This is a genomic window from Pseudarthrobacter sp. O4 (genome assembly GCF_050157025.1).
Classification (GTDB): Bacteria; Actinomycetota; Actinomycetes; order Actinomycetales; family Micrococcaceae; genus Arthrobacter.
In genome coordinates, this window is sequence record NZ_CP189591.1 from 971,618 (window position 1) to 1,874,995 (window position 903,378).

The 903,378-nt window shown below is 66.8% G+C and carries 818 protein-coding genes, 13 tRNA genes, 1 other RNA gene, 17 pseudogenes and 1 riboswitch; of the genes and pseudogenes, 327 read left to right on the forward strand and 522 right to left on the reverse strand.

The window, feature by feature from the left end:
* Positions 1-48: 48 nt before the first annotated feature.
* Together ACQCSU_RS04375 and ACQCSU_RS04380 are read left to right on the forward strand one after the other, a co-directional pair.
* The gene (locus ACQCSU_RS04375) at positions 49-360 is read left to right on the forward strand and encodes a nuclear transport factor 2 family protein (RefSeq protein ID WP_426978471.1); all 312 of its coding nucleotides are present in this window, start codon (positions 49-51) and stop codon (positions 358-360) included.
* A 496-nt stretch (positions 361-856) separates the two neighbouring features.
* Positions 857-1,066, forward strand: coding sequence for a hypothetical protein (locus ACQCSU_RS04380; RefSeq protein WP_426978472.1), 210 nt, complete (start codon positions 857-859; stop codon positions 1,064-1,066).
* A 271-nt stretch (positions 1,067-1,337) separates the two neighbouring features.
* Here the strand turns inward: ACQCSU_RS04380 and ACQCSU_RS04385 are convergent.
* Positions 1,338-2,545, reverse strand: a protein-coding gene (locus tag ACQCSU_RS04385) for an IS3 family transposase (protein ID WP_426978473.1) whose coding sequence is annotated in 2 segments (ribosomal slippage) — positions 1,338-2,290 and positions 2,290-2,545 — 1,209 coding nt in all. Because the reading frame shifts where the segments join, the coding sequence is not laid out codon by codon here.
* A gap of 160 nt (positions 2,546-2,705) precedes the next feature.
* On the opposite strand from ACQCSU_RS04385, the gene ACQCSU_RS04390 reads away from it, so the two are divergent.
* Positions 2,706-4,259: a DUF222 domain-containing protein gene (locus ACQCSU_RS04390; RefSeq protein WP_426978474.1), complete on the forward strand. Its 1,554-nt coding sequence runs from the start codon at positions 2,706-2,708 to the stop codon at positions 4,257-4,259.
* 185 nt (positions 4,260-4,444) lie between these two features.
* On the opposite strand, the gene leuD is transcribed toward ACQCSU_RS04390, so the two are convergent.
* Positions 4,445-5,047, reverse strand: coding sequence for a 3-isopropylmalate dehydratase small subunit (leuD, locus tag ACQCSU_RS04395; RefSeq protein WP_426978475.1), 603 nt, complete (start codon positions 5,045-5,047; stop codon positions 4,445-4,447).
* A gap of 43 nt (positions 5,048-5,090) precedes the next feature.
* Positions 5,091-6,545, reverse strand: coding sequence for a 3-isopropylmalate dehydratase large subunit (leuC, locus tag ACQCSU_RS04400; protein ID WP_426978476.1), 1,455 nt, complete (start codon positions 6,543-6,545; stop codon positions 5,091-5,093).
* A gap of 138 nt (positions 6,546-6,683) precedes the next feature.
* On the opposite strand from leuC, the gene ACQCSU_RS04405 reads away from it, so the two are divergent.
* Positions 6,684-7,403, forward strand: a complete 720-nt coding sequence (locus tag ACQCSU_RS04405) for an IclR family transcriptional regulator (RefSeq protein ID WP_426978477.1) — start codon at positions 6,684-6,686, stop codon at positions 7,401-7,403.
* Positions 7,404-7,483: 80 nt separating this feature from the next.
* Positions 7,484-8,029, forward strand: a complete 546-nt coding sequence (locus ACQCSU_RS04410) for a DUF1697 domain-containing protein (protein WP_426978478.1) — start codon at positions 7,484-7,486, stop codon at positions 8,027-8,029.
* A gap of 26 nt (positions 8,030-8,055) precedes the next feature.
* Here ACQCSU_RS04410 and ACQCSU_RS04415 read toward each other — a convergent pair whose 3' ends face one another.
* From ACQCSU_RS04415 to ACQCSU_RS04445, 7 genes are all read right to left on the reverse strand, one after another.
* Positions 8,056-9,672, reverse strand: coding sequence for a GTPase (locus tag ACQCSU_RS04415; RefSeq protein WP_426978479.1), 1,617 nt, complete (start codon positions 9,670-9,672; stop codon positions 8,056-8,058).
* Positions 9,669-11,435: a dynamin family protein gene (locus ACQCSU_RS04420; RefSeq protein WP_426979709.1), complete on the reverse strand. Its 1,767-nt coding sequence runs from the start codon at positions 11,433-11,435 to the stop codon at positions 9,669-9,671. The genes ACQCSU_RS04415 and ACQCSU_RS04420 overlap by 4 nt, the downstream gene beginning before the upstream one ends.
* 109 nt (positions 11,436-11,544) lie before the next feature.
* Positions 11,545-11,617 (reverse strand) — tRNA-Glu (locus ACQCSU_RS04425).
* Positions 11,618-11,681: 64 nt separating this feature from the next.
* Positions 11,682-11,753 (reverse strand) — tRNA-Gln (locus ACQCSU_RS04430).
* 138 nt (positions 11,754-11,891) lie between these two features.
* Positions 11,892-12,644, reverse strand: a complete 753-nt coding sequence (locus tag ACQCSU_RS04435; protein ID WP_426979710.1) for an HAD family hydrolase — start codon at positions 12,642-12,644, stop codon at positions 11,892-11,894.
* A 2-nt stretch (positions 12,645-12,646) separates the two neighbouring features.
* Entirely contained in the window at positions 12,647-14,206 is a 1,560-nt protein-coding gene (gltX, locus tag ACQCSU_RS04440) for a glutamate--tRNA ligase (protein WP_426978480.1), read from the reverse strand.
* Positions 14,207-14,294: 88 nt separating this feature from the next.
* Positions 14,295-15,071: a fumarylacetoacetate hydrolase family protein gene (locus tag ACQCSU_RS04445; protein ID WP_426978481.1), complete on the reverse strand. Its 777-nt coding sequence runs from the start codon at positions 15,069-15,071 to the stop codon at positions 14,295-14,297.
* Positions 15,072-15,547: 476 nt separating this feature from the next.
* On the opposite strand from ACQCSU_RS04445, the gene ACQCSU_RS04450 reads away from it, so the two are divergent.
* Positions 15,548-16,750, forward strand: a complete 1,203-nt coding sequence (locus tag ACQCSU_RS04450; protein ID WP_426976622.1) for an IS30 family transposase — start codon at positions 15,548-15,550, stop codon at positions 16,748-16,750.
* 539 nt (positions 16,751-17,289) lie between these two features.
* Here the strand turns inward: ACQCSU_RS04450 and ACQCSU_RS04455 are convergent.
* From ACQCSU_RS04455 to ACQCSU_RS04510, 12 genes are all read right to left on the reverse strand, one after another.
* Positions 17,290-18,087: an MBL fold metallo-hydrolase gene (locus ACQCSU_RS04455; protein ID WP_426978483.1), complete on the reverse strand. Its 798-nt coding sequence runs from the start codon at positions 18,085-18,087 to the stop codon at positions 17,290-17,292.
* A gap of 80 nt (positions 18,088-18,167) precedes the next feature.
* A complete protein-coding gene (locus ACQCSU_RS04460; RefSeq protein ID WP_426978484.1) occupies positions 18,168-19,280 on the reverse strand; it encodes a branched-chain amino acid aminotransferase in 1,113 nt (370 codons plus the stop codon).
* Positions 19,281-19,395: 115 nt separating this feature from the next.
* Positions 19,396-20,448, reverse strand: coding sequence for a 3-isopropylmalate dehydrogenase (locus ACQCSU_RS04465; protein WP_426978485.1), 1,053 nt, complete (start codon positions 20,446-20,448; stop codon positions 19,396-19,398).
* A 174-nt stretch (positions 20,449-20,622) separates the two neighbouring features.
* The gene (gene metG / locus ACQCSU_RS04470; protein ID WP_426978486.1) at positions 20,623-22,182 is read right to left on the reverse strand and encodes a methionine--tRNA ligase; all 1,560 of its coding nucleotides are present in this window, start codon (positions 22,180-22,182) and stop codon (positions 20,623-20,625) included.
* 9 nt (positions 22,183-22,191) lie between these two features.
* Positions 22,192-22,959 (reverse strand): ABC transporter ATP-binding protein, encoded by a 768-nt coding sequence (locus tag ACQCSU_RS04475; protein WP_426978488.1) that lies wholly within the window; start codon positions 22,957-22,959, stop codon positions 22,192-22,194.
* On the reverse strand, positions 22,956-25,745 hold the full coding sequence (locus ACQCSU_RS04480) for an FtsX-like permease family protein (protein ID WP_426978489.1): 2,790 nt from the start codon (positions 25,743-25,745) through the stop codon (positions 22,956-22,958). Before ACQCSU_RS04480 ends, ACQCSU_RS04475 begins: the two co-directional genes overlap by 4 nt.
* A gap of 215 nt (positions 25,746-25,960) precedes the next feature.
* Positions 25,961-27,556 (reverse strand): phosphoglycerate dehydrogenase, encoded by a 1,596-nt coding sequence (gene serA, locus ACQCSU_RS04485; protein ID WP_426978491.1) that lies wholly within the window; start codon positions 27,554-27,556, stop codon positions 25,961-25,963.
* Positions 27,557-27,686: 130 nt separating this feature from the next.
* Positions 27,687-28,712: a ketol-acid reductoisomerase gene (gene ilvC, locus ACQCSU_RS04490; protein WP_426978492.1), complete on the reverse strand. Its 1,026-nt coding sequence runs from the start codon at positions 28,710-28,712 to the stop codon at positions 27,687-27,689.
* A gap of 106 nt (positions 28,713-28,818) precedes the next feature.
* Entirely contained in the window at positions 28,819-29,331 is a 513-nt protein-coding gene (gene ilvN, locus ACQCSU_RS04495; RefSeq protein WP_354239756.1) for an acetolactate synthase small subunit, read from the reverse strand.
* Between the two features lie 2 nt (positions 29,332-29,333).
* The gene (locus ACQCSU_RS04500) at positions 29,334-31,235 is read right to left on the reverse strand and encodes an acetolactate synthase large subunit (protein ID WP_426978493.1); all 1,902 of its coding nucleotides are present in this window, start codon (positions 31,233-31,235) and stop codon (positions 29,334-29,336) included.
* Between the two features lie 422 nt (positions 31,236-31,657).
* Positions 31,658-33,379 (reverse strand): dihydroxy-acid dehydratase, encoded by a 1,722-nt coding sequence (gene ilvD / locus ACQCSU_RS04505; protein ID WP_426978494.1) that lies wholly within the window; start codon positions 33,377-33,379, stop codon positions 31,658-31,660.
* 148 nt (positions 33,380-33,527) lie between these two features.
* Entirely contained in the window at positions 33,528-34,466 is a 939-nt protein-coding gene (locus ACQCSU_RS04510; RefSeq protein ID WP_426978495.1) for a LysR family transcriptional regulator, read from the reverse strand.
* Positions 34,467-34,569: 103 nt separating this feature from the next.
* On the opposite strand from ACQCSU_RS04510, the gene ACQCSU_RS04515 reads away from it, so the two are divergent.
* The 3 genes from ACQCSU_RS04515 to ACQCSU_RS04525 all read left to right on the forward strand — a co-directional run bounded on the left by ACQCSU_RS04515 (position 34,570) and on the right by ACQCSU_RS04525 (position 37,011).
* Positions 34,570-35,532, forward strand: coding sequence for a hypothetical protein (locus ACQCSU_RS04515; protein ID WP_426978496.1), 963 nt, complete (start codon positions 34,570-34,572; stop codon positions 35,530-35,532).
* 160 nt (positions 35,533-35,692) lie between these two features.
* Positions 35,693-36,817, forward strand: a complete 1,125-nt coding sequence (locus ACQCSU_RS04520) for a PQQ-dependent sugar dehydrogenase (RefSeq protein WP_426978497.1) — start codon at positions 35,693-35,695, stop codon at positions 36,815-36,817.
* A 118-nt stretch (positions 36,818-36,935) separates the two neighbouring features.
* Positions 36,936-37,011 (forward strand) — tRNA-Lys (locus tag ACQCSU_RS04525).
* A 116-nt stretch (positions 37,012-37,127) separates the two neighbouring features.
* On the opposite strand, the gene ACQCSU_RS04530 is transcribed toward ACQCSU_RS04525, so the two are convergent.
* Together ACQCSU_RS04530 and ACQCSU_RS04535 are read right to left on the reverse strand one after the other, a co-directional pair.
* The gene (locus ACQCSU_RS04530) at positions 37,128-37,268 is read right to left on the reverse strand and encodes a hypothetical protein (protein ID WP_426978498.1); all 141 of its coding nucleotides are present in this window, start codon (positions 37,266-37,268) and stop codon (positions 37,128-37,130) included.
* Positions 37,269-37,434: 166 nt separating this feature from the next.
* Positions 37,435-37,917: a MarR family winged helix-turn-helix transcriptional regulator gene (locus ACQCSU_RS04535; RefSeq protein ID WP_426979711.1), complete on the reverse strand. Its 483-nt coding sequence runs from the start codon at positions 37,915-37,917 to the stop codon at positions 37,435-37,437.
* A 95-nt stretch (positions 37,918-38,012) separates the two neighbouring features.
* On the opposite strand from ACQCSU_RS04535, the gene bcp reads away from it, so the two are divergent.
* The 8 genes from bcp to ACQCSU_RS04575 all read left to right on the forward strand — a co-directional run bounded on the left by bcp (position 38,013) and on the right by ACQCSU_RS04575 (position 48,603).
* A complete protein-coding gene (bcp, locus tag ACQCSU_RS04540) occupies positions 38,013-38,486 on the forward strand; it encodes a thioredoxin-dependent thiol peroxidase (protein ID WP_426978499.1) in 474 nt (157 codons plus the stop codon).
* Between the two features lie 124 nt (positions 38,487-38,610).
* Positions 38,611-38,692 (forward strand) — tRNA-Leu (locus ACQCSU_RS04545).
* A gap of 236 nt (positions 38,693-38,928) precedes the next feature.
* Positions 38,929-39,606 carry a fasciclin domain-containing protein gene (locus ACQCSU_RS04550; RefSeq protein ID WP_426978500.1) on the forward strand — a complete coding sequence of 226 codons (678 nt, stop codon included), beginning with the start codon at positions 38,929-38,931 and terminating at the stop codon, positions 39,604-39,606.
* A gap of 251 nt (positions 39,607-39,857) precedes the next feature.
* Positions 39,858-41,477, forward strand: coding sequence for an ABC transporter substrate-binding protein (locus ACQCSU_RS04555; protein WP_426979712.1), 1,620 nt, complete (start codon positions 39,858-39,860; stop codon positions 41,475-41,477).
* Between the two features lie 79 nt (positions 41,478-41,556).
* The gene (locus ACQCSU_RS04560; protein ID WP_426978501.1) at positions 41,557-43,062 is read left to right on the forward strand and encodes a malate:quinone oxidoreductase; all 1,506 of its coding nucleotides are present in this window, start codon (positions 41,557-41,559) and stop codon (positions 43,060-43,062) included.
* Positions 43,063-43,151: 89 nt separating this feature from the next.
* Positions 43,152-46,397 (forward strand): efflux RND transporter permease subunit, encoded by a 3,246-nt coding sequence (locus ACQCSU_RS04565; RefSeq protein WP_426978502.1) that lies wholly within the window; start codon positions 43,152-43,154, stop codon positions 46,395-46,397.
* Between the two features lie 596 nt (positions 46,398-46,993).
* Entirely contained in the window at positions 46,994-48,142 is a 1,149-nt protein-coding gene (locus ACQCSU_RS04570) for an LLM class flavin-dependent oxidoreductase (RefSeq protein WP_426978503.1), read from the forward strand.
* Entirely contained in the window at positions 48,142-48,603 is a 462-nt protein-coding gene (locus tag ACQCSU_RS04575; protein ID WP_426978504.1) for a MarR family winged helix-turn-helix transcriptional regulator, read from the forward strand. Before ACQCSU_RS04570 ends, ACQCSU_RS04575 begins: the two co-directional genes overlap by 1 nt.
* A 42-nt stretch (positions 48,604-48,645) precedes the next feature.
* Here the strand turns inward: ACQCSU_RS04575 and ACQCSU_RS04580 are convergent, their stop codons facing one another.
* Positions 48,646-49,452, reverse strand: a complete 807-nt coding sequence (locus ACQCSU_RS04580) for a transglutaminase-like domain-containing protein (RefSeq protein WP_426978505.1) — start codon at positions 49,450-49,452, stop codon at positions 48,646-48,648.
* 94 nt (positions 49,453-49,546) lie between these two features.
* Positions 49,547-50,371, reverse strand: coding sequence for a hypothetical protein (locus ACQCSU_RS04585; protein ID WP_426978506.1), 825 nt, complete (start codon positions 50,369-50,371; stop codon positions 49,547-49,549).
* A 259-nt stretch (positions 50,372-50,630) separates the two neighbouring features.
* Between ACQCSU_RS04585 and ACQCSU_RS04590 the strand changes: the two genes are divergently transcribed.
* Complete coding sequence (locus ACQCSU_RS04590) at positions 50,631-51,305, forward strand: DUF1684 domain-containing protein (protein ID WP_426978507.1); 675 nt, start codon at positions 50,631-50,633, stop codon at positions 51,303-51,305.
* Between the two features lie 108 nt (positions 51,306-51,413).
* Positions 51,414-51,926 (forward strand): GtrA family protein, encoded by a 513-nt coding sequence (locus tag ACQCSU_RS04595; RefSeq protein WP_426978508.1) that lies wholly within the window; start codon positions 51,414-51,416, stop codon positions 51,924-51,926.
* Between the two features lie 80 nt (positions 51,927-52,006).
* Here the strand turns inward: ACQCSU_RS04595 and ACQCSU_RS04600 are convergent, their stop codons facing one another.
* Genes ACQCSU_RS04600 through ACQCSU_RS04620 form a run of 5 tightly spaced genes read right to left on the reverse strand, consistent with a single transcriptional unit; the run spans position 52,007 to position 57,915 of the window.
* Positions 52,007-53,173: a cysteine desulfurase family protein gene (locus ACQCSU_RS04600; protein WP_426978509.1), complete on the reverse strand. Its 1,167-nt coding sequence runs from the start codon at positions 53,171-53,173 to the stop codon at positions 52,007-52,009.
* A gap of 8 nt (positions 53,174-53,181) precedes the next feature.
* Complete coding sequence (gene nadC / locus ACQCSU_RS04605) at positions 53,182-54,138, reverse strand: carboxylating nicotinate-nucleotide diphosphorylase (RefSeq protein ID WP_426978510.1); 957 nt, start codon at positions 54,136-54,138, stop codon at positions 53,182-53,184.
* Positions 54,135-55,880, reverse strand: a complete 1,746-nt coding sequence (gene nadB / locus ACQCSU_RS04610) for an L-aspartate oxidase (RefSeq protein ID WP_426978511.1) — start codon at positions 55,878-55,880, stop codon at positions 54,135-54,137. Before nadB ends, nadC begins: the two co-directional genes overlap by 4 nt.
* Positions 55,877-57,202, reverse strand: coding sequence for a quinolinate synthase NadA (gene nadA / locus ACQCSU_RS04615; protein ID WP_426978513.1), 1,326 nt, complete (start codon positions 57,200-57,202; stop codon positions 55,877-55,879). The genes nadB and nadA overlap by 4 nt, the downstream gene beginning before the upstream one ends.
* On the reverse strand, positions 57,199-57,915 hold the full coding sequence (locus ACQCSU_RS04620; RefSeq protein WP_426979713.1) for an NUDIX hydrolase: 717 nt from the start codon (positions 57,913-57,915) through the stop codon (positions 57,199-57,201). The genes nadA and ACQCSU_RS04620 overlap by 4 nt, the downstream gene beginning before the upstream one ends.
* A gap of 208 nt (positions 57,916-58,123) precedes the next feature.
* Here ACQCSU_RS04620 and ACQCSU_RS04625 point away from each other — a divergent pair, with 208 nt between their 5' ends.
* Positions 58,124-58,738 (forward strand): maleylpyruvate isomerase N-terminal domain-containing protein, encoded by a 615-nt coding sequence (locus ACQCSU_RS04625; RefSeq protein WP_426978514.1) that lies wholly within the window; start codon positions 58,124-58,126, stop codon positions 58,736-58,738.
* 21 nt (positions 58,739-58,759) lie between these two features.
* Here the strand turns inward: ACQCSU_RS04625 and ACQCSU_RS04630 are convergent, their stop codons facing one another.
* The gene (locus ACQCSU_RS04630) at positions 58,760-59,233 is read right to left on the reverse strand and encodes an Lrp/AsnC family transcriptional regulator (RefSeq protein WP_426978516.1); all 474 of its coding nucleotides are present in this window, start codon (positions 59,231-59,233) and stop codon (positions 58,760-58,762) included.
* A gap of 187 nt (positions 59,234-59,420) precedes the next feature.
* Here ACQCSU_RS04630 and ACQCSU_RS04635 point away from each other — a divergent pair, with 187 nt between their 5' ends.
* The 6 genes from ACQCSU_RS04635 to ACQCSU_RS04660 all read left to right on the forward strand — a co-directional run bounded on the left by ACQCSU_RS04635 (position 59,421) and on the right by ACQCSU_RS04660 (position 64,880).
* Positions 59,421-60,884 carry an amino acid permease gene (locus tag ACQCSU_RS04635; protein WP_426978517.1) on the forward strand — a complete coding sequence of 488 codons (1,464 nt, stop codon included), beginning with the start codon at positions 59,421-59,423 and terminating at the stop codon, positions 60,882-60,884.
* Between the two features lie 121 nt (positions 60,885-61,005).
* Complete coding sequence (locus ACQCSU_RS04640) at positions 61,006-62,055, forward strand: thiamine pyrophosphate-dependent enzyme (protein WP_426978519.1); 1,050 nt, start codon at positions 61,006-61,008, stop codon at positions 62,053-62,055.
* Complete coding sequence (locus ACQCSU_RS04645) at positions 62,048-63,100, forward strand: alpha-ketoacid dehydrogenase subunit beta (RefSeq protein WP_426978520.1); 1,053 nt, start codon at positions 62,048-62,050, stop codon at positions 63,098-63,100. The genes ACQCSU_RS04640 and ACQCSU_RS04645 overlap by 8 nt, the downstream gene beginning before the upstream one ends.
* Positions 63,093-63,422 carry a biotin/lipoyl-containing protein gene (locus ACQCSU_RS04650; RefSeq protein WP_018775751.1) on the forward strand — a complete coding sequence of 110 codons (330 nt, stop codon included), beginning with the start codon at positions 63,093-63,095 and terminating at the stop codon, positions 63,420-63,422. The genes ACQCSU_RS04645 and ACQCSU_RS04650 overlap by 8 nt, the downstream gene beginning before the upstream one ends.
* Positions 63,423-63,426: 4 nt before the next feature.
* Positions 63,427-64,254, forward strand: a complete 828-nt coding sequence (locus tag ACQCSU_RS04655) for an alpha/beta fold hydrolase (protein ID WP_426978521.1) — start codon at positions 63,427-63,429, stop codon at positions 64,252-64,254.
* A gap of 53 nt (positions 64,255-64,307) precedes the next feature.
* A complete protein-coding gene (locus tag ACQCSU_RS04660) occupies positions 64,308-64,880 on the forward strand; it encodes a phosphoribosyltransferase family protein (protein ID WP_426979714.1) in 573 nt (190 codons plus the stop codon).
* 130 nt (positions 64,881-65,010) lie between these two features.
* Here the strand turns inward: ACQCSU_RS04660 and ACQCSU_RS04665 are convergent, their stop codons facing one another.
* From ACQCSU_RS04665 to ACQCSU_RS04675, 3 genes are all read right to left on the reverse strand, one after another.
* A complete protein-coding gene (locus ACQCSU_RS04665; RefSeq protein WP_426978522.1) occupies positions 65,011-66,342 on the reverse strand; it encodes an MFS transporter in 1,332 nt (443 codons plus the stop codon).
* Between the two features lie 261 nt (positions 66,343-66,603).
* Positions 66,604-68,058, reverse strand: coding sequence for a 4-hydroxyphenylacetate 3-monooxygenase, oxygenase component (gene hpaB, locus ACQCSU_RS04670; RefSeq protein WP_426978523.1), 1,455 nt, complete (start codon positions 68,056-68,058; stop codon positions 66,604-66,606).
* 48 nt (positions 68,059-68,106) lie between these two features.
* A complete protein-coding gene (locus ACQCSU_RS04675; protein ID WP_426978524.1) occupies positions 68,107-68,646 on the reverse strand; it encodes a flavin reductase family protein in 540 nt (179 codons plus the stop codon).
* Positions 68,647-68,848: 202 nt separating this feature from the next.
* Between ACQCSU_RS04675 and ACQCSU_RS04680 the strand changes: the two genes are divergently transcribed.
* From ACQCSU_RS04680 to hpaD, 6 genes are all read left to right on the forward strand, one after another.
* Positions 68,849-69,565, forward strand: coding sequence for an IclR family transcriptional regulator (locus ACQCSU_RS04680; protein WP_426978525.1), 717 nt, complete (start codon positions 68,849-68,851; stop codon positions 69,563-69,565).
* A gap of 94 nt (positions 69,566-69,659) precedes the next feature.
* Positions 69,660-71,126: a fumarylacetoacetate hydrolase family protein gene (locus tag ACQCSU_RS04685; protein ID WP_426978526.1), complete on the forward strand. Its 1,467-nt coding sequence runs from the start codon at positions 69,660-69,662 to the stop codon at positions 71,124-71,126.
* An 8-nt stretch (positions 71,127-71,134) separates the two neighbouring features.
* Positions 71,135-71,812 carry a GntR family transcriptional regulator gene (locus ACQCSU_RS04690; RefSeq protein WP_426978528.1) on the forward strand — a complete coding sequence of 226 codons (678 nt, stop codon included), beginning with the start codon at positions 71,135-71,137 and terminating at the stop codon, positions 71,810-71,812.
* Positions 71,813-71,877: 65 nt separating this feature from the next.
* Positions 71,878-72,822, forward strand: a complete 945-nt coding sequence (gene dapA, locus ACQCSU_RS04695) for a 4-hydroxy-tetrahydrodipicolinate synthase (RefSeq protein ID WP_426978530.1) — start codon at positions 71,878-71,880, stop codon at positions 72,820-72,822.
* 56 nt (positions 72,823-72,878) lie between these two features.
* A complete protein-coding gene (gene hpaE / locus ACQCSU_RS04700) occupies positions 72,879-74,384 on the forward strand; it encodes a 5-carboxymethyl-2-hydroxymuconate semialdehyde dehydrogenase (protein WP_426978532.1) in 1,506 nt (501 codons plus the stop codon).
* A 72-nt stretch (positions 74,385-74,456) separates the two neighbouring features.
* Positions 74,457-75,530, forward strand: a complete 1,074-nt coding sequence (gene hpaD, locus ACQCSU_RS04705) for a 3,4-dihydroxyphenylacetate 2,3-dioxygenase (protein WP_426978533.1) — start codon at positions 74,457-74,459, stop codon at positions 75,528-75,530.
* 88 nt (positions 75,531-75,618) lie between these two features.
* On the opposite strand, the gene ACQCSU_RS04710 is transcribed toward hpaD, so the two are convergent.
* The 4 genes from ACQCSU_RS04710 to ACQCSU_RS04725 form a co-directional block, all read right to left on the reverse strand.
* Positions 75,619-77,007, reverse strand: coding sequence for an MFS transporter (locus tag ACQCSU_RS04710; RefSeq protein ID WP_426978534.1), 1,389 nt, complete (start codon positions 77,005-77,007; stop codon positions 75,619-75,621).
* A gap of 105 nt (positions 77,008-77,112) precedes the next feature.
* Positions 77,113-80,229: an AAA family ATPase gene (locus tag ACQCSU_RS04715; RefSeq protein ID WP_426978536.1), complete on the reverse strand. Its 3,117-nt coding sequence runs from the start codon at positions 80,227-80,229 to the stop codon at positions 77,113-77,115.
* A complete protein-coding gene (locus ACQCSU_RS04720; RefSeq protein WP_426978538.1) occupies positions 80,226-81,404 on the reverse strand; it encodes an exonuclease SbcCD subunit D in 1,179 nt (392 codons plus the stop codon). The genes ACQCSU_RS04715 and ACQCSU_RS04720 overlap by 4 nt, the downstream gene beginning before the upstream one ends.
* A gap of 55 nt (positions 81,405-81,459) precedes the next feature.
* Positions 81,460-82,467: an MIP/aquaporin family protein gene (locus ACQCSU_RS04725; RefSeq protein WP_426978539.1), complete on the reverse strand. Its 1,008-nt coding sequence runs from the start codon at positions 82,465-82,467 to the stop codon at positions 81,460-81,462.
* Between the two features lie 270 nt (positions 82,468-82,737).
* Between ACQCSU_RS04725 and ACQCSU_RS04730 the strand changes: the two genes are divergently transcribed.
* Positions 82,738-83,913 carry an ADP-ribosylglycohydrolase family protein gene (locus tag ACQCSU_RS04730; RefSeq protein WP_426978541.1) on the forward strand — a complete coding sequence of 392 codons (1,176 nt, stop codon included), beginning with the start codon at positions 82,738-82,740 and terminating at the stop codon, positions 83,911-83,913.
* A 92-nt stretch (positions 83,914-84,005) separates the two neighbouring features.
* On the opposite strand, the gene ACQCSU_RS04735 is transcribed toward ACQCSU_RS04730, so the two are convergent.
* The gene (locus ACQCSU_RS04735) at positions 84,006-84,569 is read right to left on the reverse strand and encodes a DUF4395 domain-containing protein (protein WP_426978542.1); all 564 of its coding nucleotides are present in this window, start codon (positions 84,567-84,569) and stop codon (positions 84,006-84,008) included.
* Between the two features lie 82 nt (positions 84,570-84,651).
* On the reverse strand, positions 84,652-85,671 hold the full coding sequence (locus ACQCSU_RS04740; RefSeq protein ID WP_426978544.1) for an exonuclease domain-containing protein: 1,020 nt from the start codon (positions 85,669-85,671) through the stop codon (positions 84,652-84,654).
* Positions 85,672-85,809: 138 nt separating this feature from the next.
* Between ACQCSU_RS04740 and ACQCSU_RS04745 the strand changes: the two genes are divergently transcribed.
* Positions 85,810-86,577, forward strand: coding sequence for a VTT domain-containing protein (locus ACQCSU_RS04745; protein WP_426979715.1), 768 nt, complete (start codon positions 85,810-85,812; stop codon positions 86,575-86,577).
* An 18-nt stretch (positions 86,578-86,595) separates the two neighbouring features.
* Here ACQCSU_RS04745 and rdgB read toward each other — a convergent pair whose 3' ends face one another.
* From rdgB to clpS, 6 genes are all read right to left on the reverse strand, one after another.
* On the reverse strand, positions 86,596-87,258 hold the full coding sequence (rdgB, locus tag ACQCSU_RS04750) for an RdgB/HAM1 family non-canonical purine NTP pyrophosphatase (RefSeq protein ID WP_426978545.1): 663 nt from the start codon (positions 87,256-87,258) through the stop codon (positions 86,596-86,598).
* Positions 87,255-88,013, reverse strand: a complete 759-nt coding sequence (gene rph / locus ACQCSU_RS04755; RefSeq protein WP_426978547.1) for a ribonuclease PH — start codon at positions 88,011-88,013, stop codon at positions 87,255-87,257. Before rph ends, rdgB begins: the two co-directional genes overlap by 4 nt.
* A 63-nt stretch (positions 88,014-88,076) precedes the next feature.
* On the reverse strand, positions 88,077-88,874 hold the full coding sequence (locus ACQCSU_RS04760; RefSeq protein ID WP_426978548.1) for an MBL fold metallo-hydrolase: 798 nt from the start codon (positions 88,872-88,874) through the stop codon (positions 88,077-88,079).
* Positions 88,871-89,911: a glutamate racemase gene (gene murI / locus ACQCSU_RS04765; RefSeq protein ID WP_426978549.1), complete on the reverse strand. Its 1,041-nt coding sequence runs from the start codon at positions 89,909-89,911 to the stop codon at positions 88,871-88,873. Before murI ends, ACQCSU_RS04760 begins: the two co-directional genes overlap by 4 nt.
* 59 nt (positions 89,912-89,970) lie before the next feature.
* The gene (locus ACQCSU_RS04770) at positions 89,971-90,537 is read right to left on the reverse strand and encodes a DUF2017 domain-containing protein (RefSeq protein ID WP_354239677.1); all 567 of its coding nucleotides are present in this window, start codon (positions 90,535-90,537) and stop codon (positions 89,971-89,973) included.
* Positions 90,530-90,898 carry an ATP-dependent Clp protease adapter ClpS gene (gene clpS, locus ACQCSU_RS04775; RefSeq protein ID WP_426978550.1) on the reverse strand — a complete coding sequence of 123 codons (369 nt, stop codon included), beginning with the start codon at positions 90,896-90,898 and terminating at the stop codon, positions 90,530-90,532. The genes ACQCSU_RS04770 and clpS overlap by 8 nt, the downstream gene beginning before the upstream one ends.
* A 37-nt stretch (positions 90,899-90,935) precedes the next feature.
* Here clpS and ACQCSU_RS04780 point away from each other — a divergent pair, with 37 nt between their 5' ends.
* The 13 genes and pseudogenes from ACQCSU_RS04780 to ACQCSU_RS04840 all read left to right on the forward strand — a co-directional run.
* Positions 90,936-92,264 carry a nicotinate phosphoribosyltransferase gene (locus tag ACQCSU_RS04780; protein ID WP_426978551.1) on the forward strand — a complete coding sequence of 443 codons (1,329 nt, stop codon included), beginning with the start codon at positions 90,936-90,938 and terminating at the stop codon, positions 92,262-92,264.
* Positions 92,265-92,945, forward strand: a complete 681-nt coding sequence (locus tag ACQCSU_RS04785) for an isochorismatase family protein (protein WP_426978552.1) — start codon at positions 92,265-92,267, stop codon at positions 92,943-92,945.
* 119 nt (positions 92,946-93,064) lie between these two features.
* Complete coding sequence (locus ACQCSU_RS04790) at positions 93,065-93,412, forward strand: hypothetical protein (protein WP_426978553.1); 348 nt, start codon at positions 93,065-93,067, stop codon at positions 93,410-93,412.
* A gap of 161 nt (positions 93,413-93,573) precedes the next feature.
* Positions 93,574-93,891: a hypothetical protein gene (locus ACQCSU_RS04795; protein ID WP_426978554.1), complete on the forward strand. Its 318-nt coding sequence runs from the start codon at positions 93,574-93,576 to the stop codon at positions 93,889-93,891.
* An 819-nt stretch (positions 93,892-94,710) separates the two neighbouring features.
* Positions 94,711-95,250, forward strand: a pseudogene (locus ACQCSU_RS04800) (transposase family protein); the annotation flags it as partial.
* A gap of 113 nt (positions 95,251-95,363) precedes the next feature.
* Complete coding sequence (locus tag ACQCSU_RS04805) at positions 95,364-96,236, forward strand: transposase (protein ID WP_426978555.1); 873 nt, start codon at positions 95,364-95,366, stop codon at positions 96,234-96,236.
* A gap of 254 nt (positions 96,237-96,490) precedes the next feature.
* A complete protein-coding gene (locus ACQCSU_RS04810) occupies positions 96,491-97,645 on the forward strand; it encodes a tyrosine-type recombinase/integrase (RefSeq protein WP_426978556.1) in 1,155 nt (384 codons plus the stop codon).
* Between the two features lie 47 nt (positions 97,646-97,692).
* The gene (locus ACQCSU_RS04815; RefSeq protein WP_426978557.1) at positions 97,693-98,109 is read left to right on the forward strand and encodes a hypothetical protein; all 417 of its coding nucleotides are present in this window, start codon (positions 97,693-97,695) and stop codon (positions 98,107-98,109) included.
* Complete coding sequence (locus tag ACQCSU_RS04820; RefSeq protein WP_426978558.1) at positions 98,081-99,289, forward strand: tyrosine-type recombinase/integrase; 1,209 nt, start codon at positions 98,081-98,083, stop codon at positions 99,287-99,289. The genes ACQCSU_RS04815 and ACQCSU_RS04820 overlap by 29 nt, the downstream gene beginning before the upstream one ends.
* Positions 99,286-99,534 (forward strand): annotated as a pseudogene (locus ACQCSU_RS04825) (DUF6262 family protein); the annotation flags it as partial. The gene ACQCSU_RS04820 and the pseudogene ACQCSU_RS04825, both read left to right, overlap by 4 nt.
* A 100-nt stretch (positions 99,535-99,634) precedes the next feature.
* Entirely contained in the window at positions 99,635-99,832 is a 198-nt protein-coding gene (locus ACQCSU_RS04830) for a hypothetical protein (RefSeq protein ID WP_426979935.1), read from the forward strand.
* A 758-nt stretch (positions 99,833-100,590) separates the two neighbouring features.
* Positions 100,591-100,785 carry a hypothetical protein gene (locus ACQCSU_RS04835; protein ID WP_426976924.1) on the forward strand — a complete coding sequence of 65 codons (195 nt, stop codon included), beginning with the start codon at positions 100,591-100,593 and terminating at the stop codon, positions 100,783-100,785.
* A gap of 223 nt (positions 100,786-101,008) precedes the next feature.
* A pseudogene (locus ACQCSU_RS04840) lies at positions 101,009-101,313 on the forward strand (transposase); the annotation flags it as partial.
* A 35-nt stretch (positions 101,314-101,348) separates the two neighbouring features.
* On the opposite strand, the gene ACQCSU_RS04845 reads toward ACQCSU_RS04840, so the two are convergent.
* Positions 101,349-102,074 (reverse strand): HAD hydrolase-like protein, encoded by a 726-nt coding sequence (locus ACQCSU_RS04845; RefSeq protein ID WP_426978559.1) that lies wholly within the window; start codon positions 102,072-102,074, stop codon positions 101,349-101,351.
* Positions 102,075-102,149: 75 nt separating this feature from the next.
* Here ACQCSU_RS04845 and ACQCSU_RS04850 point away from each other — a divergent pair, with 75 nt between their 5' ends.
* Positions 102,150-102,617, forward strand: coding sequence for an Lrp/AsnC family transcriptional regulator (locus tag ACQCSU_RS04850; RefSeq protein ID WP_426978560.1), 468 nt, complete (start codon positions 102,150-102,152; stop codon positions 102,615-102,617).
* A gap of 4 nt (positions 102,618-102,621) precedes the next feature.
* Here the strand turns inward: ACQCSU_RS04850 and ACQCSU_RS04855 are convergent, their stop codons facing one another.
* The 3 genes from ACQCSU_RS04855 to ACQCSU_RS04865 form a co-directional block, all read right to left on the reverse strand.
* Entirely contained in the window at positions 102,622-104,031 is a 1,410-nt protein-coding gene (locus ACQCSU_RS04855; protein WP_426978561.1) for an aspartate ammonia-lyase, read from the reverse strand.
* 105 nt (positions 104,032-104,136) lie between these two features.
* Positions 104,137-105,549 (reverse strand): aldehyde dehydrogenase family protein, encoded by a 1,413-nt coding sequence (locus ACQCSU_RS04860; RefSeq protein WP_426978562.1) that lies wholly within the window; start codon positions 105,547-105,549, stop codon positions 104,137-104,139.
* Positions 105,542-106,594: a homoserine dehydrogenase gene (locus ACQCSU_RS04865; RefSeq protein ID WP_426978563.1), complete on the reverse strand. Its 1,053-nt coding sequence runs from the start codon at positions 106,592-106,594 to the stop codon at positions 105,542-105,544. Before ACQCSU_RS04865 ends, ACQCSU_RS04860 begins: the two co-directional genes overlap by 8 nt.
* Positions 106,595-106,897: 303 nt before the next feature.
* Between ACQCSU_RS04865 and ACQCSU_RS04870 the strand changes: the two genes are divergently transcribed.
* From ACQCSU_RS04870 to ACQCSU_RS04880, 3 genes are all read left to right on the forward strand, one after another.
* Positions 106,898-108,337, forward strand: coding sequence for an amino acid permease (locus ACQCSU_RS04870; protein WP_426978564.1), 1,440 nt, complete (start codon positions 106,898-106,900; stop codon positions 108,335-108,337).
* Between the two features lie 85 nt (positions 108,338-108,422).
* Positions 108,423-109,586, forward strand: coding sequence for an alanine racemase (gene alr, locus ACQCSU_RS04875; protein WP_426978565.1), 1,164 nt, complete (start codon positions 108,423-108,425; stop codon positions 109,584-109,586).
* Between the two features lie 37 nt (positions 109,587-109,623).
* Positions 109,624-110,424: an IclR family transcriptional regulator gene (locus tag ACQCSU_RS04880; protein ID WP_426978566.1), complete on the forward strand. Its 801-nt coding sequence runs from the start codon at positions 109,624-109,626 to the stop codon at positions 110,422-110,424.
* Here the strand turns inward: ACQCSU_RS04880 and ACQCSU_RS04885 are convergent.
* Genes ACQCSU_RS04885 through ACQCSU_RS04895 form a run of 3 tightly spaced genes read right to left on the reverse strand, consistent with a single transcriptional unit; the run spans position 110,421 to position 112,419 of the window.
* Positions 110,421-111,200, reverse strand: a complete 780-nt coding sequence (locus tag ACQCSU_RS04885; protein ID WP_426978567.1) for an IclR family transcriptional regulator — start codon at positions 111,198-111,200, stop codon at positions 110,421-110,423. The genes ACQCSU_RS04880 and ACQCSU_RS04885 overlap by 4 nt on opposite strands.
* A gap of 32 nt (positions 111,201-111,232) precedes the next feature.
* On the reverse strand, positions 111,233-111,985 hold the full coding sequence (locus tag ACQCSU_RS04890; RefSeq protein ID WP_426978568.1) for a cyclase family protein: 753 nt from the start codon (positions 111,983-111,985) through the stop codon (positions 111,233-111,235).
* The gene (locus ACQCSU_RS04895) at positions 111,982-112,419 is read right to left on the reverse strand and encodes a hypothetical protein (RefSeq protein ID WP_426978569.1); all 438 of its coding nucleotides are present in this window, start codon (positions 112,417-112,419) and stop codon (positions 111,982-111,984) included. Before ACQCSU_RS04895 ends, ACQCSU_RS04890 begins: the two co-directional genes overlap by 4 nt.
* A gap of 128 nt (positions 112,420-112,547) precedes the next feature.
* Here ACQCSU_RS04895 and mmuM point away from each other — a divergent pair, with 128 nt between their 5' ends.
* Complete coding sequence (mmuM, locus tag ACQCSU_RS04900) at positions 112,548-113,516, forward strand: homocysteine S-methyltransferase (RefSeq protein WP_426978570.1); 969 nt, start codon at positions 112,548-112,550, stop codon at positions 113,514-113,516.
* Between the two features lie 67 nt (positions 113,517-113,583).
* Complete coding sequence (locus tag ACQCSU_RS04905) at positions 113,584-113,868, forward strand: hypothetical protein (protein ID WP_426978571.1); 285 nt, start codon at positions 113,584-113,586, stop codon at positions 113,866-113,868.
* 840 nt (positions 113,869-114,708) lie between these two features.
* On the opposite strand, the gene ACQCSU_RS04910 is transcribed toward ACQCSU_RS04905, so the two are convergent.
* Both ACQCSU_RS04910 and ACQCSU_RS04915 read right to left on the reverse strand, forming a co-directional pair.
* The gene (locus ACQCSU_RS04910) at positions 114,709-115,281 is read right to left on the reverse strand and encodes a hypothetical protein (protein ID WP_426978572.1); all 573 of its coding nucleotides are present in this window, start codon (positions 115,279-115,281) and stop codon (positions 114,709-114,711) included.
* 873 nt (positions 115,282-116,154) lie between these two features.
* A complete protein-coding gene (locus ACQCSU_RS04915; RefSeq protein WP_426978573.1) occupies positions 116,155-117,105 on the reverse strand; it encodes an AraC family transcriptional regulator in 951 nt (316 codons plus the stop codon).
* A 119-nt stretch (positions 117,106-117,224) separates the two neighbouring features.
* On the opposite strand from ACQCSU_RS04915, the gene ACQCSU_RS04920 reads away from it, so the two are divergent.
* The gene (locus tag ACQCSU_RS04920) at positions 117,225-117,923 is read left to right on the forward strand and encodes an alpha/beta hydrolase (RefSeq protein WP_426978574.1); all 699 of its coding nucleotides are present in this window, start codon (positions 117,225-117,227) and stop codon (positions 117,921-117,923) included.
* 486 nt (positions 117,924-118,409) lie between these two features.
* Positions 118,410-118,993, forward strand: a pseudogene (locus tag ACQCSU_RS04925) (recombinase family protein).
* A 75-nt stretch (positions 118,994-119,068) separates the two neighbouring features.
* Here ACQCSU_RS04925 and ACQCSU_RS04930 read toward each other — a convergent pair.
* Positions 119,069-119,431: pseudogene (locus ACQCSU_RS04930) on the reverse strand (STAS domain-containing protein); the annotation flags it as partial.
* 26 nt (positions 119,432-119,457) lie between these two features.
* On the opposite strand from ACQCSU_RS04930, the gene ACQCSU_RS04935 reads away from it, so the two are divergent.
* A complete protein-coding gene (locus ACQCSU_RS04935) occupies positions 119,458-119,856 on the forward strand; it encodes a MerR family transcriptional regulator (protein ID WP_426978575.1) in 399 nt (132 codons plus the stop codon).
* 49 nt (positions 119,857-119,905) lie between these two features.
* On the opposite strand, the gene ACQCSU_RS04940 is transcribed toward ACQCSU_RS04935, so the two are convergent.
* The 9 genes from ACQCSU_RS04940 to ACQCSU_RS04980 all read right to left on the reverse strand — a co-directional run bounded on the left by ACQCSU_RS04940 (position 119,906) and on the right by ACQCSU_RS04980 (position 130,624).
* Positions 119,906-120,508: a thymidylate kinase gene (locus tag ACQCSU_RS04940; protein WP_426978576.1), complete on the reverse strand. Its 603-nt coding sequence runs from the start codon at positions 120,506-120,508 to the stop codon at positions 119,906-119,908.
* 115 nt (positions 120,509-120,623) lie between these two features.
* A complete protein-coding gene (locus ACQCSU_RS04945) occupies positions 120,624-122,420 on the reverse strand; it encodes a DEAD/DEAH box helicase (RefSeq protein ID WP_426978577.1) in 1,797 nt (598 codons plus the stop codon).
* A gap of 266 nt (positions 122,421-122,686) precedes the next feature.
* Positions 122,687-123,004: a DUF3039 domain-containing protein gene (locus ACQCSU_RS04950; protein ID WP_426978578.1), complete on the reverse strand. Its 318-nt coding sequence runs from the start codon at positions 123,002-123,004 to the stop codon at positions 122,687-122,689.
* 70 nt (positions 123,005-123,074) lie between these two features.
* Positions 123,075-123,857, reverse strand: coding sequence for a glucosamine-6-phosphate deaminase (gene nagB, locus ACQCSU_RS04955; protein WP_426979716.1), 783 nt, complete (start codon positions 123,855-123,857; stop codon positions 123,075-123,077).
* Between the two features lie 120 nt (positions 123,858-123,977).
* The gene (locus ACQCSU_RS04960; protein WP_426978579.1) at positions 123,978-125,549 is read right to left on the reverse strand and encodes a transporter; all 1,572 of its coding nucleotides are present in this window, start codon (positions 125,547-125,549) and stop codon (positions 123,978-123,980) included.
* Complete coding sequence (locus ACQCSU_RS04965) at positions 125,531-126,352, reverse strand: ABC transporter ATP-binding protein (protein ID WP_426978580.1); 822 nt, start codon at positions 126,350-126,352, stop codon at positions 125,531-125,533. The genes ACQCSU_RS04960 and ACQCSU_RS04965 overlap by 19 nt, the downstream gene beginning before the upstream one ends.
* Positions 126,353-126,476: 124 nt before the next feature.
* Complete coding sequence (locus ACQCSU_RS04970; protein ID WP_426978581.1) at positions 126,477-127,577, reverse strand: NADH:flavin oxidoreductase/NADH oxidase; 1,101 nt, start codon at positions 127,575-127,577, stop codon at positions 126,477-126,479.
* Positions 127,577-128,623: a co-chaperone YbbN gene (locus tag ACQCSU_RS04975; protein ID WP_426978582.1), complete on the reverse strand. Its 1,047-nt coding sequence runs from the start codon at positions 128,621-128,623 to the stop codon at positions 127,577-127,579. The genes ACQCSU_RS04970 and ACQCSU_RS04975 overlap by 1 nt, the downstream gene beginning before the upstream one ends.
* A 156-nt stretch (positions 128,624-128,779) precedes the next feature.
* A complete protein-coding gene (locus ACQCSU_RS04980) occupies positions 128,780-130,624 on the reverse strand; it encodes a hypothetical protein (protein WP_426978583.1) in 1,845 nt (614 codons plus the stop codon).
* Positions 130,625-130,963: 339 nt separating this feature from the next.
* On the opposite strand from ACQCSU_RS04980, the gene ACQCSU_RS04985 reads away from it, so the two are divergent.
* Entirely contained in the window at positions 130,964-132,157 is a 1,194-nt protein-coding gene (locus ACQCSU_RS04985) for an AI-2E family transporter (protein WP_426978584.1), read from the forward strand.
* A gap of 12 nt (positions 132,158-132,169) precedes the next feature.
* On the opposite strand, the gene ACQCSU_RS04990 is transcribed toward ACQCSU_RS04985, so the two are convergent.
* Positions 132,170-132,985, reverse strand: a complete 816-nt coding sequence (locus ACQCSU_RS04990; protein ID WP_426978585.1) for an alpha/beta hydrolase — start codon at positions 132,983-132,985, stop codon at positions 132,170-132,172.
* Between the two features lie 23 nt (positions 132,986-133,008).
* Complete coding sequence (locus ACQCSU_RS04995; RefSeq protein WP_426978586.1) at positions 133,009-133,377, reverse strand: ATP/GTP-binding protein; 369 nt, start codon at positions 133,375-133,377, stop codon at positions 133,009-133,011.
* 60 nt (positions 133,378-133,437) lie between these two features.
* Here ACQCSU_RS04995 and nucS point away from each other — a divergent pair, with 60 nt between their 5' ends.
* A complete protein-coding gene (gene nucS / locus ACQCSU_RS05000; RefSeq protein ID WP_426978587.1) occupies positions 133,438-134,133 on the forward strand; it encodes an endonuclease NucS in 696 nt (231 codons plus the stop codon).
* A gap of 183 nt (positions 134,134-134,316) precedes the next feature.
* On the opposite strand, the gene ACQCSU_RS05005 is transcribed toward nucS, so the two are convergent.
* Positions 134,317-135,366, reverse strand: a complete 1,050-nt coding sequence (locus tag ACQCSU_RS05005) for a Fic family protein (RefSeq protein WP_426978588.1) — start codon at positions 135,364-135,366, stop codon at positions 134,317-134,319.
* A gap of 745 nt (positions 135,367-136,111) precedes the next feature.
* Between ACQCSU_RS05005 and ACQCSU_RS05010 the strand changes: the two genes are divergently transcribed.
* On the forward strand, positions 136,112-136,315 hold the full coding sequence (locus ACQCSU_RS05010) for a cold-shock protein (protein WP_024365900.1): 204 nt from the start codon (positions 136,112-136,114) through the stop codon (positions 136,313-136,315).
* Positions 136,316-136,510: 195 nt separating this feature from the next.
* Here the strand turns inward: ACQCSU_RS05010 and ACQCSU_RS05015 are convergent, their stop codons facing one another.
* The 14 genes from ACQCSU_RS05015 to ACQCSU_RS05080 form a co-directional block, all read right to left on the reverse strand.
* Complete coding sequence (locus tag ACQCSU_RS05015; RefSeq protein ID WP_426978589.1) at positions 136,511-139,054, reverse strand: bifunctional lysylphosphatidylglycerol flippase/synthetase MprF; 2,544 nt, start codon at positions 139,052-139,054, stop codon at positions 136,511-136,513.
* Positions 139,051-140,397 (reverse strand): alpha/beta hydrolase, encoded by a 1,347-nt coding sequence (locus ACQCSU_RS05020; protein WP_426978590.1) that lies wholly within the window; start codon positions 140,395-140,397, stop codon positions 139,051-139,053. The genes ACQCSU_RS05015 and ACQCSU_RS05020 overlap by 4 nt, the downstream gene beginning before the upstream one ends.
* A gap of 5 nt (positions 140,398-140,402) precedes the next feature.
* Entirely contained in the window at positions 140,403-140,834 is a 432-nt protein-coding gene (locus tag ACQCSU_RS05025) for a DUF2550 domain-containing protein (RefSeq protein ID WP_426978591.1), read from the reverse strand.
* A gap of 9 nt (positions 140,835-140,843) precedes the next feature.
* Positions 140,844-141,128, reverse strand: a complete 285-nt coding sequence (locus ACQCSU_RS05030; protein WP_069952229.1) for a F0F1 ATP synthase subunit epsilon — start codon at positions 141,126-141,128, stop codon at positions 140,844-140,846.
* Between the two features lies 1 nt (position 141,129).
* Positions 141,130-142,584, reverse strand: a complete 1,455-nt coding sequence (gene atpD, locus ACQCSU_RS05035; protein WP_426978592.1) for a F0F1 ATP synthase subunit beta — start codon at positions 142,582-142,584, stop codon at positions 141,130-141,132.
* Positions 142,585-142,665: 81 nt separating this feature from the next.
* Positions 142,666-143,556 carry a F0F1 ATP synthase subunit gamma gene (locus ACQCSU_RS05040; RefSeq protein ID WP_426978593.1) on the reverse strand — a complete coding sequence of 297 codons (891 nt, stop codon included), beginning with the start codon at positions 143,554-143,556 and terminating at the stop codon, positions 142,666-142,668.
* A 76-nt stretch (positions 143,557-143,632) separates the two neighbouring features.
* Positions 143,633-145,270, reverse strand: a complete 1,638-nt coding sequence (gene atpA, locus ACQCSU_RS05045) for a F0F1 ATP synthase subunit alpha (protein ID WP_426979717.1) — start codon at positions 145,268-145,270, stop codon at positions 143,633-143,635.
* A gap of 87 nt (positions 145,271-145,357) precedes the next feature.
* The gene (locus ACQCSU_RS05050; RefSeq protein WP_426978594.1) at positions 145,358-146,182 is read right to left on the reverse strand and encodes a F0F1 ATP synthase subunit delta; all 825 of its coding nucleotides are present in this window, start codon (positions 146,180-146,182) and stop codon (positions 145,358-145,360) included.
* Positions 146,182-146,739 carry a F0F1 ATP synthase subunit B gene (locus tag ACQCSU_RS05055; RefSeq protein WP_426978596.1) on the reverse strand — a complete coding sequence of 186 codons (558 nt, stop codon included), beginning with the start codon at positions 146,737-146,739 and terminating at the stop codon, positions 146,182-146,184. Before ACQCSU_RS05055 ends, ACQCSU_RS05050 begins: the two co-directional genes overlap by 1 nt.
* A 53-nt stretch (positions 146,740-146,792) precedes the next feature.
* The gene (gene atpE, locus ACQCSU_RS05060) at positions 146,793-147,011 is read right to left on the reverse strand and encodes an ATP synthase F0 subunit C (RefSeq protein WP_003804776.1); all 219 of its coding nucleotides are present in this window, start codon (positions 147,009-147,011) and stop codon (positions 146,793-146,795) included.
* A gap of 77 nt (positions 147,012-147,088) precedes the next feature.
* Positions 147,089-147,889, reverse strand: a complete 801-nt coding sequence (gene atpB / locus ACQCSU_RS05065) for a F0F1 ATP synthase subunit A (RefSeq protein WP_426978597.1) — start codon at positions 147,887-147,889, stop codon at positions 147,089-147,091.
* A 91-nt stretch (positions 147,890-147,980) separates the two neighbouring features.
* On the reverse strand, positions 147,981-148,322 hold the full coding sequence (locus ACQCSU_RS05070; RefSeq protein WP_426978598.1) for a hypothetical protein: 342 nt from the start codon (positions 148,320-148,322) through the stop codon (positions 147,981-147,983).
* The gene (locus tag ACQCSU_RS05075; protein WP_426978599.1) at positions 148,315-148,800 is read right to left on the reverse strand and encodes a hypothetical protein; all 486 of its coding nucleotides are present in this window, start codon (positions 148,798-148,800) and stop codon (positions 148,315-148,317) included. Before ACQCSU_RS05075 ends, ACQCSU_RS05070 begins: the two co-directional genes overlap by 8 nt.
* A 130-nt stretch (positions 148,801-148,930) precedes the next feature.
* Positions 148,931-150,055, reverse strand: coding sequence for an MraY family glycosyltransferase (locus tag ACQCSU_RS05080; protein ID WP_426978600.1), 1,125 nt, complete (start codon positions 150,053-150,055; stop codon positions 148,931-148,933).
* A gap of 296 nt (positions 150,056-150,351) precedes the next feature.
* On the opposite strand from ACQCSU_RS05080, the gene ACQCSU_RS05085 reads away from it, so the two are divergent.
* Positions 150,352-151,248, forward strand: a complete 897-nt coding sequence (locus ACQCSU_RS05085) for a glycosyltransferase (RefSeq protein WP_426978601.1) — start codon at positions 150,352-150,354, stop codon at positions 151,246-151,248.
* Here the strand turns inward: ACQCSU_RS05085 and ACQCSU_RS05090 are convergent.
* The 10 genes from ACQCSU_RS05090 to argS (ACQCSU_RS05135) form a co-directional block, all read right to left on the reverse strand.
* The gene (locus ACQCSU_RS05090) at positions 151,245-152,018 is read right to left on the reverse strand and encodes a WecB/TagA/CpsF family glycosyltransferase (RefSeq protein WP_426978602.1); all 774 of its coding nucleotides are present in this window, start codon (positions 152,016-152,018) and stop codon (positions 151,245-151,247) included. The genes ACQCSU_RS05085 and ACQCSU_RS05090 overlap by 4 nt on opposite strands.
* A complete protein-coding gene (locus ACQCSU_RS05095) occupies positions 152,015-152,764 on the reverse strand; it encodes an L-threonylcarbamoyladenylate synthase (RefSeq protein WP_426978604.1) in 750 nt (249 codons plus the stop codon). Before ACQCSU_RS05095 ends, ACQCSU_RS05090 begins: the two co-directional genes overlap by 4 nt.
* 15 nt (positions 152,765-152,779) lie before the next feature.
* Positions 152,780-153,676, reverse strand: coding sequence for a peptide chain release factor N(5)-glutamine methyltransferase (gene prmC, locus ACQCSU_RS05100; protein ID WP_426978605.1), 897 nt, complete (start codon positions 153,674-153,676; stop codon positions 152,780-152,782).
* A 19-nt stretch (positions 153,677-153,695) separates the two neighbouring features.
* Positions 153,696-154,769, reverse strand: a complete 1,074-nt coding sequence (prfA, locus tag ACQCSU_RS05105) for a peptide chain release factor 1 (RefSeq protein ID WP_354239597.1) — start codon at positions 154,767-154,769, stop codon at positions 153,696-153,698.
* Positions 154,770-155,017: 248 nt separating this feature from the next.
* On the reverse strand, positions 155,018-157,177 hold the full coding sequence (gene rho / locus ACQCSU_RS05110; RefSeq protein WP_426978607.1) for a transcription termination factor Rho: 2,160 nt from the start codon (positions 157,175-157,177) through the stop codon (positions 155,018-155,020).
* A gap of 325 nt (positions 157,178-157,502) precedes the next feature.
* Positions 157,503-158,489, reverse strand: a complete 987-nt coding sequence (thrB, locus tag ACQCSU_RS05115) for a homoserine kinase (RefSeq protein WP_426978609.1) — start codon at positions 158,487-158,489, stop codon at positions 157,503-157,505.
* Positions 158,490-158,491: 2 nt separating this feature from the next.
* Entirely contained in the window at positions 158,492-159,598 is a 1,107-nt protein-coding gene (thrC, locus tag ACQCSU_RS05120; protein ID WP_426978611.1) for a threonine synthase, read from the reverse strand.
* Positions 159,599-160,915, reverse strand: a complete 1,317-nt coding sequence (locus ACQCSU_RS05125; RefSeq protein WP_426978612.1) for a homoserine dehydrogenase — start codon at positions 160,913-160,915, stop codon at positions 159,599-159,601. It abuts the gene before it with no gap.
* Complete coding sequence (gene lysA, locus ACQCSU_RS05130; protein WP_426978613.1) at positions 160,916-162,427, reverse strand: diaminopimelate decarboxylase; 1,512 nt, start codon at positions 162,425-162,427, stop codon at positions 160,916-160,918.
* Between the two features lie 5 nt (positions 162,428-162,432).
* On the reverse strand, positions 162,433-164,082 hold the full coding sequence (argS, locus tag ACQCSU_RS05135) for an arginine--tRNA ligase (RefSeq protein ID WP_426978614.1): 1,650 nt from the start codon (positions 164,080-164,082) through the stop codon (positions 162,433-162,435).
* 199 nt (positions 164,083-164,281) lie between these two features.
* On the opposite strand from argS (ACQCSU_RS05135), the gene ACQCSU_RS05140 reads away from it, so the two are divergent.
* From ACQCSU_RS05140 to ACQCSU_RS05155, 4 genes are all read left to right on the forward strand, one after another.
* A complete protein-coding gene (locus tag ACQCSU_RS05140) occupies positions 164,282-164,725 on the forward strand; it encodes an FMN-binding protein (RefSeq protein WP_426978615.1) in 444 nt (147 codons plus the stop codon).
* 32 nt (positions 164,726-164,757) lie between these two features.
* Positions 164,758-165,642, forward strand: a complete 885-nt coding sequence (locus ACQCSU_RS05145; RefSeq protein ID WP_426978616.1) for an FAD:protein FMN transferase — start codon at positions 164,758-164,760, stop codon at positions 165,640-165,642.
* Complete coding sequence (locus ACQCSU_RS05150) at positions 165,639-167,174, forward strand: FAD-dependent oxidoreductase (RefSeq protein WP_426978617.1); 1,536 nt, start codon at positions 165,639-165,641, stop codon at positions 167,172-167,174. The genes ACQCSU_RS05145 and ACQCSU_RS05150 overlap by 4 nt, the downstream gene beginning before the upstream one ends.
* A 151-nt stretch (positions 167,175-167,325) precedes the next feature.
* A tRNA-Arg gene (locus ACQCSU_RS05155) sits at positions 167,326-167,398 on the forward strand.
* Between the two features lie 69 nt (positions 167,399-167,467).
* Here the strand turns inward: ACQCSU_RS05155 and ACQCSU_RS05160 are convergent.
* A complete protein-coding gene (locus ACQCSU_RS05160) occupies positions 167,468-168,445 on the reverse strand; it encodes a cation diffusion facilitator family transporter (protein WP_426979718.1) in 978 nt (325 codons plus the stop codon).
* Positions 168,446-168,650: 205 nt separating this feature from the next.
* On the opposite strand from ACQCSU_RS05160, the gene ACQCSU_RS05165 reads away from it, so the two are divergent.
* Together ACQCSU_RS05165 and ACQCSU_RS05170 are read left to right on the forward strand one after the other, a co-directional pair.
* Complete coding sequence (locus ACQCSU_RS05165; RefSeq protein ID WP_426978618.1) at positions 168,651-169,709, forward strand: M4 family metallopeptidase; 1,059 nt, start codon at positions 168,651-168,653, stop codon at positions 169,707-169,709.
* A gap of 27 nt (positions 169,710-169,736) precedes the next feature.
* Positions 169,737-170,108, forward strand: coding sequence for a protealysin inhibitor emfourin (locus ACQCSU_RS05170; protein WP_426978619.1), 372 nt, complete (start codon positions 169,737-169,739; stop codon positions 170,106-170,108).
* A gap of 22 nt (positions 170,109-170,130) precedes the next feature.
* On the opposite strand, the gene ACQCSU_RS05175 is transcribed toward ACQCSU_RS05170, so the two are convergent.
* Positions 170,131-171,099, reverse strand: a complete 969-nt coding sequence (locus tag ACQCSU_RS05175; RefSeq protein ID WP_426978620.1) for a GlxA family transcriptional regulator — start codon at positions 171,097-171,099, stop codon at positions 170,131-170,133.
* Positions 171,100-171,180: 81 nt separating this feature from the next.
* Between ACQCSU_RS05175 and ACQCSU_RS05180 the strand changes: the two genes are divergently transcribed.
* Both ACQCSU_RS05180 and hrpA read left to right on the forward strand, forming a co-directional pair.
* A complete protein-coding gene (locus ACQCSU_RS05180; protein ID WP_426978621.1) occupies positions 171,181-171,348 on the forward strand; it encodes a hypothetical protein in 168 nt (55 codons plus the stop codon).
* 170 nt (positions 171,349-171,518) lie between these two features.
* Complete coding sequence (gene hrpA / locus ACQCSU_RS05185) at positions 171,519-175,571, forward strand: ATP-dependent RNA helicase HrpA (RefSeq protein ID WP_426978622.1); 4,053 nt, start codon at positions 171,519-171,521, stop codon at positions 175,569-175,571.
* Between the two features lie 4 nt (positions 175,572-175,575).
* On the opposite strand, the gene ACQCSU_RS05190 is transcribed toward hrpA, so the two are convergent.
* A complete protein-coding gene (locus tag ACQCSU_RS05190; RefSeq protein WP_426978623.1) occupies positions 175,576-176,004 on the reverse strand; it encodes an HIT family protein in 429 nt (142 codons plus the stop codon).
* Positions 176,001-177,158 (reverse strand): NAD(P)-dependent alcohol dehydrogenase, encoded by a 1,158-nt coding sequence (locus ACQCSU_RS05195; RefSeq protein WP_426978624.1) that lies wholly within the window; start codon positions 177,156-177,158, stop codon positions 176,001-176,003. The genes ACQCSU_RS05190 and ACQCSU_RS05195 overlap by 4 nt, the downstream gene beginning before the upstream one ends.
* 207 nt (positions 177,159-177,365) lie before the next feature.
* Between ACQCSU_RS05195 and ACQCSU_RS05200 the strand changes: the two genes are divergently transcribed.
* On the forward strand, positions 177,366-178,970 hold the full coding sequence (locus ACQCSU_RS05200) for a DUF222 domain-containing protein (protein WP_426978625.1): 1,605 nt from the start codon (positions 177,366-177,368) through the stop codon (positions 178,968-178,970).
* A 17-nt stretch (positions 178,971-178,987) separates the two neighbouring features.
* On the opposite strand, the gene ACQCSU_RS05205 is transcribed toward ACQCSU_RS05200, so the two are convergent.
* The gene (locus ACQCSU_RS05205) at positions 178,988-179,854 is read right to left on the reverse strand and encodes a sulfurtransferase (protein ID WP_426978626.1); all 867 of its coding nucleotides are present in this window, start codon (positions 179,852-179,854) and stop codon (positions 178,988-178,990) included.
* A 64-nt stretch (positions 179,855-179,918) separates the two neighbouring features.
* Between ACQCSU_RS05205 and ACQCSU_RS05210 the strand changes: the two genes are divergently transcribed.
* Entirely contained in the window at positions 179,919-181,013 is a 1,095-nt protein-coding gene (locus tag ACQCSU_RS05210; RefSeq protein WP_426978627.1) for a PLP-dependent cysteine synthase family protein, read from the forward strand.
* A gap of 27 nt (positions 181,014-181,040) precedes the next feature.
* On the opposite strand, the gene ACQCSU_RS05215 is transcribed toward ACQCSU_RS05210, so the two are convergent.
* A complete protein-coding gene (locus ACQCSU_RS05215; protein ID WP_426978628.1) occupies positions 181,041-181,697 on the reverse strand; it encodes an MBL fold metallo-hydrolase in 657 nt (218 codons plus the stop codon).
* A gap of 104 nt (positions 181,698-181,801) precedes the next feature.
* Here ACQCSU_RS05215 and ACQCSU_RS05220 point away from each other — a divergent pair, with 104 nt between their 5' ends.
* The gene (locus ACQCSU_RS05220; RefSeq protein ID WP_426978629.1) at positions 181,802-182,263 is read left to right on the forward strand and encodes a Fur family transcriptional regulator; all 462 of its coding nucleotides are present in this window, start codon (positions 181,802-181,804) and stop codon (positions 182,261-182,263) included.
* Between the two features lie 181 nt (positions 182,264-182,444).
* Positions 182,445-182,849: a VOC family protein gene (locus tag ACQCSU_RS05225; RefSeq protein WP_426978630.1), complete on the forward strand. Its 405-nt coding sequence runs from the start codon at positions 182,445-182,447 to the stop codon at positions 182,847-182,849.
* A gap of 31 nt (positions 182,850-182,880) precedes the next feature.
* On the opposite strand, the gene ACQCSU_RS05230 is transcribed toward ACQCSU_RS05225, so the two are convergent.
* The 6 genes from ACQCSU_RS05230 to ACQCSU_RS05255 all read right to left on the reverse strand — a co-directional run bounded on the left by ACQCSU_RS05230 (position 182,881) and on the right by ACQCSU_RS05255 (position 190,001).
* A complete protein-coding gene (locus ACQCSU_RS05230) occupies positions 182,881-183,771 on the reverse strand; it encodes a metal ABC transporter permease (protein WP_426978632.1) in 891 nt (296 codons plus the stop codon).
* The gene (locus ACQCSU_RS05235; RefSeq protein WP_426978633.1) at positions 183,771-184,586 is read right to left on the reverse strand and encodes a metal ABC transporter ATP-binding protein; all 816 of its coding nucleotides are present in this window, start codon (positions 184,584-184,586) and stop codon (positions 183,771-183,773) included. The genes ACQCSU_RS05230 and ACQCSU_RS05235 overlap by 1 nt, the downstream gene beginning before the upstream one ends.
* 114 nt (positions 184,587-184,700) lie before the next feature.
* The gene (locus tag ACQCSU_RS05240; RefSeq protein WP_426978634.1) at positions 184,701-185,657 is read right to left on the reverse strand and encodes a metal ABC transporter solute-binding protein, Zn/Mn family; all 957 of its coding nucleotides are present in this window, start codon (positions 185,655-185,657) and stop codon (positions 184,701-184,703) included.
* A 104-nt stretch (positions 185,658-185,761) separates the two neighbouring features.
* Complete coding sequence (locus tag ACQCSU_RS05245; RefSeq protein WP_426978635.1) at positions 185,762-186,823, reverse strand: hemolysin family protein; 1,062 nt, start codon at positions 186,821-186,823, stop codon at positions 185,762-185,764.
* On the reverse strand, positions 186,820-188,217 hold the full coding sequence (locus tag ACQCSU_RS05250) for a hemolysin family protein (RefSeq protein ID WP_426978636.1): 1,398 nt from the start codon (positions 188,215-188,217) through the stop codon (positions 186,820-186,822). Before ACQCSU_RS05250 ends, ACQCSU_RS05245 begins: the two co-directional genes overlap by 4 nt.
* A 308-nt stretch (positions 188,218-188,525) precedes the next feature.
* The gene (locus tag ACQCSU_RS05255; RefSeq protein ID WP_426978637.1) at positions 188,526-190,001 is read right to left on the reverse strand and encodes a GuaB1 family IMP dehydrogenase-related protein; all 1,476 of its coding nucleotides are present in this window, start codon (positions 189,999-190,001) and stop codon (positions 188,526-188,528) included.
* A gap of 282 nt (positions 190,002-190,283) precedes the next feature.
* Here ACQCSU_RS05255 and ACQCSU_RS05260 point away from each other — a divergent pair, with 282 nt between their 5' ends.
* The 5 genes from ACQCSU_RS05260 (at position 190,284) to ACQCSU_RS05280 (ending at position 196,568) form a co-directional block, all read left to right on the forward strand.
* Entirely contained in the window at positions 190,284-194,090 is a 3,807-nt protein-coding gene (locus ACQCSU_RS05260; RefSeq protein ID WP_426978638.1) for a multifunctional oxoglutarate decarboxylase/oxoglutarate dehydrogenase thiamine pyrophosphate-binding subunit/dihydrolipoyllysine-residue succinyltransferase subunit, read from the forward strand.
* A 130-nt stretch (positions 194,091-194,220) separates the two neighbouring features.
* Positions 194,221-194,820: a GDSL-type esterase/lipase family protein gene (locus ACQCSU_RS05265; protein ID WP_426978639.1), complete on the forward strand. Its 600-nt coding sequence runs from the start codon at positions 194,221-194,223 to the stop codon at positions 194,818-194,820.
* Between the two features lie 132 nt (positions 194,821-194,952).
* Positions 194,953-195,780, forward strand: a complete 828-nt coding sequence (locus ACQCSU_RS05270; RefSeq protein ID WP_426978640.1) for a DUF4097 family beta strand repeat-containing protein — start codon at positions 194,953-194,955, stop codon at positions 195,778-195,780.
* On the forward strand, positions 195,780-196,403 hold the full coding sequence (locus tag ACQCSU_RS05275; protein WP_426978641.1) for a PadR family transcriptional regulator: 624 nt from the start codon (positions 195,780-195,782) through the stop codon (positions 196,401-196,403). Before ACQCSU_RS05270 ends, ACQCSU_RS05275 begins: the two co-directional genes overlap by 1 nt.
* 90 nt (positions 196,404-196,493) lie before the next feature.
* Positions 196,494-196,568 (forward strand): 50S ribosomal protein bL37, encoded by a 75-nt coding sequence (locus tag ACQCSU_RS05280; RefSeq protein ID WP_104061284.1) that lies wholly within the window; start codon positions 196,494-196,496, stop codon positions 196,566-196,568.
* Between the two features lie 120 nt (positions 196,569-196,688).
* Here the strand turns inward: ACQCSU_RS05280 and rsrA are convergent, their stop codons facing one another.
* Both rsrA and ACQCSU_RS05290 read right to left on the reverse strand, forming a co-directional pair.
* The gene (rsrA, locus tag ACQCSU_RS05285) at positions 196,689-196,949 is read right to left on the reverse strand and encodes a mycothiol system anti-sigma-R factor (protein WP_426978642.1); all 261 of its coding nucleotides are present in this window, start codon (positions 196,947-196,949) and stop codon (positions 196,689-196,691) included.
* Entirely contained in the window at positions 196,946-197,731 is a 786-nt protein-coding gene (locus ACQCSU_RS05290; RefSeq protein WP_426978643.1) for a sigma-70 family RNA polymerase sigma factor, read from the reverse strand. Before ACQCSU_RS05290 ends, rsrA begins: the two co-directional genes overlap by 4 nt.
* A 430-nt stretch (positions 197,732-198,161) precedes the next feature.
* Here ACQCSU_RS05290 and ACQCSU_RS05295 point away from each other — a divergent pair, with 430 nt between their 5' ends.
* The 11 genes from ACQCSU_RS05295 (at position 198,162) to ACQCSU_RS05345 (ending at position 209,226) form a co-directional block, all read left to right on the forward strand.
* Positions 198,162-198,710: a DoxX family protein gene (locus ACQCSU_RS05295; protein WP_426978644.1), complete on the forward strand. Its 549-nt coding sequence runs from the start codon at positions 198,162-198,164 to the stop codon at positions 198,708-198,710.
* A gap of 7 nt (positions 198,711-198,717) precedes the next feature.
* Positions 198,718-200,145 (forward strand): 3-phosphoshikimate 1-carboxyvinyltransferase, encoded by a 1,428-nt coding sequence (gene aroA, locus ACQCSU_RS05300; protein WP_426978646.1) that lies wholly within the window; start codon positions 198,718-198,720, stop codon positions 200,143-200,145.
* The gene (gene rsgA, locus ACQCSU_RS05305; RefSeq protein ID WP_426978648.1) at positions 200,129-201,244 is read left to right on the forward strand and encodes a ribosome small subunit-dependent GTPase A; all 1,116 of its coding nucleotides are present in this window, start codon (positions 200,129-200,131) and stop codon (positions 201,242-201,244) included. Before aroA ends, rsgA (ACQCSU_RS05305) begins: the two co-directional genes overlap by 17 nt.
* Positions 201,245-201,331: 87 nt before the next feature.
* Positions 201,332-202,144 (forward strand): histidinol-phosphatase, encoded by an 813-nt coding sequence (gene hisN / locus ACQCSU_RS05310; RefSeq protein ID WP_354187453.1) that lies wholly within the window; start codon positions 201,332-201,334, stop codon positions 202,142-202,144.
* 186 nt (positions 202,145-202,330) lie between these two features.
* Complete coding sequence (locus tag ACQCSU_RS05315; protein WP_426978649.1) at positions 202,331-203,665, forward strand: glutamyl-tRNA reductase; 1,335 nt, start codon at positions 202,331-202,333, stop codon at positions 203,663-203,665.
* A gap of 104 nt (positions 203,666-203,769) precedes the next feature.
* A riboswitch (SAM riboswitch) is annotated at positions 203,770-203,883 on the forward strand.
* Positions 203,884-203,918: 35 nt separating this feature from the next.
* On the forward strand, positions 203,919-205,385 hold the full coding sequence (locus ACQCSU_RS05320; protein ID WP_426978651.1) for an aminotransferase class V-fold PLP-dependent enzyme: 1,467 nt from the start codon (positions 203,919-203,921) through the stop codon (positions 205,383-205,385).
* 70 nt (positions 205,386-205,455) lie between these two features.
* Positions 205,456-206,232: a class I SAM-dependent methyltransferase gene (locus tag ACQCSU_RS05325; protein ID WP_426978653.1), complete on the forward strand. Its 777-nt coding sequence runs from the start codon at positions 205,456-205,458 to the stop codon at positions 206,230-206,232.
* Between the two features lie 159 nt (positions 206,233-206,391).
* Positions 206,392-207,678: an Nramp family divalent metal transporter gene (locus ACQCSU_RS05330; protein WP_426978655.1), complete on the forward strand. Its 1,287-nt coding sequence runs from the start codon at positions 206,392-206,394 to the stop codon at positions 207,676-207,678.
* A gap of 16 nt (positions 207,679-207,694) precedes the next feature.
* Positions 207,695-208,408, forward strand: a complete 714-nt coding sequence (locus tag ACQCSU_RS05335) for a metal-dependent transcriptional regulator (protein WP_426978657.1) — start codon at positions 207,695-207,697, stop codon at positions 208,406-208,408.
* Positions 208,409-208,858 (forward strand): fluoride efflux transporter FluC, encoded by a 450-nt coding sequence (locus ACQCSU_RS05340; protein WP_426978659.1) that lies wholly within the window; start codon positions 208,409-208,411, stop codon positions 208,856-208,858.
* Positions 208,855-209,226, forward strand: a complete 372-nt coding sequence (locus ACQCSU_RS05345; protein ID WP_426978661.1) for a fluoride efflux transporter FluC — start codon at positions 208,855-208,857, stop codon at positions 209,224-209,226. Before ACQCSU_RS05340 ends, ACQCSU_RS05345 begins: the two co-directional genes overlap by 4 nt.
* Here ACQCSU_RS05345 and ACQCSU_RS05350 read toward each other — a convergent pair.
* Positions 209,210-210,621: pseudogene (locus ACQCSU_RS05350) on the reverse strand (MFS transporter). The gene ACQCSU_RS05345 and the pseudogene ACQCSU_RS05350 sit on opposite strands and share 17 nt — an antisense overlap.
* Positions 210,622-210,745: 124 nt before the next feature.
* Here ACQCSU_RS05350 and ACQCSU_RS05355 point away from each other — a divergent pair.
* Positions 210,746-211,117 carry a hypothetical protein gene (locus ACQCSU_RS05355; RefSeq protein ID WP_426978663.1) on the forward strand — a complete coding sequence of 124 codons (372 nt, stop codon included), beginning with the start codon at positions 210,746-210,748 and terminating at the stop codon, positions 211,115-211,117.
* Between the two features lie 49 nt (positions 211,118-211,166).
* A complete protein-coding gene (locus ACQCSU_RS05360) occupies positions 211,167-211,301 on the forward strand; it encodes a hypothetical protein (protein WP_354239496.1) in 135 nt (44 codons plus the stop codon).
* Positions 211,302-211,408: 107 nt separating this feature from the next.
* Here the strand turns inward: ACQCSU_RS05360 and ssrA are convergent.
* The 14 genes from ssrA to ACQCSU_RS05430 all read right to left on the reverse strand — a co-directional run bounded on the left by ssrA (position 211,409) and on the right by ACQCSU_RS05430 (position 222,629).
* Positions 211,409-211,777: a transfer-messenger RNA gene (gene ssrA / locus ACQCSU_RS05365) on the reverse strand.
* A 110-nt stretch (positions 211,778-211,887) separates the two neighbouring features.
* Positions 211,888-212,358 carry an SsrA-binding protein SmpB gene (gene smpB, locus ACQCSU_RS05370; RefSeq protein ID WP_024367797.1) on the reverse strand — a complete coding sequence of 157 codons (471 nt, stop codon included), beginning with the start codon at positions 212,356-212,358 and terminating at the stop codon, positions 211,888-211,890.
* A gap of 132 nt (positions 212,359-212,490) precedes the next feature.
* Positions 212,491-213,891 (reverse strand): peptidoglycan DD-metalloendopeptidase family protein, encoded by a 1,401-nt coding sequence (locus ACQCSU_RS05375; RefSeq protein WP_426978664.1) that lies wholly within the window; start codon positions 213,889-213,891, stop codon positions 212,491-212,493.
* Between the two features lie 25 nt (positions 213,892-213,916).
* Positions 213,917-214,831: a permease-like cell division protein FtsX gene (gene ftsX, locus ACQCSU_RS05380; RefSeq protein ID WP_426978665.1), complete on the reverse strand. Its 915-nt coding sequence runs from the start codon at positions 214,829-214,831 to the stop codon at positions 213,917-213,919.
* A complete protein-coding gene (gene ftsE / locus ACQCSU_RS05385; RefSeq protein WP_426978667.1) occupies positions 214,828-215,658 on the reverse strand; it encodes a cell division ATP-binding protein FtsE in 831 nt (276 codons plus the stop codon). The genes ftsX and ftsE overlap by 4 nt, the downstream gene beginning before the upstream one ends.
* Before the next feature lie 208 nt (positions 215,659-215,866).
* Positions 215,867-216,982, reverse strand: coding sequence for a peptide chain release factor 2 (gene prfB / locus ACQCSU_RS05390; protein ID WP_426978669.1), 1,116 nt, complete (start codon positions 216,980-216,982; stop codon positions 215,867-215,869).
* A gap of 80 nt (positions 216,983-217,062) precedes the next feature.
* A complete protein-coding gene (locus ACQCSU_RS05395) occupies positions 217,063-217,497 on the reverse strand; it encodes a pilus assembly protein TadG-related protein (protein ID WP_426978671.1) in 435 nt (144 codons plus the stop codon).
* A 77-nt stretch (positions 217,498-217,574) separates the two neighbouring features.
* The gene (locus ACQCSU_RS05400; RefSeq protein WP_426978673.1) at positions 217,575-217,967 is read right to left on the reverse strand and encodes a hypothetical protein; all 393 of its coding nucleotides are present in this window, start codon (positions 217,965-217,967) and stop codon (positions 217,575-217,577) included.
* Between the two features lie 46 nt (positions 217,968-218,013).
* Positions 218,014-218,409 (reverse strand): TadE family protein, encoded by a 396-nt coding sequence (locus ACQCSU_RS05405; protein ID WP_426979719.1) that lies wholly within the window; start codon positions 218,407-218,409, stop codon positions 218,014-218,016.
* 36 nt (positions 218,410-218,445) lie between these two features.
* The gene (locus ACQCSU_RS05410) at positions 218,446-218,688 is read right to left on the reverse strand and encodes a hypothetical protein (protein WP_426978675.1); all 243 of its coding nucleotides are present in this window, start codon (positions 218,686-218,688) and stop codon (positions 218,446-218,448) included.
* A gap of 145 nt (positions 218,689-218,833) precedes the next feature.
* A complete protein-coding gene (locus ACQCSU_RS05415) occupies positions 218,834-219,775 on the reverse strand; it encodes a type II secretion system F family protein (protein WP_426979720.1) in 942 nt (313 codons plus the stop codon).
* Positions 219,772-220,626 carry a type II secretion system F family protein gene (locus ACQCSU_RS05420; protein ID WP_426978677.1) on the reverse strand — a complete coding sequence of 285 codons (855 nt, stop codon included), beginning with the start codon at positions 220,624-220,626 and terminating at the stop codon, positions 219,772-219,774. The genes ACQCSU_RS05415 and ACQCSU_RS05420 overlap by 4 nt, the downstream gene beginning before the upstream one ends.
* On the reverse strand, positions 220,626-221,849 hold the full coding sequence (locus ACQCSU_RS05425) for a CpaF family protein (protein WP_426978679.1): 1,224 nt from the start codon (positions 221,847-221,849) through the stop codon (positions 220,626-220,628). The genes ACQCSU_RS05420 and ACQCSU_RS05425 overlap by 1 nt, the downstream gene beginning before the upstream one ends.
* Before the next feature lie 327 nt (positions 221,850-222,176).
* Positions 222,177-222,629, reverse strand: coding sequence for a hypothetical protein (locus tag ACQCSU_RS05430; protein ID WP_426978680.1), 453 nt, complete (start codon positions 222,627-222,629; stop codon positions 222,177-222,179).
* A gap of 10 nt (positions 222,630-222,639) precedes the next feature.
* Here ACQCSU_RS05430 and ACQCSU_RS05435 point away from each other — a divergent pair, with 10 nt between their 5' ends.
* Positions 222,640-224,829, forward strand: a complete 2,190-nt coding sequence (locus ACQCSU_RS05435) for a GH25 family lysozyme (RefSeq protein WP_426978682.1) — start codon at positions 222,640-222,642, stop codon at positions 224,827-224,829.
* Positions 224,830-224,912: 83 nt separating this feature from the next.
* On the opposite strand, the gene ACQCSU_RS05440 is transcribed toward ACQCSU_RS05435, so the two are convergent.
* A complete protein-coding gene (locus ACQCSU_RS05440; RefSeq protein ID WP_426978684.1) occupies positions 224,913-225,323 on the reverse strand; it encodes a GtrA family protein in 411 nt (136 codons plus the stop codon).
* 356 nt (positions 225,324-225,679) lie between these two features.
* Between ACQCSU_RS05440 and ACQCSU_RS05445 the strand changes: the two genes are divergently transcribed.
* The 3 genes from ACQCSU_RS05445 (at position 225,680) to ACQCSU_RS05455 (ending at position 230,557) form a co-directional block, all read left to right on the forward strand.
* Positions 225,680-227,641, forward strand: coding sequence for a DUF7657 domain-containing protein (locus ACQCSU_RS05445; protein ID WP_426978686.1), 1,962 nt, complete (start codon positions 225,680-225,682; stop codon positions 227,639-227,641).
* Positions 227,642-227,954: 313 nt separating this feature from the next.
* Positions 227,955-228,890 (forward strand): substrate-binding domain-containing protein, encoded by a 936-nt coding sequence (locus ACQCSU_RS05450; protein WP_426978688.1) that lies wholly within the window; start codon positions 227,955-227,957, stop codon positions 228,888-228,890.
* A complete protein-coding gene (locus ACQCSU_RS05455) occupies positions 228,890-230,557 on the forward strand; it encodes a DUF2142 domain-containing protein (RefSeq protein WP_426978690.1) in 1,668 nt (555 codons plus the stop codon). Before ACQCSU_RS05450 ends, ACQCSU_RS05455 begins: the two co-directional genes overlap by 1 nt.
* A 7-nt stretch (positions 230,558-230,564) precedes the next feature.
* Here the strand turns inward: ACQCSU_RS05455 and ACQCSU_RS05460 are convergent, their stop codons facing one another.
* From ACQCSU_RS05460 to ACQCSU_RS05470, 3 genes are read right to left on the reverse strand one after another with little or no spacing between them, the layout of a single operon-like run.
* Positions 230,565-231,989: a sugar nucleotide-binding protein gene (locus ACQCSU_RS05460; protein ID WP_426978692.1), complete on the reverse strand. Its 1,425-nt coding sequence runs from the start codon at positions 231,987-231,989 to the stop codon at positions 230,565-230,567.
* A 3-nt stretch (positions 231,990-231,992) separates the two neighbouring features.
* Positions 231,993-232,991: a dTDP-glucose 4,6-dehydratase gene (gene rfbB, locus ACQCSU_RS05465; RefSeq protein ID WP_426978694.1), complete on the reverse strand. Its 999-nt coding sequence runs from the start codon at positions 232,989-232,991 to the stop codon at positions 231,993-231,995.
* A 31-nt stretch (positions 232,992-233,022) separates the two neighbouring features.
* Positions 233,023-233,778 carry a glycosyltransferase gene (locus ACQCSU_RS05470; protein ID WP_426978695.1) on the reverse strand — a complete coding sequence of 252 codons (756 nt, stop codon included), beginning with the start codon at positions 233,776-233,778 and terminating at the stop codon, positions 233,023-233,025.
* A gap of 98 nt (positions 233,779-233,876) precedes the next feature.
* On the opposite strand from ACQCSU_RS05470, the gene ACQCSU_RS05475 reads away from it, so the two are divergent.
* The 8 genes from ACQCSU_RS05475 to ACQCSU_RS05510 all read left to right on the forward strand — a co-directional run bounded on the left by ACQCSU_RS05475 (position 233,877) and on the right by ACQCSU_RS05510 (position 241,987).
* Entirely contained in the window at positions 233,877-235,118 is a 1,242-nt protein-coding gene (locus tag ACQCSU_RS05475; RefSeq protein ID WP_426978697.1) for a polysaccharide biosynthesis protein, read from the forward strand.
* Positions 235,119-235,128: 10 nt separating this feature from the next.
* Positions 235,129-236,061 (forward strand): glycosyltransferase, encoded by a 933-nt coding sequence (locus ACQCSU_RS05480; RefSeq protein ID WP_426978698.1) that lies wholly within the window; start codon positions 235,129-235,131, stop codon positions 236,059-236,061.
* Positions 236,062-236,075: 14 nt separating this feature from the next.
* Positions 236,076-236,831, forward strand: a complete 756-nt coding sequence (locus ACQCSU_RS05485) for a glycosyltransferase family 2 protein (RefSeq protein ID WP_426978700.1) — start codon at positions 236,076-236,078, stop codon at positions 236,829-236,831.
* A complete protein-coding gene (locus ACQCSU_RS05490) occupies positions 236,828-237,205 on the forward strand; it encodes a DUF2304 domain-containing protein (protein ID WP_426978702.1) in 378 nt (125 codons plus the stop codon). The genes ACQCSU_RS05485 and ACQCSU_RS05490 overlap by 4 nt, the downstream gene beginning before the upstream one ends.
* 19 nt (positions 237,206-237,224) lie before the next feature.
* Positions 237,225-238,112: a glycosyltransferase gene (locus ACQCSU_RS05495; protein WP_426978704.1), complete on the forward strand. Its 888-nt coding sequence runs from the start codon at positions 237,225-237,227 to the stop codon at positions 238,110-238,112.
* 11 nt (positions 238,113-238,123) lie between these two features.
* On the forward strand, positions 238,124-239,035 hold the full coding sequence (locus tag ACQCSU_RS05500) for a glycosyltransferase (RefSeq protein WP_426978706.1): 912 nt from the start codon (positions 238,124-238,126) through the stop codon (positions 239,033-239,035).
* A 77-nt stretch (positions 239,036-239,112) separates the two neighbouring features.
* Positions 239,113-239,976 carry a glucose-1-phosphate thymidylyltransferase RfbA gene (rfbA, locus tag ACQCSU_RS05505; RefSeq protein WP_426978708.1) on the forward strand — a complete coding sequence of 288 codons (864 nt, stop codon included), beginning with the start codon at positions 239,113-239,115 and terminating at the stop codon, positions 239,974-239,976.
* A gap of 7 nt (positions 239,977-239,983) precedes the next feature.
* Positions 239,984-241,987 carry a DUF6541 family protein gene (locus ACQCSU_RS05510; RefSeq protein WP_426978710.1) on the forward strand — a complete coding sequence of 668 codons (2,004 nt, stop codon included), beginning with the start codon at positions 239,984-239,986 and terminating at the stop codon, positions 241,985-241,987.
* Positions 241,988-242,038: 51 nt separating this feature from the next.
* Here ACQCSU_RS05510 and ACQCSU_RS05515 read toward each other — a convergent pair whose 3' ends face one another.
* Genes ACQCSU_RS05515 through glf form a run of 4 tightly spaced genes read right to left on the reverse strand, consistent with a single transcriptional unit; the run spans position 242,039 to position 246,838 of the window.
* Positions 242,039-242,791 (reverse strand): ABC transporter ATP-binding protein, encoded by a 753-nt coding sequence (locus tag ACQCSU_RS05515; RefSeq protein WP_426978711.1) that lies wholly within the window; start codon positions 242,789-242,791, stop codon positions 242,039-242,041.
* 1 nt (position 242,792) lies between these two features.
* Positions 242,793-243,662 carry an ABC transporter permease gene (locus ACQCSU_RS05520; protein WP_426978713.1) on the reverse strand — a complete coding sequence of 290 codons (870 nt, stop codon included), beginning with the start codon at positions 243,660-243,662 and terminating at the stop codon, positions 242,793-242,795.
* On the reverse strand, positions 243,663-245,654 hold the full coding sequence (locus ACQCSU_RS05525) for a glycosyltransferase (RefSeq protein ID WP_426978715.1): 1,992 nt from the start codon (positions 245,652-245,654) through the stop codon (positions 243,663-243,665). It lies immediately after the preceding gene.
* Positions 245,651-246,838, reverse strand: coding sequence for a UDP-galactopyranose mutase (gene glf, locus ACQCSU_RS05530; RefSeq protein ID WP_426978717.1), 1,188 nt, complete (start codon positions 246,836-246,838; stop codon positions 245,651-245,653). The genes ACQCSU_RS05525 and glf overlap by 4 nt, the downstream gene beginning before the upstream one ends.
* Positions 246,839-247,128: 290 nt before the next feature.
* Here glf and ACQCSU_RS05535 point away from each other — a divergent pair, with 290 nt between their 5' ends.
* Positions 247,129-251,253 carry an FtsK/SpoIIIE domain-containing protein gene (locus ACQCSU_RS05535; RefSeq protein WP_426979721.1) on the forward strand — a complete coding sequence of 1,375 codons (4,125 nt, stop codon included), beginning with the start codon at positions 247,129-247,131 and terminating at the stop codon, positions 251,251-251,253.
* A 10-nt stretch (positions 251,254-251,263) separates the two neighbouring features.
* On the opposite strand, the gene ACQCSU_RS05540 is transcribed toward ACQCSU_RS05535, so the two are convergent.
* On the reverse strand, positions 251,264-251,659 hold the full coding sequence (locus tag ACQCSU_RS05540) for a hypothetical protein (RefSeq protein WP_426978719.1): 396 nt from the start codon (positions 251,657-251,659) through the stop codon (positions 251,264-251,266).
* A 308-nt stretch (positions 251,660-251,967) separates the two neighbouring features.
* Between ACQCSU_RS05540 and ACQCSU_RS05545 the strand changes: the two genes are divergently transcribed.
* A complete protein-coding gene (locus ACQCSU_RS05545; RefSeq protein ID WP_015937605.1) occupies positions 251,968-252,216 on the forward strand; it encodes a WhiB family transcriptional regulator in 249 nt (82 codons plus the stop codon).
* Positions 252,217-252,317: 101 nt separating this feature from the next.
* On the opposite strand, the gene ACQCSU_RS05550 is transcribed toward ACQCSU_RS05545, so the two are convergent.
* The 4 genes from ACQCSU_RS05550 to ACQCSU_RS05565 are packed head-to-tail and all read right to left on the reverse strand — an operon-like array spanning position 252,318 to position 260,735.
* Positions 252,318-253,787 carry a sensor histidine kinase gene (locus ACQCSU_RS05550; protein WP_426978721.1) on the reverse strand — a complete coding sequence of 490 codons (1,470 nt, stop codon included), beginning with the start codon at positions 253,785-253,787 and terminating at the stop codon, positions 252,318-252,320.
* 39 nt (positions 253,788-253,826) lie between these two features.
* Complete coding sequence (locus ACQCSU_RS05555; protein ID WP_426978723.1) at positions 253,827-258,722, reverse strand: NAD-glutamate dehydrogenase; 4,896 nt, start codon at positions 258,720-258,722, stop codon at positions 253,827-253,829.
* Positions 258,723-258,780: 58 nt separating this feature from the next.
* Positions 258,781-260,094 carry an AAA family ATPase gene (locus ACQCSU_RS05560; protein ID WP_426978725.1) on the reverse strand — a complete coding sequence of 438 codons (1,314 nt, stop codon included), beginning with the start codon at positions 260,092-260,094 and terminating at the stop codon, positions 258,781-258,783.
* Entirely contained in the window at positions 260,091-260,735 is a 645-nt protein-coding gene (locus tag ACQCSU_RS05565) for a hypothetical protein (RefSeq protein ID WP_426978727.1), read from the reverse strand. Before ACQCSU_RS05565 ends, ACQCSU_RS05560 begins: the two co-directional genes overlap by 4 nt.
* A 149-nt stretch (positions 260,736-260,884) precedes the next feature.
* Here ACQCSU_RS05565 and ACQCSU_RS05570 point away from each other — a divergent pair, with 149 nt between their 5' ends.
* Entirely contained in the window at positions 260,885-261,100 is a 216-nt protein-coding gene (locus ACQCSU_RS05570) for a helix-turn-helix domain-containing protein (protein ID WP_306916140.1), read from the forward strand.
* A gap of 73 nt (positions 261,101-261,173) precedes the next feature.
* Here the strand turns inward: ACQCSU_RS05570 and ACQCSU_RS05575 are convergent, their stop codons facing one another.
* A complete protein-coding gene (locus tag ACQCSU_RS05575; RefSeq protein ID WP_426978729.1) occupies positions 261,174-261,746 on the reverse strand; it encodes a hypothetical protein in 573 nt (190 codons plus the stop codon).
* Between the two features lie 133 nt (positions 261,747-261,879).
* On the opposite strand from ACQCSU_RS05575, the gene ACQCSU_RS05580 reads away from it, so the two are divergent.
* Both ACQCSU_RS05580 and ACQCSU_RS05585 read left to right on the forward strand, forming a co-directional pair.
* On the forward strand, positions 261,880-262,773 hold the full coding sequence (locus ACQCSU_RS05580; RefSeq protein WP_426978731.1) for a LysM peptidoglycan-binding domain-containing protein: 894 nt from the start codon (positions 261,880-261,882) through the stop codon (positions 262,771-262,773).
* A 131-nt stretch (positions 262,774-262,904) separates the two neighbouring features.
* Positions 262,905-263,411 (forward strand): Rv3235 family protein, encoded by a 507-nt coding sequence (locus ACQCSU_RS05585; RefSeq protein WP_426978733.1) that lies wholly within the window; start codon positions 262,905-262,907, stop codon positions 263,409-263,411.
* A 159-nt stretch (positions 263,412-263,570) separates the two neighbouring features.
* Here ACQCSU_RS05585 and secA read toward each other — a convergent pair whose 3' ends face one another.
* The 7 genes from secA to mtrA form a co-directional block, all read right to left on the reverse strand.
* Positions 263,571-266,309 carry a preprotein translocase subunit SecA gene (secA, locus tag ACQCSU_RS05590; RefSeq protein WP_426978735.1) on the reverse strand — a complete coding sequence of 913 codons (2,739 nt, stop codon included), beginning with the start codon at positions 266,307-266,309 and terminating at the stop codon, positions 263,571-263,573.
* A gap of 84 nt (positions 266,310-266,393) precedes the next feature.
* The gene (locus ACQCSU_RS05595; RefSeq protein ID WP_426978737.1) at positions 266,394-267,629 is read right to left on the reverse strand and encodes a winged helix-turn-helix domain-containing protein; all 1,236 of its coding nucleotides are present in this window, start codon (positions 267,627-267,629) and stop codon (positions 266,394-266,396) included.
* Between the two features lie 32 nt (positions 267,630-267,661).
* A complete protein-coding gene (gene hpf / locus ACQCSU_RS05600) occupies positions 267,662-268,387 on the reverse strand; it encodes a ribosome hibernation-promoting factor, HPF/YfiA family (protein ID WP_426978738.1) in 726 nt (241 codons plus the stop codon).
* 143 nt (positions 268,388-268,530) lie between these two features.
* Complete coding sequence (locus ACQCSU_RS05605; RefSeq protein WP_426978739.1) at positions 268,531-269,565, reverse strand: ComF family protein; 1,035 nt, start codon at positions 269,563-269,565, stop codon at positions 268,531-268,533.
* A gap of 77 nt (positions 269,566-269,642) precedes the next feature.
* Positions 269,643-271,364, reverse strand: a complete 1,722-nt coding sequence (locus ACQCSU_RS05610) for an LpqB family beta-propeller domain-containing protein (RefSeq protein WP_426978741.1) — start codon at positions 271,362-271,364, stop codon at positions 269,643-269,645.
* On the reverse strand, positions 271,361-273,160 hold the full coding sequence (gene mtrB / locus ACQCSU_RS05615) for an MtrAB system histidine kinase MtrB (protein ID WP_426979722.1): 1,800 nt from the start codon (positions 273,158-273,160) through the stop codon (positions 271,361-271,363). The genes ACQCSU_RS05610 and mtrB overlap by 4 nt, the downstream gene beginning before the upstream one ends.
* 130 nt (positions 273,161-273,290) lie before the next feature.
* Positions 273,291-273,965 carry an MtrAB system response regulator MtrA gene (mtrA, locus tag ACQCSU_RS05620; RefSeq protein WP_354239413.1) on the reverse strand — a complete coding sequence of 225 codons (675 nt, stop codon included), beginning with the start codon at positions 273,963-273,965 and terminating at the stop codon, positions 273,291-273,293.
* Between the two features lie 202 nt (positions 273,966-274,167).
* Between mtrA and ACQCSU_RS05625 the strand changes: the two genes are divergently transcribed.
* Positions 274,168-274,881, forward strand: coding sequence for a DUF4166 domain-containing protein (locus tag ACQCSU_RS05625; RefSeq protein ID WP_426978743.1), 714 nt, complete (start codon positions 274,168-274,170; stop codon positions 274,879-274,881).
* Positions 274,882-274,919: 38 nt separating this feature from the next.
* Here the strand turns inward: ACQCSU_RS05625 and ACQCSU_RS05630 are convergent, their stop codons facing one another.
* The 7 genes from ACQCSU_RS05630 to mnmA all read right to left on the reverse strand — a co-directional run bounded on the left by ACQCSU_RS05630 (position 274,920) and on the right by mnmA (position 283,647).
* Entirely contained in the window at positions 274,920-275,987 is a 1,068-nt protein-coding gene (locus ACQCSU_RS05630; RefSeq protein ID WP_426978744.1) for a hypothetical protein, read from the reverse strand.
* A 1-nt stretch (position 275,988) separates the two neighbouring features.
* Complete coding sequence (locus ACQCSU_RS05635) at positions 275,989-276,423, reverse strand: chorismate mutase (RefSeq protein WP_426978745.1); 435 nt, start codon at positions 276,421-276,423, stop codon at positions 275,989-275,991.
* A gap of 151 nt (positions 276,424-276,574) precedes the next feature.
* Positions 276,575-278,278, reverse strand: a complete 1,704-nt coding sequence (locus tag ACQCSU_RS05640) for an ABC transporter ATP-binding protein (protein WP_426978746.1) — start codon at positions 278,276-278,278, stop codon at positions 276,575-276,577.
* Positions 278,275-279,300 (reverse strand): ABC transporter permease, encoded by a 1,026-nt coding sequence (locus ACQCSU_RS05645; protein ID WP_426978747.1) that lies wholly within the window; start codon positions 279,298-279,300, stop codon positions 278,275-278,277. The genes ACQCSU_RS05640 and ACQCSU_RS05645 overlap by 4 nt, the downstream gene beginning before the upstream one ends.
* Before the next feature lies 1 nt (position 279,301).
* Positions 279,302-280,393, reverse strand: a complete 1,092-nt coding sequence (locus tag ACQCSU_RS05650; RefSeq protein WP_426978748.1) for an ABC transporter permease — start codon at positions 280,391-280,393, stop codon at positions 279,302-279,304.
* 131 nt (positions 280,394-280,524) lie between these two features.
* On the reverse strand, positions 280,525-282,159 hold the full coding sequence (locus ACQCSU_RS05655; RefSeq protein ID WP_426978749.1) for an ABC transporter substrate-binding protein: 1,635 nt from the start codon (positions 282,157-282,159) through the stop codon (positions 280,525-280,527).
* 312 nt (positions 282,160-282,471) lie between these two features.
* Positions 282,472-283,647, reverse strand: a complete 1,176-nt coding sequence (gene mnmA / locus ACQCSU_RS05660) for a tRNA 2-thiouridine(34) synthase MnmA (protein WP_426978750.1) — start codon at positions 283,645-283,647, stop codon at positions 282,472-282,474.
* Positions 283,648-283,908: 261 nt separating this feature from the next.
* Between mnmA and ACQCSU_RS05665 the strand changes: the two genes are divergently transcribed.
* On the forward strand, positions 283,909-285,168 hold the full coding sequence (locus ACQCSU_RS05665) for an NAD(P)/FAD-dependent oxidoreductase (RefSeq protein WP_426978751.1): 1,260 nt from the start codon (positions 283,909-283,911) through the stop codon (positions 285,166-285,168).
* Here ACQCSU_RS05665 and ACQCSU_RS05670 read toward each other — a convergent pair.
* Together ACQCSU_RS05670 and ACQCSU_RS05675 are read right to left on the reverse strand one after the other, a co-directional pair.
* Positions 285,147-286,388, reverse strand: coding sequence for a cysteine desulfurase family protein (locus ACQCSU_RS05670; protein ID WP_426978752.1), 1,242 nt, complete (start codon positions 286,386-286,388; stop codon positions 285,147-285,149). The genes ACQCSU_RS05665 and ACQCSU_RS05670 overlap by 22 nt on opposite strands.
* Positions 286,389-286,730: 342 nt before the next feature.
* The gene (locus ACQCSU_RS05675; RefSeq protein ID WP_426978753.1) at positions 286,731-287,435 is read right to left on the reverse strand and encodes a helix-turn-helix transcriptional regulator; all 705 of its coding nucleotides are present in this window, start codon (positions 287,433-287,435) and stop codon (positions 286,731-286,733) included.
* Between the two features lie 99 nt (positions 287,436-287,534).
* On the opposite strand from ACQCSU_RS05675, the gene ACQCSU_RS05680 reads away from it, so the two are divergent.
* A complete protein-coding gene (locus tag ACQCSU_RS05680) occupies positions 287,535-287,948 on the forward strand; it encodes a hypothetical protein (protein WP_426978754.1) in 414 nt (137 codons plus the stop codon).
* Between the two features lie 427 nt (positions 287,949-288,375).
* Here the strand turns inward: ACQCSU_RS05680 and ACQCSU_RS05685 are convergent, their stop codons facing one another.
* Positions 288,376-288,639 (reverse strand): hypothetical protein, encoded by a 264-nt coding sequence (locus ACQCSU_RS05685; RefSeq protein WP_426978755.1) that lies wholly within the window; start codon positions 288,637-288,639, stop codon positions 288,376-288,378.
* A gap of 145 nt (positions 288,640-288,784) precedes the next feature.
* On the opposite strand from ACQCSU_RS05685, the gene ACQCSU_RS05690 reads away from it, so the two are divergent.
* The 4 genes from ACQCSU_RS05690 to ACQCSU_RS05705 all read left to right on the forward strand — a co-directional run bounded on the left by ACQCSU_RS05690 (position 288,785) and on the right by ACQCSU_RS05705 (position 292,002).
* Complete coding sequence (locus ACQCSU_RS05690; RefSeq protein WP_426978756.1) at positions 288,785-289,771, forward strand: J domain-containing protein; 987 nt, start codon at positions 288,785-288,787, stop codon at positions 289,769-289,771.
* A 23-nt stretch (positions 289,772-289,794) separates the two neighbouring features.
* Positions 289,795-290,262, forward strand: coding sequence for a tRNA (cytidine(34)-2'-O)-methyltransferase (locus ACQCSU_RS05695; RefSeq protein ID WP_426978757.1), 468 nt, complete (start codon positions 289,795-289,797; stop codon positions 290,260-290,262).
* 245 nt (positions 290,263-290,507) lie between these two features.
* The gene (sigK, locus tag ACQCSU_RS05700) at positions 290,508-291,113 is read left to right on the forward strand and encodes an ECF RNA polymerase sigma factor SigK (protein ID WP_426978758.1); all 606 of its coding nucleotides are present in this window, start codon (positions 290,508-290,510) and stop codon (positions 291,111-291,113) included.
* Between the two features lies 1 nt (position 291,114).
* Positions 291,115-292,002, forward strand: a complete 888-nt coding sequence (locus ACQCSU_RS05705) for an anti-sigma factor (protein WP_426978759.1) — start codon at positions 291,115-291,117, stop codon at positions 292,000-292,002.
* Here ACQCSU_RS05705 and ACQCSU_RS05710 read toward each other — a convergent pair.
* Positions 291,992-292,186 carry a hypothetical protein gene (locus tag ACQCSU_RS05710; protein ID WP_426978760.1) on the reverse strand — a complete coding sequence of 65 codons (195 nt, stop codon included), beginning with the start codon at positions 292,184-292,186 and terminating at the stop codon, positions 291,992-291,994. The genes ACQCSU_RS05705 and ACQCSU_RS05710 overlap by 11 nt on opposite strands.
* Before the next feature lie 73 nt (positions 292,187-292,259).
* On the reverse strand, positions 292,260-293,285 hold the full coding sequence (locus ACQCSU_RS05715; RefSeq protein ID WP_426979724.1) for a CaiB/BaiF CoA transferase family protein: 1,026 nt from the start codon (positions 293,283-293,285) through the stop codon (positions 292,260-292,262).
* A 102-nt stretch (positions 293,286-293,387) separates the two neighbouring features.
* Here ACQCSU_RS05715 and ACQCSU_RS05720 point away from each other — a divergent pair.
* Positions 293,388-294,576 (forward strand): annotated as a pseudogene (locus tag ACQCSU_RS05720) (acyl-CoA dehydrogenase family protein).
* Positions 294,577-294,602: 26 nt separating this feature from the next.
* Here the strand turns inward: ACQCSU_RS05720 and ACQCSU_RS05725 are convergent.
* The 5 genes from ACQCSU_RS05725 to ACQCSU_RS05745 form a co-directional block, all read right to left on the reverse strand.
* Positions 294,603-295,136, reverse strand: coding sequence for a gluconokinase (locus ACQCSU_RS05725; RefSeq protein WP_426978761.1), 534 nt, complete (start codon positions 295,134-295,136; stop codon positions 294,603-294,605).
* A gap of 74 nt (positions 295,137-295,210) precedes the next feature.
* Positions 295,211-295,990, reverse strand: a complete 780-nt coding sequence (locus tag ACQCSU_RS05730; RefSeq protein WP_426978762.1) for a PIG-L deacetylase family protein — start codon at positions 295,988-295,990, stop codon at positions 295,211-295,213.
* Between the two features lie 4 nt (positions 295,991-295,994).
* On the reverse strand, positions 295,995-296,948 hold the full coding sequence (locus ACQCSU_RS05735; protein WP_426978763.1) for an electron transfer flavoprotein subunit alpha/FixB family protein: 954 nt from the start codon (positions 296,946-296,948) through the stop codon (positions 295,995-295,997).
* Positions 296,949-296,962: 14 nt separating this feature from the next.
* Positions 296,963-297,763 carry an electron transfer flavoprotein subunit beta/FixA family protein gene (locus ACQCSU_RS05740; RefSeq protein ID WP_426979726.1) on the reverse strand — a complete coding sequence of 267 codons (801 nt, stop codon included), beginning with the start codon at positions 297,761-297,763 and terminating at the stop codon, positions 296,963-296,965.
* A 214-nt stretch (positions 297,764-297,977) separates the two neighbouring features.
* Positions 297,978-299,621 carry a trypsin-like peptidase domain-containing protein gene (locus tag ACQCSU_RS05745; RefSeq protein WP_426978764.1) on the reverse strand — a complete coding sequence of 548 codons (1,644 nt, stop codon included), beginning with the start codon at positions 299,619-299,621 and terminating at the stop codon, positions 297,978-297,980.
* Positions 299,622-299,917: 296 nt separating this feature from the next.
* On the opposite strand from ACQCSU_RS05745, the gene ACQCSU_RS05750 reads away from it, so the two are divergent.
* The 3 genes from ACQCSU_RS05750 (at position 299,918) to ACQCSU_RS05760 (ending at position 303,303) form a co-directional block, all read left to right on the forward strand.
* On the forward strand, positions 299,918-301,954 hold the full coding sequence (locus tag ACQCSU_RS05750; RefSeq protein ID WP_426978765.1) for a TPM domain-containing protein: 2,037 nt from the start codon (positions 299,918-299,920) through the stop codon (positions 301,952-301,954).
* Between the two features lie 108 nt (positions 301,955-302,062).
* Entirely contained in the window at positions 302,063-302,848 is a 786-nt protein-coding gene (locus ACQCSU_RS05755; RefSeq protein ID WP_426978766.1) for a PspA/IM30 family protein, read from the forward strand.
* Positions 302,849-303,000: 152 nt separating this feature from the next.
* The gene (locus ACQCSU_RS05760) at positions 303,001-303,303 is read left to right on the forward strand and encodes a deoxyribodipyrimidine photo-lyase (protein ID WP_426978767.1); all 303 of its coding nucleotides are present in this window, start codon (positions 303,001-303,003) and stop codon (positions 303,301-303,303) included.
* Positions 303,304-303,580: 277 nt separating this feature from the next.
* Here ACQCSU_RS05760 and ACQCSU_RS05765 read toward each other — a convergent pair.
* From ACQCSU_RS05765 to ACQCSU_RS05780, 4 genes are all read right to left on the reverse strand, one after another.
* Positions 303,581-303,654, reverse strand: a tRNA-Met gene (locus tag ACQCSU_RS05765).
* 159 nt (positions 303,655-303,813) lie between these two features.
* Positions 303,814-303,887 (reverse strand) — tRNA-Met (locus ACQCSU_RS05770).
* Between the two features lie 223 nt (positions 303,888-304,110).
* Entirely contained in the window at positions 304,111-307,107 is a 2,997-nt protein-coding gene (locus ACQCSU_RS05775) for a UPF0182 family protein (protein ID WP_426978768.1), read from the reverse strand.
* Between the two features lie 163 nt (positions 307,108-307,270).
* A complete protein-coding gene (locus ACQCSU_RS05780) occupies positions 307,271-308,419 on the reverse strand; it encodes a YlbL family protein (RefSeq protein WP_426978770.1) in 1,149 nt (382 codons plus the stop codon).
* Between the two features lie 249 nt (positions 308,420-308,668).
* On the opposite strand from ACQCSU_RS05780, the gene ACQCSU_RS05785 reads away from it, so the two are divergent.
* Entirely contained in the window at positions 308,669-310,114 is a 1,446-nt protein-coding gene (locus tag ACQCSU_RS05785) for a zinc-dependent metalloprotease (protein WP_426978772.1), read from the forward strand.
* Positions 310,115-310,249: 135 nt separating this feature from the next.
* Here ACQCSU_RS05785 and ACQCSU_RS05790 read toward each other — a convergent pair whose 3' ends face one another.
* The 3 genes from ACQCSU_RS05790 to nudC all read right to left on the reverse strand — a co-directional run bounded on the left by ACQCSU_RS05790 (position 310,250) and on the right by nudC (position 314,306).
* The gene (locus tag ACQCSU_RS05790; protein ID WP_426978773.1) at positions 310,250-310,939 is read right to left on the reverse strand and encodes a M48 family metallopeptidase; all 690 of its coding nucleotides are present in this window, start codon (positions 310,937-310,939) and stop codon (positions 310,250-310,252) included.
* The gene (locus ACQCSU_RS05795) at positions 310,939-313,029 is read right to left on the reverse strand and encodes an ATP-dependent DNA helicase UvrD2 (protein WP_426979727.1); all 2,091 of its coding nucleotides are present in this window, start codon (positions 313,027-313,029) and stop codon (positions 310,939-310,941) included. Before ACQCSU_RS05795 ends, ACQCSU_RS05790 begins: the two co-directional genes overlap by 1 nt.
* A 179-nt stretch (positions 313,030-313,208) precedes the next feature.
* The gene (gene nudC / locus ACQCSU_RS05800; RefSeq protein ID WP_426978775.1) at positions 313,209-314,306 is read right to left on the reverse strand and encodes an NAD(+) diphosphatase; all 1,098 of its coding nucleotides are present in this window, start codon (positions 314,304-314,306) and stop codon (positions 313,209-313,211) included.
* Positions 314,307-314,508: 202 nt separating this feature from the next.
* Between nudC and ACQCSU_RS05805 the strand changes: the two are divergent.
* Positions 314,509-315,460, forward strand: a pseudogene (locus ACQCSU_RS05805) (macrolide 2'-phosphotransferase); the annotation flags it as partial.
* Between the two features lie 1,118 nt (positions 315,461-316,578).
* Here ACQCSU_RS05805 and ACQCSU_RS05810 read toward each other — a convergent pair.
* The 3 genes from ACQCSU_RS05810 to ACQCSU_RS05820 all read right to left on the reverse strand — a co-directional run bounded on the left by ACQCSU_RS05810 (position 316,579) and on the right by ACQCSU_RS05820 (position 324,013).
* Positions 316,579-320,112 (reverse strand): ATP-dependent helicase, encoded by a 3,534-nt coding sequence (locus ACQCSU_RS05810; RefSeq protein WP_426979728.1) that lies wholly within the window; start codon positions 320,110-320,112, stop codon positions 316,579-316,581.
* 110 nt (positions 320,113-320,222) lie between these two features.
* Positions 320,223-323,600 (reverse strand): ATP-dependent helicase, encoded by a 3,378-nt coding sequence (locus tag ACQCSU_RS05815; protein ID WP_426978776.1) that lies wholly within the window; start codon positions 323,598-323,600, stop codon positions 320,223-320,225.
* The gene (locus ACQCSU_RS05820; RefSeq protein ID WP_426978777.1) at positions 323,597-324,013 is read right to left on the reverse strand and encodes an MGMT family protein; all 417 of its coding nucleotides are present in this window, start codon (positions 324,011-324,013) and stop codon (positions 323,597-323,599) included. The genes ACQCSU_RS05815 and ACQCSU_RS05820 overlap by 4 nt, the downstream gene beginning before the upstream one ends.
* A 72-nt stretch (positions 324,014-324,085) precedes the next feature.
* Here ACQCSU_RS05820 and ACQCSU_RS05825 point away from each other — a divergent pair, with 72 nt between their 5' ends.
* From ACQCSU_RS05825 to ACQCSU_RS05840, 4 genes are all read left to right on the forward strand, one after another.
* The gene (locus ACQCSU_RS05825) at positions 324,086-324,796 is read left to right on the forward strand and encodes a 3'-5' exonuclease (protein WP_426978779.1); all 711 of its coding nucleotides are present in this window, start codon (positions 324,086-324,088) and stop codon (positions 324,794-324,796) included.
* Between the two features lie 316 nt (positions 324,797-325,112).
* Positions 325,113-326,216 (forward strand): methionine ABC transporter ATP-binding protein, encoded by a 1,104-nt coding sequence (locus ACQCSU_RS05830; RefSeq protein ID WP_426978780.1) that lies wholly within the window; start codon positions 325,113-325,115, stop codon positions 326,214-326,216.
* Positions 326,216-326,887, forward strand: a complete 672-nt coding sequence (locus ACQCSU_RS05835; protein ID WP_426978782.1) for a methionine ABC transporter permease — start codon at positions 326,216-326,218, stop codon at positions 326,885-326,887. Before ACQCSU_RS05830 ends, ACQCSU_RS05835 begins: the two co-directional genes overlap by 1 nt.
* A 111-nt stretch (positions 326,888-326,998) precedes the next feature.
* Positions 326,999-327,841 (forward strand): MetQ/NlpA family ABC transporter substrate-binding protein, encoded by an 843-nt coding sequence (locus ACQCSU_RS05840; protein WP_426978783.1) that lies wholly within the window; start codon positions 326,999-327,001, stop codon positions 327,839-327,841.
* A gap of 109 nt (positions 327,842-327,950) precedes the next feature.
* On the opposite strand, the gene hemL is transcribed toward ACQCSU_RS05840, so the two are convergent.
* The 10 genes from hemL to hemE all read right to left on the reverse strand — a co-directional run bounded on the left by hemL (position 327,951) and on the right by hemE (position 339,107).
* Complete coding sequence (gene hemL, locus ACQCSU_RS05845; RefSeq protein WP_426978784.1) at positions 327,951-329,282, reverse strand: glutamate-1-semialdehyde 2,1-aminomutase; 1,332 nt, start codon at positions 329,280-329,282, stop codon at positions 327,951-327,953.
* A gap of 37 nt (positions 329,283-329,319) precedes the next feature.
* Positions 329,320-330,423, reverse strand: a complete 1,104-nt coding sequence (locus ACQCSU_RS05850) for an LLM class flavin-dependent oxidoreductase (RefSeq protein ID WP_426978786.1) — start codon at positions 330,421-330,423, stop codon at positions 329,320-329,322.
* Entirely contained in the window at positions 330,423-331,403 is a 981-nt protein-coding gene (hemB, locus tag ACQCSU_RS05855) for a porphobilinogen synthase (protein WP_426978788.1), read from the reverse strand. Before hemB ends, ACQCSU_RS05850 begins: the two co-directional genes overlap by 1 nt.
* Positions 331,400-332,374: a uroporphyrinogen-III synthase gene (locus ACQCSU_RS05860; RefSeq protein ID WP_426978789.1), complete on the reverse strand. Its 975-nt coding sequence runs from the start codon at positions 332,372-332,374 to the stop codon at positions 331,400-331,402. The genes hemB and ACQCSU_RS05860 overlap by 4 nt, the downstream gene beginning before the upstream one ends.
* 20 nt (positions 332,375-332,394) lie before the next feature.
* Positions 332,395-333,393, reverse strand: a complete 999-nt coding sequence (gene hemC, locus ACQCSU_RS05865) for a hydroxymethylbilane synthase (RefSeq protein ID WP_426978791.1) — start codon at positions 333,391-333,393, stop codon at positions 332,395-332,397.
* The gene (locus ACQCSU_RS05870) at positions 333,390-334,676 is read right to left on the reverse strand and encodes a ferrochelatase (protein ID WP_426978792.1); all 1,287 of its coding nucleotides are present in this window, start codon (positions 334,674-334,676) and stop codon (positions 333,390-333,392) included. Before ACQCSU_RS05870 ends, hemC begins: the two co-directional genes overlap by 4 nt.
* Positions 334,673-335,398, reverse strand: a complete 726-nt coding sequence (gene hemQ / locus ACQCSU_RS05875) for a hydrogen peroxide-dependent heme synthase (protein ID WP_426978794.1) — start codon at positions 335,396-335,398, stop codon at positions 334,673-334,675. Before hemQ ends, ACQCSU_RS05870 begins: the two co-directional genes overlap by 4 nt.
* Before the next feature lie 112 nt (positions 335,399-335,510).
* Complete coding sequence (locus ACQCSU_RS05880; RefSeq protein ID WP_426978795.1) at positions 335,511-336,395, reverse strand: hypothetical protein; 885 nt, start codon at positions 336,393-336,395, stop codon at positions 335,511-335,513.
* A gap of 85 nt (positions 336,396-336,480) precedes the next feature.
* The gene (gene hemG / locus ACQCSU_RS05885; RefSeq protein WP_426978796.1) at positions 336,481-337,965 is read right to left on the reverse strand and encodes a protoporphyrinogen oxidase; all 1,485 of its coding nucleotides are present in this window, start codon (positions 337,963-337,965) and stop codon (positions 336,481-336,483) included.
* A 5-nt stretch (positions 337,966-337,970) separates the two neighbouring features.
* Complete coding sequence (hemE, locus tag ACQCSU_RS05890) at positions 337,971-339,107, reverse strand: uroporphyrinogen decarboxylase (protein WP_426978798.1); 1,137 nt, start codon at positions 339,105-339,107, stop codon at positions 337,971-337,973.
* 158 nt (positions 339,108-339,265) lie between these two features.
* Here hemE and ACQCSU_RS05895 point away from each other — a divergent pair, with 158 nt between their 5' ends.
* Positions 339,266-340,603 carry a glutamyl-tRNA reductase gene (locus tag ACQCSU_RS05895; protein WP_426978799.1) on the forward strand — a complete coding sequence of 446 codons (1,338 nt, stop codon included), beginning with the start codon at positions 339,266-339,268 and terminating at the stop codon, positions 340,601-340,603.
* A gap of 6 nt (positions 340,604-340,609) precedes the next feature.
* Here the strand turns inward: ACQCSU_RS05895 and ACQCSU_RS05900 are convergent, their stop codons facing one another.
* Positions 340,610-341,638, reverse strand: a complete 1,029-nt coding sequence (locus ACQCSU_RS05900) for an SDR family NAD(P)-dependent oxidoreductase (RefSeq protein ID WP_426978800.1) — start codon at positions 341,636-341,638, stop codon at positions 340,610-340,612.
* Between the two features lie 42 nt (positions 341,639-341,680).
* Positions 341,681-342,916: a molybdopterin-synthase adenylyltransferase MoeB gene (gene moeB, locus ACQCSU_RS05905; RefSeq protein ID WP_426978801.1), complete on the reverse strand. Its 1,236-nt coding sequence runs from the start codon at positions 342,914-342,916 to the stop codon at positions 341,681-341,683.
* Between the two features lie 84 nt (positions 342,917-343,000).
* On the opposite strand from moeB, the gene ACQCSU_RS05910 reads away from it, so the two are divergent.
* From ACQCSU_RS05910 to ACQCSU_RS05920, 3 genes are all read left to right on the forward strand, one after another.
* Positions 343,001-343,669 carry a TetR/AcrR family transcriptional regulator gene (locus ACQCSU_RS05910; RefSeq protein ID WP_426978802.1) on the forward strand — a complete coding sequence of 223 codons (669 nt, stop codon included), beginning with the start codon at positions 343,001-343,003 and terminating at the stop codon, positions 343,667-343,669.
* 61 nt (positions 343,670-343,730) lie between these two features.
* A complete protein-coding gene (locus tag ACQCSU_RS05915) occupies positions 343,731-343,955 on the forward strand; it encodes a DUF3107 domain-containing protein (RefSeq protein ID WP_426978803.1) in 225 nt (74 codons plus the stop codon).
* Between the two features lie 64 nt (positions 343,956-344,019).
* Positions 344,020-344,322, forward strand: coding sequence for a hypothetical protein (locus tag ACQCSU_RS05920; RefSeq protein WP_426978804.1), 303 nt, complete (start codon positions 344,020-344,022; stop codon positions 344,320-344,322).
* A gap of 64 nt (positions 344,323-344,386) precedes the next feature.
* Here the strand turns inward: ACQCSU_RS05920 and ACQCSU_RS05925 are convergent, their stop codons facing one another.
* Genes ACQCSU_RS05925 through ACQCSU_RS05940 form a run of 4 tightly spaced genes read right to left on the reverse strand, consistent with a single transcriptional unit; the run spans position 344,387 to position 347,651 of the window.
* On the reverse strand, positions 344,387-345,061 hold the full coding sequence (locus ACQCSU_RS05925; protein ID WP_426978805.1) for a 4a-hydroxytetrahydrobiopterin dehydratase: 675 nt from the start codon (positions 345,059-345,061) through the stop codon (positions 344,387-344,389).
* Between the two features lie 48 nt (positions 345,062-345,109).
* The gene (locus ACQCSU_RS05930; protein WP_426978806.1) at positions 345,110-345,928 is read right to left on the reverse strand and encodes a thiazole synthase; all 819 of its coding nucleotides are present in this window, start codon (positions 345,926-345,928) and stop codon (positions 345,110-345,112) included.
* 5 nt (positions 345,929-345,933) lie between these two features.
* Positions 345,934-346,170: a sulfur carrier protein ThiS gene (gene thiS, locus ACQCSU_RS05935; protein WP_426978807.1), complete on the reverse strand. Its 237-nt coding sequence runs from the start codon at positions 346,168-346,170 to the stop codon at positions 345,934-345,936.
* Positions 346,167-347,651, reverse strand: coding sequence for an FAD-dependent oxidoreductase (locus tag ACQCSU_RS05940; RefSeq protein WP_426978808.1), 1,485 nt, complete (start codon positions 347,649-347,651; stop codon positions 346,167-346,169). Before ACQCSU_RS05940 ends, thiS begins: the two co-directional genes overlap by 4 nt.
* A gap of 152 nt (positions 347,652-347,803) precedes the next feature.
* Between ACQCSU_RS05940 and thiE the strand changes: the two genes are divergently transcribed.
* Positions 347,804-348,523 (forward strand): thiamine phosphate synthase, encoded by a 720-nt coding sequence (thiE, locus tag ACQCSU_RS05945; RefSeq protein WP_426978809.1) that lies wholly within the window; start codon positions 347,804-347,806, stop codon positions 348,521-348,523.
* 20 nt (positions 348,524-348,543) lie between these two features.
* Here thiE and ACQCSU_RS05950 read toward each other — a convergent pair whose 3' ends face one another.
* Complete coding sequence (locus ACQCSU_RS05950) at positions 348,544-349,215, reverse strand: ferritin-like fold-containing protein (protein ID WP_426978810.1); 672 nt, start codon at positions 349,213-349,215, stop codon at positions 348,544-348,546.
* A gap of 41 nt (positions 349,216-349,256) precedes the next feature.
* Here ACQCSU_RS05950 and ACQCSU_RS05955 point away from each other — a divergent pair, with 41 nt between their 5' ends.
* The 3 genes from ACQCSU_RS05955 (at position 349,257) to ACQCSU_RS05965 (ending at position 353,769) form a co-directional block, all read left to right on the forward strand.
* A complete protein-coding gene (locus ACQCSU_RS05955; RefSeq protein ID WP_426978811.1) occupies positions 349,257-350,750 on the forward strand; it encodes an RNB domain-containing ribonuclease in 1,494 nt (497 codons plus the stop codon).
* 341 nt (positions 350,751-351,091) lie between these two features.
* Complete coding sequence (locus ACQCSU_RS05960) at positions 351,092-352,888, forward strand: DEAD/DEAH box helicase (RefSeq protein ID WP_426978812.1); 1,797 nt, start codon at positions 351,092-351,094, stop codon at positions 352,886-352,888.
* A gap of 8 nt (positions 352,889-352,896) precedes the next feature.
* Complete coding sequence (locus ACQCSU_RS05965) at positions 352,897-353,769, forward strand: DNA-methyltransferase (protein ID WP_426978813.1); 873 nt, start codon at positions 352,897-352,899, stop codon at positions 353,767-353,769.
* Positions 353,770-353,899: 130 nt separating this feature from the next.
* Here the strand turns inward: ACQCSU_RS05965 and ACQCSU_RS05970 are convergent, their stop codons facing one another.
* Complete coding sequence (locus tag ACQCSU_RS05970; protein ID WP_426978814.1) at positions 353,900-354,745, reverse strand: PHP domain-containing protein; 846 nt, start codon at positions 354,743-354,745, stop codon at positions 353,900-353,902.
* Between the two features lie 71 nt (positions 354,746-354,816).
* Here ACQCSU_RS05970 and ACQCSU_RS05975 point away from each other — a divergent pair, with 71 nt between their 5' ends.
* The gene (locus ACQCSU_RS05975; protein WP_426978815.1) at positions 354,817-356,400 is read left to right on the forward strand and encodes an aminopeptidase P family protein; all 1,584 of its coding nucleotides are present in this window, start codon (positions 354,817-354,819) and stop codon (positions 356,398-356,400) included.
* Positions 356,401-356,581: 181 nt separating this feature from the next.
* Here the strand turns inward: ACQCSU_RS05975 and ACQCSU_RS05980 are convergent, their stop codons facing one another.
* Positions 356,582-357,496, reverse strand: coding sequence for a general stress protein (locus ACQCSU_RS05980; RefSeq protein ID WP_426978816.1), 915 nt, complete (start codon positions 357,494-357,496; stop codon positions 356,582-356,584).
* 77 nt (positions 357,497-357,573) lie between these two features.
* On the opposite strand from ACQCSU_RS05980, the gene ACQCSU_RS05985 reads away from it, so the two are divergent.
* Genes ACQCSU_RS05985 through ACQCSU_RS05995 form a run of 3 tightly spaced genes read left to right on the forward strand, consistent with a single transcriptional unit; the run spans position 357,574 to position 360,795 of the window.
* Positions 357,574-358,857: a magnesium transporter MgtE N-terminal domain-containing protein gene (locus ACQCSU_RS05985; RefSeq protein ID WP_426978817.1), complete on the forward strand. Its 1,284-nt coding sequence runs from the start codon at positions 357,574-357,576 to the stop codon at positions 358,855-358,857.
* Entirely contained in the window at positions 358,850-359,617 is a 768-nt protein-coding gene (locus ACQCSU_RS05990; protein ID WP_426978819.1) for a DUF1003 domain-containing protein, read from the forward strand. Before ACQCSU_RS05985 ends, ACQCSU_RS05990 begins: the two co-directional genes overlap by 8 nt.
* An 11-nt stretch (positions 359,618-359,628) precedes the next feature.
* Complete coding sequence (locus ACQCSU_RS05995; RefSeq protein WP_426978821.1) at positions 359,629-360,795, forward strand: Mrp/NBP35 family ATP-binding protein; 1,167 nt, start codon at positions 359,629-359,631, stop codon at positions 360,793-360,795.
* Here the strand turns inward: ACQCSU_RS05995 and ACQCSU_RS06000 are convergent, their stop codons facing one another.
* The 3 genes from ACQCSU_RS06000 to sigE form a co-directional block, all read right to left on the reverse strand.
* Entirely contained in the window at positions 360,796-361,194 is a 399-nt protein-coding gene (locus tag ACQCSU_RS06000; protein ID WP_426978823.1) for a Sec-independent protein translocase TatB, read from the reverse strand.
* A gap of 80 nt (positions 361,195-361,274) precedes the next feature.
* Entirely contained in the window at positions 361,275-362,492 is a 1,218-nt protein-coding gene (locus ACQCSU_RS06005) for a hypothetical protein (protein WP_426978824.1), read from the reverse strand.
* A gap of 8 nt (positions 362,493-362,500) precedes the next feature.
* Positions 362,501-363,124: an RNA polymerase sigma factor SigE gene (gene sigE, locus ACQCSU_RS06010; RefSeq protein WP_426978825.1), complete on the reverse strand. Its 624-nt coding sequence runs from the start codon at positions 363,122-363,124 to the stop codon at positions 362,501-362,503.
* Positions 363,125-363,402: 278 nt separating this feature from the next.
* Here sigE and ACQCSU_RS06015 point away from each other — a divergent pair, with 278 nt between their 5' ends.
* Complete coding sequence (locus tag ACQCSU_RS06015; protein ID WP_354245479.1) at positions 363,403-364,035, forward strand: O-methyltransferase; 633 nt, start codon at positions 363,403-363,405, stop codon at positions 364,033-364,035.
* Between the two features lie 138 nt (positions 364,036-364,173).
* Here the strand turns inward: ACQCSU_RS06015 and ACQCSU_RS06020 are convergent, their stop codons facing one another.
* From ACQCSU_RS06020 to ACQCSU_RS06035, 4 genes are all read right to left on the reverse strand, one after another.
* The gene (locus tag ACQCSU_RS06020) at positions 364,174-364,341 is read right to left on the reverse strand and encodes a DUF3117 domain-containing protein (protein ID WP_354245265.1); all 168 of its coding nucleotides are present in this window, start codon (positions 364,339-364,341) and stop codon (positions 364,174-364,176) included.
* Between the two features lie 232 nt (positions 364,342-364,573).
* Positions 364,574-365,836, reverse strand: coding sequence for a hypothetical protein (locus tag ACQCSU_RS06025; protein WP_426978827.1), 1,263 nt, complete (start codon positions 365,834-365,836; stop codon positions 364,574-364,576).
* A gap of 113 nt (positions 365,837-365,949) precedes the next feature.
* The gene (locus ACQCSU_RS06030) at positions 365,950-366,306 is read right to left on the reverse strand and encodes a DivIVA domain-containing protein (RefSeq protein ID WP_426978829.1); all 357 of its coding nucleotides are present in this window, start codon (positions 366,304-366,306) and stop codon (positions 365,950-365,952) included.
* 61 nt (positions 366,307-366,367) lie between these two features.
* Positions 366,368-367,096, reverse strand: coding sequence for a TIGR00730 family Rossman fold protein (locus tag ACQCSU_RS06035; protein WP_426979729.1), 729 nt, complete (start codon positions 367,094-367,096; stop codon positions 366,368-366,370).
* A gap of 321 nt (positions 367,097-367,417) precedes the next feature.
* Here ACQCSU_RS06035 and ACQCSU_RS06040 point away from each other — a divergent pair, with 321 nt between their 5' ends.
* The 5 genes from ACQCSU_RS06040 to ACQCSU_RS06060 all read left to right on the forward strand — a co-directional run bounded on the left by ACQCSU_RS06040 (position 367,418) and on the right by ACQCSU_RS06060 (position 372,394).
* Positions 367,418-368,173 carry an amino acid ABC transporter ATP-binding protein gene (locus ACQCSU_RS06040; protein WP_426978830.1) on the forward strand — a complete coding sequence of 252 codons (756 nt, stop codon included), beginning with the start codon at positions 367,418-367,420 and terminating at the stop codon, positions 368,171-368,173.
* 58 nt (positions 368,174-368,231) lie between these two features.
* On the forward strand, positions 368,232-369,119 hold the full coding sequence (locus ACQCSU_RS06045; protein ID WP_426978832.1) for a glutamate ABC transporter substrate-binding protein: 888 nt from the start codon (positions 368,232-368,234) through the stop codon (positions 369,117-369,119).
* A gap of 95 nt (positions 369,120-369,214) precedes the next feature.
* Positions 369,215-369,865, forward strand: a complete 651-nt coding sequence (locus ACQCSU_RS06050; protein WP_426978834.1) for an amino acid ABC transporter permease — start codon at positions 369,215-369,217, stop codon at positions 369,863-369,865.
* Positions 369,862-370,701: an amino acid ABC transporter permease gene (locus ACQCSU_RS06055; protein WP_426978835.1), complete on the forward strand. Its 840-nt coding sequence runs from the start codon at positions 369,862-369,864 to the stop codon at positions 370,699-370,701. Before ACQCSU_RS06050 ends, ACQCSU_RS06055 begins: the two co-directional genes overlap by 4 nt.
* Before the next feature lie 490 nt (positions 370,702-371,191).
* Complete coding sequence (locus ACQCSU_RS06060; protein ID WP_426976513.1) at positions 371,192-372,394, forward strand: IS30 family transposase; 1,203 nt, start codon at positions 371,192-371,194, stop codon at positions 372,392-372,394.
* Positions 372,395-372,457: 63 nt separating this feature from the next.
* On the opposite strand, the gene dapE is transcribed toward ACQCSU_RS06060, so the two are convergent.
* The gene (dapE, locus tag ACQCSU_RS06065) at positions 372,458-373,609 is read right to left on the reverse strand and encodes a succinyl-diaminopimelate desuccinylase (protein WP_426978837.1); all 1,152 of its coding nucleotides are present in this window, start codon (positions 373,607-373,609) and stop codon (positions 372,458-372,460) included.
* Between the two features lie 136 nt (positions 373,610-373,745).
* Here dapE and dapD point away from each other — a divergent pair, with 136 nt between their 5' ends.
* Positions 373,746-374,780 carry a 2,3,4,5-tetrahydropyridine-2,6-dicarboxylate N-succinyltransferase gene (dapD, locus tag ACQCSU_RS06070; RefSeq protein WP_426978839.1) on the forward strand — a complete coding sequence of 345 codons (1,035 nt, stop codon included), beginning with the start codon at positions 373,746-373,748 and terminating at the stop codon, positions 374,778-374,780.
* 62 nt (positions 374,781-374,842) lie between these two features.
* The gene (locus tag ACQCSU_RS06075; RefSeq protein WP_426978840.1) at positions 374,843-375,694 is read left to right on the forward strand and encodes a hypothetical protein; all 852 of its coding nucleotides are present in this window, start codon (positions 374,843-374,845) and stop codon (positions 375,692-375,694) included.
* A 15-nt stretch (positions 375,695-375,709) separates the two neighbouring features.
* Here ACQCSU_RS06075 and ACQCSU_RS06080 read toward each other — a convergent pair whose 3' ends face one another.
* Together ACQCSU_RS06080 and ACQCSU_RS06085 are read right to left on the reverse strand one after the other, a co-directional pair.
* On the reverse strand, positions 375,710-376,321 hold the full coding sequence (locus ACQCSU_RS06080) for a hypothetical protein (protein ID WP_426978841.1): 612 nt from the start codon (positions 376,319-376,321) through the stop codon (positions 375,710-375,712).
* Positions 376,322-376,369: 48 nt separating this feature from the next.
* Positions 376,370-377,038, reverse strand: coding sequence for a TetR/AcrR family transcriptional regulator (locus tag ACQCSU_RS06085; protein ID WP_426978843.1), 669 nt, complete (start codon positions 377,036-377,038; stop codon positions 376,370-376,372).
* Positions 377,039-377,155: 117 nt separating this feature from the next.
* Between ACQCSU_RS06085 and galE (ACQCSU_RS06090) the strand changes: the two genes are divergently transcribed.
* Positions 377,156-378,169 (forward strand): UDP-glucose 4-epimerase GalE, encoded by a 1,014-nt coding sequence (gene galE, locus ACQCSU_RS06090; protein ID WP_426978844.1) that lies wholly within the window; start codon positions 377,156-377,158, stop codon positions 378,167-378,169.
* Between the two features lie 92 nt (positions 378,170-378,261).
* Here galE (ACQCSU_RS06090) and ACQCSU_RS06095 read toward each other — a convergent pair whose 3' ends face one another.
* The 3 genes from ACQCSU_RS06095 to fdxA all read right to left on the reverse strand — a co-directional run bounded on the left by ACQCSU_RS06095 (position 378,262) and on the right by fdxA (position 381,261).
* The gene (locus ACQCSU_RS06095; protein ID WP_426978845.1) at positions 378,262-379,545 is read right to left on the reverse strand and encodes a citrate synthase; all 1,284 of its coding nucleotides are present in this window, start codon (positions 379,543-379,545) and stop codon (positions 378,262-378,264) included.
* Positions 379,546-379,736: 191 nt separating this feature from the next.
* Complete coding sequence (gene dapC / locus ACQCSU_RS06100; protein ID WP_426978847.1) at positions 379,737-380,921, reverse strand: succinyldiaminopimelate transaminase; 1,185 nt, start codon at positions 380,919-380,921, stop codon at positions 379,737-379,739.
* Positions 380,922-380,934: 13 nt separating this feature from the next.
* On the reverse strand, positions 380,935-381,261 hold the full coding sequence (gene fdxA, locus ACQCSU_RS06105) for a ferredoxin (RefSeq protein ID WP_354184727.1): 327 nt from the start codon (positions 381,259-381,261) through the stop codon (positions 380,935-380,937).
* Between the two features lie 166 nt (positions 381,262-381,427).
* Here fdxA and ACQCSU_RS06110 point away from each other — a divergent pair, with 166 nt between their 5' ends.
* Positions 381,428-381,688 carry a hypothetical protein gene (locus tag ACQCSU_RS06110; RefSeq protein WP_426978848.1) on the forward strand — a complete coding sequence of 87 codons (261 nt, stop codon included), beginning with the start codon at positions 381,428-381,430 and terminating at the stop codon, positions 381,686-381,688.
* A gap of 314 nt (positions 381,689-382,002) precedes the next feature.
* Here the strand turns inward: ACQCSU_RS06110 and ACQCSU_RS06115 are convergent, their stop codons facing one another.
* From ACQCSU_RS06115 to typA, 3 genes are all read right to left on the reverse strand, one after another.
* Positions 382,003-382,812, reverse strand: a complete 810-nt coding sequence (locus ACQCSU_RS06115; protein ID WP_426978849.1) for a type IV toxin-antitoxin system AbiEi family antitoxin domain-containing protein — start codon at positions 382,810-382,812, stop codon at positions 382,003-382,005.
* Positions 382,813-383,056: 244 nt separating this feature from the next.
* A complete protein-coding gene (locus ACQCSU_RS06120) occupies positions 383,057-383,434 on the reverse strand; it encodes a hypothetical protein (RefSeq protein ID WP_426978850.1) in 378 nt (125 codons plus the stop codon).
* 33 nt (positions 383,435-383,467) lie between these two features.
* Positions 383,468-385,396 (reverse strand): translational GTPase TypA, encoded by a 1,929-nt coding sequence (typA, locus tag ACQCSU_RS06125; protein WP_426978851.1) that lies wholly within the window; start codon positions 385,394-385,396, stop codon positions 383,468-383,470.
* Between the two features lie 283 nt (positions 385,397-385,679).
* Here typA and ACQCSU_RS06130 point away from each other — a divergent pair, with 283 nt between their 5' ends.
* The gene (locus tag ACQCSU_RS06130) at positions 385,680-386,504 is read left to right on the forward strand and encodes an SGNH/GDSL hydrolase family protein (RefSeq protein ID WP_426978852.1); all 825 of its coding nucleotides are present in this window, start codon (positions 385,680-385,682) and stop codon (positions 386,502-386,504) included.
* Positions 386,505-386,612: 108 nt separating this feature from the next.
* On the opposite strand, the gene ACQCSU_RS06135 is transcribed toward ACQCSU_RS06130, so the two are convergent.
* From ACQCSU_RS06135 to ychF, 6 genes are all read right to left on the reverse strand, one after another.
* Positions 386,613-388,328, reverse strand: a complete 1,716-nt coding sequence (locus ACQCSU_RS06135; protein WP_426978853.1) for a dipeptide ABC transporter ATP-binding protein — start codon at positions 388,326-388,328, stop codon at positions 386,613-386,615.
* 11 nt (positions 388,329-388,339) lie between these two features.
* Entirely contained in the window at positions 388,340-389,332 is a 993-nt protein-coding gene (locus tag ACQCSU_RS06140) for an ABC transporter permease (RefSeq protein ID WP_426978854.1), read from the reverse strand.
* Positions 389,322-390,251 carry an ABC transporter permease gene (locus ACQCSU_RS06145; protein ID WP_426978855.1) on the reverse strand — a complete coding sequence of 310 codons (930 nt, stop codon included), beginning with the start codon at positions 390,249-390,251 and terminating at the stop codon, positions 389,322-389,324. The genes ACQCSU_RS06140 and ACQCSU_RS06145 overlap by 11 nt, the downstream gene beginning before the upstream one ends.
* A gap of 217 nt (positions 390,252-390,468) precedes the next feature.
* Positions 390,469-392,112, reverse strand: a complete 1,644-nt coding sequence (locus tag ACQCSU_RS06150; RefSeq protein ID WP_426978856.1) for a peptide ABC transporter substrate-binding protein — start codon at positions 392,110-392,112, stop codon at positions 390,469-390,471.
* Between the two features lie 393 nt (positions 392,113-392,505).
* Positions 392,506-394,266 (reverse strand): ABC transporter family substrate-binding protein, encoded by a 1,761-nt coding sequence (locus ACQCSU_RS06155; protein ID WP_426978857.1) that lies wholly within the window; start codon positions 394,264-394,266, stop codon positions 392,506-392,508.
* A gap of 340 nt (positions 394,267-394,606) precedes the next feature.
* Positions 394,607-395,692: a redox-regulated ATPase YchF gene (gene ychF / locus ACQCSU_RS06160; RefSeq protein ID WP_426978858.1), complete on the reverse strand. Its 1,086-nt coding sequence runs from the start codon at positions 395,690-395,692 to the stop codon at positions 394,607-394,609.
* 109 nt (positions 395,693-395,801) lie between these two features.
* Between ychF and ACQCSU_RS06165 the strand changes: the two genes are divergently transcribed.
* A complete protein-coding gene (locus ACQCSU_RS06165; RefSeq protein WP_426978859.1) occupies positions 395,802-396,461 on the forward strand; it encodes a cyclodeaminase/cyclohydrolase family protein in 660 nt (219 codons plus the stop codon).
* 409 nt (positions 396,462-396,870) lie between these two features.
* Here the strand turns inward: ACQCSU_RS06165 and ACQCSU_RS06170 are convergent, their stop codons facing one another.
* Positions 396,871-398,373, reverse strand: coding sequence for an FAD-dependent monooxygenase (locus ACQCSU_RS06170; protein WP_426978860.1), 1,503 nt, complete (start codon positions 398,371-398,373; stop codon positions 396,871-396,873).
* A gap of 1,524 nt (positions 398,374-399,897) precedes the next feature.
* Between ACQCSU_RS06170 and ACQCSU_RS06175 the strand changes: the two genes are divergently transcribed.
* The gene (locus ACQCSU_RS06175; RefSeq protein ID WP_426978861.1) at positions 399,898-400,248 is read left to right on the forward strand and encodes a hypothetical protein; all 351 of its coding nucleotides are present in this window, start codon (positions 399,898-399,900) and stop codon (positions 400,246-400,248) included.
* Positions 400,249-400,376: 128 nt separating this feature from the next.
* Positions 400,377-401,432, forward strand: a complete 1,056-nt coding sequence (locus tag ACQCSU_RS06180) for a DNA polymerase IV (protein ID WP_426979730.1) — start codon at positions 400,377-400,379, stop codon at positions 401,430-401,432.
* Between the two features lie 17 nt (positions 401,433-401,449).
* Here ACQCSU_RS06180 and ACQCSU_RS06185 read toward each other — a convergent pair.
* The 4 genes and pseudogenes from ACQCSU_RS06185 to ACQCSU_RS06200 form a co-directional block, all read right to left on the reverse strand.
* Positions 401,450-401,781: pseudogene (locus ACQCSU_RS06185) on the reverse strand (aldo/keto reductase); the annotation flags it as partial.
* 45 nt (positions 401,782-401,826) lie between these two features.
* Positions 401,827-402,579: a lytic transglycosylase domain-containing protein gene (locus ACQCSU_RS06190; RefSeq protein ID WP_426978862.1), complete on the reverse strand. Its 753-nt coding sequence runs from the start codon at positions 402,577-402,579 to the stop codon at positions 401,827-401,829.
* 94 nt (positions 402,580-402,673) lie between these two features.
* Positions 402,674-402,976 (reverse strand): DUF4193 domain-containing protein, encoded by a 303-nt coding sequence (locus ACQCSU_RS06195; protein WP_426978863.1) that lies wholly within the window; start codon positions 402,974-402,976, stop codon positions 402,674-402,676.
* A gap of 140 nt (positions 402,977-403,116) precedes the next feature.
* A pseudogene (locus tag ACQCSU_RS06200) lies at positions 403,117-403,613 on the reverse strand (histidine phosphatase family protein).
* Positions 403,614-403,743: 130 nt separating this feature from the next.
* Between ACQCSU_RS06200 and ACQCSU_RS06205 the strand changes: the two are divergent.
* Entirely contained in the window at positions 403,744-404,967 is a 1,224-nt protein-coding gene (locus ACQCSU_RS06205) for a DNA recombination protein RmuC (protein WP_426978864.1), read from the forward strand.
* On the opposite strand, the gene ACQCSU_RS06210 is transcribed toward ACQCSU_RS06205, so the two are convergent.
* The gene (locus tag ACQCSU_RS06210; RefSeq protein WP_426978865.1) at positions 404,964-406,055 is read right to left on the reverse strand and encodes a 4-hydroxy-3-methylbut-2-enyl diphosphate reductase; all 1,092 of its coding nucleotides are present in this window, start codon (positions 406,053-406,055) and stop codon (positions 404,964-404,966) included. The two genes, ACQCSU_RS06205 and ACQCSU_RS06210, sit on opposite strands and share 4 nt — an antisense overlap.
* Before the next feature lie 81 nt (positions 406,056-406,136).
* Positions 406,137-406,979 (reverse strand): hypothetical protein, encoded by an 843-nt coding sequence (locus ACQCSU_RS06215; RefSeq protein WP_426978866.1) that lies wholly within the window; start codon positions 406,977-406,979, stop codon positions 406,137-406,139.
* 233 nt (positions 406,980-407,212) lie between these two features.
* On the opposite strand from ACQCSU_RS06215, the gene xseA reads away from it, so the two are divergent.
* Both xseA and ACQCSU_RS06225 read left to right on the forward strand, forming a co-directional pair.
* Positions 407,213-408,499 carry an exodeoxyribonuclease VII large subunit gene (gene xseA, locus ACQCSU_RS06220; RefSeq protein ID WP_426978867.1) on the forward strand — a complete coding sequence of 429 codons (1,287 nt, stop codon included), beginning with the start codon at positions 407,213-407,215 and terminating at the stop codon, positions 408,497-408,499.
* A gap of 102 nt (positions 408,500-408,601) precedes the next feature.
* Positions 408,602-408,847, forward strand: coding sequence for an exodeoxyribonuclease VII small subunit (locus tag ACQCSU_RS06225; protein ID WP_426978868.1), 246 nt, complete (start codon positions 408,602-408,604; stop codon positions 408,845-408,847).
* Between the two features lie 15 nt (positions 408,848-408,862).
* Here ACQCSU_RS06225 and ACQCSU_RS06230 read toward each other — a convergent pair whose 3' ends face one another.
* The 8 genes from ACQCSU_RS06230 to ACQCSU_RS06265 all read right to left on the reverse strand — a co-directional run bounded on the left by ACQCSU_RS06230 (position 408,863) and on the right by ACQCSU_RS06265 (position 416,745).
* The gene (locus ACQCSU_RS06230; protein ID WP_426978869.1) at positions 408,863-409,717 is read right to left on the reverse strand and encodes a polyphosphate kinase 2 family protein; all 855 of its coding nucleotides are present in this window, start codon (positions 409,715-409,717) and stop codon (positions 408,863-408,865) included.
* A gap of 70 nt (positions 409,718-409,787) precedes the next feature.
* Entirely contained in the window at positions 409,788-411,008 is a 1,221-nt protein-coding gene (locus tag ACQCSU_RS06235) for a pyridoxal phosphate-dependent aminotransferase (protein WP_426978870.1), read from the reverse strand.
* 188 nt (positions 411,009-411,196) lie between these two features.
* Complete coding sequence (locus tag ACQCSU_RS06240) at positions 411,197-412,174, reverse strand: glycine betaine ABC transporter substrate-binding protein (protein ID WP_426978871.1); 978 nt, start codon at positions 412,172-412,174, stop codon at positions 411,197-411,199.
* The gene (locus ACQCSU_RS06245; RefSeq protein WP_426978872.1) at positions 412,171-412,917 is read right to left on the reverse strand and encodes an ABC transporter permease; all 747 of its coding nucleotides are present in this window, start codon (positions 412,915-412,917) and stop codon (positions 412,171-412,173) included. The genes ACQCSU_RS06240 and ACQCSU_RS06245 overlap by 4 nt, the downstream gene beginning before the upstream one ends.
* The gene (locus ACQCSU_RS06250; RefSeq protein WP_426978873.1) at positions 412,914-413,678 is read right to left on the reverse strand and encodes an ABC transporter permease; all 765 of its coding nucleotides are present in this window, start codon (positions 413,676-413,678) and stop codon (positions 412,914-412,916) included. The genes ACQCSU_RS06245 and ACQCSU_RS06250 overlap by 4 nt, the downstream gene beginning before the upstream one ends.
* Positions 413,678-414,772, reverse strand: a complete 1,095-nt coding sequence (locus ACQCSU_RS06255) for an ABC transporter ATP-binding protein (RefSeq protein ID WP_426978874.1) — start codon at positions 414,770-414,772, stop codon at positions 413,678-413,680. Before ACQCSU_RS06255 ends, ACQCSU_RS06250 begins: the two co-directional genes overlap by 1 nt.
* A gap of 238 nt (positions 414,773-415,010) precedes the next feature.
* The gene (gene rsgA, locus ACQCSU_RS06260; RefSeq protein WP_426978875.1) at positions 415,011-416,045 is read right to left on the reverse strand and encodes a ribosome small subunit-dependent GTPase A; all 1,035 of its coding nucleotides are present in this window, start codon (positions 416,043-416,045) and stop codon (positions 415,011-415,013) included.
* 247 nt (positions 416,046-416,292) lie between these two features.
* A complete protein-coding gene (locus ACQCSU_RS06265) occupies positions 416,293-416,745 on the reverse strand; it encodes an NUDIX hydrolase (RefSeq protein ID WP_426978876.1) in 453 nt (150 codons plus the stop codon).
* A 65-nt stretch (positions 416,746-416,810) separates the two neighbouring features.
* On the opposite strand from ACQCSU_RS06265, the gene ACQCSU_RS06270 reads away from it, so the two are divergent.
* Positions 416,811-417,860, forward strand: coding sequence for a pirin family protein (locus tag ACQCSU_RS06270; RefSeq protein WP_426978877.1), 1,050 nt, complete (start codon positions 416,811-416,813; stop codon positions 417,858-417,860).
* A 65-nt stretch (positions 417,861-417,925) separates the two neighbouring features.
* Here ACQCSU_RS06270 and ACQCSU_RS06275 read toward each other — a convergent pair whose 3' ends face one another.
* Positions 417,926-418,888, reverse strand: coding sequence for an N-acetylglucosamine kinase (locus tag ACQCSU_RS06275; RefSeq protein WP_426978878.1), 963 nt, complete (start codon positions 418,886-418,888; stop codon positions 417,926-417,928).
* A 36-nt stretch (positions 418,889-418,924) separates the two neighbouring features.
* Here ACQCSU_RS06275 and ACQCSU_RS06280 point away from each other — a divergent pair, with 36 nt between their 5' ends.
* On the forward strand, positions 418,925-419,974 hold the full coding sequence (locus ACQCSU_RS06280; protein WP_426978879.1) for a nitronate monooxygenase: 1,050 nt from the start codon (positions 418,925-418,927) through the stop codon (positions 419,972-419,974).
* Positions 419,975-420,099: 125 nt separating this feature from the next.
* Here the strand turns inward: ACQCSU_RS06280 and ACQCSU_RS06285 are convergent, their stop codons facing one another.
* On the reverse strand, positions 420,100-421,083 hold the full coding sequence (locus ACQCSU_RS06285; protein WP_426978880.1) for a LysR family transcriptional regulator: 984 nt from the start codon (positions 421,081-421,083) through the stop codon (positions 420,100-420,102).
* 91 nt (positions 421,084-421,174) lie between these two features.
* Here ACQCSU_RS06285 and ACQCSU_RS06290 point away from each other — a divergent pair, with 91 nt between their 5' ends.
* Positions 421,175-422,539, forward strand: a complete 1,365-nt coding sequence (locus ACQCSU_RS06290; RefSeq protein ID WP_426978881.1) for an MFS transporter — start codon at positions 421,175-421,177, stop codon at positions 422,537-422,539.
* On the opposite strand, the gene ACQCSU_RS06295 is transcribed toward ACQCSU_RS06290, so the two are convergent.
* Positions 422,529-423,692, reverse strand: coding sequence for a trans-sulfuration enzyme family protein (locus tag ACQCSU_RS06295; protein ID WP_426978882.1), 1,164 nt, complete (start codon positions 423,690-423,692; stop codon positions 422,529-422,531). The genes ACQCSU_RS06290 and ACQCSU_RS06295 overlap by 11 nt on opposite strands.
* 132 nt (positions 423,693-423,824) lie before the next feature.
* Between ACQCSU_RS06295 and ACQCSU_RS06300 the strand changes: the two genes are divergently transcribed.
* Entirely contained in the window at positions 423,825-424,331 is a 507-nt protein-coding gene (locus tag ACQCSU_RS06300) for an Lrp/AsnC family transcriptional regulator (protein WP_426978883.1), read from the forward strand.
* An 18-nt stretch (positions 424,332-424,349) separates the two neighbouring features.
* On the opposite strand, the gene ACQCSU_RS06305 is transcribed toward ACQCSU_RS06300, so the two are convergent.
* Complete coding sequence (locus tag ACQCSU_RS06305; protein WP_426978884.1) at positions 424,350-425,588, reverse strand: MFS transporter; 1,239 nt, start codon at positions 425,586-425,588, stop codon at positions 424,350-424,352.
* Between the two features lie 176 nt (positions 425,589-425,764).
* Between ACQCSU_RS06305 and ACQCSU_RS06310 the strand changes: the two genes are divergently transcribed.
* Both ACQCSU_RS06310 and corA read left to right on the forward strand, forming a co-directional pair.
* Positions 425,765-426,262 carry an Lrp/AsnC family transcriptional regulator gene (locus ACQCSU_RS06310; protein WP_426978885.1) on the forward strand — a complete coding sequence of 166 codons (498 nt, stop codon included), beginning with the start codon at positions 425,765-425,767 and terminating at the stop codon, positions 426,260-426,262.
* Between the two features lie 81 nt (positions 426,263-426,343).
* Complete coding sequence (gene corA, locus ACQCSU_RS06315) at positions 426,344-427,339, forward strand: magnesium/cobalt transporter CorA (protein ID WP_426978886.1); 996 nt, start codon at positions 426,344-426,346, stop codon at positions 427,337-427,339.
* Positions 427,340-427,371: 32 nt separating this feature from the next.
* Here the strand turns inward: corA and ACQCSU_RS06320 are convergent, their stop codons facing one another.
* Together ACQCSU_RS06320 and ACQCSU_RS06325 are read right to left on the reverse strand one after the other, a co-directional pair.
* Positions 427,372-427,695 carry a hypothetical protein gene (locus ACQCSU_RS06320; RefSeq protein ID WP_426978887.1) on the reverse strand — a complete coding sequence of 108 codons (324 nt, stop codon included), beginning with the start codon at positions 427,693-427,695 and terminating at the stop codon, positions 427,372-427,374.
* Between the two features lie 127 nt (positions 427,696-427,822).
* Entirely contained in the window at positions 427,823-429,415 is a 1,593-nt protein-coding gene (locus tag ACQCSU_RS06325) for an ABC-F family ATP-binding cassette domain-containing protein (protein ID WP_426978888.1), read from the reverse strand.
* Between the two features lie 350 nt (positions 429,416-429,765).
* On the opposite strand from ACQCSU_RS06325, the gene ACQCSU_RS06330 reads away from it, so the two are divergent.
* Positions 429,766-430,662, forward strand: coding sequence for a neutral zinc metallopeptidase (locus ACQCSU_RS06330; RefSeq protein WP_426978889.1), 897 nt, complete (start codon positions 429,766-429,768; stop codon positions 430,660-430,662).
* 12 nt (positions 430,663-430,674) lie between these two features.
* Here ACQCSU_RS06330 and ACQCSU_RS06335 read toward each other — a convergent pair whose 3' ends face one another.
* A complete protein-coding gene (locus ACQCSU_RS06335; protein ID WP_426978890.1) occupies positions 430,675-431,541 on the reverse strand; it encodes a hypothetical protein in 867 nt (288 codons plus the stop codon).
* Positions 431,542-431,785: 244 nt separating this feature from the next.
* Here ACQCSU_RS06335 and ACQCSU_RS06340 point away from each other — a divergent pair, with 244 nt between their 5' ends.
* Positions 431,786-432,223 (forward strand): hypothetical protein, encoded by a 438-nt coding sequence (locus ACQCSU_RS06340; RefSeq protein WP_426978891.1) that lies wholly within the window; start codon positions 431,786-431,788, stop codon positions 432,221-432,223.
* Positions 432,224-432,731: 508 nt separating this feature from the next.
* Positions 432,732-433,859, forward strand: coding sequence for an EAL domain-containing protein (locus ACQCSU_RS06345; protein ID WP_426978892.1), 1,128 nt, complete (start codon positions 432,732-432,734; stop codon positions 433,857-433,859).
* Positions 433,860-434,235: 376 nt separating this feature from the next.
* Here ACQCSU_RS06345 and ACQCSU_RS06350 read toward each other — a convergent pair.
* From ACQCSU_RS06350 to galU (ACQCSU_RS06370), 5 genes are all read right to left on the reverse strand, one after another.
* Positions 434,236-434,308 (reverse strand) — tRNA-Ala (locus ACQCSU_RS06350).
* A 46-nt stretch (positions 434,309-434,354) separates the two neighbouring features.
* Positions 434,355-435,155, reverse strand: coding sequence for an SDR family oxidoreductase (locus ACQCSU_RS06355; protein ID WP_426978893.1), 801 nt, complete (start codon positions 435,153-435,155; stop codon positions 434,355-434,357).
* A 103-nt stretch (positions 435,156-435,258) separates the two neighbouring features.
* The gene (locus ACQCSU_RS06360; protein WP_426978895.1) at positions 435,259-436,224 is read right to left on the reverse strand and encodes a hypothetical protein; all 966 of its coding nucleotides are present in this window, start codon (positions 436,222-436,224) and stop codon (positions 435,259-435,261) included.
* A 143-nt stretch (positions 436,225-436,367) separates the two neighbouring features.
* Positions 436,368-436,988, reverse strand: coding sequence for a GNAT family N-acetyltransferase (locus ACQCSU_RS06365; protein ID WP_426978896.1), 621 nt, complete (start codon positions 436,986-436,988; stop codon positions 436,368-436,370).
* Between the two features lie 5 nt (positions 436,989-436,993).
* Positions 436,994-437,911: a UTP--glucose-1-phosphate uridylyltransferase GalU gene (gene galU, locus ACQCSU_RS06370; RefSeq protein ID WP_354240878.1), complete on the reverse strand. Its 918-nt coding sequence runs from the start codon at positions 437,909-437,911 to the stop codon at positions 436,994-436,996.
* Between the two features lie 51 nt (positions 437,912-437,962).
* Between galU (ACQCSU_RS06370) and ACQCSU_RS06375 the strand changes: the two genes are divergently transcribed.
* From ACQCSU_RS06375 to ACQCSU_RS06385, 3 genes are all read left to right on the forward strand, one after another.
* Positions 437,963-438,661 carry a 5-formyltetrahydrofolate cyclo-ligase gene (locus tag ACQCSU_RS06375; protein ID WP_426978897.1) on the forward strand — a complete coding sequence of 233 codons (699 nt, stop codon included), beginning with the start codon at positions 437,963-437,965 and terminating at the stop codon, positions 438,659-438,661.
* Positions 438,662-438,800: 139 nt separating this feature from the next.
* On the forward strand, positions 438,801-439,055 hold the full coding sequence (locus ACQCSU_RS06380) for an FmdB family zinc ribbon protein (protein WP_426978898.1): 255 nt from the start codon (positions 438,801-438,803) through the stop codon (positions 439,053-439,055).
* Positions 439,056-439,372: 317 nt separating this feature from the next.
* The gene (locus tag ACQCSU_RS06385; protein WP_426979731.1) at positions 439,373-439,963 is read left to right on the forward strand and encodes an RcpC/CpaB family pilus assembly protein; all 591 of its coding nucleotides are present in this window, start codon (positions 439,373-439,375) and stop codon (positions 439,961-439,963) included.
* A gap of 41 nt (positions 439,964-440,004) precedes the next feature.
* Here the strand turns inward: ACQCSU_RS06385 and ACQCSU_RS06390 are convergent, their stop codons facing one another.
* The 7 genes from ACQCSU_RS06390 to ACQCSU_RS06420 form a co-directional block, all read right to left on the reverse strand.
* Complete coding sequence (locus tag ACQCSU_RS06390) at positions 440,005-444,261, reverse strand: AAA family ATPase (protein WP_426978899.1); 4,257 nt, start codon at positions 444,259-444,261, stop codon at positions 440,005-440,007.
* A 294-nt stretch (positions 444,262-444,555) separates the two neighbouring features.
* Positions 444,556-446,145 (reverse strand): glutamine-hydrolyzing GMP synthase, encoded by a 1,590-nt coding sequence (gene guaA / locus ACQCSU_RS06395; RefSeq protein ID WP_426978900.1) that lies wholly within the window; start codon positions 446,143-446,145, stop codon positions 444,556-444,558.
* A gap of 250 nt (positions 446,146-446,395) precedes the next feature.
* Positions 446,396-446,908, reverse strand: a complete 513-nt coding sequence (locus tag ACQCSU_RS06400; protein WP_426978902.1) for a DUF3817 domain-containing protein — start codon at positions 446,906-446,908, stop codon at positions 446,396-446,398.
* Positions 446,905-447,783, reverse strand: coding sequence for an SURF1 family protein (locus tag ACQCSU_RS06405; RefSeq protein WP_426978903.1), 879 nt, complete (start codon positions 447,781-447,783; stop codon positions 446,905-446,907). The genes ACQCSU_RS06400 and ACQCSU_RS06405 overlap by 4 nt, the downstream gene beginning before the upstream one ends.
* Before the next feature lie 122 nt (positions 447,784-447,905).
* Positions 447,906-448,394: a PTS sugar transporter subunit IIA gene (locus ACQCSU_RS06410; protein ID WP_426978904.1), complete on the reverse strand. Its 489-nt coding sequence runs from the start codon at positions 448,392-448,394 to the stop codon at positions 447,906-447,908.
* Between the two features lie 77 nt (positions 448,395-448,471).
* Entirely contained in the window at positions 448,472-450,223 is a 1,752-nt protein-coding gene (locus ACQCSU_RS06415; RefSeq protein ID WP_426978905.1) for a glycerol-3-phosphate dehydrogenase/oxidase, read from the reverse strand.
* 74 nt (positions 450,224-450,297) lie between these two features.
* Positions 450,298-451,434: a GuaB3 family IMP dehydrogenase-related protein gene (locus ACQCSU_RS06420; protein ID WP_426978906.1), complete on the reverse strand. Its 1,137-nt coding sequence runs from the start codon at positions 451,432-451,434 to the stop codon at positions 450,298-450,300.
* Positions 451,435-451,702: 268 nt separating this feature from the next.
* Between ACQCSU_RS06420 and ACQCSU_RS06425 the strand changes: the two genes are divergently transcribed.
* Together ACQCSU_RS06425 and ACQCSU_RS06430 are read left to right on the forward strand one after the other, a co-directional pair.
* Positions 451,703-452,347, forward strand: a complete 645-nt coding sequence (locus tag ACQCSU_RS06425) for a DUF3105 domain-containing protein (protein ID WP_426978907.1) — start codon at positions 451,703-451,705, stop codon at positions 452,345-452,347.
* Positions 452,344-453,039, forward strand: a complete 696-nt coding sequence (locus ACQCSU_RS06430; protein WP_426978909.1) for a DUF305 domain-containing protein — start codon at positions 452,344-452,346, stop codon at positions 453,037-453,039. Before ACQCSU_RS06425 ends, ACQCSU_RS06430 begins: the two co-directional genes overlap by 4 nt.
* A gap of 104 nt (positions 453,040-453,143) precedes the next feature.
* Here the strand turns inward: ACQCSU_RS06430 and ACQCSU_RS06435 are convergent, their stop codons facing one another.
* The 3 genes from ACQCSU_RS06435 to ACQCSU_RS06445 all read right to left on the reverse strand — a co-directional run bounded on the left by ACQCSU_RS06435 (position 453,144) and on the right by ACQCSU_RS06445 (position 458,916).
* Positions 453,144-454,994: an ABC transporter ATP-binding protein gene (locus tag ACQCSU_RS06435; protein ID WP_426978910.1), complete on the reverse strand. Its 1,851-nt coding sequence runs from the start codon at positions 454,992-454,994 to the stop codon at positions 453,144-453,146.
* 115 nt (positions 454,995-455,109) lie between these two features.
* Complete coding sequence (gene guaB, locus ACQCSU_RS06440; RefSeq protein ID WP_426978911.1) at positions 455,110-456,621, reverse strand: IMP dehydrogenase; 1,512 nt, start codon at positions 456,619-456,621, stop codon at positions 455,110-455,112.
* 201 nt (positions 456,622-456,822) lie between these two features.
* Positions 456,823-458,916, reverse strand: a complete 2,094-nt coding sequence (locus tag ACQCSU_RS06445) for an acyltransferase family protein (RefSeq protein ID WP_426978912.1) — start codon at positions 458,914-458,916, stop codon at positions 456,823-456,825.
* A 173-nt stretch (positions 458,917-459,089) separates the two neighbouring features.
* Between ACQCSU_RS06445 and ACQCSU_RS06450 the strand changes: the two genes are divergently transcribed.
* Entirely contained in the window at positions 459,090-460,058 is a 969-nt protein-coding gene (locus ACQCSU_RS06450; RefSeq protein WP_426978913.1) for a DUF389 domain-containing protein, read from the forward strand.
* Between the two features lie 79 nt (positions 460,059-460,137).
* Here ACQCSU_RS06450 and groL read toward each other — a convergent pair whose 3' ends face one another.
* The 3 genes from groL to ACQCSU_RS06465 form a co-directional block, all read right to left on the reverse strand.
* On the reverse strand, positions 460,138-461,748 hold the full coding sequence (groL, locus tag ACQCSU_RS06455; RefSeq protein ID WP_426978914.1) for a chaperonin GroEL: 1,611 nt from the start codon (positions 461,746-461,748) through the stop codon (positions 460,138-460,140).
* 77 nt (positions 461,749-461,825) lie between these two features.
* A complete protein-coding gene (groES, locus tag ACQCSU_RS06460; RefSeq protein WP_123255329.1) occupies positions 461,826-462,122 on the reverse strand; it encodes a co-chaperone GroES in 297 nt (98 codons plus the stop codon).
* Positions 462,123-462,384: 262 nt separating this feature from the next.
* Complete coding sequence (locus ACQCSU_RS06465; protein ID WP_426978915.1) at positions 462,385-462,834, reverse strand: hypothetical protein; 450 nt, start codon at positions 462,832-462,834, stop codon at positions 462,385-462,387.
* A 56-nt stretch (positions 462,835-462,890) separates the two neighbouring features.
* Here ACQCSU_RS06465 and ACQCSU_RS06470 point away from each other — a divergent pair, with 56 nt between their 5' ends.
* Positions 462,891-464,129, forward strand: coding sequence for a THUMP-like domain-containing protein (locus ACQCSU_RS06470; RefSeq protein ID WP_426978916.1), 1,239 nt, complete (start codon positions 462,891-462,893; stop codon positions 464,127-464,129).
* Positions 464,130-464,148: 19 nt separating this feature from the next.
* On the opposite strand, the gene ACQCSU_RS06475 is transcribed toward ACQCSU_RS06470, so the two are convergent.
* Positions 464,149-464,976: a shikimate 5-dehydrogenase gene (locus tag ACQCSU_RS06475; protein ID WP_426978917.1), complete on the reverse strand. Its 828-nt coding sequence runs from the start codon at positions 464,974-464,976 to the stop codon at positions 464,149-464,151.
* A gap of 245 nt (positions 464,977-465,221) precedes the next feature.
* Between ACQCSU_RS06475 and ACQCSU_RS06480 the strand changes: the two genes are divergently transcribed.
* Complete coding sequence (locus ACQCSU_RS06480; protein ID WP_426978918.1) at positions 465,222-466,373, forward strand: glutamate--cysteine ligase; 1,152 nt, start codon at positions 465,222-465,224, stop codon at positions 466,371-466,373.
* 53 nt (positions 466,374-466,426) lie between these two features.
* Here the strand turns inward: ACQCSU_RS06480 and tsaD are convergent, their stop codons facing one another.
* The 6 genes from tsaD to ACQCSU_RS06510 form a co-directional block, all read right to left on the reverse strand.
* Positions 466,427-467,542, reverse strand: coding sequence for a tRNA (adenosine(37)-N6)-threonylcarbamoyltransferase complex transferase subunit TsaD (tsaD, locus tag ACQCSU_RS06485; RefSeq protein ID WP_426978919.1), 1,116 nt, complete (start codon positions 467,540-467,542; stop codon positions 466,427-466,429).
* Positions 467,539-468,033 (reverse strand): ribosomal protein S18-alanine N-acetyltransferase, encoded by a 495-nt coding sequence (gene rimI / locus ACQCSU_RS06490; RefSeq protein ID WP_426979732.1) that lies wholly within the window; start codon positions 468,031-468,033, stop codon positions 467,539-467,541. Before rimI ends, tsaD begins: the two co-directional genes overlap by 4 nt.
* 53 nt (positions 468,034-468,086) lie before the next feature.
* Complete coding sequence (tsaB, locus tag ACQCSU_RS06495) at positions 468,087-468,758, reverse strand: tRNA (adenosine(37)-N6)-threonylcarbamoyltransferase complex dimerization subunit type 1 TsaB (RefSeq protein ID WP_426978921.1); 672 nt, start codon at positions 468,756-468,758, stop codon at positions 468,087-468,089.
* Positions 468,758-469,420: a tRNA (adenosine(37)-N6)-threonylcarbamoyltransferase complex ATPase subunit type 1 TsaE gene (tsaE, locus tag ACQCSU_RS06500; RefSeq protein ID WP_426978922.1), complete on the reverse strand. Its 663-nt coding sequence runs from the start codon at positions 469,418-469,420 to the stop codon at positions 468,758-468,760. Before tsaE ends, tsaB begins: the two co-directional genes overlap by 1 nt.
* On the reverse strand, positions 469,417-470,685 hold the full coding sequence (alr, locus tag ACQCSU_RS06505) for an alanine racemase (protein WP_426978923.1): 1,269 nt from the start codon (positions 470,683-470,685) through the stop codon (positions 469,417-469,419). Before alr (ACQCSU_RS06505) ends, tsaE begins: the two co-directional genes overlap by 4 nt.
* Positions 470,686-471,221: 536 nt before the next feature.
* Positions 471,222-472,313: a carbohydrate kinase family protein gene (locus ACQCSU_RS06510; RefSeq protein WP_426978924.1), complete on the reverse strand. Its 1,092-nt coding sequence runs from the start codon at positions 472,311-472,313 to the stop codon at positions 471,222-471,224.
* Positions 472,314-472,435: 122 nt separating this feature from the next.
* Here ACQCSU_RS06510 and ACQCSU_RS06515 point away from each other — a divergent pair, with 122 nt between their 5' ends.
* Positions 472,436-473,839, forward strand: coding sequence for a 6-phospho-beta-glucosidase (locus tag ACQCSU_RS06515; RefSeq protein WP_426978925.1), 1,404 nt, complete (start codon positions 472,436-472,438; stop codon positions 473,837-473,839).
* 60 nt (positions 473,840-473,899) lie between these two features.
* Here ACQCSU_RS06515 and ACQCSU_RS06520 read toward each other — a convergent pair whose 3' ends face one another.
* Positions 473,900-474,436: an N-acetyltransferase family protein gene (locus ACQCSU_RS06520; protein WP_426978926.1), complete on the reverse strand. Its 537-nt coding sequence runs from the start codon at positions 474,434-474,436 to the stop codon at positions 473,900-473,902.
* Positions 474,437-474,621: 185 nt separating this feature from the next.
* Here ACQCSU_RS06520 and mshA point away from each other — a divergent pair, with 185 nt between their 5' ends.
* The 3 genes from mshA to ACQCSU_RS06535 all read left to right on the forward strand — a co-directional run bounded on the left by mshA (position 474,622) and on the right by ACQCSU_RS06535 (position 478,798).
* Complete coding sequence (gene mshA / locus ACQCSU_RS06525) at positions 474,622-475,908, forward strand: D-inositol-3-phosphate glycosyltransferase (protein ID WP_426978927.1); 1,287 nt, start codon at positions 474,622-474,624, stop codon at positions 475,906-475,908.
* A 59-nt stretch (positions 475,909-475,967) separates the two neighbouring features.
* On the forward strand, positions 475,968-477,701 hold the full coding sequence (locus tag ACQCSU_RS06530; protein WP_426978928.1) for a formate--tetrahydrofolate ligase: 1,734 nt from the start codon (positions 475,968-475,970) through the stop codon (positions 477,699-477,701).
* Between the two features lie 179 nt (positions 477,702-477,880).
* Positions 477,881-478,798 carry a DUF559 domain-containing protein gene (locus ACQCSU_RS06535; protein WP_426978929.1) on the forward strand — a complete coding sequence of 306 codons (918 nt, stop codon included), beginning with the start codon at positions 477,881-477,883 and terminating at the stop codon, positions 478,796-478,798.
* Between the two features lie 84 nt (positions 478,799-478,882).
* On the opposite strand, the gene ACQCSU_RS06540 is transcribed toward ACQCSU_RS06535, so the two are convergent.
* The 8 genes from ACQCSU_RS06540 to glmS all read right to left on the reverse strand — a co-directional run bounded on the left by ACQCSU_RS06540 (position 478,883) and on the right by glmS (position 491,653).
* A complete protein-coding gene (locus ACQCSU_RS06540; protein WP_426978930.1) occupies positions 478,883-479,968 on the reverse strand; it encodes an inositol-3-phosphate synthase in 1,086 nt (361 codons plus the stop codon).
* Between the two features lie 170 nt (positions 479,969-480,138).
* Positions 480,139-481,176: an L-glyceraldehyde 3-phosphate reductase gene (mgrA, locus tag ACQCSU_RS06545; RefSeq protein ID WP_426978931.1), complete on the reverse strand. Its 1,038-nt coding sequence runs from the start codon at positions 481,174-481,176 to the stop codon at positions 480,139-480,141.
* 40 nt (positions 481,177-481,216) lie between these two features.
* The gene (treZ, locus tag ACQCSU_RS06550; RefSeq protein ID WP_426978932.1) at positions 481,217-482,989 is read right to left on the reverse strand and encodes a malto-oligosyltrehalose trehalohydrolase; all 1,773 of its coding nucleotides are present in this window, start codon (positions 482,987-482,989) and stop codon (positions 481,217-481,219) included.
* 39 nt (positions 482,990-483,028) lie between these two features.
* The gene (treY, locus tag ACQCSU_RS06555; RefSeq protein WP_426978933.1) at positions 483,029-485,353 is read right to left on the reverse strand and encodes a malto-oligosyltrehalose synthase; all 2,325 of its coding nucleotides are present in this window, start codon (positions 485,351-485,353) and stop codon (positions 483,029-483,031) included.
* On the reverse strand, positions 485,350-487,734 hold the full coding sequence (gene glgX, locus ACQCSU_RS06560) for a glycogen debranching protein GlgX (RefSeq protein WP_426978934.1): 2,385 nt from the start codon (positions 487,732-487,734) through the stop codon (positions 485,350-485,352). The genes treY and glgX overlap by 4 nt, the downstream gene beginning before the upstream one ends.
* Positions 487,735-487,837: 103 nt before the next feature.
* Complete coding sequence (locus tag ACQCSU_RS06565) at positions 487,838-489,352, reverse strand: NAD(P)H-hydrate epimerase (protein ID WP_426978936.1); 1,515 nt, start codon at positions 489,350-489,352, stop codon at positions 487,838-487,840.
* A gap of 56 nt (positions 489,353-489,408) precedes the next feature.
* Positions 489,409-489,756: a holo-ACP synthase gene (locus ACQCSU_RS06570; protein ID WP_043482943.1), complete on the reverse strand. Its 348-nt coding sequence runs from the start codon at positions 489,754-489,756 to the stop codon at positions 489,409-489,411.
* Between the two features lie 4 nt (positions 489,757-489,760).
* A complete protein-coding gene (gene glmS / locus ACQCSU_RS06575) occupies positions 489,761-491,653 on the reverse strand; it encodes a glutamine--fructose-6-phosphate transaminase (isomerizing) (RefSeq protein WP_426978937.1) in 1,893 nt (630 codons plus the stop codon).
* Between the two features lie 135 nt (positions 491,654-491,788).
* On the opposite strand from glmS, the gene coaA reads away from it, so the two are divergent.
* Together coaA and ACQCSU_RS06585 are read left to right on the forward strand one after the other, a co-directional pair.
* The gene (gene coaA, locus ACQCSU_RS06580) at positions 491,789-492,754 is read left to right on the forward strand and encodes a type I pantothenate kinase (protein WP_426978939.1); all 966 of its coding nucleotides are present in this window, start codon (positions 491,789-491,791) and stop codon (positions 492,752-492,754) included.
* 5 nt (positions 492,755-492,759) lie between these two features.
* Positions 492,760-493,707, forward strand: a complete 948-nt coding sequence (locus tag ACQCSU_RS06585) for a M15 family metallopeptidase (protein WP_426978941.1) — start codon at positions 492,760-492,762, stop codon at positions 493,705-493,707.
* A gap of 8 nt (positions 493,708-493,715) precedes the next feature.
* Here ACQCSU_RS06585 and glmM read toward each other — a convergent pair whose 3' ends face one another.
* From glmM to rplM, 3 genes are all read right to left on the reverse strand, one after another.
* A complete protein-coding gene (glmM, locus tag ACQCSU_RS06590; protein ID WP_426978943.1) occupies positions 493,716-495,077 on the reverse strand; it encodes a phosphoglucosamine mutase in 1,362 nt (453 codons plus the stop codon).
* 160 nt (positions 495,078-495,237) lie between these two features.
* A complete protein-coding gene (gene rpsI, locus ACQCSU_RS06595) occupies positions 495,238-495,744 on the reverse strand; it encodes a 30S ribosomal protein S9 (protein ID WP_282379850.1) in 507 nt (168 codons plus the stop codon).
* Between the two features lie 36 nt (positions 495,745-495,780).
* Positions 495,781-496,224: a 50S ribosomal protein L13 gene (rplM, locus tag ACQCSU_RS06600; protein WP_015937805.1), complete on the reverse strand. Its 444-nt coding sequence runs from the start codon at positions 496,222-496,224 to the stop codon at positions 495,781-495,783.
* Positions 496,225-496,519: 295 nt separating this feature from the next.
* Between rplM and ACQCSU_RS06605 the strand changes: the two genes are divergently transcribed.
* Complete coding sequence (locus ACQCSU_RS06605) at positions 496,520-497,185, forward strand: prepilin peptidase (RefSeq protein WP_426978944.1); 666 nt, start codon at positions 496,520-496,522, stop codon at positions 497,183-497,185.
* Between the two features lie 91 nt (positions 497,186-497,276).
* Here the strand turns inward: ACQCSU_RS06605 and ACQCSU_RS06610 are convergent, their stop codons facing one another.
* From ACQCSU_RS06610 to ACQCSU_RS06630, 5 genes are all read right to left on the reverse strand, one after another.
* A complete protein-coding gene (locus ACQCSU_RS06610) occupies positions 497,277-498,473 on the reverse strand; it encodes a glycoside hydrolase family 53 protein (RefSeq protein ID WP_426978945.1) in 1,197 nt (398 codons plus the stop codon).
* A 21-nt stretch (positions 498,474-498,494) separates the two neighbouring features.
* Complete coding sequence (locus ACQCSU_RS06615; protein ID WP_426978946.1) at positions 498,495-500,270, reverse strand: glycosyltransferase family 2 protein; 1,776 nt, start codon at positions 500,268-500,270, stop codon at positions 498,495-498,497.
* Positions 500,267-501,313 (reverse strand): UDP-glucose 4-epimerase GalE, encoded by a 1,047-nt coding sequence (galE, locus tag ACQCSU_RS06620; protein WP_426978948.1) that lies wholly within the window; start codon positions 501,311-501,313, stop codon positions 500,267-500,269. The genes ACQCSU_RS06615 and galE (ACQCSU_RS06620) overlap by 4 nt, the downstream gene beginning before the upstream one ends.
* A gap of 28 nt (positions 501,314-501,341) precedes the next feature.
* Positions 501,342-502,661: a UDP-glucose dehydrogenase family protein gene (locus ACQCSU_RS06625; RefSeq protein ID WP_426978950.1), complete on the reverse strand. Its 1,320-nt coding sequence runs from the start codon at positions 502,659-502,661 to the stop codon at positions 501,342-501,344.
* A gap of 67 nt (positions 502,662-502,728) precedes the next feature.
* Positions 502,729-503,700, reverse strand: a complete 972-nt coding sequence (locus ACQCSU_RS06630; protein WP_426978951.1) for an NAD-dependent epimerase/dehydratase family protein — start codon at positions 503,698-503,700, stop codon at positions 502,729-502,731.
* Between the two features lie 995 nt (positions 503,701-504,695).
* Here ACQCSU_RS06630 and ACQCSU_RS06635 point away from each other — a divergent pair.
* The 12 genes and pseudogenes from ACQCSU_RS06635 to ACQCSU_RS06690 all read left to right on the forward strand — a co-directional run bounded on the left by ACQCSU_RS06635 (position 504,696) and on the right by ACQCSU_RS06690 (position 513,732).
* Positions 504,696-504,992, forward strand: coding sequence for a hypothetical protein (locus tag ACQCSU_RS06635; RefSeq protein ID WP_426978952.1), 297 nt, complete (start codon positions 504,696-504,698; stop codon positions 504,990-504,992).
* 71 nt (positions 504,993-505,063) lie between these two features.
* Positions 505,064-505,528 (forward strand): annotated as a pseudogene (locus ACQCSU_RS06640) (ATPase, T2SS/T4P/T4SS family); the annotation flags it as partial.
* Between the two features lie 190 nt (positions 505,529-505,718).
* Positions 505,719-505,958 (forward strand): Flp family type IVb pilin, encoded by a 240-nt coding sequence (locus ACQCSU_RS06645; protein ID WP_426978953.1) that lies wholly within the window; start codon positions 505,719-505,721, stop codon positions 505,956-505,958.
* Between the two features lie 65 nt (positions 505,959-506,023).
* Entirely contained in the window at positions 506,024-506,251 is a 228-nt protein-coding gene (locus ACQCSU_RS06650; protein WP_426978955.1) for a Flp family type IVb pilin, read from the forward strand.
* A gap of 102 nt (positions 506,252-506,353) precedes the next feature.
* Positions 506,354-506,728: a TadE/TadG family type IV pilus assembly protein gene (locus ACQCSU_RS06655; protein ID WP_426978956.1), complete on the forward strand. Its 375-nt coding sequence runs from the start codon at positions 506,354-506,356 to the stop codon at positions 506,726-506,728.
* The gene (locus ACQCSU_RS06660) at positions 506,716-507,756 is read left to right on the forward strand and encodes a pilus assembly protein TadG-related protein (RefSeq protein WP_426978957.1); all 1,041 of its coding nucleotides are present in this window, start codon (positions 506,716-506,718) and stop codon (positions 507,754-507,756) included. Before ACQCSU_RS06655 ends, ACQCSU_RS06660 begins: the two co-directional genes overlap by 13 nt.
* Before the next feature lie 40 nt (positions 507,757-507,796).
* The gene (gene cpaB / locus ACQCSU_RS06665) at positions 507,797-508,564 is read left to right on the forward strand and encodes a Flp pilus assembly protein CpaB (protein ID WP_426978958.1); all 768 of its coding nucleotides are present in this window, start codon (positions 507,797-507,799) and stop codon (positions 508,562-508,564) included.
* Positions 508,561-509,763: an AAA family ATPase gene (locus tag ACQCSU_RS06670; protein WP_426978959.1), complete on the forward strand. Its 1,203-nt coding sequence runs from the start codon at positions 508,561-508,563 to the stop codon at positions 509,761-509,763. The genes cpaB and ACQCSU_RS06670 overlap by 4 nt, the downstream gene beginning before the upstream one ends.
* A 132-nt stretch (positions 509,764-509,895) precedes the next feature.
* Positions 509,896-511,245 carry a CpaF family protein gene (locus ACQCSU_RS06675; RefSeq protein WP_426979733.1) on the forward strand — a complete coding sequence of 450 codons (1,350 nt, stop codon included), beginning with the start codon at positions 509,896-509,898 and terminating at the stop codon, positions 511,243-511,245.
* A gap of 7 nt (positions 511,246-511,252) precedes the next feature.
* Positions 511,253-512,188, forward strand: coding sequence for a type II secretion system F family protein (locus tag ACQCSU_RS06680; protein WP_426978960.1), 936 nt, complete (start codon positions 511,253-511,255; stop codon positions 512,186-512,188).
* A 7-nt stretch (positions 512,189-512,195) separates the two neighbouring features.
* Positions 512,196-513,080 (forward strand): type II secretion system F family protein, encoded by an 885-nt coding sequence (locus ACQCSU_RS06685; RefSeq protein WP_426979734.1) that lies wholly within the window; start codon positions 512,196-512,198, stop codon positions 513,078-513,080.
* 118 nt (positions 513,081-513,198) lie between these two features.
* Positions 513,199-513,732 carry an Hpt domain-containing protein gene (locus ACQCSU_RS06690; RefSeq protein ID WP_426978961.1) on the forward strand — a complete coding sequence of 178 codons (534 nt, stop codon included), beginning with the start codon at positions 513,199-513,201 and terminating at the stop codon, positions 513,730-513,732.
* Here ACQCSU_RS06690 and ACQCSU_RS06695 read toward each other — a convergent pair.
* Positions 513,729-514,508 carry a response regulator transcription factor gene (locus ACQCSU_RS06695; RefSeq protein ID WP_426978962.1) on the reverse strand — a complete coding sequence of 260 codons (780 nt, stop codon included), beginning with the start codon at positions 514,506-514,508 and terminating at the stop codon, positions 513,729-513,731. The genes ACQCSU_RS06690 and ACQCSU_RS06695 overlap by 4 nt on opposite strands.
* A gap of 244 nt (positions 514,509-514,752) precedes the next feature.
* Here ACQCSU_RS06695 and ACQCSU_RS06700 point away from each other — a divergent pair, with 244 nt between their 5' ends.
* A complete protein-coding gene (locus tag ACQCSU_RS06700) occupies positions 514,753-515,976 on the forward strand; it encodes an ATP-binding protein (RefSeq protein ID WP_426978963.1) in 1,224 nt (407 codons plus the stop codon).
* Positions 515,977-516,003: 27 nt separating this feature from the next.
* Here the strand turns inward: ACQCSU_RS06700 and truA are convergent, their stop codons facing one another.
* From truA to rpsJ, 31 genes are all read right to left on the reverse strand, one after another.
* On the reverse strand, positions 516,004-516,894 hold the full coding sequence (gene truA, locus ACQCSU_RS06705; RefSeq protein WP_426978964.1) for a tRNA pseudouridine(38-40) synthase TruA: 891 nt from the start codon (positions 516,892-516,894) through the stop codon (positions 516,004-516,006).
* Between the two features lie 33 nt (positions 516,895-516,927).
* Positions 516,928-517,602 carry a 50S ribosomal protein L17 gene (gene rplQ / locus ACQCSU_RS06710; RefSeq protein ID WP_426978965.1) on the reverse strand — a complete coding sequence of 225 codons (675 nt, stop codon included), beginning with the start codon at positions 517,600-517,602 and terminating at the stop codon, positions 516,928-516,930.
* Positions 517,603-517,679: 77 nt separating this feature from the next.
* Positions 517,680-518,690, reverse strand: a complete 1,011-nt coding sequence (locus ACQCSU_RS06715; RefSeq protein WP_024366109.1) for a DNA-directed RNA polymerase subunit alpha — start codon at positions 518,688-518,690, stop codon at positions 517,680-517,682.
* A 133-nt stretch (positions 518,691-518,823) separates the two neighbouring features.
* Positions 518,824-519,225, reverse strand: a complete 402-nt coding sequence (gene rpsK, locus ACQCSU_RS06720; protein ID WP_018773682.1) for a 30S ribosomal protein S11 — start codon at positions 519,223-519,225, stop codon at positions 518,824-518,826.
* A 49-nt stretch (positions 519,226-519,274) separates the two neighbouring features.
* Positions 519,275-519,649 (reverse strand): 30S ribosomal protein S13, encoded by a 375-nt coding sequence (gene rpsM, locus ACQCSU_RS06725; RefSeq protein WP_426978967.1) that lies wholly within the window; start codon positions 519,647-519,649, stop codon positions 519,275-519,277.
* Positions 519,650-519,823: 174 nt separating this feature from the next.
* The gene (gene rpmJ / locus ACQCSU_RS06730; RefSeq protein WP_009358722.1) at positions 519,824-519,937 is read right to left on the reverse strand and encodes a 50S ribosomal protein L36; all 114 of its coding nucleotides are present in this window, start codon (positions 519,935-519,937) and stop codon (positions 519,824-519,826) included.
* A gap of 70 nt (positions 519,938-520,007) precedes the next feature.
* Positions 520,008-520,229, reverse strand: a complete 222-nt coding sequence (infA, locus tag ACQCSU_RS06735; protein WP_011775571.1) for a translation initiation factor IF-1 — start codon at positions 520,227-520,229, stop codon at positions 520,008-520,010.
* Positions 520,230-520,398: 169 nt separating this feature from the next.
* Complete coding sequence (locus ACQCSU_RS06740) at positions 520,399-521,424, reverse strand: P1 family peptidase (protein WP_426978968.1); 1,026 nt, start codon at positions 521,422-521,424, stop codon at positions 520,399-520,401.
* Between the two features lie 115 nt (positions 521,425-521,539).
* Complete coding sequence (gene map, locus ACQCSU_RS06745) at positions 521,540-522,367, reverse strand: type I methionyl aminopeptidase (protein WP_426978969.1); 828 nt, start codon at positions 522,365-522,367, stop codon at positions 521,540-521,542.
* 114 nt (positions 522,368-522,481) lie between these two features.
* A complete protein-coding gene (locus tag ACQCSU_RS06750) occupies positions 522,482-523,051 on the reverse strand; it encodes an adenylate kinase (RefSeq protein WP_426979735.1) in 570 nt (189 codons plus the stop codon).
* Between the two features lie 5 nt (positions 523,052-523,056).
* A complete protein-coding gene (secY, locus tag ACQCSU_RS06755) occupies positions 523,057-524,367 on the reverse strand; it encodes a preprotein translocase subunit SecY (RefSeq protein WP_426978970.1) in 1,311 nt (436 codons plus the stop codon).
* 185 nt (positions 524,368-524,552) lie between these two features.
* Entirely contained in the window at positions 524,553-525,047 is a 495-nt protein-coding gene (gene rplO / locus ACQCSU_RS06760; protein ID WP_011692793.1) for a 50S ribosomal protein L15, read from the reverse strand.
* On the reverse strand, positions 525,048-525,254 hold the full coding sequence (rpmD, locus tag ACQCSU_RS06765; protein WP_160664304.1) for a 50S ribosomal protein L30: 207 nt from the start codon (positions 525,252-525,254) through the stop codon (positions 525,048-525,050).
* 3 nt (positions 525,255-525,257) lie between these two features.
* Positions 525,258-525,941, reverse strand: coding sequence for a 30S ribosomal protein S5 (gene rpsE / locus ACQCSU_RS06770; RefSeq protein ID WP_426978972.1), 684 nt, complete (start codon positions 525,939-525,941; stop codon positions 525,258-525,260).
* 26 nt (positions 525,942-525,967) lie between these two features.
* Entirely contained in the window at positions 525,968-526,351 is a 384-nt protein-coding gene (rplR, locus tag ACQCSU_RS06775; protein WP_136321881.1) for a 50S ribosomal protein L18, read from the reverse strand.
* A 2-nt stretch (positions 526,352-526,353) separates the two neighbouring features.
* Positions 526,354-526,890 carry a 50S ribosomal protein L6 gene (gene rplF / locus ACQCSU_RS06780; RefSeq protein ID WP_120951143.1) on the reverse strand — a complete coding sequence of 179 codons (537 nt, stop codon included), beginning with the start codon at positions 526,888-526,890 and terminating at the stop codon, positions 526,354-526,356.
* Positions 526,891-526,908: 18 nt separating this feature from the next.
* Positions 526,909-527,307, reverse strand: coding sequence for a 30S ribosomal protein S8 (gene rpsH, locus ACQCSU_RS06785; RefSeq protein ID WP_056425243.1), 399 nt, complete (start codon positions 527,305-527,307; stop codon positions 526,909-526,911).
* A 96-nt stretch (positions 527,308-527,403) separates the two neighbouring features.
* Entirely contained in the window at positions 527,404-527,985 is a 582-nt protein-coding gene (gene rplE / locus ACQCSU_RS06790) for a 50S ribosomal protein L5 (RefSeq protein WP_018773672.1), read from the reverse strand.
* The gene (gene rplX / locus ACQCSU_RS06795) at positions 527,985-528,344 is read right to left on the reverse strand and encodes a 50S ribosomal protein L24 (protein ID WP_056425237.1); all 360 of its coding nucleotides are present in this window, start codon (positions 528,342-528,344) and stop codon (positions 527,985-527,987) included. Before rplX ends, rplE begins: the two co-directional genes overlap by 1 nt.
* A 3-nt stretch (positions 528,345-528,347) precedes the next feature.
* Positions 528,348-528,716 carry a 50S ribosomal protein L14 gene (gene rplN, locus ACQCSU_RS06800; RefSeq protein WP_123257074.1) on the reverse strand — a complete coding sequence of 123 codons (369 nt, stop codon included), beginning with the start codon at positions 528,714-528,716 and terminating at the stop codon, positions 528,348-528,350.
* A gap of 539 nt (positions 528,717-529,255) precedes the next feature.
* Positions 529,256-529,564: a 30S ribosomal protein S17 gene (rpsQ, locus tag ACQCSU_RS06805; protein ID WP_426978974.1), complete on the reverse strand. Its 309-nt coding sequence runs from the start codon at positions 529,562-529,564 to the stop codon at positions 529,256-529,258.
* Complete coding sequence (gene rpmC, locus ACQCSU_RS06810) at positions 529,561-529,896, reverse strand: 50S ribosomal protein L29 (protein ID WP_024366128.1); 336 nt, start codon at positions 529,894-529,896, stop codon at positions 529,561-529,563. The genes rpsQ and rpmC overlap by 4 nt, the downstream gene beginning before the upstream one ends.
* Positions 529,897-529,898: 2 nt before the next feature.
* Positions 529,899-530,315, reverse strand: a complete 417-nt coding sequence (gene rplP, locus ACQCSU_RS06815; RefSeq protein ID WP_123257072.1) for a 50S ribosomal protein L16 — start codon at positions 530,313-530,315, stop codon at positions 529,899-529,901.
* Entirely contained in the window at positions 530,316-531,161 is an 846-nt protein-coding gene (gene rpsC, locus ACQCSU_RS06820) for a 30S ribosomal protein S3 (RefSeq protein WP_426978976.1), read from the reverse strand. It lies immediately after the preceding gene.
* A complete protein-coding gene (rplV, locus tag ACQCSU_RS06825) occupies positions 531,162-531,527 on the reverse strand; it encodes a 50S ribosomal protein L22 (protein ID WP_069949298.1) in 366 nt (121 codons plus the stop codon). It abuts the gene before it with no gap.
* A 38-nt stretch (positions 531,528-531,565) separates the two neighbouring features.
* Positions 531,566-531,847, reverse strand: coding sequence for a 30S ribosomal protein S19 (gene rpsS / locus ACQCSU_RS06830; RefSeq protein ID WP_120951155.1), 282 nt, complete (start codon positions 531,845-531,847; stop codon positions 531,566-531,568).
* 12 nt (positions 531,848-531,859) lie between these two features.
* On the reverse strand, positions 531,860-532,699 hold the full coding sequence (gene rplB, locus ACQCSU_RS06835; RefSeq protein ID WP_211876677.1) for a 50S ribosomal protein L2: 840 nt from the start codon (positions 532,697-532,699) through the stop codon (positions 531,860-531,862).
* Positions 532,700-532,728: 29 nt separating this feature from the next.
* Positions 532,729-533,034, reverse strand: coding sequence for a 50S ribosomal protein L23 (gene rplW, locus ACQCSU_RS06840; protein WP_024366132.1), 306 nt, complete (start codon positions 533,032-533,034; stop codon positions 532,729-532,731).
* Positions 533,031-533,654 carry a 50S ribosomal protein L4 gene (gene rplD, locus ACQCSU_RS06845; RefSeq protein ID WP_354240725.1) on the reverse strand — a complete coding sequence of 208 codons (624 nt, stop codon included), beginning with the start codon at positions 533,652-533,654 and terminating at the stop codon, positions 533,031-533,033. Before rplD ends, rplW begins: the two co-directional genes overlap by 4 nt.
* Positions 533,655-533,658: 4 nt before the next feature.
* Positions 533,659-534,309, reverse strand: coding sequence for a 50S ribosomal protein L3 (rplC, locus tag ACQCSU_RS06850; protein WP_003803812.1), 651 nt, complete (start codon positions 534,307-534,309; stop codon positions 533,659-533,661).
* A 17-nt stretch (positions 534,310-534,326) separates the two neighbouring features.
* On the reverse strand, positions 534,327-534,635 hold the full coding sequence (gene rpsJ, locus ACQCSU_RS06855) for a 30S ribosomal protein S10 (protein WP_024366135.1): 309 nt from the start codon (positions 534,633-534,635) through the stop codon (positions 534,327-534,329).
* A 440-nt stretch (positions 534,636-535,075) separates the two neighbouring features.
* Here rpsJ and ACQCSU_RS06860 point away from each other — a divergent pair, with 440 nt between their 5' ends.
* The gene (locus tag ACQCSU_RS06860; protein ID WP_426978978.1) at positions 535,076-536,503 is read left to right on the forward strand and encodes a GH1 family beta-glucosidase; all 1,428 of its coding nucleotides are present in this window, start codon (positions 535,076-535,078) and stop codon (positions 536,501-536,503) included.
* A 32-nt stretch (positions 536,504-536,535) separates the two neighbouring features.
* On the opposite strand, the gene ACQCSU_RS06865 is transcribed toward ACQCSU_RS06860, so the two are convergent.
* The 7 genes from ACQCSU_RS06865 to rpoB form a co-directional block, all read right to left on the reverse strand.
* A complete protein-coding gene (locus tag ACQCSU_RS06865) occupies positions 536,536-536,661 on the reverse strand; it encodes a hypothetical protein (RefSeq protein WP_426978980.1) in 126 nt (41 codons plus the stop codon).
* A 186-nt stretch (positions 536,662-536,847) separates the two neighbouring features.
* Positions 536,848-538,038: an elongation factor Tu gene (gene tuf / locus ACQCSU_RS06870; RefSeq protein WP_426978982.1), complete on the reverse strand. Its 1,191-nt coding sequence runs from the start codon at positions 538,036-538,038 to the stop codon at positions 536,848-536,850.
* A gap of 246 nt (positions 538,039-538,284) precedes the next feature.
* Positions 538,285-540,399 (reverse strand): elongation factor G, encoded by a 2,115-nt coding sequence (gene fusA / locus ACQCSU_RS06875; protein WP_426978984.1) that lies wholly within the window; start codon positions 540,397-540,399, stop codon positions 538,285-538,287.
* A 69-nt stretch (positions 540,400-540,468) separates the two neighbouring features.
* Positions 540,469-540,939 carry a 30S ribosomal protein S7 gene (rpsG, locus tag ACQCSU_RS06880; protein WP_011692813.1) on the reverse strand — a complete coding sequence of 157 codons (471 nt, stop codon included), beginning with the start codon at positions 540,937-540,939 and terminating at the stop codon, positions 540,469-540,471.
* Position 540,940: 1 nt separating this feature from the next.
* The gene (gene rpsL / locus ACQCSU_RS06885; protein WP_011692814.1) at positions 540,941-541,315 is read right to left on the reverse strand and encodes a 30S ribosomal protein S12; all 375 of its coding nucleotides are present in this window, start codon (positions 541,313-541,315) and stop codon (positions 540,941-540,943) included.
* A gap of 455 nt (positions 541,316-541,770) precedes the next feature.
* Positions 541,771-545,670, reverse strand: a complete 3,900-nt coding sequence (locus ACQCSU_RS06890) for a DNA-directed RNA polymerase subunit beta' (protein ID WP_426978986.1) — start codon at positions 545,668-545,670, stop codon at positions 541,771-541,773.
* Positions 545,671-545,781: 111 nt separating this feature from the next.
* Complete coding sequence (gene rpoB, locus ACQCSU_RS06895; protein WP_426978988.1) at positions 545,782-549,300, reverse strand: DNA-directed RNA polymerase subunit beta; 3,519 nt, start codon at positions 549,298-549,300, stop codon at positions 545,782-545,784.
* A 448-nt stretch (positions 549,301-549,748) separates the two neighbouring features.
* Here rpoB and ACQCSU_RS06900 point away from each other — a divergent pair, with 448 nt between their 5' ends.
* Entirely contained in the window at positions 549,749-550,948 is a 1,200-nt protein-coding gene (locus ACQCSU_RS06900; RefSeq protein ID WP_426978990.1) for an acetyl-CoA C-acetyltransferase, read from the forward strand.
* A gap of 91 nt (positions 550,949-551,039) precedes the next feature.
* Positions 551,040-551,486: an aminoacyl-tRNA deacylase gene (locus ACQCSU_RS06905; RefSeq protein WP_426979736.1), complete on the forward strand. Its 447-nt coding sequence runs from the start codon at positions 551,040-551,042 to the stop codon at positions 551,484-551,486.
* A gap of 707 nt (positions 551,487-552,193) precedes the next feature.
* Here ACQCSU_RS06905 and rplL read toward each other — a convergent pair.
* The 9 genes from rplL to ACQCSU_RS06950 all read right to left on the reverse strand — a co-directional run bounded on the left by rplL (position 552,194) and on the right by ACQCSU_RS06950 (position 558,945).
* Entirely contained in the window at positions 552,194-552,568 is a 375-nt protein-coding gene (gene rplL / locus ACQCSU_RS06910) for a 50S ribosomal protein L7/L12 (RefSeq protein WP_426978992.1), read from the reverse strand.
* Between the two features lie 77 nt (positions 552,569-552,645).
* Positions 552,646-553,251: a 50S ribosomal protein L10 gene (rplJ, locus tag ACQCSU_RS06915; RefSeq protein ID WP_426978994.1), complete on the reverse strand. Its 606-nt coding sequence runs from the start codon at positions 553,249-553,251 to the stop codon at positions 552,646-552,648.
* A 322-nt stretch (positions 553,252-553,573) separates the two neighbouring features.
* The gene (locus ACQCSU_RS06920; protein WP_426978995.1) at positions 553,574-554,683 is read right to left on the reverse strand and encodes a GNAT family N-acetyltransferase; all 1,110 of its coding nucleotides are present in this window, start codon (positions 554,681-554,683) and stop codon (positions 553,574-553,576) included.
* Positions 554,684-554,816: 133 nt separating this feature from the next.
* On the reverse strand, positions 554,817-555,944 hold the full coding sequence (locus tag ACQCSU_RS06925; RefSeq protein WP_426978997.1) for a GNAT family N-acetyltransferase: 1,128 nt from the start codon (positions 555,942-555,944) through the stop codon (positions 554,817-554,819).
* A 93-nt stretch (positions 555,945-556,037) separates the two neighbouring features.
* Complete coding sequence (gene rplA, locus ACQCSU_RS06930) at positions 556,038-556,745, reverse strand: 50S ribosomal protein L1 (RefSeq protein WP_354240704.1); 708 nt, start codon at positions 556,743-556,745, stop codon at positions 556,038-556,040.
* Positions 556,746-556,934: 189 nt separating this feature from the next.
* Complete coding sequence (gene rplK, locus ACQCSU_RS06935; protein ID WP_024365990.1) at positions 556,935-557,366, reverse strand: 50S ribosomal protein L11; 432 nt, start codon at positions 557,364-557,366, stop codon at positions 556,935-556,937.
* A gap of 129 nt (positions 557,367-557,495) precedes the next feature.
* The gene (gene nusG, locus ACQCSU_RS06940) at positions 557,496-558,395 is read right to left on the reverse strand and encodes a transcription termination/antitermination protein NusG (RefSeq protein WP_426978998.1); all 900 of its coding nucleotides are present in this window, start codon (positions 558,393-558,395) and stop codon (positions 557,496-557,498) included.
* A 114-nt stretch (positions 558,396-558,509) separates the two neighbouring features.
* Entirely contained in the window at positions 558,510-558,794 is a 285-nt protein-coding gene (gene secE, locus ACQCSU_RS06945; protein WP_426979000.1) for a preprotein translocase subunit SecE, read from the reverse strand.
* A 78-nt stretch (positions 558,795-558,872) separates the two neighbouring features.
* Positions 558,873-558,945 (reverse strand) — tRNA-Trp (locus tag ACQCSU_RS06950).
* A gap of 276 nt (positions 558,946-559,221) precedes the next feature.
* Between ACQCSU_RS06950 and ACQCSU_RS06955 the strand changes: the two genes are divergently transcribed.
* A complete protein-coding gene (locus ACQCSU_RS06955) occupies positions 559,222-560,439 on the forward strand; it encodes a pyridoxal phosphate-dependent aminotransferase (RefSeq protein WP_426979001.1) in 1,218 nt (405 codons plus the stop codon).
* An 11-nt stretch (positions 560,440-560,450) separates the two neighbouring features.
* Here the strand turns inward: ACQCSU_RS06955 and ACQCSU_RS06960 are convergent, their stop codons facing one another.
* Both ACQCSU_RS06960 and ACQCSU_RS06965 read right to left on the reverse strand, forming a co-directional pair.
* On the reverse strand, positions 560,451-561,125 hold the full coding sequence (locus tag ACQCSU_RS06960) for a LuxR C-terminal-related transcriptional regulator (RefSeq protein WP_426979003.1): 675 nt from the start codon (positions 561,123-561,125) through the stop codon (positions 560,451-560,453).
* Entirely contained in the window at positions 561,122-562,585 is a 1,464-nt protein-coding gene (locus ACQCSU_RS06965; RefSeq protein WP_426979005.1) for a PspC domain-containing protein, read from the reverse strand. The genes ACQCSU_RS06960 and ACQCSU_RS06965 overlap by 4 nt, the downstream gene beginning before the upstream one ends.
* A gap of 124 nt (positions 562,586-562,709) precedes the next feature.
* Here ACQCSU_RS06965 and ACQCSU_RS06970 point away from each other — a divergent pair, with 124 nt between their 5' ends.
* The 5 genes from ACQCSU_RS06970 (at position 562,710) to ACQCSU_RS06990 (ending at position 566,847) form a co-directional block, all read left to right on the forward strand.
* Positions 562,710-564,269, forward strand: coding sequence for a PspC domain-containing protein (locus ACQCSU_RS06970; protein ID WP_426979007.1), 1,560 nt, complete (start codon positions 562,710-562,712; stop codon positions 564,267-564,269).
* A gap of 1 nt (position 564,270) precedes the next feature.
* A complete protein-coding gene (locus tag ACQCSU_RS06975; RefSeq protein WP_426979008.1) occupies positions 564,271-564,579 on the forward strand; it encodes a hypothetical protein in 309 nt (102 codons plus the stop codon).
* Positions 564,580-564,582: 3 nt separating this feature from the next.
* The gene (locus tag ACQCSU_RS06980; RefSeq protein ID WP_426979009.1) at positions 564,583-564,837 is read left to right on the forward strand and encodes a PspC domain-containing protein; all 255 of its coding nucleotides are present in this window, start codon (positions 564,583-564,585) and stop codon (positions 564,835-564,837) included.
* A gap of 191 nt (positions 564,838-565,028) precedes the next feature.
* Complete coding sequence (locus tag ACQCSU_RS06985; RefSeq protein WP_426979010.1) at positions 565,029-566,054, forward strand: 6-phosphofructokinase; 1,026 nt, start codon at positions 565,029-565,031, stop codon at positions 566,052-566,054.
* Positions 566,055-566,136: 82 nt separating this feature from the next.
* Positions 566,137-566,847, forward strand: a complete 711-nt coding sequence (locus ACQCSU_RS06990; RefSeq protein ID WP_426979011.1) for a GNAT family N-acetyltransferase — start codon at positions 566,137-566,139, stop codon at positions 566,845-566,847.
* A gap of 18 nt (positions 566,848-566,865) precedes the next feature.
* Here the strand turns inward: ACQCSU_RS06990 and ACQCSU_RS06995 are convergent, their stop codons facing one another.
* The 7 genes from ACQCSU_RS06995 to ACQCSU_RS07025 form a co-directional block, all read right to left on the reverse strand.
* Positions 566,866-568,395, reverse strand: a complete 1,530-nt coding sequence (locus ACQCSU_RS06995) for a DHA2 family efflux MFS transporter permease subunit (RefSeq protein WP_426979012.1) — start codon at positions 568,393-568,395, stop codon at positions 566,866-566,868.
* A 69-nt stretch (positions 568,396-568,464) separates the two neighbouring features.
* Positions 568,465-569,028, reverse strand: a complete 564-nt coding sequence (locus tag ACQCSU_RS07000; protein WP_426979014.1) for a PadR family transcriptional regulator — start codon at positions 569,026-569,028, stop codon at positions 568,465-568,467.
* 138 nt (positions 569,029-569,166) lie between these two features.
* On the reverse strand, positions 569,167-569,562 hold the full coding sequence (locus ACQCSU_RS07005; RefSeq protein WP_426979016.1) for an ankyrin repeat domain-containing protein: 396 nt from the start codon (positions 569,560-569,562) through the stop codon (positions 569,167-569,169).
* A complete protein-coding gene (locus tag ACQCSU_RS07010) occupies positions 569,559-570,641 on the reverse strand; it encodes a YgfZ/GcvT domain-containing protein (RefSeq protein WP_426979018.1) in 1,083 nt (360 codons plus the stop codon). Before ACQCSU_RS07010 ends, ACQCSU_RS07005 begins: the two co-directional genes overlap by 4 nt.
* A gap of 22 nt (positions 570,642-570,663) precedes the next feature.
* Complete coding sequence (locus ACQCSU_RS07015) at positions 570,664-571,398, reverse strand: flavodoxin family protein (RefSeq protein WP_426979020.1); 735 nt, start codon at positions 571,396-571,398, stop codon at positions 570,664-570,666.
* 70 nt (positions 571,399-571,468) lie between these two features.
* Positions 571,469-572,083: an FABP family protein gene (locus tag ACQCSU_RS07020; RefSeq protein ID WP_426979022.1), complete on the reverse strand. Its 615-nt coding sequence runs from the start codon at positions 572,081-572,083 to the stop codon at positions 571,469-571,471.
* Positions 572,084-572,267: 184 nt separating this feature from the next.
* Positions 572,268-573,002: a permease gene (locus ACQCSU_RS07025; protein WP_426979024.1), complete on the reverse strand. Its 735-nt coding sequence runs from the start codon at positions 573,000-573,002 to the stop codon at positions 572,268-572,270.
* A gap of 227 nt (positions 573,003-573,229) precedes the next feature.
* Between ACQCSU_RS07025 and ACQCSU_RS07030 the strand changes: the two genes are divergently transcribed.
* From ACQCSU_RS07030 to asd, 8 genes are all read left to right on the forward strand, one after another.
* Positions 573,230-573,928 (forward strand): winged helix-turn-helix transcriptional regulator, encoded by a 699-nt coding sequence (locus ACQCSU_RS07030; protein ID WP_426979025.1) that lies wholly within the window; start codon positions 573,230-573,232, stop codon positions 573,926-573,928.
* Positions 573,929-574,184: 256 nt separating this feature from the next.
* On the forward strand, positions 574,185-575,180 hold the full coding sequence (gene mshD, locus ACQCSU_RS07035; protein ID WP_426979027.1) for a mycothiol synthase: 996 nt from the start codon (positions 574,185-574,187) through the stop codon (positions 575,178-575,180).
* 140 nt (positions 575,181-575,320) lie between these two features.
* Positions 575,321-577,570: an RNA degradosome polyphosphate kinase gene (locus ACQCSU_RS07040; protein WP_426979028.1), complete on the forward strand. Its 2,250-nt coding sequence runs from the start codon at positions 575,321-575,323 to the stop codon at positions 577,568-577,570.
* A gap of 10 nt (positions 577,571-577,580) precedes the next feature.
* Complete coding sequence (locus ACQCSU_RS07045) at positions 577,581-578,558, forward strand: NUDIX hydrolase (RefSeq protein ID WP_426979029.1); 978 nt, start codon at positions 577,581-577,583, stop codon at positions 578,556-578,558.
* 78 nt (positions 578,559-578,636) lie between these two features.
* The gene (locus ACQCSU_RS07050) at positions 578,637-579,440 is read left to right on the forward strand and encodes a thymidylate synthase (RefSeq protein ID WP_426979030.1); all 804 of its coding nucleotides are present in this window, start codon (positions 578,637-578,639) and stop codon (positions 579,438-579,440) included.
* Positions 579,437-580,027 carry a dihydrofolate reductase gene (locus tag ACQCSU_RS07055; protein ID WP_426979031.1) on the forward strand — a complete coding sequence of 197 codons (591 nt, stop codon included), beginning with the start codon at positions 579,437-579,439 and terminating at the stop codon, positions 580,025-580,027. Before ACQCSU_RS07050 ends, ACQCSU_RS07055 begins: the two co-directional genes overlap by 4 nt.
* A 2-nt stretch (positions 580,028-580,029) precedes the next feature.
* Entirely contained in the window at positions 580,030-580,248 is a 219-nt protein-coding gene (locus ACQCSU_RS07060; RefSeq protein WP_426979032.1) for an NF038396 family protein, read from the forward strand.
* A 90-nt stretch (positions 580,249-580,338) separates the two neighbouring features.
* Positions 580,339-581,481 carry an aspartate-semialdehyde dehydrogenase gene (gene asd / locus ACQCSU_RS07065; RefSeq protein ID WP_426979033.1) on the forward strand — a complete coding sequence of 381 codons (1,143 nt, stop codon included), beginning with the start codon at positions 580,339-580,341 and terminating at the stop codon, positions 581,479-581,481.
* On the opposite strand, the gene ACQCSU_RS07070 is transcribed toward asd, so the two are convergent.
* Positions 581,478-582,593 (reverse strand): winged helix DNA-binding domain-containing protein, encoded by a 1,116-nt coding sequence (locus tag ACQCSU_RS07070; RefSeq protein WP_426979034.1) that lies wholly within the window; start codon positions 582,591-582,593, stop codon positions 581,478-581,480. The two genes, asd and ACQCSU_RS07070, sit on opposite strands and share 4 nt — an antisense overlap.
* Before the next feature lie 81 nt (positions 582,594-582,674).
* Here ACQCSU_RS07070 and ACQCSU_RS07075 point away from each other — a divergent pair, with 81 nt between their 5' ends.
* The gene (locus tag ACQCSU_RS07075; protein ID WP_426979035.1) at positions 582,675-583,178 is read left to right on the forward strand and encodes a hypothetical protein; all 504 of its coding nucleotides are present in this window, start codon (positions 582,675-582,677) and stop codon (positions 583,176-583,178) included.
* 32 nt (positions 583,179-583,210) lie between these two features.
* On the opposite strand, the gene ACQCSU_RS07080 is transcribed toward ACQCSU_RS07075, so the two are convergent.
* Genes ACQCSU_RS07080 through ACQCSU_RS07095 form a run of 4 tightly spaced genes read right to left on the reverse strand, consistent with a single transcriptional unit; the run spans position 583,211 to position 586,612 of the window.
* Positions 583,211-584,278: a UDP-N-acetylmuramate dehydrogenase gene (locus ACQCSU_RS07080; protein ID WP_426979036.1), complete on the reverse strand. Its 1,068-nt coding sequence runs from the start codon at positions 584,276-584,278 to the stop codon at positions 583,211-583,213.
* Between the two features lie 60 nt (positions 584,279-584,338).
* Positions 584,339-585,619 carry an MFS transporter gene (locus ACQCSU_RS07085; RefSeq protein WP_426979037.1) on the reverse strand — a complete coding sequence of 427 codons (1,281 nt, stop codon included), beginning with the start codon at positions 585,617-585,619 and terminating at the stop codon, positions 584,339-584,341.
* 25 nt (positions 585,620-585,644) lie between these two features.
* Positions 585,645-586,094, reverse strand: coding sequence for a MaoC family dehydratase (locus ACQCSU_RS07090; protein WP_426979038.1), 450 nt, complete (start codon positions 586,092-586,094; stop codon positions 585,645-585,647).
* A gap of 32 nt (positions 586,095-586,126) precedes the next feature.
* Complete coding sequence (locus tag ACQCSU_RS07095; protein WP_426979039.1) at positions 586,127-586,612, reverse strand: FAS1-like dehydratase domain-containing protein; 486 nt, start codon at positions 586,610-586,612, stop codon at positions 586,127-586,129.
* A 147-nt stretch (positions 586,613-586,759) separates the two neighbouring features.
* Between ACQCSU_RS07095 and ACQCSU_RS07100 the strand changes: the two genes are divergently transcribed.
* A complete protein-coding gene (locus tag ACQCSU_RS07100; RefSeq protein ID WP_426979040.1) occupies positions 586,760-587,137 on the forward strand; it encodes an ArsR/SmtB family transcription factor in 378 nt (125 codons plus the stop codon).
* Positions 587,134-588,795, forward strand: a complete 1,662-nt coding sequence (locus ACQCSU_RS07105) for a SulP family inorganic anion transporter (RefSeq protein WP_426979041.1) — start codon at positions 587,134-587,136, stop codon at positions 588,793-588,795. The genes ACQCSU_RS07100 and ACQCSU_RS07105 overlap by 4 nt, the downstream gene beginning before the upstream one ends.
* On the opposite strand, the gene ACQCSU_RS07110 is transcribed toward ACQCSU_RS07105, so the two are convergent.
* From ACQCSU_RS07110 to ACQCSU_RS07130, 5 genes are all read right to left on the reverse strand, one after another.
* Positions 588,785-589,009: a DUF3188 domain-containing protein gene (locus ACQCSU_RS07110; RefSeq protein ID WP_426979042.1), complete on the reverse strand. Its 225-nt coding sequence runs from the start codon at positions 589,007-589,009 to the stop codon at positions 588,785-588,787. The genes ACQCSU_RS07105 and ACQCSU_RS07110 overlap by 11 nt on opposite strands.
* A gap of 46 nt (positions 589,010-589,055) precedes the next feature.
* Positions 589,056-590,009 (reverse strand): DUF2797 domain-containing protein, encoded by a 954-nt coding sequence (locus ACQCSU_RS07115; RefSeq protein ID WP_426979043.1) that lies wholly within the window; start codon positions 590,007-590,009, stop codon positions 589,056-589,058.
* A gap of 28 nt (positions 590,010-590,037) precedes the next feature.
* The gene (locus ACQCSU_RS07120) at positions 590,038-590,901 is read right to left on the reverse strand and encodes an HpcH/HpaI aldolase/citrate lyase family protein (RefSeq protein ID WP_426979044.1); all 864 of its coding nucleotides are present in this window, start codon (positions 590,899-590,901) and stop codon (positions 590,038-590,040) included.
* A 181-nt stretch (positions 590,902-591,082) separates the two neighbouring features.
* Positions 591,083-592,000 carry an aldo/keto reductase gene (locus ACQCSU_RS07125; RefSeq protein WP_426979737.1) on the reverse strand — a complete coding sequence of 306 codons (918 nt, stop codon included), beginning with the start codon at positions 591,998-592,000 and terminating at the stop codon, positions 591,083-591,085.
* A 116-nt stretch (positions 592,001-592,116) separates the two neighbouring features.
* Complete coding sequence (locus ACQCSU_RS07130) at positions 592,117-593,823, reverse strand: glycoside hydrolase family 13 protein (RefSeq protein WP_426979045.1); 1,707 nt, start codon at positions 593,821-593,823, stop codon at positions 592,117-592,119.
* Positions 593,824-593,930: 107 nt separating this feature from the next.
* Between ACQCSU_RS07130 and ACQCSU_RS07135 the strand changes: the two genes are divergently transcribed.
* Complete coding sequence (locus ACQCSU_RS07135) at positions 593,931-595,133, forward strand: ROK family protein (protein WP_426979046.1); 1,203 nt, start codon at positions 593,931-593,933, stop codon at positions 595,131-595,133.
* A 50-nt stretch (positions 595,134-595,183) separates the two neighbouring features.
* Here ACQCSU_RS07135 and ACQCSU_RS07140 read toward each other — a convergent pair.
* From ACQCSU_RS07140 to ACQCSU_RS07165, 6 genes and pseudogenes are all read right to left on the reverse strand, one after another.
* Positions 595,184-596,753, reverse strand: a pseudogene (locus ACQCSU_RS07140) (Na+/H+ antiporter).
* Positions 596,754-596,870: 117 nt separating this feature from the next.
* Positions 596,871-597,530 (reverse strand): NAD(P)H-binding protein, encoded by a 660-nt coding sequence (locus tag ACQCSU_RS07145; protein WP_426979047.1) that lies wholly within the window; start codon positions 597,528-597,530, stop codon positions 596,871-596,873.
* Positions 597,531-597,630: 100 nt separating this feature from the next.
* Positions 597,631-598,116, reverse strand: a complete 486-nt coding sequence (locus ACQCSU_RS07150; RefSeq protein ID WP_426979048.1) for a hypothetical protein — start codon at positions 598,114-598,116, stop codon at positions 597,631-597,633.
* A 668-nt stretch (positions 598,117-598,784) separates the two neighbouring features.
* Complete coding sequence (yidC, locus tag ACQCSU_RS07155) at positions 598,785-599,606, reverse strand: membrane protein insertase YidC (protein ID WP_426979049.1); 822 nt, start codon at positions 599,604-599,606, stop codon at positions 598,785-598,787.
* Positions 599,607-599,705: 99 nt separating this feature from the next.
* The gene (locus tag ACQCSU_RS07160; protein ID WP_426979050.1) at positions 599,706-600,365 is read right to left on the reverse strand and encodes a response regulator; all 660 of its coding nucleotides are present in this window, start codon (positions 600,363-600,365) and stop codon (positions 599,706-599,708) included.
* Positions 600,362-601,468, reverse strand: a complete 1,107-nt coding sequence (locus ACQCSU_RS07165; protein ID WP_426979051.1) for a sensor histidine kinase — start codon at positions 601,466-601,468, stop codon at positions 600,362-600,364. Before ACQCSU_RS07165 ends, ACQCSU_RS07160 begins: the two co-directional genes overlap by 4 nt.
* Before the next feature lie 177 nt (positions 601,469-601,645).
* Between ACQCSU_RS07165 and ACQCSU_RS07170 the strand changes: the two genes are divergently transcribed.
* The 4 genes from ACQCSU_RS07170 (at position 601,646) to ACQCSU_RS07185 (ending at position 604,644) form a co-directional block, all read left to right on the forward strand.
* Positions 601,646-602,779: an ABC transporter permease gene (locus ACQCSU_RS07170; RefSeq protein ID WP_426979053.1), complete on the forward strand. Its 1,134-nt coding sequence runs from the start codon at positions 601,646-601,648 to the stop codon at positions 602,777-602,779.
* An 80-nt stretch (positions 602,780-602,859) separates the two neighbouring features.
* Entirely contained in the window at positions 602,860-603,561 is a 702-nt protein-coding gene (locus tag ACQCSU_RS07175; RefSeq protein WP_426979055.1) for an ABC transporter ATP-binding protein, read from the forward strand.
* A 173-nt stretch (positions 603,562-603,734) separates the two neighbouring features.
* On the forward strand, positions 603,735-604,106 hold the full coding sequence (locus ACQCSU_RS07180) for a DUF2871 family protein (protein ID WP_426979057.1): 372 nt from the start codon (positions 603,735-603,737) through the stop codon (positions 604,104-604,106).
* A gap of 25 nt (positions 604,107-604,131) precedes the next feature.
* Entirely contained in the window at positions 604,132-604,644 is a 513-nt protein-coding gene (locus ACQCSU_RS07185) for an MFS transporter (RefSeq protein WP_426979058.1), read from the forward strand.
* Positions 604,645-604,717: 73 nt separating this feature from the next.
* On the opposite strand, the gene ACQCSU_RS07190 is transcribed toward ACQCSU_RS07185, so the two are convergent.
* The 6 genes from ACQCSU_RS07190 to ACQCSU_RS07215 form a co-directional block, all read right to left on the reverse strand.
* Positions 604,718-605,260 carry a hypothetical protein gene (locus tag ACQCSU_RS07190; protein ID WP_426979060.1) on the reverse strand — a complete coding sequence of 181 codons (543 nt, stop codon included), beginning with the start codon at positions 605,258-605,260 and terminating at the stop codon, positions 604,718-604,720.
* A gap of 1,002 nt (positions 605,261-606,262) precedes the next feature.
* Complete coding sequence (locus ACQCSU_RS07195) at positions 606,263-609,736, reverse strand: discoidin domain-containing protein (protein ID WP_426979061.1); 3,474 nt, start codon at positions 609,734-609,736, stop codon at positions 606,263-606,265.
* A 209-nt stretch (positions 609,737-609,945) separates the two neighbouring features.
* Positions 609,946-610,019 (reverse strand) — tRNA-Met (locus tag ACQCSU_RS07200).
* Between the two features lie 61 nt (positions 610,020-610,080).
* Positions 610,081-610,152 (reverse strand) — tRNA-Thr (locus ACQCSU_RS07205).
* A 234-nt stretch (positions 610,153-610,386) separates the two neighbouring features.
* On the reverse strand, positions 610,387-612,546 hold the full coding sequence (locus ACQCSU_RS07210; protein ID WP_426979062.1) for a DEAD/DEAH box helicase: 2,160 nt from the start codon (positions 612,544-612,546) through the stop codon (positions 610,387-610,389).
* Positions 612,547-612,958: 412 nt separating this feature from the next.
* Positions 612,959-613,612 carry an MOSC domain-containing protein gene (locus ACQCSU_RS07215; RefSeq protein WP_426979063.1) on the reverse strand — a complete coding sequence of 218 codons (654 nt, stop codon included), beginning with the start codon at positions 613,610-613,612 and terminating at the stop codon, positions 612,959-612,961.
* A 151-nt stretch (positions 613,613-613,763) separates the two neighbouring features.
* Here ACQCSU_RS07215 and ACQCSU_RS07220 point away from each other — a divergent pair, with 151 nt between their 5' ends.
* From ACQCSU_RS07220 to ACQCSU_RS07235, 4 genes and pseudogenes are all read left to right on the forward strand, one after another.
* Positions 613,764-614,366 (forward strand): Tat pathway signal protein, encoded by a 603-nt coding sequence (locus tag ACQCSU_RS07220; protein ID WP_426979064.1) that lies wholly within the window; start codon positions 613,764-613,766, stop codon positions 614,364-614,366.
* Positions 614,367-614,368: 2 nt separating this feature from the next.
* A pseudogene (locus tag ACQCSU_RS07225) lies at positions 614,369-615,588 on the forward strand (glutathionylspermidine synthase family protein).
* A 13-nt stretch (positions 615,589-615,601) separates the two neighbouring features.
* Positions 615,602-617,122, forward strand: coding sequence for an APC family permease (locus tag ACQCSU_RS07230; RefSeq protein ID WP_426979065.1), 1,521 nt, complete (start codon positions 615,602-615,604; stop codon positions 617,120-617,122).
* A 34-nt stretch (positions 617,123-617,156) separates the two neighbouring features.
* Positions 617,157-618,347: an acyl-CoA dehydrogenase family protein gene (locus tag ACQCSU_RS07235; RefSeq protein ID WP_426979066.1), complete on the forward strand. Its 1,191-nt coding sequence runs from the start codon at positions 617,157-617,159 to the stop codon at positions 618,345-618,347.
* A 25-nt stretch (positions 618,348-618,372) separates the two neighbouring features.
* Here ACQCSU_RS07235 and ACQCSU_RS07240 read toward each other — a convergent pair whose 3' ends face one another.
* The 5 genes from ACQCSU_RS07240 to ACQCSU_RS07260 all read right to left on the reverse strand — a co-directional run bounded on the left by ACQCSU_RS07240 (position 618,373) and on the right by ACQCSU_RS07260 (position 624,396).
* Positions 618,373-619,734, reverse strand: coding sequence for an MFS transporter (locus tag ACQCSU_RS07240; RefSeq protein ID WP_426979068.1), 1,362 nt, complete (start codon positions 619,732-619,734; stop codon positions 618,373-618,375).
* Positions 619,731-620,264, reverse strand: a complete 534-nt coding sequence (locus ACQCSU_RS07245; RefSeq protein ID WP_426979069.1) for a winged helix-turn-helix transcriptional regulator — start codon at positions 620,262-620,264, stop codon at positions 619,731-619,733. Before ACQCSU_RS07245 ends, ACQCSU_RS07240 begins: the two co-directional genes overlap by 4 nt.
* Positions 620,265-620,424: 160 nt before the next feature.
* Positions 620,425-621,702, reverse strand: coding sequence for a glycosyltransferase family 87 protein (locus tag ACQCSU_RS07250; RefSeq protein WP_426979070.1), 1,278 nt, complete (start codon positions 621,700-621,702; stop codon positions 620,425-620,427).
* Positions 621,703-621,708: 6 nt separating this feature from the next.
* Positions 621,709-622,926 carry a cystathionine gamma-synthase gene (locus tag ACQCSU_RS07255; RefSeq protein ID WP_426979071.1) on the reverse strand — a complete coding sequence of 406 codons (1,218 nt, stop codon included), beginning with the start codon at positions 622,924-622,926 and terminating at the stop codon, positions 621,709-621,711.
* An 84-nt stretch (positions 622,927-623,010) separates the two neighbouring features.
* Positions 623,011-624,396: a cystathionine beta-synthase gene (locus tag ACQCSU_RS07260; RefSeq protein WP_426979072.1), complete on the reverse strand. Its 1,386-nt coding sequence runs from the start codon at positions 624,394-624,396 to the stop codon at positions 623,011-623,013.
* Positions 624,397-624,538: 142 nt separating this feature from the next.
* Here ACQCSU_RS07260 and ACQCSU_RS07265 point away from each other — a divergent pair, with 142 nt between their 5' ends.
* Entirely contained in the window at positions 624,539-625,672 is a 1,134-nt protein-coding gene (locus ACQCSU_RS07265; protein ID WP_426979738.1) for an SLC13 family permease, read from the forward strand.
* Positions 625,673-625,715: 43 nt separating this feature from the next.
* On the opposite strand, the gene ACQCSU_RS07270 is transcribed toward ACQCSU_RS07265, so the two are convergent.
* Complete coding sequence (locus ACQCSU_RS07270) at positions 625,716-626,156, reverse strand: VOC family protein (RefSeq protein ID WP_426979073.1); 441 nt, start codon at positions 626,154-626,156, stop codon at positions 625,716-625,718.
* A gap of 164 nt (positions 626,157-626,320) precedes the next feature.
* On the opposite strand from ACQCSU_RS07270, the gene ACQCSU_RS07275 reads away from it, so the two are divergent.
* A complete protein-coding gene (locus ACQCSU_RS07275; RefSeq protein ID WP_426979074.1) occupies positions 626,321-627,301 on the forward strand; it encodes a DNA-3-methyladenine glycosylase family protein in 981 nt (326 codons plus the stop codon).
* 30 nt (positions 627,302-627,331) lie between these two features.
* On the opposite strand, the gene ACQCSU_RS07280 is transcribed toward ACQCSU_RS07275, so the two are convergent.
* The gene (locus ACQCSU_RS07280) at positions 627,332-629,008 is read right to left on the reverse strand and encodes an AMP-binding protein (protein ID WP_426979075.1); all 1,677 of its coding nucleotides are present in this window, start codon (positions 629,006-629,008) and stop codon (positions 627,332-627,334) included.
* A 101-nt stretch (positions 629,009-629,109) separates the two neighbouring features.
* On the opposite strand from ACQCSU_RS07280, the gene ACQCSU_RS07285 reads away from it, so the two are divergent.
* Together ACQCSU_RS07285 and ACQCSU_RS07290 are read left to right on the forward strand one after the other, a co-directional pair.
* The gene (locus tag ACQCSU_RS07285) at positions 629,110-629,388 is read left to right on the forward strand and encodes a putative quinol monooxygenase (RefSeq protein ID WP_426979076.1); all 279 of its coding nucleotides are present in this window, start codon (positions 629,110-629,112) and stop codon (positions 629,386-629,388) included.
* A gap of 226 nt (positions 629,389-629,614) precedes the next feature.
* A pseudogene (locus tag ACQCSU_RS07290) lies at positions 629,615-630,603 on the forward strand (HNH endonuclease signature motif containing protein); the annotation flags it as partial.
* Positions 630,604-631,087: 484 nt separating this feature from the next.
* Here ACQCSU_RS07290 and ACQCSU_RS07295 read toward each other — a convergent pair.
* Together ACQCSU_RS07295 and ACQCSU_RS07300 are read right to left on the reverse strand one after the other, a co-directional pair.
* Positions 631,088-631,501: a thioredoxin family protein gene (locus ACQCSU_RS07295; RefSeq protein WP_426979077.1), complete on the reverse strand. Its 414-nt coding sequence runs from the start codon at positions 631,499-631,501 to the stop codon at positions 631,088-631,090.
* A gap of 86 nt (positions 631,502-631,587) precedes the next feature.
* Positions 631,588-632,133: an acyl-CoA thioesterase gene (locus ACQCSU_RS07300; protein ID WP_426979739.1), complete on the reverse strand. Its 546-nt coding sequence runs from the start codon at positions 632,131-632,133 to the stop codon at positions 631,588-631,590.
* Positions 632,134-632,296: 163 nt separating this feature from the next.
* Between ACQCSU_RS07300 and ACQCSU_RS07305 the strand changes: the two genes are divergently transcribed.
* Positions 632,297-632,785: an N-acetyltransferase family protein gene (locus ACQCSU_RS07305; RefSeq protein ID WP_426979078.1), complete on the forward strand. Its 489-nt coding sequence runs from the start codon at positions 632,297-632,299 to the stop codon at positions 632,783-632,785.
* A 58-nt stretch (positions 632,786-632,843) separates the two neighbouring features.
* Here ACQCSU_RS07305 and ACQCSU_RS07310 read toward each other — a convergent pair whose 3' ends face one another.
* Positions 632,844-633,392 (reverse strand): GNAT family N-acetyltransferase, encoded by a 549-nt coding sequence (locus ACQCSU_RS07310; protein WP_426979079.1) that lies wholly within the window; start codon positions 633,390-633,392, stop codon positions 632,844-632,846.
* A gap of 84 nt (positions 633,393-633,476) precedes the next feature.
* On the opposite strand from ACQCSU_RS07310, the gene ACQCSU_RS07315 reads away from it, so the two are divergent.
* Positions 633,477-633,929, forward strand: a complete 453-nt coding sequence (locus tag ACQCSU_RS07315) for an SRPBCC family protein (protein WP_426979080.1) — start codon at positions 633,477-633,479, stop codon at positions 633,927-633,929.
* Positions 633,930-633,947: 18 nt separating this feature from the next.
* On the opposite strand, the gene ACQCSU_RS07320 is transcribed toward ACQCSU_RS07315, so the two are convergent.
* The 4 genes from ACQCSU_RS07320 to ACQCSU_RS07335 all read right to left on the reverse strand — a co-directional run bounded on the left by ACQCSU_RS07320 (position 633,948) and on the right by ACQCSU_RS07335 (position 636,442).
* Positions 633,948-634,505 (reverse strand): GNAT family N-acetyltransferase, encoded by a 558-nt coding sequence (locus ACQCSU_RS07320; protein ID WP_426979081.1) that lies wholly within the window; start codon positions 634,503-634,505, stop codon positions 633,948-633,950.
* A gap of 40 nt (positions 634,506-634,545) precedes the next feature.
* Positions 634,546-634,953, reverse strand: a complete 408-nt coding sequence (locus tag ACQCSU_RS07325) for a DUF1801 domain-containing protein (RefSeq protein ID WP_426979082.1) — start codon at positions 634,951-634,953, stop codon at positions 634,546-634,548.
* A complete protein-coding gene (locus tag ACQCSU_RS07330; protein ID WP_426979083.1) occupies positions 634,943-635,671 on the reverse strand; it encodes an MgtC/SapB family protein in 729 nt (242 codons plus the stop codon). The genes ACQCSU_RS07325 and ACQCSU_RS07330 overlap by 11 nt, the downstream gene beginning before the upstream one ends.
* Positions 635,672-635,803: 132 nt before the next feature.
* Positions 635,804-636,442, reverse strand: coding sequence for a MerR family transcriptional regulator (locus ACQCSU_RS07335; protein WP_426979084.1), 639 nt, complete (start codon positions 636,440-636,442; stop codon positions 635,804-635,806).
* 72 nt (positions 636,443-636,514) lie between these two features.
* Between ACQCSU_RS07335 and ACQCSU_RS07340 the strand changes: the two genes are divergently transcribed.
* The 4 genes from ACQCSU_RS07340 to ACQCSU_RS07355 all read left to right on the forward strand — a co-directional run bounded on the left by ACQCSU_RS07340 (position 636,515) and on the right by ACQCSU_RS07355 (position 638,500).
* The gene (locus tag ACQCSU_RS07340; RefSeq protein WP_426979085.1) at positions 636,515-636,991 is read left to right on the forward strand and encodes a DUF4188 domain-containing protein; all 477 of its coding nucleotides are present in this window, start codon (positions 636,515-636,517) and stop codon (positions 636,989-636,991) included.
* 65 nt (positions 636,992-637,056) lie between these two features.
* Entirely contained in the window at positions 637,057-637,494 is a 438-nt protein-coding gene (locus ACQCSU_RS07345; RefSeq protein WP_426979086.1) for a DUF1810 domain-containing protein, read from the forward strand.
* A 416-nt stretch (positions 637,495-637,910) separates the two neighbouring features.
* Positions 637,911-638,096, forward strand: coding sequence for a hypothetical protein (locus ACQCSU_RS07350; RefSeq protein WP_426979087.1), 186 nt, complete (start codon positions 637,911-637,913; stop codon positions 638,094-638,096).
* A gap of 119 nt (positions 638,097-638,215) precedes the next feature.
* A complete protein-coding gene (locus ACQCSU_RS07355) occupies positions 638,216-638,500 on the forward strand; it encodes a hypothetical protein (protein ID WP_426979088.1) in 285 nt (94 codons plus the stop codon).
* A gap of 281 nt (positions 638,501-638,781) precedes the next feature.
* Here ACQCSU_RS07355 and ACQCSU_RS07360 read toward each other — a convergent pair whose 3' ends face one another.
* From ACQCSU_RS07360 to ACQCSU_RS07385, 6 genes are all read right to left on the reverse strand, one after another.
* Positions 638,782-639,102 carry a GYD domain-containing protein gene (locus ACQCSU_RS07360; protein ID WP_426979089.1) on the reverse strand — a complete coding sequence of 107 codons (321 nt, stop codon included), beginning with the start codon at positions 639,100-639,102 and terminating at the stop codon, positions 638,782-638,784.
* 284 nt (positions 639,103-639,386) lie between these two features.
* Positions 639,387-640,268, reverse strand: coding sequence for a hypothetical protein (locus ACQCSU_RS07365; protein ID WP_426979090.1), 882 nt, complete (start codon positions 640,266-640,268; stop codon positions 639,387-639,389).
* Between the two features lie 84 nt (positions 640,269-640,352).
* Positions 640,353-641,009, reverse strand: a complete 657-nt coding sequence (locus ACQCSU_RS07370) for a response regulator (protein ID WP_426979091.1) — start codon at positions 641,007-641,009, stop codon at positions 640,353-640,355.
* Entirely contained in the window at positions 641,006-642,289 is a 1,284-nt protein-coding gene (locus tag ACQCSU_RS07375) for a sensor histidine kinase (RefSeq protein ID WP_426979092.1), read from the reverse strand. Before ACQCSU_RS07375 ends, ACQCSU_RS07370 begins: the two co-directional genes overlap by 4 nt.
* A 267-nt stretch (positions 642,290-642,556) precedes the next feature.
* Positions 642,557-642,638: transfer RNA gene (locus ACQCSU_RS07380), tRNA-Tyr, on the reverse strand.
* Positions 642,639-642,788: 150 nt separating this feature from the next.
* Positions 642,789-643,043, reverse strand: a complete 255-nt coding sequence (locus ACQCSU_RS07385) for a hypothetical protein (RefSeq protein WP_426979093.1) — start codon at positions 643,041-643,043, stop codon at positions 642,789-642,791.
* Between the two features lie 200 nt (positions 643,044-643,243).
* Here ACQCSU_RS07385 and ACQCSU_RS07390 point away from each other — a divergent pair, with 200 nt between their 5' ends.
* On the forward strand, positions 643,244-643,735 hold the full coding sequence (locus ACQCSU_RS07390) for a YajQ family cyclic di-GMP-binding protein (protein WP_426979094.1): 492 nt from the start codon (positions 643,244-643,246) through the stop codon (positions 643,733-643,735).
* A 141-nt stretch (positions 643,736-643,876) separates the two neighbouring features.
* On the opposite strand, the gene htpX is transcribed toward ACQCSU_RS07390, so the two are convergent.
* Together htpX and ACQCSU_RS07400 are read right to left on the reverse strand one after the other, a co-directional pair.
* Positions 643,877-644,746 (reverse strand): zinc metalloprotease HtpX, encoded by an 870-nt coding sequence (gene htpX / locus ACQCSU_RS07395; protein ID WP_426979095.1) that lies wholly within the window; start codon positions 644,744-644,746, stop codon positions 643,877-643,879.
* 66 nt (positions 644,747-644,812) lie between these two features.
* On the reverse strand, positions 644,813-646,084 hold the full coding sequence (locus ACQCSU_RS07400; protein WP_426979097.1) for an MFS transporter: 1,272 nt from the start codon (positions 646,082-646,084) through the stop codon (positions 644,813-644,815).
* A gap of 139 nt (positions 646,085-646,223) precedes the next feature.
* Between ACQCSU_RS07400 and ACQCSU_RS07405 the strand changes: the two genes are divergently transcribed.
* The 3 genes from ACQCSU_RS07405 to ACQCSU_RS07415 all read left to right on the forward strand — a co-directional run bounded on the left by ACQCSU_RS07405 (position 646,224) and on the right by ACQCSU_RS07415 (position 649,010).
* Positions 646,224-646,691, forward strand: a complete 468-nt coding sequence (locus ACQCSU_RS07405) for a Fur family transcriptional regulator (RefSeq protein ID WP_426979099.1) — start codon at positions 646,224-646,226, stop codon at positions 646,689-646,691.
* Between the two features lie 24 nt (positions 646,692-646,715).
* Positions 646,716-648,248 carry a catalase gene (locus ACQCSU_RS07410; protein ID WP_426979100.1) on the forward strand — a complete coding sequence of 511 codons (1,533 nt, stop codon included), beginning with the start codon at positions 646,716-646,718 and terminating at the stop codon, positions 648,246-648,248.
* Positions 648,249-648,374: 126 nt separating this feature from the next.
* The gene (locus tag ACQCSU_RS07415) at positions 648,375-649,010 is read left to right on the forward strand and encodes a DUF2461 domain-containing protein (RefSeq protein WP_426979101.1); all 636 of its coding nucleotides are present in this window, start codon (positions 648,375-648,377) and stop codon (positions 649,008-649,010) included.
* Positions 649,011-649,181: 171 nt separating this feature from the next.
* Here ACQCSU_RS07415 and ACQCSU_RS07420 read toward each other — a convergent pair whose 3' ends face one another.
* The 6 genes from ACQCSU_RS07420 to ACQCSU_RS07445 form a co-directional block, all read right to left on the reverse strand.
* Positions 649,182-650,753, reverse strand: coding sequence for an APC family permease (locus ACQCSU_RS07420; protein WP_426979102.1), 1,572 nt, complete (start codon positions 650,751-650,753; stop codon positions 649,182-649,184).
* A 151-nt stretch (positions 650,754-650,904) separates the two neighbouring features.
* Complete coding sequence (locus ACQCSU_RS07425) at positions 650,905-651,312, reverse strand: DUF779 domain-containing protein (RefSeq protein WP_426979103.1); 408 nt, start codon at positions 651,310-651,312, stop codon at positions 650,905-650,907.
* A gap of 16 nt (positions 651,313-651,328) precedes the next feature.
* Positions 651,329-652,339 (reverse strand): alcohol dehydrogenase AdhP, encoded by a 1,011-nt coding sequence (gene adhP / locus ACQCSU_RS07430; protein ID WP_426979740.1) that lies wholly within the window; start codon positions 652,337-652,339, stop codon positions 651,329-651,331.
* 164 nt (positions 652,340-652,503) lie between these two features.
* A complete protein-coding gene (exaC, locus tag ACQCSU_RS07435; protein WP_426979104.1) occupies positions 652,504-654,027 on the reverse strand; it encodes an acetaldehyde dehydrogenase ExaC in 1,524 nt (507 codons plus the stop codon).
* Positions 654,028-654,151: 124 nt separating this feature from the next.
* Positions 654,152-655,540, reverse strand: coding sequence for a GAF domain-containing protein (locus ACQCSU_RS07440; RefSeq protein ID WP_426979105.1), 1,389 nt, complete (start codon positions 655,538-655,540; stop codon positions 654,152-654,154).
* 186 nt (positions 655,541-655,726) lie between these two features.
* Positions 655,727-657,163, reverse strand: coding sequence for an FAD-dependent oxidoreductase (locus ACQCSU_RS07445; RefSeq protein WP_426979106.1), 1,437 nt, complete (start codon positions 657,161-657,163; stop codon positions 655,727-655,729).
* Between the two features lie 164 nt (positions 657,164-657,327).
* Between ACQCSU_RS07445 and rarD the strand changes: the two genes are divergently transcribed.
* Positions 657,328-658,365, forward strand: a complete 1,038-nt coding sequence (gene rarD, locus ACQCSU_RS07450) for an EamA family transporter RarD (RefSeq protein ID WP_426979741.1) — start codon at positions 657,328-657,330, stop codon at positions 658,363-658,365.
* A gap of 143 nt (positions 658,366-658,508) precedes the next feature.
* Here rarD and ACQCSU_RS07455 read toward each other — a convergent pair whose 3' ends face one another.
* The gene (locus ACQCSU_RS07455; protein WP_426979107.1) at positions 658,509-659,381 is read right to left on the reverse strand and encodes a universal stress protein; all 873 of its coding nucleotides are present in this window, start codon (positions 659,379-659,381) and stop codon (positions 658,509-658,511) included.
* Positions 659,382-659,581: 200 nt separating this feature from the next.
* Here ACQCSU_RS07455 and ACQCSU_RS07460 point away from each other — a divergent pair, with 200 nt between their 5' ends.
* Complete coding sequence (locus ACQCSU_RS07460; protein ID WP_426979108.1) at positions 659,582-660,376, forward strand: AMIN-like domain-containing (lipo)protein; 795 nt, start codon at positions 659,582-659,584, stop codon at positions 660,374-660,376.
* A gap of 125 nt (positions 660,377-660,501) precedes the next feature.
* On the opposite strand, the gene gabT is transcribed toward ACQCSU_RS07460, so the two are convergent.
* Both gabT and ACQCSU_RS07470 read right to left on the reverse strand, forming a co-directional pair.
* On the reverse strand, positions 660,502-661,857 hold the full coding sequence (gene gabT / locus ACQCSU_RS07465) for a 4-aminobutyrate--2-oxoglutarate transaminase (protein ID WP_426979109.1): 1,356 nt from the start codon (positions 661,855-661,857) through the stop codon (positions 660,502-660,504).
* Positions 661,858-661,947: 90 nt separating this feature from the next.
* Positions 661,948-663,378: a gamma-aminobutyraldehyde dehydrogenase gene (locus tag ACQCSU_RS07470; RefSeq protein WP_426979110.1), complete on the reverse strand. Its 1,431-nt coding sequence runs from the start codon at positions 663,376-663,378 to the stop codon at positions 661,948-661,950.
* A 143-nt stretch (positions 663,379-663,521) separates the two neighbouring features.
* On the opposite strand from ACQCSU_RS07470, the gene ACQCSU_RS07475 reads away from it, so the two are divergent.
* The 4 genes from ACQCSU_RS07475 (at position 663,522) to ACQCSU_RS07490 (ending at position 668,185) form a co-directional block, all read left to right on the forward strand.
* Entirely contained in the window at positions 663,522-664,964 is a 1,443-nt protein-coding gene (locus ACQCSU_RS07475; protein ID WP_426979111.1) for a PucR family transcriptional regulator, read from the forward strand.
* A 110-nt stretch (positions 664,965-665,074) separates the two neighbouring features.
* Positions 665,075-666,331 (forward strand): MFS transporter, encoded by a 1,257-nt coding sequence (locus ACQCSU_RS07480; protein WP_426979112.1) that lies wholly within the window; start codon positions 665,075-665,077, stop codon positions 666,329-666,331.
* Positions 666,328-667,008, forward strand: coding sequence for a FadR/GntR family transcriptional regulator (locus tag ACQCSU_RS07485; protein WP_426979113.1), 681 nt, complete (start codon positions 666,328-666,330; stop codon positions 667,006-667,008). Before ACQCSU_RS07480 ends, ACQCSU_RS07485 begins: the two co-directional genes overlap by 4 nt.
* Before the next feature lie 349 nt (positions 667,009-667,357).
* Entirely contained in the window at positions 667,358-668,185 is an 828-nt protein-coding gene (locus ACQCSU_RS07490) for a DUF1206 domain-containing protein (protein WP_426979114.1), read from the forward strand.
* Between the two features lie 27 nt (positions 668,186-668,212).
* Here the strand turns inward: ACQCSU_RS07490 and ACQCSU_RS07495 are convergent, their stop codons facing one another.
* From ACQCSU_RS07495 to ACQCSU_RS07555, 13 genes are all read right to left on the reverse strand, one after another.
* Positions 668,213-669,208, reverse strand: a complete 996-nt coding sequence (locus ACQCSU_RS07495; RefSeq protein ID WP_426979115.1) for a DNA topoisomerase IB — start codon at positions 669,206-669,208, stop codon at positions 668,213-668,215.
* Between the two features lie 47 nt (positions 669,209-669,255).
* Positions 669,256-670,719 carry an FAD-dependent oxidoreductase gene (locus tag ACQCSU_RS07500; RefSeq protein ID WP_426979116.1) on the reverse strand — a complete coding sequence of 488 codons (1,464 nt, stop codon included), beginning with the start codon at positions 670,717-670,719 and terminating at the stop codon, positions 669,256-669,258.
* 116 nt (positions 670,720-670,835) lie between these two features.
* A complete protein-coding gene (cobA, locus tag ACQCSU_RS07505; RefSeq protein ID WP_426979117.1) occupies positions 670,836-672,107 on the reverse strand; it encodes a uroporphyrinogen-III C-methyltransferase in 1,272 nt (423 codons plus the stop codon).
* A 213-nt stretch (positions 672,108-672,320) separates the two neighbouring features.
* Positions 672,321-672,617 (reverse strand): putative quinol monooxygenase, encoded by a 297-nt coding sequence (locus ACQCSU_RS07510; RefSeq protein WP_426979119.1) that lies wholly within the window; start codon positions 672,615-672,617, stop codon positions 672,321-672,323.
* A 170-nt stretch (positions 672,618-672,787) separates the two neighbouring features.
* Complete coding sequence (locus ACQCSU_RS07515; RefSeq protein ID WP_426979120.1) at positions 672,788-673,765, reverse strand: ABC transporter permease; 978 nt, start codon at positions 673,763-673,765, stop codon at positions 672,788-672,790.
* On the reverse strand, positions 673,755-674,480 hold the full coding sequence (locus ACQCSU_RS07520) for an ABC transporter ATP-binding protein (RefSeq protein ID WP_426979121.1): 726 nt from the start codon (positions 674,478-674,480) through the stop codon (positions 673,755-673,757). The genes ACQCSU_RS07515 and ACQCSU_RS07520 overlap by 11 nt, the downstream gene beginning before the upstream one ends.
* 43 nt (positions 674,481-674,523) lie before the next feature.
* Positions 674,524-675,720, reverse strand: a complete 1,197-nt coding sequence (locus ACQCSU_RS07525) for an ABC transporter substrate-binding protein (protein WP_426979122.1) — start codon at positions 675,718-675,720, stop codon at positions 674,524-674,526.
* A gap of 238 nt (positions 675,721-675,958) precedes the next feature.
* Positions 675,959-677,125 (reverse strand): RtcB family protein, encoded by a 1,167-nt coding sequence (locus tag ACQCSU_RS07530; RefSeq protein WP_426979123.1) that lies wholly within the window; start codon positions 677,123-677,125, stop codon positions 675,959-675,961.
* 92 nt (positions 677,126-677,217) lie between these two features.
* The gene (locus tag ACQCSU_RS07535) at positions 677,218-678,666 is read right to left on the reverse strand and encodes a sulfate adenylyltransferase subunit 1 (RefSeq protein WP_426979124.1); all 1,449 of its coding nucleotides are present in this window, start codon (positions 678,664-678,666) and stop codon (positions 677,218-677,220) included.
* Positions 678,666-679,721 carry a sulfate adenylyltransferase subunit CysD gene (gene cysD / locus ACQCSU_RS07540; protein ID WP_426979125.1) on the reverse strand — a complete coding sequence of 352 codons (1,056 nt, stop codon included), beginning with the start codon at positions 679,719-679,721 and terminating at the stop codon, positions 678,666-678,668. The genes ACQCSU_RS07535 and cysD overlap by 1 nt, the downstream gene beginning before the upstream one ends.
* Complete coding sequence (locus tag ACQCSU_RS07545; protein WP_426979126.1) at positions 679,718-680,482, reverse strand: phosphoadenylyl-sulfate reductase; 765 nt, start codon at positions 680,480-680,482, stop codon at positions 679,718-679,720. Before ACQCSU_RS07545 ends, cysD begins: the two co-directional genes overlap by 4 nt.
* The gene (locus ACQCSU_RS07550) at positions 680,446-682,194 is read right to left on the reverse strand and encodes a nitrite/sulfite reductase (RefSeq protein WP_426979128.1); all 1,749 of its coding nucleotides are present in this window, start codon (positions 682,192-682,194) and stop codon (positions 680,446-680,448) included. The genes ACQCSU_RS07545 and ACQCSU_RS07550 overlap by 37 nt, the downstream gene beginning before the upstream one ends.
* 153 nt (positions 682,195-682,347) lie before the next feature.
* On the reverse strand, positions 682,348-683,082 hold the full coding sequence (locus tag ACQCSU_RS07555; protein WP_426979129.1) for a sirohydrochlorin chelatase: 735 nt from the start codon (positions 683,080-683,082) through the stop codon (positions 682,348-682,350).
* Between the two features lie 61 nt (positions 683,083-683,143).
* On the opposite strand from ACQCSU_RS07555, the gene ACQCSU_RS07560 reads away from it, so the two are divergent.
* Together ACQCSU_RS07560 and ACQCSU_RS07565 are read left to right on the forward strand one after the other, a co-directional pair.
* Positions 683,144-683,809 carry a trimeric intracellular cation channel family protein gene (locus ACQCSU_RS07560; RefSeq protein WP_426979130.1) on the forward strand — a complete coding sequence of 222 codons (666 nt, stop codon included), beginning with the start codon at positions 683,144-683,146 and terminating at the stop codon, positions 683,807-683,809.
* Between the two features lie 20 nt (positions 683,810-683,829).
* Positions 683,830-684,258, forward strand: coding sequence for a hypothetical protein (locus tag ACQCSU_RS07565; RefSeq protein WP_426979131.1), 429 nt, complete (start codon positions 683,830-683,832; stop codon positions 684,256-684,258).
* A gap of 114 nt (positions 684,259-684,372) precedes the next feature.
* Here ACQCSU_RS07565 and ACQCSU_RS07570 read toward each other — a convergent pair whose 3' ends face one another.
* The 6 genes from ACQCSU_RS07570 to ACQCSU_RS07595 all read right to left on the reverse strand — a co-directional run bounded on the left by ACQCSU_RS07570 (position 684,373) and on the right by ACQCSU_RS07595 (position 690,960).
* Entirely contained in the window at positions 684,373-684,951 is a 579-nt protein-coding gene (locus tag ACQCSU_RS07570; RefSeq protein ID WP_426979132.1) for a DUF559 domain-containing protein, read from the reverse strand.
* Between the two features lie 376 nt (positions 684,952-685,327).
* Positions 685,328-686,428 carry a polyprenyl synthetase family protein gene (locus tag ACQCSU_RS07575; RefSeq protein WP_426979133.1) on the reverse strand — a complete coding sequence of 367 codons (1,101 nt, stop codon included), beginning with the start codon at positions 686,426-686,428 and terminating at the stop codon, positions 685,328-685,330.
* Positions 686,429-686,437: 9 nt separating this feature from the next.
* Positions 686,438-687,772 (reverse strand): geranylgeranyl reductase family protein, encoded by a 1,335-nt coding sequence (locus ACQCSU_RS07580; RefSeq protein WP_426979134.1) that lies wholly within the window; start codon positions 687,770-687,772, stop codon positions 686,438-686,440.
* Positions 687,773-687,784: 12 nt separating this feature from the next.
* Positions 687,785-688,576, reverse strand: a complete 792-nt coding sequence (locus ACQCSU_RS07585) for a demethylmenaquinone methyltransferase (protein ID WP_426979742.1) — start codon at positions 688,574-688,576, stop codon at positions 687,785-687,787.
* Between the two features lie 12 nt (positions 688,577-688,588).
* Positions 688,589-689,602, reverse strand: coding sequence for an L-idonate 5-dehydrogenase (locus ACQCSU_RS07590; protein ID WP_426979136.1), 1,014 nt, complete (start codon positions 689,600-689,602; stop codon positions 688,589-688,591).
* Complete coding sequence (locus ACQCSU_RS07595; protein ID WP_426979138.1) at positions 689,599-690,960, reverse strand: MFS transporter; 1,362 nt, start codon at positions 690,958-690,960, stop codon at positions 689,599-689,601. The genes ACQCSU_RS07590 and ACQCSU_RS07595 overlap by 4 nt, the downstream gene beginning before the upstream one ends.
* A gap of 156 nt (positions 690,961-691,116) precedes the next feature.
* Between ACQCSU_RS07595 and ACQCSU_RS07600 the strand changes: the two genes are divergently transcribed.
* The 5 genes from ACQCSU_RS07600 to ACQCSU_RS07620 all read left to right on the forward strand — a co-directional run bounded on the left by ACQCSU_RS07600 (position 691,117) and on the right by ACQCSU_RS07620 (position 696,147).
* The gene (locus tag ACQCSU_RS07600; RefSeq protein ID WP_426979139.1) at positions 691,117-691,830 is read left to right on the forward strand and encodes a GntR family transcriptional regulator; all 714 of its coding nucleotides are present in this window, start codon (positions 691,117-691,119) and stop codon (positions 691,828-691,830) included.
* 68 nt (positions 691,831-691,898) lie between these two features.
* Entirely contained in the window at positions 691,899-693,251 is a 1,353-nt protein-coding gene (locus ACQCSU_RS07605) for an isochorismate synthase (protein WP_426979140.1), read from the forward strand.
* 162 nt (positions 693,252-693,413) lie between these two features.
* A complete protein-coding gene (locus ACQCSU_RS07610; RefSeq protein WP_426979141.1) occupies positions 693,414-694,367 on the forward strand; it encodes an ABC transporter substrate-binding protein in 954 nt (317 codons plus the stop codon).
* 35 nt (positions 694,368-694,402) lie between these two features.
* Entirely contained in the window at positions 694,403-695,374 is a 972-nt protein-coding gene (locus ACQCSU_RS07615) for an amino acid ABC transporter permease (protein ID WP_426979142.1), read from the forward strand.
* Positions 695,371-696,147: an amino acid ABC transporter ATP-binding protein gene (locus tag ACQCSU_RS07620; RefSeq protein WP_426979143.1), complete on the forward strand. Its 777-nt coding sequence runs from the start codon at positions 695,371-695,373 to the stop codon at positions 696,145-696,147. The genes ACQCSU_RS07615 and ACQCSU_RS07620 overlap by 4 nt, the downstream gene beginning before the upstream one ends.
* A 332-nt stretch (positions 696,148-696,479) precedes the next feature.
* Here ACQCSU_RS07620 and ACQCSU_RS07625 read toward each other — a convergent pair whose 3' ends face one another.
* The 8 genes from ACQCSU_RS07625 to ACQCSU_RS07660 form a co-directional block, all read right to left on the reverse strand.
* Positions 696,480-697,538 (reverse strand): beta-propeller fold lactonase family protein, encoded by a 1,059-nt coding sequence (locus ACQCSU_RS07625; protein WP_426979144.1) that lies wholly within the window; start codon positions 697,536-697,538, stop codon positions 696,480-696,482.
* A gap of 633 nt (positions 697,539-698,171) precedes the next feature.
* Positions 698,172-698,864: a hypothetical protein gene (locus ACQCSU_RS07630; protein WP_426979145.1), complete on the reverse strand. Its 693-nt coding sequence runs from the start codon at positions 698,862-698,864 to the stop codon at positions 698,172-698,174.
* A 99-nt stretch (positions 698,865-698,963) separates the two neighbouring features.
* Entirely contained in the window at positions 698,964-699,326 is a 363-nt protein-coding gene (locus ACQCSU_RS07635; protein WP_426979146.1) for a hypothetical protein, read from the reverse strand.
* A 142-nt stretch (positions 699,327-699,468) separates the two neighbouring features.
* Complete coding sequence (gene menD, locus ACQCSU_RS07640; protein WP_426979147.1) at positions 699,469-701,199, reverse strand: 2-succinyl-5-enolpyruvyl-6-hydroxy-3-cyclohexene-1-carboxylic-acid synthase; 1,731 nt, start codon at positions 701,197-701,199, stop codon at positions 699,469-699,471.
* Positions 701,196-703,025 carry an arginine--tRNA ligase gene (gene argS / locus ACQCSU_RS07645; RefSeq protein WP_426979148.1) on the reverse strand — a complete coding sequence of 610 codons (1,830 nt, stop codon included), beginning with the start codon at positions 703,023-703,025 and terminating at the stop codon, positions 701,196-701,198. The genes menD and argS (ACQCSU_RS07645) overlap by 4 nt, the downstream gene beginning before the upstream one ends.
* 105 nt (positions 703,026-703,130) lie before the next feature.
* Positions 703,131-705,227 (reverse strand): PhoX family protein, encoded by a 2,097-nt coding sequence (locus tag ACQCSU_RS07650; protein WP_426979149.1) that lies wholly within the window; start codon positions 705,225-705,227, stop codon positions 703,131-703,133.
* 161 nt (positions 705,228-705,388) lie between these two features.
* On the reverse strand, positions 705,389-706,408 hold the full coding sequence (locus tag ACQCSU_RS07655; RefSeq protein WP_426979743.1) for an o-succinylbenzoate synthase: 1,020 nt from the start codon (positions 706,406-706,408) through the stop codon (positions 705,389-705,391).
* A gap of 304 nt (positions 706,409-706,712) precedes the next feature.
* On the reverse strand, positions 706,713-708,053 hold the full coding sequence (locus tag ACQCSU_RS07660; RefSeq protein ID WP_426979150.1) for a glycoside hydrolase family 32 protein: 1,341 nt from the start codon (positions 708,051-708,053) through the stop codon (positions 706,713-706,715).
* 138 nt (positions 708,054-708,191) lie between these two features.
* On the opposite strand from ACQCSU_RS07660, the gene ACQCSU_RS07665 reads away from it, so the two are divergent.
* Positions 708,192-709,151 carry a phosphatase PAP2 family protein gene (locus ACQCSU_RS07665; RefSeq protein WP_426979151.1) on the forward strand — a complete coding sequence of 320 codons (960 nt, stop codon included), beginning with the start codon at positions 708,192-708,194 and terminating at the stop codon, positions 709,149-709,151.
* A gap of 131 nt (positions 709,152-709,282) precedes the next feature.
* On the opposite strand, the gene ACQCSU_RS07670 is transcribed toward ACQCSU_RS07665, so the two are convergent.
* From ACQCSU_RS07670 to ACQCSU_RS07685, 4 genes are all read right to left on the reverse strand, one after another.
* The gene (locus ACQCSU_RS07670) at positions 709,283-709,783 is read right to left on the reverse strand and encodes a hypothetical protein (RefSeq protein ID WP_426979152.1); all 501 of its coding nucleotides are present in this window, start codon (positions 709,781-709,783) and stop codon (positions 709,283-709,285) included.
* A 349-nt stretch (positions 709,784-710,132) separates the two neighbouring features.
* Positions 710,133-711,347 carry an MFS transporter gene (locus ACQCSU_RS07675; RefSeq protein ID WP_426979153.1) on the reverse strand — a complete coding sequence of 405 codons (1,215 nt, stop codon included), beginning with the start codon at positions 711,345-711,347 and terminating at the stop codon, positions 710,133-710,135.
* A 65-nt stretch (positions 711,348-711,412) separates the two neighbouring features.
* Positions 711,413-712,807, reverse strand: coding sequence for a MinD/ParA family ATP-binding protein (locus ACQCSU_RS07680; protein ID WP_426979154.1), 1,395 nt, complete (start codon positions 712,805-712,807; stop codon positions 711,413-711,415).
* Between the two features lie 116 nt (positions 712,808-712,923).
* A complete protein-coding gene (locus ACQCSU_RS07685) occupies positions 712,924-713,739 on the reverse strand; it encodes an MBL fold metallo-hydrolase (RefSeq protein WP_426979155.1) in 816 nt (271 codons plus the stop codon).
* Between the two features lie 221 nt (positions 713,740-713,960).
* Here ACQCSU_RS07685 and ACQCSU_RS07690 point away from each other — a divergent pair, with 221 nt between their 5' ends.
* Complete coding sequence (locus ACQCSU_RS07690; RefSeq protein WP_426979156.1) at positions 713,961-714,584, forward strand: TMEM175 family protein; 624 nt, start codon at positions 713,961-713,963, stop codon at positions 714,582-714,584.
* A gap of 116 nt (positions 714,585-714,700) precedes the next feature.
* Here ACQCSU_RS07690 and ACQCSU_RS07695 read toward each other — a convergent pair whose 3' ends face one another.
* The 4 genes from ACQCSU_RS07695 to ACQCSU_RS07710 all read right to left on the reverse strand — a co-directional run bounded on the left by ACQCSU_RS07695 (position 714,701) and on the right by ACQCSU_RS07710 (position 719,176).
* Positions 714,701-715,237 (reverse strand): acyltransferase, encoded by a 537-nt coding sequence (locus ACQCSU_RS07695; protein WP_426979157.1) that lies wholly within the window; start codon positions 715,235-715,237, stop codon positions 714,701-714,703.
* A 62-nt stretch (positions 715,238-715,299) separates the two neighbouring features.
* A complete protein-coding gene (locus tag ACQCSU_RS07700; RefSeq protein ID WP_426979158.1) occupies positions 715,300-716,859 on the reverse strand; it encodes a dihydrolipoamide acetyltransferase family protein in 1,560 nt (519 codons plus the stop codon).
* A 2-nt stretch (positions 716,860-716,861) separates the two neighbouring features.
* Complete coding sequence (locus tag ACQCSU_RS07705; protein WP_426979159.1) at positions 716,862-717,986, reverse strand: alpha-ketoacid dehydrogenase subunit beta; 1,125 nt, start codon at positions 717,984-717,986, stop codon at positions 716,862-716,864.
* The gene (locus tag ACQCSU_RS07710) at positions 717,983-719,176 is read right to left on the reverse strand and encodes a thiamine pyrophosphate-dependent dehydrogenase E1 component subunit alpha (protein ID WP_426979160.1); all 1,194 of its coding nucleotides are present in this window, start codon (positions 719,174-719,176) and stop codon (positions 717,983-717,985) included. The genes ACQCSU_RS07705 and ACQCSU_RS07710 overlap by 4 nt, the downstream gene beginning before the upstream one ends.
* A 159-nt stretch (positions 719,177-719,335) precedes the next feature.
* Between ACQCSU_RS07710 and ACQCSU_RS07715 the strand changes: the two genes are divergently transcribed.
* Positions 719,336-719,800 carry an Lrp/AsnC family transcriptional regulator gene (locus tag ACQCSU_RS07715; protein ID WP_426979161.1) on the forward strand — a complete coding sequence of 155 codons (465 nt, stop codon included), beginning with the start codon at positions 719,336-719,338 and terminating at the stop codon, positions 719,798-719,800.
* Positions 719,801-719,842: 42 nt separating this feature from the next.
* Here ACQCSU_RS07715 and galU (ACQCSU_RS07720) read toward each other — a convergent pair whose 3' ends face one another.
* From galU (ACQCSU_RS07720) to paaA, 7 genes are all read right to left on the reverse strand, one after another.
* Positions 719,843-720,733, reverse strand: coding sequence for a UTP--glucose-1-phosphate uridylyltransferase GalU (galU, locus tag ACQCSU_RS07720; RefSeq protein WP_426979162.1), 891 nt, complete (start codon positions 720,731-720,733; stop codon positions 719,843-719,845).
* A gap of 98 nt (positions 720,734-720,831) precedes the next feature.
* Positions 720,832-721,611 carry an enoyl-CoA hydratase/isomerase family protein gene (locus ACQCSU_RS07725; RefSeq protein WP_426979163.1) on the reverse strand — a complete coding sequence of 260 codons (780 nt, stop codon included), beginning with the start codon at positions 721,609-721,611 and terminating at the stop codon, positions 720,832-720,834.
* 40 nt (positions 721,612-721,651) lie between these two features.
* Positions 721,652-722,878 carry a 1,2-phenylacetyl-CoA epoxidase subunit PaaE gene (paaE, locus tag ACQCSU_RS07730; RefSeq protein WP_426979164.1) on the reverse strand — a complete coding sequence of 409 codons (1,227 nt, stop codon included), beginning with the start codon at positions 722,876-722,878 and terminating at the stop codon, positions 721,652-721,654.
* A 15-nt stretch (positions 722,879-722,893) separates the two neighbouring features.
* A complete protein-coding gene (gene paaD / locus ACQCSU_RS07735; RefSeq protein WP_426979165.1) occupies positions 722,894-723,466 on the reverse strand; it encodes a 1,2-phenylacetyl-CoA epoxidase subunit PaaD in 573 nt (190 codons plus the stop codon).
* Positions 723,467-723,468: 2 nt separating this feature from the next.
* Positions 723,469-724,383, reverse strand: coding sequence for a 1,2-phenylacetyl-CoA epoxidase subunit PaaC (paaC, locus tag ACQCSU_RS07740; RefSeq protein WP_426979166.1), 915 nt, complete (start codon positions 724,381-724,383; stop codon positions 723,469-723,471).
* Entirely contained in the window at positions 724,380-724,694 is a 315-nt protein-coding gene (paaB, locus tag ACQCSU_RS07745; protein ID WP_426979167.1) for a 1,2-phenylacetyl-CoA epoxidase subunit PaaB, read from the reverse strand. Before paaB ends, paaC begins: the two co-directional genes overlap by 4 nt.
* A complete protein-coding gene (gene paaA / locus ACQCSU_RS07750; RefSeq protein WP_426979168.1) occupies positions 724,691-725,722 on the reverse strand; it encodes a 1,2-phenylacetyl-CoA epoxidase subunit PaaA in 1,032 nt (343 codons plus the stop codon). Before paaA ends, paaB begins: the two co-directional genes overlap by 4 nt.
* A gap of 221 nt (positions 725,723-725,943) precedes the next feature.
* Between paaA and ACQCSU_RS07755 the strand changes: the two genes are divergently transcribed.
* Both ACQCSU_RS07755 and ACQCSU_RS07760 read left to right on the forward strand, forming a co-directional pair.
* The gene (locus ACQCSU_RS07755; RefSeq protein ID WP_426979169.1) at positions 725,944-727,029 is read left to right on the forward strand and encodes an LCP family protein; all 1,086 of its coding nucleotides are present in this window, start codon (positions 725,944-725,946) and stop codon (positions 727,027-727,029) included.
* A 25-nt stretch (positions 727,030-727,054) separates the two neighbouring features.
* Complete coding sequence (locus ACQCSU_RS07760) at positions 727,055-729,271, forward strand: S9 family peptidase (RefSeq protein ID WP_426979170.1); 2,217 nt, start codon at positions 727,055-727,057, stop codon at positions 729,269-729,271.
* 72 nt (positions 729,272-729,343) lie between these two features.
* Here ACQCSU_RS07760 and ACQCSU_RS07765 read toward each other — a convergent pair whose 3' ends face one another.
* Both ACQCSU_RS07765 and ACQCSU_RS07770 read right to left on the reverse strand, forming a co-directional pair.
* Positions 729,344-729,922, reverse strand: coding sequence for a GNAT family N-acetyltransferase (locus ACQCSU_RS07765; RefSeq protein WP_426979171.1), 579 nt, complete (start codon positions 729,920-729,922; stop codon positions 729,344-729,346).
* An 87-nt stretch (positions 729,923-730,009) separates the two neighbouring features.
* Positions 730,010-730,154, reverse strand: a pseudogene (locus ACQCSU_RS07770) (AAA family ATPase); the annotation flags it as partial.
* Between the two features lie 186 nt (positions 730,155-730,340).
* On the opposite strand from ACQCSU_RS07770, the gene ACQCSU_RS07775 reads away from it, so the two are divergent.
* The 4 genes from ACQCSU_RS07775 to ACQCSU_RS07790 are packed head-to-tail and all read left to right on the forward strand — an operon-like array spanning position 730,341 to position 733,795.
* Entirely contained in the window at positions 730,341-730,886 is a 546-nt protein-coding gene (locus ACQCSU_RS07775) for a hotdog fold thioesterase (RefSeq protein WP_426979172.1), read from the forward strand.
* Positions 730,887-730,902: 16 nt separating this feature from the next.
* Complete coding sequence (gene paaK / locus ACQCSU_RS07780; protein WP_426979173.1) at positions 730,903-732,243, forward strand: phenylacetate--CoA ligase PaaK; 1,341 nt, start codon at positions 730,903-730,905, stop codon at positions 732,241-732,243.
* 30 nt (positions 732,244-732,273) lie between these two features.
* Entirely contained in the window at positions 732,274-732,879 is a 606-nt protein-coding gene (locus tag ACQCSU_RS07785; protein WP_426979174.1) for a TetR/AcrR family transcriptional regulator, read from the forward strand.
* Between the two features lie 58 nt (positions 732,880-732,937).
* The gene (locus ACQCSU_RS07790) at positions 732,938-733,795 is read left to right on the forward strand and encodes a DUF427 domain-containing protein (protein WP_426979175.1); all 858 of its coding nucleotides are present in this window, start codon (positions 732,938-732,940) and stop codon (positions 733,793-733,795) included.
* A 136-nt stretch (positions 733,796-733,931) separates the two neighbouring features.
* Here the strand turns inward: ACQCSU_RS07790 and ACQCSU_RS07795 are convergent, their stop codons facing one another.
* The gene (locus tag ACQCSU_RS07795) at positions 733,932-734,339 is read right to left on the reverse strand and encodes a VOC family protein (RefSeq protein ID WP_426979176.1); all 408 of its coding nucleotides are present in this window, start codon (positions 734,337-734,339) and stop codon (positions 733,932-733,934) included.
* Positions 734,340-734,487: 148 nt separating this feature from the next.
* Positions 734,488-736,599 carry a phenylacetic acid degradation bifunctional protein PaaZ gene (gene paaZ / locus ACQCSU_RS07800; protein WP_426979177.1) on the reverse strand — a complete coding sequence of 704 codons (2,112 nt, stop codon included), beginning with the start codon at positions 736,597-736,599 and terminating at the stop codon, positions 734,488-734,490.
* A gap of 158 nt (positions 736,600-736,757) precedes the next feature.
* Here paaZ and ACQCSU_RS07805 point away from each other — a divergent pair, with 158 nt between their 5' ends.
* Positions 736,758-737,174: a PaaI family thioesterase gene (locus ACQCSU_RS07805; protein ID WP_426979178.1), complete on the forward strand. Its 417-nt coding sequence runs from the start codon at positions 736,758-736,760 to the stop codon at positions 737,172-737,174.
* A gap of 76 nt (positions 737,175-737,250) precedes the next feature.
* On the opposite strand, the gene ACQCSU_RS07810 is transcribed toward ACQCSU_RS07805, so the two are convergent.
* Both ACQCSU_RS07810 and ACQCSU_RS07815 read right to left on the reverse strand, forming a co-directional pair.
* Complete coding sequence (locus ACQCSU_RS07810; protein ID WP_426979179.1) at positions 737,251-739,815, reverse strand: S1 family peptidase; 2,565 nt, start codon at positions 739,813-739,815, stop codon at positions 737,251-737,253.
* Positions 739,816-739,819: 4 nt separating this feature from the next.
* Entirely contained in the window at positions 739,820-740,515 is a 696-nt protein-coding gene (locus ACQCSU_RS07815) for a tyrosine-protein phosphatase (RefSeq protein ID WP_426979180.1), read from the reverse strand.
* A gap of 327 nt (positions 740,516-740,842) precedes the next feature.
* Here ACQCSU_RS07815 and ACQCSU_RS07820 point away from each other — a divergent pair, with 327 nt between their 5' ends.
* The gene (locus ACQCSU_RS07820) at positions 740,843-741,679 is read left to right on the forward strand and encodes an SGNH/GDSL hydrolase family protein (protein WP_426979181.1); all 837 of its coding nucleotides are present in this window, start codon (positions 740,843-740,845) and stop codon (positions 741,677-741,679) included.
* Here the strand turns inward: ACQCSU_RS07820 and ACQCSU_RS07825 are convergent.
* The 6 genes from ACQCSU_RS07825 to ACQCSU_RS07850 all read right to left on the reverse strand — a co-directional run bounded on the left by ACQCSU_RS07825 (position 741,676) and on the right by ACQCSU_RS07850 (position 746,657).
* Positions 741,676-742,266, reverse strand: coding sequence for a GNAT family N-acetyltransferase (locus tag ACQCSU_RS07825; RefSeq protein WP_426979744.1), 591 nt, complete (start codon positions 742,264-742,266; stop codon positions 741,676-741,678). The genes ACQCSU_RS07820 and ACQCSU_RS07825 overlap by 4 nt on opposite strands.
* Before the next feature lie 66 nt (positions 742,267-742,332).
* On the reverse strand, positions 742,333-743,232 hold the full coding sequence (locus ACQCSU_RS07830) for a 3-hydroxyacyl-CoA dehydrogenase family protein (protein WP_426979182.1): 900 nt from the start codon (positions 743,230-743,232) through the stop codon (positions 742,333-742,335).
* Positions 743,233-743,234: 2 nt separating this feature from the next.
* Entirely contained in the window at positions 743,235-744,074 is an 840-nt protein-coding gene (locus tag ACQCSU_RS07835; protein WP_426979183.1) for an enoyl-CoA hydratase/isomerase family protein, read from the reverse strand.
* The gene (locus ACQCSU_RS07840; protein ID WP_426979184.1) at positions 744,074-745,303 is read right to left on the reverse strand and encodes a thiolase family protein; all 1,230 of its coding nucleotides are present in this window, start codon (positions 745,301-745,303) and stop codon (positions 744,074-744,076) included. Before ACQCSU_RS07840 ends, ACQCSU_RS07835 begins: the two co-directional genes overlap by 1 nt.
* 179 nt (positions 745,304-745,482) lie before the next feature.
* Positions 745,483-746,172 carry a pentapeptide repeat-containing protein gene (locus tag ACQCSU_RS07845; protein WP_426979185.1) on the reverse strand — a complete coding sequence of 230 codons (690 nt, stop codon included), beginning with the start codon at positions 746,170-746,172 and terminating at the stop codon, positions 745,483-745,485.
* On the reverse strand, positions 746,172-746,657 hold the full coding sequence (locus ACQCSU_RS07850; RefSeq protein WP_426979186.1) for an SRPBCC family protein: 486 nt from the start codon (positions 746,655-746,657) through the stop codon (positions 746,172-746,174). The genes ACQCSU_RS07845 and ACQCSU_RS07850 overlap by 1 nt, the downstream gene beginning before the upstream one ends.
* A 115-nt stretch (positions 746,658-746,772) precedes the next feature.
* Here ACQCSU_RS07850 and ACQCSU_RS07855 point away from each other — a divergent pair, with 115 nt between their 5' ends.
* Positions 746,773-746,949: a CsbD family protein gene (locus ACQCSU_RS07855; RefSeq protein WP_354185878.1), complete on the forward strand. Its 177-nt coding sequence runs from the start codon at positions 746,773-746,775 to the stop codon at positions 746,947-746,949.
* 394 nt (positions 746,950-747,343) lie between these two features.
* On the opposite strand, the gene ACQCSU_RS07860 is transcribed toward ACQCSU_RS07855, so the two are convergent.
* Complete coding sequence (locus tag ACQCSU_RS07860) at positions 747,344-748,807, reverse strand: amino acid permease (RefSeq protein WP_426979187.1); 1,464 nt, start codon at positions 748,805-748,807, stop codon at positions 747,344-747,346.
* Positions 748,808-749,070: 263 nt separating this feature from the next.
* Positions 749,071-750,759, reverse strand: a complete 1,689-nt coding sequence (abc-f, locus tag ACQCSU_RS07865; RefSeq protein ID WP_426979188.1) for a ribosomal protection-like ABC-F family protein — start codon at positions 750,757-750,759, stop codon at positions 749,071-749,073.
* 236 nt (positions 750,760-750,995) lie between these two features.
* Between abc-f and ACQCSU_RS07870 the strand changes: the two genes are divergently transcribed.
* The 5 genes from ACQCSU_RS07870 to ACQCSU_RS07890 all read left to right on the forward strand — a co-directional run bounded on the left by ACQCSU_RS07870 (position 750,996) and on the right by ACQCSU_RS07890 (position 755,337).
* Positions 750,996-751,757, forward strand: coding sequence for a CPBP family intramembrane glutamic endopeptidase (locus ACQCSU_RS07870; RefSeq protein WP_426979189.1), 762 nt, complete (start codon positions 750,996-750,998; stop codon positions 751,755-751,757).
* Positions 751,758-751,828: 71 nt separating this feature from the next.
* Entirely contained in the window at positions 751,829-752,269 is a 441-nt protein-coding gene (locus ACQCSU_RS07875; protein WP_426979190.1) for a VOC family protein, read from the forward strand.
* Positions 752,270-752,290: 21 nt separating this feature from the next.
* A complete protein-coding gene (locus ACQCSU_RS07880; RefSeq protein WP_426979191.1) occupies positions 752,291-753,244 on the forward strand; it encodes a 1,4-dihydroxy-2-naphthoyl-CoA synthase in 954 nt (317 codons plus the stop codon).
* Between the two features lie 8 nt (positions 753,245-753,252).
* Positions 753,253-754,407: an AMP-binding protein gene (locus tag ACQCSU_RS07885; protein ID WP_426979192.1), complete on the forward strand. Its 1,155-nt coding sequence runs from the start codon at positions 753,253-753,255 to the stop codon at positions 754,405-754,407.
* 48 nt (positions 754,408-754,455) lie between these two features.
* Positions 754,456-755,337: a 1,4-dihydroxy-2-naphthoate polyprenyltransferase gene (locus ACQCSU_RS07890; RefSeq protein ID WP_426979193.1), complete on the forward strand. Its 882-nt coding sequence runs from the start codon at positions 754,456-754,458 to the stop codon at positions 755,335-755,337.
* A 62-nt stretch (positions 755,338-755,399) separates the two neighbouring features.
* On the opposite strand, the gene ACQCSU_RS07895 is transcribed toward ACQCSU_RS07890, so the two are convergent.
* The gene (locus ACQCSU_RS07895; RefSeq protein ID WP_426979194.1) at positions 755,400-755,717 is read right to left on the reverse strand and encodes a DUF4229 domain-containing protein; all 318 of its coding nucleotides are present in this window, start codon (positions 755,715-755,717) and stop codon (positions 755,400-755,402) included.
* Between the two features lie 118 nt (positions 755,718-755,835).
* On the opposite strand from ACQCSU_RS07895, the gene ACQCSU_RS07900 reads away from it, so the two are divergent.
* The 3 genes and pseudogenes from ACQCSU_RS07900 (at position 755,836) to ACQCSU_RS07910 (ending at position 759,011) form a co-directional block, all read left to right on the forward strand.
* Positions 755,836-756,270 (forward strand): PLD nuclease N-terminal domain-containing protein, encoded by a 435-nt coding sequence (locus ACQCSU_RS07900; RefSeq protein ID WP_426979195.1) that lies wholly within the window; start codon positions 755,836-755,838, stop codon positions 756,268-756,270.
* Between the two features lie 967 nt (positions 756,271-757,237).
* Positions 757,238-758,446: pseudogene (locus tag ACQCSU_RS07905) on the forward strand (IS3 family transposase).
* Between the two features lie 31 nt (positions 758,447-758,477).
* Positions 758,478-759,011 carry a hypothetical protein gene (locus ACQCSU_RS07910; protein ID WP_426979196.1) on the forward strand — a complete coding sequence of 178 codons (534 nt, stop codon included), beginning with the start codon at positions 758,478-758,480 and terminating at the stop codon, positions 759,009-759,011.
* Between the two features lie 399 nt (positions 759,012-759,410).
* Here ACQCSU_RS07910 and ccsB read toward each other — a convergent pair whose 3' ends face one another.
* From ccsB to ACQCSU_RS07935, 5 genes are read right to left on the reverse strand one after another with little or no spacing between them, the layout of a single operon-like run.
* Positions 759,411-760,529, reverse strand: a complete 1,119-nt coding sequence (ccsB, locus tag ACQCSU_RS07915) for a c-type cytochrome biogenesis protein CcsB (RefSeq protein WP_426979197.1) — start codon at positions 760,527-760,529, stop codon at positions 759,411-759,413.
* The gene (resB, locus tag ACQCSU_RS07920) at positions 760,529-762,397 is read right to left on the reverse strand and encodes a cytochrome c biogenesis protein ResB (RefSeq protein ID WP_426979198.1); all 1,869 of its coding nucleotides are present in this window, start codon (positions 762,395-762,397) and stop codon (positions 760,529-760,531) included. The genes ccsB and resB overlap by 1 nt, the downstream gene beginning before the upstream one ends.
* Positions 762,397-763,152 (reverse strand): cytochrome c biogenesis CcdA family protein, encoded by a 756-nt coding sequence (locus ACQCSU_RS07925; RefSeq protein ID WP_426979199.1) that lies wholly within the window; start codon positions 763,150-763,152, stop codon positions 762,397-762,399. Before ACQCSU_RS07925 ends, resB begins: the two co-directional genes overlap by 1 nt.
* Before the next feature lie 14 nt (positions 763,153-763,166).
* Positions 763,167-763,778: a TlpA family protein disulfide reductase gene (locus tag ACQCSU_RS07930; protein ID WP_426979200.1), complete on the reverse strand. Its 612-nt coding sequence runs from the start codon at positions 763,776-763,778 to the stop codon at positions 763,167-763,169.
* Positions 763,779-763,780: 2 nt separating this feature from the next.
* Positions 763,781-764,446, reverse strand: coding sequence for a histidine phosphatase family protein (locus tag ACQCSU_RS07935; protein WP_426979201.1), 666 nt, complete (start codon positions 764,444-764,446; stop codon positions 763,781-763,783).
* Between the two features lie 209 nt (positions 764,447-764,655).
* On the opposite strand from ACQCSU_RS07935, the gene ACQCSU_RS07940 reads away from it, so the two are divergent.
* From ACQCSU_RS07940 to ACQCSU_RS07950, 3 genes are all read left to right on the forward strand, one after another.
* Complete coding sequence (locus tag ACQCSU_RS07940; RefSeq protein WP_426979202.1) at positions 764,656-765,204, forward strand: YceI family protein; 549 nt, start codon at positions 764,656-764,658, stop codon at positions 765,202-765,204.
* A gap of 210 nt (positions 765,205-765,414) precedes the next feature.
* The gene (locus ACQCSU_RS07945; RefSeq protein WP_426979203.1) at positions 765,415-766,098 is read left to right on the forward strand and encodes a hypothetical protein; all 684 of its coding nucleotides are present in this window, start codon (positions 765,415-765,417) and stop codon (positions 766,096-766,098) included.
* A 225-nt stretch (positions 766,099-766,323) separates the two neighbouring features.
* Positions 766,324-767,085, forward strand: a complete 762-nt coding sequence (locus ACQCSU_RS07950) for a hypothetical protein (RefSeq protein WP_426979204.1) — start codon at positions 766,324-766,326, stop codon at positions 767,083-767,085.
* 51 nt (positions 767,086-767,136) lie between these two features.
* Here ACQCSU_RS07950 and ACQCSU_RS07955 read toward each other — a convergent pair whose 3' ends face one another.
* Together ACQCSU_RS07955 and ACQCSU_RS07960 are read right to left on the reverse strand one after the other, a co-directional pair.
* The gene (locus ACQCSU_RS07955; protein WP_426979205.1) at positions 767,137-767,832 is read right to left on the reverse strand and encodes a redox-sensing transcriptional repressor Rex; all 696 of its coding nucleotides are present in this window, start codon (positions 767,830-767,832) and stop codon (positions 767,137-767,139) included.
* Positions 767,833-767,906: 74 nt separating this feature from the next.
* Positions 767,907-768,179, reverse strand: coding sequence for a glutaredoxin family protein (locus tag ACQCSU_RS07960; protein WP_426979206.1), 273 nt, complete (start codon positions 768,177-768,179; stop codon positions 767,907-767,909).
* 108 nt (positions 768,180-768,287) lie between these two features.
* Between ACQCSU_RS07960 and ACQCSU_RS07965 the strand changes: the two genes are divergently transcribed.
* A complete protein-coding gene (locus tag ACQCSU_RS07965) occupies positions 768,288-769,106 on the forward strand; it encodes an HAD family hydrolase (protein ID WP_426979207.1) in 819 nt (272 codons plus the stop codon).
* 206 nt (positions 769,107-769,312) lie between these two features.
* Here the strand turns inward: ACQCSU_RS07965 and ACQCSU_RS07970 are convergent, their stop codons facing one another.
* From ACQCSU_RS07970 to ACQCSU_RS07985, 4 genes are all read right to left on the reverse strand, one after another.
* Positions 769,313-769,411, reverse strand: a complete 99-nt coding sequence (locus ACQCSU_RS07970; protein WP_003792170.1) for a 30S ribosomal protein bS22 — start codon at positions 769,409-769,411, stop codon at positions 769,313-769,315.
* 191 nt (positions 769,412-769,602) lie between these two features.
* Entirely contained in the window at positions 769,603-769,815 is a 213-nt protein-coding gene (locus tag ACQCSU_RS07975; protein WP_354244270.1) for a helix-turn-helix domain-containing protein, read from the reverse strand.
* Between the two features lie 177 nt (positions 769,816-769,992).
* Complete coding sequence (locus ACQCSU_RS07980) at positions 769,993-771,105, reverse strand: 3-deoxy-7-phosphoheptulonate synthase (protein ID WP_426979208.1); 1,113 nt, start codon at positions 771,103-771,105, stop codon at positions 769,993-769,995.
* Positions 771,106-771,350: 245 nt separating this feature from the next.
* A complete protein-coding gene (locus ACQCSU_RS07985) occupies positions 771,351-772,040 on the reverse strand; it encodes a FadR/GntR family transcriptional regulator (RefSeq protein WP_426979209.1) in 690 nt (229 codons plus the stop codon).
* A 120-nt stretch (positions 772,041-772,160) separates the two neighbouring features.
* On the opposite strand from ACQCSU_RS07985, the gene ACQCSU_RS07990 reads away from it, so the two are divergent.
* On the forward strand, positions 772,161-773,486 hold the full coding sequence (locus ACQCSU_RS07990) for an alpha-hydroxy acid oxidase (protein ID WP_426979210.1): 1,326 nt from the start codon (positions 772,161-772,163) through the stop codon (positions 773,484-773,486).
* Between the two features lie 35 nt (positions 773,487-773,521).
* Here ACQCSU_RS07990 and ACQCSU_RS07995 read toward each other — a convergent pair whose 3' ends face one another.
* The gene (locus ACQCSU_RS07995; protein WP_426979211.1) at positions 773,522-774,082 is read right to left on the reverse strand and encodes an ArsR/SmtB family transcription factor; all 561 of its coding nucleotides are present in this window, start codon (positions 774,080-774,082) and stop codon (positions 773,522-773,524) included.
* Positions 774,083-774,160: 78 nt separating this feature from the next.
* Positions 774,161-775,384: an acetoin utilization protein AcuC gene (locus tag ACQCSU_RS08000; RefSeq protein ID WP_426979212.1), complete on the reverse strand. Its 1,224-nt coding sequence runs from the start codon at positions 775,382-775,384 to the stop codon at positions 774,161-774,163.
* 103 nt (positions 775,385-775,487) lie between these two features.
* On the opposite strand from ACQCSU_RS08000, the gene ACQCSU_RS08005 reads away from it, so the two are divergent.
* Both ACQCSU_RS08005 and ACQCSU_RS08010 read left to right on the forward strand, forming a co-directional pair.
* Positions 775,488-776,918, forward strand: a complete 1,431-nt coding sequence (locus ACQCSU_RS08005) for a TrkH family potassium uptake protein (protein WP_426979213.1) — start codon at positions 775,488-775,490, stop codon at positions 776,916-776,918.
* A 40-nt stretch (positions 776,919-776,958) separates the two neighbouring features.
* Positions 776,959-777,597 carry a potassium channel family protein gene (locus ACQCSU_RS08010; RefSeq protein ID WP_426979745.1) on the forward strand — a complete coding sequence of 213 codons (639 nt, stop codon included), beginning with the start codon at positions 776,959-776,961 and terminating at the stop codon, positions 777,595-777,597.
* 15 nt (positions 777,598-777,612) lie between these two features.
* Here ACQCSU_RS08010 and proC read toward each other — a convergent pair whose 3' ends face one another.
* From proC to ACQCSU_RS08055, 9 genes are all read right to left on the reverse strand, one after another.
* A complete protein-coding gene (gene proC, locus ACQCSU_RS08015) occupies positions 777,613-778,446 on the reverse strand; it encodes a pyrroline-5-carboxylate reductase (protein WP_426979214.1) in 834 nt (277 codons plus the stop codon).
* Positions 778,447-778,877: 431 nt separating this feature from the next.
* On the reverse strand, positions 778,878-780,218 hold the full coding sequence (locus tag ACQCSU_RS08020) for an RNA polymerase sigma factor (RefSeq protein WP_426979215.1): 1,341 nt from the start codon (positions 780,216-780,218) through the stop codon (positions 778,878-778,880).
* A 12-nt stretch (positions 780,219-780,230) separates the two neighbouring features.
* Entirely contained in the window at positions 780,231-780,572 is a 342-nt protein-coding gene (locus tag ACQCSU_RS08025; protein ID WP_426979216.1) for a YciI family protein, read from the reverse strand.
* Positions 780,573-780,683: 111 nt separating this feature from the next.
* Positions 780,684-781,730 carry a Ppx/GppA phosphatase family protein gene (locus tag ACQCSU_RS08030; RefSeq protein WP_426979217.1) on the reverse strand — a complete coding sequence of 349 codons (1,047 nt, stop codon included), beginning with the start codon at positions 781,728-781,730 and terminating at the stop codon, positions 780,684-780,686.
* A 42-nt stretch (positions 781,731-781,772) separates the two neighbouring features.
* Entirely contained in the window at positions 781,773-782,225 is a 453-nt protein-coding gene (locus ACQCSU_RS08035; RefSeq protein ID WP_426979218.1) for an SseB family protein, read from the reverse strand.
* A 123-nt stretch (positions 782,226-782,348) separates the two neighbouring features.
* Positions 782,349-785,096 carry a type I DNA topoisomerase gene (gene topA, locus ACQCSU_RS08040; RefSeq protein WP_426979219.1) on the reverse strand — a complete coding sequence of 916 codons (2,748 nt, stop codon included), beginning with the start codon at positions 785,094-785,096 and terminating at the stop codon, positions 782,349-782,351.
* Between the two features lie 212 nt (positions 785,097-785,308).
* On the reverse strand, positions 785,309-785,899 hold the full coding sequence (locus ACQCSU_RS08045; RefSeq protein WP_426979220.1) for an ArsR/SmtB family transcription factor: 591 nt from the start codon (positions 785,897-785,899) through the stop codon (positions 785,309-785,311).
* A 212-nt stretch (positions 785,900-786,111) separates the two neighbouring features.
* Complete coding sequence (locus ACQCSU_RS08050) at positions 786,112-787,749, reverse strand: DUF7059 domain-containing protein (RefSeq protein WP_426979221.1); 1,638 nt, start codon at positions 787,747-787,749, stop codon at positions 786,112-786,114.
* A 35-nt stretch (positions 787,750-787,784) separates the two neighbouring features.
* Positions 787,785-788,552, reverse strand: coding sequence for a MerR family transcriptional regulator (locus tag ACQCSU_RS08055; protein WP_426979222.1), 768 nt, complete (start codon positions 788,550-788,552; stop codon positions 787,785-787,787).
* 367 nt (positions 788,553-788,919) lie between these two features.
* On the opposite strand from ACQCSU_RS08055, the gene ACQCSU_RS08060 reads away from it, so the two are divergent.
* The 3 genes from ACQCSU_RS08060 to ACQCSU_RS08070 all read left to right on the forward strand — a co-directional run bounded on the left by ACQCSU_RS08060 (position 788,920) and on the right by ACQCSU_RS08070 (position 791,297).
* Positions 788,920-790,077, forward strand: coding sequence for a hypothetical protein (locus ACQCSU_RS08060; protein ID WP_426979223.1), 1,158 nt, complete (start codon positions 788,920-788,922; stop codon positions 790,075-790,077).
* 84 nt (positions 790,078-790,161) lie between these two features.
* Positions 790,162-790,623 (forward strand): hypothetical protein, encoded by a 462-nt coding sequence (locus ACQCSU_RS08065; RefSeq protein ID WP_426979224.1) that lies wholly within the window; start codon positions 790,162-790,164, stop codon positions 790,621-790,623.
* A gap of 155 nt (positions 790,624-790,778) precedes the next feature.
* Complete coding sequence (locus tag ACQCSU_RS08070; RefSeq protein ID WP_426979225.1) at positions 790,779-791,297, forward strand: DUF6023 family protein; 519 nt, start codon at positions 790,779-790,781, stop codon at positions 791,295-791,297.
* Positions 791,298-791,335: 38 nt separating this feature from the next.
* On the opposite strand, the gene ACQCSU_RS08075 is transcribed toward ACQCSU_RS08070, so the two are convergent.
* Positions 791,336-792,229 carry a rhodanese-related sulfurtransferase gene (locus ACQCSU_RS08075; protein ID WP_426979226.1) on the reverse strand — a complete coding sequence of 298 codons (894 nt, stop codon included), beginning with the start codon at positions 792,227-792,229 and terminating at the stop codon, positions 791,336-791,338.
* A 187-nt stretch (positions 792,230-792,416) separates the two neighbouring features.
* Between ACQCSU_RS08075 and ACQCSU_RS08080 the strand changes: the two genes are divergently transcribed.
* Complete coding sequence (locus ACQCSU_RS08080; RefSeq protein WP_426979227.1) at positions 792,417-793,109, forward strand: GNAT family N-acetyltransferase; 693 nt, start codon at positions 792,417-792,419, stop codon at positions 793,107-793,109.
* Between the two features lie 55 nt (positions 793,110-793,164).
* Positions 793,165-795,627 (forward strand): DEAD/DEAH box helicase, encoded by a 2,463-nt coding sequence (locus tag ACQCSU_RS08085; protein WP_426979228.1) that lies wholly within the window; start codon positions 793,165-793,167, stop codon positions 795,625-795,627.
* Between the two features lie 148 nt (positions 795,628-795,775).
* On the opposite strand, the gene ACQCSU_RS08090 is transcribed toward ACQCSU_RS08085, so the two are convergent.
* The 3 genes and pseudogenes from ACQCSU_RS08090 to ACQCSU_RS08100 all read right to left on the reverse strand — a co-directional run.
* Positions 795,776-796,174: an Rv3654c family TadE-like protein gene (locus ACQCSU_RS08090; protein WP_426979229.1), complete on the reverse strand. Its 399-nt coding sequence runs from the start codon at positions 796,172-796,174 to the stop codon at positions 795,776-795,778.
* Entirely contained in the window at positions 796,171-796,554 is a 384-nt protein-coding gene (locus tag ACQCSU_RS08095) for a TadE family type IV pilus minor pilin (RefSeq protein WP_426979230.1), read from the reverse strand. Before ACQCSU_RS08095 ends, ACQCSU_RS08090 begins: the two co-directional genes overlap by 4 nt.
* A 143-nt stretch (positions 796,555-796,697) precedes the next feature.
* Positions 796,698-796,817, reverse strand: a pseudogene (locus ACQCSU_RS08100) (DUF4244 domain-containing protein); the annotation flags it as partial.
* Between the two features lie 42 nt (positions 796,818-796,859).
* On the opposite strand from ACQCSU_RS08100, the gene ACQCSU_RS08105 reads away from it, so the two are divergent.
* The 7 genes from ACQCSU_RS08105 to ACQCSU_RS08135 all read left to right on the forward strand — a co-directional run bounded on the left by ACQCSU_RS08105 (position 796,860) and on the right by ACQCSU_RS08135 (position 804,283).
* Positions 796,860-798,302 (forward strand): recombinase family protein, encoded by a 1,443-nt coding sequence (locus ACQCSU_RS08105; RefSeq protein ID WP_426979231.1) that lies wholly within the window; start codon positions 796,860-796,862, stop codon positions 798,300-798,302.
* Between the two features lie 313 nt (positions 798,303-798,615).
* Positions 798,616-798,834, forward strand: coding sequence for a hypothetical protein (locus ACQCSU_RS08110; protein ID WP_426979232.1), 219 nt, complete (start codon positions 798,616-798,618; stop codon positions 798,832-798,834).
* 657 nt (positions 798,835-799,491) lie between these two features.
* Complete coding sequence (locus tag ACQCSU_RS08115) at positions 799,492-800,271, forward strand: hypothetical protein (RefSeq protein ID WP_426979233.1); 780 nt, start codon at positions 799,492-799,494, stop codon at positions 800,269-800,271.
* A gap of 379 nt (positions 800,272-800,650) precedes the next feature.
* A protein-coding gene (locus ACQCSU_RS08120) for an IS3 family transposase (protein ID WP_426978473.1) occupies positions 800,651-801,858 on the forward strand; the annotation gives its coding sequence in 2 pieces (ribosomal slippage) (positions 800,651-800,906 and positions 800,906-801,858; 1,209 coding nt in all).
* Between the two features lie 401 nt (positions 801,859-802,259).
* Entirely contained in the window at positions 802,260-802,931 is a 672-nt protein-coding gene (locus ACQCSU_RS08125) for a hypothetical protein (protein WP_426979234.1), read from the forward strand.
* Between the two features lie 197 nt (positions 802,932-803,128).
* Positions 803,129-803,827, forward strand: a complete 699-nt coding sequence (locus ACQCSU_RS08130; protein ID WP_426979235.1) for a hypothetical protein — start codon at positions 803,129-803,131, stop codon at positions 803,825-803,827.
* A gap of 51 nt (positions 803,828-803,878) precedes the next feature.
* On the forward strand, positions 803,879-804,283 hold the full coding sequence (locus tag ACQCSU_RS08135) for a hypothetical protein (protein WP_426979236.1): 405 nt from the start codon (positions 803,879-803,881) through the stop codon (positions 804,281-804,283).
* Positions 804,284-804,864: 581 nt separating this feature from the next.
* Here the strand turns inward: ACQCSU_RS08135 and ACQCSU_RS08140 are convergent.
* Positions 804,865-805,329 carry a helix-turn-helix domain-containing protein gene (locus ACQCSU_RS08140; RefSeq protein ID WP_426979237.1) on the reverse strand — a complete coding sequence of 155 codons (465 nt, stop codon included), beginning with the start codon at positions 805,327-805,329 and terminating at the stop codon, positions 804,865-804,867.
* 188 nt (positions 805,330-805,517) lie between these two features.
* On the opposite strand from ACQCSU_RS08140, the gene ACQCSU_RS08145 reads away from it, so the two are divergent.
* Positions 805,518-805,865, forward strand: coding sequence for a helix-turn-helix domain-containing protein (locus ACQCSU_RS08145; RefSeq protein ID WP_426979238.1), 348 nt, complete (start codon positions 805,518-805,520; stop codon positions 805,863-805,865).
* A 341-nt stretch (positions 805,866-806,206) separates the two neighbouring features.
* Here the strand turns inward: ACQCSU_RS08145 and ACQCSU_RS08150 are convergent, their stop codons facing one another.
* The 9 genes from ACQCSU_RS08150 to ssd form a co-directional block, all read right to left on the reverse strand.
* A complete protein-coding gene (locus ACQCSU_RS08150) occupies positions 806,207-806,515 on the reverse strand; it encodes a hypothetical protein (protein WP_426979239.1) in 309 nt (102 codons plus the stop codon).
* Between the two features lie 1,017 nt (positions 806,516-807,532).
* Positions 807,533-807,982, reverse strand: a complete 450-nt coding sequence (locus ACQCSU_RS08155; protein WP_426979240.1) for a DUF732 domain-containing protein — start codon at positions 807,980-807,982, stop codon at positions 807,533-807,535.
* A gap of 281 nt (positions 807,983-808,263) precedes the next feature.
* Positions 808,264-808,470 (reverse strand): hypothetical protein, encoded by a 207-nt coding sequence (locus ACQCSU_RS08160; RefSeq protein ID WP_426979241.1) that lies wholly within the window; start codon positions 808,468-808,470, stop codon positions 808,264-808,266.
* A 396-nt stretch (positions 808,471-808,866) separates the two neighbouring features.
* Positions 808,867-809,034, reverse strand: a complete 168-nt coding sequence (locus tag ACQCSU_RS08165) for a hypothetical protein (RefSeq protein ID WP_426979242.1) — start codon at positions 809,032-809,034, stop codon at positions 808,867-808,869.
* A gap of 288 nt (positions 809,035-809,322) precedes the next feature.
* Positions 809,323-811,128, reverse strand: coding sequence for a hypothetical protein (locus ACQCSU_RS08170; protein WP_426979243.1), 1,806 nt, complete (start codon positions 811,126-811,128; stop codon positions 809,323-809,325).
* A gap of 290 nt (positions 811,129-811,418) precedes the next feature.
* Positions 811,419-812,009 (reverse strand): type II secretion system F family protein, encoded by a 591-nt coding sequence (locus ACQCSU_RS08175; protein WP_426979746.1) that lies wholly within the window; start codon positions 812,007-812,009, stop codon positions 811,419-811,421.
* Between the two features lie 17 nt (positions 812,010-812,026).
* A complete protein-coding gene (locus ACQCSU_RS08180) occupies positions 812,027-812,872 on the reverse strand; it encodes a hypothetical protein (protein WP_426979244.1) in 846 nt (281 codons plus the stop codon).
* Complete coding sequence (locus tag ACQCSU_RS08185) at positions 812,869-814,116, reverse strand: TadA family conjugal transfer-associated ATPase (RefSeq protein ID WP_426979245.1); 1,248 nt, start codon at positions 814,114-814,116, stop codon at positions 812,869-812,871. Before ACQCSU_RS08185 ends, ACQCSU_RS08180 begins: the two co-directional genes overlap by 4 nt.
* Positions 814,113-815,222 carry a septum site-determining protein Ssd gene (gene ssd / locus ACQCSU_RS08190; protein WP_426979246.1) on the reverse strand — a complete coding sequence of 370 codons (1,110 nt, stop codon included), beginning with the start codon at positions 815,220-815,222 and terminating at the stop codon, positions 814,113-814,115. The genes ACQCSU_RS08185 and ssd overlap by 4 nt, the downstream gene beginning before the upstream one ends.
* A 92-nt stretch (positions 815,223-815,314) precedes the next feature.
* Here ssd and ACQCSU_RS08195 point away from each other — a divergent pair, with 92 nt between their 5' ends.
* Both ACQCSU_RS08195 and ACQCSU_RS08200 read left to right on the forward strand, forming a co-directional pair.
* Positions 815,315-817,030 carry a bifunctional 3'-5' exonuclease/DNA polymerase gene (locus ACQCSU_RS08195; protein WP_426979247.1) on the forward strand — a complete coding sequence of 572 codons (1,716 nt, stop codon included), beginning with the start codon at positions 815,315-815,317 and terminating at the stop codon, positions 817,028-817,030.
* Positions 817,031-817,173: 143 nt separating this feature from the next.
* Positions 817,174-817,410 carry a YegP family protein gene (locus ACQCSU_RS08200; protein ID WP_354244196.1) on the forward strand — a complete coding sequence of 79 codons (237 nt, stop codon included), beginning with the start codon at positions 817,174-817,176 and terminating at the stop codon, positions 817,408-817,410.
* A gap of 36 nt (positions 817,411-817,446) precedes the next feature.
* Here the strand turns inward: ACQCSU_RS08200 and ACQCSU_RS08205 are convergent, their stop codons facing one another.
* The 3 genes from ACQCSU_RS08205 to ACQCSU_RS08215 are packed head-to-tail and all read right to left on the reverse strand — an operon-like array spanning position 817,447 to position 820,425.
* A complete protein-coding gene (locus ACQCSU_RS08205) occupies positions 817,447-818,127 on the reverse strand; it encodes an NUDIX hydrolase (protein WP_426979248.1) in 681 nt (226 codons plus the stop codon).
* Entirely contained in the window at positions 818,124-819,071 is a 948-nt protein-coding gene (gene nth / locus ACQCSU_RS08210; protein ID WP_426979249.1) for an endonuclease III, read from the reverse strand. The genes ACQCSU_RS08205 and nth overlap by 4 nt, the downstream gene beginning before the upstream one ends.
* Positions 819,022-820,425, reverse strand: a complete 1,404-nt coding sequence (locus ACQCSU_RS08215) for a hypothetical protein (protein ID WP_426979250.1) — start codon at positions 820,423-820,425, stop codon at positions 819,022-819,024. Before ACQCSU_RS08215 ends, nth begins: the two co-directional genes overlap by 50 nt.
* A 540-nt stretch (positions 820,426-820,965) precedes the next feature.
* Here ACQCSU_RS08215 and acs point away from each other — a divergent pair.
* A complete protein-coding gene (gene acs, locus ACQCSU_RS08220; protein ID WP_426979251.1) occupies positions 820,966-823,026 on the forward strand; it encodes an acetate--CoA ligase in 2,061 nt (686 codons plus the stop codon).
* A gap of 57 nt (positions 823,027-823,083) precedes the next feature.
* On the opposite strand, the gene ACQCSU_RS08225 is transcribed toward acs, so the two are convergent.
* Positions 823,084-824,031: a hypothetical protein gene (locus ACQCSU_RS08225; protein WP_426979252.1), complete on the reverse strand. Its 948-nt coding sequence runs from the start codon at positions 824,029-824,031 to the stop codon at positions 823,084-823,086.
* 141 nt (positions 824,032-824,172) lie between these two features.
* Here ACQCSU_RS08225 and aroQ point away from each other — a divergent pair, with 141 nt between their 5' ends.
* Both aroQ and ACQCSU_RS08235 read left to right on the forward strand, forming a co-directional pair.
* Complete coding sequence (gene aroQ / locus ACQCSU_RS08230) at positions 824,173-824,646, forward strand: type II 3-dehydroquinate dehydratase (protein WP_426979253.1); 474 nt, start codon at positions 824,173-824,175, stop codon at positions 824,644-824,646.
* Between the two features lie 2 nt (positions 824,647-824,648).
* A complete protein-coding gene (locus tag ACQCSU_RS08235; protein WP_426979254.1) occupies positions 824,649-825,746 on the forward strand; it encodes a DUF2332 domain-containing protein in 1,098 nt (365 codons plus the stop codon).
* On the opposite strand, the gene ACQCSU_RS08240 is transcribed toward ACQCSU_RS08235, so the two are convergent.
* On the reverse strand, positions 825,736-826,920 hold the full coding sequence (locus ACQCSU_RS08240; protein ID WP_426979255.1) for a MarP family serine protease: 1,185 nt from the start codon (positions 826,918-826,920) through the stop codon (positions 825,736-825,738). The two genes, ACQCSU_RS08235 and ACQCSU_RS08240, sit on opposite strands and share 11 nt — an antisense overlap.
* A 189-nt stretch (positions 826,921-827,109) precedes the next feature.
* On the opposite strand from ACQCSU_RS08240, the gene ACQCSU_RS08245 reads away from it, so the two are divergent.
* Positions 827,110-827,787, forward strand: a complete 678-nt coding sequence (locus ACQCSU_RS08245; RefSeq protein WP_011693220.1) for a Crp/Fnr family transcriptional regulator — start codon at positions 827,110-827,112, stop codon at positions 827,785-827,787.
* A 303-nt stretch (positions 827,788-828,090) separates the two neighbouring features.
* On the opposite strand, the gene ACQCSU_RS08250 is transcribed toward ACQCSU_RS08245, so the two are convergent.
* The 3 genes from ACQCSU_RS08250 to ACQCSU_RS08260 are packed head-to-tail and all read right to left on the reverse strand — an operon-like array spanning position 828,091 to position 829,750.
* Positions 828,091-829,005 carry an NUDIX hydrolase gene (locus tag ACQCSU_RS08250; protein WP_426979256.1) on the reverse strand — a complete coding sequence of 305 codons (915 nt, stop codon included), beginning with the start codon at positions 829,003-829,005 and terminating at the stop codon, positions 828,091-828,093.
* A gap of 17 nt (positions 829,006-829,022) precedes the next feature.
* A complete protein-coding gene (locus ACQCSU_RS08255) occupies positions 829,023-829,592 on the reverse strand; it encodes a RidA family protein (RefSeq protein WP_426979257.1) in 570 nt (189 codons plus the stop codon).
* 2 nt (positions 829,593-829,594) lie between these two features.
* On the reverse strand, positions 829,595-829,750 hold the full coding sequence (locus ACQCSU_RS08260; RefSeq protein ID WP_009359196.1) for a DUF4177 domain-containing protein: 156 nt from the start codon (positions 829,748-829,750) through the stop codon (positions 829,595-829,597).
* A 37-nt stretch (positions 829,751-829,787) separates the two neighbouring features.
* Between ACQCSU_RS08260 and ACQCSU_RS08265 the strand changes: the two genes are divergently transcribed.
* The 5 genes from ACQCSU_RS08265 (at position 829,788) to ACQCSU_RS08285 (ending at position 837,124) form a co-directional block, all read left to right on the forward strand.
* Positions 829,788-832,046: a transglycosylase domain-containing protein gene (locus ACQCSU_RS08265; protein WP_426979258.1), complete on the forward strand. Its 2,259-nt coding sequence runs from the start codon at positions 829,788-829,790 to the stop codon at positions 832,044-832,046.
* Between the two features lie 3 nt (positions 832,047-832,049).
* Positions 832,050-832,997, forward strand: coding sequence for a metallophosphoesterase (locus tag ACQCSU_RS08270; RefSeq protein ID WP_426979259.1), 948 nt, complete (start codon positions 832,050-832,052; stop codon positions 832,995-832,997).
* 270 nt (positions 832,998-833,267) lie between these two features.
* Positions 833,268-835,100, forward strand: coding sequence for an ABC transporter ATP-binding protein (locus ACQCSU_RS08275; RefSeq protein WP_426979260.1), 1,833 nt, complete (start codon positions 833,268-833,270; stop codon positions 835,098-835,100).
* Positions 835,097-836,926, forward strand: coding sequence for an ABC transporter ATP-binding protein (locus ACQCSU_RS08280; protein ID WP_426979261.1), 1,830 nt, complete (start codon positions 835,097-835,099; stop codon positions 836,924-836,926). The genes ACQCSU_RS08275 and ACQCSU_RS08280 overlap by 4 nt, the downstream gene beginning before the upstream one ends.
* Positions 836,927-837,047: 121 nt before the next feature.
* Positions 837,048-837,124: transfer RNA gene (locus ACQCSU_RS08285), tRNA-Pro, on the forward strand.
* 158 nt (positions 837,125-837,282) lie between these two features.
* On the opposite strand, the gene ACQCSU_RS08290 is transcribed toward ACQCSU_RS08285, so the two are convergent.
* A complete protein-coding gene (locus tag ACQCSU_RS08290) occupies positions 837,283-837,501 on the reverse strand; it encodes a hypothetical protein (RefSeq protein WP_426979262.1) in 219 nt (72 codons plus the stop codon).
* Between the two features lie 130 nt (positions 837,502-837,631).
* Here ACQCSU_RS08290 and ACQCSU_RS08295 point away from each other — a divergent pair, with 130 nt between their 5' ends.
* The gene (locus ACQCSU_RS08295) at positions 837,632-838,900 is read left to right on the forward strand and encodes a helix-turn-helix domain-containing protein (protein WP_426979263.1); all 1,269 of its coding nucleotides are present in this window, start codon (positions 837,632-837,634) and stop codon (positions 838,898-838,900) included.
* Positions 838,901-838,959: 59 nt separating this feature from the next.
* On the opposite strand, the gene ACQCSU_RS08300 is transcribed toward ACQCSU_RS08295, so the two are convergent.
* Positions 838,960-839,943, reverse strand: a complete 984-nt coding sequence (locus tag ACQCSU_RS08300) for a phosphoribosylaminoimidazolesuccinocarboxamide synthase (protein WP_426979264.1) — start codon at positions 839,941-839,943, stop codon at positions 838,960-838,962.
* Entirely contained in the window at positions 839,940-841,250 is a 1,311-nt protein-coding gene (gene purD, locus ACQCSU_RS08305; protein WP_426979265.1) for a phosphoribosylamine--glycine ligase, read from the reverse strand. Before purD ends, ACQCSU_RS08300 begins: the two co-directional genes overlap by 4 nt.
* 213 nt (positions 841,251-841,463) lie before the next feature.
* Between purD and ACQCSU_RS08310 the strand changes: the two genes are divergently transcribed.
* Genes ACQCSU_RS08310 through ACQCSU_RS08320 form a run of 3 tightly spaced genes read left to right on the forward strand, consistent with a single transcriptional unit; the run spans position 841,464 to position 844,542 of the window.
* Positions 841,464-843,068 (forward strand): molybdopterin-dependent oxidoreductase, encoded by a 1,605-nt coding sequence (locus ACQCSU_RS08310; protein WP_426979266.1) that lies wholly within the window; start codon positions 841,464-841,466, stop codon positions 843,066-843,068.
* 36 nt (positions 843,069-843,104) lie between these two features.
* Positions 843,105-844,121 carry an asparaginase gene (locus tag ACQCSU_RS08315; protein ID WP_426979267.1) on the forward strand — a complete coding sequence of 339 codons (1,017 nt, stop codon included), beginning with the start codon at positions 843,105-843,107 and terminating at the stop codon, positions 844,119-844,121.
* Positions 844,122-844,128: 7 nt separating this feature from the next.
* Positions 844,129-844,542 carry a sterol carrier family protein gene (locus ACQCSU_RS08320; protein WP_426979268.1) on the forward strand — a complete coding sequence of 138 codons (414 nt, stop codon included), beginning with the start codon at positions 844,129-844,131 and terminating at the stop codon, positions 844,540-844,542.
* Between the two features lie 76 nt (positions 844,543-844,618).
* Here the strand turns inward: ACQCSU_RS08320 and ACQCSU_RS08325 are convergent, their stop codons facing one another.
* Entirely contained in the window at positions 844,619-845,380 is a 762-nt protein-coding gene (locus ACQCSU_RS08325) for an SDR family oxidoreductase (RefSeq protein WP_426979269.1), read from the reverse strand.
* A 132-nt stretch (positions 845,381-845,512) separates the two neighbouring features.
* Here ACQCSU_RS08325 and nboR point away from each other — a divergent pair, with 132 nt between their 5' ends.
* The gene (nboR, locus tag ACQCSU_RS08330; protein ID WP_426979270.1) at positions 845,513-846,118 is read left to right on the forward strand and encodes a nicotine blue oxidoreductase; all 606 of its coding nucleotides are present in this window, start codon (positions 845,513-845,515) and stop codon (positions 846,116-846,118) included.
* A 6-nt stretch (positions 846,119-846,124) separates the two neighbouring features.
* Here nboR and ACQCSU_RS08335 read toward each other — a convergent pair whose 3' ends face one another.
* Entirely contained in the window at positions 846,125-846,412 is a 288-nt protein-coding gene (locus tag ACQCSU_RS08335) for a hypothetical protein (RefSeq protein ID WP_426979271.1), read from the reverse strand.
* An 86-nt stretch (positions 846,413-846,498) separates the two neighbouring features.
* Between ACQCSU_RS08335 and ACQCSU_RS08340 the strand changes: the two genes are divergently transcribed.
* Positions 846,499-847,374: a CHAD domain-containing protein gene (locus tag ACQCSU_RS08340; RefSeq protein ID WP_426979272.1), complete on the forward strand. Its 876-nt coding sequence runs from the start codon at positions 846,499-846,501 to the stop codon at positions 847,372-847,374.
* Positions 847,375-847,404: 30 nt separating this feature from the next.
* Here the strand turns inward: ACQCSU_RS08340 and ACQCSU_RS08345 are convergent, their stop codons facing one another.
* Entirely contained in the window at positions 847,405-849,198 is a 1,794-nt protein-coding gene (locus tag ACQCSU_RS08345) for a glycoside hydrolase family 15 protein (RefSeq protein ID WP_426979273.1), read from the reverse strand.
* 113 nt (positions 849,199-849,311) lie between these two features.
* Here ACQCSU_RS08345 and ACQCSU_RS08350 point away from each other — a divergent pair, with 113 nt between their 5' ends.
* Together ACQCSU_RS08350 and ACQCSU_RS08355 are read left to right on the forward strand one after the other, a co-directional pair.
* Entirely contained in the window at positions 849,312-850,058 is a 747-nt protein-coding gene (locus ACQCSU_RS08350) for a DUF72 domain-containing protein (RefSeq protein ID WP_426979274.1), read from the forward strand.
* A gap of 56 nt (positions 850,059-850,114) precedes the next feature.
* Positions 850,115-851,185: an App1 family protein gene (locus ACQCSU_RS08355; RefSeq protein WP_426979275.1), complete on the forward strand. Its 1,071-nt coding sequence runs from the start codon at positions 850,115-850,117 to the stop codon at positions 851,183-851,185.
* Here the strand turns inward: ACQCSU_RS08355 and ACQCSU_RS08360 are convergent.
* The 3 genes from ACQCSU_RS08360 to ACQCSU_RS08370 form a co-directional block, all read right to left on the reverse strand.
* Complete coding sequence (locus ACQCSU_RS08360) at positions 851,182-852,711, reverse strand: glycoside hydrolase family 1 protein (protein WP_426979276.1); 1,530 nt, start codon at positions 852,709-852,711, stop codon at positions 851,182-851,184. The genes ACQCSU_RS08355 and ACQCSU_RS08360 overlap by 4 nt on opposite strands.
* A 131-nt stretch (positions 852,712-852,842) precedes the next feature.
* Positions 852,843-853,151 carry an MmcQ/YjbR family DNA-binding protein gene (locus tag ACQCSU_RS08365; protein WP_426979277.1) on the reverse strand — a complete coding sequence of 103 codons (309 nt, stop codon included), beginning with the start codon at positions 853,149-853,151 and terminating at the stop codon, positions 852,843-852,845.
* Between the two features lie 41 nt (positions 853,152-853,192).
* Positions 853,193-853,975, reverse strand: a complete 783-nt coding sequence (locus tag ACQCSU_RS08370; protein WP_426979278.1) for a phosphatase PAP2 family protein — start codon at positions 853,973-853,975, stop codon at positions 853,193-853,195.
* A 112-nt stretch (positions 853,976-854,087) separates the two neighbouring features.
* Between ACQCSU_RS08370 and ACQCSU_RS08375 the strand changes: the two genes are divergently transcribed.
* A complete protein-coding gene (locus ACQCSU_RS08375; RefSeq protein WP_426979279.1) occupies positions 854,088-855,185 on the forward strand; it encodes a DNA alkylation repair protein in 1,098 nt (365 codons plus the stop codon).
* A gap of 290 nt (positions 855,186-855,475) precedes the next feature.
* Positions 855,476-855,685 (forward strand): hypothetical protein, encoded by a 210-nt coding sequence (locus tag ACQCSU_RS08380; RefSeq protein ID WP_426979280.1) that lies wholly within the window; start codon positions 855,476-855,478, stop codon positions 855,683-855,685.
* 104 nt (positions 855,686-855,789) lie between these two features.
* On the opposite strand, the gene manD is transcribed toward ACQCSU_RS08380, so the two are convergent.
* The 7 genes from manD to ACQCSU_RS08415 form a co-directional block, all read right to left on the reverse strand.
* Positions 855,790-857,019 (reverse strand): D-mannonate dehydratase ManD, encoded by a 1,230-nt coding sequence (gene manD, locus ACQCSU_RS08385; protein WP_426977073.1) that lies wholly within the window; start codon positions 857,017-857,019, stop codon positions 855,790-855,792.
* A gap of 70 nt (positions 857,020-857,089) precedes the next feature.
* Positions 857,090-858,091 carry a sugar kinase gene (locus tag ACQCSU_RS08390; RefSeq protein WP_426979281.1) on the reverse strand — a complete coding sequence of 334 codons (1,002 nt, stop codon included), beginning with the start codon at positions 858,089-858,091 and terminating at the stop codon, positions 857,090-857,092.
* The gene (locus ACQCSU_RS08395; protein WP_426979282.1) at positions 858,088-858,762 is read right to left on the reverse strand and encodes a bifunctional 4-hydroxy-2-oxoglutarate aldolase/2-dehydro-3-deoxy-phosphogluconate aldolase; all 675 of its coding nucleotides are present in this window, start codon (positions 858,760-858,762) and stop codon (positions 858,088-858,090) included. Before ACQCSU_RS08395 ends, ACQCSU_RS08390 begins: the two co-directional genes overlap by 4 nt.
* 53 nt (positions 858,763-858,815) lie before the next feature.
* Entirely contained in the window at positions 858,816-859,964 is a 1,149-nt protein-coding gene (dgoD, locus tag ACQCSU_RS08400) for a galactonate dehydratase (RefSeq protein WP_426979283.1), read from the reverse strand.
* Positions 859,965-859,973: 9 nt separating this feature from the next.
* Positions 859,974-860,858, reverse strand: a complete 885-nt coding sequence (locus ACQCSU_RS08405) for a carbohydrate ABC transporter permease (protein WP_426979284.1) — start codon at positions 860,856-860,858, stop codon at positions 859,974-859,976.
* Positions 860,855-861,808: a carbohydrate ABC transporter permease gene (locus tag ACQCSU_RS08410; RefSeq protein ID WP_426979285.1), complete on the reverse strand. Its 954-nt coding sequence runs from the start codon at positions 861,806-861,808 to the stop codon at positions 860,855-860,857. The genes ACQCSU_RS08405 and ACQCSU_RS08410 overlap by 4 nt, the downstream gene beginning before the upstream one ends.
* A gap of 125 nt (positions 861,809-861,933) precedes the next feature.
* Positions 861,934-863,229: an ABC transporter substrate-binding protein gene (locus tag ACQCSU_RS08415; protein WP_426979286.1), complete on the reverse strand. Its 1,296-nt coding sequence runs from the start codon at positions 863,227-863,229 to the stop codon at positions 861,934-861,936.
* A gap of 139 nt (positions 863,230-863,368) precedes the next feature.
* Here ACQCSU_RS08415 and ACQCSU_RS08420 point away from each other — a divergent pair, with 139 nt between their 5' ends.
* Positions 863,369-864,163: a FadR/GntR family transcriptional regulator gene (locus ACQCSU_RS08420; protein WP_426979287.1), complete on the forward strand. Its 795-nt coding sequence runs from the start codon at positions 863,369-863,371 to the stop codon at positions 864,161-864,163.
* Between the two features lie 26 nt (positions 864,164-864,189).
* On the opposite strand, the gene ACQCSU_RS08425 is transcribed toward ACQCSU_RS08420, so the two are convergent.
* The 7 genes from ACQCSU_RS08425 to ACQCSU_RS08455 all read right to left on the reverse strand — a co-directional run bounded on the left by ACQCSU_RS08425 (position 864,190) and on the right by ACQCSU_RS08455 (position 869,958).
* Positions 864,190-865,221: an aldo/keto reductase gene (locus ACQCSU_RS08425; RefSeq protein WP_426979288.1), complete on the reverse strand. Its 1,032-nt coding sequence runs from the start codon at positions 865,219-865,221 to the stop codon at positions 864,190-864,192.
* A gap of 22 nt (positions 865,222-865,243) precedes the next feature.
* Complete coding sequence (locus tag ACQCSU_RS08430; protein WP_426979289.1) at positions 865,244-866,116, reverse strand: NAD-dependent epimerase/dehydratase family protein; 873 nt, start codon at positions 866,114-866,116, stop codon at positions 865,244-865,246.
* Between the two features lie 74 nt (positions 866,117-866,190).
* Positions 866,191-867,537, reverse strand: a complete 1,347-nt coding sequence (locus ACQCSU_RS08435; RefSeq protein ID WP_426979290.1) for a phosphoribosyltransferase family protein — start codon at positions 867,535-867,537, stop codon at positions 866,191-866,193.
* A 199-nt stretch (positions 867,538-867,736) separates the two neighbouring features.
* Positions 867,737-868,408: an esterase/lipase family protein gene (locus tag ACQCSU_RS08440; protein ID WP_426979291.1), complete on the reverse strand. Its 672-nt coding sequence runs from the start codon at positions 868,406-868,408 to the stop codon at positions 867,737-867,739.
* Positions 868,405-869,229 carry an alpha/beta fold hydrolase gene (locus tag ACQCSU_RS08445; RefSeq protein WP_426979292.1) on the reverse strand — a complete coding sequence of 275 codons (825 nt, stop codon included), beginning with the start codon at positions 869,227-869,229 and terminating at the stop codon, positions 868,405-868,407. Before ACQCSU_RS08445 ends, ACQCSU_RS08440 begins: the two co-directional genes overlap by 4 nt.
* 81 nt (positions 869,230-869,310) lie before the next feature.
* Positions 869,311-869,520 (reverse strand): hypothetical protein, encoded by a 210-nt coding sequence (locus tag ACQCSU_RS08450; RefSeq protein WP_426979293.1) that lies wholly within the window; start codon positions 869,518-869,520, stop codon positions 869,311-869,313.
* 117 nt (positions 869,521-869,637) lie between these two features.
* Positions 869,638-869,958, reverse strand: a complete 321-nt coding sequence (locus ACQCSU_RS08455; protein ID WP_426979294.1) for a hypothetical protein — start codon at positions 869,956-869,958, stop codon at positions 869,638-869,640.
* Here ACQCSU_RS08455 and ACQCSU_RS08460 point away from each other — a divergent pair.
* Positions 869,958-870,665: a MarR family winged helix-turn-helix transcriptional regulator gene (locus ACQCSU_RS08460; RefSeq protein WP_426979295.1), complete on the forward strand. Its 708-nt coding sequence runs from the start codon at positions 869,958-869,960 to the stop codon at positions 870,663-870,665. The two genes, ACQCSU_RS08455 and ACQCSU_RS08460, sit on opposite strands and share 1 nt — an antisense overlap.
* A gap of 35 nt (positions 870,666-870,700) precedes the next feature.
* Here ACQCSU_RS08460 and ACQCSU_RS08465 read toward each other — a convergent pair whose 3' ends face one another.
* Together ACQCSU_RS08465 and ACQCSU_RS08470 are read right to left on the reverse strand one after the other, a co-directional pair.
* Positions 870,701-871,132: a VOC family protein gene (locus ACQCSU_RS08465; RefSeq protein WP_426979296.1), complete on the reverse strand. Its 432-nt coding sequence runs from the start codon at positions 871,130-871,132 to the stop codon at positions 870,701-870,703.
* A gap of 235 nt (positions 871,133-871,367) precedes the next feature.
* Positions 871,368-871,934, reverse strand: a complete 567-nt coding sequence (locus tag ACQCSU_RS08470) for a type 1 glutamine amidotransferase domain-containing protein (protein ID WP_426979297.1) — start codon at positions 871,932-871,934, stop codon at positions 871,368-871,370.
* A gap of 203 nt (positions 871,935-872,137) precedes the next feature.
* Between ACQCSU_RS08470 and ACQCSU_RS08475 the strand changes: the two genes are divergently transcribed.
* From ACQCSU_RS08475 to ACQCSU_RS08505, 7 genes are all read left to right on the forward strand, one after another.
* A complete protein-coding gene (locus ACQCSU_RS08475; protein ID WP_426979298.1) occupies positions 872,138-872,389 on the forward strand; it encodes a DUF2630 family protein in 252 nt (83 codons plus the stop codon).
* A 44-nt stretch (positions 872,390-872,433) separates the two neighbouring features.
* Positions 872,434-873,465 carry a CapA family protein gene (locus ACQCSU_RS08480; protein ID WP_426979299.1) on the forward strand — a complete coding sequence of 344 codons (1,032 nt, stop codon included), beginning with the start codon at positions 872,434-872,436 and terminating at the stop codon, positions 873,463-873,465.
* Between the two features lie 191 nt (positions 873,466-873,656).
* Complete coding sequence (locus ACQCSU_RS08485; RefSeq protein WP_426979300.1) at positions 873,657-873,974, forward strand: DUF6221 family protein; 318 nt, start codon at positions 873,657-873,659, stop codon at positions 873,972-873,974.
* Positions 873,975-874,113: 139 nt separating this feature from the next.
* Positions 874,114-874,338 carry a hypothetical protein gene (locus tag ACQCSU_RS08490; protein WP_426979301.1) on the forward strand — a complete coding sequence of 75 codons (225 nt, stop codon included), beginning with the start codon at positions 874,114-874,116 and terminating at the stop codon, positions 874,336-874,338.
* 285 nt (positions 874,339-874,623) lie between these two features.
* On the forward strand, positions 874,624-875,916 hold the full coding sequence (locus tag ACQCSU_RS08495; RefSeq protein ID WP_426979302.1) for a S8 family peptidase: 1,293 nt from the start codon (positions 874,624-874,626) through the stop codon (positions 875,914-875,916).
* 197 nt (positions 875,917-876,113) lie between these two features.
* Complete coding sequence (locus ACQCSU_RS08500; protein ID WP_426979303.1) at positions 876,114-877,451, forward strand: ammonium transporter; 1,338 nt, start codon at positions 876,114-876,116, stop codon at positions 877,449-877,451.
* 46 nt (positions 877,452-877,497) lie between these two features.
* The gene (locus ACQCSU_RS08505) at positions 877,498-879,372 is read left to right on the forward strand and encodes a Na+/H+ antiporter (RefSeq protein ID WP_426979304.1); all 1,875 of its coding nucleotides are present in this window, start codon (positions 877,498-877,500) and stop codon (positions 879,370-879,372) included.
* A gap of 80 nt (positions 879,373-879,452) precedes the next feature.
* On the opposite strand, the gene ACQCSU_RS08510 is transcribed toward ACQCSU_RS08505, so the two are convergent.
* Positions 879,453-880,142, reverse strand: a complete 690-nt coding sequence (locus ACQCSU_RS08510) for a GntR family transcriptional regulator (RefSeq protein WP_426979305.1) — start codon at positions 880,140-880,142, stop codon at positions 879,453-879,455.
* A 303-nt stretch (positions 880,143-880,445) separates the two neighbouring features.
* On the opposite strand from ACQCSU_RS08510, the gene ACQCSU_RS08515 reads away from it, so the two are divergent.
* The 6 genes from ACQCSU_RS08515 to ACQCSU_RS08540 are packed head-to-tail and all read left to right on the forward strand — an operon-like array spanning position 880,446 to position 887,709.
* Positions 880,446-881,516: an ABC transporter permease gene (locus ACQCSU_RS08515; RefSeq protein WP_426979306.1), complete on the forward strand. Its 1,071-nt coding sequence runs from the start codon at positions 880,446-880,448 to the stop codon at positions 881,514-881,516.
* Positions 881,517-881,553: 37 nt separating this feature from the next.
* Positions 881,554-883,278 carry an ABC transporter substrate-binding protein gene (locus ACQCSU_RS08520; protein WP_426979307.1) on the forward strand — a complete coding sequence of 575 codons (1,725 nt, stop codon included), beginning with the start codon at positions 881,554-881,556 and terminating at the stop codon, positions 883,276-883,278.
* A gap of 60 nt (positions 883,279-883,338) precedes the next feature.
* Positions 883,339-884,340, forward strand: coding sequence for an ABC transporter permease (locus ACQCSU_RS08525; RefSeq protein ID WP_426979308.1), 1,002 nt, complete (start codon positions 883,339-883,341; stop codon positions 884,338-884,340).
* Positions 884,337-885,413, forward strand: a complete 1,077-nt coding sequence (locus ACQCSU_RS08530) for an ABC transporter ATP-binding protein (protein ID WP_426979309.1) — start codon at positions 884,337-884,339, stop codon at positions 885,411-885,413. The genes ACQCSU_RS08525 and ACQCSU_RS08530 overlap by 4 nt, the downstream gene beginning before the upstream one ends.
* Positions 885,414-885,421: 8 nt before the next feature.
* The gene (locus ACQCSU_RS08535; protein ID WP_426979310.1) at positions 885,422-886,444 is read left to right on the forward strand and encodes an ABC transporter ATP-binding protein; all 1,023 of its coding nucleotides are present in this window, start codon (positions 885,422-885,424) and stop codon (positions 886,442-886,444) included.
* 23 nt (positions 886,445-886,467) lie between these two features.
* A complete protein-coding gene (locus ACQCSU_RS08540; protein ID WP_426979311.1) occupies positions 886,468-887,709 on the forward strand; it encodes an amidohydrolase family protein in 1,242 nt (413 codons plus the stop codon).
* Positions 887,710-887,783: 74 nt separating this feature from the next.
* Here the strand turns inward: ACQCSU_RS08540 and ACQCSU_RS08545 are convergent, their stop codons facing one another.
* Together ACQCSU_RS08545 and ACQCSU_RS08550 are read right to left on the reverse strand one after the other, a co-directional pair.
* Positions 887,784-889,031, reverse strand: a complete 1,248-nt coding sequence (locus tag ACQCSU_RS08545; RefSeq protein WP_426979312.1) for an MFS transporter — start codon at positions 889,029-889,031, stop codon at positions 887,784-887,786.
* Positions 889,032-889,265: 234 nt separating this feature from the next.
* Positions 889,266-890,639: a DUF3100 domain-containing protein gene (locus ACQCSU_RS08550; RefSeq protein WP_426979313.1), complete on the reverse strand. Its 1,374-nt coding sequence runs from the start codon at positions 890,637-890,639 to the stop codon at positions 889,266-889,268.
* Positions 890,640-890,924: 285 nt separating this feature from the next.
* On the opposite strand from ACQCSU_RS08550, the gene ACQCSU_RS08555 reads away from it, so the two are divergent.
* Entirely contained in the window at positions 890,925-892,436 is a 1,512-nt protein-coding gene (locus tag ACQCSU_RS08555) for a chlorohydrolase family protein (RefSeq protein WP_426979314.1), read from the forward strand.
* A 114-nt stretch (positions 892,437-892,550) separates the two neighbouring features.
* On the forward strand, positions 892,551-893,903 hold the full coding sequence (locus ACQCSU_RS08560; protein WP_426979315.1) for an LssY C-terminal domain-containing protein: 1,353 nt from the start codon (positions 892,551-892,553) through the stop codon (positions 893,901-893,903).
* 116 nt (positions 893,904-894,019) lie between these two features.
* On the opposite strand, the gene ACQCSU_RS08565 is transcribed toward ACQCSU_RS08560, so the two are convergent.
* The 6 genes from ACQCSU_RS08565 to ACQCSU_RS08590 all read right to left on the reverse strand — a co-directional run bounded on the left by ACQCSU_RS08565 (position 894,020) and on the right by ACQCSU_RS08590 (position 900,002).
* Positions 894,020-894,880 carry a phosphogluconate dehydrogenase C-terminal domain-containing protein gene (locus tag ACQCSU_RS08565; protein ID WP_426979316.1) on the reverse strand — a complete coding sequence of 287 codons (861 nt, stop codon included), beginning with the start codon at positions 894,878-894,880 and terminating at the stop codon, positions 894,020-894,022.
* 1 nt (position 894,881) lies between these two features.
* Positions 894,882-895,685: a sugar phosphate isomerase/epimerase family protein gene (locus ACQCSU_RS08570; protein WP_426979317.1), complete on the reverse strand. Its 804-nt coding sequence runs from the start codon at positions 895,683-895,685 to the stop codon at positions 894,882-894,884.
* On the reverse strand, positions 895,682-896,266 hold the full coding sequence (locus tag ACQCSU_RS08575; RefSeq protein WP_426979318.1) for a triose-phosphate isomerase: 585 nt from the start codon (positions 896,264-896,266) through the stop codon (positions 895,682-895,684). Before ACQCSU_RS08575 ends, ACQCSU_RS08570 begins: the two co-directional genes overlap by 4 nt.
* Entirely contained in the window at positions 896,250-896,720 is a 471-nt protein-coding gene (locus ACQCSU_RS08580; RefSeq protein ID WP_426979319.1) for a ribose-5-phosphate isomerase, read from the reverse strand. The genes ACQCSU_RS08575 and ACQCSU_RS08580 overlap by 17 nt, the downstream gene beginning before the upstream one ends.
* Entirely contained in the window at positions 896,717-898,510 is a 1,794-nt protein-coding gene (locus tag ACQCSU_RS08585) for a dihydroxyacetone kinase family protein (protein WP_426979320.1), read from the reverse strand. The genes ACQCSU_RS08580 and ACQCSU_RS08585 overlap by 4 nt, the downstream gene beginning before the upstream one ends.
* Before the next feature lie 127 nt (positions 898,511-898,637).
* Entirely contained in the window at positions 898,638-900,002 is a 1,365-nt protein-coding gene (locus ACQCSU_RS08590; protein ID WP_426979321.1) for an MFS transporter, read from the reverse strand.
* Between the two features lie 213 nt (positions 900,003-900,215).
* Here ACQCSU_RS08590 and ACQCSU_RS08595 point away from each other — a divergent pair, with 213 nt between their 5' ends.
* The 3 genes from ACQCSU_RS08595 to ACQCSU_RS08605 are packed head-to-tail and all read left to right on the forward strand — an operon-like array spanning position 900,216 to position 902,136.
* Positions 900,216-900,974 (forward strand): FadR/GntR family transcriptional regulator, encoded by a 759-nt coding sequence (locus ACQCSU_RS08595; RefSeq protein ID WP_426979322.1) that lies wholly within the window; start codon positions 900,216-900,218, stop codon positions 900,972-900,974.
* A gap of 6 nt (positions 900,975-900,980) precedes the next feature.
* Positions 900,981-901,313: a hypothetical protein gene (locus tag ACQCSU_RS08600; protein ID WP_426979323.1), complete on the forward strand. Its 333-nt coding sequence runs from the start codon at positions 900,981-900,983 to the stop codon at positions 901,311-901,313.
* A gap of 28 nt (positions 901,314-901,341) precedes the next feature.
* Positions 901,342-902,136: an HpcH/HpaI aldolase family protein gene (locus ACQCSU_RS08605; protein WP_426979324.1), complete on the forward strand. Its 795-nt coding sequence runs from the start codon at positions 901,342-901,344 to the stop codon at positions 902,134-902,136.
* A gap of 74 nt (positions 902,137-902,210) precedes the next feature.
* Here ACQCSU_RS08605 and ACQCSU_RS08610 read toward each other — a convergent pair whose 3' ends face one another.
* Together ACQCSU_RS08610 and ACQCSU_RS08615 are read right to left on the reverse strand one after the other, a co-directional pair.
* Entirely contained in the window at positions 902,211-902,798 is a 588-nt protein-coding gene (locus ACQCSU_RS08610) for a DUF1992 domain-containing protein (RefSeq protein ID WP_426979325.1), read from the reverse strand.
* A gap of 49 nt (positions 902,799-902,847) precedes the next feature.
* Positions 902,848-902,970, reverse strand: coding sequence for a hypothetical protein (locus tag ACQCSU_RS08615; protein ID WP_426979326.1), 123 nt, complete (start codon positions 902,968-902,970; stop codon positions 902,848-902,850).
* Positions 902,971-903,378 lie beyond the last annotated feature (408 nt).

Sequence of the window (903,378 nt, forward strand, 5' to 3'; positions counted from 1 at the left end):
TTTGGGGGCCATAATCATCTTGGGCCCTGCTGATGGAAGGGATCGGTCATGCAACGTTCTCCGGAATTGGAAGCTCTGGTGGCGAGCTGGTTCGAGGCGGCCACTCGTGGCGACGCGGCGGTGGTGGACACATTGATCTCGACGAACCCTGGTACGTGCCTGATTGGCAGTGACCCTGGCGAATGGCTTAGTGGTGGTGAGGCCGTGGCGAAGTTCCTGCGTGGTGAGCTGACCAACGCCGGGGGCCAGGCGCGGTTCTCCCCGGAAGGCACCGAAGCTTATGAGGAGGGCACTGTGGGGTGGGCGACCACTCGGCTCACGATCACCCTGCCCGACGGCGGGCATGTTTCGCCCCGATGAAGTTCCGTTTTCCACCGCGAAGGTGACACTTGGCGCTTCGTTCAAACACACGCCTCGATCGGGGTCGGCAACGATGACGTTGGGTGGATCTACTCCGGCTGAGGCCGATCATGAACGACACAGCGGATCCAAGGTCCGCGACTGCGGGGAGCTCTCGCTCAAGGACGAAGTTGGTGCAACGGCAGGTCTACCATCACGGGGCGCGATGCAGACGTTCCCGGGCATGGGCCTGTTCTGGATCATGGACGCCCGGACCGGCGCCCGCAGACTACTGGACGTGGAAGCCCTGGACATCGTCCGTCAGCTCCCTGTGACGTTGGACTCACCGCGGCCCAGACTCTCCAGCCCGGTACCGGTCAGCCGCCAGCCGGAGATCCGTCATTCTCACTTGCCTGCTCCTCCGACATCCTCCGCCACAGGACCGTGAGGACGAAACCGCCGCACGTCCGCCGGGCGGGTGGACATGGCCGGGCTGATCGGCGGAAAGCGTTCCCTAATGAAGACGATGCTTTCGGATAAGTACGTGGACCTGATCGCGGACCACGGCTGGGAGCTGTGCTCGGGCTATGCCGCGTTCGCCGGCACCCAGGAGGATCCAGTCCTGGAATCACCGGTCCGGGAATCCGTCAATGCCGCGCTCTGTCTGGTGGCCACCGGGTCCGCTCCAGGAACTCCATGGCGGCGAGGCGTGCATCGGTTTCGCTGATGATGGCCACCTAATGTGTGTCCGGTGGGTGTCGTTCCCGGCGATGACTTTCAGATGTTCGTTTGCCATGATGAAACTGTCCTGACCGCTCCATTGCGTGAGGTGGAACACGAAGGGGCGCGCCGGCCGGGTGGGCAGTCAAGACGGTAATGGGACTCTTCGAGCAGGCTCCCAATGAGGTCATGTCCGCCTGGCCGCCGCGTCCACTGCAGTTGTGGCGGAGGACAGTGCGTTCGTCAAGTTTTTGAGACAGTTTCGTAGTTGATTCGGGTTACGCGGCCACGGGTTCGTGGTCGGCGGTCTGATGATTTGCGAGAGCTCTGGCCGGTGGTATGCCGCCGGCCCGGCGGTTGGGCCTGCGGCGGTTGTACCAGCCTTCGATGTAGTCCATGACTGCGGTCCTGGCCGCGAGCCTGCTGGCGAAGGTGTGGAGGTGGTACATCTCCGTCTTCAGGTGCGAGAAGAAATTTTCGGCCACGGCATTGTCCCAGCACACGCCGACCTCGCCCATGGACTGGGTGACGCCGTTCCCGCCACACCATTTTTGGAATTCGGACGAGGTGTACTGCGAGCCTCTGTCGGAGTGAAAGACTGCTCCGTCGGCAGCGAGGCGGCCGTGATCGCGGGCCATGGCCAGGGCATCCGTGCACAGGCTGGCGCGCATGTGTCCGGCCATCGACCAGCCAATGACCATGCCGGTGCACAGATCGATCACGGTGGCCAGGTACAGCCATCCCTCGCCGGTGCGCAGGTACGTGATGTCCCCGCACAAGCGGGTCCCGGGCACCGTGGACGTGAAATCGCGTTGACCGTTTTCGTCGAGCATGTGGTTGCGGATGTGCGCGGTCTTCGCCTGCGGATCCTGCTCGGTGGTCTTCTTCCAGGCCCGGGTCCGGGCGGCCCGCAGACCGTGCTCACGCATGATGGCCCCGACCGTGGGCGCGGATACTGCCACGCCCTTCGCGTTGAGCATCAGGGCCAGTTGGTCCCTGCCGGCCCGGCCTTCTTCCTTCTTGAACAGGTCAGTGACCTCGGTGACCAGCTTCTGGTGACGCACCGCCCGAGGGGACGGGCCCTTGGGGTTGCGCCACCGGTAGAACGAGGCCCGGGAAACCTTCAGGGCACGGCACAACCAGGCAATCGGATGGTTCGCCTTCTGAGCTTCGATGAACTCGTAGAAATCCTCTACCGTTGCTTCGCTGCAAAGAAGGCGCTGACTTTTCCCAGGAAATCGTTCTCCTGCTTCAGCTTGGCGATCTCGGCCAACGCCTTCTGGTGCTCATCCCAGGACACCGGCGCCTTTTCCTCCCCGCTGAACCGCTCCGGATGATCCGCCCGGTACGTCCGCACCCAGTTCCCCAGCGTTCCCTCGTTGACGCCGATATCGACGCATACCTGAGCGATCGGCCGGCCCGAGGAGATCACCAGCTCGACGGCATCATCCTTGTACTGCTGCGTGTACTTCTTACGTTCGGTCATGCGAGAAAGGACTCCTAACAAGCTGTCTCACAAAACCATACGGCCGCACAGATCACAATGGCAGACAAACCAACTCCCGGGGCGTCAGTCGCATCCACAAGCACGCAGCAACACAACCACTTCCATCATTATTGTCGGTGGTGCCTGAAAGACTCTTCTTATGGACGGCAATCGGGAGCCCGAAGTGGTTCCGGGAGGACACGGTGGCGCTGTAAGCGGCGCGACGGTCCCGGATGTCGCCCGCCTGCTCGCTACCGTCCGCCTCTGCCACGCCACGGACGACGGCGACGGCGGCGACGGCGGCGCCGGGCTGATCGACCAGCTCCGGCAGCTGGAGGATCTGAAGTCCGCCGCGGCCGCGCTGCAGGCCCGGATCACGGTCGCCTTCGATGCCGCCCAGCGGCGCGTCCAGTGTGCGCAGGGGTTGCCGGCGGCAGAGCTCGGCGCCGGGGTCGCGGCGCAGCTCGCCCTGGCCCGGCGCGAATCCCCCGCCCGCGGCGGACGGCTCCTGGGCCTGGCGAAAGCCCTCGTCACCGAAATGCCGCACACCCTCGCCGCCCTGCACACCGGCCAGCTCAACGAATGGCGCGCCACCCTCCTCGTGAAGGAAACCGCCTGCCTGAGTGCCGCGGACCGCTGCGCCGTCGACGCCCGGCTCGCCGCCGACACCGGCACCTTCGCCGGCGCCGGCGACCGGGAGATCATCGCCGCGGCCAAGGCATGCGCATACCGGCTGGACCCCCGCTCCGTCACCCAACGCGCCAGCCACGCCGCCACCGAACGGCACGTCAGCCTCCGCCCCGCACCGGACACCATGGCCTACCTCACCGCCCTGCTCCCCGTCGCCGAAGGCGTCGCCGCGTACGCGGCGCTGAGCCGCCATGCCGATTCGTTGCGCGCCGCCGGGGATCCGAGGGGCCGGGGCCAGCTCATGGCCGACGGCCTCGTCGAACGCCTCACCGGCACCCCCGGCGGGTTCACCGGGATCGAGATCCAGCTCATCATGACCGACCGGACCCTGTTCCAGGGCGACAGTGAACCCGCCCGGCTCCCCGGCTACGGCATCGTCCCCGCCGGCTGGGCCCGGAACCTGATCAACGACACACGTGCCCAAAACGCCCACGCCGGGGACGCCGGCACGCGGGACGGCCGCCGCCGCGGGGACGGCACAGGCGGCGACACAGAAGCAGGCGGAGACAAAGAAATGGAGATCTGGCTCCGCCGGCTCTACACCGCCCCGGCAACCGGCGGCCTCATCGCGATGGACTCCCGCGCCCGGCTCTTCCCCGCCGGACTCCGCCGCTACATCCAGGCCCGCGACGACACCTGCCGCACCCCCTACTGCGACGCCCCGATACGCCACCTGGACCACATCATCCCCTGGCATCAAGGCGGCCCCACCACCAACATCAACGGCGCCGGAACCTGCGAAGCCTGCAACCACACCAAGGAAAAGCCCGGCTGGAAAGCCCAGCCACGACCCGGGCCCGCCGGCACGAACGAACTCAGACACAGACACGGCCTCGAACTCACCACCCCCACCGGCCACAGCTACCACTCCACCGCACCACCTCTGCCGGGCACGGCCATGACCCGGGACCCGGGCGGACCTCCGGACACGGCGGACCCCGCCGATGGACGCCACAGGAGGGAACTCAGACACAGCGCGAAAGCACAAAAACGGCCGCGCCCCGTGAGGCAGCCAGCCGCCTGATCCGGCCTTGCGCAGTGAGTGGCTCTTCAAATCGAGGGCCTCGTTTACGCACAGAAGTGCCGCCGTCGAACTCGACGGCGGCACTTCGACAATCGAGGCGGACCGGGGACAAGGGTGCAGGACGGGCGGAACCGTGACAGTGTCCTGGACAGCCGTGTCAGGACAGCCGTGTCAGGACAGCCGTGTCAGGACAGCTTGGCAGGCAACGTCTTGGGCATAAAGGCGGGCCGGGTGGCCTCGAAGGCGGTGATGTCTTCCTCGTGCTTAAGGGTCAGCCCGATGTCGTCCAGGCCTTCAAGCAGGCGCCAGCGCGTGTAGTCGTCGATCTCGAACGGCGCCACGATGTTGCCGCACTGAACTGTCTTGGACACGAGGTCCACGGTGACCGCCGTGCCGGGGGCGTTCTCCAGCTCTTTCCAGATGAGTTCGATGTCGTCCTGGGCCAATTCGGCCGCCAGGAGTCCTTGTTTCCCGGAGTTACCCCGGAAGATGTCCGCAAAGCGCGAGGAGAGGACAGCCTTGAAGCCGTAGTCCTTGAGCGCCCAGACGGCGTGTTCCCGGGACGAACCGGTGCCGAAGTCAGGGCCGGCAACCAGGACGGAACCTGCGTCGAAGGGCGCCTGGTTCAGGATGAAGGCCGGGTCCTTGCGCCACGCGGCGAAGAGGGCGTCCTCGAAGCCGGTGCGGGTGATGCGCTTGAGGTAGACGGCGGGGATGATCTGGTCCGTGTCGACGTTGCTCTGGCGCAGCGGTACACCGATTCCGGTGTGGGTGGTGAACTTTTCCATGGCGGATCCTTCTTCGGCTGTGTGGATCGGGGGCTGCCGGCAGCTATGCTGCGTCGACACGGACGGCGGCGGACTCCGGAGCGGGCTCCAGGTCCGACGGCGAGCTCAGGGTGCCGCGCACCGCCGTCGCCGCAGCCACCACCGGGGAGACGAGGTGGGTCCGGCCGCCCTTGCCCTGGCGACCCTCGAAGTTGCGGTTGGATGTGGAGGCGCAGCGCTCCCCCACCTCCAGCTGGTCCGGGTTCATGCCCAGGCACATGGAGCAGCCGGCGAAGCGCCATTCGGCACCGAAGTCCTTGAAGACCTTGTCCAGCCCTTCGGCCTCGGCCTCGAGGCGCACGCGGGCGGAGCCGGGAACCACGAGCATCCGGATATTGGGGTCCTTGGTACGGCCACGGATGATGTCCGCGGCCGCGCGGAGGTCCTCCATCCGGGAGTTGGTGCAGGAGCCCAGGAAGACGGTGTCCACCCGGATGTCCTTCATCGGGGTGCCGGCTTCCAGGCCCATGTACTGCAGCGCGCGTTCCGCCGCGGCCTTCGCGTTCTCGTCACCGAAGTCCTCGGGCGAGGGCACCTTCGCGGAGAGCGACACGCCCTGGCCGGGGTTGGTTCCCCAGGTCACAAACGGCTCCAGGGTATCGGCGTCGAGGTCCACCTCGACGTCGAACGTGGCGTCGTCGTCCGTGCGCAAGGTGTTCCAGTACTCGACGGCGGCGTCCCACTCGGCGCCCTGCGGCGCGTGCGGGCGGCCTTCCATGTAGTCGTACGTCGTCTGGTCCGGGGCAACGAGCCCGGCGCGGGCGCCGGCCTCGATGGACATGTTGCAGACCGTCATCCGGGCTTCCATGGACAGCGCCCGGATCGCGGAGCCGCGGTATTCAAGCACGTAGCCCTGCCCGCCGCCCGTGCCGATCTTGGCGATGACGGCCAGGATGATGTCCTTGGCGGAAACTCCCGGCCGCAGGGTGCCCTCGACGTTGATGGCCATGGTCTTGAACGGCTTCAGGGACAGCGTCTGGGTGGCCATGACGTGCTCCACTTCGGAGGTGCCGATGCCCATGGCCAGCGCGCCGAACGCCCCGTGCGTGGAGGTGTGCGAGTCGCCGCAGACCACGGTCATGCCCGGCTGGGTGAGGCCCAGCTGCGGGCCGACCACATGGACGATTCCCTGCTCGGCGTCACCGAGGGAGTGCAGGCGGACGCCGAACTCCTGGCAGTTGTTGCGCAGCGTCTGGATCTGGGTGCGGCTGGTCAGGTCGGCGATCGGCTTGTCGATGTCCAGCGTCGGCGTGTTGTGGTCCTCGGTGGCGATGGTGAGGTCCGGCCGGCGCAGCTTGCGCCCGGCCAGGCGCAGCCCTTCGAAAGCCTGCGGGGAGGTCACCTCGTGCACCAGGTGGAGGTCGATGAAGAGAAGATCGGGCTGGGCGTTGGCTCCTTCGCCGTCCCCCTTGCGCACCACATGGGCGTCCCAGACTTTCTCGGCCAGTGTCTTTGCCACGGCCTTCTCCCTTCAAAGCAATGTTTTCTGATGAATGTTCATTGATGCCTGCTGATTGTGTCCACTGAATCAGCAGTCCCCCGTAATACGCCAGCGCACTGACTTGCATCTCAGATAATGAGACGGCAATATCATTACATGGACAATTCTAGTGGAGTCGGCGTCATCGATAAAGCGGCCCATGTGCTTGACGCACTTGAGGCCGGCCCCACCACCCTGGCGCAGCTTGTTGCCGCTACGGGACTGGCGCGGCCCACCGTGCACCGGCTTGCGCTGGCGCTGGTCCACCACCGGCTGGTCAGCCGCGATATCCAGGGCCGGTTCGTCCTCGGCAGCCGGCTCGTGGAACTCGCCTCCGCCGCCGGCGAGGACCGCCTGATCGCCTCCGCCGGACCGGTGCTGATGCAGTTGCGCGATGCCACCGGGGAGAGCGCCCAGATCTTCCGCAGGCAAGGCGAATGGCGCGTGTGTGTCGCCTCCGCCGAACGTCCCATCGGCCTGCGCGACACTATTCCCGTCGGCACGCAGCTTTCCATGAAGGCCGGTTCCGCCGCCCAGGTGCTGCTCGCCTGGGAAGACCACGACCGCCTGTTGGAGGGGCTCCAGTCAGCCCGCTTCACGCCCACCGTCCTGGCCGGAGTCCGACGCCGGGGCTGGGGACAGAGCCTCGGTGAACGCGAGCCTGGGGTCGCCTCCGTGTCCGCCCCCGTCCGCGGACCGTCCGGCCGGGTGATCGCCGCCGTCTCGATTTCCGGGCCCATCGAGCGCCTGACGCGCCAGCCCGGCCGGCTGCACGCCGAAGTCGTGTGCACCGCCGCCCGCGTCCTGACCGAAGCGCTGCGCAAGACGAACGACTGACCGCCGCGCTTCGGCTGAGGCTTAGGCTGGCGCCGATAGCTGTGCTGACCGCAGCCCGGCGGAGAGCATAGGCTGTGCGCATGAACAGCTATGCGGTGTTCCTGCGCGGCATCAACGTGGGCGGGATCAGCATCAAGATGGCCGAGCTCAAGGAAGCCTTGAATGCCCGGCCTTTTTCCGGAGTGAAGACGCTCCTCGCCAGCGGCAACGTGGTGCTTGCCAGCGAACTGCCACCGGCTGGGGTCAAGCAGGAGTTCGAAGCCTGCCTCCGCGAGACGTTCGGCTACGACGCGTGGGTGGTGGTGCTGGACGCGGACCGGGTCGCGGAGCTCGTGACGGCGTGCCCCTACCCCGCCGACGATTCCTCCACCCACGCGTACCTCACCCTTGCCTCGGACCCGGACGTACTCACGGACCTCCACGACGCCGGAACAGCCTTGGACGGGGTGGAGCTGACCCGGCTGGGGCCGGAGGCCATGGCTTGGCTGGCTCCCGCAGGCGGTACGCTGGACAGCCCTTTCAGCAAGCTATCCGCAAAGCCGAAGTACAAAGCCGCCACCACCACCCGGAACCTGCGGACCATGATCAAAGTCCGCGACGCCGCCTGGGCCCTGTCCGGGTCCTAAAGCGCCGGGTCCTAAAGCGCAACGGCCTAACGCGCCGCGGCCTGCAGGGCCTTCCGGAAGGACCGCAGCCGGCCGGCCTCGGCCTCCACCGGCTCCACCACCAGATCCTGCGCCACAGCTGCGACGGCGGCCTTGAGCCGCTTCCGGGCCGCCGCCCCGCGGGCCCGCGCGGCGGCGCCCGCAATGAACTTCGCCGCGATCGCCAGGACGATGCCCAACAGCGCTCCCCCGGCGATCATCACCGTGGGAACCGGCCACCCCTGCACCAGCGGAACGTCCGGGACGGGCAGCTGCAGATACCCCAGTGCAGCCAGGACACCGAGCCAGGCAAACCCGCCCAGCGCCGTCAGCAGAGCCAGCCACTGGATGACGTTGAAGACCGTCCACCACCATGATTTCCTGCCCGCTTTGAGATCCGTGGCCGCGATCGCCTGGTCAAGGGCATCCGGCAGCTGTTCCCTGCCGTCGCGGGCCGCACCGCGGATGACCGCCCGCCACGGTCCCGGCGCGCCGTCGGATGCCGCGTCAGCGAATTCGCGGACCGCGGCATCGGTGCGGGCCCGCTCCGGAGCGCCGGCCGGCGGCAGTGAGGTCCGGTTCAGCTCCGGTTTGGCACCGTCCCGGCGGAGGTTCAGGCGTCTCAGTGGATCGGGGCGGAACCGGACCAGCCAGCGCGTCACCGGCCAGCCGGTGCGGCGGGTGGCTTCCTGCCGGTAGGAGCGGACCACGGCGTCGACCACGAGCGGGACGTTGGCGGCAACCGACAGTTCCTCCGCCAGCCGCGCCTTCGAGGCGCCGTTCACGCCTGCCGTTTCCCCCTCGCCCGAGGCTTCGGCGAGCCGGGCCGAGACGCGCGTGACATCCGCGGCCAGACGCCGGGAGAGGGCCTGGCGCTCCGTGGCCGCCTGGCGGATGGCGGCGCGGACCTTGTCCACCCCGGTGCCCACCACGGCCGAGGCGCAAAGGACCTGGACCTTGCCCAGGCCGTCGCGCACCAAGATGCCCTGCAGGGATTCCAGCACGGGCCGCACCTCGTGATCGGGCAGCCGGTCCACCTGGTTGAGCACCACGAGGGTGACTGCCCCGTGGGATGCCAGGGGCGCCAGGAAGTCATTGTGCACGGCGGCATCGGCGTACTTCTGCGGATCGAGGACCCAGACGAGGACATCCACGAGCCCCACCATCCGTTGCACGATCTCCCGGTTGGCTGCCCGTGTCGAGTCGAAGTCCGGCAGGTCCAGCAGGATGAGGCCCGTGCTCTCGTCGGCGAAGCCCGGCACCGCGGCTGCGAGGTGCCTGTTGCGGACCTCAAGCCAGTCCAGCAGGGGCTCGCTGCCGTCGGCGCCCCAGATGCCGGCGAGCGGTTCCGAGGTGGTGGGCCTCCGGGCCGCCGCCGTCGCAATCTCTTCGCCGCTGACGGCGTTGAAGAGGGAGGATTTTCCGCTGCCGGTCGCGCCGAAGAAACCCACCACGGTGTGCTCCGCCGAGAGCGAGCGCCGCGAGCTGGCACGCTCGATCACCTCCAGGGCTTCCTGCAGGATTTCCTCCGGGAGGGCGCCCGCTGCCAGCCCGCGTGCCTCGTCCAGGGCTTGGAGCCTGCGGTGCAGTTGGGAGGCCTCGCGGGCGGCACCGTGGCGGCTCATGCGGCGGCCGCCAGGCGGCGGAGCGCGGCGGCGCGGCCGGCGAGGACGTCCGGGGGAACCCCTTGTGGGACGTCCAGCCGGGAGAGGAAGCGCTGCTGTTCGGTGCGGAGCAGCTTCTGGCAGCGGGTGTGCAGGTCCTCGCGTGCCGTCCGGGCGAGCCGGCGGACCGCGTCCTCGCCGAACACTGCTTCCAGCAGCCGCTGCCCGACGACGGCGGTGCCGCCGGCGACGCCGATCTCAAGTCCGGTCAGGCCGGCGGTCATCGAAAACACCACGATCATGAGGGCCGCACCGAGGCCGTTGATGCCGAAGGACAGCCAGCGGGCCTGGGTGCGTTTGCCCTGGCCTTCGGTCCGGATGAGCTCCATGAGGCTCCCCTGCCATGCCCGGATCTCGGCAGCCACTGTCTCGGAAAAGCCCTCCGACGTCCCGGAGAGGTCGTCGCTGCCCAGCAGCTGGCGGCCGGCCGGGTCGGAACGCCAGCGCTGGTCCGCATCCTCCGCGGCGTTGGCGGCTTCATCGATGATGACGGCCTGCAGCCCGGTTTCGATGGCTGTCTCCACCCTGACCGCCGGGGTCGGCGCGCCGCGGAAGAAGGCACCCATCCGGTCCCGGAGCCTGCCGATGTTCTGCTCCATGGCCCGGAAGAACTCGCCGGTGCCGACGAAGTCCTGCCAGCGGGCCAGGACCTCACCGCGCAGCAGCGCTCCGTCCCGGGTGGCCTCGAGGATTCGCGCCACGGCATCCTGGTAGGCGCCGCGGGCATCTGCAGCGAGGATCCCGGCCGCACGCTGCTGGGCCCCGGCCGCCAGCGCCACCGCCTCCACGCGTCCGCCGAGCGCCTTGACGGTTCCGTTCAGGGTCCGCCGGGCGATGTCGGACCGCCCGGCGGCGTCCGCGGCGAGTTCCCGGAGCCAGGTCCGCAGCGGTTCCACGGCGTCGGCGGGCAGCATGCCCATCGGGTCCAACACCACCTCGGGCACCACGAACAGCCGGGCTTCGCCCAGTCCCTCCCTGCTGAGCATGGCCCGGAGGTCGGCCCGGACCTCCGCCTCGGCGGCCGGCGGCACCCGGTCCAGCACCACGGCCACCATGATGTCCCGCGACGCGGCATCGAGCAGCAGCCGCCAGGGGACGGCGTCGGCGTAGCGGTTGGCGGTGGTGACGAACACCCACAAATCGGCCGCGGCGAGCAGCTGGCCGGCCAGCTTGCGGTTGTCATCCGAGATGGAGTCGACGTCGGGGGCGTCCAGCAGCGCGATCCCCGGCGGCACAGCGCCGTCGGAGACGAGCACGAGGGAGGAGATCGCGGCGGCGTCGGGAGTTGGCCCGGCCTGGGTGGCGGGCAGGGGTCTGCTCACGAGGGTGCCTCGGATCCGGTGGAGGCTCGGCAGGACCCGCTGGTCCTCGAACCAGGCGGCGTCGGAGGGGTGGTGCAGCAGGATCGGCTGGCGGGTGGTGGGCCGGATGGCGCCGGCGCGGGTGACGGCGTGCCCCACCAGCCCGTTCACCAGCGTGGACTTCCCGGCACCGGTGGAGCCGCCCACCACGGCGAGCAGAGGCGCGTCGAGGCTGCGGTAGCGGGGCAGGATGTAGTCATCCAGCTGGGCCAAGGCGTTGCGGATGTCCTGCCGGGCCTGCTCGGCGTCCGGCAGAGCCAAGGGCAGGGCTACGGCGGCCAGCTCGGCGCGGACCGCCTCCAGCAGTTCGACGGCGGCGCCTGGCAGACCTGCCGGTACCTGGCTCCCGGTGTGACCGGGGATCTCTTCGGACGTCACTGCATCATCATGCCAGTTCTGCTCCGGTACCCGGGCTCCGGTCTCAGGGGAATGAAAAACGGCCCCGGGCTGATGCCCGGGACCGTTTGATCTGTGACCCCAGCGGGATTCGAACCCGCGTTACCGCCGTGAGAGGGCAGCGTACTAGGCCGCTATACGATGGGGCCGCGTACTCTCCAGAACAGCTTCGCAGCCGTTCGTGCTCAGTGATTATTTCATACACTCAGCAAGCTGGGATACCAGGACTCGAACCTAGAATGACGGTACCAGAAACCGTAGTGTTGCCAATTACACCATATCCCAATGGAACTTTCGGGCCGGTTTCACGGGTTCAAACCCGCGCTCCCGGCGCCTCAGCACGAGTAATTACTTTACCCGAGAGTTTTCCATCGCACAAATCGGCCTCGCCCGGCCGCCCGTCGGCCGCCCGTTTGGGGACTGTCAGGCCAGCAGTTCCAGCAGGTCCAGGAGTTCCAGCAGGGAGCCGACCTCGTGGCCGGTATAGCCCGGGGCAGGCTCCCCGCCGCGGTTCAGCCAGACTCCCAGCAGTCCCGCCGCCGTCGAACCTTCCGCGTCGAGCAGGCGGTTGTCCCCGACGTACAGGGTTTCGCCCGCCCCGGTACCGAGGCGCCGGACTCCCTCAAGGTAGATGGCAGGGTCCGGCTTCGGCACGCCGAGGGTGTCCGTCCCGACCAGCACGCCGATTCGTTCCAGCCCGGCGGCGTCGAGCTTGACGCGCTGGTAGTCGTGCACGTTGTTGCTCACGGCGCCGTACGGGATGCCGGCCGCGTCCAGGGCGTCCAGCAGCGGAGTGACGTCGTCGAAGGCCCGGATGTAGCCGTGCTGCTGGCTCGCGTAAGAGCTGACCCAGTGGTGGGACTGCTCGCCCTCCTCCAGCTCGACGCCGAAGTGCCCCAGGGCCGCCCGGCCGCGCAGCAGCCGCTGCTCGTTGAAACTCAGCTCGCCGGACAGGTAGCGGTCGTAGTAATGCGTGGTCTCGCGGGTGAAGATCCGTCCGAACTTCTCCCACCCGGCCTGGTCCAGACCGGGCAGGAGATGCTCGCTGGCGTCACGCACGGCGGCCGTCATCGCGAATTCCAGGTCCACCAGGGTGTCGTCGATGTCGAACAGGACCCCGCGGATGACGCCCAGTCCGCTCGCCAGGACGCCGTTCCTGGTCTCGGGCGCGGGCATCATCAGCCGCGGAAGGCCCGGAGGCGGGCCAGGGAGGAATCCCTGCCGAGGATCACCATGGATTCGAACAGCGGCGGGGAAATGCGGCGGCCGGAGATGGCCGTGCGGACCGGCCCGAAGGCCAGGCGCGGCTTGACCCCGAGCCCCTCCACGAGTGCCTCCTTCAGGGCAGTCTGGATGTTCTCCGCGGTCCAGTCGGCAACCGGCTCCAGGGCGGCGAGGGCGGCGTCGAGGACCTCTGCCAGGTTCTCCGGAAGCCCCTTGCGGGCGTCGTCCGCGACGTCGATCGCGTCGTCGTTCTTGAACAGGAAGGCGAGCATCTCGGGGGCTTCGCCCAGCAAGGAGATCCGCTCCTGGATCAGCGGCGCCGCTTCGGCGAGGATCCCTTCCTGGCGCGCGGTGAGGCTCTCGCCGACGAAACCGGCGGTGCGCAGGTACGGAACCAGCCGGGCACGGAAATCCTCCGGATCAAGCATCCGGATGTGGGTGCCGTTGATCGCCTCGGCCTTCTTGATGTCGAAGCGGGCCGGGTTGGCCAGCACGTCCTTGACGTCGAAGTGCTCGATCAGCTGCTCGACGGTGAAGATGTCCTCATCCGCGGAGAGGCTCCAGCCCAGCAGCGAGAGGTAGTTCAGCAGCCCCTCGGGGATGAAGCCGCGGTCGCGGAGCAGGAACAGGTTGGACTGCGGGTCTCGCTTGGAGAGCTTCTTGTTGCCCTCGCCCATGACATACGGCAGGTGGCCGAAGACGGGCATGTAGCTGGCGAAGCCGATGGCCATCAGCGCGCTGATGAGGACCACCTGGCGCGGGGTCGAGGAGAGCAGATCCTCGCCGCGGAGCACGTGGGTGATGCCCATCAAGGCGTCGTCCACCGGGTTGACGAGGGTGTACAGCGGGGAACCGTCCGCGCGGACAATCACGTAGTCCGGGATGCTGCCGGCCTTGAAGGTGATCTCGCCGCGGACGAGGTCGGTGAAGGTGACGTCCTCGTCCGGCATCCGCACGCGGAGCACGGGCTTGCGGCCCTCGGCCCGGAACGCGGCGAGCTGCTCCTCGGAGAGCTCGCGGTCGAAGTTGTCGTAGCCCAGCTTGGGGTCGCGGCCGGCGGCGCGGTGGCGGGCCTCGACTTCCTCCGGCGAGGAGTAGCACTCGTAGGCGTAGCCGGCATCCATCAGCTGGGAAACGACGTCCTTGTAGAGGTCCAGGCGCTGCGACTGGCGGTACGGTTCGTGCGGGCCGCCGACTTCCACGCCCTCTTCCCAGGTGATGCCGAGCCATTTGAGGGCCTCGAGCAGCTGCTGGTAGCTCTCCTCCGAGTCGCGCGCCGCGTCCGTGTCCTCGATGCGGAACACGAAGGTGCCCTTGGTGTGGCGGGCGTGGGCCCAGTTGAAAAGGGCCGTGCGGATCAGGCCGACGTGCGGGGTGCCGGTCGGCGAGGGGCAGAACCGGACACGGACCGGGGTGTCGGCGGTGACTTCACTGGTAACTTCACTGGTGACTTCACTGGTGACTTCACTGGGGGCGGAGCTGGAGACGGCGTCGGGCGCAGTAGGAGTAGTCATAGTGCCACCAACTTTACCGCCTGCCCGGCACGCATTACCGGCGGCCGGCGGGGTGTCCCCTCCGCGGCCCGCTCCCCCTGCGCTCTGGCTAGCGGCGGACGACGGGGTTGGAGAGGCGGCCGATGCCCTCGATCTCCACCTCGAAGCGGTCACCGGCCTGGACCAGGCCGACGCCGGCCGGGGTGCCGGTCATGATGACGTCGCCGGGCAGCAGGGTGAAGGCCTGCGAGACGATGGAGACGAGTTCGCGGACGCCGCGGATCATCTGGCTCGTGCTGCCGTCCTGGCGCAGCTCGCCGTTGAGCCGGCCCTGGATCTGGAGGTCTTCGGTGTCGAGTTCGGTCTCGATCCACGGCCCCAGCGGTGCGGAAGTGTCGAAGCCCTTGGCCCGGGCCCACTGCAGGTCCGTCTTCTGGACGTCGCGGGCGGTGAGGTCGTTGCCGCAGGTGTAGCCGAAAATGACGTCGTCGACGCGTTCTTCGGGCACGTCCTTGCAGATCCGGCCGATCACGACGCACAGCTCGGCTTCAAAGGACACGTCCTCGGAGAACTCCGGCAGGATGATCGGATCATTCGGGCCGATCACCGAGGTGTTCGGTTTCAGGAAGAGCAGCGGCTGCTTGGGGACCTCGTTGCCGAGTTCGTGGGCGTGCTCGGCGAAGTTCCGCCCCACGCCGACCACTTTGCTGCGCGGAATGATCGGGGCCAGGAGGCGCACGTCTTCCAGCTTGTGCCGGGCGGCGGTGCGTTCCACGCCGTGGAAGAAGGGGTCGCCGACGATCACAGTGACTTCCTCACTGCCGGGCTCACCTTCAACGATGCCGTAGAGGGGATCAGAATCGACTACAAACCGGGCGATACGCATGGGTCCAAGCGTACCTTGGCGGGTTCTAGCGGTCGTTGCAACACCCAGAATTTTTGGGAGTTGCAACGACCGTGTCGTCTTTAACGAAGGAAGCTGCCAGCCGGAGGAAATACACGCCGGAGCAGAAGGCTCAGTTCTTTTCGGTGTTGGACCGGTGTGGGAGTGTGAGCGCGGCCGCGGCGGAGCTCGGCTTCAATCAGATGACGTGCTACCAATGGGTCCATAAATCTCGGCTCCCTGAGCGGGTCCCACGGAATCGGGAAGCTGGGCAGAGGAAATACACGCCTGCGCAGAAGGCTGAGTTCTTCGTCGTGTTCGACCGCGTCAAGAGCACGACGCAGGCCGCACGGGAGTTGGGACTGAATCCCGCAACTTGCGCCGGTTGGGTCCGTAAAGCCGGGCTGAAAAGCCATGGCAAAACGGGGACGGGTCCTCACCCAGGCCGGGATGAGTACTTCCGGCTGCGCAAGACCGGCGTGAGTCGGCGCAAAGCTGCCGCAGCGGTCGGGATACATCTCCGGACCGCCGAAGAGTGGGACCAGGGAATCCGTAAGTCCGGCGGCCGACGCATTTACCCGGATGGCCGAATCGTCGACTACAAACGTGGTGTGACCACCATGACCCCTCCCGCCGGCACGACCGGAACGACCCTGGTCCCCGTACCGGTATCAGCGTTGGAGAAATCTATCGATCCGCGGTTCCTGACCGTGCAGGAACGGGAGCTGATCCGGGACCTGCAGGCCGCCGGCACTTCGATCAGGGCGATCGCCCACGCCCTGGGACGATCGCCTTCAACGATCAGCCGCGAGCTGGCCAGGAATACCGATTCCCGGATGGGCTACCTGCCGCACGGGGCGCATCGGAAGGCCGCTGCCCGGCGGGCCCGGCCCAAGACGGCCAAGCTCGCTGGCGACTCGGACCTGCGCGACTACGTGAAGGACAAGCTGCTCCTACGCTGGTCTCCGGAGCAGATCAGCCACACGCTGGTCGAAGAGTTCCCCGACAACCCGGAGATGCGTGTGAGCCCAGAGACGATCTATCAAGCCCTCTACGTCCAGGCCAGAGGCGGCCTCAAACGCGAGATACAGGCAGCGCTGCGCACCGGCCGGACCCGCCGCAAACCCCACCGCACCGGCGAGCAACGCACCCCCAGGTTCGTGGACCCGATGGTCATGATTTCCGAGCGTCCACCCGAGATCGAGGACCGCGCCGTGCCAGGCCATTGGGAAGGGGACCTCATTACCGGCGCCTATAACCAGTCAGCGATCGCGACCCTGGTCGAACGGACCACCCGCTACGTGATGCTCGTCCACCTGCCACATGACCACACCGCCGAAACCGTCCGCGACGGCCTCGTCAAGACCATGGCCACCCTGCCCGCGCACCTGCGAGGATCCCTGACCTGGGACCAGGGCGCGGAAATGGCCACCCACAAATCCTTCACCCTTGCCACCGACATGCCCGTCTATTTCTGCGATCCCGCCAGCCCCTGGCAACGCGGCTCGAACGAGAACACCAACGGGCTGCTGCGCCAGTACTTCCCGAAGGGCACCGACCTGTCCGTCTACGGGCCTGAAGACCTCGAACACGTCGCGCAGGAACTCAACGGACGCCCACGCAAAACGCTCGGCTGGAATACTCCAGCCGAGCGTTTACGTGATTTACTACTAACCACCTAACCAACAGGTGTTGCAACGATCCCTAGAATCCAAGCCTTCTCGCTAGCGGGCATTTTCGTTGGTTCGTCGGGGGTCAGGTCCAGGCGGTGGGGTCGTTGAGGTAGAGGCCGCAGGCGGTGTCGCGCCCGGCCATCACCGGCGGCGGTTTCAAGGTCCTCGACCAGCCGGCCGGGTCGACCAGAATACACCACCGGCCCAACGACCAGCTGCTACGCCTGGGCAGCCACGGGCACGCACCGGCAGCCCCGACGGCCTCAGCGAAAATGACCACCGGCGAGGACATGCCCCGCGCCGGGGCCGGCCGATGGACATATTCCGGTTATGCCCGGTCCCCGGGGCGAAGACTGGACACGTCCTCCCGGGGAAATGGCCCGACGCCCCCAGCGGAGCCACTGCACGTGCCCCCGGATCAGGACATGCCCCGCGCCGGGGCCGGCGGATGGACATATTCCGGTCATGCCCTGTCCCGGGGGCGAAGACTGGGCATGTCCTCCCGGGCGCGAAGACCGGGCCCCCCGACGAATTAACGAAAATGACCGCTAGCCCGTGATTCCGCCGGACCGGAGGTAGTGCAGCTGGGCCGCCACGGAGAGTTCCGCCGCCGGACGCACGGCAGGGTCGACGGCGGCGTAGACGGCGTCGGCCACGTCCGTCACCTCGGCACCTGCGCCCAGGTCCGCGAGGGCGGACCGGATCTGGGCGAGGCGGTCCTCGCGGTGGTCCCGGTAGGCGCGGACGATCTTGTCCAGGGCGGGCAGCATCGGCCCGTGGGCCGGCAGGACGGTCGCCGGGCCCAGCTGTTCCAGCCGGTCCAGCGAGGTCAGGTAGTCGCCCAGCGTACCGTCGGGGTAGTCCAGGACCGTGGTGCCCAGGCCCAGGATGGTGTCGCCGGTCAGGACCGAGCCTTGGGCGCCGTCGTGCGGAAGGTGGAAGCAGACCGAGTCCGAGGTGTGCCCCGGCGTCGCCAGTACCCTGATTTCAACCCCCGCGGCGTGCAGGACTTCGCCGTCCTGCAGAGGGCTGCCGCCGAGGCAGTGGGCGGGGTCGGCTGCACGCACCGGCGCGCCCGTCAGTTCGGCGAACCTCGCGGCGGCCGCGCTGTGGTCGGCATGGCGGTGCGTGATGAGGATGAGTTCCACCGCTCCGGCGTCCGCGAGCTCCTGCAGGTGCTGCTCGTCCAGGGGGCCGGGGTCGACGACCACCGTGGCCGCGGATCCGGGGGCACCGATGACGTAGGAATTGGTGCCGTGCAGGCTCATCGGCCCCGGATTGGGGGCGAGCCGGAACCGCGTCAGTGCTGTGCTGCGGACAACGTCGCGGGAGTCTTCGGGAATCACAGTTCCATCTTCCCAGAACGACGGCGGCCCCGCACCAAAGGTGGGAGGCCGCCGTCGAACGCTGATGGAACCGGACGCTGCTAGGCGAGGCGGGTCAGCCAGCCGTGGGTGTCCTCGACGGTGCCGGTCTGGATGCCCAGGAGCTGCTCGCGGATGGCCATGGTGGCCTCCCCCGCCGTCGCGTCCTCGGAGCCGATGAACTCCGTGGTGTCCTTGAGCACGCCGATGGGCGTGATGACGGCGGCGGTGCCGCAGGCGAAGACTTCGGCGATCTCGCCGGATGCCACGCCGTCGCGCCATTCATCGAGGGTGATCTTGCGTTCCGTGACTTCGCGGCCCATATCCCTGGCCACCTGCATCACGGACATCCGGGTGACGCCCTCAAGGATGGTTCCGCTCAGCGCCGGGGTGACGAGCGAGCCGTCCTTCATCACGAAGAAGACGTTCATCCCGCCGAGTTCCTCGACGGCGTTGTCGTTGAACTGGTCCAGGAAGAGGACCTGCTTGCAGCCGTGCGCTTCAGCTTCCTGCTGGGCGATGAGTGACGCGGCGTAGTTGCCCCCGCACTTGGCGGCACCGGTTCCGCCGCGGCCGGCGCGGGCGTACTCGCGGGAGATCCAGATGGAGACGGGCTTGAGCTCGCCGCCGAAGTAGTTGCCGGCCGGGGAAGCGATGACGCGGAAGGACACCTCACGGGCGGCCCGGACGCCGAGGAACGCCTCGGTGGCGATCATGAACGGCCGCAGGTACAGGGACTCGCCGTCGCCGGAGGGCACCCATTCCTTGTCCGCCGAGACGAGCTCGCGGATGGCGGCCAGGAAGTACTCCTCGGGGAGTTCGGGGAGGGCCAGCCGGCGGGCGGACCTGTTCAGCCGGGCGGCGTTCGCTTCGGGGCGGAAGGTCCAGATGGAACCGTCGGCGTGGCGGTAGGCCTTGAGGCCTTCGAAGATTTCCTGGCCGTAGTGCAGCACCGCGGCGGAGGGGTCCAGCGAGATCGGACCGTAGGGCTCAACCCGAGCACCGTGCCAGCCGCCCTTGCCCTCGGGGTCGACGCTGTAGTCGACGATCGCGGTGTGGTCAGTGAAATAGTTGCCGAAACCCGGGTTCGCCAGGATGGCTGCACGCTCTTCAGCGGACTTCGGGGTTGCCGAAAGCTGCTGGGTGAATTCGACGCCATGGGCAGTCTGAGTCATGGTTCCTCCACGGTCGGCTGCCTGGCGTGTGAACGTGGTTCATCCTCGGACCACGGCAGCAATGTTGGTGATTCGAAATAAGCTTACGCCCGAACGCGGGCCCCGAAGGGCGTCCCTACAGGGCTGCGGCGATGGCGTCGCCGACGGCGCTGGTGCTGCGGAAGCCGCCGTCGCGGTTGGCGACGTCGGCGGCCACTGCTGCCTCGATCTTCCGGGCCGCACCGGCATGGCCGAGGTGGTCCAGCAGCAGCGCGGCGGAGAGGATGGCTGCGGTGGGGTCGGCCTTCTGCTGCCCCGCGATGTCCGGTGCGGAACCGTGCACGGGTTCGAACATGGACGGCGCGGTGCGCTCCATGTTGATGTTGCCGGAGGCGGCCAGCCCGATCCCGCCGGTCACCGCGGCGGCGAGGTCGGTGAGGATGTCGCCGAAGAGGTTGTCGGTGACGATCACGTCGAAGCGTGCCGGGTCCGTCACCATGAAGATCGTGGCGGCGTCGACGTGCAGGTAGTCGTGGGTGACCTCGGGGAATTCCTGCGCCACGGCTTCCACGGTGCGCTTCCAGAGGTGGCCGGCGAACACCAGGACGTTGTGCTTGTGCACGAGGGTCAGGTGCTTGCGGGGGCGGTCGTTGGCGCGGCGGAAGGCGTCCCGGACCACGCGCTCCACACCGTGGGCGGTGTTCAGCGAGACCTCGGTGGCGACCTCGTGCGGGGTGCCGGCGCGCAGCGTGCCGCCGTTGCCCACGTAGGGTCCTTCGGTGCCTTCGCGGACCACGATGAAGTCGATGTCCCCAGGGTTGGCGAGCGGGCTGGCGACGCCGGGGTAGAGGCGCGAAGGCCGCAGATTGACGAAGTGGTCGAGGCTGAAACGCAGCTTGAGCAGCAGCTCACGCTCGATGATGCCGGAGGGGATCCGGGTGTCGCCCGGGGCCGCCCCGACGGCGCCGAAGAGGATGGCGTCGCGGGTGCGGAGGTCTGCGAGGGTCTCCTCCGGCAGCGTCTCCCCCGTCTCGAGCCAGTGCTGGGCACCGAGCTTGTAGTGGGTCTGCCGCAGCACGATCCCGTCGGCGGCGGCCGCCTTCGCCAGGACCTTCAACGCTTCGGCCGTGACTTCGGGCCCAATGCCGTCGCCGGGGATAACGGCCAGATCAATCGTGGATGCGCTCATGTTTTCAGCGTAGCCAAGACATCCACATGCTGGTCAAGTCGTCTCACTATTCGAACCTCAGCGTTCCCGCGTTAAAGCGTTCCCGCGTTAAGACGACGTCGAGGTGAGACTTCGCGCCCATGTTTGCCCGAAAATCATGGGCGCGAAGTCTCACCTCGGCGGGTTGCAAGGCAGTCAGGCCTTGGCGGGTTCCTCGTACTTGGGGAAGACCGGGGCGGGTGCGGGCAGCACGGTGCCCGCCACGATCGGTTCCGTCAGGGCCGCGAACTCGCGCGCCTCCCCCTCGGGCTGGCCGAGCGTGTCGAGGATGGCCGCGGCGGCAGTCGGCATCACCGGCTGGGCGAGGATCGCGACGATCCGGAGCACCTCGAGGGTGACGTAGAGGACCGTGTTCATGCGTTCGACGTCGGTCTTCCGCAGCACCCAGGGCGCCTGCTCGGCGAAGTAGGCGTTGGTGTCGCCCAGGACGCCCCAGATCGCTTCCAGCGCCCGGCTGAACTCCTGCTTCTCGAACGCGGCACGCGAGATGTCCAGCAGCCCGTTGGCCTGGCCCAGCAGCGCGGCGTCCTCGGCCGTGAACCCGGCCGGAACGGGGACGCGCCCGTCGCAGTTCTTGGCCACCATGGACAGCGAACGCTGCGCCAGGTTGCCGAAGTTGTTGGCCAGGTCCGCGTTCATCCGGCCCACGATTCCATCGTGGCTGTAGGAGCCGTCCGCGCCGAAGGGGACCTCGCGGAGCAGGAAGAAGCGGACCTGGTCCAGGCCGTACTGCGCAACCCAGTCAGCGGGCGCCACCACGTTGCCCAGCGATTTGGACATCTTGACGCCCTGGTTGTGCAGGAAGCCGTGGATCATGACGCGCTTGGGCAGTTCCAGCCCGGCGGACATCAGGAAGGCCGGCCAGTAGACCGCGTGGAAGCGCGAGATGTCCTTGCCGATCACATGGACGTCGGCCGGCCAGTACTTCTTAAAGGCCTCGGACTCGGTGGCGGGGAAGCCGACGCCGGTCAGGTAGTTGGTCAGCGCGTCCACCCAGACATACATGACGTGGTCCGGGTTGCCCGGGACCGGGACGCCCCACTTAAGGGAGGTGCGGCTGATGGACAGGTCCTCCAGGCCGCCCTTGACGAAGCTGACCACCTCGTTGAAGCGGTTGTGGGGCGCGCCGAAGCCGGGGTGGTCCGCATAGAGCGCCAGCAGCCTGTCCTGGAAGGAAGAGAGCTTGAAGAAATAGCTTTCCTCTTCGGTCCAGGTGACTTCGGTGCCGGTTTCGCGCGCGTAGCGCAGGCCGTCGGCCTGCACCTCGGTCTCGTCCTCCACGAAGTACCGCTCGTCCCGGACGGAGTACCAGCCGGTGTACTTGGACAGGTAGATGTCCCCGTTGGCTTCCATCCGCTGCCAGAGAGCCTTGGCCGCCTCGTAGTGGTCCGGATCGGTGGTGCGGATGAAGCGGCTCAGGGAGATGCCCAGGTCATCGCTCATCTGGCGGAACGCGGCCGAGTTGCGGTCGGCAAGCTCCTTGACCGGGATGCCTTCCTTCTCCGCTGTCTGCTGCATCTTGAGGCCGTGCTCGTCCGTGCCCGTCATGAAGAAGACGTCATAGCCGTCCAGCCGCTTGAAGCGCGCCATCGCGTCCGTGGCGATGACCTCATAGGCGTGGCCGATGTGCGGCACGCCGTTGGGGTAACAGATGGCCGTTGTGATGTAGAACGGGGTCTTTTCAGAAGTTGTCACGGGCTTAACCTAGATCAGTTCGGTCAGGGTATCGCTCTGGCGGACCAGTTCGTGGTCATGTGAAGCGACCAGGACGGCGATGCCGTCCGAGGTGGTGTCCTTGAGGATGCTGATGATGCGGTTGGCCGCGGAGCGGTCCAGGCTGGCCGTCGGTTCGTCCACCACGAGCACCCGGGTGCCGAGGATCAGGGCCCGGGCGATCGCCACGCGCTGGCGCTCACCGCCGGACAGCTGGGCCGGGCGGTGGCGCATGCGCCGTCCCAGTCCCACGAGGTCCAAAAGGTCCTTGGCCATGTCGCGGCGCTTGTCCACCTCGCCGTCAGGAACGGCCGGGAGCAGGACGTTCTCCAGGGCGCTCATCCCGTCGATGAGGGCACCGCCCTGGTCGACGTAGCCGATCAGGGCCCGGCGGCGGTCGGCGATTTCGTCGTCGCCCATGCTTTCGAGCGAGTCGCCTTCCCAGAACACCCGGCCCGACGTCGGCAGGGTCAGGCCCGCGCCGACCGTCAGGATGCTGGTCTTGCCGGAGCCGCTGCGGCCGGCGATGCAGTGCATCTCGCCGGCATGCAGCGTCATGTTGAAGTCGTCCACCACGTTGACCGCTTCCGCGCCGCCCTTGCCGCCGCCGTAGTGGATGGTGATGTTGCTCAGCTCCAGCGGCGTGGCGTGGTCCGTCGCCTTCACGATGGTGTTGGCGCGGGTCTTGTGGGCCCCGCGACGGGTGCTCGCCGTCATTCGGTCATGAGCCGCCCGGTCAAGGTTCAGGTCGTTATTCATCGGACCACTTTCGTTGCAATGGGAATCCAGCAGAGTACAGCCACGAGCCCGGCGATGGCGGCCCAGAGCGCGGCATAGGGAGCGAGGAGCAGGCCGATGCCCAGGGCGCCGACAACACCCAGCGGCAGTGCAACCGCACCCACCATGGCGTTTTCGAAGAACCGGACCTGGCCGAGCATGTCGGGGTTCCAGCCCATCGCCTGCAGCGTGCCGAGGTACTGGCGCTTGGCCTGCAGCTCGAACCGGCCAGTGACCATCGTCAACAGCAGACCCACGGCCACGCCCGAGAGTCCCAGGATGATGCTCGGCAGCGCGATGCTGGCCGCGGCCAGCCCGCCGAGCGCACTCGCGCCGGCCGCCCGGGGGATGTCGATCAGCAGCGCGATCAGCCCGCCCACCGCCGCCCCGAAGACGCCGACGGCGACGGCCAGGGAGATGGTGTTGAACTTGTTGGTGCTCAGCTGCCGGTTGGCAAAGGTGAGCGGCGAGTCAACGGCGATGAGGCGTTCGTCGTGCTGCGGTTCCTGGTCGATGACCTCACGGTGCCGCAGCTGCTGCGCCGCGAAGAAGGCAGCGCCCACGTAGAGCGCCACGACCGAGGCGGAGACAATCGCTGTTGCAAGGTTCCAGCTGATCAGGCTGAGGACAGTTCCGGCGATGGCCAGCAGGCCCGCTCCGACGCCGAATTCTGCCAGCACCCAGGAGCGGATCTTGCGCTGGGTCCAGCCCATGGCACGCAAGGTTCCGGCCTCGCTGCGGCGTTTGCGCACGTAGCTTACCGTGGAGGCACCGGTCAGCAGCGCGGCGCCGCAGAGTGTGATGAACAGCAACGTCAGGTTTGTCCCGGTCAGCGATCCGGACACGGCGTCAGCGGCGTTCTGCCGGACCCATGACTGTTGCACCGTGCCGAGCGGGGATTCCTTGCCGGCGTCGTCCTTGGAGTAGCCGGGAACGAAGATGCCGGCGTCCTCGCGGGCGGAACCGGCAACGACTGTCGCCTGCAGGCCCATGTCGCGGATCTCGTTGGCGAGCTTTTCAACCTCGGGTTGCGCCTGCTTCCAGCTGCCGGGCACCTTGGCGCGGACGCGCACGGCATCGATCACGCTGGCGTTCTGTTCGAAGCCGCGGGCTGCGGCCAGGCCGTAGTAGTCGGTGATGGCACCGGCGGACTGGCTTGCCAGGCCGGTCGCGCTCAGCGAGGGCTTGAGTTCGGTGTTCTGGACGTCCTTGCCGGACGCGTCCTTCGTCACGGTGAAGGGAGTCGGATCGTAGCCGCCGAGCGGGAGGCGGTTGACGTCGCCGGCAGCATCCTTGACCTGGCCGGCGTCGAAGGTCCCGTAGACCATGGCGAGCGGCGTGGCCAGCTTCTTGCCGGTTTCAAGGTTGTCCCGGTAGGAGCGCTCGTCAACAGGTTCGCGCTGCGTCTGGTCGACGGCGTCGCCGTTGGCGGCCTTCTCCGGCAGGCGGTTCACGGTGACCCACTCGCCGGGGGTGGCGCTCTTGTCCACGGCACCGTTGCCGGCGGTCTCGCCGTCCTTGTATTTGGGGGCGGAAGCGAAGTTGGTGCTCCAGGTGGCCGGATTGTAGAGGCCCTGACTGAAGGTACCGGTGTCGCCCATGAGCTGCGACAGGTCCTTGGAACCAGGCCATGCCAGGGAGAACGGGGACTTGGAGACGAACGGGAGGTAGTCCTTGTCCAGCGAGCGGGTGACCGTGCCGACGTCCTTGGTGACCTTCCCGGACGCGTCGATCTCCTCGATCTTGACCGTGTACTTCAGATCAAGCGAGGTGCCCGAGCGGACGATCAGCGGGATGGCCTGCGAATCGGCGGTCAGTTGTCCGCTGCGCTTCGCCTGCTGGTACTGGCTCATCAGCGGGGCCCAGTACTTGAGCTTGACGCCGAGGAAGTCCGGGCCTTCCTTCAGTTCGTCCATGCCGATGCCGCTGGTGAAAAGGCTTTCGAAGTGGCGCCCGATCGCGCCGGCGTTGCGGGCGTCTGCGGGCGGCGCCTTCTCCAGCGGGGCCAGGAAGTCACCTGCCGTGCCGAGCAGGGCGCGTTCCGAGACGGGGTCGACGGCGACGACGGATTCGCTCACCTGGGGCGCCTGCGGCAGCGCGACGGAGAGGTTGAAGAGGTTGTGCTCCGAGCCTCCGGCGGGGGCGGGGAACTTGATGCCGGTCTCCCCCGCCGGGCCGGCGATGCGGACGTTCTTGCCGCCGGCTACCTGCTCTTCGATGAGCTTGGCCTTGCCGAGTGAGCCCTCGGCCATCGTCTTGAACAGGGTCTGGTCGGAGTGTCCGTCCGAGCTGACGGCGCTGGCCGTGAGGCGGTACTTCTTGGGCGTATCGGACAGGACGGACTCGGCGGCCGGCCACTTGCTCGGGTCGGTGGCGCTCGGATCTCCGGCGGTGCCGGCCAGTCCGGCGTTGAAGCCCAGGTAGTCGGTGGCTTCCAGCCGCGGGGCTTCCAGGTTCTGGGTGACCCGGGAGACGAGGCTGATCGGGGCAGCCACGGAGGTGCCGGAGAGTTTCCGGATGGAATCCAGCTGCTCGAAGCTGACGCCGCCCTGGCCGGTGGCGATCTCCGGCTGCATCAGGCCGCCGTTGTCGTCGGCCTTCGCCTGGACGAGCACGTCGTAGAGCCCCCGGGAGTTCTGGTCAACGGTCCGGTTCAGCGCAGCCTGCGACTGCCCCTGGACGAGGACCGAAAGGCACATGGCCACGATCAAAATGGACGCGGTCAGCAGAAGCACTCTGCTTCTGATGAACCTTTGGACGGCGTTCATTGGGCTCCTGAAAGCTGGATTGCGTGCGCACACCGTAATTCATTCCGTGCGGAAGTGAAGGCGTCCCCTGCCGGGTGTGCAAAAGTAAAGGCCGGGCTGCCGGCCGGATCCGAAATTCGGACCTAGCCATTGTACGCAGACCGGCCGCTCCTTCGCGGACGCCGGAAGCGATCTGCCCGCCGCCGGCGCCCGCTGAGGGGGTGTCAGAGGGGGTGTCAGTCCTCGAGGTCGACCTCGCGGACCATGTCCGCGCCGATTCCGGCCTTGATCGCGTCAAGGACCTGCTGCGGAACGGCGGTGTCAATGGTCAGCAGGGCCAGCACCTGGCCGCCCTCCGCCTGGCGCGCCACCTGCATGCCGGCGATGTTGATGTTGTTCATGCCCAGGATGTGCCCGATGGTGCCGATCACGCCGGGGCGGTCCGAGTACGCGACCACCACGAGGTGCTCGCTGATCGGGATCTCCACCTCATAGCCGTTGACGCCCACGAGCTTCTGCACCTGCTTGGGCCCCGTCAGCGTCCCGGCTACCGAGATCTGGCTGCCGTCACTGAGCGCTCCGCGCAGGGTCAGGACGTTGCGGTAGGACTCCGTGTCCGGCGTCGTGATGAGGCGGACGTTGATGCCGCGCTGCTCGGCGATCACGGGGGCGTTGACGTAGGAGACGTGCTCGGTCACGACGTCGGCGAAGATGCCCTTGAGGGCCGCCAGCTCCAGCACCTTGACGTCGAGGGAGGAGATTTCGCCGGCCACCTCGACGTCGAACTGCGTGAGCGAGGCGTGGGTCAGCGCTGTGAAGATGCGGCCCAGCTTCTCGATCAGCGCGATGCCGGGGCGGACGTCCTCGTCGATGACGCCGCCGGCGACGTTGACGGCGTCGGGCACCAGCTCGCCGGCGAGGGCCAGGCGGACGGATTTCGCGACGGACACGCCGGCCTTCTCCTGGGCCTCGTCGGTGGAGGCGCCCAGGTGCGGGGTCACCACCACGTTGTCGAGCTTGAAGAACGGCAGGTCCGTGCTGGGCTCCTTGACGAAGACGTCGACGGCGGCCCCGGCGATCTCGCCCGACTCCAGCGCCGCGTAGAGGGCTTCTTCGTCCACCAGGCCGCCGCGGGCGACGTTGACGACGTAGGCGGTGCTCTTCATTTTCTTGAAGGCGTCGGCGCCGAGCATGCCGACGGTTTCCGGGGTCTTGGGCATGTGGATGGTGATGAAGTCGGACTGCGCGAGGAGCTCGTCCAGGGTCACCAGCTGCACGCCGAGCTGGGCGGCCCGGGCGGAGGTGATGTAGGGGTCATACGCGAGGATCTTGGTGTCGAAGCCCTTCAGGCGGGCCGCGACGAGGGCGCCGATCCGGCCGAGGCCGATGATGCCGATCTTCTTCTCGAACAGTTCGATGCCGGTGTACTTGGAGCGCTTCCACTCACCGTCCTTGAGCGCGGCGCTGGCCTGCGGAATGTGGCGGGCCAGGCTCAGGATGTGGCCGACGGTGAGTTCGGCGGCGGAGACGATGTTCGAGGTGGGCGCGTTGACCACCATGACCCCGGCCAGGGTGGCGGCTTTGATGTCCACGTTGTCCAGGCCCACGCCGGCGCGGGCGATGACCTTCAGGTTCTTCGCGGCGGCGATCGCCTCGGCGTCGAGCTGGGTGGCGGAGCGGACGAGGATCGCGTCGACGTCGGCGATCGCAGAGAGCAGCTGGGAACGGTCGGCGCCGTCGGTCTGCCGGATTTCGAAGTCCGGGCCGAGGGCCTCGATCGTGGCGGGCGAAAGTTCCTCAGCGAGGAGTACTACAGGTTTGGTGCTTGTCACCGGTGACCTCTTTAGCTCTCTTGTATTTCAGGTGGGGATTTTGGTGAAACGTCTGGTGCAAAAGGTGCTGCTGGACCGCAGGAAAGCCGGACCCCAGTCAATGGTGTCCGGCTCCCCTGCCGGTCGGTGCCTAGCGGGCTACCGAGCCTTCGGTGTAGTCGTCTTCATTCTTGATCCAGGAGAACAGCTTGCGCAGTTCGCGGCCGGTGGCCTCGATCGGGTGGTCTTCGCCCTTCTTGCGCAGGGCCTTGAACTCGGGGGCCCCGGCGTCCTGGTCGTCGATGAAGCGCTTGGCGAAGGTGCCGTCCTGGATGTCCTTGAGGACAGCCTTCATGTTTTCCTTCACCTCCGGGGTGATGACGCGCGGGCCGGAGACGTAGTCACCGTACTCGGCGGTGTCCGAGACGCTCCAGCGCTGCTTGGCGATGCCGCCTTCAACCATGAGGTCCACAATGAGCTTGAGCTCGTGCAGCACCTCGAAGTAGGCGACCTCGGGCTTGTAGCCGGCCTCGGTGAGGGTCTCGAAGCCGTACTGGATCAACTGCGAGGCGCCGCCGCACAGGACTGCCTGCTCGCCGAAGAGGTCGGTTTCGGTCTCTTCGGTGAAGGTGGTCTCGATGACACCCGCGCGGGTGCCGCCGATCGCCTTGGCGTAGGACAGGGCCAGTTCCTTGGCCTTGCCGGATGGGTTCTGCTCGACGGCGATCAGGTCCGGCACACCGCGGCCGGCTTCAAACTCGCGGCGTACGATGTGGCCCGGGCCCTTGGGGGCAACGAGGGCGACGTCCACGTCGGCCGGGGGCTTGATGTAGCCGTAGCGGATGTTGAAGCCGTGTCCGAAGAACAGCGCGTCGCCGGGCTGCAGGTTCGGGGCGATGTCCTCGGCGTAGACGTGGCGCTGGACCTGGTCCGGGGTGAGGACCATGATGAGGTCGGCTTCGGCAACGGCGTCGGCGACGTTCAGGACGCGCAGGCCCTCGGCCTCGGCCTTGGCGCGGGACTTGGAGCCGTCCTTGAGGCCGACGCGGACGTCAACACCGGAATCGCGCAGGCTGAGGGCGTGGGCGTGGCCCTGGGAGCCGTAACCGATAACGGCGACGGTGCGGCCCTGGATGATCGACAGGTCGGCGTCGTCGTCGTAAAACATTTCAGTCACTGGGGTGTCTCCTTTTAAGTGGATTCTTGTGTTGGCTTGTGTTGGCTTGTCTGTGGTGCTCGTGTGTGGTGAATATGTGTGGTGTTCGTGTGGTGCTTACGCGGCCCTACGCGCTGCGCAGGGCCCTGTCACTCATGGAGCGGGATCCCCGCCCGACGGCCAGGGTGCCGGACTGCACGATTTCGCGGATGCCGAACGGCTCGAGCACTGAAAGGAGTGCCCTGAGCTTGTCGGGGTGGCCCGTTGCCTCAATGACTACCGACTCTGTGGAGACGTCGACCACTGAAGCGCGGAACAGGTCTGCAGCCTGGGTGACCTGCAGACGTGTTGCGGCATCCGCACGTACCTTGACCAGGATGTGGTCGCGCTGTACGGAAGTTTCTGGGGTGAGCTCAACGATCTTGAGCACGTTGACCAGCTTGTTCAGCTGCTTGGTGACTTGTTCGATCAGCTCGCCGTCGGCGTCGACGACGACGGTCATCCGGGACATGCCGGGGACCTCCGTCGGGCCGACGGCCAGGGAATTGATGTTGAAGGCACGGCGGGCGAAGAGGCTGGCGACGCGGGTCAGTACACCGGGCTTGTCTTCGACCAGAACGGACAGTGTGTGGCGGGTCATGTTCAGTCCTCCTCTTCCCATTCCGGGGTCATGTTGCGGGCAACCTGGATCTGGTCATTGCTGACTCCGGCGGGGACCATCGGCCACACCATGGAGTTGGGGCTCACGACGAAATCGATGACCACGGGGCGGTCGTTGATCGCCAGGGCCTGCTGGATCGTGGCGTCGATGTCCTCGTCGCGTTCGCAGCGGAACGCGGCGCAGCCGTAGGCGTCTGCGAGCTTGACGAAGTCCGGGATCCGGACGGTGTCGTGGCCGGTGTTGAGGTCGGTGTTGGAATAGCGGCCCTCATAGAAGAGGGTCTGCCACTGCCGCACCATGCCCAGCGAGGAGTTGTTGATGATGGCCACCTTGATCGGGATCTTGTTGATCGCGCAGGTGGCCAGTTCCTGGTTGGTCATCTGGAAGCAGCCGTCGCCGTCGATCGCCCAGACCACACGGTCCGGTTCGCCCACCTTGGCGCCCATGGCGGCCGGCACGGCGTAGCCCATGGTGCCGGCCCCGCCGGAGTTCAGCCAGGCGTGCGGGCGCTCGTATTTGATGAACTGGGCGGCCCACATCTGGTGCTGGCCGACGCCGGCGACGTACACGCCCTCGGGGCCGGTGAGGGCACCGATGCGTTCGATCACGCGCTGCGGGGCGCTGAGGCCGTCCTCCGGTTCGGTCCAGCCGAGCGGGTAGGTCTCCTTAAGGTTGTTCAGGAAGGCCCACCAGTTGGTGAGGTCCGGCGTACCGGAAATCTCGAACTGGGCGCGGACCGCCTCGGTGAGCTCCGGAATGATCTCCTTGACCGAGCCGACGATCGGAACGTCGGCCGTGCGGTTCTTGGAGATTTCCGCCGGATCGATGTCCGCGTGGATGACCTTGGCGTTCGGCGCGAAGGATTTCAGGATGCCCGTCACCCGGTCATCGAAGCGTGCTCCCAGGGTGATGAGCAGATCGGACTGCTGCAGCGCCGTCACCGCGGACACCGTGCCGTGCATGCCCGGCATGCCGACGTGCTGGTGATGCGAATCCGGGAATGCGCCACGTGCTGTCAGAGTGGTGACCACAGGTGCACCTGTCAGTTCGGCCAGCTCGCGGAGCTCGGCAGAGGCGTGCGCCTTGACCACACCGCCGCCGACGTACAGGACCGGCTTGCTGGCTGCGGCAATGAGCTTGGCGGCTTCGCGGACCTGCTTGTTGTGGCCGCGGGTGACCGGCCGGTATCCCGGCAGATCGATTTTTGGCGGCCAGGAGAACGTCATCTGTCCCTGCTGGGCATCCTTGGCGATGTCCACCAGCACCGGGCCGGGGCGGCCCGAGGACGCGAGGTGGAAGGCCTCGGCCATGACATGCGGAATATCCTGGGCGTTGGTGACCAGGAAGGAGTGCTTCGTGATCGGCATGGTGATGCCCACGATGTCCGCTTCCTGGAAGGCATCCGTGCCGATCACGGCGCTGGACACCTGGCCGGTGATGGCAACGAGCGGCACGGAGTCCATGTGGGCATCCATGATGGCGGTAACGAGGTTTGTGGCACCCGGGCCCGAGGTGGCGATGCAGACGCCGACCCGTCCGGTGACCATGGCGTAGCCTTGCGCGGCGTGGCCGGCTCCCTGTTCATGACGGACCAGAATGTGGTTCATTCGGGAAGCCATCAAGGGGTCATAGGTGGGCAGGATCGCGCCACCGGGCAAACCAAAAATATCGTCGACGCCGAGTTCTTCGAGCGAGCGGACAATTGCTTGTGAGCCGGTCATCACCGTCGGGGGTACGACGTTGTTCGGCCCGAGGACAGGAGAGACGGCAGCAGCAGTGTCGACGCCGGCATCAGCCGGACGTTCGACGCGGTCCGGAGCCTTGGGGGCTCCAGCGGACTTCGTGGCCATCAGCGAGGGGCTGATCGGCGATCCTTTGCTCATCGGACTCTTCCTTTGGGGATCTGCTGTGGTGATCATCTCTGATCGTGGAACTGCGGGAAATCTCTGGTGCGGGTGATGCAGGTGGTGCGGAAATAAAAAAACCCCTCAGCCTGACGGCTCTTCGAGGGGTTGCGCGTGACGGTTCGTTACCAGTTGCGGCTATTGAGCCACGCGCTTGGCAAGGACGACGACTAGGCCGGCGGTAACGATCTCGATCATGCCCCCAGTTTTCCCTCTTAGTGAGACGGGTGTCAACGAGCCCCGCTCCCGTCTCACTATCTGGACAACACTGTCCACGTACTGGCCCTCTTTCGTTTCCTCTGGTCACCCTGCCGCACTGGCGGCAGGGCTTAATAAGGGAGATTCCGAGGGCCCCTGGCGATGCGGCGGCCGCGCCGCATCGCCAGGGTAGGAATCACCCGCTACCCGCAGTACGCGCCGGTGGAGGCGCTGTGGACGAGCTTGGCGTACTTGGCGAGGACACCCTTGGTGAACTTGGCCGGGAGCGGCTCCCAGCCGATCTTGCGGCCTTCGAGCTCCGCCTCGTCGACCAGGAGGTCGAAGGTGCGGGCAGCGATGTCCACGCGGATCTTGTCGCCGTCCTTGACGAAGGCGATGGGGCCGCCGTCGGCCGCTTCCGGTGCCACGTGGCCGATGCACAGGCCGGTTGTGCCGCCGGAGAAGCGGCCGTCGGTCAGCAGCAGGACGTCCTTGCCGAGGCCGGCGCCCTTGATGGCGCCGGTGATGGCGAGCATCTCGCGCATGCCGGGGCCGCCCTTGGGGCCTTCGTAGCGGATGACGACGACGTCGCCCGCCTTGATCCCGCCCTTGTCCAGGGCATCCAGGGCGCCCTGTTCGCGTTCGAACACGCGCGCGGTGCCCTCAAAGACGTCGGCGTCGAAGCCGGCGCTCTTGACCACGGCACCCTCGGGGGCCATGGACCCGTGCAGGATAGTGATGCCACCGGTCTTGTGGATCGGGTTGTCCAGGGCGCGCAGGATCTTGCCGTCCAGGTCCGGCGGGTTGATCGCGGCGAGGTTCTCGGCAACGGTCTTGCCGGTGACGGTGAGGCAGTCGCCGTGCAGCAGCCCGGCGTCGAGCAGTGCTCGCATGATGACCGGCACGCCGCCGATCTTGTCCACGTCCGTCATGACGTAGCGGCCGAAGGGCTTGAGGTCGCCGAGGTGCGGGATCTTGTCGCCGATGCGGTTGAAGTCCTCGAGGTTGAGCTCGACTTCGGCTTCGCGGGCGATGGCCAGCAGGTGCAGCACGGCGTTGGTGGAGCCGCCGAAGGCCATGGTGACGGCGATCGCGTTCTCGAAGGCCTTCTTGGTCATGATGTCGCGCGCGGTGATGCCCAGGCGCAGGAGGTTGACCACGGCTTCGCCGGACTTGTGCGCAAAGGCATCGCGGCGGCGGTCCGCGGAGGGCGGAGCTGCGGAGCCGGGCAGGGACATGCCCAGTGCCTCGCCGATGCAGGCCATAGTGTTGGCCGTGTACATACCGCCGCAGGCGCCTTCGCCGGGACAGATGGCCTTTTCGATGCGTTCCAGGTCCCCGAGGCTCATCTTGCCGGCGGCGCAGGCACCCACGGCCTCGAAAGCGTCAATGAGGGTGACTTCCTTTTCGGAGCCGTCCTCAAGCTTGACCCAGCCCGGCATGATGGACCCGGCGTAGAGGAAAACGCTGGCCAGGTCCAGGCGGGCGGCGGCCATGAGCATGCCGGGCAGGGACTTGTCACAGCCGGCCAGCAGGACCGAGCCGTCGATGCGCTCGGCCTGCATGACGGTTTCCACGGAGTCGGCGATCACTTCGCGGGACACGAGGGAGAAGTGCATGCCTTCGTGGCCCATGGAGATGCCGTCGGAGACGGAGATGGTGCCGAACTGCATCGGGAACCCGCCGCCTGCGTGGACGCCTTCCTTGGCGCCCTGGGCCAGCCGGTTCAGGGACAGGTTGCAGGGAGTGATTTCATTCCAGGAACTGGCGACGCCGATCTGCGGCTTTGCGAAGTCGTCGTCGCCCATGCCGACCGCCCGTAACATGCCACGCGAGGGCGCGGCGTGGATACCGTCGGTGACCACCCGGCTACGGGGTTTGATGTCAGGTTTGGCGTCTGTTGCTGTTTGGGTGTCCTCACTCATGGCTCAAAGTCTAGGGCTCCCCCGAGGACGGCAACGACCTGAACAGGCGGATTAAGCGGAAAACCGGGAATATTTCGATCAAATAGTGGACTCTCGTCTCACCTGATGGAATCAGTACTTTGCTCCGCGTCAGTTGAGGTGGGCAAGGTCAGTTGAGGTGGGCAGCGTCACGCAGTTCCGGGGCCTCGGCAACGGCCTGTGCCTCGGCTTTGAGCAGGGACAGCACCTGCTGGATGGTGGTCCGGGCCGCGACGTCGGGGCGCGCCAGGGCGACGATGCTGCGGCTGGCCTTGACCCCGGCCAGCGGCCGCAGGACGAAGCCCTTGCCCTGGTTCTTCAACGCCGTGTAGCGCGGCAGCAGGCTCAATCCGTGCCCCGCGCTGACGAGGGCCTCCAGCACGCGGAGATCGGGGTAGAGCTGGGCGCGGACGGCCGGTGAATCCGCCTGCACCTCGATCTGCCGCAGCACGGTATCGAACGGGAAGCCGTTGGGCACTCCCATCCAGGGATGTCCGATGACATCCTGCGCGCACAGCGTGTCCTTGCCGGCGAGGACATGGCCTGCCGGCATGGCGACGTCCAGCGGCTCGTCCAGCAAAGGCTCCACAACAAGTCCCAGCCGGGCAAAGACGTCCGGGCCGTCGACGCTGTGGGCCAGGACGATGTCGTAGTCCGCCGTCAGCCCCGCGAATCCGGCGACGTTCGGGTCCTCGAAGTGGGCCTCGAAGCGGAGCCCGTCGATCGCCTTGACCCGGTGCAACAGCCCCGGCAGGAACATCTCCGCGGCACTCGGGAAGAAGGCGGCCTTGACGTGCGTCTGCCAGCCCAGCCGGTAGGTGTCGATGGTGGCTTCCGCGCGCGCCATCGCAGTGGACACCTCTGCCGCTGCCGAGGCCATGGCCAGCCCCGCCTCGGTCAGGCGCACTCCCCTGCCGGACTTCTCCACGAGGACCACCCCCAGTTCCTCCTGCAGGGTCTTGAGCTGCTGGGAGACGGCCGAGGGCGTCACGTTCATCGCCTCGGCAGTGGCGCCAACCGTGCCGCGGTCGGCGAGCTCCCGGAGAATCCGCAGTCTCTTGAAATCCATGAACAGAGGCTACAGGCCGGGTGCCGGGAGGGTGGACAGCCGCCTAAGGCAGACGTACGGTCAAGCAACGGCAACCTTGCCTCCTGGACAGAAGGGTTCTGCTATGGATTGGATTATCTGGCTCATCGTCATCGTGGTGATTGTCGCCATCGTCTGGTGGCTGTTGAACCGCAATTCCCGTAGCGGCACGGGCACCTCGGATGCAGGGACAGGCGCGAATGCGGGGGCGGGAACGGCCGGCCGCCCAGGCGCCGACGCGTCACCGCAGGCTCCCCAGGGCAACGGCACGCACGACGGCGCCCTGTCCGGCGGAAGCGCCGCGGCGTCGGCCGTTGCGGCCGCCACCACCGGCATACCGACAGCTGCAGGATTCAGCAACGCCGAGCCCGCGGCGCCTACCACCGCACAGGACTCCGCGGCGGCCAGGCCGTCCGCCCAAGAGCCTGCCATGGAGACTTCCGACGGCGGCCGCGGAGCCGCCGGGACCGCGCCGGCCGAGTGGGAGACCCAGTGGTCGGAGACCCCGCCGGCCGAACCGCACGCCCCCGTCCATCACGAGCCCTTGTCCGGAGCGCACGCCGGCCAGGGAGAGCGTATGACGCCGACAGGAGCGGATGCCGCCGCGGCGGAAAACGCACCCGTGCATCACCCCGAATACACCCAAACGCATGCTCCTACCCTTCCCGGTGCGGAATCGGCCGCGGCCGAGGCTGGTCTCCTGGAGGAAGGAGACACATCCGCGCCCGCCCCATCCCGGGAACCGCAGGCGCAGGCTGAAACGCAGCAGACGGCGTCGTCGGCAGCCGCCTCTGAGGGATTCGCCAGCCACTCCGCGGAGCCGTCGGGGCACCTCGCCCTGGATCAGCCCTACGGGGAGGGATCGGCGGCACCCGCGGCGGACGGCAGCGGTCCGGCTGGCTTCACCGTCAAGGGCAATGCTTCCTCGATGATCTACCACGACGAGACCAGCCCCTTCTTCGAAGAAACCCGGGCGGAGGTGTGGTTCCTGTCCGCAGCCCATGCCGAAGCCGCCGGCTTCCGCCCGCCCCGCCGGTCACGGCAGTAGGGTCCGGCGGGCGGGCCGCGGTCACCGGCGCACAGGACTGGGAGAGCTGATGAACGGCACGGGGGCGGGACGCGGGCAAACACCCGTGTCCCGCCTTTTCTCGTACCCCGGGCACCTCCGGGGCAGTCGCCGTCCGGGCAGGCACGCCAGGGCGGCATTGGTGGCTGCGGCGACGATCCTGCTGGCTGCATGCACCCCGGGCGGCAGCGGAACGCCGGGCACCGCGTCCGCGGGCTCCCCGCAGCCGGCAAGCGGCAGCCCCGCCGCCGCGAGCAGTTCCGCAGCAGCTCCGGCCGGCCAGCCGACGGTCGCTGGCAGAATAAATGCTGGGCTCCAGGTGCCGTGGTCCACGGTTTTCCTGCCCGACGGCACGGCCATCATTTCCGAACGTGACAGTGCCCTGCTCAGAACGGTCAGTGCTGGTTCCGGGACCGCCGGCGCCGCCGGCGACAGCCCGGCCGGAACGCTGGGCAAGGTGCCCGGCGTCGTGCCCGGCGGCGAAGGCGGGCTGCTGGGACTGGCTCTCTCCCCGGACTTCGCTGCCGATCGCTACCTGTACGCCTACTTCACAGCCGCGGGGGACAACAGAATCGCCCGCCTCCGCGTCGACGAAGGCAACGGCCAACTGCAGCTCGGCGCCCCCGAGATCATCTTCACCGGGATCCCGAAGGCGTCGACGCACAACGGCGGAAGGATCCGGTTCGGACCCGACGGGTACCTCTACGTCGGGACGGGCGATTCGCAACGGCGCGAACAGCCCCAGGATCCGAAGGCACTGGGCGGGAAGATCCTGCGGATCACTCCCGAAGGCCGTCCCGCCCCGGGGAACCCGTTCGGCGACAACCCGGTCTACAGCTTCGGCCACCGCAACGTCCAAGGCCTGGCCTGGGACAGTGCGGGCAGGCTGTGGGCCAGCGAGTTCGGTCCCGACGTGGATGACGAGCTCAACCTGATTGTGCCCGGCGGCAACTACGGCTGGCCGGAGGTGACCGGGGCCCCGCACCGCGCCGGCTTCCTGGACGCCAAGGTCGTGTGGCCGTCGACGGCGGACTCCTCCCCCAGCGGACTCGAAATCGTCGGGGATACGGCGTATATGGGTGCCCTTCGCGGCCAGCGCGTCTGGACCGTGCCTCTCCGCGGCGAGTTCGCCGCCGACCCTGTGGGCTATTTCACGCGGACGTACGGGCGGATCCGGGACGTTTCACTGGCTCCGGACGGCCGTCTGTGGGTGCTCAGCAACAACCAAAACCCTGATTTTGTACTGATTTTGGAGCTCCCCGGCTAGGGCCACCCGTGGCACCCCTCGCCGATTTCACAGTGTGTCCAAACTCGTGTAGAGTTTCATGTCGTTGCGGAGAACAACGAGGGAAACAAAAAGCCCCCGATGAACGAAAACAACAGCTGCACCTCTAGCTCAACTGGCAGAGCAATTGACTCTTAATCAATGGGTTCCGGGTTCGAGTCCCGGGGGGTGCACCAAAGAAAACCCCGTCCTGACAGGCTGAAAAGCTCGTCGGGACGGGGTTTTTGTTGTGTCCTTGGTTCGTCAGGAGTGACTGGTTGCTGGCGTCACGGATTCCTGGCTGCCCAGGCTTTTAGGACACGCGGCGGCCTGCCACTTCCCAGGCGAAATGGATCGGCAGCGGCAGCTGGACCGGGACGGTGCCGATGGGATCGTCGAGCAGCTCGTTTATCGAGGTCTGCCCTTCCAGCTCCACAGGAGGGTTCGCGTCCATGACATGAGCCTAGGTGCCGCCGGCGGGCGGGCGGGTGAGGGACACGCCTAACGCCAAGGCGACGAACCGGCGCGGTGCGCGTCTTCGGCGTCGTAGGTCCATGTGGTGGTATTCGTTGAAGAAGGCGAGGCCGGTTCCGGGATAGACGCATCCGCGGATCGGGAACTCAGTTGAGCCGGGTCGCCTCGACGGCTATGCCGGGCTCCGTGACGGTGACGATGGCCTTGGCTTCTGGAGAGGAAATATGCGTGGCCAGCTCTCTGACGACGGCTTGGAGTTCCTGCCGCAGTACGTCTGGGTCAATCGAGGCGGCGGCCAGCACGGCGCGCTCCATGTCCGCGGCTTCGGCGACAGCCTCGCGGCCCCGGTCCGTCAGGGACACGACGTGACTGCGTCGGTCGGAAGTGCTGCGTTGCCGGGAAATGTGGCCGTGCGTTTCCAATCGGCTCAGCGTCTTCCCCATGGTCTGAGCTTGAACCCGAACCAGTTGGGCCAGTTGGGCCTGCGTCATGGGTCCGTTGACGGAGAGCACTTCAATGGCGATGACCCCGGCGTGCGTCAGGCCGATGGCCCCCAACTTTTCGTTCCAGGAGTGCTCAACAAGGCGTGCCGCCGTGGACAATAGGCGCCCAGTGGGCCAGCGATCCATATCAGGCATATCAATGAGTATAGCGAGCGGCGGATTCGCCGCCCGCACGAACGCTCATTAGGCTGGTGTACCCGCACCCTGCGAAGGAGAATAACTTGCCTCAACGACTCATTCCCGGAACCCCGGCACCGGACTTCACGCTGAAAAATTCGGACGGGGAGGATGTCAGCCTGCGCGACTTCCGGGGCCGCAGCACGGTGATCTACTTCTACCCGGCCGCTTCCACTCCCGGGTGCACCAAGCAGGCCTGCGATTTCCGGGACTCCCTGGCGTCCCTGCAGCAGGCCGGTTATGACGTGGTGGGGATCTCCCCCGACGCGGTCGGCAAGCTCGCCACGTTCGCCGCAACGGAGGGACTGACGTTTCCCTTGCTCTCCGACGAGGACCACGCCGTGGCCGAGGCCTACGCGGCCTGGGGTGAGAAAAAGAACTACGGCCGCACCTACGACGGGCTCATCCGGTCCACCGTCGTCGTCGATCCGGAGGGCAGGGTCGTCGTGGCGCAGTACAACGTGCGCGCCACCGGCCACGTAGCGAAGCTCCGCCGGGACTTGAAGGTGGACGCCTAAGCCGGCACTGGCCCGGGACGTCCGCTGCAGGTGAAGGCAACCGGCGAACTGTGCCGGTCAACGGTATGATGGAGCCTTGGCATCCGCCGTCGAGGGTCAACTGACCCGCAACGGCCGGCGCCGCGCGCGAGTGGTGAAATTGGCAGACACGCAGGATTTAGGTTCCTGTGCCTTCGGGCGTGGGGGTTCAAATCCCCCCTTGCGCACAGATCACAGAGAGAACCCCGGTCTTCGGACCGGGGTTCTCTCTGTTAAAAGCGGATATCAGGCTGCCGTCCGCCGTCCGAAAAAGAATTTCAACACTGCACCCATCCGTTTCCTCCGACCCCGCGAATACCCATTGAGACACCAACCACGGGTCGGTGCCCAACCAGTCGGAAAAGGGCCAGAGCGGCAAAGTACGCCGCAGGCAACGATCGGCACAACAAAGGAGAAACCAAAAATGCAGACCATCAAGCGCACGACTTTCGCCGTTGCAGGTATCGCTGCTTCGGCCATGCTCAGCCTCACTGCCTGTGGCGGTTCCAGCAGCACGGCGCCCAGCTCGTCGGCTCCGGCTTCCACGCCGTCGGCCTCCAGCATGGCGCCGTCGCCGTCCAAGAGCTCCTCCGCCGCCGCCATGGATCCGGCCGCCGACCTCGTCGGTGCCGGCTGTGCCGGCTACGCCGCCCAGGTTCCCAGCGGCGCCGGCTCGGTATCCGGGATGGCCCTCGATCCGGTAGCCACCGCCGCTTCCAACAACCCGATCCTGACCACCCTGACCGCCGCCGTCTCCGGCAAGCTCAACCCCAAGGTGGACCTGGTAGACACCCTGAACGGCAGCGAATTCACGGTCTTCGCCCCGACGGATGACGCGTTCAAGAAGATCGACGCCGCCACCATCGAGACTCTCAAGACCGACGACGCCCTCCTGAGCAAGATCCTGACCTACCACGTGGTTCCCGGCAAGATCAGCCCGGACAAGATCGTGGGCACGCACAAGACTGTTGAGGGCGGTTCCGTGACGGTCACCGGCACCAAGGACGCACTCAAGGTTGACGACGCCAACGTGGTCTGCGGCGGCGTCAAGACCGCCAACGCCACGGTCTACATGATCGACTCCGTCCTGATGCCCAAGTAGGCAACACGAAGCGCTCCTGCTGCGGTTCCAGCCTGACTCCCTGGACCAACTAGGAGAAACGAAGGCCCGCGCCGATGGTGCGGGCCTTCGCCTTTGCCCGGGGCTGACGGACCCGGCCGTCAATTAGACTGGGGCTGTTCCGCAGCCGGCGGGCCATCCAGACTCCCAGAGGTGATTCACGAGTGCCCAGCAGTTCAGTGGCCAGCAATACTTTGCGCCGCGTTGCAGCCGGTATCGGTGCCGTCCTACTCATGCTGCCGCTGGCATCCTGCACCGGAGCCCCTACGCCCGGCCCGGCTCCGTCGACTGCCGCGACAAGCACCGCCAGCCCCGACCCCAGTGCCGTGTTCACGTTCGGCACGGCCTCGCGGCCACTCGGCCTCGACCCGGCCCTCGTCTCGGACGTGGAGTCCTACAGGATCACCCGCCAGGTGCTGGAAGGACTCGTCGGAGTGGACCAGACCACGGGCCAGCCCACGCCGCTGCTCGCCACCGAATGGCAGAACGGCGATGAGGGCCGGAGCTACACCTTCAAGCTCCGCGACAAGGTGACCTTCCAGGACGGTTCCCCGTTCGACGCGGCCTCCGTCTGCAGCAACTTCAACCGCTGGTTCAACTTCCCGGAGGCCCTCCGGCAGCAGTCCACCGGGAGCACCTTCAAGGGCGTCTTCAAGGCGCACTCGGACCAGGCCGCGCTCTCCATCTACAAGGGCTGCACCGCACTGGCCCCGGACAACGTCCGGATCGAGCTCACCCAGCCCTTCACCGGGTTCATGCAGGCCCTGACACTCCCCGCCTTCGCCATGTCCTCGCCCCAGGCACTCGCCGCGCAAAATGCGGACGTCCTGAACCAGAGCCGCGACGGCCAGGCCGTCTCCTCCTACGCGCTGCACCCGGTGGGCACCGGACCCTACGTCTTCAGCTCCTGGGACGAGGGCAGCATCACGCTCTCCAGCAACACGGACTACTGGGGAGACAAGGGCCAGATCGGAACCATTAAGTTCGTCACGTACGATCACCCGCAAACGCGGATGCAGGCCCTGCTGGACGGCAAGATCGATGGCTATGACACCGTGACGGTGGGAAACTTCGACCCGTTGGTCAAGCGGGGCAAACAGATCATCCAGCGCGACCCCTTCTCCGTGATGTACCTGGGCATGAATCAGGAAGTACCCATCCTGCAGAACCTCAAGGTCCGGCAGGCCATCGAAATGGCGCTGGACAAGGACACCCTGATCCGGCGGTTCTTCATCGACAACACCGCCCAGGCCACCCAGTTCGTCCCGCCCAAGCTCAGCGGCTTCAACAACAACGCCCCGTCCCTGGGCCACAACCCGGCCAAGGCCAAGGAGCTGCTCGCCGAAGCCGGCTATCAGGGCGAGGAACTGAAGTTCTACTACCCGCTGAACGTCACCCGCCCCTACCTCCCGACGCCGGAAAAGGTGTACGCGGAGATCAGCAGTCAGCTGACCGCCGTCGGGCTGAACATCAAGCCGGTGCCGGTGGACTGGTCCGAGGGGTACCTGCAGAAGGTCACGTCCCCCGGCGACCATGCCCTCCATCTGCTGGGCTGGAACGGCTCCTACGCGGACCCGGACAACTTCGTGGGTCCGCTGTTCGGCGAGAAGACCGGTGAATTCGGCTACCAGGATCCCCAGGTCTTCTCCAAGATCGCCCGGGCCCGCGGCCTGCCTGACGGCAAGGAGCGGACCGAGCAGTACCAGACCATCAATGCGCAGATCGCGGCGACGGTTCCGGCCGTTCCGATTGCCTTCCCGATCTCGGCGCTGGCCCTGTCCGACCGAGTCCTGAAGTACCCGGCATCGCCGGTCCTGAACGAAGTTTTCACCAAGATCGAGCTAAAGCCTTGACGGACAGCCCCAATTTCAGTTAGTAGGCCACGCGGGGATATTCTGTGACAGCCAGACCCGCTGCTATCGGAGACTGATTGTGACCTTCATTTCCAAGACCCAACATGCCGACGTCGTCCTGATTGGCGGCGGCATCATGAGCGCCACGCTGGGCGCCTTCCTCAAGCAGCTCGAGCCGGACTGGACCATTTCCCTCTTCGAAAAGCTGGACGAACCGGGCCTGGAAAGCTCCGGACCGTGGAACAACGCAGGCACCGGGCACGCCGCACTGTGTGAGCTTAATTACTCACCCGCCGCCAAAGACGGCTCAGTGGATCCTTCCAAGGCCCTGCTCATCAACGAGCAGTTCCAGCTCTCCCGGCAGTTCTGGTCCCACCTGGTCACCAACGGGCTGATCGGCTCACCCAAGGGCTTCATCAACACGGTTCCGCACATGAGCTTCGTGATCGGCGAAGCCAACGCCAAGTTCCTGCGCACCCGCTACGAGGCGCTCAAGCCGAACCCGCTGTTCCGGTCCATGGAGTACTCCGATGACCACGCCCAGATCGCCAAGTGGGCCCCCCTCATCGTCAAGGGCCGCGACCCGAAGCAGCGCATCGCGGCAACCCGCGCGGCGGAGGGAACCGACGTCGACTTCGGTGCCCTGACCCGCGAGCTGACCGGCTACCTCGGCAACAACGGCGTGGAGGTCAACTACGGCCACGACGTCTCCGGCATCAAGCGCGCGTCCGACGGCGGCTGGGACCTCGCGCTCAAGCACCCGCAGTCCGGTGAGCACGGCTCGATCCACGCGAAGTTCGTCTTCGTGGGGGCCGGCGGCGGCGCACTGCACCTGCTGCAGGCCTCGGGCATCCCGGAAAGCAAGGGCTACGGCGGATTCCCCGTCTCCGGCCAGTTCTTCCGCTGCACCGACGAGACGCTCGCGGCGCAGCACAGCGCCAAGGTCTACGGCCAGGCCTCCGTCGGCGCCCCGCCGATGTCCGTGCCGCACCTGGACACCCGCTACGTCAACGGCAAGCGTTCGCTGCTGTTCGGCCCGTACGCCGGTTTCTCGACGAACTTCCTGAAGAACGGCTCGTACCTGGACCTGCCGCTGTCCATCCGGCCCTCCAACATCATTCCGATGCTGGCCGTGGGCAGGGACAACATGGACCTCACCGCATACCTGGTTAGGGAAGTTGCCAAGCGGCACGGCGCCAAGGTGGAGGCCCTGCGCGAGTATTACCCGGAAGCCCAGGACGGCGACTGGGAACTCATCACGGCCGGCCAGCGTGTCCAGATCATCAAGAAGGATCCGAAGAAGGGCGGCGTGCTGCAGTTCGGCACCGAGGTCATCGCCGGACGCGACGGCTCCATCGGCGCCCTGCTCGGGGCGTCCCCGGGCGCATCCACCGCAGTGCCGATCATGATCGAGCTGCTGCAGAAGTCCTTCCCGAAGAATTTCAAGGGCTGGCAGTCCAAGTTCAAGGAGATGATGCCCGGCTACGGCGTCAAGCTCAACGAGAACCCGGAACTCGCCGCCCGGCTGGAAGCCGGGACGGCCAAGGCCCTGCAGCTCGAACCGGTCGGCGCCGCACGGAGCTGATGCCCCCCCTCCGGGTTGCGGCAGGTTTGATCCCTTTTCAGGTTTAACCCCGTTGAAGTACCTCCGTCGACCCATCAGGAGACCATAAGATGTTCCGGCTGGCAAAGCTGTCCCTGGCAAACCGGGCACTGATCGCGCTGATCACCGTGTTCGCGTCGGTCTTCGGCGTGATCACGATGTCCTCGCTCAAGCAGGAGCTCATCCCGTCCATCGAGTTCCCGCAGATCACGGTCATCACCTCGATGCCGGGGGCCTCGCCGGAAGTCGTGGACAAGCAGATCAGCGGACCGCTGGAGACAGCGCTGAAGGGCGTCGAGGGCCTGGAGTCGACGTCGTCGACCTCGCGCAACGGCGTGTCCCAGATCAGCATGGTGTTCACCTACGGCTCCAATCTGGACCGTGCCCGGAACCAGATCGACCGCTCCATCTCCAACGCCAAGCGGTCCCTGCCGGAGGACGTCCAGCCGCAGGCCATCGCCGGCAGCATCAGCGATTTCCCGATCGTCTTCCTCGCCGTGTCCTCGGACAAACCGCTCAGCGAGCTGAACGCCGATCTCGCCCGGCTCAGCGTGCCGCGGCTGCAGAAGCTCGACGGCGTCCGCGGCGCCGAGGTGACCGGCGGCGCCACCCAGCACATCGGCATCCTCCCCCGCGCCGACGCCATGGCGGCGTCCGGGGCGAGCATCCAATCGATCAGCAATGCTCTGAAGAACAACGGCGCCCTCGTTCCGGCCGGCACCATCGAGGAACAGGGCAAGACGCTTTCGCTGCAGATCGGCAGCCCGGTGGACTCGCTCGACGCGATCAAGGCCCTCCCCTTGTCCGGCGCCAGGAACGCCGCCACGATCGGCAGCGTTGCTGACGTCAGCATCACCGAGGACGCCCGCACCTCGATCACCCGGACCAACGGCAAAGAAACCCTGGCCCTGTCCGTCACCAAAAAGCCCGAGGGCGACACGGTGGGCATTTCCCACGCGGTGAAGGACTCCATCCCCCAGCTGGAGGCCGAGCTGGGCTCCAACGCGAAGTTCACCCCGATCTTCGATCAGGCGCCGTTCATCGAGAAGTCCATCAAGGACCTCACCACCGAGGGCCTGCTGGGCCTGGGCTTCGCCGTCGCGGTGATCCTCGTGTTCCTGATGTCCGTCCGCTCCACCCTGGTGACCGCCGTGTCCATCCCGCTGTCCCTGCTGATCACGTTCATCGGGCTTTCGGCCACCGGCTACTCGCTGAACATCCTGACCCTGGGGGCACTCACCATCGCGATCGGCCGGGTGGTGGACGACTCGATCGTGGTCATTGAGAACATCAAACGCCACCTCAGTTACGGCGAGCAGAAGATCACCGCCATCCTGACCTCCATTCGCGAGGTCGCCGGCGCCATCACGGCGTCGACACTGACCACCGTGGCCGTGTTCCTGCCGATCGCCTTCGTCGCAGGCCTCGCCGGGGAGCTCTTCCGCCCCTTCGCGCTCACCGTGACCATCGCGCTGCTGTCCTCGCTGCTCGTCTCGCTGACGATCGTCCCGGTGCTGGCGTACTGGTTCCTGCGGACGCCCGCCGTGTCCGGCGCCTCGGAAACCGGCGGCGGGGGCGCCCCGGAAGCCTCCGCCCGGGAGATCGCGGCCAAGGCCCACGAGGCCGAGCAGCGCACCCTCCTGCAGCGCGGCTACCTGCCTGTCCTGACCAAGACCCAGAAACATCCGGTGGTCACCCTCGTCGCGGCCGTCCTGGTGCTGGGCGGCACCGCCGCCATGACCCCGCTGCTCGCCACCGATCTGCTGGGCCGCTCCGGCGAAAACAGCATGACCGTCCGGCAGGTCCTGCCGGCCGGCACCAGCCTGGCCGAGGCCAGTGCCGCCGCCGTCAAGCTCGAAGACGTGCTCCGTGACATCGACGGCATCAAGGACGTCCAGGTCACCACCGGAAACGCCCAGACCGGCTTCTCCGCGCTGCTTTCCGCCGGCGCCTCCTATTCCAGCTTTACCGTGGTGACCGACGGGAAGGCCAACCAGGGCAAGCTTCAGGACACCGTCCGCAACGAGCTCGCCAGGGTCCCCGACGCCGGCAAGATCACCGTCGGTTCCCAGCAGGGCGGCTTCGGCACGAGCTCGACGGTCGACATCACGCTCAAGGCCGCGACCACGGCCGATCTCCGCACCGCCAGCGATGCGCTGGTCAAGGCCCTGGACGGGGTGCCCGGCAGCAGCGAGGTCGCCACCAACCTGGCCGCCAGCCAGCCCGTGGTCCAGGTGAAGGTGGACCGTGTCAAGGCCGTTGCCGCAGGCCTCAACGAGGAACAGGTCGCCGGCGTGCTGGCTTCCACCATCAGCCCGATCCCGGCCGGAACCGTCCGCATCGACACCAACGACTTCCCGGTGCGGATCGGCGAAGGCACCCGCTTCACGAGCATCGATGCCGTCCGGGCCATCCCGCTGCCCGCGGCGGCAGGAACGGTTCCCTTGGGCAGCATCGCCTCCGTACAGCAGGTGGACGTGCCTGTCTCCATCACCGCCAGCAACGGCCAGCGGACCGCACGGGTGTCCGTCACGCCGTCGGGCTCCAACCTCGGCGCGGTGAGCACAGAAGTGCAGGCCCGGCTCAAGACCGTCGGGCTGCCGCCCGGCGTCACCGCCACGATCGGCGGCGCGACGACGCAGCAGGCCGAGTCCTTCGGACAGCTTGGACTGGCGCTGCTGGCAGCCATCGCCATTGTCTACGTGATCATGGTGGCAGCGTTCAAGTCCCTCGTGCAGCCGCTGATCCTGCTGGTCTCCGTCCCGTTCGCCGCCACCGGGGCCATCGCCCTGCTGCTCGTGACCGGTGTGCCGCTGGGCCTGCCGTCACTGATCGGGATGCTGATGCTCGTGGGCATCGTGGTGACGAACGCGATCGTGCTGATCGACCTCATCAACCAGTACCGCCAGCCGCGCAACGGCGCGCCAGGAATGAACGTGGCCGAGGCCATCACCCATGGCGCCCGCCAGCGGCTCCGGCCGATCCTGATGACGGCCCTGGCCACCGTGTTCGCGCTGACGCCGATGGCGCTGGGCCTGACCGGGGGCGGCGGTTTCATCTCGCAGCCGCTCGCGATCGTGGTGATCGGCGGACTCATCTCCTCCACCGCCCTGACGCTGGTTTTGGTGCCGGTGCTCTACCGGCTGGTGGAAGGACGGCGCGAGAAGCGGGCGCTGCAGAAGGCCGATGCTGCCCCGCCGGTCCCCGCCACCCGAGGCCGCCGGGCAAAGCCCACGCCGCCGGATGCGGAGGCCGGTTCTCACACCGACTTCGACCCTGATTCCGAAGAGCTTCCCCTCCCGACCGGCTCGCACTAGCCCCTCCGGCCCACCCAGCCCTGGCCCCTCCGTTGAGCTGGCACTTAACGTCGCCAAGATCGGCTCAGCACGACGTTTACTGCCAGCTCAACCGGCCCGGGCAGGGACGACGACGACGGGAGCCGGGTCGGAGTATGCCAGCCGCGGCACCAGGACCAGCGCCGCGGCTGCGGCCGCCGGGGGCAGTGTCGCGACCAGCGCTCCGGAGCCACCGCCATGTTCGCCAGCGCTTCGGCCAGGCTGCCGTGGTAAGGGCAGGAACAACAAGTAGCCCAGGCCCACAAGGGTCCAACGCGGTGGCGCCCACAAGGGTCCAGCGCGGCATGAGCCGCCGGGTCACGAGCGGGTAGAGCAGGGCACCCACCGGCAGGGCCGGCGCATAGACGCCGATGATGATCGAGACCTAGCCGGTGCGCAAGCCCAGGCCGTAGCCGTGCAGCGCCGGGCCGGGTTTCCCCGCGCCTGCCCACACGGTGGAACGGCGGCGGGAATATCCGGCCGTTGCGGGCGTTGTACAGGAGGATACATGCAAATGCATGTAAATCGGCTACACTGGAAACAGCTTCCGGATCAGACCGGCCACGGAAAGGCACATCATGCAGATCGGCGTATTCAGCGTCAGCGACATCACCACCGACCCCACCACGGGCCGCACCCCCACGGAGCACGAGCGCATCAAGGCGTCCGTGGCGATCGCCAAGAAGGTCGAAGAAATCGGCATGGATGTCTACGCCATCGGCGAGCACCACAACCGGCCGTTCTTCTCTTCCTCCCCCACCACCACCCTGGCCTACATCGCGGCCCAGACAGAGCGCATCATCCTGTCCACGGCCACCACGCTCATCACCACGAATGACCCGGTGAAGATCGCCGAGGACTTCGCGATGCTCCAGCACCTCTCCGACGGCCGCGTGGACCTGGTCCTGGGCCGCGGTAACACCGCCCCCGTCTACCCCTGGTTCGGCAAGAACATCCAGGACGGGATCGAACTCGCGATCGAGAACTACAGCCTGCTGCGCCGCCTCTGGGACGAGGACACCGTCAACTGGTCAGGCAAGTTCCGTACCCCGCTGCAGAACTTCACCTCGACACCGCGCCCGCTCGACGGCGTCGCCCCCTTCGTGTGGCACGGCTCCATCCGCACGCCGCAGATCGCCGAAGTGGCCGCCTACTACGGCGACGGCTTCTTCGCGAACAACATCTTCTGGCCCAAGGAGCACTACCAGCAGCTGATCAGCCTCTACCGCGAACGCTACGAGCACTACGGGCACGGCAAGGCAGACCAGGCGATCGTGGGCCTCGGCGGCCAGTTCTTCATGCGGAAAAACTCCCAGGACGCCGTCAAGGAGTTCCGCCCGTACTTCGACAACGCCCCGGTCTACGGCCACGGCCCGTCGCTCGAGGACTTCACCTCGCAGACCCCGCTGACCGTCGGCAGCCCGCAGGAGGTCATCGAGAAGACCCTCGCCTTCCGTGAGTACTTCGGCGACTACCAGCGCCAACTGTTCCTGGTGGACCACGCGGGCCTGCCGCTGAAGACAGTGCTGGAGCAGCTTGACCTGTTCGGCGAAGACGTGCTGCCGGTGCTGCGGAAGGAATACGCCGCCCTCACCCCGGCCCGTGTTCCGGAACCGCCCACCCATGCCGGACGCGTTGCAGCGTCGCTGCCCGCAGCATCCCTGCCCGCAGCCTCCCTGACCGGAGCCGGCCAGCCTTCCAGCGAAACCGCCAGCCAGGAAGCGTGATGTCCGCCAAGACCACAGAATCGCCGGTGCGCCTGGCCGCGGAGACCTGGGAATCCCTGTTCCGCGCCCAGGTGGCCGTGATGCGCAGGCTGCAGGCGGGCCCGGCGTTCAAGAACCTCGCCCTCAACGAGTACGACGTGCTGTTCACCCTCTCCCGCTGCCCGTCCGGGTGGCTCCGCCTGAACGAGCTCAACGACCACGTCCTGCTGAGCCAGTCCAGCCTGAGCCGGCTCGTGGAACGGCTCGAAAAGCGCGGATTCGTGGAGCGGATGCCGGCCCCCAACGACGGCCGCGGAGTCCTGATCAAGCTCACTGAAGCCGGCTGGGAGCTCCAGAAGCAGATCGGCCGGGAACATGTCCGCGACATCGCCGCGCTCGTGGTCCCGGCCCTCACGGCCGCCGAACAGCAGGAGCTGCTGCGGCTGACGGAGAAGCTGCGGGCCTCGGTGGCCACCCGCTGAGGACCGGAGATGGGACCGCGACGGCGCCTCCCGGCGCCGTCGCTAGTGGATGGCGACGAGCTCCGCCGGATCCTCCTCCGGCAGTTCGCCGTGGACGATCGCCGTGACCTTGAGTTCCTTGAGTACCAGGCTGCCGCCCACCGTGGACAGGAAGGCCGTGTCGGAGGAATCGCGGCCGGCCGTGATCCGGAGCATGCTCGCGCGCGGCGCCAGACCTGTGGGGTCAATGACGTGCCACGCCCCGTTAATGTGCGCCTCGGCGACGGCGTGGAAGTCCATCGGGCTCAGCCCGGGCGCATAAACCGCGGCCAGCCGGGCCGGGACGTTCTTGGACCGGAGCAGCGAAATCGCCAGGTGGGCGAAGTCCCGGCAGACCCCGCGGCGGTGCAGCAGGGTCTCGACGGCGCCGTCGGTCCCCCTCGAGGAACCGCTCACGTAGCGCAGCTCGCTGAAGACCCAGTTGCGAACGGCGTGCAGCAGCTCTACGCCCAGCAGCCCGCCGAATTCCGCGTAGGCGGTCGGCAGCAGCCTGTCCGACTCGGCGTAACGGCTGGGCCGCACGTAGCGGATGAGTTCCATCAGCCCCGGTTCTTCCGGCAGCGCAAAACCGGCGACCGTGGCGGAGTAGTCCACCAGCACCTCGGCGGGCCCAGCGAATTCCATGTAGTGGAACCGCCCGCCGTGGTGGTCCGAGAGCTCCGTCAGGGCGACATCCACGCCGCCGGCCGTCACGGATAGCGATTCCTCGAAGCCGCTGTAGCCGGCGTTGCGCGCCACCGACACCGCCAGGGCGACCTTGGTGTCGGCCACGGTCTTGAAGGCCAGACGTGCGGCGACAGAGCGTTCCATGGATCTCCGGGGTGTGAGGAAGCAACAGATTGGCAGAAGATTGGCAGAAGGTCGGCCGCGGTCGCCTGCCCGTCGGTGTGCGGGGCGTGCGGTACTAGTTTTTGACCTTCAGAGACATTAGCATCCGCTGGACATTGGCGAATTCAGAGCCCTGGTTGACGTATTTGTCTGCCTGGTCGAGGGTGTCGAAGGCCTTTGCCGGGGCCACCTTTTGGTCCGGGGCGAGGACCTTCAACACTGTCAGGTCGCCGAAGGAATAGTCGCCCTTGCCCTCGGGGCCCCGGACCACGTTCTGCAGCCCGCAGGACTTTTCCCCGGCGCCGCCCACCACGTTGGTGATGCCGTAGGAGCCGAAGAACTTGTAGCCCTGGATCACCCGGAACACGACGTGGGGGTCGATGGTCCCTTCGCCGCCGCGGTGCGGCAGTTCCACCGGCACGCTGCTCACGACGACGTACGGTTTGGCCGCGTCATCGGGGCAGGCCGGGACCGGCTGCGGCTGGAGTCCGGTCTGCAGCGTGGCGACGTAGCCTCCCTTGGCGTCCTTGACCTCGATCTTGAGCGCGCCAGGCATGCTTCCCTGCTCCGGTGTCACGGACTGGGCAACCCATTCCTGCGGGAGCTCGAAGCTCACGCTCCTTGCCGGATCCGTGAAGACTTTCCAGGCCGACGCCGTCGAGCCGGGCGCCGCCGTGCCGGACGCCGTCGAGCCGGTCCCGGAGGCCGTGGCCTCCGGCGACGCGCCGGGCGAGGCGGTGCCCGCGGACGGATCCGCCGACGCCGTGCTTGCGCCCGGGCTGCCGCCTGCCGTCCAGGCCGGCGTGCCCTTGCCGTCGCTGCTGCAGCCGGAAAGTGCGGCCGCGGCGACCGCCAGCACCGCAGCGATCCGGATCCCGAGGGAGATAGCCATCCCAGTCATGCTGCCAGCGTAGCCCGGTCCGGGACGGCTCAAAGTTTCCGGATCCGCGTTTCGTAGAATCTGACCCCACGGCCAGCGTCTCCAGCGAAATCCTCTCGTCCACGGCGTGGAGGCGCGGGCTTCGATGTCCGGCGGCGGTGGCACGGGTGGCGGTTTCTTGCATGCGCGAAAGTCCATGTCCCGGCGGCGTCCTTGCCAGGCCGTAGCCGGGCATTCGGCCCTAGAGAATGCCGCGGAGAAAGAGGGATACGCTGGGGGCATGGCGGAACAGCATTTTGACGGAACGCATTTTGGGGATCAGGACAGCGTGGCGGATATCTCCGCCGTCGACATCGCGGACTGGCGGCTCCGGACCTTTGCGCTCTATGCCAGCGTGCGGAAGCTCGCCGCGGAGGACCCGGCCGAGGCCCATACCTACTGGCGTCACGAGCGGGACCGGATGTTCGGCACGCACCCCGCTTCGCCGCTCACCGCCGAGGCCAGGTCAAGCTTCGGTGGGCTCAACACCGCCCACTACGATCCGATCTACCGGTTCCACATCCCGCTGACGAGCGAGGGCGCCGGGCGCGAAATGAACGTCGAGACGGGGACTGACGGCCTGGTCCGGTTCGTCCGGCTGGGTACCTTCGACCTTCCCGAGATGGGCCAGCTCGCCGTCTGGAAGCTGAACGGCTACGGCGGTGGCATCTTCGTGCCGTTCCGTGACGCCACGGCCGGGCAGCCCGGCGGCAGTTACGGCGCAGGGCGCTACCTGCTGGACACTATTAAGGGTGCCTTCCACGGCGTCCGCGGGTCCGGCCCGGAGGCCGAATTCGTGGTGGACTTCAACTTCGCCTACAACCCGTCCTGTGCCTACAACGAGGCGTGGGCATGCCCCCTCGCCGGCCCCTCCAACCGGCTTGCCGTGGAGATCCCGGTCGGCGAACTGTACTGACGAGCCTGCACCGACGGTTCCTGCACCGACGCCGTTCCGGGGGCCCGGTGTGATCCATTCGCGGCGGCGTCATTCGGGAACCGCGCCGTCGTGTGACAGGCTGGACGGATGGAATCCCCTGCTGCGCCCGCCACCGAGCTTGAGCAGCAGCCCCCTCCCGCTGGCACAGTCCGCGTCCGGCCCGACCGGCACCACCACCGACACCGCGGGATCCTCCGCTATCCGCTGGTCCGGCAACTGATCCGGTTCACCGGCGTCGGCATGGTCTGCACCGTCACGTCCCTGGCCCTGTATGCCTTCCTCCGGCCGTGGATCGGCGCCCAGCCGGCCAACGCGGCGGCCCTCATCCTCACCTCGCTGATGAACACCGCGCTGAACCGTCGCCTGACGTTCAAGATCACGGAGCGCCGGCGGATGAAACGCGACCATCTCAACGGGCTGATCGTGATCCTTGTGGCGCTGCTGATCACCGGCGGCAGCCTGGCCGTCCTGCACTGGTTCAACCCGGACGCCACCGTGGCCGATGAGCTGTGGACCACGACGCTTTCCGGTTTCGTGGCCACGGCCGTGCGCTTCACTATGCTGCGGCACTGGATCTTCCGGCGGGCCCGGCACCGTTGAGCCCGGCTCGAGCTACAACCCCGGCGTGAGCTATCAGTTGATGTCGCTATTCATGCCCGATAACGACCTCTGGTGATAGCTCAACCGCAAGAGGGGCTGCCCAGCGCCCGGACGCTGCCGACGGCGGTGCGGACCGCGGCCGCCGCTTCGTGCAGCTCGGCTGCCGTGATCGTTGAATCGAAGCTGAAGCGCACCGCTGTCTGCGCCACTGCGGCCTCGATGCCGAGAGCGAGCAGCACCGGGGACGGCTCGTCCGAACCCGCCGCGCAGGCGGAGCCGCTCGAGCAGATGACCCCCTGGCGCTCGAGTTCCAGCAGCACGGACTCGCCGCTGGTCCCGGGGAAGCAGAACGACGCCACTGAGGGAAGCCGTCCGGTGCGGTGCCCGGTGAGGACGGCGCCCGGGACCCCCGCCAGCACGCTGTCGATGAAGTCATCCCGCAGGGCGGCAACCCGGGCAGCCAGCTCAGGCTGGGACCCCCGGGCCAGAGTAAGGGCCGTGGCGAGGGCCATGGCTCCGGCGACGTTTTCGGTGCCCGAGCGGCGCCCGCGCTCCTGCCCGCCACCGTGGATTACCGGTTCCAGCCGGGTCCGGCTCCGGACAAACAGGGCGCCGTTTCCCTTCGGTGCGCCGAGCTTGTGGCCGGAAATACTCAGCGCGTCCACGCCGAGCGCAGCGGTATCCAGCGGCAGCCAGCCGGCGGCCTGGACGGCGTCGGTATGGAACGGGATGCCCTGCGCGCGGGCCAGTCCGGCAAGCCGGGCGATGGGCTGCACCGTGCCCACCTCGTTGTTGGCGTACATGATGCTGACCAGGGCGGTCTCCGGCCGGAGCACCGCGGCGAGGGCTTCCTCGGTGACGCGGCCGTAGCGGTCCACCGGGACCACGTCGACGGCGAAGCCGTGGACCCGCTCCAGATACCGGGCCGATTCCACCACCGCAGGGTGCTCGACGGCGCTGATCACCACCCGGTCCAGCCGCGGGTCCGCGGCGCGGCGTGCCAGGGCAAGGCCCTTGACCGCCAGGTTGTCCGCCTCCGTGCCGCCGGAAGTGAAGACCACCTCGCCCGGGCGGCATCCCAGGGCCTTGGCCGTGGCTGCCCGCGCCCCGGCGAGCGCCGTGGCGGCCGCATCACCGAGGGAATGGTGGCTTGAGGGGTTGCCGAACTCGCCGGTGAGGTACGGCCACATGGCCTCAAGTACCTCACGGCGGACCGGGGTGGTGGCGGCGGCGTCCAGGAAGATCATGACGACCCTCAGCCGGCCGTCTGTTCCGTGGCATAGCCGGGCTCGAGCTCGATGTCGAGCCCGAGGTCCAGGGCGGCGACGCTGTGCGTGAGCCCGCCGATCGAGATGACGTCCACCCCGGTGGCGGCGATGCCGGCCACGGTGGCCAGGTTGACGTTGCCGCTGGCTTCCACGCGCGCACGCCCGCCGACCAGCGCGACCCCTGCGGCGAGCTCCTCCAGGCTGAAGTTGTCCAGCATGATCGTGTCCACTCCGGCGGCCAGCACCGGTTCGATCTGCTCCATGTTGTCCACCTCCACCTCGAAGTGCGTGGTGTGGCCCAGGCGGGCCCTGGCATCCCGCAGCACCGCCGTGAGCTTCGAGGGGTCTCCCCCGGTGAGGACGGCCAGGTGGTTGTCCTTGGCGAGCACGGCGTCCGAGAGGCTGAAGCGGTGGTTTGCGCCGCCGCCGCAGCGGACGGCGTAGCGTTCCAGCACGCGCAGCCCGGGCGTCGTCTTCCGCGTGTCGGTGATCCGCGCGCCGGTGCCATCCACGAGGGCGACGAACTCCGCCGTCCTGGTGGCGATGGCGCTCATCCGCTGCACCAGGTTCAGGGCCACGCGTTCGGCCAGCAGCACGGCGCGGGCGTTCCCGCGGACCCTCGCCAGCGGCGTTCCGGCGGCAAAGGCCGCACCGTCCGCGACCAGGAGTTCGACGGCGGCGTCGGCGTCCGTGAGCTTCATGGCGGCGGCAAACACCTCGCCGCCGCTGAACACGCCGGGCACCCGGGCGGCCAGCACCGCCGTCGCGCGCGCGTCGGCGGGGATGAGCGTCTGGGAGGTGATGTCCCCGTACGGTGCGTCTTCCTGCAGGGCGGCGCGCAGCACGGCGTCGACGGCGGAGGCCGGCAGGGTGCCGGCGAGCGCCTGCACGGACAGCGCGTCCGGACGGGCAGCGGTGCTTGCAGCGGCAGCGGGTGCGCTCATGAGGAGATCCTTTGCTTGGAACGGGAGCCGGCGGCGTACCGGTGGCCGGACCTGCCTGCCGCCGACGTTGAGCGGGCAGGGGCAGCGAGCACGGCCGGGAGGGTGCCGTTGACGTTGGCGTCGGCACGGTAGTGGGCACCGACGGAGCCGCTCCGGTTCCGCGCCGCGTCCACGAGCAGTTGCGCGGCCAGCAGCAGGTTGCGGTCCTCGTGGGCGGACTGATTGAGGCTGGCCCCCTGATCCGCGGTGCGGGCGGCTGCCGCCCACTCCGCGAGCCGGGCCGCGGCGGCGTCGAGTTCGGCGCCGCTGCGCATCACCCCGGCGGCGCCGGTCATGAGGCGTCCCAGGGCTCCGCGGCTGAAGGGAACTGTTGCCTGCGCCGGCTCCGCGGCCGGAAGTACATTCCGGCTGCCGGAGCCGGATCTGCCGGAGCCGGATGCCGCCGGGGCCGGCTCCATGCCCGGTCCGCGCAGGAAGTCCTCCACCGCGCGGCGCCCGAAGACGAGGCCCTCCAGGAGTGAATTGCTCGCCAGCCGGTTGGCGCCCTGGACGCCGGTGCACGCCGCTTCACCGGCGGCGTACAGCCCCGGGACGGAGGTGCGTCCCCAGAGATCCGTGGCCACGCCGCCCATCCAGTAGTGGGCCGCAGGGGAGACCGGCAGCGGTTCCGTGGCCCAGTCGTAGCCGGCCGCGCGGGTGGCCGCGTTGATGGTGGGGAAGCGCCGGGCGAGGAAGCCCGGTCCTCGGGCCGCCTCGACGCCCCGGGCGTCCAGATAGACCGGGCTGTCCGCCGCCGCGCCTGTGGCGGCCAGATGCAGGGCGATGCTGCGGGAGACGACGTCGCGCGGGGCCAGTTCCGCGTCCGGGTGGTAGTCCGGCATGAAGCGGTACCCGGCCGCGTCCAGCAGCACGGCCCCCTCGCCGCGGACCGCCTCGGAGATCAGCAGCGCCGGGGGCCCGCCCGGGACCTCGGCCGCGGCCAGGGTGGTGGGGTGGAACTGGAAGAACTCAAGGTCCCGCACGGCCGCGCCCGCACGCCAGGCCAGGGCCAGGCCGTCGGCGGTGGCAACGGAGGGATTGCTGGTCCGGGCATACAGCCGTCCGGCGCCGCCGGTGGCGAGCAGCACCGCGTCCGCGGCGAGCCGCCTGGGCTGCGTGTTGGCGAGGTAGGCGACGCCGGTGACGCCCCCTGTCTCGCTCCCGGTCAGGAGGTCGGTGACGAAGGCGCCGGTCTCGACACGCAGCCTTCCCTCGGCTGCCCGCTTCAGGACGGCGGCAACGAGTCCGCGGGCGATGCAGGCACCGGTCGCGTCGCCGCCGGCGTGCAGGATGCGGGGGGCCGAGTGGGCGGCCTCGAGCCCCAGTGCGGGGCCGCTGCCGGGACCGGCGTCGAAGTGCACGCCGAAACGCCGGAGTCCCGCGATGTCCCGGACTGCTTCGGTGCACAGTATCCGCACGGCCTCCGGGTCATTCAGTCCGGCCCCTGCCGCAAGGGTGTCGGCGATGTGGGCAGCCACCGAATCGCCCGGGAAGGCGTTCCCGGGCTCCAGCACGGCCGAGACGCCGCCCTGGGCGTAGAAGGTGTTGCTCTGCTCGAGCGTGCCCTTGCTCAGGAGCACCACCTCGACGGCGGGGCTGCCGCCCGGGGCGCTCCCGGCGTCGGAGGCTACCGCGTCGGAGGCGAGCAACGCGGCGTAGAGCCCGGCGATCCCGCTGCCGACGACCACAAGCCGTCTGGTCATGGCCGTGCCGCCAGCATGCGCTCCAGGGCGACCTTTGCCGGGGCCGCGACGGCTTCTTCCACGGTGATGCGGTTGATGACCTCGCCCCGGACGAGTGCCTCCAGGACCCAGGCGAGGTAGCCGGGGTGGATGCGGTACATCGTGGAGCAGGGGCAGATCACCGGGTCCAGGCAGAAGATGGTGTGCTGCGGGTACTCGGCGGCGAGGCGGTTGACGAGGTTGATTTCCGTTCCGACGGCGAAGGTGGTCGGTTCGGTCGCGGCGGCGATGGCCTTGCGGATGAAGTCGGTGGAACCGGCGGCGTCTGCCGCGTCCACCACTTCCATGGGGCATTCGGGGTGGACGATCACCTGGACGCCCGGGAAATCGGCGCGGGCCTTTTCGATCTGGCCCACGTTGAAGCGCTTGTGCACCGAGCAGAAGCCGTGCCAGAGGATCACCCGGGACTCGAGCAGGGTCTGTTCCTCGTTGCCGCCGAGGTCCTTGCGCGGGTTCCACATCGGCATCTGCCCCAGCGGCACGCCCATGGCCTTGGCGGTGTTGCGGCCCAGGTGCTGGTCCGGGAAGAACAGCACACGCTGGCCGCGCTCGAAGGCCCACTCCAGCACGGTCGCGGCGTTGGAGGACGTGCAGACGATCCCGCCGCGCTCGCCGCAGAAGCCCTTGAGGGCGGCCGAGGAGTTCATGTAGGTGACCGGGATGACCGGGACCCGGCCGTCGGCGTCGGGCTCGGTGCCGAACAGTTCCTCGAGCTGTTCCCAGCACTCGGTCACGGAGTCGATGTCCGCCATGTCCGCCATCGAGCAGCCCGCGGCGAGGTTCGGCAGGATCACGGCCTGGTCCGGCCGGGACAGGATGTCCGCGGTCTCGGCCATGAAGTGCACGCCGCAGAAAATGATGGCCTCGGCGTCGGGCCGGGTCAGGGCGGCGTTTGCCAGCTGGAAGGAGTCGCCTACGAAGTCGGCGTATTCCACCACCTCGTCGCGCTGGTAGAAGTGGCCCAGGACAACGGCGCGGTCCCCGAGCGTCGCCTTGGCGGCCCGGATCCGGACGTCAAGTTCGGCGTCGCTGGCGAGCTTGTACTCCTCCGGGAGCTGGCCCTGCCGCGGAGTCGAGGCCGGGGCGACGTCGGCGACGGAGGCACCCGGTCCGTAGGCGGGCACGCCGGCGAGGGCCTCGGCGAGGTCGTAGTCCCAGGGACCGCGGGCCAGTGCCGGGCTGCAGGTGGAGGCGGCTGTTGCAATGCCCTTGGCGCTGCTGGCGGCCAGCGCGGCGGCCTGTTCGCGCGTGATCAGCTGGATGGCCGTGTTGACGCTGCTCATGGTGTGCTCCTGTTGTCTGGGTCAAGGCCTGGGCGGCCGGAAAAGCGGTAGAGGCGGGGCGGCCGGTGTTTACCGCCCTGCAGGTACTGGTCGGTCTCTTCGATCTCCGGTGTGGCTTTGACCTGGCGGCGGAAGTTTGCCGGGTCCAGTTCGCGGTCCAGGACGGCCTCGTAGACCTCCCGGACCTGGGCCAGGGTGAAGTATTCGCCCAGCAGGTGATACGCGATGGACCCGTAGGCCATCTTGTTGCGCAGCCGCCAGAGGGCGTAGTCGATGATCGCGTTGTGGTCGAAGGCCAGCCCGCCCAGCCGGTCCGCCCGGAACCACCGGACGTTTTCGGATTCGTCCGCGAGCGCGGCCTCGGTGGGCTGGACCAGCGCCCAATACACAATCGACACGACGCGCTGGGTGGGCGAGCGGTGCAGGCCGCCGAAGGCGTAGAGCTGTTCGAGGTAGCTCGGCGCCAGCCCGGTGGTCTCGCGCAGGTTCCGGGATGCGGCGTCCTGCAGCGACTCGGAGTGGGTCAGCGGGCCGCCGGGGAGCGCCCACAGGCCCTTGAACGGCTCGCGGATCCGGCGTACCAGCGGGATCCAGAGGGTGGGGCGTCCGGAGCGCTCGCTCGGGCGAAGCGCGAAGATCACGGTGGAGATGGCCAACGACGGCGGTGCAAGCTGACGCTCGGCGACATTGGCTGCTGCTGTGTAAACGGTGATTCACCCCGCATTCTTAGGTTCCGGGCGGATCCCCGGGGACTGCCCGGACGGTTCGGGCCCGACGCCGGAGTAGTTATAGTCAAATTGACTAGAACTAATTCTACGACCTGATGGCCCGGGCGCAAAATGTTTCAGCGCACACTTCGCGGGCATTGCCGTGAGCACGGGGGTTGAACGCACCCGCCGGCATCCGTATAACTCTTGGGTTATGGACACTGAAGCAATCAAATCCTGCTACCTCGCTGCGGCCTCTGCATTCCTGGAGCTCGTTGAGGCGGTACCGGAAACCGCCTGGACCGAACCCGCGCTGGGCGAATGGGACGTCCGCGGACTGACCGGCCACACGAGCCGTGCCCTGAGCACCGTCGAGAGTTACCTTTCGACGCCGGCGGCCGGGGAACGCGTGGACGGCCCGGTGGCGTATTTTCTCACTGTCCGAGGCGCCACATCGCCGGCGGCGATCGCGCAGCGCGGCCGCGAAACCGGGGGCACCCTGGGCGAGGACCCGGCCGCAGCCGTCAGGGAGCTCGTCCAGCGGGTCAGTGCACTTGTCAGGAACACTCCCGACGATGCGCCCGTCGCCACCCCGGCGGGAGCCATGACGTTGATCGACTACCTGCCGACCCGCACCTTCGAGCTGGCCGTACACGGCCTGGACCTCGCCCGGGCCCTGAAGCTCGAGGCGCCCGCTGCTTTGAACCCGGCTATCGCCGCGTCCCTGGAGCTTGCCGCAGCCATCGGCGCGCACCTGCCCTCGGCGCCGGATCTGCTGCTGCTGCTCACCGGCCGGACCGGACTGCCCGGAAACCTCAGCGTGCTCTAGCCCACCGGCCTTGGGCGGAGCTCACCGGCCTTGGGCGGCGGCTTCCAGCAGCGGCAGGGTGCGCCCCTGGAAATGGGTGTTGAGCACAATCACCGAGGAGGAGCGCAGCACCGTCCTCGTCGCGATCATGGCATCCAGCACCCGCTGCAGATCCGGGTTGGAGCGCGCTGCAATGCGCGCCATCAGGTCCGAGCTGCCGGAGACGGTGTGGATCTCGATCAGTTCCGGGATCTCCGCGAGGGCCTCGACGACGGCGTCGTGCCCCAGGTCCTGGTTGATCGTCAGGGAACAGAACGCCACGACGGGAAAGCCGAAGTGCGCCGGGTCCGGCTGCGGCACCCACGAGCCGATGACACCGCCGTGCTGCATCCGGTCCAGCCTGGACTGCACGGTGGCGCGGGCAACTTTCAGCACGCGCGAGGCTTCCAGGACAGAGGCCCGCGGCGAGTCCGTGAAGAATCGGACAATCTTCGCGTCCAGAGGATCAACGTCCATCGGATATCCCTCCCAAGGCGGCATCCGCCGCGCAAACCGCTGCCGATACTCCGTTTTCAGCTAACAAACTGCCACCATATTCTCACGCCGATGGTCTCCGGGCAGCCCACTGCTGCGGTTCAAAGGCGGTAAATTCAATACGTCCCACAAGGACTCACAAATCCAAACCACACGAAGGTTCGCCAGCATGACAATGAAGTCCGCCGCGCAGCACACCGCAGAGCCGGCCCAGAAACTGGGCCACAGCATGAAGCCACGCCAGCTCACCATGATGGGACTCGGCAGCGCCATAGGCGCCGGCCTGTTCCTCGGCTCGGGGGCAGGAATCCAGGCCGCCGGGCCGGCCGTCCTCATCTCCTACCTTGTCGCCGGAACACTCATCATCCTCGTCATGTGGGCCCTCGGTGAGATGGCCGCCGCCAACCCCAACAGCGGGGCCTTCTCGGTCTACGCGCAAAAGGCGATGGGCCCGACGGCAGGCGCCACCGTCGGCTGGCTCTGGTGGCTGCAGCTCGTCGTCGTGATTGCGGCCGAGGCGCTCGGTGCCGCCGGACTGCTGTTCACGGTGTGGCCGGTGATCCCGGTCTGGGCGCTGTCGCTGGTCTTCATGGTGCTGTTCACGGCCATCAACCTCGCCGGCGTGAAGAACTTCGGCGAGTTCGAGTTCTGGTTCGCCATCCTCAAGGTTGCGGCGATCGTGGTCTTCCTGGCCATCGGCGCGGCCCTGCTGCTGGGCTGGCTGCCGGACGTCCCCTCTCCCGGCCTGAGCAACATCACCTCCGATTTCGCCCCCGCAGGCCTCGGCGGCATCGCCCCCGCCCTGTTCGTCGTGATCTTTGCCTTCGGCGGCACCGAGATTGTCAGCGTGGCGGCCGCCGAGACCGAGAACCCGGAGCGCAGCGTCGCCCAGGCCATCCGCACCGTCGTCTGGCGGATCCTGGTCTTCTACATCGGCTCCGTATTCGTCATCGCCGCCGTCCTTCCCTACACCTCCGAGGCGCTGAAGTCCCCGTTCGCGGGCGTCCTCGACGTGGCCCGCATCCCCGGCGCCGGCGCCGCCATCACCCTCGTGGCCGTCGTCGCGCTGCTCTCGGCCCTCAACGCGAACCTGTACGGCGCGTCCCGCATGGTGTTCTCGCTCTCCGAACGCGGCGAGGCCCCGCGGATCCTGTCAAGGATCAACAATGCCCGGGTTCCCGTGGTGGCCGTCGGCGTCTCGGTGGCCTTCGGCTTCATCGCCACCGTGCTCGAACTGCTGTTCCCGGCGCAGATCCTGCCCGCGCTGTTCCAGCTGGTCGGCTCCACGTGCCTCGTGGTCTGGGGTACTGCCCTCGTGTCCCAGCTGATCCTCCGGCGCCGCGCGGACCGCGACGGCACCGCGCTGCCGCTGCGGATGAAGGGGTTCCCCGGACTGACGATCTTCGGGCTCGTGCTCCTGGCGCTGATCTTCGCGGTCGGCCTCAGCGGCCCGGACAGCAGCAAGCAGCTCTTCAGCACCATGGGCCTCGTCGCGGGGATCGCCGCAGCCTGCTGGATCGGCGCCCGGCTCACCCGCAATCGCGGCACCGAGCTATCCGATGCCGGCAGGGATGGCACCGGCGGCACCGAGCCGGCCGAGGTCGGCAGGGACGGCGCGGAGCTGCCCAAGTAGTCCCGGACGGACTGCACAAACTGTAATGCCCGACGGCGGTCCGACCGGCAGCATTGTGCAGTCTGGTCAGCGTCTACCGCGCTGATTGCCCAGCCGTGCGGGGGTGACTAGGGTCACAGGCATGGATACATTCCCTCCCGTGGCTTCCGGCGACGCTGCCGGGCCGCTCACCCCCTCCCAGCTCCGCGAGCTCTACTCGCTGATGGTGGCCGTCCGATACCTCGACATCTCCGCCGTTGCCTGGCAGCGGCAGGGCATCATCCCCGGCTACGCGCCCGAGCTCGGCCAGGAAGCGGCCCAGGTGGGCAGCGGCTATGCCGTGGACACCACCCGTGACTTCGTTTTCCCCACCTACCGCGAGATGGGCGTCGCCCGGACCATGGGCGTGGACATGGTGGCGTACATGTCGACCCACAAGGCCACGTGGCACGGCGGCCTCTACGACCCGATGGCATCGCGGCTCGCCCCGATCCAGGCCGTCGTGGCCGGTTCGGTACTGCACGCCGTCGGCTGGGCCCACGGCCAGAGGCTCGCCGGCACCGCTGACGGCAAGCTCGGCGTGGCCCTGACCTACTTCGGCGACGGCGCCTCCTCGCAGGGCGACGTCCACGAGGCCATGAACTTCGCCGCCGTGATGAAGGCCCCCGTGGTCTTCTTCGTCCAGAACAACGGCTGGGCCATCTCCGTCCCCACCGAACGCCAGGTGGCCGGCGGCTCCGTCGCCGCCCGCGCCGCCGGCTACGGGATCCCGGCGCTGCAGATCGACGGCGACGACGTCGCCGTCGTCGTCGAGGCCACCCGCCGGGCCTTCGCGCACGCCCGGGCCGGAAACGGCCCCGTGCTCATCGAGGCCATGACCTACCGCCGCGGCCCGCACTCCACCTCCGATGACCCGGGCCGCTACCGTTCCCTCGACGAGGAGCGCGACGGCGCCGGTGCGGACCCGCTGGAACGCTTCCGGACGCGGCTGCTCGCCGCCGGGATTGCGGACGAGGCGTTCTTCGCCGAAGCCCTCGCCGCGGCCAAGGCCGAAGAGGAGCAGATCCGCACCGGCATCCAGGCGCTCGGCCCGCGCCCCGGCACTGAAATGTTTGACCTGGTCTTCCAGGAAACCACCCCGGCCCTGCAGGCCCAGGCCGCCAACTGGCGCGAGGAGTCCGAACATGTCTAACTCGATTCTCGAAGGCGCAAGCTCCACCGGCGAGAGCACTGCCCTGGGCACTGCCCCCGCAGACACCACCGTGATGTCGATGCAGCAGGCGCTGAACCGGGCCCTCGACGAGGTCCTCGCAGACAACCCCAAGGCCGTCATCTTCGGCGAGGACTGCGGCCGGCTCGGCGGCGTCTTCCGCATCACCGACGGCCTGCAGGCCAAGCACGGCGAGCAGCGGGTCTTCGACACCCCGCTGGCGGAATCGGGCATCCTGGGCATGTCCGTGGGCCTGGCGATGGCCGGCTTCCACCCCATCCCCGAGGTCCAGTTCGACGGCTTCGCCTACCCCGCCATCAACCAGATCGTCTGCCAGATCGCCCGGATGAACTACCGCAGCCGCGGCACCATGCCGATGCCCATCACCCTGCGGGTGCCCAGCTTCGGCGGAATCCGCGCCCCCGAACACCACGGCGAAAGCCTGGAGGCGCTCTTCGCGCACGTCCCGGGCCTGAAGGTGGTCTCGCCGTCGAACCCGCATGAGGCCTACCACCTGCTCAAGTACGCCGCCACGCGGCCGGACCCGGTGATTTTCATGGAGCCGAAGTCGCGCTACTGGCAGAAAGGCGAGGTAGACGTAAACCACGCCGGCTCCCCCACCGGCGCCAAGGTGATGCGCGAGGGACGCCACCTCACGCTCGTCGCCTGGGGCGCCATGGTGGCGCGCTGCCTGCAGGTGGCCGAGCTCGCGGCCGAGGACGGGATCGACATCGAGGTCCTGGACCTGCGCTGGCTCAAGCCGATCGACGCCGAGGCGCTGGCCGCCTCCGTGCGCAAGACGCGCCGCGCCGTCGTCGTCCACGAAGCGCCGCTGACCTCCGGCCTCGGCGCCGAAGTGGCGCAGTTGATCACGCAGGGCTGCTTCGACACCCTCAAGGCGCCCGTGGAGCGCGTCACCGGCTTCGACGTCCCGTACCCCTCGGGCGATCTGGAAGACGAATACATCCCGAACATTGACCGGATCCTCTTTGGCATCCAGCGAGTATTGGAGTACAAACGTGGCTGAAATTTCCTTCCCGCTCCCCGATCTCGGCGAGGGCCTGATCGAGGCCACCGTGCTGGAATGGCTGGTTTCCCCGGGCGAGCAGGTGGAGCGCAACCAGCCGCTGGTGGAGGTCGAAACCACCAAGTCGGCCGTTGAATTGCCCAGCCCGCAGGCAGGTAAGGTAGTGCGTATCTACGGCGGGCCCGGCGACAAGATCAATGTCGGCGAGCCCCTGATTGTGTTTGAGGTGCCGGACAACACCGCCGGCATCGTGGGCACGGTCCCGAAGGAAGAGGCACCTAAGCGCCGGGTCCGCCTGAGCGCCGTACTTGATGAGGACTGAGAGCATGAGCGGCAGACACACCGGCGAACAGCATTCCCACACCGTGGAGGGCACCGACCCCCAGCTGTACGTGGGGGTGCACGATCCCAAGGACGACGCCGGGCTGCGTCCGGTGCTGCTGCTGCACGGCTTTTCCTCCTCCTCGAAGCTCAACTGGGAAGACTCCGGCTGGATCGCGGCCCTGCTTGAGGCCGGCCGCCGGGTCATCACCGTGGACCTCCCTGGCCACGGCCGCAGCGGCGCGCCCGAGGACATGGACTCCTACGCCCCCGGCCGGATCCGGGCGGACCTGCTCCAGATCGCGTTCGACGCCGGAGCCCGGCCCCTGCGCGACGGCGACCCGAGCAGCGGCCTGGATGTGATCGGGTACTCCCTGGGCTCCCGGCTGGCCTGGGAATTCGGTGCCACCCAGCATGAGCTGGTGCACCGCCTGGTCCTGGGCGGGCCGAACGTCGCCGATCCCCTGGCCGACTTCGATCTGGTGGCGGCGCAGCGCTACCTGGCCGACGGTACCCCGATCGCCGACGAATCGACCGCCGGGCTACTGAAGATGGCCATGCTGCTGCCCAGCAACAACATCTTCGCGCTGCTCTCCCTGGTCGAGGCGATCAAGAGCGAGCCGTTCGACCCCGCCGAAGCCGTGCCGCACATGCCGATGCTCCTGGTGGCGGGCGAAAACGACGAGCGCGCCGCCTCCATGCCGGAACTCGCCGCTCTCGGCGCCAAGGCCGGGGCCATGGTCGAACAGCTCGTCCTGCCGGGCCGGAACCACACCAACGCCGTCACCAGCCGCGCCTTCAAGCAGGGGGCGATCGGCTTCCTGGGCGTCTAGCAGCCGCCGTCCTGCCCCAGTTCCGCGGCCGGCCGGACACCCTGGTCCTGGGCCTGGCCCGCGGCGGCGTTCCCGCGCCGGCGGCCCTCGCCCAGGAGCTCGGGCTGCCGTTCGGCGCGCTGCCGGTCCGGAAGCTGGGGATCCCGGGCCACGAGGAAACAGCCTTCGGCGCCCTGGCCTGGTCCAGCGGACGGGTGGTGCGCATCCTCAACCGGTCCCTTGTGGCTCGGCTGCTGGAGATAGGCATCCGCCAGTCGTCCCTGGACGAGGTGGAACGCCGCGAGCGGGCGGAGCTGGAGCGCCGCGCGGAGAGCTATCCGGATTCCGGGCATGATCTCCGCGGCAAGACGGTCATCCTGGCCGACGACGGCGTGGCCACCGGCGCGAGCATGCGGGCCGCCGTCGAAGCGGTGCACGAAGCAGCCGCCGCGATGGTCGTCGTCGCGGTGCCGGTCGCCTCGCTGGAGGCGCAGACGTCGCTGCAGCAACCCGCCGATGCCGTCTTCGGCCTCCATACCCCCGGACAGTTCCGCGCCGTCGGAAGCTACTACCGGACGTTTGAGCAACTGATGGACGACGACGTCGTGCAGCTGCTCGGTGCCCGGCCGCCTGGGCCGCGCACTTAGCAGCGCGGGCCGCGCACGACTGGCCCGGGCGCGCCATGCGGGGGCACTTTGACACGGACGCGCCGGTGAATCCCGGTGCGGCCGCCGAAAAATCCCTCAAAGTGCCCCGGCACGGAGCCATAACAGCGGGTTAGTGCTTGCTGACTCCGAGCGGACGGCCCTTGGTTTCCTTGGCCAGGAGGACGCCGACGGCGGAAATGACGCACAGGATCATGATGTAGATCCCGATGGAACCGGTCCACTTGGTGCTCTGCAGCAGGGCCTCCGCGATGGTCGCCGCAAACGCGCCGCCGAGGATGGCGCCGAAGGCGTAGCCGATCGAGATGCCCGAGTAACGCACGTTCGCCGGGAACATCTCGGCGTACATCGCGGACATCGGGCCGTAAGACAAGCCCAGGCCGATCGTGAGGACGAACAGCGCGACGCCGTACAGCACGATGTCCTTGGTGTCGATCAGGGCGAACATCGGGATCATCCAGGCGAAGACGATGCCGTAGCCGATCAGGAAGGTCTTGACCCGGCCGATCTTGTCCGAGAGCCAGCCGCCGACCAGCGTGAAGATGAGCCAGCCGAAGGACGCCAGCGTGGTGGCCAGCAGGATCTGCGGGGTAGGCATCTTCAGGGCCCTGGTGGCGTAGGAGATGAAGAAGGCGATCAGCAGGTAGCCGGCAGCGTTGTTGCCGATGAAGATCATCGTCGAGTAGAGGACGGCCTTCTTGTGCTTCCGGATCAGCTCACCGAGGGGCGCCTTGCTTTCTTCCTTGCGGGCAGCCATCTCCTTGAAGACGGGGCTCTCGGCAACAGCGCGGCGGATCAGGTAGCCGACCACGATCAGGACGATAGAGAGCAGGAACGGCACACGCCAGCCCCAGGAAGCGAAGTCTTCCTTGGACATGCTGGTGTTGAGGAAATACAGCAGGCCGGTGGCGAGGATCATGCCGACCGGAACACCGATCTGCGGGTAGGCGCCGAACAGGCCGCGTTTGCTCTTGGGCGCGTGCTCGACGGCCATCAGGGCGGCGCCGCCCCATTCGCCGCCGGCGGAGAAGCCTTGGATGATGCGGAGGATGATCAGCAGGATCGGGGCCAGGACGCCGATCTGGGCGTACGTCGGCAGCATGCCGATCAGCGCCGTGGCGGCGCCCATCATGATGAGGGTGAAGACCAGCATGGCCTTGCGGCCGAGGCGGTCGCCCAGATGGCCGGCAATGATGGCGCCGAGCGGGCGGAACAGGAAGCTGATGCCGATGAGGGCGAACGACAGGATTTGCGCCAGGCCCGGGTTGGACGCGTTCAGCGGCGCCAGGAACAGCGGTGACAGCAGCGTTCCGGTCAACTGGGCGAAGATGAAGAAGTCGTACCACTCGATGGTGGTCCCGACCAGCGTCCCGGCCAGGACTTTGCGTTCCTCATGCTTGCTGCTGGGGCCCGTCTCGGAATCGACGGTTGAAGCTGCGGTCATTGAAACTCCGTTGCTGGGGGCAGAGGTACTGCCCAGGGTGGGTGCGAAGTGAATAACTGAATGACTCTGGATTTACTGATCGAACGGTCAGTTAGTATCCAAGATACTACTACGGATCGTGTGATGGAGCACACAACTTTCGAATAAACCTTCGCCGCCCCCAATAAATGAGGGCGAAGTGGGCCGGGGCCCAGCCTTCGCTGCGCCCCGACTCCGCGCCCTGACCCCTGCCCCGCGGCCGGCGGTGGAAGGGCGGCTGTGTCAGTCCTCGCGGTTGAGCAGTTCGCGGACCCTGGCCCGGACGGGTTCGCGGTCGTAGCTGTTCACCAGGGCACCGGCCATCCGGACCGGGTCACCGAAGAAGAAGTACTCGTACAGCGACTGGCGGCCGGAGAACCCGGAAATCGAGGCGTCGAAGGCCAGCTTGAACAGCCGGACACGCTCGGGTCCGGTGAGGGTCTTGCCCTGCAGGTACAGCTCGATGTCCGCCCGGGCCTCGCTGTTGACGTCCGCCTCGCCGGGCAGCGCCATGAGGCCCGAGGCGGAGAACTTCCGGATGATCTGCGGGAAGCGCTGGGCGATCTTCGGGTACCAGTTGCGGGCCGCGTTCAGCGTTGACCACTTCGGCAGCATGACACCCGCCTCGTTCAGCTCGGCGTCGGCCTCCGAGGCGCGGACCAGCGCCTTGCCGATTTCGACGTCGACGATTAGCTCCGCGATATCCTCCTGGATGTGCTGGAAGCCGTCGATGCCGATCGAATCGGCCAGCTCGGAGGCCAGGCCCAGGAAGAACTCGCTCTTGGCGATGGTGCGGGTGACCACCTGGTGCGTCATGAGCGCGCCGGCGCCGGTTTCGGCGTAGAAGCCGTTGCACAGCTGCGGGTTGCCGAGCATGAAGATTCGCTCGCTGGGCACGAACACGTTGTCGAAGATCGCGACGGCGTCCATCTCCTCGTAGCGCGAGGCCAGCGGCTCGTCGTGGGTGCTGCCGCCGTTGTACAGCGAGGTGCGGCAGAGGTAGCGCAGGCCCGGCGCGTCGTTCGGGATGGCGAACGCATACGAGTACGGGGCATCCTCCGGGGTTCCGCGGAGCACGGTGGAAGGGAAGACCAGCAGCTCGTCCGCGATCGGGGCGATGGTGGCGAGCATGCGGGCACCGCGGATGACAATACCGTCCTCGCGCTCCTCAACAATCCGGGCCGAGAGCTGGCCGCCGAGCTGTTCGGAGCCGGACACCGATCGGTTGACCTGCGGCGGGATCAGGGTGTGCGTGGCGAGGACGTCGTTTTCGCGGGCCCACTCGTAGTACTTGCGGATGTTCTCGGCGAACTTGGGGTCGGCCTGGGAGAACCACTTCTCGGCCGTGCTGAGTGCGGTGAGAGAGGAGTTCATGTAGTCGCCCGAGCGGCCCAGGAAGCCGTTGGAGGACTCGGCCCAGGTGGAGATGGCGCGGCGCCGGTGCTTGAGATCCTCGATGGTCTTCGGCACCAGGAACGAGGCATTCACCAGATCGCCGGTGGTGGGCGAGGTGTAGGTCAGCGCCTCCTGGTACTGCGGATCATGCTGCATGTCGAAGAGCTTCGCGTAGGAGCGCGCCACATTGCGGAATGCCGGGTGCTCGGCGATCTTTTCGCTGACCACCTCGCCGTCGATCACCACGTGCGGCGTCATTGAGTTGAGCTTGTCCAGGTACTGCTGTCCGGTACGGATACCCATTTTTGTTTCTCCAGTCGTCTTTGAGCGGTGTCTTTGAGCGGTGAGGTCTTAGAGCAGATCTTCCATGCCCAGCTGGCTTTCCGGGATGGTGGTGAAGGTGCTGTTGGCGAAGGCCAGGGCATCGCCGTTGCGGTAGTTGAAATCCACCACCTCGCCGATGTAGAGGGTGTGGTCGCCGCCGTCGTACGCCGCCCAGGGCTTGCATTCGAAATGCGCGAGGACATTGGAGAGCCGAGGCGCCGTTTCGCCTTCCACCCAAAGAGGTTCGGGGCCGGGACGCCCAGCGAAGTGCATGGCCAGCTGACGCTGTTCGGCGCCGAGGATGTTCACGGTGAAGGGCCGGCCGGCGAGTTCGTCGTGCGCCTTGGTGGTCCGGGCGATGCTCACCAGCACCAGCGGCGGGTCCATGGAGACCGAAGTGAAGGAGTTCACCGTGATGCCGTGGCGCTTCGTGACGCCGTCGAACGTGACGATCGCGACGCCGGTAGCGAACCGCCCCAGGCTGCCGCGGAAATGATGGAGACGGGGCGCGGAGATCCGGCCCGGAAGATCCGGAGCGGCTTCGGCCCGAGGCTTGGCAATCATCATTGATCCCTTTAATTCTTGGTGATGGTGGTTTCGGTGGACTGTTCCCGAAGGGGCTGTTCCAGAATCAGATTTGTTTCTATACTTTGTTCTATAATCGAACTCATAGTTCCCATATAGAACGCTAGCGCACTGTGACCGGGAACACAAGGGTCTGCTCACGGCGTCCCCGGCACCGCGACAGCCCGCCCCTAGGATGGACACCATGACCCCGAACGCCGGCAGCGCCCAGGCCTCCCCCTCCCAGACGCTGTCCCGCGGCATCCGGGCGCTTGAGATCCTCGCCGAGGCCCAGCGGCCGCTGACCATCGCCGAACTCGCCGACGCCATGGGCGTCCACCGCTCCGTGGCCTACCGCATCCTGCGCACCCTGGAGGACCACTCCCTGCTGGTGCGCGACGACGGCGGCCGGGTCCAGCCCGGTCCCGGGCTTGCCGTGCTGGCCAGGGGGGTATCGCGCAGCCTGCAGACGGCGGCCCTGCCGGAGCTGACCCAGCTTGCCAACGCACTGACCATGAGTGCCTTCGTGGCGGTCTGGGACCACGAGGACTGCGTCACGCTCGTCACGGTCGATCCGCGGCATACGGGGGCCACCGTGGTCCAGCACCCCGGCTCCCGGCATCCGATCAGCGCCGGCGCCCCCGGCATCGCCATACAGTCGGCACACTCCGAGCAGGAATGGAACGCCGCCGCGCCCGGGGTCCCCTACCGCGCCGAAGCCGCCGAGGCCCGCCGCCGGGGCTACGCCACCAGCCATGACGAGGTGATAGCCGGGGTATCGTCGCTCGCCGTGCCGATCCGGGTGCCGGGCGGACGGCCGGCAGCCCTCGCCGTCGTCTACATCCGCTCATCCCAGAACCCGGAGGAGGTTGCCGCGGCTCTGACCGCGAGCGCCGGGCGCATCGAGGGCCAGCTGGGCTGACGCCTCCGGGCGCCGTAACAGAAGATGCTTGACAAGCCGCCCGCTCTCGGGCAGTTTGTATCGTATACGATTTCATACTCAATGAGGAGATGCGATGGAGCAGCTTTCGCAGGACACCCTTGATGCCGCGGGCAAGGTCATCGCCGTCCACATCAACTACCCCAGCCGCGCCGCCCAGCGCGGCCGGACGCCGGAGCAGCCCTCCTACTTCCTGAAGCCCTCCTCCTCGCTGAGCTTCAGCGGCGGCACCGTCGAACGGCCCGAGGGCTGCGAACTCCTGGCGTTCGAAGGGGAGGTGGCGCTGGTGATCGGCACCCGGGCCCGCCGGGTCTCCCCCGGGGACGCCTGGAACCATGTCGGCGCCGTCACGGCCTCCAACGATCTCGGCGTCTACGATCTCCGCTACGCGGACAAGGGCTCGAACCTGCGGTCCAAGGGCGGCGACGGTTTCACCCCCGTGGGCCCGGCACTGCTCTCCGCCCGCGACGTGGACCCGGCCGGGCTGCGGATCCGTACCTGGCTGAACGGCACGCTGGTCCAGGAGGACACCACCGGCACCCTGCTCTTTCCGTTCGCCCGGCTGGTCGCGGACCTGTCCCAGCTGCTCACCCTCGAACCCGGTGACATCATCCTCACCGGGACTCCTGCCGGGGCCTCGGTGGCCCAGCCGGGAGACGTGATGGAGGTCGAAGTCGATGCCCCGGAGTCCGCCCTCAGCACCGGGCGGCTCGCCACCAGGGTGGTCCAGGGCACGGTTCCGCTCGCCGGCTTCGGCGCCCGGCCCCGCAGCGATGACACCCAGCGCGCCGAGGCCTACGGAACCCCTGCCCCCGCAACGGCCGCGCAGCCCGCGCTCAGCCCGGAGCTCAGGGCCAAACTGGAATCCGTCGGAACCGCCACCCTGAGTTCCCAGCTGCGCAAGCGCGGACTCAACAATGTCAGCATCGACGGCCTGCACTCCACCCGCCCGGACCGGAAGGTCGTCGGCGTCGCCCGCACGCTGCGGTACGTCCCCAACCGCGAGGACCTGTTCAAGTCCCACGGCGGCGGCTTCAACGCCCAGAAGCGCGCCATCGACTCCCTGCGGGACGGCGAGATCCTGGTGATGGAGGCCCGGGGCGAGAAGGGCACGGGTACGGTCGGGGACATCCTCGCCCTCCGCGCCGAGGTCAACGGGGCCGTGGCCATCATCACCGACGGCGGCGTCCGTGACGTCACCGCCGTCGGCGCCCTGGAGATGCCCACCTACTTCGCCAACGCGCACCCCGCCGTCCTTGGCAGGCGCCATATCCCCTGGGACATTGACCTGACGATTTCCTGCGGCGGTGCCACGGTGCAGCCCGGCGACATCATCGTGGGTGACGCCGATGGCATCCTCGTGATCCCGCCGGCCCTCGCCGAGGAGGTGGCCAGCGACTCTCTGGTCCAGGAGGCCGAGGAGGCCTACATCGCGGGGATGGTCGCGGCCGGACACAGCGTGGACGGGCTGTACCCGATGAATGCGCAGTGGCAGGAAAAATACCGCGAATGGTCCGCCGCCCGGGAGCGTGACGGGCGGTGACCAGCGCGGTGACCATCCCTGCAGCGGCCAGCAAATCGGAACAGGCCTACGCCGCGATCAAGGCCAGCATCCTCAGCGGCGAGTACTCCCCCGGTTACCGCCTCGTGCTGGCCAAGATCGCCGAGGACCTCGGCGTCAGCGTGGTGCCGGTCCGCGAAGCCATCCGCCGGCTGGAGGCGGAAAGCTTCGTCGTGTTTGAGCGGAACGTCGGCGCCACGGTGGCCGGGATCGAGCCCACGGAGTACCTCTACACCATGCAGACGTTGAGCATCGTGGAGGGTGCTGCCACGGCGCTCTCCGCCCCGCTGATCTCCGCCGAGGACATCGCCCGGGCCCGCACCGTCAACGCCCTGATGCGCGATTGCCTCGAGAACTTTGACCCGGTCCGGTTCACGAGCCTGAACCGGGACTTCCACAGCGTCCTCTTCGAGCACTGCCCGAACCCGCACATCCTGGACCTTGTGCACCGTGGCTGGAACCGGCTCCAGGCCCTGAGATCCTCCACCTTCAGCTACGTTCCGGGCCGTGCCAAGGAATCCGTGGCGGAACACGAGGCCCTGCTGGTGCTGCTCGAGACCGGCGCTCCGGCGGACGACGTCGAACGCGCCGCCCGCGCCCACCGCGCCGCCACCCTGGACGCCTACCTTGCCCACAGCCGCACGGACTCGGCACCTGCCCTGTCCTGACTGCATTCCCGAATGACACCACTCCCGGCCCGCCGCCGGACACACCGAACGATAAGGAAGAAACGATGAAGTTCCGTTCCGATCCCCAACTGCACCTCAAGGGCTCCCTCGCCGCGATGTTCACCCCGTTCACCGAGGCCGGGGACGTGGACTATGCCAGCCTGCGCAACATGGTCGAATGGCAGATCGCCAGCGGTTCCTCCGGGATCACGATCGGCGGCTCCACGGGCGAACCCAGCGCCCAGTCGGTCGAGGAGCGCGCCGAAGCCATCCGCGTCACCGCCGCCGCGATCGGCGACCGCGTCCCGTTCATGGCGGGCACCGGCACCGCGAAACTGGCCGAAACGCTGGAACTGACGCAGGCCGCCGTCGACGCCGGTGCTGACGCGTCGATGATCATCACGCCGTACTACTCCCGTCCCACGCAGGAGGCGCTGTACCGCTGGTACGCCACGATCGCCACCGAGTTCCCGCAGATGCCGTTCGTGATCTACAACGTGCCCTCCCGCACGGCAGTGGACATGGCCCCGGAGACGGTGGCGCGGCTGTTCCGGGATTTCGAGAACATCGTCGGGATCAAGGAGACCACCAAGGACTTCGAGCACTTCTCCCGTGTGATGCACCTCGCCGGCAGGGACCTGCTGGTGTGGTCAGGGATCGAGCTGCTCTGCCTGCCGCTGATGGCGATCGGCGGGGTCGGCTTCATCTCCGCGCTGGCCAACATCGCGCCGAAGGCATCCGCGGACATGTACAAGGCCTGGATCGAGGGCGACTTCGAGACCGCCCGCAGGATCCACTACGGCGTGCACCCGCTGGTGGATCTGCTCTTCGTCGAGACCAACCCGGCCCCCAGCAAGTGGCTGATGGCCGAGGCCGGCCTGATCACCTCCGGCTATGTGCGGCCGCCGCTCATCACGCCCACCGAAGCCGGGCTGAAGAAGATCAACGAACTGATGGAAGCGGGCCGGGACTACCTCACCCCCGTCGACGCCTTCCGGATCACTCAGTAACACCCTCCCACCCGAATTCCACGCAGAATTCCACGCAGAAACAAAGGATGATTCCCATGGCCGAGCACTACGTTCCGGACGATCTGCCCACGCGGATCCGCCACTACATCGACGGCGAGTTCGTCGACTCCGTCAGCGGCAAGACCTTCGACGTCCTGGACCCGGTGTCCAACGAAACGTACGCCACCGCCGCAGCCGGGCAGAAGGAGGACATCGATCTCGCCGTCGCCGCCGCCCGCAAGGCCTTCACCACCGGGCCGTGGCCGAAGATGAAGCCGCGCGAACGCGCCCGCGTGCTGAACCGGATCGCGGACGCCGTCGAGGCGCAGGAGACGCGGCTGGCCCAGCTGGAAACCTTTGACACCGGGCTGCCCATCACCCAGGCCAAGGGCCAGGCGCTGCGGGCGGCGGAAAACTTCCGGTTCTTCGCCGACCTCATCGTGGCCCAGTTCGACGACGCCATGAAGGTTCCGGGCGCGCAGATCAACTACGCCAACCGCAAGCCGATCGGCGTCGCGGGCCTGATCACGCCGTGGAACACCCCGTTCATGCTGGAGTCCTGGAAGCTGGCCCCGGCGCTGGCCACGGGCAACTGCGTGGTGCTCAAGCCGGCCGAGTTCACGCCGCTCTCGGCATCCCTGTGGGCGAAGATCTTCAAGGATGCCGGGCTGCCGGACGGCGTCTTCAACCTGGTCAACGGCCTCGGCGAGGAAGCCGGCGACGCGCTCGTGAAGCACCCCGATGTGCCGCTGATCTCCTTCACCGGCGAAACCACCACCGGAAAAACGATCTTCCGCAACGCCGCGGAGAACCTCAAGGGACTCTCCATGGAACTCGGCGGCAAGAGCCCGGCCATTATTTTCGCCGACGCCGATCTGGACGCCGCGATCGATTCCACCCTGTTCGGGGTGTTCTCGCTCAACGGCGAGCGCTGCACGGCCGGCTCCCGGATCCTGGTGCACCGGGACATCTACGAGGAGTTCTGCGAGAAGTACGCGGCGCGGGCCCGGAACATCGTGGTGGGCGACCCGCACGATCCTGCCACCGAGGTCGGCGCGCTGGTGCATCCCGAGCACTACGAGAAGGTCGCCAAGTACGTGGAGATCGGGAAGACCGAAGGCCGCCTGCTGGCCGGCGGCGGACGGCCCGAAGGCCTGCCCGAAGGCAACTACATCGCCCCGACGGTCTTCGCCGACGTCAAGCCGGACGCCCGGATCTTCCAGGAGGAGATCTTCGGGCCCGTCGTCGCGATCACGCCGTTCGAGGACGACGCCGAGGCGCTGGCGCTGGCGAACAACACCAGGTACGGTCTGGCCGCCTATGTCTGGACCAACGACCTGACCCGGGCGCACAACTTCTCCCACAGCCTGGAGGCCGGCATGGTCTGGCTCAACAGCCACAACGTCCGGGACCTCCGCACCCCGTTCGGCGGCGTCAAGGCCTCGGGCCTCGGCCACGAGGGCGGCTACCGCTCGATCGATTTCTACACCGACCAGCAGGCGGTCCACATCACCCTGGGCAGCGTCCACACGCCGAAATTCGGGGCTTCGGCCCCGCGCTAGCGCAACCGCCTGCCTGCTGGCTGCCACCTGCCCGCCACCTGCTTCGCCACCACTCAATGAGGAGTCCCGGCCATGGCCAATGACATCATCACCCCCACCGTCCCGGCACCGGACATCGTCCGCTGCGCCTACATGGACCTCGTGGTCACCGACCTGGAAAAGTCGCGCGCGTTTTACGTGGACCTGCTCGGCCTGCACGTCACCTACGAGGACGCGGACGCCATCTACCTGCGTTCCTTCGAGGAGTTCATCCACCACAACCTGGTCCTGCGCAAGGGGCCGGTACCGGCTGCCGCCGCGTTCGCCTACCGGGTGAAGTCCCCTGCCGAGGTGGACGCCGCGGAGGCCTACTACAAGGAACTGGGCTGCCGCACCGAGCGCCGCAAGGACGGCTTCACGAAGGGCATCGGCGACTCCGTGCGGGTCGAGGACCCGCTGGGGTTCCCCTACGAGTTCTTCTACGAGGTGGAGCACGTGGAACGCCTCACCCAGCGCTACGACATCTACAGCGCCGGCGAGCTCGTCCGGCTGGACCACTTCAACCAGGTCACCCCCGACGTCCCGCGCGGCCGCAAGTACCTGGAGGACCTCGGCTTCCGCGTCTCCGAGGACATCAAGGACTCCGACGGCGTGACCTACGCGGCCTGGCTGCACCGCAAGCAGACCGTCCACGACACTGCGCTGACCGGCGGCGACGGCCCGCGGCTTCACCACATCGCCTTCTCTACCCACGAGAAGCACAACATCATCCAGATCTGCGACAAGATGGGCGCCCTGCGCATCTCGGACCGGATCGAGCGCGGCCCCGGGCGGCACGGCGTGTCCAACGCCTTCTACCTGTACATCCTGGATCCGGACGGCCACCGGATCGAGATCTACACGCAGGACTACTACACCGGCGACCCGGACAACCCGACCATCACCTGGGACGTGCACGACAACCAGCGCCGCGACTGGTGGGGCAACCCCGTGGTCCCGAGCTGGTACACCGAGGCCTCGCTGGTCCTGGACCTCGACGGCAATCCGCAGCCGCTCGTGATCCGGACCGAGAGCAGCGAGATGGCCGTGACCGTCGGCGCCGACGGCTTCGCCTACACCCGCGAGCCGGGCGAGGAGCGCGGCTTCAAGCTCGGCGCCCAGCTCTAGCGCCGTCCCCCCGATGCGCTATCGCTCCACGTCGCTCTGAGGGCCCCGGAGCGACCACAGGTGATAGCGCAACCCGGGGTCGGGGATGCTAGGCCGGGACCGCCGTCGTCCTCTTGCTGTGCAGGACGACGGCGGCTGCCGCTCCCAGCAGGAACAGCGCCGAGGCGGCGCAGACTGGCACGAGGAAGGCCGTGGAGTAGCCGTAATTTTGAGCCAGCGGCCCGGCAATGGAGGATCCCAGCGCGGTGCCGGCGACGATGCCGCTGGCCAGCGCCGTCATGACCGTGCCGAGCTTGCCGGCCGGGGCGACGATTCCGCCAATCGCGAAGACGGTGACCATGAGCGGGCCCACGGGCAGCCCCAGGACCAGCAGCACGAGGATCATGGGCAGCGCCGTCGAGGGCAGCAGCAACAGCAAGGCGATGCCGGCCATGAGCGCCGCGCAGGCCAGCCAGCGGGCATTGGCCGTGAACCGCTGGGGCCAGTAGGCGACCGAGAGCGCGGTCACGGCCGAGCTCAGGCCCATCACCGCGTACAGCAGCCCGGCCAGTTCGGAGGTGGCAAAACTGGCGGAGAAGGAACTCAGCGAGGACTGCGTCGAGCCAAAGAAAGTGCCCATGCAGACCATCGCCAGCACGGGAAGGGCGACGGCGGCGAAGGCCCCCACCCGCTGGCGGACCGGCATGGCGCTGCGGCGCTGTTTCTCAAGTGCCGAAGCGGCCGGGGTGCGCGCCGGCGTCCGGATGACCGCGTGGTGGGTGGGGTGCACGGCGAACGCGGGGACCAGGGTGATCGTGAGCGCGGCGGCGAGGGCCAGCGGCAGCCAGGGCGCGATCAGGCTGGCCAGGATCCCGACCAGCGCCGGGCCCAACACGAAGGTCAGTTCGTCGGCGGTGCCTTCGTAGGAGAGGGCCGTGTCCAGGTCCGCGGTGTTGGCTTCGCGTCCGCCCCGGGAGGTCAGGGCCATCCAACGGACCCGGGCCAGCGGGCCGACCTGCGGGCAGCTCGCGCCGGCCACGAACGCGGCCGCAAGCACGGGGACGGCCGTGGCCATCTCCTGTCCGTCGGGGATCAGGTACGCGGCAAGGATCAGCGCGATGACGGCGACGGTGTTGAAGACCGCGGCAAACACCAGCACCGGGCGCTGGCCCAGCCGGTCTGCCAGCGCGCCGAGAACGGGAGCGCCCAGCGCGGAGCCGATGCCGACCGCGCCGGCCGATACACCGCCGACTGCATAGGAACCGGTCACGGCCGTGACCAGGGTGAGGGCGCCGACGGTCAGCATGGCGAGGGGAAGCCGGGCAAAGAGTCCCAGCGGGATGAAGCTGCGGCCTGCCAGCAGCGGGAGCCGGGCGAAGCGGCCGGTGCGGGGCGCGGACACAGGCGCGGGCTCAGAGTAAAGGGCGGCTTCGGGAGCTGGCGCTGTGGACTTTGGCGCTGTGGACATAGGCCTCGTGGAAAACGTTGAAGGGTTCATGATTCCGGGTTCGTTCAATGGTGCGCATCGTCCCTCCTCCCGATGCGCGCAACCCGGTAACCCTCCGATTATAGCCGAGCCGGAGGTCCTAGAGCTGGGAGGTCCTTAGAGCTGGGCGTCGTCGGAGATGTGGAGGGTGGAGCCGTTGCGTTGCTTGACCACCTGCAGCTGGGTGCTGATGCGCTGCTTCATCTCCGCCACGTGACTCACGAGCCCGACCACCCGGCCGCCGTCCCGGAGCCCTTCGAGGGCGTCCATCACCTGTTCCAGGGCCTGTTCGTCGAGGCTGCCGAAGCCCTCGTCCACGAAGAGGGTCTCGATGTCCACGCCGCCGGACTCCTGCTGGACCACGTCCGCCAGCCCGAGCGCCAGCGCGAGCGAGGCCATGAACGACTCGCCTCCGGAGAGCGTCGCAGTGTCGCGGCGCTGCCCGGTCCACTGGTCCACGACCTCCAGGCCAAGCCCAGATTTGGCCCCCCGGGCTGCCTTGGCGTCTGTGTGCTGCAGGGTGTAGCGGCCATCGCTCATGCCGATCAGCCGTTCCGAGGCGGTGACAGCCACCTGTTCGAGCCGGGCCGCGAGCACATAGCTGTTCAGGCTCATCCGGTAGTTGTTGTCCCCCGCACCGCGGGCCGCGTCGGCGACGGCGTTCAGCAGTGCCGCCCGCTCGCGCGGCTCCCGGCCTGCGGCGGCAAGCTCCGCATAGGCGGCGGCAATCCGCCCCACCGTCTGCAGAGACTTCTCCGCGAGACCCGAGGCGAGAACTGCCTGCCGTGTAGCGAATTCCGCGGTGGCTGCGCCGGAGCGGAGCTCTGCCAGGGCCTCTTCCCCGACGGGGCCGCCGGATTCCAGCTCACGGACGGCGAGCGCCAGTTCCTCGCCGGCGAAGAGTTCCTCGATCCGGGCAGCCTCGTCCTGGGTCGCCCGGATGGAGGCTTCGAGGCCTGCCGCATCGCCCGCAGGGAGCATGACGGCCCGGGCCGCCTCCGCGGACTCGAAACCGGACGCCGGCAGTGCCTGCTCCAGCTGCGTCCGGGCCTCCCCGGTGCGGGTCTCGGCCTGTTCCAGCCTACTCCGTGCCTCCTCCGCCCGCTCAAGGATGGCCGCGGTCCCTTTGAGCGCGGTGATGCGCTCCGCCAGGGTGGCATGCCCGGCACGCCGTTTATCGAGCGCGAGTTCGAGGGCGTCCGCCTGTTCTTGGACTTCGGCGATCATGGATTCTGTCTGGGCCGTCCCGGAGGCGGCGGCCACCAGTGCCGCTTCGGCGGCGGTGATTTCTTCTTCGAGCTCCGTCTGCCGGGCCCGGCTTGTTGAAAGCTCCTGTGCCGCGCGTCCTGCCGCGGCCGCGCGTTCCGTGGCCAGCGCGGCCTCGAACCGGGCGTCTTCGGGCGCCGTGTTGCCACCCTGGGCCGCCAGTACGGCAACTTCCTGCTGGGCGTCGGCCAGTTCGCGTTCGAGCGCGGCCAGGGTTGTTTCGGCGGCCTCGCACGCGTCCTGCGCCGCCTGTTCCGCTTCGGCGACGGCCAGGGCGGAGGCTGCGGCCGGGGCGGGGGCCGGGTGTTCGGGGCTGCCGCAGACTGCGCAGGGGATGCCGGGCTGCAGCTGGGACGCGAGCTCGGCGGCGGCGTTGGCGAGCCGTTCCTCGCGGAGATCAAGCCAGCGCTGGCGCCGGTCCTGGTGCTCGTCCCGCGCGAGGCGGTGGCGTTCCGTGACCGCGCCGCAGGCAGCCATGGCGGCGGCGTAGCGCCCGACCATAAGGACAAGTTCCTCGGCGGCGTCGGCTTCCTTGCTGCGCAGTTGGAGTTCTGCCGCGAGCTCTTCGAGCGGGCGCAGTCCGGCGAGCAAGGCGTCGGATTCAGCCCGGAGCGCCTGCAGAGCCAAAGCGCCGGCGCGGCGTCCTGCTTCCAGTTGCTGCAGCGTCGTGCGCAGCTGGGTGGTACGGGTCTCCAGCCCGGAAAGCCTGCCCTCGTCGGGCAGCCGTTCCTCCAGCACCGCCCGGACAGACCGGAGACCCGCAAGGGAGGTCCGCAGGCCTGCACTGTCGATGAGCCCGTCGATGAGCCCGCCGGCGAGACTGCCGCTGAGACCGCGGCCGGGGGTACGGCCGGCACCCTCGGGATTGTCCGTGGCTCCGCCCCGGAGGGAGGACAACTCGGGGTCGGTGAGGGCCGCGGTGCGCAGTTCTGCGGCCGCACCGGTCATGGCCGCGGCTGCGAGCTTCTCGGCCGCTTCGGCACTTTCCACGGCCTGCAGCTGTCCGCCGAGCACTTCCGCCTTGCGGTGCAGGCCGAGCTTCTCGATCTTGACCGTCAGCAGCGGGGCGGCGGACTCTGCTTCGGCCCGGCGGCGTTCTGCGGCGGTGAGTTTCGTGTGGCGGGCGGCGCGGGCGGTGGCTGCGTCCAGTTGGGCCGTGTGTTCGGCGCGCAGCCGTTCGGCCAGGGCTGCGGCCGCCTGGCGCTCTGCCGCCGCTGAGGCGGCATTGGCCTCGAGCCAGGCCAGGAGCGAGTCGGGATCGGCCCGGTCCGGCGCTTCCGCGGTGCAGAGCTCGAGGGCCGCCGTCTCCGCCTCGGCCTGGGCAAGGAGCAGGTCAAGCCGGCTGTTGAGGCTGGCGACCTCGGTGCCGGCGTCCTTCGCCTGCCGGGTGAGTTCCTGCTCCACGGACTCGAAGCGTTGGGTGCCGAACAGGCTCTGGAGCAGCTCGAGGCGGTCCGTCGGCTTGGACCGGAGAAAGGCCGCGAAGTCGCCCTGCGGGAGCATGACCACCCGGGTGAACTGTTCCCGCTTCATCCCCAGAATGTCCGCGATCTCGGCGCCGGCCTCGTCGTTGCGGCCCGATTTTTCGATCCATTCGCCGTTGACACGCTCGCGGAGCAGCGTGTTGGCCTGCTGCACGGTGAAACCGTTTCTGCCGCGGGCGCTGGGCTTGTCCCAGGCGGGAGAGCGCGAGACTTCGAAGTGCCGGCCCCGGGCGGAGAACTCACAGGTGACGCGGGGCTCGGCGGCGGCCTCGGCGTGGTCGCTGCGCAGCCGTTTGCCGTCTTGGCGGGCGCCGGGCACCGAGCCGTAGAGCGCGAAGCAGATGGCGTCCAGGACGCTGGTCTTTCCGGCGCCGGTAGGGCCGTTCAGGAGGAACAGCCCGTGCGTGCTGAGGCGGTCGAAATCGATGTGTTCGGTTCCGGCGAACGGGCCGAAGGCGGAGATTTCGAGTCGGTGGATCCTCACAGGGATGTTCCTTCCAGGCGCACGTTTTCCAGGGCTTCGGCGAGGACGGCGGATTCGGCGTCGTCGGCCCCACGGCCGCGGACGTGCTCGAGGAAGCCGCAGCAGATGGAGAGGTCGTCCTCGGCGTCGGCAAGCCTGCTGCTGTAGCTGGTCCTGGCGGCGGCGCCGGCGCCCTCCGGGTCGAACCCCAGCACCAGGGTGTCGGGGAAGCGGGCACGCAGCCGCTCCATGGCCTGAGCCGGGCGCTGCGCGTCGGTCAGGGTGGTCTGGCAGTAGGCGGTTTCGGCCCAGGCGAGGCCTTCGGCGGAGAGAAGTTCGTCCAGTTTGCCGCGCAGCACCGCCAGGGCCCGCGGCGGCTCCCAGAGCACTTCGCGGATTTCGCCGATTCCGGCGGCCTCCACCTCGACGAGCCAGCTGCCCTTCCTGTCCTTTGCCTCGGAGAAGGAGTAGGCGAGCGGCGACCCGGAGTAGCGCACGGCGGAGGACAGTTCCTGCCGGCCGTGCAGGTGGCCCAGCGCCGTGTAGCCGAAGCCGTCGAAGAGGTCCAGCGGGACGGCGCCCACGCCGCCGATGCTCAGGTCCCGTTCGCTGTCCGAGCTAATGCCGCCGCTCGCGAAGGTGTGCGCCAGGACCACCGAATGCACGGTCCGGGTCCCGGCCCGGGCGGCGAGATCGGTCCGGATGCGGGCGGTGGCGGCCCGCGTCACCTCGAAGTGGCTGGCGGTCTCGACCCCCAATTGCCCGGCCACGAGCCGCGGCTCCAGCCAGGGAATGCCGTAGACAGCCAGCACGGGCCCCGTGGCGTCGTCGGCGCCGTCGAGCGGGAACAGCACGGGTTTGTCCAGCTCGGCCAGGCGCGTGCGAAGGTGCACTCCGCCGCGTTCCAGCAGCCGGGAAGCGAAGCCTAGCCGGATGGCGGAATCGTGGTTGCCGCTGGTCAGCACCACCTGGGCGCCGGCACCGGTCAGGCGCACGAGGGCGTCGTCGAGGAGGCCGACCACGTCCACCCCGGGCAGGGCGCGGTCGTACACGTCGCCGGCGATGAGGACGACGTCGACCGATTCATCCTGCACGAAATTGACGAGCTGGTCGATGAACGCGCGCTGGCCGTCAAGCATCCCGACGCCATGGAACGACCGGCCCAAATGCCAGTCCGAGGTGTGCAATAACCGCATGTTCCTACGGTATCGGCTGCCACCGACAGTATTGCGCCACCGCTCCGGATGGGGACTACTCGCCGCGCTCGCCGCGATTTCCGCGCTTGCCGTCGAAGAAGTCACGCGCGTCGTCGCCGCCCTCCACATCCGCGGTCCCCACCCCGGCGGTGCGGCCAGTGGTACGGGCCTTGGCCGTGCGCGGCCGGGCAGCCGTGCCGCCCGGCTCAGTGATGTCGGCGTCCCCGGTGTCCAGCTCGTCGTCGTCGTCGCTTTCCGGCTCCGGCGCCGTGTCCGGCTCCGGTGCCGTGTCCGGCACCGACGCCATGGCGGGCCGCGTGGCCTGCGCGAAGCCGCGGAAGACCAGTCCCGCGAGGGCCGCGCCCACCAGCGGAGCCACCCAGAACAGCCACAGCTGGCCGAGTGCGTCCGCGTTGCTGAAGATCGCCGAGGCGGTGGCGCGGGCCGGATTGAAGGGGGTGTTGCCGATTGCCTGGCCGAGCTGCAGCAGCACGGCCATGGTCAGGCCGACTGCGAACGATGCCGCTGCCCGGGACGGGTTCCGCCCCGAGGCGGTGCCGAGGTAGACCGCCACCAGCAGGGCGGCGCCGAGGACCTCCACCAGCAGGGCGCCGGCCATCGGGGCCTGGATGATGGAGTGCCCACCGAACCCTGCGGTGACGGTGTCAAACGCGGCCCGGGTGTCGCTGATCTTGGGGATGGTGCGCAGGATGCCGAACAGCGTGACAACACCGAGCAGCGCGCCGAGCAGCTGGCCGCCCAGATAGGCCGCGGCGTCCGTGAGGCGGATGCGGCCGGCGACGGCGTTGCCCACGGTGACGGCGGGGTTGAAGTGGCCGCCGGAGAGGTAGCCGAAGGCCAGCATCGACGCGGTGACGGCCAGGCCCGCCGCCAGGGAGGCGGAGAGCGGGTTCGACTGCGGAATGGTGAACAGCGGAACGCCCAGGCCGGCAACCACCACGAACAAGGTCCCGAGGGCCTCGGCGGACACCCTGGCCAGCAGCCGGGGCCGCCGCGGATCCTCAGGGGTGGCGGCCGGCTCGGGGGCTGACGGCGTGCTCATGTTCAGGAAGTCCTTCGCTTGGGGTCTGCGGTGCGGTCTGCGGGCCTGCAGCCCGCACGCTGCCCGGCGCGCGGCAAGCCGGCGTCCGGGAGTATGGTCTGCGAGCAGTCTGCCAGCGGAGTCTGGACGTTGCCTGGACCTGGGCTTAACGTCCTCGGCCTAACGTCCCAGCGCAATCGCGGCGGGGGTCCGCCTCCGCCGGCCCGGCGGCGGAGGGCCTGTCCCCTGTTGCCTGATTGCAATACCTCCGGGCGGGTAAAATTGGAAGTCATGAGCAACGAGCCCCGCACCACCCCCGCAGCGGCCCCCGCCCCGCCACCCGCCCCGACCCAGGAATCCCGCATCCACGGCTGCCTGCTGGGCGGCGCCCTCGGTGATTCACTCGGCTACGCCGTCGAGTTCGACGACATCTCCACCATCCGTGCGAAGTTCGGCCCCGAAGGGCTGCAGGACTTTTCAGCGCTCGACGGCGGCAGCCACTTCTCCGACGACACCCAGCTCACGCTCTACACCGTGGACGGGCTGCTGGAGTCGCTGGAATGGGCGAACTCGGGCGTGGGCGCGGACACCAATGCCTGCCTGTGGCTCGCGTACCTGCGTTGGCTCGGCACCCAGGGCGTCCCGGTTCCGGAAGCGGCCCCGTTCCAGCCTCCCCGCTGGATCGATTCGCACGAGGTCCTCAAGCACCGCCGCGCCCCCGGAAACGCGTGCCTGAGCGGTCTGGCCACCGGTGAGATGGGAACGTTCTACCGGCCGGTCAATCCGGAGTCCAAGGGCTGCGGCACGGTGATGCGCTCGGCGCCGTTCGGCCTGGTCCCCTACATCGGCGCCGAGGCCGTCTACAAGCTCAGTGCCGATGCCGCCTCATTGACCCATGGGCACCCCGCGGCGCGGCAGAGCGCCGGCGTTTTCAGCCTGGTCATCCATGCCCTGACCGCCGGCCAGGGCCTCCGTGAAGCCGCCGACTTCGCGCTGGGACAGCTGGACGCAGGTCACCTGCGCAAGGGTGAAAAACCTGATCCGGACCTCATCGCCCGGCTCGAAGCGGCCGTGCGCCTGGCCGGGGCCGGGAAACTCCTGGACCCCGAGGAGCTGGTCCGGGAACTCGGCGCAGGCTGGGTGGCCGAGGAGGCACTCGCCGTCGCACTCTACGCTGTGCTCGCCACCGCACCTGATCCCACCGAGCCTTATCAAAGCGAGCCTTATCAAAGCGAGCCGGACCCGACGGCGGCGGCCGCCGGCCGCCCGGAGGCCCACTTCCGCGCGGCGATCGCCCTCGCGGTGAACCACAGCGGGGACAGCGATTCCACGGCGTCGATTGCCGGGAACATCCTGGGCGCGTTCTACGGCGAGGAGTGTCTGCCGGAAGCGTGGCTTGAGGCATTGGAAGCCCCGGACGTCATCCGGGGCATGGCCTCGCGGCTGGCAGCAGCCACCGGCCCCTGACCCGGCGCCGGTCGCACCGACGCACGGACGCACGGACGCACGGACGCGGCATGCTACCCGGCTGATGCCTGCGGCGTCTATGGTGAATGTGTCTAGGCGCGCCGGAGCGGGATGTTGTTGCAGGCCTCGCACACGTCGTCGGGGATCAGGCCGCGGCGCTGCAGGATGCCAAAGATGGCGCAGCCGAGGCAGAAGCCGACGAAGGATTCCAGCGAAGCGGCCACAATCAGGAGGCCCAGCAGGATCCAGGCGGCCGGCGCCAGGCCGGCGGCCAGCAGGATGGCGGCCGCGGTGGACAGGGCGGCACCGATCCCCTGCGCGAAGCGCTTCGGCGGCCCGGGAACCAGCCGGGTCTTCCCCAGCAACGGCGTCAGGACCTTGACCGAGAGGATCCCGAACGGCGAGATCCGCGGGCCGAACCCCAGGCGCAGCCAGAAGCCGACGGCGATCACTGCCAGTCCCCAGCCGAAGCCGGTCAGCAAGGTCACCACGGAGAGCAGCACCACGAGTCCGGCCGTGATGCGGGCGGAGTACTCATTCACCGGGTTGGGGAACGCGAAGACTTGTCCCCAGTCGATCCCGGTCTGTGCGGCAACGGCGGTCGCGGAAGCTGCAGTCGTCGGTGTAGCAGCCGGGGTCCCGGTCGGTTTGCTCATCACCCAAGGCTAGATATAGCCGCAGCCCGGGCGAAATGATTGTTGCGCCGCATGACGCTTCCCGCCATCCCCGACGGCGGCGTCAGCCGATCGTCGCTGGGGCCACGTGGCCTCCGACCATCTGCAGGAATTCGCCTTCGGAGAGGACTTCGATCCGCTGGCCCCGCTCGTGCAGTTCCAGGACCCGCCGGGCCTTGCCGGTGATCCGTCCGGAGCGCAGGTCGGCGGCCACGAAGCCGTCCCCCACCACCAGGACGGTGGTGCGGGCAGTGACCCGGCTCTCGGGCCTGGCTCCCAGCTCGGCGGAGCGGTTCTTCGCTTCCGGCCGGGGTATCGCCAGTTCGCCGGTGAACACCACGGTCTGGCCGAACAGCGGGTGGCCAGGTTCTGCCGCGGCGTTCGGGAGCGGGTTGGCGCCTTCTTCGGGCCAGCCGGCCTGGAAGGGCCGAATCACGGGAACCAGGCCCTGTCCGGCGGCAAGCGCCTCGAGGGCCGACTGGCTGGGCTTTGACAGCGGGTCCCGCAACGGGTCGAAGGCCGGCTGGCGGGACACGGTCAGGCCCAGGGACAGGTAGAGTTCCGCGATGCTGCCGGCGCCGTTCCGGGCGGCGATGTCAATCAGGATGCCGGCGCAGGCGCGGGCATCCTCGGCGGCGTCGTGGTGGTTGACCAGCGGGACGCCGGCTTCCTCGGCCGCGTAGGGCAGGGAGTTGGACACCAGCGAGTAGCAACGCCGGGACAGCATCACGGTGCAGACGTAGTCGTAGGCGGGGCCCGGCAGCCCGGAGACTTCCAGTCCGGAGCGGATCACGCCGAGATCGAAGGCGGCGTTGTGGGCCGCGAGCACGTCGCCGCCGATGAAGGCGCCGATCTCCGGGAACAACTCGCCGAAGCGCGGAAGCCCGGCCACCTGCTCCGGACGGATGCCGTGGATCCGGACGTTGTGGTGGTCGAAGCGGTCGTGGTTTTCCGGCGGCCGCATCAGCCAGGAAGCTTCCTCGACCACGACGCCGCCGCGGACTTTGCTCAGGCCAACGGCGCACGGTGAACCGCGGAAGCCGTTCGCGGTCTCAAAGTCGATCGCCGTAAAGTCCAAACCCACGCCCCGACTTTACCGCCCGCCGGCCCTCCCGCCCGCATCGACCGCTGGCCCGTCGCCCCGGCCGCCGGCGCCTGCAGAACGCCGGCGCAACGCCCGACGGCGGCCGTCCAGTAGGCTTGACGGGTGAACCTTTTAGCTATCAGCGACTTTGCCGTGTCCACGATCGGCGGGGCCGGTCCGGTACAGCCACACCTTTCCTCGCTCCTTCCCGACTGGCTCAACCCGCAGGTCTTCCTGGCCGATCCGGCCCTCGCGCCCTGGGTTGTGCTGCTGGTCTGCGGCATCATCTTCGCCGAAACGGGCCTGCTCGTCGGCTTTTTCCTGCCGGGCGACTCGATGCTGTTCACTGCCGGACTCCTCGTCGCGACAGACACGATCAAATTCAACATCTGGGCCTTCGCGGCCCTGATCATCGTGTCCGCCATCATCGGCAACCAGGCCGGCTACCTGATCGGTTCAAAGGCCGGCCCGGCCATCTTCAACAAGCCCGATTCCAAGCTCTTCAAGCGCGAGAACGTCGAGAGCGCCCACGCCTTTTTTGAGAAGCACGGCGGCAAGGCCCTGATCCTGGCCCGCTTTGTGCCGATCATCCGGACCTTCGTCCCGGTGATCGTGGGCGTCGCCCAGATGAGCAAGCGCAAGTTCCTCCTGTTCAACGTCATCGGCGCCGTGCTCTGGGGCGGCGGCGTCACCCTGCTGGGCTACCTGCTCGGCGACAAGGTGCCGTGGGTCCGCGAGAACCTGGACATCATTTTCATAGCCATTGTGCTGGTGTCCGTCATCCCGATCGGCATCGAAGTGATCCGCGGCTTCATCGCCAAGCGCCAGGCCGAAAAGTACGGCACGGATCCCGTGGAAGGGTTCATCGAAGAGCACGAGCCCGAAGAAGAACGCAAGACCCCGTAGCGCACTGCCGTGGCCAGGCTACTTCCCGGCCAGCGCCTCCACGATTGCCGGGAGCAGCGCCCGGAAGGCCTGGCCGCGGTGGCTGATGGCGTTCTTCTCCTCGGGGCTCAGTTCCGCGCAGCTGCGGTCCAGGCCGCTCGGCTGGAGCACCGGATCGTACCCGAACCCGCCGGCACCCCGGGGCGCGCGCAGCAGCGTCCCTTCCAGCTGCCCGTACTCCACGACCTCGCGGACCTCCTCGGGGGAGGATCCGGGCACGGCCAGCGCCGCCGCGCAGACGAACGCGGCGCCCCGGTACTCGTCCGGCACATCGGCCAGCTGGGCGAGCAGCAGCCGCAGGTTGGCGGCGTCGTCCCCGTGCCGGCCGGACCAGCGGGCCGAGAAGATGCCCGGCGCGCCGCCGAGCACGTCCACGGCGAGCCCGGAGTCGTCGGCGATCGCCACGAGTCCGGTGGCCTGCGCCACGGCACGCGCCTTCAGCAGCGAGTTTTCGGCGAAGGTCACGCCGGTCTCGGCGACGTCGGGGGCTCCGACGGCGCCGGCATCCACCACCTGGGTGTCGACGTCGAGCCCGGGCACCTGGCCGCGCAGCAGTTCGCGGAGCTCGCGCAGCTTGCCCTTGTTGTGCGTGGCCAGCACCAGAACCGGCGCCTGCCCCGGTTGGTCAGGACTTGCTGTCACGGGGCTTCCGCCAGCGTTTCGCGCTGGATGGCGGCGAGCTGTTCGGTGCCCAGCAGTGCCAGGTCCAGCAGCTTGTTCAGCTCGTCGCGGTCGAACGGGGCACCCTCGGCCGTGCCCTGGACCTCCACGAACTTGCCGGAGCCCGTGACCACGACGTTCATGTCGGTCTCGGCCCGGACGTCCTCGACGTACGGCAGGTCCAGCATCGGGATGCCGTCGATGATGCCGACGGAGACGGCGGCGATGGTGTCGATCAGGGGCTCGGCGTTGCGGGCGAGCATCTTGTTCTCGCGGGCAAAGCGGATGGCCTCCGCGAGGGCCACGTACGCGCCGGTGATGGCGGCGGTGCGCGTGCCGCCGTCGGCCTGCAGGACATCACAGTCCAGCACGATCGTGATCTCGCCCAGGGCCTTGGTGTCGATGATGGAGCGCAGCGAGCGTCCGATCAGCCGGGAGATCTCGTGGGTGCGGCCACCGATCTTGCCCTTGACGGACTCGCGGTCCGAGCGGGTGTTGGTGGCGCGGGGCAGCATGGCGTACTCGGCCGTGACCCAGCCCCGGCCCTCGCCCTTGAGCCAGCGAGGGACGCCTTGGGTCAGGGAAGCCGTGCACAGCACCCGGGTGTTGCCGAATTCGATCAGGGCCGAGCCTTCGGCCTGCTTGGACCAGCCGCGGGTGATGCTAATCGGCCGGAGTTGGTCGGGGGTGCGGCCATCGGCGCGGATGACGGGGGCAATAAGGGCTTCGGAAGTCATGCCTTTAGCTTATCGACTTGGCGAGACGCCGCCGTGCGGCTGCCTGTCCCGCAGCGATGCGGCTCAAATCGTGTAGTGCACGCCCGCGACGGCTACGGCCACGTCTTCGCCGAACACCGGCCTGGCCTCCGCCATGACAGTGCTCGGGGACGTCCAGACCGGAATGTGGGTCAGGAGCAGGCGGCGGGCACCGGCGGCCTTGGCGGCTTCCCCTGCGCGTTTGCCGGTCAGGTGGACGTCCTTGATGCCGTCGTCACGGCCCTCCTCGAAGGCTGCTTCGCACAGGAACAGGTCGGCGTCCCGCGCTGCGTCCTCAAGCCCGCTGCAGGAGTCCGTATCCCCGGAGTAGCTCAACACACGGCTGACCGGGGTGCCGTCCTTGCCGGGCTCGGTGACCTCGACACGGAGCGCATACGCCTCCTCGACGGGGTGGTTCACCGCGAAGGGTGTCACTGTGAACGGCCCCATCGTAACGGGCTTGCGCTCGGCCCAGTTGCTGAAATCGAACTCCTCGTGCATGCCCGGGTCCAGCTCCAGGCCATAGGCGGTGGCCATCCGGTCCGCTGTCGCTGCGGGTCCCCAGACCGGGATCCGGCCCCGGCCCCAGCCGCCCGGCTTCCAGCGCACCGCAACGTGCAGCCCGCACAGGTCCATGCAGTGGTCCGGGTGCAGGTGGGTGAGGAAGATCGCGTCGATGTCCTCGAGGTCCGTGTACCGCTGGATGGCGCCGAGCGCGCCGCTGCCGAGGTCCAGGACGATCTTCCAGTTCCGCTCGCCGTCGCTGGCGGTGAGCAGGTAGCACGACGCCGGCGAGCCGGGGCCCGGAAACGATCCGGTACAGCCAACGATGGTCAGCTTCACAGGCCCGGACCCCCAACGAAGTTGGAGATCCGCGGCCGGCCCGCGCCGGCCTGCGCGGCGGCGATCATTTCCGGGGTGATCCGGGCCAGGCTTCCGGTGGGGTACTGCGCCGCGACATGGTCCACGTGGCGGACGCTGAGGACTTCCGGGCCCAGGAAGCGGCGGGCGAGGTGCTCAAACTGCGCGGCGTCCCCGGTGGCGATGAAGGTGTGCCCGGGAGGGGTGGTGTCCTGCCGTTCGAGGCCGCGGGACGCCAGGGCCCGGTAGACGTCCTTGGCAGTTTCCTCGGCACTTGAGACCAGGGTGACGTCCTCGCCCAAGACGAAAGAGATGACGCCGGTGAGCAGCGGATAGTGGGTGCAGCCGAGGACCACGGTGTCCACTCCGGCGGCCCTGAGCGGTGCGAGGTATTCGCGGGCGACGGCGAGCAGCTCCGGACCGGTGGTGATGCCTGCCTCCACGTAGGGCACGAACGCCGGGCAGGCCACGGAAGTGATCTGCAGGTCCGGGGCGGCCGCGAAGGTGTCCTCGTAGGCGCGGGATCCGACCGTGGCCGAGGTGCCGATCACGCCGACGCGGCCGCTGCGGGTGGCCGCGACGGCGCGCCTTACAGCCGGCTGGATCACCTCGATCACGGGGATCCCGTACCGGGCGGTGTAGCGTTCGCGGGCGTCCCGCAACACGGCGGCGGAGGCGGAGTTGCAGGCGATCGTCAGCAGCTTGACGCCGGAGTCCACCAGTTCGTCCATCACGCCCAGGGCGTTGGCCCGCACCTCGGCGATGGGGAGCGGTCCGTAGGGGCCATGGGCTGTGTCGCCGACGTACAGGATGGATTCGTTCGGCAGCTGGTCGATGATGGAGCGGGCAACCGTGAGTCCGCCGACGCCTGAATCGAATACACCGATGGGCCGCGACCCCAGCTGGCTGGTTGCGGTGCTGCTCACCCGGGAGTCCGCAACAGCTTCCGCTGCCGGATCAATGTTCGATGCTGAAGTCATGATTATTCGAGGATAGGGCTTAGCCGGGGGTGCGGCCATCACATTGTGGCGTGCGACTCATGTCTAGTGAGTCACACGACGTGCGCAAACGCGCCCGTTCAGCCGCGCGGTTCGATCGACTGCAGCATGGCCTGGACCAGGGACTCCTGCAGCCACGTCGTGAAGTTGTAGACGAGGGCCAGGTAGCTTTCCACGTCCTCGGCCTGCGACCAGTCCTGCATGAGGTGGACATGCTCCGCGTCCGCGTCGTCGCGGATGTCGAGGCGTTCGGCCAGCACCAGCCGGACGTCGTTGAGCGCCGTGGACCAGTGCCGGGCATCGGCCGGGGTGAGGAGCAGTTCGTCCTTGTCCAGGCCCAGGGCCGCGGCCTTCAGGGCGCCGATCTTGTTCTCCCGCAGCGAGCGCTCGGTGTACCGGCGGAACTCGAGGGAGGCGTCGTCGTCGTTCTTCATGACGTTGGGAAGCAGCCGCTTCAGGGCGCGGTCCGAGGGTTCGCGGGCCTCGGTGTCCAGCCCCACCAGCGCGGCGAGGGGATCCTGGTTGGCGCGCTCTTCCGGCTCCAGCATGGAGATGACGTCGTCGAAGAGGCTGCGCAGCAGTTCCCGTTCGGCCGGCTCTAGGTAGCCGGTGATGCCCTTGAGTCCGTAGGTGAATGCCTTAGCCACGTTTTCCCTTGCCCTTGCCTGCTCCTGTGCCGTCGCCGCCGCCGGTCGCCTTTTCCACCGTGGCCCAGAGCCCGTAGCCGTGCATGGCGACCGCGTGCTGCTCCACCTGCTCCTTGCTGCCGTGCGCCACGATGGAGCGGCCCTTCTTATGGACCTCCATCATGAGCTTGTTGGCCTTGGACTCCGAATAGCCGAAATAGCTGCGGAAGACGTAGCTCACATAGCTCATCAGATTTACCGGATCGTTCCAGATCACGAGGTTCCAGGGGATGTCTGGGGCGGTCAGGACGTCGGTGGACGTCGCTGTTCCGGTCTGGGTGCCCGCCTGTGTATCAGGGCCGAGCGCAACGCTGAGGGTCATCTGTCCATTCTATGGGGATGCGCACTAGAGTGAATTTGTGAGTACCTCAGCTGGCCGGGACCGTCCCCGCACGTCCCTGTACACCGACCATTACGAGCTGACCATGCTGCAGGCCGCGCTGCATTCCGGCGCCGCCCACCGCAAGTCAGTGTTCGAGGCCTTCGCCCGGCGCCTGCCGGACGGCCGCCGCTACGGGATCGTCGCCGGCACCGGCCGCCTGCTGGAGGGCATCGCGGACTTCCGTTTCGGCGACGCCGAGATCGACTTCCTGCGCCGTACCAAGGTGGTCAACGAACAGACCCTGGACTTTCTGGCAGGCTTCTCCTTCTCGGGCGATATCTGGGGCTACGCGGAGGGCGAAGCGTACTTCCCCAACTCCCCCATCCTCATTGTCGAATCCACCTTCGCCGAGGCCTGCATCCTTGAGACATACATCCTCTCGATCCTCAACCACGACAGCGCTATCGCCTCCGCGGCCTCGCGCATGATCACCGCGGCCGGCGGCCGGCCCTGCGTGGAAATGGGCTCGCGCCGGACCCAGGAAGAGTCCGCCGTCTCGGCCGCCCGTGCCGCCATCATCGCGGGCTTCGACAGCACCTCCAACCTTGAGGCCGGCCTGCGCTTCGGGCTCAAGACGGTGGGCACGGCCGCGCACTCCTTCACCCTCCTGCACGACACCGAACGCGAGGCCTTCGAGGCACAGATCGCCTCGCTGGGAGCCGGCACCGCGCTGCTCGTGGACACCTACGACGTCGAGGCGGCCGTCCGCACCGCCGTCGAACTCGCCGGGGACAAACTCGGCGCGGTGCGCCTGGACTCCGGGGACCTCGTGACGCAGGCGCAATGGGTCCGCCAGCTCCTCGACGAACTCGGCAATGAACGCACCCGGATCATCGTCACCTCGGACCTGGACGAGTTTGCCATCGCGGCGCTGCAGTCCGCCCCGGTGGACTCCTACGGCGTCGGCACCTCGCTCGTGACCGGCTCCGGCGCCCCGACGGCGAGCATGGTCTACAAGCTGGTCAGCCGCACGGACGATGCCGGCGAGTTCGTCCCGGTGGCGAAGGCCGCCAAGAACAAAACCAGCAAGGGCGGACGCAAATACGCCCTGCGCAAACTCAACGAACGCGGCACAGCGACGCAGGAGATCGTGGGCGTCGGCCGCCGCCCGGAAGACGACGGCAACGACCGTCCGCTGCTCCAGCAGTTCATCAAGAACGGTGAGCTCCTGCCCGGCTGGACCGGCCCGGACGGCGTAGTGCGCGCCCGCCGCCGCCACGCGGACACCATGAAGGAGCTTCCAGCCGTAGTCAACCGGCTGCAGCGCGGCGAGCCAGCCATTCCCACCATCTACGAGGAGTACTGAATGTCCCGCGCCCTGATCATCGTTGACGTGCAGAATGATTTCTGCGAAGGAGGCTCGCTGCCGGTCGAGGGCGGGTCGGAGCTTGCCGCCGAGATCAGCGAATACGTCGACTCGCACCACGGCCAGTTCGACCACATTGTCGCGACCCAGGACTGGCATATCGATCCGGGTGCGCATTTCTCCGAGGAGCCGGACTTCGCGGACAGCTGGCCGCGGCACTGCGTGGCAGGAACCCGCGGGGCCGAGCTGCATCCGGATCTCGACACCGAATACATCCAGGCCTACTTCCGCAAGGGCCAGTACACGGCGGCCTACTCCGGCTTTGAGGGGCTGCTGGCCCCGGACGATGCCGTCCCCACCGGCGACCGTAAGCCCGGAGCCATGCCCGTCTCCGGAATCGGGGCCGGCACGGCCGACGCCGGGGACGCAGCGGCCTTCGCCGCCAATGACTTCGCCGCTGGCGAGGACGCGATCGGACTCGATGACTGGCTGCAGAGCCACGACGTCGAGGACGTCGTGGTGGTGGGGATCGCCACCGACCACTGCGTGAGGGCCACCGCGCTGGACGGCGTCCAGGCCGGATACTCGGTGACGGTGCTGCGCGGCCTGACCGTGGGGGTGGCCGAGGACCTTGACGATGCCGTCGCCGAAATGGAACTCGGCGGCGTCGACATCGCCTGAGGCCACCAGCAGTCCTTAGCGTGCAGCATTGTTGCGACGCCGGGCCGGAAGAAGCTGTCCCCCACAGTAGACTCGACAAACTGCCACTATCGTCTGACCCGTGAAACCCGGAGTACACCATGAAAAAGATCCTCACCGTCCTGATCGCTGCCGCGGCCCTGCTCGGCGCCGCCGGCTGCTCGGCCGCCCCGGCAACGAGCAACGAGGAGACCTGCACCCGGATCCAGTCCGTCGGCTCGGGCCCGACGTCCAACTCGGACAAGGCAGGCATGATCCGTCTCGCCAACCGGCTCAGGCCCGTCCATGCGACCGCCTCGGATGAGCTGAAGGCTCCGCTTAAGTCCATCATCGAGTACCTGGATGAGTCAGCGAAGGCCAACCCGGACTCCGCGAAGGTCCAGGATCTCCAGGCCCAGTACACCGCTGGCGGCCAGACCCTCGGCAAGGTCTGCGGCGGTGGCCAGTAGCAGCCGGAAAGCTGCCCTGACAAGCGCTGTTTATACTGACCGGGCCGCCGGTGAATTCCACGGTGGCTGCAACACCCTTGGTTAGGACACTCGGCGCGTTCCGTCAAAAGACCTATCATTCGACGGGCAGACGGTCGAACGAGGAACAGAAGGAGATACGAATGGGCGCCGACCAGTACCACGAGCCACCCGAGGAACTATCTGCAGAAACCCGCACCTTTGCGCGGATGTGTGCGTCGCTGAGTGAAGAAGCCGAAGCGATCGGCTGGTACGTGCAGCGAATCTCGGTTGAGCCTGATGCCGAAGCGCGCGCCATCATGGAGGACTCCATGGGAGAGGAGTTCAAGCACTTCAGCATGGAGCTCGAGTTCCTGCTGCGACGCACGCCGAAGTGGCGAGAAACAGCCAAGGGCATCTTGTTTAAGACTGGTGACATCGTGGAACGGGGCGAAGCCGCGGAAGAAGCTGCTTCGGACTGAATCGCTAGCGGCGACGCGGCTGGTCCTCCGAGGGATCTCCGTACAGCGATCCCCTCTGTGGGCTGATCAAAGGCTAGCCAGACGTATAACGGGTGTCCCGATCCGCGGATGCATTTCAACGCTAAGTAATGCCTTCCAAGCCGTGAGTTCCTGCCGGACACCACCTCAAGGAGGACGGGTCCTCGAGGTGAGCGAATTACCTTTGTCGCATGGTGAACCCCGCGCGGATCACGCAAAAGTGCGAACGTGGATGACGAGCTTCGCGATGAGATCGCCGAGCAACAGCCGCAGGTCGGGGTGAGTTGAGAACCGGATCTCTCGCCCCGCCCAACTGAACCAGCGTGCTGCAACCACGGAAATTCAGGAACAAGCGCCGATTCCGGGGAGCACGTTCGGAGGAATCCGGTCATTCCCGCCTGCGATGAACTCCGCCCGGCCGACTCCTCCTGAAATTCCGTGGTCGGGTTCGAGCTCATCCAGCTCAGGTAACGCATCGCCTGTGGACTGTGAAGGGCGCCTCCAGAGAGCGGCCAACCATCTGTTTCCGAAGCGATCCTGCCGTTCGCCGAGCATCGACGGGCAATCAACCCGCTTCGCAAGCCGGTCGCCCAAGGGCGCAAATTTCGTTGAAAGTTTCTGGATCTCGAACGCCGGGTTTCTGTAACTGTTGGTTGAGAATGGTTCTGGCATGAATTTCGTGAATGGTGCCGGATTGTCGCTGCGGTGGCATCGTTGCGACAGTGTGAGGATTTGCTGCGGGTGGTGTTCCCGCATTTAGACAGGGTGCTGGTGGAGCGGGTCCGCCGGGTGGGCGGGACGGTGCGGGTATCGGCCCGGACCCGTCCGGACAGTGCGTTCCCGTGCCCGGACTGCGGGGCGCTGTCGCGGCGGGCGCATAGCCGCTACTTGCGCCTGATCGCGGACACCGCTGTGGGCGGGCAACCGGTAGCCATCGAGGTGTCGGTGCGGCGCCTGTTCTGCGACGAGGCGGGCTGCCCCCGGTGTACCTTCTCCGAGCAGGTCAACGGCATGACTACCCGCTATGGGCGGCGCACCCCGGCGCTGGTGACGATGCTCCAGGCTGTCGGCCTGGCCCTGGCCGGGCGGGCCGGGTCCAGGCTCACCGCCGTCCTGGGTGCCACGGTGAGCAGGACAACCCTGCTCCGCCTGGTGATGCTGCTGGCCGCCCCCACTCCGGCCGGCGCGCCAAACGTGCTGGGGGTGGACGACTTCGCACTGCGCAAACGCGAGGTTTACGGAACGGTCCTGGTGGACTGCGGCTCCCGCCGTCCCATTGACCTGTTGCCGGACCGGCAGTCCAGCACCTTCGCCGGATGGCTGCGTGAGCACCCGGGCGCGCAGGTCATCTGCCGCGACCGGGCCGGGGCCTACGCGGAAGGCGCCCGCACCGGAGCGCCGGAAGGGTGCAGGTCGCCGACCGCTGGCACCTGTGGCACAACTTGGGCGAGCATGTGGAAAAGGAGGTCGCCCGGCACCGGTTGTGCCTGCCCGGGCCCGCCGCGCAGCACGTCCCCGATGACCGTCAAAGGCCTTCCGGGGAGGTCGGCAAGGCGGCCGCCGACGCCCACGCCGCCAGCCATGTCCTTTCCGGGCGGACGCACGAGCGCTACCGGCGCGTGCACGAGCTCCTCGGGCAGGGCGCCAGCATGCAGGCAGCCGCCCGGGAGCTTGGCCTGGCCTACAACACGGTGCGCAAGTATGCGCGCGCCGACAGTGCGGACACGCTGACCGCCACGTCCTGGGCCCACCGGAGGACCATCCTCGATGCCTACAAGCCCTACCTGCACCAGCGGCTGAGCGAGGGCCCGGCCAGCACCGCCGAGCTGCACCGGCAGATCACCGCGAGGGGTTACCGGGGCAGCCATGGCACGGTATTGGTCTACCTGCGCGCGCTCCGCGCCACCGGAATCGTCCCCTCGCCGGGTCCTGCGCCGCCGACAGCACGGCAAGTGGCTGGCTGGATCATGTCCGATCCCGACACTCTGGGCGAAGAAGAGCGGGCCAGGCTCAAGGCCGTGCTGGCAAACTGCCCGGAGCTGGAGTCCACCACCGCGCACGTACGCGGCTTCGCCGCCATGCTCACCGAGCTGCACGGTGACCGGCTCCGGGACTGGCTGGGCAAGGTCTACATCGACACCTTGCCGAATCTGCATTCCTTCGCCAACGGCATCGACCGTGACCGGGACGCGGTCATCGCCGGACTGACCCTGCCCTACAGCTCCGGCGTCGTTGAAGGACACATCAACCGGATCAAGATGATCAAACGCCAGATGTTCGGCCGGGCCGGCTTCCAGCTCCTCCGACAAAGAGTCCTTCTCTCATGACCGCAACCACAACCAATTCACGAAATTTATGCCAGAACCAACTCTGGCTAACAATCACAGAAAATCAAAGGCGTGTCGTGTTTCTTTCGAAGACGCCGACCGGCCGTCTCAGTTCCTAGGTTCTATAGGGGTCCGACCACCTGTGGTGGACTGTGGCACAAGTTGGATCGCTTGCTTGGTGGACGACGGGTTCTCTCCGTGTGTCGGTCAGGTGTTCGTCGTGATGGCGTTCATGATTGGCGTAGGAGATGACTATGCGAACTTTTCCGGTCCAGATGCCTTCTGGAATGCGCTACTGGACAGTGATCGGCGAGGACCTGCTGGTCATTTCTGTGGCGGATGCATATCTGCGGTATTTACGGTTCGGGCGTGATGCTGCCGAGTCGACGACTAAGACCTATGCGGGCGCGGTCGCACTTTATCTATCGTGGTGCGCGGCCACCGGGCAAGACTGGCGGGCCGCTGCGGGGAAGATGCCGGCGTTCGTGTTGTGGCTCCGCCACTCCCCGTCGCAGCCGGGGACAACAACCGGCGGCGCGGTCGAGACTGCGGTCCGAGGACCGCGGCGGATCAACTGCGTGCTCGCAGGGGTGCGGGGCTTCCTGGCCTTCGCGGTGGATCACGGCGACGCTCCGAGAGGAGTGCTGGGTCATCTTTATGAGCTTGCCAATAGCCAGGATCTGCCGGCTGAGGCGCGCGGCGAGGACGGCGTCTGGAGGCTGCGGATGAAGGCCCGGCACAGGGTTCCTGCTATCAGGCAACGGCCTGACCGGGCCCGCGATGAAGATGTCCTCGCGCTGCTGAGGGCATGCCTCTCGGCGCGTGACCGGCTGCTGGTGATGCTGCTCGCGCGGGCTGGATTGCGTCGCGGCGAGCTGGTTGGACTGCGGCGTGAGGACGTCCATTTCCTGGTCGACTCATCGTCCTTGGGCTGTCGCTTCCCCGGATCTCACCTGCACGTGGTGCGGAGGCAGAACACTAACGGCGCGTGGGCAAAATCGCGGCACTCCAGGATCGTCCCGGTGGATTCGCTGGTCGTGTATGCCCACGACCAGTACTTCACCGAGAGAGCCATGAATACCGCGGCAGGTGAGAGCGATTTCTTGTTCGTGAACCTGTTCCGGGCGCCCATCGGCGCGCCGATGACTCCCGCTGCGGTAAACGAATTGCTGGCCGCGGCCTCCCGCCGGGCGGGTCTGGATCCGGCCGTGCACCCGCATGCGCTGCGTCATGGGTTTGCCAGCAACGTCCTGGACGCCGGCGGGAGCATCGACGAGGTCCAAGAGCTCCTCGGCCATGCCTCGATCAGCTCGAGCCAGGTGTATGTCCATCCGGCACCGGAGCGGTTGCGCGCGGCGGTGGAGCGGGTAGCCCCGGGCCGCCACGTCACCGGGAACGTGACGAGGTGACCGCCGTGCCAGCCCGTGCTCTGGTCACGCCGACGCACGAGGACCCGTTGGAGGCAGAACAGGCCAAGGACATTTGGGCGATGTCCTTGTTTGGCCACAGCGGACGGTTGGACTTCACGGCGATAAGCCAACCGTGGTTACGCGAGGGTGCGAAACGGTGGGCGATACACGACCTGATACATCGTCGGGGCGAGGGCGCCACCACGGTGCTGAGAGCCCACGTGGCGGCATTGGCGGGGCTCTCAGAGAGCTTGCGCGCCCATCGAAGCGACCGCGGCCTGATCATCCGTGACCTCGGCCGCCCTGACATTGAGTTGTTTCTGCAGCGACTCACCTACCTGGAGCATTGCGAGAAGATCACCGCGTTGTCCCGATCCCTGAGCTGTCGAAAGGCTCATCATGCGCTGCGTCAGATGCGGCTGCTCGGCCTGACCCGTGCCGGTGACCCGCAGCGGGCTGCCTGACGACTTCGCGTTCCGGCGCGAGGACATTCCCCGGCGCCCCGACCGGCAAACTCCAAACCGGTCGCTGCCTCCCGAGATCCTCGCCCAGCTCTGCGATGCCCTGCCGCTGCTGCGCACGCGCATGCCCAAAGGGTTGGCTGTTGCGATCGAGTTGCTCATCGACACAGGCCGCCGTCCCGGCGAGATCCTGAACCTGCCTTGGGACTGCATAGACCGCGACCACGACGAGAACTATGTCCTGGTCTACGACGACCTCAAGAACAACAGGCCGGGCCGACGGCTTCCGATCACCCAGGCGACCGCCGAGCTAATCACCACCCAACAGAAAGCAATCCGGGAGCGGTTCCCCGACAGCAACCCGGCGTCCTTGGTTCTGCTGCCCTCTGACGAAGACCCGGACGGCCGGCGTCCGATGGCCCGGCATCGCATCGGCCGGGCCCACCGCGGCTGGATCGCTTCGCTGCCCTCTCCTCTCCGGCGCTCCGACGGCAGCAGCTACGACCTGACCACGATCACGCCCTACTCCTATCGGCACACCTACGCGCAACGGCACGCCGACGCCGGCGTCGCGCTCGATGTACTCGCCGAGCTGATGGGCCACGAGCTGTTGAGCTCGACTCAGACCTATTACCAGGTCGGCGAGAAACGCCGCCGTGCCGCGGTCGACCGGCTGGCCGACCACCGGTTTGACCGGCACGGCAACCACCTCTGGCGAGACGCCCAGGCTTTACTCGAAGACGAGCACGCGCGCCACACGCTCGGCCAGGTATCGGTGCCCTACGGCAACTGTCACGAACCCTCCAACGTCCAGGCAGGGGGTGGGTCCTGTCCATTCCGGTTTCGCTGCGTCGGCTGCGATCACTTCCACACCGATCCCTCGCACCTGCCCGAGTTGAAGGCATACCTGCATGACCTGCTCCGTGACCGCGAACGCGTGCTGGCCACCACCGATCTCGAAAACTGGGCCAGAACAGAAGCTTTACCCTCAGAGGAAGAAATCCGCCGGGTGAAAGAACTCGTGCACCGGGTCGGGGAACATCTTGAACAGCTCGCCCCCGCCGAACAAGCCGACATCGCCGCCGCCATTTCGGCCGTTCGGCGTACCCGCCAGGTCACCAGTCTGGGTATGCCTGCCATCAGGGGCAAGCCCGATACCAGCGCGGGACTGGAGAGACCGTGAACAATAACACCAACGGCATCGCCGCGGCCCGGCAAGCCCACAGCACACGATGCCGGCAACGTGTTCTCGCCGCGCTTGAGCAAGCTGTCCATCTGGGCACCGAAATAAGCATCTCCGCGATCGCCCGCCGCGCCGGGGTGGACCGCAGCTTCCTCTATCGCCACCGCGATCTTCACGCCGCGGTACTCCTCAAGGCCGCCGAACCAACCACCGCCAGCACCAGAGGCCCTTGCGTCAGCAGGCCATCCCTCGTAGCCGACCTGGCCAACGCTCATGACCGCATCACGCGCCTGACCCGCGAAAACCCAACTCCGCCAGCGCCTGTCCGAGCATCTCGGCGAACAGGTGTGGCGAGAGTCCGGCCTCGGAGCCCCCGACGATGTCGACCGTCTGCACCGCCGCGTCACCGAGCTGGAACAACACACCGCAGAACAACACCGGCAACTCTCAGAACGCGACGACGAGCTCGACGCGGCACGGGCAGCCAACCGCGAGCTCATGACCCGGCTTAACCGGCCACACCCCGACGGGTGCAATCACTAGGACCACACTCTTGTGGCCCCCGCCAGAGTGGCGCTCGACGACGCCTAACTTGCACAATCGAGGTCTCTTCCCTTGCCGGAGTCCCGTCGGACCCCGAGGTGACCTGGGATGTGGATAGGCCGTGGGACGTTGCCGGAGTCCCACAAGCCCTTGGCAATGTCCTACGGGTGGAGACGAACGCATGACTTCGTCTGTCTGGTGAAGGCGCGGCCGGGACCGGTATGGGGCGTTCGCGAAGACCAAGCCACACTCGTGTCAGCCGAGCGCGGCTGTGGCTACAACAGTCAGCGGATCCACCTCTGGTGACACGGCCTCTGGGCCAGCTTCAAGACAAAGCCGCTGCGTGCGTATAGGCTCCCAGCAGCGTCCACCTTCAAGGGAGCACAATGAAGCGCACTGGGGCCTGGAACTATGGTGTTCCTCTCGTCTTGATCGGCACACTAATGACATCTTGCGGAGCCCAGACTTCGGACGGACAAGGTCCTTCCGTATCGTCTCCTTCCTCGACCAGCCTCAGTCCCGCCCCGACCATCCCTGTGATTTCCGCTGCCTCCCCGACCAGCTCCACCCCGCCCCAGGAAACATGTGCGGCGTTCCTGCCATCGGCCCCGTGTGCCATCTATACGAGCACTTCCGGAACAGCGGGTGGAAGGAATCTGCCGTGGGTGGCGTCGGGCAGCCTCAGGGTCCAGCTGAACTCCGTAACTGGGGACCTTTACCTGAGCGTGAGGACCAACTGCGCGCCCATTAGCGGGCCAGTGGAAATCGCCGGGAACGCCATGACCGCCGGTGACCTTGCCATCGGCGCTATAGGGTGCCCGGAGGAGCTCGGCCGGCAAGACCAGTGGGTCCTGGAATTCCTGAAACGTCCGGTAGAAATGACCTTCAGCCAGGACACCCTTCAGTGGAAGAGCGGAGCAGACACACTCAGCTTCAAAAGCGCAGATTCCTGAACAGCCGGAGGTGCCGTTGTGGGACTGGCCGGCGGGACTGCCCCAGCGCGAGCTGATGACCCGGCTCAACCGGCCACACTCCGACGGGTGTGAACACTAGGACCACACCTGTGGCCCACGCCAGAGTGGCGCCCGACGACGCCTGACCTGCACAAACGAGGTATGTTCCCTGCCGCAGTCACGCAGGACCCCGAGAGAACCTAGGAATTGAGACACCCCCGAGCTCGTGGGCCCGGGCGGGCTGTTGAACCGGTTGACGAAGAACGTCCTGGAGACCGCTTTGGAAGCGGAGATGGACGAGCATCTGGGATACGGCACACACACGACGTGTCCGGGCGCGGGAGCGGGAACTCCTGCAACGGCACCCGCACGAAGACCGTACTGACCGAGATCGGGCCGGTGGAGATCGACGTGCCGCGGGACACGGGCTCGACGTTCGATCCGCAGATCGTCAGGAAACGGCAGCGCCGGCTGACGGGCATGGAGGAGATCGTTCTGGTGGGCCATGTCAGTGCTCCTTTCAAGCAGTGGGCTGTGAATGACCACTGGTCGGGTTCGTGGAATCATCGCAGGGTGGAATTTTCGTGGTGAGCGGGGCGCCGGCTGTTGTTCAGGATCATTGGCAGCAGAGCTGCAGGTGAGGAGGCAATGGCGGCCGCATGCGACGCTTCCTTTGCCTCTCCGTACCCCCAGGGCGCGAAGATAGTGGAGATTCCGTGTTCGGCTGCTCCCGCGACATCATGACTTCGGTCTCCGACCATTGCCGGATTGGAGGTGTCGATGCCTTGGGATTCGAGGCGGAGCAGCAGTTCGGCAATGACTTCCGCCTTGGTGGCTCGTCCCTCGCTGTCGGATGCCCCGCATACGTTGATGAAGTGGCCTTCTATTCCAAACCGTCGCGCGAGTCGTACTGCTTGATCTTCCACTTTGGAGGTGGCCACAGCCATGGGAATACCGGCTGACTGTAGCTGCTCCAGCAGTTCGATGATTCCGTCGTAAAGGCTGGACTGCTCAGCGCCATGATCCGCGTACGCTTTGCGATAGTGTTGGAGGGCTCTTTGGGCGGTTGGTTCATCCAGCCCTGAGACTGTTCTGAAGGACTCGATCATCGGCGGCCCGACGAACCGGCGCAGTTCATCCTGCGACGGGACTGGGGCGCCTACAGCTGCCAGGGCTTGGGCAGCACTTGATGTAACACCGGGTGCTGAGTCGAGGAGCGTTCCGTCCATGTCGAACAGGACGCAGGTGATGTCGATGAGCGTCGGGCGGGTTTGATGCGGAAGTATCATTTTTCTGGAGCTTTCGGTCTCGGGGTTGGTTCAGCTCGGGTTGTGCCCGGGGGTTGATTGCTGTGAAGGGTGGGCATGGATCGAGTGAGTCTTGATCAGATAGACCAGAGGATCTTTGCGGAGCTCACGAAGAACGCACGCATTAGTCACGCTGAGCTGGCCACGAAGGTTTTGCTTTCGCGGAATGCCGTGCGCCAGCGGATCGACCGGATGGAACGGCGAGGGTATATCCAGGGGTACACAGTTGTCTCCGGTGCACCCGGCCAGGGTCTCGTATCGGCCTTCCTGATGGTTTACAGGAAGGACCGTGTGCGGGGTTCGGACGTCATCACCGTTTTGCGGTCGATTCCGGAAGTGGTTTTGTGTGATGTCGTAAGCGGTGACTTTGATCTTTTGGTGAGGGTTGAAGCCCGGTCGTTGGAGAGAATTCAGGAGATCTGGGAGCAGATCGCCGCGCTTCCGGGCGTCACGGACACTGTGACGGCCATGACGCTTTCCAGTGTCATCCGGCGTGGTGCAGGAGGAGTCGGCGTGACGGAGTGACTGATCAGACCGCGGACATGTCCGTGTCTTTGACGGGCAGTACGGCGGATTCAAGGAGCGACTGAGCTGCGGCCCGGTCCAGGAGGTTCCTGCTGGTGACGATGTCGAGAATGGTTGATCCGTTTTGGAGGGCCTCCTTGGCAACCGCTGCTGCGGCTGTGTAACCGATGGCCGGAATCAACGCTGTTGCAAGGCCTACGGAGGCTGCCGTCTGGCGGGCGAGGCGTTCGGTGTTCGCTTCGATGCCTTCCATGCAGTGTGTACGGAGAATGCGTGTTCCTTGTTCGAGCCATGAAATGCTCTGAAGAAGTACGTGGGCAATAACAGGTTCAAAGGCATTGAGCTGGAGCTGGCCGTTGTCCGCCGCCATCGTTACTGTCGTGTCTGCTCCGGCGACCGCGAAGGCGATCTGGTTCATCGTCTCCGGAATCACTGGGTTGACCTTTCCCGGCATGATTGACGACCCGGCCTGACGGGGAGGCAGGATGATCTCACCAAATCCGTTCTGCGGTCCGCTGGACAGCAACCGGAGGTCACTGCTGATCTTGGACAGCTTTATCGCCGTCCGTTTCAGCATTCCCGACATGTGCATGAAAACGCCGACGTCGGACGTCGCCTCGACGAGGTCAGCGGCAGGAACGACCGGGACGCCGGAGACCTCGGACAGTGCCCGCAGTACAAGCTGCTGATATCCCGGTTCGGCGGTGATACCGGTGCCGATGGCGGTGGCGCCCAGACTGCACTCGAGCATTAGCCCTGTGGACTCCAGGAGCCTGGAGCGGTCTTCCTCCAATGTTGCGGCGAAGGCATTGAATTCCTGCCCGAGGGTCATCGGGACAGCGTCCTGAAGCTGGGTCCTGCCCATCTTCACGACGGCGGCGAATTCGGCGCCTTTGCTTCTGGCGGCTTCGGCAAGTTTGCCCAGTTCGTAGTTGAGTTCTGCGGTGGCGAAAATCAGGGCCAGCTTGATCGCGGTTGGATACGTATCGTTGGTGGATTGGCACCGGTTAACATGATCAATGGGATGCAGGTGCTCGTATTCTCCGCGGCGGTAGCCCAGTTTTTCCAGCGCAAGGTTCGCGATCACTTCGTTGGCATTCATGTTCGTGCTCGTGCCCGCTCCACCCTGAATGACGTCCACACAAAACTGCTCGTGGTGCTGTCCTTCCTGGATTTCCTGGCACGACTCGCGGATTGCTTGGGCTTGCGGAGGCGTGAGGACTCCGAGTTCGCAGTTGGCCTGGGCCGCGGCGTTCTTGATCATTGCCAAGGCGCGTACCAGGTGCGGGTGGCGGGAGACGGGAATGCCGCTGATGGTGAAGTTTTCCAACGCCCGGGCAGTGTGTGCTCCCCAGTAGGCAGCGGCCGGCACGGGAATGCTCCCGAGCGAATCAGTCTCGATGCGGGTGGTCATGGTTTTCCATTCTTTGTGTGGAATCGCTGCAGGGGCGAGGCCGATATTGCTGCTCCGAGAGGAATTGGGAGGGGCCCGGCATCCGGCCGGGCTGCTCCCAATCCATTAGTTCCTGATGCAGATGACCTTCGGCTGAGTCATCTCTTCATAGGCGAAATGGACGCCTTCCCTGCCCATGCTTCCGTATTTGGAACCTCCGAACGGCATGCCGTCGAAGCGGTAGTCCGAGGAATCATTGATCATGACGCCCCCTGCTTCGAGCCGACGGGCAGCGTCCATGGCGTTGCTCAGCGAGTCCGTGAAAATGCCTGCGTGGAGGCTGAACTCGATGGCATTCGCTACTTCGATGGCTTCTTCAAAGTTGTTGAAGGCCTGAAGCATGACAACGGGTCCGAATACTTCTTCCTTCCACAACCTGCTGTCCGCCGGGACGGCTTCCAGAACGGTCGGCTGAAGCACATTGCCAGCCGTGACGTTCCCAGCAAGAAGGACAGCACCGGCGCCGAGGGCCTCATCCAGCTTGGCCCGGAGTTCGTTCAACGCGGCGGGGCTGATCATCGGCCCCACATCCGTCCGCTCGTCCGACGGATCGCCGGCAAGCAAACGCGCCGTCGCTTCCAGGAAACGCTGGCGGAACTCGGCGTACAACGGTGTGGCTACGAGAATCCGCTGCACCCCCACGCAGTTCTGGCCGGCGGCCCAGAACGCCCCGGAGACGCAGGATTCCACGGCGTCGTCAAGGTCGGCGTCGTCCAGGACGATGACCGGCGCGTTCCCCCCGAGGTCCATGGAGAGCTTCTTCAGGCCGGCCGTGCGGGCGATGCTCTCCCCGGTGGAGAACCCGCCGGTGAAGGACACCATGCGTACGTTCCGGGACCTGATGATGGTTTCGGCCACCTCCCGGTCGCCGTGGACAACGGTGAGGACCTCTGGCGGGAGCCCGGCGTCCACGAGTGCGTCCGTGAGCAGCTGGGCTGACAGGGGAGTCAGGGCAGAGGGCTTGAGGATTACGGCGTTTCCGCCGGCGATGGCCGGGCCGATTTTGTGCGCCACCAGGTTGAGGGGGTCGTTGAAGGGCGTGATCGCTGCAATTATGCCCAGCGGTTCCCGCGAGTACCAACCGGTCCGGTCTTCGGAGCCCTCATAGGAGTCAAAGGGGATGACTTCGCCGGCGTTCCTTCGTGCTTCGGCTGCGGACAGGCGAAGTGTGTTGACCGCGCGCAGCACTTCCTTCCGTGCCTGGCGGATGGTCTTCCCGGACTCGGCCACAATTGTCTGAGCGAACTCTTCGTTTCGTTGTTCGATGTCCGCCGCGGCGGCATCAAGGATTTTCCCGCGTGCGTTGCGGGACAAAGCCTGTGCTTTCCGTGCACCGGAGCGGGCCACTTCGAGCACGGCGTCGACGGCGGTGTTTTTGGTCAGCGGAACCGCGCCGACGATCCTGCCGTCGTAGGGGCTTGTCACTTCACGGAACTGCGGCAGCGCCGTCTCCGTCGGGCACAGGGTGGACTCAGACATGTGCGGCTGCCCCTGTCTTGGCTGCGTGCATGGCGATGATGTCAGAGAGCAGAGCGTAGGCGGTCTCCACGCGGCCGGCTCCCGGTCCCGAGACGGTGACGGGGCCCAGGAGGTCGGTGTCGAAGGAGACGGCGTTGGTCGCGCCTGAAACCCCGGCGAGGCCGTGGTCGAGAGGGAGGGCGACCGGAGCTACGCCCGCTGTGACGGTCCCATCAGGATTCCGCTGTGCCGAACCAACGAGCTTCCAGCGGCGTCCCGCCCGGGACGCCTTCTGGATATCTTCCGGCGTCACCGTCGAGATCCCCTGCCGCTGAACGTCCTTGAGTTCGATGCCGGCGTCGAGCAGTTCGTTGGCCAGGATCAGGACCTTGAGCTGGACGTCGTAGCCCTCGATGTCTGCTGCGGGGTTTGCCTCGGCGTAGCCGAGTTCCTGTGCCTCCCTAATGGCCGCTTCGAAGTCAAGGCCGGCTTCCATCCGCCCGAGCACGTAGTTGCTGGTGCCGTTGAGGATGCCTTCGAAACCGTTCAGCTTGAGGCCCGCGAACATCTTCTTGGCCAAACGGATCACGGGCGTGCCGCTCATGACGGCGCCTTCGAATTCGAAGTAGACGCCGTTCTGCTCGGCCAGTGAAGTCAGCTCGGCCCCGCGGAGAGCAACCGGGCCCTTGTTCGTGGTGCAGACGCTCTTGCCGGATTCGAGTGCCCACCGTACGTGGGACACGGCGGGCTCGCCGTCTTCGGGGTTCGTGTAGGTGGCCTCGCAGATGATGTCTGCTGTACAGGTGCGGATGACCGATTCGTTATTGGTGTCCGCGGATCCGCCGTATTCGACAAAGGTTTCGCTACCGCCGCCCAGGTTCAGGGCCATGGGGAGGTCAATACCTTCGGGCTGGACCAGGGATCCGAGGCGAAGGTCGGTGATGGCCACGACCCGCAGGCCAAAGCCCAGTTCGGAACGAAGTGCCTCGCCGCGTGTTGCGATCAGTTCGGCCAGGGTCCTGTTGACGCCGCCGAAGCCGATCAGCGCAATGTCATAGGTGGTCATGGTGCTCCTTCAATCAGTTACATCGGTCCTCCAATGTTGATGGCATTCCATGTCAGTTGCGGCATGTGATTGTGACCGAAGAACAGGGCGATTTGACCATCCGCATGCCGATTCGACATGCACCACCCCAAGTAACATGCGTGCAACATGTGCATGCTTAAATGTTTTTAATGACCAAATAGGCCTTTTCGTGTTATCTTCATCACTATCCCGTTGCGCGGCTGCCCCACCCTGTGGCCCCTCGACCCGGGGCATCACGCGCACCCTTTCGCTTCTGACCTGACCATCCACCTGGGAGAAACCATGGAACCCTCAACACCCGTCACGCTAGACCCCCAGCCCACAGCGCCGCCGTCGGCTGAAACCGGACTTCGCCGGTCCATGGGGGCACGGCATCTGGTCATGATCGCGATGGGTGGGGTGATCGGGTCCGGACTCTTCTTGAGCTCGGGCTACACGATTTCCCAGGCCGGGCCGCTCGGAGCTGTCATCGCCTATCTGATCGGCTCCTTCGTGGTGTACCTGGTGATGGCGTGCCTCGGCGAGCTCGCCATCGCTTATCCGGTCTCGGGTGCCTTCCACATTTACGCCGCACGCTCGATAGGCCCCGCAACTGGTTTCACGACCGCCTGGCTTTACTGGCTCACCTGGGCTGTGGCGATCGGATCGGAGTTCACGGCCTCAGGTCTCCTGATGCAGCGCTGGTTCCCGGGTGTTGACGTCTGGGTCTGGTGCGTCATCTTCGCCGCAGTGCTTTTTGGCCTCAACGCTGTTTCGTCGAGGTTCTTCGGGGAATCGGAATTTTGGTTTGCCATCGTCAAGGTCGGCGCCATCATTGTCCTGATCGTGCTCGGCGGAGCTGCCCTCATTGGTTTCCATCCACTGAGCGGGACCGGCACGCACCCGTTCCTGTTTGAGAACTTCAACACCACCGGCGGCCTCTTCCCGAACGGCTTCACGGGTGTGCTCGTCACGGCACTGGCAGTGTTCTACGCCTTCTCCGGATCGGAGCTCATCGGCGTGGCAGCGGGCGAAACCGCTGACCCCGCCACCAGCATCCCGAAAGCGATGCGCAGCACCGTCGTGCGTCTGCTGATCTTCTTCGTCGGGGCGATCGCTGTCATCGCCGCTACCGTGCCGTTTGACCAGGTCGGACTGGACGAAAGCCCGTTTGTGACGGTCTTCTCATCCATCGGAATTCCTTTTGCTGCCGACATCATGAACTTCGTCATCATCACCGCACTTCTGTCAGCCGGAAACAGCGGGCTCTTCTCCTGCGCCCGGATGCTGTACTCCCTTGCCGACGAGGGGCACGCCCCCCGGGCACTGAAGAAGCTGACCCGTCGGGGCATCCCCATGGTCGCACTCTCCGTGAGCATGCTCGGTGGCCTGGCATCACTCATTAGCAGCGTGGTTGCACCGGAAACGGTGTACCTGGCCCTTGTCTCGGTGTCGGGCTTCGCCGTCGTCGGCGTCTGGATGTCCATCACCGCCTCACACTTCTTCCACAGGAGGGCCTTCGTCAAGAACGGCGGCAACGTCGCTGCCCTTCCCTACCGGGCCCCATTGTTCCCGCTGGTGCCGATCCTGGCCTTCTCGCTCTGCCTCATTTCGCTCATCGGTATCGCCTTTGACCCGAACCAGGTAGCAGCCCTCTATTTCGGAGTCTCGTTTGTTGGCGCTTGCTACGCCTTCTTTTACTTCAAATACGGACCCAAGGCGCGCACAAACCAACTGTCCTAACGCCATCATCATCAACCGTCGTATATTCAGCTTCGCGGCCGGGACCTTCCTACCCCCGGCCGCGAAGCTGCCCAGCGGATAAGACATGAAATCACAGCACCTGATGCAACATGTGGGCAGCTCGATCCAGAACGTCGGCAACTGGCTGGAGATTGACGCCGTCGCCTTCGAATCAAATGTCCGCGATGTCCTGTCGATGATCGAGGACCGGGCTCTTCTGTGCGCAGTGGTCAAGTCCGACGCCTACGGCCATGGAGCTGACCTGTTGCTCCCATCCCTCGTGCGACTGGACGTTCCGTTTGTCGGCGTCGGAAGCAACGAGGAAGCGGCCACCGCGCGCCACTGCGGCTTTAAGGGCCGAATCCTGCGCGTCCGTGCCGCCGCGCCACAGGAGATAAAGGCCGGGCTGGAGCATGACATCGAAGAACTTGTCGCCGACCCGCAGAGCGCATGGGAGATGCGCAACATCGCTGCCAAAGCGGGAAAAACGATCCGGATCCATCTCGACATCAATTCTTCCGGGATGAGCAGGCACAGCCTCGATGTCTCATCCACCCTCGGCCGGGCCTGCGCGGTAGGAATCGTCAGCCACCCGGGGCTTGAACTGGCCGGGATCATGACCCACTTCCCCAACGACAACAACCGGCATATCGAACAGGCCCTTCTGCGCTTTCAAAGCCAGGCGATGACCCTGCTCCACATCACCGGTACTCCCCGGGAAGATGTCCTGCTTCATTGCGCGGATTCCTATGCCGCACTGCACGTGCGCGGCTCCTGGCTGGACATGGTCCGTGCCGGGGCGGTCCTCTACGGTGATTCGGATCCGACAGCGGGGCAGTTTCAACGGTGCCTGACCTTCAAGTCCAGGATCGCCTCCGTCAACAGCTATGCCGCCGGCAGCAGGGTCGGCTACGGGCTCACGCGCACCCTGGCGCGGGACTCCAGACTGGCCTCGGTGACCGCAGGCTACGGCGACGGCTACCGGCGGGCGCTGGCACGCCAGGGCAACGTGCTTGTCCGCGGCCGCCGTGCCGCCATCGTCGACGTTGTCTCAATGAATTCCATGGTCGTCGACGTCACCGACATAGCGGACCTCTCTCCCGGGGACGAAGTCGTGCTTTTCGGGCGGCAGGGAAGCGCAGAAATCACCCCCGCAGGGCTGGAAACAGCGAACTCGGCAATCCTTGCGGATCTCTACACCGTGTGGGCGGGAGGACACCGCGTCCTGGCCACCAATGAAGGCATGTGAGAATAGGCGTGGCTATCGGACGGAAGGGGCATTGAGAGTGGATTCTTCCTCGGAATCGTCGTCCATGACACAAGGACTTCGGATTGTGCGGCTGGTCGCGGACCGGGAAAAGTGGGGCAGGCGGCTTCTGGGCGTTTCGCAGCTGGCCTCCGAGCTGGACATGGAACAAAGCCGGGTATCCCGGTTGACACGGGAATTGTGTGATCTGGGACTGCTGGAACGTGTCGAGCGGGGTCCGTTTCGAACGGGCCCGCGATTCTTCACTCTGGCGGCCTCGCTTAACACCGGCTGGGTCCGCGAAGCACGAACCGAGCTTGAGGCTTTGGTGGCCGCGCTCGGCCTCAGATGCAGGGTCTCCGTCCGTGACGGCTTCCGCGTCATTCTCCTGCGGTCGTCCACCAACGATGTACTCCCCGGCAGCTTCGTGAAGCCCGGCATGGTGACACCCGTATGGTGCACCGGATCGGGCCGGGCACTGCTGTGGGACCACGGGCAGGCAACCATTGAAGACCTGCTCAGCGATGTCAACTTCATCGGCGTCGGCGGCCCGGGCGCGGCCCATTCGCCGGCTGAAGTCTGCGAACTGATGGAGAGGGACAGGCCCCGCGGCTTCGTCGTGGCAGCCGAAGAATTCGAGCACGGCATCTACGAACTGGCCGTTCCCGTCCGCAACCTGGAGGGAACCATTCTTGCCTCGCTCAGCGTCCTGGGTGCCAGGGCCGAGATCGAACCCAGGGCCAAGGACATCGCCAAGGCCCTGACGGAAGCCGCCGAACGGCTCGGGTCCTGCGACTCCAGTACGCGGGACAATGCCGCTAAGAAGGGCCTTCCCAACTAGACCTGCTCCTGCGGCAACGAATGACCAAGCGCCGACTCAAGCCACTTTCCCCACGACACAAGAGCCGCGGCGCAGGGCTCACGCCGCGGCTCCAGACGCGTTTTGGGCCCTACGACCTGCAGCGCAGCCACCACGTCGCCCTTGAAATCCCGGATCGGAACGGCCAGGGAATACAGGCCGGGCTCGGCTTCCTCATCGACGATGGAGTACCCCCGCGCCCGCGCGTCACGCAGCCGGGTCAGGAAGTCCCCGACGTCCACAGGAGTGTTGGGGCCATGGCGAATGAATGCAGCAGCAGCAGCGAAAACGGTTCGGACCTCGGCGTCCGACGCCTCCCACAGCAGTGCCTGGCCGGCATCACTACAGTAGGCAGGGTAGGGCCGGCCCAGCCAGGAACCGACCATATTGCTGCTTGCCGGAACGCGTTCGCCGATGGTCACCGTACTGTCCCCGCTTAGCACTCCCAGGAAGCATCCTTCGTCCGTCTCGCCGGCAAGGCCTTCCAGGGCAGTCGCACCGTCGGTCTGCAGCCGTTGCTCTGTCAACAGTTGGGCATCCGTGAACAGCGACCAGTTCAGCGTGTAGGACCGCTGTTCTCTGCGTTCCAGAAAGCCTTCCTGTTGCGCTCCTCGCAGGCTCCGCGAAACCTGGCTGCGGTCTTTGCCCAGATCGGCTGCTATGTCGGCGACTGTTCCGCCGGGAAGGCCTTCTGCGTTGCGGGAGCCAACCGCAAGGACGGCCATGATGCCGCGCCCCATGCTGGATGTCTTAGACATGAATCCGATTCTAGCCGCCGGACGGACCCTTCCTAGTGGATGGCAAAGGCCCGGGCAGGAAAGCCGCTGCCCTGCAGAGGCTTCGGCCATGTCGCGACGAGGGCCGCACCATTTTCGGGAAGTCCATCCAGGTTCGCCAATAGCTCGATCTGCCAGCGGTTCTTCGCCAGAACGTAGGTCTCCAGGCTGAAATCCTGACGGGACGTAGCCAGTCCCGGATCGGTGTCCGTCTGTTCATGACCGACAGCCGCAACCGACCGCTGTTCAATCAGGAAGGTGAGAACTCCCTGCGACCAGCCCGGCGTGTGGCTGACGCCCTCGCCGTCCCTGTTCGCCATGGCGTCCGCGTCAGGCCAGCGACGGCTCCACCCGGTCCGCAAGGCCACAAAGGAGCCCGCCGGGACGGCGCCATTGCGGCTCTCCCACGCTTGAACGTCTTCCATCGTGGGGCTGGCATCGGCATCAGAGCTGACCCGATCGGTGATGTCCAGTACCACCAGCGGAAGGACCATGTCCTCGACCGGTATCTGGTCCAAGGTCCGCCCCCCGCGGATGAAGTGCGAGGGGGGATCAACATGCGTTCCCCACTGCCCGATGATCGAATAACGGTGGGCGGTGAAGCCATCGCCCTTCGCCAGGTCGAACACAGCCTCCCTGGTCTCGTCCGGGAAGGCCGGGAAATGCGGCTGGCCAGGGTGGAAAGCATGCGTCAGGTCGGTAAATGAACGACCGGCAAGCAGGGGTTTGAGACCGTCCCAAAGTCCGGTCGTGGTGGTTTCACTCATGATGCGGCCTCGCTCGCGTAGGCTGCCGCCGGCGCAGTGCTGGAGACGCTGACAGGGCCGGACAGCTCGATGACCGGCACCTCCCACGGGTGGATATCCACGATGTGCTGCAGGAAGCGTTCCACGGCAGTGTCAGGGAGCGCCGCATCGAAATACGTCGTGAAGACAAACGTTGGTGAAAGGGTCCGCTGGCCCACGTGCCCCAACGTTGGGTTGGCACCTTCAGTGCAGGTGAACCCTTCGAAGCCCAAACCGGATTCGAAGACATGCCTGTAGTTGCCAAAATCCCCTAGGTCAGGGGATTCTGCCAACGCCTCGAGCAGGGCCGCGATGCCCGCTTCATCCTCGAATGCTTCTACGTCGCCCGTGGCGAGCCGGGCGAAGGACTCCGACGCTATGGGCCAATGCACGCGCAGCTTACGTACTGACTTCATCTGAATGTTCAAGGGGATGCCTCTTCCTTGCGGTTCTCGCAGATTGCCTGACTGCCATCGTGACATATAGTAATGATCATTACAAGCATCTAAAAATGCGTATTAAGAACAACCTGGAGATCTGAACAATGCCCCGTAACACAACGCTGTCCCGCATGCTGAACGCCGGTGCAAACCTGGTGGCCGACGGTGCGCTCGCCACTGAGCTTGAAGCGCGTGGCTGCGATCTGGAAGACCCCCTGTGGTCGGCCAAAGTCCTTTTGGAACAGCCCAACTTGATCAGGCAGGTGCATCGCGATTACTTCGGCGCCGGCGCCACAGTCGCCATCACGGCGAGCTATCAGGCCACCCCCCAAGGATTTGTGCAGCGCGGTATTGGCGAGGCAAAAGCTTTGGAGTTGGTGGCGTTGAGTGTGCGCCTGGCCGACGAGGCGCGGCGCGAGCACTTGGCCGAAAAGCCGGATGCTGGCCCGTTGCTGATTGCCGGGTCTGTGGGCCCCTATGGCGCCTACCTCGCGGACGGATCGGAATACCGGGGCGACTACATCCTCGGAAGGAGCGAGTTCATGGAGTTCCACCGGCCCCGGATTGCGGCGTTGGTGGAGGCCGGAGTCGATTTTCTGGCGTGTGAGACGCTGCCTTCATTTTCGGAGGCCGAGGCCCTATTGGCCCTAGTGGAAGAGTTCGACGTCGAATCCTGGTTCTCCTTCACGCTCCGGGATGGTGGGCATATCAGTGACGGTACGCCCCTGGCCGACGTCGCCGGGCTCTGTGGAGCGCACCCGTACGTGGCAGCCATCGGTGTGAATTGTGTGCCGTTGGAGTTGGTCTCTCCATCCCTTGAGGCCCTGCGTAAAGCCACCCGCACGCCACTGATCGCGTATCCGAATTCGGGCGAATGTTATGACCCGGTTAGTAAGACGTGGGGGCCGGTCGTGGCGGTGGACGGCGCCGCGGAATCCGGTGGCAAACAGCCTCCAAGCCTTGCGGAAGGGACCGCCACCTGGCGTGAACTTGGTGCCCAGCTTGTTGGAGGGTGCTGCCGGACGACACCGCGGGATATTGCTGCCGTGGCCAGGCTGTCAGCGAATCGCTAGGGGGGCCGTCTCCCGGCCGGGCCGCGGTCAAACACTGGGGGTTTCCCGCGGCTGACGGGTGCGCTAAATGGGCAGTTCAGGAGAAGCAGCGATTTTCCCCATGTGCTACGGATGCGTAGCATTTCCGGCCGGTTCGGCCTTCGTTGCTTTAGGCGGCTTTGACGAGGGGAAGTTCGACCGGGGTGATGATGCGGAGGCGGAACGGCTGTTCCGTGAAGCCGCCGACGCCGGAGACGCGGCCGCCAAAAACAACCTAGGTCGTCTGCTAAGGGACCGTGATGATGCGGAGGCAGAACGGTTACTCCGTGAAGCTGGCGACGCCGACGGGGAAGAACAATGGCGCCCGCTTTAATCGTAATGACGGTTTACAAGCAGGCAACGACTTTGAGTCCCGTAAGGGCAAGTCCCCATCGACAACCCGAAATAGGGTGACACGCCATGCACCGGGCGCTGATCCCGGACCATAGTCCGCGCATATCGTTGGAAGGAGAATTCAAGGACAAATGATGGACGTTTCAACGGTCGCCCTCAACATGACCTTCCTCATGACCCTCGGCATCGGTTTCCTGATTTTCCTTGCCCACGTTCTCATGTTCACCACCATGCTGATGCTGGCCGGCGCCGCCCACTTGGCTGCCCTGACTTTCACAGAACTTTGGAACCGGCTCCGGATGGCAGAAATGACAAACCACCGATCCAGACCTGCTCGTGATCGGGAAACGCGGCCGGCCAGCGCTTTTCCTAAGTCTGGGTTACGACGCCTATCCGACACCGCAACCGCGGTCCCGGGGCTTGAGACCAATGCTCGGGAAAGTCACGCTAAGGCACCAAAGCCCGGCGCCCCGAGCGCGGGAGAACTAGGCGGAACGAGGGAGTTTGCCTAGCTGCAAGCACTTCCGCTCGTCAGCGAAAGGGCTGTCAGGGTGGGTGGACAGCCCAATCTGGGACATCCAGTGGTCGCCATCCACGCTCACCCTCTGGCGAGGGAAGCATCCAGGGTCAGGGGCCCGCATTCTCCCACCGCAATTGAACAGTCTCTGTCGCTTGGAACTGGAACAGGCCCGGTGGGACACTCTCTCGCTAAAGAAATCTGTAAGTTTCCGAAGTCATCTGCGCCGAATTTCGGAAGTCATTTGCGCGAGTAGGGGCTGCGGCTCGGGGCTCCGATTGGGGAACCTTGAACGGGGCGTTGTTACGGTGTGCTCTCTCGCAAGGCCCTGCTGTAGGTCGTCGGCTCATTCCGGGTTGCGGCGGATACTGCGAGGCGGCGAGCGGTGATGCGTTGGGCAAAGTACCCGGCGTACGGCAGCACTATCACGGTGTCGAGGCCGGTTTCCCACGCAGGGATCAGGTCTGGCAGGCTCTGACGTTCCGCGTCATTAGGAATGCTCGGGCTCAGATCCCGGTGCCAGCTATTGAAAGCGTCGCGATCCAGTCCGTCCCAATCGTATTCCGTGGTCCAGAACGGAGGGATGAGTGGATGCAGTTCCTGGCCCGGCTGTAAAACTTGCCGCATGATCTCCTGGGTCGGGTGCTTCGTCCCGTCCGGATCCTCAATTTTGTACCAGCCCCATGCCCGATTCCACGCGATCCGCCAGCGGTCAGTCCATTCGGCGATGCTGGCTGACTCTGGCATTTTGGAGGCCCCCGGGTCTGGGGGCGGGGTGAGTGCCGGTATATCGGCATCGGCCGCAATCGACCAGGCGTGCCGGATGAATAGGAGTAAATTCAGGGACAGGGGATGTTCATCTACGGTGATGACCATGTCATGTGGCCAGGGATCATCCCTGATGGGACTGCTCGCACGCATTTCACTACCCCCTGTTCGACCACAGCCCAAGCGACCATGGTGCGTTCAGCATCGCACCGACCCCATCCCCTGTAAACGGAGGATGTTCCATTTGAGGAACCCTAAACGCGTGCCAGATCAACCACCGAGAGGGGTAATGTCCCCGAATTCCACTTTGACGGGGCAGCCAACTGCCTCTGAGTACTTGCGCTCCAGGCTGGCAACGTCCGATGTAGCGTTGACTGATTCATCCAGGGTAAGCCTCAGGTGTGACCCATCTGGCGATACCGCAGCGATGTTTACTGCCGGGTCTGTGGTCAGCAGTTCGCTCGCATACTCGCTAAGCCTTCCAGGCGAACAAGAGGTTGCCGCGACTGAAATCTGAACGCCTGGGAACCGGTCCAGCAGGTCACGTAGCCTCGAGTCCACGGGGCCGTGCCAATGAACGACAATTCGGTTCCCCTCAAGAACTTCGACTGAGGCGAAGCGATCATCCCCTGCCAGCTCCCGGCTCAATTCGCTGGCCGCATGGGAGATGGCTCCATCCGCTGGGGAAGCTTCGGGAATGACTGAGAAGCTAGACGGCGGCGGCCCTGGCGTCGACTCTCGCGGGGACGGCTGGGCATCACCACCTCCCGGGGCCGCAGGCCCCACTGCAGCACAGTACGTAGCGAAAAGACCGAGACTCATCAGAACAACGCTTAGGCGCCTCATCAACTTTGAACCTCTATTTGCCGCGGCCATGCCTCATACTATTGATCCGTCCGGGATAGGGCTACGCTGGCCGCTCTGAGTGTGCCGTGTGGGGAACGGTCAGCGGGACATATTCAGCTGTATCTCGATCATTCTTCACAGTCCGCCATCCGATTTCGCTCCGTCATCAATCAACCCGGTCGTATGGAGGACCACGGATGACGTGGCGCCCCAGCGCCGAGGTGGGGCTCCGAAGCGGCGGCGGAAAGCACGACTGAATGCCGCTTCGGAGGTGTACCCAACCTGGGCGGCAATCTGCCCAACCGGCACGGCCGTCGATCTGAGCAGATACGCGGCCCTGCCCAGGCGACGTTCAGCGATGTAGGCGGCGGGTGAGATGCCGAGCAGACGGGTGAACCGGCCTGCGAAGGCTGACCGGGAGAGGTTTGCTCGCCGGGCAAGCTCATCGACGGTCCAAAGGTGCCCAGGAGTTCTGTGGATCGCGCTCAACACTGGGCCGAGCGAACTGTCCATGGCTGCGGTGAGCCAACCGGGGGATGCAACACCGTCGGCAGCCCATGCCCTGAGCGCATGGATGAAGAGGAGGTCCAGGATGCGGGAGACCATCACCTGGGCGCCCGGGCGCCCGTATGTGACCTCGACCAGGAGAAGGTCAAGGCTGAGGCGCAGCCAGCCGCTGCCGTTCTCGCCGCCCCGGATCAGGATGGCCGGGGGGAGCACTGATAGCAGGGGGTCGGCAACGGCGTCGTCCACAATGAAGGCCCCTGTCACCCAGGATGCCCTGCCACGGGGAAGCAGCACGTGGGCTTCGCCGTGCGGAACGAGAGCCAGATCGCCAGCATGGAGAGTATGCTCCGAAGCCTCCTTTTCCAGTCGCAACCCGACTGAACCGTGCTCAATGATGTGGATTAGACGGGCTCCGGCAGGGTGGGGGATTTCGAGGGGCTGCCCGCCGCTGTGGTGCACGACTGTGCCGCCACGGAGATGGATGACGTCCAGGATCTCCGACAAGGCATCAAGCTCATCGGGCATCTTCACCGCATGGGCAGCCATGAGCGGCGTTTCGGCAAAGTCTGGAGGTTCCACAGTCATAGTGTTTGACCCATCGTCCTCATAAGCTCATGGCGTGCCGCAATTTGACATCACCTGTAAAGGCGAACAGCAAAAACCGGCACGATCGAAACCCTAGCTGAATGGAGACTGAAATGAGTGAGAAACCGACAATCGTTCTGGTGCATGGCTTCTGGGGCGGAGCCGCGCATTGGGCAAAGGTCATCGTCGAACTGCGCAACCGTGGCTATGAATCGCTGTTTGCTGTCGAGAATCCACTGACGTCGCTGGCCGACGACGCGGAGCGCACGCGGAAGATGGTCAAGCAGGTCGACGGTCCGGTGTTGCTGGTTGGCCACTCATACGGCGGAGCCGTCATCACCGAGGCCGGTGACCTGCCGAACGTCGTCGGACTGGTCTACATCGCGGCATTTGCACCCGACGCCGGCGAGAGCCCCGGACAGATCAGCCAGGAACTGCCCCCTGCAGCCATCGCGAACCTCGCCCCCGATTCCGACGGGTACCTCTGGGCCAAGCAGGACAAGTTCCACGAGAGCTTCTGCCAGGATCTGACCGCGGACGAGGCGCTGGTCATGGCCGTCACGCAGAAGGCCCCACTCGCATCGACATTTGGGGACAATGTGACAGCGCCCGCCTGGAAGAACAAGCCCACCTGGTACCAGGTCTCCGCCCAGGACCGCATGATCCACCCGGACAACGAGCGCCGCATGGCCGCACGGATGGCACCCCGCAAGATCATCGAACTCGACGCCAGCCACGCATCACTGGCATCACAGCCCGGACCCGTGTGCGACCTCATCGACGAGGCTGTACAAGACCTCGCTGCTTCGTAGTCCATCTGACACTGCAGATGGCCAGTCACCGTACGACGGGCGCGCGTATGAAGAAGATCCGTGCGCCCGAGGGCCAGACGTTCAACCCGCAACCGCACACCATCATGTCGTGTGCGGTTGCGGCTGAGACTGAAGAGTAGCTGCTCGTCAGTCGGCTTGAATTCTAATTGCCAACAATTCGGCGGTTTCCTCAGTCGCGCTGGATATTCGCCGTAGAGCGCCAATCACGCTGATGCTGGCGAACAGCACGACGAGAATCAAGATAGCGAACGCTAGGTAGGATCAATCCGCACAATCTGTCAGCATCCCGAAAGGGGTGTCCCATATAGACCACCAAAATCGTCCCGTAAGAGGGTCGCTCAAGGGCGAGAATTTCGTTGAAGTTTCTGGATCTCGAACGCCGTGTTTCCACGGCCACTCAATTCCCATAGGACCGGCCCGAGAAAATGCCCGGTGATGCGGGGGATAAACGGTGCATTCAGAACCATGACCGGACTCATGATCGGATACGCCCGATATCCACCAACGACCCAGACCTCACCGCCCAGAAAAACGCCCTGGTGACTCCTGGGGTGACGCCGGAGAAGACGTTTACCGACCAGGGCCTGACCGGCGCCAACCGGGCACGACCGGGAATCAGGGAAGCACTGGCCGCCTGCCGGGCCGGGGACACCCTGGTCGCGACCGAACTAGACCGCCTGGCCCGGTCGCTCCGCGACGCGAAGGACCTTGTCGACGAACTCACCCGCCGCGAGGTCAAGCTCAGCATCGGGGCTCCGTCCACGACCCCACCGTTCCCGTAGGCCGGCTTCTCTTTGACGTACTGGCCATGGTCGCCGAATTCGAAGCAGACCTGATCCGCACACGAACCCTGGAGGGCATGGCGGTCGCCAAGGCGAAGGGCCGTCTCCGGGGGGACGCAGCCCAAGCTCTCCAAGACACAGGAAGCGCGCCTGGTCTCCGTTCACCGGGCGGGGGCACACACAACGGTGGAGATTGCCGAACTCTTCGCGGTAGCGCGCTCAACCGCCTACCGCGCCATCAAGCGCGCCAGCGACACCTCCGTCTAGAACCGAGAGATTCCGCCATCAGAAGCCGGAATTCGCACTGCCGCCCCTAAACGTGAATGTCCGTACCGATCCTCCTCAGACTCCGAGTTTGCCGCCGAGGCGTTCGCGCATGAGGATGCTGGCCTCGTTGAGGCCGATGATCAACACGACCCTGCCGTTGTGGTGGTACTTCTCGGTGATTGCGTCCAGTGCGGCGATGGTGGAGGCGTCCCAGAGGTGGGAGGCGTGCATGTCGATGACGACGTGCTCGGGGTCCTGTGCGTATTCGAACTGGGTGTAGAGGTCGTTGGAGGATGCGAAGAACAATTCGCCGTCCACCACGTAGGTCGCCGTTTCCTGGCCGTCGATCGTCTTGACGGAGCGTTCCACAGTGACGAAGTGGGCGACGCGGCGGGCGAACATGACCATGGCCACGAGCACGCCGACGCCGATGGCGAGGTTTCGGAACAGGATTGGAGACCCGAATGGCGGCAAAGACCAGCAGCAACACCATGCACATCGGTGAACTCGCTGACAGGACGGGGCTCTCGCTGCGGACTATCCGTCACTACGACGACGTCGGGCTGCTCCCTGCCACCGCCCGCACCGATGGCGGCTTCCGCGTGTACTCAGGGGACGACGTCGAACGTCTCATGGTCATCAAGCAGATGAAGCCCCTGGGATTCTCGCTGGAGGAAATGGCAGAGATCCTCAGCATCCTTGCCTCTCAGCACACAGAGGAACCGAACACAGCGGAACCGACGAGCGATGGGACGGACAGAATCGCCGAATTTCTCGAGAAGGCCGTTCACCAGCGGACCAAGATGGCCCGCAACCTGGCCCAGGCTGACGAATTCATCGAGAGGCTCAGCGTGCGGAGCTAAAGGACTGTGCGTGCGCTGCAAGGCCGCTCCTGGCCCTGGTGTGGCGGTTTTATCCGGTCAGGACCAGATCTTCGCCTTGGTTGCTGCCGGCGTTGGTGATGGCGAGCCTCAGCTCGGAGAGCACTTCGGCCGGTGTACCACCGGCAGCTAGTTCGGTGAATTGCGTGTATTCGGGAATCGATTGGTAGGCGGCACGGAATGAGTTGAGATCATCGAGGGTTTCCGCGTCCGTGCCGCGTGCCGACACTCTTCGGTGTGCCTGCTCAGGGTCAAGGACGAGGTGGAGGACCAGGTCAGGCTTTGGAAGCTTCCGGAGGAGGAAAGGAAGAAAACGTCCCCGGGGAAGGCCCCGGGCCTTGCGCAACGCCAGCTGGCAGTGCAGGTGCCGGTCCATGATGACCAGGCCCGGATACCTGTGGGCCCTGGCATGGGAAATCAGCACATTCGCAGTGCGGATAATTGTCTCCCAGGCATCCGCCAGGCGTGGATGGAACTGTACGCCGCACCTCGCGCTCAGCAGGGACATCCTGCGCCGGCCGGCATAGTTGCTGAGCAGGAGCGCGTCCCTGCCTGCCCGGCGGGAGGCAGCGACCGTCGCCCGTGCTGCCGTTGTTTTTCCTGAGCCATCAATTCCTGTCAAAACAATCAGCAAACAAACTCCTTCTCATGACGGGGCGTTCGAGCCCATCCGCCTACTACTTCAACGGTAGATGCCGCCGAATCGTCCCTAGAGCGTATTTATTCGGACAGCAGGCCCAGGACTTGGGCTACTTCCGGCCGATAAACCAGTCCTGGAGCTTCCGCAGCCGGGTCTGCAGCTGCTCCTCGTCGGCCTGCGCCACGGCCGGGCCGCCGCAGACCGTCCGGAGCTTGGTGTGGATGACCCCATGCGGCGTGCCGGTCCGGGCGGACCAGGCCGCCACGTTCTTGGCCAGCTCCGTGCGCAGGTCCATCAGTATCCGGTGGTCCGGGACGGCCGGCGCCGCGGCGGCAGCAGCACCAGCTGAAGCTGCCTGCGGGGCGCGGGCGTTCTTGCGGTTCAGCTGCTCGTGCTGGCGCTGGCGCAGCAGTGTGCCGACCTGTTCGGCGTCGAGCAGGCCGGGGATTCCGAGGAAGTCCAGCTCGTCCTCCGAGCCGACCTCGCCGCCGGTGCCGAACTCGCCGCCGTCGAACAGCACGCGGTCAAAGGAGGCCTGCGAGTCCAGGGCCTCAAACTTGCCCTTCGTGAGGCTGTCGGAGGCCTTCTCCTCCCGGTTCGCCTCGTCCATGAGCGAGTCTTCGGGATTGAACAGACCATCGCCGTCTTCCTTTTCCGGGCGGTCCAGGGCATGGTCCCGCTCGGCTTCCATTGAGTTCGCCAGCGCCATCAGTTGCGGCACCGAGGGCAGGAAGACCGACGCCGTCTCACCGCGCTTGCGGGCACGCACAAATCGTCCCACGGCCTGGGCGAAGAACAGCGGAGTGGACGTGGAGGTCGCATAGACCCCGACGGACAGCCGCGGGACGTCCACGCCTTCCGACACCATCCGGACGGCCACCATCCAGCGCTTCTCGCTGGCGGTGAATTCCTCGATCTTGCTGGAGGCCTTGGCGTCGTCGGAGAGGATGACGGTGGGCGATTCGCCGGTGATTTTCTTCAGCTGGCCGGCGTAGGCGCGCGCGTCGTCGTGGTCGGTCGCGATGACCAGACCGCCGGCGTCGGGAACGGTCCTGCGGACCTCACTGAGGCGTTTGTCGGCCCCGGCGAGCACCGCAGGGATCCATTCTCCCGTGGGATTCAGAGCAGTGCGCCAGGCCTGCGAGGTGACGTCCTTGGTGACCGCCGCTTCGCCGAGCGAGGCCGCCATTTCCTCGCCGCCGCTCGTGCGCCAGCGCATCTGGCCGGAGTAGGCCATGAACATGACCGGCCGGACCACATGGTCGCGGAGCGCCTTGCCGTAGCCGTAGGTGTAGTCGGCCTTGGAACGCCGGATGCCGTCGCGGTCCTCGGCATACTCCACGAACGGGATCGGCGAGGTGTCGGAGCGGAACGGCGTTCCTGTCAGGGAGAGCCGGCGGGCGGCGGGCTCGAAGGCCTCGCGGAGCCCGTCGCCCCAGGACAGGGCCTCGCCGCCGTGGTGGATTTCATCCAGGATGACCAGGGTGCGGGCCGCCTCGGTCTTGGCCCGGTGCAGCATCGGTTTGCTGGCCACCTGCGCGTAGGTGACCGCGACGCCGATGAAGCCGCGGCCATGCTGGCCGTCGGCGTTCTTGAAGTTCGGATCGATGGCGATGCCCACCTTGGCGGCGGCGTCGGCCCACTGGCGCTTCAGGTGGTCGGTCGGCGCCACGATGGTGATGCGGTTGACGACGCCGGCCTCGATCAGCATCGATGCCACCCGCAGCGCGAAAGTGGTCTTGCCGGCGCCCGGCGTAGCGACCGCGAGGAAGTCTTTCGGGTGGGTGCCGAAGTAGCTGTCGAGCGCTTCCTGCTGCCAGGCACGGAGCTTCGGCGCGGTGCCCCAGGCGGCCCGCTCCGGATACGCGGGAGGCAGTGTGGGGCCGCCAAAGAGTGTCTCTGTCACCTAGGTGCCCTCCATCCCGCGAATGTCTGCCGCTGCCGGAGAGACCCAATTAAGCACAAAAACACCAATCTTTTTCGGATGAACCGTAAGCATGTGCCGGGAGCGTGCCCCGGACACCGTGAACCACGCAGCACTTCACAACGCCGTGCGCAACTGCGCACGGAAGAATTAATGGCCCGCCGTGGGAGATCCCTCAGCCGGGGGCGGTCATGATGGTCACGCGCGGAAGCAGGGCGGCGGGCTGCGCCGCCCTGGGCGTGGTCCGCCTATTTGTCGCCGGAGCCCTTGCCGCCGTCGCTGCCCGGGCGGAGTCCGTCATAGACCTCTTTGCATTCCGGACAGACGGGGAACTTCTTCGGGTCACGGCCGGGGGTCCACACCTTGCCGCAGAGAGCGATGACAGGCTCCCCCGACAGTGCGGATTCCATGATCTTTTCCTTGCGCACGTAGTGCGAGAAGCGGTCCCGGTCACCCGGTTCCACCTCCTGGCGCAGTTCCTCGCGCTCGATCGTGGCCGTCGACGTTCCGGCTCCGGAGAGCTCGCGCATCGGGTCGTTTTCGAGAGGATCGGTCATGCTAGTCATGACACCCATCCTAGCCGCTGGAACGGACAGAATTGCGACGGTATTCCGACAACATCCCAACAACGGGGCCCTACAGGCCCTGCCAGGAGGGCTTGTTGTCATAGCTGTGCCGGTAATAATCGGCGAGCCGGAGCGAGGATGCGGCAGCCTCGTCCACCAGGATCGTGGCATGCGGATGAAGCTGCAGCACCGAGGCCGCGCAGATGGCAGCGACGGGGCCTTCGACCAGGTCGCGGACGGCCTGCGCCTTTTGCGCCCCGGTCGCAATGAGAATCACATGCCGGGCGTCCAGGATGGTGCCCAGCCCCTGCGTGACGACGTGGTGGGGCACCTCGGCGAGGCTTCCGAAGAACCGCGCGTTGTCCCGGCGCGTCTGCTCAACCAGCGTCTTGATCCTGGTCCGGGAAGCGAGTGAGGAACCCGGCTCATTGAAGCCGATGTGGCCGTCCGTGCCCACGCCGAGGAGCTGCAGATCCACTCCCCCGGCCTCCCGGATGGCATCCTCATAGGCCTGGCAGGCGGCGGGGATGTCCGCCGCCGCGCCGTCCGGCCCGTGCACGTTGGCCTCGCCGATGTTCACCCGCTCTGTGAATTCGCGCCTGATGACCTCGCGGTAGGACTCGGGATGCCCCGGAGGCAGGCCCACATATTCATCGAGGGCAAAGCCCCGTGCCTGGCTGAAGTCCAGGCCGTCCCGCTCATGCCGCAGCGCGAGCTCAGTGTAGACCGGAAGCGGGGAGGAACCGGTGGCCAGGCCCAGGACGGCACCTGGCTTGCGCCGGAGCAGCGCCTCGATCGCGTCCGCCGCGAGCATGGCGATCGCCTTGCTGCCGGGAAGGATGACGACTTCCATGGTCCGGGCCCCTCTCCTGGTGTAACGCTGCCGTGCAGCCATGGTTCGCTGCATCTCGGGTGCCTTGCGTTACTGGCAGGCTATCCCACAGCGGTTCGACGGCACAGCCGTCCAATATCGTCAACGGTTGACGGCCAGCTGTGCCAGCAGCTCCGGCCCCCGTGCGTCGAGCCACTTGCCGCCCAGCCGGACGCCGCCCGCAAACAGCGCCAGGCCCAGGACCGGCCCGAGGACCAGGTTGATCCAGCCAGGCACCGCGCTTCCCGTGACGAGCTGTGCAGCCACGAGTGCCGCTTCCGGTGCCACCAGGAGCAGGAGCGCCGCCATGCCGCCGAACTGCACCGCCATGGTCTGCGCCACGTTGCCCGGCGGCTTCTTGAAGGGGCTGTCGCCCGGGAGCGGAACGGTGACGGTGTAGCGCGCCGAGACCACCGAGGACAGGCCCATGCCGCTGAACAGGACGCCGAGGGAGAGCCCCAGCACTCCCGGCAGCAGGACCCAGTCCCCGCTGAACAGGAACGGCAGGATGCTGAACGCCAGCGCCACGGGCAGCGAGAAGACCAGGCACGCCACGGCCCGGCCGAGCCTGTCGTGGACTCCGCGCACGCCGGTGGACAGGTGCAGGGCAAAGGCCGTGCTGTCGTAGGACACGTCAGAGGAGATGGACCAGGCCAGCAGGAACGCGGTCAGCGGGCCGATGAAGACCAGCATCCCGTAGGACCCCGTCTGGCTGGCCTGGAACATCAGCAGCACCGGCAACAGCGGGACGACGACGAGGGCTCCGGCGTAGCGGGGGTCGCGCAGCCAGTAGCTCAGCGAGCGGGCAGCGACCGCTCCGGTCGGCGTCGCCGGGAACCGGGCGAAGAGTCCCAGCCCGCCCGCCCGTTTCTTGGCGCTGCCGGCGAAGGGCGGGGTAACGAGGGCGCGCTGCAGCAGGAGCTTCCAGCACAGGGCCAGCCCGGCGACGGTGGCCAGCGAGATGACGAACTTGCATGCCGCGGCCCCGTAACTGCCCGCGGCCAGCTCGCCGCCGAGCGACCAGGCAGCCCCAGCGGGAGTCCAGGACAGCGAGCCGGCCAGTTCTGCCAGGAAATCGCCGGAGCCCGCGATACCTTCGGCGACGCTGGCCACGATCGGCCCCGTCAGCACCAGCGGGATCAGGAAAACGATGGCGCTGACGTCCTTGAAGCGGCGGGAAGCGGCCAGTCCTGCCGTCGCCGTCGTGACCACCTTGGACAGCAGAACACAGCTCAGCACGCCGAGGACGGCCCCCGCGAGGGCGCCTCCCGCGGCCGGGATGCTCCGGGACCAGGTGCCCACGGTGGCCAACGCCACGAGCGAGGTGGCCACGCCCGGGATCCCGACCAGGCCGCCCAGTGCCAGACCGGCCAGCAGCTGCGGCATCGGCACGGCGGAGGTGGTGAACCGTGCCGGGTCCAGGGTCATGTCCGCGGCGGAAGCCGCCACCGGGATGATGGCCCAGCCCAGCAGTGCCGCCGCACCGCCGAGCACCACGACAGTCTGGGCCAGCGCGATGTCCGCCTGGCGAAGGAACAGCAGCACGGTGATGCCCAGCCCTACAATTCCCAGCGCATACAGGGCCCCGATGCCGAGGCCCACGAGCTGCCAGGGACTGCGCCGGACGCTGTTGCGCAGCAGGGTGAGCTTGAGCCTCAGAAGGTGCGCAACCATTCCAGCCCCTCTGTGTGGCTGCGGCCGCCGACCAGCTGGACGAATCGGTCCTCCAAGGACTCGCCGGCCCGGACCTCGTCCACCGTGCCGGCCGCGAGCAGCCGGCCCGCGGCCACGACGGCGACGTGGTCGCACATCCGCTGGACCAGGTCCATGACATGGCTCGAGACAATGACGGTGCCGCCGGACGCCACGTAACGGTCCAGGATGTCGCGGATGTTTGCTGCGGAGACGGGGTCCACGGATTCGAAAGGCTCATCGAGCACCAGCAGCCGCGGCGCGTGGATCAGGGCCGAGGCGAGGGCAATCTTCTTGGTCATGCCGGCGGAGTAGTCCACCACCAGCGTGGCGGCGTCCTGGCCCAGGTCCAGGGCGGAGAGCAACTCCTTGACCCGGGACGCCACCACGTTCTTGTCCATGCCGCGCAGCAGCCCGGCGTAGCTCACCAGCTGCTCGCCGGTCAGCCGGTCAAAGAGCCGGACGCCGTCCGGCAGGATGCCCATCAGCTTCTTGGCGTCCAGGGGCCGCTGCCAGACGTTCACTCCGTGCACGAGCGCCGTGCCGAACTCGGGCCGCAGCAGACCCGTGGCCATGGACAGCGTCGTGGTCTTGCCTGCCCCGTTGGGGCCTACGATTCCGTAGAACGAGCCGGCCGGAACGTCCAGGCTGATGCCGTCGACGGCGATCTTCTCGCCGAAGCGCTTGGCGAGCCCGCGCAGCGACAGGGCGGGAACCGGCGGGGCCGACAGATTCGACGCCGGCAGGTTCTCAGGGGCATGAGGATCCGGTTGCTGATAAGTCATGTCGTTAGACTAACTGCCGCCGGGCGGGAAAAGGATCGTCCGAAAGGCGTACTCCGGGCGGTCCTTACCGGGGCGTGCTCCCCTGCGGACGCAGACTCCGGAACCGGTCTCCCGGTCCCGGCCCTTAGAACGAGTGGCGCGGCCTGGCCCGCTCGTACTGCGGGGGCCAGGCCAGCTCGTGGCCCAGCTCAAACGCCGCCCGCAGCCACCAGTGCGGGTCCCGGAGCGCTGCCCGGGCGATGAAGACGCCGTCCGCCTGGCCGGTGGCCACGGCGTGCTCGGCCTGGCCGGCCGAGGTCAGCAGGCCGACGGTGCCGGTCCGGACACCGGTTTCGCGCCGGATCCGGGCGGCGAAGCCGGTCTGGTAGCCCGGGCCCACCGGAATCTGCTGGTGCGCCACGGCGCCGCCGCTGGAGACGTCAACGAGGTCCACGCCGTGTTCCGAGGCGGCCCTGGCCATCCGGACCGAGGCCTCGGCGTCGATCCCGCCCTCGGCCCAGTCGGAAGCGGAGATCCGCAGCAGCAGCGGCATGGAATCGGGAATGACCTTGCGCACGGCATCCACAACGGCGAGGGTGAGCCGGTTCCGGCGTTCCTCGTCGCCGCCCCAGGCGTCGGTCCTGTCGTTGACGAGCGGGCTCTGGAACTGGTGCAGCAGGTAGCCGTGCGCGCCGTGGATTTCGATGGTGTCGAAGCCCGCGTCGACGGCCCGGACGGCACTGGCGGCGAAATCGGCGATCACGCCGTCGATCTCCTCCGCCGTCATGGCCGAGGGCGCCGCATAGCCGTCAAAGGCACCGGTGCTGGGGGCCACGGTGTCCCAGCCGCCCTCGGCGGCGGGGACTGAGCCCTGCTTCCCGGAAAACGGCCAGTAGGAGGACGACTTCCGGCCGGCGTGCGCCAGCTGCGTGCCGATCTTGGTGTCCCCGGTTCCGTGGCGGTGCACGAAGGAAGTGATCCGCTCCCAGCCTGCAGCCTGCTCGTCGTTGTAGAGGCCGGCGTCCCGGGGACTGATCCGGCCTGCGGCGTTCACCGCTGCCGCTTCGGTGAGGATGAGGGCCGCGCCGCCGGTCGCGAAGGAGCCCAGATGCATGAGGTGCCAGTCGTTGGGGACGCCTTCCCCGGTCTCCGGCCCGCAGCTGTACTGGCACATCGGCGAGACCCAGCCGCGGTGCTGCAGCCGCAGGGAGCGCAGTTCCAGCGGCGTGAACAGGGCCGACGCCATCAGAAGAGCACGCGGGCAAGGTTCTGGCGGGCCTTTGCGACGCGGTCATCATGGATGCCCACGACGTCGAACAGCTCCAGCAGGCGGACCCGGGCGGTCTCGCGCTCGGGGCCGAAATTCCTGCCGATGAAGGAGACGATCCGGCCGAGGCCGTCCTCGACGTGGCCGCCGGCGACGTCCAGATCCGCCACGCCGAGCTGGGCGTCCAGGTTGTCCGGCTCGTCGGCGGCCAGGGCGCGCAGGGCGTCGGTGTCCGCGGCGGAGAGCGGCTGGAGGCGGCCCATCAGCTCCACCTGAGCCAGTCCGGCCTTGGCCTCTGCGTCCGCCGGCATCTCCAGCAGGGCCTGCCGGTAGGCAGCGGCCGCCGTTGCGTAGTCCCGGGCTTCGATGGCGTCGAACGCCTCCTGGTGCAGGGGCGGCAGGGGCGGAGCCTCGGCCTCGTCCGCCCCCGGGCCGCCGGCACCGATCCGCCCGGACACACCGTTGGCGGCGGCAACCTTGAGCAGTTCATCGAGCAGGCTGCGGATCTGCTGTTCCTCTGCGCCGCCCTGGAACAGGGGAACCGGCTGGCCCTTGACCACCGCGACGGCGGTCGGGACGGCCTGGACCTGGAAGGCCTGGGCGAGCTGCGGGAAGGCCTCAATGTCGGCGGCGCCCAGCACGAGCTGGCCGTCGTAGCTGTCCACGATCTGGGCCAGGTCGTCCACGAGCTGGCCGGAGCCCGGTGAATAGGGGGCCCATAGCGCGATCACCACGGGGACCTGGGCGGAGAGCTCCACGAGTTCCTGGAAGTTGGCCTCGGTGACGTCCACCCGCAGGGGGCGCACTGAGTTTTCCGTTCCGTCGGCCCCCGTGCCGTCGGCCCCCGTCGCGCCGGCTCCCGGGGCCGGGGAACCCGTCCCGCCTGGGGCGGCAGGACCGGCGGCGGGACCCCCGGCAGGGGGCGCTGGCGGCCGCTGCTTCAGCGAGGAGAGGTCGACGGCGCCCCGCAGGTTGAGCGGGTTGGCGGCAGCTGGCGGGACCGGGCGGGAAGCTGGCGAAGTCATAGCTCCACTCTAACCACTGCGGCCCCGCCCGTTAGCACCCCGACGCCCGTCACCACCCGAAAACGCAGCGGCACGGCGGCAGCGGCCCGGCCGCTGACGCTGTTACGGCTACTGCTACTGCTACTGCTACTGCTACTACTGCTACTGGCGCAGGGGCTACTTGAAGCTTGCCCCGACCAGGCCACGGGTGGCGGCAATGAGCTTCATCGGATCCGTGGACCCAGCCGGCGGAACGTAGACCGCCATGGACTCGGCAAAGTTCAGCACCATGCCGGTGCTCGTTTCCTTGCCGCCCGCGAGGGCAGCCGCGTCATCGCCGATCGTCAGCTTGTCACCGGAAGCCTTGGGAGTGCCGTCGAACCCAAAGTTCAGCCTCCCCAGCACAAGAGCGCCGCCGTCGGCGGTGCGGAACACGACGGTGCTCTCCGGGACCACCTTGTGCGTGAAGGCGAAGGTGCCGTTGACACCGGAGTTGACCGCGTCCGTCTGGTAGGCGAGCGTGTCCGCGATGTACGGGGAGGACTCTCCCTCCACGAGCTTGTCCTTGAACGCGGAATCGGCGCTGGTCAGGCGGTCGCCCAGCCCGGCCAGCGCTTCCTCACCGCTGTACAGAAGCCCCGACTTGTCGGACGGTGCAAGCGTCTCGGTGCCGTCCCTCGCGATGGCCGGGAACGTGGTGCCCGGCTGCAGCGGCGTGGTGGCAACGAGTTTGTAGTTCTCCCGCGGTGAAGGCTGGGTGAGCGTGAGCAACTGCGGGACGACATTGCCTTCGCCTTGTGTCACCGCCAGGACCGAGCGCGGCCAGCTTCGCTTGCTGGTGACGACCGTGGTCAGGAGCTTGGTCGCCCGGACCGGCATCCTCGCCTCGTAGGAGCCGACCTGGGAACGGATCTTGTAGTTCGCCGTGCGGACTTCGAGCTCTGTCTGCGCCACTCGCGGCTCGAGTTTGGAGGCGTCCTTCGCTGCATCGCCGGCGTCGACCGCCCCGGCAGCCTGCTCGAGGATCCGGCGGAACTGCACATCGATCAGCACCGGAGCGTCCGGAGCCGTGTCGGCAGCGGCGGACGACGGCGGCGCGGGAGCGGCGCTGGTCGAGGTGCCCGGGGCCTGCGCGGGGGTCTGGCTGGCCTGCGCGGCCACGCCGGTGCCGGCGACGGCGGAAGCCGTCAGTACGGCCAGGACCGCGCCGGACCGGCGTAGGCGCCGCCGCGCGGTGCGCGGACCGGCAGCGCTGTTTTCGGCCGGATCCTTGGGTTCCACCGTCGGGATGGCGGATGTTGTACCGGCTGCTGTATCCCCGGCCGGGGCGGCTGGCGTGCGTCCGGCGGCCTTTGCCCCCGGACGGTGACGGAACCGGTTGCCGCGAGAACCGCCCTTGCCGTTTCCGGCACCGGGCTTGGGCTTCGGGACCAGCAGCGCGGCACCGGCGACGATCAGCAGGCCGCCGAGCACCATGAACGGTATGGCCCATGGAGTGGAGGTGTCATTCGGGAACGTCATGGTGATCGACGTCGGGGCCGGTTTGGTGCCGTCCGTCGCGAGCAGGAGGGACCAGTCGCCATCGGCCGGGGGCGTCCACGAGTAGTTCATGTCGCCGCTGGCGTTCTCGGTGGTGACCCACAGGTCGGAACCGGCGGGCGACGGCGCGGTTGCTTCGCCGTCGGTATGCGTCAACTGCAGCGCCTTGCCGTCGTCGGAGACCCCCGAAACGGTGTTGTGAGCGGTCGGGCCGACCCACGCATCGACGTCGTCCGGCCGGCCGGCGGCCAGCATGAAGCTGCCCTCCCCCTTGACCTTGATCTTGACCGTGCCGCCGTGGAGTGTGCGCAGCTTCTCGTCGAAAACGGTCAGCGGCGCCGCGGCGGCGTCGGCAGGGGCGGTAGCCGTGACGGTCTCGGCCGGAGCCCAGAATGTCTTCTGGCCGATTCCCGCCAGCAGTGTCAGGAGGCCCAGCAGCACTAATGCAACTGCAGTCTTGAAACGCAAAATATTACCTATCATCAGCGGACACTTAACTTCAATAGTAACCATTTTGTTACCCGGGAGTCAGATCGGCAGATTTGTCAAGCCCTCCGGCTGCGAGCCCGCAAGCAACAGACCCGCGCGCTAGCAAGCCTGCTGATAGTCTTTGCGGTGATCATCACATCCGGCCCGCGACCGCGGCTCCGCAGGGGACAAACAGAGATAAAGGGCTTCAACGCAGTGAGTGAACACACGGATTCGTCCCCCGCAGGACAAGAACAAAGCCAAGAATCCGAATCCGACCGACGCGAACACGAACGCGGACCCAGGGAACACGGACGCGGACCCCAACAGCAGGTTTCGAACCGCCGGGCCGCTGTGGCTGGAGTGCTCATCACGCTGGCGCGCCGCCTGCGCCAACCCCTCCCGGGGGCCCAGCCGCGGCTCCGTTTCGAAATGCCGCCGGAGCATGAAGCGGAAGCCCCGACGCCGGAGATGGAGAGCAGCGCCCGCTTCGGCGACCCCGGACCGCGCATGTCCTCCCAGCACCCCCTCTACGTCGGGTTCATGGGGACCGTCGGCGTCGGCGTTGCCCTGCTGGTGTACTGGATCGGATCCAACACCACCCAGTTGCTGCTGTGGATCGTGGCCGCGCTGTTCATCGCCCTCGGCCTGGACCCCGTGGTGCGCTGGCTGGAGGGCAGGAAGGTCCCCCGGGCCGCCGGCATCGTGGTGGCCGTCTCTGCCCTGACCCTGGCCGTGGGCGGCTTCTTCGCCACCCTCATCCCGACGATCGTCCAGCAGGTGACCCAGATCGTGCAGCAGGCGCCGCGCTGGATCCAGGACTTCATCGACTCGGACTTCTTCCGAAGCGTCGACAACCAATTCGGCGTGCGGGAACGCATCACCCAGGAACTCGAAAAGTTCGTCAATAACCCGGAGGCGATGGGCGGCATCTTCGGCGGCGTCGTCGGCTTCGGCTCCACCGTGGCAAACGGCCTGTTCGGGGCGCTGATCGTCCTGGTCCTGAGCCTCTACTTCCTGGCCGCCCTGCCTGCCATGAAAAAATGGGGCTACCGGCTGGCGCCACGGTCCCGGCGGGCCCGGGTCGAGGCCCTCTCGGAGGAAATCACCGGCTCGGTCGGCAACTACGTGATCGGCCAGGCCGTCGTCGCCCTGCTGAACGCCACCTTCGCGTTCATCGTGATGTCGATCGTCGGCGTCCCGTTTGCCGTGCTGCTCGCGTTTGTCGTGGCCTTGCTGGCCTTCATCCCGCTGGTCGGCGGCATGATTGCCGGTGTGCTCGTGACGCTGATCGCCCTGACCGCGGGCTGGCAGACGGCCGTCGTGTACGCGATCTGCTACTTCGCCTACCTGCAGTTCGAGGCCTACTTCATCTCGCCGCGCGTCATGCAGAAGGCCGTCGCGGTGCCGGGCGCCGTGGCCGTCATCTCGGTGATCGCCGGCGGCAGCATTCTCGGCGTCCTTGGTGCGCTGATCGCCATCCCTACTGCCGCGGCGATCATGCTGCTGGTGAAGGAGCTCTTCATTGTGCGCCAGGACAATCACTGACGGGAAGTTGCCTCAGGCGTGCGCCGTGGCCACCGGGCCGTCCCATTCCTGCGGCAGCGCAGTACCCGATCCGCCGGCCCCGCCGGATCCACCGGGAAGGACCTCGTCCACGATCTCGTTCAGGACGCGGCCCGCGTACTTCTCGCCCACCCACAGGTGCTTGGCGCCGTCGACGCCTACCACACGGGCCTGCGGCACCAGGCTGAAGCGCTCCGCCGCGGCGGCCGGCTGCAGGTAGTCGTCGTGTTCCGGAACCAGGACCTTCAGCGGCTTGCCTGAGCCGGCCCATTCCTTGAGGTCCGCATCGGTGGCGCGGTGCAGCGGGGGCGAAAGCAGGATGGCGCCCTCGATCTTGGAAGCCACCGGCCCGGACGCCCCGTACATCAGGGCGAGCTCCGTCCCGAACGACCAGCCCACCAGCCAGCGGTTCGGCAGCCCGCGGTCCACGGCGAACTGTACGGCGGCCTCGACGTCGAGGCGTTCGCCGATGCCCTCTTCAAATGCCCCTGAGCTGGTGCCGCGGGGCGAGGCCGTGCCCCGGGTGTTGAACCGGAGCACGGCGATTCCGGCCAGGGCGGGCAGGCGGTAGGAGGCCTTCCGGTAGACGTGGGAGTCCATGAACCCGCCGTGCGTCGGCAGGGGGTGCAGGGTGATCAGGGTCGCCTTAATCTCGCCGGATTCGGGCACCGCCAGCTCGCCGACCAGCCGGTGGCCGTCCCCGGTGCGGAGCTCCACGTTTTCCCGATGCGCCGGGAGCACGGTGGAGGCGCGGATCGCGGTGGGTTCGGAAGGCTGGCTGAAAACGTACGACGCCGGGTCAAAAGTCATGCTGTCCAGCTTAGCGAAACCGGTTAGCGATACCGGTAGCTGCGCGAGGTCCAGCAGTTCGAGTGCCAGTGCCGGCGCTCGGCCAGACCGGCGGCCGCACCGAAGATATGGTCTTCGGACCAGACCACAAGATGCGCCACCCCCGGCAAAACAGCGGTGAAGCAGCCCGGGCAGATATAGCTCTTCTCGGCCCGCGCCGCCGTGATGGCGCGGACCATCCATTCCCCGTCCGGCGCACTCTCCCGGCGGGCAAATCCCGAGCGTGCGCGCTCCAGGTCCAGCTCCGGCACCGGCCCGCCCTTGGCCCCGGGCCTCGCGGTTTTTCCGGCGGCCGTTCTTCCGGCGGCTGTTCTTCCGGAGACGGCTCGGCGGGGTCGGTTGGAACGGGGCATGCTTCCATTCTGCCCCAGCCCGGATGCCTCCCGCTCCCTCCAGACGGTAGTGTTGACCGGGTGCGTTTAGTCATAGCCCGATGCTCTGTCGATTATGTCGGCCGGCTCAAAGCCCATCTTCCGCTGGCCACCCGCCTCCTGCTGGTCAAGGCCGACGGCTCCGTCCTTGTCCACTCGGACGGCGGATCCTATAAACCGCTGAACTGGATGAGCCCGCCGGCGTCCCTGCGCGTCTCCACCCCGGACGAGGTGGACGTCGAGGTCGGTGTGATCGAGCAGTGGACCGTCCAGTCCGCCAAGACCGACGACCGGCTGATCATCAACATCCATGAGCAGCTGCATGAGACTTCCCACGAACTGGGCCAGGACCCGGGCCTGATCAAGGACGGGGTCGAGGCAGACCTGCAGCGTCTCTTGGCCGACCAGATCGAGCTTCTCGGCACCGGCTTCTCCCTGATCCGCCGCGAGTACTTCACCGCGATCGGACCCGTGGACATCCTGGCCCGGGACGCCGACGGTGCCACCGTGGCCATCGAGCTAAAACGCCGAGGCGACATCGACGGCGTCGAGCAGCTCACGCGGTACCTGGAACTGCTGAACCGCGACCCGCTGCTGGCCCCGGTGCGCGGGATCTTCGCCGCCCAGCAGATCAAGCCGCAGGCCAAGGTCCTCGCGAAGGACCGCGGCATCGACTGCATCACCCTCGACTACGACGCCATGCGCGGTGTCGACGACGTCGAGTCCCGGCTCTTCTGAGGCCACGCCGCCAGCCCGTTCCCAGTAACCCAGCGGCCTTGACGTGGTCCCCGGGCATGGCGGAGCCGCAATTCTTACCAACGTTTTGTCATGCCGTCAGAAGGAAAAAATCTTGCGCACCCAGCGCGGAAAACTCCCATGCGCGCCAAGACAGGCAGTCCCATATTTCGAGTAGAGCAGGCCTTAGGTGTGCGTCGCGGCGTCGGCTTTGACCTGTTGGTGGACGATGTAGGAGCGCGCGGCAGGACTAAGGAGGTCTGCGCTGGACTCGTTGATCCGCTCGACGAGGTTCTCCGTCTCATCCAGCACGTCGCCGGCCGCCCAGGCTTGGGCGCGGGGGCCCTTGCCGATGTTGCGGAGCACGCCGGCCTCCTCCAGCTTCGCGATGGCGTTGTACGCCGCCTGTGGGGTGCAGTCCGCGCGTTCAGCGGCGAGCCCGGCGGTGAGGAGCGGCTGGCCGAGCAACGAGTCGATCAGCTTCAGGGCTGCGGAGCCAGAGCGGGGATTTACGGCGTCCCTCCACTGCTGGGGTAGCCCGGCCAGGGTGGTGGCCGATTCGGAGGCAGCCCGGCAGGCAGAGAGCGCGCAGCGGGCGATGTAGTCCACGAACAGGTCTGCCTCCCCGTCCCTGTAAGCGCCGAGGAGCGCGAAGTAGGTGTCGCGGCTGGCCATGAAGGCCGATGCGATGGGTACGATTGCGGCGGTCGTGACCCGCCGGTAGCGGAGAACCGCGTTCAAAAGGGCCCGCCCTAGGCGACCGTTGCCGTCGCTATAGGGGTGGATCGTCTCGAACTGGGCGTGCGCTATCGCGGCCTGTGCGAGAGCGGGCAGGTCCTTCCTGTCGCAAAAGTCATGGAGATCGGCCATCAGGGTCACGACGCGGCCCGGCTCCGGAGGAACGAACAAGGCACCACGAGGGGTATGGTCTGAGCCGCCGATCCAGTTCTGCTGATCGCGCAACCCCCCTGCGAACTTCTGGTTCAGCGCGTCCGGCCGCATCAGGATGGCGTGAGCGTGGTTGAGGTTCGCGGGATCAGCCGGATTGGTCCTCTCCCCGACGGAAATCAGGTCCTCGATGGCCGCGGCCGCCGCGAGGGTCGATATGGCGGCGTCCGAGCTCCTGATGCCAAGCGTCGCGCGTGCCAGGGCCAGCGGCGTGGACTGCACAAGCTCGATCTTCGAGGAAGACTCGGCCTCGTTGCGCAGCAGGAACCCGGATAGAGGGGCGAGCACCTGGCCAGCCGTCGCATCAAGCCGGACGATCTCCGCGATCGCCTCCTCGGCCACCGTGGCCGTCTTGGCCGAAGAGCGCCATTCCAGATCGGAAAGGAACGCAGGGATACTAGCGTCATATCGGCGGAAGTTTCGGTCAGCTTTCGGCCCTTGGTCGGAGGGCTCCCATGGCAGCGTTTCGTACGTTAGTGCGGGCCAGGTATCCATAGGAGTGCCTCCTGAGTGAAGTCGGCCAAACTTGAAAGTCTGTGACACAGTTCAAGTGTAGCTGTCAAAACTTTACGAAAGTGCCGGTAATTCCAGTTGACGGCTGCGCGGATTCGATGGCTGCCACCGGTCTGCCCGACGGCCCGTTCAGGCCTGGCCCCGCCGCTGTCCCTGTCAAAGACGGAGTCGCTTTCGAAGGTAATGCGCCGGGCAATGGCTGGCGCCGCTTTCCTGGCACCGCTTTCCTGACACCGGCACCGTTCCGGGAATTCGTTCCCGCTCGGGTTCGTCCGTTCTTTGTACAAAATTTATGGAATTCTCTGCCGCGCCCGTTGACCTGACGCAACTGGCATGAAATTCTTATACGAGTCTTTGTGTAGGTGTTTTTTCATGCTCGCAAGACATGTTGCGAGCGTGAAGCTCCTGCCGCCGAAGCCCGGTTGTCCCGGTCCGAAAGCCAAGGTTCTTCTCGCAGAGTGACCAAGTCCGGCGCGAAGTGTGCCGGACTTAAACAAGATCCACAATGAGGAGAAATACAATGGCACAGGGAACCGTCAAGTGGTTCAACGCTGAAAAGGGCTTCGGCTTCATCACCCCGGATGACTCCGATGGCGATGTCTTCGTTCACTACTCCGAGATCCAGACCGGTGGCTTCAAGACCCTCGACGAGAACGCTCGCGTTCAGTTCGAAATCGGCCAGGGCGCCAAGGGCCCCCAGGCTACCGGCGTTACGCTCGTCTAGTCACGCACTTCTAGTCGCGCACGGGGAACTGCCTGAGGCAGGCTCCGAGCGGAAATGATCCCCGGCATTAGTGCCGGGGATCATTTTTTGGCCTCTTTGAACACCTCGTTGAACGCCTGTTGAACGAAGTCTCAATTCGCATTCCCGCCGGACAGCGCGGAATGACCCGGCCCGCAATGGGGCCCGGTCGCGCAATTAGCGCACGAGGGTCCGGAGCAGCCGCGCGCTCTGCCGCACCGACAGGCCGGGAAGGTAGGCCCGGCTCAGGGCCCGTCCGATGGCAGGCAACTGCAGCGGGTCCTGGTAATAGAGGTAAAGGGTACGGTAGTCGGGTTTAAACCTTGATTTGAACGTGGCGAGGGAACGGAATCCATAGACCGGTTCCAGCGCCAAGCCCACCACGTCCAGGATCCCCGCCAGGCCTTCGGGTTTGCTGGCGGCCGCCTCCTTGGCGAGCGGCGATCCGGACAGCGAAATTACCTCCACCGAGCTCCGCAGCTCCTGCACGGCGGAGGCGATCAGGAACTCCATCACGCCGGGGAACGCCTCGCCGCGCCTGCGCATGAAGTCCAGGGTCCAGCTCACGAGGTTTCCGTCCTCATACACCGGCAACCAGCTGGTGACGCCCTGCACCTGCCCGTCGGCATCCACCGCAAGGCAGCAAAGCACATCGTCGTCGTCGAGTTCGTCAATTCCCCCCAGGGTGAAGCCCATCTCGGGGACTGACTTCTGCGCAGCCCATTCTTCGGAGACCTCGCTCAGCTGGGCGCGCAGCGGCACCGGGAAGTCGCTGTAGCGGCCCCAGACCGCCTGAACGCCCGTCTTTGCGGCCCGGTTCAGGGCGGTCCGGACGTTTTGCCATTCCTTGCCCTTGAACTCGAGTTCGCGCACGGCCAGCCTGGTTTCCTGGGCCACGGCCACCCGGCGGAAGCCGCGCGACTCAAGGGTCGGCCACAGCCCGTCCGTGCAGGAGTAGAAGCACGGAATGAGGGCGTGCTCCGCGCAATAGCGCATGAACCCGGTTGCCGTGTCCTGGTGCAGCGCGGCCGGGCCGAACGGGCCGGCAAGGGTCAGCGCGACATTGCCGTGTTGCTGGTAGGCGACCCCGCTGCGCCGGTCCGGAGCGAACCAGTACTTGTTCGGTTCCCAGAGAGCCATCCAGGACAGCGCGTCGCCACCCTGCCGGATCAGGCCGCGGGCCACGTCCCGGTCCCCCGAGCCTGCATCGGTGCGGTGCAGCCGGCGCAGCAGGACCAGCCACACCGCGGCCAGGGCAACAACCCAGAACATGATGCCGGAGTATGCGAAGAGGAAGGCCTCGAGGGCGTTGCGGTTCTGGAAGATGCGGTTGTAGGCACCGGGGATCGGAAGCGGCAGGTACTGCCGGGCCAGCTCGGCGGCCAGTCCCTGCAGGCCGCCGTCGCGGTCCATGCCTCCCGCGGCGAGCCAGGCCGCGGTGTAGCCGGCCGCCAGCAGCAGCCAGGTGCCGCCCACCACCACGCCGAGGGTGCGACGGGCCCGGGGGGTGGTCTCGACGCGGAACTGCCGGCGGTTGGCCCAGAGCAGCACAACCAGCAGCAGCGGGACCGCTACGAGTGGCAGCACGTGGACAAACCCGGACCCCATCACGGCGGTATGGGGCCGGCTGTTCGGGTAGTGCGGAATCCGGGCAAACAGGGCGAGGTACACCGCCGCCATCGCCGTCACCGCGAGCTGGACGATCACGGCGATCCGGAGGGCGACCCGGCGGCCGTGCCGCATGCCGTCCGCGCAGATGAGCAAAAGCACCACGGGCACTACCGCCAGCGCGAGGCCCAGCGGGCCGGCGAAGCCCGCCCGGCCGACCTCGAGGCATCCGACGTCGATGGTGCCGCCGCAGTTCTGCTCCAGCTGGCTCAGCGTGGGCAGGGGGTTCAGGACAACATCCCGCAACAGGGCCAGGGGCCCGGTGGGGCTCCTCACCGCGGCGGTGAGGATGGGTCCGACGGCGAAGATCGCCACGGTGAGGGCCAGCAGGTTGCGGGTCTCGCGCCCGGTCGAGCGGTGGCGGTGGAGAGTGCCCTTGTCGCCCTGGATCCACCAGCCCGCCGCCATCCCTGCCAGCGCACCCGCGAGCCCGACGATTGTTTCCGGGTGACCCACGTACAGCACCAGCAGGAGCGAGGCCGAGACCACGGCGGTCCGCAGCCGGCGCTGCCAGAGCGTGGGCAGCAGACCGCTGGAGGCCAGTGAGACGGCGAGGACCGCGGCATAGGGGCCGATCAGCCCGGCGTCGACCATGAGGCCCAGCCAGCCGTCGCCGGCATAGCGGGCGAGCTGGGTCAACAGCAGGAACAGGGTCACGGCGGCAAACTGGCCGGCAAAGAAAAACGCGGCCGTGCGCCTCGAACCGAGCCGCCGTTCGGCGAGGCCCAGCAGCAGCAGGATCATGAGCGCGGCCGAGAGATAGGCCAGCAGGTTGGTCGCGAAGAACAGCGAGGTGAACAAGGACCACCAATGGCCCGCCTTCAGGCCCGGGGCGCTGACGGAGGCCACGTTAAGCAGCGGCTCCGGCGGCCCGGAGAGGAAACTGCCCGTGACCGCCCCGGTGACGAGGAAGACGCCGAGGACCGCGAGCGTGAACGGTACGGCCCGGAAGTGCGCCAGGACCCCGCGCAGCCACTGCCGCGAAACTCCCCCGAGCGACGCCCCGCCCTGCCCCGCCCCCAGTTGCCCTCCGGTGGCAGCTACCGGCCTCATGGCTGGATTCCCCAACGCGCCGCCAGGAAATCGAGGCCGCCGGGCAGCCCGCTGGAGGCCGTCTGCCACGAATGCCCCGCGTTGGCGATCCTGCGGGTTTCCACGGTGAAGCCGGCTGTCCGCGCCGCATCTGAGAGCACGTCCATATAGCCGATGAACTCGGAATCGCGGGCACCGGCCGCAAAGTAGATGGCGTCCCCCTCGAAGCGGCGCTCCGCCATCAGGCGCAACGGCGTCAGGCGGTCGAAGGCTTCGGCATCGCCGCCGAAAGAGGCGCCGATTGTCTTGTCGCGCTCCTTGGCAATGGCCGGTTCCTTTTCGCTCGAGAAGGCCAGCGCGGCGCTGTAGATCTCCGGATGGCGGGTCACCATCTGCATGGCGCAGGTGCCTCCGAAGGAGAATCCGCCGACGGCCCACTGCCGGTGGTCCTGATCGACGTCGAGCGTCTGGCTGATCCAGGCCGGGACATCCTGGGACAGAAAGGTGTCAGCCTGGGCGATCCTGCTGTCCATGCACATCGTGTTGCCCGAGGCGGAGCCGTTCGGATCGACCACCACCACCACCGGCGACACGCCCTGGTGCGCAGCCGCGAAGCGGTCCATCCGGCTGCGGAGCGCGCCCCCGGTAAGCCAGTCGCCCGGAGCCCCCGGTTGCCCGGAAAAAAGCACCAGCACGGGCAATGCCGGCCGCGGGGACGCCTGATAGGCCGGCGGAAGATAGATGTACGCCGCGCGGCTCTGGAAGCCAGAGTCCGTACCGGGGATCGAGGCCCGCCAGAACCCGCCGCCGTCAGGAAGGCCTGCCGGCGCTTGCCAGCGGGACAGGCTCACGCCGGAGGGTGCCGCGGGGGCGCGCTTCAGGCTGTCCTCCAGCGGCTGGATCCGGGCCACGGCCGTGCCGGTCAGATCGCTGACGGTGTGGTTCAGCCCGAAATAGTCGTTGATCTGAACTGCGGAAAGCGACACGACGCCCAGGACGGCAGCCGTCGCGGCGGCGGTTTTCCGCCAGGGCCGCGCGGCGCGCTCCGCTCCCCAGGTCCTCCGGAGATGAAGGAGCAATAACAGCGCGGCAGCGACGGCGGGAACTGACCAGGCGAGGACATCCAGCGGAAGTACGTCGGGAAAGACCGAGAAAACGTAGATCAGCAGCCAGTGCACGCCGGCCACGAGGGCGGCAGCGAGCAGGGCGGAGACGAGGGCGGCGGCGCCTGCCCCGAGCGCGCGTCGAGTCCAGGACGCCTCTGAACGCCACCAGAGCAGATAGAGCAGGCCGGCAGCGCCGGCGGCCCAGGCAGACCACAGCACCGGGCCGTCAACAAGCCTGAGGTCTTCAATGAAGTCCACCGGGGCTAGCGCCAGGTGCCGACGCCAATGACCGGTCCCGCCTCGAGCCAGGAGGACAGGCCGGTGTAGGCGTCGAACTTCATCGCGAGCAGGACGTCCTGGCCTTCATGACGGAGTTCAACGATCACCGCGTCCGGCTGGACCTTCACGAGTTCGGACTCCGTGGGCCTGCGCCGTCCCAGCAGTTCAAGCGAGCTGCGGCGGAAGGTGTGCTTGGGCCGCGTGCTGAGCGAGGCCAGCCGGAACCACTCCAGCTCGTTGTCCTGATAACGACAAACCCCCATCTGCCAACTGTTTCCAGCCGTGCAAATGGAGGCGTCCACCGTGCCGAGGGCACGCCGCAGATTGAAGCGGCGCACCCCCGAAAGGCACAGTGCAAGTACCAGCAACGCAAAGATCGTTGCCAGGACGATGAACGGAAAACCAGGAACGTTCATCAGGTCGTGCTAGCGGATCCCCGCAGTAGCCGCGTCACCCATTTGGGCGTTGTCGGCAACAATGACGACCCGGTTGTTATCGACCGAGAAGAACCCGCCGTCGACAACTACGGCAATGCGGTCACCGGACACCGGCTGGATTGCCAGTTCACCTTCGGCCAGAATCGCCAGCAGGGGCGAGTGGCCGGGCAGGATTCCGATTTCACCATCGCTGGTGCGGGCCTTGACCATCTTGGCCGCTCCGGACCACACGAAGTGGTCCGCTGCGACAATCTCAACCTCAAGCTCAGCCATATTACTTGGTCTGTTCCTGGATCTTGGCCCACTGGCGCTCGACATCGTCCAGGCCGCCGATGTTGAAGAACGCCTGCTCTGCAACGTGGTCGAGGTCGCCGTCGCAGATCGCGGTGAAGCCTTCGACCGTGTCCTTGATGGAAACGGTGGAGCCCTCGACGCCGGTGAACTGCTTGGCGGTGTAGGTGTTCTGTGAGAGGAACTGCTGGATGCGGCGTGCACGCGACACGACGATCTTGTCCTCTTCGGAGAGTTCGTCAACGCCGAGGATGGCGATGATGTCCTGGAGTTCCTTGTTCTTCTGCAGGATCTGCTTCACGCGGACGGCCGTGTTGTAGTGGTCGTTGCCGATGTACTGCGGATCCAGGATGCGGGAGGTCGACGCCAGCGGGTCAACGGCCGGGTACAGACCACGGGAGGCGATTTCACGGGAAAGTTCCGTGGTCGCGTCGAGGTGTGCGAAGGTCGTGGCCGGAGCCGGGTCGGTGTAGTCATCTGCGGGGACGTAGATGGCCTGCATCGAAGTGATGGAGTGGCCCTTGGTGGACGTGATGCGCTCCTGGAGGAGACCCATCTCGTCTGCCAGGTTGGGCTGGTAGCCCACGGCCGACGGCATGCGGCCGAGGAGGGTGGAAACCTCGGAACCTGCCTGGGTGAAGCGGAAGATGTTGTCGATGAAGAGCAGCACGTCCTGGTTCTGCACATCGCGGAAGTACTCCGCCATGGTCAGTGCGGACAGTGCCACACGCAGACGCGTTCCCGGCGGCTCATCCATCTGGCCGAATACAAGGGCGGTGTCCTTGAGGACGCCTGCCTCTTCCATTTCAACCCAGAGGTCGTTGCCTTCACGGGTACGCTCGCCGACACCGGCGAACACCGAGGTGCCACCGAAGTTGCGGGCAACACGGGTGATCATTTCCTGGATCAGCACGGTCTTGCCGACACCGGCACCACCGAACAGACCGATCTTGCCACCCTTGATGTACGGGGTAAGAAGGTCGATCACCTTGATGCCGGTTTCCATCATCTCGGTGGAACCCTCGAGCGTCGCGAAGGCGGGAGCCTTGCGGTGGATCGGCCAGCGTTCGGTGATCTCGAGTTCGGACGCGGGCACGTCAAGCGGCTGTCCCAGGACGTTGAAGATGTGACCCTTGACGACGTCGCCGACGGGCACGGAGATGGGGGCTCCCGTGTCCACCACAGCGGTGCCGCGGACCAGGCCGTCGGTTGCCTGCAGGGCGATGGCGCGGATGACGTTGTCACCGAGGTGCAGGGCGACCTCGAACGTGATGGTCTTGGTCTCACCGTAGAGAGTAATCTCGGTGGTGAGGGCGTGGTAAATCGAGGGGATTGCGTCAGCCGGGAATTCGACGTCGACAACCGGGCCAATAACACGTGCAATACGGCCGGTAGCACCGGTCGTTGCGGCTACGTGTTCGGTAGCAGTGGCAGTCATCTCTCTCACTTCACTCAGTAGATGGCGTGGGGGTTAAATTCATTCTTTGGTGCAGGTACAGCTGGATCCGAACCGTGCTGGCTAGGACGCGTTCAAGGCGTCGGCGCCGGCCACGATTTCGGAAAGCTCCTGCGTAATTTCAGCCTGGCGGGCAGTGTTGCGCAGACGCGTGTACTTCTTGATGAGGTCCGTGGCGTTGTCGCCGGCGGACTTCATCGCCCGCTGGCGGGAAGCGAGCTCCGAAGCTGCTGCCTGCAACATGGCGGCGAAGATCCGTGATTCGATGTAGCGCGGCAACAGAGCATCGAGAACCTGCTCCGTTTCCGGCTCGAATTCGTAGAGCGGAAGGAGGTCCGATTCGGACGCCTTCTCTTCAACCACCTCGAGCGGGAGGAGACGGACAACCGTCGGCTCCTGGACAACCATCGACTTGAAGCGGGTGTACACGACATGGATCTCGTCGACGCCGCCCTCTTCATAGGCAGCCGCAAAATCAGCCAGCAGTGCCTCGCCGACTTCCTGCGCGGTAATGAACTCCGGGGAGTCCGTGCCGCCGGTCCATACCCGCTCGTAAGGACGGTTCCGGAAGTCGAAGTACGCCTGTGCCTTGCGGCCCACCAGGTACGTCTTGACTTCCTTGCCTTCCCCGTGAAGCAGCTCGTTGAGGCCTTCCGCCTGCTTGAGCACGCTCGCCGAGTAAGAACCTGCGAGGCCACGGTCCGAGGTGATTACCAGGACGGCGGCCCGGCGGATCTGCTCCGGCTCGGTGGTCAGCGGGTGGTCGATTTCGCTCTGGCTTGCGACAGCAGAAACGGCACGCGTGATCGCGTTTGCGTAAGGCAGTGAAGCTGCTACGCGTGCGCGGGCCTTGCCGATGCGCGAGGTAGCGATCAGTTCCATCGCCTTGAAGATCTTGCGCATCGACGTCGTCGAGCTGATCTTCTGGCGGTAGACCCGGATCTGGGCTCCCATACTTATCCTTTCCTAAGATCCCGATGGCCGGGACTGCCGGAACCCGGTGGGGCCCCGGCAGTCCCTGCCAGCGAAACTAGCGCTTCTGCTTGACGATTTTTTCCTGGTCGACCTGCGCCTCGTCGATGGGGGCGTGCTCCTCGTGCCCCGCACCTACCAGGTAGCTGTCCCCCTCGCCGAAGAAGCCCTTCTTGAAGTCCACGATCGCGGTCTTCAGTGCTTCCGCAGTGTCATCGTCCATGACGTTGGTCTGGGCCAGCGTCGTCAGGATGGAGGACTTGTGCTTGAGGTGCTCCAGGAACTCGGTCTCGAAGCGGTTGATGTCCTCAACCGGAACCTCGTCGAGGTGGCCGTTGGTGCCGGCCCAGATGGAGACGACCTGGTTCTCAACCGGGAACGGCGAGTACTGGCCCTGCTTGAGCAGTTCCATCAGGCGTGCTCCGCGGGTCAGCTGCTGGCGCGATGCGGCGTCGAGGTCCGACGCGAACATGGCGAACGCCTGCATGTCCCGGTACTGGGCCAGTTCCAGCTTCAAGGTACCGGAGACCTTCTTCATGGACTTGACCTGGGCGGCGCCACCAACACGGGAGACGGACACGCCCACGTCAACAGCGGGACGCTGGTTGGCGTTGAAGAGGTCCGACTGCAGGAAGATCTGGCCATCGGTAATGGAGATCACATTGGTCGGGATGTAGGCGGAAACGTCGTTTGCCTTGGTCTCGATGAGCGGCAGGCCGGTCATCGAACCTGCACCGAGTTCGTCGGAGAGCTTGGCACAACGCTCCAGCAGGCGGGAGTGCAAGTAGAAGACGTCACCCGGGTAGGCTTCGCGTCCCGGCGGGCGGCGGAGCAGCAGCGACACAGCGCGGTAGGCTTCGGCCTGCTTGGAGAGATCATCGAAGACGATGAGGACGTGCTTGCCGCCGTACATCCAGTGCTGGCCGATTGCCGAGCCGGCGTACGGTGCCAGGTACTTGAAGCCCGCGGGGTCGGACGCGGGGGAAGCCACGATGGTCGTGTACTCCAGTGCGCCGTTGTCCTCGAGGGTCTGCCGGACAGCTGCGATCGTGGATGCCTTCTGGCCGATGGCCACGTAGATGCAGCGCACCTGCTTCTTGACGTCTCCCGAAGCCCAGTTGGCCTTCTGGTTGATGATCGTGTCGATGGCAATTGCCGACTTGCCGGTCTGGCGGTCACCGATGATCAGCTGACGCTGGCCGCGGCCGATCGGGATCATGGCGTCGATAGCCTTGAGGCCGGTCTGCATCGGCTCGTGGACCGACTTGCGCTGGGTCACGCCGGGCGCCTGGAGTTCCAGTGCACGGGTTTCGGTGGTCTTGATTTCGCCGAGGTCGTCAATGGGCTCGCCCAGCGGGTCAACAACACGGCCGAGGAAGGCGTCGCCCACCGGCACAGACAGAACCTGTCCGGTGCGGTGAACTTCCTGGCCTTCTTCGATTCCGGTGAAGTCACCGAGGATGATGACGCCGATCTCGCGGACGTCGAGGTTCTGGGCCAGGCCCAGCGTGCCGTCTTCGAAGCGAAGCAGCTCGTTCGCCATGACCGAGGGAAGGCCCTCAACACGGGCGATGCCGTCACCTGCGGTTGTTACACGGCCGACCTCTACGCGCTCTGCGTTTCCGGGTTCGTAGGACGCCGCGAACTCGTTCAACGCAATACGGACGTCGTCGGCGTTGATGGTCAATTCGGCCATCTGCAGTCCCTGCTCTCCTGTTTTCGTGATCATCGTTGCTCACGATGACCGGGGTTTCGTTTCGTTAAGTTGTGCTTGTCCGGCTAGCTAAGCAAGCTGACGGTGAAGCTGGCCCAGGCGGGCAACAACCGAAGCGTCAACCACTTCGTCACCAACCTGGATCCGGATGCCACCGATCAGCTCCGGGTCAACGTTCATGTTGATCTTAAGCTCTCGCCCGTAAAGGGCGTTCAGAGCCGCGTGCAAGCGACTGGCCTGTGTCTCCGTCAGCGGACGGGTGACGCCGACCGTAGCAATCCAGCGCTGCTGGCGCTTTGCTGCAAGCTCAGCGAAACGACGCACGAGCTTGGTGACCTTGAGGCCGCGGGGCTGCGAGACTGCCTGTCCGATAAGGACTTTCGCTTCCTCGCTTGCACCGGGAACAAGCTTTTCGGCGAGGGAAATCTTGGCAGCCGGGCTCGCCTGCGGCTCTGACAGGGCACGCTGTACCTCGTGGTTTGACTCGACGGCCTGGCTGAAGGCGAACAGATCGTTCTCCAGCGCTTCCAGGCCGCTGATTCCCGAGGCAGAGATGGCCGACTTGTTTTCAGCAACGGCGATTACCACCGAAGCGGCAAGAGTCTCGAGTGCATCGCCGATATCCCGTGCCGCTGCCCAGCGTGAGCTGGCCAGTCCGCTCGCAATTTCCGCAGCATCCGCGGAGACTTTTCCGCCGAAGAGCTGCTTGACCAGCGCCGACTTTTCGTCACCGCTACGGGACGGGTCAGTCAGGGCGCGGCGCAAGCCAGCCGAGCTGTCCACCGTTCCCAGGATTCCGAAGAGGTCCTTAGCCAACTGCAGCGATGTGCCAGGAAGCTTGGCTTCCAGCGACACCAGGGCTGCGGCCAGCGATTCGCTCGATACACCTGCCATTACTTGGCTGCACCTGCGTTCTGGGTCTCCAGATCTGCCAGGAAGCGGTCAACCACACGGGCCGAACGCGCGTCATCGCTGAGCGCCTCGCCGACGATGCGACCTGCCAGGGTGGTGGCCAGCGTGCCTACCTCCGCGCGGAGGGACACTACGGCCGCCTGACGCTCGGACTGGATCGCCGCGTGTGCCTGCGCCGTGATACGGGCAGACTCTGCAGCTGCCTTCTCCTTCAGATCCGCCAGGATCTGAGCGCCTTCGGCACGGGCTTCCTCGCGGATGCGGTTGGCCTCGGCACGGGCATCAGTGAGCTGCTGCTTGTACTCTTCGAGGGCGGCGGATGCCTCTGCCTGGGCCTTTTCAGCCTTGGCAATGCCGCCTTCAATGGCCTCGGCACGCTCTGCGAAGGTCTTCTCGAACATCGGGACAACAAACTTGACCACGATGTAAAAGAGGACAACAAAGCCGGCGAGGACGACGCCCATTTCCCAGGGATTGGGAACGAGCGGGTTGGCCGCCTCGGCGCCTTCTGTGGCGGCTGAGATGATCATTTGATGCATAATTCACCCGTCCTTATCTACTCGGTTCTGGATGTTCGCTTGGTTCTGAAGGTTTACTTGAGAACGAAGGCGAAGACCAGGCCGAGGATGGCGAGGGCTTCAGTCAGCGCGAGGCCAAGGAATGCAATCGGCTGCAGTACGCGCTGCGCTTCCGGCTGGCGTGCCACACCGTTGATGTAGGCAGCGAATACGAGACCAACACCGATACCACCGCCGATGGCGGAGAGGCCGTAGCCGATGAGGTTGAGGGAGCCGTTGATGGAGCCTTCCATTTTTTTCCTTTCAAGATGCCATCTATGTGGCAGGTTGTTTGGTTGCTTCGTCCCCGCGAGGGGAAGTTTGTGGGTGCCTAGTGGCTGTCCGCGTGCAGGGCGCCTTCGATGTAGATGGCGGTCAGCAGCGTGAAGACGTAGGCCTGCAGCGCCATGATCAGCGCTTCCAGCATGTACATGGCGATCGAGCCGGCCAGTACGAGTACGGAGGCGCCCTTCAGGAGCACGCTCTCCTGCATGACGAGGAATTCGATTCCGGATCCCGCGATCATGACGATGAGGTGGCCGGCCAGCATGGTGGCGAACAGACGGAGGCTGTGCGTGACGGGACGGACCAGGAAGTTGGAGATGATCTCGATCGGGATCACAATCGGCAGGATGTACCACGGAACGCCGGAAGGAACGGTGGCCAGCTTGAAATACCTGAGGCCGTTCTTCTTGATGCCGATGCCGATCCAGGTGACATACACGATCGCTGCGAGCACATAGGCTCCGCCGACGTGCGAGAAGCTCGGCAGCTGGATCAAGGGGATCGCGCCGTAGATGTTGTTCACCAGGATGAAGAAGAAGAGGCTGAACAGCAGCGGGACGAACTTCATGAAGTCTTTGCCGCCGATGATGTCCTTGGCAATGCTGTTGCGGACGAAGCCATAGGCCATCTCGCCTGCGAACTGCAGTTTGCCGGGAACCAGCTGCTGCTTCCGCGCAGCTAGCAGAAAGAATGTGGCGATAATAACGACCGACAGGATTACCAGCAGCATCTGCTTGGAGAATCCGTCTGCCGCGCCCCACGGCAGGATTGCCGGCAGGTGCAGTTCTTCAATTCCAGGAGGAGTGAACTCTCCTGAATTTTGGGCCGGGAGCGCAAGCGCGATCAACGCGTTTCCTCTCTGCAGTGTCCATCATTGGGCGTTGGTCGGGGACCGGCGACATTCCTGTCAGCCATTCCCCCTGTGAAATTGTTTGGCATTACTGTTCCTCGTCCTTGGACGGGCCACGTGCAGCATTGTCCCCGCCAGCCGAATTAGCCGAACTGGTGAGGCCGTGCATATGAGAAAGATAGAACCCTCCCGCGGCTCCAAGCAGAGCGCCTGCGAGCACAATCCAGCGGGTTCCCCACAGATTATCCAGACCCCACCCTATCAAACTCCAGACGACGATTCCGCCAACAATGTAGCTGAAGACGGCTATCCCGGCGTTGTATCCGCCGTCCCTGCCGTTCTCGGATACACCGGGGGCGCCGGCCGTGGTTTTGGGGGCATCGGGCTTGGTTCCGGGCTTGGTTTTGCGTCCGGCTTTGCGGCTAAACATCGGTGCCGCCTTCTGTGTTTTCGGGGTCGTTATAGATCTGAAGCCGCGCCTTGCTGAAGCCATAGATCTCTGCCGCCTGCCAGAACACCACGGTCACGACGGCGCCGATCAGGAACCAGCGGCCGTGCAGCCACGCCGGCGCCCCAATGGCGAAAAGAACGACGGCAAACCCGACGACCTTGACGAAGTAGGTCGCGACGAAGAGGCCGATGGCTCCGGAGGGGTTGTTGCGCCCCGCTATGTGGCCGATCAGCAGACTGATGGCGAAAAACGCCATCACCAGGGCTCCCCCGAAAACGCACGACAACATGCCGGACGCGCCGTTGAACAGGAAGGCGGCATTTCCTGCCAGCACCAAGGCGCCGCCTGCAACGGCTGAACTCATGGCCAGCAACCGTAACCACAGGGACTTTGTGGGGCCGGAGACACCAACAGGTCCGGTGCCGGACGCGGGTCCGGGATCGGCGTCGGAGGTCATAAGATCCCAATCGTCGGGGGTGGGTGCTGGTCAGGATGGCGCGGCGACTGGCCGCTCCTGAATTCTACAGCAGATAGAAATTATTCGGAAAAGGGTGTCAGCATCCCGGTCCGCTGTACATTTCCGCGGTTCACTCCTGCGTCCCTGTCACCTGTCCGGGGGCGCGCTGGCGGAGGTAGGGCCAGGCCGTCACCACGGCCATGATGGCGGTGGCTGCCGCGTCGACGGCCACCACGATCTGCCAGGGGAAGATGGCAAAGGCCAGTCCCCCGAAGGCCAGGATGCAGGTCCACAGGTACATCAGTACCACCGCACCCCGGTGCGAGTACCCGATGTCCAGGAGTTTATGGTGCAGGTGTCCGCGGTCGGCAGACCACGGCGAACGGCCCAGGGCCGTGCGCCGCACCACCGCCAAGCTCAAGTCCAGCAGCGGCAGGAACAGCACGGCGAAGGGCAGGAGAATCGGGATGATGGTGGGGATACCGTTGGCACGGTCGTAGAGCCCGGAGCCGATCTGCCCGGTGGACACGACACCGGCCGAGGCCATCAGCAGGCCGATCAGCATGGCCCCGGAATCGCCCATGAAGATCTTCGACGGAAACCAGTTGTGCGGCAGGAAGCCGACGCAGCTGCCGACCAGCACGGCGGTCAGCAGTGTCGCAAGATCGGACTTGTCCAGCACGTCCGAGTTGCGGTGCACCCAGTAGGCCGTGAGGAAAAATGCCGCACCCCCGATGATCGCGACCCCTGCGGCCAGGCCGTCCAGGCCGTCGATGAAGTTGAAAGCGTTCATGGTGGTCACGATCAGCCCGGCTGTCAGGATGATGACCAGCGTCGGGTTCTCGACCACGATTGGCTCGGGGATGAAAGGGATGATTGTCATCCGGACACCCCAGATCGCCACGACGAGCGCTGCGGCGCTTTGGCCGATCAGCTTCACCCACCAGCGCAGGTCCAGCAGGTCATCTGCCACTCCCACCAGCACAATCACGGCCGCACCCGCCAGGATCCCCCAGGGCGCGTCGTTGTTCCGGAAGATGTCCTTGACGAAGAAGGACTTGCTGGCGATGAGCAGCGCGACGAGGAATCCGGCAAAGATGCCCAGGCCGCCGAGCCTGGAGATCGGGGTGGAATGCATGTCGCGGCTGCGGATGGGCGAGAACAGTTCCAGCTTGTTGCCGACCAGGCGGGCCCCCCACGTCGCCGCATAGCTCACGACCGCGGCTGTCAGGGCCATGAGCAGGTACATAATCACGGCAAAGCCACCTGCCCGGAGACGTCAGCGCACGCGGCACCCGGCTGCACATTTCGCAGCCACGGTGTCCGTAGCGGGTTTGGGGAGGGGGGTGACGCGAATGGCCGTGGGACTGTCTTTCGGTAAATGAAACTTCTCCGTCGCCGGGCTCAGGGCAGGCAGTGCGTAGTGCCTGACAGGGCTGTATTACAGTGGACTCTAGTCAAGATACTAATGCCAACGGCCACCTGTCTTCGCGTCACACGGCCCCTCGCCGGCGGGAAAAACACTGCCGGCCTGCTGAAAGGACCCCCGCGATGACCCTGTCGGTTGCAGTTGCCGCCGTGACGTTTGACCGTCCCCGGGAGCTGGCGGTTCTGCTGAACGCCATCAACAACCAGACGGCTCCGGTGCACTCCATTTGCCTCGTCGACAGCGGCACGGTGCCCGCCCGGGACGTCGCAGAAGCACACGGCAACGTGGATTATGTGCGGTCCGAAGCCAACCTCGGAGGGGCCGGCGGCTTCTCCCTCGCGGTTCTCAAGGCGGTTGCCAGCGGGGCGGACTGGATTTGGATGATGGACGACGACGCCGAACCGGCCGATGCCCAGTGCCTCGCCACCCTGCTACGGGAGGCTGAGGCCCGGAATCTCGACGCCGTGGTCCCGCTCGTGGTTGCCCCCGGGCACCCGGACCGGCTGTCTTTCTTCTTCCGTCTGGACGGCAAGGTCACCCATGAGCGGGCCGAACTGGAAAAGGTCGGGTTCCTCCCGGATGACGGACACTTCTTCAACGGCGCCCTCATCCGTTCCGACGTGTTCTTCAAGGTGGGGCTGCCTGATATGCGCCTCTTCATCCGCGGCGACGAAGTGGACTTCACGATCCGGTTGCGGAAGGCAGGCATCCGCTTTGGCACCGTGACGACGGCGGCGATCATGCACCCCCACGCGTTAGCTGAGACCAAGCATGTCTTCGGTGCCCGCTGGCACGTGATCGTTCCGGAAACCGCCTTCAAGCGCTACTACTACTACCGCAACCGCGGCTACCTCATCCGCCGCTATTTCCGCGTCAAGTCCCTTGTCGCGGATGTCGGCGGTTACCTCGGGTACTTCCTGCGCCGCGGTGATTTCCGCGGTCTGGCAGACTGGTTCCGGGCGTTTTCCACTGGCCTCCGCGGCAAGGGCTTCGGGCCCCTGGAGGACCAGAAGTTCTAGCGTTTGCCGCGTAGCCGCCGGCGACGCCGGATCAGCAGTCCCAGCAACACCCAGGGTTCGCCGAAAACGCGATACGCCACGCGCTTCGGGTGCAGCAGTAGCCGCCAGGCCCATTCCAGTCCGAGGCGTCCGATCCAGCGCGGTGCCAGTTTCTGGATCCCCGCAATCTGCTCGATGGCTCCGCCCACGGTGCAGTACACCGCCGGGGGCAGGGACGGGAGGCTGCGGTGGAGTACCTGCTCCTGCAGGGGCATTCCGAGTCCCAGCAGCACCAACTGTGGGCGGATGCCCTCCAGCCACGCGATGGCCTTCTCCTCCAGCTCTTCGTCCCAGCCCTCGCCGGGCATTCCGTCCACCTGCGCATGCGGGACGACGTCCTTGAGCCGCGCCACGGCCTGGGCGTTGGCCACGCTGCCGGCCCCGATGATGGCGATGCGTTCGAGTCCCTCGACGTGCGCCAGCGCAGGGATCCAGTCGGTAGAGCCCAGCCGGTAGTCCATGGCACGATCCTTGGCGCCGTCGCCTTCCAGGCTCTTGGCCCAGAGCCACAGCACGGGGGCGCCATCGATGAGCACCACGTCGCTCTGCTCGTAGAAGGAACGGAATATTGGATCGGAATGCAGCAACGTGACGCTGTGGAGGTTGTGGCCCACTACGGTCCTGGTGCTGCCCTCGGCGATGAACCGGTCGAGGACGTCCGTCAGTTCGACGACAGTCAAGGGTGTCGCGTCCACCTCGAGAACGGGGACGTGCTGCCGGTGCAGGGTCATGCGGTGCCGGGACCTTCGACGGATCGGGACGGGTCATTCTCCGGCCCGGCGGTGGCTCCGGTGTCGGGAGTCTCTTCAGGGGCGTTGCCGTCCACGTCCAGCAATCCGGGGACCACTTCGCGCAGGCGTTCCAGGCTGATCGCGCCCTGGCGGACCACCCGCAACGGCAGTGCGGTGGCGTCAACGATCGTGGAAGGCAGGGCATCGGCACCTTTGACAGGCCGGTGTCCGTCTTCAAGGTAGACCTCGACGGACTCCGCGAGCTGTTCCTCGGCCTCCGCGGCGGTCTGCGCTGCCGCGTGTCCCGTGCGGTTCGCGGAAGACACCGCCAGGGGTCCGGTGATCGTGAGGAGGTCCTGTGCGATGTCGTCGGCCGGGATCCGGAGCGCCACGGTACCCTTGGTCTCCCCGAGATCCCAGTCCAGCGAGGGCTGGGCATGCAGGATCAGGGTCAGCCCGCCGGGCCAGAAGGCCTCGGCGAGGCGCCGGGCCTCGGCCGGGACGTCGGTGGCGAGGCCGTCGAGGGCATTGAGCCTGGGGATGAGCACGGGCGGCGGCATCTTCCGGCTCCGGCCTTTGGACGCCAGCAAAAGGGTCACGGCCAGGGGCGAAAAAGCATCGGCGGCGATCCCGTACACGGTGTCCGTGGGAAAAACCACGCACTTGTGTTCCCGGATGGCCCGCTGCGCGTGCTCAAGTCCTGCGGCGCGCTGCTCAGCTGCCGTGCAATCGTAGCTAGTCGTCACTGCCCTATTCTTTCATCACTGCCGGGCCGCTCTGACCGCTGCGCCCCGGGCCGTCAGGACCGCGCTCGTTGCGCGTTCCTTGCCGTTGAGGTCCAGGTGCGTGGTCACCTCGGACCACACGCCGGAACTGTTCATCATCCCAGCTATCCAACGCGCCTGGACCTCCGCGTGTTCCATCACGAAGTAGCCGCCGACTTTCAGCAGCCGCGCGGCGGAGGCCGCCGCCGCCGTCGGAAGTTCCATGCCGTCCGCTCCCCCGCCGTAGAGCGCCTCGGGGGGGTCGTGCAGCGCCACTTCCGGCTCGTTCGGGATGGCTTCGGCGGGGATGTACGGAGGGTTGGAGACGACGACGTCGAAGCTGCCGTTGTGCTCGGGAAGGGCATCGCGCAAATCGCCACGCACCAGTGTGACCCCGAGCGGCAGCAGGTTCTTCGCCGCCCACGCGTGCGCGAACTCGCTGAATTCCACCGCGTGGACGTCGGCGCCGGGCACCTCGTGGGCGATCGAACCGGCAATGGCGCCGGATCCGGTGCCCAGGTCCACCACTTTGGGGTGCGCCAACCCGTCCCTGCCTTTGAGCCAGTCCAGCACCAGCTGCACCACGGATTCGGTTTCCGGCCGCGGGATAAACACGCCGGGACCGACGGCAAGTTCGAGGTAGCGGAAGTGCGCCACGCCCGTGATGTGTTGCAGCGGGATCCGCTGCGCCCGCTCGGCAACGAGATCGGCATAGCCCTCCGGCGCCGGGGAGTCGCCGAGCATCAGCGCGCGCAACCGGCCGAGCCCGACGCCGAGGAGGTGCTCGGCGAGGAGTTCGGCGTCGACCCGCGGGCTGGGCACCCCGGCGGCAGCCAACACGGCTGTCGCCTCGCGGACTGCTTCCGCAAGGCTCAGCCCCGGGCCATCTGTCATCAGCAACGGTACCTGGGGCTTATTCGCCGATGGCGTCGAGCCGGGACTGCTCGTCCAGCTCGATGGCCGACTGGATCACCGGTTCCAGATCGCCGTTCATGACCTGGTCCAGGTTGTAGGCCTTGTAGCCGGTGCGGTGGTCCGCAATCCGGTTTTCCGGATAGTTGTAGGTGCGGATGCGCTCGGAGCGGTCCATGGTGCGGATCTGGGACTTGCGCTGGGCCGAGTTCTCAGCGTCGATCTGTTCCTGCTGGTGCGCCAGGATGCGGGCGCGCAGCACGCGCATGCCGGCTTCGCGGTTCTGCAGCTGCGACTTCTCGTTCTGCATGGCCACCACGATTCCGGTGGGAAGGTGGGTGATGCGGACGGCCGAGTCGGTGGTGTTGACCGACTGCCCGCCCGGGCCGGACGAACGGTAGACGTCGATCTTGAGATCGTTCTGGTTGATCTCGAGTTCCTCGGGCTCATCCACTTCGGGGAGCACCAGCACGCCGGCAGCCGAGGTGTGGATACGGCCCTGGGATTCCGTCACGGGGACGCGCTGCACGCGGTGCACGCCGCCTTCAAACTTGAGCCGCGCGTAGACGCCCTCGGCGGGGTCGTTCGAGTTGCCCTTGATGGCCACCTGCACGTCCTTGTACCCGCCGAGGTCCGATTCGTTGGCCGAAATCATTTCAGTCTTCCAGCCGCGGGATTCCGCGTAACGGGTGTACATCCGCAGCAGGTCAGCGGCGAACAGGGCAGCCTCGTCACCGCCTTCACCGCCCTTGACCTCGAGGATGACGTTGCGGGCATCGTCCGGATCCCGCGGGATCAGCAGCCGCCGCAGTTTCGCGGCCGCCGTCTCCAGCGCAGCCTCCAGCTCGGGCACCTCCGCGGCAAACTCCGGGTCCTCGCCCGCCATTTCCTGAGCGGCCGCCAGGTCGTCCTGGATCCCGTGCCAGGCATGGTACGCCTCGACTATGCCGTTCAGCTGTGCAGAACGCCGCCCCAGTTTCCGGGCCAGCCGCTGGTCCGCATAAACAGCCGGATCCCCAAGCTGCGCCTGGATAGCATCATGCTCATCCAACAGCCCCTGTACGGACTCAAACATTTTCAAAACCTCTTTCGACTCTCTCAAGTCTAGTAACGCGACAGCGAAGGTGGGCAAACAGCGAAGCCGTTCGGTTTTCTGCCGCCCCGGGAGTGGCATCGGGCCTGCCGGAGCTGGGAGGCCTGCGATCGAAGATCGCAAGCCTCCCAGCGTAGGGGCGGGGGCGGCAAAAACCGAACGGCGAAGGCGGGGGCGGAATCCCGCACGGCTAACCGCGCGAGATTTCCGGCACCCCGCCTTGGACTCAGCTACTTGTCGTTATCGGACTTCGCACCAAGCGTCGTCTTCTGCACCTGCATGAGGAACTCGACGTTGCTCTGGGTCTCCCGGATCTTGTTGGTCAGCAGTTCAAGGCTCTGCTGCGTTTCGAGTCCGGACAGGACACGGCGCAGCTTCCACATGATCTTGACTTCCTCGGGGGAAAGCAGGTTTTCCTCACGGCGGGTACCGGACGCGTTGACGTCCACGGCCGGGAAGATGCGCTTGTCCGCGAGCTGGCGGGACAGTCGCAGTTCCATGTTGCCGGTGCCCTTGAACTCTTCGAAGATGACCTCGTCCATCTTGGAGCCGGTCTCGACGAGAGCGGTTGCCAGGATGGTCAGCGAGCCGCCGTTTTCGATGTTGCGGGCTGCACCGAAGAAGCGCTTCGGCGGGTACAGCGCTGCGGAGTCCACCCCACCGGACAGGATGCGGCCGGAGGCCGGCGCTGCCAGGTTGTAGGCGCGGCCCAGGCGGGTCATGGAGTCGAGGAGCACCACGACGTCCATGCCCATTTCCACGAGGCGCTTGGCACGCTCGATGGAGAGCTCGGCCACGGTGGTGTGGTCGTCGGCGGGACGGTCGAAGGTGGAGGCAATGACCTCGCCCTTGACGGTGCGCTGCATGTCCGTGACTTCTTCGGGACGTTCGTCAACGAGCACCATCATGAGGTGGACCTCAGGATTGTTGATGGTAATGGCGTTGGCGATGGACTGCAGGATGAGCGTCTTGCCGGCCTTCGGCGGCGAAACGATCAGGCCGCGCTGGCCCTTGCCGATCGGGGCAACCAGGTCGATGACGCGGGGGCCGATCTTCTTGGGGTCCGTCTCGAGGCGCAGGCGCTCGGACGGGTACAGCGGGACGAGCTTCGCGAATTCGACGCGGTCCTTGAGTTCCTCGGGCGTCTTGCCGTTGACCGAGGTGATACGGACCAGCGCGTTGAACTTCTGGCGGGCGGACTGCTGGCTGCGGTCTTCCCCTTCACGCGGTGCACGGATCGCACCGACGACGGCGTCGCCCTTGCGCAGGTTGTACTTCTTGACCTGGGCGAGGGACACGTAGACGTCGTTCGGGCCCGGCAGGTAACCGGAGGTGCGGATGAACGCGTAGTTCTCCAGCACGTCAAGGATGCCGGCGACGGGCAGCAGGACATCATCCTCGGTGACCTCGACGTCGTCGACGTCCGGTCCCTGGACGCGTCCCCGCCGGCGGTCGTTGCGGTCGCGGAAGCGGTCGTTGCGCGAGGTGTTGTCGCGGCTGTCCCGGCTGTCCTGGCCACTGGAGCGGTCATTACGGTCGTTGCGGTCCCGACGGTTACGGCGGTTACGGCGGCTTCCGCCGTCGCTGTCATCGTTGTCGCGGAGGTTTTCACGGCTGCCGGCGGTGTCGTCGCGGCCGCCACGGGTGCGGGTGTCGCGGCGCTGGCCGTCTTCGCTGGGCTCGCCCTGGCGCTGTTCACGCTGTTCGCGCTGCTCAGTGCGCTGTTCACGCTGCTCTGTGCGCTGTTCACGCTGTTCAGTGCGCTGTTCAGTGCGCTGTTCACGCTGTTCAGTGCGCTGCTCGGCGGCGGGCTGTTCGGCCTGGGCCTCGACGGCAACCTGGCCAGCGGCCTCGGTGGCCTGGCCTGCGGCTTCGCCACGGCGGCGATTGCGGGTGCGCGGCTGGCGGGTGCGGTCGGCGCCTTCGGTGGCCTGCCCGGCAGGGGCAGACTCGGCAGGGGCAGTCTGGGTCTCCGCCGGGGCTGCAGCGGCCGGAGCCGTGATGACGCCGTCGCTGCCGGCGCGGCGGCTGCGACCACGTCCGCGGGCACGGGTGATTTCCTGGGCAGTCGCTTCCGGTTCGGCGGCGACTGCAGGCGCAGCGGCCGGAGCCGCGGCGCGGGCAACGGTGCCGTTGTCGCTCGCCTTTTCAGAAGCACGGGCCGGAGCCTTGCTCACCGGAGTGCCCGCACGGTGGGCCGAAATGGCTGAGACCAGATCGCCCTTGCGCATGCGGGATCCGCCTGAAATACCAAGCTGGCTGGCAAGCGCCTGCAGCTGGGCGAGCTTGAGGCCTGCAAGGCCGCTGCTCTTGGCGGGTGCGGCCGTTGACGATCCGGCAGCAGAAGATGATGTTTCCACAGCTGAAGACAGCTCAGTGGTTTCGGTCACGAAGGATCCTTCCCCCTCGACGGCGTCCAGACTGGGAGCTGGACGCGATGATTTGATCTGGGCTGCAGTTCAGATCTGCAGCCGGGATTTCGGCCCTGCCGGATGGATATCGGCCAGCAAGGCCGGATACTGCGTTACACCTAGCGCGTTCCGAAATTAAGGAACGGCGGGCTGACATTTCAGGGGTGCAGAGAAAGTTTCCGCTGATTCCTGCGTCAGACCAAAAGCAGGTGGCACCGGAGAGCATTGCGCAGTAAAAGATGAGAGAGGCAACTTGGCCAACATCGCGGTCATATGCACAGTTGCTAATTTACCGCCTGCGTGATTACCGCCGGTGCACTTCCACTTTAGCACCTTCGACGTCCACGGCCAGCTTCATCACTCGCCAAGCGACCTCCGGCGTGTTGTCTGCGGCATGGGAGCCGATGAAGTCGACGATCGTCCCGGCTTCCGCTTCCCCGTCGGCAAGGACCAGCACCGTGGGTCCCGCTCCGGAGACGACGGCGGCGTGGCCGGCGTGGCGCAGGGCTGCGATCAGCTCTGCGCTGGGCCGCATCGCCTGGGCACGGTAGCTCTGGTGCAGGTAATCCTTCGTGCCGGGCAGCAGGAATTCGGGCTTTTGCGTCAGCGCATGGATCAGCAGGGCCGCCCGGCCCGAATTCATGGCCGCGGCGTGGTGGCCCACCGAGGCCGGCAACAACGCACGCGCCGCTTCCGTGGAGAGCTCAAAATCCGGAACGGCGACGACCGGAATCACCGAATCCGCGACGGTGGCACAAGTGCTGCTGTACTGGTCACTGTCCTGCCACGACAGCGCCAATCCGCCGAATATGGCAGGTGCGACGTTGTCCGGATGGCCTTCCATTTCACTCGTCAGCTGCAGGATCCAGTCCTTGCCGCGCCGGGACGCCCCGGGGACCAGCGCATTCGCAGCCGTCACCGCCGCGACCACGGCGGAAGCAGAAGAGCCCAGCCCGCGGCCGTGCGGATTGACATTGTCGGCTGTGATCCGCAGTCCGTCGTGCCGGTAGCCCAGGCGGTGCAGGGCCTCGGTGATGGCCTTGACCACGAGGTGGCTCGCGTCCCGCGGCAACGTTTCCGCGCCCTCGCCGCTGAGTTCGAACTCAAGCTCACCGCTGGCCAGGGTTTCCACCGTCAGCGTGTCGTGCAACGACAGCGCTAGTCCCAGGCTGTCGTAGCCGGGTCCCAGGTTCGCGCTGGTGGCCGGCACCCTCACGGTGACCAGTTGACCGGCCGGTACGGCCGGCGCGTCGGCGGGAGACTCGGCCGGGATCGTGAGCGTGGTTTCCAAGGCTATTTTTCTTCCAGTCCCAGTGCGGAGGCTACCGTGACGACGTCGTTGGAGACCTTTACGGGCTCAACGTCGCTGCCGTCCTCGGTCCGGAGGGCCCACTGCGGGTCCTTCAGGCCGTGCCCGGTGACGGTGATGACGATCGTCTTCCCGGCGGGAACTTCCCCGGCGGCGTGCTTCTTGATCAGTCCCGCAACCCCGGCAGCGGAGCCGGGCTCCACGAAGACGCCTTCGCGGGCGGACAGCCAGCGGTGCGCTGACAGGATTTCCTCGTCGGTCACGGCCTCGATCACGCCACCGGACTCGTCCCGTGCTGCAATAGCGGTATCCCAGGACGCGGGGTTGCCGATCCGGATCGCCGTCGCGATGGTGTCGGGTTCGGTGATGGGATGGCCGGCGACGAACGGTGCCGCGCCGGCGGCCTGGAAGCCCCACATCACCGGGGTCTTCGTGGCCACGGGGGCCAGGGTGCCGGCCGTAGCCGACTCGAACGGTGCCGAGTACTCCTTGTAACCCTTCCAGTACGCGCTGATGTTGCCAGCGTTGCCCACCGGGAGGATGTGGTAGTCGGGGGCGTCGCCGAGGCAGTCGACAACCTCGAAAGCGCCGGTCTTCTGCCCCTCGATCCGCGCTGGGTTGACGGAGTTGACCAGGAACACCGGGTAGGACTCCCCCAGCTTGCGGGCGATGTCCAGGCAGACGTCGAAGTTGCCGTCGACCTGCAGCAGCGTGGCTCCGTGCGCGATCGCCTGGCTCAGCTTGCCCATGGAGATCTTGCCTTCGGGCACGAGCACTGCGCACTGGAGTCCGGCCGCCGTCGCATAGGCCGCGGCGGACGCGGAGGTGTTTCCGGTCGAGGCGCACACGACGGCCTTGGCGCCGGCGGCGACGGCGGCCGTCATGGCCATGGTCATGCCGCGGTCCTTGAAGGAACCGGTCGGGTTCATGCCCTCGACCTTGAGGTAGACGTCGCTGCCGGTCAGCTCGGAGAGGTGCCGGGCGTGCACGAGCGGGGTGCCGCCCTCGCCCAGGGTGATGACCTTCGTTGCCTCGGTGACAGGCAGACGTTCAGCGTATTCGCGGATGACACCGCGCCATTGGTGAGCCACTTAGACTCCTTCTACCCGCAGTACGGATGTAACGGAATTGATAACGTCCAGGCCCTTCACGGCCTCGACGGTGGCTGCCAGTGCAGCCTCGCTTGCACGGTGCGTGACGATCCGCAGCTCCGCTGATTCGACCTTGGAATCGGCATCGCGGTGGATGGTCTGCCGCATGATTTCAATGGAGACGCCGTGCTCCGCGAAGAGCTGGGCGATTCTGGCCAGCACGCCGGGCTGGTCCGCGACGTCGAGGCCGATGTAGTAGCTCGTGACGGCGGCATCGATGGGCAGGGCGGGGACGTGGCCGGTGGTGGTTTCGGTGCGGCCGGGGCCGCCGAGGACCAGCCGTCGGGCGGCGGACACGAGGTCGCCCATCACCGCTGACGCCGTCGGGGTGCCGCCGGCGCCCTGGCCGTAGAACATCAGTTCACCGGCATTTTCGGCTTCGATGAAGACGGCGTTGAACGCGCCGCGGACGGCGGCGAGGGGGTGTTCGCGCGGCAGCAGGGTGGGATGCACGCGCACGGAGACGCCGGTGGCACCGCCTGCGGCAGTCAGTTTCTCGGCGATCGCGAGCAGCTTGATCACAAACCCGGCGTCCTTCGCGGCGGCAATGTCCGCCGCGCTGACCGAGCTGATGCCCTCGCAGTACACGTCCTCCAGGGCGAAGCGGGTGTGGAAGGACAGCGAGGCGAGGATGGCGGCCTTCGCGGCGGCGTCGTGGCCTTCGACGTCGGCCGTAGGATCCGCTTCCGCGTAGCCCAGGCGCTGGGCCTCGGCCAGGGCATCGGCGAACTGCGCGCCGGTGGAGTCCATCTGGTCCAGGATGAAGTTGGTGGTGCCGTTGACGATTCCGAGCACCCGGGTGATCCGGTCACCGGACAGGCTGTCCCGGATGGGGCGCAGGATGGGGATGGCCCCGGCCACGGCGGCCTCGTAGGACAGCTGGACGCCGGCCTTGTCCGCTTCCTCGTAGAGGGTCGGGCCGTCCTGTGCCAGCAGGGCCTTGTTGCCGGTGACCACGCTGGCTCCGTGGCGGATCGCGGTGAGGATCAGGGTGCGGGCGGGCTCGATGCCGCCCATCAGCTCGATCACCAGGTCGGCGTCCTTGACCAGGGTCTCGGCGTCGGTGGTGAACAGCTCGTGCGGCAGTTCGACGTCGCGGGGCGCATCGACATTCCGGACGGCGATGCCGCCCAGTTCCAGGCGGGCCCCGGTGCGGGAGGCCAGCGACTCGGCGTCGTCAATGAGAATCCGCGCAACCTGGGCCCCAACGTTGCCACAGCCCAGCAGGGCTACTTTCAGGGTTCGCAATTCGGTCATTCAGACTCCCATGTCGCGGTTCAGCAGATCTTGTTCGGTTTCCCCGCGGACAATGAGCCGGGCAGATCCATCGCGCACAGCGACAACGCCCGGCCGGGCCAGATAGTTGTAGTTGCTTGACAGGGCCCAGCAGTAGGCGCCGGTCCCCGGTACAGCGAGCAGATCACCGGCTGCCACGTCCTCGGGCAGATATACATCTCTAACAACTATGTCGCCGCTCTCGCAATGTTTGCCCACCACTCGGGACAGCTGTGGCGCCGCGCCGGAGGTCCGGGAGGCCAGAATTGCCGAGTAATCCGCGTCGTACAGCACCGGACGGGCGTTGTCGCTCATGCCGCCGTCCACTGACACATACCGGCGCGGGTACGTAACGTTTTCCGGTTGGGTTTCGAGCGTTTCTGCTGTTCCGGCGGACGGCGCGTCGACCCGCACGGTCTTGAGGGTGCCGACTTCGTACAGTGTGAAGGTGCTGCTGCCCACGATCGCGCGGCCCGGTTCGATCGAGATCCGCGGGGCGGTGATGCTGAGCTCGGCACATTTGGAGCGGACGACGGCGGCCATCGCCTGGGCGATCTCGGCGGCCGGTCGAGGCGTGTCCACGGGGGTGTAGGCGATGCCGTAGCCGCCGCCCAGGTCCAGTTCCGGGAGCACGATGGAGTACTTGGCCTGCATCGCGGCAAGGAAGTCCAGCAGCTTCTCCGCCGCGAGGGCGAAGCCGTCCGGCTCGAAGATCTGCGAGCCGATGTGGCAGTGCAGGCCCAGGAGTTCAACGCTCCCGTAGCCCGACGCCGCGGCCACGGCCTCCTCGGCCGCGGACAGGCCGGCCTGCTCCGTGGAGTCCCCGGCCATGGAAAGGCCGAATTTCTGGTCCTCATGCGCCGTGGCGATGAACTCGTGCGTATGGGCGTGCACGCCGGGGGTGAGCCGCAGCAGGACCTTGGCGGTTTCGCCCCGTGCTGCGGCGATCGTGGCAACGCGGTCGAGCTCCACGAGGCTGTCCACGACAATCCGGCCCAGTTTCATGTCCAGGGCACGGTGGATCTCGGCGTCGGACTTGTTGTTGCCGTGCAGCGCGACGTCGGCGCCGGGAATACCGGCACGTGCCGCGACGGCGAGTTCCCCGCCGGACGCGGTGTCCAGGCGCAGACCCTCTTCCTCCACCCAGCGGACCACTGCGGTGCACAGGAAGGATTTCCCGGCGTAGTAGACGTCCACTCCCCCGCAGATGTCGGCGAAGGCGTCGTTGAACGCGTCGGAGAAGGCGCGGGCCCGGGCCCGGAAGTCGTTCTCACTCATGACGAACAGCGGCGTCCCGAACTGGCGCTGGAGCTCGCTGACCGCAACGCCGTCGAGGGCGAGTTCGCCGTCGTCGTTCCGGGCAGCGCCGGCAGCCCACAGGGGCTCATGCAGGGCGTTGAGGTCCGTAGGGACCTGCAGCCAATCCGGCGCAAGCGGCGAGCCTGCAGTACCGGTGTTGCGTGAGCTGGCAGATTTTCCTGAAGCAGCGGCCATGGCAGTTACATCCGTTCCGGCGCCGAGACGCCCAGCAGTTCCAGTCCGTTGGCCAGCACCTGGCTCGTGGCGTCGTTGAGCCACAGCCGGGTACGGTTCACATCGGTGATGGGCTCGTCACCCTGCGGCGCCACGCGGCAGGCGTCGTACCAGCGGTGGTAGGCGCCGGCAATGACCTCGAGGTGGCGGGCGATCCGGTGCGGCTCGCGCAGCTCGGCAGCCCTGGCCACGATCGAGGGGTAGCTGCCCAGGTAGGAGAGCAGCTCGTTTTCCGTCGCGTGGTCCAGCAGCGAGGCGTCGAAGGCGCTCCGGTCAACCCCGGCCGCCACCGCGTTGCGGGCCGTGCCGCGGGACCGGGCGTGGGCGTACTGGACGTAGAACACCGGGTTCTCATTGCTGTGCTTCTTGAGCAGCTCGGGGTCCAGGGTCAGCGGCGAGTCGGCCGGGAAGCGTGCCAGCGAGTAGCGGACGGCGTCCTTGCCAAGCCAGGAGATGAGGTCCTTGAGCTCGATGATGTTGCCGGCCCGCTTGGACAGCTTGGCGCCGTTGACGGAGACCAGCTGGCCGATCAGGACCTCGATGTTGACCTCGGGATCGTCGCCGGCGGCGGCGGCGATGGCCTTGAGCCGGTTGATGTAGCCGTGGTGGTCGGCGCCGAGCAGATAGATCTTCTCGGTGTAGCCGCGGTCCTTCTTGGACAGGTAGTACGCGGCGTCGGCGGCAAAGTACGTCGGCTCACCGTTCGCGCGGATCATGACGCGGTCCTTGTCGTCGCCGAAGTCCGTGGTGCGCAGCCAGACCGCGCCGCCGTCGTCGTAGACGTGGCCTTGCTCGCGGAGCCGCGCCACGGCGTCCTCGATCGCGCCGGCATCGTGGAGTTCCTGCTCGGAGAAGTACACGTCGAAGTCGACGCCGAACTCGGCGAGCGTCCGCTTGATGTCGTGCAGCTGCGCCTTGTAGGCGGCGCCCCGGATGACCGGCAGCGCCGCCACGTCGGTCAGTTCGCGGATGTCCGGGTGCTGCGTCAGCACTTCATGGCCGAGGTCCGCGATGTACTCGCCCGGGTAGCCACCCTCCGGCACGCCGCGGCCGTGCAGCCTGGACAGCACGGAGTGGGCAAAGACGTCCATCTGCGAGCCGGCGTCGTTGACGTAGTACTCGGCCGTGACATCGGCGCCGGAGGCCCGGAGCACGCGGGCGATCGAGTCGCCCAGGGCCGCCCAGCGGGTGTGCCCGATGTGCAGCGGGCCCGTGGGGTTGGCGGAGACAAACTCCATGTTGACGGTGTGGCCTGCGAGCGCCGTGTTGGTGCCGTAGCCCGCTCCTGCTTCGACGATCGCCCTGGCGAGGGCGCCGGCGGCCCCGGCGTCCACCGTGATGTTCAGGAAGCCGGGGCCGGCGATGTCGACGGCGGACACGCCGTCGATGGACTTCAGCCGGGCGCTGAGAACGGCAGCGAACTCGCGCGGGCTGGTGCCGGCGGCCTTGGCCAGCTGCAGGGCGATGTTGGTGGCCCAGTCGCCGTGGTCCCGGTTCTTCGGCCGCTCCACGCGCACCTCATCCGGGATCTCGGATGCGGACAGCCCGATTTCGCCGGCGGCGACGGCGTCCTTCAGGCAGGCGGAAATGGCGAGGGAGAGTTCTTCTGGGGTCACAGTTCCAGCCTACCCGTGGCCCGCGGTGTGGCGGAATTTGGCGTGACAGCGGGGAGACGGCCCGGGGGCGGCCGGAAGAAGGCCAAGGTTTTCCCAGTGATGCCCCGCACTGAACGATTACGCTGGGGAGAACGTTGTCATCGGTGTCACCGCCTTGAGTCACCGCCCCATCCGATCAACACCTGAAACGAGCCGCGGCATGAATGTCCCTCTCCGTAAAAGCGTCCTTGTCGGCATTGCCGGCCTGTCCCTGGCCGGGACCGCAGCCGGCTGCGCACCGGGCGGCCAGGGCACGGCCGCCCAGGGCGCTGCCCCGGCCGCGACGTCCGCGCCCGCTGCCGGGACCGCCGGCTATAAGGACGGGATCTACTCCGCCGACGGCAACTACGTGTCGCCGAACGGCACCGAGACGGTGGGTGTGAAACTGACGCTGGCCGGCGGGACTGTGTCCGATGTCACGATCACCCCGCATCCCTCCAACTCCAACACCAAGAAGTTCCAGGGCGAGTTCGCCGGCGGCATCAAGTCCCAGATCGTCGGTAAGAAGCTCGATGAGATCAAGGTCTCCAAGGTGGCCGGTTCCTCGCTGACAAGCGGCGGCTTCAACCAGGCCGTGGAAAAGATCAAGGCCGATGCCAAGTAGAGGCCCGGCAGCCGGGCGGTAAGGGAGGCCATGTGCCGCATCCGGGCTGGACGGATTTCAGCTTCGACGGGATCGGTACCCGTTGGGAGATTTCCACGCCCTCCCCGCTCCCCGGCAGGCACCGCCGTCGCTTGCTTGAGGTCGTAGCGGACTACGACGCCGCCTGGTCCCGTTTCCGGCCGGACTCGCTCGTCGCCGGGGCAGCCCGGCAGCCGGGGAGCTATCGGCTGCCCGCGGGGGCCGCTGCCCTCGGCCCGCTCTACGGGACGCTGTACCGGCTCAGCAATGGCGCCATGACCCCACTGATCGGCGGCAGCCTCGAACAACTCGGCTACGACGCCGCGTACTCCCTCCGCCCCGCCGGACCTCCGGTCCCCGCCCCGCGCTGGGAAGACGTGCTGGACTGGGACGGGACGGTGCTGACCACCCGGGCGCCTGTGGTGATTGACGTCGGAGCGGCAGGCAAAGGGCAGCTGGCTGATCTGCTCTCTGCCGAGCTCCTCGCGGGCGGGATCGGTGACCATTTCATCGATGCCAGCGGGGACCTGTTGAACTCCGCTCCGGACCCCGGTACGGCCCCGGTCGAGGTGGCCCTGGAACATCCCTACGACTCGTCCCGGGCGATCGGCACCGTCAGCCTCGGTGCCGGCGCCCTGTGCGCGTCCGCCGCCAACCGGCGGGCCTGGGGCGACGGGCTGCACCACGTTCTGGACGGCAGCACCGGGGTCCCGGTGCGGACCGTCGTGGCCAGCTGGGCAATGGCCGGGACCGCAATGGTGGCTGACGCGCTGGCCACGGCCCTGTTTTTCGTCGAAGGAGCCCGGTTGCGGGAGGAGTTCGATTTTTCCTGGCTGACCGTCTACACGGACGGCCACGCCGAGTATTCGACCGATTTTGAAGGGGTGCTTTTCTCATGACTGCCGTTATCTCCACTCCCATCGGCTCGCGGCTGGACTCTGCGCTGGGCCGGTTCACGATGTATCGGCTGATGCTCTGGGTCCTGGCCGTGCTCGCGGTCTACAGCATGCTGCTGAACGTGCTCGGCTGGCTGAGCTTCGGGCTGCCGGAGATGCTGGCGCACCTCGCACTGTGCCTCGGACTGACGTACGGCTCCAACCGCGTGCTGGCCGCCCTCTTCCATGTGCAGCTGCATAGCGAGTCGTCCCTGATCACGGGCCTGCTGCTGTACTTCCTGTTCTGGCCGACGCAGTTCTCAGCCGGCTTGCAGCTGACGGATCTGGCCGGGGTGGCGCTGGCCTGTGTACTGGCCTCCGTGTCCAAGTACGCGCTGGCCTGGCGCGGCCGCCATATCTTCAATCCGGCGGCGGCCGGCGCCTTCATCAGCGGGCTGACCGGGCTCAACATCGCCACCTGGTGGGCCGCCACGCCTGCCATGCTCTGGCTCCTGCTGCCGGGCGTGCTCCTGGTGCTGTACCGGGTGCGGAAGCTGCTGATGGCCGCCGTGTTTACGGTGGTCGTCGTGTCCATCGTCTCGGCCGAACTGCTCCGGGCCGGTTCGGATATCGGCGAGGCGCTGTGGCAGCCGCTCGCCCAGCGCCCGGTGCTCTTCTTCGTCGGGTTCATGCTCAGCGAGCCGCTCACGCTGCCGCCGCGCCGCTGGCAGCAGCTGGCGCTGGCCACCGTCGTCGGGCTGCTGTTCGCTATCCCCTACAACCTCGGCTTCGTCGCCAACTCCCCCGAGCTGGCGCTGCTGGTGGGGAACGCACTCGCCTTCGCGGCAGGCCAGCGCGGCCGGGTCCGCCTCCACTTCCAGGGCTCCCGGCCGCTGACGCCGACGACGACGGAATTCCGCTTCCAGCCGGAGCGTCCCGTCCGCTACAGCCCCGGCCAGTACATGGAACTGCACCTGCCGCACGAAAAGTCCGACGGAAAAGGGCTGCGGCGCGTCTTTAGCCTCACCAGCCCCCCGGAGTCCCGTGTCCTGACGATCGGGGTGGGGACGGCCGAACCGCTGTCTTCGGCGAAGCGCACGCTGCTGGCCCTGGAACCCGGCGACGAACTGACCGGCACCGCCGTGGGCGGCGATTTTGTCCTGCCCCGGAAGTCAGGCGCGCCCGTCCTGCTGATAGCGGCCGGGATCGGCATCACGCCGTATCTGGCCCAGCTGGCCGCGGGCTCCGCCACGGACCGGGATGTCATCCTGCTGTATCTGGCAAGGAATGCAGCCGAGCTCGCCTACGCGCAGGAGCTCGAAGGCTCCGGCGCCCGCGTCGTGGCCAGGCTCGCGGACGGCTCCCCGCCCCCGGCCTTTATGCAGGATGCGGGCAGGGCCCGGATCGACAGCGCCATCCTGAAGGAACTGGTCCCGGACATCGCCGGCCGGGACGTTTTCGTGTCCGGTTCGCCGGCCAGCGTCCGCTCGCTCCGCGCCGCCGCGCGGGGTGCCGGGGCGCGGAGGATCCACGTGGACTCCTTTGCCGGCTACTGAGCCCGGCGCCCGCCACGGCGCCCGGCAGCGCGCGGGGCAACGCCGGGCAGGGCGGCGCATCAGGGATCGTGCGGCGCGTCGATTTTCCCTTGGAGCCCACCTTCCTGCTAAGCTCTAGGACGTCCCGCCGGTAACGGCAGGATCCCTGATTGCCCTCGTAGCTCAGGGGATAGAGCGTCTGCCTCCGGAGCAGAAGGTCGTTGGTTCGATTCCAATCGAGGGCACAGAATCCAGGCAACACAGCAAGAACCCCGTCGTTTCAGTGAAGCGGCGGGGTTCTTTGCATCCGGACATCAGGACCGGACCGTGCTTCCTTCCGTCCGGAAGCCGAGGGCCGGCTCATCAGGAGTGGCCAGGGTCAGCAGCGCTTCCTCGACCGTTTCATGATCTTCAAGTTCGCGTTCAATGCGGCGCAGGGCTACGGCAACTTCATGCTCGGGCCGGTCGCCCCGCAGGTCCACCGCCGCAACAAGGTACAGCTTGCGGGGCCCGACAAACTCCAGATGCAAGTACGTGATCCGTTCAATCCCGGGGTGTTCCAGCAGCCGCCGCCCCATCGACTGCTCGATGTCCGCAGTCACGCCCTGCCCCACCAGGAAGCGGCGGTTGCGGTCGATCAGCACGACGGCGACCACCGCCAGCAGGAAGCCGACGGCGATCGATCCCACCGCGTCCGGGACGGCCGAGCCGGTGAGCTGATGCAGCAGCACTCCCAGGAAGGCCAGGACGAGGCCTATCAACGCCGCCGCGTCCTCGGCAAAAACGGCGCGCAGGGTGGGGTCTGAGCTGATGAGCACCTGTTCGAGCGTGTGACGTTCCAGCTCGCGCGCGGTACGGCGCGTCTGCCGGAAGGCCTGCGCGAAGGAAATGCCTTCCAGCACGAAGGCAACGGCCAGGACAATGTAGGCGACGAGGAACTCCCCGGCCGGCTCCGGGGTGACGAGTTGTTGGATTCCGTGCATGATCGACACCACCGCGCCGGCCGTAAAAAGCCCGAAGGCGGCAAACATGGACCAGACGTAGGCCTCCCTGCCGTAGCCCAGGGGATGGCTCTTGTCCCGTTTCTTGGCCGATTTCCGTTCGGCCAGAAACAGGAAGACCTGGTTTCCGGTGTCCGCCCACGAGTGCGCCGCCTCAGCGGTCATGGACGCGGAGCCGGTGATCAGGGCGGCCACGGTCTTCGAACCGGCCACCAGAAAATTCGCCACAAAGGCGATGACGACCGTCAGCAGCGTCGAGCCGCTTTTCTTTTCCTCGCCTAATGGGTCCATGGAAGCCACGGTATAGGAAGCCACGGTATGGAAGTCTCGGTTCGATAGCCCGCTTTGGCCGGCAGAGAGTTGGTCCTGCCAAATGTCGGTGCCCCCTCGTAGGCTGTCAGCATCGGCAGCGGGGTTCCGGCGGCCGGCGGGCGGCGGGACTCCGTGCCGGTTGCCTTCCGCGTCAGGACTCCGCCGAAGCACAAAGGGGTCTCACATGTACTGTTCCATCGTCCCTCCCTACCTGCTCCGCCGCCTGGCGGCGCAGCGTGAACCACGGCTCTCCGAGGCTGCGCGTGCGGCCCGGGAAGCACTGCTGCACGTCCAGAGCTTCCAGGCGTCCAGGGCAGCCCCCTCCCCCGCAGCTCCCCCGGGCATGCGGGACCTCAAGCCCTCCCCGCCTGAGCGGACGGTCTACGACGCCAAGTTCGCCGAACAGCTGCCCGGCAGCGTGGTGCGCAAGGAGGGGGAACCACCCACCGGCGATCCGGCTGCCGATGAGGCCTATGACGGGCTGGGCCATACCCACCGGCTCTACGCCGAGGCGTTCGGCCGCAATTCCATTGACGGCAAGGGCCTCCACCTTGATGCCACGGTCCACTACGGCAACCTGTACGACAACGCATTCTGGGACGGCAGGCAGATGGTTTTCGGCGACGGTGACGGCCAGGTCTTCCAGCGGTTCACGAAGTCGCTGAGCGTGATCGGCCACGAACTCGCCCACGGCGTGACCCAGTATTCGGCCGGGCTGGCTTACCGGAACCAGGCGGGCGCCCTGAACGAATCGATGTCCGATGTCTTCGGAGCACTCGTTGAGCAGTATGTGAAGAAGCAGTCGACGGCTGAGGCCAGCTGGCTGATCGGTGAGGGTCTGTTCACGGACCAGGTCCAGGGCGCGGCCTTGCGTTCCATGAAGGCTCCGGGTACGGCGTACGACGACGATGTGCTCGGCAAGGACCCGCAGCCGGACTCGATGGACGGCTACGTTCAGGCGAGGGCCGACAACGGCGGCGTGCACATCAATTCGGGCATCCCCAACCGCGCGTTCTGCCTGACGGCCACGGAGCTGGGCGGCAACGCCTGGGACGCGCCCGCCCAGATCTGGTACGAGACGCTGACGGGAGGGACGCTGGCCGCGAATGCAACGTTTGGCGCCTTCGCGAGGGCCACCGCGGCGTCCGCCAGGGAACTCTTTGGAGCAGAATCCGCAGAGCATGACGCCGTGCTGTCTGCGTGGGAAACTGTGAAGGTAAAGCTCTCCGGAATCAGACGATGAAGCCAGTCTCAAGAAGATCCGAGTCGCATGAAAATCACCGTCCAGCGCAGCGGCGGCATTGCCGGAATGAAGCGGACCTGGTCGGTGCTGGCCACGCCCCCGGATGACAAGGACTTCTGGCAGCCGCTCGTTGAGGCCTGCCCCTGGGACGAAGCCCCGAAGGCCGCCGGGGCAGCCGCCGGCGCTCAGCCGGACCGTTTCCTGTACAGCATCCGTGCGGGCCAGCGACAGGCCACTTTGCCGGAGCAGGCCGTCACGGGTCCGTGGCGGGAACTCGTGGACCACGCCCGGGCGGCGGCGGAGTCAATACCCGACGAGTCAATACCCGAAGATCCGGGCGGCAGGACGCCGCCGGGCGGCCTCCCGCCGTCGGAGGGCTTGTCGGGACCGCTCCGCTAGACGGCTTGCCTAGACGGCTTGCCTAGACCGCTGCAGCCAGTTGGCCCCGGAAAGTTCGCCGGTACGACTGCGGACTCGTGTCAAGCACCTTGGTGAAATGGTGGCGAAGCAGCACCGAGTGGCCGAACCCGGCTTCCCGTGCGACCTCGTCGATGTTGAGTTCCGTGGTCTCGAGCAGTTCCTGGGCGCGCAGAACCCGCTGCGAGTTGAGCCAGGCAGCAGGGGTCGCACCGGTCTCGGAACGGAAGCGCCGGGCAAACGTGCGGGGCGACATATGGACCCGGGCTGCCAGTTCATTGACGGAATGCTCCTCCTCCAGGTGGCGCACCATCCACTGCAGCAGTTCCTCCATCGGTTCGGAGCCGCAGGCCGGGATCGGCCGGTCGATGAACTGGGCCTGGCCGCCGTCGCGGTGCGGCGGAACCACCATGTCGCGGGCGATACCCGCCGCCACGTTAGCCCCGAATTCAACCCGGATCAGATGCAGGCAGGCGTCGATGCCCGCTGCCGTGCCGGCGCTCGTGATGATCCGCCCGTCCTCGACGTAGAGGACGTTTTCGTCCACCAGCGCGGCGGGATACCGGCTGGCGAGTTCCTGGGAATAGTGCCAGTGCGTCGTGCAGCGCCGGCCGTCCAGCAGGCCTGCCCGGGCCAGGGCAAAAGCACCGGAGCAGATGGACATGACCCACGCACCGCGGGCGTGCGCCGCCCGCAGTGTGTCCAGGACGGATTCGGGAAGGTCCTCGTCCCGGCCGTAGGGACTCATGATGACGAGGTCGGCATCCGCCGCCGCCTCCAGCCCGAGCCCGACGTGCATCGACAGCCCGGACTTCATCGGGACATCGCCCGGATCCGGGGCGCAGACCCGGAAGTCGAAGGCAGGAACACCGTTTCCGCGCGCTGAACGGTCTATGCCGAAGACCTCGAACGCGGTCCCGAACTCGAAGACCGAGAAGTTGGGGACCACTATCATTGCCACTGATTTGATCATGCTTCCATTGTGGCAGAAATTATATCTTTTTGGGCATTTCTGCCACTTCTTTTGCTCCCCCGGCCGGAGAACCATAGACGTATGGAACTCATCGGAATTGCCCTCATCATCCTGATCATCGTCGGCCTTGCCGCCACCGCCTCGGTCCTGCGCAACGACGGCCGGGGCCACACCCCACACGTCCGCTCGGAGGACGCCTGGTCCGCCCTGGACCTCCCCAGCACCAGCTACACGCTGCGGATCTTCTGAGGCCCGCGTCCCGGAGTCGGATCCGGCCAAATCCCGTAGTCGCCAACAGTTGCCCGGCCCCCAGGGACCGGGCAACGTCACGTTCCCGGCAGTGGCCGAAGGGGCAGTGGGCAGCAGGACCCCCCGCAGGAGCCGTCCCGGGCAGCAAGCCCAGTAGACTGTCTCCAGCCATGACACTGCATATTTCCTACCCCGCCGAGCTGCCGGTTTCCGAGCGCCGCGATGACCTGATGGCCGCCATCGCGGCCAACCAGGTGACCATCATTGCCGGCGAGACCGGTTCCGGTAAGACCACGCAGATTCCCAAGATGTGCCTGGAGCTGGGCCTCGGCGAGGACGGCCTGATCGGCCACACCCAGCCGCGGCGGCTTGCCGCCCGGACCGTGGCCGAGCGCATCGCAGAGGAACTCGGCGTCGAGATCGGCCAGGAAGTCGGCTTCCAGGTCCGCTTTACCGGCGAGGTCAGCCGTAACACCAAGGTCAAGCTGATGACGGACGGCATCCTGCTGGCCGAGATCCGGCGCGACAAGCTGCTGCGCAAGTACAACGCCATCATCATCGATGAAGCCCACGAGCGCAGCCTCAACATCGACTTCATCATGGGCTACCTCAAGCGGATCCTGCCGCAGCGTCCGGACCTGAAGATCATCATCACCTCCGCCACCATCGATCCGCAGCGGTTCGCCAGGCACTTCGGCAGCGAGGAAGAACCGTCGCCGATCCTCGAGGTCACCGGACGCACCTACCCCGTCGAGATCCGCTACCGCCCGCTCTCCCAGCCGCCTGGCGGCTCCGCGGCCGGCGATGAGGGAATCCCCGCTTCCGACGACGAGCTCGAGGAGGACCGCGACCCGCTGGACGCGGTGTGCGACGCCGTCGACGAACTCGCGCTGGAAGCCCCCGGCGACATCCTCATCTTCTTCTCCGGCGAACGGGAGATCCGCGACGCCGCCGAGGCGCTCAACGCACGGATCCAGACGAACCGCCGGCTGGCCGGTGCGGAGATACTGCCCCTTTTTGCGCGGCTGAGCCTGCAGGAACAGCACAAGGTCTTCCATCCCGGGAGCAAGCGTCGGATCGTGCTGGCCACCAACGTCGCCGAAACCTCGCTGACCGTCCCGGGCATCAAATACGTCATCGACACCGGCACCGCCCGCATCTCGCGCTACTCGCACCGCACCAAGGTCCAGCGCCTGCCGATCGAGCGGGTCTCCCAGGCCTCGGCCAACCAGCGGTCCGGCCGCTGCGGCCGCGTGTCCGACGGCATCGCCATCCGGCTCTACTCGCAGGACGACTTCGAGTCCCGGCCGCCGTTTACAGACCCCGAGATCCTGCGCACCAACCTCGCCGCCGTCATCCTGCAAATGACCGCCATGGGCGTGGCCCGCGGACCCAAGGATGTGGAAAACTTCCCGTTTGTGGAACCGCCGGATTCGCGGGCCATCAACGACGGCGTCACCCTGCTGCGTGAACTCGGCGCCCTGAGCGCGGCGCGCCCACAGGAGCAGACCGGCGACGGCGACGGCCGCCCCGACGGCGGCAGACCGGGCCGCCGCCCGTCCGGCGCTGCTGCCGGAAGCAACGGCGGGCTGACCGCCGTCGGGCAGCAGCTTGCCCAGCTGCCGGTGGACCCGAGGCTGGGCCGGATGATCGTGGAATCCGGCAAGCGCGGCTGCGTCCGCGAGGTCATGATCCTGGCGGCGGCGCTGACGATCCAGGACCCGAGGGAACGACCGTCAGATAAGCAGCAGCTCGCCGCGGAAAAGCACGCGCGCTTCCGGGACGAGAACTCGGACTTCACCGGCTTCCTGAACCTCTGGAACTACATTCAGGAGAAGCAGCAGGAGCTCTCCTCCACCGCGTTCCGCCGGCTGTGCCGCAACGAGTTCATCAACTACCTCCGCGTCCGGGAATGGCAGGACCTGTTCGCCCAGCTGCGCCAGCTCGCCCGGCCGCTCGGCATCAGCCTGGACAACAAGCGGCTGGCGGACCCGGTGGGCAACCACGAGAGCATCCACATCAGCATGCTCTCGGGCCTCCTGAGCCACATCGGCATCCTCGACGAACGCAAGCGCGAGTACACCGGCGCCCGGGGCAGCCGCTTCGCGATCTTCCCCGGTTCGGCGCTGTTCAAGAAGAACCCGACCTTCGTCATGGCGGCCGAACTCGTGGAGACGAGCAGGCTGTGGGCCCGGGTGGTGGCGAAGTTTGATCCTCTGTGGGTAGAGCAGGTGGCGCCGGACCTGGTCAAGCGCAGCTACAGCGAACCGCACTGGTCCAAGAAGATGGGCTCGGTGATGGCCCACGAGAAGGTCACGCTGTATGGCGTGCCGATCATCCCGAGCCGGCGCATCAACTATGGAAAGGTGGATCCGGAGCTCAGCCGTGAGCTCTTCATCCGGCACGCCCTCGTCGAAGGCGACTGGCAGACCCACCACAAGTTCTTCCACCGCAACCGGGCCCTCCTCCACGAGGTGGAGGAGCTCGAGTCACGCATGCGGCGCCGGGACATCCTGGTAGACGACGAAACCCTGTTCGAGTTCTACGACGCCCGGATCGGCAAGGAGGTCGTCTCCGAACGGCACTTCGACAAGTGGTGGAAGGAAGCGCGGCAGCAGGATCCCGCACTGCTCGATTTCGACCAGGCGCTGCTGATCAGCGAGGACGCCGATGCGCTCGACGATTCCGCCTACCCGAAAACCTTGCTGCACAAGGGCTTCGACCTTCCACTGAGTTATGAGTTCCACCCTGTGGCCCCCGGCTCGCCGCCTCATCCGTCCGACGGCGTCACCGCCGAGATCCCCGTGCTCTTCCTCAATCAGCTAGACGACGCCGCCTTCCGCTGGCTCATTCCAGGCCAGCGGGTGGAAATGGTCACGGCCCTGATCAAGTCATTGCCCAAGCAGGTACGCAAGAACTTCGTTCCGGCACCCGACGTCGCACGCCAGGCCGTGGCGGCTCTGGAAGCCGACTTCGATCCGGCCACGGACGAGCTGGAGGCCTCGCTGGAACTGGTCCTGCGCCGGATCCGCGGTCAGGTCGTCCCGCCTAATTCCTGGAACTGGGACGCCGTGCCGCCGCACCTGCGGGTCAGCTTCCGCGTCGTCGACTCGCAGGGCAAGGTGCTGGACGAGGCCAAGGACCTCCCCGCGCTGCAGGAACGCCTGGCCCCGGCAACCCGCCGGGCGATCGCCGAGTCCCTGGGCGCCACGCCGCGCACGACGGCGCCGAAATCAGGTGGCAGGGCCGGCGGGCAGGGTGCCGGCCAGGGTGCCGGGATGGGCACCGCACCTGCCGCGGGCGCGGCCTCGACTTCCGCGGCCTCGACCGGTTTCACTCAGCAGTCCGGCTTCACTGAGGAGTCCGGCCTTACCGAGTGGTCCGTCGGGACGGTGCAGCGCCAGGTCCAGGGCACCGTGAAGGGGCATACCGTCACCGGCTATCCGGCGCTCGTGGACGAAGGCCGTTCCGTGGCCGTGCGGCTCTTCCAGACCAGTTCCGAACAGGAACAGGCCATGCGCGGCGGCGTCATCCGCCTGCTCGCACTCAAGGTGCCGCCGCCGGACCGCTACGTCCTGGAGCATCTGAACAACACCGAGAAGCTGACCTTCAGCCAGAACCCGCACGGTTCCGTATCGGCCCTGATCGCGGACTGCGCGCTTGCCGCCGTCGACAAGCTCACCCCCGCCGAGCTGCCCTGGGACGAGGCCTCGTTCAAAGCCCTGTACGAAAAGGTCCGCGCCGAGCTGATCGACACCGTCTTCACTGTCACCGCCGTCGTCGAACGCATCCTGGCGAGCACCCGGCGGATTGAAAAGCAGCTCAAGGGCACCACCAGCCTCGCCCTGATCAGCGCCCTCAATGACATCAAGAGCCAACTGGAGCAGCTGGTGTACCCCGGCTTTGTGGCACGCACGGGCTACGCCCGGCTGAGCCAGTTGCCGCGGTACCTCGCTGCGATCGAGAAGCGCCTCGAGAAGCTCCCCACTAATGTCCAGCGGGATGCGCAGCACATGGCGGCGATCCAGGCTTTGGAGGACGACTACGACGACGCCGTGTCGGCGCTGCTCCCCGGCCGCCGGGCCGGGGCCGAGTTAACCCAGGTCCGCTGGATGATCGAGGAGCTCAGGGTGAGCCTGTTCGCCGTCGAACTCGGCACGGCGTATTCGGTCTCGGAAAAGCGGATCCGGACGGTGCTTAACAAGGTGCTGGCGCCGGCCTAGCCTCTCAGGCGGCCGGGACGTGCTCCGCGTAGCCCGCCTTCCGCAGGCCTTCGCGGAGTTTCTCCGCGTTGGCGTCCAGTTTCACGGGTTCGGGGTGCTGGTCCGCCGAGCCGAAGTCGAAGTCAGCCATCGAGTTGGACGGCCAGACGTGCACGTGCAGGTGGTTGATTTCGTAGCCTGCCACAATCAGCCCGGCCCGGGCCGCATCAAAGATGTCGACCTGGACGGCGCCGATCTTGCGGGCCACCTCCATTACCCGCCCGAGCAGTTCCGGGGAAGCGTCCGTCCAGCGGTCCACTTCCTCGGTGGGTACTACGAGCGTGTGGCCATCGGCGAGCGGGCCCGCCGTCAGGAAGGCCACCACATCGTCCTCGCGCCAGACGAAGCGGCCGGGGATCTCGCCGTTGATGATCCTGGTGAAGAGAGTGCTCATACATCCGCCCTTTCCGAAGGTGACCCCAGGGTGCTGGCGTCCAAAACAAAACGGTACTTCACGTCGCCGGCCACCATGCGGTCATAGGCCTCGTTGAGCTGGTCCGCCCGGACCACTTCAACCTCGGACACCACGCCGTGTTCGGCGCAGAAGTCCAGCATCTCCTGGGTCTCGGCGATGCCGCCGATCAGCGAGCCGGCGTAGGCGATCCGGCGCGCGATCAGGGCCCCGGGGTTGACCGGCGGCATGTCCTCCGAGGGGAGTCCGAGCTGGAACAGGGCCCCGTCCAGGCGCAGGGTGCGGAAGTACGGGTTGAGGTCGTGGGGCGCGGCGACGGTGTCGATGATGACGTCGATGCTCCGGTTCGCGGCTTCCATCGCGGCCTCGTCGCGGGAGAGGATGACGTCATCCGCACCGAGTTCACGGGCGGCGGCGAATTTGGACTCCGAGGTGGTGAACACCTTCACTTCTGCGCCCATCGCCTTGGCGAGCTTCACGGCCATGTGTCCCAGGCCGCCCAGGCCGACGACGCCGACGACGTCGCCCTCCTCGACCTCGAAGTGGCGCAGCGGCGAGAAGGTGGTGATGCCCGCGCAGAGCAGCGGCGCCGCGGCGGCGGGGTCGAGGCTTTCCGGGACCCGCAACACGTAGCGGCGGTCCACCACGATGGAGCTGGCGTATCCGCCCTGCGTGACGGTGTCCCCGTTGCGGTGGTCCTTCGCGCCGTAGGTCCCCACCATGCCGTTCTGGCAATATTGCTCCAGGCCGTCCAGGCAGCTGCCGCATTCGCGGCAGGAATCGACCATGCAGCCGACGCCCACGCGCTCACCGGGGGTGAAGTCGTCGACGGCGGAGCCCACCCGGGCGACCCGGCCCACGATTTCGTGGCCAGGCACGAGCGGGTAGTTCTGGGCGCCCCATTCGCCGCGGGTGGCGTGGACGTCAGAGTGGCACAATCCGCAGAAATCGATGGCAATCTCGACGTCGTCTTCCTTCGGCGCGCGCCGGGCAACGGTCAAGGGGACGAGTCCGCTGTCGCTGGCGGTGGCGCCGTAAGCGGCTGCCCGGCGGGGCGCGTCAATGGCCTCGGACGGCGTGTCGAGAGTCGGGAGCGGCTGGGCAAAGGGCGGCGGTACGGGGCGTCCGGGAGTCATGTCTCGACGCTACCCCCGCGCGCCGGAACATGGCCAATCCCGAGCGCCCTTGGCGGACCGCGTTACCCACTCTTGGGCCGCTCCGTGGCCGATCCGATCCTTCCGGAATCCATACTCCGCCGCGACCACTCGTGTCAGGTGCTTCGGCGGTCCACATCGAAGGGCGTGAGGCCTGTTAATGTCACAGGTCACTGGAAGACTAATCCCATGGACGGCAATCGGGAGCCCGAAGTGGCTCGCAGCGCGGCAGCAGGAGGTGGAACTGTCACCGACGTGCTCCGTTCCCTGGGAGCCGTCCGCCTCTGCCACGCCGACGACGACGGCGGGGCCGGGCTGATCGACCAGCTCCGGCAGCTGGAGGATCTGAAGTCCGCCGCGGCCGCGCTGCAGGCCCGGATCACGGTCGCCTTCGCTGCCGCCCAGCGCCGCACCCGGCGCGCGCAGGGCGTTCCGGCGGCGGAGCTCGGCGCCGGGGTCGCGGCGCAGATCGCCCTGGCCCGGCGCGAATCCCCCGCCCGCGGCGGACGGCTCCTGGGCCTGGCGAAAGCCCTCGTCACCGAAATGCCGCACACCCTCACCGCCCTGCACACCGGCCAGCTCAACGAATGGCGCGCCACCCTCCTCGTGAAGGAAACCGCCTGCCTGTCCGCCGCGGACCGCTGCGCCGTCGACGCCCGGCTCGCCGCCGACACCGGCGCCTTCGCCGGCGCCGGCGACCGGGAGATCATCGCCGCCGCCCGGACCGCCGCCTACCGGCTGGACCCCCGCTCCGTCACCCAACGCGCCAGCCACGCCGCCACTGAACGGTACGTCAGCCTCCGCCCCGCACCGGACACCATGTGTTACCTCACCGCCCTGCTCCCCGTCGCTGAAGGCGTGGCCGCGTACGCGGCGCTGAGCCGGCATGCCGATTCGTTGCGCGCCGCCGGGGATCCGAGGGGCCGGGGCCAGCTCATGGCCGACGGCCTCGTCGAACGCCTCACCGGCACCCCCGGCGGGATCACCGGGATCGAGATCCAGCTCATCATGACCGACCGCACCCTCCTCCAGTCCGACAGCGAACCCGCCCGGCTCCCCGGCTACGGCATCGTCCCCGCCGGCTGGGCCCGGAACCTGATCAACGACACACGTGCCCAAAACGCCCACGCCGGGGACGCCGGCACGCGGGACGGCGCAGGCGGAGGCCCGGCCGGTGACGGCGCAGGCGGAGGCCCGGCCGGTGACGGCGCAGGCGGAGGTCCGGCCGGTGACGGCACGAGGTCCGGCCGTCGCCGCGGGGACGGCACAGGCGGCGACAAAGAAATGGACATCTGGCTCCGCCGGCTCTACACCGCACCGGCAACCGGCGGCCTCATCGCGATGGACTCCCGCGCCCGGCTCTTCCCCGCCGGACTCCGCCGCTACATCCAGGCCCGCGACGACACCTGCCGCACCCCCTACTGCGACGCCCCGATACGCCACCTGGACCACATCATCCCCTGGCATCAAGGCGGCCCCACCACCAACATCAACGGCGCCGGAACCTGCGAAGCGTGCAACCACACCAAGGAAAAGCCCGGCTGGAAAGCCCAGCCACGACCCGGGCCCGCCGGCACGAACGAACTCAGACACAGGCACACCCTCGAACTCACCACCCCCACCGGCCACAGCTACCACTCCACCGCACCACCTCTGCCGGGCACGGCCATGACCCGGGACCCGGGCGGACCTCCGGACACGGCGGACCCCGCCGATGGACGCCACAGGAGGGAACTCAGACACCGCGCGAAAGCACAAAAACGGCCGCGCCCCGTGAGGCAGCCAGCCGCATAGACGTTATCGCTTAGCCGTTATACCGAGTCCGCGGCGGTGCCGTCGGCGTAGGGCGCAGCGCCGGTCACGACGTCGTTCGAGGGATTGTTGGACCATTCGGAGAAGGAGCCCGGGTACAGGGCGGCCGGGAAACCGGCAATTTCCAGCGCCGCGATTTCGTGGGCCGCCGTCACCCCCGAACCGCAGTAGACCGCGGTGGAGACGTCCCGTGTCACACCGAGGCTGGTAAAGCGTTCGCGCAACCATTCGGCCGGCAGGAACCGGCCGTCCGCGCCGAGGTTGCCGGTGGTGGGCGCGCTCACGGCTCCCGGGATGTGGCCTGCGCGCGGGTCCACGGGTTCGATTTCCCCGCGGTACCGTTCCCCCGCCCGGGCGTCGAGCAGCAAGCCCTGCTGGCCCCAACTGGCCGCCCGCCCCGCGTCGATCGCGGGCATGGCACCGGCGGCCAGGACGACGTCGCCGGGCTCCGCTTGCCATTCGCCGCGTTCGACGTCGAATCCGGCGGCACGCCAGGCGGCCAGTCCGCCGTCGAGCAGGTAAACGTCCGCGAAACCCGCGTTCCGGAGCATCCACCAGAGCCTGGCGGCAGCCATGTTTCCGCTGTCGTCGTAGGCAACGACGACATCTCCACTGCGGACGCCCCAGGAGCGGACGGATGCCTGGAATTGCTCCAGGGAAGGGAGCGGGTGGCGGCCGCGGCTTGGATCCGCGGGGCCGGCCAGTTCGGTGGCGAGGTCCACGAAGACGGCGCCGGGGAGGTGCTCCGCCAGGTAATGTTCCCGGCCGTGCGGGTCACCGAGCGCCCAGCGCACATCCAGCAATACAGTGCGTCGGCCGGCATCCAGCCGGCCCTTCAGCGAATCTACATCCATGAGGGTCTGCATCCGCCAACTCTATCCGTGCGCGTCATCGTTGGCGCGCGGCCGCCGCGGGTAGGCTGGTGCGGTGATGAGAGAGCGCGCAAACGACCGGGCCTGGGCCGATGAAGCCATCCGCAGAATCAATGCCGAGAACAACCGCTCCGCCGACACCCACCTCTATTCCGTCCCGCTCCCGGAACATTGGGGAGTGCAGCTGTATCTCAAGGACGAGTCCACGCACCGTACCGGCAGCCTCAAGCACCGGCTGGCGCGCTCCCTGTTCCTTTTCGGCCTGGTCAACGGCTGGATCGCGGAAGGAACCACGATCGTGGAAGCGTCCAGCGGCAGTACGGCCGTCTCGGAAGCGTATTTTGCCCAGCTGCTGGGGCTGCCGTTCATCGCCGTGATGACCCGGACCACCAGCCGGGAAAAGATTGCCCTGATCGAGCAGTTCGGCGGGTCCTGCCTGCTGGTGGATCACGCGTCGGAGGTCTACGAGGCGGCCGCCGAACTGGCCAGGAGCAGCAACGGCCACTACATGGACCAGTTCACCTACGCCGAGCGGGCCACGGACTGGCGGGGGAACAACAACATCGCCGAGTCGATCTTCGGCCAGCTCGCCCTGGAAGAGCACCCGATCCCGCGCTGGATTGTCGTGGGCGCCGGGACCGGAGGAACGAGCGCCACGATCGGCCGGTACCTCCGCTATCACCGCCACGATACGGAGCTGGCGGTCGTGGACCCGGAGAACTCGGCGTTCCATCCCGCGTGGCTGGCCGGCGGCGATGTCGGCACCGGTGCAGCCGGCGTCGCCGGGCTCCCGTCGCGGATCGAGGGCATCGGCCGGCCCCGGATGGAACCAAGCTTTGTCCCCACAGTGATCGACCACATGATCCAGGTCCCGGACGCAGCGTCGGTGGCGGCGATGCGTCACCTTCGGCATTTCGCCGGGTTGCACGCGGGCCCGTCCACCGGCACGAACCTCTGGGGCGTGTGGCAGCTCATCGCCGGGATGATCGCCGAAGGACGGCGCGGCAGCGTTGTGTCCTTGATGTGCGACGGCGGTGACCGCTATGCCGGCAACTATTACAACCCGGACTGGCTGCAGGCCCAGGGGCTGGACCCCGAACCGTACGAGGCCGCCGTCCGCGAGTTCTTCGCGAGCGGGGTCTGGCCGGCCTAGACTTCCCCAGGGGGGCCTCCGTGCGGGTTAGACCTCCACCGTGTCCCCGCTGGAGAGGTGGCGATATTCGGTGCCGTACTTGGCGCCGATCCGCGTCACGTGTCCCTCAACGAGGCCCAGCCCGCTCTGGTTGAGCAGGGCGTCGTGGATCGGGAACGCCTTGGGTGCCCGGACGCCGATCACGAAGTCCACCACCTCGCCCACCTTGTTCCACGGCGCGTGGATCGGCACGAGCAGGGTCCGGACGTCCACGCCGTCGGGTATCGCGAAGGAGTCCCCCGGGTGATAGACGTTGGAATCCACCAGATAGCCCACATTCGCCACCACCGGAATCTGGGGATGGATCAGGGCGTGCTGGCCGCCGAAACTCCGGATGGCGAAGCCTGCGGCGTCAAACTCCTCGCCGGGGGCCACGGCATGGATCCGATCCGCAGCGCTGTCCGCTTTGCCGCGCAACTGCCCCGCGACCCCCGCCGGCGCGAAGAGCTGCAGCGAGTCGCTGCCCACCAGGGCGGCAACGACGGCGTCGACGTCGACGTGGTCCGCGTGCTCGTGCGTGATCAGCACGGCGTCCGCACCGGCCAGCGCCTGCTCCGTCTCCGAGAACGTCCCCGGGTCGAGCACCAGCACCTTGCCGTCCTTCTCGAGGCGGACACATGCGTGCGTGAATTTCGTCAGCTTCATCGGGCCAGCCTAGGGATCGGTCGTCGCGGTGTCCACGCCCCCGGCTGGTAATCTTGGACATTGCCAGCACCCCAAACGAAACCGACAGTGAAACGAGTTCCACAATGTCCCAGGGCGCCACAGCCGACGGCAACCGGACACCGGCCCCCGCTCCCGCCGCGGGTAAGGAACAGCGTGTCACCAAGCAGCGCCTCGCGGTCAGCGCCGCCCTGGACGAACTGGCAGACTTTGTCAGCACCCAGGAGCTGTACCGCATCCTGCAGGAGCGGGGCACCTCGGTTTCCCTTGCCACGTCGTACCGGATCCTGCAGTCCCTTGCCGATGACGGTCTGGTAGACGTCCTTCGGAGCGCCGATGGCGAGGCGGTCTACCGGCGCTGCGCTGTCACCGGCCACCACCACCACCTGCTCTGCCGCAATTGCGGGAAGGCCGTCGAGGTCGAGGCACCCGCGGTGGAAGCCTGGGCCGCGCGGATCGCCAAAGAGCACGGCTTCACCGCTGTGGAACACACCGTGGAGATCTTCGGGCTATGCCCGGAGTGCACGGCCCGGCAGTCCGGGATATAGCCAAGGTCTTACCGGCGGCGCGGCAACTCAGTCCCTGCTGAACCGGATGTGGCCAGCACCGACGCGGTCAACGGCGGGACAGGTCCGGCGGGACAGGTCCGTCGGGACAGAACACAGCAGCGAAACGTGCGCACCGCTCACCATGCCTTGACATGGCGCCCTAGAGTGGTGCCATCACGCAGTGGTTTCCCGTACCGGGATTGGAGATTTCATGACAGCAATAGCCCGCCTGGCCGCAGTTTCCGTCGATTGTGCAGACCCCGCCGTGCTGTCGGACTTCTACCGACGGCTGCTCGATGCGGAAGTGTTCTTCGAGTCTGACGATTTCGTTGCACTCAAAGGTGCGGGGGTGATGCTGACATTGCAGCGCGTGCAGAACTACCGTCCGCCTGAATGGCCCGGGGACGTTTCACCCAAGCAGCTCCATCTTGAGTTTGCTGTTGACGATCTTGACGCTGCTGAACAGCAGGTTATTTCGCTCGGCGCCCGTCGCGCTGGCGTCCAGCCCTCGCCGGACCGCTGGAGGGTCCTGCTTGATCCGGCTGGGCACCCTTTCTGCCTGATGCACCCGATTCCCGGCGCCTGACCCCGTTCGGCGCCTGACCCCGTTCACTGTCTCAGGCCGTCGGGACCGGGGCGCCCCGCAGCACCCGCCCGTTCATTCCACGCTTGGCCCGGATGCCGCCGATGGCACGGCAGACCACGTAGATCAGGAACGACAGCGTGGTGACATAGGGGCTGATGGGGAGCCGGCCGCCGAGGGCCAGCATGATGCCGCCCACCGTCGCCGTCACGGCGAACACCACGCTGAGGAGCACCACCAGCCGGGGCGATGACGTCACCCGCAAGGCCGCAGCCGCAGGCGTGATCAGCAGCGCCAGGACCAGCAGCGCGCCGACAATCTGGATGGAAAGCGCCACGCTGAAGCCCAACAGCAGCATGAATCCGAGGGCGAGGGCCCGGACCGGCACGCCCCGGGCCGCGGCGACGTCGGGATCGACACTTGCAAAGGTCAGCGGCCGCCAGATGGTGATCAGGGCCAGCATCACGACGACGGCGGCGACGGCCAGCACCTGCAGCTGGACGGTCCCGACAGACACGATCTGCCCGGTGAGCAGGCCGAACTTGTTGGCGGCGCGGCCTTCATACAGCGAAAGGAACAGGATGCCCAGGCCCAGGCCGAAGGGCATGAGCACGCCGATGGTCGAATTCTTGTCCCGGGCGCGGACCCCCATCAGGCCCAGCAGCAGGGCCGCCACCACCGACCCCAGCAAGGAACCGAGCACGACGTCCATGCCGATCAGCAGGGCGAAGGCCGCACCGGCAAAGGAGAGCTCGGAGATGCCGTGTACCGCGAACGCCAGGTCCCGCTTCATCACGAAGGTCCCGACCAGGCCTCCCAACAGTCCCAGGACAGCCCCGGCCCAGATCGAATTCTGGACCAGCGCGAGCAGTTCGCCGTAGTTCTCGAAATTGAAGATGGAATTGAGTATGTTCTCGAGGTCCATTAGCCGACCTCCCCTGCAACCGCGTGCGCATCCTCGTGGTGGTGCGTGGTGGCATCCGGAACGCCCATCACGACCATCCGGCCGTTGGCGAGGATGACTTCGACATGGCTGCCGTAAAGATCGGACAGGACCTCGGTGGTCATCACTTCCTCCGGCCTGCCCACGCGGAAGCGTCCGCCGGCCAGGTAAAGCACCGTGTCGACGTAGTCCACGATGGGGTTGATCTCATGCGTTACGAACACCACGGCGCTTTTCTGCTCGCGGCACTGGTTGTTGATCAGGCCGCTGACCGCCTGCTGGTGCTGCAGGTCGAGGGACAGCAAGGGCTCATCGCAGAGCAGTACTTTCGGGTCCGTGGCGAGGGCCTGGGCCACCCGCAGCCGCTGCTGCTCGCCGCCGGAGAGCTGCCCCACCGGCACCTTGGCATAGTCTTCGGCACCCACGAGCTCGAGCAGCCGGTCGATCTTCCGGTCCGCCCGGGCAGCACCGAGGCGCACTCCCCAGCGGTGGCCGTCGACGCCGAGGCCGACGAGGTCGCGGGCACGCAACGGGGTGTCCGCATCAAACGATTTCTGCTGCGGGATGTAGCCGATCCGCCGGCTGCCGCGTTCGACGGGGCGGCCGTCGAGTATGGCCGTTCCGGAGCTGAGCTCCTGCATTCCGAGGAGCACCTTGAGGAAGGTCGTTTTGCCGCTCCCATTGGGGCCGAGGACGGCGAAGAATTCACCCTGGTTGATGTCCAGGTCCAGGTTCTCCCAGAGGGTCCGTTTGCCGAACGTGAGGGACGCACCGCGGAGGCTCACTACGGGTGTCAACTTGGATTTCCTCGATTTCTGCGTGACTCGTTCTGCTCACGCTGTCCCGATAATCTTAGGCCCCGGCTTTCCGGGGCCCGGTCATTCCGACGGCGATGGTGGCCCGGGCTGTCCTCAGGACAGCGGCTTGCCGATGGCGTCCACGTTGTCCGCCATCCACTGCAGGTACGTCTTGCCGTCCGGCAGCGTCTCACTGAAGTTCAGCACCGGAACGCCCGACGCCGCAGCGGCATCCTTCAGCGCCACCGTCTGCGGGCCCTCGGTCTGCAGGTTGTAGGCCAGCAGCCTGATGCCGCCGGAGCGGACAAGGTCGACGGCGGACTTCAGCACGGCGGGCGGAACGTCCGAACCGGATTCAATGGCCGACATGTACTCGGCGGGGGTCTTGTTTTCCAGTCCGGCCGCCTCCAGCAGATACAACGGCACGGGCTCAGTGACGGCAACCGCCCCCGGGCCCGACGCCGCCTTGATCGTGGCCAGCTTGGCTTCAAGGCCGGCGAGCGAGTCCTTGAAGGCGGCCGCGTTGGTACGGAAGGTCCCGGCAGAGGACGGTTCCAGCTCGCCGAGCTTGGCGGCGACGGCGTCGGCGAGCCGTGCCATGGCCGGCAGGCTGTACCAGACGTGCTCGTTGAAGCCGGCGTGGTCGTGGCCGTCCGCGCTGGCGGTGCCTCCGCTGCCGGCGTCGGCGCTCTCCAGCCCGGAAAGCTCGACGGCGTTCAGCACGTTGGCCTGGTCCAGCCCGGTATCGTCCGCCAGCTTATGGATGAAATCGTCGTAGCCGCCGCCGTTCTCCACGACCAGTTCGGCCTTGGAAACCGCCAGCTTGTCCTGGGTGGTCGCCTCGTAGGAGTGCGGGTCCTGGCTGGTGCGGGTGATGACGGAGTTGACGCGCACCTTGTCGCCGCCGATGGTGCTGACGATGTCGCCGTACACGCTCGTGGACGCGACGACCTCAACGACCCCCTCCCCGGCGGTCCCCCGGGTGCTCCCCGCCGTCGGACTGCAGGCCGTCAGCATCACGCTGAGGCCGGCAACGGCGGTAACTATGGCACGGGCAGCAGGACGACGCACGGGGAACCTCGGATCTGTTATTGAGAATCAGGAGCATTAGCAACAGCCACGAGTCTATCCCTAAATGGGAATCATTCCCATTTAGGGTAATAGCACGCCGCTGCCTAGTCCTGGCCGAGCCGCCGGTAACCGGTGGCCTGGGTGGCGTCCCGGATCTCGCCGACGAGCTGCTCAATGACGTCCTCGAGGAACAGGACGCCCTGAGTGTGCCCGTCCGGCCCGATCACACGGGCGAGGTGCGAGCCCGTCCGCTGCATGACGGACATGGCCTTCTCGATCTCATCGTCCATTGAGAGGTTCGCCAGGGAACGGATGCGGCTTTCGGCGATCGGCTGGTGATAGGCCGCGTCGGGGATGGACAGCACGTCCTTGATGTGGAGGTAGCCCGAAAGCATGCCGTCGTCATCGAGCATCGGAAATCGGGAGAAACCCGTCCGGCTCACAGCCTTCTCGAACTCCACCGGCGTGGTGTTTGCCTTCAGCATCACGAGCTTGTCGAGTGGGACCATCACGCGGGACGCGGTGTGTTCCGAGAACTCCAGCGCGCCGGTGATCAGCCCGGCGTCGTCATCCACCAGGCCATGACGGGTGGATTCCTGCACAATCGACTGGACTTCCTCCAGCGTGAAGGAGGAGGTGACCTCGTCCTTCGGCTCGATCCGCATGAGCTTGAGGATGTGGTTCGCGGCCCAGTTCAGGGACACGATCACAGGCCTCACCGCCCGGGCGATGAACATCAGCGGCGGCGCGAGAAGCAGGGCCGCCTTGTCCGCGACGGAAACCGAGATGTTCTTCGGGACCATTTCGCCGAAGGTGACGTGCAGGAAAGTGACGGCCAGCAGCGCGATGGCAAAGGCCACGACGTCGGCGATTTCCACCGGGATGCCCACCGCCCCGAGCGGCACGGCCATCAGGTGGTGGATTGCCGGTTCCGCAACCTGCAGGATCAGCAGGGAGCAGACCGTGATGCCCAGCTGGGCGCAGGCCAGCATCAGGGAGACGTTTTCCATCGCCCGCAGGGTAGTCTGTGCGCGCTTGGACCCGGCCTCGGCCAGCGGCTCGATCTGGCTCCGCCGGGCGGACATGACCGCAAATTCCGCCGCCACGAAGAAGGCGTTGCCGACCAGCAGGACGACGAGCCAGAGAATTCCTACCCAGTCGCTCATGCGGCACCGACCTGGCCGGACTTCTGGTTCTCGCCATGATCCTCGCCATGGCCCTCGCCGTGGTCCTCGCCGTGGTCTTCGCCATGCTCCTGGCCGTGGGCGCGGGCGGGCTTGAAGCAGATCCGGTCGATCCTGCGCCCGTCCATGCGGGTCACGCTCAGCGTCCCGCCGCCGACCTCGACGGCGTCCCCCACGGACGCGATGCGGCCCAGCTGGGTCATGACGTACCCTCCCACCGTTTCGTAGGCAGCCTCGTCGGGCACGGTCAGGCCCGGGATCTGTTCGGAGAGTTCATCGGGACGCAGCAGTCCCGGGAAGTACCAGTCCCCCGAGGCGCTCTGCAACAGCCCCGGACGGACCTTGTCATGTTCATCGGCCACTTCCCCGACGATTTCCTCCACGAGATCCTCGAGCGTGGCAATGCCGGCGGTTCCGCCGTATTCGTCGAGGACCACGGCCAGCTGGAGGTTGCCTTCGCGCAGTTCCGCCAGCAGGGCATCCAGGTGGATGGTTTCCGGCACCCGGAGCACATCGGTCATGATGGCGCCGGCCTCCAGGTTGGCGCGCCGGTCAGACGGCACGGCGATGGCCTTCTTGATATGCACAACGCCACGGATGTCATCGGAGGAGTCCCCGATAACAGGGAAGCGCGAGTAGCCCGTGCGCCGGGCGGCTTCCACGATGTCCGAGACCGGCTGGTCGGCGTCGATCGTTTCGACGCGGATGCGGGGCGTCATCACGTCCGCCGCCGTCCGGCCCGAAAACTTCAGCGTCCTCGCGATGAAGTTGGCGGTCCCTGCGTCAAGGGTTCCCATCGCCGCCGAGCGGCGGACAAGGGATGCCAGTTCGGCCGGAGTGCGGGCGCCGGAGATTTCCTCCTTGGCCTCAAGTCCGAAGACGTTGAGGACCTTGTTGGAGAAGCCGTTGAGCACCACGATGGCGGGTTTGAAGATGGCTGTGAAGACCAACTGGGGTCGGGCGAGGGCCTTGCCGATCGGAAATGACAGCGCAATGGCCATGTTCTTCGGCACCAGTTCGCCGATCAGCATGGAGAGCAGGGTGGTCAGAGTCATCGCGACCACCAGCGAGATGGAAATGGCCGCGGCTTCGGGGACCCCGACGGCGGCCAGCGGCACTTCGAGCAGCTTGCCGACGGATGGCTGCATGACGAATCCGGTCAGCAGCGTGGTCATGGTGATGCCCAGCTGGCAGCTGGAGAGCTGTGTGGACAGGGACTTGAGGCATTTGAGCAGCGGTGCGGCAGCAGGATCCCCGTTTTCCACGGCCCGCTGGACGGTGGACTGATCGAGGGCGACCAGGGAGAATTCAACGGCAACGAAAAAGCCCGTGCCGAGGATGAGCAGCAGGCCTACTGCCAGAAGGAACCATTCCATTTAGCGGCCTGCTTCCGGAGCAGCGGCACAGTGTGGGTGCTCGTGGAATCGGCCCGGCGGAGGATGGTCGGCATGAGCCGACCCTGTTTCCTGGAAGGCTCCGGATGGGTGTGGGGCCGGAGAATGATGGGCACGTGTTCGGGGTTTGCCGGCTCTACGGGTGGACTGCGCGGTAACGTTTTCCGTTCTCCGCTGACAGCCCCCAGGCCGGCACCTAGATTTACTGTCCATGAGAAGTTCAGTCTACAGGAGCGGCTGCCGCCGGCCGTCACGTGACGGCCGGCGGCAGCTTCAGCCGGCAGTGCACATCACCAGCTTTGCGGAACCGGGCGGCCCTCCTCGTAGCCCGCAGCGGACTGGATCCCCGCGACGGCGCGTTCCCGGAACGCGGCCAGGTCTGCGGCACCGGCGTAGCTCATGGAGCTGCGGAGCCCGGCGGTGATCATGTCGAGCAGGTCTTCGACGCCGGGCCGGGCCGGGTCCACGTACATGCGCGAGGTGGAGATGCCCTCCTCGAACAGGGCCTTGCGGTCCTTTTCGAAGGCACCCTCGCGCTGGTTGCGGTTCTGTACAGCCCGGGCCGAGGCCATGCCGAAGCTTTCCTTGAACTGCCTGCCGCCGGCATCCAGCTGCAGGTCCCCCGGGCTCTCGTGCGTGCCGGCGAACCAGGAGCCGATCATGACCTGGCTGGCCCCAGCCGCCAGGGCCAGGGCGACGTCGCGCGGGTAGCGGACGCCGCCGTCGGCCCAGACCCGGCCGCCGGCCGCGCGGGCGGCGGCGGAACATTCCAGCACGGCGGAGAACTGCGGGCGGCCCACCGCCGTCATCATCCGGGTGGTGCACATGGCGCCGGGTCCGACGCCGACCTTGACGATGTCTGCCCCGGCCTCGATGAGCTCCCGGGTCGCGTCGGCGGTGACCACGTTGCCCGCCACCACCGGAACGCCGGGATTGAGGCCCTTGACCGCGGCCAGAGCGTCGAACATTTTCTGCTGGTGGCCGTGCGCGGTGTCGAGCACCAGGACGTTGACTCCGGCGGCGAGGAGCTCCGCCGCCCGTCCGGCGACGTCACCGTTGATCCCGACGGCGGCGGCCACCTTAAGCCTCCCGGAGTCATCCAGCGAGGGCCGGTACAGGGTGGAGCGCAGGGCTCCCTGCCGGGTCAGCACTCCGCTCAGGACACCGCCCTGCTGCACCGGCGCGTAGTCGGTGCCGGCGGCGTCCATCGCGTCAAAAGCGCGGCGGAGTGCCGTTTCCGGTCCGGAGCCACTCCCGCCGTCGAAGGCGCCTTCGAACAGCGCCGCGTCCAGCACGAGCGGCTGGTGCCGGACCACAGAGGCCAGCGACGCGAAACGGTCCTGGCCCTCGCAGTCGGCCGCGCGGATCACGCCGGCCACGGCGCCGGCCTCGTCCACTACGGTCACGGCGCCGTGCGGCCGCTTGCCCATCAGGTGCAGCGCGTCGATGACCGTGTCAGCGGGCGAGAGCGTGACGGGCGTCTCGAGGACCGGATGACGGGTCTTGATCCAGGCGGTGACGTCCCGGATCACATCAAGCGGCACGTCCTGCGGCAGGACGGCGAGTCCGCCGCGGCGGGCCATGGTTTCCGCCATCCGTTTGCCGGTCACCGCCGTCATATTCGCGGCCACGAGGGGAATCGCCGAACCTGTTCCGTCATCTGCGGCCAGGTCCACGTCCAGCCGCGAGGTGATATCGGAACGGGAGGGCACCAGGAAGATGTCCGAATACGTCAGGTCGGTGGTGGGCTCAGTCAGAAATCGCACGCTGCTCCTTGGTAGGCACTCTCAGTGCTTAGGGTTCTTCTTGCGATTCTAGGCGAGCATCCGCCTGCCTGCGGAACGGCTCCGGATGCTGCCCTGGGAGGCGACTTCGCGAACGTTCCCGATGACTTCATGATTTGAGTCGACCTTATTGGCGGTTTGGGAAGGATCGTCACTAGACTGGCAGGGGTCTGGGTTCACTGGACGCGGAGACTGGTTCAATCGTCGTGCTGATGCACCGTGGAAGCCAGTGGGAATCAAACTCATGGAAGAGGCGTATTTCAAGTGCCAGAGCAGCCTAGCCACCGTCTACCAGAGGAATTTGGCGGAAACGAGTGGCTCGTTGACGAACTGTACGAGCGTTACCAGCAGGACAAGAACACGGTTGATGCCAAGTGGTGGCCGCTGTTCGAATCCTTCGACGCCGGCGACGGTTCCTCCACCAACGGGACCTCGGGTGCAGCGCCTGTTGCGCACCCGGCCACTCGCGAACTTCCTGTTGTAGCTCCTGCTGCCGCATCGCCGGCGGTACCTGCGCCGGCGGCCCCGGTAGTACCTGCAACGGCGGCCCCGGCTCCCGCCGCCGCCCAGAGGTCCCCGGCCACTGTCGCCCGGGACGGCGCCAAGACCACTAAGACCACTGAGGCCGGACCCGGCACCCAGCCGATCCCGGCCCAGCTGCCCAAGAACATCAAGGCCCCGACCGCACCGGAAGAGGACGTCGTCTCCGTCCTCCGCGGCCCGGCCAAGGCCATCGCCACCAACATGATCACCAGCCTGGAAGTTCCGACCGCCACGAGCGTCCGGGCGATTCCGGCGAAGCTGCTGATCGACAACCGCGTGGTCATTAACTCCAACCTCGCCCGCGCCCGTGGCGGCAAGGTCTCCTTCACGCACCTGATCGGCTACGCCGTCATCCGTGCCCTGTCCCAGTTCCCCTCGATGAACGTCTATTACGACGAGATCGACGGCAAGCCGGTCGCGGTACAGCCCGCCCACGTGAACTTCGGCATCGCCATCGACATGCCGAAGCCGGACGGCACCCGCCTGCTCATGGTGCCCAACATCAAGAAGGCGGAGACGCTCAACTTCTCCGAGTTCTGGCACACCTACGAGGACCTGATCAAGCGTGCCCGTGCCGGCAAGCTGACTGCGGACGACCACTCCGGCACCACGGTCTCACTGACCAACCCGGGTGGAATCGGCACCGTGCACTCTGTGCCGCGACTGTCCAAGGGCCAGGCCGCCATCATCGGCGTCGGTGCACTGGATTACCCGGCGGAGTTCCAGGGCGCCAGCGAGAAGATCATCGCGCAGAACGCCATCAGCAAGGTCCTCACGCTGACCTCCACCTATGACCACCGCGTCATCCAGGGTGCCGGCAGCGGCGAGTTCCTCAAGCTCGTGCACCAGCTCCTGCTGGGTGCCCAGAACTTCTACGACGACATCTTCGAATCCCTGCGCATCCCGTACGAGCCCGTGCGCTGGAGCCCGGACCTGCAGGTGGACCCGGCGGACGAAATCAACAAGGTCGCCCGGATCCAGCAGCTGATCCACGCCTACCGCGTCCGCGGCCACCTCATGGCGGACACCGATCCGCTCGAGTACGTCCAGCGCAAGCACCCGGACCTCGACGTCCTGACCTACGGCCTGACCCTGTGGGACCTGGACCGCGAATGGCCCACCGGCGGCTTTGGCGGCAAGCCGATGCTCAAGTTCCGTGACATCCTCGGCGTCCTCCGCGACGCCTACTGCCGCACTGCGGGCATCGAGTACATGCACATCCAGGAACCGGCCGAGCGCAAGTGGTTCCAGGACCAGATCGAGCACAAGTACTCCAAGCCGAGCCGCGACGAGCAGCTGCGCATCGTCTCCAAGCTCAACGCCGCCGAGGCCTTCGAGACCTTCCTGCAGACGAAGTTCGTCGGCCAGAAGCGATTCTCCCTGGAGGGCGGCGAATCCCTGATTCCGCTGCTGGACGCCATCATCTCCGATGCGGCCGACGACCAACTCGACGAAGTGGCGATCGGCATGGCCCACCGCGGCCGGCTCAACGTGCTCACCAACATCGCCGGCAAGACCTACGCCCAGGTCTTCCGCGAATTCGAAGGCACCCAGGATCCGCGCTCCGTGCAGGGCTCCGGTGACGTGAAGTACCACCTCGGCACCGAGGGCACCTTCAGCTCGGACAACGGCAAGGAGACGAAGGTCTACCTCGCCGCCAACCCGTCCCACCTCGAAGCTGTGGACCCCGTCCTCGAAGGCATTGTCCGCGCCAAGCAGGACCGCCTGGACCAGGGCGAGGCCTTCCCTGTGCTGCCGATCATGGTGCACGGCGACGCCGCCTTCGCAGGCCAGGGCGTGGTGGCGGAAACGCTCAACCTCTCCCAGCTGCGCGGCTACCGCACCGGCGGCACCATCCACATCGTGGTCAACAACCAGGTCGGCTTCACCACCGCCCCGTCGTCGTCGCGCTCCTCCACCTACTCCACGGACGTCGCCAAGATGATCCAGGCACCGGTGTTCCACGTGAACGGCGATGACCCGGAGGCCGTGGTCCGGATCGGCCAACTCGCCTACGAGTTCCGCCAGCGCTTCCACAAGGACGTTGTCATCGACATGGTCTGCTACCGGCGCCGCGGGCACAACGAGGGCGACGACCCCTCGATGACGCAGCCGCTGATGTACAACCTGATCGAAGCCAAGCGTTCGGTGCGCAAGCTCTACACCGAATCCCTGATCGGCCGCGGTGACATCACCGAGGAAGAAGCCGAGCAGCTGCTGCGCGACTACCAGGAACGCCTGGAGCGCGTCTTCGCGGAAACCCACGCTGCCCAGACCTCCCCGATTCCGATCATCACGGCCGATTCCGCTGCGGTCTCGGACCTCGAGCGACCGATGGCCCAGCAGGCGGACACCGGGACCAACGCCCCGGCCTCAACCGCGATTTCCGCCGAGACGCTGGCCCGCATCGGCAAAGCCCACACCGAGATTCCCGGGGGCTTCACCGTCCACGCCAAACTCAAGCAGCTGCTGGAGAAGCGTGAGCAGATGTCCCGCGAGGGCGGCATTGACTGGGGCTTCGGCGAGATCGCGGCCTTCGGCTCGCTCATCATGGAAGGCGTCCCCGTCCGGCTCGCCGGCCAGGACTCGCGCCGCGGCACCTTCGTCCAGCGGCACGCAGTCTTCCATGACCGTGCCAACGGTGACGAGTGGCTGCCCCTGGCCCACCTGTCGGACAGCCAGGCCAAGCTCTGGATCTACGACTCGCTGCTTTCGGAATACGCCGCGATGGGCTTCGAATACGGGTACTCGGTGGAACGACCGGACGCCCTCGTGCTCTGGGAGGCTCAGTTTGGCGACTTCGTCAATGGTGCGCAGACCATCATCGACGAGTTCATCTCCTCGGCCGAACAGAAGTGGGGCCAGCGCTCCTCTCTCGTACTGATGCTGCCGCACGGCTACGAAGGCCAGGGGCCTGACCACTCCTCCGCCCGGATCGAACGCTTCCTGCTGATGTGCGCCGAAGAGAACATGATCGTGGCCAACCCCACGACGTCGGCCTCGCACTTCCACCTGTTGCGCCGCCAGGCGTACAGCCGGCCGCGCAAGCCGCTCATCATCTTCACCCCGAAGCAGCTGCTCCGCCTCAAGGCCGCAGCGTCTTCGGTGGAGGACTTCACCACGGGTTCCTTCCGGACGGTCATCCCCGAACACGAGCAGCTGCAGGCGGACGCCGTCGAGCGGGTGCTGCTCGTCTCCGGCCGCCTGTACTACGATCTGCTGTCCACCCGGCAGAAGACCGAGGACACGACGACGGCGATCGTCCGCGTCGAGCAGCTCTACCCGCTGCCCGCCGCCGAGATCGCCGCGGAGCTGGCCAAGTACCCGAACGCCGAAGTTGTCTGGGCACAGGACGAGCCGGCCAACCAGGGTCCGTGGCCGTTCATCGGGCTCAACCTGCCGGACGCCCTCGACCGCCAGGTGCGCCTCGTGTCCCGTCCTTCCTCGGCTTCCACCGCGGCGGGGTCGATGAAGCGTCACTCGGCCGAGCAGGACGCCCTGCTCAAGCAGGCATTCGCACGTAAGTAGGGTCATTGCTTGCCCGGCCGGAGATGGAAACACGCAACTCCGGCCGGGCAGCTTTGTTTAACCGTCTGTGTTTAATTGACGCCGTCTAAATGACGCTGATCAGTTGACGCTTTGGACTGAAGAGGTAGTCGTGGAAGATCGAAAGCTGCGGATCGCAGCCGTTGGCGATGAACTGCTGGCCGGGCTCGGTGATCCCCGCGCGCTGGGCTGGCTGGGCCGTGTGCTGGCCCGCACGCCGCAGGACGGCCTGGTCATGGAAAGCTACTCCCTGCCGTGCCCGCAGGAAGGCACCGAAGGGCTGGCCGCGCGCTGGCTCGAGGAGGCCGGCCGCCGCTTCAGCGCCCACCACGAGAACCGCCTGGTGATCGGGCTCTCCGGCCGCGACATTGAATTCGGGCTCTCCACGGCCCGCAGCCGGCTGAACCTGGCGAACATCCTGGACTCAGCCTCGCAGAACAAAATCGAGGTCTTCGTCGTCGGGCCGCCGCCCACGCTCGATCCGACGCAGAACCGCCGGCTGGGCGATCTGAACACCGCGTTCGCCGATGTCACCACGCGCCGCAAACACCTGTATGTGGACACCTTCTCGCCGCTCTTGAACCACGAACAGTGGCGCCAGGACCTTGCCGCCAACGGCGGCACCCCCGGCCAGGCCGGCTACGGGCTGATGGCGTGGCTCGTGCTGCACCGCGGCTGGTTCCAATGGCTGGGCATGGACGCGCCGGAGTAGACCAGCGCCGCCCCTCCTCCCCTCCAGGCAATCTTGCGATATATCTTGACCGTGACGAAGAGGCGATATAGCGTGGCATCCATAGACACGATATATCGTAAACGCCTCGCACGGCCCATTCCCGGAGGAACCATGGAAGAGAACACCTGGACCGTCACCGGCCCGCAGACCATCGACGTCGACGGCGTCAGCTCGCTCAAGCTCGGCATCGTCCGGGGGCGCTTCGACATCGTGACGCACGACGAGGACGTCGCCCGGCTCGAGGTATCCGAAATCTCCGGGGATCCGCTCTCCGTCACCCTGGTCAACGGCCGGCTGGAGGTTCGGCACCAGCTGCACGGCCCGCAAGGCTGGTTCAAGAACCTCATGGGCACCGTCAACAACAACAGCAGCAATTCCGTGGTCATCAGCATCGCCCTGCCGGCCGGCGTCGAGGTCGAGGCGGGCACCGTCAGCGGCGACGGCATGGTGTCCGGGATCAGCGGCCATACCCGTCTGAACACCGTCTCCGGCTCCGTCCTCGCCGACGGCACCTCCGGGAACCTGTCCGTCAATACGGTCAGCGGCGAGGTCATCGCGCGCAACCACCACGGTGTGCTGACCGCCAAGAGCGTCTCCGGCGAAGTCACGGCCTCCGGCGAGTTCAGCAACATCCGCGCCAACACCGTCAGCGGCGATCTCAGCTTCGATCTGCACGGTTTCACCCAGGACTTCGGCGCCAACTCCGTCTCGGGCGACGTCACCATCCGGCTCCCCCACGACGTCGGCGTGGACATCGTCGCGAAGTCCGCCAGCGGTGCCGTCATCATTGACGAGCAGAAGTACACGCAACCCGGCGGCACCGTGCAGACCATCGCCGGCCCCGACACCCACCTCATGCTGGTCCGGACCAACTCCGTCTCCGGAAAGACCTCGATCTTCCACGGCCAGCCGACCACGGATCCCGAAACGGGCCTCTGATGCCTCCCGTCTTCGCCCACGGCGCGTTGCGGCTGTATCTGCTGGCGCTGCTTGAGTCGGGCCCCAAACACGGCTACGAACTCATCAAGGCCCTCAGCGAACGCTTCGGCGGGACCTACTCCCCCAGCGCCGGGACCATCTACCCCCGGCTCGGCAAACTCGAGGAGGAAGGGCTCGTGGCCACTCAGCCTGAGGGCCGCAGGACCAACTACTCCATCACCCCCGCCGGGCTCGTGGAACTCAACAGCCGCCGGGGCGAACTCGCCGGCGTCGAGAACGACATCTCTGCCTCGGTCCGCCGGCTCGCCGACAATCTGCGGCAGGACATCCGCGTCAACATGCGGGGGCTCAGGGCGGACCTGGCCGCGACGGCAGAAGCCGCACGTTCCACCGCCCGCTCTGCGGGACCGGCATCCGGGGCCGCGGCAGGCCCGCGCTACTCCCAGGAGGGCGATCGCCGGCTGAGGGAAGCGGAGATGCTGGTCCAGGCCTTCCGCGACGACATCCGGGTAGAGCTGCGCCGCCACGGCAGCCGCAACCCCGTCTCTCCTGTCACCCTGGAGACAGTCAGGACCGTGCTGGACCAGGCACGGATCTCCATCCGCAATTCGCTGGACAGTTGAGCGGCAGTCTGCGGCCGGTTCGCAGCTCGTGTCCCGATGTGGGAGACTTGAGGGCAGCTCTTTTGAGTACCAATATTAAGGAGGCCAGCTATGAGCAAGCGTGCACGTAAACGTCGTGACCGTAAGCGTGGCGGCGCGAACCACGGCAAGCGCCCCAACGCCTAAGCAAAGCTTGGAATGACAGCTTTAGACAAATGACCCCGGAAACCTGACGGTTTCCGGGGTCATTTGTCTGTGGGCCATTCCTGGCCCCTCCGGTGGATCCGGTCTGGCGGCGACGAGGGCTCAGGCTTCGACCGGGCGGATCGAATGGATCCGGTCGAGAATCGAGTTCTTGAGGTTCTCGGGGGCAGCTTCGGTGCATGAACGCTTCACCATCACGCGGATGACACATTCGAGGTCGTACTGCTCAAAGCATTCCGGACACCCGTCCAGATGGTCCTTGATCTCAGCGATGTCATCGTGCGTGAGCGCCCCATCCAGATACTCGTAGATACGTTGCATCCGGGCGTCGTCGCAATCGCCCAGTCCCTGGCAGTCGCTCATTTCCTGTTCTCCTGTTTGTTGCTTCCGGCCGCTGTGGTGGGTTGTGCGGCCTTGAATCCCCGCTCGGAGGCGTAGTCGGCGAGCATATCCCGCAGCATCTTCCGGCCGCGGTGCAGCCGGGACATGACCGTCCCGATCGGGGTGTTCATGATGTCTGAAATTTCCTTGTACGCGAAGCCCTCCACATCGGCAAAGTAGACGGCCAGCCGAAACTCCTCCGGGATAGCCTGCAGGGCGCGCTTGACGTCCGAATCCGGCAGGTGGTCCAGGGCCTCTGCCTCAGCCGAACGCAACCCCGACGACGTGTGCGACTCGGCACGTGCCAGCTGCCAGTCCTCGATGGTGTCCGAATTCGACTGCAACGGCTCACGCTGCCGTTTGCGGTACAGGTTGATGTACGTGTTGGTGAGGATGCGGTACAGCCACGCCTTGAGGTTGGTTCCCGGCTTGTACTGGTGGAAGGCCGAGAACGCCTTCGTGTAGGCCTCCTGGACCAGGTCCTCGGCGTCCGCGGGGTTCCGCGCCATCCTCATGGCCGCGGAATACAGCTGGTCCACGTATTGCATCGCGTCGCGTTCAAAACGGACCCGGCGCTGTTCCACTGTTTCGGTCGAGGTATCCAGCGGCTGCCCGTCCACCAGCGTCTCCTGGGCAGGATCGGGAGATGCGCCAGCCGGGCTGGCTACAGGGGACTTGTTGGGCGTGGCGTCGTTTCCGGCAACCTCGTGCATGGCCGCAACGGCCGGATCCATGGTGCTCATTGCCTTCAAGTCTACTGTCACCTTCCTGAGGGCGCCTGTTACCGTGCCCGGGGCCTCAACCCTGCGGACCGGCCGGGCCCTGGTCCAAGGATTCCCCGGGCCCGCCTCCAGCTCTACGCTCTCCTTCACCAGCAACAAATTTCCGCCTCCTTTACCTTCCCGGCCCGCGGCCGATGCGCCAGTGTCATAGCACCGCCGTTACGGCGTTGCCGCCATGGCACCGCGACCACGCTTCTGCAGTGCACTACTTCTGCAGTGCACTACTGTCTTCGAGCCCGCAAATGTCTTCGAGCCGCAAACCGGGCCGATGTGGGTCTTAATCCGGCCACAGCAAGCGGCTGGAACCTGCAATTGACAACCACGCGCAACAGGCAAATATTCCGCAAAAGTGCAAGACTAGAACCGGTTCTCCCGCTTCATATCCGCGGTTCGTCCATCCAGGAGGAAATTCATGTCCCTTGTCCGTTTTCTCGCCCGGCCCATGCTCGCCTCCAGTTTCGTCCTCGCAGGCATGGACAAGCTGAAGAATGCGGATGACACTGCGACACAGCTCTCTCCCCTCTTGCGCCGCGCGGCTGAATCGCTGCCGTTCCAGACCAATGAGAAAGTCCTTGCCCGCGTCATCGGCGGCACTCAGGTCGGCGCCGGGGTTTGCCTCGCCCTGGGCAAATCGTCTCGTCTCGCAGCCACGGTGCTGGCCGTCATCTCGGCGCTCAACGGCTATGTTGAATGGCGCAGCGCGGACATCACCTCCAAGGCGGGCCGCGACGCACGCCGCAAGCAGCTGCTCAAGAACGTCTCGCTGACCGGAGGCGTCCTGCTGGCCTCCGTCGACACGAACGGAAAGCCCAGCCTGGCCTGGCGCGCCGAGCACCTCGCTGCGGACGCCAGGAAGAACGCCGGACACCTCGCCACCGACGTCAAGAAGACCACGGGCAAGCAGCTCAAGAAGGCCGACAAGGCCGTACGCAAAGCCATTGACCACACCGTCGGAGCATAAGAAGGCAATGACAGGCGCCACCCCCACAGCAGCCGCCACCCCCGTTCCGGCAGACTGCGCTCCGCACTGGCGGGCGCCGTTTGCCGAGCGGCCCGTCGACGCGACGGTTACCGTTCCGGGGTCCAAGTCCCTGACGAACAGATACCTCGTGCTGGCCGCCCTCGCCGACGGACCCTCGCGCTTGCGCGCCCCGCTGCACTCGCGGGACTCGGCGCTGATGATCGGGGCGCTCCGCCAGCTCGGCGCCACGATCACGGAGGTCCCGGGCGACGGCACCTTCGGCCCCGACCTGGAAATCCTGCCGATCGGCCTGGACGCCGCTGCGGAACGGACCGGGATCGACTGCGGCCTGGCGGGCACTGTCATGCGCTTCGTCCCGCCGGTGGCAGCGTTGCGCCGCGGAGCCACCCTGTTCGACGGCGACCCGCACGCCCGCAAGCGGCCGATGGGAACCATCATCGAGGCGCTGGCCGGCCTTGGCGTCGAGGTCCGCTCGCCCGACGGCGGTCCGGCGTCCGCGCTGCCGTTCACCGTCCAGGGTACCGGCGAGGTGCGCGGCGGCCACCTCGCCATCGACGCCAGCGCCTCTTCACAGTTCGTTTCCGCCCTGCTGCTCGCCGGCGCCAGGTTCAGCGAGGGGCTGCATCTGGAACACGCGAGCGTGGACCACCCCGGCGCCCCCGTCCCGAGCCTGGACCACATCAACATGACCGTCGCCGTCCTCCGCGGAGTCGGTGTGGCTGTCGACGATTCCCGTCCCAACCACTGGATCGTGTCCCCCGGGGCCATCAGCGCCTTTGATCTCAGGATCGAACAGGACCTGTCCAACGCCGGGCCCTTCCTCGCTGCCGCCCTGGCCACCCGCGGGACGGTCCGGATCCCCAACTGGCCCGCCGAGACCACCCAGGTGGGTGACCTCTGGCGCAGCATCCTTTCCACGATGGGCGCGACCGTCACGCTGGAGGAAGGCACCCTGACCGTGACCGGCGGCGAGGAGATCAAGGGCGGCGATTTCGACGAAACCAGCGAACTCGCCCCCACCGTGGCAGCACTCTGTGCCCTGGCCACCGGCCCTTCGCGGCTGAGCGGCATCGCCCACCTCCGGGGGCACGAAACGGACCGGCTGGCCGCGCTCATGGCCGAGATCAACCGCCTGGGCGGCGACGCCGAGGAGACCAGCGACGGCCTCATCATCCGGCCCGCTGCCCTGCACGGCGGCGTGGTCCGCAGCTATGCGGACCACCGCATGGCCACTGCGGGCGCCATCCTGGGCCTGGCCGTGCCGGGCATCGAGGTCGAGGACATCGCGACCACGGCCAAGACCATGCCGGACTTCCCGCAGCTGTGGACAGCCATGCTGGCACAGGGCCCTGGGGCAGAAGCCGCGGTTGGCCCGGCCGCAGAAAAGGACGCCCCCCATGGCCCGCAGCACTGATTCCTGGGACGAATCGGACGTCCGGATCCGTCCCAACAAGAAGGGCACGCGACCGCGCACCAAGGACCGGCCCAGCCATGACGAAGCCGTCACAGGCCGGATCATCACCGTCGACCGCGGACGCTACACTGCCGTCGTCGGCGAAGGCACCGGGCACGAACGCAAGATCATCGCCGCCCGCGCCCGGGAACTGCGCCGCAACCCCGTGGTGGCCGGCGACTTCGTCTCGCTCGTGGGGGATGTCACCGGCGAACCGGACACCCTGGCCCGGCTGGTCAGGATCCAGGACCGCAAGACCCTGCTGCGGCGCAGCGCCGACGACACGGACCCGATCGAGCGTGCCGTCGTCGCCAACGCAGACCAGCTCGTGATCGTGGTGGCCGCCGCCAACCCGGAGCCGCGGACCGGGTTCATCGACCGCGCCCTGGTGGCCGCGTACGACGCCGGCATTGAGCCGCTGCTGCTCGTCACCAAAGCCGACGTCAAGGATCCTGCCGAGCTCCTCTCCAACTACCAGCACCTGGATTTCCCGGTCATCATCAGCAAGACGGCGGATTCGGCCGCCTCCGGCATCGATGCCCGCTCGGATGACGGACTGTCCGCCCGGCTGGACAAGGACGCGGTGTCACAGCTGCGCGCGTACCTCGACGGGAAGGTCACGGTCATGCTGGGCCATTCCGGCGTCGGGAAGTCCACCATGGTCAACGCCCTGACCGGTGCCGAGCGCGCCACCGGCGGTGTCAACGCCGTCACCGGGCGCGGCCGCCACACCTCCTCCTCCGCGCTGGCGCTCAAGGTCAACGATGCCCCGGCGGGCAGCTGGATCATCGACACGCCGGGCATCCGGTCCTTCGGCCTGGCCCATGTGGATCCGGACCGGATCCTGCGTTCCTTCCCGGACCTCGAACCCGGCACCGACAACTGTGAGCGGGGCTGCAAGCATGACTCCAGCGCCGTCAACTGCGGCGTGGATGCGTGGGTGGCTGCGGGCCATGCGGGGCCATCCGGCCCGGCGAGGCTGTCCTCGCTGCGCCGGCTGCTGGGCACGGACCCACGGATGGAAGCGCAGGACGTCAAGGAACTCGGCACCGTTTCGTAGTTTTGTGCAGGCACGCCCGGTCCACCTCCTGTGGCCCGGCAACGTGGCCTCCCGGCGGGCCGCCCCCTTTGGCGGTAGTTTGGAACCATGAGTCAACCCGCTTCGAGCTATAACGATGACCTGCGCCTTGCCCATGTACTGGCAGACTCCGTAGATTCCCAGACCATGAGCCGCTTCAAGGCGCTGGACCTTCGGATCGAAACGAAGCCTGACCTGACGCCGGTGACGGATGCGGACAAGTCCGCAGAGGAAGCGATCCGCGGCCAACTGTCCCGCTCCCGCCCGCGCGATGCCGTCCTGGGCGAGGAATTCGGCAGCTCCGGCCACGGGTCCCGGCGCTGGATCATCGACCCGATCGACGGGACCAAGAACTTCGTCCGCGGTGTCCCCGTCTGGGCCACCCTGATCGCCCTCGTTGACGAGGGCGAGCCCGTCGTCGGCGTCGTCAGTGCACCGGCACTGGGCAAGCGCTGGTGGGCGGCCAAGGGTGCCGGCGCCTACATGGGCCGCTCGCTCGCCGCAGCCACCCGGCTGCGGGTCTCCAACGTCTCCCAGCTCTCGGACGCCTCGCTGTCCTACTCAAGCCTGGGCGGCTGGAAGGAACGCGGAAACCTCGACGAGTTCCTGGGCCTCACCGAGGAAGTATGGCGGACCCGCGCCTACGGTGACTTCTGGTCCTATTGCCTGGTGGCCGAGGGCGCCGTCGACATCGCCTGCGAGCCCGAACTGAACCTGTACGATATGGCGGCCCTGGTCCCGATCGTCACGGAAGCCGGCGGCCGCTTCACCTCCCTCGAGGGTGAGGACGGGCCGTTCGGTGGCAACGCCCTGGCCACGAACTCGATCCTGCACTCGGAGGTCCTCAAGCGCCTCAACCCGGGCCTCGACGACCTGCTGTAAGGTCCCGCTTGCGGACGACGGCGGACTCCCGTGCGGGGGCGTCCGCCGTCGTTCTGCTGTGCCGCGGGGCTCCCCGGGCGGCGGCGCTCAAGATATCCCGAAGGTCGATGCATCACTCTGGCCACGGCAGCGGGCCTGAGTGCCTGTCGCGACGCGGCCTGGACCTTTTCTGGGAGGAGAACAGCCATGTCCGGAACACATCCAACGGCGGATCCCGCATCCGGGGACTCCGGATCGGGGCCGGTGCTACTGGCGCTCATTGCGAGGTACCGGGATCTGGACCACGATTCGGCTGCGCGGCTGCATGCTGTCTCCACCGAGCTAGCCCCGGACCTCCTCGCCAGCAGTCCCGCCGTTTCCGGATCGCTGGTCTTGTCCACCTGCAACCGCTTCGAAATCTATTGCGAAGTCCCCTCGGCCCGGGACGTTGAGTCCGCGCGGTCCGATGCGCTGGCCGCCCTCTGCCGCTGCTCCGGCCTGCCGGCCGCCCTGCTCACGTCGCATTTCGAGTACGTCCAGGGCGCGTCGGTCCCCGCGCACCTCTTCGCGGTGGCGGCCGGACTGGATTCCGTTGTGGTCGGTGAGCGCCAGGTGTCCGGCCAGGTCCGCCGCGCCCTCGCCGACGCCCAGCTGGCGGGTACGGCCGGCGGACGGTTGAGTCGGCTGTTTCAAGCGGCCTCCCGCGTTTCCAAGGCGGTAGGGGCGCGGACAGCCCTCAGCGCCGCCGGACGATCCATCGCCACCGTCGCCCTGGATCTGGCAGCCATAGGATCCAGCCAGGGAAGCCTGGCCGGGGCATCCGTGGTCCTGGTAGGCACGGGTGCCTACGCCGCGCACGTGGCGGAACTCCTGAGAAGCAGGCAATGCATCAGTGTTGCCGTCTACTCCCACTCCGGGCGGGCCGCTGCATTTGCGGCCGCCCGGGGCGGAACGCCGCTGACAGAGCGGGAGCTGCCCGCCGCCGCCGCCGCGGCAGATGTCATCATCGGCAGCAGCGGCACCGGGGCTCGCATTGGCGCCGCCAGCTTGGCGCGCTGGAGGCAGGACGCAGCCCGTCCGCTTACCGTCATTGACTTGGCTCCCAGCCACGATTTCGACCCGCACGTGGCGGACCTGCCGGGCGTCGAACTGATCACGCTGGGATCCGTGCAGCTTGCCGCTCCCCCAGCGGACGCCGAAGCACTTCGCCTCGCCCATGCCCTGGTCAGGCAGGCTGCCCGGCAATTCGAGGAGCAGGAAGCGATCCGCGCCGTCGACGCCGCCGTCGTTGCCCTGCGCCGGTACATCCAGGACGTCCTCGACGCCGAAATGGAGCGGGTCAGACGGCAACACGGCGGTGGCGCCCCGGCTGAGGACGTGAACATCGCCCTGCGCCGCATCGTCCGGCGGCTGCTCCATACCCCGACCGTCCGGGCCAGGGAGCTGGCCACCGCCGGCCGCCAGGCCGACTACACGGCAGCCCTGGAGGCCTTGTTCGGCCTTGATGTCCAGCTCAGCAGCGCAGCCAGCGCCGCGCCGTAGGCCGCGACGCACCAAAGGCACCAGCCACTGCGGTGCGTAACAAAGCGCTTCACATTCCTGCCCTGCCTTTTCCGCGGCGGCCGGGATGTCCTAGGCTCGAAGCAGGTCACGAGTGCCAGCGCTAAACCCCGGTTTGCTGGCCGGCAACCCTCCATTCGCGGTGGGGTGCCCCGGGTGACGACCTGGCCGGTCCGGAACGGACGCGGCAAGCGCGGATCCCCGGTGCTTGGGGTCCTTTTTCGAGCGAGGTCCCATGACGACTGCCACTTTTCCCGCCACCTTTCCTGCCACTTTTCCTGCCTCCGGCGGGGTCCGCCCCGCCTCCGCAGCGGCGCTCCCCGACCGCTTCGCCGTCGCCGGCAGGCCGCTCGCCGCGGTCACCGGGGCGGAGATCCAGGCCCCGCTGATCCAGGGCGGACACGTCCGCTACGCCAACCTGGACTACGGAGCCTCCGCCCCCGCACTGTCCGTGGTGTCGGCCTACTTGAACGAGATCCTGCCGTTCTACGCCAGCGTCCACCGCGGCGCCGGCTACGCCTCCCAGATCAGCACCTCCGTGTACGAAAACGCCCGCACCATCGTTCGCGAGTTTGTTGGCGGCCGCCCGGGCGACTCCGTGATCTTCACCCGCAACACCACCGACTCGCTGAACCTGCTGGCCGGCTGCCTGCCGGTCAGCGACGGCAGGCACACCGGGGAGGTTCTCTACCTCGATATCGAGCACCACGCCAACCTGCTGCCCTGGCAGACCGTGCCGCACCGCAGCGTCGTGGCCGCCCCCACCCTTGCCGCGACCCTGGACAAGCTGCGCGAACAGCTGGCGCAAGGCGGCATCAGCCTGCTCGCCGTCACCGGCGCCTCCAACGTCACCGGCGAGATCCTGCCCATCCGCACCCTGGCCTCCCTTGCCCACGAGTACGGCGCCCGGATCGTCGTCGATGCCGCCCAGCTCGCCCCGCACCGGCGCATCGACATCACCGCGGACGACGTCGACTACCTCGCCTTCTCCGGCCACAAGCTCTACGCGCCGTTCGGTTCCGGCGTGCTGGTGGGGCGCCCGGACTGGCTCGACGCCGGCACCCCGCACCTGGCCGGCGGCGGAGCCGTCAGCGACGCCAGGCTGGACACGGTCAGCTGGACCACAGGCCCGGCCCGGCACGAGGGCGGCTCCCCCAATGTGTTGGGCGCGGCAACACTGGCCCGGGCCACCCAGGTGATTGCCGCCCTGGACCAGACGCAGTGGTACGCCCACGAGGACACCATCCGCTCCTTCGTCGTCGAGGGTCTCCAGCAGATCGACGGCGTGACGGTCCACCGGATCTTCGCGGACACGGACCCTGAAGGCGACGGGCAGGGCGCCGGCATGATCGGCGTCGTCAATTTTTCCGTCGAAGGCTACGACGCCGGCCTCGTTGCCGCCTACCTTTCCGCCGAACACGGCATCGGACTGCGTGACGGCCGGTTCTGCGCCCACCCGCTGCTCAAGCGGCTCGGCCTGCCCTCGGGCTCGCTGCGGGCCAGCTTCGGCCTCGGCTCGCGGCTCGAGGATGCGCAGCGGCTGCTCGCCGGTATCCAGGAGCTGCGGCGGACCGGCCTCGGCTGGGACTACGTGGTGGATGCCGGCCGCTGGGTGCCGTCCAACGACGCCCGCAGCTACCCTCACTGGGCACCGAACACGCCGGGGACCGCCGGCGCCGCGCCGTGCGCGGTGGCGGAGTAGGCCTCCGCGGTAACCCCACGTGCGGTAAATTCGAAGGGTACCAACCGGACCTGCCCGAAGGAGATCGCACGTGGCACGCGGCGGCCCCACCCTACACAGCGGCCCCAAACTGCAGGAGGACCGCCGCCAGGAACTCGGGCAGAGCTTCCGGGACGGCGGAGCCCACTATGAGCGGGTCCGGCCGGGATATCCCGGCGAGTCGGCCGACTGGCTGATCCCGGCCGGCGCGAGGGACGCCGCGGACATCGGCGCCGGAACCGGTAAGTTCACGGCCCTCCTGGCTGAACGCGGGCTGCACACCGTAGCGGTCGATCCTTCCGCCGATATGCTCGAACAGCTCCGGCGGACACTGCCCGGCGTGGCCGCCATCGAGGGCACCGCCGAAGACACCGGGCTGGCTCCGGCAGCCTACGATCTTGTCACGATCGCCCAAGCCTGGCACTGGTGCGATCCGTTCCGAGCCAGCACCGAGATCGCCAGGATCCTGCGCCCGCACGGCGTCCTGGGGCTGATCTGGAACCAGTTGGACACCTCCGTTCCCTGGGTCCACCGGCTCACGCGGATCATGCATGCCGGCGATGTGCACAAGCCCCACTTCAAACCGCTCCTCGGGCCCGAGTTCACCGGACTCGAGAGCCACCTGACCCGCTGGGAGGATCCGGTGACCACAGCGGACATTATAGAACTGGCAAAATCCCGGAGCTACTACCTTGCCGCGGGCGAGGCCACCAGGGCCAAGGTGCTCGCCAACCTGGACTGGTACCTGCACGAGCATCTGGGCCATGCCCCCGGCGAGGTGCTTCCGCTCCCCTACCTGACCCAGAGCTGGTGGGCCGTCCGGGCCTGAGGATGTCCGGCCGCGTTGCAGGCAGTGACCGCGGGGGTTTATGGTTTCGGTATGCCTAACAATCAGTTGTAGGCAGTCACAACTTTGGAACCGGCCCGCACCATCCGCCGGAACCGACCGTCGCGTCAATGTTGACGCCCCGAGCAATGGGAGCCCGCAGTGCTGGAAGTAACTGGACACCAACCGCCGGCGGCGGGAGCGCCCAACCGGCGGACACCGGGAGCGCGCAGGGCACTGATCGGATTGCTGGGTCCTGCCTTCGTGGCCTCCATCGCCTACGTGGACCCGGGCAACGTCGCCGCCAATCTCACGGCCGGGGCGCAGTACGGCTACCTCCTGGTCTGGGTCCTCGTCGCAGCCAACGTCATGGCCGTGCTGGTCCAGTACCAGTCCGCAAAACTCGGCATCGTGACCGGCAAGAGCCTCCCGGAGATCCTCGGCGAACGACTCAAGCCGTTCTGGCGGCGTGCCTTCTGGGTCCAGGCCGAAATCGTGGCCGCAGCCACCGACCTCGCGGAGGTCGTGGGCGGAGCGATCGCCCTGTACCTGCTCTTCGGGCTGCCCCTGCCCCTCGGCGCCGTGATCGTCGGCGGCGTGTCGATGCTCCTGCTCGCGGTACAGGCCAAGAACAAACAACGGCCATTTGAATTCGTCATCATCTTCCTGTTGGGCATCATCACCATCGGATTCCTGGCCGGCCTGTTCATCAGCCCGCCCAGCCCCGGCGGCGTCCTGGCCGGGCTCGTGCCGGGCTTCCAGGGCCCGGACACGGTCCTGCTGGCCGCCAGCATGCTTGGCGCGACAGTGATGCCGCACGCCATCTACGTCCACTCCGCCCTCTCCCGGGACCGGCACCGTCCGAATCCGCACCTGCATGTTCCGTTGCCCGCGATGGCCAGGCTCGTCAAGGCCACCCGGTGGGACGTCGTGGCGGCGCTCGCCATCGCCGGCATCGTGAACATCGGCATGCTGCTGCTGGCGGCGTCAACGCTGGGCGGAGAGGACGGGACGGACACCATTGAGGGGGCGCACGCCGCGATCACCGCCAACCTGGGCCCCGTCGTCGGCGTCATCTTCGCCGTGGGCCTGCTCGCCTCGGGCCTGGCCTCCACCTCGGTGGGCTGCTACGCCGGCGGAACCATCATGCAGGGCCTGCTCAAGATCCGCATCCCGCTGATGACCCGCCGCGTCATTACGCTGATCCCGGCCGTCGTGCTTCTGTCCGTGGGCTTCGACCCCACGTGGGGCCTCGTCCTCAGCCAGGTTGTGCTGAGTTTCGGCATTCCCTTCGTCCTGGTCCCGCTGGTGGTCCTGACCAGCAACAAGGCGCTCATGGGCCGCTTCGCGGACGGTATCCCGCTCCGGATTGCCGCCATCATCAGCGTGGTCCTCGTCGTTGCCCTGAACCTGGTCCTGCTGTGGCTTACGTTCTCCGGGGCTGCCTGACGGTAGGCTTGTGGCTGTGAAGACCAGCCCGCCATCCTCCTCCATTGAGGACTACGTCAAGGTCATCTACTCCTTCACGGAGTGGCAGGACAAGCCCATCACCTCCACACAGCTGGCCCAGCGGCTCGGGGTCGCCAACTCCTCGGTCTCCGAAATGGTCCGCAAGCTCAAGGACCAGGGCCTGGTGGATCACCAGCCGTACAGCGCGATCACGCTGACGGCCGACGGCGTCCGGCTGGCACTTTTGATGGTCCGGCGTCACCGGCTGATCGAAACCTTTCTCGTCCAGGAGCTCGACTACCGTTGGGACGAGGTACACGACGAAGCCGAGCTGCTGGAGCACGCGGTCTCGGACACCTTCATCGAGAGGATGGCGGCCAAGCTGGGCAACCCGGTCCGGGACCCGCACGGCGATCCGATCCCGGCCGTCGACGGCTCCGTGCTGATGCCCCCGGCCCACCGGATGAGCGATCTCGACGACGGCCACAGCGGCCGGATCATCCGGATCAGCGATGAAAACCCCGAGTTGCTCCGCTACCTTGCCGCCGAGGAAATCGACCTTGACGCCGCCGTCGAAGTCATCGGCCGGAGGCCTTTCGGCGGCGCTCTCGTCGTCCGCGTCGGCTCCGGCGCCAGCGGGCGCGAGGTCGACCTCGCCGAGGAAGTAGCCTCGGCGCTGTGGGTTCACAGCGAGGCGGCCCACGCAGGCTGCCGTATCGCAGGACGCTGAATGCCGGGCACGCTGAAGCAGGCCAGGGCAGGGAAACGCCCGGGCCTGCCGGGCTGGCGGGCGTGGGCGGCCGTGGCGGCCGGCGGGTTGCTTGGAACGGAGCTGCGCTACGCGGCTGGCATTGCCTTTCCGGAGGCGGCAGACGCGGTGCCGTGGACCACCCTGGCGATCAACGTCGTCGGCAGTTTTGTTCTCGCCACCCTCACCACCATCTGGATCGCTCGGCCGAAGACGGCCTTCTGGCTCCGGGCCGGTCTCGGCCCCGGGCTGCTGGGTTCCTTCACCACCTTCTCAGCGGTCGTCTTCTCGGTGGACCAGCAGCTCCGCAGTGGCTTCCACGGAACCTGGCTGGCCTATCTGGGGCTTTCCCTGGTGCTCGGGCTCGGGGCCGCCGCCGCCGGCTGGAAGTCCGGCAAGGCGTTGTCCGACCTGAGGGGAAGGGTCTCATGATCGCCGCGCTGCTCGTGGGCGTCTTCGGGGTGGCCGGCGCCCTGCTGCGGTTCGCCGTTGACTCCTGGTTTGCGCACCGCCCGGGGCCCCACCCGCACTGGCCCTGGGCGACCTTGACGGTGAACATCGTCGGATCTTTCATCATCGGCCTGTCCATCGGCGTGACGGACCGGCTTGGCCTGGGACCCGAGTGGCATGCCGGGCTCGCGACGGGCTTGGCCGGGGGCCTCACCACCTTCAGCTCCTGGACCACCGCCACGGTGCGGCTTGTCAGCGAGACGCGCTACCGCGCCGCCGCCTTCAATGTGGCCGCCAATCTGCTGGCCGGCCTGGCTGCCGCGGCGCTCGGCCTCAGCCTGGCTGGCTAGACGCGTCCGGCGCCTGCTTAGCCCCCGGCGGCCGGTTCCGGATGCCGACGGCGGAGGACACCGCCCCCACGACGAACAGCGCCGCGGTGACCGCCGCGGTGTTGCGCAGGCCCGACGTCGTGACGGCCGGTCCCGTGATCACCCCCGCGAAGGCGATTGCGACAAGGCCTGCGATACGGGCGACGGCGTTATTAACGGCCGAGCCGATGCCGGCTTCTTCGGGATCCACCGCTCCGAGGATGGCCGAGGTGAGCGGTGCGACGGTGACGGCCAGGCCCAGACCGAAGACCAGCAACCCCGGCAGGACCTGGCCGACGTAGTTCAGCGGCAGGCCGATGGTGAGCAGCAGCAGGAATCCGGAGGCGCACAGCAAGGGTCCCCCGGTCATGAACCAGCGCGGACCGAAGCGGCCGGCGAGGGCTCCGGCCCGGGAGGAGAGCAGCAACAGGATGAGCGTGGAGGGCAGCAGGGCGAAGCCGGCCGCGGTGGCACCCAGCCCGGCCACCTGCTGCAGGAACAGGCCCAGCACGAAGAAGCCAAGCGACAGGGCGCCGTAGATCGCCGTCGTCGCGATGTTGCCCCAGCCGAAGTTGCGGATGGCGAAAAGCCGCAGCGGCATCATCGGGGCCGGAGTCCGCGCCTCATGGATCAGGAATGCGGTCAGGCCCGCGGCTCCGGCGGCCAGCGGCAACCAGACCTGGGGAGAGCCCCAGCCCATGCTGCCGCGGGCAATGAGGGCATAGACGGTACCACCAAGCCCTACGACCGCCAGGATGGTCCCGATGACGTCGATCCGGCCGCCGGGAGTGCGCGCGAGGTCCAGTTCCCGCAGTTTGAGCAGGACCGGCCAGACGGCAATTGCCGGAACCACGTTGAGGAAGAAAATGATCCGCCACGTCCACAGGTCGACGGAGAGGCCGCCGAGCAGGGGCGCCGCGACGATCGCCCCGGACGTCCACGCCGACCATCGGCCGATCGCCAGGGACTGCGCCGGGCCGCTGAAAACGCTCACGATCAGCGCGAGCGAACTCGGCACGAGCAGTGCCCCGGCGACACCCTGCAGACCGCGGGTAAGGATCAGCGACTCCCCGCTCCAGGCGAGGCCGCAGAGCACGGAGGTGGCGGTGAAACCGGCGAGGCCCCATTGCAGGACCCGGACCCGGCCGAACAGGTCCGAGAGGGATCCGCCACCAGGATCAGCGCGCCGAGGGTCAGGAGGTACGCGTCCACCACCCATTGCTGGACCACGAGGCCGCCGCCCAGCTCCCGCCCGATCGCCGGGAGGGCAAGATTGACCACCGAGCCGTCCAAGAAGGCGATGAAGGAGGCGATGATCGCGACGAACAGTACGCGTTTTTCCAGGACGGACATGGCTGCGGCGGGCGTTCCGGACATGGCTGCTGCCTTCCTCACTGCCTCCCGCGGCAAGGCGGCACCGGGTTTGTGATGAGCCTAACATCGCGGCGCCCGGGCCGCCTGCAGGGCCTGCTGCCGCCCTGCCATCACGTATCGTTGATGGATGGTTACCCGTCGTGAAGCAGCCCAGATCCTCGATATTCCGCTGGAAATGGCTCACCGTCACGGTATCCCCCCACGTCTCTCCGATGCGGAGCTCGGCGAGCTCCTCGACAACCCCCCGGCATGGCTGGTCCAGTCCAGGGCGAACCGGACGGGCAAGCGCCCGGTCTGGGTCCAGTTGACATGTGCGGTCTGCGGGTTCTCCGAAGCGGCCCGGCCGAAGAAGTGGTGGCCTGAGTTCACCTATGTCATCTGCGCCGATCACGCGTCGTATGAGATCCCGCCGCTCGGTGAGGGGCTGGTCCGCAGCGAGTATGAGGGAGTCGGCAGCCGGTTCGTCGGCATCGTGGACGTCGCGGTGCCGGAGGCGTAACTTAAGAAGCACGGGGCCACGCGGGCCCCTCCGCCTCAGGGAGGGCGCAATGCCTGACAAAACGCCGCACCAGCACCAGGCCAAGAAGCCGGTGAAAACCATCAAGGAAAAACGGGCCGAGAAGAAGACCAAGAACATCGCGGAAACCCACGCGGACCCGGTAGCGCACATCAAGAAACGCTGAGCGGGAACGCTCGGGAACACGGAGCGAAAGCTCGGGACATCAAAAAGGCCGGAAGCATGAGCTTCCGGCCTTTTTATACGGGGTGGAGCACCGTTTCCGGCGCTCCCATGTGGAGATGGGGGGAATTGAACCCCCGTCCGATGTCGTGTTGTCAGGGCTTCTCCGGGCGCAGTTTGCGTCGGACTTTCTCGGCCCCGGCCACGCTGCAAACAGCTGGCTGATCCGGGCCCAGTCATCTAAGAGTCCCGTTCACCCCGATGACGGAGGTAAACAGCAGTGGCTATCTAAATGACGCCAGGATCCGGGGCAATAGCAACCTCGGGCTGACGGACTGTCTTACTGCTTAGGCAGCAAGAGCGAAGTCAGTGCGTTTTGATTCGGCACTTATTGGTTTGCAGACAGCGTTTACGAGATAATTCTGCATCCTCGGCCCGCTTCACCTGTCGCGACTAACATCGTCGAAACCGATCATCCCCGTATTTTTTTATCAAACCGGTCAGATCTGCAGCTGAACCGCTTCGCGGATTCCGCTCGATTCCTTCCCGGACTATCTAGCATAACGCACGCCCCCGCAGAATGATTCCCGCTAGCGGCGGTTCCGTTCGCGCATCACCCGCAGGGCCTCGCGCTTGTCCTGCTGCTCGCGCAGCGTCTGGCGCTTGTCGTATTCCTTCTTGCCGCGGGCCACGCCGATTTCCACCTTCGCGCGTCCGTCCAGGAAGTACAGCTGGAGCGGCACGATCGTGAAGCCTGACTCACGGATCTTGTGCGAGATCTTGGTGAGCTCGTCGCGGTGCAGCAGCAGCTTCCGCCGCCGGCGGGCCGCATGGTTGGTCCAGCTCCCCTGGTGGTACTCCGGGATGTGGATACCCTCCATCCACAACTCGTCGTTATAGAAGGTGCAGAAGCCGTCAACCATGGACGCGTGGCCCTCGCGAAGGGACTTCACCTCCGTGCCCATGAGCGCGATCCCGGCCTCGTAGGTGTCGAGGATGTGGTAGTCGTGCCGGGCCTTGCGGTTGGTGGCCACTACCTTACGGCCACTTTCTTTCGGCACGGTAGAACTCCTTGAATCGTGTGTTGGCTGGCTGCGCGCCAGGGGTCCGGGGGTCCGCAGCCACTCCGGCGCGGATTTCTTCCAGTTTACGGCAGAGCCGCTGCTCGGCCGCGAGGCTTCGCTCCGGGCGGATCAGAGCAGGTTCGTCGGATCAACGGCCCGGCCGTTGAGCCAGGTCTCGAAGTGCGAATGGCAGCCGGTGGAGTTTCCGGTGGTTCCGGAATAGGCGATCAGCTGCCCCTGGCTGACCTGCTGCCCGCGGGACACAACGACACTGGTGTTGTGATAAAAAATCGTGGTCAGCGAGTTGCCCTGGACAACACCGTGCGAGATTTTCACATTGTTGCCGCCGCCGTCGTTGGCCCAGCCGGCGGAGAAAACGGTACCCGCCGCCGGTGCGTAGACCGGGGTGCCGCAAGCGGCGCCGAAGTCGATGCCGGTGTGCATATAGCCACCCTGGCCGTAGAAGTCGATAGTGCCCGGCGGCGTCGCACGCCAGCCGAAGCCGGAGGTGATCGGGACGCCGTTGAAGGGACTCCGCAGGCCGAACGCCGACGGCGACCCCTGCGCCGGAGGGACGTACGGCTGGACTGCCTGGCCCCGGGCGCGGGCGGCTGCCGCGGCAGCTTCGGCAATGCGCCGCTGCTCGGCTTCCCAGGCCTCGCGCAGCTTCCGGTCGCGCTCGGCGATTTCCGCGGCGACGGCGTCCTGCTGGGCCTTGACCTGAGCCAGCTGGGTCTGGATGCCCGGCTTAGCCGCCTGCAGTTCGGCGTCGAGCCGGGTGGTGTCCGCGATGAGCTTGTCCACCTGGGCCTTCTTGGCCTCGGCCTCGTCGCGGGCCGCCTTTTCCCGCGCCAACGCTGCGTCTGCCTTGGCCTTGAGGTCCTTGATTTCAGCTTCCACCGCTTCGAGGCGGGCCTGGGCGTTGGTGTTCGTGGCGCTCTGCTGGGTGAGCTTGTCCATCGCCGCGTTCTGGCTGCGCATCGCCTGGTCGGCGAGGTCGATCGTGTCCGTCAGGCTGCCGTTGTTCGAGCCGAAGAACAGCGAGAGGTTGGAGGGGACGCCGCCGGACTTGTAAGCCTGGGTTGCGATCTGCCCGATCAGCTTCTTGGTGTCAGCGATCTTTTGCTTGTCGGTCTCCAGCTGCTGCGTGATCTTGGCTTTGTTCTGCTGCGCGAGATCCACCCGGGCCGCCAGGGCCTCGACCTCCTTGACGGCGCCGGCCACCCGGCCCTGGGCCTCGAGCAGTGCCTGCTGCGCCCCGGGAAGCTGACCCTGGTAGAGGACCAGGTCCCCCGCGGCCTGGGCAATGCGGGCATCCACGAATTCGAGGGAGTGCTGGACCCGGGCCGCCTCGTCCCGGAGCGCGGCCTGCTGGTCCTCAAGCTCGTCTGCGAACGCAACCGGGGTCGAGGTGCCCAGGCTGGCCGCCAGCACCAGCGCCAGTGCGGCGCTGATCACGCGGCTGCGGCGTCCGGCCAGGCGCTGTCCGGCCTGGCTGAACGGCCGTGCCCGTCGATCCGTCGGTGTCATGTGCCATCCCTTTTCGTTGCGCAAACTAGACCCTCAGATATCGGCGGAGGGTCAGCAGTGAGGAAATTCCGGCCAGGAGAACGCCCATCCCGATCAGGGCCGGGGCCAGGATCAGGGTCTGCCCGGGTGAGATGAAGGCCGTGTCCGGGTATTGCCGGGACAGATAGTCGCCGAGGAAGAAGTGGGCCACCGCCCAGAGCGTGCCCGAGGCCAGGGCGGCGCCGATCACGGCCGCAATCACGCCCTCCAGGATGAACGGCAGCTGGATGACCATCTTGGAGGCGCCGACGAGGCGCATGATCCCGGTTTCGCGGCGGCGGCTGAACGCGGACAGCCGGATGGTGGTCGCGATCAGCAGGATCGCGCAGACAATCATCACGCCGGCGATGCCGACCGCGACGAGCGAGGCGGCGTTCATCGCGGAGAACAGCCGCTCGAGCAGCTGGCGCTGGTCGATCACGGTCTCCACGCCGGCCTGCGAGGAAAAGGTCTCGCTGATGATCTGGTACTTCTCCGGGTCCTTCATGTTGATCCGGAACGACGCCGGCAGCTGGTCCGGCGTCACGGAGTCAACGATCGGGGAATTCGAGAACTGTTCCTTGAAGTGTCTGTAGGCGTCGTCCTTGGACTCGAACTGGAAGTCGTTGACGTACTGGGCCACCGCGGGTGACTGCAGGAGCGCGCGCAGGTTCTCCTGCTGCTCGGCGGTGGCGGGGCCGGTGGCGCAGCCGGCCGCCGTCGAACCGTCACTGCACAGGAAGATGGCCACCTGGACTTTGTCGTACCAGTACCCCTTCATCTGGTTGATCTGCAGCTGCAGCATGCCGGCGGCACCGACGAAGGTCAGGGACACAAAGGTCACCAGGATGACAGAGACCACCATGGACAGGTTGCGGCGCAGGCCGCTGCCGATCTCGGCGAGAACGAAAGCAAGCCTCACAGCTGGCCCTCCCCTGCGGCACGGGCGGCAGCGCGTGAGTCGGCGCGTACCTCGCTGCGGGTGGAGGAGGCTGATCCGGCAGCGGGCTCGGGGTCCCTGCCGCTGGCGTCCCTGAGCCGGCGCGACTGTCCCACGACCGGGATCATCGAGGTGTACAGGGCCCTGGCCTCATCGCGGATCACGACGCCGTTCTTCAGCTCGACGACGCGCTTGCGCATCTCGTTGACGATGTCGTCGTCGTGCGTGGCCATCACGACGGTGGTCCCGTTCTGGTTGATCTTGTCCAGCACGCCCATGATGCCCATGGAGGTTGTGGGGTCGAGGTTTCCGGTCGGCTCGTCGGCCAGCAGGATCCCGGGGCGGTTGACAACGGCGCGCGCGATCGCCACGCGTTGCTGCTCGCCGCCGGAAAGTTCGTGCGGCAGGCGGTTCTCCTTGCCCTCCAGACCGACGGTCTTCAGGACCTCGGGCACGGTGTCCCGGATGACGCTGCGGCTCTTGCCGATGACCTGCATCGCGAAAGCGACGTTGGCGAACACCGTCTTCTGCGGCAGCAGCCGGAAGTCCTGGAACACGACGCCGATCCCGCGGCGCAGCCGGGGAACCCGCCAGCTGGAAATCTTCGCCACGTTCTGGCCCGCGACATAGACGGCGCCGGAGGAGGCGTGGTCCTCCTTGAGGACCAGCCGGAGGAAGGTCGACTTGCCGGAGCCCGAGGCGCCGACCAGGAAGGCAAATTCGCCACGGTCGACCTCAAGGTTGATCGAATCCAGCGCGGGGCGCGCCTTCTGGTCATAGACCTTGGTGACATTTTCGAATCGGATCATGGCCCTAAGTACCCTGCAGGGCGTGGCTCATGGCCAGTCCTGCTGCCGGTGCGCGGGCTTTCGTTGGGGGAAGGTAAAGCTCCGGCTTCTCGACTATACGCACGGGTAACTGCCGTTGATCTGGAGCTGCTGGGTGTGTCGCGCGATTGCGGCCGTCAGCGCGCCGTGCGGGCAGGCTCGGTCCGCCAGGCCTGGCGCCGGCGCTGGCCTACTTCTCGGCGTTCCGGTTGTCGGTCCGCCAGCGGATACCCGCGTCGATGAAGTCGTCGATCTCGCCGTCGAACACCGCGGAGGTGTTGCCCACCTCGTGTTCGGTGCGGAGGTCCTTGACCATCTGGTACGGGTTGAGCACGTAGGAGCGCATCTGGTCACCCCAGGAGGCCTTCACATCGCCGGCGAAGGCCTTCTTTTCGGCGTCCTCCTGCTCCTTCTTGAGCAGCAGCAGGCGGGACTGCAGCACCCGGAGGGCAGCGGCACGGTTCTGCAGCTGGGATTTCTCGTTCTGCATGGACACCACGGTGCCGGTGGGGATGTGGGTCAGGCGCACGGCCGAGTCGGTGGTGTTGACCGACTGGCCGCCGGGGCCGGAGGAGCGGAACACGTCGACGCGGATTTCGTTGTCCGGGATGTCGATGGAGTCCGTCTGTTCAATCAGCGGGATCACTTCGACGGCGGCGAAGGAGGTCTGGCGGCGGCCCTGGTTGTCGAATGGGCTGATCCGGACCAGGCGGTGGGTGCCGGCCTCGACGCTCAGTGTGCCGTAGGCGTAGGGTGCTTTGACTTCGAAGGTGGCGGATTTCAGCCCGGCCTCTTCGGCGTAGGAGGTGTCCATGATGGTCGTCGGGTAGCCGTGGCGTTCGGCCCAGCGCAAGTACATCCGCATCAGCATCTCGGCGAAGTCGGCGGCGTCCACGCCGCCGGCGCCGGCGCGGATGGTGACCACGGCTTCGCGTTCATCGAATTCGCCGGACAGCAGCGTCACGACCTCGAGTTCCTTCAGCGCCTTCCGGATCGACTCCAGCTCCGTGGCGGCTTCCCCCATGGAGGCGGCGTCATCCTCGTCCTGGCCAAGCTCCACGAGGACTTCGAGGTCGTCGATCCGCGAGGTGAGCGAATCCAGGCGTGCCAGTTCGGACTGGCGGTGCGAGAGCCGGGAGGTGATCACCTGGGCGGCGGCGGGATCGTCCCACAGATTGGGTTCACCGGCCCGTTCGCTCAGTTCGGCGATGTCTTCCTTCAGCGCCTCGACATTCGAAACGTTTTCGATGGAGGCGTAGGTGGCGCGCAGCGCGCGGATTTCTGCGGGAAAATCAATGTTAGCCATGGTTTTTTAACCCTACGCTATCCGTGCTGGCCGGTCCGCCCGTTCTCCCGGCGGTGCACTCCGGCAGACTTGCCTGGTTATCAGCGGGTGAGCCGCGAGCGCGCCGTCGAACTCGCCTCGACTCTGATGCCGTCCGGGACCAGGAAATTGACCACCGGAGGGTGCACAGCGACGCTCAGGGTCACGACGGCGGTGGAACCGTCCGGGCTGCCGGTTTCGGGAGCCACGGCGAGGCCGCTGAACCGGGAGAAGGCACCGTTGCGCTCCAGGTAGTCGACGGCGGCGCCCCTGACCCTTCCGCCGTCCAGCACGGCGGTGGGCGTTCCGGTGAAATTCTCGAGCTGCCCCAGAGTGAAGCTGTCGGCCGCCGCCACCGAGGCGCCGTCGGCCAGCGAGAGCAGCTTCTTGTGCTCGATGTAGACGCTGGACACGGCCACCACGACGGTCGCGACGAGCAGGGCGAGCAGGACGTAGCCGATGATCAGCACCGTCATCTGGCCGCCTTCCCCGTGCATTGCACGCAGCCTTCTGCGCCGACCGCTGTGCCGCCTGTCGTGTCTCCAGTCGCTGGGGCCCGGCACGATCATGCGGCTCACCGGAAGCGTCCGACCAGCTGGGTCGCCGAGGCGCTGAGCCGGCTCGCGTTGAGGTGGAGGGCATCACTGAACGGAACAAACGGCAGCGGCACGGTGAGATTGACGGTGACGGTCACGGCGGAGCCGGCAGCCATACAGTCAGCCGGCTGGCAGCTCGTGTCCAGGCTCGCGTTTCCGGCCTCCTGCCCGTGGTCGGCGAGCGCCAGCAGGACGGCCTGCTCCGCGGCGGCCCTCCCGCTCACCGCATCCGGCTGGGAAACGAAGACCTTGGCGGCCTGGTCCGCGGCCCCGACGACGGCGAAAGAGCCTCCCTGGATCTGCCCTACGGTGATGACGAAGTAAACGAGCGGGACCATCAGCAGCAGGGACAGGAAGATGAATTCCACCACCGCGCTCCCCTGTTCGGAGCCATCAGCTCCGCTGGACTCCTGGCAGTCAGGACTGGATAGCCGCATGCCCCCGCACCTCCAGGAGTTCCCGCGGCCCGATCAGACCGATCACCGGCAGCGGGGCACGGACGATCACCTCCAGCGTACGGATGCCCTGATAGGTGGTTTCACTCGTGGTCACGTCTCTGGCAAAGTCAGGGTTGAGGGCCACGCCGATCAGCTGGGCCGTCCGGTCCCGGGCATCGCCGGAATTGCGGTCCGCGAGCGTGCCGTATCTCGCACCGGAGGCGGCCGCGTCGATCAAGGTGTTCCGGACGTGGAGGACCAGGGTGAGCTGGATGATGGCCAGAAAGAACAGCGTCAGCAGGCCGCCGACCAGGACGAAGTCCACCACGGCCGCGCCCCGGTCCGCTTCCTTGTCCGTTTCCCGGTCCGCGTGCAGACCTCGGCCCCAGCATTCGCCGGGTGCACCCACCGGTTACTGCCCGACCTTGTCCATCGCCTGGTTGAACAGTCCCTCGAGCGCCGGCCCCGCGATCGCCAGCAGGGCAGCGACAAGAACGGCCGACATCAGGGTGATCATCACCCACCCCGGCACGTCCCCGCGTTCAGGGTGGTCCTGGGCCGGCCGCCGTTCCAGCGCGGCCCGTGCCGATGGCCGCCGAAGCAGCGTATTCAAGGCGAAGATCGACATCGCTATGCGGATACCAATGAGTTTCAATGTGTCCCCTTTGTACTGGTGGTTGGAGCCTTGTCTACGCTATGGTCCTGTTCTTTTCCTGTTGGACCAGTTCTTTCCTGTTGGCTTGGTTGTCGTCCTGCTGGCCTGGTTGTCTTCCTGTTGGCCTGGCTGTCTTCCTGTTGGCCTAGAGTCCGAGACTGATGGCAGCCAGACCCGGGAAAACCGCAAATACGACAGTGAGCGGCAACACCCCAAAAACGAGCGGCACCATCATCCCGATTTCCTTCTTTCCGGCTGATTCCATCAGTTCGCGTTTCGCCGTGTCCCTGACATCCTGCGCCTGGGCCCTCAGCACGTCGGCCAGTGGCGTCCCGCGTTCGACGGCCACGATCATTCCGTCCACGAACCGGATCAGCGGGCCCAGGTCCGTCCTTGACGAGAACCCCTTCAGCGCGTCGACCAGGGGCGTCCCTGCCCTGGTCTCGGCGAGAACGCGGGTGAATTCCTTCGACAATTCGCCGCGAGCGCTTCGGCAGACCCGGTCCAGGGCGCCCGTGGCACTCTCGCCCGCACTGACAGCGAGCGCCATGAGTTCCGCAATGCTGGGGAATTCCGCCATCATGCGGGACTCCCGCCTCTTGATGTGCGCCGACAGCACGTAGTCCCGAAGCAGGTAACCGCCGCCGGCGCCGGCCAGTACGACCACCGCGGCAATCGTGGGACTGAACCGTCCGGAGGCGCCTAAGAGCATCACCGCGCCGACAGCCAGTACCAGGCCCCCGGCGCCCCATAGGAGTTGCTCGGCCCGGAAATCGACCGGCGACTTGGAGCTCCCCGACCGGGCCAACCGGCGCGTCAAGGCCGAGGTACCGGGGCTGATTTTGCCCAGAGTGGCGATTGCGTCCCGGAGCACCGGCCGGAGAATGCGTTCCAGCGGACCAAACGGGGTCACGTCCCCGGCTGCTGTGCGCAGCAGTCGCGATTCAAGGTTGTGGGACTTCAGTTGCGGCCCGATTCGCTCGGCAAAGCTGATGGGTCTCATGAACGGCAGCCCCACGAGCAGGAGCCAGAGTCCGCCGCCAAGGACCACACCGCACACGGTGGCGCTGGCCATGAGCCCGCTCAGCGGAGGACCCTTTCATCTTCCGGGAGGGCTCCGATGCGCAACATGATGGCGTAAGAGATCAGGGAGGTCGCGAGGCCGCCCAGCAGGACGCCCGCTCCGATCGGCGTGTTGTAGGCCGCTACAGCTTCGGGTCTGCTTGCCAGCAGGACGAGGACGATCCACGGTGCGGCGACCGCGAGGCGTGCTGCGTTGACGGTCCAGGATTGCCGGGCCTCCAGTTCGCTGCGGGTGCGGGCGCTCTCCCTCAGGAACTCGGCAAGGGTGCCCAGGAGGCGGCCCAAGTCCGACCCGCCCACTTCCCGGGTCAGCCGGAGCGCCTCGACAATTCTGTCGGCCACAGGGTCGGCCAGACGATCCTTCAACCTGGTCAGGGACGGATCGAACCGGCCTCCCGAACGGTAATCGGAACCGAAGTCGCGGAACACGTGACGGAGCTCCGGCGGACCGTTGTCCCCGAGCTGGATGAGAGCCTCGGGCAGCGAGAGGCCAGCCCGAATGGCGGATCGCAGGTGGTCGACGACGTCGGGCCAGAGCTGGCGGAGGACGGCGGCGCGTTTCCGGGCGCGCCACCTCACGACGGCCATCGGCAACCAGGCGCCGAACAATCCGAAGCAGCCCGAGATCGGCCAGGACGTGGTCAGTGCGAAGAACACGACGGTCGTAAAGGCCCCGACGCCGAGGCAGCTTGCCAACAAACCCGGTCCGCTGACCTTCTCTATGCCCGCAGTCCGCAGCAGGTCCTCCAGTCTGCGGCTTCGCGGCGCGCGCTGGGCAGCTTGCGGCTGCTCCCAGGCGGACCACCAGATCAGCAGAAGTCCGGCCCCTGCGAGCACCCCGAGCAGCGGGGCCATCAGCGTGGCTCCAGCAGCGCAGCGACGTCATACCCGGAGCGGGCGAATTTCTCCGCAGCGGGCATTGAATTGGCCTTTGGCTGAAGCTGTCCGTCGATCATGGCAAAGACCATGGAAGATTCGATGATGCCGTTTTCGACTCTGCGTCCGAGCGAAAGGATTTCCGTGACCTGCCGGCGCCCGTTGGCGTACCGGCTGCAGTGGACCACCAAGTCGATGCAGGAGGCGACAGTGGGAACGACGAAGGCGCTGGAGATATTCTCCCCGGCCAGCAACGGGAGGGTACACAGCTTCGTCACGGCGTCATGGGCCGAATTCGAGTGAATCGAGCACATTCCCGGCAGCCCGGAATTCAAGGCGATCAGCATGTCGAGGCTTTCGGCCTCCCTGACTTCGCCGACGACCAGCCGGTCCGGCCGCATTCGCAGTGCTTCCTTGACGAGCCGGCGCAGAGGGATCTCGCCCTCTCCTTCCAGATTCGCTTGCCGGCACTGGAGGCCCACCACGTCACGCAGCGGAAACTGCAGTTCGAAGATTTCCTCCACGGTGATGACACGCTCCCGGGTGCCGATGCCGGCTGCGAGGCAGTTGAGCATTGTGGTCTTGCCTGCCTGGGTCGCGCCGGACACCAGGATGTTGAGGCCGCTGGCCACAGCTGCCCCCAGGAACCGCGCAGCCTGCGGGGTGAGTGTTCCCAGCTCCACAAGGTGTTCGAGCCTGCTGGCCTTAACGACGAACTTCCGGATGTTGATGGCCCAATGCCGCCGGGTGATGTCCGGAATCACAACATGGAGCCGCGATCCATCGGGAAGGGCGGCATCAACGAACGGAGAGGACATGTCGAGGCGCCGCCCCGAGCTCTTCAGCATCCGCTCGACCAGATCCCGGACCTGCTGGTCGGAAAGTGAGATGGAGGTGAGCTCCGATTCGCCGTTGCGGGCCACATAGACCTCATGCGGCGCGTTGATCCAGATCTCCTCGATCCCGGGGTCGTCCAGCAGCGGCTGCAATGCGCCGAAGCCGGCCACGGCGTCGAAGACGAATCGTCTGGCCGGCTCCAAGGGTCCGATCGGAGGCAACGGCGCCAGGAGGGCCCGCTCGTCGTAGTCAGTGACGGCTGCCTCGACGAGTCGCCGGACTTCTCCGGCCTGCCGCAGCGGGTCCAGCCCGCGGCGTCGGATCAGCTCGCGGACTTCATCCTCAACAATGCGCACAGCCTCCACTTGGCCCCCGATATATGACTGCCGCCCTTCCGCCGAGGCAGGGCAATTGGGTTAAAGCTATGGGAGGGTGATCGGCGCGACAATAGCGCGCGAGGCGGTTTGTGGATAACTGCCAAGATTTCGACATGACAACTTTCCCGTGGGCAACACCAGAAACACTGGTTTCACAAATCCACCGATGTTAGGGTGGGCGCGATAACAAACCATCTCTGGCCCCGGACAGCCTTTTCGCAGTTCAACCGGGCACGAGACCTACGTGACGCGGCTCGGACAGCGTGTCATTGCTCCGGAGCGGAATATGAAGCGGACCCTACTTGCCCCAGCCAGTCAGTGCGGCCGCCGAATCGGGGCCACCATCCTCGCCGTCGCACTCCTGGCCGGTCCAGGTTTGGCCCAGCCGGCGGGCGCCGTCGAGCCGTCGCCCACCGTGTCGCCGGCTCCCGCCGCCACCATGGCTGCTACTGCCCCGCCTGCTCCGACGGCCACCGCCGGGCCCACGGCCGCCAAGACAGCGGCTCCGGCTCCATCCGCTTCCCGGGGCACAACCCAGGCGGCGGCGCCAGCCTCGCCCGGGCCCTCCACCGCCAGCCCTGCTCCGGCTCCCGGTGCACTCAAGGACCGGGCGGCGATGGCCGCGGCAATCGGTCCCGGCGGCGCAGAGATGGGCCAGCGCTCTGCCCGGGTCACCTCGTCCTCCCCGGCCCTCAAGAGGTCCACCCAGTCCGCGGCGATCGGAACGCTGACGACGCAGGGCACGTGGTCGCCGTCGTTTGGGGTCAAGGGTCTGGACGTGAGCGGCCACCAGCCCAGCGTCAACTGGCAGGACCAGTGGAACACGGGCGCCCGGTTCGCCTACGTCAAGGCCAGCGAAGGCAACTACTACGCCAGCGAGACCTTCGGCTCCCAATATCAGGGCTCCCGGAGCGTGGGGATGATCCGGGGCGCCTACCATTTCGCGATCCCGAACTGGTCGTCCGGGGCGGACCAGGCCCGGTACTTCGTCCAGAACGGCGGCGGATGGAGTGCGGATGGCTACACGCTCCCGCCAGTGCTTGACTTTGAGTTCAATCCTTATGCCGGCAGAACGATCAACGGCTTCTACTTCGGCAATACGTGCTACGGCATGTCACCCGCGCAGCTGACGTCCTGGGTGCGCGACTTCGGGAACACCATGTTGTCGCTGACCGGGCGACTTCCCGTTATCTACACCAACACCTCCTGGTGGAACCAGTGCACCGGCAACGCTTCCGGTTTCGGGAACTACCCCTTGTGGGTTGCCGCCTACCCGAGCGCCCCCACGAACAATGCGGGTGCCATTCCCTCGAGCTGGAGCAACTACAGCATCTGGCAGTACAGCAGCACGGGGCCGTTCGCGGGTGACTCGAACGTCTGGAACGGCACGTACTCCCAACTTTCCACGTTTGCCGCCAAGGGAAGTGCCGACACCCCTGCGCCGCCACTGCAGCTTTCGTCCACGTACAAGGCCTCGTGGGTCGGGGATTCCGACGGTGACGGCGAACCGGACCTGGTCACGCAGCATTCGGACGGTTCTCTGTGGTTCTATGCCGGCACAGGCGGCGGCGGATACCGGACCGGCCGCGTCATCGGCACCGGATGGAACATCTACGACAGGCTCGTGGGCGTCGGCGACTCCAACCGTGACGGCAAACCCGACATGGTGGCCCGGCGGCCCGACGGCAGCCTCTGGTTCTACGCCGGCGACGGAAAGGGAAACTACCAGTCCGCCCGCCAGATCGGCACCGGCTGGAACGTCTTTGACCAGCTGGTCGGGGCCCGCGATTCCAACGGCGACGGAATCCCCGACCTGGTGGCACGAGATTCGGTCGGCGGACTCTGGACCTACGCCGGCGACGGCAGCGGCGGCTACCGAACCGGATCGAAAATCGGTACGGGCTGGGGCATCTACAACCTGATCGTCGGTTCCGGCGATTTCGATTCCGACAGCATCCCCGACGTCCTGGCCCGACACCCCAACGGCACCCTCTGGTTCTACCCGGGTAACGGCAACGGCGGCTACCGGTCCGGCCGCCAAATCGGTACCGGCTGGTCCATCTACGACCAGATCCTCGGGGCCGGAGACAACAACGGCGACGGAAAGGCTGACCTCCTTGGGCGCCGCTCCGACGGCAGCCTGTGGTTCTACGCCGGCGACGGCATGCGCACCGACGGATACAACCTCGCTCAAAAGATCGGCACTGGCTGGAACATCTTCACCCGCGTCACCGGGGTGGGGGATTCCGACGGTGACGGCGAACCGGACCTGGTCACGCAGCATTCGGACGGTTCTCTGTGGTTCTATGCCGGCACAGGCGGCGGCGGATACCGGACCGGCCGCGTCATCGGCAGCGGATGGAACATCTACGACAGGCTCGTGGGCGTCGGCGACTCCAACCGTGACGGCAAACCCGACATGGTGGCCCGGCGGCCCGACGGCAGCCTCTGGTTCTACGCCGGCGACGGAAAGGGAAACTACCAATCCGCCCGCCAGATCGGCACCGGCTGGAACGTCTTTGACCAGCTGGTCGGGGCCCGCGATGCCAACGGCGACGGAATCCCGGACCTGGTGGCACGAGATTCGGTCGGCGGACTCTGGAGCTACGCCGGCGATGGCAGCGGCGGCTACCGAACCGGCTCGAAAATCGGTACGGGCTGGGGCATCTACAACCTGATCGTCGGTTCCGGCGATTTCGATTCCGACGGCATCCCCGACGTCCTGGCCCGACACTCCAACGGCAGCCTCTGGTTCTACCCGGGTGACGGCAACGGCGGCTACCGGTCCGGCCGCCAAATCGGTACCGGCTGGTCCATCTACGACCAGATCCTCGGGGCCGGAGACAACAACGGCGACGGAAAGGCTGACCTCCTTGGGCGCCGCTCCGACGGCAGCCTGTGGTTCTACGCCGGCGACGGCATGCGCACCGACGGATACAAGGGCAGCAAAGCCGCGGGGGGCCTGTAACCCCTCGAAGTCCTGCGGAGGCAACACGCGGCCACGCCAGGCTGCGACTGACAACACGGTCCAGGCCGGGGAAATAGGAGCTGTCAGGCGGAAATTTCTTCGGAGTCACTCGGCGCACTGCTGCCGGACCGGAAAATCCAGTGCTTATAGAGGAGAAAGTTCCACGCCGTGATCAGAGCAGTGGAAGCAATCTTCCCGATCTGATAGCCGAGCCCCATCCACTCAGCAAAATTGACGATGAAGTCAACGGCCGCGGTGTTAAAGGCAACGAGCAAGCAATACTTGAGCAAACTGACGCTTCGACCATTTTGCGCGCGGAAAGTAAAGACTCGTTGAAGGACGAAGTTGAAGACGAGACTCGTCAGGAACGCGATCGGAGTGGCCAACCACAGCTCAACACCGAAGACCTCGTGAAGCAGCGTGAGAAGGCCGAAATCTATGGCGAAGGATAAACCGCCGACGATCAAGAACCTGGCCACCTCATTGTTTAGCACGACTTTTGAATGCCTTCTGAGCACTTATCCTCTTAGCTTTCAGTGGATCCTGCGTTATCCACGCTAGTAATAACGCCGCCGAAACAATCAAACCGGATCAGGCTATTTTCAGCTCTAGAGAGGCCGCGCGCCGATCCAGCGTAGGCGCCGCCTGCATCGCCCGAGGGGCCGCATCACCCGAGGGTCCGCTGTCAGCGAGGTGCCCTGCTTTCGGTGGGTCCGCATGGAACCCTCCGCTATACGGTAGCATACTGAGGTCGCCGCGTCAGGCTGATGGCAACCACCAAACGTCCTCCATCTGCCTGCATGTTAGATTCGAAAGCGATTCCACGACGAGCCTTTTTAGGACTAATAGTTTGCCAACGACAGCGACATTTTCTTCACGTGTTTCACGATCTAAAGAGAAAATTCTTACGTGGATATGCCTCAATGACAATGCGTTAAAGGTTGCGGTTGTCCTTGCGTATTTGGTTGTTGTGGCCAGCGGAGCTACCACTTCATCCATTGGGATTTCCGTACTCAGGGAGGACTCAAGTCATCCCTTGGGTCTTCAACTCGGAGAGTCATCCCCGATTCGGGCGGACGAATACAATGCGTTCTCCCCCATTGTCCTTTCGATCATGGCGACCGGCGGCGCACCGACGACGAGCGTGCTTGCTGCCCCGGCGGATCTGGTTCACCGCTACTCTTCCGGTGGTTTTTTTGAATCCATTGTGTTCTTCGATTCCACCCTCCTGCACAGTGCATCGTTCTTGCCGGACGCCATGGTGTTCGCTGCCCACTGGTGGCTGCCGGCACTGCTGCTTTTCCTCTTCCTCCCCAAGTGGTTTGTCCAGGTAGGTGCCGGCGGCCGCTGGGGTTGGCTGGCAGCGATGCTGATAGTGCTGTCCCCGGCCGCATCGTGGTGGACGATGATGCCGATCCAGCTCATCGCTTACACAGTGGCAGGTTCGACTCTTCTGTTGTCCGCGTTCCAGCGGTTCACGCGTCAAGAGCGCCTCATTCCCACACTGCAAAGCATTGCGTCAGGAATTCTGATCGCCGGAATGCCCAGTTTTTACATCCCGTGGTCCCTTGTTCTTGGCCTGCCCATCCTTCTTGCGACCGTCGCCTGGATTTTCGCCGTCCGGGCGAACTGGAAGCCGAAAATCCTGGCTTTGGGCAGCGCGGGCCTGGTTGCCATGGTGTTTGCCGGGGGTGTCCTCTGGGAAAACCGTGCTGGAATAGCGGCGCTGCTGGAATCCGTGTACCCGGGTTCACGCAGGTCCGCGGGCGCAGCGCAGAGCTTCGGCATGCTCTTCGGCGCTCCGGCCCTGGGCGCGCTGCAGGAGATGACTCCGGTGGGAAGCAACGAAAGTGAGCTGTCTACAGCGTTCACCATCACGTTCGTCTGGGCAGCTTTCCTGCTCGTCGGTCTCAGAAAGTTTGGGCGCCCGCGGGACAACGTCGTCGTCCTGGTTCTGCTGGGATTCGGGCTGACGTGGCTCGCCTGGTGCACGATAAACCTCGGAGACCAGAGCGCAGCCATCCCCCTGCTGAACTACATTCAGCCCGCGCGGGCGGCCCAGGTCTGCGGGATAACTGGAGCCGTCCTGGTCTGCCTGCTGCTTTCCCGTCTGCCGGCCAGGCCCGGCTGGCGGCTGCCTGTTGTCTCGGCGGTCGTCTGCGGCCTGATTACTGCCTACGCCGCTTCGCTGCTTCAGCAGTCACAGCTTCCCGTGATCACGAACACGTTCATCGCTCTTGTGGCTATCGCCGTTGCCGTCGCGGTCTTTTGCGTGACGCGGTTTCCCCACAAGATCTGGCCGATGCTGCTCGTCTCTGCGTTGGCCGCGGTGCCTGTCATCAATGCAAACCCGCTGCTCTTCGGCATGGGCGATCTGCGCGTATCCGCAACGGCAGGCTACCTGCGCGATCAAGGAAAGACTGCACGGGCGACGGACGGGGTGTGGGTGTCCGACTCACCGGCATTTGACACCGTCATGCTGGCCAACGGTGTCCCGTCGCTGAGCGGGCTGCAGCGATCCGGGCCCGACAAGACGCAATGGGCCAAGTTGGATCCGGATCAGGCCCACGCCAACGAATGGAACCGCGGTGGCGGATTCATCTACTTCCAGTGGTTGCCTGGCCAACCCATCTCGTTCGGCAACAATGGCTCGGACTCTGCAATGGTCGGAGCGGACCCCTGCGACCTCAAGCTGCGCATCCCGAATCTGCAGGGAATCGCTTCCACCCACCCGCTGAATGATCCATGTCTCCGAGCGGACCGGGTCCTTAAGTGGTCCGATCAGGACATATTCACCTACAAGTTCTCCTAAGTGCCAGGCGGACGTTCCAGCAGCATCGAAGGTAGGCAGCGGCGCCGCCGTGCGGCGCCTGATTGCTGTTCCGTGCGGAGCATCGGAGGCCGCCGCAACCCGCCGAAATGGCAAGCCGCAAGGGCGGAGAGGCTAGGGTTGTAGGGATTAAGAACTCGGCACACTCCAGATTGGGAAAGGATTTTCGTTGCGCAATCGGTCCATAGGCGGGGCTGTCGCCTGCATTCTGCTCGCTGGCATAGGAGTGGCCGGTTGCTCCGGCGGGACGTCCGCAAACGGCGTCATAGGTTCTCTCACCGCGATCGGGACCCCCGTGCAAAAAGACCCGATCGGGGCATGGAGCAGCGCCTGGACCAAGAAGAACAACGCCACGTCCCTGAACTACTCCCCCGATGGTCACGACGTCGGGTTGTCTGCCCTGGCAACGGGGCAGGCCTACTTTGCGGCACTGGATGCGCCCCTTACGGTTGAGCAGCAGGATCGGACCAAGGCGGCCTGCGGGCCCTCGGGGGCTTTTTCCGTCCCGGTTTCCATCACGTCCATCGGCGTTGCGTTCAACATGCCCAGTATCCGGAGCCTGAAGCTGACGCCGGCTGTGCTGGCCGGCATCTTCTCCGGGGAAATCACCCGCTGGGACGCGAGTGAGATCGCCGGGCTGAATCCCGGCCTCACGCTTCCATCCACGAAGATCGTTCCGGTCACGGCGACGGCACCAAGTGCCGAAACGACAGCGTCCACCAAATATCTCAGCGGCGCCCCGGAGTGGACCGCCGGCGTTTCCGCCGTCTGGCCGAAATCTGAAGACGGGATCGAGGTCAAGAAACTCTCCGATGTCGGATCCAAGGTCGACGAGACGGAGGGGGCCATAGCGTTTATGGATCTCGGCTCGATCGGCGGCCGCTTCGACACGGCACTCCTTAGCTTCGGTGACGGTTTCATCCGCATCTCCAAGGACTCAGCGGCCGTCGCTGCCCAGGAAGGCGCCACCCGGACCGTCCCCACAGGCGTCGAGTTCACGCTTCCGGAAACAAGCGCCCAAGGCTACGCCCTGGGCGTTCTCAGCTACCAGGCATTCTGCCGTTCATACAAGAACGCGCAGCTGACCACGCTCGTGAAATCCTGGGGGAAATTCGTGCTCAGCCCCGATGGCCAGGTCGCCTCGACCTACTTCGCAAACGTGGCCTCGCCAAGCGAAGCCGCCCTGCGCGAGTCCAACAAACTGATTGAAACTATCGGGGAGGCGAGTTGATGCACGCAACCGAGACCGGCACCCAGCCGTCGTCCGTCACTACTGGCACAAAGAGCACACTCCGCGGCCGCTCCCGCAGGCGCGAGTTGTCCCCGGCCACCCGCAGCGGGCTGAGGTTCTTCCTGCCCGTCTTCGCTCTTCTGTCCCTCCTCACCACCCTGTGGATCCTGGCGACGCCGCTCATGGCGTATCCGGATGAACCCTCGCACGCCATCAAGGCGGCCGCAGTGGCCCGGGGCCAGTTCTTCCCCGCACCGGGAGAGTCCTACGGCCACGGCATCCATGTTCAGGTTCCGTCCTACATCGCCAACGTCGAATCCCAGATGTGCTTTTCGTTCCAGATGCAAAAACCCGCGGGTTGCGCTCCGGCCATACCGCCGGATGACAACTACCAAACCATCGGCGTAACCTCGGCAGGCTTGTACAACCCGTTCTATTACTGGCTGGTCGGGCTGCCCAGCCTCTTCATGTCAGGTGCCCCCGCACTGTTTGCCATGCGGATCGTCAGCGGCCTGATGTCGGCGGCGTTTTACGCGGCCGGCTTCACCGCACTGTCACGTCTCCGCCACCCGAAGTGGCCGCTGATCGCGGCCAGCATTTCGACGACACCGATGGTGCTGTTCCTGGCGAGCGGCATCAATCCCAACTCCCTGGAAGTGGCGGCCTCGATGGCCGCATTCTGTGGACTGGTTTCGGTGCTGGAGAACTCCCGGCACCTGGACCGTGCGGCCCCCGGCATCGTGACCGTCGGCGTCGCCGCCGCAACCCTGGCCAACACCCGAAACGTGTCGCTGCTGTGGCTGCTGTGCGGCGCGATCGTTGCATGCCTGGTCTTCAGGCGGGCCGACGTTGCAGCCATCTTCAGGAACCGGATCGTGCTGGCGGCCACAGCCCTGGCGAGCGTCGGAATTGTCCTGGGCGTGGCCTGGAACTTCATCATGCTGAAGGCGCCCGCTTCCGCAGGGGAAGCCCCGGCAGGCATTTCGAATCTCGGCGGAGAAGTGCGCCCTTACAACGCCTTCCTGACCATGATGGACAGATCGTTCGACTTTGTACACCAGTACGTCGGCGTAGCAGGGTGGCTCGATGCGCCGGTGCCCCAGGGAGTCCTCGCCTTCTGGAGCCTGCTGCTCGTCGGGCTGGTACTTATGGTGTTCCTCGTCCGGCCCTACCGGCTGCAAGGAGCCTTCTGGGTGGCGCTGGCATTCCTCGCGGTGGTGCCGGCAGCGCTCCAGGCAGCGCTGATCAACACCACCGGCTTCATCTGGCAGGGACGCTACAGCCTCCCGCTGTTCGCGATCGCGCTGATCTCAGCGGGCTTGGCCATGAGGTTCCGCCCGTTCCACCAGCGCCCCCAGAGCCGGACCATCACCAGGATTCTGCTGCTGGCAGCCTGGGTTGCACACATCTACGCCTTCCTGAACGTGCTGCGGCGCTACGTCGTCGGCCTGCAGGAGTGGGGCAATTGGCAGACCATGGTCACGGTTCCCGGCTGGCAGCCTCCCCTCTCCTGGGAGGTCCTCACCGTGGCATTCGCAGCAGTGCTGCTGGTCGCCGCTTCGAAACTGTTTTCCTACCTGCATCCAGGCTTCGAGCTGTTGCCGAGGCTGTCCCGCCGGGTCAGAAAACTGCGTTCCGCCCTGAACCGGCCATCCGGCAACCGCTAGGGCTGCCTCAGCCCTGTGAAAGTTCTGCGCCGAGGTACTCCTTGAGCCGTTGGGACACCTGCGGAGGCTGAAACCCGGTCGCCCGGATCTTGTCCAGCGCCAGGACGCTGTTCAGGGGCCGCGGCGCCGCCGGCTTGCCCTTGAAGTACTCCTCCGTGCTGACGCCCGAGACATGTGATGCCTGCCCGCCCGCCAGGCCAAAAACATCGGCTGCAATTGCGGCCCAGGACTGTGGTTCGCCGTCGTTGCTGAGGTTGTAGACGCCGTAGTCCGAGCCCGTCTCCAGCAGGTGCCTGATGCCGGCGGCGATGTCCTGCGTGAATGTCAGCCGTCCGATCTGGTCATCGACGACGGACGGCTCGATCCCCCGCTGCGCGAGCGAGGCCATGGTCCGGACAAAGTTGTTCCCCTCGCCGATCACCCAGCTCGTGCGGACGATGTAGTGGCGGGGAACAACGCTGACGACGGCGTCCCCCGCGGCTTTCGTCTGGCCGTAGACGCCCAGCGGCGCTACCGGTTCGGACTCCGCATGCGTCGTGCGGGCGCCGTCGAAGACGTAGTCCGACGAGACATGGACGAGGGTCAGGTCATGCTCGACGGCGGTGCGGGCCAGCCGCGCCACGGCCGTGACATTGATCGCCCAGGCGGCGGTCCGGCCTTCGGGCGACTCCGCCGCATCCACGGCCGTGTAGGCGGCCGCGTTGATAATCGTCGAGTAGTTCTTCCAGTTCCGGGACGCGAAGGAATCCTCGCTGGCCAGGTCGAACTCATTCCGGCCGGCGAACTCAACGCCGGTCTCGCCGTCGTACAGCTCCCGCAGGGCCTTGCCGAGCTGGCCGTCCGCGCCAACCACCAGGATCTTCTTCGCCGGCATCGGCGCCACATCCGCCAGGCGCGGGTGCGCCTTGTCCTTGTCGGAGAGTTCGGCCTGCTCCAGCGGGATCGGCCACGCGATGGCGGCAGTCTCGTCGGCCAGGTTCAGGAAGGTGTACTGGCCCTGGGCGTCCGCGGACCAGTGGTCGTTGACCAGGTAGGTGTAGGCGGTGTTGTCCGCCAGGGTCTGGAACGCGTTGCCCACGCCCCGGGGGATGAAGATGGCCTGGCTCGGGTCCAGCTCCGCCGTGAAGACCGCGCCGAACGACGGACCCTCGCGAAGGTCCACCCACGCGCCGAAAATCCGTCCGGTGGCGACCGAAATGAACTTATCCCAGGGTTCGGCGTGGATTCCGCGGGTGGTCCCGGCCTTTTCGTTGAACGAGATGTTGTTCTGCGCCGGGCGGAAGTCCGGCAGGCCGAGGGCCACCATCTTTTCGCGCTGCCAGTTCTCCTTGAACCAGCCGCGGTTGTCTCCGTGGACCGGGAGGTCGTAGAGGACGACGCCGGGGATGGGGGTTTCGTGCGCTGTGAGCTTCTTCGAGAACTCGATCGACATCGTCTACTGGCCCTGTTCCTTGTACTTGGCTTCCGTGGCCGCCTTCTGCGGGCGCCACCACTGCTCGTTGTCCCGGTACCAGGCGATGGTGTCCTCGATGCCGGCGTCGAAGTTGGAGAAGCGGGGCTCCCAGCCGAGCTCCCTGCGGAGCTTCGAGGAATCAATCGCGTACCGCATGTCGTGGCCCGGACGGTCAATCACGTGGTCGTAAGCGTCCGGGGCCTGGCCCATGTGCTTCAGGATCAGTTCGACGACGTCCTTGTTGTTCTTCTCGCCGTCGGCGCCGATCAGGTAGGTCTCGCCGATCCGGCCCTTGTCGATGATGGCCAGGACAGCCGAGGAGTGGTCGTTGGCGTGGATCCAATCACGGACGTTCTCGCCCTTGCCGTACAGCTTGGGGCGGATCCCGTCGATCACGTTGGTGATCTGGCGCGGGATGAACTTTTCCACGTGCTGGTAGGGCCCGTAGTTGTTCGAGCAGTTGCTGATGGTCGCCTGCAGGCCGAAGGACCGCACCCAGGCGCGCACCAGCAGGTCCGAGCCTGCTTTGGTGGACGAATAGGGGCTCGACGGGTTGTACGGGGTGTCCTCCGTGAAGCGTTCCGGATCGTCCAGTTCGAGGTCGCCGTAGACCTCGTCGGTGGAGATGTGGTGGAAGCGCTTGTTGTGCTTCCGCGCAGCCTCGATGAGGGTGTAGGTGCCGATGATGTTCGTGTCCAGGAACGGGCGCGGATCGTGCAGCGAGTTGTCGTTATGGGATTCCGCGGCGTAATGGACCACCACGTCCGCTTCGGCGACGAGCCCGTCAACGATGCCGGCATCGCAGATGTCGCCCTGGACCAGCCGGAAGCGGTCCCCGGGAAGGCCTTTCACGGACTCCACATTGCCGGCGTAAGTGAGCTTGTCGAGGACCGTGACGTGATGGCCCGTGTTCTCCAGTACGTAGTGGACAAAATTGGAACCGATGAAACCGGCGCCGCCGGTGACGAGGAGTTTCTGCATCCTGCCAGCTTACCGAATGCCCGCGGCCGGCTCAGAACCGATTGCGCCGCCTGCGGAGTGCTTCGACCATGAGCCGAAGCAGCATCATGCGTGCCGCCAGTATTTTGGGGAGCGACCGCCAGCCGGCAGGAGTCTGGTTTTCCTCGTGGAGGCGCCGGCAGATGGTCGACTCGTCCAGATGTGAAATAGACCCGGCAACGTTGCCGCATACGGCGAGCCAGAGGTCGTGGGATTCGCGCACGTACGGGGGAATCGGCAAGAAGTATTTGGCCGCGTCCCGGCGGAACGCCATTCCGCAACCATAGTAGGCACGGTATCCGACCAGGATGCCGGCCAGGTTGGCGAGGTGCCGGCGGGAGTCGGCGGAACGCAGCCGGGGTATCCACGGCCGGGGGCCGCCCCCCAGCATGTCAAAGTTGCTGGCAACCACCTGGGATTCCGCGAGGGCCTCGAGCATCAATTCGATCCGTCCGGGAATCCACACGTCGTCCTGATCTGACAGGAAGATGAAGTTCCCGCGGCTGAGCCGGACGGCCTCTTCGAAAGTGCGCACGTAGCCCCGGTTGCTGGCGGCCCGGACCAGGCGGATGCGGGGGTCCATGATCGCGGCGATGATGGTGGCCGTCTGGTCCGGGGACGCGTCGTCCACGATGACGAGCTCGTCGTCGGCGCCCAGCTCGGCGAGGATGGAGGCTACCTGCTCCTGGACGAACGCCGCTCCCTTGTAGGTCGCCATGCACACGCTCACCCGGATCTTCCGCCCGTCCGGCGTCGTCAAATCGTTCATGCAGACCACTCTAGGTGAACTCTTGCGGCGGAAGCCCGGACGGGGTGATCGCGTATCATCGTTAGGTCAAGCCCTCGAGCACTAGGACCGTACACCGCATGAGACCCGTATTGCTCCGGCTTGCGGGCTTTACCCTGCTGCCGCTGCTGGCACTGGTTCTGCCCTTCCTCCTGTTGCCGATCATTGCCCGCGTCGTGGGCGCGGCGGGCTGGTCCAGCATCACCTCAGGCCAGGCCATCGGTGTCTTTGGGGCGACGATCATTCTCTGGAGCTGGAACATCTCGGGTCCCGTGGAGATCGCCCGGGCCGGGGCCGCCCCCACCCGGGCCGCCCTGTACTCCAGCAGCATCCGCTCCAGGATCGTGATCGCGGCAGTGGTCCTGCCCCTCATGACTGCCTTGGTGACGTTCGTGGCACGTGACGGGTACCGGCTCGATGCCGTCACCATGGCCTGGGCGACTGTCCTCACCGGGTTTTCCCCCGCCTGGTACGGGATCGGGACAGGGCAACCCCGGATCCTGGCCGTCTACGACACGCTCCCCCGCTTCTTCGCGGCGCTCATCAGTGCGCCCCTGATCGTGGCCACCGGCCAGGTCTGGACCTACGGTGTCGTGTCAGTCGTTGCGACCCTGGCGGCGCTTGCGGCGTTCCACAAGCGCTTCGGCGAGGCTGGAACCTGGTTCCCGAAGAGTCCGCGGAGCGTGCTCCGGGAGATGATCGTCCCCCACGCCGGTACCGCGGGCATCAACCTCACGGGGAGCGCCTACGCTTCCTCGCCCGTGCCGATCGCCACCGCTACGGTGCCGTCCGCGACGGCCACCGCCGGGTTCGCCTCCGCCGACGCCATCTACCGGCTGGGACTCTTCAGTGTTGTTGCCCTCGGCAACACCTTCCAGGGATGGACGCTTGAGCGCGACGCCGCCGACCCCCGCCAGCGGCACCTCGTTGCCCTGGGCACGCACGCCGGGCTCGGCATTGCGGGCGGACTATTCCTCGCCTTCTTCGGTCCCTGGGTGTCCGGCCTCATGTTCGGTGACGACAAGCGCGCCGATACCCTGACGTGCATTTACTACGGGCTGTCCTTCTTCTTCCTCTCGGCGTCAACCCCCCTCATCAGGAATATCCTGATTCCGGCCCGGCGCCAGAAGTCGGTCCTGAAGTGGACCGGGGTCTCTGCCGTGGCCGGGGTTCTCCTCATGGTGGTTGCCGGCCTGACGTCGAACGTTCCGGGTGTCGCCCTGGGAATGGCGGTGAGTGAGGCCATTCTCTTCCTGGGCCTGCTGGCCCCCGCCCTGCGGGTCCTGCCCGCCGTTGCCCGCCCGTCAACAGTCGAAAGGTAGTATCAACAGCGTGACTGAAAGAGGCCAGCGGCGGATTGCCGCCGTAATTGCAGCGTTCAATCCCGACGACGACCTCCTGGCCAACGCTGCCGCCATCCGGGCACAGGTCGACGAGCTCGTCGTCGTGGACGACTGCAGCGCGGATCCTGCCGCGGCCGGCATCTTCGCCCGATTGCAGCAGCAGGGCGTGAAGGTCCTGGCGATGCCCCGCAACTCCGGCATCGCAGCCGCCCTCAACCGCGGCGTCGAGGAGCTGGAGGCAACAACAGCGCCGGAATTCATCCTCACCTTCGACCAGGACTCGCTGCCCGTTGCCGGCTACGTCGACAACGCCCTCGCGAGCTACGACCTGGCCACAGCCGCCGGCAGGAGGGTCGGCTTCGTGTCGGCGGAATCCTTCAGCGGACACCGCGTCCCCGCGCTCGGGAAGTCAGACGGCTTGGCTGAGGCCTTCGACCCGATGCAGTCCGGCTTCTTCATCCCGGTCTCCACCTTCGCCGCGATCGGCAGGTTTGAAAGCGGCTTTTTCATCGACTGCGTGGATTCCGAATTCACGGCCCGCGCCCGGGCCGCCGGGTACAGCGTGCTGATCGGTGCCGGCTGCGCTGTCGACCACCGGCTCGGGGCGCGCCTTCCGGCCACTTTGTTCGGCAGGCCGCTGCGGCTCAAGGGCAGCGCCCTGTCCTTTAACTACTACTCCCCGTTCAGGATGTACTACATCGTGCGCAACGGGACGACCCTCATTCGGCGGTACTGGCGGCGGAACCCTTCCTGGCTCCTCCGCCGTCTGGTGGAGGAATCCAAGGCGCAGCTCCTGCGGTTCGCGTTCAGCCCCGACCGCGGCAGCCTGGCGATCGCCGCCTGGCACGGATTTCTTGACTCCAGCCGCGGACGAGAGGGCCAGATCAGCAATGAACTCGTCAACCGCTTCCGGGCCCGTTGATATATTGGAGAACTATGAAAATTCATGACTCGACCCGTGTCCTGGTCATCATGCCGGCGTGGAACGAAGCCGAGTCGGTGGGCAATACCGTTCGCGAGGTGCTTGGCGTCGGACGCCCCTACGATGTTCTCGTCGTCAACGACGGATCGACTGATTCCACGGCGGACATCGCCAAGGAAGCCGGCGCGACCGTCCTGACCCTGCCGTTCAACCTGGGTGTCGGCGGCGCCATGCGGGCCGGATTCAAGTACGCGCAGCGTCTCGGCTACCGCCGGGTGATACAGGTGGACGCGGACGGCCAGCACGATCCCCGTAACATCGACGAGGTCCTGGCCGGCCTCGAATACGCCGATATCTCCATCGGTGCCCGTTTTGCCGACCGGGGCGACTACGAGGTCAGCGGACCGCGCAAGTGGGCCATGCAGTTTCTGGCCAAAGTGATTTCCGGACTTGCCAAGACCCGGCTCACCGACGTGACCTCCGGCTTCCGGGCGGCCAACGAACGGGCCATCAGCCAGTATCTGGACCACTACCCGGCAGAGTACCTGGGTGACACCATCGATTCCCTCGTGGTCGCTGTCCGGTCAGGCTGCAAAGTGACGCAGATCCCTGTCGCGATGCGCCCGCGCCAGGGCGGCACCCCCAGCCACAATCCGTTCAAGGCGGCCATCTACCTCGGACGCTCGATTTTCGCCCTGCTGCTCGCGCTGACCCGCAAGCCGTCACGGATTCCCGCGGCACCAGTCAACGCTCAGGGGAGGGCACAGTGACGAACCTGGCAGCATTCATTCTCTCGCTGGCGATCGTAGGGGTCGTCTTTGAAATGCTTCGGCGGAAGAAACTCCGTGAAAAGTACGCCGCGCTCTGGCTGATCGTCGGCGTCGGAACCCTCATCCTGGCCGCATTTCCCCGTCTTCTGACCATCGTCGCGGAAGCCGTGGGCGTGCAGCTGCCGTCGAACCTGCTGTTTATCATCAGCATCCTGCTGCTGTTGGGCGTCTGCCTGCACCTGTCGTGGGAAATCTCGGTCGTCGAGGACGAAACCCGCACGCTCGCCGAGGAAGTGGCTATTCTGCGCACCATGGTCGAGGCGATGCCCCAGGACTCCGGCGGCGACACGCCGGCGTCGCCGGTGTCGAAGTAGCGGGTACCGAAAACTTCCTATGGCACTCGATATCTTCATCCCCTACTGGGGCGACGCTAATTTCATGAAGCAGGCCGTCGACAGCGTCCTGGCTCAGAGCAACGGCGACTGGCGCCTGACGGTGGTGGACGACGCCTATCCCGGTGATGAGATCCGCCGGTACGTCGAGGCGATGGAGGACCCGCGGATCACCTACATCCGCAAGGAGACGAACCAGGGCATTACCGAGAACTTCCGGACCTGCGTCTCGCTGGCAACTCAGGACGTTCTGGTGGTCATGGGCTGCGACGACTTGTTGTTGCCCAACTATGTCGACGTGGTGCTCCGCGCCCAGGCGGCGTTCCCCCAGGCCTGGATCATCCAGCCCGGGGTCCAGGTCATCGACGAAACCGGTGAGGCCGCGGCCCCGCTGGCGGATATCGTCAAGCAGCGCCTCGTTAAGCCGCGCGGATCGGGCGCCCGCCTCGTGTCCGGCGAAGCGCTCGCGGTCAGCCTGCTCCACGGCGACTGGCTGTACTGGCCCTCCCTCGCCTTCCGCACGGACCGGATCCGGAACTACGAGTTCCGCGACGGCTTCCCGGTCATCCAGGACCTCGCCCTGGTCATGGACATGGTTCTGGGCGGCGCCGAGCTTCTGATCGAGCCGGAAACGTGTTTTGAGTACCGGCGGCACACGAACAGCGCTTCCTCGGCCAAGCTCGTGGACGGGTCCCGCTTCACCGGTGAGCGCGACTACTTCGAGGTTGCGGAGCGTCTCTGCGCGGCGAAGGGGTGGCACAAGGCCACCCGCGCGGCACGTTTGCGGCTGACGTCACGGGCCCACGCGGTCCTGTACGTTCCCAACGCCCTCCGGCAGGGCGGTACCGGGCCGCTGGGCACGCTCCTCCGGCATGCCTTCGGAAGGTGAGTGGCCGCACGATGCATGAAAATCCGAACGGGCACGTCAGCGGCGTCGCCGGCGTCGTGACGGCCTACCGGCCGGACGCCGGGCTGGTCAGCAACGTTGCATCCCTCCTGCGGCAAGTGCATGCCGTGGTGGTGGTGGACGACGGCGGCGGGCCCGGCTTTGAAGACATCTTCGCGGCCCTCGCCGGCGCCGGCGCCGTGGTGGTCCGGCTCGAGGAAAACTCGGGCATTGGCGCAGCCCTGAATGCGGGCATCAGCCGGGCACGGGAAGCCGGTAGGCCCGACTACATTCTCACCGTGGACCAGGACTCGTGCTTGCCCCAGGGCTACGTCCGTGCGCTTCACGATGCGGCTGTTGCCGCGCGGGCTGCCGGCATCGAGCCCGGCCTGGTGTCCCCCGCCCGGATTCAGGGAAACCCGGTCAAGCGCGCCGGGTCCCGCAACGGCATCGCCCTGGGCAGGGAACCCATCCAGTCCGGCCTCATGATTCCGGTGGCAACCCTCGATTCGATCGGCGGTTTTTGGGAAGAGCTGTTCATCGATCTTGTGGATACCGAATACTACTTCCGCGCCCTCGACGCCGGCCTGCCGACCGTCCTCGCCGATACGGAATTCAACCACTCCCTGGGGACCATGGTTGAATCCAGCGTTTTCGGACGGACCGTCAACGTGGGCGGGCGGCCGCTGAAGGTCCGCATCGCAGCCACGTGGCGGTACTACTACATCTTCAGGAACAGGGTCCTGGTGGGTCGTCGGTACGCCACCCGCAATCCGGCCTGGGTGGCCGCAGGGATCTGGACCGATCTCCGCCACCTGCTGGTCGTCACGCTGCTGGCGCCCGGGCGCTCCGTCAGGCTCAGTTGCGCTCTTAAAGGCATCACGGACGGCTTCCGGGGCCGCAGCGGCCGGGGACACGAGAACTGAATCCGGTGCGAAGGCGGCGTCCATCCGGCAGGGCGCGGGTTTGGTTCACCGCTGACCGGTAAGGGAGGATATAGTCCATGCGCGGAATTATTCTTGCCGGTGGGACCGGCTCTCGTCTTCATCCCATCACCCACGGCATCAGCAAACAGCTCGTCCCTGTCTACGACAAGCCGATGATCTATTACCCGCTCTCGACGCTGATCCTGGCCGGAATCCGCGACATCCTGATCATCACCACCCCGCATGACGCCGAGCAGTTCCACCGGCTCCTCGGAGACGGCTCACAGTTCGGCATCAACCTCAGCTACGTCCAGCAGGCTGCTCCGGACGGCCTGGCGCAGGCCTTCATCCTCGGGGAAGAGCATATCGGCAACGAGACCGTGGCCCTTGTCCTGGGCGACAACATCTTTTACGGCCAAGGCATGGGCACCCAGCTGCGCAAACATGCCGACATCGACGGCGGCGCCGTCTTCGGCTACTGGGTCAAGGACCCCAAAGCGTACGGCGTGGTTGAATTCGACGACGCGGGCCAGGCCATCTCGCTGGAGGAAAAGCCGGCGAAGCCCAGGTCCCACTATGCGGTTCCCGGGCTGTACTTCTACGACAACGACGTCGTGGAGATCGCCAAGAACCTCAAGCCCTCGCCACGCGGCGAACTGGAAATCACGGATGTCAACCGTACCTACCTTGAGAATGGCAAGCTCCGCGTGGAGATTCTGCCCCGCGGCACGGCCTGGCTCGACACCGGAACCTTCGATGACCTCAATGACGCCTCCAACTTCATCCGCACGGTGGAAAACCGTCAGGGACTTAAAATCGGGGCCCCCGAGGAGATCGCCTGGCGCCAAGGATTCCTGACGGATGACGAGCTGCGTCAACGTGCCGAACCGCTGACCAAGAGCGGTTATGGTGCCTACCTGCTCAGCCTCCTAGAGCCGTAACGGCCGGATGTGGTGGTCGGTTTTACCGCAGATCATCGGCGCTGCCGTCCTCCTGATCGCACCAGGACTACTGGTTGCCCTGGCGGCGCGGTTCAAGGGATTCGATGCCTGGGCGCTTGCTCCCCTGCTGTCGGTGGGCATCATCGTCGTCACATCGACGCTGGCCCCGCTGGTGAACGTCAGGTTCGGCCTCGTGCCAGTCGCCGTCGTCTCGCTGCTGGTGGCCGCCGTGGGGCTGTTCGCTGTACGTTTTCGCGCCGCCCGGCTGCCGGCCACCCCGCGGCCGCGGAGGCGGCCCTGGCCAGCGCCGTGGACGCCGGGCGGGATCGTGCCGTTTGCCGCCTTCGGTGGCGCTGCACTGCTGGTCGCTGCCAGCGTGGTCCGGGCCATCGGCTCCCCGGAGGCCTTCTCGCAGACGTATGACGCCGTCTTCCACCTGAACTCTGTAAAGTTTGCCCTCGAGACCGGCCAGGCGTCGTCGCTGACAATCGGCGGGATGACCGGGGGCGGGTTCTACCCGGCCGGCTGGAACGCCGTGGCCACGCTCGTGGCGTCGACCACGGGCGCGGAGGTGCCGGTCGCGGTCAACATCACCAGCATTGTCATTGCCGCCGTGTTCTGGCCCCTTGGCTGTCTCCTTCTGACCCGGTGGATCGTCGGCCCGCGGGCGTCGGCGACGGTGGCGGCGGCAATCGCCTGTGCGTCCCTGGGTGCCTTCCCGCTCCTGATGATGGATTTCGGTGTCCTGTACCCGAATCTGCTCGCCATCAGCCTCCTGCCGGCGGCCATTGCGCTGGCGGCCGCGCTGGCCGGCCTCGCACCGGGATCGGACCGGCGGGATCTGGCCACGGCGCTGGCCCTTCTGCTGGGACTCGCCGGGCTCGTCGTCGCGCACCCCACCACCTTCACGGCCTGGCTGACCTGGACGTTGCCCATGGCGGGTACCCTCGCGTGGCGGTGGTTCGGGACGGCCTGGCGGAACCGACGGACCGCGCGCGGCCGTTTCACAAAATACGTTTTGTCGGTGTGCGGGTACAGCGCCGCGTTCGTGGCTTTGTGGATCGTGTTGCGGCCGCCGGCGGATGCTTCCTTCTGGGGTCCGCGCGGCACCGTACCGCAGGCCTTTGGTGAAGCCCTGATGACGTCCCCCGTGGATCTATCCCCGGCCTGGCTGGTGGCGCCCCTGACGCTTTTTGGCCTCTGGGCATGTTTCAAGGTGCCGAAACGGTTCGCCTGGCCGGGGCTGGTCTTCATCCTGTTCGCGGGCCTCTACATCGTCGCCGCCGGCTTTCCGAAGTCTCCGACGCGGGACTTTCTGACCGGGGTCTGGTACAACGACAGCTTCCGCGTTGCTGCGCTCCTCCCGGTGGCCGCCGTGGTGCTCGTCGCCGTCGGCATCGATTGGGCGGCCGGGGCGCTCCCGGCAGCCCGGAAGCGGTATCGCCACGTCGACCGGGCCGTGGCGGGTCCTGCCGGCTGGAGCGCACCGGCGCGGCTGGCCTACCGCACCGCGGGAGGAATGGTCCTGGTCCTCGCAGGCGTTGTCCTGGGCCAGCAGGGCGGGCTCAAGGAGGAGGTGCGGCTGGCCGCGTCCCACTACCGGCTGGACGCCTCCTCGCTGCTGGTGTCCCCGGACGAACTGGCAGTCTTGAAGCGCCTCCCGCAGTCAGTGCCAGAGGACGCCGTTCTGATCGACAATCCGTATACGGGCGCCGCGTTGTCCTACGCCCTTGGCGACCGCAAATCCGCGCAGCTGCACATCCTCAGCTATGTCTCTCCGGAGCTCCAGACAATCTATGACGGCTTGGGGCAGGTTTCAACGGATCCGAGCGTCTGCCGGGCCGTGCGGGAAGAACACGGCTTCTACGTCCTGGACTTCGGCACGAAGGAAGTGCACCGTGAATACCACACGGCTCCCGGCCTGACCCGATTGGATCAGAACCCCGGCCTGCAGCTGATCGACAGCCAGGGCAAGGCGAAGCTTTACAAGATCACGGCCTGCGGCGCCTGACGGACCGCAGACCGGATCCGGAACCAGGCCGTTGCGGCGGCGTCCATGCCGTTACAGCGAGACGGACCTCCGCCGGAGTTCGCCGACGACGTCGTGCACTTCCCCGTCCATGATGACCTCGCCGTGCTCCAGCAGCACGCCGCGTTCACAGACCGTGGCGACCAGGTCCAGGTCGTGGCTGACCACGAACAGGGTCTTGCCTTTGTCCGAGAGTTCCTTGATCTTGGCAATGCACTTCCGCTGGAACGGCTCGTCGCCCACGGCAAGGATCTCGTCGATGAGGAAGACTTCGGGGTCGGTGTGCACCGCGATGGAGAATGCCAGCCGCAGGTACATGCCTGATGAGTAGAACTTCACTTCCGTGTCGATGAACTCGCCGATCTCGGAGAATTCCACGATGGAGTCGAACTTCTCGTCGATCTGCTTCTCGGTCATGCCGAGGATCGCGCCGTTGAGGTAGACGTTGTCCCGGCCGCTGAGGTCGTGGTGGAAGCCGGCCCCGACCTCAATCAGGCCTGCCACCCGGCCCCTCGTGCGCACGGTCCCGCCGTCGGGCTGCAGCACCCCCGAGATCAGCTTCAGGAGGGTGGACTTGCCGGAGCCGTTGAGCCCCAGCAGGGCAACGGTCTCCCCCTGCTTGACCTCAAGGGAGACGTCCTTGAGGGCCAGGAATTTCTTGGACAGATCCCCCTTGCGGCCCTTCACCAGCCACACGAGGGCTTCCTTCAGGGACCGGGTGTGGCGCAGGACGAACTGCTTCCTGAGGCCCTCACAGCTGATGGCGACATGGCCGTGCGAAGTCATCTCAGAGCTCCTGTGCGAAATGGATGGCGAGCCGGCGGAACGTGAGCTGTCCGAGGAACAGCACCACGAGCGTCACCAGCATGGCGACGGGGAGCCAGACGGTCAGCAGGTCAGGCGGCATGGTTCCGCCCACCAGCTGGTCGGCTTTGAGCGTCGGCTCCCAGAAGGCCCAGTGGAAGATTTCGACGGCGACCGTCATCGGGTTCAGCTGGTAGATCCAGAACCACGGTCCCATCACGCCTTCGACCATCGACCAGACGTACAGGACGGGGGACGCCCAGGTGACGATCATGACGATCATGTCCACGATGTTCTCGGAGTCGCGGAAGTAGACGTTGACTGCCCCGAACATCAGGCCCAGGCCGGTGGCGAGAACCGCGACCATCAGGAAGATCAGGACCACGGCGGCCAGCTGAAGGATCGACGGCGTCCATCCCACCACCAGGCAGGCGCCGATCAGCACCAGGAGCTGCGGCAGGAAATGGGCAGCCGAGACCCAGACCGTGGCGACCGGGAACAGTTCCCGCGGCAGGTAGATCTTCCGGATCAGATCGCGGTTGTCCACGACGGAGCGGGTGGCGTTCGACAGCGACTCCGTGAAGAAATTCACCAGCACGATGCCCGCGAAGAGATAGATGGCATAGTTCGGCGTGCCCCGCTGGAGATTCAGGAAGATGCCCAGCGCCACGAAATAGATCAGGAACTGCACCAGCGGTTTGACGTACGACCAGAGCAGGCCGAGCACCGAGCCGCGGTAGCGCACCTTGATTTCCTTGCGCACCAGCAGCTTCAGGAGGAACCGGTCCCCATAGACGTCGAGGAGGCCCCGACCGCTGCCGGGCCTGACGAGCTGGTCGGCCTGACCCGCCACCTAGCTGCCGTCCTTGGAGTGCGCCTCGAACGTCTTCTTCCAGGACTCGATCGAGCTGATGTCGGCCACGGCGCTCCGGTACTGCTCTGCAAGGCTGTCCCACTCGCGGAACAGCCGCAGGTGCAGCCGGGTCGCTTCGGTCAGCATCGACTTGAGCTTCTTGGGGTCCCGCTGGTACCAGGACGCGCCCGTACCCTCGGCGTTGGAAACCACCACGCTGTCGTAGTGCGCGACCCTGAACCAGCGGTTGTCCCGGTGCGCCAGGTAGCCCTGCGGCCTCTCGGCGCTTTCCGGACCGGGCGCCTTGATCAGCTGCCGCGCGACAGTCTTGATGCCCCAGGGAATCAGGTCCTTCTTGTTGGGCATCCCGACCACGGTGCCGCCCATGGGTCCACGTCCCAGCTTCGGGGCCGGGAAGTCGTCAACGTCGTCCTTCAACTGGGCGTCCGGATACTCGGACTTCAGGGCGTTGATCTCGGGCAGCTTCGAGGCCAGGATCTTGTGCAGCTCGTGGGGCCCCTCGAAGATGTCCTTCAGGGCTTCGATCCGGCCGTGTTCGGTGAAGTACTGCATCGAGACGAGGTGCTTGACGTCCGCCTGCACTGATTCGCGCAGCACGCGCCCGCCCTTCGGGTAGGGGCTGTGAATCAGCGTGGTGATCAGCCTGTTGCGCTCGTGGAAATAGGCCTGCCAGCCCACGAGGTCGTCCTTGTCGATCCAGGACACATGCCACACGGCAGCTCCCGGAAGCGACACCGTGGCGAAACCGGCCTCGCGGGCGCGCAGCCCGTACTCGGCGTCGTCCCACTTGATGAACAGCGGCAGCGACAAGCCGATTTCCTTGATCACCTTCGTGGGGATCAGGCACATCCACCAGCCGTTGTAGTCCACGTCCACCCGGCGGTGCAGCCAGGCGGTCTGGCGCAGGTTGGCGACGCTGAAGTCGTGACGGACCTCCATGTCGGCGTGCGGCGGGGCCGGCACGATCCGGTAGGGATCCACGACTTCGCCGAAAGTGTGCAGGACGCTGCGGTTGTAGAGATCGAACATGTGGCCGCCGACAATAGTGGGCCGGCGGCAATGGTCGGCGAAGGTGAGCAGCCGGACGATGCTTTCGGGCTCCACAACGATGTCGTCGTCGAGCAGCAGTACATAGTCGCTGCCGTTCTCCACGGCCTCGTACATGCCGCGGGCGAAGCCGCCGGATCCGCCGAGGTTGGCCTGGTTGATGATCCGGAGCTTGCCGCCAAGGGCGTCCCGGACAGCTGCGAAGCCCTCCTGGTCCTCGACCTTCTGCGTGCCCTGGTCCACGATCAGGATTTCCTTGACGTTCTCAAGGACATCCGGGTTTTCGGACAGGATGCGGGCGTTGTTGAGGCAGAAGTCGGGCTTGTTCATGGTCGTGATTTCGAGCGTGACCTGGCCGCTGTCGGCAAGCCCGCCGGTGGTCTCCCACTGGCCGCTCTCGAGCACGAGTCCGTCTGAACTCGCCGCCAGATCGAACCAGTACCAGCCGCCGTCGCCAAACGGCTTCAGGGTCAGCTCGAACACCGAGGTGGTGCCGCCGTCGACGTGTTTGCCGTCGACGCGCTGGACTGACCCGCGGGCGTTCGACTTGTAAACTGTGACCGTGCCGGTTCCGCTGGTCCTGACGACGAGCCGGATGTCCCGGACGGAGGTCCAGCGCCGCCAGTAGCTCGCCGGGAAGGCGTTGAAGTACGTCCCGAATGAAATCTGTTCACCGGAACGGACCCGCATGGAATGCCTCGTGAGGAGGTCTTCGAAGTGCGCCTCCCGGCCGCCCGAGCTGAACATCTGCAGCTTCTCTTCGGGAAGCTTCGGGGTGCGCGCCAGCTCGTCGTTCTCGCGCAGCCGGATGCCGCTGGCGCTGCCGGCGTCGGCGTACAGGGAAATCGTGTCCGGCTGGTCTGCCGAGGGAAGGATGACCCGCTGGATCGTCTTCCAGGGGTTTGTCACGTCTGCGGAGCTCATGCGTCCACTCCTCCGCTTTCCAGTGTGGCGCCGCCTTCGAAATGCGGGCGGATCTGATTGTCGAACATGGTCAGGGCCGAGCCGATGGCCATATGCATGTCCAGGTATTTGTACGTGCCGAGCCGTCCGCCGAAGAGGACATCCTTCTCGGCGGCCGCCAGGTCGCGGTACTTGAGCAGGCGTTCCCGGTCCGTGGCCGTGTTGATCGGATAGTAGGGTTCATCGCCTTTTTCCGCGGCGCGCGAGAATTCACGCATGATGACGGTCTTCTCCGTCTGGTAGTCGCGCTCCGGGTGGAAGTGGCGCGGCTCGATGATGCGCGTGTAGGCCACGTCGGCGTCGTTGTAGTTGACCACCGACGTTCCCTGGAAATCTTCGACGTCGAGCACTTCTTCCTCGAAGTCGATCGTGCGCCAGGAGAGGTCGCCCTCGGCGTAGTCGAAGTAGCGGTCGACGGGACCGGTGTAGATCACCGGGATGTTGCCGACAACCTTGTTCTTGCTGTAATCGTGTGATTCGTCGAAGAAATCGGTGTTCAGCCGGACTTCGATGTTCGGGTGTTCGGCCATCTTCTCGATCCAGGCGGTGTAGCCGTGGGTCGGCAGGCCTTCATACGTATCGTTGAAGTACCGGTTGTCGTAGTTGTAGCGCACGGGCAGCCGGGAGATGATGCCCGCCGGCAGGTCCTTGGGATCCGTCTGCCACTGTTTGCCCGTGTAGTGCTTGATGAACGCCTCGTAGAGCGGCCGCCCGATGAGCTGGATTCCCTTGTCGTTCAGGTTCTGGGGATCGGTGCCGGCAAGTTCCCCGGACTGTTCCTTGATCAGCTCGCGCGCCTGGCCAGGAGTGAGGTTGGCCCGGAAGAACTGGTTGATCGTCGCCAGGTTGATCGGCAGCGAATAGACCTCACCCTTGTGCACCCCGTACACCTTGTGCACGTAGTTCGTGAAGGTGGTGAAACGGTTCACGTACTCCCACACGCGCTCGTTGGACGTGTGGAAAAGGTGGGCACCGTAGCGGTGCACCTCGATGCCGGTCTGTCCTTCTTTTTCGCTGTAGGCGTTGCCGCCGATGTGGTGGCGCCGGTCGATGACGACCACCTTCAAGCCCAGCTCGGTGGCGGCCTGTTCTGCGATTGTCAGGCCAAAGAAGCCCGACCCTACGATGACGAGGTCAGCGGTCACAAACTCTCCTGATTCGAATGCGGGCAGCCCAATGTTGCGCATTGTCTGCTGCTCTAGCCTACCCGAGGCGGGATCGGAACCACGGACCAGCCTCCGGCGCCCGGGGGTTCCTGCGGCCGCAGCCCGGTGGTCATGGCGCCTCCGCAGCCGCTGCCGCGGCGTTCCCGCAGGGTCCCTTATCCACATGGCTGGACTTCCCCGGGACGCCATCCTGCCGCCGCTTCTAGCGTGGGCTACAGTCCGCTCCGGCAGAAAGGATCCTGCGGTGATGTTGCAGTGATTTTCCAGTGATGTTGCAGTGCACCCTGGTGCCGGCACCAGGTTCGGCGCTCGCGGGAGGCCCGGTCGAGCTGGCCGTCGAGGTGCCCGCGGAGTGCTCGGGCACGGACCTGGAGGAGGCCATCTCGCGGCGCTACGGAACGGGCGGGCTGACGGTGGACGGGGCTCCGGTCCGGGCCACGCGGGTTGGTGATCCGCCGCTGCGTGACGGAGCGGTCCTGGTGGACTGCGCCTCGCAGGCTCTGCCCGGCATCAGCCATCCGGCGGTTCCGCCGCTGCTCCTCGCCGTGCACAGCGGTCCCGGCGCGGGGACCATCGTCCCGCTTCGGCGGGCGCGGTTCCGGATCGGACGGAGCGGGACGGAGATCGTCCTTCCGGACGCCGAGCTGTCCCGTGAACACGCGCGGCTGGACGTCACGGACTCGGCTGTGACCATCGCCGATCTGCACAGCGCCAACGGGACCGCCGTCGACGGCAAGCGGGTGAGCGAAGCGGTGGTGACCACCGGCTCGGTGATCCGTTGCGGTAATTCCACGATGTCCCTCATCTTCGGCGGCGGTTCCGCGGATTCCGGCTTGTCGGAATCCGCGGGCTGCAGCGTTGCGGAGCCGCTGACCGTGGGCGGCCCCGCGAACAGCGCTCCGTTTAACAGCAGCCGCGCAACGGTGCTGCTCACGGCAGTGTTGCCGCTGGTCATCGGAGTTGGCCTGGCGCTCTTGACCGGGCTGTGGATGTTCCTGGCGTTCAGCCTGGTCTCTGCCGCGTCCATGCTGATCCCGGCGGTGTCCGGCCGGAGGCAGCGTCGCGGGCTGAAGGCAGCCCTCGCGGCAGCTGTGCGCGAGGATATGGAACGGCGACGGCGGTCCGCCCCGTCCGCGGCGGAACTGTGCGCCCACAACGCCTATGGCGATGCCGACGGCAAGGAACCGCGCGCCGGAACCGGCGCCCTCTGGCTGCGGCTTGGGCTCGCTGAGCAGCGGGCAAACATCAGGCTGGAACCGGCGGATCCCGGCTTCCTCCCACCCCCACTCGGCCTGACGCCGCTGACGCTCGACCCGGCCGCCGTCACCGCCGTCTCCGGCCCGCAGGCTGCTGTGGCCGGGCTGGTCCGCTCCTTCATCCTGCAGCTCGCCGGCTATCCTGCCGCCCGGCGGACCCGGGTCCTGATTCACGGCTCCCCGGCGTGCATCCCGCTCGCCGCGCGGTTCCTCCCCCGGGTGACGCTGTCCGGCCACGACGGCGCAACGGCCAGCCACCTGCGCGCCGGCCCGGGTCCGGGCTGCGACCGCGGAGTACTGATCATTGTCGATGACCCCGGCGGCGGGCTCATCCCCGCGACGACGCCGGGCACTGCCCGGGCCGCCGCACTCAGCGCCCTGGCCGCCGGCAAGGGCTGGCAGGTGATCGATTGCTCGCGTCCCGCGGACCCGCCCGAGGGCCCCGTCATTGCCCTCGGAGGGCGCACGGCCCGGCTGACACGGGGCCCCGATGCGATCCCGTTCCTGCCTGACCTCGTCCCTCCCCCGGTGTTTGACAGCTATTGCCGCCGGCTAGGGTCCGCCGGACGTCAGTGCCTGGATCGGCCGGCGACTATGGCGGCCGGCCGCGCCCTGGCCGGGATCCTTCCCCTCGAAGCCACTGATGTTGCCCGCCGCTGGGCACATTCCGGTCACACGGCCGGGCTGCCGGTTCCGGTCGGCACAGGCCGGAAGGGAACCCTCCACCTGGACCTGCAGCGCGACGGCCCCCATGTCCTGGTGGCGGGCACCACAGGCTCGGGCAAGTCGGAGTTCCTCCGGACGCTGGCTGCGGCCTTGGCTGCCACCTACCCGCCGGACCGCATCAACCTGCTCTTCGTGGACTTCAAAGGCGGCTCGGGGCTCGGCCCGCTGACCGGGCTTCCACACTGCGTGGGAATGCTGACCGATCTCGGGTTACAGGAAGTTGACCGTACCTTGGTCTCGCTCCGGGCTGAGGTGCGCCGCAGGGAACAACTGCTGGCGTCCGCCCAGGCCCGCGATCTCATCATGTACCGCTCGCTGGACCGGACTCTGCCCGTCCTCCCCCACCTCGTCATCGTCGTTGACGAATTCAGGATGCTGGTCGACGAGGCCCCGGGAGCGTTGACCGAGCTGATGAGGATTGCGGCCATCGGCCGGTCACTGGGAATCCACCTCGTCATGGCCACCCAGCGCCCGCAGGGCTCGATCACGGCCGACATCCGGGCGAACGTCACAAGCTGCGTGGCCCTGCGGGTCCAGTCCGGGATGGAATCGATCGACATCATGAACTCTGCGCTGGCGGCAGACATCCCCATCGCCAGTCCGGGGCGCGCCTTTCTGGCCAGGGGGACCGAAGCGCCGGAGGAGTTCCAGACGGCCACCCTCACTCCGGACCGGCCCCCGCCCGCCGCGCGAACCGTGACCGTGCTGACAGCGGGCGAGTGGCTCGGCCAGCCGCCCGCGGATGCGCGCAGCGGCGAAGCGGAGGAAGCCGGGAGGACGCGGGTGCAGGAGGCGGCAGCGCTTGCAGCGGAAAGCAGCGGGCTGTGGGCGGCCATGGGCGGCAGCCCTGTGCGCCGCCCGGTCGCCGCGCCGCTCCCGAGGCTGCTGCCGTTCCCGCGCGCCGTCTCCCCCGGCGGCCCGCCTCCCATCCAGGCAACGCCCACGGTCTCCGGGGACGGCGGCACGGTCCGGCTGGGTTGGCTGGATTTACCGGAAGAGCAACGCCTCGCGGAGCTGTGCTGGCGCCCGGACGATCACGGCCATCTGGGGCTGGTCGGCGGGGCGGCGGGCGGCGGGGACGCAGCCCTCGCCCTGGCGGTGGACCAGTTGTTGGCCGCGGAGCGGGAATCGCATCTCTACATCCTTGATGCTGCCGGTTCATTCAGCCGGACTGCCGCGTCGGCCAGGGTCGGGGCCGTGGCGGGTCTGCACGAACCCCGCCGCGCGGTCAGGGTACTGGAACGCCTGGCCGCAGACATGACGCGGAGGCTCAGCGCGCCGGCTGTTCCTGACCCGCCCCGGTTGGTCCTCGCCCTCTGCGGCTGGGGCTCCTGGGTTTCGGCATTCCGGTCAGGCCCGCTTGCCCGGGGCGAAGACCTGGTCCAGGACATCATCCGGGACGGTGCCAAGGCCGGAATCACCGTCATCGTCTCCGGCGAACGCGAGCTGGCCACCGCACGGTTTTTCGGCGGTATCGCCAACCGCATCTTCATGCCGGCCGGCTCAACGGAGGAAGGCCGGCTTGCCTGGCCTCGCCTGCCCGCGCTGGAGGCTCTTCCCGACCGGGTCGCCGTTTTCGGCGCTTTCACCGGAAACGCTTCGGCGGCGGGCCACGCCGGCCAGCTTTATGAGGCGCCGCCTCCCGGGCTGCTGACGAGTCCCGAGTTGTCCTTGCGGCAGGTGCCGTTCAGGGTCGAAGCCCTGCCGCAGCGGGTCAGCGTCTCCGAAGTGCTCGCCCGGCTCGGCGCCCCCGCACCGGCGGGACGTCGGTCCGCAGACCCGCCGGCGGACGAATCCGTTGAGGACCGCACCCGGGCGGGGTCCCGGGCGCCCGTCTCCCTCTGCCTCGGGGTGGGTGGAGACGATCTCAGGCCCGTCAGCCTCACGCTCCCGGCCGGCAGCGTCCTGGCTGTCCTGGGCGGTCCCGGCTCGGGGAAGACATCCTTGCTGGCTGCCCTCCCGGGCCTCAATCCGTCGGGTGGCGGCTGGCTGCACCCCCGGGCCGGCCAGGATCCGGCGGAATTTTGGGCCGGGACTCATGCCCAGGCCCGTGCCGGCACCCTGAATCGCGCGGCAGTGCTGGTGGCCGACGATCTCGACCTGCAGTCCGAGGAAACCAACCGTGAACTGCTCGGCCTCAACAGCCTCGGCTGGACGGTGATCCTTGCTGCCGGTTTCAGTCCGGCTCTTCAGCAGCGCGTCCCCCTCGCGCATTGCGCGCGCAGCCACGGAAAAGGAGTACTGATCTGCCCCGGAAGCCTCATGGATGGAGACCTTTTCGGGGTCCGGTTTGAGCTGGAGGCCAGCCCGCCGGCCGGACGCGCCGTCGTGATCTCCGACGGGCAGGCCATGGCAGTACAGTTGGCCGCGGATCCTGCCGCCGGCAGGGCCACGCCGGAAGCTGTGCCGTGACGGAAAGTGGCTACAGGGCCGGAGGGGCGCCGCCGGTCCGGGACGCGAAGGCGATGACTCTCTTGTCGAACAGCAGCACGATCGCGGCGGCGGCCGGCACGAGCATGGCCAGTCCCGCCAGAGGGTATCCGCCAGTCAGGGTGGGGAAGCCGATGGTGAGGGCGAAAAGCTGGGCCACCAGGGCTCCCGCCCTCGGCCAGCGGTATCCGCCGAACAGGAATCGGGCCACGGCAAAGAGCCAGATGGAAGACCCAAGGAGCAATCCCAGCGTGAATACCGCGCCCCAGAACGAGAGCACCGGGGCTCCCGTCAGCAGTTGGCTTCCGTACCAGCCGGCAGCAATCAGCAGGGCGGCCGCCTCGAGCGCCACAATTGCTGCGATGACCGTTATTCCGGCCGGCCGCACACCCCGCCCGGGAGGACCGCCCGCGCCGGGTCCGGCAGGTTCGGAAGGGTTCTCAGACGGTCTTGACACACTGGCACAGTACCGGACATAGTCGTCTGAATGTGAGGGCGCCGCCAGCCCATGTGATGCATCGCTCACGATCCGGTGGCATGTCGAACCCAATTACCCCTTGTTTACACAGCGTTAACGTGACACGCTTAATCCAGATGACCGAGGGGGCCCCAGAGGGCCCCTTTCTTATGAAGCCTCTAGTGAATAATTTCACAAAGGCATTTAACGAGTTCCCAGGAATGGAGTGACTGATCAGCATGGATTGGCGTAACCGCGCAGCGTGCCTTGAAAAGGACCCGGAGCTGTTCTTCCCGGTAGGAAACACCGGCCCTGCCCTCCTGCAGATCGAGGAAGCCAAAAGCGTCTGCCGGCGCTGCCCGGTAGTGGATACCTGCCTGCAGTGGGCGCTTGAATCCGGCCAGGATGCCGGCGTCTGGGGCGGCATGAGCGAGGACGAACGCCGCGCCTTGAAGCGCCGCGCAGCACGCGCCCGCCGCGCCTCCTGATTTTTCCGCCTTCGGGCGGCACGTTTCCGCCTGCGGGCGGGACTGCAGCAAGGGCCGCAGACCCCAGGGTCTGCGGCCCTTGCGCGGTTAACAGCGCCGGCTCAGCGGGTGGCCAGGCTCAGCACGATCTGCACCGCGGTGCCGCCGCCCTCCCGCGCTGACCACCGGATGCTGCCGCCCAGCTCACTGGTGACGAGGGTGCGCACGATCTGCAGTCCGAGGCCTTCCGCATAAGGCGTCTCGGGAATGCCGACGCCGTCATCCGCCACGGTCACCGTCAGCAGTTCCTCACCGTCCTCGCCTTCCGAGCGGTTGGCGATCAGCCAGACCGTGCCGGCCCGCCCCTCCAGCCCATGCTCGACGGCGTTGGTCACCAGCTCGTTGATGACCAGGGCCAGCGGGGTGGCGAAGTCGCTGGGCAGCTCGCCGAACAGCCCGGAGCGCTGCGTCTTCACCTGCTGCGACGGCGAGGCCACCTCCGCGGAGAGACGGAACTGGCGCCCGATCAGCTCATCGAAGTCGACGCTCTGGGTGAGGCCCTGGGACAGCGTTTCGTGCACGAGGGCGATTGTCGCGACCCGGCGCATGGCCTGTTCGAGCCCCTGCTTGGCCTCGTCACTGACCATGCGCCGGGACTGCATCCGCAGCAGCGCGGCCACGGTCTGCAGGTTGTTCTTGACCCGGTGGTGGATCTCGCGGATCGTGGCGTCCTTCGTGACGAGTTCCATCTCCCGCCGCCGCAGCTCCGAGACGTCGCGGCACAGGACGAGCGCCCCGAACCGTTGCTCTTCGTCGCGCAAAGGAATGGCCCGCAGCGACAGGCTGACACCCCGCGATTCGATTTCACTGCGCCACGGCATCCGTCCGGTGACAACCAGCGGCAGCGTTTCATCGACCAGGCGCCGGTCCTTCAGGAGCCCTGCAGTCACCTCGGCAAGGCTCCGGCCTTCGAGTGATTCGCCGTCGCCGAGGCGCCGGAAGGCAGACACCCCGTTGGGGCTCGCATACTGGACGATCCCCTCGGCGTCGAGCCGGATCAGGCCGTCCCCCACCCGGGGTGCGCCGCGGCGCGAGCCGGTGGGGGAGGCAAAGTCCGGCCACAGTCCCAGGGTGCCCATCCGGAGCAGGTCGTAGGCGCACTGCCGGTAGGTCAGCTCCAGCCGGGACGGCATGCGCGAGCTGGAAAGGTCCATGTGCGTCGTGACGATGGCCAGCGTCCGGCCGTTGCGGACCATCGGCACAGCCTCGACCCGCAGGGCCATGTCGCTGCTCCAGTTGGTCTCATTTGAGCGCTCGATGGTGCGGCTCTCCCAGGCCTTGTCGACCAGCGGCCTCAGGTCCGATCTGATCCCCTCCCCCACGAAGTCGGCGTGGAACACCGTATGCGTGGTGGAGGGGCGGACATGGGCCAGCGCCACATAGCCGAACTCGGGATGCGGAAACCACAGCGCCAGGTCTGCGAACGCCAGGTCGGCGACCATCTGCCAGTCGCCGACCAGGAGGTGAAGCCACTCGGCATCCCCCGGGCCGAAATCAGCATGCTCCCTGATAGGGTCCGTAAAGATTGCCACAGCACCTCCATTTGCGACGCGGCGAGCAGCAAGGCGCTCCTAGCGTCGAACGATTGACCTCAAGAGCCTCAATGCTACCGACAGGGAGGCCATGTCATCGGCCTCGAGGGCGTTGACCTCGTCGAACATGCGCCCCGCACGGTCCAGCTGTTCGACATTCTGGCTTTCCCACAGCTGCAGCCGTTCCTCCGCGGGGGTTCCGGGAGGCGTCGACTCCAGCACCGCGGTCGTCATGTCCGACACGGTCGAGTAGAGGTCATCGCGCAGGGCCGCGCGTGCCAGCGCCTGCCAACGGTCCTTCCTGGGCAGCTTGGTGATGCGTTCCAGCAGGGAATCCGCGTGGAAGCGGTCAAACACCGTGTAGTAGACATGCGCGATGCTCTCCACAGGCTCCGGGCTGACGTGGACGATCTTGGCGATGTCCAGCAGCACGAAACTCTCGAACAGCTCCGCCCAGCGGTGGGCCAGGTCTTCCGGCAGTTCCCAGCTGCGCGCCTTCTCCAGCCATGCAGACACCCGGGCACGGTCGTCGCCCCGCAGATAGTCGAGCAGCCGAGCACGCATCGGGTCCATCAGCGGCTTGAACTCTCCGACGATCTCGGCGATCGGCCGGGACGCGTTGCTCTGGCTCAGAACCCAGCGGACGGCCCGGTCCAGGAGCCGGCGGATGTCCAGGTGGACGGTACTCCAGTGCTCGGTCGGGAAGGAAGCCGGAAGCTCATTGAGCTCCCCGACCATGATGTCCAGCTCATAGACCTCGCGGAGCGCCACAAACGCCTTGGCGACGGCGGCCTCGGTGGCCGAGGTCTCCTCCATCGCCCGGAACACGAAGGTGATACCGCCCATGTTGATCATGTCGTTGGCCACCACCGTCGCGATGATTTCCCGGCGCAGCGGGTGGGTGTCCAGTTCGGCGTCGAACCTCTCCCGCAGCTGCTTCGGGAAGTATGCCCGGAGCGTTTCACGGAACCACGGATCCTCGGACAGCGAACTGTCCCGCAGCGCCGTCGCAAGTTCGATCTTGGCGTAGGCCGCCAGCACGGAAAGCTCCGGCGCCGTCAGCCCCTGGCCCTGTTCGAGGCGCTCCTGCAGCGTCTCCGTGGTGGGCAGTGCCTCCAGATCGCGCTTCAGGTCCGCCGACTTCTCCAGCCAGTCCATCAGGCGTTCGTAGCTGGGACTCCATTCGGAGACCCGCATGCGGTCGTTGAGCAGCAGGATGTTCTGGTCGATGTTGTCCTGGAGCACCAGCCGGCCGACTTCGTCCGTCATCGAGGCCAGGAATCCGGCTCGTTCGGCGGGGTCAAGCTTTCCCGCCGCCGCCATCCGATCGACGAAGATCTTGATGTTGACCTCGTGGTCCGAGCAGTCCACGCCGGCCGAGTTGTCGATCGCGTCGGTGTTCAGGATGACGCCCTGGAGCGCGGCCTCGATGCGTCCGCGTTGCGTCATGCCCAGGTTGCCGCCTTCGCCGACGACCTTCACCCGCAGATCGCGGCCGTCGACCCGGATGGAGTCGTTGGCCTTGTCGCCGACCTCGGCATTCGTTTCGGTGCTCGCCTTGACGTAGGTGCCGATTCCGCCGTTGTAGAGCAGATCGGCCGGGGCCAGCAGGATCGTGCGGAGCAGTTCGGGCGGGCTCAGCTGGGTCGTGCCGTCCGGCAGCCCCAGCGCCGCCCTCACCTGTGCCGAGACGGGAATCGTCTTGGCCTGGCGTGCGAACACGCCGCCGCCTGCGCTGATCAGTGACTTGTCGTAGTCGTCCCAGGAGGAGCGGGGCAGTTCGAAGAGCCGCTGACGCTCCGTGAACGACACGGCCTCGTCCGGGGTCGGATCCAGGAAGATGTGCCGGTGGTCGAAGGCCGCCAGCAGACGGATGTGCTTCGAGAGCAGCATGCCGTTGCCGAAAACGTCGCCGGACATGTCGCCGACGCCGACGACCGTGAACGCTTCGGACTGCGTGTCCAGGTCCAGCTCGCTGAAGTGGCGCTTGACGGACTCCCAGGCGCCGCGGGCGGTGATGCCCATGGCCTTGTGGTCGTAGCCGACCGAGCCGCCGGACGCGAAGGCGTCGCCGAGCCAGAAGCCGTATTCGGCGGCGAGGCCGTTGGCAATGTCTGAGAACGACGCCGTGCCCTTGTCGGCCGCCACCACGAGGTAGGAGTCGTCGTCGTCGTGGCGCACGACGCCGGCCGGCGGCACAAGCGCCTCGCCGTGCGGCGTCGTGATGAGGTTGTCCGTGATGTCCAGCAGGCCGCGGATGAAGGTCTTGTAGCAATCGATGCCTTCGGCCAGCCAGGCGCTCCGGTCCGACGCCGGGTCCGGGAGTTGCTTGGCGTAGAAGCCGCCCTTGGCTCCGGTGGGAACGATCACGGCGTTCTTGACGGTCTGCGCCTTGACGAGGCCGAGGATCTCCGTGCGGAAGTCCTCGCGGCGGTCCGACCAGCGCAGGCCGCCGCGGGCCACCTTGCCGAAGCGCAGGTGCACGCCTTCGACGCGGGGCGAGTAGACCCAGATCTCGAACATGGGCCGCGGGAACGGCAGCCCGTCGATGGCGGCGGGATTCAGTTTGAAGCTGACGTGGGTCTTGTTCTGGTAGTAGTTCGTCCGCAACGTGGCCTGGATCAGGTTCGCGAAGGTGCGCAGGACCCGGTCGGCGTCGAGAGTCGCCACCTGTTCGATGGCTGCGTCCAGTTCGGCCCGGACCTCGCCCTGCCTGATCCGGCGTTCGTCCTCACCCAGCGAAGGATCGAAACGGGCCTCGAACAGGGCGCTGAGCCCGCGGGTGACATCCGCGTTGGCCAGCAGCGTGTCCGACATGAACTCGAAGGAGTTGGTGTTGCCCATCTGCCGCATGTACTTCGCATAGGCACGCAACACGATGACCTGCCGCCAGTGCATCCGTTCACGCAGCACCAGACGGTCGAAGGTGTCCGATTCCACGGCACTCGACACGGCGGCGCCGAAAGACGCCGCGAGCAGCTGGCCCGTCGTCAGGGGGTCCACCCCGGCCGGGTATTTCAGGCCGAGGTCATAGAGGAAGAAGTCGCGGTGATCCGACGTCTCGATCTCGAAGGGTCGCTCGTCCAGCACCTCCAGGCCAAGGTTGTGGAAGTACGGCAGGATCTGGCTGAGGCTCTTGGGCTCCAGCATGTAGAGCTTGACCCGGGCGTCTTCCTCCAGCGTGGCGCCGGCACCTTCCGGCATGTACACGTGGACGCCGGGCTCTTCCTTGACGCCCTCGCCGGCCCGCTCGGCAGCAGCACCGTACTTCTCGAACCGGGCGATGTCCTCCAGGGCATCTTCCACTTCGTAGTCGACCCGGTAGCTGGCCGGGAAGGCCTCGGCCCAGATCGAAGCCAGTTCCTTGGTGGTGTTGTCCCCGGCGGTGGTTGCCCCCGCGGTTGCTGCCCTGCCGCCGTCGGCGGTGGCGCGGAGGACCTCGGAGATGCCTTCGCCCCAGGACCGTGCCGCCCGGACGAGGCGCTTCTCCAGCTCGTCGCTGCTGATGTTGCTGACATCAGCGCCCTTGGGGAGCCTGATACGGAAGAAGAGCCGCGCCAGCGCGGATTCGGTCATCCGGGCCTCGTAGTCGATGGACACCGCGTTGAATGTCTCCCGCAGTTCCTCCTCAATGCGCAGGCGCACGTTCGTGGTGTACCGGTCACGCGGAAGGTAGACGACGGCGGACATGAACCTGCCGTAGATGTCCGGCCGGAGGAACAGCCGGGTCCGGCGTCGTTCCTGCAGCCGCTGGATACCCGTGGCGATGGCGGCGAGGTCGGGGATTTCAATCTGGAAGAGCTCGTCGCGCGGGTAGGTTTCAAGGATGCCCAGCAGGTCTTTGCCGGAATGGGAGTCCGGCGGGAAGCCGGCGTCGCGCAGCACGGCGGCCACTTTTTCGCGGACCACCGGGATGTCGCGGACGGATCCGGCGTACGCCGTCGTGGCGAAGAGTCCGATGAAGCGGCGTTCACCGTTGACGCTGCCGGCCGCGTCGAAGCTCTTGACCCCGATGTAGTCCAAGTAGGCCGGGCGGTGCACGGTGGAGCGGGAGTTGGCCTTCGTGATCACGAGCGCGCGTTTTTCGCGGGCTTTCTTCCGGCCGGCTTCGGTGAGGTGCTGGATCTGGTGCGGGGTGTCGGCTGCGCCGCGCAGCAGGCCAAGGCCGCTCTCATCCCGCGGTTCCAGGACGTCCTCGCCCGATTCGTTCCTGAGGTCATATTCGCGGTAGCCAAGGAACGTGAAGTTCCCGTCGTCCAGCCAGCGGAGCAGCGCCTGCGCCTGGCGGAGTTCAGCGATCTGAGCCGGGTTGGCCACTTTGTCCAGGTCCCGGGCGATCTCCTGAGCCTTATTCCGCATCTTCGGCCAGTCCTCGACGGCGGCGCGGACATCACCCAGTACCCGGCCGAGACCTTCCACCAGTTCCCCGTGCTTGGTGTCGCCTGCGCGGTCGATTTCGACGGCGATCCACGATTCCATGTGGGATGCGTTGTCGCCCTCAGCGATCAGGTGGGACAGGTTGGGCATCGCGGCCGTATCACCGCTGGAGATGCCCAGGTGGGAAGGAACGCGCGCAATCTTGACGAGCTCGCCGGTGCCGCGGTTGCGAGTGACGACGAACAGCGGGTGCATCACCAGGTGGATCGGGGCCTTCTGGCGGACCAGTTCCGCGTTGACGGAGTCCACGAGGAAGGGCATGTCATCCGTGACGATGTAGACGACGCTGCAGTCCGGCTCGTCAACGACGGAGATGTTGGCAATGCCGGGGAGCCGCTGGGCCGCGACCTGGCGGTGCGTCTCGGCCCTGGCCGTCAGTACTTCGTGCGCATACCCGCGGGAGTCGTCCTCGGCAAGGTGCTCGTAATAGTCCCCGAGATACCCTTCCCCGGCACCGATCGAAACGGGTTGATCCTCCACGCTGGACCCAGACGACATCGACAAACGCCTCCATCAAAAAGTTCATGGCCGCCTCTTTGCGGCCCTTACGGCGAGCCTAGCCTTTTGACAGGAGCTTTGCTGTGGAAGAAAACACAGAGGATTTGCGATTTCGCTGGGCAGGTGCACAAACGAGATTGGCAATGGCCCTTCGGAGCATGGAGTCCGGCGCAGTTTCGAGCAGCAGCGAGCCAGCCAGCAGCGCCGCATCGGCGGCTGCGGTGTCCGCCGGAACGAAGCCGGAGAGCGCCAGCCCCGGTCCGTACCGCTCCCACGCCTCGCGCAATTGCCGCTCAGGGGACCGTCCCACAGCGGCGGCGCGGACCTTGTTCATCACGATCCGCGGTGACGCCTGCGGAACGGCGGCTTCCAGCTGGGCCAGCCCCCGGACCAGCCGAGGCACGCCGATAGAGTCCGCAGCGCCGACGGCAAAGACCGTGTCCGCCACTTCAAGGCTTCGCAGTGTCGCCGCGTTCCGGCGTGGAGCCATGGTGTCGAAGCTCAGCTCCTCATCGGCCTCCAGACAGAAACCGGTGTCAATGACCGTCACGTCGGCCACCTCCCGTGCCCGGTCCAGCACCAGGGAGAGCGCGGCGGCGCGGAGCTCCGTCCACCGGTCCGCGCGGGTGATCCCGGTGAGCACCCGGAAGGTCCCGGACTTGATGGCCACCGGGGTGGCGATCCTGCGCAGCGCGTCTCCATCCAACAGGCCCTGGTCTGCAAGCCTGCAGGCTTGCGCCAGCCCGGCCGCTTCATCCAGCAGCCCGAGCATGGCCGCGACGCTGGCGCCGTAACTATCGGCGTCAACCAGCAGCACTGATTTGCCTTCCGCGGCGATTTCCCCGGCGATGTTGGCAGCTATGAGGGTCCTGCCCGGCGAGCCTGCGGGGCCCCAGACGGCGATGATCTGCCCGTTCCCTGAACCATGCGGGGAACGGCCCGCACCGCCGTCGGACGGGCGGAGTGCGGTCCCGGCCCCGGTGAAGGCGAGGTCGGCTCCCAACGCCGGTCGGGGCCCCGCTCCGCTCAGCTGCGCCACTGCCCCGGTGATCAGGCTGGCAAGGGCGGCGGCGTCGACGCCAGGCAACTCGGCGACCACCCCTATCCCCCGCAGCCGGGTCATTTCCGCCGGATTGTCAGTCAGAGCCAGGACAGCTACCCCGACGGCTGACAGCCGGTCCACCAGCGACGCCGACAACTCCTCGCTGCCCTCCGCCACGACGGCAGCCCGGGCCAGTCCGCTCTGGCAGGCAGCCAGCAGTTCCGCGAGTTCACTGCATCGCCTGACGACGGACACCGGCCCATGGAGGCGCTCCAGCCCGCCCACCAGGTCTTCGCTCGAACGCCCGACGGTCACGACCGGAATGCTCATTGGGAGGTACCGCCCGGATTCCAGACGACCGATATTTTTGCCTTGTTGGCCTGCGCCCCCAGCAATTCCGGCATTTGGCTGTCCTTGACCAAAACCATCACAACAGTTGACCGCGCAGAACCGAGAGCGGTGCTGCCCGGAGTGATCTGGGCGATTTCCGCCCCCGGGAGCAGCAGGACGGGTTGGCTGAAGCCGTTGCGGGTATCCGGAAGGGCCACCCAGACATCCACCCTGGAGCCGGCCACAGCCTGTCCAGGAAGGACTTCGTCGATGGTGACGGAAACCGGCTTGCGGTCCAGGAGGTCGAGCCGCCCCATGCTGTCACGCGGCACCAGCTGATCCTTGCCGATCCTTTGAACTGCGACGAGCCCTTCGCCCAGGCCCGCCTCCGGAGTCAGGTAGTGCGGCTCGACGTCGCCGAGGCGGACCTTTACCCGGTTCAGCTTGTCCGCAGTTACTTTCTCACCGACGGCGATCGGTTCCCGTGCGGCGTACGCCTCCGTGGTTTGGTCGGCTGCCCCCACCAGCGAGATGACTCCTGTCATCGAGGCGAGCACGAGCAGGATTCCGACGACGAGACGGGGATCCTTCCATGAAGGCTTCTTCAGCCGCGCACCGCCGGCCACCGTGCTCACGCCCATGCGCCCGCTCCCTGTCTGTCACCCCGGCTGGTGGTGCCGGGAACCCTCATTGTGACGTCTTGCAGGCCCGGACGGGAAGATGCGGCGCCAAACAACTTCAATGTGTGGATAACGGCACCAGATGAACCCATCGGTGGCAAAATGGAGTTATGCCCCGATTCCTCACCCTGGCAGATGTTGCCGAGCAGCTCCAGATCAATGCTCCGGCCGCCTATGCGCTGGTGCGCAGCGGCGAGCTCAAAGCAATCCAGGTGGGCGGCCGCGGCCAGTGGCGTGTGGAGGAAAAGATGCTCGAGCAATACATCGAGGAGCGCTACGCCGAGGCTAGCCGCATGATCGCCGAGGCCAAGTCCAAGACCGTGTGAGCCTGCGGCCCTGCGGCGCCGCGCCGCTCTGGCGAGAGTTCCCGCTCGGGGCTTTTCCGCTGACACCAGCCCGCTATGCCTCCGCGGTCCGGGCCGATCTGAGTGCCGCCAACGCGGAAAATGGGATGGTCACCATCTGTCGCACGTTGGCCGCACGCCGGTCCTCCCCCTCCTCCGTCGCGGCGAGGTCCAGGTGGTCGCGCCCCACTCTGTCGATCACGCCATGGAGCGGGGTTTCTCCGGCCGCGCTCCGCACTGCCAGGACTGCCAGGCGCGTCCGGTCCCTCGCCAGCCCCCGTAACGCGCTGGCCAGGCCGAGCCGCTGACGGACTCTGGATGGTTCGCCAACCGCCAGGCTGGACAACCCGAGGTACTGGCCCACGGCCGCGTACGGGATCAAGACCTGGTGCAGTGGCTCATTGAGGACCAGCGCCTCACTGCCGGCGTGGCTCAGGGTGCCCCCGAACACCGTTCCGGAGGAGAGCTGGACGCTGACCGGCAGGCCGAGTGATCCGCGGAGCCTGTCTGCCAACTCCACGGCCGCCGCTTCCGCGCGCATCCGCTCCGCGATTTCAGCATCCAGATCAAGCCGCTCGCTGGCGGCCAGTTGTGCCTCCAGATCTGTGAACAGGGTGTCCCAACGCATGACGCCAGCGTAGGCGCGCGCTCATTCGGGGTCAATCCACACAATTCCGGCAGGTCCTAGACAAATCACCACGACGTGGATCACACTCTTATAAATGCATCAAAACGGATCAAACTGCATCAAACGACATTCAATGAAAACGAAAGTGGACGTCATGGACAGTGAAGAGTCTTCGCCTCGGAGATCGGGGCCCCGGCACCTCCCGGCGACCGACGCCGCACTGGCCGTTGTGATTCTGCTGCTGGGTTTCTTCCTGGCAGGAACCGGAAGCAGCCTCGTGCAGCGTTGGCGTTCCTCCTCGGCGCGTCAGCAGTCGCTGGCGTTCGAGGACCAGCTCGGCATCATCGCCAACACCACCGGCCTGATCGTGATCACGTGGTGGGTCATGTCGCTTACGGCCGCGGTGGCTGCGGCGCTGCTTGAGCGCAGCGGCAGGACCCGCGCCGCGACGGCCACAAGCAAATTCAGCCCCGCGTTCATGCGACGCCTCGCTCTGGCCGCCGTCGGATTCCAGCTCCTCGCGGCACCGTTGGCCACCGCGGCCACGGCGCCCCCGCGCCCCGACCCCGGTTCCTTCCCCCGGCCGGCCGTCTCCGCGCAGTGGACTCCGACCGCAGCGGCTGCCAAAGGCCTGGTTCTCCCCCGCCGCATGCTCGACCTTGCCGCCCCGGCTTCCCAGGCTGAAACAACCGCCCCTGCTCCCGCGACCGGTCCCGCGACGAGTCCCGCCGCTCCCGGGCCTGACGTCACCGCGCGATGGACGCCCCGCGCCCCCGCCGTGGAGCCCGGCCCACTGGCGGCGCGTCAGCTCCGCACGCAAGATCCCGCGGGATCACGCGCCGAGGTAACTGTCCGTTCCGGGGATTCACTCTGGAGCCTGGCCGCGGCCGGGCTCGGGCCGTTCGCGTCGGACGTCGACATTGCCCGGGAGTGGCCCCGGCTGTATCAGGCCAACCGGGCGATCATCGGAGAGAGCCCCCACCTCCTGCGTCCGGGCCAGGTCCTCAGACTTCCCCCTGGAGACTAAGGCCGACGCCGGGAACACGGCCACGACGCACCAGGCACCGCTCGGCGGGGCCTCGGCGCCAAAGACCTTCAGCAAAGAGAGAAACGCAGCAACACAGGAATCCAGCAACAGCCAACAGCAAAGGAACCACCATGAGCGCCAACACCGGGATCCGCGCACTCGCGGCAACCCCAGCATCACCCCGCACCCCTCTCCGCGTGGTCCCCGCTGGTGCTGCCCCGGCGCCGGGCCGCGCGGCAGCTCCGCACACTGCAACGGCGGAACATCGTGCACCCTTGCAAGTCGTGGATGAGGGTCGCGAAATCTGCACAATCTGCCGCGGCACGGTCCAGGCCGCGATCGAGGTCCTTGCCGGTACACGGCCGGTCCAGCAGCTGGCCCGGCGGCTCGACGAACGCTGCCTTGCGGCCCTGCAACACCGGGCGGCCCTGACGCGGCGGGTGGCGTCCGGGAACTCTCCGACCGCCGGACGGTTGCACCGAAACCCCTCCGTGCGCTCGGTCCGGGCCTGCAAGGTCTCCGAGGACGTCTATGAGGCCAGTGCCGTGGTGGTCGACGAGCTCCGCGTCCGCGCCGTCGCTCTCCGGCTGGAACGTAGCAGGCTTGTCTGGCGGGTCACGGCTCTGGAAATCGGCTGACACCGCAGGCCGCACAGTAAGGCCGCACAGTCAGGCCCAGAGACGGCCGGGGCTCCCGGAAGGACAGGGCTCACGGAAGGAGGAGAGAGAAGCCGAAGGGGACCGGAACAAGTGTTCCGGTCCCCTTCCATGGCCGTCGATGGTGCGTCAGCGGCTGGCTTAGCGCCGCTTCTTCTTGCTGGCGCGGCGCGGGGCGTCCTGGGCTGCGGCCTTGGCCGGGTTTCCGGAGCGGCCGGAGGCCTTGGCCTCGACCCGCGTCTGGGCCGCGCCGTCCTCGCCGGGAGCGGTGTACTGCAGCTGGGCAGGCTTCTCAGGGGCTTCGAGTCCGGCAGCGTGGATCTGCGGCTCGTGGTGCTCCGTGTGCTGGCCCGCGGCGTCGGCGATCACCACGTCCTCAGCGGGGGTCACCTCGACCTCAAGGTTGAACAGGAAGCCGACGCTTTCCTCGCGGATGGCCTCCATCATGGCCTGGAACATGATGAAGCCCTCGCGCTGGTACTCCACCAGGGGATCGCGCTGGGCCATCGCGCGCAGGCCGATGCCTTCCTTCAGGTAGTCCATCTCATAGAGGTGTTCCTGCCATTTGCGTCCGATCACCGACAGGACAACCCGGCGCTCGAGCTCGCGCATGCTCTCGGAGCCGATCGCCTCTTCGCGTGCCTGGTAGACCAGGCGGGCGTCGGAGAGGATCTCCTCCCTGAGGAAGTCCACCGTAATCCGCGACTTGCCGCCGGCCTCATCGATCAGGTCGCGCGGCGTGACGCTCACTGGGTACAGGGTCTTGAGGTTGGACCACAGCAGGTTGAAATCCCAGTCGTCGCCGGTGCCCTCGGCCGTGGCTTCCTCGATGAAGGCGTTGATGGTGTCTTCCAGGAAAAACTGGACCTTCTCATGGAGGTCATCGCCTTCCAGGATGCGCCGGCGGTCGCCGTAGATGGCTTCGCGCTGGCGGTTCAGGACGTCGTCGTACTTCAGGACGTTCTTGCGCTGTTCGGCGTTCCGGCCCTCCACCTGGCCCTGGGCCGAGGCGATGGCGCGGGAGACGAGCTTGGATTCCAGCGCGACGTCGTCCGGCACCGAGCTGTTCATCAGCCGCTCAGCCGCGCCGGAGTTGAACAGGCGCATCAGGTCATCGGTCAGGGAGAGGTAGAACCGGGACTCGCCGGGGTCGCCCTGGCGGCCGGAGCGTCCGCGCAGCTGGTTGTCGATGCGGCGTGACTCGTGACGCTCGGTCCCGAGCACGTACAGGCCGCCGAGGTCGAGGACTTCTTCATGCTCTTCCTTGACCGACTGCTTGGCGGCTTCAAAGGCGGCCGGCCAGGCGGCCTCGTATTCTTCGGAGTTCTCCTCCGGATCCAGCCCGCGCTTGGCGAGTTCGGCAACGGCGGTGAACTCGGCATTGCCGCCGAGCATGATGTCGGTACCGCGGCCGGCCATGTTCGTGGCCACGGTGACGGCGGCCTTGCGGCCTGCCTGCGCCACGATCGCGGCTTCCCGCGCGTGGTTCTTGGCATTCAGCACCTCGTGCCGGACACCTTCCTTGGCCAGCAGCCGGGACAGGTATTCGCTCTTCTCGACGCTAGTGGTGCCGACCAGGATCGGCTGTCCCTTTTCATGCCGTTCGGCGATGTCCTGGACCACGGCGTCGAACTTGACTGCCTCATTCTTGTAGACCAGGTCCGCCTGATCGATCCGCGTCATGTCGCGGTTGGTGGGGATGGCGACGACGCCGAGCTTGTACGTGCTCATGAACTCGGCGGCCTCGGTCTCGGCCGTGCCCGTCATGCCGGCGAGCTTTTCATACATGCGGAAGTAGTTCTGCAGCGTCACCGTGGCGAGGGTCTGGTTCTCGGCCTTGATCTCGACGCCTTCTTTGGCTTCGATGGCCTGGTGCATGCCCTCGTTGTACCGCCGGCCGGCAAGGATGCGTCCGGTGTGCTCGTCCACGATCAGCACTTCGCCGTCGAGGATGACGTAGTCCTTGTCCCGCTTGAACAGTTCCTTGGCCTTGATGGCGTTGTTCAGGAAGCCGATGAGCGGGGTGTTGGCGGACTCGTACAGGTTGTGGATGCCGAGGTAGTCCTCCACCTTTTCGATCCCGGCCTCGAGGACGCCGACGGTGCGCTTCTTCTCGTCGACCTCATAGTCGGCCTCGGGCTTCAGCCGCGTGACCACCTTGGCGAATTCGCTGTACCAGCGGTTGGTGTCGCCCTGGGCGGGTCCGGAGATGATGAGCGGAGTGCGGGCCTCGTCGATGAGGATGGAGTCCACTTCATCAACGATGGCGAAGTGGTGGCCACGCTGGACGAGTTCCGACTTGTCCCATGCCATGTTGTCACGCAGGTAGTCGAAGCCGAATTCGTTGTTGGTGCCATAGGTGATGTCCGCGGCGTACTGCTCGCGGCGCACGGCGGGGTCCTGGTTGGACAGGATGCAGCCGCTGCTCAGGCCCAGGAAGCGGTAGACGCGGCCCATGAGGTCGGACTGGTATTCGGCGAGGTAGTCGTTCACGGTGATGACGTGCACGCCGTTGCCGGCGAGGGCGTTGAGGTAGGCCGGAGCGGTGGCCACCAGGGTCTTGCCTTCACCGGTCTTCATCTCGGCGATGTTGCCCAGATGGAGGGCGGCGCCGCCCATCAGCTGGACATCGAAGTGGCGCATGCCGAGGGTGCGGGAGGACGCTTCACGGACGGCGGCGAACGCCTCGGGCAGCAGCTCGTCCAGCTTTTCGCCGTCGACGTGCCGGGCACGGAGGCGGTCAGTCTCTTCACGCAATTCGGCGTCGCTGAAGGTCTTGAAGGAGCTTTCCAGGGCGTTAATGGAATCGGCATAGTTCCGCAGTTGCCTCAGGGTTTTTTTGTCACCGGTGCGGAGAAGTTTTTCGATAAGTGATGCCACGTGAAGTTGCTCCCAGTCTCAAGCTGCCGAATTCTGGCGTGTTTAGTCTACGGGAGAGACGCAGGGCCGGTTACGCCTGTTCCCTCAGAGCGGATACACCGTTTTCCGGCCGGTGACGGCGTCCGCGAGCGCCGGTGCCAGATCCCCCGTGGGGGAAACAACAACCCGGTCCAGTTCCAGCCACTCTGCCATGAGCCGCAGCTCCGCGGCGAGTTCGACGGCGGTGTCCGCCGGCGCGTCCGGCTCGGCGTGCGCGGCCCTCGCCAGGAGGAGTCCGTTGGCACGGTCGGCTTTGAGGTCCACCCGGGCCACAATCCCGTCGCGCAGCAGGAACGGGAGCACGTAGTACCCGAAGCGCCGCTTCGCCTCCGGGGTGTAGATCTCGATCCGGTAGTGGAAGCCGAACAGTGCCTCGAGCCGGCGGCGCTCAAAGACAAGGGAGTCGAAGGGGCTCAGCAGCGCCCGGCCGGTGGCCGCACGCGGCAGCTTCGCCAGCACGTGCCGGTAGAGCGGCTTGTCCCAGCCGGCGACGGTGACCGGCTGCAGCCGCCCGGCCCCGACGAGGTGCTCCACGGACACGGCTGCCGCCCGCAGCGGGGTCCGGAAGTAATCCGCGAAGCAGCGGACCGTACCGATCCCGTGCGCCTGGGCGGCGGCTTCGATCAGCCGGTCCATCGAGGCAGCCCGATCCGGCTCGGACCCGCCAGGACCATCGGGCCCCGCAGGCAGGATTTTGGCGGTCAGGGTGTAGCGGCGTTCGAAGGATTCGGTGCGGGAAGCGGCGGAGACCAGGCCTTCCTCGAAGAGGTGTTCCAGGACCCTCTTGACGGCGTTCCAGTTCCAGCCCCAGTTTTCCTGTTGCTTGTCCTCGACGTGCCCAAGGCGGGCTGTGAGTTCCGCAGCGGTCATGGGCTTCCCGGTGGCGAGCGCCTCCAGCACCCGGGACGCGACGCCGTTCCGCAGTTCCGGGTCCATGGCGTGTGCTCCCACCCATTTCCGGCTCTGCCACTGGACGAGGTCCCGGAAATGGTCGGGGTGGATGAAGCTGGCCTCGTGGGCCCAATACTCCATCATGCGCCGCGGGTGGGTGCCGGCCATCCGGTTCAGGATCCCGCGGTCGTAGTTGCCCAGCCGGGAGAAGAACGGGAGGTAGTGGCTCCGGGACAGCACGTTGACGGAGTCGATCTGGACCAGGTGCAGGCGGGCAAAGGTGCGGCCCACCGCCCGTGCAGTCACGGGTCCGGCGGGCCGCATCTTGTCCAACCCCTGGGCTGCCAGTGCGATCCGCCGGGCCTGCTTAAGGCTCAGCGATTCGTGCATGCCAGTCCCTCCGTCGAAAAGTCAGCGCCAGCTTATGTGCTGGCCGGCTCCTCCTCGGAACGGTAGGCGAGGATCTTCTCTTCGGGCGGCGTCTCGCCCGGTTCGCAGGTCTGGTCGAGGGAAATCACACCGTAGGTCCAGCCGTCGCGGCGGTACACGACGGACGGCGCCTTGGTTTCCTTGTCCACGAACAGGTAGAAGGCGTGCCCGACGAGCTCCATATTGTCGACCGCATCGTCAAGTGTCAGGGAGGCCGCCGGGAAGACCTTGCGGCGGATCAGCACGGGCGAGTCGCCGGCGGGGATGTCGTTCTCGACCTCATAGGGAGACTTCTCCGCGGGAGCCTGCTTCGGTTCGTCCCAGTGGCTCGCTTCCTCGTAGAGGGGCTCAGTGGTGCTGGCCGGTTCCAGCGAGGCTGTCGCCTCGCGGACGGCCACGGGGGTGTGCCTGCCGTGATGGACCTTCTTGCGGTCCTTGGCCCTGCGCAGGCGTTCAAGAAGTTTGTTGTAGGCGAGATCGAACGCGGCGAACTTGTCTGCGGCGCTGGCTTCGGCCCGGATGACGGGGCCCCGGCCCAGGACTGTCAGCTCAACGGTGAGCATTTCATCGGCCTGACGGGCCTTGGTCTCTTTGGAGACCTTCGCGTCCACCCTCTGGACCCTGTCGCCAAGCGAGGTGATCTTCGAGATCTTCTCGTCGGCGTACTCGCGGAACCGGTCTGAGACCGTTAGATTTCGTCCGCTGATCATGAACTCCATGGTGCCCTCCAAATAACTTCGGTGACACGACGGCGGCACTTCCCGGGGCCGATCTGACTGACAGTCGAGCCCCTTTCCGAGCCGCTATCGACAGGTACATCTGTTCTTGGTACCCATCTTCGACGTTAGTTCATAGCCACCTCTTATTCATCCTTTCTTGGTTTATTTTTTTCCATGTCCGCCACCATCCCTTCCGGCTTGCCTGCCACCATGCCGTCAGCGGCTCCGATGTCGGACGCGACCGGCGGGCGTGTCGCAGCGAGCACGACAGCACCCCGGACAACGGCTCCTGCCAGCTGCAAGGCACGGGCAGCCTCTGCAAGGGTGGCGCCCGTAGTGAGCACGTCATCAACGATGATGCAGGGCCGTCCGCGCAGCTCCGGAGGCCACAGGCCGCCCTTGGCGCGCATGGATCCCCGCACCCGCTGCGCCCGGGCACCGCGCCCCAGCCCTTTCTGGCCGCCGGCCAGTCCCTGCAGAGCGTCACAGCCTTTTCCAGTCCCAAACTTCGGAGCGGCCCCCGGCCCCAGCAGACCGGACGCCGAAGCACGCGACTTCCGGGCCCACGCCAGGGGTCCCGCCTTCCGCAGGGCATCCACGACCACGGGACCGGCCCCCGTTGCGGCCTCCGAAAGCGCGTACCGGATGAACCTCCTGAGCAGCAGATGGACCGGGCTGAAGCCCCGCTTCCGGTAGGCGCTGTTGCTCGTGGGCACCGGCACCAGCCAAAGCGCCGCAGAATCCCCCGCTGCGGAGCTCACGGCCCCGGCGAGGGCCTTGGCCAGCACGTCACCGAGCTGCGTCTGGCCGTACCGCTTGAAAGACAGCACGGCCTGCGCCAGCTCACCGCGGTAGGCGCCGGCCGCCACAACCGGAAGCAGCACGGAGCCGTCCATGTCCATCAGCGCCGGCGCCTGCGCCTCGGCCCGGAACGGGTTCCGGGTCAGCAGCCGGACCTGCCGCGCGCAATCGCCGCAGAGAGCCAGGTCCTCCGCCCCGCAGCAGACGCAGTCCACCGGAGCGGCGAGTGACAGCAGTTCAGCCGCTGCGGCGCCTGTCCGGTCCGCCAGCCGCACCAGTCCGCGCGGGTAGTCGCCACGATGTCTTGCCGGCTGGACTTCCCGCAGGGCCAGGTCCGGGTCCGCCGGCCGCCTGCCGTACCACATGTACTTCGTCATCTTTCAAGGCTCGCGCGGCCCCGCTGGCGGCGACAGTTGCCGGCGCCGCTATGTGGACAGCCTGCGGAGACCGCAGGTCAGCCGGGGAAGGACGGATCGATCAATCCCTTGAGCTGGGGCGACCAGCCGTTGCCCAGCCGCTGGAAGATGCTTTCGGCGGACTGGGCGAAGATTTCCTCCGGGCCGTTGCCGGCGCTGAGAGCCGTGAGCCCCGGCCATGGCGCGAGCTGCTCCGGCAGTGCGGACGTCAGGGACAGCAGTTCAGGAGTCACGGCGCCGCTCGCGGAACCCTTCATGACGGCGACCGTAGTGTCGTCTACCCAGACCCCCTGGTCCGGGTCAGCGGCGGTCAGGAGGGTCATCGGTGCGGTGAGGTCCCGCGGAGTGCCGTCGGCCGCCCTGATGATGCCCGTCACCTGGACCTTGGTCTTGCCGTTCTGCTCCGAGACAACGAGCGCCCTCGCGCCTTCACGGGACACCCTGAACTCCTTGACGGTCCGTCCGGCAAGCCAGCCCGGCGCCAGTGACACCGTGGGCACGGCCGCACCTTCGACCACGCCGACGGGCCGGTAGGCAACGACTTCGCTGGCGCCGCCGGCTCCCGGACCGGCCGTCCACACCCAGTCATAGCGTCCGAAGGAGGGCCTGGACAGGCTGGCGCGCGTGGTCAGTGCCCTGGCTGGCTGGCCCGGCACGATGGAGTACAGGGTCGTGCGGCCGGCGTTGAGGAATGCCGCCGATTGCGAGACCGGAGACTCCGCCGGGGCCCGGGGCACGAGAGCGGCGACGGACTGGATGTCCGGAAGCGGCGAGATCCTGTTGTTCTCGTACCGGACCAGATCGTTGTTGCTGACGGCGATCTGCCGGGCCGGGACGTTCTTGTCGCGTATCGGCGGAAGCACCGATCCGTTGTCTTCGACACGCACCAGGTCCTGATTGGCCCGGAGTTCCACATTGATGACGTCCGGCTGGCTGCGGAACGTCAACGCGAGCTGCGTCTGCATCCGCAGCCTGTCCTCATTGGAGGCCTCCACCAGGTCCTTCGCCGTGAGATCCACCTGGGCTGCCCCGGAGACGACCGGAACAGATTCCCGGGCCAGCTTGATGCCCGAGGGAAAGGCGCTGACGACGGCGCCCTTGAGATAGGCGGCGGGTCCGCCCAGGAGCGCGCTGGTCATGGCCTTGACGGTCTTCTTCTTGATGAACCAGCGGACATCGGGGACTGCGTAGGTGAAGGTGGGGTCGTAGAAGTAGATCGGATAGGCGCCGTAGATCACCTTGAAGGTTTCTTCCGGGATAGCCGTCCCGTCCGGAAGCTCCGCTATCCTCCATTCGCCGTCCACCTGGGTCAGCGTGGCAGGAATGCTCTCCATCGTGCCTGCGGGAAGCTGGGTGGCGATGCCGTCGGCATCGACTGAGTAGGCCACATCCAGTTCGTAGTTGAACACGTTTTCGACGTCCGTGCGCACCACCCGGGCGGACCGGAAGACGAGTACCCGCTGGTCCGGTTTCCACGAAACTGAGGAGGCCTGGGTGAGGTACTGGCGGGCGACGGCGTAGTCGTCCTCGTAGCCGCTGCCGGCGAGGTAGAAATCCTCGATCACCGCTTCGGGTCCTGCGCCCGGGCGGGGCGCGGACGGGAAGAAAACGGGGGCATTCTTGGGGTTTCCGGCGCTCTCGTCCGTGCTCTTGCCGACCGGCCCCGAGCGTGGGATCTGGGCGCACGACGTCAGCACGAGAAGGACCGCTGCCAGCAGGGCGGCGCAGAAAACCGTGAGCTTCCTCGAGGAACCCCTCATGACTCCTCCTTCATTCCCGCGGCGGTGCCCGCGGTTGCGGTCCCGGTTCCGGTCCCGGTCCCGGTCCCGGTTCCGGTCCCGGTTCCGGTTCCGGCATCCCCGGTGCCGCCGGCCTGGCCCTCCTGGACCGGCGCCGGGTCGAGGAGCAGCATAGTCCGAAGAGGCCCGGAACCTGGGAGTCCGACGTCGGCCGGTTCCAGCTGGAGTGGCGACCTCGTGATGGTCGCGCCCTGGCGCAGCGGAAGGGTCAGCCGGAAGTTGGCCCCGTTGCCCTTCTTACCCCAGGCCTGCAGCCAGCCGTTGTGGAGCTTGGTGTCCTCCGCGGCAATGGAGAGCCCCAGGCCGCTGCCTCCCGTTGTCCGGGCCCTGGCCGGATCGGCGCGCCAGAACCGGTCGAAGACGCGGGCCGCTTCCGCCGCACTCATGCCGATTCCGTGGTCGCGGACCGCCACGGCCACGGCGGTGCCGTTGGCCGCCACGGATACGTTCACCGGCCGGCCCTCGCCGTGCTCCAGGGCGTTAAGGATGAGGTTGCGCAGGATCCTGTCGATCCTGCGGTCGTCCGTCTCGACGATGACGCTGCCCGCGGGGGCATTGAGGGTGACCTCGGACCCGTACTCGGCCGCGACGGGGGCGACTCCCTCGATCACGTGGGTGATGAGCTGGACGATGTCGGTGGGTTCGGCGTCGAGCGTGGCCACACCGGCGTCGAAGCGCGAGATCTCCAGCAGGTCCGCCAGCAGGGACTGGAACCGCTCCACCTGGTTGTACAGCAGTTCGGCCGAGCGCTTGTTGATGGGGTCGAAATCGTCGCGAGCATCGTAGAGCACCTCCGCGGCCATGCGCACGGTGGTGAGCGGGGTGCGCAGCTCATGGGAGACGTCGGAGACGAAGCGCTGCTGCATCTGGGACAAGGTGGCGAGCTGCGTGATCTGTTCCTGCAGGCTCGCGGCCATGTGGTTGAACGAGGCGCCCAGCCGGGCCACCTCGTCCTCGCCCTTGACCACCATGCGCTCCTGCAACTGCCCGGCGGCCAGCTTTTCTGACACGACGGCGGCATGGCTCACGGGGCTCACGACGTTGCGGGTCACGTACCAGGCGACGGCACCGATCATGAGCACAAGCACAGCACCGCCGGCAAGCAGGACGTTCTGGATCTCGTCGAGGGTCTTCTGCGCCGTGTTGAGGTCATAGATGAGGTAGAGCTCGTAGACGGTGCCGTTGAAGGTGACCTTGTTGCCGACGGCGATGCCGGGGCGGTCCTCTGTACCCACCGGGAATTCCGTGGACGCCCAGAACTGGTCCTTGCCGGAGTCCTGGACGGCCTTGCGCAGCTCGGGCGGGATGACGCTGATGGTCAGCTGGTCCGAGGCACGCGATTCCACCCAGCGGTTGCGGGGCTTGGTCTGTTCCGGCATCGCTTCAAAGACATAGCGGCGCTGGATCACCGAGCCGCGGCCCTCGACGGCGTTCAGGGTGTCGTAGACGAGCGTGATGACGCTGGACTGGTCGGTGACCTGGGCGCCATCGAACGTGTCCTGGACCTGCTTGACGTTGTACCGCGTCTCGGACTCCGCTTGGGCAAGGCGTTCCTGAAAAAGGTTGTTGGCAATCTGGTTGGAGAGGTAGGCGCCCACTATGGCAAAGGAACTGACAGCGAGCATCAGCGTCGTCAGCACCGTGCGGAACTGCAGCGAGCGGCGCCATTTCCGGTGGACGGAGCGCAGCAGAAAGCGGGTGCCGGGCAGTAGTCCGGAAACTCCGATCCGGACCAGTCGGGCGACCCGTACACCCATGATCAGTGCGCGCCGGAGCCAGATTCTGGTGCGGAAGCGTACGAGGGGCCAGCCGTCGGCCGGACCGTGTTGCTGCCCGCCAGGGGCGGGGGCCGGTTCCGTCGCGCCGGCGGGCCGGCCGTCCGAGGGCTCAGGAACCTGCTTTGTAGCCGACACCACGGACCGTCAATACAACTTCGGGGGCTTCCGGGTCACGTTCGATCTTTGACCTCAGCCGCTGGACGTGGACGTTGACCAGCCGCGTGTCCGCGGCGTGGCGGTAGCCCCAGACCTGCTCCAGCAGGAGCTCCCGGGTGAAGACCTGCCACGGTTTGCGGGCCAGGGCAACCAGCAGGTCGAATTCAAGCGGCGTGAGTGAGATCCGCTCGGTGCCGCGGCTGACGAGGTGGCCGGCGACGTCGATGGTGACGTCCGCGATGCGCAGGGTTTCCGGCGCCTTCTGGTCACCGGGTCGGAGCCGGGCCCGGACGCGGGCCACGAGCTCGGCAGGCTTGAACGGCTTCGGCACATAGTCATCGGCGCCGGACTCCAGCCCCCGGACCACGTCCGAAGTGTCTGATTTAGCCGTCAGCATGACGATCGGGACATCCGACTCGGCACGGACCTGGCGGCAGACTTCGATGCCGTCCATGCCCGGAAGCATCAGGTCGAGCAGCACGAGATCGGGCTTCGACGAACGGAACACTTCGAGCGCCTGCCCGCCGTCGGCGCAGAAGACGGGCTCAAAGCCGTCATTGCGCAGCACAATGCCGATCATCTCGGCGAGCGCCTCGTCATCGTCCACTACCAGAATGCGTGCCTTCATAGTTATATATTCCCTTATTGAAATGGCTTTGTCGTATTCAGCGTTTTCGCGGCATGGCGCGGGCACTCCCCGGGGGCCGAAACTTCCGCGCACGGGCAATGCGGTGGTGACAAGAGACTGCTCGTCCTGCATGCTGTGGACAGGCACCCCTCCGGCCAGGCGACCGGAATGACCAGGCGACCGGAATGACCAGGAGGCTCCCGTGAACACCCCGATCTATCAGCTCGCCCTCGGCCGCGACTTTGCCCGGCTGCAGCCGGAACTGCAGGACTACTTCTCGCTTGTCCCCGGCTCGGGCCACTACGGCGTCGGCGAGGGTGTGTTTGAAGTGGTGGGCTGCCGGCAGCCCTGGCTGCGTCCGCTGCTGCGCCTGACGAGCGGCGAGCAAGCCTTCTTCCCGGAGTACGGCGAGGGCATCCCGTTCCGGATCGAGAACCATGCCCATCTGGACCCGTTCGGACGCTCCAGCCTGACGGCCCGCCGCGAGCTCTACTTCCCCGGCACCACCCGGCTGTTCCACGACACCACGAGCTTCGAGGACTCCGGCAGCAGGAAGGGGCTCGTCGATTACGTCGGCCGGTACCGGCGGCTCGTCACCGACCTCCATCTCAGCGTCACCGCCGAGGGGCGGCTGCGCGGCGTCTCGGAAGCGTCGCGGCTGTTCCTGGGGCCGCTGCGGATTCCGTTGCCCCGCGCCTTCGATGCCACAGCCTACGCCGAGCAGTGGTGGGAGCCGCGGGAAGGCAGCCAGGGCAAACACCGGATCCAGGTCAAGGTGATCCAGCCGCAGATCGGCCTGGTGCTGGTCTACGCCGGGCACTTCGACTACCGGCTGGAGCCCTACTCCGGGGGCATCACCGCCCCCGGCTACCTGCCCGACGCCGCCAGGCCGGACCGCTGGGAGAGCCGGGTCTGAGCACTTCGGCCTGGCTGCAGTCTGTGCCGTTTGGCGGTTCAGCCGAGGGCCAGCTGGTTGAGTCCGTCCGCCACCTGGGTCAGCCGGGTCAACACGGCCGTCGCGGACGACGGCGAGTGCCGCGCCAGCCCTTCCGAGGGAGTGACGCGCAGCGCGCTCAGCGTGGACGCCGGCAGCCCGAGCTGGCGCCACGGGCGCCAGACCGTTTCGACGACGTCGGCGACGCGCGGCAACACCGCCGACGGCGCGGCCACGTCCAGCGCGCCGGCCCAGAGCCGCTTGCCGGCCTCCACGGCGCCGGCCAGCTGCTCCCATTGGCGGGAGGTCAGGGCCCGCAGCGGGACGGCGATCCCGTCCGCCCCGGAGGAAATGATCCGGTCAAAGGGTGCCTCGACTTCCGGGACCGCGACGACGATTTCAACAGCGCCCGCTGCCCGCAGCGCGTCAATCACCAACCGCCAGGAGTCGGCAGCCTCCTCGCCGGGGACGGAGCGCAGGGTCCGGTAACCGCTGGACGTCGGAATGGTACCCGCCAGCACGGAGGCGACCTCCGGCTCGTCGATCTGCACGATGATGCGGGCACCGGGCGCCGACGCAGCAACCCGGCTGAGGTAACCGCCGACTCCCGCCGCCAGCGAGGAGGCGATATCGCGCCTGGCGCCGTAATCGATGAGCGCCCGCTCACCATTGTGAAGATGCAGGCCGGCGGCGAGGCTGAGCGGGCCGCGCAGCTGGACCTTAAGGTCCGTGGCGGGCGTGTCCTCGGCGCCGATCACGTCGGCCAGGATGTTGACGTCTGTGGAAAGGGCAGAGCGTGCCCGTTTCAGGTCCTTGCCGGGACGGTCCACGATCCGCCAGCCATAGGGCTGCACATCCACGGACAGCTCCACCAGCAGGGAGGCGGTCCGGCCGAGGGCGTCGGAGCCGACGCCGCGGTCCGGGAGCTCGGCGAGGAAGGGCAGGTGCGGGCTGCCGAGTTCGCCCCGGATGATCCGTGCGGCCTCGGCCGGGTCTTCGCCGGGCCACGGGCCGAGCGCTGTGGCGGTGACCTGGCCCGGATCCGGAGCCTGAGTCGGAGCCTGAGTCTGAGTCTGAGGGGTACCCATCTCAGGCGTCTGCGGAGACGGCAGGGCCCGCGGGACCGGGACAGCCGGAGCCGTTTGCCTGGGCGGCGGCCTCATGGTCTTCGGCGATCGCTTCGTGGTGGCGGATGACCTCGCCGATGATGAAGTTCAGGAATTTTTCGGCGAATCCGGGGTCCAAATGCGCCTCGGCGGCGAGCCGGCGCAGGCGCGCGATCTGGGCCGTCTCCCGGCCGGGGTCCCCGGCGGGAAGCCTATGGGCGGCCTTGAGGAAGCCGACCTTCTGCGTCGCCTTGAAGCGTTCGGCCAGAAGGTACACGAGGGTCGCATCGATGTTGTCGATGCTGGAGCGGATCGACAACAGTTCAGCCATCACCGCGGGATCCACCTGGCCGGCCAGTGAACTGGCGCCAGGATCATAGGAATCGGCATCGGGATGAGTGTGGTTCTGCTCGGTCATTGACCCAGTCTAGGGGCACTGCTGCCAATCGTTCCTGCTGTTAAGCGGCGCCCTGCCGTACCTCACGCTGACCGCGTCCGGTCCCGGCAAAGGACATGCCCACCGTTCAATCTGAACGGTGGGCATGTCCTTCCGCTGACGCCGAAGGCTCTCAGCCGTGCAGGACGGCGCGGAATTCCTCCCGGCGCCGGGCCTGCTCATCCGGGTCCGGAACGGGCAGGGACGCGATGAGCTTCCGCGTATAGTCGTGCTGCGGATTGCCCATCACCTGGTTCCCGAGCCCCTGCTCCACCATCTTGCCCTTGTAGAGCACCCCGACCCAGTGGGACAGGATGTCCACCACGGCGAGGTCGTGGCTGATGAACAGGGCGGCGAACCCGAATTCGGCCTGGATCTCCTTGAACAGCTCCAGCACCTTCGCCTGGACCGAAACGTCGAGCGCCGACGTCGGCTCGTCGGCGATCAGCAGCTTCGGGTTCAGGATCAGCGCGCGCGCCAATGAGGCGCGCTGCCGCTGCCCGCCGGAGAGCTCGTGCGGGAACCGTTCCGCGTACGACGCCGGCAGCTGCACCGATTCCAGCAGCTCACGCGTCCGCTGGCGTGCCTGCGCCGGCGTCGGGTTGCTGTGGATGATGAGCGGTTCGGCGACGCAGTCGCCGATGGTCAGCTGCGGGTTGAAGGATGCGGCCGGATCCTGGAACACGAATCCGATGTCTTTCCGCAGTGGCTTGAAGGTGCGCTCCTTCAGATTGAGCATCTCGTAGTCGAGCACCTTCAGGCTGCCGCCCGTGGTCCGGTTCAACCCGGCGATGGCCCGGCCGATGGTGGTCTTACCCGAACCCGACTCGCCGACGAGCCCGAAGACCTCGCCCTCGGACAAGGTGAAGCTGACACCGTCCACCGCCTTGAACGCGGGGCTGCCCAGCCGGCCGGGGTACTCGATGGTCAGGTCCCTCGCCTCGACCAGCACCTTGCCGCCCTGGTGGGCGCGCTCGGTCAGGCCTTCCGAGGCCGAATTCCTGCCAAGGTGCGGGACCGCGGCCAGGAGCTTCTTGGTGTAGTCCTGCTTCGGCTCCGCAAAGAGGACCCGGGAGCTTGCCTCTTCGACGACGTCGCCCTCGTACATCACGACGACGCGGTCGGCGAGGTCCGCCACCACGCCCATGTTGTGGGTGATGAGCACGATCGAGGTGCCGTACTGGTCCCGGAGATCCCGCAGCAGTTCCAGGATCTCCGCCTGCACGGTGACGTCGAGGGCCGTGGTGGGCTCGTCGGCCACGATCAGTCCCGGGTTCAGCGCCAGCGCCGCGGCAATGACCACGCGCTGTTTCTGGCCGCCGGAGAACTGGTGCGGATAGTGGTTGACCCGGGTTTCCGGGTCCGGGATGCCCACCTTGCGGAGTGCCTCGATGGCACGCGACTTGGCTTCCTTGGCACTGATGCGTCCGGTTCCGCTGTGGCCGGCGTGGGCCCGGATGCCTTCGGCGATCTGCCAGCCCACGGTGAAGACAGGATTGAGCGCAGTCGACGGCTCCTGGAACACCATGGCCACGTCGCGGCCGCGGATCTGCCGGAGCGTGGCCGGGCTGACGCTGATCACGTTGTTGCCGTTGATCAGTACAGCTCCGGAGCTGATGGCGGTTTCCGGCAGCAGTCCGAGGATGGTCTTCGCGGTGACGGTCTTGCCCGAGCCGGATTCGCCGACGATTGCCACGACCTCGCCGGGGTTGACCTCGAGGCTGACGTCCTTGACGGCGTACACGTCCCCGGCGTCGGTCGCGAAGGTGACCTTGAGGTGGTCGATGTCGAGGACAGGCCCGGCGCCGCGGCCGTGCGGGTCGATGTTGGTGGTCATGGAAGTCTCGCTTCTGGTTCGAGTGCAGCCTGCGCGCCGGCAGTGGAATCGGGTCCGCCCTTGCCGGAGGCTGCCTTCTTGCGCCCGCGCAACCGGGGATCATTGAGGTCGTTGATGCTCTCGCCGACCAGCGTCAGTCCCAGGACGGTGAGTACCATCGCCAGGCCTGGGAACACACCCGTCCACCAGATGCCGGAGGTGGTGTCCGCGAGAGCTTTGTTGAGGTCGAAGCCCCATTCTGCGGCCGATGTGGGTTCAATGCCGAAGCCGAGGAAGCCCAGGCCTGCAAGGGTCAGGATGGCCTCGGAGGCATTGAGCGTGAAGATCAGCGGCAGGGTCCGGGTGGCGTTCTTGAAGATGTGGCGGCTCATGATACGGATGCTTGAGGCGCCTACGACCTTCGCCGATTCAACGAATGGTTCTGCCTTGAGCCGGATGGTCTCAGACCGGATGACGCGGAAGTACTGCGGGATGAAGACGACGGTGATGGAGATTGCCGCCGCCAGGATGCCGCCCCAGAGGTTGGATCTTCCGCCGCTGATGACGATCGCCATGACGATGGCGACGAGCAGGGACGGGAAGGCGTAGATGGCGTCGGCGATCACGACGAGGATGCGGTCCAGCCAACCGCCGAGGTAGCCGCTGACCAGGCCCAGGATCACACCGACGAAGATCGACATGACCACCGCCACAACGATCACCATGACGGCGGTCTGAGCCCCCCAGACGACCCGGGAGAAGACATCGTAGCCGCCGACCGTGGTGCCCATGAGGTGCTTGCCCCCGGGCGCCTGCTGCGCCGGGAAGCTGCCGTCGGCGTCGGAAATCTGGGAGAAGCCGTAGGGGGCGATCAGGGGCGCGAAGATCGCGGTCAGCAGGAAGATGCTGGTCAGCACGAGCCCGGCGACGAGCATGCCCCGCTGCAGGCCGACGCTCTTGTTGAAGTGTGAAACGACCGGCAGGCGCCGGAACCAAGGGGCACGCGGGTCCTTCACGGTGACAGAAATGTCAGGGGTGCTCATATCAGTACCTCACGCGGGGGTCGATCAGCGCGGCGACGATGTCCACGATGAAGTTAGTCACGGCCACGATCACGGCCAGAAGGACCACGATCCCCTGGACGGCCACGAAGTCGCGGGCCGTCAGGTAGGTGGCCAGCTGGAAGCCGAGGCCCTTCCATTCGAAGGTGGTCTCGGTCAGCACTGCGCCGCCGAGCAGGACGGCGATTTGCAGCCCCATCACGGTGATGATCGGGATCAGCGCCGGCTTGTAGGCGTGCTTCGTGACCAGGCGGAATTCGCTGACGCCGCGTGAACGGCCGGCTTCCACATAGTCCTTGCCCAGCGTGCCGATCACGTTGGTCCGCACGAGCCGCAGGAAGACCCCCGCCGTGAGCAGGCCCAGTGCGGTGGCGGGAAGCACGGCGTGCGCCACCACGTCACCCAAGGCGGCCATGTTGCCGCTGCGGATCGCATCCACCCAGTAGACGCCGGTCGGCGCTTCGAGCGCCGTGAGGGCCAGTTCGCTGGAGGTCTTGGCCCGTCCGGCCACGGGCAGCCAGCCCAGCCAGACGGAAAAAACCAGCTTGTACAGCAGCCCCGAGAAGAAGACCGGTGTGGCGTAGAAGAGGATGGCGAGGATCCTCAGCACGGCGTCCGGGGCCTTGTCGCGCCGGTGCGCGGCAAGCATGCCCAGCGGGATGCCGATGAGCAGCGCCACGAGCACGGCGTTAATGGCGAGTTCGAGGGTGGCCGAGCCGTAGGTCGTCAGCATCTCGGAGACCTTGCGGTTGTCCGAGAGCGTGGTGCCGAAGTTGCCGGTGAGGAGCTGTCCGAGATACTCGAAGTACTGCACGAAGATGGGCCGGTCGTAGCCGGCGTTATGGATGCGCTCCTGCAGCTGCTCCGGCGGAAGCCGGCCGCCCAGGGCTGCCGTAATCGGGTCGCCGGTGATCCGCATCAGGAAGAACACCAGGGTGACCAGGATGAGGATGGTCGGAAAAATCAGGAGGAACCTGATCAGGATGTATTGGCCCAGTCCCCCGCCGGACGACTTCTTCTTTGACGGCAGCAGGCCGTCGGCGTCGGTTGGCGGCGCCTCGATAAGTGTTGTCATTGGTACCTAAAAGTGTGTTTCCGTCTGCCTCGTGGGCTTCGGGAATCGGTTGTCCTCTACCGGCAGGAAAGGCGGGACGCCGTGCAGGCGCCCCGCCTCCTCGGCTGGAAAGAACCGGATGGGGATTGGACCTACTTGGAAATCACTCCAAGGCGGGTCTTGAAGGACGGATCCAGGGTCTTTTCAACACCCTTGATGTCCTTGCCGGCGACCATCAGCTGAGCGCCCTGCAACAGCGGCAGCGTGGAGAGGTCCTTGGCGACGGCCGTCTGGGCGTCGCTGAGCAACTTTTCACGCTCGGCTTTGTCACTGGCGACCAGTTGCTTGCTGATCTGGTCTGTGACGTCCGGGTTCTCATAGTGGTTCTTGAGGAAGTTGCCCGGGATGAAGAACGGCGTGAGGTAATTGTCCGCGTCCGAGTAGTCCGGGAACCAGCCGAGCTGGTAGACCGGGTAGACGTCTTTGGTGCGGTCCTTGGAGTAGGTAACCCACTCCGTGGACTGCAGCTCGACCTTGAACAGGCCCGATTTCTCCAGCTGTTCCTTGATCATGGCGTACTCATCGCCGGAGGACTTGCCGTAGTGGTCCGGGTTGTACTGCAGCTTCAGGGTGACCGGAGCGGTGACACCGGCATCACTGAAGGCCTTCGTGGCCTTGTCCAGGCTGGGCTTGCCGCTGCCGTCCCCGTACATGTCTTTGAGTGGCTTGGCTGCCCCGGGCAGTCCATCCGGGACAACGGAATAGGCCGGCAGGTAGGTGCCTTTGTAGACCTGGCTGGCGATCGCGTCGCGGTCGACGACGTTGGCCATCGCCTGGCGGACGGCAAGTGCCTTGGCGGAATCGGCGTCGGCAGTCTTGGCACCGAACGGCATGGTGTCGAAGTTGAAGACGATGTAGCGCAGTTCGCCACCCGGGCCCTTGTGGACGGTGACCTTGGAATCTTTCTCGAGGTCGGCGGCGTCCGTGGCTGTCAGCGTGCGCCCGGCGACGTCGATGTTGCCTTGCTGCACATCGAGCTTGAGGTTGTTGGAGTCCGCGTAGTACTTGATCGTGGCGCCGTCATTGGCTGGCTTTCCCAGCAGGCCCTGGTAGTCCGGGTTGACCTTGAGGCTGACGAGCTCGTTCTTCTTGTAGCTCTCGATCGTGTACTGGCCCGCGAACGGCTTGCCCTTGACGATTTCGTCGTCGCTCATCAGCGTGTCGGCCGGAAAGACCTCTTCGTCGATGATCGGCCCGGTGTTAGTCCCGAGCACGCTGGGGAAGACCTGGTCGTTGCCGGCCTTGAGCGTGAAGACCACCGTGGTGTCATCCTGGGCCTCCACCGAAGCGAGGTTGCTGAGGAGTGACGCCGGACCGTTGTCGTCGTTGATCTTGACTACGCGGTCAATCGAGTACTTCACGTCGGAGGACGTCAGAGCGTGGCCGTTGGCGAACTTCAGCCCGGACTTGAGCTTGACCGTGTACTCGGTCGGCGAAGTGAACGATGCGGATTCGGCAATGTCGGGGACGGCTTCTGCCGTGCCGGGCTTCGAGTTCATGAGGAACGGGTAGATCTGGTTCATCACCATGAAGGAGCCGGCGTCGTAGGAACCGGCCGGGTCGAGGGTGACGACCTTGTCCGTCGTGCCGTACGTAATGGCGCCCCCGCCGGCGGCGCTGCCGGATGCCGTGCCGCCACCGGAAGGGCCGGTGCAGGCAGTCAGTGCGAAGGCGGATACCCCGGCGAGCGCGATGGCGCTCTGCAGGGCCTTTTTGTTCATTGCCATCTGTGAACTTTCTGTTCGATGAGTACTAGTGCGCAGCCCCGAAGTGAAACGAACGACTCGGTGGGCGGCGCGCTGTCCTGATGCCTAGATTCAACCAGAGAACCATTTGGTGAATCGTTACATCATGTGAGATGAGACACAAAATTTACACGAACGGCAGGAAGTCATCACTTTCTTCAGGAATCCAGCCGGATTTTCGGCAGGCCCGCGGGCCTGGGCCGTCTGGAGTGGCAGCGCAGCGCGGAAGGAGCACCGCACATCGAATATGTGCGGTGCTCCTTCGAAGCCACCGGGGCCCGGTGCGCGGCTGTGTTAGAGGGCGGTGCGCTGCAGCGAACGCGCGGCGTCGATGGTGGCCTGCCCCAGCACGCGGCTGCCCTGGTACAGGACCACGGTCTGGCCGGGGGCGACGCCGCGCAGCGGCTCGGTGAGGGTGACCACAAGGTTGCCGTGCTCGACGGCGCCGGTGCCGTCGCCGGTGGCGTCGCCGCCGTCGGACGCCCCGGGGCCAGTGCGTTCCATGCGGGCCGTGGCGGGCACGGGGTCTCCATGGGCGCGGACCTGGGCGTAGCAGTCGAACTCCGCGCCGGCGTGCACCTCGGCGATCGGCAGCCCGGCCCAGGAGACCTTGATGCCGCGGATTTCGTCGATGGCCAGCAGGGCCTCGGGCCCGACGACCACCTTGTTCTCCTTCGGCCGGATTTCCAGGACGAACCGCGGCTTGCCGTCGGCCGCCGGGGTGCCCAGCTTCAGGCCGCGGCGCTGGCCAACCGTGAACGCGTTGGCGCCCGGGTGCTCGCCGACCTTCGCGCCGGATTCGTCGACGATGTCGCCCGTCGTCATTTCGATCTTCTCGGCGAGCCATCCGGCGGTGTCGCCGTCCGGGATGAAACAGATGTCGTGGCTGTCCGGCTTGTTCGCCACGGAAAGACCGCGGCGTTCGGCTTCGGCGCGGACCTCCGCCTTGGACGGCGTCTCCGCCAGCGGGAACATCGAGTGCTTGAGCTGCTCGTGCGTCAGCACGCCCAGCACGTAGCTCTGGTCCTTCGCCCAGTCGGCGGCGCGGTGCAGTTCGGGATTGCCCTCGGCGTCAGTGGTCACCTTGGCGTAGTGCCCGGTGCAGACGGCGTCGAAACCCAGCGCGATCGCCTTCTCCAGCAGCGCGGCGAACTTGATCCGTTCGTTGCAGCGCATGCAGGGGTTGGGCGTGCGCCCGGCGGCATATTCGTCAATGAAGTCCTGGACCACGTCCTCCTTGAAACGCTCGGAGAAGTCCCAGACGTAGTAGGGGATGCCGAGCACGTCGCAGGCGCGCCAGGCGTCTCGGGAGTCCTCGATGGTGCAGCAGCCGCGGCTGCCGGTGCGCAAGGTTCCCGGCATCCGGGACAGCGCCAGGTGGACACCGACGACGTCGTGTCCCGCCTCGACGGCGCGGGCTGCGGCAACGGCGGAATCAACGCCGCCGCTCATGGCTGCAAGAACTCGCATACTGGCTTTCTTTAGGGTTCGGGTGTCGCAGGCGGCAGCTTTCACTGCTGCACTGTTGATCACGGCTGCGTTGTTCACGGCTGCGTTGTTCACTGCTGGGTTGTTCCTGCTGGGGCCGCAGGACTAACACAACACCTGCCGCCCTATTCTATCGCCACGCCGAATCCTCACCCAAAAGCCTTGACTGAACCACACCGCGCTTCTAACGTCAGGATAGACGGTTTTAGAAACTGACTACGCACCAGCGGGAATCGAGCGGACATGGCTGTTGAGCGCATCGTCATCGTGGGCGGCGGGCTGGCCGGCGCCACCGCAGCCAAGACATTGCGGGCGGAGGGCTTCAGCGGCCCGGTCGTGGTGGTGGCCGAAGAGGCCCACCACCCGTACCTGCGTCCACCGCTGTCCAAGGAGTACTTGCTGGGCAAGGCCGGCGATGACGCGCTTCCCGTGGTTCCGGAGGGCTGGTACGCGGAGAACGGCGTCGAGCTGCGGCTGGGTGAGCCGGTCACGCACCTTGACCCCGGCGCCCGCACCCTGAGCCTCGGTGACGGCAGCCGGCTGGAGTACGCCTCGCTGCTGCTCGCCACCGGGGCACGTCCCCGGAGCATTCCCCTGCCGGGCAGCGGCCTGGACGGGGTCAGCACCTTCCGGACGGTGGAGAACAGCCTGCGTCTGCGCGCCGGCCTCGTCGATGGGGGCCGGAATGTTGTGATGATCGGCTCCGGCTGGATCGGGATGGAACTGGCCGCCGCCGCCAGCACCTATGGCAACACCGTCACCCTGCTGGGGCCGGCGAAGGTTCCGCTGGCCGCCGCGATCGGCTCCGAGCTGGGCGGCTTCTTCCGCTCGCTGCATGAGGCCAACGGCGTGCGATTCAGGCTTCCCGCCTCGGCGGCCGAGATAACCGGCCAGTCGGGACGCGTGACAGGGGTGGTCACCGACGCCGGCGACGTCCTACCCGCCGACCTGGTGATCATTGCGGTCGGCGTAGTACCGGAAGTCGCCCTGGCCGAATCCGCCGGCATCGGACTGCGGAACGGCGGCATCCTCACCGATGCCTCGCTGCGGACCGGAACCCCCGGGATCTACGCGGCCGGCGACGTCGCCAACGCCCTGCACCCCTTCACCGGGGAGCACCACCGCAGCGAACACTGGTCCAATGCGCTCAACGGCGGCAAGGTGGCGGCCAAGGCCATGCTCGGCCAGGACGCCGTGCTGGACACGATCCCGTATTTCTATACCGACCAGTTCGACGTCAGCATGGAGTATTCGGGCTTCCCGACGCTCATCTCCGGGCGGCCAACGATCCGTGGCTCGCTGGAGGGGAAGGAATTTCTCGCCTTCTGGCAGCGCGACGGCCAGGTGGTCGCGGGAATGAGCGTGAACTGGCCGCGGTCCGACAAGCCCCAAAAGACGATCAAGGCACTCATCACAGCGAAGGCCGCGCTGGCACCCGAGGTGCTGGCCGACCCCGCCGTCCCGCTGGATCAGCTCCTGGATCAGCTCCTTCCAGGGGATTGACGTGCAGACTCACGGGCGACTGTTCCCGCGGTCTGGATGCTGGACTCGTGGCCGGCCATGCCCGCCTGCCGGGCACGGGCGACGGCGCCCGGCAGCGCGGCCAGCAGCGCGTCGACGTCGGCCTCGGTGGAGGAATGCCCCAGGCTGAACCGCTGGGCGCCCCTGGCCGTGTCCTCATCCAGGCCCATCGCCAGCAGCACATGGGAGGGCCGCGGCACTCCTGCTGTACAGGCCGAACCGGTGGAGGATTCCACCCCGGCCAGGTCCAGCAGGAACAACAGGGAGTCCCCCTCGCAGCCGGCGAAGGTGAAGTGTGCGTTTCCCGGCAGCCGCCCGGCCCCGGGAGCCCCGCGCAGCACCGCCTCAGGCACCGCCGCAAGGACTCCGCCGATCAACCGGTCCCGAAGCCCCGCGATCCGCGCGGCCTCCTCCGGGAGCTTGGCGGTGGCGGCTGCGGCGGCTGCGGCGAAAGCGGCGATCGACGCAGTGTCCAGGGTCCCGGAGCGGACGTCGCGTTCCTGTCCCCCGCCGTGCTGGACCGGGGTCAGCTTCACCGCGCGGCCAAGAATGAGCGCCCCGACGCCGACCGGACCGCCGATCTTGTGGCCCGAGATGGACATGGCGTCCAGGCCGGTGCCGCGGAAGTCCACCGGCACGGAGCCGAAGGCCTGGACGGCGTCGGAGTGCACCGGAACGCCGGCGGCGTGCGCCAGCTCAACAATCCTGGCGACGGGCTGGATAGTGCCGACTTCGTTGTTGGCCCACATGACCGTGACGAGGGCGATCGAGGCCGGATCACGGGACAGTTCGGCCTCCAGCACGCCGAGGTCCAACGCGCCCTCGGCATCAACCGGCAGCCAGCACACTTCGGCGCCCTCGTGCCGTTCGAGCCACTCCACCGAGTCCAGCACCGCGTGGTGTTCGACGGCGGAGCACAGGATGCGCGTGCGCGCAGGGTCCTCGGCGCCACGGGCCCAATACAGTCCCTTGACCGCGAGGTTGTCAGCCTCGGTGCCGCCGGACGTAAAGATGACTTCCGAGGGATGCGCCCCGGCGGCGGCGGCCAGCACTTCCCTCGCATCCTCGACGGAGCGCCGGGCGCGGCGGCCGGACCCATGCAGCGAGGAAGGGTTGCCGGTCCGGGCCAGTTCGCGTGTCAGCGCGGCCAGCGCCTCCGGGGCGAGGGTGGTGGTGGCGGCATGATCGAGGTAAACAGGCACACGGCAATTCTACCCGCGGCGGCGCAAGGAGAAGCCGCCGGCGGCGCAGGGAGAGGTCTCCGGTCCGGACCCGACGCTGGTATAAATTCAAGCCGTGAAAGCGTCCCTGTACCTTGCCCCGGCAACCTGTTCTGGGTCGGGAAAAATCGTGGTCGGCCAGGCCGCCGTCGCCTCGATGACCCCTCTGGACCTGACCTTCTGGCGCTGGACCCTTGCCGCCGGGCCGCTGCTGCTCCTGGCCCGGTTCATAGAGAAGCCGGACTGGCGCTCGGTGCTGCGACGTTGGCCGGGGTGGACGGGCAGGCCAAGCTCAAAGTGGCCTGAGCCCGTGGAACTGCAGGCTCAGAGAGGCCTGATACGGGCGCAGCATTGCGCCGGCTGGGCGGCGCCCTGCGCCCTGAGGTCTGTGATGTCGAGCGCCTCCACCCGGTCCGGGTCGACGCCGCAGCCTGCGGCGGCCCCGCCCAGGAAAGCTCCGTTCATGGCGCAGACCACCTCCGTATGGCCTTCGGCGATCCGGTGGAAGGGGCAGTTCAGCAGCACAAAGCCGCCCGCGCCGTCAGCCTCCGGCCGATAACCTTCCGCCGCAAGCAGCCCCGCAAAGTCGGCTCCCTTGTCGCCGCTCGCCTGAGCCGTAGCCTGCCCCCGGGCGTAGGCAGCACGGACCAGCGCCTCCCGGGCGGAGACGCCCGCCGCCGTCGACTCCTCGATCGCGGAGACCAGCAGCTCGGCGGCCAGATCGTAGTTGCGGTCCGGCACCGAGGCGGCCACCTCCTGCACGGCGGCCTTGTACAACTTGGCGGGACGGCCCGATCCGGGACCTTCCCGCCCGCCGAGTTTCCGGAATTCCGTGCCGAGGAGCCCGTCATGCACGAGCCGGTCCAGATGGAAGGACGCTGTGCTCCGGGAAAGGCCAAGGGCTCCGGCGGCATCGTCACGGCTAACAGCGGCCTCCGCCGACGCGACAAAATCAAACAGCTTCCTGCGGTTCGCATCCCCAAGGGAGGCTACGGCCGCCATCCTGCGCTGCCACGGGAGTCTGCTCATGACGACATTCTATCTCTAAAAACAAGATCCATTGTTTAATATCTCCGAGAGTTCTAAAATCGAGCTATCCACTTTTAGAAGCTGCAGAAGGAGCCCCAGATGCAATCCCCCTCAACCCTTACGGCAGGACCCCGTCCGCTCGCAGCGGAACCGGCTCGGCAGGCCTTCCTGCTGCTACGGACGGTATTCACCATTGCGCCCGTGCTCTTCGGCCTGGACAAGTTTACGAACCTGCTGACCGACTGGACGGCCTACCTGGCCCCGGTTGCCACTACCGTGGTCCCGCTCCCGGCCCAGACCATCATGTATATCGTCGGCGTCGTCGAAATCATCGCCGGCCTCGCCGTGGCATTTAGGCCTCGGTTCGGATCGCTGCTGGTTGCCGTGTGGCTGCTCGGCATCATCATCAACCTCATCGTGCTGGGCAACTTCTACGACGTCGCGCTCCGCGACTTCGGCCTGCTGGTCGGAGCTCTTGCACTGAACCGGCTGTCGCCGAAGAAGGCCCGGTAGCGGTTCACCACGGGGGGCGGCTCAGCCTGGCGGAACGACGGCGAGCCGCCCTGCGGTGTCGGCCCTGCCGAGGCCAGGGCAGCAGGCCGCGGCGTCCGGGCAGGGTACGGAGCCGTACACCGAGGAACCCGGCCTTGCCGGACAGGCCGGCGTATACCGCGGTTGCCCCGGAGCCCACGGGAGGGCGGCGCCTTGCGGCCGCCTGTGGGGAGCATCGCCGCGCCAGGGCGTCAGGGCGTCAGGCGCCAGATGCGCGTGGCCGAGGCACTGTGCGGAGGGCGGGCTCCCCCGAGCCCAGCCGGCCGCCATTATCCAAGAACGGCCGGAATGAGAGCCCCAAGGCGGCCATATGTGCCAAATCGACGAGACCCGCCGCGCCGACTCGGGTCCGCGGAACCTGGGAGAGGGTCTGCCACGGCCGCGGCGACTACGCCAGGACCCGGACGGCTCCCGGGACCACCTCGATGGTGAGCGGCAGTGGTCCGATCCGCTCGCCGTCGGCGTACGCCACCACATTGTCTGCCGCCACCTCGATCCGGCGGACCCGCCGGATCTGCACCGCCGGGTGCCCGGTATGGCCGCCGGAAAAGACCCTCGGGAAGACCGCCAGAAGGCCCAGCCGGGACAGCGGCCCGGCGATGAAGAGGTTCAGATAGCCGTCGTCGAGGAAGGCATCGGGGCTTACTTTCATGCCTCCGCCGATCGATTGCCGTTCGCGAATTGTGCCAGCCGCCGGGAACCTTCCGGGCTTACGCGGTCGTTGTTCGTTCAGCCGGTTAAACTGGCCAGGCCGGACGTCCAGGATGGGCTGGCACCATCAACGTAAGGATTCTTGCTTGACGCAGGGCAACAGCTCGCATTACCAGGTCCTCCGCATCCCGGTGACGGCGACGGCGACGGAAATCAAGGTGGCCTACCGCAAGGCCGCCCGCAAGGCACACCCTGACCACGGCGGTGACCCCGCAGCGTTCCGGCGGGTGACCCTTGCCTACGAGACCCTCATTGACGCCAAGCGGCGCGCCGACTACGACCGCTCGTACGGGAGCCGCTCCCGCGGCTTCTCCGGAACCCCGGACCGCGAGGAAGGGGCGCACTTTGACGCGCCGGCCGCAGGCAGCCGCGCCTCGGCCCATGTACGCCGTCCCAACACACCGCGAAATACCGCGGCCGATGCCCCCCTTTATGTTCCGTCCTTTGAGGACGTGGCCCAGGCCGGCGAGGTGCCGCTGATCCCGGAGGATCTGGCACGGCAGCAGGTCCACGGGATGCCGCGCAAGCGCGGGATCTTCGGGGCCGAAGCGAGGATCCAGCGGGAAATGCGGACCGTCCAGCTGATCAGCCGCCAGATCCTCCCCGCCATTCCGGCCGCGCGCCTCATCAACGGCCTGCAGTCACCCGCGGACAACAGCCATATCGATCACGTGCTTTTCTCCGGCTACCGGATGGCTGTTATCGGCTCCATGCTGCTGCCCCCCGGCGCCTACGCCTGGAACGGCAGCACCCTGACCCATGGCGGGCGGTCGATCACTCCTCCGCAGCTGGCGCATGTGGTGCGCCGGATGCAGGACATTTTCCCGGAGCTGAACGTGACCGGCTGGACCGTGGTGCACAGCAGCGACGGCAATTTGCACGAGCCGGTCATTGACCAGCACCGCCGCGCAGCTGCCGGCCTGGGCAGCGACCGCGGCGACAGCCACGACACCGTCCGGGTGGTCAACGCTGCCGGCCTGGCGCGCGGCCTGAAGCAGTTCCTGAGCTCCGGCCCGGCACCGAACACAGTCAACGTCCCGGTGCTTGGCCGCCTGCTGCGCGGGATGCACTAGCCGCGGCTCGCTAGGATGGGAGCGTGTTCCGCATCCTCTTCCACGCCCCCGAGATTCCCGGCAATACGGGCAACGCCATTCGCCTGGCCGCGATCACCGGCGCCCAACTGCACCTCGTGGAACCCCTGGGCTTTGACTTTTCCGACGCCAAACTGCGGCGGGCCGGCCTGGATTACCACGACCTCGCCGTCGTGACTATCCACCCGGATATCGACGCGGCCTGGCAGGCGCTGAACCCGGAGCGCGTTTTTGCCTTCACGTCCGACGGCGAGGCCTCCTATGCGGACATCAAGTACCTCCCCGGGGATGTACTGCTGTTCGGCCGGGAATCGGTGGGACTACCCGAGGAGCTGAAGCACGACCCGCATGTGACGTCCCGCGTACGTCTGCCGATGCTGCCCGCCCTGCGCTCCCTGAACCTTGCCAACGCAGCCTCGATCGCCGTCTACGAGGCCTGGCGCCAGAACGGCTTCGCCGGCGCCCAGCTGTAGCCCGGGCGGCGGTTCCGCCGTGAATTTCCGGCTGTATCCGCCCATCCGGCTGCACTGCCGCGCCGAATCACAAGTGAAGCCCGGTTCAGGGCAACCGCAAGGAGCACGGGGAAGGGAGCGAGGAACGGCAGGTGACAACAGCGCAGGTGGACAGACACCCGGCCCGCCGGGTGGCGGGCGGCCACGCCTGTGGAGCGGCTCATCCTCACCCGGGATCGGCGCCACGCGCCTTATGCTTGAAGGTGATGGAAACTCCCAACGCCCCGAATCCCGAGGCCGCCGCTCCCCCGGACACCTCAGCCGATGTAAATCGTCGGCTGGGAATGTTGCTGGAACAGATCGCCCAGGGTAACCAAGCCGCCTTTGCCGAGTTCTATCAGCTCACGTCCCGGCGTGTTTTCGGCATGGCCCGGCGGGTCCTGATCGACACGGAACTCAGCGAGGACACCACGCAGGAAGTCTTCCTCCAGGTCTGGCAGAACGCGTCGAAGTTCAATCCCGAGGCGGGAAGCCCCCTCGCATGGCTTATGACCATCGCGCACCGCCGGGCCGTCGACAAGGTCCGGTCTTCCCAGTCGTCCACCGACAGGGAAGCGAAGTACGGCGCAAGCAGCCAGGAGATTGACCACGATTCCGTCTCCGATGAGGTCGGCAACCGGCTTGAGGCCGAAGCCGTGGTCCGTTGCCTCGAGACCCTGACCGATACGCAGCAGGAATCTGTGCGACTGGCCTACTACGGCGGCCTCACGTACCGGGAAGTCGCAGAAAAGCTCAACGCTGCGGTTCCCACCATCAAGTCCCGCATCCGCGACGGCCTGATCCGACTGAAGACCTGTCTGGGGGTGAGTTGAGATGACCGACATGAACGCGCAGAACAACGCTCGTGTTCCCGGCGCCTTTGCGGCCGACATCGCCACCGACCTCACTTCGGGCCGGGCCGTTGAACTGGCCGAGGTGTACGCGCTGAACGCCGTCGACGACGCCGAGCGCGCCGCCATTGAGCACTACTTCGCCGCGGCTACGCCCGCCGAGCGCAACGCGTTCAACGAACGGGTGCGCCAGGCGCAGGAAGCGCTCGCCGCAAGTTTCACCGCGGAAGCACAACCCCCGGCCGGGCTCCTTGACCGCATCATGGCCTCCCTGCCGGCACAGGACGCCGGAGGGGTGCAGCAGCATGCAGGCCACGCGCCGCCGTCGGTTCCGGCCGTCGTCGCCACACCGGTCCGGGAAACCGACGAGCGGCCAGTCACCGATGAACTCGGCGCAGCCCGCCGGCGCCGCGAAGAACGACGCCGGCCGCGGGGTATGCGTAGCTGGCTCGTGGGCGTCGCGGCCGCCGCCGCCATCGCCCTCGGCGGCGTCGGCGTCGGCGCCTATGTGGCGAACCAGAACGATCCGCTGAACCAGGTGCTCCAGGCCGGCGATGTCCGCCAGGCCACCGTCAAGGTGACGGGCGGCGGCACGGTCACCGTGTCCGTCTCCTCGTCGAAGGACGCCGTCGTGGTCAAGATGAACGGGGTCCCGGCGCCGCCTGCCGGCAAGGTCTACCAGATGTGGCTGATCCCGAAGGACGGCTCGGCCCCGGTGTCACAGGGCCTTATGGACGCGGAAGCGCTGTCCAAGCCCGCCGTCGTCAAAGGCATCCACACCGCCGCGGCACTTGGCATCACGGTGGAACCGGTCGGCGGCTCGCAGTCACCGACCCTGCCGACGGTGGCCGCCGCGCCGCTCAACGCCTGACCCTTTGCTTGGGGCCGGCCCCGCACCGGCCCCCAGCAAAAGCGGGAACAACAAACGGTGCTTTCGACTTTTGCCAGAAGCCCGCGTCGTTCACATGCGAGAGGAACAACGGGCCTGCGCCGATCGCGAGGGCCAGCAGGGCACCGACCAGGGTCTGTTTGAAGCCGCCGCCGGTGCCCGCCATCAGACAAGCGCCTGAGACCCTCGGCTGGCCTCGCTGTCACCAATGGCAGTCAGCGTGAGGCGTGCGGCCAGGGTCAGTTTTCGTTGGCGGTTGCGGTTGACGCGAGCCACTCGCCGATTCGTTCGTTGTGCTCGCCCAGCTTGGGTGCCGGGCGGGGCAGCACGGAACCGGTCAGCCTTATTGGCGATGCCAGGGTGGCGAACCCGTCGGGTTCGATGGCGACGAGTCCCCGTGCGCGGGCGTAGTCATTGGTGAGGGCATCTGTAACGGAGTAGACCTCCGACACGGGTACCTGGTGCTCCTGAAGCAGTGCCACTGCCTCCTCGGTGGTGCGGGTGCTGAGGGCGTCTTCCAAGGCTGCCCGGAATTCGGCGGGGTGCGTGTTCCGGCGTGTCTGTTCGCTGAACCTTTTATCGGTCAGCCAGTCTTCTCGTCCGAGGGCTTGGGTGAGCCGGGGGAACAGCCGGTCCCCTGCTATGGCGATAGCTACTGTCCTGTCCTTGGTCCGGTAGGTGCTGAATGGTGTGGACATGGCGTGGTCGTTGCCGCAGGCAGTGGGGTCTTCCCCGTGCAAGGCGCGCATTCCTACCGATTCCAGGATGGAGACCAGGCTGTCAAGCATGGCGATGTCGATGTGCTGGCCTTTTCCGGTCAGATGACGCTCCTGGAGGGCAGCCAGGGCGGCGGTTGCGCCGTAGAGCCCTGGGATGAGGTCGCCGAGGCTCACACCGACACGTGTGGGCTGGCCTCCAGGCCAACCTGTCACGGACATCAGGCCGCTCATTGCCTGGGCGATCAGGTCGTAGGCAGGGGCGTTGCGCAGGGGGCCGTCCTGCCCGAATCCGCTGATGCTGACCACTACGAGGCGGGGATTGACGTCAAGAAGGGTGCTGGCGGCGAGGCCAAGACGATCCATGACTCCTGGCCGGAAGTTCTCGATGACGACGTCGGAATTCCTGACGAGGTCCAGGAGCCTGGTCCGGTCCTCGGCGTCTTTGAAGTTCAGTGTGATGCCGTACTTGCTGCGATTGAAGAGCCGGTAATAGCCTGACTCTCCGTTCACGGTGGGGCCGAAGTGACGTGAGTTTCCGACCCGGATCTTCGGCTAGCTTCGAATCATGCCCCCGCGCCACAGACGGAAGAGTCCGCAGCCGGGGGCGTGGACAGGAACTCCCCTTCTCTGACAGCCCAGGAGGCCACCATGAGCCAGCACAAGACCCAGACAAACGATCTGCCGTATCCGACAGGTGACTTCTTCAACTTCGAAGGCCTGCTGCCCACTCACGAACGCGAACGGCTTCACGAAGTCAGAAGCTGGCTTGACGCCGAAGTGCGTCCCATCGCCACCGATTACTGGAACCGCAGCGAATTCCCGATGGAGCTGATTCCCAAGATTGCCGCACTGGACATCATCAGCCCTGTCCGCAGACAGGGCCACTCGCATCTTTTTGCCGGCCTTCTGACAGCTGAAATTCACAGGGCCGACGCCTCAGTGGGAACCTTCATGAGCGGACAGGATGGATTATTCACCGGCTCGATAGAGTTGCTGGCATCGGAAGAGCAGAAGGCCGCGTGGCTGCCGGACATCTACGCCCTCAGGAAGACAGGCGTCTTCGCGATCACTGAACCGCTGGCCGGTTCAGATGTGGCCGGCGGCACCCGCACGACCGCGGTCAGGGACGGCGACACATGGGTCCTCAATGGCGAAAAACGCTGGATCGGCAACTCCACGTTCTCCGACTACGTGATCATCTGGGCCAAGGACGTCGATGACGAGCAGGTCAAAGGCTTCCTGGTTGACACCAAGACACCGGGATTCTCCGACGCTCATCCAAAACAGGATCTCCCTGCGCAGCGTCCAGAACGCTGACATCAAACTCACGGACCTACGGATTTCAGACGAGTTCCACCTCGCCGGGGCCAACAGTTTCCGTGACACCAACAAGGTGCTCAAATCCACCAGGGCCACCGTGGGCTGGCAGGCCGTCGGACTCCAAATGGCCGCCTTCGACGTCGCCAGGAAGTACGCCGTCGAGCGCCACCAGTTTGGCAAACCCCTGGCCTCGTTCCAACTGATCCAGGAACAGCTCGTCACCATGCTCAGCAACTCCATGAGCTCCATGGGGATGATGGTCCGGCTCGCGCAGCTCGAGGACGCCGGAGAATCCAAAAACGAACACTCCGCAATGGCCAAGGCTTTCGCCACCAAGCGCATGCGCGAAACCGTCGCGCTGGGCCGTAGCATCCTTGGCGGCAACGGCATCGTCACCGAGTACGAGATGGCAAAAATCTTCTGCGACGCCGAAGCAATCTACACCTACGAAGGCACCTACGAGATCAACACACTTGTAGCCGGCCGAGCCATCACCGGCGTCGCAGCATTCGTCTAGGAAATGTGTGCTGGCTGGAGCGTTGACTACGGCCTGGCGGCGTCACCGGCGTCAAGACCCAGTCGGCCGATGATTTCCTGGGCTTCTTCCGCAGGCGTCGCGGAAACGCACAGGCTGATGAAGGTTTCGTCTTCCGTGGGCGCCTCGAGCGCGTCGAACTGGGACTCGAGCAGGGCCGGGGGCATGAAGTGCCCGTGCCGGGAGGCCAGCCGGTCCGAGATCCGGTCCTTGCTTCCCTCCAGGAAGACAAACACCACGCCCTCGCCCCGCAGGACGTCCCGGTAGCGCTTCTTCAGGGCCGAGCACGTGATGACGCCGGGAATCCCGGCCTCAGTGTGGGCCCGGATCCACTCGGCGATGATTTCGAGCCACGGCCACCGGTCCTCGTCAGTCAGCGGCTCGCCCGCCTGCATCTTGGCCACATTGGCCTGCGGGTGCAGGTCGTCGCCTTCCGCGAGATCCCAGCCGAGCCGGCCGGCCAGGAGACCGGCAACAGTTGACTTGCCCGATCCCGAGACCCCCATGATCACGAGAACGGGTTGCTGCGCAGTCTTCGCCATCAAAGTCTGCCTTTCATGAATAAATATGATTTAAACAGAGGCCAGCTTATGGCAGAGGTCAGCTCGGGGCAACTCTAGAAACCGGCGATGGTCCCCGGGCCATTGACTGTGACGACGTGGAACGCCTCGGCACTGCGGCCGGCGGGCAGCCCGCCGCGCTGGGCGGTCCGGAGCATCAATCCACGCACGGTGCGTTCCATCGCCCCGGCGTCGGGATGCTGGCTGACGTGGATGTGGACGGCGGCGAGCTTGCTGTCCACCTGCTCCGTGACGTCCACGAAATGGTTTTCGCGTTCCTCGGGTCCGGCGAAGAGCCACAGCCACGGCAGCTTGTAGGCCTCAAGGCCGGCCCCGGCGAGCTCCGGGTAGGCGAAGGGATTCTCCAGCGCGGGATACACCGCACGGGTCACGGCCTCCCCCACGGCCAGGTGGTCGGGGTGGCTCTTCTGGAGCCGGCTCCAGTTGCGCTCGGGGTGCATGGAAAGCACGACGTCGGGCCGGAGCTGACGGATCAGCCGCACCACCTCCCGCATGACGTCATGGGTGGGCTCGAGGTAGCCGTCGCGCTGGTGCAGGTAATGGATGTCCGTCACACCGACCAGAGCGGCGGCGCGGCGCTGCTCCTCATTCCGCAGCCGGACGATTTCTTCGCGCTGCTCCGGGTCGAAGCCGCCGGCGTCGCCGTCGGTCATGATGCAGTAGCTGACCTCCACCCCGGCGGCGGTCCAGGCGGCAATCGTGCCGGCGGCGCCGAAATCGATGTCGTCGGGGTGGGCGGTGAAACAAAGGACCCGCCCGATCCGGGGGCTTCCCGGGTCGAACGGGCTCTGCGCCGCGCTGGCATTGGTGCTCAAAGTATCAGCCTCTGCGCTTTTTGATTTCTTCGGTGGCCTGCGGCAGGACCTTGAAGAGGTCCCCGACAATGCCGAAGTCGGCGATTTCGAAGACCGGCGATTCGGCGTCCTTGTTCACCGCCACGATCACCTTGGCGGTCTGCATCCCGGCCTTCTGCTGGATGGCGCCGGAGATGCCGGCGGAGATGTAGAGCTGGGGCGAGACGGTCTTCCCGGTCTGGCCCACCTGGGCGTCGTGGCCGATCCAGCCGGCGTCCGTCGCGGCGCGGGAGGCGCCGACGGCGGCACCCAGTGCGTCCGCGAGGTCTTCCACGGGTCCGAAGTTCCCGTCGACGCCGCGGCCGCCTGCCACCACGATCCGCGCCTCGGCCAGGTCCGGGCGCCCGCTGGCGGCCTTTTCGTTGCGCGCCGTGATGCGGGCGGACGCGGCTGTGGCAGTCTCCGGAACCTCAACCGTGACGCTCTCCGGTGCCGTGCCGGTGACGGCGGGCTCCGGTGTGATGCTGTTGGACTTGACGGTGAGCACGGCCACCGGCGTCGTGGCTTTCGCCGTCGTGGTGTAGGAACCGGCAAGCACGGACTTGTGGGCCGTTCCGTCCGGCTCCACGGCGACGACGTCGGTGATCACGCCGGCTCCGAGCTTGATGCCCAGCCGGGCTGCGACTTCCTTGCCGTCGGCCGAGTTTTCCGTCAGGACGACGGCGGCCCCGGAGGCCTGCACCGCGGCGGCCAGGTAGGACGCCTTGGGGCCCACAAGATAGGCGTCGAGGTCCTCGGCGGAAGGTCGGTAGACCACCTGCGCCCCGTAGGCCGCGAGGGCCGCCGCGACCTCGTCGTGCAGTTCACCGTTGAACGCGACGGCCGGCTCGCCGAGGGATCGGGCGATGGTGAGCAGCTCCAGGCTGGACTTCTTCAGCGCCTTGCCGGGATTGTCAATGAATACGATTACTTTTGCCATGTCTGATGATCCCCTTAGAGCAGCTTCTGGGCAGCCAGGAACTCGACCAGCTTGATGCCGGCGTCGCCTTCGTCGGTGATGATGGTGCCGGCGGTGCGCGGCGGCCGGGCTTCGGCCGTTTCGACGGCGGTCCAGGAACCGGACGGCCCCACCTGTGCAGGGTCGACACCGATGTCGGCCAGGGCCAGCGTGGTGATGGTCTTCTTCTTGGCCGCCATGATGCCCTTGAAGTTGGGGTAACGGGGATCGTTGATCTGGTCCGTGACGGAGACGAGGGCAGGCAGGGTGGCCTCGATGGTGTCCGCATGGGAGTCGCCGTCACGGCGGGCGGTGAGCTTGCCGCCGTCGAGCTCCAGCGAGGAGGCGAAGGTCACCTGGGGAAGGCCCAGGCGCTCGGCGAGCTGGGCCGGGACCAGGGAGGTCTCGCCGTCGGTGGAGGCCATCCCGGTGAGGATGAGATCGGCCGGGGCATCCGCTTCGAGGTGCCGGATGGCCGCGGCCAGCGCCAGCGAGGTTGCGGCCGCGTCGGAGCCGGCGAGCGCCTCGTCGCTGAGGTGCACCCCTTCCGTCGCGCCGATCTGGAGCGATTTCTTCACCGCGTTGACGGCACCGGCAGGGCCCATGCTCAGGGCGATCACCTTGTTGCCGGCCGCCTCGCCGCCGCGGGCCTCGATCAGCTGCAGGGCCGCTTCAAGGGCATATTCGTCCAGCTCGGAGAGGATGCTCTCGGAACGGTCAGTCGTGTAGCCGGTGCCGGTCAGATGCCGGTCGAACTGGGCGTCAGGGACGTGCTTGACCAGCACGATGATCTTCAAAGTCTCTTCCACTGTGTGTACAGCAGCCTTCCATGCGGGTGGACAGCCAGCCGGGTGGGGTCGTGGCCACGGAACGCCCGGGATGCCGGGTTGCTCCTAGCTAACCATATAGCGGGACCCCGGCGCGGCCTGGGTTAACGTCCATGTCAGTGCGGTGGAGGAACCGAAAAGGCCGGGCGGCACCTGCTGGTGCCGCCCGGCCTCCGGGGCTGTCCTACTGCTCGGCTGCCGCCCCGAGCGTCACGTCGAGTTGCTGCTCCTGGCCGTTGCGGAGCACCGTTACCTTTACCGTGGCACCGGCGGGCTGTTCCCGGACCGCGGCGGTCAGTTGGTTCGGATCGCTGACGGAGAGGTCCTGGAACTTCGTCACGACGTCGCCGACCCTGATGCCGGCCTTGTCCGCGGCGGATCCGGACTCAACGGTGGCGACTTCCGCTCCGACCGAGAAAGCGGAGGCCGAGGAGCTTGCGGTCTTGGGCTTCACGCTGACGCCGAACTGCCCGTGGGTGGCCTTGCCGCTGCTGATGATCTCCTGTGCGACCCGCTTGGCATGGTTGATCGGGATGCTGAAGCCGACGCCGATATTGCCGCTGCTGGTGGCGTCGCCGCCGGCCGAGGCGATCGCGACATTGACGCCGATGATCTCGCCCTTGGTGTTGACCAGGGCGCCGCCGGAGTTGCCCGGGTTGATGGCCGCGTCGGTCTGGATCACGTTGATGGAGATGGATCCCTGGTTTGCCGTGCTCTGGTTCTGCCCGCCGCCGGGAGGGGCGAACTGGAAGCCCTGGTCGCCGCCCTCTGAACTGTCGGCGCCGTCCTTGGGTGCTGCGGAGGAGGCGACGCTGATGGTGCGGTTGAGGGTGGAGACGATGCCGTCGGTGACGGTTCCCGTGAGTCCCAGGGGCGAGCCGATCGCGACGGCGGTGTCGCCTACATTGAGCTTGCCGGAGTCACCCAGCGTTGCCGGGACGAGTCCGGAGCCGTTCTGGATCTGGACGACAGCCAGGTCCGACAGCGGATCGGTCCCGACGATCTTGGCGTTGTAGACCTTGCCGTTGCTCGTGCGGACCTCGATCGTGGCATTGGCGGCCTTGCCGTCGAGGGTGACGACGTGGGTGTTGGTGAGGACATGGCCTTCGCCGTCGAGGATGATGCCGGAGCCGGTGCCGCCGTCACTGCCACTGGTTGCCTTGATGGTCACCACACTGGGTGAGGCCTTCACAGCCGCGGCGGTGATGGTGTTGACATCGTCCTTGTTGTTCACGATGACCGGGCCCGCCTGGGTGCTGCTGCCACTGCTCGAGGACGTCAAGGCGCGATCACCCAGCAGCTGCGTTGTCCCGGCGACGACGCCGCCGCCGACCAGCCCGGCGGCCAGGATGCTGGCAACGAGGGTGGGTACGCCGAAGGCTGCCTTGCGCTTTGGCGCGTTGGACGGTGCAGCGTACGGGGACTGCCCGTAGGGGGCCGGGTTGTGCTGCGTCTGGCTGTGAGGGGGCTGGCCGTGCTGGGGCTGGCCGTGCTGGGGCTGGCCGTGCTGGGGCTGGCCGTTTTGGGCCTGGCCATACTGGTGGCCGTGCTGGGCCTGGCCGTGCTGGGAAGGATACTGCGGCTGGCCGTGCTGGGGCGGCCCGTAATGCTGGATCGGGGTGGGCGCAGCCTGTTCGCCGTAGAACGGCTGGCGCTGCGGATAGACCGGCGTTGGGGAGCCGTCTTCCGTCCGGTCGAGCGGGAGGGTCGGGTTCTCGTGCTCTGAGTCCGGCACCGGAGTGGCCGCCGGCTGCCCCGAAGAGCCCTCAGGCGGGGTCTCCGGTTCCCGGTTCTCTGGTGTTGCACCATGCGCTGGGTTCTCAGTCATAAGACTTCCTTTCATCCTCGTCTGCATTAACTATGGACGCTCTGACTGATACTAGAGCGGACATTTGCTGGGAGGTTCCTGAACGGTCGCAGGACAGACCGTGGTGGGCACGTTACAACCATTCAGCGCGTTTCGCTGGTGGCATATTCCCATCGGTGGACGGCCAATTGGGTGGACCATAGAATCAAATGGAATTGCCACAGCGACCTGCGGCTTTACTTCTGCGTGGGGGCGCTGCTGCATTCTATGACGACTGGTTCGGCCGAACCGGTCGCAGAAGTGCTGAAGGGTTGCACATGCGGTCTAAGTTGAAACGTTACCTCGCCGTTCTGGGCGTGGCCGGATTGCTGGCGCTTCCCGCCGCGCCGGCCCTCGCCGAAGATCCGGTGACCCTTGATCCGGTCACGAAGGTAGTTGACTCCGCGGGAGTCCTTGGCGGCAAGAAGGCGGACGTCGAAGCCGCCATCAAGAGACTCGGCACTGACCACGCGATGACCTTCCACGTCGTTTACGTCAAGAAGTTTGAGAACCCGAGCGACCGGGTCGCCTGGGCGAATGCGGTGGCCGACAAGGCAGGCCTGGGTGCGAACGCCATGCTGCTGACAGTTGCCACGGACACGCGCCAGTACCAGCTGAGCAAGCCGTCCAATAGCAAGATCACCAACGCGCAGCGCGACAACATCCGGGACAAAGCAGTGGACCCGCAACTCCGGAAGGGTGACTACGCGCAGGCCGCGATCGATGCCGCCGCGGCCATCGGCGATGCGGCCGGCGGCGGTGCCGGGAACGTTCCCTCGGATGGCGCAGGCAGCGCCGTATTTGTCGGCGTTGGCGTCGTTGCCGCAGGCGGCGCGGGCGCTTACCTCTACTTCCGCAACCGCCGCAAGAAGGCTGCCGCGGGAGCTGGGGCCGGCTACGGTCCGCAGGGCGCCGAGTTGGACCCGCTCGCCGGTCTCACTGTCGAGGACCTGCGCCGCAAGAGCGGTTCTCTCCTGATTGAAGCGGACGACGCCATCAAGTCCAGCGAACAGGAACTCGGCTTCGCGCAGGCACAGTACGGCGACGCGGCCGTCGGCAACTTCACCAAGGCGCTGCAGGATGCCAAGGGCCACATGTCGGAATCCTTCAAACTGCAGCAGCAGCTCGACGACCACATCCCCGACACCGAGGAGCAGCAGCGCACCTGGCTCGGCGAGATCATCCGCCGTTCCGAGGCTGCCCTGGCATCCCTGCAGGAGCAAAAGGCCGACTTCGATTCGCTCCGCGAACTGGAGAAAAACGCCCCGCAGGCGCTGGCCGCGGTCAGCGCAGGGGCGGAGCAAGCCGAAACCAAGATCGCCAGCGCGGAACAGTCGCTGACGGAGCTGCGTGCCAAGTATGCCGAGAGCGCGCTGGTTCAGGTAGCCGACAACATCAGCCAGGCCAAGGAGCGGCTGGAGTTCGTGAAGAACGCCTCGGCCACGGCCCGGGAGAAGCTCGGCGCCAGTGAGGGCAGCCTCGCGGCCGTGGCTGTCCGGGCGGCCGAAGAGAGCCTGCACCAGACCAATGTGTTGATTGACGCTATCAACAAGGTCGCCGGGAATCTGGACGAGGCCCGCACCGGACTGGAGTCCGCGGTCGTTGACACCTCGCAGGACCTGGCGCAGGCCCGCGCCATGATCCAGTCCGGGGCTCACGCGGAGCTCGCGGGCCCGGTCGCCGCGGTGGAAGCCGCACTGGCGAGGGTCAAGGCGGAGATCCAGGGCGGCAAGATCGATCCGATCGCCACCCTGGAGCGGGTGGAAGCGGCGCACCAGTCGCTGGATGCATCCCTTACAGGGATCCGCGACCAGCAGGAGCAGGCCCGCCGTGCGCAGTCCTCGCTGCAGCAGAGCATCATGTCCGCGCAGGCCCAAATCAGCGCGACCTCCGACTACATCACCGCCCGTCGTGGCGGTGTAGGCACCGAGGCGCGCACGCGCCTCGCGGAGGCCCAGCGGAATCTGGACTATGCCCTGTCCATCTCCCGTAACGACCCGGTCACGGCCCTGCAGTACGCGCAGCAGGCCCATTCCCTGGCGGCGCAGGCAGCCCAACAAGCACAGTCCGATGTCGACCAGTTCGGCGGCTACGCCAACCAAGGCCAGGGCTACGGCCGCGGGGGGATGTTCGGCGGCGGCGGAGGTGGCGGCCTGGGCGGCGCCATCCTCGGCGGCATCCTGATCAATTCCATTCTGCACGGCGGTGGCGGAGGCGGCGGCTGGGGCGGAGGCGGCGGCTCCGGCGGAGACTTCGGTGGCGGCGACTCCGGTGGAGGCTGGGGCGGCGACTTCGGCGGCGGCGGCGACTTTTAACGCTTAGACTACGCGCCGGCAGGGACGCTCTGGCCGGCGGATAGAAGCAGTACATTCACTGTTCACTGAATTCAGTGGGAACCACTGAGCAGGACGAAAGGTAACACCATGAAGCAGTCCATTTTCGGCCGCATGGCGCAGCTGGCGAAGGCCAACATCAACTCCTTGCTGGACCAGGCTGAGGACCCGCAGAAGATGCTGGATCAGATGGTCCGGGACTACACGAACAACATCGCTGAGGCCGAGTCCGCGGTGGCCCAGACCATCGGCAACCTGCGTATGCTCCAGGATGACTACCACGAGGACATCAAGAACGCCCAGGATTGGGGCAACAAGGCCCTCGCCGCGTCACGCAAGGCCGACGAGTACCGCGGCAAGGGTGACGCGACCGACGCCGAGAAGTTCGACAACCTCGCCAAGGTGGCACTGCAGCGCCAGATGTCCGCGGAAAACGAGGCAAAGTCCGCCGAGCCCAGCATCGCTTCCCAGACCGAGGTCGTGGACAAGCTCAAGCACGGCCTGGACCAGATGAAGGGCAAACTCAACGAGCTCACCAGCAAGCGCAACGAGCTGGTGGCCCGCTCGAAGACCGCTGCCGCCCAGACCCAGGTGCACGATGCCCTCAAGAGCGTCGACTTCATGGATCCCACCTCAGAGGTGGGCCGCTTCGAAGATAAGATCCGCCGCGAAGAAGCCAAGGTCCGTGGCCAGCAGGAACTCTCCGCCTCCAGCCTCGATGCGCAGTTTAATTCGCTCGAGGACCTCGGCGAGCAGACCGAAATCGAGGCGCGGCTCGCCGCCCTGAAGTCCGGCGGCTCCCCCGCAGCCATTGGCGCAGGCGAGCGCAAGGCGGCTGGCTCCACGGTCGACGAAGCCGACTTCGACAAGCTCTAGGCAGCTCGCCGGCGGACTTCCGCCGGCCGCTCCCGCCGGCCCCGAGGCCGGGTCCTCGCGTATCGTCAGCAGTTGTGGACGACTCGGGGGGCCCGGCCTCTGCTGTGCCATGTGCCGTGCCATGCCGGCGGCGGCGCGCGTACTGTCGATTCATGTCTGAGGGATCCACGTCTTCGACCCCTGTCTGGCTCCGCGATGACCTCCACCTGGATGACAATCCGGCCCGCTCCGAAGCGGCCTCGCTCGAAGGCCCCCTCACCGTTGTCTACGTGCTGGACGAAGCTTCCCCCGCCGCGCGCCCCTCGGCGGAGCACGGCATCAACGCGGTGAGCCTCCAGGCCAACCTCCTGTTCGAGCCGGGGACGGTGACGCCCTGCGCGGGCGGACCCTACAGGCTCTTTAGGACCCTACAGGCTCTTCACCCGGTTCTGGAGGGCGTGCCTGGCCACCATTGAGCCTAGGGTCCCACCGGACGCCCCGGCGGCTCCCCTCGCCCGCCCGGGGCACCACGGGGCAGCTGCCGGTCGGCGAGCGGCTGGAGAGCTGGGGGACTGCTCCCCCGAAGGCCGGACTGGAGCGCCGGATTGCCGCGACCTGGACCAGCGCGAGGCTGGCGCCCATAGGAGGCTCGAGGTTTTCATCGACGGACCGGCACCTCGCTGTACCGGGCAGCGAGAGCGGAGCGCAAGAAAGGCCCGGATCTCAGATCCGGGCCTTTCTCTTCTTCCTCAGTTGCGGGGACAGGATTTGAACCTGTGACCTCTGGGTTATGAGCCCAGCGAGCTACCGAACTGCTCCACCCCGCGTCGCTTGATCAACACTACCCTACTTTGCCGGGCCCCCGGACCACAGACCCGGACCTTCACGCTCCGGGCACACCATCCGGCGGGGGGCTGGAACCACGGCAAGGCGTTAAAGCAGAGGGTCCGGAGCACTGTTTCCAGCGTTCCGGACCTTCTCCTCAGTTGCGGGGACAGGATTTGAACCTGTGACCTCTGGGTTATGAGCCCAGCGAGCTACCGAACTGCTCCACCCCGCGTCGCAAGATCAACTCTACCTGCCGGTGAACTTGAGGCCAAATCGAGGCGACGTGATGTGCCTCTCGCGCGCCAGGGACGGTGCCCGGATCCCTGGCGCCGGCACGCGCCGGCAGGTTCGCGCGCCTGGCCCGGCTGCCATTGGCAGAACCAAAGAAGGCCGGGCCCGCGCCCCCGATGGAGCGCGAACCCGGCCGTCAAGCGTTAGCTGTCAGATCCTCGGCGTCAGCTGCTCGGCGTCGGCGCCGGCGTGGCCGAGGGAGCGACGGACGGCGCCGGAGCCGGCGTGGCGGCGAGCTTGCCCTCGGCGTCGAGCGCCTTCTGCAAGGCCGCCGCGAGCCGCTTCTGCTGGTCGCCGTAGGCGGCAAAGTCGCCCTTGGCGAGGGCATCCTGGCCGGCCTTGATGGCCGCGTTGGCGTCGTCCAGGGCAGCCTTCAGCTCCGCTTTCGCGTCCACCGTTCCCGTGGCCGGCGGCGTGGAACCGTCCGGAGCGGGAGTGGCCGGAGTCTGCCCCTTGTTGGCCGAGTCACCGGCCGTTGCCCCCGAGTTCCCGCCGAACAACTGGTTCAGCGCCTCATCCAGGGTGGGGGCGAACCCGATCTTGTCGCCGAACGCCACCAGGACGCGCTGCAGGGTGGGGTACGAGGTCTCACCCGTTGACCTCAGGTAGACGGGCTGGACGTAGAGCAGACCGCCACCGACCGGCAGCGTCAGCAGGTTGCCGTTGAGCACCGCCGACGCTCCCTGGCGCAGCAGGTTCAGCGCCTGCGAGACAGTGGGGTCGGAGTTGAACTTGTTCTGCGCCTGGCCGGGGCCAGGCACCTGGGCTTCCGGCGGAATCTGCAGGAGCCTGAGCTGGCCGTAACTGTCGGCCTTCACGCCCTTCTGGTTGCCGGCGTCGGAATCCGCAGCGAGGAAGCCGTACATCACGTTGCGGGCGGTGTTGTTGACCACCTGCGGAATGAACGAGGACGTCAGCTGGAAGGCCGGCTTGTCCTGGTCCGGCATCTTCAGCGACATGTAGAACGGCGGCTGCTTGACCTCCTCCTTGACCGTGGGGTCGTTCGGGACGGACCAGGCGTCAATATTGGTGTAGAAGCTGTCCGCCTGGGTGACGTGGTAGCGGCCCAGCAGCTCACGCTGGACCTTGAACAGGTCCTCCGGGTAGCGCACGTGGCTCATGAGCGCGCCGGACATTTCCGAGAACGGCTTCAGCGAGGTCGGGAAGATGTTCTGCCAGGCCTTCAGTACCGGATCCTGATCGTCCCAGGCGTAGAGCGTCACCGAGCCGTCATAGGCATCCACGGTGGCCTTGACCGAGTTGCGGATGTAGTTGACGGAGCTGTTCGGCAGGGCAACCGTGCGGTTCGCGGCGGTCTGCGAGTCGGCGGTAGCGGCGGAGAGCTGCTCCTGCTGCGAGTACGGGTAATACTGGCTGGTGGTGTACCCGTCCACGATCCACTTCACGCGGCCATCGACCACAGCCGGGTAGGCGTTGCCGTCAACCGTCAGGTAGGGGGCGACTTTCTCGACGCGGTCCCGCGGGTTGCGGTCGTAGAGGATCTGCGACTCGGCGTTCACCCCGTCGGAGAGCAAGAGGTCGGAGGACTGGAACTTGATCGCGTAGAGGATCTTGTTGAAGAAGCTGCCCACGTTCGGGCCGCCGTTGCCGGTGAAGGTGTACTGCGTTTCGCCGCCGCCTTCCTTGGCGGCCGGGCGGTCCTGTTCGCGGTGCGGGGCGCCGTCGGGAGCACCGACGATCGAGTACTCGGGCGAGTTTTCGCCGAAGTAGACCCGCGGCTGGTACGTCGAATCGTTGCCGAGCACACCCGTGGAGGGGATGCCGGCCTGCAGGAAGTCCGGCTTGCCGTCCACGGTGAACTTGTTGCCTTTGGCGGCGACGACACCGTAGCCGTGGGTGTAGACAACGTGGCGGTTCAGCCACGACTGCTGGTTGGTGGCGAGGCCCTCCGGGTTCAGCTCACGGACAGCGATCACCGTATCCTGGATCTTGCCGTCGACTTCGTAGCGGTCCACGTTCAGGGCACTCGGGAACTGGTAGTACGGCCGGAACTGCTCCAGCTGGGAGAACGCATCCGAAATCAGGTTCGGATCCAGCAGGCGGATGTTGGCCGTGGTCTGTGCGTCCGGGGCCAGGGCGCCCGTGGTGGCGGTGGTGGTGGCGTTGTACCGCTTCTCCTGGACCTTGTCCAGGCCGTAGGCGGCACGGGTCATGCTGATGTTCCGCTTGATGTATTCGTTTTCCAGCGTCTGCTCCGAGGGACGGACCTGGAACTGCTGAATCACCCAGGGGTAGACGCCGCCGGCGAGGATCGACGTGATGACGAGCATGGCGGTGCCGATCACGGGCAGCCGCCACTTGCCGATCACAGCGGCGACGATGAAGAGCACGGCGACGAGCACCGCGGCCACGGCCAGGATGGACTTGGTGGGGATGACTGCGTTGACGTCCGTGTACAGGGCGCCGGCCCAGCGTCCGCCGCTGTTCTGCACGGAGGAGTAACGGTCCAGCCAGAAGTTAACGCCGAGCAGCAGCAGGAAGGCCGCGCCGGTGACCGCCAGGTGGATCTGGGCGGCCCGGCTCGTGAAGATGCCGCGCTCCATGATCCGGATGCTGCCATAGAGGTAGTGCGTGAGGATGCCGGCGATACCGGCGACGATCGTGACGCTGATCAGGAAGCCGGTGACGAAGCCGAAGAACGGCAGGGTCATCAGGTAGAAGCTGATGTCCAGCCCGAACAGCGGATCGTTCTGGCCGAAGGGCTCCTGGTTCAGGAACAGCAGCACCTTCTGCCACTGGCTTGCGGCGGCGCTTCCGGCGAACAGGCCGAACAGGATGGGCAGCCCGATCATGACCACGCGGCGGACCGGTTCCAGCTGGACCTGGTAGCGGTTGAGGTTGTCCCGGATGTCCGAATCCGGGGCGTAGACGGGACGCGCGTGGTAGGCGATCCGGATGGCGAAAAATACCGCGGCGAACATGACGGCGAAGCCGGCCAGGAAGAGAATAATGCGCGCCAGATTCTCGGTCAGGAAGACTTCAAAGAAGCCGAGCTGCTGGTACCACAGGACGTCCGTCCAGACATTGGCGAAGAAGATGAACCCGACCACGATCAAGGCGACGACGATCAACGTCGGCGTCAGTGCGCCTCGTCGAGTCTGCGGTCTTTCGGGCGGGACGGTGCTGGCGGGACGGGACAAACTCGGTACCTCATAGCTGGTCGTGAGTTGCTGGTTTTAGTTATCAGTCGGTGCGGGTGATGGAGCGTTGCTGCATTGTATCGGCAGCGGGCACCGCCGGGGAGGGCGGAGACGGCCGTCATAGGTGCCACGAGTGGCGGCGGAGCTTAGTTCCGCGGCCAGTCTAGTTGCTGGAGCAGGCGGGAAGCGCGGATGTGTCGGTGCCCGACGCCGCCAGCTCGACGGCCTTCCGCGCCTCGGCCAGATTCTCCACCTTGACCACCTGCAGACCGGCCGGAATGTGCCCGAGGACCTCATCGCAGTTCGCGGAGGGCGCCAGGAACAAGGTGGCCCCGCCGGACCTGGCCCCTTGCATCTTCTGCCCGATGCCGCCGATCGGTCCCACGGCGCCGTCGGGGGTGATGGTTCCGGTTCCGGCGATGTGTTTGCCTCCGGTCAGATCCCCGGGGGTTACCGTGTCGACGATCCCGAGGGCGAACATCATTCCCGCACTGGGACCGCCCACCTTATCGAGCGAAATTTTGACCTCGAAGGGGAACGTGAACTTGTACTGCAGCAACACGCCCAGGATGAATTTACCCGTCGGGGCCTTGGTCGGCGTGATGGTGACCGGAACGCTGTTGCCGCCACGGTCGACGGCGACCGTCACCGGAGCCCCGTTGCCTGCAGCCAGTTCCGCCTGGACGACGCTCAGCGCAGTGATCGGCTTGTTGTTGATGGAAACCAGCACGTCGCCTTCCTGCAGGTTTCCGCTTGAGGCGGAGTCCTCCGGGATCCCGGCGATCTGCAGTTTCTGTTCGAACGGGATGTTGAGTTCCTTGAGGGCCGAAGCGACGGCGTTTTCCTGCGAGGTGGTCATCGCGACGGCACTCTCCTGCTGGGACTGCTCCTTGGTCACGCCGCGCGGGAAGATCAGTTCCTCGGGGTACACGGCCTTGGCACCGTCGAGCCAGGCGGAGAACGCCTCGAAGACGCTGACGGGCCCGTTCGGGCCGCCGTCGACGTAGACGGTGGTGAGGTCCAGGTTGCCCTTCGCGGGAAAGCTCTCGTGCCCGGTGACGCTGATGACGGGTTTGCCGTTCTCATCGCCGAGGGTATTGAACGTCGGTCCGGGAGATTCGACCACGTACGGGACGGGCAGGCTCACCGCAGTAATGCCCAGCGCCAGCGCCAGCAGGCCTGAGACCAGCATGGCCGAGGACCGCTTGTCCTTGTTCCGGGGTGGACGCGGCCCGCTGAGGAGGGCCCTGCGGCCCCGGGTGTTGCCGGCCGTTGGTTCGCTGGCGGGCTGCTCACCCTGGGTAATCGTCAATGAAGGACCTCTCCGTGCCGGCGCCCGGGACCTTGCGGCACCCGTGAACAGCGCGCCGCCGCCGCCGCCTCGGCCGCGGCTGCCGCCTGCAAATATTCCAGCCTCTAACACTACGCGCTCACCCGCCGGGACGGCTCTGCGACAGGAGTCTTTGCCTAGAGCGAACGGGGCACACTTTCGGCAGACAGCCCCTCTTGCCGCGGGGTACCGTGAAGTGGAGAAGCAGCCACACCGACGATCGGCGGGATCATGACCTCCAACCCACTCAATCCGTCCAATGGTGACGAGGAACCCAAGGATCCGCTGGCAGAGATGCTGAAGAACCTGATGGGCGGCCAGGGCATGGGGAATATCGACCCCGCGGAACTCGCCAAGGCCGCCGGGCTACCCGACGACCCGAACCTCCTCGCCCAGATGTTCTCGCAGGTCCAGGCGATGATGAGCGCCTCCTCGGACGGCCCGGTCAACTGGCAGCTCGCGCATGAGAATGCCCGGCGGGTGGCCGCGAGCGGCTCGGACCCCTCCGTCACCGCCCAGCAGACCCGCGAAGTGGATGAGGCCCTGCGCCTCGCCGAACTGTGGCTCGACCAGGTCACCGGGCTGCCGGCCACCGGACTGATCGGCCGGGCGTGGTCCCGCGCCGAGTGGGTCGAGGAGACCCTGGGGACCTGGAAACGGCTGACCGAGCCGGTCGCGAACAGCGTCGCGAACGCGCTCTCCTCCGCGATGACCGAACAGATGCCCGAAGAGATGAAGTCTATGATGGGCGGCGCCTCGTCGATGCTGCAAAACATGGGCGGCGCGATTTTCGGCATGCAGCTGGGCCAGGCCATCGGCGCCCTGTCCGCCGAAGTGGTCAGCTCCACGGACATCGGTGTGCCGCTGGCCGACCTGGAAATGGCGTTGCTGCCTTCCAACGTGGCAAAGTTCGGCGAAGGCCTCAGCCTGCCGGAGAACGACATCCGGCTGTTCCTCGCCGTCCGCGAAGCCGCCCATGCCCGGCTCTTCGTCCAGGTCCCCTGGCTGCGGGGACACCTGCTCGGCGCGATCGAGGCGTACGCCCGCGGCATCCACATCGACACGTCCAAAATCGAGGAACTCGCCCGGGAGCTGGACCCCAGCAATCCCGAGGGCATCCAGGAGGCCCTGTCCCAGGGCGTCTTCATGCCCCAGCGCACCCCCGCGCAGGATCAGGCACTGGAGAAGCTGGAGACGGCCCTCGCCCTCGTGGAGGGCTGGGTTGATGAACTGACCTGGGCCGCCACCCAGAAGCTGCTGCCCTCTGCCGGGGCACTCCGCGAGACCGTCCGGCGGCGCCGCGCCACCGGCGGCCCGGCCGAACATGCGTTCTCCTCCCTCGTGGGCCTGGAACTGCGTCCGCGCCGGCTGCGGGAAGCCGCCACACTGTGGGCCTCGCTCAAGGACGAACGCGGCATCGATGGCCGCGACGCGATCTGGCAGCACCCCGACCTGCTTCCCACCGCGGAAGACCTGGACGACCCGCAGGGCTTCAGCGGCCGCCGCAAGCTTGCCGAGGCGAGCGACACCGAGGTTGACGACGCACTGCAGAAACTGCTCAGCGGCGGCTTCGACGAGCCCGGGGAGAAACCGGCCGACGGTGATGACGGCGAACCTGGGACTCAGGAACACGGCCCGGGCGAATCCCCTGAAGACGGCCCAAGCCCCAAGTCCTAATATGTAGGACTGTTTGTCCGTCGCCCGTGGAGAAGCTGGCCCCGGCCGGAACTTCGGTTCCCGCCGGGGCTTTCTCATGCCCGCCGCTGTGCCGGTCAGGTCGGTGGACTCGCCGGTGTCCGCCAGTGTCCGGCGTCAATCGACGTCGTCGGTGTCGTCTGTGTCGTCTGTGTCGTCTGTGTCGTTTGTGTCGTCTGTTTCATCGGCGCCGCCGGGCGTCAGGCCGCGCGAGGTCGCGAAAGAGACGCCTTCCAGGAAGGCCTTGGCGCGCTGCGTTTCCGGGTACGCCTCCAGCAGCCGCCAGAACGCGGCATTGTGGCCAGCGACGAGCAGGTGCGCCAGTTCGTGGAGCAGCACGTAGTCAATGACCCACGGCGGCATGGCCTGGAGCTTGTCCGAGAGCCGGATGGACCCGTCCGACGGCGTCGCGGATCCCCAACGTGAGTTCTGGTTGCTGACCCAGCGGACCGAGGACGGGACGGCGCGGCCGCCGAAGTACTTCGCGGACAGCTCGGCGGCATGCGCGGCCAGGGCAGCATCACTGCGGGGGCGGCGCTTGCCCGCGCCGCGGTTCCCCCGCTCTCCCTGGAGCCGGAGCTTTTCGAGCATCCGGTGCACCCACTCCCGCTCCTGGGTACGGGTGAAGGAGGCCGGAATCGCGACCACGGCGGTGCCGTTCTCCCAGAAGGCGGCGACCGTCCGGCGCCGGCGGGCGGACCGGCGCACTTCCACCGGGGCGCCGTCGGCCGTGGTCAGCGGGACAGCCGCCGGGGTTGCGGGTGACGGCGCACGGTTACCGGACCGGCGGGCAGCATCGCCCGCCATCAGAGGCTGGTGCTTTCGACGAGCACTGCCAGCACGGCTTCGCCGTATTTCTCCAGCTTCGACGGGCCGATGCCGGCGAGCTTGGCCAGCTGTTCGAGGGATTCCGGCCGGGCCTCGGCGATCGCGGTCAGCGTGGCGTCGGTGAAGACCACGAAGGCGGGGACGTCCGCCTCGAGGGCCACGTCCTTGCGCCACTGCCGGAGCGCATCGAAGGTCTGCTCCTCGTACGTGGGAGGGCACTGGTTGCAGCGGCCCACCTTGCGTTCCGCACCGGAGGAGAGCATGGTCCCGCAGACCCGGCACGACGCCGGAACGGCGGCCTTCCGGCGCGGCGCCGCGCCCTTGCCACGGACGGAGGAGCTCGCCACGGAGTCCGGGCGCAGCCCGTCCAGGAAGCGCGAGGGCTTGCGGTTCGCCCGTCCGCCCGGCGTCCTCGCGGTGGACCAGGACAGGAACAGGTGCTCCCGGGCGCGGGTGATCCCGACGTACAGCAGGCGGCGTTCCTCGTCCACGGACTCCGGGCTGTCGGCGAAGGAGATCGGCATGAGCCCCTCGCTGAGCCCCACGAGGAAGACGGCATCCCACTCGAGGCCCTTGGCGGAGTGCAGCGAGGCCAGGGTCACGCCCTGGACGGTCGGGGCATGCTGGGCGAGGGAGCGTTCCTGGAGCTCGTTGACGAAGTCTGAGAGGCTGAACTGCTCCCCGCGGGTAACGACGAGCTCGTCGGCGAGCGCCACGAGGGCCGCGAGCGATTCCCAGCGTTCCCGGAGGGCGCCGCCGCTGTGCGGTGCGGCGTCCGTGTAGCCCAGCGAGGCGACGATGTCGCGGACCAGCTGGCCGAGCGGCTCGGGCGTGGCGGTCTCGGCGACGGCGCGGGTGGCTGCCCGGAGCTGGAGGATGGCGTCGCGGACTTCCTTGCGGGCGAAGAAGCGTTCCCCGCCGCGCAGCTGGTAGCCGATTCCCGCCGAGGCCAGGGCCTGTTCGTAGGCTTCGGACTGCCCGTTGGTGCGGAACAGCACGGCGACCTGGCTCGCCGGGGTACCGGCGTCGAGCAGCTCGCGGACCTTGAAGGCGACCGTGGCGGCCTCGGCCTCGTCGTCGGAGCATTCAGTGAACTGCGGGACGGGCCCGGCGGGGCGCTGCGCCACGAGCTGCAGGGGCGTGGCCCAGGCGGCATCCGCGGCGGGGCCGCCGCTGCGCCGGCCGGCCAGCAGATCGTTGGCCAGCTTCACCACCTGCGGGGTGGACCGGTAGTCGCGGATGAGCTTGACAACATTGGCTTCCGGGTACATCGCCTTGAAGCCGAGCAGGTGCTTCGGCGAGGCGCCGGTGAACGAGTAGATCGTCTGGCTGGCGTCGCCGACCACACACAGCTCGTCGCGGCCGCCCAGCCACAGTTCCAGCAGCCGCTGCTGCAGCGGCGAGACGTCCTGGTACTCGTCGACAACGAAATGCCGATACTGCTCACGGACGGTGGCCGCCACCTTGGGATCCTCCTGCAGGATGCCCACGGTGATCAGCAGCACGTCCTCGAAGTCGATCACGTTGCGGTCTGTCTTGACGTCCTCATAGGACTGGAATACGCGGGCGACGGCGGTCAGGTCGAAGCCGCCCGGATTCCCGCGGCCCTGGGCTTTTTCCAGGTAGTTGGCCGGTGTCAGCATGGACACCTTGGCCCACTCGATCTCGGAGGCCAGATCACGGATGGACGCGCGGTCGGTACTGAGCCGGAGCCGGCGGGCCGCCTCGGCGATCATCTGGGCCTTGTGGTCCAGCAGGTTGGGCAGCGCCCCGCCGATGGCCTGCGGCCAGAAGAACTGGAGCTGACGCAGTGCCGCGGCGTGGAAGGTGCGGGCCTGGACGTTTCCGACGCCGAGGTCCCGGAGCCTGCTGCGCATTTCGGCCGCGGCCCGTGAGGTGAAGGTGACGGCCAGGAGCCGCTGCGGGCTGTAGACGCCCGAGTGCACGCCGTAGGCGATGCGGTGGGTGATGGCGCGGGTCTTGCCGGTACCGGCTCCCGCCAGTACGCACATCGGCCCCTGCAGGGTGCTCGCCACCTCGCGCTGCTCGGCGTCGAGGCCGCCCAGGATGCGCTCCTCGAGGGAGCGGTTGTCCGGTGCGTGTGGTTCCGGAACGGGGCCGTCGCCGGGGTTCCCGGCGTCGGCCTGGAGGCCGGGGAAGGTGCTGGTGTTCACGTTCTCTGTCGTCACTTCTTTAGTAGATCGAGGGCGGGCGGTGCGGGGCAGCGCGCCCGCGGAGGGCGTTCGCCTCATTCGGGTTCCGGGCGGTCCCGGATGACGCCGCCGTACCAGTGCTCGATCAGGGCCCGGGCAATGGAGAGCCTGCTGGAAATGACGATTTCGCCACTGAGCACCGCGGCCTGCAGTTCGCTCCGGCTGAACCAGCGGGCCCTGGTGACCTCAACGCCGTCGGGCGTGGCCTCGGTGTCCTGGGTCATGGCGGTGAACCCGAGCATCAGCGAGGCCGGAAAGGGCCACGGCTGGGATCCGAGGTACTGGGACGCGGTGACCCGGACGCCGACCTCCTCGCCGATCTCCCGGACCACGGCCTGCTCCAGCGACTCCCCGGGTTCGACGAAGCCCGCGAGTGTGGAGTAGTTCCGGGCCTCGGGGGGACCGCCGCCGCCGAGCAGGAGGCGGCCGTCGGCGCCGACCACCGTCACGATGATGGCGGGATCGGTGCGCGGGTAGTGCTCGGAACTGTCCACGGGGCAGCGGCGCACCCAGCCGCCGGCTTCCGGCTGGGTAGCGGCGCCGCAGCGCGGGCAGTGGGCGTGGCTGGCATGCCAGTTGGCGATGGCACTGGCTTCGATGAAGAGGGCGGTGTCCGTCGGGTTCAGCCGGGCAGCAACGTCCCGGAAACCGGCCCACTGCGCGCCGCCGGGGATACCGGCGATGTGCGCTTCAAACTCCTCGGCCTGGACCTCGAACTGCCGTGGAAGGATAAAGAGGACCAGCTGGGTGCCCGCCTCGAGATCCGAACCGGACAGGGCCGAGCCAAGGTAGATCAGCTGCTCCGGGGCGTAGACGGTGTCCCGCAGGTGGTCCGCCAGCTCGGCCGCATCGAGGAGGACCAGGCTGTCGCCGTCGATGAGGGCCTGCCGGCCGGAGAGCACCACGGCCCGCGCGGTTCCGGCGGCGAGGAGGTCTTCGACCATTCCCGGCTTCATCCGGGCCGCGGATCCGCGGTCGATCAGCGCGGGTCGCACCGGCAGGACGGTGTCCTGCAAGTGGTTCGCGGGGATACCCGGTGCCGGCGCGGTTGGCGCGTCCACCTGTGGTTGGCTCCCGGACGGTTGGTTCCCGGACGGTTTGTTTCCGGACACCGGTGACTCCGCAAGACTCATGTACCCACCGTACTGACTCCCGCCGACAATTGACATTTTCCCGTGGCGTTTGCGGGCGCGGTCACGCCCCTCGGTGACCGCGGGCACGGAGTGGTTCGCCGGCTGAATTCCGGGCGCTGTTTTATTCCCGAATTTGTTCCCGATCTGGAGACTCGCCGTGGTGCATCGCCGTCTTGGGCGCTGCTCAATCTACCGTGGAAGCGTGAGAAGAAAACCAATCGAACTGGCAGCTGTGGCAACCGCGGCAGTCCCCGGGCTGACCCCGACCGCCGTTAGCTCTGCGCCCGACGATCCGGCAGACTTCGATTCGGCTCTCCTCCTGGACTCCGAAGGCAAACGCTGGCGCGTCCGCTCCCCCCGGCACGCCGAAGCCAGTGCACGGCTCGAAACGGAATTCATGGTGCTGCGGGCCTTTGTTCCCGCGATCCGGGCCGAACTCCCGTTCCTGATGCCCACCGTGGCGGGCACCGTCCGGCAGGGCCCTCTCAGCACCTTCGTGTACTCCCATTTGGGCGGGTCCACCCGGTCCGTCGAGGAACTCAGCGAGGGTTCCGCGGCCCTGGCAGGGGAAATCGGGGCGGCCATGGCTGCCATCCATGATCTGCCTCACTCCCTCGTCAGCAACGCCGATCTGCCGAGCTACACCCCCAACGAGTTCCGCCAGCGCCGCCTCAACGAACTCGACCAGGCCGCGACCACGGGCAAGATCCCGCCGCTTCTGCTGCGGCGTTGGGAACACGCGCTGGAGGACGTGTCGCTGTGGCGGTTCAACCCCTGCGTCGTCCATGGCGATCTGCACGAGGACAATCTGCTGGTCGACGGCGAGCGAGTGACCGCAGTGACGGGCTGGACGGACTTGCGCATCGGCGACCCTGCCGACGATATGGCCTGGCTGGTGGCCTCGAACGAGCAGGACTTTGTGGATGCGGTGCTGGAGCACTACACCTCCAGCCGGCGGGACGCGCCCGATGCCCACCTGCTCCGCCGCGCGGCGCTGTCCGCGGAATTTGCCCTGGCCCAGTACCTCGTCAAGGGACTCTCCGCCGGGAACCAGGACATGATTGACGAGGCTGATTCGATGCTCATGTCGCTGGCCGACGACGTCGCGGAACACGGCGGACAGCCGATCAGCGTGGAGCCGTTGCCCCAGCCGGCAGCCCCGCCCGGCCCCGGCCAGCCGGCGGATAAGGAGCCGGAGCGCATTCCGGGGCCGCAGAGCATTCCGGGGCCGGCCGTGAGCAAGGTGACGCTGCTCGCCCCGGATTCGGTGTCCGGCCTGGCTGCTGTTCCGACGGGCAGTGCGATGCCTGCCGTCCAGGTGACACCGATCCCTCTTGACGAGATCAACAACGACGAGATCAACAACGACGAGGACGGGAACAGCGGCGGCGAAGCGGCGGCAGGGATCAAGGTGGAGCCTGCCGGCACCAGCGAGGAGCCTGCCGACGCTAACGGCGAGACGGCCGACGAAGACGAGACGGCCCACGAAGACGAGGCCGCCAGCGACGACGACCCTGACCTGACGGCCACTGAAGCGGGCCAGGCCGAAGGCCAGACCAACGATGCGGGCGACGGGGCTCAGGATGGGGCTCCGAAGGGCCTGGCCGGCGCCGACTCCCCCGGGACGGCATCTGGCGGGGTCGAGTCCCCGCAGGCGGCCGTGGTCGCTGCAGCCGGCGACACCTCAACGCAGTCGATCGGCGTCGTCGGGTCGCCCGCGCCCGACGAGGACGTCTCGGCCACCGCGCTGACGGTCGTTGAGGCGAAGTCGCACTAGTGGGCATTTTCGTTGGTTCGTCGGGGGTTAGGTCCAGGCGCTGGGGTCGTTGAGGTAGAGGCCGCAGGCGGTGTCGCGCCAGGCCATCACCGGCGGCGGTTTCAAGGACCTCGACCAGCCGGCCGGTCGACCGGAATACACCACCGGCCTCAACCACTAGCTGCTACGCCTGAGCAGCCACGAGCACGCACCGGCAGCCTGACCCCGACGACCTCAGCGAAAATGACCACCGGACAGGACATGCCCCGCGCCGGGGCCGGCGTATGGACATATTCCGGTCATGCCCTGTCCCCGGGGCGAAGACTGGACATGTCCTCCCGGGGAAGTGGCCCGACGCCCCCAGTGGAGCCACCGCACGTGCCCCCGGGTCAGGACATGCCCCGCGCCGGGCCGGCGCATGGACATATTCCGGTCATGCCCTGTCCCCGGGGCGAAGACTGGACATGTCCTCCCGGGGAAGTGGCCCGACGCCCGACGAACTAACGAAAATGCGCACTAGCCGTGGCGGTCCGGACCCGCTGGGGCGCCTCCTGACGTGGAGCTCTGTCTCCGCTTGCCCTGCCCCAGGGCTGCGGCCACGATCTCCTCAAGCCGTTCCGCTGACCCCAGATCGTGCGGCCGGACCACTTGGTTGTCTGCCACGTAGTAGAACGCGGCGCGCACTTCGTCCAGCGGAACACCCTTGAGCCGGGACCAGGCCAGCCGGTAGACGGCGAGCTGGACGGCCTTGACTTTCAGCTGGGCCGCGGAGGGCCGGCGGCCGGTTTTCCAGTCCACGAGGTCCCAGCCGCCGTCGGCGTCCCGGAAAACGGCGTCGATCCGGCCACGCACCACGACGTCCCCGATGCGTGTCTCGACGGGAACCTCGACATAGGCCGGGGCACGGTGGGCCCACTCCGACTGGCGGAACGTCTCCACCATGGTGTCCAGCCCGTAGGCCTCGTCGATATGGTCATCCGAGCCGGCTGCCTCGCCGAGGTCGAGCATGCCGGCGGCGCCGAAGTATTCCTCAACCCAGGCGTGGAAGGCCGTGCCTTTGCGCGCGGACATCCCCGGCTCCCGGGGAACCGGCCGCCGCAGGCGTGCGACGACGGAGCCGGCGTCGTCCTCCAGATCCACCAGGGTCGACGCGGAGATGTGACCCGGAAGGTGGACATCCTGCACGGCGGTGCGCCGGGAGCGGCGTTCCAGCAACGTCGCGGCCTCGCGGGCCCAGCCGGCAGCAGGGCCGCGCAGCGGACGCCGGTGTTCCCCGCCGGCTGGGAGGGCCGGGCGTGGGGCATGCAAGGCCAAGTCAGCAGCGGCATTCAGGATCTCGGAGTCCAGCGACTGCAGCACCCGCGCCGCAGCTGATTCCATCGACGCCCGGCGCCCGGCGACGAGCCGCAGCCGGGAGCCGGTACGCGGGTCGATCGGACCCTCGAGGGGGTCGTAGGGCCACGCCGCCAACTCCAGCTCCGAGGTCAGCGGGCTCTCCTCCGGCAGCGATTCCTCGCCGACGGACAGGGGATGGATCTCGGCGCCCCCTCCGGCGGAGAGAACCTCGAGTTCCGCCAGGAAGGGGGACATCTCCGCCATGCCCGCCCGGGAGCCTACCCAGGCGGCACTGGAGACCCAGAGGACGTGTTTCGCCCGGGTGTATGCCACGTAGGCCAGGCGCCGTTCCTCGGCCTCGCCGTGCACCTGGACAGCAGACTTGAACTCTTTTTCGGCGTCGAGCCAGCCCTTCTGGTCCGGTTGCTCCAGATCCCATTGCGGCAGGTCCGCACGGTCCCCGCGCAGCGGCCAGGGCAGGGCGGCGCTGCCGCTGCTCCAGCGCGAGTCCCGGCTGCTGGGGAAGGCGCCCGCATTGAGTCCGGGCACGAACACGACATCCCATTCCAGGCCCTTGGACGCATGCACGGTCAGCAGCTGCACGGCCTCGTGATTCACTTCCGGTGCGGCGGCGTCGAGGCCGTTTTCCTCGGCGGCTGCGGCCTCCAGCCAGGCGAGGAAGGCCAGCACGCCGACCCGCTGGGAGGTGTGCAGGAATCCGGCCGCGGCGTCCTGGAAGGCGTCCAGGTTCCTCCGGGCCTGATGGATACTGATCCCCGGCCGGGCAGCCACCTCGATATCCAGGAGCGTCGCCCGCTCCACCTCGCCGAGCAGCGTGGTGAGGTCGTCGCCCATGAACCCGCGCAGCTGGCGGAGTTCCAGAGAGAGCCGGTGGAGCCGTTCCCGGGCCGCGGTGCTGAGCGCGCGGCCGTGCCGGGAAACCCAGCCGTCGCGCGGCAGCCAGTCCAGCGCTTCGACCAGGCTGGCGGCGTCCGTGAGGTCGCCCTCGATCACCGCTCCCTCGGAACCGGCATCGGCGTCCGTGTCGGCGTCCGCGTCGGCGTCGCCGGCCTCTGAGCCGCCCGGGCGTCCCCGGCGCCGGGCGAGGAAGCTGGACCAGTCCCGGAAGGCCATCAGGTCGGCCGGCCCGATCCGCCAGCGCGCTCCGGCCAACAAACGCATCAGGGAGTCGGAGCGGCCGGGATCGGCGAGGACCCGGAGCGTCGCGACCAGGTCCACAATTTCGGGGGTATCCAGCAGCCCGCCGAGGCCGACGATCTCGTACGGAATGCCGCGCAGCTCGAATTCGCGGCGGATGCATTCCATCTGGGCCCGTCGCCGGCACAGCACCGCCATCGCGGGAGGCTCGGGGTCCGTCGACGGGGTCGGGTTGAAGTCCGTCACCCGGAACTTCAGCACGTCGCCGGCGATGGCCGCGGCCTCGTCCTCGTCGGTGGCAAAGCGGCCCATCACGACCCGGCCCTGGACCGCGGCCGGGCTCGGCTGAAGGGGCGGCACTTCCACGGTTTCGGCCGTTTCCCGTGCACCGGCGGCACCGCTGTTGGCCGCGGCCTTGCTGAGCGGGGCGGAGATGACGTTGGCGGCGGAGAGGATGTTCCGGCCGTTGCGCCACGCGGTGGTCAGGTACGACGTCGGGGCGACGGCAAAGCGGGGAGCGGCGGCAGCCGCTGCGGCCCCTTCGTCGGCAGCGCCGTCATCGGAGGCGAGCCGCGCCGGGAATTCGCGGACGAAGTGGAAGAGCTGGCCGGCGGAGGCACCGCGGAAGCCGTAGATGGACTGGTTCGGGTCCCCCACCGCGGTGACGGCGTGGCCCTCGCCGAAGAGCCGGGAGAAGAGCACCAGCTGGGCGTGGGATGTGTCCTGGAACTCGTCCAGGAGCACCACCTTGTAGCGCTGGCGTTCGGTTTCCGCGGCGACCGGGATTTCGTTGGCCACCCGCGCCGCGAGGGCCACGAGGTCGCCGAAGTCCAGGGCGCCCCGGGCGCGCTTGGCGTCCGTGTAGCGGCCAACCATGTCCGCGACGCTGGCCCGGGTGCGGAGCAGGGCGCTGAGCTCACCCGCAGCCTGGCTGGGGTTCTTCCTGGCAGTGGCCAGGTAGGGCAGGGCCTCGAACTCGGCGACCCGCTCAAGCAGCCAGCCACGGACCCCGGCCGGGTCCTGGAGGTGCTCCGCGCATTCCCCGGCGAGCTGGATGACCGCCTTGACCAGGGTGGACTTGGCGGAGCGGAAGTGCTCGTAATCGCCGTCGAACGCTTCCACGACCTCGCTGGCGAGCTGGAAGGACTGGGCACCGCCGAGCAGCACAACATCGCGTTCCACGCCGAGCCGGAGGCCGTAGTCGGACACGATCCCGCTCGCGTAGGAGTGATAGGTGGAGACCTTGGGCTCGAGTGCATCCGTGCTCAGCAGCCCGGCCGGAAAGACCTGGTTCCCTGCGTCCGCCGCGGCGATGCGCGCCAGCGCGGCCAGCTTGGCGCGGATGCGGGTGGCGAGCTCCCCGGCGGCCTTCCGGGTGAAGGTCACGCCGAGCACTTCCTCGGGCCGGACCCAGCCGTTGGCGACGAGCCACACCACCCGGTCGGCCATGGTTGCCGTTTTTCCGGAGCCGGCTCCGGCGATCACGAGCCGGGGCGATAAGGGCGAAGAAACGATCAGGGACTGTTCCTGGGTGGGGCTGTTCTTCTCCCCCAGCATTGCGGACAGTTCCTCGGGGCTGAACCTGGGGACGGGCAGAGGGACGGGAAGAGGGACGGGAAGGGCCCCGGGAGGCGCCGCCGGGCGCGGTGCCGGTGTTGCTTGGGCGGTCATTCGGTAACCTGCTTTCCTCGCGCGCACAGTGGACAGACCTCGGGCAGCCGGCAGCCGTGGCCGCCGTGGCCGCCCTTGGCGGGGTCGTGGCGGGCCTCGAAGGTGTTGCCGGACATCACCCGGGCGGCGCCGCTGACCATGTCCAGCGCCCAGTTCTCGGCCGGGTCCAGCGCCTTCTGGGCCTGGACCCCGGGGCTCTTGGTGGCGGTCCCGAGCTGGGCCAGGACGGCGCCGCCCGGCAGCGGCGGCGGACCGTCGTCGGGGCCGGCAAAACCTCCGGCGAGTACGGCCGCCTGGTAGGCGCCGAGCTGCGGGTGGCGGTCGAGCTCGGCTTTCCCCGGCTGCCGCTTGCCGGTCTTGAGGTCCACGATCACCAGCCGCCCCTCGGCGTCGATCTCCAGCCGGTCGACCTGCCCGCGCAACACGGCCGGACGGGCCGGCCACGGCTCGCCGTTGGGGTCGCTGGCGGCGCCAGCGCCAGCGCCAGCGCCCCCGCTTCCGGCGACGCCGGGCGGGGCCTGTGGCGCAACGTCGGGGAGCTTCACCTCGAAGTCCTGCTCGACGCCGACCAGGCTGCGGCCCTCGCTGCGCATGAGCAACACGTATTGTGCCAGCTTCCGGACCATGGACTCGGCGCGCTGGAAGTCCAGCTTGCCTTCCCAGTTATCCTTCATCCCCAGTGCCGGCCAGCGGCGCACGAGTTCGGCCACGTATTCGCTGCCGGAGGCGTCCGGAAAGTCCTGGGCGATGGCGTGCACCAGGGTTCCCAGGCTGCGGGCAAAATCGGTGGCTGCCTCTCCGCCCGCGGCCTGGACGAACCAGTCCAGGGGCGATTTCTGCACGGTTTCAACCTTCGAGGGTGAGACGTAGACGGTGCCTCCCGGCGGAACCACAGGCTCATCCGAGGACAGCGGCGCCAGGCCCCACCAGGTTCCGGGATGCGCCCCGGGCACGGGAGGTTCTGCGGCGGCCAGGGCGCCCAGCACCGAACTCGCCTCGGCTGCCTCGGGCGCATCCAGCTGGGCATACTGGCGCAGTTCGGCCACGAGGGCGCGCAGGGTCAGGGGCCGTTCCACCGGGGTGAAGCCGCGCCGGTCCTGGTCCGGGTGCAGGGGTACGACGTAGTCCAGGAATGAGGAGGGCTGCTCGTCCTCGGAGGAGACGGCGGTGCAGATCAGCACCTGCCGGGCCCGCGACACGGCGGTGGAGAAGCTCCGGAGCTCGTCGTAGCGGATTTCCCGCAGCCGGCTGAGCGGGTCCAGCTGCAGGGCGTACTCCACTCCGTGTTCGACGGCGTCCGCGAACAGGGTGCTTCCGAGCAGTTCGCCACGGAGCCGCGTGTTTGGCCACACGCCCTCCTGCAGTCCCGGGACGATCACGACCGGCCATTCCCGTCCGGCGGCGCTGGCGGGGGTCATGAGTTCCACGGCGTCCTCCAGCTGCGCCCGCGCGGCCAGGGTGTCCATGGGCAGTTCCTGGCTGAGCAGGTACTCCAGGAACTGCTCGGGGCCGGATCCCGGAAGCTGGTCCACGAAGCGCTCGGCCGTGTGGAACAAGGCCATCATGGCATCGAGGTCGCGGTCCGCGCGGGCTCCGGCGGCGCCGCCGGCCAGGGCCGCCTCGGTCCAGCGCGAAGCGAGCCCGGTGGAGTTCCAGAGGGCCCAGAGCACGGTTTCGGCGTTGCCGCCGGGCGCCCGGGAGGCTTCCCGTCCGGCCAGGATCATCCGCGCGATCCGGCGCGCGGAGTGCCCCTCGATGCCGAGCGTGGCCAGCGCCCCCGGCTCCAGCAGGGCCTCGACCAGGAGCGCGTCACTGGTGCGCCCGCCACCGCCGAGGATTTCCTCGCGCCGCAACGATTGGCGCAGCCTGCGCAGCTCGATCGAGGTGGCGCCGCCGATCCGCGACGTCAGGAGCGATACCGCCGCCTCGGGCGTCAGCGTGGCGGGGTCCAGCACGACGGCGTAGGCATCGAGCAGGGGCCGGACCGCGACTTCGTCGCGCACGGCGGATTCGGCCACCGGAATCCGGACCGGGATGCCCTGGCCGGCGAGGTAGCGCTGCAGGTGGCTGAGCTGGCCGCCGTTGCGGACGATCACGGCGATCTCGCCCAGTTCCCGGCCGTCGTTAAGCTGCGCTTCGAGGATCCGCTGCGCCACGTAGCGCAGTTCGTGCACCGGGGACGGCAGCAGGTGCGCCTCGACGCTGCCGGCACTGCTATTTTCCGGGCTGCCGGCGGCCGCGCCGTCGGCAGCGATACCGTCCGCACCTGCGGGGGCTTCCCGGCGCGGCTGTTCGAGCCGGCGCGCCGTCTGACCGCCGGCGCGGCGGGAGATGCGCCCGGCCACCGAAAGCCAGGCTTCCGCCACGGCCGAAGTGTGACGGTGCGCCGTCCAGAGCGGGCGCTCGAGGACCGTGCCGCCGGCGGGGGCGAGCAGGTGTGGCAGTTCGGCCACGAGGTCCGGGCGGGCGCCGCGGAAGCCCTGGACCACCGTGTCCGGGGATGAGGTGACGAGGGCGTCCTTGCCCGCGGCGATGTCCGCGAGCAGTTCGAACACGGCAGGGTTCGCTTCCTGGATATCGTCCACCAGGACCAGCTGGAGCCGGTCGCGTTCGGCGGCCAGGAAGTCCGGGGCGTCCTGGAAGATCTGGCGGGCGGCCGTGATGATGCCGGCAGGGTCGAAGGCTTCGGGCATGCGCAGGTCCAGGACGTCGCGGTACTCGGCGTACAGTCCGGCCGCGGCGATCCAGTCGGGCCGATGGCAGCGGCGGGCCAGGACCACGAGGTCCTCGGGCGTCCGGCCGGATTCGATGATCCGGTCAAAAAGCTGGCGGACTTCCTGCCGGAACCCCCGGGTCTGCAGGGCGGCCCCAAGGTCCTCCGGCCAGGGCAGCTCGAGCCCCGGCTGCGCGTGGCCTTCGAGCAGTTCCTTGATGATCAGGTCCTGTTCCGGGCCGGAGAGCAGCTTCGGCGGCCGCGGCAGCGGCAGGATGCCCTCGGCCTTGGCGCGCCGGATCAGGTCGAAAGCGTACGACGCCCAGGTGCGGGCCGGCGTCGTACTCAGGCTCCGGTCCAGCCGTGCGGTGAACTGGTCCCGGAGCGAATCGGCGGCGAGCCGTCCGGGTGCCAGGATGAGCATCCGTTCCGGGTCCAAGCCGTCGCGCTGTGCCCGGCGGACGGCGGCCTCCACCAGCACCGTGGATTTGCCCGTCCCCGGCGCGCCCGGGACGAGGACGGGCCCGGAACCGTGCGGGACCTCGACGGCGGCGAGCTGGTCCGGCGAGAGCACCGGGACGGCGCTGTGCTGCTTGCGCGGCGGGAGGAGACGGAGGCCGGTTGTTTGGCTGGTTGTTTGATGGGGGCTGGGAGTGCTCACGCAGTCATTTCATCATCGGGGGCCGACAGTTTGTGCAAGGAGCGTTCCAGCCGCTCGGCGATGGCGTCGATCCGGTCGAACTCGGCGTCGGACGGCGTCCAGCGGGCGGACTGGAGGTCCACCCGCCAGCGTCCCCCACCGGTGCGAAGATATTCCGCGTAGTTTCCCAGCAGCGGAGTTCCTTCCAGCAGGTACAGCGTCAAGGCCTCGCGCTCATGTCCCGGCGGGGCGTCACCGCTGGCCTTCAGGACGCGCCACCAGGGGACCGAACTGCCGTGGTGGCTCATGACGGCGCCGATCTGCCGGGCGCCGCCGGATCCCAGGAGCTCGGCGACGTCGCCATAGGCCACCGCCGCACCTGCAGGAATCAATGCCACCACGTCCAGCACCGCCTCCGCATACTCCATCCGCATGACTCAAGGCTACCGTCGCGGCCCGGCCGGGGTTGGCGCATTACTGTCGGGGGCAGCAGGTAGCGTTATGGCATGAGCACCTGGAACACCCTCCCCCGCGCAGCCTTTGATCTGGAAACCACCGGCAGGGACTCCCGCGCTGCCCGGATCGTGACGGCGTCGGTCACCGTCGTGGATTCCGACGGCGGGATCATCGAGGAGCATGAGTGGCTCGCGGATCCCGGCGTGGAGATTCCGGCCGAGGCCAGCGACATCCACGGCGTCACCACCGAAAAAGCCCGCAGCGAAGGCCGTCCCGCCGCGGACGTGACACGGGAGCTCGCCGCCGTGCTTCAGGAGCTGTTCGACACCGGGGTGCCGGTCATCGCATTCAACGCCAGCTACGACTTCACCGTGCTCGCCGCGGAATCTGCCCGCTACGGCGTCCCGCAGCTGAGCCGCTTCCCGGTGCTGGACCCGTACATCATGAACAAGCAGGTGGACCGGTACCGCAAGGGCAAGCGCACGCTGACCGCACTGTGCGAGGAGTACGGCGTCAGCCTGGAAAACGCACACACTTCCGCGGCGGACGCGTTCGCGACCCTGCGCATGCTCGACGCCATGGCCGGAAAGTTCCCCAAGCTCAGGATGCCGGCCAGCCACCTGCACCAGCTCCAGGTCGAGTGGGCCTCCGCCCAGGCCGCGGACTTCCAGACGTACCTGCGCAAGACCAAGCCTGCCGCCGTGATCGAGGGCGACTGGCCGGTGCTGCCGCCCGAAGACGCCAGCCGCGGCGACTTCTGACCGGGACTCCCACCCGTCAGCGGCCTTCCAGCGCCGGCACGCTGCGCACGCTGGGACGGAGATCACAGGCCCAATACGGCGCTGCCCGGCAAAGATAGCCGGGCGGGGATTCCTCCGGCCCCGGCCCGGAGGGTGCTACGGCCGCAAGCAAGCCTGGAAGGCCGCACATTCCACATTGATCTGGGCCTTGCAGTGAACTTCCTGCGAAAGTGGATGCGAAATGGCACCGCTGACATAATTTAGTTCAGAACCGAGCTGTGTTATGCCGCGCCCAATCCCCAATCCCCGAACGCCAATCCCCAACGCCAGAGGATCAATGATCACAGTTACCGACCTTCGAAAGGTCTACCGGCAGGGCAAGAAGGAAGTGGTGGCCCTCGACGGCGTCACGCTTTCGGTGCCGAAGGGGTCCATCCACGGCATCATCGGGCATTCCGGTGCCGGCAAGTCCACCCTAGTGCGCTGCCTGACCCTGCTGGACCGTCCGACGTCCGGCTCCGTCAGTATCGACGGGACCGAACTCAGCTCTGTCAGGGACTCGGAAATCCGTGCTGCCCGCCGCCGCATCGGCATGGTGTTCCAGCACGCCAACCTGATGGACTCCAGGACCGCGGCCGGTAACGTGGCCCATCCGCTCGAACTCGTGAAGACCCCGAAGGACAAGGTCCGGAGCCGGGTCGCGGAACTCCTGAAGCTCGTGGGCCTGGAGGGCTTCGAGGACGCCTATCCCTCGCAGCTTTCCGGCGGCCAGCGCCAGCGCGTCGGCATCGCCCGCGCCTTGGCCTCGGACCCCGATGTACTGCTGTGTGACGAGCCCACCTCCGCCCTGGACCCCGCGACGACGAATGAGATCCTGGATCTGATCCAGGAGCTCACCAGCCGCCTGCAGTTGACCGTGCTGATCATCACGCACGAGATGAACGTCGTAAAGCGCGTCTGCGAATCGGTGTCACTGCTCTCGCACGGCCGGATCATCGAACACGGCCCGCTGCGGGACGTGGCCGGCGACCTGGACAGCAAGCTGGCACGGGCGCTGCTTCCGCTGCCTCCCTCGGAGCCACTCCCGGGCGCCCTGCAGGGCGGGCCGGTGCTGGAGATCCTGTTCTCCGGCGACAGTGCCAAGGAACCCGTGCTCACGGGCGTCGCACGGCACTTCGACATGGACATCAATGTCCTGGCCGGCAGTGTCGAGACGCTGGGCGGTCAGCAGTTCGGCCACCTGCGTGTGCAGCTGGCAGCGAACGCCGACTTCGACGCCGTGCTGCGCTACCTGCACGACCGCGGCATCGCCGCGAAGCGCTCGGCCCCCGCCCCGGCTGCAGACCCTGACTTTGTGGATTCTGCGCCACTGGACGCTGAGAAGCCGGACGCTGCGAACCCGGACGCTATTCTCCTCCGCGGGGAAGAGGGAGGTAACTAGTGAACGATATTTTCAGCAACCCCGTCCTGGTCAAGGCCCTGCCCGAAGCGATCGTGGAGACCCTCCAGATGGTCGGCATCTCCGCCTTCTTCACCGTGCTGATCGGCTTGCCGCTGGGCGTCTTCCTGCATGTCTCCGCTCCGGGCGGACTCCGGCCGATGCCCGTGACCAACAGGATCCTGAGCGACGTGATCGTCAACATCACCCGGTCCATCCCGTTCGCCATTCTGATGGTGGCCCTCATTCCGCTGGCCCGGGCCCTGACCGGCACCAGCCTCGGCCCGGTCGCCGCTTCGGTGTCCCTCTCGATCGGCACCATCCCCTTCTTCGCCCGGCTCGTGGAGACCTGCCTGCGCGATGTGCACCATGGCAAGATCGACGCGGCCCAGGTGATGGGCTCCACGAACATGCAGGTCATCAGCAAGGTGATGCTGCGTGAATCCCTGCCGGCCCTCGTCGCAGCGGCCACCACCACGGTGGTCACCCTCGTCGGCTATTCCGCCATGGCCGGGCTTGTGGGCGGCGGCGGCCTCGGCAAGCTGGCCTACAACTACGGCTTCCAGCGTTTCGACGTCACGGTCATGCTCGTCACCATCGTGCTGATCGTCGTCCTGGTCCAGATCATCCAGCTGGTGGGCGAGCGGATCTCCCGCAGCCTCGACCACCGCTGACCCGCCCTCTCCCATAGACCAACACCCCTGCAGCGGGTAGCCGCCCGCTGCATCTGCGCGGATCACGGCGCCGACGTCGTGATTCCGGCTATTTCGAAAGGAACGCATCCGATGCGTAAGTCACTCACCCTTCTGGCCACCGGCATTGTCACTGCCCTGGCGCTGACGGCTTGCGGTGGTTCGTCCACCCCCAGCGCCGAGGTCAAGACCCTGGACCCCGCCAACCCCGTCACCCTCAAGGTCGGAGCCAGCCCGGTCCCGCACGCGAAGATCCTGGAGTTCGTCAACCAGGAACTCGCTCCCAAGGCCGGCCTCAAGCTGGATATCAAGGAGATCGAGGATTACCAGACGCCCAACACCGCGCTGAGCGACGGCTCCCTGGACGCCAACTACTACCAGCACCTCCCGTGGTTCGAGGACCAGGTGAAGACCAAGGGCTACAAGTTCGGCCACGGCGAGGGCGTCCACATCGAGCCGTACGCCGCCTTCTCGGAAAAGGTCAAGGACATCAAGGACATTCAGGATGGCGCCAAGGTTGCCATCACGAACGACCCGTCCAACCAGGTCCGGGCCCTCAAGGTCCTCCAGGTCTCAGGCCTCGTGAAGGACATTAAAGAGGACTCCTCCGTGCTGACGCTCACGGACGAGCAGAACCCCAAGAAGCTGAAGTTCTCCGAGAACCAGCCGGAACTGCTGATCAACGATCTCAAGGATCCCTCCGTGGACCTGGCCATGATCAACGGCAACTTCATCCTCAAGGCCGGGCTCAGCACCGACAACGCCCTGGCCGTGGAATCCGTGGACAACAACCCCTACGCCAACTTCCTGGCCTGGCGCGAGGACTCCAAGGACGACGTCCGGGTCAAGAAGCTCGACGAGCTCCTGCACTCCCCCGAGGTCAAGGCCTTCATTGAGAAGGAATGGCCTAACGGAGACGTGACCGCGGCCTTCTAGGCAAGTCGGCCCCGAAGCGTTAACCACCTATGGCACCCGCCGCGGCGGGTGCCATAGGTAGTTAATAACGACGCCGGATCCGGCAGCGGTGTCTTTGCACCCTTCGGGACTAGGCCTTTGCTGAGGCCGCGGCCTTCGCGGCGGCGGGCAGGGCGTCGAAGATCCGGTTCATGGCGGCGTCGTCGTGCGCCGCGGAGAGGAACCAGGCCTCAAAGACCGACGGGGGCAGGTAGACGCCGGAGTCCAGCATGGAGTGGAAGAACGGCGCGTACCGGAAGACCTCCTGCCCCTGCGCATCGGCGTAGTTGTGGACCCCGTGGGCGGACGTGCCGAAGGCCACCGAGAACAGGTTCCCGGCGCGCTGGATCGAGTGGTCCACGCCGGCCGCGTCCAGCGCCGAGGACAGCGCCGCGGACAGCTCCAGTGAGCGGGCGTCCACGAAGGAGTAGACCTCCGGGGTTGCATGGGTCAGGGTTGCGACCCCTGCGGCCATGGCCACCGGGTTACCGGAGAGGGTGCCCGCCTGGTAGACGGGGCCCAGCGGGGCGAGGTAGTCCATCACGTCCGCGCGTCCGCCGAGTGCCGCCGTCGGCATGCCGCCGCCGATCACCTTGCCGAAGGTCAGCAGGTCCGGGGTCCACGGCTGGTCCGCGCCGGCCGCGCCGCCGGTGAGGCCCCAGTAGCCGGAGTAGCCGGTCCGGAAACCGGTCAGGACCTCGTCGAGGATCAGCAGGGCCCCGTGTTCGCTGGTGATGCGGGACAGGCCGGCGTTGAAGCCCTCGGCCGGGGTGACGACGCCCATGTTCGCAGGCGCGGCCTCGGTGATCACGGCGGCAATGTTCCCGCCGTGCTTGGCGAAGGCGGCCTCGACGGCGTCGAGGTCGTTGTAGGGCAGCACGAGGGTCTCCGCGGCGGTCGCGGCCGTGACACCGGCGGAACCCGGGAGCGCCAGGGTGGCGACGCCGGAGCCGGCCGCCGCGAGGAGCCCGTCAAGGTGGCCGTGGTAGCAGCCGGCGAACTTGATGATGAGGTCGCGGCCGGTGAAGCCGCGGGCCAGCCGGACGGCGGTCATGGTCGCCTCGGTGCCGGTGGACACCATCCGGACCCGCTCGGCGGCGGGGACGCGTTCCTTGACGATCGCGGCGAGGTTCGCCTCGTCCGGCGTCGAGGCGCCGAAGGACAGTCCGCGGTCGACGGCGGCGTGCACCGCCGCCAGTACGGCCGGGTGGGCGTGCCCCAGCAGCGCCGGGCCCCAGGAGCAGACGAGGTCCACATACTCGGCGCCGTCGGCGTCGGTCAGGTACGGACCCTTGGCGGAGACCATGAACCGCGGCGTCCCGCCGACGGAGCCGAAGGCGCGCACGGGCGAGTTGACGCCGCCCGGCATCAGCTGGCGGGCGCGGTCGAAGAGTTCCTCATTGCGAGGGTGGCTGGAAGTCATGGTTCCTATTCTTTCAGTTGCTGTCACTGGGCTGTTCTTACCGGGCCGGGGAAGCCGCGGCGAGCAGGGCAGCCACGCGGGGCGCCACCTCGGTGCCGAACAGTTCGATGGACCGCATCATGGCGGCGTGCGGCAGCGTGCCGTTGCTGTACTTGAGGTCGAAGCGGTCCACGCCCAGGTTCTTCTTGAGCAGGGCGATCTTCGCGGCGACGGTTTCCGGCGACCCGACGTACAGGGCGCCCTCCGGCGTGCACATCGCATCGAATTCGCCCCGGTTGCCCGGGCCCCAGCCGCGCTCGGAGCCGATCCGGTTCCGCTGCTGGAGCCAGTGCGGGAAGAACTCCTCCCGCGCTTCCTCGTCGGTGGCGGCAACGTGGCCCGGTGAATGGGTGGCCATCTGCTGCATCGGGTGGCCGTACTTGGCCATCGCCTCGCGGTAGAGGTTGGCAAGGGGCGCGAAGGACCGCGGTTGGCCGCCGATGATGGCGAAGATGATCGGGTAGCCGTACTCGGCGCAGCGCAGCACCGACTCCGGGGTCCCGCCGACGCCGATCCAGGCCGGCAGCAGATGGTGTTCCAGCGGCGGGTAGACACTCAGCCCGTTGATGGCGGGCCGGGTGCGGCCCTCCCACTGCACGGGTTCCTGCGCCCGGACCTTGTCGAAGAGCTCAAGCTTTTCCTCGAACAGGACCTCGTAGTCCGCCAGGTCGAGGCCGAACAGCGGGAAGGACTCGATGAAGGAGCCGCGGCCCAGCATGACCTCGGCCCGGCCGCTGGAGATGGCGTCCACGGTGGCGAAGCGCTGGAAGACCCGGATCGGGTCATCGGAGCTGAGCACGGTCACGGCCGAGCCGAGCCTGATGTTCTTGGTCCGGGCGGCCGCGGCGGCGAGGAAGACCTCGGGCGCGGAGACCGCGAAGTCGCGGCGGTGGTGCTCGCCCACGCCGAAGGCATGCAGCCCGGTCTCGTCCGCAAGCTCGGCCTGTTCCAGCAGCTGGCGCAGCACCTGGGCGTGCGGGACGGGGTGCCCGTCGGGAAAGACCCCGACGTCGCCGAAGCTGTTCAGTCCCAGCAGGATGCGCCCCGGACCTACGGGGGCGGTGGGGTTCGCCCCGGACGCCGTGTCAGTCGGAGTGCTCATCAGGACTCCTTAAGCCAGCCGGCGAGTTCGCTCGCCCAGTAGGTCAGCACCATGTTGGCCCCGGCGCGCTTGATGCCCAGCACGGATTCGGTGATCGCGGCCCGGCGGTCGATCCAGCCGTTGGCAGCGGCGGCCTCGATCATCGAGTACTCGCCGGAGATCTGGTACGCCGCGACCGGAACGGGGCTCATGGCGGCGACGTCGGCGAGGATGTCCAGGTAGCTCATGGCGGGCTTCACCATCACGATGTCGGCGCCTTCGGCGAGGTCCAGCTCGACCTCGAGGAGCGCTTCGCGGCGGTTGGCGGCGTCCATCTGGTAGGTGCGGCGGTCGCCCTTGAGCTGCGAGTCGACGGCCTCCCGGAAGGGACCGTAGAACGCGGAGGCGTACTTCGCGGCGTACGCGACGACGGCGGTGTTGGCGTGCCCGGCTTCCTCCAGCGCCTGCCGGATCACGGCGACCTGGCCGTCCATCATGCCGGAGGGGCCCAGGACGTGGGCGCCGGCCTCCGCCTGCGCCATCGCCATCCGGCCGTAGATCTCCAGGGTTGCATCGTTGTCCACGTAGCCGTTGGCATCGAGCACGCCGCAGTGGCCGTGGTCGGTGAATTCGTCGAGGCAGACATCGCTCATGATGACGAGCTCGTCGCCGACTTCGGCCCGGACGTCGCGGATGGCCTTGTTCAGCACGCCGTCGGGGTCCAGCGAGGCCGTGCCGGTGGCGTCCCGGACTGCGGGGATCCCGAACAGCATGATGCCGCCGACGCCCAGCTGAACGGCCTCGGCCGCGGCACGCTTGAGCGAATCGGTGGTGTGCTGCTGCACGCCGGGCATCGAGGCGATGGGGTTCGGCTCGGTGAGCCCTTCGCGGATGAAGGCGGGCAGGATGAGCTCCGCGGCTGAGAGGCGGTGTTCAGCCGTCAGCCGGCGCATGGCCGGGGTGGTGCGGAGCCGGCGTGGGCGGTGGGTCGGGAAGCTCATATGGTGTCCTTTGCTGAGGGCTCTGCGACTGACTGATGAGGTGGTGATGGCTGGGGGTCCAGGGACCGGACGACGGCGGCGACCAGGCCGGAGGCGGTCGGCTCCTCGGCGACGGCGGCGACGGCGAGCCCAAGGGACTCTGCCTCGGCCGCCGTCGAGCGTCCGATGGCGACGAAGCGGCAGCTGCCCAGCGGGGCGAGGTCCGTGTGGATGCGGCGGGCGGCGCTGGGCGAGGCGGCAACGACGGCGTGCAGGTGGCCGGCGGCTATTTCGGCTTTCGCTTCGGCGGCGGTGAGCACGGCGGCCGCCGGTGCGTCCGGCCCTGGTGGATCAGCCGGCTGCTGCAGTGCCGGCTCGTAGGAGGGCAGGCCGCGGCGCGGGTCGGCCGGGTAGTCGACGGTGTTGTAGGCGGTGACGGCCTGGACGGAGGCGCCGCGGGCTTCGAGGCCCCTGCGGAGCCGCGGGTCGGCAATGTCCGTCTGGGGCAGGAGCACGCTGCCCTGGTTCTCGGGCCAGATGTCGAGCAGGCCCGTTCCGGACTGCTGGCCCGTGGGCGCAAGGTCGACGCTGATGCCGCGGGATTCAAGCACACGGCGTGTCGCCGGGCCGATTGTGGCCACCAGGACGCTGCCGGGCAGCCAGCTGGCCAAATCCACACCCCGTTCGGCCGCCTTGGCTTCGAGGGCCTGGACGGCGGTCACGCTGCTGACCACGAGCCAGCTGTAGGCGCCGGCCCCCAGGGCATCGAAGGCGACATCGAGGGAATGCTGGTCGCGGGCCTGTTCGAAGTCGATCAGGGGCAGCAGCAACGGATCGGCGCCGACCTTGCGCAGGGCCGCGACAAGTTCCCCGGCACGGTCAGGGCTGCGGGCGACGAGAACCCTGGCGCCCTCGGGCACCCTCATGTGTTGTGGCACGTCCGGCATGTCTTGTGGCATGTCCGGGTGGTTGCGGTCGCTGTGCCGTCCCATGAATTGATGGATTCCGCGGTTCAGGAAGCGGTCAGGTCCGCGATGCCGGCGGCCCCGCGGGCCAGCAGGACCTCCGCCAGTTCGATCCCGAGCAGGGTTGCCCCGACCTCGGTGAGACCGTCGGTGGCCCTCTTGTCGCGGATGCTTGCCGTGCCGTCAACCGCGCAGACCACCGCTTCGAGATGCAGCATGCTGCCCTTGCGGTAGGCGCAGGCGCCCACCGGGGCGGCACACCCGGCCTCCAGCCGGGCCAGCAGCGCGCGTTCGGCCGTGACGGCGAGGCGGGTGTCCGGATCGTCGAGGGCTGCGAGGGCCTGCGCCAGCGCGCCCTGGGACCCTTCGGTGGACCCGGCCCGGCGGGGCGCATCGGCGGTGCGGCATTCGATCGCCAGCGCCCCCTGCCCCGCGGCAGGCAGCATGACATCGGTCTCGAGGTACTCGCTGACCGTGTCCAGCCGGCCGATCCGGTGCAGCCCGGCGGCGGCGAGCACGACGGCGTCGAGGTCGCAGGACTTGCCGTCCACGACGGCGTCGTTCGTGTTGCCCGGCAGACCGGGAACGCGGCCCAGGCGGGTGTCCACGTTGCCCCGGATGTCCCGGATGTCCAGGTCCGGCCGCACGGCGCGCAGCTGGGCTGCCCGGCGCGGGGAGCCGGTGCCCACAGTGGCCCCGGCGGGCAGGTCGGCGAGCGTGAGTCCGTCGCGGGCGCAGAGCACGTCCCGGACGTCGGCGCGTTTCGGCGTGGCCGCGAGGCTCAGTCCGAGGGCGGGACCGGTGGGGAGGTCCTTGAGCGAATGCACCGCAATGTCGCATTTGTCCTGCAGCAGGGCATCGCGCAGCGCGGCGACAAAGACGCCGGTGCCGCCCAGCTGGGACAGCGAGCCTTTGAGCACGTCGCCCTCGGTCCGGATGTGGACCAGCTCCACCGGGAACCCGCCGACGGCGGCCAGCTGGTCCGCGGTCTGCTGGGTCTGGGTGAGGGCCAGTTTGCTGGCGCGGGTGCCGATCCGGACGGTCACGGGGTGCCCTGGCCCGCTGCCGAAGCGGAGCTGCCGGCGGCGGCGGAGGATACGGCCGGGTAGGGGTCGTGGCCGGTGCCGACGGTGGTGTCGGCTCCGGCGATCGTCGGTTTCTCGCCGCGGAAGTTGGCGCAGCAGCCCGGGCGGCAGACGTCGTACCAGGGGCCGAGATTGGTCAGGTGCGGCCGTTCGGCGATGTTGTTCGCGGCGGTCCGCTCGCAGATCAGGTCGACGATCCCGGCGACAAACTTGCGGTGCGTCCCGGGGGTGGCGACGCGGGTGGCGGCGAGTCCGAGCTTGGCACAGGTCTCCAGCGCCTCCGTGTCCAGGTCCCAGACGACCTCCATGTGGTCGCTGACGAAGCCCAGCGGCACGATCACGATCCCCTTGACTCCCTGGCCCGCGAGTTCTTCGATGGCGTCGTTGATGTCGGGTTCGAGCCACGGCATGTGCGGGGCGCCGGAGCGGGACTGGTAGACGAGGGACCACGGCGCGGTGAGGCCCGTCTCGGCCTCCACCCGGCGGATGACCTCGCTGCCGGAGGCCAGGTGCTGCGCGATGTAGGCGGAGTCCTCGTCGAAGTGGCGGGGCTCGCCCTCGGAGCGCCCGGCGGCCTCGGCATCCCGGGTGGGGATGGAGTGCGTCGCGAACAGGATGTGCACCGGTGCGTCGGGGGTGCCGGCCGCGGCGAGCTGGGTGCGGACGTCGGCGAGGCCGGAAGCGGTGCCCTCGATGAAGGGCTCCACGAAACCGGGGTGGTCGAAGTACTGGCGCACCTTGTCGACCTCGAGTTGTCCGTCGAGTCCGGTTTCGGTCAATGCGATGCCGATGTCCTCACGGTACTGGCGGCAGCTGGAGTAGCAGGAGTAGGCACTCGTGGTGACCATGAGGATCTTGCGGTGCCCGGCGTCGAACATGTCCTGGAGGGTCTGCGGGAGGTAGGGATCCCAGTTGCGGTTGCCCCAGGACACCGGCAGTTTGATCCCGCGGGCGGCAAGTTCGGCTTCGATGCCGGTCTTGAGTTCGCGGTTCTGCTGGTTGATCGGGCTGATGCCGCCGTTGGCCCGGTAGTGGTGCGAGACCTCTTCGAGCCGCTCGTCCGGGATCCCGCGGCCGCGGGTGACATTGCGGAGGAACGGGATGACGTCCTCCTGGCCTTCGGGTCCGCCGAAGGAGGCGAGGAGCACGGCGTCGTACTCCTTGGGGGCCATCCGGCCGGCCTCGGTGACGGTGTTCACGGCGGTAACCCCGAGGACGGATTCCAAGGGATCCAGCGGGCTCATGCAAGGACCTCGGCAATCTCGGCGGCGGTGACCCGGCGGCCGGTGTAGAAGGGGATTTCTTCCCGGACATGGTGGCGGGCTTCGGTGGCCCGAAGGTGGCGCATCAGATCCACGAGGTCCACCAGCTCGGGCGCTTCCAGTCCGAGGATCCATTCCCAGTCACCCAGGGCGAAGGACGAGACCGTATTGGAGATGACCTGCGGGAAGTCGCGGCCCAGCATGCCGTGGTCGCGGAGCATGGCGCCCCGTTCGGCGTCCGGCAGCGTGTACCACTCGTAGGAGCGGACGAAGGGGTAGACGCAGAGCCACTCCGCCGGTTCGACGCCGCGGGAGAAGGCGGGGGTGTGGCTCTTGGCGAACTCAGCCTCGCGGTGCACGCCCATGGCGGACCAGACGATGTCGGTGCCGGCGAACAGCTTGCTGCGCCGGATGTCCCGGACTGCCCGCTGGAGGGCCTCCGGCTGGGGACCGTGCAGCCAGACCATGACGTCGGCGTCCGCCCGCATCGCGGAGACGTCGTAGCTGCCGCGGTGGACCACGCCGGCCTCGGAGAGGTGCCCGATGAGGGCCTCGAAATCCTCGGCAGCATCGCCGCTGCGCAGGACGTCGGCGGAGCGCTTGAACACCGTCCAGAGCGTAAAGAACTGCTCGGCTGATTCTTCGGTTGCTGTTTCGGTGACTGATCCGGTTTTAGTGACAGATTCGGCAGAAGTGTGGCTCATGGATACCAGTCTGCCCCTTCGCCGCAATGAAGTCGAAAAAGAGAACTTCTACAACGCGTAGAAGTGCTCGAATTCACAGTTTTTCGAATTTCGGCCGGCGGTGGCGCACGGCTCAGACCCTGCGCATCCTCACGACGACGACGCCGGCGATCACGGACAGCGCGACGAGGCAGATCCCCCAGCCGAGCAGCGGGGACGGCCCGGCTTCCTCCACGGCGGAGGTTGCCTGCATCGAGGTGCTGCCGGAGTGGCCCTTGGCCCCGGGCCGCGAAGCTGCCGGCGAAGAGCCTGGCTCCGCCGCCGGCGACGAGCCCGCACCCGCGGGCGCCGGCTCCGCGGCCGTTCCGGGGGTGGTGGACGCGGCGGGTGCCCCCGGAGCCTCAGCCCCGGCTGCGGCTTGGTCGGCACCGGCTGCGGCTTGGTCGGCACCGGAGGACGGCCCCTGCCCTGCCGCCGTGCCGTTGCCCGGCTGGGCGGCGGGCGTGCCGTCGGCGGCCGGGGCAGCGGGCGTGCCGTCGGCGGCCGGGGCAGCGGGCTGCGGGGCGGCCGGCTGGGTCCCGGCCGGAGGGTCCTGGGGGGCTGCCGGCTGCGCCGGGGACTGCCGCGGCGCGGCCGGCGACTGGCTCGGCGTCTCGGCGTCGTCAGGGTCGTCGCTGCGCTCAGGCTGCGGCGAGGGTGACGCGTGCTTCGTCGGCGTCGGCTGTGGTGAAGACGTGGGCTGTTCTGACGATGTCGGCTGCTGCGACGGCGTCGGCTGCGGGGACCCGAGCAGGCCGTCGAGGAGGTCGTCGAGACCGAGGGTAAGGGAGCGCCCCGCCGGCGTCACGGACGGCGCTGAAACCGGGACAGAAATTGAGGCTCCGGCGGCGGCGTGCGCGGCAGGAACTCCTGCGGATAGAGCCAGCACCGTTCCGAGCGCGGCAGTTGCCATGACGCGTCGAAGTCCCCCATGGTGACCGGCCTGCGTCTTGGAAACGTTGGACCTGAGTATAACCATGGTCATCGACCCTAACCGGTATCAGCTTCCGGGGGAATTTTGACGGACGTGCGGTGAACGTGCTCAACGCCGCCGGAAGCGCCGCTTAAGGCAGTAGACTGCGCAGCTGTTTCGGCGTGTCGGCGACTATCGCGGCAAGCCCGTTGCCGGACAGCCAGCCGCCCACCACGGCCAGGGTGCCGTCCGCCGCGCAGATCTCCCGGACTTCAGCCACGCGCCGTTTGTGCCCCAGGGATGCGAAGGGCAGGGCACCGGACCAGCGCACCACGTCCCAGCCCACGACGTCGCCGGCCGTGACGGGCACAGTGAGCAGGGCCGAGGCGTCTTTCAGGGCCGCTTCGAACAGCTCGTCGTCGGTTTCCGGCTCCGGGGCGCTCGCCGCGCCGTGCCGCGTGCCGCGTCGGCCGTAGGAGAGCCGGAGGACGTGGGTGCCGGGGCCGGTCCGCTCGGCGAGCCAGCCCCACTTCGCGGTGGCATGCGTGAGGGCCTTGGCCTGGATGCCGGGGCTCTGCGGCGCCACGAGGACGCCGGTGCCGCGCGGCGCGGCGTCGAGTTCCGGCAGGTCCACCACGAGGGTGACCAGGCTGACGTCCGGTCCGGCGGCGGGGCGTCGGGCGGCGAGCTCGGGCAGGGTGTCCGCGAGCAGTCCGACGGCGGCCGGGCCCTCCACGGCGACGACCAGCAGCCCGGCGTCGTACGCCGTGTCCCCTGAGGTGACGTGCCAGCCGTGCGGCGTGCGCGCCACGGCGTCTGCCGGGGTGGCGCTGAGCAGCGTGACGCCGCGACGGCGCAGATCGGCCACGAGCGCGGCAACCAGCGTGTTCATCCCGCCCCGCAGCCCGGCGACGGCGGAGCCCGCCTTCTGCAGCCCCGGTTGCTGGGGTCCTGTTTTCTGGGGAGCAGCCCCTCCCCTGCGCTGGGCCGCCACGGCGGCAGCGAGGGAGCCGTGCCGGCGGATTCCGGCGCGCAGGCCCGGCGCCACCATGTCGACGTCCAACAGCGCGGGATCGGCCGAGTGGACGCCGCCGACGACCGGCGCCACGAGGCGGTCCAGGACGCGCCTGCCCATCCGTGCCCGGACCAGCGCCGATACGCTGGTGACATCGGCGGTTGTGCCCAGCGAAGCGGGCAGCAGCGCATCCATTGAGGCCCGCAGTGAACCGAGCAGGCCCAGCGACCGCCGGACCTCCGGATCCCAGGGGTTGGCCGGAATGCCCAGCACTCCGGTCTTCGGCAGTTCCCGTGGCCCGTCAGGCAGCTGGACCCAGGCGCCGCCGGGATTCGGCGGAACAATGTCGGCCGCGAGGCCCAGCTCGGCGGCGAGGTCCGCCACGGCGGAGGATCGGGTGGCGAAGGACTCGGCGCCGCTGTCCAGGGTCAGGCCGGCCACGACGTGGCTGCCCACGCAGCCGCCCCAGTCCCCGGAGGCCTCCAGGACGGTGGTGTCCACGCCGGCCCGGGCCAGTTCACGGGCGGCGAGCAGGCCGGAGATCCCGCCGCCCACCACCACGGCGGTGGTGCCCGGTGCAGCCGCGCCTGCGTCTGTGCCTGCGCCTGCGCCTGCGCCCATGGCGTCTACTCCGGGGAAATCGAGTGGATCAGTTCGACGACGCGCGTCAGCACCGTCGGATCCGTGTCCGGCGGCACGCCGTGGCCGAGGTTCATGACGTGGCCCGGGGCCGCGGCGCCGGCCGCGATCACCTCGCGGACGTGGGCTTCAAGGACGTCCCAGGGCGCGGAGAGCAGCGCCGGGTCGATGTTGCCCTGCAGCGGCACCGTCCCGCCGAGGCGGCGGTTGGCTTCGTCCAGCGGCAGCCGGTAGTCCACCCCCACGACGTCGACGCCGACGTCGCGCATGGCCACGAGCAGTTCCGAGGTGCCGGTGCCGAAGTGGATCAGCGGTGCCCCAAGGTGCCGCACATGGTCCAGGGCGCGGGACGACGCCGGCGCAACAAAGCGTTGATAGTCGGCCAGGCCCAGCGATCCGGCCCAGGAGTCGAAGAGCTGCGCGGCGGAGGCGCCGGCTTCCAGCTGCGCCCGGAGGAACATGCCGGAGGCGTCCGCGGCCCAGTTGGCCAGGGCGGTCCAGGTTTCAGGGTCGGCGTGCATCATGGTGCGCGGGCCGAGGTGGTCGCGGGAGGGCTTGCCTTCCACCATGTAGGCCGCCAGGGTGAACGGAGCGCCCGCAAAGCCGATCAGCGGGGTGCTGCCCAGCCGGGCCACGGTCAGCCGGACGGCTTCCCGGATGGGCTCAAGGGCTTCCCACGTCAGCTGCGGGAGCGCGGCGACGTCCGCAGCGGTCCGCACCGGCTTGTCCAGGACCGGGCCCACGCCGGGAACGATGTCCACGCCGACGCCGGCCAGTTTGAGCGGAATCACGATGTCGGAGAAGAAGATGGCAGCATCGACGTCGTGGCGGCGGACCGGCTGCAGGGTGATCTCGGCGGCGAGCTCGGGGCGCAGGCAGGAGTCCAGCATGCCAACGCCCTCGCGCACCTTGAGATATTCGGGCAGCGAGCGGCCGGCCTGGCGCATGAACCAGACGGGGCGGCGGGAGGGCTTGCCGCCGCGGTAGGCGGTGATCAGCGGGGAGTCGGCGGTGCGGCCGTCCATCAGCGGGTGCCCGGCATCGAGGCCGCCGGTCTCGTGGGTGGACGTGCCGATTTCAGACGTGCTGGTGGTGCCGTCGGTTGCCGCAGCGCTAGGAGTCATGACTTCGATTGTGCCCAAATTCGGCCCCAAAAGATAACGACAGCCTGTCACCAGGGCCGGCGCGGGCGCCGCCGTGGCGGGAATCACAGGCCAGCATACGCGGTCCCACGCGTGATTGTTGTTCTACGCGGACGCGAAAAAGCTATGATTGACCTGCTGTGGTTCTTTTTTCATTGGTGGCGACTCACGCCGATATCGACCTCGAGACCGTTGCTCAACTGAGCACCGGCGCTTCAGAGCTCGCCACATCCGCCCTCGCCGGATCGCCGGCCGTGGCGGGTGCCATTGTCCTTGCCACGTGCAACCGCTTCGAAATCTACGGTGAGGCGCCCCGTCCCGACGACGTCGATGCAGCCCGCGCGGCCCTCATCTCCCAGATCAGCGGCTCCACCGGACTCAACGAACAGCTCGTCTCCCGCTCCTTCAACACCCGGACCGGCTCCGAAGTCAGCCAGCACCTGTTCTCCGTCAGCTCCGGCCTTGACTCCGCCGTCGTGGGCGAGCGCGAGATCGCAGGCCAGGTCCGCCGGGCCCTGATCACCGCCCAGCACGAGGGCACGGCAAGCTCCGGCCTCGTCCGGCTCTTCCAGGCTGCCTCCAAGACCGCCAAGGACGTCGGCGCGCAGACCGCGCTTGGCTCCCGGGGACTCTCGATTGTGTCCGTGGCCCTGGACCTCGCCACCGAGCTGTCCGAAAACCCGGACTGGGCCACCAAGAAGGCCGTGGTCTTCGGCACCGGCGCCTACGCCGGTGCCACCATGTCGCTGCTGCGCGAACGCGGCTGCACGGACGTTTCCGTCTTTTCGTCCTCGGGCCGCGCGGCAGGCTTCGTCGCCACCCGCGGGGGCACGGCCCTGGACAGCGCAAGCCTCCCCGCCGCCGTCGCGGCCGCGGACGTCATGATCGGCTGCAGCGGCTCGGACACCCGGGTTGAAGCGCCGGATCTTGCCCGGGTCCGGGCTGACTCGCAGCAGCCGCTGATCGCCATCGACCTCGCCCTCACCCACGACTTCGATCCTGCCGTGGGCGAGCTCGACGGCGTCGAGCTCCTCACCCTGGAGTCCGTGCGCCTCGCCGCCCCGCAGGAACAGTCCGAGTCGCTGGAGCAGGCGAGCAGCATAGTCGCCGGCGCTGCCAGCGCCTTCGAGCAGGAGCGTGAGGCACGCTCTGTGGACTCCGCGATCGTCGCGCTGCGCCGGCACACCATGAACGTCCTGGAGGCGGAAATGGAAAAGGTCCGTGCCCGCCACGGCTGCACTGCCGCGGCGGAGGAAGTCGAGTTCGCCCTGCGCCGGATGGTCAAGCAGCTGCTGCACGTGCCCACCGTCCGTGCCCGGGAGCTTGCCGCCAACGGCCAGCAGGAACATTACGTCGCGGGCCTCGAAGCGCTTTATGGCATCACGGTCGAGCAGCCCGCCGCCCGGGCGGCCGAAGCAGAGTGCCCGGTCGACCACAGCCAGCTGCCCGGGGCAGCAGGCAAGCGGGAAACGGCGTAGCTCGCGCTAACGGCCCCGGCCGAAGGCGTTGATTCCGGTCAGCTCCGCCGACAACGTCCACAGCCGGGCCGCATCCGCCCGGTCCACGGCGTGCGCGTCCACCCCCCTGATCCGTGCCTCCGGGGAGCCGGACTCCGTGGGTTCCGCGACGTCGCAGTCCTCGCAGTACACACCGCCCTTGCCTTCGAGCGCCGGGGAGGTTGCTGCCCACACGGACGTCGCGGCGCCCTGCTCCGGTGATTTGAACCGCGCGTCGACGTTTCCCTCTTCGTCCATCCAGCCGGAGGCGATCATTTCCTCGCGCGGGAGGTGACGCTGCAGCTCCGTCATGATGCCGCCCGGATGCACCGCGAAGGCCCGCACGCCGGAGTCCTGCCCGAGCTCGTCAAGCTGCACGGCGAAGAGCGAGTTGGCCGTCTTGGCCTGCCCGTACGCCTTCCACTTGTGATAGCCGGTGTCGAAGTTGATGTCATCGAAGCGGATCGGGGAGATCTTGTGCCCCGTCGAGGACAGCGAAACCACCCGGGCGCCGGGGCCTGCGGCCAGCGCGGGCCACAGCAGGTTCGCGAGGGCAAAATGGCCCAGGTGGTTGGTGGCGAACTGCGACTCCCAGCCGGGCCCCACCCGGCGTTCCGGGCTGGCCATGATGGCGGCGTTGTTGATCAGGATGTCCAGCCCGCGTCCGGCCGCCAGGAAGCCGGACGCCAGGAAGGTTCCAACAAATTCCTTGACGCTGGACTGGTCCGCGAGATCCAGCTCCGCCACGCCTACTTCCCCTTCAGCCGTTCCGGCAGCCAACCCGGCCGCGTCCAGGACCTCGCGGGCATGCTCCGGGCGCCGTGCCGGCACCATCACCCTGGCACCGGCGGAGCTCAGCGCCCGGACGGTCTCCAGGCCCAGCCCGGAGTACCCGCCGGTGACGATGGCGGTCTTCCCGGAGAGATCGATGCCCGCAATGACCTCGGCCGCCGTCGAGTCCCGGCCGAAGCCGGAGCCGATCTTGCGCTGACGGGTCCGGGTGCTTTCTTCGCTCATGTCATGCCTTTCCGGGAACGGCTCAGGCTCAATCGAGGCTTTTCAGTACACCGGCTTCCCGGGTTCCACGTCCCGCACCCAGGCCAGGATTCCGCCGTCGAGATGGCTGACCCGTTCGTAGCCGGCGGCGCGTGCCGCCGCGAGGACGGCGGCCGAACGGGTTCCGCCCTTGCAGTGGAACACGATGTCCATGTCCTGCGGCAGCTCGTTCCAGGCCTCCCCGGCCAGGATGCGGCCCTGCGGGATCAGCACGGCCCCGTCGATCCGGACGATCTCGTACTCCCCGCTCTCGCGCACATCCACGAGGTGGAAGTCCTTGAGCCCGGCCTTGCGGGCGGCCAGCATGGTGGCGAGCTGGGTGGCTGTGACGGTGTGTTCGGTACCGGCGTCGGCGGAGGGGGTGATGCCGCAGAAGGCCTCATAATCGGTGAGTTCCGTAATGCGATCCGCCTCCGGGTCCCGGGACACCTTGATTTCGCGCCAGGTTCCGCCCAGGGCGTCGAAGAGCGCCACCCGCCCCAGCAGGGACCGCCCGACGCCGGTGATGAGCTTGACGGCCTCCGTCACCATGAGCGATCCGACGGCGGCGCACAGCATGCCGAACACCCCGCCTTCCCCGCACGACGGCACGGAGCCGGCCGGCGGCGCCTCCGGGTACAGGTCCCGGTACGTCGGCCCGTGCTTCTCCCAGAAGACGCTGACCTGCCCGTCGAAGCGGAAGATCGACCCCCAGACGTAGGGCTTGCCGAGGATCGCGGCAGCATCGTTGACGAGGTAGCGGGTGGCGAAGTTGTCGGCGCCGTCGAGAATCAGGTCGTAGCCGGCGAACAGCTCCAGGGCGTTGGAAGCGTCGAGCCGGACGTTATGCAGCCGGACGTCGACGAGCGGGTTCAGCGCTGCAATGGAGTCGCGGGCGGACTCGATCTTGGGCCGCCCGACATCCGCGACGCCGTGGATCACCTGCCGCTGGAGGTTGCTCAGGTCCACGACGTCGTCGTCGATGATGCCCAGGGTCCCCACTCCGGCGGCGGCCAGGTATAACAGCGCTGGTGAACCGAGGCCGCCGGCGCCGATGACGAGCACCTTGGCGTTCTTCAGCCGGCGCTGACCGATGGACCCGATCTCCGGAATTATCAGGTGCCGGGAGTAGCGTTCCACCTCTCCCGGGCTGAGGTCTCCCGCCGGTTCCACGAGTGGACCGGGCACTCGATCAAGCAGCGGATCAGGCAGCGGTTCCGTGGTTGCGGGCGCGGGGTGTGCAGTGAACTTGGAAGCCATACTTCAATCTATGCCCGAAGATACCGCCAGGTCATATTACCCGCGCGTAAAGTGAACGTAACAGCAAGCGAAAGAAGGCCGACAGTGGTTCATCAGGCACCGGTTGAACATGGTCCTGCCGGGAAGCCGGCGTCCGGGCAGGCCCGGAGCGGCGGACACCGGTCGGCGCGTCTCCCCCGCGACGAACGCCGGGCGCAGTTGCTGGCTGCCGCCCAGGAAGTCTTCGTTGCCAACGGTTACCACGGTGCCGCGATGGATGAAATTGCCGAGACCGCGCATGTGAGCAAACCGGTGCTCTACCAGCACTTCCCCTCCAAGCGTGAGCTCTACCTGGCGCTGCTGGACAGCCATCTGAGCAAGCTCATCGATCTGCTGCTGGGGGCGCTGAACTCCACCACGGACAACGATGAGCGCGTCCAGGCCGTCATGCGGGCCTATTTCCGGTTCATCGCCAGCGACGACCAGGCCCACCGTCTCGTCTTCGAATCGGATCTGATCAACGATCCCGACGTGAGCGCCCGGCTGGAGGCGTTTAACAAGACTTTCGCCGACGCCGTCGCGGGGGTCATCGCCGAGGACACCAAGCTGCCCGAGCTGGAAGCCCAGCTGCTGGGCCGCGGACTCGCCGGAATGGCCCAGGTCAGCGCACGGTACTGGCTGGAAACTGACGGGAATCTCGATCTCGATGTGGCCAGCGACCTGATCTACCGTTTAGCTTGGCGCGGAATCTCCCGCTTCCCCAAGGAGTCCTAGGCTACAAATAGAGATGACCCTTTGATATTTATTGGACTTTGATTGGCTGGGAGGCCTTGCTGTGGAAGTAAAGATCGGCATTCAGAACATCGGCCGCGAAATTGTGCTGGAATCGGCGCAGGATGCTGACGCCGTGGCCAAGGTGGTTGCAGAGTCCCTCGCCAAGGGCACCGAGCTCCGCCTCACGGATGAGAAGGGCCGCCAGATCATCATCCCGGCGAATGTCCTGGGCTACGTTGAAATCGGCGCTGAAGAGCAACGCCGCGTCGGTTTCGGCGCCCTCTAGCCACCGCGGAGCGCGGCTGCCGTTCGCGGAACTGCCGTTTCCCACCAGAAGTAGGAGTCCGAATATGCTGTCCCTGATTGTGGTTGCCATGGTGACCGTGGCCGCGGGCTTCGTGGTCTGGGCCAACGACAAGCGGCACGCCAAGTACGGCATCAGCGTCCCGGCGGGTGTTGCCCTCGCCGCCGGGATGCTGAGCTGGATCATTTTTATGGCGGCCGGGCTCGGCTACCAGCCGGGCCTGACCTGGATTCCGTGGGTCCTGCCCATGGTCATCGGCACGGCGGCCGCCGCCGCAGCGGTGCTGTACCTCGGCCGGCACCGCACCCGCCAGGACACATCCCGGCTCACCGCCATCCTGCGTCTCTAGCGCGCCGCCGGCCGGGCTATCAGGCGGGCCGGCCGGGCTATCAGGCGGGCCCTCCGGCCTGCTATCAGGACCCCGGCTCGTGCGGCCCGTGGCCTTCCTCGGTGCAGAGGCACAGCCTGTTTCCCTGCGCATCCGTGACCACCACCCAGGCGGGTGCGTGGTCATGGTTCATTAGCGCCCCCGTGGCCGCTGTCTTCTCCAGCGCCGGCGCGGACTCGGCCTTACTGCGGTGGATATCGAGGTGAAGGCGGTTGGCGTTGGGCGTGGACGTCTCCTGGAACCAGAGTGCCGGGCCGCGCCCGTAGGGGTCCAGGAGGTCAGCGGAGCTGACCCTGCGGTAGCCCAGGGCCACCCGCCAGACCTCGGAAATCGCCGCCGGGTCCTCGGTATCGATGGCCACCTCGACGGTCCGGTGCAGGCCCGGCTCCGCGGTGGCGCCGAGCCGGGCTGCCGCCTCGCTGGCCGCCGCCGCGGCCGCGGTGTCCCGTGGCGTGACCTGGCTGCCGGCGTCGTGGGAGCTGTACCGAAGAAATACCCGGTTGTACCGCCAGTCCAAGTCCGGGTGGTGGTCTTGTTCTTCGGCCAGGCGGCCGAGCGCGGCCATCAGCTCAAGCGCCGCGGCCGATGTCGGCGCCTTGTAGACCGTCACCAGCCCGCCGAGCCGGTATCTCCAGTCCGGCAGTCCGGCCAGGGCGGCATCGACCTGGCTCTGGCTGAGGACGTCGTCGGTGGTTCCCATATCGGCTCCCTTGCTGGCTGAGTTGCGGGTCCGGGCCCGAAGCTGGGCCTAGAGGAATTCGGCCCGTCCTTCCAAGGCGGAGGATGCGAGCGCGTGCTCCCGGCGCGGGATTCGGCCCGCCTTTTTCGCCAGCCTACCCGCCATGACCGCATGCTTGAAGGCCTCCCCCATCAGCGCCGGATTCTGGGCCCGGGTCACCGCGGTGGCCAGCAGCACGGCATCGCAGCCGAGCTCCATGGCCAGGGCCGCGTCCGAGGCGGTGCCGATACCGGCGTCCAGGACCACGGGCACCGAAGCCCGGGAGACAATCAGCTCGATGTTGTGCGGGTTGAGAATGCCGAGCCCGGTCCCGATCGGTGAGCCCAGCGGCATCACGGCGGTGGCGCCAAGGTTCTCCAGCCGGAGGGCCAGGACCGGGTCGTCGTTGGTGTAGGCAAAGACCTTGAAGCCGCGTCCCACGAGCTGCTCGGTGGCGTCGACGAGTTCCACGGCGTCCGGCAGCAGGGTGTGCTCGTCGGCGATGACTTCCAGCTTCACCCAGTCGGTTTCGAGGGCCTCGCGGGCCAGTTCGGCGGTCAGCACGGCGTCCCTGGCGGTAAAGCAGCCGGCGGTGTTGGGCAGCACGCGGATGCCGTGGTCCACGAGAAGCTGGAACAAGGAGCCTGCCTCGGCGGGCGAGTAGCGGCGCATGGCGACGGTGGTCAGTTCCGTGCCCGACGCCACGAGGGCCGTCCCGAGGCCGTCCAGGCTCGGCGCTCCGCCGGTCCCCATGATCAGCCGCGAACCGAGCCGCACGCCGTCGACAACGAACGGATCGTGGGTGCCCGGCGATGCTTCCGGGGCTGCTGAACGTGTGGTTGCTTCCATGGCCGTCATCCTCCCTGTACTGCCGTGACCAGCTCGACGTCGTCGCCGTCGGCGAGCGCGGTGCCGTGCCATTGGCTGCGGGGCACCACCTCGGCGTTGCGGGCCACAGCGACGCCGAGCTTCTTTCCATCCGCGGACTGGCCGTTCGGGGCCAGCGTCCGCCCGGTGACCTGGCTGACCAGGGTGCTGACGGAGGCACCGTCGGGGACGGTGTGCTCCGAGCCGTTGAGGCTGATGTTCATAGCGTTTCCTTGCTGTGTTCTGGATTGCTGTGTTCTGGATTGCTGTGTTCTGGATTGCTGTGTTCTGGAGGGCTGTGTTCTGGATTGCTGTGTTCTGGAGGGGGGCGCGTGCCTGGGAGCCTGGGGTCTGGGGGCTGGGAACCGGCGGAGAATCTGTCCGGCCGGAAGTTCGCCCAGCGCGGGTCTGCCGTGCTGTCCAGCAGCTGCCGGCAGATCCGCGCGGCCGCCGGGGTCAGCAGGATGCCGTGCCGGAAGAAGCCGGTGGCGATGATCAGTCCCCCGACGTCCCCGTCGCGGCCCGGCGACCGGTCCGCGACGCGGCCCAGCAGCGGGGCGTTGTCCGGTGTTCCGGGCCGCGCCCTGGCGGTGGCCTCCAGCAGTTCCAGCTCGGCGACGGCGGGGAGCAGCTGCTGGGCGTCCCGCAGCAGCTGGTAGACGCCACCTGCGGAGACCGCGCCGGCCGAGACAGCACCGGTGCCGGGCGCATCGGGCTCCGAGAGCGTGTCCTCGCGCTGGGTCGCCCCGATCACCACGGTGCCGTCCTGCCGGGGGACGATGTACACCGGCACGCCGCGGACCAGGCCGCGCACCGTGGAGACCAGCAGCGGCCGCAGATGCGCGGGGACCCGGAGCCGGAGGATGTCGCCGTGGACCGGCCGCAGCGGCAGGTCCAGCCCCGCGGGCAGGCCCGCCAATCCCGCGGCGCCCAGCCCGTTGGCCACGATGGTCTCCCGGGCCCGGACCTTCCCGCCGCCGGCCAGGCTGACCCCGCTGACTCGTCCGTCCTCCCACCGCAGTCCGGCGGCGCGCCGGGGAACCAGGCAATACTGGCTGTCAGCCGCCAGCAGGGCTGCGATCCGGGCGAGCAGGCGGCGCGGATCCACCTGGTGGTCGGCGGGAATGTCGAAGGCGCAGGAGATGCCCGGACTCAGCAGTGGTTCACGTCCGCGTGCCTCGCGGACGGTCAGGGGCTGCACCGCGAGTCCGCAGGCCTGCTGCACGGTCCGGAGATCGGCGAGCGCCCGGCGGTCGGCCGCGTCGGCGCCGACCACGAGGGTCGGCGTCGTGAGGTATCCGGTCCCGGCGGCTGTTCCGCGGTCCGTCCCGCTATCTGTCCCGGCGGCTGTTCCGCGGTCCGTCCCGCTGTCCGCGGGGACGCCGTCGTCTCGCTCCAGATCGGCCGCAAAGTCAGGCCACAGCCGTGAGGATTCGAGCATGAGCTCCAGCAGGCCCTCCTCCTGGTAGTGGAGTTCACTCACGGGGGCGAGCATGCCGGCGGCTGCCCAGCTCGCGCCACTGCCGGGGGCGTCATCGATCAGGGCAACGGAACGGCCGGACTGCCTGGCGGCCCAGGCGATGCCATGGCCGACCACCCCGCCGCCGATCACGGCAACGTCGTAACATTCCCCGGCTGTGACGTCATCAGGTGCGTCGTCAGCGGCGTAACAGTTTGTAAGGTCAAAACTGGCTGGGGTGCCCATGGAGGTTTCCTTCCCTACGCCGGTACTAGCCGGATCAGGTCAAGCGGTCGGCTCTGACGCCCTCTCAGCCCTCCGGCGTCGAACGCCAGTGGCGAACGGCTGCAGCGGGCTCCCGCGGTATGGCCCCAGTTTAGAGGAACTAGGCTGGGGGCATGAGCCAGGATGACGTCCACACCACCGCCCGCCTGTACCTGTGCACCGACGCCCGCAAGGACCGCGGCGACTTCGAGGCCTTCGTGGACGCCGCCTTCGCCGGCGGCGTCGACATCATCCAGCTGCGCGACAAGTCCCTGGAGGCGGCCGAGGAACTCGAACTACTCACGGTCCTGCATCAGTCAGCCCACCGGCACGGTCGCCTGTGGGCGGTTAATGACCGCGCGGACCTCGCCTCACTGTCCGGCGCGCCGGTCTTCCACATCGGACAGAAGGACATCCCGCTCGATGCCGCCCGGGGCTTCCTCGGCAAGGACACCGTGATCGGGCTGTCCACCCACAGCCCGGAGCAGGTGGATGCCGCCATTGCGTCCTCCCCCGGCCGCAGCGGTCTGGACTACTTCTGTGTGGGGCCGGTGTGGGCCACACCCACCAAGCCCGGCCGCGCCGCCGTCGGTCTTGAACTGGTGCGTTACGCCGCTGAGGCGATCCGCCGCGCAGAGGCGGCAGCCCCCGGCAAGGTCGACGGCGCGGTTAACAGTAGGGTCAAAGGCGTGGTGCCCTGGTTCGCCATCGGCGGCATCGACTTGGGGAACGTGGAGCAGGTGGTGGAGGCCGGTGCACGCCGGATCGTGGTGGTCCGGGCCATCACCGAGGCTGATGATCCCGCCGACGCCGCCCGCGCCCTGCTCGCCTCCCTCGACGCCGCGGAGTCCTGAGACCGGAGGCTACCCGGCGCCTACCCGGCGAGCCCCAGCTGCAGCATCCGGTTTGAGTGATTGGCCGCGAGTTCGGCGGTCAGTTCGCGGACCAGCTCCCGGGACCGCTCCTCGTCCGCCGCGATCAGGCCGCCGAGGAACGCGTGCTCGAAGCTGACACGCCGGGCCTGGGTCAGGGTCTCCCCGAGCAGACGCCTCGCCCATAGCGCCAGCCGCGACGCCAGCCGCGGGTCGTCGGCCAGGGCCGTCTTGAGCCGCTCCCGGAGCACCGCGGTCGTCTCCTCATCGGCCTGGATCCGCTCCACCAGTTCGCGGGTCGAGGCGTCGACATGGCGGGCCACGGCCCGGTAGAAATCGGCGGAGACGGTGTCGATCACGTAGGCCTTCATGAGCGATTCGAACCAGTCGGCGGGGCGCGTGCGTTCGTGGAAGTGGTCCACGGAGGGCTGGAAGGGCAGCATGGCGGCCTCCGGGTCCAGGCCCATGTCCTCAAGCCTGGCACTGACCAGTTCATAGTGCTGGAACTCGATCACGGCAATCCTGCCCAGCACCGCACGGTCGTGCAGGGTGGGCGAGTAGCGGGCGTCGGAGGACAGTCGTTCGAAAGCCGAAAGCTCTCCATAGGCCATCACGCCCAGCAGATCCCTGAGAAAGCTGTTGTAGCGGGCAGGATCGGCCGGGGATGTGCTCATGATCCAAGACTAATCGCGGGAATCGGGCTAATCTGATTTTCGTGTCCCATCATCGCCTGACCCCCAGCGTCCACCGGCAAGAGAGCCAGCTTGCCCTGGCGCTGAACTCGCTGCGCACCACGCTGGAACTGCCGGGCGCCTTCCCCGAGGACGTCCTCCGGGAGGCCAAGGAGGCCGTGGGCGGGCACGAACTGCCGGAGCTGGATTTCACCCACATCGAGTTCGTGACCATCGATCCGGAATCCTCCACCGACCTGGACCAGGCCGTCCATATCGGCCGCACCGGTGCGGGCTACAAGGTGTACTACGCCATCGCCGACGTCCCCTCCTTCGTGACCCCCGGCGGGGCGCTGGACGCCGAGACCCGCCGCCGCGGCCAGACCTTCTACACCCCGGACGGCCGGATCCCGCTGCATCCGGAGGTCATCAGCGAGGAAGCCGGCAGCCTGCTCGCCGGCCAGCTGTGCGCCGCCTTCGTCTGGGAATTCGAGCTGGATGCCGCCGCCGAGGTCTCCTCGGTGCTGGTGCGCCGGGCCCAGGTCCGCAGCCGGGCCAAGCTCAATTACCAGGGGGTCCAGGCGGAGCTCGACGCCGGCACCGCGGCGCCCGTGCTGCAGCTGCTGAAGGAAGTCGGGATCAAGCGGGTGGAGCTCGAACGGCTCCGCGGCGGCGCCAGCCTGAACATGCCGGAACAGGAAATCGAGCAGCTGCCCGACGGCGGCTACCGGATCGTCGCGGCCCCGCCCCTGCCGGTGGAGGACTGGAACGCCCAGATTTCGCTCATGACAGGCATGGCGGCGGCCGGGATCATGCTCGAAGGCAAGGTCGGGATCCTGCGCACCATGCCCGCACCGGACGAGAACTCGCTGGCGCACTTCCACCGCCAGACCCGCGCCCTGGGCAAGCCCTGGGACGGCGAAATGAGCTACGGCGAATACCTGCGCACCCTTGACCCGACGGACCCGCAGCAGCTGGCGATCGTGCACTCGGCCGGCATGCTGTTCCGCGGGGCCGGCTACACGCCCTTCGACGGAACCGTTCCGGACGCCGCCATCCAGTCCGCCATCGGCGCCGCCTATGCGCATTCCACCGCGCCGCTGCGCCGGCTGATCGACCGCTTCGTGCTGGTCATCTGCGAGGCGCTCAGCAACGGCGCGGACGTTCCCGCCTGGGCCCGCGAGGCGCTGCCTTCGCTGCCCTCGATCATGGCGGCCTCGGACCAGCTCGCCGCCAAACTGGAGCGCTTGTCCCTGGACACGGTGGAGGCGGCCTTGCTGAGCAACCACATCGGCCAGGAGTTCGACGCCGTCGTCATCTCCGGTTCCAAGCCGGCCAAAAACGGGAACGGCAACGGAAACGGCAAGCACGGCAACGGGAACGGGAACGGCAACGGGCCGTCCGGGATCGTCCAGATCGCCGAGCCGGCCGTGACCGCACGGTGCCCCGGCGAGCTGGAATCAGGCACCCAGGTCCGGGTCAGGGTCCTGTCGGCCGACATCGCCAGCCGGGAGGTCCGGCTGGAACTGGTGGGCTGATCCCACGTTGTTCCGGCAGGCTTTCCGCGCTCCCTGCCAGCCACCGGCACGGTCAACGGCACGGTCAATTGCGCGGCCAGTCGAGGTTCCGGGCTGCGTACAGCTAGACTGAAAGGGTAGATATGGATGCCCGGTCGTTGATTTCCATGATTTTCGAATTCAACAAGCCCGCCCCTACGCGATCTTGAGATAGACCCGCTGGTCCCCAGTGCCAGCATTTAGATAGCCCGCGATCGGCTTCCACTGGATTTGCTTGCGCGCCTGAGCGTGCTCCGGAACGGCCTCCCGGCCGGCCCCGTTGAGCAAGCAGCGCAGCCCAAAATGAATAAGGAAACTCCCCTGTGAGTGAATTGCACACGCACCAGCTTCTGACCGACGAATCCGGAACGGAAACGCTCGAGCCGGAAGAGACCATCATCTCGGACGAAAAGCCGCACGAGATTGCCGAGAAAACCTTCGCCGACTTCAACGTCCGCGCCGACATCGTGGAGTCCCTTGCCGACGCCGGCATCACCCACCCCTTCCCGATCCAGGCCATGACCCTGCCGGTCGCCCTCAGCGGCCACGACATTATCGGACAGGCCAAGACCGGCACCGGCAAGACCCTCGGCTTCGGCATCCCGGCGCTGCAGCGCGTCGTCGGACCGGACGATGCCGGGTTCGACAAGCTCGCCGCCCCGGGTGCTCCGCAGGCCCTCGTGATCGTGCCCACCCGCGAGCTGGCCGTCCAGGTCGCCAATGACCTGCAGAACGCCGCCCGCAAGCGCAACGCCCGCATCACCACGATCTACGGCGGCCGAGCCTACGAGCCGCAGGTCGAAGCGCTGCAGAAGGGCGTCGAGGTCGTCGTCGGCACCCCGGGGCGCCTCATCGACCTTTACAAGCAGAAGCACCTCGTCCTGAAGAACGTCAAGATGGTCATCCTTGACGAGGCCGACGAAATGCTGGACCTCGGCTTCCTCCCGGACGTCGAAACCCTCATCGCCGGCACCCCGCCCGTGCGCCAGACGCTGCTGTTCTCGGCCACCATGCCCGGTCCGGTCGTCGCCATGGCCCGCCGCTACATGACCAAGCCGACGCACATCCGCGCCGCCGACCCGGACGACGAGGGCCTGACCAAGCGCGACATCCGCCAGCTGATCTACCGTGCGCACAGCATGGACAAGATCGAGGTCGTCGCCCGCATCCTGCAGGCCCGCGGCCGTGGCCGCACCATCATCTTCACCAAGACCAAGCGCACGGCCGCCAAGGTTGCCGAGGAACTGGTGGACCGCGGCTTCGCTGCCGCCGCCATCCACGGCGACCTCGGCCAGGGCGCCCGCGAGCAGGCGCTGCGCGCCTTCCGGAACAACAAGGTGGATGTCCTGGTGGCCACCGACGTCGCCGCCCGCGGCATCGACGTCGACGACGTCACGCACGTCATCAACTACCAGTGCGTCGAAGACGAAAAGATCTACCTGCACCGCGTCGGCCGCACCGGCCGTGCCGGCAACAAGGGCACGGCCGTGACCTTCGTCGACTGGGATGACATGCCCCGCTGGGGCCTGATCAACAAGGCCCTGGGCCTGAGCGTCCCGGAACCGGTGGAAACGTACTCCTCTTCCCCGCACCTCTTTGAGGAGCTGGACATCCCCGCGGGCACCAAGGGCCGCCTGCCCCGCGACAAACGCGTGCTGGCCGGCGTCGACGCCGAAGTCCTCGAGGACCTCGGCGAGACAGGCAAGAAGAACGCCCGCCCCAGCGGACGCGACAGCGGACGTGACAGTACCCGCAGCGGCGGACGGGACAGCGGGTCAACCGGCAGCGGCCGCGGAGCCGGTCGTGAGTCCGGCCGCGGTGCGGAACGTGACACCACCGCTGGCGGCGGCCGCAGCAGCAGCCGCCGCAGCGGCGGCGGCGAGTCGGCCGGGCGCTCCGGGGACCGCCGTCGTCGTCCGGCCGCCGAGGCCGAGGCAGCAACCGGCCAGGCTCCGGAGGCGGCAGCAACCGCGACGGCACCCGCCAGGGCCGCCGCGGCAACGACCGAGGTGGACCGCGCCACCCGTGCCCGCCGCCGCACCCGCACGCGCCGCCGCAACGGCGAAGTTGTCGGCGAGGCACAGCAGGGCAGCTCCCAGCCAAGCAACGCCGAGGCCTAAACCCCTTCATGACTGACACCGTCTGGGCGCCTGAAGGCAGCAACCTGGTGGTACACGCGGACAACGCGGAGTACCTCCCCACGCTGCCGGACGGCGCCTTCACCCTGATCTATGTGGACCCGCCGTTCAACACCGGCCGGGTCCAGAAGCGCCAGGAAACCAGGATGGTGCTCAACGCCGGCGGCGAGGGCGACCGGGTCGGTTTCAAGGGCAGATCCTACGACACGATCAAGGGCGCGCTGCACAAATACGACGACGCGTTCAGCGACTACTGGTCCTTCCTGGAGCCACGGCTCGTGGAGGCCTGGCGGCTGCTCGCGGACGACGGGACCCTGTACCTGCACCTGGACTACCGCGAGGTGCATTACGCCAAGGTCATGCTGGATGCCATCTTCGGCCGGGAGTGCTTCCTGAACGAGATCATCTGGGCCTACGACTACGGCGCCCGGGCCAAGTACCGCTGGCCCACCAAGCACGACAACATCCTCGTGTACGTCAAGAATCCGGCCAGGTACCACTTCGACAGCGCCGAGGTGGACCGGGAGCCATACATGGCGCCGGGCCTGGTCACACCGGCCAAACGCGAACTCGGCAAGCTGCCCACCGACGTCTGGTGGCACACCATCGTCTCCCCCACCGGCAAGGAGAAGACCGGCTACCCCACGCAGAAGCCCGAGGGCCTGATCCGCCGCGTCGTCGCGGCCTCCAGCAGGCCCGGCGACTGGTGCCTGGACTTCTTCGCCGGCTCCGGAACGCTCGGAGCCGTCGCCGCGAAGCTGGACCGCAGGTTTATCTGCGTGGACCAGAACCAGCCGGCCATCGACGTCATGGCCAAGCGCCTGGCGGCCCACGCCGAGTTCACCGCGTTCCCGGCCAACTGACGCGCAGCCCTCGTTGCGCTATCAGCTCCGGTGCTTATCCGGCCCTCACGGGGACGCTGACTGATAGCGCAACGTGCGGGGCGTCGGGGCGGCGGGGCGGCGGGGCGGGGCGTCGGGGCAAGGGCGCCAGTCAGCGCACCACGGCGGATCCGGTGCCCAGTTCCTCGATCCGGGCGAAGACTTCGGGCGAGGTCAGGTTCTCACCGAGCAGGTTCGGTTTCCCGGCGCCGTGGTAGTCCGAGGAACCCGTCACCAGCAGTCCGTGCCGCTCCGCGAGCCGGCGCAGGAACGTCCGGCCCTCCTCGGGATTGTCCCGGTGGTAGATCTCCAGCCCGGCCAGGCCGGCGTCGATCATTTCGCGGTAGGTGCGCTCCCCCACGATCCGTCCGCGGGCGGAGGCCACCGGGTGCGCGAAGACCGGGACCCCGCCGGCGTCGCGGACCAGTTCGACAGCAAGCGCAGGATCCGGCGCGTAGTGCTGCACGAAGTAGCGCGAGCGCGAGGTCAGGATCGAGCTGAACGCCTCGGACCTGTCTCCCACAACCCCCGCGGCCACGAGCGCGTCGGCGATGTGCGGCCGGCCCAGGGTTGCCCCGGGCGCTACGTGGTGGATGACGTCGTCCCACGTCAGGGGGTAGTCCTCGGCGAGCAGGCTGACCATCCGTTCGGCCCTCGTGTACCGCGCATCCTTGGCCTTGGTGATTTCCTCCAGCAGACCCGGATGGGCCGGGTCGTGAAGGTAGCTGAGCAGGTGGACGCTGATGCCCTCCGAAGTCCGGCAGGAGATCTCCATCCCGGGGACCAGGGCGATGCCGTGCTCGCGGGCCGCCTGCCCGGCCTCGGCCCAGCCGGCGGTGGAGTCGTGGTCGGTCAGGGCGACGACGTCGATTCCCGCCTCCGCGGCGGACGCCATCACGTCGGCCGGTGCCTGGGTACCGTCGGAAACATTCGAGTGGGCATGCAGATCAATCCTCACCCCACCAGCCTAGTAGATGGGCCACGGCAGCCTGTTGGCCTAAGCCGCGCCGCTGGTGAGACGATGGGACGGTGAACGATGCAGATAACACCCCAGTCTCCGCTTCCCAGCCCCTCGAAGAGCGCGCCAACAACCGCTCGCAGCGGCCCAGTTCCGACGCTTTCAAAGCGTTCATGGCCAGCAACTGGGCACCGTCCCAGCAGCAGCTCCCCGAACGGGACGTCGTCGCCGACCACGCCGCGGGCCGCCGCCGCGCCATCTCAGAGCAGTTCAAAGGTGAACGCCTGGTCATCCCGGCCGGCCCGCTGAAGGTCCGGTCTAACGACTGCGACTACCGCTTCCGCCCGCACTCGGCCTTCGCGCACCTCACCGGCCTGGGCCTGGACCATGAGCCGGACGCCGTCCTCATCCTGGAGCCCGCGGAAGAAGGAAAGGGCGACGACGGCGGCCACCACCACGCGACGCTCTACTTCCGCCCGCTGGCCGGCCGGGACACCGAACAGTTCTACGCGGACTCCCGTTCCGGCGAGTTCTGGATCGGCGCCCGCCCGACCCTCGCCGAGTTCAGGGCCCAGCTCGGCCTGGCGACCGCCGACCTCGGCGAATTCGAACTCGCCATCACCAAGAATGTCGGAGCCCCGGAAATCGGCGGCATCTCGATCCGGCTCGTGCGCAAAGTGGACGAAAACATCGACGCGCTCGTGGACACCGCCCGCTACAACACGGCCAAGGATCCGGAAAACCTGGACCTGGGAATCCTCGATGCCCTGGACGAGAAGCTCACCGAGGCCCTCTCGGAGCTGCGCCTGCTCAAGGACGAGTGGGAAGTCGAGCAGATGAAGCTCGCCGTGGCCGCCACCGTGGAGGGCTTCACCGAGGTGGTCAAGGCCATTCCGCGGGCCCTCACCCACCAGCGCGGCGAACGCGTCGTGGAAGGCGCGTTCTTCGCCCGGGCCCGGGAGGAAGGCAACGAGCTCGGCTATGACACCATCGCCGCCGCCGGCAACAATGCCACCGTCCTGCACTGGACCCGCAACACGGGCAAGGTCAACGCCGGGGAACTGCTGCTGCTCGACGCCGGGGTCGAAGCCGACTCGCTCTACACCGCGGACATCACCCGCACCCTGCCGGCCAACGGCACCTTCTCGGAGATCCAGCGCAAGGTCTATGAGGCAGTGCTCGACGCCGCCGACGCCGGTTTTGCCGCCGCGCAGCCCGGCACGAAGTTCCGCGACATCCACACGGCCGCCACCACCGTGCTGGCGGAGCGGCTGGCCGGGTGGGGTCTGCTGCCGGTGTCCGTGGAGGAAGCGATCAGCCCCGAGGGCCAGCAGCACCGCCGCTGGATGCCGCACGGCACCAGCCACCACCTGGGGCTGGACGTGCACGACTGCGCCCAGGCGAAGCGTGAGTTGTACCTGGACGGCGTCCTCACTCCCGGCATGGTGTTCACGATCGAACCCGGCCTGTACTTCAAGAACGAGGACCTCGGCATTCCCGAGGAATACCGAGGCATCGGCGTCCGCATCGAGGACGACATCCTGATGACCGCCGAGGGTCCCGTCAACCTCAGCGCCGCCCTGCCGCGCAAGGCGGACGACGTCGAGTCCTGGATGGCGGGCATCTACCAGGAAGCCGACGGCCAGCAGCCGTAGCCCACACCGCGCCCCACGACAGGGGGATGGCCCCGGCCCGGGGACGAGCCGGGCCGGGGCTCTCTGCTGTTGAAGCTCTCTGCTGTTGAAGCTCTGCTGTTGAAGCTCTCTGCTGTTGAAGCGCAGCTGGATGTGGGCAGGCCTCCGCCCTGACGGAATAGCCGCGACGGATCAGCAGCAGCTACGGCTTGGAGCCGTCGTGCCGGGGTTCATGCTTGGGAGAAACCCGCACACCGTACTGCGGCCGGCCGTCGGGCAGGTCGGGATACCGGACGGCCGCCGGCTTGGCCGGTTCCTGCTGGCCCTGGGGAGCCGCTTCGGCGGGCTGTCCGCCCGGGGCGCCTGGCTGCTGGGAGGGTTCGGCCGGCTGCTCTGCGTCCGGCCCGTGGCCGGCTTCCGTGCTGCGCTGGCCGTAAGGGTCGTTCCAGCCCGCGGGACGCTGCGGCGCATGGCCCTGCTGGCCGGGCTGCTGGCCGGGCTGCTGGGGGGCCTGCTGGCCCGGCTGCTGGCCGGGCTGCTGCGGGGCCTGCTGGTACGGCTGCTGCTGGTAGTCGTGCTGCGTGTAACCGGCCGGCGCGGAGGCGTCATGCTGGGTCATCGGCAGCTGGTGGAGCAGCCGCCGTGCCTCGTTGGCGGCCTCGAAGGACACCACGACGTCGTAGTTGGTCGCCACAACCTGGCTGGTCGACGTGAAGTCACGCTTTCCACGCTGCATCGCGTAGGTGACGATGCCAAAGAGCATGAAGAACGCTGCACCCATCAGCACTGACGTGATGATCGAGAAGTAACCGCCGGTCGGCGAGAAGAAGGACAGCATGACGCCGACGAAGAGGCCGAACCACATGCCGCTCAGGGCGCCGGACAGGGCCACGCGGGGGTAGCTGAGCCTGCCCGTGACCCGCTCCACCATCTTCAGGTCATTGCCCACGATCGAGACCATCTGCACCGGGAACTGCTGGTCGGCCAGGTAGTCCACCGCCTTCTGGGCATCCAGGTAGGAAGTGTAGGAACCGACAGTGTCGCCCTTGGGGACAGTGCGGGCCTCGTCCGGGCCGGTGGGGGCGCCAGCCCTGGGGGCACCAAAAATGTTTGACATATTCCCATTCTTACCTATCCGGCTGGGGTGCGCCTGTAAATTCAGCTAAAAGAGAGCAGACTCGGTAGCCTGTACAGGTGAGCACAAATCTTTCGCGGGTGTTTGTTGCGCGCCTCCTCGGACTGGATGTCTTCGACCCACTGGGCGACCGTCTGGGACGGCTGCGCGACGTCGTTGTGCTCTCCCGCGGCAACCGCGGCACCCCGCACGTGGTGGGCATCGTCGTCGAGGTCCCCGGGAAGAAGCGCGTCTTCGTACCGATGACCCGGATCACCTCGATCGACCCCACCCAGATCATCTGCACGGGGCTCGTGAACCTCCGCCGCTTCGAACAGCGCGGCGCGGAGACCCTGGTGGTGGCCGAGATGTTCGACCGCCGGGTGACCCTCGCCGACGGCAGCGGGGACGCGACCATCGAGGACATCGCGATGGACAAGCACCGCTCCGGCGACTGGTTCGTCAGCAAACTCTTTGTCCGCCGCGGCCACTCCCTCTCGCCGCTGAGCAGGCTGCGCCGCAACGAGACCATGATCATCGACTGGGCCGACGCGCAGCAGGGTGCCCGGACCGAGCCCCAGGCCGCCACCCAGTTCGTCGCCACGCATGAGGACCTGAAACCTGCCGACTTCGCCGAAGCCCTCCAGGAGATGAGCGACAAGCGCCGCTTCGAGGTCGCCAGCGAACTCCAGGACGAGCGGCTCGCCGATGTCCTCCAGGAAATGCGCGAAGGCGATCAGGTGGAGATCCTCTCCGCCCTGGACGTCAACCGCGCCGCCGATGTGCTGGAGGAAATGGATCCGGACGACGCCGCCGACCTCCTCGCCGAGCTCCCCAGCGCCCAGGCCGAGGAGCTGCTCCAGCTGATGGAGCCCGAGGGCGCCGAAGACGTCCGCCGCCTGCTCGAATACGACGAGGACACCGCCGGCGGCCTGATGACCCCGGTCCCGGTCATCCTGCCCCCGGAAGCGACCGTCGCCGAGGCCCTCGCCCATGTCCGCCGCGAGGAACTCTCCCCTGCGTTGGCGTCCTCGATTTTCATTGCCCGGCCCCCGCTGGAGACGCCCACCGGCCGTTTCCTCGGCGTCGTCCACATCCAGCAGCTGCTGCGCTTCCCGCCGCCCGAACCGCTGGGCAACCTCGTGGACAAGACCCTGGAGCCGGTCTCCGACCTGGCGCACATCAGTGAGGTGGCCCGGACCCTGGCCACCTACAACCTTAACTCGCTCCCCGTGGTCAACAGCGACGGACGGCTTGTGGGGGCGGTGACTGTTGACGACGTGCTGGATCACCTGTTGCCGGATGACTGGCGCGCCCACGAGGACGACGTCCCGATAAGGAAGCTCGGAGGCCGCATTGGCTGATAACGGCACCCCCAGAACCTCCACCGTCCGCCCGGGCAGCAAATCCACCGGCAAAGGCAGCCTCGACACACCCCTGAGCGGCCGTGCGCGGATCCTGCCCAAGTTCTCCCCCAACCCGGACGCCTTCGGCCACGCCACCGAGGGCTTCGCCCGGTTCATGGGCACGCCCCAGTTCCTGGTCTACATGACCGTGTTCTGCCTCTTCTGGCTGGTCTGGAACACCTTTGCCCCGGGGGAGTGGCAGTTCGACTCCCGGGATCTCGGCTACACCCTGCTGACCCTGATGCTCTCGCTGCAGGCCTCCTACGCCGCGCCGCTGCTGCTGCTTGCCCAGAACCGCCAGGACGACCGGGACCGCGTCTCGCTCCAGCAGGACCGGCAGCGCGCCGAACGCAATCTCTCGGACACGGAGTACCTGACCCGGGAACTGGCCTCGCTGCGCATTGCCCTGCGTGAAGTAGCGACCCGCGACTATGTCCGGGCCGAGCTGCGCAGCCTGCTGGAGGACATGCTGGAGGCGCAGGAGGAACTGCGCGCCCATGACCCGTCGGCCGGCGCCCACGAGACCCCGCGGGAGAAGGTCAAGGAGAAACTGAAGGATCGTCGCGACAAGCAGCGCAGCCCGCGGACCCAGCAGATCCCACGGGTCAAGGCCGAAGGCAAGCGGGACGGCAAGCGGGACGGCCCGCCGGAAAGCCCCGCCGACACCAAGCCGGAGAACACCGCTTCACCTGCACACCGCATCTTCCCCGAGAGCTGAGCATTCACCCCATGAGCACCACGCCGGACAGCGCCCCCCTGGACTCACCTCTGGACTCGCCTCTGGGCAGGGACGTGCACGCGGCCCTCGCCACTGTGATCGACCCGGAACTGCGCCGCCCCATCACCGAACTGGGCATGGTCGACGGAGTCGAGATCTCCGCCGCCGGCGGGGTACGGATCACCGTGCTGCTGACGATTGCGGGCTGCCCGCTGCGCGGCACCATCACGGCCGACTGCGAGGCGGCGCTGAGCGCCGTGCCCGGCGTCACCGCCGTCGACGTCGACCTGAAGGTGATGACCCAGGCGCAGCGCGACGCGCTCAAGGAGCAGCTGCGCGGCCCCGGCGGACAGCGCGGGATCCCCTTCAACCAGCCCGGCTCGCTGACCAAGGTCTACGCGGTCGCGAGCGGCAAGGGCGGGGTGGGGAAGTCCTCCGTGACGGTCAACCTGGCCTGCGCCCTGGCCGCCCAGGGGCTGCGGGTGGGCATCGTGGACGCGGATGTGTACGGTTTCTCCGTCCCGGCCCTGATGGGCATCACCCAGTCCCCCACCCGGGTGGATGACATGATCCTGCCGCCGGTTTCCTACGGGGTCAAAGTCATTTCCATCGGCATGTTCGTCACCGGGAACCAGCCGGTCGCATGGCGTGGACCGATGCTGCACCGCGCGCTTGAGCAGTTCCTGACGGACGTCTACTTCGGTGACCTCGACGTGTTGTTCCTGGACCTGCCGCCGGGCACCGGCGACATTGCGATTTCGGTGGCCCAGCTGCTGCCGAAGGCGCAGATCCTCGTCGTGACCACCCCGCAGGCCGCAGCCGCGGACGTGGCCGAACGGGCCGGCGCCATCGCCACCCAGACCGGCCAGTCCGTGGCCGGCGTGGTGGAGAACATGTCCTATCTGGAGCTGCCCGACGGCGGCCGGATGGAGCTGTTCGGCAGCGGCGGCGGCGCCGTCCTCGCCGAACGGCTGTCCGCCACGGTGGGCACGGACGTTCCGCTGCTGGGGCAGATTCCGCTGGACATCCTGCTGCGTGAGGGCGGGGACGCCGGGGTTCCGCTGGTGCTGGGAGGTCCGGAGACGCCCGCAGCCGTGGCCCTGTTGGAGATCGCGGGCAAGCTCGCCGCCGTCCCGCGCGGGCTGCCGGGGATGTCCCTGGGGCTGCAGCCGCGCTAGCTAGGTTGCTTCTGAGTCGAAGGGCGCAGGCTCGCCTTCGGACAGGCGCTCGATGACGCGGGCCGGCCGCTGCTCCGCGGCGGACACCGCGGCGGCCGCGACAGCCGAAACCGCGGCCGGCGCCCCGGCGCTCACGGGTTTGCTGTCGTCCTCCAGCAGGGCTTCCTTGATGATCCTGCGCGGATCGTACTGCCGCGGGTCGTACTTCTTCCAGTCGACGTCATCGATGTCGATGCCGACTTCTTCCTTGATCTGTTCCCGCGCGCCGGAGGCCATCCGGCGGACTTCCTTGACGATATTGGCAAGTTTCTGGGTGTATTCGGGCAGCCGGCTGGGACCGATCACGAGAAGTCCGATGATCAGCAGAAGTAAAAACTCCGGTCCGTTGATTCCAAGCACTTTAGGAAGATTACCCTCTCAATCGGAGCTGCGACGATTCCGCGGTGCCGAACGACGGCGGCTGCCGGCCGCGCCGCCGCTCACGTGGCCAGGAGCTCCAGAATCCTGCCCAGTCCGCGCTCGATCCGGGCCGTGATCCCGTCCGGGGTGGTTTCCTCCGCCGCCGGCGTTTCCGGCTGCGGCACGGCGGGCATCCGCACCAGGGCGGCCACTCCTTCGCCGGCCTGCTCGGCGGGCTGGTCTGACACATAGGTGAAGGTACCGGCAGAGCCCTGGTAGATGGCGCTGAAGGGTGCCGCCGGGTTGATCCAGAGCGTGCCGTTTCCGGCCGGAGAGGGCCGTTCGGGCGGCGTGCCTGCCGGCAGGCCCGTGCCCTGCCCGCCGGCCGCCGTGAAGCCGTCCGCCGTCGGGGTGTGGCCGGTGAGCACGTTGACCGGAGGGGAGGTAGCGGGCTGTTGCAGTCCGGACGCGCCTCGCTGCGATGGCAGTGCGACGTGCTGCTCCAGCACCGTGGCGAAATGGCGGCCGTCGGTGAGACGCAGTTCCACAACGTCCTCACCGGCCACCACGCCGCCCCGGGCCCAGACCAGGTGGAAGCCCAGCTCACGGAGTTCCGGACAGGCCCAGCCCTGGGTCCGCAGGGCAGTGAGCTGCTCCGCGGTGAGCGCGCCGGAAGGCGTCATGTCCGGTTCGCCGGTCATGCTCCAGCCTGGGGCCGTCCCGGCGCCAGGCGTCCCGGCGGCCGCCGCGGAGAGGCGCATGTCCTCCTGCAGGATGGCGGACGCGGTTTCCGCGGCCGCCACGGGGACCGGATGTCCGCCCAGCAGGTAGGCGGATCCTGCCATCAGGGCAACGGCAGCCGCTGCACCGCCGGCGGTCAGGGCCGCAAGCCGGATTGCCGGGCGCGATCCGCCATGCAGCGCTCCGCCGTGCGCCGCGCCGCCGTACAGGGCGCCGCCATGCAGCGCTCCGCCGTGCACCGGCCCGTGCACCGCTGACCGCACCTCAGTGTCCCGCAGCGTGGCCGGCGGGAGGTCGCGAGCCAGTTCCTCGGTGCGGGCGAGCAGGCGCGCGGTCAGCTCGTCGCTGGCAGCGGGGACGGCGGCGCCGCGCAGCCGCTCCAGGTACTGCCGTTCCCTGCGCTCCCGCAGCCGGCATTCCTCGCATGTCTCGCTATGTTTCCGGCGCCAGTTCCGGGCCCCGGCCGCCCGCGGCGCGCCGGAGCTGTTGCCCCGGCGGCCGGACCGGCCGGAGTAGCTGCACGGCAGGCCGCGCAGCAGTCGATTCAGCAGTCTCATCAACCTGTTCAGAGGAGACCGGCGATGCGCGGCATCTTGAGCCTCGGCTTGCGGGACTGCTGGGGGCGGGGGTCACGGTGCGCGAGTTTTTCCCGGAGCATGGTCCGGCCGCGGTGGATCCGGGACCGTACGGTTCCGAGCTTGACGCCGAGGGCGACGGCCACCTCGTCGTAGGACAGCCCTTCCAGGTCGCATAACACGACCGCCGCCCGGAAAGCCGGAGGCAGTTCCTCAAGGGCTGCTTGCACGTCGAGGTCAAGGTTGTTGAATTCGAAGCTTTGTTCCGGGCCTGGCTCGCGGCCGGGAAGCCGGGACTCAGCGTCCTCGGCCAGCGCGTCGAAGCGGATGCGGCTCTTGCGCCGCGCCTGGTCAAGGAAGAGGTTGGTGGTGATCCGGTGCAACCAGCCGTCCAGGGTGCCGGGCTTGAAATTTTCGAGCGAGCGGAAGACCCGGACGAACACTTCCTGGGTGAGGTCCTCGGCGTCGTACTTGTTACCGGTGAGCCGGTACGCGAGCCGGTAGACCTTGGCGGAGTGGTTGGTCACCACTTCTTCCCACGTCGGCCGGACCCACTCGGTTTCCGTGGCGGGCTGGGACTCTTCAGTTTCAGGGACAGCTGCCAGAACCGACATCGTCCGCTCCCCTCGTGATGGCACTTACGCCGTGGGTGGTGCTTGCCGGTGCAAGCTCCTGCACCCTTGATTCGGCGCCGATCACCACGCGGATGAGCGGATACCCATCATTTCAAATCAAGCTGGGAATTTCCTGACGCGGGCCGTCCTTCCGCCCAAGGCGGAAACGGCGGCTTTGGCCGCCGTCGCGGCCACGGCAGAGGTGCCTCCCGGCCCCGCCCGGCCCGACACAGTAGGCTGTAATGAACACCCCCCCTGCCGCCCAGAAAGCGATACCCATGAGCGCCGATAAGTCCACGAGCTGGTCCTACGCAGAAGATCTGCCTGCCGAGGATGAGGTCTTGATTCACGCGCGCGAACGGTCCTTCGAGCTGGGCGTCACCCCGATCGGCCCCGGCGTCGGCGCAGTCCTGACGGTGCTGGCCGCTGCCTCGAAGGCGCAGACTGCGGTGGAGATCGGAACCGGAGCGGGCGTCTCGGGCGTGTGCATCCTGCGCGGCCTGGGGCCGCACGCCGTGCTGACCACCATCGACGTCGACGTCGAACACCTCAAGGCAGCGCGGGAAGCATTCCAGGAGGCCGGCAGCCCGGCCAACCGGACCCGTACTATTTCCGGCCGGGCCGGCGATGTCCTCCCCCGGCTGACCGACAGCGCCTACGACCTGGTGTTCATTGACGCCGACAAGCCGAACTACCCGGGCTACGTCGAGCAGGCCATCCGGTTGCTCAAACGCGGCGGCCTGCTGGTCGTCAACGACGCTCTGGACAAGGACCGCGTCGCCAACCCCGCCGCCCGCGAGGCCACCACAGCGGTGCTCCGGCAGGTGGGCAAGTCCATCCGCGACGACGACCGCCTCGCGTCGGCCATGCTTCCCACCGGCGACGGCCTTTTGATCGCCGTCAAGAAATAGCCCGGGCGAGGCTGGCCCCGGCGCCGGGCCCCTGGAGTGGCGGGCCGGCCAAAAAGCGGTACAGAAAAAGGGCGGGACCTGCAGTCAACCGACTGCCGGCCCGCCCTCTCGAATTCTGGTGTGAAGCCGTCCGCGAAGCTACTCGGTAGCGCCGACGAGGCATTCCTTCAGGTTTGTTGCTTCGACCGAATTCAGCTCGACGACGAGCCGTCCCCCGCCTTCGAGCGGAACCCGCATGATCAGGCTTCGTCCCTCTTTGGTAACTTCCATCGGGCCGTCGCCGGTGCGTGGTTTCATAGCCGCCATAAGGAAAATCCCCTCCATTAGTCCAGTGACTTACCAGCCCGGCCGGGCTGCGTCCGCTTAGTCAATCAAGCTGCCCGGCGGCCGTGATGGGAGCCATCATGGCCATAAACTCAGTTTGCTTCTTGTCCTTGCTTATCATCTATTATCGCGTAACTACACGCCTGTAGCTAATCGTTGGACTTTCCTGTGCGCCGTGCGGAACCGGGCCGGCGCCGCGGAAAGGTGCGTTGTGTCACGGCGGATAGTCTCCTCCGCCGGGCAACGGCGCCCAGGCCCACAGCCAGACAACCCAGACGATTTGAAGCAGCAGGAACATCAGGACCACGGCGCCGCGGTAGGCCCGGGACCGTGAGATCAGCGCAACGCTGAGGGCCAGCGGGAAGAGCGGGAGCAACATCCGGAAGGTGCTGGTCTGGGGGTGCAGGAAGACCAGCAGATAGCCCATGTAGCAGCTGCACCACAACCGCAACTCGGTACCCAGCGCGGCTACGGGCCGGGACATCATGAACAGGGTGAAGAGCCCGCCAACGACGAAGGGCGCCAGGATCCCCAGCGCGGGGCCGAAGAGCAGGATGCCCGTGTCGAACCAGGGCTTGAAGGGCACGAGGTCATGGCCCCGCCAGACAGTTTCGGTCTTGGTGTAGGCCTGGATGTCTCCGGTGGCAACCCAGGCGATGACGGGCCACAGCAGGGCCCCGATCCCGCTGACTGCCGTCAGGCCGGCCAAGGACCACAGCTGGGAATGGCCGTGAGGGGTGGTGCCGTGCGGGGTGGTGCCGTGCGGGGTGGTGCCGTGCCCGGCCGCCGCCGCCGCCGCATATTCCGCCTGCCGTCCTGCCGCGCGCCGCTGCCAGAGGCGGTAGACGAAAAGAAGCCCCGCCATTGCCGCGAACGGCACCCCGGTGGGGCGCGAGAGACACATCAGCACGACGACGGGCATCGCCCACAGATAGCGGCGCCGCACCACCAGCAGCAGCGCCGTGGCGAGCAGAAGGAGGTTCAGCGACTCGGCATACGGCACCTGCAGCACGGGCGACACGGGAAACGTGGAGAAGAGCACAGTCCCCCACAGCGCCGTGGTGTGCGTGGCCTTCTGCCTGAAGAGGCTGTAGACCACAAGCGCCGCGCCGAGGCCGCACAGCACCGCGATGAGCGTCAGGGCAAAGGCGGGGTGCATCCCGGTCACGCCGGCAAGGATCCTGCCCAGCATCGGAAACAATGCGTAGAAGGCCCAGGCGTTTTCCTGGACGTTGCCGGCCGCATCCGTCGGCAGGACCTCCGGGTAGCCGTTCTGCAGGACCTCGCCGTACCAGCGGGCGTCCCAGATGTTGATGAAGGACCAGTAGTCGGGCCTGGGTGGAAACCAGGGATTGACGCCCTGATGCAGGGCAGCGGCCGTGAATATCCACGCACTGACCAGCCGGGCAGCCAGGTACAGCCCGCCCACCTGGACCCACCACGGCCACCCGGATACGCGGGCGCCGGCGGAAGTCATCCGAGCCCGCACGGCAGCGTTCAGGCCCGGCGGTGCAGCGGAATAAGCCGGTGCTACCGCCGTGTCCGCCCTGCCCGGTGACTCCGGGTTCAGCGGCCCGTCCGCCGGCTTGTTCACCGGCCCGGCCCCGAAGCCTGGCGCAGGCGTCCCAGTTCCTCCCCGAGCTCCGCAATCTTCCTGTCCTTGGCGGCAAGCTGATCCCGCAGTTCGTCCAGCACCTGGTCCACCTGGTCCATCCGGTAGCCGCGCAGTCCGACGGCGAAGCGGAGGTGGTCGACGTCGGACGGGACGGCATCCTCCGGCAGGAGCACGGGAGGCAGGGATGCCACCGGCTCGTCGAAGCCGTCGTCGTAGGGCTGCGCTTCTCCCTGGCCCCGGCCGCGGCGGGAGAGCCTCGACGCGGCACCGGTGCCCAGCAGGACGGCGACGCCGGTCAGCACGATCGCCAGGAAAATCAGGAAGAAGCTCACCACCCCATCGTGCCAGAAGCCGGCTGGGTAGGCCGCAGGCCGGCTTACCCAGCCGGCTTGCTTACGCCCGCGTGCCGCCTTTGTCGCTGCTGTTGGTGACCGGCGCGCCGCCGTTCGGGTTCCGGTGCCGGGCCGCCCCCTCCACTACGAGTTCCACGGCGTGCGCCGGATCGTCCACCACCTGAATCAGGTCAAGATCCTCCTCCGACACCATGCCCTCGGACACCAGCGTGTTCTCGATCCATCCGACCAGCGGGCTCCAGAATGCGGTTCCGACGAGCACGATCGGGAAGGATGTCACCTTCCGGGTCTGGACCAGGACCATCGCCTCGAAGAGCTCGTCAAGGGTTCCGAGCCCGCCCGGCAGCACGATGAAGCCTTGGGCGTATTTCACGAACATGGTTTTGCGGGCGAAGAAATAGCGGAAGTTGATGCCCAGGTCCACCCACTGGTTCATGCCCTGTTCGAAGGGCAGCTCGATGCCGAGCCCCACGGACACCCCGTTTCCCTGGACGGCGCCCTTGTTCGCGGCTTCCATGGACCCCGGGCCGCCGCCGGTGATCACGGCCAGGCCCGCTTCCGCGAGCTTCCGGCCCACCTCGACGCCGAGTTCGTAGTTGGGGCTGCCCGGCACGGTCCGGGCCGAGCCGAAGACACTGACCGCCGGCCCCAGGTCGGCGAGTGCGCCGAAACCTTCCACGAACTCGCTCTGGATCCTCAGGACGCGCCACGGGTCGGTGTGCACGAACTGCCCGGGACCTTTGGTGTCCAGCAGGGTCTGGTCGGACATCGTGACCTTGGCCTGCTTTCGCCGCAGCTCCAGCGGGCCTTTGTGGCGTATCCCGTTGACAGGCGGCGCGTCGCGCCTTTCGGATGCCGGCTTTCCACTGGGGTCCTGGCCTGGGTTGTGCTTCGGATCGGTACTCATGCCCACAGGGTAGCGCGGAATTCCGTGGGTTCCCCCGCGGCGCGTGGCGGGTCGCCGGACGCCGCTGCCGCGCGCTGGAGCCCGCCGCAGGGACTCTGACCTGCAGGTATCTCTTGAATCACGATCTGCAGGAACTGGGAGTGATTGCGGTCATGAGCCGCTAATGTTCGCTAGATTCTTCTTATGACTACTCAAGTGCCCGGCGATGCTCTCGTCTCCCTGAACGCCGTGAACAAGCATTACGGCCAGTTGCACGTATTGAAGGACATCAACCTGAACGTCCGCAAGGGCGAGGTAGTCGTGGTCATCGGGCCGTCGGGCTCGGGTAAATCGACGCTCTGCCGCGCCATCAACCGTCTCGAGACCATCGACGACGGCGTCATCAAGATCGACGGCAGAGAGCTGCCCGAAGAAGGCAAGGAACTTGCGAAGCTCCGGGCCGACGTCGGGATGGTGTTCCAGTCGTTCAACCTCTTCGCCCACAAAACGATCCTTGAGAACGTCACGCTCGGACCCATCAAGGTCAAGGGCGCCTCCAAGACCGAGGCGGACAAGGACGCCATGGCTCTCCTGGAGCGCGTCGGCGTCGGACATCAGGCCCCCAAGTTGCCGGCCCAGCTCTCCGGCGGCCAGCAGCAGCGCGTGGCCATTGCCCGCGCCCTGGCCATGAAGCCGAAGGTCATGCTCTTCGATGAGCCCACTTCCGCCCTGGACCCGGAAATGATCAACGAAGTCCTCGACGTCATGATCCAGCTGGCCAAGGAAGGCATGACCATGATCGTGGTCACCCATGAGATGGGCTTTGCCCGGAAGGCCGCCGACCGCGTCGTGTTCATGGCCGACGGCAAGATCGTGGAGGACGCAAAGCCTGAGGAGTTCTTCACCAATCCCAAGAGCAGCCGGGCGAAGGACTTCCTGTCCAAGTTGTTGACCCAGTGAGTCCCTTCGAGTTCGCACCCTGGCCGCCGCGAGGTGGCCATCCAATGAAAGGAATGTCATGAAGGCATTTTTGACCCGAAGGAAATCCCTTCTGGTTGCCGCATCCGCAGCTCTGGCCCTCAGCCTGAGCGCCTGCGGCGGCAGCGGTACCGGCACCACCAGCAACCCCCCCGTTGCCGAGAAGCCGTCGTTCGCTGCTGGCAGCACCATGGCTAAACTCTCCTCCGCCGGAACCATCAAGATCGGCACCAAGTACGACCAGCCGCTGTTCGGCCAAGTGGGCCTGGATGGCAAGCCTGTTGGCTTTGACGTCGAGATGGGCAAGCTCATCGCCGCCAAGCTCGGAATTGCCGCCGACAAGATCGAATGGTCTGAAACTGTTTCGGCCAACCGCGAACCGTTCATTGAGCAGGGCAAGGTGGACCTTGTCATCGCCACGTACACCATCAACGACAAGCGCAAGCAGGTTGTCAGCTTTGCCGGCCCGTACTACGAGGCTGGCCAGGCTCTGATGGTCAACAAGGACAACACTTCCATCACCAAGCCGGAAGACGTCAAGGGCAAGAAGGTCTGCTCAGTGACCGGCTCCACACCGGCAGCCACCATCGTGGAGAAGTACGGAGCAGAACTCGTTCCGGCGGCGACCTACTCCGCCTGCCTTGAGCCGCTCCGCAACAAGCAGGTTGAGGCGGTCACCACGGACAACGTGATCCTCGCCGGATTTGTGGACAAGGAGCCGGATGCCTTCAAGCTGGCATCCGACCAGACCTTCACCAAGGAGCCGTACGGCATCGGCCTGAAGAAGGACGACACCGCGTTCCGTAACTGGATCAATGACCAGCTGGAAGCGTTCAGCAAGGACGGGTCCTACAAGAAGGCCTGGGAAGCCACCGCCGGTGTCGTCATCAAGACAGCCCCGGATCTCCCTGCCATCAACCGTTACTGAGTAACGCCAGGCGGTTGCCGGACCCCGCTCACCGCGGCTCCGGCAACCGCCGCCCCCTCTTCGCTCCAGTCCACGACACCCAGCCGAAGGATCCTATGGACGCCGTCATCGAAAGCCTGCCACTCTACTGGAACGGCTTTCTCCGAACCCTTTTCCTGTCTGCCGTGTCCGGAGTGATCGCCCTCCTGCTGGGGACGCTGCTCGCCGCCGCCAGGGTCTCCCCCGTTGCAGCTCTCCGCGGCTTCAGCACGGCCTACGTGGAAATTCTGAGGAACACCCCCCTCACCATTGCCTTCTTTTTTGCCGCAATCGTGCTGCCGCGCATCGGAGTGAAGTTCGAGCAGTTCGAGGTGGCAGCCATCATCGCGTTGAGCGCCTACACCGCGGCCTTCATCGCTGAAGCTGTCCGCTCCGGTGTCAACAGCGTCCCTGTGGGCCAGGCCGAAGCCGCCCGAAGCATAGGGATGACGTTCAGCCAGGTACTGTCCCTGATCATTCTCCCGCAGGCACTCCGAACAGTCATTCCACCCCTTATCAACATCCTGATAGCACTCGTAAAGAACTCCTCAGTGGCCGGCGCGTTCTTCGTCCTTGAGCTTTTCGGCTACGGCAGGCAGCTCGCCAATGCCAACGGTGACCAGGTCATGGCAGTCCTGCTGGGTGTTGCCTTCTTCTACTTGCTCATCACCGTTCCCCTCGGCATCCTGGCCAGCACGGTCGAACGAAAGGTGGCGATCGCACGATGAGCTCAGTTCTCTATGACGTTCCAGGCCCCAAGGCCCGCCGGGTTTCCCTGATCGGATCCGTGGTCGGCTCCCTGCTGATCGCAGGCTTGCTGGCGTGGATCGTCAGCACACTGGCGCAGCAAGGCATCTTCGAAGGACGCCGCTGGGCCATCTTCACCCGCGCGGATGTCTGGTCCCTCATCGGCAACGGAGTCGGCGCCACCCTCAGTGCGGCCGCCGTCGCGGCAGTCATCGCCTTTCCGCTGGGCCTGCTGCTTTGCCTCCTGCGGATCTCTGATGTAGCCGCCATCCGGATTCCCATACGCATCGTGCTGGAATTCCTCCGCGGCATGCCTGTAGTCCTGATGATGCTCTTTGTTCTGCTGGTTTTCGGTACCAACCAGTTCATCGCCGTCGTGGCAGGCCTCGTCCTGTACAACGCTGCGGTGTTCGCGGAAATCATCCGCGCCGGCATCCAGTCGCTGCCCAAGGGCCAGCGCGAAGCCGGCCTGACCGTGGGACTGACGAGCTTCCAGTCCCGCATGATCATCGAACTTCCCCAGGCCATCCGCCGGATGATGCCATCCTTGGTGGCCCAGCTCGTGGTGCTCCTGAAGGACACCTCGCTTGGCTACATCGTCGCCTACGGTGAGCTGCTCCGGGCAGTGCAGGTCATGGCCGACTTCCTGGGAACCCAGTACCTGTTCCCGATCTTCTTCGTGGCGGCCGCAATCTACATCGCGATCAACCTCTGCGTTTCCCGCATTGCCATCTGGATCGAGCGCCGCGGGTCCAAGAAAGCCGCTGGCGGCGTGGCAAAGGCTGAAGCTGCAGCCGTGGAGGCCTCCGCGAAGTAGCCCTGGATATACAAAGGCCCGGATCCGCCAGGGCGGGTTCTAGCGGTCGTTGCAACACCCAGAATTTTTGGGAGTTGCAACGACCGTGTCGTCTTTAACGAAGGAAGCTGCCAGCCGGAGGAAATACACGCCGGAGCAGAAGGCTCAGTTCTTTTCGGTGTTGGACCGGTGTGGGAGTGTGAGCGCGGCCGCGGCGGAGCTCGGCTTCAATCAGATGACGTGCTACCAATGGGTCCATAAATCTCGGCTCCCTGAGCGGGTCCCACGGAATCGGGAAGCTGGGCAGAGGAAATACACGCCTGCGCAGAAGGCTGAGTTCTTCGTCGTGTTCGACCGCGTCAGGAGCACGACGCAGGCCGCACGGGAGTTGGGACTGAATCCCGCAACTTGCGCCGGTTGGGTCCGTAAAGCCGGGCTGAAAAGCCATGGCAAAACGGGGACGGGTCCTCACCCAGGCCGGGATGAGTACTTCCGGCTGCGCAAGACCGGCGTGAGTCGGCGCAAAGCTGCCGCAGCGGTCGGGATACATCTCCGGACCGCCGAAGAGTGGGACCAGGGAATCCGTAAGTCCGGCGGCCGACGCATTTACCCGGATGGCCGAATCGTCGACTACAAACGTGGTGTGACCACCATGACCCCTCCCGCCGGCACGACCGGAACGACCCTGGTCCCCGTACCGGTATCAGCGTTGGAGAAATCTATCGATCCGCGGTTCCTGACCGTGCAGGAACGGGAGCTGATCCGGGACCTGCAGGCCGCCGGCACTTCGATCAGGGCGATCGCCCACGCCCTGGGACGATCGCCTTCAACGATCAGCCGCGAGCTGGCCAGGAATACCGATTCCCGGATGGGCTACCTGCCGCACGGGGCGCATCGGAAGGCCGCTGCCCGGCGGGCCCGGCCCAAGACGGCCAAGCTCGCTGGCGACTCGGACCTGCGCGACTACGTGAAGGACAAGCTGCTCCTACGCTGGTCTCCGGAGCAGATCAGCCACACGCTGGTCGAAGAGTTCCCCGACAACCCGGAGATGCGTGTGAGCCCAGAGACGATCTATCAAGCCCTCTACGTCCAGGCCAGAGGCGGCCTCAAACGCGAGATACAGGCAGCGCTGCGCACCGGCCGGACCCGCCGCAAACCCCACCGCACCGGCGAGCAACGCACCCCCAGGTTCCTGGACCCGATGGTCATGATTTCCGAGCGCCCGCCCGAGATCGAGGACCGCGCCGTGCCCGGCCATTGGGAAGGGGACCTCATTACCGGCGCCTATAACCAGTCAGCGATCGCGACCCTGGTCGAACGGACCACCCGCTACGTGATGCTCGTCCACCTGCCACATGACCACACCGCCGAAACCGTCCGCGACGGCCTCGTCAAGACCATGGCCACCCTGCCCGCGCACCTGCGAGGATCCCTGACCTGGGACCAGGGCGCGGAAATGGCCACCCACAAATCCTTCACCCTTGCCACCGACATGCCCGTCTATTTCTGCGACCCCGCCAGCCCCTGGCAACGCGGCTCCAACGAGAACACCAACGGGCTGCTCCGCCAATACTTCCCCAAAGGCACCGACCTGTCCGTCTATGGGCCTGAAGACCTCGAACACGTCGCCCAGGAACTCAACGGACGCCCACGCAAAACGCTCGGCTGGAATACTCCAGCCGAGCGTTTACGTGATTTACTACTAACCACCTAACCAACAGGTGTTGCAACGATCCCTAGAATCCAAGCAGGATCCGGGCCTTTCGTTTTGGACAGCTTAAGCCGCGAGCCAGCTCCGCAGCGCCCGCAGGCACTCACGGACCGCATCGGCCTCGACATGCTCGTTGTCCTTGTGCGCCAGCAACGCATCTCCCGGTCCGAAGTTCACCGCCGGGATGCCCAGTTCGCTGAAGCGCGCGACGTCGGTCCAGCCGTATTTCGGTTTCGGCTCGGCCCCCACGGCGGCCACAAAGGACGCGGCGGCCGGGTGGTTCAGTCCCGGACGTGCGCCGGCGGCGCTGTCGGTACGGACGACGTCGAACCCTGCCAGTAGCTCCCGCACGTGGTTTTCTGCCTCATCCGGCGTCTTGTCCGGGGCGAAGCGGTAGTTGATTTCGACGACGCAGCGGTCCGGAATGACGTTGCCGGCGGTGCCGCCGTTGATCTTCACCGCATTGAGGCTTTCCCGGTAGTCCAGCCCGTCCACGTTGATGGTGCGCGGGACGTACGCGGCCAGCTTGGCCAGGATCGGTGCCGCGGCGTGGATCGCGTTGCTGCCCATCCAGGCGCGGGCGGAGTGGGCAGCTTCGCCGAGCGTGGTCGCCTCGAAACGGATGGTGCCGTTGCAGCCGCCCTCCACCGTTCCGTCCGTGGGCTCCAGCAGGATCGCGAAATCCCCGCCCAGCAGACCGCCGTGATTGCGGACCAGCCGGCCGAGCCCGCTCTTGACGGCCTCGACTTCCTCGTGGTCGTAGAAGACGAAGGTGACGTCCCTGGCCGGCTCCGCGCCGCCGTCGAACAGGCTGGCGGCCAGCGCCAGCTGCACCGCAACGCCGCCCTTCATGTCGGTGGCGCCCCGGCCGTAGAGGATGCCCTCGCCGGGCGCGCCGGAGGGCCAGTAGGAGGGAACGGTGCCAAGGGATCCTTCCGTGGTGGGCAACGGCACGGTGTCCAGATGTCCGGCCAGGATCACACGTTCGCGGCGGCCGAGGTTGGTGCGGGCGATGATCGAGTCGCCGTCACGGACCAGCTCCAGCAGCGGGACCGAGCGCAGGGCATGCTCCACGGCGTCAGCCAGCTCCGTTTCGTTGCCGGACACGCTGTTGATATCGATCAGTGCGGCGGTCAGCAGCGCAACATCCTGGCGGAGGTCAAGGCGGGCGGCAGCACGGGGACGGGGGTTCTGGGCGGTGGATTCCGGGGCAGTCACGGTTCCACTTTATCCGCTGCCCTCCCCAACTAGATCGCAGTTGTTGTCGTTTGGCGCCCTCCAAACGACAACAACTGCCGGTCACTTGGGCGTCTTGAGTTTCAGCCACTGCGGACGCCTTCTATAGACTTGGTGCATGACTGAGACCGCTTCTTCTGCTGTGCCCGCCGACTCCCGCTCCGACGCCCGTTCCGACGCCCGTTCCGCCTACGGATTCGGAGTTGCCACCGTTTCCACCCGCAACGGTGCGGCCACCGTACTTGACGTGTGGTTCCCGGCGCCGGCCCTCGGCATTGCGGCGGAGAATCTCCGCGACGTCGCCCACGCGGACCAGAGCCTCAGCGACATTGCGGCCAACGGCAGTGACGCGGACCGCGGCACGGAGCAGAAGGTCGTCTTCGTCCAGATCCACCTCGACGAGGCACCGGCTGATACGGCCGACGCCTATCTGCGCCTCCACCTGCTCTCCCACCGGCTCGTCCAGCCGAACAGCATCAACCTCGACGGCATCTTCGGCAAGCTCCCCAACGTGGTGTGGACCAACTTCGGCCCGGCCGCCGTCGAGGACTTCGAGCTGACCCGCGCGCGGCTGCGCAAGCGCGGCGCCGTGACGGTCTACGGGGTGGACAAGTTCCCGCGGATGGTCGACTACGTCATCCCCTCCGGCGTGCGGATTGCCGACGCCGACAGGGTCCGGCTCGGCGCGCACCTGGCCGAAGGCACCACGGTCATGCATGAGGGCTTCGTTAACTTCAATGCCGGGACGCTCGGCGCCTCCATGGTCGAAGGCCGTATCTCCGCCGGTGTCGTAGCCGGTGACGGGTCCGACGTCGGCGGCGGCGCCTCGATCATGGGCACCCTGTCTGGCGGCGGCAAGGAAAAAATCGCCCTCGGCGAGCGGGTGCTGCTGGGCGCCAACTCCGGCGTGGGCATCAGCATCGGCGACGACTCCGTCGTCGAAGCCGGCCTGTACGTCACGGCCGGCACCCGGGTCCGCGTCGTCGGGCCCAAGGACGCCGACGGTGAGGACACCAGCCGGATCGTCAAGGCCGTCGAGCTTTCCGCCGTCCCCAATCTGCTGTTCCGCCGCAACTCGTCCACCGGCGAGGTTGAGGTCCTGCCCCGCAAAGGACAGACTGTCGAACTCAATGAGGCCCTGCACGCCAACTAGGTGGTGACGGCAAGCCGAACGGCTCACGAATGGACTGGCCTGCGGGCCTGAGGGGAAGTTACGTGGCACGCAGAGGCAGTTGGCGGCGGCGGATAGTGCTGCTGCTGGCCCTTGCGATGGCCGCCGGCGGAGTCTACACGGCGGTGGCGTTCATCGACCGCTCGGAAACGCTGATCACCGAACGCTGCACCGCGGTGGGCGGCGGGGACACCGAACTTGCCACCGACCAGGCAGCCAACGCCGCCCTCATCACCGCGGTTGCCGTCCGGCGGGGGCTGCCCGCCCGGGCCGCCAGCATCGCGCTGGCCACGGCCATGCAGGAATCCAAGCTGCGGAACATCGGCCACGGCGACCAGGCCGGCCCCGACTCCCGTGGGCTGTTCCAGCAGCGGCCGTCGCAGGGCTGGGGCACCGCAGAGCAGGTCATCGACCCGTACCACGCGAGCAACGCTTTCTATGATGCGCTGGTGAAAGTCTCCGGCTACCAGTCGCTGGAGATCACCGATGCCGCACAGAAGGTCCAGCGCTCTGCCTACCCGGCCGCCTACGCCCAGCACGAGGTGATGGCCCGTGCCTTCGCCTCCGTGCTGAGCGGCCAGACCGCCGCCGGCCTGGACTGCACGCTGCGCGCTCCGGACGCGGCCGGAGACCCCGCTGCCGTGCAGGAGCGGCTGTCCGCGGCCTTCGGCAATCTCCCGGTATCCGTGGAGGGCGGCACATTGCTGGTCGAGGCCGGGGGCGCGCAGGCCTGGGCGGTGGCGCAGTGGGCCGTTGCCAACGCGAAAGGGTTGTCCATCGCCGAGGTCCGGGCAGACGGCCGCGGCTGGACCCGGGACGCCCGCAACGGCTGGCGGTCAGCCGATGTTCCGGCCGGACAGGTCAGGATCACGCTCGCCGGGGCTCCGCCGCCCTAGCCAGCCCAGACCCGCTCACACCAGCAGGTCCACCACGGGCTGCACGTAACTGCGGAACAGTTCAGGCTCGGACAGCAGCTCGCGGCTCATGATGATCTTGTCCGGCTCCAGGTACCACGCCCGCGGCTCGGCCAGCGGCAGCTCGATGATGGTCAGGCTGAAATCACGGGCGGCGCGGCCAACCTCCAGCAGCCTGTCCTCCACCATGTCGGCCAGTAACTGCACGCCGCCGCCGACTTCCCGTTCCGCCTCGAGGGCAACGTACTCGCCGCGCCGTTCCCTGGCCCAGGACAATGCCGCGCCGAAGTGCGCCTGCAGCACGCGCCGGAGTGCTGGGGAATTGCTGAAGGCACGGAAGCCGGGCGGCCCCAGTTCGGGCGACATCTCCGGATGCGCTTTGAGGAGCTGCTCCCACCATGCCTCCCACTCTGTCTTGAGTGCACTGAGACCGCCCGCTTCCGCGATGAGGTGGGTGTGGTCCGAAGGCCGGATTTTGGGTGCCACGTGGCAAAGTGCCGGCTGCCCAGCGCTGTTCAGGCCGGCGGCGTCGCGCACGTAAAGCGCAATGAGCATGGGTCCCGAAGTGTCCATGGTGATCCGCCAGCCAGGTCCGCCTGTGTGGTGCATCCGATTGCCTCCCTTGGCAAGACGTACTATTCCAGTGTATTCCTCAAGCTAACGCAGGTTAATGGCGGGCAACTTGCTTGCCAGGCCCGCCAGATGGGCCTCCAGAACGTCCCGGCACATCTGGGCAGTCATCCATTCGGGCTGCAACAGTGCGTGCATGGTAAGCCCGTCCAGCGTGGCGAGCAACCTTTCGGCCTCGATGACCAGCCTCTGCTGCACCGCTTCCGCCTCGCTTGGATTCTGCGGACCGTGCCCGCCAGCGGCGGTGGACAACTCCATCACGAGCCTGCCCACGACCGCGGCCACGGCACGGTGGCTGCGGTCTGCTTCCGGCGCCAGGAACGGCCTCGTCCTGGCTGCATTCTTGAAGGCCATCCAGACACACGCGTCGACGGCCCGCTCCTCGTCCAGCGGCAGGAATTCACCCAGAAGGGTTAATACGCCCTGGTGGTGGTCCGCCGTTCCCGGCATCAGCCCGCCAAGCCGTTCGTCGGCTGCCGTGAGCCGGCCGACGATCCGGTCCACGACGACGCCGAAGGAATGGGCGAGAAGGTCATCGCTGCTGGCGAAGTAGTGCCGGACCGATCCGACTGCGAGGTCCGCCGCGTCGGCAACTTCCCGCAGCGACGCCCGTTCGAGTCCGTCTGATGCAACGATCCGGAAAACCGCTTCGACCACTTCCTGGCGCCGTAATGCGGCGTCGACAAATTTGGGCATTAGTCCTTTTTAGCACCTATGTGCCCGCACGACGGCGGGGCACACCGGCCGCGGCAAGGCCTGCCTGCCTGCCTGCCTGCGCAAGAGGGCTACGGGACGTGGGATAGCCTAAGACACATGAGAATTCTGGTTACTGGCGGCACCGGTTACATCGGTTCGCACACTGTGCTGTCCCTGCAGGAAGCCGGCCACGAGGTGGTGGTGATCGACAACCTGGTGAACTCCAGCGAGGAAGCCCTGCGCCGGGTCGCGGAACTCAGCGGCACCGCCGCGGTCTTCCACCACGTGGACCTGGTGGACGAGGCCGCCGTCGACGCCGTCTTCACCGGGCACCCCATCGACGCCGTCATCCACTTCGCCGGGCTGAAGGCCGTCGGCGAGTCCGTCCGCGAACCCCTGCGCTACTACCACAACAACCTCACCGGCACGCTGAACCTGCTCCGCGTGATGGACCGGCACGAGGTCCGCTCGATCGTCTTCAGCTCCTCCGCCACCGTCTACGGCGAGCACAACCCCAGCCCGTACCTGGAGAAGATGGAGATCGGCGCGAACAACCCCTACGGCCGGACCAAGGAACAGATCGAGGACATCCTCGCGGACCTCGGCGCCGCCGACCCCCGCTGGCACATCGCGCTGCTGCGCTACTTCAACCCGGTCGGCGCGCACCCCTCGGGCCGGATCGGCGAGGACCCGCAGGGCATCCCGAACAACCTCGTCCCGTTCATCGCCCAGGTCGCCGTGGGCCGGCGCGAGAAGCTGATGGTCTTCGGCGGCGACTACGACACCCCGGACGGGACCTGCCAGCGCGACTACATCCACGTCGTCGACCTCGCCGAAGGCCACGTCGCCGCGCTGGGGCACATCGCCGGCCGGGCCGGGGTGTACCGCTGGAACCTCGGCTCCGGCACGGGCTCCTCCGTGCTGGAAGTGCTCCGCGCCTTCGAAAAAGCCGCCGGCAAGACCATCCCGTACGAGATCACCGCCCGCCGCCCCGGGGACCTGCCCGCCTTCTGGGCCGACGCCTCCTCGGCCCTGGCGGACCTCAGCTGGTCCGCCACCCGCACCGTCGACGAAATGTGCGAAGACCACTGGCGCTGGCAAAAAAACAACCCCCAGGGCTACAACGCCTGACCGGTACAACTGAGAAGAACGACGCCGGCCGCGCCCCTCTGCTGAGGTGCGCGGCCGGCGTCGTACTGCTGCTGTCGCTGGGGATTCCCGGGCTACAGCGCGGGGTAGTTGCGTTCCGGTTCCCCCACGTACAGCTGGCGCGGGCGGCCGATCTTGGTGTTGGGATCGCTGATCATTTCGCGCCACTGGGCAATCCAACCCGGCAGGCGGCCGATCGCGAAGAGCACGGTGAACATCTTCTCGGGGAAGCCCATGGCCTTGTAGATCAGGCCCGTGTAGAAGTCCACGTTCGGGTAGAGCTTGCGCTGGATGAAGTAGTCGTCGTTCAGGGCCTTCTCTTCGAGGCGCATGGCAATGTCCAACAGCTCGTCGTTGCCTCCGAGCTTGCTGAGGATCTCGTGGGCCGTGGCCTTGACGATCTTGGCGCGCGGGTCGTAGTTCTTGTAGACGCGGTGCCCGAAGCCCATAAGGCGCACGCCGTCTTCCTTGTTCTTGACCTTCTCCATGTAGTCCTCGGGCTTGGTGCCGTCGGCCTGGATCTGGCGCAGCATCTTGAGCACGGCCTCGTTGGCGCCGCCGTGGGCGGGGCCGAAGAGGGCGTTGATGCCGGCGGACACGGAGGCGAAAAGGTTGGCGTTGGAGGAACCGACCAGCCGGACCGTGGAGGTCGAACAGTTCTGCTCGTGGTCCGCGTGCAGGATGAGGAGGAGATCCAGGGCCTTGGCGATGACCGGGTCCACCTCGTACTGCTCGGCCGGCAGGCCGAAGCTCAGGCGCAGGAAGTTTTCCACAAGATTCATGGAGTTGTCCGGGTACAGCATGGGCTGGCCGATGCTCTTCTTCAGGGCATAGGCGGCGATGACCGGCATTTTGGCCAGCAGGCGGTACGTGGAGACTTCCACCTGCTCGGCGTTGAACGGGTCCAGCGAGTCCTGGTAGAACGTGGAGAGCGCGGACACGGCCGAGGACAGCACCGGCATCGGGTGGGCGTCGCGCGGGAAGCCGCTGAAGAAGCCCTTGAGCTCTTCGTGCAGCAGGGTGTGGTGGCGGATCCGCTGGTCAAAGGCGTCCAGCTCCGTGGGGGTCGGCAGGTTGCCGTAGATCAGCAGGTAGGAAACTTCCAGGAAGCTTGAGTGCTGGGCGAGCTGCTCGATCGGGTAGCCGCGGTAACGCAGGATGCCGGCGTCGCCGTCGATGTAGGTGATGGCCGATGTGGTGGCGGCGGTGTTCATGAACCCGGGGTCAAACGCAACCGCGCCGGTCTGCTTCAGCAGCTTGGAAACGTCGTAGCCTTCGTTTCCTTCTACAACCTTGATGCGCGGGAGTTCGAGCTCTCCGCCGGCATGGCGCAGGGTAGCGCTGGTGGTCTCAGTCATGGAGTCTCCTCATGAGGCGTCGGGGCCTCTGTAGAAAGCTGGTCCAACATCTGGTGAAGCCGCTTACGGAACCTGTACGGAGACGGATTCCAACGGCTGCGCTGCCTTCTTGTGGAAAGCCACCATTGATAGTCAGTTAAAAACTACCTTCAGATTCCGGGCGGCACCAATCCAAGGGCGCCCGGACCTGCCTAAAACGCGCCAGTTGTGGCACGTGTCACAGCATTGTTACGGCCGGTAGCCAGCCGTGCCACTGCGGCGTCGATCCGCTCATCCGTGGCGGTCAGCGCGACCCGGACGAACCCGTTGCCGGCGTCCCCGTAGAAGACTCCGGGCCCGACGACGATTCCCCGGTCCGCTAGCCGGCCCAAAGTGTGCCACGTGTCCTCGCCGGCGGTGGCCCACAGATACAGCCCGGCCCGGGACTCATGAATCGTCAGTCCGAAGCCTTCCAGCGCCGGTATGATCCGTTCGCGGCGCCCGCGGTAGAGGTCCTTCTGTGTCTGGACGTGCGCGTCGTCGCCGAGGGCCACCCGCATGGCCTCCTGCACCGGGTAGGGGACGATCATGCCGGCGTGTTTGCGACTGTTGACGAGGTTCGCCATGATGGCCGGATCTCCGGCGACAAAGGCGGCGCGGTAGCCTGCGACGTTGGACTGCTTGCTCAGTGAGTAAACCGCCAGCAGGCCTTCGTGCGAGCCGTCGGCGACTTCGGGATGGAGGATGCTGGGCACCGGGGTGCCGCCGCGCTGTACGTCCCATTCGCCCCAGCCGAGTTCGGCGTAGCATTCGTCCGAGGCCACCACGGCCCCGAGGTCACGGGCCTGGGCCACGATGCGCTTGAGTGATGCTTTGTCCCGCACACTTCCGGTGGGGTTGGCCGGCGAATTGACCCAGACCAGGCGCACACGTGCCCGGGTTGCGGCGTCGAGCTCGTCGAGGTCGTCCGCGGCCATCTGTTCGGCGCCGGCAAAGGTGGCGCCGATGTCGTAGGTGGGGTACGCGACAGTGGGCCGCACCACGACGTCGCCCGGTTTGAGACCGAGCAGAAACGGCAGCCAGGCGACGAGTTCCTTGGAGCCCACCGTGGGCATGACGTTCTGCGGATCCAGGCCGGGCACGCCGCGGCGGCGGTCAAACCACGCCGCGATGGCGTCGCGGAGGGCCGGGGTGCCGTGGACCGTGGGATAACCGGGGGCGTTGGCCGCGGCCCGGAGCGCGTCCTGCACGACCTCCGGCGTCGGATCCACCGGGGTCCCGATAGAGAGGTTGGCGAGTCCCCCGGGGTGTTCGGCTGCCCTGGCAAGGTACGGCGCCAGAGCCTCCCACGGGTAGTCGGGCAGGCTGAGCCCGAAGCTGCGCAACGCGGATGTCACCGGAGCGTCCGCCCTAGCTTTCTTGGTTCTGCGGCGGCAGGGCGGCAATCATGGGGTGGTCCGTGTGGGTGTTGCCGATCTTCGCGGCACCGCCCGGAGAACCCAGAACGTCAAAGAACTCGACGTTGGCCTTGTAGTAGTCCGCCCATTCCTCCGGCGTGTCGTCCTCGTAGTAGATTGCCTCCACGGGGCAGACCGGCTCACACGCACCGCAGTCCACGCACTCGTCCGGGTGGATGTACAGGGAACGCTCACCTTCGTAGATGCAATCGACGGGGCACTCTTCAATACATGCCTTGTCCTTGACATCTACACACGGCTGCGCGATTACGTACGTCACGTCCCTGGCCTCTCCACGTTGGTTCCGGCGACCGGCCGGAGGTTGCTCCGGCCTGAGCGCCGGACTGCTGACTTCTGAGCCTATTATCTCCCAGCCCGTTCCCGCGAACCTAGCCCGACGTCACACTGGACCGGGTCGTTGCGTGAACTGGTCCTAGTATGAACTGGTGAGTTCGCCAATGCCCGTACCGCAAAAGTTCCTTACGGGTGCCCGGCTGGGCACCCGCGTCGTGGTCCGGTACCGGATCGAGGGCGGCCTGACGGATGCGCTCGGCGAGCTGGTGGGACAGGCCGACGGCGAGTGCACCGTCCGCACCCGGCACGCCGACGTTGTGATTCAGCTGGCGCTGGTGGTGGCCGCGAAGGAAGTCCCGCCCGCCCCGCCGCGCCGCGCCCCGCGGAAGCCCGGCTCTGACCCTGCCCGCTGAGGCCCGACCGGCGGACATGCTCTCCCCTGGCCACACCCGGAGGCCCGACCGGCGGACATGCCCTCCCCTGGCCGCACCCGGAGGCCCGACCGGCGGACATGCCCTCCCCTGGCCGCACCCGGAGGCCCGACCGGCGGACATGCTCTCCCCTGGCCACAGGCGATGGACACTTCACCAATTTGTCCATCCCTGGCCACAAGAGTGGGACATGTCCAGTGGTCCTGGCCGCAAGAGTGGGACATGTCCATGGTGGGACTTGAGAACTGGAAGTGCACGGCGGGTTGGCACAGGGCTGCGGGAGGACATGTCCAGTACTACGCTGCGGCGGAGAGCCTGTTCAGCGTGTCCCGGACCAGGGCGATGAACTCCTGCGGATGATTCTTGAGCAGGGGATAGCTCACGACCAGGGTCGGGATTCCCAGCCTGGTGGTCACGTTCCATCGCCGGCGGTCTTCCTCGAAGCTTTCCTTGTCCATATGGAAGCCTGCACCGTCGGTCTCGATGCCGAGGCGCCCGTCGACCATGAGGTCAAGATGCCCCATGCCCGGGATATTGACCTGCGATTCGACGTGGAATCCAGCGCGCCGCAGCTGGAATCTTGCCAGGCACTCGATGATGGACTGCGACTGCGGGACAATCCCTGCCACGATCCGGCGCTCCCGCGCGTCGTTCCGCCCTCCCAGACGGCGGCGCAACGCCGCGAGAGGGAGCCCCTTGAGCACGACGGCGGATTCGGCGATGACCAGTCCGTCGAGTTCCGGCAGGCACCTCAGGCTCTGCACAACCGAGTCCAACAGGGTCGGCGGTGCGGGCGATCTGTGGCAGACGAAGCCCGGATAGCTACGGCTGTGCGGCAGCGCGACATGCGGCTGCGCCGGTGGCTCCAAGACCCACAGCCCCTGCAACTGGGCCGCGCTGATGCAGCCAGGCTCCGCCGGCAGGGAACGGATAGAGACCAGCCGGGCATCCGCGGCGGGAAGCGCGTACACTCCGCGGGCCACCCGGGAAACGGCACCGCTGGCCATGGCGGCCTTGACCTGGAAATCCGATACCCCCGCGGCAGCGAGGTGTTTGGCGCGGGCCACGCCGTCGTAATTCGAGAGCACCTCAACAATGTTGACCATACGCTATCGTGCGTGTGGAAGAGGCCGCGAAAACAGCGCACTCCCCCGCTATGTGCATAAACGCATGTGTCATTTGCCAAGCCTGCGGGAGCATGTCCAGCGGTCAGCGGAGCATGTCCAGCGGTCACGGGTGGACATGTCCCCTGGTCCCGGGCGAAGGCCGGACATATGGCCATCATGTCCATCCGCGCGGCCGGGGAATGGGCATGTCCCACCGGGGCGGCGGGAAAGCAGGCTCCGGACGCTACCCCTTCGCGGCGCGGTAACGCCGGCACCAGACGAGCACCGCGAGGGTGACCACGGCGGAGCCGAAGATCCAGAGATTCCCGGCTGTGTCGGCGACTACGAGGCGTTTTCCGTTCTCCAGGGTGGACCACCAACCGGTAAGGGCGTAGCAGAGAACCCCGCAGACCGCAGTCGGGACGCCCGAACGGTACGCGGCCCCGAGCCACAGCTGGACGGACCCCAGCAGCACCAGCGCGGCGGCGGCGCCCCAGGGAACGTCGATGCCGAAGATCAGGACGCCGTGCCCGTGCAGGGCGGTACCCGCCAGGGCAACAAAAAGAGCTGCCGGCACGGCGGCGGCAACACCGCCTGCCATGCCGGCAGCTCCCTTATTCACAGATTCTCCGTACCGAGGCCAGGAACGCCGCAGCTAGGACTTGGCGCGGGCCCGGTTGGACTTGGCACGCTGGTTGACGTCCAGGATGAGCTTCCGGATCCGGATGGATTCCGGGGTGACCTCGACGCACTCGTCTTCGCGGGCGAATTCGAGGGACTCTTCGAGGGTCAGGTCGCGCGGGGGCGTCAGGTTCTCGAAGGTGTCGGAGGAAGCGGCACGCATGTTGGTGAGCTTCTTTTCCTTGGTGATGTTCACGTCCATGTCGTCGGCGCGTGAGTTCTCGCCGACGATCTGGCCTTCGTAGACCTCGGAGGTGGGCCGGACGAAGAAGGAGCCACGTTCCTGCAGGTTGATCATGGCGAACGGCGTCACAACACCGGCCCGGTCGGCGATCATCGAACCGTTGGTGCGGTACTCGATCGGGCCGGCCCAGGGCTCGTAGCCCTCGGAAATGGAAGCTGCGATGCCGGCGCCGCGGGTGTCTGTGAGGAACTTGGTGCGGAAACCGATCAGGCCACGGGCCGGAACGATGAACTCCATGCGGCACCAGCCGGTGCCGTGGTTGGCCATGTTGGTCATGCGGCCCTTGCGGGCGGCCATGAGCTGGGTGACCGCGCCGAGGTATTCTTCGGGCACGTCGATGGTCATGTGTTCCATCGGCTCGTGGATCTTGCCGTCGATGGTCCTGGTGACAACCTGCGGCTTGCCGACGGTCAGCTCGAAGCCTTCGCGGCGCATCTGCTCAACCAGGATGGCCAGCGCGAGCTCGCCACGGCCCTGGACTTCCCAGGCATCCGGGCGCTCCGTGGGGAGCACCTTGATGGAGACGTTGCCGATCAGTTCCTTGTCCAGGCGGTCCTTGACCTGGCGGGCCGTGACCTTGGCGCCCTTGACCCGGCCGGCCAGCGGCGAGGTATTGATACCGATGGTCATGGAGATGGCCGGATCGTCAACAGTGATCAGCGGCAGCGGCTGCGGGTTGTCGACGTCGGTCAGGGTCTCACCGATGGTGATTTCATCAATGCCGGCGACGGCGACGATCTCGCCCGGTCCTGCGGAATCGGTCGGAACACGGTCCAGTGCCTTGGTGGCCAGCAGTTCGGTGATCTTGACGTTCTTCAGTTCGCCGTTGGCACGTGCCCAGGCGACGGTCTGGCCCTTGCGCAGGGTGCCGTTGTAGATACGCAGCAGCGCGAGGCGGCCGAGGAACGGGGAGGCGTCCAGGTTGGTGACGTGGGCCTGCAGGACGCCGTCCGGGTTGTAGGTCGGCGCCGGGATGTGCTCGATGATGGCCTGGAAGAGCGGCTCGAGGTCCTCGTTCTCCGGAGCCGAGCCGTCGGCCGGCTGCTCGAGGGACGCGCGGCCAACCTTGGCGGCGGCGTAGACGACGGGAACGTTGAGGATCTTGTCCAGGTCGAGGTCCGGAACTTCGTCCGCGAGGTCCGAAGCCAGGCCGAGGAGCAGGTCCATGGACTCGTGGACAACTTCTTCGATCCGCGCATCGGGACGGTCGGTCTTGTTGACCAGGAGGATCACCGGCAGGTGCGCGGCGAGGGCCTTGCGCAGCACGAAGCGGGTCTGGGGCAGCGGGCCCTCAGAAGCGTCGACGAGGAGGACGACGCCGTCGACCATGGACAGGCCGCGCTCGACCTCGCCACCGAAGTCGGCGTGGCCGGGGGTGTCGATGACATTGATGGTGATGGTCTCGCCCTTGGAGGACGGACCGTTGTAGGCCACGGTGGTGTTCTTGGCCAGAATGGTGATGCCCTTTTCGCGTTCCAGGTCACCGGAGTCCATGACACGGTCTTCGAGGTGGTTGTGCGCGGCAAAAGAGTTGGTCTGCTTGAGCATGGCGTCGACCAGCGTAGTCTTGCCGTGGTCAACGTGGGCCACAATCGCGACGTTGCGCAGATCACTGCGCGATGCAGTGGCTACCGCGGTGTTGGTGGTGGTTTCAGACATGCGTTATTGCTCGATTCAGTGGTGAAGTCAGCTGTTGTATCGCGACATTTCCAACCGGAACGCACGACGTATGAGTCCCTTTGACACAGGGCACCTTCTACAAGTCTAAACGCTAGGTCATTTATTGGCCTAAAATGCCCAGCCCAACCCCCAAACGGCGGGCGCCGGCAGGGGTGGTCGGCGCGAGGGCGTGAGCCGCCGGCTGTGAGCAAAATCACTGGATTTTCGGGCGTCCATGCCCCATGATGGCTGTGATAGCAGCAAGCCAGCCCGGAGATCTTTCATGCGGAACGCCACGGCTCTGTTCCGTTTCCTCGCACCGATGATCGCCGCAGGCGTACTTCTGGGCGGCTGCGGGCAGACACCATCCCAGCCCTACAACCCTGATGTGTGCGCCGCATCGACGCTCACCTCTCCCACCGCGGGACAGGATCCGGCCACCATGCCGCCGTGTTCGGTCTACCGGAATCCCGCCACTGGCCGGGAAGAAGTCGTCGTGAAGGACATCGGACACACCGCCCTGCTGATTGGCGACTCCCAGTCCGCCCCTGCGGTCGGGTGGCCACGGCAGGGGCTCACCGCGCTGGGCTACCACGTCTATTACTGCGGCGCGGGCGGCACCGGGTTCGTGGCGAATAACGGCAAGACCGGCAACTACATCAATGCGCTGGAACGCGGTGACTGGAGACTGCCCTATGGCTCGCCGCCGCTGGTGGTGATCCAGGGCGGCGGGAACGACGCCGGTACCGGAGCCAGTGACGACAAGATCACGGCCAACGCTGAGAAGCTGATCAGCGCGCTTCGGCAGCGCTACCCCGGGGCAACCCTCGCCATGATCGGCACTCTGGCCCTCGGCTCCGACCATGGCGGCGGGCGCCGCACCGAGGTGGACACCCTCTTGGGAACAGTTGCAGCGAAGCAGGGCATACCTTTTGTCAGCGTCGGCGACTGGATGACGAAATACGACCTGTTGAAGTTCGCGACGGACCGCGTGCACCTGGGCACCGAGGGCCACCACAAGCTGGGCGCCATCCTGGGCACGAAGCTCCGGGATCTGGGCCTGCAGGCCAAGAACGTTCAGACCCAGGCCCAGGCCAAGAACGGTTAGACACCGGGTGCCCGTTAGACACTGGGAGCCGGCGCCCGCCCCGCAGGGTAGGCGCCGGCTCCCGGTCCTACGGGCAGCCCGCAGGCTGCCGTTCCGGAACGGGCCGGATCAGGCAACTTCCGGGGGCAGCATGAGGCGCGCACCCGGGATGGCGTTGAGCAGCGCCTTCGTGTAGTCCTGCTGCGGCGAATCGAAGACCTCGTCCGTGGAGCCGGTCTCGACCAGTTTGCCCTGCTCCATCACACACACGTGGTCCGCGATCTGCCGGACCACGGCGAGGTCGTGGGTGATGAACAGATAGGTCAGGCCCAGGCGGGACTGCAGTTCGGCGAGCAGGTTCAGCACCTGCGCCTGCACCAGGACGTCCAGCGCGGAGACTGCCTCGTCACAGATGATCACCTCGGGATCCAGTGCCAGTGCCCGCGCAATGGCCACACGCTGGCGCTGGCCGCCCGAGAGCTCGTTCGGGTACCGCTGCATGGTCGACTGCGGCAGAGCCACCTGGTCCAGCAGCTCGCGGACCTTCTTCTCGCGGCTGGTCTTGTCCCCGATCTTGTGGGTCCGCAGCGGCTCCTCGATGGTCCGGAAGATGTTGTACATCGGGTCCAGGGAGCCGTAGGGGTCCTGGAAGATCGGCTGTACCCGCCGGCGGAAGGCGAAGATTTCCTTGCTGTTCAGCGTGGACGTGTCCACCCCGTCGAACACGATCCTGCCGGCGGTGGGCGTCAGGAGGTTCAGCACCATCTGTGCAACGGTGGACTTGCCGGAACCCGACTCGCCCACGATCGCCGTCGTCGTTCCCCGCCTGACGCTGAAGGAGACGTTGTCCACCGCGGTAAAGTCCGTGGACCGGCCGAATCCGGAGCGCAGCTTGAAGACCTTGCTCAGGTTCTCAATGTGCAGCACCTCTTCTGGCAGGGACGGCGCCACCACGACATCATCAGTGGGTGCGAGGAGATCCTCGCTTTCCACACCGAGTTCCTTGGCGACCTGGATACGCCGTGACGCCAGCGACGGCGCCGAGGAGACCAAGCGCCGGGTGTACGGGTGCTGCGGGTTCTGCAGCAGTTCAAGCGACGGTCCGGATTCGACAACCTGGCCGCGGTACATGACCACCACCTTGTCGGCGCGCTCGGCTGCCAGGCCCAGGTCGTGGGTGATGAGCAGCACGGCGGTTCCGAGTTCGGTGGTCATCGTGTCCAGATGATCGAGGATCTGCCGCTGGACCGTGACGTCCAGGGCGGACGTCGGCTCGTCGGCGATCAGCAGGCGGGGCTGGCAGGACAGCCCGATCGCGATCAGCGCACGCTGGCGCATGCCGCCGGAGAACTCATGCGGGTACTGCTTGGCCCGCCTCGCGGCGTCGGGCAGTCCCGCCTCGGACAGGACCTTTGCGACGTCGTCCGTTCCGCTCGGCAGTCCGTTGGCCTTCAATGTCTCGCGGACCTGGTAGCCGATCTTCCACACGGGGTTCAGGTTGGACATCGGGTCCTGCGGGACCATGCCGATGCTGTTGCCGCGGAGTTCGATCATCCGCTTCTCGCTGGCCTGGGAGATGTCCTCGCCGTCGAACAGGATCTGCCCCGCAGAGACGCGGCCGTTGCCCGGAAGCAGCCCGATGGCGGCCAAGGCCGTCGTCGACTTGCCGGAACCGGACTCGCCCACGATGGCCACCGTCTCGCCGGGCATGATGGTCAGGTGCGCGTTCCGCACGGCCTGGACCTCGCCGTTGCTGGTCGCGAAGCCGATCGCCAGGTCCTTGATTTCAAGCAGCGGGCGCTCAGTAAAGTCGTCCACTTCCAGGATTTCAACAGAGGCGTTCATGGCGTCCCCTTTCATCGCTTGCGCGCTTTGGGATCGAGAGCATCACGCAGGGCGTCGCCCAGCATGATAAAGCTCAGGACGGTGATGGACAGCGCGATAGCCGGGTAGAGCAGCGGCATCGGGTTGGACCGCAGCGAGGCCTGCGCCGCCTGGATGTCGTTGCCCCAGGACATGACGCTGGGCGGGAGCCCGATGCCGAGGAAGGACAGCGTGGATTCTGCCACGATGAACGTGCCCAGGGAGATCGTGGCGACGACGATGATTGGAGCCAGCGAGTTCGGCATGACGTGGCGCATGAGCGCACCGAACTTGGAGACGCCCAGGGACCGGGCCGCAGTGACGAAGTCGGCGTTGCGGACCTCGATCACGGCTCCGCGGGTGATGCGGGCGATCTGCGGCCAGCCGAAGGTGACCAGGATCAGCACCAGCGTCCACGCCGTCCGGTTGGTGCGGAACATCGGAAGCTGCATGAGCACAATGGCGCCCAGGATCAGCGGCAGGGCGAAGAAGATGTCATTGATGCGCGCCAGAATGGCATCCACCCAGCCGCCGTAGTAACCCGCCAGGGCACCCATAATGCCGCCGATCAGGAGCACTCCGATGGTGGTGAACAGGCCCACGGTCACCGAGGAACGCGTGCCGAAGATAACGCGCGCATAGACGTCGCAGCCCTGCTGGGTGAATCCGAGCGGGTGGCCGGCGGCCGGCCCCGCATCCGAGTTCGCCAGCTGGCAGGCCTCGGAGGTGGGATCGATCTGGGAGAACAGTCCCGGGAACAGCGACACCGCCACGACGACGAGGATCAGGAACGCCGAAACCAGGAACAGCGGCTGCTTGCGCAGGTTCCGCCAGGCCTCGCCCCAGAGGCTCAGGGGCGCCTTGTCCTCCTTGACCCGGTCGGTCGCCTGGAGGGGCGTCTCTGAGACGTCTGCAACGAAATGATCTTTGTGGCGCTGCACAGGAGCGGCGGCTCCGTGCTCTGAGGTGTTGTAATCAGGAGTCATAGCGGATCCTCGGGTCAAGCCAGGCGTACAGCAGGTCAACGAACAGGTTGGAGAGGCAGTAGATCAGCACCAACACGGTGACGATCGAGACCACCGTCGGGCCTTCCCCTGACAGGACGGCCCGGTAGAGCCGGTTGCCGACACCCGGCACATTGAAGATGCCTTCGGTGACGATCGCGCCGCCCATCAGGGCGCCGAGGTCCGCCCCGAGGAACGTGATGACGGGGATCAGGGAGTTGCGCAGGATGTGCACGCGGACCACCCGGAAGCGGGACAGGCCCTTGGCCGTGGCCGTGCGCACGTAGTCGGCGCTCATGTTCTCGATCACGCTTGTCCGGGTCAGCCGGAGAACATAGGCGAAGGAGCCCAGGCCCAGGACGATGGCCGGCAGGATCAGGTCCTGAACGGTCGCGGCCGAGCTGACCGTGGGTTTGGCCCAGCCGAGCTGGACGCCGATGGTGAACTGCAGCAGGAAGCCGAGGACGAAGATCGGAATACCGATGACGATCAGCGATGCCACCAGCACGGTCGAGTCGAAGAACTTGCCCTTGCGCAGACCCGCAATGAGGCCAAAGACGATGCCGAAGACAGCCTCGAAAATGAGGGCCATCACGGCCAACCGTGCCGTGACCGGGAAGACTTCGCCAAGCACCGCGGCGATGGGGCGCCCGGAGAAGTCCTGACCGAGGTCAAAGGTGAAGATGCTCTTAAGGTAAAGCAGGTATTGGATCCAGAAGGGCTGGTCCAGGTGGTACTGGGCCCGGAGCTTTGCCGCCACGGCCTCATTGACCGGCTTGTCGCCGAAGAGAGCCACGATGGGGTCGCCGGGGAGACTGAAGACCAGGAAATAGACCAGCAGCGTCGCGCCCAGGAAGACGGGAATCAGTTGGAGGAAACGCTTGAGGATATAAGTCGCCATCAGCGAAGCACACCCCCGTCAGCAGGCATCCTGTCCGGGGATGCGGTGGAGTTGTTCATCAAAGAACCTTTTCACTATTGATGCAGGGCGACGCCGGTACACTCACGGCGGGCGGCCTGCGAAAAGTTCGCCCGAAGACCCGGGCCATTAGAAATGTGTGGAGGCAAAACGACGGCGGAGGCCCCAATTCTGGGCAGCCCCCGCCGTCATTGTGTTGTTACTTGCCGGAGATGTTGTAGTACAGCGGAACGCCGTCCCAGCCGTAGTCAACGTTGGTTACCTTGTCGCTCCAGCCGCCCTGGGCGACCTGGTACCACAGGGGGATGGCAGGAAGGTCCTGAAGCAGGATTTCCTGGGCCTTGTTCATGGCCTTATTGCCGTCGCTGACTGACGAGGCGTTCAGGCCATCGGAGACGGCCTTGTCGAACGTCGGGTTCGCGTAGTCGGCGTCGTTGGAACCGGCACCGGTCTTGTAGATCGGGCCGAGGAAGTTGTACAGCGACGGGTAGTCCGCCTGCCAGCCGGCGCGGATGGCACCGGTCAGGGTCTTGGCGGTTGCGTCGTTGCGGACTTCCTTGAAGGTCGCGTACGGCTTGCCTTCAACCTTGATGCCGAGCGTGTTCTTGAGCTGGTTTACGACAGCCTCAACCCATGCCTTGTGTCCGCCCTTGTCGGCGTTGTAGGCAATGGTGAAGGTCTTCTCGGCATCCCATTTCTGGATACCGTCGGCCTTGGTCCAGGCTTCCTTGGCCTTGGCGGCATCGAACTTCAGGTTCTCCGAACCCGGGATCGAGTCGCTGTAGCCGTCAAGCACGGGGGCCGTGAAATCCTTGGCCGGCTGGCGGGCACCGCTGAAGATCACCTTGGTGATTTCGTCACGGTTGATTGCCATGGAGATTGCCTGGCGGCGGAGCTTGCCGGCCTCACCGCTCCATTCCGGCAGGTATTCCGGGATGGCAATGGTCTGGTTGCCGGCATACGGCTTGTTGATCGTGCGGTCGCCGAGGTCAGACTTGAAGTTCTTCAGTGCGCTGGTCGGGATGGTCTGCAGGATGTCCAGGTTGTTGGACAGCAGATCCTGGTACGCCGCGTCGTCGTTCTGGAAGATCTTGAACGTCACGCCGGCGTTCTTGGCCTTGCGGGGACCGTTGTAGTCCGGGTTCGGGACAAGCTGGATCTGCACATTGTGCTGCCAGCCGCCGTCGGCCATCTTGTACGGACCGTTGCCAACCGGCTTTTCGCCGAATCCCTTCGGGTCCGCGAGTGCACCGGACGGGACCGGAACGAAGGCGGTGTAACCGAGGCGCAGCGGCCAGTCGGACTCCGGCTGCTTCAGCTCGACCGTGAACGTCTGGTCGTCAACGACCTTCAGGCCGGACATGGTGTCAACGGTCGAGCCTTCTGCGCTGGCCTCGTCGTAGCCCTTGATGCTTTCGAAGAAGCCACCGCTGAGCTGCGCGTTCTTGGCTGCCGCGCCGAAGTTCCAGGAGTCAACGAAGGACTTGGCCGTGATGGCCTCGCCGTTCGTGAACTTCTGGTCCTTCTTGATCTTGATGGTGAAGTGCTGGCCATCCTTGCCTTCAATGGACTCAGCGAGTTCGTTGACGGGCTTGCCGCTGGGGTCGTAGCTGACGAGGCCCGCGAAGATCATGTCGATGACCTTGCCGCCGCCGACCTCGTTGGTGTCGGCCGGCATCAGGGGACGCTGGGGCTCGGAACCGTCGGCCAGAATGACTTTGCTGGTGTCGCCACCGGTGCTGCCGCTACCGGTCGCGGTGCCGCCACCGGCACCGCAGCCGGTCAGGGCGAGAGCGGCGATGGCCACCATGCCCAGTGCTTTGGAAGTGCGCGAAAAACGCATTCCGCCTCCTATGAGTTGTGGGAGTTCGTGAGGGAAAAACTTATGCTTCCCCGCAGGCAGGCACAGAGGTATCCCTGTGACGTGGCCTACATATGGAAGTAGCCTAGCCCCAAAACGTCCGAATGGTGGAACCCTGTTGCCAAACCGTGACCCGACAATAGTTTGACAGTTACAGTCAACCGCGATGTATTACAGGTCACACGTTACTGGCTGGTACTATTCGCCGCAATGGCGATCCCGGTTATTCCAGATTAACTCCGGTCAGCTGCATCTGCCGTGCACGCATTCACGGCGTTCCCGCTGCGCGAATCGAATGTCCGCTGTCGTAGCCGCCCCGGCATTCCCATGCCCATGCCCATGCAGGCCATGGCTCTCCGGCCTACTTGATCCGGCCTACTTGACCTGCCAGTCCCAGACGTTCCACCAGATGCCGCGCTCGCCGGGACTGGACTTCACGCCGGTGACGCGGTCGCTGAAGGAGGCCAGCCCTACGGCCTGGAACAACGGCAGGCCGTAGGCCGAGTCCCAAACCCTTTTGTCGACCTGGGCGATCAGGTCGTCCTGCTTGGCCTTGTCGGTGGTGACAATGAGTTCGTCCATCAGCCTGTCGGCCTCCGGATCGGTGAAGAGGTTATAGTTGCTGCCGGCAGTGGACTTGAAGACCTGCGGCACGCCGGTGACGCCGACGCCCGAATTGATCCAGCCGAAGATCGTGGCGTCGTAGCTGCCGTCACCCAGGGCGCTGCCCCAGTCCGCCTGGCCCAGACCGCCGTCGACAATCTTGAATCCGGCTTTGGCGGCTGATTCCCGGATCAGCGAGAAGGCGTCAACCCGGTTGGGGTTGTCCTTGTTGTACATGATCCGAACTTCCGGGGTGGCCCCGGCAAGGAGCTTCCTGGCGCCCTCGATGTCCGCTGTCTGGTACTTGGAGGAGCCGTTGGCCTTGGCCGCATCCCCATACTTGGCCTGGGAGGGGAGGAAGAGCTGCGAATCGAGCGGCATGGCGCCCGGGTCGAGCTTCTTGACGATCTTCTCGACGATGTCCTGCCGCGGAACGGTCATCATGAACGCCTCCCGGACGTTCTTGTCCGCAAACGGCCCGGTGTAGTTGAGATCCAGGTGGTCGTACGCTAGCTCACCGTACCTCTCGGTGGTGACCCCGTCGCTCTCCAAGGCCTTCAGCTGCTCGAGGGTGTCAGCGGACGGCTGCGGCGCGATGATGTCGGCTTCGCGGTTCTTGAGGGCCTGGACCTGGGCTGATGCGGAGCCGATGTAGCGGATGGTGATTTCATCCAGCTTCGCCTCGGGGCCCCAGTTGTAGTCCTTGTTCTTGACCAGGGTCATGGAAGCGTCCTGGACGATGTTCTTGACGATGTAGGGGCCGCTGGAGAGGTACAGTGACGGGTCGTTTGGCAGGGTCTTGGTGTCGAAGCCGGTGTTCCAGAAGTCGGCGACCTTCTTCAGCGCGTCGTTGACGGGCCCGGGTGCCCTGGAATCGCCCCGGGGCGTGCTCTTGAGCAGTTCGATGAGCGCCTTCTCGTCGGCGAGACCGGCCTTCGTGGCCACGACGTGTGCAGGCATGTCGACGTCGAAGGCTATTTCCCATTCAGCGTAGGGCTGGGCGTACTTCAGCGTGATGGACCGGCCGTCCGCGCCGACTTCAGGGAATTCCGTCGTGTTCAGACCGCTGGTGTCCGCGGCAGGGGTGAAATAAGTGGTGCCGGTTGACGCTCCGGCGTCGTCGTAGTGGGCGGAGTTCACGGCCCATGAAAGGAGCAGGTCGCCGGCGTCTATGGCCTCGCCGTCTGACCACTTGACCCCCTCGTTGACCGTGTACCGAACGGTCAATGGGTTGTCGGCGATCTTCTCATACTTGCCGAACTTGTCGTTGTGAATCACTTTGAGCTTGTCATCCACATAGTAGAAACCGGAGTGGGTGATGTAACCGACGTTGCCGTTGACATCAACGTTTCCTTCAGCGGTGAACTGGTTGAACGAGCTGAAGGCATTCACTTCGGCCACAGTGGCCTTGCCACCCGTCTTGCCTGCAGCATTCGTCGGGGTTGAACCGCCGTTGCCGCTTGCGCATGCGCTCAGAGCAAGAACAGCCGCTGCTGCCACGCCCATCGCTTTGGGAATACGGCCCAAGCGCATTGCGCCTCCTTGTTTCTGCGGTGGATGAGACCGAGGCCGTAGGCGCCCGACAGACGTCCACACTCGCCGGCGGCAGTCTGGCGCCCCCACATGGCATGAAGCGTAAACCCGAAAGCGAACCCCGAGTGGGGAAACATAACTCCCTTGTAAAGTTCGTTACCGAGCTGCAACATTTGACCGGCACGCCGGTCCTGATTCTCTACGGAATCCCCAAGAACTCCCGAAAACTTTGACAGCCGCTTCGCCCCGCGGTAAAGGCGGCGGACACGCGAGGAGCCCTGATTCAGAAAATGGTGGCTTCTCGCGTTAATCTTTAATTACTGGGATAATTCCAAGTCGCTCACACGTTGAAGCGGAACTCCACGACGTCGCCGTCGGCCATGACATATTCCTTGCCTTCGATCCGGACCTTGCCCCGGGCCTTCGCCTCGGACATCGAGCCGGCTTCGATCAGGTCGTCGAAGGACACGACTTCGGCCTTGATGAAGCCGCGCTGGAAGTCGGAGTGGATCACGCCGGCGGCCTGCGGGGCAGTATCGCCCTGATGGATGGTCCAGGCCCGGGTTTCCTTGGGCCCGGCCGTGAGGTACGTCTGGAGCCCGAGGGTGTGGAAGCCGACGCGGGCCAGCTGGTCGAGGCCGGATTCGTCCTGGCCGTTCATTTCCAGCATTTCGCGGGCCTCCTCCTCGTCCAGCTCGACGAGGTCGGATTCCAGCTTGGCATCGAGGAAGATGGCGTCCGCCGGGGCAACCATGGCCCGCAGTTCTTCCTGCTTCTCCGGACTGCCCAGAATGCCCTCGTCCGCGTTGAAGACGTAGATGAAGGGCTTGGCGGTCAGGAGGCTGAGCTCCTTGAGGTGCTCCATCTCCAGCTTGTCGCTCTTGACCGAGGCGAAAATGGTGTCGCCACGTTCCAGCACGGCCTGGGCCGCCTTGATGGCAGCGAGCTCGGCGGCTTCCCGCTTCTTGATCTTGACTTCTTTTTCGATCCGGGGAATCGCATTTTCGATCGTCTGGAGGTCAGCCAGGATCAGCTCGGTGTTGATGGTCTCCATATCCGAGCGGGGATCCACCTTGCCGTCAACGTGGATGACATCCGGGTCGTCGAAAACGCGGACAACCTGGACGATGGCCTCGGCCTCGCGGATGTTGGCAAGGAACTTGTTGCCGAGGCCTTCGCCCTCCGACGCACCTTTCACAATCCCGGCGATGTCCACGAAGGACACCGGAGCGGGCAGCAGTCGCTGGGATCCGAAGACGGCGGCCAGCTTCGCAAGCCGCGGATCCGGCAGGTTCACGACGCCGACGTTGGGCTCGATCGTGGCGAACGGGTAGTTCGCTGCGAGCACCTGGTTGCGGGTCAGTGCGTTGAAAAGAGTTGATTTGCCGACGTTGGGCAGTCCGACGATGCCAATAGTAAGAGCCACGAGCATATATTCTACCCGCTGCGGCCGGGGATCTCTCCGGGGCCGGATTTTCCGGGCCCGCGCCGGGCCCGATCGGGCGGCGGGCCAACTAAGGGGCACACTTGGTGTCATGGCTGATTCAGACGCGGTTACAACTCAAAGCTCGACGGTTGAGGATTGGACGCGAGCTTTGGCAGAGTCCATCGGTTCCCCAGGCGGCGGGGCTGGGACGGGAGTGGTGCTTGCCATCGCCGCGTCATTGACATCAATGGTTGCTGGATATACGGAAGCTGAGGACGGCCGGCGCGGGGAGCTCACTAATGTTCACGCGCGGGCGCGTTCTCTCCGAGAAGCCGCACTCCGACTGGCCGATGACGACGCGTCAGCATCTAAAGCTTTCGGGACAGCGTTTCGGCTGGAACCGGGGCCGGAACGCGAGGACGCCATACACCGAGCATCCGTCGACGCAGCCAGGGCATCCGCCGTGCTCGGCGAGCGAGCAATCGATGCCATTGAGGATCTGGAGTGGCTTGCTTCCAACGGTAACCCGGAGCTTATTGCCGATATCGTCGTCGCGTTCGGTGCCCTAAGGGCAGCGGTCACAGGGGCGCGCACAAACGTAAGTTTCGATCTCGCTTCGCTCACCTCAGCGGGAACCACCCTCGAACATATCCGGGAACAGCATCCAGCCCTGTGGGCGACGGTCGAGCATCTCAACGCCGCACTTGACCGGATCGACGACCTAACAACCGAGATAGATCACCGTGCCGCCCCAACGGACGTCCTCTGACACGGCGCACCAAACAGCGACGGAACTTGTTCCCACCCATAGCCTGGGAAATCGAGATCGTCACCACGGAGCCGAGTGTGTGGTGGACGTTCTGGTCGCCGGCACGCCCCGAACCGATCCTCCTCTCGATGGAAGAATGCGGCTACCCCGTGGATTGGACTCCGCACAATTGGGCAGGGATCCCTGTCGAGTGAGTGCCGGCTTCACCGGCACGACGGCAGTCGCCATGACCAGCAAGCCACAGCTGACACGCGGTCCAGCTCGAACCAGCCCGGCCTGCTCCTGCTAAAAACGCCCGAACTTGATACGCAGAGGTGCCAGTCAGCGCTCAGAAGGGGCTGGCTGGCGGCGCTATCGGACGTCTGCCCAAGGACGTGTCTCCTAACAGAATGACCTTGAAAGCGGTGCGCTACGGCGCGGTAGGCGGTCCGAACCAGGTGGTGAGCGCGTCAGCGAGCCCCAGCTGGGCCCGGTCTCCCACCCAGGCCACATATCCGTCGGGTCGAATCAGCACGGCCGTGGGAGCCGCCACCTCCCCGATTGCCGGAAGCTCCCAGGTACCACCGTATTGGGCGTCGATCAGCTGGACCCGGTCCGGCCGCGGAGCGGTGTCGAAGCCGCCGGGCTCACCGAGGTTGAGCAGGACGGGCCGGGCCTCGTGCAGCAGGGTGAAGACCCGCAGCGGGCCGTCCGCGGTGACCAGGTCGAGGTCGGGCATGCGTCGGCCGAGCAATGGATGTCCCTCGCCGACGTCGTAGTGGATGTCCAGACCGGACATCATCCCGGCGAACCGCTTGCGCGGCTCGTCCATGCTCAGCAGCTCGGCCACGGTCTCGCGCAAGGCCTCGAGGCGCGCATCGGCGGGACGCATGAGCGCGGTTTGCGCCATCGTGTTACGCAGCACGCGCGCAGCGATGGGGTGGCGTTCAGCTTGGTAGGTATCCAGCAGGCTGGCCGGGGATGTCTCGTTGACAACCTGGGCCAGCTTCCATCCCAGATTCACGGCATCCTGGACACCGATGTTGAGGCCCTGTCCACCCGCCGGGTAATGCACGTGTGCGGCGTCGCCGGCCAGCAGCACCCGTCCCTCCCGGTAGGACGCGGCCTGTCGGGTCATGTCTGTGAACCTCGTGATCCAAGTGGGACTGTGGATCCCGTAATCGGTTCCGTAGATGGTGATGAGCGCTTTGCTGAGATCGGCCAGGGTCGGTTCGCTGATGGCTCCGGGGTCCCGTTCGGTCACCACGACCCCCACCGGCCCCTCATCTGCGTAAACGATCTCGCCGTCGCGGATCTCGTACTCCACCCTGCCGAAGGAATGGGTGCCGAGGTCGTCTTGGCGGATGCCCAACTCCGGCTCCTCTGTCACCTCGACCTCGGCGAGCAGCGCGCTGGTCGTCGGATCCCACCCGGGGAAATCGATGCCGGCTGCTTTGCGGACGACGCTGCGCCCTCCGTCGCACCCGACGAGATATCCCGCCCGCAGAGACTCGCCGTCGGACAGCGCGACGTCGACGCCGGTGTCGTCCTGCGCGAAGCCCGTCACCTCGCGTCCGCGATAGACCGTCACGGGCAGCTCGTCGACCCAGCCGGCGAGGATGCGCTCGATGTACTTCTGCCACAGCCCGAGCCCGTATGGGTGCCGGGTGGGAAAGTCGCTGATGTCCAAGCGGTTGAAGGCGAAACCGGCGACCTGAGCCACCTGTCCCTGCGAGAGGAACCGATCGGCGATCCCGCGCTGATCGAGGACCTCGATGGTGCGTGAGTGCAGACCGCCTGCGCGCGCGCCGGCGAGGTCCTGGCTGGCGCGCCGCTCGACAATGGCGACGTCGACGCCCGCCAACGCCAACTCGCCCGCCAACATCAGCCCTGTCGGGCCTCCTCCGGCGATCACCACCGCATGCCCAGTCATCGCCACACTCCGGTCGGCGTCACGCCGGTCGCAACCAGCGCATCACATTCCTCGGCCCCCGCGCCGAGTGCCCGCGGCTGCACCGCGGGTCCCACCATGGGTTCGACGTCCCCGTGCGACCCATACGTCGAGAACAACACACGCATTTCGCTACTCCCGTTCTCCAGTCTCTGGCCTTCGGCGATTATGCGGCACGACCCGGGGCTTGCCGCAAGCCCCCTTGCGGGCGATAAATTGGAAATGGACAGGAGTGGGTTAGCCTCCTATCCATTGTCGTTCGCTGTTGTCGGGCAACGTCCTCGCGAGGAGGTTGCCCGCCACTCCATCCTCCACTCCGGCGACGACACGCTGTCGCTAGGACTGCCCCCGACCTACGCGCAACGGCCACGGAGTGGCTGAACAGGGGCCGCTGCGCCGCGTAGGGCCGAAGGGTCACTTGCGAGGCAGGGATGCAAGGCAACCGGGCCCAGAATTCCGAGCGCAGATGTCATTTTCCGAAGACGAGTGCACACGTCGCCGTTCTGTGTCCTGGAAAATCGTTGATTTCCTGCCGGCACGGGAGAAACATCCGCTATGGCCCGGCGTTCGGAGTCTTCCATGCCGCCGAATTAAGTCCGCCGATCGCCTTGTGTCCGATGGACAGGAATGGCAGTTAAACGCTGCCAGGGTTGGCAGTTTCTTAGTCCCGTTTGAGGAACCCTGACCGGGACGGTTCTGCTGGCCGTCGAACGCGGGACCCAAAAGTCCTTTCACGGCCCACCGAGGCACAGGTGTCGGCACAGCGCTCATATCAGCCTCATCGCCCTCGGACGCCTGCGCTCAATCCGGGCAATAAGCCTAAGCGTGGAAGACGGCAACAGGGCCAGAGTCCTGTACGAGCGGATCGGCTTCGCCAAAGTTGGGCGCAACGGCGGATCAGACACACTGCTACTGCAGTTCGAGACTTTCCTATAGGGCAGGGCCCAGAGACACCAGGGGATCAGAGCAGGACGTACCGATCCCGGTGGATGGCGTCCAAGGCCGGCTCCTGAACCACCCTTCTCGTAGTATCCGGAGGACAGATTCCGACTGACCATCACTGGACAGTTCAGCGGCAATACGGCTGTCTCCCCTCCTTGGGGCTGGGACGGCCTGCTGGATCAAGTTGCCGCTTCGTCGATCCCGTTTGAGGAACCTTTACCGGCCCGAAAACTGGCCGTCCCACACATCTCGCCCAAAGTGGCCAAGAACGAGCGGTCCACGGGAATGCAACCCTGACCGGGCGGAGAACTCGCCCGCTGGCGCCGGGGACTCGAGATCCGTCTGCCCATCGGTCCTGAAGGATTGCAACCTTTACCGGGCATGGATCGGCTTTCCTGCAAGTCAGAACCGAACCGATCAGAGCGAGGAGATGAGGCCCCAGAAGAGCCACGGAACCCGACCGCGTAGTCAACCTGGGGCAGTTGCCCCGAAACGTCAGCATGTAAGAATCGACCAGCCACCACATCAAAACGGGGTGGAAAACCGCGGGGGGGGACAAACAAGATGGACAATGACGAATACCGGACCGTCAGAGTGCCGGCAAACCCAAAGAAGCAAAGCCGCGAACTTAGCAAACTGGGCAAAGACGGGTGGGAGTTGGTCCAGGTGAAGCACGTTCTTGGTGCTGGGAGCGATCGAGCTACGCTCAGGCGCCCCGCATCCGCCATGGCCGCAAACCCGTTGGCAACGGGCACGCTCGGGCTGCTCGGCAAGCTGGGGAACAAACTAGAAGAAGGCAACCAGAAAATGCGCGCCGACAACATCCGAGCCAGCTACGAGCGTCGGAAAGCAAAGGAGCAGCGCCTGCAGGCCAAAGCAGAGGCTAAGGAAGCTCGCGTCCAAGCCAAACCCTAAAGAGCAGCCCAGCTCCAGTGAGGATCTGAAGGTCAGGAGGCCGCAGGCTCAGCGGCCAAGCTCGGTGGAGAGCCGATGCTTGCCAGGGATGTTTAGGGCAGACTGGTGGCGTGAGCGGAATCCGGTGGGTGCTGCACGTCGATCTCGACCAGTTCATTGCGGCGGTCGAAGTGCTCCGGCGGCCGGAGCTTGCGGGCAAGCCGATCATTGTCGGCGGTCGGGGCGACCCCACGGAACGAGCTGTGGTGTCGACCGCATCCTACGAAGCCAGGGCGTTCGGCGTGGGTTCCGGAATGCCCTTACGCATTGCGGCCCGGAAAGTGCCCGACGCTGTGATCCTGCCCGTCGATCAGGAGGCTTACCTCGCGGCGTCTGAAACGGTGATGGCTACCCTGCGCGCGCAGCCCGGCGCCACCGTGCAGGTGCTGGGTTGGGATGAAGCCTTTGTAGGCACTGAGACAGAGAATCCGGAAGCCTACGCCCGGCAGGTGCAGGCCGCTGTCCTGGAGCGAACGCAGCTGCATTGCAGCGTGGGCATCGGCGACACCTTGGTCCGAGCCAAGGTCGCCACCGGTTTCGGCAAGCCGGCCGGCGTCTTCCGTCTCACTGCCGGGAACTGGTTAGACGTCATGGGCAGTCGGCCCACCAAGGACCTGTGGGGCGTCGGAACCAAAGTGTCGGGCAGGCTGGCCAAACTCGGCATCAACACAGTCGCCGAGCTCGCCGCGTCCGACCCCCAAGACCTGGTCCCGGAGTTCGGTCCCAAGATGGGTCCTTGGTACGTGGAGCTCGGACGCGGGGACGGCGCCAGCGTTGTGGACGACACCCCGTGGGTTGCCCGCGGGCATAGCCGGGAGACCACCTTCCAGCGGGACCTGACCGAGCCCGCCCAGGTGGACGACGCCGTGAGGGAGCTGGCAGCGCGTGTCCTTGAGGATGTTGTGGCCGAAGGACGGCCCGTGGTTGGGCTGACCCTCAAGGTTCGGTACGCGCCGTTCTTCACCAAGACCCACGCGAGGAAGATTCCCGAGACATTCGACCGGAACGAAATCCTCGCGCGGGCCTTGGACCTCGCAGCCGGAATCGAAGCGGGCCGTCCGATCCGACTCCTAGGCCTGCGGGCCGAAATGGCAATGCCCGACGATGCCCGAAAGGGACATACGCCGACGCGCGGCGGTTGGTGACGGCGTCGCTCCCTTCCTTACCAGCGCGGATGAATCGCTTCGCGGAAGTAACGGTCGTAGATGTCCAGTGCGCCGGTGGCAAGCTCGGTGCCGACGTCGTACATCGCTCCCGCCGCAGCGTTTGCCCTAGCCTGCGCCGCGGAATGGGCACCGGGGATGGCCGTGGTGACGCCGTCCTGCGCGATCACCCACGCGAGGGCTGCCTGCGCAGTGGTGACGCCGTCGGGCACCGGGCCGCTGAACTCCTGGGCAGCTTTGACGCCGGTGGAAAAGTCGACACCGAGAAGGTTTCACCGACGTCGAACGCGGCCCCGTCGCGGTTGTAGTTCCGGTGATCGTCCTCGGGGAACTCGGCTATCCGGCGAGGACCCGGGAAGGCATGGCCAACACGGCGTTATCCGGTTGGGCCCGACTGTGCGGCGTAGGCACGGGCCCGGTCGTGTACCTGGGCCACGTAGAAATCCGACTGGTTGTAGGAGTAGATAGCGTCTGTCCAGCCCCTTGCGGTCGTGAGGTCACGGCCGTGGGCGCACAGGTACGAGGCGGCGCTTAGCGCGGCGTCGTCGATGCTAAACGGGTCGGCTGCTCCGTCTCCGTTCCCGTCCCGCCCTGCGAGCTGCCAGGTGGAGGGTATGAACTGCATCGGCCCGACGGCGTGGTCCCAAAGGGCGTCGCCGTCCAGGGCGCCGGCGTCAGTATCAGGGATTGCGGCGAAACCGTCCCCGTCGAGGCTCGGGCCAATAATTGGCCCGCTCGCCTGACCGGTGGCCGTCAGTCGTCCGCCACCGTACGATCCGTGGGCGGATTCGATGAAGCCGACGGCCGCCACCGTATTCCAGCCGATCCCGCACGCCGGAGCGGATTCGTTGGCCGCACCGGCCGCAGCCACGTAGGCCTGGAGCGCGCGGGCCGGGATGCCGGTCTGCGCGGCAGCCCGGATGAGCCACTCGGCGTCCGCGCTCCGGGTTATGTTCACGGCGGGGGTGATGCCGGTGGACAGCATTTCGAGTTTCGCCCCCGCTCGCGGCGGTGGCGGCAGGGTCCCGCGGGTCTCCGCGCCGGATTCTCGGAGTGCCCAAAATAGAAACCCGGTGATGACGCAAATCGCGAACAGGCCAAAAACCGCAAGTCGTTTCAGACGGAGCATGGACTACTCGGGCCTGCCGTGGACGTTAGCGATCCGCTGATCCCGACGCGTGCGGAACATCGCGCCGGTGCCGGGCACACGGGAGGCCATTGTCCTAGCCTTCACATTCGACGCAGTAGCCTTGGCCGTTCTTTTCACGTGCGACTTGGGACCGGTGCCGGACCAGGAAGCAGGAGTGGCAGGTGAATTCGTCCTGCGCCTGCGGGATGACCTGAACGACCAGTTCCTCGGCGACGAATTCCCCGCCGGGGGTCATGGCCCCATCCAGCGCGTCGGATTCGTCCAGCTCGCGGACGACGCTGCGGGCATCCGGGGCGTTGGCGGATTGCAGCGCCTGCAGGGAATTGTCCTGCGACTCCTTGACGTCGGGTCGGACTTCGTCGTAATCGGTTGCCACTGAGGTGACTCTCATTTCTAGGTTTTGTTCTAACGGGAAGCCAACGTACACCATTGCGCGCGCTTCCCTGCGTCAGGTGAGCTGAGGGTGCGTCGCCAGCGCGTCGTTGCCCGTCGTTCCGCTTTGCCGCGGAGCCGTGGCTAGTTGAGTGCCGGCACGGTTACCCGCTCGCCGTTGAAGTACTCGAGCTGCCAGCCGTCTACGGCATGGTGGTGGGCCAGGTTGAGCACTGCGTTGTCGATGCGTTGCAGGGTGCGGCCGATGGCGCGACTGAGGCTCTCGCGGATGAGCGTGCCGTGGGCGACGGCTAGGACGCGTCGGCCGCGGAATTCCTCGGTTAGGGCTGCCAGCGCGGCCAGCCCGCGACGCGCTGCCTCATCCTCACTTTCTGCGCCGCGGAAACCACCGGGGATGCGCAGTGCGTCTAGTTCAGGGCCGGCCTGCAGGCCTTCCGCGGCTCCGAAGCTACGCTCGCGTCCCACTCGTAGCCGGACAGGACGGCGACGGCGTCGCCCGCCTGGCCACGGCCGGCGTCGTTCAGCGGAATGTCGGTGGATCCCTGCAGCCGGCCCTGCGCATTCCAGTCCGTCTGGCCATGGCGGACAAGCGCGATCGTCGTAAAAGTCATGCATTCCATTCTGCCTTGACAGGGGGGCAAGGTGTTGGGCGTGGACAAGCGGCGGATCACGGCCCTGGGATACTCGCGGGCCGAGTAGCCTCCGTGCGTCGGGACCTAAAGTGTCAGAGGGGCATGCCAAAGTGAAGCTATGGATGCTTTCGCACTGATTCTCGCCCTGCTCATGTTGCTCGTGGGCGCCGTTGCCGGCGCCGGCGCCGCCTATGTGTTCCTCCGCCGCCGCTACCGGGCCGTGGAACAGGACTTCGACGGCGTTTCGGCCCGGCTCTCCGACGTCAGCGCCCAGTTTGCCGCGGCCGACGCCGAGAGGCGCCTTCTCGCGGCACAGAACCGGGAGCTGGGCGAATCGAGGACCCAGGACGGCAGCGTGCTGCGCGCCCTGGCCCCCGTGGCCGAAAAGCTCACGGCGGTGCAGCAGCAGGTTTCGCTGCTGGAACGGGACCGGCTCGAGCAGTACGGACAGCTCGCCCAGCAGCTGCAGGAGGCGCGGCTCTCCGACGAGCAGTTGCTGCGCTCGACGCATGCCCTCGAGTCGGCGCTGCGCTCCAACAGCGCCCGCGGACAGTGGGGTGAGGTCCAGCTGCGCCGCGTCGTGGAAGCGGCCGGGATGCTGCGGCATGTCGATTTCCATGAACAGCTGCACAGCGCCGCCACCGAAAACAGCGTCCGCCCCGACCTCGTCGTACAGCTTCCGGGGGCGAAGCAGCTGGTGGTTGACGCCAAGGTGCCGCTGGCGTCCTACCTTGAGGCACAGGAGCTCGGTTCCGCCCCGGGACAGCGAAGCCAGCAGCACGCACTGAACGGGCAGCAGGCGCTGCTCGTGGCCCATGCGAAGGCCCTGAAGGCGCACGTCGATGCGCTCAGCAACAAGAAGTATTGGGACATCCCGGGCAACTCCCCGGAGCTTGTGGTGTGCTTCCTGCCGGCGGAATCCATACTGGCGGCTGCTCTCTCGGCGGACCCGGCCCTGCTGGACTACGCGCTGTCCAAGAACGTGGTGCTGGCCTCGCCCGGAACCCTGCTGGCTGTCCTGAAGTCTGTCGCCTTCACCTGGCGCCAGGACGTGCTGACGGACAGCGCCCGCGAGCTCTTCGAACTCGCCCACCAGCTCTACGAGCGGATGGGAACGCTGGGCGAGAACGTCACCAAGCTGGGCACTTCGCTGAAAACTTCCGTGGACCGCTACAACTCAATGGTCGGCACGCTGGAAGCGAGGGTCCTGCCCACCGCGAGGAAGCTCAATGCCCTCGATGTCGCCGGGCTGACCACTCCGGTGTCCGTGGAAGCCACGCCCCGCGCGGTGGCGGCCCCGGAGCTACAGTCGGAAAACGACTCGGCGGAGTCCGCCGCCTAGGAGTGCCCGGCCGGGCGCGAGCCGCGGCCACCAAGGGCCCGGGAAACGTCCCCGGCCTGCTTGAGGGTTGCCCGGAGCTCCTTCGGCAGGGAGAAGAGCAGGTCTTCCTCGGCCGTGACGACTTCCTCCACCGAGCCGTAGCCGTAGTCGGCCAGAAGCCGCAGCACGTCCTTGACGAGGACTTCCGGGACGGATGCCCCCGAGGTCACGCCGACAGTGCCGACGCCCTCGAACCAGGCCTCGTCCACCTCGTTGGCGAAGTCCACACGGTAGGATGCCTTCGCACCGTATTCCAGCGCGACCTCCACGAGGCGGACGGAATTCGAGGAGTTGGCGGATCCGACCACAATCACCAGATCGGCCTGGGGCGAGATCTTCTTGATCGCCACCTGGCGGTTCGTGGTGGCATAGCAGATGTCATCGCTGGGCGGGTCCTGCAGAGTGGGGAACCGCTCCTTCAGGAGCCTGACGGTCTCCATCGTCTCGTCCACGCTAAGGGTGGTCTGCGAGAGCCAGATGACCTTTTCCGGGTCCCGGACCGTCACCTTGTCCACCTCGTGCGGGCCGTTGATGATCTGGATGTGTTCGGGCGCCTCACCGGCCGTTCCTTCGACCTCCTCATGGCCGTCGTGGCCGATCAGCAGGATGTCGAAGTCGTCTTTGGCGAAGCGGACCGCCTCTTTGTGCACCTTGGTCACGAGCGGGCAGGTCGCATCGATGGTCCGCAGGCCGCGGTCCTCGGCGGACTGGACCACGGCGGGTGAGACGCCGTGCGCGGAGAAGATGACCAGGGCGCCCTCGGGCACCTCATCGGTCTCGTCCACGAAGATTGCGCCCTTTTCCTCGAGCGAGCTGACCACGTGCACGTTGTGCACGATCTGCTTGCGCACGTAGACGGGCGGCCCGTAGTGCTCGAGGGCTTTTTCCACTGCGATGACTGCCCGGTCCACTCCGGCACAATAGCCGCGCGGTGCTGCGAGCAGCACCTTCTTCGGCCCGGAGACGGCGGCCGCCGCGAGCACGTCTTCCGGTGTGCGCCGCCGGCGCGGAACGGTTGGCATCGGAATGGAAACAGCGGTGGAGGTCATCCCTCAATGCTACCGGTGTTGGGTGCCCCCTGTTTTGGCCGGGATCGTGCCGCGCACACACCCGCCCGGGACCGGCCGGCCTCAGGCCCGGCGGCGTCCGCGGACGGTCCGGAGCACGAGCCCGAGTACCAGCAGAACAGCACCGGCCACCGCGGCGGACAGGATCCACTGGCCGAAGTTGGCGGCCGATGCCGCGACGAATTCCCGCTTGAAGATCTCGGCCACCGCGTTCCCGCTCGAAGTATCCTCCGCTGCCCGCCCGACGGCGTCGGAAGCGAGCTTCCAGACGCCGGCCAGAACAAGGGCACCGGCTCCCGTCCCGGCCAGGACCGTCCACCGCCGCCGGGCGGCAACGAATGCCAGGGCGAGTGCGATGGCTGCTCCGACCGCTACGGCGTAGCCCATCGGCGCATAGGCGGACACTTGTTCAATGACCTGGCGCTGGTTGGACTGACCGATGTTGATCAGCACCTGCTCCGGTGCTTCCAGGGGCAGGCCGGTGGCATCGGCGACGTGCGTCGCCACCAGTCCTACGAGCGGCGCAACATCCAGGGTCAGGGAACTGACACCGTCCACCTCCGCCGGGAGGGTGTTGGGATCGGCGAAACTCAGCCGGTGGCTCTTGCGGAGGGTTTCAGTCCAGGCCTCGGAGTAGCCGGGCAGCGTCGTCAGCGACTGGGCGGCGTTGTCGAGGACCGGACGGGCCAGTTCGGTGAGGGCTTCCGGGATCTGGTCCGCGCTGAGGCTGTTCACCGCGGCGGCGGCCAGCCGCTGCTGGAACGCGGGATCCTTCCCGAGCGGTCCGGTCAGGGCGACGAAGCCGTCTTCCTGGACGATGTTGCGGTCCACCCACATCGCCGGAACGGCAACAGCCGCCATCAATAGCCCGATGAGTACTGCCATGGCCGAGACAAAAGTGCGCAAGAGAGAGTCCTAGGAAGTTGTTGGGGGTAGTGCCATCCTACGGGGGCCGCCGTCGGGATGGACAAGCGGGCAATAACGTCAGGGCCCCGTGGTAGAGCTATGGATAGAGTTGAACCCGACCATGACAGGTTGCCGGGCGGTCACGCGCCCCGGCAAACGCCTGCCGACAGCACCGCGCCTGCAAAGGACCACCACGCACATGTACAAGGCCAGCCCCGCCACGGAGTCCAGGCATGTCTGAAGACCTCACGGCGGCCACGACGGTCCCGGCCACGGCCGCGGAAACCAGCCCGGACAACCCCTGGCCGCTGCAGCTGCTGTCCCAGAAACTGAAGCTGCACATCGACCGGGCCCCGTCCGCCTGGGTCGAGGGCCAGGTCATCGAGTTGAACCGGCGCGGCACCAACGCGTACCTGACCTTGCGGGACATCGATGCCGAGATATCGCTCCCGGCGTCGGTCTGGACCAATGTGCTCGACCGCCAGGACATCCCGCTGGAACGCGGTTCCCGAGTGGTGGCCCTGCTCAAGGCCGAGTTCTGGCTGAAGACAGGCCGGCTGAGCATGTCCGTCAAGGACATCCGGCCGGTGGGTCTCGGTGACCTGCTGGCCCGGATCGAGCGGCTGCGGCATGCCCTTGCCGTGGAGGGCCTGTTCTCCGACGCGCGCAAGAAGAGACTGCCTCTGCTCCCCCACCGGATCGGGCTGATCACCGGCCGGGACTCGGACGCCAAAAAAGACGTGCTGCGCAACGCGGCGCTGCGCTGGCCGGCGGTCGAATTCGAGATCCGCGAGGTGGCGGTCCAGGGCAATACCGCCGTCGCTCAGGTGATCGGCGCGCTGCGGGAACTGGACGCCCGCCCGGACGTGGACGTGATCGTCATCGCCCGCGGGGGCGGCGCCTTGGAGGACTTGCTGCCGTTCAGCAACGAGGAACTCATCCGCGCCGTAGCCGCTGCGGTCACCCCGGTGGTGAGCGCGATCGGCCACGAGGCGGACCGGCCGATCCTTGACGACGTTGCCGACCTCCGCGCCTCGACTCCCACCGACGCCGCCAAGCGGATCGTTCCGGACGTCGTCGAGGAACTCGCACGGGTCCGACAGGCACGGGACCATCTCCGGCGCGGAGTAACCCGGCTGGTGGAGCGGGAAACCGACCGGATGGCCTCGCTGCGCTCCCGCCCGGTGCTGGCGTCCCCCGAGGTCATGGTCGCCGCACGGCACGACGACGTCGAACGGCTCAAGGGCCGGGCACACGCCGCCATCACCACCGCCGTGGTCCGGGCGGCCGACCAGCTGGTCCACCTCAAGGCCCAGGTGCGCGCACTGTCGCCGCAGAAGACCCTGGACCGCGGCTACGCCGTCGTGCAGCTCGCCGGCGGCGGCTCCGCTCCCGGCACCCGGCGGGAGGTTGTACGTCATCCCTCCCAGGCACCTGCCGGCGCCGATCTGACGGTGCGCGTGGCCGGAGGCAGGTTCACCGCACAGTCCACCGGGCACGAGGAGCCCGCCGAGGGCTGATCCGGCGCCACCCCCGCCCGGCCACTTCCGCCCGGCCACTTCCGCCCGGGTACCCGTTTATCAGAGCAACGCGTCCCCCGCGGACCAAGCAAGGAGCATCACATGGCAGCAGAGACCAACGGATCACAGACCACTCCGAACGCCGACATCGAGGGCCTGAGCTACGAGGACGCCCGCGAGCAGCTGCTCGGCATCGTGGGCAGGCTGGAGGCCGGCGGCGCGAGCCTTGAGGAATCCCTGGCGCTGTGGGAACGGGGCGAAGCCCTGGCCAAACGTTGCGAGGAATGGCTCGAAGGGGCCCGCAAACGCCTGGCCGCCGCCAAGGACCGGGCCGGCCAGGAAAGCTGACCCGGTGCTCCGGCGTCAGGACCGCTCGACGAGGTCCCGTTCCAGCGAGACATCGAGGTCCGGAACCGGCCACTCCAGTTTCAGCCCTTCCAACGCTTCCAGCAGCAGCCGCTGGACAGCAATCCGGGCGTACCATTTCTTGTTGGCCGGCACGACGTACCAGGGAGCGATGTCAGTGGCCGTCTTCTCAAACGCCTTTTGGTAGGCGTCCATGTAGTCGCTCCAGAAGGCGCGTTCCTTGAGGTCGGTGCTGCTGTACTTCCACAGCTTTGCCGGGTCATCCAGACGGGCGAGGAGCCGTTCCTTCTGCTCGTCCCGGCTGATGTTCAGCATGACCTTGACGATCTTGGTGCCGGCGGCCGTCTGCCGGGACTCGAATTCGTTGATGGCCTTGTAGCGTCGCTCCAGTTCTTCCGGGCTTGCCCAGCGGTGGACCCGGTGGATCAGGACGTCCTCATAGTGTGACCGGTCAAAGACACCCACCATGCCGGCTGCCGGGACCGCCTTCTCAATCCGCCAGAGGAAGTCATAGGACTTCTCCGCCGGTGTGGGGGCCTTGAAAGACTTCAGCTGTACTCCCTGCGGGTTCATCGTCCCCATGACGTGGTTGACGATTCCGCCCTTGCCGGCGGTGTCCATCGCCTGCAGGATCAGCAGGATGCGTTTGGTCCCGCCGAAGCGCGACTCGGCGAAGAGCTGCTCCTGGAGCTGGGTGAGCTTTCCGTCCAGTTCGGCGAGCAGCGTCTCGCCGTCGGCCTTGTCCCCCGGATAGCCGGGAGTGGAGTCCGGATCCGAGTCCCGGAGCTTGAATCCTTTGCCGACCAGCAGGGTCTCGGACGGGTGACGTTCGAAGTTCACAGCCTCTGTCATGGAAAGCCTCTTTCCCGTTCGTGCAGCCTGTGCGCGGGAAAGTCGCCCGGGCTGCGCTGCTGCCCTCAGGCTAGTTCCCCTTGTACCTGCTCAGGAAGTCCGCCATGCGTCCGATCGCCTCTTCGATGTCCTTGACGAGCGGGAGCGTGACCATGCGGAAGTGGTCCGGACGGACCCAGTTGAAGGCGCGGCCATGGGATACCAGGATCTTCTGCTCGCGCAGCAGGTCCAGGACGAACTTCTCGTCGTCCCGGATGTGGTAGACCTCGGGGTCCAGCCGCGGGAAGAGGTACAGCGCGCCGCGTGCCTGCTGGGTGCTGACACCGGGGATCGCGTTCAGCAGGTCGTAGGCCTTGTTCCGCTGCTCGAGAAGCCTGCCCCCGGGCAGGATCAGGTCGTTGATGCTCTGGTAGCCGCCGAGCGCGGTCTGGATGGCGTGCTGGGCCGGAACGTTGGCGCACAGGCGCATGTTGGCCAGCAGGCTGATGCCTTCGAGATAGTCGGCGGCGTCGTGCTTGGGTCCCGAAATGGCCATCCAGCCGGCCCGGTATCCGCAGACCCGGTAGGCCTTGGACAGGCCGCTGAAAGTCAGGCACAGGACGTCGTCACCGGTAAGGCTCGCCATATTCACGTGGACGGCGTCCTCGTAGAGGATCTTTTCGTAGATCTCGTCGGCGAAGAGGACCAGGCCGTGCTTCTCGGCCAGGGCAACAATCTTCCGGAGCGTGCTTTCCGGATAGACCGCCCCGGTGGGATTGTTGGGGTTGATCACCACGATGCCCTTGGTCCGCGGGGTGATCTTGGCTTCGAGGTCTTCGAGATCGGGCTGCCAGCCGGACTCCTCGTCGCAGAGGTAATGCACCGGCCGGCCGCCGGCCAGGGCCACTGAAGCGGTCCATAGCGGGTAGTCAGGGGTGGGGATGAGCACCTCGTCGCCGTCATCGAGCAGCGCCATGAGCGACATGGTGATCAGTTCGCTGACGCCGTTGCCAAGGTAGATGTCATCGACGTGGATGTTCTGGATCCCGCGCGTCTGGTAGTACTGCGAGACGGCGGTTCGGGCGGAAAAGATGCCCCGGGAGTCGCTGTACCCCTGGGCATGCGGAAGGTGGCGGATCATGTCCACCAGGATCGCGTCCGGCGCTTCAAACCCGAAAGGGGCCGGGTTTCCGATGTTCAGTTTGAGGATCCGGTGACCCTCCGCCTCCATCTGCTGGGCGGCCTGAAGAATCGGTCCACGGATGTCGTAAAGGACATTATGAAGCTTGGTGGACTGCTTGAATTCTGCCATCCATCAAATATGCCATACGGGGGATGTACTTCCCGTGAGACGTGCCTCACAGGCGATTCACGCCGCCACAGGCACGGGACCCGGCACCGAACCCGGCACGGCAAGCGCGACGGCGGCCGCCGGCCCCCTGCGTGCCAAGGTGGGTCCGGCAGCCGCCGTCGTACGTCAGGAAGTCACGGCAGCGCGCCTTACTTGACCAGCCCCTTGTCCTTGAGCCACGCGGCCGCAGCGTCCTTGGGGTTCTGCTTCTGGCTGCCGCTGACGGCACGGTTGAGGTTGATCAGGTCCTCGGTGGTGAGGATCTTGGACACCGCGTTGAGGGCTTCTTTCGCCTTGTCCGTCATCTTGGACTTGTTGTAGAGGGGAAGCACCTGCTGGGCGATGAAGTTGTCCTTGGGGTCCTCCAGCACCACGAGGTCGTTGTCCGCGATAGACGGGGTGGTCGTGTAGATGTCAGCGACCTGGACCTGGTCCGAGAGCAGGGCCTTGAGCGTGACAGCCCCGCCGCCGTCGCTGAACGGCTCAAGCTTCTTGGGCTCGCAGCTGTAGTTCTTCTTCAGGCCCGGCAGACCGTAGGCGCGCTCGGCGAAGGTCGCCGGGGCGCCCACCACGATCTCGCTGCAGACTTTCGCCAGGTCAGCGATGGACTTCAGCTGGTACTTCTCCGCCGTGGCCTTGGTGACCACCATCGCGTCCTTGTCCTCGGCCTTGGAGGGTTCCAGCACGGCCAGTCCGTCCGGCAGCTTGCCCGGCAATGCCTTGTAGATGTCCTCGGCGGACACCTCCGTGGCGTCCTTGCTGACATGCAGGAGCAGGTTGCCGCTGTAGTCCGGGATGACGTCCACCGACCCGTCTTGCACGGCCTTGAAGTAGACCTCGCGCGAACCGATGTTCGGCTTGGTGCTCGCCGTGACGCCGGCACCGTTCAGCGCTCCGGCGTACACCTCGGCAATGATCTGGCTCTCCGGGAAATCTGCGGAACCGATGACCAGGGCCGCGCCCGAGCCGGACGTGGCTCCGCCCGTGGCGGGGGACGATGACAGCGGATTGGATGAGCCTCCGCAGGCGGACAGTGCCATGGCCAGGCCTACACCGGCGGCCAGGCCGCCGAATGCGCGCCTACCGAGTGCGCGCCTGCCGAGTGCTCGTTGGCGGGTTTCCTTCATGACGTACCTCCTTGAACAACAGTCTCCGCGGTTACGGGGTCTGTGAGATCAACCGCAGCCTGCTGGCTCCGGTTTGGCTGGGCAGAGGCGCCCCGTGACAGGAAGAGCCTCTGGAAAAGAGCAAGGACAAGGTCGACGGCGATCGCCAGCCCCGCGATGAGGAGGGAGCCGCCGAGCATCTGGGGGAAGTCGGAGAGGACGAGCCCGTCGAACAGGTAGCGGCCGAGGCCGCCAAGGTTGATGTAGGCCACCACCGAGACGGTGGCGATCACCTGCAGCACACCGGTCCGGAACCCGCCGAACATCACCGGCAGTGCGTTGGGGAATTCGGCCCGGAAGAGCACCTGGAGTTCCGTCATGCCCATGGCCCGGGCGGCGTCCACGACGTTCCGGTCGACGCTGGAGATCCCGGCATAGGTGCCGGCCAGCAGTGGCGGCACCGTCAGGATCACGAGCGCCCAGATCGGCGGCATGAGCCCGATGCCTGCGAGCAGGACAAAGAGCGTCAGCAGGCCGAGGGTGGGGAGGGCGCGGAGGGCGCCGGCGAGGGCCACCACGGCGACCCGCCCGCGTCCGGTGTGCCCCACGTAGAGGCCGATCGGGACCGCAATGGCGGTGGCGATCAGCATGACGAGGCCGGTGTACTGGAGGTGCTCAACCAGCCGTGCCGGGATTCCGGCGCTGCCGGACCAGTGTTCAGGATCCGCAATCCAGGCGAAGGTATCCGTGACGACGTTGCTCATGCGGGACCGCTCCCCGTGGGTGCCGCGGCGCCTGCCGGTGCTGCAGTCCCGGCCGGCGCTGCAGTCCCGGACGCGCGGCGGGCCGTGGCAGCCCGGCCGGCTTTGTCCGGGCCTGCCCCCGTTCCGCTTGCGGCCCGCGTCCACGGGGTCAGCAGCCGCTCCAGCACTACGAGCACGGCATCCATCAGCAACGCCAGGACGAGGATGGCGATAATGCCCACGATGACCTCGGTGACGAAGTCGCGCTGCAGGCCGGAGGTGAAGAGCATCCCGAGGTTCCCGATGCCCAGCAGCGCGGCGACGCTCACGAGCGAGATGTTGCTGACCGAGACCACCCGCAGCCCGGCAAAGAGCACGGGCAGGGAGAGCGGCAGATCGATCTGGAGGAAACGGGCGGCGGGCCTGAAGCCCATGGCCACGGCCGCCTGGCGGAGGTCTTCGTCCACGGAATCGAAGGCATCCAGCGCGGCGCGGACCAGCAGCGCGACGGCGTAGATGGTCAGGGCCACCACGACGTTGACCGGGTCCAGGATCCTGGTCTGGAGGATGGAGGGCAGGATGATGAAGAGTGCCAGCGACGGGATCGTGTAGAGCAGCGATGAGGCTGTCACCACTACGGAGCGCCGGGCTCGGTTCTGCCGCGCAAACTGGGCCAGCGGAATCGAGATCAGCAGCCCGAAGATCATCGGCAGCACGGCGAGGACGAGGTGCTGGCCGGCGAGGCTGTACACCTGCTCACTGTTGGCCAGGAACCATTCCATCAGAGCGCGCCCTGCCGGACCCGGCGGTCCGATTCAATCACGGCGAGTACCTCGTCGGCCTTGATGACGCCAGCCACCCGGCCGTCCGTGTCCACGGCTACGCCGAGACCGGAGGGCGAGGACAGTGCGGCGTCCAGCGCCCGCCGGAGGGTGTCGCCCTTGTGGAACAGGGACCCGCCGGGGACCATTTCGGCGCCCTTGCCGGGTCCGGCCCAGCCCAAGGGGCGGAGGCCGTCGTCGACCACGAGCCGCCATTCGTCCGAGGAGCTTCCGTCGTGCCGGAGCTCGTCGGGCGTCAGCGTGCTGGCCGGGTGGACCGTGACGCCGTCGGACGGGCTGAACCCGAGGTGCCGGAAGCCGCGGTCCCGGCCAACAAACGACGCAACGAAGTCGTTCGCCGGGGCCCGCAGGATTTCCTCGGGCGTGGCGTACTGCGCCAGTCTGCCGCCGATGCCGAACACCGCCACCTTGTCGCCGAGGACGGTGGCCTCGTCGATGTCATGCGTGACGAAGACGATGGTCTTCGCCAGGTCGCGCTGGAGCCGGAGGAGCTCCTGCTGGAGTTCTTCGCGGACCACCGGGTCCACGGCGCTGAAGGGCTCGTCCATGAGGAGCACGGGAGGGTCGGCGGCCAGCGCCCGGGCCACCCCGACGCGCTGCTGCTGGCCGCCGGAAAGCTGGGAGGGATAGCGCTTGCCCAGCGCGGAGTCCAGCCCGACGACGTCGAGAAGTTCCTGGGCGCGTTTCCGCGCGTCGGCCTTGGACACCCCGTTGAGCCGGGGGACGGTGGCGATGTTGTCCAGGACGGAACGGTGCGGCATCAGCCCGGAGGACTGCATGACGTAGCCCATGGACCGCCGAAGCCTCGCCGCCGGCACGGACGTGACGTCCTCCCCGCCCACCGTGATGATCCCCGACGTCGGCTCGACCATGCGGTTGATCATCCGCAGCGAGGTGGTCTTCCCGCAGCCGGAGGGTCCGACAAGGACCGTGATGGCGCCCTTGTCAATGGACATGGTCAGCCTTTCCACGGCGGCCTGACCGCTCTGGTACTGCTTGGTGACGCTCTGGAACACGATCATGGCTTCGGCCATTTCCGGGCTTACCTAACTGTTGGCGGCAATATCGGACGGTCCAGCGAACTGATCATATGCACGCTGATTTTTGGCTGTAAAGCGGTAAGACCCAGCGTAGCCAGCGGTACTGACAATTCCATAGAAATAGTCGGCGGCACCGAGGCTACCGTAAGGCTTCGGATCCGCGGCGGTTTCGGATGGGTGCCGCGCCGGAACGCCCTTCCGGCGCGGCCCTGGCCCTTCTCCGCGCGCCCGGTCAGCGCCCCCGCGGGCGGCCTCCGCCGCCCTTGTTCCCGCCCTTCGCGCCCTTGCCGCCCTTTCCGTCCTGTACTTCGGCTCTTTCATGGTGGTACCGCTCGGCGGCGCGCTGGCTCTGGCCGGCCGCCACAATCTTCTGGTGCCACTCGCGCGCGTAGGCGCGGCGCGCGGCCGCGTCGTGCCGCCGGGCCAGGGCCCAGAGTTCGCGCTGGAGTTTCAGGTAGCTGGCCCACCGCCGGTCATCGAGGGAGCCGTCCGCGAGCGCGGCCTGTACAGCGCATCCGGGTTCGCTGTTGTGGGCACAGTCGGAAAAGCGGCACTGGCCAAAGAGCTCCTCCAGGTCCCCGAAGATTTCCTCCATCCCGTCGTCGGCGTCGAACAGCCCGAAGCCGCGCACCCCCGGCGTGTCCATCAGCACCGCGCCGCCCGGCAGCGGCACGAGTTCCCGGGATGTGGTGGTGTGCTTGCCCTTGCCGTCGCCGGCCCGGACTTCCCCGGTTTCCTGCGCGTCGAAGCCGGCGAGGGCATTGATGAGCGTGGACTTCCCGGCCCCCGACGGCCCCAGCAGGACCAGTGTCCCGCCGGGCGGCAGGTGGGCCAGGAGTTCGTCGAGTCCGTCGCCGTGTTCGGCCGAGGTGGTCACGACGTCGACGCCGGCGGCCTGCAGCATCACCTGCCCGACGACGTCGTCCGCCACCTCCGAGAGGTCCGCTTTGGTGATGATCACAAGGGGTGTGGCGCCGGAGTCCCAGGCCGCGACGAGGGTGCGTTCCAGCCGGTTGTGCGTGAGCGGCCGGTCCACCGGAACGACGACGCCCACGATGTCCAGGTGGGCCGCGCCTTGCCCGACGGCGATGAGGATCCGGTTGCGGTCCACGCGGATGACCCGGCCCGGGCCGGCTCCGCCCGGAACGGGGTTGGCCGCGAAGCGGTCCGCGACGGCAGGGGTGTAGCCGTAGCGGAATGGACCTGCCGAAAGGATGCCGGTTTGGCTGGCGCCCGCGGCGCCTGGACGTGCAGAAGAAGTAGTCAACGAAAACCCTTTGATGGGGCCCCGGTGCACGTGCCGCGCTGCGGGTTGTTGAGAAACCGGGCAGCTGTTGAGGGCTAGGAGGTGCGAAAAGCCGGGGCAGGAATAATGACGTGGCCGTTGGCGCGCGTTGCGCGCAGGTCAATTGCAGTCATCGTCTCCACCTCCCCGCTCTTGCTACCGGTTCGCCGGTGCGCCCGGCGGCGTTCCCAGAATAACCGTGCCCGCCCGTGCCTGGCTAGGGAAAACGTCAGGAAAGTCTGCCGTCCAGCGGCCGTTCCCGGTAGAGCCGGAGCGCAACGTCCACGAGCGAGACCGTGTTCAGGTCCTCCAGCTCCGCCAGCGGGATCCAGGCCGCATGGGTGGTGCTGCCGTCCACCTCGTGCCGAAGCTCCCCGCCGGTGATCGTCGCCTCGTAGACGAGCCGCAGCGACTGGAAGTCCCGTTCGCCGCCGTCGATCCGGATCTCGGCGGGCCAGTGCCCGACGTCGACCCCCAGCATGGTGCCGATCTCCGCGCGGTAGCCGGTTTCCTCATAGACCTCCCGGCGGCACCCGTCCACCGGATGCTCGGCCAGGTCCAGACCGCCGCCCGGCAGGGTCCAGCCTTCCTTGCCGCCCTGTTTCCAGTACGCCAGCAGGATCGCGTCGTCACGCACAATGACGGCGTAGGCGGCGGGGCGTGTATCGAAATTCAGGCTCATCCCTCCAGCGTAGTGTCCGGCGCCGTGCCCTGCCGGATCGCGGGTTTCCGTCCTAGAGTTTGACTGTGACCAATCTTGAAGTGCGCCCGATGGAAGAAATCTGCCCGCCAGCCCACGGAGGCTTCGCTGTCGGTCCGTGCCTCCAGTTGTGGCCGGCCCGCGAGGTCCCGCTGGGTGGCGTCCGGGCCATGAATGTGTCCCGGACGCTGCCTCAGCGGGGGCTGCCCACCGTGGGGGCGTGGTGTTTCCTGGACAGTTTTGGGCCGGACCGGGTGGCGATGTCCGTGCTCCCGCACCCGCACACCGGGCTGCAGACGGTCACGTGGCCGCTTCTGGGGACCATCAGGCACCGCGACAGCGTGGGCAGCGACGTGATCGTCCGGCCGGGCGAACTCAACATCATGACCGCCGGTCGGGGCGTCTCGCACTCCGAATTTGCGGTCCTTACCGCGCCGCAGCCCGAACCGGCAGGCGGTGTCCCCGGGCAAGCCGCCGGGCAGCTCCCGCTGCAGCGCGGACTCCAGCTCTGGGTGGCCCTGCCGGACAGCGAACGGCACCGGGCCCCGGCTTTTGAACAGCACCGCGAGTTGCCTCAGGTCAGCGGCGACGGCTACACGGCCACCGTGATGGTGGGCAGTTTCGCCGGCACCACGTCCCCGGCGACGATGTATTCCCCCATCGTCGGGGCGGATATCAGTTGCAGCGGCCGGCTCAGCCTGCCGCTGGACCCGGACTTTGAACACGCCGTGCTGGTGCTCGACGGCGGCCTTACCCTCGACGGCCAGGAGGTCCCTCCCGGCCCCCTGGGCTACCTGGGTTCCGGCCGGGACACGCTTGATCTTGAGTCCCTCCCCGGCACCCGCTTTGTCCTGCTCGGCGGGGAGCCGTTCGAGGAAGAACTGCTGATGTGGTGGAACTTCGTCGGCCGCACCCACGCCGAAGTCGAGCAGTCCCGGCTGGACTGGGAGGATCAGGCCGGCCTTCCCGACGGCGCCGCCGCCGCCGCACGGTTCGGGCTGGTGCGTGGCCATGGCCCGGACGCCGGCCCCGAGGCGGGCCGCATTCCGGCGCCGCCGCTGCCCGGCGTGCAGCTGCGGCCCCGCCGCCGGTACTGACGGGTACTGGGCGGCTGCCGGCCGGTTCCGGAAGCGTTGGTTCAGCGCCCGGCACCGGGACGGATTCAGCCGTTTTCGGCCACGAGCCGGAGCACACCGAAGACAGGTTCCTGGTCCAGGACGCGGACATCGCTGATCCCCGCCGCGGCGAGCGCCGAGCGGAACGATTCCTGCAGCCGCGGCACATTCATGCCCAGTCCGCTGCCCAGGATCACGGGCCCGTCAAGGCCGAGCTGCCGGAGGGCCTGCTCGGCAAGCCCTGCCAGATCACGTCCTGCCTGGTCCACGAGTTCCTGGCTTGTGGCGTGGCCGGCATTGGCGGCATCGACCACGAGCCGTGCCTGCTGCGCCCAATACCGGCGACCCGTTTCCGCGGAGTGGAAGAGTGCGATCAGCTTGTTCGGGTGATCCACCCCGCACGATGCCAGCAGGGCGGTGGTCAGTTCGTCGGGCTCCAGCCCCTGGTTCATCCGGCGCAGGCTGTGGCGGACAGCCTCGCGGCCCAGCCAGTAGCCGCTGCCCTCATCACCCAGCAGATAGCCCCAGCCGCCGGCGCGGGCCTCCTCGCCCGCGCCGTTCCGGCCCCAGGCCGCCGAGCCCGTCCCGGCGATGACGGCAACACCGGTGCTGGCGCCGCCGGCGGCCAATAAAAGGCGGGAATCGTGGACCACGGTGATTCTGGCGCCGGGCACGAGCGGCGCAATCAGGGCGGCGAGCGCCGCGGCGTCGTCGTCGGTGTCGATGCCTCCGGCCCCGGCGTACACCTGGGCCACGGCGCCTCCGCCGATCCTGGCGAAGAGTTCCGCCAGATGGCGTGCCGCTTCCTCGCGGCTGACGTTCTGGACGTTCGAACTGCCCACCGACTCGTCCGCCACGGCGCGGCCGGCTTCGAACCGGACCCCGCGGGTCTTCGTGCCGCCGATGTCGAGACCGATCACGGCGCCGCCCGCCCCGTCCCCGGCTGCGGCGATGGAGTTTGAGGACGAAGGAGCAGAATCCGCCGCCGGCGGGATGTCAGTATTAGTCACGAGAACAGCCTACTGAATCGTCTCCAGGAGTGAGCCATGCCGCATCCCCTCTTCGGTACCCGCGTCATTGCCGCCCCCATGGCCGGCGGCACCTCCACCCCGGCCTTCGTGCAGGCTGTCCACGAGGCCGGCGGGCTTGGCTTCCTTGCCGCCGGATACAAGAGCGTGGCGGCAATGCAGGCGGACATCCGCACCGCCCGGGCGTCCGGGGCCAGATTCGGGATGAACGTCTTCGTCCCCGACCCCGGCCAGTTGCGGCCGTCCCCGGCGCTGGTGGCGCAACTTGAGGAGTACCGCTCCCGGCTCGAGGCGGACGTCCGCCGGTACGGGGCCGAGCTCCCGCCACTGCGGCTCGATGACGACGACGCCTGGCAGGGAAAGATCGACGTGCTGCTGGCGGATCCGGTGGAGCTGGTCAGTTTCGCGTTCGGGCTCCCGGGTCCCGCTGTGGTGCGCGCGCTCCGGCGGGCCGGCTCCGCGGTCCTCGCCACCGTCACCACGCCGGCCGAGGCGCTGGCCGCCGCCGAGCAGTGCGTGGATGCACTGGTGGTCCAGCATGCGGGAGCCGGCGGCCACAGCGCCGCCTTCCAGGACGCCGGCGGAGGCAGCGGCGCCCGGAAGTCTAGTCAGCCGCGCACGACGGCGGAGCTGGTTGCCCTGGTGCGGTCCGCCGTCGGGCTCCCCCTGGTCGCCGCCGGGAGCGTGATGGACCGGGACGGGCTGGCGGCCGTGCTGGCCGCCGGCGCAGAGGCTGCCCAGCTGGGCACCGCGTTGCTCCGCTCGGACGAAAGCGGCGCCCGGCAACTGCACAAGGATGCCCTCGCCAGCCCACATTTCACGCAGACCCGGCTCACGTCCGCTTTCACCGGGAAGCAGGCCCGGGCGCTGGTGAATGAGTTTGTCCGCGACCACACCGATGCCCCCGAGGTCTATCCGGCCGTCCATCACCTCACAGCCCCGCTGCGTGCGGCCGCGGCTGCCGCCGGGGACCCGGAGCGCCTGAACCTCTGGGCCGGCACCGGGTGGCAGCAGGCGAGGCCGGGACCGGTCGCGGACATCCTGGCCGGTCTGCTCGACGGCGACTGACCGGACCGGGCCGCGCTGACGGCTGCGACGCCGACGTCGCCGGAAACTTGCCGGATCGCCGTAATTTTTTCGGCGATTTCGCGGGCTTCCGGCGAACTCGCGGCAGAAGGGCGGCACCCGGCGCCTCAGCTGCCCGAGCGTTCCCGCACAAATCCTGCCAGGAGTGCCGGTCCCTCACTGAGCACGAGCTCGCGAAACAGCCGCACCGGGTCCGGCTCCGCGTCCGTTCCGCCGCGGCGCTGCCGCCAGGCCAGTCCGATCTCGCGGAACGCAAGGCGGGAACCCAAGGCAATCTCCACCCAGCCGAGGTCGCCGGATTCCGCAGCCGGGTGGCGGCCGGGGGCCCGGCCGCCGGGCGGGAGGATACTCACGCCCAGACCGGCCGAGACGAGTCCCCGGGCGGTGTGCGAGTCCTGGCTCTCGAAGGCGATCCGGGGCCGGAAGCCGGCTTCCCGGAACAGCGCGTCGGTCAGCGAGCGCATGCCGTAGCCCGGCCCCATGGCCACAAAGGGCTCCCGCCGGATCTCGTCGAGCCGGGCGCGCCGGCGCTTCGCCAGCCGGTGCCGGTGGTGCACCACGAGGCGCAGCGGCTCCCGGTACAGCGCGGCAGAGGCAATAGTCCGGCTTTGCGCCGCGAGAGGCGCGGTCAGGGCCACGTCGGCGTCACCCGCGGCGAGTTCGGCCAGGCAGCCGTGCCTCGAGCCCTGGCTCAGGTCGAACGCCGTCTGCGGATGCCGGGCCCGGAAAGCGCTGATGAGCAGCGGCAGCATTGCCTCGCCAAAGGTGTGCTGGAAAGTCACCGAGATCCGGCCGCGCACCACTTCGGACTCGTGGCGGACCAGGTCCAGCCCCGCCTGGAACTCGCCCAGCGCCGCCTCGATGTGCGGCATGAGCGCCTTGGCGGCTGGGGTGAGCCGCACCCCGCGGCCGTCGCGGATCAACAGTTCGGCGCCGACGATGGCGCTGGCCCGCGCGATCCCCCGGCTGACCGTCGACTGCGGCAGTCCCAGCACTTCAGCCGCCGCAGTGACGTGCTGGGTGCGCCCGAGCTCTGCCAGCAGCGGCAGCAGCGGCAGCAGCTGCACGAGTTGTTTGTGCTCCACGTCCATGGTCCCAACCTCCGGATTGTTCCACCCATGACATTGATTCTATGTAAATCATGCATTGGAAGCATGTCTTTATGAGGCCTATTCTGGGCAGATGCCACGATTTCGCCCGCGCCGCAGTTCCACCGCCGCCGCCCGGTCAGGGATGCCGGTCCCCGCCGCCATCGACGGGGCCGCCATCGACGGCGCCGGATCCGCCGGCGGCGGGACTGCGGCCGGCGCCGGGAACCCGCCCTGGCCGGGACACTCCAAGGGGTCCCGGGCCTACGGAAAAATCCTCGCCGGACTGGCCTTCGCCGGCGTCGCAACCTTCGCCCAGCTGTACTCCACCCAGGCCGTCCTGCCCATCCTCGCGGCGGACCTCCAGGTGACGGCGGCCGAGGCCGCGCTGACCATCTCGCTCGCCACCGTGGGGCTCGCGGTGACCGTGCTCCCGTGGTCCTTCCTCGCCGACCGCATCGGCCGGGTCCGCGCCATGACCTGGGGCATCCTGGCCGCCACAGTGCTGGGGCTCCTGGTGCCGCTGGCCTCAAGTTTCCCGATGCTCCTAGGCCTGCGGATGCTCGAGGGGATGGCGCTCGGCGGGATCCCGGCCATCGCGATCGCCTACCTCAACGAGGAGGTCAACAAGGCCCATGCCGCCCTCGCTGCCGGAAGCTATGTCGCCGGCACCACCCTGGGCGGACTCGCCGGGCGCCTCGTGGCCGGACCCGTGGGTGAACTGTGGGGCTGGCGGGCCGCCGCCCTGGCCGTGTCCGTGCTTGCCACGGCGGCCGCGGTCCTGTTCCTGGCCCTCGTGCCGAAGGCGCGGGGATTCACGGCCGCGGCGGCCAGCGGCTTCCGCGGTGCGGCCCGGACCCTGGCCGGCCACGGGCGTAACCCCCGGCTGCTGGCCCTCTACATCCAGGCGTTCCTGCTGATGGGCGGCTTCGTGGCCGTCTACAACTACCTCGGCTTCCGGCTTTCGGGCGAACCGTTCAGCCTGCCGGCCACGGCCATCAGCCTTATCTTCCTGGCCTACCTCTCCGGGACGGTCTCCGCCCGCTGGTCCGCGGGCCTGACCCTCCGCTTCGGCCGGCGCAACGTCCTGCTCGCGGGCACGGCCCTCATGGTGAGCGGGCTGGCACTGACCCTCACACAGCTGCTGCCGCTCATCCTGCTGGGACTTCTGGTCTTCACCGGCGGGTTCTTCGCGGCGCACAGCATCGGCGCAGGCTGGACCGGAGTGATCGCCACGACCGGCCGCGCCCAGGCCGCCTCGCTCTACAACCTCGCGTACTATCTCGGCTCCAGCATCATCGGCTGGGCCGGCGGACTGGTCTTCCAGTCCCTCGGCTGGGCCGCACTGGCCCTGACCGTCATCGGACTGGCAGGCACGACGGCGGTGATCACCGCCGTCGTGCACCCCGCACCGGTGAACCCGGCAGCCGGGGCGGCGCCGGCAACTGTCAGCGGGTAGCCTCGATGGCCTGCACGAGGTCGGCCACCACGTCCGAGGGATCTTCCAGCCCCACCGAGATGCGCAGCAGGCCCGCGTGCGGCTTGGCGTCGGCGGCCACCGGACGGTGCGTGAGCCCCGCCGGGTGCTGGATGAGCGTGTCGATGCCGCCCAGGGAGACGGCGTGCGTGATCATCCTGACGGCGGACGGAATCCGCTCGGCGTGCCCGGCCGTTGCCACCTCGAAGGCCAGGAGCGAACCGGGGCCGGCCATCTGCGTCCCCACCAGGCCCTGCGGATCGCATTCGGGCAGTCCCGGGTAGAAGACCCGCCCCACCAGCCCGTGCTCCATCAGCGCGACAGCGACCTTTTGGGCACTGGCCTGCTGGGCACGCACGCGCACCGGCAGCGTCGCCAGCCCGCGGTGGAGCAGGTAGGCCGGCCAGGGCGTCAGGATGCCGCCCGTCACGGCCCGGATCTGGCGCAGCCTCGTGGTCCACTCCGGAGCCGCGGCAACCACGCCGCCCATCGCGTCGCCGTGCCCGCCGAGGAACTTGGTGGCGCTGTGCAGCACCATGGCGGCGCCGTGCTTGAAGGGCCGCTGGAGGACCGGGCTGGCAAAGGTGTTGTCGACCAGGAGCGGCACACCGTCCGCCGCAGCGGCCACCCGGGCGATGTCCACGAGTTCCAGGCTGGGATTGGCCGGCGTCTCCAGGATCACCAGGCCGGTGTCCGGCCGGAGCGCGGCATGGACGCCCGCCGGGGTGGTAAACGTGACCTCGTTGCCCAGCACTCCCGAGGCCAGCAGGTAGTCGCTTCCGCCGTACAGCGGCCGAACTGCCACCACATGTTTCTTGCCGGTGGCCACTATGGCGAGCAGGACGGCGCTCAGCGCCGCCATGCCGGTGGCGAAGGCCACCGCCTCCGGGGTGTCCTCCAGCAGGGCGACACCTTCCTCGAACCGGGCCACGGTGGGATTCCAGAGGCGCTGGTAGACGGTGCTCTGGCCCTCCACATGGGTGCCGCCGGTGGCCATGTGCTCATAGGCCAGGCCGCCGTCGTGCACCGAGGGAAGGGGTGCCGTGGTGGACAGATCGATGGGCACTGCGTGGACGCCCAGTTCGGTGAGGCCGTTGCGGCCGGCGTGGACAGCCAGCGAGTCTTGAGAAAGCACCTTGCTCCTTATGAATATTCACCATTGAATGCGGCAAGTATCTGGCAATAATTCGGGCTTTTATAGGGCCTGCGAATGGAAGTGCCGGAATGTGCCGTTTATGATGAACTGACAACACTTCAAGGAGGATCCGTGAGTAGCAGCGCGAAGAATATTCGGCCGGGAGTGGGTGCCGGCGAGCCGCTGGACGCGATCGACGAGCGCCTGCTTGCGGCCCTGGTGGCGGATGCCCGCATTTCCAACAAGCAGCTGGCTGAACTCGTGGGCATCGCACCGTCGACGGCCTTGATGCGCACGCGGGCCCTCTCGGAGCGCGGGATAGTCCTCGGTTTCGAAGCCCAGTTGAGCCTGTCCGCCATCGGGCGCTCGGTGCAGGCGCTCATTGCCGTCCGGCTCAGGGCCCACGACCGCGAGCAGATCGACCGGTTCACCGCCAGGGTGCCCAAGCTCCCGGCAGTGCTTTCAACCTTCCACACCTCGGGCTCGGTGGACTACCTGCTGCACATCGCCGTGGCCACCACCGAGGATCTGCGCGACTGGGTGCTGGACAACCTGGCCACCGATCCGGTGGTGGGCCACACCGAGACCACCCTGGTGTTTGACCACATCCAGGGCAATCACGGACCGCTGCCGGATTAGCTCCGGAAGCCGCGACCGTCAGGCGCGGCGGAGCGCCGCGCGGAGGGTGATCAGCGCGAGGGCACCTGCCGCGATCGAGCACAGCACCACGAAGCCGGCCACGGCCGCCTGCAGGCCGACCACTCCCGCCGCGAGCCCCAGCCCGATGACCGGGATGGCGCTGCCCAGATAGGTGATGACATAGAGGGTGCTGATGACCTGGGCGTGGCGTGGCGCCTCCACTTTTCCGGCGACGTCGTTGAAGACCGTCCGGAAGGACACGCCCTGGCCGACGCCGGCGGCAATGCTCGCCAGGATCAGCAGCCAGGGGCTGCTCCAGGCGGCGGCCGCGGCGATCAGCAGCACGGACACCGCCAGCATGCCGAGCCCCACCGGAACCACAAAGCGTCCGCGCACGGCCAGCAGCTGGCTCAGCGCCGACGAGCCCAGCGTCAGTCCCGCCAGCAGGCCGATCAGCGGCCGCGAGTCGGCGTGGACGATCTGGGCAAAGTAGCCGGGCGCAAGGGAGAGGCAGAAGCCGAAGACCGTGAAGCTCAGGAAACCCACCGAAGAGGCCAGCCAGAAGGCGCCGCGGGCCTCGCTGGACACGGACGGCCGGCGCGGCGCCAGGACGCTCAGCGGCTGCGGGCCGGTGGCCGAACTGATGGCCGGCCGGGCCTTGAGCAGGTACAGCGGCACCAGCAGCGCGACCAGGGCCAGGGAATGCAGGTAGTACGGGGTGGACGTGGGGCCGGGCAGGAGCGAGAGCACCCCGCCGATCACCGGGCCGGCAGCGACTCCTCCGGCGGATGCCAGGAGTGTGAACCGCGAGGCCCAATCGGGACGGCTGGGCAGCAGCTCGCGCAGGGCGGCGGAACTGGCGCCGGTGGCGAGCGCCACCGCGACGCCCTGCAGCGCCCGGCCGGCGGAGAGCATGAACAGGCTGTCCGCCGTGGCGAAAACGGCACCCCCGGCGAGACCGACGAGCACCGCCAGGACGAGGGCGGCCCGGCGCCCGATGTGGTCCGACCAGTGCCCGGCGAGTACAAGAGTGGCCACCAGCGCCAGGACGTAGGCGGAGAAGGCAACCGTGACGTCCAGGGCGGTGATGCCGAGCTTGGCCTGCAGCAACGGATACAGCGGCGTTGCGAGATTTGCGCCGACCAGCAGCGTGAAGATCACGACGCCGGCCATCACCAGCCGTGCCGTGACGGAAGCATCCCAACCCCAGCGATCAGCTGTGGCCGGGCGCATGCGAAGTTCGCTGAAGACAGTCATGTCCGTGCCCTTGCGTGAAACCGGACCGCACAGCGCCCGTGGTGTGGGGTGCTGCCCGTCCGGAAAAAGTTTGATACCTAAAGAATGAGGCATTCATGATCTAACCGGCCAATTTCTGTGCCAAAATTGATCAAAACCGTCAATCACAGGCCACCGAAGTGAACCGGAGTGATGATTTGAACAGTCTGGACCCTACCGACCTGAAAATCCTGCTGGAACTGATCCGGGATCCCCGGATCCAGATCGGCGAGCTCAGTGAAACCCTGGGCATCGCTCGGAACACCGCGCAGTCGCGGGTGCGGCGGATGCAGCGTTCCGGTTTGCTGCACGACGGCGGCCGGGAGATCGACCTCGAGGCGGTGGGCTACGACGTCGTCGCGTTCGTGACGATCGAGGTGAACCACCGGGAACTCGACGGCGTCGTGGGCGCCTTGCGCCTGATCGCGCAGGTCCTTGAAGTGCACGAGATCTCCGGGCGGGGCGATGTCTGGTGCCGGGTGGTGGCGACCGACACGCACAACCTCCAGGCCGCACTGCGGTCCATCCTCAGGATCAAGGGCGTCATCCGGACAGAAACCGTGCTGGCCCTCCACACCCACATCCAGTACCGGACAGAGCCGCTCATCAGCCGCCTTGCCCAGGGCAGCTCGCTGGCCCCCGGCCGCGCCACGTGACACGCCGCGCGGGGCGGGGCGGGGCAGCGCGTTCGGCAGCCCTTGCCGCCCATCCGCGCCGCGAGACAGGATAATTGGCCCGTGACTATTATCGATAACGCCGTCTATGTTGACGGCGTCCGCAGTGCCGAGCCGCAGAGCCTCGAGCAGACCTTCGAGACCCTGACCCGGCACGGCGGCATGGCCTGGATCGGCCTGTACCGGCCGACCGCAGCGGAGATGGCTGCCGTCGCCGCGGAATTCGGCCTGCACGGGCTGGCCGTGGAGGACGCGATCTCGGCCCACCAGCGCCCCAAGCTGGAGCGCTACGAGGACAACCTCTTCACCGTGCTCCGCCCGGCCCGGTACCTCGACGAGACCGAAACCGTGGAGTTCGGCGAGCTGCATGTGTTTACCGGCAAGAACTTCGTGGTGACCATCCGGCACGCGGAGACCGGAAGCGTGGCGCAGGTGCGCCGCCGCCTGGAGCATCGTCCGGAGCTCCTGGCCCACGGCCCCGAGGCGGTGCTGTACGCGCTTATGGATCAGGTGGTGGATGACTACGTCCCCGTGGTTGCCGGCCTGGAAAACGACATCGACGAAATCGAGGATCAGCTCTTCAGCGGTGACCCCAGGGTGTCCCGCCGGATCTACGAGCTGGCCCGGGAGGTCATCCAGTTCCAGCGCGCCATCCATCCGCTTCCCGCCATGATGCAGCTGCTGCGTCGCGGCTTCGAGAAGTACGAGGTCGACACCGAGCTGCAGCACAACCTCCGCGATGTGGAGGACCATGTGGAGCGGCTGATCTCCCGCGCCGATTCCTTCCGGGACCTGCTGCAGAACGCGCTCACGCTGGACGGGACGCTGACCGCCAACCGGCAGAACGAGGCCAGCGCGGAACAAAACGAGCAGGTCAAGAAGATCTCCTCGTGGGCCGCCATTTTCTTCGCCCCCTCTTTTGTGGCCGGCGTCTACGGGATGAACTTTGACCACATGCCGGAACTGCACTGGACGTTCGGCTACCCGATGGCGATCGGGCTCATGGCCGGCACCGCGGGACTGATGTACGGCATCTTCAAGCGCAAGGGCTGGCTCTAGGCGCGCTGCTGGGTCAGCCGGCGGAGCCTGGATCAGCCGGCGGCGCGCCGGTTCCGCGCCTGGGCCAGCAAGCGGGTAAACGCCAGGACAAACAGTGCCTCGAACAGGACCATGAGTCCGAGCCACCACCACTGTCCCTGCTCGACGAAGACGACGGCCCCGATCACCACCAGCACGGTCCCGAGGCACAGGGCATAGACGGCAAAGCCGATGGCCACCTTCGCGCTCCGCACGCCCGTCCGGAAGCCGAAGCCCTGGGGCTCGCCGCCGGGGTAGCCCGCGACGCGGTCGGGACCCGCGGGCTTGAGTCGGTCGAACTCTTCCCAGGGGTCGCGGTCCTGATCCTGCTCGGTCATGTTCCCATTATCCCGCGGATCCGTCCGTCCGGGGCTGGCACCGGCGGCCTGCCGTCACATCCGCCCTCCGGGGCACGCCATTCCGGTACCGGCCGGATCGGACCCCGTTTGAGACCGGCCAGCGGCCCTACGCGGCGCGCACATCGATTTCACCGGGGACGGCGCCATCGCTGCCGAAGACGAGTTGCCGGTTGGCGATTTTCTCGCTGAAGAAGCGGTCGTGGCTGACCACCACCACTGCCCCTGGGAAGTGAACCAACGCCCGTTCCATGACCTGGGTGCTGGACATGTCCAGGTGGTTGGTCGGCTCGTCCAGCAGCAGCACCGAAGCGCCGGACAGCAGGCACTGCGCCATGGCCACGCGCGCTTTCTGGCCCCCGGAGAGGTTCCCGATCTTCTGCTTGAGGTCGGACTCGGAGAACTGGAACATCGCGAGGAACCTGTTGACGGACTTCTTCGTGGCGCTGAAGGCCAGGCTGTCCGGCAGCGCGTTGACCGCATGGGAGACGGTGTCGGCGTCGTCGAGGTCCTCAAGCATCTGGTTGTACGAGACAAAACCCGGCCCCTTGGCCCAGGCCACCTCGCCGGAGTCGGCCTGCTCCTCGCCCGTGAGCACCTTCAGCAGCGTGGACTTGCCGCTGCCGTTGGAGCCGAGGACCACGATCCGGTTGCCCCGGCGGATCTCAAAGCTCAGGTCCTCGAACAGCACCTTCCCGCCGTAGGACTTGCCCAGCCCCTCCACCCGGCAGAGCACATCCTTCACGTGCAGGCCGCCGTAGATCTCCGTGACGATCTGGTCCACGGGCCGCGGCGTGCGGGACTTCTTGATCTTGGCCAACTGGTTCCCCAGCCCGCGGCTGGCGGCCTTGGCAGCTTCGCGGCGGTCGGCTATGCCCTCGGCCTCAAAGGCCAGCAGCTCGGACTCGTGCACGAACTGCGACTCGAGCGTCTTGAGGCGGAACTGCTTCTGCACCACATACTCGGCAAAGTTGCCCGGGTACTCATGCAGATGGAAGTTCTCCACCTCGATGATTCGGGTGACCACCGAGTCGAGGAACTTCCGGTCGTGCGAGACGATGATCGCCGCGCCCTTGAAGTCCCGGAACCAGCTTTCTAGCCATTCGACGCCGGCCACGTCCAGAAAGTTGGTCGGCTCGTCGAGCAGCAGCACATCCGGGCCTTCGAGCAGGATCTTGGCCAGGGCGGCCCGGTTCCGCCAGCCGCCGGACAGCTCGTCGATCGCGCAGCCCCGGTGGGCCTCGTCGAAGCCGAGGGTGGTGAGCACGGTGTCGATGCGCCGCGGGTAGTCCCAGCCGTCGAGGCGGTCCATGTCCTCGAACAGCGCCGCCTGGCGCTGGATCAGCCGGTCCAGCTCCGCGCCGGCCGGGTCTGCGGCGATGGACGCGTCGATGGACGCCAGTTCCGCTTCGACGGCCTTGATCTCGACGAACAGTCCGTCGAGCACTTCCAGAATGGTGGCTTCGCCGTTGAGTTCGGAGAACTGGGAGAAGTAACCCACCTTGGTGCCCAGCTCCAGCGTGACTGTGCCGGTGTCCGGTGTCACCTGGTCGAGGACCAGCTTGAGGATGGTGGTCTTGCCCGAGCCGTTCTTGCCGATCAGGCCGACCCTGTCCCCGGCCTCGAGGCGGAAGAACGCCTCGCGCAGGATCTGGGTGTTGTCAAAGCGGACGCTGACGTCTTGCAGCCGGATCAGGCTCATTGGCTGTCCTCTCGAGGGGTGTTCCTGGGGCGCCAAAGGGAAAGCCCTCCAGGCCGGCGGGTACGCCGGTCAGAGAGCCGCGCTTGTGGAGCATGTGACGGATTCCTCCGATATTCACTCCATTTTAGTTCACGCTATGGCCCCGGCTGTCCGCGCCGCCGTCACCGGCGGAGACCCCCGCGAGGAGCCCCTCCCGAGGCCCGGGCGTCGATTGCGGGTTCATAACGCATCCCCGGAGTCATGGACACATTGAAGGCCCGCTCATATCCTTATGCCTTGGGGAACAGCTCTCACGAGTCACGTCGGACACGGCAATCACTTTGGTCTCATTGATAACCAAGGAGTGCCCCATGGCCCGCCAACTATCCGCCACCGTACCTCTGCTCCTGGCCGTGATGATGCTGTTGACATCGTGCGGCCCGCAGGGCGGCACCCCGCCGCCGGCGGCAGAAACCACCTCCAGCGCACCCGGGACCGCGTCCCCCAGCGACACAGCCAGCGCAACTTCAACCCCGACGGCGACGCCGGGCACCCTGGCCCCGGAGCCTCCCCCGACAACCTTGAAGGCGGCCGCCCCCGCGACCGCCGAGGAACTGGCGGCCTACCGGGATGCGCTCTACTGCCCGACAGGAACACCGGAAGGCTGCCACAGTTATGAGAGCATGGCGGGCTACTTCGGCCATTTGCTCGGGATAGTCGCCCCGATGTTCGACGAGCGGTACGGCACGGTCAGCCGCCCGGCCGCCTTTTACTATGTGGCAGCGGGCGTCACAGGCCCCACGGCCTGCCTCAAGGACGACGGCACCCCTGACCCGTACAGCAGCGCGGACTACTCGTATTGCCTGACGGACCGGGCGATCTACACCGGCCAGGACGCGCTGTGGGCCCTGTACAAGGGCGTCGGCTACGCGGCGCCCGCCGTGGCGTATGCCCACGAATGGGGACACCATATTCAGAACATCATGAAGGTGCCCGAGCCGGAGACGCCCGAGGAAAATGCCCTGCTCGAGAAGCAGGCTGATTGCATCGCCGGCGCCTGGGTGCAGCACGCTGCACAGTCCGGGAACCTGTTGTACCCCGCGGATCTGGGCGATCTGAATGCCCTGATGGCCGCCGTCGCTCCCCCGGATCCGGGCGAGGAGCCAACCCCGGTGCAGGAACGGATCGATGCGCTCCAGCTCGGGTACAACAGCGGCCTTCCGGGCTGCAACTCGTTCTTCCCGGAGACTCCGGTCTACGCGGGATAGCCGGCTACCTGGTTAGTACGACTCGAATGTCAGGTCCGGGCTGCCGGCCAGCACGTCAGTCTCGGCGCCGGTGAGCTTGTTATTGATCGAGTCGATGAGGAAGTCCGGGCCGCCGGCGGCCAGGTTCGGGTTCGGCACGTAGGTCATCTCGACCTTCAGCACACCCTTCATCACCCCTTCAGCGTTCCCCTTCTCGGTCAGGGACACTGGGACGACAACGTCGTAGTCAAAGGCGACCCGATTGGGAACCGACTGGTCCATGGTGGCTTCCTGGGCGCCCCCGGCCTGCTGCATGGCTCCGGTGTCGCCGTCGATCTCCTGGATGAACAGGCAGTGGGTCTCCGGGGCTGCGGCACAGGCGGGCGAGGCCTTGACGGCATCCTTGCTGTCCGGTCCGGGCAGGGCAAACACGGCCCAGTTGCCGAACGTGGAAACGTCGCCGTCCTTGCCAGCGGCAATCAGCTTGGCTTTGAGGTTGTCGCTGAAGCGGTTGTCCCAGAGCTTGGCTGTGATGGCGTGTGAGCCACCGTCCTCGACCCACTGACCGGAGAGGCTGTATTTGTTGGTCACCAGCTCGGTAATGAAGTTTTGCGCCAGGGCACTTTGGATGGCTGCGGGGTCGTCCACGTCGATGCCGCCCTGGGGCTGGGCGTAGGGAACCGGCTCGGGCCCGGCCGCCGTCGGCGGCGGTGTCGGCGCGGGAGCGGACGTTGCTGCTTCTGCTTCTGATGTTGCTGTTGCTTCTGTTGCTTCTGTTGAAGCTGCAGCGGTGGCTCCCGCTGGCTCCGGTGCAGCGGCCGGAGCCACGCAGGCCGAGAGCGAGAGCGCTCCGGCGATGGCTGCTGCCGCGATGAGGCGGCGCGTGGTGAATTCCACCATGAAGGGCATTCCTGACTGTAGATGAGACCTGTCGTGCGGGCCCACCACTTCGGCCGCACGAAGCGGCGCAGAGGCTCCCCGTCCGCACTCTAACATCCTGCCGGTCCCGGTATTCACGTTCTTTGCGGACGATGTGCCTGCATCCGTCTGGCCGCGGCCAGACGCAACGACTAGGCTCCTGGCATGGGCTACGGGGGGGAACAACCAGCAGGGGCGTGCCGTCCGGGTAGCGAGCGCAGGGCTCATGATCATTACGGCCTACGCTCTCACCGGCACACTCCAGATCCTGGTGTGGAATCCGCTGGCTGCCGTGCCTGGCGCAACACTGGACGAAATCCATGCCGGTCTCAACGAAGCTAACGAGTCCCTGGCCGCACCCGTAGTGATTGCATGGGCAATCAGCGGAGTGGTTCTGGCGGGTCTCGTGCTAATCCGTGCGCTGACGCAATCTGGTTCCCGGGTGAAGGATGTTCTCGTTCTCGATCTCCTGCTTCTTGTGCTTGCAGCGCCGTCACATTGGTACGCCGCGTTCCCGGCAGGAATGGGCATTGCCGATGCGTTCGCAACGAGCGGGGGCGATCACACGCCGTGGGGCATGGTGCTCTACGGCATTAGCGCGGTTGCACTTTCGGCGCTTGTGGCGATGGCGACGATAAAGTCAGGCAAAGCCCCCCGAGGGTAGATGGCCGTATCTATGCCCGCGAAACGGTCGGCTCGCTACAGTTGCCCAGGACCACAATCGGGAACCCAGCTCTGGCGCCAACGTATTGCTCCTGCCGCAGAAGTGCAGATCGGGGCTCAGCGGGAAAATGACGCTCAGAAGGCTCAGGCTGCGCCGGTCTACCGGGGCCCGGGGGCGGACCGGTGGAGTGCCCCGGCGCGGGTGCGGAGGTCACCTGCAGCTATGCGCTGGTCTTCACGGGCCTGCGGAACGGAACCTGCACAGGCCACCGCGGCCGAATGGTTCGGTCGGCTTGTCGGGGAACGGTCGACGATCAGCCCAGTGCCATTTCGCAGCGATATGTTTTACCGCGTTGGTTGTTCCACATCCAAGGGTCACACGTGGTCGGTACCGTGGTACAGTCCGTTCACGGCCTTCCGCCCTCCGGGATCCGGGATCCGGGATTCTGGATTCTGGAAGACGCGGGCCGGTTCCGGGCTCAGCCGGAACGGGAACAAAGGAGTAGCCCATGTCGATGGACCCGTCGTCCTTGCCAGCATCCTCCGAAAGCCAAGCTCCCGCAGACCCGGCACCCGGCGGCCTTTGCCGCAATGACACTTCGGGGATACGCCGCCAGGCCTCGGCCATTATCGACACAGTGCTCTCAGACCCCGCGCCGGAGCAAGGCCGTGTCAGGGATCAGCTTCGCGAACACTTTGCCGCCCATCCCGGGCACCCGGAAACGGCGCTGACCGAACACCTGATTTCCCTCAGGTCCCTGACCTGGCTCCCCGCCGGCACCTCGAAGGTGCGGCCCCCGGCCGCCTGGTCCGCCATTCAGCCGCAGACCGGAACCCCTGCTCCGTCAGCGGCGGAGCGCGCCTCGCGGATCGAGGCGGTCCTGAAAGGCGGGATGCTGCTGACCGCTTTTCAGCCGATCTACGAATTCTCCACCGGCTCCGTTGTCGGCGTCGAAGCGTTCACACGGTTCGTCTCCGACGGGAGCGACAACGCGGACTACTGGTTCGCGGAAGCCGCCGAGGCGCGGCTGGGAAGCGAGCTGGAATTCACGGCCTTGGAGTCTGCCCTCGCCGCCGCGCAGCACCTGCCGACCCACCTGTACGTGGCGCTGAAACTGTCCCCGGCCACCTGCTTGGACCCCCTGCTGCCGGGCTTGCTTGAGGAATCCATGCTGGCCCCTGACCGCATGGTCCTCCAGCTCACCGACGCCCTGACCGCGGAGCAGCCCGCCGCCCTGGGCGCCGCGCTGGCACCCCTGCGGCAACGCGGAGTCCGGCTCGCAATCGACCATGCCGGCTCGTACTTCGACTCGATCCGCCATATCAGGCATCTCCAACCCGACATCATCAAACTGGACCGCAACCTCATCGCCGGAATCGATACGGACACCCTCCGCCATGCCTTCGGCGAGGCCATGGTCGGCTTCGCCGAGCAGCTCGGAGCTGCGCTCATCGCCGAAGGGATCGAAACCAATGACGAACTGGCAGCTGTCGCCGGTCTCGGCGTGACAGCCGTGCAAGGCTACTTCCTCGGCCGGCCCACCACCCGCCCCCAGGACTGGGCCCACTGGAACCTCCCGGCTCCTTCAAAGACGGGATCGGACATTTCTCCCCCAATAGCTTCGATTTGGTTTTGACCACGGTCATACAGCGACGAACCGCCCTCGGACGACCTGGCAGGCCTTGTCCCGGGTTTTGGCTCGTAGGCGCCCTGGAAAGGGCTGACGCCCTCCAGGGTGGCCCGCGGCAGTCCTCGGCGCCGTCTCAATAGTGACGGTTGCCGGGTTTTTCGCCTTGGCATCGGCCATGGCCTCACTGCGATCGATTTCCAGCCGGCTGTAGTCGCCTCGGTACGGCATGGACGGCGGCCCGGCGCGTCTCCACGGTCCGCAGGCCTGGGTACGATGAGCCGATGACACACAGCTATGTCCCCTTCGGCTGCAATTTCCGGCCCAAAGTGTTACCAAAGTGTTTATTGCAAGCACTCAAGGGTTCAAAAACCCTTGCAACCGGTGGAGCTAAGGAGATTCGAACTCCTGACCTCTTCGATGCGAACGAAGCGCTCTACCAACTGAGCTATAGCCCCGAAGCAACGCCGGTCCAGGAGGAACGGCGTTGCCGGTGTCCCTAGGCTACAAAGTATCTGCGTTCTTTGCCAGCCAGCGCGCGAATGTCTCGCTGCCGTGTCGCTCCTCGGGGACCAGGTTCAGGCCCTCCCGCAGGTATTTTCCCATCGGACCGGGCAGCGGCAGCCGCACCAGGTGTCCCCGGGATCCACTCGCCTGCTGCCATTCCCGCGCCAGTTCTGCCATCGCCGCGATCTCCGGGCCCCCGATGGTCCGGACGCGGTGCCGCACGCCCGCCAGCGGCACCAGCGCGGCGTCGAGCAGGGCCGTGGCTACTTCGGAGGGCGAGATCGGCTGGAACCGGGCGCCCTGCACCACCGGGATCATCCGGACCCCTGAGCCCGCCGCAAACACCCTCGCCAGCAGCGAATGGAACTGCGTCGCCCGCAGCGCGACCGTCTCCAGACCGGACCGCTCGTAAACCTGCTCCTTGACCGCCTTCGAACGGTAGTACCCCAAACCGCTCTTGTCACAATTGATGATGGACAGCACCACAGCCTTGGGTACCCCGGCGTCCTGGGCAGCGGCCAGAAGCCGCGCCCCGCCGTCGGCGAAGTTCTTCAGCGCCTTGCCCGACCGGCCCTCAAGACAGTCAATGACGACGTCGGCTCCGGCGAGTGCCGCTGCCAGGCCCTCCCCCGTGGTGACGTCGCCGCGGAAATACGTCGCTCCGTCGGGCCGGGCGGACGCGCCGGACGACGGCGGATTGCGGCTGAGGACGGCCACCGCAAGTCCGCGGGCAACAGCCTGGCGCACTACCTGGCGGCCCACCTGGCCGGTTCCGCCGGCCACACAGATTCGAGTCATGCCCCGAGGCTACCGCCAGGTACGCTCCCTGGGGCAGTCCCCGGCCACGAGAAAGCCCCGGGCGGCCGTGACGGGCTGCCCCGGGGCTCGGAAGAAGAAGGATTCAGGCGCGGCGGCGCTGGAGGACGTCGTCCAGGTTGCTCAAGGCGCGTTGGCCCTTCCCGACGGGCTTCGAGTCGGTGTCGGCGCTGAGAGCCGCGGACGATGCTGCCTGCTCGAGGCCCTGCTTGAGCGACGGTTTGCCGACAGCTTTGGGGGCTTCCGGCAGGTCGAGCGGCTCGGGAGCTGCACGCTCCGCTTTGGCCGCTTCCACGTAGGTGGGCTTGGGAACTTCTACCGGCTCCCAGCTGACGGGTGCAGATGCCGGCAACGCGGGACCCTGGCCTGCGCGGACCGATTCGTCACCGGACGCTGCCGCCTCGGCCAGGGCGGCCTGCCGGAGTTCCAGGGCGGTCAGCGGTTTCGGGGCCGGCTCGGCCGACGCAGCGACGGCCTGGGCATCGAAGAGAGGACTCTCCGCCCGCTCCGCTGACTCGCGGTAAACTGCCCGCTGCTGGGCGGACGGCGCCGGGGCCGTTCTCGCAGGCTCGCTCATGGCGGACCGGAAGGCCGCTTTCACTTTACGTCGGCGGTCACGCACGGCGAGCCGCCGGAGCAATACGACGGCGCCGATGGCGCCCAGCAGAGTCACGGCGGGCAGCCAGGCGGAACCCAGGCCGAAGAGTCGCAGCGCTGCCGAGATGACACCTGTGAGCAGGGAGAGCAACCCTGCCAGCGCGAGGGCCAGGCGCCCGTAGCGGATCCTGAAGACCGGTCCCGGCGCCGCCGGCTGCCGGGCGCCGTGGAACTCCGTGGGGCCCGTGGCAGGGCCGGTGCGCTGTGTACTGGTCATGGGTTTCTCCTGCTGGGGCGTCATCATCATGACCTTCCCGGCTTGGGGGTCTGCTGCTGCTATGTCGACGACATCCGCCAGGAGCTCGCCCGCAGGCTGCAACTGGTGGCGTCCGTTCCGGAGCACGTAGGGGGCCACCCACACGATCCAGAGCGCAACAGCAATGACAAGGATCACAGAGCTGCTAAGAGGGAAGTCCACAATCAAAACGGTATGAGCAACACGGCTGGCGGGCCCGCATTGTCCCCGGTGTGTCGCGAGGCAACCGGCAAATGACTTGATTTATGACGTTCCGGCTGGTCAGCACGGGGGCCGTCCGTTCACGACGGGCGGCTCTTGAGCCATCTGGCAACAAGGCCCTCGGGCACTTCCTCGGAGGTCAGCGCGAAGGTGCGGTGATCAGCCCATTCGCCGTTGATGTGCAGGAAACGCGGCCTGTAGCCCTCGTCCCGGAACCCGAGTTTCTCGACTACTCGCAGGCTGGGCGCGTTCTCGGGCCTGATGTTGATTTCCATCCGGTGCAGCCCGAGGGTGCGGAAGCAGTAGTCCGTGGCCAGCGCCACTGCGGTGGGGGCAATGCCCTGGCCGGCCCGCTCCTGGTCCACCCAGTAGCCTAGGGTGGCCATCATCGCCGACCCCCAGACTATGGAGGACACCGTCAGCTGGCCCACCATCAGCGGCTCCCGGAAACCGGGCGTCCAGGCCGTGATGACGAACGGCAGTGCGGAGGCCTGGGCGGCCTGGGCCTTGAGGGAGCGCACCATCTGCCGGTAGTCTGGCAGACCGCCGCCCGGAATCGGATTCGACGCCTCCCAGGGGGCGAGCCACTCGCTGTTGCGGGAGCGGACTTCCGTCCACTCCTTGCGGTCCCGGTACCGGATCGGGCGCAGCACGATGTCGCCGCACTCCAGCGTCACCGGCCAGTTGAAGCTGCCCCCCACGGGAGTTACTTGGTCAGGCTGGAAGTGAGGCTGGAGGCGAACTCGGGCAGCCATTCACGCAGGCCGGGGCCCAGGTCCTCGCTGTCACAGGCGAGCTGAACGCAGGCCTTGAGGTAGCTCAGCTTGTCGCCGGTGTCGTAGCGGCGGCCGCGGAAGACGACGCCGTACACGCCATAGCCTTCGCCGTCACCGGCAGCGAGCTCCTGAAGTGCGTCGGTAAGCTGGATTTCCCCGCCACGGCCGGGCGCAGTGCGTTCCAGGACCTCAAACACCGCCGGGTGGAGGACGTAGCGGCCGATCACGGCGAGGTTGGACGGAGCGTCCTGAACGTCGGGCTTCTCCACGAGGTGGTTGATCCGGACGTACTCTTCACCCTGGATCGCATGGACGTCGGCACAGCCGTAGGCGCTGATCTGGGAGGGGTCCACCTCGATCAGCGCCACCACCGATCCGCCGGTCTTGGCCTGGACCTCGATCATGGTGCTGAGCAGCTCGTCTCGGGCGTCGATCAGGTCATCGCCCAGCAGGACAGCAAACGGTTCGTAGCCCACGTGCTGCTTCGCACGCAGGACGGCGTGGCCCAGGCCCAGCGGATCGCCCTGGCGCACGTAGTGGATGTCGCCGAGGTTGCTGGCGGCCTGGATGGACTCCAGCTTCGCGGTGTCCCCCTTGGCTTCGAGGGTGGCTTCCAGCGTGGGGACGCGGTCGAAGTGGTCTTCGAGCGCACGCTTGTTTCGGCCCGTGATCATCAGGATGTCGCTCAAACCGACGTTGACGGCTTCCTCGACGACGTACTGGATGGCCGGCTTGTCAACCACGGGAAGCATTTCCTTCGGCATGGCCTTGGTGGCCGGAAGGAACCTGGTGCCGAGGCCCGCAGCGGGGATGACGGCCTTGCGGACGGAAGCGATTGGTGTAGTCACTCGACTAATCTAACGGAGGTACTAAACATTCGGTAATTAGCTACAGCCGCAATGAGCCCGGACGACGCGCCGCGGCTCGGCACGGGACTGCAACAGGTGGAGGGCCGGGCATTGAAGGCATCAAAGGAAGAGATCCGCGCCAGCCACCGGACGCGGCGCGCCGGGCTTTCACCGACAGTGCTCGACGCCGCAGGCGCAGCCATTGCCAGGCACGGCCTGACGTGGGCAAACAAACTCGCCGGCGGCGGGACGGGAACTTTCGCGGCCTACCTGGGGGTGGGCAGCGAACCGCCAACCCTGCCGCTGCTGTCGGCCATGCACGACGCCGGACACGATATATTGCTGCCGGTCTGCGAGCCGGGCCTCGAACTGAGCTGGGTGTACTGGACTCCGGCGTCCGGTTTTGTCCGCAGCCGCTACGCACCGATCCCGGAACCCGTCGGGGAACGCCACGGGCCGGAGATCATGCAATCCGCCCTTGGCATCGTCCTGCCGGCCACCGCCGTGGACTTCTCCGGCAACCGCATCGGCCAGGGCGGCGGCTACTACGACAAGTTCCTCGCGCGGCTGGCGTCGATCCGGCCCGGCCACAAACAGCCGGACGACGGCGGAGGGCCTCCCCTTGCGCTGCCCACCGCTGCGGTCGTCTACGACGCCGAGGTGCTGCCCGCCGGGAGCATTCCGGCGGAGTCGTTCGACCGAAAGGTGTCCGCCGCGCTGACCCCGGGCGGGCTGATCCGCCTGCTCTGAAGCCACATTCCCGGGATGATAGAATTGGCACTCAGGCCCTGCGACTGCTAAGGGAAGGAACCCGTCGATAGACATATCGGCTGTGTTCCGGACCTCGGCGGCACGGGACCTGCTCGTTTGTCCCTGAGGAGGATTTCCAGTGCCCACGTATGCATACGCCTGCAAGGACTGCAGCCACGCCTTCGAGATCGTGCAGTCGTTCACCGACAACTCCCTGACGTCCTGTCCCGAGTGCCAGGGGAGCCTGCGCAAGAAGTTCAACAGCGTCGGCGTCGTCTTCAAGGGCTCCGGCTTCTACCGGAACGACTCCCGCGACACCAAGGGCAGCTCCGTGCCCCCGGCAGCGGCCCCTGTGACCCCGGCGGCAGCTCCTGCCCCCGCTGCCGCGGGCTAGGCAACCGCCGCCCGCTCCGGACGCCGCTTGTCCACATAGGACTGCACGCCCCGGACCTGCGTTACGCCTACGGCTAGCGTGGCAGTATGGTCACCGCCGGAACCTTCGTTTCCCCGTCCAGGATTCTGCTCCCTGCGCCATTCCTTAGTGCAGTCTTCCGTGCTCGCTCCGTGCTCGCGGGCGGCCGTTCCCCCCGCCCGCGCGTCTATCGGCCGCACTCCGGAAGCCCGCCGGGATCCAGGCCCCGGGGCGGACCGCTGAGGCGCCGCCGACTGACCGGCTGGCTGAACCGCAACCGGCGGCTTGCAGTGGCGCTCCTGCTCTGCGTCGCCGCCGGCATCGCCGTCCAACAACTCACGCCGCCGCCGGCCGACACCGTCGTCGCCCTCGCCGCTGCCCGGGATCTGCCGGCCGGCAAAGCCCTCGAGGCTGACGATCTGCGGGTTCTCAACATCCCTCACAACCTGCTGCCCAGCGGCAGTTTCAGCAACACCGCGGCGCTCCAAGGGAAGCAGTTGGCCGTAGCGCTGCGGCAGGGCCAGCTGATTTCCGATGCACAGCTCCTGGGTCCTGGCCTGCTCGCCGGCAGCCCGCCGGGCTCGGCTGCCGTGCCGCTCCGGATGGCGGACCCGGCCTCCATCCAACTGGTCTCCCCAGGACAACTGATCAACGTGGTGATGTCCACCGGCAACGGCTTTGACCAGCCGGCAACATCCGAGGTCCTGGCGGCCGCCGTGCCCGTACTGTGGACCTCCGCACAGGGCGGCAAGGCAGGCCCGTGGCTCGCGGCCGGAGAGACGGATGGCCTCATGGTCGTCGCGGCAGATGCCGATCAGGCGCGGCGGCTGGCCGGCGCCTCGACCCAAGGAAAGCTGTTCTTCGTCCTCGTAGCCGCTGCCCCCGGCTAGGCAACTTCAGGCTAGAGGCGGCGCAGCCGGCCCACCTGTTGCTAGCCCCAGTGCGGGGGCTTCTGTTCCTGCAGCCAGGAGTCGTGATCGTAGCCGTCGGGCTGGTCGCCCCAGCGGCGAGGGTCGTCCTCAGCCGCCTTGTTCGGCAAGACACCGTCCGGTAAGACACTGTCGGCAGTCGCGGAGTCGGGCACACCGTTCTGCAAACCGCCGACGGGCAAACCGCTGTCGGGCAAGAAACTGTTGGCGGTCGCGGCGGAATCGCCCGCGGCGCGCGGCGCGCCAGTCCCGGCTGCGTCCGGCTCAGCGGCAGAGTTGCCGCGGTGCTCGGCCGGGGAACTGCCGCCCTTGCCGGTGTCCGGGATGCTGTTGTTCTGGATTTCGCCGTCTGCACTCATGCCGTCGGCCTCCTTACTGCCCATTGTTGCTGCTGCTTGCTGTTGCGCGTTGTCCGACCAGCCGGACGTGGCCCGCTCGGACGTGGCCCGCTCGGATGTGGCCCGCTCTTCGGCGGCCTGTGCGTCGTTGACGGCCAGGTTCTCCACGTCATCGTCGAAGAAGCCTGGCGAGGTCCTGTTTCGGCTGGACACCGCCGGCTTCTCCAGCCCAAGGTATCCGCCGATCCGGTCGGCACAGGCGGAAGGGTCGGTGAAAACCTCTATGGTCCACAGCGGCATGTAGCGCCAGCCGAGCCGCTCCAGCTGCTGCGGCCGGAGCCTGCTGCGTTCGCGCACGGTCATCCGCCGGTACTGCTCGGTTCCGTCGGATTCGATGGCCACGGGGCGTGGGATCTCGGCGTCGTCCTGGCCGATGGTGTTCAGCGGGTCCGCTGCGGCCACCATGTTCAGGACTCCGTCGTACTGGTGCCAGACCCGTGCGCCGCGGGCCCGGAGCCGGTCGCCCAGGTCGGCCACCAACGGGTCGGCGCCAAGGGCCTGCTCGCTGGCGGCGGCCCGCGATGCGGGGCTGCCCAGATCGGAGTTGCCTGCAATCTCACGGTCCAGCAGCTCGTAGAAGTCCACCGCTCCGTGGCTGAGCCGCGTCACGTCCAGATCTTCGGGACGAAAGCAGCTGAGCACGTGCAGGGAGCGGCGGGCGCGTGTCATGGCGAGGGCAAACTTGGCCCGGCCGCCCTCCGCCGAGAGCGGGCCGAGGTTGTGCAGGGCACGCCCGTGCGGGGTCCGCCCATAGCCCGGGGAGAAGATCACGTGGTCGCGGACCAGGCCCTGGGCGCGGTCCAGGTCCACCACCCGGAAGGATTCGTCCCCTGCGGTGAAGAAGCTTGCCAGCAGCGGATAGTTGGGTAGCTGCAGCCGGATGGACTCACCGATTCGGGCGGCGTGGCGGAGGCTGCCGGTGACAACTGCCAAGGAGGTCCGGGGCCGGAGGCGGGCGTGCTCGAAGACGAGCTCGACGGCGCGGTTCACTTCGGCGACAACAGATTCGACGCCGTCCTGGTCCGCACTGGGCAGCCCGGTACCGTCCGGCAGGTATTCCAGGGTCAGGGCACGGTCCAGCCCGGTCGCGGACTGGCCCTCCGGAAGCCGGCGGAGCCCGCCGTCGTAGAAGCCCTTGCTCAACTGCCGGACGAGGTCTTCATCGACCGCGCGGTACACAGTCCGCAGCTTCCAGACCGGCAGCACAGCGGCGAGGGCCCGGTAGGCGCTTTCAACGCCCTGGTGGGAGCTTTCACCGGCGGCGAGCCGCTCCACGCTGACGGTAAACGTCCTGGGGCTGGCGATCCGGTCGTCACCAAAGGCAATGACCTGCTGGGCCCGGGCGATGGCAGGGAGGACGGCCTGCAGTGAGGTCGTCTCGGCGTCGAGGATGACCACGGCGTCGAACTTCTGCTCGATCGGCAGCAGGCCGGACATCAGGTACGGGCTGACCGACCACACCGGCACCAGCATGGGCAGCAGTTCCGGGGCCTGTCCGGTCAGGGCGGCGAGGGTTACGCGGCCGTCCTTGAGCAGGCTGCGCAAGAGGTCCGCCTGCCGCGGGTTCTCCGCGATGGCCGCCCGCCAACGTTCGGCAAGCTTCCAGCGCAGGCGGGCAGCGCCGCTGGCGATGTGGGCGTTGTCTGCGAGGCGGTACTCCGCCTCGAGCTGGCGCAGCGCGTCGCCGTCGGACATGGCGAGGTAGTCGTCGCCGCTGATCATGGCCTCCAGCGCGGACTGCCACCACGCCAGCTCGAGTTCCGCCGCCACCGATTCCGCCGGCACCTCGCGTTCGGCCAGGTCGGCAAGCAGTTCGCCCAGGCCGTGTTCGCGCATGTTTTCCACCAGCAGCGTGCGCTCCGGCAGCGTTTCCAGGGTGCCCGTGTCGGCGACCAGCCGTTCCAGGCGTGCCACGAGCTCGTCATAGGGCGTGGACAGCAGCTCGCCGCCGGCGTCTGTGTGCTTGACGGCCAGGCCCAGTTCGAACAGCTCCGCCCCGAGCTCACGGTAGAGCGCCGTGATCTCGGCGAGGCCCGAGGGGACCGCGGGGTGGCGCTGCGTCGTGGCGTAGCCGGACCAGGCGGCCCGCTGATCCTGGACGAGGACGAGCGAACTGTGGAGATCGGCGATGTGGACGCCCGGGCGGACGTATTCCTTGGCGACGCGGCGCAGCCGGGAGCGCTGCATGGACGGCATCTCGATGTTCCGTTCACGCCGCCAGGAGGAGGAGGCGGTCGCGGAAATGAGGTCGTGGACCGGCCGGTCGAAAATGTCCGGGGTGAACTTGTCGAGGCTTTCGCGCACAGCGACGAGGAGTTCGATCTGCTCGCCCCATTCGGCAAACGTGCTGCCGAGGCGGATCTCGGCGTGTTCGGCGACGCCGTTCATGCGCTCGCGCAGCAGCGGCAGCTTCTCTGCCACGGACCCGGCCACCTGCTGGGCTTCCTGGGTTTCCTTGCGGGTCAGGAGCCGGGCCCCGTGCCAGGGACTGGTGGTGGAGGCGCGGTTGAAACTGCCCAGTTCGGCAGCCCGGCGGAGCCGCCCGGCCAGCTCCTCGCGGTCCCGGATGCTGTCCAGCACGCTGCGCTTGAGCCGCACCGTGGTGGCCGGCGCCGGCTGGATCGACGTCAGCTCGGCCAGCGACTGCATCGCCTCGTACGGCGAGCACCCCCAGCGCTGGCGGACGTTGTGGAGCGACGCGACGTGGTCCATGAGGGCGTGGCGGTGCTCGGTCAGGGTGGTGTGAAGGTTGCTCAGCTGCGGCTCGAGGGACTTCTCGTTGCGCACAATCGCCCGGACCAGCTGGCCTTTGAGATGCAGCGGCGTCGCGTTGCCGGAAACCTGGAAGAGCACCGAATCGAGTCCGAGCGTCTCCAGCTGGGAGGAGAGCTCGCCCAGGCTGGCGCGCCGGTCCCCCACCACCAGGACGGTCTTGCCTTCATCAACGAGGGCGCCGACGGTGTTGATGGCGGTCTGGGTCTGGCCGGTCCCCGGCGGACTGCTCACGACGAGCGAGTCCCCCGCCCGGACCGCGTCCACGACGTACTGCTGCTCCGCGTCGGCGTCGAGCAGCAGCAGTTCCTCGGCGGGATTGCGTGCATCGGTGCTCGGGAAGCGGCCGGTCTTGAGTTCGGGCATCTTCAGTGGCACCCCCGCGGCGGCACGCGCCAGGGCCGAGACGAGCGCATTGTTCTCGTTGATCCAGGGATCCTCCAGGTTGCCGGACAGGTCCGAGAACGTGGAGACGAGGAGGTTGTGTTCAATGTCGGCACCATGGATGGGCTGGACGAGCGTGCCGAGGCGGTCCAGGACCGGCTGTGGATCGAAACGGGCGGTGCTGTAGGCCATCCGGGTCACGGCATTGACGTCGAAGACGATCCCGTGAATGGTCTTCAGATGGCGGATCAGGGCCGGGTTGATCCGGGCCTGTTCGGTCAGCTGCAGTTCGTAATCGTCCTCACCCGGCCGGACGGTGAGGGAAATGGCGATGAGCATGACGGGGGCTGAGACGCGCTGCGGCTTGCCCCCGACGGCGGAAGTCCAGACGACCGTACCGGCGGAGAAATAGCCCGCATCGATGCCGCGGTCGTTGGCCAGTTCGAAGATCTTCGAGCGCAGGTTCCGTGAGGCGCGGGCGGCGATGACATACTGCTGGCGGTCGCGGATCAGGGTGGAAAGCCGGGTACGCCGTCCCGCCATGAGCTGGGCCAGACCGGACGGGTGCGCGTTGGTCAGGTCGATGGAGCCTTCGGGCGTCTTGGTGAAGCGCAGCATCGTATCTGCTCCGGTGACGGGCTTGAGCCCCGACAGCCATTTCCTGAGCTCCTCGGAGCCGCCGGGGTGGCCTTGACCAACTGACACTGCTGCCTTCTTTTCTGTGCTCGCTTTTTCTGGGCTCGCGTTTACCGCGCTCGAGTTTTCGGTACTCGCGTTTTCGGTGCTCGCGTTTACCGTGCTCGCGCGCGGCGCCTTGGACCATACCGGCATGCCTTCGAGCGTAGCCCGAATCGGCCGCGAGGAAGAGCCCGCAACACTGGCGCCGGTCAAATTGGACCGGAAATGGCCCTATGAGACTACCCGGCTAAAAATACCCCACACACAAAATGACCGGCCCCGTCAGGAGGCCGGCCATTTCATACGCCTGTGTTCAGCAGGCTATTCCCACTCGATGGTTCCCGGCGGCTTGCTGGTCACGTCCAGCACTACACGGTTGACCCCGTCCACTTCGTTGGTGATCCGGTTGGAGATCCGGGCCAGCAGATCGTAGGGAAGCCGTGACCAGTCGGCCGTCATGGCGTCTTCGGAGGACACGGGGCGCAGCACGATCGGGTGGCCGTAGGTGCGGCCGTCGCCCATGACGCCGACGCTGCGGACATCTGCCAGCAGCACCACCGGCATCTGCCATACCTCGTTGTCCAGGCCGGCGGCGGTCAGTTCGGCGCGGGCAATGGCATCCGCCTTGCGCAGGAGGTCCAGGCGATCCTTGGTGACCTCGCCGACAATCCGGATGCCAAGGCCCGGGCCCGGGAACGGCTGGCGCCCGACGATCTCCTGCGGCAGGCCGAGCTGCGCGCCGACGGCACGGACTTCATCCTTGAACAGGGCCCGCAGCGGCTCCACGAGTTCGAACTGCAGATCCTCCGGCAGGCCGCCCACGTTGTGGTGGCTCTTGATGTTCGCCGAGCCTTCGCCGCCGCCGGATTCGACGACGTCGGGGTACAGGGTGCCCTGGACGAGGAACCTGATCTTCTCTCCGTGCGCGGCCGCCTCGGAGATGATCGCCAGCTCGGCTTCCTCGAAGGCGCGGATGAATTCGCGGCCGATGATCTTACGTTTGGCTTCCGGGTCGCTGACGCCGGCCAGGGCGGCCAGGAAGCGCTCCTGCTCGTTGGCAACGTAGAGCTTGACGCCCGTGGCGGCCACGAAGTCGCGTTCGACCTGTTCGGCTTCGCCCTCGCGCAGCAGTCCATGGTCCACGAAGACACAGGTCAGCTGGTCGCCTACGGCACGCTGGACCAAGGCTGCCGCGACAGCGGAATCGACGCCGCCGGACAGGCCGCAGATGACGCGGGCGTCGCCGATCTGTTTGCGGATCCGCTCGATCTGCTCCTCGAGGATGTTTCCCGTGGTCCAGTTCGGCTCCAGCTTTGCGCCCTTGAACAGGAAGTTCTCCAGGACCTCCTGGCCGTAGGCGGAGTGCTTCACCTCGGGGTGCCACTGAACGCCGTAGAGGCCCTTTTCTTCGTTGGCGAAGGCGGCAACGTCGGCGCCGGCCGTCGTCGCGAGGACCTCGAAGCCCTCCGGGGCCTCGTGGACGGAGTCGCCGTGGCTCATCCAGGTGCTCTGGTGCTGGGGCATGCCCTCCAGGATGGAGCGGGCCTCGCCGACGGTGGTGGTCTCGGTGGCGCCGTACTCGCGGAGCCCGGTCTGGGCCACCTTGCCGCCGAGCGCATTGGCCATGGCCTGGAAGCCGTAGCAGATGCCGAAGACCGGGATTCCGGCCTCAAAAAGGTCCGCGCCGACGCTGGGGGCGCCTTCGGCGTAGACGCTTGCGGGGCCGCCGGAGAGGATGATGGCGGCCGGATTCTTGGCCAGCAGCTGCTCGGTGCTGTAGGTATGCGGAACCACTTCCGAATACACATTCGCTTCCCGGACGCGGCGGGCGATCAGCTGCGCGTACTGGGCACCGTAGTCAACAACCAGCACGGGCTTGTGGGACGTCTGGGATGCAGGGGGAGTAGTCACCGTACTAGCGTACTTTGCACCGCCGCCCGGCCGCACCTTGAGAAGACGGTCCGGGCCCCGCAATGAGCCGCCGGGTGAGCGAACTCACACGGGGCCACGCTCCGGAAAGACAGGACCCGCCGCGGGGGCAGATCAGGGCGGATCGGACACTCGAAGCGCCCTGGTCTGCACCTCAGCGTCCCACGGCGTCCGGCGGGCGCCGGCGGGCTGCCGCGTCCGGCCCTGGGCAGCTCCCGTTCAGTAGCGCTGCTCAGTAGCGCTGCGGCGCCTGCGGGTTCGCGGCGAGCTCCGCGTCAACGTCGGCGTGGAATTTCTTCTCGACGAAGAAGGACAGGAACGGGACGACGCCGCCGAGCGCCAGGATGATGAGCTTGGCGAACGGCCAGCGCATGAGGGACCACAGGCGGAAGTTGGAGATGAGGTAGACGACGTACATCCAGCCGTGCACGATCAGGACCGCGACGGAGAGGTTCAGCCCGCCAATAACACCGGCCGGCTCGGCATCGGCAAACCCGAAGCCGTGGGGCTGGCCGGTCACGGCGTTGGTGCCGCCGGCGAACAGGTACTGGCCGAACGCGTACCGGGCGATCAGTTCGGCGCAGAGCAGCAGCAGCATGGATCCGGTGAGGTAGGCAAGCACCTTGTAGAACTTCAGGGCGGAGCGGATCTGTGCCTCGGTTCCGCCGAAGCGGCGCTTCTTGCCGTTGGCGCTTCCCGTTAAGTTGGACTGCTGCGGCTGGATGGCCGGCTGGGGCTCGATCATGATTGCACTTTCGGTTCTGTGGGACGTGCTTCGGTGGGGTGTGGTCCGGCGGGGTGCTCCTCGTCGGCGGCGGACGCCTGCGCGGCCTGCTCCTCGTCGAGTGCGTCTTCCAGCCCGCGGCGGTAGTCGTCCTTGACCAGGCGCCACCAGATGAAGAGCGCGAAGCCGGCGAAGACTACCCATTCGGCGGCGTAGAAGAGGTTCAGCCAGTTGACTTTCTGGGCAGGGGGCTGCGGCCCGATGTTCAGCGGCTTCAGATCGCCCCCGACGTCGGCCGCACCGACATCCGTGGTGCCGGCCAGCTCGGTGTCTGCGGCGATGAACCCGGGGTAGCTGCTGACCTCCCAGATGTTGATGAGCTCGGCGACGGAGACGGCGGTGGCCCGTCCGGGACCGGCATCGGTGTTGGGAAGCGGGGCCTCGGACGGGATGAGCCGGCCGGTGAGTTTAATGGTGCCCGACGGCGGCGCCACGACATCCGCAGGATCTGCCACCCAGCCGCGGGCAACCGGGATCCAGGTCTGCGGCGAGGCGCCCGCGCCGGCCAGGACTGGAGCATCCGTGACGGCGAACGCAGACACGATCCAGTAGCCCTTCGCGCCGTCGTGCAGGCGGCCCGGAACCAGGACCTGCTTCTGCCGGTCATAGCTGCCCGTGGCCGTCGTTTTCTGGTCCGCGACGGATCCCGGGAAGAAATTGCCCGGCTGCAGCGCCGAGGTCAGCGGCTTGGGTTCCTCGGTCGTCGTCGCGACCGGGACCTCCGCCTGCGTGGAGCGGCCGAACTGCCACTGGCTCAGCAGCACAAAAACCCCGGAAATGACGATCGCAAACAAGAGGCCTGCAATCCATCGGGGTCTAAGGGCAGTTTTCAGCACCCCTTAACCGTACTTCGTCCTCGTGTAGAACAACGAAACGGGCCGGTGGGACAGATCCTAGAGTGGGGCAGCCGGGTCCCTGCGTGGCGACGGAGTCGACACGAAAGGGCCTGCCCCAATCTCTAATGGTCGAAGAAGACCAGGCTGGAGTTGATGAGCTCCGCGATCACTTCGGGATCGTAGGCCCGGCGGAGCGACTCGCGGAACGATTCCTTGGACAGCGAGCGCGCCAGCGTGGCAAGTACTTCCAGGTGGTCTGAGAAGGAGCTGGCCGGCGTCGCGATCAGCAGGACCACCGTTGCCGGGCCGTCAGCGGCGCCGAAGTCGAGGGACCTGCCGTACTTCGTGATGCCGACGGCAATCGAGGTCCGGGAGACGAACTCGCTGCGGGCATGGGGCAGGCCGATGCCGCCCGGAAGCCCGGTGGCGAGCTGATGCTCGCGCGCGTTGACGTGCTTGAGGAAACCCTCCAGATCGGAGATCCGTCCGGCGGCATGCATCCTTTCGGCGAGCTGCGACGTGGCGTCGAGCTTGTCCGTGGCATCCATCTCGAGGACCACCATTTCGGGGGTGGTGAGTCCGGCGTCATACCTGTCCAGTGGTTCCGCCAAGAGGTGTCCCTTCGAAGTGGCGTGAGTGCGCGCCGTCCGGCAGCCTGGGGATCCGGGCTCCCGTCCGGCGTTGCCGGTCAGCGCAGCGGAACGATGTCCTCGACGCCCATTCGTGCGGCGTCGGCGGACTCATCATCCGGTTGCTCCTGGCTCAGCCGTTCGGCGTCAACCCGGGCCAGGTAATGCTTGATTTCACTCTCGCGCTGCGCATCGCTCCAGCCGAGAACATCCCCCATCAGTTTAGCGACTACCGGAGCGGCGGACACACCGCGGTCCCAGGCCTCGATGGAAATGCGGGTACGCCGGGTCAGCACGTCCTGAACGTGGCGGGCACCTTCGTGGGTGGCGGCATAGACGGCCTCGGCGGCGAGGTAGTCGTCCGCGCCCGGCAGCGGTTCGGCCAGTTCGGCGTGAGCGGCGATGAGGGCCAGCACTTCGGGGGCCATGGCACCGTAGCGGTTGAGCAGGTGCTCGATCCGTGCCACGTGCACGCCGGTCTCTTCCGCCATCCGGTTCCGTTTGTTCCAGGCGGCCTTGAAGCCGCTGGCGCCCAGCAGCGGTATGGATTCCGTGCAGCTTGGCGGGACGCGTTCGTCCATGCTGCGGGTCGCCTCGTCGACGGCGTCCTTGGCCATCACCCGGTAGGTGGTCCATTTGCCGCCGGCCACCACCACAAGTCCGGGCACGGGGTGCGCCACGACGTGCTCGCGGGAGAGCTTGGCGGTGGAATCGTTCTCCCCCGCCAGCAGCGGGCGCAGCCCGGCATAGACACCCTCGACGTCTTCGCGGGTGAGTGGCCGCTTCAGGACCTTGTTCACGTGCTCCAGGAGGTAGTCAATGTCCTTGCTGGAGGCCGCAGGGTGGGCCTTGTCCAGATGCCAGTCGGTATCGGTGGTCCCGATGATCCAGTGCCGGCCCCACGGGATGACGAAGAGCACGGACTTCTCGGTCCGCAGGATCAGCCCCACGGTGGACTGGACGCGGTCCCGGGGCACCACCAGGTGGATCCCCTTGGAGGCGCGGACCTTGAGCTGGCCGCGGTCGGTCACCATGGCCTGGGTCTCATCCGTCCAGACACCGGTGGCGTTGATGACCTGTTTGGCGTGGATGTTGAAGGTGGAGCCGTCCTCGTGGTTGATCACCTTGGCCCCGACCACGCGTTCGCCCTCGCGCAGGAAGTCCACGACCGACATCTGGGTCACCGCGTGGGCGCCGTAGTAGGCGGCGGTGCGGATGAGGTTGGCGACGTACTTGGCGTCGTCGACCTGGCCGTCGTAGTAGCGGATGGACCCGACGAAGGCGTCATCCTTGAGGCTCGGGGCGGCTCGCAGGGTCCCGCGGCGGCTCAGGTGTTTGTGGAAGGGGACACCGCGGCTATGCCCGCCGGTGATGGACATCACGTCATACAGGGCGATCCCGGCGCCGACATAGGGCCGCTCAAGGAACGGCTTGGTGAGCGGGTACAGGAAGGGGACCGGCCGGGCAAGGTGCGGCGCCAGCACGGAGAGAATGAGTCCGCGTTCGTGCAATGCCTCTTTGACCAGTGCAAAGTCGAGCATTTCGAGGTAGCGGAGGCCGCCGTGTATGAGCTTCGAGGACCGCGAGGAGGTCCCCGCGGCCCAGTCGTTGGCCTCCACGATCCCGACGCTCAGTCCGCGCGTGACGGCGTCCAGGGCGGCGCCGGTGCCGACGATGCCTCCGCCGACGATCAGGATGTCGAGTTCCTTGCCGGGGTCCGTGGTTCCCCTGAGCACCGCGAGTGAAGCTTCGCGTTCCGCGGGCCCAAGGGCGCCGCCGGCCACGGGAGAACCGCCGGGAAAACTGTTCATGTCACGCCTCCATCGGGATCAAACCTCGTAGGGCACCAGACTACGTCCAAGTTCTCCGGATGGGCAGGGGCACCTCAGTTGCCGGCGTAGGGCGAGACGACGACGTCGACGCGCTGGAATTCTTTGAGGTCCGAATAGCCTGTGGTTGCCATCGAACGGCGCAGCGCACCGATCAGGTTGGACGTTCCGTTGGTGTGGTGGCCCGGTCCGAACAGGACCTCTTCGAGGGGTCCGACCGTGCCGACGTTGACCCTGTCGCCACGGGGAAGCTCAAGGTGGTGGGCCTCCTGGCCCCAGTGCCAGCCCTTGCCGGGGGCTTCGTCGGCGCGGGCCAGGGCGCTGCCCAGCATCACGGCGTCGGCGCCCATGGCGATGGCCTTGACGATGTCGCCGGACGCGCCGACGCCTCCGTCGGCGATGACGTGGACGTAGCGGCCGCCGGACTCGTCCATGTAGTCCCGGCGCGCCGCGGCGACGTCGGAGATGGCGGAGGCCATCGGCGAGTGGATCCCCAGGGCGCGGCGGGTGGTGGAGGTCGCTCCCCCGCCGAAGCCGACCAGGACTCCGGCGGCGCCGGTGCGCATGAGGTGCAGCGCCGGGGTGTAGCCGGCGGCGCCGCCGACGATCACGGGGACGTCCAGTTCGTAGATGAACTGCTTGAGGTTCAGCGGCTTGTGGTCCTTGGAGACATGCTCGGCCGAGACGGTGGTTCCGCGGATCACGAAGATGTCGACGCCGGCGGCCACCACGGTCTTGTAGTGTTCCTGGGTCCTCTGCGGGGTCAGCGATCCTGCCACCGTCACGCCCGCGGCCCGGATCTCGGCGAGCCGGGACGTGATCAGCTCAGGCTGGATGGGCGCCCGGTAGAGCTCCTGCATGCGGCGTGTGACGGCCGGGCTGTTGGTCTCGTCCTGGAGCGCCGCGATCTGGTCCAGCACGGACTGCGGGTCCTCGTACCGGGTCCAGAGGCCTTCGAGGTCGAGGACGCCGAGTCCGCCGAGGCGGCCAAGGGCGATCACGGTTTCCGGGGACATGGCCGAATCCATCGGCGCCGCGATGACCGGCATGTCGAACTTGTAGGCATCGATCTGCCAGGAGACGGAGACGTCCTTGGGGTCACGCGTACGTCGGTTGGGGACAATCGCAATGTCGTCCAGGGAGTAGGCACGACGCCCACGCTTGCCACGGCCAATCTCAATCTCGTAAGTCACTGCTCTAGGTTATCCCAGCGGGCGGGCCTGGTACCGATGGCCCGCCCGGCTGCGCCGCAATGCCCTTGTCCCGGGGCCGGCTGCATCCTCTGCCGCGCCCCATTGCCACATCTGGCCGGAATGGGACGCGGCATAGCGGCCATCTCTGGCGAATCGCCGCTCACTCCCCTGGCCTGCGGGGCTGGGGACTTTCTCCGCACCCGCCCGGACGATAGGATGCACAGTTGAACGTTCAAATAATACGCAGCACGTAAGGGAGACCATCTTCATGAGCGGCAGCAAGGCGAAACAGGCGCGGGAGGACACGGCAGCCCGGCTTCAGGCCGTCAAAGCGGCCCAGGCCCGGCAATCACGGAAGCGTAAGCTGCTCTGGGCCGGCGGCGGTACCGTCGCCGTGGCGCTGGTGGGATCCCTGGTCACGGTCGCGCTGATCAAAGATCCGCCCCCGCCCTCGGCAGCGAGCATCCAGATCGCCGGCCTTCAGACGTTCGAGAACCTGACCTCCAAGCATGTGGCCACCCCGGTGTCGTACCCGCAGGCCCCGGCCGTCGGCGGGGACCATGCCAGCGCCTGGCTTAACTGCGGCGTCTACTCCCAGCCGGTTCCGGCCGAGAACGCGGTCCACGCGCTGGAGCACGGCGCCGTCTGGGCGAGCTATGACCCGGCCGCTGTCTCCGAGGCCGACGTTGAGACCCTGCGGAAGGCGTTGCCCGGCACCTACACCGTCCTCTCACCGCTGACAGGGACCGCCTCACCGATCATGCTGTCCGCCTGGGGCGCCCAGGTCGGCGTGGACTCCCCCGCCGACGAGCGGATCAAGGACTTCGTCGCCAAGTTCTGGCAGTCGTCGAATGCCCCCGAACCCGGTGCCGCCTGCACCGGAGGCATTAACGCGCCCGGCCGCATCGCGTGAACGCAGAGGCTGCCGGCAGTAGGGCCGGGAGCCGGGTGCGGCGGCCGCTGGCCGTCCTCGCCGCCGTCGTGCTCACCGTCCTCGCCGGCTGGGCCCTGGGCCGCCTAACCGCACCAGCCCCTGCTTTCCCCCCTGCTTTTCCCTCTGGGGGCACCGCCGAGGCCGGCTTCGCCCGGGACATGCAGGTCCATCACCTGCAGGCAGTGGAGATGAGCACGCTCGTCCGGGACCGCACGGACGACCCGGACATCCGCCGGCTCGCGTATGACATCGCCCGGTCGCAGCAGCAGCAGGCCGGACAAATGTTCGGCTGGCTCTCCGTCTGGGGGCTGCCGCAGGCGTCCACCGCGCCCGCCATGGCGTGGATGACCGACGGCGGCGGCCTCTCCGCGGACGACGGCGGCCACGCTGCGCACGGCAGCGGCGCGGACGCCTCCACCCCCAAAACGGAAACCCTGATGCCCGGCATGGCCACCCCTGCGGAGCTGGCGGCACTCGAAGCCTCCACCGGCGCGGCGGCCGAACGCCTCTATCTGGAGCTCATGATCCGGCACCACCAGGCCGGAGTGGCCATGGCCCGGGCGGTCGTGGACCGCAGCGACAACGTGGCCGTGACCTCTCTGGCGCGGTCAGTCGTGACCGCCCAGCAGTCCGAGGCCGACTACATGTTCCAGCTCCTCACGGCCCGGTAGTCGGGAAAGCGGGAAGATCCCTTCGCATAGACGGCGGTGGCTGCCGATTTGAGGGCTGCTGGAGGTGTTCCCCCATCCCCGCGTTACAAGCCGCCGCGCTCGCGTCACTCCCCGCTGACGTTTTCGGTATCCGGAACGGTCAGCTGGGACTCGAACATCCGGAAGTACCGGCCCCGCAGCGCCACGAGTTCCTTGTGGGTGCCCTGTTCCACCACGCGGCCGTCCTCGAGCATGTACACGATGTCCGCCTTCTCGATGGTCGCGAGCCGGTGGCTGATGGCAATGATCGTGCTGCTGCGGTCGGCGAAAAGCCGCGTGAAGATCCGGTGTTCGGCCAGCGCGTCGATGGCGGAGGTGGGCTCGTCCATCACCATGAAGGAGGCGTTCCGGTAGAAGTTCCGGGCCATCGCGAGACGCTGCCACTGGCCGCCGGACAGGCCGCTGCCCTTGCGCCCGCGGGGGTCCTCCATCCAGTTGCTGACGTGGTTGTCCAGTCCGTTGGGCAGCTTGTTGAGAAAGTCCAGCGCCTCGGCATCCGCGGCGGCCCGGCGGATCCGCCCGCCGTCCCGGGGCGAGTCGACGTCACCGAAGAAGATGTTCTCCGCGGCGGTGGCGAACTCGTACTTGAGGAATTCCTGGCTCAGCACCGCCAGATGGCGGTGCCAGGACGTGACGTCGACGGCGGCGAGGTCGACGCCGTCGAGCAGCACCTGCCCGGAATCGGGGCGGTAGAGCCCGGCGAGGATCCGGATCAGGGTGGACTTGCCGGCACCGTTCTCCCCCACGATGGCGATGTGCTGGCCTTCCCTGATGGTCAGAGAGATGCCCTTGATGACCTCCAGTTCGCTGCCGGTATAGGTGAAGCGGATGTCCCGCAGTTCCACGGTCTTCGGTGCCTGCAGCAGGGGCGGGGCATGGCTGGAGTGCACCGGCATCGCCATGAACAGCTCGTAGTCCTTGAGGTTGGCGAGGTCCTCGTCGATGGAGCTGAGCGAGGACACGAGGTTGTTGGCCGTGGACAGGGCGCGGCTGACAATCTGCTGCACATAGAGGAACTGCCCCACCGGCTGCGCCCGGGCGATGATCTGCCCCACCACCCAGATCAGGGACACCACCTCGGCGCCGTATTGCAGGGCGTCGGCGGCGAGCTGCCTCGGGATGTAGCGTTTCTGGAAATCCAGCCGCCGCTTCTCGTCCGCGTCCCGCAGCCGGGAGCGCAGGTCCATCAGGTAGCCGACGATCCCGTAGAGGCGCATCTCGGCAATGTGCTGCGGGCGAAGCAGGTTGGTCTCGATCATCCGGCGCCGCCGGCGCGAGTCGACCTGGGTGTTCCAGTGCGCGATCTGTTCGCGGGAGAGCTTGAACTGCAGGTAGACGCTGGGGACGATCGCGACCAGGACGATCACCGCTATCCACCAGCTGACCAGCAGCAGCGCGCCGATCGCCAGGACCACAGAGACGAGCTGGGTGAAGATCGCGGCGATCCGGTCCAGCACCCGGCCGTAGGAATCGGAAAAGCGCTTGGCGCGGTCGTAGAGGTCGATCGTTTCCTTGTCGTCGTAGCGCCAGAACTCAAGCGCCAGGAACCGCTCATACATGAGGTCGCCCACGATCGCTCCGACCCGGAAGCTCATGAGCTGCTGGATGTACCGGTCCACGCTGCTGAAGGAACCCCAGAACAGCCCCAGCGCGGCGGTGATAATGACGTAGACGATGGCCTGCTGGCCAGCCGCGGCGTTGCCCGAGTAGGCGGCCGCGAGCGCTGTGGTGGTCAGCGCGGCGAAGTAGGTGGTGACCAGCGGCAGCAGGGCCGAGATCAGCGAGCCCACGACCTTCATCAACACTGCGGCCGGCGAGGCCCGGAAACTGACCCGGAGCACCTGCGCGACGGCCCGCGCATAGGGCCTCAGCGCAAGCTTGCGCTTCGGCTCACGCGCGGGAAGGAGTTCGGACATGCCTTCAGCCTAGTTGCGGGCTCCGCCACAGGCACGGACCGCAGACACTGGCCGCTGACGAGAACAGGTCATGGGGAGCGTTCCCATGGCCCGTGTCCGGTGATCTCCGGCCGGCTTAGCGCGAACCGTAGTTCGGTGCCTCCACCGTCATCTGGATGTCGTGCGGGTGGGATTCCTTCAGCCCTGCCGGCGTGATCCGGACGAACTTCCCGCGGGCCTTGAGCTCGGGGATGGTCGGGGCGCCGGTGTAGAACATCGTCTGGCGGAGGCCGCCCACCAGCTGGTAGGCCACGGAGGCGAGCGGGCCACGGTAGGCCACGCGGCCTTCGATGCCTTCCGGGATGAGCTTGTCATCGCCGGAGACGTCGGCCTGGAAGTACCGGTCCTTGGAGTAGGAGGTGTTCTTGCCGCGGGTCTGCATCGCACCGAGCGAACCCATGCCGCGGTAGAGCTTGAACTGCTTGCCGTTGACGAAGATCAGGTCACCCGGGGACTCGTCGCAGCCCGCCAGCAGCGAGCCGAGCATGACGGTGTCCGCGCCGGCGACCAGCGCCTTGCCGATGTCGCCCGAGTACTGCAGGCCGCCGTCGGCGATCAGCGGCACGCCGGCGGGGATGGCTGCCTTGGCGGACTCGTAGATGGCGGTGATCTGCGGGACACCGACGCCGGCAACCACCCGGGTGGTGCAGATCGAGCCGGGGCCCACGCCGACCTTAATGCCGTCGGCACCGGCGTCGATCAGAGCCTGGGCTCCTTCGCGGGTGGCCGCCTGGCCGCCGATGATGTCCACGTGGGCGGCGACGGGATCCGATTTCAACCGGCGGATCATGTCCAGCACGCCCTGCGAGTGGCCGTTGGCGGTGTCGACAAAGAGGGCGTCGACGCCGGCGTCGATCAGGGTCATGGCGCGCTCCCAGCCGTCGCCGAAGAAGCCGATGGCGGCGCCGACGCGCAGCCTGCCCTCCTCGTCCTTGGTGGCCAGCGGGTACTGCTCGGCCTTGGTGAAGTCCTTGGTGGTGATGAGGCCCTTGAGCCGGCCCTGCTCGTCAACGAGCGGGAGCTTCTCGATCTTGTTGGTCGCGAGCTTGTGCGACGCCTCCTCGCGGCTGATGCCGACGTGCCCGGTGACGAGGGGCATCTTGGTCATGACGTCGCTGACGAGGCGGAGCGGGAAATCCGCTTCCGGCACGAACCGGGTGTCGCGGTTGGTGACGATGCCGAGCAGCCTCATGCCCTCGTCCACGACCGGCAGGCCGGAGACCCGGTAATGCGAGCAGATCTCGTCCAGTTCGGCCAGCGTGGCCTCGGGGCCGATGGTGAGCGGGTTGGTGATCATGCCGGACTCGCTGCGCTTGACCCGGTCAATCTGGTCGGCCTGGTCCGCGATCGAGAGGTTGCGGTGCACGACGCCGAGACCGCCCTGGCGGGCCATGGCGATGGCCATCCGGGACTCGGTGACGGTGTCCATGGCGGCGGACAGCAGCGGCGTCTGGACCGAGATGCGCTTGGAGATCCGCGAGGAGGTGTCCGCCTCGGAGGGGATGACGTCCGTGTGGCCGGGCAGGAGCAGGACGTCATCGTAGGTCAGGCCGATGAAGCCGAAGGGGTTGTGTTCGGGCTGGGTCATGAGTGCGCCTCTTACCTTGGTTACCGGGTTTCACGGGTAGGGGTTGCAGCAGATGACCAGCCAGTCATTACGGGCGTGGCCTGTGCAGAAGTGTTGAATAAATAATAGAACCTTGGCGGCGTCCGCCATATTCCGGAGCGGAAATGTGAGCAACGGCATCCGCTCCCGCCACGCCTTTTACCGTGTGGGACAGCCGGGCCGTCACGTCCAGCCGGTGGATGCCAACAGCCGCTGTTCGAACATGGGGATCATGCTCTGGACATAGGTCTTGGTCAGGTGGTTGTCGTCCTTGTAGACGTAGACATTGCCGACGACGGCGGGGCAGATGCCGCCGGCGCAGATGAAGTCGCTCAGGTCCATGAGGTGCAGCCCGGGGACTTTGCCCCGGTACGCGTCCAGCGGCGAGGACTCGGCCAGGGATTCCTGCAAGGGAACGTTGCACTCCGGTGCGCCCGGGCCGTTCTTCTGCACGCATTCGGGCATGTTCATGCTGAAGCGCGGGTTGTCGCGGACGCCCACCACTTCCATGCCCGCATCGGTGAAGGGCTTGATGCCCTCCAGATACTGGGGCACTTCGGTTTCGAACGGGGCGTCCTTGTACGTCTGCGAGGCGACGGTGAAGACTGCGTCCGGGCGGTGTTCCAGGACGTACTCGGCACTGGCCTTGTTGAAGGCGTTGCACTCTGCGTCACGGTCCGCGGATTCCCCGCCGAAGCGGCAGTTGCCTTTCAGGAGGGTGACGACTTCCCAGCCGTGGCTCCGGGCGATCGGTCCGAGGGCCGCCATGTACTGCTGGGCATGTGAGTCGCCCAGCACCACGATCCGCTTGGTGACGGTGTCCGGACGGCTGTTCTGCAGGCAACCGGCGAGCAGGGGGTCGCTCGGGACGTTCTCGTCCGTGCACAGCCCGTCGATGTCCGCCCACTCGTTTTTCATCGCGACGGGGGCAGGGATGATCTTGGCATCCGGCGTCGATTTGCCCGCATACCCGGGCGACAAGGCGGCGGCTCCCGGCGTCAGTTCCCTTGGCTGCGACGCCGCGGCGGCCTCCTCGGCCATCAGCTTGCTCTGCCACACGGACACGGGTCCCGCGAGCAGGGCGCCGCACGCCACGATCACGACGGCGTTCCGCCAGGCGCGGCGCTGCGGCCAGTGCCATTCACGCAAGGGCTTCTCCACGAACCGGGTGGTGAGCACGGCCAGCACCACGGACGTGGCCACGATGGCCAGGCCCTGCACGAGGTTCGGCGAGCTGATCCCCATCCCGGCGAGGGCCAGCACCAGGAGCGGCCAGTGCCACAGGTAGAGGGCGTAGGAGTTGTCGCCGAGGGCAACGAGCGGCTTCCAGGTGAGGAAGCGGTCCACACCGAAACGGCTGCCGCTCTGCCCTGCCACAATGATGGCGGCCGCGGCGAGGGTGGGCCACAGGGCAATGAAGCCGGGGAAGGAACGGTCCACGGTCAGCAGCAGCCCGCAGGACAGCATGGCGGCAAGGCCGGTCCAGCCCAGCGCCACCCGCAGGATCCTGCCGGGCTTGAGGTAGGGCACGGCGAGCGCCAGCAGGGAGCCGAGGGCGAATTCCCAGAGCCGGGCGCGAGTGTCGAAGTAGGCGTAGGCCTGGTTCGTGGCGGTCTGCTGAATCGAGTACAGCAGCGAGGCAACGAAGATTGCGCCGAAGACCACGGCCAGCAAAACCCGATAGTTCAGCCGGTCCTTCAAAGGAGTCCAGCGGCCGAGGCCGCGGCAGAGCAGCTTGCGGAGCAGCGCGGCACCGGCAAACACGAGCGGCCACAGCAGGAAGACCTGGCCCTGGATGGACAATGACCAGAAGTGCTGCAAGGGGCTGGCACCGGAATGGTCCTGCGCGTAGTAGTCGACGGCGGTGTCCGCCAGGAGCCAGTTCTGCCGGTACAGCAGGGAGGCCCAGGCCTGGTCCAGCACATCCGGCCACCGGCTTTCCGGGAGGATGGCCCAGGTGCCGGCCAGGACGCCGAGGATGACCACGACGACGGCGGGCAGCAGCCGCTTGAGCAGGTGGAGCCAGTGGCTCAGGAGCCGCAGCGGCTTCCCGCTTTCCACCTTCCCGGCGAAGCTGAGCGTCATCAGGAAGGCAGAGATCAGCAGGAAGATGTCCACCCCGCCGGAGACCCGGCCGAGCCACACGTGGTACGTGACCACCATGAGGACGGCGAGGGCCCGCAAGCCCTGGACTTCGGGGCGGTAGCTGGATTTTCGGCGCGCCGGAGAACCCGCGTCCGCGGTGTGCGGGCCGGCAATGGTTCGCTCGTTCGACACAAAGACCCTTCAAACCGGTTTCCCAAAGCATCAATGTTACCGAACCGTAATTTATCTGGCCAATCGTGGCGGGGGGCGCGGGGGTCGGGGGGATAACGGGGGCAGTGCGGGGTTTTCCGCGGCCCGAGGCCGCGCCGGCGGCTAGTCTGTTACGAGTCAGAGGAGGCGGCATTGTGATCGCGGAACTGCGAATTTGTGTGCCGGAAAAGCTGTCCGGCGTCGTGGTGGAGTGTTGCTCCGGCGAGCTCGGCGTGGCGGAAGTCGCCCGCCACCCCGGGGCGTCCGTGCTCCCTCCGGGGGACGTCATCCACGTCCTGCTGGCGAGGGAGTCGGTCGAGCGGCTGGTGGAGAAACTCCATGCGCTGAACGTCCGGGAACTCGGCTCCATTTCGGTCACGATGCCGGACCTCGTGCTCTCCGACCGCGCTGACCAGGCGGTGGCGGCAGCCCCGGGTGAGGGGGCCGACGCCGTGATCTGGGACGAGGTCTCCAGGCAGACGGGCGAAGACTCGCGGCTCACATGGAGCTATCTGGCCTTCCTGGTCCTGGCGACCCAACTGGCGGCCATCGGCATCGTGACCGACTCGACCATCGCCATCGTCGGCGCCATGGCGGTCGGGCCGGAGTTCGGCCCGCTGGCTGCCCTGGCAGTGGCTCTTGTGCGCCGGCAAGGGCCGCTGGGACGCGGCGCGGCGCTGGCTCTCGGCGTCGGCTTCCCGGTAGCGATGCTGGCGGCTGCCCTGACCGCGTGGCTGTCGGTGCCCCTCGGACTCTTCCCCGCCGATGCACTGGACCATGGCTCCGCCGTCGAATTCATCTACCACCCGGGCCCCTACTCGCTGATCGTCGCCGTCCTGGCCGGGACCGCAGGCATGCTCTCCGTGATCAGCCAGAGATCCTCGGCGCTGATCGGGGTGTTCATTTCGGTGACGACCGTTCCGGCCGCCGGCTTCGTCGCCGTCGCCCTGGTGCTGGGCGAATACGAGAAAGCCGCCGGCTCGGCGCTGCAGCTGTTCCTGAATCTGGTGGGCATTGTGGTTTCGGCGGCGGCCGTGCTGGTCTTCTACCGGCTCATCACCAAGCGGCTCCCCCGGGACGCCGCACTGCGCCTGCGGCGCAAGGCCCTGCGGTCCCAGCGCTAAGCCTCGTTTCCGGGCCGGACGGCATAGAAAAGGCCGGCCCGGGCGATGCCGGACCGGCCTTGACTACAGCGACTTGGAGCTAGTGCTGGTGGCCCGCGTGCTGGTCTTCATCGGCAGGCTTCTCGACCACGAGGGTTTCCGTGGTGAGAACCAGTGCCGCGATGGAGGCCGCGTTGCGGAGGGCCGCCCGCGTCACCTTCACGGGGTCGATCACGCCGGCCGCGATCAGGTCTTCGTATTCGCCGGTCTTGGCGTTGAAGCCCTGGTTGTCGGCGGATTCGGCCACCTTGGCGACGACGACGTAGCCGTCGAAGCCGGCGTTCTGGGCGATCCAGCGCAGCGGCTGGGTCAGTGCCCGGCGGACGATGCCGACAGCTGCTGCCGCGTCACCTTCGAGAGCCTGGACGGCCGGGTCCTCGTCGAGCGCCTTGAGGGCGTGGATGAGGGCGGCGCCGCCGCCGGCCACGATGCCTTCTTCGAGGGCAGCGCGGGTCGAGGACACGGCGTCTTCGATGCGGTGCTTCTTTTCCTTCAGCTCGACCTCGGTGGCAGCGCCGACCTTGATCACGCCGATGCCGCCGGCCAGCTTGGCCAGGCGTTCCTGGAGCTTTTCCTTGTCCCAGTCCGAATCCGTGCGGGTCAGCTCGGCGCGCAGCTGGGAAACACGGGCTGCGACATCCTCGGCCGAACCGGCGCCGTCGACGATGGTGGTGTTGTCCTTCGTGACGGTGATGCGCCGGGCGGTACCCAGCACCTCGAGGCCTACAGTGTCCAGGCTGAGGCCCAGTTCCGGCGAGACAACCTGTGCACCCGTGAGGGTGGCGATGTCCTGCAGCATGGCCTTGCGGCGGTCACCGAAGCCCGGAGCCTTGACGGCAACGACGTTCAGGGTGCCGCGGATGCGGTTGACGATCAGCGTGGAGAGGGCCTCGCCGTCGACGTCTTCGGCAATGATGAAGAGCGGCTTGGAGCTCTGCAGCGCCTTTTCCAGCAGCGGCAGGAAATCCTGCACGGAGGAGATCTTGCCCTGGTTGATCAGGATCAGGGCGTCTTCGAGGACGGCTTCCTGGCGTTCCGCGTCGGTGACGAAGTACGGGGACAGGTAGCCCTTGTCGAACTGCATGCCCTCGGTGAGGACCAGTTCGGTCTGCGTGGTGGAGGATTCCTCGATGGTGATCACACCATCCTTGCCGACCTTGCCGAATGCCTCGGCCAGGAGCTCGCCGACCTCGTCGCTCTGGGCGGAGATGGAGGCGACGTTGGCGACCTGGGTGCCTTCGACCGGGCGGGCGTTCTCGAGCAGGCGGGCGGCGACAGCCTCAACAGAGACCTCGATGCCGCGCTTGATCTGGCCCGGTGCGGCGCCTGCCGCAACGTTGCGGAGGCCTTCCTTGACGAGGGCCTGTGCCAGCACCGTGGCGGTGGTGGTGCCGTCACCGGCAACGTCGTTGGTCTTGGTGGCGACCTCCTTGGCGAGCTGCGCGCCAAGGTTCTCGAACGGGTCGTCCAGCTCGACTTCACGGGCGATGGTGACGCCATCGTTGGTGATCGTGGGGGCGCCCCACTTCTTGTCCAGCACGACGTTGCGGCCGCGCGGGCCAAGCGTCACCTTGACCGTGTTGGCGAGCTTATCGATGCCGGCTTCAAGCGACCGGCGGGCAGCGTCGTTAAACGCAAGCTGCTTTGCCATGGTTTTGTCCTTTCAAGACAGAACCCCGCGCAACTGACCCGTCTGAGAAGGATCGGCGGCGCGGGGGTCCAAGAGAGTTACTTTACGACGATCGCCAGAACGTCGCGGGCGGACAGCACGAGGTACTCGGTGCCGCCGGTCTTGACTTCAGTTCCGCCGTACTTGGAGTAGATGACAACATCGCCGGTGGCGACGTCGATCGGAACGCGGTTGCCGTTGTCGTCGAAGCGGCCGGGGCCTACTGCAACAACTTCGCCTTCCTGCGGCTTTTCCTGCGCGGAGTCCGGGATAACCAGGCCGGAGGCCGTGGTCTGCTCGGCTTCGAGCGGGCGGACAACAATACGATCCTCAAGAGGCTTAATAGAGACCGACAAGGACCTCTCCTATTCGTCAGCAAATTCATGGACTTTAAAGCTGTGGTGCCAAGGCGTGCAAACCGTCGTCGCGGTGCCGGCAGCAGCCTGGCTGTGAAGCTTCAGTTGTTAGCACCCTCCTAGGGAGAGTGCTAACAACGACTCTATGTAAATGGTTAGCACTCGGTCAAGGCGAGTGCCAGAAGTTCATCCGGGGTGAACGCCCGGGGCGGCCGGGATGCAGGCTGTCGGCTGCCGGTGCGAACGCCGGCGGGCGGCAGGATTACTGTCCCCCGAGGTCCTCGAAGTCCACTTCCTCGCCGTCGTCCGCCTCGTCGTTCCGGCCCGGTTCATTCCGCTGGCGGTACAGCAGGAATCCGCCCGCGGCGGCGAGTGCGAGGCCGATAACCAGGAAGATGGTGCCGCCGACCTTGGCGGCAGCGTAGCTCTCACGGATTGACCGGGCTTCGTCGGTGGCGTCCGTGACGTCCTTGCCGCCGACTGAATAGACGGTCGCGTTGAAGGAGTCCAGGAAGAAGATGATGACCAGGAGGGCCACGCAGACGACGGCGATGACGCCGCCGGCAATCAGCGCCGGCCTGGCGTACCGGGCAACGCCGTGTCCGGCAAGATGCTGACGGCCCGGGCGGCCCTCTTCGGCGTCCCGCCGGGCGGCGTCCGGGTCCGTGTAGGCGTCTTGGGTCCCGTTGTCTTCCGTACCGCTGTCGTCCATGCCGTCCAGCCTAGCGGGCGCATCGGGGCACCGGCGCCTGAACTAGGCTTGATTCCATGGCTGACGCACCGCAGGACCAGATCGCCCCGCTCCTCAACCCCGAGGGCTGGGAGCTGCTGGCATCGCTGGGGCCGTACGAGGAGGATGAGGCTTTCCGGCTCAACGCCTCGCTCCGGAAGTCCGGCCACTCCCCCGAACTCGTTTCGGCGGTGCTCACCCAGTCCCGGCTCCGGACCAGGGCCGAGGCCAAGTTCGGCGAATTTGCCCGGCAGATGATCTTCACGCAGGCGGGGCTGGAGCAGGCAACCCGACTCACCGTGGCGGCCCGGCACGCGCAGCGCTTCGCGGAGGCCGGCATCCGGCACGTAGCGGACCTGGGCTGCGGCCTGGGCGCCGACTCGATGGCACTGGCGTCCCTGGACATCCAGGTCACCGCGGTGGAGATGGATGAGACCACGGCCGCATGCGCCACCATGAACCTGATCCCCTTCCGGAACGCCACCGTGGTCCACTCCGATGCCATGGCGGTGCCGCTCGAGGGAATCGACGGCGTCTGGCTGGATCCCGCCCGCCGCACCACCTCCACCTCGGGGACCAAGCGGCTCTGGGACCCGGAGGACTTCTCCCCGCCGCTGTCCTTCGCCGAGTCCCTGGCCGACTCCGGGCGCGCCGTCGGTGTGAAGATGGGCCCCGGCATGCCGCACGACTCGGTCCCAGCAGCTTGTGAGGCGCAATGGGTCTCGGCCGGCGGCGACGTCACCGAGGTGGCGCTGTGGTTCAACGCCGTGCGGCGTCCCGGGGTACGGCGTGCCGCCCTCCTGCTCGGCCCGCAGGGTGCCGCGGAACTCACCAGCTCCGAGGAGTTCGACGGCGGCCCGGTTGCCCCGGTGGGACCCGTCGAGGGATATCTGTACGAGCCCGACGGCGCAGTCATCCGTGCCGGTCTGGTGGCCGACGTCGCGTTCCAGCTGGGCGGGCATCTGGTGGACGAGCATATCGCCTACATCTGCGCCCCGGAGCTGAAGGACACGCCGTTCGCACGGGCGTACCGGGTCCTGGAGGTGATGCCCTACAACGTCAAGGCGCTCAAGGCCTGGGTCAAGGACCGGGGCATCGGAGTGCTGGACATCAAGAAGCGCGGCACCTCGGTGACGCCGGAGGAGCTGCGGAAGCAGCTGCTCCCTGCTGGGAAGAACACTGCCGGGAAAAATAGGGGCAAGAAAACGGCCACCCTGGTCCTCACCAGGATTGGCGAGGAGCGGGTGGCCATTTCGGTGGAGCCGGTCCAGCACTAGCTCTACCGGCACCGCAGGGCTACTGTGCCCGCATGAACTCCTCGGCGGCCCGGACCTGCTCGTCGCTCGGCCGGACGCCGGTGTACAGCACGAACTGCTCCAGGGCCTGGATGGTGGCCACCTCGGCCCCGGTGATCACGGTCTTGCCGGCGGCGCGGCCGGCCCTGATGAGCGGCGTCTCGGCCGGCAGGGCGACGACGTCGAAGACCACCGTCGCGGCCTCCACCGCCTCCTGCGGGAAGGACAGCGAATCGGCGTCCGGGCCGCCGGCCATACTCCCTGCCATACCGATAGGTGTGACGTTGATGAGCATCTGCGCAGCTCCGGCCCCGTCAGCCAAGGGAACGGGGACCTCGGACAGCCACGCGAAGCCATAGAGTTTGGCGAGCGCCCGTCCCGGGGCCTCGTTGCGGGCTATCACGGTCACGTCCCGGAAACCGGCGTCGCGCAGCGCCGCCGCGGTGGCCTTGGCCATGCCGCCGGAGCCGCGGAGCCACACCGAGGAGCCAGTGGGGACGGCATTGCGTTGCAGCAGCTGCTCGATCGCCGTGTAGTCGGTGTTGTACGCGGTGAGCCGTCCGGCGTCGTTGACGATGGTGTTGACCGAATCGATCGCCTTGGCGGACGGGTCCATCACGTCCACGAGGGCAATGACATCCTCTTTGTACGGCATGGAGACGGCGCAGCCGCGGATTCCCAGGCCCCGCACGCCGGCGATCGCCTGGGCCAGGTCGGTGGGTGCGAAGGCCTTGTAGATCCAGTTCAGGCCAAGCTGTTCATACAGATGGTTGTGGAAGCGCGTCCCGTTGTTGCTCGGACGGGCCGAGAGGGAGATACACAGCGTCATGTCTTTGTTCAGTATGGGCACCCCTCCATTAAACGCCAGCGGCGCCGGCATCCCCGGAACTGCCGTCACTTCCGCTGCGGTCAGAGTCCTTTTGTGAACACTTTCACGTTCCCGCTGCAACTTGGCCACCGACCCGGCGCCACCCCTGCACTAGACTTGGACCACCGTTGCCCCCGCCAACTTCCCTGCCAGTACCGCTGCCAGATGGGTCACGGCAACGGACAGCAGAACAGTGAAGGGACCACATGAAGATTGATTTCGCTTCATCCAGGCAATCATCTCTTGGTGTGGAATGGGAGCTCGCCCTCGTCGATGCAGAAACCGGCGAACTGGCCTCCGTCGCCAACGAGGTGCTCCGCGGAGTTGCCGCCGCGCATCCCGAGCTGAACGAGGACGACGAACACCCACACATCAAGCAGGAGTTGCTGCTGAACACGGTGGAACTGGTCACCGGAATCTGCACCACGGTGGCGCAAGCGAAAGCCGACCTGGACAGTTCGCTCGCCGCGGTCCGCGACGTGACCGACCCCATGGGCGTCGAGATCTTCTGCGCCGGCAGCCACCCCTTCAGCCCGCCCCAGCTCCAACCCGTGACGGACAAGGCCCGCTACGCCAAGCTCATTGACCGCACCCAGTGGTGGGGCCGCCAGATGGTCATCTACGGCGTCCATGTGCACGTCGGACTCGACAGCCGGGACAAGGTCCTTCCCGTGCTGGACGGCCTGGTGAACTACTTCCCGCATTTCCAGGCCCTCTCCGCCTCCAGCCCGTTCTGGGGCGGCGAAGATACCGGCTACGCCTCGCACCGCGCCCTGATGTTCCAGCAGCTGCCCACCGCTGGCCTGCCCTTCCAGTTCTCCAGCTGGGAGGACTACGAGACCTACGTCCAGGACATGTTCACCACCGGCGTGATCGACACGCTGTCCGAGATCCGCTGGGACATCCGTCCCGTCCCCAACCTCGGCACCATCGAGATGCGGATCTGCGACGGCCTGGCCACCCTCGAGGAGGTCGGCGCCATCGCCGCCCTGACGCAGTGCCTCGTCGACGAGTTCTCCACCACCCTGGACAACGGCGGCACCATCCCGACCATGCCGCCGTGGCATGTGCAGGAAAACAAGTGGCGCGCCGCCCGCTACGGCCTGGACGCGATCATCATCCTCGACGCCGAAGGCAAAGAACAGCTCGTCACCGAACACCTCCGCGAGACGGTCAAGCGGCTCGAACCCGTCGCCGCGAAACTCGGCTGCACCGCCGAGCTGGCTGATGTCTTGAAGGTCATCGAGCGCGGCGCCGGCTACCAGCGGCAGCGCCGTGTCGCCGCCGAGCACGGCGGCGACCTGCGCGCCGTCGTCCTGGACCTCGTCAAGCAGATGCGCAAGGGCCCCGAAGCCTGACTCCGCTTCCCTGCCAGGGCGGCCGGGAAGGGCGGCCGGAGCGGCCGTCCTGTTCAGGCGGAAACGCTGGTGACCGGCATGGACGAATCCGGTGCGAAGCCGATGCCGCTCGGTGCAATCCCTGCCATTACCAGCTGGGCGCCGAGTGCTGCGACCATGGCGCCGTTGTCCGTGCACAGCGATAGCGGCGGGACCGTCAGCCGGATCCCGGCCGCGCTGCAGCGCTGCTCGGTGAGCTGGCGCAACCGGGAATTTGCGGCCACGCCGCCGCCCAGCAGGAGCTCGGTGATGCCGTTCTCCCGGCAGGCCAGCACTGCCTTGGCCGTGATCACGTCCACCACGGCCTCCTGGAAGGCTGCGGCGATATCCGCCACCGGCACCGTCTCGCCGCGAGCTTCGAACTGCTCGACGCAGCGGGCGACCGCGGTCTTGAGTCCGCTGAAGGACCAGTCGTAGCGGTGCGGGCCGGGTTCCTCCGCAGTTCCCATGTACTTGGGCTGGCTGAGCCCGCGCGGGAAACGGATGGCCTTGGCGTTGCCGGTGCGCGCCAGCGCGTCGATGGCCGGTCCGCCTGGGTAGCCCAGGCCGAGCAGCCGCGCCACCTTGTCGTACGCTTCTCCGGCGGCGTCATCGATCGTGGAACCGAGCAGTTCGACGTCGTCGGTGATGCTCCGGATCCGCAGGATTTCGGTGTGGCCGCCGGAAACCAGCAGCGCGCCCAGGTTTTCCGGCGGGGTCCCCGGCAGCGATCCCGGAGACGGCTCCGCTCCGCCGTCGGGCTGGAGCAGTCCGACGCCGACGTGCGCCACGAGATGGTTGATCGCGTACAGCGGCTTGCCGGTGGCGACGGCAAGCGCCTTCGCGGCACAGACTCCGACCATGAGGGCCCCCGCGAGTCCGGGCCCCGAGGTGACGGCGATGGCGTCGATCTCCTCCAGCGTCACACCCGCTTCCGCGAGCGACTCACGGAGAGTCGGCACGAAGGCGTCCAGATGGGCCCTGGAAGCGATCTCCGGGATGACGCCGCCGAACCGGACATGTTCCTCCATCGAGGACGCAACGGTGTTGGTCAGCAGCCGGGTTCCGCGGACAATCCCGACGCCGGTCTCGTCGCAGGAGGACTCGATGCCAAGGACCAGCGGCTGGTCGATGTGCTGGGTGCGGTTCATGGGCGGCCTGCTTCCCGGGGCTCAGGGGTGTCGGGGGTGTTGGCTGCGCCTGGCGCGTTCGCTGCGGCGTCCAGCCGGAGGCGCATGATCAGGGCGTCGACGCCGTCGCGGTAGTACCGGGGGCGGACGTGGATCTGTTCAAAACCGAAGCGGCGGTACAGCTGCTGGGCCCGGGGGTTGTCCGCGCGGACTTCCAGCAGCACGTCTTCGGCGTGCCGCAGCCGGCTTTCCCGGATGAGTTCGGTGAGGAGGGCAGAGCCGATGCCCTTGCCTTCCTGCTCCGGGACCACGGCGATGGTCTGGACATCCGCGATCGGCTCGATGCACATCAGTCCGGCGTAGCCCACAATGCGCCCGGCATGTTCGGCGACCAGGTAACGTCGCGTTTCCGCCTGCGCCAGCTCATCAAGGAACATCGGCAACGGCCAGGCGTCCACCGGAAACAGCCGCCGCTCGAGTTTGTGCACTGCCGGGATGTCAGCGGCGGTCATGTCCCGCAGCGCTATTCCGCCGGGCAACGACGCCGGCACAGCGTCCGACCCGCTCACAGCGCCCGCTTCCGGGGGCCGGGAACCTGGGCGTCGGACTCGCGCAGGTAGAGCGGGGTCGAGTCGAGCAGCTGCTCCCCGGCGGCGAGCCGGGCGAGCGCAAACTGGCCCAGCGAGAGCGCCTCCGGCTGGCGCGAGCTGAATTCGGGGACTGCCTTGACGGCGTCGGCGTAAATCCCGGCACCGGCACCGTAGACGGGGAGATCCGGAAGATCGGCGGCGAACCCCACATGCGGCCCGTCGAGCAGTGCGGGGAGCTGCCCTCCGGCCAAGGCGTAGCGGGCCCAGTAGACCTCCTTGCGCCGCGCGTCCGTGGCCACGATGAACTCCGGCGCGGCGTCGACGGACTCGGCGACCTCGAGGGCGACGGCGTCCAGGCTCATCAGCCCGTACAGGGGCTTGCCCCAGACGAAGGCGAGCGTACGGGCCGTGACAATGCCGGAGCGCAGTCCGGTGAAGGGGCCGGGGCCCACCCCCGTGACAATTGCGTCGACGTCGTCCCCGCTCAGTCCTGCCTCGGCGAGGAGCCTTTCGATTCCCGGGGCAAGGACCTCAGCGTGGCTCCGGGTGTCCTCGGTGGCAAAGCTGCCCACCACTGACTCCGGGGCATCATCGGAGACGAGTGCGGCACTCGCCACGGCCGAGGTGTCGATTGCGAGGATCAGCATCAGGAGTTCCGTTCCGTTGGCTCAGGCAGGGGTCCGGCCGCGGTCCCGGGCAGGGCCCCGGGCTCGGTCCCGGGCAGGGCCGGCGGGTTGACCCAGCGCGGACCGTAGCCGCGGATAACCACGGTGCGGGGCTCGTCGTCGTCCTCGGTGTCGAAATCAAGAGTCTCCGCGTGCGAGGCATCAGCGTGTCGGGTGGGGGCAGCCGGAGTGGGGCCGCCGAGGGCATCCCTGCTGGCGCAGCCGAGGGTGCGGACCAGGTCCACCTCGAGCCGGCTGTCGCTCAGGTGCTCCACCCGTCCGCGGCCCCACTCCACCACGGTCACGGCGCTGTCCATGGTGTTTTCCAGGTCGATGTCGTCGATCTCGGCGGCGGACCCGAGCCGGTAGGCGTCCACATGCACCAGGTCCGGGCCGCCCGGCCGAGGCCCGTCGGGCAGGTTCGGGTGGATGCGGACCAGCACGAAGGTGGGTGAAATGATCCCGGCGCGGACGCCCAGACCTTCCCCGAGCCCCTGCGCGAACGTGGTTTTCCCCGCTCCCAGTTCGCCGGTGAGAATCAGCAGATCCCCGGCCTCCAGCGTGGTGCCGAGGCCCGCGGCGAGGGCGTGCGTCTGGTCCGCGGTCCGGACTTCCAGCGTCCGCTCCCACTCCGGGGCGCTCACTGCCGCTGCTCCCCGCTGCGGCGGGGCGCCTCGTTCCGGGGCTCCTCGCTCACGGGCTCCTCGTTCACGGGCTCCTCGTTGATGTAGCGGCGCGGTACCCGTGGACTGATCCGGGTGACGATTTCGTAGTTGTTGGTGCCGGCGGCCCTGGCCCAGTCCTCTGCCGTCGGCCCGCCGTCGGCGCCGTTGCCGAACAGCACAGCCTCGGCGCCGAGCACGCTGCGGCCGCCGGCGGAGACTTTCAGGGGTCCCAGGTCGATCACCATCTGGTCCATCGCGATCCGGCCCACCACCGGGTAGGTCACGCCCTCCACCCGGACGGGCCCGCCGGTGGCGATGCGTGGAACGCCGTCGGCATAGCCCAGCGGAATGAGCGCGAGAGTGCTGGGGCCACCGGTGCGGTAGTTCAGTCCGTAGGAGACGCCCTGGCCGGCGGGCACGTCCTTGCAGTGCGAGACGACCGTGCGGAGCGTCATGGCGGGGCGCAGGCCCAGCTCTGCGGCGCTCTGCTCCTCGAAGGGTGACAGGCCGTACAGGCCCAGGCCCACCCGGACCAGGTCGAAATGCGTGTCGGGACGGGAAAGGGTGGCCGGAGTGTTTGCCAGGTGCCGCACCTCGGGGTCGACGCCCGCGTCCCGGGCGATCGCGAGAACCTCCCGGAAGGCCGCAAGCTGCTCATCGGTTTCGGGCCGCTCGGGTTCGTCTGCGACGGCGAGGTGGGAGAAGATGCCCACCACCCGCAGCAGGCCCTGGTCCTGGTACTCCATGGCTTCGCCGACGAGGCTGTCCCAGGCATCCAGGGTCGCGCCATTGCGGCCGAGTCCGGTGTCCACCTTCAAGTGGATCCGGGCCGGCCGCTCCTGCTCGCGGGCCGCCGTCACAATCCGCTGGAGCTCCCAGCCGGAGCAGCCGATGTCGATCCCGGCGGCCACGGCGGCGGCGAAGTTGCTCTCGGGGGTGTGCAGCCACGCCAGCAGCGGGGCCTCGATACCGGCCGCCCGCAGGGCCAGGGCCTCGGAGATGTGGGCCACGCCCAGCCAGCTGGCGCCGGCGCTGAGGGCTGCGCGGGCAACGGGGACGGCGCCATGGCCGTAGGCATCAGCCTTGACCACCGCCATGACCTGCGCGGGCGAGGCCACGGCGGCGAGGTGCCGTACATTGTGCCGGATGGCTTCGAGGTCTATTACTGCCGAGCGTTCCTCGGCGAAGGCCGGCGCGGCGTGTGAAACGGACCGGAAATCGCCTGTAGCTGCTGGGTAAGTCACTTAACGATTCTAGGGGCGGCAACGCATCCGGCTTAATTCGGGCGGTTGCACCTCGCCCGCGTCCCCCGCCGACAAGAGTGGACATGCCCTCCCCGCACTAAGGACATGCCCATTGTTCCCGCCAGGGACTGGGCACAATGGAATCATGTCCACGCCACGGCCCGGGCGGAGGGCATGTCCAGCGCTCGCGCGCCGAGTCCAGGTTCACGCACCGCGTCCCCCGCCGACAGTGGACATGCCCTCCCCGCGCTAAGGACATGCCAATTGTTCCCGCCAGGGACTGGGCACAACGGAATCATGTCCACGCCACGGCCCCTGGCGGAGAGCATGTCCAGCGCTCGCGCACCGAGTCCAGGTTCACGCACCGCGTCCCCCGCCGACAGTGGACATGCCCTCCCCGCGCTAAGGACATGCCCATTGTTCCCGCCAAGGACTGGGCACAACGGAACCATGTCCACGCCACGGCCCGGGCGGAGCGCATGTCCACCGGCACGGTGCGCGGCTGTGCGCGGCCGCAGCCGGCCGGTGGATTCAGGCTAAGCGTCGGAGAGGTGCGCGATGGTCGCCGTCGCCCGCCGCTGCGCCTCCGCCGGCACGTCGCGGACGATTTCGTCCAGGAAGCAGTAGCGGCGCAGCCATTGGCTGCTCTGGCGTTCCTTCCGGGCGTTGGCGCGTTGCCACCAGTCGGCGATGTCGCCCCAGCCGGGCGCGGCGAGCGAACCGCCGACTTCCTGCACGGCCAGCGCGGCGCACAGGTTGGCGAAGCGCAGCCTGTCGCCGAGGGGCCAGCCCGCGAGGCAGCCGACGATGAAGGCGGCGCCGAAGCAGTCCCCGGCACCAGTCGGATCGTAAGCGGAGACCGGCAGGGACGGCACCCATTCCTCTTCGCCCGTTTCGGAGTCGACGGCCATGGCACCCTGAGGGCCCAGTGTCACCACGGCCACCGGCACCTTGTCCGCCAGCGAGTACAACGCCGACCACGGATTGTCCCGCCCGGTGAACGCCATCGCCTCGTGCTGGTTGGGCATGAAAGCGTGGAAGTACTGCAGGTTGTCCAGCCGAGTCGATGACCAGGCCCCGGTGGGATCCCAGCCGACGTCTCCGAACATGCGGACTCCGGCCTTGTGGGCGTCGAGGGCCCAGGGCTCCATCTCCTCGTCGAGCTCCGCGACGGCGGCGAGCGCGGGCGGCGGGCAGCCGATCAGCTGGGTGGAGGTTACCGGGGCCGGATGGCCGTGCGTGACCATGGACCGGTCCTGCTCCACGCTCAGCGACACCGTCACGGGAGAGTGCCAGCCCGGTACCCGCCGGGAAAGGGACAGGTCCACGTGCTCCTGCGCGGCCAGAATCTTCCAGTTGTAGTCACCGTAGCCGTCGTCACCGAAGGCGGCCGCAAGGCCGGTCCGCAACCCCAGCCGGGCCGCGGCGATGGCCTGATTGGCGACCCCGCCGGGGCAGCTGCCCATCCCGTCACTCCAGATTTCGGTGCCGGCAACCGGTGCGTGCGGCAGCCCGGTGAAGATGATGTCCTGGAACACGGTACCGGTCAGGAGCAGGTCGAAACCCTCCGCCGCCGGGGTACGGACGGAGGAAAGCGGGTCGAAGCGCCGCGTCGGAGTCGCGTCCATGTATGGCACACTACGCCGTCCCGGTACGGGTGGAAAGGCGCCCCGACGCCGGCGGAGCAGACATGAATAAGCAGGCACTAAAAAGGCAGGCATGAACAGGCAGGTGTGAATAGACTGTCCGCATGCGGCTCATGATTGCCGGCGGCGGCGGATTCCGGGTACCGCTGGTCTACCGGGCGCTTTGCTCCGGGCCTTTCGCCGGGCTGGTCCGGGAACTCGTGCTGTACGACGTCGACCCCGGCCGGCTGGCCGCGATCGACGCAGTGCTGGCCTCGCTGGCGGCGCGGCAGGCATCCGCCGGCTTCTTCCCCGGGAGCTTCCCGGCCGTCCGCGCCACTACCTCGCTGCCGGAGGCCCTCGACGGCACGGACATGGTGTTTGCCGCCATCCGCCCCGGCGGCACTGCCGGCCGGACCGCCGACGAGCGGATCGCCCTGGACCTGGGGCTGCTCGGCCAGGAGACAACGGGCGCCGGCGGCATCTCCTACGCACTGCGGTCCATTCCCAAAATGCTGGGGCTCGCCACGGAAATGCGGGACCGCTGCCCGGAGGCCTGGCTGCTGAACTTCACGAACCCGGCCGGCATAGTCACCGAGGCCCTGGTCCCGGTGCTTGGCCGCAAAGTGGTCGGCATCTGCGATTCCGCCAGCGGGCTCGCGCACCGCGCGGCTCGGGCGGCCGGCGTCGCGCTGCCCGAAGGCCGGCTCGACGGCGTCGGCTACTACGGACTCAACCACCTCGGCTGGCTCTACCGGCTGGAATCCGGCGGCCGGGACGCCCTGCCCGGGCTGCTGGCGGACGCCGCCGCCCTCTCCGGCTTCGAGGAAGGCAGGCTGTTCCGGCAGCCGTTTCTCGCCGAGCTGGGGTGTCTGCCGAACGAATACCTCTATTACTACTATGAGACCGGGCGCGCCCTGGCCGGCGTCCGCTCAGCCGCCCAGACCCGGGGTGAGTCCATCGACCGGCAGCAGTCCGAGCTCTACCCGAGGCTTGCCGCCGCCGGGGCCGAGGCGTATCCGCTCTGGGAGGCCGCGCGCCGGTCCCGCGAGGAGGGGTACCTGGCCGAGGCCCGCCCGGCCGGCGAGCGCCGGGACGAGTCGGACCTCGCCGGCGGTGGCTACGAACGGGTGGCCCTGGCAGCGATGCGAGCCCTGTCCGGCGGCGGCGCGACGGACTTGATCCTGAACGCGCCCAACGCCGGGCCCGGCCCGGGCGATCTGGTCACTGCGATTCCGGGGCTGCCCGTGGACGCCGTCGTCGAGGTTCCCTGCAGGGTGACGCCCGACGGCGTGGTGCCGCTCCCGCAGCAGCCTCCGGCGCCCGCGCAGCTCGCTCTCATGCAACGGGTCAAGGACGTTGAACGGCACGTCGTGGAGGCCGTTTCGGACGGGCGACGGGAGGCCGCACTGGCAGCCTTCGCCCGGCATCCCCTCGTTGATTCGGACGCCCTCGGCGGCAAACTGCTCGCCGGCTATGAGGCCGCGTTCCCGGAGCTGCAGCAGCTCTGGCGCGGCGGCGGCAGTTGAAGCACCTGGCCGTTGCAGCGCCCGGCTGCCAAATCACCCGGCAGCTGATTCACCCGGCCGTCAGAGCCTGCGGTACATCACGTGCAGGCCAACGTAGCCAAGCCGCGGATGGTGGAAAGCTTCCGGAATCGTCGCGAGAACCTCGAAGCCCATGGACGTCCAGGCGGCGACGGCGCGGACGTTGCTTTCCACCACGGCGTTGAACTGCATGGCCCGGAAACCGGCGGCGCGGGCGGCGTCCAGCGAGTAGGCGCACAGGGCCCGGGCCACGCCTTTGCCCCCGTGGGCCGGGTGGACCATGTAGCCGGCGTTGGCGACGTGGCTTCCGCCGCCGCCCTGGTTGGCGTGCAGTTCGCCGGTGCCGAGGACCACGCCGTCGAGCCGGCCGCGGCCGACCGCCACAAAAGTCTGCCCCGGGGCCTGCTTGAACCACCGTTCATGGGCCTGGTCCTGAGTGGTGTCCAGGTCCCAGGTAAACGTCTCCCCCGCCCTGACGACGGGCTCCAGGATCTCCCAGATCGCCGGCCAGTCCTGGTCGGAGGCCTCCCGGATGTCCCACGCGGCCACGGTTGGTTCAGCTTCTGCGTTCGTACTCACAGCCGCCACGTTAGCAGCAGGCGGGGACCGGTGACCGGCGCCGCGAAAACGCCGGTGAATCCGCGGGAACTTCAGGAGTAGTGTTTTATCGAAACGCAGTTCCGGCAGCGCCGTTCAGGCTCTGGCCAAAGGCCCTGGTCAAAGACCCTGGCCAAAGGCACTGGGCGACAGAGGAGGGAAGAGGGATGTCACTGGTCCGCCGTGTCGCCTTCCTGTCCCTCCATACTTCACCCATGGAGCAGCCCGGTTCCGGCGACGCCGGGGGCATGAATGTGTACATCCGGGCGCTGGCCGCAGCCCTCGCGGAGACCGGCGTCGAGGTGGAGATCTTCACAAGGTCCACCGCCGCCGGGCAGGCCGCCGTCGAGCACCCGACCCCGGGAGTCTGCGTCCACAACGTCCTGGCCGGCCCGCCGCGGAAGCTGCCCAAGGAAGAGCTGCCCGAACTGCTGCACAGCATGGTGGCCGAGATCGACAGGATCCGCCAGCTCCAGCCGCACGGCCGCTACGACGTGATCCATTCGCACTACTGGGTCTCCGGCGTGGCCGGTCTCGAGCTCGCCCGGTTGTGGGGGGTGCCGCTGGTGCACACCATGCACACCATGGCCAAGGTGAAGAACCTGCTGCTGGAATCCGGTGAGCAGCCGGAACCGCGCCGGCGCGAGGACGGCGAGCACCGGATCGTCGACGGCGCCACCCGGCTCATCGCCAACACCGGCACCGAGGCCGCGGAGCTCGTCTCCCACTACAACGCGGACAACGACCACATCGATGTGGCCCCGCCGGGCGTGGACCTGGGCGTGTTCACCCCCGCCTTCCGGAGCCGGGCCCGGGCGGACCACGGTGTGCCGCCGGGCCGCTTCCATCTGTTGTTCGCCGGACGGATCCAGCGGCTCAAGGGGCCCCAGATCCTGATCAAGGCAGCCGCCGTGCTCCGGGCCCGCCGCCCGGACATCGAGCTGCAGCTGACCATCGTGGGCGCGGTGAGCGGGGCCAAGGATTTTGACCTGAAATCCTTGATCAGCTCCGCCGGGATGGACGACGCCGTCACCCACCATCCGCCGGTCAGCGCACCGGAGCTCGCCGGCTGGTACCGTTCGGCCGACGTCGTGGTGATGCCCTCCTACAGCGAATCCTTCGGCCTCGTGGCCCTCGAGGCCCAGGCCTGCGGGACGCCGGTGGCCGCCACCAAGGTGGGCGGACTCTCCCGGGCGATCTTCGACGGACGCACGGGCCTACTGGTGGAGGGCCACAAACCCGGTGACTGGGCGGACGCGCTCGAGTCGCTGTACGACGACCCTGCCACGCGCGAGGATATGGGCCGGGCCGCGGCCCTGCACGCCCAGGGCTTCGGCTGGCAGCGCACCGCCGCCATCACGCTGGAGAGCTATCACACCGCGTTGAGCCAGTATTTTGGAAACCTGACCATCCCGGTGGGCCACCCGCCCGCAGCCGGGGCAACCGGCCGGTAACTCCCGGCCCGCCACCACTGGCCGGAACACCCACCGATGCCACGAGCCGAAGGACAACGATGTCTGAAAACACCCTGCCGGAAGACCTCGCCGCCGCAGCCCCTGCCGTCCTGAGCGATCTGGAGATCGCCCGGCGGGCCACGATGCGGCCGATCGAGGAGATCGCAGCCGCGGCCGGCATCAACGCCGACGCACTGGAGTTCTACGGCCGCTACAAGGCCAAGATCGATCCGGCAAAGCTCCATGCGTCCCAGGGCGGCGGCCCGGCCCATGCTGCCGGCAAGGTGGTGCTGGTCTCCGCCATGTCCCCCACTCCTGCCGGCGAGGGCAAGTCCACCACCACCGTGGGGCTGGCGGACTCCCTGGCCAGGGCCGGCCACAAGGTCATGATCGCCCTGCGCGAGCCCTCTCTGGGGCCCATCCTGGGCATGAAGGGCGGCGCCGCGGGCGGCGGCTACTCCCAGGTGCTGCCGATGGATGAGATCAACCTGCACTTCACCGGCGACTTCCACGCGATCACCTCCGCGAACAACGCCCTGATGGCGCTCGTGGACAACCACATCTTCCAGGGCAACGAGCTGAACATCGACCCACGCCGGATGACCTTCAAGCGGGTGCTGGACATGAACGACCGGTCCCTCCGCGAGGTCGTGATCGGCCTCGGCGGCCCGGCGCAGGGCATACCGCGGCAGGACGGCTTCGACATCACCGTGGCGTCCGAAATCATGGCCGTGTTCTGCCTCGCCACGGACCTCGCCGACCTCCGGGAGCGGCTGGGCCGGATCACCTTCGGCTACACCTACGACCGGCAGCCGGTCACCGTGGCGGACCTCGGCGTCCAGGGCGCCCTGACCATGCTGCTCAAGGACGCGATCAAGCCCAACCTCGTGCAGACCATCGCCGGCACGCCCGCGCTGGTGCACGGCGGCCCGTTCGCCAACATCGCGCACGGGTGCAACTCCCTGATCGCCACGCAGACAGCGCGCAGCCTGGCGGACATCGTCGTCACCGAGGCCGGCTTCGGCGCGGACCTGGGTGCCGAGAAGTATATGGACATCAAGGCGAGGGTGGCCGACGTCGCGCCGTCCGCCGTCGTGGTGGTGGCGACCATCCGGGCGCTCAAGCTGCACGGGGGCATCGCCAGGGACCAGCTCAAGGAACCGAACGTCGAGGCGCTGGCCGCCGGCGTCGCCAACCTCCAGCGGCATGTCCGCAACGTGGAGAAGTTCGGTATCACGCCGGTGGTGGCGATCAACAAGTTTGCCACCGACACCCAGCAGGAGCTCGACTGGCTGCTCGACTGGTGCGCCGCGGAGGGCGTGCAGGCGGCCGTGGCCGATGTCTGGGGCCACGGCGGGGGCGGCGACGGCGGCGACGAACTCGCAGCCAAGGTGGCCGCAGCCATCGACGCGCCGCACACGTTCCGGCACCTGTACCCGCTGGGAATGTCGGTGGAGGACAAGATCCGGACCATCGTGCAGGAAGTCTACGGGGCCGACGGCGTGGACTTCTCCGTGCCGGCGCTCAAGCGGCTCGCCGAGATCGAGAAAAACGGCTGGTCCGGATTCCCCGTCTGCATGGCGAAGACCCAGTATTCCTTCAGCGACGATGCGAGCAGGCTCGGCGCCCCGAAGGGCTTCACCGTGCACGTCCGCGACCTCATCCCCAAGACTGGGGCCGGCTTCATCGTCGCGCTCACCGGCGCCGTCATGACCATGCCCGGGCTGCCCAAGGTCCCCGCGGCGATGCGGATGGACGTCGACGCCGACGGCAACCCCGTCGGCCTCTTCTAGCCCCGCCCGTCCCGCCCTGCCCCCGCCCCCTTTGCCCTATCACTTTGGGTTGCCATTCGGGGCGTTTGGCGACCACAACTGATAGCGCAACGGGTGAGGGAGCGGCCGGGGAGGACAGGTCGAGGGGCCGCTGTGGATAACGTCAGCGGTGCTGACGCAGTCGGACAAGAATGGGCCGCATGCACCCATCATCGACCCTGCCGCCCCACCTTTCCGCAGCCCCGTTCACTGTCTATGAGGCGAGGGCTTCGAGTCTAAGCAGTGCCCGGCTCCGTTCCTCCGACCTCACCTCGGCCGGCCGGTTGCTGTATCTGCCCACCGGTTGGGACTATGAGCTGCGGAGTCTGGCGAGAGCACTCTCGGCTGCGACGCCCGGCGCGTGGATTTCGCACCTGACCGCTGCGGCACTGCTTGGGCTATGGCTGCCCTCCCGGTACCGCGGCTGCCGGGAACTGCATCTCAGCAAGCCCAAAGCGTTGCCACCGGTCCGGCGTCAAGGCGTCGTGGGTCATACCGTCCTTGCCTTCGACGACGAGCTTATGGTCCTGGACGGCATCCGGATTTCAACTCCGGCCCGGACCTGGCTGGACCTTGCCCGCATCCTCCCTCTTGAGGATCTCGTGGCGGCGGGAGACCAACTGGTGCGTAGACCCCGCCCCGAGTTGGAGGGCCGCATGGAGCCGTGGGCAACGGTTCCCCGGCTGAAGGCGATGCTGACGCGGCACCCGAAGCTCAAGGGAATCGTGAAGGCACGCGAGGCGACGGCGCTGATCCGTGCCGGTGCCGACTCGGCGCCGGAGACGTTTCTGCGCCTGGCGTTGGCCACCGCCGGGCTGCCTGAGCCGGAGTTGCAGGTCCGGGTTGTGCCGGGTGATCCCTATTCCCCTGCTGCGGACCTCGGCTACCGCCAGCAGCGGGTTGCCATCCAGTACGACGGCGGCCACCACCTGACGCGCGAACAGCAGTCCCGGGACAACCGCCGCGACGAATCGTTCAACTCTGCCGGCTGGCGCTGCTTCAAGTTCAACGCCGACGATCTGGCCGATGACTTCCGCGGCGCGGCCCGAAGAGTCCGCCATGCCCTCCGTCCCCGTTAAACACCGGTTGCCCTATCACTTGCAGCGGCCAAGCCGAGGCTTTGGGGACCGCAAGTGATAGGGCAACCGGGGGGGAGGTGAGGTTTAGCGCTCCACGTCGCCGCGGATGAAGGCCTCGACCTTTTCGCGGGCGAGGTCGTCGTTGAACTGCTCCGGCGGGGATTTCATGAAGTAGCTCGAGGCCGAGAGCAGCGGGCCGCCGACGCCTCGGTCCAGGCCGATCTTGGCGGCGCGGATGGCGTCGATGATCACGCCGGCGGAGTTGGGTGAGTCCCAGACTTCCAGCTTGTACTCCAGCGAGACGGGGGCATCGCCGAAGTTGCGGCCCTCGAGGCGGACGAAGGCCCACTTGCGGTCGTCGAGCCACTGCACATAGTCCGACGGGCCGATGTGCACGTCGCGCGGCGCAATGTCGGCTTCCACGTTGGAGGTCACGGCCTGCGTCTTGGAGATCTTCTTGGACTCGAGGCGGTCGCGCTCCAGCATGTTCTTGAAGTCCATGTTGCCGCCGACGTTCAGCTGGTAGGTGCGGTCCAGCGTGACGCCGCGGTCTTCGAAGAGCTTGGCCATGACGCGGTGCGTAATGGTGGCACCGATCTGGCTCTTGATGTCGTCGCCCACGATCGGGACGCCGGCGGCGGTGAACTTGTCCGCCCATTCCTTGGTGCCGGCGATGAAGACCGGCAGGGCGTTGACGAAGCCCACACCGGCGTCGATCGCGGCCTGGGCGTAGAACTCGGCGGCTTCCTGGGATCCGACGGGCAGGTAGCAAACCATGACGTCGACCTTGGCGTCCTTGAGGACCTGGACGACGTCGACCGGTTCCTCGGCGGACTGCTCGATGGTTTCGAGGTAGTACTTGCCGAGCCCGTCGAGGGTCGGGCCGCGCTGGACGGTGACGCCGGTCGCGGGGACATCGGCGATCTTGATGGTGTTGTTTTCGCTGGCCCCGATGGCGTCGGCGAGGTCGAGGCCCACCTTCTTGCCGTCGACGTCGAAAGCGGCCACAAACTGCACATCGTTGACGTGGTACTTGCCGAACTCCACGTGCATCAGACCCGGGATCGTGGCCTGGGGATCAGCGTCCTGGTAGTACTGGACGCCCTGGACCAGCGAAGCGGCACAGTTACCTACGCCGACGATTGCAACACGAATCGGATTTGAAGACACGGAACTCCTTTGAGAACAAACTTCACGTGCCCCGGCGCGGACGCACTCTGATGTACGACGGCGGCAGGCGGGCACGGCGCCATACGGCGCCCTTAGCATTCTAAGTCAACGGCGCCGGGGCCGAAGTTGTTCCCGGCGGCCCCGGCGCCTCTGTTACGAGGGTCAGCCCGCTACTTCTGGGCCCAGAGGTTGATGTCTGACTCTACGGCGAACTCGTCGATCGACGTGAGTTCCTCGGCCGTGAAGCCGAGCGTGTTGATGGCGGACAGCGTGTCCTCGAGCTGCCGGACACTGGAGGCTCCGACGAGCGCGGACGTGACGGACGTGCCCTTGCTTTGTTCCCGCAGGATCCACGCGATGGCCATCTGCGCCAGTGACTGCCCCCGGCTCTCCGCGATCCGCTGCAGCCCGCGCACGCGGTTCAGTTTGTCCTCGGTGATCATCGCTTCGTCCAGGGACTTGTCCTGGGCGGCGCGGGAATCGGCCGGGATGCCGTTGAGGTACCGGTCGGTGAGCATGCCCTGCGCCAGCGGGGAGAACGCGATGGAGCCGGCGCCCACCTGCTCCAGTACCTCGTACAGGTTGGGGCTGCCGTTTTCGGTCCAGCGGTTCAGCATGGAGTAGCTGGGCTGGTGGATCAGCAGCGGGGTGCCGAGTTCCTTCAGGATCCGGGCCGCCTCCAGGGTCTGCTCCGGGGTGTAGGAGGAGATGCCGGCGTAGAGGGCCTTGCCGGAGCGGACGGCCTGGTCCAGGGCACCCATGGTCTCTTCCATCGGCGTCTCCGGGTCCGGGCGGTGGCTGTAGAAGATGTCCACGTAGTCCAGGCCCATCCGGTTCAGCGACTGGTCCAGGCTGGCGAGCAGGTATTTGCGGGAACCCCACTCTCCGAACGGGCCCGGCCACATGTTGTAGCCGGCCTTGGTCGAGATGATGAGCTCGTCCCGGTACGGGGCGAAGTCGTCGCGCAGGTGGCGGCCGAAATTGGTCTCGGCCGAGCCGGCCGCAGGGCCGTAGTTGTTGGCCAGGTCGAAGTGGTTGACGCCGAGGTCGAACGCGCGGCGCAGGATGGCCCGCTGCGTCCCGAAGGGCTTGTCATCGCCGAAGTTGTGCCACAGGCCCAGCGAGATGGCCGGGAGCTTCAGGCCGCTGCGTCCCACGCGGCGGTAGGGCATGGAGTCATATCGGCTATCAGCCGCAACATAAGTCATACGTACTATCCTGTCTTATTCGAACACTTATTCGGAACACTTAGTCGGAGACAACAGCGGCACTGTGGCCTGGAAGAACGAGCTGGCCGGCGGAGACGGCGTCGAGCACGGCGCCGTCGTCCGTGGCCAGCAGCAGGGAGGTCCCGCGGACGGCGACCCGGCGCGGCTCGGCGGAGAAGTTCATCGCCACCTGGACCCGGCCGCGCCGCAACAGGAGCCAGCCTTCGGTTTCACTGAAGTCCACCGCGGTGTCCCCGAAGCCGGGACCGGCGAGCTCCGGTGTCGAGCGGCGCAGCGCGATCAGGGCCCGGTAGAGCTCCAGCAGCCGGGCGTGGTCCCCGTCCGCGGCCTCGGACCAGTCGAGCTTGGAACGCTTGAACGTCTCAGGATCCTGGGGATCAGGCACGACGGCGGGGTCCCAGCCCATGCGCTCGAATTCCTTGATGCGGCCTTCGGCGGTGGCCTTGCCGAGTTCCGGCTCCGGGTGCGAGGTGAAGAACTGCCACGGTGTGCTGGCCCCGTATTCCTCGCCCATGAACAGCATCGGGGTGAAGGGCGAGGTCAGGGTGGCGACGGCGGCGAGCGCCAGCTGCCCGTAGCCCAGCGACTGGGACAGCCTGTCACCGGTGGCCCGGTTGCCGATCTGGTCGTGGTTCTGGCTGCACACCACGAGGGCCGCGGGATGGACCAGGGCCGTATCGATGGGCCGGCCGTGATGCCGCTCCCGGAAGCTGGAGTAGCTGCCGTCGTGGAAGAACCCCGAGCGCAGGACCTTGGCCAGCGCCCCGAGCGATTCGAAGTCTGCGTAGTAGCCCGTGGCCTCACCGCTGACGTTGACGTGGACGGCATGGTGGAAGTCATCGCTCCACTGCCCGGCCAGTCCGTAGCCGTTGACGTCCCTCGGGTAGAGCAGCCGCGGATTGTTCAGGTCGGATTCGGCGATCATGGTGGCCGGGCGCCCGGTCTCCGCGGACACTTTGTCCGCGAGGGTGCCGAACTCCTCCAGCAGGTGGACCGCCCGCTCGTCCTTGAAGGCGTGCACGGCATCGAGGCGCAGCCCGTCCACGTGGTAGTCCCGGAGCCACATGGCCGCGTTGTCCAGAATGTACTCACGCACGACGTCGGAGCCGGGGCCGTCCAGGTTGACGGAGTCGCCCCAGGTGTTGCCCTCCCCCGATTTGAGGTACGGCCCGAACCTCGGGAGGTAGTTCCCGCTGGGGCCGAGGTGGTTGTAGACCACGTCCTGGATGACGCCGAGGCCGGCAGCATGGGCCGCGTCGACGAAGCGCTGATACGCGGCGGGTCCGCCGTAGCCCTCGTGCACGGCATACCAGAGCACACCGTCGTAGCCCCAGTTGTGGGTGCCGTTGAAGCCGTTGACCGGCAGCAGTTCCACGAAGTCGACGCCGAGCCCGGCCAGGTAGCCCAGCTTCCCGGCGGCCGCGTCCAGGGTGCCCTCGGGGGTGAAGGTGCCCAGGTGCAGCTCGTAGATCACGGCGCCTTGCAGCCCGCGTCCCTGCCACTGACCGTCTGCCCACTGGTGGCCGGCGGCGTCGAAGGTCCGCGAGAGGGAGTGGACGCCTTCGGGCTGGCGCCGCGACCGCGGGTCCGGCAGCGGCGTGGTGTCCCCGTCGAGGAGGTAGCCGTAGTCCACCTCGCCGGCGGCGGGAGCGCCGGCGGCTGTCCACCAGCCGCCGCGCGCCCCGCCGCTGCGGTCCATGGGGTACTTCCGGCCGTCAGCGAGCAGCGTGACCGCCTGCGCTTCCGGCGCCCAGAGATCGAAGCGTACGCTTCCGTGTGCAGGCAAGGTCATGGCATTCTTCCGTTCCCCATGTCGGTGTTCAAGGAGTGCTTAGGCGCCGGGCACCAGCAGGGCGACCGGGTAGCTCGCCAGGATCTGTCCCACGTTCACCTGACCCGGACCGAAGGAACGGCCCGTCAGCTCGTCGGTCATGGCGGCGGCCAGGCTGATGGCGGTGTCCTGCCAGCCGCCCTTGTGCCCCAGCCCGCGGGGCAGCCGGGTCGCGAGCGTGAGCGCCCCTACAGTGCCGGCGCCCCGGTTGAAGGCCAGCAGGTGCTCTGCCGCCGCCCCGGTGGCCGTGACCGGCGCGTAGCCGGCGAACAGTTCCGGCCGGTCCCGGCGCAGGCGCAGCGCCCGCGAGGTCACCAGCAGCTTCGCCGTTTCGTCGAGGAACGACGCCGGCCGCTCGCCGGCGTCGAGCGCGGCAAGGGCGCGCTTCCGGGCGTCGAAGCTGAACGGCCTGCGGTTGTCCGGATCGGTCAGCGATCGGTCCCAGAATTCCGTGCCCTGGTAGACGTCCGGGACCCCGGGCATGGTCAGCTGCACCACCTTGGCGCCCAGGGAATTGGCGGCGCCGAAGGGTTCCAGCAGCGCCACCAGCGCCTCCAGTTCAGCGCGGACCCCGGCGTTGTCGAAGGCCGCGTCGACGGCGGCGGAGAGCTTTTCCTCGAAGTCCGTGTCCGGGTCCGTCCAGTTGGTCGAGTTGCCGGCCTCGCGGGCGGCCTTCCGCGCGTAGGACTGCAGCCGGTCCCGGTCCGCGGGCCATGCTCCGGCGATGGCCTGCCACAGCAGATTCGCGAGCGGGCCGTCCGGCAGCGGAGCGAGTTCCTGCAGCCGGGCCAGGGACGCTTTCCATTCCGGGGCCAGTTCCGCGAGCACCGAAATCCGGGCGCGGGTGTCCTCGCTGCGTTTCGTGTCGTGCGTGCTGAGGGTGGTCATGGACAGCGGCAGCTCCGCCTGGCGGCGGGCCATCCGGTTGTGGAACTCCTCCGGAGTCACGGCGAACTCCGTGGGATCCGCCCCGACTTCGGTCAGGGTGCCCAGCCGGGTGTAGCGGAAGAACGCGGTGTCTTCGACCCCCTTGGCCATCACCATCCCGGAGGTCTGCTGGAAGCGGCACCCCAGCTCCGCGCCGGCTTCAGGACCAGCATCCAGCAGCAGCGGCAGGAGGACACCGACGGCGCCTTCCAGGTCAGGGCGGCGGCGGACCGCGAGTTCGCAGGATTCCTTGAGGACGTCTGCACCCTCCGGCAGGTAGCTGCGGTAAACGGGGAACGCCGCGATGATTTCGGACAGCGCGTCGGCGGCCGCCTCGACCGTGAGGCCCGCATCGGCCGGCACCAGGCGCGCCAGCCGGAGCATCTCGGAGTGCAAGATCCCGTCCGTGATCCTTCGCTTGGTGCCGTGGATCATGGCCTCGTAGTCCGCGGCATGGCCGCCGCGCAGCTCGGTGTCCAGCGCATCGAGGGCGCCCTGGCCGGCGGGGTCGATGAAGACCCGGTCCACGTCCGCCAGGGCGTCGTAGCCGGTGGTGCCCTCGCACTCGAAGCCGGCCGGGAGCACCTCCCCGGGCTCGAGGATCTTCTCGACCAGCAGGTAGCTTCCGCCGGTGACGTCCCGGAGCCGGCGCAGGTACCCCGCCGGATCGGCCAGGCCGTCCGGGTGGTCGATCCGCAGCCCGTCCACCAGCCCCTCGCGGAACCAGCGCACAATCTCCTCGTGGGCCTCGTCGAAGACCTCCGGGACCTCGACCCGGATGCCGGCCAGGCTGCTGACCGCAAAGAACCGGCGGTAGTTCAGCTCGTTGTCCGCCCGGCGCCAGCCGATCAGCTCATAGTGCTGCCGGTCGTGGACCTCGCGGGGGTTGTCGCCCTCGGCGTGGCTGCCCTCGGCGAGCGGGAAACGGTGGTCGTAATACCGCAGCTCCCCGTCCCGTACCTCCAACGCGTCAAGGTCGGAGTCCTCGCCCAGCACGGGGATCCGGATGCGGCCGCCGCCAAAGTCCCAGTCGACGTCGAACGCCGGGGCGTAGCGGGACTGCTGTCCCTCCTTGAGGAGGGACCACCACCACGGGTTCTGGGCGGGCGTGGCCACCCCGACGTGGTTGGGCACGATGTCCACGAGCACGCCCATACCGGCCTCCCGGGCGGCCCGGGAGGCTGCGATGAGCCCCCCGGCGCCGCCACGGTCGGGGTCGACGGCGGAAGTGTCGGTGACGTCGTAGCCGTGGTCCGAGCCCTTCTCCGCCGTCAGGATCGGTGAGAGGTAGATCCAGTCCACGCCCAGCGATTTCAGGTAGGGCACTGTCTCGGCGGCATCCTGAAGCGTGAAGCCGGACCGTATCTGCAGCCTGTACGTCGAGACGGGCGTCCTCATGAAGCGGATCCCTTCCGGGCTTTCGGTCCCTTCGCGGTCGGCTTCTTGGCCGAGGTGCCTTTCGATGCGGAGTCCTTCGGGGCTGTCGATTTCTTAGCCGGGGCGCCCTCCAACGCGGATTCCGCTGCGGGTTCCTTCGCGGAACCTTCCTTCGCTGGCGGGGCCTCGGCGGGACCTCCGCTTGCGGGAACAGTCTCTGCGGGAACCTCGTCCTCCGAAGCCTCGGCCCTGGCGGCCAGGGACGCGGCTGCGGAGTAGTCCACCTCCACCTCGGGGCCCGAGTGGGCGCGAAGAACCACCAGGGACTTGGCCGCCAGCTTCAGCACGGATCCGGCCTTGAGCGGTTCATCGGTGTCGGCCTGGTCCGAGGTGTCCACCAGGACGTCCCAGAACCGCGAGTACTCGTCGGCCGGGAGCAGGAAGTCCACGTTGTCGTCGTGGGCGTTGAAGGTCAACAGGAAGCTGTCGTCCGTGATCCGGCGGCCGCGGGAGTCCTGTTCCTGGATGCCGTGGCCGTTGTAGAAGACTCCGATGGTCCGGCCAAAGCCGCCGTCCCAGTCCTCGGGGAGCATTTCCTTGCCGTCGGTGTTCAGCCAGACGATGTCCGGAAGTTTCTCGCCCTCGCCACGGCGGACCGGCCGGCCGTCAAAGAAGCGGCTGCGACGGAACGTGGGGTGGTCGTGGCGGATCTTATTGACCACAGCAGTGAACTCCACCAGGGGCTGGTCCACGGCGTCCCAGTGCACCCAGCTCAGTTCTGAGTCCTGGCAGTAGGTGTTGTTGTTGCCCTGCTGGGTGCGGCCCAGCTCGTCGCCGTGCAGGAGCATCGGGACGCCCTGCGAGAGCAGCAGCGTGGCGATGAAGTTGCGCTGCTGCCGGGCACGGAGGGTTAGCACCTTGTCGTCTTCGGTGTCGCCTTCAGCGCCGCAGTTCCAGGACCGGTTGTGTGACTCGCCGTCGTTGTTGCCTTCGCCATTGGCGTCGTTGTGCTTCTCGTGATAGGACACGAGGTCGCGCATGGTGAAGCCGTCGTGGGCGGTCACGAAGTTGATGGAGGCCACCGGGCGGCGGGCGGAGCTCTCGTACAGGTCCGCGGAGCCGGTGAGGCGGGAGGCGAACTCGCCCAGGGTCGAGGGTTCGCCGCGCCAGAAGTCGCGGACCGTGTCGCGGTATTTGCCGTTCCACTCGGTCCACTGCGGCGGGAAGTTGCCCACCTGGTAGCCGCCGGGGCCGACGTCCCAGGGCTCGGCGATGAGTTTGACCTGGGACACGATCGGGTCCTGCTGAATGAGTTCGAAGAAGGTGGACAGCTTGTCCACGTCGTAGAACTCGCGGGCCAGCGTGGACGCGAGGTCGAAGCGGAAACCATCGACGTGCATTTCCGTCACCCAGTAGCGCAGGGAGTCCATGAGCAGCTGCAGGGAGTGGGGGTGCCGGACGTTGAGCGAGTTTCCCGTCCCGGTGTAGTCCATGTAGTGCTTCAGGTCGTCGTCGACCAGCCGGTAATAGGCCGCGTTGTCGATGCCTTTGAAGGACAAGGTGGGGCCCAGGTGGTTTCCCTCGGCGGTGTGGTTGTAGACCACGTCCAGGATCACCTCGATGCCGGCCTTGTGCAGATCGCGGACCATGGCCTTGAATTCCTGGACCTGGTGCCCGACGTCGCCGGTGGAGCTGTAGGTGTTCTGCGGCGCGAAGAAGCCGATGGTGTTGTAGCCCCAGTAGTTGTTGAGGCCCTTCTCCACCAGGGTGCCGTCGTTGATGAACTGGTGGACGGGCATGAGCTCGATCGCGGTGATCCCGAGCTTCTTGAGGTGCTCGATCACGGCGGGGTGCGACACGCCGGCGTACGTGCCGCGCTGGTCTTCCGGGATCTCCGGGTGCAGCTCGGTGAGGCCCTTGACGTGGGCCTCATAAATGACCGACTCGTGGTACGGGATGCGCAACTGGCGGTCACCGTCCCAGTCGAAGAACGGGTTGATGACCACACCGTGCATGGCGTGCGGGGCAGAGTCGCTGTCATTGCGCGACGCGGGATCTCCGAAGTTGTAGGAGTAGAGCGCCGGGTCCCAGTCGATCTGTCCCTGGATTGCCTTGGCGTAGGGGTCCAGCAGCAGCTTGGTGGGGTTGAAGCGGTTGCCGTTCTCCGGCTCGTACGGGCCGTGGACGCGGTAGCCGTACTTCTGGCCGGGCTGGATCTGCGGCAGGTAGCAGTGCCAGACGTAGCCGTCGACCTCGGTCAGCTCGATCCGGGTCTCGCTCAGGTCGTCAGCCAGGAGACAGAGCTCCACCTTTTCAGCGCGTTCGCTGAACAGGGCAAAGTTCGTGCCTGTGCCGTCAAAAGTGGCTCCCAGCGGATAAGCCGTTCCGGGCCATACTTCCATGTGTTCTCCTCGTGCGGTGCGGACAATCTCTAGACAACACTACTGGTAAGTAGGGTTACCATCCCCGTCGGGGTGCTTGTCGGGGCGCTTCATGTGCCCCTGATTACCACTCCCGCAGCACCCCCGGGAGGGCCTGGGCGATGGCACTGGCGGTCACGGGTCCCCCGCAGGAGGCCCGGACTCCGGCGCGGCCGTGGAGGCTGGCGGCCATTGCGGCGATCGCCGCCCATCTTGCGTCGGGATCGATGCCACGTTCTCCGAAGTGCCCGACGTCGGCACCCAGTTGGGCAAGCAGCGCACCGATAACTCCTGCCATTACGTCGCCGCTGCCTGCCGTGGCGATCCAGGGCGTGCCCTCGGCCTGGCTGTAGAAGTCCTGGAAGGGGGAAGCAACGAGGGTGGTGGCTCCCTTGAGCAGCACCGTGGCTTCGGTCAGACCCGCAGCCCGCCGCACCGCGCTTAGCGTGGATGCTTCTACCGCCGAGCGGTCCAGGGCAACCCCGAGGCGCTGGAGCAGGGACGCCAGTTCGCCAGCGTGCGGTGTCAGGATCACTTGCGGGGCCAGCACATCAGGCAGGGCCGGCAATGCTCCGGCGTCGGCAATCGTCGGCAGGCCCGAGTCTGCGGCGTCGCGGGCGCGCTGAAACTGCTGCTCATCGGAGTCATCCAGCCCGGAGCCCACAAGCCAGGCCTGGACGTGCGTATCGGCCACGGTTCCGGCGCTGCACACAACCTCAGGGCACGCCTGGCGGACGAGATCTGCGACGTCCGGCGGCCCAAGGTAACGCACCATGCCGACGCCGGCTGCCAGGGCGCCCTTGCAGGCCAGCACAGCGGCGCCGGGATAAGCACCGGAGCCTGCGACCACCCCAAGCACTCCCCTGGAGTACTTGTGCGCCCGCCGTTCCGGGCGTGGCAGCAGGGCGGAAAGATCCTCGGCCTCAAGCCGTCGCAGGGCCGGCCACGGTAGCCCTGCTTCGATGCCGATGGGAATGACCTGTACGCGGCCGGCGAAGTCCGCTCCGGGGTCTGCCAGCAGACCGGCCTTGGCGGCGCCAAAGGTCACCGTGACATCGGCGGTGAGGACCGGGGCGTGCGCCTCTCCGGTGTCGGCGTCGACGCCGCTGGGAATGTCGCAGGCCACCACCAGCCCGGGACGGAACCGCTCCAGCTCTTCGATGAGGGCAGCCGCGGGTCCCGTGAGCCCGCCTTGGGCGCCCGTTCCGAGGACCGCGTCAATCACGACGCCGGTACGCGCGGCCGCCGCTGCAACTTCCGCGACGTTTGCGGGTGCCAGGCGAAGCACCCGCCCGCCGGCTCTTTCGAAGGCCGCGAGGCCTTCCGCGTGGGCGTCGCCCGCGGTGAGCACCGCCGTCGTCCGCATTCCACGGCCGGCCAGCAGCGCGGCGGCGAACAGTCCGTCGCCTCCGTTGTTGCCCTTGCCCGCGAGCACCGTCACGCCGGCGCCGTAAAGGCGCTCCCCGCGATGCCGCAGCTCACGGACCACGGCGTTGGCCAGCCCGTAGGCCGCCCGCTGCATCAGAACAGCGCCCGCACCTTTATCCAGGAAAGGCTGTTCAGCCTCGCGTATCTGGGTTCCGGTGTAGGCGCTGATCATGATTTCAATCCATTCACTGTCGCTGGGAAGTGCCTGGTTCTTCAGCCGGTTCTATGTCAACCTTCGGCGAGAACCGTCGCGGTGGCGATCCCGCCGTCGTGGCTCATCGAGAGGTGCCAGCGCTTGACGCCCTTCGACTCGGCCACGGCCAGCACGGTGCCCTTGACCTGGACCGTGGGGCCGTTCTGGTCCAGCCCGATCCAGCAGTCCTGCCAGTTCATGCCGGCAGGAGCCCCCAGGACCTTGGCCACGGCTTCCTTGGCGGCGAACCGGGCGGCCAGGGACCGCGTGTTCAGTTCGCGCTCGGCCGGCACGAACAGCCTGTCGCGCAGCCCGGGGGTGCGCTCCAGCTGCCGGCCGAACCGTTCAATGTCTACGACGTCTACGCCAATGCCAACAATCATGCGGCTATTCTACGGTCACGCTCTTGGCCAGGTTGCGCGGCTGGTCCACGTCGTAGCCCTTGGCGGAGGCGAGAGCGAGCGCGAAGATCTGCAGCGGGACGGTGCTGAGCAGCGGCGCCAGCAGCGTCGGCGTCTCCGGAATGTAGAAGACGTGCTCGGCGTAGGCCTTGACCGCCTCGTCGCCCTCTTCCGCGATCACGATGGTCTTGGCGCCGCGTGCCCGGACCTCCTGGATGTTGGAGACCACCTTCGCGTGCAGAGAATCCCGGCCACGCGGTGACGGGACCACCACAAAGACCGGCTGGCCCTCTTCGATCAAAGCGATGGGACCGTGCTTGAGTTCGCCGGCGGCGAAGCCTTCGGCGTGGATGTAGGCGAGCTCCTTGAGCTTGAGTGCACCTTCCATCGCGACAGGGAAGCCGACGTGGCGGCCCAGGAACAGTACGGACTTGGCGTCGGCCATGGAGCGGCCGAGTTCCTTGATCTGGCCCTCGTTGTCCAGGATCTGCTGGATCTTGGCCGGGATCTTTCGGAGGTCGGCCAGGATGTCCTTGATCTCGCCCTGGAACTTGTTGCCGCGCAACTGTGCCAGATACAGGCCCAGCAGGTAGGCGGCGGTGATCTGTGCAAGGAACGACTTGGTGGAGGCGACGGCGATTTCCGGTCCGGCGTGCGTGTAGAGGACGGCATCCGATTCACGCGGGATGGTGGACCCGTTGGTGTTGCAGATGGAGACCGTCTTGGCGCCTTGTTCCTTGGCGTAGCGGACGGCCATGAGCGTGTCCATGGTCTCGCCGGACTGGGAGATGGAGACGATCAGGGTGTTCTCGTCGACGATCGGATCCCGGTAACGGAATTCGTGCGAGAGCTCCACCTCGGTGGGGATCCGGCACCAGTGCTCGATCGCGTACTTCGCGACCTGCCCGGCGTAGGCGGAAGTGCCGCAGGCCAGGACGATGATCTTGTCTACGCTCTTGAGCAGCTGCGGGTCGATCCGGACTTCGTCCAGCGTCAGCTTGCCGTGGAGGTCGGAGCGGCCCAGCAGGGTCTGCAGCACGGCGTCCGGCTGGTCGTGGATTTCCTTTTCCATAAAGGACGGGAAGCCGCCCTTTTCCGCCGAGGCCGGGTCCCAGTCGACCTTGTATTCCTTGCCTTCGGCCGGTGCACCGTAGAAGTCGGTGATCTCCACGGAGTCGGCGGTGATGGTGACGATCTGGTCCTGGCCCAGCTCGACGGCGCGGCGCGTGTAGTCAATGAAACCGGAGACGTCGGAGCCCAGGAAGTTCTCCCCCTCGCCGAGGCCCACCACGAGCGGTGAGTTGCGGCGTGCCGCCACGACGACGTCGGGCTGGTCGGCGTGAACGGCGAGCAGGGTGAAGGCGCCGTCGAGGCGCTGGCAGGCAAGCTGCATGGCCTTGGTCAGGCCGCCCTTGGAGAGGTCGCCGTTCAGCTGGTTCCGGTAGATGTCGGCCAGCAGGGCGGCGGCAACCTCGGTGTCCGTCTCGGAGAGGAACTTCGCTCCCTTGCCCACGAGCTCCAGCTTGAGTTCGGCGAAGTTTTCGATGATGCCGTTGTGGATCAGCGCCAGCTTCCCGCCGTCGGCCAGGTGCGGGTGCGCGTTCTGGTCCGTCGGTCCGCCGTGGGTGGCCCAGCGGGTGTGACCGATGCCGGTCAAGGATTCAGGCAGCGGGTTGGCCTCGAGCTCTGCGATCAGGTTGCTCAGTTTGCCCGACTTCTTGCGCGAGGAAATGGTCCCGTCCGCCACGACGGCGATGCCCGCCGAGTCGTAGCCCCGGTACTCAAGGCGCCGCAAGCCCTCGAGGACAACGTCCAGGGCATTGTGTCCAGTATTTGTCCGGCCAGCGGAGTGGCCCACATATCCAACGATTCCACACATGGACTCAAGCCTAGCCGGTTTCCCGGACCGCCGACGTAGGATGAACCGGTTTGACAGCCATCCCGCTTCGGTCCGGCCGGGTGGTACGGACCCGTCCATTTCGCTCTCAGGCCGGTGAAGGGCAGAATCTCTAGGGTGACTTTGCAACGCAATGAAGCGAACGGCGACGGCGTCTCCCCGTTCGTGGAGCTGGACCGGCAGACCTGGTCCCGGCTCGCCGCCCAGATGGAGCAGCCCCTCAATGAAGAGGATGTGCTGCGCCTGCGGGGCCTCGGCGATCCGCTCGACATGAAGGAAGTCCGCGAGGTCTACCTCCCCCTGTCCCGGCTCCTGCACCTGTATGTGGAGGCGGCCGGCCAGCTGCACTCGGCAACCACCACATTCCTTGGCGAGCAGACCCAGCGCACGCCGTTCGTGATCGGCGTCGCCGGCTCGGTTGCTGTGGGCAAGTCCACCATCGCCCGGGTGCTCCGGGAAATGCTCCGGCGCTGGCCCGGCACGCCCAACGTGGAACTCATCACCACGGACGGTTTCCTCTACCCGCTGGCCGAACTGAAGCGCCGCCAGCTGCTGGAACGCAAGGGCTTTCCTGAGTCCTATGACCGCCGGGCGCTGCTCCGCTTTGTGAGCGAAATCAAAGGCGGCGCCGAGGAAGTCCGGGCGCCGTGGTACTCCCACGTGACGTATGACATTGTGCCGGGCAGGGAAGTCGTGGTCCGGCGCCCCGACGTGCTGATCGTGGAGGGACTCAATGTCCTGGCACCGGCCCGGCCCAGGCACGATGGCCGGCAGGGCCTGGCGCTGAGTGACTTCTTCGACTTTTCCATCTATGTTGATGCCAAAACGAGCTACATCGAGGAGTGGTACGTGGACCGTTTCCGCAAGTTGCGCACCACGGCCTTCGCGCAGCCGGAATCCTACTTCCACCGCTACGCCACGCTCTCGGACGCCGAGGCCGAGCAGACTGCCCGGGATATCTGGAAGCGCATCAATGAGCCGAACCTGGAGGAGAACGTCCTCCCCACCCGGGGTCGGGCACAGCTGGTCCTCACCAAGGACGCCGACCATTCCATCCGCCGCATGCTTCTGAGGAAGGTGTAGCACAGGTGTGCCACGACGGCGCCGTCGTCCCGGCAGCCGTGCCGGACTCCGGCCAGGCAATCCCCAGCCGGCGAGCCTTCAGCCGCTTGTTCCTGGCCGGTTCCGGCCTGACGGCCCTCGCCGCGTGCGCCCCCGGAGCGCCCCAGCCGCCGTCGTCCGCCCCGGCCTCCGGCCTGGTGTCCAGCACGGCAGGCACGACGGCGACGCCGGCCCCCGGTGCCAGCGTGCCCCCGCCCGCCTCGGCCTCCGCAGCGGCCACCGCCGGCGAGCCGGTCCCGGGCAGTACGCCGACCACGGAGACGGCCCCGGCGGTCCGGGTGCCCACCGCACCGGTGGCCGCGGCAGCGCCGCAGCACTCGCTCAGTGATCCGGCGAGTCCGTGGGTGGTCGTCAACAAGCACCGCCCGCTGTCACCCTCCACCTACAAGCCGGCAGACCTCGTCCGGCCCGCCGTTCGCCTCGCGGTCTCCGGCGAAGCCGCACAGCTGAACAGCACGACGGCGGCAGCTGCGGAGAAGATGTTTGCGGCTGCGGCCGGGGCTGGCGTCACCATGACGCTCGCCAGCGGATACCGTTCCTATGCCACGCAAGCGGCCACCTACAACGGCTATGTGAAATCGCAGGGACAGGCCGCGGCGGACACCGCCTCCGCCCGTCCGGGCCATTCCGAGCATCAGACAGGCTGGTCTTTCGATATCGGCGACGGCAGCGGGGCGTGCAGTTTCCAGCCGTGCTTCGCCGATCAGCCGGCAGCAGCCTGGGCCAAGGCCAATGCCCACCTGTTCGGATTCGTGGTGCGCTACCCCTGGATGCTCCAAGGCATCACCGGCTACTACTACGAGCCCTGGCATCTGCGTTATATCGGATCCGCGGAAGCCACCGAGATGAAGAACCGGGGCATCGAAACGCTGGAGGAGTACTTCGGCCTCGAGGCTGCGCCAGCCTACCTGTAGCGCCCCGCTCAGTCTGAAACGAGCGTCAGGGCCAGTTCGGTGCGGACCACCTGCGCCAGACGTTCAGCCACGGCCTGGGCGGTCTCCTGGTTCGCGGCCTCCACCATCACGCGCACCACCGGTTCGGTTCCGGAGGGACGCAACAGGACCCGCCCGGTGTCACCAAGTTCGGCTTCTGCGAGGGCCACAGCCTCAGCGACGGCTGCGTCGCCTTTCACCCGGGTGCGGTCGACGCCGTTGACGTTGATGAGGACCTGCGGGAGCTTGGTCATCACCGTGGCCAGCTCCTTCAGGGGACGTCCGGTGAGGGCCACCTGGGCGGCAAGCTGCAGACCTGTGAGGACACCGTCGCCCGTCGTCGCGTAGTCGGCAAAGATGACATGACCGGACTGTTCGCCGCCGAGGTTGAACCCGCCTGCGCGCATTTCCTCGAGTACGTAGCGGTCACCCACGCCGGTTTCGCGCAGGCTGATGCCGGCCTCGCGGAGCGCGATCTTGAGTCCGAGGTTGCTCATGACGGTGGCCACCAGGACATCGTCCGTGAGCTTCCCGGAAGCCTTCAGAGCGACGGCAAGGATGGCCATGATCTCGTCGCCATCAACCTCGTTGCCTTCGTGGTCCACGGCGAGGCAGCGGTCCGCGTCGCCGTCGTGCGCGATGCCCAGGTCTGCCCCGTATTCCAGGACGGCGCGCTTCAGCGGTCCCAAATGGGTTGAGCCGACGCCCTCATTGATATTGAGGCCGTCCGGTTCGGCGCCGATCACAATCACATCAGCGCCTGCGTACTTGAAGACGTGCGGGGAACAGCCGCTGGCTGCTCCGTGGGCGCAATCCAGGACGACCTTGAGCCCATCCAGGCGGTGCGGTAGGGTGCCCAACAGGTGCACGATATACCGGTCCTCGGCGTCCGAGAAGCGCTGGATGCGGCCCACTTCGCCGCCGACGGGCCGCATGGGCTCCCTGCCCAACTGCTCCTCGATGGCGTTCTCGACGTCGTCGGGAAGCTTCTGGCCACCGCGGGCGAAGAACTTAATGCCGTTGTCGGGGGCGGGGTTGTGGGAGGCGGAGATCATCACGCCGAAGTCTGCGTCCAGGTCGGCCACCAGGTAGGCCGCTGCCGGAGTGGGAAGCACGCCCGCGTCATAAACGTCGATCCCGGAGCTGGAAAGCCCCGCTTCCACGGCAGCCGCGAGGAACTCACCGCTCGCGCGGGGGTCACGGGCAACCACGGCGCGGGGGCGTGTTCCGGTGGTATTGCGGTCATGGCCCAGCACGACGGCGGCCGCCTGAGCCAGCTGCAACGCCAGCTCGGCGGTCAGCAGGCCGTTCGCCAAGCCTCGGACACCATCTGTTCCAAATAATCTAGACATCGGGTCAAGTTTAGACGATGGGACGGAAATTCCGGCCCCGGGGTCCGTCCGGGGGACCAAGTGGGCGGCTTAAAAGGCGAAAGCCCGCCCCGCCACAAGGGGCGGAACGGGCTTTCGTGCAAGCGGTCGCGTCAGCGGCCACCTGCTGGGCAGGCGTTTTTTAGCGCTTGGAGTACTGCTGGGCCTTGCGGGCCTTCTTGAGACCAGCCTTCTTACGCTCGATGACGCGTGCGTCGCGGCGGAGGTAGCCGGCCTTCTTCAGGGTGGCGCGGTTGTTCTCGGTGTCGATCTCGTTCAGTGAACGGGCGATGCCGAGGCGCAGGGCACCGGCCTGGCCGGAAATGCCGCCACCGTGGATGCGGGCAATGACGTCGTAGGCGCCATCAAGATCGAGGATCTTGAAGGGTTCGTTGACATCCTGCTGGTGCAGCTTGTTCGGGAAGTAGTTGGCCAGTTCGCGGCCGTTGATGATCCACTTGCCGGTACCGGGCACGATGCGGACGCGTGCGACGGCTTCCTTGCGACGGCCAACTGCCGCGCCGGCGACGGTCAGTGCCGGGCGTTCCTTCTTGGGCGCTTCTGCTTCCGCAGGACCGCTTTCCGAGGTGTAGCTGGTCAGGTTTTCCTCAGCCACGACGGCCTCGGTGGTCTCTTCGTTCTGAGCCACGATTCTCCTTGATTAAAAGTTGGTTGGTGGCCAGGACTACTGGGCGACCTGGGTGATTTCGAAAGTCTTGGGCTGCTGAGCGGCGTGCGGGTGCTCTGCACCGCGGTAGACCTTCAGCTTGCCCAGCTGCTGTGCAGCGAGGGAGTTCTTGGGGAGCATGCCCTTGATGGCCTTCTCCACAGCGCGGACCGGATTGGATTCCAGCAGCTCTGCGTAGTTGACTGAGGTCAGGCCGCCCGGGTAGCCGGAGTGGCGGTATGCGCGCTTCTGCTCCAGCTTGGCGCCGGTGAGGGCAACCTTTTCAGCGTTGATGATGATGACGAAGTCGCCCATGTCCATGTGGGACGCAAAGGTGGCCTTGTGCTTGCCGCGCAGCAGGATTGCGGTCTGGCTCGCGAGACGACCAAGGACAACGTCTGTGGCGTCAATGACGTGCCACTGGCGGTTGATATCGCCGGGCTTCGGGGTGTACGTACGCACGGTGTTTGCCTCGTTCTTGTTCTGGCGTTCTTGTTTTAGGCGTCACGCGGAGGTGAACCTACTATCTATGCGCTACCGGAACAGAGGTGAGGGCTCTATGTAACCAGTCATCCTGAGGTCTCGAATGTGTACGTTGAGTAGCTATCCTGCAACCGGATTCTCAAGCGGACACGCATCATCGAGAAAGGACACGCACAACGACTACCAAGAATAGCGGAAGTCGGGCGGCTGGGTCAAAATGGGGTGTCCGGATGCATCCCGCCCGCCGCCGGCCCGCCGCATCCCTGGAGGTACTGTGTCCGATCCCGTAGTAACAGGTTCCGCGACCACGCTGCTCCTGATAGCAGTCGGAGCCGCCGGACTGTGCCTGGGGCTGCTGGCCGAACTCCTCATCCGCCGCATCCTGCCCCAGCTGGCGGGCACACCGTCCACCCCGCTGAGAATCACGACGGCGGCCGTCACCTTTGTACTGTCCGCATTGCTCGCGTGGCGTTTTGGCGCCTCTCCGGAGCTGGCGGCTTATCTGGTCCTGGTAGTCACCGGCGTGCAGTTGTCCCGGATCGATGTTGTCCACCATCTGCTGCCCGACCGGCTCGTCCTGCCGCTGCTGGGGGCGGGATTGGTCCTGCTGACGGTCTCCGCCGGTGCACACGGAGCTTCGGAAAACCTGCTGCGGGGCGTGGCCGGCGCCGTAATATTGTTCGCTTTGTACCTCTTCATGGCCCTGACCAGCCGAAACGGTCTCGGAATGGGCGATGTGAAGCTCGCAGCACCCCTCGGGCTGTACTTAGGCTACCTAGGCTGGTCACAGCTGTTCTACGGAGCGGCCCTGGGCTTCGTGGCGGGCGGCATCGCCGCGCTGGTGCTCGTGCTGAAAAACCGCGGAAACAAGCCACAGGAAGTCGCCTACGGCCCGTCCATGCTGGCGGCCGGCCTCGCCGCGATTCTGCTGCTTCCATAGCTCGGGCTGCGCCCTGCGCGGCGGCACCAATTGCAAGCTGGCCGGCCCTGGAGGCACTCCGGCCGTAGTTGATTCGGCGTGCGACGACGGATCATCCGCCGGCCTTTCCCGTGGGCCTGAAGGCGTCGAGGGCCGGGAGGCCATGGCCCCGCCAGTCGAACAGGGTGAGGTTGCTGTGGGCGTTGCCGGTCCGGGCATCCGCGCCTACACCGGGCAGCCAGCCCGGCTCCCAGATGAAGTACCCCGCGCCGTGCCCGTTCGGCACTCCGCGAAGGACGCTGTTGAGCGCCGCGAAGAACTTCGCTTGTCCCTGCGGGGTCGGCGGGTAGGCCGTGGCGTCAGGCAGCGCCTCGTTTGTCGAGACAACGCTTGGGACGTTCCCGCTGCTGGAGAGCGTCCATGGGTATGCCGTCTCCGCCAAAATGATGTCTTTGCCGTATCGATAGGCGAGAGCGCGGAGGTTGCGGTCCAGGTCAGCGAGGGAACCGTTCCAGAACGGATAGTACGTCAGGCCGATCAGATCGAAGCTGACGCCGTGCTGCTGGAGCTGGTCGTAGAAGTGGACGGAGGCGTCTTGGTCGCCCCCGGTGTCGCTGTGGATCATGATCAGGGGCGTCTGGGCAGGATTTCCGTCCCTGGCACCCTTGGCCCCGGCGTTTATCAACTGGCTGGCCCCCGCCCAGTTTTCACCGGCCGGCGAGTAGATCTGACCGTATGGCCAGAGCAACCCGCGGGTGATCTCGTTGCCGATCTGGACGATGTCGGCAGGGGTGCCTTGCCGGGCGAAGTCACCCACCGCCCCGCGCGTGTAGCGCTCCACGGTGGAGGCCAGCTCTTCCTGGCTGAGTCCCTGCCATGCTGCGGGGGGTTGTTGGGTGGTCCGGTCCGCCCAGGAATCCGAATAGTGAAAATCCAGGAGTAACTTGAGCCCGGCGGCATGCGCCCGGCGGGCGAGTGCCAGGGCGGATTTCAAGTCGCTCGTACCGGGCGCAGGGTTCACCCACAGCCTGAGCCGGACGAAGTTCGATCCGTGGCTCGCCAGGATCTGCTCCATGGGAGCTTCCCGGCCGTTGTCGCTGACAAACTGCCGGATAGCTTCTTCCTGCAGCGTGAAGGAGATGTCTGCGCCGCGGATCCTGAGCGTTGGCGAAGGGATGGGGTGGTTTATGGCCGCCCCGACCAGCGCCACCGCAAGCACTCCGGAGAGGGCCAGGAGCAGCTTTACTCGCCAGCGCGAAGAGCGGAACGAGGATGCGCGCCCGCGGATAGTCAACTCTGTACCTGTCATGAGCCCCCGGCTAGGTTCCGTTCATGCGCTGGTCACAGCCTGCCAGATAGGGCCGGCCGCCGCGATAGCCGTGACGAGGAACAGCAGAATGAGCGAGCCGGATGCGGCCAGGGGCGCGACCCGTGCCCGGACCGTGCGGCTCCAGGCGACGCCCGCGTTGCTCAGGGTGCGGAGGTCCTGGGCCACGACGACGACGATGAGGAGGCAGAACAGCAGGGCACCCTGTAGGGCGAAGAACATCATGCCTTGGTTCGGGCTGTGCCCCACCCGGGCGATGAAGAACCAGCAGGCTGCAAGCGAGGCAAGGACCAGGAGGAAGTACGGTGCCAGCTGGGCAAACCGGAAACGGGGAATCCCGGCCTCGGTCATGCCCTTGACCGTGATCATGTAAGGCTTCTTGACGCGCAGGATGACCTGAATGAACGCGTTGAGGACTGTAACCCACCGCGATACGTGTAGCACCACCCCCCGCCAGCTGAGCCAGAGACCTCTGGGGTGTTGCCAGCGGAGGCTCCACAGCCAGATGCCCGTTGCGGTGCTGGCAACCGGCACGCTGTGGAGGAAGAAATCGATGAATCCCACCCGTGAGATGGGGGCGTCCACGGCCAGCGAGATCAGCGGAGCGAAGAACAGCAGGAGCGTCGTCAGCGACCATGCGGCGTACCAGGTCTGGACGAACAGGAACTGCAGCGCCTGGCGTGGCGAATACTTCCGGATGAGCCGCGGAGTGAAGGTGAAGAGGACCTGGATCATTGAATAGGCCCAGGCGAACTGCTGGGCGCAGTACGAGCTGAAGTTCTCCGGCCCGTCCCCGACGGCGATGACCTCCGGCAGGAAGACCCCTTCGTAGCCTTTGGAAGCGAGGACGACCGTGTCGAGGTGGTCTTCGGCCCTCGTCGGCTGGAATCCGCCGATGCCCCGGATGGCCTGCATGTCGTACGTGCAGTGGCTGCCGATGATGAAGGGGGTCCGGCAGAACCCGAAGAATCCCATCTGGAGCGGTCCCTGGAGCACCAGTTCCTGTTCCGCGGAGCCCCTCGCCGTCCAGTGCTCGTGGTTCCCGTAGACGCTGGGGGCCTGGACCCAGGCCACACGCCTGTTTCGGAAGTAGCCAAGGACCCGGTCCAGATAGTTGGGGGCGGGAACGTGGTCGATGTCCAGCTGCGTGAAGTGCGTGTAGCCGGCGCCGTATCTGTCGAGCCACGCGTTCACGTTGCCGGCTTTGGTTTTGGTCTGGAAGGGCGGCGCGGCCTGGTTCCAGGCTTCAACGCCGTCCGCACCCCAGGCCCGCTCGTCATGCCGGGAAAAGTAGGAGACACCGAGCTCGCGGGCCATCTTTTCGATGGCCGGCGAGGGTTCCTTGTCCACCAGGATCCAGCTGTCGTGCGGATAGGTGATGCCGCGCATCGCCAGCATCTGCCTGCGGACGATGCTGAGGGATTCAGATCCTGGCACCGTCAGGGTCACCACCGCCACCTTGCCAATCTGACCGGCGGGAACCTCATCGACGCCGACCGGGACGGGCCTGCGCATGTACCCCAGATAGAAGAGGTAGATCGAGGGGAGCAGTGTCAGCCCGTAGAAGAGCGCCCCGGAGACGAGCGTGAAGAGCAGCGGGTTTCCAAAGTGCCCCGGGTGCAGCCACCAGAGCCAGAAGTAGCCACTCAGGAGGACCCAGGCAACCACCAGTCCCGCGTACTGGAGCTGCTGTCCGGGCGTGAATACCTTCGCCGTTTCTGTGGAGGTCAGGAACCGTTGCGTGGTCCGGTCACGGCTGCCAATCAGATTGCTGGTCATCGCGAGCTCCCCATGGTGGTTATCAGGCCCTCGTAGCCGAGGGGATGCATTTGCTGGAACCGCCAGGCGTCCTGGCACATATCGGTGAGATTCCGGCGAGCGGTCCAACCGAGTTCGGCGTGGGCGAGGTCCGGCGAGGCGATCAGCGCGGGGACGTCGCCCGGCCTCCGATCGGCCAGCCGGTAGGGAATCGGACGCCCGATGACAGCGGCGAATTCCCGGACAAGTTCCAGCACGGACGTGCCCACGCCCGTGCCCAGGTTGTAGCGGCGGAACCCGGGGACCGGGCCGGTTTCGAGCGCCAGTCGGTGCCCTTCGACGACGTCCATCACGTGGATGTAGTCCCGGACAGCTGTTCCGTCCGGCGTGGGGTAGTCGGAACCAAAAATCTTGAGTTCTTCATGCCGTCCGGCTGCGAGCTGGGTGAGGTAGGGGACGACGTTGCCCGGCATCCCGCTGGGATCCTCGCCGATCTCCCCGCTCTCATGGGCGCCCGCAGGGTTGAAGTAGCGCAGCGCTGTCACGGACCAGTCCGGGTAGCGGGCGCAGATATCGGCCAGGATTTGCTCCGACATCCATTTGCTCTGGGCATAGGGATTGGTCGGACGCGGGGGCGAACCTTCCGTGATGGGACGTTCGGTGGCGTCCCCATAGATGGAACAGGAGGAGGAGAAGATCAGGTGCTTTACCTCCGCATTCCGCATGGCGTTCAGCAGGCTCAGCAAGCCCGTGAGGTTGTTGCCGTAGTACTCCAGTGGCCGGTTCATGGAATCGCCGACCGCTTTGTACGCGGCGAAATGGACCACCACGTCGACGTCGTGATTCTCGAAGACAGTGCCTAGGGCGGCTTGGTCGGCAATGTCGATTTCGTAGAAGGCCACGTCGCTGCCGCTTATCCGCTCAACACGGTCGACGGCGGCTGCAGAGCTGTTGACGAGGTTGTCGACCACAACGACGTCGTAGCCGTTGAGGAGAAGGTCCAGGCAGCAGTGACTTCCGATGAATCCGGCACCGCCGGTCACCAAAGCAATGGGTTTTGTCATGATGGTTCGCCTCCTCCGTGGGCGTCATTCACCGCGTGGGCCGGCCCATGGCGCGGACGGTCCAGCCGGCAGCACGCCAGTGGTCGATGTCCAGTGTGTTCCGGGCATCGAGGATGCAGGGACTCGTTACCAGGGTGGACAGGTGCGCGAGGTCAAGCTGACGGTACTCCTGCCATTCCGTGAGATGCACGGTGAGTTGGGCCCCTTCGAAGGCCTTGTCCACTTCGGTGGTGTAGTTCAGGCCCGGATAGCTGGCACGTGCGTTCTCTACGGCCTCGGGGTCGTGGACCCGGACGTTTGCCCCCTGGCTCTGCAGCGCATTTGCCACGCACAGCGCCGGTGAGTCCCGCACGTCGTCGCTGTTTGGTTTGAAGGCTGCGCCCAGCACGGCAATTCTCTTGTTCTCCAAAGAGCCGCCGAGCATGTCCCGGGCAAGGTTGACGGCGCGTTGGCGGCGGTTGACGTTGATGGAGTCTACATTCCTGAGGAAGGTGAGCGACTCCTCGATGCCGAGTTCTTCCGCCCGGGCAAGGAAGGCCCGGATGTCCTTGGGCAGGCATCCGCCGCCGAAGCCCAGGCCGGGTGACAGAAAGCGGTTTCCGATCCGGGCATCATGGCCGAGCGCGGCGGCCAGCGGCATGATGTCAGCCCCGACGGCCTCGCAGATTTCGGAGATGGCGTTGATGAACGAGATCTTCGTGGCGAGGAAGGCGTTGGCAGAGACCTTGACAAGCTCGGCGGTGGCCACATCCGTGGATATGTAGGGCGTCCCGGCCTCGAGAATGGTCCTGTACACCTCACGAAGCGTGTCATCGGCCTCGGCAGAAGTGACTCCGACCACCAGCCGGTCCGGATGCAGGGTGTCATTAACGGCGAAGCCTTCGCGGAGGAATTCGGGGTTCCAGGCGACCTCGACCTTGGCACCAACCGGCGCAAGTCCGGCAACCATGGTGGAAAGCCGTGCCGCCGTCCCCACCGGAACGGTTGATTTGCCGACGATCAGGGACGCGCGGTTGAGGTTGGGCACCAAACCCTCGATGACGGCGTCGACGTATTTCATGTCTGCTGCGGTCGATCCGGGACGTTGCGGCGTGCCGACGCAGATGAAGTGGACGTCGCCGAATTCAGCGGCCTCCTTCAAAGAGGTGGAGAACTTCAACCGGCCGGCCGCAATGTTATTGCGGAGAAGCTCGGGGAATCCTGGTTCGAAAAACGGGGCGTGGCCGCGGGACAGACTTTCGATCTTGTCGGCGTCGACGTCCACTCCGAGGACGTCGTGTCCCAGCTCAGCCATGCCTGCGGCGTGGACTGCCCCGAGATACCCTGTTCCAATAACGGTGATGCGCATGCTGGCCTCCTTCAGATGGCGACTGCTGGCCTGATGGTCCAGGCAGCCTGGAGAACTGTGGGTGTGGTCAGGCCAACCGGGCCATGGCCGGGGTGTTCTGCCGCGATACGTTCGAGCGGTTGCCCTCGAACTGGGCGCCGGCGATGCTGCCGGCGGCTGCCGAGACTTCCCCCTGATGGGACCGGAAGTAGTCGACGGTGCGATGCAGTCCCTCTTCGGTTGAGACCCTGGGGCGCCATCCCAGCAGGTCCTGGGCAAGGCTGATATCCGGCCGCCGCCGGGTCGGATCATCCGCGGGCAACTGATGGAACTCGATCTTGGACCGCGAGCCGGTGAACTCCAGGACGAGCTCCGCCAGTTCGAGCATGGTGCGTTCCACCGGATTGCCCAGATTGATCGGTCCGGTTTCGCGGCTGTCGATCATCGCCACGATTCCGCGCACGAGGTCGTCGACGAAGCAGAAGCTTCGTGTCTGCAGGCCGTCGCCGTAGATCGTCAGCGGATCATCGTTCAGCGCCTGGGCTACGAAGCTCGAGACCACCCGGCCGTCCTCGGCGCGCATCCGGGGGCCGAAGGTATTGAAAATCCGGACAATCCCGACATTTACGCCAAGGCTGCGGGCATAGGCCATGGAAATGGCTTCGGCAAAGCGTTTGGCTTCGTCGTAGACGCTGCGCGGCCCCACTGAACTGACGTTGCCCCAGTAGCTCTCCGTCTGGGGATGGACAATCGGATCGCCGTACACCTCGCTGGTGGAGGCAAGGACAAAGCGTGCGCCCTTTAATGCGGCAAGTTTCAGGGCATTCTCGGTGCCCCTGCTGCCCACGGCGAGGGTCTCGAGCGGCAGGCGATGGTAGTCAGGCGGCGAAGCGGGGCTGGCCAGGTGGGCAACCACATCCACCGGTCCCCGCACCCGCAGCGACGTGCTGACGTCGGTGCGCATAAACGTGAACCGCGGATGATTCGAAAAGGCGGCGATATTGTTGCGGCGACCGGTCGACAGGTTGTCGGCGCAAACTACCGAATCCCCGCGTTCCAATAACGCTTCGCATAAATGGGAGCCAAGAAACCCGGCCCCGCCCGTTACTAAAGCACGCATGGTACCCCTTACAACAGTCTGGAATAAGTCATTTAGACGTGTTGCAGCATCCGGCGTAGACAATACGCAGGACGTCCCGGAAATGAATCGAGACCGAATTGTAGGAGGGAAGCTGCAGGTCTTTGTACTGCCCCAACGACTTTGGCCGGCTGCCTACCGTCAAGCTACGTTGCAGTGGCAGAGGGGCACACGGGTGGTGAATACCTGCTTTTTTGGCACCGCGCGCGGGAAACTACTCGGACGTTTCTCGTCCGGTGGACGCTTCCCGAACCTTGCGAGGCCGAAATGAGAGCAGCAAAAAAGGCCATTCCGGCCGAATCGTACGGCGGTAATTTGGGGTACGGGATAACTCCCTGAGGGTCATCATGCCGCCCAAGCGACTCGCAATTGTTGCCGGTTTGGGTGCCCGAACCGCCCGCGCCAAACTTCAACTATTGTCAGCTGGTTGGGGGCTTAGTGGGCGCTTCGGATGCGCTGCGGTCAGTGCGCTTCCAAGCGGGTGGCTCGCAGCACGGCATCAGCGTCGAGTGCAGGAACTGGGCGGTGACCAGCTCGTACAGCCGTTCCGGCACCCACGTGGCAAGATCCTGCCACACCCACTCGATCTTTCCGGCCTGATCCCTCCCCCGGGCATGGGCCGCGGCCCGGCGGCAGCTCGGACGCCTCGACCAGCAGTTGCGGATCCGGCCGTCCGCTCCACACCTTCGCGCGGCTGCTGTACCTCTCATCCCACAGCTGCGCCGCTGTGCTTTCGTCCCTGCCTCCGTCGTAATGGTGCTCCGTCATGGTTCTCCTCCAGGTCGCTTCACACATCATGGCAGTCCGGCCCGGGCTGGCGACACAAGGAAATCACCGCGCGGAAATGCCGCCGAAATGTTCCGGATGCAGGCTGGAGGCGGATAACGGAACAGCTGGAACGCGGGGAAGGAGCAGCCATGGCTGCAGAGGAGGCCCGGCAGGTCCATTCGAGCTCAGAGCTGTCAGTCGGGGACGAGATCGAGGCATGGCACAACGGCAAGCTCTTCCACCGGGGACGAGTCTCCCAGACGGTGGCGTCCATCGATTTGTTCTGGATCGTGGACTCGAGGACCGGCGCCCGAAGGCTGATCGACGTCGAGGCGCTGGTCATCCTGCGCGCGGCGGCGCCCGCAGACACGTGTTCGCGCGGAACCCCTACGGGCGGAACCGCTTCGGCGAAGGCCGGCTCCAGGGCTCCTGACAAGGTGAGGTAATCCGTGTGGGGTGTCACGTGAGGTATTTGATTTCGTAGCGCAGGATGAGTCCGATGCCGGGGTAGCGGGTTTCATTCATCCCGGCCACGGACGGTATCGTCACGATCGAGGAATGCAGTCGAACTACAGCTCCCCCAGGACCATGTCGTGCGGCTCGAGACCCGCCGCAGAACATCGAGGGCAAGGGCGAGGTCTCCATCAGGGACCTCGTGCGGAACTCGCTGCGAATGCGATCGGACAGGATCGTGGTGGGCGAAGTCCGCGGCGGCGAGTGCCTGGACATGCTGCAGGCCATGATTACCCGCCACGACCGCTCCATCTCTACGGTGCACGCCAACTCGCCCCGGGACGCCATCGCCCGGCCCGATACCCTCGGAGTCGACGCGAGCGGGCGGTTCCTCGGGAAACCGGTGCCTAGTGGCGTCCGGCCGCGCTTCACGGATCGCTTTGCCGAACTCGGTATCCCGATTTCGGCAACTGTATTCGGCGCACAACCCGCCAGGGGGCGGTCGCCGTGCTTCCGGAGTCTTCGCTAATAAATGGCCTTGGCAGTCGCCGTGCAAAAGGGTGATGCGCAGGATCCACGCAGGGAACGCACAGGAAATGTGCAGTTTGGAAAGCCTTAGCACAAGATGCGTCAAAGTCGAATCGTCGGCGTGTCGGTGATTGCTAAGTTCCATTCAGTGCTGGTGCAGGGCCAGCCGCCGAACTCGCTCAGGAGTCCCAATGCGTTCGTTTTTCTCCAGTCTCGCAGCCCGTCTTCGCCGTGACCAGCGCGGTGCCACCGCCGTCGAATACGGCATCATGGTTTCGCTCATCGCCGTCGTAATCATCATCGCAGTCACCGCACTTGGCGGGGGTTTGAACGAGACCTTCGTCAAAGCACAGTGCTCGGTCACGGGCAAAACCTTTGCTGCAGGCACGGCCGCGGGAGTCACTCCCGTCCTCCAGCCGAGGTGCACGTAGCAGGCCAGCCCACGTTCATCTCACCGTTGTCGTAGAGCAGCTGCCCACCACACTCAGGAGTCCCCATGCGTTCCTTTTTCAGCCGCCTTTCAGTCCGTCTTCGCCGCGACCAGCGCGGCGCCACCGCCGTCGAATACGGAATCATGGTCTCCCTCATCGCCGTCGTGATCATCATCGCCGTGACGGCACTCGGTGGAGGACTGAACGAGACATTCAAGAACGTGTCCTGCAGCGTAAAGGGCGGCGTGTACACGGCAGGCGCGAGCCCTGCAGACGGCAGCTGCTCGCAGTAACACCATCCGAGATCGATAGGACTGGGTTGGGGAAGGCTTCGACCTTTCCCAACCCAGACTTTTCAGGCGCCGTCGAAGAGCTAACCAGGAAGGCGGTACCCTATGTCCTCGACCTCTGAACGGGGCGCCGTCGCGGTGGAGTTCGCTCTCCTCGCGCCCGTCCTGGTGATGCTGCTGCTGGGCATCACGGAATTCGGCCGGGCATACAACGTGCAGATCTCCCTTTCCAGCGCCGCCCGCGAAGGCGTCCGTGTCATGGCGATCGGGAACAACCCAACCGCCGCCCGAACTGCGGCCAAGAACGCAGCCGTTTCGCTGCAACCCGCGCTAAGCGACGCCAACATCACGTTCAGCCCCTCAACATGCGCCCCCGGCGCCCAGATGACACTCAAGATCGCCTACAACCTGTCCACCCTGACAGGCATCGCAGGTCCGTTTGCCATGGAAGGCAAGGGGGTGATGCTGTGCAACGGTTGAAAAGGTCGCCCCGGGAGGGGCCCGGCGAGCGCGGAGCCATCAGTGTCCTGGTGGCGATCCTGATGGTGACCCTACTGGGTTTCACGGCACTGGCCGTCGACGTCGGCATGCTGTACGCCGAGCGGACCCAGCTCCGCAATGGGGCTGACTCAGCAGCCTTCGCCATCGCCCAGAAGTGTGCGCGCAACCTCAACGACGCGGACTGCTCCACAACGTCGGCGCTAGCCCGCGACCTGGCCAGTAGCAATGCCGGCGACGGGAAAAGCAATATCTCCTCGCTGGTCCTGGACAAGGCTGCCGGCACCGTCACGGTCACGGCCGGCGCCCAGGAGGCAGGCAAGGAACCCAACAGGGTCTCGCTGTTTTTCGCGCGAGTGTTTGGCCTCAATGATGCGGAGGTCACCGCCGGCGCCAGCGTGCACTGGGGCCGGCCGGTGGCGGGCCCATTGCCGTTTCCCCTCGCCTTCTCCATTTGCCAGGTCAAGTACCACGTCGACGGCGACCTGCAGCAGCTGCAGAGCCACGGCGACGACGCAAATCCCGATTGTATGTATGGACCCTCTGGGGCCGCCGTTCCAGGCGGATTCGGCTGGCTCGCGAGCAATCCAGGTGTATGCGGAGGCCTGATCAACATCAACGCCGGGGACGCCAGCAATGCCCCTGGCAACAGCTACCCCGGAGTATGCGACAGTACCCTGCTCAAGTGGGCGGCCGACATCACGGCCGGCAAGGATGTTACTGCCCTGTTGCCGGTCTTCAACAAGGTGACCGGAACCGGGGCCGGCGCCAGCTACAAGCTCGTGTCCTTCGCCGCGTTCAAAGTCAAGGGCTGGAAATTCAGTGGCAACGACGAACTTCCGACATCGTTCCAGAACACGAATGCCTTTGTGCCGAGTTCCGTTGCTTGCACCAACAACTGCCGTGGGATCATCGGCAGCTTCATCGAGTACGTGTCGCTGGCAGATGGCTACACCTTCGGAGTGACCACCGAGGACTTCGGCACCGACATAGTGCGCCTCGTCCAATAGTTTTCAGCATGTCGTTCACTCATACGTTCAGGAGCAGTCTTTGAAGTCACGCTTATTGGCAGGGATAGCCGCCCTCGTATTGGCTATCCTCGGGGCGGTCCTGGTAGTCAGCTACGCGCAAGGAGCCGACACCCGGGCGGTGCAGAGCCTCGACCCGGTGGACGTCCTGGTGGTGGCCAAGGCCGTGCCTGCTGGAACCTCCGTGGAGAGCCTCCAGCCGTTCCTCGCCACCGAGAAGCTCCCCGGCACCGCGGCCGCAAAGTCCGCGGTCAAAAGCCTCGACGGCCTGGCCGGCAAAGTCACCGCCGTCGAACTGCTGCCGGGCGAACAGCTGCTGACGGAACGGCTGATCGCGCCGGAGGAACTCAAGGCGAGCGGATCCGTGGAGCTGCCCAAGGGGCTGCAGGAAATCTCCTTCCAGCTGGAGCCCCAGCGCGTTGTTGGTGGCCGGCTGGTAGCAGGTGACCACATCGGCATCTTCATTTCCTTGAAGGGCGGCGGGCTCGAAGCCAAGCCGGAGAAGGAAACGACGCAGCTGACCATCCACAAGGTCTTGGTGACCGCGGTGCAGCGCGCCCCCGTGGCTACCCCGGCTTCCCAGCCCTCAACGGACGGCACCACTGCACCCGCCGAAGACACCTCGCTTCCCACCGGATCCTTGCTGCTAACGGTCGCAGTCAACGATGTTGACGCCACAAAAATTGTCTACGCGTCGGAATACGCCAGCATCTGGCTGAGCAAGGAGCCGCTCGACGCGACGGACGCCGGGCGCCCTGGAATCATGACGAAACCGGAGGTCTACAAGTGAGCCGCTTCGTACTCATCACCCCCAACACCGACTTCGATTCCCGGGTCCGCCAAGCCCTGGCCGGCGGGCTCCCGGGCGGTCTGCAGACATTCGCGTTCGTCAATCCCGCCGATCCCGGCGAGCTGTTCACAAACCTGAACCAGGAACGTCCCGAGGTGCTGATCCTGGGCCCTGACATTCCGATGGAGGACGCCCTGCGGCTCGCCACAGTCTTCGACGTGCAACTGCCCGAGCTGAGCGTCATCCTCGTCGGCGAGGCGGATCCGGCCTTCGTCCTGCTCGCCATGCGTGCCGGCATCCGGGACATCCTCAGCCCGGCCGCTGACCCGGCGCAGATCCGGGTGCTCCTGGAACGCGCCTGCCAGTCCTTTGCCAGCCGCAACCGCAACACCAACACCAGCAGCGCGGACAAGAACCCGGAGGGCCGCAAAGGCCTGGTCATCGGCGTCTTCTCCCCCAAGGGCGGCGTCGGTAAGACCACGATTGCCACCAACATCGCCATCGGACTGGGCAAAGTGGCGCCGATGAGTGTGGTCATTGTGGACCTGGACCTCCAGTTCGGGGACGTGGCGTCCGGGCTCTACCTCGACCCGGAGCACACCGTGACGGATGCCGTATCCGCCTCGGCGAGCCAGGACTCCTTGGTCCTCAAGGCGTTCCTGACCGTCCACCCGGGGAGCATCTACGCCCTGTGCGCTCCAAGGACCCCGGAGGAAGCAGATAACATCACTCCGCACCAGGTCAGCCGGCTACTCGAGCAGCTAGCGGAACAGTTCCAGTACGTCATCGTGGACACCGCACCCGGGCTGCCGGAGATCGGGCTGGCAGCGCTGGAGCAATGCACGGACGTGGTCTGGGTGACCGCCATGGACGTTCCCAGCATCCGGGGGCTCCGGTCCGGGCTCAATATCCTGCGCAGGCTGGATCTGCTGCCGGAGACCCGGCACGTCGTGCTGAACATGGCCGACTCCAAATCCGGGCTGAGCGTCCAGGACGTTGAAGCGACCATCGGCGCGCCGGTGGATATCAGCATCCCCCGGTCCAAAGCCGTGGCGTTCTCGACCAACCGCGGGATCCCGGTGCTCCAGGACGGACGCAGGGACCCCGCCGTCAAAGGACTCCGGCAGCTCGTGGCACGGTTCGACCCCGCCTGGCGCGCCACGGCCCAGAAGAAGCTCCACCGCCGGGTGGTGGTCTAAGTGAAGCTTTCCGAACGTCTCCGTACTGCCGAAGGAGCTCCCGCCGACTCCCCACCGGCCGTTTCCACGTCCCGTAGCAGCGGGCCGACGGCGGCACCGCCGGCCGCCGTCGTCGTCGAACCGACCGTTCCAGTGCCCCACGCCGGCTTCGCGGACCCCCAGGATGTGCAGCGGTCAAAGACGCAGCATCCGGTCGATGCCTTCGCCGCCCTGAAGCAACGAGCGGCGACTGCCCTGTTTGAACGCATGGGCGCCCGCTTCAACGATTCAGCCGTCAAGGAAGACGAACTTCGCTCCTCGGCCCGGGAGGAACTCACCCGGATTATCGACGCCGAGCAGGTCCCGCTCTCCGCCGAGGAGCGTTCCCGCCTCGTCCGCGACGTGGCCGACGACGTGCTAGGCTACGGCCCGTTGCAGCGGCTGCTGGACGATCCTGCGGTCACCGAGATCATGGTCAACCGGATGGACCAGATCTATGTGGAACGGCAAGGCAAACTGACGCTGACCGGTTCACGTTTCAGCTCCGAAGACCACCTGCGCAAGGTGATCGAGCGCATTGTCTCCAAGGTGGGACGCCGGATCGATGAGTCATCCCCGCTGGTGGACGCGCGGCTCGAGGACGGTTCCCGCGTCAATGCCGTCATTCCCCCGCTCGCCGTGGGGGGTTCCTCACTGACCATCCGAAAGTTCAGCAAGGTGCCGCTGACGGTCCGGAACCTGATCGAGTTCGGCACGCTGACCCCGGAAATGGCCGAATTGCTGAACGCCTGCGTCCGGGCGAAGTTGAACATCATCGTGTCCGGCGGTACCGGGACCGGAAAGACGACGTTGCTGAACGTGCTCTCGTCCTTCCTGCCGGACACGGAGCGGATCGTGACGATCGAGGACGCCGTGGAACTCCAGATCCAGCAGCAGCACGTTGTCCGGCTGGAAAGCCGTCCCCCGAACACCGAGGGCAAGGGCGAGGTCACCATCCGCGAGCTGCTGCGGAACTCGCTCCGCATGCGGCCGGACCGGATTGTGGTGGGTGAGGTCCGCGGCGGAGAGTCCCTGGACATGCTGCAGGCTATGAATACCGGCCACGACGGCTCGCTGTCGACGGTGCACTCGAACTCGCCCCGCGACGCCGTCGCCCGCCTGGAGACCCTGGTCCTGATGGCGGGTATGGACTTGCCCTTGCGAGCCATCAGGGAGCAGATCGCCTCGGCGGTGAACCTGATTATCCAGATCTCCCGGCTCCGTGATGGAACCCGCCGGATCACCCACGTCACCGAAGTCCAGGGCATGGAGGGTGACATCGTCACGCTCCAGGACGCCTTCGTCTTCGACTACTCCGCAGGCGTTGACGCCCATGGACGTTTCCTCGGCAAGCCGGTCCCCACCGGGATCCGCCCCCGGTTCATCGACCGCTTCGAGGACCTCGGAATCCACGTCTCCCCCAGCGTGTTCGCGGCTCCCCTCACCGCGGCCGGAAAGCTGTGAGCCGGCCGTGACGCTCCTGCAGATTGGAGCAGGCCTGCTCTTCGCCGCGGTGCTGCTGCTCGGGATCGTTCTGATCGTCCCGGGCGGGGCCAGTGTGCCGCTGGACCGGCGAAGGCCCGTCCAGAACCAGCCCGACTCGCAGCTCACCCGGTTCGCCGGTTCTGCCGTGCATCTGGTGGACGGACTCTTCTCGCAACGGAAGGTCCGGCTCTTCAACCGGGACGCCCTCGAGAATGCAGGGCTGCGTCTGAGCCAGGCCGACTTCTTCGTGCTGGTGGCTGCCGGGGCGTTCGTAGGGGCGCTGGCAGGCCTGGTTGTCGCCGGACCCTTGCTGTCCCTCCTCCTCGTTCTGCTGGCACCGCTTGCCGGCCACCTCGTGCTCGGCTTTCTGGCGGGCAAACGGCGGAGCAAGTTCGATGAGCAGCTCGGCGACACGCTCCAGCTGCTCGCCGGCGGCCTGCGGGCAGGCCACAGCATCCTGCGCGCCATTGACGCGGCCGCCACCGAATCGCAAAGCCCGACGTCGGAAGAAATGCGCCGGGTGGTCACCGAAACCAGCCTGGGCCGCGATCTGCTGGCCTCGCTGACGGACACGGCCGAGCGGATGCGGAATGAGGACTTCACCTGGATAGCGCAGGCCATCCAGATCAATCGGGAGGTGGGCGGCAACCTCGCCGAGGTCCTGGACCAGGTCAACGAGACCATCCGCGAGCGCAGTGAGATCAAGGGGCACATCAAGTCGCTCGCGGCCGAGGGCAAGTTCTCCGCCTACATCCTGATGGCCATGCCGATCGGCATCGTCGCCATGCTCATGCTGGTCAATCCCGGCTACATGAACGTCATGTTCACCCATCCCCTGGGCTGGGGCATGATTGCGGCGTCGGTCGTCCTCATGACGATCGGCGGTCTGTGGATGCGCAAGATCATCGACCTGAAGTTCTGAGGCAGTGATGGGTCCTGTGGTGCTTCTTGCCCTCCTGCTGGTGTCCCTGCCGCTGGGCTATCTCGGATGGTCCCTGCTGTCCGTGGACCGGAAATCGCAGCGGGCCATCCGGGGGATGCTCGCGCTCGGCGCGGACACTGCCGGGCTCGGGGAGCGGAAACGCAGCAACCTGCTGGAGCGGATCGGCTACCGGCTGACGCCCGCCGGGTATGTCCGCAAACTCGACAAGCTGCTGTCCCTCGCCGGACGCCCCGCGTCGCTGCCGCTGGGACGGGTGCTCGCGGCCAAGCCGCTTCTTGGCCTGAGCGGCGCATTGCTGGGCTTTTACATCAGCGCCAACTCTCCGACGCCGATGCTCAAGCTGGTGGGGGTCTTTGTAGTACTGCTGGGCTACTTCATCCCTGACCTCCTGCTCTACAGCAAAGGCCAGGAGCGCCAAAAGATCATGCAGCTGGAGCTGGCCAACACCCTGGACCAGATGCTGATCTCGGTGGAGGCCGGCCTGGGCTTCGAAGGCGCGATGGCGAGGGCGGGCGAAAACGGCAAGGGCCCCCTCGCGGAGGAACTGGTCCGGACCCTGCAGGACATGCAGGTGGGCAGGAGCCGCCGCGAATCTTACCTGGCGCTGTCCGAGCGGACGAGCATCCCGGAGCTGCGCAGCTTCGTCCAGGCGGTGATCCAGGCGGACACCTACGGCATCGCCATCAGCCGGGTCCTCCGGATCCAGGCCAAAGTCATGCGGGTCAAGCGCCGGCAACGGGCCGAGGAAAAGGCGATGAAGCTGCCCGTCACCATCTTGTTCCCGCTGCTCTTCTTCATCTTCCCGGTGCTCTTCATCGCCATCCTTGGCCCTGCCGTGATCAACGCAATCGCCACCTTCAGTGGCCAGTAGGCCGGGACGCCCGGCGGCCGGGCGGCCGGGCGCGGATTGCCACAAGGAAAGCCGAAAGGTTTCCGCAGGAAAGCCCGGGGCGCGAAGCATCGTCCGGGGCAGGCAGTAGCGTGGTCGCATGTCCTTCTTAGGTGCCCCAGACGACGGAGACGCGAGCGCTGCCCTCTCCCCCGAGGCCTCTCCCGGCGGCGCGGGCCTTACTGCTCCGCCGGGTCCCACGACGGTGCCGGGTCCCACGACGGTGCCGGGTCCCACGACGGTGCCGGGTCCCACGACGGTGCCGGGGCCCGCGGCGGCGCCACTGCTCGTGGATCCGTCGGCGCTCCAGGAACTGGGTGTCCAGCTGGACAGCCCCGCCGTCGCCAAGGGCTTCGCCCGGGACTACGCGAAGATGTGGCAGCAGCGCTACGGTTCCCTGTCCTCGGCCCTGGCCCGCGGTGACCAGGCGGCAGCCCTTGACGCGGTGCTGAGCCTGAAGACGTCCTCCGTGATGGTGGGCGGTGTCCGCCTGGCCCAGCTCGCCGGGGAGCTTGAGGAAGCCGTCCGGGGAGACGACATGGACCGGGCACGGTCCCTCCTGGGGGACGTGGCGGAACGCGGCAGCGAGACCGTGGACGAACTGCAGTTCAGCTACGTGCTCTGGGAAAGCTAAACTCGCTCCGGCGCCAGCCGGTAACCCACACCGCGGACGGTCTGCAGCCAACGCGGGTCCAGCGGGTCCTCCCCCAGCTTCCGCCGGAGGTTTCCGATGTGGACCTCCACCGCCCGTTCATCGGATTCGCTGATGTACGCGTCCGCACGGTAGTAGTCACCCCGCACCACCCGGACCAGCTCGGTCTTGGACCGGACGGCACCGGCACCCTTCAACAAGGCGTGCAGAAGGTCGAATTCGCTTCGGGTCAGAGTCGCGGCCGAGCCGTCCACCGTTACCGAACGGGTGTCCGGATTCAAGGCCAGCCCGTTGTGCCGGAGCACTGAATCGTTCACCGCCGCGGCGCTGACGGCGGCTTCCAGGCCCGGAACGAGCGCGTCGCCGGGCGCAACGCCGGTGGCGTCCTGGCGTGGCCGCCGCATCATCGCCGCCACCCGGGCGCGCAGTTCGCGGGGCCGGAACGGTTTGCTGAGGAAATCATCCGCGCCGGTATGCAGCGCGGTCAGGGTATCGAGCTCATCGGTCCGGGCGGTCAGCATGACGACGTAGGCGTCGCTGAACTGCCGGATCTGGCGCAGCACTTCGTAGCCGTCGATGTCGGGCAGACCCACATCCAACGTCACGACGCTGGCGTCCCGGCTCCGAACGACGTCCACCCCTTCCCGCCCGCCGGCTGCAGAATGGACTTCGAATCCCGCCTGGCTCAGCACGGCTTCGACAAGATTGCGTACGTCTTCGTCGTCCTCGACTACGACGGCGACTCCCAGGTCAGTCATGGCCCCCCTCATGTCTGGTGCTCTTCGCTACCCAATGCCGGTGCACCAACTTCTCGGCCAGCCCGCATCGGTATCGTCAGAATACCCACCCCGGCGCACAAATATGGCTCTGGCGCAGAAACAGGAGCCACATTACTTAGTTTTATGTCAAGTTTGTGTGACACCGGGTGTAAAAATGAAGCAGCGAGGAAGGGGCGCTGCTTCATTGGGTGAACAACAACTGGTTCAGGGCGCAGGCAATGTGATGGCGGTTTTTCCCGTCGTCTTGATTTCGACCGCGGTTCTGCTGATCGCGCTGACACTGGCAGCGCTGTTCCTGCGGTGGCGGCTGCGCAGCCAGCGGAGACGGAGCCAGGCCCGGGAAGCCGGGCTGGAGTCGCTTCTCGCGGAAAGCCGGGAACGCGAACGCCTGCTCAGCATGATCCTGGACACGATCGACGTCGGCATCGTAGCCCTCGACGCAACCGGCCGCCGCATCCTGACGAACAGCTGGCAGTCTGAGCTGGAGGCCTCCGCGGCACCCGCAGGCTGTCCTTCCCCGGCGCCGGAAGCGGAACTGCTCCTCGCCGGTCACGCTCAGGCGGCACCACTCCCCCTCGACCGGCGTCCCATCCGGCGCGCGGCAGCCGGGGAGTCCTTTGCGGACTACCTCGTGTGCTTTGGCGAGGCGCCTGGGGGGAGGGTGGTCTCCACCGGGGCCCGGCCGCTGACGGACGGCCACGGCGGTCCCGGCGGCGCCGTGGTCCTGTTCAACGAGGTGACGGGGCTGATGGAGGCGCTGGCCGCCAAGGACGATGTTGTCTCCACCGTCTCGCACGAGTTCCGTACCCCGCTGACCTCGATCATTGGCAACCTGGACCTGGCCCTCAGTGACTCGGAGGAGCTGTCCGGGGCTGCCGTCCGCCGCATCGAGGTGGCGCAACGGAACGCTGAGCGGCTGCTGGCGCTCGTCTCCGATCTGCTGATGTCCGCCAACACTGCTGTCCACGTCCACCCCCGGCGGACGGATTTGGCCGGCCTCGTGGAAGCCAGCCTCGGCTCGGCCCACGCCCACGCCCAGTCCTCGCAGGTCTCGCTGTCTATGGACGTTCCGGAACCTCTGTGGGCACACGTGGATCCGCTGCGGATCAGCCAGGCGCTGGACAACCTCGTATCCAACGCCATCAAGTACTCGCCGGGCGGCGGCACCGTGAGGGTCTCCGCCAGCACCGAGGGGGGCAGGGTGCGCCTTCAGGTTCAAGATGACGGAATGGGCATGACCGTTACCGACGCCGAGAGGGTCTTCACCCGCTTCTACCGGAGCCCGGCGGTGCGGGAAGGATCCATTCCCGGGGCCGGACTCGGGCTCTCGATCACCAAGGCAATCGTCGAGCGTCACGGCGGAACCATTTCGTGCAGCACCTGCCCCGGCCGCGGGAGCACGTTCACGCTGGAGCTTCCCGCGCAGGCTGGCCCGCCCGCCTCCTAGCAGGAGCCAGTACCACCCAGCAGGACCCTACTGGCGCAATGCCCGGGTCAGCTCGGCCCGTGCCAGCAGCCCGGCGTCGGAGGGGTAGGCCACTTCCTCCAGCACCAGCGGGTGCGGGGCGGCCAGCACGGACTTGGCGTCCCGCTGGCGCGCCAGCAGCCTCTGCAGCAGCCATCCCGGGGCTTCCACGCCCTCGCCCACGAACAACGCCGAGCCCACCAGGGAGCGCACCATGTTGTGGCAGAACGCGTCGGCCTGGACGGTGGCAACGATGACCCCGTCGGAACCGCGGGCAAACTCAAAGCGCTGCAACTCCCGGATGGTGGTGGCGCCCTCCCGGGGCTTGCAATAGGATCGGAAATCCTGCAGCCCGAGCAGCTCGGAGGCTCCCTCATTCATCGGCTCGACGTCGAGCCGCTCCTTGTGCCACAGGGTCGAGGTGCGGCCCAGCGGATCCCACAGGGCCGGTCCGTCCGCGATCCGGTAGCTGTAGCGGCGCCAGAGTGCGGAGAACCGGGCGTCGAAGCCTTCCGGAGCCATACTCACGTTGTGGACCTCGATCGCCCCGGTAAGCTCCCCCAGCACCCGGCTGAGGGAGCCGCGCAGGCGGCGCAGCAGCGCAACAGCGGGATCCAGTTCAACGCCGCGGTTCAGGCCCATCCACTCGGTTTCGCTGAGCCCCAGATGGACCACCTGGCCGCGTGCGTGGACACCGGCGTCCGTCCGCCCCGCGACCGTGACCCGGATCGGGCGGCGGATCAGCATCGCCAGGGCCTCTTCCAGCGTGCCCTGGACGGTGCGCCGTCCGGGCTGGACGGCCCAGCCGCTGAACGGGCCGCCGTCGTACGCAAGATCAAGCCGGATACGCAAAAACCCGCCGCCCCCTCTAACGGGGGCAGCGGGTTTTCGGTCACTCATAGACACAAGTCTACTGCGACGAAACAGCCAGACCTATTCAGCTTCAACTTCCTGCGCAGCGTCGCCGCCGGCAGGTGCGAAGCCGGCAGCCTGTGCAGACTCAGCAGAGTCGAACCAGACTTCGGCGATCGTCGAGTCGTACCAGCGCGAGCCGGGAACGTGGAACTTCATGGAGTCCTCGTTGCCCTTGACCTCGAAGCCCTCAGGAGCAGCGTTGTCAGCAGTAGCAGGCTTGGAACCGGCGTACTTGGACTCTGCAACCTCAGCTTCGGCGGGAGCTTCCTCGGCAACCGGGGCAGCCTTTGCGGCAGCCTTCGTGGCCTCGGCTACAACGGCCTGCTTAGCGGAAACCGGCTCAAGAACCAGTTCGATGACAGCCATGGGAGCGTTGTCGCCCTTGCGGTTGCCGATCTTGGTGATGCGGGTGTAGCCGCCGTCGCGGTTCTCCACTGCCTGTGCAATGTCGGTGAACAGCTCGTGGACGATGCCCTTGTTGCTGATCAGGCCGAGTACACGGCGGCGGGAAGCCAGGTCGCCACGCTTGGCGAAAGTCACCAGGCGCTCGGCGTACGGCTTCAGTCGCTTGGCCTTGGTCACCGTGGTGGTGATCCGCTTGTGCTCGAACAGTGCGGCGGACAGGTTCGCGAGCATAAGACGCTCGTGAGCCGCTCCGCCTCCGAGGCGCGGACCCTTAGCGGGGGTAGGCATAATAGTTTCTCCTCATATGGAAGCCAGTGGGCTGCGCACACCGTGGTGCGTCCAGCCAGCCGGCCAAGATCTGTTTGTTAGAGTTCGTCGTCGCTGAACGCGGCGTCGTCCTCTTCAATTGCGGCGGCGCGTGCTGCGAGGTCAAAACCGGGAGGTGAGTCCTTGAGGGACAGGCCCAGTTCAACCAGCTTTGCCTTGACCTCATCAATGGACTTCGCACCGAAGTTACGGATGTCCATGAGGTCAGCCTCGGAGCGAGCCACGAGTTCACCCACGGTGTGGATGCCCTCACGCTTGAGGCAGTTGTAGGAACGGACGGTGAGGTCCAGATCCTCGATCGGCAGGGCCATGTCCGCTGCCAGGGCAGCATCCGTCGGCGACGGGCCAATCTCGATACCTTCAGCTGCGGTGTTCAGCTCGCGGGCCAGACCGAACAGTTCCACCAGGGTGGTACCTGCCGAAGCAACGGCATCGCGCGGGGCGATGGCCTGCTTGGTCTCGACGTCGACAATGAGCTTGTCGAAGTCAGTGCGCTGCTCAACACGGGTGGCTTCCACGCGGAAGGTGACCTTCAGGACCGGCGAGTAGATCGAGTCGACCGGAATGCGGCCGATCTCGGAATCGCCGGACTTGTTCTGGGCTGCCGAAACGTAGCCGCGGCCGCGCTCGATGGTCAGTTCGAGCTCGAACTTGCCCTTCGAGTTCAGCGTGGCAATGTGCAGATCCGGGTTGTGGAATTCGACGCCGGCCGGCGGAGCGATGTCCGCGGCGGTGACGACTCCCGGGCCCTGCTTGCGCAGGTACGCAACAACCGGCTCATCGTGCTCGGAGGAGACCGACAGGTTCTTGATGTTCAGGATGATCTCAGTGACATCTTCCTTGACACCCGGAACCGTGGTGAACTCGTGCAGCACGCCATCGATCCGGATGCTCGTGACAGAGGCACCGGGGATGGAGGAGAGCAGGGTACGGCGGAGGGAGTTTCCGAGGGTGTAACCAAAGCCCGGCTCCAGCGGTTCAATGATGAAACGGGAGCGGTTATCGGAGACGACCTCTTCGGAGAGGGTGGGGCGCTGTGCAATGAGCACTTAGGTTTCCTTTCGGCGAGCATCCGCTATATGACGCAACACAGGTGGTGGAAAGATCGGTCTGACGACTTAACGCGGCTGGGCCTGCCCGGACCGGTGAGGGTCCGGGCAAGCTCCTGAGCGCTGGAAAGCCTTAGACGCGGCGGCGCTTGGGCGGACGGCAGCCGTTGTGGGCGCTGGGGGTTACATCCTGGATGGATCCAACCTCGAGGCCAGCGGCCTGCAGTGAACGGATGGCGGTTTCGCGTCCGGAACCCGGTCCCTTGACGAATACGTCGACCTTGCGCATACCGTGCTCCTGTGCACGCTTTGCGGCGGCTTCGGCGGCCATCTGGGCAGCGAACGGGGTGGACTTACGCGAGCCCTTGAAGCCAACCTCGCCGGACGAAGCCCAGGAGATGACAGCACCGTTCGGATCCGTGATGGACACGATGGTGTTGTTAAAGGTGCTCTTGATGTGCGCCTGGCCCAGCGCGATATTCTTCTTGTCCTTCTTACGCGGCTTGCGAACCGCGCCACGAGTCTTCGGGGGCATTTTTTCTCCTACAGAAAGTTATCGGGGAAGACGAGCTAATCCCGGGGGATTAACGGGTCTTCTTCTTGCCGGCGACGGTACGCTTCGGGCCCTTGCGGGTACGTGCGTTGGTCTTCGTACGCTGTCCGCGTACGGGCAGGCCCTTGCGGTGGCGCAGGCCTTCGTAGCTGCCGATCTCAACCTTGCGGCGGATGTCGGCGGCTACCTCGCGGCGAAGGTCACCCTCAACCTTGTAGTTGCCTTCAATGTAGTCACGCAGCTGGACCAGCTCGGTGTCGGACAGGTCCTTGACCCGAACGTCGGCGCTGATGCCGGTGGCAGCCAGGGTTTCGTGTGCACGGGTCTTGCCCACGCCGTAGATGTAAGTAAGCGCAATTTCCAACCGCTTTTCGCGGGGAATGTCTACGCCAGCGAGACGAGCCATAGTGGCAGTGCTCCTTGAATAAACCGGAGGTCGTAGGCAGTACACCCGCACATTCCGTGCGGCCCCAGCCTCCGACCGGGGGTTAGCTGTACGGGCCCATATGTCCCAGATCAGCTTGTGCTGCCTTTATTTACTTGCGTGGGTTAGCAACCCAGGGTTTTCCCGAAAGGGAAATTAGCCCTGGCGCTGCTTGTGGCGCGGGTTCTCGCAGATCACCATGACCCGGCCATTACGGCGGATCACTTTGCACTTTTCGCAGATCTGCTTGACGCTCGGCTTGACCTTCATGGCATTCCTTTGCGTGTTGCAGTTGGTCAACTGGACCGGCCTTCGGCTGAATGCTCTGGCCGCCCAGTGTTTACTTGTAGCGGTAGACGATACGACCACGTGTCAGGTCGTACGGGCTCAGCTCCACCACTACCCGGTCCTCAGGGAGAATCCTGATGTAGTGCTGGCGCATCTTTCCAGAGATGTGTGCCAGAACGACGTGCTTGTTGGTGAGCTCAACGCGAAACATCGCGTTAGGCAGCGCCTCAGTCACAACGCCCTCGATCTCAATGACCCCGTCCTTCTTGGCCATACCCTCCGCTAACTGTTGTTTGCCACAGCCCTCCGGTTTGCACCGAAAATGACCGCGGACGTTTTTGATTGATTGGCTGATGCCTCCCGGCCCACAAAAGGGCACAACAGGGCAGACAACCAACAGACAACACTACGCCATTTCGGGACGGATGTTAAATCCAGCAATGTTAGCGCACAACGTCGCCGTATGCACGAAAATCGCCGTCCGGAGTGCTCACAGGCTCGGCGCTGGCGATCCCGTCGAGGATGGCCAGGCGTACGACGTCGGCTGCCGCACTCTGCAGGGTGATGAGACTCACCTGCCGGGCGGCTTCGCTGCTGCGGTCGAGCGCGATCGCGCCGGTGGCGAGGCAGAAGACCGTGTCCCCGTCCGCCAGGGTGTGGCTCGGGTCCAGGGCCCGGGCCAGCCCGGCATGCGCGGCCGACGCCGTCCGCTTGCACTCGGCCTTGTCCAAGACGGCGCTGGTGGCGACGACGACGAGGGTTGTGTTGAGGGGCGGCTGCTCCGAAACCCTCTGCGCACCGGTGGCGGCTTCCGCCGCAGCGGCCGAAACCCTCGGCGTGCTCGCTCGTTCCTCGCTTAGACGCACGCTGCCGGGTTCCACCCGTTGCGGCGATGTGCCATACGGGAGTCCCAGCGCGTTCACCACAGCGATCGCCCCCACTACAACCCCGTTCTCGAGGGTGATGGAGGCGGTGCCGACTCCCCCCTTGTACGTCCCCCGGCCGATTGCCGCTCCGGTGCCGGCACCGACGTTGCCGCGTTCGACGTCGTGCCCGTTCTCGCGAGAGGCGGCATCTGCGGTGGCGGCGTAGCCCATGGCGGCATCCGGCCGGGCAGTGAAGTCCCCTCCGCGGCCGAGATCGAAGATCGCGGCCGCCGGCACGATCGGGACCACGCCGCCCTTCACGGGGAAGCCACGGCCGTCCTCCTCGCACCAGCGCTGGGCGCCATGGGCCGCCACCAGTCCGTAAGCACTGCCGCCGGTGAGCACCACGGCATCGACCAGGGACGTCAACGTGGTGGGGTCCAGCGCGTCGGTCTCATGTGTTCCCGGGCCGCCGCCGCGCACATCCACGGAACCGACTGTCCCGGGCGGGGGCAGCACCACGGTCACTCCGCTCTGCCAGCCGCCCCCGGTTTTCGTGGCATGCCCCACCCGTACTCCCGGCACATCGGTAATCGCAGTCATGCTCCATTGTGCTCCCCCATCTGACCGTCGGAGCCCCCAACTGACCCGCAGTTGTTGTCGTTATGGGCGCTCATAACGACAACAAATGCGGGCTACTTAGGCGGATGGCGCGCCGTCAGGGAAGCGGGACCGGCACGACGCCGAGGGGTGCCAGCTGCGCGGCTCCCCCGTCCGGAGCCGAGAGTACCCAGATGCCCTTCTCGTGGACCGCCACGGAGTGCTCCCACTGGCAGGATCGTGTGCCGTCGGTGGTGACCACGGTCCAGTCATCATCCAGGACGGCCGTGTCGATGCTTCCGCGCACCAGCATGGGTTCGATCGCGAGGCACAAGCCGGGCCGGATCTTCGGTCCGCGGTGGCCGGTCCGGTAGTTCGGCACGTCCGGGGCCATGTGCATCTCCGAGCCGATCCCGTGGCCCACATAGTCCTCCAGGATCCCCAGCGGCTTCCCCGGGACGGAGGAGACGTAGTCATCCACGGCACAGCCGATGTCCCCGACAAACTTGCCGGTGGCGAGGGCGGCAATGCCGTGCCACATCGCCGCTTCCGTAACGTCGGAGAGCCGCTGGTCTTCCGGATCGGCGGTCCCGACGATCACAGTCCGGGCCGAGTCGGAGTGCCAGCCGTCCAGGATCGCCCCGCCGTCAATCGAGATGATGTCGCCGTCGTGCAGCACCCGGTCCCCCGGTATGCCGTGCACCACTTCCTCGTTGACCGAGGTGCAGATGGTGGCCGGAAAGCCGTGGTAGCCGAGGAAGTTGGACGTGGCCCCGGCATCCTGGAGGACGGCAGCGAACACGGAGTCGAGGTCCCGGGTGGTCTTTCCGGGCACGGCTGCCGCCACCGCAGCATCGAGGGCGCGGCTGAGCACCAGCCCGGACTCGTGCATGGTGCGCATCTGGGCGTTGGTCTTGTATTCGATGCGGGGCTGGCCGAAGGCCATCTGCTGCTTCCTTTCAGTGGAGCCGCGCTGCTTGCCGGCTGGGGCTGCGTGCGGCCAAATGGCTGAGGCCCCTCCCGGTGGTCCGGGAGGGGCCTCAAAGGTCGAATGCCTGGCTCAGGCCGACTGGGCCTCTTTGATGGCCTGCATGACGCGGTCGGTGACCTCATCCATGCCGCCGATGCCGTCGACCTGGGTGAGGATGCCGCGGTCGGCGTACTTGGCGACCACCGCTTCCGTCTGGCCGTGGTACAGGTCAAGGCGGTGGCGGATGACGGCCTCGTTGTCATCGCTGCGGCCGGTTTCCTTGGCACGGCCCAGGAGGCGGGCGACGAGTTCCTCGTCATCGGCCGTGAGCTGCAGGACGACGTCGAGCTTCTCGTCGCCGTCGGCAAGGATGTTGTCGAGGTAGTCCACCTGCGCGGTGGTGCGGGGGTAGCCGTCCAGCAGGAAGCCGTTTTCGACGTCGTCCTCGCTGAGGCGGTCGCGGACCATCTTGTTCGTCACGCTGTCCGGAACGAAGTCGCCCGCGTCCATGTACTTCTTGGCTTCGAGGCCCAACGGCGTCTCACCCTTGACGTTGGCACGGAAGATGTCGCCGGTGGAGATCGCAACGACGCCGAGGCGCTCCGAAATGCGTTCCGCCTGCGTTCCCTTGCCGGATCCGGGAGGTCCGATAATCAACATTCTCGTCATCGCAAAAGCCCTTCGTAGTGACGCTGCTGTAGCTGCGCGTCAATCTGCTTGACGGTCTCCAAACCTACGCCGACCATGATCAGGATCGAGGTGCCACCGAACGGGAAGTTCTGGTTGGCATTGATCAGCACCAGTGCGACCAGCGGGATCAGTGCCACAAAGCCCAGGTACATGGCACCGGGCAGGGTGATCCTGGAAAGCACATACTGCAGGTAGTCCGCGGTCGGCTTACCGGCACGGATACCCGGAATGAAGCCGCCGTACTTCTTCATGTTGTCAGAAACTTCTTCAGGGTTGAAAGTGATCGCAACATAGAAGTAAGTGAAGAACACAATCATGGCGAAGTAGAGCGCCATGTAGATCGGGTGGTCGCCGCGGGTCAGGTTGTTGTTGATCCACTCAACCCAGGGCGCGATCGGCTCGCCGGGCTTCGGCTGGTTGAACTGGGAGATCAGGCCCGGCAGGTACAGCATGGAGGAAGCGAAGATGACGGGCACGACGCCGGCCATGTTCACCTTGATCGGGATGTACGTGCTGGTGCCGCCCACGGTGCGGCGGCCGATCATCCGCTTGGCGTACTGCACCGGGATGCGGCGCTGGGACTGCTCCACGAAGACCACGAGGGCCACGGTAATCAGGCCGATAACAAGGACCATGAAGAAGGTGCCCGGGCCCTGCGAGGTCCAGATCGCGCCGAGCGATCCCGGGAACCCTGCGGCAATGGACGTGAAGATGAGCAGCGACATGCCGTTGCCCACGCCCTTTTCGGTGACGAGTTCGCCCATCCACATGATCAGGCCGGTGCCGGCCGTCAGCGTGATGATGATCAGGATCGTGGTGACGATGCTCGTGTCCGGGATGATCGGCAACTGGCAGTTCGGCAGCAACTGGCCGGAACGGGCCAGGGACACCAGTGTCGTCGCGTTCAGCAGGCCAAGGGCGATCGTGAGGTAGCGCGTGTACTGCGTCAGCTTCGACTGACCGGAGGCGCCTTCCTCATAGAGGATCTGGAACCGGGGAATGACCACCCGGAGCAGCTGCACGATGATGCTCGCCGTGATGTACGGCATGATCCCGAGGGCGAAGATCGAGACCTGCAGCAACGCACCGCCGCTGAACAGGTTGACGAGCTGGTAGATACCGCCTGTGGTCTGACCGTTCTGCAAGCATTGCTGGACATTCTGGTAGTTCACACCAGGCGAGGGGATGAAGGCACCCAAGCGGAAGATTGTGATGATTCCCAGCGTGAACAACAACTTGCGTCGCAGATCAGGCGTGCGAAAGGCCCGGCCAAATGCGCTAAGCAAGCGTCCTCCTGATGAATAAGTAAAGTCGTGTGAGACAGGTCAAATGAAGCCAACAACCGAGTCTAACGGGTGGATGCGCCCTGCGGGCAATCGGCAGGGCCCGAAAATCAAAAAAACTCCCGGCACCGGGGCCTGAGCCCCGGGTACCGGGAGTTTCAACAACGGGCTGTTGCCCCGCCGCCTCGTTAGAGGGCGGTGGTGCTTCCGCCTGCTGCGGCAATCTTTTCTGCGGCGCTGGCCGAGAATGCGTGGACGGTGACGTCAACCTTGACGGTGATGTCGCCGGTGCCCAGCACCTTGACGGGCTGGTTCTTACGAACGGCACCCTTTTCGACCAGGTTCTCCACGGTGACTGCGCCACCTTCCGGGAACAGCTCGTTGAGCTTGTCCAGGTTTACGACCTGGTACTCAACCCGGAACGGGTTCTTGAAGCCGCGCAGCTTCGGCAGGCGCATGTGCAGCGGCAGCTGGCCGCCGGCAAAGCCAGCCTTGATCTGGTAACGGGCCTTCGTACCCTTGGTACCGCGACCGGCGGTCTTACCCTTGGAACCTTCACCACGACCAACACGGGTCTTGGCGGTCTTGGCACCCGGGGCGGGACGCAGGTGGTGAACCTTCAGCGCGTTCTGCTTCTCAGCAGCGGCGCCCTGTGCCTTTTCGGCGGTGTTCTTCTCTGCCATTTACTTCGCCTCCTCTACCTTTACCAGGTGCGGAACCGTGTTGAGCATTCCGACGGTCACGGCGTCGGCGGTGCGGACAACGGTGTGCCCGATCCGCTTCAGGCCGAGGGACCGCAGGGTGTCGCGCTGGTTCTGCTTGCCGCCAATGGCGGACTTGATCTGAGTGATCTCCAACTGTGCGTCGGAGACAAGCACGTTCTTAGCCATAACTCAGACACCTGCCTTCTGGTTCAAAAGCGCTTTCACCATTGCCGGCGGAGCGATCTCGTCGAGCGGGAGGCCGCGGCGTGCTGCCACTGCTGCCGGCTCTTCGAGGCGCTTCAGCGCGTCAACGGTCGCGTGAACGATGTTGATGGCGTTGGAGGAACCGAGCGACTTGGAGAGGATGTCGTGGATGCCCACGCACTCCAGGACTGCACGGACCGGACCGCCGGCAATAACACCGGTACCGGCGGAAGCCGGACGCAGCATGACGACGCCTGCGGCGGCTTCACCCTGAACACGGTGCGGGATGGTGCTGCCGATGCGGGGAACGCGGAAGAAGGACTTCTTGGCCTCTTCGACGCCCTTCGCGATGGCGGCAGGAACTTCCTTGGCCTTGCCGTAGCCGACGCCGACCATACCGTTGCCGTCACCGACGACGACGAGGGCGGTGAAGCTGAAGCGACGACCACCCTTGACGACCTTGGAAACACGGTTGATGGTTACGACGCGCTCTACGAACTGGCTCTTTTCGGCTTCGCGGCCACCATCGCGGCCACCACGGCCACCACGGTCGCCACGGCCCTGGCCGCGGTCGCCACGCTCGCCACGACGAGCAGCGCCACCACGGCGGTCGTCAGTGGTAGCAGGCGCAGCGGTCTCAGTTGCCGGAGCAGCTACAGCTTCAGTCACCTGAATGTCCTTTTCGTTATTTTCGGTCACAGTGACAGCCCACCTTCACGTGCGCCGTCAGCGACGGCGGCGATCCGGCCGTGGTACTTGTTACCACCGCGGTCGAAGACAACTGCTTCGATACCAGCAGCCTTGGCACGCCCGGCAACCAGTTCGCCAACGCGCTTGGCCTTGGCGGTCTTGTCACCGTCGAAGGCACGAAGGTCGGCTTCCAAGGTGGAGGCGCTCGCTACAGTCAGGCCCTTGGTGTCATCGACAACCTGGACGAAGATGTGGCGTGCGGAACGGTTGACGACCAGACGAGGACGTACAGCCGTTCCGGAGATGCGCTTGCGGATACGAAGCTGGCGGCGGCTGCGCTGGGCAGACTTGCTCTTGTTCGTACGCTTCTTGTTAATTGCGATCGCCATGGTTACTTACCAGCCTTTCCGACCTTGCGGCGGATGACTTCGCCTGCGTAGCGGATGCCCTTGCCCTTGTAGGGGTCCGGCTTCCGCAGCTTGCGAATGTTGGCAGCAACCTCGCCGACCTGCTGCTTGGAGATACCTGAAACAGAGAGCTTGGTCGGGGTCTCAACTGCAAAGGTGATGCCGTTCGGTGCCGAGACGTTGACCGGGTGGCTGTAGCCCAGAGCGAACTCCAGGTCAGAACCCTTAGCCTGAACGCGGTAACCGGTACCGACGATTTCAAGCTTCTTCTCGTAGCCTGCGGTGACACCCTGGATCATGTTCGCGATCAGGGTGCGGGTCAGGCCGTGCAACGAACGTGAGGCGCGCTCGTCGTTCGGGCGGGCGACAGTCAGGGTGCCTTCTTCCAGGGATACCTCGATCGGGCTGGGCACAGTGTGGCTCAGCTCGCCTTTGGAACCCTTGACGCTGACGACAGAGCCGTCAACCTTGACCTCAACGCCGGCAGGAACGGTGATGGGGAGACGTCCAATACGTGACATTATTCTCTTCCTTTCCCGTTACCAGACGTAAGCGAGGACTTCGCCGCCCACGCCCTTCTTGCCGGCCTGCTTGTCAGTCAAGAGGCCGGAAGAGGTGGACAGGATTGCGACACCCAGGCCACCGAGCACGTGCGGCAGGTTGGTGGACTTTGCGTAAACGCGCAGTCCCGGCTTGGAAATACGACGAACACCAGCGATTGAACGCTCGCGGTTCGGACCGAACTTGAGCTCGAGAGTCAGCTTCTTGCCGACTTCAGCGTCTTCTTCTTTCCAGGAGGCGATGTAACCTTCAGCCTTCAGGATGTCGGCAACGCGTGCCTTGAGCTTGCTGTACGGCATAGACACGGAATCGTGGTATGCCGAGTTTGCGTTGCGCAGACGCGTAAGCATGTCTGCGACGGGATCTGTCATTGTCATGGTGGGCTCTTGCCCTTCCTCATAACGGTTTCCGCCGTGCTGCTTGTCCCGAAAATAATTCGGGCTCAGCGCGGACGGACCTTTTACGTAGCTAGATTAATCTTCGGTCTTGAACGGGAAGCCAAGCGCCTTGAGCAGCGCGCGGCCTTCGTCGTCGGTCTTGGCAGTGGTCACGACAGTGATGTCCATGCCGCGTACGCGGTCGATGGAATCCTGGTCGATCTCGTGGAACATAACCTGCTCGGTCAGACCGAAGGTGTAGTTGCCGTTGCCGTCGAACTGCTTGCCGCTGAGGCCACGGAAGTCACGGATACGCGGCAGAGCCAGCGTGACCAGACGGTCCAGGAATTCCCACATGCGGTCCCCACGCAGAGTTGCGTGTGCACCGATCGGCATGCCTTCGCGCAGCTTGAACTGTGCGATCGACTTGCGGGCCTTGGTTACCTGCGGCTTCTGGCCGGTGATCAGGGTCAGATCACGGACAGCGCCGTCGATCAGCTTGGAGTCCTTGGCGGCATCTCCAACACCCATGTTCACAACGACCTTCACCAGGCGGGGAACCTGGTTGACGTTCTGGTACTTGAATTCCTCAGTCAGCGTGTTCTTGATTGAATCCGCGTACTTGGTCTTCAGACGAGGAACGATCTTGCTTGCCGGAGTCTCGAGAGTCTCAGTCATTAGATGTCCTTCCCGGAGCTCTTGGCCACGCGGACACGCACTTCACGCTTCACGCCATCGCGCTCAACGGTCTCGGTGCGGAAACCGACGCGGGTGGGCTTCTTGGTGGACGGGTCAACCAGAGCCACGTTGGAGATGTGGATCGTAGCCTCGACGACCTCGATGCCACCGGTCTTGGTGCCGCGCTGCGACTGACCGACCTTGGTGTGCTTGGTTACGCGGTTAATGCCTTCAACCAACACGCGGTTGGTCTCCGGGAATACACGCAGAACCTTGCCCTGCTTGCCCTTGTCGCCGCCGCGCTCAGCCTTGGCGCCAGTGATGACCTGTACCAGGTCACCCTTTTTGATTTTAGCCATGGACTAGAGCACCTCCGGAGCCAGAGAAACGATCTTCATAAACTTCTTGTCACGAAGTTCACGACCAACCGGTCCGAAGATACGGGTACCGCGGGGGTCACCGTCAGCCTTCAGGATCACAGCTGCGTTCTCGTCAAACTTGATATAGGAACCATCCGCACGGCGGCGTTCCTTCTTGGTACGGACGATGACAGCCTTGACGACATCGCCCTTCTTTACGTTGCCGCCCGGAATTGCGTCCTTGACGGTAGCGACGATAACGTCGCCAATGCCTGCGTAGCGACGGCCAGATCCACCGAGAACGCGAATGGTAAGAATTTCCTTAGCACCCGTGTTGTCGGCGATCTTGAGTCGCGACTCCTGCTGAATCACTATTTACTCCTTGCGTCGCGCTGGTTCTCAGACCGAAAATCTTCCTACGGAATGAGCCTTGCGGAACGGTTGATCGGGGTGTCTCTTGACCTGCCTGGATTTTGCCAGACCAGGCCTAAACGCCCGTGCCAAAAACATTTGCTTCCCAGGCCAGTCCCGACAGGTCGGGACGCAAGGGGGCACTATGCCGTGGCACGATTGTTTACGAGGTATATGACGGCGCACGAAGGGCGCCATACAAACTCAATATCCTAGCATGGTTTGGGCGCAGTCCCATATCACAGCCCGGGGCGACTGCGGTGCCGGCCGGCCGCCGTCGTGCGTCACCCCGCTCCCCCGTCACCCGTCCCCCGCGTACGCCGATGGCGCGAACGGACACTTGGCGCCCGGAAAGTCGCTTTTTTGGGGCCCGAAGTGCCCGCTCGGGCGTGGGCTTGCGGCCAGCCCGCCGGCACATCCCTGGAAGACGCAGAAACCCCCGCTCCCAGAAGGGAACGGGGGTATCTGGACAGCATCCGCCGACAGCGGGGCTGCAGGTGTTACTTGGCCTTCTCGAGGATCTCCACCAGGCGCCACCGCTTGGTAGCGGAAAGCGGGCGGGTCTCGGCGAGGAGAACGAGGTCGCCGATGCCGGCGCTGTTCTCTTCGTCGTGAGCCTTGATCTTCGTGTTGCGGCGAAGGACCTTGCCGTAGAGGGCGTGCTTCACACGGTCCTCGACCTGGACAACGATGGTCTTTTCCATCTTGTCCGAGACCACATAGCCGCGCTTCGTCTTACGGTCACCGCGCTCGGCAGCCGTAGCTGCGCCGGAAACAGTTTCCGTCACGTTCTCGTCCTTTTCACTCACTTGGCGTCCTCCTCGGTCTCAGCCTCGGCCGGCTTTTCAGCCTTCTCAGCCTTGGCTGCGGACTTCTTGGACTTCTTTTCTTCCTTGGCTTCCACAACCGGTGCGGCAACCTCGGCACGAATGCCCAGCTCGCGCTCACGGAGAACGGTGTAGATGCGGGCGATGTCCTTCTTTACCGCGCGCAGCCGACCGTGGTTCTCCAGCTGACCGGTGGCGGACTGGAAACGCAGGTTGAACAGCTCTTCCTTGGCCTTGCGGAGTTCTTCAACGAGTCGCTCGTTGTCGAAACCGTCCAGCTGTGCGGATGCAAGTTCCTTGGATCCTACTGACATTTCTATTCACCACCTTCGCGACGCAGAATGCGTGCCTTCAACGGGAGCTTGTGGATTGCCAGGCGCAGGGCCTCGCGAGCTACCGATTCCTCGACACCGGAGATCTCAAAGAGAACCCGGCCCGGCTTGACGTTGGATACCCACCATTCCGGAGAACCCTTACCGGAACCCATGCGGGTTTCAGCAGGCTTCTTCGTCAGCGGACGGTCCGGGTAGATGTTGATCCAGACCTTGCCGCCACGCTTGATGTGGCGGGTCATCGCAATACGGGCAGATTCGATCTGACGGTTCGTGACGTATGCCGGGCTCAGAGCCTGGATGCCCCACTCACCGAAGGAGACCTTGGTGCCGCCCGTAGCAGCGCCGGAACGACCCGGGTGGTGCTGCTTACGGTGCTTGACTCGACGTGGGATAAGCATTTAAGCCTGTCCTCCTTCTACTGACTGCGCCGTGCCTGCGGCACCGGCTTCGACAGCCGGAGCTTCGGCAGCAACAGGTGCTGCTTCGGCCGGGCGGTCGTTACGACGACGGCGGTCACCACGGTCAGCGCCACCCGGGCGGCCCGGGCGGTCGCTGGCACCACGGCCGCGGGACGGAGCAGCAGCTGCCTGCTGAGCCAGTTCCTTGGCGGTGACGTCACCCTTGTAGATCCAGACCTTCACGCCGATGCGGCCGAAGGTGGTCTTGGCCTCGTAGAAGCCGTAGTCGATGTTCGCGCGGAGGGTGTGCAGGGGCACACGGCCTTCGCGGTAGAACTCCGAGCGGGACATTTCTGCGCCGCCCAGTCGACCCGAGCAAGCGATCCGGATGCCCTTGGCACCGGCACGCTGTGCGGACTGCATGGCCTTCTTCATCGCACGGCGGAAAGCCACGCGGGAAGTCAGCTGCTCAGCAACGCCCTGGGCAACAAGCTGAGCTTCCATCTCGGGGTTCTTGACCTCGAGGATGTTCAGCTGAACCTGCTTGCCGGTGAGCTTTTCGAGCTCGCCGCGGATGCGGTCTGCTTCTGCACCGCGGCGGCCGATGACGATGCCCGGACGTGCCGTGTGGATATCCACCCGGACACGGTCGCGGGTGCGCTCGATTTCAACCTTGGCGATACCGGCGCGCTCCATGCCCGTGGACATGAGCTGGCGGATACGGATGTCTTCGCGGACGAAGTCCTTGTACCGCTGGCCGGGCTTGGTGCTGTCAGCAAACCAGTGCGATACGTGATCGGTGGTGATGCCGAGTCGGAACCCGTGCGGGTTAACTTTCTGTCCCACTTAGCGAGCCTCCTCTTTCTCCGGGGTAGCAACTACCACGGTGATGTGGCTCGTGCGCTTCTTGATCTGAAATGCACGACCCTGGGCTCGCGGCTGGAACCGCTTCATGGTCGGGCCTTCATCAACATACATTTCGCTGATGATGAGGTCACCTTCGTCAAACGCCACACCGTCGCGGTCCGCGAGGACCCGGGCGTTGGAGATTGCTGACTGTACTACCTTGAATACCGGCTCCGAAGCTGCCTGGGGGGCAAACTTCAGAATTGCCAGAGCCTCATTCGCTTGCTTACCACGAACAAGGTTGACGACGCGCCGGGCCTTCATAGGCGTTACGCGGATATGACGCGCAATTGCCTTGGCTTCCATTGCTTTCCTTCTCTCGTCTATGACGTAAGTGCAGGCGCCTAGCGGCGCTTGCCCTTACGGTCGTCCTTGACATGGCCGCGGAATGTCCGCGTTTGAGCGAATTCGCCGAGCTTGTGCCCGACCATCGACTCGGTGACAAACACCGGGATGTGCTTGCGTCCGTCGTGCACGGCGATCGTGTGGCCGAGCATGTCGGGGACGATCATCGAGCGGCGGGACCAGGTCTTGATGACGTTCTTGGTGCCCTTTTCGTTTTCCCTTGCTACCTTCACAAAGAGGTGCTGGTCAACGAAAGGACCTTTTTTCAGGCTGCGTGGCATGTGTCCAGGCTCCTATCGCTTGTTCTTGCCAGTACGACGGCGACGAACAATAAGCTTGTCGCTCTCTTTGTTGGGACGGCGGGTGCGGCCTTCGCGCTTACCGTTCGGGTTGACGGGGTGACGTCCACCGGACGTCTTACCCTCGCCACCACCGTGGGGGTGGTCGACCGGGTTCATCGCGACACCACGGACGGTCGGGCGGACGCCCTTCCAGCGCATGCGGCCGGCCTTACCCCAGTTGATGTTCGACTGCTCGGCGTTGCCGACCTCGCCGACGGTTGCGCGGCAGCGCACGTCAACGTTGCGGATTTCGCCGGAAGGCAGACGCAGCTGGGCGAAACGGCCTTCCTTTGCCACGAGCTGGATCGATGCGCCGGCGGAGCGGCCCATCTTGGCGCCGCCACCCGGACGCAGTTCGACTGCGTGGATTACGGTACCGACCGGGATGTTGCGCAGCGGAAGGTTGTTGCCGGGCTTGATGTCAGCGTCGGCACCTGCCTCTACCGTGTCACCCTGGGCCAGCTTGTTCGGGGCAATGATGTAACGCTTGGTGCCATCAATGTAGTGCAGGAGGGCGATGCGAGCCGTGCGGTTCGGATCGTACTCGATTTCGGCAACGCGGGCGTTGACGCCGTCTTTGTCGTGGCGACGGAAGTCGATCAGACGGTACTGGCGCTTGTGGCCACCACCCTTGTGACGGGTCGTGATCTTGCCGGTGTTGTTACGTCCACCCTTTTTCGGGAGGGGACGAACCAACGACTTTTCCGGCGTCGACCGCGTGATTTCAGTGAAGTCCGCTACGCTCGAGCCGCGACGGCCCGGGGTAGTCGGCTTATATTTACGGATTCCCATAATTTATTTCCTCGTTAAAGTGGTCTCCGCTACGAGAGCGGACCGCCGAAGATGTCGATAGTGCCTTCTTTGAGGCTCACAATTGCACGCTTGGTGTTCTTGCGGGTACCCCATCCGAATTTGGTGCGCTTGCGCTTACCGGCACGGTTGATGGTGTTGATCGAGTCGACCTTGACGGAGAAAATCTTCTCCACAGCCAGCTTGATCTCGGTCTTGTTCGAGCGGGGGTCCACCAGGAAGGTGTACTTGCCCTCATCGATCAGGCCGTAGCTCTTTTCCGAGACGACAGGTGCAAGCACGACGTCGCGCGGGTCTTTGATGGTGGCTGCACTCACTTGGCATCCTCCTCGTTCTTTGCCACTGCCCGGTCAGCAACGAATGCTTCGTAGGCAGCCTTGGTGAAGACGACGTCATCGGAAACGAGTACGTCGTAGGTGTTCAGCTGGTCTGCGTACAGAACGTGAACATCCGTGAGGTTGCGCACGGAGAGTGCAGCAACATCGTTGGCGCGCTCGATGACGACGAGCAGGTTCTTACGCTCGGAGACACCTCGCAGAGTTGCCAGTGCGGCGCTGGAGGACGGCTTGGTGCCGGCCACCAGTTCAGCAATAACGTGGATGCGGCCGTTGCGTGCGCGGTCAGAGAGAGCGCCGCGCAGTGCAGCAGCAATCATCTTCTTGGGGGTGCGCTGGCTGTAGTCACGCGGCGTGGGGCCGTGGACAACGCCACCACCGGTCATGTGAGGAGCACGGATAGAACCCTGACGGGCGCGGCCGGTGCCCTTCTGCTTGAACGGCTTGCGACCTGCACCGGAAACCTCGGCGCGGGTCTTGGTCTTGTGGGTACCCTGGCGAGCAGCAGCGAGCTGGGCAACGACGACCTGGTGCAGCAGCGGCACGTTGGTCTGTACGTCGAAGATCTCTGCAGGCAGGTCAACCTTGACAGTGCTAGTCATTGAACTAGGCTCCCTTCACGGCGGTGCGTACGAGTACGACCTGGCCGCGGGCGCCGGGAACGGCGCCCTTGATCAGGAGCAGCGACTTCTCGACGTCAACCGCGTGGACCGTGAGGTTCAGCGTGGTGTGACGAACGGCGCCCATGCGGCCGGCCATTTTCATGCCCTTGAAGACGCGGCTCGGGGTGGATGCGCCACCGATAGAACCGGGCTTACGGTGGTTCTTGTGGGCACCGTGGGAAGCTCCAACGCCGTGGAAGCCGTGACGCTTCATAACACCGGCGAAGCCCTTACCCTTGGTGGTGCCAACGACGTCGATCTTCTGGCCGGCTTCGAAGAGCTCAACAGAGAGCTCCTGGCCCAGCTCGTAAGAGTCAGCATCTGCAGTGCGCAGTTCTACGACGTGGCGGCGAGGCGTGACGCCTGCCTTTTCAAAGTGACCAGCCAGCGGCTTGGTGACCTTGCGGGGATCGATCTGGCCGTAGCCGATCTGAACGGCGACATAGCCATCAGTCTCTGCATTGCGCAGCTGCGTGATGACGTTCGAGTCAGCCTGGACCACAGTGACGGGGATGAGCTTGTTGTTCTCGTCCCAGACCTGGGTCATGCCGAGCTTCGTGCCCAGCAGGCCCTTTACGTTACGGGTTGCGGTCATAGTCTCTCAGCACCTCCCTACAGCTTGATTTCGATGTTCACGTCGGCCGGCAGGTCGAGACGCATCAGCGAATCAACAGCCTTGGGCGTGGGGTCGATGATGTCGATCAGACGCTTGTGAGTACGCATTTCGAAGTGCTCACGGCTGTCCTTGTACTTGTGCGGAGAGCGGATAACGCAGTAGATGTTCTTCTCCGTCGGCAGCGGCACAGGGCCGACTACCGTGGCGCCTGCGCGCGTGACCGTCTCAACGATCTTCCGTGCTGAAGAGTCAATGACCTCGTGGTCGTATGACTTCAGCCGGATGCGGATTTTTTGTCCCGCCATGTCGCCTGACTCTCTTTCAGTTAGTGCTGCTCCAGTTCGGGCTGCTCTGTTTACTTGCGTGTTGCATGTGGCTGCCGAAGCAATTGAAGTCGTAACTACCACCCGCCGCACAAGCTGAATCCGGAAGAATCCGGGTTCCTCAACCTGCCGGCGTAACCGACCCCCGCGGTCGGGCGTGTCGCGGTTTGCACGCGTACTCGTCCGCAGTTCCATGGGGAGTGGGTTATGTTTGGTCTCCTACCTGGACCCTGACACCCGGCATTATCCGGATCGGGACGCGAAGGAGCGCTTGAACAACTCATCTAGTATGCCGGAATTATCGGACAGAAGCGAATCAGGCAGGGCTAGTCAAAGTCGGCGGCCCCCGGACCGCTGCGGAAATCGCGCGGCGAAAGTGCCCGCTCATTGCCTTCAGCAACTATCGAATGGATGATAGAGGCATGGCTGTGCAGGACTCTGTTGCAGTTCAGGCCCTTGCCGCGCGCCTGAGCCCCGATTTCAAACTCGGAGTGGCCTCCGCCGCCTTCCAGATCGAAGGCGCCCTCTCGGCAGGCGGCCGCGGCCCCTCCGGCTGGGACGCCTTTGCCGAGAAGCCCGGCAGCATCGTGGACGGGCACTCCCCCGCGGTGGCCTGTGACCACTACAACCGGTCGCCGGAAGACGTCAAGCTGATGCGTGACCTCGGCATCGACTCCTACCGCTTCTCCATCTCCTGGCCGCGGATCCAGCCGGATGGTACCGGTCCGTTCAACCAGGAGGGGCTCGATTTCTACGACCGGCTGATTGACCAGCTGCTCGAGGCGGGCATCTCCCCCATGGCTACCCTCTACCATTGGGACACGCCGCTCCCCCTGGAGCACCGCGGCGGCTGGCTGAACCGCACGACGGCGGAACGCTTCGCAGAGTACAGCGCCGCCGCCGGCCAACGCTACGGTGACCGCGTGGCGCAATGGGTTACGCTCAACGAACCTGTCTCCGTGACCCTCAACGGCTATGCCTTGGGGACCCACGCGCCGGGGAAGACCCTGATGTTCGACGCCGTCCCTTCAATCCACCATCAGCTTCTGGCCCACGGTCTGGCCGTACAGGCGCTGCGTGCTGCAGGAGTCAAGGGCGCCGTGGGGGTCACGAATCTGCACTCCCCCGTCCGCCCGGCCAGCCGAAAGCCCCGGGACAGGATCGTGGCAAAGCTTTATGACCTGCTCATGAACAGGATCTACGCGGATCCGGTGTTACTCGGGCGCTATCCCTCCTTGCCCGTAGTGGCCCGTCCGTGGCTCCGTTCACTCGGCAGGATTTCCGACGATGACCTGAGGACCATCCACCAGCCCCTGGACTTCTACGGCCTCAACTACTACTTCCCGGTCAAGGTCGCTTGGGGGCACGGAGCGATAGCCATCCCGGCGAATACCCACAAGGAAGTTGCGCGGTTGCCCTTCCACGAGGTGGGCTACCCTGAAAATGGAACCACCGGATTCGGTTGGCCGGTGGCCCCCGATCACTTGGGGATTCTGCTGCGGGAACTCAAAGACCGGTACCAGGAGGCCCTGCCTCCGGTGTACATCACGGAAAGCGGCGCCAGTTTCCCCGAACCGGACCATGTCACGGGGCCCATCCAGGACAACCAGCGGATCAGCTACATTGCGTCGCACCTCAGCCAGGCCCTCGAAGCGACAAGCCCCGGCGGCATCGCCGAGGACGTTGAACTGCTGGGCTACTACGTCTGGACCCTGATGGACAACTTCGAATGGGCAGCAGGCTACTCGCAGCGCTTCGGCCTGGTCCACGTGGACTTCGACACCCAGGAGCGCACGCCCAAGGATTCCTACTACTGGTATCAGGCGCTCAGCCGCGCCCGGAAGAGCTGAGCGGCAGCGCAGGGCCCTCCCGGGGGCGGGTGCTACTGGTTCTTATTCGCGCGGTTGATGCGCTTGGCACGCTCGATTTCCTGGCGGAAATGCTTTCTTGCCCAGAAGACACCTGCGACGACGGCCACCGCCAGCACGAGGAAAATTAGCCATTCCATGCCGGACTCCCTTCTTTCTCTAACACGGCTGATCCTGCAACCGTAACAAGAAAGCCAAGAATGAACCGGCAAGGGCACAACGAAAAAAGAACAGCCCCGCTGCAATGCAGCGGGGCTGTTCCACACTTCACGGCGACCGTCAGGCGGCCAAACCGATCGGAGATCTAAAAACAGATCAGCAAGTTGTTACTTGAGGATCTTGGTAACGCGTCCCGAACCAACGGTGCGGCCGCCTTCGCGGATAGCGAAGCCGAGGCCCTCTTCCATGGCGATGGGCTGGATGAGCGCAACGGTCATCTCAGTGTTGTCGCCAGGCATAACCATTTCCGTGCCTTCCGGCAGGGTGATAACGCCGGTTACGTCCGTGGTGCGGAAGTAGAACTGCGGGCGGTAGTTGGAGTAGAACGGGTTGTGACGCCCGCCTTCGTCCTTGGACAGGATGTAGACGTTGGCCTCGAAGTCGGTGTGCGGGGTAATGGAACCCGGCTTGACGACAACCTGGCCACGCTCTACGTCATCGCGCTTCAGACCGCGGAGCAGGAGGCCACAGTTCTCGCCGGCCCATGCTTCGTCGAGCTGCTTGTGAAACATCTCGATACCGGTAACCGTGGTCTTCTGGACCGGGCGGATGCCGACGATCTCGACCTCGGAGTTGATGGCGAGGGTTCCACGCTCGGCGCGGCCCGTTACAACGGTGCCGCGGCCGGTGATCGTGAAGACATCTTCGATCGGCATCAGGAACGGCTTGTCACGGTCACGCACGGGGTCCGGCACGGAGTTGTCGACAGCTTCCATGAGGTCCTCGACGGACTTGACCCACACCGGGTCGCCTTCGAGAGCCTTCAGACCGGAAACGCGTACAACGGGAGCCTCATCGCCATCGAAGCCCTGAGCCGTAAGCAGCTCGCGAACTTCCATTTCGACGAGGTCGAGGAGCTCTTCGTCATCGACCATGTCCGACTTGTTCAGCGCGACCAGCAGGTAGGGAACGCCAACCTGGCGGGCGAGCAGAACGTGCTCGCGGGTCTGAGCCATCGGGCCGTCAGTGGCGGCAACCACGAGGATTGCACCGTCCATCTGTGCAGCACCGGTGATCATGTTCTTGATGTAGTCAGCGTGACCCGGAGCGTCTACGTGTGCGTAGTGGCGCTTCTCGGTCTGGTACTCAACGTGGGAGATGTTGATGGTGATGCCGCGCTGACGCTCTTCGGGAGCAGAGTCAATAGACGCGAAGTCGCGCTGCTCGTTGAGAGTCGGGTACTTGTCGTACAGCACCTTGGAAATGGCGGCCGTCAACGTCGTCTTACCGTGGTCAACGTGACCAATGGTACCGATGTTAACGTGCGGCTTAGTCCGCTCGAACTTTGCCTTTGCCACAGGTTCCTCCTAGAACGTTTTCAAATGACTTACCCTTCGACCGCGCTTGTCGCGGCAGAAACTCCGGTAAGTCTACTTGGGGGGCTTTGGATTGGTGAAATTGCAGATTCAGGAACTAATACTAGTCCCTCGAGCCTGTCGGTGCAGGTGGCCGGCTCCGGTCGGGCCGGGGACCGGCCATCTGCACCAGGTGAATCTCCGGAATCTGAGACGCACCCGAGTTTGTCGCTGCGAGCGTCCTGGGGACTATTCGCCGCGGTTCTTCTGGATGATCTCGTCGGCAACTGCCTTCGGGACCTCGGCGTAGCTGTTGAACGTCATGGAGTACACAGCGCGGCCCTGGGTCTTCGAGCGCAGGTCACCGATGTAGCCGAACATGCCGGACAACGGGACGTGCGCGCGGATGACCTTGACGCCCTGGGCATCCTCCATGGACTGCATCTGGCCACGGCGGGAGTTGAGGTCACCGATAACTTCACCCATGTATTCCTCAGGGGTGCGGACCTCGACATCCATCAGCGGTTCCAGCAGGACAGGGTTCGCCTTGCGTGCGGCTTCCTTGAAAGCCATACGGCCGGCGATCTTGAACGCCATTTCCGAGGAGTCAACATCGTGGTACGCGCCGTCAATCAGCGTGGCCTTGATGCCGACAACCGGGTAACCGGCCAGGACGCCGTCGTTCAGCGCATCCTGGATGCCGGCGTCGACGGACGGGATGTATTCGCGCGGAATGCGGCCACCGGTGACCTTATTCTCGAACTCGTACATCTCGCCTTCGGACGTATCCAACGGCGCGATCGCAATCTGGATCTTTGCGAACTGGCCCGAACCACCGGTCTGCTTCTTGTGCGTGTAGTCGTGACGCTCTACAGCACGCTTGATGGTTTCGCGGTACGCAACCTGGGGCTTGCCCACGTTTGCCTCGACCTTGAATTCGCGGCGCATGCGGTCCACCAGGATGTCCAGGTGGAGCTCGCCCATGCCGGCGATGATGGTCTGACCGGTGTCCACGTTGAGGGAGACCTGGAAGGTCGGGTCCTCAGCGGAGAGCTTCTGGATGGCCGTGGAGAGCTTCTCCTGGTCACCCTTGGTGTTCGGCTCGATCGCAACCGAGATCACGGGCTCCGGGAAGCTCATGGACTCGAGGACGATCTGGTTGCTGGAATCACACAGGGTGTCGCCCGTGGTGGTGTCCTTCAGCCCGATCGCTGCGTAGATGTGGCCGGCGGTAGCGCCTTCGACAGGCATTTCCTTGTTGGCGTGCATCTGGAACAGCTTGCCGATGCGCTCCTTCTTGCCCTTGGTGGAGTTGACCACCTGAGCACCGGCTTCCACGTGACCGGAGTACACGCGGATGAAGGTGAGCTGACCGAAGAACGGGTGGGTCGCAATCTTGAACGCCAGGGCCGAGAACGGCTCCTCGGAGGAAGGCTTGCGCGTCAGTTCCTTCTCTTCGTCGCGGGGATCGTGACCGATCATCGGCGGGACGTCGAGCGGGTTCGGCAGGTAGTCGACAACAGCATCGAGCATCGGCTGGACACCACGGTTCTTGAAGGCGGAGCCACAGAAGACCGGGTAGAGCTCGGAGTTGATCGTCATCTTGCGGATGCCGGCCTTGAGCTCGTCTTCGGTGATTTCTTCACCCTCGAGGTACTTCTCCATGAGTTCCTCGGAGGACTCCGCAACGGTCTCAACGAGAGTTGCGCGGTACTCCTCGGCCTTGGCCTGGAGGTCAGCCGGGATCGCCTGGATCTCGTACTTGGCGCCCATGGTGACGTCACCCTTGGAGTCGCCGGGCCAGACCAGTGCGCGCATGTAGAGCAGGTCGACGACGCCGACGAAGTCGTTCTCGGCGCCGATCGGCAGCTGCATGACCAGCGGCTTGGCACCGAGGCGGCCGATGATGGTGTCGACGGTGAAGTAGAAGTCAGCGCCGAGCTTGTCCATCTTGTTGACGAAGCAGATGCGCGGAACGTTGTACTTGTCAGCCTGGCGCCAGACAGTCTCGGACTGCGGCTCCACGCCTTCCTTGCCGTCGAACACGGCAACCGCACCGTCGAGGACGCGCAGGGAGCGCTCAACCTCGACCGTGAAGTCGACGTGTCCGGGGGTGTCAATGATGTTGATCTGGTTGTTTTCCCAGAAGCAGGTCACGGCGGCAGACGTGATGGTGATGCCGCGTTCCTTTTCCTGTTCCATCCAGTCAGTCGTCGAAGCGCCGTCGTGCGTTTCGCCGATCTTGTGGTTCACACCCGTGTAGAACAGGATGCGCTCGGTAGTGGTGGTCTTGCCGGCATCGATGTGGGCCATGATGCCGATGTTGCGGACCTTGCTAAGGTCGGTAAGCACGTCCTGTGCCACGGTGTCTCCCTTTCGGATGGACTGCACGTTCGCCGCCGGCTCTGTTGAGCCGGCGGCGTCCGGGAAGTATTACCAGCGGTAGTGTGCGAAGGCCTTGTTGGACTCGGCCATCTTGTGGGTGTCTTCGCGACGCTTCACAGCGGCACCGAGACCGTTGGAGGCATCCAGGATCTCGTTCTGGAGGCGCTCGGTCATCGTCTTCTCGCGGCGGGCCTTGGAGTAGCCAACGAGCCAGCGGAGGGCGAGGGCGGTGGAGCGGCCCGGCTTTACTTCAACCGGAACCTGGTAGGTTGCGCCACCGACACGGCGGGAGCGGACCTCGAGGGAAGGCTTGACGTTCTCCATGGCCTTCTTGAGGGCTGCAACCGGGTCGCCGCCGGACTTGGCACGGGCGCCTTCGAGGGCACCGTAAACGATGCGCTCTGCGGTGGACTTCTTGCCGTCAACCAGCACCTTGTTGATGAGCTGGGTGACCAGCGGGGAGCCGTAAACGGGATCTAGAACTAGCGGCCGCTTGGGGGCCGGACCCTTGCGAGGCATATTACTTCTTCTCCATCTTTGCGCCGTAGCGGCTACGAGCCTGCTTACGGTTCTTGACACCCTGGGTATCGAGGGCACCACGGACGATCTTGTAGCGGACACCCGGAAGGTCCTTAACCCGGCCGCCACGTACGAGCACAATGGAGTGCTCCTGGAGGTTGTGGCCTACACCGGGGATGTAAGCGGTGACTTCAACGCCACCGTTGAGGCGCACACGTGCAACCTTACGAAGGGCCGAGTTCGGCTTCTTCGGGGTGGTGGTGTAGACGCGGGTGCAAACACCGCGGCGCATCGGGCTGCCGTTAAGCGCGGGGGCCTTGGTCTTCTTGACCTTAGGCGTGCGGCCCTTGCGGACCAGCTGGTTAATCGTAGGCACTCTCGTGTTCTCCGTTTTATCCGGAGCGGCCGTTGGCGGCCGCTCTCTTGTCGCTGCGCCCCGCCGCTCGAGCCTTGAAATTCTGTCCAGAGCAGCAGAGGCGAAGCCTTAATAGTCGGACCGCACGCCGGGACCAACGGACTTCCATCCTGGACTGCCCCTAGGCATGCGAAAATGTGGCATACGTTGCACAAGAACCCTGCAAACCGGAAACGGCGTCCTGGTCCAGCCTCTCGGCTGCAACCGGCGCACTCATCCACTGCCACAATAACAATTAGTCTCTACTCTAACACGGACGGGTCCCAGCCCTTAATCGGCGGGGTTTACAGCGGGAAGGGCCCCGCCTTAAACAGCCCGCCTTAAGCAGCCCCGCCTTAAACAACAACGGGGTCACCTTGAGCCCAATCCATCAGGTGGATTGGGCCGTAGGTGACCCCGCGTTGCTTCACGAAGGGTTAGCGGAAGTCGCTGCCCAGGTCGTAGTCATCCAGCGGGATGGCGTGGAACTCAGGAGCTCCGTCGCCGCCCAGGGAATCGTAGGAGAAGTCGCTGAAGGCGCTGGGGCCGGTGAAGAGATTGGCCTTTGCTTCCTCAGTCGGCTCCACCGTGATCTCGGTGTAGCGCGGGAGACCCGTGCCGGCCGGGATGAGCTTGCCGATGATGACGTTCTCCTTGAGGCCGAGCAGCGGATCGCTCTTGCCTTCCATGGCCGCCTGCGTCAGGACGCGGGTGGTCTCCTGGAAGGAAGCTGCGGACAGCCAGGACTCGGTCGCCAGGGACGCCTTCGTGATGCCCATGAGCTCGGGACGGCCGGAGGCCGGCGTCTTGCCCTCGGAGACAACGCGGCGGTTGGCATCCTCGAAGCGGCTGCGCTCGGCGAGCTCGCCGGGCAGCAGATCCGAATCGCCGGACTCGATGACCGTGACGCGGCGCAGCATCTGGCGGACGATAACCTCGACGTGCTTGTCGTGGATACCGATGCCCTGGCTGCGGTACACGCCCTGGACCTCGTCCACCAGGAACTTCTGCGCGGCGCGGGGGCCCATGATGCGCAGAACCTGCTTGGGGTCGACCGGGCCGTTGATGAGCTTCTGTCCGACGCTGACGTGCTCGCCGTCTTCGATCAGAAGACGTGAACGGCGCAGCACCGGGTAGGCGATCTCTTCGGATCCGTCATCCGGGGTGATGACCAGGCGCATCTGGCGCTCGGACTCTTCGATGGTGATGCGGCCGGCTGCTTCAGCAATCGGTGCGACACCCTTCGGAGTACGGGCTTCGAAGAGCTCCTGGATGCGGGGCAGACCCTGGGTGATGTCGTCGCCACCACTGGAGGAAACAGCACCACCGGTGTGGAACGTACGCATGGTCAGCTGGGTGCCCGGCTCACCGATGGACTGTGCGGCGATGATGCCCACTGCCTCACCGATGTCGACGGTCTTGCCGGTGGCCAGCGAACGGCCGTAGCACAGGGCGCAGGTGCCGACGCTGGACTCACAGGTGAGTACGGAGCGGACCTTGACCTCGGTGATGCCGGCTGCGAACAGTTCGGCAATGACGACGTCGCCGCAGTCGGTGCCGCCGGCAGCCAGGATCTTGCCCTTGGAGTCAACGACATCCACGGCCAGGGTACGGGCGTACGCGCTGTTCTCGACGTTCTCGTCCAGGACCAGTTCACCGTTGGCGTCAGCCACGGCGATGGCCGTGACCAGGCCGCGCTCGGTGCCGCAGTCCTCTTCACGGACAATGACGTCCTGCGAGACGTCCACCAGGCGACGGGTCAGGTAACCCGAGTTGGCGGTACGCAGCGCGGTGTCAGCCAGACCCTTACGGGCACCGTGCGTGGCGATGAAGTATTCCAGCACCGACAGGCCCTCACGGTAGGAGGACTTGATCGGACGCGGGATGATCTCACCCTTAGGGTTGGCCACCAGGCCACGGATACCCGCGATCTGCCGGACCTGCATCCAGTTACCACGGGCACCGGAGGACACCATGCGGTTGATGGTGTTCATCGGGGACAGGCTGTCACGCATCGCCTGGGCGATCTCGTTCGTTGCCTTGTTCCAGATCTCGATCAGTTCCTGGCGACGCTCGTCGTCGTCGATCAGGCCCTTGTCGTACTGGCCCTGGATCTTGGCAGCCATGGTCTCATAGCCGGCGAGGATCCGCGGCTTGTCCTTGGGCACCTCGATGTCGGAGATGGCGACGGTGACGCCGGACCGGGTGGCCCAGTAGAAACCGGCGTCCTTCAGGTTGTCCAGCGTTGCCGCTGTGATCACCTTCGGGTAGCGCTCGGCGAGGTCGTTGACGATCGTGGACAGCTCGCCCTTGTCCGCAACGTTCTCAACCCACGGGTAGTCTGCGGGCAGGGTCTCGTTGAACAGGACCTGGCCCAGGGAGGTCTGGACGAGCACGGTCTGACCCGGCTCGTAGCCTTCCGGGGCTTCCCAGCCGGGGTAAGGGACGAAGCCCTCAAGCCGGATCTTGACCTGGGAGTTCAGGTGCAGTTCGTGCAGGTCGTACGCCATGATGGCTTCCGCGACGGAGGAGAAGATCCGGCCCTCGCCAGCTGAACCGACACGCTTGGTGGTCAGGTGGTAGAGGCCGATGATCATATCCTGCGAAGGCAGCGTCACCGGGCGGCCGTCGGACGGCTTCAGGATGTTGTTCGAGGACAGCATCAGGATGCGGGCCTCAGCCTGGGCTTCGGGGCTCAGCGGCAGGTGGACTGCCATCTGGTCGCCGTCGAAGTCAGCGTTGAAGGCGCCACAGACCAGCGGGTGAAGCTGGATTGCCTTACCTTCAACAAGCTGGGGTTCGAACGCCTGGATGCCGAGACGGTGCAGGGTAGGTGCACGGTTCAGCAGCACGGGGTGCTCGGTGATGATCTCTTCGAGGACATCCCAGACCTGCGGGCGGTAACGCTCGACCATACGCTTGGCCGACTTGATGTTCTGTGCGTGGTTGAGGTCAACCAGGCGCTTCATCACGAACGGCTTGAAGAGCTCCAGGGCCATCTGCTTCGGCAGACCGCACTGGTGCAGCTTCAGCTGCGGGCCGACGACGATCACCGAACGGCCGGAGTAGTCAACGCGCTTACCCAGGAGGTTCTGGCGGAAACGTCCCTGCTTGCCCTTGAGCATGTCGCTCAGGGACTTCAGCGGACGGTTGCCCGGTCCGGTGACCGGACGGCCGCGGCGGCCGTTGTCGAAGAGGCTGTCAACAGCTTCCTGAAGCATGCGCTTCTCGTTGTTGACGATGATCTCCGGAGCACCCAGGTCAAGCAGGCGCTTGAGCCGGTTGTTGCGGTTGATCACGCGGCGGTAGAGGTCGTTGAGGTCGGAGGTCGCGAAGCGGCCACCGTCCAGCTGGACCATCGGGCGCAGTTCCGGCGGGATCACCGGGACGGCGTCCAGCACCATGCCGAGCGGGCTGTTGGTGGTCGTCAGGAAAGCGTTGACAACCTTGAGCCGCTTCAGGGCGCGGGTCTTGCGCTGGCCCTTGCCGTTGGCGATGATGTCGCGCAGCATGTCCGACTCGGCCTGCATGTCGAAGTTCTCAAGACGCTTCTTGATGGCCTCGGCACCCATGGAGCCTTCGAAGTACATGCCGTAGCGGTCGCGCAGTTCCCGGTACAGGCCTTCGTCACCTTCGAGGTCGGCGACCTTCAGGTTCTTGAAGCGGTCCCAGACCTGCTCGAGGCGCTCGATTTCCGCATCCGCGCGCTTGCGGACGTTGGCCATCTGGCGGTCAGCGGAGTCGCGGGCCTTCTTCTTGTCGGCAGCCTTGGCGCCTTCGCCTTCGAGACGGGCGAGCTCGTTCTCCAGGTCGCGGGCGATCGTGGCGATGTCCGAGTCGCGGTTGTCGATCAGCTGCTTCTTCTCGATGTCGTGCTCAACCTGGAGGTTGGGCAGTTCTTCGTGGCGGCTGTCGGCGTCGACGCTCGTGATCATGTAGGCGGCGAAGTAGATGACCTTTTCGAGGTCCTTCGGTGCCAGGTCAAGGAGGTAGCCCAGGCGGGACGGAACACCCTTGAAGTACCAGATGTGCGTGACCGGGGCGGCCAGCTCGATGTGGCCCATGCGCTCACGGCGGACCTTTGCACGGGTGACCTCAACGCCACACCGCTCGCAGATGATGCCCTTGAAGCGCACGCGCTTGTACTTACCGCAGTAGCATTCCCAGTCGCGGGACGGGCCGAAGATCTTCTCGCAGAAGAGGCCGTCCTTCTCAGGCTTGAGCGTGCGGTAGTTGATGGTTTCCGGCTTCTTAACCTCGCCGTAAGACCAGCCACGGATGTCTTCCGCGGTGGCGAGGCCGATCTGCATGAGGCCGAAGGAGGATTCGCTGGACATATGGTCCCTGTTCTCTCTTGTTCTCTAAATTCTGAAGTCTTGGGTTACGGGAAGAGGGAGGAATCCGGGAAAGGCAGCGCGGCGGCGCCGTCTGCCTTTCCCGGGCCCCTGCTAAACCTCTTCTACGGAACTGGGCTCTGCACGAGACAGATCGATGCCCAGTTCTTCCGCAGCCGTGAAGACTGCGTCATCAGAGTCACGCATTTCAATTGTGGTTCCGTCCGTGGAAAGCACTTCCACGTTCAGGCACAGCGACTGCATTTCCTTGATCAAGACCTTGAAGGACTCAGGAACGCCCGGCTCCGGGATGTTCTCGCCCTTGACTATGGCTTCGTAGACCTTCACACGACCATGGATGTCATCCGACTTGATCGTGAGGAGTTCCTGGAGCGTGTAGGCGGCGCCGTAAGCCTCTAGCGCCCACACTTCCATTTCACCGAAGCGCTGGCCACCGAACTGTGCCTTACCACCCAGCGGCTGCTGCGTGATCATGGAGTACGGGCCGGTGGAGCGTGCGTGGATCTTGTCGTCCACCAGGTGGTGGAGCTTCAGGATGTACATGTAGCCGACCGAGATCGGATCCGGGAACGGCTCGCCGGAGCGGCCGTCAAACAGGCGGGTCTTGCCTGAGGAGTTGATCAGGCGGACGCCGTCGCGGGTGACGTTGGTGGAATCGAGGAGACCAGTGATTTCCTCTTCACGCGCACCGTCGAAGACCGGCGTTGCAACAGTGGTCGAGCCACTCTCGCGCGGCAGGTTCGGCAGCTGCTTGACCCATTCGGGCTCGCCCTCGATCTTCCAGCCGGTCTTGGCAACCCAGCCGAGGTGCGTTTCCAGCACCTGGCCGACGTTCATACGGCCCGGAACACCCAGCGGGTTCAGGACGATATCAACGGGGGTACCGTCGGCAAGGAAGGGCATGTCCTCGATCGGAAGGATCTTGGAGATAACACCCTTGTTGCCGTGACGGCCGGCGAGCTTGTCGCCGTCGGTGATCTTGCGCTTGGCAGCGACGTACACGCGGACCAGCTGGTTGACGCCCGGGGGCAGCTCGTCGTCGTTGTCGCGGTCGAAGACGCGGACACCGATCACGGTGCCGGACTCGCCGTGCGGAACCTTCAGGGAGGTGTCGCGCACTTCGCGGGACTTCTCACCGAAGATGGCGCGCAGCAGGCGCTCTTCCGGGGTCAGCTCGGTCTCGCCCTTGGGAGTGACCTTGCCGACCAGGATGTCGCCGGCTTCAACCTCGGCGCCGATGTGGATGATGCCACGCTCGTCCAGGCCTGCCAGGACTTCCTCGGACACGTTCGGGATGTCACGGGTGATTTCCTCGGCACCAAGCTTGGTGTCGCGGGCATCGATCTCGTGCTCCTCGATGTGGATGGAGGAAAGAACGTCCTCAGCCACGATCCGCTGGGACAGGATGATGGCATCCTCGAAGTTGTGGCCTTCCCATGACATGAATGCCACGAGCAGGTTTTTACCGAGGGCAAGTTCGCCCTGGTCCGTTGCCGGGCCGTCAGCGATGATACCGCCGACCTCAAGGCGCTGGCCTTCGCTCACCAGAACGCGGTGGTTGTAGCAGTTGCCCTGGTTGGAACGGGCGAACTTGTTGATCCGGTAGTTGGTTTCCGTACCGTCGTCGTTGAGCATGATGACCAGCTCAGCGGAGACCTCGGTGACCACGCCTGCCTTCTTCGCGATGACAACGTCACCGGCGTCGACTGCAGCTGCGCGCTCCATGCCGGTACCGACGAACGGTGCCTCGGAGCGGACAAGCGGCACGGCCTGGCGCTGCATGTTGGCACCCATGAGGGCGCGGTTAGCATCGTCATGCTCGAGGAACGGGATCAGGGCGGTGGCCACGGACACCATCTGGCGCGGGGAAACGTCCATGAACTCGACCTCGGCGGCGGGAACCAGCACGGGCTCGCCTCCACCACCACGGGCACGGACGAGGACGGTCTCTTCGGCGAACTTCTTGTTCCCGTCCAGCGGAGCGTTGGCCTGCGCGATCAGGACCTCGGCCTCGTCGTCGGCCGTGAGGTACTGGACCTCATCGGACACGACGCCCTCGGACACGAGACGGTAAGGCGTCTCGATGAACCCGAACGGGTTGATGCGTCCGTAGGAAGCCAACGAACCGATCAGGCCAATGTTCGGGCCTTCAGGAGTTTCGATGGGGCACATACGTCCGTAGTGGGACGGGTGAACGTCCCGGACTTCCATGCCTGCACGGTCACGGGACAGACCACCCGGGCCCAGGGCAGACAGACGGCGCTTGTGGGTCAGACCCGAGAGCGGGTTGTTCTGGTCCATGAACTGTGACAGCTGGGACGTTCCGAAGAACTCCTTGATGGCTGCCACAACGGGACGGATGTTGATCAGCGTCTGCGGCGTGATGGCCTCGACGTCCTGGGTCGTCATACGCTCGCGGACGACGCGCTCCATGCGGGACAGGCCGGTGCGGACCTGGTTCTCGATGAGCTCGCCGACGGCGCGGATGCGGCGGTTGCCGAAGTGGTCGATGTCATCGATCTCAACGCGCAGCTCGTGATCCTGGCCGTCGCGCTTGCCCGTGAGGGTCTTCTCGCCGGCGTGCAGTGCAACCAGGAACTTGATCATGGCGACGATGTCTTCAACGTGCAGGACAGACGCTTCCTTGTCACCAAGGGAGCGGTCGATGCCGAGCTTGCGGTTGATCTTGTAACGGCCGACCTTGGCCAGATCGTAGCGCTTGGAGTTGAAGTACAGGTTGTCCAGCAGGGACTGGGCAGCCTCGACGGTGGGCGGCTCGCCCGGTCGCAGCTTCCGGTAGATGTCCAGCAAGGCGTCTTCGCGGGTTTCGGTGGCGTCCTTCTCCAGCGTTGCGCGCATGGAGTCGTACTGGCCGAACTCTTCGAGGATCTGGCCTTCGGTCCAGCCGAGGGCCTTCAGCAGTACCGTGACGGACTGCTTGCGCTTGCGGTCGAGGCGAACGCCGACCTGGTCGCGCTTGTCGATCTCAAGTTCGAACCAGGCGCCGCGGGACGGGATGATCTTCGCGGTGAAGATGTCCTTGTCACTGGTCTTGTCCGCGGTGCGCTCGAAATAAGCGCCCGGGGAACGGACCAGCTGGGAGACAACAACACGCTCGGTGCCGTTGACGACGAAGGTACCCTTTTCGGTCATCAGCGGGAAGTCACCCATGAACACGGTCTGCTGCTTGATTTCGCCCGTGTTGTTGTTCATGAATTCGGCCTTGACGTACAGCGGCGCCGAGTATGTAGCGTCCCGGTCCTTGCACTCAGCCATGGTGTACTTCGGATCAGCGAACTCCGGCTCGGAGAAGCTCAGGGACATGGTGCCCTGGAAGTCCTCGATCGGGGAGATCTCTTCAAAGATGTCAGAAAGACCGGAGGAGGTGGCGACGCTGAGGTCGCCTTCTTCGGTGGCCTTCGCTACGCGGGCCTGCCAGCGTTCATTTCCGACCAGCCAGTCGAAGCTGTCCGTTTGCAGGGCAAGCAGATTCGGAACATCAAGAGGTTCGTGAATCTTAGCGAATGAGAGCCGCCGGGTTGCACCGTCGGTGCTTTCGGCATTGATAGCGGTTGCAGCGTTGTTTACATTAGAGGTGCTCGAGGCGACCAAGAGGGATCCTTCCACAGACCTTCAGGCGTTTTCAGATCTCCCCCGCTATGCACGCTGCGGAATGACTCCGCAGTGCTACCAGTCCGGTTCCGCTATATGACCCGGGACCCGCGCTGTCCATATTGGTGCACGTGGTAGACGGCACATTGATGGCGCAGCTGCCAGGCTAAGCCCACCGCTATATGAAGGCTGAAGGTAAACAGGGAAGACGCAAATATCTACGATACGGCAAAGCAACCTACTTGTCTACCCCACTTCCGTTCCGATTGCAAGCACTGCCGTGCGGCTTCCTTGAGCTTGCTCGAGTTCGCCGGCTTTCGACGCCGCGCACGCCGGCGCCTGCCCGCGCCTGCCCGGCCAATGGCGGCAGGCTCAAGGCCGGGAATGGATCAGTGACGGGGCTCACGATAACCTAGGCATACATCGTTAATGATCGGAAGAGAAAACAATGAGCAACTCCGCGGACAACAATGATGTTGTCATCCTTGCCGCCGCCCGCACGCCCCAGGGCCGTCTCAACGGCCAGCTGGCGAGCTTCACGGCCGTAGAGCTCGGCGCCCACGCCATCCGGTCAGCCCTGGCGGCCAGCGGGGTGAAGGCCGACCAGGTGGACGCCGTGGTCATGGGCCAAGTGCTCCAGGCCGGAGCAGGCCAGAATCCTGCCCGCCAGAGCGCCATCGCGGCCGGCATCGGCTGGAACGTCCCCACCGTCACCATCAACAAGGTCTGCCTCTCGGGCCTCACCGCAGTGATTGACGCAGCCCGGATGATCCGCAGCGGCGACGCCACCGTCGTCGTCGCCGGCGGCCAGGAGTCCATGACCCGGGCCCCGCACATCCTGCCGGGTTCCCGGCAGGGCTGGACCTACGGCACTGTCCAGGCGCTGGACGTCGCCGCCCACGACGGCCTGACGGATGCCTTTGACGGCCAATCCATGGGTTTGTCGACGGAGAGCAAGAATCTCACCCTCGGCATCGACCGTGCCTCCCAGGACGAGGTCGCGGCCAGCTCGCACCAGCGCGCCGCCAGGGCAGCGAAGGACGGGCTGTTTGACGGCGAGATTGCGCCGATCAGCATCAAGCAGCGCAAGGGCGATCCGGTGGTCGTGGCCAAGGACGAGGGCATCCGCCCTGACACCACCGCCGAGTCCCTCGCGGGCCTGCGCGCCGCGTTCGTCACGGACGGAACGATCACCGCGGGCAACTCTTCTCCCCTCTCCGACGGTGCCGCTGCCCTCGTGCTCTCGTCGCGGAGATTCGCCGAGGACAACGGGCTGGAGTACCTTGCCGTGGTCGGCAAGCCCGGACAGGTGGCCGGGCCCGATAACTCGTTGCACTCCCAGCCCTCCACTGCGATCAGGAGCGCACTGGACAAGGCCGGCTGGTCCACCGCGGACCTGGACTTCATCGAGATCAACGAGGCGTTCGGCTCCGTGGCGGTCCAGTCACTCAAGGACCTGGACTACCCGTTGGAGAAGTGCAACATCCACGGCGGCGCCATCGCGCTGGGACACCCGATCGGCGCCTCCGGTGCCCGGCTCGCCCTGCACGCAGCGCACGAACTGAAGCGCCGGGGCAGCGGCAAGGCTGCCGTTTCGCTGTGCGGCGGAGGCGGCCAGGGCGAAGCCCTCCTGCTCTACCGCGACTGAGCCGGCCGTGACGGACAAAGAGCCGGCCGGCGCCGTCGAACTCCGGTCCGACGGCGGTGCTGGCGCGTCCGGTGTCGGCCGGGAGCGCTTCCTGGCCGACGCCGCGGCGCGCGGGCTTGAGGTCCGGGTGGTCGAGCGCCTCGCCGCAAACAGCCTCGAGGAGGCGGCGCAGATTCTGGGGATCCAGCCGGCGGACATCGTAAAATCGCTCGTCGTCAAACACAAGGACGGCAGCTTCCTGTTCGCCCTGATTCCCGGCGACCGGCAGATTTCCTGGCCCAAGCTCCGGGCCTTGGTGGGCGTCAACAAGTTGTCGCTGCCGACGGCGGACGTCGCCCTGGCGGCCACGGGCTACGCGCGCGGAACCATCACGCCGCTCGGCAGCACTGCAGCGTGGCCGGTATACGCCGACCGGACCATCACGGGCCGGCGCATTTCGATGGGTGCCGGGGAGCACGGCTACAGCGCCTTCGTCGACGCCGACGCCCTGACGGCGGCCCTGGGCGCCGTCGTCGCGGACATCTCCGAGCCTAACTAGTCCTCATTTTCGTTACTTCGTCGGGGGTTGAGGCCTAGTCTTCGCGCCCGGGAGGACATGTCCAGTCTTCGCCCCGGGGACAGGGCATGACCGGAATATGTCCATCCGCCGGCCCCGGCGCGGGGCATGTCCTGATCCGGGGGCACGTGCAGTGGCTCAGCTGGGGGCGTCGGGCCACTTCCCCGGGAGGACATGTCCAGTGTTCGCCCCGGGGACAGGGCATGACCGGAATATGTCCATCCGCCGGCCCCGGCGCGGGGCATGTCCTGATCCGGTGGTCATTTTCGCTTAGGCCGTCGGGGTCAGGCTGCCGGTGCGTGCTCGTGGCTGCTCAGGCGTAGCAGCTGGCCGCTTACAGTTGAGGCCGGTGGTGTATTCCGGTCGACCCGGCCGGCTGGTCGAGGACCTTGAAACCGCCGCCGGTGATGGCCTGGCGCGACACCGCCTGCGGCCTCTACCTCAACGACCCCACCGCCTGGACCTGACCCCCGATGAACTAACGAATAAGCCCACTGGCGCTGGCGGGCTAACTCCTCCGGCCCAACGGACAACGCGGGGTCACTTTGCGCCCATCCCGGTGCCGGGATGGGCGCAAAGTGACCCCGCGTTGCTGCCCGGAACGCAGGAAACCCCGCCCACCGGAGTGGACGGGGTTTCCCTGAACAGACTGGGAACGGGACGTTTCCGCCCACTCCCGGAGCAGCGTGTTACTTGAGGGTAACGCGGGCGCCAGCTTCTTCGAGCTGTGCAACAGCCTTCTCGGCAGCTTCCTTGGTGACGCCTTCGACAATAGCCTTGGGAGCGCTGTCAACCAGGTCCTTGGCTTCCTTGAGGCCCAGGGAAGTGATTGCGCGAACTTCCTTGATGACTGCAATCTTCTTGTCGCCCGGGTGTTCCAGGATGACGTCGAATGCCGTCTGCTCTTCTTCTTCTGCAGCACCACCGGCAGCGGGGCCAGCAACGGCAACGGCAGCGGCGGTAACTTCGAAGGTCTCTTCGAAGAGCTTTACGAACTCAGAGAGCTCGATGATGGTCAGTTCCTTGAAAGCTTCAATGAGCTCTTCGTTGGTGAGCTTCGCCATGGTGTGGCGTCCTTCCTATAGTGGTGTTCGGCGGCCCTGGGGCATGCCATCACACCGGAGTCTGATGTGAAAGAGAGTTAGTTCTCTTCGGGGGCTGCGGCTTCGGCCGGAGCCTCAGCTGCTGCATCTGCTGCCGGAGCGTCAGCGTCGGCCGGGGCTTCTTCAGCGGCAGGCGCCTCGGCTTCTGCCGGCGCGCCGTTCTCTTCTTCAAGCTTGAGGCGCAGGGCGTCGATGATGCGGACAGCGGCGGCAGCAGGAGCCTTGAGGATGCCTGCAACCTTGGCGAGCTGCAGCTCGCGGGACTCGAGTGCTGCCAGGGCAGCGACTTCGCTGGCGTTCAGTGCCTTGCCCTCGAAGTAACCGGTCTTGATAACCAGCTGCTTGTTGGTCTTGGCAAAATCCGTCAGGCTCTTGGCAGCGGCAACTGCGTCACCCTTGATGAACGCGATTGCAGTGGGGCCGGCGAGCTGACCGTCGAATGCTTCGACACCAGCTTCCTTGGCTGCAATGGCGGTCAGGGTGTTCTTGACGACCGAGAACTTGGTGTCCTGGCCGAGAGAGACACGCAGCTGCTTGAGCTGTGCAACGGTGAGCCCGCGGTATTCGGTCAGGACAGCGGCGTTCGATTCCTTGAAATCGTTAGTGATCTCAGCTACTGCTGAAACCTTGCTAGGCGTTGCCATAACCCTCCTTCCGGGGATAGTGCCGGTGATTCCCGGTCCCCGCTCAACAGAGCTAAAACTAAAAAACGCCCCGCGCAGATGCACGGGGCTTGTCTCGACGCGGTCAATGACTGCGGAGCTTTGCTTCGTTCACCTGCGCCGGCCGCCCTATGTTCAGGGTCCTTCGTCTGGAGATCCACTGGCTCTCCCCGGCGCGACTGCAGAAGTGAGTCTTGCTTGGGAGAGTGGATTTCCAACAACCGACGGTCTTTGGTCCTCCAAGCGTACGGGACGCGGTGCGTGTGCTGCAAATCGGGGCGCAACAGGTTCAGCCGCCCGGTGTTCAGCTGATGCTTGGCCCGAAGTCCGGCAGTTCTTTTTGCCAGATCCCCGTCACGCCCGCAGTGGTGAAGCCGAGCTGCTGGTTGACCTTGAGCAGGTACCGGTTTTCCGGGGCGTTCCAGGTGTAGAGGACCCTGGCGTCCGGGAATTGTTCGGTGAGCCGTTCCATGTTGGCAACCTTGATCAGCAGGCCGAGCTTATTGCCGCGGTGCTCCTGCAGGACCACCGTGTCATCCTGGAACACGACGTCGGGGCGCAGCCCGAGGACGCTGATGGTGGTCAGGCCAACGAGCTCACCGCTGGCGATGTGTTCGACGGCGGTGACTACCGTCCGGCGGCCCTGCGCGATGGCGACTTCTTCGGCCTCGCGGAGGATGCCGCCGTCGAACACCATGTCTTCAGCTTCGGCGCCCGGCACCCCGTCCTCGCCCGCCCGGTTTTCCAGCGCCGCCACGGCTTCGAGCCACTGGTCCGGGCACCGGTCCGTCCAGTGGTGCAGGCAGTAGCGGCCCCCGTTGGCTTCCTCGGCCTCGGCCTCCAGCTCGGCGACGAGCATGCTGTCCAGCGGAAGGGCGCAGGAACTGAACTGTTCGATGTGCTGCAGGGTGTAGCCGGTGTGCCGGGCGAACTCCACCTCGCGGCTGCCCAGCGGAACGAAGCCGAGGCCGCTGCCGGGCACGAGCTGCCCGGCCTCGCTGTCGCCCAGCGACGCACCCGGATGGTTGGTGTCGATCAGGATGGTGTGCCGGCCCTCGTCGCGGGCGAAGTGTTCCGCGGCCTCGAGCAGTTGCCGGCCCACGCCCTGGCCCTGGAACTCCGGCAGGATGTCGAGAGTGAATTCGGCGAGGTCGAGGTTGTCCGCAAGCGGCAGCGCGATGTCGACGGTCCCGACGATCTCGCCGCCGATCCTGGCCACGAGGATCACCTGGCGTTCATAGGGGTCCGCCATTTCGAGCAACTTTTCCTGCGGGGCGTACGCGAGGTCGTCGCTCCCCCAGGTCTGCATGCGCACCTTGCGGCCCACTTCGATGGCGGCCAGGAAGTCGGCCGCGTCCGGCCCGTCCACGGAGTCCGGGATCCACAGCTGCTCAATCCGCACATCGTTTGCCATAGAGGACATCATCTCAGCCGTTCTGCCATCCACTACGGGTGCCGGAAACCCGGCTTAGCCCGGGCTTCAACCGCCAGCATATGCCGGTTTGGTCCGCCGTTCCATGGGTTGCTTCCTGCGCCTCTGACCGGCGTCACTCGCGGGGCCCGCGGCCGTCCGGGCCGGCGGCCGCGACGACCCGCTGCCATTCGCCGTCGTACCCCGCGGGCCGGAAGCCGAGCGCGATGTTGATCGCCAGCATGTGGTCGTTTTCCTCGGCGTTGAACGTGATCACGCGTTCCACTCCCGGGTACTCGGACCGGAGCCGGCGCAGGTTACGGATCTTGACCAGCAGGCCCAGCCGGTGCCCGCGGTGGCTGGCTGCCACCAGGGTGTCGTCCTGATCGGCCAGCCACGGTTTCATCGGCGAGAGCTGCAGTACCGAGTACGCGGCCAGTTCCCCGCTGCCGCGGTGCCTCGCGGCCGCCACGAGGGTGGTCAGGCCGGCCCGCTTCCAGGTGTCTTCGACGTGACGGACCCGTGCCACGTCCCACCGCTCCGGGTCATAGCTGAGCTCTCCGGTGGGCGCGTCCGTGCTCATCTTGGACATCAGCACGGCCAGCTGCTCGGCACGACCGTCCGGGCAGCGGTCTGTCCAGGACTCCAGCTCATACTCGTCCCCCGCCCTGGTTAGCGCCTCCCGCTCCAGGCCATCCCAGGTGGCGGCGTGTTGCGGCACGTCCAAGGCACTGAAGCGCTCCACCTGCTCCAGGCGGTAGCCGGCCTTCACCGCAAAGCGGACGCCCCGCGCCTCAGCGGGCAGCGCTCCGGATCCGGTGGCGGGCCTCAGCACGGCCGGCCCGTCGACGTCGAAATCGGCGGGGTGCTCCGTGAAGCTCTGCAGGATAGTGCGTCCCTCCGCGAGGGCCAGTTCCTCTGCGTGCCGGAGTAAGGTCCTGCCGATCCCCCGGCCGCAAAACTCCTTGAGTACTTCGACGTGGATCAGGGCGCTGCCGAGGTTTTCCTGCTGTTCACACCGGACCCACGACCGGCCCACCATCCGGTCGTCCTGCCGCACGAAAAAGAGCCGGATCTGCCGGTAGGAGTGGTCCCGCCAGAAGTGGAGCCGGGCCGCGGGCGGTGTTGCGCGGTCCAGGTTGCCCCACGCGGCGAGCGTCATGGCGTCGCACAGTTCCCCGAGTTCCAGGAAATCGCCGGCGTCGGCGGAATCCACGGCGGCCGGGAGGACGAGGGGTTCGATGAGGTACGGCGCAGTCGTCACCGGGCCAGCCTAACCGGCTCACTGAATGCAAGAAAGACCGCCCCGCGGATGCGGGACGGTCTTTTCTGCTGCTTACTGTAAGACAGGTGAGGCTTAGACCTCGGTCAGGACCTTGGTGACGTTGGGGTCAACCGAGATGCCCGGGCCAAACGTGGTGGCGACGGTAGCCTTCTGGATGTAGCGTCCCTTGGAAGCGGACGGCTTGAGGCGAAGGACCTCTTCCAGAGCGGCTGCGTAGTTCTCGGCCAGCTTCATGGCGTCGAACGAAACCTTGCCGATGATGAAGTGCAGGTTCGAGTGCTTGTCGACGCGGAAGTCGATCTTGCCGCCCTTGATGTCGTTGACGGCCTTGGCGACGTCAGCGGTCACGGTGCCAGTCTTCGGGTTCGGCATCAGGTTACGAGGACCCAGGACCTTACCGAGGCGGCCAACCTTGCCCATGAGGTCAGGGGTGGCGACGGCAGCGTCGAAGTCGGTCCAGCCGGCTGCGATCTTTTCGATCAGGTCATCGGAACCAACGAAGTCGGCGCCGGCAGCGATTGCTGCCTCGGCCTTGTCGCCCGTCGCGAAGACGAGGACGCGGGCGACCTTACCCGTGCCGTGCGGCAGGATAACGGTGCCGCGGACCATCTGGTCGGCCTTGCGAGGGTCAACGCCCAGGCGGAAAGCAACCTCAACGGTGGCGTCGAACTTGGACGGGTTGGTGTCCTTGGCCAGCGTCACTGCCTCGAACGGCGCGTAGAACTTCTCCGCGTCGATCTTGGCGGCGGCTGCCTCATATGCTTTGCTGCGCTTTGCCATGCTGCTTATTCTCCTTGTGCAGTTGTGGTCTGCGGACCGCGCTGGGCCCTGCCACAGTCGGATTTCCGGCTGTTTTATCCGGACCGGATTTCCGACATTTCAATGTTTAGGTGGTGCCGGTTGCCCGGCGGTGCTGGACGGCGTCGACGCCGGTTGCCCGGTTCCGGTGCCGCATCAGCGGAAAGGCAATCAGCCTTCGACGGTGATACCCATGGAGCGGGCGGTGCCGGCGATGATCTTCGCGGCGCCTTCCAGGCTGGTGGCGTTGAGGTCTTCCATCTTGGTGGTGGCGATCTCGTTGACCTGGGCCTGGGTCAGCTTGGCAACCTTGACGGTGTGCGGGGTGGGTGAACCCTTGGCAACGCCTGCAGCCTTCTTGATGAGTTCCGCGGCTGGCGGGGTCTTGGTGATGAACGTGAATGAACGGTCCTCGTAGACCGTGATTTCAACCGGAATAACGTTGCCGCGCTGGGCTTCCGTCGCAGCGTTGTACGCCTTGCAGAATTCCATGATGTTGACACCGTGCTGGCCAAGCGCAGGACCGATCGGCGGGGCCGGGTTAGCGGCACCTGCCTGGATCTGCAGCTTGATGAGGCCGGTGACCTTCTTCTTGGGAGCCAATGTAGGGTCCTTCTCTCAATTACGTCCTGGGACACAGGAGCGTGCCTCAGGTTGGTGGCCGCCATGGCGAGGCGGCCGGCCGCCTCGGGCTGCTAAGCGGGCAGTCCGGTGCGAATTCTGTGCGGAAAGCTAGATCTTGCTGACCTGGTTGAACGCCAGGGTGACCGGGGTCTCGCGCTCGAAGATGGAGACCAGCACCACGAGGGTCTGGGAATCCACCTTGATCTCGGAGATCGTGGCAGGAAGGGTCTCGAAGGGGCCCTCCTTGACGATGACCGACTCGCCGACCTCGAAGTCGACGTCGACGTGCGCGGCGGCGTGCTTGACGGGTTTGCCCTTCTCGGCCTGCTCTTCTTCGAAGACCGGGGCGAGCATGGAGAAGACCTCGTCGAGGCGCAGCGGAACCGGGTTGTGGGCGTTCCCCACGAAGCCGGTAACACCGGGCGTGTGGCGGACGGCGCCCCAGGAGGCATCTGTCAGATCCATGCGGACCAGGACGTAGCCGGGGATGCGGACACGGTTGATAACCTTGCGCTGGGCGTTCTTGATCTCAACGACTTCCTCCATCGGAACCTGGATTTCGAAGATGTAATCTTCCATGTCCAGGGTCTGGATGCGGGTCTCAAGGTTTGCCTTGACGCGGTTTTCGTAACCTGCGTAGGAGTGGATGACGTACCAGTCACCCTCCTGGCGGCGCAGCTTGGCCTTGAACTCATCGGCCGGGTCCACCTCGGCGGCAGCAGCGGCGGCAACCAGAACGTCGCCGGACTCGTCTGCTTCTTCGTCGGTTGCTTCCGCGCCGGACTCGCCTGCTTCGTCGTCGGTCTCTGCGTCGCCGGACTCGTCTGCTTCTTCGTCGCCGGTTGCTTCCTCGCCGGACTCGCCGGCTTCTTCATCGGCTACAGCCTCGTCGGCGACGTCGGATTCGGGCGCAGCAGACACAGCCTCGGACTCTTCCCCGGCTTCCACCGCGGCGTCCTGGCTCTTATCCAGCTCAGTCTCGGTTACCTCGAGCTCCTGCTCAGACACTTGGTCTCCTGCTTCCTCATTGCCTAACATGCCTATTTAAATGACTCAATTCCGCACACTCCGCGGACGCTCCCGTTACCCGGGAAATTCCACGCAGTCTGCGGACCGGTCGCGTCAGCGGTCCGTGGCGCCCTTACCGCCGAAGACCCAGCTCACTCCGGTCCCGAAGGCCAGGTCCAGCAGGGTGACGATGAGCATCATGATGACCACGAACACCAGCACCACGAGCGTGTAGTTGATCAGTTCCTTGCGGGTCGGTGCGACGACCTTCTTCAGTTCGCCGATTACCTGGCGGACGAAGAGCGCAATGCGAGCGAAGAAGCCAGCCCTGGCGGCATTCTTGGCGGGGCGGCCCTTGGAGCTGCTGGCAGCTGTTTCGGTCACCTGGTCCTCACTCATCCTCGCAATGTCGGATACCCGGCTCTAAACTGAACCATGGTTGCTGCGCCTGCTCCGGTTCACCCGGAACAGCTTGCGCAGGGCAGACAGGACTCGAACCTGCAACCTGCGGTTTTGGAGACCGCTGCGCTACCAATTGCGCCACTACCCTATGGATCGAAAACCCATCCGACTGCGCTTACCCCAGACTTTCCTGAGGCGCAGACCATCATCGTGTTTTCAACACCGGAGAACCAGTCTACGCAACAACTGCGCCTACGTCGAACCGGGCTCTTCCGGACACCCTGGCGTGTCTGCGAAAAGCGCCTGACTCACCTGCAGTCACACTTCCACGCCGTCACCCCGGGCGATCCGCTGAACAGCATAGAGTAGATTTCGTCGAATCCCACAAGCAGCCCTCCAGCTCCAAGCGAAGAATGGACCCGCCATGCCTGCCGCCCGCATTTCACAGCGCATTTCCGCCATTGCCGAATCCGCCACACTGGCCGTCGATGCCAAGGCGAAGGCGCTGAAGGCGGCCGGCCGGCCGGTCATCGGCTTCGGCGCCGGGGAACCCGATTTCCCGACCCCCGGCTACATTGTGCAGGCCGCGATCGACGCCGCCAGCCAGCCGAAGTACCACCGCTACTCCCCTGCCGCCGGGTTGCCCGAGCTGAAGCAGGCCATCGCGGACAAGACCTTCCGGGATTCCGGCTACAAGGCCGAGGCTTCCCAGGTGCTGGTCACAAACGGCGGCAAACAGGCGGTCTACAACACCTTCGCTACCCTGCTGGATCCGGGCGACGAGGTCATTGTCCCGACGCCGTTCTGGACCACTTATCCGGAGGCGATCCGTCTTGCCGGCGGCGTGCCCGTCGAGGTGTTCGCCGGGCCGGAACAGGACTATCTGGTCACCGTGGAGCAGCTGGACGCCGCCCTCACGGACCGCACCAAGATCCTCCTCTTCGTCTCCCCGTCCAACCCCACCGGTGCCGTGTACTCGCCCGAGCAGGTCAGGGCAATCGGCCAGTGGGCTGCCTCCAAGGGACTGTGGGTGGTCACCGACGAGATCTACGAGCACCTGACCTACGACGGCGTGCCCTTCACCTCGATCGCCACTGCCGTCCCGGAACTGGGCGACAAGGTGGTCATCCTCAACGGCGTGGCCAAGACCTACGCCATGACCGGCTGGCGGGTGGGCTGGATGATCGGCCCGGCCGACGTCATCAAGGCCGCCACGAACCTGCAGTCGCACGCCACGTCCAACGTCTCGAACATCCCGCAGGTTGCGGCCCTCGCGGCGGTCTCCGGCCCGCTGACCGCCGTCGACGAGATGAAACTCGCTTTCGACCGCCGCCGCAAGGCTATTGTCGCGGGCCTGAACGCCATCGAGGGCGTTGAGTGTCCGACGCCGAAGGGTGCGTTCTACGTCTACGCGGACGTCCGCGCCCTGCTGGGCAAGGAATTCCCGTCCGCCAACGGACCGGTCCGGCCCGCGACGTCCGCCGAGCTGGCCGCGCTGATCCTGGACGAGGTCGAGGTTGCAGTGGTTCCGGGCGAGGCGTTCGGCCCCTCCGGCTACCTCCGCCTGTCCTACGCCCTGGGTGACGAGGACCTGGCCACCGGCGTCGCCCGTCTGCAGGACTTCCTCGGCAAGGCCAAATAGGATCCTCCGGGTCAGAGGAGGCGGCGTTCGGCCGCCCAGCGGGTCAGTTCGTGCCGGCTGGAGAGCTGGAGTTTGCGCAGCACCGCCGAGACGTGGGTTTCGACCGTCTTGATCGAGATGAACAGCTCCTTGGCGACTTCCTTGTAGCTGTAGCCGCGGGCAATCAGCCGCATCACCTCGAGTTCCCGGCCGGAGAGCCGGTCCAATTCGTCGTCGGCGATGTCCGCGGGTGCGGTGCCGAAGGCGTCCAGGACGAAGCCCGCGAGCCGGGGCGAAAAGACGGCGTCGCCCCCGGCGACCCGGCGGACGGCGTCGGAAATTTCCGCGCCGGAAATGGTCTTGGTGACATAGCCGCGCGCGCCCGCCCGGATGACCGAGACGACGTCTTCCGCCGCGTCGGAAACACTCAGGGCCAGGAACCGCGTGCTGCCCAGCAGCGGGACGGAGCCGGCAATCACCTCCCGGCCGCCGCCGCCGAGACCGCCGGGCAGGTGGACGTCCAGCAGCACGACGTCGGGGCGCACCGCGGCGATGACCGCAATGGCTTCGTCGACCGTTCCGGCTTCCCCCGCGACGACGATGGCGGTGTCCAGGTCGGCCTTGAGACCGGACCGGAAGATGGCGTGGTCATCCACGATGACGACACGGATTGCCCGGGGCGCCCCTCCTGTATCTGCGTTGCTCACAGTTTTACCTCTCCGTTGTCGGCGGTGGCCGTGCTGGCGGCCGTGGCGGCGGGCAGTGGCAGCCGGAGCCGGACCTCGGTGCCGTCCGGGTTGCTGCTGATGGCGGCGGTGCCGCCGTGCCTGATCATCCGGCCGATGATCGATTCGCGGACGCCGAGCCGGTCGGCGGGGACCGAATCCGGATCGAACCCGGGCCCGCGGTCCTTCACAAAGACTTCCGCGGCGCCGTCGGTCACTTCCAGGTAGACGGACACGGCGCCTCCGCCGTGGCGGGCAGCGTTGAGCATGGCCTCGCGGGCTGCCTGCACCAGGGCCTCGTGCCGTTCAGTCATGGCGCAGTCCCCCACACTCACGACTTCGACGGCGTGGCCCAGCGCATCTTCCACGTCCGCCGCGGCCACCTTGATGCCTTCCGACAGTTGCCCGGCTTCCTTGCCCGGGTCCCGGTACAGCCAGCCCCTCAGCTCGCGTTCCTGGGCGCGGGCGAGCCGCACGACGTCGTGCTCGTTGCCGGCGCGCCGCTGGATCAGCGCCAAAGTCTGGAGCACCGAGTCGTGCAGGTGGGCGGCGATCTCGGCCCGTTCCGTGGCTCGGACGCGGCCGGCGCGTTCCGCCTCGAGGTCGCGCCAGAACTTCAGCCCCCAGGGCAGTAGCACCAGGGCCACACCGCCGAGCACCGCGACGGAGGCCAGCAAAGCCAGCCAGGTCTGCTCCCACGAACCCGAGCCGGAGACCATCACCAGGACACCGGCCACTACCAGCGCGAGTCCGGCCGCGAGCCGGGCCCAGCCGCCGGCCTGGTCGGCCTTGGTCTTGTCCACGAGTCCCGCCCGGCGGGTCTCGTCCAATTGCATCCAGGCGATGGCGGCGCCGCCCAGAATGGCGGCCACCGGGATAAGGGTCCCCAGCGGAACATCCAGTCCGAGCAGCCGGGCGATCAGGATTCCCGCGGCCAGCAGCAGGCCGGATCCAAGCAGGATCTCCTTTCCGTACGGCATGCTCCGGACCCGGTTCGGCCAACGCCCCATAGCCGCAGTGGACGCAGCGGCCGCAGCGGCCGGGCCCCGGGTCGGTGCCGGAGCGTCCTGCGCCCCAGGGTCCCCCGCGAAGAAGGGGCCCGTGGACTGCGACGGCAAATCCGGGGGTGCCCCGTAGCCTGCAGGCGCGGGGCCCTGGTAAGCACCCGGGTAAGGGTCGACAAACGGCGCGCTCACCGCCGGGGCAATGGGCGACGCCGGAAGGCGGGCATTGCGCTTGGCGCTTTCGTCCGCCGTGGGGACCATGATCCAGAGCCAGGCGTAGAACGCGACGCCGGCGCCGCCGGCGAGCGCCGCGACCACCATGCCGATCCGGACCATCCGCACCGGCCAGCCCAAGTGATTGGCGAGGCCCGCGCACACGCCGGCAATCACACGGTCGCCGCCGCGGACCAGCGGCGGGCGGGGAACGGCGGTTGTCATGCATCAATCCAAGCACGGATCAGGGTTCCCCGGACCGGTTTTCGCCCCCGACCAGGGATGACTCAGGGACAGTTCAGGGTATCCCCCAGTAGAGCGGAAACGCCGCGAACGGGAGGATCGAAGTATGAATCCGCACACTCCGCACCCCGATGAAAGCCAGGACCCGTCCAGCCCCGCGGCGGGCAGTGGACCCTCCGAAGCCTCTTCCGCCGCCTCGGAGACTCCGGCCTCCCCTCCGGCCGGCACTTCCCCGACCATCCCGTTGGATTTTCCGGCGGACGCCGGCGCCCAGAGCGCACCGGACGTTCCGCGCAGCGGTCCCACTCCGGAGGCCCCGCCCTTGTATCCGCCCGGCGAGCCGGCCGGATCCGGCACCCTGCCCCCGCCCTACTACGGCGCCACACCTCCGCCGGCCGGTGCCCAGTCGCAGTCTTTTTTCGACTGGGTCCGGAGCCAGGGAATCCACCGCGGACGTGACCGCTGGGTAGGTGGCGTTGCCAGCGGCATCGCGCAGCGGCTCGGCGTCGACCCGCTGATCGTCCGCGGCATCTTCATTGTCCTGGCCATTTTCGCGGGCGTCGGCGTGCTCCTTTACGGTCTCGCCTGGGCGCTGCTGCCCGAGCCCGACGGACGGATCCACGTGCAGGAGGCCGCCGCGGGCCGGTGGAACGGCGGGATGACCGGCGCGTTGATCACCACCCTCATCGGCCTGCCCGGTCTGGGCAGCGGCGTCTGGGGCTGGGACCGCCACGGCTTCGGCGGTTTCATCTGGACCGTCGTCTGGCTGGGCGGCATCGGCTACCTCATCTACTACGTGGCCCGACGCCATAAGACCCGGAACGGAACAGACGGAATATCCTCGCGCGCCCATCCCGGCGGCCCGGCAAGCCATGCAGCCCCGGCCGGCCAGCCCAGCTACGGCCAGTCCGGGTATGACCAGTCATCGGTGCCCGGCCCGGCCTGGGACGCACCCCCGCCGTCCGGCCCGACGCCCCCACCCGGCGGCGGTTACCGCCCTGGCCCCGGCGGGGGTCCTGTCCTCCCGGCCAAGCCCCACAACCTTGGCCCCGGCGCCCCGGCCGTGGCAGTAACGGCCGGGCTCGCCCTCCTCGTCGGCGGCGGTCTCAAGGCGCTCGACGCCGCCCACGCGATCGGCCTCGGCGACTCAAGCAACGCCGTCGTGTGGGCAAGCGGGGCGGCTGTCCTGGGCCTCGGGATCCTCTTCGCCGGGCTCCGCGGACGCACCTCTGGCATCCTCGGGTTCTTCGCCGTGGTGGCCTTGATCATCGGCGGCATCTTCAACGTGGTCCCGAACGGCGACAGGTTCCGCTTCCAGAACGCCGACTGGTCCCCGGCCAGCATCGAGCAGGCGCGGGGCGGGTTTGAGATCACCGGCGGCAGGGGCACCGTTGACCTCACCAGGCTGGCACTCAACCCGCCGCTGGGCTCCGACGTCGTCGTCCCCGTCGACGTCACGGCGAGCAATGTGACCGTGATCATCCCGCAGACCGTGCCCGTGCAGATCCAGGCCGACATGACTATGGGCAACCTCAACGAGGGCGGCCGGAGCCACGGCGGCATGACCACCCAGCAGAACGACTACAACACGGGCCAGCCCGGGGCGCGGCTGATCCTCAGGATCTCCGGCACCGTGAGTAACGTGACGATCCAGGAAGGAAACTGACATGAGCAGCTATGAATCAGCGGCAGGCAAGTCGACAAGCAGCGCCGCGGGCAGCGTGCCGACCACTGCGCTGCAGCCGGCAGAGTCGGAACCGCGGAACGGTTCCCCGGCCCGCGTCGGGACCATCGTCTGGGGGCTGATCGTGCTGGCCCTCGCCGCGCTGATCATCGTCTCCAGGCTTGGTTTGGTGGCCCTGAACGGCACCTATGTCCTGATCGGCCTGATGATCGGAGCCGGGGCCGCACTCGTGATAGGCGGGCTGCTCTCAGCCCGCGGACGTGACAAAGATTCATCGACAGGGAAGTCTTGAACCATGGATAAATTCTTCAGCACCGTCAGGGGCCTTGGCCTGAAACGTGGTCCGCAGCGCTGGCTGGGCGGGGTCTGCGGCGGGATCGCCGCAAAGCTGAACGTCGACGTGGCGTTCGTCCGGATCGCGTTCCTGCTCTTCGCCCTGCTTCCCGGCCCCGCCTTCGTCTTCTATCTCGCGGCGTGGCTGATCCTTCCGGACCAGCGGAACGCAATCGTGCTCGAGTCCTTCCTCGAGAAGCGCTCGACCCGGCCCTGAGGCCGTCCGCTGAGCCGCCCTGGTAGCCGGACCCATCCCGAAGTGCCCCAGCCAGTGCCCCCGCCTTAACGGCGGGGGCACTTCGCCGTAGTAACCGTTTGTGTCCTGCCCCACATCCGCCATTAGACTCTAGGGTGAGCTCAGCGTGGCGCTCTGCCTGTACACCTTCGAACCAGGATTTGAGCCGAGACATGAAAATTGGAATCCTCACCAGCGGCGGAGACTGCCCCGGACTGAACGCCGTCATCCGTGGCGCCGTCCTGAAGGGCATCGCCGTCCACGGCCACGAATTCGTGGGATTCCTGGACGGCTGGCGCGGCGTCGTCGAGGGTGACATCATCGACATCCCCCGGACCTTGGTCCGCGGCATCGCCAAGCAGGGCGGGACCATCCTTGGCACCTCCCGCACCAACCCCTTCGAAAACAACGGCGGCCCCGAGGTCATCAAGGCCAACATGGACCGCCTCGGTATCGACGCCATCATCGCCATCGGCGGCGAAGGAACCCTTGCAGCGGCCAAGCGGCTCACGGATGCCGGGCTGAAGATCGTGGGAGTCCCCAAGACGGTCGACAACGACCTCGACGCCACGGACTACACCTTCGGCTTCGACACTGCCGTGGAGATCGCCACCGAGGCGATCGACCGCTTGCGCACCACGGGAGAATCCCACCACCGCTGCATGATCGCCGAGGTCATGGGCCGCCACGTGGGCTGGATCGCGCTGCACGCCGGCATGGCCTCCGGTGCCCACGCCATCCTGATCCCGGAGCAGAAAGCCTCGATGCAGCAGATCGCGGACTGGGTCCAATCTGCCCACGACCGTGGCCGCGCTCCCCTCGTGGTGGTGGCGGAGGGCTTCGTCCCGGACGGCCAGGAGACGCCGCACTCCGAACGCGGCATGGACACCTTCGGCCGGCCCCGCCTGGGCGGCATCGCCGAACGCCTCGCCCCCGAACTCGAGGCCCTGACGGGCATCGAGACCCGCGCCACCGTCCTCGGCCACATCCAGCGCGGCGGTGTCCCGACGGCGTTCGACCGCGTGCTGGCCACCCGCCTGGGCATGGCTGCCATCGACTCGGTAGTGGAAGGGCGCTGGGGAACCATGGTGTCCCTCAACGGCACCGACATCGTCCACGTGGCCTTCGATGCCGCCCTCGGCAACCTGAAGACCGTCCCGCAGGACCGTTATGACGAGGCTGCTGTCCTCTTCGGCTGAGCCGTGTCCGGCTGCGAGGGATTCGTGACGGCCTCCCGGCGGCCGCGCCGCCGGTGCTGCCGCCGGTAGGTAGGGTTGAGTCATGAGTCTTGAGCCCGGTTCCGCTGACATTATCCACCTCGCATGGGCGCGCCACCTGGGATTCGACGACGCCGACCTCGCCGCTTCCGCCGGCGAACGCCTCACCCGGGCGGACGAGTCCCGCCGCACGGTCGACTTCGTCCGCCTGTTCGGCACCTCCGCCCTGGTGGGGCCGCAATGGGTACTGGATGCCGCCGTCGGGATTTCCGATGAGGAACTCGCCCAGCACGTCACCCTCCTCACCCTTACCCGGCCGCATGGCGGCCACGGCCTGGGCGCGGCAGCACTCTTTTTCGCGGACGAATTGCCCCTGCTGCAGCCCGCCGAGGAGCTCACCGTCTCGCACGGGAACCCGGACGCCGTGGAGCTGGAAGGCCGCTGCCCGCCGGACGACGTCAACGAGGTGCGGTTGTCCGAGCTGCCGCACCGCTACACGATCATGCGCGACGACGACGGCCGGTCCGTTCCCGTGGCGTGCGGGGCGTACGCGGAGTGGGAGGGGATCCTCGCCGACGTCCGCGTCCTGGTGGATCCGGAGTGGCGCCGCCGGGGCCTGGGCTCGCTGGCGGCCTCGATCGCCGCCCACGAGGCGCTCGCCTCCGGCCTGACGCTCCAATGGCGCTCCGACGTCAGCAACAAGGGCTCCCTCGCCATCGCCCGGAGCGTGGGCTTTGCCGCCGGCGGCATCCAGACCAGCGTGCTGCTGGGCTGATCCGGATGCCGGCTGACGTCAGCGCCGCCTGGCCGCGGACTGCTCACCGGCTGAGGCCTGCGCCGGCGAGGAACCGGGGGCGCCGCCCCAGCCGTGCGTCGGCTGGGGTTTGGCAAAGAACAGCGCCACCGCGGCACCGAGCAGGATGACCGCCGCGGGCAGCAGGATGGACTGGCCCATCGCCGTCGAGAAGCCCTCGTGCAAAGCCGCCGGCAGGGTGCCGCCAAACGACATCGGGCTGGCCTCCCCGGACCCTCCCGGAGCTGCCGGGAGCTCCGCCGCGAGCCGGGCCTGGATCAGCACCGCGATGGCGGCGCTGCCAAGGACCGCGCCGATCTGGCGCGTGGTGTTGTAGACGCCGGCGCCGGCTCCCGCCTGCCGGGGCGGCAGGTTCCGGGTGGCGGTGGTGCTCAGCGGCGCCCAGATCCCGGCGTTGGCGAAGCCGAGCACTGCGCTGGGCAGCAGGAACAGCCAGATCGGCGTATACGGGTGCATCAGGGAGGCGTTCCAGAACAGCGCCACGGACATCAGCAGCAGGCCGGACGCGGTGATGTATTTCGGGTTGACCCGGTCGATGATCTTGCCGACGACGGGGGCGAGGCCGCCCGAGATCAGCGCCATCGGGACCATCATGAGCGCGGACTGGGTCGGGGTCAGGCCGCGGACGATCTGGTAGTAGAAGATCAGCGGCAGGGTGAAGGCCGTCACCGTGAAACCGACCGTGGTGATGCCGATGTTCGCCAGGGAGAAGTTGCGGTCCTTGAAGAGTGAGAGCGGCAGCAGCGGCTCACCCTTGTTGTACCGCTGCCACACCACGAAGGCCGCCAGGACCACCAGGCCGGCGATGATGAGCCCCCCGACCGTGATGGGTCCGGTGATGGTCCCCCAGTTGTAGGTCTCGCCCTCCTGGATCCCGAAAACCAGCAGGAAGAGCCCGACGGCGCTGAGCAGCACGCCGGGGATGTCGAACTTGTGCGGGTGGGTGCTGAGGGCCGGAACGTAGCGCAGGGCCAGGATGAAGCCGACGATGCCCACGGGGATGTTGATGAAGAAGATCCATTCCCAGCCGAGGCCGTCCACGAGGACACCGCCGAGGATCGGTCCCACCAGGGTGGCGACGCCGGCTGTGGCGCCCCAGATGCCCATCGCGGCCCCGCGGCGGTCCGGCGGGAAGATCCGGGTGATGACAGCCATGGTCTGCGGTGTCATCAGCGCTGCGCCGAAGCCCTGGAGCACCCGGGCCTCGATGAGGGTCTGGACGTCGCCGGACAGACCGCACCAGAGCGAGGCCAGCGTGAAGACCACGAGCCCCGTCAGGTAGAGCTTTTTCGGGCCGAAGCGGTCACCCAGCCGGCCGGTGATGAGCAGCGGCACGGCGTAGGCGAGCAGGTAGGCGCTGGTCACCCAGATCACCGCGTTGATGTCAGCGTTCAGGCCTTCCATGATCTTGGGGTTGGCCACCGAGACGATGGTCGTGTCGATCAGGATCATGAAGAAGCCGATCACCAGGGACCAGAGTGCCGGCCACGGCCTGGCTACGTTTTCCATGGAATTCCTTAAGTGCTGATGGGTGGGTTGATAAGAATGCGGAAGGGGCGGACCCGCTTCCGGAAGGGGCTACCAGGGCAACTGTCCGCCACCGAGCTGGTCCTGGAGGTTCCGGATCCAGCCGATCTCGGCGCGCAGCATGGTCTGCTGGTACGCCAGGTCGATCCAGTACTTGCGCTCGACGCCTTTCGCCTGGACCCGTTCCTCCGCGGCGACGAGGAAGTTCAACTGCCCCTGCAGGTCCGCCAGACGCAGGCCGAGCAGTTCAACCACGACGCCGGCCGGCAGGTTGTACGCCTCCGAGATGGCCAGCGGGAACGAAGGGTACTCGTTGACAGGCTTGGCGAGCATGTCCTGGAGCCTTTGGATCAGGGCTTCCCGGCCCGCCTCGGAGATCTCATAGGTGGTGCGTTCGGGACGGTTGCCCTCACGGTCGGTGCCCGTGGCCTCGACCAGCCCCTGCTCTTCCAGCCGTCCGACAGCATGGTAGAGCGTTCCCGGGCGGACCTTGACGAGCCGGTCTTCGTGCCGGGCCATCAGGAGCTGGTACATCTCGTAGGGATGCATCGGCTCCTCCACCAGCAGGGAGAGTGCGGCGACGCCCAGGGCCGTCAGAGGCGTGGCTCGGGCCATGGTGCAGGGTCCTTCAGTGCAGGGTCCATCAGCGCAGGGTCCATCAGCGCAGTCCTTCAAAGCAGCGGCTATTCCACAAGAACTATTCCACAGGGAGTATTAGGACGCAAGATGCCCCGGAAGCCGCCCGGCGCGTGCTCAGCCGAGCAGCGCGATAATGTCCGTGCGCGCGAACATCTGCGCGGCGGCCCGCGCGGAGGGCGTGCCCGCATCGGGATCGGCTCCCGCCTCCACGAGCGCCTCCACGACATCGGAGTAGCCCTTGAACACGGCTCCGGCGAGGGGCGTCTGGCCACGGTCGTTGGCGGCATTGGCGTCACCGCCGTGCTGCAGGATCAGCCGGACGGTGCCGGCATGGCCGTGGTAGGCCGCCAGCATCAGCAGGGAGTCCCCGCCGGAGTTGGTCAGTGTTGCGGGCGCCCCCGCGGCGAAGTAGCTGCCGAGGAGCGCATTGTCCCCGTCCCGGGCCGCATCGAAGAGCTTATGGGCCAGGGCGAGCGTCTCGTCATCCGGCGCGGCGGTCCCGCCTGTCACCGGGTCCCCCTCAGGAATCCGGTCTGCCGTCCGACGACCTGGCCGGCGTCCGGAGCCACTATGACTTCCTGCGCCGCGGTGTAGGGCTCATCGCCGTCGAGGACGGTCAGGACTTCCTCCGGTGCCACGGAGCGCTTGATGACGGCGAGGGCCACCGGCCCCATTTCGTAGTGCTGCGCCACGGAGGTCACGGTGCCGATCCTGCGGTCACCCACGCGGACCTCGCTGCCGGCGGCGGGCAGGGTGTGCTGCGAGCCGTCGAGTTGCAGGAAGACCAGCCGGCGCGGCGGGTGTCCCAGGTTGTGGACGCGGGCCACGGTTTCCTGGCCCTTGTAGCAGCCCTTGTTCAGGTGCACGGCGGTGCGGAGCAGGTCGAGTTCGTGCGGGATGGTCTTGTCATCGGTTTCGGCACCCCAGCGGGGCCGCCACGCGGCGATGCGCAGCGCCTCGGCTGCCCAGACGCCGGCAAGCGGCCGTTCTCCCACTGTGGCTCCGAGCTCCGTTGCGGGGACGAGGTATTCGAACCAGGGACGTTCCAGCCCGGGATGGGCGTCCTCGCCCACGACGGCGTAGGAGTAGCCGCCGGTGCCGACGTGCGGCCAGGGATCCTCCCAGACCTGCAGCCCGGACCACTCCGGGACCGGGCGGGTGGCGCCCAGCACGGCCCAGTCCGCCGAAACGTCCGTGATCTCGACCCGGAGCATGAACTTCATCCGGTTGAGCCATTCGGCCAGCGGCGCGGCCTCGGCCGCCTCCACGATCAGCCAGGTGGTCGCGCCGTCGTCCACCACGTGCGCGTCGAATTCAATCCTGCCCTGCACGCTGAGAAGCAGCAGTTCGGTGGACTGGCCGGCCGGCAGGCTGGTCACCTGTTGGGAGGACAGGGTGTTGAGCCAGCTCAGCCGGTCCGGCCCGCTCACCGTGACCACCCCGCGCTGGGAGAGATCGACGACGGCGGTGCCGGCGGCCAGCGCCCGCTGCTCGCGCAGCGGCTCACCGTAGTGGGAGGCGACGCCCGCGTCAGCGCCGCCGGCTTCGACCGCGCCCGGGCGCGACAACAATGGGCTCGTGTAAGTCATATCTAGTAGAAGTCCTCAGGGTCTAGCGGTATTCCGGATTTTCGAAGTCGTAACGGGTACCGGCCTTCCAGGCCTCGGGCAGGTTCCCGTAGGCCGGGATGCCGCCGGCGTCCTTGAGCATCCGGGCCAGGTGCAGCAGGTTCCACGTCATGAAGGTGGTGTTGCGGTTAGTGAAGTCGCTTTCCGGGCCGCCGGAGCCTTCGTCGAGGTAGCTCGGCCCGGGCCCGACGGCGCCGATCCAGCCGGCGTCGGCCTGCGGGGGAATGGTGAAGCCGATGTGCTGGAGGCTGTAGAGGACGTTCATGGCGCAGTGCTTGATGCCGTCCTCGTTGCCGGTGATGAGGCAGCCTCCCGCCTTGGGGTAGAAGGCCCACTGGCCCTTCTCGTTCAGCTGGCCCGAGTGCGCGTAGAGGCGTTCGATCAGCTTCTTGGTCTGCGAGGAGTTGTCGCCCAGCCAGATGGGTCCGGCTATGACGACGATGTCTGCTTCCCGGACGGCGGGGTAGAGCTCGGGCCATTCATCGCTCTGCCAGCCGTGCTCGCGCATGTCCGGATACACGCCGCTGGCGATGTCGTGATCCACCGTGCGGATCACCCGGGTGGTGACGCCCTGCTTCTCCATGATCCGGCGGCTGATGTCGATCAGGCCCTGGGTGTTGGAGGTCTCCGGCGACTTCTTGAGCGTGCCGTTGAAGTACACGGCTTTGAGATCGCCGTAGCTCTTCTTGCCCACGGGGGTGGCTACTTCTTCAGTCACTGCCTTGCTCCCTGCGTTCGTTGCGGACAACTGAAAATCAGTGAGACCTCAAACGCTCCCGGCAGAGCCGTCAGCTGAGTTTGTCGAGGATGGCGGAGGCGTGTGCCTCCAGCCCGCCACCCGGCGTCGAACCCTTGCCGGTCGCCACGTCCCAGCGCCACAGCAGCTTGCCGTCCACGAGTCCGAAGATCCGGGTGGCGGCAGTGTATTCCTTCGAATGGCTTCCGCGCATCACCATGTCGGTGCTCAGCTGGATCTGGGGGCCCTTGATCTGGCCGTAGTACAGCTCGGAGATCCCGCCGGGGTGGGCGACGGAGACTGAAATGTCGAAGCCTCCGTCGCTGTTGCGCAGGGCCTCGACCTCGTCGGCGCTCTTGAGGACCGGGACAATGTCACCCGGAGTCAGGCCTGGCCCGCTGTCCTCTTCGCGCTGCTTGCGCTCGAGGGCCCAAAAGCCGGTTTCCACAGCCAGCGGACGCAACCTGGTGCCCTCGTCGTCGGTCAGCCAGCTCTCGGCCCGGTACTGGAGGTACGGCAGGCCGTTGTGGGTGAAGGAGACGTGCTGCAGGAAGTGCTCGGAGTCCTCGTCCCCGGCGCCAAGGCGGCCGGGGCCCTCCCACTCACCAATGAGCCAGGACAGGGGAACGATTTCGGGTGTCAGATCTGTAGGTATTTCAATAGGCACGGTGGCTACCTCTGGAAACTACGGCTTCTGGACGGGTCTTAGCTTCTGGCTGTCTACTTCTGGCCTGTGAAGAGGCGGTACACCACAAAGCCGGCGAACCAAGCCATGGAAAGGCTGGCGATGCCAAGCAGAACAAGGAAAAAGATCTCAAATGCAAGTACGGACATGATGTCATCCTAACGCGTTAGTAGATGAGTAGTTTGTCTATGAAGTATGCCAGCGAGCCGACGGCGGAGACCGGCCCCAGACCCATCCCCAGGGCCGCCGGGAGGTTGAGCGCTTCGCCGCGGAGGACCACCAGGCGGCGGAAACTCACCAGCACGGACCCCACGACGACGCCGACGAGGGCAGCCGGCAGGACGGCGATATCGGAAAACACCAGCCCGGCGAGCGGGCCGGCCAGTCCCGCTCCGATGATACCCAGCGGCGCGACGATCCTGTCCGGCCAGCGGATCAGGCCCGCCATCAAGGCAATTGCGGCGCTGATGGCCGCGACGAGGAGCATTTCCCGGACCCCGTTGAAGCGGGAGCACGCGATCCAGCCCGCTCCGAGACAGGACAACAGGACGCCGGCACAGGAACCGAGCGTGGATTCAAGCCGCTGGGCCTGGCCGGTGCCGCGGAGCAGCTGCATCACGAAGATGGCCATGACGCCGGCGGCCAGGAAGGACGGGGTCCAGTTCAGGAAGCCCGGGGCGGGAAGGTAGGTGGCTGCGACGGCGGACCCCACGCCCGGCAGTCCTATCAGGGCGGCCAGGGTTTTCTTGGCGGGGATGCCCAGGAAGTGGGGCCAGCCGATGCCGACGCCGGCCGCGGTGAGCGATGCGACGGCGAGCAGGGCAACCGGTGAGGAGTAGGCGCCGCCGATGATGGCTGCGAGACCGGCCAGGCCGATGATTCCTATGCTCCATGTCTTCACTGACTACCCGCCAATGCCGTACCTTCGCTCACTGCGGACCCCAATTCGAGCTGATCGCCATCTTCAAGGCTGCGCGCCCTGACGGATCAATCCTGCCTTATGTGAACGTTTTATGTCGCAAAAGGACCCGCGCCAGGTGACGGGACCGTGTGTGGAAAGAGGCCGTTGGGTATACTCGATTTCAGCTACAGACGCCCAACGATGCGCGGACACCCCTTGGAGGAACCATGTCGCACATCCTGCTCCTGACGAACAGCACCGGCTCATCGGTGGACGTCCTGCCTGCGCTGGAACTACTGAACCACCGCGTCCACATCCTTCCGGCCGAACCCACCGCACTGCTGGATACCGACCCCTGTGACATCGTCCTGCTGGACGCCCGCAAGGACCTGGTCGGCGCCCGCTCCCTCACCCAGCTCCTCAAGGCCACCGGCTTGAGCGCGCCGCTGGTGTTGATTCTCACGGAGGGCGGCATGGCCGCTGTGTCCTCGGCCTGGGCCGTGGACGACATCCTGCTGGAGTCCGCCGGACCGGCCGAGGTGGAAGCCCGCATCCGGCTGGGCGTCGCACGCGCCGTGCCGGATCAGGACGACACCCCGACGGAGATCCGCGCCGCCGGCGTCGTGATTGATGAGGCCAGCTACACCGCCCGCGTCAACGGGGCGGCACTGAACCTGACGTTCAAGGAATTTGAGCTGCTCAAGTACCTCGCGCAGCACCCGGGCCGGGTCTTCACCCGGGCGCAGCTGCTGACCGAAGTGTGGGGCTACGACTACTACGGTGGCACCCGCACGGTGGACGTCCATGTCCGGCGGCTGAGGGCCAAGCTCGGCGCCGACCATGAGAACCTCATCAGCACCGTCCGCAACGTCGGCTACCGCCTGACCCTGGTCCGTCATCCGGAAGAGGAACTAAGCGAGGCCTGAGCACCGGCCGCGCAGTTCCACCGGACCTGACACGAGACAAATGGAAAGCCCCGGACTCTGTGGAGTCCGGGGCTTTCTGCTATGTGAGTGGAGGACATACGGGTCGAACGTATCGAGGCCACCCCAGTGGTGGATCCCCCTCGCAACCGGACTGGCTCTTTGTGCTGCGGACCGCCGGATGAGTTAACGACTATACGTAACAGGTCCGGAAACAACAAAATCGGCCCCGCCGAGGCCCAGCGTATAGCCTTGCACCATGAGTCCTGCGCATCCGGAAAACTGGCCCGTCTTCGTCGCCAAGGGAGCTGCGGAGGAGCAGCTTCTGAGGGACGTCAAAGCCCTCGCGGCTGCCGCAGAGGAATCCGACGGCAATCCGCCGCTGTCCGAACAAACGCTTGTGACGCTCAGTGCCGCGGACACCGGCAAGACCGCAGGTACAAATACAGTGCTGACGCTCGCCCTGTACGCCCCCGATGATTCGGGCGATGAAAAGCCCGACCCCGCAACAGCGCAGGACCTGGCGGGCTTCGCCGTCGTCGTCGAGGAGCCGGACGGCACCGGGGTGCTGGAAGTCGCCGTCCACCCGAGCTACCGCAATCAGGGCGTGGCGGACCGGCTCGTGCGCGAGCTCAGGAACACCCGCGGTTTTGCCGGCCTCAAGGCCTGGTCGCATGGAAACCATGAGGCGGCGGCGGAACTGGCGGCGCGCTATGGCTACGGGCCGTTCCGCGAACTGTGGAAGATGCGACTGACCACGGCGGCGGCGGAGCTGCCCGACGTCGCCCTGCCGGAAGGCGTCACGGTGCGGGCGTTCGTTCCGGGCCGGGACGAGGACGCCTGGCTGGCGGCGAACCGGGCCGCGTTCGCGCACCACCCGGAGCAGGGGAACATGACGCGCGCCGACCTGGACGCGCGGATGGCCGAAGCGTGGTTTGACCCCGCCGGCTTCCTGCTTGCCGAGGACTCCGGGGGGCGGCTGCTCGGCTTCCACTGGACCAAGGTGCACCCCCGGCACGGCGGGCATCCTGCGATCGGCGAGGTGTACGTCGTCGGCGTCACGCCGGCCGCGCAGGGCACCGGACTCGGCAAGGCTCTGACCGTCGCCGGCATCAGGCACCTGCAGCAGCAGGGCCTGCACGCGGTGATGCTCTATGTCGACGCCGACAACATCCCTGCCGTCTCGCTGTACCGGCGGCTGGGCTTCACCCGCTGGGACGTCGACGTCATGTATGCCCCGCTTGACGGGCGCTAGTTGCGCCGTTCCTCCAGCCGTTCCTCCCGCCCATAATCCAGTCGGCGGACATGCGGCCGGCCGGGGCCGAAATCTGGGCTCGGCGGAATCTGATTGCTTGTAAGGTTGAAGCTAAATCGCGCCAGTATTTAGGAGAGACCATGCAACGGGATTCTGCCCGGACCGCCACGTCTGAAGAAAAGGTGCGTCCCGTACGTGCCCGTTTCGGCTCCTCCGAAGTGCCGGCCTCCCGCGCCACCCAGGACCGGATCGATATTCCCGAGTTCGCACCGAACCTGGAACCGGAGGGCGACATCAGCCCCGACCGCTTCCTGGACCGCGAATTGAGCTGGCTCGCCTTCAACTCCCGTGTCCTGGAACTGGCCGAAGACCCGAATCTGTACCTGCTGGAGCGGGTCGGCTTCCTGTCCATCTTCGCGTCGAACCTGGACGAGTTCTTCATGGTCCGCGTCGCCGGCTTGAAGCGCCGGATCGCCACCGGACTCGCCGTGACCTCCCCCGCAGGGCTGAGCCCCATGCAGGTCCTGGAGCAGATCGGTGAAGCCGCCCACCGGCTGCAGCAGCGCCACGCCCGGGTCTACGCGGAACAGATCCGCCCCGCCCTGGCCTACGAACACATCCACCTCATGCACTGGGAGGAACTGGATTCCCAGGCCCAGGACCAGCTCAGCGCCATGTTCGCCGAGAAGGTCTTCCCGATCCTGACGCCGCTGGCTGTGGACCCGGCCCACCCCTTCCCCTACATTTCCGGACTCTCGCTCAACCTGGCCGTGGTGGTCCGCAACCCGGTCAGCGACAAGGAGCTCTTCGCCCGCGTCAAGGTCCCGGACCAGCTGCCCCGGCTGATCTCCATTGACGGTCCGCGCGCGGGTTCCATTCCCGGGCGGGTGGCCCGCTTCATCGCCCTCGAGGAAGTCATCGCCGTCCACCTGGACCAGCTGTTCGCCGGCATGGAGGTACTCGAGCACCACACCTTCCGCGTCACGCGCAACGAAGACGTCGAAGTGGAAGAGGACGACGCCGAGAACCTGCTACAGGCGCTGGAGAAGGAACTCCTGCGCCGCCGTTTCGGGCCTCCCGTCCGGCTCGAGGTCACCAACGACATCAACCCGAACATCCGGGCCCTGTTGATCCGCGAGCTGGGCGTCGAGGAATCCGAGGTCTACTCTGTTCCGGCCCCGCTGGACCTGCGCGGCCTCTCCGTCATTGCCGGAATCGACCGTGCGGACCTGCATTACCCGAAGCACGTCCCGCACACCTCGCGGTACCTCAACGAATCGGAGACCTCCAAGGCGGCCAATGTCTTCGCGGCCATGCGGCGCCGGGACATCCTCCTGCACCACCCGTACGATTCCTTCTCCACCTCCGTCCAGGCGTTCCTGGAGCAGGCCGCCTCGGACCCGAAGGTCCAGGCCATCAAGCAGACGCTGTACCGCACCTCGGGCGACTCCCCCATCGTCGATGCGCTGATCGACGCCGCCGAAGCCGGCAAGCAGGTCCTGGCCCTCGTGGAAATCAAGGCCCGTTTCGACGAACAGGCCAACATCTCCTGGGCCCGGAAACTGGAACAGGCCGGCGTCCATGTGGTCTACGGCATCGTGGGACTCAAGACGCACTGCAAGCTGTCCCTGGTGGTGCGCCAGGAAGTGGACGGCCTGCGCCGCTACTGCCACATCGGCACCGGCAACTACCACCCGCGCACTGCCCGCTACTACGAGGATCTGGGGCTGCTGACGGCAAACGAGCAGGTGGGCGAAGACCTTTCCAAGCTCTTCAACCAGCTCTCCGGCTACGCGCCCAAGTCCACCTTCAAGCGGCTCCTGGTGGCACCGCGTTCGGTGCGGTCCGGGCTCATTGACCGGATCGAAACCGAAATCCGCAATGCCAGGGCAGGCCTCCCTGCCCGCGTCCAGATCAAGGTCAACTCGATGGTGGACGAGGCCATCATCGATTCCCTGTACCGGGCGTCCCAGGCCGGTGTCCCGGTGGACGTCATTGTCCGCGGTATATGCTCGCTGCGCCCGGGCGTCCCCGGTCTCAGCGAGAACATCACGGTCCGCTCCATCCTCGGCCGGTTCCTCGAACACTCCCGCGTCTTTGCGTTCGCCAACGCCGGCGCCCCGGTGGTCTACATCGGTTCGGCCGACATGATGCACCGCAACCTGGACCGCCGCGTGGAGGCCCTCGTGCAGCTCACCAGCGGGGACGACACGACGTATGTCCTGGACATGCTCCGCCGCTACATGGATCCCGGGACGGCCGGCTGGCATCTGGACAGCCGGGGAGAGTGGGAGCGCCACCATCTCAGCGAGGACGGCCAAAATCTGGAGGACGTCCAGTCCTGGCTGCTCGCATCCCGCTCGCGGCAGCGCTCGGCAGGCCTTCGGTAGGGCTGTGGCGTTGAGTAGCGATTCACTGGTTGCGGACCAGACGGACCACCCGGGCGAAGCGATTGCGGTCACCGCCGCCGGCGCCATCCCCTGGCGCCTTAATTCGGCGACGAAGGACCAGCTCGAAGTCCTGCTGATCCACCGTCCACGGTATGACGACTGGTCCTGGCCCAAGGGCAAGATCGATCCCGGCGAGACGGTGCCGGAGTGCGCCAGCCGCGAGGTGCAGGAGGAAATCGGGCTCAGCGCCCCGCTGGGGATCCCGCTGCCTCCCATCCACTACCACGTGCCCGCCGGGCTGAAGGTGGTCCACTACTGGGCCGTCGACGTCGACGGCGCGAGGATCGTGCCCGACGGCAAGGAAGTGGACAGCGTGATGTGGTGCTCCCCGGAGAGGGCCGCGCGCCTGCTGAGCAATCCCAGCGACGTCACCCCGCTCGAACATCTGGTGGCGGCCCATGACCGCGGCGAACTGGCGACGTGGCCGCTGCTGGTGGTGCGCCATGCCAAGGCCAAACCGCGTTCCTCCTGGACCAAGGCCGAGGGAGAGCGCCCGCTGGCCGCCACCGGCTTGCGGCAGGCCCAGGCGGTGGGGCGGCTCCTGCAGGCGTGGAAACCCTCACGGATCGTCTCGAGCCCCTGGCTTCGGTGTGTGGCCACCATCGCGCCGTACGCCAAGGCCGCGGATGCCAAGGTGAAGCTCAACGAGTCGCTCACCGAACACCGGCACGGCCGCAGCCCGCACAAGACGGCCGCCGTCGTGGCAGCCCTGTTCGACAAACAGCGGCCCGTGGCCCTGTGCACCCACCGCCCGGCGCTGCCGACCGTCTTCAAGCAGCTCGAAAAACACATGAACTCGCGCCTCCGGGACAAGCTGCCGTCCGCGGACCCCTTTCTGGCCCCGGGCGAGATCATCGTGTGCCACGTGGCGCACGGCAGCAAGAACAAGATCGTGGCCGTGGAACGGTTCCGGCCCTTCGACGACTGAGGCCCCGATCCGTCGTGCGGACGAGACTTGGCGGGCAACACGAATGAGCGGAGCCCGGCGGATCAGTAGACTGGGACGGTGAGCATTCCAACGCCCTATGAAGACCTGCTGCGCGATGTCCTGGAACACGGCACGCACAAATCGGACCGTACCGGGACCGGCACGCTCAGCGTGTTCGGCCGCCAGCTCCGCTTCGATCTGAGCAAGAGCTTCCCCCTGATCACCACCAAACGTGTGCATTTCAAGTCCGTCGCCGTGGAACTGCTCTGGTTCCTGCGCGGGGACACGAACGTGAAATGGATGCAGGACCAGGGCGTCACCATCTGGAACGAATGGGCCGACGCCGACGGTGAACTCGGCCCGGTCTACGGCGTCCAGTGGCGGAGCTGGCCCACCCCCGACGGCGGCCACATCGACCAGATCGCCGCACTCATCGAGAACCTCAAGTCCAACCCGGACTCACGCCGGCACATCGTCTCGGCCTGGAATGTGGCCGAGCTCAAGGACATGGCCCTGCCGCCATGCCACGCCTTCTTCCAGTTCTACGTCGCCGACGGGAAACTCTCCTGCCAGCTGTACCAGCGCTCGGCGGACACCTTCCTGGGGGTGCCGTTCAACATCGCATCCTACGCCCTGCTGACCTGCATGATCGCCCAGCAGACCGGGCTGGAACCGGGCGAGTTCGTCTGGACCGGCGGCGATGTCCACATTTACGACAACCACATGGACCAGGTCCTCAAGCAGCTCGCCCGGGAACCCTACGACTCCCCGCAGCTCAAGATCACCCGTAAACCGGACTCCATCTTCGACTACACCCTCGATGACTTCGAAGTGGTCGGATACCAGCACCACCCGACGATTAAGGCCCCGATAGCCGTATGAGCAACGAAGCCAGCCCCGAGGCGCAGCCCACCAACTTCACCGAGGAACTCGCCGCCTCCCTCACCGGCCTCGGCGTGGTGTGGGCCCAGACCAGCACCGGAGCCATCGGCAGGGACGGCGGCATGCCGTGGCACCTGCCGGAGGATCTGAAGCACTTCAGCCGGCTCACCGCGGGCCACCCGGTCATCATGGGCCGCAAGACCTGGGAATCCTTCCCGGACAAGTACCGCCCGCTGCCCGGCAGGACCAACATCGTCATCACCCGGCAGGAAGGCTGGGGCGGCACAGCCGCGGCCGAGGGCGCCATCGCCGTCAAATCCCTCGACGACGCGCTGCTGGAATCGCAGTTCGCACCCGGCCACGAGATGGTCTGGATCATCGGCGGCGGGGAGATCTTCGCGCAGTCTGCGGACCTTGCGGACGTCGCCGTCGTGACCACGATCGACTCCGCCACCGAGGGAGATACTTTCGCCCCCGAGCTCGGCTACGACTGGACGGCCGGCGCGTCCTTGCCCGCCGACGGCTGGCTGACCGCGGACAACGGGACCCGCTACCGCGTCACCCTCTGGCGCCGGACGGAGGCCTAGGAATGCCGAAGAAACCCGAAACCCTCTTTGTCCTCGGCTACATGCTGCTGCCCCTGCTGGCGCTGCTCTCCGCCATCGTGGGACTGACCATGATCCTGGGCGGCAACAAGATCACAGGGGCGATCGTGCTCGTCGTGGTCACCCAGCTCTTCGCCTTCGGCGCGGTCTATGCCCTGCGGAAGCGAAAATCGGCTCTGCTGGCCGAGCCCGACGGCGAATAGCGGCCTCCGCGTCGATCGCGACGGCGTCCACGGCTTACCGGGTGACGTAACCGACTGCGCCCTGCCGGCCGCAAAGTCTAAACTGGGCCAATGACTACAGCAGCTACTCCGTCCGTTGGACTGGTCGGTTGGCGTGGCATGGTCGGTTCCGTCCTGATGCAGCGTATGCAGGACGAGGGCGACTTCGCCAACATCAACCCGGTATTTTTCTCCACCTCGAACGCCGGAGGTGCCGCCCCGGCTGTTGCCGGTGCTGCCGCGGGCGCGGCCGGCAAGCTCGAGGATGCGTTCGACGTCGAGACGCTGGCTAAGCTGCCGATTATCGTCACCGCCCAGGGCGGCGATTACACCAAGCAGGTCCACGGCGAGCTCCGCAGCCGCGGCTGGGACGGCCTCTGGATCGACGCCGCCTCCACCCTGCGGATGAACGACGACTCCATCATCGTGCTGGACCCGATCAACCGCGACGTGATCGACGCCGGCCTCTCCGGCGGCGTGAAGGACTACATCGGCGGCAACTGCACCGTCTCCTGCATGCTCATGGGCCTGGGCGGGCTGTTCAAGAACGGCCTCGTCGAATGGGGCACCTCGATGACCTACCAGGCGGCGTCCGGCGGCGGCGCCCGGCACATGCGCGAACTCCTCAGCCAGTTCGGCACGCTCAACGCCGAGGTCAGCAGCGAACTGGACGACCCGGCGTCGGCCATCCTGGAGATCGACCGCAAGGTCCTGGCACACCAGCGCACCGACATCGACGCCAGCCAGTTCGGCGTGCCGCTGGCCGGCTCGCTGATCCCGTGGATCGACGCGGACCTCGGCAACGGCCAGTCCAAGGAGGAGTGGAAGGCGGGGGTGGAGACCAACAAGATCCTCGGCACGTCCGGCGAGAACCACATCATCATGGACGGGCTGTGCATCCGGATCGGCGCCATGCGCTCACACTCGCAGGCCCTGACGCTCAAGCTCCGCGAGGACCTCTCCGTCGCCGAGATCGAGAAGCTCCTGGACGCTGACAATGAGTGGGCCACCGTGGTGCCGAACACCAAGGAAGCCTCGATGGCCGATCTCACTCCGGTGGCGGCGTCCGGCACCCTGGACATCCCGGTGGGCCGCATCCGCAAGCTCGAGATGGGTCCGCAGTACATCAGCGCCTTCACGGTCGGCGACCAGCTGCTGTGGGGCGCCGCCGAACCGCTGCGCCGCATGCTCAACATCGCCACCGGCACGCTCTAGCTCCGGTCAACTCCGAGAAATTTCCGGTACTTCGCGGCCTGCAGCTCAAAGGACTTTTGGACCGCAGGCCGCAGTCCGTTAATCCCGTCAAAGGGCTCAGGCACGACGCCGGCCCCCGCGCCGTTCCGTGCCGCCGCCCACGTGCCGACCACCTCGCCGCCTGCCACGATGGTCCGCTTGAACATCCCGTTGCCGCCGGGCACGATCTTGTTCGAATGCTCCGCCGGGAGCACCAGCGACCGGTCCGCGTAACCCAGCAGGAACTCATCAAAGCCCGGCAGCGCCAGCACCGAGCGTGCCCCGGGGACGGCGCCGTCGAGCAGCGCCGCCGTCTCCGGCGACAGCCAGTAGCTCTTCGCTTCAAACTCCAGCTCCACCAGCTCGTCCTTCACGGCGGCGAGGGCGGCGCGGACCTCGGTCAGCGGGACGCCCGCCCACCAGGAAAAATCACGTTCCGTGGCGGGTCCGTGGCTGCGCAGGTAACGCAGCAGCAGCTCGGCGATGCCCTCTTGGCGGCCCAGTGAACGCGACTCCTTGATCCACTCGTCGAAGGCGACCACCCGCTGCTGGTTGCCGGCCGGCGGCCCCTGCACCAGCCATCCCCGCTGGCAGAGGATCCCCAGCAGATGGATGCCCCGCTGGCCCGCCGCCGACTGGCCGGCATCTTCAAAGGCCTGGAACAGCTCGGCCCGGGTCGCGGAGCCGCCGCCGGACACGAGCCCAAGCGCGGCCTCACGCACCACCTCCGCGTCCGCTGCCGTGATCTCCAGCTCCCTGTGCCGTCCCGCCATCCCCCGGATGAGCCGCTCGGATGTGATCGCCAGCATCCACTTCAGGTCTTCGGGAGCCAGCAGGTGCAGGGTGCCGCGCATCGGCCAGGAGCGGACAATCTCACCCCGATCCAGCGCGCCGCGGACCTCGCCCAGGCGGGCACCGGGGACCCGCTGCCCGACGGCCCAGAGCGCGGCCGGCAGGTCCTGCGCCTGCATCGCGGTCATCCACCGGACGGCGTCCGGGACAGTTCCAAGCCCCGGGCCGGTCAGCCCCTGTGAGGCCAGGCGGAGCCGGCCCATGGTCCCCCGGCTCAGCCGGGCGCGCACCACTGCTGTCATGGACCCATCGTAGGCCGTTGCCTCCGCACCGGCCGTTCCCAGCCGCCTTCCAGCAGGACTGCCTACGCTTGGTACATGACCATGAGTGAGATGTGGCCGCTGTTGCGGCCCCTGTGCAGGAAGCTTGCCCTGCTGGGCTGGGCCTCTAGCGCGGCCGGAATGGCTGCCGGCCTGGCCGTCGCGATCGCCAGCGGCACCCGCCTCTCCCCCATGATGAGCACCATGCAGCTTGTCGCCAGCGTGTGTATGGCCGTCTCCGTGGCCGCCTTCGTCACGGCCGCCGCGCTGCAGCGGCGCGCCGAAGCCCGGCGCACCGCCGAGCCGCGGGACGCGGAACTCCGGCTCGAGACCGGGGCGGAGCTACCAGCCACGGTGCAGAGCTTCCTGCTGGGCTCCCTGGCCCTGCTCGCCGGGGCCGTCGTCTTCGCCTGCGCCGGTCTGCTGCTCCGGAGCGGACCCAGCGCGCAGTCCGTGGCGTTCTGCCAGGTTTTCCTGCTGGGCGCCGCGGCGTCGGGCTTCACCTTCATGCTGTTCAGCAAGGTTTCCCGGCTCAGCAAGGTTTCCCCGCGCGGCCGCCGGAGCTAAGCGGCAACTGTGCCGGCGGCAGACGCCGTTTCCTAGAGCTCCACGCCGATCAGCAGCGGTTCCGGGTGCAGTTCAATGCCGAAGCGTTCGACGACGCCGCGCCGCACCTCCCGCGCGATTGCCAGCATGTCCTCGGTCCGCGCGCCGCCCCGGTTGGTGATGGCCAGGGTGTGCTTCGTGGACAGCGAAGCACGGCCGCCCGAGACGCTGCCGGCGTCGAGCCCGAAGCCTTTGCCGTACCCGGCCTGGTCGATCAGCCAGGCAGCCGAGAGCTTCGTCAGCCCGTCCGTTCCGCCCGGATACCGGGGAGCGTCTGCCGGCAATTGCGCAGCCGACTCCGCCGGCACGATCGGGTTCGTGAAGAACGAACCGGTGGAATAGGTATCCCGGTCCGAAGGATCCGAGACCATGCCCTTGGAGGCCCTTAGCCGGAGCACCTCGCGCCGGACGTCATTCGAGTACGCCCGGCGGCCCGCCTCGACGCCGAGGGTCCGGGCGAGTTCGGCGTACCGGACCGGGGCGCTCATCCGGCCCAGCGGAAGCTGGAACTCCACCGTGAGAACCACGAAGCGCGGGGAGCCGTTGACGGTGGTCTGCTTGAGGACGGAATCGCGGTAGCCGAACTTCAGCTCCGAATTCGTGAAGGTCCGGACGGCGTTGCGTTCCCGGTCCCAGGTGCGCACGGCGGCGATCGTCTGGGAGACGTCGGAACCGTAGGCCCCGACATTCTGCACGGGCGTGGCGCCGGTGGCGCCCGGAATACCGGCCAGCGCCTCGATGCCGGACCAGGCGTGCAGCACGGCGTGCTCCACGAGCGCGTCCCAGTTGTGGCCGGCCTGGACCACGACGGCCACCCCGCCACAGGAATCCTCGGCGTTGACGGTGAACCCGTCCGAAGCGATCTTCAGGACGGTCCCGGGGAACCCGTCGTCGGACACGAGCAGGTTGGAACCCCCGCCGATGATCAGCAGCGGCTCGCCGGCGGCGTCGGCCGAGCGGACGGCGTCGATGATTTCGGCCTCAGTGCGGGCCTCGATGAAGTTGCCGGCGGGGCCGCCGACGGCAGCCGTGGTCAGGGCGGAAAGCAGTGTCTGGGTCACCTCACCAGCCTAGCCGGGAACGGCGGCTCCCCGGCAAGCGGGCCGGCGGTGCCCGGCAGGCTAACTGAGCTTTCGCGCCACCGGGGAGAGCAGGAAGCTGACCACGAGCATCACCATCACGGCCAGCAGCGAGTGAAGGATGCCGACGTGTTCCGCCAGCAGGCCCAGCAGCGGGGGCCCGCAGAGGAATGCTCCGTAGCCGATCGTGGACACGACCGAGACACGGGCGGCGGCCTTGACGGGATCGTCGGCTGCGGCGGACATGCCCACCGGGAATCCCAGCGAGGCGCCAAGTCCCCAGATCGCCAGGGCCACGTAGGCCAGCCACGGAACCGGGGCGAAGACGAACAGACCCAGGCCCAGCACGGCCAGGGCGGCGCACCAGCGCATCACCGGGACGCGGCCGAAGCGGTCCAGGACCAGCGTGCCGGCGAAGCGGCCCACGGTCATGAAGGTGACGAACAGCCCGTACCCGGCGGCGCCGGCGGCATCCGACTGGCCATGGCCGTCTGCGAGCGCCAGGGCCACCCAGTCGCCCGCCGCCCCTTCGGCAAGGGCCAGCCCCAGCACCAGCACGCCCAGCAGGAGGGTCCGGCGGTCCCGCCAGGCCTGGCCGATCTGGCGTCTGTTGTCCAGCGGCTGCTCGGGGGCCGCGTCCGTCTGCCGGACGATGGGGATGGGCCCGGTGGAGGGATCCTCGAACGTATCTGTCCCGGATGCCTTGAAGGGGCGTTCCGGCTCGACCGGAGTGATGTCTGCACGGAACCAGGCAGCGGCAGTTGCCACCGAGCCGGCCACCACGAGCCCGCCCGCTGCCAGATGCCAGAACACCGGGATGCCGGCACCGGCAGCCCAGGCACCCAGCCCGGCTCCTGCCACTGTTCCCAGGCTGAAGGAACCGTGCAGCCGGGGCATGATGTGCCGCCGGACAGCGCGTTCCACCGCGGCGCCTTCGACATTGGACGCGGTGTTCCAGCTGGCGGTGCCCAGCCCGATGATCGCCAGTCCCGCGGCGACCACCACCGGGCTGGCGAGCACGGAGGTGCCGAAGCCTGCCAGTATCAGCCCGAACCCGACCATGATGCTGCCGATCCGGATGGTGCGCTTGGAGCCGAGCCGAAGGACAATCAGGCCCGAGGCGGACACGGACAGGAAAGACCCCGCCGTCATGCAGAGCAGGAGCAGCCCAATAGTGCCTGGAGTCAGGTCCAGGCCGTCACGGATGGCCGGCAGCCGGGACACCCAGGTGGAAAACGCGATTCCGCTGGCCCCGTAGGCCACCACCACAGCGTTCCGCCAGTGCGTGATCTCGGCAGCCGGGACCAAGACATCCTTGGTCACGGCAGTATCTTGGTCACGATCTTGGTCACGCCAGCCTGACGACGGCCTGGGCCTTCACCAGCACCTTCTGGCCGCCCGAGACGACGGTGAGGTCCACGCGGGCGGTGCCCGCGCCGGCGTCGAGCGCTCCGATGGCGCCGCTGACCTCGATCACGGCACCGGGCTCCGGGGTCCCCGTGGTGTCGGCCACCGGGACGGGCTTGGTGAAGCGGGTCTGGAAATCGACGACGGCGGCGGGGTCGCCGGCCCAGTCGGTGACCAGCTGGACGGCCGCACCCATGGTGAACATGCCGTGCGCAATCACGCCGGGCAGCCCGACGCCGGTGGCGAAGGCCTCGTTCCAGTGGATCGGATTGAAGTCACCGGAGGCGCCGGCATACTTCACCAGGTCAGTGCGGGTGACCTCGATGCTGCGGCTGCCGATGCCCTGGCCGACCGTGAGGCTTGCAAGGGTGGGGGTGGTTGCCGTGCTCATGCCCTGTTTCTTGTTCGCTGGATTCTTGTTCACTATTGTCCCTCTCCGCGGACCAGGATGGACGAGGTGGCGGTGGCGACGGCCTCGCGGGAGTCATCGCCGGTCGCGACTGCGTCTGCACCTGCGGCAAGTGCGAAGATTTCCGAGCGGGTGGTGATCATGGCGCCGCCGCCCATGGCGCGGACGCCGTCGACGTGCAGTTCCGCGATCAGCCGGTCCCCGGCCACGATCGGACGGTGGTGGATGAAGCGCTGGTCCGCGTGGACCACACGGGAGAAGTCGATGCCGGAGTCGGGATCCTCGATCAGCTGGGCGTCGGCGCGCTGGGCGACGATGATCGCGAAGGTCGGCGGCGCCACGAGGTCGCTGTGGCCCAGCGCCGTGGCCGCGTCCACATCGAAGTGGGCGGGGTGGGTGGCTTTTACCGCACGCGCGAACTCGCGGATCTTCTCGCGGCCTACCTCGTACACCTCTGCGGCAGGGTAGCTGCGGCCCTGCAGATCCGGATTGATAGTCATGGATCCAGCCTAGCGCCACGCAGCCAGCCGGCCTCCCGTGTGACACCGGGCGGGCCGGGCCTCACCGTGCGGTATGATGAAAACATCAATTCATCAATCCGCGTACTGGCGCATGCCGGGCCGCGGTGCCGAGAGCGCAGGCCAGCCATGATTTCCGCAGCGCAGACCCCCTTGTACGAGATCAAGGCGAACCTGTTCAAAGCCCTCGCCCATCCGGCCCGGATCCGGGTGCTTGAACTGCTGGCGGCCGCCCCGGACACCGCGGCGCCGGTCAGCTACCTGCTCGCCGAGACCGGGCTGGAGGCCTCGCACCTCTCGCAGCATCTGGCCACGCTCCGCCGGCACGGCGTGGTGACCTCGGCCCGGTCCGCCAATGCGGTGACCTACCGGCTCGCCCATCCGAAGATCTCGGAACTGCTGGCCATTGCCCGGATCTTCCTGCTGGACAGCCTGGCCGATTCGAACGAACAGCTACGGCTGGCGCAGGAGCTTCCGGGCGGCCATCTCCAGGGTTCCGCGTCGTGAGCGCCGCCCGAGCGCTGCTCAGCAGGTTACTGCCCTCCCGCCGCGACTACGACGGGCTGCGTTCGACCTGGAAGACGGACCTGCTCGCCGGCAGCACGGTGGGCATCGTGGCGCTGCCGCTGGCGCTGGCCTTCGGCGTGAACTCCGGCGTGGGCGCCGAGGCCGGCCTGATCACCGCGGTGGTGGCCGGCCTCGTGGCCGCCGTCATGGGCGGTTCGAACGTCCAGGTCTCCGGGCCTACGGGCGCCATGGTGGTGGTGCTGGCCCCGGTGGTGGCCTCCCACGGCGCCAGCAGCATCGCCCTCGTATCGCTGATGGCCGGGCTGCTGGTGATCATGCTGGGGATCAGCGGGCTGGGCCGGGCCGTGGCCTTCATCCCGTGGCCGGTAGTTGAGGGCTTCACCCTTGGCATCGCCGCGATCATTTTCCTCCAGCAGGTCCCTCTGGCTACCGGAACCGAGGCGACGCCAGGCCGTAACACCCTGCTCGCGGCCATCGAGAGCGCGTCCCGGGCCACCGGGCCCACCGTCATCCAGACGCTGGCCGTGGTGGCGGGTGTCGCTGCCGTGATGTTCCTGCTGCCGAAGCTGAGCAAGTCCCTTCCTGCGAGCTTGATCGCCGTGCTGCTGGCCACCGTGGCCGCTGAAGTGCTGCAACTGGACATCCCGCGGATCGGCGCCCTACCGCATTCGCTGCCCGCGCCGTCGCCGCCCTCCTTCGATCCGGCGGCGCTTGGCGGACTGCTGATGCCCGCGGTCTCGATTGCGGCGCTGGCCGCGATCGAATCCCTGCTCTCGGCCCGGGTGGCCGCCGGCATGGTCGGCCCGGACGGCAGGCCTACCGGGGCGTACAGCCCGGACCGGGAGCTTACGGGACAGGGCCTTGCCTCCGTGGCGGCAGGATTCTTCGGTGGCATGCCCGCCACCGGCGCCATCGCGCGCACCGCCGTCAACGTCCGCTCCGGCGCCAAGACCCGGCTGTCCGCGATAGTGCACGCGTTGGTGCTGCTGGCCATCATCTATCTGGCGGCCGGGCTGGTCGGCCGGATCCCGCTGGCGGTCCTTGCCGGCATCCTGATGGTCACGGCGACACGCATGGTCTCACGGCACACCGTGACCGCCATCCTGCGCTCCACGCGCGCCGACGCCGCCGTCTTCGTCATCACCGCCCTCATCACCGTGGCCTTCGACCTGATCATCGCCATCCAGATCGGGCTCGCCGCCGCGGCAGTATTCACGCTGCGGAAATTCGCCTCGCTCAGCGGAGTGAAGCGCGAGGAGATTCCCGGGGCAGCCGAGGAAGGCGACGGGCACATCGCCATCTTCCGGCTGGACGGAGCCATGTTCTTCGGCGCCGCGGAACGGGTGCTGCAGGAGATCAGCCAGGTCAAGGACATCCAGGTGGCCATCATCCGGCTCTCCCAGGTGCGGATGCTGGACGCCACCGGCGCCCACACGCTCGTGGAGGTGATTTCGGCGCTGGAGCTGCGGGGCGTCACGGTGCTCCTGAAGGGCGTCCAGCCGGAGCACCTGGAGCTCGTGACCAACGTCGGCGTGATCCGCTCGCTGCGGCACCACAAGCACCTGTTCACGAGCCTGCCGGCGGCCGTGGACCACGCGCGCAGCCACGTCCGGCGGAACGCAGCCGTCAGCGCTTGAGGTTCTTCCGGATGGTCTGGCCGCGGACCACAATCCCCGCGATGTGCAGGATCAGGCCGAGGCCGATGACGGGCAGCGAGGCCACGGCCAGGCCCTGGTTATCGGAACTGTTGCCCACAATATTCAGGATGATGCCGAGGGCAATCAGGCCCATGGCGCTGAAAACGAGCATCTTGTAGGTGGTTGTCGCGGAGGCCCAGAATTCGTTCAGCACCGCCCCAGTCTACCGGGCAGGGGGCCCGGCGTTTCGAGCCGCAACCTCAGAACAAGGACTCCTGCACCGCCGGGACGTCCGAGCCGTGGTCACCGAGTTCGATCACCCGTGCCTTGAGCTGCCCCAGGTTCACCACGAATTCCAGCTCGCTGCCGTCCAGTGCCGCGACCGCAATACTGCCGCTCAGCGAGTCGATCCGGAACCCGTGGGCGTCCGCGCTGAGCTCATGCGGATAAGCGTGCCGGGCAGCCGGCGCGCATGCGGCGTCCGACAGCACCGGCCGCACCCACGTCTCGTCCACCACCTCGAAGCCGTCAATGCCGGCGCCGGTCAGCAGGAGGCGGGTTTCCGCGGCCAGCCGGTTGTTGAGCGCCTCGAGCTCGACGGCGGCTGCCGGCGCCACGAGCGCGGCGGCCTTGGCGGCCGAGCGGACCTGCTGCGGCAGTCCGGCGTCGCGGGTGACCAGATCCTCGAGGATCCGGACCACCCTTCCGTCCTCGGCGCGGGCCACATAGCGGGCGACGACGGCGCCCTGCTCGGCGAGCCGGTTCCATTTCCGCAGGTGCGAGGCGGTGCCGACCTTGCTGGCCCCGTTCGCGAAGGTGGCGACGTAGAGCCAGTGCTGCTGCATCAGGTACGCGCGCAGCCCCGGCGGGACCCGCCCGCCGCGGTGGAAGTCGTGGATGAGCCGCGAATCGTCCAGGACGAAGCAGCGCCCGCACTGGCTGCCTTTGACGGCGGCGGCGCGGGCGGGGCACAGGATGTGGTCCCGCTCCGCGGGACCGTGCACCAAGTGGTGCCCAAGGCAGGACTTCCCTGCGGCGGCGAGCCGGAAACCGAGGCGGGTGCCGGCGTCGAGCGCCAGCGCGGTGAAGGTGCCGGAGGGGTCCTGCAGCCGCAGCACCGGCTGTCCGCCGTCGGACTGTTCAGATCCCGGCCCGGGAACGGGCGGCGGACCATCCCAAAAGACCCCGTGGACCAGATAACGGGTATCGGTCACGGGGTCTCCCAGCTTGGTACGGGTGCGGCTACAGCGCCGGCTGCACCCCAAAGGCTACCGCGAGCTTCATGATCTTCTCGGCGCGGCCCAGGCGCGGCAGGTCGGAACCGTCGCGGATGACCCGGCCGCTGGCCTCGAAGTCGGCCATGAAGTCCGTGGCCCAGGCGACGTCGGACGGCGTCGGGCTGATGACCTCGTTGATGACGTTGGTCTGGTCGATGGCGAGGCAGAGCTTGCCGGTCATGCCCATCATCACGGTGATCCCGGTCTGTTCGCGCAGGATCGGGTGGTTTGTTCCCACCGTGGGGCCGTCGATGGGACCCGGCAGGTTGCCGACACGGCTGGCCACCACGAGCTTGGCGCGCGGGTAGGCCATGGCCTCGGGGGTGGCTGCCATGCCCGTGTCGCGGCGGAAGTCGCCGGAACCGAAGGCCAGCCGGAACGCGCCCTGGGCCTTGGCGATGCGGTTGGCTTCCTCGATCCCGACGGCGGACTCGACGAGCGGAATCACCGGGGTCTTGCCGTCCATGCGGTGAAAGCTTTCGGTGACCTGGTCCGCGGACTCGGTCTTCGCCAGCATGACCCCGAGCAGGCCGGGCGTGCCGCGGAGGCCGGCGAGGTCATCGGCCCAGAAAGCGCTCGTGGCGTCGTTGATCCGGACCCAGGCGTTGCCGCCGCCGGCGAGCCAGTCCACCACGTGCGCGCGGGCGGCGTCCTTCTGCGAAGGGTCCACGGCATCCTCGATATCAAGGATGATGGCGTCCGCACGGGAGACGGCGGACTGGTCGAAGAGCTCGGGTTTCATCGCGTTGACCAGGAGCCACGAGCGGGCGATTTCTGCTGGAACGTTGCGTTGAGGCCGGACGGTCCCGGCTGCGGTGGTAGAGGTCATGTCTCTACGCTATCCGCATCCGGGCCCCTCCAGCCAAGTATTCCGGCCCCGCGGGGTATCCATTACGACCAAAATCACAAACCTTACCCAAGTAGCTTGCAGTTGTTGTCGTTCTGGGCGCCCAAAACAACAACTGCGAGCTAGTCGGGAGGGCCGGATGGACCAGCCCGACGGCGTCCATTTAGGGGATGTTGCTGCCCCGCGCCGTGACCCACAGCCGGTACCACTCGGCCCGGCTCATGCCTGCGGCCACCTCCGCGGCGTCGGCGCAGGCCCGGATGCGGTCCGGCTTGGCGGTGCCGATCACCGGCGATATCCCCGCCGGGTGTTTCATCAGCCAGCCCAGCAGGATCGACTCCCCCGTAGTGTTCTTTTCCCCGGCCAGCTGCGCCACCAGGGCGGTGGTGGCGACCTCCGCTGCGGTCGGCATGGCGGCCGGCGCCCCGGTGTACAGGCCGCGGGCCAGCGCGCCGTAGGCCTGCAGGGTGACCCCCTGCCGGACGCAGTGCTCCACGGTGCCGTGCGGGAAGCTGTAGTCGGTGCCCTCCGCGTGGTTGACCAACACGGTGCTTTCCAGCCAGGCCCGTTTCAGCAGGCTCATTTCCAGCTGGTTGGCCACCACCGGGGCCTCCAGCCGGTCCTGCAGCACCTCGATCTGCGGCCCGGACATGTTGGACACGCCCACGGCGCGCACCTTGCCCTCGGCCATCAGCTGCCCGACGGCGGAGGCCACCTCGGCCGGGTCCATCAGCGGATCGGGGCGGTGCAGCATCAGTATGTCCACGTAGTCCGTGCGGAGCCGGGCCAGGCTTTCGTTGACCCGGGCCAGGATGCCGTCCCGGCTGAGGTCGTAGTGCGTCTCCAGGCCCCGTTCGTTGAGCCGGATCCCGCACTTGGTCTGCAGCCGGATGCGTTCCCGCAGCCCGGGCGTCCGGGCCAGCACCTCACCGAACACTGCCTCGGCCTTGCCGTTGCGGTAGATGTCGGCGTGGTCGAACAGTGTGATGCCGGCATTCAGGGCGGCGTCCACGGCGGCAGCAGCCTCGTCCACGTCCGCAGACGAGTACGGCTCCGCCGACCAGCTGCCGCCGAGGCCCATGCAGCCGTAGATCAGTTCCTGGAAAGGGACCGGCTCCTGGGCAGGGACCGGCTCCTGGGCGGGGACCGGCTCCTGGGCGGGCAACATGCTGTTTTCGGGGCCTCCGGACGCGTGGCTCACCGCAGCCAGACGGTGGTGCTGGCCGGCAGCAGGCCACCGTCGAGCGGTCCGCTGCTGAGCAGCACCTGGCCGGCCGGCAGTTCCACCGGTTCGTCGCCGAAGTTGGTCACCGTCTGCCAGCCGCCCGGGCGGCTGAAGTGCAGGACGTCGGCGTTGCCGGTTTCGAGCCATTCCAGTTCTTCCGAGGTATGCAGTTCGCGGCGCAGCTTGAGGGCCTTGCGGTAGAACTCCAGGGTGGATCCTTCCACGCCGTCCTCGGCAGCGACGGCGTAGCGGCCGAACCAGGCCGGCTGCGGCAGGTGCGCCCCGCCGTCGCCGAAGCCGAAGGAGCTGCCCTCCGCGGCCCAGGGCAGCGGCACGCGGCAGCCGTCACGGCCGATCTCGACTCCCTTGTTGCGGAAGAAGGTGGGGTCCTGGCGCTCGGAGTCGGGGATCTCGCCGACTTCCTGCAGGCCCAGTTCCTCGCCCTGGTACAGGTAGGCGGAGCCGGGCAGGGCGAGCATCAGCTGGGTCGCCGCGCGGGCGCGGCGGAGGCCGAGTTCGACGTCGAGCTCCTCGGCCGGGGCGCCGGCCAGCAGCCAGCCCTTGCCGTCCTGACCCTTGGCGTGCTTGCCGCCGGCCTTGGGCAGGCCGTAGCGGGTGGCGTGCCGGACGACGTCGTGGTTGGAGAAGACCCACGTGGATGATGCCCCGGACTCGGTGGCTTCGGCGAGGTTCCGGGTGATGATTTCGCGGAAGTCGTCGGGGTCGAAATCGGCCTGCAGGAGGTCGAAGTTGAAGGCCTGGCCCAGGCCCTGCGGGCTGGCGTAGCGGGCACGGCGGCTGGCGTGGACCCAGGCCTCGGCGACGGCGGTGCGCGGCGGGTTGTACTCGTTGAAGACCTCGCGCCATTCAACGTAGATCTCGTGGACTTCGTCGCGGTCCCAGAACGGGTGCGAGCCGTCGTCGAACCCGTCGGCGGCGCCACTCTCCGGGCCCAGCTCAATCCTGGACAGCAGCGGCTCGGTGAGGTCCTTGGTGAGGGCGTGCGCCACGTCCACGCGGAAGCCGTCCACGCCACGGTCGGACCAGAAGCGCAGGGTCTTGAGGAAGTCATCGCGGATCTCGCGGTTGGACCAGTTCAGGTCCGGCTGTTCCGTGGCGAAGATGTGCATGTACCACTGGCCGGGGGTGCCGTCCGGTTCCGTGATGCGTTCCCAGGCGGGCCCGCCGAAGACTGACTCCCAGTCCGAGGGCGCAACCTCGCCGTTCTGCCCAAGCCCATCCCGGAAGATGTAGCGGTCCCGGGCAGCAGAACCCTTGGGAGCCGCGAGGGCCTCCTGGAACCACACGTGCCGGTTGGAGGAGTGGTTCGGGACGATGTCCGCGATGAGCTTGATGCCGGCGGCGTGCAGCGCGGCGGACATCACATCTAAGTCCGCCAGCGTGCCGAGCTTGGGGTCCACGTCGCGGTAGTCGTCGACGTCATAGCCGCCGTCGGCGAGGGCGGAGGGGTAGAACGGGCTCAGCCAGACGGCGTCGATCCCGAGTTCCTTGAGGTACGGGACCTTGGCCGTGATGCCCTTGATGTCGCCCAGGCCGTCACCGTTGGAGTCGGAGAAGCTGCGCGGGTAGATCTGGTATACGGACGCCTGGCGCCACCAGTTGGGATCGGCAGCAAGGTCGGAACCGGACAGGGTTGCCAGCGTGGCGGTGGTGGTCAAGAGAGAGATTCCTTCGGGGCTCGGGACAGGATTCTGGTATTTTAGATACAAGGTAAATCTATTGCCTGAACAATTATGGGTCCGGATCCAGGGGAGGTCAAGATTTGATGCCGCAGGCAGCCGCCGCCACGCCCCAGCTCTTGCGCCGGGTCAACGCCCAGGCGGTACTGGGCTGTGTCCGCAGCATCGACGTGGCCACCGGCACCGAGCTGATGGCCCGGACCGGGCTCACCAGGGCGTCCGTGATTGCCGTCTGCGAGGACCTGATCCGGCGCGGCTGGATCCGCGAGCTGGACACCCCCCAGCGGGACGAGGTCTCGCCCGGCACCCCCAGGAAGGGCCGGCCGGCCCGGCGCTTCGAACTCAACCACCAGGCGGGCTACGTCCTCGGCATCGACATCGGCGCTGCCACCACGACGGCTGCCGTGGCGGACCTCCGCGGCACGGTCGTGGGGCGCTCCAGTGAGAGCTTCAGGGCCACAGACATCCCCGCGGAGGAGCGGATTGGCGTCGTGGACCGGGCCTGCCGGCAGGCGCTGGCGGCCGCGGGGACGGATCCCGCCAAGGTCCTGGCGGCCGGGGCCGGTATCGCGGCCCCAGTGGACCGCGACGGCAACGTCCTGGTGAACCAGCACTTCTGGAGCCTGTTCGACGTCGGGCTCCGCTCCGCCTTCAAGGAGCTGCACGGGTGGACTGTCCTGCTGGAGAACGACGCCAACCTCGCCGCGCTCGGCGAACGCTGGCGCGGTTCCGGCACGGGCGTGGACGACCTCGTGGTGCTCCTGGCTGGCGAGCGGCTCGGTGCGGGCGTGATGGAGTCCGGCCGGCTGCTGCATGGCCGGGGCGGCGCGGCCGGCGAAATGGGCTACCTGGACATGGTCGAGGGCGTGGGCTCCAGCGACGGCATCGCCAGCCTGGCACGGCAGTGGTCCGCGGCCGGCGGCGGGCCGTCAGCCGGAGGCACTCAGGGAGGCGCGGCCAGCGCCCGTCGGGTCTTCGAGGATGCCCGCGCCGGGGATCCCGCGGCGCTGCAGATCCTGGACCGGATCTCGGAGCGGATGGCGCGGGTCATTGCCTCGATAGCCAGCCTGATCAACCCGGAGCAGGTGGTGATCGGGGGTGCCGTAGCCGAGTCGGCCGGGGCGCTGCTGCCCGGCATCAACGCCCTGCTCCCCCGCTTCACCGCGACCCCGCCGCGCGTCACGGTCTCCCCGCTGGGCGATGCGATCGTCACGATGGGCGCCATCCGGCACGCCCTGGACTATGTGGAGGAGAATGCCCTGGAGCTGGAGTTTCCTGCGCCGGCGTGATCGCTCCAGGGCTCACGCCTGGTCTACTCCGGCCGGGGCGCGGGCCGGGACTACTCCGGCATGATCATGGTGCGCAGGTCCAGCTGGCGCAGCACCCGGTCCGCGACCTCAGGGTCCATGTCCGGCTCGTTGCGGGCTGCCACGACTTCCTGGCGGGCCGCATCGAGCGCAATGGTCTGCACGGCGATCGCGAGTTCGCGGCCACGCTTGCGTTTCTCCCCCACGCTTTCATTGCGGAGGCTGCCATCGAGCAGTTCAGCATGCAAGCGGGTCATTTTTTCCTTGACCAGCGCCACCTTTTCGGGTGGCAGCTCCTTCATGAGCTCGTTGTCCTTCAGCGCCGCGATAGCCGCCTGCTGCGCGCGTCCGGCCAGGACCCGGGCGGCGTCGCGTTCTTCCGAACCGTCCCCGGAAGCCTTGAGGACCCGCATCAGCCACGGAAGTGTCAGCCCCGGGAGCACCAGGGTGGCCAGCAGGACCGCGCAGGCGATCACGATCGGCTGGCCCTGGGCCGGGAACGGACTGCAGTCCTCCAGCGTCAGCGGGAGAGCCAGGGCCAGCGCCAGGGTGGCCAGGCCGCGCATACCGCACCAGGTGAGGATCAGGACTTCCTTGGCGGAGGTGGGGCGCAGCGAATCCCTCTTGGTGCGCGACAGGCCGGACATCATGGCCAGCCAGGCGAACCGGACCGCGAACGCCAGCACGCAGATCACGACGGCGGTGCCGATCATGTCGAATATGCCGGTGCCTTCGTCCCGGATAACCTGCCGCACTTCCAGTCCCACCAGGCCGAAGGCCAGCCCGGTGACCAGCAGTTCGACCACGTCCCAGAAGGCCGTCCGGGTGACCCTTTCGGCGGCATCCTGCGGCCTGGAGTGGCGCTGCATCTCCAGGGCGGTGATGACGACGGCGATCACACCGGAGGCGTGCACCTCTTCGGCCAGGATATAGGCGGCGAACGGCACCACGAGGGTGACGGCGCTGCGGGCCACCATGGACTGCACGAGCCGGGTGATCAGGCTGGTGAGCCAACCCATGCCGATGCCCACCACGACGGCGGTCGCGGCGCCAAGCGCAAACTGCAGGACAACGCCGGGGCCGATCTTCGTGCCGGAGACCGTGGCGGCCACCGCGGCCTGGAAGATGACGATGGCGGCCGCGTCGTTGAAGAGGCCTTCGCTTTGCAGCACGGTGATGAGCCGGCGCGGCATATGGACGCGCCCGGCGATCGATTCCACGGCCACCGGATCGGGCGGAGCCACCATGGCGCCCAGTGCGATGGCGGCGGGGATGCCGATACTCGGGATCATGAGCCAGGCCGCGCCGGCGACCACACCGTCGAGACAACACGAGGGCGACGGCCAGCATCAGCAGGCTGCGCCAGCGGACCCTGAAGACAGCCCACGAACTGCGCTGCGCGGTGGCGAAGAGCAGCGGGGGCAGGAAGATGGGGAGGATCAGCTCCGGCGAGATCTCCATCTCCGGAAACCCCGGAATGAAGGTCAGCGAAGCTGCCAGGATCAGCATCAGGACCGGGAATGGCAGCCGCAGCCTGTCCCCCACACCCACAGCCACCACCGTGGCCAGCAGCAGTCCTATGATGAGTGCCAGCTGGTCCATAAGCTCACTTTCCCCAGAAGTCATCGCGGCCGCCATGCGTTCCGGATGCGTCGACCGCCCCCGCCACTTTATCGGGAAGCAGGCCGGACCTTACCGGGGGCCGGAAGCAGCCCTGAGCTAGGCCAAGGCCTCCAAGGCCGCCGCGATGGGCAGGCTGCCGTCGCGGAATTCGATGGTGCGGCCAATGCTTACCTTCAGCCCGAGGACTGCGGCCGCGACGAGCGCGACATTGGCGCGCGCGGTGCCGGTGCCGTCGGAGGTGTCGGCCGGGTTGACGTCGATCAGGCCATTGCCGGGGCCGTCGGTGAGCGAGCCGGGGCCCAGGATGGTCCAGTCCAGGCTGGTGCCGCGGAGGTAGGCGTCCGCGGCGGCTTTGGCCTCGGCATAGGCGTAGAAACCGTTGTCCTGGGGGACACCGTGGTCCGGCCCTGCGCCGAGGTAGGACACCATGATGTAGCGTCCGACGCCGGACTGGCCCGCCGCGTCCATCGAACGGATAGCCGCGTCGCGGTCCACCGCGTAGGTTCGCTCCGGGCTTCCGCCGCCGGCGCCCGCGGACCACACCACGGCGTCGTGGTTCCGCAGGGCCTCGGCGATCTCAGCCGTCGTCGAGTTCTCAACGTCCAGGACAGCCGGCGTTGCGCCGGTGGCCGCGACGTCGGCCGTATGGTCCGGGTTGCGGAAGAAGGACGTGACGTCCTGCCCGTCCGCCGCGAGGATCCTGGACAGTTCCAAAGCCACTTTTCCGTGGCCGCCGATGATTGCGGTTCGTGTCATGGGCCCATTCTGTCCCACTTCGCCCACGCTTGACCGGCAAACTCCTTCGCGGGAGTCCTACATTGCCAGCCGTCCAGCCGTTCAGGCGGCAGTCCAGGGACTAGTCAGGAGCCGGGGCAACCCAGTATTTCTGCACCTTGGCTGCCGCCGTCCTCAACTGTTCACCGGTCACGATGATGGATTCCTCCTTCATGCCGATGTCATCCCATTGCGCAACCACGCGCGTGTCCCCGGCCAGGGGCAGCGGCCAGAGCCAGAACTTGGTTGACGCGGAGACCTCGTCGTCACTGCCCGTTCCGCCGCCGCCGCCCGACATCATCAAGACGGGCCCGGTCACCTGTTCCGTGCCGTCAAACATCCCCGGGTACAACTGGGTCGTCGTCGCCTTCCGTCCATCGGGAAAGGCGACACCGAATCGAAGGGCACCGCCGCGGCCGTTTTCCGAATCCAGTCTGTAGCGGCCCCGGTTGAAGCACTGATCAGTGACCATGCTCCAGTCGCGGTCCGACTCGGTCCCCCGGCGGACAGACCAGACAACCTCGATCAGACAGCCCGTGGAAAAGACCTCGACACTCTTCGCGGCCATGACCATTTCTGCGGACCGATGAATGAACTGCCCCAAGGAGACAACAACGGGTAGCTCATCCGATGGCGGGCCCGCCCAGACGGGCGGCACGTGCTTTGGCGGGCGTGGCCTGTCGGGCCGTTCCGGAAGATCATCAAAGAAGGACATTCCATCATCCTCGCACCACCGTCAACACCGGCCCCCTCCGCCGCAAGGGGCCTGAATGGTGCGCGGGCGGGGAAGGGCATACGTATGTGTCAGGCCCGGCGCCAGCAGTATGATGCGGCCATGAGGGAGAACGTCCTGGTGGCTGGAGCAGCGGCCCTTCTTATGCTCGCTTTGTCCTCGTGTGCGACGACGCCGCCGTCGACCGTGACAGCGGCGACGCCCGTGCCGACGGCTACAGCGGCAGTCGAGCGGGCGACACCGTGTCACGGCGCCTATGTTTCAGATGTCGACGCAAGCGTCCCGGGCATGGACACAAGCGTGCCGGGAGAGGCGACACCTGAAGCGGCTGCCGTGGCGTGGTCCACGTCGGTAGCCGCGCCTTCCGGCGCCCCCACCGTGGGATGGAAAGCAACCGACGAGTGGACGGTGCACAGTGGTGACTGGACCGTCGGTGTAAGCCGTACCGTTTCCGGCGGCTGGATTGTTTCAGGTTTGGGGTGCGGAGCCCCTCAGGGCTGACGCTATCCGGCATGACCCCTGCCGTGACCGGGCGCCCGGGGGTCAATGACGAAGAACTGCTGTGCCATGGTCCAGAGGTTGGTGGTGGTCCAGTAGATCAGGACGCCGATGGGGAAAATGATGCCACCGACGCCGAAGACCACCGGCAGGATGTAGAGCATCATCTTCTGCTGGCGCATGAACGGGCTGGCCGCGGCCTCCTCGGACAGGTTCCTGGCCATGATCTGCTTCTGCGTGATGAACTGCGATGCCGTCATGGCAACGACCATGAGGATGGTCAGCACCGTGACCGCAACAGAATCACCGCCGCCACCGTGGAGCAGGGACGCGGACAGCGGGGCGGCGAAAATGCTGGATTCGTTGAACTGCACCACTTGGTCGTGGCTCATCGCTCCGATGCCCTGGCCCCTATCGGCCGCCGTCGTAATTCCTGATAGCACGGTGAAGAGCGCGAAGAAGAACGGCGTCTGGATCAATATGGGCAGGCAGGCGGAGAACGGGTTGGTGCCGTGTTTCTTGTACAGGGCCATCTGTTCCTGCGCCATGGCCTGCCTGGACAGCTGGTCGGTCTTGTCCTTGTACTCGTCCTGGACCTTCTTCAGGTCAGGCTGCAGGAGCCGCATGCGGCGCTGGGCTTCGATCTGCTTCACGAACACGGGAATCAGGCCGGCACGGATGACCAGCACCAGCCCGATGATGGACAGGGTCCACGTCCAGCCGTTCGCCGCCGGCAAGCCGATGACGCCCAGACCCTCATGGAAGCCCACCATGATGGCGGACACAAGCCACCTGAACGGAAACATGACTGTTTCAAAGAACTCCATACGATATCGCCATTCGTCGGTGCCGCAAAGCTACGGCGAAACGAGGCACTTGTCACGCGCTGGTGTTGCGGGATGTGTGAACTCTCCTTGCCGGGCGTCTCATACCTGGTGCCTGGGGACCCGGATGATGCGGCGCTGGGTTGCAGCAGCGATAGCTGCGGTGCGGTTGTCCACGCCGAGCTTGCCGTAGATGTGCACCAGGTGGGTTTTCACGGTTGCCTCGGAGATGAAGATCTGTTTTGCGATGGCGCGGTTGGACAGCCCGGTCGCCAGCAATTCGAGCAATTGGACTTCCCGCGGGGTGAGCGAGGCGGCGGGATTGCTGATCCGGTTCATGAGCAGGGCCGCTATTTTGGGAGCCAGGGCAGTCTGGCCCGCGGCGGCTGCCAGCACGGCCTGCCGGATCTGTTCGGGCGGTGCGTCCTTAAGCATGTAGCCGCTGGCGCCTGCCTCCACGGCGGCCAGGATGTCCGCATCCGTGTCGTATGTGGTCAGGACCAGGACCGGCGGGGCCGCTTCCAGCAGCCTGATCTGCGAGGTCGCGGTGACTCCGTCCATGCCGGCGCCCATTTGCAGGTCCATGAGCACGACATCCACCGGGTCGCCAAGGGTTTGTAACCGCTTGAGTTCCTTGAGTGCTGCGTCGCCGTCGGCTGCTTCGGCTGCTACTGAGATGCCATCGAATTCGGTGAGCATGGCCCGCAGCCCGGCCCTGACCACGGGATGGTCATCAACCAGCAGAATGCGGATGTCGTTCATTGTTCTTCCCTCTCAGGCACGTCGTCCAGGGGCAGACGGATGGCCACCACCGTACCCTCCCCGGGGGCTGATTCGAGTTCGAGAGAGCCTTTGAGCGCCGTCACCCGTTCCTGCAATGACCGCAGCCCGAAACCGCTCCCGTCCGTCCGGGCATCCATCTGGGCGGCCAACCCGGCGGGGTCAAAGCCGACACCGTCATCATAGATATCCATGGTGACTTCACTGCCCAGGAAAGCGGCGGTCACGACGGCGTTGCTGGCGTTGGCGTGGTCTCTGACGTTGGCGAGGCTGGCCTGGGCGGCTCGGAGCAGGGTCACCCGGTACGGTTGCGGCAGCTCGGCGGGGTCGCCGTCGAGTTCAAACCGGCAGCGCAGCCGATGCCCCGGGGCGAGTGTGTCGTGGATTTCCCGGGCCAGCCGTTCGCGCTCGGCCAGCACGCCGGCGTCGTGCTGGGATTCTGCCAGCTCCGCACGGGTCCGGCGGAGTTCATCGGCTGCACGGCGCTGGTTCTCCGCCTCGCGGTAGAGCGCGAGGTAGGCAAGCCCGGTGACGACAGAGAAGGCCGCACCGAACAGGGGACCTAGGACCACCGCCAGATGCGGGACGGCCAGTCCGCTGGCAGCCCACTGGGCGGCAATCACCGCCGCCGTCATGAACGCGATGGTCAGCAGTGCAATCCGTCGCCGAAGCAAGTGCAGGTGCAGGAAGAAGAGGGGGAATGCCAGCCAGGCGAAGTCGGAACTTCCGGCCAGCAGGACGGCCCACAGGGCGGTGACGAGTCCCAGCCACAGGAAACCGTAGCGGCGCGGATCGAAACCCGTGCTGCCGGCGGCGAAGCGCTTTTCCAGGATGGTGCCGGTCAGGTAAACCCCGGCCAGAACAAGCGCGGTCCCGGCCAAGGCATACCGCAGTGGGTGCCCGCCACCGGATACCAGCAGCCTCAGAACAGCCACACCCAGCAGGGCGGCGAAGCCGACGTGCAGCGTCACTCTCAGGACGCGCAGGATCGCAACGGAGGGCGCAGCGTCCAGGCCGCTGAGCGCGTCGCCGGGTCCGTTGAGACCGGCCTCGTCCGGGGGTCGGAGTGGTTCCGTGGCAGGCATTGGATCAGCTTATGCGTGCCCGTCCCCGGCGGGATCAACCAATTGGTTGACCCGGGGATCAACCGTTCTTCCCCCGCGTATCAACCAACTGCGCGATGGCGCCGGCACCGGCCCGCGGAAGAGTGGACAAAAGAGCCTTTCGGCCGCCGCGCGTCACCCAATGAAAGAAGAACAAACGTGTTCCTTGCTATCCGCGATATCCGCTTTGCCAAGGGCAGGTTCGCCCTGATGGGCGGCGTCGTTGCCCTGATCACCCTGCTGCTCGTCATGCTCTCGGGGCTGACGGCCGGCCTGGGCGACCAGTCGACCTCGGCCATTGACAAACTCGGCGCCGTCAACGGCAGCGACGTCGACTCCAAGGCAGTGGACAGCATCGTCTTCGGCGCCCCCGGCGCCAACGAGCCCAAGGCCTCCTTCACCGAAAGCGAAATCACCGCCGCGCAGGTCCACAGCTGGAAGAACCGGGCCGGCGTACGAAACGCCGAAGCCCTGGGCATCAGCCAGACCCGCTTCCAGGCCGTGGCCGCAGGCAGCGGCGCGGCCACCGGCACCACCAACGTCGCGGTCTTCGGCGTCGCACCGGACGGCCAACTGGCACCCTCACACGTCACCGCCGACACCGTCGTGATCGGCAAAACGGTGGCCAAGGCCCTCTCCCTGAACACTGGAGACAGGGCCAGCGTCGGAGGAACCGAACTGACCGTCAGCGCCGTGGTCGAGGACCAGTGGTACTCCCACACCAGTGTCGTCTGGACCGCGCTTCCTACCTGGTCCAAACTCGCCCACCTGACCGACCCGGAGCAGCTCGGAACCGTCGCCGCCATCACCTACAAGGACAGCGCCACCGTTGACGAGGCCGCTGCCAACGTCGCAGCCCACACCGTGAGCGCTTCGCGCACCGGATCCTTCCAGGCACTGGGCTCCTATAAGAGCGAGAACGGTTCCCTGACGCTGATGCAGGCCTTCCTTTACGGCATCTCCGCCCTGGTCATCGTGGCCTTCCTTACCGTATGGACCGTCCAGCGGACCCGCGACATCGCTGTCCTGAAGGCCATGGGAGCCTCCGGCAGTTACGTCCTGCGCGACGCCATCACCCAGGCCGCGATCGTCCTGCTGGCCGGGGCTGGAATCGGCGGCGGGATCGGCATCCTCGGCGGCATCTTCGCAGCCCAGGCAGCCCCCTTCCTGGTCAACCCCGCAACGACAGTCCTGCCCATCCTCGGAATCATCGCCCTCGGCCTGGCCGGTGCGGCACTGGCCGTCCGCCGCGGCACCAAGGTCGACGCCCTGATCGCCCTGGGCGGGAACTAAAACCCACGGCAGCGAGCCGGTCCCGTCCGCGGCCGCGTCACAGATTCCGCCTGAGCACATTCTGAAAAGGAAGTAACACCATGTCCTCCACCCCCAGCCCCCTGAACCTCGTCAACGTCACCCTCGAATACCCGGACGGGGATGGAACCATCAAGGCCCTGGACGCCGTGAACCTCACCGTGCAGGCCGGCCAGATGATCTCCCTCGTCGGACCCTCCGGGTCCGGAAAATCCAGTCTTCTGGCCGCGGCCGCCACCCTCGTCCACCCCACCCATGGACTGGTGATCATCGACGGCACCGACGCCACCGGGCTCGGCGAGAAGGCCCTCACCGCGCTGCGGCGGGAGAAGATCGGCATCATCTTCCAGCAGCCCAACTTGCTCGCGTCCCTGACCGCCGCCGAACAACTCATCATCGGCGACCACCTGCGCGGAAAACCCCTCAAGGCTGCCCGGTCAAAGGCCGTCGAACTCCTCGACGTTGTCGGACTCAGCTCCAGCGCCGACAAACGCCCGCACCAGCTTTCCGGCGGCCAGCGCCAGCGGGTCAACATCGCCCGCGCCCTGATGGGCGATCCCAAGGTCCTGCTCGTGGACGAACCAACCGCAGCCCTGGACCACGAACGCAGCGACTCCATCGTCCGGCTCCTGCGCCGCGTCACCGACGACTTCATGGTCGCCACCGTCATGGTCACCCACGACACCGAATTCGTCCCACTGACCGACTCGGTCGCCACCATGCGCGACGGTAAACTCACCGCCCCCGTGCTGACGACGGTCTGATACCCAACATCCCCGCTGACGTCGTGCAGGAACGGGCCCGCCAACCCGGGGGCCCGTCCCTGAAGAATTCCGCCCCTCTCCCCCATTAACCCAAGGACCACCTCTCATGAAAAAGATCTATTACGCCTCCCTCTCCTACATGATCGCCGGCCTGGCGTCCGGGCTGTTCTACCGTGTATTCACCAAAGCCAACGACTTCACCGGCGACACCCAGCTTTCCCTGGTCCACACCCCACCTCCTGGCCATGGGCATGCTGTTCTTCCTCGCCGTCCTGGCACTGGACAAGCTCTTCAACCTCTCCGGCCTGCGCATGTTCAACGTGTTCTTCTGGACCTACAACGCCGGCCTGGCCCTCACCGCGGCCATGATGGTCCTCAGCGGCATCCTCACCGTCCAGGGCATCACCCCGTCAGCCGCGATCGCAGGCATCTCCGGGCTGGGCCACATCGGCCTCACCGCCGGCCTGATTCTCCTGTTCATCACCCTCGGCAAGCGCGTCTCCGGCAAAGAAACCGCCGAAGCCGAACTCACCCGGGCCAACTGACCCCACTGACCCTAAGTCGGCAGATATGATCCTGAACCTGGAAGCGCCGGCCGCCGGCACGCGGAAACGATGGATCGGCCCCGCTGTACTGGCCGCCGGGCTGTCCATGATCGTCAGCGACGGCACCATGGTCGGTGTTTCGCTGCCGGCCATCATCGCGGACCTGAAACTGGACCTCTCCGACGCCCAAAGGGTGAACAGCCTTTACTACGTGGTTTTCGCGGCCCTGCTGCTGACCGCGGGAAGGCTCGGGGACCGCATCGGCGATGGCGGTATTTTCCACCGCGTGTTCCAGGACGGCTTTCATGACACCCATCAGGTAGCCCTCATAGGCGGCGAAGAGTGGTTTGCCGTGGACGGTGAGCAGGGACGGGTGAGGACGCCGGCTACCAAGCCGGCGGGCCAACCCTGGCGAACACGGGCACGGGCGGCGGGGCAGTCAACTTCCCCAACGGATCGGTGTCATCGTCGTCCGCATTCGGGATGCTGCTCGCAAGCCCACTGGCAATACAGCTTGCCGCGCCAAGCATTCAGCTGAGCGGCCTTCCCGCCATCAGCGGAGCAACACCCAACCTCTATCTTGATGGATCGAGCAACCTGAAGCGGATCATCTAGCGGTCCGTGTTGAACTGCGTGCACAGGTTCCGGCTGGCGTAGGTGGCGGCCGCCGTTGCGTTGTCGATATCCACTAGGCCCGGACCCGCCGTAGTCCCAATTTCCGACCGATTCTTACCCTCTGCGAAGAGCGTGCAGGAAGCGCCGCCGTCCTCCAGAAGCACCTCGTCCGACGGTATGTCCCCACGCCAGACCTTCTTCACGCCTTCAAGGTATTTCCTCTGCGCGGACTCGTCATTGAATTCCGGAGCTACGGACGCAGCGGGGGAGGGTGCAACGAGCAGCGGGCCGATCGGTTCCGAGGCCTCGGCGCTCACGGTCTCTGCAGATGACGACTCGCTTGCTGCCGGGGCGGGCTCCGCGAGCAGCGGGCCGATCGGTTCCGAGGCCTCGGCGCTCGCGGTCTCTGCAGGCGCCGTTTCGCTTGTTGCCGGTTCGGTTGTTGCCGTTTCGGTTGCCGCCCGTTCGGTTGCCGCCGGTGCTGAGCACCCAGTGATTCCGAGCAGAGCAACAAGAACGAGTCCCCCAAGTTTTCCCATGCCGAGAGTGTAGCGGCTGGATCCACGAATTAACACATCACGCCCAGGAGGCACCCATGCCGATAATCTCTGGCACGCTGCGGGAGCATTGCCGTCAAGCACACTGGCGGCGCGGCCGTTCGTGCGGGTAAAACCTCTTCATCGCTGGCCGTAGCCGTCCACCCGGTCCGCGGCAATACAGCCGGAGCCTCCATCGCGGCGGCCGGCAGAACCGCATTGTGAATGTGCGAACCGGCCGCGCCCGCGGAGTCGTAGGTAACCGACCCCGCGTGCAGGTGCGACCCGGCAGCACCCGAGGAATCGTGGGGGAGCCGAGACCACCTCCCCCACGATAACCAGGAGTACGCCCAGAAAAGTGGACGAGAGACGAAATCCCATAGCCGCCCCACCAGGAACGCTGCACCCGGCGGCCTGCTGCGGCCAGCCCGGTGCCTGCCACCGGCCGGCACCGCGAGGAGGGAGATCAGCGAAGTGCGGCGCGGCCGGAAAGGAGCAACCGGGCGCCCATGACGCGAGTGCCTCCCCGGGGACCGGGTCACGGAGAGGGGGATCGGTGCTACGCAACGATCCATCTGCGCTCCTTGCGGCACTGGTCTTAGGTGACAAGACAGACGCTAGGCAAAGCAACTTGGGAAAACCTTGGATCGGCGGCGTCGACGCTGAGATTGCGCGCAGTGACGCGAAATTGGTCGTAGGGCATCCCGGAGGAACGCGCGGACCCAATCCCGCAGCTTTTTCACTGCTGTAACCAAAAGGCTCCGAGTGTCACTCCTGGTGCGAAAACTAGGCACTTTCCGAGCTCGGGTCGTCTTATCATCGCGTCCCGTATCCGCACGTGCTCTACGTTCAGTGCTCACATAGTGATCGCGTTCGGCTGAACACCCGTCGAAGTTCCGTATATTCCTCGACCCAGTTCTTCGGCGTCGCGAGCGCGATCTTCACCAATATTGCCAGCGGCGGTGAGTCCCTCATCGAACCGCTCGCGTCGTAGGCGCTGTCACGTCACTTCGGGGGGCCGGCAATGTAGTAGCCGGAGACATCGGCGATGAAGTGGGTCGTTCCCGAGGAGCGGTTGAAGAGCGTGACCTTTCCGTCCGCACCTACGGGAACGGTCACCGAGTTCGGGACAGTCTGGCCCGTGGCGAAGTTCAAGTTGGAAGCGTTCGGGCGCGCAGTGCCGGCGTAAGCGGCAGCGAAGCCGAAGGACCGGGGCTCGGTCACAGTGAGGTTGAACGTCACGGCCGAGACCTTCGCCGGGATCCCGTTCGCCCCGCCGACCTGGAAGGACACCGTCGAGTCAGCACCGACCGCGGCGCGGCTGCGGGTATCCAACGCCCGGAACGGTGCTGTGGGCTTGAACGCACCAGCCACGGTCGGGGTGCCCGCGATGTAATAACCGGAGACGTCGGCGATGAAGTGTGTGGTACCCGAGGAGCGGTTGAAGAGCGTGACCTTCCCGTCCGCACCTACGGGAACGGTCACCGAGTTCGGGACAGTCTGGCCCGTGGCGAAGTTCAAGTTGGAGGCGTTCGGGCGCGCTGCGCCGGAGGCGTACGCGGCGGCGAACCCGAAGGACCGGGGATCGGTCACGGTGAGGTTGAACGTCACGGCAGAGACATTCGCCGGGATCCCGTTCGCCCCGCCGACCTGGAAGGACACCGCCGAGTCAGCACCGACCGCGGTGCGGCTGCGGGTATCCAACGCCCGGAACGGCGCGGTGGGCTTGAACGCACCAGCCGCCGTCGGGGTGCCCGCAATGTAATAACCGGAGACGTCGGCGATGAAGTGGGTGGTGCCTGAGGAGCGGTTGAAGAGCGTGACCTTCCCGTCCGCACCTACGGGAACGGTCACCGAGTTCGGGACAGTCTGGCCCCTGGCGAAGTTCAAGTTGGAAGCGTTCGGGCGCGCAGCGCCGGAGGCGTAAGCGGCAGCGAAGCCGAAGGACCGGGGCTCGGTCACAGTGAGGTTGAACGTCACGGCAGAGACATTCGCCGGGATCCCGCTCACGCCGCCGACCTGGAAGGACACCGACGAGTCAGCACCGACCGCGGAACCGGTACGGGTATCCAACGCCCGGAACGGCGCTATTGGAATTTGTGTCCCTGGTTCAGCCTCAGAACCTGCCGTAATCCTGATCGTCGAGGCGACGCTAGGCACCCCGTTGGCGTCCATTGCGAAGAGCAGATAGCTGCCCGGCACCAGCACGCCGCGGTCCGCCGGCAACGTCAGCGACGCGGTGTTGCCCGACACCGAGGTTGCGGTCAGCGGGATCCGCCGCTGGTCGGTGTTCACGGTGTGGGTCACGGTGCTCATCCGCATCAGGGAGAAGTTGGTGACGGGCGCTTTGGTGGTCACCGCGATCCTGCTGCCGGTCGCGGCGGTGGCCGGTGCGGTCACAATCGTCGGCCGGGTGCGTGCACTGCCGTCGGCGTTCAGCAGGTAGGGCGGCGTGAAAATCTGTCCGTCCAGATGGTTTGTCGTGCAGGTGTTGCACAGCCCGCCACCGCCGACGAAGACCCGGCCATCGGGAAGCAGCATGCCGACGCTGTGATACGTCCGGGGGATAGCCATCGGGGCCAGCGTGGTCCACTTTCCGGTTGCCGGGTTCCAGATTTCCGGAGCCATCCTGGCGCCGGTGTCGGTGAACACAACTGGTGTGGCCTGTCCTCCGACCACGAGCACCTGCCCGTCGGGCAGCGCGACCCCGCTCGCGTACGACCGGGTGACGGCCATGTCTGCGGTCCGGGCCACCTTCACACCGTTGTTGATGTCGATAGTGTAAGCCCGAGCCGTAGCCGGGACTCTGTCGTAGGCGGTCGAGCCGCCTACGGTCATAATCTTTCCGACGTCGTACATCACGGCGTCGCCGTTCATCGCGTCCGGGCTATCTGCGCGCAGACCGGCCGAGGTGATGCTGCCCTTGCCGGTGGTGGAGATCCAGTTCATCTGGCGGCTCGGCCCGGCGTGGAACACCCGGCCACCGGGGGCGGCAAACAACCAAGCGTGATTGTCGGAACGGTATCCGCCGCGGGGATCGTCGGTCAGGATGTTGTCCACCAGGACATTCGGCAGCGTTCGCCAGCCGCCGGCGGCGGACCACACCTCGCCGTTCTTGTTGCCGATACCGCCCGACCACGACCCGCCGATAGTGAACACCTCACCGGTGGAGGTGGTCACGTTGCTCTGGTAGCCCCGGGCGATCTTCATGTCCGGCCCCGAGGTCCAGGCGTTCGTCGCAGGGTTGTACAGGGTAGTTTTGGCGCTGTCGCCGCCGCCGCTGATCAGGATCCTCCCGTCCGGCAGCAGCGAAACCCCGGGGCAGAACATGTCATGACCGGTGTTGACCCTTTGGGCCGGGCTCACCGCACCGGTGGTGAGGTCCATGATGGAAATCTGGGTATAGCCCTTGTCAACGCCGTAGGCGACCGGCGAATAGGCGGACCAGGCCAGCAGCCGGTTGCCGGGCAACAGCGCCGCCGCGACCGGGACGATCGGGAAGCCGATCGTGGGACCCCAGGACCCCAGCGACGGGCCGGACAGCTGGGCGGTAGGAGCCGCGGTTTGCCCGGCGAGCAGGTTGATCTCGGCGGCAGGGGGTGCGGTTTGCCCGGCGAGCAGGTTGATCTCGGCGGCACTGCTCCACGGACCGCGGTTGCCGGCCTCAGCGGTCGCGGTCAGCCGGACGTACCGGGCGCTGACCGCAGTGAAGGTCACCGTCTTCTCCGCACTGCTGTCCGCCCAGGTCCCGTGAGCCACCGGGGCACTCCAGGTGGTGCCGTCGGCGCTCACCAGGATCTCGAAGCTGCCGACCCGCCCGTTCGCGAGGTCAGTACGCGGGAGATAGCGCAGCCCCGAGATGCTTCGTGTCGCCTTGGTGTCGATCGTGATGCTGTGCGCCAGCGGTGCCGCCGGCGCCGGGGACCACCTGCTGTGCCACATCGTGGCAGCACTGCCGTCGAGTACATTACTGGCGCGGCCGTTCGTGCGGGTAACCTCTTCATCGCTGGCCGTAGCCGTCCACCCGGTCCGCGGCAATGCAGCCGGAGCGGCCTCCATCGCGGCGGCTGGCAGCGCCGCATTGTGAATGTGCGAACCGGCCTCGATGGCCGTGTCGTCTGGGATTGCCCCCCTGTGCAGGAGCGACCCGGCAGCACCCAAAGCATCGCGCGGAGCCGAGACTACCTCCCCTACGAAGACCAGGAGTATCACCAAAAATGTGAAGGAGAGACTAAATCCGAGGGGCCTCCTCACCCTGAACGCTCGGCCAGGCGGTCCGCCCCGGCCGGCCCGGTGCGCGCCAGCGGCCGGCACCTGGAGGAAGGACCTAATCAGCTGGGTGCAGCACAACCGAAAAATATCTGGAGCGAAGGCAAGCGATGATTGCCGCATTCCGGCGGGAGTTCTTGCGCCAGAAACCACCGACCAGCCAGTAGGCGGCAGCCTATGGCGAGCGCTGCCATGGTGGGCGCCGCTCATGGGGAAGTGACCCAATGTGCTATCCAACCAGCCATCTGCGTCTCCTTGCGGCAAGAGAACCCCGAATTAAGACAGACGCTAGGCCGAGCAGCATGGAGAAACCTTGGGCGGGCAAAAGCGGGTCTTGCGCCGAGTGCCGGGCACAAGGACGCTGCCGCCCGAACGCAGAAAAACCCCCGGAATCTCAAGGATTCCGGGGGTCTTGCCTGTAGCGGTGGGGAGGCTCGATCTCCCGACCTCACGATTATGAGTCGTGCGCTCTAACCAACTGAGCTACACCGCCACAAATGAGGAAAACCTGCGCTAAGCCGGTCAAAACCGCCTTGACACAGGCCCTCATTCAGAGCCCCCCACCGGAATCGATCCGGTGACCTCGTTCTTACCAAGAACGCGCTCTACCACTGAGCTAGGGGGGCAACGAGTAAATACTCTACCGGAAGATTGCCCGCTCAACAAATCGGCTCCCGGGCCGGACCGGACCCGCCGAAAACAGCGGATATCCGGGGCCCCAGGGGCCTCCGGTCGGCCTCCGGACGGCCCAGGAACGGACCCGGGAACGCCCTCCGGGGCGGATGTGACGAAGCGAACTTTTAAGCAAGGACGGGCCGGCTGGAAGCCGGCCCGTCCTCAGTTCACCTTAGAAGCAGTGCTTACCACTTGTTCCGGGGCTTGAAGCCACCTTCGGTACGCGGCTTGCGGGAGTCGGAGCCGACTCCACGTTCGGCGCGGTCGCTGAAGGAGCGTCCGCCACGGTCGGCGGAGGACCGCTCGCCGTCGGTCTTGCGGAATTCGCGCTTGAAGCCGCCGTTGCCCTTGAAGTTGCCGCCACGGTCGCTGCCGCCGGAGAAGCCACCGCGGTCGCCGCCGCGGCTGCCGCCCTGGTAGCCACCGCGGTCGCTCGCTGGTGAACGGCCCTTGTCCAGCTCGAGGTGGATCAGCTCGCCGCCGATCCGGGTGCGGGACAGTGCCTTCAGCTGGTCGGAGCTCAGGTCCGCCGGGAGCTCCACGAGGGAGTGGTCCGCACGGATGTCGATGCCGCCGATCTGGGCCGAGGAAATGCCGCCTTCGTTGGCAATGGCGCCAACGATGGAACCCGGCATGACGCGCTGGCGGCGTCCGACGGCGATCCGGTAGGTCGCGTTCCCCTCCGTCAGGGTGCGGGTCGGGCCACGTGAGCCGAAGCCGTCCTTGGCGCGCTCGCGCTTCTGGAATTCAGGAGCGGCGGGCAGTTCCTTGACCAGGAGCGGCTGACCGCCCTGGGCCATGACGGCCAGTGCGGCCGCGATCTCCGACGCCGGAACGTTGTGCTCTTCCTCGTAGGAGGAGATGAGGTCACGGAAGGCTGCGACATCCTCGGACTCGAGCGTCTCCGTGATGCGCTCGGCGAACTTGCCCAGGCGCAGCGTGTTGACGGTTTCGGCGGTGGGCAGGTGCATCTGCTCCACCGGCTGGCGGGTTGCCTTCTCGATGGAACGCAGCAGGTACTTCTCCCGCGGCGTCATGAACAGGATCGCGTCGCCGGAACGTCCTGCACGGCCGGTGCGGCCGATGCGGTGGACGTAGGACTCGGTGTCGTGCGGGATGTCGTAGTTGACCACGTGGCTGACGCGCTCAACGTCCAGGCCGCGGGCCGCGACGTCGGTAGCGACGAGGATGTCGATCTTGCCGTCGCGCAGGGCCTCGACCGTGCGCTCACGCTGCTGCTGCGGGATGTCGCCGTTGATGGCGGCAGCCTGGAAGCCGCGGGACCGCAGCTTGTCGGCGAGGTCCTCGGTGGCCATCTTGGTCCGCACGAAGGCGATGACGCCCTCGAACTCTTCGACCTCAAGGATGCGGGTCAGCGCGTCCAGCTTGTGCGGGCCCATGACCTGCAGGTAGCGCTGGCGGGTGTTGGCGCCCGTAGTGGTCTTGGACTTGACCTGGACCTCGGCCGGGTTGTTCAGGTACTGCTTGGACAGCCGGCGGATCTGGCTCGGCATCGTGGCGGAGAACAGCGCAACCTGGCGGCCCTCGGGGGTCTGCTGGAAGATCTGCTCGACGTCTTCGGCGAAGCCCATGCGGAGCATCTCGTCAGCCTCATCCAGCACCAGGTACTGGAGTTCGGACAGGTCGAGGGAACCCTTGGCGATGTGGTCGATGACGCGGCCGGGGGTACCGACAACAACCTGGGCGCCGCGGCGCAGACCGGCCAGCTGGGGACCGTAAGCGGAGCCGCCGTACACCGGGAGGACGGTGAAGTCATCGATGTGCTTGGCATAGGAAGTGAAGGCCTCGGCAACCTGGAGCGCGAGCTCGCGGGTGGGAGCCAGCACCAGGGCCTGGGTCTTGCGGGACGGGCCGTTGAGGTCGTGGAGCTCGGCCAGGCGGGAGAGTGCCGGTACTGCGAATGCTGCAGTCTTACCGGTACCGGTCTGGGCCAGGCCCACGACGTCGCGGCCTTCGAGCAGCAGCGGGATGGTTGCTGCCTGGATCGGGGACGGCTTCTCGTAGCCGACGTCCTGCAGGGCAGCGAGGACACGGCCGTCGATGCCGAGATCGACGAACTTGACGCCTTCATCTTCGGTGTCTTCGTCCCTGGCCGGAGCGGCCTTGGTCTCGGTGGCCTCTTCGGCAACAGGAGCCTCGGCGACAGCAGCTTCGGCAACAGGAGCTTCGGTGAAGGCAGGAGCCTCGGCAACAGCCGGAGCCTCCGTGAAGGCAGGAGCCTCGGTGAATACCGGGGACTCGGCTGCGGGGGCAGCCGTTTCAGAAGTCTCGACGTCGCTCTGAACGGTTTCGGTGTCGACGGAGTTGTTCTGATTTTCGGGCATAGGTGAAATTTCCTCATCCATAGGGGCCAGGCGGCACAACCCGAGGTGAGCGGAGCCGCAGTACGCGTGACCAAAAGCGTGCCGGGCATACTTTGACCGGCCGGTCACATAGAAGTCCGGCGCTTTCGCAATCCCGTGGCAGGACTTCCCGCTGCATCTCTTGGCTGCTATCCCAGCAGTCTGTACAGCGTTTTCTTTAGCCGGCTCTCCCTATGAAAATGCCCGCATCACAATTTGCGGGCCCCAACACTTGCCAGTCCTGCCTCAAGAATTGGGCAGGAATAAGGGATTTCCGGAGTGGGGGATATTTCAAGTGTAGGGCATTGATCCGCGCAAGGGTAACCCGGGAGGCCGACGGCGGCGGTGAGCTTGCCCACATAGGCCGCCTGGCGCGGGCGTCCGGGACGGTCCGTCAGACGCCCAGCCGGCGCTGCAGCCGTTCAAATTCCTCGTGGTACTCGGGCTGGAGCCGGATCTGGCGGTCGGCGTCCGCGTCCCGCAGGGCCTCCATGTCCTCCACCGTAGGATCGCTGAACCACTTGCCGATCGTCACCCCGTGCGTCGGGACGAAGATCCGGTGGATGTGGTCCCCGGCCTGGATGCTCCCGGTGCGGACCACCCGGAGATAGGTGCCCACCCTGCCGGCCTCGCCGAATCTCTTGACCCACTCAGGCTCGTGCATCCGCCGCTGGAAGGTCGCGCAGGGCACGCGGGGCGAGGTCACCTCCACCTCGACGTCCAGTCCGATCTTCCAGCGTTCGCCGATGATGGCGTTGGTTGCATCGATTCCGGCGATGCGGAGATTCTCGCCAAAGATACCCGGCGGCAGCTCGCGCTGTAGCTCCTCCGCCCAGTAGTCTGCATCCTCCTGGGAGTAGGCGTAGAGCGCCTGATCCTCGCCGCCGTGGTGGACCCGGCTGGCCTGGATATCCCCGTGCAGGCCGAGCTTGTGCACCCGGACAGGCCCGTCCACGGGTCGTTTGTCGATCGCGGTCACGCCGACGCTGCCGGGGTCAGTCAGCAGCTGGTGTACCCGGCAGACGGCAAGCAGAGATGCGGTGTCCATGCCACCAGTGTAGGCCTGCGCCCAGTGGCCGGTCCCGATCGCAGACAAGGGCAGCACTTTCCGTCGCCCCGGATCGGGAAGCCGGTTAGGCTGACGTCGGGAAGTCTTCCGCGGACAGGTACGTCCTGCGGGCATACGTAAGGGGGACGATTTGGGCAGGGATGAGCACCCGGACGAGCCGCGGCAGGACCGGAAGCAGCCCCCGTGGCAGGTCCCGCAGCCGGAACTGCGGCCCGAGCTGCAGAACCCTCCCGGTCAGCCCGCGCAGCCGGGACTTCCCGAGGACCCAACCCCGCCCGGCGCCGTCTTTGACCCCTTCGCCCGGGAACGGGAACGGGAACGCGAGCTGGCGGGCGCGGCGGCGCGGAAGAAACGATCGCAGCGCCGCACCGTCGTCGTCGGGCTGGGCGTCACGGCGCTCCTGGCCGGCACGATCACCGCCATGGTGGCCAGCAACGAGGCCGAGGCCGAGTACGCCCAGGTGTGCTTCAACGATGACACCGGCGAGCGCGTCGATGACACGCAGTGCGACAACAGCAGCACGGACGGCCGCAGCTCCGGCATCTATGCCTGGTACTTTTACTCCCGTGGCGCCAGCGTCCCCGGTGTGGGCCAGAACCGGGCAGGCTACCCCAGTTACACGAGGACTGTCCCGTCCGGGGCGAAGACGTCCACGGGGTACAGCTCCAAGGGCGGCACCGTCAGCCGGGGCGGCTTCGGCAGCAGCTCCAAGGGCGGAAGCACGGGAGGCTAGGGATGGAACGACTGATCTCCGCGCCGAGGCCGGACTGGAAAGAGCGGATCGAACAGCAGGGCCTGGTCTTTTCCACCACCGCGCTGCCCGACGGCACAAATGTCGAGTACTGGCACGAGGCCGCCTACTACGAATTCACCATGGACGAGGTGGAAACCCTGGAACAGACCGCCGAGGACATGCACCGCATGTGCCTTGAAGCCGCGAAGTTCCTCGCCACCGGGGCCATGGGCACCATTGGGATCGGGCCGCAGGCACTGGAATTGGCGGCCGAATCGCTGCAGGCCGGTGACGTGGACGTCTACGGCCGCTTCGACTTCGTCTACGACGGCCAGGGCGGGCCGGCCAAGATGCTCGAATACAACGCAGATACCCCCACGGGGCTCATCGAGGCCGCCGTCGCCCAGTGGTTCTGGCTGCAGGACGTCTTTCCCGAAAAGGACCAGTGGAACGGCATCCATGAGGCTCTGATCCGGCAATGGAAGAAGCTGCAGTACCGCACGGGCATGAGCACTCTCCACGTCGCCATTCCGAGGCCGAGCAATCCGGTGAGGACTGGATGACGGCGGCCTACATGCGGGACGTCGCGAGCCAGGCCGGCTGGACCACCATCGGGATCAACATGTCCGACATCGGCTGGGACCCTAACCTCAACCGCTTCGTGGACCTGGACAACTTTATGATCAGCACCTTGTTCAAGCTCTACCCCTGGGAACTAATGATGAAGGAGCCGTTCGGGCACCGGCTGCTCCAGCGCGCCCACAATCCGCGCTGGGTGGAACCGGCCTGGAAGATGCTCCTCTCCAACAAGGCCCTGCTCGCGGCGCTCTGGCACCTCTACCCGGACCACCCCAACCTGCTGCCGGCATACCTGGACGGCCCCGGCCCGCTCAAGGAATGGGTGGCCAAACCGCTGCACGGCCGGGAAGGGGACAACATCAAAATCCACGCCGCAGGCATCAACCTGGAACAGCCCGGCGGCTACGGCCGGGAAGGCTGGTGCTACCAGCAGTTCCACGCCCTGCCCGATTTCGAAGGCAACCGCCCGGTGCTGGGGCTGTGGGTGGTCGACGGCGAATCCGTCGGCTGCGGCATCCGCGAATCCGACGGCCCCATTACCGACTACTTCTGCCGCTTCGTGCCGAACACCATCGACGCTCCGGCCCCCCTCTCCCCGGCCTCGAACCAGACTCACTCCAGCAAGGCAGGTATCGCCCTATGAACCCGGTGACACTATGAACACAGAGACGACGACGGCGGCCGGCGGCCCCGGGGGTCCGGCGGCCGTTCCCGCCAAGGGACTGCGCGCCGGGATCCTGGACCTCGGAGACTCCGTCATGCTGGGGCTGGCCTCCACCGCGCCGGTCTATTCGCTCGCGGCGACCCTGGGCCTGATCGTGGCCGTGAACGGCAATTACACTCCCTTGATCCTGCTGCTGGGCTTCGTGCCCGTGCTCTTCATCGCCTACGCCTTCCGTGAGCTCAACAGCGCCATGCCGGACTGCGGGACCACGTTCATCTGGGCCCGCCGGGCCTTCGGTCCGTGGGCCGGCTGGCTGGGCGGCTGGGGCGTGGCCCTGGCCGGCGTCGTGGTCCTGGCGAACCTTGCCCAGGTCGCCGGGCAGTACCTGTGGCTGCTGATCGGCGACGGTTCCCTGGCCGGAAACAGCCTCGTGGTCACCGCCACCGGCGTACTGTTCATCGTCTTCATGACCCTCGTGAACTACCGCGGCATCCGCCTGGGGGAGCATGTCCAGCGGGTTCTGACCTACGTGCAGTATGTCCCGCTGGGCATCTTCGCTGCCGCGATAATTTTTCGGATCGCGGGCGGCGCGCCCGGCGGGGCCACAACCGGCCAGGCCTTCGACCCCGAGTGGTTCAACCCGGCGGGCGCCTTTGCCGATCCGGGCGCCGTGGTGCACGGCGCCCTGCTGGCACTTTTCATCTACTGGGGCTGGGACACCTGCCTCGCGGTGAACGAGGAGACGGAGAACCCCTCCACGACGCCCGGCCGCGGCGCCGTCATTTCGGCGTTTGTCCTCGTGGCGATCTACGTCTCCGTGGCCCTGCTGGTGATGATGTATGCCTCGGTGGGCACGGACGGGATCGGGCTGGGCAACGAGGCCAACCAGAGCGACGTCTTCCTCGCGATGAAGGACGTGGTGCTCGGTCCCTGGGGCTGGCTGATCGTCGTCGCCGTCCTGGCGTCGGTGCTGTCCTCGACGCAGACCACCATCCTTCCCACGGCCCGCGGCACCCTGTCCATGGGCGTGCACGGGGCACTGCCGCCGAAGTTCGGCGACGTCCACCCGCGCAACCAGACACCCGGATTCTCCACCCAGGTCATGGGCGCCGCGGCCGTTGCCTACTACGTGCTGATGAGCATCCTGAGCGAGAACCTGCTTGCCGACTCGATCAGCTCGATCAGCTTGTTCATCGCCTTCTACTACGCCCTGACCGGCTTCGCCTGCGTGTGGTACTTCCGCGCGACGCTGCGCAGTTCGGTCCGCAATCTCGGGTTCCGCGGCATCCTGCCCCTGCTCGGCGCACTCATGCTGACCGCGGCATTCTTCGTCTCGGCCGTGCAGATGTGGGATCCGGGGTACGGCGACACGCAGATCTTCGGCGTCGGCGGGGCCTTCGTCAGCGGCGTGGCTCTGCTGGCGCTGGGCGTCGTGCTGGCGGCCGTGTGCCGTTTCGCCCCGTCCACGCGGGACTACTTCCTGCAGCAGATGCCCGCGCCGGCCCGGATGTAGTCCGGGAGTACGGCTGCGGCCGTAGGATGCTGGCATGAGCCGTCCTTCTGAAGTTCCCGACGTTTCCGATGTCCTGGCGATCGATTCCCTGCTGAGCGCCGGGGAACTGGCGGTACGGGAGAAGGTCCGTGATTTCACCAACCAGCGGATCCGTCCGGGCATCGCGCGCTGGTATGACGAGGGTGTCTTCCCGCTGGAGCTGGCCCCGGAACTGGGCGAACTCGGCGTCCTCGGCATGCATCTGGAGGGTTACGGCTGCCCCGGCCGCACCGCCGTCGAATACGGCCTGGCCGCAATGGAACTGGAAGCGGGCGATTCCGGCATCCGCACCTTCGTGTCCGTGCAGGGTTCCCTCGCCATGACCGCCATCCACAAGTGGGGTTCCGAGGAGCAGAAGCAGGAGTGGCTCCCCCGGATGGCCGCCGGCGAACTGATCGGCAGCTTCGCACTGACCGAACCCGCCGCCGGCTCGGACCCCGCCTCGATGACGACTTTCGCCCGACGGGACAGCACGGGCGAGGACGCCGGCTGGATCGTGGACGGGGCCAAACGCTGGATCGGGCTCGCCTCAGTGGCGGACGTGCTGGTGGTCTGGGCGATGACAGACGACGGCGTCCGCGGCTTCCTGGTCCCTTCCGGAACCCCCGGCGTCACCGCGACACCGATCGGACAGAAGCTCTCGATGCGGGCCTCCATCCAGTGCGATATCACGTTCGACGGCGTCCGGCTGGGCCCGGAGGCGCTGCTGCCGGCGGCCCGCGGCCTTCGCGGCCCGTTCACCTGCCTCAACGAGGCGCGGTACGGGATCGCGTGGGGCGCGATGGGCGCGGCCCGGGATTCCTACGAGGCGGCGCTGAAGTATTCGCAGGAGCGGCTGCAGTTCGGCAAGCCCCTCGCCGGCTACCAGCTGACGCAGGAGAAGCTGGTCAATATGCTGCTGGAAATCCAGAAGGGCACGCTGCTGGCGCTGCAGCTCGGCCGGCTCAAGGACGGCGGACAGCTGCGGCCCGAGCAGATCTCACTGGGCAAACTGAACAATGTGCGCGAGGCGATAGCGATTGCCCGCGAGGCCCGCACCATTCTGGGCGCGAACGGGATCACCCTGGACTACTCCCCGCTGCGGCACGCCGCGAACCTCGAGTCGGTGCGCACCTACGAGGGCACCGACGAGGTCCACACCCTGGTCCTGGGCCAGCACATCACCGGGCTCGCCGCCTTCCGCTAGGACTGCCCGCGAGGGTCAAGCGCGTCTAGGCCGGGACCAGGACGGCTTCCCGCTTGCCGGCGTCCTTGCGGATGGTCGCGCTGATGACGGCGGCGATGGTGCACATCGCGGCGGCCCCGAACCAGGCGTAGGTGTACTGGCCCGTGGCGTCCCGGATGGCGCCTGCCGCCAGCGCCGCGGCGGCCGCCCCGAGCTGGTGGGCGGCGAACACCCAGCCGAACACCACGCTGCCGTCGGCTCCGAACACCTGGCGGCAGATCGCGGCGGTCGGCGGTACGGTGGCCACCCAGTCCAGGCCGTAGATCACCACGAACACGATCATGCTGGGCTGCACCGTGGCGCTGAGCAGCAGGGGAAGCACCAGCAGGCCGATCCCGCGGAACTGGTAGTACACCGCGAGCAGGATCCGCGGGTTGTACCGGTCGGTGAGCCAGCCGGAGGCGATGGTCCCGAGGATGTCGAAGATCCCGACGACGGCCAGCAAGCCTGCCGCGGTGGTTTCGGCCATGCCGTGATCGTGCGCGGAAGGGATGAAGTGTGTGCCGATCAGCCCGTTCGTCGTGGCGCCGCAGATGGCGAACCCGGCGACGAGGGCCCAGAAGGTCCGGACCTTGCTGGCCCGCTTGAGCGCCTGCAGTGCCCGCACGGCGGCGTTCCGGCGCGGTTCCGCGGGCTCCGCCGGGATTTCCGGCTCTTCCGTAGATGGTTCCCCGGCGTCTGGTTCCCCGGCGGCTTCCGACTCGGCACCGTAAGGCAGCACGCCGGCGTCGGCCGGTGAGTTCTTGAGGAATTTCAGCACGAGCGGGACGACGGCCAGCGCGCCCGCGGCGATCAGCAGCGAGGCCTGGCGCCAGCCCGGGTCCTGGGCGAGCATGGCGATGAAGGGCAGGAAGACCAGCTGCCCGGCGGCGCTGCCAGCAGTGAGGATGCCGATCACCAGGCCGCGGCTCTTGGCGAACCAGGTGTTGGCGATCGTGGCGGCGAAGACCAGTGCCATGGAACCCGTACCCAGCCCGATCAGCAGCCCCCAGGTGAGCAGGATCTGCCAGGACTGGTTGACCAGGACGGTCAGGGCGCTGCCGGCCCCGATCAGCACGAGCGCCACGGACGTGACGGCGCGGATGCCGAAGCGTTCCATCAGGGCCGCGGCGAACGGTGCCGTGAGGCCGAAGAGCACGAGGTTGATGCTGACGGCGGAGGAGAGCACCGTGGTGGACCAGCCGAATTCGTTCTGCAGCGGCACCATCATCACCCCGGGCGCGGCCCGGAAGCCCGCGGCGCCGACCAGCGCGAGGAAAGCGACCGCCGCGACGATCCAGGCCGGGTGCAGCCGCCGCTTGGGGACCTGCCGGGGGCGTTGCCGAGGGGTGGTTTTGGGCGCGCTCATGCCGCGGTTCCGTTCTGGGAGGGGGCCTTGAGGGACGTGACCGGGGTGGAGGTGGCGAGGGGTACGGGCTCGGTGGTGCGGGTGAGGCTGTGCCAGCTGGTGTTGTCCGCCGTGAGCCGTTCCCCGCAGGCCGTGCACGTGTCGGCGGAGGAGGTGCGGGCCCCGCAGCCCGAATGGATAACGAACATGTGGGCCTGCTCGGACGGCGCGGGGAGATGCTTTTCGGCCCAGAGAACGACGGCGTTGAGCACCGGCAGTGCGTCTTCGCCTTTGGCGGTGAGGACGTACTCCTGGCGGGTGCGGCCGCCGTCGTCGTAGGGCCGGCGGGTGAGCAGCCCGGCGCCGACGAGCGCCGAGAGGCGTTTGGTCAGCACGGAATCCGCCGCCCCCAGCCGCGCCTTGATGGCGTCGAAGCGGCCGTTGCCGAAGAAGATCTCACGAAGGACCAGCATGCCCCAGGGGTCGCCCAGGATGTCCAGGCCGCGGGCCATGCTGCAGTTCCGCGCGGACCAGTCGGATCGAAGTGCCATGCCGAAACCCTAGCTGACTACGTTCAAGAAAGCTAGACCCGAAGCCGAACGGACACGTCGCGCCCGACTTTTCCCGATTCGCGGGCGCGAACTGCCCGCTCGGGGTGGCGTGGGGAGGGGTGGCGTGGGGATGGGCGGGGAGGGGTGGGAGCGGCCGTGTCTACTGCGCCTGGCGCAGGGGTGTCCGGGAGGGCCGGTAGGCCAGCGCCCAGTAGGCCAGCACGGCGATGCCGCAGACCACGCCCAAGCTCGCGACGATGAGCTGCCACTGGGTCTGCGGATCCTTGCCCCACTCCTGCGCGCCGGCCATCACCGAAAGGTACTTGGGCGTCAGGTAGAACGCGACGGCGGTGGCGGCGACGATGATCCAGCCGGCCAGCCGCATCTTCCCGTCCCGGGACGGCACCCGGTGGATCGCGAAGCCCATCGACGGCAGCGCCACGGCCATCCAGACCCAGTGGTGGGACCAGGACACGGGGCTGACCAACAGCATCAGCACAGCAGTGGCGGACACGGCCACGAAGTTCTCGTCCGCGTCCACCGCCCACTTGACCACCAGCGCTGCCACCGCGGCCAGGGCCAGGGAGACCACCAGCCACAGGACGCTGGTCACGCCGGAGTCGGGCAGGCCCAGATGCAGCAGCAGGCCCTTGACGGAGAGGTTATCCACGTAGGCCGGTCCGCCGATCCGCCCGGTGTCCGGCAGGATCTTGGTCCAGAACGTGACCGAGGCCGTCGGCAGCAGGGCCCAGGCCGCCGCGATGGAGCCGAAGAAGCCGGCGGCCATCCAGCCGAGCGCCTTGAAGTCGCGGCGGACCAGGAAGTACAGCCCGAACGCGAGCGGGGTCAGCTTGATCCCGGCCGCAATGCCGATCAGCAGCCCGGCAGGCCAGCGGATTTCCCCGGCCCGGACCTTTCCGTGCAACGCGAAGTCGGCCAGGATCAGGCCCATCAGGATGATGTTGATCTGGCCGAAGTCGAAGGTGTCCCGCCAGGGTCCCAGCAGCAGGATCGCCGCGGTGCCGGCGAGAGCCATGGCCCGGAAGCGCCAGTCGGCCACCGCGTCCCGCCAGCGGCCGAGGCGGAAGTAGTGCCGTGCCAGCCACGCGGAGACAATCGCGGCGCCTAGCAGCGCCGTGGTGATGAAGACCAGGCTGCCCGCGTCCTGGCCGAGCGAGGCGAGCGCCGCGAATAGGAGCGCGGCGAACGGCGGATAGGTGAACGGCAGCCCGTCCCGCGGGGCATAGAGCTCGTTGACGCCGGTCTCGCCGGTCTGCAGCACCCGGCTGCCGCCGTAGAAGTAGACCTCGAAGTCGTTCATCAGCGGGGTGTAGGCGCTGTACAGCACCACCAGGGCGGCGACGACGGCGAGCGCGCCGGCCGCCGTCGCGAGCCAGCCGCGGGTGGTTGAGGACTTGGCCCTGGCGGTGGTGGTCACTGCTTGCTAGCTGCCTGACTCGAGGCCGGCGAGGGCCTGCTCGAGGTCGGCGATGAGGTCCTCGACGTCCTCGATGCCGCAGGAGAGGCGGATCAGGTTGACCGGGACCGCCAGCTCCGTGCCCTTGACCGAGGCGTGCGTCATTTCGGACGGGTAGTTCATGAGGGACTCGATGCCGCCGAGGGACTCGGCGAGGGTGAACACGGAGGTCGATTCGGCCACCTTGCGTGCCGCCGCCTCGCCGCCCTTGAACTGCACCGAGATCATGCCGCCGAACTTCTTCATCTGCTTTTTGGCCAGCTCGTGGCCGGGGTGCGAGGGCAGGCCCGGGTACAGCACGGCTTCCACCTCGGGGCGCTGCAGCAGCCACTCGGCCACGGCCTGGGCGTTGTCGCTGTGCCGGTCCATCCGGACGCCCAGGGTCTTGAGGCCGCGGGTGGTGAGGAAGGCGTCCATCGGGCCGGACACGGCGCCGACGGCGAACTGCACGAAGCCGATTTTCTCGGCCAGTTCCGCGTCGTTGACAATGATCGCGCCGCCGACGACGTCGGAGTGCCCGCCGATGTACTTGGTGGTCGAGTGCACCACGACGTCGGCGCCGAGGGCCAGCGGGGTCTGCAGGTACGGCGAGGCGAAGGTGTTGTCCACCACGAGGAGGGCGCCGGCGTCGTGTGCCAGCTTGGCGAGGGCCTCGATGTCGGTGATTTTCATCATCGGGTTCGACGGTGTCTCCACCCACACGAGCCGGGTCTTGCCGCCGTCGGATCCGCCCGCAGCAATGGCCTTGGCCACGGCGTCGAGATCGGACATGTCCACCGGGGTGTTGCCGATGCCCCACTCCCCCAGGACCCGGCTGATCAGCCGGTAGGTGCCGCCGTAGGCGTCGTTGCCGAGCACGATGTGGTCGCCCGGCCGGGTCAGGGCGCGGATCATCGAGTCCTCGGCGGCGAGGCCGGAGCTGAAGGAGAACGCGGAGGTCCCGCCTTCCAGCGCGGCCAGCTGTTCCTGCAGCGAGTCACGGGTGGGGTTGGTGCCCCGGCCGTATTCGTAGCCGGCGCGCAGCACGCCGATCGCCTCCTGGGCGTAGGTGGAGGAGAAGTGGACCGGCGGCACGACGGCGCCGGTGCGCGGCTCGAAGGCCTGGCCGGCATGCACGGCGCGGGTGTTGAAGCCTGTGTTTTTGGAGGCGGTGCTTTTTGAGGACGAGTTTTCTGCCAAAGACATGTGCGGTCCTTTCGGCCGGTGTCCGGGGCGCCCGGGAAGGGCGGGTCCGGGCTCCGGTTCAGTTGCGGAGGTCAGTTGCTGCGGTCAGTTGCTGAGGTAGGCGAGGAGGTCGTGGCGGGTCAGGATCCCCACCGGAGCGCCGACGAAGGTCACCATCAGGGTGTCGGTGTCGGAAAGGAGCTCGCGGGCCGTCGAGATCGATTCGAGCGAACCGATCACGGGCAGCCGCGGTTCCATGTGTTCGGAAATCTTGTCCGTCAGCTTCGCCTCGCCGCGGAAAAGCTTGGCCGTGAGGGTGCGTTCGTCGACGGCGCCGAGCACCTCGCCCATCACCACCGGCGGCTCCTGGGACAGCACGGGGATGTGCGAGACGCCGTACTCGTTCATGATGTTGATGACGTCGCGCACGGTCTCGTTGGGGTGGATATGCACCAGGTCCGGCAGTTCGCCGGTCTTGGACTTGAGGACTTCCCCCACGGAGGCTTCGTCGCCGCTGGCGAGGAAGCCGTAGGAGCGCATCCACTGGTCGTTGAAGATCTTGGCCAGGTAGCCCCGGCCGGAGTCCGGCAGGATCACGACCACGACGACATCGTCCGGCAGGTCCTTGGCGACCTCCAAGGCGGCGACGACGGCCATGCCGGAGGAGCCGCCCACCAGCAGGCCTTCCTCGCGGGCCAGCCGGCGCGTCATCGCGAAGGAATCGGCGTCGCTGACGGCGATGACGGCGTCCGGAACGGATTTGTCGTAGTTGGCGGGCCACATGTCCTCGCCGACGCCCTCGACGAAGTACGGCCGGCCGGTGCCGCCGGAGTAGACCGAACCCGCCGGGTCGGCGCCGATGATCCTGACCACGCCGCCGTCGGCCGCGGGACGCGCGGCGGAGATTTCCTTCAGGTACCGGCCGGTGCCGGTGATCGTGCCTCCGGTGCCGGCGCCGATCACGCAATGCGTCACCCGGCCGTCGGTGTCCTGCCAGATTTCCGGGCCGGTGGATTCGTAGTGGCTGGCCGGGGCCGCCGGGTTGGAGAACTGGTCCGGCTTATACGCTCCGGGAATCTCCGTGACCAGCCGGTCCGAGACGCTGTAGTAGCTTTGCGGGCTGTCAGGGGGGACGGACGTCGGCGTGACCACTACTTCGGCGCCGTAGGCCTGAAGCACGGCCCGCTTGTCCTCGCCGACCTTGTCCGGGACCACGAAGATGCACCGGTAGCCCTTCTGCTGGGCCACGAGCGCCAGGCCGACGCCGGTGTTGCCGGAAGTAGGTTCCACGATGGTGCCGCCGGGCAGGAGCTTGCCGGTGCGTTCGGCTTCCTCGATCATCTTCACCGCGATGCGGTCCTTGATGGAACCGCCGGGGTTCAGGTATTCCAGCTTCACCAGGACCGTGGCCCCGATGCCGTCGGTAACGTGGTGCAGCTTGACGAGCGGCGTATTGCCGATGAGGTCCAGAACGGACTGGGCGTACTTCATAGGTACAAAGTTACCGTCTCCCCGGCCGCAGGCACGTTGCCGGCACTTCGCCGGCGGTCCCGCGGGCCGCGGGTGCGAGGATTGGGCGGTGACGAGCCGGCGCTGGCTGAAGAGAGTGAGAAGCTATCTGCTCCCCGTCGGCATGCTGCTGACCGGGGTCGCTGCGTTGGTTTCCGGCCTGTTGCCGGTGCTGGCGTTCCAGGAGCTGGCTGCCCGGACCGTGCCCGTGCTCGCGTTTGTGGTGGCCATGTCGCTCGTGACCGAGCTGGTCGACGACGCCGGGCTGTTCCGGGTGGTCACGGAGCGTCTCGCGGCGCTGGGCCGGGGCCGCGTGCTCCTGCTCTGGCTCCTCGTGATCGCACTCGCCACCGTGTCCACAGTGTTCCTGTCCCTGGACACGACGGCGGTGCTGGTGACACCCGTCGTCGTGCTGCTGGCCGTCCACGCCCGGATCCCGCCGCTGCCGTTCGCGCTGACCACCATCTGGTTGGCCAACACCGCGTCGTTGCTCCTGCCCGTGTCCAACCTGACCAACCTCCTGGCCCAGGACCGGCTCCGGCTCAGTCCGGCCGGGTTCGCCGGACTGGTCTGGGCCCCGGCGCTCGTGGGCATCCTGGTCCCGCTGGGGCTGCTTTGGCTGGCTTTCCGGAAGGACCTCCGCGGCCGCTACGGCCCGCAGCCGGTCCACAAAGTCCGGGACCGGGTGCTGCTGTATTCGGCGGCGGGCGTGATGCTGCTCCTGCTTCCGGCCCTGATCTCCGGTGTTCCGGTCCAGATTCCGGCCATCGCCGCTGCGGTGGTCCTGCTGCTGCTGTTCCTGTGGCGCCGCCGTTCCGCGCTTCGCTGGTCGATGATCCCCTGGCGGCCGCTCATGCTCACTGCGGGACTGTTCATGGTGGTGGAGGCCCTGCACGCGCACGGACTGACGCGTTTCCTCTCGGGCATCGCCGGATCCGGGGAACGCCTGCCGGCGCTGCTGCAGCTGGCCGCACTGGGCGCGGGTGCCTCGAACGCGGTCAACAATCTCCCTGCCTATCTGGCGCTGGAACCGGTGGGCGGCTCCCCGGCACGGCTCGCAGCCCTGCTGATCGGGGTCAACCTCGGGCCGCTCGTGACACCGTGGGCGTCCCTGGCGACGCTGCTCTGGCACGAGCGGCTCCGCACGCTCAACGTCGAGATCCGCTGGGGCGGCTTCGCCCTGGCCGGCCTCGCCGCCGTCGTGCTCACGGTGCCGCTGGCGGTCCTGGCGCTCTGGCTCGTGACGGGGATGCGCTGAGTCCCTCAGGCGCCGGGCGCGAGCAGCCCGCCCGGCACGGGCATCAGGCGCCGATGTCGTTCCCGGCGGCAGCGGTGCCGGCGGTGGAGGCAGCGCCGCCTTCAGGCACGGCGTTCTGCCAGAGGCCGACTATGTTGCCTTCGGTGTCCTTGAAGTAGGCAGACCACCCCATACTGCCCACTTCCTGCCGCGGCATGACCGTGCTTCCGCCCAGGGCATTGATCGACTCCAGCGCGGCGTCGATGTCGTCGACGTCCACAGTCACCACGGGAGAGGTGACGGTTCCTTGACGGCGGAACATGCCGCCGTTGATGGAGCCCGGAACGGAAGGCATGCCTGATTCGTCCGTCGGCGTTGTCTGGATCATGGTGTAGCTCAGCTCCGGCATCGGATTTACGGTCCACCCGAACGCCGAGCTGTAGAACTTCCCCGCGCGGACTTCGTCGTCGGCGGGGATCTCGAAGTGCACTACTCCTCGGGCCATTACGCTCACCTGATATTCCAAAGTTGGCCAGAAAGGCCAGGCGCGGGCGGTCCGCGCCACAACCGGAGTCTAATACCGGGCACCCGCGGAGTTAAGAGCCCTTTGGCCCACGCCGCCTGCCCGCGGATCCGGTGCCTGTCAGTCGTTCATGGGAACATGTTTGAATGACCATCGCAGACGTCCCCGCGGGCTTTGCCGCCGCGGCGGACGCTTCGTCGCGGTGGCATCCGGGCGGTCCTTTCGACCTGATGCAGACCCTCGGCACGCTCCTGCGAGGCCACGGCGATCCCTCCATCCGCACCGCCCCGGACGGGGTCTGGCTGGCGTTTACGACGCCGTCCGGTCCGGCCACGCTTCGTCTCAGCGGCGCCGGCCCGCGGGCGGACCCGGCCGTCGATGTGCAGGCCTGGGGTCCCGGCGCCGTCGATGCCGTAGATTCCGTACCGCGCATGTTGGGGCGCGACGACGACTGGTCCGCCTTTGATGAGCCCGCTTTCCACGCCACGCTGCCCCTGATGGTGGTTGAAGCCCGACGGCGGAACCGGGCCGTGCGGCTGCCCGCCACAGGCCGAATGATCGACTCGCTCGTGCCGACGATCCTGGAGCAGAAGGTCACTGTCATCGAGGCCCGCCGCGGGTACCGCTACCTGATGCACCGCTTCGGAACCCCCGCCCCCGGGGCCGGCACCGTCGCGCCCGCCAACTTGCTGGTCCAGCCAACGGCCGGGCAGTGGCTGCGCATTCCGTCCTGGGAGTGGCACAAGGCCGGCGTGGGGCCGCAGCGCTCGGCGGCCGTCATGCGGGCGCTGCGTTCCGCCGCCGCGCTGGAACGTCTCGCGGCCCTGCCGGCGGCGGAAGCGGGCGCGAAGCTGCAGACCATCCCCGGAATCGGGGCCTGGACCGCGGCCGAGGTGGTGCAGCGGACGCACGGCTGCCCGGATTCCATCGCTGTGGGCGACTACCATCTGGCGGCCTATGTGGGCGCGGCGCTGACCGGGCGCAGGACGGACGACGCCGGCATGCTGCGGCTGCTCGCGCCGTGGTCCGGCCACCGGCAGCGGGTGGTCCGGATGATCGGGTTGAGCGGCTTCCGGAAACCGACCTTCGGCCCGCGGATGACCATCCAGGACCACCGCGGCCACTGACGGCCGGCAGTCCCTACCCTCACAGCGGTGCTACAGGCCCAGTCTGGCCACGGCTTCCTGGCGCATGTCCACCTTACGGATCTTGCCGGAAACGGTCATCGGGAAGCTCTCGCGGACGTCGACGTACCGCGGGATCTTGTAATGCGCGAGCTTGCCGCGGCAGAACTCCGCCAAGGCGGCCGCGTCCAGCGGCGCTGCCCCGGGCTTCAGGATCACGCAGGCCATCAGCTCCTCGCCGTACCTGGCATCCGGGACACCGATCACCTGCACGTCCTGGATGTCCGGGTGGGTGTAGAGGAACTCCTCGATTTCACGCGGGTAGATGTTCTCGCCGCCGCGGATCACCAGGTCCTTGATCCGGCCCTCGATCACGAGGTAGCCGTCCTCGTCCATCCGGGCCAGGTCACCGGTGTGCATCCACCCTTCGGCGTCGATGGCCTCGGCGGTCTTGTCCGGCTGGTTCCAGTACCCCTTCATGACGGAGTAGCCGCGGGTGCAGAGCTCGCCGATCCCGCCGCGCTGCAGCACTTCCCCGGTCACCGGGTCCACGATCCGGTTTTCGAGCTGCGGCATGGTCCGTCCCACGGTCTCGGTGCGCTGGGCCATGGTGTCCACGCTCCGGGTCATGGTGGATACCGGGGAGGTCTCGGTCATGCCGTAACAGATGGCCACGTCCACCATGTTCATCTCCGAAATGACTCGGTTCATCACCTCGATGGGGCACAGCGACCCGGCCATCACACCGGTGCGCAGGGTGGAGAGGTCATAGGAGGCGAAGTCGGGCAGCGCCAGCTCGGCGATGAACATCGTGGGCACGCCATAGAGCGAGGTTCCGCCGAAGTCCTGCACGGCCTCGAGGGCCGCTGCGGGCGAGAATCCGCGTCCCGGGATGATGGCGGCGCCGCCGTGGCTGAGGGTGGCCAGGTTCCCGATCACCATGCCGAAGCAGTGGTAGAAGGGCACCGGGAGGACGACGCGGTCGTGCTCGGTGTAGTCCAGCAGTTCGCCGATCGAGTAGCCGTTGTTGAGGATGTTGTGATGCGTGAGCGTGGCCCCCTTGGGGAAACCCGTGGTTCCGGAGGTGTACTGCAGATTGATGGCGTCGTGCGGGTCCAGTTCCGCCATACGCGCCTTCAGGGCCGAATGCGCGACGTCGTCAGCCCGCTTGAGCAGCTCCGCGTAGGTCCGCTCCGCCTCGCTTTCCGGGATGCCGGCGGTGAGCCCGGCCAGTCCGGCGTCGGGCAGGAAGACCAGCTCACGCAGTTCGGGGCATTCGGCCAGCGCCTGCCGGGCCATGCCGGTGTAGTCGCTGTTCCGGTCCGACGGTGCCGCGACCAGCATGCGCATGCCGTTCTGCTTGACTACGAACTCCAGCTCGTGGCTGCGGTAGGCGGGGTTCACGTTGACCAGGATTGCCCCGACCTTCGCCGTCGCGTACTGCAGGATGGTCCATTCGGCGCAGTTCGGGCTCCAGATGCCCACCCGCTCGCCCGTGGCCACGCCGAGGGCCAGCAGCGCGCGGCCGACGCGGTCGACGTCGTCGTTCAGTTTGGTGTAGCTCCACCGTCGCGCTTCCTCACCCGGCACCGCGGCGGCCTCGATCAGGGCGTCGTGGAAGGGAAACCTCGCGACGATCCGTTCGAAATTCTGGCCGATGGTTTCCTCGAGCAGCGGGACGTCAGTGTCCCCGGCTGTGTAAGCAAGCATGGTGTGACGCTACCAACAGACCGGCGGCAAAAGAAGAGCGATGCTTGGAAGTCCTACGAAATGTTCCGGCGTGGATGCCACGGCCCGGTATTGTGAAAAGCATGAGTGCACCCGTTGACCTTCAGGCCATTTTCATCCCCAACGACGGCGAGTTCTTCCGCGTGAAGCTCGCGCTGGAAATCGCGATTGACGAGGTGGTGGCCGAACCGGGCTGCATCCGTTACGAGCTCACCGAGGCCAGCGACGACAAGCTGGTGCTGACGGAACAGTGGGCCTCGCAGGCCGACCTGGACACCCACTCCAAGGGCACCGCGGTCCAGGACCTCAACGAGTCCCTCAGCGCCCTGCTGGCCGAGCCTGTCAGGCTCGAGCGGCTCTAGCTAGCAGGGGCGCCCGGAAACCACGGAGCGGTGGTCGTCGCGCAGGCTGACGGCGACGACGATGACGTGGTGATCCCGAAGCTTCGTCGTTGGAGTAGTACTGGAAGGGTCCTAACTGAGGGGTGCTCAACCCGCTAGCTTGACCTAACCAGCGTGAACGGACGGCGACGACCAGTTGCCGCCGGCGCCGCCCTAAAATGTCGGTGCCTCCTGAGATGCTTTGGGTATGGATAGCAGAACAGCCTGGAGTGCGGAAAGCAGGGAGGCCGTGGCGGCCGTCGCCGCGTCCGCTGCTGTGCTTGCTGCCTTCACCGGCGCCGGCGAGGACCGCCCTGATCCGCCCGCCGCCGATCCGCTGCGGAACGCCGATCCGCTGCGGAATCTGGCGGATGCTTGCCTGGACGGTCTCGCCGAGGTGGCCCGGCTGGAAGCCCGGACCGCCGCGCTGAAGGTGAGGCTGGCCGCCGAATACGTGCAGGCGGCCAGGGCCCTGGCCTCACCCGCGGCGTCCCCGCAGGAACACACCGCCCAGGAGATGGCCCTGGTCGCCGAGGTCGCCTGTGTCCTGACCGTCAGCGAACGGACCGCCGGAGCCCTCCTGTCCGAATGCCAGGCCCTGACGACGGCGCTGCCGCTGACCCTGACGGCCCTTCAGGCCGGGACGATCTCCTGGCAGCACGCACGGATCATCGTCGACGAAACCAGCAGCCTGGATCCCGCCGGAGCGGCCGCGCTGGAAGCCCACTTCCTGGACCCCGGCGCCTCCAACCCCGCCCGCGGGTGCCGGGCCGGGGACCTCGTCCCGTCCCGGTTCCGCGCCAAGGCACGCGCCTGGCGGGAACGCCACCACCTGGTCAGCATCGAAAAACGCCACACCAAAAGCGCCGAGGACCGCCGGGTCGACTACACCCCGGACCGGGACGGCATGGCTCTCCGCCTACCTCCCGGCAGACACCGCCGCAGGGATCTGGGAACGGACCACCGCCGCCGCCCGCGCCCTCCAGGGCCCGGCCGAGGCCCGGCCCCTGCCAGCTCCGCGCCGACATCACCGCCACCTGGCTCCTCACCAGCCACACCACCGGCACCGGCACCACCAGCGGCGGAACGGCCGGCGGCGGAACCGGCACGGGCGGGGGTGTGGCCGGGGGCGTGGCCGGGGGTGTCCCGTCCCCGCGGGCGCAGGTCCTGATCACCGTCCCGGTCCTGTCCCTCCTGGCGACGGACCCATAGATTGTCAAGCCCTATAGATTGTCAAGCGGTGGTGAGATCGGTCGTCGTTGAAGACTTCACGAGCTGTGAAGCGTTTAGGGCAGCGGAGAACATCTTTCTTGGACAGGCCATCCGCGGTACGCCGGGCGAGATAGTCGATGGTTCGCGGATCGTAACGGAGCCGGCAGACCGCCATCAGGGTCGAGCTGGGTGTCGAGGGCGACGATCTCCTCACCCAGAGTATGGATCCGCCAGGAGAGGCTGCGCAGTGTCACCTTCGTGCCGTCGATGATCGTGGCGGCGGTGACGGCGCTCCAGCGGATCGAGGGCTGCCACCAGCCTCGCGCGTCTTGCCGTGCTCGGATGCAGCCGAAGCCCGATTACTATTCGGCGACGGAATCCAGCGGGTCCGGGCGTGGGCCTTCGATCGTCCCGCCGCGGCCCTCAGACATCAACGCCGCCCGGCGGACGCCCGTTCGACACCAGCCGCCTAGGCCTCGGGGATCTGGGTGCCGTCCTGCTGGTTTGCGCCGGCGGCAGTCTCGGCCTGCGAGCGGGCCACATGGGCGTGGACTTCTTCCATGTCCAGTGCCTTGACCGCGTCGACGACCTGCTCGAGCTGCTGGGCATTCAGGGCGCCGGGCTGGGAGAACACCAGCACCTTTTCGCGGAAGGCCATCAGCGTGGGGATGGACGTGATGCCTGCCTCGGCGGCGAGCTGCTGCTCGGCCTCGGTGTCAACCTTGGTGAAGACCACGTCCGGGTGCTTCTCGGAAATTGCTGAGTAGGTCGGGCCAAACTGCTTGCAGGGGCCACACCATTCTGCCCAGAAATCGACGAGGACAATGTCGTTGCCCTCGACGGTCGACGCGAACTGTTCACCTGTAATGTCTACGGTAGCCATGGGTCAACGGTACGCGAGCAGCCGCGCCTTGTCCCCCGTATTTCGCTGATGGCTCAGCGCGCGACGCCGGGGATGTGACGTCGGAGTCAAACCCAGGCGTGCGGCGCGGGACGGCGGGCGCCGGGCAGCGCGTTGGTTTCCCGCCATTCGTGGATCCATTCCGGCAGCTCGAGATCCGCCGGCGGCTCGCCGAACTCGCGCAGGATCTCCTCCTGGCTGACCGGCTTTCCCTTGCTGACCAGCCGGGTGGCGATGTAGGCGCGCGCATAGATTTCGCCGTCCACCACCATCCGCTGCTCGAAGTAGATGGCCTTCGCGTCGAGGCCGATGATCTTCGTTTCGATGGTGTACTGCTGCCAGAGCTGCAGCGAACGGCGGAAGGCGATGGTCTCCCCCGCAGCCACCGGACTCCAGCCGCGCCGGCGCATGGCCTTCCAGGTTCCGCTGCGGGCCATGAGATCGAATCGGCCCAGATCCATCAGGGAGAAGTACATGCCGTTGTTGACATGCATGGCGATGTCAATGTCCGTGGGCAGGACCCGGAGGGGCAGGGATGAGGTGTCCCAGATGCTCAACGGGGTTCGCCGCGACGATGTGAACAGGAGGGCCAGGGTGCGGAGCAGCAGATGCATGCTCATCATGTTACCCACGAGTAACAACAGTGCCAAGGTCCTCCCGCAAGGTCCCCCGGTGTTGTCCGCTGTCAGGAAGCGGTCAGTGTCCACGGCCACCACTTGCCAGCCAGTCCGTTCACAACGGCGGCGACACCCCGCCCCGGCGTACTAGCCTTGCCGGATGGCGAACGAACTCTCAATCCGGCCCGCAGTTCCAGATGACGCACGGAGCATAGCCCTGGTGCACATCCAGGCCTGGCGCGAGAGCTACGCCCATCTGCTGCCGGCGGACATCCTGGCCGGCCTCGATCATGGCGCGCGGGAGAAGATGTGGCGGACCCTCATCGCAGCCGGCACTCCGGACGTCTGGGTCGCCAGCGACGGGGCGGAGATCATCGGCTGGGCCTCCGCCAGCGCCGGACGCGACGCCGACGCCCCCCGGCCGCTCGAGCTCGAAGGGATCTACGTGCTCGCCAGCCACTATGGATCCGGGGCGGGACAGTCGCTTCTGGACACCGCCGCGGGCGGCCGACCCGCCTATTTATGGGTCGCGGCGGACAACCCCCGCGCCTTCGCCTTCTACCGGCGCAATGGTTTCGTCCCGGACGGCGCAACCACGACGGCGGAGCTGGCCGGGGTTCCGGTGCGGATCATGCGCATGGTGCGGTAGCCGGCGGACGCGACTTCCCGCCCTGCCCTGCACTGCCCTGCCCTGCCCTGCCCTGCCCTCAGTACAGGATGCGCTGGTACAGGATGTGGTCCTGCCAGGCGCCGGCAATCTTGAGGTAAGCCGGCGCCATTCCGATTTCCTCAAAGCCGGAGCGCTTCAGGATCTTCTGCGACGCGGCATTGTGCTGCAGGGTCGCGGCCTGGAGCCGGTGCAGTCCCAGCTCCGTCTGCGCTGCGCCGACGGCGTACGCCACGGCCGCCGAGCCTATCCCGCGCGCGTTGTAGTCCTTGTCCACCCAATACCCCAGGTGTGCGCTGAGGAACGGGCCCCGGACAACACCGCTCAGCGTCATCACGCCGACGATGCGTCCGCCGTCTAGCAGGACCCACGGGACATCGGAACCGGCGATGAACATCGCCAGCTTGGACTCGATGTTGGCCGCCTGCCCTGCCACGGTGAAGAATTCCTCGGACCGCCGCGGCTCCCAGGGGGCCAGATGTTCCCGGTTGCGCCGATACGCGGCGCTCAGGCGCTCGGCGTCGGACACGTGCAGCACCCTCACGTGGACGCTGCCCGCCAGGGTTGTGCCGGATCCGAGAGTTTCCATGTCCTCAAGTAAAGCAAACCCGGCAGGCGCCGGCGGCACTGGCAGAACCTTCCACTCCGGCCAACAAAGTGCCACAGTCGAAACATGAACAGGCAAGTCGACGGTCTGCTCCTGGAACTGAATCCAGTATTCAGCGCACCGCCGGAGCGGATCTTCGCCCTGCTGACAGAGCCGGACGGACTCGCCAGCTGGTGGGGTCCGCACGGCTTCACGCTGCCCGAAGCCCGGCTCGACCTCACGGTGGGCGGCCGCTACCGCTTCACCATGAAACCGGCCGACGGCGATCCCTTCCATCTCTCGGGAAGGTTCCTTGAGATCACTCCTCCACGCCGCCTCGCCTACACGTTCAACTGGGAGGAGCCAACGCCGGACGACCGGGAAACCACCGCCACGCTCACCCTCGACGTGGAGGGCTCCGTCACCCGCGTGGCGCTCTGGCACGGCCTCTTCGCCACCGAGGAGCGGCTCGCGCTGCACCGGGACGGCTGGTCGGAGAGCTTCCAGAAGCTGCGCCGGGTCCTTGAGTCACACGGCTAGGGCTCGCCGGCCCCGAGTTCACGATTCGGTGGCGGACACTTCGAGAATCGTTTCCAGACCGTCCTCGTCGTCCCACTGCTCCCCCACGGCCTGGAATCCGTACTGGTCCAGCAGCCGCCGGGAAGGAAGGTTATCCGGGCGCACCGAGGCACGGACGACGGCGACTTCAGGGTGGCGATTTGCCGTCTCCAGCAAGATCACGAGGGCCCCGCGGGCGTAGCCCCGGCGGCGGTGCGCGGGATCGATCGAATAGCCGATCTCGACCATGCCGGCGTCGTCCGGCGGCCCGTGGTATCCGGCCCGCCCCACCACCTTGCCGGAGACCGAATCGATCAAGAGCCGCGTCACCCATGCCGCATCGGCAGGACTGCGGGCAATCTGGTCCCGCCGCATGCGCCAGACGCCGACGCATTCGGGGCCCGCGAGGTAGGGCGTGAGTTCCAGGGCGGCCGCGGCGCGGGCGGCGTCCAGGTCGCCGTCGGCGAGCGCGTCCAGCACCGCCGGGGCCACTTGCTCGAGTGCCAGGCCGGCGGCCGCTGCGGTCCCGGATGTCCACGGATCTTGCGTCATTCCCATCCGGCCATCATGGCAGAGAGCCCCCGTGCGTGCGGAGCGCTCAGCCGCCGGCCTTGAGCTTCCGCCAGCCGCCGGCCCGGTTGTTGGCGATGATCTGCCGGAACATCTCGATCAGGGCCGGAGCGTTGATGGCTTCGCCCTGCCGGAAGGCCACGGTGCGCGCGGTCTTGTTGTCATGCCCGGCGGTGATGATGCCCTCCGGGTCGGGGACGATTCCGCCGTCGTACATGAACACGTTGACGTGGTCCTTGGCGGCCAGCAAGGCGCAGATGTTGCCGTCCAGGACGAAGTACGGCTGCGTGGTGCGCTTGATGGTCTCCAGCACGTCGGGGTCGGCGGCATGGACCAGTTCACGGACCTCGCGGCAGATCGACTGCTGCCAGCCGGGCAGTGCCGCAATGAAGGCGTCAACGCGCGGATCGGTGGCCGCCAGCTGCTCAGGCTGCATCGTCGTCATCCCCGTTGGTGTCCGTCCCCCGGACAATCACGCTTTCGACGCCGGGCAGGTCCATCAGGTGCGGAACGAGATTGCGTAAGGGATGGTGCCCAAAGAACCGGACATCCATCGAGACCATCGGCCTGTGCTCATCGCCGGTCCGCCGCGTGCGCAGGATCGAGGAGCTGAAACCCATGGTGGTGGCGATTTCGAGCAGCTGACGCAAGACCCCTTGGCCATCGGCATAGCTGATGTGCAGTACCCGGTTCCGGTCCACCGTGGGGATCTTTCGGACCGCAGGCGCAACGAGGAACAGCGTGATGAGGTGGAAGATGGTCAGCGCCAGGGCAAGGGAAACCATGCCCGCACCGCAGGCCATGCCAACAGCGGCGGCCACCCAGATGGTGGCGGCCGTGGTGAGGCCCCGGACGACGTCCCGGCCTTTGAAGATGACTCCGGCGCCGAGGAAGCCGATGCCGCTGACGATCTGCGCGGCAATCCGGGACGGGTCCATGGTCACGCCGGGGTCAAGGACGTAGGCGAAGCCGTAGGCCGAGACGAGCGTAAATGCACATGATCCAAGGCCCACGAGGACATGGGTGCGGTAGCCGGCGCTTTTCTGCCTGACCTGCCGTTCGATGCCGATCAGGGAGGTCAGGACGAAGGTGGCGAGCAGAAGCAGGAGTTCCACCAGGCTTGTCTCGGTGAAAAGTCCCAACATTCCGACCATGAGGTGCCCTTCCTGGCCGGGGCAAGCAAGCAGGCCCGGCCGGTAGCAACTGCGTTACCGCCGACTCTAGCAACGTCCGCCCAGGGACACCGACATGTCCACCCGCTTCGACGAATTGCCGCCGCCGGGGTTTCACCCGGGATGAGGCTCCCCGGGCAACTCCCCGGCACCGAACCGTTCAAACGAGGCACTCTGCTGGGCCAGCCTGCGCATGGCCAACAGAACCGGCTCCACCAGCACGGTTCCAAGGACCACGTATCGCATCGCAGCCTCCGGCGAGTCCGTGGGAACACTTCCCACGTCGGCATCCGCGACGTCGCGCATGGCCTGCGCATAACGGTCCAGCACCGGCAGCGGCAGATCGAATCCGGCGCTGGAGAGTCCGGCCAGAGCCTCCACCAGGGCGGCCTGGGTATTGCGGTCGCAGGCCTGCTCCCCCCAGCCCCAGCGGCGCAGCAGCTCTTGCGCCGGCGCGAGGTCGACGTCGTCCGGCGCCGGGCGGGTGACCGCGCGGTGGGCCAGGCCGAGCGGGTCGTGCCCGGACTCCGGGGGGTTGTCGACGCCCAGGAGCAGTTCGCGGGCGGCGGCGACACTCAGTCCTGCCGTGCCGACGAGCGCGCGGATCAGCTTCAGCCGGCGGACATGCGAGTCGTCGTACCGCGCCTGGGTGGCCGAAGTCAGCACCCCCTCGTGGAGCAACTTCTCCCGGAGGTAGTACTTGATGGTCGCCACCGGAACGCCCGTGGCCGCCGCCAACTGTGAAATACGCAACCGATCCTCCTTGACTTAGATAGTACTACTCCCCATTATTGGGGAGTATCAGTATCCAGTGAGGAGAAAAGTATGACACGCATGAATGCAGGCCGATTCACGCACCGCCATCCCGGTGAGCTGGTGGTCTTCCTGATCGGAATGAGAATCAACCGCCCCTGGCGTCCGGACCTGTGGCTACCGGTGTTCTTCGCCATGCCCAGGATGCTGGCCGAACTCCTGCGCGAACCCGGGTCCGGTCTGCTGGGTTTTCGTTTCACTGTTGGCGCAAGCGGTCCTGTGATCGTGCAGTACTGGAATTCGGCGGACAAACTGTATGCCTATGCGAGTGCACCGGCGTCGGAGCACAAGCCGGCGTGGACGGACTTCAACCGCCGGGCACGGAAGTCCCCCGGCGCCGTCGGCATCTGGCATGAAACCTTCCAGGTGAGCCGGGCCGAGAGCATGTATGTCTCGATGCCGGCGCAGGGACTGGGACAAGCCACCGAGCTGGTGCCGGTAGGGCCGCGGGGCGATCGGGCCAAGGACCGGCTGGCAGGCGCGCAGTAGGCTTCCGGCGGCACCGGATCGGTGCTTGGATGGAGGCGAGTGGCAGCGGTCCCGAGGAGGATTCCGTGGAAGATCCCTATGATCTTGAACGCTTCATCACCGCCCAGGACGAGGGCGGGACCTATCTTCAGGCCGTGTCGGAGCTTTCTGGGGGCTTCAAGCGCAGCCATTGGATGTGGTTCATCTTCCCCCAGCTTGCAGGCCTTGGGCACAGCCCGACTGCCAGGAGATATGCCATCTCCGGGCTGGACGAGGCGAAAGCCTACCTCCGCCATCCGGTGCTGGGTCCGCGCCTGATCGGAAATGCCGGGGCAGTGGCCGGCATCGCCGGACGTACCGCCGGGCAGATCTTCGGAAGCACGGACGAGCGGAAACTGCGCTCGTCGATGACCTTGTTCCTGCGGGCAGACCCGAAGGAACCCGTTTTCCAGCGGATTCTCGACCAGTACTTCGAGGGACTGCCCGATGCCTCCACAGACCAGCTCCTCGGTCGGCTTGGGTAAGGGCGGGCTAGACCGCTCACCGCCAGCGCGGTGATCATGCGTTCCATCCGCGCGAGGCCGTCCCGGAGTCGTCGACGGCGATCAGGGCGCCGGCCGCGCGGCCTCCGGAGGCGGACTACCCGATTCTGGCCGATCCGGAGCTGCCGCCCGTGCAGCCGCTTCGATCCTGGCGCGGTGCCCGGCCCACTCGGCAGGGGTCCGTTGCGAGAGGTTGGGATCACCCGGACCGCCGCAGGAGGTTCCGGGTCTCGCCGTCGGACGTGCGTTCGGTCATGACAACAGCATGGCGAGCCGCCGACGACGGGCCTGGGGCCATAGTCCCCCGGACTTTCAGACGCCTTTCGGCGAGGACAAGTATCGACGGCTGGGCCGATACGGAGGAGGATTAAAGGGCAGTCACCAGAAGGAGGTCAGTGATGTGCTACCAGTACAACAGGGATTTCCGGCGGGACGTCCAGAAGGATGCCGCAAAGGAGCCTGAAGTGCGCCCGGAGCCCCGGGTGGAAGCGAAGGACTTCAAGTTCTGGGCCTTCCCCCGCCGCAGCCGGGAATTCACGGTCGAGGAGCCGGCGACGGCTGACCGGACCAGTGAGAAGGTCTAGCCCCAGGAAGACCAAGGAAGGCTCCTCAGCGAGGGGCCTTCCGCTTGTGCCAGCCCTTGGAATGCGGGCGCGCCAAGTGCGGGAGACTGGAAGTCCCGATTACGAAGGCAGGATCCACATTGATCAATCTCCAGCAGGACGCCGATGGCTTCATCCGTATGAACCGGCACTTTCCTGGCAGCACCATCATTTCCATTACTTTCAGCGATGGGTCCTCGGAGGAATTCTTCGGCCATCAGCTCAACAAGGTCTATGACGAGGCACTGGCCGTCTACCGGGCCGAGAACCACCTGGATGCGAAGGGATTCTCGCGGGCCCCCAAGAAGACAGTCCATCCCGCTAACAAAATCGAGTTCGTTCCCGTTCATCCCGGAATGGCCAAGGAGACGCCGCAGACCCATTGACAGGGGCCCGATTAGCTGATCTACAACCAAATGGCTGTAGATCAGTTAAGTAATGCAGAGCTCGCCCGCCTGTTCCAGGCGTTCGCCGATGCGACGCGGCGGGACATTGTCGCCCGGGTGACTCCAAAATCACCTGAACTGCTCCGAGCGGCATACGCAGGGGGCTGAAAGCGGCACAGCGGAAGGAATGTCCCGGCGGGCAAGACTTCGCCCTGAGCTATGACGGACCTGAGCTATGACGGAATTGTTGGGCGGGCCAGCGCCTTGGCCTGTGGTCTGGTCTATTGCCCGGGGGCCCGGTAGGACGGTGTCTTCTTGGCTGCTTTATCGAGATCCTCCGGCGTCATGAGCGGTTTCAGATGCAGGTTCACGGAGCCCGTCGAATTGATCATGAGCGACAAGGCGGCGGCGTCGGCCTGTTCCGGGATGTCAAAGACCCCCAGGACGTCGGTCTCCCCGAAGGCGTAGTAGAAACTTTCGAGCGAGCCTCCTACGGATTTGAGGGCTTCGACAACCGCTTCACGGCGCTTTGTGCCGCCTTCGCGCATGAGGCCCTTAATTCCGTCGCCCACATAGTTCGCTTCAAACAGATATTTGGTCATAGCGTTTCCTGTCCCGTGATGTCCAGGACGTAGGCATCCGAAGATGTGCCCAGCACACATTGAGGGAAGGTCCCGGAGTAGGTCCCCGGAGTGGGGCTGTGCGCACATCGTAGGCCGTCCTCGCCGCCCTGACAACAGTTGCCAGCGAGCCCCCAGCAACAGTGAGCACGGTTTGAAGAGCCTTTGCCGGGCGAGCCCAAGAGCTGCCCCAACCAGACTGAACTTGCCGGCGTCCTGTCACCCCCGAATACTGACAGGACGCCATTGCCGGATTGGCATACGCGCTATTTCGCGGCAGGGACACCCAGGGCTGCCGCGTTTGTGGCGGCGCTTCGGCGGATCTCTTTGACCTTGTCGATCTGCGGGGCGATTTCCTGCATGCGGGTTGTCAGATATTTGTCCAGGACTTTGTCCAGCGCGGCGTGGAACCCGGCCTTATCCCGGCAGACAGCGTCGGTGACGGCGATCTTGATCTCCTCCTGGCCCCCGGCGCGTTTTCCGGCGTCGGTGGCCTGCTGGGTATTGGCGTAGGAGGGGTATGGGGTTTCGTTCATGCAGGCTTTCCAGTCCTGATCGGCTTTGGCTAGTCCAGGGTCGCGGCTGGCGGAGTCGGTGGCGGGGTAGAACGAGTTGTACGCGATGCCGGTGGCGAGCATGTAGTTTTCGGGACTGCCGTAGATCTGTGTCGTGGCTTCCCCACGGCACCCGCCCGAGGACGTCCCCTTGCCTTGCACCGTGGTCATTGGTGCGGTTCCGGCGGGGCCGGTGAGTGCGTTGTTAAAGGCCGGATCGGCGAACAGCCTGCCGTCTGCCGAATCCGGTGCCGGCTCGTGCGGCCCTTGTGGGCCGCTGCTGGCGTATCCTCTGGCTTTGGCAGCCTCGACCGTGAGCCGCTTGGATCCGATGGCTTCGTTGAGGTCCAGTGTCAGGTCCCACCGGGGCGGCGTGTAGTCGAAGCCGGCCCTGGCCATGCAGAGCCGGATGGCTTCCTGCATGCCCTGTTCGGCGACCGGATCGTCCTTGGCATAGGCCTCGGCCTGCCGGACGCTCCCTGCGACGGGCTCCGCTGACGGGGCGATCGGGCCGGCCGGGATGGCGGCCGCGGCGAGCGCGGCGCCGGTGCCGAGGACCAGCACGGCAGCGCCGAAGATCTTCCTCTTATTCATGTTGGCTCCTCAGGTTGTTTTGGGCATTGCGGTGGCGACCTTCCCTCTGGGAAAGCCTCTTTGGTTCGAGCGGTTGTTCGGGTGTTAGTTGAGTACGTTGTTTTCGTAGGCGAAGGCAACGATTTGGATCCGGTTCTTGAGTTTGAGTTTCGCCAGGATGCTGCCCACGTGTGACTTCACAGTGGCCTCGCTGAGCACCAGTGACGCGGCGATCTCGGCGTTTCCCAGCCCTTTGGCAGTCAGGAGAAACACGTCGCGTTCCCGCCCCGAGAGGTTTACCAGCGCGCCGTCGTTCCCGGTTGAAGGCGTGGTGTAGTCCCGCAGGAGTTCGTTGGTGAGGGCCGGGGCGATGACCGAGTGGCCCGAGTGAACCGTTCGGATGGCGGCCAGCAGGAAGTCCGGGGTGGTGTCCTTGGTCAGGAAACCGGCGGCACCGGCCTGAATTGCACGGACGACGGCTTCGTCATGCTGGATGGTCGTCAGGACAATGATCTTGGTTGAATTCCCGGCGGGGGTTTCCAGGATCTTCCTCGTGGCGGTGATTCCGTCCATGGCGGGCATCCGAATGTCCATCAGGAGCACATCAGGACGCGTCTCCAGCGCGAGTTTGACGGCGGACTCCCCGCTGACGGCTTCGCCGACGAGATCCATGTCCGGCTGGCTGCGCAGGATCATTTTGAGTCCGGCGCTGAACAGCGGCTGGTCATCGGCCAGGGCAATCCGGATTGGTACGGCGGTCATGGCGTAGCTCCTTCCAAAGCGCGGAGTCGCGGCTCTTTCGGGGCAGCCCCACGGTGCTGGTCACGGTGCTGGTCAGGGTGCTGGTCAGGACCTGCCGATGGGAGGAACGCCATAACTTCGAAGGTCTCTTCGCCCCGGACCGTTTCGACCCAGCCGCCCGCGGCTGCGGCCCGGGCTTTCATTCCTGCTATCCCTCTGCCCGACGTCGGGGCCTCCGGCTGCGCTGCCGGACTGTTGAAGAGCGAGGAGCGGACACGGAGTTCAAGGGTCGTTGCAGTCCACACCAGGTGCAGGCGTGTGCCCTTGCCCCGGTCCGCGTGCTTGAAGGCATTCGTCAGGCTCTCCTGCGCCAGTCGGTAGACCGTCAGGTGCTGCAGGGGGGTCAGGTGCCAGGGCTGGCCCGTCGTTTCGATCTGGACCGGCATGCCGCTCGAACTCAGACGGCCGGCGAGAATTACCAGGTCCTCGACTCTTTGCCCCGGCTGCTCGGTGATTTCAGTGGAGAAGCCTTCGATCAGCCGGCGCGTTTCGACTAATGCGGTCCTCGCAGCTTCGGCGATGACCGTGGAGGCTTCCTCGACGGACTCCGGTTCGGTACGGTGGATGAAGCGAATTCCATCGGCCTGGGCCACGATGACTGTCAGCGAATGAGCCAGGACATCATGAAGTTCCCTGGCGATTCTATTGCGTTCCTGTTCGAGGGCCAGTTCAGTCGCCGTTTCCCGCAGTCGGGCCTCCGCCGCGAGCTGGGCCTTACGGCTTCTCGAGACGTTGTTTACGGCCACACCAACGGCCCAGGCCGCGAGGTTCAACGCGGCGAACGCCCCGAAGATCAGAAAAGCGTACGTGACGGTTCGCAGCAGTCCCCTGCCGTATAGCTGGTTGCCGAAGATGAAATTGATCCAGGTCTGGTCGGTAAACCAATTGGCGGTCGTGATGCCGGCAAATATGAGAGCCGCTGCAGGAAGGATCCAACGGTTCCGGGTTTTCCAGCCGATCACCGCGAAGAAGATCACGACGGGAACAGCTGCGTAACTCAGAACTCCCGATAGAAGCACCAGTGGGACGACCTTGAAGGTCTGCAGGACCAGAGCGACGAAAACCAACCCCAGGGCAGCTAAAGGCAGGATCTCGGCGACGGCGACACCGGTCAGGAGCGCCAGTAACAATGCACTGTTCTGGTCGAAATGCCGCTGTTCCAGGATCAGAAGTGTGCCCAGAAGCAGCATGGCCGTGGCCGGTGCGGCGAGGAGCCTCAGATGCGTGATCGTCTTGAACATGCTTTCACCCTAAGCGGGCCTTCACGCCGCTGCAGCGCATTTCCCGTGAGTTCCAACCCGATGATGAAGAAGTTCCCCCGGACGGATGACACGTCAGCCACGAGTTGACCACCCGACGGCGCTTCACCCGGAACGTCGTCACGACTTCGAGACCGTTTCTTCACATGGTCCCGAGCAAAACCGTCCCGTGGGCCGTCGCCGCACACCCTGCAGCAGGCAAAAGAAAGAGCCTCCGGAACCTGTTGGTTCCGGAGGCTCTTCCAAGGGTGGCAGATGAGGGATTCGAACCCCCGTAGGCGTTGCCAGCTGATTTACAGTCAGCCCCCTTTGGCCGCTCGGGTAATCTGCCGAACTTCAAGAGAAGATCACTCGCGGCTTCCGGCTTCAGAACGCCTGTTTCCAGTCCGTTCCGCTTCCAGCAACCGCGGGCAAGACAACTTTACAGAACTTCCGCCGAAGAATCGAATCGGCGGACTGTGGCGCCAAAAAGCCCGGAAAATCAGGCTTCCCCAAGGATACGGACGGCAAGTTTGGACTCGAACTTCGCAGCTTGCTCCTCCGTGATCTGGTTCAGCTGCACGGCCCGTGCCAGATCGGCGTGGACGCCGTCCAGCCTCGAAGAGGCATCCGCGGCCGGGCTGAAGATGATCGAGGCCGCCAGCGTTGCGGCCGCCACGGACGTCGCGGCCGTGGCGAAACCGCCTGCGGCGGCTGCGGTGGAGCGGATGACATAGTGGACGGCCTTGTTCTGCATGAGCTGTACCTTTCGAGCGACTCTTTCAACTCCTGCAACTCTGCCACCCAAAACTTCGTTCCGGCCCTGACTCAGCTTTGAGCGGACTGTGAACAGGGACAACGCCCCGCCGAGCTTCACTTCAGGGGCATCCGTACTAGGCTGGATTGCAGACACTAGGGCCCTTCATGGGCACCCCCCCAACCACCAGGAGGACAGTCATGGCAGGCGAATCCACATTCGACGTCGTCAGCAAGGTAGACAAGCAGGAAGTCGCCAACGCGCTGAACCAGGCCCAGAAGGAACTCGTCCAGCGCTACGACTTCAAGGGCGTCGGCGCCGAGGTCGATTTCAGCGGCGAGAAGATCCTGATGAAGGCCAATTCTGAAGAGCGTGTACTGGCCGTCTTGGACGTGCTGCAGTCCAAGCTCATCCGCCGCGGCATTTCACTCAAGTCCCTCGACACCGGCGAGCCCTACGCCTCCGGCAAGGAGTTCCGGCTGGAGGCCTCCATCAAGGAGGGTATTGCCCAGGACCTGGCCAAGAAGATCAACAAGCTCATCCGCGACGAAGCGCCCAAGTCAGTCAAGTCCCAGATCCAGGGCGACGAACTGCGCGTGACCTCCAAGTCCCGGGATGACCTTCAGGAAACCATGAACCTGCTGAAAGGCTTCGACGAGGCCGACCTGCAGTTCGTGAACTTCCGCAGCTAGCACGACGACGCGCAAGGCGCCTTGCGACGCGCAAAGGGCTGACGACACAGGGACTACCGGTATCGTCGGCCCTTTTGCGCGTCGCCATCCTTTTTCCGTGTCGGTGAACGTCCGACGGCGGCGCCCTGCGTTCCCGAATTGCTAGTCGCGCTGTTGGCCGGCCATCCGCTCCAGGCGTCCGATCCGCTCACTCATCGGCGGGTGCGTCGAGAACAGCTTCGCCATGCCGCCGCCGCGGAACGGGTTGGCGATCATCAGGTGCGAGGCGTTGACCAGCCGCTGGTCCGGCGGCAGCGGCGCAAGCTGTACGCCCTGCTCAATCTTGCGCAGGGCGGAGGCGAGCGCCAGCGGGTCCCCGGTCAGAGCGGAACCGTCCTCATCGGCGTCGAACTCCCGGGTGCGGGAGATCGCCATCTGGATCAGCGACGCGGCAAACGGGGCCAGCAGCGCCATGGCGATCATGGCGAGCGGGTTCCCGTTGCGCCGGTCCCCGCCGCCGAAGAACAGCAGCATCTGCCCCACCGAGGTGATGACGCCGGCGACGGCGGCCGCCACCGAGGCGGTCAGGATGTCCCGGTTGTAGACGTGCATCAGCTCGTGGCCCAGCACTCCGCGGAGTTCCCGGGCATCGAGCAGCCGGAGGATTCCCTCGGTGCAGCACACCGCCGCGTTCTGCGGGTTCCGGCCTGTGGCGAAGGCGTTCGGGGCCATCGTGGGCGAGAGGTAGATCCGCGGCATCGGCTGCTGGGCGCTGGCGGAGAGCTCCCGGACAATCTGGTAGAGCTGCGGCGCCTCGGCCTCCGTTACCGGATACGCCTGCATCGCCCGGATGGCGATCTTGTCACTGTTCCAGTACCCGTAGGCCGTGGTGCCCACACCGATCAGGGCCATGATCCAGATGGGAGCGGCACTCCGGGTTCCGGCGCCCATCAGGGCACCGAGCCCGAGCAGCACCGCCCACAACACGCCGAACAGGGCCGCGGTTTTCAGTCCGTTGTGATGCTGATGCACTGTTCCTCCCACGCCGTGCTCCCGGCTGTGGCGTTCCGGGAACTACCTCTACAGGAAAACGAACTGCTACGGGACGGGGTTCCGTGCGTCGTACTTCAGGAAGCCCGACTGCAAGTGCGCCACCGTCCATGCCACCGCGATGCACAGAATACCGCCCAGCAGCAGGACCCAGCCTTCAGTCAAGAGTTTAGTCCCGCCGCCTGCGAGCATGTCCCCCACCCGGGGGCCACCGGCCACGACGACGACGAACACGCCTTGCAGCCGTCCGCGCAGGTGGTCCGGGGTGGACGCCTGAAGGATGGTAGTGCGGAAGACAGCGCTGATCGAGTCGGCGATGCCGGCCAGTGCGCAGCACAGCGCCGCGGGCAGCAGCCACACCGTCACGCCGTCGTCACCGGAGCGGCCGGCGAGCACCACCACGAGGCCGAAGCCGGCAATCGACGCGCCCCAGCCCATTACGGACCATACGACGGCGGCCCCCTGCCGGCGCACCGCTCCCAGCGGCCCGGAGAACAGCCCGGACAGGAACGCGCCGACGGCGGTCGAGGCCAGCAGGATGCCCACCGTGGCTTCGCCGCCGCCGATCATCAGGGCTCCGATGGCGGGCAGCAACGCCAGGGGCTGGGCGAAGATCATGGCCACGAGGTCGATCATGAAGGTCATCCGCAGGTTCGGCCGTGTGCCCAGGAAGCGGAAGCCCTCGACGACGGACCGCAGTCCCGCCGGACGGGCGTGCTCCCCCGGCGGCATGGGCGGCAGCTTGAGCAGCGCCCAGAATGCGAAGGCGAAGCTGACGACGTCAATCGAGTACGTCCAGGCGAAGCCGATCCAGGCCACCAGCACACCGGCCAGCAGCGGCCCGGCCGTCATGGTCAGCCCGAAGCTCATCATGCTCAGGGCGTTCGCGGCGGGCAGCAGTTCTTTGCGGACCAGTACCGGGATGATGGCGCTCCGGGCCGGCTGGTTGATGGCCTGCGCGCCGCTCTGCACGGCAACCAGGACGTAGAGCAGCCAGACGTTCCCCAGCTGCAGCCAGGCCTGGAGCGCCAGGCAGACGGTGGTCAGCCAGAGCACCGAGGACGCCAGCAGTGCAACCTTGCGGCGGTCATGCGCGTCCGCGATCGAGCCTCCGAGCAGGCCGCCCAACACCAGCGGGACCAGCGCAAAAATGCTCAGCAGGCCCACATAGAGGCTGTCCTGCGTGAGGCGGTAGACCTCCAGGCTGACGGCCACCAGGGTCAGCTGGCTGCCCAGGGCCGAAACGGCTGAGCCCAGCCACAGGCGGCGGAAGGCCGGACTTTCGCGCAAGGGCGTCATGTCCGCCAGAAATTTCCCCACCCGGTCACTCTAATAGTGCGGGAGCGCTGCGCCGTGGCGCCGGCTTTGTGCCGCCCCGCGCGTCATCAGAGGCGTCACAAGAGCTGTCGTAAGCCATGCCTTATTGTGAACCAATCATAATAAGTGCTTGAATGGGGGTATGACGGATTCAGCGGGCACTCACGATGCATGGGCTGCCGCCCTGCGTGCCCATGGCCGCCGGGTGACCAAGCAGCGCCTGGCCGTACTCGCCGCCGTCGAACACCATCCGCACTCCCGCGCGGAGAGCATCCTTGCCGCCGCCCGCCAGGAACTGCCCGAGTTGACGGCCCAGTCCGTCTACGTGGTCCTGGGTGACCTGACGGATCTGCAGATGCTGCGCCGCTTCGAGCCCCCGCACTCCCCCGCCCTGTATGAGACACGTGTGGGGGACAACCACCACCACGCCGTCTGCATCGGCTGCGGCCGCGTCGAGGACGTGGACTGCGCCGTGGGCCATGCGCCGTGCCTCACCCCGCACTGGGACGAGGGCGCCAAGCCGATGACCATCCAGATCGCTGACGTGATGTACCAGGGCATCTGCCAGGACTGCCAGCGCACCCAAAAACTTCCCTCCGATCGAACCTAAGAAAACCCAACCAGAAGGAGAAAGATGACTGCGAACATTTCTGCGCCCGTCTCACCCGTATCCGCCCCAGCCCGGTCGACGACGCAGTCGGGCGCACCGGTCGCGTCCGATGCCCATTCCCAGACGACCGGCGCCGACGGCGCCATCATCCTGACCGACCACTACCTGATCGAGAAGCTCGCCCAGTTCAACCGCGAGCGTGTGCCGGAGCGCGTCGTGCACGCCAAGGGCGGTGGCGCGTTCGGTACCTTCACGACCACCGAAGACGTCTCGAAGTACACCAAGGCTGCCCTCTTCCAGCCGGGCGTCGAGACGGACATGCTCATCCGCTTCTCCTCCGTCGCCGGCGAAGCAGGCTCCCCGGACACCTGGCGCGACCCCCGCGGTTTCGCCGTGAAGTTCTACACCACCGAGGGCAACTACGACCTCGTCGGCAACAACACCCCGGTGTTCTTCATCCGCGACGGCATCAAGTTCCCCGACTTCATCCACTCGCAGAAGCGCCTCCCGGGCACGCACCTGCGTGACGCCGACATGCAGTGGGACTTCTGGACCCTCTCCCCCGAGTCCGCGCACCAGGTCACCTGGCTCATGGGTGACCGCGGCCTGCCCGCCTCCTGGCGCGAAATGCAGGGCTACGGCTCGCACACCTACCAGTGGATCAACGCCGCGGGCGAGCGTTTCTGGGTCAAGTACCACTTCAAGTCCAACCAGGGCGTCAAGTCCATGACGGGCGACGAGGCCGAGGCTCTGGCCGGCGCGGACGGGGACTTCTACATCCGCGACCTGCAGGAGAACATCGCCGACGGCAACTTCCCGTCCTGGGACCTGCACGTTCAGGTCATGCCGTACGAGGATGCCAAGACGTACCGCTTCAACCCGTTCGACCTCACGAAGGTGTGGCCGCACTCGGACTACCCGCTGATCAAGGTGGGCACCATGGAGCTGAACAAGAACCCGGAGAACTACTTCGCGCAGATCGAACAGGCCACCTTCGCGCCGTCGAACTTCGTGCCGGGCATCGCGGCTTCGCCGGACAAGATGCTGCAGGCCCGCATCTTCTCCTACGCGGACGCCCACCGCTACCGCGTCGGCACCAACCACGCCCAGCTCCCGGTGAACCTGCCGAAGAGCCAGGTCAACAACTACAGCCAGGACGGCGCGGGGCGTTACCACTTCAACGCCCCCTCGGTTCCGGTCTACACCCCGAACTCCCTCGGCGGCCCGGCTGCCGTGGAGCCGCAGAATGCGGCTGGCGGCTGGGAGAACGACGGCGCGCTGACGCTCTCCGCGCACTCCCTGCACGCTGAGGACGGCGACTTCGGCCAGGCTGGCACGCTGTACCGCGAGGTGTTCAACGACGGCGAGAAGGCCCGCCTGCTCGAGACCGTCACGGGCGCCGTCAGCGGCGTCAAGAACGCAGACATCAAGGAACGCGCCATCCAGTACTGGACGAACGTCGATGCCGAGTTCGGCGCCAAGCTGCGCGCCAACCTGGGTGCGGTAGGGGCAGGCGTTGTCACCTCGGACGCCGAGGCAGCCAACAAGATCGGCTAAACTCCCGGTTACGTCTGCTGGACAAACAACACACCCCGTCGCGGATATCCGCGGCGGGGTGTGTTGTTCTTTCCACATACGCGGGCCCCCTCGCCATGACGCCGGGCGAGTCCCTAGGATTCATGCATGACCCCATTCGAAGGCATCCCGGATGCCGCCTTCCGGTTCTATGCCGATCTCGAACACAACAACAACCGCGACTGGTGGCTGACCCACAAGGCAATTTACGACGCCGCAGTGAAAGGGCCGCTGACCGTGCTGCTCGCGGAGCTGGAGCCGGCCTTCGGTGAGGCGAAGCTCTTCCGGCCAAACCGGGACATCCGGTTTTCCCTGGACAAATCGCCCTACAAGACCGCGCAGGGGGGATTCGCGTCGACTGCGGAGGGCGTGGGCTTCTACATCCAGCTCAGCGCTGACGGCCTTCTCATCGGAGGAGGCTGCCACACCCACACGCCGGCGCAGCTGGCACGCTTTCGCAACGCCGTCGATGCCGAGGCCAGCGGCGGAGTCCTGCAGGGGATTGTGCAGGGGGTTGAGTCGGCCGGCTTCGCGGTAGAGGGCGAGAGCCTCAAAACTGTCCCGAGGGGTTTCGACAAAGACCATCCAAGGGCAGAGCTGCTTAAGCACAAGTCACTCACGGCGGGCGTAAACGTGGGCCAACCCGGCTGGCTCTCCACACCAGATGCAGCCCACGAAGTGGCCCGGCGCTGGGAGGAGCTACGGCCCCTGGTGGAGTGGATCGGCCGTTACGCCGCGCCCTGACGCGAGCCGCTATTGGCGTCAGACGTGCTGGGGGTCTCAGACGTGCTGAGGTCAATGTCCCGCACGGCCAAACGCCGAAATCGCCGGAGCCGTGCTAATTCGCCGGAAAGTTCCCTGGCGAATTCGCACGTCTCCGGCGACTTCGCTTTGCCGGGACCGGCTACTCCCCGATCAGGAGCGGCTGAGCGCGTCTTCGTCGTCGTCGGCTGCCTTCTCGGCATCCGCGCCGGCAGCCCTCTCGGACGGGCGGTTGACCGATGCCTTGGCCTCGGCGAACTTCTCGTTCAGCCGGGAGTGCCGCTGGCCGTAGGAGAAGTAGATGATGACACCGATCACGAGCCAGACGGCGAAGAAGATCCAGGTCTCCACCGCGAGGTTCGTCATGAGGTAGAGGCAGAGCACTGCGGAGACAATCGGGAGCACCTTGCCGAACGGCACGCGGAATGCCGGCTTCAGGTCCGGGCGCTTCTTCCGCAGCACCAGGATGCCCAGGCTGACGGTGACGAACGCGGACAGCGTGCCGATGTTAATCATTTCTTCGAGCAGGTCCACGTTTGTCAGCCCTGCTACCACCGCCACCGCGGCGCCGCAGATGATCTGGAGGCGGACAGGCGTCGCGCGGATGGTGCTGGTCCTGGACAAGGAACGCGGCAGCAGGCCGTCTCGGCTCATGGCCAGGACAACGCGGGAGAGGCCCATCAGGAGCACCATGATCACCGTGGTCAGGCCCACGAGCGACCCAAAGGCGATGACCTTGGCCGCGTCGGTGTTACCGACGGCCTCGAAGGCCGTGGTCAGGGTCGGGTTCTCGGCTTCAGCCAGCTTGGTATAGGACACCATGCCGGTCAGGGCCAGGGAGACCAGGATGTAGAGCACGGTCACGACGGCGAGGCCGCCGAAGATGCCGCGGGGCAGCGTCTTCTGCGGGTTCTTGACCTCTTCGGCCGAGGTGGCGACGACGTCGAAGCCGATAAAGGCGAAGAAGACCAGGGCGGCGCCGGCGAAGATGCCCATCGTTCCGTACTGTTCGGGAGCGGCTCCGGTGAGGAAGCCGAAGAAGGACTGCTTGAGGACGTCTGCCGTTCCGGTACCGCCAGTCGGTTCCGAGGCGGGCACGAACGGGGCGTAGTTCTCGAACTTCACGTAGCTGAAGCCCACAACAATGACGAAGAGCACGACGGCGATCTTGATCAATGTGAAGACGTTGCCAACGCGGGCCGACAGCTTGGTCCCGAGGACCAGCAGCACGGTGAACACCGCGACGATCAGGAAGGCGCCCCAGTAGAGGTCCACCCCGCCGAGGGAGATGGACGGCGGAATGTCGACGCCCATCAGAGCGAACACCTTGCTCAGGTAGATGCCCCAGTACTTGGCGATCACGGCGGCGGCGGTGAACAGTTCAAGGATCAGGTTCCAGCCGATGATCCAGGCGAGCAACTCGCCCATGGTGGCGTAGGTGAACACATACGCGGAGCCCGCCACCGGGATGGCGGTGGCGAACTCGGCGTAGCACATGATCGCGAGCGCGCAGGTGACAGCGGCGATGGCGAAGGAAATGGTCACCGCCGGTCCAGAGAAATTCGCGGCAGCCTTGGCCCCGACCGAGAAGATACCGGCGCCGACGGCAACGGCGACACCCATGATCATCAGGTCCCAGGAGCTGAGCGAACGCTTCAGCTTGCGTCCGGGTTCATCGGCGTCAGACATCGACTGCTCGATGGATTTGGTCCGGAATAAGTTCATTGGAAAGTCCACAATTTCGGTAGCTTGTTGGAAACAGACCTATCCAGATTAGTGTCCATCCACTGGACGGCCATTTTTGTCCCACATACTGAGACGAAAGGGGTCTGTGCAGGTCTCCCTGCACAGACCCCTTTCGGATCCGTCCTCCGGTTTAGACCGGCCAATCCATCAAAGTGGACCGGATCAGGAACCGCTTACCTTCGGGCGACTCCACCGAGAAACCGCTCCCCCGGCCCGGGACCACGTCCACGGTCAGGTGCGTGTGGCTCCAGTAGTTGAACTGCTCCTTGGACATCCAGAACTCCACCGGCTGGGGCCGAAGCCCATCCGAAATGTCGAACAGACCCAGCAGTACGTCCGAGTCCCCGGTAATGAACTCCCCTGCCGGATAACACATCGGCGAGGAACCGTCGCAGCAGCCGCCGGACTGATGGAACATCAGCGGTCCGTGCTGGATCCACATTTTGAGCAGAAGTTCCACCGCCTCCGGGGTGAGCGCCACCCGGGAGAAGTCCTCACCGGGGCGGGTCACGGCGGCGTCGAGCTTTGTCTCTGGCATCAGTGCCCTTTCTTGATCAGTACTTGATAACCACGCGGCCGTCGATCTTGGCGTGCTTCATTTCGTCAAGAACAGCATTCACTTCGGGGAGTTCCCGCGTGGAGACCGTGGGATGGATCTTGCCCTGGGCATAGAATTCCAGGGCTTCCTGCAGGTCCTGCCGGGTTCCCACAATGGAACCGCGGACTGTCAGGCCCTTGAGCACAATCTCAAAGATCGGCGCCGGGAAGTCACCCGGCGGCAGGCCGTTGAACACAATCGTTCCGCCGCGGCGGGCCATCCCGATCGCCTGGCCGAATGCTGACGGGTGCACAGCTGTGACCAGGACTCCATGGCAACCTCCGGTTTCGCGCTGGATGACTTCGGCGGGATCCGCGTGCAGGGCATTGACGGTCAGCTCCGCACCATGCTTCTTGGCCAGGGCGAGCTTGTCATCTGCAATATCCACCGCAGCAACTCGGAGGCCCATGGCAACCGCGTACTGGACGGCGATGTGGCCGAGTCCGCCGATGCCCGAGATGGTGACCCACTGGCCGGGCCGGGCCTCGGTCATTTTGAGTCCCTTGTAGACGGTCACCCCGGCGCAGAGCACCGGGGCCACCTCCACGGGGTCCGAGCCAGCCGGGATCCTGGCCGCGAAGCGCGTGTCCACCAGCATGTACTCGCCAAAGGAGCCGTCAACGCTGTAGCCGGCGTTCTGCTGCGCTTCGCAAAGGGTTTCCCAACCGGTGCGGCAGTACTGGCAATCGCCGCAGGCGGACCAGAGCCACGCATTACCTACGAGGTCTCCGAGGGCCAGGTCCGTGACACCCTCACCGAGGGCTACGACCTCGCCGACTCCTTCGTGGCCGGGGATAAAAGGCGGGGTCGGCTTCACCGGCCAGTCGCCTTCCGCGGCGTGGAGGTCTGTGTGGCAGACGCCGGTGGTCAGTACCTTCACGAGTGCCTCGCCGCGTCCCGGCACTGGAATGGGGAGGGTCTGGATCTGCAGGTCCTTGCCGAATTCGGTTACTACTGCGGCTTGCATTGTCGTCGTCGTCATTGTCGTCGTCATGGCGAAATCCTTGCGTCATCTAGCTTGAGTGTGGCGATAGGGCGTATGCAGTGAGCCGGCGTCCGCCCGCGCTGGTGTGCAAATGGTACGGGCGGGACGGACCACTCCTTGATCCGCCCCGCCCTGATTGGTGCGGCTTAGAAGAAGCCGAGCTTGTTCTCGTTGTAGCTGACCAGGAGGTTCTTGGTCTGCTGGTAGTGGTCCAGCATCATGGAATGGTTTTCGCGTCCGATGCCGGAGGACTTGTAGCCGCCGAACGCAGCCCCTGCGGGGTAGGCGTGGTAGTTGTTGACCCACACCCGGCCGGCCTGGATCTCGCGGCCCGCCCGGTAGGCGACGTTGCCGTTGCGGGACCAGACGCCGGCACCCAGCCCGTAGAGGGTGTCGTTGGCGATGCCCATGGCGTCGTTGTAGTCGCTGAAGCGGGTCACGGAGACCACCGGGCCGAAGATCTCCTCCTGGAAGATCCGCATCTTGTTGTGGCCCTCGAAGATGGTCGGCTGGACGTAGTACCCGCCGGCGAGGTCTCCGGTCATTTCGGCACGGGAGCCGCCGGTGAGTACCTTGGCGCCCTCCTGCTTTCCGATGTCGATGTAGGAGAGGATCTTTTCCAGCTGGTCGTTGGACGCCTGGGCGCCGAGCTGCGTCTCCGTGTCCAGCGGGTTGCCCTGGATGATCTTCTCCACCCGGGCCACGGCATCGGCCATGAAGGAATCGTAGATGCCCTCCTGGACCAAGGCGCGGGACGGGCAGGTGCAGACTTCACCCTGGTTGAAGGCAAAGAGCGTGAAGCCCTCCTGGGCCTTGTCGTAGAACGCGTCATTGGTGTCCGCGACGTCGTTGAAGAAGATGTTCGGGCTCTTGCCGCCGAGCTCCAGGGTGACCGGGATCAGGTTCTGGCTGGCGTACTGGCTGATCAGGCGGCCCGTGGAGGTTTCACCGGTGAAGGCGATCTTGCGGATGCGGGGGCTGGAGGCAAGCGGCTTGCCCGCCTCGACGCCGAAGCCGTTGACGACGTTGAGGACGCCGGCTGGCAGCAGGTCGCCGATGAGTTCCATCAGCACCAGGATCGAGGACGGCGTCTGCTCGGCCGGCTTCAGGACGACGGCGTTGCCGGCGGCGAGGGCCGGCGCGAGCTTCCAGACGGCCATCAGGATCGGAAAGTTCCAAGGGATGATCTGCCCTACGACGCCGAGCGGCTCGTGGTAGTGGTAAGCGGTTGTGTCGTCGTCGAGCTGTGACAACCGGCCTTCCTGGGCGCGGACGGCGGACGCGAAGTAGCGGAAGTGGTCCGCGGCGAGGGGGATGTCGGCGTTGAGGGTCTCGCGGATCGGCTTGCCGTTGTCCCAGGACTCGGCGACGGCGAGCATCTCGGTGTTCTCGTCGATCCGGTCGGCGATCTTGTTCAGGATCGCGGCGCGCTCGGCGACGGAGGTCTTGCCCCAGGACGGTGCGATCTTGTGGGCGGCGTCCAGCGCCAGCCCGATGTCCTCGGCGGTGCCGCGGGCAACCTCGCAGAACGCCTTTCCGGTCACGGGGGTGATGTTTTCGAAGTACTGGCCCTTGACCGGGGCAACCCACTCTCCGCCGATCCAGTTCTCGTAGCGGTCCTTGAAGGTGACCTTCGAGCCCTCGGTACCGGGCTGGGCGTAAACAGTCATTGCTAGCTCCTTTGCTGTGCAAGATGGTGGCGGCCTGGTAGTGGCCGTCGCCGTTGCACCCAGCGTAGGAGCCGGGAGGTTGCAGTCAGGTTGCAACCGAAGTGATCCGGGTCACGCAGCACCCTCAGGCGCTGAGTTCGCTGTCCAACCGTTCCAGATCGGCGACGACGGCGGCCCGCTTGGGTGAGCGTGGCGGCAGCAGCCTCAGCGCCGCGCTGCGGACCTCGACGTCGTCCCTCGCCTCCGGCAGCCCGGCGTATTTCAGCAGCGATTCGGCGCTGCCGTCGGTCAGCACAGCCTCCCGCAGCAGGGAGGACACCCGGTTCCGCAGTTCGGCAATGCCCGGCGCTTCCGAGCGCGGCAGCACGGCACCGCGGTAGATCTCCAGCGCGATCCGGTGGGCGCCGCGCTGCAGGCAGTTGAGGACCTGTCCGGAGTCCGGCACCAGATCCATCGGCAACCGGTAGGGCCGGGATTCCGGAACCGCGTCCGGGTTGAGCTGCTGGAGGACCTTGCGCAGGCGCACCATCTCGGCCCGCAGCGTCATGGTGGAGGCCTCTCCGGGGTACAACAGGGTGCAGAGTTCCTCAGCGTTGAGCCCTTCGGGGTGGGTGCTGAGCAGTGCCAGGATTTCGCTGTGCCGCCCGGACAGGGCCACGGTGCGGCCATCGATGCTGAGCAGGGCCTGGTCCCGGCCGAGGAGCTGGAGGCTGTTGCGGTACAGGCTTCCGGCTCCCTTCTCCGGGCCGTCCTTCGACGAGGCGGACGCCGGGCTCCGCCGTCGGGACGGCGAGGACTGCCGGGCTGCGGCCGCCTGGAGGCGTTCCACCCGCAGATGAGCCTGCGCCGCGGCAACGGTCGCCTCGACGAGGGACAGGGTGTGCGGCGCGACGGCGGACTCGGTCCCGGTGATGTCGACGACGCCCAACAGGGCACCGGAATCGGGATCATGGAACGGCACGGCCGTACAGCTCCACGGGTGCACCGAGCGCTTGTAGTGTTCGGCGCCGGAGATCTGGATGCCGCGGCCGAGGGCCAGAGCGGTCCCCGGCGCGCTGGTGCCCACCGTGGCCTCGGACCAGTCGGCACCCGGGACGAACATCATGCCCTCGGCCCGGCGCCGCATGGCGGCGTCGCCTTCGACCCAGAGCAGCCGGCCCACCTCGTCGCCCACGGCCACCAGCATCCCGCTGTCGTGGCTCGGCAGGACCAGGAGCTTGTGGATCACCGGCATGATGGCAGCCAGCGGATGCTGCCGCCGGTACTCTTCGAGTTCGTCGCGGTCCATGGCCAGCGGGGCCTCAGGATTGTCCGGGTTGGCGTGCAACTGCGCCGAGCGCCGCCACGAGTCCTGGATCAGGCTGCTCAGTCCGGGGAGCTGCAGGTCTTCCGGGAACACGAGCCCCCTGGAGTCCAGCTGCTCATGGCCGGCGCTGGCATACTGCTGGCGCAGCTCCGCGGTGACTCCACCTACTGGATGGATCCGAGCTGCCGGATGGACCACTTTCCTCATTGAACTCCCACCTGACGGGCGCGACGGCGTGCTTGAAGCAGCCGCGTCCGGCCCAGTCTAGTGGGCGTGTCCGCTGCCCGCCAGAGCCGGAGCCGGAGCCCGACGACAAGGATGCCCGGGGTGCCTGGCCTGCAGCCCCCTCGTCACACCTGGCATCGAGGACACCGGCACCGGCGTGCAGCGGGACTAACTGCGGGAGATCTCGACCATGTCCTCGCGGGGCACCACCTTGACGCGTTCCCGCACGATGCCGCTGGCGTCCTCCGAACTGGACCACTCCTCGCCCAGCGCCAGTTCGTGGGCGTCGAGCTTGATCCAGCCTTCCCACGTCGTATACTCGATGCCCCGCTCCTCGAGGAGATCGATGATGGCCTGCGGGTCCGGGTTCTGCGCCGGCGGCAGGGTCAGCCGGTCCTCGAGCAGGAAGCCGATGGTCTCGAGCGCGTCGCCCTTGGTGTGGCCAATCAGGCCCACGGGTCCGCGCTTAATCCAGCCGGTGGCGTAGATCCCGGGGACCGGATTGCCCTCGGCGTCGAGCACGCGCCCGCCCTCGTTGGGGATGACGCCGCGGCGCGCGTCGTATTCCAGTTCGTCCAGCGGCGAGCCGTGGTAGCCGATCGCCCGGTAGACGGCCTGGACCGGGTAGTCGAGGAATTCGCCCGTGCCCTTGACGCTGCCGGTGCCGTCCAGCTGCATCCGCTCGAACTTGATGCCGGCCACCTTGCCGGGGTTGGCGGCGTCGTCGTAGATCTCGACCGGACTGTGCAGGAAATGCAGGTGCAGCCGGCGGGAGGACGGCTCCTCGGCCTCGGCGTGCTCCTCGACGAGCCAGTTCGTCAGCGTGTTGACCATGGTGCGGATCTGGTTGTTGCTGCGGATGGCCTCGTCGGAGGTTTCGTCGAACTCGAAGTCCTCCGGGTACAGGACGATGTCCACATCCCTGGCGTGGCTGAGTTCGCGCAGTTCCAGCGGGGTGAACTTCACCTGGGCCGGCCCGCGGCGGCCGAACACATGCACGTCGGTGACCGGGGAATTCTTGAGGGCCTGGTACACGTTGTCCGGGATCTCGGTGACGAGCAGTTCGTCCGCGTGCTTGACCAGCATGCGGGCCACGTCCAGGGCCACGTTGCCGTTGCCGATCACCGCGATTTCCTTGGCGTCCAGCGACCACTCGCGGGACACATCCGGGTGTCCGTCGTACCAGGAAACGAAGTCAGCCCCGCCGAAGGAGCCCTCGAGCTCGACGCCGGGGATATCGAGCTCCGCGTCCTTGATGGCCCCGGTGGAGAAGATCACGGCGTCGTAGAAGGCGCGGAAGTCGTGCAGGGTCAGGTCACGGCCGTAGGTGACGTTGCCGAGGAAGCGGATGTCCCCGCGGTCCAGGACCTTGTGCAGGGCGTTGACGATGCCCTTGATCCGGGGATGGTCCGGGGCCACGCCGTAGCGGATCAGCCCGTACGGCGCCGGGTACGCCTCGAAGAGGTCGATGCTGACCTCGAAATCGCCGTCCTTGACTTCATTGGACTTCGTCAGGATGTCCGCGGCGTAGACGCCGGCCGGTCCCGCGCCGACAATCGCAACGCGGAGCGGACGTTTGGACGTGGTTTCGGCCGGGTTGGACAACGGGAGCCCTTCTGAGTCTTAGCGGCAGCGCCGGTTGATGCAGCGCACAATCCCCTATTCTAAATGTCCGCAGGAACCCGTGGGGCCCTCCGTGACTGAGATCGCAGGGATCCGCGCCCTCCGCGGGAATAAAAGGCAGGAATAGGGGCACGGCAGGTGGTGTTATTGATCTTGTGCCTAAACCCGACGGATCCTCCTCCCCAGCCACGCTGACCGCCCCGGGTGCGCCAGCACCCTCGGGAAGCCCGTCGCCGCAGCAACCGGCGGCGCTCAAGGCCGTGGACAAGGACACGACGGCGGGCGTCCTGTTCGGGATCGGCGCTTACGGGCTGTGGGGGCTGCTCCCGCTGTATTTCTTCGTGCTGGCACCGGCCGGCGCTGTCGAGATCGTGGCCAACCGTGTGGTGTGGTCGCTGCTGTTCTGCACCCTGCTGATCACGATCACCCGGTCCTGGCGGGTACTCGGAGCCGCTTTCCGGAATCGCACGGTGATCGGCCCGCTCTCCATCGCGGCCGGGCTGATCGCGGTGAACTGGCTGACCTACACTTACGGCGTGACCACCGGCCAGGCCGTGGAAGCCTCGCTGGGCTACTTCATCAATCCGCTGGTCTCCGTGCTGCTGGGCGTCTTCGTCCTGAAGGAGAAGCTGCGCCGGCTGCAGTGGGCCGCCGTCGTGATCGGCTTCATAGCCGTCGGCGTCCTGACGGTCTCCTACGGGAAGCTGCCGTGGATTGCCTTGACCCTGGCGCTGAGCTTCGGCCTCTACGGCTTCGTCAAGAAGCGGGTGGGACCGCGTGCGGATGCGATCACCAGCCTCACGGTCGAGACCATCGTGCTGGCTCCGCTCGCCGCCGCCACCATGATCTTCCTCGGTGTCAGCGGAACCGCGACGCTCGGCACCCATGGCGCCGGTCACTTCTGGCTGCTCGCGGCGTCGGGCATCATTACCGCAGTGCCGCTGCTGTTCTTCGGCGCCTCCGCCCGCCGGCTGCCCATGACCACGATCGGCCTGCTCCAGTACTTTGCCCCGGTCCTGCAGTTCATCGTGGCGCTGGCCGTTTTCCAGGAAACCATGACCACGGACCGCTGGATCGGTTTCGGCGTCGTCTGGCTTGCGCTGCTGGTGCTCACCGTGGACATGCTGCGGACCGCACGGAAGAATTCCGTCATCCGGAAGCTGGCCCGGGCTCGGGCCGCCTGAGCCCCAGCACACCGCGGCAACTCCGTATACCCCCGGCAACCCCGCACACCCCCGGGCGAACGTACATTTCGCACCCCGTTTTGGCTTAAAACCGGGCCTGAAGTGTCCGTTCGCGCAGTTGGGGTTCGCGCAGGGGTGGTTGGTCAGAGCTCCGGGCTGGCATCGACCCCTTCGTAGTCCCGCGGGACCACCACCATCGGAACCGGCAGGGCGCGCAGCACCTTGTTGGCGGTGCTGCCGATGAAGAGCTTGTGCTTTTCCGCCAGCCGGGACGAGCCCACGATCATGATCTCGCCGTCGTCCCACTCAAGGTCGTCGATCGCTTCCTCGATGGTCCTGCCGTGCGCAACTTCAACGTTCACAGTGTGCCCGGCGGGGAGCCGGTGGGAGGCATCGGTGAGGACGGTGTTGGCGTGGATATGGGCAGCGTTGATGTTCTCGCCGCTGTCTCCTTCGGCGTCGAGCTCCACAAGAGAGACAAGCCGCAGCGGGACGCCGCGGCGTTCTGCGGATTTGATCGCGGCGCCGATGGCAGCCTCCGCGCCGGTGCGCTGGCCCACCGCGAGGGTCAGCCGCGTGATGGGCTCAGTGCGCCGGTAGCCGCGCGGCGCCAGTGCCACCGGCACAGGCGAGGCATGGAGCAGGGCGTTGGCCACACTTCCCACGCTGTAGCGCTTGAACAGGCCGTTGCTCGCCGCGCCCACCACGATCAGGCCTGCCTTGTACTCCACTGCCGCATCAATCAGGCCCGCCGCGAACGACTCCGCCGGAAGGTCGTGGAACCGGGCCTCCAGCCCCTCCGGTACCAGGGACAGTCCTTCGCGCTCCACGCTGAGCACTTTCTGTTCAGCGGCGTCGACGCGGCTTCTCTCCAGACTCGGGGCGAGGGAGGGGGCACGCCGGTCCACCACATGAACCAGATCAAGGTCCGCCCCCAGGGCACGGGCCATGGCCGAGGCCAGGGCGACGGCGTCGGCCCCGCGTTCGTTGGGTGTATAGCCGACTACGTATCGCATGTATGAACCCCTTATGGGTCTGGGCAGAAGCCAGCTTTGCTCCGGGGATTCCGGGCGACGTCGGCCGGTCTCTGCGTTCCTGCAGTGGTAGGAACGACTCTAGCCCAGCGGCGCGGAATAGCCCGTGATAATTCGTGACTTTTGGCCCTGAGCAGGGGAATCTTCCACGCCTAGGCTGGGATGGTCGAGGGGAGCCCGCCGTGGGTGCGATCAGAGCGCAGAAAACCGCAGCAAGGAACGTCGGATTGGGGTTGCTGGCACTGCTGCTGACTCTCACAGCCTGTACCCCGTCCACACCACCACCCGGCGGAAGCAGCCAGGCCACGGGCTCCGCCTCGGCATCGTCTGCCGCCGCACCGTCTGCCGCGGCACCGTCCGCGACCGCCAGCGTGCCGGGCGACACCGACGAAACCGGGCCGCCGCAGACCGGCGATAAGGTGATTTCCTCCAAGATCGCCCTCGACTGGTCCTGGCCAGGCCCGGGACGGCCCTTCAAGGCCACGCATGAGAACCCGGTGCCGATTTCTCCGCCGCCAGCGGCCCCGCTGCCCACGCTCGCCGCGATCGGGGCAGGCCAGCATCCGGCGGAGACTCCGCCCTTCGACCAGCTCAGCTTCCGGTTTAGCGGCGGTTTCCCCAGCTACGACGTTGTGTTTGTTCCCGAACTGCTCGCCGACGGCAGCGGACTGCCCGTCCCGCTGCCGGGCACCGGCGCGATCCTCCGGGTCGTGTTCCGCGGCGCCCAGGCGCACACGGCGGACGGCACGGCGAGCACTGTCAAAAGCGCTCCGGCGCCCAACATCGGCTACAAGGCCCTCACCAGCTACGCCCCGGCCGGCGACTTCGAAGGCGTGCTCAGCTACGGAATCGGTGTGGGCCGTCCGATGGGAACCGTTACGGAAACCAAGGTGCGCGTATACGAGGTCGAAAAGATCGAACAAGGGCAGCACCTGTATGTCGTGGCAATCCAGCTGGACTCCACGCAGTGGAAATAGAAGCAACGGAAATAACACAGTGGTGATAACAGAGTGTAAATAACACCGCGGGAATAACACCGCGAGATAGCAGAAGAGCCGCGGACCCAAAGCTGGTCCGCGGCTCGGCTGCTATTTCCGGCCTGTCAGGCGTTGGCCTTGATGGCCGCGGCCAGGACGTCGAGTCCGTCCAGCAGCAGTTCGTCACTGATGACCAGCGGGGGCAGCAGGCGGATGACGTTGCCGTAGGTGCCGCAGGTGAGGATGATGACACCCTCCTTGAGGCAGGCGGCGGCGACGGCCTTGGTCAGCTCCGGGTTCGGTTCCTTCGAGCCGGCCTGGACCAGTTCGATCGCGAGCATGGCGCCGCGGCCGCGGACGTCCCCGATCACGGACTGCTCGACGGCGAGCTCGCGCAGCTTGCCGAGGGCGATCTCCTCGATGCGCCGGGCGCGGCCGTTGAGGTCGTACTGCTCCATCGAGCCGATCGAGGCCAGTGCCGCGGCGCACGCCACCGGGTTGCCGCCGTACGTGCCGCCGAGGCCGCCCGGGTGGACGGCGTCGAGGAGGTCGGCGCGGCCGGTGATGGCGGACAGCGGCATGCCGCCGGCGATGCCCTTGGCCATGGTGATGATGTCCGGGACCACGCCCTCGTGGTTCACGGCGAACCATTCACCGGTTCGGCAGAAGCCGGACTGGACCTCATCGGCGATGAAGACGATGCCCTTGTCCTTGGCCCAGGCCGCGAGTGCCGGCAGGAAGCCCTCGGCGGGGACAATGAAGCCGCCCTCGCCCTGGATGGGTTCGATGATGATCGCGGCCACCTGCTCGCCGCCGATCTGCTTCTCGATCATGGTGATGGCGCGCTTGGCGGCCTCGGCGCCGGTGATCTCCGGGTTTTCCTCGCGGAACGGGTAGCTCATCGGCATGCGGTAGACCTCGGGGGCGAACGGGCCGAAGTTGGTCTTGTACGGCATGGCCTTGGCGGTCAGCGCCATGGTCAGGTTGGTGCGGCCGTGGTAGGCGTGGTCGAACGCGACGACGGCGTCCCGGCCGGTGGCCAGGCGGGCCACCTTGACGGCGTTTTCCACGGCCTCGGCACCGGAGTTGAAGAGCACAGTTCGCTTCTCGTGGTCGCCCGGGGTGAGGCGGTTCAGCTGCTCGGCGACCGCGACATAGCCTTCGTACGGCGTGACCATGAAGCAGGTGTGGGTGAAGTGCTCCACGGCCTCCTTGACGGCGCCGACGACGGCCGGATCCGAGGCGCCGACGCTCGTCACGGCGATGCCGGAGCCGAGGTCGATGAAGGAGTTGCCGTCGACGTCGTGGATGATTCCGCCGTCGGCGTCGGCGACGAACACGGGAACGCTGGATGCGACGCCGGCGGCCACGACGGCCTTGCGGCGCTCGGTCAGGGCGAGGGACTTGGGGCCCGGGAAATCTGCCTGGACGCGGCGTTTCTGCTCAAGACGGTAGGTGATGTCATGTGCGGTGGTGGTCATGGGAAAGCCTTTCTAAGCGTGCGGGTTAGGCGCCTAAGTTATGCATCGGGGTTAGGCATCTGGGTCATGCGATTGGGTCATGCGACTGCGTTAGGCGTCCAGCGCACTCATGACGTGCTTGATGCGGGTGTAGTCCTCGACGCCGTACATGGACAGGTCCTTGCCGTAGCCGGACTGCTTGAAGCCTCCGTGCGGCATTTCGGCGGTGAGCAGGATGTGGGTGTTAATCCAGACGGCACCGAAATCCAGGTCGCGGCTGACGCGCATGGCCGTCCCGTGGTCGGTGGTCCAGACGCTCGAGGCCAGGGCGTACTCGACGTCGTTGGCCAGCTCGATGGCCTCTTCCTCCGTGCTGAACTTCTGCACGGTGATGACGGGTCCGAAGGTTTCCTTCTGGACGATGTCGTCACTCTGCTTGGCCCCGGTGACGATGGTGGGCTCGAAGAAGAAGCCCTTGTCACCGGCGCGGTGGCCGCCGGTCTCGATCTTGCAGTTTGCCGGCAGGTGCTCGATCACCGAGGTCACGGCGTTGAAGTGGTTGACGTTGTTCAGCGGGCCGAAGTAGTTGTCCTCGTCGTTCTGCGAGCCGGTGTGCAGGGTCTTGGTGTGTTCCACCATGGCTGCCACGACGTCGTCGTGCACTTCGTCCTGGACCAGCACGCGGGTGATTGCGGTGCAGTCCTGGCCGGCGTTGAAGAAGGCGAATTCGGCGATGGCCGCGGCGCTCTTCTTGATGTCCGCGTCCTTGAAGACGATGGCAGGGGCTTTGCCGCCGAGCTCCAGGTGCGCGCGCTTGAGACCCTTGGCGGCACCGGAGGCGACGGCGATGCCGGCGCGGACGGAGCCGGTGATGGAGACGAGTCCGGGGACCTTGTGGTCCACCATCATGGCGCCGGTCTCGCCGGTGCCGAGGACGACGTTGAGCACACCGGCCGGGAAGATCCCGCCGGCGAGGCGGGCCAGAACCAGGGTGGACTCGGGGGTGGTGTCCGAGGGCTTGAGCACCACGGTGTTGCCGGCCGCCAGGGCGGGGCCGATCTTCCAGACGGCCATCAGGAACGGGTAGTTCCACGGCGCCACCTGGGCCACCACGCCGATCGGCTCGCGCCGGACGTAGGAGGTGTGGCCCTCGAAGTACTCCCCGGCGGACTTGCCTTCCATGATGCGTGCGGCTCCGGCAAAGAAGCGCAGCTGGTCCGCGCCGGCGGCAACCTCCTCGGAGGCGATCAGGGAGCGGACCTGCCCGGTGTTGCGGTGCTGGGCCTCCACGAGCTCGTCGCTGTGCGCCTCCACGGCGTCGGCCAGCTTGAGCAACATGAGCTGGCGCTGCCCCGGCGTCGTGTGCTTCCAGCTCTTGAAGGCATCCCTCGCGGCGGTCATGGCGGCGTCGACGTCGGCCTGCACCGAGACGGGTGACTTCGCCACCACGTCACCGTTCGTGGGATTGACGATGTCCAGCATGCCGGTGCCGGCGGGCGTGACAAATTCGCCGTTGATGAAGTTCTGCAAGGTTTGAACCACGGTGTACAACCTCTTTCGCGCTGAAGGGCCCTAATTAGACTGCTCCGAGCCTATGCCAGGCCTGCGGGGCTGGGAATAGTCACCTGCACACCGTTGCCGCGATACTTTAGTGCGCTTGACCAGCTCCCGGCTATCCTGAATCCATGGCCATTTCACTTGCTGCCCTGCTGGGGGTTCCGTCCCTCAAACTGACCAAGGCGGGCCTCGCGGAAACCACCTCGCACCAGGACATCCTCTGGGTCGCCGTCACGGAACAGGAGGACCCGCAGCGATTCCTCAACGGCGGCGAACTCGTCCTCACCACCGGCATGCGGCTCCGGAGCGCCCCGGACCAGCGCCGCTTCGTCCGTCAGGTCCAGCGGGCGGGCGCCGTGGGGATCGGCTTCGGAATCGGCCTGACGCACGACGACGTGCCGCCGGCCCTGATCGCCGAGGCCAACCGCTGGGGCCTGCCCGTCGTCGAGGTCCCCTACGAGACGCCCTTCATCGCCATCGGCAAGCTCGTGGCCGACGCCCAGTCCGCGGACCACTACTCCAAGCTCGAGCGGCTCATCGCCGGGCACCAGATCCTCGCCCGGGCCCTCCTCACCGGCGGCGGCCTCGCCGAACTGCTGAAGCACCTCGGTTCCATGCTGCGGACCGAGATTGTGCTGACCCAGTTCACCGCCCAGCTCTACAACAGTGTGGCGGGCAATCCCGCCCCCAGCACCGACGGCTGGGCCTCCTACCCCATCCCGACCGGCCGCCGCGATGCGTGCACCCTCTGGATCAAACAGCCCTTCGAGGACTCCGGCATTGTGGGCTACGCCCAGAACCTGATCAGCGTCGAGCTCAACAACATGGTCAAACAGCGCCAGTCGCAGCGCGCCCTCGCCGGGCAGGTCCTCGAGGACGTGATCCACGGAACCCTGGATTCCAGCGAAGCCACCCGCCGGCTCGCCGGTATAGGCATCAACAGCACCCGCAAGAATGTGGTGCTGCTCGCCGAGTCGGCGGCGCACCACAAACAGCTCGGAAGCTCCTCACTGCCGCAGCCGCTGGACAAGGCGGTGAGCGCCGTCGTCGGGAAGGACCTGATCGCGGTGATCCCCGACGACGGCAGCGGCGCCAGCGGGCTGGCCCGCAGCCTCAGCGATCATCTGGCCGAAGCCGGCCTGCATGCCACGATCGGGATCGGCGGGTCGTACACAAAACCCAACGGGCTGCGCTGGAGCTATTTCGAGGCCCGCGACGCCGCCAGCCACGGCCTGCCCGTCAACGAACCCGAGCGGCTCAGCCTGACCTCGCTGCTGCTGGCCAGCGAGGATGTTCCGCTGGCGGATATGGCGAACGAGTCGCTGAATCCGCTTCGCAGCTTCGACGCCACGCACGGGGCCGAGCTCATGACCACACTGGAAAGTTACCTCAACAACAACGGCTCGGTAGCCGCCGTCGCCGAGGACCTCACGCTGCACCGGAACACCGTCCGTTACCGGCTGGCCCAGATCACCGAGCTCACCGGCTATGACCCTGCCCAGACGGCGGACCGTGTGCAGTTGTGGCTGGCGCTCGCCGTGCAGCGGCTGAGCGCACGCCACCCGCACTGACAAACATCCCCATCCCGATTGGCCGTGGACACCGGTGCAACGGCTGTCCCTGGCCGAGATATTTGCCACTTAAATCCGGATCTCAAACATCAAACGTCTAACCTTTAGGTATGGCTAGCAACACGGCGGAGTCCGCCCACCCCGAGACAGCACCCTCCCCCGGCACGGTCCGCGGGCGGCAGCGCGGCGTGGCGGTGGCCGGCGTCGTCGCGATCGTGCTGATCGGGCTCAACCTGCGGGCCGGCATCACCGGGGCGGCTGCCCTGCTTCACGACCTGCAGGCAGTGCTGGGCTACGGACCGCTGATCGGTGCCATCATCCCGTCGATCCCTACGCTGTGTTTCGCGGTGGCCGGCGCCGCCACGTCCTGGCTGACCCGGCAACTCGGACTCGAAAAGGCCATCCTGCTCTCCCTCGTGATGCTGGCCGCAGGACTGGTACTGCGGGGCATCCCGTCCACCGGAATGCTGCTCGCCGGCACTGTGGTGGGCATGTCGGGGCTGGCCGTGTGCAACGTGGCGATGCCGTCCTTCATCAGGGTGCACTTCGCGGACCGCACGTCCCTCATGACCGCCCTTTACACCGTGACCATGACCACGGGCGCCACGGTCACAGCCGTACTGATCGTCCCCGTGGCGCAGGCGCTCGGATCGCCCTCCGCGGGCGTAGGATCCATCGGCTTCATGGCCCTGTTCGCCTGCCTCGGCTTCCTCCCGATTGCAGTGCATGCCCACCGGAATGCGTCCGCCGTCAAGGCCGCCCGGGTTTCCCCCTGGCCCCTGCTGCGCACCCGGACCGGAGCACTGATCACCCTCGGCTTCACGGTCCAGGCACTCCTGGCCTACGCCATCATGAGCTGGTTCCCGTACATGCTCGTGACAATGGGGATGACCGCTTCCGCGAGCGGGCTCATGTTCGGGCTGATGCAGCTCGTCTCCGTCCCCGCCGGCATGGTGCTGGTGGCAATCGGATCCCGCCCGCGCAGGCTGCGGGGCGCGTTCCATCTGGCCACCGTGACGATGGCGCTCGGCGTCCTGGCGATGCTGGTCCTGCCGGTCGACTGGGCGCCCCTGACGGCGGTACTGCTCGGCTTCGGGCTCGGCATCTTCCCGCTGGTCATGGTGATGATCAGCCGCAGCGGCCGCACCACCGAGGAGACCACGGCACTGTCCACCGTGGCCCAGTCCGCCGGGTATCTGCTGGCCACCCTCGGGCCCTTCGGCATGGGCCTGCTGCACAGCGCCACCGGCTCCTGGACACTGCCGTTGATCCTGCTGCTGGCTGTGGCCCTCGGCCAGATCGCCGTCGGCCAGCTCCTCACGGACCGGCCCAAAACTCCGCAGTCCGCCGAAAGGACTCCGCGATGACCCTCACCGCTTCGCACCGGCCCCCGCTGGTGGACGAAATCACCGCCAAGCTGCGGGCGCTGATCCACTCGGGCGAGTGGCCGCTGCAGCAGCGCATCCCGGCGGAACCGGAACTGACGGCTGCCTTCGGCGTCTCCCGCGGCACCCTGCGCGAGGCCATCAAGGCGCTGGCCCACAGCGGAATGCTTGAGGTCCGCCGCGGGGACGGCACCTACGTTCGGGCCACCAGCGAGATTGCCGGTGCCACGCAGCGCCTGTATCTGGACCACTCCCAAGTGCACATCCTCGAGGTCCGGGTGGGCCTGGACACCCAAGCGGCCCGGCTCGCCGCCCGCCATGCGACGGCCGACGCCGTCACCGCCATGCGCGAGCTGCTCGCCGCTCGCCGCGTTGCCTGGCTGGCCGAGGACTACCCCGCCTGGGCCCGTGCCGAATGGGACTTCCACGTGCTGGTGGCACAGGCCTCGGCGAATCCCCTGCTGCATGAGCTGTACGTCAGCTTCGGCGTCGTATTCCACAATGATCTCCTCCGGCAGCAGCGCCGGGGAGGCTTCAACGGCCTGCCGCATGAAGGCCACGGCGAACTGGTGGAGGCGATCGCAGTCCGGAACGAGGCGGCCGCCGTCGAAAGCGTCACCCGGAACCTGAATTCCTGCGCGGACTGGCTCCGGGAGTAGCTGCCTAGGGTTTCTCCAAGGTCGCCGGATGATGCTCAGTCCCAGCGGTACGCCCCCGACCCAGACCTGCTGGCGGACGGCAATATTATCGGCCTCGTCAACGCCGAATCAGACGGCCGGCTCCTGCGCCCAGCAGCAGGGGCCCGGCACGACAAAGGCCTCCGGGCCGGAACCGACGTTCCGTCCGGAGGCCTTTGTGTTGCTCCAACGATCAGCGCGCGAGACCCTTGAAGGCGTTCCTGGGGCGCTGCATTTCGCCGTGCTTGGCGCCGAGCAGAGCACCCAACCGGCGGCCTCATTGTCTGCACGGCTGACTGGGGGAATATTGACCGGCGGGACGGCGAGCTGAATGTCAGATCACGAAACTGCCATCGGAGAAGCTGCCGACGCCGCCGAGGCGGCGTCCAACAGCACCGTGCTCGACGTCGTCGCGCGTTCGGGTTTTGCTGTGATGGCGCTGCTTCATATCGTGATCGGGGCCATCGCCGTCGCCCTGGTCCTGGGCGCCCCGGGCCAGGCCGAACCGACCGGCGCCATCGAACAGCTCGCGGCCAACGCCTGGGGTCCAGCCGTGATGTGGGCGGCGTGCATAGCCTGCGCCGGGCTCTCGCTCTGGCAGCTGAGCGAAGCGACCCTGCGGGCCCGCCATCTCCCGCGGGGCGAACGGCTGGGCAAGCTCCTTTCCTCCGGCTTCCTCAGCATCGCGTACGGCAGCGTCGGGCTGAGTTTCGCCGGCTTTGCGCTCGGCAACCGCGGCGATTCGGGTGACTCGACCCGGGATTTCAGCACCGCGCTGGTGCAGAGCCCGTTCGGGGTTCCGCTCCTGATCGGCCTCGGGCTGACCATCATCGGGATCGGGGTGTACTTCATCGTCAAGGGTGTCGGAAAGAAGTTCAAGGATGAGCTGCACCACTTCGAAGGGACGCACCGCGGACACCTGGTCAGTGCCCTCGGCGTGGCCGGCCACATTGCCAAGGGCGTGGCGCTGATCCTGACGGGGCTGTTGTTCGTCATCGCGGCGGCGACCAACAATCCCGGCTCGTCCACGGGGCTGGACGGCAGCCTGAAGGCGCTGTTGGGGCACCCCTTCGGCCCGTACCTGCTCCTGGCGATCGGGGCGGGGTTTATTGCCTACGGGGCATTCGCGCTGATCCGGGCTCGTTTCGGCCGGATGTAGCGGCGTCTCATCCTGCGTAGCTTCGGGCTAGCTCACGGCCTTCCGCAGCGGAACCACATCGCCTTCCTGGTACAGCAGGGCGCGGATCTCGGACTCCGCGGAATCCAGCCGTTTCGGGTCAATCGTCTCCCCCGCCGCGAAGTGGTCCAGCAACCGCGGGTCCACATAGCTTTTCCGGGCGATCGACGGCGTGTTGCCCAGGACCGCGGCCGCGTCCTGCATGGCGCGGCTCAGCGCACTTTTCCGGGCCGAGACTTTCGCCTGCGGGCCGCTCTGCGCCAGGCTGACGGCTGCCGCCGCCGTCCCCCGCAGGGTGCGGAAGTCCTTCGCGGTGAAGTCCTCCCCGGTGCGCTCCTTGACATACTCGTTGATGTCCGCGCTCGACACCGGGTGCCAGCTGCGGCCGTCCTTGTAGGCCAGCAACCGGGCGTTCCCGCCGCGCCGCTTGAGGAGCCTCACGACGGCGGCGAGGTCGGCGTCGTCGATCCGTGACTCCCAGGTCTTGCCGCTCTTGGCCGGAAAACTGAGCCTGAGCTCGTCCTTGCGGACCTTGACGTGGGCGCAGAGCATGGTGGCGAGGCCGCGGCTGCCGTTTTCGTTGGTGTAACGCTCCGAGCCGACCCGCAGCGATCCGCTGTCGAGCATCCGAAAGGCGGCCGCCAGTACCCGCTCGCGGCTCAGCCCTTCGGAGCGCAGGTCCATGGTCACCAGGCGGCGGGCGGCCGGCTCGGCCAGCTGGAGCGAACGGTCGAACTTCAGCCGGTCCTTCCGTTCGCGCCAGCTCGGATGGTAGATGTACTGCCGCCGGCCCACCGCGTCGACTCCCGTGGCCTGGATGTGCCCGTTGTCGTACGGGGCAATCCAGACGTCCGTCCAAGCCGGCGGGATCCCGATGCTCTCCAGCCGGTCCCGCACCGGACCCGGAGGCAGCGTCGACCCGCCCAGGTCCTTGTAGCTGAACCCGGTCCCGGCGGAGACCCTGCGGTAGCCGCGGCCGGACGCGTTGCTGTGACGGAGCCTCATGACGATAAGCCTACTGACCACCGGCGGTGAATGGGCAAGCGCGGCGTTTAGACCTCGACGGCGGCGCCGCGTGAGATCTCCACCATGTCCTCGCGCGGGACGACCTTGATCCGCTCGCGCTGCACGGGGACACCGTGCGAATCGCCGGCCGAAGTGGCCTTCTCGCCCAGGGCCCGCTCGTGCTCGTCCAGAGCCAGCCAGCCTTCCCAGCTGGTGTACTGCACGCCGCGGTTCGCGAGGAGTTCGACGACGGCTTCCGGAGCGGGCGCCGCGGCCAGCGGCAGGTTTTCCCGGTCTTCCAGCAGGTACGTCACGGTTTCCAGGGCGTCGCCCTTGGTGTGGCCGATCAGGCCCACCGGTCCGCGCTTGATCCAGCCGGTGGCGTAGATGCCCGGCACGTGGGAGCCGGAGCCGTCCAGGACCCGCCCGCCGTCGTTCGGGACAACTCCGTTGCTGTGGTCGAACTCGATCTCGGGCAGCGAGGAGCCGAAGTAGCCGATTGCGCGGTAGACGGCTTGGACCGGGTAATCAACAAACTCGCCGGTGCCGCAGGCGTTGCCCGTGCCGTCCAGTTCGGTGCGCTCGAACTTGATGCCGGCGACGCGGCCGGGGGCCTCGGCGTCGTCGTACACCTCAACGGGGCTGTGCAGGAAGTGCAGGTGCAGGCGACGGGAGGCGGTGAGCTCGGAGAGGTCCTCGGGCTGTTCGGCGATCCAGTTGGTCAGGGTGCCCACCATGGTCTTGGTCTGGTTGTTGCTCTGGATCTGGCGGTCCGATTCGGCGTCGAACTCGAAGTCCTCGGCGTAGAGGATGATGTCGACGTCCTTGGAGTGGGACAGTTCGCGCAGTTCCAGCGGGGTGAACTTCACCTGGGCCGGCCCGCGGCGGCCGAACACATGCACGTCGGTGACCGGGGAGGACTTCAGCCCGGCGTAGACGTTGTCGGGGATCTCGGAGACCAGGAGGTCGTCTGCGTGCTTGGAGAGCATGCGGGCCACGTCCAGGGCCACGTTGCCGTTGCCGATCACGGCGACTTCCTTGGCGTCCAGCGGCCATTCGCGGGATACGTCCGGGTGGCCGTCGTACCAGGAGACGAAGTCGGCGCCGCCGTAGGAGCTCTCGAGTTCGATGCCCGGGATGTTCAGGTCCGCGTCCTTGATGGCGCCGGTGGCGAAGATGACGGCGTCGTAGTGGGTGCGAAGGTCCTCCATCGAGAGGTCCGTTCCGTAGTCGACGTTGCCGAAGAATCTGATATCTCCCCGGTCCAGGACTTTGTGCAGCGCGTTGACGATGCCCTTGATGCGCGGGTGGTCCGGGGCCACGCCGTAGCGGATCAGGCCGTAGGGCGCCGGGTAGCGGTCGAAGAGGTCGATGCTCACGGTGAGCTCGCCGCTCCTGACGGCCTCGCTCTTGGTGAGGATGTCCGCGGCGTAGACTCCGGCGGGGCCGGAACCGACGACGGCGACGCGCAGCGGGCGGGCGGCGGTTCCTACGGGGGTGCTGATTGACACGGCTGTGTTCCTTTTGTTCGTTCCGTCCCAACTGGCTCGCATTTGTTGTCGTTTTGACGGCTCAGAACGACAACAACTGCCAGCTAGTTGGGCGGTGGGGCTTGGGCTGGGGCGGGCTATAGGGACAGGACGCGGGGGCTGTTCGGGGTGATGGTGCTGTAGTCGGCGGTCTTGAAGTGCGACGGCGCGAACGGGCTGACGCGGACCACGTCACCGATCACGATCACCGCGGGATTCGCGACGCCGGCGGCCTCCGCCTGGTCCGCGATGGTCCCCAGTGTTCCGATGGTCACCCGCTGGTTCGGCAGGTAGCCATTCTCTACGATGCCAACAGGCGTCTCCGGAGGCAAACCGGCGCGGGCCAGGGAGGCCGCGGAATCGCGCAGCTGGCCCACGCCCATGAGCAGGACCACGGTGTGGTCGGCGCGGGCGGGAACCTCTGAGAGTTCCTCGTGGCCGGTGACCACGCTGAAGCCTTTGGCGAGCCCGCGGTGCGTGACCGGGATGCCGGCGGCGGCCGGGACGGAGATGGCCGAGGTGACTCCGGGAACCACTTCGACCTCGACGCCGTGCTGCCGGCAGAATTCGGCTTCCTCGCCGCCGCGGCCCAAGACGTACGGGTCCCCGCCCTTGAGCCGGACCACGCGGTGGCCCTGCTGGGCTTCGTCGACCAGGATCCGGTTGATCTCGGACTGCGGGACGGGATGGTGGCCGGGGGTTTTGCCGACCTCGATGACGCGGACGTCGGGGGCCAGCTCGTTGAGGAGTTCACGCGGTCCGAGGCGGTCCGCCACGACGACGTCGGCCTGGCCCAGGAGCCGGCGGCCGCGGACGGTGATGAGCCCGGTATCGCCGGGGCCGCCGCCCACAAGGGCCACGGAGCCGGTGGCTGCACCTGTGCCGGAAACACGGTGCCGGCGCAGCGGCAGGTCGCCGGTTTCCAGGGCGGTGGCCACGGCGTCGCGCAGGGCCATGGCGCGGCGCGGGTCTCCGCCGGCGTTCACGGCGATCTTCACGTCATCCACCACCGCGACGGCGGGGGTCCAGGCGGCGGAGGACTCGTGGTCGGAGGCGTTGACGCACCAGATGCGCTGGGACTCGGAGTCAGCGGAGACTTGGGCATCCACCGCGGAGTCGCCGGTGGCGGTCTGGACGAACCAGACGCCGTCGACGTCGGACGGGCGGTAGGTGCGCGGCTCCCAGGCGAGGAGGCCGGCGTCGGCAAGTTCGGCCAGGGCCGGGCTGGCCAGGGGGGCGACGACGGTGACTCGGGCGCCAGCGTCGAGCAGTCCCTTGGCGCGGCGTGCGGCGACGGGGCCGCCGCCTACGACGAGCACGGGGCGGCCGAGAAGGCGCAGCGCCGTGGGGTAAATGTCCTGAATTGCCATGCATCGACGATAGGGCGGTGTCCCAGGGCGGAACAACGGTGCGGAAACACCCGTTCACGCAAGGTAACGCCGCGTCACATAGCTGGGGGCAGCTCCGGGGGCACCCTGGGTAGCGGTCCGGGGGCACTTTGACGGCCGGAGCACCACTTCGAGCTCAAATGACGGTGTGTCCGTGTCAATATGCCCCCGGACGGCAGGACCGCACGCCTGTGCCTACTTCACCGCGATGAGTTCGACCAGTTTGATGTCGGGATCCTTGGCGAGCAGGGACGGGCCATGCTCGCCGAGGGCTGCCGGGATGGCCCCGTTGAGGTGGGCCTGCCGGTCCTCCTCGGTGTCGAAGGTGTCGAAAATGCCGAAGGTGTTCTCGTTGACCCGGAACGCGTACCAGGTCCGCGTACCGGGCTCAGTCAGAACGATCTCCCGGCCGCCGTTGAGGAAGTCCCAGACCTCCTGCTCCTTACCCACTTTGGCCTCGACCAGTGCCAGCAGTCCGAATTTTGGTGCCACGGTTGTCTCCTCAGATTTGGGATGGATCGGCCGCACACCGGCCGGTAGGCGTGAGTCTAGGCCGGTCCCGGGGACCCGACAAGGAGTCCCGGGAGAGCTCCTCCCAAACGCAGCAGAGCCCGACGGCGGTAGTCGCCGTCGGGCTCTGCTGTCGGGTTGCGCCGGGGCGCCTAGCGGGTGCTGCCGGCGAGGAGGCCGCGGCGGCGCAGCAGCCGCTTTTCAATCGGTGCGAAGACGAGCAGTTCGATCAGGATGCCGACGGCGAGGATCAGCAGGATCGCGGACATCACGATGGTCATGTCGGACAGGTCCCGGCCCTGGTTCAGCATGGAGCCCAGGCCAAAGCCGATGGAGCCGCCGACCGCGATGATCTCCGCCGCCATGAGGGAGCGCCAGGAGAAGGCCCAGCCCTGCTTGAGTCCGCCCAGGTAGCCGGGCAACGCGGCCGGGAGGATGATCTGCAGCGCCAGCTGCAGCCGGGAGGCACCCAGGACCGTGCCGACGCTGCGGTACTGCGGCGGGATCTGGTCCACACCGGAGATCAGCCCGTTGATGATCGAGGGGATGGCGCCCATGAACACCACGAAGTACACCGTGGCGTCGGTCAGGCCGAACCAGATGATGGCCGCCGGCACCCACGCCACGGAGGGCAGCACCTGGAGCCCCGAGATCAGAGGGCCGAAGGCGCGGCGCAGCGGGGCGACCTGGGCCAGCAGGAGCCCCACCGGGGTCGCGATGGCCACGCTGATCAGGAAGCCCACGAGTCCGCGCTGCAGCGAGGTCCAGACGGCCTCCTGCAGCTTGCCTTCGCCCCACAGGGTTCCCAGCTGGCCAAGGACATCCAGCGGACCGGGCACAAGGTCCTGCCGCTTGATCCCCAGCGACACATACCCCTGCCAGACGATCAGCAGGACCACAAGCGCGGCGACAGGAAGCAGGACCCGGCTCCAGTCGATGCGGGCCTTGCCGACCGCGTCGGACTGCAGTGAATCCAGCCCCGCCTCGAGCTCCCGCAGGTCGGCAGGGCCGGTGGAGGACCGGGTGAGGGCGGCGTGGACCTTGCGGGTCCCGGGGTCCGAGCCCGGGATGAGGGACGTCTCGACCGGCTCGGCGGCCTGCGCATAGTGGGACAGAAACTTATTTGGCATGGCGGCGGATCTCCTCGCGTAGCCGGGCGGTAATGACGCCGGTGAGCTGGCCGGCCAGTCCGGCGTCGGTGCGGTGTTCTTCGCTGACCTGCCATTCCTGCACCACGCGGCCGGGCCGTGAGGAGAGCAGGAGCACGCGCTGGCCCAGCCGGACGGCTTCGCGGACGTTGTGGGTGACAAAAACGATGGTGCGGCCGGTTTCCTTCCAGATCCGCTCCAACTCGTCATGGAGCAGGTCCCGCGTGATCGCATCCAAGGCGGCAAAGGGCTCGTCCATCAGGAGCAGCTGCCGGTCCTGGGCCAGCGAGCGGGCCAGTGCCACACGCTGGCGCATCCCGCCGGAAAGTTCGTGCGGGCGTTTGTCCCCCGCGCCGCCCAGGTGCACCAGGTCCAGCAGTTCGTTGGCCTTCACCTTGCGGTCGGCCTTGCCGACGCCGCGCAGCTTCAGGGCCAGTTCGATGTTCTCCCGCGCGTTCAGCCACGGGAACAGCGCCGCGTCCTGGAACATGAAGGCGGCGCCGTCGCTCGGCACCTCGAGGGCGCCCGACGTCGGGGCCTCCAGTCCCGCCATGATGTTGAGCAGGGTGGACTTGCCGCAGCCGGACGCACCGAGCAGGGCGACGAACTCGCCCTGCTCGATGCTGGCGTTGACGTCGTCCAGCACCGGGGCGCCGTCGCCGAAGCGCTTGCCCAGGTTTTCCAGTACGACTGGCATGGTCACGTCCTAACTTTTGTGGCGGGGTTGCGGGGAAAGCGGGCTAATCTTGGCCGAGTCCCTGCGCGGAGATCTTCTTCCCGGTGGCGCCCTCGCCGAGGACGCTGTTCAGTGCCGTGAGGTCAAAGATGCCGTTGAGGTCGGCCTGCTGGGTGGTGCCGGCGTCGACGCCGTCCTGGAGCAGTTTCTTGTATGTTCCGGCGAGCGGGTCGACGGTGAAGACGATGTTCTTGAGCGAACGGTCGATCACTTCCGCCGGCAGGGTGGCCCCGGCGGATTCCTTGAGCGCGGCGTTGAGGACCGAGGCCTTCTCCGGCCCCGGGGCGGCATTGAGCCAGTCCACGGATTCTGTGTGGCCCTTCAGCAGGGCCTTCACGGTGGCCGGGTGTTCCGCGGCGAACTTCTTGTTGACGATCAGGACGGTGGTGATGAATTCGCCTTTGTCCCAGAGGTCCTTCTCGTCGACGAGGACCTTCGCGCCGGCCTGGAGCACCAGGCGGGATGCCCACGGTTCCGGCAGCCACGCGCCGTCGAGCTTGCCGTCCTGGAACAGTTTCAGGGTCTGGGCGTTCTCGGTGGGGTTGATGGCGACGTCGCCGCTGCCGTCTGTGGAGGTCTTGTACCCCTGCTTGCCGAGCCAGGCGCGCAGGGCCACGTCCTGTGTGCCGCCAAGCTGCGGACTCGCGAGCTTCTTGCCCTTGAGATCCGCCGCCGAGGAAATCTCCGGCTTGACCACCAGCTGCGCTCCGCCGGACGCGGCGCCGGCGATGATGTTGATCGATTCGCCCTTGCTCTTGACGTAGGAGTTGATCGCCGGGTTGGGCCCGATGTACGTGGCGTCGATGGCCCCGGCGTTGAGCGCCTCAATCGCGGCCGGGCCGGCGTTGAAGACCTGGGTGCTGAGTTTGGTGCTTCCGAGGTTCTTGGCGATCAGGCCCTGGTTGACTCCGACAAGGGCCGGGGCGTGGGTGATGTTGCCGAAATAGCCGAGTTTGAGTTCGGCGGCCGGATTGGCGTCGGCGACGGCCGCGGCGGGCGCGGCGTCGCTGTTGCGGGCTACCGTCGACGCCACCGCGGCGCCGGCGCCGATCAGGAGGACAAGTCCGGCGGCCAGGCTGATCTCGAGGGTGCGTTTGCGTTTGGGTTTGCCCGACTCTCCGGCGACGATCCGGGTGGTGCCGGTCGCCGGCTTTTCGGGGTCATGGTGGGCGGGGCTGGGGTTTCGGGGTGTGGATGACATGCGGGAAGTCCTGTTCTGGGGAAGGCGGGTTGGCCGGGCGGGTGGTCAGCGCCGGCGACATCGCCCCCCGAAGATCCGCCGGAAGCGGCCGGAGAGGCGTTCAGTGGTTGTCATGGATTCACCATAGGGAGTGTCATCAACGCGGTTCAACGGTCCGGAAACCCGGGGTCACAGGGGTTCACGGAACGTCACATTCGGCCCAAGACAGCGGGGCCCGCCATCCGGGCTCTTGAGCTCATCAATCGCCTTTAACGTTGACGAGCTGCCGCAGCTTGTGTCGTATCTTGACGAGGTCGGCGGAGTCGCGCATCACCTGGTCGATGGGTTTGTACGCCGCCGGGATCTCGTCGATGAATGCCTCGCTGGGGCGGAATTCGATGCCCCGCATGGCGGCCTTCAGTTCGGCCAGCGAAAAAGTGTTCCTCGCGGCGGTCCTCGAGTATTCCCTCCCTGCCCCGTGCGGCGACGAGTTCAGGGACACAGGGTTCCCCAGCCCGACAACGACGTAGGACGCCGTGCCCATGGAGCCGGGGATCAGCCCGGCGTCCCCCGTTTCAGCCCTGATCGCTCCCTTGCGCGAGACCCAGACGGACTTGCCGTAATGCTTCTCCTGCGCGGTGAAGTTGTGGTGGCAGTTGATCCGTTCGGCCTCCCGGACAGGACCGCCTGTCCATGATTCAAACTGCCGGACCACGCGGTCCATCATCTCCTCACGGTTCAGCAGTGCGTAGTGCTGGGCCCAGCGGAGTTCCCTGATGTAGCGCTCGAATTCGGGAGTGCCCTCCTCGAGGTAGGCCAGGGCCGGATGCGGCAGGACGACGTGCCGCATCCGGACCACGCTCCGGGCCTCGGCGATGTGCCGCTGCGCGAGCTTGTTGCCCACGCCGCGGGAGCCTGAATGCAGGAACAGCCACACGGCGTCCGTCTCATCCGCGCACACCTCGATGAAGTGGTTGCCCGAGCCCAGCGATCCCAGCTGCAGCTTCCAGTTCGCGGAGTACTGGGCGGGGTCGAACCCCGCCTTCGCTGCCATTCGCCGCAGCTCGGCCAGCCGCGGTTCGGCGGTGGCGGTGATCCTGCGGTTGCACTTGCCGGCGGACAGCGGAATGGCGTGCTCGATACCCTCCCGCAAGCGTTTCCGGTCCTTGGGCAGATCCTTGAGGGCATACTGCGTGCGGACGGCAATCATGCCGCAGCCGATGTCGACGCCCACGGCGGCCGGGATGACGGCACCAAGGGTGGGGATGACGGATCCCACTGTGGCGCCCAGTCCCAGATGGGCGTCCGGCATCAGCGCCAGATGCGGGTAGATGATGGGCAGCTGCGCGGTGGTCAGCGCCTGCTCGCGGGTCTTGTCATCCAGGATCGACGCCCAGCTGATGAGCCGGTTATTGATGACTTCCACGGCACCCCCGTCCCGGCCCGCCGGGACCGTTTCGCCTGCAGACTACCTACCCGCGGGCGGCACGGACAGTGCCGCCGGCGGGTCAGTAGCGCTCAGATTGAGTAACGCTCGTCCTCGTGGTCGCCGGGGTGGTCGTTGACGAGGCCGGCTGCAAGGGTGTTGCCGTCCAGCGGGTCGATCACGAGGAACGCGCCGGTGCGGCGGTGGTGCAGGTAGTTCTCCAGCGGCAGCGGCGCGGCGAGCCGCAGCTGGGCGTGGCCGATGTCGTTGAGCTCCAGGGTGGAGGTGGGCTCGAGCTGGAAGTTGGCGAGGTCCAGCTTTCCCGTCACGTTCCGGACCAGGGCCTGGACAGTCCGGGTGCCATGCTTGATCAGCACCTTTGCGCCCTCACGGAGCGGTTTCGGCGAAAGCCAGCAGAGCGCGGCGTACAGGTCCGCCGAGGCCTCCCGGATGGTGCCGGCCGCCGCGATGGTGTCACCACGTGCCACATCGAATTCGTCCGCGAGGCGCAGCGCCACGGACTGCGGGGCCACGGCCTCGGTGAGCTCGCGCCCGGCAAAGTCGATGCCGGTCACGGTGGTGGTGCGCGGGGCCTGGCCGGGCGTGAGGACGCTGACCTTGTCCCCCAGCTTCACCGAACCTTCAGTGATCTGGCCGGCGTAGGCGCGGTAGTCCCGGTACTTTTCCTCGTCCAGTCCGGCCGCGACGGCGTCGGGAGCGAGCGCCCCCTGCGGCCGGATGACGAGCTGGACGGGGAAACGGAAACTTTCCAGGTGGCTTTCGAGTTCGTCCGCGGCCGGCAGTGTCTCCAGGACTTCGAGCAGCGCCGGGCCGTCGTACCAGGGTGTGCGGTCCGAGCGGTCCACGACGTTGTCGCCGTCGAGCGCGGACACGGGGACCACGAAAAGATCAGAGATCCCGCCTGCATTTGAATCGTCACGGCCGAGCCCGAGTTCGCGGCCCACCTGCTGCACGTCCGCTTCGATCTGCCGGAACACGTCCTCGCTGAAGCCCACGAGGTCGATCTTGTTCACAGCCACAATCACGTGCGCGACGCGCAGCAGCTGCAGCACGGACAGGTGGCGGCGGGTCTGTTCGAGGACGCCCTTGCGTGCGTCGATGAGCACGACGACGGCATCCGCGGTGGACGCGCCCGTCACCGTGTTCTTGGTGTACTGCACGTGGCCGGGGCAATCCGCGAGGATGAAGCTGCGGCGGTCCGTGGCGAAGTAGCGGTAGGCGACATCGATGGTGATGCCCTGTTCCCGCTCGGCGCGCAGGCCGTCGGTCAGCAGTGCCAGGTCAATCGCTTGCGTGCCGGTGGCCCCGGCACCGCCGAAGCCGCGGTCCGCGGAGGTGCGGGCGACGGCGTCGAGCTGGTCGGCGAGGATCGCCTTGGAGTCATGCAGGAGCCGGCCCACCAGGGTGGACTTGCCGTCGTCGACTGAGCCTGCGGTCGCGAAACGGAACAGCGTTGCGTTCGTCAGCGGGGCCTCGTCAAGAAGGGCAGCCGCGCGGGCCGTATCGATTTCGGTGCTCATTAGAAATAGCCGTCCTTCTTGCGGTCTTCCATGGCGGCCTCGGAGATGCGGTCATCTGCCCGGGTGGCGCCACGTTCGGTGATGGTGGAGGCGGCAACTTCGATCACGACGTCGCGCACGGTGGCGGCGGCCGATTCGACGGCGCCGGTGCAGGACATGTCGCCGACCGTCCGGTAGCGGACGGTCTTGGTGATGACCTGTTCGTCCTCGCGCGGCAGCGAGACTTCGCCGACTGCCCGCCACATGCCGTCGCGGGCGAAGACCTCGCGGTCGTGGGCGTAGTACAGGCCCGGGAGCTCGATGCCTTCGCGCTCGATGTAGCGCCAGATGTCCAGCTCGGTCCAGTTGCTGATCGGGAACGCGCGGACGTGCTGGCCGACGGTGTGGCGGCCGTTGTAGAGGTTCCAGAGCTCGGGCCGCTGGTTGCGCGGGTCCCACTGGCCGAACTCGTCGCGCAGGCTCAGGATCCGTTCCTTGGCCCGGGCCTTGTCCTCGTCCCTGCGCCCGCCGCCGAAGACGGCGTCGAACTTGTTGCGCTGGATCGCGTCCAGCAGCGGGACGGTCTGCAGCGGGTTGCGGGTGCCGTCGGCGCGCTCGGCCAGCTCGCCGCTGTCGATGAACTCCTGCACGCTTCCGACGACGAGCTTCAGGCCCAGCCGTTCCACGGTCCGGTCGCGGAACTCGATGACCTCGGGGAAGTTGTGGCCGGTGTCCACGTGCAGGACCGGGAACGGCACCTTGCCGGGCCAGAACGCCTTGGTGGCCAGGTGCAGCATCACCACGGAATCCTTGCCGCCGGAGAACAGCAGCGCAGGCTTCTCGAACTCGGCAACAACCTCGCGAATGATGTGAATGGCCTCGGACTCGAGGGTGTCCAGGCTGGAGAGGCGGGCCGGGGAGCTCAGGCGGGCCTCCGCCGTCGACCCCGATGCCGCCCAGGGAGTGGCATCGGGCCTGTCGGAGCCGCGCGCATCGTCCGAAGGACGTATGCCGCGCGGCGAAGGGGCGGGGGCGGCATCGGGGTCGACGGCCACGAAAGTCTCAACATTGCTCATACGTGTAGTCCGCATTCTGTCTTGTCGGTTCCTGCCCAGCGTCCGGCGCGGGGATCATCGCCGGGCGCCACCTTCCGGGTGCACGGCTGGCAGCCAATGGACGGGTAGCCCTGTGAAAGCAGCGGGTTGACGGGGAGGAGGTTGTCGTCGGAGTACTGGACCAGCTGGTCGAAACTCCAGGCCGCGACCGGGTTGACCTTGACCAGTCCGTTGGTTTCGTCCCAGCTGACCAGCGGCGTGTTGGTGCGGGTCGGGGCCTCGTCGCGGCGGACGCCGGTGAACCAGAGTTCGTAACCGGCGAGGGTGCGGCGCAGCGGAGCCACCTTGCGGAGCGCGCAGCACTGGGCGGCGTCGCGGGCGAAGAGGTCCTTGCCCAGGAGCCGGTCCTGCTGTTCCACCGTGTTCTCCGGCAGCACGTCGACGACGTTGACGCGCAGGTTGGCGGCGACTTCGTCGCGCGTCGCGTAGGTTTCCGGGAAGTGGTAACCGGTCTCCAGGAAGAGCACGTCGACGCCGGGAAGCTGGTCCGCGACGAGGGCCGGCAACACGGCGTCGGCCATGGAGCAGGCGACGGCGACTGCGGGCAGCTCGAAGTTCCGGGCCACCCAGGCGATGACCTCGCGGGCCGGGGCATCCCAGCCGAGCTCGGCGGCGCCCGCCTCGGCGATGGCTTTGAGTTCGTCGTGGGTGCGGAGGGCGGGCGCTGCCGGCGGCTGAGGGGTGCTCACTGAAGATCCCCCTCGTCGGCGGCAAAGGCCCATTCGGCGAAGGTCTGGCCCTCGGCGCGGTCGGCCACGAACTTCCGGACCACACGCTCCACATAGTCGGGGAGGTCCTCAACATAGACCTTCAGACCGCGGACGGTGCGTCCCAGGCCCGCTTCTTCACGGTCGGTGGACGCCAGCCCGCCGCCCAGGTGGACCTGGAAGCCCGGGGTGGGGTCGCCGTCGGGCGTTGGCAGCATCATGCCCTTGAGGCCGATGTCCGCGGTCTGGATCCGGGCGCAGGAGTTGGGGCAGCCGTTGATGTGCAGCGAGAGTGCCTGCGGCAGCTGCTTGCTTTCGGCGAGGTCAGCCAGGCGGCGTTCCAGTTCGGCGACGGCGGTGGCCGCCGTGAGCTTGGTTTCCACGATGGCCAGCTTGCAGAATTCGATGCCGGTGCAGGCGATGGTGCCGCGGCGGAACACGGACGGCTTGGCCGACAGGCCCAGGGCGTCGAGCTCTGCAACGAGCGGTTCCACCTGTTCCTTGGGCACGTCGAGGACCACGAGCTTCTGGTGCGGCGTGGTGCGCAGCCGGTGCGAGCCGCGGGCTTCCAGCGTGGTCGCCAGCTTGACGAGCTGGCTGCCGGAGAGGCGGCCGGCCAGCGGGGTGGCGCCGATGAAGAACTTGCCGTCCTTCTGTTCGTGCACACCGATGTGGTCACCCGGGGAAGAGGGCTTCGGGGCCGCCGGGCCGTCGGCGAGCTGGTACCCGAGGTATTCGTCCTCGAGGACCTGGCGGAACTTCACCGGTCCCCAGTCGGCCAGCAGGAACTTCAGCCGGGCCTTGGTGCGCATCCGCCGGTAGCCGTAGTCGCGGAAGATGCTGGTCACGCCGAGCCAGACGTCGGCGGCCTGGTCCGGCCGGACGAAGGCGCCCAGACGCTTGCCCAGCATAGGGTTCGTGGAGAGAGCGCCGCCCACCCAGAGGTCGTAGCCGATACCGAGTTCCGGGTGGACCAGGCCCACCAGGGCGACGTCGTTGATTTCGTGGACCACGTCCTGGCTGGGGTGGCCCGTGATGGCGGTCTTGAATTTGCGCGGCAGGTTGGCCAACTCCGGGTCGCCGATGAAGCGCTCGGCGAGCTCACGGATCAGCGGCGTGGGGTCGATGATCTCGTCCTTGGCGATACCGGCAACCGGGGAGCCCAGGATGACGCGCGGGACGTCGCCGCAGGCTTCCGTGGTGGACAGGTCCACGGATTCGAGGCGGCGCCAGATTTCCGGCATGTCCTCGACCCGGATCCAGTGCAGCTGGATGTTCTGGCGGTCGGTGAGGTCGGCCGAGTCGCGGGCGAAGTCCACGGAGATCTGGCCGATGACGCGCAACTGCTCGGTGGTGAGGGCGCCGCCGTCGATCCTGACGCGCAGCATGAAGTACTTGTCTTCCAGCTCGTGCGGCTCGAGCGTGGCGGTCTTGCCGCCGTCGATCCCGGGCTTGCGCTGGGTGTAAAGCCCCCACCAGCGGAAGCGGCCATGCAGGTCCGTGCCGTCGATCGAGTCGAAGCCGTGCTTGGAGTAGACGGACTCGATACGCTCGCGCACGTTCAGGCCGTTGTCTTCCTGCTTCCAGGTTTCGTTGGCGTTCAGCGGTGCGGTCCCGTCCACCTTCCACTGCCCGTGCGGCTTCGCGGCAGGGCGGGAGGCGGGTCGTTTGGTGCGGCCTTCGGCAGCCTGGTCCGGGGACGCTCCGGCTAGAGCTGTATCAGTCATGGATCGACTGTAGGGCCGGCCGTAATCCCGTCACAAAGGGTCAGAAACGGGAAGTCACCTAGGGCAACATTTCGTCACGAAGCCCCGGCGAGCCTTGAAGTAGCGTGGCCCGTGTGCATGAATTCCCGCGCACAGGGGCCTCTCTGGCGTTGCTCAGCCCCGCGCTGCGAGGGCTGCGTCGAAGCGCTCCAGGGCGATTTCGGCGAGCACCGGGGACGGCAGCAGAGGTGACGTGACGAGGTCCGCGCCGGCCTTGGCCAGCTGGTCGTGGAAGAAGCCCGGGGCGAGGAGATAGGAGGCGATGACGACGCGGCCGCCCAGATCCACTCCGCCTGCGGACTCCCCTGCACCGGCGCCGCCCGCTGCCTCCTCGCGGAGCATGGCTACGGCGTCGGGGACCGAAGGCTTCGCGGAGGCGCCGTACGCAGCCACGATGCGGTTGGAACGCAGCGTGCGCAACTGCCCGGCAAGCTCCTCGACGTTCTGCGCGGCGGTGGCATCGGAGGAACCGGCGGCGGCGAGGATCACGGCGTCGTCGTCGGTCACGCCGGATTCCCGGAGCCGCTCGTCGATCAGGGCCGCGAGCCGCGGATCGGGCCCCAGCGGGGCAGCCGCGAAGGTCTCCGGCCGGCTCTTCACCGCCCGGGCGATGTCCACCTTGACGTGGTAGCCGACGCTGAGCAGCAGCGGCACGACGACGGCGGTCTCGCCCGCCGGGAGGCCTGCCACCACGGCGGGCAGATCGGGGTCCTGGACGTCGACGTAGGCCTCGCGGACGTCGAGTCCGGGACGCAGCGCGGCGATGCCGTCCCGGAGCGCGTTGACCTCCGCGGCGCCGAGGGCGCTGGAGGTACCGTGGGCGCAGGCGATCAGGATGGGGCTATTCATAGCCGTTAGCGTAACCTTGGAGCCGCCCTATCCGCCCCCTTGCAATCGACCGGGACGCCCCATGACCTTCGCCTTTAGCCTTGTACTGCTCTGGCTGGACCTGGCCGGCGTCTTCTTCTTCGCGGTCTCCGGGTCCCTGCTCGCGGCGCGGAAGCAGTTCGACATCATCGGCTCCCTGCTGCTGGCCTCGGTGGTCAGCCTCGGCGGCGGCGTCATCCGCGACATCATCATCAACGCCGGCCCGCCCGCGGCCTTCACGAACCCCGCATACCTCGCCCCGCCGCTCCTGGCCACGGTGCTGGTCTACTTTCTGTTCTCCAGCGTCCAGCGCTTCACCTCGCTGCTGATCCTCTTCGACGCCGGCGGCCTGGCCCTGTTCTGCATCACCGGCACCCTCAAGGCCCTGGCCGCCGGGATGCACCCGGTTGCGGCGGTCCTGCTCGGGGTCACGACGGCGGTGGGCGGCGGCCTCCTGCGGGACATCACCGCCAACGAGGTCCCCCAGTTGTTCGACCCCAAGGACCTCTACGCCCTGCCGGCTTTCGCCGGGGCGTCCCTGACGGTGCTGCTGTCCCTCACGGGGACCTTCAACGCAGTGACGGCCAGTGCCGTGGCCGCCCTCGTTTTCACCTTCCGCGTGGCGGCCTGGCGGCGCCACTGGTACGTTCCGCTGGCCGTCCGAGGCTGGCACCGCCTCGGCCCGGACGCGGCGAAGAGCGGCAGCTAAGGATTAGCTAGGATGAGAGCATGACTGACATGTTCCTCGAGAAATTCCGCGCGCTTGTCCCGAAGTATCTCGAAGACGAATGGCAGGAAGAAGACGGCCTGGCGGCGGAGGAGTTGGATGGGGCCCTCGCAGAGCACCAGTTCCAGGTGCCGATGGTCCTGAGGGAGTTTTACCTGGCCCTCGGCGGCTGCGAGGACCTGATGGAGGCGTACCACTACTTCTGGGATCCCGAAGAGCTCGAGGTCGATGACGAAGGCTTCCTGATGTTCCTCGAGGACGAGGAAGAGCAGTTCACCTGGGGCTTCCGCATCGGTGACCTCAGCGTCCCGGATCCGATTGTGTACCGCCGCAACAACGCCCGCGGCCAGTGGAAAAGCGAAGAAGGAACCTTTTCCGAATTCGTCTTCGACATGTTCGAGTGGGCCTTCAACGACGAAGACGAGGACTGAGCCTCCCCTGGTGGCGGCCCTCACGCCGTCCGGGAGCACATTGACACGGACACGCCGTCGCCGGACCTGGATGCCCGGATTCAGGGCTTCAAAGTAGCCCCCGGCGGCGGCCGCCTACTGGATTTCACGGGCCGCTCCCCCACGGCGCTGTTCGAGCACCGCGAGCACCTCGGCGACCATCCGCCCGGGGTGACGGACGACGTCGTCGTAGCCGTATCTGAGCACAAGGTGTCCCCCGACGATGGTAGCGTTGTTCCGCTTCCGGTCCTTCTTCACCTGCAGCGGCTCCAAATGTGTGCCGCCGTCGGTCTCCACCACGAGGCAGTCCTCAATCAGGAATTCCACTTCCCCCACACCCGGAATCTGCACATGTCGGCGGACATGCAGACCGGCCCGGACGAAAGCAACGTTGGCCAAGACTTCCAGCAACGAATCAGCCCGCGGAATGACCAGGTCCAGGACTGATCTGGCCCGGGCATTCCGGTTGCCACGAGGCTTTCCGAGCAGAAAATTGACGCTGATGTCCCCCGGCCGACGGCTGTCCTGCGGCAGGCCGTAGTGGCCCCGGCGGATTCTCACCAGAGTTCCGGCCGACAGTGCCGTGCTGATTCCGCTGCGGCCGAATCCAGCCCGCAGAAGCTCGGCTGCGGTGGCTGACCCGCCGCGCGAGGCCAGGAAGGTGGGAGGCTGCATTCCCCCAATCTGCCCTGTTCGCGGCGCCCGCAGACGTGCCCGGCGCTGGCATGTGGACAAGGTCCAAACCCGTCGAGGGGCACTTCGACACGAACACGCCGCCGTTCGGACGGTTGGGGTGTCCTGGCGAGCCTCGAAGTGGCCCCGGACAGCATCAAAACGCTGTGACAGATTGATTTACAGCGCCCCTAGACACTGTGACATTTCTGTCATAGGCTCATTCATGGGTTCGCCAATGACCTCCGGCGAACCTGATGCGAACGGAGAAATGGCCCCGGTTCGGCACAACGACTCCGACGTTGTGAGGAACCGGGGCCATTCCGTTCCTGCGGGTTTGGACCAGGCGGATCTGGACCGGCCGGGTCTGGACCGGCGGTTAGCTGCTGCGGTCCACTACGGCCCGCGCGAAGCTCGTCAGTGAGGACTTCACCACACCCTCGGGGAGCGGATCCAGTGCGGCGATGGCCTCGTCGGCCCAGGCGCGCGCCACCACCCAGGATTCCGCGGTGACCGGGTGCTCGCGGAGGCCCGCGACGGCCGCGGCCAGCGCCTCATCCGAGCTGAGGTCGCCGTCGATCAGTCTCAGCAGTTCGACGGCGGACTGGTCGCCGTCCCCGGCGGCCTTGCGCAGCAGCAGCACCGGCAGGGTCGGCACGCCTTCGCGCAGATCGGTGCCCGGGGACTTGCCGGACTTGACCTTGATGCCGGTGACATCAATGACGTCGTCGGCGAGCTGGAAGGCCACTCCGACTTTTTCGCCGTATTCCACCAGCAGCGGCTCGTAGGCCTCATCGGCGCCGGCGAAGATCGCGCCGAGCTGGCCGGAGGCGGCCACAAGCGAGCCGGTCTTGTCCGCAATGACGGACAGGTAGTGCGCCACCGGGTCCTCGTCGGGGCGCGGGCCCACCGTCTCGTGCAGCTGGCCCAGGCAGAGCCGCTCAAAGGTGCGGGCCTGGATGCCGAGCGCGCGGGAACCGAGCTCGGAGACCAGGATGGACGCCCGGGCGAAGATCAGGTCGCCGGTGAGGACCGCGACGGAGTTACCCCAGACCTCGTGGGCCGTGGGGGCGCCGCGGCGGAAGGGTGCTGAGTCCATCACGTCGTCGTGGTAGAGGGTCGCCAGGTGGGTGAGTTCGACTACGACGGCGGCCTGCACGACGGCGGGACGCGAGGCATCGCCCAGATGGGCGCAGAGCAGTGTCAGCAGCGGCCGGATGCGCTTGCCGCCGGCCTCCACGAGGTGACGCGACGTTGCGTCGGCCAGCGGATCCGAGTTGGCGATGGCTTCCCGGAGTTTCTTTTCCACACGCGCCAGGTTCGTGGTGATCGCGGGGCCCAGTTCCGGGTCCCCCGCAATCGCCGCGAAGCCGGCCGGCAGCTGGAGGCCGGTGGCGATGGCGGTGGTGTTGAGATCGGGTTCAGCGCTAGGCAGGCCGTGCCCGGCGTGCGTCCAGCTTTGGTCTGCAGAGTTGGTCACGGGTTAACCCTAACTTTTTGTTGCGGAAACCGCTGATGGGTAGCTGGAAGGGGGCAAGGAGGTGTTGGACGTGGCGGGCACCAGCGCCTCCAAGAGCCGGATCACCCTGTCCTCGAATCCCATCGCACTGGCATCCGTGACGTTGGCCATCAGCCGGACCGCAAAGCGCATCAGCGCGGGGAGCGGCATGCCGGTCCGCAGCGCGAGCTTCATCACGGAAGGCCTGCCTATCGCCGAGCTAAAGGCGCGGCCTAGGGTGAAGTGGCTGCCCCACTGCCCGCGCACGTAGTCCGCATACCCCCTGAAGTGGAGGTCGGCGTCGTCGTTCGTCCACCGGGCGTAGGTCCGCTGCAAGGTGCCCGCATCGATGATGAACTCGGCCGCAAACCGGGCGGATTCCATGGCGTAGGAGATGCCTTCGCCGTTGAACGGGGACACCATCCCGCCGGCGTCGCCCAGCAGGAGGACGCCCGGGGAGTAGTGCGGGGTGCGGTTGAAGCCCATCGGCAGAGCGGCCCCCCGGATCTCCCCCACCTGGTTTTCGGGAGTGAAGCCCCACTCGGGCGGCATGCCCGCGGTCCAGTCCCGGAGGACCTGCCTGTAGTCGAGCTTGCCGAATTCCTTGGAGGAGTTCAGGACGCCCAGGCCCACGTTGGAGGTGCCGTCGCCGACGCCGAACACCCAGCCGTAGCCCGGAAGCAGCGCGCCGTCGTGGCCGGGGAGCTCCATCCAGCCTTCCAGCCAGTCGTCGTCGTGCCGCGGGCTGGTGAAGTAGGTGCGCACGGCGACGCCCAGCGGCCGGTCGTCGCGCTTCTGGAGACCCAGCGACACCGCCGTTCGGGAAGAGTTGCCGTCAGCGGCCAAGACGACGTCGGCATGGAAGTCGCGTGTCTCTCCCGTCTTGCGTCCGGACTCGTCAACCAGGGCGGCGCGCACTCCGACGACGCGGCCATCGTCCGAGCGCAGCGCTTCGGTGACGCTATGCCGTTCCAGCAGGACGGCGCCTTCCGACTGGGCATGGCGGGCGAGTTCCTCGTCGAAGCCCAGGCGCGTGCGGACCAGGCCGTACTGCGGAAAGTCCGCCAGCTCGGGCCAAGGAATTTCAATGGTGCGGCCGCGGGCAATCAGCCGGAGGCCCTTGTTGTGCCGGTATCCGTCTTCCTCGGAATGCGGGAGGCCCAGTTTCTGGATCTCGCGGACGGCGCGCGGGGTGAGGCCGTCGCCGCAGACCTTCTCGCGGGGGAAGCCGGTTTTCTCCAGCACCGTGACGTCAATGCCGGCCTTGGCGAGGTGGTAGGCGGCGGTGGACCCGGCGGGCCCCGCGCCGACGATCAGTACATTCACAGCGGCAGCAAGCTAACGCGCGGGCCGGGTGATGTTGCGGCGCAGCTTCGCCACGGGGCCGGTGTGGGCCGCGAGTGCGGTCGCGCCCGCGGCGGGGCCAGTTGCCGGGCCCGCCGGCTTCTGCGCGCGGTGCACCGCCACGATGCCGCCGTTGAGGTTCCGGTACGTGACGTTGTTCCAGCCGGCTTCCTGCAGCCAGGCGGCCAGGTGGTCCTGGTCCGGCCAGGCGCGGATGGACTCGGCGAGGTAGACGTAGGCGTCCGGGTTGGAGGAGACCTTGACGGCGATGGCGGGCAGCGCACGCATGAGGTACTCGGTGTACATGGTGCGCCACAGCGGCACGACCGGCTGGGAAAATTCGGCGATGACCAGCCTGCCGCCGGGCTTGGTGACCCGCAGCATCTCGGCCAGGGCCTTCTTCGGTTCGTTGACGTTGCGCAGCCCGAAGGAGATGGTGCTCGCGTCAAAGGTGTTGTCGGCGAAGGGCAGGCGGGTGGCGTCACCGGCGATGAAGTCGATGTCCGGGCGGCGGCGCTTGCCGACCTTGAGCATGCCGAGGGAGAAATCGCAGGCGATCACGTCGATGCCGGCGTCGGCATACGGCTCGCTGGAGGTTCCGGTCCCGGCGGCGAGGTCGAGCACGCGCTGGCCGGCCTTCACGTCCATGGCCTCGACCACCACCCGGCGCCAGCGGCGCGTCTGCCCCATGGACAGGACGTCGTTGACGACGTCGTATTTAGGGGCGACGTCGTCAAACATCGTCGCTACTTCGTCCGGACGCTTATCCAAGGATGCTCGGTTCACCATGACATTGTCTCAGACAAATTTGAGAAGCACTTTCGATGAGCCGGTACTGCGGTCCGCCGCCACAGCAAACGCCTCCGCAACATCACCCGCATCGAAGGTGTGGGTCAGCAGCGGTTCCACATCCAGGCCATCGGCCAGGTACTCCAGCGCCGTTGTCATCTCCCCGGCGAAGCGGAACGTGCCGCGGTAATCGATCTCACGGAACACCAATGCCGCAAGCTCAGCAGTGATGGGTCCCGCGGCCAGGTTCCCCACCTGGACCACCGTCCCGCCACGGCGCACGGCGGCAAGCACGCCGCCCAGAGCCCGAGATGCCCCCGACGCTTCAAACGCTACGTCCACCTCGGGCAGCGGTGCGGATCCAACGAGCACCACCTCGTCTGCTCCCATCTGCTTCGCGATCTGAAGAGAGGTTTCGGAGAGATCGCTGGCATAAATAAAGCGGGCTCCGGCACGGCGCGCGGCGGCCACCAGCAGCGCGCCGATTGGCCCGGCACCGTTGACCAGAACGGTCTTGCCGTCCAGCCCGCCTGCGCGGCTCACCGCATGGATCGCGACGGCGAGCGGTTCGGCCACCGCTGCCTGCCGGGTGGTTACCCCGGCAGGCAAAAGCCGCAGTTGACCGCCCGGGACGGCCTTGCGGGAGGCAAAAGCCCCGTCTGTGTGCGGACGGTGAGCTGCGCTGCCGTAGTAGGTGACCTGCGGGCACAGGTTGGTCCGCCCCGCCAGGCACTCGGTGCAGTCGGTGCAATGCACTGCCGGGTGGACAGTCACGGCGTCGCCCACCGCGAAGCCCTCCACGCCCTCGCCGAGCACGGAGACCCTGCCCGCAACCTCGTGGCCCAGGACCATGGGGTCGGCCAGGATGCTGAGCCCGGAGGCGCCGTGGCTGACGTAGTGCAGGTCCGAGCCGCAGATTCCGCCGTATTCGACGTCGACGATCACCGAGCCGGCCGGGCAGGCCGGGTCCGGACGGTCCTCGAGGCGCAGGTCTCCGGCGGAATGGACAACTACGGCTTTCAAACTGCGTCCTCCACGAGGGTCAGGTCGCGTCCCTTGGTTTCGGGTGCGAAGAAGGTGGCCACGAAGGCGATGGCGGAGTAGAGGACCATCATTCCGGCAACCGGCCACCAGGAGTTGGTGAACAGTGCCAGCAGGCCTGCGGCGATGATGGGGGCCAGGCCGCCGGAGAGCACGCCGCCGATTTCCTTGGCCATGGCCAGCTGGGTGTAGCGGTTGCGGGAGCCAAAGAGCTCGTTGACGTAGGCCGACTGCACCGAGAACATGCCCAGCACGGAGACGGACAGGCCGATGATCAGGGCGAGCGAGACCAGGAACGGGTCGCGGGACTGCATCATCAGGAGGGCCGGGATGGCGAAGAGCATCTGGAAGCCGGAGAGGGCACGGTACATGATCCGGCGGCCGAACTTGTCGGACAGCCAGCCCGCGAGCGGGACCGTGGCGAAGCCGAGGATCGAGCCGATGAGCAGCGCGAAGGTACCCACGCCCTTGTCCATTTTCAGGCCGGTGACGATGTAGCCGATGAGGAAGGTCTGGATCATGGCCGAGTTGCCGGATTCGCCGATCCGCAGGGCCATCGCCAGGAAGAACGATTTGCCCTTGCGGGCCACGGAAGCCTTGACCGCGGGCTGACCGGATGCTGCGGAGGCGAGATTGGCTTCAGCGGCTTCCTCGGCCATCTGCTGACGCGTCTCTTCGAAGACCGGGCTTTCCTTGAGGTTCCGGCGCATCCACAGTGCATACAGGGTGATGCCGATGCTGGCGATGAACGGCAGGCGCCAGCCCCAGCTCATGAGGGCTTCCTCGGGCAGGAGGGTCAGCAGGACCCACAGGCCGGAGGCCAGCAGGGTGCCGGAGTTGGTGCCCAGGCAGACGAAGGAGGCGATCAGGCCGCGCTTCTTGGGCGGGGCGTACTCGGCCAGCATGACCGAGGCGCCGGAGAGTTCGGCGCCGGCGCCGAAGCCCTGCGCCAGGCGGAGGACCACCAGCAGGATCGGCGCCGCGATCCCGATCTGGGCGTAACCGGGGAGGAACCCGATGAGCATGGTGGACACGCCCATCATCATGATGGTGATGACCAGGACCTTCTTGCGGCCCACGCGGTCACCCATGCGTCCGAAGAACCAGGCACCCACGGGGCGGGCCAGGAAGCCGACGCCGTAGGTGATGAAGGCGACCAGCAGGCCGACTACGGGGTCGAAGTTGGGGAAGAAGATTTTGGGGAAGATGATGGCTGCGGCCAGCGAATAGAGCTGGAAGTCCATGTATTCCATGGCTGTGCCGAGCCAGCCGGATACTGCTGTTCTGATCAAGTCTTTGGATGAGCGCTGCGTTGCGCCGATCTGGATTGTTGCCGTCATGAACCCCTCTGTTCCTTAGGCCCGTCATTGGGCGTGTCCAGCGCATCCATCATCGGACACGCCGGGGCAATTAACTGCCATTCAAGCACTGCCATACAAGTTAGTCAACAGTTTTTCCCGGATTGAATTTCTATGACGCGCCACTAGGGTTGAGGCATGCCCGCCACCCCTGCCCTGCCCCGCACGTCCGCCCGGATGATGGCGTACGCGCAGATCCGGGACCGGATCATTACGGGACTTGACGCACCCGGGGCGCTCCTCTCGGAAAACGAACTCGCCCTCATCCTGGGCACCAGCAGGCAGCCTATCCGCGAGGCCCTGTTGCTGATCGCGCAGGAAGGGCTGGTAGAGATCCGCCCGCAAAGCGGCACATACGTGACCTATATAGATCCTCAGATCGTGGCTCAGGCGCAATTTATCCGTGAAGCCGTCGAGGTTGCGTCCCTGAAGGAATGCGCTCAGAACCTTACGCCAGATCACGTCGACGCACTGCGGGAGCTCCTGGACCGGCAGGACCGCTGCACTTCCCGGGATGAGTTCTACCCTCTGGATGAAGAGTTCCACCGGTCGCTGCTGGCCATCGCCGGACACGAGACGGCCTGGGCAACCGTGGCAAACGCGAAAGGGCATCTGGACCGGGCACGCTACCTTGGCCTGAGCGGATTCCGCGGAATCCCGGCTTACGCTGGAGACCACCGCGAGGTGCTGGACGCCCTGGTTGCAGGGGACCTCGGTGCTGCTGAGGACCGCCTGCGCCGCCATCTGCGTTTTATTCTGGAGGACGTCATCAGCATCCGCGAGTCCCGTCCGGAGCTCTTCGCCGCACCGGCGCAGCCGGAACGGCGGACGCGAAGGCCAGCCCGGGCATAGGTGCTGCGGCCCGGCCCTAGGCAGCCGGGAACGGAAGTGTCCTCACTCCGGAGTATGGTTGTCCAATCATGACCAGCACGTTCCGCACCTTGACAGTCCCTCTGAATGGAGAATCAACTCCCGGGGGGCTGCCGTCGTTTCTGGTCAGAGACGACGTCCTCTGCTGGACCCGGCGCGAAGCCGGCCTGGTGGGCTTCGGCGAGATAGCACGGTTCACCGCCACCGGCCCCGAGCGCTTCCTCGAGGCGGACATCTGGTGGCGCCACCTGGTCCTGGAAGCGGACATCACGGACTCCGTGGAACGCCCCGGCACCGGACCCGTGGCCTTCGGCTCCTTCGCCTTTTCCAAGGTTTCCGCACACGAGTCGCGGCTGATCGTCCCCGAAATCGTGGTGGGGCTCCGTGACGGCCGCGCCTGGCTCACCCAATTGACGTTCGACGACGGCGACCTCACCGAAGCGGGCGCCCTCGCCGCCCTGGCACGCTGGCAAGACGCACCCTCCGGTGATGCCCACGCACCCGGCGTGCCCGCTGAGGCGGGCACCGCCGTCGGGCATTCACTGGCGCCGGCAGCCAAAGCGACGCTTCAAACAGGCTCCCTCAGTGAAGCGGACTGGATGGCCGCCGTGGCGGCCGGCGTCGAAGAGATCCGGGCCGGAAAGCTGCAAAAGCTGGTGCTTGCGCGGGACATCGTGGCCACCGTGCCGGACGGTGTCAACGCGGCTGAGGTGCTCCGGGAGCTCGCCGTCCGCTACCGCGAATGCTGGACCTACGGGGTGGACGGGCTGGTCGGTTCCACCCCCGAGATGCTGATCCAGGTGGAAGGCCGCACGGCGCAGGCCCGCGTCCTGGCCGGGACCCTGGACCGCCGCGATGCCGAGGGGATGGCCGGCTCACCCCTGGAGTTCGCGGAGCGCGTGCTGGCCGGATCCGAAAAGCAGCGGCACGAGCACGACATCGCCATCCAGTCGCTCACCACCCAGCTGGCCCCCTTCTCCGAGGCGATGAACGCGCACAGCGAGCCCTTCATCCTGGAGCTTCCGAACGTGTGGCACCTGGCCTCGGACGTGAAGGCCGAGCTGACCGAGGTCGAAGGCCACGTGCCCACCTGCCTCGCCCTGATCAACGCGCTCCACCCCACCGCGGCCGTCTGCGGCACCCCCACCACGGTGGCCGGCGCCCTCATCCGCAAACTCGAGCACCTGGACCGCGGCCCCTATGCCGGCCCGGTCGGCTGGCTCGACGCGGCCGGCAACGGCGAATGGGGCATCGCGCTGCGCGGTGCGGTCATCGAATCGCCGGAGACCGCCCGGCTGTACGCCGGCTGCGGCATCGTGGAGGGCTCGCTGCCCGAAGCCGAGCTCGCGGAGACCTGGGCGAAGTTCCGGCCGATGCTGGAATCCCTCGGCATCAGCAGCTGACATCCGGGATTAGAGACACTCCCGGGCGAAGAACCCTTGCATTTGACCCCCCATTTGTTATCCAATAGTGAAACTTAGTTTTCTGTGACGTACATCTCTTGTTCGGCGATACACTATAAACCGACTTAGTTACGCATCCCTCCTGCAACAAAAGGTAAGAAAATGCAGATTTCCCGCTCGCTGCTGAGCAACTCCAGGCTCAAGACCGCAACCGTTCTCGCCATCGGGGCACTGGCACTCTCGGCCTGCACCAACGCCTCCGAGACCGGCCCGTCCGGCGCGGCCTCGCCGTCCGGCAGCGCCAATGCCAGCTTTGACCCCTCCACAGTCCAGAAGGACGATGCCCTGGCGGCCCTGGTTCCCGCGGCCATCAAGTCCAAGGGCACGCTGACCGTGGGATCGGACACCAGCTACGCGCCGGCAGAATTCCTCGCCCCCGACGGCCAGACCCCCGTGGGTTACGACGTCGACATCGCCAAGGCGATCGGCGCCACCCTGGGCTTGAAGGTCCAGGTGCAGACGGCCGAATTCACCGGCATCCTGCCCGCTCTGGGACCGAAGTACGACCTCGGCATCTCCTCCTTCACGATCAACCCCGAGCGACTCGGCGCCGTGAACATGGTCAGCTACTTCAATGCAGGCACAGTCTGGGCCGTGCAGAAGGGCAACCCGAAGAAGTTCTCCCTGGATGACGTCTGCGGCAAGTCCATCGGCGTCCAGACCGGCACCGTCCAGGAAGATCCGGACCTGGCGGGACGCAACAAGAAGTGCGCCGCGGACGGCAAGCAGCCCATCAACATCATCACGCTCAAGACGCAGACGGACGTCACCACCCGGCTGGTCAACGGCAGCATCGACGCCATGGCAGCGGACTCGCCCATCATCGGCTACGCCCTGACCCAGACCGGCGGCCAGCTCGAAAAGCTCGGCGACGTCTACGACTCCGCCCCGCAGGGCATCGCCGTGGCCAAGTCCGACACCGCACTGGCCGACGTCATCCAGAAGACTGTCACGAAGCTCATCGAAAACGGTTCGTATAAGAAGATCCTGCAGGGCTGGGGCAACGCCGAAGGCGCCATCACCAAGTCCGAGGTCAACCCGGCGGCCGGATCTTGAGTCTTCCCGCAGCCGACCACAAATCAGGTGCGCAGATGGACCGCCATCAGGAAAACCACGCAGCACCGGTGCTGAATAAGGCAGTGCCGGTGCGGCATCCAGGCCGCTGGATCAGCGCCCTCGTTATTCTCGGCGTGCTGGCCCTGTTCCTGCAGAGCCTCGTCACCAACCCCAACTTCCGCTGGGACATCGTGGGGACCTACATCCTGGACACCAAGGTGGTCCAGGGTGTCGGCTGGACCCTGCTGCTGACTGTTGCCTCCATGGTCCTGGCGATTGTCCTTGCCATCCTCCTGGCGTTCATGCGCCAGTCGGAAAACCCGGTGTTCCGCTGGTCCAGCTGGGTCTGGGTATGGTTCTTCCGCGGCACTCCCGTGTACACCCAGTTGATCTTCTGGGGACTGATTTCCGTCCTGTACCCCAAGATCAGCGCGGGAGTCCCGTTCGGCCCGGAGTTCTTCAGCCTGGACACCAGCGCCGTCGTCACTGCCTTGGCTGCGGCGATCCTGGGCCTTGGCCTGAACGAGTCCGCCTATCTGGCGGAAATCTTCCGGGCCGGCCTGAAGTCCGTGGACCGGGGGCAGATGGAAGCCGCCGAGGCCCTAGGCATGGGCAAGACCAAGATCATGTGGCGGATCATCCTGCCGCAGGCCATGCGCGTGATCGTGCCGCCCACCGGCAACGAAACCATCGGCATGCTGAAGACCACGTCCCTGGTCCTTGCAGTGCCGTTTACCCTGGACCTGACCTTCGCCACCAACACCCTGGCCAACCGGACGTACCTGCCCGTACCGCTGCTGATCGTGGCAGCCATCTGGTACCTCGTCATCACCAGCCTGCTGATGGTGGGCCAGCACTTCATCGAGGCCTACTACGGCAAGGGCGTGGACAATCTGGTTCCCGCCGCCATGAACCCGGCGGCCGCCAAGGCCGCCGCCGCCGTGGCGACGAGCGCCGAGGCGGAGCCGGCCCTGAAGATGGACTTTCCCGAGGAGGAGGCAAAATGACGATCACCGCTGAGAAGCCGCTGGTGCGGATCGAGGGCCTTCACAAGTACTACGGCCAGCACCACGTGCTGCGCGGCATCGACCTGACCGTCAACCAGGGCGAGGTGTCCGTTGTGATCGGGCCGTCCGGTTCGGGCAAGTCCACCATGCTGCGCTGCGTGAACCTGCTGGAGACCATCAGCGCCGGACGCATTTCCGTGGGCGGTCAGCTGATCGGCTACCGCGAGGTCAACGGCAGGCTCCATGACCTCAAAGTTACGGAGATCGCCGCCCAGCGCCGCGAAATCGGCATGGTGTTCCAGCGGTTCAACTTGTTCCCGCACAAGACAGCCTTGTACAACATCATGGAGGCGCCCGTTCAGGTCAAGGGCCAGTCCCGGGCCGCAGCCAGGAAGAAAGCACTTGAGCTCCTGGACCGCGTGGGACTGGCGGACCGTGCCGACCACTACCCTTCGCAGCTTTCCGGTGGCCAGCAGCAACGGGTGGCGATCGCCCGGGCCCTGGCCATGGAGCCGGAGCTCATGCTCTTTGATGAGCCCACGTCCGCCCTTGACCCCGAGCTGGTGGGCGACGTCCTGAACGTCATGAAGGACCTCGCCAAGTCCGGCATGACCATGATCGTGGTGACCCATGAGATCGGCTTTGCCCGGGAAGTGGGCGACCGGCTGACGTTCATGGACGGCGGCGTGGTGGTGGAGTCCGGCGACCCCCGTGAGGTCCTCGCCAACCCGCAGCACGACCGCACCAAGGAGTTCCTCAGCCGGGTGCTCTAGCCCGGTCTACGCCTCGCGCCTGACGATGCGCAAATGCCCTGTCGCTGCCGGGAATTCCGCTAACGGCAGGGCATTTGCGCGTCGTGGGGCGGGTTGAGCGTCATGGTTAGCCTGCGGAGCGGGTTCGACGGCGGGGCACACCGGGCGCGGTCAGCTTCCTGATGCTCAAAACGGTCGAATCGGTGATCTGCAGCCGGCCAGAGACTTCTTTTCCGCCCAGGTCGCTGCAGCTGATATGGCTGAGACCTGGGCCTTCTATGGTCGGACTGGATTCTTGCCCCTACAAGAGTTTGATGGCCCGGCCTTGATATGAGCGGCCGGCCTTCACCGGTTTATTCCCGGACCGTGTCTGTTAAGGAAAGGTCTTCGACATTCACCCGGGCAACAGAAAGGTCCCGGTTCAACACATACGCCCGATTTTGGACATGGCTGAAGACAATTGCCTGGCGGGGTTCTTTGAAGCCCTCGAGTGTCTTCACGACCGTGTTTTCGTTGACGTCGATTACGTCAATGGTGTTGTCGGCCTTATTGCTGGCAAAAAGAAGTTTGCCGTCCGGTGATAGGGCGGCACCGTACGGTTCGCGACCGACTACGATTTCGTTCGCTATATCTCCCGTCCGTAAGTCGACCACGGAGATACTGTTGCGCCCGCTGTTTGCGGCATACAGTGTGTTCCCGTCAGCGGCCACGGAGATTCCCCGAATCTTGGAGAATCCGGTCAGTTCGCGGATAATCTTCCTGCTGACGGCGTCGACAACGGTGACCTTATCGCCCTCGAAGTTCGTCACAAAGACATGCTTTCCGTCCGGAGATACCTTGATGCCTTGCCTTGGCTGGGAAAAACCGGTGATAACGTCGGTCGGTTTCCGTGACTCAAGATCGACGACCGTGACGGAACTATGTGCCTGGTTATTCACATATATGGTCTTTCCATCCGGACTTACCGCGGTTCCGAATGCTCCCGGTCCAACCACGACTTCATCCTGCAGCGTATAGTCCTCCGTGCTGTAAAAACGGAGGGTGCCGAGGCTGCTGTCAGAGACGACAAATTGCGAGCCGTCATTAATAAACACAATGTTCCGCGGCGTGCCAAAGCCACCGATCTTCTTGCGCAGCCCACCTTCGGCCAGGTCATAGATCAGGAGTGACTTTTCGCGGCTGTCCGAGACTACCGCGGTTTTCTCATCCGGGCTCACCGCAAGGGAGTTATTGGTAATATCGGCGTCAAATCCGGCTCTACTGTCTTCGGGAGCCGCCGGGGCCGAACTGCCCGTGGCACCGGTGGACGGGGATTTTGCGCCGCTGGCGGTATCTGTTGAGGCGTCGCAGCCGGTAAAGGCCAGCGCGATCAGGGATATCGTCGCCATGGTTGTACTGATTCGCTTGTTCATAAAGTGCGGCTCCTCTGTAGGTCTATTTTTGAGATCAGGACCGACGCGTCGCGTGAGGCACGTAGGATAATTCGGCTGACGTGACTGACCGATTCCGGAGAGAACGCATTCATGGCAACTCCCGGCTAAAGAACCAAACAATCGCGCCAGCAGCGTGGCTCTTCACGGTTCGTGGTGAAACCCCGCTGGCAAGAATATTCCTGCCACCGTCCGGGAGGCACTGACTAACAGGATAGGTGCTTGATAGTTCTTCGCGTTCCGGAACCCGCGGCCAATGCGCTTGATGTTTTGACCATCGTGTTCGATGCCTCAACCTTGGCCGTGGTTACCCGCGTTTTGATCAATGTCTCGATCTCGGGCCACCATCGGTTAACCGTGGTCCACAGGCCCGTCGCAGACCGGCAGCAGACCTCCACCGGGCCCGGCCCGGGACCTGGCGGCCATTGCCGCCAGACCCGTTCCGGGAGCGGGCGCGCGCCGAAAGGCAAGAAGCCCAGCGGCGCTGACGCCATGTAAGGCCTGTCCTGACAGCCGACCCGGCCCGGTGGTGCCTTCGGCTCTTCTGCCGGCCGAAATCACGCCGCGGTTGCAGACCCGTGCAGCGTGTTCGCGGTGGCCAACAACAGCGTCGCGCTACTTGGGGTCGCCTGAAATGTGGAACGGGATGGTTGTGATCTTGGACGCGACTCCGATGGCTTCGAGATCTCGTGCATCAATCGTGCCATCGACGTTGGCGTCCGGCACGACGCTCGGGGCATCGTTGTAGATCCCGTCGTGGTTGAGGTCGGCGATCACAGCGACGGTCAGGATGCTGTCCACGTCCTGACCCGCAATCGGGGCGCCGACGATCCAGGAATCCCAAATTTCAGCGCCCTTTTTCGAACGGTCGGTCACGCCGGTGAGATTGAAAAGGTTGGCCAGATTCGTGCCGGGACCGGAGAAGCCCTTGATGGTGCTATTGGTGGTGGAGGCGAGGACAACGAGGCCCGGCAGACGATCATCCTGACCGGTGGAGAACGACCCGGGAAAGGGCGCCGTGTTCGCATGCGCGGCGGGCCCGGTGAGCTGCAGACCGGTGAAGCCTGCTGCGGCCAGGCCGCCGTCGTACCGCACACTCAGATCGACGAACCAGCCAGCACCAGCGATCCCGGCGTTATCGCCCTTTCCAGGGGCAAACACCTCGATCTCCACTGGATGCTTTTCCGATGCGGCAGGGACAGACTTCTCCGGCGTCGGACTCGCACTTGCAGCGCCGGCCACAATCGCGCCCAACACCCCCACAGAGCCAACAACAGCGGCAATTCGACGGTTACTGATTTTCATCATGATTCTTCCTCGGCTCGGCTTACAGATGGAGAAGTGAATATTGCGGCGCCAAAGACCGGCTCCAGCCATAACGACGAGGGATTGGGTCGGTTCGTTCACTTACAACCAAACTCTCGCCGCCGTACCCGGGCCAAACGGGCTCCGTTCAATGCGCACGGTGAACTCCGAAGGGGTCGACAAATCGACCGTTTCCGCTACAAACCGGCCGACTCGTTCAATGGATTCGGTGCGGCGGGGTGCCTCGCGAAAATCGTCGGGGCAGAGAAATGCCTCGGCCGCGGCGCTGACCCGCAGACGGTACTGCTCCCAAAACCTCAGCGCCCTCCACGCTTTCCCGTCAACGTAGTTCCCCTGACGCACGCGGACCAGCGCGCCAGACTTGCAGCGGGTGGCGAGCTCCTTGGGCGTGACTCCCTGTTGCACGTGGTCACGGGTCAGGATCAGCCGGGGTAACTCGTTCATGGAACGAAGATCCCAGCCACTGAACGCCGGCGCCATCCCTTGGCGCGGTGATGTGGAGAACTCTGACGATGCGCATTTCGTTCTGCGACGCGCAGATTTCCTTACGCGGCGGGTATTCCGAACGTGCGCATCGAAGCAGGGGCTAATCCGCTACCGGCAACCCGGCCACGGCCGCGCCCACGGCTGCCCTGATGCGGCCGTGCAGCTCCCGGAGTCCGTGCCGGTCCGTGTGCACCTCGATGATGCGGCGGCCCGCCCACGGCTCCGCCAGCGCCGTGGCGAGCTCCGCCGTCGTGCTGACGTGGCGGTGGGCGACGCCGTACGCCGCGGCGAGGGCGCCGATGTCCACGCTGTGCGGGGTGCCGAAGAGGCGTTCGACGGCGTTCCCGTAGCGGCCCGAGGAGTCGACGGCGCCGTGCTCCAGGAGCCCGAAGATGGCGCCGCCGGCGTCGTTGAGCACCACGATCCGGAGGCCTGGCTCGGCTTCCCCGGCGCCGAGCAGGAGCCCGCCGGCGTCGTGCAGGAAGGTGACGTCGCCCATCAGCACGGTGGTTTCCTGCCGGCCGCCGAGGGCGATGCCGGTGGCGGTGGCCAGGGTGCCGTCAATACCGGACAGGCCGCGGTTCGCAAACACGGTGGCCTGTGGCTCCGGTGCGGGCCCGCCGGCGAGGTCGACGTCGCGGATGCCGTTGGAGGAGCCGAGGACCAGCTGACCGCGCGAGTGTTCCCAGACCAGGGCGCCCACGGACGGCCCGGTGGCAGCGGCGGTTCCGGCCAGCACGGAATCGACGGCGTGCTGAGCGGCGGCCCCGGCCAGCAGCCAGGCATCCAGCCAGGCCGCGGAGCCGCGCCCGGCGAAGTCAGCCAGGTCCGCCAGGGTCTCCAGCGGCAGTTCGGTGCGGCGGCCGGGCTGGTACCAGGCCACGGGAACCGGCTGGTACAGGGCCGAGGGGACGTCGGAACGGGCCAGCAGGGCACTGACGGGCCGGGAGAGCGTGGGCCGGCCAAACAGCACGACGCGTTCGATCGGCTGCGCGGACTCCGGTCCGAAGTGCTCCAGCAGCAGCCGGTAGGGGCCCACTGCGTTCGGCCCGAAGCGGGCGTTGGAGGACGGTTCGGCGAGCAGCGGCAGTCGGTGGGCGCGGGCAAACGCCTCGGCGACCGGACCGGCGTCGTGCCCGGCCAGCACCACGGTGCGCCGTTCCGGCAGGCCGGTGTCCGCCGGCGGGAAGTCCACGGCCAGGGGGCCTCGGGCGGTCCGGTACACCCGGCGGCCGGACTCGGGCGGGAGCCTCTCGCCCGGGGCCGGGACCAGGGGGTCGCGGAACGCCAGGTTGAGCTGCACGGGCCCGGGCGGGCTGTCCTCGAAGGCGCCGGTGGCCGCACTCAGAGCCGTCTCCACGGCCCGCTGCGGGTCGCTGCCGGCGGGGACGTCGACGGCGAAGCGCACGTGGTCGCCGAACAGGTCCAGCTGCGCCGTGGTCTGGTTGGCGCCGGTGCCGCGGAGTTCCTCGGGCCGGTCGGCTGAAATGACGACGAGCGGCACCGCGGCGTGGTTGGCCTCCATGACGGCGGGCAGGAGGTTCCCGACGGCGGTTCCGGAGGTGGTGAGCACGGCAGCCGGCGCACCTGTTGCCAGGGCGAGGCCGAGGGCCGTGAACCCGGCGTCGCGTTCGTCGATCCGGACCAGCAGCTGCACCCGTCCGGCGGCGTCGGCCTCGGCCAGGGCGTAGGCCATCGGCGCGGATCGCGAGCCGGGCGCCACGGCCACGTAGCGCACACCGGCGGTCAGCAAGGCCGCGACGGCGATGCGCGCGGCGTCCAGTGCGTCCAGCTCGTCCGTTCCGTGCGGCCCGGGATCGGCCGGACTCACATGTTCTCCGGCGTCTCGATGCCCAACAGCTCCAGGCCGCCGGAGAGCCGGCGCAGCACCAGGGCGCAGAGGGCAAGCCGGGACTCCCGGACCGATTCCTCGGCCTTCAGCACGGGGCACTGGTCGTAGAAGGCGGTGAAAAGCTGCGCGAGCTCGAACAGATAGGTACACAGCCGGTGCGGCTCGAGCAGTTCACCCACCCTGCTCAGCGCGGCGCCATACTCCAGGAGGTGCAGCGCGAGCGCACGTTCGGCGGGTTCGACGACGGCGATCGCCGCCGCCGGCGGCACCCCACCAACGGTGTCAGCACTGACGGTGTCGGTACTGACAGTGTCGGTTTCGGCGGTGTCGGTTTCGGCGGCGAGATGGCGTTCCAGCACGCCGGCCTTGCGCAGGATCGAGCGGATCCTCGCGGCCGCATACTGCACATAGGGTCCGGTGTTTCCGCTCAGGGCCAGCATGCGGTCGAAGTCAAAGACGTATTCGGTGTCGTGCCCCACGGAAAGGTCCGCGTACTTGACGGCCCCGATCCCGACCTGCCGCGCGGTCACGGCCCGCTCCGCTGCGGTCAGCTCGGGCCGGCCGGCGTCGATGACGGCGCGGGCCCGGTCCACGGCCTCCTCCAGCAGGGCCATGAGCTTCACCGGGGCACCGGAGCGGGACTTCAGGATCTTCCCGTCCTCCCCCAGCACGTTGCCGATCTGCACGTGCACCGCCTCGACGGTGTCCGGCAGCCAGCCGGCATCGCGCGCCGTGGCCATGACCATGCGCAGGTGGACGTTTTGCGGCGCGCCCACGACGTAGAGGATACGGTCGGCCTCGAGCTCCCGGACCCGGTAGCGGATGGTGGCGAGGTCGGTGGTGCCGTAACCGTAGCCGCCGTCGGACTTGCGGATGATGAGCGGCAGCGGCTGGCCGTCCCGGCCGGTGAACCCGGCGGGGAAGGTGCAGAGGGCGCCGTCGCTGACCCGGGCGATGCCGAGGTCCTCAAGTTCCTGGCACAGCTGTGCCAGATGCGCGTCGTAGGAGCTTTCGCCGGCGATGTGGTGGTCCGTGAGGCTGATGCCGAGCTTGGAGTAGATCGCGTTGAAGTAGCGCTTCGACTGGGCCACGAGCCGTTGCCAGACCGCGAAGGTCTCCTGGTCGCCGCTCTGCAGCGCGACCACGCGGAGCCTGGCCCTGGTGGCGAAGCCGTCCTCGTCCGTGGCGGAGGCGTCGAACTTGGCGCGGGCCGCCTGGTAGAAGGCGCTGGGGTCATCCACCAGCAGCGCCGCCTCCGGCGAGTCCTCCCCGATCTCGAGCCAGTGCTCGATCAGCATGCCGAACGGGGTACCCCAGTCGCCGATGTGGTTCTGCCGGATGACGGTGTCCCCCAGCGCCTCGAGCACCTTGACGAGGCTGTCGCCCACCACGGTGGTGCGCAGGTGCCCGACGTGCATCTCCTTCGCCACGTTGGGGGAGGAGTAGTCGACGACGACGCGCCGGGGTTCGACGGCAGGCGCGGGCGCGACGCCAGCAGACGCGGCGGCACCGGCGGCCGTGGACGCCTCGTGGTTAAGCAGCTCCTCGATCCAGGTGCCGTCGAAGGTGAGGTTGATGAAGCCCGGCCCGGAGATCTCGACGGCGGTGCAGATGCCGTCCAGGTCCAGGGTCTCGACGATCCTCGCTGCGGCGTCCCGCGGCGGCATGCCGACCTTCTTGGCCAGCGCCATGGCGGCGTTGATCTGGATGTCCGCAAACTGCGAGGGCCGGACCACCGGATCCGTTCCGCCGTACTCTTCGCCGAACGCGCGGGCAATCGCTGCCTGGACTCTGGGGACAACCAATTCGGCCGGATTATTCACACTGTTCAAATTATCAGTTCAGCCCGTGCCCTGACGCTCCCCACCTCCCGCCGTCGGGCTGGCAGGAGGCGAGGGAGCGCCGGAGGGTCAGGCGCCGGTGCGGAACACCTGGACCACGGAGGGGCGCGGGGCACGGACCTGGCCAGGCTTCGGCGTCGTGCCGGCCGCCACGTAGTCCGGGAAGAAGGACAGCTGCGCGTCGAACGAGCCGTCCTCGCCCGGGTGCTGCACGGAGACGAACACGGTACGTTCCTCGTCATGGATGATCGGCCCGCAGGTCTCGCCGTCGCGCGGGACGGCGAGGAACTGTTCCACCTTTCCGCGCTCGGCACCATCGAGGGTGACCTTGAACAGGCCGTCCGCCTTGCCGATGCCTGACGGGGCGCCGTCCGTGGAGATCCAGAGGTTGCCGACGGAGTCGAACGCGAGGTTGTCCGGGCAGGAGATGGGCGAGACCTGGTCCGCCGGGAAGCCGGAGAAGTACGTGACGTCGCCCTGGGACGGATCGCCGCAGACCATCAGCAGGTTCCAGGTGAAGGCCGTGGACGTCTGGTCACCGGTCTCGATGATTTCGACGACGTGGCCGTCGCGGTTGTTGTTGCGCGGGTTGACCTCGGTGGCCCCTTCCTTGCCGAAACTGCCGCGGTCCGAGTTGTTGGTGCAGGCGACGTAGACCTTGCCGGTCAGGAGGCTCGGCTCAACGTCCTCGCAGCGGTCCATCTTGGTGGGGCCCACCTTGTCCGCGGCCAGGCGCGTGTAGACGAGCACTTCCTCCACCGACATGCCGGGCACCGCGGACTTGCCGTCCACCACCAGCGGCAGCCACTGGCCGGTGCCGTCGAAGCCGCCGTCGGCGGGGACATTGCCTGTGCCATCGAGCTGGAACGCCGGGGAGCTGCCCTCGAACCTGGCGACATACAGGTTGCCCTCGGACAGCAGCGTCATATTGTGGGCGCGGTCGGCAGCGTTTATACCGGGACGGTAAGTTGCGGCCGAGACGAACTTGTACAGGTAGTCGAAGCGCTCATCGTCGCCCATGTACGCGACCACGCGCCCCGAGTCTGCCACGATCACGTTGGCGCCTTCATGCTTGAAGCGGCCCAGGGCGGAGTGCTTCTTCGGCGTGGACGTGGGGTCGAAGGGATCCACTTCCACGATCCAGCCGAAGCGGTTGGTCTCGTTCTCGTAGCCGGCGTTGTTGGTGTTGAAGCGCGGATCGTCGAGATCCCACTGGCGTGCGGTCGGCTTGTTGGTGAGTCCGTAGCGCTTGTCCGCGGTGGAAGTGCCCGGGGAGACAAAGTAGCCGTTGAAGTTCTCCTCGCCGGAGAGGACTGTGCCCCAGGGCGTGGTGCCGCCGGAGCAGTTACCCAGTGTCCCGCGGATGGCGCGCCCGGTGGGATCGGCGACGGTCCGGACCAGGGCGGAGCCAGCAACCGGGCCCGTGAGTTCGTAGACCGTGTCGTTGAGGTAGCGGCGGTTGAGCCGGGCTCCCTTGACGTAGCTCCACGGCTTGTTCCTGTTCTGGCGCTCGAGTTCCACGACCGTGAGTCCGTGCGCGGCGGCGGCGACGGCACGGACCTCGCCCGCGGGGAGCGAGGCCGGGAACATGATGGCCTCGTTGGTGTATTCGTGGTTGGCGAAGAGCACCGCGCGGCGGCCCTTGCTGCCGGGAACCTCGAGGATGTCCGTGTAGTCGTTGTTGTAGCCGAACTGCCGTGCCTGCGCCGCGGCGGTCTGGTTGTTGAGGTCGAAGTCCGGCGCGTCGCGGAAGATCGGGTCGCCCCAGCGGATGACCGGCTGCCAGCCAAAACCTTCAGGCACGGTGAAGGCGTCGACGGCGGCGTCCACCGGGGCGATGGCCGCGAAGGTGAGCTTGGAGCGGCCGAAGCCGTCCCTGGCGGCGGCCGCGAGGCCCGGACCGCCGTCGGCCACCGCGGACTCGGCCGAGGCCAGGGCACTGCCGAACGCGACGGCGAGGGCTCCCGCGGCCCCGAAGCCGAGCGCGGCACGGCGGGACATGGTGGCGGAGGCGATGTCGCGGAAGTAGCTGTTGGAACTGGTGTTGCAGACTTCACCCGAGCAGGCGTTGTCGCACTTCAGCGCGCACGTGACAGGGCTGCGCTTGCCTTTGGTGTGGCCGAGCATGGGGAGCAGGGAAAATTTGCGTCCGGAAGAGACAGACATGGAGAGACCTTCCATGGGAGTGAGATGCGGTCCCGGCCACCCTGCCAGTCACGGGCTACCGAGAGACGTCTCCCAGATGAAGACCCGGTGAACTCGCCGGCGGAACCCGCAAGACCCGAGGAAGCGTCAGCCAAACCCCCGGCGGAACCTGGGGGAGCGTCTCAGGGGCGGGCCAAAGCCAGCACTGCATGGACGCGGCGCAGCCGGTCCAGCCACCAGTCCCGGCGCTCCGGCGAAGCGGCATGCTCGGCCAGCAGCGCCGGATCGGCGGATACGTCGCGGAGCCGGATGGCGCCGTCGTCGGGCACCAGCGGGTCCCGGCTGACATCGGCCGCGAGCAGTGACACGGTCCCGAGCCCGCAAGCGTACGGCAATTCCGGCAGGGCGGCGGCGAGCGCCAGCCCCGCACGGATCCCCACCGACGTGTCCAGGGCCGAACTGACGACGGCGGGGAGCCCGGCCTGCGCCACGATGTCCAGGGCGCGGCGCACTCCCCCGAGCGGCGCCACCTTCACCACGATCAGGTCCGCGGCGCCGGCACGCGCCACCTTGATCGGGTCGTCCTCCTTGCGAACGCTCTCGTCCGCGGCGATGAGCAGGGGGATCCCGGCCGCCCGCAGCCGGCGCCGCACTTCGGCCAGGCCTGCGATATCGGGCACTGGCTGTTCCGCATACTCCAGCCCGACGGCGGAGAGCCGGATCAGCGCCTCGACGGCCGCCGGGACACTCCAGCCGCCGTTCGCGTCCACCCGGATCGCGGCATCCGGCAGCGCCGCCCGGACCGCGGCGACCCGGGAAACGTCATCCGCCAGGCTCTGGCCGCGCTCGGCGACTTTGACCTTCACGGCGTCGACCCGGCCGAAACGGGCCAGGATGTCCGGCACCCTGTCTGCCGTGACCGCGGGGACGGTGGCGTTGACCGGGATGCTGCTCCGCAGCGGCTCAGGGAATCCCTGCCAGCCGGCCTCGATGGCGGAGGCGAGCCAGCGGGAAGCCTCCGGGTCGCCGTACTCGGGAAAGGGGCAGAATTCGCCCCAGCCCAGCGGGCCGCGGAGCAGCAGGGCTTCGCGCTGCAGGATGCCGCGGAATTTCACCCGCATCGGCAGGCTCACCACATGGGCACCGGCCAGGAGCTGGTCCAGCACGGGGAGCTGCGCCGCATGCGAGGGCGCGGGATTCATGGCGAGATTCGGAGACGGCGGGTCCGCGTTGCTGAGCATCTTTTCACTCTACTGCGGCTCACTGCGGCGGCTCGCGTGACCGGCGGCTCATGTGGCGGCTAACTGAGGCGGCCGAAGAGCGAGCCCCCGTGCCTTGGGCGGGCCGGCGTTGACTGGGGGTGAGCCACCTACTTTTCAGGAGACTCGTCTCGGCCGGCCCGCTCAAGGAGCACTATCCCGGCGGAGAATCCGTCCGGTATGCACGATTCTAGAAACCGGCCGCCGACGCGGCACGAGTAGGGACTACCTGTCTTATCGTGGGGCGCTACGCCTGCCCCGGGTGCCGCAGTTCCCAGACATCGGCCGACGCCCCGTGCGGCAATTCGAGCTGCCACACCTCACCGGCTGCAGGGTAGGCGCGCAGGGTCGTGGGCACTGAACCGTGGCGGTAGGCCTCCACAATCGAAGCGTCGATGAAGATCCGGAGCTCATCGCCGCCGGCCACTGCCACGGTGAACACGGTCCGCTGCCGCCGGGCCGAGCTGAGGACGAGCCTGATCCGCCCCTCACCCCCGGTCACGTGGGCCTCGGCGTGCGGGGGCAGGGCCAGGGTTCCGGCGGCGCCCGTGTGGTGTTGTACGCCGCGGTAGGCCCGGAGTTCCGCTGCCGGCTCGACGGCGAGCGCCCCGCCGTGCGCGGAGAGCTGCCGCGGAAACGTCAGGACTCCGGCCCAGCCGGCGTCGTCGGTCTGCTCCGGGCTGCGGCCCGGCCGGTCCTCGCTGCCCGTCGATTCCGGGGACCAGCCCCAGAGCAGGGTCCGCTCCGGCAGCGGCAGGATCTGCGGCGCATAGAAATCGCGGCCAAGATCAGCCTTCCCGCCCGTTTCCGGGGCGAAGACCGGCAGCCCGGCTAGCCCCGGGACGAGCGCACCGAGGAGATAGCCGACGCCGTTCGGGTGCTCGTGGTGGTCCGTGGAAAGCCACAGCGAGACCATCAGCAGCCAGGTCTCCGCCCCGGACGAATCCGGGACGCTGACCAGCTGCGGACACTCCCAGATCTCCGCAGGAAGGTGCCGGGCAGCCAGCGGATCATCCGAGCTGAACCAGATCCCTTCATACTTCCAGCTGCGGAGATCGTCCAGGCTGTAGAGCAGGACGGCCGCCCGTCCCGATGCCAGCCCGGCACCCTGGAGCGCGAAGCGCCGGCCCTGGAAGCGGAAGATGAACGGATCACGCACAGCAGTGATCCGGGGGTCCGGGGGTACCCCCGCTGCCACGTGACCGTCCTGTGTCCAAGTGGTCAGGCCATCGGAGCCCCGCGCCAGGACGACGCGGGAGTTGCCGCCCTCAGACTCGACGCCGGAGTAGGCAGCGGTGGGGACTCCGCCGTCGTTGGTCACCACCCCCGTCCAGCAGCCGAGCGCGTCCGGCCCACCGGGCTGGGGCCGGAGCGCGACCGGTTCCTCCTGCCAGCGGACCAGATCCGCGGAGCTCAGGTGCCCCCAGCAGATGCCGTGATGCCGAGCCGAGTCCGGGTTGTATTGGAAGAACACGTGGTAGCGGCCGTCGACGTAGCTCAGGCCGTTCGGATCGTTGATCCAGCCTTTCCCCGGCCTGGCATGAAAGCGCGGGAAGGCAGGATCCGGATGATTCGGCACGGTGTCCATGGCCACACACTACCCGCGCGCGGGATGACAGGTCACGGCCGTGCCGGGCGGAATCATTGCGGTGAAATGCCCTCGGATGCCGCCTCGACACAACCTGCCCTCAGGCGGCTCGCAGAGTTTTATGGGAACCTGATAGCGATGAGTTTTCGCCAGGGACATACGAGCAAACACCCGGCTGAGGGGTACCCGCAGCCGGGTTCGACCCGTGCCTCGTCACACCCCGGCAAGGGCCTGGGTAAGGGCCTGGGGCCGATGTTTCTGCTGGCCACCCTGGCCTGCCTGGCCGCACTCGCCGTCACATATTACTTCTTCGTCCGCACCACCACGGGACAGTTCATCGACGAATCGGCGCTGGTCGAGGCCGTCGAGATCCATGGCACCGCGGGTAATGCCGCCAATAAGCTTCTTGACTGGCTGCCGGCCCTGTCCGTGCTGATCGCCACGGTCGTCATCCTGTTTGTCACCGTCCTGCGGCGGCGCTGGGCCGCGGCCGGGATCGCCATGGCAGCCTGCCTGGGCGCGAACGTGGCCACCCAGATCCTCAAGGACCTCGTGCCGGTCCGGCCGTACCGCGGAATCGAGACATTGGAACTGAACTCCCTGCCGTCGGGCCACACCACGCTGGCGGCGTCCGCCGCAGCCGCCGTGTTTCTGGTGGTCTCGCCGCGCTGGCGTCCGCTGGCAGGCTTCCTGGGCGGCAGCTTCGCCGTCGCCACCGGCCTGTCCACCCTCATCAACCAGTGGCACCGCCCCTCCGACGTCGTAGCCGCCTTCCTCGTGGTGGCGGCGTTTATGCTCCCGGCCGGCTGGCTGATCATCCGCACCGGACCGCGCTGGAATGTCTGGACCGGCTACGGGGAACACTGGGCGGCCTCGCGCCTCTGGCTCGCGCTTCCCGTGCTGGCAGGACTCGGCTCGGCCGTGCTGGCCAGCTACTCGCTGCTGCAGATCGCGCCGGGCACGGGACAGGAAAGCAACACGAGCAACTACTTCTGGGCCGGGACCTCACTGATAGTGATCGCCGGGTACCTCGCGACGGTTGCCGGTGTGTGGCTGTTCGGCCACGCCGCGCGACGGCGGGGCGCGCCGCAGCGCTGAGGGGCACCGCGGGGCGGCGCGCTCCGAACTCGCCCGCCCCGAAGCCATGATGTTCCGGGGCCGGCGGTTCGCAGCATCAGCGGGGTATAACGGATGCCCACGCGGTTGAAGCAATCGGAGTCCGAAATTACTTAGGAAATTGCCGCGCAAACATCCACTTTCGGACCGGTCGACTTCACAGCCAGGACATTGAAAGTTGCGAGCGAATCCAGCGTGAGGACCAACCTGCCGGTGTACTGCGTGATAGCGGGACCACCCACGTCGCTGGCAAAGAAGACGGCCCCGTTATGGCCCGTAAACGTTGCGGTCACGGTTCCATCCGGATTTGGGACGTACCGCGCAACCGACCCGGCAGTATTGACCGTGTAGCTCTTCTTGGTGCCGACGTTGGTGTAAGTGAGAAGAACGCCTTTACCCACCGTGAAGATGCTGCCATTCCTAAGTTCGACCTTGGTGATCTTTCCACCCGTGCCGGTGACTGTGACCGGGAAACCGCAGCCTTCCGTCGTCGTGAAGGTGAAATTCTGAAGCTCAGGCGGGCGGCTGACAGCTGCGCCCGCGGGCGCAGCGGCGAGAAGCAGGGCTGCTGTTGCGACAAGGGGCGTGAACCAGCGGGACTGATTTCCGAACATGAACATCTCCTAATTTTTTTGCGTCGAAACGCATCACCCATCCGGGCGGAGACCATGCGCTGCAAATAGTCACGGGCGAACCCTGACGGCGGCACTCGTGCCGCCCCGCGTAGGGCCGGCCTGGATGCGCCGGCGCAGGGATCGACCTTACTAAGCTCACGTGGCTTTCGCCCGAGTAGTCGATACCTGTAATCGCGGCTGTTCCTCGGTACGCAGCAGCGTCCGAGGAACTTCACGACCCTCACTTTGCCCGACCTTGCCGCTGAATTGGGTGCCTTCACCCCGCTCTTCGCGCAGCTACGTGCCCGGTCCCTCACGCCCTGCCGCAAACAAGTCCGGAGATCTGCCCTCAGTAGTTCCGCCGGTGCCTGAGGCGGGGGATGGTGACGGCGAAAACGGCCGCGGCAGCGAAGCCGAGCACGCCGGTGGCGCCCACTCCCGCCCCGAGCGAGGCCACGGCCGTCACTCCCGAGAGCAGCACGGGCCCGCCGGTGGCGCCGGCGTCGGCCATGAACCGCCAGATGCCGAGGAACTGGCCGCGGCCGTTGTCGGGCGAGAAATCGGCGCCCAGGGTCATGTTCAGGCCGGAGCTGATGCCGTTGCCGAAGCCGATCAGGAGCGCCGCGAGCAGCAGTCCCACAAAGCCGGTGCTGAGCGGGATCAGCAGCATCGCCGTCCCCATGATCAGCGTGGAGGGGACCGCGACCCACTGCCTGCCCTTGCGGTCCATCAGCTTACCGGCCGGGTAGAAGACCAGCATGTCGATGGCACCGGAGAGCCCGTAGATGAGCGACGCCTGGGTTGCATCCATCCCCAGGTGTTCGGCCCAGAGCGGGATCACCACCTGGCGGGAGGCCCGCAGCGCGCTGAGCAGCAGCACACCGACGCCCACGGTCAGGAAGACCCCGGCGTGGGACACCGCGACGCTGCGCATCGTCGCTTGCGTCACCGGTCCGCCGGCCGCCGGCGCGGGCTTCGCCACGAGGTCCGGGATGGTCACGGACAGTGCCGCCGCGGCGGCCATCGCCACGACGCCGGCCCAGTAGGCGCCGGTGATGCCGGCGAACTGCATCACCGCGGCGCCGATGAACGGGCCGATGAAGATGCCGATCCGGTTGACGCCGCCGAGGGTGGACAGGGCCCGGGCCCTGAGGATCACCGGCACCGCCTCGGTCAGGTACTTCTGCCGCGCCAGGCTGAAGACGCTGGCGGCCATCCCGACGACGAGCATCGCCACGGCGAGCAGCCAGAGCCCCTCGGGCACCAGTGCGGAGAGGGCCGCCCCGGCCAACGCGATGGCACTGGCGGCGGCCGCACCGACGATCGCCCAGCGCTCGCCGAACTTCAACGTGATGAGCGAGGCCGGCAGGTTGAAAAACCAGGATCCGAGCCCGATCAGCGTCACGATCAGCGCGGCTACGGCCACCGAGGCGCCCAGGTCCCGGGCGGACAGCGCCACGACCGGAAGGATCGCGCCTTCCCCGATGCTGAAAAGCAGGGCCGGGCCGAACGCGGGAACGGCGATGCTGCGGAGGCTGAACGGTGCGGGGCGTGTAGTGGTCATCCCCTTCATCCTAGGGGCCGAACAAACGCGGCTGCCCCGGGCACCCCGCCCGACTAAGGCACGGCCTAGACGTACCCGTCCACGATGGCGGCGGCGATTTCCCGGTAGGCGCGCCGTGTTTCCGGGCGGAGCACATCCAGGGTGACCAGGTCACCATCGGCCACACCGCGGTCGTGCGGGACGGCAATCAGCTGGCGGCAGATCCCGGACAGGTGGTCTTCGATCGCGTCCTTGTCCACCCGGGAGGAAACCTCGTCCTTGTCCGTGATGACGACGACGGCGTTGCGGGCCAGTTCCTCGTAGCCGTGGCTGGCCAGCCAGTGCAGGGTGCTGCGGGCCCGCTTGGCGCCGCTGACCGCGTAGCCGGCCGCGATGATCAGGTTGTCCGCGGACTGCAGGATGCCGCTCATGGCGTTGTGTGTGACGCCGGTGCCACAGTCGGTGAGGGCCACCGAGTAGTAGCCGGAGATGAGTTTGCGGATCCGCAGGTACTCTTCGGCCGTCAGGGAGTCCGAGACCTCGGGATCCTGCTCTCCGGCGATCAGGTGCAGCCGGCCGGCATGGTGCATATACCGGGCCAGGGCGGTAAGGGAATCGACGGACTCGATGTTCTGCAGCAGGTCCGTGATGGTGCGGGGACTCTGCTGCTGGTAAATGCCCTCGCCGAGCGCGCGCTCCACAAGGTCGCCGGAGTCCGGGTTGGCGTCGATCGCGCACGGCGGGTCCCCGCGGAATTCCGCCAAGGTCAGGCCGACGCCGACGGTGGTGGAGGTCTTGCCGATGCCGCCCTTGAGGCTCAGGACGCCGGTGTTGTAGCTGCCCTGGAGCTGGCGGGAGATGCGCCGCGCGAGCTCGTCTTCTTCGCGCTGCCGTGCGCTCGGGCCGAGATTGAGGCCGCCCCCGGTCATCTTGTAGAGGGCGCCGCGGAAGCCGCCTACCGGCTTCGGCTTCTGCTCGCGGACGAAGAGGCCGGGCGAGCTGATGAAGTCCGGAACCGGAGCCGAGGCCAGGGCCGCTGCCCGGCTGGCCGTGCGGGTGGAACGGGGCGGCTGGGCCGGGACGCTGGGCGCCGTCTCCGGGGCAGCCGGCAAGGCCGACCGCCGGGAGGGTGCTGCGCCGGCGTCGGAGTCCGGAACCTCGGTGGCGTCCGGGGACAGCGGATCTCCGGCGGGAACCACCGGTGCCGTGGGGACCTGGCGGATCACCGGTGTCGATCCGGTGGCGGGCTCCGAATTGCGTTCGTCGGCTGCTTCGGCGGCCTCGGCCCAAGAACTGCGGCGCTTCGGTTCGGCACGGTCGGCGGCTTCGGCGGGGCTGGTGCGAGGATTGATGACCGGCATGGTTCCTGTCCAGGCAGCTTCGTCACCGTCGGCACGACGCAGGTCGCGCCGACGGCGGGTTTCAGGCTGCCCTGAGTTGTCAGTAGTGGCAGCTGAATTGTCTTCCACCGAATCGGGCATCGTTGATTTCTCCCAGGACTCACAGCGGGGCATGCTGCGGCGCTTGTTTGACGTCGTTCAAAGGGCAAGTCTAGGCGCAGTCGTGAGCACCCTTATCATCCGGGGAAATGAGGGCTTCAGTGGTGCGCCCGGGTCTCCTGCAGGCGCCTGATGAACCATCGTGACTGCTCAGGGCCGTAGGGAAGGACCGGGATGGCCTTGGTGGCGTCGTCGGGGGTTTCCCGCGTGGCCTGGATGGCCTGGCGCACCGCGGTGCCCATGGTGTTGGCCATGGTCTTGACGAACTGGTCGCTGCAGGGTTCCCCATGGCCGGGAACCAGGAATTCATAGCGGTGACGCAGCGCGGACACGTGCCGGAGGGCGTCCGCCCATTCCTCGGGGTACGAGTCTTCAAAAGAGGGGTGCGAGCCCTGTTCCACGAGGTCACCGGCGTAGAGCGTGGTGGCTGTTCCGACGAGGAGGTCCCCGTCGGTGTGGCCGCGGCCCAGGTAGAACAGCGTGACGGTCTGGCCGCCAAGGTCCACCAGGACCGGCTGGTCCTTCACGATCGCGTTCGGAACCACGAGTTCGACGTTGCTGCCTTCGCCGGCAGCCATTTCCGGCTCCTCGGCTGCGACGGCGCGGCGCTGGCTGTCCCCGTTCTCTTCGATCTCCGCAGCGCAGCTCTCGTGCGCCCAGAACTCCGTCACGCCGTCGTCAGCGAAGACAGCGTTGCCGAAGAAGTGGTCATAGTGCGCGTGCGTGTTGACGACGACGAGCGGCAGCCCGGTCTTGGTCCGCACCGCCTCCAGGATCTCGCGTCCCTGCCGGGGCCCGCCGCCGGTGTCGATCACCATGGCGCGTTCGGTGCCGACCACCAGGCCGGTGTTGAGCAGGGAACCTTGGGTTGTCAGGACGTAGTTGTCCGGACCTACCTCGAGCCATCGTGACATTGAATCTCCGTATTCCGGCACTGTTCCGACACTGTTCCGGCGCCGCTGGTGCGATGTTCTGCCCTCGATTGTACCCATGCCCGGCTGACAATTCCCGGAGGGCATACCCGCCTTTGGGAACCCAACGGGAAGCCATCGCCTGGGGCAGCGCCGCCGTGTAGCCTGTGGCTACTTCAGTTGTTCCGCCACTTGCTCCATCGAACGATCGGAGGTTGCTCCCGATGGAATCCGGCACGTCACTGGAGCGGATGGTGTTCTTCAGCGACGCCGTCTTTGCGATCGCGCTGACGCTACTGGCACTGGACCTGAAGCTGCCTGCCGGCATTCCGGCGGAGCAGCTGGACGATGCCCTGGTCGCTGCGCTGCCGCAACTGCTCGCGTATGCGCTGTCATTCCTCATCATCGCCAGGACCTGGATGTCACACCATTCCGACTTCGCACGGATCCGCCGTTTCAATGTGAACCTGGGCCGGCTGAATCTGGCCCTCTTGTTCTTCATCGCCATGCTGCCCGGTCCGACGTCTGTGCTCAGCCAATACGGGGATGACCCCACGCCCTGGCCGAGTGTTCTGTACGCCGCCAACATCGCCGCGGTCTACCTGACCATGGCGGCCATCTGGGGGTACGCCAAACATGCAGACCTGATGGAGCGGGAAATGGCACCCGACGGCCACCGGAAGGTATTCAGCATTCGGCTGGCCGGGGCGCTGGTCTTCCTGCTCTCGATTCCGGCGGCGTTTGTCCTCAACGCCTACACACCGTTCCTGTGGCTACTGCTCGTGCCGGCGTCATGGGCGGCCCGCCGGTTTTCGGCACCCGCTGAACGCCGGGCCGACCGAAACTGACCCCGGCCGTCTCCGTCGGTTCCCGTGGCCGGCAGAACAACCGTGTATACACCCCGGCGACCGTTGGGATGCTCGCGGTCGCTCGTTCGCAGGTGCTGGCGGGCGTACCGTGACGGCTACTTCCAGCCAGTGATGTCACTACGAATCTCCGCCGGGTTACCGGATACCACCACGTTCGCGGGGACATCGCGGCTTACAACAGACCCGGCACCGATCACCGCGTTATCGCCAATCGTGACGCCTTTGAGGATGATCGCTCCTGTACCGATCAGGACGTGGTTGCCAATCTTGATCGGCTTTGTCGGATTGCTGGTGCGGCCGTCCGCATAGGTGAGCGTGTGGAAGTCGGTGTCGAGGATCTGGACGAGCCAAGAGAACTCACAGTAGTCGCCTATGGTCAGCCCGGACCTGACGTTGATCCGGGACCGTGCGCCGATCTTGGTTCGGGACCCGACAGACATCAAAGCCGGCGCTTCGGGGGTTCCAATAACTGCGACGTGTGTCCCCTTGCCAATCACAAAACCGGAGCCCGCATGAATACTGCCATCCTTGACGGTGATCTTCGTCCCTCTGTCCACTCGGGCTCTTGGCATCCCAAGTGAGGCTGCGCGGGCACGGTTTTCAGCGGAACGAAGCTTCCCCCAGATATTCATGGCCCCATCATAGGGCCATCTCCGACCACCGCAGGCCTCCTCCGGCAGCCGCGCCGGACCCGTCACATATCCGCCAGGACAGACCCCGGATTTTCGATCGCGTCGGCGACGTAGCGCAGGAAGCCGCCGGCCGTTCCACCGTCGCAGACACGGTGGTCGAAGGTGAGGGTCAGTTCGGTGACCTTGCGGACCGCGAGTTCGCCGCTGACAACCCAGGGCTTGTCGATGATCCGTCCGACGCCGAGAATTCCCACCTCGGGGTGGTTGATGATCGCGGCGGAACCGTCCACGCCAAACACGCCGTAGTTGTTCAGTGTGAACGTGCCGCTGCCCAGCTCCGCCGGGGTCGCCTTGCCTTCGCGGACGACGGCGGTAAGCCGGCGGATCTCGGCGTCGAGTTCGCGGGCGCTGAGCTTGTCCGCGTTGCGCACGGAGGGCACCATGAGGCCGCGGTCGGTCTGCGCCGCGAAGCCGAGGTTGACGCCGTCGAAGGCCACAATCTCCTGCATCGCGCCGCCCGTGGTGTCCTCGGTGGTGACGATGCGGGTGTTGAGTTCAGGGAACTTCTTCAGCCCTGCGGTGACGAATCGCGCGATGAAAGCAAGCAAACCGGGGGTGTTGTGCGGGTCCGCATTCTTCAGGGCGGCCCGCATCTCCACGAGCGCCGTGGCGTCCACATCGACCCACACCGTGGCTTCCGGGATCTCGGAACGGCTGCGCGCCATGTTCGCCGCAACGGCCTTCCGCACACCGCGCACGGCAGTGCGCCCGGAAATGCCCAGGCCAGTGCGTGCGTCTGTGTCGGACGCCGCGACAGCCTCAACCACGGGGCGCTCAGCCACTGTGGACGGCCTGATGACAGCCTCGACATCGCGCCGCATAATGAGCCCGCTGGCCCCCGACCCGTGGAGTCCCCCCAAATCAACCCCATGATCGCGTGCCATCCGGCGAACCAGCGGAGATATAACAGCCCCCAACTTCCCGGGCACCCGGGTCCGCATCAGCAGCAGGTCATCGGCAGCCTTCTCCGCCACAGAAATCTGGCTCGCGGCACCCGAAGTCTCGACGGGCTCGACCGCCGAAGACTTCCGTGGCCGCGTCCGCCGGGCAACCCCATGCCCGCCCGGAGTCCCGTACCCAATCAGGACATTCCCGGACCCGGCCTTCTCCTCCTCGCGGTAAGTTTCTGCGGCAACCACGGCAGGTGACTCAACCGCGGACTCAGTCGCTGCAGGCAATGCCGCCCCGGGAGTGGCATCGGGCCTGTCGGAGCCGGCAGCATCGTCCGCAGGACGAATGCTGTCCGGCGAAGGGGCGGGGGCGGCATTGCCTGTGGCGGCGCCACCGGCGGCAGCAGTCACACCTGGAGCAGCCACACCGATAGGAGTCACCGAGATCAGCGGCTTGCCGACGTCGAGCGTCTGGCCGGGTTCGCCGTGCAGCACGGCGACAGTGCCGGCGTACGGGGAGGGCACCTCCACCAGGGACTTGGCCGTCTCCACCTCGGCGATCGGCTGATCCACGCGGATCTCGTCGCCCACAGCCACGAGCCAGTGCACGAGTTCGGCTTCGGTGAGTCCTTCGCCGAGGTCCGGGAGGAGGAATACTTTCGTTTCGCTCATGGTCAGTCTTCCCACTGGAGGTCGTCAACGGCGTCGAGGATGCGGTCCACGCCGGGCAGGTAGTAGTGCTCAAGTTTCGGCGCCGGGTACGGCACATCGAAGCCGGTGACCCGGCGGATCGGCGCGGCGAGGTGATGGAAACAGCGTTCCTGGACCCGGGCCACGATCTCGGAGGCCACGGAGGCAAAGCCGTGCGCCTCGGCGATAACCACGGCGCGGCCGGTCTTGCGGACCGAGGCGCAGACCGTCTCGTCATCGAAGGGCACGATCGAGCGGACGTCGATCACTTCGAGCGAGCGGCCTTCCTCGGCGGCCGCAGCGGCGGCGGCGAGCGCCGTCGGGACGGAGGGGCCGTAGGCGATCAGCGTCGCGTCGGTTCCCGGGCGGGCGACGGCGGCACGGCCCTCGGAGGAGGTCCCGCGCTCGGTGTTCGCCGTGTGCTCGGCACGCAGCGCGTCCAGGTCCACCTGGTCCTTGGACCAGTAGAGCTTCTTCGGTTCCATGAACATGACGGGGTCGTCGGAGTCGATGGCCTCGCGGAGCATCCGGTAGCCGTCGGCCACGGTGGCCGGCGTGAAGACCTTCAGCCCGGCGGTGTGGGCGTAGTAGGCCTCGGAGGAGTCGCAGTGGTGCTCCACTCCCCCGATGCCGCCGGCGTAGGGGACACGGATGACCATGGGCAGCTTCACGGCTCCCTTGGTGCGGTTGTGCATCTTGGCGACGTGGCTGACGATCTGTTCGAACGCCGGGTAGGCGAAGGCGTCGAACTGCATCTCGATGACCGGGCGCATGCCGTTCATCGCCATGCCGACCGCCATGCCGACGATGCCGGATTCGGCCAGCGGCGTGTCGAAGCAGCGGCTCTGCCCGAAGGTCTTGGTGAGCCCGTCCGTGATGCGGAAGACGCCGCCGAGCATGCCGACGTCCTCGCCGAAGACCAGGACCGAGGGGTCCGCGTGCATGGCGTCGGCCATGGCGGTGTTCAGTGCCTTGGCGAGGGTGATGGTCTGCGGGCCGGTCTGCTCTGTTTTCTGCTCGGACGCAGCCGCGGCCTTGGCGGCCGCTCGCGCGGTGGCGGAGCTGACGTTGCCGTTCGCCTCGGACGAGGTGGTGACTGTGGGGCTCATTTCGCGGCCTCTTCCCGGGCGAGCTCGTCGGCGAGCAGGGCGGATTGTTCCGTCAGCTGCGGGGTGGGGGTGGAGAAGACGTACTTGAAGAGGTCCAGCGGCTCCACCGGGACGTCCTCACCAAGGCCTTCGCGCAGCTGCGCGGCAACCGCTTCGGCCTTTTCGGCGATCCGGGCAGTGCCGCCGTCGTCGAGCAGTCCGCGCTCCGTCAGGTAGCTCTTCATCCGGCTCAGCGGGTCCTTGGCCACCCATGCGGCGACCTCGCTGTCCTGGCGGTAGCGGGTCGCGTCGTCGGCGTTGGTGTGGGCCTGCATCCGGTAGGTGTGGGCCTCGACGAGCAGCGGTCCGGAGCCTTCGCGGGCGAGCTTGACGGCCCGGCCCAGCACCGCGAGCAGGGCGACGACGTCATTGCCGTCCACGCGCTCGCCGGCCATGCCGTAGCCGACGGCCTTGTGGGCCAGCGACGGCGCCACGGACTGGTGCGCCAGCGGCACGGAGATCGCGTACTGGTTGTTCTGGACGAAGAAGACCACGGGCAGGTGGAACACGGCGGCGAAGTTCAGCGCCTCGTGGAAGTCGCCCTCGCTCGTGGCTCCGTCGCCGCACATGGCCAGGACGACGGTGTCCTCGCCGCGCAGCTTGGCGGCATGGGCCACCCCGACGCCGTGCAGCAGCTGGGTGGTCAGCGGGGTGCACTGGATGCCGACCTTGTGCTTGGTGGGGTCGTAGCCGCCGTGCCAGTCGCCGCGGAAGAGCGTCATGGTCTGGACGGGATCGACGCCGCGGGCCATCACGGCCACGGAATCACGGTAGGTGGGGAACATCCAGTCGCCGTCGGACAGGCAGAGGGCAGCGGCAACCTGGCAGGCCTCCTGGCCGTGGCTGGAGGGGTAGACGGCCATCCGGCCCTGGCGGACGAGGGCGGAGTTCTGGTCATTGACGCGGCGCCCGACGACGAGCTGCTCGTAGGCGGTCATCAGTTCGTCATCGCCGGGGAGGCTGTACTCGTGGCCGGCCTGGGCGCCCTGCTCGGTGTGGAGGTTCAGGGTGCCGTCAGGGCCGACCATCTGGATCTGGTGGCGGGCGGGCAGCATGTAGTCCTCGGCTGTGATGCCGAACTTGCGCACGGCCTCGCTGGCGGCGTCTTCAGCTGGCGGGTGCTGTGCAGTGTGGTCTGCGGAGATCGTCATTGGTCCGTCCTTCTGTAGCCACTATTCACTCCCAGTATGCTGGCGGACACTGTTTCGTATCCACCTCTACGGAAAATCGTGGAGAAGTCCCAAAATTTGGCCTAATCTGGAAGACGAATCGTAAGTGTGAGCTGGATTACCGGCAGGGGTTGTAGACGAATGGCAGAGGCCGAGGCGGACCAGGCAGCGGTGCCGCTGGATGACGTGGACCGGAATATCATTGCCGAGCTGACCCGGGACGGCAGGATGTCCGTGACCCAGGTGGCGGAGAACGTCCACATCTCGCGCGCCCACGCCTACACGAGGATTGCCCGGCTGACCGGCGAAGGGGTCCTGACCAAGTTCACGGCACTCGTGGACCCCATCAAGGCCGGCCTGAAGTCATCGGCCTACGTGACCCTCAAGGTCCGCCAGCATTCCTGGCGGGAGCTGCGGGAACTGCTGCGCGCCATCCCTGAGGTGCACCACATCGCATTGGTGGGCGGGGACTTCGATGTGATCCTGCTGGTGCGCGCCGTGGACAATGTCGATCTGCGGCGCGTCATCTTCGACCAGCTCCAGTCGATGCCCGGGGTGCTCGACACCCAGACCTTCCTGGTGTTTGAAGACGTGGATACGCGGTAGCCCTTGTACGGGCACCGGCAGCTGCCTCAGCCGGCGGGTGCTTCAGCTGACGAAGGCCTTCATCCACGACCGCAGCTCCTCGCCGAACTCCACCCGTTCCGCGGCGATCGAAAGGACCGCCTTGAGGTAGCTCAGTTTGTCGCCCGTGTCGTAGCGGCGGCCCGTGAAGACCACACCGTAGACGCCGCCGCCCTCGGAGCCGGAGACGGCGAGGGTCTGCAGCGCGTCGGTGAGCTGGATTTCGCCGCCGCGGCCGGGCTGCGTTTCCGCCAGGACATCGAAGACCGCGGGGTGGAGAACGTACCGGCCGATCACGGCCAGGTTCGAGGGCGCATCCGCGATGTCCGGCTTCTCGACCAGGCCGTTGACCCTCACGTGGTCCTCGCCCGGAACGGCTGACACGTCGGCGCAGCCGTAGGCGCTGATTTCGCCCGGGCACACTTCGATCAGTGCGACCACGGAACCGCCGGTCCTGGCCTGCACCGCAATCAGGGTGCTCAGGAGTTCATCGCGCTCGTCAATCAGGTCGTCGCCCAGCAGGACTGCGAAGGGCTCGTCGCCCACATGCTGGCGGGCGCACAGCACCGCATGGCCCAGGCCTTTCGGGTCCCCCTGGCGGACGTAGTGGAGCGGGCCCAGGCTGGAGGCGTGCCGGACCGCGGCAAGCCGGTCAAGATCGCCCTTGAGCTCCAGAGTGCGTTCCAGGCTGGGTTCCCGGTCGAAGTGGTCCTCGAGGGCACGTTTCTGGCGCCCCGTGATCAACAGCAGATCGGTCAACCCCGCCCGGACGGCTTCCTCCACGACGTACTGGATGGCCGGCCGGTCCACGACGGGCAGCATTTCCTTGGGCATCGCCTTGGTGGCGGGGAGGAAGCGTGTCCCGCGTCCGGCGGCAGGAATGACAGCCTTTGTTACCGGTTTCCCCGAAGTCATAACCGAACCCTATAAGCGGCTTTTCAAATTGAGAATGGCTTTGACAAAAGACAGGTACAGAGACAACTCGGTCTCCAGCAGCGCGGTCGTCTCGGTATTCAGCCCTTGAAAACCGGCGGCCGCTTCTCCTGGAAGGCGCGGAAACCCTCGGCGTAATCCTCGCTCCTGCACAGGCGCGCCTGCTCGGCGTTCTCCTGTTCCATGGCCTCCCACAGGCCCAGGCGCTGGTCCCGGATATGAGCCACGAGGTCCTTGCTGGCGTTGAACGCCCCGGTTGCGCCGGCGGCCACGGTGGCCACGATGGCACGGGTGTTCTCCAGCAGAGCGGCCGCCGGCATGGCCCGGCTGAACATCCCCTGCGCGACGGCATCCGCGCCGCTCATGAGCTCGGCGGTGTAGATCAGGTCCAGGGTCCGGTGCATGCCGAGGCGTTCGGTGAAGTACCAGTGGCCGCCGGAATCCAGCGTGGCGCCGAGTTTTGCGAACGGCGAACCGAACTTTGCGTTCTCCGCCACATAGACCACATCGGTGGCCAGCAGCAGCCCGAGCCCCACGCCGAGGCAGGCGCCGTGCGCCGCCGCGAAGGTTGGGGCGGGGAAGGCGCTCATCTTCTTCAGCAGCGGCTGGACGAGGCCGCCAAGGTACGCCTGCGCGTCATCGCTTTCCGGGGTGACCCCGGCGATATCCCGGCCCGCGCAGAAGGCGCGCCCCTCGCCGCGGAGCAGCAGCGCCCGCACCTCGCCGCGCGCGGCGGCGGCAGCGGCGTCGTCGTATGCCTGTGACAAATCCCTGAGGGCCTGCTCGTCCAGCGAGTTGAGCTTGTGGGGGGCGTCAAGGACGATCTCGGCGATGCCGTCGGCGATGGAGAGGGAAATCATGGGGCTCCTCGTTGGAGTGGGTACAGGGTGGTGAGACAGCTCAGACGTCGAAATCGACCGTGACTTCCGGCGTCGTCGGGTGGGACTGGCAGGTCAGCACGTAGCCCTTGTCCAGTTCATCCTGTTCCAGCGCGTAGTTCTCGTCCATCGTGACGGAACCGGTGACCAGCTTCGCACGGCACGTTCCGCAGACGCCGCCGGCACAGGCGAAGGGCACATCGGGCCGGACCCGCAGGGCCGCGTTGAGGATCGATTCGCGCGCGTGCGTGGGGCTGGCAACCTCGCCCTGCAGCCCGTCCAGCTTGAACGTGATCTTGTAGGTCTCCTTGGATTCGTCCGCAATCACGGGACGGCCGATGTTGCCCTCCGGGCGGTCCGGCTTGCCCGAGGTGAACAGCTCGAAGCGGACATGTTCGGGCTTGACGCCGCGCGCCGCCAGCGTGTCGCGGCACAGCTGCACGAGCTCGAAGGGCCCGCACAGGAACCATTCATCGACGTCGTCAGCGTGGATGGCGGTGCCCAGCAGGGCCTGCAGCTTCTCGGCGTCGATCCGGCCGCTGAGCAGCGGCGCGATCCGCTGCTCGCGGGAGAGCACGTGGTGCAGCGCGAGCCGGGACGGGTACTTGTCCTTGAGGTCCGCGAGTTCCTCGAGGAACATGACGTCCATGGCGGCCTTGTTGGCGTAGACCAGGTCGAAGCGGGTTTCAGGGTGCGCGGCGAGCAGGGTGCGGGCGATGGCGATCACGGGGGTGATGCCGGAACCGGCGGCGATGGCCACGAAGGAGCCCGGCTCCCCCGCCATATCCTGCGGGTGGTTCATCGAGTTCATCACATTCTGCTCGACCGGCTTGCCGTCGCGGCCGTGCTTGGAGACGAAGGCGCCCATCGGGCTCATGACGTCCAGCGCGTCGCCGGCCTTGAGTTCGGCGTTGGCCCAGGTGGAGAACAGGCCGCCCAGGTCCTTCTTGATGGCGACCCGGATCTCGCTGCTGCCGTCCGCGAAGCTGCGCGGTTCGGCGCAGATGGAGTAGCTGCGGCGGATCTCGTGCGGCTCACCGCCCTCGTCCGGCAGGGTGGCGCGCAGGGCCACGTACTGGCCCGGGAGGTAGTCGAACTGCCCGGCCAGCTCCGCCGGAACCCCGAAGGTGACCTCGATGGCGTCCTCGGTGAGCCGGCGGACTTCCGCCACCGTCAGGGTGTGGAAGGACGCACGACGGCGGCCGGTGGCGGCGGCCGATTCGGCTGCGGTCTGGCGGACAACAGTCATGGGAGCACCTGTTCCTTACAAAACTTTGAAGTAGTCGAACGGTTCCTTGCAGTCCTGGCAGACATACAGCGCCTTGCAGGACGTGGAACCGAAGCGGGTGAGTTCCTTGGTGTTCAACGATGAACACTGCGGACATTTGACGGCCAGGGACAGCCGGACCGGACCGGCGTGCCGGACTGCTTTTCCATCAACAGCTGTCTGGCCGGAGGGCGGGGCGATGCCGTACTCCTGCAGCTTGGCCTTGCCGGCCTCGCTCATCCAGTCCGTGGTCCACGCCGGCGAGAGCACCAACTCGACATGGACGATCGGGTAGCCTTCGCGGGCGAACTCCGTCTGGAGGTCATCGCGGATGGCGTCCATGGCGGGGCAGCCGGAGTAGGTCGGCGTGATGGTGACCTGGACGGCTGGGACCACTCCGCCGTCGTCGAACAATTTGACGTCGCGCAGGATCCCCAGGTCCGCGATGGTGAGGACCGGGATTTCCGGATCGCAGACGGTGGCGGCGAGGTCCCAGGCTTTTTGCTCCGGGGATCTCTGACCGGCGGTGCGTTCGCTGGCGGCAGCAGCGGTGGGGTGGCTGACGTACATGGTTACCAGCTGGCTCCGGGGTACTCGCGGGCGAGCACCTGCATTTCGGCGAGAAGATAGCCCAGGTGCTCGGAGTGCAGTCCACGGCGGCCGCCGCCGGGCGCGGGCTGGACCTGCGGGATCTCCAGTTCCGCTTCGGCGAGGATCTCCCCGGTCAGGCGGTCGAAGTCGGCCCGCAGGCTGGAGGGCTCGACGGCGGCACCGGACCCGCTGAGGCGGCCGGTGAGCTCGTCATCGCGGAACAGTTCGTCCACATACGGCCAGATGACCTTGAAGGCGCGGATCATCTTCTGCCGGGATTCGTCCGTTCCGAGGGCCAGGCGCAGGACCCACTGGGCGCTGTGGTCGCGGTGGTAGTCAACTTCCTTGACGGCCTTGGCGGCAATGCCGGCCAGGGTGGGGTCGGTGGACTCTGCCAGCCGGCGGTACAGCTCGAACTGGTAGTAGCTGACCACGAACTGCCGGGCGATGGTGACAGCGAAGTCGCCGTTGGGGAGCTCGAAGATCTGGACCGAACGGAATTCGGGTTCACGGCGGAAGTAGGCGAGGTCGTCCTCGCTCCTGCCGGAAAAGCCGCCGGCGTAGCTGAGGAAGGAGCGGGCGTGGCCCAGCTGGTCCAGGGCGATGTTGCCCAGGGCGACGTCTTCCTCGAGTTCGGGTGCGCGGGAGATCCAGTGGCCCAGGCGCTGAGCCAGGATCAGGGCGTCATCGCCCAGGCGCAGGGCGAACTCGGCGACGTCTTCGCCCGGCTTCGCGGTGCCGCGGCTGACGGCCAGCGCGATGTCTTCGGGACGGAGGGCATTGCCCGGCGTGATGCGGGTGGCGCTGGCTGCGCCGTCCCCGCCGGCGCCGGCCACGCCGACGGAAATGTCCCCGTGGCCGCCTTCGTGTGCCTCGGTTTCAGGTGTTGTGCTCACAGGTGCTTCACGCCCTCACTCTTGGTGTAGTACGTGGCGTGGCGGTAGTCCTTGCCCTGGGGCGACTCGAAGAACGAGCCCTTGGCATCGGGATCGCTTGCGGCGATGGCTTCCGCCGGGACCACCCAGATGGACACGCCTTCGTTGCGCCGGGTGTAGAGGTCACGGGCGTTACGAAGGGCCATGGCGGCATCCGGGGCGTGCAGGGATCCGGCGTGGACGTGGGAGAGACCGCGGCTGGAGCGGACGAAAACCTCCCAGATCGGCCAGACGTTTCCTGCCGGAGATTCAGGGGTGTCGTTGCTTGTCATGCTGCGGATTCCTTCTCGGCTTGCTTGCGGCTCTGTTTTGCGGCGTAGGCCGCCGCGGCTTCGCGCACCCAGGCGCCGTTCTCGTGTGCTTCGCGGCGCCGTTCCAGGCGCTGGGTGTTGCAGGGGCCGCGGCCGGCCAGGACTTCGTGGAATTCGTCCCAGTCCAGGGGACCGTGCTCCCATTTCCGGGTTTCCTCGTTGAAGCGGATGTCCTTGTCCGGCAGCGTGAGTTCCAGGACCTTGACCTGCTCCATCATCATGCCGACGAAGCGGTTGCGCAGTTCGTCGTTGCCGAAGCGCTTGATGTTCCAGGCCATGGACTGCTTGGAGTTGGGTGAGTCATCGTCCGGCGGGCCGAACATCATCAGGGCCGGCGCGTACCAGCGGTTCACGGCGTCCTGGGCCATCTGCTTCTGTTCGGGAGTTCCGTGGGAAAGTTCCAGCAGGATCTCGAAGCCCTGCCGCTGGTGGAAGGATTCCTCCTTGCAGACCCGGACCATGGCCCGGCCGTAGGGGCCGAAGGAGGCACGGCAGAGCGGCACCTGGTTGGCGATCGCGGCGCCGTCGACCATCCAGCCGATGGCACCCATGTCCGCCCAGGTCCGTGCGGGGTAATTAAAGATGGAGGAGTACTTGGCCTTGCCGTCCATCAGGTCCTGCATCATCGCATCGCGCGGCTGGCCGAGGGTCTCGGCCGCGGAATACAGGTACAGGCCGTGGCCGGCCTCGTCCTGGACCTTGGCCATGAGGATGGCCTTGCGTTTGAGGCTCGGGGCCCGCGAGATCCAGTTGGCCTCCGGCTGCATGCCGATGATCTCCGAATGGGCGTGCTGCGAGATCTGGCGCAGCAGGGTCTTGCGGTAGGCCGGCGGCATCCAGTCGCGGGGTTCGATGCGGGAATCCTCCGCCATGACCTTGTCGAAGTAGGCCTGGCCCTCCGCATCCCGCCGGGCCGCATCTTCGGGGCTCTGTTCGGGCCGTGCCGGCGATGGCTCGGCGGGCACTGACTGCAGGGTCTGCGATGCCATGGTTGCTCCTATAACGTTTTCCGATAAATAATTACCGACCGTTCGTTCAGAATATGCGGAAGTCGTCAGATGCGTCAAGCACCCGTGCGCCGGCGGTGGCGGGTCGCCGGGGCGTGCTACCCGCCGCCACGGCCAGTCCGGACACCCGCCGCCACAGCCAATCCGGACAGCTTTAGCGCTGCCTGTCCCCGTTTGGGCCGCCCCGGTGGTAACGTCCGCGCATGGGTACGTCGCCGGAACCAGCAGGAGCAGCCGCGGGATCAGCCGCAGCACCGGGCGGAAAGAACCGCCGTCGGACAATCGTCGTCGCTATCGTGGCCGCTTTGCTGCTGCTCGCCCTGGCAGCCGCGGCGTATGTCCTGAGCCGGCCGCGGAGCGAGACGTCCGCTCCCGCGGACACCGCAGGCCCGGCACCGGCCGCCGCGCCGGCGTCGTCACCGGCGCCCAGCCCAGCTCCCACTCCCACTCCGGAACCTCCCGCCGTCGCCCTGAACATTCTGCTCGTGGGCAGCGACAGCCGGGTGAACGCCCGCGCGGAGGCCGCCGCCGGGGCCGCCTCCGACCAGCGCGGCGACGCCCTCGTGTTCATCCACCTCCCGGCGGACCGGCAGAGCATCTATGGCATCTCCATCATGCGCGACCTATGGGTGGACATCCCCGGGCGCGGCGCTGCGAAGGTCAACGCCGGACTTGAACTGGGCGGCCTGCCACTGATGACGCAGACGGTGGAGTCCTTGCTCGGCCAGCACATCGATCACACGGTGATGCTGGACTTCCAGGGGTTCGCTGCGCTGACCGATGCCCTCGGCGGGGTCGATGTGGACGTAAAGCAGTCCTTCACGTCGACGGTGGACGATGTGGTGTATTTTCCGGCGGGGGTGAACAAGCTCAGCGGTACCCAGGCGCTGTCGTTTGTCCGGGAGCGCCATGCCTTCCCCGACGGCGACTACCAGCGGGTCCGGAACCAGCAGACCTTCCTGAAGGCCGTACTGGCCAAATTGGCGGGCGAAGGCGGCCTCGCGGACCGCGATACCGTCCGGCAACTCGTCAAAACGGTGCTGCCGCATGTCACGCTGGACGCAAGCTTCACCCTGGAGTCGTTGGAGAACCTCGCCTACAGCCTCCGCAGCACGGCCCCCGGGCGCGGGGTGTTCTTCACGCTTCCGACCGCCGGCACCGGCACCAGCCGGGACGGCCAGTCGATCGTCCTGCAGGACCCCGCCGCGACCGCCGCGGTCTCCGCCGCGCTGACCGGTCAGAGCCTGGCTGACTACGTGGCGGCCAACAATCTGCAGAACGGAAACTGAACCACGCGAGCGGTAGATTGGGTCAATGACCCAGATTCCTGCGCAGCCCTCCCTGCAGCCACCCGTTGCCAAGAAGGTTCCGGCCCTCCGCACCCACCACGGCGACTCCTTCGAGGACAGCTACGAGTGGCTGCGCGACAAGGAATCGGCCGACGTCGTGGAACTCCTCAAGGCCGAAAACGCCTACCAGGAAGCGGTGACGGCCCACCAGGAGCCGCTGCGCGAGGCCATCTTCCAGGAGATCAAGGGCCGCACCCAGGAGACGGACCTCTCCGTACCCAACCGCAAGGACGGCTGGTGGTACTACACCCGCTCGATGGAGGGGAAGGAATACGGCATCCACTGCCGCGTCAAGGCCGTGGATACCGGGGACCCCGTGGCGGACTGGACTCCCCCGGCGGTGGAGGCCGGCGTCGAACTTCCCGGCGAGGAGATCCTGCTGGACGGCAACATCGAGGCCGAAGGCAAGCCGTTCTTCGCCGTGGGCGGCGCCGCCGTGACCGTGGACGGGAACCTGTACGCCTATGCCGTGGACAACGCCGGCGACGAACGATTCACCCTGCGCATCAAGGACCTCCGGACCGGCGAACTCCTGCCTGACGTGATCGAAAACGTCTTCTACGGGATCGGCTTTTCCCCCGACGGCACCCGGATCTTCTACACCGTGGTGGACGATGCCTGGCGGCCCTACCAGGTGAAGTCCCATCTGCTGGGCGCCCCCGTCACCGGGGACGAGGTGATCTACCAAGAGGACGACGTCGCCATGTGGCTGGGCTTCGAGCTCTCCGCCGACCGGCGCCACCTCGTGCTGAGCATCGGCTGCTCGGAGTTCAGCGAGACCCGGCTGCTGCGTTTCGACTCGCCCGACGCCGGCCTGCGCACTGTGATCTCCCGGGACGAGCGGATCCTCTACGAGGCCGAGCCGTTCCTGCTGGCCGGCCCCGAGGGTGACAAGACCGAGCGGATCCTGCTGAGCCACAACAAGGACGCCATCAACTCCATGGTCTCGATCGTGGACCCGGCGGAGCTCGCCAAGCCGCCCGCCGAGCAGCACTGGACCACCGTCGTCGCGCATTCCGACGAGGTGCGCGTCAACGGCGCCGGCGTCACCTCGACGCACCTGGTGGTCTCCGTCCGCAAGGACACGATCGAGCGCGTGCAGGTCCTGCCCCTGGCCGGCCTCGGCACCCCGGAGCAGGGCGACCCTGTTGAGCCCGCCTTCGACGAGGAGCTGTACACGGCCGGCGTCGCCGGCTCCGACTACGAGGCCCCCGTGATCCGGATGGGCTACACCTCCTACTTCACCCCGTCGCGGGTCTACGACTTCGTGCTGCCCACAGCGGAGAGGCCTGCCGGTGAACTGCTGCTGCGCAAGGAAAGCCCGGTCCTGGGTGGCTACTCGCCGTCCGACTATGTGGCCACCAGGGAATGGGCCGTGGCCGCGGACGGGACCCGGATCCCGCTCTCCGTGCTGCGCCACGCCTCCGTTGCGCGTGACGCGACGGCGGCCGGGCTCGTGTACGGCTACGGGTCCTATGAGCTGAGCATGGATCCGGGTTTCGGCATCCCCCGGCTCTCCCTGCTGGACCGGGGCATAGTGTTCGTGATCGCCCACATCCGCGGCGGCGGGGAACTCGGCCGGCACTGGTACGACAACGGCAAGAAGCTGCAGAAGAAGAACACCTTCACCGATTTCATCGCCGCCACTGACTGGCTTGCCGGCTCCGGCTGGGTTGATCCGGCGCGGATCGCCGCCATGGGTGGCTCCGCCGGTGGCCTGCTGGTGGGCGCCGTCGCCAACATCGCACCGGAAAAGTATGCCGCGATCGTGGCCGCCGTCCCGTTCGTGGACGCCCTGACCACCATCCTGGACCCGGAGCTGCCCCTCTCCGCGCTGGAATGGGAGGAATGGGGTAACCCCATCACGGACCCGGATGTGTACGCCTACATGAAGTCCTACACGCCGTATGAAAACGTCCGCGAGGTGGCCTACCCCAGGATCGCCGCCGTGACGAGCTTCAACGACACCCGGGTGCTCTACGTGGAGCCCGCGAAATGGGTGCAGCGCCTGCGCGAACTGAACACCGGCAGCGAGCCGATCGTGATGAAGATCGAGATGGAAGGCGGCCATGGCGGCGCCTCCGGACGCTACGTGCAGTGGAAGGAACGCGCCTGGGACTACGCCTTCGTAGCCGATTCCCTGGGCGCCACCGAGCTGCTGCCGGGAGCCGGGCTGAAGTAGCAGGGCGGGGCTGCGGGGCGCGCCGTTTGCCAGAGATGGCCGGAATGATGACTTTCATTCCGGCCATCTCCGTCATTTCGTTGAGTCCTTTGCCGGCTGCCGGGACTTCCATTCGTCATTGAGGATGGCGTAGACGACCTCCGTCGCCCACTGGTCCTTGTAGTGCCATTTGTCCACCTGCCGCGATTCCAGCCGCATGCCCAGCCGTTCACACAGCGCTGCCGAGTCGGTGTTGAGCGCATCGAGCTTGGCGTCGATCCGGTGGAAGCCCAGGTCCTCGAAGCCGAGCCGCAGCAGCGCGCCGGCCGCTTCCGTGGCGATGCCCCTTCCCCGCGCCTCCGGCGCCAGGCTCCAGCCGATCTCGGCCTGCCCGCGGCCGGGCAGCCATTTGAGCACCACCTCACCGAGCAGCAGTCCGGGGGCGTCCACGGTCTCGATGGCCAGGCAGATCCAGTCGCCCTCCTGCTCGAAGACGAAGTTGGCGTACTTGCCCACGGACTCCATGGACTTGGTGTAGCTCTTCGCCTCCCCAGGCAGGAACCGGGCGGTTTCGGGCAGCGAGTGGTAGGCGTGGTACACGTCCAGGTCGGTGGCCTCAAAGCGGCGCAGCACGAGCCGTCCGGTGCGGAGGGGCAGGTTCAGTTCCGTCATGGCCTAACCCGACACCCCGACGACGGCGGCGGTCGCCTCCGCGATGGCGCGTTCCTCGTCTGTAGGCACCACAAGCACCGGAAGGGCCGAGGCGGCGTCATGGCCGTGGACCACGGGTTTGACGAAGCCGATGCGGCCGGCATGCCGGCGCAGGGTGTCCGCCAGGGCCCAGCGAGATCAGCGATTTGCCGGAACCCGGAGTGGTCGCGCTGACGTAGATTCCTTTGGCCATGGCCCGCCCTTTGCTGTGAAGTGGTGCTGCTCCGCTCCCAGCCTACTTTCTCTTGCCGACAAGCCTGCGTCCGGCCTCGATTGCGGTATCCGGCAGCAGCCTAATCCCGCGGCCGCTCTTGACAGCGGCCCCCCAAATGGGATTACCTAATGAACATTCGGTAAATAAAGCTGGAGGCAATGACGCATGGCTGAACTGACGATTTCCGGTGGCACCCACCCCATCCTGAAAGGCGACTACGCCTCGGAATGGATGGGCATCGAAGTAGTGGCGCTGGACGATGGACACGCCACGGTCCGGATGACGCTCCGGCAGGAAATGCTCAACGGCTTCGGCATGGCCCACGGCGGAATGATCTTCGCCTTCGGCGACACCGCCTTCGCACTGGCCTGCAACCCGGCCAACCCGAAGCCTGGCGCAGCCGGGATCGACACAGACACCATCACCGTTGCAGCCGGCGTCGACATCAACTTCCTGAAGCCGGCCTTCCGCGGACAGGTACTGACCGCCGTAGCCAACCGCCGCGCCAGCACCGGGCGCAGCGGCCTGTACGACATCCAGATCTACGCCGCAGACCCCGGCGCCACCCCGGTTTCGGCGGCATCCCCTGCCGGCACGGCCCTCCCGGCCACGCGACCGGGCGAACTCCCCACCGACACCGCCACCGATGCCCCTTCGTGGGAACTCATCGCCGAGTTCCGCGGCCGCAGCCGCACCATCTCCAAGAAATAGAAACAGGGAAACCCAGATGACCCAAGAAACCGTCGCCGCCACCAGTGATGCCGTCCTAGACCGCGAAGAAACCATCTCCCGCGACGAGCTCGAGGCGCTCCAGCTCAGCCGCCTGCAGCACACCGTGGCCTACGCCTACGACCGCGTTCCGCTGTACAAGCGCAAGTTCGACGAGGCCGGCATCCACCCCACGGATCTCCGCGAGCTCGCCGACCTCGGCAAATTCCCCTTCACCACCAAGGAAGACCTCCGCCTGGAGTACCCCTTCGGCATGTTCGCCGTGCCGCAGCACGAGGTGGCCCGGATCCACGCCAGCTCCGGCACCACCGGCCGCGCCACCGTAGTGGGCTACACCAAGAAGGACCTCGCCGACTGGGCCAAACTCGTGGCACGCTCGCTGCGCGCCTCCGGCGTCCGTCCGGGGATGAAGGTCCACAACGCCTACGGCTACGGCCTGTTCACCGGCGGCCTGGGCGCCCACGCCGGCGCCGAGGCGCTGGGCTGCACGGTGATCCCCATCTCCGGCGGCCAGACCGAACGCCAGATCACGCTCATCCAGGATTTCAAGCCCGACGCCATCCTGGCCACCCCCACCTACCTGCTGACCATCGCCGACGCCATGGTGAAGCAGGGGATCGACCCGGCCTCCACCTCGCTCAAGTACGCCGTGCTGGGTGCCGAGCCGTGGACCGAGGAAATGCGGCACGAGCTCGAAGTGACCATGAACCTCAAGGCCTGCGACATCTACGGGCTTTCCGAGGTCATGGGCCCGGGCGTGGCCGGCGAGGCCGTCGAGACCCAGGACGGCAGCCACATCTGGGAGGACCACTTCCGCCCCGAAATCGTCGACGCCTTCAATCCCGCCGTCGGCGTGGACTCAGTCCTGGGCGACGGCGAACACGGCGAGCTCGTCTTCACCTCCCTCACCAAGGAAGCGCTGCCGATCATCCGGTACCGCACCAAGGACCTCACGCGCCTGCTGCCCGGCACGGCCCGCCCCGCGCACCGTCGCATGGGCAGGATCACCGGCCGCAGCGACGACATGATCATCCTGCGCGGCGTCAACCTGTTCCCTTCGCAGATCGAGGAAATCGCGCTGCGCATCCCGGAGTTGAGCCCGCACTTCCAGCTCGAACTCACCCGCCCCGAGGGCACGCGCATGGATCAGCTGACCGTCAAGATCGAGAGGCGCGACGCCGTCACGGTCGAGGGCGCGGCCGCCGCCGCCAAGGTACTGCAGCAACAGATCAAGATCCACGTCGGCTCCTCCTGCACCGTCGACGTCGTCGAACCCGGCTCCCTCGAGAGGTCCAACGGCAAACTCCGCCGGATCTACGACCTGCGCCCCAAGGCCTGAGCTACTACCGATCGTGAGAAACTAGCGAGTATGCCCAGCACAGTAACCACCACCAAGCGCGGCCGCCCCGGTTATGACCAGCAGTCGGTGCTGGTGATCGCCGTCGAGGTCTTCAACCGCCATGGCTACGACGCCACCTCCATGGGAATCCTCGCCGAGAATCTGGGCATCTCCAAGTCCGCGATCTACCACCACGTGCCGTCCAAGGGCGAGCTGCTTAAGCTGGCGCTGGACCATGCCCTGGGCGGCCTTGAATCAATCCTCGACCAGCCCGCGGCCACGTCCGGTTCCGCCGATGCCCGGCTGGAGTTTGTGGTCCGCCAGACCGTCTCCGTGCTGGTGGAGCGGCTGCCCTTCGTGACCCTGCTGCTGCGCCTGCGCGGAAACACGGAGATCGAGCGCAACGCGCTGGAACGGCGCCGCACCTTCGACCACAAGGTCGCAGCGCTGATTTCCGAGGCCCGGGACGAGGGCTTGCTCCGCCAGGACATCGATCCCCGCACCGTCACGCGCCTGCTGTTCGGCACCATCAACTCGATCGTCGAATGGTACAAGCCCGGCGGTTCCCTCTCCCCCGAGAAGCTGGCCGACGACGTCATCACCATGGCGTTCCACGGCCTCCACGTCCCGCAGTAGCCTCCGGCGCTCCCTGAATCCCATTGACGGGACCTGGCGCCGGGGCCACGCTGGGAGGATGGCCACCAGACTATCCACGGTGCTCTTGGGCACCTTCCCCCAGCTGCGGTACGAACCCACAGCCAAAAGGATCCGTGCGAGCCTCGGCGGGATCCCAGTTGTCGATACGCTGCAGGCCTATCTGATCTGGGAACCGCGACGGATCACCCCCATCCTTGCCGTGCCTGAGCAGGAGCTGTTGGCCGAGCTCGCCGCACCGACCCTACCGGCGGCTTCGGTCGAGGAACACCCCGTCGCCATTCGGCAGGGCGCGGCCCCGACGTCGCTCGACCCCGGAACGGCGTTCGGCAAGCACACCTGCGCCGGCGAGGAGCTCGACGTCGTCACGGCCACCAGGACCGCGCCCCGGGCCGCGTTCCGCCCCGAGGACCCGGACCTGGCCGGCTATGTGGTGCTGGATTTCGGCGCTTTCGCGTGGCTCGAGGACGACGAGGAGATCATCGGCCACCCACGTGATCCGTTCCACCGCGTGGACATCCGCGCGTCGTCCGTGGATGTGGAGGTAGCGCTCGACGGCGTGTCGCTGGCCAACACAAACGGCGCGCAGTTGCTCTACGAGACGATGCTCCCGGTGCGGTACTACATTCCGCCGGCGGACGTGCGGCTGGAGCTGCTGGAGGAGAGCCCGAAGCGGACCGTGTGCCCGTACAAGGGTCAGGCCAGTTACTGGAGCTACCCGGATTCCGGGCAGGGCAGGAACCTCGCGTGGAGCTATGACCGGCGGTATCGCGATGCCGCCCAGATCCACGGCCTGATTAGTTTCTTCAATGAGCGGGTGGACTTGACTGTCGACGGTGTGCTCCAGCCCCGGCCCGTGACGCCCTGGTCCCGCCCGGACGGTCCGGGGGCACTTTGACGGCCGCGGCAGGCGTTTCGCTGACGAATACCGGCGTGTCCGCGTCAATGTGCCCCCGCCCGGCCGGACACAGAAGAGCGCCCCGGCTCGAGCCGGGACGCTTTGTCCGCCGGTGCTGAGCGTTCAGATCTCCGTGTCAGAGCTGGTAGTCAGCCTGCGAGGTGATGTTCTCGTGAACGCAGAGGATGTTGTGCTCCGAGTCCATGAACCAGGCGCACTTCTCCGAATCCGTTGTACAAATGTGGTTCTCGGTCTTGAGATCCGGGAGGTCGTAGTCCTGGAACTGGACTCCCTTCGATTCCATCTCCTGGACCGTCTTCTCGATCCCGTCGACCTCGAAACTCAGGGTCGTGTGCTCGGAATGCTTTCCGTCCCTGACAGGCATGAGCTGCAGCATCGGGCCGCCCTCGCTGCCGAATAGTTCACTTCCGTCGTCCGCCACTCCACGGTGCGGGAGACCCAGCGTGTCGGCATAGAAATGCCGGGCGCGCTCTGCATCATCGACTGGCAGGACTGTTGTGGCTTTGTTCAGTACTAGGGTCATTTCGCCACCTCCTACGTTGAAAATTTTACGCCGGAGCAGGGTAGAAAGAGCCTGTCAATATACGCGCTGAGGTGAGACTTCGCGCCCATGCTCGCGGGGCAAAGTCAAAGGGCGCGAAGTCTCACCTCGGCGGCAGCGCACGGAGTGGTTATTTCTCTACGAGGGTGAGGACGTCGTAGCTCGCTACGATCTCGTCGTCCTGGTTCGTCAGGACGGCGTCCCAGGCTACCTCGCCATACTCGTCGGTCTCGCGCGGGGTGATCTTCTTGGCCGTCAGCGTGACCCGGATGGAGTCACCGGCGGCGACGGGGGTGATGAAGCGCAGGTTCTCCAGGCCGTAGTTGGCCAGGACGGGGCCCGGTGCGGGCTCCACGAAGAGTCCGGCACCCCAGGCCAGCAGCAGGTAGCCGTGCGCCACGATGCCCGGGAAGAACGGGTTGGCCGCGGCGGCCTCCTGGTTGGTGTGGGCGTAGAAGGTGTCGCCGGTGGAATTGGCGAACTTCGTGATCTCGTCCAAGGTCACCTCGCGTAGCCCGGAGCGGATGGCGTCGCCGATGTGCAGGGTGCCCAGGGACTTCCGGAACGGGTGCTGGCCTTCGGTGTCCAGGGTGAAGTTCCGGTCCGCGCCCGTGTGCCACACTCCGGTGACGGCGGTCAGCATGTTGGGCGAGCCCTGGATGGCGGTGCGCTGCATGTGGTGCATGACCGAGCGGATGCCGCCGAGCTCCTCGCCGCCGCCGGCACGGCCGGGACCGCCGTGGACCAGGTGCGGGACCGGGGAGCCGTGCCCGGTGGAGCTGCGGGCGTCCTCGCGGTTGAGCATCAGCACGCGGCCGTGGTGGGCGGCAATGCCGGTGACGAGTTCGCGGGCAACCTCGGGGTCGTTGGTGCAGACCGAGGCGACCAGCGAGCCGCCGCCGCGGGCGGCGAGGCGGACGGCGTCGGCCAGGTCCGCGTAGCCGATCACCGAGGACACCGGGCCGAAGGCCTCAAGCGAGTGGACCTCCTGGGCTTCCGGATCGGCCCAACTCAGCAGCACGGGGGACATGAAGGCGCCGCCGTCGACGACGCCAATGCTTCCGTCGGCGCTGGTGACCTTCGGCGAATCGAGCGTGCCGTACGCCAACTCGCCGCCGGCGTCCAGCATGGTCTGGACGGCCGCGCGGACATCGGCGAGCTGCTCGCGGGAGGCCAGGGCACCCATGGTGACGCCCTCGGCGCGGGGGTCGCCCAGCACCACGCGTTCCCGGATCCGCTCCCCCACGGCGGCAACGACGTCGGACACCAGTTCCTGCGGCACGATCGCGCGGCGGATGGAGGTGCACTTCTGGCCGGCCTTGGCGGTCATCTCGGTGACGAGGGACTTGATGAAGGCGTCGAATTCCGGCGTGCCCTTGACGGCGTCCGGGCCCAGGATCGCGGCATTCAGGGAATCGGTTTCCGAGGTGAAGCGGACCCCGCCCTTGACCACGTTGACGTGGGACTTGAGCGTGTTCGCCGTGGAGGCGGAGCCGGTGAAGGCCACGAGGTCGCGGTAGTCGAGGTGGTCCAGCAGGGTGCGGACGGAGCCGGAAATCAGCTGCAGCGAGCCCTTGGGCAGGATGCCGGATTCGTCGATCGCCTTGACCACGGCCGCGGCCACATAGCCGGTGGGCGTGGCAGGCTTGACGATGGTCGGCACGCCGGCGATGAAGGCCGGGGCGAGCTTCTCGAGCATTCCCCAGACCGGGAAGTTGAAGGCGTTGATCTGTACGGCGACGCCCGGAATGCGCGTGTAGATGTGTTCACCGGCGAACGAGCCGTCTTTGGACAGCACCTCCATGGGACCGTCCACCACCACCTGGGAGTTCGGCAGTTCGCGGCGGCCCTTGGAGCCGAAGGTGAAGAGCACGCCGATGCCGCCGTCGATGTCGATCATCGAGTCGATCCTGGTGGCGCCGGTCTGGGCCGAGAGCGCGTAGAACTCGTCGCGGCGGCCGTTGAGGTACTGCGCCAGCTCCTTGAGCTTGAGCGCGCGCTGGTGGAAGGTCAGTTTGCCCAGTTCCGCCTGCCCGGTGGTGCGTCCGTAGTCGACGACGGCGGCGAGGTCCAGCCCTTCGGTGCTGACCCTGGCCAGGAGTTCGCCCGTGCTGGCGTCCAGGACGGGCGCCGCCCCGGCTGCGGAGCCGGCGTCGGGGGTCCACCAGGAGTCCCTGATGAAGCTGGGAACGATCCCCACAGTGTCTACTGTGGATTCCGGGGCAGTTGCAGTGATGGTCATCGTTGACGGGTCCTTCCAACGCGGGGCAAGATCAACACGGCCAGAGCATTACTGACCGTCCGTTCGGTAATATGTCTACAGTACATGAATGAGGCCTGCCGCACACTAGCTGCGGCGGCACAGACCGGCCTGAACCATCCGGCCACAGAGGAGAAGCCATGACGCCCGAGCCGCGGAATGCCGAGCTTTGGAAAATCACGCTCGGCGAACTGGACGAGAAGATGGGCGTGAAAATCGTCGAGGAATCCGTCGAGCGGGTTGTCGCGACGATGCCGGTGGAAGGAAACCGGCAGTCCTTCGGCCTCTTGCACGGCGGGGCGTCGCTGGCCGTCGGCGAGGCGGTGGGCTCCTGGGCAGCCGTCATTCACGCCAGCACGCTCGGGAAGACGGCGGTGGGCGTGGACGTCTCGGCGACGCACCACAAGTCGGCCCGCGAGGGGCTCATCACCATCACGGCCACGCCCATCCATCTCGGCGGGACGGTGACCACACACGAGGTCCTGATCACCAACGAGGCCGGCCAGCGGCTATGCACCCTGCGGATTACCAACCTTCTGCTGGACCGCAAGGCCTGACAGTGTTTACCCGCCGGGGTTTACCCGCCGGGGTTTACCCGCCGGGGTTTACCCGCCGGGCAAGCGCCGTTTGCCCTTACCCCTGCAGCGCCGCGATTGTCCGCCGGCGCCGGCCGAGCAGGAGGAGCACCCCGCCCAGCAGGAGCGAACCGGCCGCCAAGCCGGCCGTCGGCAGGATCGAACCCGCGCCAGTGTTGGCCAGCTGACCGGAGGTGCCCGGAGTTCCGGCCGGAAGAACCGCGGCCGGACCCGGAGCGACAGAAGCTCCCCCAGCGGGAGCCGCGGGTGCCTCTGGAGCACTGATGATGAAGGTCCTCACGAGCGGGTCAGACGCCACGCCGTCGACCGCCTGGCTGGCGGAAAGGGTGTGGGCGCCGGGAGCCAGGTCCGCCGGGAACGGCACGCTCCAGCGTCCGCCGCCGGCAGTGGCGGCGCCCGCCGGTGCTCCGTCGATCGTGACGCTTACCTCGGAGCCGTCCAGGCCCGTCCCGGAGATGGTCGCGGGAAGCGACTCCTGTTCGAACTGCGCGCCCTCACGGACCGTGGAGACCGCTGGTGCCGGCGGGGCGACGGTGACGCTTCGCGTGGCGGAGGGGCTGTCCACGTGCCGGGGGGACGTCTGCACCGCCGTCACCATGAGCCGGCCGTAGACCGGTTTCCCGGTCAGCCTGATGCTCCACCGGCCGTCCGGCAACACTGTGCCCTTGCCGGTGGCGTCACCGGAAAGCTGGACTGTCAGCCCGGGCGTACCGGTCCCGTCAACGCGGTCCACACCGTTCAGGGCAGCCGCTTCTGCGGGACTGGTGATAGCGGGCGCGTCCAGGTCCGAGACGCTGATCGAGAGGGATGCCGCGCCTGACCGGCTGAACCCGTTCACTGTCTCCGCAGAAAACCGCAGCGCCCCGGTGGACGATGGCGCCGGGAACGACCAGTTCCCGGCGGCGTCTACCGGGACCTCAATCGGCGGACCAGCGGCCTTGCCTGCGATCGTGATGCGGACTTTCGAATTGGCGGCCACGGCAGAGGCGGGTGCCGCCGGAACGTGACCGGTGACGGGCTGCCCTGCCGTGACCGTCTGGTCCGACGGCGCCACCAGCTCAGGCTTGTTGAGGAAGACCTGGAGCTGCACGCCGCCGGGAATGTGGGAGAGGGAGTCCTCCAGCGTCGTGGCAATGGCAAAGTTTTCGGTGGCTCCGGCACCGTCGCCCGCGGAGTGGGTCCCGACCGCAAAGTTGCCGCTGATCCAGGGTCCGCCCGAGTCTCCGCCGCTGGACTGGACGTCCTTGGACAGGAAGCCCCGGAAGGCCCGCAGGTCGGCGGGATCAGGGGTGGTGCCCCCGACGACGTAGATGCCAAGCTCCTGCACCGTGCCACAGGACCAACCGGTGGTCCGTCCGGAGCGGCACACCTGCTGGCCCTGGAAAGGCGAGACCGTTCCGATGATCTTTACAGCCGTGGGGCCCGGGTCGACGGCGGCGCCGGGAGCCCAGACCGTCGCGGCCGGCTGGACATGGACGCCCTTCCGGAGGGACTCAACTACGGCAATGTCGGTCCCGACATTGCCCGGCTTGTTCTCATCCCCGGTGATCCACGAGCTCTGGGCGCCGCCGAACTGGCTGAAACCGAAAGTGCCGAGCGCCGCGTAGGGAGGAGCCGGCGCCGTCGTTCCGGACGCCGGTGCCGAGCTCCGGGGCTCGATGCCCGCGGTCTTGGCCCTGCCGTCTTCAGCGCAGTGACCCGCCGTCAGCACCACCGGGTCGCCGGCAGGACTGAACGCCCCGAAGCCCGCAGAACAGATGGCGTTCCGCTCGGTGACGTACCCCTGCCCGCCGAACACGTCCTCCTCCGTGGCAATGGGTGAGCCTTGTTCCAGGGCAACGTTCGCGTAGCGGGCAACGAAGGCGGCCGGAGAGACCTTGCCGGGTGCCGTGGCGGTCGGTGCCATCTGGCTGCCGGGTACGCCGGCCAGGATGGCTCCGGCCGACAGGCCGGTTTCGGCCGCGTTGGCCCCCCCGGTGCGGATGACGAAGCGGCCGTCGGTGTAGGCAACGGCCTGCAACCCGGTGGTCCCGACTTCGCGGACAAAAGCCTGGAAGAGCTGCTCTGTGCTCGACGCCACCAGCTCAGCGGCTGTGGCAGCCACGGGCACCACCGCTCCGGCCGCGGGCGTTTCCGAAGGTGCCGGGGTAGGTGCCGGGGTAGATGCCGGGACGGCCGCGGGGGCCACCAGGACGAAGTTTGCCGGACCGGCATGGTTCAGCTCGTCCACCCGGGACTGCAGCTCGGCGCCGGCGCCTTCAACCACGATGCTGCCCTTGCTCAGCCTGGTCGACACGTAGCCGGGGAGCGTCCGCAAGGTGGGCAAGGCGTCGGCAGCGCGCCTGGCCTGTTCGCCTGCGGCATTGAATTCGCCAAGCGTCATGCCGAGATCCCGCCGGACGGCCTGCGCGAGGCCCGCATCGCTGGGGGCCGGCGCGCTGGGGGCCGGCGCGCTGGGGGCCGGCGCGCTGGGGGCGGACGCCGTCGTCGCGGGTTCCGCTTCGGCGTCGGCGAGCGCCGGTACGGCGTAGAACGAGCCGGCGAGGGCGAGGGCGGCAGCTGACACTGCCCGCAGTACCAGCTGAATCTTCGGAGTCTTCACCCGGCTACCTTATCTGTCTACATCTGCGCATTTTCGCCAGGATGGCCGCGACCTCCCGGCGCGTCACACCGTTGCCGCGCAGGAACTCCTCCGTTTTCAGGGCGCGGACGAACTGCAACAGGCTTTCACCACGCACTCCGAGCAGCGGTCCCAGCACCTCTTCGGGCAGGTACCGCTCGTGCGGATGAGGCGTTGCCGACCGCCGGTGGTGCTCATTGATCCCCCGCATCGAGCGCTGATAGCCCCGCACAATTGCTTCCTCGCTGTCTCCGGCGAGGTCCTGGAGCATGGCGGCGATCATCCCGCTGCGGTCCCGCCCGGCCGAGCAGTGGATCACGACGCCGCCGTGCGCCGCCGCAACTTCCTGGAACACCCGCACCAGTTTGGCGGGGAAAATCCGGGCATTGTCGGCGTACGAGGCGGGATTGTTCAGGTACGGACCGCAGAGCTGCCGGAATTCGCTGTTGTCAGGGTCTTCCGTGGGAGCCAGCACGACGTCGAACGCCGCGAGCGCCGCGGCACCCACCAGGGGATCTGTTTCCCGGCGCATCCTCTCGTCCTCGTTCCGGAGGTCAATGACCGTACGGATGCCGGATTCGTAGGCCTGCTGCCAGCCCGCCTCGGTGAGCCATTCCCGGCGCCCCATCCGGAAGACGACGCCGCCAATGTGCCAGGCGTTGACCGCTCCGTCCCAGTGCACTGCCCCACCCGTCCCAACTGCTGCGGGCATCCGCGCCGCTCGAGGCTGCATGATGTCGCCGGCTTGGCCGCCGGGCCCGGCAGGAATCGTCACTTCGAAAGCTAACCACAAGACCAATGGCTCCCCACCATGGGTGAGCCCACGGTCACGAAACCTGCGAAAGTAGGGACCAATGACCCGGGGACGGCTGGACCCCCCACGGGTAGGGTGACACGGAGCCCGGCCGTCGCCGGGCTCATTTTCAAGCGGAGCCTGCCGGCGTCACTAACGCGGCGTCTCCGGCACGGCCATTGAACCTGCTCTCTACGCGCTACTAAGGGGAACACCATGGGAACTCTGAAACTCCGACGCCGTCGCGCAGCACTGGCTGCCGGCCTCGCCACTCTGGCTATCGGTGCGGGCCTCGCTGCGGCGCCGGCCCACGCGGCGCCCGCCCGAAGCGCGATCGCGTACGTTGCGCTCGGCGACTCTTATGCCGCGGGCCAGGGAGCTGAGCACTACACGGATACAACCGCTCCTGCGTGCTTCGTGAGCAAGAAGGGATACCCGGTCCTGGGCGACCGAACTCAGGACGTGGAGCTCGTTGCCAACCTGGCTTGCAGCGGGAAGACGACCCAGGACGTCATCGACTTGCAATTGCCCCGTCTGACGCCGACGGCCAAACTTCTGACGATTACGGCCGGTGGCAACGATCTCAATGTCGGCGCCGTGGTGGTCGCGTGCGGGGGCGGTCTCCAAACCCCGGGCTGTGGTCCCGCGCTTCAGACGGCTCAGGCGAACCTCGCCCTGATCCCGGAACGGGTCGGCACCCTCATCCTGGCCGCCCACGCCGTTGCTCCTGAGGCAAAGATTGTTGTCACGGGCTATCCGCACCTGTTCGAACCCAGTATCGACGCCCTACCGGCCACGGCCAACACCTTCGTGGACGCCCTCAACGCATCGATAGCCGGCGCAGCAGCAGCGACATCGAGGCTAGGAGTCAACACTCAGTATGTGGATGTGGCTCCCGCCTTCGCCGGACACGGTCTCGGCTCAAAAGAGCCGTGGATCAACTTAGACCTGAGCGATGGGCTGACCCCCGACGACTACCACCCCAACGCCAAAGGTTACCGCTCCGGCTACTTCGAATCGCTGAAAGCTGCGGGCGTCTACACCGCGCCCTAGCGTCGCTTGGCGAGCCGGAACTCCAGCGCGTTGCGGACCATCGGCCATTCGTGTTCCAGGATGGAGAACACCACGGTGTCCCGGAGTGCTCCGTCGGCCGAGCGGCTGTGGCTGCGCAGCACACCGTCCTGTTTGGCGCCGAGCCGTGCGATGGCCTCGCGGGACTGGTGGTTGAGCCAGTGCGTCCGGAACTCGACGGCCGGGCAGCCGAGCGTCTCGAAGGCGTGCGCCAGCAGCAGCAGTTTGGAGTCCGGGTTGCTGCCGCTGCCGTGCGAGGACGCGGCGTTCCAGGTGGAGCCGATCTCCACCCGGGGCGTTTCGGCGTCGATGTTCATGTAGGTGGTCATGCCGATCACCTTGCCCGGTCCGCCCGTGGCGGGTTCAATCAGCCTCGTCGTGAACGGCAGCATGGAGCCGCGTTCCTGGAGAGCCAGGCGCCGGCTGATCTCCGCCGCCATCCCGTCCGGGGAGGGCACTCCGGTGTACCAGAGTTTCCACAGCTGACCGTCCCGGACCGCGTCCACCAGTCCATCGTGGTGGTCCTGGCTCAGCGGTTCGAGGACGACGTGCCGTCCGGTGAGGGTCATCGGTTCAAGGGCGGGTCCGTGGAGGGAAGTCACCGGACCATCCTAGAGGCGGTGGTGATGAACAGGTCAGTCAGTCCAGTCGAAGAAGCCCTTGCCGGTCTTGCGGCCCAGCTCGCCGCGCGCCACCTTGTCGCGCAGGATCTGCGGCGGCGCAAACCGCTCGCCGAGGGTGGAGGCAAGGTATTCGGCGATGCCCAGGCGGACGTCGAGGCCCACGATGTCGGTGGTGCGCAGCGGGCCGGTGGGGTGCTTGTAACCGAGCACCATGGCGTTGTCGATGTCCGCGGCCGAGGCCACCCCCTCTTCCACCATGCGCATCGCCTCCAGGGCGATCGCGACGCCAAGCCGTGAGGACGCGAAGCCCGGCGCGTCATTGACGACGACGGCGGTCTTGCCGAGCGCCTCGACCCAGCCGCGGGCGGCGCGGGCCAGCGGCCCGGAAGTGTGTTCACCAAGGACAACCTCGATCAGCGTCGATGCCGGCACCGGGTTGAAGAAATGCAGGCCCAGGAAGTTCTGCGGCCGCTTCAGCTCGCGGGCCAGGCCGTTGACCGAGAGAGACGAAGTGTTGGAGGCGAGGTACGCATCGGCGGCCAGGCGCTCCTCGATCCCGCGCAGCGAGGAAACCTTGAGGTCCCAGTCTTCGGGCACGGCCTCGATGACCAGCTGGCGGTCCTTGAAGTCGTCGTAGTCCACCGTCACGGAGAGACGGGAGACCATCTCGTCCAGGTTGCCGTCCGTGGCGCCGCGCTCGATGCTCTTGGCTGCTGCCGATTCCACCCGCTCGCGGGCAGCCTCGGCCGATTCCTCGTCGCGCTCGACCACGAGGACGTTGGCCCCGTTGATCAGGAAAGCGTGGGCGATGCCGGCCCCCATGCGGCCGCCGCCGAGGACGCCGACGGTGGCGGGAAGGTTATCGGCGGGAAGGTTCGCGGGAACGTTCGCGGGGAGTGCGGGGCTGCTCATGTCTACTTCTTCCGGTCTGACGTCGTGGCTGGCGTCGTGGAGGGCTTCGTGTCCGACGTCATATCGGACTTCTTGGCTGACTTTTTATCCAGGAAAGCCTGCATCCGGTCGAACTTGGCCTGGGATTCGAAGAGGATGCCCTGGGCCAGCTGGTCGATCAGGGGGTGCGACTCGGCCGGGGCGTGGAACACGGACTTGGTGATCCGTACCGCGAGGGGATCCTGCCGGGCGATCCTGTCGGCGAGGGCGTGGGCTGCGTCCATCAACGCGGGCGCTTCATGGATCTCGGTGATGAGGTTGACGGCGAGGGCCCGCTCGGCGCGCAGCACAACGCCGGCGAGCAGGATCTCCTTGGCCACGGCCTCCCCCACGAGCTCCTTCAAGCGCCAGCTGGCGCCGGCCGCGGCGAGGATGCCGAGTCCAGTCTCCGGGTTCCCGATCCGCACGCCGGGCGTGCCGATCCGGAAGTCCGCGGCATAGGCCAGTTCGGCGCCGCCGCCCAGGCAGAAGCCGTCCAGGGCCGCGATGACAGGCAGCGGGAGCTTGGCGATCCGCACGAAGATGGTGGAGTTGATGCCCTGCAGCGCGTCGTCCCGCCGGCGCTCGCGCAGCTGTCCGATGTCCGCCCCGGACGCAAAGACGCCCTCCGTGCCGGCGATGATGAGCACCTTGGGAGTCTGCTCCAGGGCTGCGCAAACCTGGTGGAGTTCGTCGACCATCTGCTGGTCGATGGCGTTGCGGACCTCGGGGCGGTTGAGCAGCACCACCAGCCGGTCCTCGCGCTCCTCGATCTTCAACGTGCTGAAGTCGTCCGGGTCGAGCCCCGTGCGGGCGGCCGCCACTAGACGCGCTCCAGCAGCATCGCGGTGCCCTGGCCGACGCCGATGCACATGGTGGCGAGGCCGAACCTGGCGTCTTCGCGTTCCATCCGGCCGAGCAGGGTGATGGCGAGCCGCGAGCCGGACGAACCCAGCGGGTGTCCCAGGGAGATTGCGCCGCCGTCGCGGTTCACAGTCTCCGGGTCCAGGCCGAGCCGGCGCATGCTGGCGAGTGACTGGGTGGCGAATGCCTCATTGAGTTCGACGGCGCCGAGGTCACCGACACTGAGCCCGGTCCGGGCCAGCACCTTCTGCGTGGCGGGGACGGGGCCGATGCCCATGATCTCGGGCTCGCAGCCGGCGGAGGCGCCGTCGACGATGCGGGCCCGCGGCGTCAGGCCGAGCTTCCTGATCGCCGCTTCGGAGGCCACGATGATGGCGGAGGCGCCGTCATTGAGGGTGGAGGAGTTGCCTGCGGTGACGATCGAGCCGCCGGCGACGACGGGGCGGAGACCGGCGAGCACGTCCATGGTGGTGCCGGCGCGGGGGCCTTCGTCGGTGTCCACGACGGTCTCGCCCTTGCGGGACTTGACGGTCACGGGGACGATTTCCGCGGCGAAGCGGCCCGCGGCGATGGCGGCGAGGGAGCGTTCGTGGGAGCGGACGGCGAACGCGTCTGCGTCCTCGCGGGAGATGCCGTCCACGCGGCCGACTTCCTCGGCCGTTTCCGGCATGGAGAACGTCATTTTGCCGTCCCGGGAAAGCCCGCCCTTCTTGAACAGCGGGTTGACGAAGCGCCAGCCGATGGAGGTGTCGAAGATTTCGCCCGGCTTCGCGAAGGCGGTCCGGGGCTTCTCCTGCACCCAGGGGGCGCGGCTCATGGACTCGACGCCGCCGGCGATCACGATGTCCGCGGCGCCGGACTTGATCATCTGGCTGGCCATGATGATGGCGCTCAGGCCGGAGGCACAGAGCCGGTTTACCGTGATGCCGGGAATGTGCAGGGGCAGTCCGGCCAGGATGGTGGCCATCCGGGCCACGTTGCGGTTTTCCTCGCCGGCGCCGTTGGCGTTGCCGAGGATCACCTCGTCGATGCTGTCCGGGTCGACGCCGGCACGGACCACCGCTTCGCGGACCACCAGGGCGGCCAGGTCATCGGGGCGGACGGCGGAAAGGGCGCCGCCGTAACGGCCGACGGGAGTCCGGGCACCGCCTACGAGAAATGCCTGCGGTCCTGCAACTGCTGATGCCATGGGTACACCCTTCACGCGATAAACGTCTCTGTCATCGAAAATCTGCCATCGAAATCTGTCATCAAAACGAACTGTCTGCGGCGGCAATCAGCGTCGACCGGCTCAGCGCCAATTTACCGACCGTTCGTTCTATAAAGATTACACGGCACGGCAAGGGGGTCAACCAGACCCCCGCAGGGTTACACGACGACGACGCCGAGGTGGCTGGCCAGCAGCGGGGCCAGCAGGGTGAGCTGGTAGTCGTCGATCACGAGGCCGGCGAGACTGCCCAGCCCGCTGAGGATGCGGAAGTCCGTGCCGCGGAGGTCGAAGTCCCTAAGCTTTGCGCCGCTCACGTCGAGAGTGCCGATGGTGCAGTTCTTGAGCACCACCCGGGTTGCTGTGGCGGATCCGAGGTCCAGTTCGCCGATGATGCAGTCGCTGATCTGCACGTCGGTCAGTTTGGAGCCGCGCAGGTTCAGGTAGTCGAGCTTGCCGCCGTCGATCCGCACCGACTGCCAGCCGCTTTCATAGAGTTCGGCGGAACCCCAGCGGGGGTTGCCGATCTCGACGTCGCGCAGGCTGCTCCTGGCCGCCGTGAACACGGGGGCGTACAGCTCCGAGAGGATGCAGTCGCGGAACGTGGCACCGCGCAGCTGTGTCTCATTGAAGGAGACGCCGGCAAACTCGCATTCGGCAAAGTCCGTTCCGCTGAGTTCCAGCCCGTCGGCGACCGCGCGGCTGTACCGGACGCCGTCGTACCGCTCCCCGCGCTGGAAGTCCGGGGACGGGTCGTCCCGCAGCTCTTCCAGCCGGACCGGCGTGAGCCGCGGGGCCGTGACCTTGGGCGCCTTGGCGGCGGTGCCGGATGCCCTGGAAGCAGCCGCCATCAGAGCGACTCGGCTTTGGCCGCGATTTCCGCCAGGTCCTTGGCGAGGGCTTTGCGGGTGATGCGCATTCCGATCGCGCCGAAGACGGCCATCATGACCTTGCTGAGCCGCGTCGGCTGGACCACCTCGGCGCCGAACGTCAGGGTGAGGTCCGTTCCGCCGTCACGATCGGCCAGCACGAAACGGGTGGTGTAGTCGGCACCGCCCTGCAGCGCCTTGACCGTGGTGCTGCCGGCAGCACCCCCGGCAGTGCTGGGCGAGGGAGGCTCGCTTTGGGACACCCACATTTCCACTGTTTCCGCGCGCCGCATCATGGTGCGGGTTTCCTTCCAGCGGGTGCCTTCGGCGTAGGGCCCCTCGGTGAGCATCTGGATCGAATCAATGCTGGACAGCGTTGCGGCCGATCCAGGGATGTCCGAAATGACCGCCCACACCTTGTCCGCCGGGGCATTGATGTGCTGGGTAAGGCTGGTTTTGTGGTCCATGGCTTTGAGCCTAGCCGGAAGCTCGGACCTTGAAACCCCCTGAAATAGTAAGCATGCTTTGTGTTATGGTGAAACAACGTTGAATTTCAACCGGAAACGAAAGGCGGTTCGCACCATGGGTATCGGAGACAAGATTCAGAACGAAGCAGAGCACCTCGGCGGCAAGGCCAAGGAAGCTACTGGAAACGCCACTGACAACGACCAGTTGCGCGCCGAGGGCCAGAAGGACCAGGTCGTCGCCGACGCGAAGAAGGTCGGCGAAAACGTCAAGGACGCCTTCAAGAAGGATTGATTTTTCGAGAACCGCGGCGTCGGACTTTCCTTTGGGGGAGGTCCGACGCCGCTTTTTTGTGCCCGGGGGTTGCGATTCGCCACAGATGGCCACTATCCCACCCGGATAGCGGCCATCTTCGTCACTTCGGGGTGAACCCGGCACATCCATGGCCTCCCCAGTGACCCGCAATGGCTCCAAGGCAATGATTCGCCACAGATGGCCGCTATCCCGACCGGTTAGCGGCCATCTTCGTCACTTGGATGCGGCGTTGGCGCGACCACGGCCCTTGAGGCATGACGCGGCGGCGACTCCGGCCCATGGGTGCTCACCGCGGCGACGGCTTAAGCGAGCGGCGGCGGCCACCTTGCGAAGGTGACCGCCGCCGTCGTCGTGTCTGCTTAGTTTTTCGGAACTAGCTGAAGAGCTCGCTCTTGGGCTCGTTGTTCTTGACCTTCTGCCAGCCAAACCACAGCAGCAGGGCGAAGAACGGGATGGTGGCCAGCGTCCACAGTCCGAGGTGGAACACCTCGCCGGTCGCCTTGTCCGTCATGGTGTCGAAGCCGATCAGTACGGTGATGGCCAGCAGTGCGATCAGGCCGGCCCAGCTGCTCCACGGCGAACCCGGCATCGGCAGGCTGGAGACCCGGCCCTTCTGGTGGCGCAGCGCGATCTGGCTGGCGAAGATGGCGCCCCAGGTGAAGATGACGCCGATGGAGGCCGTGTTGAGCGCGAGGTCGAAGGCGTGCGAGCCGCCCAGCCAGATGTTGAGCATGATGCCCACGAGGTAGAACGCGGCGATGGCGAGGATCGCCATGTACGGCACGTGGCGTGAGGACATCTTCGTGAGCCACTGCGGGGCGTGGCCGTTGTTGGCCATGGTGCGGAAGACGCGGCCGATCGAGTACAGGCCGGAGTTGCAGGAGGAGAGCGCGGCGGTGATGACGATCATGTTCATCACGTCGCCCACCCAGCCGAGGCCCATCTGGCCGAACACGGTGACGAACGGCGAAACGCCGGCCTTGTACTGGTCGGACGGCAGCAGCATGGCCAGCAGCAGGACGGAACCGACGTAGAACACCACGATGCGGAGGACGACGGCGCGGATCGCCTTGGGCACTTCACGCTTGGGATTCTGCATCTCGCCAGCGGTGATGCCGACCAGTTCGATGCCGTTGTAGGCGAAGATGACGGCGTTCAGGACGAGGACCATCACGAGGGCACCCTTGGGGAACATGCCGCCCTCGTCGTGGAACAGGTTCGCCACGGAGGCGTGGCCGTTGCCCACCTGGGCGTTCGTGACCACCATGAAGGTGCCGACGGCGAGGAAGATCAGGATGGCGCCGACCTTGAGGCAGGACGCCCAGAATTCAAACTCGCCGAACGCCTTGACGCTGAGCAGGTTCACGGCGACAAGCAGCGCGAGCGCGGCGATGGCTGACGCTTCGACCGGCACGTTGGGGAAGAAGAACTGGAAGTACAGGCCGATCGCGATCAGTTCCGCGATCCCGGTCATACCCCAGTTGATGAAGTACATCCAGCCTGAGATGAACGCGCCCTTCTTGCCGAACATCTCGCCCGCATAGCTGACGAAGGAGCCCGAGGTCTGGCGGTACATGATGAGCTCGCCCAGCGCCCGCATCAGCAGGTACGCGATGACGCCGGCGATGGCGTAGGAGAAGATCAGCGCCGGGCCCGTCGAGGCCAGGCGTCCGCCGGCCCCCATGAAGAGGCCGACGCCGATGGCGCCGCCCATCGAAATCATGGTCACATGACGGCCGCTCAGGGTCTTTTTGTAGCCCTCGGCGCTGAGGGTCGAGTCGACGGCGGTGGATTGCTCCGGCGCGCTCTTGAGTTCTGTGGGGGTAAGTGATGGCACAGCGGTTCCTTGTAGGTTGGGGTGTTGCCGGGACAGGACCGTGGATTCGGGTACATTCGGGTTTTGCCCCGGTGGGGCAGCAACGTGTACCGAACCTCACAAAGTCAAAGCTTCGCGCGGCTCATCCATCGTACTAGAATTCCTGGCTTGACCGTGACGCGGGCAACACCAGGCGGGTGCCATCCCTAATTAATGACGCCTAATCGGCAGAATGGCCGAATAATATTCTACTTTGGCCCCGAATATCCCGGCGTTTCCGTCAGCTACGCCAGGGCTCCGTCCCGCATGGCATACCGGAGCCAGGTCCCGGTGCCGGCGCCGTGCCCGGTTCCGCTTTGCCTGGCGCCGTGCCCGGTTCGGTTCCCGCTGCTGTTTACACCGGCGCACGTGCTGAACCACTCCCCCAGCGCGCGGTCGTGGCTGACCATGACCAGTGTCCCTGCGAAGTCCGAAAGGGCCGCTTCAAGCTGTTCCACCAGCGCGGGCGCCAGATGGTTGGTGGGCTCATCCACGAGCATCGTCCCGAACCCGCCCAACAGGAGCCGGGCGAGCGCCAGCCTGCGTTGTTGTCCTGCGGACAGGCTTCCCACCGGGACGTGGAATTCGGTGGTCCGGAAGAGCCCCAGGCGCAGCAGCGCCTCCGCGTGCTCATCGATGTTGCCGCCCAGGCCCGAGGCAAAAGCGGGCAAAAGACGCAACCCCGGGCGCTGCGGGAGCTCCAACTCCTGCTGCAGGTAACCGATCCGGCCGTGCGTCACCACGGTGCCCTTGGCCGGTTCCAGCGTGCCCGCGAGGACAGATAGCAGCGTGGACTTGCCTGCGCCATTGGGACCCGTGATGAGGATCTTCTGGCCCGCCTCCACCCGGAAGTCCGTTGGTTCCAGGCGGCCGGGCACGGCTACCCCCTTCGCTTCAAGAGCGGGGCCCGCTGCAACGTCCGCCCGCAGATCCGTTGCCAGCCGCAAGGGCACCGGCGGACGGTCAATGGGGTTTTCCTCCAGCCGGCGGAGACGCTCCTGGGCATTGCGGACCTTTCTGGTGACTGCCTTTTGCCACGTGCCGGCCTTGAAGTCGAACCCCATTTTGTCGCCGTCGCGTTTGCGGGCGTAGCCCATCTTCCCCGCGACCGTGTCCGCCTGGAGCCGTTCGGCAGCCATCGCGTCCTGCCACCCGTGGTACTGCTGCGCCCAGCGCTGGCGTTCGGCAGCCTTCTCCCGCAAGTAGCCTTCGTAGCCGTTGCCATACCGGTTGACCGTCCGGCGTTCGGCATCCACCTCAATCACGGTTGAGGCCACTTTGCGCAACAGCACGCGGTCGTGGGAGACCACCACCACGGTTCCGCGGTGCGCCGCCAGCCGCGCCTCCAGCCAGGCCGTGCCGCTGGCGTCAAGGTGGTTCGTGGGTTCGTCCAGGAGGAGGATGTCCGCGGGATCGGCCAGCACGCAGGCCAGTGCCACGCGTTCCTGTTCCCCGCCGGAGAGCGAGCCCAGTGTCCGCAACCGGTCCAGCCCGCCCAGGCCAAGCCGGTCCAGCGCCGCCTCCACCCGGGATTCCGCGGCGTAGCCTTCCCTGAGCTGGTACTGCGTCTGCAGGTTTCCGTAGCGCTCCAGTTCTTCCGTTTCAGCGGCGGCAAGCCCGTCCTCCAGACGGTCCAGCTCGGCCTCCAGTGCGCGGAGCGATTCCAGTGCGGCGTCGATCGCGTTGCTGACGGTGAACTGATCAGGCAGGCCATGGGTCTGGGCAAGGTAGCCCACGCGGCCTTGGCTGACGGCGGTGCCCTCGTCCGGGGCCTCGAGCCCGGCCAAAATCCGGAGCAGCGTGGATTTGCCCGCCCCGTTTTCGCCGACGATCGCCACATGTTCGCCGGCTGTGATGGCAATTTCGACGCCGGCAAACAGCTGGCGGTCCCCGTAACCATGGGATACGCCCGAAAGGCGGAGATGTTCGCTCAAGGAGTCCTCGCAAGTAGGTGCCCAGCCTGCCCGGCGGCGGCTTGCGTCGTCAAGTTCGCCGCCGCCGGCCAATACTGACGTGCGTGCCGCCGTCAGTTGGCGGCTCAGGCGGCGAGCACAACCGCCTTCTTGCGCCACGGGTTCGGACGGCGACTTCGGCGCACTGAAAAGAAAATTTAGGCGTCCCGAATATTGTACTTGACCGTGCCACCCTGCCTCGGCGCTAGGCTGGTGGCATGGGCAATGCTCTCCGCACACCACCGGCTCCACGGCCGGATCTTTATCGCGCCTCCCGGCTCGATCTCAGCACCGCCGGACTCTACGTGGCCGCGGTCGCATTCTTCACCGCGGCCGGCGATGTGTTGGCGCCGCTGCTGCTGCAGATCTCGCCTAACCCGGCCGTTGCGTCCTTTTCGGTGAACCTGATCTTCTACGGGACCATCGGCGTCCTGGCCCTGGCTGCGGTGCGCCGCGTCGCCGCGCGCGATCTCCGCGTCCTGGCCACGAGGCCGTGGTTCACGCTCCTCATGGTCCCGCTGGCGGTGGTGGTCATGATGATCCTGACCGCGTTCCTGGTCGTTATGAGCGGGCCGGTGCAGACATCGGCGAACCAGGCGGGACTGCAGGCGCTCATGCAGCAGGTCCCGGTCTGGCTGATGGTGCCTCTGCTGGTGGTCGTAGGCCCCTTCGTGGAGGAGTACATCTTCCGCCACCTGCTGATCGGCAAGCTGAGCCGGCGGGTCAACATCTGGCTCTGCTGCGCCCTGTCCGTGGTGCTGTTTGCGGCCCTGCACATCGTCGGCCAGGAAGACCTGACCCTGCCCGTGCTGATGCCCTACCTCGCGATGGGCGCCGTCCTGGTGTTCGTCTACGTCTGGACCGGCAAGAACGTGATGTTCTCCTATTTCGTGCATGCCGCGAAGAACCTGCTGGCCGTCTTCTTCATCTATGCCATCCCGCCCGAGGTCCTTGAGCAGCTGCAGCAGATGCAGGGCTGATAGCCAGGGAGAAGGCCCGGGAATTCCACTGGGACCTACCGGCGGGGGCGCCGACGTCGTAGGTTCTTTCCATGACACTGAACATCCAGATCGCCGTGGACTGCGCGAATCCGCATGAGCTCGCCGATTGGTGGGCCAAGACCCTCGACTGGGCCGTGGAGCCGCAGGACGAGGGTTTCATCCGCTCCATGGTCGAGCAGGGCTTCGCGACGGAGGCGGACACCATGACCCACCACGGCAATCTCGTGTGGGGTGCCGGGGCAGCCATCCGCCCGCCCGAGGAACTCGACGCCAAGTCGCCCGCCCGTCGCATTCTGTTCCAGACGGTCCCGGAAGAAAAAACCGTCAAGAACCGGATCCATTGGGACGTGAGGCTCGCGGGCGCGGACAAGGACGAGGTGCGCAGGGCCCTTGAGGCGCGCGGCGCCACGTTCCTCTGGACCGCCAGCCAGGGACCGCATTCCTGGCACACCATGGCCGACCCGGAAGGCAACGAGTTCTGCATCGGCTGAGCCGATTACTAGACTCGGACTGTGAGCAACGAAATCCCCGCCAAGGTATCCGACGTCTTTGACCCCACCCGGTGGCGCACCGTGTCCGGTTTCGACGACTTCCAGGACATGACCTACCACCGGCAGGTGGAGCGCTCCGCGGACGGCACCGTGGTCCGGGATCTGCCCACCGTCCGCATTGCCTTCAACCGTCCCGAGGTCCGCAACGCGTTCCGCCCCGGCACCGTGGATGAGCTCTACCGCGCCATGGACCACGCCCGGATGACCCCGGATGTGGCCACGGTGCTGCTCACCGGCAACGGCCCCTCCGAAAAGGACGGCGGCCACTCCTTCTGCTCCGGCGGGGACCAGCGGATCCGCGGCCGCGACGGGTACCGGTACGCCAACGGTGAAACGACGGAAACCATCGACCCGGCCCGCGCCGGCCGGCTCCACATCCTCGAGGTCCAGCGGCTCATGCGAACGATGCCCAAGGTGGTGATCGCCGTCGTCAACGGCTGGGCGGCCGGCGGCGGGCACTCGCTGCACGTCGTTTCCGACCTCACCATCGCGTCCCGCCAGCACGGCAAGTTCAAGCAGACCGACGCCACCGTGGGAAGCTTCGACGCCGGCTACGGCTCCGCGCTGCTGGCCCGCCAGATCGGCCAGAAAGCCGCCCGCGAGATCTTCTTCCTGGCCCGCGAATATTCGGCGGAGGACATGGTCCGGCTGGGAGCGGTCAACGAGGCCGTGGACCATGATCGCCTTGAGGCGGTTGCCCTGGAGTACGCCGCAGACATCGCCCGGCAGTCCCCGCAGGCCATCCGGATGCTCAAGTTCGCCTTCAACCTCGCCGACGACGGACTGGCCGGCCAGCAGGTCTTTGCCGGCGAGGCCACCCGGCTGGCCTACATGACCGACGAGGCCGTGGAGGGCAAGGAGGCCTTCCTGGAGAAGCGCGACCCGGACTGGTCCAAATTCCCGTACTATTTCTAAGGCGCCCCGTGACTTCCGCAGCTGTGAAGATCGAACCTGCCCTCGCGGCGCTGGCCGCTGCCCTCCGCGGCGAGGGACCCGCCGTCGAACTGTCCGTCGGCCCCGACGGTGCCCCGGCAGTTGAGCGGGTCGAAACGCCCGGGATCGAGGACGCCGCAGTCGTGGTGCGCACCTCCGGCTCCACCGGCACGCCCAAGGCGACGGTGCTGACGGTGGACGCGCTGGCCGCGTCCTCGATGGCCACGGCCGTGGCGCTCCAGGGCGAAGGCCAGTGGCTGCTGGCGCTTCCGGTGCAGTACGTGGCCGGCCTCCAGGTGCTGGTCCGCTCGCTCTTCGCCGGGACCCGGCCCTGGGTGATGGACCTCGGCGGCCGCTTCACGACCGAGGCCTTCACCGCCGCCGCGCTCGAACTGACGGACAAGATGCGGTTCACCTCGCTCGTCCCCACCCAGCTGCAGCGGCTGCTGGACTCCCCCTCGGCCGAGACCCTCGCCGTGCTCCGGCGCTTCAACGGGATCCTGCTGGGGGGCGCGCCGGCGTCGCCGGAGCTGCTCGCCGCGGCGCGCCAGGCCGGCATCCGCGTGGTGACGACCTACGGCTCTGCCGAAACAAGCGGCGGCTGCGTGTACGACGGTGTGCCGCTCGACGGCGTCGAGGTCAGGCTGGCCGACGACGGCCGTATCCTGCTCGGCGGCGCCACCATCGCCGCAGGCTATTTGGATGCCCCGGAACTCACCGCGGAAACCTTCGTGGAGCACGACGGCGTCCGCTGGTACCGCACCAACGACCTCGGCGAGCTGGACGAGGCCGGGAGGCTCACCGTCCTGGGCCGGGCCGACGACGTCATCATCACCGGCGGCGTAAAGGTTTCCGCCGCGCATGTTCAGGCGGAGCTGGAGCAGCTCGACGGCGTGCTGGCCGCTTTCGTCGCCGGCGTTCCCTCCGCAGAGTGGGGACAGGCCCTTGCCGCCTACGTGGCTGTGGCCGACAGCTCCCCGGAAGCCATCGCGGCCTTCACCGCAAGTGCCGCCTGGGCGCCGGTCCTGGGCCAGCTGGCCCCGAAGACCGTGCTGGCCGCCGGCGAACTTCTCATGCTGCCGAACGGGAAACCGGACCGGCTGGGCATGACTGTTCGGCTCAACGAGCTGCATCAGGGAAAATAGATGAGCCGGGCACTCCCGGCTTCGCCAAACCAACACGAGGTACTGAACGTGGCAACAGCCGCTCAATGGATCCAAGGCGCCCGTCTGCGCACCCTGCCGGCCGCGATCGCGCCCGTCCTGATCGGCACCGCAGCCGCGTACGAGATGGACGGTTTCCGCCCGCTCAACGCCGTCCTGGCCACGCTGGTGGCCCTGCTGCTGCAGATCGGCGTGAACTACGCCAACGATTATTCGGACGGCATCCGCGGCACCGACGAGGAGCGCGTCGGCCCGCTGCGGCTGGTCGGCTCCGGCGCCGCAAAGCCCGAGCAGGTCAAGTACGCTGCCTTCGCCGCGTTCGGGCTGGCCATGGTGTTCGGGCTGACGCTGGTCATCATCACACAGAGCTGGTGGCTGATCCTGGTGGGTCTCGGCTGCGTCCTCGCGGCGTGGGGCTACACGGGAGGCAAGAACCCCTACGGCTACCTCGGCCTCGGCGACGTGTTCGTCTTTGTGTTCTTCGGGCTCGTGGCCACGCTCGGCACCGCCTATACGCAGGCCGGCCAGCTGAGCCTCGCCGCCATCATCGGCGCGATCGGCACGGGACTCATTGCCTGCGCCCTGCTCATGGCCAACAATGTCCGCGATATCCCGACGGACCGGAAAGCCGGGAAGAAGACCCTGGCGGTCCGGCTCGGGGACAAGCACGCCCGGGAAAGCTACGTACTGATGCTCGCCGTCGCGATCCTGCTCGTGATTGTGCTGGCGCCGACCCGGCCGTGGATGCTCACTGTGCTGCTGCTGATCCCGGCCTGCCTGATGCCGTCCTGGCTGATGATCGCCGGCCGCAGGCGCAAGAGCCTGATTCCGGTGCTCAAGCAGACCGGGCTGATCAACCTCGGCTACGCCGTGCTGTTCTCGCTGGGGCTGGTGCTGAGCCGCGGATTCTAGCGGCCCTCAGGCAGCTCGGGGCAGACAGCGGCCGGCAGTGCCTGCTTGAGGGACTCCTTGGTCTAAGAGTCCTTAGGCCGGCTGGGCCGGCTGGCTTTGTGGACGGTGATGTCCGGGTGCTCATCGACGAGGCGGTCCTCGGCGTCGGCGTCGGCGACTTCACCTGCGCTGCGCAGCGGCTTCGCCTTGCCCGAGAACCGCTGGTGGAGCGTTGCTGCCGCCGCGTCGCGCTGCTTCTGGAAGAACAGGTAGCTGATGGCGAAAGCCATCATGCCGGCGCAGAGGACGGCCAGGAGCCATCCGAGCTGCAGGTAGACAAACAGCGCGAACAATGGCGCGAACAACGCGAGCCGGATCAGGGAGTATTTCAGGAAAGCCACACTTCAAGTTTAGCCTTCCGGCCGTGGGCGCATCCCATCGGCGTACCCGGCGTCGCCGCTGCCTCCCGGCGGAGGCAGCGGCGACGCCGGAGACTCCCCCGGAGGCTAGACTGATTACATGCTCCGTGTAGTGGTCGCCGTCGCCGTTCTCGTCGTGTTTGTCTACGGACTCGTCGACGTGATCCGCACTGATGCCCGCCAGACCAGGGGCATTTCCAAGCCTGCGTGGATCGTCGTGCAGATTGTCCTGCCCGTGATCGGTGCCATCCTGTGGTTCCTGATCGGCCGCCCGCGCGGCACCGGCCCGGCTCCCGTTACGTACAGCCACCCCATCGCCCCGGACGACGATCCGGACTTCCTGCGCAACCTTGAGATCCGCCGCCGCAACCAGGCCGAGTCGGACCGGCTCAAGAAGCTCAAGGACGAGCTGGATGCCAAGGGGCGCAAGCTCGACGGCGGCGACAGCAGCCCCGGTGAGGGCCAAGGCTCCGAATCCGGCGAGACGCACGGCTCCGGCGACGCCGGCACACAGGGCACCGACGAGGTCAAATAGCACCTTCTGGCCCTCCCGGCAGGCATTCCCTTCCCCGGCACCCACGCCCGGCTGCGTCCGATCTGGGGCCGGGCCCTTCCCATTCGCCACAGACGGCCGGAATTCCAGCCCCCATAACGGCCATCTCCGGCAAATCGCCGCTCAACCGCGCCGCACTGCTCCTGGACCAACATCACCCGTACAGGCCCCGGCATCCTGTTGCCCCCTGAGGCCGGCCCACCAGCCCGGGCAGCCGGCCCGGGCAGCCACCAACCCCGGGCAGCCACGCGGCGATTCGCCGCCGACGGCCGCAATACCAGCCTCATAGCGGCCATCTCCGTCACATGGCCACCACTCAACCACGCCGGTGCATTGCTGCTCACTAGTCCGACTCCTCCCCCACACCCTGCCTGTCCTGTGGATAACCCCCGGCACCTCTACGAGTGGGCGCAGAATGCTCGTATGCGCCACCCCAGCGAGCTTCCCCCGCATCTTCGAAACCATCCCTTCACCGTGGCCGAGGCCCGCAATGCCGGGCTGGGCCGCCGACGGACCCGGGCTCGGGATCTCGTCAGCCCCTGTTACGGAGTGCGTGCCACGGCCGCCACCCCGTACAGTTTGCTGGAACGCGTGCATGCCCTCACTGCTGTGACCAGCGCAGTCGTGAGCCATCTGTCTGCGGCAGTGCTGTGGGGCTTCCCCCTGCCGCAGGCCTTGGAGAACCTGACTGTCGTCCATCTGACGAGTCGGCCGGGCCAGCGGGCTGTGCGGCGTAGGAACGTCGTGGGCCACGAGCACTCACTTGAACCGGAGGAGATCGTGGCTGGCGTCAGGGTGAGCTGCACCTCTCCACTGCGGACGTGGTTCGACCTGGCCGGCATGATGAGCCTCGATGACTTGGTGATTGCAGGGGACTTCCTGCTGCGGCGGAGGAACCCACTGCGGCCGTATGGTTTTGTGAGACAGCTTGTTAGGAGTCCTTTCTCGCATGACCGAACGTAAGAAGTACACGCAGCAGTACAAGGATGATGCCGTCGAGCTGGTGATCTCCTCGGGCCGGCCGATCGCTCAGGTATGCGTCGATATCGGCGTCAACGAGGGAACGCTGGGGAACTGGGTGCGGACGTACCGGGCGGATCATCCGGAGCGGTTCAGCGGGGAGGAAAAGGCGCCGGTGTCCTGGGATGAGCACCAGAAGGCGTTGGCCGAGATCGCCAAGCTGAAGCAGGAGAACGATTTCCTGGGAAAAGTCAGCGCCTTCTTTGCAGCGAAGCAACGGTAGAGGATTTCTACGAGTTCATCGAAGCTCAGAAGGCGAACCATCCGATTGCCTGGTTGTGCCGTGCCCTGAAGGTTTCCCGGGCCTCGTTCTACCGGTGGCGCAACCCCAAGGGCCCGTCCCCTCGGGCGGTGCGTCACCAGAAGCTGGTCACCGAGGTCACTGACCTGTTCAAGAAGGAAGAAGGCCGGGCCGGCAGGGACCAACTGGCCCTGATGCTCAACGCGAAGGGCGTGGCAGTATCCGCGCCCACGGTCGGGGCCATCATGCGTGAGCACGGTCTGCGGGGCCGCCCGGACCCGGGCCTGGAAGAAGACCACCGAGCAGGATCCGCAGGCGAAGACCGCGCACATCCGCAACCACATGCTCGACGAAAACGGTCAACGCGATTTCACGTCCACGGTGCCCGGGACCCGCTTGTGCGGGGACATCACGTACCTGCGCACCGGCGAGGGATGGCTGTACCTGGCCACCGTGATCGATCTGTGCACCGGCATGGTCATTGGCTGGTCGATGGCCGGACACATGCGCGCCAGCCTGTGCACGGATGCCCTGGCCATGGCCCGCGATCACGGCCGCCTCGCTGCCGACGGAGCAGTCTTTCACTCCGACAGAGGCTCGCAGTACACCTCGTCCGAATTCCAAAAATGGTGTGGCGGGAACGGCGTCACCCAGTCCATGGGCGAGGTCGGCGTGTGCTGGGACAATGCCGTGGCCGAAAATTTCTTCTCGCACCTGAAGACGGAGATGTACCACCTCCACACCTTCGCCAGCAGGCTCGCGGCCAGGACCGCAGTCATGGACTACATCGAAGGCTGGTACAACCGCCGCAGGCCCAACCGCCGGGCCGGCGGCATACCACCGGCCAGAGCTCTCGCAAATCATCAGACCGCCGACCACGAACCCGTGGCCGCGTAACCCGAATCAACTACGAAACTGTCTCAAAAACTTGACGAACGCACCACTGACCACTATCGATGCACTGGACGCATTCCTCGCCGGGAAGCAGGGCAGGACGGGCTACCGGCGCGCTTTGCGGGCCAGGACCCTGATTCGCGCTGACACGGACTCCCCCAAAGAGACCGAACTCCGGCTGCTTCTGGTCCGCTATGGTTTGCCCGAACCTGGGATTAACGTCCCGATTTTCGACGAGACCGGCAGTTGGATCCAGGACCCGGACCTTTCCTATGAGCAAGAAAAGATAGCGATCCAGTACGACGGCGGTCATCACGCCAGTCCGGCCCAGCGTCGCAGCGATATCTTCCGGGATGAGAACGCCAGGGATGCAGGGTGGCGCGTCGTCGTACTGACCCAGTGGGATTTGACCCCGATTGCCCCTGGGATGGACCCGACTGCAGTGACCCGGGTGCGGGCGGCGCTGACCGAGCGCGGCTGGACCCCTGCCTCTGGCCTGAGGCCGAGGCGAAATCGCGGTGCTCGCGACGCCCGGCACTCATCTGACACGCCAAGCAGGGTTCCTTAGCGGCCTTCTGTGGCGAATCGCGAGGCTTCAGGGTGCAAGCGAACCAGGGTGCGGGCGAACCCGGCCGCCGGCGCTGACCGATGTTACCGAGCGCGGCTGGACCCCTGCCCCTGGCCTGAGGCCGAGGCGAAATCGCGGTGCTCGCGACGCCCGGCACCCATCTGACACGAATGGCCGCTAAGCGGGGTTCCTTAGCGGCCTTCTGCGGCGAATCGATGGAGTGCATGCTGGCGGGATGTAACCAAAGCATCCTTGGCCGAACCCCCACCACACCCGACCAAAGAACACGTCCCGCCCGGCACCCATCTGACACGAATGGCCGCTAAGCAGTGTCCTTAGCGGCCATTCGTGGCGAATCGCGGAGCTGCGGCCCGGGACAGCCGCCTGCGCAACGGAGGTCTACAACCCCGAGTAGGAGTGCAGGCCGTTGAAGAACTGGTTCACAATCGTGAAGTTGAAGACCACGCAGAGATAGCCGACAATCGATAGCCAGGCGGCACGGGTTCCGGTCCAGCCGCGCGTGGCGCGGGCGTGCAGGTAGCCAGCGTAGACCACCCAGATCACGAACGTCCAGACTTCCTTGGTGTCCCAGCCCCAGAAGCGGCCCCAGGCCTTCTCAGCCCAGATGGCGCCGAACATGAGCGTGAAGGTCCAGCCGACGAAAGCGATGGCGTTGATCCGATAGGACAGGTTCTCGAGGCTGAGCGCGGACGGAACCAGACGCATGAAGCCCAGCTTGTCCGCGCCGCCGGCTGAGACAGTCTTCTGCCGGTGTGCCTGGACCAGCTGCAGCGCGGACATCGCGAAGGTCAGGGTGAAGAGCGCGGAGGAGATCACCGCGATGGAGACATGGATGATCAGCCAGTAGCTCTGCAATGCGGGAACGAGGTGGCCGACGGGCGTCCAGAAGGCCACGGCGGCCGCAACCAGCATGATGATTGCCAGGCCGATCACGAACGTGCCCAGGAAGCGGAGGTCGCGCCGGATCAGTACCAGCAGGAAGACCGCCACGGCCACGAATGCGCCGGTGGTCAGGAATTCGTACATATTCCCCCACGGCACCCGGCCTGCACCAAGTGCCCGCGTGATGACGCCGGCCGCGTGGATCGCCGCGCCAAGCACGGTCACGGCGACGGCGACCCGGGCCGGGACGCGGCGCTCGGTGGCGTAGCGCATACCGCCGTCGGCCGTGTGGCCGATCCCGGCGCTGTTCCCGGGCACGGCCCGCGAGAGGGACGACGACGGGCGCTCGGAACGGCCGACAGGCCCGGCCACGTCCGAATCGGCGCGGTCAACAGCGCCCGAAGCCGCCCCTACGCCGGCACCTACCGGAACACGGGCTGCCTCAGGGCTGGTGGCACCCGAGAGCTCGGCAGCCTTGAGGTCCACGGCGCGCAATACCTTGCTGCTCTTGGCCAGGTCCCAGGCGAAGGCGATGAACGCCACCGTGTAGGTGCCTGCCGCGAGGAGCATGAACAGCTCGCTGTACTGGCCCATGGTTTCGTTGATGGGGAACATTACTGATCCTTCTTTGACTCAGGCGAGCCGGCTGATGACGGGATGAAGTCTGTTGCGGGATGGTCCGGGGAGGCTTGCTCTCGGCTGGCACCGGGCACGTCCGCATCCGCCCGGTCATTATCCGTCTTTCCGCTGGGAGCTGACTGGGAACCCGTTGCCGAACCGGCGCCGGACGCCCCGGTGCCCGGATCGAGCAACTCCCATTCGTCCGCCAGCAGCGCCCGGATCCTGGCGGCTTCGCCGGCAAGCCGGTGGTCCTCGCCGCGGGCCAGGAGTCCGTATTCGACCATCGTGCGGCCGTCCGCGTGAGTTCCGGTCCGCACCCAGACGCGGCGGCGGTTCACGTAGAGCGAGGTGACCAGGCCGGCGACCGCCAAAAGCGCGAAGATCAGGGCGTAGAGCTGGCCCGGGTTGTGGTGGATGTCCACGCCGACGTAGCGCTTCACGCCATCGAAGCTGATGGATCCCTTGCCATCCGGCAGGGTTTGGGTGGTTCCCGGCGTCAGGACGATGCCCTTGGTGTCCAGATTCCGGGCGTTGAGCGGCGTCAGTTTCTTGACGTCGAGCTCGAAGACGTTCTGCGGGGCGCCGTCGTTCAGGCCGAGGTCGCCGAAGTACGAGTTCAGGGTCAGCTGCGGGTTGATCAGCTCCGGATCGCCGCTGAAGGACACGCCCTGGTCGGTGACGAAGGCCGTGGGGAGGAAGAAGCCGGCAAAGGCAAGCTGTTCCGGCTTGGCGTCGGGGACCTTGATGACCACCGAAGAGTAGTAGTTGTCGCCCTGGAGCTTGGCGACCACCGGGCCCTGCATGGCGACGTTGCCGGCGGCGTCGCGGATGGTGACGATGGGGGCGTAGCCGTTGCCGGTGAGGTACATGCTGGTGCCGCCAAGGGTGAGGGGATCATTGACCTTGAGCACCTCCTTCTTGGCGGGCGCGTCCGGGGACTCCTTCGTGGTCATGTCGGCCTTGAAGTCGATGGGCTGGCCAAACTTACCCTTCGATTCGCGGTCGAAGGTGATCTGGAACTTGTCCAGCTGGACCGAATACGGCTCCAGCCGGCTGCTCTGGAAGTTGGTGCCCGGGGTGAACTGGTCGTAGCCGACCAGGGTGTTCACGAAGGTGTCCCCTTCCACCAGGATCCGCTGCCCGCTGTACCCGAAGAGGCCGCCGATCGCGACGGAGACCAGCACGCCGATCAGCGAGGTGTGGAAGAGGAGGTTGCCGACTTCACGCAGGAAGCCCCGCTCCGCCCCCAGCGACGGCCGCGCGCCGTCGCGGTCCCGGACGTCGACGCGGTAGCCGCGCTTCTTCAGCAGTTCGGCCGCCTCGGTGATGGCGCGCGACGCCGGGATCCCGGCGTCGGCGGGGATCACGAGGGTGCCGTACTCCGGCAGCCGGGAGAGCCGGGCAGGCGTGCGCGGCGGCTGGGAGCGCATGGCCTTGTAATGCGCAATGGCCCGGGGAACGACGCAGCCGATCAGGGAGATGAACAGCAGGATGTAGATCGCGGAGAACCAGGCCGAGGAGTACACGTCATACAGCTGCAGCGTGTCCAGGAGCTTGCCGTAGTCCGGGTGGTCCTTGATGTACTGCGTGACGATTGACGGGTTGGCGGGCCGCTGCGGGAACAGCGAGCCGGGCACCGCCGCGACCGCGAGCATCAACAGGAGGAACAAGGCCGTGCGCATGCTGGTCAGCTGGGTCCAGGCCCAGCGGAGCATGCCCAGCGGGCCGAGCACCGGAAGAACAGCTTCCGCCTTTGCGGTGGATACAGCATCCGCGGTGGGCTTGGCAGCCGGAACGGGCTTGCCGTCCGGCATGGTGCCGGGGGCCGGGGACTTCTTGTCTACGTTCACTCGCTCGCTCATCAGATCGGCAATTTCACATCGGTTTGGAACCAGTACTGCAACCCGGAGACCCAGGTCCCCCACACTCCGCTGGCCATCAGCAGCCCCAGCACAATCAGGATGCCGCCGCCGGTGCGCTGGATCGCGAGCCGGTGTTTGCGGAAGAAGGACATCACGCCGATGCCGCGGCGCACGGCCAGGGCGATCAGCAGGAACGGAATGCCCAGGCCAAGGCTATACACGAAGGCCAGGAAGGCGCCCTTGGCCGCGGAGGATCCGCCGGAGAGGCTCAGGAGCTGGACCGCGGAATAGGTGGGCCCGATGCACGGCGCCCAGCCAAGGCCGAAGGTGATACCCAGCAACGGCGCACCCCACAGACCGGCCGGCGGCCTGGCATGGATTTTGGCATCGCGCTGGAGCCAGCCGAAGCCGCCCATGAACACGACGCCCATGATGATCACCAGCACGCCGAGCAGCTGAGTGATCCATTTGTTCTCCGAACCGGTGATCAGTGTCCCCAGCTGCCCGAATGCCCCGCCGAGCAGCACGAAGATCACCGAGAAGCCCAGGACGAAGAGCCCGATGCCGGCCAGCATGCGGCCGCGCTTCTGCTTCTGGAGGTCGACGCCGGTCAGCCCGGTGACGTAGCCCAGATAGCCGGGGACGAGCGGCAGCACGCAGGGCGAGAGGAAGGAGACGAATCCGGCCAGCAGCGCCACCGGGATGGCCAGCAGGAGCGAACCATTCAGGATGGCTTCGGCGAAGGGGCTGTTCACGGTGGGGCCGTCCGCTACTCGGCCACGGCAGCGGCAATGAGGGACTTGAGGGTCCCCCTCTGGATTTCGCCGAGGACACGGGAAGCTACCCGGCCCTGCTTGTCCAGCACCAGCGTGGTGGGGACGGCTCCTGGCGGCACGAGTCCGGACACGGCCAAAAGCACGGCGCCGTCCTTGTCGTTGAAGCTCGGGTAGGTGAGGTTGAACGTCTTGTCGAACGCATCCGCGGTGGCCTTCTCGTCACGGAGGTTTACACCATAGAACTGCACACCCTGGTCCTTGAACTCCTGGTGCAGGGCCTCCAGCGAGGGCGCTTCCACCCGGCACGGGGCGCAGGCGGCGAACCAGAAGTTGAGCACGGTGACTTTGCCCTGGAAGTCCTCCGGCGCGACGGCCGTGCCGTCAAAGAGCGTCCCCTTGAAACCGACCGGGGTCTTCCGGTCCGCGACGGCGAACTCCGTCACCGAACCGTCACCGGCCACGTAGTTCTTGTTGTCGCCGGCCTTGGCCTGCTTCGCCAAGGCATCTTCCTGGGCGCAGCCGGAGAGCCCCAGCACGACGGCGAGCGCCGCACCGCCTGCTGTCAGGACGCTGCGGCGAGAGAGTGGTCCGTTCCGGTCGCTCATGCTCAGGCTCCCGGGGTGCTGGACGCACCGGGCAGGAGGGCGGCTGCGGGCTCGCTGTACTCAACGCGCACAAGGCTGCCGGCGTCGTCGAACACCAGCGACGTGACCGAGGTAAGGGTGCATTCCCGCTTGCGTGGGTCGTGCCAGAGGGGCCTGCCTTCGGCGCTGAGCCGGGTGGCCCAGATGGGCAGCTGATGGCTGACAAGGATGGCTTCGGCGCCGTCGCCGCCGAGTTCGATGGCCCGCAACCGTGCGTCCTGGACGGCGGCGATGACCCGGGCGGCCTGGTCCTTGTATGGCTCGCCCCAGGAGGGCCGGAACGGGTTGCGCAGCATCGGCCAGTGCTTCGGCTTCAGGATTTCCGCCTTGCTGACGTGGAGCCCCTCGAAGTAGTTGGCGGCCTCGATGATCCGCGCATCGGTGGTGATCTCGAGGCTGAGCGCCTCGGAGATGGGCTGTGCCGTCTCCTGCGCGCGGATCAGCGGAGAGGCTGCCAGATGGACTATGTTCGCCCCCTGCGCGGACCGCTCCCTGAAGTGCTCCGCCAGCGTCCGGGCCATCTCCCGGCCGAGCTCGGATAGGTGGAACTCCGGCAGCCTTCCATACAGGATGCCGTCGGGATTGTTGACCTCGCCGTGGCGGAGCAAATGAACAGTGGCTTGGGGCATGTGTACCAGTTTCTCAAAGGGCAGGGGCAATGACGAAATCTTCTACAAGAAGTAGAACTCAAGTGTTTTGAAAAATGTTCCCCAGGGTTGGAATAAAAGATGCAAATGCATGTTTATACTGGGTGAAGCAGTTAGTTGAGACTTCAACAAATGAGGTTCAAGTGACGATCAGACTTAGTGCACGACCCACCCGACTCAAGGAGAACACCATGGCACTTCCCGCCAACATCACCACCGGCACCTGGACCCTCGACAACTCGCACAGCGAGATTGCCTTCACCGTCCGCCACGCGGGCATCAGCAAGGTCCGCGGCCAGTTCAAGGACGCCGAAGCCACCCTGGACCTCGCCGAGAACGTCGCCGACTCCAAGGTGAATGCCACCATCAAGACGGCGAGCTTCGACTCCGGCGACGTCAACCGCGACGGCCACGTCCGCGGCGAAGACTTCTTCGACGTCGAAAAGTTCCCGGAAATCTCCTTCGTCTCCAACAACATCGTCCCCAAGGGTGACGCCTACGAACTCCAGGGCGAACTCACCATCAAGGGTGTTACCCGCCCGGTGGCCCTCGAGACCGAGTTCAACGGTGTAGCTGTCGACCCGTTCGGCCTGACCCGCGCCGGCCTGTCCGCCGAAACCATTATCAGCCGCAAGGACTTCGGCCTGACCTGGAACGCAGTCCTGGACGCCGGCGGCGTGCTGGTCAGCGACAAGGTTGCCGTCAACCTCGAACTGGCTTTCATCGCCCCCGCAGCATAGTCAACGCCTGCAGCCGCACCCCGCTTCATCCCTGGGATGGGGCGGGGTGCTGTGTTTAAGCCGGGCGATGCCCCGGCGCCGGCTTCCGCCACTGCCTTGGTCCGGCTTCCGCCAGCGCTTTGGCGGACCCGCCCAACCGACTTCCGGCATGGTCCGCAACGGGCTGAAATTCCCTAGATTACGGCTGATTCGCGGTCTACAGTGAGAGCCATGAGCAACCCCAATGAGGTACCCCCGCCGCAGCAGCCGGGTGCCCAGCCTCCGCCGCCCAGCAATGTTCCGCCGACCAGTTCCGAACCACCCCTGGCCAGCCCCCCGGCCGCGCAGGGCTACCAGCCGCCGCAGCCGTACCAGCCGCCGGGGCTGCAGCCCTACCAGCCGCCGCAGCAGCCTGCGTCCCCTGGAGGTTTCCGCTTCGAGATGCCCACCGACAGGCCCCGGAACTTCAACGATGTCATGCCCCGGGGCGGCTTCTCCAGCATGTTCAGCGTCACGGGAATGCCGACCGAGTTGAAGGTGTCCTACTGGGTCTGGCTGATCGGAGGCCTCCTTGGCCTGCTGGGAGGCGTTGTCGGCCTGTTCGGGTCCTTCGTCCTTCTGGCCGTCGTTCCAGGCATTGGCATTGTAGTACTTCTACTGGTGCTGGTGGCACTCGCGCTGGCCGCCGCCCAGATCATCCTGGCCATGAAGATGAAGGAAGGCCGGGAATGGGCCCGCTTCGCCCTCACCATCGTTGCCGGAGTGTCCCTGCTGCTGGCCATCATCAGCGCCAGCGCCGCGGACGGCCGGAACGGCAGCAGTTGGCCGGGCTTCATCATCAGCCTCGCGGCCACCGTATTGATGTGGCTGCCCAATTCACAGGCCTGGTTCGCGTCACTGCGGGGCCGCGTCTGACCCGCCGTCCGGCAAGAGCACGCAGCGGGAGGCCGCGGCGGCGTGCCCGCCCCGCCGCGGCCTCCCAGCGGCCGGAGTCCGCCGTCGAAACGGGGCTGAGAATACCTCTCCGGAATGATCCGCACGGCGGCCCGCCCGCTGTACGGTTGAACTAGACCATGCTGGGGGCAGGGCAGGATTACTGGTCCCGGTAGCCGATCCAGTTCGACACACAAAGGACCGACCATGAGTATTCCTCCAGTCCCGCCGTCAAACCCGGACGGCCCCGCCCCGGGCGATCAGCCGGCGCCCGGCTACGGCCAGAACGAGCCGCAGTACGGCCAGCAGGCACCCCCGGCCCCGCAATACGGCCAGAACGAGCCGCAGTACGGCCAGCAGGCCCCCGGCTACGGGGCACCGCAGTACGGCCAGCAGGCCCCCGGCTACGGGGCACCGCAGTACGGCCAGCAGGCCCCCGGCTACGGGGCACCGCAGTACGGCCAGTCCCCCTACGCCCAGTACCCCGCCGGCCAGCAGCAGGCGCCCGGCGGTGTGCCCAAGCTCGTCAACACTGCCTTCTGGCTGATCGTCGCCTCCGGAGCGGTGTGGCTGCTCTCGCTCCTGCTGGCCATCTTCACGCTGGACACCCCGGCGGTGCGGAACATGTTCGAAGAGCAGATGGCGGCAGGCGGCGCCCAGGTCAACTTCAGCGAGATCAAGCCCATCCTGGTCGGCACCATTGTGGTCTTCGCCGTGATCAGTGCCGGCTTATATGCCCTCGTTGCCTTCAACGTCCGCAAGGGTAAGAACTGGGCGCGCATCCTGGGCACGGTCCTCGCCGCACTCTCGATTGTCAGCCTCTTCCCGCTGAGCATCGGCACCCTGGCAGTGCTTGCCGGCATTGCGGCAATCGTGATGCTGTATCTGCCGGCGACGTCCCCTTACTTCCGAAAGCACCAGCCTTTCGCAAATCCCTACGGGCAGCCTGGCAACCCGTTCGGTAAATAGTCCGCAAGGCACCAGCGCCCAGGGCACGGGAACCGGAAAGATTGGCTGAAACTAGACGGCATCTTCCGGATCCTGCGCCCTTTGTGCATGGTAGGCGAGGATCTGGAGCTCGGTTGCCATGTCCACCTTGCGGAGGTTGACTCCGGGCGGAACCTGCAGCATCACCGGGGCAAAACTGAGGATGCTCCGCACACCGGCGGCAATGACACGGTCGCACACGCTCTGCGCCACCGCGGCCGGAAGAGCCAGGACCACCATATTGGCGCCGGTCCGCTGCAGGACCGGCTCGAGGTCTGCCGCGTCGCTGACCCGCAGCCAACCCACCTCGCTGCCCACCACCATCTGGTCGGCATCGAAAATCGCCACAATGGCGAATCCGCGGGATTCAAAGCCGCCGTACCGGGCAAGGGCCTTGCCCAGGTTGCCGGCCCCGACAATCGCGACCTTCCAGTCATGCGTCAGTCCCAGGGCGGCGGCAATATTCCGGTTCAGGTATTGAACCTCGTAGCCCACGCCGCGCGTTCCATATGACCCCACGTAGGACAGGTCCTTGCGGAGGGTCGACGGACTGACGCCGGACGCCTCGGCCAGGGACTCGGAGGAGACGCGGTCCACACCATCGGCCAGCAACGTCGTGAGGGCGCGCAGATAGATCGTCAGCCGTGCCACGGCCGCGGGCGGAATCTGCTTGGCGGCAGTCCCGGCTCCCCCGGGCACAGCCTCGGGGGATGAATCCAGCGAAGTCACTATCTGCTCCATTGCGTCGCGTTGTGGTTCCCACTCTAAAGCCCCCGCAGTTCAGCCAACAAAGCAGTCGCGTCTCAGGGCTGCGTGTCCAGCACCCGCCGCAGGGTCCGGGCCAGGCGGACTTCATCGATCTTCCAGAAGTCGCGCTGGACGCCGTCGACCAGCACCACGGGGATCTCCTCCGCGAAGCGCTCACGCAACGCCGCATCGTCATCCACCGATTGCTCCGTCCAGCCGATCCCCAGGGCGGCGGTGACGCGCCCGACGGCGGCGCGCGCCTCGGCGCAGAGGTGGCAGTCAGCTTTGGTGATCAGAACGACATCGGGGAGGGGCGCAGGCTTGGGCATGGTTCCACGGTAGCCCGGCCGGCCAGCCGGCGTCGAAGCGCGGCACTTACTGCCCCGTCCTCGATCCGCGCGACGGGAGCCCGCCGCGGCATTGACTAGACTCGATGTATGCCTGAGGAGAAGTACGTCGCTGTGGCCACGCAGCCTGTTGCATCATCGCAGCACGGCGAAGCCGCCTTTTTCGACGTCGACAACACCCTCATGAAGGGCGCCAGCCTGTTCCATGTGGCCCGCAAGATGCACCAGCGCGGGGCCTTCACCATTCCCCAGGCGGCCGGGTTCGCCTGGAAGCAGCTCATGTTCGTGCTGCGCGGCGAAAACATGGACGACGTGCACGCCGTCCGCGACTCCGCCCTGACGCTGGCGTCCGGTTTCACGGTCGAAGACGTCGAGGCGCTCGGCGAAGAAGTCTACGACGAAATGATCGAATCCCGGATCTGGCCGGGAGCCAAGGCCCTGGCCGAACAGCACCTCAGGGTGGGCCGCCGGGTCTGGCTCGTGACAGCGACACCGATCGAGGTCGCCACAGTGATCGCCTCCCGGCTGGGACTCACGGGAGCCCTTGGCACTGTCGGCGAGATTCTGGATGGCTCGTACACCGGCCGGCTGGTGGGCGATATCCTGCATGGCCCGGCCAAGGCCGTGGCCGTCCTCGAGATCGCCCGGGCCGAAGGCCTGGACCTCAACCGGTGCTGGGCTTACAGCGATTCGCACAATGACATTCCGCTGCTGAGCATGGTGGGGCACCCCGTGGCCATCAACCCTGACTCCCGGCTGCGCCGCCATGCCCGCGAGCACAACTGGCCGGTCTACGATTTCCGCTCCGGACGACGGGCCGCCACACTGGGCCTCAAGGCTGCCACGGTCGGAGGGGCGATCTACGGCCTCTGGCGGGGCTTCTCCCGCTTCCGCGGCCCCACGCGCTGACCACGCTCTTTCCCAACTGCGCCCTCAACTGCGCCGCTCTGGCGCTGCCTATCCCATCCGGCGCTACGGATCCGGTCGGCGGCGGTGTGGATCCCGGCCGCCTGCGCCCGGATCTGGCCGCGTGCGCCCGGATTCGCAGCGAAAAACGCAAAAGAAAATGCCCGCCGCCTGGAAGGCAACGGGCATCTCACGCAGTCGAAGTATTGCTACTTCTTATTGCGGCGCTGGTGGCGCGTCTTGCGAAGCAGTTTGCGGTGCTTCTTCTTGGCCATACGCTTGCGACGCTTCTTAATAACTGAACCCACGAAAGTTCCTTACCGGCTAGATGTAGTACCTGCCTGTTGGGAAGGGTCCGCGGGCTAAGCAGCAGACTGTACAACTGACAGGTTCTTACAATGACGTAAAACGTTCCTTAACAGGGTACCGCCTATCCGGGGCACACCACGACCGCAGCCCCGGTACAGCGCCCGCGGCCGGGTATTCGATTCAATAAGACTCAGGCGGTTTCCGTATGTCCGTCGACCACGGCACCCTTGAGGTACTTTTCGACGGCGTTTTCCGGCACCCGATACGAGCGGCCGAAACGGACAGCGGGCATCTCGCCGGAGTGAACGAGACGATACACGGTCATTTTCGACACTCGCATTAGTTCCGCGACTTCGGCCACGGTCAAGAAGCGTGCGTTGGAGAAGTTTGCCTCCGGAGACATCTCTATTCCTTTTACTCAAGCGAACGGCAGCCCATCTGAATGACATGGCGGTGTGCCGATGCTGAGCCATCTAACAACCATGTGTTAGTAACTCTAGGTGCTCGTGGTGCCAATGTGAAAGGTTTCGCAGGAAACCCTACGGACTTTCCGCAGGATAACGGCAAAGATTGCAGGGCCCTACCCCTTCGTGCGACGTATCCGGGCCGACGCAGCCAGCTGCCCGAGGACCGATACCGTCACGTCCCAGTCCATGCAGGCATCCGTGACACTCTGGCCGTAGACCAGTCCGTCACTCCCTGCCGCATGCGCCGCGACGTCGAGGTTCTGCGCCCCTCCGACGAGGAAGCTCTCCAGCATGACGCCGGCAATGGCCCCTGCCGACGGTCCCGCGTTCTCCAGCTGGGAACCGATCTCCAGAGCCACCTCGGCCTGGCGGTGGTGGTTCTTGCCGCTGTTGGCGTGGCTCGCGTCCACGATCAGTCGCGGATTCAACAGCCGCGCGGCAAGCGTGGCGGAGGCGGCCTCGACGTCGGCGGCGGAGTAGTTGGGGCCCTTGCGTCCACCACGAAGGATGATGTGGGCGTCGGGATTGCCGGCGGTGGAGACGAGCGCGGCCCGGCCCTCGCCGTCGATCCCGAGGAATGCCTGGGCCGCACCGGCGGCGCTGCACGCGTCCAGGGCGACCTGGAGGTCGCCGTCGGTCCCGTTCTTGAAGCCGATCGGCATGGACAGCCCGGAGGCGAGCTGCCGGTGGATCTGGCTTTCCGTGGTGCGCGCCCCGATGGCTCCCCAGGAGACGAGGTCCGCCATGTACTGGGGGCTGATCGGCTCGAGGAATTCGGTGGCGGTGGGCAGGCCGAGGGCCGTGACCTGCTGCAGGAACCGGCGGGCCGCACGCAGCCCGGCGGCGATGTCGTGGCTGCCGTCGAGCCGGGGATCGTTGATCAGGCCCTTCCAGCCCACCGTGGTGCGGGGCTTCTCGAAGTACGTGCGCATCACGATCAGCAGGTCTTCCCGGTGCTTCTCGGCCTGGCTGACCAGCCGGCGGGCGTACTCCAGCCCGGCCCTGGGGTCGTGGATGGAGCAGGGTCCGACGATCACCAGCAGGCGGTCATCGACGCCGTCCATGATGGCCCGGACCTCGTCCCGGCCGCGGCCGACGACGTCGGCGGTGCGGGTGTCCAGCGGCAGTTCAGCCATCACGGCCTGCGGGGAGGGCAGCGGGGTGAACTCGCTGACGCGGAGATTGGAGGTGGACTGCTGGGATTCGTGGGCTGCTTCGATGCTCATGTTCGGGTCCTGTTCCGGGGTGCGGAGCGGGCCCTGATCAGAACCCGCCGAGAAATGGCGAAGGGCAGAGAATGATCTCTGCCCTGTTGGCTCTGAAGGAAGGTTGGACGTGTCAGTTAGACGCGGGCCCCTCCAGAGCCAACGAAAAATACGCATACCAACGGTTTGTCATAACCCCGACCATAGCCGTGGAGTTGCCTCCGCGGCAAAATCCGGCACGTAACATTCAATCGCAGCCTGCGGGATCAGCCGGCGGAGCCCAGCCCGGCCTCCGCGTAGTAGCCCTCGATGTGGTCCGCCACCAGCTGCGCGGCGCGGCCGCCGTCGTGGTTGGTGATGGCCGAAAGAATGTCCCGATGTTCCGCACGGAGCCGGGCCGCGGTGGCGTTCCAGTCCGGAAGGTTGCCGGTGAGCCGGCCGGCATAGTCCTGGATGGCTTCGCGGAGGGAACCCATCATGGCGCTGACCACAGCGTTTCCCGCGGCATCCGCCAACGCCAGATGGAAACGGACGTCCAGGGAGAGGAACGCCTCGGTGTCGGCGCAGGTGTCCATCTGTTCCAGCAGCCGTGCCGCCTCGACGAGCGCGGGCGACTCCGGCCGGGCCCGGGAAGCGGCCCAGGATTCCAGCAGCACCCGCGTCTCCACGATGTCGTTTACGGGCAGGTGCGAGGTGGCCACGTGCAGGCGGAGCGCGGAGCCGAGGGCCGCGGTCGGGTCGGCGATGACCACGGTCCCCGCGTCCGGTCCGGAACCTACGCCGGCGCGGAGCACGCCCATGGCCTCAAGGACCCGGATGGCCTCGCGGACGGAGGTGCGGGAGACCTTGAGCTGCTCTGCAAGCGAGCGCTCGGCCGGAAGCCGTCCACCCAGGGCAAGCTGACCATTGGAGAGCTGCCCCTCGATCCATTGCACGACAAGCTGGTGGGTGCGCATGGGCCAATCGTACTTGATGTGGTTGGACCACACGCCTAGACTGTGGTTGGACCACACCCCGGTGACGTTTCGCCGGGGAACCGAACCATCCAGGAACACGAGACCTGCCCGGAGGCAGCAATGACGCAGACGATCGAGCCCGGCAACCCCGAGGCGCCCCGCACGCCGGCAGGCACCAGGCCGTCCAGCCGCACCGCCGGTGGGGCCGGGACCATTCCGGCGGCACTGAAGCGACGCGTTCCGAAGTACTCGGACCTCGCTCCGCTGATGCAGTTCAAGAAGCCCGAATTCAGCCGCGCTGCGAAGCTCCGTCGCGCCAGCACCATCTGGGATCTGCGTGACATGGCCAAGCGCCGCACGCCGCAGGCCCCGTTCGACTACACCGACGGTGCCGCCGAAGCCGAAATCACGCTGCGCCGGGCGCGCCAGGCGTTCCTGGACATCGAGTTCCGGCCCGGCATCCTGCGGGATGTCTCGAGCGTCGACCTCGGCACCGAGATCCTGGGCCGGCCGTCCAGGCTGCCGGTGGGGATCGCGCCCACGGGCTTTACCCGGATGATGCAGTCCGAGGGCGAGTACGCCGGTTCCCGGGCCGCCGCGGCGGCCGGCATCCCGTACACGCTCTCCACGATGGGTACGGCGTCCATCGAGGACGTCGCCGCCGCCGCACCCGACGGCCGGAACTGGTTCCAGCTCTACCTGTGGACGGACCGGGACCGTTCCCTTGAACTTATCGAACGCGCCGCCAAGGCCGGCAACGACACACTCATGGTCACCGTGGACACCGCCGTCGCCGGCGCCCGCCTCCGCGATGTCCGCAACGGCATGACCATCCCGCCCGCGCTCACCATCAAGACCGTGCTGGATGCGTCCTACCGCCCGGCGTGGTGGTTCAACTTCCTTACCCACGAGCCGCTGACGTTCGCGTCGCTCTCGCGCTACACCGGGACCGTGGCGGACCTCATCAACTCCATGTTCGATCCGACGCTCACCTTCGACGACCTCGACTGGCTGCGTGAAACGTGGAAGGGCAAGCTGGTGGTCAAGGGTATCCAGACCGTGGACGACGCCCGCAAGGTGGTGGACCACGGTGCGGACGGCATCATCCTGTCCAACCACGGCGGACGCCAGCTGGACCGCGCCCCGATCCCGTTCCACCTGCTGCCCGAGGTTTCCGCCGCGTTCAAGGCGGACAACAGCGACGCCGCCATCATCCTGGACACCGGCATCATGAGCGGCGCGGACATCATCGCCGCCCTGGCCCTCGGCGCGGACTTCACGCTGATCGGCCGGGCCTACCTGTACGGGCTCATGGCCGGCGGCCGGGCCGGCGTGGACCGGGCGATCCAGATCCTGGAGACGGACATGCTCCGCACCATGGCCCTGCTGGGCGTCAGCCGGATCTCAGAGCTGAACCCGGACCACGTCCGGCTGCTCGGCAAGTAGCCCGCTGACCCCGTTCCGAAAAGCCCACCCGAGGGTTACTTCTTCCGGCCGAATTTTGGCAGGTTGGCCAGCAGGTCGGCGGCCTTCGTCGCTGCGCGGCCGACGGTGCGACCGATCTGTTGCGGCATTCTGTCCTCGCCAGCCGGGCCGACGGGGAGAACAACGGCCGGACTCAGCGGGCTGTCGGCGGTGCGGCCGGCCAGGGCGGCGGCGACCGGCTGCGGCGCAGCAGTGACAGCAACTGTCGCGGCCGCGGCAGCAGCCAGGCTGTCCGGGCCGGGCTGGGGCCGGACCTCGGGGACCCTCACCGGTGCCGCCTCAGGCGTTGCCGTGGTGCCGACGTCGAACGTCTCCAGCCAACTGGCGATGCCGGCCAGGGGTTTGGAGTTCAGGGCGTAGTACCGCTTCTGGCCCTGGGCGCGCATGCTTACGAGATCCGCTTCGCGGAGAACTTTGAGATGTTTGGAAATGGTGGGCTGGCTTGCCGCAAGCTCCTGGACCAGTTCCCCCACTGCCTTGTCCCCCTTGCGGAGGGCCATCAGAATGTCACGCCGGGTTGCCTCGGCAATGACGGCAAATACGTCGTCTGTCACCATGCCCTCCACACTAGCGACATATACGCCGGATGGCATCCACTATTTCCGCGGCCCGCTGCCGGGAGCGTGCCGGACCCGTCAGTCGAACCAGGGGTCCAGCCCGTAGAGCGGAAACACTTCCTTGCGGGTCGCCATCACGGTGCGGTCCACTTCGTCGTTAGGGTCGAAGCCGACCTCCCAGGAGCGCCACCACAGGTCGACGTCGTCCCCCATGGACTCGGGCGGTTCCACGCCGTACTTCGCCCCGTATTTCTCCCGCACGTAGCGGCGCCAGTCCTCCGGGACCGGGGTGCGGAGCGGGATGGGCCTGCCGGCCGCGATCGCGATCAGGTGGCTCCAGGACCGCGGGACCACGCTGATGACGTTGTAGCCGCCGCCGCCGGTGGAGATCCATCGGTTGTCGCAGTACCGTGCCGCGAGATTACCGACGGCGGTGGCCGCCTCGCGCTGGCCGTCCACGCTGATGTTCAGGTGGGTCAGCGGATCCAGCCGGTGCGAGTCGCAGCCGTGCTGGCTGACGATCACCTCCGGCTCAAAGGCGCCGACCAGTTGGGGCACCACCGCATGGAAGGCGCGGAGCCAGCCGGCGTCGCCGGTGCCGGCCGGGAGCGCAACGTTCACGGCGCTGCCCTGGGCGTTCGGTCCGCCGATCTCGTTGGCGAAGCCGGTGCCCGGGAAGAGTGTCAGTCCGGTCTCGTGCAGGGAAATGGTCAGGACCCGGGGATCGTCCCAGAAGATGCTTTGCGTGCCGTCGCCGTGGTGGGCGTCGACGTCGATGTATGCGACCCGCTGTACGCCGCCGTCGAGCAGCCGCTGGATGGCGAGGGCGGCGTCGTTGTAGATGCAGAAGCCGCTCGCCCGCTCGCGCGAGGCGTGGTGCATGCCCCCGCCGAAGTTCACCGCGCGGACCGCACTGCCGTCCAGGATCGCGGCGGCGGCCAGGAGGGAGCCACCGGCCAGCCGGGCGCTGGCCTCGTGCATGCCGGCAAACGCAGGGTCGTCCTCGGTGCCGAGTCCGCGCTGCACGTCTTGAGTTTCGGGATCCGCGCTGACGCGCCTGACGGCGGCGACGAAGCCGGGGCTGTGGACTGTGGTGAGCTCCTCGTCGGACGCCACCTCCGGTGCAGCGACGGTGACGTGGCCCAGCTCCAGCAGCCCGAGGCTGCCGGCCAGCCGCGCCGTGAGCTCCATCCGCTCCGGCGCCATCGGGTGGCTGTGGCCGAAATTGTAGGCGGTCATGTCCGGGTCCCACACCACGGTCGTCGGCAATGCGGTCGGGGCGAGTCCGGGCAGGTATGTCATCAATCACAGGCTACCGGAGCGTGGTGGCCCCACTCCCCGTCATTGCGCGGGGTTTAGTGGTTTACTACTGAGGGAAGCAGTTTCAACCGAGGAAAAGCCACACATGACGCAAAGCCAGTCGAGGTCCACGAGCCCGGCCAGCTGGCACCCCGGAACTCCGGAGCGGGACGGCCTGTGGATCTTCACCCGCGTGCGCGACTTCATCGACAACATCGCGAACACGTCGCCGGCCCGCCTCGCGCTGACAACGTTCGCCGTGGTGATCCTGATTTTCACCGCGCTGCTCTCACTCCCGGTGTCCTCCGCCACGGGCGAGCCCACGCCGCTGCACCAGGCCCTGTTCACCGCGGCGTCCGCCGTCTGCGTCACCGGGCTGACCGTGGTCTCCACGGCCGCGCACTGGTCCTTCTTCGGCCAGCTCGTCATTCTCATCGGCATTTTCGTGGGCGGCCTGGGAATCCTTACCCTGGCGTCGCTGCTCTCGCTCATGGTCAGCAAGAGACTCGGAGTCCGCGGCAAGCTGATCGCCCAGGAGGCCATGAACGCCGGTCGGCTCGGCGAGGTGGGTACCCTGCTCCGGATCGTCATCACCACCTCCGTCGTCATCGAGGGAGCCCTCGCGGTACTCCTGGTCCCCCGGTTCCTGACCCTGGGTGACCCGTTTTGGCAGTCCGTCTGGCACGGCATTTTCTACGCGATTTCGGCGTTCAACAATGCCGGCTTCACCCCTCACTCTGACGGTATCGTCCCCTATGAGACCGACCTGTGGATCCTCATCCCGCTCATGACCGGCGTCTTCCTCGGCAGCCTTGGCTTCCCCGTGGTCATGGTCCTCCAGCAGAACGGCCTGAACTGGAAGAAGTGGAACCTGCACACCAAGCTCACCATCCAGGTCTCCTTCATCCTCCTCGCCGCAGGCACCGTGCTCTGGGGGCTGATGGAGTGGGAAAACATGCGGACCATCGGCGGCATGAGCCTCGGAGACAAGATCACGCACTCGCTCTTTGCCTCCGTGATGACCCGCTCGGGAGGCTTCAACCTGGTGGACCAGAACCACATGGATTCCACCACAATGCTGCTGACCGATGCCCTGATGTTTGCCGGCGGCGGTTCGGCATCTACGGCCGGCGGTATCAAGGTGACCACGATCGCCGTAATGTTCCTGGCGATCGTTGCGGAGGCACGCGGCGATTCGGACGTGAAGATCTACGGACGCACCATCCCGGAGGGGACCATGCGGGTGGCCATCTCGGTCATCGTCGCCGGCGCCACCCTGGTCTCCGTCTCGGCGTTCCTGCTCCTGCAGATCAGCGGCGCGTCCTTGGACCGTGTGCTGTTTGAAACCATTTCCGCTTTCGCCACCGTCGGGCTGAGCACCAACCTCAGTGCCGAGCTGCCGCCCTCGGGCGTTTACGTCCTCGCCGCCCTGATGTTCGCCGGACGCGTCGGGACCGTCACCCTTGCCGCGGCGCTGGCCCTGCGCCAGCGCAGCCAGCTGTACCACTACCCGGAAGAGAGACCGATCATTGGCTAATTCCTCAGGCGCCGTCAACCGGCCCGCCCACAACGCACCCGTGCTGGTGATCGGGCTGGGCCGCTTCGGCGCATCCACCGCCGAGCAGCTGGTCAAGCAGGGCCGCGAAGTGCTCGCCATTGAACGCGACCGGAACCTGGTGCAGAAGTGGGCCAGCGTCCTGACCCACGTCGTCGAGGCCGATGCCACCAACATCGACGCGCTCCGCCAGCTCGGCGCCCAGGAGTTCAGTTCCGCCGTCTGTGGCGTGGGCACTTCGATCGAGTCCTCCGTGCTGATCACGGTCAACCTCGTGGACCTCGGGATCGAGCACCTCTGGGTCAAGGCGATCACCCCTTCGCACGGCAAGATCCTGACCCGGATCGGCGCCAACCACGTCATCTACCCGGAGGCTGACGCCGGTGTCCGCGCCGCACACCTGGTCTCCGGGCGCATGCTGGACTTCATCGAGTTCGACGACGACTTCGCGATCGTGAAAATGTACCCGCCGCGCGAAACCGTGGGCTTCACCCTGGACGAATCCAAGGTCCGCTCCAAGTACGGCGTCACCATTGTGGGCGTGAAGTCCCCGGGCGAGGACTTCACCTACGCGCGGCCGGAGACGAAGGTCTCCTCCCGGGACATGCTCATTGTTTCGGGCCACGTGGACCTGCTGGAGCGGTTCGCGGCGAGGCCGTAAGGCTGCGGCCCGGGGCTAGGCGAGCTGCTTCGTGATCTCCGCTGCGCGGGCGGCAGCGGCCCGGGCGCCGTCGGCAATAATCGCGGGAAGGCCGCGTTCGTCAAAGGTGGCAATGGCGCGTTCGGTGGTGCCGTTGGGGCTCGAGACTGCCTTGCGGAGCGCCGTCGGATCCGCGCCCGGCTCGGCCAGCATGGCGCCGGCCCCTGCGACGGTTTCACGAGCGATCAGCAGCGACAGTTCAGGGTCAAGTCCCAGTTCCACGCCGGCGGCGGCCATGGCCTCGGCCAGGTAGAACGCGTAGGCCGGGCCTGAGCCGCTGATCGCCGACAGCGCATCGACCTGGTCTTCGGGGATTTCGACGACGGTGCCGGCGGCGGCCAGGAGGTCCTTGGCCAGCTGGAGCTGCGCGGCGGAGCAGTTGGTGCCCGGCGACACGGAGACGACGCCGCGGCCCAGCTTCGCCGGGGTGTTGGGCATGGACCGGATCACGGGCTGGCCGGCCGGCAGGGCCGCTTCCAGCTGCTCGAGCGACACGGCGGCGGCGACGCTGATGACGATCGTGTCCGGTCCCAGCGAATCGCCGATCTCGCGGGCCAGATCAGCGATGCCCACGGGCTTAACACCCAGGATCACGACGTCGGAGCCGGTGGCCGCCTGTTTGTTGTTCTCCGGCTCTTCCTCGCCGGCGATGGCCGTGATGCCGTGGTGCCGTTCGGCAAGTTCGGCGGCCCGCACGGCGCGGCGGACCGTGGCGACGATGTCCGCCGGGTCGGTGCCGCCGGCGATCAGGCCGCCCATGATTGCCTCGTTCATTGACCCACAGCCCAGGAATGCGATTCGGTTGCTCATGCCCCCATCATTGCAGTCCGGCCCGATTCACAGCCAGCTCACATCCGCGGCGCAGCGTTCTCACAAACTGCGGGACTACCTTGGTAAGTACCTCATTGAGGGTGCGAGTGATACGGCAACCATGCGGATGGTTGCCCGGCACCGGTGGTTTGCAGCGGGTTTCCCCCATTTTCCCGCAGCGAACAGCCGGTGCCTTTGCCGTTAAACCGCACTTCGGCCGCGGCCCCCGGCTGGCGCCTCTCCCGGCGCCTCTCCGGGACGGACGCCAGCGAAATCAGCCTGCCAGCCAATGCACAGGTAAATCTGCTGAAACACCCAAGCTCGGCGTATAGCTTGGACAGTACCTCCTCAACCAAGGTGCGAGTGATGATAGTAGCGCCGGGCGGCCGCAGAAGAGATCCCCTAATTCCTTCTGCGGAGCCGCCCGGCGCTTACTCGTTTAACCCCGGAGGTTCCGCTCCGAGGCCCCGCAGCCGGCCCTCCAGAAATATCCGGTCCGTGACGTTCCCGGCCAGCTCCAGCGCAGAGCTGTAGGCCGCGGCAGCTTCGCCGAACTGGCGCAGCCGTACCAGGAAGTCGGCGCGGACGGCGTGGAAAAGGTAGTAGTTCTCCAGCCCAAGCCCGTCGACCAGCCGCAGCGCCTGTTCCGGCCCGTCCAGTTCGCCTACTGCGACGGCCCGGTTGAGAGCCACGACAGGTCCGGGCGCGACGTCGAGCAGCTGATCGTAGAGCCGCAGGATCTGCCCCCAGTCCGTCGCGGCGGCGTCGGCGGCGTCGCTGTGGACCGCGTTGATCGCCGCCTGCAGCTGGTACGCCCCGGGCTGGTTACGCCGCAGGCATTGCCGCACCAGCTCCTGGCCCTCGGCGATAAGCCTGCCGTCCCACAGCCGCCGGTCCTGGTCCGCCAACAGCACCAGGCCGCCCTCGGCGTCCCGACGCGAGGGGTCCAGCCTGGCCGCGCGCCGTGATTCGGTCAGCAGCATCAGGGCCAGCAGGCCCTTCACTTCGGCTTCGTCCGGCATCAGTGCGGCCAGCAGACGGCACAGCCTGATTGCCTCCCGGCACAGCTCCGATCGGATCGGACCGGCGCCGGAGCTGGGGCTGTAGCCTTCGTTGAAGATGAGGTAGATGACGGCGAGCACCGATTGCAGCCGCCCCGGCAGCTCAGCTCCTTGCGGCACCCGGTAGGGGATCCTCGCGTCCCGGATTTTCGCTTTGGCCCGGACCAGTCGCTGGGCCATGGTGGCCTCCGGAACCATGAAGGCGCTGGCGATCTCCGCCGTCGTCAGTCCGCCCAGAAGCCGCAGCGTCAGTGCCACCCGGACTGCCGAGTTGAGTGCCGGGTGGCAGCAGGTGAAAATCAGCCGCAGCCTGTCATCGGGCACCGCACCCTCCCCTGCCAATCCGTCCAGCAGCTGGTCTTCGGGCGAGGCGACGTCGGCGTCGCCCGTCCGGGCTGCCTGCAGCAGCGCAGCCCGGGCCTGCCGGCTGTCCCGGCTGGCTTCCCGCCGCAGCCGGTCGATGGCCCGGTTCCGGGCCGTCGCGATGATCCAGCCGGCCGGGCTTGGCGGCATGCCCCCGGAGGGCCACCGCTGGACCGCGGCCGTGAAGGCGTCCTGGACAGCATCCTCAGCAATGTCGATACTCCCGAAGATGCCGGTCAGGACCGCCACTGCCCGTCCGTACTCCTGCCGGAAGACCCGGGCGATGTCCGCCTCCGGGGAGCGGATGTCCTCTCCGGCCGGTTCCGCGGGCTGACTGGCATCAACCATCTTGTGGGCCGCCTAATGTTGGATGGGCCGCACTTCGATGGGCAGGGTGGTGGCCCGTGCGAGCTTTCCAGCCCAGCCGAGCGCCGCGTCGAGGTCCGGTGCGTCGATGACGGTGAACCCGCCGAGGTGCTCTTTCCCCTCGGCGAACGGGCCGTCCGTGATCAGCACCTCGGTGCCCTGCCGCCGTACGACCGTGGCTGTGTCGGTGGGATGGAGCCCGGCCGCGAACACCCACACTCCCGCGGCCTTCATCTCGCGGTTCAGGACCTCAAGATCCGCCATGATAGGCGCCAGGGTTTCCGGGTCCGGGGCCGGGCCGACGGGCTGATAAATGCTGAGCAGGTACTGTGCCATTGTGGTGTCCTCCTTGACGATCCGGCCGGCTCCGTACCGGCCTCTCACCTACTAAACGAATGGCGTGCGTCCGGATCGACACCGTCCCGTATCAGGATTCGACGTCGTCGCTCACCGGACGTCCGCGGCGCGAGAGTCCAGAGTCCGGACGTCCGCGGACGGGGTTTCCGGGGACTGCCGCTCGGCGGACAGTGCCAGGCCCACATGCGGCGCGGGCTCCAGCGGCCGGTCGAAGACCAGCTGGTCCAGGCGCCGGAGAATGAGTCCTTCACGCAGTGCCCAGGGGCAGATTTCCATGCTCGGGAACTCGAACAACTCGAGGGCGGCTTCCGCCACGAGTGCCCCTGCCAGCAGCTGGGGTGCCCGGGCTTCAGAGACACCGGGGAGGTGCAGCCGGTCCTCCACCTCCATGGCCGAGATGCGCTGCGCCCAGAGTCCCAGGTCCGTGGCAAACAGTTCCCGCTTGACGTACGGGCCGGCGGCGCTGGGCGCGGCCCCGGCGATGCGGGCCAGCGAGCGGAAGGTCTTGGAGGTACCAGCCACGAGGTTGGCCTTGCCCAGCCTCTCGAAGTTCCGTACCACGGGCTTGAGCGTGGCCCGGATATAACGGCGAAGTTCCTTGACGCTCTTGGCCGAGGGCGGGTCCTCGTGCAGCCAGTCCCGGGTCAGCCGGCTTGCTCCGAGCGGGACGGACATCGCGAGTTCGGGGAGTTCATCCTGCCCATACGCCATCTCGAACGAGCCGCCGCCGATATCAAGGTCCAGGATGGGTCCGGCGCCCCAGCCGTACCAGCGGCGGACCGCGAAGAACGTCATCGACGCTTCCTCGCTGCCGGTCAGTTCCTGGAGCGTCACGGTGGTCTCATGCTTAACGCGGGCCAGTACGGCCGGCCCGTTGGTGGCCTCGCGGATCGCCGAGGTGCAGAAGGCGAGGAGGTCGTCGGCTTTGTGCTTGGCCGCGAATTCCCACGCTTCGAGGACAAACTCGATCAGCTCATGCTGGCCGGCGTCGTTGATGTTGCCTTCGCCGTCGAGGAACTGGACGAGGGACAGCGGGCGCTTATGCGAGGCGAACGGCACCGGGCGTGCGCCCGGATGCGCGTCGACCAGCAGGAGGTGGACGGTATTTGAGCCGATATCGAGGACGCCTAGACGCATGCTGCCATTATTCCCCCGGTGAGGCGGCTGGCCTAACCGCCATCAGGCCCGCTCGCCGTCCTGTCCGGGAGCATCTCCCGCGTCTTCGGCGGGCTTGAAGTCGCGGCGGATGTTAGCCACGCCTTCCTTATCGATTTCGAAACCGAAGGCGGCACCGGGGTTGATGACCATGCCGAGTTCGTCCCCAAGGTTGCCGAGGACCGCGGCGCCCTGCGTACCGAGCACGTTGGGAGCTGCCGCGAGGTACTGCTCGGCGACCCTGCTCGGGTGCGAAAACACAGCCAGGACGGGCTGTCCGGCGGAGTTCGCGAGCACGAGCGGTTCGACCTGGGCATCGGGGTTTTCGAGCGCGTCGGAGCTGACGACGTAGACCTCGTTGTTGAGGAAGGCGAGGATGACGTCCACCGGGTTCGCGTCAGGCTGCTCACCCCGGGCGAGCTCCTCCTCGAGTTCGTTCAGCGGCTGGAGGTCCAGGTGATCGGGCTGTTCAGTCATGTTCCTACTCGATCACGTTGGGCCCGGCACCGCAAACGCGAATTCGCCGGTCCGCTGCGGGTTCGCCGGAAACTCCCTTCCGGCGAACCCGCGCGCTTCCGGCGAATTCGGTGTGGCGCTGGCCTACTTCTTGGCCGTGGCCTTGCGGGCGGGGGCCTTGCGGGCCGTCGTCGTGCGCTTAACCGGCCCCTTGGCGCGCTTCTCGGCGAGGAGTTCGACGGCGCGTTCCCGCGTCAGTTCCTCCAGCGAAGTGGTGCGCGGCACGGTGATGTTGGTGACGCCGTCGGTGATGTACGGGCCGAAGCGGCCTTCCTTCACCACGATGTTCTTCTCCGAGACCGGGTCCGGGCCGAACTCCGCCAGCGGAGGGACGGCGGCGCGGGCCCCGCGCTGCTTCGGCTGCGAGTAGATCTCCAGTGCCTGTTCCAGCGTGATCGTGAAGATTTCCTCTTCCGAACCGATGGACCGGGAGTCCGTGCCCTTCTTCAGGTACGGGCCGAAGCGGCCGTTCTGGACCGTGATCGGGTTGCCGTCGGCGTCCTGGCCGAGCACCCGGGGCAGGCTCATGAGCTGCAGTGCCTCGTCCAGGGTGACTGTGTCGACACCCATCGAAGCGAACAAGGACCCGGTGCGCGGTTTGGCCTTGACGGGCTTCTTCGGCGGCTTCGGCTTGCCGTTCTTGTAGTACTCCACCGGCTGGTTGGCGAGCTGGTCCTCGGTCATCTCGGGGATGACCTCGGTGACGTAGGCGCCGTAGCGGCCGTTCTTGGCGACGACGGTGTGCCCGGTGTGCGGGTCCGTTCCGAGTACCCGCTCCTCGGGGGCAGCGGTCTCCATCAGCTCGATCGCCTTGGCAGCCGTGAGTTCGTCCGGGGCCAGGTCCTCGGGGACGTTGGCGCGGGCAGCTTCAACAAGCTCACCTGTCTCGGGATCCACGGTGGCGAGGGAGCTCTCCAGGTACGGCCCGAACTTGCCGACGCGCAGGGTGATGCTGTCCGTGATGGGAATGGAGTTGATGTCCCGGGCATCGATTTCGCCGAGGTTGTTCACGATGCTCAGCAGGCCGGGTTCGGAGTCTTCACCGAAGTAGAAGTGCTTGAGCCAGGCGGGGCCCCCTGCCTGGCCGTTGGCGATCTTGTCCAGATCGGCTTCCATGTCCGCTGTGAACTCGTAGTCCACGTAGTCCTTGAAGTGCTGCTCGAGGAGCCGTACCACGGAGAACGCGATCCAGCTGGGGACCAGGGCGGAGCCCTGCTTCCGGACGTAGCCGCGGTCCTGGATCGTGGAGATGGTGGAGGCGTAGGTCGACGGGCGTCCGATGCCCTTCTTCTCCAGCTCAGCGGTCAGCGAGGCTTCCGTGTAGCGCGGCGGCGGGGAGGTCTCGTGTCCGACGGCGACAATCTCCGAGGCGGTGAGCGCATCATCCTTGGCCACGTTCGGCAGCCGGCGCGCTTCCTCGGACTCGTCGTCGACGCGGCTTTCGTCCTTGCCTTCTTCGTAGGCGGCGAGGAAGCCGGGGAAGGTGATGACGGTGCCCGACGCCGAGAATTCTGCGTCGCGGCCGCTGGCCGCGCCGCCTACAGTCACCGCGCCGAGGCGGATCGTGGCGGTGGAGCCCTTGGCGTCGGCCATCTGCGAGGCGACGGTGCGCTTCCAGATCAGCTCGTAGAGCCGGAATTCGTCGCCGGAGAGCTGCTTGGCGACCTGGGCCGGGGTGCGGAAGGAGTCGCCGGCGGGGCGGATGGCCTCGTGGGCTTCCTGCGCGTTGGCCGCCTTGCCGCTGTAGACCCGCGGCGACTGCGGAATGTACTCGGGGCCGTACAGCTCGGAGGCCTGGCGCCGTGCGGCCGTGACGGCCTCGTTGCTCAGCGCGGACGAGTCCGTACGCATATAGGTGATGTAGCCGTTTTCGTAGAGGCGCTGGGCCACCTGCATGGTGCTCTTCGAGGAGAAGCGCAGCTTGCGGCCGGCCTCCTGCTGCAGCGTGGAGGTGGTGAACGGCGCGGCCGGACGGCGGGTGTACGGCTTGGTGTCGACGGAGCGGACGCGGAAGTCGGCGGACTGCAGGCCTTCCGCCAGCGAGGTGGCGAGCTCCTCGTTGAGGTGAACGGCGTTGCGCGAGGTGAGCTCGCCGTCGTCGTTGAAATCGCGGCCGCTGGCCACCTTGGCGCCGTCGACGGCGGCGAGTTTGGCCTTGAACGAGGAAGCAGCACCGGAACCGGCGCCGAACTGGCCCGTCAGGTCCCAGTAGGAGGCGGACTTGAAGGCCATCCGCTCACGCTCGCGGTCCACCACCATGCGGGTCACCACCGACTGCACCCGGCCGGCGGAGAGTCCGCGGGCCACCTTGCGCCACAGCACCGGGGAAATCTCGTAGCCGTAGAGGCGGTCCAGCACCCGGCGGGTTTCCTGAGCGTCCACGAGGTCCTGGTCCACGTCGCGCAGGTTGTCCATGGCGCGGTGGATGGCTTCCTTGGTGATTTCACCGAAGGTCATCCGGTAGACCGGGACCTTGGGCTTGAGCACTTCCAGCAGGTGCCACGCGATGGCCTCGCCCTCGCGGTCCCCATCGGTTGCGAGATAGAGAGCGTCAGCGTCTTTGAGCTGCGCCTTGAGCTCGGCGACCTTTTTCTTCTTGTCCGGGGACACCACGTAATAGGGTTTGAAGTCGTTTTCAATGTCGACGGCGAACTTGCCCAGCGGGGTCTTCTTCAGGTCCGCGGGGAGCTCCGAGGGCTGCGGGAGGTCGCGGATGTGACCGATGGAGGCCTCAACGATGAAGCCCTCGCCGAGGTACTTGGCGATGGTCTTGCTCTTGGCGGGAGACTCCACAATCACGAGTTTCTTGCCGGTTTTGGCCTTGCTTGGCACGGTGCTCCTACAGAAAAAGGTTGCTCGGGCAGATGCGCCCATACCCGCCTAGTTCACCATATTTTGCGGATTCCCGCGCATTCAGGTGGAAAACTCAGGTCTCCCGCCACGACTTCCGGGCGTAATGCAGCGACGGTCCGTGGCCGCCGGGCGGCCGGCTCAAGGGCCTGGATCAGGGCCCTGCGCCGGGCCTTTGTCAGGTGCGGGCCCAGTCAGGTGCGGGCCACCGGGGCCGGTGCGGCCGGCGCCCTGCCGCGGTCATCCGGAATCATGGACCACATAGTGGCCATTCGTTCCGCCTCCTCCGGCACATGGTCGGGGTCCTCGAGCTCATAGCCGCGCAAGAGGTCGAAGATTTTCTCCGTCAGCTCGGTCCGCTGGGCCGGCGTCAAGTACAGCAGGTTGCTGGCCAGCACCACGGAGGAATCCGCGGGTTCGCCGCGCTGGCGCCGCTCCTCCCGGGTCTTGGCAAAGGCGTTGACGCGGCGGCGGAAGGCGTCCAGCTCAAGGTCCAGCACGGCGAATTCCGGGCTCGCCACTCCCCCGCCGGAGTTGATGGTGAAATCGGTCCCCGCGGCTTTCCAGCGGCGTTCCCGGGCATCGCCGGCGGTGGCTGCCGGAACCACTATTCCCCACTTCTGCAAGGCGCGCAGGTGGTAGCTCATGGCGCTCGGCGTGAGGCCGGTCTGCGCGGCGAGTTCGGTGGCAGTCCGGCTCACCTGGGTGGAGTACAGCTCGGAAATGACCTCCAGCCGGGCGGCGTGGGCCAGTGCCCGGATCGCCTTAGGATCAGTGATTTCCACCTTTTTTTCCGGACGCTGCCGGCGTTTGGCGGCTGGCGGATCCGGCGACTCCGCCATTGGGGTTTCTGCATTCACGGAACCAGTCTATCGAGCACCGCCAAACTATGAAAGAAATGCTTGACACATTATGCCGCTAAAGGGCTGCCGCAGCAGCCCCTGCGGCACCGGCGGCCGCCGCGGCGGTCGTTGCGGCGCCGGCCGCCGCCGAAGAGTCAGGCGGGCAGCAGGAAGCCGTCGCGGACCAGGTTCCCCGCGTCGCTGAGCAGCCCGCCGCGGAAGGACTCTGCGTCGAAGCCGTCGTATCCACCCAGCAGCGACTCGAGGGCACCGACAATCTGCCCGACGGACAGGTCGCCGTCACACGCTGAGACAAGGCCGGCCAGCTCGGTGCTCAGCAGGTTGGTGCGGCGCAGGCCGGCACCCTGGCGCAGCAGGATGACGCCGGGGTGTTCGGCGCCGGGGCGCTGGTGCCGTTCCTCGGTGACGTCGTCGGCGACCAGGAGGTGCGCTTCCGCCAGCTCGTGGGCGGCCAGCCAGTCGGCGCGTTCGACGGCGGCGCCCAGATGCGGTCCGACGGGCTGTTCGATCGGGTACGTGATCTCCTCGAAGCGGGAGATCACCGGCTTGGAGCCTTCCGCCGGACGGCGCAGCCAGATCATCCCGAACCCGATGGCCTCGACACTCCGGGAGGCAAAGTCGTCCAGGTACGCCGCATAGGAGTCCTGGTAGAGCCGCCGGTCGCGGGCCTCGGAGGCGTCCTGCAGCCAGGTCTCGGCGTACTGTTCGGGCCCCACCTGTTCGCGCTGGATGAACCACACATCGGCGTCCGGGCTGGCCCAACTCTGCGGCCGGCCGGCCCAGGGCGTCCCCGCGGGGATCTCCCAGTTGCCCAGGAGCTGGGCTGTTCCGCCGGGTGCGAGAACCGAGGGCAGCGCCCGGACGAGCGAGGCGACGATGTCGTCGCCGGGGAGGCCGCCGTCGCGGTAGGTGAACAGGTCCGCGGCGGCCTCCCCGGTGCTGCGGGGCGTGATGACGAACGGCGGGTTGGAGACCACGAGCTCGAATTTGTCGTCGGCGACCGGTTCGAGCAGCGAACCCAGCCGCAGGCTCACCCGGCTGTGAAGCTCCGCCGGGACCAGGTGCAGAGCCTCGGCGTTAAGCAGCAGATTAAAGCGGGTGAAGGCCAGGGCGCGTTCGGAAATGTCGGTGGCGGTCACGTGATCCGCGTGGTGCAGCAGGTGGAAGGTCTGGATGCCGCAGCCCGTGCCGAGATCCAGGGCCCGGGCCACATGCCGGCGGACCGTGACCTGCACCAGGGTGGTGGAGGCCTGGCCGATCCCCAGCACGTGGTCGTGGCGGAGCACGCCCGGGCGCTGGTGGGCTGCGAGGTCGCTGGCGACCCAGAGGTCCGCCCCGCCGCTGCCATCGGTGTCAGTCGCGGCTGCGCCGCCCCACCCATAGGGCCTAAGGTCCGCCTTCGCCTGGACCAGGCCCCCGGCGGACGGCTCCACGAGGCCCAGCTCCAGCAGGCCTTCCGCGCGGGTGCCGGGCAGGGCGGCGTCGAGCGTCTCCGCCCGCTGCGGCTCGGCCAGCAGCCACAGGCGTACGACGGCGGCAAGCGCCGCCGTCGTCGGCTCCCCGTGAGCGGCACGCTCGGTGACGATGAGCGCGGGGATGAGCTGGTCCCGGCTCAGTGCGGAATGCGCGGCCTCGCCGAGCAGATCCGCTACTCCGTCGACGGTGTAGCCGATGGTCCGCAAGTCAGAGGCAAGCGCCCCGAGCAGTCCGGGAAGGTCGCTGCGGGGAGCGTCGGGGGTGTTGCCGGCAGTGAAATGCGTTGAGTCAGTCACCGGACAAGTTTAGTCGCGCCGCGCAGGCCTTCCGGCTAGAGGTGCTTCCCCGCGTAGATCCGCAGGGCGTCGCGGACGAAGGCCGCCCCGGCCTCGCCGTAGTTCGCTGCGAAGCGGGGATCCGCCACGTACATCTCGCCGAGGCCGGCCACGTAGCCCTTGAGGTCGCTGCTACTGCCTGTGGCGGGAGCCGCCGCGGGTGTCCCCGGAATGCCGGTGAGCCACTCCACATGGCGCCGGGCCAGGTCCTGGGCCTCCGGGCTGTCCGCCGCGACGCCCGCCTCCGCCGCCGCGGTCCAGTCGCTCCCCAACTGGGCCGAGCGCCGCTTCCACGCGTCCTTCTCGGCCGTGCCCATGCCGCGCCACCAGGCGTCTGACGTGGCATACGCTTCCTGGCCCCAGCGCTCCTCCACCTCCTCCTTGTACTGGGTGTGGTCAAAGCCGTCGAACATCTGTTCTGCCATGATCTCTCCTCCTTCTTTCACTGCTTCAATGGTTTGCTGGACCGAGGCGATCTGCCGGGCCAGCCTGTCCTGTTCCTGCCGGAGCCACTCCAGGTGGCGGCCCAGGGCCCTTTCCGCATCCGCCTCGTGGCCGATAACCTCGGCGACCGCAGCCAGCCCGAGTCCGAGCTCGCGCAGGAGCAGGATGCGCTGCAGCCGCACGAGGGCGCCGCGATCGTAGTACCGGTAGCCGTTGCCGCCGGTGCGGCTGGGCTTGAGCAGCCCGACGTCGTCGTAGTGGCGCAGCGTCCGGCTCGTGGTGCCGGCGAGCTTCGCGATCTGTTGCACGGACCAGTCCATGTGGCGGCCCTCCTCCCGGATCTTTTCAGCCTGTGACCCGACTCTAAAGCTTGACGTTACGTCAAGGTCAAGGGGGTACGGCCGGCGGCCGGAACGGCGGCCCCACGGCGACGGTGCTCCCGGGGGACATCGTTCCTCCCCGTGCAGAAACGGCCCCGGGAGGAACCGGCCCCGGGAGGAACCGGCCCCCGGCAGCGGCCCGTCGTACCATGGAGACATGCAGATACAGCAGCGATTTATCAGCCCTCGGCCGCTTTCCGGCCGCACGGGCTACGTGACGCGCGCATAACTGCAGCCGCCGGGGTCCGTCCGGCGCAGTGGCTGAGGGTGAGTTCCCGCTTCCAGCCCTGACCCTAAGGACCCCATCATGAAGAAATACCTGACCACTGCCGAGTTGCATTCCGCCCTGGAACTCCGCGACCTCAGCGATCCCGCCGCCGGCCCCCACGCCCTGCAGCTGCTGCTGGACGAGGTGACGGGAGGCCTCGAGCGGCTCTGGCATGTTGAGACCTCGACGCACCGGCTCAGCCCCCTCGTCGCGACGGCCGACAACTACGACCGGCTGGGCTACTCCCCCGACGACGTGACGAGGGACTCGCGCTACTCGCGGCACGTGAGCCCCACGGTGATGCTGCGCAGCCATACTTCCGCCGGCATGCCGGCACTGCTGGACTCGCTTCGCGGCGAACTCGGCCACTACGACCGGCTGCACGTCCTGCCCGGGCTGGTGTACCGGCGGGACTCGATCGACCGCACCCATGTGGGCGCCCCGCACCAGGTGGACCTCTGGCGGCTCAAGGCGCGCGGCCTCCTCGGTCCGGCCGAACTGCACAGGATGATGGCCGCCCTGGTGGAGGCCGTGCTGCCGCCCTCCCGGTACCCGGACGTGCAGTGGCGGGCCACCCCGGCGAACCACAGCTACACGGACGGCGGCCAGCAGCTGGATGTGCTCCTCACCCAGCCTGACGGCAGCCGGGAGTGGCTGGAGCTGGCCGAGTGCGGACTCGTGGGGTCGCGGATCCTGCGCGGCTCCGGGCTGAACCCCGGACGCTGGGCCGGGCTCGCCCTTGGCCTGGGGCTGGACCGCGCGGTGATGTTGCGCAAGGGCATCACCGACATCCGGCTCCTGCGCTCGGCTAACCCCGACGTCCGGGCGCAGATGCTGGATCTGCACCCTTACCGCCCGGTCTCTGCCCTGCCCGAGGTCCGGCGCGATCTTTCCCTCGTCCTCGGAACAGCGCAAGACGCCGACATCGAGCTGCTGGGCGACCTGGCCCGCACCGCCCTCGGAACGGAGGCCGAGGTGCTCGCCGCCCTGGAGATCAAGGCGGTGACACCGGCGGACAAGCTGCCGGCCGCGGCGGTCGAACGCCTTCGGATGGCGCCGGAGCAGGTGAACGTGCTCCTCCGCCTGGTGCTGCAGCCGCTGGACCGGACGCTGACGGATGAGGAGGCGAACCGCCTGCGCGACAGGGTGTACCTCGCATTGCACCGGGGGGAAGTGCTCGAACTGATTGCGGGCTAGGGCAGGCAGCGGCGTCCTAAGTAGAAACGGCGGACGCCCCTGCGCCGGGCCCGAGCCAGCGTCCGCACGCGGTAAGTTGGAGGAATGCCTTTCCGTACCGTCCGACTCCCCGGCTACCTGATGCTGCGGCGGCGATTCGCCGGCGCGGCCGCCGGCGCGGCCGTCGTACTCGCCGCCTCAGCATGCTCACCCGCAGGTTCCATCGAATCCGCCGATGTACCGGCGTGGAAAGCCACCGCCCTGCCCTCGGCCAGCGGGATAGTTCTGGAGGACGCGGGCAAGATCCTCGACCGGAATCCGATCGTCAAGACCGCCACAGGAGTCCCGGCCGGCAGCTACACCCTGACCGTCGGCTGCGACGGCGGAGGCAAGGCCTTCTTCGATGTCTCACTGGACGGACACCACCTCACCGAGGCGGGTGCGGCGTGCAACGGCAGCAGGGAGACGGCTCGGATCAAGGTGCAGGCGGCAGGTACTGTGCAGATCAGGACGGCCAGCGTGGACGCCCCGCTGATCTATGCCTACCAGCTGACGCGCGCCGCGTAGCAGCCATGCGTTCCCGGCCGCAGGCTCAGGGGCCTGCCTGCAACCGGGAACCCACGCGGCGTTTCTCTTGACTAGGCCGTTCGACTCTGGCCAATTCGTTCCGCCGCCCCTAAAGTCAGGGCATGCCTGTGCCGGGAACTGTGCCGGGAAAAAGGATGCCGCGGTCGCGTACCACGGCATCCGCCGTCGTGGTCTCCCTTGCGCTGCTGGGGGGGGTGCTGAGCGGCTGCGCCTACGAGTATGACGACGGCCTGTCAAATGATGACGCGGCTTTGCCCTCCGCGCCGGCCTTCACGGATGCTGCGCTGCCTCAGGATCCCGGCCTGAACCAGCCCGTGTCCGGGGCGGAACTTGATGCCTGGGTCAGGCAAGTGCTGCCCGATGCCGAGGGCCAGGTCTTCCATTCGGGCTACGGAACGCTGGAAACCGACGAAGAGCGGAAAGAGACCACCACCCAGCTGCCGAAGGGCACCTACGCGCTGACCCTCGCCTGCCGGAGTACCCGCCGCGTGTCCTTTTCCATCGACAATGGAGAGAACGAACTGGTGGACCTGAGCCTCCGGTGCGGGACCTCGAGGGTAAACGTGGTGTATCTGGCCGCGGACGCGGTGCTAGACGTGAAGGTGGACGCGAATGCGCCGGCGAACTTTGCGTACCGCGTCAGCCGCATCTGAGCACAGCCTGAACCGACGATGACCCCGGGGGCGACGCCTCAGGCGGCGCAGCCTTCGGGGCAGCGAAGCGTCTCCGGGCTGGCGGCGCAGCCAGCGCAGTACAGGGTGAGGGTGCGGCACGCCGGGTTCGAGCAGTTCTCGAATTTGCTGGTCGGGGCCGAGCAGCGTACGCACTCGCCGATCGTTTTTGCGTCCTCGCTGAATTCGACGTGCATGCGCTTGTCGAACACGTAGAGCGAACCTTCCCAGAGGCCCTGGTCCCGGAATGTCTCGCCGTAGCGGACGATCCCGCCGTCGAGCTGGTAGACCTCTTTGAAGCCGCGGTTCACCATCAGGCTGGAGAGCACTTCGCACCGGACGCCGCCGGTGCAGTAGGTGACGACCGGCTTGTCCTTGAGCGCGTCGTATTTTCCGGAGTCGAGTTCCTTGATGAAGTCGTGGGTGGTGGCGACGTCGGGGACGATCGCGTCCTTGAACTTGCCGATCTGGGCCTCGAAGCCGTTGCGGCCGTCGAAGAACACGACCTCGTCGCCTGCGGCTTTCTTGGCCTCCACAAGCTCGTGGAGTTCGGCGGGCTGGAGGTGCGTGCCGCCGCCTACGACGCCGCTGGCGTCCACCTTGAGCTCGCCGGGCGCACCGAAGGACACGATCTCGTCCCGCACCCTGACGCTCAGCCGCGGGAAGTCTGCGGCGCCGCCGTCGGACCATTTCACGTCGATGCCGTGGAAGCCCTGGTATTCGCGGGTGGTCTTCACATACTGCTTGACCGCCGGCAGCTCGCCGCCGACCGTCGCATTGATGCCGTCCTTGGAGATGATGATGCGGCCCGTCAGCCCGAGTTTCTCGCACAGGGCGCGCTGCCAGAGCCGGACGGCGTCCGGGTCCGGCAGAGGGGTAAAGCCGTAAAAGAGCACAATTCGGTTCAAAGCCACGTGTTAAAGCGTACTGGAGGGGCCGAACGGCGGGGACACGCGGTGCCTTCCGGTGGCGGGCGGGGCTGGCCGGCGGGCCCGGCGTCGCGGCGGGGCTGGCCCGCGGTCCGGTCACAATTTCGTACGCAAGGAGGGTTCCCGGGCCCGGCCACTGTTGCTTGTGGCGGGGCTGGAATACGCTCATCTCATGAGTCTGGACGCCATGGTTGAAGACACCACCCACCTGCTGGAAATCTGGGTGGCCGGCTGGGCCGGTTGTCGCGAGTATGAGACGCGCAGGGAGGGCCGGTTCCCGGCGGCCTTGCGTGCGGACACAACCCGCGAGTGGGAGTATTTCGCCCACGATCCCTCGGACTCGGAGTTCGCGCAGCTGGCCGCCAGGACGGCCGAAGTCCCGGCCCGGATCCTCACCATCTTCACCAATGACGTGGCTCGCTACACCGCGTTGGCGCCGACCCGCGGGCTCAACGTCACGTCGGCTTCCCAGACGATGATGATCGTGGACATGGAGACCCAGGACTCCGAGGACCCCTGGCTTTCCGACGACGACCTCAAGCTTGCGACCTCCCAGACCGGCCGGGTCCACCATGCCGTGGTCCGTGCCGGAGACGAAATTGCCGCCAGCGGGCGCGTCTTCGTCGTGGACCGCACGGCGATCTTCGACAAGATCGTCACCGAGCCGGGCTATCAGCGGCGCGGGCTAGGCAGCTTCATCATGAAAGCCCTGGCCGCCCAGGCATTCGAGCACGACGTCGAAACCGGGCTGCTGCTGGCCTCGCTGGACGGCCAGAAACTGTACTCCCACCTCGGCTGGAGCACCGTCTGCAATGTGCTGATGCTCTCGGCCTCGGACGAGGGCACGGACCTGTCGGTGGGCTGAATCCACCCCTGAGGCCGGGCCCGGGTGATTTGAGCCCGGGTGAAAGAATGGACGAGTGAACCCACATGAGTCCCTGATTCCGTTGCTGGGCCGAGGTCCGGACCCGGAGCAGCTCCGCCATGTGCGCACCATCCCCGCCCGCCAGGCTGTCAACGCACCGTGGCCGGAGTGGGCCCACCCCGAGCTCGTGACCGCCTACGGCTCCCTCGGCATCCACGAGCCGTACCGCCACCAGGTCCAGGCCGCCGAGCTGGCCCACGCCGGCGAGCACGTCGTGATCGCCACGGGAACTGCCTCCGGCAAGTCGCTGGCCTATCAGCTGCCGGCGCTCGACGCCATCCACCGGTCCGAGCTGCGCGTCCTCGCCGATCCGGGCAAGATCCACGACGACGGCGCCGTCACGCTCTACCTCTCCCCTACCAAGGCCCTGGCGGCCGACCAGCTGGCCGCCATCCGGGCACTGAAACTCCCCACCGTGCGGGCCGAAACCTACGACGGTGATACCGATCCGGCGTCGCGGCGCTGGATCCGGGACCACGCGAACTTCATCCTGGCCAATCCGGACATGCTGCACTTCGGGATCCTGCCCAACCACGCCTGGTGGGCCCGGTTCTTCCGCCGGCTGCGCTACGTGATCGTGGACGAGGCCCACAGCTACCGCGGTGTTTTCGGATCCCATGTGGCCAACCTGATGCGCCGGCTGCGCCGCATCTGCGCCTACTACAGCCCGGGCGGCTCACATCCGGGCCCCGTGTTCATCGCCGCTTCCGCCACCGCGTCGGAGCCGGGGACATCCTTCGGCCGGCTCATCGGTGCACCGGTCCGCGCGGTGTCCGAGGACTCCTCGCCGCATGGCTCCACCACCGTCGCGTTCTGGGAGCCGGCCCTGACCGAGCTCCGCGGCGAGAATGGCGCCAAGGAGCGCCGGACGGCGGTGGCGGAAACCGCGGACCTGCTGGCCAACCTGGTGTCCTCCCGGATCCGGACCATTGCGTTCATCAAGTCACGGCGCGGCGCCGAGACGATTGCGTCCATCACCAAGCGGCTCCTGGACGAGGTGGATCCCAGCCTGCCGCAGCGGGTCGCCGCCTACCGCTCGGGCTACCTCCCGGAGGAGCGGCGGGCCCTGGAGAAATCCCTGCGGTCCGGCGAACTTTTGGGAGTCTCCAGCACCTCTGCGCTGGAACTCGGCATCGACATCTCCGGGCTCGACGCGGTGCTCGTCGCCGGCTGGCCAGGCACCCGCGCGTCGTTGTTCCAGCAGATCGGCCGGGCCGGGCGCGCCGGTCAGGATGCCATCGCCGCCTTCGTGGCGAGCGACGACCCGCTGGATACCTACCTCGTGAATCATCCCGAGGCGATCTTCGACGTGTCGGTCGAAGCGACGGTCTTCGACCCCTCCAATCCCTATGTGTTGGGCCCGCACCTGTGCGCCGCCGCCGCCGAACTGCCGCTGGGCTATGCCGAAGTGGAGCTGTTTGGCGGCACCGCGGAAAAGCTGCTGGACCGGCTCGTGTCCCAGGGCTACCTGCGCAAACGTCCCGCCGGCTGGTTCTGGACCCACCCGCAGAGTGCGGCGGCAATGGTGAACCTGCGGGCCGACGGCGGCGGTCCGGTGAGCATCGTGGACGCCGACACCGGCTCCCTGCTGGGGACCATGGATTCGCCGCAGACGCACTACCAGGCCCACACCGGAGCCGTGTACGTCCACCAGGGCGACAGCTACGTGGTCGAGGACTTGAACGAGGACGATCACTGCGTGGTGGTGCGCCGGGCGAACCCGGACTACTACACCACCGCCCGGGACGTGACCCAGATCGAGGTGCTGGAGACGCAGCGCACCACCCAATGGGGCGACGTCGCGGTGCATTTCGGCGACGTGAAAGTGACAACGCAGGTGGTCTCCTTCCAGCGCAAGGCACTGATTTCGAATGAAATCCTCGGTGAAGAACCGCTTCAGCTGGGCGCCCGGGACCTGTTCACCAAAGCTGTCTGGTTTGTCATGGACAATCGGTCACTGACCGGTGCGGGACTGATCGAGGCGCAGTTCCCCGGGGCCCTGCATGCCGCCGAACACGCCGCGATCGGCCTGCTGCCACTGGTTGCCTCCAGCGACCGCTGGGACATCGGCGGGGTGTCGACTGCCATCCATGCAGACACCGGAGTGCCCACGATCTTCGTGTACGACGGGCACCCGGGCGGCGCGGGCTTCGCCGAACGTGGCTACGACAAGGCCAGGGTGTGGCTGTCCGCCACCCGCGACGCCATCAAGGCCTGCGAATGCGAGTCCGGCTGCCCGTCCTGCGTACAGTCGCCCAAATGCGGCAACAAGAACAACCCCCTGGAGAAGGACGCCGCCGTCACGCTCATCGATGTGCTGTTGAAGGACGCCACCGAGCGGATGGACGCCGGTCCGGTTGGTGGCCTGCACCCTGGCGACGGGCCGGCAGGCGACGGACGAGTGCCTAACGGCCGGCTGGGCGTCTCGGACCGGTCAGCGGCTCCGCTCCAGGCCTGACTCCGGCCCGTGGCAGGCCCTCCCCAAGGCGGCCCTGCCCGGCGGCGGCACGGTGGCCACCCGGCGGCCACACGGCGGCGGCACGGTGGCCACCCGGCCAAAGCGTGGACATGTCCGGTGCTGGCGCTGGCAGGTCAGCTGGTCTCGGCTACGGCCCGGTTCCTGGCGGTGGTGGACCGGCGCGGGCCAGCCCGGTGGCCGCCCCGAACACCGTGCCGGCGTTGAGCTCCGTCCGGACTTGAACCGTTTCGCCGGTCCCCTCCGAACAGCTGAGGACCCTTGCGTTGTTGCGCCGTGCGACCTCCGAAGCCACGGTGCACGGTTCGCCGGCAGTGATTCCCCGGACCGCATCCGCGGCTGCCAGCGCCGCGAGGTCGGCGGCAGCAGCGGCCCGGGACGCCATCACGGCCGACTGTGCAAGGAACAGGATCAAGACGATTGCCGTGATGAGGACCATCCCCAGTCCCAGGGCCAGGACCGTTCCTGAGCCGCGTTCCGGCTCATGCACCGGCACGGGGGCCGCGGGGCCAGTCCGGGGCGGCCTCACGCGTTCAGCCTCAGGGGCTGGTGACGATGGGCCGCGCCGACCCTGGCGAGGGCCGAGGCCGGGGACGACTCGCTCCGCGCCCAGGAGCGTGCGGAGAGAGTCCACGGGACAAGTGAACCGACGGAGCCGGGCACCCGGCCGGAAACCGTAACGCTGAGCCACCCGCCGTCGGACGTCACGGCTGACCCTGCTGACTCGCCGGCGAGCCGGCGGACGATTCCGTCGACGGCGGCAGCTCCTTCGCCCCGTGCCAAGGCCCGCGCACCTGCCCGGGCGGCTTCCTCGAAGCGGAGCTGTGTCACTCCTGCAGCTGATCCCGCCAGCAGCAGGGCCAGCAAGAGCATCACAGCGGGCAAGGCAACAGCAAATTCGGCCGTCACGGCGCCGTGACAGGAGCCTGCGCGCTGATCTCGCCGTTCCTGGAAGCGGCCGTTTGCCGGTGGCGAAGCAGCTCCCCGGGATCCCCGCGACTTCGCCCGGACGACTCGCTCGTGTGCCCCGTCGGCGACGGTACTTCCGGACTTCATGGCAACGCCAGGGCGGTGCGGATGAGGTTGAGCAAGAACCCCCGGACCTCGTCACTGCGCATGATGAAGACGAGTACCCCCGCAAATCCCACGGCGGCCAGCGTGGCGATGGCGTATACGCACTATCTGTCAAGTTACTTGCGTCGTAGACTGGCTGTATGACGAATGCCAGGGCACCACGCGCAGCTATTTACGCTCGCATCAGCCGCGACCAAAAGGGCGAAGGGCTGGGCGTCGAGCGCCAAGAGGCACTGTGTAGGGCACTAGCGGAAAAACTGGACGCCGATGTTGTCGGTGTGTACGAGGATAACGACATCAGCGCCTACTCAGGCCGTACCCGTCCGCGCTATGAGCAGATGCTCGCGGATATTCAGCAAGGGCAAATCGACATCGTGCTCTGCTACCACTCCGACCGGCTCATGAGGCGCACAAAAGAACTTGAACGGTACATCGACATCTGCCGGCCACGTAACGTGGTGACCCATCAAGTCACGGCGGGACTCCTGGATCTCTCAACCGCTACCGGGCTTGCGGTAGCTAAGACTGTCGCCGCATGGAATCAGCACGAATCTGACCACAAGGGCGAACGCATAGCTGCACAGAAGGCGCAGGCAGCTAAGAAGGGTCAGTACCTAGGCGGGCGCGTTCCGTTCGGTTGGATGAAAGAGGGCGCGACAGAGGACGCGCAAGGCAGAATGCGCGGCGGAACAGTCGTGATTGACCCCGAGGCGGCCGCACTGATCCGGGAGGGCACTGAGGCAATCATCGCTGGCAGGTCACTGGCGACTGTCACGAGGTCATGGGCGGACGCTGGAGCCACCAACAGCGGCGGGAAGCGCAGGAACACGACAGAGGTTAGGCGGACGCTTCTAAGGCTTCGCAACGCCGGTCTGACGACGTTTCACGGCGAGGTTGTGTCGGATAAGTGGCCGGCCATTGTTCCTCTGGTGGAGTTCCGTCAGTGCGAAGCGATCCTGACGGACGACAGCAGACCCAAGCAGTCCGAATCCAAGTTCAAATACCTACTCTCAGGCGTGGCGGAATGCTTTTGCGGCCGCACCATGACCGGTTTCGGCACCACCGTAAAACGCGCGTACCGCTGCAAGGTCCACCAGGAGGGCGGAAGGTTCACCCCGGGCCACGCGCACCGCGCCATGCAACCCCTGGATGACTTTGTGAAGGCCATGACGGCGGGATACCTACGCCGGCCCGACGTCGCCGAACGGATCCGCGGGGAAATTCAACGCCTTGAAGATGAGAGCCGCCCCGTTCAGCGCCAGGACATCGCGGAACTGATCGACCGTAAGCACTCCCTCGCCCGGATGTTCGCCCAAGGACTCATTACCGAATCGCAGCTTGTCGAGGGCTCCCGGGAGATTGAAGCGAAGCAGGCGCAGTATGTCCAACAGGGTGTGTCCAACGGCGTGCAACGCGGCCTAGCATCGGTTGTCCTGACCGGTGATCCGGGCGCCGCGTTCCTGTCCGCTGACGTGGAAGTGCAGCGGGAGATTATCCGCAGCCTGCTAACCGTGCGCCTCCACCCTACGGGCCCACACCGCGGCAGTTTCGACCCTTCCACGGTCAGTATCGACTGGCGCTAGACAGGACTTGCTAGGGGGCGGCTACTTAGGTAGCCGCCCTTTTTTGCGCCCGACATACTCAAGAGGATAACGACTTTATAACGCTTCTCGCTCACAAACTGGACGAATCGTGCGGAATAACCCGGCGTGCTTGCTGAGGCTGGGCGAAGCGTGCGGGATATCGATGAAATCGCTCCTGAACGGGGCAAAATGTGCGGGATATGAGCGAATGCGAGCAATGACAGAATCTCAGCCGTTACGCCGGCTCAGCGCATTGAGAATTCGCACGCTACGTTTGATTCAACAGCTCACCCGAGTATTGGAAAGGACGACCATGACGCAGGAAACAGCGCAGATGATTCACGGCAAATTGGCTGTTGCTAGCCGTAAGGACCGCAAAACGTCGCCGCAGCGCCTCGCGGAATTGAAGCGGGATCACACGGCAGCAAAGATCGCGGAATACGTAGAGCGGGAAGTTCGGAATGCCCCGCCTCTCACGCCAGAACAATTGGCCCGCATCAGCCGGGCCATGCGGGGAACCTCCGCAGCCTAACAGCAAACAGGCGCCACCAAGCACCCGGCAGTTTAGGGGAAGGGACAAGTCCTAGCCATGCCCACAGAAGCCCAGTATATGGACGCCGCCGTTAGGTGGAATGCAGCGACGAAGCAGGGCATGTCCATTTCGCGGATCCGCAAATTAATCCGGCGAAATGACCCGATTCTTGCCCGCGTCATTCAATATGCGGACCCGACCGGAGAAACAGCGACACAACGGGCCGACGCCGCAAAATCCAAGCGACGTTGACCAATTGCCGGCCGCAATTGAAACAGGCCAAATGACCGGTGGAACAGTCATAGCAGGATCAAAATCTACATAGAGGGGCCGAAATGGTGAGCCCAGAGCAGAAATTTTCACCTACAGAAACAACCGGCGACGTCACACCAAGGGCCCTTGTGACCGGCGTTCACGTCGTCGTAGTGGACACTCCGCAAGGCACATACCGACGCAGGGTCTACTTCAACCTTCCAGGCGCTCAGAGGGCCGCTGACAGGGCCATCATGGCCGGCCACGCCGCGCACATCATCCTGTGCCAACTGGTGCCCGTAGCGACGGGGACGGAGGCAAGGGCCGTTGGGAGCTAGAAACGTAGCACTAGCCTTCACACACTGGACATCGCTTGACGATCGATCTTTCAGGATCCTTTGCCGCATGGCTTTGGTGTCTATGGACAACGGGAATCCGCCTAAGTACTTTGCCGGCCGCGACGACCTCGCAGCAGCTCTAGGTAAGGGACTTCCGGATAAGCCCCTGGACGATGACGTGAGCGCCGCAGCAGAAGCCGCACGCAAAGCCAGGGCAAGCACCTATGAAGTCATCCGTAAGGCCGTAGCGAAGCTAGTGCAACAAGGCGTCGTGGTGTCCAGCGGAGACGCCAGGTTCCGCACCCGGGCCGAGTACTCGCTGTATCTCACGCCCGCCCACCTGCCCCAACAGATCGTTGCCCCAGTTGGCGATCTACCGCCCGCACAGGCCCAACAAATTGTTGCCCCTTTGCCCCAACAGATCGTTGCCCCATTGCCCCAACAGATTGTTGGTACTGCCCCAACAGATCGTTGCCCCCTAGGAGTACAGGAACAACCGGAGGAACAACTCTTAGGAAACGGCCCGACGTCCAAGGCAACTCTTGAAACCCAGATGGCCGACGACTTCGAAGTTTGGTACGCCATCTATCCCAAGCGCAAGGCAAGGGGAGCGGCCGAAGCCGCTTATGCCAAGGCCAGGAAGAACGGCGCAGGGATTGAAGAACTCAACGAAGGCGCCGAACGCTACGCCGCCGAGCGTAAAGGCAAGGAAGCGCAGTACACCAAGGCGCCGGCCACTTGGCTGAATCAAAAGTGCTGGGAGGACGAGCCCGAACCTCCCAAGCAGCAGCTAGGGCCATGGGATCCGGCCTACCACAAGCCCACCGTGCCCGGATGGTGCAACTAAACCGCCCACACCAACCAAGGACAGCATGAACGCCTACATATCGCCCAGCCAGTGTGACCTATGCGTTCCGGTAGTCACGCCGGACCACGGCACCAACACAACCGAAAGCAGCCACGAGCCCCACTGCATCAACCGGAAGGACCGCAGCAATGCCTAGGCGCTGGACAAACTCACGACTCAGCCGGACCGCAGAAGACGCAGTAACGGAACAGCGTCCGCGGTCCCTCGAAGCAATGGCAGAGGACTTAGTACGCCGCGGGCTCTGCTCACCAGCCATCCTCGATCACGCCCTACGAACCACGAACCTCACAGAAAGCTAAGGACATGGCAGTGCGGCCGTATGGTTTTGTGAGACAGCTTGTTAGGAGTCCTTTCTCGCATGACCGAACGTAAGAAGTACACGCAGCAGTACAAGGATGATGCCGTCGAGCTGGTGATCTCCTCGGGCCGGCCGATCGCTCAGGTATGCGTCGATATCGGCGTCAACGAGGGAACGCTGGGGAACTGGGTGCGGACGTACCGGGCGGATCATCCGGAGCGGTTCAGCGGGGAGGAAAAGGCGCCGGTGTCCTGGGATGAGCACCAGAAGGCGTTGGCCGAGATCGCCAAGCTGAAGCAGGAGAACGATTTCCTGGGAAAAGTCAGCGCCTTCTTTGCAGCGAAGCAACGGTAGAGGATTTCTACGAGTTCATCGAAGCTCAGAAGGCGAACCATCCGATTGCCTGGTTGTGCCGTGCCCTGAAGGTTTCCCGGGCCTCGTTCTACCGGTGGCGCAACCCCAAGGGCCCGTCCCCTCGGGCGGTGCGTCACCAGAAGCTGGTCACCGAGGTCACTGACCTGTTCAAGAAGGAAGAAGGCCGGGCCGGCAGGGACCAACTGGCCCTGATGCTCAACGCGAAGGGCGTGGCAGTATCCGCGCCCACGGTCGGGGCCATCATGCGTGAGCACGGTCTGCGGGCCGCCCGGACCCGGGCCTGGAAGAAGACCACCGAGCAGGATCCGCAGGCGAAGACCGCGCACATCCGCAACCACATGCTCGACGAAAACGGTCAACGCGATTTCACGTCCACGGTGCCCGGGACCCGCTTGTGCGGGGACATCACGTACCTGCGCACCGGCGAGGGATGGCTGTACCTGGCCACCGTGATCGATCTGTGCACCGGCATGGTCATTGGCTGGTCGATGGCCGGACACATGCGCGCCAGCCTGTGCACGGATGCCCTGGCCATGGCCCGCGATCACGGCCGCCTCGCTGCCGACGGAGCAGTCTTTCACTCCGACAGAGGCTCGCAGTACACCTCGTCCGAATTCCAAAAATGGTGTGGCGGGAACGGCGTCACCCAGTCCATGGGCGAGGTCGGCGTGTGCTGGGACAATGCCGTGGCCGAAAATTTCTTCTCGCACCTGAAGACGGAGATGTACCACCTCCACACCTTCGCCAGCAGGCTCGCGGCCAGGACCGCAGTCATGGACTACATCGAAGGCTGGTACAACCGCCGCAGGCCCAACCGCCGGGCCGGCGGCATACCACCGGCCAGAGCTCTCGCAAATCATCAGACCGCCGACCACGAACCCGTGGCCGCGTAACCCGAATCAACTACGAAACTGTCTCAAAAACTTGACGAACGCACAGACAGCCACATCATCGGCAAGACAGCGGCAGAGCTCAACGACCTAGCCCGCCGCGGCCTACTCGCGGCCTACATCGACGCCCCAGACAACTGGGAACCGCCCAGCAACACCCTGTACACCCGCGCCGACCTCGCCACCATGACGCCCGAACAGATCACAGAAGCCGACCGCCTGGGGCAACTTGCCAGGCTTTACGCCGAACCGGACACGGAAGGCACCAAGCCGGCCACAGCGCCAGCAAAGGACACGGGTATGCCCAGGCTGTACACCCGCGCTGACCTCGCCACCATGACACCCCACGAAATCGTGGAAGCCCACCGACTCGGACTCATCACCAATACCCAGGAGAACAACTAATGCGCTACTTCGCTTCATCCCTGCCGTCATCGTCCAGCCCGTCAGTCATGGTCCGCCAGCCAATGCCGCCGCGGGACTGGTTCGCCCGCTTCCCGGACGTCCTGGACAAGTACGACGCAATGGTCAGGCTCAACGCCGCCATCGTGGAGCACGCCGACTCCTCACGGATCGCCAGGCACAACGCCGAGAATGCCGACTTCGAATATGGCGAGTCGATCAAGGAGGCCCTACGCGCCGGCACCGACCCCAGCGCCGTAAGCAACAAGCGGGATAGCTACCTGCAGCAGGCTTCCGCGCACGAACGTCTAAGCCAGGAAGCGCAGACCAAGGCAACCGCACACGGTCACGTACTCGGGGAAGCACTCGCCGCCGTAGCCAAGGAAGTAGCCGCCGACGCGGAACAGCGGATCACCAACGCACTCGAAGAGGTAGAACGCATCGAGCGCACCAAGGCCAGCTACCTTGCCAGCATCGCCCACTCATGGCCCATCCGACTATCCATGTCCAGCCTGCACTACACAGGCGGGGAACTACACGCCCACTACCCAAGCGCACCACAGGACGCACGCGAAGAACTCAGCAACCTGAACGCTGAAGAAGCGCACATCGAAGACCGACGCGAACGAGACGCCGCAGCAGCACAGCGCCAAAGCGCATACCTCGGCGCCTAACAGCCTGACAGGCAGGGCGGACGCGGCAACCCACAAGGGACCGCGCCCGCCACGCACAACAGCACACAGGGTGGGGAGGACCCCACCGACGCTAGCGGCAAATGTACGCGCCCGGGAGCGCAAACTTTGGTCATGCATCGCATTGAAGCCACCATTTTTCGGGTCGAAACCCGCACAACAACTTAGGAGACAACGACATGGGACAGATCAATAACCTGAACAGCAGCGATATCCCGGATATCTTCCGGCGCTTGCGGATACTCGAAATGGCGTCCCCGCTGAATAACGCAGCTATCGGGCGTTCCGGCCTGCTCGTGTACGACGGCGGTGTGATCACCATCGAGAACGGCGGGCTCAACGTCACCGGCACGGCCACGATAAGCGGTGTTCTCAACGCTGACGGGACCGTGACACTCTCCGGGACGGTCGCCATTTCTGGCCCGCTGACCGTCACCGGGGCAACGCATCTAAATGGCGTGACGGACATTGCTGGTAACACGACCGTGACGGGCGACTTCACCACTAACGGGCCGATGAAGACCACCGGCACACTATCCGTTGAAGGCGTGACGACGTTGAAGAACGACCTCAACGTGACCACCGGCGGGAAGATCAAGGCCGGCGGACTGACCATGGATCCCTCCGTAGCTTCCGGCGCCCTCGTGTTCTCCAACGGCGCCCAGGTCTTCACCGACGCATCGAGCATCCAGGTCTACAAAGGAACCTCCGTTGTTCAGGTGGAGAACGGAACCGCGAAGGTGCAGGGCGACGGCTCGCATTGGCTGAAAGTGGATGCCAACGGCGTGACTATCGGAGGGCTTCCGACGACGACGCAGCCGGCGAACCTGTACCAGGATCCAGCAACCGGCCGTCTCTACCGTTCGACGGCCCCCTAGTCACACTCCGCATGTGGAACGCATCGCAGATGATCGAAAGGAAGATTATTCATGGCAAGCAAGGCAGTTGTACCGGGGGAGTTGGGGAAGCGCGGTAAGGCGTACTACTCGCAGATTCTCGCTGACTATGAGCTCGAGGAATCAGAGAAACAGATTTTGCTGGAAGCGGCCAGGACTCTTGATGAAGTGGACCTGTTGAAGGCTGCAGTCTCGGAAATGGGCGTGACTACTAAAGGCAGCATGGGGCAGACGGTTGTGAATCCTGCCCTTGCTGAGTTGCGGCAGGCTCGGGCATTGTTCGGCCGCTTGGTGCATCAGTTGGATTTGCCGGCCGATGAAGAAGAGGAAGAAGTCCCTCTGACTGCCGCCGAGCAGGACCGCCAGGACAACGCCCGGAAGGCCGCTAACGCCCGCTGGCGCATGGAGAAGCCTAAGCGGGTGCACCGTGGCGCGTAGGCGTGTTTCTGAGGCTGAGCAGGCACGGCGTGACGCTGAGGCCGCGGCCGGCGCCGCAGTCGAGCGGTTGCCCCGTGAACTGATGTGGGAATCATCAGTCTTCTTCGCCCTGTTCCAGGCCGATTCCCCGCACCGGCATTTAGGCGAAGCGTATTCGAACTGGGCGCCGCGCAGGGACCGCGCGCGGCGCCAATGGTTCGCTGACCGGGGCATCGATACCCGCTACCTGGCAGCGGACCCCCGTTACGCGGAGGCAATGGACGGCGTCGAACCACTGACGCCGGAAGAATGGATTCGAATGCATCTAGACGGGATATTGGATTCGTCTTCGCTGTCGGAGTCTTCCCGGTAAGTGGACTTGTGCAGCAACAGCCCATAGGGCAGCCCCGGGTATGTGACGAGATTAACTAGCGCCGCGAATCGTGGGCTGCGAGGCGTTGCCCACAAAGCGCACCAATCATGACGTAGGGCCGGCGGTTTGGGCGGCTTTCTTGGACGGCAGTTTCAGCCGCGGGACTTCGGAAAGCACACGACCGGTAGTGCCACAAAGTCCCCATTGCCGGGTATTCACATGGTTGTGACTATTCGCCGTCGTCCCCACCCGTCATGTCATCCGACACGGCTGGGTCATATTCGTCATGGTGCGGGCCGGCTAGCGCCCGACCCCTGGCGAGCTCGACCCGGTAACGCCGCGAAACCTCAGCTAGTAGCGCCTCGAAGCTGACGCCCTGCAAAGAGTCTGTGACGGGCTTGACGCGGTCCCCGTCCATTGCTTTCATGGTCAACTCATTAGGGTCCACCTCGCCCACTTTGTCCATTGCGCGGCGGATCGCGCCCGGCGCCCAGTCGAGGGCCTTTTCAAACTTCGGCTGGTTGATCGCGGAAACCTCAAACGCGCCCGTCTCAGCGTTCTGGACTGTCGTTAGCGAGCCAATGCCGGCGACCTCCGCGAATTTCCCTCTGGAAAGGCCACTCTCTTCACGGCGCTGCCGGATCAACTGACCAACCCTAACCAGCATCATTTCTCGATCTTCACGTTTGCTCATGCGCTACAAGATGCCATGGAGTGACGCGTTGAGCAATCTCAACCAATACTCAGGTTTGGCGCAGAAGTACCTAACCAGTGTTCATGCCATAGGTTTGGGCAAGAGCGCAACAAAACTAACCAGCGGCCCAATCCGATGCACGACCTGGTGCGAGGAACCTGCTTCGAGTTCATGGGTAGCATCGGTGGATGGACACGAACAGTGAAGATGTGACCTCGCCAGGTGAAGATGCTCAGGAAGCGGACCTGAGCGAATACGCGGCCACAAAAGCCAAATTCCCGGATGCGCCCGTGCTCTACACCCTCGAAGAAGTAGCCGAAATCTTTAGGGTGTCCAAGTCCACGGCATACGCGCTAATGAAGAAACAGAATTGGCCCCACCTCAGGCTAGGCACCATGAAGCGGTTCACGCAGGGGGATCTAGAGAAGATCGACGCCATTCATAGGCATCCTGAGGATGCCTGGTTGGAGCATGCCGAGGCCCGCGCCCGCATGAGGATGCAGCGACCACGCATCGGAACACGCGCAGCCCGGTAACGCTCAATTCACTGGGAGGCCCGCGTATACGTCGGCGCACATGGGGCAGGTGATCCACAACGTGAAGCGTGAGGGCGGTGACGGGCCGGTGCTGTTCGGCTTCGGCGCTGAAACCAACCCGGCCCCGTCGTTCATTGTCGCTACCATGTGGACCGTGTGGCGCGCCAGGCCCCGCTCTACTAGCGCCGCCTGGCCGTGTGGCCCCTGCCTCATCGGCGGGGGTCACTCGTCGGCCCCGCCTGTCCGGGGCGGTTCCCCTACGCTTGGCGTTCCCATCGCTGGGAAGCGCCTACACAAAAATGCCCCTCTCAAACGAGAGGGGCATTTTGCCGTTCCGGAGGCTAGAGGCTTTTCGCCAGTTCCGTCACCCTGAAAGGCGTGGACCCCGCCTTGAAGCAGAGCGCCCAAAGGTCACCGGCCGGCGACGTCTCGGACAGGGTGGCCGTGTAAACGAACTTCGTCGTCACATTATTACGGTGGGCAACCATCGCAGCATCGGATCCGTCTTTGAGGACGACGATGTATTGATCTGGGATGATCAGGGGCAGGGGTGCGTGACGCAAAAGGAGAACTTGTCGGGTGCGCGGAATTGGCAATTGAGGAACTGGCATCAGGGCCAGAAACATATCGATCAACTTGTGGAGGTGCATTCAGGGCGTCTGCCTAGCATGGCATCTACGACCTTTGGAAAACCTTGGAGACACCTTGTTCAGGCTTTTAGCCAGTTGTTAGAATCCGCTTACTCTGTGAAGTGTTGGGGGCTTCGCGGAGAGGTTTTTCCACCACTTTCAGGAGGCTTACGTGTCCGGCAATGGAAAACACCCTGCTCTCACCCGTTTCAAGAAGTCTTTTTTAGGCGTAATACTCACAATGGGCGTTTTGACTCCGCTGATGTTGTTTGGGGCGCCAGCCGCCAATGCGTGGGCGTACTCCTGGGGTGGGAACCCCGGACCGTATACAACATCGGCCGTTTCATGTAAGTGGAAAATTTTCGGCACTAGCTCAAATCTCGTGATGACGGCGCAGCCTCCCCGCGTATGGGCGAGAAATGTGAGGGCCGGGTACGGGAATGATGGTTCCTGGGTGCGATATAACGCATTTGTTGTCGACGCGCGTACCGGGGCTACGTTGGGGCAAAGCGGTTACAGCGGCTGGGCCTACGCGACGGATCAGACACCAGCAGTTTTTGTAGGTGTGACCACGTTCGCGAAACCCTACTATGGCAGCTACTACGTCGATTATCGGATCGAGTGGTCCACCTCGACCACGGCCACTGGTTGGGTCGCCGAACGACACAGTTCCTACCTGTACTACAACCAGTACAACGTCGGCCCCTTCGGCAAGTCTTCCTGCCGTACAAGTTAGAAGCCTGCTCAAGTTTTGTGAAAACCCTCGTCAGTCTTCACGACTGGCGGGGGTTCTTTGCATTTGACTCGATCAGTTTGTGGGTTCCTCGTCGAGTGCCTGAGTTCCTTCACGCTTGACAGCGAGAAGCTGGTAACGCTTCGGCTGCTCATCAACGCCGGCACTGGGTGAACCTATCCGGCGTTCCCGTAGAGGAGCTAAAACCCGACTACGAATTCCTGACGCACCGATCCGCGTCGTAGCCGGTGAGCTCCCCTACGGATAACGGTCAAGCCCCCCAATCGCCACAGTGGCGGCAAGTTTCAGCCGATCTTGTCGATGTACTGCGGGCAGAACGCGCCTACTCCGGCCCCGTGCATTGCGACCAACTGCGGGACCGTGTAGGCCCAACCCGCGCCTTTGAGTATGAAACTGTTCACGTGCGCGCTTGTAGCGCCGCCGTCGTACATCTTGCAGAAGCCCTGGGCTATCGTGATCAGACTCGCGTCGGGTTCAGCCTTGAGCCCCGGCTGAGAAGTCCGCAAGCTCTCGAGGTACACCGCTTTGACTTGATCTTCCCGTGTGGTATTGGCCGTAGCCTTTCCCGGGCTCGCAGCGGGTGTCGCCGCCACGCTGGCTGGGCTTGTCGCGGCCTTAGCGGGGTTCGGTTGAGCGTCTGCAGCTTTGGTGCTCCCGTTGGCCGCGGCGCAGCCGGTTAGCAACGTCGCTGACAACGACAGTGCCACGACAGTTTTCTTCAATTGTTCCCCCATGTTTGCCTGAATGGCGGGCTGGCCCGCGTGTTGTCATGTCCCTATCTGTCCGGGCCCCTAGAGGTTTTCTGCCAGTGCTACTACTTTCCCGGGAGTTGATCCGGCCTCGTAGCAGAGCCGCCATGCTTCAGTCGCCGGCGACGTCTCGGACAAGGTAGCGAGGGCAGGATCAAGGCCGGTCATGACAAGGGCCTTGTTTAGGTTTGCAGCGGTAAAGAAGGAATTCACGGTGTGAGGCCTATTTCTGTTGTTGTGGTGCATCCCCAGCGGATGCAGCGAGACTAGCGTTTGGTGCTGACTTTCGGCGCCGGGACAACGGAGATGCTATCCGGGTGCCATTGCTGACGGGAACCATCCTGCATTGTCACCCACACGCCGTTGTTGGTGACTCGCCAGACCTTGGCAACGGGCCCGTCTGTGTTGCCGAACATGCCAAGGAACTTCACGTGCTTGCCGGCGAACTTGGCTTTCATGTCCTGCAGGTCCATGGTGGTTCCCTTCGCTGATATCGGACTCCCTGCGGGAGAGGGTTTTCTTGGTGAGTAACCCCTTCCCCAAAAAAGCCCGCCGCCCCCGTCTCCGCTCTGCTGCCTTTGCCCACAACGAGTAGACCCGGCCCGTTTTGGGACGTGTCTGGCTGTGAACCTGGACAACCGCAGCTAACGGGCGTCTTCCCTAGGCGGTTCTAGGCATTCGGTGGAGATGTAACCGCGCCCCTCTGGTTTTGCGCGGGGAGGGCTGGAACGCGCTTACGACGCTCAACAGCCATATGAAATGTCAGGGCCAGCCGGTATGCTGGGCTCACAATCAACTAGCCTTGATTGTCGCGCCCCGGAGGTTGGTAGCCTGCCGGGGCATTACTCGTTTTGAGGCGGGTAACTTCACTAAGTGTCGGCATACTCGGCCGTGGCCATCCCGGCCTCGGAGCCGCGAAGCCTCGTGCGGACCGGGATGGCGGTACGGGCACCGGGATAGATCTCCAGCACCTGCGCAGTGCCAGCCTCTGCCGGGACTCGGCGGTTTTCGGCGGGCGCGTCTCGATGGATCGACATGTGTTTTCCTTTCACGGGTTCCGGCGGAATTGCCGGCTGCTTCGACTCTCCCGGCTCAGTGACATGCCGGTAAGTAGCGAGGCAGCCCAAGTGGAAAACGACGCAATCCGGCCGGATGTCGAGGAGCACTCAGGAATAGTCAGCCGCGGCGGCGCTCGAAGGCCGGTGGCCGGTGGCCGGGCTCCCTTCATGACAGACATGATGAAGGCCTCTTAGCCGTTGGTGGTGCGCAACAGGCTAAGAGACCTTCAATCATCCAGAGGGTTACGTATGTCCCGGCTCAAGGCACTACTGGAGGAAGTACCCTGCGATGTCCGCGATGAGCTGGGAGCTGCCCGAGGAGCGGTTGAACAGCGACACCCGGCCGTCGGAGCCTACCGGGACAGCGACCAGGTTCGGAATGGTCTGGCCGGTGTTGAAGTTCAGGTTGGACGCATTGGGACGCGCCGTACCGGAAGCAAACGCGGTGACGAAACCGAAGGACTTGGGCGAGGTGACGGTCAGGTTGAAGACGACGGCGGACACGTTGGCGGGGATGCCGTTGGCTCCGGAGACCCGGAAGGAAACGGCGGAGTCCGCGCCGACGGCGGAGCCGGTCCTGGTGTCCAGTGCCCGGGTGGGTCCGATGGCTTTGAAGGCACCCGATGCGGTCGGTGTGCCGGGGAGGTAGTAGCCGGCGACGTCGGCGATGAGCTGGGTTGTCCCGGCGGAGCGGTTGAACACGGTGACCTTCCCGTCGGCCCCGACCGGGACCGTGACCAGGTTAGGCACGTTTTGGCCGGTGTTGAAGTTCAGGTTGGACGCGTTGGGCCGCGCCGTGCCTGAGGCGTAGGCGGTGACGAATCCGAAGGACTTCGGCTCGGTCACGGTGAGGTTGAAGACCACCGCTGCCACCGAGGCGGGGATCCCGTTGACGCCCGCGACCTGGAAGGACAACGGCGTGTCGGAGGCCACGGCTGAGGCATTCCTGGTGTCCAGGATCCGGGAGGGCGCGAGCGACTTGAAGGCGCCCGGGGTGGCCGGGGTGCCCGGGGCGTAGTAGCCGGTGACGTCCGCTATCAGGTGGGAACTGCCGGAGGAGCGGTTGAAGAGCGTGACCTTCCCGTCGGCCCCCACCGGGACCGTGACCAGGTTCGGCACGGTCTGGCCGGCGTTGAAGTTCAGGTTGGACGCGTTCGGGCGGGGGGAACCGGAGGCATAGGCGGTGGCGAAGCCTGCGGCCTTGGGCGAGGTGACCGTCAGGTTGAACACGACAGATGCCACCTTGGCCGGGATTCCGTTGACTCCCGCGACCTGGAAGGACACGGCGGAATCCGCACCGACCGGGGACCCGGTCCGGGTGTCAAGCAGCCGGGTGGGCGTGATCGGAGCAAACGTACCGGGAAGGCCGGCTCCGTTTGCCGAAGCCTTGATGATCACGTCGTCGATGTAGACGTCCCCCGCTTGCCTCCGGTGTTCGGCGCCCAACTGCACTGCGGACAGCGTGTCGACGTCGATCTTGACCTGGTTGCTGGACAAGACCGACTTGTTATCAAACGAGATCTCCACCGTTGTGGACGCGCCGTTGGCTATGGCATGCATTGTCAGGTGATGCCAGCTGTTCAGTGCGACGCTGGGCACCAGCCGGGTATAGGTGAGTTTCCCGGTCGGCGATGCGACGCGCAGCCACAGTGCGCCGAGGCCGTTGTTGGCGCGAAAGACGTCGAGGACCCTCGTACCGTTGTTGAAGAACCGGAAGTAGGGAACGTTGTTGGTGTCGACGCCCTTGGCGGTGACGTTAAACCAGCCGTCGGCGTAGACGTCCTTGCTGCCGGCGGGCAGGGGCGCGGAAAAGTTGGCCAGGGAGCCCGGCGTGTTGGTCACGTGCAGGAGGGCGGCGCACCGTCCGGAATGTTTGTTTTTCTCGGAGATCGTGGCCGTGCCTGTCCCGGCGATATTGGGGGCGTTGAAGCCTGACGCTGAGATTGTTTTTTCCTCGAAACTGGTCGCAACGACTGTTGTGCCGGGAAAGTTGTTGGTGGGTGCCGGTGTGGCCGGGGCGCACGTGACGGCGGCTTGGGCCGGCGCCGCCCCGACGGCCACTCCGGCCAACACCAACAGATTTAGTGCCGCAATAATGCCAGCCCTTCGCAGTCGAATCATTGATCTGCCCCCCTGCCTCGAATTCAAACTCCCGAATATTTTTTTCCAGACGTACCGAGATAGCGGACGCCCTTGGCGGGTAAATATCGGTGGGCCACACACGAGGGCGCTCGTACTGCGATGCCTACCGCACGATATCGGCGGCGACTTGAGAAAACCTTGAAAAGGGATCGCCGTGGGCCGTTGCCGCCGGGCTACTCCATTCACCCCGTCGACTCACGCCGTCGACGGACCGGTTTGGATCAGCCGGGGAGCAGCGCCAGCAGCACCGGGACGACGCCGAGACACACAAAGGCCGGCAGGGAACAAAGGCCCAGCGGGACCACAAGCTTCACGCCAAGGGCGGCCGCGGCTTTCTCTGCGGTCCTGAAGCGGTCGCGGCGGATCCGGGCCGCCTGGGCATAGAGGATGGCAGAAGATGGCGCCCCGGTGAGGGCGGCGAACCCCAAGGCGTCGCGCAGGGCCAACAGCTGGGGCGACCGGTTGCGTGAACTGCGCCAGGCTGTGTCCCAGTCGGCGCCGATAGCCAGCGCGGACACAACCGGGCGAAGCGGGACGCTGAAATCCTGGGCGGCCAGGGCCGCCACGAGCTCCAAGGAGCGGCCAAGACCGGCGCCCGCGTCCAGCATCGCGCCGATCAGTTCGAGCATCATGGCCGTGTCACCAAGGCCCGCGGCGCCGGACGTTCCTTCGTCGCCGTGGGCCTTCCCGGCAAGTCCGGTATGGCCGGCTACCAGCCGTCCGGGCTCGAGCCGACTGAGTCTTCGCCTGGCCTGTGAGCGGTGGGCAAACGACACCCACGCAGCGCCCGCCAGAAGGGCCGTAACCGCCATGCCGGCGAGCCCGGCACTCACCGTGTTTCCCCCGCCGCCGACCTGACGAGCCTGGCCGACCAGATCCGTCCCGCGGCTGTGAGGGCAACACCCGCCGCCAGGGCCGCCAGACCTAGCGGCGCCCCCAGCAGGATGTCTATCGGGTCCACGCCCAGCAGCATGCCAAGACCCAGACCCAGGACCGGCAACCAGCTGAGCAATCGAACTGTTGCCCGGGGACCAGCCAGCGCAGTCTGCCGGGCGGCTTCCGCATCCTCCTCGGCTTCAAGCTGGGCGGCGAAGCGGGTCAGAATGTCGGCCAACGGGCAGCCGCTGACCTCGGCCACGTCGAAGCACGCGGCCAATTCGATCCAGTTGGCGCGCTCCCGGCCGGCGTCATCCTTTCCGAATCCCGGACCGGCACGGGCGCGTCTGCCAGTGGCGGCGCTTCGGATGGCCTCGCCCACGGGGGCCCCGCACCTCGCTGCGGCGCGGGCTGCAGCCAGACTGGCCAGCGAGTCCGGGGCAAGCGCTGCGTCCCGGGGTGGGCCATCGGACATGGACCGGCCCGGCAGAGCGTCCCCGCCGTAGAGGTGCCACAGCTCATCCCACAGCCGCGAGGGGGTACGGCCCCCTCTGAGCAGGGCAGCCAGCTGCTGGACAAGGACGGTCATCGGCACTGAAGCCGCACCGCGGGGATTCCGTCCTGCCCGGCGCAGGCCACGGCGTGCCTGGCCGCGGTGCGCGCGGGAATCGGCCGGCTCCGGCGCAGTTTGCCGTGGCGGCCCGGCGAGCTGCCGGCGGAACCGCCGGCCGGGGCCACCAGGGGGCGCAAGGGCCAACCAAACGGCGAGAGCCAGCACGCCGATCAGGGCGGAAGTCACACCGGAACCCTGCCCAGGCCGGGATCCAGGCCGAGCCGGTCCGCCAGCCGCGGCCAGGCCGGGCCGTACCGTACGCCGCCGTCAACGACGTCGAGTGCAACGGTGACCGCCAGGGCTCTTTCGTGCTCCTCCAGAAGGCCGACGCACGCCACGAACCGCCTGTTCCCCGCCCGTCCCACATGGACGACGGCGTCGAGCGCGCTTGCCACCTGCAGGCGCACGGCATCCTGGCCCATACCGGCCAGGGCCCCCAGTGCCGTCAGCCGTGCAGGAACGGCGGCCGCGGTGTTCGCGTGGATGGTTCCGCCGCCTCCTGTGTGGCCGGTATTCATGGCTGTGAGCAGTTCCCGGACCTCGGCACCCCGGCACTCACCCACGACCAGCCGGTCCGGCCGCATCCTCAACGCCTGGCGGACCAGCTCACCGAGATCCACGACACCGCTTCCCTCGAGGTTTCCATGCCGGGATTCCAGCGACACCACGTGCGGGTGGACAGGGTTGAGCTCCGAGGCGTCTTCAATGAGGACGAGCCGCTCAGCCGGATGGCACAGGCCGAGCAGCGTCGCGAGCAGCGTGGTCTTTCCTGAGCCTGTTGCGCCGCTGATCAGAAAGCCCAACCGCCGGTCGATGATGCGTTCCAGCACCGTCTGGACGAGGGGTCCGAACATGCCGTTCCGCCGCAACTCCAGCATGGTGAAGACCTTGTCCCCCCGGATTCTCACGCTGAGGAGTGTTCCCGTCGTGGAGATCGGCGGCAGGACTGCGTGGACCCGGTAGCCGCCGTCGAGCCTGACGTCCACGCACGGAGACCCGTCATCAAGTCGCCGGCCGCCCGCCGCCACGAGCCGTGCGGCAAGTGCGCGGATTTGCGGCTCGCCGGAAAAGACGACCGGCGCCTTCTCCAGGCCGTTGCCTCGGTCCAGCCAGACCGCATCCGGGCCGTTGACGAAGACGTCCGTCACGGCGGGATCCCTCACCAGCGCCTGCAACGGGCCCAGCCCGCTCAGCTCCGCGCTGATGCTTTCCACGGCGGCCAGGGCACCCGCGGTGCCAAGCAGCCGCCCGGTCGCCTGCACAGCGGCGGCCACCCGGGAAGGAGTCACCGGGCCGGTCTCGGACATGACGGACTCCCGGACGGACTCCAACAGTCGTGCGTCGACGGCGCTGTGTGCCCGCTGACGTTGTCCGTGTGAGCGCAGGGCGCTGTTCGTGTCCGGCGGCCCGGGAGCCGCATGCGCACTCATCCGGGGTCTCCGCCGCTGAGGTCAAGAAGTGTCGCGGCGAACCGGCGGACGCTGCGTTGCTGGCCGACTTCCAGCAGACGCCCTCGTTCCGTGGCGGAGGCGACCCCCCTGACCTCGGGCAGAATCCCGTGCAGCGGAAGCCCCACGGATTCGGCGATATGGAACTCGTCCAGCGCGGCCCCGGGCGTACCCCGGACCACGAGGGAGGTTTCCACCGGGGGCAGTTCCTGCAGCAGCCGCGCGGTTGCGACGGCCGCACGCAGCTGGGCGGGGGCGAGGACCACAAGCCGGTCACACTCCCAGGCGAAAGCCCGAAGCACCTCGCGACCGCGGCCAATGTCCAGAACCACCAGCTCATAGCCGCGCCGGGCCGCGTCCAGGACCCCGGACACCGAGCCGGCATCGACCCCGACAGCCCGCTCCCGGCGGCCGGGCCAAGACAAAAACGAGAAGCCGCCAGCCACCGGCAAGGCCTCAGCGAGCTGGTAAGGATCGATGCTGCCGCTGGCCCCCGCGAGGTCCGGCCAGCGAAGCCCGTCGGAGTCCTCGGCGGCGAGCGCCAGTTCCATGCCGCCACCCCAGGGGTCCCCGTCCACCAAGAGGACGCGGGCCCCGTGCCGGGCAGCGGCCTGGGCAAGCCAGATTGCCGCCGTCGTTGCTCCGGCCCCGCCGCAGCCGCCGACGACGCCGAGGACCAGCCCTCCGGCCTCGGGCGAGCGGGAGCGGCTGAGGTATTCGGCCAGCCAGGATGAGGCGTCTGGGAGGACGGCAACCCGTTCGGCCCCGATGACAGCGGCGAGCTGCCACAGGCTGTCCCCGTCCCCGCTCAGGCCAACGAGCACGGCCGGTGCCCGCCTCCGTAGCGGCAGGTCCAGGATGTCGCTGCCGACCAGCACCGCTGCCGCAGTGTCCCAGAACGGAGCTGCTTCCTGCACGTCCCGCACCGTCCGCAGCCGGCCCCCGGCTGCTGCCACTATGCGTTCCACCTCACTGCGCAGCACCTCGATTCCGGTGACCAGCAGCGTCTCCGCGGACTCGTCCGGCAGCCACTGCTCTGGCCCCTCTGCGGGATCCGGGAAGGAATCGGGTAACTGGTGCCTGCTCATACCGTCACTCTGCCCTCCTGTCGGAGGGCCCGTAGCCGGTGCCCCGCGCTATGTGGACAAGCAGCCCCGCACCACAGGGCAGAATTGATCCTATGTATCTGCTGCTCGCCGCCCACGCTGACGGCGCAGCCCTCCAGGAACTCACCGCCGACGGCGCCCCGCACCCGGCCACCCCCGAACCGAGGGTGATCAGCGCCGCCGAACTGGCCGGCGTCGTGCTCCGGCTTGAGAAGCAGCGACCGCGCTGGATCTGGCACCGCACACAGGACTGGTACCCCTCCCTGCTGGCCGCCGGGGTGGAGCTGGAACGCTGCTACGACCTCACGCTCTGCGGCGCGATCCTGGCCCACTCGGAATTCACCGCACATACTTCCTATGCCAGGAACGCGGAGAAGCTGACCCAGGACGATGACCTGCAGCAGCCGCCGCGAGCCCTCCAGCCGCCTCCTCCGCCGGCCGACCAGGGCGCACTGTTTGACGATCCAGGACTTCACCGGACGCCGCGGCACACCCCCGGGGACCTCCGCGTAGAGTATGCCGCGCAGCAGGATGCGCTCAGCCAGGCCGGGGCGGCAAACCAGCCCGACAACCGCAGGCAGCGCCTCCAGCTCCTTCTGGCGGCTGAGTCCGCGGGGGCCATGATCGCCGCGGAAATGCAGCACACCGGCGTCCCCTGGCGGGAGGAGCTGCATGAGCAGATCCTCGCGGGCCACCTCGGGCCGCGTCCTCCGCATGGCCACCGCCCAGCCAAACTCGAGGCCCTCACCACGGCGCTGCGCCAGCTGCTGCATTCGCCTGCGCTCAACCCGGATTCACCGCAGGAGCTCATGCGGGCCCTGCACCGGAACGGGATCGAGGTGAAGACGACCCGCCAGTGGGAGCTGAAGGAATCCACGCACCCGGCGATCGAGCCGCTCCTGGAGTACAAGAAACTGTCCCGGCTCCATGCAGCCAACGGCTGGGCCTGGCTCGATGCCTGGGTCAAGGACGGCCGTTTCCAGCCGGAGTACGTTGTCGGCGGGGTGGTCTCGGGACGCTGGGCCTCCCGCGGCGGCGGCGCGCTGCAGATCCCGCGGCAGATCCGAGGCGCCGTGCATGCCGATCCGGGCCACAAGCTGATCGTCGCAGACGCCTCCCAGCTCGAACCGCGGGTGCTCGTGGCACTCGCCCAGGACTCAAAGATGGCCGAGGCCGCGCGGGACAAGGACCTCTACGCCGGCATCGCGGCGCAGGGGTTCGGCGGCGACCGGGCCCAGGCCAAGGTGGCGCTCCTGGGCGCCATCTACGGAGCCACGACGGGCGAGTCAGGCCGCCTCATGCCGCAGCTTGCCCGCACCTACCCCCGCGCGGTCGGCTTCGTGGAACAAGCGGCCCGTGAGGGCGAAGCCGGGAAGACCGTCACCTCCCGGCTGGGCCGCAGCAGCCCGCCGCCGTCGGAGGGATGGCTGCGGAGCCAGCAGTCCGCCACTGCCGAAGAACAGCGCCGGGCCGATTCGGCGGCCCGTTCGCGCGGGCGGTTCACCCGGAACTTCGTCGTGCAGGGCTCCGCCGCGGACTGGGCGGCCTGCTGGCTGGCCGAATTACGACGGCGGCTCCGGGCTATGCGCGCGGTCGGCGGCCCGGCCGGGGAACTGGTGTTCTTCCTGCATGACGAAGTCATGGTCCACTGCCCGGAGGAAGCCGTAGGGGATTGCATCCTGGCGATCGAGGACGCCGCGAATGCCGCCAAGGAGTTGCTCTTCGGCCGGATCCCGGTGGAATTCCCGGTGAGCGTGGCCGTCGTGGACTCGTATGACAAGGCCAAATAGCAGAGCCTCTGACTCCCCGGGTAACGTACCCGCCGGTAGCTTTGTGCATGGTCCGGACCCCGGCTACGCTCGAAAATGGCGGCATCCATTTTGAGTGTTCCGCCGGCTGGTGCAACGAGGCATGAATTTGGGGAGGCAGCAGATTGGCTGGCATTTTTGAGATCGCCGAAGCTGGAGAGAAAGAGTACTTCTTCAAACTGACCGCACCCGATGGAACGGTTGTCGCCGTTTCGCCAATGTTCAACTCCATCAAGGGCGCGGCGGCAGGCATCACAGCCGTGCGCGAGAACGCCGCCACCGGACTGGTGGTCGACAAGTCCCGGAAGTCGCCGTCATCCGGGAAGGCCGCAGCCAGGCCGGCCACGCGGACACAGCGCTAAAAAAGGCACCACGCTAGAGGGACAGTTCCGGCCTTCTCAGGCGTCGATCCCGTAGAGCCGTGAGCGGTCCCAGGGAACCGCCCACCCCAGCTGCTCGAACAGCTGGTTGAGGATCATCCCGGTGAAGCCCCAAACCACCACTCCATTGACGGTGAACGCGGGGCTTTGGAAGGTCTGGCCGGCACGGCTGACGGTCGCCATCACCCGGTTGTCCGGGTCAAGCAGGTCCCGGACGGGCACCCGGAAGACCTGGGAGGACTCGCCGTAGTCCACCACCCGCACGGGTGATTGACGGGCCCACCAGCCCAGGACGGGTGTCACCAGGAAGTTACCGCGGGGCAGTGACAGCTCCGGCATGACGCCGAGTACCTCGACACCGTCGGGATCCAGCCCCGTTTCCTCCTCCGCCTCGCGCAGGGCGGCGTCGATCACGGATTCGCCGGGGTCGATGCCGCCGCCGGGAAAGGCGACTTGTCCGGGATGGTCGTCCAGAGTCTGGGCACGCTGCAGCAGCAGGACGTCCAGATCTGCCGGAGCCAGCAGCTTGACGGAGGCTGCGGGGACATGATCGAGGGCACCGAACAGCATGAGCACGGCGGCCCTGCGGATGCGCTCCCCCGGTTCCACGGTGAGTTCGCGCCAGCGCGGGTCCGGCGCAGGCGCCGTGCCCGCCTCAACCGCCGCCACCAGATCGATGAGGTCCTGGCGTGCGGTCACCGGGGCTTCCTCTGGGATTCCATCCTGATTTCCGCAGCCCGGTGCGTCTCGGCAAGGAGCTTCGCCAGCAGCTCTTCCTGCCCCGGCGCCAGCTCGTACTTCAGCAGCTTCTTCGCCTTCTCCGGGTCGGTCTCGCCCATCCCGTAGCTGGGGCACCAGTTGGCCACCGGGCAGGCCCCGCAGGCCGGCTTGCGCGAATGGCAGACCCGCCGCCCGTGGAACACCACCCGGTGCGAGAGCATGGTCCAATCCTTGGGCTCGAACAGTTCGGCGACGTCGGACTCGATCAGCACCGGATCATCGGACTCCGTCCAGCCGAAGCGCCGGGCCAGCCGGCCGAAATGAGTGTCCACCGTGATCCCGGGAATGCCGAACGCGTTCCCCAGGACAACGTTGGCGGTCTTGCGGCCGACGCCGGGCAGCGTCACCAGATCCTCCAGCCGTCCCGGCACCTCGCCGTCGTACTCGTCCACCAGCCGGTTGCACAGGGCCAGCAGGTTCCGGGCCTTCGCGCGGAAGAACCCGGTGGGTCTGATGATGGCTTCCAGTTCGGCGGGATCCGCCTCGGACATGCTCCGCGCGTCGGGGTAGCGGGCGAACAGCAGCTGCGTGATCTGGTTGACCAGCACGTCAGTCGTCTGCGCCGAAAGCACGGTGGCCACTACGAGCTCGAACGGATTGCGGAAATCCAGTTCAGCGTGCGCGTACGGGTACTGTTCAGCCAGCGCACGGTTGATCCGTCGCGCACGCCGCTTGAGTCCCAGCAAGGATTCGCCGGCCGCCGTCGGGCGTGCCGCCGTCGGGCGTGCCGCCTTCGGGCTGGCAGGGGCGGGGCTGGCAGGCCTGGCACTGCCGGGCTGTGAAGCCTCGGAATCGTTGGCCACCGGCGTCGGGCTAGCCGCGCTCGATATTGCTGAGGTCGCGCAGCACGCCCACCCGGCCATCGGTGTGCTGGACCAGGAACTCGTGGCCCCGGTCCTCGAGGGCAAGGACCCAGCCGCCGGGTTCAATCACGAACGCCGGTGCACCGGTGTGTTCATCGACGGCGGTGCGCAGCTGGGCGACGGCGAACCAGAATGCCTCGTGGACGGGCTGGGCCTGTCGCTGCTCGGGCCGGCTCGCCGGATCGACAGTGGCCCCGATCGGTTCCTGCGAGCGCACCTGCGGATTGACAGTGGTGGGAGCGCCGGTACCGGCACTCACCGGCACGTCCGCTGCGCGTGTTTCTTCGGCCTCCGCGGCCGCTGCTGAATTCGCGGCAGGCGGCACGACGCCGGAAGCCTGCGTCTGCTCAGCAGCGGACGGGGCGGACGGTACCACGCCGGAGACCTGGGTTGCCGGGGCACTGTAAGCCGGGGCGGGGGCCGAACCGGGGGCAGCAGCTGCCTGGCCGGCAGCGGCCTGGGTGACGGCAGCGGCCTGGGTGACGGCAGCCGGGGGCGCGGCCGGGCCGGCCGACGGCGTGGCGGCGGCCGGGGAGGCGGCGGCCGGGGAGGCGGCGGCCGAGCCTGGAACGGCGTCGTTTGAAGCGGGGCCGCGGGCCTCGTAGCCGCGCGCGGCGGCGTCCGGGGCTGCTGCCTGGCCGCGAGGTTTCATGCGCTTGGCCCAGCCTGCGACCGCGCCCGTCGCGCTTTCCTTGGGCTCCTTGTGCTCCTTGGCTTCCTTGGGCTCCTTTGCTTCCTTGGGTGTCTTCGGGGCGCGGGGTTGGCGGACCGGGACCGCGGCTTGGCGTGCCACCACGTGCGCCGGGGCCTCGTCGCGGTCCAGGAAGTCACCGGCGAAATACGGGACCAGGCGGGCGAGGACGGTGGCGGCAAAGAGTCCCAGTGCACCGACGAGGGCCAGCAGCATGCTCGGGACGTAGGCGCCCGCTACGGCAAGGAAGAAGAAGGCGACGGCGAAGGACGCCACCACGGAGGCGAACTGGTCCACGGACAAGGACCCGATCCAGATCCGGGTTCCGGGGCTGACACGGCGCGCCACAAACAGTGCACTCACGATCAGCGGCAGCAGGATCCCGAGGCCCAGGAAGAAAAGACTCCCCAGGTTCCACAGGTTGTAGCTGACGGCGAACATCGGAATCAGCGAGGCGATGAAGAGAACCAACGTGGAGCCGAAAACAGTGAGATCCCGGATGGTGAAAGGTCCGAGAACGGCCGCGTTCTTCTTGCCGGTTTTGCCGTTCGCCTTGTCCACCGTGAAGCGGGGCGCATCTTCGAAGCCGGCCGGACGGGCCGGACCGCCGTTGGCCCTGTCCTGGGAAGGCGCGTGGAGCTGCCCGTTAGCTTGCTCGTTCATTCTGTTCTCCTTAGCATGGCGTCACCCTGGACGGTGCCGCCGAACGGCAGGCTGACACCAGACCGCGCGCGGTCCTGTCGCCTCCATCGGATGTCACAACTCCATCTCAGCCTAGCCAAGTGCTTGTCCGATCACTAGCTGACAAGCCGTGGGTGGGAGCGGCAAAATCAGCGTCGTTCTTCGGGTCTGCCGGCGCCCGCGGCTGTGCCCAGCACCCCGCTGTAGCTGACCGGGTCGTTCCAAGTCCCGGCCGGCACGGCGAGACGGCGGGTTCCTGCCGTCTGGGCTTTGCTGGTGCAGCGCCGCCTACGCTCCCGTGTTGGGGCAGAAACAGCCGCTCGGCGCTTAACAAACACCGCTCGCGGCTCACATTGTGACGGGGCGCACCATCTGCCGTACCCAAGTATTAGTGTTTACTGCGGAACAGCTCTTTGCGGTAGGCCCGTGATCGGCCGCTGCCCGGCGTCGCGTTTGCGGCCCCGGAGCGGGGGAGGTCCGGACGCCCCGCGCAGCACGGATCGATGAATGATGAGGTTCACCATGTCCCAGCAGATACCCGGCGCCACGACCACCCACGTCCCCGGCACCACGTCTTCCGCCACCGCGAACCACCAGGGCGACGCGTTCGAAAACCTGTCGCATGAGGACCGCAGGTTCGCCCCCTCGGAAGACTTCGTGGCGAACGCCGTGGTCACCGCCGCCGACTACGCGGAAGCCGACGCCGACCGCCCGGCCTTCTGGGCAAAGCAGGCCCGCGAGCTGTTGAGCTGGAGCAAGGACTTCACGCAGACGCTGGACTGGTCCACGCCGCCGTTCGCCAAATGGTTCGTCGGCGGCGAGATCAACGCCGCGTACAACGCCCTGGACCGCCATGTGGAGAACGGCCTCGGAGAGAGGGTCGCGATCTATTTCGAGGGCGAACCGGGCGACACCCGCACGTATACCTATGCCCAGCTCACGGAAGAAGTCAAGAAGGCCGCCAACGCCTTCGAGTCCCTCGGAGTCGCCAAGGGTGACCGGGTCGCGGTCTACCTCCCCATGATTCCCGAGGCCGTCATCACGCTGCTGGCCTGCGCCCGGATCGGCGCCATCCACTCGGTCGTCTTTGGCGGCTTCTCCGCCGAAGCGCTCCGCTCCCGGATCGACGACGCCGAGGCCAAGCTCGTGGTCACCGCCGACGGCACCTACCGCCGCGGCAAGCCCAGCGCGCTGAAGCCCGCCGTCGATGAGGCCTTGTCCCACGAGGGAAATGCTGCCGGCCACACCGTCCAGAACGTCGTGGTGGTCAAGCGCAACGGCCAGCACGTGGACTGGCATGAGGGCCGTGACCACTGGTGGGCGGACACGGTGGAGGTGGCCTCCCCCGAGCACACCGCCGTCGGGCACGACTCCGAGCACCCGCTGTTCATTCTCTACACGTCCGGCACCACCGGTAAGCCCAAGGGCATCCTGCACACCACCGGCGGTTACCTCACCCAGGGCGCCTACACGCACAAGGCGGTCTTCGACCTGCACCCGGAGACGGACGTCTACTGGTGCACCGCCGACGTCGGCTGGATCACCGGGCACTCCTATGTCGCCTATGCCCCGCTCATCAACGGAGCCACCCAGGTCATGTACGAGGGCACCCCGGACTTCCCACATCAGGGCCGCTGGTGGGAGATTGTCGAGAAGTACAAGGTGTCCATCCTGTACACCGCTCCGACCGCCATCCGCACCTTCATGAAGTGGGGCAAGGAGATCCCGGCCAGGTCCGACCTCTCCTCGATCCGCGTCCTGGGCTCGGTCGGCGAACCCATCAACCCGGAAGCCTGGATGTGGTACCGCGAGGTCATCGGAGCCAACGCGGGCAAGAACGGCGAACGGAAAGAAACCCCGGCCCCGATCGTGGACACCTGGTGGCAGACCGAAACCGGGGCGCAGATGATCGCACCGCTTCCCGGTGTGACGGCCACGAAGCCCGGCTCGGCCCAGGTCCCGCTCCCCGGCATCGCCGTGGACGTCGTGGACGAGGCCGGCGAGTCCGTGCCCAACGGCTCCGGCGGCTACCTCGTGATCCGCGAACCGTGGCCGGCCATGCTGCGCGGCATCTGGGGCGACCCGGAGCGGTTCAAGGAGACCTACTGGTCCCGCTTCGAGAGCATCTACTTCGCCGGCGACGGCGCCAAGAAGGACGAGGACGGCGACATCTGGCTGCTCGGCCGGGTGGATGATGTGATGAACATTTCCGGCCACCGGCTCTCCACCGCTGAGATCGAGTCCGCGCTCGTCAGCCACCCCGCGGTGGCGGAGGCCGCCGTCGTGGGCGCTGCGGATGAGACCACCGGCCAGGCCGTCGTCGCGTTCGTGATCCTGCGCGGGGATGCCGTGGACACCGGCGATGCGATCGTCCAGGAGCTCCGCAACCACGTGGGCAAGGAAATCGGCCCGATTGCCAAGCCCAAGACCATCCTCGTGGTGCCGGAACTGCCCAAGACCCGCTCCGGCAAGATCATGCGCCGCCTGCTCAAGGACGTCGCGGAAGGCCGCGAGGTCGGCGATGCGAGCACCCTGGCGGACAACACGGTCATGACCCAGATCGCAAGCTCGCTGCGGAAGTAAGTACGCGGTTCGGCGGCGCCGCCCACTTCAGGTGGTCGGCGCCGCTGTCCCTACCGGTTAGCGGGCATCGACCAGAACGGCTTCGAAGCTCGAGGCGTCAGGGGTGCTGAACTTCGCGTTGACCAGGGCCAGGGTGTCACCGAAGAGGGCCGCCGTCGTCGGGACGTCGAAATGCTTGCTGGTGATGACCTGCCGCACCGCACCGGAGTCGAGACCGTGGTTGAGGCGGATGCGGCTGACCTGGTTGCTGAAGTTCTGCACCGCCCACAGCGTGTTGTCCCGGACGATAATGCCGTCCACGTTGGGAAAGCTCACGCCCGTGATGGATGCGCTCGCCCCGGTTTCCGGATCCACCGTGTACAGGACGCCGCGGGCGGAGTGGGCGACGATCAGCGCGTGTCCGTCCCGGACCGAGGCGATGCCGTTGAGGTTGAACCCCTTTTCAAGTTCCCCAGCCGGTCCCTTCAGAGCCAGGGTCTGCGAAGCGCCCGGGTCGCCATGGCGGTTGACCGGCACGAAGTACAGCTCGCCGGCCTGTGAATTAGTGAACCAGGCTCCGTCCTCGGTGAGGGTGACGTCGTTGATGAAGCTCGCGCCGGCTGCGGCCAGCTGGTAGGTGGCTTCGGTCTTCTTCGTCTCAATGTTGTAGACGTAGGCCTGGCCGGTGGCGCCTCCGGCGACGAAGAGGAGGTCGTTGTGCTCATCGACCTTCATGCCGAGGGCCGCCCGGCCTGCGGGGGCGGTGAGGAAAAGTTTCGCTTTCCCTCTGCCGATGTCGCCGCGGTAGATGTTCCCGTTGAGCCGGTCACCGGCGAAGAACGTGGTGCCCTCCCCGGCGGCGATGCCTTCGGCTCCGGTGGCACCGGGAAGGGTGATCACGGCGCGGCGGTCCCCGGCGTCGGCCCGGGAGGCCGCGGCCGTGGGCGCTGGGACGAAGACGGCCGCCAAGGCAAGCAGCCCCGCCGCTGCGCGGCGGATGGAAATTCGTGGATGAATCTTGCGCATGATGACGCTCCCAGATCGGGCTTTCCGCGCGAGCTGGCCGGTACGGGAGCTCCGCACGATGGTCCTCTTAGTCTAGGCAGGGCCGCCCGTGCGAGCCAGAGCCGGGAGGAATCCGGGGCGCTCTGCGATACATTGGCAGGCATGAGTGAAGCCACCCCCGCCGGTGCCGGCCGCGGCACTGTCCTGGTCCTCAACGGACCCAATCTGAACCTGCTCGGCACCCGGGAACCCGAGAAATACGGCACGGCCACGCTGGCCGACGTCGAACAGCTCGCCAAGGACGCCGGGGAGGCGCACGGCCTGGACGTCGAGTGCTTCCAGTCCAACCACGAGGGTGCCCTCGTGGATGCCATCCACGCTGCCCGTGGCAGGGCGATCGGCATCGTCATCAACGCCGGCGCCTACACGCACACCTCGGTTGCAATCCGGGACGCCATCTCGGCGGTGCAGCTGCCCGCCGTCGAAGTCCACATCACAAACGTCCACGCCCGGGAGGAGTTCCGGCACCATTCGTACCTCTCGGATGTCAGCAAGGCCGTGATTGCCGGGGCCGGGATCCTTGGCTACCGCTTCGCTGTGGAATACCTCGCCGGGCTGCACGCCGGCCAGGACTGAGCATGTCCCCCGAGGAACCCGCGCCGGCGCCGGGGGCATCTGCGTTCGGGGAGTCAGCAACCGCGGAGTGGTACCGCCACTTCGGCACCGTCGACGCTCCCGGCAACTCCGACTGCTACGCCGAGTGGGCCGTGGGCATCGCGGACGATGCCGAGCTGATCCGGCGCATCGATCTGTGGCCGCACACCAAGCGCCAGCCGCTGCTCCTGCTTGCGGCGGCCCGGTTTGTCGGCGCGCGGATCAGCCCGTACCGGGAGTTCCGGAGTTTCCTCGACACGCACTGGCACGAGATCTCCCGGATGGTGCTCGCCCGTGCCACCCAGACCAATGAGGCAGGGCGCTGCGCCACACTGCTGCCCTCGCTGGCCGGGATCGCCGCCGCCGAGGGGCGCCCGCTGGCCCTCATCGAGGTGGGCGCCTCTGCCGGGCTCGCACTGTTCCCGGACCGCTACGGCTATGAGTTCCGGGCCGCCGGCAGCGGCACGCACGAGGGCACCGGCGCGGTGACCCGGCTTTCCCCGGCAGGGGCGCAGGGGGCTTTCCCGGTCCTGCATTGCGCAACCACCGGCCCGGTGCCGCTGCCGCAGGAGCTCCCCCGGGTCGTGTGGCGCGCCGGCATCGACCTCAATCCGCTCGACGTCCGCAACCCCGACGACGTCGCCTGGCTGGAGGCGCTCGTCTGGCCGGAGCAGGACTTCCGCCGCGAACGGCTGCGGCAGGCGATCACCGTCGCACGGGCGGACCCGCCGCTGCTGGTGGCGGGGGACCTCAACGAACAGCTCCTGTCGCTCGCCGGGCAGGCGCCGTCGGACGCCGCCCTCGTGGTGTTCCACAGCGCGGTCATGGCCTATCTGGACGCCGCGGGCCGGGACCGGTTCCGCCGCACCGTGGCCGGCCTGGCCAGGGAGCGGTGCTGCCATTGGCTGTCCAACGAGGGCCACACGGTGATCATCCAGGCGGACGGCTCCAGCGTGGTGCCGGAAATGGACGACGGCCGGCTTCAGGGCCGGTTCCTGCTGCTGCACAACGGAGTTCCCGTGGCCATCGCCGGCCCGCACGGCCAGAGCCTGGAATGGCTGCAGCCGGCGGCTACTTCCTGATGCACTGCCCCGCTGAGACGGGGCTGTCGAGCCCGGGCGCCTGAGCGGCGACCGGGCCCAGATCGGTCATCGTGATCGCGAACCCGAGCGAGGATTCCGTCGTGGCCTTGGCGAAGACCACGCCGGCGACCTGCCCGTCAGTGCTCAGCAAGGGACCACCGGAATTGCCCGGCTGCACGTCTCCGGCCAGGCGGTAAACGTCTTCAGGGGCCGGATTGTTGCCGTAGATGTCGGGGACGAGCACGGTGGCGATGTCCTGCACCGTCGCCGGCTTGGACTGGAACGGTCCGCCGTGCGGATAGCCGGCAAATGCCGCCGGGCTGCCGGCGGGAAGGCCGGAACTGAGCGGCAGCGGCGCGGTGCGCAACCCGTCCACGGCCAGGACGGCGAGGTCGTGCTGGCTGTCAAAGTACACGACGCGTCCGGGCAAGGCGCCCCCGCCCGGGATTTCGACCACCGGCTCCGGAACACCAGCCACCACGTGGGCGTTCGTGACTACCCGGCCCGGTGAGACCACAAAGCCGGTTCCCGTCTGGTTCTGTCCGCACTGGTAGGCGGTTCCGGCGATCTTCAGAACGGAGGCCGCGGCCCGGTTCAGCGCGGGCGTGTCCGTACTGGCGTCGGGGACGGCAACGGGCTGGCCCTGGCCGATGCCCTCGAACAGGGTCGGGATTCCCTCGCCGATCACGGCGGACCGCAACTGGGCCATCGACGTCTTGAGCGGCGTGGGCGTCATGCCGTCGATGAACCGGATCACCTTGGACTCGGCGAGCTGCTGGGACACGAAAGGGACACCGAGCGCGCCGATACTGAAGGCGAGCATGGACAGGACCAGGGCGGACACCACCACATTCACGCCGCCGCCGGCCACCCGGTCAACGGTCCGGAGCGGGCTGATCCTCACGACGCTGCGGATTCTCCGCCCGATTGCGGTGCCGAGCCCGTGGCCAAGAACGATCAGCAGTACGGCAGTGGCGATGATCGCCGTCAGCCGCCAGCCGCTGTCTTCCACCAGACCGCTGACAATCGGGACGGACACGAACGCGGCCACCGCCCCCGCGGCAAACCCTGCGATGCCGCCGACTGTCACCAGGAAGCCGTTGCGCAGGCCATGGATCAGGTAGGACAGCAGCATCAGAATCAACACAAGGTCCAAGATGGTCAAGCCGAACACCGATGCTCCTTAGGCAGGTAAGCCCCAATTCTACCGACGGTGGCTGACAGTTTGCCGTGCGCCCCGGCACACCCGATGCGCACCTCGGCTCCGTTTGGCGCGTTTCGGTGCCAACTACGTCACAGAGACGCCAAAATTCTGAAACAATGGCTGAAGCGCCCCAGCCGACACAGTTAGTCAGGAGATTTCATGGACATCGAGGTATTGCGCCGTGCACCCCTTTTCGCCACGCTCGACGACGAGGCGTTCCGTCTGTTGACGGACGAGCTCACCGAGGTGGATCTCTCACGCGGAGCCTCGGTATTCCGGGAGGGCGACCAGGGTGACCAGCTGTACTTCATCGTGTCCGGCAAGGTGAAGCTCGGCCGTACATCCCCTGACGGCCGCGAGTCGCTGCTCGCCATCCTCGGCCCGGGCGAGCTGTTCGGCGAAATGGCGCTGTTCGATCCGAGCCCCCGCACCGCCACGGCTACGGCTGTTTCGGAAACGCGGCTGGCCGGGCTGAAGAACGAGAGCCTCAACGCCCTGCTGCGTACGCGCCCGGAAGTTTCCGCACAGCTGCTGCAGGCGCTGGCCCGCCGCCTGCGCCGCACCAACGATTCGCTGTCCGACCTCGTGTTCTCCGACGTCCCCGGCCGTGTGGCCAAGGCCCTGCTGGACCTCGCCGACCGCTTCGGCCGCCCCGCGACCGACGGCGTCCTGGTGGCCCACGAGCTGACCCAGGAAGAACTGGCCCAGCTGGTCGGCGCATCGCGCGAGACAGTCAACAAGGCACTCGCCGAGTTCGTCCAGCGCGGCTGGCTGCGCCTCGAAGCCCGCGCCGTCGTCATCCTCGACATGCAGCGCCTCCGCCAGCGCTCCCGCTGACAGTATTCAGCGCAAAACGAAGGCCGGCCCCGTCAGAACGGAGCCGGCCTTCGGCGTTTAAGCCCACCCCGTGGGACATGCCCAGTCCCGGCGACCGGGTCGGCGGGACGCGCCCAGTCCTGGCGGCGAGGAGTGGACATAATGCCATTATGTCCACCGGGCCGGGGAAGGGCAGCGCATGTCCCTCAGGACGGCAGGATGAGCGGAGGGCATGTCCAGTGGTGGGGTCGAAGATGGGGCATGCCCGCGGGCCCGGTCCCGGCTGAGGGCACAGAGCCGGTCACCGTGTGGCAAGGAGCCTGGTCAGCGTTCCCGTTGCGGCTCGCCGGCGACGGTCTTCGCGGCCTCCACCTCCAGCATGAGCCGGCCGTCTTCTTCCTCGACGAGCTTGGGCTGGTAGACGTGGGCCTTGCGCTTGTAGCTCAGGTACGCGATGCAGCCGTTGGCGGCGGCCATTTTTTCGAGCATGATCTCGGAGCCGGGCACCAGGAGCTGGCCCAGGGGCAGCCCGACGGTGTTCTCCTGGCCCACCTCGTCGCCGAGCGCCGTCGTGTCCCGCTCGTTGATGGCTTTGCGGACGCAGACCCACCGGCCCCACACGCCCTTGCTGGCCAGCAGTGAGGGCCGCTGGTTCACGGGCACGGTGGCGGCGAAGTAGCGGGTGTTGAACCGGCGGTGGGCGAAATCGGGGCTGAGCCAGTTGACCAGCGGCTTCAGCAGGTCGGTCCGCACCGAGAGCCCGCGCTTGGCGAGCACGTCGGTAAAGGACTTCTCCTGATCGGCCACGGCTTCGCGCGCGCGCATCCAGTCGGCGGTGGAGGTCGCCTCCACCGTGCTGGACAGGTCCGGCCCGGCCAGCAGGATACCGGCCTCCTCGAACAGCTCACGGATGGCACCCACCACGTGGCGGCGCGCCAGCCCGACGTCGGCCGTCCCCATCTGCTCGGCCCAATGCTGGGGCGAGGGGCCCAGCCAGCCGACGGCGTCGTCGTCGGACGCGTCCAGTGAGCCTCCCGGGAAGGCCAGCACGCCCAGCGGCGAAGATCCCGGCCGGTAACCCAGCCAGGTCTCCAGGCCGGTCGGCGAATCCCGCAGGAGGACCACGGAGGACGCGAAGCGGGCGGCGCGGGGCGTCCTTTCGCCGTGTTCAATCCAGCTGCGGGCCGCCCCCTCAAGATCCGGGGGAAGAACGAACAGGCGTCGGGCTAACTGAGGCAAGGGAAGTGACCGGCCCTCTAGGCGAATTCGGCGATCAGTTCGACTTCAACGGGAGAGTCGAGCGGCAGGACAGAAACGCCGACGGCCGAACGTGCGTGCTGGCCGGCGTCCCCGAGGACCTTGCCCAGCAGCTCGGAGGCACCGTTGATGACGCCGGGCTGGCCGGTGAAGGACGGATCGGACGAGACGAAGCCGACGACCTTGACGATCCGCGTGATGCGGTCGAGGTCTCCGATGACGCTCTTCACCGCAGCCAGCGCGTTCACGGCACACACGGCCGCGTAGTCCTTCGCCGCTTCCGGGGAAACGGTGGGCTCGTCCGAGGTACCCTCCGTGCCGGCGGAGACCTTGCCGGTGGCCTCGAGCTTGCCGTTGATGAACGGCAGCTGGCCGGAGGTATAGACGTGGTTGCCGGAAATGACGGCCGGGACATAGGCGGCCACCGGGGCGGCGACCTCCGGCAGGGTCAGGCCGAGCTCGGCCAGCCGTTGCTCGACGGCGGACGACGCGCCCGTGTTTGCGGTGTTGCTGTCCGTGTTTTCGGGGCGTGCCGGCGTCGCCGGAGTGGCCGCTGCTGGTGTGCTCATGGCTACTGCTTCTCCCTCTTCAGGTAGGCAACCAGGCCGTTTCCATCAGGTCCCGGAACAACCTGGACAAGCTCCCAGCCGTCCTCGCCCCACTGGTCCAGGATCTGCTTTGTAGCGTGGATAATGAGCGGAATCGTGGCGTACTCCCATTTGGTCATGAGCTAAAGCCTAGTCCTTGCGGCTAAAGTGGAAAACATGGCGACTGGTAAGAACCCTTTATTCGACACGGCCACCACCCTCGGAAAGATCCTTCTTTTCCTGGGCGTGAGCGCCCTTTGTGGCGTCCTGGTGGCGGGGCTGCTGGTCCCGGCGGCTGCTGTTTCCGGCAGTGCCGCCAGCGGGTCGATCAAATTCTTTGACACTCTTCCGGCCGAGCTCAAGGTGGACCCGCCCAGCCAGGCGACCACCATCCTGGCCTCGGACGGCAGCGTGATCGCCAACCTCTACGCCGAAAACCGCACCCGCGTGTCGCTGGACCAGATGTCCCCGTACATCAAGGACGCGGTCATCGCGATCGAGGACAGCCGCTTCTACGAGCACGGCGGCGTGGACACCACCGGCATCTTGCGCGCTCTCGTCAGCACCGCCCGCGGCAACAAACAGGGCGCCTCGACCATCACGCAGCAGTACGTCAACAACGTCATCAACTCCTCCCTCGAGGCCGAGGGCAAGAGCGACGAGGTCCTCCTCAACGGCGTGAACAAGGGCGTCGGGGACAAGCTCCGGGAGATGAAGCTCGCCATCGCCTTGGAGAAGAAGTTCACCAAGGAACAGATCCTTGAGGGCTACCTGAATATCGTGTTCTTCAACCGGGACGCCTACGGCATCGAAGCCGCGTCCAAATTCTTCTTCAGCACCACGGCCAAGGACCTCACCCTTCCGCAGGCCGCGCTGCTGGCCGGCGTCGTGAACAGCCCGTCCTTCTATGACCCCATCACCAACCCGGACAATGCCAAGGTCCGGCGAGACCTCGTGCTGCATTCCATGCTGAGCCAGGGCAAGATCCAGCAGGCCGACTATGACGCCGCCGTGGCGACGCCGGTGGAAACCAAGGTCACTCAGCCGCGCCAGGGCTGCGCCTACTCGACGACGGCACCGTACTTCTGCGACTACGCGCTGCACCTGCTGCTGAACAACCCGGCCTACGGCGCCGACCCCAAAGAGCGCGAGCGGAAGATCTTCCGCGGCGGCCTGACCATCAAGACCACGCTCGATCCCAATGCCCAGGCGGTGGCCCAGACCCAGGTCGACGCTTCCGCCGGCGCCAACCCGGACAAGTGGGGGGCCTCGCTGGTGTCCGTGCAGCCGGGCTCGGGCAAGATCGTCTCCATGGCCCAGAACACGCAATGGCTGGAAGCCGAAGGAAAGTTCAACAACGTCATCAACTTCAACGTTGATTCCAAGGACGCCCAGGGCGGAGACCTCAACGGCCTGGGCGGTTTCCAGCCGGGCTCCACGATGAAGCCCTTCACCTTCGCGGAGTGGCTCAATGAGGGCAAGTCCATGAACACCGTCCTCAATGGTGCCGTGCGGCGTTACCCCTTGAACTTCCCGTGGAGGAACACCTGCCCCGCCCCCAAGGACGGTGCCTATAACACCGCTGAGAAGGGCCTGGGTGCGGCCGATGACCTGCAGAACGCCGAGGAGGGCTACTACAAGAACATGTCCATCCTCGACGGCCTGGCGAACTCCATCAACACCATGACGTTCGCCACCGCGGCCCAGGTGGACCTCTGCGGAATCCAGAAGATCGTGGACGCCGTGGGCATCCATGCGGGGCAGACCAACGAACCGGTCCCCATGACCAGGCTCTCCAACCTGATCGGCGCCACCCAGACCTCGCCGCTGACCATGGCCAGCGCGTTCGCCACCTTCGCCAATGACGGCAAGTACTGCGAGCCGATCGCCATCGAGTCGGTGACGGACCAGAGCGGCGCCCAGCTTCCTGCCCAGGCCACGAACTGCCGGGACGCGATCAAGCCGGAAGTTGCGCGCGGCGTGAGCTACGCCCTCCAGGAAGTCCTCAACCGGGGCTCCGGCTCGCTGATCCAGCCGCGGATTTCCACCCGGACCACGTTCCCCATCGCGGCCAAGACCGGTACCAACGACCCCAACAACTCCACCTGGGTGGTCGGATTCACCACCGGCCTGGCGACGGCGTCCTGGTTCGGCGATGCCCTCGGCGCCCAGGACCGGTTCGGACGTAACATCACGATCAACGGCAAGTTCTACAAGGGCATCGACGGTTACATGATCGCGGGGCCGCAGTTCTCGAACTACATGGCCCAGGTGGCGCCGGCGTACGGTACCAACCCGTTCCCTGCCCCACCGTCCAACCTGGTCACCGGTCCGGCTCCGATCGTGCGCCCGACGACGCCGCCGGCCAAGGAAGACGAGGCGTCGCCCACCGACAAACCGAAGCCGTCACCGAGCCCCAGCGACAAGAAGAAGTAGCCGGTGGCCGGGGAAACCACGCTGGCAGGCCGCGTCCGACGTATCGGGCGCGGCTTTGCCGTAACCGCGGCGGTCGGCGCAGCGACCGGGGCGGCCGCCGTCGGCTACGGGCTGTGGGAGAAGAACCAGTTTGTCCTGCGCGAAGAATCCCTGGCCATCCTGCCGCAGGGCCACGGTCCGATCCGGGTGCTGCACCTCAGCGACATCCACTTCGTGCCCCGCCAGCACCGGAAGGCCGGGTGGCTCGCCTCGCTGGCGGAGCTGAAGCCCGATCTCGTCGTGAACACCGGGGACAACCTCAGCCATGTCAAGGCGGTGGAACCCCTGCTGCAGGCGTTGCAGCCCCTGATGGAGTTCCCGGGCGTCTTTGTGCCCGGTTCCAACGACTACTTCGGCCCGGAGCTCAGGAATCCCGCCTCCTACCTACGCGGTCCGTCCGGGGAGCGCCAGAACCCGGTCGAGCTGGACTGGCCACGGCTGCGCTCCGGTTTCGGGATGGGCGGCTGGGTGGACCTCACCAACCGGTCCCAGTCGCTCGTGGTCAAGGGCCTGCGCGTTGATTTCTCCGGTGTGGACGATCCGCACCTGGGCCTCGAGCGCTACGCGGGCTGGCCGCGCGGCACCAAGGGCCAGGACGCGTCAGCGCACCTGCGCATCGCCGTCGCCCATGCCCCGTACCAGCGCGTCCTGGACCATTTCACCGACGACGGGGCGGACCTGCTGTTCGCCGGACACACCCACGGCGGCCAGATCTGCCTCCCGGGCTACGGCGCCCTCGTCGCCAACTGCGACCTCCCCACGTGGCGCGCCAAGGGACTCAACGATTGGGAAAGCAACGGACGCACGACGCCGGTGAACGTCTCCGGCGGGATAGGCACCTCACGCTTCGCCCCGGTCCGCATCGCCTGCAGACCCGAGGCAGTGCTGCTCACCCTGACCTCCCGCCCCTGACCTCCCGCACCTGACACCACCGCGGGACATGCCCTCCCCAAGTGCCCACGGATGGACATAGCGGGCTTATGCCCACTCCCCGCAGCCAGGGCTGGGCATGTCCCACGGACGGGCACGCCGGGCGGCCATTGCGGAATGTAATTACTAGGCGAGATCCTGATGCTGTCCGATTTCGTGTGAACCCGGTCACCCGATGGCCTAGGGTAGTTGCTAAAGGAAACTACATCCAGTTGCGTTAGATATTTTGCGGGCGCGTTTTAAGAAGCAGGCATGGCCAAGCAGACTCCCTTTTTCTCCTCCATCAGCCGTCTCTATCCCCACGTCAGGCCGATTTTGCCGCGGCTCGTCATGGGCCTGCTCTGTGCGCTGCTGGCCAGCGTGGTGGCGCTCACCATACCGCAGGTGCTTCGGGTCCTGGTCAATGAATCCCTCCGCCCGGGAGGAAATGCGGACGCGGTCTGGATCGCCTCACTCGTGATCCTGGGCCTGGGTGTGGCCGAAGCGGGCTTCGTGGCCCTGCGGCGGCAGTTCGTCATCAACCCCGCCACCACCGTCGAGACCCGGATGAGGGTGTCGCTGTACGGCCACCTGCAGGACCTCACGGTGTCCTTCCATGACCGCTGGGGTTCCGGGCAGCTGCTCTCCCGCGCCATGACCGATCTGAACTTCCTGCGGCGCTGGATGGCCTTCGGCGCGATCATGCTCGTGGTCACCACCCTGACCGTGGCGATCGGCGTCGTCGTGATGTTCTCAATGAGCTGGCAGCTGGCCCTGATCTTCCTCGCCGCCGCGGTGCCGATCATGATCTACGGCTTCCGCTTCCGCACCCGTTTCAGCGAGGTCGCCCGCCGCAGCCAGGACCAGGCCGGCGACCTCGCCACCACGGTGGAGGAGTCCGTCCACGGCATCCGCGTGCTCAAGGCGTTCGGCCGCAGCCGGGAGGCGCTGGAGAACTTCAACGAACAGGCCGAGGAACTCCGCCAGACCGAGATCGCCAAGGCCAGGCATCTGGCCGCCTTCAGCCTCGTCGTGACGTTGCTGCCCGAGCTGGCCCTCGGCGCCGGTCTCGTCGCCGGCGTCCTGCTGGCCTCCACCGGCGAACTGAGCATCGGAGCGCTGGTCGCGTTCTTCGCCACCGCGGCCGTGATCGCGGCCCCGGTCGAGTTCTGCGGCATGCTGCTCGCCATGGCGCTCACCGCCAAGACGGCAGTGGACCGCCACTTCGAGGTCATGGACTCGGTCAACGCCATCACCAGCCCGGAGCGCCCGCGCCGCCCCGCCGAACTCAGGGGCGCCCTCAGTTTCCGCAGCGCCACGTTCGCCTTCGAGGACGCCCCGGACCAACCGATCCTGAAGGACATCAGCCTGGAGATCAAACCGGGGGAAACCATGGCCCTGGTGGGCATCACGGGCAGCGGCAAAAGCGCCCTGCTCCAGCTGGTGCCGCGGCTCTACGACGTCACGGACGGCTCGATCACGATCGACGGCGTGGACCTGCGCGAGTTCAGCGTCGAGGAACTGCGGACCGTCGTCGCCGTGGCCTTCGAAGACACCACCCTGTTCTCCAGCTCCGTGCGGGACAACGTCCTGCTCGGCGCCGCCGGCACCGGCTCGGCGGAACGCCGCGAGGAAGCCCTGGAGGAGGCGCTCGACGTCGCCCAGGCCCACTTCGCATACTCCCTGCCGGACGGGCTCGACACCCTGATCGGCGAGGAAGGGCTCAGCCTCTCCGGCGGCCAGCGGCAGCGCATCGCCCTGGCCCGGGCCATCGCCGCGAGGCCCAGCGTGCTGGTCCTCGACGATCCCCTCTCGGCCCTGGACGTGAATACGGAGGAACTCGTCGAGCACCGGCTGCGGGAGGTCCTCGCGGACACCACCACGCTGGTCGTCGCCCACCGCCCGTCCACCGTGGCCCTGGCTGACCGGGTGGCGCTGCTGCAGGACGGCCGCATCACCGCCGTCGGCACCCACGCCGAACTGCTGGCGCAGAACAGTCACTACCGCTACGTGATCGCCAGCCTGGACCCGGAACCGCGGGACCTCGACTCCGAACTGCAGGAGTCCGAACTGTCAGCCCTCGGGGCCGAGGAGATTTCCCGATGAACAGCGCAACCTTCGGCACCGCCAACGAGGACAACGCGCACCTGTCCAGGAGCGAGAGCAAGACCGTCCAGCGCCGTTCCCTGGCCCTGCTGCGCTCCCTGGTCCGCCCGGTCCGGCGCCGGTTCTGGCTGACCATCGCCGCGGTGGTGCTCTCCCAGGCCGCGCGCGTGGCCGGACCGGCACTGATCGCCTTCGGCATCGACCGCGCCCTGCCGGCCCTGCGCGGCGGCGACAACCTCCCGCTGGTGCTCACGGGCGCCGCCTACCTCGCCGCCGCCGTCGCGACGGCGGGCCTCACCGCACTGTACGTGACCTCGACGGCGAAACTCAGCCAGGCGATGCTGCTGGACCTGCGGGTCCGGGTCTTCCGGCACACCCAGCGGCTGAGCCTGGAATTCCACGAAAAATACACCTCCGGACGGATCATCGCCCGGCAGACCTCGGATCTGGAGGCGCTGCGCGAGCTCCTGGACTCCGGCGTCAGCTCGCTCGCGTCCGGGATGCTGTTCATGGTGTTCACGGCCGCCACCATCTTCGCGCTCGACTGGCGCAGCGGGCTGCTGGTGCTGGCCGCCGGCGTGCCGATGTACTTCCTGGCCCGCTGGTACCAGAAGCATTCGCAGATCGCCTTCCGCGAATCGCGCGTGGTCTCGGCCCGGCTGATCGTGCACTTCGTCGAGACCATGACGGGGATCCGCGCGGTCAAGGCCTTCCGCAAGGAACGCGAAAACTCCGCACGCTACACCGAGCTCTCCGAGGACTACCGCAAGGCCACCGTCCGGTCGATCAACCTCAACGGCATCTTCCAGCCCGGCCTGGTGCTGATCGGGAACGTCTGCGCCGCCGTCGTGCTGCTCTTCGGCGGCTTCCGGGTGCTCGGCGGCGAGCTCGCCGTCGGCGTGCTGCTGGCCCTGATCCTGTCCACCAAGCGCTTCTTCCACCCGGTGGACCAGATGGCGATGTTCTACAACTCCTTCCAGAGCGCCCAGGCGGCCCTCGAGAAGGTCTCCGGGCTGCTCGAGGAGGTCCCCACCGTCCGCCCGCCGAAGGACCCGGTCGCCCTGCACGATGCGAAGGGCACGATCGACTTCAGCGGGGTCGAATTCCGCTACGGGGACGGCCCGGTGATCATCCCGACCATGGACCTGCACATCCCCGCCGGCCAGACCGTGGCCCTGGTGGGCCAGACCGGCGCCGGGAAATCCACGCTGGCCAAGCTGATTGCCCGCTTCTACGACGTCTCCTCCGGCTCCCTCACCCTCGACGGCGTGGACCTGCGCCGGCTCACGACGGCGGATCTGCGGCGGAACGTTGTTATGGTCACCCAGGAGGCGTTCCTGTTCAGCGGCTCGGTGGCGGACAACATCGCCCTGGGCCGGCCCGTGGCCTCCCGGCAGGAGATCGAGGACGCGGCCCGGGCCGTGGGCGCCCACGGGTTCATCCAGGCCCTCCCGGAGGGCTATGACACCGATGTCAACAAGCGCGGTGGCCGCGTCTCGGCCGGGCAGCGGCAGCTGATCAGCTTCGCCCGGGCCTTCCTGGCGCGCCCCGCGGTGCTGATCCTTGACGAGGCGACGTCTTCGCTCGACATCCCGTCCGAGCGCCTCGTGCAGACCGGCCTCGCGGGCCTGCTGCAGGGCAACGGCGGCGACGCCGGCCGGACGGCGCTCATCATTGCGCACCGCCTGTCCACGGTGGAGACCGCGGACCGGGTCCTGGTGGTCCACGACGGGCGGGTCGTCGAGGACGGCACCCCCGAGGAACTGATCGGCGGCGGCGGGCGCTTCGCGCAGCTGCACGGGGCGTGGAAGGACTCGCTGGTCTGAGCCGCCAGCTGTGCCGCGGCCGTGCCTGCACCGGGACGTTCCGGGGGCCGGGACGCCAGCCGATTTCGCATCCGGGGCTCCAATCGGATACTCTTGTGAAGTTGCTTTTGTAGCAGCGGATCGGGATGTGGCGCAGCTTGGTAGCGCGCGTCGTTCGGGACGACGAGGTCGCAGGTTCAAATCCTGTCATCCCGACCAATCAAGAAGAGGGTCTTCCATTCGGAAGGCCCTCTTCTTTGCGTGCCGCGCCGTGGGGACGGGGCGGGCGGTCCTTGACCAAGAAACAGCCCCGGGACATGGTTCACGGATGTCCCGGGGCTGTTACGCCTAGCTGTGGAATTTACATATCGTGGAAGTTACATGGGGTCAGGCCAGTTGCCGACGTTGGTGGGGTAGGACATGGGGTCGGGCCAGTTGCCTACCGCCTGGGGGGCTCGCATCGGATCCGGCCAGTTACCGACGGCCGTGATACCGGCGTTGTCGGCGATGGAACCAGCGGACAGAACAGCCGGAGCCGCAGCGGAGAAAGCCAGGGCGCCGGCCAGGACGGCGCCGGCTGCAATCTTCTTCAACATAGAGTTCCTCAATATGGTCGGGGTCCTTATACCAAGTCAGCACTACCCTTGTTGACATACATTGTAAAATGATTTCCACAGGGACTGTCAAGCATTTAGTACAAAGAATGTCCGGAATTAGGAGGTGTCCGTGGGGAACGGATTTGGGGAGAAGCTCCGCGCGGAACGGCTGGAACGCGGCCTAACCCAGGCGGAACTGGGCAGGGACCTGTACTCGCCCAGCTACATCTCGCTGCTGGAAACCGGACGCCGCGAACCCACCGCAGAGGTCATCGAGGAGCTGGCCCGCCGGCTCGAACTCGCGCCCAAGGCGCTGGAGGCCTGGAGCCATCCCGTGTCCGTCAGCGACGCCGAGTACGTGCTCGCCGGCCTGTACGCCCGGCAGGCCTGGGACCTCCGGGACTACCCGCTGGCGGCCACGCACGCGGCGAACGCCGCCCAGATCGCCCAGGAAGCCAAAAACACCAGCGCGTGGTGGAACATGACCTACATGCAGGCCGAATGCCTGATCAAGCAGGGGCTGTGGCAGGAGTGCAAGAACGTCGTCCAGCACCTCCTGGACCACCCCCTGGCCGCGGAATCGGCGGGCCTGGGCGTCAGGGCGCAGCAGATGCTCGCCGCCGCCTCGCAGGGGCAAGGTCAGCTGACGGCCGCCGTCGGGCATGCGCAGGAAGCGGTGCGGCTCTGCTCCCAGCTGCCCAAGGGCTCGACCATGGTCATCGGCGCCCTGCGTGCGCTCATCGGCGCCCTGGCCGAGAGCGGACGGCTGGATGAGGCGTGGGGGTACTGCCAGGCCATGAACGAGCAGATGGACGACCAGTCGATGACGCAGCTCGCCGGCGAAGTGGCCTGGGTCATCGGGAACGTCGCCTTCATGCGCCACGACTATCCCGAGGGCATCAAGCACCACGAGCGTGCCGCGAAGCTGCTCTCCCCCGCCAATGACATTGATCTCTGGGCTCGGTTCAACAAGGCCTCCGCCGCCGTCCGGCTGTCCTCGGGGATCGTGGAGCCGGAGACCCTGTCCTCGATCGAACGCGCCGAACTGGCGCTCTCGATCGTGGGCGGCAACAAGACGGACCAGCTCGAGGTCGCATTCATCCGCGCCCGCTGGCTCTACCTGACCGGCGACATCGTGGCAGCCGTGCAGAAACTGCGGGAGATCCATGCGGAGCGCGAGGCACTGGCCCGGCACACCGCCGGCGAGGTGTCCCTGCTGCTCGGGAAGGCGCTCAAGGCCGCCGGGGAAGCCGCCGAGGCCCTCGTCTACCTCGAGGAGGCACAGAACGAGTTCAGCGCCGCCGGAGCCTCCGACCGGGTCCAGCAGGCCATGGACGCCGTGCTGGAAATCCGGCTGGCGCAGCGCCGCGCGGCGGCCGCCGCCTCGGCGGAAGCCTAGCCGGGCCTCCGCCGGCGCCGGGGTTGCGTCCCGGCGGGCCGGGCCTCCGCCGGCCCCGGCTAGGCGAAGGTCCGGCCGGTGAGCTTTTCGTACGCCTCCACGTAGCGGCTGCGGGTACGGGCGACGACGTCGGCCGGCAGCGCGGGCGGAGGAGTGTCGGAGGACTTGTCCCAGCCCGATTCGGGCGAGGTCAGCCAGTCCCGGACGTACTGCTTGTCATAGGAGGGCTGCGCCCTGCCGGGTTCATACGTGCCGGCATCCCAGAACCGGGAGGAGTCCGGGGTGAGCACCTCATCGCCCAGGGTGATCACCCCGTTGGCGACGTCGAAGCCGAACTCCACTTTGGTGTCGGCCAGGATGATGCCGCGGCCGCGGGCGATTTCCTCGGCCTTCGTGTAGATCTCCAGGGTGAGTTCGCGCAGGCGGGCGGCGATGTCCTCGCCGACCATGCCGACGACGGCGTCATAGGTGATGTTCTCGTCGTGCTCGCCCACCTCGGCCTTCGCCGAGGGGGTGAAGATCGCCTCGGCGAGCCGGGACCCGTCCACCAGGCCTTCCGGCAGCGGGATCCTGCACACGGTGCCGGACTCCCGGTATTCGGCCAGGCCGGAACCGGTGAGGTAGCCGCGGGCGATGCATTCGACCGGGAACATGTCCAGCTTCTTGCAGATCATCGCGCGGCCTTCCACCGCGGCGGGAACCCCGCCGTCGACCGTGGACGCGAGCACATGGTGCTCCACGCCCAGCTGCTCGAACCACCACAGGCTCAGCTGGGTGAGGATGCGGCCCTTGTCCGGGATTTCGCTGGCCAGGACGTGGTCATAGGCGCTGATCCGGTCGCTGGCCACCACCAGGACACACTCGTGGCCCATCCGCTCGGTAATAGTCTCATCCACCGGAACGTACAGGTCACGAACCTTGCCGGAGTACACGTGCGTCCAGCCCGGCAGGTCCAGGGTCGCGGTGTCCAGGCCGCCCCTAGGCGCAGACGAGGTGGGTCCTGTGGCTTCCGGGCGGGAGGAATCGGGCGTGGTCATGCTCATGCCTTCGCTTTCGTGGCCGCCGGGGCGCCGGGCGTCGTGACCTTGATCTCGCCGCGGGCGGCCTTGCCGCCGATGTCGGTGCGGAACTGGCTGCCCTCCAGCTGGACCAGCTCGACGCCGTCGTACGCCCGTTCCCGGGCCTCGACGAGATCGGTTCCCAGCGCCACCACGGCGAGCACGCGCCCGCCGGCGGACACCACCTTGCCCTCGGCGTCGAGCTTGGTGCCGGCATGGATGACGTGGACGCCCTCGATCTGCTCGACTTTCTTGAGCCCGCGGATCCGGTCCCCTGTGCGCGGCGTTCCTGGGTAGTTTTCGGCGGCGACGACGACGGCGACGGCAGACTCCTTGGACCAGCGCAGCGGCTGGACCTTGTCCAGTTCGCCCTTGGCGGCCGCCATCAACAGGCCGCCGAGAGGCGTCTTGAGCCGGGCCAGGACGGCCTGGGTTTCCGGGTCGCCGAAGCGGACGTTGAATTCGATGACGCGGGTTCCGCGCGACGTCAGTGCCAGGCCGACGAAGAGCACGCCGACGAACGGCGTGCCGCGGTGGGCCATCTGGTTGACCGTGGGCTGGGCGACGCGGTCGAGAACCTCCTGGACGAGGCCTTCGGGGGCCCAATCCAGCGGGGTGTAGGCACCCATGCCGCCGGTGTTCGGGCCTTCATCGTTGTCGAAGATGCGCTTGAAGTCCTGGGCCGGGGAGAGCGCCACCGTGTCGCGGCCGTCGCAGAGCACGAACACGGAGACCTCGGGGCCGTCGAGGAACTCCTCGATCACCACGGTGCCGCCGGCGTCGAAGCAGCTCTGCGCGTGCGCCAGGGCCTCGTCGCGGCTGTTCGTGACCACGACGCCCTTGCCGGCGGCCAGTCCGTCGTCCTTCACCACATAGGGCGCCCCGAAAATGTCGAGCGCGTCGGCGGCCTCCTCGGCGTTGCCGGCCACCCGCGCCATCGCGGTGGGGACGCCGGCCTCGGCCATGACTTCCTTGGCGAAGGCCTTGGAGGCTTCCAGCTGGGCGGCGGCCTTGCCGGGACCGAACACCGGGATGCCGGCAGCGCGGACGGCGTCGGACACTCCGGAGGCGAGGGGCGCCTCGGGACCCACCACCACTAGATCGACCGTCAGCTTCGTGGCCAGGGCCGCGACGGCGTCGGGGTCGTTCGCGTCGATGGCGTGTGTGGGGACCAGCTTGCTGATGCCGGCGTTGCCCGGGGCCGCGTGGACCTCGGAAACGTTGGGGTCTGCGAGCAAGGATCGGACAATGGCGTGTTCGCGGCCGCCGGGGCCGATGACAAGTACCTTCACAGTTCCCAAGGGTACTTTGTGGACCGGGCAGGCTCCTAAGCTGTGTCTGCCGCTGGACATGCCCACTCTTCAGCGCCCGCGAACGCGGGACATGCCCAGCCCCGGCCGCAGGCACTGGACATAATGCCACCATGTCCATCCCTGCGCGCGAGGGGAGGGCATGTCCCGCGGGGCGGGGACAATCCGCGGGGCGTCCGGCTACGAACACCCTGTATGAAGAAGCCCACGCAGAAGCACTCCAGGCAGCAGACCCCACAGCGGCTCGCCGGTCCCACCGCCCTGGCCGCACTGGCCGGCGTGGCCGCGGCCGCCGTCGTCCTGTCCGTTGCCGAGTTGATCGGCGCCTTCTTCACGGCGCGGGCGATGCCGCTGATCGCCGTTGGCTCGACCTTCATCGACTTCACGCCGCCGTGGATGAAGGACTTCGCGATCGCCACCTTCGGCACCAACGACAAGGCCGCCCTCTTCGCCGGCATGGCGGTGACCATCCTGCTGCTCGCCTGTGTACTGGGCGTGGTGGCCTACCGCAAGTGGGCCCTCGGGGTGGCCGGAGTGCTGCTGATGGGCGCGGTGATCGTCGCCAGTGTGGTGACCCGGGCCAGCGTCAAGCCGGTGGACGCGATTCCGTCGCTGCTCGGCACCGCCGCCGGGCTGATCGTGCTGCGGCTCCTGATCACGCGTCTGTGGCGGATGAGCGCATGGCCGGACACGGCCTCGGATGTCGCCGCCAAGGAACCCGAACGGCCCGCCACGAGCCGGCGCGCCTTCTTCGCCGCGACCGGCCTGACGGCGGCCGCCTCCGCGATTGCCGCGACCGGCGGCCGGCTGCTCAGCGCGGCCCGCAGCAACGTGGCCCAGGCCCGCGGGTCCCTGCAGCTGCCCGCCCCGGCGAAGGCCGCGCCGGCCGTGCCCGCCGGCGTGCAGTCCAAGGCCCCCGGCGTCACACCATGGCTGACGCCGAACAAGGACTTCTATCGGATCGACACCGCCCTGAGCGTGCCGGAGATCGACGCCCAGGACTGGGAACTGCGCGTCCACGGCCTGGTGGAGCGGGAGGTCCGGCTCACCTTCCAGGACCTGCTCGACGCAAAGCTGATCGAATCCCACGTCAGCCTGACCTGCGTCTCCAACCCGGTCGGCGGATACCTTGCCGGCAACGCCAAGTGGCTGGGCATGCCCCTCCGTGAAGTGCTCAAGATGGCCCGCCCCAAGGACGGCGCGGACATGGTGCTCTCCACCTCCATCGACGGCTTCAGCGCCTCCACCCCGCTGGAGGTGCTGACGGATGACCGCGACGCCATCCTCGCCATCGGCATGAACGGCGAGGCCCTCCCCCTCGAACACGGCTACCCGGTGCGCATGGTGGTTCCCGGGCTGTACGGCTTCGTCTCCGCCACCAAGTGGGTGGTGGACCTCGAGGTGACCCGCTTTGCCGACAGCAGAGCGTACTGGACCCAGCGCGGCTGGTCCGAACGCGGCCCGATTAAGACCATGGCCCGCGTCGAGGTCCCCAAGTCCTTCGCCAAGGTCCCAGCCGGGCGCGTGGCGATCGGCGGTACGGCCTGGGCCCAGACCCGCGGAATCACCAAGGTCGAGGTGCAGATCGACAACGGCCCCTGGACCGCGGCCACCCTCTCCGACGAGGCTTCCCTCATCACGTGGCGGCAGTGGTCCTTCGACTGGGACGCCGCCCCGGGCCCGCACTACATCAAGGCCCGCGCCACGGACGGTACCGGCGAACTCCAGACGGACAAGCGCGCGGATCCGGTACCCGACGGCGCCTCCGGCTGGCAGTCGGTGATGGTGACCGTGGAATAACCGGGGTATCCCCCTGAGGCACCTTAGACTGGCCATATGCCCCTGAATCCGCATGCCACCTTCACAGTCGATTCCGCCGTTGAACTGGCAGTCGTTGAACGCAGTGGCTTCGTCGAGTCCCGCCACATCGGCTCCGCCGTGGTGATGGCTGCGGACGGCACTGTCGTCACCGAACTGGGCGACATCACCACTCCCATCTTCGCCCGGTCCACTCTGAAGCCGTTGCAGGCCCTCGCCGCCATGCAGTCCGGCGTGCCCCTGCGCGGCGCCCAGGTGGCGATCGCCTGCGGCAGCCACTTCGGCTCGCTGGACCACATGGATGTCGTCGAGGGCATGCTGAAGGCCGCCGGGGTCAAGGAAGAGCAGCTGCAGTGCCCCGCCGACTGGCCGCAGGACGAGACCGCACGGAACTGGCTGGTCCACTCCGAGCGCGGCAAGTCGCGGCTGGCTTTCAACTGCTCCGGCAAGCATGCCGCGTTCCTCTGGGCCTGCACGGAGAACGGCTGGGACACCCACAGCTACCTTGAGCCGAACCACCCCCTGCAGCAGCGGATCCGTTCCGTGATCGAGGAGTACTGCGGCGAAAGCATCGCCCATCTCGGCATTGACGGTTGCGGCGCCCCGGTGGCCGCCGTCTCGCTGACCGGACTGGCCCGGGCGTTCTCGAGACTGGCCAAGGCCCCCGGGGACAAGAACTCCAACGCCCGCGCCGCCACCATCGCCACCTCCATGCTGGACTACCCGTGGGCGGTGCAGGGCCGCGGCGGGTGCAACACCATCGTCATGGACGAGCTCGGCATCCTCGCGAAGATCGGCGCCGAGGGCGTACTGGTGATGGCCACCCGCCAGGGCGTCTCCGTCGCCATCAAGGTCCTCGACGGCAACATCCGGGCCACGACGCTCGTGGGCCTGACCCTGCTTGCGGCCTCCGGCGCCGTCGAGATCCCCGAGGTCTCCAGTGTGCTGGACAAGGTGGTCGAGCCCGTGCTCGGCGGGGGCCGGCCGGTGGGCAAGATCCGCCTGGGCCGCGCCGTCTCGGCCCTCCTGGACTAGGCGCGGCATGGCTGTTGCGCGACGCCGGATCCCGGTAGAGGACGGCCGCTCGGCGCTGGCCGCCTGGCTGCAAGCCAACACCGGCCCTGCCTCTCCGGACCCAGCCTCTCCGGACCCTGTCTCTGCGAGCGCCGCCGTCTCCCGCAGCACGCTCGCGACGGCGGTGCGCTACTCCCTGGAGGAAGTCACGGCCCGGGCACCCGGCAACTCCGTGGAAGTCCGCGTCCCGCCGTTCGGCGTGACGCAGTGTGTGGAGGGCCCGCGCCATACCCGCGGCACGCCCCCGAACGTCATCGAGTGCGACGCCGGCACCTGGCTGGCCATGGTCAGCGGACAGCTGAGCTGGGCGGACGCCGTCGCCGCCGGCCGCGTCGCCGCTTCCGGGCTCCGGGCCGACCTGTCCGGGCTGCTGCCGCTTTAGTCCGGGCTGCTGCCGCTTTAGTCCGGGCTGCTGCCGCTTTAGAGGGACAGGTCCGGAGGCACCGCAGCCTCCCGCCTCAGCCGCGCCCGATGAACGGCATTCCCGCTGCGGTGATCACCACGGACCCGACACTGGCCGACGCCGGCATCCCGGCCATCAGCAGCACGGCACGGGCGGCGTCGTCCACCGGGAACGTCGGCTCCGCGCGGCGGCTGCCGTCGGCCTGCATCGCACCGGACCCGACGCCGATCTCCTCCATGAGTTCCGTGGCAGCATTGCCGATGTCGATCTGCCCGCAGCTGATGCCGAAGCCGCGGCCGTCCAGTTCAATGCTCTTCGTCAGCCCGGTCATGGCGTGCTTGGTGACCGTGTACGCCACGGTCCGCGGCCGGGGTGAATGGGCAGCGATCGAGCCGTTGTTGATGATCCGCCCGCCTTGCGGGGACTGCGCCTTCATGGCCCGGAACGCCGCAGCCGCGCACAGCATGGAACCGGTGAGGTTCACGGCCACGGTCGCGTCCCAGTCCGCGAGGCTGATCTCGTCCACCGAGGCGGCGGGACCAAACACCCCCGCGTTGTTGAACAGCACGTCCACCCGTTCCCAGCGTTGCAGGGCCGCGGCGAACAGCCGCTGGACGTCGTCGGCCACCGTGACGTCGCACGGAACGGCGAGGGCCTGGGCATGGCCCGCTGCGGTCTCCAGCAGCTGCGCCTCCCGGCGGCCGGCGAGGACCACCCGGTAGCCCTCGGCCAGCATCAGCCGGGCCACCGCCCTGCCGATCCCTGAGCCTGCGCCGGTGACGACCGCTACCCGGCCGAGGTGGTGTTGTCGTGTCATGCGGGACTCCTGGGTAACGGCGGGACGGTTCCCGGCAAGCGTATGCCGAGATGGCACGTCACGGCAGTATTCGGCACAAAACAATGCCGTGGGCTGTCATCTCACGGCGGGAGGCGGCGATAGGGTGTGGCCATGAGCGAGTTCGCGGACCCCGGCACCACCACCGCTGTGCTCCTCGCCGCCGGGGCGGGGACACGGCTGGGACTCGGGCCGAAGGCACTGTTGCCATTCCGCGGGCGCACCTTGGTGGAAGTGCTCGCCGACGTCCTGCTCGACGGCGGCTGCCGCGAGGTGGTTGTGGTGCTCGGCGCGGAGGCTGAGCGGGTGCTGGGCCGGACAGCTCTCGGCCGACACACCGTGGTGGTGAACCCGGCGTGGCAGGACGGGATGGGCGGCTCGTTCCGGCTGGGCGTGGACGCAGCCCGGCCGGGGGACCACGTGCTGGTGGCGCTGGTGGACCAGCCCGGCCTCACCCCCGCAACAGTGCGGGCCCTGCTTGCCGCGCACCGCCCAGGCCGGGTCACCGCCGCGGCCTACCCTGACGTATCGGGCACCCCCCGGCGCGGACACCCACTGCTGCTGGATGCCACCCTGCGCGCCCCGGCGGCGCAGGCAGCCACGGGCGACGCCGGTGCCCGCCATTTCCTGCACGCCCACCCCGCGCTGATCGACCTCGTGGAAATCCAATCCGGCGGCGCGGACCTCGACACCCCGGACCAGCTGGGGCTGCTGGGCTGACCGCGGCTACCCCTTCAAGCGTTGCGCGCTGGACCTGCCGACGCGGTATCCGGTCCAGAACGCGAGGATCAGGAGCCCCACGCTGATCATCACGATTCCCGCCCACGCCTCCGTCCCGATCAGCATCAGGCCCTGGACCTGGAAGGTCTGCTGCGAAAGCGGCGCATAGGCAAACCAGCCGAAGTTTTCCGCGCGCACCGGCAGCGTGATCAAAATCAGGCCCGCCAGGAGCAGCGCCACGGCAAGCAATGGCACCGCCAGCCGGGCAAAGAGCTTCCTCCGGGCAGGCCGCACTCCGTCATCCCCCACTGGATTCATGGACCCACTGTAGTGGCGGCCGGGGACAGCCGGGGCCTTGCGTCCAAGAAGTAAAGTGAAGCATGGCAACCACCGCCGGTGAGGCTCTGCTGAGCTACCTCGGACAACAGCTCGCTGAACTGCGGCGGTATGCCCCCGGAGTACGGGAAAACCAGGCCGAATCCATCCACGAGATGCGCGTCGCGGCCCGCCGGATCCGCTCCCTGCTGGCCACCACCCGTAAACTTTTCGCTGCCGGCGACGCAGAGGACGTCCGGTCCGAGCTGCGCTGGCTCTCCGGAGCGCTGGGCGCTGCCCGTGACCCCGGCGTCGTCCAAGCCCGGCTCCGCGAACTGCTCGCCTCCGAGCCCGAGGAGCTGACCTCGGGCCAGGCCGCCCAGCGCATCGACGCGGAACTGGACGCGGCTGCGGCGGCCGGGCATCAGGGCGCCCTCGAGGCACTCGGCAGCGAGCGCTATGACCGGCTGCTCCTCAGTCTCGGGACGCTGCTCGCCGCGGACCGGCTGTCGCAGAAGGCGTCCCGTCCCCCGCAGAGGACCCTCCGGAAGTTCGTTGCCAGGGAAACCGCCCGCCTGGCCCGTGCCGTGGCGGACCTTCCCCCGGCATCCCAGGGCCGCGCCCGGGACGCAGAGCTGCACGAGGTCCGCAAGGCGGCGAAGCGGCTTCGCTATTCCGCCGAACTGGCGGTCACCGTCGGCGGACGCCGGGCGGGAAAGCGGATCCGGAAGGCGGCCAAGGCGGCGCGCAGGATCCAAACCACCCTCGGGCTCCACCACGACAGCGTGGTGGCCCGGACCCTGCTGGCCGAGCTGGGCCTGCGCTCCCTGCCCAGCGGCGAGAACGGCTTCAGCTACGGCCGGCTGCACGCCAGGGAAGAGAGCCTGGCGGCCAGTTCGGAGGCGGAGTTCCTCAAGATCTGGAAGGACTTCCGTGGTTGAAGGCCGCTGACTATGACTTCCGGAAGCCGTTCAGTGTCCCTGGAGCGGGGTGTCGCTGCGGTGCACACCATCTTCATGCAGTTCCAGCGCGCTCATCACGAGGGCAAAGTGGCTGAACGCCTGGGGGGTATTGCCGAGCTGCCGCCCGTCCTCAACGCTCCACTCCTCGCTGAGGAGTCCCACGTCGTTGCGCAGCGCCAGCAGCCGCTCGAACAGTTCCTCGGCCTCGTGGTGCCGGCCCGCCCCCAGCAGCGCTTCCACCAGCCAGAAGGAGCAGGCGAGAAACACTCCTTCCCCGCCGGGCAGACCGTCATCGCTTTCTTCCGGCTTGTAACGGCGCAGGAAGCCGTCGTGCGTGAGTTCGTGCTGGACCGCCTCGATCGTTCCGACCACGCGCGGGTCATCCGGCGCCAGGAATCCCACCCGCGGGATCAGCAGCAGGCTGGCGTCGAGCTCGGGGCGCCCGTAGGACTGCACGAAAGTGTTGCGTTCGGCGTCGAAGCCCTTGTCCATCACCTCGGCGTGGATGGTGTCGCGCAGTTCCTCCCAGCGGTCCGCCGGGCCGGTCAGGCCGAAATCCCGGATGCCCTTGACCATGCGGTCCGCCGCCACCCACGCCATGACCTTTGAGTGGGTGAAGTGCCGCCGCGGTCCGCGCATCTCCCAGAGTCCGTTGTCCGGCTGGTCCCAGTTCTTCTCGAGATGCTCCATCAGTGCCACCTGGACGTCCCAGGATTCGTCCGTGTGTTTCAGGAGCGAGTTCCGGGTCAGCGACAGGCAGTCCAATACCTCACCCCAGACGTCCAGCTGCAGCTGGTCGGCCGCGCCGTTTCCTGTCCGCACCGGAGTTGAGTCCTCGTAGCCCCGCAGCCAGGGAAGCTCTGCCTCCGGCAGCCTGCGCTCGCCGTGGATTCCGTACATGATCTGCAGGTCAGCAGGGTCTCCGGCCACGGCCCGCAGCAGCCAGTCCCGCCAGGAGGCGGCCTCCTCCGTATAGCCGGCGGCCAGCAACGCCTGGAGTGTCAGGGTGGCGTCGCGGAGCCAGCAGAAACGGTAGTCCCAGTTGCGCGTGCCGCCCAGCTCTTCCGGTAGGGACGTTGTCACGGCCGCCACGATCCCGCCGGTCGGTGCGAAAGTCAGTGCCTTCAGGGTGATCAGCGAGCGCTGGACGGCCTCGCGGTAAATGCCGGTGACCGTGCACTTGGCGGACCAGCGCTGCCAGAAGGAATCAGTGGATGCGAGGACTGCCTCGGGGTTCACGGCGCGCGGGCGGTACAGGTGGCTCGGCGTCCAAGTCAGCACGAACGGCACCCGCTCCCCGGCCTTGACGGTGAAGTCGCTGATGGTGTGCAGCCGTTCGCCCCGCAGCGGCGCCTTCGTCACGAGGTACGCGGCATCGGGTCCGGCCACCGCGTGGATCCCGTGCTCGTCATGGCGGACCCAGGGAACGATGTGCCCGTAGTCGAAGCGCAGCGCCAGCTCGCCGCGCATCCGGACTGTACCGCTGACCCCCACCACGATCCGCACGATGTCCGCCACCTCGTCGCGCGGCGGCATGAAGTCGATGACCTTGACCGTGCCGGTGGGCGTCTCCCACTCGCTTTCCAGGATCAGCGTGCCCTCGCGGTAGTGCCGCCGCGTGCATTCACCGCCGCCCTCCGGAGCCAGCAGCCAGCGACCCGCCTCCGGTGTGTCCAGCAGGGCGTTGAAGCAGGCCGGAGAGTCGAAGCGCGGCAGGCACAGCCAATCGATGGAGCCTTCGGTGCTGATCAGGGCCGCGGTGTGGAGATCGCCGACCATTGCATAATCCTCGATGCGTGCCATGGGTCTTACATTGCCACACCCGGGGCAGACCAGGCCGAGCCTGCCGGGACTAGGATCCGAACATACCGAACTCAGGAACCGGGCGGGATGAGGGAGCGGGAGGTCAGGAACGAGTGGCAATCGGGCCGGGGGCTCTTCACGTCGGAACCAGCGGCTGGAGCTATGACCACTGGGAGGGTGTGCTTTACCCGCCCGGACTGCCGGCCCGGGACCGGCTGGCACACTACACTGACCGGTTCAGCACGGTGGAACTGAACGCAAGCTTCTACCGCTGGCCGCGAGAGGCTTCCTTCGCCAGCTGGCGCCGCCGGCTGCCGGAGGGATTTCTCCTGTCTGTGAAGGCCCCGCGCGGCCTGACCCACGGCAGGAAGCTCTACTCCCCCGAGGTCTGGGTGGAGCGGATCATCCGCTGCTGGCATGAGCTGGCGGACAAGCGGGCCGTGCTGCTGGTCCAGCTGCCGCCGGATTTCGCCCGTGACGACGCCCGGCTGGACTACTTCCTGACCGCGATGCCGGAGTGGATCCGGATCGCAGTGGAGCTCCGCCATCCCAGCTGGGACCATGCCGAGGTCTATGCCCTGCTGGAACGACACCGGGCCGCCTACTGCGTGATGAGCGGCGCCGGACTCCCCTGCATCCTCCGTGCCACCGCACCGTTCGTCTATGTACGGCTGCACGGGCCGGATCAGGAGCATCTCTACGGCGGATCGTATTCTGACGATGACCTGCGCTGGTGGGCGGACCGGGTCAGCGAATGGCGGGCCGCCGGGAAGGACGTCTTCATGTATTTCAACAACGACGGCGCCGGCAACGCCGTGCGCAACGCCGCCACGTTGCGTGTGATGCTGGGCGACGCCTGAACCGGTGTCGCTGACGCAGGCCGTTCGCCGGCGGTCCGCTGTGGGAGAGTGGAGGCATGGAATTGGCGTCGCAGCACACACCCCAGCAGCCACCTGTCACCGGCAACAAAGCCTTCCGGCTGGCCCATCGGGTCTCGGACACCGTCACCGGACTGCGGCTGAAGGCGGCCAGACGCTGGCACTTCATTCCGCAGACCATCGCCTACCAAGGCTACGGCTCCACAAGCTGGGTCCGGGTACTCGGCCGGGTGGTGCTCACGAGCAAGCCGACGCCCGGCAGCCGGACGGAGCAGGCGGCCCAGAACGGCAACCAGAACATCCGCGGCTGGCGAGCGTTCACGAGCGTCCCGATCCAGTTCACCGAGGTGGAAATCGAGATCGGCGGGGTGACTGCGCGGGTGCACGCGGACCGCGGCGGGCTCGTGGACACGGTCGTACAGGTGTCCCTCGAGCCGGGCTGGCACACGGCGGAGCTCCGCTCTGAAGGAACCGAGCCCGTGCACATTAAAGTCTTCGTCATCTCCCCCGACACCGCGCTGGGGATTGTCTCGGATATCGACGACACGATCATGGTCACGGCGCTCCCCCGGCCCTTCCTGGCACTGTGGAACACCTTCGTCCTGAACGAGCGTGCCCGGATGGCGACGCCCGGCATGGCGGTGCTGATGGACCGGCTCCTGGTGGAGCACCCGAACGCGCCGGTGATCTATCTGTCCACCGGTCCGTGGAACGCCGCTCCGACCCTGGCCCGCTTTATCTCCCGGAACATGTACCCGCCGGGCGCCCTGCTGCTCACCGACTGGGGACTGACCAACGACCGCTGGTTCCGCAGCGGCCAGGAGCACAAGCGACGGAACCTGGAACTGCTGGCGGAGGAGTTCCCGAACATGCGCTGGCTGCTCTTCGGCGACAACGGCCAGCACGACGAGGCCATCTACTCACACTTCGCACGGCAGCACGGAGACCGTGTGGCCGCGATCGGCATCCGGCAACTGTCAACCGGCGAAGCCGTGCTGGCCGGCGGCCACTCGGAAACCGGGGACCACACCGACTCGTCCGTCCCGTGGATCTACTCTCCCGACGGCGCCGGCATGGCAAAGGGACTGCACGACCTGAAGCTGCTCTAGCCCACTGGGTGCGGGCGCTCGACGTCGGGAGCCTGCGCCGGAAGTCCGGCGCCGAAAGCCTCGGGAACCTCGGGGGCGGCGTCCCTGTTCCGGGCCGCGAGCAGCTCCTGGAGCCAGTAGAACGAGGCCTTGGGGGTGCGGACCTGAGTGTCAATGTCGACGCGCACGAGACCGAACTGCTGTTTGTAGCCACCGGACCACTCAAAATTGTCCACGAATGACCACACGTAGTAGCCGCGCAGATCGATCGACTCCGCAGCACCACCCGGCGAGGTGGCTTCGACGGCAGTCCCGATGTGGTCTGCCAAGTACCGCAGCCGCCGCTCGTCGGGGATGATCGTGCGGTTTCCGGCCGCGTCGCGGACCACCACATCCTCGAAACTTGCCCCACCCTCGGTGATATAGACCGGCGGCAGGGTCGGGTAGCGTTCTGCCATCTCGGCCAGCGCCACGGACATGTATTCCGGTTTGATCGGCCAGCCATACGCGGTGGTCTCGGTGTCGTGGAACGGGGCGATGTGGAATGGGGCGCCCGGGGTCCCGCTGAGATCGTCGCCCATCGCCTCGGCCATGCCCGCAGGCACAGTGCCGTCGCCGGGTCCGGCCCCCACGCGCGTCGGCATGTAGTAGTTCAGTCCGTAGAAATCCAAGGGCTGGGAGATGAGCTCCATGTCCTCGCTGGACGGGCTGAAGTCCGGGGAGAAAAAGGTGGCCGCACGGATGAGGTCCGGGTACTTCCCGAGCAGCACCGGGTCTGCGTACAGCCGGTTCTGGGCAATATCCATGAGTCCGGTGCTGACCTTGTCCAGCGGGTTGGCAGAAGCCGGGACCATCGGGGAATAGACGTTCGCAATGCCGATTTCGCCGGTCACGTTTGCCGCGCGGAGCGCCTGCATGGACAGTCCGTGGCCCAGCAACTGGTGGTGCACGCTCGGCAGGGCCTTGAGCATGAGCGATTGCCCGGGCGCATGCACGCCCAGGGCATAGCCGTTCGTGGTGAGGGTGGCCGGTTCGTTGACGGTGACCCAACGGACCACCCGGTCGCCGTAGGCTGCGGCGGCTATGGCGGCGAACTCGCCCAGACGGTAGGCCGTGTCGCGGTTCATCCAGCCGCCGGCCTCATCCAGCGGCAGCGGGGTGTCCCAGTGGTACAGCGTGGCCATGGGACTGATCCCGTTCGCCAGCAGCAGGTCGATCAGCCGGTCATAGAAGTCCAGGCCCGCGGGATTAACCGGTCCGCTGCCGCCGGGCTGGATGCGGGACCAAGACAGCGAGAAACGGTAGCTGTCGATCCCGAGTTCCTTCATCAGTGCCACGTCCTCCGGCATCCGGTGATAGTGGTCGCAGGAGACGGCGGGGCTTTGGTCCTCCACGATCGCACCGGGTTTCGCCGCAAAGACGTCCCAGCCCGAGGGACCCCGCCCGTCCTCGTCCAGTGCGCCCTCGATCTGGAACGCGGAAGTTGCAACCCCCAGGGTGAAACGGGGTGGAAGGAGCGTGGCCAGGGCCCTGGCGGAAGCGTTCATCGGCGGAGTCCCTTGTGTAGTTTCAGACAGTTGATTGGATTTTAGTCCTGGCCGCCAGCACGCGCGACGCCGCCAGCAAGCACCACGACACATCCGGGATAAGCGTCCTGATCCGGCCCTCGCGGCGCCGGTTACCGCCGTCGGCCGCCGGCGAGGCGGTGGGACTCGTCCAGGAGTTCACCCAGTTCCCCGAGGTCGATCCTGTCCAACCGGACAAGGACAAGTTGCGGCGAACGGTCATGGTGCGGGGTCCAGAAAAAGGTTTCCGGGTGCGTTCCGGCGAGTGCCTCACGCTCCTCCGTCTTGACCGTGAGCACGCCGTCTTCCCAGATCCGGGCCATGAGGGTGGCGGCGAACCAGGCGGGCCTGCCCCAGCTCAGCCGCTCCGTCACGCCTGGCAGGGCCAGGGCCGCACTGCGGACGTCATCTTCGGTGGCCATGGCCCACTGTGGCACCGCCTACGCCGCCCGGGCAAGGACCGCTAGTCCGGGCCGGGGTCGGCCTTCGAGAGGGTTCCGGTGACGCGTTCGCCGGTGATCCGGGCGGTACGCCAGGTGTCCAGGGCAATCACTGCCCCCAGCACCACAAAAGACATGGACAGCGAGGCCAGCGCGTCGGTGGTCCAGTGGTAGCCCAGATAGAGCCGGCTGACGGACGCAAAGAAGATCCCGATCCCGGCGACCACAAAACCGGCGACGGCGGCCTTGGGGTTCTGCCGCCGGGAGAAGATGAGAAATGTGGTGACAAGCAGGAAGTCGCAGGCCCCGAGGACATGCCCGGAAGGGAAGGAGAAGGTGGAGTCGGCACCGAAGAGCATCAGGTCCACCGGAGGACGCTGCCGGCCTACCGTCTGGCCTATGAGTTGCGCCAGGATCACACCGGTCAGCATCGCACCTGCGAGCAGCAGCGGCCGCCAGGCGTGCTTGGCCAGCAGTCCCCAGGCCACGGTCACCACCAGAATGATGATCGGCAGGCCAATCGGACCGAAGACGATCGCAAGGATGATCATGATCGTCGTCAGCGGCTCGGAGCGCAGGGTCAGCAGCCAGGACCGCACGGGTTCGTCCATGGAGCTGAGTCCGCCGTTCTGGAGCACGCCGGCCAGGAGGACGACGAACAGCACGGAACCGACGATCATGAAGCCGACGGCGGTCCGGTAGAGATTCCTCCGTGCAGGCTCGCTCATGAAGCGTTCCTCCACGATGAACTTGTCGTGGAAAACCCGCCACCGGCCCGGCGACTTCCCCGATTGTTCCTCGGTCATGTTCCGTTGTCCGCCTCTGCGATGTGTGAAGACGTTCCCTGCTGAAGATTATCGCGGTTCCGCGGATTGTGCGGCGCCGGTCCGCCGGACATCCTCCCAGTAGCCTGAAGCCATGGGTGTCATGAATGAACTGATCAATCCGGCTGTCGTCGGCTCGCTCCGGCGCGTACTCACCGCGGCGTCACCGGTAGGCGGCTGGCCACAACTGGCCGAGGCCGCCGGGCGGCTGGACGGGCTGAGCCTGAGGGAACGGACCGACGTCGTCAGCCTCGCCCTCCTGGCGGATCTTCCGCAGGACTATGCGACGGCGGCCGCCACCTTCCGCCGCGCCGCGGAACATACGGAGTTCACCGGCTGGATGATCTGGCCCGTCACCGAGGCGGCGGTCACGCGCGCCCTGTGTTCCGGGACGCCGGGCGACTTCGAGGACTGCCTCCGGCTGCTCGCCGAACTGACGCCGCGGCTCACCGCGGAATTCGCGATCCGTCGGCTCCTCGCCGCCGACCTGGACCGGGCGCTGGCCGTGGTCCAGGGCTGGACGTCCCATCCGGACTGGCACGTCCGCCGTCTCGCCAGCGAAGGAACCCGGCCCTACCTGCCGTGGGCGGTCCGCGTTCCTGAAATCTCCGCCCGGGCCGCCGCCACCCTGCCCATTCTTGACGCCCTGTACCGGGACCCGCAGGAGGACGTCCGGCGCTCGGTCTCCAACCACCTCAACGATTTGGCCCGCCACGCTCCGGATCGCGTGGTGGCCACCGCGGCCGCCTGGCTGGGCGCGCCGGACGCCAACACGCCGCGGGTGGTCCGGCACGGCCTGCGCACCCTGCTCAAGAATGCCCATCCCGGCGCTCTTGCCCTGCTGGGATTCGCGCCGGCGTCGCTCGCGGTGACCCCGGCCCGGCTGGACCGCACCGCCGTCGAACTGCCCGGCGAGCTGGGTTTTGAGTTTGAGATCACGAACACCGGCCCCGCGGAGACCCGGCTGGCGCTGGATTACGTCGTGCATTTCAGAAAGGCGAACGGCACCCTCGCGGAGAAGGTGTTCAAGCTTGCAACACCGGTCCTCGGACCCGGCGAGTGCAGGAAATTCTCGAAGCGCCACGCGTTCCGCCAGATGACCACCCGGGTCCACCACGCCGGGAACCATGTACTGGAACTGCAGATCAACGGGGTCCGCTACCCGGCGGGAAGCTTCACAATCCTGACCTAAATCCTGCCCCTGCCGTGTCTTACCGAATGATGAGCTAGATGGGGAACAACGTCGTCGAGGCACAGCATCGTTTGTGTCCACGAGCATCTCTCGCCCTGCCCCGAGTGACCCCGGGTGAGCAGCCTCACGATCGGGACCCGGGCCGCAATGGAGCTGCAGGTCAACCGGATTCTTGGTCCGCGCAGGCTCTGTTCTGACACCGCGTGGTGATTTGACGCGTCAATAAATATGACGTTAGTGTTCCTGGAACCATGGGGGCCGACTAGAAGTACTCCACGAAAGACAGTGCGATGACCACCATTACCCAGTCCATTGAGATCCAAGTCGACAACCGGCATGTCCTGGACGAACGGCTCAACGAGGCTGAGCAGGGACTGCAGCAGCTCGCCATGATCACGGGCACGCACGGCATCCTGCTCACGCGGCACAGGCCCGGCCACTACACCGCCGCGCTCTCAGACCAGGTCCCCTTCGGCATGACCCAGGAACTCGTTCACTGAGCCACCTGAAAACGGGGCGCTGAGAGCGGCCTCAAAAGAGCCAGGTCCCGGGCGGCAGAGCATCGACTCGCCACCCGGGACCTTTTTGGCGTTTCAGGGGACGGTTACCAGTCGTGGACCGTTCCGTCGACGAGGCGGTTGTAGGGCAGGTAGGCCTGCTGGTAGGGGTAGGCCGCGGCGGCTTGCTCGTTGAACTCGACGCCGATGCCGGGCGCCTCCCCCGGGTGCAGGTAGCCGTCGACGAAGGTCATGGACTGCTCGAAGACCTCGTTGGTGGCGTCCGAGTGCTGCATGTACTCCTGGATCCCGTAGTTGTGGATCGCCAGGCCGACGTGCAGCTGCGCGGCGAAGCCCACCGGGGAGATGTCCGTGGGCCCGTGGAAGCCGGACTTGATCTGGTACTGCGCGGCGAAGTCCATCACCTTCTTCAGCGGCGAGATCCCGCCGAAGTGCGTCGACGCGGCCCGGACGTAGTCGATCAGCTGTTCCTTGATCAGGGTCTGGTAGTCGAACACGGTGTTGAAGATCTCCCCGATCGCCAGCGGCGTCGTGGTGTGCTGGCGGACCAGGCGCAGCGCCTCCTGGTTCTCCGCCGGCGTGCAGTCCTCCAGCCAGAACAGGTCATAGGGCTCGAGGGCCTTGCCCAGCTTCGCGGCCTGGATCGGGGTCATCCGGTGGTGCCCGTCGTGCAACAGCGGCAGCTCCGGGCCGAACTCGTTCCGGACCGCCTCAAACACCGAGGGCAGGTGCCGCAGGTACGCCCGGGTGTCCCAGTCCTCCTCCACCGGGAACGCGCCCCGGCCGGCCGGCTCGTAGTCGTAGCGCTCCCCCGAGGCCTGCGCCTGCGCCGCGACCCCGTAGACGGCCTTGATCCCCGGCACCGCGGTCTGGATCCGGACCGACTTGTAGCCCAGCTCCAGGTGCTCCCGGACCGAATCGAACAGCGAGGGCAGATCCGCCCCCGAGGCGTGGCCGTAGGCGCGCAGCCCGTTCCGGGACGCCCCGCCCAGCAGCTGGTACACCGGCATCCCCGCGACCTTGCCCTTGATGTCCCACAACGCCATGTCCACCGCGGCAATCGCGGCCATCGTGACCGGGCCCCGGCGCCAGTAGGAGGACCGGTAGAGGAACTGCCAGGTGTCCTCGATCCGGTGCGGGTCCTTCCCGATCAGCAGCTGCGCGACATGCTCCTTCAGATACGCGGCCACGGCCAGCTCCCGGCCGTTCAGGGTCGCATCCCCGATCCCGGTGACACCGTCCTCGGTGGTGATGCGCAGGGTGACGAAGTTACGGGACGGGCTGGTCACGAAGACTTCCGCGGCAATAATTTTCACAGCTGGTCCAGGCTTTCTGTGTTGGTCTTAATTAGGGTGGATGGCGGATGGTTGGGTGCAGTGGTGGTCTCTAGCGCTGGGTGGTTCCGCCCGGCGTCGTTCCGAGCAGGGCCAGCTCGTCCCTCCGGGGCAGGCCCTCCCAATCCCCGGCGGTGCTGACAGCGAAGGCTCCCGCAAGGGCGCCGCGCTGCAGGCGCCCGGCAACATCCGCGCCGTCGAGCAGGGCGGAAAGGTAGCCGGCGGTGAAGGCATCCCCGGCCCCCACGGTATCGATGCTGGTCACGGGCACGGCGGGCGTTTCCCAGCGCCCGTCGGCGGTGTGGACGCCGGCGCCAGCGGCGCCGCGCTTGACCACAACCTCGCTGACGCCGCGGTCCAGAAGTTCGGCAGCCATCGCCGTTTCGCCGGCGTCAGGGTCCCGGGCGCCGTCCGGCGCCGAGGCTACCAGCCCGAGTTCGTCGTCGGAGGCGACCAGGATGCTGGCGTGCCGCGCCAGCGGAGTGAGAACGGCGCGGGCCTCCTCCCGGGACCAGAGCTTGCTGCGGTAGTTGACGTCGAGCGAGACCAGCATGCCTTCGCCGGCGGCGCGCTCGGCCGCGTATTCCACGGCCTTCCGCGCCTCGGGACTCAGCGCCGCGGTGATGCCGGTCAGGTGCAGGACCCGGGGACCCGCTGTGAGGGCACGGTCCACGTCCTCCCAGCCCAGCGTGGATCCGGCGGAACCTGCGCGGTAGTAGAAGGCGCGTGTGACATCGGCCGTGCGCTGTTCAAGGAACATCACCCCGGTGCTGCGGGTGGTGTCCTCGCGGTGTTGCACTTCGATGCCTTCGGAGCGGAGCTGGCGCAGGATGAACTGGCCGTGCGGGTCGGCGCCCAGCACGCCGGCCCAGCTGACCCGGTGGCCGAGCCGGGCGACGCCGACGGCCACATTCGATTCCGCCCCCGCCACGTGCATGGTCAGGCCGCCGCCGGCGGACAACGGACCGGCCGAGCGCAGCGAGACCATGGATTCGCCGAGGGTTAGAAGGTCAATGGCCTGCGGGACAGACGCTGGGTCAGCAGGGTTCGTCACCGCAGGCTCGCCCCGGCCATCCGGCGGTCGTAGTCCGCGGCCAGGGCCACGAAGCCTCGGGCCCGCTCCCGCATCGCGGCCAGCTCACCGCCCGAACCTGCGTCGCCGAACAGCGGCCCGCCGAGACCGACGGCGATGGCTCCGGCTTCCCAGTAGGCCGTCGCCTCGTCCAGCCCCACGCCGCCCACCGCGATGAAGGGGATGCCGGGAAAGGGATCCCGCAGCGCCCTGAGATAACCCGGGCCGCCGATGGAGGCCGGGAAGAGCTTGACCGCGGTGGCGCCCCGGTTCATGGCCTCGTAGGCCTCGCTCGGGGTCAGCGCCCCGGCCAGCACCGGAATGCCCAGGCGCGCCGATTCGTCGATGGACTGCGCCAGTGACGGAGTCACCATGAACTGCCCGCCGGCCTCGGCGACGTGGTCCACGTCCTGGGCCGTCAGGACCGTTCCCGCGCCGACGAAACAGCCGGCGGGGGCCTGCGCGCGGACCTCGCGGATCGCCGCGAGGGCGCCCGGCGTCGTCAAAGCGATCTCGACAATGCGGAAGCCCTCCTCCATCGCGGCGAGGGCGGCGCGGGCGGCGGCGGGGCCATCCGTGCCGCGGACGATCGCCACGAGCCGGGTCTCCTGGATACCGGCCAGCAGGATGCCGGGGGTCACGGTGTTCTGCATGTTGGGCTGCTCCTTCATTGTGGTGTCCGTCTCAGTGCCCGTGATCCCGGCCGTCACCATTCCGCGAAGGCCCCGTCGGGGTGGCGCCAGACCGGACCGCGCCAGGCATGCCCGCGTTTGTCCGCGGCCCGGACCACGGCCTCGTCGATCTCGATGCCCAGACCCGGGCCGGTGAGCCGTTCGATGTGCCCGTCCACGAACTTCAGCGGGGACTTGTCCACCACGTAGTCCAGGACCTCGGCGCCCTGGTTGTAGTGGATGCCGATGCTCTGTTCCTGGATCAGGAAGTTGGGCGTCGCGAAGCCCACCTGCAGGCAGGCGGCCAGCGCCAGCGGACCCAGCGGGCAGTGCGGGGCGAGCTGAACCTCGTAAATTTCGGCCAGCGAGGCGATCTTGCGTACCTCGGTGATGCCGCCGGCGTGGGAGAGATCCGGCTGGGCGACGGCGATGCCGGCCTGCAGCGCGGGCAGGAATTCCTGCCGGCTGTAGAGCCGCTCGCCGGTGGAGACCGGCGTCGTCGTCGACGAGGTGAACTCGCGCAGCAGGTGCGTGTTCTCCGGAACCATGGGCTCTTCGAGGAAGAAGGGCCGGTACGGTTCCAGCAGCGGCGCCACGCGCCGGGCGTTGGCGAGGCTGAAGCGGCCGTGGAAGTCCACCGCAACGTCCCGGTGGTCCCCGAGGACCTCCCGGGCGGCAGCCACCCGGCGGACGACGCCGTCGAGCTCCGCCACGGAGGCGATGGGGCTCATCCGGCCGCTGGCGTTCATCTTGACGGCGGTGAGCCCGACCTCCAGCTGCGCGCTGATCTGGTCGGCCACCTCGTTGGGTTCGTCGCCGCCCACCCAGCCGTACATCCGGATCCGGTCCCGGACGTGGCCGCCCAGGAGCTGGTGCACGGGGGTGTTGAAGTGCTTGCCCGCGATGTCCCAGAGGGCCTGGTCCAGGCCGGAGACGGCGCTGGCGAGGATGGGGCCGCCGCGGTAGAAGGAGCCCTTGGTCATCACCTGCCAGTGGTCCTCGATCCGGAGCGCGTCGTTGCCGATCAGCAGCTCGGAGAGCTGGCCGACCGCGGTGCGCACCGTTTCGCTGCGGCCCTCGCAGCTCGCCTCGCCCCAGCCGGCGATCCCGCTGTCCGTCTCGATGCGGACAAAGAGCCACCGCGGCGCGACGAGGAAGGTTTCGATCCTGCTGATGAGTGTCATTCGTGTGGCCTAGCCCTTGGTCGCGCCGGCGGTCATGCCGGAGACGATGTACTTCTGCGTGAAGAGCGCAATGATCATGATCGGGATGGTGACCACGGTGGCGGCCGCCATCAGTCCGCCCCAGTCGATGCTGGCGTAGGAGACGAAGTCGAAGATCGCGACCGGCAGGGTCTTGGTCTTGGAGCCGGAGAGCACCAGGGCGAACATGAAGTTGTTCCACGAGAAGATGAAGGACAGGATGCCGGCGGTGGCGATGCCGGCGACGGACAGCGGCAGAGTGATGCGGCGGAAGGCTCCGATCGGGGTGAGCCCGTCCACCTGGGCCGATTCCTCGAGCTCCAGCGGCATCGAATCGAAGTAGCTCATCATGATGTAGACGATCAGCGGCAGCGCGACGAACATGTGACTGAGGATCAGCACCTCGAAGCCGCCCACCATTCTCAGGTTGGAGAACACGTAGTACCAGGGCACCAGCAGGGAGACGCCCGGGATGACGCGGGCCATCAGGACCACGAGGGCCGAGCGGTGCATGGTGAAGCGGCTCATTGCGTAGGCCGCCGGGACGCCCAGAATCAGGGAAAGGACCGTCGAGACGAAGGCTACCCAGAAGCTGTTGAAGATGAAGATGAAGTAGTTGTTGCGCTGCAGCACGTTCGCGTAGTTCTCGGCCGTGGGCGTGAAGAGCAGCGCTTTGCCGGTGTCGTAGATGTCCACGTTGGTCTTGAAGGAGGCCAGCAGCATCCAGATCAGCGGGGCGATCAGGAACAGCACCACCGCCACCAGGGCGAGGACGCGGAACAGCTTGTAGGCGCGGGTGGCCAGCGGCTTACGGCGGCGCGAGGCCCGCTTGGTCCCGGCGGCGGAGCCGGTGTGTGTTTCGGTCAGGACGGTCATTTGCTTACCGCTTTCTTGCGCATGGTCAGCAGCCACATCGAGCCGATGATGATCATGAAGAACAGGATCAGCACCGCGGAGGACAGCCCGTACTGGTTGTAGTCGAAGCTCAGGCCGTAGGCGTAGACGTTGAGGGTCTCCACCTCGTGGAACGACCCGCCGCCCTTGCCCTTGGTGGCGTAGAGGATGTCGAAGGTCTTCAGGGCGTCGATGCCCCGGAGCAGAATGGCGACGATCACGGTCGGCATCATGAGGGGCAGCGTGATGAAGAAGAAGCGCTGGAAGGCGTTGGCGCCGTCCACCCGGGCCGCTTCGTCGGGTTCCTCGGAGAGGGAGGTCAGTCCGGCAAGCAGGATCAGCACCACCATCGGGGTCCACTGCCAGACGTCCATGAAGATCGTGGTGCCGAGGGCCGTGTCCTGGCCGGAGAGCCAGGGCTGGGCCGGGATGCCGATCATTCCGAGCAGCTGGTTGGCAAAGCCGATGTTGGGATCGAATATCAGCCGCCACATCATGCCGACGGCCACGGGGGTGGCGACCAGCGGCAGCAGGATGGCCACGCGGACCCACTTTTCGCCGCGGAAGGGGCGCCACAGCAGCAGCGCGATGCACATGCCGAGCACGACTTCGCAGACCAGCGCGACGCCGGTGAAGGACAGCGTGCGGCCGACGGCGGGCCAGAAGCGTTCCGCGTCGGAAAGGACCGTGGCGTAGTTCTGCAGGCCGACGAACTCTGAAGCGGCACGGACGGAGCCCTGCGAATCGGTGAGGCTCAGGTACAGGGTCCAGGCCAGCGGGAAGACGATCAGGACCGCGACGAAGATCATCGCGGGGGCCGCGAACAGCCACTTGCGGTGCCGGTTGGACCAGGCGGAGAAGTTCTCACGCGCTCCGGGAGGGCGGCCGGCGCTGCGGGCAGGCGCGTGGCGGGGAGGATTCAGTACAGACATGATTCACCTAAGGAGTTGGGGGTGAAGTGAAGAGCGGGCCGCGGCGGGACGGCAACAGGGCTGCCGTCCCGCCGGGCTGTTGAGTGGCGGGCTGTTGAGTGCTGGCGCGTAGCGCGCCAGGCGCGCTATTTCTTTTCGGTGTCCAGGAACGCCTGGAACGCCTCGTGGGCCGTGTCAGCAGCGGCGGACGCGTCAGCACCGGTGATGCTGGCAACGATCGGGCCGCCCACGATTTCGCGGGCCTTGCCTACGGTGACAACCTCGGGACGGTCATGCCCGACGCCGTTCTTGGCGCTGGCGGCAATGGCCTCGGCGAGGTCCTTCGGGTAAGTGGACGTTCCCTCGGCATCAGACCAGACGGAGGCGCGGGGTCCGGGGACACCGGCCTTCTGTGCTGCCAGGGTGCGTTCCTTGCTCGTGGCCCACTGGATGAACTTCCAGGCGTTGTCCTGGTTGCCCGAAGCCTGGTTCACGGCCAGGCCCCACGACGGGATGTTGTACGGTTTGGAACCTGCCGGGCCGGCGGGCAGGGCGGCGAAACCAACCGTGTCAGCGACCTTGGACTTGGCCGGGTCGGTGGCGTTCTTGTAGAGCGAGTCGGCCTCGGTGTAGAAGGCGGCCTTGCCCTGGGTGAAGATGGCCATCGCCTCGGGCCAGCTCATGTCGGTGCTGACGTTGGCGGGGCCGTAGTTGCGGATCAGGCCGCCGTAGAACGCGTAGGCCTTCTTGGCGGCGTCGGAGTTGACGGCGGACTTGCCGCTGGAGTCGGTGAAGTCGCCGCCGAAGCTGTACAGGAAGCTGGAGAACTGGGTGACCGCGGCGGACTTGCCGGTGCGGGCCACGAAGCCTGCGGTTTCCGGTGAGGAAGCCTTGATGGCCTTGGCGGCCGCTTCGAGCTCTTCCATGGTCTTGGGAACCTCAAGGCCGGCGGCCTGCAGCAGGTCCTTGCGGTAGTAGAGCACTTCGCGTTCGGTGATGATCGGGACGCCCACGACCTTGCCGTCAACGGTGGTGGCCTTGACCGGGCCCTCCTGGTAGTCCTTCCAGTCCCACGTCGAGTCCGAGGACACCTTGGACGTCAGGTCCGCGAGGTAGCCGTTCTTGGCGAATGCCTTGCCCTCCTGCAGCGGGCGGTACATCATCACGTCGATCTCGTCGCTGCCGGCGTTGAGCTTGACGTTGTACTGATCGGAGAGCTGGTCTTCGCCGAGCTGGGTCAGCTCGACCTTGAGGCCGCTGGACTTCTCGAATTCCGGGATGGCTGCCTTGATGCCTTCGGTCCAGACGTGGTTGGCCAGCGTGACCCGGACGGTGCCTGCTGCCTTGGCGTCGTTGCTGCCACTGCCGCCACTGCAGGCGGTGAGCCCCAGTGACAAGGCCGCGGCGACGGCCGCGTACTTGACGATTGAACGTCGCTTCATTACGACTCCCTTGGTTTTCAGGGCCGGCGGTCAACGCCCAGCCATCTGCAGATGCATCTTTACATCTGCTCTGAAAGCGATCATAGAGAAATAAAGCAGACTTAAACAAGACCCTTGCGCTCACCCGTATGATTTATTTATGAAAACCCCAAAGGCGGAGTCCTCAGCTGACCTGCATTCCGTGCTGGTCCAGAACCTGGGGCTCGCGATTGCCGAGGGGACCCTGGCGCCGCATTCGATCCTGCGCCTGGACGAGCTAGAGACGCAGCACAGAGTGTCCCGCTCGGTGGTCCGGGAAGCCACCCGTGTGCTGTCTTCCAAGGGCATGCTGGAATCACGACGGCGGCTGGGCACTGTGGTGCAGCCGGAAGACTCCTGGAACGCCTACGATCCGCAGGTGATCCGCTGGCGCCTCGCCTCTTCCAAACGGCTGGAACAACTGCAGGCGCTCAACGAACTCCGCGGCGCGATCGAACCGCAGGCTGCCCGGCTCGCGGCCGAGCGCGCCTCCTTGGACGCCGGCAGCGACCTCGTCTCCCAGGCCGCGCGGCTGTGGGCCGCGGGCCAGCGCGGGGACCACGACGAATTCCTCCGGCTGGACATCGAGTTCCACGCGGCGGTGCTCAAAGCCTCCGGGAACCCCATGTTTTCACAGCTGCACAACCTGGTGGCTGAAGTGCTGACCGGGCGCACCGAGCACGGCCTGATGCCGCACCTGCCGCACCACGAGGCCCTCCAGCTGCATGTGGATGTGGCCAGCGCCATCCAGCGTGGCGAGGCGAACGCGGCCCACGCCGCGATGAGCCGGATCGTGGAGCAGTCCACCGAGGAAATGGGCGATATCTGGTCCAGCTACCACCAGCAGGCAGAACGGCGGAACCGCCCGGAGCCACAACGCGGGGTCACTCCGCGCCCATCCACGGCAGTTGGATAGGCGCTAAGTGACCCCTCGTTGCTCTTTCAGCGGCCGCCGTCGAGCTTCCGGCTGCGCTGCTCCTGGGCCATCGGCCCGTAGGGATAGACCCCGACGCGCGGCCGGCTGATCTCGTTCAGCCGCAGCATCTCCCCTTCCGTGAGCCGGAGCTCCGCTGCCGCAAGGTTGTCGGCGAGCTGGGCAGTGGTGCGGGCACCGAGGATCACGGCGGTCACGGCAGGCTGGTCCACCAGCCACGCCAGTGCCACCCGTGAGGCGCTCGCGCCGTGCCGACCGGCGATCTCCTCGACTTCCTCGATGACTTCCCAGGTGCGCGGATCGGCGTTACGGGCCTTCCACGCCTCCATGCCGCGGTCCGGGTTTTCGCCCAGCCGCGTGGCCCCGGCGGGCGGCTGGTCGCGCTTGTACTTGCCGGAGAGCCAGCCTCCGCCCAGCGGCGACCAGGGCAGCAGGCCGATCCCGGCGTCGAGCGAGGCGGGCACGATCTCGGATTCAATCTCGCGGACCAGCAGGCTGTACTGCGGCTGCAGCGTCACGGGGGCGCTCCAGCCGTGCGCCTTCGCCACGTGGACCGCCTTGGTCAGCTGCCAGCCGAGGAAGTTCGAAAACCCGTAGTAGGCGATCTTCCCGCTGCTGACGGCGTCGTGCAGGAACCGGAGGGTCTCCTCCAGCGGCGTGATCGGGTCCCAGGCGTGCAGCTGGTACAGGTCGATCTGCTCGACGCCCAGCCGGCGCAGCGAGTCATCCAGGGCGCGGGCCAGGTGCCGGCGGGAGGTGCCGACGTCGTTGGGGAGCTTGCCCATCGGGAGGCGGCCGTTGGTGGCCAGCACCACCCGGTCCCGGGCGTCCGTCCGCGTGGCCAGCCAGCGTCCGATAATCTCCTCGGACGTGCCGGCGCTGTAGACATCGGCAGTGTCGATGAAGTTGCCGCCCGCCGCGAGGTAGTCATCAAGGATGGCCTGGGAGTGCTCCTCGCTTGCTTCGGCGCCGAAGGTCATGGTGCCCAGCGCGTAGCTGGAGACGACAGCGCCGCTGTGTCCCAAAGTGCGGTATTGCATGGAACTCCTCAGGTTGTGGGGGTCAGTCTTCCGTGGGGGTGGTGCGGTTCGGGTGGTAGGTCCGCCAGCTGTGTTCCGGGGCATAGCCCAGCAGCCGTTTCGCCTTGTCGATCGAGAGCATGGTCTCGTGCTCGCCCAAATCCTTAACCACCGTCACGTTGGGGAACACCTCCGCGGCGAGGCTGGCACTCGAGCGGCCCATCACGGTGTCCGCGTTGGCGATGATGAACGCCTCGAAGCCCGGCTTGGCATGCTCCAGGGCGCGGGCCACGGCCTGGGCGCCGTCGCGGCCGTCAATGTAGCCCCAGAGATTCCACTTGCGCAGATTCGCGTCGGCGTCGAAGGAAGGAAATTCCTCATAGTCTTCCGGGTCCATGACGTTGGAGAACCGCAGGCCTGTGATGCTCAGTTCCGGGTCCCAGCGGGTGAGCTGGATGGCCATCTGCTCCTCAAGATGCTTGACCAGCGAGTACGTGCTTTCAGGCCGCGCCGGGTATTCCTCGTCCACGGGGATGTAGGGAGGGTCGACGTCGAACGGCAGTCCCAGTACCGTCTCGCTGGAGGCGTACACAATCTTTTTGATCCCGGCCCGGCGGGCCCCCTGGAACACGTTGTAGGTGGCCTGCATGTTGTTCTCGAAGGTGGCGGCGTCCGGGGCAAGCCCGGGGGCAGCGATCGCGGCGAGATGCACGACGGCGTCGAAGCCGGCATGGCGGTCCTCCAGACCCAGGAACACGTCCACCACCTGGCCGTAGTTACGCAGGTCCACCTCGGTGAAGCCCGGTCCCCGCACACCGGTGCGGTCCAGGTTGGTGACCTCATGCCCGTCCTCGCTCAGCCGACGGACAACGCTCCGTCCCAGCTTTCCGCTTCCTCCGGTAACAGCAACTCTCATCAGTACTCCTCTGGGTGGCACCGGGAAGATCACAACGTCCTCCCGGCGGTCCTGGCCGGGCTCGTTCTGCTGGTCTAGATGGTGTCGGCAGAGGTCAAGAGGTACCGGACAAACCAGTCCCTCGCGAGAATGGCGGCGGCCGCCAGCGTGCCCGGCTCTTCGAAGAGATGGGTGGCGCCCTGGACGACAGCCAGCTGGTTGGGGCAGCGCATCATCGCCTTCGCCTTCCGGTTGAGCCCCAGCACGTCGTAGTCGAAGCTGCCCACGATCAGGAGGGTCGGCGCCCTCACTGCTGAAAGCCGCGGACCGGCCAGGTCCGGCCGCCCGCCGCGGGACACGACGGCTCCGATTCTCGCGGCAGGTTCGGAGGCCGCCCACAGCGCAGCCCCGGCGCCGGTGCTCGCACCGAAGTAGCCGACGGTGCAGGACGCGGCGTCTTCCCTCATGGCGAGCCAGTCCGTGGCCGACGACAGCCGGCGGGCCAGCAGTTCGATGTCGAAGACGTTGGCGCGGTGGCGTTCCTCCCCGGGGGTCAGCAGGTCCAGCAGCAAGGTGCCGAGACCTGCCTGCTGGAGCACACCCGCCACGAGCCGGTTCCGCGGGCTGTGCCGGCTGCTGCCGCTTCCATGCGCGAACAGCACCACTCCCGTCGCCGGAACGGGCAGGTGCAGCTGGCCCTGGAGCCGCACACCGCGGGACGGGATCTCCACTTCCTCGTCGAAATCCACGGCATGCCGGGCACCGGCGTTCGCCGGGTTGCGGGACGCCGGATCTGAGTCCTGCAGGCGCTTGGCGGCGGCGTCGAGCAGCTGCACCACCTCGTCGTCTTCGGTCGGTGAGAAGTCGCGGTAGTGGTAGCCGACAGCGGAGAACAGCCGGGGTGTGGCCAGGCAGACCACTTCGTCCGGCTCGGTCAGGCTCACGAGGGTGTCGTCCGGGGCGACCGGCACGGCGAGGATGACTCGGGCGGCGCCGAGCTTCCGGGCAACCCGGCAGGCGACGCGGGCGGTGGAGCCGGTGGCGATGCCGTCGTCGACTATCACCGCGATCCGGCCGGTGAGGTCCTGGCGGGTCCTGCCCTTCCGGAACCGGGCCACCCGGTTCTCCAACACGGCCCGTTCGTGCGCCTCGACGGCCTGCAGCTCCTGCTCTGACACCCGGGAATGCGCGAGTACGTGTTCTTCAAGCACCCGGGCGCCGCCCTCCCCGATTGCTCCCATGGCAAGCTCGGGCTGGTAGGGAAGTCCGAGTTTCCGCACCACGATAACGTCCAGGGGCGCGTCCAGGGCCGCTGCAACCTCGAAGGCGACGGGAACCCCGCCGCGGGGCAGGCCCAGGACAACGAGGTCCTGTCCGCGCAATTCCGCCAGCCGCCTTCCGAGCTGCCGACCGGCGTCGACCCTGTCTTCGAAAATGCTCATCTGTCTGGCTTTCCAGTCGAGGCGTCGGCCGTGGCCTCGGCCCGGCGTGCGCTCCGCGGGCAGGGCATTGACCAGGTGGCCGCTCCCTTCCACTATGGGTCAGGAGCCACCGGGACGTGAGGGCCTTTGTGCCCGGATTCGGCCCCGCGGTCGCCCCGGGCCGGAATCCGCCGGGCCCGGACCGGACGCATTTCGAGAGCTAGGTTGCCGTCGCCGCCAGGATGGTGCGGATCGTGTCCTCATTGGCCAGTATCCGGAAATGCCCGCCGGTCCCCAGCTGGACGTTCCGGGCACCCGGCAGCACGCTGCCTTCGGGGATGTGCGGATCGAAAAGCCCGTAGACGGAGGTGATGCGTTCGTTGACGAGCTCCTCCCGCGAGAGCTGGACCGTGACCGCGTTCTGCGGCGAGAAGGCGCGCAGGCTGGGCAGGAGCATGAAAGCCGCATACCGGGAACCGGAAAATGGCGAGCATATTGCCACCATGCCGCTGATCCGCGCTTCCGGGTCCAGGGACATCATCGCGTACTTCCCGATCAGCCCGCCCTTGCTGTGCGCAACGATCATCACCTCCTCGAGGCCCTGCCCGCGGATGTAGGCGGCAATCAGCTCGGCAGCTTTGGGCACGGCGAGCCGGTTCCGCTGCAGCACGGTCACCACGTGCACCGGGTGCCCGGCCTCGTGCAGCCGCCTGACCAGCGGCAGCATGAAGCGCCAGTCCTCGTAGATTCCCGGAATCACGACGACGGGACGGCCGGCATCGCTGAGGAACTCATCCGCGCGGGTCCGGGTAACGGCGCTGCGCAGCTGCCGGCCGAGGGCGTAAAGATAGTCCTGCGCCCACCAGCGTGCCGGCCGCAGTGCGCCGCTCATGCCGTGAATTCCTGGGGGGCCTGGCTGGCCGCGCCGGGAAGTCCGGCAAAGGACATGATGGCCTCGGCCACCTCGGTGGCGCGGTTGTGCTGTACGACGTGACCGGTCCCCCGGATTTCCAGCAGCGTGCCGTTGGGGGCCCGGTCCGCCAGCCGGCGGCACCAGTCCGCGGAGGCCACCGGATCACTGGCGCCGCGCAGCACGAGAACCGGAGCCGCGACCCCGGCGGCCCTCTGTTCCGTCGGGTAGTCCATCATGACGCGCAAGGTCTTGAGGTACCAGCTCGGCCCGCAACGCAGGTAGTCCGTGAAGACGAGGGCGTTCGAGGAGGGGCTTTCAAAGAACAGGCTGTCGCGGCCCAGCGCCAGGGCCTGCTGCAACACTGTGCGGCGTTTGGAGTCCACGACCGGCCCCATCAGCACCACGTAGGGAATCCGTTCCGGCTGCTGGAGTGCGGCCTCGACGGCGAACTGGGTTCCCATCGAGTGCCCGACGATCATGAACTCCAGCACACCGAGCTGCTCCATGGCGCCCAAGATGTACGAGGCGTGGACCGCGACCGTGAGGACCTGCTCCGGTCTGGGCGTGGCGCCGAATCCCGGCAGGTCGATCGAGTAGGTGTCGACGGACCCGGCGAGCACCCCGTGGAGGCGTCGCAGATAGCGGTGCGAGACGCCGATCCCATGGACGAGCAAGACGGCGGGCGCTGGCGGCGCCGCGTCCGGACCGGCGTAGGCGGTGTTGACTGGCGGCCGGCGGGAAGCGAACACGTGGCCGAGATGGCCTGCGGCCTCGACCTCGAAGCGGACGGGCCTGTTCATGGTGGGACTCGTTTCTGTTCTGTGCGCCTCAACGCAGGGCCGCTGATCATCGTCCAGCCCGCATACTGACCGAAGCTCCGGCTAGTCGTCCCGCTTGTCCCGCTCGCTGAACTCCTCGTCGAGGTCATAGTGCCTGAATTCGGTCTCCGGATTCGGTTCACCCTCGGCAACGTATTCGTAGTCCAGTTGGCGCTGGACCTGGCTGTCGAGCACCTGCAGATCCTTGTCCCTCACCTTGCTCAGATCATCGGGGAATGCGTCTTCCGGTGTGAGGTGCAGTTTCTCGGTCATTGCAGGCCTCTCTGGACCAGGAAGGATGGACGCGGTCATGCGGTGCCCTGGCCTTCTTCAGGATAACCGCAGCTCCAGCACGAGGGGAATACATCACCGGGGCGGTCGGGGCAGCGTTCAGGCTGCGATGCCCTCTTCCTCTTCGCGGACCCTCGCCAGTTCATCGGCGAGGCGCGTGCGGCGCAGGCTCCACTGGTGCGTCAGCGTGACCAGGACGGCGCCGGCAGCGGCCCACAGCCCCAGCTTGAGCCCCTCGGTCCAGAAGTCCTGCCCCGGGAAATAGCTCAGGGTCTGGGCCGCATGGAGCCAGGCCGAGCCGTTCCAGAAGGAGTTCAGCCCGGCGAAGAACGGCGGCAGCATGTCGGCGGTGAAGATGCCGCCCGAGCTCGTGAAGTTAAGCATGACGAACAGCAGGGTCAGCGCCGGCGTCGCCGGCAATGACGGCCGCGCTGGCCATGGAGCACTCACTCCTGACCTTCATCGGGACCACGCCGGGCTGCCGGGCCACCGACATTGCCGCCGACTTCCAGTTGAACCGCTCCACCATCTCGCGCCAGCTCACCTCCCTGATGGAGCTCGGTCTGGTGGAGTACGCACCCCAGGAGAACGACGCCGGCCGGGGCCGGATTCTCCTGCTCACCGAACGCGGGCGGCAGCTGCGCGCGCGCTCCGTCGAGGCGCAGCGCAGCGTCGTGACGGCCCGGCTCAAGGACTGGAGTGCGGAGGAGGTCGCGGCCTTCGCCGCCGTCCTGGGCCGGTTCAACGCCGGTCGGAGGAGTAGACCGCCGGGTCGAACGCAGTCCCCTTGCTGTACCGGGAATGCCGGCGCCTGTAACTTTGGGACGGACAGCCGCGCTCAAACAATGGCAGTTCGGACGCAACGGACGCAACGGGAGGAATCGATGAGCACCGGATCCAAGGAACCAGAGGACATCGTCAAAGACGGCGTCGAGGGAGAGGCCCAGGCCGGCGGAGGCCCGGCAGGCCGTGGGGAGGGTTCCGCCGCCCCGAAGGGGTCCGGCGCCACCGAGCAGCAGGCCGCCGTCGAGGACCGGGGCGCCAAGAAGGCGACCGGCCCGGCGGAAGAGCAGGATGAGCAGACCGCCGATGACCGCGGCCTCACCACGGATTCAAGTCCGGACTGAGCCCGCGGCCGCGGCGGCTACGGCAACGGCGGGCGCTATGTGGCAGCCGGGGTCTGACCCGGCTCGGGCCCGACGTTGACCAGCCAGTCGACGCCGAACTTGTCCTTGCACATGCCGAAGATGTCACCCCAAGGCGCCTTCTCCAACGGCATGGACACGGTGCCGCCGTCGGACAGCTTGTCAAAGTAGCCCCGCAGCTCGGCCTCCTCGGAGCCACTCAGGGACACCGAGAAGTTGCTGCCGGGGGTGAAGTCCATGCTGTTGGGCGTATCGGCGCCCATCAGCACCATGCCCTTGGGCGTGGTCAGCATGGCGTGCATGATCTTGTCCTGCTCGGCCGGGTCTTCGCTGGCGTGGTACTCGCCAAAGGTGCTCATGGCCAGGTCACCACCGAACACGGTCTGGTAGAAGGTCATGGCATCTTTCGCGTTATCGCGGAAACCAAGGTAGGGGTTGAGCGTGGTCATGTCCGGACTCCTTGCAGCTTCGGGACGCCCGCCGCGATACCGCAGGGCCGCGACGGGACGGGTGCAGTTACAGGGCATATCCTGCCCCACTTCGGACGGACTGGGTAGGGGTTCCCTGCGCCAGTGCCCGCGGCCCGGAACTGGTGCCGTCAGGGGGCCGACGGGCGGGGACCGACGCCGGCACGTGCCGGCGTCGGTCCCTGTCCTGAGCGTGCGGCCGGAAGTGTGTGGCGGTTTAGGCCGTCTGGCCGGCGTGCTCGCCCTCTGCGATCTCTTCCAGCAGTTTGTCGTTGAAGGCGGGCAGGTCGTGCGGGTTCCGGCTGGTCACGAGGCCCTGGTCCACCACCACTTCCTCGTCACTCCAGTTGGCCCCGGCGTTCCTCAGGTCCGTCTTGAGCGTGTGGTAGGAGGTGACGCTCCGTCCGCTGATGACGCCGGCGTCGATCAGCAGCCAGGGTCCGTGGCAAATCGAGGCAACCGGCTTGTGCTGTTCGAAAAAGGCGCGGGTGAACGCCTGGGCATCCTTGTTGGCGCGGAGGTGGTCGGCGTTGACGACGCCGCCGGGGATCACCAGGGCATGGAAGTCGGCGGCGTTGGCCTCGGCAACGGTGAGGTCGACGTCGAACTTCTCGCCCTTGTCAGTGCCGTGGTAGCCCTGCAGCTTGCCGCTCTTGGGCGCCACCAGGGTGGGTTCTCCGCCGGCTTCCTTCACGGCATTCCACGGGCTGGTCAGCTCCACCTGCTCCACGCCGTCCGTCAGCAGAAACGCGACCTTCTTGCCTGCAATGTTGTGCTCTGACATTTGTCCTCCTCAGGCCGGACGAGGGTCCAGAAGGCCGTTTCGCCGTTCATGTGACCCCGCGCCAACTGTGATGGCTTACACCCCAACCCTAGGGAGCACCAAAATAATAAGCAAGCTGATGATGAAACAAGGCTGGTGCTCTGGCCACCACACCTCCGCCTTACTACGCTGGCGGAAGAACGCTACGCAGAAAGAAGGCCGTCATGGACGAACAGCACATCCTGCAACGTATCTCAGCCTTGGTAGAGGAAGAGCAGGCGCTTCGCGAAAAGGCACCCTCCTCCTCCCCTGACTACGAGCACGGCCCCGATCACGCACGGCTCACGAGCCTTCAGGAGGATCTAGACCAGTGCTGGGACCTCCTCCGGCAGCGGCGGGCGAAACGTCAGTATGGCGAGAACCCCGACGAGGCGGAACCCCGCCCCGTCGATCAGGTGGAAAACTACGAATCCTGACCGTCCGCGCCCGCGTTCTTGGAGCCTGAACGGGCAAGTGGGTCATGTTGATCGCGTTGTTGGGCGACGTCATGCTGGGCCGGCTGGTGAATGACCGGCTGAAGAAGGCGCCGCCGGCCTATCCCTGGGGAGACACGCTCCCGGTGCTGGCCCGCGCTGACCTCCGGGTCGCCAACCTCGAATGCGTGCTCGCCGCCGGCGGCGAGCCGGAGGCCGGGAAGGTTTTCCATTTCCGCTCCGATCCCAAAAATGTGGCGAGCCTGCGGTCAGCCGGAATCGATCTGGTCTCCCTGGCCAACAACCATGTGCTGGACTTCGGGGCCGACGCGTTCCGGGAGATGCCGCCTGCACTCGATGCGGCCGGCATCCTGCATGCCGGCGCCGGGATGGACCGGGACGCGGCCCGCCGGCCGGCGGTGCGGCGGGCCACCGGCACCGCCGTCGGACTCATTGCCTTCACCGACAACCAGCCCGGCTGGGAGGCGGACCACGAACCAGGGGTGTACTACGTCCCGGTGGTGGACGGGGACCGCCGGGTCGGGGAGCTGCTGGATCTTGTCCGGCGGACCAAGGCCCGGACCGGGTTGCTGATTGTGTCCGCGCATTGGGGGCCGAACTGGGGTTCGGAGGTGCCGTCCGAACACCGGGACCTGGCGCACGCCCTGATAGAGGCCGGGGCCGACGTCGTCTACGGGCACTCGCCGCACATCTTCCGCGGCGTCGAGCTCTTCCGGAACCGTCCCATCATCTACAGCGCCGGGGACTTCGTGGACGACTATGCCGTGGACCCGGTGGAACGCAACGATCAGTCGTTCATCTTCCTGCTGGACACCGACGCTGCCGTGCCCCGCTCGCTGCGGCTGCACCCGACGCTCATCAGCGATTTCCAGGTCCGGCTGGCGCGTCGGGACGCCCGGGAAATCGCCCAGCGGATGCAGCGGCTGAGCAAGCACCTCGGCACGCACAGCAGTTGGCGGGACGATCAGGCCTACCTGGAAATTCCGGTCGCTGCGGGCAACGGAAGCAGCCCCGGACGCGGAATCAGCACTTCTCCGTCACGAAGGGCTGGAAGGTGAGCATGCTCCGCGCCCCGAGTTCGAAGGCCGGCCGGGAAAAATCGGGCCAGCGCGGGTCCAAGCTGAGGTCAGGAACGCTCACGACCCGTTCCTCATAGGACGCGTCGAGGCACGGACCTTGCCCGGTCTCGCTCTGGAGCGTATCCACCCGCAGATATCCGCGGAACAGAGGAGACGCGTAATCTCATTTTGTGGACGTTGTCGAATTCCTGTCCCAGCGCATCGCAGAAGACGAGGCTGCGGCGCGGAATCTGCTTAATGACAGGTCCGTCTCCGAGTCGGGCAAATGGTACGAACGCCGCGTCCTGCTCGAATGCGAAGCCAAGAAACGGCTGATCGGCATTGTGGAATCCGCCCGCCAGGCCGCCCTGGCGGCGATGGTCCGCCACCCCGAGGGCGACACGCCGTGGATCCCGGAAGCCATCGAATGGACCACACTTTCCCTCAACGCCCTGGCGCTGCCCTACGTTGATCATCCGGATTTCGAGCAGCGCTGGCTGGGAACGTGAAGTGGGGCCGCATGGCGTGACGTGCGCGGGATCTAACGGCTGCGTAATCCGTACGCCCATGTGACACTTGAGCATCGGACTCAACCGAGACTGTCTAACCTCATGCAAAGCAGCAGCCACTCCAAGGAGTCACGCAGACATGAATAGTCAAGAAAAAAACGCATTCGACAGCCCCCGCACACATCGGCAGGGTGAAACCCGGCCCGACCTGAGCAGTCTCCATGTCCGCGAGGACATCGCCCTGGCTGGCCGCTGCGCCAACGTCCACCTCCCCACCGGCCGCACCTGCACGGAGCCGGAGCGTCACCGGGGCTCCTGCCGGTTCGTCGGGCCTGAAGACGCGGAGCACGCCGCCGCCCAGTAGCCGCGCCCTCGATCTGCGCCCCTCTTTTGCCGGTCCCAAAGCTGTCCAAGGTTTTTCAAAGGGCCTACCATCGTAGGGAGGGGGGCACTCGATAGCGAAGACGCTTAATGGGAGGCCACGATGCACAGCCGAGTCCGCAGTCATTTTGCCCGAACGCAAGCATCATCGGCTGCGGTGTGGCCGCGCCGGCGCTGGAGTACCGCTTATCCACCGACGCATGGCGCGTGGTACCGGCGGATGCTGGGGGCTCTTGCTGCGATGGCGTTGGCTGCCGGCGGCGGGATTGTGGCTGCAGCCCCATCGCTCGGGGCCGAGACGAAGCAAAGCTACATTGTGGTCCTCAAGGACACCGTGCCGGATGCGGCTGCGGTTGCGGCCGCACACCAGGGCAAATTCGGTTTCGCCGCCGCCAGGGTCTACAGCTACGCGGTGAATGGGTACGCGGGCACGATGACGGCGGCCGAGGCGCAGGCCGTCGCGGCTGAACCCGACGTCGAGTTCGTCTCGCTGGGCCGGCACTTTGACAAGCCTCGAGACCCGGAACCGCCCAGCACCCAGGTCGCCCCTTTCTGGTGGCTGCGCATGGGCGGCAACATGGACAAGGCCCGGGATGACGGTGACAACCGTAGCGGTTCTGTCGACGTGAATGTGGCAGTCATCGACAGCGGGATCGACGGCACCCACCCGGACCTCAACGTGCGGGGCGGCATTGACTGCTCCTCGGGGACGCCGGTCAAGGTGACCCCCGTTGATGTCATGGGCCACGGGACTTCCGTGGCGGGCATCATCGGCGCCCGGAACAACAATATCGGGATCATCGGCACGGCTCCCGGCACACCGCTGTGGTCCGTCCGGGTGGTCAACGACGCCCTCGGAATCACCGAGGAGAGCCTGATTTGCGCCATCGACTGGGTGACTTCGACGCGCAAGGACAAGAACCGCAGCAACGACATCGAGGTTGCCAACATCAGCATCGGCGGCCCGGGCAGCGACACTCCTGACTGCGGGCGCGGCACGGATCCGATGCATTACGCGATCTGCCGCTCGGTCAAGGCCGGAGTCGCATATGCCGTCGCGGCCGGAAACGATACTGCCGACCTCGCCGGAACCGTACCGGCGGCCTATCGGGAGGTGCTCACCGCGACCGCCATCGCGGACTTCGACGGACGTCCCGGCGGACTGGCCGCGCCGGTCTGCGGGACTGAAAAGTGGGCCGCCATCGGACAACTGGACGACCACCCAGCGCTCTTCTCCAACTTCGCCACACATTCCCGGGACAAGCGCCACACCGTCGCAGCACCCGGCGTCTGCATGCTGTCGACAGCTCCGCTGGCGACGACGCCCGGCTACAGCGTGAACGCCGGAACGAGCTTCGCAAGTCCCGCCGTGGCAGGCTCGGTGGCCCTGTGCATCAGCAAGAAGGTCTGCCATGGCTCAGGCAAAGAGGTGATGGAGGAATTCCTGGACCGGGCCGAGGACTCCAACAAGAAGCACCACGGCCATGGCTTCGAGGGTGACCCGCTCCGCCCTGCCGACTCGCAGTACTACGGCTACCTGACCCAGCTCACGATGTTCTGACCTCACCCCGCAGTGAGCACCTGCTAACGTCCCTGAAACATGGCCGTTACGTGATCGTCACGCCGGCACAATTCCCGTAACTTCCCTGCAACGTTCCGCCCGACTCCCGGAAACACGAATCCGGGAGCATTGAACCCGGGCTGGGGGCCGGCGGCGATGCGCACCGGCATGGCGAATTGTGGAGAAGGGACACGCAGGTGGAACTCACTGCGGGAAACGTCTGGGTGATGGTATCGGCAGGGCTCGTCTTGCTGATGACCCCGGCACTCGGCCTCTTTTACGGCGGCATGACCAGGGCGAAAGCCTCGCTCAACATGATCATGATGAGCTTCGTCTCCGCGGGGATCGTCGGCGTCGTCTGGATCCTGTGGGGCTACTCCATGACGGGTGGGCACGGCGTTCTGGGCATCTTCGGTGATCCGTTCGCCAGCTTCGGCCTGCAGAGCCTCCTCGGCTCCCCGGAACTGATCAGGGCCGGCTACGGCGCCACGTTCGCCATCATCACCGTGGCCCTGATCAGCGGCGCCATCGCCGACCGCGCCAAGTTCACCTCGTGGGCTCTCTTCGTGCCCGTCTGGGTCACCCTGGTTTACTGCCCGCTCGCCTTCATGGTCTGGGGCGGCGGCCTGATGAGCCAGCACGGGGCCGTCAGTTCGGTCTTCGGGCAAGTGATCGATTTCGCCGGCGGCACGGTGGTCGAAATCAGCTCCGGCACCGCCGCGCTGGTCCTGGTCCTGATCCTGGGCAATCGCCACGGCTTCGGCAAGGACCCCGCCCACCGCCCGCACAACATTCCCTTCATCATGCTGGGAGCCGGCATCCTGTGGTTCGGCTGGTTCGGCTTCAACGCCGGCGCCGCGACGACGGCGGAGCAGGCCGGCCTGATCTGGATCAACACCCTGGCCGCCCCGGCCGCAGCCATGCTCAGCTGGCTGGTCACGGAAAAGATCCGGCACGGGCACCCCACCTCACTCGGCGCCGCGTCCGGCGTCGTCGCCGGCCTGGTCGCGATCACCCCCTCCTGCGCCAATGTCAGCCCGGTCGCCGCCATCGGTCTGGGCCTACTGGCGGGTGCCGCCTGCACCGTGTTTGTCGACTTGAAGTACAAGCTGGGTTTCGATGACTCGCTCGACGTCGTCGGCGTCCACCTCGGCGGCGGGCTGGTCGGCACGCTCGCGCTGGGCTTCATCGCCCTGCCTGTCGACGGCGCCGGCGGCGGCCTGTTCTACGGCGGCGGGATCCAGCAGCTGATCGCCCAGCTGGTCGCCGTCGTCCTCACCGTACTGCTGTCCGGGTTTGCGACGGCGGCCATCGGGCTTGCCATCCACAAGACCATCGGCTTCCGGGTGAGCCGCGAAGCCGAATTCTCCGGGGTGGACCGCTCCGAACACGCGGAGAGCGCCTACGAATTCGCCGACGTGGGCCAGAGCCGCTTCAACCCCTTCGGCCACCACGTCCAGGCCCGTCAGGTCCGGAACGTTCCGGCCCACGCCGGTGAATCGGCCCAGCATCCGAAGGAAGACAGCCTCGTTTAGGGAACCCGTGCGGGGAGCCCCTCCCCGCACCTGACAGAATGGCACAATGGACGTCGCCCTGGGACTGCTGGTTCTCGTGGCGGTGGTGTGTGCCGGCAGCGCGCTGGGCAGGAAGCTCAATGTCTCCGTCCCGCTGCTGCTGGTGCTGGCCGGCGTTGCGGGTTCCTTCCTGCCGTTCGTCCCGCGGATCGAGCTGAATCCCGAACTGGTCCTGGTGGGGCTCCTGCCGCCGCTGCTCTATGCCGCCGCGCTGCGGACCTCGCTGTTCGACTTCCGCTCCAACCGCCGCGCCATCGGCCTGCTCTCCGTCGGCTACGTCATTTTCGGCACCATCACCGTGGGCCTGGTGGTGTGGTGGCTGTTTCCGGAGATCCCGCTGGCCGCCGCCATCGCCCTCGGCGCCGTGGTCGCGCCGCCGGACGCCGTGGCCGCGACTGCGATCGCCCGCAAGGTCGGCATGCCGCGCAGGATTGTCAGCATCCTCGAAGGCGAGTCGCTGGTCAACGACGCGACGGCCCTCGTCTGCCTACGCGCTGCCATCGCCGCCATCGCCGGGTCCGTCTCGGCAGCAGGGGTTGCCGGCGGATTTCTGGTTGCGGCCGGCGGCGGGCTGGTGGTTGGCCTGGCCGCGGCCTACGTCCTGACGGAGCTCCGCAAGCGGATCCGGAACGTCGCGATCAATACTTCGACGTCACTGATGGCGCCGTTTGTCGCGTACCTGCCGGCCGAAGCGATCCACGCCTCGGGGGTCCTCGCCGTCGTCGTCACCGGCCTGGTGATGGGCACGAAGGCGCCGTCCATGCCCAACGGCGCCGCCCGCCTGAGCCAGCGCAGCAACTGGAACACGGTGCAGTTCCTGCTGGAGAATTCCGTCTTTCTGCTGATCGGCCTGCAGGTCCGGACCATCATTGAAGGCGTCCAGGATGACTCGCTGGGGGCCGCCCGGATCTGGACCGGCTGCGCCGTGATCCTGCTGGCGGTGCTGGTGCTCCGGCCGGTCTGGGTGTTCCCCGCGACCTATCTCCCCCGGCTGGTCCCCGCCGTGCGCCGGAATGACCCCGCCCCGCCGTGGCAGTTCGCGGCAATCGTGTCCTGGGCCGGGATGCGCGGGGTGGTGACCCTGGCCGCGGTGCTGGTGTTGCCCGCGGACCTGGAACACCGGACGGTGCTGATCCTGGCCGCCATGGTGGTGGTCGGCGGCACCCTGGCGCTCCAGGGCTTCACCCTCCCGGCCATGGTTCGGCTGCTGCGGCTGCAGGGCCCAGACCAGCGCGAGGACGCCCTGAACCAGGCCTCCCTGATGCAACTGGCTACCGCCGCCGGGGTGGAGCGCCTGCAGGAACTCCGCACTGACAGCGATCCGCCGGAGGTCGTGGCCATGCTGCAACGGCGCACGCAGGAACGCGGCCTGGCGGCCTGGGAACGGCTCGGCCGGCCGTCGTCGGAAGCGGCCACCCCGAGCCAGCGCTACGCCCAGCTGCGCCTTGCCATGCTGGACGCGGAGCGGGCCAAGGTACTGGAGCTGCGGAGCGGGGGCGAGTACGCCCACGAGATCCTCAGCGCCGTCCTGGACCAGCTGGACATTGAGGAATCAATGCTCGACGTCGCGCTGAACGAGCTGGACACATCCGGCGAGGGAGGCGGGGAAGGCATCGCGCGGCCGGGCGGGATCTGCGGGCACCTGGAGTCCGCCACGTCCCCGGACGTGCCCCGCGACGCTTATTGCGCGGACTGCGCCCGGGAAGGCACGACGACGGTCCACCTCAGGATGTGCCTGGCCTGCGGCAACGTGGGGTGCTGTGATTCCTCGCCCGGAACGCACGCCTCCAGGCACTTCGACGCCACGGGCCACCCGGTGATGCGGAGCATTGAACCGGGCGAAGACTGGCGCTGGTGCTATGAGGACGATCTGCTCGGGTGACGGGCCTCCAGCCACGGGCGCAGCTTGCTGACCCGGAAGGGCCGGGCGGTGCCGTGAATGTGGCTACGCGTCGCCGATCCTCAAGGGGCTAGCGTTTGGGCGAGCCCGGCAAGCACCGGCTCACGGCCCAACTCGATATGTGAGTAGGCCAGCGCATAGGCCAGGTCCGGACGGCCCTTGAGGATAGCGTCGCAGAGCTCCACATGTTCGTCGCGTTGGAGTTCATTGCTGCGGTTGTGAGCCAGACCGAAGATCCAGCGCATTCGGCCGAAGAGTGGCTTGACCGATTCGACCAGCAGACGGTTGCCTGAAAGCCGGACTATCTCGGCGTGGAATTCCGCACTGAGGCTCGCGACGTCCGCCGTCCGGCCGCTGTCGATGGCGAGCCGTGTTTGGTCCACCAGTTCCTGCAGGCGCATGCCGTTTTCGCCCCCCGCAACCCGGACTGCCGCCATCCGGGCAGCGAATGTTTCAAGGCAGAGCCGGACGTCAAAGAGTTCGTTGACGTCTGTGAGCGTTAGCCGCCTGACCGCCGCACCCCTGCGGGGGAAGGTCTCAACGAAGCCGTCCTGTTCGAGGCGCTGGATGGCCTCCCGCACGGGAATCCTTGACACGTTATGCAGTTCCGATAGTTCCCGTTCGCGCAGCCGCGTTCCCTGCTCATATTTGCCGGCCACAATGCCCTCAAGGACCAACTGATACACGTTTTCAGCCCGGACCTCGTCGTCCCGACCGTTCAGCGCATCCCCCTTCGGTTCAACCACACTCACACCGCCATTCATCACTCACCCCGTGGCCCTGGCGGACGGCGCCGCCCGGCGTTCCACCTGAGCATACACGTGCCCGACTGTCGGTTCCGGGCACCTTCAATGCCTCCCGCGGTCCCGGCCCCAGTGCCTTGCCGAAGGGAAGGGCAGGCTGGCCACTTCGCAGTGGAACCCAGACCAACAACATTCTCTGGTATTCCAGATCTCACCAATTTGTGATTTACATCGCACAAATGGTGCTCTAATCTTTGCTTGGTATACAAAACGATGGAGCTTGCTCCTTGGACCCTGAATCGAGCGTTCCCGATGACCCAGCTTCAGTCCGGTGCCGAACCAACTGCTGCGAGTCCGTTCCCGGCCGACAGCGACGACGGCGCGAGCCGCCCCTTGTCCCCCGGCGCCCAAACCACCCTCAGGGCTGTCCCCGCCGACGCACGGTCGCTGCTGGCCACGGCCTGGCTAAGGATCCGCAGGAGCAAGATCGCCCTGCTCAGCCTCTGTGTCGTGGTGGCAATCATGCTATTTGCCGTCCTCGCGCCTTTCCTCAGTGCCTGGTCCGGAAATGATCCCTTCACCTCCAACACCAGCCCCGACGTGCTTGATGACTTCGAAACCCCGGGCCTGCCACTTCCCGGCTACATGTATCCCTCTGGGCAGCACTGGCTGGGGGTAGAACCCGGGCTCGGGCGGGATCTGTTCGCCCGGCTTGCCTTTGGTGGTCAGGTCTCCCTCACCATCGCCCTCCTGTCAACCGCCGTCTCGGTTGTCCTTGGCACTGTGCTCGGCGCGGCGGCCGGCTACTTCGGAGGCAAGACGGACGCGATCATCAGCCGCATCATGGATCTTTTCCTCGCCTTCCCGCACCTCTTGCTGGTGCTCTCACTGACGCCCATCCTTCAGTCCCGGCTGCGCGGCACCGCTCTGGGCCAGGGCAGCTTCCTGCCCATGGCCTCGCTGGTAATCATCCTGGGGTTCTTCGGCTGGGCGTATCTTGCCCGGATCGTCCGGGGCCAGGTCCTCAGCCTCCGGGAGCGTGAATTTGTTGAGGCGGCCCGCTCGTTCGGCGCCTCCCACCTCAGCGTGCTGTTTCGGCAGATCATCCCCAATGTGATGGGCGTCGTGCTGGTTTACGCCACCATGCTCATCCCCACCAACATCTCCGCGGAGGCCGCACTGTCCTTCCTCGGCGTCGGCGTCAAGGACCCGACGCCGTCGTGGGGCCAGATGCTCAACGCCGCCCAGTCCGGCAACTGGTACCTCAGCGATCCATGGTTCCTGGCCGTCCCCGGCGCCATGCTGATCGTCACTGTCCTGGCGTTCAACCTGCTCGGCGACGCCGTTCGTGATGCCTTGGACCCCAAAGCATCACGCCACTAGCACCCATCACCATCACCCACCCCGTATGAGGAGAACCATGAAATACCCATCCAGAGTGCTGGCACTTGCTGTGCTGATCTCCATGGCCGCCACCGGCTGTGCCGCGTCCCAGGGACAGCCGGGCACCACCAAAACCAGCGGCTCAGCGACGGAGCTGGCCGCGGCGGTAGTCAAGCCCGGCTTCACCACGAAGGGCGGCAACATCAATGTCCTGATGTCCTCCGACTTCCAGACGCTTGACCCTGGAAACAGCAACTACGTCCAGACGGCCAATGTCGGACAGTTGTACTACCGGACGCTCACCATGGCCAAAGAAACCGCGGGCCAGCCGCCCACCATCGTCCCGGACCTCGCCACGGACACTGGGAAGGTTTCCGCCGACGGCCTCACGTGGACATTCACGCTCAGGGACGGCGTCAAGTTCGAGGACGGCCGGCCGATCACATCGGCGGACGTCAAATACGGCATCGAACGCACCTTCGCCCAGGACGTCTACACGCAGGCGCCCCAGGAGCTGAATTCCGCGCTCGACGCCGGCGGCTACAAAGGACCCTACAAGGATCCGGCCGCAGTGCTCCAGGCAGTCGAGACCCCGGACCAGCGCACTGTTGTGTTCCACCTGAAGAAGCCGTTCGCTGAATTTCCGGCGCTGGCCTCACGGTCCAACACCGCTCCTGTGCCCCAGGACAAGGAGACCAAGCTGGACTATACGAACCACCCGGTCTCGTCCGGCCCTTACATGGTGGAATCGTACAACCGCGGCAAGTCGCTCAAGCTCGTCCGCAACCCGCATTGGGATCCCGCGACGGATGCCAACCGCCCGGCGCTCCCGGACACCTTCAGCTTCTCGCTGTCCACATCTCAGGCCACCATCAGCCAGCAGCTGCTGGCCAACGCAGACACCAACGCCATCACCCTGGACTCGAACGGTGCCTTGCAGACCTCGGATTCGGCCAAGCTGGCCGATGCCCAGGTCAAGGACCGGGTCGCCTCGGGGCTGCTGGGCTGCAACGACGTGCTGAGCCTGAACACGCAGAAGATCCCGGACCCGGATGTCCGCAAGGCAATTGCGCTTGCCCTGGACCGCCAGTCGATCCTGGTCCAGTACGGAGGACGCCGTTTCGGCGAGCTCACCCAGACGCCGCTGAACGACAAGATGCGCGGTTACGTGGCCCAGGAGTTGGAGATCGATCCCAGCGGCAAGCCCAAGCTGGACGAAGCCAAGAAACTCCTGGAAGGCAAGACGTACCCCAAGTCCCTCACCTTCGGCTACGCCAACAACCGGGACGCCTACAAGAACACGGGCACGGTGGTCCAGGAAAACCTCAAGGCCCTGGGCATCGAGGTACAGCTGGTGCCGATTCCGGCCCCGAACTACTACTCCGTCATGGCCAGCGAGCAGCTGCCGGACATCGGACGTTCAGGCTGGTGCGGGGGCGCCGATCCGGCTTCGATCCGGACCTCGGCGGACCCCATCCTCGGCCCGAACAACGATGGCACCACTTACGGATTCTCCAACACCTCACGCTACTTCGACCCTCAGGTATCCAAGGCCATGTTTGAGCTGCGGGACACCGCGGGGACGTCTGAGGAGCTGGGCAAGAAGTGGTCCGAGGAGTTCGGAAAGGCCCTGAAGACCTACCCAATCATTCCGCTCGTCCGCAGCCACACGAACAGCGTCGTCGGTTCCAACGTCCGCAACGCCCAGGTGGGCTACTTCTTCGGCGGCATCGACCTGTCCATCGTCGGCGTCGAGCACTAACCGGTCCTCACAGAAGGAGACGCGGGCCGCCCGGCTTCAGGCGGGCGGCCCGCAACCACAATGATCAGATTCATACTTCGCCGGACAGGCTCCCTGGTCCTGCTACTCATAGCCGTCAGCTTCATCACCTTCACACTGTTCCAGCTGGGTCCGGCTGATCCGGCCTCGGCTGCCTGCGGCCAGGAATGCACGCCGGAACGCGTCGCCGAGGCGCGCGTGGCCCTCGGCATGGACCAGCCGTTCTTCATCCAATACGCCGACTACATGCGCGGCCTGGTTTCGCCGCGCATGATCGGCGCCCCCGGCGCCGAATCCGTCTGCCAGTGGCCCTGCCTCGGAAAATCGTTCCAGACGAATGAGAACGTCTCGGACATCATCAGCCGGTCCCTGCCCTACACGCTCTCGATGGCAGTCGGCGCCCTGGTCCTTTGGACGGTGTCGGGCGTGGGTCTCGGCCTGCTCGCAGCCCTCAGGAAAGGTAGCGCCACCGACAAGTTCATCGTCGGCGCCGCGTCCGTGGGCGTCTCGCTGCCGATCCCGGTCACGGGCCTGTTCCTGCTGCTGGTGTTTGTCAATCAGCTCCATCTCCTGCCGTTCACGACCAATGAGATCAACAGCCCGTTCGGCTCCCAGGGGCCGTGGGCCTGGGTGCTGAACTATCTGCTGCCGTGGATTGCCCTCGCCGTGCTGTTCAGCGCCTCCTATATCCGGGTCACCCGCACCAACATGATTGAAACGTTCGGTGAGGACTTCATCCGCACGGCCCGGGCCAAGGGACTGGCCCCGCGGACCGTGACGTTCAAGCACGGCGTCCGGGCCGGAATCACCCCGATCGTGACCATGCTCGGCATGGACATCGGTCTGCTGCTTGGCGGCGCCGTCCTCACCGAACAGATCTTCTCCGTGCCCGGTCTCGGGTTCACCGCGGTCCGGGCCGCGATTTCCGGCGACCTGCCCGTCACCATGGCCATCACCATGCTGGCCGCCTTCTTCGTGATCGTCGCCAATGTCGCCGTCGACCTCGCCTATGCCGCCATCGATCCCCGAGTGAGGCTCCAATGACCCAGACCCATCCCAGCTCGGCGGGCACTTTCCCGTCCTCCGCGCCAGCCCCTGCAGCGGACGGCGGCGCGGCCGCCGCCTTCCTGGACGTCCGGAACCTGTCAGTGGGGTTCCCCACCGACGACGGCCTGGTCTCGGCTGTCAACGGCATGGATTTCACCCTTGAGCGCGGGCAGACGCTTGGCATCGTTGGCGAATCCGGATCCGGAAAATCGGTGACGAGCCAGGCACTGATGGGCCTGCTGAAAGGCACCTCGGCCCAGGTCTCCGGCCAGGCCCTGTTCCAAGGCAAGGACCTCATCACGCTGTCCGAGTCGGGGATGCGCCAGCTGCGTGGCCGGAACATCGGCATGATCTTCCAGGACCCGCTGTCGGCACTGCACCCGTTCTACAGGGTCGGCCACCAAATTGCCGAGGCCTACCTCGTCCACCACCATGCGAGCAAGAAGCAGGCCCGGGCTGCGGCCATCAATATGCTCGGCCGGGTGGGGATTCCCAGCCCCGAGCAGCGCTACGACGAGTACCCGCACCATTTCTCCGGCGGCATGCGGCAGCGGGCCATGATCGCCATGGCCCTCATCTGCGAACCGGAACTGCTCATCGCGGACGAGCCCACCACGGCCCTGGACGTGACCGTCCAGGCGCAGATCCTGGACCTCATGGCCGAACTCCAGGCGGAAACCAACTCTGCGCTGATCCTCATCACCCACGATCTGGGCGTCGTGGCCGAGGTCTGCGATTCCGTGCTTGTCATGTACGGCGGCCAATGTGTCGAGTCCGGACCGGTGGACGAGATCTTCTACGACACCCGGCATCCGTACACCCTTGGCCTCCTCAATTCCATGCCGACGCTCGCCGGCACCTCCGGCCGCCTCAACCCGATCCCCGGCCAGCCGCCGTCGCTGCTTGACCTGCCGTCAGGGTGCATCTTCAGCTCCCGGTGCGACTACGCCGCGCTGGCCGGCGCCGACGTCTGCCGGGAGCAGCGGCCCGAGCTCCTGGTGGAGGCTGGCCACGGCAAGCGCTGCCATCTCAGCAGCCCCCAGCTCATCACTATCCGGACTTCGCGTTAGGACCCGCCATGGACAGGCAGCCAATTCTCCAGGTGGAGAACCTTCAAAAGCATTTCCCCGTCAAGGGCGGGCTCTTCTCCTCCGGCGGGCATCGTTCGGTCAAGGCCGTCGACGGCGTCTCGTTCAGTCTCGAACGAGGCCAGACACTCGGGCTTGTGGGTGAGTCCGGGTGCGGAAAATCCACGACGGGCCGCATGGTCGCCCGCCTGCTGGACCCCAGCTCCGGACGGGTCGTCGTCGGCGGCGTCGATATCAGCAAGCTGCGCGGGCGGGATCTGTACAGCTTCCGCCGCGAAGTACAGATGATCTTCCAGGACCCGTTCGCGTCACTCAACCCGAGGCAGACAGTCGGTACCGCGATCGCCGCGCCGATGGTGGCGCAGAAGATCGATCCGCCCGCAGGGCTGAAGAACCGCGTCAAGGAACTCATGGAGCAGGTGGGCCTTAAACCCGAACATTACAACCGCTTTCCGCATGAGTTCTCTGGCGGCCAGCGCCAGCGGGTGGGCATCGCCAGGGCCATTTCGCTGCAACCCTCTGTGATCGTGTGCGACGAACCGGTGTCCGCCCTGGACGTCTCCGTCCAGGCGCAGGTGATCAACCTGCTCCAGGAGATCCAGCGTGACACCGGTGTCGCGTACATCTTCATCGCCCACGACCTCTCCGTCGTCCGGCACATCTCCCACCAGGTAGCCGTCATGTACCTCGGCAAGATTGTCGAACAGGGCCCCCGTGAGGAACTGTTCCGCCTTCCCCGGCACCCGTACACGCAGGCGCTCCTGTCCGCGGTGCCGCTGCCCGATCCGCGCGAGGCCCGGCAACAGGTGAAGATCCGGCTCCGCGGAGATCTCCCGTCACCGGCCAACCCACCCAGCGGTTGCGTCTTCCGCACCCGCTGCCCGCTGTTCGGCACGCTGTCCGAGAGCCAGCAGCAGCTCTGTATCAGCGACATTCCCCCGTCGGCCGGCCCAGCCGCCCCGGCCTGCCACCACGCGGGGCTGGCAGCTGCCGCCCCCGCCGGTGTGAAATAGACCCAACACAAAGGAGCATTACATTGACTACCCTGATCCGCGCCGTCCGTCCCTGGGGACAGGCCCTGAGCGACGTCCTGCTAAAGGACGGCAAGATCGCCGGCATCGAGCCGCATGACCCGGTTCGAACGCCGGCGGACTCGTCCGGCCCCCTGGGCGGGCCGGTAACCGTCGTCGAAGGCCGCGGCCGGCTGCTGCTCCCGTCCTTCTCCGACGTCCATGTTCATCTGGACTCGACCCGCATCGGCCTGCCGTTCCGCGAGCACACCGGCGGCCCCGGCGTCTGGACCATGATGATGAATGACCGGCAGAACTGGCGCCACGCCGAGGTCCCCCTCCAGGAACGCGTCAACCACACACTCGGCCGGATGATCGCGCGCGGCACCACCCGGGTCCGCTCCTACGCACAGGTTGACGTGGACTGCCGGCTGGAGCGTTTCGACGCGGTCCTGGCGGCCAAGGAACAGTTCAAGGACCAGGCCGACGTCGAAATCATCGCGTTCCCGCAGGCCGGCCTCCTGCTCGAGGAAGGCACGGTGCCGCTGATGGAGGCAGCACTCAAGGCCGGGGCCAATGTCATGGGCGGCATTGATCCGTGCAGCCTGGACCGCGATCCCGCCCGGCATCTGGACATCGTTTTCGGCCTCGCGGAGAAGTATCAGGTCCCCATCGATATCCACCTCCACGAGCCCGGCGAGCTTGGTGTCTTCAGCACGGACCTCGTCCTTGAGCGCACCCGCGCCCTGGGGATGCAGGGCAAAGTCACCATGTCCCACGCCTACCAGCTGGGCAGCGTCTCCGAGGCCACCACGCACCGGCTGATCGAGGAATTCGCGGAGTTGGACGTTTCGATGGCCTCCGTGGCGCCCGCCCAGTCAGGGCAACTGCCGCTCCCGCTGCTGGCCGAGGCCGGCGTCCGGGTTGGCCTTGGGGAAGACGGCCAGCGCGACTACTGGTCCCCGTACGGCAATACGGACATGCTGGACCGCACCTGGCAGCTCGCCTTCACACACGGTTTCCGCAGGGATGAGCTGATCGAGCACTGCCTGGCGATCGCCACCGTGGGCGGCGCCAGCGTGCTGGACCCGGCTGCCACCCGGTTGAAGGGGACCGCGCACCGGCCGGGCCTTGAGGCCGGGGATCCCGCCGAGCTGCTGCTGGTGGACGGCGAGACGGTCGCCTCCGCAGTCATGGACCGGGGCACGGACCGCACCGTGATCCACCGCGGCCGCGTCGTGGCGGACCAACTGCAGTTGCTTCCCTAAGCCCACAACGCCAAGTGGCAGGCCCCTCCGCTCGAGGGACCTGCCACTTTTCCTTTGCGTGTCTTCTACCCGGCTCAGCTTCCGACGCCGGCCGGCTGGGCGTCCGCGGCCGGTACGTCCCTTGCGTCGACGGACACCATCGGCCCCTTCGCTGCGAAGTATCCTGCCAGCGCCAGCAGCCCGGCTTCGCCGGCCAGGGCCCAGAACGTTGCCTCCCAACCGCCCGTCAGATCATGCAGCAGCGCAGCGCCCAAGGGCCCCAGCGAGGCGAGGGCAAACCCCAGGCCCTGGCTCATCGCCGAAAGCCTCCCGGCGGCCTGGGGTCCTGACGATCGGAGCACGACGAGCGCAACGGCAAGGCCGAATCCAGCGCTCTGGGCGACGCCCAGAACACCCACCAGAAGGAACTGCAGCTCAGCCGGGCCCGTCAGGACACCGAGCAACGCGGCCGCCACCAGCAGCCCCAAGCCGGGCGCCATGACCTTGAGGATCGCCGGCCGGCTCGCCAGAACCGGTGCCAGCAGGCTGGAGGGGAGGCCTGCCACGCTGTACCAGGCAAGGAGTGCGGCGGCGTCGCCGGTTGTCAGGCCTCTCGAGACAAGGTAGACCGTAAGCCACGAGGTCACGGCGAAGTACAGCATCGCCTGCAGGCCGAAGAACGCTGTCACTGCCCAGGCGGTTGCCTGCTGCCGCAGCGGCCGTGAGGCACGGGTGCGCCCCGGGGTGCCCGCCGGCAGGCCGCCAGCGGAGGAGCACGACGCGTGAGCGGAGACGGCAGGCTCCACCAGTGCCGGCGGACCGACCCCCTGACGCAGGATGAGTACCGCGCCCAGCAGCGCCGGAACAGCCCACACCGCAAGCGCCCCCGCCAGGTTTCCTCCCAGGACGCGTTGCAGCGGCTGAATCAGCCCGGCTCCCAACGCCGCCCCGAGACCGAAGCCCATGCTGCACAGACCAGTCCACCAGCCCGAGCCCCGATTGGCTTTGACGATCTGGGGCAACAGCACGCTTGCCGTCATGATGGCCATCCCCGCAAGGAAAGTCCCGGGGAGCATGAGGGCAGGTACCAGCACACGGGCGGTCAGTGCCACGGCAAGCAGCAGCATCGCAAGAGCGACGGCCCTCCCCGCGCCCAGCCGCCGGGCGAGCCACGGCCCGCATGGTGCGGAAATCCCGAAGGCAAGCACCGGAAGCGCCGCCAGGAGCGGGAGCGTCTGAGCAGCCACCCCGAGCCCTTCTTCCAGCTGGCCCATGGATCCGGCAATGGTCGTAATCGCCGGCCGAAGGTTGATGGAAACGAGGGTCAAAGCGATAAGGGTCAATGCGGCCTTGGCTCCCGCCCGGGTTCCGGACCGCCCCGTGGGCGCTTGGCGGTTTTTTCCACAGTCGTCTCCTGACTTATTTGGTATACCAAGAATACTCATCCTGGGGTTGGGAGTGGACTTGAGCGGAAGAAGACGGGGGACGACGCGCGTCTCAGACTCATTTTGGGATACCAAAGCAGTCTGAGTGTCAGGCGCGCAGAGGGGCGACGGCGGTTTTCCGCGGCAGCCTCGCTAGCCGCCGAGCGCAAACTGGCCCAGTGCGGCCGCCGCAACAAAGGAGGCACTGTAGGTCAGGAGGGCGACGACGACGATCTTCCAGCTCAGGGACTTCAGCGCCTTGATGTCCCTGCCAACGGTGAGCCCGATCAGTGTCAGTGCCGGCAGCCCTATGAGGATGACGTCCAGGTGCTGGGTGAGACCCGCGATGAGCCCCGCAGTGGGCAGGAACGGCGCCGAAAGCACGGTGGTTAAGGTCAGTACCCACACGCTGGATGGCACCGAAGGCAGCAACCGGGCGAGGCGGAATGACAGGCCGGTCAGCAGCACCAGCACGGCCACGCCAAGGGCGTCATTCCACGTGACGCTCTTTGTCCCGACGAAGTTCATCAAAAGAGCCGATGCTCCGGTGACCGCATAGGCGAGAATCGCGGTCACCCGGGTCACCCTGAGGGGCGGATCGACGTCCACTGCCACCGGAGGGGCAAGCCGCGTTTGGGCGGGCGCCGCCGCCGTGTTGCGGACCCGGCGGGTGGACGCGCCGTCGTCATCCCTTCCGAAGAGACGGCTCCAGAACGCGTAGAGGCGGCGGCACAGCGGCAGGGACAGGAATACTCCCGCATAGAAGCCCACGATGTTGGTGACAAGGTTGGACAACGCGGCCAGTGCCATGATTTCGCCGGCCTGGTCCGGGTACAGCAGGGACAGTGCCCCGACGCCTCCAAGCATCATCGATGCTGAGCCGAGGCCAAGCCCCAGGGCGAGCGCGCGCGGATCGAAGATATTCAGTCCGCCAAGGAAACCTGCCAGGAGGGAGATGAACACGGCGCCGAACAGGCTGCCGAGAAGCCACACCGAGAAGACGCCCCTATACTCCCCGGACCGGACGCCGAACCGCTGTATGGCATAGGCGAGGAACGACTCGCGGTCGATGGACCACGTGGCTCCGACCGCCACGCGGCCCAGCCCCAGGGCCACGGCAACCGGCAGCGCCAGGATGACGGTGCCGAAGATATGACCCACTTCCTGAAGGAGGATCGCCGGGCCCAGCTCGGTGAGTTTCGCCAGGGAAGGCCCGATCTGGGTGCCGAGCCTGGCGAGGAAGAGGATGATGCCAATCTCCAGGAGCAGCGTGGCAACGGCGCGGCTTGCACCGGAAACACGCCGGACTCGCTGGGTTCCGAGGATTCCACCGAGGACCACGGCCCAGATGATGGGGAAGAGCACCACGGGGGCCGGCCCAAGCTGGAACTTATGGGTGCCGATCAAGACCGCCGCCACTGAGACAAGCAAGGAAACGGCCACGACCGTCCACCAGTGACGGCGGGTGATCTGTTGTTCCTGGACCGGGCCAGGGGTTTGATCGATGAGCTGGGTTTCTGACGCCATGGGGTAACTGTCCTTGTGGGGAAGGTCTTCCGCCGGTACGAGGCGGTAGCTGGGGCGGGGTGGTGGAGGTGCATCCTGCTAGGAGCCGTTTTGTATACCAAAATAGAATAGGTGAGCCGTGTCGAGATGTAAATCACTTTTTATTTTGGCTCTTCGGAGGGTTTTTAGCCGGGCACTCTCGACGTCCGTCAAAGTCCCGCTCTAGCGTCGGTATACCAAAACCGCTATGGTTTTGTTTGTGCGGTCCGACTGAGGTCCGCCCGGATCATCGAATCGGAGGTTGGTTTGCGCACCAGATTCAGCGCGGAATTCGTGCTCGGGCATGAAGCCGGTCAGCACGTTCTCATCCGCAACGGTGACGTTGTCTATGAGGACAGTCGCATTGTGTACGTCGGGCCGGACTACGAGGGTCCGGCGGACGAGTCGTTTGATCTGGGCCGCTCCCTCATCACCCCGGGATTGATCGATCTTGACGCACTCACCGACATTGATCACCTGCTGATCGATTCGTGGGCGTCCGCGGACCGGGCCAATGGCCTGCAATGGTCCGAAGACTATTTCCGCAACCGCCGCGCGGACGTCTTCACCGCGCAGGAGCGGCAAACCATCCGGAAATACGCCTTGGTGCAGCTGGCCCTGCACGGCGTCACGACGTATATGCCCATAGCCTCGGAGATCCATTCCGCCTGGGCAGAAAGTTTCGAAGAGCTCGCGGAGATGGCTGAAACATCCCGGCAGATCGGGCTGCGCGGCTACTTGGGCCCTGCCTACCGTTCCGGAGTGAACGTCGTCAGGCCCGACGGGAAACGGGACGTCGCCTTCGATGAGGAGCAGGGGCGCACCGGGCTTGCCGACGCCGTGCGGTTCCTGGACCACGCCGAGGAACTGGCGGATCCGCTGGTCAACGGGGTGCTCTTGCCGTGCAGGATTGAAACCCTCACCGCCGATCTCCTGCGCGCTACGGCTGCAATCGCCCATGAACGGCACGCGCTGGTCCGGCTGCACTGCCTTCAGGGCGCAACGGAGCGGGAGCTGCTGCAGCGCTGGTACGGGCTGACGCCTCTCCAGCTCCTGCAGCAGACGGGACTGATCCGTGAGCGCCTGCTCATCCCGCACGGGATCTTCGTGGACCGGAACCCTCTCGTGGACGGTGACGATCGAGGCGATCTGCAGACCTTGGCGGACGCCCGTGTCACCATCATCCACTGCCCGCTCACATCCCTCAGATATGGCATGGCCCTGGACTCGTTCGCCGCTTTCCGGGACGCCGGAATCAACCTGTGCCTCGGAACGGATTCCTTCCCGCCGGACCTCATTCGAGGCATGGACACGGGCGTGCAGCTGGCCAAGCTGATCGATGGCAAGCTGGACGCGGCCCCGGCGGAGCACTACTTTGAAGCGGCAACGCTAGGCGGTGCCCGAGCTCTGGACCGGCCGGACCTTGGGAAGCTGGAAGTCGGCGCTCAGGCTGATCTCGTCGCCTTCGCTCTGGATGACATCAGGGACGGCGTCATCGACGATCCAATTCGAACCCTGCTGCTGAGCGGAACGGCCCGGCAGGCGACGCATTCCGTCGTCGCCGGCCGCCTCGTGATGCGAGACGGCCGGATCCCCGGTATTGATGTCCAGGCCTTGAAAGACGAGGCCCAGAGACTTTTCACCACGATGCGCGATGCCTATTCCGACCGTGACACCGAACGCCGGACGCCTGGGCAGCTGTTTCCGCCGGCTTTTCCCTACGCGCCCGACCGGGCTCCGGCTGGTCCGCGGGATCGTGAAAGGGCAGGGAGCCACTGATAGCTGCGGCGAGGAATCGCCTCGATGAAATATCTCCGCCCCGGCTGCTGCTGGCCCGGACATGAGAAGGCACCCCGCACCATCTGACGGTCACAGCCTAGTAATATGGCCGTCATGACCAGGCCCGACGTTGAGGTTGAGGTCCACGCCGTGAGTGGCGAGACTCCTTACTCGATGCTGGACAAAGTGTTCTTCCTGGTCGGTGGCGTCTCGGCAGTGTGGCTGACGTCCCTGCTGTTGCAGGAGAGCTTCCAGTGGGGCTGGGCCCAGCTCTGGTCCATGTTCGTCTTCTGGGCGCTCCTCGCCTATCTGGTACTCCCCCGGCTGCACCGGATCCTGACGCGCATCTACGTTCCGGACTACTTCATCGGGCGGGCGCGCACCAGCGACGGGCTGCTCGGCGATCCGGTCAATGTGGCCCTGCTGGGATCAGAGCCGCAGGTGCACGGCGTGATGCGGGCCGGCGGATGGACGCTGGCTGATGACCTGACGCTGGCCAGCAGCCGCAGAATAGTCTCCGCAACCGTCCTTCGCCGCAGCTATCTCCAGGCCCCGGTGAGTCCGTTGTACCTGTTCGGCCGCCAGCAGGATTTCGCCTACCAGCAGGAAGTCGACGGGACCCCGGGAAAGCGCCACCACGTGCGCTTCTGGCGCTGCCCGCCAGGCTGGTTGCTCCCCGGCGGGCTGGCGGCGGACTGGCTGGCCGCCGGAACCTACGACCGCAGCGTCGGCTTTTCGCTCTTCACCCTGCAGATCACCCACAAGATCGACGAGCGGACTGACGCCGAACGCGACCACATTGTTGCGAGCATCGTCCGGGCCGATCCGGCGGCGGCAGTCAGGGTGATCCGCGATTTCTCGACCGGTTACCACTCCCGCAATGGCGGCGGCGACACAATCACCACCGACGGCGACCTTCCCATCGTCGATCTCCGGAAGGCCACCGCGCCCGGGACATCCGCTGCCGGGCCCCCGAGCGACAGCCGCAGCAAGCGGCCCGCCCCCACGATCATCGGCGCGGCCCTCGTCGGTGCGCGGGCGGTGGCCGCCGGCCTCCTGGCGCTCTCGATCTTCCTGTTCCAGGAGGAGCATCTGGAACCGCTGCTTCAATCAGAAAACGGTTCCGGAATCACCGTCGGCCAGGCGGAAGGCATGCTCCTCGCGTCACTCGTGGTGGTGCTCGTATTTGCGGTGGCGGAGCTGCTGCTCGCCTGGTTCGTGTTCCGGGGGCGGAACTGGGCGCGTACCTCGGCAATGGCGTTGAGTGCGTCGGCCATCTTCCTCCAGGCCCTCGACGTGCTCAACGGCGGCCCGGGAATCACACTGCAGTCCAACCTCCCCGGGCTGACGCTCGACATCCTGCTGATCCTTGCCCTCTCGAGCGAACGGGCGCGTGTCTACGCGCTGCGCGCCCGGAAGGAGCCCAAGCGGGACTCCGCCCGGCCCGGCGGCCGGGCTGCCTACTGAACGCTCCGGGCTTTGCCAACGTGGCAAAGAGGGCGACGGCGGGAGCATCCCGCCGTCGCCCTCTTCCGCGCCTGCCGCTCAGGGAGCCGCCCGGCCCGTTGTCGGTGCGTCGGAACTCAGCGGTTGACGGAGTCCAGCTTGAGCATCTTGGCGATCACGCTGTCCAGCTCGGAGTCGTCGAAGATCTTCTTCCAGTCGTCCTTGATGATGGTGTCCTTGCCGTACTGGATGGCGATTTCGCAGGCCTCGGAGAACGGGTTGGAGCCGCGCAGGGCGTTGGTGAGGGCGATCTGGACGTGGCCGAAAAGCATGGCCTTGGCTGCTTCCTCCGGGACGCCGGCGGTGTGTACGGTCTCGTGAAGTGCCTCGTTCAGCAGGGTGCCGATCATGCAGGCCACGGTCTCCACGAGGGTGGGTTCCAGGATGGCAAGCTGCTTCACGGTGACCCAGTGGACGTCGATCACGGGGGCGTAGATGACCTTGATGGTGGCTTCGGCGGCGGCCCGGCTCTCCTCGGAGGCGTCCTCGTCGATGGCGGCGACCACGTTCTGGGGGGCGCCCTGGCCGCCGAAGGTATCGGCCCATTCCTCCTTGGTGGTGCGTTCCAGGAACACGGACGGGTGGCACGGGTGCGCCACGGCCTGGACGACGTCCTCGCGCTTGGCCAAAAGTCCGGCGTAGGCGGCGGCGGGGTCCAGCGTGAGGAGGATGGCGCCGGACTTCATCTGGGGAACCACACCCTGGGAAACGACGCCCAGTACGGTGTCCGGGACGGCGAGGATCACGACGTCGGCGTCCTTGATGGCGTCCTCGGTGCTGCTGATCTCGCGCCCTTCGGCGCGGACGCGGTCCTGTCCGGCGGGCGAGTTCTCGCTGTAGAAGACGGTGTGGGCGCTCTTCTGGAGGTTGGCTGAAACACGCAGCCCCATTTTGCCTCCGGCCCCGATGATGGCGACGGTCAATTGTTCTGCTGACATTTCACTTGCTCCTTAGGAAATCGAGGCTTTGCTGGGTCCACTGGTTTTCGAGGCGGATGGTCTCTTCTTCGGAGTCCTGCCACGGCAGCCAGTGCTCGACAATTTGGTTGATGTTTCTTTCTTTGGGCTGAAGCTTTCCGGCCATGTAGTCATAGTCGAGAAGGCCCTCGCCGAGCGGCGCGCCGGCGTATGTGAACCCGACCCACCCCTCCTTGCGGCTGAACGCAAAGTCTTTGATGTGCATGTTGAGGACATAGGGCGCGACGGCCTCAATCACGTCACGGGGCAGCTCAAGGGCCGCGACCGTATTGGCGGGATCGCTGCAGATACCCAGAAAGGGGCTGTCCACGCTGCGGATGACGTCCAGGATCCGGGCTGTGGGAACCTGTTCGTAGGTTTCCACGGCGATCTTCACCCCGGCGGCCTCGAACTCCGGCAGCACAGCAGTGAAGATCGCTGCAGCTTCCTCCGCGGAAGGAGAGTGGCCCGGCACGTTGAACATGGTCCGCAGCAGCGGCGAGCCAAGGATGCGGGCAATCCGCAGAAACTTCCGGAGGTGATCCGGGCGGATGCCTTTGGTGCCCAGTTCCAGCGCGATTCCCAGCGAGTCGGCGGTGGCCCGGATGTCTCCGAGTTCCGCCTCGCTCATGGATTCGAGGGGTGCGTAGTCGCAGATCTGGAACAGGTCCACGCCGAGGCCCGCGGTGCGCTCCAACGCCTCGTGGAGGCTGATGGGCTCCGAGAGCTTCTCCGAGAGCTGCCAGAAGAAGGCATAGCTGCTCAGTCCTATGGTGCTGATGCTCATGCCGTCGCCCCTGTCCGGGCCAGAAGCCCCAGCCGTTCGGCGGTCTCGTCCAGGATGGTCCTGAGGGCGGCCGGGTTGTGGGCGAAGCGGCCCAGGAAGAGCCCGGCCACCCCGGAGTCCAACTGTCGGATGAGTCCGGGTCCGGCGCTGCCGCCGTAGATGACCGGGCTGTCGGGCTGTCCGGGACGGCTGCGAAGGTGCGCATCAAGGCCCCGGATAACATCGCTGATAAAGGACGGCGTGGCGGGTTCGGCCGCGCCGATAGCCCACTGCGGTTCGTACCCGACGATTGTCCGTCCGGACTGGCCGAGGCTTTCGGCCCGGTTCGGCACCGCATCCATCTCGCGGCTGCAGTACCTGACGGCGTCCGCCGCCGTCCCGCGGCCGGGTTCTCCGACGCACAGGACAGGCGCGAGCCCGTTGCGGTAGGCGGCGGCAGTCTTCAGTCCGATCACGTCGTCGTCGTCGCCGAAGATGCGGCGCCTCTCGGCATGGCCTACTTCCGCGTACCGACCGCCGACCTCGGCGATGGCCTTCGGCGGCACGGAACCGGGGGCGCTGCGCTTAGCAGGAAGTGACACCTTCGTAGTCCTTAATCAGCGTGACTTTCCCGGCCGAAGCGGAGGATTCGTCGAACGTGTAGCCCAGCCATTCCTTGGCGAGCCGGCGGGCAAGTTCCAGGCCTACAACACGCTGGCCGAAGGTGAGCACCTGGGCGTTGTTGCTCAGGACGGAACGCTCCACGGAATAGCTGTCGTGGGCCGTGACGGCCCGGATGCCGGGGACCTTGTTCGCGGCGATTGCGACCCCCAGTCCGGTTCCGCAGATCAGCAGGGCGCGGTCCGCGTTGCCGGCGGCGATGAGTTCGGCAGCCGCGATGGCCACTGAGGGGTAGGGCGTGTGGCTGGTGGCATCCACGCCCACGTCGTGGACGGATTCGACGAGATCACTGGCCTCGAGATCGGCTTTCAGTGCCTCTTTGTAGTCGAATCCAGCGTCGTCGGCCCCGATAACCAGGCGCAGCTTGGCGCTCATGCGTTCTCCTTGACTGTGTTGTTCTCGGCGGGGGTGCCCTCGATGAGGGTGGTGTGAATTGCCCGTACGATCAGCGCCATGGAGACGGCACCGGCATCGGGGGTGCCGAGGCTCTTCCCGGCATGGGGGCGTGCGCGTCCCATGAGCGGCAGCAGCCGGGCGGTGCCTTCGGCCGCCTGCTCGGCCACGCTGGCTGCCGCGGCCCAGGCGTCGCCGAGCGACTTGCCGGCGTTGACGCCTGCGCTGAGGGAGTCGCGGAACGGGACCAGGACGTCCACCAGTGTTTTGTCGCCTGGTTTTGCCTTGCCGAATTCCATGACCGCGGCGGCAGCGCCGGCCACGCCGTCGGTGACAGCACGGGCGTCGGGAGCCTTGGAGTCGCCCAGGGCGTCGCCCACGGCCCGCAGCGCCATGCCCCACAGCGCACCGGAAGTGCCGCCGGCTTTGTCTGCCCAGGCATCACCTGCGAGGTGGAGCGTCGTGGCGGCTCCGGCCCCGCGGGCGACGGCGTCTGCGGCGGCAGCGACGGCCGCCCCGACTCCGCGTTCCATGCCGATGCCGTGGTCGCCGTCGCCGGCGATGGCATCAATCCGGCCGAGTTCATCGGCGTTGGCGTCCACCACGGTCTTCGCCGCGCCCAGCACATCCAGTACACGGACGGCCCCGGCCCGGGATTCCGCGGTGGCCTCCGGAATGGCGGTTGCGACGTCGTCGAGATCGCCGGAATCCTGTCCGCCGGCGGGGGTTTCGAGCGCCTCCGCCGTGACGGCGCCGCGGCGGAACGCCGGGGCATCAGCCGGAGCGGTCCACAGGGTTTCCAGTTCGTCGTCGAGCCAGAAGAGGGTCAGCGAGGTGCCCGCCATGTCGAAGCTGGTCACCAGTTCGCCCACCTGCGGGTCCACAACCTCCAGGCCGGCTTCGGCGAGGAGCTGTGCCACGCGGCGGTAGACGACGAAGAGTTCCTCGTATTTGACACTGCCCAGGCCGTTGAGGATGGGGACAACGCGCCGCGTGCTGCCGGTGTCTGTGCCGGTGCCGGTGCCGGCGTTTTCGGGGATTTCGGTCAGCAGCTTGGCCACGAGCAATTCGGCGAGTTCGTCCGCCGTCGGGATGTCCGTTTCCCCGATGCCGGGCTCACCGTGGATGCCCATGCCGACAGCCATGCGGCCCTCCGGAACGGAGAAGAGCGGGTGGTCGGCACCGGGCAGGGTACAGCCGGTGAAGGCTACGCCGAAGGAGCGGGTCCGGTCGTTGGCGCGCTCGGCGATCTCCTGTACCTGGTCCAGGGTGTAGCCGGCCTCGGCTGCCGCGGCGGCCACCTTGAAGACCGTGAGGTCCCCGGCGATGCCGCGGCGCTTGGCCCGTTCGGCCGGCGGTGCGGAAGAGACGTCGTCGGTGACCGCAATGCTGCGGCAGTCGATGCCGTCTTTGCGGAGCCGTTCCTGGGCCTGGTTGAAGTGCAGGACGTCGCCGGCGTAGTTGCCGTATCCGAGCAGGACGCCGGCTCCGTTGTCGGCCGCCTTGGCCACGTTGTACACCTGCTGTGCCGAGGGGGAGGCGAAGAGGTTGCCCATGGCGGCGCCGTGGGCCAGGCCCTGGCCAACCAGGCCGGCGAACGCCGGGTAGTGTCCGGAGCCGCCGCCGATCACCAAGGCAACGGTGTCAGGGGTGCTGCGGGTGTTGCGGACCACGCCTCCGGAGACGCGCTTGACCCAGCGGCTGTGGGAGGCAACAAAGCCTTCGATCATTTCGTCAGCGAAGGCTGAAGGTTCATTGAACAGGCGGGTCATGCGGTGTCTCCCGGAAAATATAGAGGCTAACTAAGGGAAATTGTTCTGGGGGCGGCGGACGTGTCTGCGGCGGGTCGGTGGGGGGTGGTGCGGGGCGTCCCCCGGGTGAGGGGGACGCCCCGGGATGTTAAGGCTCGGAGTGGTGTCCGGCTCCTGCCGGGTCCAGGGCCTCGGCGGTCACTCCTTCGCTCACCTTGCCGGAGCGGCTCAGGACCACCATGAGGACGGCGGAGAGGAGCATGAAGCCGCCGACGACGAACATGGGGACGGTATAGCTACCGGTCAAGTCCTTGACCCAGCCGGTGACGTAGCCGGCGCTGAAGCCCGCCAGGTTGCCCACGGTATTGATCAGGGCGATGCCCGCCGCGGCTGCGGCTCCGGTGAGGAACTGGGTGGGGACCGTCCAGAAATTGGGCAGTGCGGCAAAGATGGACATGGCCGTGATGGTGATGACGGCGATGGTCGCGGCCGGCGACCCGGCGAACAAGGCCAGGGGGATGCTCAGGCCGCCGATCAGGGCGGGCAGGGCGATGTGCCAGGTCTTGACGCCGCGCTTCGTGGCGTCCTTGGACCAGAAGTACAAGGCAAAGGCCGCGGGCAGGTACGGGATGGCGGTGATGAGGCCCTTCTGGAAGACGTCGAACTTGGTGCCGTAAAGGCCTTCGAATCCGGCGATGATGGTGGGCAGGAAGAAACCGAGCGCGTACAGGCCGTAGATGAAGCCGAAGTAGATGGCGGACAGCATCCAGACCTTGCCGTTGCCGAAGACTGTGCGGACGCTGACGTGCTTGTTGCTGGCGGCAGTCTCCTTCTTCTCTGTCTCCAGGGCGCCGGTCAGCCAGGTCTTCTCGTCCGGGGTCAGCCATTTGGCCTTGGCCGGGGAATCAGCGAGGTAGAACCAGGCGATGATGCCGACGATGATGGCCGGCAGGGCCACACCGAGGTACATGACACGCCAGCCTTCGAGGCCGAAGAGGCCGTGTTGCTGGATGAGGAGGCCGGCCAGCGGGGCTCCGATGACGGTGGTCAGCGGCTGGGCCAAGTAAAACAGGGCCAGGATCTTGCTGCGGTGCCGGGAAGGGACCCAGAGGCTGAGGAAGAGGATGGCGCCGGGGAAGAACCCGGCCTCGGCCACACCGAGGATAAAACGCAGGACATAGAGATGCTCCACACTTCCCACCCAGGTGAACAGCAGGGAGACGATGCCCCAGCTGACCATGATGCGGGCGAGCCAGCGGCGGGCGCCGAACTTATGCAGTGCCAGGTTGCTGGGAATCTCCAGCAGGATGTAGCCGATGAAGAAGACCCCCGAGGCAAAGCCGAACTGGGCTGCCGAGAGGCCGAGGTCCGCGTTCATGCCGTTGGGGCCTGCGAAGGAGATGGCCGTGCGGTCCAGATAGTTGATGAAGAACATGAGGGCGACAAACGGCACCAGCCGGATTGCCACTTTCCTGATTGCAGATCTTTCGACCACTGATTGTGTGGTGTCCACATTGACTCCTAGATGTTGGTCTCCCGGCGGCTTCCTGCGCTGGATGCCTTGGGATGTGTCTCTGTGCCTAGTTCGGGAAAGCTGGCCGGGCCGGTACTAAGCGTGTGATTAACACCATAAGACCGTTTGGGAAATTGGTCAACCGGTTGACATGTTTATTTCTGAAGCAGTCCAGTGCGCCCTGCCGTGGGCTCCGGTTGTTAGGCTTTGACTGTGCCCGCTAACTCCGCCGCCTCGACGGCCAAAATCAGTGCTGCGCTCGGTTCCATGGAGCAGGGTTCGGTGGTGTCCGAGGTAGCGGAACGCCTGCTGGCTTATTTCACGAGTGGCGAGATCGCCGTCGGGACCCGGCTGCCGGCGGAGCGCCAGCTCGCCGCCTCCCTCGGTGTGGGACGCTCCGCGGTCCGGGAGGCGCTGGCCGCCCTGGAGATCCTGGGAATCGTCATCGTCCGGCCCGGCTCCGGAACCTACCTTCGCGACGGCATTTCCGAATTGCTGCCCCGCACCCTCAGCTGGGGGCTCATGCTGGGCGCCCCGCGCACCCGCGAGCTTGTGGAACTCCGCGGCGGCCTCGAGGTGCAGGCCGGGCAGCTTGCGGCCCAGCGGATCACCGACGAGGCGCTGCAGGGCATGCGCGGCAACCTCGCCACGATGGAGCACAGCCTCGACGATCTGGGCGCCTTCGTGGAGGCCGACGCCGCCTTCCACCGGGAAATCGCCACCAGCTCGGGCAACCAGGTCCTCAAGGAACTCCTCCAGAGCATCCGCTCACTGCTGCGCATCTGGGTTGACCGGGCCTTGACGGAGAAGGGTCATGCGGCCGCGGCCCTCGCCGAACACTGGGAAATTTTCCGCGCGCTGGAGTCACACGACGAGGCTGCCGTCACGGCGGCAATGCGCTCGCACATGGACACGGCCGCCCGGCGCCTGTTGGCCGGTTTCGACGCCGACCACCCTGAGGCCGGCGCCTAGCTCCTGGTGGGGGTCATCGCTCTCACCTGGCCGGTCCTGAGCATGCGCGTCTGCGTCGACGTCGTCGCCGGACATGTGGTCATTCGCTGCAGGCCGTTCTACACCGCGAAGATCCGACTGTCCGACATCCTGACGGACTCAAAGACATCTGAAACGACCCTGACCGACGGGCACCCCGAGGCAGTAGCTTCAAGAATCACAGATCACCCACAACTGAATGGCCCCGTTCCGGTCGGGAGCTCCAGCATCGGCAGCAACGTGACTGGCTTGTTCTTCATGCGCGGCATGGCAATCTTCGGCAGCCTGTTCTCCATCTTTGCGGTCAAGAAGGTCGACTAGGGTGCGGCAACAACGAAAGGGAACGCCAATGAGCGAATCAACTGTGCACAAACTCCGAGGTCGGGAGCAGACCGTCGGCTACTGGTCCGTGCTGGACTCGGCGCTGGCGGCGGAGAAGCTTGCCGGCGTCGGCTACGACTTCATCGTCTTGGACGGACAACACGGTGCTACGGACTTCCGCGGCTGGCTGGCAGGCCTCGGGCCGGTCCGCGCAGCAGGCACCGCCGGCTTCGTCCGGGTCCCGGCGGCGCGTGCCGAGTACATCGGGCAGGCGCTCGACGCCGGCGCGTCCGGAATCATCGTCCCGATGGTCGACTCCGCGGCCGAGGCAACGGAAATCGTGCGGGCGTCGATGTACCCGCCCCAGGGCAACCGGTCCTTCGGACCCATGCGTACGCAGCTCTCGGACGGTAGGGAACTGTCCCAAAGGGATGGGCAGATATTGCGGATCGTCATGATCGAAACCGCGCAGGGACTCGCCGGGGTCGAGGAAATCTGCGCGGTCAGCGGGCTCGATGCCGTGTTTGTCGGCCCCATCGATCTGTCGTTGGCCGTGGGCGCGAGATTCCCTGGCGATCCCGATGCGGCCGCCGCCTTCGAAGCGGCACTCTTACGAATCCGGGCTGCTGCCGAGGCGGCGGGTATTGCGAGCGGCATCTACGTCGGCAGCGGCGAGGACGCTGCCCGCCGCCTGGAGGAGGGATTCACCTTCGTTGCGGTCGCAAACGACCTGTCGCACATGCTGGAGGCGGCCGCCAGTCACCTGGCAACTGCCCGCGCAGACCTTCCCCGGCAGGTCCTGGGCGGCGGCACGTCCTACTAATACCCGGGACGCAATGCGGCGGCGGCGGCGGCGGCGGACAATCCGCCGCCGCCGCATTGCGTCATTCCTTGCCGCTAAGTCGTCTTCCGCCGGCGCCACCAGGAGCGTTGGGCCTCCGGCTCCGGCGGGGCCGCAGCGGCGGCCGCCGCCCGGCGCGCGCGCCAGCGTTCCACTTCGGCGTCGACGTCCCGGGTCTTCGTGACCACCGGCGGCCCGCCCTGGAGCTGCCGCCTCGCATCGACGACGCGTGCGTTGAAGTCCTCCAGAATGTCCCGCACTTGTTTCTCGCTGAACTGGGCCTCGAGCCGGGCGTCCAGACCGGCGTCCTCGGTCCGGAGCAGAATGGCCTTCGGGCCAAGCCCGGTGATGTTCTCGCGCTGCAGCAGGCCCTTGACCCACCAGTCGGGGTCATACGCCTCCCCCAGCCCGGGGATGGGCTTGCCGGCGTACTTCAGGTTGTCGAATTTTCCCTGCGCCATGGCGTCGCGGATCAGGTATTCGGCCTTGGCGGCGTCGTCCACCTTCGCACGCTTCCGCCGGAGTTCCTCCTCGGCCGCGGTCAGCTCGTCATGCTCCTGGGCCGTGCTGCCGGCGGACCGGACGGCGCGGAGCTCAGCCGCCCGCTTCACCCGGCGCCGGAACGCGCTGCCGCCGCTGCTCATGAGCCGTCACCGCCTTCACCGGCCAGGACCCCATCAGCGGCATTGTCACTCATATGACCACGGTAGGCCTGCCCGGATTCCGTGTCGACAACCCGTCTTCGACGGCCCGGACGCCAGCCACCGGTTCCGTGGTGCCGCCGGTGACAATGCGGGTCATGGTTGCTGTGCCCATGAGGTGATCGTTCCGTTGCGCTCGGGCGGGGCGGGTCTGACGTACCGGAGCATGTTTTGCCTGCCGGCGGACCATCGCGCAGCTGCGCCCGACGGGGCCGGGGCGACCCGCAGGGCAAGGAACGGATGGGTTGTGTGCGGCCATGAGCGCAGCGCCGAACGCAACCCATCCGCGAGACAAGGACATTCCGCGCCTTTCAGAACCTGAACGTGAGAGCACGTCCAGAGGCTGTGCCGAAGCAAGAGCTGGCGGTATGGTTGCGGCAACTCGGTAGACGGTGTTTTTGTTCAATTACTTGGGGGCAAACATGCACAGACTTCTACTGACTGTTCTGGGAATCGGCCTGACTATCGTTTTCTGGTACCTGCTGAGTTGGGGTATTTCCCAACTAGGTCGGCTCGAGAGCTG

Excerpts from the sequence above, each read along its gene's own strand:
- ACQCSU_RS04555 (WP_426979712.1), top strand. The coding sequence starts at position 39,858 with ATGCTGCCGCTGGCATCCTGCACCGGAGCCCCTACGCCCGGCCCGGCT.
- atpD (WP_426978592.1), bottom strand. The coding sequence starts at position 142,584 with ATGACTGCCACTGCTACCGAACACGTAGCCGCAACGACCGGTGCTACC.
- ACQCSU_RS08505 (WP_426979304.1), top strand. The coding sequence starts at position 877,498 with ATGGACGTCGCCCTGGGACTGCTGGTTCTCGTGGCGGTGGTGTGTGCC.
- ACQCSU_RS05790 (WP_426978773.1), bottom strand. The coding sequence starts at position 310,939 with ATGGCGGGCGATGCTGCCCGCCGGTCCGGTAACCGTGCGCCGTCACCC.
- ACQCSU_RS05940 (WP_426978808.1), bottom strand. The coding sequence starts at position 347,651 with ATGGGCACCCCAGCCAGTTTTGACCTTACAAACTGTTACGCCGCTGAC.
- paaZ (WP_426979177.1), bottom strand. The coding sequence starts at position 736,599 with ATGACCATCACTGCAACTGCCCCGGAATCCACAGTAGACACTGTGGGG.
- ACQCSU_RS05630 (WP_426978744.1), bottom strand. The coding sequence starts at position 275,987 with ATGGGTACCCCTCAGACTCAGACTCAGGCTCCGACTCAGGCTCCGGAT.
- ACQCSU_RS06465 (WP_426978915.1), bottom strand. The coding sequence starts at position 462,834 with ATGGACGACAGCGGTACGGAAGACAACGGGACCCAAGACGCCTACACG.
- ACQCSU_RS07235 (WP_426979066.1), top strand. The coding sequence starts at position 617,157 with ATGAGCCGTCCTTCTGAAGTTCCCGACGTTTCCGATGTCCTGGCGATC.
- ACQCSU_RS05555 (WP_426978723.1), bottom strand. The coding sequence starts at position 258,722 with ATGTCGTCTGGGTCCAGCGTGGAGGATCAACCCGTTTCGATCGGTGCC.
- ACQCSU_RS06210 (WP_426978865.1), bottom strand. The coding sequence starts at position 406,055 with ATGACCTCCACCGCTGTTTCCATTCCGATGCCAACCGTTCCGCGCCGG.
- ACQCSU_RS05680 (WP_426978754.1), top strand. The coding sequence starts at position 287,535 with ATGCAATCCCCCTCAACCCTTACGGCAGGACCCCGTCCGCTCGCAGCG.
- ACQCSU_RS07595 (WP_426979138.1), bottom strand. The coding sequence starts at position 690,960 with ATGACGGCAACAATCCAGATCGGCGCAACGCAGCGCTCATCCAAAGAC.
- ACQCSU_RS05655 (WP_426978749.1), bottom strand. The coding sequence starts at position 282,159 with ATGGCAATGAACAAAAAGGCCCTGCAGAGCGCCATCGCGCTCGCCGGG.
- ACQCSU_RS05455 (WP_426978690.1), top strand. The coding sequence starts at position 228,890 with ATGCACGCAACCGAGACCGGCACCCAGCCGTCGTCCGTCACTACTGGC.
- ACQCSU_RS06045 (WP_426978832.1), top strand. The coding sequence starts at position 368,232 with ATGAAGGCATTTTTGACCCGAAGGAAATCCCTTCTGGTTGCCGCATCC.
- ACQCSU_RS04910 (WP_426978572.1), bottom strand. The coding sequence starts at position 115,281 with ATGGTCATCACCGTAGATGAACATCCCCTGTCCCTGAATTTACTCCTA.
- prmC (WP_426978605.1), bottom strand. The coding sequence starts at position 153,676 with ATGACAGATGGCCCGGGGCTGAGCCTTGCGGAAGCAGTCCGCGAGGCG.
- ACQCSU_RS07985 (WP_426979209.1), bottom strand. The coding sequence starts at position 772,040 with ATGCGCACCCACCAGCTTGTCGTGCAATGGATCGAGGGGCAGCTCTCC.
- prfB (WP_426978669.1), bottom strand. The coding sequence starts at position 216,982 with ATGGCTAACATTGATTTTCCCGCAGAAATCCGCGCGCTGCGCGCCACC.
- ilvN (WP_354239756.1), bottom strand. The coding sequence starts at position 29,331 with ATGACCCGCCACACACTGTCCGTTCTGGTCGAAGACAAGCCCGGTGTA.
- ACQCSU_RS04565 (WP_426978502.1), top strand. The coding sequence starts at position 43,152 with ATGTTCCGGCTGGCAAAGCTGTCCCTGGCAAACCGGGCACTGATCGCG.
- ACQCSU_RS04990 (WP_426978585.1), bottom strand. The coding sequence starts at position 132,985 with ATGACTTTTGACCCGGCGTCGTACGTTTTCAGCCAGCCTTCCGAACCC.
- ACQCSU_RS04810 (WP_426978556.1), top strand. The coding sequence starts at position 96,491 with ATGCGAACTTTTCCGGTCCAGATGCCTTCTGGAATGCGCTACTGGACA.
- ACQCSU_RS06095 (WP_426978845.1), bottom strand. The coding sequence starts at position 379,545 with ATGACTGAGACCACCAGCGCTACCCTGCGCCATGCCGGCGGAGAGCTC.
- ACQCSU_RS05200 (WP_426978625.1), top strand. The coding sequence starts at position 177,366 with ATGGACGGCAATCGGGAGCCCGAAGTGGCTCGCAGCGCGGCAGCAGGA.
- yidC (WP_426979049.1), bottom strand. The coding sequence starts at position 599,606 with ATGGAGTTCTTTGAAACAGTCATGTTTCCGTTCAGGTGGCTTGTGTCC.
- ACQCSU_RS06135 (WP_426978853.1), bottom strand. The coding sequence starts at position 388,328 with ATGAACGCCTCTGTTGAAATCCTGGAAGTGGACGACTTTACTGAGCGC.
- ACQCSU_RS05150 (WP_426978617.1), top strand. The coding sequence starts at position 165,639 with ATGACTGCCGTTATCTCCACTCCCATCGGCTCGCGGCTGGACTCTGCG.
- rpsG (WP_011692813.1), bottom strand. The coding sequence starts at position 540,939 with ATGCCTCGCAAGGGTCCGGCCCCCAAGCGGCCGCTAGTTCTAGATCCC.
- aroA (WP_426978646.1), top strand. The coding sequence starts at position 198,718 with ATGACAGGCGCCACCCCCACAGCAGCCGCCACCCCCGTTCCGGCAGAC.
- rplD (WP_354240725.1), bottom strand. The coding sequence starts at position 533,654 with ATGACTAGCACTGTCAAGGTTGACCTGCCTGCAGAGATCTTCGACGTA.
- ACQCSU_RS08560 (WP_426979315.1), top strand. The coding sequence starts at position 892,551 with ATGACCAGGCCCGACGTTGAGGTTGAGGTCCACGCCGTGAGTGGCGAG.
- ACQCSU_RS07630 (WP_426979145.1), bottom strand. The coding sequence starts at position 698,864 with ATGATGAAAATCAGTAACCGTCGAATTGCCGCTGTTGTTGGCTCTGTG.
- ACQCSU_RS07425 (WP_426979103.1), bottom strand. The coding sequence starts at position 651,312 with ATGCCAGAGACAAAGCTCGACGCCGCCGTGACCCGCCCCGGTGAGGAC.
- ACQCSU_RS08005 (WP_426979213.1), top strand. The coding sequence starts at position 775,488 with ATGACGCAAAGCCAGTCGAGGTCCACGAGCCCGGCCAGCTGGCACCCC.
- ACQCSU_RS05125 (WP_426978612.1), bottom strand. The coding sequence starts at position 160,915 with ATGACCGAATTGCGAACCCTGAAAGTAGCCCTGCTGGGCTGTGGCAAC.
- ACQCSU_RS08410 (WP_426979285.1), bottom strand. The coding sequence starts at position 861,808 with ATGTCTGTACTGAATCCTCCCCGCCACGCGCCTGCCCGCAGCGCCGGC.
- ACQCSU_RS04785 (WP_426978552.1), top strand. The coding sequence starts at position 92,265 with ATGTCCCGCGCCCTGATCATCGTTGACGTGCAGAATGATTTCTGCGAA.
- hemB (WP_426978788.1), bottom strand. The coding sequence starts at position 331,403 with ATGAGCTTCCCGACCCACCGCCCACGCCGGCTCCGCACCACCCCGGCC.
- sigE (WP_426978825.1), bottom strand. The coding sequence starts at position 363,124 with ATGTCGGTTCTGGCAGCTGTCCCTGAAACTGAAGAGTCCCAGCCCGCC.
- ACQCSU_RS06080 (WP_426978841.1), bottom strand. The coding sequence starts at position 376,321 with ATGCACCACACAGGCGGACCTGGCTGGCGGATCACCATGGACACTTCG.
- ACQCSU_RS05295 (WP_426978644.1), top strand. The coding sequence starts at position 198,162 with ATGTCCCTTGTCCGTTTTCTCGCCCGGCCCATGCTCGCCTCCAGTTTC.
- ACQCSU_RS07145 (WP_426979047.1), bottom strand. The coding sequence starts at position 597,530 with ATGACACGAACCGCAATCATCGGCGGCCACGGAAAAGTGGCTTTGGAA.
- ACQCSU_RS05705 (WP_426978759.1), top strand. The coding sequence starts at position 291,115 with ATGACCGACATGAACGCGCAGAACAACGCTCGTGTTCCCGGCGCCTTT.
- ACQCSU_RS06995 (WP_426979012.1), bottom strand. The coding sequence starts at position 568,395 with ATGGAAAACGTAGCCAGGCCGTGGCCGGCACTCTGGTCCCTGGTGATC.
- ACQCSU_RS08080 (WP_426979227.1), top strand. The coding sequence starts at position 792,417 with ATGAGTCTGGACGCCATGGTTGAAGACACCACCCACCTGCTGGAAATC.
- aroQ (WP_426979253.1), top strand. The coding sequence starts at position 824,173 with ATGAGTGAAGCCACCCCCGCCGGTGCCGGCCGCGGCACTGTCCTGGTC.
- ACQCSU_RS04465 (WP_426978485.1), bottom strand. The coding sequence starts at position 20,448 with ATGAGCGCATCCACGATTGATCTGGCCGTTATCCCCGGCGACGGCATT.
- ACQCSU_RS05180 (WP_426978621.1), top strand. The coding sequence starts at position 171,181 with ATGGAACTCATCGGAATTGCCCTCATCATCCTGATCATCGTCGGCCTT.
- ACQCSU_RS04675 (WP_426978524.1), bottom strand. The coding sequence starts at position 68,646 with ATGATGATTGCCAAGCCTCGGGCCGAAGCCGCTCCGGATCTTCCGGGC.
- ACQCSU_RS07760 (WP_426979170.1), top strand. The coding sequence starts at position 727,055 with ATGACCCAGATTCCTGCGCAGCCCTCCCTGCAGCCACCCGTTGCCAAG.
- paaK (WP_426979173.1), top strand. The coding sequence starts at position 730,903 with ATGACCCAAGAAACCGTCGCCGCCACCAGTGATGCCGTCCTAGACCGC.
- ACQCSU_RS07375 (WP_426979092.1), bottom strand. The coding sequence starts at position 642,289 with ATGTTCAAGACGATCACGCATCTGAGGCTCCTCGCCGCACCGGCCACG.
- prfA (WP_354239597.1), bottom strand. The coding sequence starts at position 154,769 with ATGTTTGAGTCCGTACAGGGGCTGTTGGATGAGCATGATGCTATCCAG.
- ACQCSU_RS04530 (WP_426978498.1), bottom strand. The coding sequence starts at position 37,268 with ATGGACGCGAACCCTCCTGTGGAGCTGGAAGGGCAGACCTCGATAAAC.
- thiS (WP_426978807.1), bottom strand. The coding sequence starts at position 346,170 with ATGAACATCAGCCTCAACGGCTCGGAGCACACCGTCCCCGACGGTGCC.
- atpE (WP_003804776.1), bottom strand. The coding sequence starts at position 147,011 with ATGGAAGGCTCCATCAACGGCTCCCTCAACCTCATCGGCTACGGCCTC.
- ACQCSU_RS06230 (WP_426978869.1), bottom strand. The coding sequence starts at position 409,717 with ATGACAGAGGCTGTGAACTTCGAACGTCACCCGTCCGAGACCCTGCTG.
- ACQCSU_RS06530 (WP_426978928.1), top strand. The coding sequence starts at position 475,968 with ATGTCTGAAAACACCCTGCCGGAAGACCTCGCCGCCGCAGCCCCTGCC.
- ACQCSU_RS06170 (WP_426978860.1), bottom strand. The coding sequence starts at position 398,373 with ATGACTGGGCATGCGGTGGTGATCGCCGGAGGAGGCCCGACAGGGCTG.
- ACQCSU_RS07320 (WP_426979081.1), bottom strand. The coding sequence starts at position 634,505 with ATGGGAATGACGCAAGATCCGTGGACATCCGGGACCGCAGCGGCCGCC.
- ACQCSU_RS05510 (WP_426978710.1), top strand. The coding sequence starts at position 239,984 with ATGTGGTGGTCGGTTTTACCGCAGATCATCGGCGCTGCCGTCCTCCTG.
- ACQCSU_RS07625 (WP_426979144.1), bottom strand. The coding sequence starts at position 697,538 with ATGAACAAGCGAATCAGTACAACCATGGCGACGATATCCCTGATCGCG.
- ACQCSU_RS05585 (WP_426978733.1), top strand. The coding sequence starts at position 262,905 with ATGAGCGCCAACACCGGGATCCGCGCACTCGCGGCAACCCCAGCATCA.
- ACQCSU_RS07280 (WP_426979075.1), bottom strand. The coding sequence starts at position 629,008 with ATGCTTGCTTACACAGCCGGGGACACTGACGTCCCGCTGCTCGAGGAA.
- ACQCSU_RS07665 (WP_426979151.1), top strand. The coding sequence starts at position 708,192 with ATGAGTTTTCGCCAGGGACATACGAGCAAACACCCGGCTGAGGGGTAC.
- ACQCSU_RS07680 (WP_426979154.1), bottom strand. The coding sequence starts at position 712,807 with ATGCCCGATTCGGTGGAAGACAATTCAGCTGCCACTACTGACAACTCA.
- ACQCSU_RS07660 (WP_426979150.1), bottom strand. The coding sequence starts at position 708,053 with ATGGACACCGTGCCGAATCATCCGGATCCTGCCTTCCCGCGCTTTCAT.
- ACQCSU_RS06050 (WP_426978834.1), top strand. The coding sequence starts at position 369,215 with ATGGACGCCGTCATCGAAAGCCTGCCACTCTACTGGAACGGCTTTCTC.
- ACQCSU_RS08370 (WP_426979278.1), bottom strand. The coding sequence starts at position 853,975 with ATGACCGAGGAACAATCGGGGAAGTCGCCGGGCCGGTGGCGGGTTTTC.
- ACQCSU_RS06650 (WP_426978955.1), top strand. The coding sequence starts at position 506,024 with ATGCGTTCCTTTTTCAGCCGCCTTTCAGTCCGTCTTCGCCGCGACCAG.
- ACQCSU_RS08165 (WP_426979242.1), bottom strand. The coding sequence starts at position 809,034 with ATGTCGATCCATCGAGACGCGCCCGCCGAAAACCGCCGAGTCCCGGCA.
- ACQCSU_RS08580 (WP_426979319.1), bottom strand. The coding sequence starts at position 896,720 with ATGAGCGCCAAGCTGCGCCTGGTTATCGGGGCCGACGACGCTGGATTC.
- hpaB (WP_426978523.1), bottom strand. The coding sequence starts at position 68,058 with ATGGGTATCCGTACCGGACAGCAGTACCTGGACAAGCTCAACTCAATG.
- ACQCSU_RS07370 (WP_426979091.1), bottom strand. The coding sequence starts at position 641,009 with ATGACCGCCGTACCAATCCGGATTGCCCTGGCCGATGACCAGCCGCTG.
- ACQCSU_RS05725 (WP_426978761.1), bottom strand. The coding sequence starts at position 295,136 with ATGGCGAAGACTGCGCAGCAACCCGTTCTCGTGATCATGGGGGTCTCG.
- rph (WP_426978547.1), bottom strand. The coding sequence starts at position 88,013 with ATGACTTCCGAAGCCCTTATTGCCCCCGTCATCCGCGCCGATGGCCGC.
- ACQCSU_RS06340 (WP_426978891.1), top strand. The coding sequence starts at position 431,786 with ATGATCATTACGGCCTACGCTCTCACCGGCACACTCCAGATCCTGGTG.
- ACQCSU_RS05840 (WP_426978783.1), top strand. The coding sequence starts at position 326,999 with ATGCGTAAGTCACTCACCCTTCTGGCCACCGGCATTGTCACTGCCCTG.
- ACQCSU_RS07650 (WP_426979149.1), bottom strand. The coding sequence starts at position 705,227 with ATGTCTGTCTCTTCCGGACGCAAATTTTCCCTGCTCCCCATGCTCGGC.
- ACQCSU_RS04590 (WP_426978507.1), top strand. The coding sequence starts at position 50,631 with ATGGCGGAACAGCATTTTGACGGAACGCATTTTGGGGATCAGGACAGC.
- ACQCSU_RS05870 (WP_426978792.1), bottom strand. The coding sequence starts at position 334,676 with ATGAGCCCGCTGGATCCCTTGGAATCCGTCCTCGGGGTTACCGCCGTG.
- ACQCSU_RS05525 (WP_426978715.1), bottom strand. The coding sequence starts at position 245,654 with ATGAGCTCCGCAGACGTGACAAACCCCTGGAAGACGATCCAGCGGGTC.
- ACQCSU_RS07560 (WP_426979130.1), top strand. The coding sequence starts at position 683,144 with ATGACCTTCGCCTTTAGCCTTGTACTGCTCTGGCTGGACCTGGCCGGC.
- ACQCSU_RS04950 (WP_426978578.1), bottom strand. The coding sequence starts at position 123,004 with ATGACTAGCATGACCGATCCTCTCGAAAACGACCCGATGCGCGAGCTC.
- ACQCSU_RS05345 (WP_426978661.1), top strand. The coding sequence starts at position 208,855 with ATGATCGCCGCGCTGCTCGTGGGCGTCTTCGGGGTGGCCGGCGCCCTG.
- ACQCSU_RS05025 (WP_426978591.1), bottom strand. The coding sequence starts at position 140,834 with ATGAACGTTCCTGGTTTTCCGTTCATCGTCCTGGCAACGATCTTTGCG.
- ACQCSU_RS08465 (WP_426979296.1), bottom strand. The coding sequence starts at position 871,132 with ATGACCACGCTCAACCCCTACCTTGGTTTCCGCGATAACGCGAAAGAT.
- ACQCSU_RS05535 (WP_426979721.1), top strand. The coding sequence starts at position 247,129 with ATGTTGCAGTGCACCCTGGTGCCGGCACCAGGTTCGGCGCTCGCGGGA.
- ilvD (WP_426978494.1), bottom strand. The coding sequence starts at position 33,379 with ATGAGTGAGGACACCCAAACAGCAACAGACGCCAAACCTGACATCAAA.
- hpaE (WP_426978532.1), top strand. The coding sequence starts at position 72,879 with ATGGCCGAGCACTACGTTCCGGACGATCTGCCCACGCGGATCCGCCAC.
- ACQCSU_RS07385 (WP_426979093.1), bottom strand. The coding sequence starts at position 643,043 with ATGCAGAACAAGGCCGTCCACTATGTCATCCGCTCCACCGCAGCCGCC.
- ACQCSU_RS04845 (WP_426978559.1), bottom strand. The coding sequence starts at position 102,074 with ATGATACTTCCGCATCAAACCCGCCCGACGCTCATCGACATCACCTGC.
- acs (WP_426979251.1), top strand. The coding sequence starts at position 820,966 with ATGTCCCAGCAGATACCCGGCGCCACGACCACCCACGTCCCCGGCACC.
- ACQCSU_RS07475 (WP_426979111.1), top strand. The coding sequence starts at position 663,522 with ATGGCCATTTCACTTGCTGCCCTGCTGGGGGTTCCGTCCCTCAAACTG.
- ACQCSU_RS07390 (WP_426979094.1), top strand. The coding sequence starts at position 643,244 with ATGGCAGGCGAATCCACATTCGACGTCGTCAGCAAGGTAGACAAGCAG.
- ACQCSU_RS08215 (WP_426979250.1), bottom strand. The coding sequence starts at position 820,425 with ATGAACGAGCAAGCTAACGGGCAGCTCCACGCGCCTTCCCAGGACAGG.
- ACQCSU_RS08055 (WP_426979222.1), bottom strand. The coding sequence starts at position 788,552 with ATGGACTGGTCCGTGCAACAGATCGCGAAGCTCGCCGGCACCACGAGC.
- ACQCSU_RS06985 (WP_426979010.1), top strand. The coding sequence starts at position 565,029 with ATGAAAATTGGAATCCTCACCAGCGGCGGAGACTGCCCCGGACTGAAC.
- ACQCSU_RS05085 (WP_426978601.1), top strand. The coding sequence starts at position 150,352 with ATGACCCTGTCGGTTGCAGTTGCCGCCGTGACGTTTGACCGTCCCCGG.
- ACQCSU_RS08405 (WP_426979284.1), bottom strand. The coding sequence starts at position 860,858 with ATGACCGTCCTGACCGAAACACACACCGGCTCCGCCGCCGGGACCAAG.
- ACQCSU_RS06280 (WP_426978879.1), top strand. The coding sequence starts at position 418,925 with ATGCCGCATCCCCTCTTCGGTACCCGCGTCATTGCCGCCCCCATGGCC.
- ACQCSU_RS05040 (WP_426978593.1), bottom strand. The coding sequence starts at position 143,556 with ATGGGAGCCCAGATCCGGGTCTACCGCCAGAAGATCAGCTCGACGACG.
- ACQCSU_RS06240 (WP_426978871.1), bottom strand. The coding sequence starts at position 412,174 with ATGAAGGAAACCCGCCAACGAGCACTCGGCAGGCGCGCACTCGGTAGG.
- dapA (WP_426978530.1), top strand. The coding sequence starts at position 71,878 with ATGAAGTTCCGTTCCGATCCCCAACTGCACCTCAAGGGCTCCCTCGCC.
- ACQCSU_RS08025 (WP_426979216.1), bottom strand. The coding sequence starts at position 780,572 with ATGGCACAGTACCTGCTCAGCATTTATCAGCCCGTCGGCCCGGCCCCG.
- ACQCSU_RS06535 (WP_426978929.1), top strand. The coding sequence starts at position 477,881 with ATGCACCCATCATCGACCCTGCCGCCCCACCTTTCCGCAGCCCCGTTC.
- ACQCSU_RS07775 (WP_426979172.1), top strand. The coding sequence starts at position 730,341 with ATGGCTGAACTGACGATTTCCGGTGGCACCCACCCCATCCTGAAAGGC.
- ACQCSU_RS07950 (WP_426979204.1), top strand. The coding sequence starts at position 766,324 with ATGAGTATTCCTCCAGTCCCGCCGTCAAACCCGGACGGCCCCGCCCCG.
- ACQCSU_RS05230 (WP_426978632.1), bottom strand. The coding sequence starts at position 183,771 with ATGGACCTCGAGAACATACTCAATTCCATCTTCAATTTCGAGAACTAC.
- ACQCSU_RS07300 (WP_426979739.1), bottom strand. The coding sequence starts at position 632,133 with ATGCATCTGCTGCTCCGCACCCTGGCCCTCCTGTTCACATCGTCGCGG.
- ACQCSU_RS06235 (WP_426978870.1), bottom strand. The coding sequence starts at position 411,008 with ATGGCAGAATTCAAGCAGTCCACCAAGCTTCATAATGTCCTTTACGAC.
- ACQCSU_RS07265 (WP_426979738.1), top strand. The coding sequence starts at position 624,539 with ATGCTGCTGACCGGGGTCGCTGCGTTGGTTTCCGGCCTGTTGCCGGTG.
- ACQCSU_RS07605 (WP_426979140.1), top strand. The coding sequence starts at position 691,899 with ATGACCAGCACGTTCCGCACCTTGACAGTCCCTCTGAATGGAGAATCA.
- ACQCSU_RS05245 (WP_426978635.1), bottom strand. The coding sequence starts at position 186,823 with ATGAGCGACTGGGTAGGAATTCTCTGGCTCGTCGTCCTGCTGGTCGGC.
- dapD (WP_426978839.1), top strand. The coding sequence starts at position 373,746 with ATGACTGAGACCGCTTCTTCTGCTGTGCCCGCCGACTCCCGCTCCGAC.
- ACQCSU_RS06900 (WP_426978990.1), top strand. The coding sequence starts at position 549,749 with ATGAGCAACTCCGCGGACAACAATGATGTTGTCATCCTTGCCGCCGCC.
- ACQCSU_RS04515 (WP_426978496.1), top strand. The coding sequence starts at position 34,570 with ATGGATTGGATTATCTGGCTCATCGTCATCGTGGTGATTGTCGCCATC.
- ACQCSU_RS08065 (WP_426979224.1), top strand. The coding sequence starts at position 790,162 with ATGCCTTTCCGTACCGTCCGACTCCCCGGCTACCTGATGCTGCGGCGG.
- ACQCSU_RS04975 (WP_426978582.1), bottom strand. The coding sequence starts at position 128,623 with ATGACTTCGCCAGCTTCCCGCCCGGTCCCGCCAGCTGCCGCCAACCCG.
- leuD (WP_426978475.1), bottom strand. The coding sequence starts at position 5,047 with ATGGAAAAGTTCACCACCCACACCGGAATCGGTGTACCGCTGCGCCAG.
- ACQCSU_RS06475 (WP_426978917.1), bottom strand. The coding sequence starts at position 464,976 with ATGACGCTGTGTATCTCCCTCTCGGCCCGTCCGAGCAACAACGGGACG.
- ACQCSU_RS05825 (WP_426978779.1), top strand. The coding sequence starts at position 324,086 with ATGAGCACCTGGAACACCCTCCCCCGCGCAGCCTTTGATCTGGAAACC.
- tsaD (WP_426978919.1), bottom strand. The coding sequence starts at position 467,542 with ATGAACCGCACCCAGCACATCGACCAGCCGCTGGTCCTTGGCATCGAG.
- ACQCSU_RS07940 (WP_426979202.1), top strand. The coding sequence starts at position 764,656 with ATGGCACTTCCCGCCAACATCACCACCGGCACCTGGACCCTCGACAAC.
- ACQCSU_RS07210 (WP_426979062.1), bottom strand. The coding sequence starts at position 612,546 with ATGCCCGAAAATCAGAACAACTCCGTCGACACCGAAACCGTTCAGAGC.
- ACQCSU_RS08245 (WP_011693220.1), top strand. The coding sequence starts at position 827,110 with ATGGACATCGAGGTATTGCGCCGTGCACCCCTTTTCGCCACGCTCGAC.
- asd (WP_426979033.1), top strand. The coding sequence starts at position 580,339 with ATGACTACAGCAGCTACTCCGTCCGTTGGACTGGTCGGTTGGCGTGGC.
- ACQCSU_RS05175 (WP_426978620.1), bottom strand. The coding sequence starts at position 171,099 with ATGATCAAATCAGTGGCAATGATAGTGGTCCCCAACTTCTCGGTCTTC.
- ACQCSU_RS06700 (WP_426978963.1), top strand. The coding sequence starts at position 514,753 with ATGGCGGTTTTTCCCGTCGTCTTGATTTCGACCGCGGTTCTGCTGATC.
- ACQCSU_RS08565 (WP_426979316.1), bottom strand. The coding sequence starts at position 894,880 with ATGTCAGCAGAACAATTGACCGTCGCCATCATCGGGGCCGGAGGCAAA.
- mshA (WP_426978927.1), top strand. The coding sequence starts at position 474,622 with ATGTCACTGGTCCGCCGTGTCGCCTTCCTGTCCCTCCATACTTCACCC.
- map (WP_426978969.1), bottom strand. The coding sequence starts at position 522,367 with ATGGCCTTCGGCCAGCCCCGCATCGAATACAAGACCAACGCCCAGATG.
- ACQCSU_RS05485 (WP_426978700.1), top strand. The coding sequence starts at position 236,076 with ATGAAAATTCATGACTCGACCCGTGTCCTGGTCATCATGCCGGCGTGG.
- ACQCSU_RS08140 (WP_426979237.1), bottom strand. The coding sequence starts at position 805,329 with ATGAGCAAACGTGAAGATCGAGAAATGATGCTGGTTAGGGTTGGTCAG.
- ACQCSU_RS06655 (WP_426978956.1), top strand. The coding sequence starts at position 506,354 with ATGTCCTCGACCTCTGAACGGGGCGCCGTCGCGGTGGAGTTCGCTCTC.
- ACQCSU_RS08150 (WP_426979239.1), bottom strand. The coding sequence starts at position 806,515 with ATGCACCTCCACAAGTTGATCGATATGTTTCTGGCCCTGATGCCAGTT.
- ACQCSU_RS07820 (WP_426979181.1), top strand. The coding sequence starts at position 740,843 with ATGGGAACTCTGAAACTCCGACGCCGTCGCGCAGCACTGGCTGCCGGC.
- ACQCSU_RS05055 (WP_426978596.1), bottom strand. The coding sequence starts at position 146,739 with ATGCATCAAATGATCATCTCAGCCGCCACAGAAGGCGCCGAGGCGGCC.
- nagB (WP_426979716.1), bottom strand. The coding sequence starts at position 123,857 with ATGGAAGTCGTCATCCTTCCCGGCAGCAAGGCGATCGCCATGCTCGCG.
- ACQCSU_RS05860 (WP_426978789.1), bottom strand. The coding sequence starts at position 332,374 with ATGGGACGGCACAGCGACCGCAACCACCCGGACATGCCACAAGACATG.
- galE (WP_426978948.1), bottom strand. The coding sequence starts at position 501,313 with ATGACAAAACCCATTGCTTTGGTGACCGGCGGTGCCGGATTCATCGGA.
- ACQCSU_RS08450 (WP_426979293.1), bottom strand. The coding sequence starts at position 869,520 with ATGACCGAGAAACTGCACCTCACACCGGAAGACGCATTCCCCGATGAT.
- nadA (WP_426978513.1), bottom strand. The coding sequence starts at position 57,202 with ATGAGCAGCGTCAACACGGCCATCCAGCTGATCACGCGCGAACAGGCC.
- ACQCSU_RS05830 (WP_426978780.1), top strand. The coding sequence starts at position 325,113 with ATGATCACAGTTACCGACCTTCGAAAGGTCTACCGGCAGGGCAAGAAG.
- rpsH (WP_056425243.1), bottom strand. The coding sequence starts at position 527,307 with ATGACAATGACAGATCCCGTCGCAGACATGCTTACGCGTCTGCGCAAC.
- ACQCSU_RS05930 (WP_426978806.1), bottom strand. The coding sequence starts at position 345,928 with ATGGAAGCAACCACACGTTCAGCAGCCCCGGAAGCATCGCCGGGCACC.
- ACQCSU_RS04920 (WP_426978574.1), top strand. The coding sequence starts at position 117,225 with ATGAGTGAGAAACCGACAATCGTTCTGGTGCATGGCTTCTGGGGCGGA.
- ACQCSU_RS05920 (WP_426978804.1), top strand. The coding sequence starts at position 344,020 with ATGCTGTCCCTGATTGTGGTTGCCATGGTGACCGTGGCCGCGGGCTTC.
- mshD (WP_426979027.1), top strand. The coding sequence starts at position 574,185 with ATGAGTCCTGCGCATCCGGAAAACTGGCCCGTCTTCGTCGCCAAGGGA.
- ACQCSU_RS05195 (WP_426978624.1), bottom strand. The coding sequence starts at position 177,158 with ATGACTCCCGGACGCCCCGTACCGCCGCCCTTTGCCCAGCCGCTCCCG.
- ACQCSU_RS06890 (WP_426978986.1), bottom strand. The coding sequence starts at position 545,670 with ATGTCCAGCGAATCCTCCTTCGGCCTCATGCAGATCGGCCTCGCCACC.
- ACQCSU_RS06695 (WP_426978962.1), bottom strand. The coding sequence starts at position 514,508 with ATGACTGACCTGGGAGTCGCCGTCGTAGTCGAGGACGACGAAGACGTA.
- rplE (WP_018773672.1), bottom strand. The coding sequence starts at position 527,985 with ATGACTGAGACTCTCGAGACTCCGGCAAGCAAGATCGTTCCTCGTCTG.
- hpaD (WP_426978533.1), top strand. The coding sequence starts at position 74,457 with ATGGCCAATGACATCATCACCCCCACCGTCCCGGCACCGGACATCGTC.
- ACQCSU_RS04585 (WP_426978506.1), bottom strand. The coding sequence starts at position 50,371 with ATGACTGGGATGGCTATCTCCCTCGGGATCCGGATCGCTGCGGTGCTG.
- ACQCSU_RS07075 (WP_426979035.1), top strand. The coding sequence starts at position 582,675 with ATGAGTGAGATGTGGCCGCTGTTGCGGCCCCTGTGCAGGAAGCTTGCC.
- ACQCSU_RS05420 (WP_426978677.1), bottom strand. The coding sequence starts at position 220,626 with ATGGCCCCGCTGCTCGGGGTGCTCGCAGGGGCCGGACTTCTGCTGATC.
- mnmA (WP_426978750.1), bottom strand. The coding sequence starts at position 283,647 with ATGCGAGTTCTTGCAGCCATGAGCGGCGGCGTTGATTCCGCCGTTGCC.
- rpsK (WP_018773682.1), bottom strand. The coding sequence starts at position 519,225 with ATGCCCCCGAAGACTCGTGGCGCGGTTCGCAAGCCGCGTAAGAAGGAC.
- resB (WP_426979198.1), bottom strand. The coding sequence starts at position 762,397 with ATGAGCGAGCGAGTGAACGTAGACAAGAAGTCCCCGGCCCCCGGCACC.
- ACQCSU_RS08320 (WP_426979268.1), top strand. The coding sequence starts at position 844,129 with ATGGCTGTTGCGCGACGCCGGATCCCGGTAGAGGACGGCCGCTCGGCG.
- ACQCSU_RS08195 (WP_426979247.1), top strand. The coding sequence starts at position 815,315 with ATGTATCTGCTGCTCGCCGCCCACGCTGACGGCGCAGCCCTCCAGGAA.
- ACQCSU_RS05050 (WP_426978594.1), bottom strand. The coding sequence starts at position 146,182 with ATGGCAGGTGTATCGAGCGAATCGCTGGCCGCAGCCCTGGTGTCGCTG.
- secE (WP_426979000.1), bottom strand. The coding sequence starts at position 558,794 with ATGAGTGAGGACCAGGTGACCGAAACAGCTGCCAGCAGCTCCAAGGGC.
- ACQCSU_RS06245 (WP_426978872.1), bottom strand. The coding sequence starts at position 412,917 with ATGAGCAACGTCGTCACGGATACCTTCGCCTGGATTGCGGATCCTGAA.
- ACQCSU_RS04435 (WP_426979710.1), bottom strand. The coding sequence starts at position 12,644 with ATGCCCGCGCCCGAGACCAGGAACGGCGTCCTGGCGAGCGGACTGGGC.
- ACQCSU_RS08360 (WP_426979276.1), bottom strand. The coding sequence starts at position 852,711 with ATGAACGCTTCCGCCAGGGCCCTGGCCACGCTCCTTCCACCCCGTTTC.
- ACQCSU_RS05075 (WP_426978599.1), bottom strand. The coding sequence starts at position 148,800 with ATGACCTCCGACGCCGATCCCGGACCCGCGTCCGGCACCGGACCTGTT.
- ACQCSU_RS05735 (WP_426978763.1), bottom strand. The coding sequence starts at position 296,948 with ATGGCAAAAGTAATCGTATTCATTGACAATCCCGGCAAGGCGCTGAAG.
- ACQCSU_RS05470 (WP_426978695.1), bottom strand. The coding sequence starts at position 233,778 with ATGAACGATTTGACGACGCCGGACGGGCGGAAGATCCGGGTGAGCGTG.
- ACQCSU_RS06115 (WP_426978849.1), bottom strand. The coding sequence starts at position 382,812 with ATGGTCAACATTGTTGAGGTGCTCTCGAATTACGACGGCGTGGCCCGC.
- ACQCSU_RS06025 (WP_426978827.1), bottom strand. The coding sequence starts at position 365,836 with ATGACTTCCGCCGGCGCCCGCGTATCCGGGTGGCCGTGGTGGGTCCAG.
- ACQCSU_RS07185 (WP_426979058.1), top strand. The coding sequence starts at position 604,132 with ATGATCCTGAACCTGGAAGCGCCGGCCGCCGGCACGCGGAAACGATGG.
- ACQCSU_RS07515 (WP_426979120.1), bottom strand. The coding sequence starts at position 673,765 with ATGCCAAATAAGTTTCTGTCCCACTATGCGCAGGCCGCCGAGCCGGTC.
- ACQCSU_RS08310 (WP_426979266.1), top strand. The coding sequence starts at position 841,464 with ATGAAGAAGCCCACGCAGAAGCACTCCAGGCAGCAGACCCCACAGCGG.
- ACQCSU_RS06225 (WP_426978868.1), top strand. The coding sequence starts at position 408,602 with ATGGCAGCAGAGACCAACGGATCACAGACCACTCCGAACGCCGACATC.
- ACQCSU_RS04410 (WP_426978478.1), top strand. The coding sequence starts at position 7,484 with ATGAACAGCTATGCGGTGTTCCTGCGCGGCATCAACGTGGGCGGGATC.
- ACQCSU_RS05515 (WP_426978711.1), bottom strand. The coding sequence starts at position 242,791 with ATGACTTCGCACGGCCATGTCGCCATCAGCTGTGAGGGCCTCAGGAAG.
- ACQCSU_RS08525 (WP_426979308.1), top strand. The coding sequence starts at position 883,339 with ATGATCAGATTCATACTTCGCCGGACAGGCTCCCTGGTCCTGCTACTC.
- ACQCSU_RS05995 (WP_426978821.1), top strand. The coding sequence starts at position 359,629 with ATGAGCACCACGCCGGACAGCGCCCCCCTGGACTCACCTCTGGACTCG.
- ACQCSU_RS08460 (WP_426979295.1), top strand. The coding sequence starts at position 869,958 with ATGACGGCCGCGCTGGCCATGGAGCACTCACTCCTGACCTTCATCGGG.
- ACQCSU_RS04730 (WP_426978541.1), top strand. The coding sequence starts at position 82,738 with ATGAGCAACGAGCCCCGCACCACCCCCGCAGCGGCCCCCGCCCCGCCA.
- ACQCSU_RS05570 (WP_306916140.1), top strand. The coding sequence starts at position 260,885 with ATGCCCCGATTCCTCACCCTGGCAGATGTTGCCGAGCAGCTCCAGATC.
- ACQCSU_RS07710 (WP_426979160.1), bottom strand. The coding sequence starts at position 719,176 with ATGACGATCTCCGCAGACCACACTGCACAGCACCCGCCAGCTGAAGAC.
- ACQCSU_RS06345 (WP_426978892.1), top strand. The coding sequence starts at position 432,732 with ATGTCGATGGACCCGTCGTCCTTGCCAGCATCCTCCGAAAGCCAAGCT.
- ACQCSU_RS07870 (WP_426979189.1), top strand. The coding sequence starts at position 750,996 with ATGGGCAATGCTCTCCGCACACCACCGGCTCCACGGCCGGATCTTTAT.
- ACQCSU_RS08585 (WP_426979320.1), bottom strand. The coding sequence starts at position 898,510 with ATGACCCGCCTGTTCAATGAACCTTCAGCCTTCGCTGACGAAATGATC.
- ACQCSU_RS08345 (WP_426979273.1), bottom strand. The coding sequence starts at position 849,198 with ATGGCACGCATCGAGGATTATGCAATGGTCGGCGATCTCCACACCGCG.
- ACQCSU_RS06750 (WP_426979735.1), bottom strand. The coding sequence starts at position 523,051 with ATGTTGATTATCGGACCTCCCGGATCCGGCAAGGGAACGCAGGCGGAA.
- ACQCSU_RS06965 (WP_426979005.1), bottom strand. The coding sequence starts at position 562,585 with ATGACAACCGCCGTTCCCCGCCCGCCGCTGGTCCGCGGCGGCGACCGT.
- rplL (WP_426978992.1), bottom strand. The coding sequence starts at position 552,568 with ATGGCGAAGCTCACCAACGAAGAGCTCATTGAAGCTTTCAAGGAACTG.
- ACQCSU_RS07305 (WP_426979078.1), top strand. The coding sequence starts at position 632,297 with ATGGCGAACGAACTCTCAATCCGGCCCGCAGTTCCAGATGACGCACGG.
- ACQCSU_RS08280 (WP_426979261.1), top strand. The coding sequence starts at position 835,097 with ATGAACAGCGCAACCTTCGGCACCGCCAACGAGGACAACGCGCACCTG.
- ftsE (WP_426978667.1), bottom strand. The coding sequence starts at position 215,658 with ATGATCCGATTCGAAAATGTCACCAAGGTCTATGACCAGAAGGCGCGC.
- ACQCSU_RS05810 (WP_426979728.1), bottom strand. The coding sequence starts at position 320,112 with ATGCTGGGGGAGAAGAACAGCCCCACCCAGGAACAGTCCCTGATCGTT.
- ACQCSU_RS05170 (WP_426978619.1), top strand. The coding sequence starts at position 169,737 with ATGAAAATCACCGTCCAGCGCAGCGGCGGCATTGCCGGAATGAAGCGG.
- ACQCSU_RS05340 (WP_426978659.1), top strand. The coding sequence starts at position 208,409 with ATGCCGGGCACGCTGAAGCAGGCCAGGGCAGGGAAACGCCCGGGCCTG.
- ACQCSU_RS08375 (WP_426979279.1), top strand. The coding sequence starts at position 854,088 with ATGGGTGTCATGAATGAACTGATCAATCCGGCTGTCGTCGGCTCGCTC.
- ACQCSU_RS08325 (WP_426979269.1), bottom strand. The coding sequence starts at position 845,380 with ATGACACGACAACACCACCTCGGCCGGGTAGCGGTCGTCACCGGCGCA.
- ACQCSU_RS04595 (WP_426978508.1), top strand. The coding sequence starts at position 51,414 with ATGGAATCCCCTGCTGCGCCCGCCACCGAGCTTGAGCAGCAGCCCCCT.
- ACQCSU_RS08135 (WP_426979236.1), top strand. The coding sequence starts at position 803,879 with ATGGCAAGCAAGGCAGTTGTACCGGGGGAGTTGGGGAAGCGCGGTAAG.
- ACQCSU_RS05015 (WP_426978589.1), bottom strand. The coding sequence starts at position 139,054 with ATGAGGCCGGTAGCTGCCACCGGAGGGCAACTGGGGGCGGGGCAGGGC.
- ACQCSU_RS06165 (WP_426978859.1), top strand. The coding sequence starts at position 395,802 with ATGGCTGATTCAGACGCGGTTACAACTCAAAGCTCGACGGTTGAGGAT.
- ACQCSU_RS06635 (WP_426978952.1), top strand. The coding sequence starts at position 504,696 with ATGGCTGCAGAGGAGGCCCGGCAGGTCCATTCGAGCTCAGAGCTGTCA.
- ACQCSU_RS04860 (WP_426978562.1), bottom strand. The coding sequence starts at position 105,549 with ATGTCTGAGTCCACCCTGTGCCCGACGGAGACGGCGCTGCCGCAGTTC.
- ACQCSU_RS04600 (WP_426978509.1), bottom strand. The coding sequence starts at position 53,173 with ATGATCTTCCTGGACGCCGCCGCCACCACCCCGGTCCGCCGTGAGGTA.
- ACQCSU_RS07055 (WP_426979031.1), top strand. The coding sequence starts at position 579,437 with ATGAGCAACGAAGCCAGCCCCGAGGCGCAGCCCACCAACTTCACCGAG.
- ACQCSU_RS08435 (WP_426979290.1), bottom strand. The coding sequence starts at position 867,537 with ATGAGCATTTTCGAAGACAGGGTCGACGCCGGTCGGCAGCTCGGAAGG.
- rsrA (WP_426978642.1), bottom strand. The coding sequence starts at position 196,949 with ATGAGCGACTGCCAGGGACTGGGCGATTGCGACGACGCCCGGATGCAA.
- ACQCSU_RS06515 (WP_426978925.1), top strand. The coding sequence starts at position 472,436 with ATGCGGCTCATGATTGCCGGCGGCGGCGGATTCCGGGTACCGCTGGTC.
- ACQCSU_RS07285 (WP_426979076.1), top strand. The coding sequence starts at position 629,110 with ATGAGTGCACCCGTTGACCTTCAGGCCATTTTCATCCCCAACGACGGC.
- ACQCSU_RS08060 (WP_426979223.1), top strand. The coding sequence starts at position 788,920 with ATGAAGAAATACCTGACCACTGCCGAGTTGCATTCCGCCCTGGAACTC.
- ACQCSU_RS08440 (WP_426979291.1), bottom strand. The coding sequence starts at position 868,408 with ATGAGCGGCGCACTGCGGCCGGCACGCTGGTGGGCGCAGGACTATCTT.
- ACQCSU_RS07935 (WP_426979201.1), bottom strand. The coding sequence starts at position 764,446 with ATGCCCCAAGCCACTGTTCATTTGCTCCGCCACGGCGAGGTCAACAAT.
- ACQCSU_RS07060 (WP_426979032.1), top strand. The coding sequence starts at position 580,030 with ATGCCGAAGAAACCCGAAACCCTCTTTGTCCTCGGCTACATGCTGCTG.
- ACQCSU_RS04580 (WP_426978505.1), bottom strand. The coding sequence starts at position 49,452 with ATGGAACGCTCTGTCGCCGCACGTCTGGCCTTCAAGACCGTGGCCGAC.
- ACQCSU_RS04870 (WP_426978564.1), top strand. The coding sequence starts at position 106,898 with ATGGAACCCTCAACACCCGTCACGCTAGACCCCCAGCCCACAGCGCCG.
- ACQCSU_RS06920 (WP_426978995.1), bottom strand. The coding sequence starts at position 554,683 with ATGGCAAACGATGTGCGGATTGAGCAGCTGTGGATCCCGGACTCCGTG.
- ACQCSU_RS05580 (WP_426978731.1), top strand. The coding sequence starts at position 261,880 with ATGAAAACGAAAGTGGACGTCATGGACAGTGAAGAGTCTTCGCCTCGG.
- ACQCSU_RS05685 (WP_426978755.1), bottom strand. The coding sequence starts at position 288,639 with ATGAAAGTAAGCCCCGATGCCTTCCTCGACGACGGCTATCTGAACCTC.
- ACQCSU_RS04510 (WP_426978495.1), bottom strand. The coding sequence starts at position 34,466 with ATGGATTTCAAGAGACTGCGGATTCTCCGGGAGCTCGCCGACCGCGGC.
- ACQCSU_RS07805 (WP_426979178.1), top strand. The coding sequence starts at position 736,758 with ATGACGCCCGAGCCGCGGAATGCCGAGCTTTGGAAAATCACGCTCGGC.
- ACQCSU_RS04795 (WP_426978554.1), top strand. The coding sequence starts at position 93,574 with ATGGGCGCCGACCAGTACCACGAGCCACCCGAGGAACTATCTGCAGAA.
- ACQCSU_RS07615 (WP_426979142.1), top strand. The coding sequence starts at position 694,403 with ATGGACCGCCATCAGGAAAACCACGCAGCACCGGTGCTGAATAAGGCA.
- ACQCSU_RS04375 (WP_426978471.1), top strand. The coding sequence starts at position 49 with ATGCAACGTTCTCCGGAATTGGAAGCTCTGGTGGCGAGCTGGTTCGAG.
- rpsS (WP_120951155.1), bottom strand. The coding sequence starts at position 531,847 with ATGCCACGCAGCCTGAAAAAAGGTCCTTTCGTTGACCAGCACCTCTTT.
- murI (WP_426978549.1), bottom strand. The coding sequence starts at position 89,911 with ATGGCCGCACCCCCGGCTAAGCCCTATCCTCGAATAATCATGACTTCA.
- ACQCSU_RS08340 (WP_426979272.1), top strand. The coding sequence starts at position 846,499 with ATGGCAACCACCGCCGGTGAGGCTCTGCTGAGCTACCTCGGACAACAG.
- ACQCSU_RS07850 (WP_426979186.1), bottom strand. The coding sequence starts at position 746,657 with ATGGACCACAAAACCAGCCTTACCCAGCACATCAATGCCCCGGCGGAC.
- ACQCSU_RS07685 (WP_426979155.1), bottom strand. The coding sequence starts at position 713,739 with ATGTCACGATGGCTCGAGGTAGGTCCGGACAACTACGTCCTGACAACC.
- ACQCSU_RS07965 (WP_426979207.1), top strand. The coding sequence starts at position 768,288 with ATGCCTGAGGAGAAGTACGTCGCTGTGGCCACGCAGCCTGTTGCATCA.
- ACQCSU_RS05785 (WP_426978772.1), top strand. The coding sequence starts at position 308,669 with ATGACCTCCAACCCACTCAATCCGTCCAATGGTGACGAGGAACCCAAG.
- ACQCSU_RS05320 (WP_426978651.1), top strand. The coding sequence starts at position 203,919 with ATGACGACTGCCACTTTTCCCGCCACCTTTCCTGCCACTTTTCCTGCC.
- ACQCSU_RS05750 (WP_426978765.1), top strand. The coding sequence starts at position 299,918 with ATGCGGTCTAAGTTGAAACGTTACCTCGCCGTTCTGGGCGTGGCCGGA.
- ACQCSU_RS07875 (WP_426979190.1), top strand. The coding sequence starts at position 751,829 with ATGACACTGAACATCCAGATCGCCGTGGACTGCGCGAATCCGCATGAG.
- ACQCSU_RS08415 (WP_426979286.1), bottom strand. The coding sequence starts at position 863,229 with ATGAAGCGACGTTCAATCGTCAAGTACGCGGCCGTCGCCGCGGCCTTG.
- rplV (WP_069949298.1), bottom strand. The coding sequence starts at position 531,527 with ATGGAAGCCAAGGCAATTGCGCGTCATATCCGCGTAACGCCTATGAAG.
- ACQCSU_RS06355 (WP_426978893.1), bottom strand. The coding sequence starts at position 435,155 with ATGACTCGAATCTGTGTGGCCGGCGGAACCGGCCAGGTGGGCCGCCAG.
- ACQCSU_RS04980 (WP_426978583.1), bottom strand. The coding sequence starts at position 130,624 with ATGATAGGTAATATTTTGCGTTTCAAGACTGCAGTTGCATTAGTGCTG.
- ACQCSU_RS05710 (WP_426978760.1), bottom strand. The coding sequence starts at position 292,186 with ATGGCGGGCACCGGCGGCGGCTTCAAACAGACCCTGGTCGGTGCCCTG.
- ACQCSU_RS08470 (WP_426979297.1), bottom strand. The coding sequence starts at position 871,934 with ATGTCAGAGCACAACATTGCAGGCAAGAAGGTCGCGTTTCTGCTGACG.
- ACQCSU_RS05220 (WP_426978629.1), top strand. The coding sequence starts at position 181,802 with ATGTCCCAGGGCGCCACAGCCGACGGCAACCGGACACCGGCCCCCGCT.
- ACQCSU_RS04630 (WP_426978516.1), bottom strand. The coding sequence starts at position 59,233 with ATGGACGTTGATCCTCTGGACGCGAAGATTGTCCGATTCTTCACGGAC.
- paaE (WP_426979164.1), bottom strand. The coding sequence starts at position 722,878 with ATGACTGTTGTCCGCCAGACCGCAGCCGAATCGGCCGCCGCCACCGGC.
- ACQCSU_RS07100 (WP_426979040.1), top strand. The coding sequence starts at position 586,760 with ATGATTTCCGCAGCGCAGACCCCCTTGTACGAGATCAAGGCGAACCTG.
- ACQCSU_RS07840 (WP_426979184.1), bottom strand. The coding sequence starts at position 745,303 with ATGGCATCAGCAGTTGCAGGACCGCAGGCATTTCTCGTAGGCGGTGCC.
- ACQCSU_RS07785 (WP_426979174.1), top strand. The coding sequence starts at position 732,274 with ATGCCCAGCACAGTAACCACCACCAAGCGCGGCCGCCCCGGTTATGAC.
- ACQCSU_RS07755 (WP_426979169.1), top strand. The coding sequence starts at position 725,944 with ATGGGTACGTCGCCGGAACCAGCAGGAGCAGCCGCGGGATCAGCCGCA.
- ACQCSU_RS07565 (WP_426979131.1), top strand. The coding sequence starts at position 683,830 with ATGACTGACATGTTCCTCGAGAAATTCCGCGCGCTTGTCCCGAAGTAT.
- ACQCSU_RS07455 (WP_426979107.1), bottom strand. The coding sequence starts at position 659,381 with ATGCGATACGTAGTCGGCTATACACCCAACGAACGCGGGGCCGACGCC.
- ACQCSU_RS06250 (WP_426978873.1), bottom strand. The coding sequence starts at position 413,678 with ATGGAATGGTTCCTGGCCAACAGTGAGCAGGTGTACAGCCTCGCCGGC.
- ACQCSU_RS07550 (WP_426979128.1), bottom strand. The coding sequence starts at position 682,194 with ATGACTGATACAGCTCTAGCCGGAGCGTCCCCGGACCAGGCTGCCGAA.
- ACQCSU_RS07520 (WP_426979121.1), bottom strand. The coding sequence starts at position 674,480 with ATGCCAGTCGTACTGGAAAACCTGGGCAAGCGCTTCGGCGACGGCGCC.
- ACQCSU_RS05565 (WP_426978727.1), bottom strand. The coding sequence starts at position 260,735 with ATGGGCGTGAGCACGGTGGCCGGCGGTGCGCGGCTGAAGAAGCCTTCA.
- rpsJ (WP_024366135.1), bottom strand. The coding sequence starts at position 534,635 with ATGGCGGGACAAAAAATCCGCATCCGGCTGAAGTCATACGACCACGAG.
- ACQCSU_RS05665 (WP_426978751.1), top strand. The coding sequence starts at position 283,909 with ATGGCTGTTGAGCGCATCGTCATCGTGGGCGGCGGGCTGGCCGGCGCC.
- ACQCSU_RS05755 (WP_426978766.1), top strand. The coding sequence starts at position 302,063 with ATGAAGCAGTCCATTTTCGGCCGCATGGCGCAGCTGGCGAAGGCCAAC.
- ACQCSU_RS07310 (WP_426979079.1), bottom strand. The coding sequence starts at position 633,392 with ATGGAAACTCTCGGATCCGGCACAACCCTGGCGGGCAGCGTCCACGTG.
- ACQCSU_RS05475 (WP_426978697.1), top strand. The coding sequence starts at position 233,877 with ATGAGACCCGTATTGCTCCGGCTTGCGGGCTTTACCCTGCTGCCGCTG.
- ACQCSU_RS04390 (WP_426978474.1), top strand. The coding sequence starts at position 2,706 with ATGGACGGCAATCGGGAGCCCGAAGTGGTTCCGGGAGGACACGGTGGC.
- ACQCSU_RS08520 (WP_426979307.1), top strand. The coding sequence starts at position 881,554 with ATGAAATACCCATCCAGAGTGCTGGCACTTGCTGTGCTGATCTCCATG.
- infA (WP_011775571.1), bottom strand. The coding sequence starts at position 520,229 with ATGGCCAAGAAGGACGGGGTCATTGAGATCGAGGGCGTTGTGACTGAG.
- rplA (WP_354240704.1), bottom strand. The coding sequence starts at position 556,745 with ATGGCAAAGCGCAGCAAAGCATATGAGGCAGCCGCCGCCAAGATCGAC.
- dgoD (WP_426979283.1), bottom strand. The coding sequence starts at position 859,964 with ATGACACTCATCAGCAGGATCGAAACCTTCCTCGTCGCGCCGCGGTGG.
- paaD (WP_426979165.1), bottom strand. The coding sequence starts at position 723,466 with ATGTACGTCAGCCACCCCACCGCTGCTGCCGCCAGCGAACGCACCGCC.
- ACQCSU_RS07240 (WP_426979068.1), bottom strand. The coding sequence starts at position 619,734 with ATGAGCGCGCCCAAAACCACCCCTCGGCAACGCCCCCGGCAGGTCCCC.
- ACQCSU_RS07260 (WP_426979072.1), bottom strand. The coding sequence starts at position 624,396 with ATGAAGTACGCCCAGTCCGTTCTGGACCTCATCGGCAATACGCCGCTC.
- ACQCSU_RS05575 (WP_426978729.1), bottom strand. The coding sequence starts at position 261,746 with ATGCGTTGGGACACCCTGTTCACAGATCTGGAGGCACAACTGGCCGCC.
- ACQCSU_RS05500 (WP_426978706.1), top strand. The coding sequence starts at position 238,124 with ATGCATGAAAATCCGAACGGGCACGTCAGCGGCGTCGCCGGCGTCGTG.
- ACQCSU_RS06625 (WP_426978950.1), bottom strand. The coding sequence starts at position 502,661 with ATGCGCATCACCGTTATTGGAACAGGGTATCTCGGGGCAGTCCACGCC.
- ACQCSU_RS04885 (WP_426978567.1), bottom strand. The coding sequence starts at position 111,200 with ATGTCTAAGACATCCAGCATGGGGCGCGGCATCATGGCCGTCCTTGCG.
- ACQCSU_RS06005 (WP_426978824.1), bottom strand. The coding sequence starts at position 362,492 with ATGAGACTGCTGAATCGACTGCTGCGCGGCCTGCCGTGCAGCTACTCC.
- ACQCSU_RS08160 (WP_426979241.1), bottom strand. The coding sequence starts at position 808,470 with ATGGACCTGCAGGACATGAAAGCCAAGTTCGCCGGCAAGCACGTGAAG.
- hemQ (WP_426978794.1), bottom strand. The coding sequence starts at position 335,398 with ATGAGCCACACTTCTGCCGAATCTGTCACTAAAACCGGATCAGTCACC.
- ACQCSU_RS05205 (WP_426978626.1), bottom strand. The coding sequence starts at position 179,854 with ATGCAGACCCTCATGGATGTAGATTCGCTGAAGGGCCGGCTGGATGCC.
- ACQCSU_RS07700 (WP_426979158.1), bottom strand. The coding sequence starts at position 716,859 with ATGAGCGAAACGAAAGTATTCCTCCTCCCGGACCTCGGCGAAGGACTC.
- ACQCSU_RS06145 (WP_426978855.1), bottom strand. The coding sequence starts at position 390,251 with ATGGCGACTTATATCCTCAAGCGTTTCCTCCAACTGATTCCCGTCTTC.
- ACQCSU_RS07610 (WP_426979141.1), top strand. The coding sequence starts at position 693,414 with ATGCAGATTTCCCGCTCGCTGCTGAGCAACTCCAGGCTCAAGACCGCA.
- ACQCSU_RS07090 (WP_426979038.1), bottom strand. The coding sequence starts at position 586,094 with ATGAGCACGGCAACCACCCCCACCCTTGCAAGCCTCACGGTCGGCCAG.
- ACQCSU_RS05395 (WP_426978671.1), bottom strand. The coding sequence starts at position 217,497 with ATGCACGGGGAAGGCGGCCAGATGACGGTGCTGATCATCGGCTACGTC.
- tsaB (WP_426978921.1), bottom strand. The coding sequence starts at position 468,758 with ATGCTGATCCTCGCAATCGACACCTCGGCCGTGGCGAGTGCCGCACTC.
- ACQCSU_RS05090 (WP_426978602.1), bottom strand. The coding sequence starts at position 152,018 with ATGACCCTGCACCGGCAGCACGTCCCCGTTCTCGAGGTGGACGCGACA.
- ACQCSU_RS05250 (WP_426978636.1), bottom strand. The coding sequence starts at position 188,217 with ATGGAATGGTTCCTTCTGGCAGTAGGCCTGCTGCTCATCCTCGGCACG.
- ACQCSU_RS04865 (WP_426978563.1), bottom strand. The coding sequence starts at position 106,594 with ATGACCACCTATGACATTGCGCTGATCGGCTTCGGCGGCGTCAACAGG.
- ACQCSU_RS06015 (WP_354245479.1), top strand. The coding sequence starts at position 363,403 with ATGAGCGCCGATAAGTCCACGAGCTGGTCCTACGCAGAAGATCTGCCT.
- ssd (WP_426979246.1), bottom strand. The coding sequence starts at position 815,222 with ATGAGCAGGCACCAGTTACCCGATTCCTTCCCGGATCCCGCAGAGGGG.
- nboR (WP_426979270.1), top strand. The coding sequence starts at position 845,513 with ATGAGCGAGTTCGCGGACCCCGGCACCACCACCGCTGTGCTCCTCGCC.
- ACQCSU_RS08480 (WP_426979299.1), top strand. The coding sequence starts at position 872,434 with ATGTTGATCGCGTTGTTGGGCGACGTCATGCTGGGCCGGCTGGTGAAT.
- ACQCSU_RS07690 (WP_426979156.1), top strand. The coding sequence starts at position 713,961 with ATGGAATCCGGCACGTCACTGGAGCGGATGGTGTTCTTCAGCGACGCC.
- ACQCSU_RS07525 (WP_426979122.1), bottom strand. The coding sequence starts at position 675,720 with ATGTCATCCACACCCCGAAACCCCAGCCCCGCCCACCATGACCCCGAA.
- ACQCSU_RS06320 (WP_426978887.1), bottom strand. The coding sequence starts at position 427,695 with ATGACCGAGCAGGATCAGGACCGCGACCCCTGGGAAGAGTTCGACCGA.
- ACQCSU_RS06140 (WP_426978854.1), bottom strand. The coding sequence starts at position 389,332 with ATGACTCCTGATTACAACACCTCAGAGCACGGAGCCGCCGCTCCTGTG.
- ACQCSU_RS05950 (WP_426978810.1), bottom strand. The coding sequence starts at position 349,215 with ATGAGCACATCCCCGGCCGATCCTGCCCGCTACAACAGCTTTCTCAGG.
- ACQCSU_RS08490 (WP_426979301.1), top strand. The coding sequence starts at position 874,114 with ATGAATAGTCAAGAAAAAAACGCATTCGACAGCCCCCGCACACATCGG.
- ACQCSU_RS06415 (WP_426978905.1), bottom strand. The coding sequence starts at position 450,223 with ATGAACAGTTTTCCCGGCGGTTCTCCCGTGGCCGGCGGCGCCCTTGGG.
- rpmD (WP_160664304.1), bottom strand. The coding sequence starts at position 525,254 with ATGGCTAAGAACGTGCTTGTCTCCGACGCACAGTTGGAGATCACTCAG.
- ACQCSU_RS08515 (WP_426979306.1), top strand. The coding sequence starts at position 880,446 with ATGACCCAGCTTCAGTCCGGTGCCGAACCAACTGCTGCGAGTCCGTTC.
- ACQCSU_RS07705 (WP_426979159.1), bottom strand. The coding sequence starts at position 717,986 with ATGAGCCCCACAGTCACCACCTCGTCCGAGGCGAACGGCAACGTCAGC.
- ACQCSU_RS08420 (WP_426979287.1), top strand. The coding sequence starts at position 863,369 with ATGAAAACCCCAAAGGCGGAGTCCTCAGCTGACCTGCATTCCGTGCTG.
- groL (WP_426978914.1), bottom strand. The coding sequence starts at position 461,748 with ATGGCAAAGCAGCTTGCGTTTAACGACGCTGCCCGCCGGTCGCTTGAA.
- ACQCSU_RS04445 (WP_426978481.1), bottom strand. The coding sequence starts at position 15,071 with ATGCGTATCGCCCGGTTTGTAGTCGATTCTGATCCCCTCTACGGCATC.
- ACQCSU_RS08535 (WP_426979310.1), top strand. The coding sequence starts at position 885,422 with ATGGACAGGCAGCCAATTCTCCAGGTGGAGAACCTTCAAAAGCATTTC.
- ACQCSU_RS08185 (WP_426979245.1), bottom strand. The coding sequence starts at position 814,116 with ATGAGTGCGCATGCGGCTCCCGGGCCGCCGGACACGAACAGCGCCCTG.
- ACQCSU_RS05545 (WP_015937605.1), top strand. The coding sequence starts at position 251,968 with ATGGATTGGCGTAACCGCGCAGCGTGCCTTGAAAAGGACCCGGAGCTG.
- ACQCSU_RS04415 (WP_426978479.1), bottom strand. The coding sequence starts at position 9,672 with ATGAGCCGCCACGGTGCCGCCCGCGAGGCCTCCCAACTGCACCGCAGG.
- ACQCSU_RS07545 (WP_426979126.1), bottom strand. The coding sequence starts at position 680,482 with ATGGGCCTTTGCCGCCGACGAGGGGGATCTTCAGTGAGCACCCCTCAG.
- ACQCSU_RS06610 (WP_426978945.1), bottom strand. The coding sequence starts at position 498,473 with ATGACAGGTACAGAGTTGACTATCCGCGGGCGCGCATCCTCGTTCCGC.
- ACQCSU_RS07990 (WP_426979210.1), top strand. The coding sequence starts at position 772,161 with ATGACGCAGACGATCGAGCCCGGCAACCCCGAGGCGCCCCGCACGCCG.
- ACQCSU_RS07960 (WP_426979206.1), bottom strand. The coding sequence starts at position 768,179 with ATGCCCAAGCCTGCGCCCCTCCCCGATGTCGTTCTGATCACCAAAGCT.
- ACQCSU_RS04850 (WP_426978560.1), top strand. The coding sequence starts at position 102,150 with ATGGATCGAGTGAGTCTTGATCAGATAGACCAGAGGATCTTTGCGGAG.
- ACQCSU_RS06975 (WP_426979008.1), top strand. The coding sequence starts at position 564,271 with ATGAGCAGCTATGAATCAGCGGCAGGCAAGTCGACAAGCAGCGCCGCG.
- ACQCSU_RS06255 (WP_426978874.1), bottom strand. The coding sequence starts at position 414,772 with ATGGCCGAAGCCATGATCGTGTTCCAGAGCGTCACCAAGCAGTACCAG.
- glmM (WP_426978943.1), bottom strand. The coding sequence starts at position 495,077 with ATGTCTAGATTATTTGGAACAGATGGTGTCCGAGGCTTGGCGAACGGC.
- ACQCSU_RS06615 (WP_426978946.1), bottom strand. The coding sequence starts at position 500,270 with ATGACCAGCAATCTGATTGGCAGCCGTGACCGGACCACGCAACGGTTC.
- ACQCSU_RS08265 (WP_426979258.1), top strand. The coding sequence starts at position 829,788 with ATGGCGACTGGTAAGAACCCTTTATTCGACACGGCCACCACCCTCGGA.
- ACQCSU_RS07570 (WP_426979132.1), bottom strand. The coding sequence starts at position 684,951 with ATGCAGCCTCCCACCTTCCTGGCCTCGCGCGGCGGGTCAGCCACCGCA.
- ACQCSU_RS04480 (WP_426978489.1), bottom strand. The coding sequence starts at position 25,745 with ATGAACGCCGTCCAAAGGTTCATCAGAAGCAGAGTGCTTCTGCTGACC.
- ACQCSU_RS08110 (WP_426979232.1), top strand. The coding sequence starts at position 798,616 with ATGACGCAGGAAACAGCGCAGATGATTCACGGCAAATTGGCTGTTGCT.
- ACQCSU_RS06435 (WP_426978910.1), bottom strand. The coding sequence starts at position 454,994 with ATGTCCGAACTCCTTCCCGCGCGTGAGCCGAAGCGCAAGCTTGCGCTG.
- ACQCSU_RS05010 (WP_024365900.1), top strand. The coding sequence starts at position 136,112 with ATGGCACAGGGAACCGTCAAGTGGTTCAACGCTGAAAAGGGCTTCGGC.
- ACQCSU_RS07000 (WP_426979014.1), bottom strand. The coding sequence starts at position 569,028 with ATGGCCCGAGCCACGCCTCTGACGGCCCTGGGCGTCGCCGCACTCTCC.
- ACQCSU_RS04735 (WP_426978542.1), bottom strand. The coding sequence starts at position 84,569 with ATGAGCAAACCGACCGGGACCCCGGCTGCTACACCGACGACTGCAGCT.
- atpA (WP_426979717.1), bottom strand. The coding sequence starts at position 145,270 with ATGGCCGAATTGACCATCAACGCCGACGACGTCCGTATTGCGTTGAAC.
- rplJ (WP_426978994.1), bottom strand. The coding sequence starts at position 553,251 with ATGGCAACGCCTAGCAAGGTTTCAGCAGTAGCTGAGATCACTAACGAT.
- ACQCSU_RS07165 (WP_426979051.1), bottom strand. The coding sequence starts at position 601,468 with ATGCCTGCCACGGAACCACTCCGACCCCCGGACGAGGCCGGTCTCAAC.
- ACQCSU_RS04550 (WP_426978500.1), top strand. The coding sequence starts at position 38,929 with ATGCAGACCATCAAGCGCACGACTTTCGCCGTTGCAGGTATCGCTGCT.
- ACQCSU_RS06055 (WP_426978835.1), top strand. The coding sequence starts at position 369,862 with ATGAGCTCAGTTCTCTATGACGTTCCAGGCCCCAAGGCCCGCCGGGTT.
- ACQCSU_RS05965 (WP_426978813.1), top strand. The coding sequence starts at position 352,897 with ATGACTGACACCGTCTGGGCGCCTGAAGGCAGCAACCTGGTGGTACAC.
- ACQCSU_RS06205 (WP_426978864.1), top strand. The coding sequence starts at position 403,744 with ATGGATGCTTTCGCACTGATTCTCGCCCTGCTCATGTTGCTCGTGGGC.
- ACQCSU_RS07490 (WP_426979114.1), top strand. The coding sequence starts at position 667,358 with ATGTCAGATCACGAAACTGCCATCGGAGAAGCTGCCGACGCCGCCGAG.
- ACQCSU_RS08365 (WP_426979277.1), bottom strand. The coding sequence starts at position 853,151 with ATGGCCACCGAAGATGACGTCCGCAGTGCGGCCCTGGCCCTGCCAGGC.
- ACQCSU_RS08000 (WP_426979212.1), bottom strand. The coding sequence starts at position 775,384 with ATGACATACCTGCCCGGACTCGCCCCGACCGCATTGCCGACGACCGTG.
- ACQCSU_RS05560 (WP_426978725.1), bottom strand. The coding sequence starts at position 260,094 with ATGAGCATTCCGGTCGTGACCGTCGGGCGTTCGAGCGAAGACCTGGTG.
- ACQCSU_RS07175 (WP_426979055.1), top strand. The coding sequence starts at position 602,860 with ATGTCCTCCACCCCCAGCCCCCTGAACCTCGTCAACGTCACCCTCGAA.
- ACQCSU_RS07670 (WP_426979152.1), bottom strand. The coding sequence starts at position 709,783 with ATGTTCGGAAATCAGTCCCGCTGGTTCACGCCCCTTGTCGCAACAGCA.
- nudC (WP_426978775.1), bottom strand. The coding sequence starts at position 314,306 with ATGAGTCTTGCGGAGTCACCGGTGTCCGGAAACAAACCGTCCGGGAAC.
- ACQCSU_RS08070 (WP_426979225.1), top strand. The coding sequence starts at position 790,779 with ATGCCGCGGTCGCGTACCACGGCATCCGCCGTCGTGGTCTCCCTTGCG.
- ACQCSU_RS07765 (WP_426979171.1), bottom strand. The coding sequence starts at position 729,922 with ATGACGGAACTGAACCTGCCCCTCCGCACCGGACGGCTCGTGCTGCGC.
- ACQCSU_RS05495 (WP_426978704.1), top strand. The coding sequence starts at position 237,225 with ATGGCACTCGATATCTTCATCCCCTACTGGGGCGACGCTAATTTCATG.
- rfbB (WP_426978694.1), bottom strand. The coding sequence starts at position 232,991 with ATGCAGAAACTCCTCGTCACCGGCGGCGCCGGTTTCATCGGTTCCAAT.
- alr (WP_426978565.1), top strand. The coding sequence starts at position 108,423 with ATGAAATCACAGCACCTGATGCAACATGTGGGCAGCTCGATCCAGAAC.
- ACQCSU_RS05165 (WP_426978618.1), top strand. The coding sequence starts at position 168,651 with ATGTACTGTTCCATCGTCCCTCCCTACCTGCTCCGCCGCCTGGCGGCG.
- rplX (WP_056425237.1), bottom strand. The coding sequence starts at position 528,344 with ATGGCTAAAATCAAAAAGGGTGACCTGGTACAGGTCATCACTGGCGCC.
- ACQCSU_RS08255 (WP_426979257.1), bottom strand. The coding sequence starts at position 829,592 with ATGAGCACACCAGCAGCGGCCACTCCGGCGACGCCGGCACGCCCCGAA.
- ACQCSU_RS08550 (WP_426979313.1), bottom strand. The coding sequence starts at position 890,639 with ATGGCGTCAGAAACCCAGCTCATCGATCAAACCCCTGGCCCGGTCCAG.
- ACQCSU_RS07365 (WP_426979090.1), bottom strand. The coding sequence starts at position 640,268 with ATGAATAAGAGGAAGATCTTCGGCGCTGCCGTGCTGGTCCTCGGCACC.
- typA (WP_426978851.1), bottom strand. The coding sequence starts at position 385,396 with ATGTCTGAAACCACCACCAACACCGCGGTAGCCACTGCATCGCGCAGT.
- gabT (WP_426979109.1), bottom strand. The coding sequence starts at position 661,857 with ATGACCACCACCGCACATGACATCACCTACCGTCTTGAGCAGAAACGC.
- ACQCSU_RS06860 (WP_426978978.1), top strand. The coding sequence starts at position 535,076 with ATGGCTGTGCAGGACTCTGTTGCAGTTCAGGCCCTTGCCGCGCGCCTG.
- ACQCSU_RS06375 (WP_426978897.1), top strand. The coding sequence starts at position 437,963 with ATGAGCCCGGACGACGCGCCGCGGCTCGGCACGGGACTGCAACAGGTG.
- ACQCSU_RS08225 (WP_426979252.1), bottom strand. The coding sequence starts at position 824,031 with ATGCGCAAGATTCATCCACGAATTTCCATCCGCCGCGCAGCGGCGGGG.
- ACQCSU_RS07715 (WP_426979161.1), top strand. The coding sequence starts at position 719,336 with ATGGCAGAGGCCGAGGCGGACCAGGCAGCGGTGCCGCTGGATGACGTG.
- ACQCSU_RS08445 (WP_426979292.1), bottom strand. The coding sequence starts at position 869,229 with ATGAACAGGCCCGTCCGCTTCGAGGTCGAGGCCGCAGGCCATCTCGGC.
- ACQCSU_RS04665 (WP_426978522.1), bottom strand. The coding sequence starts at position 66,342 with ATGACCGCAGCTTCAACCGTCGATTCCGAGACGGGCCCCAGCAGCAAG.
- ACQCSU_RS05270 (WP_426978640.1), top strand. The coding sequence starts at position 194,953 with ATGGAAGAGAACACCTGGACCGTCACCGGCCCGCAGACCATCGACGTC.
- ACQCSU_RS07975 (WP_354244270.1), bottom strand. The coding sequence starts at position 769,815 with ATGTCTCCGGAGGCAAACTTCTCCAACGCACGCTTCTTGACCGTGGCC.
- ACQCSU_RS05645 (WP_426978747.1), bottom strand. The coding sequence starts at position 279,300 with ATGAGCACCCCTGACATTTCTGTCACCGTGAAGGACCCGCGTGCCCCT.
- ACQCSU_RS05925 (WP_426978805.1), bottom strand. The coding sequence starts at position 345,061 with ATGGGAACCACCGACGACGTCCTCAGCCAGAGCCAGGTCGATGCCGCC.
- rpmC (WP_024366128.1), bottom strand. The coding sequence starts at position 529,896 with ATGTCAGTAGGATCCAAGGAACTTGCATCCGCACAGCTGGACGGTTTC.
- cobA (WP_426979117.1), bottom strand. The coding sequence starts at position 672,107 with ATGGCAATTCAGGACATTTACCCCACGGCGCTGCGCCTTCTCGGCCGC.
- ACQCSU_RS05635 (WP_426978745.1), bottom strand. The coding sequence starts at position 276,423 with ATGACCGAGCAGAACCACACTCATCCCGATGCCGATTCCTATGATCCT.
- ACQCSU_RS07995 (WP_426979211.1), bottom strand. The coding sequence starts at position 774,082 with ATGGTGACAGACGACGTATTTGCCGTCATTGCCGAGGCAACCCGGCGT.
- ACQCSU_RS07215 (WP_426979063.1), bottom strand. The coding sequence starts at position 613,612 with ATGGACACCGCATCTCTGCTTGCCGTCTGCCGGGTACACCAGCTGCTG.
- ACQCSU_RS08020 (WP_426979215.1), bottom strand. The coding sequence starts at position 780,218 with ATGGTTGATGCCAGTCAGCCCGCGGAACCGGCCGGAGAGGACATCCGC.
- ACQCSU_RS07620 (WP_426979143.1), top strand. The coding sequence starts at position 695,371 with ATGACGATCACCGCTGAGAAGCCGCTGGTGCGGATCGAGGGCCTTCAC.
- glmS (WP_426978937.1), bottom strand. The coding sequence starts at position 491,653 with ATGTGTGGAATCGTTGGATATGTGGGCCACTCCGCTGGCCGGACAAAT.
- clpS (WP_426978550.1), bottom strand. The coding sequence starts at position 90,898 with ATGACCCTCAGCGTTGCGCTCGGCCCTGATACACAGGCGGGCACCCAG.
- ACQCSU_RS07485 (WP_426979113.1), top strand. The coding sequence starts at position 666,328 with ATGACCCTCACCGCTTCGCACCGGCCCCCGCTGGTGGACGAAATCACC.
- ACQCSU_RS07675 (WP_426979153.1), bottom strand. The coding sequence starts at position 711,347 with ATGACCACTACACGCCCCGCACCGTTCAGCCTCCGCAGCATCGCCGTT.
- ACQCSU_RS04500 (WP_426978493.1), bottom strand. The coding sequence starts at position 31,235 with ATGAGCAAAGGATCGCCGATCAGCCCCTCGCTGATGGCCACGAAGTCC.
- ACQCSU_RS08235 (WP_426979254.1), top strand. The coding sequence starts at position 824,649 with ATGTCCCCCGAGGAACCCGCGCCGGCGCCGGGGGCATCTGCGTTCGGG.
- ACQCSU_RS07495 (WP_426979115.1), bottom strand. The coding sequence starts at position 669,208 with ATGAGGCTCCGTCACAGCAACGCGTCCGGCCGCGGCTACCGCAGGGTC.
- ACQCSU_RS07980 (WP_426979208.1), bottom strand. The coding sequence starts at position 771,105 with ATGAGCATCGAAGCAGCCCACGAATCCCAGCAGTCCACCTCCAATCTC.
- ACQCSU_RS08475 (WP_426979298.1), top strand. The coding sequence starts at position 872,138 with ATGGACGAACAGCACATCCTGCAACGTATCTCAGCCTTGGTAGAGGAA.
- ACQCSU_RS04405 (WP_426978477.1), top strand. The coding sequence starts at position 6,684 with ATGGACAATTCTAGTGGAGTCGGCGTCATCGATAAAGCGGCCCATGTG.
- ACQCSU_RS07195 (WP_426979061.1), bottom strand. The coding sequence starts at position 609,736 with ATGAGCGGCGCCCACCATGGCAGCGCTCGCCATAGGCTGCCGCCTACT.
- ACQCSU_RS08300 (WP_426979264.1), bottom strand. The coding sequence starts at position 839,943 with ATGAGCATGACCACGCCCGATTCCTCCCGCCCGGAAGCCACAGGACCC.
- cysD (WP_426979125.1), bottom strand. The coding sequence starts at position 679,721 with ATGAGCAATGTTGAGACTTTCGTGGCCGTCGACCCCGATGCCGCCCCC.
- ACQCSU_RS04635 (WP_426978517.1), top strand. The coding sequence starts at position 59,421 with ATGACAATGAAGTCCGCCGCGCAGCACACCGCAGAGCCGGCCCAGAAA.
- ACQCSU_RS05140 (WP_426978615.1), top strand. The coding sequence starts at position 164,282 with ATGAATGTCCCTCTCCGTAAAAGCGTCCTTGTCGGCATTGCCGGCCTG.
- ACQCSU_RS05210 (WP_426978627.1), top strand. The coding sequence starts at position 179,919 with ATGAGAGAGCGCGCAAACGACCGGGCCTGGGCCGATGAAGCCATCCGC.
- ACQCSU_RS07030 (WP_426979025.1), top strand. The coding sequence starts at position 573,230 with ATGTCGCACATCCTGCTCCTGACGAACAGCACCGGCTCATCGGTGGAC.
- ACQCSU_RS06425 (WP_426978907.1), top strand. The coding sequence starts at position 451,703 with ATGAGCGGCAGCAAGGCGAAACAGGCGCGGGAGGACACGGCAGCCCGG.
- moeB (WP_426978801.1), bottom strand. The coding sequence starts at position 342,916 with ATGGCTTCCAAGTTCACTGCACACCCCGCGCCCGCAACCACGGAACCG.
- ACQCSU_RS04570 (WP_426978503.1), top strand. The coding sequence starts at position 46,994 with ATGCAGATCGGCGTATTCAGCGTCAGCGACATCACCACCGACCCCACC.
- rpsM (WP_426978967.1), bottom strand. The coding sequence starts at position 519,649 with ATGGCTCGTCTCGCTGGCGTAGACATTCCCCGCGAAAAGCGGTTGGAA.
- ACQCSU_RS06150 (WP_426978856.1), bottom strand. The coding sequence starts at position 392,112 with ATGCGTTTTTCGCGCACTTCCAAAGCACTGGGCATGGTGGCCATCGCC.
- ACQCSU_RS07695 (WP_426979157.1), bottom strand. The coding sequence starts at position 715,237 with ATGAATATCTGGGGGAAGCTTCGTTCCGCTGAAAACCGTGCCCGCGCA.
- ACQCSU_RS04895 (WP_426978569.1), bottom strand. The coding sequence starts at position 112,419 with ATGAAGTCAGTACGTAAGCTGCGCGTGCATTGGCCCATAGCGTCGGAG.
- ACQCSU_RS07790 (WP_426979175.1), top strand. The coding sequence starts at position 732,938 with ATGGCCACCAGACTATCCACGGTGCTCTTGGGCACCTTCCCCCAGCTG.
- mtrB (WP_426979722.1), bottom strand. The coding sequence starts at position 273,160 with ATGGGTGTACGGGTCGCCCGACTGGTCCGGATCGGAGTTTCCGGACTA.
- ACQCSU_RS06645 (WP_426978953.1), top strand. The coding sequence starts at position 505,719 with ATGCGTTCGTTTTTCTCCAGTCTCGCAGCCCGTCTTCGCCGTGACCAG.
- ACQCSU_RS06480 (WP_426978918.1), top strand. The coding sequence starts at position 465,222 with ATGAAGATTGATTTCGCTTCATCCAGGCAATCATCTCTTGGTGTGGAA.
- ACQCSU_RS08035 (WP_426979218.1), bottom strand. The coding sequence starts at position 782,225 with ATGACTGAACAGCCCGATCACCTGGACCTCCAGCCGCTGAACGAACTC.
- ACQCSU_RS08105 (WP_426979231.1), top strand. The coding sequence starts at position 796,860 with ATGACGAATGCCAGGGCACCACGCGCAGCTATTTACGCTCGCATCAGC.
- ACQCSU_RS07070 (WP_426979034.1), bottom strand. The coding sequence starts at position 582,593 with ATGACAGCAGTGGTGCGCGCCCGGCTGAGCCGGGGGACCATGGGCCGG.
- ACQCSU_RS07535 (WP_426979124.1), bottom strand. The coding sequence starts at position 678,666 with ATGAGCACCGAAATCGATACGGCCCGCGCGGCTGCCCTTCTTGACGAG.
- ACQCSU_RS07855 (WP_354185878.1), top strand. The coding sequence starts at position 746,773 with ATGGGTATCGGAGACAAGATTCAGAACGAAGCAGAGCACCTCGGCGGC.
- ACQCSU_RS06130 (WP_426978852.1), top strand. The coding sequence starts at position 385,680 with ATGCGGAACGCCACGGCTCTGTTCCGTTTCCTCGCACCGATGATCGCC.
- sigK (WP_426978758.1), top strand. The coding sequence starts at position 290,508 with ATGGAAACTCCCAACGCCCCGAATCCCGAGGCCGCCGCTCCCCCGGAC.
- ACQCSU_RS06175 (WP_426978861.1), top strand. The coding sequence starts at position 399,898 with ATGGACAATGACGAATACCGGACCGTCAGAGTGCCGGCAAACCCAAAG.
- ACQCSU_RS05355 (WP_426978663.1), top strand. The coding sequence starts at position 210,746 with ATGGTTACCCGTCGTGAAGCAGCCCAGATCCTCGATATTCCGCTGGAA.
- xseA (WP_426978867.1), top strand. The coding sequence starts at position 407,213 with ATGTCTGAAGACCTCACGGCGGCCACGACGGTCCCGGCCACGGCCGCG.
- ACQCSU_RS08355 (WP_426979275.1), top strand. The coding sequence starts at position 850,115 with ATGGAATTGGCGTCGCAGCACACACCCCAGCAGCCACCTGTCACCGGC.
- ACQCSU_RS05460 (WP_426978692.1), bottom strand. The coding sequence starts at position 231,989 with ATGTCGATCGAGTTCTCGAAGAAGCTCACAGCGCACGAAACCCCCATC.
- rplQ (WP_426978965.1), bottom strand. The coding sequence starts at position 517,602 with ATGCCTACCCCCGCTAAGGGTCCGCGCCTCGGAGGCGGAGCGGCTCAC.
- ACQCSU_RS04710 (WP_426978534.1), bottom strand. The coding sequence starts at position 77,007 with ATGAACCCTTCAACGTTTTCCACGAGGCCTATGTCCACAGCGCCAAAG.
- ACQCSU_RS06955 (WP_426979001.1), top strand. The coding sequence starts at position 559,222 with ATGCCTGCCGCCCGCATTTCACAGCGCATTTCCGCCATTGCCGAATCC.
- adhP (WP_426979740.1), bottom strand. The coding sequence starts at position 652,339 with ATGCAAGCCGCAGTAGTAACCGAATTCGGCAAGGACCTGCAGATCCAG.
- ACQCSU_RS07040 (WP_426979028.1), top strand. The coding sequence starts at position 575,321 with ATGCAACGGGATTCTGCCCGGACCGCCACGTCTGAAGAAAAGGTGCGT.
- ACQCSU_RS04625 (WP_426978514.1), top strand. The coding sequence starts at position 58,124 with ATGGACACTGAAGCAATCAAATCCTGCTACCTCGCTGCGGCCTCTGCA.
- gltX (WP_426978480.1), bottom strand. The coding sequence starts at position 14,206 with ATGACTACTCCTACTGCGCCCGACGCCGTCTCCAGCTCCGCCCCCAGT.
- ACQCSU_RS08175 (WP_426979746.1), bottom strand. The coding sequence starts at position 812,009 with ATGGCGGTTACGGCCCTTCTGGCGGGCGCTGCGTGGGTGTCGTTTGCC.
- ACQCSU_RS06685 (WP_426979734.1), top strand. The coding sequence starts at position 512,196 with ATGGGTCCTGTGGTGCTTCTTGCCCTCCTGCTGGTGTCCCTGCCGCTG.
- ACQCSU_RS04935 (WP_426978575.1), top strand. The coding sequence starts at position 119,458 with ATGGCGGCAAAGACCAGCAGCAACACCATGCACATCGGTGAACTCGCT.
- rplF (WP_120951143.1), bottom strand. The coding sequence starts at position 526,890 with ATGTCACGTATTGGACGTCTCCCCATCACCGTTCCTGCCGGCGTTGAG.
- ACQCSU_RS05275 (WP_426978641.1), top strand. The coding sequence starts at position 195,780 with ATGCCTCCCGTCTTCGCCCACGGCGCGTTGCGGCTGTATCTGCTGGCG.
- ACQCSU_RS06190 (WP_426978862.1), bottom strand. The coding sequence starts at position 402,579 with ATGCTCCGTCTGAAACGACTTGCGGTTTTTGGCCTGTTCGCGATTTGC.
- ACQCSU_RS08425 (WP_426979288.1), bottom strand. The coding sequence starts at position 865,221 with ATGCAATACCGCACTTTGGGACACAGCGGCGCTGTCGTCTCCAGCTAC.
- ACQCSU_RS08570 (WP_426979317.1), bottom strand. The coding sequence starts at position 895,685 with ATGAGCATCAGCACCATAGGACTGAGCAGCTATGCCTTCTTCTGGCAG.
- ACQCSU_RS07010 (WP_426979018.1), bottom strand. The coding sequence starts at position 570,641 with ATGACTTACACGAGCCCATTGTTGTCGCGCCCGGGCGCGGTCGAAGCC.
- ACQCSU_RS07350 (WP_426979087.1), top strand. The coding sequence starts at position 637,911 with ATGTGCTACCAGTACAACAGGGATTTCCGGCGGGACGTCCAGAAGGAT.
- ACQCSU_RS07360 (WP_426979089.1), bottom strand. The coding sequence starts at position 639,102 with ATGACCAAATATCTGTTTGAAGCGAACTATGTGGGCGACGGAATTAAG.
- ACQCSU_RS07255 (WP_426979071.1), bottom strand. The coding sequence starts at position 622,926 with ATGTCTTTGGCAGAAAACTCGTCCTCAAAAAGCACCGCCTCCAAAAAC.
- galE (WP_426978844.1), top strand. The coding sequence starts at position 377,156 with ATGAGAATTCTGGTTACTGGCGGCACCGGTTACATCGGTTCGCACACT.
- ACQCSU_RS05190 (WP_426978623.1), bottom strand. The coding sequence starts at position 176,004 with ATGAGCACTCTCTTCACCAGGATCATCAACGGCGAGATCCCCGGCCGC.
- ACQCSU_RS07600 (WP_426979139.1), top strand. The coding sequence starts at position 691,117 with ATGCCCGCCACCCCTGCCCTGCCCCGCACGTCCGCCCGGATGATGGCG.
- exaC (WP_426979104.1), bottom strand. The coding sequence starts at position 654,027 with ATGACTGTTTACGCCCAGCCCGGTACCGAGGGCTCGAAGGTCACCTTC.
- ACQCSU_RS04685 (WP_426978526.1), top strand. The coding sequence starts at position 69,660 with ATGGAGCAGCTTTCGCAGGACACCCTTGATGCCGCGGGCAAGGTCATC.
- mtrA (WP_354239413.1), bottom strand. The coding sequence starts at position 273,965 with ATGAAGGCACGCATTCTGGTAGTGGACGATGACGAGGCGCTCGCCGAG.
- ACQCSU_RS04855 (WP_426978561.1), bottom strand. The coding sequence starts at position 104,031 with ATGACCACCCGCATCGAGACTGATTCGCTCGGGAGCATTCCCGTGCCG.
- ACQCSU_RS04960 (WP_426978579.1), bottom strand. The coding sequence starts at position 125,549 with ATGGTTGCGCACCTTCTGAGGCTCAAGCTCACCCTGCTGCGCAACAGC.
- ACQCSU_RS07125 (WP_426979737.1), bottom strand. The coding sequence starts at position 592,000 with ATGGGCCTCGGCGGCAGCTGGTCGGCGGAGCCGTACTCGTCTGCGGAC.
- hisN (WP_354187453.1), top strand. The coding sequence starts at position 201,332 with ATGAGTCAACCCGCTTCGAGCTATAACGATGACCTGCGCCTTGCCCAT.
- mgrA (WP_426978931.1), bottom strand. The coding sequence starts at position 481,176 with ATGACTTATGTTGCGGCTGATAGCCGATATGACTCCATGCCCTACCGC.
- ACQCSU_RS04640 (WP_426978519.1), top strand. The coding sequence starts at position 61,006 with ATGGATACATTCCCTCCCGTGGCTTCCGGCGACGCTGCCGGGCCGCTC.
- paaB (WP_426979167.1), bottom strand. The coding sequence starts at position 724,694 with ATGACAAGCAACGACACCCCTGAATCTCCGGCAGGAAACGTCTGGCCG.
- ACQCSU_RS08290 (WP_426979262.1), bottom strand. The coding sequence starts at position 837,501 with ATGTTGAAGAAGATTGCAGCCGGCGCCGTCCTGGCCGGCGCCCTGGCT.
- ACQCSU_RS08315 (WP_426979267.1), top strand. The coding sequence starts at position 843,105 with ATGCCCCTGAATCCGCATGCCACCTTCACAGTCGATTCCGCCGTTGAA.
- ACQCSU_RS07330 (WP_426979083.1), bottom strand. The coding sequence starts at position 635,671 with ATGGTCGGAATGTTGGGACTTTTCACCGAGACAAGCCTGGTGGAACTC.
- ACQCSU_RS07415 (WP_426979101.1), top strand. The coding sequence starts at position 648,375 with ATGACCCCATTCGAAGGCATCCCGGATGCCGCCTTCCGGTTCTATGCC.
- hpf (WP_426978738.1), bottom strand. The coding sequence starts at position 268,387 with ATGGAGTTCATGATCAGCGGACGAAATCTAACGGTCTCAGACCGGTTC.
- galU (WP_426979162.1), bottom strand. The coding sequence starts at position 720,733 with ATGACTTCGGGGAAACCGGTAACAAAGGCTGTCATTCCTGCCGCCGGA.
- rplC (WP_003803812.1), bottom strand. The coding sequence starts at position 534,309 with ATGACCGCAACCCGTAACGTAAAGGGCCTGCTGGGCACGAAGCTCGGC.
- ACQCSU_RS06990 (WP_426979011.1), top strand. The coding sequence starts at position 566,137 with ATGAGTCTTGAGCCCGGTTCCGCTGACATTATCCACCTCGCATGGGCG.
- ACQCSU_RS04655 (WP_426978521.1), top strand. The coding sequence starts at position 63,427 with ATGAGCGGCAGACACACCGGCGAACAGCATTCCCACACCGTGGAGGGC.
- treZ (WP_426978932.1), bottom strand. The coding sequence starts at position 482,989 with ATGACCTTGCCTGCACACGGAAGCGTACGCTTCGATCTCTGGGCGCCG.
- ACQCSU_RS07410 (WP_426979100.1), top strand. The coding sequence starts at position 646,716 with ATGACTGCGAACATTTCTGCGCCCGTCTCACCCGTATCCGCCCCAGCC.
- truA (WP_426978964.1), bottom strand. The coding sequence starts at position 516,894 with ATGAGTGACCGAAAACCCGCTGCCCCCGTTAGAGGGGGCGGCGGGTTT.
- ACQCSU_RS07270 (WP_426979073.1), bottom strand. The coding sequence starts at position 626,156 with ATGGCCCGAGGAGTAGTGCACTTCGAGATCCCCGCCGACGACGAAGTC.
- ACQCSU_RS07340 (WP_426979085.1), top strand. The coding sequence starts at position 636,515 with ATGACACGCATGAATGCAGGCCGATTCACGCACCGCCATCCCGGTGAG.
- ACQCSU_RS04535 (WP_426979711.1), bottom strand. The coding sequence starts at position 37,917 with ATGGATCGCTGGCCCACTGGGCGCCTATTGTCCACGGCGGCACGCCTT.
- ACQCSU_RS07900 (WP_426979195.1), top strand. The coding sequence starts at position 755,836 with ATGCTCCGTGTAGTGGTCGCCGTCGCCGTTCTCGTCGTGTTTGTCTAC.
- ACQCSU_RS04575 (WP_426978504.1), top strand. The coding sequence starts at position 48,142 with ATGTCCGCCAAGACCACAGAATCGCCGGTGCGCCTGGCCGCGGAGACC.
- ACQCSU_RS08610 (WP_426979325.1), bottom strand. The coding sequence starts at position 902,798 with ATGAGCAGCGGCGGCAGCGCGTTCCGGCGCCGGGTGAAGCGGGCGGCT.
- paaA (WP_426979168.1), bottom strand. The coding sequence starts at position 725,722 with ATGGCATCGCAGACCCTGCAGTCAGTGCCCGCCGAGCCATCGCCGGCA.
- rplP (WP_123257072.1), bottom strand. The coding sequence starts at position 530,315 with ATGCTTATCCCACGTCGAGTCAAGCACCGTAAGCAGCACCACCCGGGT.
- rplR (WP_136321881.1), bottom strand. The coding sequence starts at position 526,351 with ATGGCGATCGCAATTAACAAGAAGCGTACGAACAAGAGCAAGTCTGCC.
- ACQCSU_RS07405 (WP_426979099.1), top strand. The coding sequence starts at position 646,224 with ATGACGGATTCAGCGGGCACTCACGATGCATGGGCTGCCGCCCTGCGT.
- mmuM (WP_426978570.1), top strand. The coding sequence starts at position 112,548 with ATGCCCCGTAACACAACGCTGTCCCGCATGCTGAACGCCGGTGCAAAC.
- ACQCSU_RS05880 (WP_426978795.1), bottom strand. The coding sequence starts at position 336,395 with ATGGTTATACTCAGGTCCAACGTTTCCAAGACGCAGGCCGGTCACCAT.
- ACQCSU_RS04460 (WP_426978484.1), bottom strand. The coding sequence starts at position 19,280 with ATGACTCAGACTGCCCATGGCGTCGAATTCACCCAGCAGCTTTCGGCA.
- ACQCSU_RS07725 (WP_426979163.1), bottom strand. The coding sequence starts at position 721,611 with ATGATTTCCCTCTCCATCGCCGACGGCATCGCCGAGATCGTCCTTGAC.
- ACQCSU_RS05850 (WP_426978786.1), bottom strand. The coding sequence starts at position 330,423 with ATGAGCACTCCGACTGACACGGCGTCCGGGGCGAACCCCACCGCCCCC.
- ACQCSU_RS07120 (WP_426979044.1), bottom strand. The coding sequence starts at position 590,901 with ATGACCTCTACCACCGCAGCCGGGACCGTCCGGCCTCAACGCAACGTT.
- ACQCSU_RS06690 (WP_426978961.1), top strand. The coding sequence starts at position 513,199 with ATGTCCTTCTTAGGTGCCCCAGACGACGGAGACGCGAGCGCTGCCCTC.
- ACQCSU_RS08125 (WP_426979234.1), top strand. The coding sequence starts at position 802,260 with ATGCGCTACTTCGCTTCATCCCTGCCGTCATCGTCCAGCCCGTCAGTC.
- ACQCSU_RS06035 (WP_426979729.1), bottom strand. The coding sequence starts at position 367,096 with ATGTCCGACCAGACCCTGCTGGACACCAAAGGTCCCGGGCAGTTCGTG.
- ACQCSU_RS06980 (WP_426979009.1), top strand. The coding sequence starts at position 564,583 with ATGGATAAATTCTTCAGCACCGTCAGGGGCCTTGGCCTGAAACGTGGT.
- ACQCSU_RS08530 (WP_426979309.1), top strand. The coding sequence starts at position 884,337 with ATGACCCAGACCCATCCCAGCTCGGCGGGCACTTTCCCGTCCTCCGCG.
- ACQCSU_RS05160 (WP_426979718.1), bottom strand. The coding sequence starts at position 168,445 with ATGGACCCATTAGGCGAGGAAAAGAAAAGCGGCTCGACGCTGCTGACG.
- ACQCSU_RS04720 (WP_426978538.1), bottom strand. The coding sequence starts at position 81,404 with ATGCGGTTATTGCACACCTCGGACTGGCATTTGGGCCGGTCGTTCCAT.
- rplB (WP_211876677.1), bottom strand. The coding sequence starts at position 532,699 with ATGGGAATCCGTAAATATAAGCCGACTACCCCGGGCCGTCGCGGCTCG.
- rfbA (WP_426978708.1), top strand. The coding sequence starts at position 239,113 with ATGCGCGGAATTATTCTTGCCGGTGGGACCGGCTCTCGTCTTCATCCC.
- ACQCSU_RS05030 (WP_069952229.1), bottom strand. The coding sequence starts at position 141,128 with ATGGCTGAGCTTGAGGTTGAGATTGTCGCAGCGGACCACTTCGTGTGG.
- ACQCSU_RS06510 (WP_426978924.1), bottom strand. The coding sequence starts at position 472,313 with ATGGACGCGACTCCGACGCGGCGCTTCGACCCGCTTTCCTCCGTCCGT.
- ACQCSU_RS07190 (WP_426979060.1), bottom strand. The coding sequence starts at position 605,260 with ATGGGAAAACTTGGGGGACTCGTTCTTGTTGCTCTGCTCGGAATCACT.
- ACQCSU_RS05820 (WP_426978777.1), bottom strand. The coding sequence starts at position 324,013 with ATGCGGATGGAGTATGCGGAGGCGGTGCTGGACGTGGTGGCATTGATT.
- ACQCSU_RS07420 (WP_426979102.1), bottom strand. The coding sequence starts at position 650,753 with ATGAACTTATTCCGGACCAAATCCATCGAGCAGTCGATGTCTGACGCC.
- ACQCSU_RS08430 (WP_426979289.1), bottom strand. The coding sequence starts at position 866,116 with ATGAGAGTTGCTGTTACCGGAGGAAGCGGAAAGCTGGGACGGAGCGTT.
- ACQCSU_RS07555 (WP_426979129.1), bottom strand. The coding sequence starts at position 683,082 with ATGAATAGCCCCATCCTGATCGCCTGCGCCCACGGTACCTCCAGCGCC.
- ACQCSU_RS05070 (WP_426978598.1), bottom strand. The coding sequence starts at position 148,322 with ATGTTTAGCCGCAAAGCCGGACGCAAAACCAAGCCCGGAACCAAGCCC.
- ACQCSU_RS06470 (WP_426978916.1), top strand. The coding sequence starts at position 462,891 with ATGGCTGACGCACCGCAGGACCAGATCGCCCCGCTCCTCAACCCCGAG.
- ACQCSU_RS08130 (WP_426979235.1), top strand. The coding sequence starts at position 803,129 with ATGGGACAGATCAATAACCTGAACAGCAGCGATATCCCGGATATCTTC.
- ACQCSU_RS05610 (WP_426978741.1), bottom strand. The coding sequence starts at position 271,364 with ATGAGGGGTTCCTCGAGGAAGCTCACGGTTTTCTGCGCCGCCCTGCTG.
- ACQCSU_RS07830 (WP_426979182.1), bottom strand. The coding sequence starts at position 743,232 with ATGAGCAGCCCCGCACTCCCCGCGAACGTTCCCGCGAACCTTCCCGCC.
- ACQCSU_RS08605 (WP_426979324.1), top strand. The coding sequence starts at position 901,342 with ATGAGCGAATCAACTGTGCACAAACTCCGAGGTCGGGAGCAGACCGTC.
- rsgA (WP_426978648.1), top strand. The coding sequence starts at position 200,129 with ATGGCCCGCAGCACTGATTCCTGGGACGAATCGGACGTCCGGATCCGT.
- ACQCSU_RS05360 (WP_354239496.1), top strand. The coding sequence starts at position 211,167 with ATGCCTGACAAAACGCCGCACCAGCACCAGGCCAAGAAGCCGGTGAAA.
- thiE (WP_426978809.1), top strand. The coding sequence starts at position 347,804 with ATGAGCCAGGATGACGTCCACACCACCGCCCGCCTGTACCTGTGCACC.
- ACQCSU_RS08115 (WP_426979233.1), top strand. The coding sequence starts at position 799,492 with ATGGCTTTGGTGTCTATGGACAACGGGAATCCGCCTAAGTACTTTGCC.
- treY (WP_426978933.1), bottom strand. The coding sequence starts at position 485,353 with ATGAGGACGCCCGTCTCGACGTACAGGCTGCAGATACGGTCCGGCTTC.
- hemE (WP_426978798.1), bottom strand. The coding sequence starts at position 339,107 with ATGACTCCTAGCGCTGCGGCAACCGACGGCACCACCAGCACGTCTGAA.
- ACQCSU_RS05640 (WP_426978746.1), bottom strand. The coding sequence starts at position 278,278 with ATGACCACCAACATCGACCCGCACGGCCGCGGCGCCGGGCCTGTCCTC.
- ACQCSU_RS06970 (WP_426979007.1), top strand. The coding sequence starts at position 562,710 with ATGAATCCGCACACTCCGCACCCCGATGAAAGCCAGGACCCGTCCAGC.
- ACQCSU_RS08395 (WP_426979282.1), bottom strand. The coding sequence starts at position 858,762 with ATGCAGAACACCGTGACCCCCGGCATCCTGCTGGCCGGTATCCAGGAG.
- ACQCSU_RS07655 (WP_426979743.1), bottom strand. The coding sequence starts at position 706,408 with ATGAATCCCGCGCCCTCGCATGCGGCGCAGCTCCCCGTGCTGGACCAG.
- ACQCSU_RS05375 (WP_426978664.1), bottom strand. The coding sequence starts at position 213,891 with ATGACACCGACGGATCGACGGGCACGGCCGTTCAGCCAGGCCGGACAG.
- ACQCSU_RS07930 (WP_426979200.1), bottom strand. The coding sequence starts at position 763,778 with ATGAGCGACCGGAACGGACCACTCTCTCGCCGCAGCGTCCTGACAGCA.
- ACQCSU_RS06305 (WP_426978884.1), bottom strand. The coding sequence starts at position 425,588 with ATGACTGTCTTCAGCGAACTTCGCATGCGCCCGGCCACAGCTGATCGC.
- ACQCSU_RS04645 (WP_426978520.1), top strand. The coding sequence starts at position 62,048 with ATGTCTAACTCGATTCTCGAAGGCGCAAGCTCCACCGGCGAGAGCACT.
- ACQCSU_RS08275 (WP_426979260.1), top strand. The coding sequence starts at position 833,268 with ATGGCCAAGCAGACTCCCTTTTTCTCCTCCATCAGCCGTCTCTATCCC.
- ACQCSU_RS07295 (WP_426979077.1), bottom strand. The coding sequence starts at position 631,501 with ATGGCTACCGTAGACATTACAGGTGAACAGTTCGCGTCGACCGTCGAG.
- ACQCSU_RS07160 (WP_426979050.1), bottom strand. The coding sequence starts at position 600,365 with ATGAACGACATCCGCATTCTGCTGGTTGATGACCATCCCGTGGTCAGG.
- nadC (WP_426978510.1), bottom strand. The coding sequence starts at position 54,138 with ATGAGCGCACCCGCTGCCGCTGCAAGCACCGCTGCCCGTCCGGACGCG.
- ACQCSU_RS07315 (WP_426979080.1), top strand. The coding sequence starts at position 633,477 with ATGAACAGGCAAGTCGACGGTCTGCTCCTGGAACTGAATCCAGTATTC.
- ACQCSU_RS06040 (WP_426978830.1), top strand. The coding sequence starts at position 367,418 with ATGACTACTCAAGTGCCCGGCGATGCTCTCGTCTCCCTGAACGCCGTG.
- ACQCSU_RS07150 (WP_426979048.1), bottom strand. The coding sequence starts at position 598,116 with ATGGCCGCGAAGAGTGTCGAGGTCTTTTCCACGGGCTGTCTGATCGAG.
- ACQCSU_RS08380 (WP_426979280.1), top strand. The coding sequence starts at position 855,476 with ATGACCACCATTACCCAGTCCATTGAGATCCAAGTCGACAACCGGCAT.
- ACQCSU_RS04475 (WP_426978488.1), bottom strand. The coding sequence starts at position 22,959 with ATGAATAACGACCTGAACCTTGACCGGGCGGCTCATGACCGAATGACG.
- ACQCSU_RS07245 (WP_426979069.1), bottom strand. The coding sequence starts at position 620,264 with ATGGCACTTCGATCCGACTGGTCCGCGCGGAACTGCAGCATGGCCCGC.
- ACQCSU_RS08145 (WP_426979238.1), top strand. The coding sequence starts at position 805,518 with ATGGACACGAACAGTGAAGATGTGACCTCGCCAGGTGAAGATGCTCAG.
- ACQCSU_RS04970 (WP_426978581.1), bottom strand. The coding sequence starts at position 127,577 with ATGGCGTCGGCCCTGTTCACGCCGCTGGAACTGCGCTCCCTGCGGCTG.
- hemL (WP_426978784.1), bottom strand. The coding sequence starts at position 329,282 with ATGACTTCCAGCCACCCTCGCAATGAGGAACTCTTCGACCGCGCCCGC.
- ACQCSU_RS07795 (WP_426979176.1), bottom strand. The coding sequence starts at position 734,339 with ATGACCCTAGTACTGAACAAAGCCACAACAGTCCTGCCAGTCGATGAT.
- rimI (WP_426979732.1), bottom strand. The coding sequence starts at position 468,033 with ATGACCGCCGCTGACATCCCGGCAGTGCACAAACTCGAGCGGCGGCTG.
- ACQCSU_RS07135 (WP_426979046.1), top strand. The coding sequence starts at position 593,931 with ATGCCGCAGGCAGCCGCCGCCACGCCCCAGCTCTTGCGCCGGGTCAAC.
- rpmJ (WP_009358722.1), bottom strand. The coding sequence starts at position 519,937 with ATGAAGGTCAAGCCGAGCGTCAAGCAGATCTGCGAAAAGTGCAAAGTG.
- ACQCSU_RS04965 (WP_426978580.1), bottom strand. The coding sequence starts at position 126,352 with ATGACTTATCAGCAACCGGATCCTCATGCCCCTGAGAACCTGCCGGCG.
- ACQCSU_RS04790 (WP_426978553.1), top strand. The coding sequence starts at position 93,065 with ATGAAAAAGATCCTCACCGTCCTGATCGCTGCCGCGGCCCTGCTCGGC.
- ACQCSU_RS04380 (WP_426978472.1), top strand. The coding sequence starts at position 857 with ATGAAGACGATGCTTTCGGATAAGTACGTGGACCTGATCGCGGACCAC.
- ACQCSU_RS06285 (WP_426978880.1), bottom strand. The coding sequence starts at position 421,083 with ATGGACGTGGAGCACAAACAACTCGTGCAGCTGCTGCCGCTGCTGCCG.
- ACQCSU_RS05215 (WP_426978628.1), bottom strand. The coding sequence starts at position 181,697 with ATGAAGCTGACGAAATTCACGCACGCATGTGTCCGCCTCGAGAAGGAC.
- ACQCSU_RS07480 (WP_426979112.1), top strand. The coding sequence starts at position 665,075 with ATGGCTAGCAACACGGCGGAGTCCGCCCACCCCGAGACAGCACCCTCC.
- ACQCSU_RS04890 (WP_426978568.1), bottom strand. The coding sequence starts at position 111,985 with ATGAGTGAAACCACCACGACCGGACTTTGGGACGGTCTCAAACCCCTG.
- ACQCSU_RS08155 (WP_426979240.1), bottom strand. The coding sequence starts at position 807,982 with ATGGGGGAACAATTGAAGAAAACTGTCGTGGCACTGTCGTTGTCAGCG.
- guaB (WP_426978911.1), bottom strand. The coding sequence starts at position 456,621 with ATGACCCAGCCCGAACACAACCCCTTCGGCTTCATCGGCCTGACCTAC.
- ACQCSU_RS07825 (WP_426979744.1), bottom strand. The coding sequence starts at position 742,266 with ATGACCCTCACCGGACGGCACGTCGTCCTCGAACCGCTGAGCCAGGAC.
- ACQCSU_RS05760 (WP_426978767.1), top strand. The coding sequence starts at position 303,001 with ATGTCTGAGGGATCCACGTCTTCGACCCCTGTCTGGCTCCGCGATGAC.
- ACQCSU_RS05900 (WP_426978800.1), bottom strand. The coding sequence starts at position 341,638 with ATGAGCGAAGAAAGCACCCGGACCCGTCAGCGCAAGATCGGCTCCGGC.
- ACQCSU_RS07325 (WP_426979082.1), bottom strand. The coding sequence starts at position 634,953 with ATGCAGCCTGAGCAGCTGGCGGCCACCGATCCGCGCGTTGACGCCTTC.
- ACQCSU_RS07275 (WP_426979074.1), top strand. The coding sequence starts at position 626,321 with ATGACCATCGCAGACGTCCCCGCGGGCTTTGCCGCCGCGGCGGACGCT.
- ACQCSU_RS08260 (WP_009359196.1), bottom strand. The coding sequence starts at position 829,750 with ATGACCAAATGGGAGTACGCCACGATTCCGCTCATTATCCACGCTACA.
- ACQCSU_RS06335 (WP_426978890.1), bottom strand. The coding sequence starts at position 431,541 with ATGGTGGAATTCACCACGCGCCGCCTCATCGCGGCAGCAGCCATCGCC.
- ACQCSU_RS06400 (WP_426978902.1), bottom strand. The coding sequence starts at position 446,908 with ATGATCGAGCCCCAGCCGGCCATCCAGCCGCAGCAGTCCAACTTAACG.
- ACQCSU_RS06290 (WP_426978881.1), top strand. The coding sequence starts at position 421,175 with ATGCCACGATTTCGCCCGCGCCGCAGTTCCACCGCCGCCGCCCGGTCA.
- ACQCSU_RS06155 (WP_426978857.1), bottom strand. The coding sequence starts at position 394,266 with ATGCGCTTGGGCCGTATTCCCAAAGCGATGGGCGTGGCAGCAGCGGCT.
- ACQCSU_RS06565 (WP_426978936.1), bottom strand. The coding sequence starts at position 489,352 with ATGATCAGCGCCTACACCGGAACCCAGATACGCGAGGCTGAACAGCCT.
- ACQCSU_RS05605 (WP_426978739.1), bottom strand. The coding sequence starts at position 269,565 with ATGACGAAGTACATGTGGTACGGCAGGCGGCCGGCGGACCCGGACCTG.
- ACQCSU_RS06265 (WP_426978876.1), bottom strand. The coding sequence starts at position 416,745 with ATGAGCCTGAATTTCGATACACGCCCCGCCGCCTACGCCGTCATTGTG.
- ACQCSU_RS05675 (WP_426978753.1), bottom strand. The coding sequence starts at position 287,435 with ATGAGCAGACTCCCGTGGCAGCGCAGGATGGCGGCCGTAGCCTCCCTT.
- ACQCSU_RS05650 (WP_426978748.1), bottom strand. The coding sequence starts at position 280,393 with ATGACAACACTTATCGAGGCGCCGCCAACCGACGCCGACGGCCTGCTG.
- hemG (WP_426978796.1), bottom strand. The coding sequence starts at position 337,965 with ATGGGCGCAGGCGCAGGCGCAGGCACAGACGCAGGCGCGGCTGCACCG.
- ACQCSU_RS04725 (WP_426978539.1), bottom strand. The coding sequence starts at position 82,467 with ATGAGCACGCCGTCAGCCCCCGAGCCGGCCGCCACCCCTGAGGATCCG.
- ACQCSU_RS04995 (WP_426978586.1), bottom strand. The coding sequence starts at position 133,377 with ATGCCCCGTTCCAACCGACCCCGCCGAGCCGTCTCCGGAAGAACAGCC.
- ccsB (WP_426979197.1), bottom strand. The coding sequence starts at position 760,529 with ATGTTCCCCATCAACGAAACCATGGGCCAGTACAGCGAGCTGTTCATG.
- ACQCSU_RS06740 (WP_426978968.1), bottom strand. The coding sequence starts at position 521,424 with ATGACTGCGATTACCGATGTGCCGGGAGTACGGGTGGGGCATGCCACG.
- ACQCSU_RS04680 (WP_426978525.1), top strand. The coding sequence starts at position 68,849 with ATGACCCCGAACGCCGGCAGCGCCCAGGCCTCCCCCTCCCAGACGCTG.
- ACQCSU_RS06570 (WP_043482943.1), bottom strand. The coding sequence starts at position 489,756 with ATGATTGTTGGCATTGGCGTAGACGTCGTAGACATTGAACGGTTCGGC.
- ACQCSU_RS06865 (WP_426978980.1), bottom strand. The coding sequence starts at position 536,661 with ATGGAATGGCTAATTTTCCTCGTGCTGGCGGTGGCCGTCGTCGCAGGT.
- ACQCSU_RS05315 (WP_426978649.1), top strand. The coding sequence starts at position 202,331 with ATGTCCGGAACACATCCAACGGCGGATCCCGCATCCGGGGACTCCGGA.
- ACQCSU_RS06330 (WP_426978889.1), top strand. The coding sequence starts at position 429,766 with ATGGCCCGCCAACTATCCGCCACCGTACCTCTGCTCCTGGCCGTGATG.
- nadB (WP_426978511.1), bottom strand. The coding sequence starts at position 55,880 with ATGACCAGACGGCTTGTGGTCGTCGGCAGCGGGATCGCCGGGCTCTAC.
- ACQCSU_RS07945 (WP_426979203.1), top strand. The coding sequence starts at position 765,415 with ATGAGCAACCCCAATGAGGTACCCCCGCCGCAGCAGCCGGGTGCCCAG.
- ACQCSU_RS07440 (WP_426979105.1), bottom strand. The coding sequence starts at position 655,540 with ATGAGGAAAGTGGTCCATCCGGCAGCTCGGATCCATCCAGTAGGTGGA.
- ACQCSU_RS08030 (WP_426979217.1), bottom strand. The coding sequence starts at position 781,730 with ATGCGTCTAGGCGTCCTCGATATCGGCTCAAATACCGTCCACCTCCTG.
- ACQCSU_RS06085 (WP_426978843.1), bottom strand. The coding sequence starts at position 377,038 with ATGCCCAAATTTGTCGACGCCGCATTACGGCGCCAGGAAGTGGTCGAA.
- ACQCSU_RS07635 (WP_426979146.1), bottom strand. The coding sequence starts at position 699,326 with ATGAACGAGTTACCCCGGCTGATCCTGACCCGTGACCACGTGCAACAG.
- ACQCSU_RS07230 (WP_426979065.1), top strand. The coding sequence starts at position 615,602 with ATGAACACAGAGACGACGACGGCGGCCGGCGGCCCCGGGGGTCCGGCG.
- ACQCSU_RS08615 (WP_426979326.1), bottom strand. The coding sequence starts at position 902,970 with ATGGGCACAGCAACCATGACCCGCATTGTCACCGGCGGCACCACGGAA.
- ACQCSU_RS05980 (WP_426978816.1), bottom strand. The coding sequence starts at position 357,496 with ATGTCAAACATTTTTGGTGCCCCCAGGGCTGGCGCCCCCACCGGCCCG.
- proC (WP_426979214.1), bottom strand. The coding sequence starts at position 778,446 with ATGAGCAACCGAATCGCATTCCTGGGCTGTGGGTCAATGAACGAGGCA.
- ACQCSU_RS04905 (WP_426978571.1), top strand. The coding sequence starts at position 113,584 with ATGGGCAGTTCAGGAGAAGCAGCGATTTTCCCCATGTGCTACGGATGC.
- hrpA (WP_426978622.1), top strand. The coding sequence starts at position 171,519 with ATGACACTGCATATTTCCTACCCCGCCGAGCTGCCGGTTTCCGAGCGC.
- ACQCSU_RS06325 (WP_426978888.1), bottom strand. The coding sequence starts at position 429,415 with ATGAGCCTGATCCGGCTGCAAGACGTCAGCGTCCGCTTTGACAACACC.
- nth (WP_426979249.1), bottom strand. The coding sequence starts at position 819,071 with ATGGCCGGGTGGGCGTGCTGCGCGACCTCAGCAATATCGAGCGCGGCT.
- ACQCSU_RS07845 (WP_426979185.1), bottom strand. The coding sequence starts at position 746,172 with ATGGCGGCTGCTTCCAGGGCATCCGGCACCGCCGCCAAGGCGCCCAAG.
- ACQCSU_RS05745 (WP_426978764.1), bottom strand. The coding sequence starts at position 299,621 with ATGACTGAGAACCCAGCGCATGGTGCAACACCAGAGAACCGGGAACCG.
- ACQCSU_RS06020 (WP_354245265.1), bottom strand. The coding sequence starts at position 364,341 with ATGGCGGCTATGAAACCACGCACCGGCGACGGCCCGATGGAAGTTACC.
- rplO (WP_011692793.1), bottom strand. The coding sequence starts at position 525,047 with ATGGCAGAGAAGAACACCGCCGAAAAGGCACAGGGCGCCGCTGCTGAG.
- ACQCSU_RS05595 (WP_426978737.1), bottom strand. The coding sequence starts at position 267,629 with ATGCACGAATCGCTGAGCCTTAAGCAGGCCCGGCGGATCGCACTGGCA.
- glgX (WP_426978934.1), bottom strand. The coding sequence starts at position 487,734 with ATGGAAGTATGGCCCGGAACGGCTTATCCGCTGGGAGCCACTTTTGAC.
- ACQCSU_RS07095 (WP_426979039.1), bottom strand. The coding sequence starts at position 586,612 with ATGACTATCAATCCGGATCTGCAGGGCCGCAGCTACCCTGCCGCAGAG.
- lysA (WP_426978613.1), bottom strand. The coding sequence starts at position 162,427 with ATGGCCGCTGCTTCAGGAAAATCTGCCAGCTCACGCAACACCGGTACT.